801 protein-coding genes, 3 tRNA genes, 4 pseudogenes and 1 riboswitch (2 of these 809 only partly in view) are annotated in these 913,474 nt (G+C 67.2%); of the genes and pseudogenes, 351 read left to right on the forward strand and 457 right to left on the reverse strand.

Annotation, left to right across the window (positions count from 1 at the left end; translation table 11 throughout):
* The 3 genes from AC5LXK_RS25150 to AC5LXK_RS25160 all read right to left on the reverse strand — a co-directional run.
* On the reverse strand, nt 1-1,163 hold the 5' portion of the coding sequence (locus AC5LXK_RS25150; RefSeq protein ID WP_493391395.1) for a glycosyltransferase family 4 protein. The gene continues 10 nt to the left of window position 1, outside the view; the window shows 1,163 of its 1,173 coding nt (coding positions 1-1,163); the start codon lies at nt 1,161-1,163; its stop codon lies beyond the left edge, outside the window.
* Nucleotides 1,164-1,316: 153 nt separating this feature from the next.
* Nucleotides 1,317-2,723, reverse strand: coding sequence for an undecaprenyl-phosphate glucose phosphotransferase (locus AC5LXK_RS25155; RefSeq protein ID WP_493391396.1), 1,407 nt, complete (start codon nt 2,721-2,723; stop codon nt 1,317-1,319).
* 11 nt (nt 2,724-2,734) lie between these two features.
* Nucleotides 2,735-3,517, reverse strand: coding sequence for a Crp/Fnr family transcriptional regulator (locus tag AC5LXK_RS25160; RefSeq protein WP_493391397.1), 783 nt, complete (start codon nt 3,515-3,517; stop codon nt 2,735-2,737).
* Between the two features lie 921 nt (nt 3,518-4,438).
* On the opposite strand from AC5LXK_RS25160, the gene AC5LXK_RS25165 reads away from it, so the two are divergent.
* The 6 genes from AC5LXK_RS25165 to AC5LXK_RS25190 all read left to right on the forward strand — a co-directional run bounded on the left by AC5LXK_RS25165 (nt 4,439) and on the right by AC5LXK_RS25190 (nt 11,352).
* Entirely contained in the window at nt 4,439-5,221 is a 783-nt protein-coding gene (locus tag AC5LXK_RS25165) for a Crp/Fnr family transcriptional regulator (RefSeq protein ID WP_493391398.1), read from the forward strand.
* A 180-nt stretch (nt 5,222-5,401) separates the two neighbouring features.
* Nucleotides 5,402-5,653: an acyl carrier protein gene (locus tag AC5LXK_RS25170; protein WP_060105147.1), complete on the forward strand. Its 252-nt coding sequence runs from the start codon at nt 5,402-5,404 to the stop codon at nt 5,651-5,653.
* Entirely contained in the window at nt 5,650-6,846 is a 1,197-nt protein-coding gene (locus tag AC5LXK_RS25175; protein WP_493391399.1) for an acyl-CoA dehydrogenase family protein, read from the forward strand. Before AC5LXK_RS25170 ends, AC5LXK_RS25175 begins: the two co-directional genes overlap by 4 nt.
* On the forward strand, nt 6,843-7,817 hold the full coding sequence (locus AC5LXK_RS25180) for an amino acid--[acyl-carrier-protein] ligase (RefSeq protein WP_493391400.1): 975 nt from the start codon (nt 6,843-6,845) through the stop codon (nt 7,815-7,817). The genes AC5LXK_RS25175 and AC5LXK_RS25180 overlap by 4 nt, the downstream gene beginning before the upstream one ends.
* Nucleotides 7,814-8,869 carry a DUF1839 family protein gene (locus AC5LXK_RS25185; protein ID WP_493391401.1) on the forward strand — a complete coding sequence of 352 codons (1,056 nt, stop codon included), beginning with the start codon at nt 7,814-7,816 and terminating at the stop codon, nt 8,867-8,869. The genes AC5LXK_RS25180 and AC5LXK_RS25185 overlap by 4 nt, the downstream gene beginning before the upstream one ends.
* Nucleotides 8,870-8,898: 29 nt before the next feature.
* The gene (locus tag AC5LXK_RS25190; protein WP_493394052.1) at nt 8,899-11,352 is read left to right on the forward strand and encodes a glycoside hydrolase family 2 protein; all 2,454 of its coding nucleotides are present in this window, start codon (nt 8,899-8,901) and stop codon (nt 11,350-11,352) included.
* Between the two features lie 44 nt (nt 11,353-11,396).
* Here AC5LXK_RS25190 and AC5LXK_RS25195 read toward each other — a convergent pair whose 3' ends face one another.
* Together AC5LXK_RS25195 and AC5LXK_RS25200 are read right to left on the reverse strand one after the other, a co-directional pair.
* Nucleotides 11,397-12,788 (reverse strand): sigma-54 dependent transcriptional regulator, encoded by a 1,392-nt coding sequence (locus AC5LXK_RS25195; protein WP_493391402.1) that lies wholly within the window; start codon nt 12,786-12,788, stop codon nt 11,397-11,399.
* A 698-nt stretch (nt 12,789-13,486) separates the two neighbouring features.
* Nucleotides 13,487-14,704, reverse strand: a complete 1,218-nt coding sequence (locus AC5LXK_RS25200; protein WP_493391403.1) for a glycosyltransferase family 4 protein — start codon at nt 14,702-14,704, stop codon at nt 13,487-13,489.
* Between the two features lie 213 nt (nt 14,705-14,917).
* Here AC5LXK_RS25200 and AC5LXK_RS25205 point away from each other — a divergent pair, with 213 nt between their 5' ends.
* Nucleotides 14,918-15,580 carry a GNAT family N-acetyltransferase gene (locus tag AC5LXK_RS25205; protein WP_493391404.1) on the forward strand — a complete coding sequence of 221 codons (663 nt, stop codon included), beginning with the start codon at nt 14,918-14,920 and terminating at the stop codon, nt 15,578-15,580.
* On the forward strand, nt 15,577-17,157 hold the full coding sequence (locus AC5LXK_RS25210) for a mannose-1-phosphate guanylyltransferase/mannose-6-phosphate isomerase (RefSeq protein WP_493391405.1): 1,581 nt from the start codon (nt 15,577-15,579) through the stop codon (nt 17,155-17,157). Before AC5LXK_RS25205 ends, AC5LXK_RS25210 begins: the two co-directional genes overlap by 4 nt.
* A 36-nt stretch (nt 17,158-17,193) precedes the next feature.
* On the opposite strand, the gene AC5LXK_RS25215 is transcribed toward AC5LXK_RS25210, so the two are convergent.
* The 4 genes from AC5LXK_RS25215 to AC5LXK_RS25230 all read right to left on the reverse strand — a co-directional run bounded on the left by AC5LXK_RS25215 (nt 17,194) and on the right by AC5LXK_RS25230 (nt 23,700).
* Nucleotides 17,194-18,456 carry a right-handed parallel beta-helix repeat-containing protein gene (locus AC5LXK_RS25215; RefSeq protein ID WP_493391406.1) on the reverse strand — a complete coding sequence of 421 codons (1,263 nt, stop codon included), beginning with the start codon at nt 18,454-18,456 and terminating at the stop codon, nt 17,194-17,196.
* 36 nt (nt 18,457-18,492) lie between these two features.
* Complete coding sequence (locus tag AC5LXK_RS25220) at nt 18,493-19,638, reverse strand: acyltransferase family protein (RefSeq protein WP_493391407.1); 1,146 nt, start codon at nt 19,636-19,638, stop codon at nt 18,493-18,495.
* 219 nt (nt 19,639-19,857) lie between these two features.
* Nucleotides 19,858-21,282, reverse strand: coding sequence for a DUF6418 domain-containing protein (locus AC5LXK_RS25225; RefSeq protein WP_493394053.1), 1,425 nt, complete (start codon nt 21,280-21,282; stop codon nt 19,858-19,860).
* Between the two features lie 102 nt (nt 21,283-21,384).
* Nucleotides 21,385-23,700, reverse strand: coding sequence for a GNVR domain-containing protein (locus AC5LXK_RS25230; protein WP_493391408.1), 2,316 nt, complete (start codon nt 23,698-23,700; stop codon nt 21,385-21,387).
* A gap of 496 nt (nt 23,701-24,196) precedes the next feature.
* On the opposite strand from AC5LXK_RS25230, the gene AC5LXK_RS25235 reads away from it, so the two are divergent.
* Nucleotides 24,197-25,378 carry a polysaccharide biosynthesis/export family protein gene (locus AC5LXK_RS25235; RefSeq protein WP_493391409.1) on the forward strand — a complete coding sequence of 394 codons (1,182 nt, stop codon included), beginning with the start codon at nt 24,197-24,199 and terminating at the stop codon, nt 25,376-25,378.
* A 130-nt stretch (nt 25,379-25,508) separates the two neighbouring features.
* Here the strand turns inward: AC5LXK_RS25235 and AC5LXK_RS25240 are convergent, their stop codons facing one another.
* The 3 genes from AC5LXK_RS25240 to AC5LXK_RS25250 all read right to left on the reverse strand — a co-directional run bounded on the left by AC5LXK_RS25240 (nt 25,509) and on the right by AC5LXK_RS25250 (nt 30,116).
* Entirely contained in the window at nt 25,509-26,762 is a 1,254-nt protein-coding gene (locus AC5LXK_RS25240; RefSeq protein WP_493391410.1) for a flippase, read from the reverse strand.
* Nucleotides 26,763-26,786: 24 nt separating this feature from the next.
* Nucleotides 26,787-27,977 (reverse strand): glycosyltransferase family 4 protein, encoded by a 1,191-nt coding sequence (locus AC5LXK_RS25245; RefSeq protein WP_493394054.1) that lies wholly within the window; start codon nt 27,975-27,977, stop codon nt 26,787-26,789.
* Nucleotides 27,978-28,340: 363 nt separating this feature from the next.
* The gene (locus tag AC5LXK_RS25250; RefSeq protein ID WP_493394055.1) at nt 28,341-30,116 is read right to left on the reverse strand and encodes a serine aminopeptidase domain-containing protein; all 1,776 of its coding nucleotides are present in this window, start codon (nt 30,114-30,116) and stop codon (nt 28,341-28,343) included.
* A gap of 1,164 nt (nt 30,117-31,280) precedes the next feature.
* Between AC5LXK_RS25250 and AC5LXK_RS25255 the strand changes: the two genes are divergently transcribed.
* Both AC5LXK_RS25255 and AC5LXK_RS25260 read left to right on the forward strand, forming a co-directional pair.
* Nucleotides 31,281-31,460 carry a hypothetical protein gene (locus AC5LXK_RS25255; protein WP_493391411.1) on the forward strand — a complete coding sequence of 60 codons (180 nt, stop codon included), beginning with the start codon at nt 31,281-31,283 and terminating at the stop codon, nt 31,458-31,460.
* 451 nt (nt 31,461-31,911) lie between these two features.
* The gene (locus AC5LXK_RS25260; RefSeq protein ID WP_493391412.1) at nt 31,912-34,113 is read left to right on the forward strand and encodes a glycoside hydrolase family 3 C-terminal domain-containing protein; all 2,202 of its coding nucleotides are present in this window, start codon (nt 31,912-31,914) and stop codon (nt 34,111-34,113) included.
* Between the two features lie 78 nt (nt 34,114-34,191).
* On the opposite strand, the gene AC5LXK_RS25265 is transcribed toward AC5LXK_RS25260, so the two are convergent.
* Together AC5LXK_RS25265 and AC5LXK_RS25270 are read right to left on the reverse strand one after the other, a co-directional pair.
* Nucleotides 34,192-34,317, reverse strand: coding sequence for a hypothetical protein (locus AC5LXK_RS25265; protein WP_493391413.1), 126 nt, complete (start codon nt 34,315-34,317; stop codon nt 34,192-34,194).
* Nucleotides 34,314-34,892, reverse strand: a complete 579-nt coding sequence (locus AC5LXK_RS25270) for a DUF4865 family protein (RefSeq protein WP_493391414.1) — start codon at nt 34,890-34,892, stop codon at nt 34,314-34,316. Before AC5LXK_RS25270 ends, AC5LXK_RS25265 begins: the two co-directional genes overlap by 4 nt.
* A gap of 129 nt (nt 34,893-35,021) precedes the next feature.
* Here AC5LXK_RS25270 and AC5LXK_RS25275 point away from each other — a divergent pair, with 129 nt between their 5' ends.
* Both AC5LXK_RS25275 and AC5LXK_RS25280 read left to right on the forward strand, forming a co-directional pair.
* A complete protein-coding gene (locus tag AC5LXK_RS25275) occupies nt 35,022-35,879 on the forward strand; it encodes a LysR family transcriptional regulator (protein WP_493391415.1) in 858 nt (285 codons plus the stop codon).
* A 181-nt stretch (nt 35,880-36,060) separates the two neighbouring features.
* Complete coding sequence (locus tag AC5LXK_RS25280; RefSeq protein WP_493391416.1) at nt 36,061-36,648, forward strand: IMPACT family protein; 588 nt, start codon at nt 36,061-36,063, stop codon at nt 36,646-36,648.
* A gap of 50 nt (nt 36,649-36,698) precedes the next feature.
* On the opposite strand, the gene ppk2 is transcribed toward AC5LXK_RS25280, so the two are convergent.
* From ppk2 to AC5LXK_RS25315, 7 genes are all read right to left on the reverse strand, one after another.
* Nucleotides 36,699-37,649 carry a polyphosphate kinase 2 gene (gene ppk2 / locus AC5LXK_RS25285; RefSeq protein ID WP_493391417.1) on the reverse strand — a complete coding sequence of 317 codons (951 nt, stop codon included), beginning with the start codon at nt 37,647-37,649 and terminating at the stop codon, nt 36,699-36,701.
* An 88-nt stretch (nt 37,650-37,737) separates the two neighbouring features.
* A complete protein-coding gene (locus AC5LXK_RS25290) occupies nt 37,738-39,132 on the reverse strand; it encodes an OmpW/AlkL family protein (protein ID WP_493391418.1) in 1,395 nt (464 codons plus the stop codon).
* A gap of 4 nt (nt 39,133-39,136) precedes the next feature.
* Nucleotides 39,137-40,432 carry an HlyD family secretion protein gene (locus AC5LXK_RS25295; RefSeq protein ID WP_493391419.1) on the reverse strand — a complete coding sequence of 432 codons (1,296 nt, stop codon included), beginning with the start codon at nt 40,430-40,432 and terminating at the stop codon, nt 39,137-39,139.
* A 12-nt stretch (nt 40,433-40,444) separates the two neighbouring features.
* Complete coding sequence (locus AC5LXK_RS25300) at nt 40,445-41,449, reverse strand: lysophospholipid acyltransferase family protein (protein WP_493394056.1); 1,005 nt, start codon at nt 41,447-41,449, stop codon at nt 40,445-40,447.
* Complete coding sequence (locus AC5LXK_RS25305) at nt 41,446-43,566, reverse strand: peptidase domain-containing ABC transporter (RefSeq protein WP_493391420.1); 2,121 nt, start codon at nt 43,564-43,566, stop codon at nt 41,446-41,448. The genes AC5LXK_RS25300 and AC5LXK_RS25305 overlap by 4 nt, the downstream gene beginning before the upstream one ends.
* 144 nt (nt 43,567-43,710) lie before the next feature.
* Complete coding sequence (locus tag AC5LXK_RS25310) at nt 43,711-43,896, reverse strand: hypothetical protein (protein ID WP_021159490.1); 186 nt, start codon at nt 43,894-43,896, stop codon at nt 43,711-43,713.
* A gap of 225 nt (nt 43,897-44,121) precedes the next feature.
* Complete coding sequence (locus AC5LXK_RS25315) at nt 44,122-44,295, reverse strand: hypothetical protein (RefSeq protein WP_006495012.1); 174 nt, start codon at nt 44,293-44,295, stop codon at nt 44,122-44,124.
* A gap of 380 nt (nt 44,296-44,675) precedes the next feature.
* On the opposite strand from AC5LXK_RS25315, the gene AC5LXK_RS25320 reads away from it, so the two are divergent.
* The 7 genes from AC5LXK_RS25320 (at nt 44,676) to AC5LXK_RS25350 (ending at nt 52,251) form a co-directional block, all read left to right on the forward strand.
* The gene (locus tag AC5LXK_RS25320; RefSeq protein WP_493391421.1) at nt 44,676-45,992 is read left to right on the forward strand and encodes a TolC family protein; all 1,317 of its coding nucleotides are present in this window, start codon (nt 44,676-44,678) and stop codon (nt 45,990-45,992) included.
* A gap of 486 nt (nt 45,993-46,478) precedes the next feature.
* Nucleotides 46,479-47,516: an aliphatic amidase gene (locus tag AC5LXK_RS25325; protein WP_322088858.1), complete on the forward strand. Its 1,038-nt coding sequence runs from the start codon at nt 46,479-46,481 to the stop codon at nt 47,514-47,516.
* Nucleotides 47,517-47,584: 68 nt separating this feature from the next.
* A complete protein-coding gene (locus tag AC5LXK_RS25330) occupies nt 47,585-48,067 on the forward strand; it encodes an AmiS/UreI family transporter (RefSeq protein WP_493391422.1) in 483 nt (160 codons plus the stop codon).
* Nucleotides 48,067-48,906, forward strand: coding sequence for a CbbQ/NirQ/NorQ/GpvN family protein (locus AC5LXK_RS25335; protein ID WP_493391423.1), 840 nt, complete (start codon nt 48,067-48,069; stop codon nt 48,904-48,906). The genes AC5LXK_RS25330 and AC5LXK_RS25335 overlap by 1 nt, the downstream gene beginning before the upstream one ends.
* Entirely contained in the window at nt 48,903-50,459 is a 1,557-nt protein-coding gene (locus AC5LXK_RS25340; RefSeq protein WP_493391424.1) for a nitric oxide reductase activation protein, read from the forward strand. Before AC5LXK_RS25335 ends, AC5LXK_RS25340 begins: the two co-directional genes overlap by 4 nt.
* A 31-nt stretch (nt 50,460-50,490) precedes the next feature.
* Complete coding sequence (locus AC5LXK_RS25345; RefSeq protein WP_493391425.1) at nt 50,491-51,633, forward strand: transporter substrate-binding domain-containing protein; 1,143 nt, start codon at nt 50,491-50,493, stop codon at nt 51,631-51,633.
* Between the two features lie 6 nt (nt 51,634-51,639).
* Nucleotides 51,640-52,251 carry an ANTAR domain-containing response regulator gene (locus AC5LXK_RS25350; protein WP_493391426.1) on the forward strand — a complete coding sequence of 204 codons (612 nt, stop codon included), beginning with the start codon at nt 51,640-51,642 and terminating at the stop codon, nt 52,249-52,251.
* A gap of 21 nt (nt 52,252-52,272) precedes the next feature.
* Here AC5LXK_RS25350 and AC5LXK_RS25355 read toward each other — a convergent pair whose 3' ends face one another.
* Complete coding sequence (locus tag AC5LXK_RS25355; protein WP_175842206.1) at nt 52,273-52,722, reverse strand: winged helix-turn-helix transcriptional regulator; 450 nt, start codon at nt 52,720-52,722, stop codon at nt 52,273-52,275.
* Nucleotides 52,723-53,072: 350 nt separating this feature from the next.
* Between AC5LXK_RS25355 and AC5LXK_RS25360 the strand changes: the two genes are divergently transcribed.
* A complete protein-coding gene (locus AC5LXK_RS25360) occupies nt 53,073-53,996 on the forward strand; it encodes an alpha/beta fold hydrolase (RefSeq protein WP_493391427.1) in 924 nt (307 codons plus the stop codon).
* Between the two features lie 85 nt (nt 53,997-54,081).
* On the opposite strand, the gene ggt is transcribed toward AC5LXK_RS25360, so the two are convergent.
* Nucleotides 54,082-55,803, reverse strand: coding sequence for a gamma-glutamyltransferase (gene ggt, locus AC5LXK_RS25365; RefSeq protein WP_493391428.1), 1,722 nt, complete (start codon nt 55,801-55,803; stop codon nt 54,082-54,084).
* A 396-nt stretch (nt 55,804-56,199) separates the two neighbouring features.
* Here ggt and AC5LXK_RS25370 point away from each other — a divergent pair, with 396 nt between their 5' ends.
* From AC5LXK_RS25370 to AC5LXK_RS25380, 3 genes are all read left to right on the forward strand, one after another.
* Nucleotides 56,200-56,724: a metal-dependent hydrolase gene (locus tag AC5LXK_RS25370; protein ID WP_222904586.1), complete on the forward strand. Its 525-nt coding sequence runs from the start codon at nt 56,200-56,202 to the stop codon at nt 56,722-56,724.
* A gap of 201 nt (nt 56,725-56,925) precedes the next feature.
* Nucleotides 56,926-61,380 (forward strand): DEAD/DEAH box helicase, encoded by a 4,455-nt coding sequence (locus tag AC5LXK_RS25375; protein WP_493391429.1) that lies wholly within the window; start codon nt 56,926-56,928, stop codon nt 61,378-61,380.
* Nucleotides 61,381-61,518: 138 nt separating this feature from the next.
* On the forward strand, nt 61,519-62,793 hold the full coding sequence (locus AC5LXK_RS25380; protein WP_493391430.1) for an APC family permease: 1,275 nt from the start codon (nt 61,519-61,521) through the stop codon (nt 62,791-62,793).
* Between the two features lie 93 nt (nt 62,794-62,886).
* Here AC5LXK_RS25380 and AC5LXK_RS25385 read toward each other — a convergent pair whose 3' ends face one another.
* The 4 genes from AC5LXK_RS25385 to AC5LXK_RS25400 all read right to left on the reverse strand — a co-directional run bounded on the left by AC5LXK_RS25385 (nt 62,887) and on the right by AC5LXK_RS25400 (nt 65,534).
* Nucleotides 62,887-63,183 (reverse strand): XRE family transcriptional regulator, encoded by a 297-nt coding sequence (locus AC5LXK_RS25385; RefSeq protein ID WP_131948707.1) that lies wholly within the window; start codon nt 63,181-63,183, stop codon nt 62,887-62,889.
* A gap of 74 nt (nt 63,184-63,257) precedes the next feature.
* The gene (locus tag AC5LXK_RS25390) at nt 63,258-63,617 is read right to left on the reverse strand and encodes a type II toxin-antitoxin system RelE/ParE family toxin (protein WP_493391431.1); all 360 of its coding nucleotides are present in this window, start codon (nt 63,615-63,617) and stop codon (nt 63,258-63,260) included.
* Between the two features lie 115 nt (nt 63,618-63,732).
* Nucleotides 63,733-64,719, reverse strand: coding sequence for a pca operon transcription factor PcaQ (gene pcaQ / locus AC5LXK_RS25395; RefSeq protein ID WP_493391432.1), 987 nt, complete (start codon nt 64,717-64,719; stop codon nt 63,733-63,735).
* 77 nt (nt 64,720-64,796) lie between these two features.
* Nucleotides 64,797-65,534: a helix-turn-helix domain-containing protein gene (locus AC5LXK_RS25400; RefSeq protein WP_493391433.1), complete on the reverse strand. Its 738-nt coding sequence runs from the start codon at nt 65,532-65,534 to the stop codon at nt 64,797-64,799.
* Nucleotides 65,535-65,654: 120 nt separating this feature from the next.
* On the opposite strand from AC5LXK_RS25400, the gene AC5LXK_RS25405 reads away from it, so the two are divergent.
* The 3 genes from AC5LXK_RS25405 to pcaG all read left to right on the forward strand — a co-directional run bounded on the left by AC5LXK_RS25405 (nt 65,655) and on the right by pcaG (nt 67,806).
* On the forward strand, nt 65,655-66,227 hold the full coding sequence (locus AC5LXK_RS25405; protein WP_493391434.1) for a YiiX/YebB-like N1pC/P60 family cysteine hydrolase: 573 nt from the start codon (nt 65,655-65,657) through the stop codon (nt 66,225-66,227).
* 274 nt (nt 66,228-66,501) lie between these two features.
* Nucleotides 66,502-67,209, forward strand: coding sequence for a protocatechuate 3,4-dioxygenase subunit beta (pcaH, locus tag AC5LXK_RS25410; protein ID WP_493391435.1), 708 nt, complete (start codon nt 66,502-66,504; stop codon nt 67,207-67,209).
* 3 nt (nt 67,210-67,212) lie between these two features.
* On the forward strand, nt 67,213-67,806 hold the full coding sequence (pcaG, locus tag AC5LXK_RS25415) for a protocatechuate 3,4-dioxygenase subunit alpha (RefSeq protein WP_493391436.1): 594 nt from the start codon (nt 67,213-67,215) through the stop codon (nt 67,804-67,806).
* Between the two features lie 430 nt (nt 67,807-68,236).
* On the opposite strand, the gene AC5LXK_RS25420 is transcribed toward pcaG, so the two are convergent.
* Nucleotides 68,237-69,016 carry an AraC family transcriptional regulator gene (locus AC5LXK_RS25420; protein ID WP_493391437.1) on the reverse strand — a complete coding sequence of 260 codons (780 nt, stop codon included), beginning with the start codon at nt 69,014-69,016 and terminating at the stop codon, nt 68,237-68,239.
* Nucleotides 69,017-69,158: 142 nt separating this feature from the next.
* On the opposite strand from AC5LXK_RS25420, the gene AC5LXK_RS25425 reads away from it, so the two are divergent.
* The gene (locus AC5LXK_RS25425; protein ID WP_493391438.1) at nt 69,159-69,938 is read left to right on the forward strand and encodes an alpha/beta fold hydrolase; all 780 of its coding nucleotides are present in this window, start codon (nt 69,159-69,161) and stop codon (nt 69,936-69,938) included.
* A gap of 32 nt (nt 69,939-69,970) precedes the next feature.
* Here AC5LXK_RS25425 and AC5LXK_RS25430 read toward each other — a convergent pair.
* The 8 genes and pseudogenes from AC5LXK_RS25430 to AC5LXK_RS25465 form a co-directional block, all read right to left on the reverse strand.
* Nucleotides 69,971-70,798: pseudogene (locus tag AC5LXK_RS25430) on the reverse strand (M55 family metallopeptidase).
* Nucleotides 70,795-71,877, reverse strand: a complete 1,083-nt coding sequence (locus tag AC5LXK_RS25435) for a DmpA family aminopeptidase (protein ID WP_493391439.1) — start codon at nt 71,875-71,877, stop codon at nt 70,795-70,797. Before AC5LXK_RS25435 ends, AC5LXK_RS25430 begins: the two are co-directional and overlap by 4 nt.
* Complete coding sequence (gsiD, locus tag AC5LXK_RS25440) at nt 71,877-72,770, reverse strand: glutathione ABC transporter permease GsiD (RefSeq protein WP_493391440.1); 894 nt, start codon at nt 72,768-72,770, stop codon at nt 71,877-71,879. The genes AC5LXK_RS25435 and gsiD overlap by 1 nt, the downstream gene beginning before the upstream one ends.
* Nucleotides 72,771-72,777: 7 nt before the next feature.
* Nucleotides 72,778-73,698, reverse strand: coding sequence for a glutathione ABC transporter permease GsiC (gene gsiC / locus AC5LXK_RS25445; RefSeq protein WP_493391441.1), 921 nt, complete (start codon nt 73,696-73,698; stop codon nt 72,778-72,780).
* A gap of 67 nt (nt 73,699-73,765) precedes the next feature.
* Nucleotides 73,766-75,328 (reverse strand): glutathione ABC transporter substrate-binding protein GsiB, encoded by a 1,563-nt coding sequence (gene gsiB, locus AC5LXK_RS25450; RefSeq protein WP_493391442.1) that lies wholly within the window; start codon nt 75,326-75,328, stop codon nt 73,766-73,768.
* A 123-nt stretch (nt 75,329-75,451) separates the two neighbouring features.
* Nucleotides 75,452-77,356, reverse strand: coding sequence for a dipeptide ABC transporter ATP-binding protein (locus AC5LXK_RS25455; RefSeq protein ID WP_493391443.1), 1,905 nt, complete (start codon nt 77,354-77,356; stop codon nt 75,452-75,454).
* A gap of 27 nt (nt 77,357-77,383) precedes the next feature.
* Nucleotides 77,384-78,370, reverse strand: coding sequence for an isoaspartyl peptidase/L-asparaginase family protein (locus AC5LXK_RS25460; protein ID WP_493391444.1), 987 nt, complete (start codon nt 78,368-78,370; stop codon nt 77,384-77,386).
* The gene (locus AC5LXK_RS25465; RefSeq protein ID WP_493391445.1) at nt 78,367-79,311 is read right to left on the reverse strand and encodes a MurR/RpiR family transcriptional regulator; all 945 of its coding nucleotides are present in this window, start codon (nt 79,309-79,311) and stop codon (nt 78,367-78,369) included. The genes AC5LXK_RS25460 and AC5LXK_RS25465 overlap by 4 nt, the downstream gene beginning before the upstream one ends.
* Nucleotides 79,312-79,781: 470 nt before the next feature.
* Here AC5LXK_RS25465 and AC5LXK_RS25470 point away from each other — a divergent pair, with 470 nt between their 5' ends.
* From AC5LXK_RS25470 to AC5LXK_RS25490, 5 genes are all read left to right on the forward strand, one after another.
* Nucleotides 79,782-81,053: an MFS transporter gene (locus tag AC5LXK_RS25470; RefSeq protein ID WP_493391446.1), complete on the forward strand. Its 1,272-nt coding sequence runs from the start codon at nt 79,782-79,784 to the stop codon at nt 81,051-81,053.
* 27 nt (nt 81,054-81,080) lie between these two features.
* Nucleotides 81,081-83,501, forward strand: coding sequence for a glycoside hydrolase family 31 protein (locus AC5LXK_RS25475; protein ID WP_493391447.1), 2,421 nt, complete (start codon nt 81,081-81,083; stop codon nt 83,499-83,501).
* Nucleotides 83,502-83,613: 112 nt separating this feature from the next.
* Nucleotides 83,614-84,801: a porin gene (locus tag AC5LXK_RS25480; RefSeq protein WP_493391448.1), complete on the forward strand. Its 1,188-nt coding sequence runs from the start codon at nt 83,614-83,616 to the stop codon at nt 84,799-84,801.
* Nucleotides 84,802-85,110: 309 nt separating this feature from the next.
* On the forward strand, nt 85,111-87,159 hold the full coding sequence (locus AC5LXK_RS25485; RefSeq protein ID WP_493391449.1) for a BCCT family transporter: 2,049 nt from the start codon (nt 85,111-85,113) through the stop codon (nt 87,157-87,159).
* Nucleotides 87,156-87,467, forward strand: coding sequence for a hypothetical protein (locus AC5LXK_RS25490; RefSeq protein WP_493391450.1), 312 nt, complete (start codon nt 87,156-87,158; stop codon nt 87,465-87,467). The genes AC5LXK_RS25485 and AC5LXK_RS25490 overlap by 4 nt, the downstream gene beginning before the upstream one ends.
* A gap of 102 nt (nt 87,468-87,569) precedes the next feature.
* Here AC5LXK_RS25490 and AC5LXK_RS25495 read toward each other — a convergent pair whose 3' ends face one another.
* Nucleotides 87,570-88,418 carry a class I SAM-dependent methyltransferase gene (locus AC5LXK_RS25495; RefSeq protein WP_493391451.1) on the reverse strand — a complete coding sequence of 283 codons (849 nt, stop codon included), beginning with the start codon at nt 88,416-88,418 and terminating at the stop codon, nt 87,570-87,572.
* 160 nt (nt 88,419-88,578) lie between these two features.
* On the opposite strand from AC5LXK_RS25495, the gene AC5LXK_RS25500 reads away from it, so the two are divergent.
* The 3 genes from AC5LXK_RS25500 (at nt 88,579) to AC5LXK_RS25510 (ending at nt 91,806) form a co-directional block, all read left to right on the forward strand.
* Entirely contained in the window at nt 88,579-90,042 is a 1,464-nt protein-coding gene (locus AC5LXK_RS25500; RefSeq protein ID WP_493391452.1) for a metallophosphoesterase family protein, read from the forward strand.
* On the forward strand, nt 90,039-91,433 hold the full coding sequence (locus tag AC5LXK_RS25505; protein ID WP_493391453.1) for a cytochrome-c peroxidase: 1,395 nt from the start codon (nt 90,039-90,041) through the stop codon (nt 91,431-91,433). The genes AC5LXK_RS25500 and AC5LXK_RS25505 overlap by 4 nt, the downstream gene beginning before the upstream one ends.
* Nucleotides 91,434-91,530: 97 nt before the next feature.
* Nucleotides 91,531-91,806 carry a CppA family protein gene (locus tag AC5LXK_RS25510; protein ID WP_493391454.1) on the forward strand — a complete coding sequence of 92 codons (276 nt, stop codon included), beginning with the start codon at nt 91,531-91,533 and terminating at the stop codon, nt 91,804-91,806.
* Nucleotides 91,807-91,887: 81 nt separating this feature from the next.
* Here the strand turns inward: AC5LXK_RS25510 and AC5LXK_RS25515 are convergent, their stop codons facing one another.
* The gene (locus AC5LXK_RS25515) at nt 91,888-93,372 is read right to left on the reverse strand and encodes an aminotransferase-like domain-containing protein (protein ID WP_493391455.1); all 1,485 of its coding nucleotides are present in this window, start codon (nt 93,370-93,372) and stop codon (nt 91,888-91,890) included.
* 212 nt (nt 93,373-93,584) lie between these two features.
* Between AC5LXK_RS25515 and AC5LXK_RS25520 the strand changes: the two genes are divergently transcribed.
* The gene (locus tag AC5LXK_RS25520; protein WP_493391456.1) at nt 93,585-93,935 is read left to right on the forward strand and encodes a hypothetical protein; all 351 of its coding nucleotides are present in this window, start codon (nt 93,585-93,587) and stop codon (nt 93,933-93,935) included.
* Between the two features lie 131 nt (nt 93,936-94,066).
* On the opposite strand, the gene AC5LXK_RS25525 is transcribed toward AC5LXK_RS25520, so the two are convergent.
* From AC5LXK_RS25525 to gtdA, 8 genes are all read right to left on the reverse strand, one after another.
* On the reverse strand, nt 94,067-94,489 hold the full coding sequence (locus AC5LXK_RS25525; RefSeq protein ID WP_493391457.1) for a DUF6691 family protein: 423 nt from the start codon (nt 94,487-94,489) through the stop codon (nt 94,067-94,069).
* Between the two features lies 1 nt (nt 94,490).
* Entirely contained in the window at nt 94,491-94,925 is a 435-nt protein-coding gene (locus AC5LXK_RS25530; protein WP_493391458.1) for a YeeE/YedE family protein, read from the reverse strand.
* Nucleotides 94,915-95,265 (reverse strand): ArsR/SmtB family transcription factor, encoded by a 351-nt coding sequence (locus tag AC5LXK_RS25535; protein WP_493391459.1) that lies wholly within the window; start codon nt 95,263-95,265, stop codon nt 94,915-94,917. The genes AC5LXK_RS25530 and AC5LXK_RS25535 overlap by 11 nt, the downstream gene beginning before the upstream one ends.
* A gap of 100 nt (nt 95,266-95,365) precedes the next feature.
* On the reverse strand, nt 95,366-96,727 hold the full coding sequence (locus tag AC5LXK_RS25540) for an MFS transporter (RefSeq protein WP_493391460.1): 1,362 nt from the start codon (nt 96,725-96,727) through the stop codon (nt 95,366-95,368).
* An 88-nt stretch (nt 96,728-96,815) separates the two neighbouring features.
* Entirely contained in the window at nt 96,816-98,024 is a 1,209-nt protein-coding gene (locus tag AC5LXK_RS25545) for a 3-hydroxybenzoate 6-monooxygenase (RefSeq protein WP_493391461.1), read from the reverse strand.
* Nucleotides 98,025-98,043: 19 nt separating this feature from the next.
* Nucleotides 98,044-98,685, reverse strand: coding sequence for a maleylacetoacetate isomerase (maiA, locus tag AC5LXK_RS25550; protein WP_493391462.1), 642 nt, complete (start codon nt 98,683-98,685; stop codon nt 98,044-98,046).
* 24 nt (nt 98,686-98,709) lie between these two features.
* Nucleotides 98,710-99,408, reverse strand: a complete 699-nt coding sequence (locus tag AC5LXK_RS25555; RefSeq protein ID WP_493391463.1) for a fumarylacetoacetate hydrolase family protein — start codon at nt 99,406-99,408, stop codon at nt 98,710-98,712.
* An 82-nt stretch (nt 99,409-99,490) separates the two neighbouring features.
* A complete protein-coding gene (gtdA, locus tag AC5LXK_RS25560) occupies nt 99,491-100,534 on the reverse strand; it encodes a gentisate 1,2-dioxygenase (RefSeq protein WP_493391464.1) in 1,044 nt (347 codons plus the stop codon).
* 168 nt (nt 100,535-100,702) lie between these two features.
* Between gtdA and AC5LXK_RS25565 the strand changes: the two genes are divergently transcribed.
* Nucleotides 100,703-101,647 (forward strand): LysR substrate-binding domain-containing protein, encoded by a 945-nt coding sequence (locus AC5LXK_RS25565; RefSeq protein WP_493391465.1) that lies wholly within the window; start codon nt 100,703-100,705, stop codon nt 101,645-101,647.
* A 43-nt stretch (nt 101,648-101,690) separates the two neighbouring features.
* Here AC5LXK_RS25565 and AC5LXK_RS25570 read toward each other — a convergent pair whose 3' ends face one another.
* The 4 genes from AC5LXK_RS25570 to AC5LXK_RS25585 are packed head-to-tail and all read right to left on the reverse strand — an operon-like array spanning nt 101,691 to nt 105,242.
* Entirely contained in the window at nt 101,691-102,959 is a 1,269-nt protein-coding gene (locus AC5LXK_RS25570; RefSeq protein ID WP_493391466.1) for an FAD-dependent oxidoreductase, read from the reverse strand.
* Complete coding sequence (locus AC5LXK_RS25575; protein WP_012338331.1) at nt 102,956-103,189, reverse strand: 2Fe-2S iron-sulfur cluster-binding protein; 234 nt, start codon at nt 103,187-103,189, stop codon at nt 102,956-102,958. Before AC5LXK_RS25575 ends, AC5LXK_RS25570 begins: the two co-directional genes overlap by 4 nt.
* Nucleotides 103,186-104,313, reverse strand: a complete 1,128-nt coding sequence (locus AC5LXK_RS25580; RefSeq protein WP_493391467.1) for an NAD(P)/FAD-dependent oxidoreductase — start codon at nt 104,311-104,313, stop codon at nt 103,186-103,188. Before AC5LXK_RS25580 ends, AC5LXK_RS25575 begins: the two co-directional genes overlap by 4 nt.
* Nucleotides 104,310-105,242, reverse strand: coding sequence for a 4-hydroxyproline epimerase (locus AC5LXK_RS25585; RefSeq protein ID WP_493394057.1), 933 nt, complete (start codon nt 105,240-105,242; stop codon nt 104,310-104,312). The genes AC5LXK_RS25580 and AC5LXK_RS25585 overlap by 4 nt, the downstream gene beginning before the upstream one ends.
* Before the next feature lie 251 nt (nt 105,243-105,493).
* On the opposite strand from AC5LXK_RS25585, the gene AC5LXK_RS25590 reads away from it, so the two are divergent.
* The 5 genes from AC5LXK_RS25590 to ilvD all read left to right on the forward strand — a co-directional run bounded on the left by AC5LXK_RS25590 (nt 105,494) and on the right by ilvD (nt 113,077).
* Nucleotides 105,494-106,414 (forward strand): dihydrodipicolinate synthase family protein, encoded by a 921-nt coding sequence (locus AC5LXK_RS25590; RefSeq protein WP_077021013.1) that lies wholly within the window; start codon nt 105,494-105,496, stop codon nt 106,412-106,414.
* A 228-nt stretch (nt 106,415-106,642) separates the two neighbouring features.
* Complete coding sequence (locus AC5LXK_RS25595) at nt 106,643-108,268, forward strand: APC family permease (protein WP_493391468.1); 1,626 nt, start codon at nt 106,643-106,645, stop codon at nt 108,266-108,268.
* 80 nt (nt 108,269-108,348) lie between these two features.
* A complete protein-coding gene (locus AC5LXK_RS25600; protein ID WP_493391469.1) occupies nt 108,349-109,941 on the forward strand; it encodes an aldehyde dehydrogenase (NADP(+)) in 1,593 nt (530 codons plus the stop codon).
* Complete coding sequence (locus tag AC5LXK_RS25605) at nt 109,934-110,956, forward strand: Ldh family oxidoreductase (protein WP_493391470.1); 1,023 nt, start codon at nt 109,934-109,936, stop codon at nt 110,954-110,956. Before AC5LXK_RS25600 ends, AC5LXK_RS25605 begins: the two co-directional genes overlap by 8 nt.
* 261 nt (nt 110,957-111,217) lie before the next feature.
* Complete coding sequence (gene ilvD, locus AC5LXK_RS25610) at nt 111,218-113,077, forward strand: dihydroxy-acid dehydratase (RefSeq protein WP_493391471.1); 1,860 nt, start codon at nt 111,218-111,220, stop codon at nt 113,075-113,077.
* A gap of 125 nt (nt 113,078-113,202) precedes the next feature.
* On the opposite strand, the gene AC5LXK_RS25615 is transcribed toward ilvD, so the two are convergent.
* Complete coding sequence (locus AC5LXK_RS25615) at nt 113,203-113,988, reverse strand: SH3 domain-containing protein (protein WP_493391472.1); 786 nt, start codon at nt 113,986-113,988, stop codon at nt 113,203-113,205.
* A gap of 33 nt (nt 113,989-114,021) precedes the next feature.
* Nucleotides 114,022-114,441 carry a hypothetical protein gene (locus AC5LXK_RS25620; protein ID WP_493391473.1) on the reverse strand — a complete coding sequence of 140 codons (420 nt, stop codon included), beginning with the start codon at nt 114,439-114,441 and terminating at the stop codon, nt 114,022-114,024.
* A gap of 297 nt (nt 114,442-114,738) precedes the next feature.
* On the opposite strand from AC5LXK_RS25620, the gene AC5LXK_RS25625 reads away from it, so the two are divergent.
* On the forward strand, nt 114,739-116,274 hold the full coding sequence (locus tag AC5LXK_RS25625) for a sigma-70 family RNA polymerase sigma factor (RefSeq protein WP_493391474.1): 1,536 nt from the start codon (nt 114,739-114,741) through the stop codon (nt 116,272-116,274).
* Nucleotides 116,275-116,454: 180 nt separating this feature from the next.
* Nucleotides 116,455-117,336 carry a helix-hairpin-helix domain-containing protein gene (locus AC5LXK_RS25630; protein WP_493391475.1) on the forward strand — a complete coding sequence of 294 codons (882 nt, stop codon included), beginning with the start codon at nt 116,455-116,457 and terminating at the stop codon, nt 117,334-117,336.
* A 1-nt stretch (nt 117,337) separates the two neighbouring features.
* Here AC5LXK_RS25630 and AC5LXK_RS25635 read toward each other — a convergent pair whose 3' ends face one another.
* Nucleotides 117,338-118,060, reverse strand: a complete 723-nt coding sequence (locus tag AC5LXK_RS25635) for a hypothetical protein (RefSeq protein ID WP_493391476.1) — start codon at nt 118,058-118,060, stop codon at nt 117,338-117,340.
* A gap of 167 nt (nt 118,061-118,227) precedes the next feature.
* Nucleotides 118,228-118,653, reverse strand: a complete 426-nt coding sequence (locus AC5LXK_RS25640; RefSeq protein ID WP_493391477.1) for a helix-turn-helix domain-containing protein — start codon at nt 118,651-118,653, stop codon at nt 118,228-118,230.
* 140 nt (nt 118,654-118,793) lie between these two features.
* On the opposite strand from AC5LXK_RS25640, the gene AC5LXK_RS25645 reads away from it, so the two are divergent.
* Nucleotides 118,794-119,291 carry a DUF2938 domain-containing protein gene (locus AC5LXK_RS25645; RefSeq protein ID WP_493391478.1) on the forward strand — a complete coding sequence of 166 codons (498 nt, stop codon included), beginning with the start codon at nt 118,794-118,796 and terminating at the stop codon, nt 119,289-119,291.
* Between the two features lie 132 nt (nt 119,292-119,423).
* On the opposite strand, the gene AC5LXK_RS25650 is transcribed toward AC5LXK_RS25645, so the two are convergent.
* Nucleotides 119,424-119,864 (reverse strand): MarR family winged helix-turn-helix transcriptional regulator, encoded by a 441-nt coding sequence (locus AC5LXK_RS25650; RefSeq protein WP_493391479.1) that lies wholly within the window; start codon nt 119,862-119,864, stop codon nt 119,424-119,426.
* 134 nt (nt 119,865-119,998) lie between these two features.
* Between AC5LXK_RS25650 and AC5LXK_RS25655 the strand changes: the two genes are divergently transcribed.
* Nucleotides 119,999-121,528, forward strand: coding sequence for a DHA2 family efflux MFS transporter permease subunit (locus tag AC5LXK_RS25655; protein ID WP_493391480.1), 1,530 nt, complete (start codon nt 119,999-120,001; stop codon nt 121,526-121,528).
* A gap of 42 nt (nt 121,529-121,570) precedes the next feature.
* Here AC5LXK_RS25655 and scpC read toward each other — a convergent pair whose 3' ends face one another.
* Nucleotides 121,571-123,085: a succinyl-CoA:acetate CoA-transferase ScpC gene (gene scpC / locus AC5LXK_RS25660; protein WP_493391481.1), complete on the reverse strand. Its 1,515-nt coding sequence runs from the start codon at nt 123,083-123,085 to the stop codon at nt 121,571-121,573.
* Nucleotides 123,086-123,737: 652 nt separating this feature from the next.
* On the opposite strand from scpC, the gene AC5LXK_RS25665 reads away from it, so the two are divergent.
* From AC5LXK_RS25665 to AC5LXK_RS25710, 10 genes are all read left to right on the forward strand, one after another.
* On the forward strand, nt 123,738-124,418 hold the full coding sequence (locus tag AC5LXK_RS25665) for a CDP-alcohol phosphatidyltransferase family protein (RefSeq protein WP_493391482.1): 681 nt from the start codon (nt 123,738-123,740) through the stop codon (nt 124,416-124,418).
* A complete protein-coding gene (locus AC5LXK_RS25670; RefSeq protein WP_493391483.1) occupies nt 124,415-125,224 on the forward strand; it encodes a HalD/BesD family halogenase in 810 nt (269 codons plus the stop codon). The genes AC5LXK_RS25665 and AC5LXK_RS25670 overlap by 4 nt, the downstream gene beginning before the upstream one ends.
* Nucleotides 125,221-126,222, forward strand: coding sequence for an HpnL family protein (locus AC5LXK_RS25675; protein WP_493391484.1), 1,002 nt, complete (start codon nt 125,221-125,223; stop codon nt 126,220-126,222). Before AC5LXK_RS25670 ends, AC5LXK_RS25675 begins: the two co-directional genes overlap by 4 nt.
* Before the next feature lie 35 nt (nt 126,223-126,257).
* Entirely contained in the window at nt 126,258-127,025 is a 768-nt protein-coding gene (locus tag AC5LXK_RS25680) for a phosphocholine cytidylyltransferase family protein (RefSeq protein ID WP_493391485.1), read from the forward strand.
* On the forward strand, nt 127,022-128,710 hold the full coding sequence (aepX, locus tag AC5LXK_RS25685) for a phosphoenolpyruvate mutase (protein ID WP_493391486.1): 1,689 nt from the start codon (nt 127,022-127,024) through the stop codon (nt 128,708-128,710). Before AC5LXK_RS25680 ends, aepX begins: the two co-directional genes overlap by 4 nt.
* Nucleotides 128,707-129,888: a phosphonopyruvate decarboxylase gene (gene aepY, locus AC5LXK_RS25690; protein ID WP_493391487.1), complete on the forward strand. Its 1,182-nt coding sequence runs from the start codon at nt 128,707-128,709 to the stop codon at nt 129,886-129,888. Before aepX ends, aepY begins: the two co-directional genes overlap by 4 nt.
* Nucleotides 129,888-130,952: a 2-aminoethylphosphonate aminotransferase gene (locus AC5LXK_RS25695; protein ID WP_493391488.1), complete on the forward strand. Its 1,065-nt coding sequence runs from the start codon at nt 129,888-129,890 to the stop codon at nt 130,950-130,952. Before aepY ends, AC5LXK_RS25695 begins: the two co-directional genes overlap by 1 nt.
* Nucleotides 130,953-131,320: 368 nt before the next feature.
* Entirely contained in the window at nt 131,321-132,199 is an 879-nt protein-coding gene (locus AC5LXK_RS25700) for an alpha/beta hydrolase (RefSeq protein ID WP_493391489.1), read from the forward strand.
* 828 nt (nt 132,200-133,027) lie between these two features.
* Nucleotides 133,028-133,438 carry a hypothetical protein gene (locus tag AC5LXK_RS25705; protein WP_493391490.1) on the forward strand — a complete coding sequence of 137 codons (411 nt, stop codon included), beginning with the start codon at nt 133,028-133,030 and terminating at the stop codon, nt 133,436-133,438.
* A gap of 130 nt (nt 133,439-133,568) precedes the next feature.
* The gene (locus AC5LXK_RS25710; RefSeq protein WP_493391491.1) at nt 133,569-134,387 is read left to right on the forward strand and encodes a PA3715 family protein; all 819 of its coding nucleotides are present in this window, start codon (nt 133,569-133,571) and stop codon (nt 134,385-134,387) included.
* 28 nt (nt 134,388-134,415) lie between these two features.
* On the opposite strand, the gene AC5LXK_RS25715 is transcribed toward AC5LXK_RS25710, so the two are convergent.
* Complete coding sequence (locus AC5LXK_RS25715; RefSeq protein ID WP_493391492.1) at nt 134,416-135,576, reverse strand: acyltransferase family protein; 1,161 nt, start codon at nt 135,574-135,576, stop codon at nt 134,416-134,418.
* Between AC5LXK_RS25715 and AC5LXK_RS25720 the strand changes: the two genes are divergently transcribed.
* The gene (locus AC5LXK_RS25720) at nt 135,568-135,711 is read left to right on the forward strand and encodes a hypothetical protein (protein ID WP_493391493.1); all 144 of its coding nucleotides are present in this window, start codon (nt 135,568-135,570) and stop codon (nt 135,709-135,711) included. The genes AC5LXK_RS25715 and AC5LXK_RS25720 overlap by 9 nt on opposite strands.
* Nucleotides 135,712-135,817: 106 nt before the next feature.
* Here the strand turns inward: AC5LXK_RS25720 and AC5LXK_RS25725 are convergent, their stop codons facing one another.
* From AC5LXK_RS25725 to AC5LXK_RS25755, 7 genes are all read right to left on the reverse strand, one after another.
* A complete protein-coding gene (locus AC5LXK_RS25725; protein WP_493391494.1) occupies nt 135,818-136,057 on the reverse strand; it encodes a hypothetical protein in 240 nt (79 codons plus the stop codon).
* Entirely contained in the window at nt 136,054-136,695 is a 642-nt protein-coding gene (locus AC5LXK_RS25730; protein ID WP_493391495.1) for a DUF2589 domain-containing protein, read from the reverse strand. Before AC5LXK_RS25730 ends, AC5LXK_RS25725 begins: the two co-directional genes overlap by 4 nt.
* Before the next feature lie 4 nt (nt 136,696-136,699).
* On the reverse strand, nt 136,700-137,551 hold the full coding sequence (locus tag AC5LXK_RS25735; protein ID WP_493391496.1) for a hypothetical protein: 852 nt from the start codon (nt 137,549-137,551) through the stop codon (nt 136,700-136,702).
* Nucleotides 137,552-137,612: 61 nt separating this feature from the next.
* On the reverse strand, nt 137,613-138,920 hold the full coding sequence (locus AC5LXK_RS25740; RefSeq protein ID WP_493391498.1) for a DUF2589 domain-containing protein: 1,308 nt from the start codon (nt 138,918-138,920) through the stop codon (nt 137,613-137,615).
* Nucleotides 138,921-139,030: 110 nt separating this feature from the next.
* Nucleotides 139,031-139,405, reverse strand: a complete 375-nt coding sequence (locus tag AC5LXK_RS25745) for a hypothetical protein (RefSeq protein ID WP_493391499.1) — start codon at nt 139,403-139,405, stop codon at nt 139,031-139,033.
* Between the two features lie 168 nt (nt 139,406-139,573).
* The gene (locus AC5LXK_RS25750) at nt 139,574-139,729 is read right to left on the reverse strand and encodes a LuxR C-terminal-related transcriptional regulator (RefSeq protein WP_493391500.1); all 156 of its coding nucleotides are present in this window, start codon (nt 139,727-139,729) and stop codon (nt 139,574-139,576) included.
* 7 nt (nt 139,730-139,736) lie between these two features.
* Nucleotides 139,737-139,985, reverse strand: a complete 249-nt coding sequence (locus tag AC5LXK_RS25755; RefSeq protein WP_493391501.1) for a helix-turn-helix domain-containing protein — start codon at nt 139,983-139,985, stop codon at nt 139,737-139,739.
* 289 nt (nt 139,986-140,274) lie between these two features.
* Between AC5LXK_RS25755 and pip the strand changes: the two genes are divergently transcribed.
* Entirely contained in the window at nt 140,275-141,207 is a 933-nt protein-coding gene (gene pip / locus AC5LXK_RS25760; RefSeq protein WP_493391502.1) for a prolyl aminopeptidase, read from the forward strand.
* Between the two features lie 13 nt (nt 141,208-141,220).
* Here pip and AC5LXK_RS25765 read toward each other — a convergent pair whose 3' ends face one another.
* The 8 genes from AC5LXK_RS25765 to AC5LXK_RS25800 form a co-directional block, all read right to left on the reverse strand.
* Nucleotides 141,221-142,123 (reverse strand): hypothetical protein, encoded by a 903-nt coding sequence (locus AC5LXK_RS25765; RefSeq protein ID WP_493391503.1) that lies wholly within the window; start codon nt 142,121-142,123, stop codon nt 141,221-141,223.
* 74 nt (nt 142,124-142,197) lie between these two features.
* On the reverse strand, nt 142,198-142,470 hold the full coding sequence (locus AC5LXK_RS25770; RefSeq protein WP_493391504.1) for a hypothetical protein: 273 nt from the start codon (nt 142,468-142,470) through the stop codon (nt 142,198-142,200).
* Nucleotides 142,471-142,650: 180 nt separating this feature from the next.
* Entirely contained in the window at nt 142,651-143,685 is a 1,035-nt protein-coding gene (locus tag AC5LXK_RS25775) for a transglutaminase family protein (protein ID WP_493391505.1), read from the reverse strand.
* Nucleotides 143,679-146,285: a circularly permuted type 2 ATP-grasp protein gene (locus AC5LXK_RS25780; RefSeq protein ID WP_493394058.1), complete on the reverse strand. Its 2,607-nt coding sequence runs from the start codon at nt 146,283-146,285 to the stop codon at nt 143,679-143,681. The genes AC5LXK_RS25775 and AC5LXK_RS25780 overlap by 7 nt, the downstream gene beginning before the upstream one ends.
* 199 nt (nt 146,286-146,484) lie before the next feature.
* Nucleotides 146,485-149,898 (reverse strand): transglutaminase family protein, encoded by a 3,414-nt coding sequence (locus AC5LXK_RS25785; protein ID WP_493391506.1) that lies wholly within the window; start codon nt 149,896-149,898, stop codon nt 146,485-146,487.
* A 93-nt stretch (nt 149,899-149,991) separates the two neighbouring features.
* On the reverse strand, nt 149,992-150,987 hold the full coding sequence (locus AC5LXK_RS25790) for a transglutaminase family protein (RefSeq protein WP_493391507.1): 996 nt from the start codon (nt 150,985-150,987) through the stop codon (nt 149,992-149,994).
* An 8-nt stretch (nt 150,988-150,995) separates the two neighbouring features.
* Nucleotides 150,996-151,937, reverse strand: a complete 942-nt coding sequence (locus tag AC5LXK_RS25795) for an alpha-E domain-containing protein (RefSeq protein ID WP_493391508.1) — start codon at nt 151,935-151,937, stop codon at nt 150,996-150,998.
* 64 nt (nt 151,938-152,001) lie between these two features.
* Entirely contained in the window at nt 152,002-153,417 is a 1,416-nt protein-coding gene (locus AC5LXK_RS25800) for a circularly permuted type 2 ATP-grasp protein (RefSeq protein ID WP_493391509.1), read from the reverse strand.
* Between the two features lie 578 nt (nt 153,418-153,995).
* Here AC5LXK_RS25800 and AC5LXK_RS25805 point away from each other — a divergent pair.
* From AC5LXK_RS25805 to AC5LXK_RS25855, 11 genes are all read left to right on the forward strand, one after another.
* Nucleotides 153,996-154,991 (forward strand): LysR substrate-binding domain-containing protein, encoded by a 996-nt coding sequence (locus AC5LXK_RS25805; RefSeq protein WP_493391510.1) that lies wholly within the window; start codon nt 153,996-153,998, stop codon nt 154,989-154,991.
* A 647-nt stretch (nt 154,992-155,638) separates the two neighbouring features.
* On the forward strand, nt 155,639-156,049 hold the full coding sequence (locus tag AC5LXK_RS25810) for a hypothetical protein (protein WP_493391511.1): 411 nt from the start codon (nt 155,639-155,641) through the stop codon (nt 156,047-156,049).
* Between the two features lie 64 nt (nt 156,050-156,113).
* Nucleotides 156,114-156,902 (forward strand): hypothetical protein, encoded by a 789-nt coding sequence (locus tag AC5LXK_RS25815; protein WP_493391512.1) that lies wholly within the window; start codon nt 156,114-156,116, stop codon nt 156,900-156,902.
* A gap of 104 nt (nt 156,903-157,006) precedes the next feature.
* Complete coding sequence (gene pgaA / locus AC5LXK_RS25820) at nt 157,007-159,634, forward strand: poly-beta-1,6 N-acetyl-D-glucosamine export porin PgaA (protein ID WP_493391513.1); 2,628 nt, start codon at nt 157,007-157,009, stop codon at nt 159,632-159,634.
* A 15-nt stretch (nt 159,635-159,649) separates the two neighbouring features.
* Nucleotides 159,650-161,743, forward strand: coding sequence for a poly-beta-1,6-N-acetyl-D-glucosamine N-deacetylase PgaB (gene pgaB / locus AC5LXK_RS25825; protein ID WP_493391514.1), 2,094 nt, complete (start codon nt 159,650-159,652; stop codon nt 161,741-161,743).
* A complete protein-coding gene (gene pgaC, locus AC5LXK_RS25830; protein WP_493391515.1) occupies nt 161,740-163,011 on the forward strand; it encodes a poly-beta-1,6-N-acetyl-D-glucosamine synthase in 1,272 nt (423 codons plus the stop codon). The genes pgaB and pgaC overlap by 4 nt, the downstream gene beginning before the upstream one ends.
* Nucleotides 162,989-163,477, forward strand: a complete 489-nt coding sequence (locus AC5LXK_RS25835) for a Biofilm PGA synthesis auxiliary protein PgaD (protein ID WP_493391516.1) — start codon at nt 162,989-162,991, stop codon at nt 163,475-163,477. Before pgaC ends, AC5LXK_RS25835 begins: the two co-directional genes overlap by 23 nt.
* A 118-nt stretch (nt 163,478-163,595) precedes the next feature.
* Nucleotides 163,596-165,419 carry a glutamine--fructose-6-phosphate transaminase (isomerizing) gene (gene glmS, locus AC5LXK_RS25840; protein ID WP_493391517.1) on the forward strand — a complete coding sequence of 608 codons (1,824 nt, stop codon included), beginning with the start codon at nt 163,596-163,598 and terminating at the stop codon, nt 165,417-165,419.
* A gap of 8 nt (nt 165,420-165,427) precedes the next feature.
* Nucleotides 165,428-166,693 (forward strand): hypothetical protein, encoded by a 1,266-nt coding sequence (locus AC5LXK_RS25845; protein ID WP_493394059.1) that lies wholly within the window; start codon nt 165,428-165,430, stop codon nt 166,691-166,693.
* Between the two features lie 171 nt (nt 166,694-166,864).
* Entirely contained in the window at nt 166,865-167,701 is an 837-nt protein-coding gene (locus AC5LXK_RS25850) for a c-type cytochrome (RefSeq protein WP_493391518.1), read from the forward strand.
* A 23-nt stretch (nt 167,702-167,724) separates the two neighbouring features.
* On the forward strand, nt 167,725-168,213 hold the full coding sequence (locus AC5LXK_RS25855; RefSeq protein WP_493391519.1) for a GNAT family N-acetyltransferase: 489 nt from the start codon (nt 167,725-167,727) through the stop codon (nt 168,211-168,213).
* A 62-nt stretch (nt 168,214-168,275) separates the two neighbouring features.
* On the opposite strand, the gene AC5LXK_RS25860 is transcribed toward AC5LXK_RS25855, so the two are convergent.
* From AC5LXK_RS25860 to AC5LXK_RS25870, 3 genes are read right to left on the reverse strand one after another with little or no spacing between them, the layout of a single operon-like run.
* A complete protein-coding gene (locus AC5LXK_RS25860; protein ID WP_493391520.1) occupies nt 168,276-169,526 on the reverse strand; it encodes a Zn-dependent hydrolase in 1,251 nt (416 codons plus the stop codon).
* Nucleotides 169,519-170,043 (reverse strand): L-2-amino-thiazoline-4-carboxylic acid hydrolase, encoded by a 525-nt coding sequence (locus tag AC5LXK_RS25865; RefSeq protein WP_493391521.1) that lies wholly within the window; start codon nt 170,041-170,043, stop codon nt 169,519-169,521. The genes AC5LXK_RS25860 and AC5LXK_RS25865 overlap by 8 nt, the downstream gene beginning before the upstream one ends.
* A 26-nt stretch (nt 170,044-170,069) precedes the next feature.
* Nucleotides 170,070-171,236 (reverse strand): branched-chain amino acid ABC transporter substrate-binding protein, encoded by a 1,167-nt coding sequence (locus AC5LXK_RS25870; protein WP_493391522.1) that lies wholly within the window; start codon nt 171,234-171,236, stop codon nt 170,070-170,072.
* Nucleotides 171,237-171,414: 178 nt separating this feature from the next.
* Here AC5LXK_RS25870 and AC5LXK_RS25875 point away from each other — a divergent pair, with 178 nt between their 5' ends.
* The 5 genes from AC5LXK_RS25875 (at nt 171,415) to ahpF (ending at nt 175,576) form a co-directional block, all read left to right on the forward strand.
* Nucleotides 171,415-172,311: a LysR substrate-binding domain-containing protein gene (locus AC5LXK_RS25875; RefSeq protein ID WP_493391523.1), complete on the forward strand. Its 897-nt coding sequence runs from the start codon at nt 171,415-171,417 to the stop codon at nt 172,309-172,311.
* Between the two features lie 92 nt (nt 172,312-172,403).
* Nucleotides 172,404-172,622 carry a CopG family transcriptional regulator gene (locus AC5LXK_RS25880; RefSeq protein ID WP_493391525.1) on the forward strand — a complete coding sequence of 73 codons (219 nt, stop codon included), beginning with the start codon at nt 172,404-172,406 and terminating at the stop codon, nt 172,620-172,622.
* A complete protein-coding gene (locus AC5LXK_RS25885; protein WP_493391526.1) occupies nt 172,616-172,981 on the forward strand; it encodes a type II toxin-antitoxin system VapC family toxin in 366 nt (121 codons plus the stop codon). The genes AC5LXK_RS25880 and AC5LXK_RS25885 overlap by 7 nt, the downstream gene beginning before the upstream one ends.
* A 315-nt stretch (nt 172,982-173,296) precedes the next feature.
* Nucleotides 173,297-173,860, forward strand: a complete 564-nt coding sequence (gene ahpC / locus AC5LXK_RS25890) for an alkyl hydroperoxide reductase subunit C (protein ID WP_493391527.1) — start codon at nt 173,297-173,299, stop codon at nt 173,858-173,860.
* 117 nt (nt 173,861-173,977) lie between these two features.
* A complete protein-coding gene (gene ahpF, locus AC5LXK_RS25895; protein ID WP_493391528.1) occupies nt 173,978-175,576 on the forward strand; it encodes an alkyl hydroperoxide reductase subunit F in 1,599 nt (532 codons plus the stop codon).
* A 95-nt stretch (nt 175,577-175,671) separates the two neighbouring features.
* Here ahpF and AC5LXK_RS25900 read toward each other — a convergent pair whose 3' ends face one another.
* From AC5LXK_RS25900 to AC5LXK_RS25935, 8 genes are all read right to left on the reverse strand, one after another.
* Nucleotides 175,672-176,418, reverse strand: a complete 747-nt coding sequence (locus AC5LXK_RS25900; protein WP_493391529.1) for an extensin — start codon at nt 176,416-176,418, stop codon at nt 175,672-175,674.
* 162 nt (nt 176,419-176,580) lie between these two features.
* Nucleotides 176,581-177,135 carry a carboxymuconolactone decarboxylase family protein gene (locus AC5LXK_RS25905; protein WP_493391530.1) on the reverse strand — a complete coding sequence of 185 codons (555 nt, stop codon included), beginning with the start codon at nt 177,133-177,135 and terminating at the stop codon, nt 176,581-176,583.
* Between the two features lie 35 nt (nt 177,136-177,170).
* Nucleotides 177,171-178,505: an aspartate aminotransferase family protein gene (locus AC5LXK_RS25910; RefSeq protein ID WP_493391531.1), complete on the reverse strand. Its 1,335-nt coding sequence runs from the start codon at nt 178,503-178,505 to the stop codon at nt 177,171-177,173.
* Nucleotides 178,506-178,520: 15 nt separating this feature from the next.
* The gene (locus AC5LXK_RS25915) at nt 178,521-179,570 is read right to left on the reverse strand and encodes a C45 family autoproteolytic acyltransferase/hydrolase (RefSeq protein ID WP_493391532.1); all 1,050 of its coding nucleotides are present in this window, start codon (nt 179,568-179,570) and stop codon (nt 178,521-178,523) included.
* Nucleotides 179,571-179,590: 20 nt separating this feature from the next.
* Nucleotides 179,591-180,319 carry a glutamine ABC transporter ATP-binding protein GlnQ gene (gene glnQ / locus AC5LXK_RS25920; RefSeq protein WP_493391533.1) on the reverse strand — a complete coding sequence of 243 codons (729 nt, stop codon included), beginning with the start codon at nt 180,317-180,319 and terminating at the stop codon, nt 179,591-179,593.
* Nucleotides 180,316-181,023: a glutamine ABC transporter permease GlnP gene (glnP, locus tag AC5LXK_RS25925; RefSeq protein WP_493391534.1), complete on the reverse strand. Its 708-nt coding sequence runs from the start codon at nt 181,021-181,023 to the stop codon at nt 180,316-180,318. Before glnP ends, glnQ begins: the two co-directional genes overlap by 4 nt.
* A gap of 15 nt (nt 181,024-181,038) precedes the next feature.
* Nucleotides 181,039-181,791, reverse strand: a complete 753-nt coding sequence (gene glnH / locus AC5LXK_RS25930) for a glutamine ABC transporter substrate-binding protein GlnH (RefSeq protein WP_493391535.1) — start codon at nt 181,789-181,791, stop codon at nt 181,039-181,041.
* Nucleotides 181,792-182,271: 480 nt separating this feature from the next.
* Nucleotides 182,272-185,811 (reverse strand): ABC transporter ATP-binding protein/permease, encoded by a 3,540-nt coding sequence (locus AC5LXK_RS25935; RefSeq protein WP_493391536.1) that lies wholly within the window; start codon nt 185,809-185,811, stop codon nt 182,272-182,274.
* A 118-nt stretch (nt 185,812-185,929) separates the two neighbouring features.
* Between AC5LXK_RS25935 and AC5LXK_RS25940 the strand changes: the two genes are divergently transcribed.
* Nucleotides 185,930-186,877 (forward strand): LysR family transcriptional regulator, encoded by a 948-nt coding sequence (locus AC5LXK_RS25940; protein ID WP_493391537.1) that lies wholly within the window; start codon nt 185,930-185,932, stop codon nt 186,875-186,877.
* Nucleotides 186,878-186,928: 51 nt separating this feature from the next.
* Here AC5LXK_RS25940 and AC5LXK_RS25945 read toward each other — a convergent pair whose 3' ends face one another.
* Nucleotides 186,929-187,300 (reverse strand): MAPEG family protein, encoded by a 372-nt coding sequence (locus AC5LXK_RS25945; RefSeq protein ID WP_493391538.1) that lies wholly within the window; start codon nt 187,298-187,300, stop codon nt 186,929-186,931.
* 301 nt (nt 187,301-187,601) lie between these two features.
* Between AC5LXK_RS25945 and alr the strand changes: the two genes are divergently transcribed.
* Nucleotides 187,602-188,723, forward strand: coding sequence for an alanine racemase (gene alr / locus AC5LXK_RS25950; protein ID WP_493391539.1), 1,122 nt, complete (start codon nt 187,602-187,604; stop codon nt 188,721-188,723).
* 167 nt (nt 188,724-188,890) lie between these two features.
* Here alr and AC5LXK_RS25955 read toward each other — a convergent pair whose 3' ends face one another.
* Nucleotides 188,891-189,685, reverse strand: a complete 795-nt coding sequence (locus tag AC5LXK_RS25955) for an enoyl-CoA hydratase (protein WP_493391540.1) — start codon at nt 189,683-189,685, stop codon at nt 188,891-188,893.
* A gap of 117 nt (nt 189,686-189,802) precedes the next feature.
* Entirely contained in the window at nt 189,803-191,224 is a 1,422-nt protein-coding gene (locus tag AC5LXK_RS25960) for an MFS transporter (RefSeq protein ID WP_493391541.1), read from the reverse strand.
* A 133-nt stretch (nt 191,225-191,357) separates the two neighbouring features.
* On the opposite strand from AC5LXK_RS25960, the gene AC5LXK_RS25965 reads away from it, so the two are divergent.
* Nucleotides 191,358-192,239 carry a LysR family transcriptional regulator gene (locus AC5LXK_RS25965; RefSeq protein WP_493394060.1) on the forward strand — a complete coding sequence of 294 codons (882 nt, stop codon included), beginning with the start codon at nt 191,358-191,360 and terminating at the stop codon, nt 192,237-192,239.
* A 12-nt stretch (nt 192,240-192,251) separates the two neighbouring features.
* Here the strand turns inward: AC5LXK_RS25965 and AC5LXK_RS25970 are convergent, their stop codons facing one another.
* From AC5LXK_RS25970 to AC5LXK_RS25980, 3 genes are all read right to left on the reverse strand, one after another.
* Complete coding sequence (locus AC5LXK_RS25970; protein WP_493391542.1) at nt 192,252-192,710, reverse strand: DUF3592 domain-containing protein; 459 nt, start codon at nt 192,708-192,710, stop codon at nt 192,252-192,254.
* 10 nt (nt 192,711-192,720) lie between these two features.
* Nucleotides 192,721-193,305: a hypothetical protein gene (locus AC5LXK_RS25975; protein ID WP_493391543.1), complete on the reverse strand. Its 585-nt coding sequence runs from the start codon at nt 193,303-193,305 to the stop codon at nt 192,721-192,723.
* A 143-nt stretch (nt 193,306-193,448) separates the two neighbouring features.
* The gene (locus AC5LXK_RS25980; RefSeq protein WP_493391544.1) at nt 193,449-194,354 is read right to left on the reverse strand and encodes a LysR family transcriptional regulator; all 906 of its coding nucleotides are present in this window, start codon (nt 194,352-194,354) and stop codon (nt 193,449-193,451) included.
* 90 nt (nt 194,355-194,444) lie between these two features.
* On the opposite strand from AC5LXK_RS25980, the gene AC5LXK_RS25985 reads away from it, so the two are divergent.
* Complete coding sequence (locus AC5LXK_RS25985) at nt 194,445-194,966, forward strand: DMT family transporter (RefSeq protein WP_493391545.1); 522 nt, start codon at nt 194,445-194,447, stop codon at nt 194,964-194,966.
* 41 nt (nt 194,967-195,007) lie between these two features.
* Here AC5LXK_RS25985 and AC5LXK_RS25990 read toward each other — a convergent pair whose 3' ends face one another.
* The 5 genes from AC5LXK_RS25990 to AC5LXK_RS26010 are packed head-to-tail and all read right to left on the reverse strand — an operon-like array spanning nt 195,008 to nt 200,098.
* On the reverse strand, nt 195,008-195,373 hold the full coding sequence (locus tag AC5LXK_RS25990) for a response regulator (RefSeq protein WP_006486240.1): 366 nt from the start codon (nt 195,371-195,373) through the stop codon (nt 195,008-195,010).
* A 29-nt stretch (nt 195,374-195,402) separates the two neighbouring features.
* Nucleotides 195,403-196,362, reverse strand: coding sequence for a chemotaxis protein CheX (locus AC5LXK_RS25995; RefSeq protein WP_493391546.1), 960 nt, complete (start codon nt 196,360-196,362; stop codon nt 195,403-195,405).
* 22 nt (nt 196,363-196,384) lie between these two features.
* A complete protein-coding gene (locus AC5LXK_RS26000) occupies nt 196,385-196,966 on the reverse strand; it encodes a hypothetical protein (RefSeq protein WP_493391547.1) in 582 nt (193 codons plus the stop codon).
* Nucleotides 196,963-197,691: a methyl-accepting chemotaxis protein gene (locus AC5LXK_RS26005; protein WP_493394061.1), complete on the reverse strand. Its 729-nt coding sequence runs from the start codon at nt 197,689-197,691 to the stop codon at nt 196,963-196,965. The genes AC5LXK_RS26000 and AC5LXK_RS26005 overlap by 4 nt, the downstream gene beginning before the upstream one ends.
* Nucleotides 197,692-197,713: 22 nt before the next feature.
* A complete protein-coding gene (locus tag AC5LXK_RS26010) occupies nt 197,714-200,098 on the reverse strand; it encodes an MCP four helix bundle domain-containing protein (protein ID WP_493391548.1) in 2,385 nt (794 codons plus the stop codon).
* A 521-nt stretch (nt 200,099-200,619) separates the two neighbouring features.
* Here AC5LXK_RS26010 and AC5LXK_RS26015 point away from each other — a divergent pair.
* A complete protein-coding gene (locus AC5LXK_RS26015; RefSeq protein WP_493391549.1) occupies nt 200,620-201,303 on the forward strand; it encodes an alpha/beta hydrolase in 684 nt (227 codons plus the stop codon).
* A 52-nt stretch (nt 201,304-201,355) separates the two neighbouring features.
* Here AC5LXK_RS26015 and AC5LXK_RS26020 read toward each other — a convergent pair whose 3' ends face one another.
* Nucleotides 201,356-202,861: an amino acid permease gene (locus AC5LXK_RS26020; RefSeq protein WP_493391550.1), complete on the reverse strand. Its 1,506-nt coding sequence runs from the start codon at nt 202,859-202,861 to the stop codon at nt 201,356-201,358.
* 77 nt (nt 202,862-202,938) lie between these two features.
* Nucleotides 202,939-204,345 carry an aspartate ammonia-lyase gene (locus tag AC5LXK_RS26025; protein WP_493391551.1) on the reverse strand — a complete coding sequence of 469 codons (1,407 nt, stop codon included), beginning with the start codon at nt 204,343-204,345 and terminating at the stop codon, nt 202,939-202,941.
* A 141-nt stretch (nt 204,346-204,486) separates the two neighbouring features.
* Here AC5LXK_RS26025 and AC5LXK_RS26030 point away from each other — a divergent pair, with 141 nt between their 5' ends.
* Entirely contained in the window at nt 204,487-205,461 is a 975-nt protein-coding gene (locus AC5LXK_RS26030; protein ID WP_493391552.1) for a LysR family transcriptional regulator, read from the forward strand.
* A gap of 105 nt (nt 205,462-205,566) precedes the next feature.
* On the opposite strand, the gene AC5LXK_RS26035 is transcribed toward AC5LXK_RS26030, so the two are convergent.
* Nucleotides 205,567-206,631, reverse strand: coding sequence for an asparaginase (locus AC5LXK_RS26035; protein ID WP_493391553.1), 1,065 nt, complete (start codon nt 206,629-206,631; stop codon nt 205,567-205,569).
* A 323-nt stretch (nt 206,632-206,954) separates the two neighbouring features.
* Between AC5LXK_RS26035 and AC5LXK_RS26040 the strand changes: the two genes are divergently transcribed.
* On the forward strand, nt 206,955-209,201 hold the full coding sequence (locus tag AC5LXK_RS26040) for a TonB-dependent receptor (protein ID WP_493391554.1): 2,247 nt from the start codon (nt 206,955-206,957) through the stop codon (nt 209,199-209,201).
* 43 nt (nt 209,202-209,244) lie between these two features.
* Here the strand turns inward: AC5LXK_RS26040 and phnY are convergent, their stop codons facing one another.
* Together phnY and AC5LXK_RS26050 are read right to left on the reverse strand one after the other, a co-directional pair.
* On the reverse strand, nt 209,245-210,699 hold the full coding sequence (gene phnY / locus AC5LXK_RS26045) for a phosphonoacetaldehyde dehydrogenase (protein WP_493391555.1): 1,455 nt from the start codon (nt 210,697-210,699) through the stop codon (nt 209,245-209,247).
* 59 nt (nt 210,700-210,758) lie between these two features.
* A complete protein-coding gene (locus AC5LXK_RS26050) occupies nt 210,759-211,100 on the reverse strand; it encodes a GNAT family N-acetyltransferase (RefSeq protein WP_493391556.1) in 342 nt (113 codons plus the stop codon).
* Nucleotides 211,101-211,366: 266 nt separating this feature from the next.
* Here AC5LXK_RS26050 and pdxR (AC5LXK_RS26055) point away from each other — a divergent pair, with 266 nt between their 5' ends.
* From pdxR (AC5LXK_RS26055) to AC5LXK_RS26080, 6 genes are all read left to right on the forward strand, one after another.
* The gene (pdxR, locus tag AC5LXK_RS26055) at nt 211,367-212,893 is read left to right on the forward strand and encodes a MocR-like pyridoxine biosynthesis transcription factor PdxR (protein WP_493391557.1); all 1,527 of its coding nucleotides are present in this window, start codon (nt 211,367-211,369) and stop codon (nt 212,891-212,893) included.
* Nucleotides 212,894-213,340: 447 nt separating this feature from the next.
* Complete coding sequence (locus AC5LXK_RS26060) at nt 213,341-216,226, forward strand: GH92 family glycosyl hydrolase (RefSeq protein ID WP_493391558.1); 2,886 nt, start codon at nt 213,341-213,343, stop codon at nt 216,224-216,226.
* Between the two features lie 359 nt (nt 216,227-216,585).
* A complete protein-coding gene (locus tag AC5LXK_RS26065; protein ID WP_493391559.1) occupies nt 216,586-216,984 on the forward strand; it encodes a nuclear transport factor 2 family protein in 399 nt (132 codons plus the stop codon).
* 171 nt (nt 216,985-217,155) lie between these two features.
* Nucleotides 217,156-218,973: a sulfoacetaldehyde acetyltransferase gene (gene xsc / locus AC5LXK_RS26070; RefSeq protein ID WP_493391560.1), complete on the forward strand. Its 1,818-nt coding sequence runs from the start codon at nt 217,156-217,158 to the stop codon at nt 218,971-218,973.
* 120 nt (nt 218,974-219,093) lie between these two features.
* On the forward strand, nt 219,094-220,128 hold the full coding sequence (gene pta / locus AC5LXK_RS26075; RefSeq protein ID WP_493391561.1) for a phosphate acetyltransferase: 1,035 nt from the start codon (nt 219,094-219,096) through the stop codon (nt 220,126-220,128).
* Entirely contained in the window at nt 220,125-220,892 is a 768-nt protein-coding gene (locus tag AC5LXK_RS26080; protein WP_493391562.1) for a sulfite exporter TauE/SafE family protein, read from the forward strand. The genes pta and AC5LXK_RS26080 overlap by 4 nt, the downstream gene beginning before the upstream one ends.
* A 13-nt stretch (nt 220,893-220,905) precedes the next feature.
* Here AC5LXK_RS26080 and AC5LXK_RS26085 read toward each other — a convergent pair whose 3' ends face one another.
* The gene (locus AC5LXK_RS26085) at nt 220,906-222,627 is read right to left on the reverse strand and encodes a cobaltochelatase CobT-related protein (protein WP_493391563.1); all 1,722 of its coding nucleotides are present in this window, start codon (nt 222,625-222,627) and stop codon (nt 220,906-220,908) included.
* Nucleotides 222,624-223,613 (reverse strand): AAA family ATPase, encoded by a 990-nt coding sequence (locus tag AC5LXK_RS26090; protein WP_493391564.1) that lies wholly within the window; start codon nt 223,611-223,613, stop codon nt 222,624-222,626. The genes AC5LXK_RS26085 and AC5LXK_RS26090 overlap by 4 nt, the downstream gene beginning before the upstream one ends.
* Nucleotides 223,614-223,797: 184 nt before the next feature.
* On the opposite strand from AC5LXK_RS26090, the gene AC5LXK_RS26095 reads away from it, so the two are divergent.
* Nucleotides 223,798-224,550, forward strand: a complete 753-nt coding sequence (locus AC5LXK_RS26095) for an IclR family transcriptional regulator (RefSeq protein WP_493391565.1) — start codon at nt 223,798-223,800, stop codon at nt 224,548-224,550.
* A gap of 26 nt (nt 224,551-224,576) precedes the next feature.
* Here AC5LXK_RS26095 and AC5LXK_RS26100 read toward each other — a convergent pair whose 3' ends face one another.
* The 7 genes from AC5LXK_RS26100 to AC5LXK_RS26130 all read right to left on the reverse strand — a co-directional run bounded on the left by AC5LXK_RS26100 (nt 224,577) and on the right by AC5LXK_RS26130 (nt 235,952).
* A complete protein-coding gene (locus tag AC5LXK_RS26100) occupies nt 224,577-225,524 on the reverse strand; it encodes a dimethyl sulfoxide reductase anchor subunit family protein (RefSeq protein ID WP_493391566.1) in 948 nt (315 codons plus the stop codon).
* A gap of 37 nt (nt 225,525-225,561) precedes the next feature.
* Entirely contained in the window at nt 225,562-226,308 is a 747-nt protein-coding gene (locus AC5LXK_RS26105) for a 4Fe-4S dicluster domain-containing protein (RefSeq protein ID WP_493391567.1), read from the reverse strand.
* A 16-nt stretch (nt 226,309-226,324) separates the two neighbouring features.
* Nucleotides 226,325-229,261 carry a molybdopterin oxidoreductase family protein gene (locus AC5LXK_RS26110; RefSeq protein WP_493391568.1) on the reverse strand — a complete coding sequence of 979 codons (2,937 nt, stop codon included), beginning with the start codon at nt 229,259-229,261 and terminating at the stop codon, nt 226,325-226,327.
* 224 nt (nt 229,262-229,485) lie between these two features.
* Complete coding sequence (locus tag AC5LXK_RS26115) at nt 229,486-230,907, reverse strand: amino acid permease (protein ID WP_493391569.1); 1,422 nt, start codon at nt 230,905-230,907, stop codon at nt 229,486-229,488.
* A gap of 176 nt (nt 230,908-231,083) precedes the next feature.
* On the reverse strand, nt 231,084-232,499 hold the full coding sequence (locus tag AC5LXK_RS26120) for an NAD(P)/FAD-dependent oxidoreductase (protein WP_493391570.1): 1,416 nt from the start codon (nt 232,497-232,499) through the stop codon (nt 231,084-231,086).
* 373 nt (nt 232,500-232,872) lie between these two features.
* Nucleotides 232,873-234,177: an MFS transporter gene (locus AC5LXK_RS26125; RefSeq protein ID WP_493391571.1), complete on the reverse strand. Its 1,305-nt coding sequence runs from the start codon at nt 234,175-234,177 to the stop codon at nt 232,873-232,875.
* 119 nt (nt 234,178-234,296) lie between these two features.
* Nucleotides 234,297-235,952 carry a GMC family oxidoreductase gene (locus AC5LXK_RS26130; protein ID WP_493391572.1) on the reverse strand — a complete coding sequence of 552 codons (1,656 nt, stop codon included), beginning with the start codon at nt 235,950-235,952 and terminating at the stop codon, nt 234,297-234,299.
* 188 nt (nt 235,953-236,140) lie between these two features.
* Between AC5LXK_RS26130 and AC5LXK_RS26135 the strand changes: the two genes are divergently transcribed.
* The gene (locus AC5LXK_RS26135; RefSeq protein ID WP_493391573.1) at nt 236,141-236,965 is read left to right on the forward strand and encodes an IclR family transcriptional regulator; all 825 of its coding nucleotides are present in this window, start codon (nt 236,141-236,143) and stop codon (nt 236,963-236,965) included.
* A 23-nt stretch (nt 236,966-236,988) separates the two neighbouring features.
* On the opposite strand, the gene AC5LXK_RS26140 is transcribed toward AC5LXK_RS26135, so the two are convergent.
* Both AC5LXK_RS26140 and AC5LXK_RS26145 read right to left on the reverse strand, forming a co-directional pair.
* Nucleotides 236,989-237,312: a hypothetical protein gene (locus AC5LXK_RS26140; protein WP_493391574.1), complete on the reverse strand. Its 324-nt coding sequence runs from the start codon at nt 237,310-237,312 to the stop codon at nt 236,989-236,991.
* Nucleotides 237,313-237,466: 154 nt separating this feature from the next.
* Nucleotides 237,467-238,090 carry an FMN-dependent NADH-azoreductase gene (locus AC5LXK_RS26145; protein ID WP_493391575.1) on the reverse strand — a complete coding sequence of 208 codons (624 nt, stop codon included), beginning with the start codon at nt 238,088-238,090 and terminating at the stop codon, nt 237,467-237,469.
* 94 nt (nt 238,091-238,184) lie between these two features.
* On the opposite strand from AC5LXK_RS26145, the gene AC5LXK_RS26150 reads away from it, so the two are divergent.
* Together AC5LXK_RS26150 and AC5LXK_RS26155 are read left to right on the forward strand one after the other, a co-directional pair.
* Entirely contained in the window at nt 238,185-238,541 is a 357-nt protein-coding gene (locus tag AC5LXK_RS26150) for an ArsR/SmtB family transcription factor (RefSeq protein ID WP_493391576.1), read from the forward strand.
* On the forward strand, nt 238,538-238,996 hold the full coding sequence (locus tag AC5LXK_RS26155; protein WP_493391577.1) for an SRPBCC family protein: 459 nt from the start codon (nt 238,538-238,540) through the stop codon (nt 238,994-238,996). Before AC5LXK_RS26150 ends, AC5LXK_RS26155 begins: the two co-directional genes overlap by 4 nt.
* A gap of 30 nt (nt 238,997-239,026) precedes the next feature.
* Here the strand turns inward: AC5LXK_RS26155 and AC5LXK_RS26160 are convergent, their stop codons facing one another.
* The 3 genes from AC5LXK_RS26160 to AC5LXK_RS26170 are packed head-to-tail and all read right to left on the reverse strand — an operon-like array spanning nt 239,027 to nt 241,698.
* The gene (locus AC5LXK_RS26160) at nt 239,027-240,049 is read right to left on the reverse strand and encodes a DUF2891 domain-containing protein (RefSeq protein WP_493391578.1); all 1,023 of its coding nucleotides are present in this window, start codon (nt 240,047-240,049) and stop codon (nt 239,027-239,029) included.
* Between the two features lie 12 nt (nt 240,050-240,061).
* Nucleotides 240,062-241,012, reverse strand: coding sequence for a DUF979 domain-containing protein (locus AC5LXK_RS26165; protein ID WP_493391579.1), 951 nt, complete (start codon nt 241,010-241,012; stop codon nt 240,062-240,064).
* Entirely contained in the window at nt 241,009-241,698 is a 690-nt protein-coding gene (locus AC5LXK_RS26170; RefSeq protein ID WP_493391580.1) for a DUF969 domain-containing protein, read from the reverse strand. Before AC5LXK_RS26170 ends, AC5LXK_RS26165 begins: the two co-directional genes overlap by 4 nt.
* A 348-nt stretch (nt 241,699-242,046) precedes the next feature.
* On the opposite strand from AC5LXK_RS26170, the gene AC5LXK_RS26175 reads away from it, so the two are divergent.
* A complete protein-coding gene (locus AC5LXK_RS26175) occupies nt 242,047-242,271 on the forward strand; it encodes a hypothetical protein (RefSeq protein ID WP_027782734.1) in 225 nt (74 codons plus the stop codon).
* Between the two features lie 48 nt (nt 242,272-242,319).
* Here AC5LXK_RS26175 and AC5LXK_RS26180 read toward each other — a convergent pair whose 3' ends face one another.
* Nucleotides 242,320-242,748: a hypothetical protein gene (locus tag AC5LXK_RS26180; protein WP_493391581.1), complete on the reverse strand. Its 429-nt coding sequence runs from the start codon at nt 242,746-242,748 to the stop codon at nt 242,320-242,322.
* 338 nt (nt 242,749-243,086) lie between these two features.
* Between AC5LXK_RS26180 and AC5LXK_RS26185 the strand changes: the two genes are divergently transcribed.
* Together AC5LXK_RS26185 and AC5LXK_RS26190 are read left to right on the forward strand one after the other, a co-directional pair.
* A complete protein-coding gene (locus tag AC5LXK_RS26185; RefSeq protein ID WP_493391582.1) occupies nt 243,087-244,091 on the forward strand; it encodes a chemotaxis response regulator protein-glutamate methylesterase in 1,005 nt (334 codons plus the stop codon).
* A 67-nt stretch (nt 244,092-244,158) separates the two neighbouring features.
* Nucleotides 244,159-245,226, forward strand: coding sequence for a diguanylate cyclase domain-containing protein (locus tag AC5LXK_RS26190; protein ID WP_493391583.1), 1,068 nt, complete (start codon nt 244,159-244,161; stop codon nt 245,224-245,226).
* Nucleotides 245,227-245,239: 13 nt separating this feature from the next.
* Here the strand turns inward: AC5LXK_RS26190 and AC5LXK_RS26195 are convergent, their stop codons facing one another.
* Together AC5LXK_RS26195 and AC5LXK_RS26200 are read right to left on the reverse strand one after the other, a co-directional pair.
* The gene (locus AC5LXK_RS26195; RefSeq protein ID WP_493391584.1) at nt 245,240-247,489 is read right to left on the reverse strand and encodes a putative bifunctional diguanylate cyclase/phosphodiesterase; all 2,250 of its coding nucleotides are present in this window, start codon (nt 247,487-247,489) and stop codon (nt 245,240-245,242) included.
* Nucleotides 247,490-247,813: 324 nt separating this feature from the next.
* A complete protein-coding gene (locus AC5LXK_RS26200) occupies nt 247,814-248,830 on the reverse strand; it encodes a LysR substrate-binding domain-containing protein (RefSeq protein WP_493391585.1) in 1,017 nt (338 codons plus the stop codon).
* A 134-nt stretch (nt 248,831-248,964) separates the two neighbouring features.
* On the opposite strand from AC5LXK_RS26200, the gene AC5LXK_RS26205 reads away from it, so the two are divergent.
* Nucleotides 248,965-250,809: a sulfatase family protein gene (locus AC5LXK_RS26205; protein ID WP_493391586.1), complete on the forward strand. Its 1,845-nt coding sequence runs from the start codon at nt 248,965-248,967 to the stop codon at nt 250,807-250,809.
* A gap of 30 nt (nt 250,810-250,839) precedes the next feature.
* Here AC5LXK_RS26205 and AC5LXK_RS26210 read toward each other — a convergent pair whose 3' ends face one another.
* Complete coding sequence (locus AC5LXK_RS26210; protein WP_493391587.1) at nt 250,840-252,207, reverse strand: ComEC/Rec2 family competence protein; 1,368 nt, start codon at nt 252,205-252,207, stop codon at nt 250,840-250,842.
* Between the two features lie 397 nt (nt 252,208-252,604).
* On the opposite strand from AC5LXK_RS26210, the gene AC5LXK_RS26215 reads away from it, so the two are divergent.
* Together AC5LXK_RS26215 and AC5LXK_RS26220 are read left to right on the forward strand one after the other, a co-directional pair.
* Nucleotides 252,605-253,327 carry a haloacid dehalogenase type II gene (locus tag AC5LXK_RS26215; protein ID WP_493391588.1) on the forward strand — a complete coding sequence of 241 codons (723 nt, stop codon included), beginning with the start codon at nt 252,605-252,607 and terminating at the stop codon, nt 253,325-253,327.
* A gap of 85 nt (nt 253,328-253,412) precedes the next feature.
* Nucleotides 253,413-254,327, forward strand: a complete 915-nt coding sequence (locus AC5LXK_RS26220; protein WP_493391589.1) for a hypothetical protein — start codon at nt 253,413-253,415, stop codon at nt 254,325-254,327.
* Here AC5LXK_RS26220 and AC5LXK_RS26225 read toward each other — a convergent pair.
* The 3 genes from AC5LXK_RS26225 to AC5LXK_RS26235 all read right to left on the reverse strand — a co-directional run bounded on the left by AC5LXK_RS26225 (nt 254,324) and on the right by AC5LXK_RS26235 (nt 256,744).
* Complete coding sequence (locus tag AC5LXK_RS26225; protein ID WP_493391590.1) at nt 254,324-254,839, reverse strand: SRPBCC family protein; 516 nt, start codon at nt 254,837-254,839, stop codon at nt 254,324-254,326. The genes AC5LXK_RS26220 and AC5LXK_RS26225 overlap by 4 nt on opposite strands.
* 59 nt (nt 254,840-254,898) lie before the next feature.
* Complete coding sequence (locus tag AC5LXK_RS26230; RefSeq protein ID WP_493391591.1) at nt 254,899-255,690, reverse strand: uracil permease; 792 nt, start codon at nt 255,688-255,690, stop codon at nt 254,899-254,901.
* A 94-nt stretch (nt 255,691-255,784) separates the two neighbouring features.
* Nucleotides 255,785-256,744 carry a LysR family transcriptional regulator gene (locus AC5LXK_RS26235; RefSeq protein ID WP_493391592.1) on the reverse strand — a complete coding sequence of 320 codons (960 nt, stop codon included), beginning with the start codon at nt 256,742-256,744 and terminating at the stop codon, nt 255,785-255,787.
* A 157-nt stretch (nt 256,745-256,901) separates the two neighbouring features.
* Between AC5LXK_RS26235 and AC5LXK_RS26240 the strand changes: the two genes are divergently transcribed.
* From AC5LXK_RS26240 to mmsB, 3 genes are all read left to right on the forward strand, one after another.
* Entirely contained in the window at nt 256,902-258,221 is a 1,320-nt protein-coding gene (locus tag AC5LXK_RS26240; protein ID WP_493391593.1) for an MFS transporter, read from the forward strand.
* 112 nt (nt 258,222-258,333) lie between these two features.
* The gene (locus tag AC5LXK_RS26245; protein ID WP_493391594.1) at nt 258,334-259,860 is read left to right on the forward strand and encodes a CoA-acylating methylmalonate-semialdehyde dehydrogenase; all 1,527 of its coding nucleotides are present in this window, start codon (nt 258,334-258,336) and stop codon (nt 259,858-259,860) included.
* Between the two features lie 64 nt (nt 259,861-259,924).
* A complete protein-coding gene (mmsB, locus tag AC5LXK_RS26250; RefSeq protein WP_493391595.1) occupies nt 259,925-260,815 on the forward strand; it encodes a 3-hydroxyisobutyrate dehydrogenase in 891 nt (296 codons plus the stop codon).
* A gap of 133 nt (nt 260,816-260,948) precedes the next feature.
* On the opposite strand, the gene AC5LXK_RS26255 is transcribed toward mmsB, so the two are convergent.
* From AC5LXK_RS26255 to AC5LXK_RS26270, 4 genes are all read right to left on the reverse strand, one after another.
* On the reverse strand, nt 260,949-261,281 hold the full coding sequence (locus AC5LXK_RS26255) for a hypothetical protein (RefSeq protein WP_493391596.1): 333 nt from the start codon (nt 261,279-261,281) through the stop codon (nt 260,949-260,951).
* A 224-nt stretch (nt 261,282-261,505) separates the two neighbouring features.
* Nucleotides 261,506-263,905: a c-type cytochrome gene (locus AC5LXK_RS26260; protein WP_493391597.1), complete on the reverse strand. Its 2,400-nt coding sequence runs from the start codon at nt 263,903-263,905 to the stop codon at nt 261,506-261,508.
* On the reverse strand, nt 263,895-264,398 hold the full coding sequence (locus AC5LXK_RS26265; RefSeq protein ID WP_493391598.1) for a (2Fe-2S)-binding protein: 504 nt from the start codon (nt 264,396-264,398) through the stop codon (nt 263,895-263,897). The genes AC5LXK_RS26260 and AC5LXK_RS26265 overlap by 11 nt, the downstream gene beginning before the upstream one ends.
* Nucleotides 264,399-264,568: 170 nt before the next feature.
* A complete protein-coding gene (locus tag AC5LXK_RS26270; protein WP_493391599.1) occupies nt 264,569-265,726 on the reverse strand; it encodes an FAD-dependent monooxygenase in 1,158 nt (385 codons plus the stop codon).
* A gap of 298 nt (nt 265,727-266,024) precedes the next feature.
* Here AC5LXK_RS26270 and AC5LXK_RS26275 point away from each other — a divergent pair, with 298 nt between their 5' ends.
* The 5 genes from AC5LXK_RS26275 to AC5LXK_RS26295 all read left to right on the forward strand — a co-directional run bounded on the left by AC5LXK_RS26275 (nt 266,025) and on the right by AC5LXK_RS26295 (nt 271,836).
* Nucleotides 266,025-266,777 carry a maleate cis-trans isomerase family protein gene (locus AC5LXK_RS26275; protein ID WP_006483547.1) on the forward strand — a complete coding sequence of 251 codons (753 nt, stop codon included), beginning with the start codon at nt 266,025-266,027 and terminating at the stop codon, nt 266,775-266,777.
* Between the two features lie 27 nt (nt 266,778-266,804).
* Nucleotides 266,805-267,635: an alpha/beta fold hydrolase gene (locus AC5LXK_RS26280; RefSeq protein WP_493391600.1), complete on the forward strand. Its 831-nt coding sequence runs from the start codon at nt 266,805-266,807 to the stop codon at nt 267,633-267,635.
* A gap of 48 nt (nt 267,636-267,683) precedes the next feature.
* A complete protein-coding gene (locus tag AC5LXK_RS26285) occupies nt 267,684-268,724 on the forward strand; it encodes a 2,5-dihydroxypyridine 5,6-dioxygenase NicX family protein (protein WP_493391601.1) in 1,041 nt (346 codons plus the stop codon).
* An 18-nt stretch (nt 268,725-268,742) separates the two neighbouring features.
* Nucleotides 268,743-269,396 carry an isochorismatase family protein gene (locus tag AC5LXK_RS26290; RefSeq protein WP_493384747.1) on the forward strand — a complete coding sequence of 218 codons (654 nt, stop codon included), beginning with the start codon at nt 268,743-268,745 and terminating at the stop codon, nt 269,394-269,396.
* 154 nt (nt 269,397-269,550) lie between these two features.
* A complete protein-coding gene (locus AC5LXK_RS26295) occupies nt 269,551-271,836 on the forward strand; it encodes a xanthine dehydrogenase family protein molybdopterin-binding subunit (protein ID WP_493391602.1) in 2,286 nt (761 codons plus the stop codon).
* A 24-nt stretch (nt 271,837-271,860) separates the two neighbouring features.
* On the opposite strand, the gene AC5LXK_RS26300 is transcribed toward AC5LXK_RS26295, so the two are convergent.
* The gene (locus AC5LXK_RS26300; RefSeq protein ID WP_493391603.1) at nt 271,861-272,304 is read right to left on the reverse strand and encodes a MarR family winged helix-turn-helix transcriptional regulator; all 444 of its coding nucleotides are present in this window, start codon (nt 272,302-272,304) and stop codon (nt 271,861-271,863) included.
* Between the two features lie 536 nt (nt 272,305-272,840).
* Between AC5LXK_RS26300 and AC5LXK_RS26305 the strand changes: the two genes are divergently transcribed.
* Nucleotides 272,841-274,148 (forward strand): MFS transporter, encoded by a 1,308-nt coding sequence (locus tag AC5LXK_RS26305; RefSeq protein WP_493391604.1) that lies wholly within the window; start codon nt 272,841-272,843, stop codon nt 274,146-274,148.
* A 288-nt stretch (nt 274,149-274,436) separates the two neighbouring features.
* Entirely contained in the window at nt 274,437-275,201 is a 765-nt protein-coding gene (locus AC5LXK_RS26310) for a DUF4397 domain-containing protein (RefSeq protein ID WP_493391605.1), read from the forward strand.
* A 63-nt stretch (nt 275,202-275,264) separates the two neighbouring features.
* On the opposite strand, the gene AC5LXK_RS26315 is transcribed toward AC5LXK_RS26310, so the two are convergent.
* Nucleotides 275,265-275,822: a DUF3005 domain-containing protein gene (locus tag AC5LXK_RS26315; RefSeq protein WP_493391606.1), complete on the reverse strand. Its 558-nt coding sequence runs from the start codon at nt 275,820-275,822 to the stop codon at nt 275,265-275,267.
* Nucleotides 275,823-276,003: 181 nt separating this feature from the next.
* Between AC5LXK_RS26315 and AC5LXK_RS26320 the strand changes: the two genes are divergently transcribed.
* From AC5LXK_RS26320 to AC5LXK_RS26340, 5 genes are all read left to right on the forward strand, one after another.
* Nucleotides 276,004-276,219: a hypothetical protein gene (locus tag AC5LXK_RS26320; RefSeq protein WP_493391607.1), complete on the forward strand. Its 216-nt coding sequence runs from the start codon at nt 276,004-276,006 to the stop codon at nt 276,217-276,219.
* 315 nt (nt 276,220-276,534) lie between these two features.
* On the forward strand, nt 276,535-278,085 hold the full coding sequence (locus AC5LXK_RS26325) for an NCS1 family nucleobase:cation symporter-1 (RefSeq protein ID WP_493391608.1): 1,551 nt from the start codon (nt 276,535-276,537) through the stop codon (nt 278,083-278,085).
* 22 nt (nt 278,086-278,107) lie between these two features.
* Entirely contained in the window at nt 278,108-278,836 is a 729-nt protein-coding gene (locus AC5LXK_RS26330) for an aspartate/glutamate racemase family protein (RefSeq protein ID WP_048025762.1), read from the forward strand.
* Nucleotides 278,837-278,897: 61 nt separating this feature from the next.
* Complete coding sequence (locus tag AC5LXK_RS26335; protein ID WP_493391609.1) at nt 278,898-280,064, forward strand: LysR family transcriptional regulator; 1,167 nt, start codon at nt 278,898-278,900, stop codon at nt 280,062-280,064.
* Between the two features lie 175 nt (nt 280,065-280,239).
* Entirely contained in the window at nt 280,240-280,677 is a 438-nt protein-coding gene (locus AC5LXK_RS26340) for a DUF1090 family protein (protein ID WP_493391610.1), read from the forward strand.
* A gap of 28 nt (nt 280,678-280,705) precedes the next feature.
* Here the strand turns inward: AC5LXK_RS26340 and AC5LXK_RS26345 are convergent, their stop codons facing one another.
* Both AC5LXK_RS26345 and AC5LXK_RS26350 read right to left on the reverse strand, forming a co-directional pair.
* Nucleotides 280,706-281,647, reverse strand: coding sequence for an AEC family transporter (locus AC5LXK_RS26345; protein ID WP_493391611.1), 942 nt, complete (start codon nt 281,645-281,647; stop codon nt 280,706-280,708).
* 87 nt (nt 281,648-281,734) lie between these two features.
* Nucleotides 281,735-283,306: an MFS transporter gene (locus tag AC5LXK_RS26350; RefSeq protein ID WP_493391612.1), complete on the reverse strand. Its 1,572-nt coding sequence runs from the start codon at nt 283,304-283,306 to the stop codon at nt 281,735-281,737.
* 100 nt (nt 283,307-283,406) lie between these two features.
* Here AC5LXK_RS26350 and AC5LXK_RS26355 point away from each other — a divergent pair, with 100 nt between their 5' ends.
* Entirely contained in the window at nt 283,407-284,285 is an 879-nt protein-coding gene (locus tag AC5LXK_RS26355) for a LysR family transcriptional regulator (RefSeq protein WP_493391613.1), read from the forward strand.
* Between the two features lie 121 nt (nt 284,286-284,406).
* Nucleotides 284,407-285,393 (forward strand): ABC transporter substrate-binding protein, encoded by a 987-nt coding sequence (locus tag AC5LXK_RS26360; protein ID WP_493391614.1) that lies wholly within the window; start codon nt 284,407-284,409, stop codon nt 285,391-285,393.
* A gap of 22 nt (nt 285,394-285,415) precedes the next feature.
* On the opposite strand, the gene AC5LXK_RS26365 is transcribed toward AC5LXK_RS26360, so the two are convergent.
* A complete protein-coding gene (locus AC5LXK_RS26365; protein WP_493391615.1) occupies nt 285,416-285,790 on the reverse strand; it encodes a phage protein NinX family protein in 375 nt (124 codons plus the stop codon).
* Nucleotides 285,791-286,097: 307 nt separating this feature from the next.
* On the opposite strand from AC5LXK_RS26365, the gene AC5LXK_RS26370 reads away from it, so the two are divergent.
* The 8 genes from AC5LXK_RS26370 (at nt 286,098) to AC5LXK_RS26405 (ending at nt 294,455) form a co-directional block, all read left to right on the forward strand.
* The gene (locus AC5LXK_RS26370; RefSeq protein WP_493394062.1) at nt 286,098-287,195 is read left to right on the forward strand and encodes a glycosyltransferase family 2 protein; all 1,098 of its coding nucleotides are present in this window, start codon (nt 286,098-286,100) and stop codon (nt 287,193-287,195) included.
* An 8-nt stretch (nt 287,196-287,203) separates the two neighbouring features.
* The gene (locus AC5LXK_RS26375) at nt 287,204-288,457 is read left to right on the forward strand and encodes a glycosyltransferase family 87 protein (RefSeq protein WP_493391616.1); all 1,254 of its coding nucleotides are present in this window, start codon (nt 287,204-287,206) and stop codon (nt 288,455-288,457) included.
* 135 nt (nt 288,458-288,592) lie between these two features.
* Nucleotides 288,593-289,660, forward strand: a complete 1,068-nt coding sequence (locus tag AC5LXK_RS26380) for an ABC transporter substrate-binding protein (RefSeq protein ID WP_493391617.1) — start codon at nt 288,593-288,595, stop codon at nt 289,658-289,660.
* 15 nt (nt 289,661-289,675) lie between these two features.
* Nucleotides 289,676-290,518 (forward strand): ABC transporter permease, encoded by an 843-nt coding sequence (locus AC5LXK_RS26385; RefSeq protein ID WP_493391618.1) that lies wholly within the window; start codon nt 289,676-289,678, stop codon nt 290,516-290,518.
* Between the two features lie 35 nt (nt 290,519-290,553).
* Nucleotides 290,554-291,369, forward strand: a complete 816-nt coding sequence (locus AC5LXK_RS26390; protein WP_493391619.1) for an ABC transporter permease — start codon at nt 290,554-290,556, stop codon at nt 291,367-291,369.
* 40 nt (nt 291,370-291,409) lie between these two features.
* Nucleotides 291,410-292,255 (forward strand): ABC transporter ATP-binding protein, encoded by an 846-nt coding sequence (locus tag AC5LXK_RS26395; protein WP_493391620.1) that lies wholly within the window; start codon nt 291,410-291,412, stop codon nt 292,253-292,255.
* Between the two features lie 148 nt (nt 292,256-292,403).
* Nucleotides 292,404-293,357, forward strand: a complete 954-nt coding sequence (locus AC5LXK_RS26400; RefSeq protein ID WP_493391621.1) for a TauD/TfdA dioxygenase family protein — start codon at nt 292,404-292,406, stop codon at nt 293,355-293,357.
* A gap of 150 nt (nt 293,358-293,507) precedes the next feature.
* Complete coding sequence (locus tag AC5LXK_RS26405) at nt 293,508-294,455, forward strand: TauD/TfdA dioxygenase family protein (RefSeq protein ID WP_493391622.1); 948 nt, start codon at nt 293,508-293,510, stop codon at nt 294,453-294,455.
* A gap of 45 nt (nt 294,456-294,500) precedes the next feature.
* Here the strand turns inward: AC5LXK_RS26405 and AC5LXK_RS26410 are convergent, their stop codons facing one another.
* Nucleotides 294,501-296,162 (reverse strand): ABC transporter substrate-binding protein, encoded by a 1,662-nt coding sequence (locus tag AC5LXK_RS26410; protein WP_493391623.1) that lies wholly within the window; start codon nt 296,160-296,162, stop codon nt 294,501-294,503.
* Nucleotides 296,163-296,460: 298 nt separating this feature from the next.
* Between AC5LXK_RS26410 and AC5LXK_RS26415 the strand changes: the two genes are divergently transcribed.
* Together AC5LXK_RS26415 and AC5LXK_RS26420 are read left to right on the forward strand one after the other, a co-directional pair.
* Nucleotides 296,461-296,868 carry a DUF427 domain-containing protein gene (locus AC5LXK_RS26415; protein WP_493391624.1) on the forward strand — a complete coding sequence of 136 codons (408 nt, stop codon included), beginning with the start codon at nt 296,461-296,463 and terminating at the stop codon, nt 296,866-296,868.
* A 182-nt stretch (nt 296,869-297,050) separates the two neighbouring features.
* Complete coding sequence (locus AC5LXK_RS26420) at nt 297,051-298,043, forward strand: sulfonate ABC transporter substrate-binding protein (protein ID WP_493391625.1); 993 nt, start codon at nt 297,051-297,053, stop codon at nt 298,041-298,043.
* A 4-nt stretch (nt 298,044-298,047) separates the two neighbouring features.
* Here AC5LXK_RS26420 and AC5LXK_RS26425 read toward each other — a convergent pair whose 3' ends face one another.
* Nucleotides 298,048-298,632, reverse strand: coding sequence for a putative glycolipid-binding domain-containing protein (locus AC5LXK_RS26425; RefSeq protein ID WP_493391626.1), 585 nt, complete (start codon nt 298,630-298,632; stop codon nt 298,048-298,050).
* 233 nt (nt 298,633-298,865) lie between these two features.
* On the opposite strand from AC5LXK_RS26425, the gene AC5LXK_RS26430 reads away from it, so the two are divergent.
* Entirely contained in the window at nt 298,866-299,774 is a 909-nt protein-coding gene (locus AC5LXK_RS26430) for a LysR family transcriptional regulator (protein WP_493391627.1), read from the forward strand.
* A 26-nt stretch (nt 299,775-299,800) separates the two neighbouring features.
* Here the strand turns inward: AC5LXK_RS26430 and potE are convergent, their stop codons facing one another.
* The gene (potE, locus tag AC5LXK_RS26435; RefSeq protein ID WP_175841823.1) at nt 299,801-301,186 is read right to left on the reverse strand and encodes a putrescine-ornithine antiporter; all 1,386 of its coding nucleotides are present in this window, start codon (nt 301,184-301,186) and stop codon (nt 299,801-299,803) included.
* Between the two features lie 62 nt (nt 301,187-301,248).
* Entirely contained in the window at nt 301,249-303,549 is a 2,301-nt protein-coding gene (locus AC5LXK_RS26440; RefSeq protein ID WP_493391628.1) for an Orn/Lys/Arg family decarboxylase, read from the reverse strand.
* Between the two features lie 506 nt (nt 303,550-304,055).
* Between AC5LXK_RS26440 and AC5LXK_RS26445 the strand changes: the two genes are divergently transcribed.
* Nucleotides 304,056-306,236 carry an ornithine decarboxylase gene (locus tag AC5LXK_RS26445; protein ID WP_493391629.1) on the forward strand — a complete coding sequence of 727 codons (2,181 nt, stop codon included), beginning with the start codon at nt 304,056-304,058 and terminating at the stop codon, nt 306,234-306,236.
* A gap of 24 nt (nt 306,237-306,260) precedes the next feature.
* Here the strand turns inward: AC5LXK_RS26445 and AC5LXK_RS26450 are convergent, their stop codons facing one another.
* Nucleotides 306,261-307,544, reverse strand: coding sequence for a cation:proton antiporter (locus AC5LXK_RS26450; protein ID WP_493391630.1), 1,284 nt, complete (start codon nt 307,542-307,544; stop codon nt 306,261-306,263).
* A gap of 530 nt (nt 307,545-308,074) precedes the next feature.
* On the opposite strand from AC5LXK_RS26450, the gene AC5LXK_RS26455 reads away from it, so the two are divergent.
* A complete protein-coding gene (locus AC5LXK_RS26455; protein ID WP_493391631.1) occupies nt 308,075-309,238 on the forward strand; it encodes an MFS transporter in 1,164 nt (387 codons plus the stop codon).
* A gap of 36 nt (nt 309,239-309,274) precedes the next feature.
* Here AC5LXK_RS26455 and AC5LXK_RS26460 read toward each other — a convergent pair whose 3' ends face one another.
* From AC5LXK_RS26460 to AC5LXK_RS26495, 8 genes are all read right to left on the reverse strand, one after another.
* A complete protein-coding gene (locus AC5LXK_RS26460; protein ID WP_493391632.1) occupies nt 309,275-310,432 on the reverse strand; it encodes an iron-containing alcohol dehydrogenase in 1,158 nt (385 codons plus the stop codon).
* Nucleotides 310,429-310,764 carry a putative quinol monooxygenase gene (locus AC5LXK_RS26465; protein WP_493384800.1) on the reverse strand — a complete coding sequence of 112 codons (336 nt, stop codon included), beginning with the start codon at nt 310,762-310,764 and terminating at the stop codon, nt 310,429-310,431. The genes AC5LXK_RS26460 and AC5LXK_RS26465 overlap by 4 nt, the downstream gene beginning before the upstream one ends.
* 28 nt (nt 310,765-310,792) lie before the next feature.
* A complete protein-coding gene (locus tag AC5LXK_RS26470; protein ID WP_493391633.1) occupies nt 310,793-311,368 on the reverse strand; it encodes a glycerol-3-phosphate responsive antiterminator in 576 nt (191 codons plus the stop codon).
* Nucleotides 311,369-311,373: 5 nt separating this feature from the next.
* Nucleotides 311,374-312,936: an FAD-binding oxidoreductase gene (locus tag AC5LXK_RS26475; protein ID WP_493391634.1), complete on the reverse strand. Its 1,563-nt coding sequence runs from the start codon at nt 312,934-312,936 to the stop codon at nt 311,374-311,376.
* A complete protein-coding gene (locus tag AC5LXK_RS26480) occupies nt 312,933-314,612 on the reverse strand; it encodes a glycerol-3-phosphate dehydrogenase/oxidase (RefSeq protein ID WP_493391635.1) in 1,680 nt (559 codons plus the stop codon). Before AC5LXK_RS26480 ends, AC5LXK_RS26475 begins: the two co-directional genes overlap by 4 nt.
* A gap of 18 nt (nt 314,613-314,630) precedes the next feature.
* Nucleotides 314,631-316,172, reverse strand: coding sequence for an FGGY family carbohydrate kinase (locus tag AC5LXK_RS26485; protein ID WP_493391636.1), 1,542 nt, complete (start codon nt 316,170-316,172; stop codon nt 314,631-314,633).
* The gene (locus AC5LXK_RS26490) at nt 316,169-317,632 is read right to left on the reverse strand and encodes an MFS transporter (protein ID WP_493391637.1); all 1,464 of its coding nucleotides are present in this window, start codon (nt 317,630-317,632) and stop codon (nt 316,169-316,171) included. The genes AC5LXK_RS26485 and AC5LXK_RS26490 overlap by 4 nt, the downstream gene beginning before the upstream one ends.
* 240 nt (nt 317,633-317,872) lie before the next feature.
* Nucleotides 317,873-318,589: an SDR family oxidoreductase gene (locus tag AC5LXK_RS26495; RefSeq protein ID WP_493391638.1), complete on the reverse strand. Its 717-nt coding sequence runs from the start codon at nt 318,587-318,589 to the stop codon at nt 317,873-317,875.
* A gap of 132 nt (nt 318,590-318,721) precedes the next feature.
* Here AC5LXK_RS26495 and AC5LXK_RS26500 point away from each other — a divergent pair, with 132 nt between their 5' ends.
* Nucleotides 318,722-319,699, forward strand: a complete 978-nt coding sequence (locus AC5LXK_RS26500) for a LysR substrate-binding domain-containing protein (RefSeq protein ID WP_493391639.1) — start codon at nt 318,722-318,724, stop codon at nt 319,697-319,699.
* 12 nt (nt 319,700-319,711) lie between these two features.
* Here AC5LXK_RS26500 and AC5LXK_RS26505 read toward each other — a convergent pair whose 3' ends face one another.
* A complete protein-coding gene (locus AC5LXK_RS26505) occupies nt 319,712-320,449 on the reverse strand; it encodes an SDR family oxidoreductase (protein WP_493391640.1) in 738 nt (245 codons plus the stop codon).
* Between the two features lie 103 nt (nt 320,450-320,552).
* On the opposite strand from AC5LXK_RS26505, the gene AC5LXK_RS26510 reads away from it, so the two are divergent.
* Nucleotides 320,553-321,488, forward strand: a complete 936-nt coding sequence (locus AC5LXK_RS26510; RefSeq protein ID WP_493391641.1) for a LysR family transcriptional regulator — start codon at nt 320,553-320,555, stop codon at nt 321,486-321,488.
* 9 nt (nt 321,489-321,497) lie between these two features.
* Here AC5LXK_RS26510 and AC5LXK_RS26515 read toward each other — a convergent pair whose 3' ends face one another.
* From AC5LXK_RS26515 to AC5LXK_RS26535, 5 genes are all read right to left on the reverse strand, one after another.
* On the reverse strand, nt 321,498-322,352 hold the full coding sequence (locus AC5LXK_RS26515; protein WP_493391642.1) for an ATP-binding cassette domain-containing protein: 855 nt from the start codon (nt 322,350-322,352) through the stop codon (nt 321,498-321,500).
* A complete protein-coding gene (locus AC5LXK_RS26520) occupies nt 322,349-323,980 on the reverse strand; it encodes a cyclic peptide export ABC transporter (RefSeq protein WP_493391643.1) in 1,632 nt (543 codons plus the stop codon). The genes AC5LXK_RS26515 and AC5LXK_RS26520 overlap by 4 nt, the downstream gene beginning before the upstream one ends.
* A 94-nt stretch (nt 323,981-324,074) precedes the next feature.
* Nucleotides 324,075-326,063, reverse strand: coding sequence for a Fe(3+)-hydroxamate ABC transporter permease FhuB (gene fhuB / locus AC5LXK_RS26525; RefSeq protein WP_493391644.1), 1,989 nt, complete (start codon nt 326,061-326,063; stop codon nt 324,075-324,077).
* On the reverse strand, nt 326,060-327,001 hold the full coding sequence (locus tag AC5LXK_RS26530; protein ID WP_493391645.1) for an ABC transporter substrate-binding protein: 942 nt from the start codon (nt 326,999-327,001) through the stop codon (nt 326,060-326,062). Before AC5LXK_RS26530 ends, fhuB begins: the two co-directional genes overlap by 4 nt.
* Nucleotides 327,002-327,006: 5 nt before the next feature.
* Nucleotides 327,007-329,166, reverse strand: a complete 2,160-nt coding sequence (locus AC5LXK_RS26535) for a TonB-dependent siderophore receptor (RefSeq protein ID WP_493391646.1) — start codon at nt 329,164-329,166, stop codon at nt 327,007-327,009.
* Between the two features lie 206 nt (nt 329,167-329,372).
* Between AC5LXK_RS26535 and AC5LXK_RS26540 the strand changes: the two genes are divergently transcribed.
* The 3 genes from AC5LXK_RS26540 (at nt 329,373) to AC5LXK_RS26550 (ending at nt 332,286) form a co-directional block, all read left to right on the forward strand.
* On the forward strand, nt 329,373-330,161 hold the full coding sequence (locus tag AC5LXK_RS26540) for an AraC family transcriptional regulator (RefSeq protein WP_493391647.1): 789 nt from the start codon (nt 329,373-329,375) through the stop codon (nt 330,159-330,161).
* 109 nt (nt 330,162-330,270) lie between these two features.
* On the forward strand, nt 330,271-331,659 hold the full coding sequence (locus AC5LXK_RS26545) for a nucleobase:cation symporter-2 family protein (protein WP_493391648.1): 1,389 nt from the start codon (nt 330,271-330,273) through the stop codon (nt 331,657-331,659).
* Between the two features lie 201 nt (nt 331,660-331,860).
* Complete coding sequence (locus tag AC5LXK_RS26550; RefSeq protein ID WP_493391649.1) at nt 331,861-332,286, forward strand: NUDIX hydrolase; 426 nt, start codon at nt 331,861-331,863, stop codon at nt 332,284-332,286.
* Between the two features lie 75 nt (nt 332,287-332,361).
* Here AC5LXK_RS26550 and AC5LXK_RS26555 read toward each other — a convergent pair whose 3' ends face one another.
* From AC5LXK_RS26555 to fdnG, 8 genes are all read right to left on the reverse strand, one after another.
* A complete protein-coding gene (locus AC5LXK_RS26555; protein WP_493391650.1) occupies nt 332,362-332,574 on the reverse strand; it encodes a hypothetical protein in 213 nt (70 codons plus the stop codon).
* A 204-nt stretch (nt 332,575-332,778) separates the two neighbouring features.
* Nucleotides 332,779-332,874, reverse strand: a tRNA-Sec gene (locus AC5LXK_RS26560).
* A 32-nt stretch (nt 332,875-332,906) separates the two neighbouring features.
* The gene (selB, locus tag AC5LXK_RS26565; protein WP_493391651.1) at nt 332,907-334,832 is read right to left on the reverse strand and encodes a selenocysteine-specific translation elongation factor; all 1,926 of its coding nucleotides are present in this window, start codon (nt 334,830-334,832) and stop codon (nt 332,907-332,909) included.
* Nucleotides 334,829-336,268: an L-seryl-tRNA(Sec) selenium transferase gene (gene selA / locus AC5LXK_RS26570; protein ID WP_493391652.1), complete on the reverse strand. Its 1,440-nt coding sequence runs from the start codon at nt 336,266-336,268 to the stop codon at nt 334,829-334,831. The genes selB and selA overlap by 4 nt, the downstream gene beginning before the upstream one ends.
* 75 nt (nt 336,269-336,343) lie before the next feature.
* A complete protein-coding gene (gene fdhE / locus AC5LXK_RS26575) occupies nt 336,344-337,279 on the reverse strand; it encodes a formate dehydrogenase accessory protein FdhE (protein WP_493391653.1) in 936 nt (311 codons plus the stop codon).
* Between the two features lie 108 nt (nt 337,280-337,387).
* On the reverse strand, nt 337,388-338,014 hold the full coding sequence (locus AC5LXK_RS26580) for a formate dehydrogenase subunit gamma (RefSeq protein WP_011355693.1): 627 nt from the start codon (nt 338,012-338,014) through the stop codon (nt 337,388-337,390).
* Complete coding sequence (gene fdxH / locus AC5LXK_RS26585; RefSeq protein WP_069747795.1) at nt 338,011-338,925, reverse strand: formate dehydrogenase subunit beta; 915 nt, start codon at nt 338,923-338,925, stop codon at nt 338,011-338,013. Before fdxH ends, AC5LXK_RS26580 begins: the two co-directional genes overlap by 4 nt.
* A gap of 10 nt (nt 338,926-338,935) precedes the next feature.
* A complete protein-coding gene (gene fdnG / locus AC5LXK_RS26590) occupies nt 338,936-342,007 on the reverse strand; it encodes a formate dehydrogenase-N subunit alpha (protein WP_493391654.1) in 3,072 nt (1,023 codons plus the stop codon).
* Nucleotides 342,008-342,149: 142 nt separating this feature from the next.
* Between fdnG and AC5LXK_RS26595 the strand changes: the two genes are divergently transcribed.
* From AC5LXK_RS26595 to AC5LXK_RS26605, 3 genes are all read left to right on the forward strand, one after another.
* On the forward strand, nt 342,150-343,079 hold the full coding sequence (locus AC5LXK_RS26595) for a YihY/virulence factor BrkB family protein (protein ID WP_493391655.1): 930 nt from the start codon (nt 342,150-342,152) through the stop codon (nt 343,077-343,079).
* A gap of 420 nt (nt 343,080-343,499) precedes the next feature.
* Nucleotides 343,500-344,657, forward strand: coding sequence for a porin (locus tag AC5LXK_RS26600; RefSeq protein WP_493391656.1), 1,158 nt, complete (start codon nt 343,500-343,502; stop codon nt 344,655-344,657).
* 392 nt (nt 344,658-345,049) lie between these two features.
* Nucleotides 345,050-345,523 carry a VOC family protein gene (locus tag AC5LXK_RS26605; RefSeq protein ID WP_493391657.1) on the forward strand — a complete coding sequence of 158 codons (474 nt, stop codon included), beginning with the start codon at nt 345,050-345,052 and terminating at the stop codon, nt 345,521-345,523.
* 151 nt (nt 345,524-345,674) lie between these two features.
* Here the strand turns inward: AC5LXK_RS26605 and AC5LXK_RS26610 are convergent, their stop codons facing one another.
* Both AC5LXK_RS26610 and AC5LXK_RS26615 read right to left on the reverse strand, forming a co-directional pair.
* Nucleotides 345,675-346,466, reverse strand: coding sequence for an AadA family aminoglycoside 3''-O-nucleotidyltransferase (locus AC5LXK_RS26610; protein ID WP_493391658.1), 792 nt, complete (start codon nt 346,464-346,466; stop codon nt 345,675-345,677).
* 235 nt (nt 346,467-346,701) lie between these two features.
* Nucleotides 346,702-347,151, reverse strand: coding sequence for an HU family DNA-binding protein (locus AC5LXK_RS26615; protein ID WP_493391659.1), 450 nt, complete (start codon nt 347,149-347,151; stop codon nt 346,702-346,704).
* Between the two features lie 257 nt (nt 347,152-347,408).
* Between AC5LXK_RS26615 and AC5LXK_RS26620 the strand changes: the two genes are divergently transcribed.
* Entirely contained in the window at nt 347,409-348,527 is a 1,119-nt protein-coding gene (locus tag AC5LXK_RS26620) for an acyltransferase family protein (protein ID WP_493391660.1), read from the forward strand.
* Nucleotides 348,528-348,886: 359 nt separating this feature from the next.
* Here AC5LXK_RS26620 and galU read toward each other — a convergent pair whose 3' ends face one another.
* A complete protein-coding gene (galU, locus tag AC5LXK_RS26625) occupies nt 348,887-349,774 on the reverse strand; it encodes a UTP--glucose-1-phosphate uridylyltransferase GalU (protein ID WP_493391661.1) in 888 nt (295 codons plus the stop codon).
* 230 nt (nt 349,775-350,004) lie between these two features.
* Nucleotides 350,005-350,148, reverse strand: coding sequence for a hypothetical protein (locus AC5LXK_RS26630; protein ID WP_006479318.1), 144 nt, complete (start codon nt 350,146-350,148; stop codon nt 350,005-350,007).
* Nucleotides 350,149-350,365: 217 nt separating this feature from the next.
* On the opposite strand from AC5LXK_RS26630, the gene AC5LXK_RS26635 reads away from it, so the two are divergent.
* Entirely contained in the window at nt 350,366-351,541 is a 1,176-nt protein-coding gene (locus AC5LXK_RS26635) for an acyltransferase family protein (RefSeq protein WP_493391662.1), read from the forward strand.
* Between the two features lie 310 nt (nt 351,542-351,851).
* Here the strand turns inward: AC5LXK_RS26635 and AC5LXK_RS26640 are convergent, their stop codons facing one another.
* From AC5LXK_RS26640 to AC5LXK_RS26650, 3 genes are read right to left on the reverse strand one after another with little or no spacing between them, the layout of a single operon-like run.
* On the reverse strand, nt 351,852-354,314 hold the full coding sequence (locus tag AC5LXK_RS26640) for a glycosyltransferase family 4 protein (protein ID WP_493391663.1): 2,463 nt from the start codon (nt 354,312-354,314) through the stop codon (nt 351,852-351,854).
* Nucleotides 354,311-355,777, reverse strand: coding sequence for an oligosaccharide flippase family protein (locus AC5LXK_RS26645; protein WP_493391664.1), 1,467 nt, complete (start codon nt 355,775-355,777; stop codon nt 354,311-354,313). The genes AC5LXK_RS26640 and AC5LXK_RS26645 overlap by 4 nt, the downstream gene beginning before the upstream one ends.
* 43 nt (nt 355,778-355,820) lie before the next feature.
* Nucleotides 355,821-358,013 carry an NHL repeat-containing protein gene (locus AC5LXK_RS26650; protein ID WP_493394063.1) on the reverse strand — a complete coding sequence of 731 codons (2,193 nt, stop codon included), beginning with the start codon at nt 358,011-358,013 and terminating at the stop codon, nt 355,821-355,823.
* 467 nt (nt 358,014-358,480) lie between these two features.
* Between AC5LXK_RS26650 and AC5LXK_RS26655 the strand changes: the two genes are divergently transcribed.
* The 3 genes and pseudogenes from AC5LXK_RS26655 to AC5LXK_RS26665 all read left to right on the forward strand — a co-directional run.
* A complete protein-coding gene (locus AC5LXK_RS26655) occupies nt 358,481-359,545 on the forward strand; it encodes an acyltransferase family protein (RefSeq protein ID WP_493391665.1) in 1,065 nt (354 codons plus the stop codon).
* A gap of 36 nt (nt 359,546-359,581) precedes the next feature.
* Nucleotides 359,582-360,628: a GDP-mannose 4,6-dehydratase gene (gene gmd / locus AC5LXK_RS26660; protein WP_493391666.1), complete on the forward strand. Its 1,047-nt coding sequence runs from the start codon at nt 359,582-359,584 to the stop codon at nt 360,626-360,628.
* Nucleotides 360,615-361,571 (forward strand): annotated as a pseudogene (locus tag AC5LXK_RS26665) (NAD-dependent epimerase/dehydratase family protein); the annotation flags it as partial. The gene gmd and the pseudogene AC5LXK_RS26665, both read left to right, overlap by 14 nt.
* Nucleotides 361,572-361,706: 135 nt before the next feature.
* Here AC5LXK_RS26665 and AC5LXK_RS26670 read toward each other — a convergent pair.
* The 13 genes from AC5LXK_RS26670 to AC5LXK_RS26730 all read right to left on the reverse strand — a co-directional run bounded on the left by AC5LXK_RS26670 (nt 361,707) and on the right by AC5LXK_RS26730 (nt 375,828).
* Nucleotides 361,707-362,897 (reverse strand): O-succinylhomoserine sulfhydrylase, encoded by a 1,191-nt coding sequence (locus AC5LXK_RS26670; protein ID WP_493391667.1) that lies wholly within the window; start codon nt 362,895-362,897, stop codon nt 361,707-361,709.
* Between the two features lie 245 nt (nt 362,898-363,142).
* Nucleotides 363,143-364,675, reverse strand: a complete 1,533-nt coding sequence (purF, locus tag AC5LXK_RS26675; protein ID WP_493391668.1) for an amidophosphoribosyltransferase — start codon at nt 364,673-364,675, stop codon at nt 363,143-363,145.
* Nucleotides 364,676-364,726: 51 nt separating this feature from the next.
* Nucleotides 364,727-365,221: a CvpA family protein gene (locus AC5LXK_RS26680; protein WP_027782633.1), complete on the reverse strand. Its 495-nt coding sequence runs from the start codon at nt 365,219-365,221 to the stop codon at nt 364,727-364,729.
* A gap of 6 nt (nt 365,222-365,227) precedes the next feature.
* A complete protein-coding gene (locus tag AC5LXK_RS26685; RefSeq protein ID WP_493391669.1) occupies nt 365,228-366,064 on the reverse strand; it encodes an SPOR domain-containing protein in 837 nt (278 codons plus the stop codon).
* A 29-nt stretch (nt 366,065-366,093) separates the two neighbouring features.
* Nucleotides 366,094-367,404 (reverse strand): bifunctional tetrahydrofolate synthase/dihydrofolate synthase, encoded by a 1,311-nt coding sequence (gene folC, locus AC5LXK_RS26690; RefSeq protein WP_493391670.1) that lies wholly within the window; start codon nt 367,402-367,404, stop codon nt 366,094-366,096.
* 100 nt (nt 367,405-367,504) lie between these two features.
* Nucleotides 367,505-368,377: an acetyl-CoA carboxylase, carboxyltransferase subunit beta gene (accD, locus tag AC5LXK_RS26695; protein WP_493391671.1), complete on the reverse strand. Its 873-nt coding sequence runs from the start codon at nt 368,375-368,377 to the stop codon at nt 367,505-367,507.
* 62 nt (nt 368,378-368,439) lie between these two features.
* Entirely contained in the window at nt 368,440-369,255 is an 816-nt protein-coding gene (gene trpA / locus AC5LXK_RS26700) for a tryptophan synthase subunit alpha (protein WP_493391672.1), read from the reverse strand.
* A 45-nt stretch (nt 369,256-369,300) separates the two neighbouring features.
* Nucleotides 369,301-370,152, reverse strand: a complete 852-nt coding sequence (locus AC5LXK_RS26705; protein ID WP_493391673.1) for a DNA-methyltransferase — start codon at nt 370,150-370,152, stop codon at nt 369,301-369,303.
* Between the two features lie 9 nt (nt 370,153-370,161).
* On the reverse strand, nt 370,162-371,355 hold the full coding sequence (gene trpB, locus AC5LXK_RS26710; RefSeq protein WP_493391674.1) for a tryptophan synthase subunit beta: 1,194 nt from the start codon (nt 371,353-371,355) through the stop codon (nt 370,162-370,164).
* A gap of 55 nt (nt 371,356-371,410) precedes the next feature.
* A complete protein-coding gene (locus tag AC5LXK_RS26715; RefSeq protein ID WP_493394064.1) occupies nt 371,411-372,112 on the reverse strand; it encodes a phosphoribosylanthranilate isomerase in 702 nt (233 codons plus the stop codon).
* The gene (gene truA / locus AC5LXK_RS26720; RefSeq protein WP_493391675.1) at nt 372,109-372,921 is read right to left on the reverse strand and encodes a tRNA pseudouridine(38-40) synthase TruA; all 813 of its coding nucleotides are present in this window, start codon (nt 372,919-372,921) and stop codon (nt 372,109-372,111) included. The genes AC5LXK_RS26715 and truA overlap by 4 nt, the downstream gene beginning before the upstream one ends.
* Complete coding sequence (locus AC5LXK_RS26725) at nt 372,921-375,041, reverse strand: motility hub landmark protein FimV (protein WP_493391676.1); 2,121 nt, start codon at nt 375,039-375,041, stop codon at nt 372,921-372,923. The genes truA and AC5LXK_RS26725 overlap by 1 nt, the downstream gene beginning before the upstream one ends.
* A gap of 589 nt (nt 375,042-375,630) precedes the next feature.
* Entirely contained in the window at nt 375,631-375,828 is a 198-nt protein-coding gene (locus tag AC5LXK_RS26730; protein WP_493391677.1) for a hypothetical protein, read from the reverse strand.
* Between the two features lie 26 nt (nt 375,829-375,854).
* Between AC5LXK_RS26730 and flgE the strand changes: the two genes are divergently transcribed.
* On the forward strand, nt 375,855-377,099 hold the full coding sequence (gene flgE / locus AC5LXK_RS26735; RefSeq protein ID WP_493391678.1) for a flagellar hook protein FlgE: 1,245 nt from the start codon (nt 375,855-375,857) through the stop codon (nt 377,097-377,099).
* A 99-nt stretch (nt 377,100-377,198) separates the two neighbouring features.
* Here flgE and asd read toward each other — a convergent pair whose 3' ends face one another.
* The 8 genes from asd to AC5LXK_RS26775 form a co-directional block, all read right to left on the reverse strand.
* Nucleotides 377,199-378,320, reverse strand: a complete 1,122-nt coding sequence (asd, locus tag AC5LXK_RS26740) for an aspartate-semialdehyde dehydrogenase (protein ID WP_493391679.1) — start codon at nt 378,318-378,320, stop codon at nt 377,199-377,201.
* Between the two features lie 85 nt (nt 378,321-378,405).
* Nucleotides 378,406-378,525 (reverse strand): hypothetical protein, encoded by a 120-nt coding sequence (locus tag AC5LXK_RS26745; RefSeq protein ID WP_006756675.1) that lies wholly within the window; start codon nt 378,523-378,525, stop codon nt 378,406-378,408.
* A 110-nt stretch (nt 378,526-378,635) separates the two neighbouring features.
* Nucleotides 378,636-379,703 carry a 3-isopropylmalate dehydrogenase gene (gene leuB, locus AC5LXK_RS26750; RefSeq protein WP_493391680.1) on the reverse strand — a complete coding sequence of 356 codons (1,068 nt, stop codon included), beginning with the start codon at nt 379,701-379,703 and terminating at the stop codon, nt 378,636-378,638.
* A gap of 79 nt (nt 379,704-379,782) precedes the next feature.
* A complete protein-coding gene (gene leuD, locus AC5LXK_RS26755; protein WP_493391681.1) occupies nt 379,783-380,433 on the reverse strand; it encodes a 3-isopropylmalate dehydratase small subunit in 651 nt (216 codons plus the stop codon).
* Between the two features lie 67 nt (nt 380,434-380,500).
* Nucleotides 380,501-380,647 carry an entericidin A/B family lipoprotein gene (locus tag AC5LXK_RS26760; protein ID WP_124826391.1) on the reverse strand — a complete coding sequence of 49 codons (147 nt, stop codon included), beginning with the start codon at nt 380,645-380,647 and terminating at the stop codon, nt 380,501-380,503.
* A 3-nt stretch (nt 380,648-380,650) separates the two neighbouring features.
* Nucleotides 380,651-382,060, reverse strand: coding sequence for a 3-isopropylmalate dehydratase large subunit (gene leuC / locus AC5LXK_RS26765; protein WP_493391682.1), 1,410 nt, complete (start codon nt 382,058-382,060; stop codon nt 380,651-380,653).
* A gap of 232 nt (nt 382,061-382,292) precedes the next feature.
* Complete coding sequence (locus AC5LXK_RS26770; RefSeq protein WP_493391683.1) at nt 382,293-383,051, reverse strand: Tat pathway signal protein; 759 nt, start codon at nt 383,049-383,051, stop codon at nt 382,293-382,295.
* Between the two features lie 32 nt (nt 383,052-383,083).
* The gene (locus AC5LXK_RS26775; RefSeq protein WP_493391684.1) at nt 383,084-383,905 is read right to left on the reverse strand and encodes a hypothetical protein; all 822 of its coding nucleotides are present in this window, start codon (nt 383,903-383,905) and stop codon (nt 383,084-383,086) included.
* Nucleotides 383,906-384,281: 376 nt separating this feature from the next.
* Here AC5LXK_RS26775 and AC5LXK_RS26780 point away from each other — a divergent pair, with 376 nt between their 5' ends.
* Nucleotides 384,282-384,605: a cupin domain-containing protein gene (locus AC5LXK_RS26780; RefSeq protein WP_493391685.1), complete on the forward strand. Its 324-nt coding sequence runs from the start codon at nt 384,282-384,284 to the stop codon at nt 384,603-384,605.
* A 121-nt stretch (nt 384,606-384,726) separates the two neighbouring features.
* A complete protein-coding gene (locus tag AC5LXK_RS26785; RefSeq protein WP_493391686.1) occupies nt 384,727-385,452 on the forward strand; it encodes a glutathione S-transferase in 726 nt (241 codons plus the stop codon).
* Nucleotides 385,453-385,467: 15 nt separating this feature from the next.
* On the opposite strand, the gene AC5LXK_RS26790 is transcribed toward AC5LXK_RS26785, so the two are convergent.
* Together AC5LXK_RS26790 and AC5LXK_RS26795 are read right to left on the reverse strand one after the other, a co-directional pair.
* Nucleotides 385,468-385,872 (reverse strand): DUF4440 domain-containing protein, encoded by a 405-nt coding sequence (locus AC5LXK_RS26790; RefSeq protein WP_493391687.1) that lies wholly within the window; start codon nt 385,870-385,872, stop codon nt 385,468-385,470.
* 15 nt (nt 385,873-385,887) lie between these two features.
* Nucleotides 385,888-387,273, reverse strand: coding sequence for an MFS transporter (locus AC5LXK_RS26795; RefSeq protein WP_493391688.1), 1,386 nt, complete (start codon nt 387,271-387,273; stop codon nt 385,888-385,890).
* Between the two features lie 194 nt (nt 387,274-387,467).
* On the opposite strand from AC5LXK_RS26795, the gene AC5LXK_RS26800 reads away from it, so the two are divergent.
* On the forward strand, nt 387,468-388,382 hold the full coding sequence (locus AC5LXK_RS26800) for a LysR family transcriptional regulator (protein WP_493391689.1): 915 nt from the start codon (nt 387,468-387,470) through the stop codon (nt 388,380-388,382).
* Nucleotides 388,383-388,466: 84 nt separating this feature from the next.
* Here AC5LXK_RS26800 and AC5LXK_RS26805 read toward each other — a convergent pair whose 3' ends face one another.
* The 5 genes from AC5LXK_RS26805 to AC5LXK_RS26825 form a co-directional block, all read right to left on the reverse strand.
* Nucleotides 388,467-389,999: an amino acid permease gene (locus AC5LXK_RS26805; RefSeq protein WP_493391690.1), complete on the reverse strand. Its 1,533-nt coding sequence runs from the start codon at nt 389,997-389,999 to the stop codon at nt 388,467-388,469.
* A 102-nt stretch (nt 390,000-390,101) separates the two neighbouring features.
* On the reverse strand, nt 390,102-390,566 hold the full coding sequence (locus tag AC5LXK_RS26810; RefSeq protein WP_021158710.1) for an Lrp/AsnC family transcriptional regulator: 465 nt from the start codon (nt 390,564-390,566) through the stop codon (nt 390,102-390,104).
* Between the two features lie 98 nt (nt 390,567-390,664).
* Nucleotides 390,665-391,423: a dimethylarginine dimethylaminohydrolase family protein gene (locus tag AC5LXK_RS26815; protein ID WP_493391691.1), complete on the reverse strand. Its 759-nt coding sequence runs from the start codon at nt 391,421-391,423 to the stop codon at nt 390,665-390,667.
* A 209-nt stretch (nt 391,424-391,632) separates the two neighbouring features.
* Nucleotides 391,633-392,883, reverse strand: coding sequence for a DUF1479 domain-containing protein (locus AC5LXK_RS26820; protein ID WP_493391692.1), 1,251 nt, complete (start codon nt 392,881-392,883; stop codon nt 391,633-391,635).
* Between the two features lie 110 nt (nt 392,884-392,993).
* On the reverse strand, nt 392,994-393,383 hold the full coding sequence (locus AC5LXK_RS26825) for a VOC family protein (RefSeq protein WP_493391693.1): 390 nt from the start codon (nt 393,381-393,383) through the stop codon (nt 392,994-392,996).
* Between the two features lie 71 nt (nt 393,384-393,454).
* On the opposite strand from AC5LXK_RS26825, the gene AC5LXK_RS26830 reads away from it, so the two are divergent.
* Nucleotides 393,455-394,432, forward strand: coding sequence for a helix-turn-helix domain-containing protein (locus AC5LXK_RS26830; RefSeq protein ID WP_493391694.1), 978 nt, complete (start codon nt 393,455-393,457; stop codon nt 394,430-394,432).
* Between the two features lie 90 nt (nt 394,433-394,522).
* Here the strand turns inward: AC5LXK_RS26830 and gltA are convergent, their stop codons facing one another.
* The 7 genes from gltA to AC5LXK_RS26865 all read right to left on the reverse strand — a co-directional run bounded on the left by gltA (nt 394,523) and on the right by AC5LXK_RS26865 (nt 400,439).
* On the reverse strand, nt 394,523-395,824 hold the full coding sequence (gltA, locus tag AC5LXK_RS26835) for a citrate synthase (RefSeq protein WP_493384852.1): 1,302 nt from the start codon (nt 395,822-395,824) through the stop codon (nt 394,523-394,525).
* A gap of 53 nt (nt 395,825-395,877) precedes the next feature.
* Nucleotides 395,878-396,147 (reverse strand): FAD assembly factor SdhE, encoded by a 270-nt coding sequence (locus AC5LXK_RS26840; RefSeq protein WP_039358259.1) that lies wholly within the window; start codon nt 396,145-396,147, stop codon nt 395,878-395,880.
* A 7-nt stretch (nt 396,148-396,154) separates the two neighbouring features.
* Nucleotides 396,155-396,856, reverse strand: a complete 702-nt coding sequence (locus AC5LXK_RS26845; RefSeq protein WP_059237255.1) for a succinate dehydrogenase iron-sulfur subunit — start codon at nt 396,854-396,856, stop codon at nt 396,155-396,157.
* 21 nt (nt 396,857-396,877) lie between these two features.
* The gene (sdhA, locus tag AC5LXK_RS26850) at nt 396,878-398,653 is read right to left on the reverse strand and encodes a succinate dehydrogenase flavoprotein subunit (RefSeq protein ID WP_493391695.1); all 1,776 of its coding nucleotides are present in this window, start codon (nt 398,651-398,653) and stop codon (nt 396,878-396,880) included.
* A 3-nt stretch (nt 398,654-398,656) separates the two neighbouring features.
* Nucleotides 398,657-399,025 (reverse strand): succinate dehydrogenase, hydrophobic membrane anchor protein, encoded by a 369-nt coding sequence (gene sdhD, locus AC5LXK_RS26855; RefSeq protein WP_011355745.1) that lies wholly within the window; start codon nt 399,023-399,025, stop codon nt 398,657-398,659.
* Between the two features lie 4 nt (nt 399,026-399,029).
* A complete protein-coding gene (gene sdhC, locus AC5LXK_RS26860) occupies nt 399,030-399,446 on the reverse strand; it encodes a succinate dehydrogenase, cytochrome b556 subunit (protein ID WP_012493208.1) in 417 nt (138 codons plus the stop codon).
* Nucleotides 399,447-399,614: 168 nt separating this feature from the next.
* A complete protein-coding gene (locus AC5LXK_RS26865) occupies nt 399,615-400,439 on the reverse strand; it encodes a GntR family transcriptional regulator (protein ID WP_493391696.1) in 825 nt (274 codons plus the stop codon).
* A gap of 288 nt (nt 400,440-400,727) precedes the next feature.
* On the opposite strand from AC5LXK_RS26865, the gene AC5LXK_RS26870 reads away from it, so the two are divergent.
* The 5 genes from AC5LXK_RS26870 (at nt 400,728) to acnA (ending at nt 407,897) form a co-directional block, all read left to right on the forward strand.
* Nucleotides 400,728-401,714 carry a malate dehydrogenase gene (locus tag AC5LXK_RS26870; RefSeq protein ID WP_069750242.1) on the forward strand — a complete coding sequence of 329 codons (987 nt, stop codon included), beginning with the start codon at nt 400,728-400,730 and terminating at the stop codon, nt 401,712-401,714.
* Nucleotides 401,715-401,901: 187 nt separating this feature from the next.
* On the forward strand, nt 401,902-402,909 hold the full coding sequence (locus AC5LXK_RS26875) for an HpcH/HpaI aldolase/citrate lyase family protein (protein WP_493394065.1): 1,008 nt from the start codon (nt 401,902-401,904) through the stop codon (nt 402,907-402,909).
* A 228-nt stretch (nt 402,910-403,137) separates the two neighbouring features.
* Nucleotides 403,138-403,653: a hypothetical protein gene (locus tag AC5LXK_RS26880; RefSeq protein WP_493391697.1), complete on the forward strand. Its 516-nt coding sequence runs from the start codon at nt 403,138-403,140 to the stop codon at nt 403,651-403,653.
* A 22-nt stretch (nt 403,654-403,675) separates the two neighbouring features.
* Complete coding sequence (locus AC5LXK_RS26885) at nt 403,676-405,127, forward strand: bifunctional 2-methylcitrate dehydratase/aconitate hydratase (RefSeq protein WP_493391698.1); 1,452 nt, start codon at nt 403,676-403,678, stop codon at nt 405,125-405,127.
* A gap of 52 nt (nt 405,128-405,179) precedes the next feature.
* On the forward strand, nt 405,180-407,897 hold the full coding sequence (gene acnA / locus AC5LXK_RS26890) for an aconitate hydratase AcnA (RefSeq protein ID WP_493391699.1): 2,718 nt from the start codon (nt 405,180-405,182) through the stop codon (nt 407,895-407,897).
* 104 nt (nt 407,898-408,001) lie between these two features.
* On the opposite strand, the gene AC5LXK_RS26895 is transcribed toward acnA, so the two are convergent.
* Genes AC5LXK_RS26895 through AC5LXK_RS26905 form a run of 3 tightly spaced genes read right to left on the reverse strand, consistent with a single transcriptional unit; the run spans nt 408,002 to nt 409,184 of the window.
* Nucleotides 408,002-408,433 (reverse strand): DUF1801 domain-containing protein, encoded by a 432-nt coding sequence (locus tag AC5LXK_RS26895; RefSeq protein WP_493391700.1) that lies wholly within the window; start codon nt 408,431-408,433, stop codon nt 408,002-408,004.
* The gene (locus tag AC5LXK_RS26900; protein WP_493391701.1) at nt 408,430-408,861 is read right to left on the reverse strand and encodes an SRPBCC family protein; all 432 of its coding nucleotides are present in this window, start codon (nt 408,859-408,861) and stop codon (nt 408,430-408,432) included. Before AC5LXK_RS26900 ends, AC5LXK_RS26895 begins: the two co-directional genes overlap by 4 nt.
* Nucleotides 408,861-409,184 (reverse strand): ArsR/SmtB family transcription factor, encoded by a 324-nt coding sequence (locus AC5LXK_RS26905; protein ID WP_034185784.1) that lies wholly within the window; start codon nt 409,182-409,184, stop codon nt 408,861-408,863. Before AC5LXK_RS26905 ends, AC5LXK_RS26900 begins: the two co-directional genes overlap by 1 nt.
* Before the next feature lie 649 nt (nt 409,185-409,833).
* Here AC5LXK_RS26905 and AC5LXK_RS26910 point away from each other — a divergent pair.
* A complete protein-coding gene (locus AC5LXK_RS26910; protein WP_493391702.1) occupies nt 409,834-411,567 on the forward strand; it encodes a S53 family peptidase in 1,734 nt (577 codons plus the stop codon).
* Nucleotides 411,568-411,634: 67 nt separating this feature from the next.
* Here the strand turns inward: AC5LXK_RS26910 and AC5LXK_RS26915 are convergent, their stop codons facing one another.
* From AC5LXK_RS26915 to AC5LXK_RS26935, 5 genes are all read right to left on the reverse strand, one after another.
* Entirely contained in the window at nt 411,635-413,053 is a 1,419-nt protein-coding gene (locus AC5LXK_RS26915; RefSeq protein WP_493391703.1) for an MFS transporter, read from the reverse strand.
* Nucleotides 413,054-413,235: 182 nt separating this feature from the next.
* Nucleotides 413,236-414,072: an ABC transporter permease gene (locus AC5LXK_RS26920; RefSeq protein WP_493391704.1), complete on the reverse strand. Its 837-nt coding sequence runs from the start codon at nt 414,070-414,072 to the stop codon at nt 413,236-413,238.
* 46 nt (nt 414,073-414,118) lie between these two features.
* Complete coding sequence (locus AC5LXK_RS26925) at nt 414,119-415,375, reverse strand: ABC transporter permease (protein WP_493394066.1); 1,257 nt, start codon at nt 415,373-415,375, stop codon at nt 414,119-414,121.
* 111 nt (nt 415,376-415,486) lie between these two features.
* Nucleotides 415,487-416,533: an ABC transporter substrate-binding protein gene (locus AC5LXK_RS26930; RefSeq protein WP_493391705.1), complete on the reverse strand. Its 1,047-nt coding sequence runs from the start codon at nt 416,531-416,533 to the stop codon at nt 415,487-415,489.
* A 77-nt stretch (nt 416,534-416,610) separates the two neighbouring features.
* The gene (locus AC5LXK_RS26935) at nt 416,611-417,708 is read right to left on the reverse strand and encodes an ABC transporter ATP-binding protein (RefSeq protein ID WP_493391706.1); all 1,098 of its coding nucleotides are present in this window, start codon (nt 417,706-417,708) and stop codon (nt 416,611-416,613) included.
* 108 nt (nt 417,709-417,816) lie between these two features.
* On the opposite strand from AC5LXK_RS26935, the gene pdxR (AC5LXK_RS26940) reads away from it, so the two are divergent.
* Nucleotides 417,817-419,340, forward strand: coding sequence for a MocR-like pyridoxine biosynthesis transcription factor PdxR (gene pdxR / locus AC5LXK_RS26940; protein WP_493391707.1), 1,524 nt, complete (start codon nt 417,817-417,819; stop codon nt 419,338-419,340).
* Between the two features lie 27 nt (nt 419,341-419,367).
* Here pdxR (AC5LXK_RS26940) and AC5LXK_RS26945 read toward each other — a convergent pair whose 3' ends face one another.
* The 5 genes from AC5LXK_RS26945 to AC5LXK_RS26965 all read right to left on the reverse strand — a co-directional run bounded on the left by AC5LXK_RS26945 (nt 419,368) and on the right by AC5LXK_RS26965 (nt 425,004).
* The gene (locus AC5LXK_RS26945) at nt 419,368-420,402 is read right to left on the reverse strand and encodes a lipase secretion chaperone (RefSeq protein WP_493391708.1); all 1,035 of its coding nucleotides are present in this window, start codon (nt 420,400-420,402) and stop codon (nt 419,368-419,370) included.
* A 3-nt stretch (nt 420,403-420,405) separates the two neighbouring features.
* Nucleotides 420,406-421,500, reverse strand: a complete 1,095-nt coding sequence (locus AC5LXK_RS26950; RefSeq protein ID WP_493391709.1) for an esterase/lipase family protein — start codon at nt 421,498-421,500, stop codon at nt 420,406-420,408.
* A 228-nt stretch (nt 421,501-421,728) separates the two neighbouring features.
* Nucleotides 421,729-423,861: a TonB-dependent copper receptor gene (locus tag AC5LXK_RS26955; RefSeq protein WP_493391710.1), complete on the reverse strand. Its 2,133-nt coding sequence runs from the start codon at nt 423,859-423,861 to the stop codon at nt 421,729-421,731.
* An 83-nt stretch (nt 423,862-423,944) separates the two neighbouring features.
* Nucleotides 423,945-424,313: a DUF2946 domain-containing protein gene (locus AC5LXK_RS26960; RefSeq protein WP_493391711.1), complete on the reverse strand. Its 369-nt coding sequence runs from the start codon at nt 424,311-424,313 to the stop codon at nt 423,945-423,947.
* Between the two features lie 154 nt (nt 424,314-424,467).
* Nucleotides 424,468-425,004 carry a cytochrome b gene (locus AC5LXK_RS26965; RefSeq protein ID WP_493391712.1) on the reverse strand — a complete coding sequence of 179 codons (537 nt, stop codon included), beginning with the start codon at nt 425,002-425,004 and terminating at the stop codon, nt 424,468-424,470.
* A 228-nt stretch (nt 425,005-425,232) separates the two neighbouring features.
* Between AC5LXK_RS26965 and AC5LXK_RS26970 the strand changes: the two genes are divergently transcribed.
* Nucleotides 425,233-425,874 (forward strand): Pr6Pr family membrane protein, encoded by a 642-nt coding sequence (locus tag AC5LXK_RS26970; protein WP_493391713.1) that lies wholly within the window; start codon nt 425,233-425,235, stop codon nt 425,872-425,874.
* Nucleotides 425,875-425,935: 61 nt separating this feature from the next.
* Here AC5LXK_RS26970 and AC5LXK_RS26975 read toward each other — a convergent pair whose 3' ends face one another.
* The gene (locus AC5LXK_RS26975; RefSeq protein WP_493391714.1) at nt 425,936-426,664 is read right to left on the reverse strand and encodes a peptidoglycan DD-metalloendopeptidase family protein; all 729 of its coding nucleotides are present in this window, start codon (nt 426,662-426,664) and stop codon (nt 425,936-425,938) included.
* Nucleotides 426,665-427,087: 423 nt separating this feature from the next.
* Between AC5LXK_RS26975 and AC5LXK_RS26980 the strand changes: the two genes are divergently transcribed.
* On the forward strand, nt 427,088-427,408 hold the full coding sequence (locus AC5LXK_RS26980; RefSeq protein WP_493391715.1) for a hypothetical protein: 321 nt from the start codon (nt 427,088-427,090) through the stop codon (nt 427,406-427,408).
* A 112-nt stretch (nt 427,409-427,520) separates the two neighbouring features.
* Here AC5LXK_RS26980 and AC5LXK_RS26985 read toward each other — a convergent pair whose 3' ends face one another.
* From AC5LXK_RS26985 to AC5LXK_RS27000, 4 genes are all read right to left on the reverse strand, one after another.
* Nucleotides 427,521-427,865 carry a DUF4148 domain-containing protein gene (locus tag AC5LXK_RS26985; RefSeq protein ID WP_175883489.1) on the reverse strand — a complete coding sequence of 115 codons (345 nt, stop codon included), beginning with the start codon at nt 427,863-427,865 and terminating at the stop codon, nt 427,521-427,523.
* A gap of 200 nt (nt 427,866-428,065) precedes the next feature.
* Complete coding sequence (gnd, locus tag AC5LXK_RS26990) at nt 428,066-429,478, reverse strand: NADP-dependent phosphogluconate dehydrogenase (protein WP_027791098.1); 1,413 nt, start codon at nt 429,476-429,478, stop codon at nt 428,066-428,068.
* Between the two features lie 97 nt (nt 429,479-429,575).
* Nucleotides 429,576-430,217, reverse strand: coding sequence for a DUF938 domain-containing protein (locus AC5LXK_RS26995; RefSeq protein ID WP_493391716.1), 642 nt, complete (start codon nt 430,215-430,217; stop codon nt 429,576-429,578).
* Entirely contained in the window at nt 430,214-431,110 is an 897-nt protein-coding gene (locus AC5LXK_RS27000; protein WP_493391717.1) for an NAD-dependent protein deacetylase, read from the reverse strand. Before AC5LXK_RS27000 ends, AC5LXK_RS26995 begins: the two co-directional genes overlap by 4 nt.
* Nucleotides 431,111-432,150: 1,040 nt before the next feature.
* Between AC5LXK_RS27000 and AC5LXK_RS27005 the strand changes: the two genes are divergently transcribed.
* The 3 genes from AC5LXK_RS27005 (at nt 432,151) to AC5LXK_RS27015 (ending at nt 436,746) form a co-directional block, all read left to right on the forward strand.
* Nucleotides 432,151-432,882 carry a GNAT family N-acetyltransferase gene (locus tag AC5LXK_RS27005; RefSeq protein WP_493391718.1) on the forward strand — a complete coding sequence of 244 codons (732 nt, stop codon included), beginning with the start codon at nt 432,151-432,153 and terminating at the stop codon, nt 432,880-432,882.
* A gap of 106 nt (nt 432,883-432,988) precedes the next feature.
* The gene (locus AC5LXK_RS27010; protein ID WP_493391719.1) at nt 432,989-433,948 is read left to right on the forward strand and encodes an LLM class oxidoreductase; all 960 of its coding nucleotides are present in this window, start codon (nt 432,989-432,991) and stop codon (nt 433,946-433,948) included.
* Nucleotides 433,949-434,283: 335 nt separating this feature from the next.
* Complete coding sequence (locus AC5LXK_RS27015; protein ID WP_493391720.1) at nt 434,284-436,746, forward strand: mechanosensitive ion channel family protein; 2,463 nt, start codon at nt 434,284-434,286, stop codon at nt 436,744-436,746.
* A gap of 27 nt (nt 436,747-436,773) precedes the next feature.
* On the opposite strand, the gene AC5LXK_RS27020 is transcribed toward AC5LXK_RS27015, so the two are convergent.
* Nucleotides 436,774-437,604, reverse strand: a complete 831-nt coding sequence (locus AC5LXK_RS27020) for a CerR family C-terminal domain-containing protein (protein WP_493391721.1) — start codon at nt 437,602-437,604, stop codon at nt 436,774-436,776.
* A gap of 91 nt (nt 437,605-437,695) precedes the next feature.
* Between AC5LXK_RS27020 and AC5LXK_RS27025 the strand changes: the two genes are divergently transcribed.
* The 6 genes from AC5LXK_RS27025 (at nt 437,696) to AC5LXK_RS27050 (ending at nt 444,902) form a co-directional block, all read left to right on the forward strand.
* Nucleotides 437,696-438,820: an HlyD family secretion protein gene (locus AC5LXK_RS27025; protein ID WP_493391722.1), complete on the forward strand. Its 1,125-nt coding sequence runs from the start codon at nt 437,696-437,698 to the stop codon at nt 438,818-438,820.
* On the forward strand, nt 438,813-440,399 hold the full coding sequence (locus AC5LXK_RS27030) for an MDR family MFS transporter (RefSeq protein ID WP_493391723.1): 1,587 nt from the start codon (nt 438,813-438,815) through the stop codon (nt 440,397-440,399). Before AC5LXK_RS27025 ends, AC5LXK_RS27030 begins: the two co-directional genes overlap by 8 nt.
* 13 nt (nt 440,400-440,412) lie before the next feature.
* Nucleotides 440,413-441,900, forward strand: coding sequence for an efflux transporter outer membrane subunit (locus AC5LXK_RS27035; protein WP_493391724.1), 1,488 nt, complete (start codon nt 440,413-440,415; stop codon nt 441,898-441,900).
* Nucleotides 441,901-442,125: 225 nt separating this feature from the next.
* Complete coding sequence (locus tag AC5LXK_RS27040) at nt 442,126-443,661, forward strand: catalase (protein ID WP_493391725.1); 1,536 nt, start codon at nt 442,126-442,128, stop codon at nt 443,659-443,661.
* A gap of 77 nt (nt 443,662-443,738) precedes the next feature.
* Nucleotides 443,739-444,350: an ankyrin repeat domain-containing protein gene (locus AC5LXK_RS27045; RefSeq protein WP_493391726.1), complete on the forward strand. Its 612-nt coding sequence runs from the start codon at nt 443,739-443,741 to the stop codon at nt 444,348-444,350.
* An 81-nt stretch (nt 444,351-444,431) separates the two neighbouring features.
* A complete protein-coding gene (locus tag AC5LXK_RS27050) occupies nt 444,432-444,902 on the forward strand; it encodes a VirK family protein (protein WP_493391727.1) in 471 nt (156 codons plus the stop codon).
* Nucleotides 444,903-445,021: 119 nt separating this feature from the next.
* Here the strand turns inward: AC5LXK_RS27050 and AC5LXK_RS27055 are convergent, their stop codons facing one another.
* On the reverse strand, nt 445,022-445,816 hold the full coding sequence (locus tag AC5LXK_RS27055; RefSeq protein WP_493394067.1) for an APH(3')-II family aminoglycoside O-phosphotransferase: 795 nt from the start codon (nt 445,814-445,816) through the stop codon (nt 445,022-445,024).
* Between the two features lie 236 nt (nt 445,817-446,052).
* On the opposite strand from AC5LXK_RS27055, the gene AC5LXK_RS27060 reads away from it, so the two are divergent.
* The 7 genes from AC5LXK_RS27060 to AC5LXK_RS27090 all read left to right on the forward strand — a co-directional run bounded on the left by AC5LXK_RS27060 (nt 446,053) and on the right by AC5LXK_RS27090 (nt 459,357).
* Nucleotides 446,053-447,213, forward strand: a complete 1,161-nt coding sequence (locus AC5LXK_RS27060; RefSeq protein WP_493391728.1) for an efflux RND transporter periplasmic adaptor subunit — start codon at nt 446,053-446,055, stop codon at nt 447,211-447,213.
* Nucleotides 447,214-447,233: 20 nt separating this feature from the next.
* Nucleotides 447,234-450,377, forward strand: a complete 3,144-nt coding sequence (locus tag AC5LXK_RS27065; protein WP_493391729.1) for a multidrug efflux RND transporter permease subunit — start codon at nt 447,234-447,236, stop codon at nt 450,375-450,377.
* A gap of 4 nt (nt 450,378-450,381) precedes the next feature.
* Nucleotides 450,382-451,812 (forward strand): efflux transporter outer membrane subunit, encoded by a 1,431-nt coding sequence (locus AC5LXK_RS27070; RefSeq protein WP_493391730.1) that lies wholly within the window; start codon nt 450,382-450,384, stop codon nt 451,810-451,812.
* Nucleotides 451,813-451,913: 101 nt separating this feature from the next.
* Complete coding sequence (locus tag AC5LXK_RS27075; RefSeq protein ID WP_493391731.1) at nt 451,914-452,606, forward strand: response regulator; 693 nt, start codon at nt 451,914-451,916, stop codon at nt 452,604-452,606.
* Nucleotides 452,607-454,256: 1,650 nt separating this feature from the next.
* Nucleotides 454,257-456,089, forward strand: a complete 1,833-nt coding sequence (locus tag AC5LXK_RS27080; RefSeq protein ID WP_493391732.1) for a S53 family peptidase — start codon at nt 454,257-454,259, stop codon at nt 456,087-456,089.
* 453 nt (nt 456,090-456,542) lie between these two features.
* The gene (locus tag AC5LXK_RS27085; RefSeq protein ID WP_493391733.1) at nt 456,543-458,237 is read left to right on the forward strand and encodes a DUF3300 domain-containing protein; all 1,695 of its coding nucleotides are present in this window, start codon (nt 456,543-456,545) and stop codon (nt 458,235-458,237) included.
* Nucleotides 458,238-458,400: 163 nt separating this feature from the next.
* A complete protein-coding gene (locus AC5LXK_RS27090) occupies nt 458,401-459,357 on the forward strand; it encodes a DUF1176 domain-containing protein (RefSeq protein WP_493391734.1) in 957 nt (318 codons plus the stop codon).
* A 43-nt stretch (nt 459,358-459,400) separates the two neighbouring features.
* Here AC5LXK_RS27090 and AC5LXK_RS27095 read toward each other — a convergent pair whose 3' ends face one another.
* Nucleotides 459,401-460,057: a pyridoxamine 5'-phosphate oxidase family protein gene (locus AC5LXK_RS27095; protein WP_493391735.1), complete on the reverse strand. Its 657-nt coding sequence runs from the start codon at nt 460,055-460,057 to the stop codon at nt 459,401-459,403.
* A 233-nt stretch (nt 460,058-460,290) separates the two neighbouring features.
* Between AC5LXK_RS27095 and pdxR (AC5LXK_RS27100) the strand changes: the two genes are divergently transcribed.
* Nucleotides 460,291-461,757 (forward strand): MocR-like pyridoxine biosynthesis transcription factor PdxR, encoded by a 1,467-nt coding sequence (gene pdxR / locus AC5LXK_RS27100; protein WP_493391736.1) that lies wholly within the window; start codon nt 460,291-460,293, stop codon nt 461,755-461,757.
* A gap of 7 nt (nt 461,758-461,764) precedes the next feature.
* Here the strand turns inward: pdxR (AC5LXK_RS27100) and AC5LXK_RS27105 are convergent, their stop codons facing one another.
* The 7 genes from AC5LXK_RS27105 to AC5LXK_RS27135 form a co-directional block, all read right to left on the reverse strand.
* Complete coding sequence (locus AC5LXK_RS27105) at nt 461,765-463,315, reverse strand: phospholipase D family protein (protein ID WP_493391737.1); 1,551 nt, start codon at nt 463,313-463,315, stop codon at nt 461,765-461,767.
* Nucleotides 463,316-463,572: 257 nt separating this feature from the next.
* A tRNA-Ile gene (locus tag AC5LXK_RS27110) sits at nt 463,573-463,648 on the reverse strand.
* Nucleotides 463,649-463,777: 129 nt separating this feature from the next.
* Nucleotides 463,778-466,201 carry an RNA polymerase sigma factor RpoD gene (gene rpoD, locus AC5LXK_RS27115; RefSeq protein WP_493391738.1) on the reverse strand — a complete coding sequence of 808 codons (2,424 nt, stop codon included), beginning with the start codon at nt 466,199-466,201 and terminating at the stop codon, nt 463,778-463,780.
* 88 nt (nt 466,202-466,289) lie between these two features.
* Nucleotides 466,290-468,164 carry a DNA primase gene (gene dnaG, locus AC5LXK_RS27120; RefSeq protein WP_493391739.1) on the reverse strand — a complete coding sequence of 625 codons (1,875 nt, stop codon included), beginning with the start codon at nt 468,162-468,164 and terminating at the stop codon, nt 466,290-466,292.
* A 69-nt stretch (nt 468,165-468,233) separates the two neighbouring features.
* Nucleotides 468,234-468,680 (reverse strand): GatB/YqeY domain-containing protein, encoded by a 447-nt coding sequence (locus AC5LXK_RS27125; RefSeq protein ID WP_493391740.1) that lies wholly within the window; start codon nt 468,678-468,680, stop codon nt 468,234-468,236.
* Nucleotides 468,681-468,875: 195 nt separating this feature from the next.
* A complete protein-coding gene (gene rpsU, locus AC5LXK_RS27130; RefSeq protein ID WP_006751743.1) occupies nt 468,876-469,088 on the reverse strand; it encodes a 30S ribosomal protein S21 in 213 nt (70 codons plus the stop codon).
* A 106-nt stretch (nt 469,089-469,194) separates the two neighbouring features.
* Nucleotides 469,195-470,415 carry a BaiN/RdsA family NAD(P)/FAD-dependent oxidoreductase gene (locus AC5LXK_RS27135; RefSeq protein WP_493391741.1) on the reverse strand — a complete coding sequence of 407 codons (1,221 nt, stop codon included), beginning with the start codon at nt 470,413-470,415 and terminating at the stop codon, nt 469,195-469,197.
* A 226-nt stretch (nt 470,416-470,641) separates the two neighbouring features.
* Here AC5LXK_RS27135 and AC5LXK_RS27140 point away from each other — a divergent pair, with 226 nt between their 5' ends.
* The 6 genes from AC5LXK_RS27140 to AC5LXK_RS27165 all read left to right on the forward strand — a co-directional run bounded on the left by AC5LXK_RS27140 (nt 470,642) and on the right by AC5LXK_RS27165 (nt 478,724).
* On the forward strand, nt 470,642-471,793 hold the full coding sequence (locus AC5LXK_RS27140; protein WP_493391742.1) for a tyrosine-type recombinase/integrase: 1,152 nt from the start codon (nt 470,642-470,644) through the stop codon (nt 471,791-471,793).
* A complete protein-coding gene (locus AC5LXK_RS27145) occupies nt 471,793-473,472 on the forward strand; it encodes a site-specific integrase (RefSeq protein ID WP_493391743.1) in 1,680 nt (559 codons plus the stop codon). Before AC5LXK_RS27140 ends, AC5LXK_RS27145 begins: the two co-directional genes overlap by 1 nt.
* A 23-nt stretch (nt 473,473-473,495) precedes the next feature.
* On the forward strand, nt 473,496-475,364 hold the full coding sequence (locus AC5LXK_RS27150; protein ID WP_493391744.1) for a site-specific integrase: 1,869 nt from the start codon (nt 473,496-473,498) through the stop codon (nt 475,362-475,364).
* A complete protein-coding gene (locus AC5LXK_RS27155) occupies nt 475,364-475,792 on the forward strand; it encodes a TetR family transcriptional regulator (protein ID WP_493391745.1) in 429 nt (142 codons plus the stop codon). The genes AC5LXK_RS27150 and AC5LXK_RS27155 overlap by 1 nt, the downstream gene beginning before the upstream one ends.
* Before the next feature lie 524 nt (nt 475,793-476,316).
* Entirely contained in the window at nt 476,317-477,861 is a 1,545-nt protein-coding gene (locus AC5LXK_RS27160; RefSeq protein ID WP_493391746.1) for an AAA family ATPase, read from the forward strand.
* Nucleotides 477,862-477,863: 2 nt separating this feature from the next.
* Complete coding sequence (locus tag AC5LXK_RS27165; protein ID WP_175997991.1) at nt 477,864-478,724, forward strand: HNH endonuclease; 861 nt, start codon at nt 477,864-477,866, stop codon at nt 478,722-478,724.
* Between the two features lie 411 nt (nt 478,725-479,135).
* Here AC5LXK_RS27165 and AC5LXK_RS27170 read toward each other — a convergent pair whose 3' ends face one another.
* The 3 genes from AC5LXK_RS27170 to AC5LXK_RS27180 form a co-directional block, all read right to left on the reverse strand.
* Nucleotides 479,136-479,270, reverse strand: a complete 135-nt coding sequence (locus AC5LXK_RS27170; protein WP_493391747.1) for a hypothetical protein — start codon at nt 479,268-479,270, stop codon at nt 479,136-479,138.
* A gap of 125 nt (nt 479,271-479,395) precedes the next feature.
* Nucleotides 479,396-480,760 (reverse strand): hypothetical protein, encoded by a 1,365-nt coding sequence (locus AC5LXK_RS27175; RefSeq protein WP_493391748.1) that lies wholly within the window; start codon nt 480,758-480,760, stop codon nt 479,396-479,398.
* Nucleotides 480,761-480,762: 2 nt separating this feature from the next.
* Nucleotides 480,763-485,472 carry an AAA domain-containing protein gene (locus AC5LXK_RS27180; protein ID WP_493391749.1) on the reverse strand — a complete coding sequence of 1,570 codons (4,710 nt, stop codon included), beginning with the start codon at nt 485,470-485,472 and terminating at the stop codon, nt 480,763-480,765.
* 718 nt (nt 485,473-486,190) lie between these two features.
* Here AC5LXK_RS27180 and AC5LXK_RS27185 point away from each other — a divergent pair.
* From AC5LXK_RS27185 to AC5LXK_RS27195, 3 genes are all read left to right on the forward strand, one after another.
* Nucleotides 486,191-486,865, forward strand: coding sequence for a hypothetical protein (locus tag AC5LXK_RS27185; RefSeq protein ID WP_493391750.1), 675 nt, complete (start codon nt 486,191-486,193; stop codon nt 486,863-486,865).
* 177 nt (nt 486,866-487,042) lie between these two features.
* Complete coding sequence (locus AC5LXK_RS27190; RefSeq protein ID WP_493391751.1) at nt 487,043-489,154, forward strand: ATP-dependent nuclease; 2,112 nt, start codon at nt 487,043-487,045, stop codon at nt 489,152-489,154.
* On the forward strand, nt 489,151-490,992 hold the full coding sequence (locus tag AC5LXK_RS27195) for a UvrD-helicase domain-containing protein (RefSeq protein ID WP_493391752.1): 1,842 nt from the start codon (nt 489,151-489,153) through the stop codon (nt 490,990-490,992). The genes AC5LXK_RS27190 and AC5LXK_RS27195 overlap by 4 nt, the downstream gene beginning before the upstream one ends.
* Before the next feature lie 84 nt (nt 490,993-491,076).
* Here AC5LXK_RS27195 and AC5LXK_RS27200 read toward each other — a convergent pair whose 3' ends face one another.
* Entirely contained in the window at nt 491,077-491,544 is a 468-nt protein-coding gene (locus AC5LXK_RS27200; RefSeq protein WP_175997984.1) for a transposase, read from the reverse strand.
* Nucleotides 491,545-491,678: 134 nt separating this feature from the next.
* Between AC5LXK_RS27200 and AC5LXK_RS27205 the strand changes: the two genes are divergently transcribed.
* Both AC5LXK_RS27205 and tsaD read left to right on the forward strand, forming a co-directional pair.
* Nucleotides 491,679-491,924: a helix-turn-helix domain-containing protein gene (locus AC5LXK_RS27205; RefSeq protein WP_080294477.1), complete on the forward strand. Its 246-nt coding sequence runs from the start codon at nt 491,679-491,681 to the stop codon at nt 491,922-491,924.
* Nucleotides 491,925-492,326: 402 nt separating this feature from the next.
* Entirely contained in the window at nt 492,327-493,367 is a 1,041-nt protein-coding gene (tsaD, locus tag AC5LXK_RS27210) for a tRNA (adenosine(37)-N6)-threonylcarbamoyltransferase complex transferase subunit TsaD (protein WP_493391753.1), read from the forward strand.
* A gap of 87 nt (nt 493,368-493,454) precedes the next feature.
* Here the strand turns inward: tsaD and folE2 are convergent, their stop codons facing one another.
* From folE2 to AC5LXK_RS27230, 4 genes are all read right to left on the reverse strand, one after another.
* Nucleotides 493,455-494,264, reverse strand: coding sequence for a GTP cyclohydrolase FolE2 (gene folE2, locus AC5LXK_RS27215; protein WP_006486446.1), 810 nt, complete (start codon nt 494,262-494,264; stop codon nt 493,455-493,457).
* A gap of 154 nt (nt 494,265-494,418) precedes the next feature.
* Nucleotides 494,419-496,323 carry a 1-deoxy-D-xylulose-5-phosphate synthase gene (gene dxs, locus AC5LXK_RS27220; RefSeq protein ID WP_493391754.1) on the reverse strand — a complete coding sequence of 635 codons (1,905 nt, stop codon included), beginning with the start codon at nt 496,321-496,323 and terminating at the stop codon, nt 494,419-494,421.
* Between the two features lie 81 nt (nt 496,324-496,404).
* Nucleotides 496,405-497,289 carry a polyprenyl synthetase family protein gene (locus AC5LXK_RS27225; protein WP_493391755.1) on the reverse strand — a complete coding sequence of 295 codons (885 nt, stop codon included), beginning with the start codon at nt 497,287-497,289 and terminating at the stop codon, nt 496,405-496,407.
* Entirely contained in the window at nt 497,286-497,579 is a 294-nt protein-coding gene (locus AC5LXK_RS27230; protein WP_011355806.1) for an exodeoxyribonuclease VII small subunit, read from the reverse strand. The genes AC5LXK_RS27225 and AC5LXK_RS27230 overlap by 4 nt, the downstream gene beginning before the upstream one ends.
* Nucleotides 497,580-497,849: 270 nt before the next feature.
* On the opposite strand from AC5LXK_RS27230, the gene AC5LXK_RS27235 reads away from it, so the two are divergent.
* Complete coding sequence (locus AC5LXK_RS27235; protein WP_493391756.1) at nt 497,850-498,956, forward strand: aromatic ring-hydroxylating oxygenase subunit alpha; 1,107 nt, start codon at nt 497,850-497,852, stop codon at nt 498,954-498,956.
* Nucleotides 498,957-499,073: 117 nt separating this feature from the next.
* Nucleotides 499,074-499,943 carry a sulfurtransferase gene (locus tag AC5LXK_RS27240; protein ID WP_493391757.1) on the forward strand — a complete coding sequence of 290 codons (870 nt, stop codon included), beginning with the start codon at nt 499,074-499,076 and terminating at the stop codon, nt 499,941-499,943.
* A gap of 52 nt (nt 499,944-499,995) precedes the next feature.
* On the opposite strand, the gene AC5LXK_RS27245 is transcribed toward AC5LXK_RS27240, so the two are convergent.
* The 3 genes from AC5LXK_RS27245 to polA all read right to left on the reverse strand — a co-directional run bounded on the left by AC5LXK_RS27245 (nt 499,996) and on the right by polA (nt 505,632).
* A complete protein-coding gene (locus tag AC5LXK_RS27245) occupies nt 499,996-500,871 on the reverse strand; it encodes a dienelactone hydrolase family protein (protein ID WP_493391758.1) in 876 nt (291 codons plus the stop codon).
* 384 nt (nt 500,872-501,255) lie between these two features.
* On the reverse strand, nt 501,256-502,599 hold the full coding sequence (locus AC5LXK_RS27250) for an NAD(P)/FAD-dependent oxidoreductase (RefSeq protein ID WP_493391759.1): 1,344 nt from the start codon (nt 502,597-502,599) through the stop codon (nt 501,256-501,258).
* Between the two features lie 279 nt (nt 502,600-502,878).
* Complete coding sequence (polA, locus tag AC5LXK_RS27255) at nt 502,879-505,632, reverse strand: DNA polymerase I (RefSeq protein WP_493391760.1); 2,754 nt, start codon at nt 505,630-505,632, stop codon at nt 502,879-502,881.
* Nucleotide 505,633: 1 nt separating this feature from the next.
* On the opposite strand from polA, the gene AC5LXK_RS27260 reads away from it, so the two are divergent.
* On the forward strand, nt 505,634-506,392 hold the full coding sequence (locus AC5LXK_RS27260; RefSeq protein ID WP_493391761.1) for an LOG family protein: 759 nt from the start codon (nt 505,634-505,636) through the stop codon (nt 506,390-506,392).
* A gap of 390 nt (nt 506,393-506,782) precedes the next feature.
* Complete coding sequence (locus AC5LXK_RS27265) at nt 506,783-507,061, forward strand: hypothetical protein (protein WP_493391762.1); 279 nt, start codon at nt 506,783-506,785, stop codon at nt 507,059-507,061.
* Between the two features lie 150 nt (nt 507,062-507,211).
* Here AC5LXK_RS27265 and AC5LXK_RS27270 read toward each other — a convergent pair whose 3' ends face one another.
* On the reverse strand, nt 507,212-508,144 hold the full coding sequence (locus AC5LXK_RS27270) for a LysR family transcriptional regulator (protein WP_493391763.1): 933 nt from the start codon (nt 508,142-508,144) through the stop codon (nt 507,212-507,214).
* 41 nt (nt 508,145-508,185) lie between these two features.
* Between AC5LXK_RS27270 and AC5LXK_RS27275 the strand changes: the two genes are divergently transcribed.
* Genes AC5LXK_RS27275 through AC5LXK_RS27285 form a run of 3 tightly spaced genes read left to right on the forward strand, consistent with a single transcriptional unit; the run spans nt 508,186 to nt 510,624 of the window.
* Nucleotides 508,186-508,770 (forward strand): cupin domain-containing protein, encoded by a 585-nt coding sequence (locus AC5LXK_RS27275; protein ID WP_493391764.1) that lies wholly within the window; start codon nt 508,186-508,188, stop codon nt 508,768-508,770.
* Between the two features lie 52 nt (nt 508,771-508,822).
* Nucleotides 508,823-509,626 (forward strand): SDR family NAD(P)-dependent oxidoreductase, encoded by an 804-nt coding sequence (locus AC5LXK_RS27280; protein WP_493391765.1) that lies wholly within the window; start codon nt 508,823-508,825, stop codon nt 509,624-509,626.
* A 26-nt stretch (nt 509,627-509,652) separates the two neighbouring features.
* Nucleotides 509,653-510,624, forward strand: a complete 972-nt coding sequence (locus AC5LXK_RS27285) for an aldo/keto reductase (protein ID WP_493391766.1) — start codon at nt 509,653-509,655, stop codon at nt 510,622-510,624.
* Nucleotides 510,625-510,894: 270 nt separating this feature from the next.
* Here AC5LXK_RS27285 and AC5LXK_RS27290 read toward each other — a convergent pair whose 3' ends face one another.
* The gene (locus tag AC5LXK_RS27290) at nt 510,895-512,421 is read right to left on the reverse strand and encodes an AMP nucleosidase (RefSeq protein ID WP_493391767.1); all 1,527 of its coding nucleotides are present in this window, start codon (nt 512,419-512,421) and stop codon (nt 510,895-510,897) included.
* Between the two features lie 129 nt (nt 512,422-512,550).
* Between AC5LXK_RS27290 and AC5LXK_RS27295 the strand changes: the two genes are divergently transcribed.
* The 5 genes from AC5LXK_RS27295 (at nt 512,551) to AC5LXK_RS27315 (ending at nt 516,061) form a co-directional block, all read left to right on the forward strand.
* On the forward strand, nt 512,551-512,943 hold the full coding sequence (locus AC5LXK_RS27295; RefSeq protein ID WP_493391768.1) for a hypothetical protein: 393 nt from the start codon (nt 512,551-512,553) through the stop codon (nt 512,941-512,943).
* 99 nt (nt 512,944-513,042) lie between these two features.
* The gene (locus AC5LXK_RS27300) at nt 513,043-514,041 is read left to right on the forward strand and encodes a homoserine kinase (RefSeq protein ID WP_493391769.1); all 999 of its coding nucleotides are present in this window, start codon (nt 513,043-513,045) and stop codon (nt 514,039-514,041) included.
* Nucleotides 514,032-514,841: a BPSS1780 family membrane protein gene (locus tag AC5LXK_RS27305; RefSeq protein WP_493391770.1), complete on the forward strand. Its 810-nt coding sequence runs from the start codon at nt 514,032-514,034 to the stop codon at nt 514,839-514,841. The genes AC5LXK_RS27300 and AC5LXK_RS27305 overlap by 10 nt, the downstream gene beginning before the upstream one ends.
* Before the next feature lie 193 nt (nt 514,842-515,034).
* The gene (locus tag AC5LXK_RS27310) at nt 515,035-515,487 is read left to right on the forward strand and encodes a MarR family winged helix-turn-helix transcriptional regulator (protein WP_493391771.1); all 453 of its coding nucleotides are present in this window, start codon (nt 515,035-515,037) and stop codon (nt 515,485-515,487) included.
* A 154-nt stretch (nt 515,488-515,641) separates the two neighbouring features.
* Nucleotides 515,642-516,061 carry an organic hydroperoxide resistance protein gene (locus AC5LXK_RS27315; RefSeq protein ID WP_493391772.1) on the forward strand — a complete coding sequence of 140 codons (420 nt, stop codon included), beginning with the start codon at nt 515,642-515,644 and terminating at the stop codon, nt 516,059-516,061.
* 107 nt (nt 516,062-516,168) lie between these two features.
* On the opposite strand, the gene AC5LXK_RS27320 is transcribed toward AC5LXK_RS27315, so the two are convergent.
* Together AC5LXK_RS27320 and AC5LXK_RS27325 are read right to left on the reverse strand one after the other, a co-directional pair.
* Nucleotides 516,169-516,345: a DUF3563 family protein gene (locus AC5LXK_RS27320; protein WP_493391773.1), complete on the reverse strand. Its 177-nt coding sequence runs from the start codon at nt 516,343-516,345 to the stop codon at nt 516,169-516,171.
* 75 nt (nt 516,346-516,420) lie between these two features.
* Nucleotides 516,421-517,530: an extracellular catalytic domain type 1 short-chain-length polyhydroxyalkanoate depolymerase gene (locus AC5LXK_RS27325; RefSeq protein ID WP_493391774.1), complete on the reverse strand. Its 1,110-nt coding sequence runs from the start codon at nt 517,528-517,530 to the stop codon at nt 516,421-516,423.
* Between the two features lie 259 nt (nt 517,531-517,789).
* Here AC5LXK_RS27325 and AC5LXK_RS27330 point away from each other — a divergent pair, with 259 nt between their 5' ends.
* The 4 genes from AC5LXK_RS27330 (at nt 517,790) to AC5LXK_RS27345 (ending at nt 520,880) form a co-directional block, all read left to right on the forward strand.
* On the forward strand, nt 517,790-518,488 hold the full coding sequence (locus AC5LXK_RS27330) for a phosphatase PAP2 family protein (RefSeq protein ID WP_493391775.1): 699 nt from the start codon (nt 517,790-517,792) through the stop codon (nt 518,486-518,488).
* Nucleotides 518,489-518,625: 137 nt separating this feature from the next.
* Nucleotides 518,626-519,426 carry a molybdate ABC transporter substrate-binding protein gene (gene modA, locus AC5LXK_RS27335; protein ID WP_493391776.1) on the forward strand — a complete coding sequence of 267 codons (801 nt, stop codon included), beginning with the start codon at nt 518,626-518,628 and terminating at the stop codon, nt 519,424-519,426.
* A gap of 10 nt (nt 519,427-519,436) precedes the next feature.
* Entirely contained in the window at nt 519,437-520,114 is a 678-nt protein-coding gene (gene modB, locus AC5LXK_RS27340) for a molybdate ABC transporter permease subunit (RefSeq protein WP_493391777.1), read from the forward strand.
* Nucleotides 520,115-520,178: 64 nt separating this feature from the next.
* Nucleotides 520,179-520,880: a sulfate/molybdate ABC transporter ATP-binding protein gene (locus AC5LXK_RS27345; RefSeq protein ID WP_493391778.1), complete on the forward strand. Its 702-nt coding sequence runs from the start codon at nt 520,179-520,181 to the stop codon at nt 520,878-520,880.
* Between the two features lie 172 nt (nt 520,881-521,052).
* Here the strand turns inward: AC5LXK_RS27345 and AC5LXK_RS27350 are convergent, their stop codons facing one another.
* The 3 genes from AC5LXK_RS27350 to AC5LXK_RS27360 all read right to left on the reverse strand — a co-directional run bounded on the left by AC5LXK_RS27350 (nt 521,053) and on the right by AC5LXK_RS27360 (nt 524,065).
* A complete protein-coding gene (locus AC5LXK_RS27350) occupies nt 521,053-521,889 on the reverse strand; it encodes a TOBE domain-containing protein (RefSeq protein ID WP_493391779.1) in 837 nt (278 codons plus the stop codon).
* A 46-nt stretch (nt 521,890-521,935) separates the two neighbouring features.
* Entirely contained in the window at nt 521,936-523,555 is a 1,620-nt protein-coding gene (locus tag AC5LXK_RS27355) for a CHAD domain-containing protein (protein ID WP_493391780.1), read from the reverse strand.
* 126 nt (nt 523,556-523,681) lie between these two features.
* Complete coding sequence (locus tag AC5LXK_RS27360; protein ID WP_493391781.1) at nt 523,682-524,065, reverse strand: tautomerase family protein; 384 nt, start codon at nt 524,063-524,065, stop codon at nt 523,682-523,684.
* 113 nt (nt 524,066-524,178) lie between these two features.
* On the opposite strand from AC5LXK_RS27360, the gene AC5LXK_RS27365 reads away from it, so the two are divergent.
* From AC5LXK_RS27365 to AC5LXK_RS27385, 5 genes are all read left to right on the forward strand, one after another.
* Entirely contained in the window at nt 524,179-525,036 is an 858-nt protein-coding gene (locus AC5LXK_RS27365; protein ID WP_493391782.1) for a LysR family transcriptional regulator, read from the forward strand.
* Nucleotides 525,037-525,077: 41 nt separating this feature from the next.
* Complete coding sequence (locus AC5LXK_RS27370; RefSeq protein ID WP_493391783.1) at nt 525,078-526,001, forward strand: DMT family transporter; 924 nt, start codon at nt 525,078-525,080, stop codon at nt 525,999-526,001.
* Between the two features lie 67 nt (nt 526,002-526,068).
* Nucleotides 526,069-526,848, forward strand: a complete 780-nt coding sequence (locus tag AC5LXK_RS27375; RefSeq protein WP_493391784.1) for a sensor histidine kinase — start codon at nt 526,069-526,071, stop codon at nt 526,846-526,848.
* 76 nt (nt 526,849-526,924) lie between these two features.
* The gene (locus AC5LXK_RS27380) at nt 526,925-528,268 is read left to right on the forward strand and encodes a hemolysin family protein (protein WP_493391785.1); all 1,344 of its coding nucleotides are present in this window, start codon (nt 526,925-526,927) and stop codon (nt 528,266-528,268) included.
* A 22-nt stretch (nt 528,269-528,290) separates the two neighbouring features.
* Nucleotides 528,291-528,875 carry a thiamine phosphate synthase gene (locus AC5LXK_RS27385; RefSeq protein ID WP_493391786.1) on the forward strand — a complete coding sequence of 195 codons (585 nt, stop codon included), beginning with the start codon at nt 528,291-528,293 and terminating at the stop codon, nt 528,873-528,875.
* Nucleotides 528,876-528,944: 69 nt separating this feature from the next.
* Here the strand turns inward: AC5LXK_RS27385 and AC5LXK_RS27390 are convergent, their stop codons facing one another.
* Nucleotides 528,945-530,597, reverse strand: coding sequence for a DUF3459 domain-containing protein (locus AC5LXK_RS27390; RefSeq protein ID WP_493394068.1), 1,653 nt, complete (start codon nt 530,595-530,597; stop codon nt 528,945-528,947).
* A gap of 308 nt (nt 530,598-530,905) precedes the next feature.
* Here AC5LXK_RS27390 and AC5LXK_RS27395 point away from each other — a divergent pair, with 308 nt between their 5' ends.
* The gene (locus AC5LXK_RS27395; protein WP_493391787.1) at nt 530,906-531,613 is read left to right on the forward strand and encodes a class I SAM-dependent methyltransferase; all 708 of its coding nucleotides are present in this window, start codon (nt 530,906-530,908) and stop codon (nt 531,611-531,613) included.
* A gap of 96 nt (nt 531,614-531,709) precedes the next feature.
* A complete protein-coding gene (locus tag AC5LXK_RS27400) occupies nt 531,710-532,378 on the forward strand; it encodes a glutathione S-transferase (protein WP_493391788.1) in 669 nt (222 codons plus the stop codon).
* A gap of 6 nt (nt 532,379-532,384) precedes the next feature.
* On the opposite strand, the gene AC5LXK_RS27405 is transcribed toward AC5LXK_RS27400, so the two are convergent.
* Nucleotides 532,385-533,038, reverse strand: coding sequence for a DUF1345 domain-containing protein (locus AC5LXK_RS27405; protein WP_493391789.1), 654 nt, complete (start codon nt 533,036-533,038; stop codon nt 532,385-532,387).
* Between the two features lie 138 nt (nt 533,039-533,176).
* Between AC5LXK_RS27405 and AC5LXK_RS27410 the strand changes: the two genes are divergently transcribed.
* Nucleotides 533,177-533,908 (forward strand): metallophosphoesterase, encoded by a 732-nt coding sequence (locus AC5LXK_RS27410; RefSeq protein WP_493391790.1) that lies wholly within the window; start codon nt 533,177-533,179, stop codon nt 533,906-533,908.
* 30 nt (nt 533,909-533,938) lie between these two features.
* Here the strand turns inward: AC5LXK_RS27410 and AC5LXK_RS27415 are convergent, their stop codons facing one another.
* Complete coding sequence (locus tag AC5LXK_RS27415; protein ID WP_493391791.1) at nt 533,939-534,640, reverse strand: RES family NAD+ phosphorylase; 702 nt, start codon at nt 534,638-534,640, stop codon at nt 533,939-533,941.
* The gene (locus AC5LXK_RS27420; protein ID WP_493391792.1) at nt 534,637-535,056 is read right to left on the reverse strand and encodes an MbcA/ParS/Xre antitoxin family protein; all 420 of its coding nucleotides are present in this window, start codon (nt 535,054-535,056) and stop codon (nt 534,637-534,639) included. Before AC5LXK_RS27420 ends, AC5LXK_RS27415 begins: the two co-directional genes overlap by 4 nt.
* 235 nt (nt 535,057-535,291) lie before the next feature.
* On the opposite strand from AC5LXK_RS27420, the gene AC5LXK_RS27425 reads away from it, so the two are divergent.
* Nucleotides 535,292-536,074: an ABC transporter substrate-binding protein gene (locus tag AC5LXK_RS27425; protein WP_493391793.1), complete on the forward strand. Its 783-nt coding sequence runs from the start codon at nt 535,292-535,294 to the stop codon at nt 536,072-536,074.
* Nucleotides 536,075-537,119: 1,045 nt separating this feature from the next.
* On the forward strand, nt 537,120-537,506 hold the full coding sequence (locus AC5LXK_RS27430; RefSeq protein WP_493391794.1) for a GtrA family protein: 387 nt from the start codon (nt 537,120-537,122) through the stop codon (nt 537,504-537,506).
* Nucleotides 537,507-537,517: 11 nt separating this feature from the next.
* Here AC5LXK_RS27430 and AC5LXK_RS27435 read toward each other — a convergent pair whose 3' ends face one another.
* Together AC5LXK_RS27435 and AC5LXK_RS27440 are read right to left on the reverse strand one after the other, a co-directional pair.
* Nucleotides 537,518-538,999 carry a sigma-54 dependent transcriptional regulator gene (locus AC5LXK_RS27435; RefSeq protein ID WP_493394069.1) on the reverse strand — a complete coding sequence of 494 codons (1,482 nt, stop codon included), beginning with the start codon at nt 538,997-538,999 and terminating at the stop codon, nt 537,518-537,520.
* A 453-nt stretch (nt 539,000-539,452) separates the two neighbouring features.
* Nucleotides 539,453-540,370: a metal-dependent hydrolase gene (locus AC5LXK_RS27440; protein ID WP_493391795.1), complete on the reverse strand. Its 918-nt coding sequence runs from the start codon at nt 540,368-540,370 to the stop codon at nt 539,453-539,455.
* A 583-nt stretch (nt 540,371-540,953) separates the two neighbouring features.
* Here AC5LXK_RS27440 and AC5LXK_RS27445 point away from each other — a divergent pair.
* The 3 genes from AC5LXK_RS27445 (at nt 540,954) to AC5LXK_RS27455 (ending at nt 543,657) form a co-directional block, all read left to right on the forward strand.
* Nucleotides 540,954-541,295, forward strand: coding sequence for an FKBP-type peptidyl-prolyl cis-trans isomerase (locus AC5LXK_RS27445; protein WP_034185706.1), 342 nt, complete (start codon nt 540,954-540,956; stop codon nt 541,293-541,295).
* A 25-nt stretch (nt 541,296-541,320) separates the two neighbouring features.
* Nucleotides 541,321-542,094, forward strand: a complete 774-nt coding sequence (locus AC5LXK_RS27450) for a helix-turn-helix transcriptional regulator (protein WP_493391796.1) — start codon at nt 541,321-541,323, stop codon at nt 542,092-542,094.
* A 123-nt stretch (nt 542,095-542,217) separates the two neighbouring features.
* A complete protein-coding gene (locus AC5LXK_RS27455; RefSeq protein WP_493391797.1) occupies nt 542,218-543,657 on the forward strand; it encodes an MFS transporter in 1,440 nt (479 codons plus the stop codon).
* Nucleotides 543,658-543,667: 10 nt separating this feature from the next.
* Here AC5LXK_RS27455 and AC5LXK_RS27460 read toward each other — a convergent pair whose 3' ends face one another.
* Both AC5LXK_RS27460 and AC5LXK_RS27465 read right to left on the reverse strand, forming a co-directional pair.
* Nucleotides 543,668-544,603, reverse strand: a complete 936-nt coding sequence (locus AC5LXK_RS27460; protein WP_493391798.1) for a hypothetical protein — start codon at nt 544,601-544,603, stop codon at nt 543,668-543,670.
* Between the two features lie 68 nt (nt 544,604-544,671).
* Nucleotides 544,672-545,142, reverse strand: coding sequence for a winged helix-turn-helix transcriptional regulator (locus tag AC5LXK_RS27465; protein ID WP_493391799.1), 471 nt, complete (start codon nt 545,140-545,142; stop codon nt 544,672-544,674).
* Nucleotides 545,143-545,295: 153 nt separating this feature from the next.
* Between AC5LXK_RS27465 and AC5LXK_RS27470 the strand changes: the two genes are divergently transcribed.
* A complete protein-coding gene (locus AC5LXK_RS27470) occupies nt 545,296-546,531 on the forward strand; it encodes an MFS transporter (protein ID WP_493391800.1) in 1,236 nt (411 codons plus the stop codon).
* Nucleotides 546,532-546,669: 138 nt separating this feature from the next.
* Here the strand turns inward: AC5LXK_RS27470 and AC5LXK_RS27475 are convergent, their stop codons facing one another.
* The 10 genes from AC5LXK_RS27475 to AC5LXK_RS27520 all read right to left on the reverse strand — a co-directional run bounded on the left by AC5LXK_RS27475 (nt 546,670) and on the right by AC5LXK_RS27520 (nt 559,570).
* Nucleotides 546,670-547,836 (reverse strand): glycosyltransferase family 4 protein, encoded by a 1,167-nt coding sequence (locus AC5LXK_RS27475; protein ID WP_493391801.1) that lies wholly within the window; start codon nt 547,834-547,836, stop codon nt 546,670-546,672.
* Nucleotides 547,836-549,020, reverse strand: a complete 1,185-nt coding sequence (locus AC5LXK_RS27480) for a glycosyltransferase family 4 protein (protein WP_493391802.1) — start codon at nt 549,018-549,020, stop codon at nt 547,836-547,838. Before AC5LXK_RS27480 ends, AC5LXK_RS27475 begins: the two co-directional genes overlap by 1 nt.
* Nucleotides 549,017-550,483: an O-antigen ligase family protein gene (locus AC5LXK_RS27485; RefSeq protein ID WP_493391803.1), complete on the reverse strand. Its 1,467-nt coding sequence runs from the start codon at nt 550,481-550,483 to the stop codon at nt 549,017-549,019. Before AC5LXK_RS27485 ends, AC5LXK_RS27480 begins: the two co-directional genes overlap by 4 nt.
* 10 nt (nt 550,484-550,493) lie before the next feature.
* Nucleotides 550,494-551,630, reverse strand: a complete 1,137-nt coding sequence (locus tag AC5LXK_RS27490; protein WP_493391804.1) for a glycosyltransferase family 4 protein — start codon at nt 551,628-551,630, stop codon at nt 550,494-550,496.
* A gap of 127 nt (nt 551,631-551,757) precedes the next feature.
* Entirely contained in the window at nt 551,758-552,717 is a 960-nt protein-coding gene (locus tag AC5LXK_RS27495; protein ID WP_493391805.1) for a glycosyltransferase family 2 protein, read from the reverse strand.
* Nucleotides 552,718-552,781: 64 nt separating this feature from the next.
* Nucleotides 552,782-555,007: a polysaccharide biosynthesis tyrosine autokinase gene (locus tag AC5LXK_RS27500; protein WP_493391806.1), complete on the reverse strand. Its 2,226-nt coding sequence runs from the start codon at nt 555,005-555,007 to the stop codon at nt 552,782-552,784.
* Nucleotides 555,008-555,057: 50 nt separating this feature from the next.
* Nucleotides 555,058-556,236: a polysaccharide biosynthesis/export family protein gene (locus AC5LXK_RS27505; protein ID WP_493394070.1), complete on the reverse strand. Its 1,179-nt coding sequence runs from the start codon at nt 556,234-556,236 to the stop codon at nt 555,058-555,060.
* Nucleotides 556,230-556,673: a low molecular weight protein-tyrosine-phosphatase gene (locus AC5LXK_RS27510; protein WP_493391807.1), complete on the reverse strand. Its 444-nt coding sequence runs from the start codon at nt 556,671-556,673 to the stop codon at nt 556,230-556,232. The genes AC5LXK_RS27505 and AC5LXK_RS27510 overlap by 7 nt, the downstream gene beginning before the upstream one ends.
* A 30-nt stretch (nt 556,674-556,703) precedes the next feature.
* A complete protein-coding gene (locus AC5LXK_RS27515) occupies nt 556,704-558,116 on the reverse strand; it encodes a UDP-glucose dehydrogenase family protein (protein WP_493391808.1) in 1,413 nt (470 codons plus the stop codon).
* Nucleotides 558,117-558,196: 80 nt separating this feature from the next.
* Nucleotides 558,197-559,570, reverse strand: a complete 1,374-nt coding sequence (locus tag AC5LXK_RS27520; RefSeq protein WP_493391809.1) for an undecaprenyl-phosphate glucose phosphotransferase — start codon at nt 559,568-559,570, stop codon at nt 558,197-558,199.
* Nucleotides 559,571-559,996: 426 nt separating this feature from the next.
* On the opposite strand from AC5LXK_RS27520, the gene AC5LXK_RS27525 reads away from it, so the two are divergent.
* Complete coding sequence (locus AC5LXK_RS27525) at nt 559,997-561,523, forward strand: mannose-1-phosphate guanylyltransferase/mannose-6-phosphate isomerase (protein WP_493394071.1); 1,527 nt, start codon at nt 559,997-559,999, stop codon at nt 561,521-561,523.
* A 123-nt stretch (nt 561,524-561,646) separates the two neighbouring features.
* Here AC5LXK_RS27525 and AC5LXK_RS27530 read toward each other — a convergent pair whose 3' ends face one another.
* From AC5LXK_RS27530 to AC5LXK_RS27565, 8 genes are all read right to left on the reverse strand, one after another.
* Nucleotides 561,647-562,588 carry a DUF6566 family protein gene (locus tag AC5LXK_RS27530; protein WP_493394072.1) on the reverse strand — a complete coding sequence of 314 codons (942 nt, stop codon included), beginning with the start codon at nt 562,586-562,588 and terminating at the stop codon, nt 561,647-561,649.
* A gap of 724 nt (nt 562,589-563,312) precedes the next feature.
* Nucleotides 563,313-563,894 (reverse strand): DUF3501 family protein, encoded by a 582-nt coding sequence (locus tag AC5LXK_RS27535; protein WP_493391810.1) that lies wholly within the window; start codon nt 563,892-563,894, stop codon nt 563,313-563,315.
* A 34-nt stretch (nt 563,895-563,928) separates the two neighbouring features.
* A complete protein-coding gene (locus AC5LXK_RS27540) occupies nt 563,929-565,266 on the reverse strand; it encodes a heterodisulfide reductase-related iron-sulfur binding cluster (RefSeq protein WP_493391811.1) in 1,338 nt (445 codons plus the stop codon).
* Between the two features lie 122 nt (nt 565,267-565,388).
* The gene (locus AC5LXK_RS27545) at nt 565,389-565,811 is read right to left on the reverse strand and encodes a rubrerythrin family protein (RefSeq protein WP_323615587.1); all 423 of its coding nucleotides are present in this window, start codon (nt 565,809-565,811) and stop codon (nt 565,389-565,391) included.
* Between the two features lie 242 nt (nt 565,812-566,053).
* The gene (locus tag AC5LXK_RS27550) at nt 566,054-567,322 is read right to left on the reverse strand and encodes an RNA polymerase sigma factor (protein ID WP_493391812.1); all 1,269 of its coding nucleotides are present in this window, start codon (nt 567,320-567,322) and stop codon (nt 566,054-566,056) included.
* Nucleotides 567,319-567,735: a VOC family protein gene (locus AC5LXK_RS27555; protein ID WP_493391813.1), complete on the reverse strand. Its 417-nt coding sequence runs from the start codon at nt 567,733-567,735 to the stop codon at nt 567,319-567,321. The genes AC5LXK_RS27550 and AC5LXK_RS27555 overlap by 4 nt, the downstream gene beginning before the upstream one ends.
* A 38-nt stretch (nt 567,736-567,773) precedes the next feature.
* A complete protein-coding gene (locus AC5LXK_RS27560) occupies nt 567,774-568,193 on the reverse strand; it encodes a YciI family protein (protein WP_493391814.1) in 420 nt (139 codons plus the stop codon).
* Between the two features lie 125 nt (nt 568,194-568,318).
* Entirely contained in the window at nt 568,319-568,672 is a 354-nt protein-coding gene (locus AC5LXK_RS27565) for a YciI family protein (protein WP_493391815.1), read from the reverse strand.
* 207 nt (nt 568,673-568,879) lie between these two features.
* Here AC5LXK_RS27565 and AC5LXK_RS27570 point away from each other — a divergent pair, with 207 nt between their 5' ends.
* The 4 genes from AC5LXK_RS27570 (at nt 568,880) to AC5LXK_RS27585 (ending at nt 573,325) form a co-directional block, all read left to right on the forward strand.
* Nucleotides 568,880-570,727, forward strand: a complete 1,848-nt coding sequence (locus tag AC5LXK_RS27570) for an ExeM/NucH family extracellular endonuclease (protein WP_493391816.1) — start codon at nt 568,880-568,882, stop codon at nt 570,725-570,727.
* A 285-nt stretch (nt 570,728-571,012) separates the two neighbouring features.
* A complete protein-coding gene (locus AC5LXK_RS27575; protein ID WP_493391817.1) occupies nt 571,013-571,399 on the forward strand; it encodes an ElaB/YgaM/YqjD family protein in 387 nt (128 codons plus the stop codon).
* Nucleotides 571,400-571,451: 52 nt separating this feature from the next.
* Nucleotides 571,452-572,036, forward strand: coding sequence for a BPSL1445 family SYLF domain-containing lipoprotein (locus tag AC5LXK_RS27580; protein ID WP_493391818.1), 585 nt, complete (start codon nt 571,452-571,454; stop codon nt 572,034-572,036).
* 236 nt (nt 572,037-572,272) lie between these two features.
* Nucleotides 572,273-573,325 (forward strand): AI-2E family transporter, encoded by a 1,053-nt coding sequence (locus AC5LXK_RS27585; RefSeq protein WP_493391819.1) that lies wholly within the window; start codon nt 572,273-572,275, stop codon nt 573,323-573,325.
* Nucleotides 573,326-573,391: 66 nt separating this feature from the next.
* Here the strand turns inward: AC5LXK_RS27585 and AC5LXK_RS27590 are convergent, their stop codons facing one another.
* From AC5LXK_RS27590 to AC5LXK_RS27615, 6 genes are all read right to left on the reverse strand, one after another.
* The gene (locus AC5LXK_RS27590) at nt 573,392-573,913 is read right to left on the reverse strand and encodes a thioesterase (RefSeq protein WP_493391820.1); all 522 of its coding nucleotides are present in this window, start codon (nt 573,911-573,913) and stop codon (nt 573,392-573,394) included.
* A 195-nt stretch (nt 573,914-574,108) separates the two neighbouring features.
* Entirely contained in the window at nt 574,109-575,125 is a 1,017-nt protein-coding gene (locus AC5LXK_RS27595; protein ID WP_493391821.1) for an NADP-dependent oxidoreductase, read from the reverse strand.
* A gap of 37 nt (nt 575,126-575,162) precedes the next feature.
* Complete coding sequence (locus tag AC5LXK_RS27600) at nt 575,163-575,951, reverse strand: SDR family oxidoreductase (RefSeq protein WP_493391822.1); 789 nt, start codon at nt 575,949-575,951, stop codon at nt 575,163-575,165.
* A 442-nt stretch (nt 575,952-576,393) separates the two neighbouring features.
* Nucleotides 576,394-576,984, reverse strand: coding sequence for a phosphatase PAP2 family protein (locus AC5LXK_RS27605; RefSeq protein WP_493391823.1), 591 nt, complete (start codon nt 576,982-576,984; stop codon nt 576,394-576,396).
* Between the two features lie 80 nt (nt 576,985-577,064).
* A complete protein-coding gene (locus AC5LXK_RS27610; RefSeq protein WP_493391824.1) occupies nt 577,065-578,381 on the reverse strand; it encodes an Nramp family divalent metal transporter in 1,317 nt (438 codons plus the stop codon).
* Nucleotides 578,330-579,388 (reverse strand): helix-turn-helix domain-containing protein, encoded by a 1,059-nt coding sequence (locus tag AC5LXK_RS27615; protein WP_493391825.1) that lies wholly within the window; start codon nt 579,386-579,388, stop codon nt 578,330-578,332. Before AC5LXK_RS27615 ends, AC5LXK_RS27610 begins: the two co-directional genes overlap by 52 nt.
* A gap of 464 nt (nt 579,389-579,852) precedes the next feature.
* Here AC5LXK_RS27615 and AC5LXK_RS27620 point away from each other — a divergent pair, with 464 nt between their 5' ends.
* Both AC5LXK_RS27620 and AC5LXK_RS27625 read left to right on the forward strand, forming a co-directional pair.
* A complete protein-coding gene (locus AC5LXK_RS27620; RefSeq protein WP_493391826.1) occupies nt 579,853-580,776 on the forward strand; it encodes a LysR family transcriptional regulator in 924 nt (307 codons plus the stop codon).
* Between the two features lie 97 nt (nt 580,777-580,873).
* Entirely contained in the window at nt 580,874-581,275 is a 402-nt protein-coding gene (locus AC5LXK_RS27625) for an OsmC family protein (RefSeq protein ID WP_493391827.1), read from the forward strand.
* A 97-nt stretch (nt 581,276-581,372) separates the two neighbouring features.
* Here AC5LXK_RS27625 and AC5LXK_RS27630 read toward each other — a convergent pair whose 3' ends face one another.
* Entirely contained in the window at nt 581,373-582,254 is an 882-nt protein-coding gene (locus AC5LXK_RS27630) for a Dyp-type peroxidase (RefSeq protein WP_493391828.1), read from the reverse strand.
* Between the two features lie 486 nt (nt 582,255-582,740).
* On the opposite strand from AC5LXK_RS27630, the gene AC5LXK_RS27635 reads away from it, so the two are divergent.
* Nucleotides 582,741-584,603: an ABC transporter ATP-binding protein gene (locus tag AC5LXK_RS27635; protein ID WP_493391829.1), complete on the forward strand. Its 1,863-nt coding sequence runs from the start codon at nt 582,741-582,743 to the stop codon at nt 584,601-584,603.
* A gap of 196 nt (nt 584,604-584,799) precedes the next feature.
* Nucleotides 584,800-585,513 carry a riboflavin synthase subunit alpha gene (locus tag AC5LXK_RS27640; protein ID WP_493394073.1) on the forward strand — a complete coding sequence of 238 codons (714 nt, stop codon included), beginning with the start codon at nt 584,800-584,802 and terminating at the stop codon, nt 585,511-585,513.
* Nucleotides 585,514-585,527: 14 nt separating this feature from the next.
* Here the strand turns inward: AC5LXK_RS27640 and AC5LXK_RS27645 are convergent, their stop codons facing one another.
* From AC5LXK_RS27645 to AC5LXK_RS27700, 12 genes are all read right to left on the reverse strand, one after another.
* Complete coding sequence (locus AC5LXK_RS27645) at nt 585,528-586,106, reverse strand: hypothetical protein (RefSeq protein WP_493391830.1); 579 nt, start codon at nt 586,104-586,106, stop codon at nt 585,528-585,530.
* Nucleotides 586,107-586,188: 82 nt separating this feature from the next.
* Nucleotides 586,189-587,430 carry a voltage-gated chloride channel family protein gene (locus tag AC5LXK_RS27650; protein WP_493391831.1) on the reverse strand — a complete coding sequence of 414 codons (1,242 nt, stop codon included), beginning with the start codon at nt 587,428-587,430 and terminating at the stop codon, nt 586,189-586,191.
* A gap of 79 nt (nt 587,431-587,509) precedes the next feature.
* Nucleotides 587,510-587,615, reverse strand: a riboswitch (Fluoride riboswitch).
* A 79-nt stretch (nt 587,616-587,694) separates the two neighbouring features.
* Nucleotides 587,695-588,714 (reverse strand): chemotaxis response regulator protein-glutamate methylesterase, encoded by a 1,020-nt coding sequence (locus AC5LXK_RS27655; RefSeq protein WP_493391832.1) that lies wholly within the window; start codon nt 588,712-588,714, stop codon nt 587,695-587,697.
* The gene (locus AC5LXK_RS27660) at nt 588,711-591,020 is read right to left on the reverse strand and encodes a hybrid sensor histidine kinase/response regulator (RefSeq protein ID WP_493391833.1); all 2,310 of its coding nucleotides are present in this window, start codon (nt 591,018-591,020) and stop codon (nt 588,711-588,713) included. Before AC5LXK_RS27660 ends, AC5LXK_RS27655 begins: the two co-directional genes overlap by 4 nt.
* Nucleotides 591,017-591,721 carry a chemotaxis protein CheW gene (locus tag AC5LXK_RS27665; protein ID WP_493391834.1) on the reverse strand — a complete coding sequence of 235 codons (705 nt, stop codon included), beginning with the start codon at nt 591,719-591,721 and terminating at the stop codon, nt 591,017-591,019. The genes AC5LXK_RS27660 and AC5LXK_RS27665 overlap by 4 nt, the downstream gene beginning before the upstream one ends.
* 46 nt (nt 591,722-591,767) lie before the next feature.
* Nucleotides 591,768-593,168 (reverse strand): CheR family methyltransferase, encoded by a 1,401-nt coding sequence (locus AC5LXK_RS27670; protein WP_493391835.1) that lies wholly within the window; start codon nt 593,166-593,168, stop codon nt 591,768-591,770.
* Entirely contained in the window at nt 593,165-593,677 is a 513-nt protein-coding gene (locus tag AC5LXK_RS27675) for a chemotaxis protein CheW (RefSeq protein ID WP_493391836.1), read from the reverse strand. The genes AC5LXK_RS27670 and AC5LXK_RS27675 overlap by 4 nt, the downstream gene beginning before the upstream one ends.
* Nucleotides 593,674-595,350, reverse strand: coding sequence for a methyl-accepting chemotaxis protein (locus AC5LXK_RS27680; protein WP_493391837.1), 1,677 nt, complete (start codon nt 595,348-595,350; stop codon nt 593,674-593,676). Before AC5LXK_RS27680 ends, AC5LXK_RS27675 begins: the two co-directional genes overlap by 4 nt.
* A gap of 126 nt (nt 595,351-595,476) precedes the next feature.
* On the reverse strand, nt 595,477-596,610 hold the full coding sequence (locus AC5LXK_RS27685; protein WP_493391838.1) for a hybrid sensor histidine kinase/response regulator: 1,134 nt from the start codon (nt 596,608-596,610) through the stop codon (nt 595,477-595,479).
* 479 nt (nt 596,611-597,089) lie between these two features.
* Entirely contained in the window at nt 597,090-598,673 is a 1,584-nt protein-coding gene (locus AC5LXK_RS27690; protein ID WP_493391839.1) for a Na+/H+ antiporter, read from the reverse strand.
* Between the two features lie 230 nt (nt 598,674-598,903).
* Nucleotides 598,904-600,337: an aldehyde dehydrogenase family protein gene (locus AC5LXK_RS27695; protein WP_493391840.1), complete on the reverse strand. Its 1,434-nt coding sequence runs from the start codon at nt 600,335-600,337 to the stop codon at nt 598,904-598,906.
* A 29-nt stretch (nt 600,338-600,366) separates the two neighbouring features.
* On the reverse strand, nt 600,367-602,007 hold the full coding sequence (locus AC5LXK_RS27700) for an acetolactate synthase large subunit (RefSeq protein WP_493391841.1): 1,641 nt from the start codon (nt 602,005-602,007) through the stop codon (nt 600,367-600,369).
* Nucleotides 602,008-602,411: 404 nt separating this feature from the next.
* On the opposite strand from AC5LXK_RS27700, the gene AC5LXK_RS27705 reads away from it, so the two are divergent.
* Both AC5LXK_RS27705 and AC5LXK_RS27710 read left to right on the forward strand, forming a co-directional pair.
* Entirely contained in the window at nt 602,412-602,729 is a 318-nt protein-coding gene (locus AC5LXK_RS27705; protein WP_493394074.1) for a type II toxin-antitoxin system RelE/ParE family toxin, read from the forward strand.
* A gap of 3 nt (nt 602,730-602,732) precedes the next feature.
* On the forward strand, nt 602,733-603,032 hold the full coding sequence (locus tag AC5LXK_RS27710) for an addiction module antidote protein (RefSeq protein ID WP_493391842.1): 300 nt from the start codon (nt 602,733-602,735) through the stop codon (nt 603,030-603,032).
* 48 nt (nt 603,033-603,080) lie between these two features.
* On the opposite strand, the gene AC5LXK_RS27715 is transcribed toward AC5LXK_RS27710, so the two are convergent.
* The 5 genes from AC5LXK_RS27715 to andAc form a co-directional block, all read right to left on the reverse strand.
* Nucleotides 603,081-604,367: a DUF445 domain-containing protein gene (locus AC5LXK_RS27715; RefSeq protein WP_493391843.1), complete on the reverse strand. Its 1,287-nt coding sequence runs from the start codon at nt 604,365-604,367 to the stop codon at nt 603,081-603,083.
* A gap of 109 nt (nt 604,368-604,476) precedes the next feature.
* Complete coding sequence (gene andAa / locus AC5LXK_RS27720; RefSeq protein ID WP_493391844.1) at nt 604,477-605,697, reverse strand: anthranilate 1,2-dioxygenase system ferredoxin--NAD(+) reductase; 1,221 nt, start codon at nt 605,695-605,697, stop codon at nt 604,477-604,479.
* Complete coding sequence (gene andAb, locus AC5LXK_RS27725; RefSeq protein WP_282511195.1) at nt 605,687-606,013, reverse strand: anthranilate 1,2-dioxygenase ferredoxin subunit AndAb; 327 nt, start codon at nt 606,011-606,013, stop codon at nt 605,687-605,689. Before andAb ends, andAa begins: the two co-directional genes overlap by 11 nt.
* Before the next feature lie 17 nt (nt 606,014-606,030).
* Nucleotides 606,031-606,507, reverse strand: coding sequence for an anthranilate 1,2-dioxygenase small subunit AndAd (andAd, locus tag AC5LXK_RS27730; protein ID WP_175841486.1), 477 nt, complete (start codon nt 606,505-606,507; stop codon nt 606,031-606,033).
* Between the two features lie 14 nt (nt 606,508-606,521).
* Complete coding sequence (andAc, locus tag AC5LXK_RS27735) at nt 606,522-607,793, reverse strand: anthranilate 1,2-dioxygenase large subunit AndAc (RefSeq protein ID WP_493391845.1); 1,272 nt, start codon at nt 607,791-607,793, stop codon at nt 606,522-606,524.
* A 213-nt stretch (nt 607,794-608,006) separates the two neighbouring features.
* Here andAc and andR point away from each other — a divergent pair, with 213 nt between their 5' ends.
* Nucleotides 608,007-608,966, forward strand: a complete 960-nt coding sequence (andR, locus tag AC5LXK_RS27740) for an anthranilate 1,2-dioxygenase regulatory protein AndR (protein ID WP_493391846.1) — start codon at nt 608,007-608,009, stop codon at nt 608,964-608,966.
* Between the two features lie 157 nt (nt 608,967-609,123).
* Here the strand turns inward: andR and AC5LXK_RS27745 are convergent, their stop codons facing one another.
* On the reverse strand, nt 609,124-610,014 hold the full coding sequence (locus tag AC5LXK_RS27745; RefSeq protein ID WP_493391847.1) for a LysR family transcriptional regulator: 891 nt from the start codon (nt 610,012-610,014) through the stop codon (nt 609,124-609,126).
* A gap of 91 nt (nt 610,015-610,105) precedes the next feature.
* Here AC5LXK_RS27745 and AC5LXK_RS27750 point away from each other — a divergent pair, with 91 nt between their 5' ends.
* From AC5LXK_RS27750 to catC, 3 genes are read left to right on the forward strand one after another with little or no spacing between them, the layout of a single operon-like run.
* On the forward strand, nt 610,106-611,239 hold the full coding sequence (locus AC5LXK_RS27750; protein ID WP_493391848.1) for a muconate/chloromuconate family cycloisomerase: 1,134 nt from the start codon (nt 610,106-610,108) through the stop codon (nt 611,237-611,239).
* A gap of 32 nt (nt 611,240-611,271) precedes the next feature.
* Nucleotides 611,272-612,174 (forward strand): catechol 1,2-dioxygenase, encoded by a 903-nt coding sequence (gene catA, locus AC5LXK_RS27755; protein ID WP_493391849.1) that lies wholly within the window; start codon nt 611,272-611,274, stop codon nt 612,172-612,174.
* A 43-nt stretch (nt 612,175-612,217) separates the two neighbouring features.
* Nucleotides 612,218-612,508, forward strand: a complete 291-nt coding sequence (catC, locus tag AC5LXK_RS27760) for a muconolactone Delta-isomerase (RefSeq protein ID WP_493391850.1) — start codon at nt 612,218-612,220, stop codon at nt 612,506-612,508.
* A 145-nt stretch (nt 612,509-612,653) separates the two neighbouring features.
* Here catC and AC5LXK_RS27765 read toward each other — a convergent pair whose 3' ends face one another.
* Nucleotides 612,654-613,433, reverse strand: coding sequence for an NAD(P)H-dependent oxidoreductase (locus AC5LXK_RS27765; protein ID WP_493391851.1), 780 nt, complete (start codon nt 613,431-613,433; stop codon nt 612,654-612,656).
* A gap of 86 nt (nt 613,434-613,519) precedes the next feature.
* Here AC5LXK_RS27765 and AC5LXK_RS27770 point away from each other — a divergent pair, with 86 nt between their 5' ends.
* Complete coding sequence (locus AC5LXK_RS27770) at nt 613,520-614,413, forward strand: LysR family transcriptional regulator (protein WP_493391852.1); 894 nt, start codon at nt 613,520-613,522, stop codon at nt 614,411-614,413.
* Between the two features lie 164 nt (nt 614,414-614,577).
* The gene (locus AC5LXK_RS27775; protein WP_493391853.1) at nt 614,578-614,982 is read left to right on the forward strand and encodes a DUF2471 family protein; all 405 of its coding nucleotides are present in this window, start codon (nt 614,578-614,580) and stop codon (nt 614,980-614,982) included.
* A 201-nt stretch (nt 614,983-615,183) separates the two neighbouring features.
* On the opposite strand, the gene AC5LXK_RS27780 is transcribed toward AC5LXK_RS27775, so the two are convergent.
* Complete coding sequence (locus tag AC5LXK_RS27780) at nt 615,184-617,217, reverse strand: 2,4-dienoyl-CoA reductase FMN-binding domain-containing protein (protein ID WP_493391854.1); 2,034 nt, start codon at nt 617,215-617,217, stop codon at nt 615,184-615,186.
* 75 nt (nt 617,218-617,292) lie between these two features.
* Here AC5LXK_RS27780 and AC5LXK_RS27785 point away from each other — a divergent pair, with 75 nt between their 5' ends.
* From AC5LXK_RS27785 to AC5LXK_RS27795, 3 genes are all read left to right on the forward strand, one after another.
* On the forward strand, nt 617,293-618,378 hold the full coding sequence (locus AC5LXK_RS27785) for an AraC family transcriptional regulator (RefSeq protein ID WP_493391855.1): 1,086 nt from the start codon (nt 617,293-617,295) through the stop codon (nt 618,376-618,378).
* Nucleotides 618,379-618,471: 93 nt separating this feature from the next.
* The gene (locus AC5LXK_RS27790; RefSeq protein ID WP_493391856.1) at nt 618,472-619,017 is read left to right on the forward strand and encodes a hypothetical protein; all 546 of its coding nucleotides are present in this window, start codon (nt 618,472-618,474) and stop codon (nt 619,015-619,017) included.
* Entirely contained in the window at nt 619,014-619,616 is a 603-nt protein-coding gene (locus AC5LXK_RS27795; protein ID WP_493391857.1) for a hypothetical protein, read from the forward strand. Before AC5LXK_RS27790 ends, AC5LXK_RS27795 begins: the two co-directional genes overlap by 4 nt.
* Before the next feature lie 24 nt (nt 619,617-619,640).
* Here AC5LXK_RS27795 and AC5LXK_RS27800 read toward each other — a convergent pair whose 3' ends face one another.
* The 3 genes from AC5LXK_RS27800 to AC5LXK_RS27810 form a co-directional block, all read right to left on the reverse strand.
* Nucleotides 619,641-620,090 (reverse strand): aconitase X swivel domain-containing protein, encoded by a 450-nt coding sequence (locus AC5LXK_RS27800; RefSeq protein WP_493391858.1) that lies wholly within the window; start codon nt 620,088-620,090, stop codon nt 619,641-619,643.
* Nucleotides 620,083-621,330, reverse strand: a complete 1,248-nt coding sequence (locus AC5LXK_RS27805) for an aconitase X (RefSeq protein ID WP_493391859.1) — start codon at nt 621,328-621,330, stop codon at nt 620,083-620,085. The genes AC5LXK_RS27800 and AC5LXK_RS27805 overlap by 8 nt, the downstream gene beginning before the upstream one ends.
* A 174-nt stretch (nt 621,331-621,504) precedes the next feature.
* Nucleotides 621,505-621,933 carry a MarR family winged helix-turn-helix transcriptional regulator gene (locus AC5LXK_RS27810; protein ID WP_493391860.1) on the reverse strand — a complete coding sequence of 143 codons (429 nt, stop codon included), beginning with the start codon at nt 621,931-621,933 and terminating at the stop codon, nt 621,505-621,507.
* Between the two features lie 90 nt (nt 621,934-622,023).
* On the opposite strand from AC5LXK_RS27810, the gene AC5LXK_RS27815 reads away from it, so the two are divergent.
* From AC5LXK_RS27815 to AC5LXK_RS27835, 5 genes are all read left to right on the forward strand, one after another.
* Nucleotides 622,024-622,944, forward strand: a complete 921-nt coding sequence (locus tag AC5LXK_RS27815) for a LysR family transcriptional regulator (RefSeq protein WP_493391861.1) — start codon at nt 622,024-622,026, stop codon at nt 622,942-622,944.
* Nucleotides 622,945-623,065: 121 nt separating this feature from the next.
* The gene (locus AC5LXK_RS27820) at nt 623,066-623,497 is read left to right on the forward strand and encodes a MarR family winged helix-turn-helix transcriptional regulator (RefSeq protein ID WP_493391862.1); all 432 of its coding nucleotides are present in this window, start codon (nt 623,066-623,068) and stop codon (nt 623,495-623,497) included.
* A gap of 64 nt (nt 623,498-623,561) precedes the next feature.
* Complete coding sequence (locus AC5LXK_RS27825) at nt 623,562-624,656, forward strand: HlyD family secretion protein (protein ID WP_493391863.1); 1,095 nt, start codon at nt 623,562-623,564, stop codon at nt 624,654-624,656.
* A gap of 13 nt (nt 624,657-624,669) precedes the next feature.
* Nucleotides 624,670-626,244, forward strand: a complete 1,575-nt coding sequence (locus AC5LXK_RS27830; protein WP_493391864.1) for a DHA2 family efflux MFS transporter permease subunit — start codon at nt 624,670-624,672, stop codon at nt 626,242-626,244.
* Between the two features lie 18 nt (nt 626,245-626,262).
* A complete protein-coding gene (locus tag AC5LXK_RS27835; protein ID WP_493391865.1) occupies nt 626,263-627,699 on the forward strand; it encodes an efflux transporter outer membrane subunit in 1,437 nt (478 codons plus the stop codon).
* Nucleotides 627,700-627,749: 50 nt separating this feature from the next.
* Here the strand turns inward: AC5LXK_RS27835 and AC5LXK_RS27840 are convergent, their stop codons facing one another.
* Entirely contained in the window at nt 627,750-627,911 is a 162-nt protein-coding gene (locus AC5LXK_RS27840; RefSeq protein WP_493391866.1) for a hypothetical protein, read from the reverse strand.
* Between the two features lie 125 nt (nt 627,912-628,036).
* On the opposite strand from AC5LXK_RS27840, the gene AC5LXK_RS27845 reads away from it, so the two are divergent.
* Both AC5LXK_RS27845 and AC5LXK_RS27850 read left to right on the forward strand, forming a co-directional pair.
* Complete coding sequence (locus AC5LXK_RS27845) at nt 628,037-628,468, forward strand: STM2901 family protein (protein WP_493391867.1); 432 nt, start codon at nt 628,037-628,039, stop codon at nt 628,466-628,468.
* A gap of 3 nt (nt 628,469-628,471) precedes the next feature.
* Nucleotides 628,472-628,837: a DUF1493 family protein gene (locus tag AC5LXK_RS27850; RefSeq protein WP_493391868.1), complete on the forward strand. Its 366-nt coding sequence runs from the start codon at nt 628,472-628,474 to the stop codon at nt 628,835-628,837.
* Nucleotides 628,838-629,038: 201 nt separating this feature from the next.
* Here the strand turns inward: AC5LXK_RS27850 and AC5LXK_RS27855 are convergent, their stop codons facing one another.
* Nucleotides 629,039-629,545, reverse strand: a complete 507-nt coding sequence (locus AC5LXK_RS27855; RefSeq protein ID WP_493391869.1) for a hypothetical protein — start codon at nt 629,543-629,545, stop codon at nt 629,039-629,041.
* A 346-nt stretch (nt 629,546-629,891) separates the two neighbouring features.
* On the opposite strand from AC5LXK_RS27855, the gene AC5LXK_RS27860 reads away from it, so the two are divergent.
* Nucleotides 629,892-630,737, forward strand: a complete 846-nt coding sequence (locus AC5LXK_RS27860) for a M24 family metallopeptidase (RefSeq protein WP_493391870.1) — start codon at nt 629,892-629,894, stop codon at nt 630,735-630,737.
* Between the two features lie 28 nt (nt 630,738-630,765).
* Here the strand turns inward: AC5LXK_RS27860 and AC5LXK_RS27865 are convergent, their stop codons facing one another.
* On the reverse strand, nt 630,766-631,659 hold the full coding sequence (locus AC5LXK_RS27865) for a LysR substrate-binding domain-containing protein (RefSeq protein ID WP_493391871.1): 894 nt from the start codon (nt 631,657-631,659) through the stop codon (nt 630,766-630,768).
* On the reverse strand, nt 631,656-631,919 hold the full coding sequence (locus AC5LXK_RS27870) for a hypothetical protein (protein WP_493391872.1): 264 nt from the start codon (nt 631,917-631,919) through the stop codon (nt 631,656-631,658). Before AC5LXK_RS27870 ends, AC5LXK_RS27865 begins: the two co-directional genes overlap by 4 nt.
* Nucleotides 631,920-632,149: 230 nt before the next feature.
* On the opposite strand from AC5LXK_RS27870, the gene AC5LXK_RS27875 reads away from it, so the two are divergent.
* Nucleotides 632,150-632,605 carry a carboxymuconolactone decarboxylase family protein gene (locus AC5LXK_RS27875; RefSeq protein WP_493391873.1) on the forward strand — a complete coding sequence of 152 codons (456 nt, stop codon included), beginning with the start codon at nt 632,150-632,152 and terminating at the stop codon, nt 632,603-632,605.
* Here the strand turns inward: AC5LXK_RS27875 and AC5LXK_RS27880 are convergent.
* The 7 genes from AC5LXK_RS27880 to AC5LXK_RS27910 form a co-directional block, all read right to left on the reverse strand.
* Complete coding sequence (locus tag AC5LXK_RS27880; protein ID WP_493391874.1) at nt 632,556-633,458, reverse strand: LysR family transcriptional regulator; 903 nt, start codon at nt 633,456-633,458, stop codon at nt 632,556-632,558. The two genes, AC5LXK_RS27875 and AC5LXK_RS27880, sit on opposite strands and share 50 nt — an antisense overlap.
* A 205-nt stretch (nt 633,459-633,663) precedes the next feature.
* Nucleotides 633,664-633,891 (reverse strand): hypothetical protein, encoded by a 228-nt coding sequence (locus AC5LXK_RS27885; protein WP_175965813.1) that lies wholly within the window; start codon nt 633,889-633,891, stop codon nt 633,664-633,666.
* A 43-nt stretch (nt 633,892-633,934) separates the two neighbouring features.
* Nucleotides 633,935-634,195 carry a hypothetical protein gene (locus AC5LXK_RS27890; protein ID WP_493391875.1) on the reverse strand — a complete coding sequence of 87 codons (261 nt, stop codon included), beginning with the start codon at nt 634,193-634,195 and terminating at the stop codon, nt 633,935-633,937.
* Nucleotides 634,196-635,059: 864 nt separating this feature from the next.
* Nucleotides 635,060-635,683 (reverse strand): LysE family transporter, encoded by a 624-nt coding sequence (locus AC5LXK_RS27895; RefSeq protein ID WP_174993094.1) that lies wholly within the window; start codon nt 635,681-635,683, stop codon nt 635,060-635,062.
* Between the two features lie 146 nt (nt 635,684-635,829).
* Nucleotides 635,830-636,462 carry a glutathione transferase gene (yfcF, locus tag AC5LXK_RS27900; RefSeq protein ID WP_081051937.1) on the reverse strand — a complete coding sequence of 211 codons (633 nt, stop codon included), beginning with the start codon at nt 636,460-636,462 and terminating at the stop codon, nt 635,830-635,832.
* Nucleotides 636,463-636,605: 143 nt separating this feature from the next.
* The gene (locus AC5LXK_RS27905) at nt 636,606-637,016 is read right to left on the reverse strand and encodes a TIGR02594 family protein (RefSeq protein WP_493394075.1); all 411 of its coding nucleotides are present in this window, start codon (nt 637,014-637,016) and stop codon (nt 636,606-636,608) included.
* A gap of 301 nt (nt 637,017-637,317) precedes the next feature.
* The gene (locus AC5LXK_RS27910) at nt 637,318-637,614 is read right to left on the reverse strand and encodes a hypothetical protein (protein ID WP_493391876.1); all 297 of its coding nucleotides are present in this window, start codon (nt 637,612-637,614) and stop codon (nt 637,318-637,320) included.
* Between the two features lie 702 nt (nt 637,615-638,316).
* On the opposite strand from AC5LXK_RS27910, the gene AC5LXK_RS27915 reads away from it, so the two are divergent.
* Nucleotides 638,317-639,234, forward strand: a complete 918-nt coding sequence (locus AC5LXK_RS27915) for a hypothetical protein (RefSeq protein WP_493391877.1) — start codon at nt 638,317-638,319, stop codon at nt 639,232-639,234.
* Between the two features lie 664 nt (nt 639,235-639,898).
* Here the strand turns inward: AC5LXK_RS27915 and AC5LXK_RS27920 are convergent.
* From AC5LXK_RS27920 to AC5LXK_RS27985, 14 genes and pseudogenes are all read right to left on the reverse strand, one after another.
* Nucleotides 639,899-640,657 carry a hypothetical protein gene (locus tag AC5LXK_RS27920; RefSeq protein ID WP_493391878.1) on the reverse strand — a complete coding sequence of 253 codons (759 nt, stop codon included), beginning with the start codon at nt 640,655-640,657 and terminating at the stop codon, nt 639,899-639,901.
* 174 nt (nt 640,658-640,831) lie between these two features.
* Complete coding sequence (locus AC5LXK_RS27925; protein WP_493391879.1) at nt 640,832-641,620, reverse strand: hypothetical protein; 789 nt, start codon at nt 641,618-641,620, stop codon at nt 640,832-640,834.
* 105 nt (nt 641,621-641,725) lie between these two features.
* The gene (locus AC5LXK_RS27930; RefSeq protein WP_493391880.1) at nt 641,726-643,588 is read right to left on the reverse strand and encodes a methyl-accepting chemotaxis protein; all 1,863 of its coding nucleotides are present in this window, start codon (nt 643,586-643,588) and stop codon (nt 641,726-641,728) included.
* 133 nt (nt 643,589-643,721) lie between these two features.
* Nucleotides 643,722-644,693 (reverse strand): hypothetical protein, encoded by a 972-nt coding sequence (locus tag AC5LXK_RS27935; RefSeq protein ID WP_493391881.1) that lies wholly within the window; start codon nt 644,691-644,693, stop codon nt 643,722-643,724.
* Nucleotides 644,694-644,741: 48 nt separating this feature from the next.
* Complete coding sequence (locus AC5LXK_RS27940; protein ID WP_493391882.1) at nt 644,742-645,410, reverse strand: OmpA/MotB family protein; 669 nt, start codon at nt 645,408-645,410, stop codon at nt 644,742-644,744.
* Nucleotides 645,411-645,467: 57 nt separating this feature from the next.
* On the reverse strand, nt 645,468-646,232 hold the full coding sequence (locus tag AC5LXK_RS27945; RefSeq protein ID WP_493391883.1) for a flagellar motor protein: 765 nt from the start codon (nt 646,230-646,232) through the stop codon (nt 645,468-645,470).
* A 13-nt stretch (nt 646,233-646,245) separates the two neighbouring features.
* Nucleotides 646,246-647,496, reverse strand: a pseudogene (locus AC5LXK_RS27950) (Crp/Fnr family transcriptional regulator).
* A gap of 328 nt (nt 647,497-647,824) precedes the next feature.
* The gene (locus AC5LXK_RS27955) at nt 647,825-648,289 is read right to left on the reverse strand and encodes a DUF3761 domain-containing protein (RefSeq protein ID WP_493391884.1); all 465 of its coding nucleotides are present in this window, start codon (nt 648,287-648,289) and stop codon (nt 647,825-647,827) included.
* A 62-nt stretch (nt 648,290-648,351) separates the two neighbouring features.
* Nucleotides 648,352-648,489, reverse strand: coding sequence for an HHHH-motif protein (locus tag AC5LXK_RS27960; RefSeq protein WP_493391885.1), 138 nt, complete (start codon nt 648,487-648,489; stop codon nt 648,352-648,354).
* Between the two features lie 255 nt (nt 648,490-648,744).
* A complete protein-coding gene (locus AC5LXK_RS27965) occupies nt 648,745-649,740 on the reverse strand; it encodes an ABC transporter permease (protein ID WP_493391886.1) in 996 nt (331 codons plus the stop codon).
* Nucleotide 649,741: 1 nt separating this feature from the next.
* Nucleotides 649,742-650,719, reverse strand: coding sequence for an ABC transporter permease (locus AC5LXK_RS27970; protein ID WP_493391887.1), 978 nt, complete (start codon nt 650,717-650,719; stop codon nt 649,742-649,744).
* A 33-nt stretch (nt 650,720-650,752) separates the two neighbouring features.
* Nucleotides 650,753-652,309, reverse strand: coding sequence for a sugar ABC transporter ATP-binding protein (locus tag AC5LXK_RS27975; protein ID WP_493391888.1), 1,557 nt, complete (start codon nt 652,307-652,309; stop codon nt 650,753-650,755).
* A gap of 50 nt (nt 652,310-652,359) precedes the next feature.
* Entirely contained in the window at nt 652,360-653,388 is a 1,029-nt protein-coding gene (locus AC5LXK_RS27980) for an ABC transporter substrate-binding protein (RefSeq protein WP_493391889.1), read from the reverse strand.
* A 131-nt stretch (nt 653,389-653,519) separates the two neighbouring features.
* Nucleotides 653,520-654,455, reverse strand: a complete 936-nt coding sequence (locus tag AC5LXK_RS27985) for an aldose 1-epimerase (protein WP_493394076.1) — start codon at nt 654,453-654,455, stop codon at nt 653,520-653,522.
* 306 nt (nt 654,456-654,761) lie between these two features.
* On the opposite strand from AC5LXK_RS27985, the gene AC5LXK_RS27990 reads away from it, so the two are divergent.
* A complete protein-coding gene (locus tag AC5LXK_RS27990) occupies nt 654,762-655,802 on the forward strand; it encodes a LacI family DNA-binding transcriptional regulator (RefSeq protein ID WP_493391890.1) in 1,041 nt (346 codons plus the stop codon).
* A gap of 392 nt (nt 655,803-656,194) precedes the next feature.
* The gene (locus AC5LXK_RS27995; protein ID WP_493391891.1) at nt 656,195-658,516 is read left to right on the forward strand and encodes a PA14 domain-containing protein; all 2,322 of its coding nucleotides are present in this window, start codon (nt 656,195-656,197) and stop codon (nt 658,514-658,516) included.
* A 71-nt stretch (nt 658,517-658,587) separates the two neighbouring features.
* Here AC5LXK_RS27995 and AC5LXK_RS28000 read toward each other — a convergent pair whose 3' ends face one another.
* The 9 genes from AC5LXK_RS28000 to kdpA all read right to left on the reverse strand — a co-directional run bounded on the left by AC5LXK_RS28000 (nt 658,588) and on the right by kdpA (nt 669,021).
* Nucleotides 658,588-659,355: an ABC transporter ATP-binding protein gene (locus tag AC5LXK_RS28000; protein ID WP_493391892.1), complete on the reverse strand. Its 768-nt coding sequence runs from the start codon at nt 659,353-659,355 to the stop codon at nt 658,588-658,590.
* 33 nt (nt 659,356-659,388) lie between these two features.
* Nucleotides 659,389-660,102 (reverse strand): ABC transporter permease, encoded by a 714-nt coding sequence (locus tag AC5LXK_RS28005; protein ID WP_493391893.1) that lies wholly within the window; start codon nt 660,100-660,102, stop codon nt 659,389-659,391.
* Nucleotides 660,099-660,788 carry an ABC transporter permease gene (locus tag AC5LXK_RS28010; protein ID WP_493391894.1) on the reverse strand — a complete coding sequence of 230 codons (690 nt, stop codon included), beginning with the start codon at nt 660,786-660,788 and terminating at the stop codon, nt 660,099-660,101. The genes AC5LXK_RS28005 and AC5LXK_RS28010 overlap by 4 nt, the downstream gene beginning before the upstream one ends.
* A 172-nt stretch (nt 660,789-660,960) precedes the next feature.
* Complete coding sequence (locus AC5LXK_RS28015) at nt 660,961-661,734, reverse strand: ABC transporter substrate-binding protein (protein WP_493391895.1); 774 nt, start codon at nt 661,732-661,734, stop codon at nt 660,961-660,963.
* A gap of 281 nt (nt 661,735-662,015) precedes the next feature.
* Entirely contained in the window at nt 662,016-662,738 is a 723-nt protein-coding gene (locus AC5LXK_RS28020) for a response regulator (protein WP_493391896.1), read from the reverse strand.
* A complete protein-coding gene (locus tag AC5LXK_RS28025; RefSeq protein WP_493391897.1) occupies nt 662,735-664,420 on the reverse strand; it encodes a DUF4118 domain-containing protein in 1,686 nt (561 codons plus the stop codon). Before AC5LXK_RS28025 ends, AC5LXK_RS28020 begins: the two co-directional genes overlap by 4 nt.
* An 80-nt stretch (nt 664,421-664,500) precedes the next feature.
* Entirely contained in the window at nt 664,501-666,549 is a 2,049-nt protein-coding gene (gene kdpB, locus AC5LXK_RS28030; protein WP_493394077.1) for a potassium-transporting ATPase subunit KdpB, read from the reverse strand.
* Between the two features lie 56 nt (nt 666,550-666,605).
* Nucleotides 666,606-667,307 (reverse strand): potassium-transporting ATPase subunit KdpC, encoded by a 702-nt coding sequence (kdpC, locus tag AC5LXK_RS28035; protein WP_493391898.1) that lies wholly within the window; start codon nt 667,305-667,307, stop codon nt 666,606-666,608.
* A 10-nt stretch (nt 667,308-667,317) separates the two neighbouring features.
* Complete coding sequence (kdpA, locus tag AC5LXK_RS28040; protein ID WP_493391899.1) at nt 667,318-669,021, reverse strand: potassium-transporting ATPase subunit KdpA; 1,704 nt, start codon at nt 669,019-669,021, stop codon at nt 667,318-667,320.
* On the opposite strand from kdpA, the gene AC5LXK_RS28045 reads away from it, so the two are divergent.
* Nucleotides 669,020-669,190, forward strand: coding sequence for a hypothetical protein (locus AC5LXK_RS28045; RefSeq protein ID WP_493391900.1), 171 nt, complete (start codon nt 669,020-669,022; stop codon nt 669,188-669,190). The genes kdpA and AC5LXK_RS28045 overlap by 2 nt on opposite strands.
* Here the strand turns inward: AC5LXK_RS28045 and kdpF are convergent.
* The gene (kdpF, locus tag AC5LXK_RS28050) at nt 669,160-669,240 is read right to left on the reverse strand and encodes a K(+)-transporting ATPase subunit F (protein WP_063623159.1); all 81 of its coding nucleotides are present in this window, start codon (nt 669,238-669,240) and stop codon (nt 669,160-669,162) included. The two genes, AC5LXK_RS28045 and kdpF, sit on opposite strands and share 31 nt — an antisense overlap.
* A gap of 332 nt (nt 669,241-669,572) precedes the next feature.
* Here kdpF and AC5LXK_RS28055 point away from each other — a divergent pair, with 332 nt between their 5' ends.
* From AC5LXK_RS28055 to hutC, 3 genes are all read left to right on the forward strand, one after another.
* On the forward strand, nt 669,573-669,887 hold the full coding sequence (locus AC5LXK_RS28055; protein ID WP_493391901.1) for a hypothetical protein: 315 nt from the start codon (nt 669,573-669,575) through the stop codon (nt 669,885-669,887).
* Nucleotides 669,888-670,019: 132 nt separating this feature from the next.
* Complete coding sequence (locus AC5LXK_RS28060) at nt 670,020-671,147, forward strand: porin (RefSeq protein ID WP_493391902.1); 1,128 nt, start codon at nt 670,020-670,022, stop codon at nt 671,145-671,147.
* Nucleotides 671,148-671,329: 182 nt separating this feature from the next.
* Nucleotides 671,330-672,025 (forward strand): histidine utilization transcriptional repressor HutC, encoded by a 696-nt coding sequence (gene hutC / locus AC5LXK_RS28065; protein ID WP_309290942.1) that lies wholly within the window; start codon nt 671,330-671,332, stop codon nt 672,023-672,025.
* A 15-nt stretch (nt 672,026-672,040) separates the two neighbouring features.
* Here hutC and AC5LXK_RS28070 read toward each other — a convergent pair whose 3' ends face one another.
* Nucleotides 672,041-673,282, reverse strand: a complete 1,242-nt coding sequence (locus AC5LXK_RS28070; protein WP_493391903.1) for a glycosyltransferase — start codon at nt 673,280-673,282, stop codon at nt 672,041-672,043.
* Nucleotides 673,283-673,377: 95 nt separating this feature from the next.
* Between AC5LXK_RS28070 and AC5LXK_RS28075 the strand changes: the two genes are divergently transcribed.
* A complete protein-coding gene (locus tag AC5LXK_RS28075) occupies nt 673,378-673,998 on the forward strand; it encodes a TetR/AcrR family transcriptional regulator (protein WP_493391904.1) in 621 nt (206 codons plus the stop codon).
* 114 nt (nt 673,999-674,112) lie between these two features.
* Here AC5LXK_RS28075 and AC5LXK_RS28080 read toward each other — a convergent pair whose 3' ends face one another.
* Entirely contained in the window at nt 674,113-674,724 is a 612-nt protein-coding gene (locus AC5LXK_RS28080) for a TetR/AcrR family transcriptional regulator (protein ID WP_493391905.1), read from the reverse strand.
* Nucleotides 674,725-675,112: 388 nt separating this feature from the next.
* Here AC5LXK_RS28080 and AC5LXK_RS28085 point away from each other — a divergent pair, with 388 nt between their 5' ends.
* The 3 genes from AC5LXK_RS28085 to AC5LXK_RS28095 all read left to right on the forward strand — a co-directional run bounded on the left by AC5LXK_RS28085 (nt 675,113) and on the right by AC5LXK_RS28095 (nt 677,933).
* Entirely contained in the window at nt 675,113-675,775 is a 663-nt protein-coding gene (locus tag AC5LXK_RS28085; RefSeq protein WP_493391906.1) for a DUF3313 domain-containing protein, read from the forward strand.
* 118 nt (nt 675,776-675,893) lie between these two features.
* Nucleotides 675,894-677,402 (forward strand): PqiB family protein, encoded by a 1,509-nt coding sequence (locus tag AC5LXK_RS28090; RefSeq protein ID WP_493391907.1) that lies wholly within the window; start codon nt 675,894-675,896, stop codon nt 677,400-677,402.
* Between the two features lie 177 nt (nt 677,403-677,579).
* Nucleotides 677,580-677,933: a hypothetical protein gene (locus AC5LXK_RS28095; protein WP_493391908.1), complete on the forward strand. Its 354-nt coding sequence runs from the start codon at nt 677,580-677,582 to the stop codon at nt 677,931-677,933.
* A gap of 37 nt (nt 677,934-677,970) precedes the next feature.
* Here AC5LXK_RS28095 and AC5LXK_RS28100 read toward each other — a convergent pair whose 3' ends face one another.
* The 5 genes from AC5LXK_RS28100 to AC5LXK_RS28120 all read right to left on the reverse strand — a co-directional run bounded on the left by AC5LXK_RS28100 (nt 677,971) and on the right by AC5LXK_RS28120 (nt 682,674).
* The gene (locus tag AC5LXK_RS28100) at nt 677,971-678,768 is read right to left on the reverse strand and encodes an alpha/beta fold hydrolase (protein WP_493391909.1); all 798 of its coding nucleotides are present in this window, start codon (nt 678,766-678,768) and stop codon (nt 677,971-677,973) included.
* 109 nt (nt 678,769-678,877) lie between these two features.
* Nucleotides 678,878-679,795, reverse strand: coding sequence for a LysR family transcriptional regulator (locus AC5LXK_RS28105; protein WP_493391910.1), 918 nt, complete (start codon nt 679,793-679,795; stop codon nt 678,878-678,880).
* Nucleotides 679,796-679,980: 185 nt separating this feature from the next.
* Nucleotides 679,981-680,226: a DUF3717 domain-containing protein gene (locus tag AC5LXK_RS28110; RefSeq protein WP_493391911.1), complete on the reverse strand. Its 246-nt coding sequence runs from the start codon at nt 680,224-680,226 to the stop codon at nt 679,981-679,983.
* 267 nt (nt 680,227-680,493) lie between these two features.
* Nucleotides 680,494-682,026 (reverse strand): amino acid permease, encoded by a 1,533-nt coding sequence (locus AC5LXK_RS28115; protein WP_493391912.1) that lies wholly within the window; start codon nt 682,024-682,026, stop codon nt 680,494-680,496.
* Between the two features lie 432 nt (nt 682,027-682,458).
* Nucleotides 682,459-682,674, reverse strand: a complete 216-nt coding sequence (locus AC5LXK_RS28120) for a hypothetical protein (protein ID WP_493394100.1) — start codon at nt 682,672-682,674, stop codon at nt 682,459-682,461.
* On the opposite strand from AC5LXK_RS28120, the gene AC5LXK_RS28125 reads away from it, so the two are divergent.
* From AC5LXK_RS28125 to AC5LXK_RS28145, 5 genes are all read left to right on the forward strand, one after another.
* Complete coding sequence (locus tag AC5LXK_RS28125; RefSeq protein WP_493391913.1) at nt 682,613-684,145, forward strand: sensor domain-containing diguanylate cyclase; 1,533 nt, start codon at nt 682,613-682,615, stop codon at nt 684,143-684,145. The two genes, AC5LXK_RS28120 and AC5LXK_RS28125, sit on opposite strands and share 62 nt — an antisense overlap.
* 152 nt (nt 684,146-684,297) lie before the next feature.
* Nucleotides 684,298-685,356, forward strand: a complete 1,059-nt coding sequence (locus AC5LXK_RS28130) for an FUSC family protein (RefSeq protein ID WP_493391914.1) — start codon at nt 684,298-684,300, stop codon at nt 685,354-685,356.
* Nucleotides 685,357-685,685: 329 nt separating this feature from the next.
* Nucleotides 685,686-687,020 (forward strand): argininosuccinate synthase, encoded by a 1,335-nt coding sequence (gene argG / locus AC5LXK_RS28135; RefSeq protein ID WP_493391915.1) that lies wholly within the window; start codon nt 685,686-685,688, stop codon nt 687,018-687,020.
* 210 nt (nt 687,021-687,230) lie between these two features.
* On the forward strand, nt 687,231-687,728 hold the full coding sequence (locus AC5LXK_RS28140; protein WP_493391916.1) for a nucleoside/nucleotide kinase family protein: 498 nt from the start codon (nt 687,231-687,233) through the stop codon (nt 687,726-687,728).
* A gap of 154 nt (nt 687,729-687,882) precedes the next feature.
* Nucleotides 687,883-688,677, forward strand: a complete 795-nt coding sequence (locus AC5LXK_RS28145) for a polysaccharide lyase family 7 protein (protein ID WP_493391917.1) — start codon at nt 687,883-687,885, stop codon at nt 688,675-688,677.
* An 81-nt stretch (nt 688,678-688,758) separates the two neighbouring features.
* On the opposite strand, the gene AC5LXK_RS28150 is transcribed toward AC5LXK_RS28145, so the two are convergent.
* The gene (locus AC5LXK_RS28150) at nt 688,759-690,069 is read right to left on the reverse strand and encodes an MFS transporter (RefSeq protein ID WP_493391918.1); all 1,311 of its coding nucleotides are present in this window, start codon (nt 690,067-690,069) and stop codon (nt 688,759-688,761) included.
* Nucleotides 690,070-690,243: 174 nt separating this feature from the next.
* Nucleotides 690,244-691,326: a tartrate dehydrogenase gene (locus AC5LXK_RS28155; RefSeq protein ID WP_493391919.1), complete on the reverse strand. Its 1,083-nt coding sequence runs from the start codon at nt 691,324-691,326 to the stop codon at nt 690,244-690,246.
* A gap of 108 nt (nt 691,327-691,434) precedes the next feature.
* Here AC5LXK_RS28155 and AC5LXK_RS28160 point away from each other — a divergent pair, with 108 nt between their 5' ends.
* Entirely contained in the window at nt 691,435-692,355 is a 921-nt protein-coding gene (locus tag AC5LXK_RS28160) for a LysR substrate-binding domain-containing protein (RefSeq protein WP_493391920.1), read from the forward strand.
* 27 nt (nt 692,356-692,382) lie between these two features.
* Here the strand turns inward: AC5LXK_RS28160 and AC5LXK_RS28165 are convergent, their stop codons facing one another.
* The 3 genes from AC5LXK_RS28165 to AC5LXK_RS28175 all read right to left on the reverse strand — a co-directional run bounded on the left by AC5LXK_RS28165 (nt 692,383) and on the right by AC5LXK_RS28175 (nt 694,929).
* Nucleotides 692,383-693,480 (reverse strand): LysR family transcriptional regulator, encoded by a 1,098-nt coding sequence (locus AC5LXK_RS28165; protein WP_493391921.1) that lies wholly within the window; start codon nt 693,478-693,480, stop codon nt 692,383-692,385.
* Between the two features lie 103 nt (nt 693,481-693,583).
* Nucleotides 693,584-694,009, reverse strand: coding sequence for an ATP--cob(I)alamin adenosyltransferase (locus AC5LXK_RS28170; protein ID WP_493391922.1), 426 nt, complete (start codon nt 694,007-694,009; stop codon nt 693,584-693,586).
* Nucleotides 694,010-694,128: 119 nt separating this feature from the next.
* Complete coding sequence (locus AC5LXK_RS28175) at nt 694,129-694,929, reverse strand: AraC family ligand binding domain-containing protein (RefSeq protein WP_493391923.1); 801 nt, start codon at nt 694,927-694,929, stop codon at nt 694,129-694,131.
* A gap of 183 nt (nt 694,930-695,112) precedes the next feature.
* Between AC5LXK_RS28175 and AC5LXK_RS28180 the strand changes: the two genes are divergently transcribed.
* From AC5LXK_RS28180 to AC5LXK_RS28190, 3 genes are all read left to right on the forward strand, one after another.
* A complete protein-coding gene (locus AC5LXK_RS28180) occupies nt 695,113-695,739 on the forward strand; it encodes a LysE family translocator (RefSeq protein ID WP_059237464.1) in 627 nt (208 codons plus the stop codon).
* A gap of 78 nt (nt 695,740-695,817) precedes the next feature.
* On the forward strand, nt 695,818-697,233 hold the full coding sequence (locus AC5LXK_RS28185) for a hypothetical protein (RefSeq protein WP_493391924.1): 1,416 nt from the start codon (nt 695,818-695,820) through the stop codon (nt 697,231-697,233).
* Nucleotides 697,234-697,247: 14 nt separating this feature from the next.
* Nucleotides 697,248-697,997 carry a class I SAM-dependent methyltransferase gene (locus AC5LXK_RS28190; RefSeq protein ID WP_493391925.1) on the forward strand — a complete coding sequence of 250 codons (750 nt, stop codon included), beginning with the start codon at nt 697,248-697,250 and terminating at the stop codon, nt 697,995-697,997.
* 20 nt (nt 697,998-698,017) lie between these two features.
* Here AC5LXK_RS28190 and AC5LXK_RS28195 read toward each other — a convergent pair whose 3' ends face one another.
* From AC5LXK_RS28195 to AC5LXK_RS28210, 4 genes are all read right to left on the reverse strand, one after another.
* Nucleotides 698,018-698,707, reverse strand: coding sequence for a DUF2848 domain-containing protein (locus tag AC5LXK_RS28195; RefSeq protein ID WP_493391926.1), 690 nt, complete (start codon nt 698,705-698,707; stop codon nt 698,018-698,020).
* A 72-nt stretch (nt 698,708-698,779) separates the two neighbouring features.
* Nucleotides 698,780-699,166, reverse strand: coding sequence for a hypothetical protein (locus AC5LXK_RS28200; RefSeq protein WP_011356002.1), 387 nt, complete (start codon nt 699,164-699,166; stop codon nt 698,780-698,782).
* 51 nt (nt 699,167-699,217) lie between these two features.
* Nucleotides 699,218-700,696: a 4-hydroxyphenylacetate 3-hydroxylase family protein gene (locus tag AC5LXK_RS28205; RefSeq protein ID WP_493391927.1), complete on the reverse strand. Its 1,479-nt coding sequence runs from the start codon at nt 700,694-700,696 to the stop codon at nt 699,218-699,220.
* A gap of 36 nt (nt 700,697-700,732) precedes the next feature.
* A complete protein-coding gene (locus AC5LXK_RS28210; protein ID WP_493391928.1) occupies nt 700,733-701,275 on the reverse strand; it encodes a flavin reductase family protein in 543 nt (180 codons plus the stop codon).
* Nucleotides 701,276-701,527: 252 nt separating this feature from the next.
* Here AC5LXK_RS28210 and AC5LXK_RS28215 point away from each other — a divergent pair, with 252 nt between their 5' ends.
* Nucleotides 701,528-702,739 (forward strand): IscS subfamily cysteine desulfurase, encoded by a 1,212-nt coding sequence (locus tag AC5LXK_RS28215; RefSeq protein WP_493391929.1) that lies wholly within the window; start codon nt 701,528-701,530, stop codon nt 702,737-702,739.
* Nucleotides 702,740-702,784: 45 nt separating this feature from the next.
* On the opposite strand, the gene AC5LXK_RS28220 is transcribed toward AC5LXK_RS28215, so the two are convergent.
* On the reverse strand, nt 702,785-703,327 hold the full coding sequence (locus tag AC5LXK_RS28220) for a MarR family winged helix-turn-helix transcriptional regulator (RefSeq protein WP_493391930.1): 543 nt from the start codon (nt 703,325-703,327) through the stop codon (nt 702,785-702,787).
* A 129-nt stretch (nt 703,328-703,456) separates the two neighbouring features.
* Here AC5LXK_RS28220 and AC5LXK_RS28225 point away from each other — a divergent pair, with 129 nt between their 5' ends.
* Nucleotides 703,457-704,044 carry a nuclear transport factor 2 family protein gene (locus AC5LXK_RS28225; protein WP_493391931.1) on the forward strand — a complete coding sequence of 196 codons (588 nt, stop codon included), beginning with the start codon at nt 703,457-703,459 and terminating at the stop codon, nt 704,042-704,044.
* A 63-nt stretch (nt 704,045-704,107) separates the two neighbouring features.
* Here AC5LXK_RS28225 and rtcR read toward each other — a convergent pair whose 3' ends face one another.
* The gene (gene rtcR / locus AC5LXK_RS28230) at nt 704,108-705,724 is read right to left on the reverse strand and encodes an RNA repair transcriptional activator RtcR (protein ID WP_493391932.1); all 1,617 of its coding nucleotides are present in this window, start codon (nt 705,722-705,724) and stop codon (nt 704,108-704,110) included.
* Nucleotides 705,725-706,061: 337 nt separating this feature from the next.
* Between rtcR and AC5LXK_RS28235 the strand changes: the two genes are divergently transcribed.
* The 5 genes from AC5LXK_RS28235 (at nt 706,062) to AC5LXK_RS28255 (ending at nt 711,553) form a co-directional block, all read left to right on the forward strand.
* Nucleotides 706,062-706,134 (forward strand) — tRNA-Phe (locus tag AC5LXK_RS28235).
* Nucleotides 706,135-706,391: 257 nt separating this feature from the next.
* A complete protein-coding gene (locus AC5LXK_RS28240; RefSeq protein WP_493391933.1) occupies nt 706,392-707,531 on the forward strand; it encodes a slipin family protein in 1,140 nt (379 codons plus the stop codon).
* 60 nt (nt 707,532-707,591) lie between these two features.
* Nucleotides 707,592-708,815, forward strand: coding sequence for an RtcB family protein (locus tag AC5LXK_RS28245; protein ID WP_493391934.1), 1,224 nt, complete (start codon nt 707,592-707,594; stop codon nt 708,813-708,815).
* A 270-nt stretch (nt 708,816-709,085) separates the two neighbouring features.
* On the forward strand, nt 709,086-710,234 hold the full coding sequence (locus AC5LXK_RS28250) for a DUF1176 domain-containing protein (protein WP_493391935.1): 1,149 nt from the start codon (nt 709,086-709,088) through the stop codon (nt 710,232-710,234).
* Nucleotides 710,235-710,275: 41 nt separating this feature from the next.
* Entirely contained in the window at nt 710,276-711,553 is a 1,278-nt protein-coding gene (locus AC5LXK_RS28255; RefSeq protein ID WP_493391936.1) for an XAC2610-related protein, read from the forward strand.
* 36 nt (nt 711,554-711,589) lie between these two features.
* Here the strand turns inward: AC5LXK_RS28255 and AC5LXK_RS28260 are convergent, their stop codons facing one another.
* Nucleotides 711,590-712,258 (reverse strand): O-methyltransferase, encoded by a 669-nt coding sequence (locus AC5LXK_RS28260; protein WP_493391937.1) that lies wholly within the window; start codon nt 712,256-712,258, stop codon nt 711,590-711,592.
* A 133-nt stretch (nt 712,259-712,391) separates the two neighbouring features.
* Between AC5LXK_RS28260 and AC5LXK_RS28265 the strand changes: the two genes are divergently transcribed.
* Together AC5LXK_RS28265 and AC5LXK_RS28270 are read left to right on the forward strand one after the other, a co-directional pair.
* Nucleotides 712,392-713,687: an O-acetylhomoserine aminocarboxypropyltransferase/cysteine synthase family protein gene (locus tag AC5LXK_RS28265; protein WP_493391938.1), complete on the forward strand. Its 1,296-nt coding sequence runs from the start codon at nt 712,392-712,394 to the stop codon at nt 713,685-713,687.
* Between the two features lie 161 nt (nt 713,688-713,848).
* Nucleotides 713,849-714,574 (forward strand): ZIP family metal transporter, encoded by a 726-nt coding sequence (locus AC5LXK_RS28270; RefSeq protein WP_493391939.1) that lies wholly within the window; start codon nt 713,849-713,851, stop codon nt 714,572-714,574.
* 22 nt (nt 714,575-714,596) lie between these two features.
* Here the strand turns inward: AC5LXK_RS28270 and AC5LXK_RS28275 are convergent, their stop codons facing one another.
* The gene (locus AC5LXK_RS28275) at nt 714,597-715,100 is read right to left on the reverse strand and encodes a hypothetical protein (protein WP_493391940.1); all 504 of its coding nucleotides are present in this window, start codon (nt 715,098-715,100) and stop codon (nt 714,597-714,599) included.
* A 65-nt stretch (nt 715,101-715,165) separates the two neighbouring features.
* A complete protein-coding gene (locus AC5LXK_RS28280) occupies nt 715,166-715,441 on the reverse strand; it encodes a DUF4148 domain-containing protein (RefSeq protein ID WP_493391941.1) in 276 nt (91 codons plus the stop codon).
* Nucleotides 715,442-715,756: 315 nt separating this feature from the next.
* Between AC5LXK_RS28280 and AC5LXK_RS28285 the strand changes: the two genes are divergently transcribed.
* On the forward strand, nt 715,757-716,917 hold the full coding sequence (locus AC5LXK_RS28285) for a porin (RefSeq protein WP_493391942.1): 1,161 nt from the start codon (nt 715,757-715,759) through the stop codon (nt 716,915-716,917).
* 427 nt (nt 716,918-717,344) lie between these two features.
* Nucleotides 717,345-718,103 (forward strand): aminoglycoside phosphotransferase family protein, encoded by a 759-nt coding sequence (locus tag AC5LXK_RS28290; protein WP_493391943.1) that lies wholly within the window; start codon nt 717,345-717,347, stop codon nt 718,101-718,103.
* Between the two features lie 26 nt (nt 718,104-718,129).
* Here AC5LXK_RS28290 and AC5LXK_RS28295 read toward each other — a convergent pair whose 3' ends face one another.
* Nucleotides 718,130-718,525 carry a hypothetical protein gene (locus tag AC5LXK_RS28295; protein ID WP_493391944.1) on the reverse strand — a complete coding sequence of 132 codons (396 nt, stop codon included), beginning with the start codon at nt 718,523-718,525 and terminating at the stop codon, nt 718,130-718,132.
* Between the two features lie 141 nt (nt 718,526-718,666).
* On the opposite strand from AC5LXK_RS28295, the gene AC5LXK_RS28300 reads away from it, so the two are divergent.
* Nucleotides 718,667-718,954, forward strand: coding sequence for a DUF4148 domain-containing protein (locus AC5LXK_RS28300; RefSeq protein ID WP_493391945.1), 288 nt, complete (start codon nt 718,667-718,669; stop codon nt 718,952-718,954).
* A gap of 79 nt (nt 718,955-719,033) precedes the next feature.
* Here the strand turns inward: AC5LXK_RS28300 and AC5LXK_RS28305 are convergent, their stop codons facing one another.
* The 11 genes from AC5LXK_RS28305 to AC5LXK_RS28355 all read right to left on the reverse strand — a co-directional run bounded on the left by AC5LXK_RS28305 (nt 719,034) and on the right by AC5LXK_RS28355 (nt 735,369).
* Complete coding sequence (locus AC5LXK_RS28305; protein WP_493391946.1) at nt 719,034-720,470, reverse strand: heavy metal sensor histidine kinase; 1,437 nt, start codon at nt 720,468-720,470, stop codon at nt 719,034-719,036.
* Nucleotides 720,467-721,150: a heavy metal response regulator transcription factor IrlR gene (gene irlR, locus AC5LXK_RS28310; protein ID WP_006490455.1), complete on the reverse strand. Its 684-nt coding sequence runs from the start codon at nt 721,148-721,150 to the stop codon at nt 720,467-720,469. Before irlR ends, AC5LXK_RS28305 begins: the two co-directional genes overlap by 4 nt.
* Nucleotides 721,150-724,362, reverse strand: coding sequence for an efflux RND transporter permease subunit (locus tag AC5LXK_RS28315; RefSeq protein WP_493391947.1), 3,213 nt, complete (start codon nt 724,360-724,362; stop codon nt 721,150-721,152). Before AC5LXK_RS28315 ends, irlR begins: the two co-directional genes overlap by 1 nt.
* 125 nt (nt 724,363-724,487) lie before the next feature.
* On the reverse strand, nt 724,488-725,957 hold the full coding sequence (locus AC5LXK_RS28320) for an efflux RND transporter periplasmic adaptor subunit (protein WP_493391948.1): 1,470 nt from the start codon (nt 725,955-725,957) through the stop codon (nt 724,488-724,490).
* A gap of 26 nt (nt 725,958-725,983) precedes the next feature.
* On the reverse strand, nt 725,984-727,297 hold the full coding sequence (locus AC5LXK_RS28325) for a TolC family protein (RefSeq protein WP_493391949.1): 1,314 nt from the start codon (nt 727,295-727,297) through the stop codon (nt 725,984-725,986).
* A gap of 243 nt (nt 727,298-727,540) precedes the next feature.
* Nucleotides 727,541-728,731, reverse strand: a complete 1,191-nt coding sequence (locus AC5LXK_RS28330; RefSeq protein WP_493391950.1) for a phosphotransferase enzyme family protein — start codon at nt 728,729-728,731, stop codon at nt 727,541-727,543.
* A 36-nt stretch (nt 728,732-728,767) separates the two neighbouring features.
* A complete protein-coding gene (gene pnuC, locus AC5LXK_RS28335) occupies nt 728,768-729,397 on the reverse strand; it encodes a nicotinamide riboside transporter PnuC (RefSeq protein WP_493391951.1) in 630 nt (209 codons plus the stop codon).
* Between the two features lie 59 nt (nt 729,398-729,456).
* Complete coding sequence (locus tag AC5LXK_RS28340; protein ID WP_493391952.1) at nt 729,457-731,688, reverse strand: TonB-dependent siderophore receptor; 2,232 nt, start codon at nt 731,686-731,688, stop codon at nt 729,457-729,459.
* A gap of 611 nt (nt 731,689-732,299) precedes the next feature.
* On the reverse strand, nt 732,300-732,503 hold the full coding sequence (locus tag AC5LXK_RS28345) for a DUF2970 domain-containing protein (protein ID WP_493391953.1): 204 nt from the start codon (nt 732,501-732,503) through the stop codon (nt 732,300-732,302).
* Nucleotides 732,504-732,625: 122 nt separating this feature from the next.
* Nucleotides 732,626-734,689, reverse strand: coding sequence for a pyridoxamine 5'-phosphate oxidase family protein (locus AC5LXK_RS28350; protein WP_493391954.1), 2,064 nt, complete (start codon nt 734,687-734,689; stop codon nt 732,626-732,628).
* Nucleotides 734,690-734,724: 35 nt separating this feature from the next.
* A complete protein-coding gene (locus tag AC5LXK_RS28355; protein WP_493391955.1) occupies nt 734,725-735,369 on the reverse strand; it encodes a glutathione S-transferase family protein in 645 nt (214 codons plus the stop codon).
* A 127-nt stretch (nt 735,370-735,496) separates the two neighbouring features.
* Here AC5LXK_RS28355 and AC5LXK_RS28360 point away from each other — a divergent pair, with 127 nt between their 5' ends.
* A complete protein-coding gene (locus AC5LXK_RS28360; RefSeq protein ID WP_493391956.1) occupies nt 735,497-736,438 on the forward strand; it encodes a LysR family transcriptional regulator in 942 nt (313 codons plus the stop codon).
* Nucleotides 736,439-736,482: 44 nt separating this feature from the next.
* Here the strand turns inward: AC5LXK_RS28360 and AC5LXK_RS28365 are convergent, their stop codons facing one another.
* From AC5LXK_RS28365 to AC5LXK_RS28375, 3 genes are all read right to left on the reverse strand, one after another.
* Complete coding sequence (locus tag AC5LXK_RS28365; protein ID WP_493391957.1) at nt 736,483-736,812, reverse strand: type II toxin-antitoxin system RelE/ParE family toxin; 330 nt, start codon at nt 736,810-736,812, stop codon at nt 736,483-736,485.
* Complete coding sequence (locus tag AC5LXK_RS28370; RefSeq protein WP_089474297.1) at nt 736,809-737,081, reverse strand: type II toxin-antitoxin system Phd/YefM family antitoxin; 273 nt, start codon at nt 737,079-737,081, stop codon at nt 736,809-736,811. The genes AC5LXK_RS28365 and AC5LXK_RS28370 overlap by 4 nt, the downstream gene beginning before the upstream one ends.
* An 84-nt stretch (nt 737,082-737,165) precedes the next feature.
* Nucleotides 737,166-737,822, reverse strand: coding sequence for a TetR/AcrR family transcriptional regulator (locus AC5LXK_RS28375; protein ID WP_493391958.1), 657 nt, complete (start codon nt 737,820-737,822; stop codon nt 737,166-737,168).
* Nucleotides 737,823-737,910: 88 nt separating this feature from the next.
* Between AC5LXK_RS28375 and AC5LXK_RS28380 the strand changes: the two genes are divergently transcribed.
* The 3 genes from AC5LXK_RS28380 to AC5LXK_RS28390 are packed head-to-tail and all read left to right on the forward strand — an operon-like array spanning nt 737,911 to nt 741,375.
* Entirely contained in the window at nt 737,911-738,813 is a 903-nt protein-coding gene (locus tag AC5LXK_RS28380; RefSeq protein ID WP_493391959.1) for an SDR family NAD(P)-dependent oxidoreductase, read from the forward strand.
* Nucleotides 738,810-740,384: a flavin-containing monooxygenase gene (locus tag AC5LXK_RS28385; protein ID WP_493391960.1), complete on the forward strand. Its 1,575-nt coding sequence runs from the start codon at nt 738,810-738,812 to the stop codon at nt 740,382-740,384. The genes AC5LXK_RS28380 and AC5LXK_RS28385 overlap by 4 nt, the downstream gene beginning before the upstream one ends.
* A gap of 7 nt (nt 740,385-740,391) precedes the next feature.
* Entirely contained in the window at nt 740,392-741,375 is a 984-nt protein-coding gene (locus tag AC5LXK_RS28390; RefSeq protein ID WP_493391961.1) for an alpha/beta fold hydrolase, read from the forward strand.
* A 57-nt stretch (nt 741,376-741,432) separates the two neighbouring features.
* Here the strand turns inward: AC5LXK_RS28390 and AC5LXK_RS28395 are convergent, their stop codons facing one another.
* Nucleotides 741,433-741,831 (reverse strand): carboxymuconolactone decarboxylase family protein, encoded by a 399-nt coding sequence (locus AC5LXK_RS28395; RefSeq protein ID WP_493391962.1) that lies wholly within the window; start codon nt 741,829-741,831, stop codon nt 741,433-741,435.
* A gap of 360 nt (nt 741,832-742,191) precedes the next feature.
* On the opposite strand from AC5LXK_RS28395, the gene AC5LXK_RS28400 reads away from it, so the two are divergent.
* Together AC5LXK_RS28400 and AC5LXK_RS28405 are read left to right on the forward strand one after the other, a co-directional pair.
* Nucleotides 742,192-744,573, forward strand: a complete 2,382-nt coding sequence (locus AC5LXK_RS28400) for a collagen-like triple helix repeat-containing protein (RefSeq protein ID WP_493391963.1) — start codon at nt 742,192-742,194, stop codon at nt 744,571-744,573.
* Nucleotides 744,574-744,700: 127 nt separating this feature from the next.
* Nucleotides 744,701-745,984, forward strand: a complete 1,284-nt coding sequence (locus AC5LXK_RS28405; RefSeq protein WP_493391964.1) for an isoprenylcysteine carboxylmethyltransferase family protein — start codon at nt 744,701-744,703, stop codon at nt 745,982-745,984.
* 332 nt (nt 745,985-746,316) lie between these two features.
* On the opposite strand, the gene AC5LXK_RS28410 is transcribed toward AC5LXK_RS28405, so the two are convergent.
* The gene (locus AC5LXK_RS28410; RefSeq protein WP_493391965.1) at nt 746,317-746,565 is read right to left on the reverse strand and encodes a hypothetical protein; all 249 of its coding nucleotides are present in this window, start codon (nt 746,563-746,565) and stop codon (nt 746,317-746,319) included.
* On the opposite strand from AC5LXK_RS28410, the gene AC5LXK_RS28415 reads away from it, so the two are divergent.
* Nucleotides 746,564-747,232 carry a histone acetyltransferase gene (locus AC5LXK_RS28415; protein ID WP_493391966.1) on the forward strand — a complete coding sequence of 223 codons (669 nt, stop codon included), beginning with the start codon at nt 746,564-746,566 and terminating at the stop codon, nt 747,230-747,232. The two genes, AC5LXK_RS28410 and AC5LXK_RS28415, sit on opposite strands and share 2 nt — an antisense overlap.
* A gap of 56 nt (nt 747,233-747,288) precedes the next feature.
* Nucleotides 747,289-747,861, forward strand: coding sequence for an NADPH-dependent FMN reductase (locus AC5LXK_RS28420; RefSeq protein ID WP_493391967.1), 573 nt, complete (start codon nt 747,289-747,291; stop codon nt 747,859-747,861).
* 37 nt (nt 747,862-747,898) lie between these two features.
* On the opposite strand, the gene AC5LXK_RS28425 is transcribed toward AC5LXK_RS28420, so the two are convergent.
* The 5 genes from AC5LXK_RS28425 to AC5LXK_RS28445 form a co-directional block, all read right to left on the reverse strand.
* The gene (locus AC5LXK_RS28425; protein WP_493391968.1) at nt 747,899-748,525 is read right to left on the reverse strand and encodes a DUF2894 domain-containing protein; all 627 of its coding nucleotides are present in this window, start codon (nt 748,523-748,525) and stop codon (nt 747,899-747,901) included.
* Nucleotides 748,522-749,166: an OmpA family protein gene (locus AC5LXK_RS28430; protein ID WP_493391969.1), complete on the reverse strand. Its 645-nt coding sequence runs from the start codon at nt 749,164-749,166 to the stop codon at nt 748,522-748,524. The genes AC5LXK_RS28425 and AC5LXK_RS28430 overlap by 4 nt, the downstream gene beginning before the upstream one ends.
* A gap of 3 nt (nt 749,167-749,169) precedes the next feature.
* Nucleotides 749,170-752,217 carry a DUF802 domain-containing protein gene (locus tag AC5LXK_RS28435; RefSeq protein ID WP_493391970.1) on the reverse strand — a complete coding sequence of 1,016 codons (3,048 nt, stop codon included), beginning with the start codon at nt 752,215-752,217 and terminating at the stop codon, nt 749,170-749,172.
* Nucleotides 752,218-752,227: 10 nt separating this feature from the next.
* Nucleotides 752,228-753,016: a DUF3348 domain-containing protein gene (locus tag AC5LXK_RS28440; protein WP_493391971.1), complete on the reverse strand. Its 789-nt coding sequence runs from the start codon at nt 753,014-753,016 to the stop codon at nt 752,228-752,230.
* Between the two features lie 301 nt (nt 753,017-753,317).
* Entirely contained in the window at nt 753,318-753,956 is a 639-nt protein-coding gene (locus tag AC5LXK_RS28445; RefSeq protein WP_493391972.1) for a LysE family translocator, read from the reverse strand.
* A 151-nt stretch (nt 753,957-754,107) separates the two neighbouring features.
* Here AC5LXK_RS28445 and AC5LXK_RS28450 point away from each other — a divergent pair, with 151 nt between their 5' ends.
* The 4 genes from AC5LXK_RS28450 (at nt 754,108) to AC5LXK_RS28465 (ending at nt 757,751) form a co-directional block, all read left to right on the forward strand.
* Nucleotides 754,108-754,572: a GNAT family N-acetyltransferase gene (locus tag AC5LXK_RS28450; RefSeq protein WP_493391974.1), complete on the forward strand. Its 465-nt coding sequence runs from the start codon at nt 754,108-754,110 to the stop codon at nt 754,570-754,572.
* A gap of 48 nt (nt 754,573-754,620) precedes the next feature.
* Nucleotides 754,621-755,199, forward strand: a complete 579-nt coding sequence (locus tag AC5LXK_RS28455) for a hypothetical protein (RefSeq protein ID WP_493391975.1) — start codon at nt 754,621-754,623, stop codon at nt 755,197-755,199.
* 187 nt (nt 755,200-755,386) lie between these two features.
* Nucleotides 755,387-756,763 carry an FAD-containing oxidoreductase gene (locus AC5LXK_RS28460; RefSeq protein ID WP_493391976.1) on the forward strand — a complete coding sequence of 459 codons (1,377 nt, stop codon included), beginning with the start codon at nt 755,387-755,389 and terminating at the stop codon, nt 756,761-756,763.
* An 85-nt stretch (nt 756,764-756,848) separates the two neighbouring features.
* Nucleotides 756,849-757,751, forward strand: a complete 903-nt coding sequence (locus AC5LXK_RS28465; protein WP_493391977.1) for a LysR family transcriptional regulator — start codon at nt 756,849-756,851, stop codon at nt 757,749-757,751.
* On the opposite strand, the gene AC5LXK_RS28470 is transcribed toward AC5LXK_RS28465, so the two are convergent.
* The gene (locus tag AC5LXK_RS28470; protein WP_493391978.1) at nt 757,717-760,740 is read right to left on the reverse strand and encodes a non-ribosomal peptide synthetase; all 3,024 of its coding nucleotides are present in this window, start codon (nt 760,738-760,740) and stop codon (nt 757,717-757,719) included. The genes AC5LXK_RS28465 and AC5LXK_RS28470 overlap by 35 nt on opposite strands.
* Before the next feature lie 358 nt (nt 760,741-761,098).
* Here AC5LXK_RS28470 and AC5LXK_RS28475 point away from each other — a divergent pair, with 358 nt between their 5' ends.
* Nucleotides 761,099-762,088 carry a zinc-dependent alcohol dehydrogenase family protein gene (locus AC5LXK_RS28475; protein ID WP_493391979.1) on the forward strand — a complete coding sequence of 330 codons (990 nt, stop codon included), beginning with the start codon at nt 761,099-761,101 and terminating at the stop codon, nt 762,086-762,088.
* A 32-nt stretch (nt 762,089-762,120) separates the two neighbouring features.
* On the opposite strand, the gene AC5LXK_RS28480 is transcribed toward AC5LXK_RS28475, so the two are convergent.
* On the reverse strand, nt 762,121-763,014 hold the full coding sequence (locus AC5LXK_RS28480; protein ID WP_493391980.1) for an SDR family oxidoreductase: 894 nt from the start codon (nt 763,012-763,014) through the stop codon (nt 762,121-762,123).
* A 95-nt stretch (nt 763,015-763,109) separates the two neighbouring features.
* On the opposite strand from AC5LXK_RS28480, the gene AC5LXK_RS28485 reads away from it, so the two are divergent.
* From AC5LXK_RS28485 to AC5LXK_RS28495, 3 genes are all read left to right on the forward strand, one after another.
* Complete coding sequence (locus tag AC5LXK_RS28485) at nt 763,110-763,967, forward strand: helix-turn-helix transcriptional regulator (protein WP_493391981.1); 858 nt, start codon at nt 763,110-763,112, stop codon at nt 763,965-763,967.
* A 181-nt stretch (nt 763,968-764,148) separates the two neighbouring features.
* On the forward strand, nt 764,149-765,378 hold the full coding sequence (locus tag AC5LXK_RS28490) for a cyanate transporter (RefSeq protein ID WP_493391982.1): 1,230 nt from the start codon (nt 764,149-764,151) through the stop codon (nt 765,376-765,378).
* Between the two features lie 141 nt (nt 765,379-765,519).
* Entirely contained in the window at nt 765,520-766,290 is a 771-nt protein-coding gene (locus AC5LXK_RS28495) for an ABC transporter substrate-binding protein (RefSeq protein WP_493391983.1), read from the forward strand.
* A 78-nt stretch (nt 766,291-766,368) separates the two neighbouring features.
* Here the strand turns inward: AC5LXK_RS28495 and AC5LXK_RS28500 are convergent, their stop codons facing one another.
* Nucleotides 766,369-766,752 carry a hypothetical protein gene (locus AC5LXK_RS28500; RefSeq protein WP_493391984.1) on the reverse strand — a complete coding sequence of 128 codons (384 nt, stop codon included), beginning with the start codon at nt 766,750-766,752 and terminating at the stop codon, nt 766,369-766,371.
* Between the two features lie 111 nt (nt 766,753-766,863).
* Nucleotides 766,864-767,757 carry an AraC family transcriptional regulator gene (locus AC5LXK_RS28505; protein WP_493391985.1) on the reverse strand — a complete coding sequence of 298 codons (894 nt, stop codon included), beginning with the start codon at nt 767,755-767,757 and terminating at the stop codon, nt 766,864-766,866.
* 148 nt (nt 767,758-767,905) lie between these two features.
* On the opposite strand from AC5LXK_RS28505, the gene AC5LXK_RS28510 reads away from it, so the two are divergent.
* The 4 genes from AC5LXK_RS28510 (at nt 767,906) to AC5LXK_RS28525 (ending at nt 770,960) form a co-directional block, all read left to right on the forward strand.
* Nucleotides 767,906-768,649: an SDR family oxidoreductase gene (locus AC5LXK_RS28510; RefSeq protein ID WP_493391986.1), complete on the forward strand. Its 744-nt coding sequence runs from the start codon at nt 767,906-767,908 to the stop codon at nt 768,647-768,649.
* Between the two features lie 130 nt (nt 768,650-768,779).
* A complete protein-coding gene (locus AC5LXK_RS28515; protein WP_493391987.1) occupies nt 768,780-769,301 on the forward strand; it encodes a GNAT family N-acetyltransferase in 522 nt (173 codons plus the stop codon).
* A gap of 253 nt (nt 769,302-769,554) precedes the next feature.
* A complete protein-coding gene (locus AC5LXK_RS28520) occupies nt 769,555-769,920 on the forward strand; it encodes a putative quinol monooxygenase (RefSeq protein ID WP_493391988.1) in 366 nt (121 codons plus the stop codon).
* Nucleotides 769,921-770,012: 92 nt separating this feature from the next.
* Nucleotides 770,013-770,960 carry a GlxA family transcriptional regulator gene (locus AC5LXK_RS28525; RefSeq protein ID WP_493391989.1) on the forward strand — a complete coding sequence of 316 codons (948 nt, stop codon included), beginning with the start codon at nt 770,013-770,015 and terminating at the stop codon, nt 770,958-770,960.
* Between the two features lie 100 nt (nt 770,961-771,060).
* On the opposite strand, the gene AC5LXK_RS28530 is transcribed toward AC5LXK_RS28525, so the two are convergent.
* The 3 genes from AC5LXK_RS28530 to AC5LXK_RS28540 all read right to left on the reverse strand — a co-directional run bounded on the left by AC5LXK_RS28530 (nt 771,061) and on the right by AC5LXK_RS28540 (nt 773,421).
* Nucleotides 771,061-771,543 (reverse strand): YybH family protein, encoded by a 483-nt coding sequence (locus AC5LXK_RS28530; RefSeq protein WP_493391990.1) that lies wholly within the window; start codon nt 771,541-771,543, stop codon nt 771,061-771,063.
* 124 nt (nt 771,544-771,667) lie between these two features.
* Complete coding sequence (locus AC5LXK_RS28535; RefSeq protein ID WP_493391991.1) at nt 771,668-772,522, reverse strand: DJ-1/PfpI family protein; 855 nt, start codon at nt 772,520-772,522, stop codon at nt 771,668-771,670.
* A 152-nt stretch (nt 772,523-772,674) separates the two neighbouring features.
* Nucleotides 772,675-773,421, reverse strand: coding sequence for an SDR family oxidoreductase (locus AC5LXK_RS28540; protein WP_493391992.1), 747 nt, complete (start codon nt 773,419-773,421; stop codon nt 772,675-772,677).
* Nucleotides 773,422-773,608: 187 nt separating this feature from the next.
* On the opposite strand from AC5LXK_RS28540, the gene AC5LXK_RS28545 reads away from it, so the two are divergent.
* A complete protein-coding gene (locus tag AC5LXK_RS28545; RefSeq protein WP_493391993.1) occupies nt 773,609-774,751 on the forward strand; it encodes a DUF1176 domain-containing protein in 1,143 nt (380 codons plus the stop codon).
* A 92-nt stretch (nt 774,752-774,843) separates the two neighbouring features.
* On the opposite strand, the gene AC5LXK_RS28550 is transcribed toward AC5LXK_RS28545, so the two are convergent.
* From AC5LXK_RS28550 to AC5LXK_RS28575, 6 genes are all read right to left on the reverse strand, one after another.
* The gene (locus tag AC5LXK_RS28550; protein ID WP_493391994.1) at nt 774,844-775,374 is read right to left on the reverse strand and encodes a GNAT family N-acetyltransferase; all 531 of its coding nucleotides are present in this window, start codon (nt 775,372-775,374) and stop codon (nt 774,844-774,846) included.
* 133 nt (nt 775,375-775,507) lie between these two features.
* Nucleotides 775,508-776,992 (reverse strand): amidohydrolase family protein, encoded by a 1,485-nt coding sequence (locus AC5LXK_RS28555; RefSeq protein WP_493391995.1) that lies wholly within the window; start codon nt 776,990-776,992, stop codon nt 775,508-775,510.
* Nucleotides 776,993-777,094: 102 nt separating this feature from the next.
* On the reverse strand, nt 777,095-778,573 hold the full coding sequence (locus AC5LXK_RS28560; protein WP_493391996.1) for a sodium:solute symporter family protein: 1,479 nt from the start codon (nt 778,571-778,573) through the stop codon (nt 777,095-777,097).
* On the reverse strand, nt 778,570-778,782 hold the full coding sequence (locus tag AC5LXK_RS28565) for a DUF3311 domain-containing protein (protein WP_493391997.1): 213 nt from the start codon (nt 778,780-778,782) through the stop codon (nt 778,570-778,572). Before AC5LXK_RS28565 ends, AC5LXK_RS28560 begins: the two co-directional genes overlap by 4 nt.
* A 39-nt stretch (nt 778,783-778,821) precedes the next feature.
* Nucleotides 778,822-779,946 (reverse strand): porin, encoded by a 1,125-nt coding sequence (locus AC5LXK_RS28570; protein ID WP_493391998.1) that lies wholly within the window; start codon nt 779,944-779,946, stop codon nt 778,822-778,824.
* A 303-nt stretch (nt 779,947-780,249) separates the two neighbouring features.
* On the reverse strand, nt 780,250-781,146 hold the full coding sequence (locus AC5LXK_RS28575) for an IclR family transcriptional regulator (RefSeq protein WP_493391999.1): 897 nt from the start codon (nt 781,144-781,146) through the stop codon (nt 780,250-780,252).
* Nucleotides 781,147-781,440: 294 nt separating this feature from the next.
* Between AC5LXK_RS28575 and AC5LXK_RS28580 the strand changes: the two genes are divergently transcribed.
* From AC5LXK_RS28580 to AC5LXK_RS28610, 7 genes are read left to right on the forward strand one after another with little or no spacing between them, the layout of a single operon-like run.
* Entirely contained in the window at nt 781,441-782,523 is a 1,083-nt protein-coding gene (locus AC5LXK_RS28580) for an ABC transporter ATP-binding protein (protein ID WP_493392000.1), read from the forward strand.
* Entirely contained in the window at nt 782,524-783,489 is a 966-nt protein-coding gene (locus AC5LXK_RS28585) for an ABC transporter permease (protein ID WP_493392001.1), read from the forward strand. It abuts the gene before it with no gap.
* On the forward strand, nt 783,486-784,280 hold the full coding sequence (locus tag AC5LXK_RS28590; RefSeq protein ID WP_493392002.1) for an ABC transporter permease: 795 nt from the start codon (nt 783,486-783,488) through the stop codon (nt 784,278-784,280). Before AC5LXK_RS28585 ends, AC5LXK_RS28590 begins: the two co-directional genes overlap by 4 nt.
* Complete coding sequence (locus AC5LXK_RS28595; RefSeq protein WP_493392003.1) at nt 784,280-784,627, forward strand: (2Fe-2S)-binding protein; 348 nt, start codon at nt 784,280-784,282, stop codon at nt 784,625-784,627. The genes AC5LXK_RS28590 and AC5LXK_RS28595 overlap by 1 nt, the downstream gene beginning before the upstream one ends.
* Nucleotides 784,624-786,057, forward strand: a complete 1,434-nt coding sequence (locus AC5LXK_RS28600) for an FAD/NAD(P)-dependent oxidoreductase (RefSeq protein ID WP_493392004.1) — start codon at nt 784,624-784,626, stop codon at nt 786,055-786,057. The genes AC5LXK_RS28595 and AC5LXK_RS28600 overlap by 4 nt, the downstream gene beginning before the upstream one ends.
* The gene (locus tag AC5LXK_RS28605) at nt 786,050-787,201 is read left to right on the forward strand and encodes an NAD(P)/FAD-dependent oxidoreductase (protein ID WP_493392005.1); all 1,152 of its coding nucleotides are present in this window, start codon (nt 786,050-786,052) and stop codon (nt 787,199-787,201) included. Before AC5LXK_RS28600 ends, AC5LXK_RS28605 begins: the two co-directional genes overlap by 8 nt.
* Entirely contained in the window at nt 787,198-788,244 is a 1,047-nt protein-coding gene (locus tag AC5LXK_RS28610) for an ABC transporter substrate-binding protein (RefSeq protein ID WP_493392006.1), read from the forward strand. Before AC5LXK_RS28605 ends, AC5LXK_RS28610 begins: the two co-directional genes overlap by 4 nt.
* A gap of 21 nt (nt 788,245-788,265) precedes the next feature.
* Here the strand turns inward: AC5LXK_RS28610 and AC5LXK_RS28615 are convergent, their stop codons facing one another.
* From AC5LXK_RS28615 to AC5LXK_RS28645, 7 genes are all read right to left on the reverse strand, one after another.
* A complete protein-coding gene (locus AC5LXK_RS28615) occupies nt 788,266-789,606 on the reverse strand; it encodes a serine hydrolase domain-containing protein (protein ID WP_493392007.1) in 1,341 nt (446 codons plus the stop codon).
* 47 nt (nt 789,607-789,653) lie between these two features.
* Nucleotides 789,654-790,043, reverse strand: a complete 390-nt coding sequence (locus AC5LXK_RS28620; protein WP_493392008.1) for a BON domain-containing protein — start codon at nt 790,041-790,043, stop codon at nt 789,654-789,656.
* Nucleotides 790,044-790,083: 40 nt separating this feature from the next.
* Nucleotides 790,084-791,142, reverse strand: a complete 1,059-nt coding sequence (locus tag AC5LXK_RS28625; protein ID WP_493392009.1) for a porin — start codon at nt 791,140-791,142, stop codon at nt 790,084-790,086.
* Between the two features lie 115 nt (nt 791,143-791,257).
* Complete coding sequence (locus tag AC5LXK_RS28630) at nt 791,258-792,556, reverse strand: MFS transporter (RefSeq protein WP_493392010.1); 1,299 nt, start codon at nt 792,554-792,556, stop codon at nt 791,258-791,260.
* A 44-nt stretch (nt 792,557-792,600) separates the two neighbouring features.
* A complete protein-coding gene (locus AC5LXK_RS28635; protein WP_493392011.1) occupies nt 792,601-793,764 on the reverse strand; it encodes a CaiB/BaiF CoA transferase family protein in 1,164 nt (387 codons plus the stop codon).
* A complete protein-coding gene (locus tag AC5LXK_RS28640) occupies nt 793,761-794,948 on the reverse strand; it encodes an acyl-CoA dehydrogenase family protein (RefSeq protein ID WP_493392012.1) in 1,188 nt (395 codons plus the stop codon). Before AC5LXK_RS28640 ends, AC5LXK_RS28635 begins: the two co-directional genes overlap by 4 nt.
* Before the next feature lie 11 nt (nt 794,949-794,959).
* A complete protein-coding gene (locus AC5LXK_RS28645) occupies nt 794,960-796,513 on the reverse strand; it encodes an AMP-binding protein (RefSeq protein ID WP_493392013.1) in 1,554 nt (517 codons plus the stop codon).
* Between the two features lie 102 nt (nt 796,514-796,615).
* On the opposite strand from AC5LXK_RS28645, the gene AC5LXK_RS28650 reads away from it, so the two are divergent.
* Nucleotides 796,616-797,506: a LysR family transcriptional regulator gene (locus AC5LXK_RS28650; RefSeq protein ID WP_493392014.1), complete on the forward strand. Its 891-nt coding sequence runs from the start codon at nt 796,616-796,618 to the stop codon at nt 797,504-797,506.
* Between the two features lie 135 nt (nt 797,507-797,641).
* A complete protein-coding gene (locus AC5LXK_RS28655) occupies nt 797,642-798,979 on the forward strand; it encodes an MFS transporter (protein ID WP_493392015.1) in 1,338 nt (445 codons plus the stop codon).
* A gap of 11 nt (nt 798,980-798,990) precedes the next feature.
* Here AC5LXK_RS28655 and AC5LXK_RS28660 read toward each other — a convergent pair whose 3' ends face one another.
* A complete protein-coding gene (locus tag AC5LXK_RS28660; RefSeq protein ID WP_493392016.1) occupies nt 798,991-800,001 on the reverse strand; it encodes a 3-hydroxybutyryl-CoA dehydrogenase in 1,011 nt (336 codons plus the stop codon).
* Nucleotides 799,998-801,104: an NAD/NADP octopine/nopaline dehydrogenase family protein gene (locus AC5LXK_RS28665; RefSeq protein ID WP_493392017.1), complete on the reverse strand. Its 1,107-nt coding sequence runs from the start codon at nt 801,102-801,104 to the stop codon at nt 799,998-800,000. The genes AC5LXK_RS28660 and AC5LXK_RS28665 overlap by 4 nt, the downstream gene beginning before the upstream one ends.
* A gap of 149 nt (nt 801,105-801,253) precedes the next feature.
* On the opposite strand from AC5LXK_RS28665, the gene AC5LXK_RS28670 reads away from it, so the two are divergent.
* On the forward strand, nt 801,254-802,228 hold the full coding sequence (locus AC5LXK_RS28670; protein WP_493392018.1) for an AraC family transcriptional regulator: 975 nt from the start codon (nt 801,254-801,256) through the stop codon (nt 802,226-802,228).
* On the forward strand, nt 802,225-803,262 hold the full coding sequence (locus AC5LXK_RS28675; protein WP_493392019.1) for a LysR family transcriptional regulator: 1,038 nt from the start codon (nt 802,225-802,227) through the stop codon (nt 803,260-803,262). The genes AC5LXK_RS28670 and AC5LXK_RS28675 overlap by 4 nt, the downstream gene beginning before the upstream one ends.
* A gap of 38 nt (nt 803,263-803,300) precedes the next feature.
* Here the strand turns inward: AC5LXK_RS28675 and AC5LXK_RS28680 are convergent, their stop codons facing one another.
* Entirely contained in the window at nt 803,301-804,419 is a 1,119-nt protein-coding gene (locus tag AC5LXK_RS28680) for a porin (RefSeq protein ID WP_493392020.1), read from the reverse strand.
* 410 nt (nt 804,420-804,829) lie between these two features.
* On the opposite strand from AC5LXK_RS28680, the gene AC5LXK_RS28685 reads away from it, so the two are divergent.
* Both AC5LXK_RS28685 and AC5LXK_RS28690 read left to right on the forward strand, forming a co-directional pair.
* Nucleotides 804,830-806,227 (forward strand): spinster family MFS transporter, encoded by a 1,398-nt coding sequence (locus AC5LXK_RS28685; RefSeq protein WP_493392021.1) that lies wholly within the window; start codon nt 804,830-804,832, stop codon nt 806,225-806,227.
* Between the two features lie 150 nt (nt 806,228-806,377).
* Nucleotides 806,378-807,364, forward strand: a complete 987-nt coding sequence (locus tag AC5LXK_RS28690; protein ID WP_493392022.1) for a PDR/VanB family oxidoreductase — start codon at nt 806,378-806,380, stop codon at nt 807,362-807,364.
* Nucleotides 807,365-807,389: 25 nt separating this feature from the next.
* On the opposite strand, the gene AC5LXK_RS28695 is transcribed toward AC5LXK_RS28690, so the two are convergent.
* The 6 genes from AC5LXK_RS28695 to AC5LXK_RS28720 all read right to left on the reverse strand — a co-directional run bounded on the left by AC5LXK_RS28695 (nt 807,390) and on the right by AC5LXK_RS28720 (nt 813,237).
* Complete coding sequence (locus tag AC5LXK_RS28695) at nt 807,390-808,310, reverse strand: LysR family transcriptional regulator (RefSeq protein WP_493392023.1); 921 nt, start codon at nt 808,308-808,310, stop codon at nt 807,390-807,392.
* A gap of 88 nt (nt 808,311-808,398) precedes the next feature.
* Nucleotides 808,399-809,319 (reverse strand): LysR family transcriptional regulator, encoded by a 921-nt coding sequence (locus AC5LXK_RS28700; protein WP_493392024.1) that lies wholly within the window; start codon nt 809,317-809,319, stop codon nt 808,399-808,401.
* Between the two features lie 67 nt (nt 809,320-809,386).
* Nucleotides 809,387-810,091: an ethyl tert-butyl ether degradation protein EthD gene (locus tag AC5LXK_RS28705; protein ID WP_493392025.1), complete on the reverse strand. Its 705-nt coding sequence runs from the start codon at nt 810,089-810,091 to the stop codon at nt 809,387-809,389.
* A gap of 3 nt (nt 810,092-810,094) precedes the next feature.
* Nucleotides 810,095-810,622 carry a flavin reductase gene (locus AC5LXK_RS28710; RefSeq protein WP_493392026.1) on the reverse strand — a complete coding sequence of 176 codons (528 nt, stop codon included), beginning with the start codon at nt 810,620-810,622 and terminating at the stop codon, nt 810,095-810,097.
* A 37-nt stretch (nt 810,623-810,659) separates the two neighbouring features.
* Nucleotides 810,660-811,853 carry an acyl-CoA dehydrogenase family protein gene (locus AC5LXK_RS28715; protein WP_493392027.1) on the reverse strand — a complete coding sequence of 398 codons (1,194 nt, stop codon included), beginning with the start codon at nt 811,851-811,853 and terminating at the stop codon, nt 810,660-810,662.
* Nucleotides 811,854-811,902: 49 nt separating this feature from the next.
* Complete coding sequence (locus AC5LXK_RS28720; protein ID WP_493392028.1) at nt 811,903-813,237, reverse strand: MFS transporter; 1,335 nt, start codon at nt 813,235-813,237, stop codon at nt 811,903-811,905.
* Between the two features lie 324 nt (nt 813,238-813,561).
* Here AC5LXK_RS28720 and AC5LXK_RS28725 point away from each other — a divergent pair, with 324 nt between their 5' ends.
* The 3 genes from AC5LXK_RS28725 (at nt 813,562) to AC5LXK_RS28735 (ending at nt 815,797) form a co-directional block, all read left to right on the forward strand.
* Nucleotides 813,562-814,845: an aromatic ring-hydroxylating oxygenase subunit alpha gene (locus AC5LXK_RS28725; protein ID WP_493392029.1), complete on the forward strand. Its 1,284-nt coding sequence runs from the start codon at nt 813,562-813,564 to the stop codon at nt 814,843-814,845.
* Complete coding sequence (locus AC5LXK_RS28730; protein ID WP_493392030.1) at nt 814,845-815,345, forward strand: aromatic-ring-hydroxylating dioxygenase subunit beta; 501 nt, start codon at nt 814,845-814,847, stop codon at nt 815,343-815,345. The genes AC5LXK_RS28725 and AC5LXK_RS28730 overlap by 1 nt, the downstream gene beginning before the upstream one ends.
* A 65-nt stretch (nt 815,346-815,410) precedes the next feature.
* The gene (locus AC5LXK_RS28735; RefSeq protein WP_493392031.1) at nt 815,411-815,797 is read left to right on the forward strand and encodes a tautomerase family protein; all 387 of its coding nucleotides are present in this window, start codon (nt 815,411-815,413) and stop codon (nt 815,795-815,797) included.
* A gap of 44 nt (nt 815,798-815,841) precedes the next feature.
* Here AC5LXK_RS28735 and AC5LXK_RS28740 read toward each other — a convergent pair whose 3' ends face one another.
* Nucleotides 815,842-817,395, reverse strand: coding sequence for a sensor histidine kinase (locus tag AC5LXK_RS28740; RefSeq protein ID WP_493392032.1), 1,554 nt, complete (start codon nt 817,393-817,395; stop codon nt 815,842-815,844).
* A gap of 173 nt (nt 817,396-817,568) precedes the next feature.
* On the opposite strand from AC5LXK_RS28740, the gene AC5LXK_RS28745 reads away from it, so the two are divergent.
* From AC5LXK_RS28745 to AC5LXK_RS28765, 5 genes are all read left to right on the forward strand, one after another.
* On the forward strand, nt 817,569-818,762 hold the full coding sequence (locus tag AC5LXK_RS28745; protein WP_493392033.1) for an acyl-CoA dehydrogenase family protein: 1,194 nt from the start codon (nt 817,569-817,571) through the stop codon (nt 818,760-818,762).
* 100 nt (nt 818,763-818,862) lie between these two features.
* Entirely contained in the window at nt 818,863-819,240 is a 378-nt protein-coding gene (locus AC5LXK_RS28750) for a hypothetical protein (protein ID WP_011356094.1), read from the forward strand.
* An 8-nt stretch (nt 819,241-819,248) separates the two neighbouring features.
* Nucleotides 819,249-819,770, forward strand: a complete 522-nt coding sequence (locus AC5LXK_RS28755; RefSeq protein ID WP_493392034.1) for a nuclear transport factor 2 family protein — start codon at nt 819,249-819,251, stop codon at nt 819,768-819,770.
* 31 nt (nt 819,771-819,801) lie between these two features.
* Nucleotides 819,802-820,926 carry an amidase gene (locus tag AC5LXK_RS28760; RefSeq protein WP_493392035.1) on the forward strand — a complete coding sequence of 375 codons (1,125 nt, stop codon included), beginning with the start codon at nt 819,802-819,804 and terminating at the stop codon, nt 820,924-820,926.
* 59 nt (nt 820,927-820,985) lie between these two features.
* Nucleotides 820,986-821,729, forward strand: coding sequence for an SDR family NAD(P)-dependent oxidoreductase (locus AC5LXK_RS28765; RefSeq protein ID WP_493392036.1), 744 nt, complete (start codon nt 820,986-820,988; stop codon nt 821,727-821,729).
* Between the two features lie 12 nt (nt 821,730-821,741).
* On the opposite strand, the gene AC5LXK_RS28770 is transcribed toward AC5LXK_RS28765, so the two are convergent.
* Complete coding sequence (locus tag AC5LXK_RS28770) at nt 821,742-822,374, reverse strand: response regulator transcription factor (RefSeq protein ID WP_493392037.1); 633 nt, start codon at nt 822,372-822,374, stop codon at nt 821,742-821,744.
* A 352-nt stretch (nt 822,375-822,726) separates the two neighbouring features.
* Here AC5LXK_RS28770 and hpaC point away from each other — a divergent pair, with 352 nt between their 5' ends.
* Nucleotides 822,727-823,272, forward strand: a complete 546-nt coding sequence (gene hpaC, locus AC5LXK_RS28775; RefSeq protein WP_493392038.1) for a 4-hydroxyphenylacetate 3-monooxygenase, reductase component — start codon at nt 822,727-822,729, stop codon at nt 823,270-823,272.
* Nucleotides 823,273-823,283: 11 nt separating this feature from the next.
* Here the strand turns inward: hpaC and AC5LXK_RS28780 are convergent, their stop codons facing one another.
* Nucleotides 823,284-824,534, reverse strand: a complete 1,251-nt coding sequence (locus tag AC5LXK_RS28780) for a YbfB/YjiJ family MFS transporter (protein WP_493392039.1) — start codon at nt 824,532-824,534, stop codon at nt 823,284-823,286.
* A 239-nt stretch (nt 824,535-824,773) separates the two neighbouring features.
* Nucleotides 824,774-825,319 (reverse strand): RBBP9/YdeN family alpha/beta hydrolase, encoded by a 546-nt coding sequence (locus AC5LXK_RS28785; RefSeq protein ID WP_493394078.1) that lies wholly within the window; start codon nt 825,317-825,319, stop codon nt 824,774-824,776.
* Nucleotides 825,320-825,435: 116 nt separating this feature from the next.
* Here AC5LXK_RS28785 and AC5LXK_RS28790 point away from each other — a divergent pair, with 116 nt between their 5' ends.
* The 3 genes from AC5LXK_RS28790 to AC5LXK_RS28800 all read left to right on the forward strand — a co-directional run bounded on the left by AC5LXK_RS28790 (nt 825,436) and on the right by AC5LXK_RS28800 (nt 827,388).
* Entirely contained in the window at nt 825,436-825,891 is a 456-nt protein-coding gene (locus AC5LXK_RS28790) for an Lrp/AsnC family transcriptional regulator (protein ID WP_493392040.1), read from the forward strand.
* A 362-nt stretch (nt 825,892-826,253) separates the two neighbouring features.
* On the forward strand, nt 826,254-826,376 hold the full coding sequence (locus AC5LXK_RS28795) for a hypothetical protein (protein WP_006479692.1): 123 nt from the start codon (nt 826,254-826,256) through the stop codon (nt 826,374-826,376).
* A gap of 58 nt (nt 826,377-826,434) precedes the next feature.
* Nucleotides 826,435-827,388, forward strand: a complete 954-nt coding sequence (locus AC5LXK_RS28800) for a CgnE/CgnB domain-containing protein (RefSeq protein WP_493392041.1) — start codon at nt 826,435-826,437, stop codon at nt 827,386-827,388.
* Nucleotides 827,389-827,404: 16 nt separating this feature from the next.
* On the opposite strand, the gene AC5LXK_RS28805 is transcribed toward AC5LXK_RS28800, so the two are convergent.
* On the reverse strand, nt 827,405-827,914 hold the full coding sequence (locus AC5LXK_RS28805) for a GNAT family N-acetyltransferase (protein ID WP_493392042.1): 510 nt from the start codon (nt 827,912-827,914) through the stop codon (nt 827,405-827,407).
* Between the two features lie 55 nt (nt 827,915-827,969).
* The gene (locus AC5LXK_RS28810; protein WP_493392043.1) at nt 827,970-829,001 is read right to left on the reverse strand and encodes an AraC family transcriptional regulator; all 1,032 of its coding nucleotides are present in this window, start codon (nt 828,999-829,001) and stop codon (nt 827,970-827,972) included.
* A gap of 274 nt (nt 829,002-829,275) precedes the next feature.
* Here AC5LXK_RS28810 and AC5LXK_RS28815 point away from each other — a divergent pair, with 274 nt between their 5' ends.
* The 4 genes from AC5LXK_RS28815 to AC5LXK_RS28830 all read left to right on the forward strand — a co-directional run bounded on the left by AC5LXK_RS28815 (nt 829,276) and on the right by AC5LXK_RS28830 (nt 834,665).
* Nucleotides 829,276-830,991 carry a GMC family oxidoreductase gene (locus AC5LXK_RS28815; RefSeq protein WP_493392044.1) on the forward strand — a complete coding sequence of 572 codons (1,716 nt, stop codon included), beginning with the start codon at nt 829,276-829,278 and terminating at the stop codon, nt 830,989-830,991.
* A complete protein-coding gene (locus AC5LXK_RS28820) occupies nt 830,978-833,437 on the forward strand; it encodes an alpha/beta hydrolase fold domain-containing protein (protein ID WP_493392045.1) in 2,460 nt (819 codons plus the stop codon). The genes AC5LXK_RS28815 and AC5LXK_RS28820 overlap by 14 nt, the downstream gene beginning before the upstream one ends.
* Before the next feature lie 202 nt (nt 833,438-833,639).
* Nucleotides 833,640-834,194: an arsenate reductase/protein-tyrosine-phosphatase family protein gene (locus AC5LXK_RS28825; RefSeq protein ID WP_493392046.1), complete on the forward strand. Its 555-nt coding sequence runs from the start codon at nt 833,640-833,642 to the stop codon at nt 834,192-834,194.
* Between the two features lie 141 nt (nt 834,195-834,335).
* Complete coding sequence (locus AC5LXK_RS28830) at nt 834,336-834,665, forward strand: helix-turn-helix domain-containing transcriptional regulator (protein ID WP_493392047.1); 330 nt, start codon at nt 834,336-834,338, stop codon at nt 834,663-834,665.
* Between the two features lie 24 nt (nt 834,666-834,689).
* On the opposite strand, the gene AC5LXK_RS28835 is transcribed toward AC5LXK_RS28830, so the two are convergent.
* Together AC5LXK_RS28835 and AC5LXK_RS28840 are read right to left on the reverse strand one after the other, a co-directional pair.
* The gene (locus AC5LXK_RS28835; RefSeq protein ID WP_493392048.1) at nt 834,690-836,708 is read right to left on the reverse strand and encodes a VTT domain-containing protein; all 2,019 of its coding nucleotides are present in this window, start codon (nt 836,706-836,708) and stop codon (nt 834,690-834,692) included.
* A 102-nt stretch (nt 836,709-836,810) separates the two neighbouring features.
* Complete coding sequence (locus tag AC5LXK_RS28840) at nt 836,811-837,263, reverse strand: hypothetical protein (RefSeq protein ID WP_493392049.1); 453 nt, start codon at nt 837,261-837,263, stop codon at nt 836,811-836,813.
* Between the two features lie 324 nt (nt 837,264-837,587).
* On the opposite strand from AC5LXK_RS28840, the gene AC5LXK_RS28845 reads away from it, so the two are divergent.
* Both AC5LXK_RS28845 and AC5LXK_RS28850 read left to right on the forward strand, forming a co-directional pair.
* Nucleotides 837,588-838,235 carry a response regulator gene (locus tag AC5LXK_RS28845; RefSeq protein ID WP_493392050.1) on the forward strand — a complete coding sequence of 216 codons (648 nt, stop codon included), beginning with the start codon at nt 837,588-837,590 and terminating at the stop codon, nt 838,233-838,235.
* Nucleotides 838,232-840,025, forward strand: a complete 1,794-nt coding sequence (locus AC5LXK_RS28850; protein ID WP_493392051.1) for a sensor histidine kinase — start codon at nt 838,232-838,234, stop codon at nt 840,023-840,025. Before AC5LXK_RS28845 ends, AC5LXK_RS28850 begins: the two co-directional genes overlap by 4 nt.
* Before the next feature lie 37 nt (nt 840,026-840,062).
* Here the strand turns inward: AC5LXK_RS28850 and AC5LXK_RS28855 are convergent, their stop codons facing one another.
* From AC5LXK_RS28855 to AC5LXK_RS28870, 4 genes are all read right to left on the reverse strand, one after another.
* Entirely contained in the window at nt 840,063-840,362 is a 300-nt protein-coding gene (locus AC5LXK_RS28855; RefSeq protein ID WP_493392052.1) for a type II toxin-antitoxin system RelE/ParE family toxin, read from the reverse strand.
* A complete protein-coding gene (locus AC5LXK_RS28860; RefSeq protein ID WP_493392053.1) occupies nt 840,359-840,634 on the reverse strand; it encodes a YlcI/YnfO family protein in 276 nt (91 codons plus the stop codon). Before AC5LXK_RS28860 ends, AC5LXK_RS28855 begins: the two co-directional genes overlap by 4 nt.
* 110 nt (nt 840,635-840,744) lie before the next feature.
* Complete coding sequence (locus tag AC5LXK_RS28865; protein ID WP_493392054.1) at nt 840,745-842,055, reverse strand: MFS transporter; 1,311 nt, start codon at nt 842,053-842,055, stop codon at nt 840,745-840,747.
* Between the two features lie 118 nt (nt 842,056-842,173).
* Entirely contained in the window at nt 842,174-843,190 is a 1,017-nt protein-coding gene (locus AC5LXK_RS28870; RefSeq protein WP_493392055.1) for an ABC transporter substrate-binding protein, read from the reverse strand.
* Between the two features lie 238 nt (nt 843,191-843,428).
* On the opposite strand from AC5LXK_RS28870, the gene AC5LXK_RS28875 reads away from it, so the two are divergent.
* Complete coding sequence (locus AC5LXK_RS28875) at nt 843,429-844,094, forward strand: response regulator transcription factor (protein WP_493392056.1); 666 nt, start codon at nt 843,429-843,431, stop codon at nt 844,092-844,094.
* Nucleotides 844,081-845,502, forward strand: a complete 1,422-nt coding sequence (locus AC5LXK_RS28880; RefSeq protein ID WP_493392057.1) for a sensor histidine kinase — start codon at nt 844,081-844,083, stop codon at nt 845,500-845,502. The genes AC5LXK_RS28875 and AC5LXK_RS28880 overlap by 14 nt, the downstream gene beginning before the upstream one ends.
* Before the next feature lie 37 nt (nt 845,503-845,539).
* Here the strand turns inward: AC5LXK_RS28880 and AC5LXK_RS28885 are convergent, their stop codons facing one another.
* Together AC5LXK_RS28885 and AC5LXK_RS28890 are read right to left on the reverse strand one after the other, a co-directional pair.
* A complete protein-coding gene (locus AC5LXK_RS28885; RefSeq protein WP_493392058.1) occupies nt 845,540-845,986 on the reverse strand; it encodes a hypothetical protein in 447 nt (148 codons plus the stop codon).
* 86 nt (nt 845,987-846,072) lie between these two features.
* Nucleotides 846,073-846,717, reverse strand: a complete 645-nt coding sequence (locus AC5LXK_RS28890) for a TetR/AcrR family transcriptional regulator (protein WP_493392059.1) — start codon at nt 846,715-846,717, stop codon at nt 846,073-846,075.
* Between the two features lie 67 nt (nt 846,718-846,784).
* On the opposite strand from AC5LXK_RS28890, the gene AC5LXK_RS28895 reads away from it, so the two are divergent.
* The gene (locus AC5LXK_RS28895; RefSeq protein ID WP_493392060.1) at nt 846,785-847,348 is read left to right on the forward strand and encodes a DinB family protein; all 564 of its coding nucleotides are present in this window, start codon (nt 846,785-846,787) and stop codon (nt 847,346-847,348) included.
* Between the two features lie 15 nt (nt 847,349-847,363).
* Here AC5LXK_RS28895 and AC5LXK_RS28900 read toward each other — a convergent pair whose 3' ends face one another.
* From AC5LXK_RS28900 to AC5LXK_RS28920, 5 genes are read right to left on the reverse strand one after another with little or no spacing between them, the layout of a single operon-like run.
* A complete protein-coding gene (locus tag AC5LXK_RS28900; protein ID WP_493392061.1) occupies nt 847,364-848,128 on the reverse strand; it encodes an ABC transporter ATP-binding protein in 765 nt (254 codons plus the stop codon).
* On the reverse strand, nt 848,125-848,982 hold the full coding sequence (locus AC5LXK_RS28905) for an ABC transporter ATP-binding protein (protein ID WP_493392062.1): 858 nt from the start codon (nt 848,980-848,982) through the stop codon (nt 848,125-848,127). The genes AC5LXK_RS28900 and AC5LXK_RS28905 overlap by 4 nt, the downstream gene beginning before the upstream one ends.
* 11 nt (nt 848,983-848,993) lie before the next feature.
* Nucleotides 848,994-850,805 carry an ABC transporter permease gene (locus AC5LXK_RS28910; RefSeq protein ID WP_493392063.1) on the reverse strand — a complete coding sequence of 604 codons (1,812 nt, stop codon included), beginning with the start codon at nt 850,803-850,805 and terminating at the stop codon, nt 848,994-848,996.
* Between the two features lie 39 nt (nt 850,806-850,844).
* The gene (locus AC5LXK_RS28915; RefSeq protein ID WP_493392064.1) at nt 850,845-852,038 is read right to left on the reverse strand and encodes an ABC transporter substrate-binding protein; all 1,194 of its coding nucleotides are present in this window, start codon (nt 852,036-852,038) and stop codon (nt 850,845-850,847) included.
* Nucleotides 852,039-852,051: 13 nt separating this feature from the next.
* Nucleotides 852,052-852,333 (reverse strand): hypothetical protein, encoded by a 282-nt coding sequence (locus AC5LXK_RS28920; RefSeq protein ID WP_493392065.1) that lies wholly within the window; start codon nt 852,331-852,333, stop codon nt 852,052-852,054.
* Nucleotides 852,334-852,393: 60 nt separating this feature from the next.
* On the opposite strand from AC5LXK_RS28920, the gene AC5LXK_RS28925 reads away from it, so the two are divergent.
* From AC5LXK_RS28925 to AC5LXK_RS28940, 4 genes are read left to right on the forward strand one after another with little or no spacing between them, the layout of a single operon-like run.
* The gene (locus tag AC5LXK_RS28925) at nt 852,394-853,407 is read left to right on the forward strand and encodes a LysR family transcriptional regulator (protein WP_493392066.1); all 1,014 of its coding nucleotides are present in this window, start codon (nt 852,394-852,396) and stop codon (nt 853,405-853,407) included.
* A complete protein-coding gene (locus tag AC5LXK_RS28930; protein WP_493392067.1) occupies nt 853,404-854,828 on the forward strand; it encodes an NAD(P)-binding domain-containing protein in 1,425 nt (474 codons plus the stop codon). The genes AC5LXK_RS28925 and AC5LXK_RS28930 overlap by 4 nt, the downstream gene beginning before the upstream one ends.
* A 44-nt stretch (nt 854,829-854,872) precedes the next feature.
* Nucleotides 854,873-855,403 carry a CMD domain-containing protein gene (locus AC5LXK_RS28935; RefSeq protein ID WP_493392068.1) on the forward strand — a complete coding sequence of 177 codons (531 nt, stop codon included), beginning with the start codon at nt 854,873-854,875 and terminating at the stop codon, nt 855,401-855,403.
* Nucleotides 855,400-855,993: a peroxidase-related enzyme gene (locus AC5LXK_RS28940; protein ID WP_493392069.1), complete on the forward strand. Its 594-nt coding sequence runs from the start codon at nt 855,400-855,402 to the stop codon at nt 855,991-855,993. The genes AC5LXK_RS28935 and AC5LXK_RS28940 overlap by 4 nt, the downstream gene beginning before the upstream one ends.
* A 35-nt stretch (nt 855,994-856,028) precedes the next feature.
* On the opposite strand, the gene AC5LXK_RS28945 is transcribed toward AC5LXK_RS28940, so the two are convergent.
* Nucleotides 856,029-856,460 carry an Lrp/AsnC family transcriptional regulator gene (locus AC5LXK_RS28945; RefSeq protein WP_006479718.1) on the reverse strand — a complete coding sequence of 144 codons (432 nt, stop codon included), beginning with the start codon at nt 856,458-856,460 and terminating at the stop codon, nt 856,029-856,031.
* A 295-nt stretch (nt 856,461-856,755) separates the two neighbouring features.
* Here AC5LXK_RS28945 and ocd point away from each other — a divergent pair, with 295 nt between their 5' ends.
* Nucleotides 856,756-857,835, forward strand: a complete 1,080-nt coding sequence (gene ocd, locus AC5LXK_RS28950; protein WP_493392070.1) for an ornithine cyclodeaminase — start codon at nt 856,756-856,758, stop codon at nt 857,833-857,835.
* A gap of 59 nt (nt 857,836-857,894) precedes the next feature.
* The gene (gene ctlX / locus AC5LXK_RS28955; RefSeq protein ID WP_493392071.1) at nt 857,895-858,896 is read left to right on the forward strand and encodes a citrulline utilization hydrolase CtlX; all 1,002 of its coding nucleotides are present in this window, start codon (nt 857,895-857,897) and stop codon (nt 858,894-858,896) included.
* Between the two features lie 85 nt (nt 858,897-858,981).
* On the opposite strand, the gene AC5LXK_RS28960 is transcribed toward ctlX, so the two are convergent.
* From AC5LXK_RS28960 to AC5LXK_RS28975, 4 genes are all read right to left on the reverse strand, one after another.
* The gene (locus tag AC5LXK_RS28960; protein WP_493392072.1) at nt 858,982-861,726 is read right to left on the reverse strand and encodes an Hsp70 family protein; all 2,745 of its coding nucleotides are present in this window, start codon (nt 861,724-861,726) and stop codon (nt 858,982-858,984) included.
* 5 nt (nt 861,727-861,731) lie between these two features.
* The gene (locus AC5LXK_RS28965) at nt 861,732-863,573 is read right to left on the reverse strand and encodes an Hsp70 family protein (RefSeq protein WP_493392073.1); all 1,842 of its coding nucleotides are present in this window, start codon (nt 863,571-863,573) and stop codon (nt 861,732-861,734) included.
* Entirely contained in the window at nt 863,570-864,160 is a 591-nt protein-coding gene (locus tag AC5LXK_RS28970) for a DUF2760 domain-containing protein (protein WP_493392074.1), read from the reverse strand. Before AC5LXK_RS28970 ends, AC5LXK_RS28965 begins: the two co-directional genes overlap by 4 nt.
* A gap of 251 nt (nt 864,161-864,411) precedes the next feature.
* Nucleotides 864,412-864,852: an RrF2 family transcriptional regulator gene (locus tag AC5LXK_RS28975; protein ID WP_493385165.1), complete on the reverse strand. Its 441-nt coding sequence runs from the start codon at nt 864,850-864,852 to the stop codon at nt 864,412-864,414.
* Between the two features lie 140 nt (nt 864,853-864,992).
* Between AC5LXK_RS28975 and AC5LXK_RS28980 the strand changes: the two genes are divergently transcribed.
* A complete protein-coding gene (locus tag AC5LXK_RS28980) occupies nt 864,993-865,907 on the forward strand; it encodes an NAD(P)/FAD-dependent oxidoreductase (RefSeq protein WP_493392075.1) in 915 nt (304 codons plus the stop codon).
* Between the two features lie 19 nt (nt 865,908-865,926).
* On the opposite strand, the gene AC5LXK_RS28985 is transcribed toward AC5LXK_RS28980, so the two are convergent.
* The 3 genes from AC5LXK_RS28985 to AC5LXK_RS28995 form a co-directional block, all read right to left on the reverse strand.
* The gene (locus AC5LXK_RS28985; protein ID WP_493392076.1) at nt 865,927-867,372 is read right to left on the reverse strand and encodes an MFS transporter; all 1,446 of its coding nucleotides are present in this window, start codon (nt 867,370-867,372) and stop codon (nt 865,927-865,929) included.
* A gap of 15 nt (nt 867,373-867,387) precedes the next feature.
* Nucleotides 867,388-868,533 (reverse strand): iron-containing alcohol dehydrogenase PsrA, encoded by a 1,146-nt coding sequence (psrA, locus tag AC5LXK_RS28990; RefSeq protein ID WP_493392077.1) that lies wholly within the window; start codon nt 868,531-868,533, stop codon nt 867,388-867,390.
* A gap of 242 nt (nt 868,534-868,775) precedes the next feature.
* Nucleotides 868,776-869,654, reverse strand: a complete 879-nt coding sequence (locus AC5LXK_RS28995) for a LysR substrate-binding domain-containing protein (protein WP_493392078.1) — start codon at nt 869,652-869,654, stop codon at nt 868,776-868,778.
* 150 nt (nt 869,655-869,804) lie between these two features.
* Here AC5LXK_RS28995 and AC5LXK_RS29000 point away from each other — a divergent pair, with 150 nt between their 5' ends.
* The 4 genes from AC5LXK_RS29000 to AC5LXK_RS29015 all read left to right on the forward strand — a co-directional run bounded on the left by AC5LXK_RS29000 (nt 869,805) and on the right by AC5LXK_RS29015 (nt 873,845).
* Complete coding sequence (locus AC5LXK_RS29000; protein ID WP_493392079.1) at nt 869,805-870,764, forward strand: LysR family transcriptional regulator; 960 nt, start codon at nt 869,805-869,807, stop codon at nt 870,762-870,764.
* 127 nt (nt 870,765-870,891) lie between these two features.
* The gene (locus AC5LXK_RS29005) at nt 870,892-872,022 is read left to right on the forward strand and encodes a DSD1 family PLP-dependent enzyme (RefSeq protein ID WP_493392080.1); all 1,131 of its coding nucleotides are present in this window, start codon (nt 870,892-870,894) and stop codon (nt 872,020-872,022) included.
* 108 nt (nt 872,023-872,130) lie between these two features.
* Nucleotides 872,131-873,102, forward strand: a complete 972-nt coding sequence (locus AC5LXK_RS29010) for an ornithine cyclodeaminase family protein (protein WP_493392081.1) — start codon at nt 872,131-872,133, stop codon at nt 873,100-873,102.
* Nucleotides 873,103-873,125: 23 nt separating this feature from the next.
* Nucleotides 873,126-873,845 (forward strand): HAD family hydrolase, encoded by a 720-nt coding sequence (locus AC5LXK_RS29015; protein WP_493392082.1) that lies wholly within the window; start codon nt 873,126-873,128, stop codon nt 873,843-873,845.
* 36 nt (nt 873,846-873,881) lie between these two features.
* On the opposite strand, the gene AC5LXK_RS29020 is transcribed toward AC5LXK_RS29015, so the two are convergent.
* The gene (locus tag AC5LXK_RS29020; protein WP_493392083.1) at nt 873,882-874,499 is read right to left on the reverse strand and encodes a glutathione S-transferase family protein; all 618 of its coding nucleotides are present in this window, start codon (nt 874,497-874,499) and stop codon (nt 873,882-873,884) included.
* An 88-nt stretch (nt 874,500-874,587) separates the two neighbouring features.
* Nucleotides 874,588-874,956: a hypothetical protein gene (locus tag AC5LXK_RS29025; RefSeq protein WP_493392084.1), complete on the reverse strand. Its 369-nt coding sequence runs from the start codon at nt 874,954-874,956 to the stop codon at nt 874,588-874,590.
* An 81-nt stretch (nt 874,957-875,037) separates the two neighbouring features.
* Here AC5LXK_RS29025 and AC5LXK_RS29030 point away from each other — a divergent pair, with 81 nt between their 5' ends.
* A complete protein-coding gene (locus tag AC5LXK_RS29030) occupies nt 875,038-875,505 on the forward strand; it encodes a MarR family winged helix-turn-helix transcriptional regulator (protein WP_493392085.1) in 468 nt (155 codons plus the stop codon).
* A gap of 30 nt (nt 875,506-875,535) precedes the next feature.
* On the opposite strand, the gene AC5LXK_RS29035 is transcribed toward AC5LXK_RS29030, so the two are convergent.
* Nucleotides 875,536-876,129 (reverse strand): TetR/AcrR family transcriptional regulator, encoded by a 594-nt coding sequence (locus AC5LXK_RS29035; protein ID WP_493392086.1) that lies wholly within the window; start codon nt 876,127-876,129, stop codon nt 875,536-875,538.
* Between the two features lie 118 nt (nt 876,130-876,247).
* Between AC5LXK_RS29035 and AC5LXK_RS29040 the strand changes: the two genes are divergently transcribed.
* The gene (locus AC5LXK_RS29040; protein ID WP_493392087.1) at nt 876,248-877,303 is read left to right on the forward strand and encodes a saccharopine dehydrogenase family protein; all 1,056 of its coding nucleotides are present in this window, start codon (nt 876,248-876,250) and stop codon (nt 877,301-877,303) included.
* Entirely contained in the window at nt 877,290-878,051 is a 762-nt protein-coding gene (locus tag AC5LXK_RS29045) for an isocitrate lyase/PEP mutase family protein (protein ID WP_493392088.1), read from the forward strand. Before AC5LXK_RS29040 ends, AC5LXK_RS29045 begins: the two co-directional genes overlap by 14 nt.
* Before the next feature lie 137 nt (nt 878,052-878,188).
* Here the strand turns inward: AC5LXK_RS29045 and AC5LXK_RS29050 are convergent, their stop codons facing one another.
* Nucleotides 878,189-879,088, reverse strand: coding sequence for a LysR family transcriptional regulator (locus AC5LXK_RS29050; protein ID WP_493392089.1), 900 nt, complete (start codon nt 879,086-879,088; stop codon nt 878,189-878,191).
* A 95-nt stretch (nt 879,089-879,183) separates the two neighbouring features.
* Between AC5LXK_RS29050 and AC5LXK_RS29055 the strand changes: the two genes are divergently transcribed.
* Nucleotides 879,184-880,062: an aldo/keto reductase family oxidoreductase gene (locus AC5LXK_RS29055; protein WP_493392090.1), complete on the forward strand. Its 879-nt coding sequence runs from the start codon at nt 879,184-879,186 to the stop codon at nt 880,060-880,062.
* Nucleotides 880,063-880,104: 42 nt separating this feature from the next.
* Here AC5LXK_RS29055 and AC5LXK_RS29060 read toward each other — a convergent pair whose 3' ends face one another.
* On the reverse strand, nt 880,105-881,307 hold the full coding sequence (locus AC5LXK_RS29060) for an MFS transporter (protein ID WP_493392091.1): 1,203 nt from the start codon (nt 881,305-881,307) through the stop codon (nt 880,105-880,107).
* A gap of 70 nt (nt 881,308-881,377) precedes the next feature.
* On the opposite strand from AC5LXK_RS29060, the gene AC5LXK_RS29065 reads away from it, so the two are divergent.
* Nucleotides 881,378-882,427: an AraC family transcriptional regulator gene (locus AC5LXK_RS29065; protein ID WP_493392092.1), complete on the forward strand. Its 1,050-nt coding sequence runs from the start codon at nt 881,378-881,380 to the stop codon at nt 882,425-882,427.
* 36 nt (nt 882,428-882,463) lie between these two features.
* Here AC5LXK_RS29065 and AC5LXK_RS29070 read toward each other — a convergent pair whose 3' ends face one another.
* Both AC5LXK_RS29070 and AC5LXK_RS29075 read right to left on the reverse strand, forming a co-directional pair.
* Complete coding sequence (locus AC5LXK_RS29070; RefSeq protein WP_493392093.1) at nt 882,464-882,658, reverse strand: hypothetical protein; 195 nt, start codon at nt 882,656-882,658, stop codon at nt 882,464-882,466.
* 54 nt (nt 882,659-882,712) lie between these two features.
* Nucleotides 882,713-884,611 carry a DUF3857 domain-containing transglutaminase family protein gene (locus AC5LXK_RS29075; RefSeq protein ID WP_493394079.1) on the reverse strand — a complete coding sequence of 633 codons (1,899 nt, stop codon included), beginning with the start codon at nt 884,609-884,611 and terminating at the stop codon, nt 882,713-882,715.
* A 356-nt stretch (nt 884,612-884,967) separates the two neighbouring features.
* On the opposite strand from AC5LXK_RS29075, the gene AC5LXK_RS29080 reads away from it, so the two are divergent.
* The 3 genes from AC5LXK_RS29080 (at nt 884,968) to AC5LXK_RS29090 (ending at nt 885,708) form a co-directional block, all read left to right on the forward strand.
* The gene (locus tag AC5LXK_RS29080) at nt 884,968-885,153 is read left to right on the forward strand and encodes a hypothetical protein (protein WP_175845554.1); all 186 of its coding nucleotides are present in this window, start codon (nt 884,968-884,970) and stop codon (nt 885,151-885,153) included.
* A 76-nt stretch (nt 885,154-885,229) separates the two neighbouring features.
* Complete coding sequence (locus AC5LXK_RS29085; protein WP_493392094.1) at nt 885,230-885,505, forward strand: hypothetical protein; 276 nt, start codon at nt 885,230-885,232, stop codon at nt 885,503-885,505.
* 44 nt (nt 885,506-885,549) lie between these two features.
* Entirely contained in the window at nt 885,550-885,708 is a 159-nt protein-coding gene (locus AC5LXK_RS29090) for a hypothetical protein (RefSeq protein ID WP_493392095.1), read from the forward strand.
* A gap of 122 nt (nt 885,709-885,830) precedes the next feature.
* Here the strand turns inward: AC5LXK_RS29090 and AC5LXK_RS29095 are convergent, their stop codons facing one another.
* The 12 genes and pseudogenes from AC5LXK_RS29095 to AC5LXK_RS29150 all read right to left on the reverse strand — a co-directional run bounded on the left by AC5LXK_RS29095 (nt 885,831) and on the right by AC5LXK_RS29150 (nt 901,178).
* Nucleotides 885,831-886,151: a DUF1840 domain-containing protein gene (locus AC5LXK_RS29095; protein ID WP_493392096.1), complete on the reverse strand. Its 321-nt coding sequence runs from the start codon at nt 886,149-886,151 to the stop codon at nt 885,831-885,833.
* 302 nt (nt 886,152-886,453) lie between these two features.
* A complete protein-coding gene (locus AC5LXK_RS29100) occupies nt 886,454-888,397 on the reverse strand; it encodes an APC family permease (RefSeq protein ID WP_493394080.1) in 1,944 nt (647 codons plus the stop codon).
* 228 nt (nt 888,398-888,625) lie between these two features.
* Nucleotides 888,626-889,615: pseudogene (locus AC5LXK_RS29105) on the reverse strand (glucokinase); the annotation flags it as partial.
* A gap of 172 nt (nt 889,616-889,787) precedes the next feature.
* Nucleotides 889,788-891,206, reverse strand: a complete 1,419-nt coding sequence (locus tag AC5LXK_RS29110) for a maltoporin (protein ID WP_493392097.1) — start codon at nt 891,204-891,206, stop codon at nt 889,788-889,790.
* A 135-nt stretch (nt 891,207-891,341) separates the two neighbouring features.
* Entirely contained in the window at nt 891,342-892,496 is a 1,155-nt protein-coding gene (locus AC5LXK_RS29115; RefSeq protein ID WP_493392098.1) for a Gfo/Idh/MocA family protein, read from the reverse strand.
* Nucleotides 892,493-893,302 (reverse strand): ThuA domain-containing protein, encoded by an 810-nt coding sequence (locus tag AC5LXK_RS29120; RefSeq protein WP_493392099.1) that lies wholly within the window; start codon nt 893,300-893,302, stop codon nt 892,493-892,495. Before AC5LXK_RS29120 ends, AC5LXK_RS29115 begins: the two co-directional genes overlap by 4 nt.
* A gap of 88 nt (nt 893,303-893,390) precedes the next feature.
* The gene (locus AC5LXK_RS29125; protein ID WP_493392100.1) at nt 893,391-894,527 is read right to left on the reverse strand and encodes an ABC transporter ATP-binding protein; all 1,137 of its coding nucleotides are present in this window, start codon (nt 894,525-894,527) and stop codon (nt 893,391-893,393) included.
* Nucleotides 894,528-894,566: 39 nt separating this feature from the next.
* Nucleotides 894,567-895,400, reverse strand: a complete 834-nt coding sequence (locus AC5LXK_RS29130; protein WP_493392101.1) for a carbohydrate ABC transporter permease — start codon at nt 895,398-895,400, stop codon at nt 894,567-894,569.
* Between the two features lies 1 nt (nt 895,401).
* On the reverse strand, nt 895,402-896,286 hold the full coding sequence (locus tag AC5LXK_RS29135) for a carbohydrate ABC transporter permease (RefSeq protein ID WP_493392102.1): 885 nt from the start codon (nt 896,284-896,286) through the stop codon (nt 895,402-895,404).
* A 141-nt stretch (nt 896,287-896,427) separates the two neighbouring features.
* Nucleotides 896,428-897,696, reverse strand: a complete 1,269-nt coding sequence (locus AC5LXK_RS29140; protein WP_493392103.1) for an ABC transporter substrate-binding protein — start codon at nt 897,694-897,696, stop codon at nt 896,428-896,430.
* Between the two features lie 151 nt (nt 897,697-897,847).
* Nucleotides 897,848-900,445 (reverse strand): ATP-binding protein, encoded by a 2,598-nt coding sequence (locus AC5LXK_RS29145; protein ID WP_493392104.1) that lies wholly within the window; start codon nt 900,443-900,445, stop codon nt 897,848-897,850.
* 4 nt (nt 900,446-900,449) lie between these two features.
* Nucleotides 900,450-901,178 carry a response regulator gene (locus AC5LXK_RS29150; protein ID WP_493392105.1) on the reverse strand — a complete coding sequence of 243 codons (729 nt, stop codon included), beginning with the start codon at nt 901,176-901,178 and terminating at the stop codon, nt 900,450-900,452.
* A 729-nt stretch (nt 901,179-901,907) separates the two neighbouring features.
* Between AC5LXK_RS29150 and AC5LXK_RS29155 the strand changes: the two genes are divergently transcribed.
* Entirely contained in the window at nt 901,908-902,771 is an 864-nt protein-coding gene (locus AC5LXK_RS29155; protein WP_493392106.1) for a crotonase/enoyl-CoA hydratase family protein, read from the forward strand.
* Nucleotides 902,772-902,820: 49 nt separating this feature from the next.
* Here AC5LXK_RS29155 and pdeR read toward each other — a convergent pair whose 3' ends face one another.
* The 4 genes from pdeR to AC5LXK_RS29175 all read right to left on the reverse strand — a co-directional run bounded on the left by pdeR (nt 902,821) and on the right by AC5LXK_RS29175 (nt 911,307).
* Nucleotides 902,821-904,824, reverse strand: coding sequence for a cyclic di-GMP phosphodiesterase (gene pdeR / locus AC5LXK_RS29160; protein ID WP_493392107.1), 2,004 nt, complete (start codon nt 904,822-904,824; stop codon nt 902,821-902,823).
* Between the two features lie 562 nt (nt 904,825-905,386).
* The gene (locus tag AC5LXK_RS29165) at nt 905,387-909,031 is read right to left on the reverse strand and encodes a hydantoinase B/oxoprolinase family protein (protein WP_493392108.1); all 3,645 of its coding nucleotides are present in this window, start codon (nt 909,029-909,031) and stop codon (nt 905,387-905,389) included.
* Nucleotides 909,032-909,152: 121 nt separating this feature from the next.
* Nucleotides 909,153-910,451 (reverse strand): MFS transporter, encoded by a 1,299-nt coding sequence (locus AC5LXK_RS29170; protein WP_493392109.1) that lies wholly within the window; start codon nt 910,449-910,451, stop codon nt 909,153-909,155.
* 82 nt (nt 910,452-910,533) lie between these two features.
* Nucleotides 910,534-911,307, reverse strand: a complete 774-nt coding sequence (locus tag AC5LXK_RS29175; protein ID WP_262543645.1) for a putative hydro-lyase — start codon at nt 911,305-911,307, stop codon at nt 910,534-910,536.
* A 205-nt stretch (nt 911,308-911,512) separates the two neighbouring features.
* On the opposite strand from AC5LXK_RS29175, the gene AC5LXK_RS29180 reads away from it, so the two are divergent.
* The gene (locus AC5LXK_RS29180) at nt 911,513-912,445 is read left to right on the forward strand and encodes a LysR family transcriptional regulator (protein WP_493392110.1); all 933 of its coding nucleotides are present in this window, start codon (nt 911,513-911,515) and stop codon (nt 912,443-912,445) included.
* Between the two features lie 158 nt (nt 912,446-912,603).
* Nucleotides 912,604-913,474: the 5' portion of a hypothetical protein gene (locus tag AC5LXK_RS29185; RefSeq protein WP_493392111.1), read on the forward strand. It continues 17 nt past the right edge of the window; only the first 871 of its 888 coding nucleotides appear in the window; its start codon is at nt 912,604-912,606; its stop codon lies beyond the right edge, outside the window.

The raw sequence follows: 913,474 nt of genomic DNA on the forward strand, positions 1-913,474 counted from the left end.
GCACGGAGGATGTCGAGCAACACGCGCGCCGAGCGCTGCCAACTGTAATGCCGCGCATGCTCGCGGCCCATCGTGCGCAGTCGCGCACGCAGTTCGGGATCGTCCATCACACGAGCGATTGCGGCGGCAATATCCGGCGGCGAATAGGCGTCGCAGAACAGCGCCGCTCCGCTGCAGACTTCCGGAAGGGAACCTTCGTGCGACACGATGACAGGGCAACCGCACCGCATCGCCTCGAGGGGCGGCAATCCGAATCCTTCGTACAACGATGGAAAAACGAAGCATCCCGCGTGCTCGTACAGCGCTTTCAGTTCGCCGTCGGTCACGTAGCCGGCCCATGTGACGCACGGATCGTCCTCTTTCAGACCGGCCTCCCGTACACCGAATATCTTCGCATTGGCACCGCCCGCAATCACGAAACGCACCTTCGGGTGAGAGGCCCGCATCAATGCAATCGCGGCCAGTGCACGCACGAGATTCTTGCCGGGCGCCAGCGACCCGACGAACAGCACGTAGCCGTCCGTCTCGAGATTCAGGCGCGACAGCACACCGGGATCGGCATCGATCCGGTCGATATGATCCACTGCGCCCGGCACGACGGACAGGCGTGCGGGCGGCACCCCCAGCCGCGCGGCCAGCCGTGCCCGCGAAAAATGCGACACCGTCACGATATGGCGCGCACGCCGCTTCAGGATCGAGAACGCCAAGCGGTACCACAGACGGAACGCGAGCGAATAGCCGGCCGGCAGATCGAAAATCGCCGCATCGTGAATCATCAGCAGCTGATCGCGCTTCGCCAGCGGGCCGATGTTGCACAAGCTCAGCAGGGTTCGGCCGCGCGTCGCACGTGGCAGCGTCCACTGTTCCCACAGCGCGCCGCGCCAGCGCCCGGCGGGCTGCGATCGTGCGCCGGCCGGCATGGCCGCCGGATCGTAATCGGACGGCACGACGAGCGACGGTTCGTCGCCAGCGCTCGCGATGCGTGCGAGTTCGGCGGTCAGTTCGTATGCCGCGCGCTGAACGCCGGTCATGCGCTGTGCCGTGAATTTCCCGTTGATTGCGAGGCTGGGCAACCGCGCGGTGCAAGCGGCCGGGCCGACGCTCCGTTCCGCGCGCGCGTCCTGCAATACCGGTGCGCCTCGCTCCCGAATCGACGTTGACATGATCGTGACTGTTCCGATGGCTGCGGCGCGATGAAGCGCCGCCGGACACCCCGCTGCGCGAAGTGCTGCTGTGCCGTCAGTGTGTCCGTCGCCGTCGATCCGGTCGGTACGTTCGACCGCACAACACACGGCTTTCCGTACGCTTCGTCATCCTCAGAAGGCGTTGCGGCCGAAGAAACCGCGCACGACCGTCAGCAGGATGATCTTCATGTCGAACCAGAAGCTCCAGTTCTGCATGTAGAACAGATCGAACTTCACGCGCGCCTCCATCGCCTCGACCTTGCGCGTCTCGCCGCGATAGCCGTTCACCTGTGCCCATCCGGTGATGCCGGGACGCACGCGGTAGCGGTACATGTAGAAGTCGATCAGTTGCCGATAGAAGTCGTCGTGTTCGATCGCGTGCGGACGCGGGCCGACCACCGACATCTGCCCGAACAGCACGTTGAAGAACTGCGGCAGCTCGTCGAGCGACGTGCGCCGCAGGAATGCGCCGACGCGCGTGATGCGCGAATCGTTGCGCGAGGCCTGCCGCACGATGCCCGGCTGTGCGCGATGCACGCGCATCGTCCTGAACTTGAAGATGTTGAACTCGCGGCCATCGACACCCTTGCGGCGCTGCCTGAACAGCACCGGCCCCGGCGACGACAGCTTGACCGCGATCGCCAGCATCGACAGCAGCGGCAGCAACGGAATCAGCACGCCGAACGCGAACAGCCGGTCGAACGCAAACTTCGCCCATAGCTCCGGCGCGGAGCGCGGCGTGGTCGCGAGATTGATCGCCGGCATGCCGAGCACGTCGGTCGCGGAGCGATCGACGACCGCCATCTGCCGCACGTCGGGCAACAGCCGCAGCTCGACGAACTCGTCGCGCAGCTCGCGCACGATGCGCTGGATCCGCCACTCGTGCGACATCGGCAGCGTGAGCCACACCTCGTCGATCCCGCCGCCGCGAATCAGGTCGCGCAACGCGTCCCAGTCGTCGATCACCGGCACGCCACCGATACCGCCCGCGGCGGCTTGCGCATCGTCGTCGAATACGCAGGCGGCCACGAACGGGCCATTCGGCGCGCGCTGCATCCGCTCGATCGCGACGCGCCCGTACGCCGTTGCACCGACGACGGCAACGCGGCGCTGCCGCATGCGCGGGTCGTCACGCGTCAGCGCGAGCGCCAGCAACGCCGCGCGGCCGAGCAGCAGCGCCGCGTCGCCGGCCAGCACGGTGTGCACGATCCAGCGGGTCGTGACCGTGCCGCCGCGATTCATGATCCACATCGTGCCGGCCACCGTCAGCACGCTCGCGCAAACGACCGCCACCGCCGTCTGCGTCAGCACATGCGCGCCGCCCTGCGCCGCCAAGCCGCCGCGCACAGTGCGCAGGTAGCGCGGCAGCAGCGCCACCGTCAGCACGCACAGCAGCGCGATCGCGCCGCGCTGCGCATCGGACAGTTCGCGCCACGCCAGGCCCGACGCCACCTGCGCGGCGAGCGCCCCGGCCAGCACGAGCACGACGTCGGCCGCTGCGATCGCGGCACGCCGCATCGCATTCGTTCCACCGGACATCGCCTGCATCGTCACGCACCATGTGCCGGGAATCCGCAACGCTCCTCCTGCATGCGCGGGCGCACCGGCGCCAGCCTCGCATTCCCGCGCGTGCCGAGCAACCGGCGATAGTCGGCGCGAATCAGGTCGTAGCATTCGCACGCGTGATGTTCGAGGCCGTCGCGGTCGAGCACCGTGATGCGACCGCGGCGTTGCCGGATCAGCCCGGCTTCCTGCAGGTTCCCGGCCGCCTCCGTCACGCCCTCGCGGCGCACGCCGAGCATGTTCGCGATGGTCTGCTGCGTGACGGCCAGCTCGTCGCCGTCGATGCGGTCGTGCGCGAGCAACAGCCAGCGGCTCAACTGTTCGCTGACCGAGTGGTGCCGGTTGCACAGCGCGCTGCGCGAAATCTGCGCCATCGTTGCCTGGCAGTAGTTGAGCAGCAGCCGATACGTCTGCGGCGACCGTTCGAATTCGGCGCGCATCACGCAACTCGGCACGCGATAGGCCATCCCGCCGATACGCACCTCGACCCGGCTCGACGCGGCGACGCCGCCAACCAGCGTCCCCAGCCCGACGACGCCTTCGCGGCCGACCACCGCCACCTCGACCATCGCGCCGTCCTCCATCAGGTGCTGCACCGACATCATCGCCGTCGTCGGGAAATGCAGATGACGCATCGGTTCGCCGACCCTGTCGAGCATCCCGGCCTTGATCCTGACCAGTTCGAGATGCGGTGCGATGGTGCGGATGCTGTCCTCCGGGAGGGCAGCAAGGATGGCGTTCGCCGAGTAGCTCGAGTGAAGATGAAGCATGTCTGTATCCCTTTTATTGTCCGCGCCGCCTGCAGCTTCATGCGCGGAACTCGTTATCTCGATGCGTGCCCGGACGTTGACAGCGGTTGCGGCCACAACCCTGAATCCGACTGACCATCGGCTAGTCATCGCCGGATCGATTCGACCGTCCCGTTTCGGCACGCCCGCCCGAATAAGCGATTTACGTGCCAATACCCGCCCATCCTTAATATATGAATAACGTTCGATTTAGATCGCCCGAATAACCGGCTTCAAGCCCGAAAAAGCGTCTCATTTCCGGACACTCTTCCATGCAGCGGACACAGCACGCGATTCGACTGACCATTTCCCGTGCATCACGGCGCGACTACCCTCTCGCACCCGCAACGCTTATCGGTCAATTACTTACAGGCGATTTTCAATTGTTTCCGTGATGTATGAAGCGGCATTTCGGAGCACTGCCGCGCTTCACACGCTCGTTTGAAACTGTCTCACGCTTGAATCGACACCCTCATTCCGGGCTCTGTCATCTGCCGCACATATCGCCCACAAGCCCATGATTAGAATAGGAAATATGACGAACCCCATTTATTTGTCAAATAATGTTCAATGTCCACGGACACGTTCTAAGCAAGATGCGCCGCATTGCGCGATTCATTCCCGGTTGACGCCGAATGCCGGGCAGGCGCAACGCTCCATTTCCAGATGATTAATTCCATGGAAAATGAATCATTAAATCCGCATAACGTTTGCGCCCAATCAAAATCGTCAAACTTTGTGAAATGACGTAATGAGCAATTGTTCGAACTCAATTGCGTGCTAGCCTTTTTCCAGTTTCGTCATTCTGTTTTCGATGAACACAAGTCCGCACGATCGTGCGAAATTCCCGGCTCCGGGATATCGCCGCGACGACGCGCGACCGCCACCCTACGAGGATGAGCCGTGACTCAGCAGGCCCCCGACGCCGTCGCTTACACGAGCGGCATGATCGAGCTTTCCCACAGCTTCGAAGCCAACCGGTTTCTCGCGGCCATCGACCGCGACGAGCTCGCCACGATGACGCCCCACCTTCAGCTCGTTCACCTGAAATCGGGGCAAGTGCTCTGCGAACCCGGCGAAATGCTCGCCGCGGTGTACCTGCCCGTCACGACCGCGATTTCGCTGCAGTACGTGTCGTCCGGCGGCATGACGCTGGAAGTCGCGGAGATCGGCAGCGAAAGCGTGGTCTGCGACGACGTGATCGGCGGCAGCGGCCGGATGCCCTGCCGTGCGGTCGCGTGCCGCGACGGCTTCGTCTACCGGCTCGACCGGCGCGTATTCGCGGCCGCGTTCGATGCGTCGCCGGTGATCCGGCATCTCGTGTTCGTCTGCGTGCGGCTGCTGATGGCGCAGGTGTCGCAGATCACGTTCTGCAGCCGCCATCACGTGCTCAAACATCAGTTATGCAGATGGTTCCTGCTCGCGTTCGACCGTACGCGCAGCATCGAGATCCAGGTGACGCACAGCATGCTGGCGCAGATGCTCGGCGTGCGGCGGGAAACGGTGACGGATGCCGCCGGCGAAATCCAGAAGCTCGGCCTGATCCGGCAATACCGGAGCTCGATCGAGCTGGCGGATCTCGACGGCCTCGAAAGGATGTCGTGCGGCTGCCGCGCGATCGTGCGCGACGAGATGAAGCGCATCCTGTCGGCCGATTCGGGCGTGCCGGCCGCGTCGCGCGCCTGACCGGCGTGCCGGAACGGGACGGCGCTTCGGCGCCATTCTCCTTCCGGGTCAGCTGATTGTAGGGTGGCGAACAGAACGCCGTGTCTGCCAATGGTCTACTGATGCCGGACTGCCGGGGGGACGTCAGCGCACATCGCGCGTTTGCCCGAGCGGACGACACCACGCACGCCGGAGCAGCACGTGAAAAACGAAATCAGAACCATCCTGAAGCACGTCGCCCACCTCGAAGCCGCGATCGATTCGATCGGTGACGGGGACGACCTTTACGAAGCGGGCCTCTCCTCGCTCGACACGATCCAGCTGATGCTCGCGATCGAGAAGCAGTTCAACATCGAGATTCCCGACGAGATGCTGAACCGCAACCTGTTCCGCAGCATCGACGCACTCGCGGACACCATCGCCACGCTGCAACGCGCCGAGCATTCCGCATGAGCGCGCTGCTTCCCGAACTCGCGGCCGACAGCGACTCGCATCGGCTCGACGAGGCCGCGCATGCCGTCGCGCAGATCGCCGCCCAGCATGCGGATGCGGTCGATCGCGACGCGCGCTGCCCCGTCGAGGCGATCGAGGCGATGCGCGCACGCCGGCTGCTCGGCGCGATGGTCCCGACCCATCTCGGCGGTGCGGGCGCATCGCTGGAAGACATTGCGTCGGCCTGCTCGATCCTCGGCCAGGCGTGCGCATCGTCGGCGATGGTGTTCGCGATGCACCAGATCCAGGTCGCCTGCATCGTCGATCACGCCGCCGACCAGGGCTGGCACAAGCTGTTCCTGCAGCAGCTCGTGCGCCACCAGTGGCTGCTCGCGTCGGCCACGTCGGAGGACGGCGTCGGCGGCAACCTGCGCGCGAGCCAGTGTGCGCTCGAAATCGACGGCGGCGGGTTCCGGTTGCACAAGTCCGCGCCGACGATCTCGTACGGCGACTACGCGGACGGCATCCTCGCGACCGCGCGACGCGATCCGGACGCCCCGGCTTCCGAGCAGGTACTCGTCACGCTGCTGCGCGACGGCTATACGCTCACGCGCCGCGGCGAATGGGACACGCTCGGGATGCGCGGCACGTGCAGCAACGGCTTCGTGCTCGACGCACAGGGCGCCGCCGTGCAATGCCTGCCGGTACCGTTCGCGAAGATCGCCGAGGAAACGATGGTGCCGGTCTCGCACATCCTGTGGGCCGCAGTCTGGATCGGCGTGGCCGGCGACGCATTCCATCGCGCACACCAGTTCTTCCGCGCGCAGGCGCGCCAGACCGACGGGGCGCCGTCGCCCGCGGCACGGCGCATCTCCGAATCGCTCGCGCTGATGCAGGCGATGCAGGCCCGCGTCGACAACGTGCTGCGCCTCCATGCGAACGCGTCCGCCCGCTCGTGGTCGGCCGGCATGGCCTGGGCCGCCGAGATCAACACGCTGAAGACCTACGTGTCGTCGACCGCGCTGGAAGTCGCGCACCAGGCGATGATGATCTGCGGGATGGCCGGCTACAAGCAAGGCACGCCGTTCAGCATCGGCCGCCACATTCGCGACCTGCACGCGGCGCCGCTGATGATCAGCAACGACCGCATTGCCGCCAACACTGCGAGCCTGCTGCTCGCGCTGCGTCCCGCGACGCTGGAGAAACATACGTGAACGATCGCCTCGCCGTGCCCTCCGCCCCTTCCGTTCCCGCCGACGCACCGCTCGACCGCGCGGGCGTCAACCCGCTGCGCGACGAACTGATCGACGCCGGCCTGCTGATCTCGACCGGCATCCAGGGCCTGTTCGGCCGCAGCGAACGATTCGAGCGCGTCGTCGAGGCGCTCGACGCATTCGTCACGCGCCTCGGCGCCGACCAGCAGGCCGAAGTGCTGCGGTTCCCGCCCGCGATGAGCCGCCCCGAATTCGAGCGCAGCGAATACATGAAGAGCTTCCCGCAGCTCGCGGGCAGCGTGCATGCGTTCTGCGGCGACGAACACCAGCACCAGCGCGTGCTGCAGTGCCTCGATCGCGGCGACGACTGGACGGAAAGCCAGAAACCGACCTACGTCGTGATGACGCCGGCCGCGTGCTACCCCGTCTACCCGGTCGTCGCGCGCGCGGGCGCACTGCCCGCCGACGGCCGGATCGTCGACGTGTTCTCGTACTGCTTCCGTCACGAGCCGTCGCTCGACCCGACCCGCATGCAGCTGTTCCGGATGCGCGAGTACGTGCGGATCGGCACGCCCGAACAGATCGTCGCGTTCCGCGAGACGTGGATCGAACGCGGCACGCGGATGATCGACGCACTGCAACTGCCGAACGCGATCGATCTCGCGAACGATCCGTTCTTCGGCCGCGGCGGCAAGATCGTCGCGAACAGCCAGCGCGAGCAGAACCTGAAGTTCGAACTGCTGATCCCGATCGAGCACGACGGTCGCCAGACCGCGTGCCTGAGCTTCAACTACCACATGGACCATTTCGGGCTGCTGTGGGACATTCGCACCGAAACGGGCGACGTCGCGCACACGGGCTGCGTCGGCTTCGGCCTCGAACGGCTCACGCTCGCGCTGTTCCGTCACCACGGCTTCGATCTCGACGCGTGGCCGCAAGAAGTGCGCGACGTGCTGTGGGGCACGCGATGAGATTCGTTTCCCGCGACGGCGAAGACGCGTCGTTCGACGATGTGCGCCACCGCGCGCGCCACTACCGGCCGCACCCGCTGCATAGCCAGGAGATGGTCTGGAAGCAGACCAACTGCTACGTCGACATGTGGCTCGAGGTGCTCCGGTGGTGGGGCTTCAACCCGTATGCGGCACTGCCGTTTACGATCGCGCTCGACTTCGAGGGCGACCAGTTCACGTTCTTCAAGTTTCCGCACGACGAGCTGGAGCGGCTCTACGGGATCGTCGTGCAGGAACACTCGATCTACGAACCGCTCGACCAGCACATCGAGACGCAGGTCGCGCGCGGTCACCTGATGATCGTCGAGGTGGACGCGTGGTTCCTGCCCGACACGCGCGGCAGCAGCTACCGCACGCAACACACGAAGACGACGATCGGCATCGACGCGATCGATCGTGCGAAGCACCAGATCGGCTATTTCCACAACAGCGGCTATTACGTCGCCGAGGATTTCGACTACAACGGGCTCGTCGGCGGCAGTTCGCCGATGACGTTGCCGCCGTACGTCGAATGCGCGAAGCGGCGCTTTGCACCGCTCGACGAGCGCGCGCTCTGCGAAGCGTCGCTCGCCGCCCTGCAGCGCCATCTGCGGCGCCTGCCCGTCGTCGATCCGATCGCGGCGTTCCGCCGGCAGTTGCAGACCGACGCACGGACCCTCGCCGGCTCGCCGCTCGAGCACTTCCATGCGTACTCGTTCAACTCGGTGCGGCAGCTCGGCGCGAACTTCGAACTGTTCGGCCACTATGCGCGCTGGCTGCAGGCCAGCGGCTGCGTCGGGCCGTTCGCCGAGATCCGCGCCGCGTGCGACCGCATCGCATCCGAGGCAATGGTGCTGGAATTCCGGCTCGCCCGTGCCTGCGCGCGCGGCAAGGAAGAACGCGGCGACTCGACGCTCGAAGCGATCGGGACTGCCTATGTCGACCTCATCGCCTGCGCGCGACAGATCGGCTCGCCGCTGCGGCACGCGACGCCCGTCCATTACGATGCGGCGCCCGTGCCGGCCATGCGGTGACGCACGCGCACACGCTGCCCGCGTGGTCGATGCTGGCGACGGCCGCGGGCGCGGTGCGGGAACCGCACGACCTCCCCACCGACGACGCCGGCTGGATCGCGGCGCCGGTGCCCGGCACGGTCGCACAGGCGCTCGTGCTGGCCGGCCGGCCTGACGAAGCGGCGTCGCTCGACGAACGGGACCACTGGTACCGGATCGAGTTGCGCGGCCACGGGCCGCGCATCCTGCGCTTTCACGGCCTCGCGACACTGACGCAGGCCTGGCTCGACGACACGCCGATCCTGCGCTCGGACAGCATGTTCGTCGCGCACGACGTGCCCGTGATGCTCGACGGCACGCACCGGCTGACCCTCTGTTTCCGCGCGCTCGCCCCCCATCTGCGCGAGACGCGCGCGCCGCGCCGGGCGCGCTGGCGCACGCGGCTCGCCGAGCCGGCCGCGCTGCGCACGGTCCGCACGTCGCTGTTCGGACACATGCCCGGCTGGTTCCCGCCGTATGTGCCGGCCGGCCCGTGGCGCCCCGTCGACGTGCACGATCCGGCCGACGGGCCCATCCTGGCCGATTGCAACCTGCAGGCACGGGTCGAAGGCGACACGGGCTGGCTGGACGCGGAACTGACGTTCGCCGCGCCGCTGCCCGACACGCTCGCGGCGCGACTGTCGTGCGGCGAACATCACGCGACGCTCGAACGTGTCGGCACCGACCGGCTGCGCGCAAGCGTCGCGGTACCCAGCGTGCGTCGCTGGTGGCCCCACACGCACGGCGATCCGGCGCTCTACGAGGTTGCGCTGCATCTCGGCGACACGCGGCGGCCGCTCGGCTCGACGGGTTTCCGGACGATCGAGGTCGATACCGGCGCCGACGGCAAGCGCTTCGGGCTGCGCATCAACGGCGTGCCCGTGTTCGCGCGCGGCGCATGCTGGAGCAGCGCCTCTCCGCTTGCATTGCACGCCGACGACGCGACCTACGGGCGCCTGCTCGGGCTCGCGCGCGACGCCGGCTTCAACATGCTCCGCGTCGGCGGCACGATGACCTATGAAGCCGACGCATTCCACGCGTGGTGCGACCGGCTCGGGCTGCTGGTCTGGCAGGACTTCATGTTCGCGAACTTCGATTACCCGCTCGACGACCCTGCGTTCGCGGACAACGTCGATCGCGAAGCGAGTCAGTTCCTCGCGCGTCATCGCGCGTCGCCGTCGCTTGCGGTGCTGTGCGGCGGCAGCGAGATCGCGCAACAGGCGGCAATGTCGGGGCTTGGCCCGAAGCAGCGCTTCGTCGAACTGACCGCCGACCGGCTGGCCGGCCACGCCGCCGCGTACCGCCCCGATGTCCCGTACGTGCCCGATTCGCCCGACGGCGGCGTGCTGCCGTTCACGCCGCGCGAGCGCGTGTCGCACTACTACGGTGTCGGCGCCTACCTGCGCCCGCTCGACGACGCGCGCCGCGCGGACGTGTGCTTCGCGAGCGAATGCCTCGCATTCGCGAACGTGCCGGGCGATGCGACGCTTGCCGAACTTGGCTGGCCCGGCGTGCACGAGCCGCGCTGGAAGGCAGCCGTGCCGCGCGACCCCGGCACGTCGTGGGATTTCGACGATATCCGCGATCACTATCTGCAGACGCTGTACGAAGTCGTGCCCGACCGGCTGCGACGCGAGGATCCGGCCCGCTACATCGAGCTGTCGCGCGCGGTGATCGCCGACCTGATGCGAGAGACGTTTTCCGAATGGCGACGCGCCGGCTCGCGTTGCGCCGGTGCGCTCGTATGGCAGTTCCTGGACGTGATGTCCGGCGCCGGATGGGGCGTGATCGACGCCGCGCACCGGCCGAAATCGGCGTGGTACGCGCTGCGCCAGGTGTTGCAGCCAATCCAGGTACTGCTCGTCGACGAAGGCCTGAACGGGCTCGACGTGCATGTGGTCAACGAGCGCCCGGCGCCGCTGTCGGCGGCGCTCGAACTGGTCGCGCTGCGCGACGGCCGCACGCCGGTCGCGCGGGCCGGCTGCCCGGTGCGGATCGCCGCGCACGACACGGTACGGCTTGGTTCGGCCGAGTTGCTCGGCCGATTCTTCGACTGGACCTACGCGTACCGTTTCGGGCCCTGCGAACACGATACGGTCGTCGCGACGCTGCGCGCCGACGACGGCACGCTGCTGTCGCAGGCATTCCATTTCCCGTCCCGCACGCATCCGGCCGTGCTGGCACGCCGCGAACCCGGGATCGAGGCGTGCGTGTCGCGCGCCGGCGATACCTGGCACGTCGACATCGACACGCGGCACGTCGCACGTCACGTGCAGATCGACGCACCGGGTTTCATGCCGAGCGACGACTGGTTCCATCTCGCGCCCGGCATCCCGGCGCGTATCGCGCTCATGCCGCTGGAAACCGGCGGGAAGCATCCGGCCGGCGACGGCACCGTGCCGCCCATGGTGGAGATCCGTGCGGTGAACGCCGTGCGTGCGGTGCGCGCCACGCAGGCCGGATGAGGCGGCGCTCGCGGCCTCCGCGAGCGTCATGCTGCCGCCGGAAATCAGTCGGACGAACCCGTACCGCGCGGCCGCTCGATACCGTACGCTTCCATCCAGCGATACAGCGTTGCACGCGACACGCCGAGTTCGCGTGCCGACGCCGCGACGCGGCCACGCGTGCGCAGCAACGCGGTTTCGATCGCCTCCCGCTCGATCGACTTGCGGATGTCGGCCACCGACGGCGACGCCGCGTCGAGACAGTATTCGAGCTCGAGATCCTGCGCGGTGATCAGCCGCCCCTCCGTCATCACGACCGCGCGGCGCACGCGATTGATCAGTTCGCGGACGTTGCCCGGCCAGTCGTGCTTGTAGAGCGCCGTGATCGCATCCGTCGAGAACCCGCGCACGCGATGGCGCGCGTCGCCGCGGAAGCGCTCCAGCATGTGGTGCGCGAGCAGTTCGATGTCCTTGCCGCGCGCGCGCAGCGGCGGCTGGTCGATCCGCATCACGCACAGGCGGTGGAACAGGTCGGCGCGAAAGCGCCCTTCCTCCATCGCATCGCGCAGATCGACGTGCGTCGCCGACACGATCCTGACATCGACCGGCACCGGATCGCTGCCGCCGAGACGATGAATCGCACGTTCCTGCAGAAACCGCAGCAGGCTCGCCTGGCTCTCGTGCGGCAGGTCGCCGATCTCGTCGAGCAGCAGCGTGCCGCCGTTCGCGGCCTCGACATAGCCGATCTTGCGCGCGTTCGCGCCGGTAAACGCGCCGCGCTCATAGCCGAACAGTTCGGATTGAAGCAGATGCGGCGGAATCGCGCCGCAGTTGACCGCCACGAACGGGCCGTTGCGCCGCTCCGAATGACGATGGATCGCGACGGCCGTCAGTTCCTTGCCCGTTCCCGTTTCGCCGAACACGAATACCGGTGCGTCGGTGCGCGCGAAACGCCGCACCGTATCGAACAGCCGCAGCATCGCGCTGCAGGTGCCGACGATGCCTTTCTCCTCCGATTCGAGCTGTTCGCGATCGCGCGCGAACAGGCACTCCATCCCGTACGCATGGCCGACCGTATCGGCGATCCGCTGGTGCGACGCCGGCAGCGTGACGTAGTCGAAGCAGTAGTCGCGCAACAGCGCACGCACGTTCGGCGACGCGGTCTGGCCGACGTCCACGAGCGCGACCCAGACGACGTCGCGCATCGACGCGCAGGTCGACGCGATGCTGCCGATCGCATCGGCATGGCCGCCGCTCAGATCGAGGATGCCGCAGGTAATTTCACCGGACGTGTCGCGCAACTCGCTCGCTTGCGCGACGATCGACACTTTCCAGTCGCGGCGCGACAGTTCCTTTCGCAGCATCACGGACGGCGATTGCGTCCAGTAGATCAGCGGACGCGGCCCGTTACCGCTCCCCGCGCCGGCGCTCTTATCGCGCGTTATTGGCATATTCATAACGAACCATCACTTCTTTCTCCACTCCGCGAACCGTTCGCGTGCGCTGCGGCCGGCGGCGCATGGCCGCCTGTCCGTGCCGCGTTTCCGCAGCCTTGGCGAAGATCGAAACTGCACACGGCGAGAACCCCCGGAGGTCGAGCCGGATGTCATCCGGCCTCGTTGTCATCGAACTCGAACGGAATGCGCGGCTGCGGGAGCTGCGACATTCCGGCTTTGAAACGACCCGCCGTCAGGCGGGGCACGTCGGCAAACGGAAATGCCGTCCGCATGTGCGTCGCGTCGTACACGACAGTCGCGCCCGATGCTGAACCGGATGGCGGCCGGCCCGTTCCCGGATCCGCCGCCGAACTTCATCCATTCGTGAATTTACACTCCGTTTCCGGAAGCCTTGTTACCAAAAGATAATCCTGAATCAACTGGTTACGCCGCCGGGTGCCGGGTGCGACGCGCCTTTGATTACCAAGATTTGATTATCTATGACCATTCGCGTCAATCAGTGGCAAATACTACTTTTCCGCGAAACAGACACCGATGATTGCCCGCGATTCTCACCGAAATTCGTGAAAAAGGCCGGCACCGCACGCCACGTGCCGCATAATCGCTCGCGCCGCCTGCCGGCCGCATCGTCCGGAAACGGCGTATCGCCCGCCCGGCCGTTACACGTCGTAATCAACCAGCGGGGTCGCCGGTCACGTTCACAGCGCCGTCTGGCCATGCCGGGCTTGCCGGTCGCGCATGCCGTCTTCGGCCGAAGCGTCGTCACCCGACGTGAAACCCGCCGAACCGGCTATCTCTTCCCGCAACGCAGCATAGCCATCCATCACGAAGCGCGTGAGCTCGTCCCGAAAGCGCGCCGAGCCGAAGAACTCGGCATTCGCGCGACACGCCTGCGGATCGATCGACCCGCGCGGCAACGCTTCGAAGCGCGCAAGCGCGTCGACCAGCGCGTCGACCGTTTGCGCGCGGTAGAACAGGCCCGTTGCGCCGGTGCCCGGCCACGCGCGCACCGATTCGCGCACGCCGCCCTTCCCGTACGCGATCACGGGCGTACCGCACGCCTGCGCCTCGACCGGCGAAATGCCGAAATCCTCTTCCGCCGCGAACACGAACGCGCGCGCCCGCTGCAGGTGGTCGTGCAGCACGTCGAACGGCTGGTAGCCGAGCAGCGTGACGTTCGGCCCGGCCAGCGCGCGGATCTTCGCCATTTCCGGCCCGTCCCCGATCACGACGAGGCGGCGCTCCGGCGTACGCGAGAACGCGTCGACGATCAGGTCGATCCGCTTGTACGGCACGAGCCGCGACGCAGTCAGGTAGAACCCTTCCTTGTCCGGCCGCATCGACAGGTGGTCGACGTCGACCGGCGGATAGATCACCGTCGCATCGCGCCGGTAGGCCTTGCGGATGCGGCGTGCAATGAAGTTCGAATTCGCGGCCACGCGATCGACGCCGTTCGCCGACCGCGCATCCCAGTTGCGGATGTAATGCAGCAGTGCCCGCGCGATCGCCGATTTCGGCCCGCGCGCGAGCCCGGCCTCGTTCAGGTACTGGTGCTGCAGATCCCACGCATAGCGCACCGGCGAATGCACGTAGCTGGCGTGGAATTGGTCCGGGCCGGTCAGCACGCCCTTTGCGACCGCATACGAGCTCGACAGCACGACGTCGTATTCCGACAGGTCGAACTGTTCGATGGCAAGCGGGAACAACGGCAGGTAGCTGCGGTAGCGCGTGCGCGCGAACGGCAGCTTCTGGATGAAGGACGTGCGCACCGCGCGGCCGCGCAGGCAGTCACGATCCTCGAGAAAATCGACGAGACTGTAGACATCGGCCTGCGGAAAGCAGTCGATCATGTGCGCCAGCACGCGTTCGGCGCCGCCAGGCACGACCAGCCAGTCGTGAACGATCGCAATCTTCAAGTACTGCTCCCGGTTGATCATTGACGTTCGATATGGGCGGCCCGCGCGAAGCGGCCGCCATGACGCGCCAATTATCGGAAAGCACCCGCATGGCCGATGTGTGCTACCGCACATTGTGCTTTCGTCGCACGCCGGAACCGGCATACCGCGCGGGCCGGCAAACCGGAACCTGAGTGCGCTTTCGAACAGACCGGCACGCACGTCATCCGCATCATGATCATCGTCGCACCGCACCGGACGAACGCGTTCGTGCGGTACGGCGTGCTGAAGGCTTCATGCGAGGACCGCATCATGGAATGGCATTGTTGTGAATTCGAACATCTGAGCGCCGTCGATCTCTATGCAATTCTGCGTGCACGCAACACCGTGCTGGTCGTCGAGGATGCGCATACCCATCTCGACATCGACGGCAAGGACGCAGGCGCCATACACGTCTATGCAACCGTGCGCATCGGCGCCGCAGCGGAGGTCGCCGCCTACGCGCGAATCCTGCCGGGCGACGACATCGACCCGGACGTGGTGATCGACAAGGTATTGACGAGCGAAGCGTGCCGCGACGGCGACACGCTCGAACACCTGATCGAACGTGCACTGACGGCCGCGCTCGCCGCGTGGCCGGACGCCGCGCTGCGCATGCACGTCCCCGCGCCGCGCCAGGATTTCTACAAGCGATTCGGATTCCGCAAGGCATACGGACCGTATCTCGAACAGGGCGCGCCGTTCGTCGGCATGATCCGGCCGACCGACCGCGCCGCCGGCGCATTGCGCCAGCTGCTGTCCCGGGCCATCTCGACGGCCCGTCCCCGAAACGAAGACGCGCGCACCGGCGAACGTGTTCACAACCGGCTACCCGCCGATACCGGAGCCAACCGATGACCCGCACCCTACGCCCGGTTCCCGAGCCCGACCTTCCGCGCATTCTGCCGGTGATCCTCGCCGGCGGCTCCGGCACGCGCCTCTGGCCGCTGTCACGCGAACAGTTCCCGAAACAACTGATCGAGCTGACGTCGAACGAGTCGCCGCTGTCCGCGACGGCGCGCCGCCTGAACGGCATCTCGAACGCGGTGCTGGGCGACACGCTGTTGCTGGTGTGCAGCGAACAGCATCGCGTCATGAGCGCCGCGCAAGTCGTCGACCGGGCGGCGCCTGCGCGCATCCTGCTCGAGCCGGCTGCGCGCAACACGGCACCGGCACTCACGCTCGCCGCGCTCGACGCCAGCGTGCTCGAGGATGATCCCGTGCTTGCGGTCATGCCGGCCGATCACGTGATCACGGACGCCGGCGCGTTTCAGGATGCGATTGCACGCGCAGCACGTTACGCGCAGGAAGGCGCGATCGTCACGCTCGGCGTGCTGCCGCGCCGCGCGGAAACGGGCTACGGCTATATCCGGGTCGGCGAGCCGCGGACGAGCCACCACGGCGGACAAGGCGGCTATTCGATCGGGCGCTTCGTCGAAAAACCCGACGCAGCGCTCGCCGAACGCTATCTGCAGTCTGGCGACTACTGGTGGAACAGTGGAATTTTCGTCATGCGCGCATCGGTCTGGCTCAAGGCGATTCAAGCGCTCGCTCCCGAGATCCACACGGCCTGCGAGGCGGCATGGCGGGCAGGCGTCGCCGAGGATCCGTTCTTCCGGATCGACGCGGCGGCCTTCAACGCCTGCCCGTCCGACTCGATCGACTATGCCGTCATGGAACGCCTCGCCGAAAGCAGCGAACTCGGCATCGAAGGGATCGTGGTACCGCTCTCGGCCGGCTGGTCGGACGTCGGCACGTGGGATGCGATCTGGGAAATCATGCCGAAGGACGATCACGGCAACGTCGCGCGCGGCCCGACCGTGTTCGAGGACACGCAGGACAGCCTCGTGCGGTCGGAAGGCCGTCTCGTCGCGTGCATCGGGATGAAGGATGTCGTCGTGATCGAAACGCCCGACGCGGTGCTCGTCGCGAACAAGCACGACGTGCAGCGCGTGAAGAACATCGTCGCGCGCCTGAAGAGCGACCGGCGGCCACAGGCGAGCGAGCACCGCAAGGTGCAGCGTCCGTGGGGGCATTACGATTCGATCGATCTCGGCGAACGGTTCCAGGTGAAACGGATCGTCGTCGAACCCGGCAAGCGGCTGTCGCTGCAGATGCACTATCACCGCGCCGAGCACTGGATCGTCGTCTGCGGTACCGCGAAGGTGACACGCGGCAACGAAACATTCCTGCTCAGCGAGAACGAGTCGACGTATATCGCCGTCGGTGAAGTCCATCGCCTCGAGAATCCCGGCCGGATTCCGCTCGAGATCATCGAGGTGCAATCGGGCAACTACCTCGGCGAAGACGATATCGTGCGCTTCGACGACCAGTACGGACGTCCCGTCGTCGACACGCTGCCGGAACATCGCGCAATACCGCTCGCGACTCAGGAACCGCACGTACCGGCCGTGGAAGGAAGCATCGTGCGGTAAGCCCGGGCCGCGCACGCCGGCGCGCGCATCGTGTCGTCAATCGATGCCGCGCCCCGGCGAGCGGGCCCGCCTGAGCATTTCGCGCACGGGCGGCAACGCCGAGGTGTCCGCCCCGACCGCTTCGATCGACGCAGGCTGAACAACCGGCGTCCTGCACTGCACGGCCTTCGCGCCACCCGACGCACACCCTCCTGCTCCGCCTACCTGTACCGGCATCCCGCCGATCGCGGACAACCGGTTGTTCTCGATCCGGTACTGCGACACGTTTCCCCACACGCGAATGCCGTCGAACCGCGCACGCGAAACACGATTACCGATGACGGCCACACGCGCCACCGAGCCGGACCAGGTACTGACGTCGATAGCGGCCTGCTGCGTCAGCGGGCGTGGGTCGGTGCGTCCGGCCGCGGTCTGGATGTCGGAAATCTCGTTGTTCTCGACCAGCACGCCGGACGCGCCGTAGGTTCGCCAGCTGTCCTCCTGCGCCACGAGGATGCCCGCACTCACCTGCACGTTTCGCACCACGTTGTTCGCGATCGTCACGTCGGCGCCGCCGACGACGGTGATGCCCCGCCCCCACGCGTTGCCTTCGAGCGAGTTGTCGGCGATCAGCACGTTGCGACTGAGCACGCCGTCGCGCTGATAGCTCACCACGGCGATCATGTCGTCGCCGGTACCGCGCACGACGTTGCCCCGCACGAGCACGTTGCGCGCGCCGTGCGTGATATGGATGCCGTCCGCCAGCGTCGCCAGCACCTCGTTGCCGACGATCACGACATCCGTCCCGCCGAACACGAATATGCCCGCGCTGGCGCCGCCGTCGATGACGTTGTCGAGCACCTGCACGTCGTGCCCCGTCACCTCGACCTTGGTCGATTCCGGCGAATCGAGGCGCGTCGCGCCGGTTCCCGAGAGATGAAACCCGGTGAGCGTCGACCCGTCGCCCCGCATCTCGATCGTCTGATTCCCCGGAGCGGTCGCCGCCAGCGTCGCGCCGAAACCCGCCAGCACGACATGCCGCTGCCGCACGACCAGCGAACGGCCGACAACATACCGTCCGGGCTTGAACACCAGTCGCTGGCCAGGCTGCAGCACGTCCAGCGCGCGTTGCAGCTCATCAGCCTGATCGGCCGAGTCCGCGGCCGGATGCACATACGCGTCGGGCATGCCCGCATGAATCGCACCGGATGCGGGTGCTCCGGATACAGCCGCGGCGAACCCCGGCCACGCGAGCCCGCCGGCCATCATCATGCCGGCGATACCGGCGCATACACGAGACAGGGGTGGCGATCTGCGCATATCGAATCATTTCCGTGGAACAACCTGGCGCAAGAATCAACCGGTCGCATCGCCGGGCGCCAACACACGACTTCCCCGACGCGACGTGAGCGTATGCGCAAGCTTCACGAACGGCGCCTCACACAGTCGGTAGCCTGCCCACGCCAATGGAATCAGGGGCACGAGCGGTACGATCATGTAAAGGCCGAGCGGCCATCCAACGAAGTGGAAACGCTGACACAGCCAGTACGCCGCAAACAGCGGAAGACTGTGCAGCAAGTAGACCGAGTAACTGATCTTGCCGATCCATGAAAGCAGACGGATGCGAAGCTTCAGCAAGGTTGCGAGTATCGCGAATGTCGCGATACCGATCATGTACGCGAGCGAAATCGGAAGGTGGAACGCGTTGTGATGTCGCCAGTCGTTGATGGCCCCCACCAGCGCGATGCCGACGACCGGTATCGTCGCAAAGACGACCGCCGACCGGTAAGTCAGGGATAGCCGAGACAGCGCACCGCTTCTGGTCAGTCTGATCTGCAGCAGCTGCGAAGGGTTGTCATACGCCTGGCGAAAGCAGGCGCCCCAGAACATGATGCCGAGATGGTACGGCATGGTCTTGTACTGACTGAGAAGATCGGCCGGGAAGACATGCAATTCGAGCGTCAACACGAACAGTCCGCATAGCCCGACAGAGACAAGACACAGATGCAGCATCCGGTGCAGCGCCCCGCACCAGAACAAAATCAGGCATACCCCGTAGAAATACAACTCCGTTTCCAGCGTCCAGCCATGCGGCAGGATCAGGCTTTCCCCGAATGCAGCCGGAATCATGGTCACATTGGCCAGGATGCCGCGCAGGTCCATTGTTTTATCGAACAAATACCAATGAACGAAATACCCGGCGGGCAGCGCCAGCCAATAGGCAGGATACAGTCGAAGGAATCGCCGAACGAGGAACCGCTTCGTGCCCTCGCCCGTCTCGCCGTGCAGACTGGTTGGAATCAGCATGCCGCTGATCGCGAAGAAGATGACCACACCGATTCTTCCGAAATTCACGGAGCGTTGCAGGGTGTCGAGCACAACCTGTGAGCCGGCAAGGGGGACGAACCGTTCGGCATAGTGCGTCCAGATGACAAGTATCACCGCAACGGCACGCATCGCGTCGATATGGTGAAACCGCTCCGAATTCTTCGCTTTTGACATGACGGGAATAGTGAAGACTCAAGGCACAAGGCAGCTCGTATCCAAGACCGGAAACGCCGCTTCCGGAATCGACGAAGCAGACGGGGACGCCCTGCACATGTTCACAAACAAGCGAATGCCCGCGACGGCCGAGCGCGCGTCGACTACCTTGACGCGGCGCGCACCGCTGAACGGCGAAAACACCAGCTTGACGAAAACCTCAGGTGAGCCGGGCCTGGTTCACCTGAGGTCTGAATTCCTTGCATCGACCCAATACCACCAGGCGAGTGCGAGAACCGCATAAAAGACCGTGCGCGAGCCGAACATCATCCAGTATTCACCTTGCTGAACGGCAAAAGTGGCATACGAAAAGACCTTCGCCATCAGCCACAGCATCACGACCCCGCCGCGCATCGCGACCAGAATCTGCAGCGCACCGAGCGCGCCGTACACCAAGCCGGTCATCGCGACAAAAAGCGCGCCCCCGGCGTAGCCGAACCAATACACGGGCACGGCCATGTTCCCCATCGTGAAGGTCACGTCGTCGAACATGTAGGCCCTGAGCACGCTCGGCTCCGTGTACGACATCATCAGGTCACGCAAGCCGCTCGGTTCGGAATCGTCGAAAAAGGTCGGCATGGTCCAGGAACCCAGAGAGTTCACGAATCGCCAGAATGCGTCCGTGCCGCCGAGCCTCGGTGCCGCAAACATATGTGCGTCGTTGTCGACCACGTACCACGGCTGCCCCTGCAGCAGAAAGCGCGAAGAGAGCATATCGGTGACTTCGAGCCCCTGCCCCCTGTAGGAATAGACGATGGAAACGGCGCCGAGCAACAACGCCAATCCCGCACCGATGCCCAGATAGCGAACGACCGGCTTGCCGTTCATCGCATGAATCGAAATGAACGGAGCTAGCGAGCACAGCCCGATGTGCAGCACGGCCATGAATTGTTCGCCATGCATCACGTTGAGCGCCAGGTCGACGGCCATCGTCAGGATCGCCGCCACCCTGATGCGCTTGTCTGGGCTGGTGGCGATCGTGCCCAGCAGAAAGCCCATGAAGGACTGGTTGTTCAGGAACAGGTTGAACATCATCCCGTTCGATGAATCATTCCGCAGTGCATACCGATTGATGCCGGAAAACAGCGAGAACCCTGACGTGAGACCCGCGATCACACCGATCGCAATGATCGTGGCCGCGAGCCCGAAACCGATCGCGATGCTGATCGGTTGCAACGTGATCCGCGCCTTGATCGCTTCACGCTTCGGGCGTTCGTCCAGGAATCGATCGAACGCGACGAGCGCGCAGACGACAAAAATCAGATAGAACGACAGAAGCCGGCTGAAGGCCCCGGTCGCGTCGCCGATGACGTCGGTTTCCGTCAGATAGCCGCCGTCCTCCAGACCCACGCCCGCAAGGAATGCGGTCATTGCGATCGCCAGCACGTAAAGCATCGACACGGCAAACACCGGACGCGACCTGACCAGCCCGACGAGCCCCAGTGTTGCCAGCAGCAACGTGCACAGGGCGCTCAGTTCCTTCATTCCGAGCGCCGGCATCACTGCGTTGAACAGCAAGGCAAGCGTGAACAGCGTCAATACCACCACGCCGGTTGCGGATACGAACCCGCCGTTGCCGCCCAATGCTCCCGTCGTCTTCTTCATCGTGCCGCAACCCGAAATCCGTTCCATCCTTCACCATCGACTGGACGTCTTCTTCCCGCCTCGGTCCGATGAATCATTTGCCACGCTCCGCGTCGCTCGATATCAAGCAACGTTTCTGAGCAGTTCCTTTCTGACGCGCGCCCATGCCCTGAACAAAAACGTATCGGACGCGACGTGGCGAGGATCGGCCTGCGTCCGGGTTTCCTTCGCAGGTCGACGCACGTTCGCGTACTGACCGAAGTGAAACGGTGGAGGCTCGAAGCCGTTGAACACCAGCCCGTCCACATCCGCTCCGACCTTGTTCAGATTCTCGATCGCGTCCGCCACGCCGGCGTAGCTGGCCGAACCTTGCCGTGCCGCCATCAACGTGATGTCGGCGAACCTCGACAACATGGCAACATTTACGGCCGGACGGGCCAAGGGTGCGTCCACGACGATCATGTCGTATTCGCCTCGCAGCGAGGCGAGCAGCGCCTCCAGCTTCTCGGTGCCGTACAGGTTCCGCACCGGCTTGACCTCTTGTCCGGCAGGCAGCACGTCAAGATTTTCGTGAACGCGAGCGATCGCCTTCCTGAGATCGAGCGAGCCTTTCAGCACATCCGACCAACCCTTCCCGCTTTTGACCGGCAGGCATCGCTCACTGCTCGCGTGGCCAGCATCGGCCCGGACAAGCAAGGTCTTGTAGCCGCTTTCCGAGAACAGACAGGCGAGATTGGCGGAGATCATCGACCTGCCCTGCCCCGGCTCGGAAGACGTAATCAGAACGGCCTTTGCATTGCCTCGCTCCGCGGTCATCTTGTAACGCAACAGCAAGGCCAGATTGGCCATCGCTTCGGCAAACGGCGTATCCGGGTGCTCTCTCACGGCCATGAAAGCCGACCTGCCGTTCAGGTCGGCCGCGATCTGCTGCGGCGATGACGGGAGAACGCCAAGCATCGGAACGCCGACCATCGATTCCAGATGCTTCGGATCGCGAGCGCGCCGGAAAAACAATGCACAGCCTTGTGCCACGGCAACGCCCAGTATCAGCCCGACCGCCGCACCCAGCACGATCACGAGCATGCGCTTCGGCCGAATCGGCTTGTCGCTCACATCGGCCTTGTCGATGATGGACGCATTGCCGACCGTGCCGGCTTTGGCGATCTGCAACTGCTGCGTGTTGTTCAGCAAACCGACATAGAGCTGGTTATTGACTTCGACGTCTCGCGACAACCGCAAATAGGTCTGCTGCTGCGACGGCAAGTGCGCCACTTTGCTTTTCAGTTCGGCCGACTGCTGATCAAGCGTCTTCAGCTTGTTGACGACGGCCGCAAGCTGGGGCTGTCCGGCAACATACTTGGCCGACAAGTCCTGATACTCGAGCTTGGCTTCGAGCCGCGACTTGTCTACCAGCGCCAATTGGTCGATGAGCAGCCTGACATCGCCCTGCGAATCGATCGAGCCTTGCGCGTTGCGAAACGTGTTCAGTGCCTGCTCCGCCTGCTCCAGACGCGCCTTCACGGCCGGCAGTTGCGCTTCAAGGAACGCCATGCTGCGCTCGGCATCCTCCGAACGCCGTTTCGCGTTGACATCCAGATAGGCCGCGGCAATGGCATTGAGCAGTCGCGCGGCAAACACGGGATCGGGATCCTCGAGGCTGAGCTGCATGATGCCCGACTGGCGTTTCGTTTCCGCCCCGGCCAGCTTGGTCAGGACAGCGTCGAGTCGCACGGGCGTGGCCACCCGCTTTACACGAAACTCCGTACCGGCACGGGCCACGATCCGCGACACATCCACGCGATAACCGTTACCTTCGCTCGGCTGGCCGATTACGCCCTGCAACACCTCTTGCCCATCGCTGTCCTTCAACCGGAAGCGGTTGCCTTCGAGATAATCGAACTCCAGCTTTTTGCCAAGCTGTGCATCCGGGACATCGAATTTGCTGAATTCGACTCGTTCGCCGCCCCACGCCCAGAACGGGGTATTGAACAACGGCTTGACGAGACCATTCGCATCTTTCGACAGGATCGAACCGAGAAAACCACCCACGAGCGGAATCCGGTTACTGACCGAAACTTCCGCCTGCGCGACGGTTGCATCGATTGCCTGGGTGACGACCGTGCGCGAGCGGGCGATATCGATCTCTCCGATTACGGCCGAGTTCTGAATATCCAGCGCATTCGAAATCTCGGAAAGCGAACCCAGCGCACTGTGCTTGTTTTCCTGGACTTGTATCAGCGTATCGACAGAATAAATCGGCGTCGCCGAAATGGCATACACGAATGCCAACAGCAGGCACCCCAGAAAAACAGAAATAAATGCATTTCGATAATAAAATACATTTTCCAGCAATTCGGTCAGCGTAAAGCGAGACGCGTCGCGGGAAACATTTCCCGCTCCGTCCCGGTACTCATTAGACGCAGGCCTATCCAGTGTCATGCATAAACTCCCAAATTACCGCCTTGCCAGGCTTCACGTGGCGGCGCGCGCGCTTGGTCGCGCATGCCGCGCGACGCGTACCAGGCCGCGCCATCCCGGGCGCCTGTCCTGCCTCCGACCGTGGGTCGGTAAAAAGTGCGCCACTGAACCCGTGCCCCAGGAACACCAATGATTCTGTTTGTCCGAGCCACTATGCGATAAATGCCCGGCGCGCTAAGTGCGATGGCTTACATTAATAGCCACTGATGGTGCCGATCACTGGGTTGCCAACCTGTCTCGTGCTATGTTAAGTGCCCGTCGCTTCCCCTTCCGGCAACCCGTGACAATACTGTGGCCCGATCATGCAGTCACACACACGACCGTCCATATCAGGGTGTCGGGATGAGAAACACCGGAAATCGGAAGGCACGAAAAGTATTAAATTAATTCAGATTTTTTATAAATACGGGTCATACCCGGCCAGCAGATCGGCCGGTTTACTATGCTGAATGACGACATGAACAACCACCAGCTATTCGATACGCTCGCGCTGAAAAAGAACGACCATGCAGTGCGTCGAATGCGCGCCGCGCTCTCCGTGGCGATTGCCACCCTGCTTTCCGCGTGTGCGTTTGTGCCCGGCCAGCACATGGCGGATCAGGCTGCGTTGCCGGTCACGACCGCCGACAATGGCGACGTGACCAGCGACATGAAGGTCCCGGTCAAGCAGATCGACCTGACGCTGATCGACCAGATTCGCACGGAGCAGAAACACCGCACCGCGTTGCCGATCCCGGGCAATCTGCTTGGCAAGCCGAGTGGCTACAAGGTCGGCCCGGGTGACGTGTTGCAAATCACGGTGTGGGATCACCCCGAATTCGCTGCCGCTGTCGGCCAGCCCACGCAGAATACGAAGCCCTCCGACGCAGCGCCCGGTTTCGTGGTCGATAGCGACGGTAACGTGCAGTTCCCCTACGTGACGCGACCGATCCGCGCCGCCGGAAAGACCGCCGCGCAGATCCAGCGGGAGCTCGATGCCGAACTCAGGAAGGTGTTTGTCAAACCGCAGGTGACCGTTCGCGTGGCATCGTTCCGTGCCGAGCAAGTGTATGTAGACGGCGAAGTGCGCGCGCCCGGTTCGCAGACGATCAACGACATTCCGATGACCCTGGTCGAAGCGGTCAATCGCGCGGGCGGCTTTGCGCCGACCGCGGACCAGAGTCGCGTGACGGTCACTCGCAACGGTACGATCTATCCGGTGAATGTCGCGCAACTGATGAAGACGGGCAAGAGTCCCGCCACGATCATGCTGCAGCCCGGCGACCTGTTGCATGTGGGTGCTCGCGACGACAATCCCGTCTACGTCATGGGCGAAGTGAACAAGCCGACAGCCGTGCCGCCCGAACGCGACGGCTCGCTCACATTGAGTGCGGCGCTTTCGGAGGCCGGCCAGCTCAACCAGCAGACGTCGAATGCCCAGCAGGTTTTCGTGCTGCGCAAGGCCGCCGACAGCGAGCCGGTCATCTATCACCTCGACATGAAGTCGCCCGTCTCGATGCTGCTCGCGAATCAGTTCCCGCTCGCGTCGAAGGATATCGTGTATGTCGACAACAGCGGGCTGGTCCGCGCGAGCCGCGTGCTGAACCTGCTGCTGCCGGCGATCAGCGCGGGGCTGACCGGAGCGCTCGTCACCAAGTAATCGGCCTGCCGGAAAAACAACAAAGGCGCCGCCGGTCGACTCGCATCGCACAACGGCAGCGGCGTGGCAGGATCGCGAATCCGACGCATCACGCTGCTGCCGCCGCCGAACCGACGGCGCGCGAATCGCCTCACCCCGAACGCGCCGACAGATTGATCAGGCCGACCCGTTCACGACAGAGCACGTACGCGAGCGCGACCGCGACGGCCGTTTCGGCGATCAACACCGCGATGGCCGCCCCGCGCTCCGCGAACAGCATGGCCAGCGGCGGCAGCAGCGTCACGTTCAACACACCGGACGAGATCAGGATGATGCTGAACACGCGCTTCATGCCCATCGGCAACATGGTTTGAACCCCGAACAGGTCGGTCATGCACGCCATGAACGGCACCAGCGCCAGGCAACGCAGCACGCCGACCGTCGGCGCAAACGAGCTGCCGTACAGGATCCGGACGATGAGCGGCGCACACGCGTAGATCGTCGCCGACATGGCCAGCACCAGCGCGCCCTGCAGCACGATCAGCTTTCGCAAGAATGCAAACGCGTCGTCACGCGCGTGATGCATCAGATACGTGACGTGCGGATAGGTTGCCGCTCTCAGCGGTTGCAGCAGACCGACCGCGGCCCGGATCAACTTGTCGCCGGCGGAAAAATAGCCGGCCGCGACACTACCCGAGACGATACTGAGCAGGATGGTATTGGTCGACGCGTAGAACGAGATCGACGTCGATGCCAGAAATACCTGCGAGCCGCCTTTGACGGCGGCGGCGATGTCGGCGAACCGCACGCGGACAGTTTCGATCTCGCGACGGAAGACCAGGTACGCAAGCAACGTCACCCCGCAAAGCAACGGCACCGCCGCGTTGATGGCAACCGCGTGCAGGAGATCGTCCGGCGTGCGCACCCACACGAAGAAGGCCACGACACTGCATGCACGGTACACGACCACCGTGACACTGTAGACGCTCAACTTCTGGATGCCCTGAAAGTACCAGCCCGGCGTCAGCGCGGCACCGACCGCCATGCCGAACCCGATCAGCAGGGCCGTGCGTTCCGCCGCGAAATGCGGGATGAGCAGGGTCAGCACGACGAGTACGGCGAAGCCGGCAACCGTGATCGCCCATTGGGCGCAAACCGTTGCCCAGAAAATCCGGGATCGTTCCGCCCTGCCGTCCGCCAGCGCGACACGCGGCGTTGCGGTCAGGTCGAAGCTGTAATTGGCGAGATTGATGAAATACGTCGTCACCGCCAGCACGAACGACAGCCGTCCGTATTGCAGGGGGCCGAGCACGCGCGTCAGCAGAGGCAACGTGACGAGCGGCACGACATACGTCGAGACTTGCAATGCGAACAACAACGCGAAATTTTTTCGGACAGCGGTCATCGTGCTTTCTGGGCTGAGAGTAAGTCAATGTGCCCACGTTCGCGGTACATCCGCGCCGATGCCGAGTACGGCACACAGCGACGACGCGTAGCGTTCGAGCGAGTAACGCGACCAGTCGTAGTGACGATTTTCGCTATCGAGGTGCGTGCGCAGTTCGGCGAGCGCGCGTGCGAAGCCTTCGGATGTGCTCCGGTAGAGAATCTTGTTGCCGATCTCGTCACCAAAGGTCGACAGGCTTCCGATGTCGTGCACGAGCGCCGGCAGGCCGAGCATTGCAGCCTCGACGATCACGAGAGGGGCGTTCTCCACCCAGATCGACGGCAACACGAGGGCATCGTGCGTCGGGAGCGCGGCGAACAACGTGGCGTGATCTACGCGCCCGGCAAAACGCAGCCGCCCCGACTCGACGAGTGTCGCGTGAAGTTTCTCCAGGTCGCCCCGCTCCGATCCATCGCCGTAGACAGTCAGCGACGCAATCGCATCGCCGGCCGATTCGCTCATGAGCGCGAGAAACCGACCGAGGCCCTTGTCCGCGTCCACGCGACCGACGAACGCCAGGTCGAGGCGATCGCCCCGGACGGGTTTGGGCGGACGGGGAACCAGCGTCGAGTCGACCGGATTCGGTACCAGTGTGGCGCGCGTTCGACCAGACTGCGCCACGAGGTCGTGCATGAACGGACTCGGACAGAGAATCTCGTCAAACAGGCCGAGCGGATCGAAAAGCGTATTGACCGCATGCCAGTGCAGCTTCTTCGCGACGTCGTGAAGCAAGCCGCGCGGGCTCGCCTTAAGTGCGATGCGCCGGCCTCGATGCAGCTGGTCGATCGGCAACGGTTGCGCGTGTCCGCGGGAATAGACAAGCAGGCTCGGGTTGTAGAACAGCAGATGATAATCGTGCGCAGTCATGAACAGACCACATCCCGAGTGCCGCTTGTAGCGGGCGAGTACGGGCAGGATCGCGCTCGACAGCAGGTTGTGATAGTTGTGTACGAGGATGCGTTGCGGGCGGAATCGATCGAGCTGCGTGCCGAGCGCACGCGCGGCAGCAGGCGACCATGCACGTGCGCGTCCGCCGCCTTCGACATCGGTCAGCGCATGCTCGTCGAAGGTTTCGACCGTCACGCCGTCGCGGGCACGAAGCACGTCGACGGACACCCGGTACACTTCCTCGGCACCACCCTTGCGAACGAAGTCGTTGATCACCAGCACGCGCATCACGGTCGGCCCCGGTGGACGCCATGTCGCGAGCCGGCGTCATCCGGTGTCGCATGCGCAACATCGTGCGTTGCCCGCTGGCGGTGACGCCTGTTCCACTTTCGATGTTCCCGGCACGCTTGCTTCATTGTCATTCCTGGACGGAGTCGCCATGGCGCTTGCAAACACGCAACCCCATGAATATTCGACACTGTCAGGATAAGGTGACAGAAGCGGCGGATCTGTTCGTCCGGTTACGTTGGCGGGAGACACTGGCAAAACCACCGTCGCAGGCTCTCCTGTGCGGCGGTCCCGAGGCACCCGCCCGGGAGAGACGCCGCGATCGCCGCCCGGATGGGCCGGCGTGCGACGTCCGCACGAACGTCATGAATGCGCGTGCTCCGGTTGCGCAGGGGCCGCGAATTCGGCTGGTGTGTACCAGCCGGCAAGCATCTCGACGCAACGGGTGACGACGTACTGCGCAGCGGCATTCCCGTGCAGCGAATGGTCGAGCGTGTCCTGCATGTCGACGGATACGTTCGGCCAACGCGCAAACGCACGGGATGCGGGGCCGAAATGCCGGACGAGCGCGTCGACGCCCGCATCGAATGTGCCGTAGACGAGATGGGTCCGGATGCCGCGAACCGACATGTCTCGCAGCAATCCTCGGGGTGTCTCGTTACCCGGACGCCAGCCGAAATATTCGCCGACACGCTTGACGGGCACGGTCATGACGCCCGCGACGAAACGGAACAGCGCACGCAGGACCGGCCGCAGGTCGCGCCCTTCGAGCATCAGCCGGCGCAGCTTGTGGCGGCTGCGCAGCGACGCCCAATAGCCGCGCATCGAATTTGTCTGGTTACTGATGGCATTCGCGAGCGTTTCTCCGCGCGGCCAGATGAAAACCGGAAGATTGACCGCGATCACGCCGGCGAAATGCTCGCGCGCGGCGGCATGCAGCGACGCGTACGCGCCAGAGCAAATCCCGAATGCAACGATCTCGCGATGCCCCTGTTCCTTCAGCCAGTCGGCTGCGGATGCGATATCGACAATCACCTGGTCCGAATACGGAATGTCCGACTGATCGTCTCTCGCACGAGGGCCGCTGTCGCCGATGCCGCTCGAATCGATGCGCAGGCTGCTGATACCCGATGCCGCGAGCGACCGGGCAAGTCGAACCGCAAACCGACCGTCGGCGACATGCGGATTGGCCGCCGTATTGGTAATCAACAAGGTCGGCGCGGCAGCGCGTCTGGTGCTGCCTGCCGGTTCGCACAGCACGCCGACCAATTGCCCTGCCCCCACGGAGATCATCCGTTCGATACAGCCCTCCCCGGCCAGGGTCATGGCCGACTCGGAATCCCGCATGGAAACGCGCACGCCCGCATCGGCACCGTCGTCGATCCAGTTCGCGATCGTGTCGAGCAATCCGACGGGCAACCGCGACCAGACAGGCTCCCGCAGGATCCCCCCCCAGTCGGGGCAGCTCCGCAGATCGACCGACACACCGCGTGCCTGGAGCGCGTCCGACAGCGCAGGACCGTCGCCGTACGGTGCATCGACGAGCAACGCGCGCGCCGGCAACGCCTGGAGTTGCCCCGCGGACTCGCACAGGTTGATGCCCCGGAGTGCCGCGACGAGATCGTCGGGATACGCGTGTCCGAGCACATGGAGAGGCCGTTCCTCCCGAACCGCATCCCGCACGGCCGGCGGCACGTTGTCGAGCCAGCGTTGCGCGACGAGAGAAAGCTCGCGCAGGTAGCCGCGGCCACGCACCACGGGCGCCAGCGCGACGAAGCGCGTGACGCCGGGGATGCCGTCCGCGGCGAGCAGCGCCAATGCGGCACCGGCGCGCACGCCGACGAGCGTCAGCGTGTCCGATGCGACACGTTCGCGCAACGCATCCACGGCATGCCGGACGCTCGCGAGCATGCGGTCGAAGCGGCCGGCATCGTGTTCGTCGCCCAGCGAGTCGCCGCTCGCCGGATAGTGGAATCGCAGCACAGGAAAACCGCGATCGGCGAGATGCTCGGCGAGCGATCGCACGAGCTTGTGAAGCCAGAGCGCCTCGTGACCCAGCGGCTCGCAAATCACGATGCCATGCGGGCGATGGCCCGCGTGAAACCAGCCGACACATCCGTTGAACTGAATGGGCGTCATGATCCGGTCCTTGCGCTGTATACATGGCGGCCCGACGCTCCGCCGGATACCTGCCGCATGCCGCGAAGCAGGCATCCGGGTACTGAAAATGACGGCGCGTGCGTCCGGGTGAACTTCGACTCGCGGCCGAAACGAGGCTGCATGCACGCTCGGCCGAACAAGGCAAATCGGGAACGACTGATGTTGCGACGATGCGAGCCGGCTCCCCGTAACCGGCTCCGTCCTTGCGTATCGATTTGGGTTCCCACGAAAACGCCTGTATGTGAAAACACCCGCATGCCCGACCGGGCCCGGCGAGTGCCTGTCGAGGACCGCCTGACCTGCAAGCGCCTCTGAATTGAGATTGGTCTTGGTAATTTTTTAGTTCGGATGACGTTACATTTCCGTTCCTTACCCCCGGATCAGCTTGACAGGCCGGACTCGACAACCTGCCCGAACATTGGCGATTAGGCCATCCAATCCCGACGCCTTCCGTACGTCACATTACATTTTCACAACACACCCTTTCGGACCCTCGGCGCACGTCCACGCAAGGTTCACGAGCGATCCGACGGACCGCTCGGCCCGCGTAAACCGCTGCTGACGTTCGTCCGTCGACGTGCAGACGTGCGCCCGGCTGCCGGGCGCCCGGCGCACCGCACCGATCCGCGGCATGTCCAACCCAGCCTGTTTGCCCAAGCCTTTGACCAGGATTCATCGCCCGTCGGTCAAGGCAGGCGTCTCCGGACGGGGCACGCCGCCGGGCACGAATACCTTCGTCTCGCGTGCCGCACGTACACGCACGAGCAACCCGATCGCGAGCCTGCGCTGTCGATTGCCTCTGGTTGCATCGTCGGCACACGATCGCCGGTGCGCCACCGAACCGGTCGTACTCCGGTGAGACAATGCGTGCGTCAATGCACGATTGAACACCGTCCGGCACGATACGTATGTGAGCAACCCCACTCAACTCCTCACACGAATACGGGCTTGCCGCTTCAGATTCCGCACAATCGCTATTGCCCCAGTCGCGGAATCATCATGACCGTAGGGGCGGCGCCATAGGTGAGCGTCATTGCATCACCAGGCTTCAGATCGATGAGTCCGTTCGTCAAGCCGGCGGCCTAGGCCGCCTGCCCGTTTCGCGACACGGCGATCGACGATACGGCACCGCCGGTAACGGACATGCTGACACCGCTGAGGTTGCGGTTCGTGAATGTCCATGGCGAAGGACCGACCGCCTGCGCGACCGGATTAAGCTGCCCCCCCAAGACCGACGAATCCGTTCTGAGCGATGGGCCGGCGACATTCGCGCAAGAGCCATCCACCTATATCCCGTCCTTCGATATGTCGAACAGCGCGTGAATCGACCGAAGCCAGGTTCGATGTGCACGCAACGAACCTGGCTTCCCGCACCGCCGCAATTCCGCGCGGAGACGCATGCAACAGGCACTTCTTACCCTGCTGCACGACAGCAATCGGGAACGTTGACCGTCTTTCGACCCCGCCGCGCGACCGCAACGAATAAAGATCGTACGTATCGGTAGAAACACCGATGCTGTAGTCAAACTACATTCATACCATTAGTCGCTGCAGAGAATCGCTACATCCGATTCGGCAGCGCCGGGCGGCCTGCGCGTCGCCGCCCGCGTTGACCGGTCGAGCCCAACCGGCCGTAACGATTCCCCGCCTGGCCTGGCATGCCGACGCGCAACCACCCTGCATCGCCAGCCGAATGCGTCCGGTGCGAATCCACCGGACGAACGCAGCTCCAGACATCATCCGAACAACCGGCAATACGATCATGGAGAGCAACATGCGGGACAAACTCTGGCCGGCCGTCGTGCTGGCAGCGACCCTCTGCACCACCGCCTACGCGGGCGATGCCGATTTCAATTCGCAGGGCGACGCGACCGATGCGTTCGCATCGGCCGCCGCGCAACGGCGCGCCGACCTGCTCGTGCGCAAGATGACGCTCGACGAGAAACTCCAGTTCATTCATTCGCAATACGAAATGTCAAAGGTGCCGGGCGGCGGCGCCGGCTACATCCAGGGCGTGCCGCGGCTCGGCATTCCGGATCTCAACATGGCCGACTCGTCGACCGGCTCCGGCAGCACGTCGCAGGCCAGCACCACGTTCCCGGCCACGATCGCCGTCGCCGCCAGCTGGGATCGCCGGCTGTCGTACGACTACGGCAAGCAGGTCGCGATCCAGTTGCGCGCGCAAGGATTCGGCATGGGCCTCGGCGGCGGCACCAATCTCGCGCGCGAACCGCGCGGCGGCCGCCTGTTCGAGTATCTCGGCGAGGATCCGCTGCTCGCCGGCGACCTGCTCGCCGAGCGTACGCTCGCCACGCAGCGGCAGAAAGTCATCGCGACGATCAAGCACTACGCCGGCAACGAGCAGGAGCACGGCCGGATGGGCGGCAACACGCAGATCGACGAGCGCACGCTGCGCGAGCTCTACCTGCTTCCGTTCGAGATCGCCGCGAAGCGCGGACGCCCCGGCAGCGTGATGTGCAGCTACAACCGCCTGAACGGCGCGTATGCGTGCGAAAACAGTCACCTGCTGAACGACGTGCTGAAGAACGAATGGGGCTTCCAGGGCCAGGTGCAGTCCGATTGGGGCGCCACGCACAGCACCGCTGCCGCGATCAACGCCGGGCTCGACGAGGAAGAAGACGTCGGGACGACCGTGTACCTGACGCCGGCGGCCGTCAAGCAGGCGATCGCCAACGGCTCGGTGTCGACCGCACGACTCGACGACATGGTGCGCCGCAAGCTCGCCGTGATGATCCGCGTCGGCGTGATGGACGATCCGGCCAAGGGCGGCGGCACGATCGATTTCGCGGCCGCGAACCGCTTCGCGCAAGCAGCCTCCGAACAGTCGATCGTGCTGCTGAAGAACGACGGCAACCAGTTGCCGCTGGCCGCGTCGGCGCTGTCGCGCATCGCGGTGATCGGCGGCCATGCGGATGCGGCCGTGCTGTCCGGCGGCGGCTCGGGCAACACACGCGACCCGGTATCGGGCTCGTTTGCCGGCTGCGGCGGGCTGACGTTCGGGTCGTCGACCGGGTGCAGCTGGTGGCGCAATCCGTGGCTCAAGGTCGACGTGCCGATCGTCGCGGCGATCCGCGCGCTTGCGCCGGCCGCGCAGGTCACTTACGCGGGCAACAGCGACCAGCAGTCGCCGTTCCGTGCGTACACGCAGCAGGAGATCGACCAGGCCGCGGCGCTCGCGGGCCGCTCGGATGTCGCGATCGTCGTGGTCGCACAGCCGGCCGGCGAGGATTTCGGTGATCTGCAGAGCCTGAGCCTCGCGAACCCGTCGAACCAGGACGCACTCGTCGAAGCGGTCGCGCACGCGAATTCGCATACGATCGTCGTCGTCCAGAGCGGCAATCCGGTGCTGATGCCGTGGAAGGACAACGTGTCGGCCATCGTCGAGGCGTGGTATCCGGGCGAAGCCGGCGGCAAGGCGATCGCGAACGTGCTGTTCGGTGCGGTCAATCCGTCCGGCAAGCTGCCCGTGACCTTCCCCGCGCGCGATCAGGATTCGCCGACCTGGGGGCAAAACGGCACGTTCGACAACGACCCCGTCTACGCGGAAAAGCTGGACATGGGCTATCGCTGGTACGACGCGCGCAACATCAAGCCGATGTTCGAGTTCGGCTATGGCCTGTCGTACACGCACTTCGCGTATTCGGGGCTGTCGGTGTCGAAGCAATGGGACGGTTCGCTGAGCGTCGCGTTTACCGTGCGCAACGACGGGCGCGTCTCCGGCGCGGAAATTCCGCAGGTCTATCTCGGCGTGCCGTACAAGGACGAGCCGCCGAAGCGGCTGGTCGGCTGGGAGAAGATCCGGCTGAATGCGGGCGAGGCGCGGCGGGTACGCGTGACCGTGTCGCCGCGGATGCAGAGCGTATGGGATACGTCGCGTAACGGCTGGCGAGTCGTGCCGGGCGGGACCGTGTATGTCGGCGCCTCGTCGCGCGATATCCGGTTGCAGGGCCACTGACCGGCAGCGCTGAAACGACCGGGGGCGCCGCGCGTCGCATCTGCCGCGCCCCCGCGCTGGCCAATCTGCCGGCTCACCTTACCTGATCAACAGCGCCAGCATCGTCGCGAGCGCCGCGATCGCGGCGATGCCTGCCGCTACACCTGCCAGATGCGCAGCAACCACCAAGCCGGCCGGCAATCGCGACGCTGCGCCGGCCTTCACGCGCCGCCCGCTTCCAGCGTATCGAGCATCGGCCTCGCCAGATGCAGCACCTGGTACACCGTGCCCGCGCCGCCGTCGTCCGGCTCGTGTTCCGTGACGAGCGCCCGCGTCAGCCGCCAGCGTAGCGGGTCGAGACTGACGGCCGCCACAACCACGCCCTGCCGCGCCGCCACTTCGCGATTGCGCGCGACCTCCCGGGCGAGCGTCGCGTCGAGGTCGGCATCCGCCGGAATCTCGATGGTTTCCAGGCGCGCGAAGCGTCCCGTCGCCGCACGGCCCTTGCGTGCATCGAGCGCGACCTGGGTGTCGATCGGCGCGCGGCCGAAGCTGTCCGTCACGACCCGATAGCGGCCGTCCGTCACGAACCCCGTGAACGCCTGCTCGTTGCGCCACAGGTAGAACGACGCGTAGCCGTTCTCCGTCGCGCCGTAGCGGCCGGCTTCGCGCAGCAGGAATCCCTTGAACAGCAGGTCCGGCGTGTCGTCCCAGAGCCGGCCGCGCTCGCGCACGCGATTGCGGATGATGTCGAGGTCGTAGTCCGCCGGCAGGCGGTGCACATAGTACGCGGTCAGCATGATCGACTCCTGGAGAAGAAAACGCGGGAATACTGGATGGCCTGAAGACAGCGTAGAAGACCTTGAATCATTTGAAAAGTCGGTGGCAGAATATTTCAATGATTCGATTTTCAAATGAATGAGGGTGCGATGAAAACGCTCGACATCGAGGCCGTGCAGGCGTTCGTGCTGACCGCCGACCTCAAGAGCTTCACGCGGGCTGCGGAAGCGATGGACACGACGCAGTCCGCGGTGAGCCTGAAGATCAAGCGGCTGGAAGACGGGCTCGGCCGCCGCCTGCTGGAACGCACGCCGCGGCAGGTCCGGCTGTCGGCCGACGGCACCGCGTTCCTCGAACCGGCCCGTGAACTGGTCGCCGCGCATCACGGCGCGATCGGCGCGTTCGGCACCGGCCAGCGGCGGCTGGTGATCGGCGTCAGCCACCATGTCGTCGGCGCCGATCTGCCGATGCTGCTGCGGCGCATGAGCGAAGCGGAACCGACGCTCGTGCTGGAGATCCGCGTCGCCGCGTCGCGTGACGTGCTCGATGCGTTCGATCGCGGCCAGCTCGATGCCGCCGTCGCGCTGCAGCACGACAGCCGGCGGCTCGACGGCGAAACCATCCTGTCGGAGTCGTTCGGCTGGATGGCCGCGAGCGATTTCGAGTACCATCCGCCGCAGCCGCTGCGGCTGGCCACGCAGGCCGAGCCGTGCAGCGTGCGCCGCATGGCGATCGGCGCGCTCGACGAAGCCGGTGTCGCGTGGACGGAAGTGTTCGTCGGCGGCGGTGTCGCGACGATCGGCGCGGCAGTGTCCGCCGGGCTGGCCGTCGCGGCGCTCGGGCATCGCGTGGCGCCTGTCGGCACCGTCGACGTCGGTGCGCGATACGGGCTGCCGCCATTGCCGACGCGCGACGTGGTGCTCCATTCAAGCCTGACCGATGCGCGCGCCCGGCAGGCACTGCGCACGTTGGGCGCGGCGCTCAGGTCGTCGGTCGGCGCACGGTAAGCACGGATCGGTGCCGGCGTCGGATGCCGGACGCCCCCCGCTCACCAGGCGTTTCGCCGCCCGCCCGTCCCGCACGCGGTATGCTTCGACACGCGCCGCGCGTCTACCGCGGCCGATACAAGGACAACATCCGGAATACGGGCACGCGATTGCATCGATCGCGTGCCCCCTGACGATCAACGTGACTTACACCCTATCCGCTCCCCGTACGACCGAACTCGAGATCCGCAAGAGCCGCTTCATCGCGTATGCGCTTCCCGTCGACGACCGCGACGCCGCCATGCAGGTGCTGCAGCGCCTGCGTGACGAGCATCCGGCGGCCACCCATGTGTGCTGGGCGCTGCTGGCGGGCGGCCAGTCGGGCATGTCGGACGACGGCGAGCCGTCGGGCACCGCGGGCCGGCCGATTCTTGAAGTACTGCGCCACCACGATCTCGACGGCGTGCTCGGCGCGGTCGTGCGTTACTACGGCGGCGTGAAGCTCGGTGCGGGCGGGCTGGTACGTGCGTACACCGATGCGATCGCATCGGCGCTGCTCGATGCCGAGCGCGTCGAGCGCATCCGCTACACGCGGCTCGCAATCGAGATCGGCTACCCCGAAGAGGCGCGCGTGCGCCGCTGGATCGAGCAGGCCGGTTATGAACTGGCGGACAGCGCGTATGGAATGACGGTGAAGCTCGTGATCAAGCTGCCGGAAACCGCCGAGGCCGATGCGCGAACCGAACTGTTCGATCTGACGCAGGGGCGCTCGGGGTTTCCGGCGTTGTAACGCGCGGGCAACGCGCCCGCCTTCACCGTTTTGCCTGACGAATGCCGGCGTCAGTAAGTATCCGGCACGATCATGTTGTCCGGCACCGGGCGGCGGATGTAGTCCTCGTGATGCTCGCGCGGCGGCAGATCGATCGACGGATGCGGCACTTCGTGATACGGCACCTGGCCCAGCAGGTGGTGGATGCAGTTCAGCCGCGCGCGCTTCTTGTCGACGGCCTGCACGACCCACCACGGTGCCTCGGGAATATGCGTGCGCTGCAGCATCTCTTCCTTCGCGGCCGTATAGGCCTCCCAGCGGCGGCGGCTTTCGAGATCCATCGGGCTCAGCTTCCACTGCTTCAGCGGATCCTCGATCCGGCTCTGGAAGCGCGTCTCCTGCTCATGATCGGTGATCGAGAACCAGTACTTGACGATCTGGATCCCGCTGCGCACGAGCATCTTCTCGAACTCGGGCACCGACCGGAAGAACTCCTCGTACTCGTCGTCGGTACAGAAATTCATCACGCGCTCGACACCCGCGCGGTTGTACCAGCTGCGGTCGAACAGCACGATTTCGCCGCCGGCCGGCAGATGGGCGACATAGCGCTGGAAATACCACTGCGTGCGCTCGCGGTTGCTCGGCGCCGGCAGCGCGGCGACACGACACACGCGCGGGTTCAGCCGTTGCGTAATCCGCTTGATCGCGCCGCCCTTGCCTGCCGCGTCGCGCCCTTCGAAAATGACGACGAGCCGGTGCCCGGTGTTCACGACCCAGTCCTGCAGTTTCACGAGCTCGCCCTGCAGACGGAACAGCTCGCGGAAATATTCCTTGCGCGCCTCGCGACGCTCTAGCGAAAACAGCAGCTCGTCGCTGTCGTCGAAGCGGCGATCGTCGAGCTCCATCTCGAGCTCTTCGTCATATGCATCGACGAGATCCTCCTCGAAACGGCGCTGGCGTGCTTCCATCGACGCCATATCGGCGGCGTTGTCGATCTCGGTGCGGGTATCGTTGTCGCCCATGGGGCCTCCTTCCATCATTGACGCAGCCAAACTCCGCCATTATCCCAGTGTCGCGCGTCAAATTCATGAAAATGGGCGGCCGCGCCCGTCAGAAGCGGAAGTTCAGCAGCACGCTGGCCAGCACCGGATTCGCGGAAATGTCAAACGTGTTCGACGCGAGCGTCCGGTTCGGCTGGCTGATATCGAGCGTGATCTTCGTGCGCAGCGGGATGTAGGTGACCATCCCGGTGATCCAGAACCGGCGCGTGATCTGGTAGCTGGCACCGACGGTGAATACCGGCTCCCACACGCTCTTCACCTTCGCCGATACGTTGGTCCGCCCCGACAGCAGCAGGTCACCGCCGGCATCCCAGATCCGCTGGAACAACGCCGGGTCGAGCAGCAGCGACTGCAGGCTGCCGATATCCCCGCCCGCCGCGAGCAGCCCGCCGAGCGACGCAAGCTTGCGCTGGAATACCGGGTTCAGGTTCGTGTTCGTGAAGCGCGTATAGCTGACGCCGATGCCCGCAAACGGGCGGAAGCGATCGTCGCGCTCGCCGAGGTAGTACTTGAACACGACCGACCCGAGCCACGCGCGCGTGGTCGCGAGCGGGTTGCTTTGCGTGTTCGCGAGGTCGATCAGCGGAAAGCGCCCCTGGACGCCCGAAAAAATACGGTCCAGCGGCAGCGCGATGCTGCCGTGCCCGCGCAGCGTCAGCACCGGCGGAATGCCGCCGCCGACTTCGGTCGCCCAGTTCTCCGAGAAAAAGTGGGTGAACGTGAATGCGAGCGTGTTCGTATTGCTGAGCGACAGGCTCGAACCCGCGTTCTGGAAGCTGTTCAGCCCGAGCGCGTCCGTGCGTGTCGTCACGGGCGACGACCGGCCGGTCGTCGCGATGAAGTGCCAGCCAAGGCCGATCATGTTGCGGTCGTCGCCCATCAGCTGCTCGAGCAACGGCGGCGCCTGGGCGGCCGGCAGATCGGGCAGCCGCGACGGATCGACCGGATGCAGCTCGTACGGCATCCGGTCGGCATGGACGACGCCGCGCGCGGCGGCGTCGTCCGCCGACGCGTCGCGCGCAGCGGCCGGATCGCAGCCGCCGCCGGCACTGCCATCGTCGAAGCCGATGCCGTCCGTGCCATCGTCGCGCGCTGCGGCGCAAGCGCGCCCCGCTCCGCCGGTTCGCTGCCCGAGCGTGATCTTGCGTGCGGTCAACGGAACGACGTCGGGCTGCGGCACGTCGCCGGAAGCACCATCGCGCCGGCCCTGTGCCGGCCCGGCATCGGTCGCCCACGCGCTCGCATCGAAGCCGTCCGCATCGCCGCCCGGCCAGAAGCCGATCCCGTCGGCGCCGGCCTGCCAATGCGGGTCCGCGTCGCCGTCGGGCTGCGGCGCCCCGTGTGCGGCGGCCGCGCACGCGAACAGCGTCGCACCGAGCCAGCGCGACAGCGGACGCAAGGCACCCGGCCGCCGGCGGCGGCGGCACGTATCGCGATTCGCCATCGGCTCAGGCCGGCACGCCGAACAGGCGCTGGCGGATCCGGTACAGCGGCTCGAACAGCCATTCGAGCAGGCTGCGCCGCTCGAGGACGATGTCGGCCTTCAGCATCATCCCGGCCCGCAGCGACAGCGGCCGCCCCTCGAACGCCGGCGTGCGGTCGGCCAGTTCCACCCAGGTCTTGAAGTACGTCTGCGGCACGGCCGCATCGCCCGGCAGATTCAGTTCCTTCGCCGAGAACGCCACCGGTGAAATCGACAGCACCCTGCCGCGATACGTGCCGAACTTCTCGACCGGGTAGCTTGCGTACGCGACCTTCACCTCCTGCCCCTTCTTCACGAAGCCGGCCTTCGACGACGGAATGTAAACCTCGGCGATCAGCCCGTCGGCCTTCGCGGGCAGGATCTCGACGACACGCGTGCCGGGCGGGTCGATCACGCCGCCCTGCACGACGTCGAGGCGCACGATCTGCCCGTCGGCCGGCGCATACAGCACCTGGTTCACGTTCTCGTCGATGTTGTATTCCTTCGCGTTCAGCTCCTCCTGCTTGATCTTCAGCTCCGCGTTCGCGCCGTCGTACTTGCTCTGCATCGTGTCGAGGTCGCCGCGCAGCTTCATCGCGTTCTTCGCGAGTTCGGCGCGGCGCAGCAGCAGGTCCTGGTACGCCTGTCCGGCCTGCAGGTACTGCGTGTTGACCTGGTTGTACTGTTCGAGCGTCACGACCTGTTCGTCGAGCAGTTGCTTCACGCGCGCACGCCGCTCGCCGTACTCGTCGACGATGCGCTTCTGGTCCTGGATCTGCCGGTCGATCAGCCCGCGGCTCTCGCCCTGCGCGGCGATCTGCTGATTGATCTGCTGCACCGTCGACCGGTATTCGAGCTGCGCCGCGTCGATCTGCTGCTTCACCTCGACGCGCTGCCGGTCGAGCGCCATGCGCATCCCCTGCACGTTGTTCGCCTGGCTGACGAAGCTCGTGTCGCGCGTCACCGCCAGCAGCCGCTGGCCGGCCTTCACGTGCTGGTCCTTGCCGACGTAGATGTCGCGTACGGCCCAGCCCGGCGGCGCACTGACGCCGATCAGCCCCGAGCGCGGCGTCAGCATCCCCGACACGCTCTCGGTATTCGCATAGCTCAGCTTGACGAGCGCGGTCACGAACATCGCGAACATCGCCAGCGACAGGTAGCAGAAGAACCGCATCGACACCGGCACGTCGACGACGCCGTGGATCACGGTGCCGAAGGTCGTGCCGCGCGCGAGCTTGCGCGACGGCTTCTGTTCTCGGAGGGCGGAGTTCCAGGTCGGCATGGGGCAGGCTCGTCAGGAGCGACGCCGCGCGGCCGCATCGAGCAGCGGCGTCGGCATCAGGTAAGGCGTGAAGTGTTCCCAGAAATGCCATTGCTCGGGCTGGCGCACGAGCGCCTGCTCGAGGCGGTCGACGATGCGCTGGTGCGTCTCGCCCACGGGCGACGCATCGTCGTCCGTGCCGAGCATCGGCGCGAGCGGGCTGGCCGCCAGCTCGGTGAAATGCACCGCGCAGCGATCGCGGAACGGCACGCCCGTCGCATAGGCGACGAGCAGCGGAATCCCCTGCTCGACCGCGAGCTTCACGCCGCCGCCGGCCATCCGTACCCAGCGCCCGCCGAGCCGGCAGCGGTTGGTCTTGCCGAACTTGCCATGCAGGTCGGAAAACAGCAGGAACACCGGCGACTCGCGCCGCAGGCTCGTGATCAGCCGCCGCAGGTGCACGCGCTCCTCGATGTCGATGAAATCGACTTCGCCTGCGCCGTATTCGTCAACGAGCCGCAGCGCATCGTCGAAGAACGCACCGGGCGCATCGCGGTGCAGGATCACCATCAGCTTGCGGTCGTCCGGAATCATGAAGCGCAGCTTCGTGACGAACAGCATCAGGTTGCCGAAATGCAGCCCCGCGAGCATCAGCGGGCCGCCTCGTGCGAGTGCCGTGCGCAGTTGCTCGTCGCCTTCGCACGCCATTCCGTCGATCATCGACTTCATCGATTCGAGGCTGTGCGTGCGCAGCTTGAGCCCCGCGAATTCGGCCTCGAACAGCTCGCGCACGATCGCGGCCGACACCTCCCGCACGCGTCGCGGATCGTCGTTCAGGTGCGCGCTCAGCATGTACGCGACCGCACGTTCGATCGACTCGCGAATGCACGGAAAACAGCGCAGGCACGCGCCCGAACACCAGCGCATCAGCCGCAGCCCGCGTGCGGGCGACGTGCGCAGCGCGACGGCACGCACTGCCCGGCGCACCAGGAACGCGTACGAGAACGGATTGAGCAGGAAGAGTCGCCCGAGCATCACCGCATCTCCTCGTTTGCGCGCCATGCGTCGGTCACATCGGCCAGGACGCCCTCGTGCATCTGGTAGATGCGGTCGACCATCGACAGGATCGACGCGTCGTGCGTGACGAGCACGATCGTGCACGGCAGCGTCAGCACGTTGCGGCAGATCTCGTGCGTCGTCGCCTGGTCGAGGTTCGACGAAAACTCGTCGAGGATCAGCAGGCGCGGTTCGCAATACAGCGCCCGCGCAATCAGCAGCCGCTGCATCTGGCCGGCCGACAGGAATTTCTGCGTATCGCCGAGCGGCGTGTCGTAGCGATGGTCGAGCCGCTCGATCTCGTCGTGGATGCACGCGAGCTTCGCCGCGTCGAACATCGCGCCGATCCGCGGCGCGGGCGCGAAGTTCGTGATGTTGTCGCGAATCGTCCCGCGAAACAGCTGGTCGGATTGCGTGACGGCCGCGAGATGCTTGCGGTACTGCCGCAGGTTCACTTCGGCGAGATCGACGCCGCCGACGAACAGCGTGCCGGGGTCCGGCCGCACGAGCCCGCAGATCAGGTTCAGCAGCGTCGTCTTGCCGCTGCCGGTGCGGCCGACGATCGCGATCTTGCTGCCGGCCGGCACGTCGAGCGCGACGTCGCGCAGGATCGGCCGGTTGCCGCCCTTCGGCGTGTACGACAGCGCACGGATCGCCAGCGTGCCGTCGAATCCGTCGACCGGCCGCACGACCGCGTCCGGCGCGGGCTCCTCGGTCTCGGTCTGCAGCACGTCCGCCACGCGGTCCATGTGGACCTGCAGCACCTTGCGGCGCACGTAGAGCTGGATCGAATCGATGAACTTGTCCGCGAACAGGTTCTTGTACTGGATGAACGCGTAGATCACGCCGATCGTGCTCTGCCCGTGCATCACGAGCCACGCGCCATACGTGACGATCACGAGCTGCTCGACGTGCACGATCCCCTTCGAAATCGCATCGAACAGCAGTTGCAGCCGCTCCTGCTGGCGCATCGCCTGCAGCTTCTGCGTGAACGCGTTGACCCACAGGCTGCTGCGCGCGGTCTCGGCCGACAGCAACTTGATCGAGTGCGCGGAACGGATGTTCTCGATCAGCAGCGCATCGGCCTCGGCGCCGCGCGTGAGGATCTGCGACATCGCGTCCTGCAGCTGCGGCTGGATCGCGAGCCGGCTCAGCGCGAACAGCACCATTCCGGCGAGACTGATGCCGGCCAGCACGGGGCTGTAGTACAGCATCAGCACGAGCGTCAGCGTGCAGGTGACGATATTCAGCAGCCCGCCGACCAGCCCGTCGACGAGAAAACGCCCGACCTCCGACACCGACGACACGCGCGAGATCGAATCGCCGGTGTTGTGGAACAGGAAATAGCCGATCGGCAGCCGCGCGAGATGGCCGACCATGTTCGCCGACAGCTGCTGCGACACGATGTTGCGCAGGTAACTCTTGATGTTGCCGACGAGGTTCGCGTACAGCGTGTCGAACAGGAACACGATCGCGAACAGGATCGTCAGCAGGTACAGGATGTCGACGTCGGTCTTCTTCAGCGCCTCGTCGATCGTCAGCTGCACGTACGACGGGCCGAGCAGCAGCAGGAGCTGCGCGGCAACGCCGCCGGCAATGCCGATCGCGAGGCTCTTGCGGATGCCCGTCAATCCTTCGAGGTAGTCGCGCAGCCGGATCCGGTCGGCCTGCCCCGCCCGCGTGAAGCCGATGTCCGGATTCAGTTCGAGCGCGTAGCCGGTGATGTGCGTGAGCGCCTGCGCGAGCGGCAGCTTCGTTTCGCCGAGCGCGGGATCCACGATGTGCACGCTGCCGTAGCCGACCTTCGTCAGCACGACATAGTGGTTCATCCCCCAGTGCAGGATGCACGGCGTCTTGAGCGCGTCGAGTTCGCCCGCGTCGAACTGCAGCCCGCGGGCGCGCAGGCCGAGATCGTTCGAGATCTCCATCAGGTCGAAGAACGACAGCCCGGAATCGATCCGGACCGGGTAGCGGTTGCGCAGCGTGCGCAACGTCGTTTCGCGCCCGTGCCACGACGCGATCATCGCGAGGCAGGCCAGGCCGCACTCCGTCACCTCGTCCTGCAGGACCGGACGGACTTTACGCGTATTGAAGAGCATGGTCGGGCACCCGGGGCGCGACAACGCGCCGCCCGGGCCTGCCGATGCGGGCCCGTGGCGGGTCGTGCGCGATACGCATGGGCGTAGCCGGCGCGCTGCCGGCTACGAAGAAAGATCGGTGTTGCCGGTTGCCCGGCGGGCCGCTCAGCGCGACGAGCCGAGCGACATCCGGAACTGTTCGACGGCGCGGGCCTGGTACTGGGTCATCAGGCCCTGCAGCGTGGTCCCGATCGACTGGTTCACGAGATCGACCGTATAGGCGGCCGAATTGGAGTAAAGCGACGCGCCGCCGCGAATCTGGCGGGCCTGTTCTTCCGTGATGTCTCGCATTTTTCGTGGCCTTTATATTTTCGGAATGCCTTCAGCCGTCAGCCAATTGCAAACCCAATGGCCGTTTGCTTTATTACGGGGATAATCCGGCACTCCTGCCTCCTGATAATCGCCCGATTCCGAAACAATGCATTTCGGAGTCGCTTTATTTCCACTGCGGCGATCGATTCTTTTCCTTCTGTTTCGCAGCATTTCACGCGGGGGGCGCCTCCCCGCGCACGGCGGTTACTTGCCGGTGTTATTGAACGTCTTCGGGTTCTGCAGGTAATTGCCGAGGCTCGGCAGGAACTGGCCGAGCGCGGTCACCACCGGCGCGGCGTCAACGGCGAGACTGCCCAGCGAGCTGATCGCACCGCCGCCATGCACATTCCTGACCTGTTCCGTCGTCATGACCTTCATCATTCTCTCCTCGTAAAAAATAAAGATGATGCAAAGAACCTTCATTGAAAGACAAACGGCTTTTAATCCCTAGCGACTTGTTAATCTAATAATCACTGCGATTACGAGCCGAAATCAGGCTATCATGCGGTCGCATCGGAATTCAATGGAGGACACACTCTTACAGGTGCGTTTTCCGGTGTGTGACGGGTAGCAGACATTCATGCTGTTTGAATTTCAATTTCAAAACGTTTAAATCCCGCCGCAATGCATTGCGGCACGGGCAGGAGACGGAGACGGCCATGTTTGAAACGAGGCGTGCGAATCGCGGATCGGCGGCAGCGGATACGGGTATTTCCCTATCAAGATTTTCGACTAGGTGGAATCCCGGACTTGCAACCATGACATTATTCGCTGTAACGATGGCCTGCACGTCGGTAAACGCCCGTGCGTTCTGCCTTGACACCGCGTACCAGTATGCGTCCGTGCACGATCCGCGCTACCTGCAGGCACGCAGCGAATACGATGCGGCCCGCCAGAAATTTCCCGAGGCGCGCGCGCAGATGCTGCCGCAGGCCACCGCGCAACTCGAATGGGGGCGCTACGGCACGCACGCGAACCTGTTCGGTATCGACGTCAGCGGGTCGAACAATGCCGCGTACGGTGCCGCGCAGGTCACGCAGGCGCTGTTCAACGTGCCCTACCTGTACGACATGCGGCGTGCGACCGAGTACGAGGAATCGGCAAGGCAGAAGCTCGAGGTCGCGAAGCAGGACCTGATCCTGCGTGTCGCGAACGCGTGCTTCGACCTGCTGAGCGCGCGCGAGAAACTGCAGTCGGCCGACGACGAAGTCAGCGCGCTCACGCGGCTCGAAAGCGATACGCGGCGCATGGCGCAGCTCGGAATGAAGACGATCGGCGACACGGCCGAGATCGAGGCGCGCCGCAGTCTCGCGCAATCGGACGAGGCGCTCGCGCAGACCGACGTCGACGCGCGCCGCGCACGCTACGAGACGTTGCTCGGTTCGACGATCGATTTCTCGCGCTGGCCGCGGCTTGCAATGCGCGGCTCGTCGCCGCGCATTCCGTCCGGCGAGTACGCGCCGCAGGACAACCCCGCGTACCGGCAGGCGTATCGCGACGTCCAGGTCGCGCGGCTCGCGGCGAAACGCGTCAGCGCCGAGCATCTGCCGACCGTCGACCTGTTCGCGTCGTATTCGCGCGGGCTCAATCCGAACCTGCGCGGGCTCACCGATCGCTCGGATTTTCATCAAAGCGCGTTCGGCGTGCAGGTGACGATCCCGATCTTCTCCGGCGGCAGCGTGTACTACCGGCAGGTGGAAGCCGAGCACGTGACCGAGCAATACCGCAACCGGCTGCGCGAGGTCGAGGAGCAGCTGGGCACCGATCACCGCGAGGCGCTGTCCGCGCTCGAATCGGTCGGCAAGCGCATCCGCGCGCTGCAGCAGTCGCTGCAGGCCGCGCGACTCGCCTATGATTCCTCGATGAAGGCGCACCAGGTCGGCTACAGCACGACGTACGAAACGCTGAACCTGCGGCGCGACATCTCCGGTATCCGGCAGAAACTGTTCGACAGCTATCTCGATGCCTTGAAGCTGCAGCTGAAGCTGAAAAGCGTGCTCGGTACGCTCGACGAACAGTCGCTGATCGCGGTGGACAGCTTCCTCGAAAGCAACGCGGCGAACGACCGGAGTTGAGTGCAATTCAACATGTGCCGGCGCCTCAAAAAAAGTTGCGTCCGCAACTTTAAAGGGATGCCGATGCGTCGACCGGCCATGACTTCGTCGCCGATGCATCGCGTGCTCCTGCTCATCGATTCCCGATAACTTGCGTCCGACCCTGCGTGATCGCACCGCGCAATGCGCGGTCCCGGTCGCATGCAGCGCTTGGCGCGACGCCCTCGCGACGTGCAGGGGTATACGCGATGTTGCGTCCCAAAAAAACTTTGCATAGAGTGCTTCCCATCGATCCGGTGGACAAAGACGTCCCACGATCGTGCGCAGCGCGAGCCCGATAGCCCGCGCTTCGCCGGCCGCGCATCCGGCCACTTATCCGCATTCCCGTTATCCGACAGCGTTGTCGGATGAACGGACCGGCAAAGAAGCCCTTGCCTCGCTCGTCGAGACAAGGGCTTTTTTTTGTCTTTCGAAAACGCACGTCCTCACCTGAACCAGGAGCACACCATGCGTCATGGCGATATTTCCAGCAGCAACGACGCCGTCGGCGTCGCCGTCGTCCAGTACAAGATGCCGCGCCTGCACACCCGCGCCGACGTGATCGCGAACGCCCGCGAAATCGCGGAGCGCGTGGTCGGCATCAAGCGCGGCCTGCCCGGCATGGACCTCATCGTGTTTCCCGAGTATTCGACGCACGGGATCATGTACGACGCGAAGGAGATGTACGACACGGCATCGACGATCCCCGGCGAGGAAACCGACATCTTCGCGGCCGCGTGCCGCAAGGCCAACGTGTGGGGCGTGTTCTCGCTGACCGGCGAGCGCCACGAGGAACACCCCAACAAGGCGCCGTACAACACGCTCGTGCTGATCAACAACCAGGGCGAGATCGTGCAGAAGTACCGCAAGATCATGCCGTGGGTGCCCGTCGAAGGCTGGTATCCGGGCGATTGCACGTACGTCGCCGACGGGCCGAAGGGGCTCAAGATCAGCCTGATCATCTGCGACGACGGCAACTACCCGGAGATCTGGCGCGACTGCGTGATGCGCGGCGCCGAGCTCGTCGTGCGCTGCCAGGGCTACATGTACCCGGCGAAGGACCAGCAGGTGCTCGTGTCGAAGGCGATGGCGTTCATGAACAACTGCTACGTCGCGGTCGCGAATGCAGCCGGGTTCGACGGCGTGTATTCGTATTTCGGCCACTCGGCGATCGTCGGCTTCGACGGCCGCACGCTCGGTGAATGCGGCGAGGAAGAAAACGGCGTGCAGTATGCGGAGCTGTCGGTCAGCCTGATCCGCGACGCGCGCCGCAACATGCAGTCGCAGAACCACCTGTACAAGCTGCTGCACCGCGGCTACACGGGCAAGATCGGCTCCGGCGAATCGCCGAACGGCGTCGCGCAGTGCCCGTTCGAGTTCTACGCGAACTGGGTGAACGATCCGGACGGCACGCGCCAGGCCGTCGAACGCCTGACACGCGCGACACCCGGCACGCCGGAATGTCCGATCGAAGGCATTCCGTCCGAAGCGCCCGCGCACCGCTGAGCCCGCGCCCTGCCCGGCCGTTCGCGCCGCGTGCGCGAACGGCTCCGCCCCACTCTGGAGCCCTCATCATGCTCGGTGTCGCTCTTTTCTTCATCGGCGCGGTGCTGGTCGTCAACGGCGTCGCGCTCACCGGCCGCATCGAACCGCGCGACGCGGCCGGCCTGAACCTGCTCGTCGGGCTGCTCGCGCTGCTGATCAACCTTGCCGGCCTCGTCCAGGCGTCCGCGCCGCCGCAGTATTTCTCGAGCGCGGGCGGGCTGCTGTTCGCGTTCACGTACCTGTATCTCGCGGCCGTCCAGTGGCGCGGGCTGCAAGGCGCGGGCCTCGGCTGGTACTGCCTGTTCGTCGCGATCAGCGCGCTCGTCTACGCGGGCACGTCGCACGACGTGCGCTTCGGCGTGATGTGGCTGCTGTGGTCGAGCCTGTGGTTCCTGTTCTTCGTCGCGCTCGGGCTGAAGCGTTCCGTGCGCTTCCTGCCTGGCTACACGATCGCGATCGGCATAGGCACCTGCTGGCTGCCCGGCATGCTGATGATGACGGGGAGGTGGTAATGAGCGCACGCGATACGCCGCTTGCCACCGATCCGCTCGCCGGACACCGCATCGCCGACGCGCCGTTCTACCAGGCGGCCGGCGCCGAAGCCGACTGGTTCGAGACGGCCTGCCGCCATCACCTGCCGGTCCTGCTGAAAGGCCCGACCGGCTGCGGCAAGACGCGTTTCGTCGAATACATGGCGTGGCGCATGGGCCTGCCGCTGATCCAGGTCGCGTGCAACGACGATACCTCGGCGGCCGACCTGACGGGCCGCCACCTGCTCGACGCCGACGGCACCTACTGGGCCGACGGGCCGCTCACGCTCGCGGCGCGCCATGGCGCGATCTGCTATCTCGACGAGATCGTCGAGGCACGCCCCGACGCGACGGTCGTGATCCACCCGCTGACCGACTCGCGGCGCGTGCTGCCGCTCGACCGGCTCGGCGAAGTCGTGCACGCGCATCCGGATTTCCATCTGGTGATTTCGTACAACCCCGGCTATCACGGCGAACACCGGCGCTTGAAGCCGTCGACGCGGCAGCGCTTCGTCGCGATCGACTTCGGCTATCCGGATGCCGCGCATGAAGCCGATGTCGTCGTGCGCGAAAGCGGCGCCGACCGCGACACCGCGCGCCGGCTCGTCGATCTCGCGCAGCGCACGCGTGCGCTGGCGCAGGCCGGCAACGGGCTCGACGAAGGCGCATCGACGCGCCTGCTCGTGCACGCGGCCCGTCTGATCGTCGCGGGGCTCGCACCGCTCGACGCGTGCCGGATCGCGATCAGCGACGCGGCCAGCGACGACGCCGACACGCGCGCCGCGTTGCAGACGATGGCTGCCGCGTACTTCGCGACATGAGTGCGCTGCACCTCGCCCGCTTCCTGCACGGGATGACCGCCCGGGAAACCGACGTGCGGCTCGACGATGCGGCCGTGCGCACGACGCTCGGCCACGCTGCATTGCGCGTGCCGGGTACGTTGCCGCCCGCCGCGCGCATCGCGGCGGCCGCGCACGCGCTCGCGCACTGGCGGCATTCGCCGTCGGGCGAACCGGCCGACAAACTGACGCCGATCGGCCTCGCGGTTGCCGGCCTGATCGAGGATGCGCGGGTCGAAACGCTGCTCGCCCGCACATGGCCGGGGCTCGCGACGTTCTGGGCACCGGCGTTCGCGCCGATCGACCGCGAAGGGCTCACGTTCGGCTGCCTGTGCGCACGGCTCGCGAAAGCGCTGTTCGATCCGACATATCGCGACGGCAATCCGTGGGTCGACAAGGGCGTGCAACTGTTCGCCGAACTGCGCGACCGGCTCGACGACTATCGTGCGTTCCGCACGATCGCTTCGCGGCTCGCGAACGATCTCGGCCAGATGCGCGTGCGCTTCGAGCCGGATGACGGCGCATGGCTGCCCTATCGCGACGACAACGCGTGGCTGTGGGCGCAACCGGCCGCCGCATCGGAACAGGCCGGCAACGAAGGCATCGAGACGTCGGCCGCAACCGGCGGCCACGGCGACGAACCCGACGACGAGCCGCAATTGCCGCCCGATGCGCGTCGGTATCCCGAGTGGAATTGCCACACGCAACGTGAACGCCGCGACTGGACGACGATCGTCGAACGCGCGCCCGTCACGTCGGCGCCACCGCGCTCGCTGGCCGCGCTGATCGAAGCCGACCGGCGCGCGGCGAAACGGATGCCGTCCCCGCGCGCGGCGGAGCCGATGCGGCGCGTCGGCCGCCAGCTCGACGGCGATGCGCTCGATGTCGATGCGGCGATTGCCGCCCGCATCGCGCGCCGCGCCGGGCAGGTGCCCGATCCGCGCGTGTTCCGCCGCCGCGTGCCGCACGATGCGCATGGGCCCGTGCTGATCCTGCTCGACCTGTCGGCATCGACGGCCGCGCACGTTGCCGCGCTCGAAAAACGCGCCGCCTTCGTGCTCGGCGACCTGTTCGACCGGCAGCGTCGCCGCTGGGCCGTGCACGGCTACACGTCGGATGGCCGCCATCGCGTGTACTACGCGCACTTCAAGGATTTCGGCGACGCGTTCGACGCCGGCCGTCGCGCGGCGCTGCTCGCGGCCGACGCGGGGATGAGCACGCGCACCGGCGCGGCCCTGCGTCATGCGCTGGCGCTGCTGCGCCGCGAAGCGGCATGCGCGCGCGCCGCCGTGCTGATGATCGGCGACGGCGAAGCCGCCGACATCGACGTGTTCGACCCGCGCTATCTCGTCGAGGATGCGCGCCATGCGGCGCGCCAGGGCCGGCAGCGCGGCGTCGCGGTCGCGGGTTTGTCGTTCGGCGCGCCGCCCGGGTTGTCTACAATACTTGGCATCGGCCCGAGCTGCCTGCACGCGGCGAACGGCGACGCCCTGCCCGCCGTCGTCGCGCACGCGGCCGGGCGGTTGACCGCGTGACGGCCCTACCCGCAAGCATCAGGATGGACGAATGAACAGTGTGAAGGTTGGCGTATTGTTCTCGCAGAGCGGATGCACGTCGCACCTCGGCCAGAGCCAGTTGCGCGGCACGCTGCAGGCGATCGCCGAGATCAACGAAACGGGCGGCGCGAACGGCTGCGAGATCGTGCCCGTCGTGCGCGACGCATGCTCGGATCCGGCCGTCTACGCGCGGCTCGCCGAGGAGCTGATCGCCACCGAACGCGTAAACGTGCTGTTCGGCGCGTACATGTCGAGCAGCCGCAAGGCGCTGATTCCGATCGTCGAGAAGTGGGACAAGCTGCTGTTCTACCCGACCCTCTACGAAGGCTTCGAGTTCTCGCCGAACGTGATCTACACGGGGGCCGCGCCGAACCAGAACAGCGTTCAGCTCGCCGCGTTCATGACCGCGCAGTTCGGCGCACGCGTGTACCTGGTCGGGTCCGACTACATCTACCCGTACGAGTCGAACCGCATCATGATCGACCTCGTCACGCAACACCCGGAAGGCCAGATCCTCGGCGAGGTGTACATGCCGCTCGTCGCGTCCGAACAGGATTTCGCGGCGGTCGTCGAGGACATCCGCGCGAAGGCGCCGGACTTCGTGTTCAGCACGCTCGTCGGCGACAGCACGGCCGCGTTCTACCGTGCGTATGCGCAGGCCGGCCTCGATGCGCGCAAGATGCCGATCGCGAGCCTGACGACGTCCGAGATCGAGCTCGGCCAGATGGGCGCCGCGGCGGCCGGCCACTATACGTCGTCGCCCTATTTCCAGACCATCGATTCCGACGTGAACCGCCGCTGCATCGCGCAACTCAAGGCGCGCTTCGGCGACGACGCGAGCGCGTCCGCGCCGTGGGAAGCCGCCTATTTCCAGGTCCACCTGTTCGCCAATGCGCTCGCCCGCGCCGGCACCGACCAGCGCGACCGGCTGGTCGAGCATCTCGCGGAGGCGGAATTCGACGCGCCGCAGGGGCGCGTGAAGATCGACCGGCTCACGCAGCACACGTGCCTGTACCCGCGCATCGGCTGCGCGACGGCCGACGGCAATTTCACGATCGTGCGCGAAGCGACGCGCCGCGTGCATCCCGATCCGTACCTCGTCACGCACTCGCTCGGCGACCGCGTGCACACGCCCGACGAACTGAAGGCGTAACCGACGATGCGCGCCCGCACCCCGATCCGCTCGACGCCGCGCCTGCTCGCCGAATTGCGTTCGCTCCGCGTGATGGTGTACTACCCGGACGACGACAACGGCCTGCTGCTCGTCGAGCAGCTGTTGCGCATCGGCTGCCCGACCGAGCAGCGCTGGCCGCCGCCCGCGACGCTGCCGGAGAGCGTCGACCTCGTGATTCTCGCGGTTCGGCCCGACCTGCTGCACCTGTCGATCCCGTGGCTCGAGGACGACGCGCGGCCGCCGCTCATCGCCGTCACGACCTACGAAAGCCCGACGATCCTCGAACTGATGCTGCGCATCGATGCGCAGAGCGCGGTCACGACGCCCGTACGCTCGTTCGGCCTGTTGAGCGCGATGGCGCTCGCGTGCCACCAGAGCCGCCGGCACGACGAATACCGGCGCCGTATCGCGCAGCTCGAACAGCGCGCGATGTCCGCGCGCACGCTGCAGGAGGCGAAGACGCTGCTGATGCAGCACAACGCGATCAGCGAGGAAGAGGCGTATCAGCAGATCCGCTCGCAGGCGATGGAGCGGCGCATCTCGATCAACCAGCTCGCCGAGCAGATCGTGCAGGCGCATGCGCTGTTGAAGCGCTGATGCCGGTCCGCTCTCCGCCCGTCAGTCGGGCGGCGGCAGCACCACCGTGTCTTCCGGCCCGAGCACGCGCCCGTCCTGCGCGCGCAGCTCCAGCTTCCTGACCGGCAGCCCGCTTTTCCGGTCGACGAGCAGCACGTGCGCCTCGTCCGGTTCGAAGAAGAAATCCTCGCCCCACTGCCGCAGCGCGACCAGCAGCGGAAACAGCCCGCGCCCCTTCTCGGTCAGCACGTATTCGTGATGCGCGCCGCCGTCCGCGGCCGGCACGATGTCCATGATCCCGTGTGCGACCAGGTTGCGCAGACGCGCGGCCAGGATGTTCTTCGCGAGGCCGAGGTTCTTCTGGAATTCGCCAAAACGGCGCAGCCCGTCGAATGCGTCGCGGACGATCAGCAGCGACCACCAGTCGCCGATCGCATCCAGCGGGCGGGCAACGCCGCAAAGGGAGTCTTCATGCGTGGTTCTTCGGTTCATCGATGCGTGGGCGATGCCGTTCCTGACGTACGAGCTGAACGGCGGTCGGTTCCGGTGAAATAAATGGTTTCAATATAAAACCCAACCAGCAAAAGATCAATTCCACGAGCCCGACTGTTCATGATCGGTGAACGGCGCGGGGGATTCGGCCCGGATTGGTATGCGAGTCGCACTGCTTGAGCGGTACATCACACCACCTTCCCTTTCCGCGGCTTTACCGCGCATCGACGATGCCGCCAGCCGGCAATCGATCTGTCCTTTCTTGTGGTTGCAACTTGAAACCGCATGATCTACGCTTTCACTTGGTTTCAACTTGAAACCAAACTATCCGACTACCGAAGGAGCGTTCGATGATCCGGTCCGATGCCACGTTCGACGGCACCTTTCCTTTCGCCCCGCATTTCGACGACGCATCCGGCTTCCGGATGCACTACGTGGACGAAGGCCCGCGCGACGGTGAAACCGTCCTGTGCCTGCATGGCGAACCCACGTGGGGTTACCTGTTCCGTCATCTGGTGACGGCGTTGAGTCCCGACTACCGCGTCGTCGTGCCCGATCACATGGGATTCGGCAAAAGTGCGACGCCGCAGGACCGCAGCTACTGGCTGCAGGATCACATCGACAACCTCGAGCGCTTCGTGCTCGCCCGTGGCCTCGATCGCATCACCCTTGTGATGCACGACTTCGGCGGCCCGGTCGGCATGGGGCTCGCCGCACGGCATCCGGACCGGATTCGCCGGATCGTATCGGCGAACGGGCCAACGCCGTTCGGCCAACCCGACCTGGTCGAACGGCTGACGGCGAACGGCCGCGATGCGCCGTGGTTCCAGTGGATCATGCGCGCAGCGGCCGACGACACGCTGGAAACCGTGCTCGGGCAGCTCGGCTTCAACATCCTGAGCACGCTGAAGCTGAACGGGTTCGAGAACCACGCGGCCATCACCGACACGTGGATCGCCGCGTACGGTGCGCCGTTCGCGCAACCGGCCGACTGTCTCGGCGCGATCGGATGGGCACGGGGGTTTGCAGCCGGCGCGCACCGGTTCGAGGAACCCGATGCCGCGGCGCTGCGCGCGATACGCGACACACCCGCGCTCGCGATCTGGGGAGACGCCGACCGAACGCTCGGCGCCGAACACTTCCTGCCGCTCTTCACCGCGCTGTTTCCGTCCGCGCCCGTCGAGCGGCTGGCGGGTGTCGGGCACTACTGCTTCGAGGATGCGCCCGACGTCATCGCGGCGCGGATCGCCGGCTTCATCCGGACGACCGGCTGAAAAAAAATCCGGCAGCCGGATCGAAACCCCCGGCTGCCGAACGACGTGCGCGCCGCTGTCGCGAACGCGCACGCATCGCTTAACGTCAGTGAATGATCCGCGTCACGCCACGCCCGCGCGGATCGGCCATCGCTTCCGGCGTCTTGCCGTCGATCTTGATGACCTGGATGTCGCCGCTGAAATCCTGCCCCTTCAGCGTATAGCCGCGCGCCTCGATCTGCTTCGCGAGTTCGCCTTCGATCGGGTGGTACGGCTCCCAGAAGATCGTGTTCGGCGGCAGCAGCTGGTGATGGAAGCGCATCGCGCCGACGGCCTCCTTCAACGGCATCTTGAAGTCGTAGATGTTGTTGATCACCTGGAAGATCGACGTGAAGATGCGCGAGCCGCCCGGCGTGCCGATCACGAGCGACACCTTGCCGTCCTTCGTCATGATCGTCGGCGACATCGACGACAGCGGGCGCTTCTTCGGTTCGATCGCGTTCGCGTCGCTGCCGACCACGCCGAACATGTTCGCGACGCCCGGCTTCGCGGAGAAGTCGTCCATCTCGTCGTTCAGCACGATGCCGGTGCCGTCGGCGATCACGCCTGAGCCGAAGTAGCCGTTGATCGTGTACGTGTTCGACACCGCGTTGCCCCACTTGTCGACGACCGAGAAGTGCGTCGTTTCCGCCTTCTCCGGCATCGTCGTGCCGAGGCCCGGCTGCACGCTCTTCGTGTCCGACGGCTCCTTCGGGTTGACTTCGGCCGCACGCTTCGCGATGTACGCGTCGTTGGTCAGCTGCGCGATCGGCACCTTGTAGAAGTCGGGATCGCCGAGATACTGCGCACGATCGGCGAATACGCGCTTTTCGATTTCCGCGACGAGGTGGATGTACTGCGGCGAGTTGAGCTTCACGCCCTCGAAGTCCTGCTTCAGGTCGGCCTTCATCTTCAGCAATTGCACGAGGCCGATGCCGCCCGAGCTCGGAGGCGGCGCGGTGATCACGTCATAGCCGTTCCACTTCGCCTGCACCGGCTCGCGCCACACCGCGCGGTACTGCGCGAGATCCTCGGTGGTGATCAGCCCGTTGCCGTCGCCGGTCTTCATCGACGCCGCGATCAGCTCGGCCGTCTTGCCCTTGTAGAACCCTTCCGCGCCATCGTTCGAGATGCGCGTCAGCACGTCGGCGAGATCGGGCTGCTTGAAGTTCACGCCGGCCTTCAGCCCGGAGAAATACTTGTCGAAGTTGGTCTTGCCGCCGAATTCCTTCGATGCATCGACGCCGCGTTGCGCCAGCTGTTCGTCGACGACGAAGCCGTCGCGCGCATAGTGGATCGCCGGCGCGAGCACCTGCTTCCACTTCAGCTTGCCGAAGCGCTTCTGCGCTTCCCACATGCCGGCCACCGTGCCCGGCACGCCGACCGCGCGCGGGCCGTACAGGCTCATGCCCTTGATGACGTTGCCGTCCTTGTCGAGGTACATGTCCTTCGTCGCGGCGAGCGGCGCGCGCTCGCGGTAGTCGACGAAGTACGGCTTGCCGTCCTTGTAGATCGTCATGAAGCCGCCGCCGCCGATGTTGCCGGCTTCCGGATACGTGACGGCGAGCGTGAATGCGATCGCGACGGCCGCATCGATCGCGTTGCCGCCTTCCTTGAAGATCCGCTCCGCGGCATCCGCGCTGTACTTGTCGGCCACCGCCACTGCCGAGCTCGTCAGGACCGCCGGCTGCGGCCCTTTCGCATACGCGGGCGCGTTCGGCAGGAACCCGATGCCGGCCACCGTCGCAAGCACGGCAGCGGATGATTTGAAGCGATTCAGCGTAGTCATTGCATGTCCCCCATGTGGATCTCCTTCAGGCACGAAAAGCACCTGATCCGCGGATGGCCGCCGGCGCGCCAACGGCCATATGCCGGTTTCGTAGTATAGGGGGACAAAAAGGGTCGAACACGCGACATGCAACGAAAGCATGCCGATCGGGTGCGCCGGGTCACGTTGCAGCGCCGCGACGGGCAAACGCATCGGTCGAAACGGCATGCGATGCACGTCATCACGCAACGCACAAAACCGAAAGTTGCGAACCTCGCGACACGCCGCGCGGCACGCACAAAAAAATCTGCGAATGCCTCTCCCGCAGCGCGAGTCGATCTGAGAAGATAGCGCCCCTTTCGCACGGCATCACCGTTTCGTTCACGTGCCGCTTCACGCTTCTTCGTCTCGCTCCCTATGGCATCACACAATGCGCATCATGCGTCCGGCATCGCGGCCGGCGTCGCCGCCGCCGTCCTCGTCGCACAAACCGGCGCAACCGGCCCCTGGCACATCGGCATGCTCGCCGCGTTCGCGGCGGGCGTCGCAGGCGGCACCGCGCCCGACTGGCTCGAAGTCGCCTGGTGGAGCCGCAAGCGCCGCCTGTGGATCACGCATCGCACCATCACGCACTGGGGCATCGGCTGGATCGCGCTGCTTGCGCTCGGGTGGCACGGGCTCATTCATCATCCACATCCGCTGTGGGCCGCCCCGCTGTTCGGCTTCGCATGCGGCGGCTTGATGCACCTGCTCGCCGACTGGCCGAACCCGCTCGGCGTGCCGTGGATCTGGCGGCGTCACTCGCTCAATCTGTGGAACAGCGGGAATTGCGACCTGATCGTCGTGGCCGCCGCATGGGGCGGCACTCTGTGGCTCGCGCAGTCGCTGTGTTCGCGCGCGCCGCTGCTCGAACACTGGCTCGGCTGGTTGAATCGCGTTTAGTTGCGTTTGCTTGCAATTCGGCGCGGTGTCGGCAAGCCGAATTGCACGCAACTTTCCGTCCGTTGAAAGTACGCTGCATGCCCCCATCTCGACCTGAATCGTCGACACGCATGCGCGGCACGCACGCGCGACGTCTGGCACACTGACGATTCGATTCATGCGCGGTTCGCCCGCGCACTCGCACCCCATTTCAACGCTCCGATGGACGTCACCGCCACCCGCCCTGCCACCCGTGCGCTCGACGTGTTCCACCCGGCCGTCGCCGCGTGGTTCCAGCGCACGTTCGCCGCGCCGACCGGCGCGCAGGCGCTCGCGTGGCCGCACATCAAGGCCGGCCGCTCGACGCTCGTCGCCGCGCCGACCGGCTCCGGCAAGACGCTCACCGCTTTCCTGTGCGCGCTCGACGAGCTGGTGCGCGATGCGCTGGCGCATGACGGCACGCTGCCCGATGCGACGCTGGTCGTCTACGTGTCGCCGCTGAAGGCATTGTCGAACGACATCCACGTGAACCTCGACGCGCCGCTCGCCGGCATCGCCGAATCGCTCGCGCAACTCGGCCTGCCGGTGCCGGCGATCCGCACCGCGGTACGCACCGGCGACACGACGCAGGCGGAGCGCGCCGCGCTGCGCAAGCGCGCGCCGCACATCCTCGTCACGACACCCGAATCGCTGTACGTGCTGTTGTCGTCCACATCGGGGCGCCAGATGCTGTCGAACGTGCGCTCGGTCATCGTCGACGAGATTCATGCGCTGGCGTCGTCCAAGCGCGGCAGCCACCTCGCGCTGTCGCTCGAACGGCTCGACGCGCTGGCCGGCCGCGCGCTGCCGCGCATCGGGCTGTCGGCCACGCAAAAGCCGATCGACGCGGTCGCGCGCTTCCTGGTCGGCGGGCCGGCCGACGCGCCGCGCAACTGCACGATCGTCGACACCGGCCACACGCGCGAGCGTGACCTCGCGCTCGAACTGCCGAACGTGCCGCTCGGGCCCGTGATGGCAACCGACGTGTGGGAACAGGTGTACGACCGCATCGCCGGGCTCGCGGCCGCGCATCGCACGACGCTCGTGTTCGTCAACACGCGGCGCACCGCCGAGCGCATGGCGCGCCATCTCGCCGACCGGCTCGGCAAGGACGCGATCGCCGCGCATCACGGCAGCCTCGCCAAGGAACACCGTTTCGATGCCGAGCAGCGCCTGAAACGCGGCGAGCTGAAGTTGCTCGTCGCCACGGCCTCGCTCGAACTCGGCATCGACATCGGCGACGTCGATCTCGTCTGCCAGGTCGGTTCGCCGCGCGGCATCGCCCCGTTCCTGCAACGTGTCGGCCGCTCGGGGCACCATGTCGGCGGCGTGCCGAAGGGCCGGCTGTTCCCGCTGTCGCGCGACGAGCTCGTCGAGTGCGCGGCGCTGCTCGATTGCGTGCAACGCGGCGAGCTCGATGCGTTACGGATTCCCGAAGCGCCGCTCGACGTGCTCGCGCAGCAGATCGTCGCCGAAGTCGCATGCACGGAGTGGCAGGAAGATGCGCTGTATGCAAGCTTCACGCGCGCCGCGCCGTACGCCCGGTTGACGCGCGAGCGCTTCGACGAAGTGATGAAGATGCTCGCCGAAGGCTTCACGAGCCGCCGCGGCGTGCGCGGCGCGTACCTGCATCGCGACGTGGTCGGCGGCACCGTGCGCGGGCGCCGCAACGCGATGATGACCGCGACCACGTCCGGCGGCACGATTCCCGACATGGCCGACTACGCGGTGCTGCTCGAACCGCAGGGCATCCAGGTCGGCACCGTCAACGAGGATTTCGCGATCGAGAGCATGGCCGGCGACGTGTTCCAGCTCGGCAACCAGTCGTACCGGATCATTCGCGTGGAAACGGGCCGCGTGCGCGTCGAGGATGCGCAGGGCCAGTCGCCAAGCATTCCGTTCTGGCTCGGCGAAGCGCCGGGGCGCAGCGACGAACTGTCGACGGCGGTCGGCCGGTTGCGCGCACGGCTCGACGGGCTGTTCGCCGACGGCGACCGGCAGGCCGACGAAGGCGGACGCAAGCGCGCGGGCGGTCAGGCTGCGGGCAACGCGGAAGGCAACGCGAAGATCAAAGCCGGTACCGCGCCCCCACACACCGACAGTCGCCTCGCGCCCGCATTGCGCTGGCTCGTCGACGCGCTCCACCTGTCGCCGGACGCCGCGCGCCAGATCGTCGACTACCTCGCCCGCACGCGCGCCGCACTCGGCACGCTGCCGACGCAGGACACGCTCGTGATGGAGCGCTTCTTCGACGAATCGGGCGGCACGCAACTCGTGATCCATTCGCCGTTCGGCAGCCGCATCAATCGCGCCTGGGGGCTCGCGCTGCGCAAGCGCTTCTGCCGCAGCTTCAACTTCGAGCTGCAAGCGGCCGCGACCGACGACGCGATCATCCTGTCGCTGTCGCTCGCGCACAGCTTCGCGCTCGACGAAGTGTGGCGCTACCTGCGTTCGGCCAGCGCCGAGCACGTGCTGGTCCAGGCGCTGCTCGACGCACCGATGTTCGGCGTGCGCTGGCGCTGGAACGCGACGACCGCGCTCGCGCTGCCGCGCTTCACCGGCGGCCGGCGTACCGCACCGCAACTGCAGCGGATGAAGAGCGAGGATCTGCTCGCGACCGTGTTCCCCGATCAGGTCGCCTGCCTCGAGAACATCGTCGGCGAACGCGAGATTCCGCATCACCCGCTCGTCGACCAGACGCTCGACGACTGCCTGCACGACGCGATGGACACCGACGGCTGGCTCGCGTTGCTGCTCCGGATCGAAAGCGGCGCAATCGAACTCGTCGCGCGCGACCTGCCCTCGCCGTCACCGCTCGCGGCCGAGATCCTGAATGCGAAGCCCTATGCATTCCTTGACGATGCGCCGCTCGAGGAGCGCCGCACGCAGGCCGTGCAATCGCGCCGCTGGAGCGATCCCGAATCGGCCGACGATCTCGGCGCACTCGACGTCGACGCGATCGACGCGGTACGCGACGAAGCATGGCCGCTCGTGCGCGATGCCGACGAAATGCACGACGCGCTGCTCACGCTCGCGTGCATCGCCGACAGCGAAGCACAGGCACACGCAGGCTGGCCCGACCGGCTCGCGGAACTCGCGGAACGCCGCCGCGCGACGAAACTGGTCGCGCCGGGCGGGATTGCGCTGTGGCTGCCGGTCGAACGGCTGGTGTGCATGCGCGCGCTGCATCCCGACGCACGCGTGTCACCGGCGCTCAAGGTGCCGGCCGCGTGCGCGCAGCCGTGGGAAGCCGACGCGGCGCTCGTCGACGTGATCCGCGCGCGCCTCACCGGCTTCGGCCCGCTCACGCTCGACGCGATCGCGACACCACTCGGCCTGCCGCCCGCGTCGATTGCAACGGCGCTCGCGGCGCTGGAGCGCGAAGGCTACGTGATGCGCGGCCGCTTCACGCCGGGCGCGACGACGGACGAATGGTGCGAGCGCCACCTGCTTGCGCGCATTCATCGCTACACGGTGAAGCGGCTACGCCGCGAGATCGAACCGGTCGAGCGCGCCGATTTCATGCGCTTCCTGCTCCACTGGCAACACCTGACACCCGACACGCGCGGTACGGGCCGCGATGCACTCGCGGCCGTGGTCGAACAGCTCGAAGGCTACGAAGCCGCCGCGAGCGCCTGGGAAGACGCGCTGCTGCCCGCGCGGCTCACCGACTACACGGCGGGCGGCCTCGACGAGCTGTGCCGTTCGGGCAAACTCGTCTGGACCCGCATCGGCGCGCCAGCGCGCGCGGCCGGCACGCCCGTGAAGACGACGCCGATCGTGCTGCTGCCGCGCCGCCATCTCTCCGCCTGGCAGGCGCTGCGCGATCCCGATGCGCAACCGGCGCTGTCCGCGCGCGCCACGCAGGTACGCGACGCGCTCGTCGCGCACGGCGCGATGTTCTTCGATGCGCTGCTCGACGACCTGCACATGCTGCCCGTCGAACTCGAACAGGCGCTCGGCGAACTCGTGTCGGCCGGCCTCGTGAATGCGGACAGCTACGCGGGGCTGCGCGCGCTGCTGAAACCGGCCGTCAAGCGCAGTGCGACCTATGCGCCGCGCACGCGACGCGGCGGCGCACTGATCGGCGGAATGGACGACGCGGGCCGCTGGGCGCTCGTGCAACGTCAGGCGCCGCAGGACGATACGCCGGCGCCGAAACGCGGCCCGGCAACGACCGACCCCGACGCGCTCGAACACATCGTGTGGACGCTGCTGCGCCGCTACGGCGTCGTGTTCTGGCGGCTGCTCGAACGCGAAGCCGACTGGCTGCCGAGCTGGCGCGAACTCGTGCGTGTGCTGCAGCGCCTCGAAGCACGCGGCGAGATTCGCGGCGGACGCTTCGTCGCCGGGCTCGCGGGCGAGCAGTTCGCGCTACCCGAGGCCATCCCGATCCTGCGCGAGTTGCGCCGGCAACCGGGCGACGGACAGTACGCATGCGTGACGGGCGCCGACCCGCTGAACCTCGCCGGCACGCTGCTGCCCGGCGACAAGGTGCCGGCACTGGCCGGCAATCGCGTGCTGTTCCGCGACGGCGTGCCCGTCGCGTCGCTGGTATCGGGCGCGTTCCATTACGCCCCCGAACTATCCCCTGCCGCGCGTGAAGATGCGCGCCTGCGGCTCGCGCGCCACTGCTGACATCGGCTGACACGCGCATCGCCCAGACTACTGATCGCCGGGCCGCGCGGCCGCGATCGTTCGGGTAGCATCGGACGATTGACCGCGCGGGCTTGCGCGCCGCGCCCAGACAAAACCAGATTTCCGGAGACTGCGCCCATGCCTTCGCATGCCGATTCGCCCGCCGCTCATCACGCGGGTTCGCTGACCATTTTCCAGGGCGCTGCGCTCTATATCGGCGCGGTGCTCGGCACCGGCGTGATCGCGTTGCCCGCGCTCGCCGCCGAAGTCGCGGGGCCGGCCTCGCTGCTCGCGTGGGCCGCGCTCGTCGTGCTGTCCGGGCCGCTCGCGGCCACCTTCGCCGCACTCGGCGCACGCTATCCCGACGCAGGCGGCGTCTCGACCTACGCCCGGCGCGCATTCGGCCCGAAGGCTGCGGCCATCGTCGGCTGGTGCTTCTATTTCGCGGTGCCGGCCGGCGCGCCGGCCGCCGCGATGTTCGGCGGCGCCTACGTCGCGGCCGTCACGGGCGGCGGGCACACGACGATCATCGTCACGGCCGCCGCGCTGATCGCGACCGTGTCGGCCGCGAACGCATTCGGCGTCACCGTGTCGGGCCGCATGCAACTCGTGCTGTCGGCGCTGCTCGTCACGCTGCTGCTCGCCGCGGTGCTCGCGTCCGCGCCGCATGCGCGCACCACGAACCTGCATCCGTTCGCGCCGCACGGCTGGCTCGCGGTCGGCCAGGCCGCCGCACTGCTCGTGTGGAGCTTCGCCGGCTGGGAAGCGATCACGCATCTCGCGGCCGAATTCCGCCGGCCCGCGCACGACATGCCGCGCTCGGCCGGCATCGCGGTCGTGGTCGTCGGGTTCCTGTACCTGTCGGTCGCCGCCGCGAGCGTGATGGTGCTCGGGCCGTCGGCCGGCGCATCGGGTGCGCCGCTCGCCGAACTGATCGCGGGCGGCATCGGCGGCCATGCGCAAGTGCTGGCGGCTGCCGCCGCATTGCTGCTCACGCTCGGCACGATGAACGCGTATTTCGCGGGTGCGGCGAAGCTCGGCGCGGCGCTCGGTCGCGACGGCGCGTTGCCGGCATGGCTCGCGCAGGGCAGCCAGGTCGGCGGCGTGCCGCGCCGCAGCCTCGGCGTGATCGCCGCGCTTGCAGCAGTCGCGCTGGCGGCCACCACGCTCTCGGACGTCGGACCGAAGCCGCTCGTGCTCGTCACGTCCGGATGTTTCGTGATGGTGTACGGGCTTGGTGCGGCCGCCGCGCTGAAGTTGCTGCCGCGCGGCGGCATCGCTTACCGCTGCGCATGGGTTTCGCTGGTTGCGGTCGCCGGGCTGTTCCTGACGACCGGATGGTATTTGCTGTGCCCGCTGCTGCTCGCGGGCGGTGCACTGCTTTATCTGCAGATGACCGGCTCACGCCAATGACCTGGCGCGCACGCAGCCACCCGCTGCCCGCTCGCCGCACCCATCGCCTGCAAGATCAGGAAGATCCGGCCGGATGCCGTTGCTTCACGCCGGTCAGGCCGGCACCAGTTCGAAGCTGAGGCGTTTGCCGAGCGCCGCGGCCGCGCTCGCGAGCGTCGCCAGCGTGAGGCTCGTGTCGGTTTCGTCGAGCAGGCGGTTGAGTGCGGCGCGGCTGGTTTTCATCCGTGCCGCCATCGCGGTTTTCGTGATGTGCTGCGCCTTCATTTCCTGCCCGATCTGCCACGCGATCACGCGCTTGATCGCGGTGGCGGTGGCCGCTTCGAGATTGCCCTCTTCTTCGAGGAAGGTATCGAAATCGCTGCCGATATGCGGGTTGTTCGTGGTCGTCATGTCGTACTCCAGGTGCATGGCGTTGCCGGCAGCCCGACCGTCGAAGACGGTGCGTTCCGGCACAACCGGGAAATTCAGATGGCGTGCGTCAGCGCTTTCAGGCGCGCGACGGTAACATCGAGTTCGTTCGACGGCGTGGCCCTCGACTGCTTGAAGAAGCCGTGCAGCAGGACCATCGTGTCGCCGACGACCGTGAACAGCACGCGGGCGCTCCGCCCCGGCAGCATCACGCGGATCTCCCACAGATCCTTCGCCATCTTCCGGACCAGCGGCATGCCGAGCGGCCAGCCGAGTTGAACGGTCTTGATCTCTTCGCCGATCGCCGTTCGCTCCGCCTGCCCGAGCGACTTGAGCCATTCGCGCACCGGCTCGTTGCCACGGGCCGTCCGGAAAAGCCGCACGCCGAGCGTGACCTGAATGTGCTGTCTCGCCATCGTCTTGTCTTCCATCGTACCAAAAACGGTACGATATGCCAAGCACCCCGGAGACGGCTACTGACCGGATAGCCAGTTCTACAGCAAGGAAAGGGATCGTGCGGCGCCTGATGGGTCAATGGTTGCCGCGGGCCGGCTTGCGCGCCGCGCGGGGCGTCCGGTGCGGGCGCGCGTCGCCGAATCGCGACCGCGCGATGTCGCGCACCGCGTCGATCAGCGTTCGCGCGACCGGCGACGGCTGCGCATCGGTACGCAGTACCAGCCCGACCGGCTCGTCGGTGCCCGCAGACGGCAGCGGCAGGCGCGCCAGCGCACCGGCCGACAGATCGTATTCGGCCGCATAGAGCGGCACGAACCAGACCGCGTCGTTCTCGAGCGCGAGCGCGCGCGCGACCGATACAGACAGCACCTCGATGAACGAATCCAGCGGCGGCGCGCCGCATGCGCCGAGCAGTTGCTCGGCCGACTGGCGGATCAGCGTGCCGAACGGCGGCAGCACGACCGGATAGCGCGCCAGCTCGGCAGCCGGCGCCGCGCTCGCGAGCAGCGGATGTCCGGCTCGCACGACCGCGACGAGCGGTTCGTTGTACAACTGCTCGAACGCGAGCCCGATCATCCGCTCGGGCTCCGACAGTCGCCCGATCGCGCATTCGATCGCACCGGACTTCAGGCGCTCGAGCAGCTCGGCATTCGCGGCCGTCGAGATCCGCACGACGATGCGCGGCCAGCGTTCGGCCAGCGCCTTCATCACCGCCGGTGCGAGCGAGGCCGCGACGGTCGGCAGCATGCCGACTTCGAGCGTCGCGGCAGCGGCCCCGCCCTCGCGCGCGAGCAGCCCGACACCCTGCCGCAGCGCCAGCACGCATGCATTCGCGTGCGGCAAGAACAGTTGCGCTTCGCGGGTCGGCTGCGCCCCCTGCCGGCCGCGTTCGAACAGCTTCACGCCGAGGATCGCCTCCAGCTCGGCGATCGTCTTCGACACGGCCGGCTGCGTGATCGACAGGCTTTCGGCCGCCTTCTGCACGCCGCCCAGTTGCGCGACCGCGAGAAAGCACTGCAGGTGCCGGAACTTGACGCGGCCGTCGGCGATACGATTATTCATAACGAGTGGTTATGCAGATGACGATGAAATGCCATTTTGCATAACTTTCCGGATAGCCCCAAGCACTCGGTGCGATGTCACGCCTCACGCCGCAGCGCATGGAAGCCGGTCGGCTCCCAGATCCGCTTCGCGATCAGCAAACCGGTCCCGTGCTTTTGCCCGAGCGGCGCGGACGACGATTCCGCATGCAGCGCCGCGGCCTTGCTGCGCAGCCGGCGCAGCTCCAGTTCGAGTTCGGCCGCAGCGGCTTCGGTCAGCATCCCCTGCGAGAACGTCATCGTCTCGCCCGCCCCGTCGAAACGGCTGTCGAGGAAATCGCCGAGCGCATGCGTATGGAAGTAACGGCGGATCGGCCCGCCCGGCAACCAGTCGAAGTCGCGCGCGACGCGCACGCGAATCCGGTCGCCCGGAAGCAGGGCGACGACGTTCATCCTGTCGAGCATCAGCAGGTATTTCACGCACTCGGCCTTCGACACCTGATAAGCCGACACGATGTCCTGCACGGTCCAGTAGTTGATCGCGCAGACGGCGACGAGCAGCAGTTTCTCGTCCGACACGAGCAGCGCCTCCTGCTGTTCGGTCAGCACGTGCAGCCTCGGCGCCGATGCCGACGCCTCCTGCATGAGCTCGGCCAGCGTATAGCCGAGCAACTGCGCGATCTCCGCGACCCGCTCGAGCGTGAAGCGGCCGCTGGCGAACAGCCGCTTCACGCTCGTCTCGGAAACGTCGAGCGCGCGCGCGACATCGCGGTAAGTCATGCCCTGCGCCTTCAACTGGCGCTTCAGCGTGTCGATGAGTTGGGCGGTTTCAGTCATATTAGTATCGAAAAATGATGCTCACGGTCAGATATTAGGCCACCTGCGTACGAACACGAACACTTTTGGTTACTTGTCTGCATAATTCGCTCCGTCCTGTCACTCAACGACGGAGCCGAAATGGCCACCCGAACCGAAACCGCCGCCTGCCAACCGCACCACACCGCACCGCGCGATGCGCGCGACACCGATCGCGCGATGCCGCTCGCGACCGTCCGCACGCTGGCCGCCGGCGCGCGCGTAGGCGATCTCGTGTTCATCCGCGTACCGAGCGTGCCACGCAACGCGGCGGGCACGGCAGCCCAGGCCGGTACGTGGGCCAACCGCTTCGGCATCGTCGTCGATACGTCGGGCGACGAACCGGTGATCGCCGAGTCTGCGGCGTTCGCGTGGACGAAGCTCACGCCGCTGTCGCGCTTCGTCGGCCGGACCGAAGGCGGACGCATCGCACTGGCCCGTCGTGTCGCGGCAGCATCGGCCCATGCGCAGCGCGATGCACATGCGAGGGCCGAACAGCGCATCGATGCGCTGCTCGCCAGCCGCTTCAACCTGCAGGCGCGGCGCGGGTTCTGTGCGCAGTACGTGACCGATGTACTCGGTGCCGACGTGGCGGCGACGCCGTCGGCCCTGCTGCGCAGCGGCGCGCTGTCGCTCGAATTCGACGGGATCGTGTTCGATCCCGCCCAACCCTGACAACGGGCAGCTCGGGGGACCACATAACAACAAGAACGAAAGACAAAAAATAGCGACGGGCTGGCTGGAGGGCCGTGCACTGGGTCGTCACCGACGACGCGAAGCCCGATCGCTTTTTCCGCCGGACAGGCATCCTGTCCGGCGGAATTTTCATTGGCGTCGAAAACATAACGAACGGTTATGCGATTCGCGAAAAAAGGTCATTTTGCATAACTTTCCGGATTGGCTAAAGTCGTGCCATCCACTTCGCGAAATACCTATCAGGAGACGCCCGATGGATTCCCCCACGATCCTCACGCCGCGCGACTGGCCGTCGCATCCGGCCTATGTCCACCCCGAGTACCGTTCGTCCGTGAAACGCGGCCCGACCCGCCCGCTGATCCCGCTCAAAGAGAAGCTTCGCGACCAGTACGCGCCCGTCTACGGCGCGGAAGATCTCGGCGCGCTCGACCACGACCTGACGAAAAATGCCGTGAAGAACGGCGAGCCGCTCGGCGAGCGCATGGTCGTCACCGGCCGCGTGCTCGACGAAGGCGGCAAGCCCGTGCGCAACACGCTCGTCGAGGTGTGGCAGGCGAACGCGGCCGGCCGCTACGTGCACAAGATCGACCAGCACGACGCGCCGCTCGACCCGAACTTCCTCGGCGCAGGCCGCTGCCTGACCGACGACGAAGGCCGCTACCGCTTCCTGACGATCAAGCCCGGCGCGTATCCGTGGGGCAACCATCCGAACGCGTGGCGCCCGAATCACATCCACTTCTCGCTGTTCGGCGATTACTTCGGCTCGCGTCTCGTCACGCAGATGTACTTCCCCGGCGATCCGCTGCTCGCGTACGACCCGATCTTCCAGGGCACCCCGGAGGCTGCACGCGATCGCCTGGTCTCGCGCTTCTCGATGGACATCACCGAAGAAGGCTATGCGCTCGGCTACGAATTCGACATCGTGCTGCGCGGCCGCGACGCCACCCCGACGGAGCGCTGAACCATGACGACGCTGAAGCAAACCCCTTCGCAAACGGTCGGCCCGTACTTCGCGTACGGCCTGTGCCCGCAGCAATACGACTACGACCTGAAGAGCCTGTTCACGCCGACGATTGCCGCGGCGCACGCCGAAGGCGAGCACGTGCTGCTGGTCGGGCAGGTGTTCGACGGCGACGACAACGTCGTCGGCGACGCGGTGCTCGAATTCACGCAGGTCGACGGCGCGGGCCGCTACCCCGCGTCGCGCGACGACATCGCGAAATCCGGCTTCACGGGCTTCGCGCGAGTCGGTACGGGCACCGACCCGCAGCAGCGCTTCGTCGTCGAGACGGTGAAACCGGGCCGCCTCGCCGCCGACGAGGCACCACACATCAACGTGACCGTGATGATGCGCGGGATCCTCACCCATGCGTTCACCCGCGTGTACTTCGACGACGAAGCCGCCGCGAACGCGGCCGACCCCGTGCTGAACGCCGTGCCGGCCGAACGCCGCGCGACGCTCGTCGCGAAACGCGACGCGCAGCCGGGCCGTCCCGTCGTCTACCGCTTCGACATCCGCATGCAGGGGCCGGACGAAACCGTGTTCTTCGACGTTTGACGCATGCGCCGGCACCCGCCGGTTCCGGCCGCATCCGTACGCCGTGTGGCGCGATACCGACAGGCATCGCGCCACACGGCGTTTTTCATGCGCCGCCGCCATCATTCGATGATGCGTCGCATCGTGGCGAGCGGCGGCGGCCGATGGCTGTTGCCCGCGGCTTCCCGCCCCGATATCGAACGCGCGATTGAAACGGATGCTGCGACTGCACATGAATCGTTCGGGCAACAGGATATCGTTTGCGCGTTATGCGGCGTATCCTTCGTTATCCGCAACGGGCCGACAGGATTGAATCGGACGAGGCAATAATTGCACGAGTAATGCGCGACGCTGCCCGGCAGGCCGTTCGCGCATTTTTTCTGACCGGGTGCCTTTAAACGCGTCTGACCGAATTTGGCGGACGCGTATTTTTTTGCGCTGGCCGGCCCGGTTAGCGGCGAATCTCCAGGTACCGGCTCGGCGTATCGCCCAGAATGCGGCGAAACGCCGACGTGAACGCGCTTGCGCTCGCATACCCGAGATCGAGCGCGACACGCGTCACCGGCTGCCCGTCGGTCAGGCGGGCGATCGCCGCGAGCATGCACACCTGCTGGCGCCATGCGGCAAAACTCACGCCCGTCTGCGCACGGAACTGCCGCGTGAACGTGCGCCGGCTCACGCCCGCGTCGGCTGCGACCTGGTCGAGATCGGCGGCGATCGACGGCGACGCGAACAGGTGTCGGCATATCTTCGCCAGCCGTGCATCGGCCGGCAGCGGCGCGTGCAGCGACAGCCGCGGCATCGTCGCGATTTCCGCAACCAGCAGATCCATCAACTTGCCCGCGCGCCCGTCGACGTCGTACATCGCCGGCAGGTCGATCGCATCGTCGATCAGTTGCCGCAGCAGCGGCGACACCCCATGCACGCCGCACTGCGCGGGCAGGCCGGCCGCCTGGGCGGCGTCGGCGGACACGAATGTGTTGAGCATCGTGACCGGCCCGGTCATCGTCATTTCGTGCCGCACGCCGGCCGGCACCCAGCACGCGCGCTGCGGCGGCACCAGCCAGCGCCCGTGCGGCGTCGACACGCTGATCGTGCCGCGCGACGCAAACGCGAATTGCCCGCGCCCGTGCGCGTGCTCCGGAAACGTCGTGCCCGCCGCATAGTCGTTGGCGGTCACGACCACGTTCCGGGGAATGTGTTCGTAGGGATCTAGCAGCGTATTTCTCACGGCCCGAATTCCATCATCAATGACCCGATATCGAAGGCGGGTCGCCTTCGATCGATCTACGATCCACTCCACCGTTGCGCGACCTCTCGGTCGCAAGACCCGACGGCCTGATCGGCCGGATTGCAACTTCATCGGAGCGGAGATGCCGAATACGTTTCATCGCGTGGGGGACGGCCCCCACCCTGTTCTCGTGCTGCACGGCTGGTTCGGCGACGCCCGCGCGTTCGAACCCGTCGAAGCGTGGCTGTCACGCGAACATTTCAGCTATGTCTTCATGGACTACCGGGGTTACGGCCGCATGCGCAACGCACGCGGCGACTACACGATCGACGAGATCGCCGCCGACACGCTCGCGCTCGCCGACGCGCTCGGGTTCCCGACCTTCAGCCTCGTCGGCCATTCGATGGGCGGCATGGCGATCGAGAAGGTCGCCGCCGTCGCACCCGGCCGCGTGCGCGCGCTGGTGCCGATCGCGCCCGTGCCGTGCGGCGGCCTGCCGTTCGACGCGGCGCGACGCGCGCTATTCGAGCGTGCCGCCAACCACCTCGCCGATCGCCGGACCATCATCGACCGCAGCACCGGCAACCGGCTGCCGGCCGCCTGGGTCGAGTGGAAAGCCGCGTATTCGGCCGCCTGTTCGTCGCCGCAGGCATTCGGCGCGTACTTCCGTGCGTGGGCCGATACCGATTTCGGCGAAGCGATCGCGGGCACGCATCCGGTGAAGGTGCTGATCGGCGAACACGATCCGGCTTTCGACCTCGCGCTGATGGCGCGCACCTACCTGCAGCGCTATCCGCTCGCCACCGTCGACGTGCTGCGCAATGCGGGCCACTACCCGATGAACGAGACGCCGCTCGCGCTGGTTGCGGCAATCGAAGCGTTCCTGCTCACCGCGACGTCCGGCCCGGCCGCCGTCGGTTGACCGGCCGCGCGCCGGCATCGTGGCGGCACGCATCACCGCAGCATGAACGACATCGCCGACAGGCTGTTCAGCGTGCGCACCACGTGCTCGACCGACGGTCCGTCGAAACGCAGCGTCACCGCATCGACACGCTCGAGCGACGGCAGCACGCAGAACAGGTCGGCCTGCGCGGCCGTCTGTACGCGCAGCGTGCAAGCGGCCGGTTCCGGCCGATGCGCGCCCGCATGCACGCCGGCCGACAGCGCCTGCGCGACCGTTTCGCGCGCCGCGGTCGCGATCCGCGCACACGATGCGGCGGGCGTCAGCGTATCGCCGCTCGATGCGCCGCCGGCCGTCTTGACCGTCTCGAAACGCGCGTCGGGAAACTGCGGCCGCGTTTCTTCCGCGAACACGTCGTCGCCTGTCGCGAACGCGACGTGCGCGCCATATTCGCGCGCCAGCGCGCCGTACAGCCCGGCTTAGCCGAGTTCGACGCCGTTCAGCCACACCTGCGTGAACGCAAAGCTGTTGATCGTGTGCGCGAGCACGCCGCGCGTCTGCGATTTCGCGTGATAACCGATCATGAACACGAGGTCGGGCTGCTGTTCGAGGCCCGTCATCATCCCGAGCGTGCGCGGCTTGCCGAGCACGACGCGCGCACGCGCATCGAGCCCGTCCGGCAGCAGGTTGCGAAAGCCCCCATGCGAATCGTTGACCCAGACGGTCTGCGCCCCGCCCGCGAACGCGCCTTCGATCGCCGCGTTCGCCTCGGCGGTCATCCAGCGGCGCGCCCGTTCGTACTCCGGATTGCCGGCGCGCGTCTGTTCGGTGGCGAATACGCCGGCGACACCCTCGATGTCGGTCGAGATCAGGATCTTCATGACTGGGTCACATGCCCTTCGCTGTTTTCGTTGAACAACCGGTCGAGATCCGGCACCGCGTCGCGCAACGATTGCCGCACGTGGCCGTCACGCCCGGCGACCGTCACGGCCTGCAGCAACGCGTCGGCAATCGCGTGCTCGACGCTTTCGGCCGCGGCCATGAACAGCGGATCGAGCGCTGCGTCGGCCACGAGGGCCGGCAGCGCGATCGTCGATGCATCGTGCGCGATCGTGTACGCGGTCGAGAAAGCGAGCGCGATGTCGCCGCTGCCGTGCCCGTAGACGGAACCCGTGCGGGCCAGCCCCGCGCCCGCGCGACGCGCGAGCCGCGACAGTTGCCGCGCGTCGAGTGGTGCATCGGTGGCGAGCAACAGGATGATCGAGCCCTGCTCGGGCGGCGCCGCCTGCGCGGCTTCGGCCGCATGCCGTTGCGCGAGGATGCGCCCGAGCGGCACGCCGCCGAGCGTCAGCATCGGCAGCCTGCCGAAATTCGCGAGCACGAGCGCGCCGACCGTATAGGGCCGGCCGGCCGCGACGGCGACGCGCGACGCGGAGCCGATCCCGCCTTTCAGGTCGAAGCACGACATCCCGCGCCCCGCGCCCACCGCACCGCGTGCGACATCGCGCGACGCCGTGCGGCACGCATCGTCGTAATGCGCGGCGGTGACCGCGAACGCCTGGATATCGTTCAGGTGACCGTCGTTGCACTCGAACACGAGCGGATTGACGGTCGACCAGTCGCGGCCGACCTGCGGATTCGCGGCGATCGCCGCGCGAATCTGCGCCTGCGCGACCGCGCCGACACCGAACGTATTGGTCAGCGCGATCGGCGTATCGAGCGTGCCGAGCTCGCCGACCTGCACGAGCCCGACACTCTTGCCGAAACCGTTGATCACGGCGGCCCCTGCCGGCACCTTGCTGCGGTACACATCGCCCGGGTGCGGCTTCACGACGGTCACGCCGGTCTGGACGTTGCCGGCATCGAGCGTGACATGGCCGACCGTCACGCCCGGCACGTCGGCGATCGTGCCGCGCGGGCCGGCCGGCAGCGTCGCACTCCACATTGGAGCAGCACGCATCAGTGGCGCTCCAGTTTCGGATCGAGCGCGTCGCGCAGCCCGTCGCCGAGCAGGTTGAACGCGAGCACGGTCAGGAAGATCGCGAGGCTCGGGAAAATGGCGATGTGCGGCGCCGTCACCATGTCCGCGCGCGCCTCGTTGAGCATCGCGCCCCACTCCGGCGTCGGCGGCTGTGCGCCGAGCCCGAGGAACGACAGGCTCGCGGCCGTGATGATCGACGTGCCGATGCGCATCGTGAAATAGACGACGACCGACGACACGGTGCCCGGCAGGATGTGCCGCATGATGATCGTCCAGTCCGACGCGCCGATGCTGCGCGCGGCCTCGACATAGGTCATGTGCTTGAGCATCAGCGTGTTGCCGCGCACGAGCCGCGCGAACGCCGGGATGCTGAAGATCGCGACCGCGCAGATCACGTTGATCATCCCGTTGCCGAGGATCGCGACCACGCCGATCGCGAGCAGGATGCCCGGGAACGCGAACAGCACGTCGGCCACCCGCATCGTGATGCGGTCCCACCAGCCTTCGTAGTAGCCGGCGAGCAACCCGAAGAACGTGCCGATCACCGCGCCGAGCGCGACCGAGAAGAAGCCGGCCGCGAGCGAGATGCGCGTGCCCGCGATGATCCGGCTGAAGATGTCGCGGCCGAGCGAATCGACGCCGAACCAGTGCAGGGCCGACGGCCCCGCGTTCAGCGCGTCGTAGTCGAAATAGTTCTCCGGATCGAACGGCACGATGTGCGGGCCGACGAACGCCAGCACGACGAGCGCGAGCACGAAGCCGCCCGCGACGAGCGCCACGGTCTGCTTGCGGAACTTGCGCCAGAATTCGCGCCACGGCGTGCGGATCGCGGTGGGTGCGGCCGGCGCCGCGGTCTGGACAGTCGCGTTCATGCGCGCCTCACTTGAACCGGATGGTCGGGTTGATGACCGCGTACAACACGTCGACGGTCAGGTTGATCAGGATGAACTCGAGCGAGAACAGCAGCACGATCGCCTGGATCACGGGGTAGTCGCGCATCGTCACTGCATCGACGAGCAGGCGGCCGAGCCCCGGCCAGTTGAACACGACCTCGACGACGATCGAGCCGCCGAGCAGGAAGCCGAACTGCAGCCCCATCATCGTGACGACCGGGATCATCGCGTTGCGCAGGCAATGCTTGAGCACGACCATCGGCTCGTGCACGCCCTTCGCCCGCGCGGTGCGCACGAAATCCTCGTTCAGCACCTCGACGAACGACGCACGCGTGAAACGCGCCATTACGGCCGCGACCGCCGCGCCGAGCGTGAGCGACGGCAGCACGTAGCTCTTCCACGTGCCGTCCGGCACGACCGGCAGCCAGCCGAGCTTCACCGAGAAGATTTCCATCAGCAGCATGCCGAGCGCGAAGGCGGGAAACGAGATGCCCGACACCGCGATCGTCATGCCGACCCGGTCGGGCCAGCGATTGCGCCATACCGCCGACGCAATCCCGATCGCCATGCCGAACAGCGTCGACCACACCATGCTGACGAGCGTCAGCATCAGCGTCGGCATGAAGCGCTCGCCGATCTCGGTCGAGACCGGCCGCTTGCTGCGCGTCGACATGCCGAAATCGCCGTGCGCGATCTTCGTGAAGAAGTTCACGAACTGCGCGGGCAGCGGCCGGTCGAGCCCGAGATCGGCACGCACGAGCGCGATGGTTGCGTCGTCGGCTTCCGGGCCGGCCGCGAGCCGCGCGGGGTCGCCCGGCAGCAGGTGCACGAACAGGAACACCAGCACCGCGACGATCGCGAGCGTGGGCAGCAGGCCGAACAGGCGTTTGACGAGAAAATTCAGCATGGGGCACCGATCGAATCAGCGTACCGGCGGCTTGCGCCGCCGGCACTGCGTGGCGGGCAAACCGCCGTCATTTCAGCGAGATCTCGTCGAAGTTGAACGAGCCGTCCGGCATCACGTACGCGCCCTGCAGCCGCTTGCTGCGCGCATACACGATCTTTTCCTGCACGAGGAAGATCCAAGGCGCATCGGCCCAGATCTGCTTCTGCGCATCGGCGTAGAGCTCGGTCTTCTTCGCGCGGTCGACCGTCTCGAGCGCCTTCGCCAGATCGCCGTCAACCGCGTCGTTCTTGTAGTACGCGGTGTTGACGAGCTTCGGCGGCGCCGACGCACCGGCGAGCAGCGGCGTGATCGCCCAGTTCGCTTCGCCCGTCGACGACGACCAGCCGATGTAGTACATCCGCACCGGCGCCTTCGCCGGATCCGGCGCGCTCTCGACCTTCGCGACGCGCTCGCCGGCTTCCAGCGCCTGCACCTGCACCTTCACGCCGACCTGCGCGAGCTGCTGCTGCACGAACTGGATCGCCTTCTGCGACGTCGAGTTGTTATACGCGGACCACAGCGTCGTCTCGAAGCCGTTCGGGTAGCCGGCTTCCTTCAGCAGCGCACGCGCCTTCGCCGGGTCGTACGGCCAGGGGCCCAGCTTCGTCGCGTAGTCGACGCCCTGCGGCACCACGCCGGTCGACGGCGTCGCATAGCCGGAGAACGCGACCTTCGCGAGCGCGTCCTTGTTCACCGCGTAGTTCAGCGCCTGGCGCACCTTCGGGTTGTCGAACGGCTTCTGCAGCGTGTTCAGCGATACGTAGCGCTGCACGATCGACGGCCGCTCGACGACGTCGACCTTCGGATTGCCCTTCAGGTCGGCGGCCTGCTCGAACGGGATGCGGAACGCGAAATCGGCTTCGCCCGTCTTCATCAGCGCCGCGCGCGTGTTGTTGTCGACCACCGGCTTCCAGTCGATCGCGTCGATCTTCGGATAGCCCTTCTTCCAGTAGCCGGCGAACTTCTTCACCTTCAGGTCGTCGGTCTGCTTCCATTCGACGAACTCGAACGGCCCGGTGCCGACCGGATGCAGCGCGATGTCGCGGCCCCACTTCTTCAGCGCGGCCGGCGAGATCATCACGGCCGACGGGTGTGCGAGCGTGTTGATGAACGCCGAGAACGGCTCGCGCAGCGTAACCTTCACCGTGTACGGATCGACGACTTCGGTCTTCTCGATCACGCGGAACATGTTGTAGCGCTTCAGGTGGTTCGCGGGATCGGTCACGCGGTCGAAGTTCGCCTTCACGGCCGCCGCGTTGAAATCGGTGCCGTCGTGGAACTTCACGCCCTGGCGCAGCTTGATCGTGTAGGTCTTCGCGTCCGGGCTCGCGTCGTAGCTCGTCGCGAGCACGTTGACGAGCTTCATGTCCTTGTCGAAGCCGAACAGCCCCTGGTAGAACGACTTGACGACGGCCTGCGACACCGTGTCGTTCGCGTCGTACGGGTCCATCGTCGTGAAGGTCGAATCCACCGCCATCACCGCGGTCTGCTGCGCGTACGCGGGCAGCGCGGCCGACAGCGCGAACGCGCCGGCGAGCGCGACGAAGCATGCGCGCGGACGAAACATCGGGAACGGATGCTGCTTGGTCATTTTGCTGGGCTCCTATCGGTGATTCGGTGACGCCTCACGGGCGTTTCGGTTTCGACTGCCTGCTGGTTCGCGCGCCGTCATCGCGGCGCGCGTATTCGATAAAGCGATGGGTCCGGGCGCCCCTCAATACGCGCCGCCGACGCGGTGCGTCGCGACGAAGTGATCGGGGCCGACCGCGACGAGCGGCGCGACGACCGGCTCGTCGCCGAGCGCGCGGATCGGGCTCGGAATCTCGTCCGCCGCGAGCTGGCGCGGCGCATGCCGGCGTGCGGGGTCGGCCACCGGCACCGCGCTCATCAGCTTCTTCGTGTACGGGTGCTGCGGCGCCTCGAACACGGCGCGGCGCGGGCCGATCTCGACGATCTGGCCGAGATACATCACCGCGACGCGATGACTGATGCGCTCGACCACCGCCATGTCGTGCGAGATGAACAGGTACGCGACGCCGAGCTCGCGCTGCAGGTCGAGCATCAGGTTGACGATCTGCGCCTGCACCGACACGTCGAGCGCCGACACCGATTCGTCGGCGATCACGACCTTCGGGTTCAATGCGAGCGCGCGCGCGATCGCGATCCGCTGGCGCTGGCCGCCCGAGAATTCGTGCGGATAGCGGCGCGCGGCCTCCGGCGGCAGGCCGACCTTGTCGAGCAGCCAGTCGACGCGCGCCTGCGCCTCGCGGCCGCTCGCGACGCCGTGCACGAGCAGCGGCTCCATGATCGAGAAGCCGACGGTCAGGCGCGGGTTCAGCGACGCGAACGGATCCTGGAAGATGAACTGGATGTTCCGGCGCAGCGCCTGCAGGTCCGGGCCCTTCATCGCACTGATGTCGCGGCCGTCGAATTCGATCGAGCCGCTCTGCGATTCGACGAGGCGCAACAGCGAACGGCCGGTGGTCGACTTGCCGCAGCCCGATTCGCCGACGAGCGCGAGCGTCTCGCCCGCGCGCAGCTCGAAGCTCACGCGCTCGACCGCATGCACGTATTGCGACACGCGGCCGAACACGCCGCTCTTCACCGGAAAACGCGTGACGAGATCGCTCACGCGCAGGATCGGCGGCGCGGCGCGATCGACGGGCGGCTGCGCATCGTCGTTCGCGGCAGACGCGGTAACCGGCGTCGTGGCCGTCGCGTTCGCGTCCACTTTCAGCAGCGGGAATTTCTCGGGTGCGTCGGTGCCCTGCATCGAGCCGAGCCGCGGCACCGCCGCGAGCAGCGCCCGCGTGTAGCGATGCGCGGGGGCCGCGAACAGGCTGTCCGACTCGCCCTCCTCGACCTTCTCGCCGCGGTACATCACGAGCACGCGGTCGGCCACTTCGGCCACCACGCCCATGTCGTGCGTGATGAAGATCACGCCCATGTTCATTTCGTCCTGCAGCCCGCGCACCAGTTGCAGGATCTGCGCCTGGATCGTCACGTCGAGCGCGGTCGTCGGCTCGTCGGCGATCAGCAGCGCGGGCCGGCACGACAGCGCCATCGCGATCATCACGCGCTGCCGCATCCCGCCCGACAGCTGGTGCGGATAGCGCGCGAACACGCGGCGCGCTTCCGGGATGCGCACGAGATCGAGCAGCCTCAGCGCTTCCGCGCGGGCCTCGGTCGCACCCTTCGACTGGTGCAGCGCGATCGCCTCGCTGATCTGGTCGCCGACCGTGAACACCGGGTTCAGCGACGTCATCGGCTCCTGGAAGATCATCGCGATGTCGGCGCCGCGGATGCCGCGCATCGTCGCGGCACTGGCCTGCGCCAGATCGACGAGCGCGCCGCCACGGCGCCGGAACGCGATCCGGCCGCCCGTGATCGCGCCGCCGCCGTGCTCGACGAGCCGCATCAGCGCGAGCGACGTGACCGACTTGCCCGAGCCCGATTCACCGACGATCGCGAGCGTCTCGCCGCGATCGACGTGAAACGACACGTTGCGTACCGCGTCGAACGTCGCGCCTTCGCGACGGAACGTGACCGACAGGTCGTCGACGGCCACCACGCGCTGCTCGGGCAGCACGAGGCCGGACGGGATTCGGCTCGAAGTCATGGGTGGTTCTCCTCGTGCGATCCGGAATCAGGCCGCATCGTCGCGATAAATGCCGACGACCGGCGCTTCACCGACGCGCGCGTAGCCGCGATACATCCCTTCGGTGTTGAAGGGCATCGAGACGTTGCCCTGTGCGTCGACCGCGATGATCCCGCCGCGGCCTGCCAGGCGCGGCAGCTTGTTCATCACGACGTCGTGCGCGGCATCGGCGAGCGACGCGCCGCGATACGCCATTTGCGCGGCGACGTCATGCGCGGTCGCGAGCCGGATAAACATCTCGCCCGTGCCCGTCGACGACACCGCGCAGGTTGCGTCGTCCGCATAGCAGCCCGCGCCGATGACCGGCGAATCGCCGACGCGCCCCGGCTGCTTGTTCGTGATGCCGCCCGTCGACGTCGCCGCCGCGATGTGGCCGTTCAGGTCGCAGGCGACCGCGCCGACCGTGCCGTGCTTGCGGTCCGGGTCGAGCGGCTCGGCCGGCTGCGACTGGCCGAACGTGAACGTCGCCGCATCGTGGTCGAGCATCACGCCGGCCGCCGCGCGCGCCTTGACCCACTGCGCGCGCCGCGATTCCGTGTCGAAGTAGCCGGGTTCCGCGAGTTCGAGCCCCTGTGCGGCCGCGAACGCATCGGCGCCCGCTCCGGCGAACAGCACGTGCTCGCTCGCCTCCATCACGCGCCGCGCGGCCAGCACCGGGTTGCGCACGCGCGTCGCGCAGCAGATCGCGCCGGCGCCGAGCGTAGCGCCGTCCATGACCGCCGCGTCGAGTTCGTGCTTGCCTTCGGCCGTATAGACGGCGCCGCGTCCGGCGTTGAACAGCGGACAGTCCTCGAGCATCCGCACCGCGACGGTGACGGCGTCGAGCGCGCTGCCGCCATCGGCCAGTACCTGCTGCGCAGCCTGCAGGATCGCGGTCAGTTCGGCACGGTACCGGTGTTCGGTGTCGGTATCCATCGCTTCGCGCAGGATCGTGCCTGCGCCGCCGTGAATCGCGACGATCGCGGGTGAAGTCATGATTTTTTCGGACGTGGGGAAGAAGGGTTGGTCGCCGGCAACGCCGCTTGCGGATGCATGAGCCACGGCAGCAGGAATTCGGTCATTTCGGCAGCGGATTTCGCGGACCGGTGCGTACGCAGCGCGACCGCGTCGATCAGCGCCTCGATCATCGTGAGCACGGCGGCTTCCGAGGTCGCCGCGAAACGCCGCTCGGCCTTGACATACAGGTTCAGCGAAGCGATCGGCGCCAGCGGTGATTGCGGGCCGTCGGAGATGCCGAGCACGCGCGCGCCGCGCGCCGCCGCACGACGGGCCAGCTCGATCGTATCTTTCACGTAGCGAGGAAACGCGAGCGCGATCACGAGATCGCGCGAGTCGGCCGTATACAGGCGCCGCGCCGTATGCGACGGGCCGCCGAACAGCGCGAGCGACTGCACGTTGTCGTGACACACGGACAGCCCGTGCTCCATCAACCCGGCGAGGAAGGCACTCGACCCCGCGCCGAGGATCAGCACGCGCCGCGCGCCGACAATCGCCTCGACCGCGGCCTCCACATCCGCCGCGTCCAGTTGCGCGCGCGTGCTCTCGATGTTCGCGGCCGCCTGGTCGAAGACCGCGTCGATCCATGCGGCGCCGCGTACGCCAGGCTCCTGCTCCTGCGCCGAGCGCAGCCGCTCGACCGGCCCGAGCGTCGCCTCGAAACCGCGCACGAGCGCCGCGCGCATCGCCGGATAGCCGTCGAAACCGAGCGCCTTCGCGAAGCGGTTCGCGGTCGCGATCGACGCATTCACGGCCTGCGCGAGTTCGTCGATCCGCATCGTCGCCGCGCGAAACGGATTCGCGAGTACGAACTCGCCCATGCGCCGGTGAATCGGCGTCATCAATGGCATCGCCGACGCGATCCGCTCGGCGATCGCGGGTTCGTCGTGACTGGCGTCGTGCGGAACGAGAGGCGTCATGCGAAGGGTCATTGCAAGGTTAATGAAAATGAATTTACACAACATCCGCCTCGGAAAGAAATAAATTTTCATCAGGGTTGTCACTGTCTCTGCTGCGTCCGGCAACCGCCGGGAAGTCGCTCAGCCCCGCCGCTCGGGCCTTCGCCGCCCGAGCGCCATGTGCCGCCTTGCCCCCCGCACTCACCCGGCCATCGGGAAAACCCCGATCACGTTCGTTCGAATGCAGATTCACGTTGACCGTATTCGAATTCGAACATAGGATGTTCGAAAATGATCAGTCGTCAGATAACATTGCGATTCAATGACGGCGAAATGTTCGCTCGAACACCGTAATTTCGATATAAACCGGGAAAACCGGCGCATATCAAGATCGGACATCGTACGAATAAAACGAAACAAGTTATCCGGACGGATAACCCTCATGGATCGGGCAGGCGTCGCGCGCCTGCCCTGCCTGACAGGAGACAGCAGTGAAGACAGTCAAGGCGTTGCGCTGGTGGATCATCGTGCTCGTGTGTCTCGGCACGATCCTCAACTACCTCGCACGGAATTCCCTCGCGGTGCTCGCGCCCGAGCTCAAGCAGGTGTTCGCGATCTCGACGCAGCAGTATTCGTACATCGTCGGCGCGTTCCAGATCGGCTACACGATCATGCAGCCGGTGTGCGGGTTCATCGTCGACCTGATCGGGCTGCGGCTCGGGTTCGCGCTGTTCGCGATGCTGTGGTCGGTCGTCGGCGTCGCACACGGCTTCGCGTCGGGCTGGCTGTCGCTCGGTATCCTGCGCGGCTTTCTGGGCCTGTTCGAGGCCGCCGCGATTCCGTCGGGGATGAAGGCCGTCGCCGAATGGTTTCCCGATCGCGAGAAATCCGTCGCGGTCGGCTACTTCAATGCGGGCACGTCGCTCGGCGCCGCGATCGCGCCGCCGCTCGTCGTGTTCCTGTCGATGCGGTTCGGCTGGCAGGCCGCGTTCATGGCCACCGGCGCGCTCGGATTCGTGTGGGCCGCGCTCTGGTACACGCAATACCGGTCGCCCGCCGACCACCCGCGCATCACGCCGCAGGAGCGGGCGCTGATCCGCGGCGGCCAGGCCACGATGCCGCACGCATCGAAGCGCCGGATCCGCGACGTCGTCACCGCGCGGCGCTTCTGGGCCATCGCGCTGCCGCGCTTCTTCGCGGAACCCGCGTGGCAGACCTTCAGCTTCTGGATTCCGCTGTATCTCGCGACCGAGCGCCACATGGCGCTCGCGCAGATCGCCGTCTTCGCGTGGATGCCGTTTCTCGCGGCCGACCTCGGCGGCATCGCGGGCGGCTACCTGTCGCCGTATCTCGTGAAGCGGTTCAAGCTGCCTCTCGTGTGGTCGCGCGTCGCCGGCGTCGCGCTCGGTGCGGTACTGATGCTCGGTCCCGCGATGATCGGCCTCGTATCGTCGCCGTACACGGCCATCGCGCTGTTCTGCGTCGGCGGCTTCGCGCACCAGATGATCTCAGCGCTCGTCAACACGCTGTCGGCCGACGTGTTCGATCCCGAGGAAGTCGGCACCGCGAGCGGCTTCGCCGGGATGGCCGCGTGGATCGGCGGCCTCGGCTTCTCGCTGCTGGTCGGCGCGCTCGCCGACAAGATCGGCTATGCGCCTCTGTTCGCGTGCCTCGGCCTGTTCGACATCATCGGCGTCACGCTGCTCGCGGTACTGATCCGCGGCCAGTCGAAGCAGGAACGCCTGCTCGCCCGTCACGCCTGACATTCGCCCTCTCCAGGAATCGCATTCATGACTTCGCTCCTTCATCCGCCCGTGTTCCGCGTCGCCGGCAAGCATGCGAACCGCGTGCTGCTCGCATCCGATACGGGCGCCACCCTCGAGATCTTCGTACTCGAGGACGACATCGTGCGCGTGCGCGTGCTGCCCGACGCGACCGCGCGCAACCCGCGGACGTGGACGATCGCACCGGGCCTCGACGACGTGCCGCTCGACGGGCGCGACCGCCTCGACCTGGGCGACTTCACGCTGCCTGCGTACGATCTCGTCGAAGAAGACGACGGCCTGCGCATCGAAACCGCGCAGATCCGCGTCGCGGTGCGCTGGCAAGGCGGCCATTGCACGTGGTCGATGCGCGGCGCGGACGGCACGTGGCGCGTCGCGCTCGCCGACCGCGCGACGCAGGCGTACAACTTCGGCTGGTGGGACGATCGCGCGTATCACTACGTCGCCCGCGAACGCGGCGACAAGGTGTTCGGCCTCGGCGAACGCGCGGGCGAACTCGACCGCACGGGCGCGCGCTTCGAGATGCGCAACATCGACGCGATGGGCTACAGCGCGAAGCACACCGACCCGCTGTACAAGCACATCCCGTTCTACATCACGTGGTCGCCCGATGCGCGCCAGGGGTTCGGGCTGTTCTACGACACGCTGTCGGACTGCTCGTTCGACATGGGCCGCGAGCTCGACAACTATCACGGCCCGTACCGCTATTTCGTCGCCGAGCATGGCGACCTCGACTACTACTTCATCGCGTCGCCCGACACCCCGCTCGCGGCCGCGCGCCGCTTCACGTGGCTCACCGGGCGCCCCGCGCGCACGCCGAAATGGGGGCTCGGCTATTCGGGCTCGACGATGAGCTATACCGATGCGCCGGACGCGCAGCAGCAGATGAACCGGTTCGTCGAGCAGTGCGACGCGCACGACATCCTGTGCGATTCGTTCCACCTGTCGTCGGGCTATACGTCGATCGGCGCGAAGCGCTACGTGTTCAACTGGAACCGCGACAAGTTTCCCGATGCGAAGGGCTTCGCGAAGCACTACCGCGACCACGGCATCCGCTTGTGCGCGAACATCAAGCCGTGCCTGCTGCGCGACCATCCCGCCTTCGAGGATGCCGCGCAGCGCGGCCTGCTGATTCGCTCGGCCTCCGGCGAGCCCGCATGGGTGCAGTTCTGGGACGAGGTCGGCGCATACCTCGACTTCACGCAGCCGGATGCGTACCGGTGGTGGCGCGAGCAGGTCACGTCGGCACTGCTCGAGTACGGGATCGAATCGACCTGGAACGACAACAACGAATACGAGATCTGGTCGCCGGACGCTATCGCGCACGGCTTCGGCCATCCGTTCCCGGCCCGCGAGGCGAAGGTGCTGCAGACGATGCTGATGATGCGCGCGTCGCGCGAAGCGCAGCGCGAGCATGCGCCGGCGCAGCGGCCGTTCCTCGTGTCGCGCTCCGGCGGCGCGGGCATGCAGCGCTACGTGCAGACCTGGTCCGGCGACAACTACACGTCGTGGGAAACGCTGCGCTACAACCTGAAGATGGGCCTCGGGCTCGCGCTGTCGGGCGTATCGAACATCGGCCACGACATCGGCGGCTTCTCCGGCCCCGCGCCGTCGCCCGAGCTGCTGTTGCGCTGGGTGCAGTTCGGCATCTTCATGCCGCGCTTCAGCATCCATTCGTGGAACGACGACGGCACCGTCAACGAGCCGTGGATGTACCCCGAAATCACCGCGCAGATCGCGTCGCTGATCAAGCAGCGCTACCGGCTGCTGCCCTACCTGTATCACCTGCTGTGGCTGTCGACGACGCGCTACGAGCCCGTGCTGCGGCCGACCTTCGCCGACTTCCCCGGCGATGTGCGCTGCTACGACGCGTGCGACGACATGATGCTCGGCGACGCGCTGCTCGTCGCGCCGGTCGTCGATCCCGGCCAGACGGAACGCACGGTGTACCTGCCGTCGGGTGCGCGCTGGACGTGCTGCACGAACGCGCAATCGTTCGACGGCGGCGCGAGCGTGACGCTGCCCGCACCGCTCGATACGCCGGTAATGCTGCTGCGCGAAGGTCGCGTACTGCCGCTGAACGTCGCGGAACAGCATTTCGGCGCACGCGCCGACACGCGCGGCTTCCTCATCGCGCCGCGCATCGAGGACGGCGTCGCGTACGGCGAATGCGTCGAGGACGACGGCGAGACGGAAGCCTGGCGCGACGGCGAATACGGACTGTGGCGCATCGAGACCGGCCGCGAGGCATCGGGCGTGCTCGGTGTGTCGGTCCGCTGGGACGGCCGCCCGGCTCGCCCGGCCGACCGCGTCGAGATCCGGCTGCCCGCGTCGCTGCAGGGCCCGGTCGCCGTCCGCGGTGCGCGCGTCGAGCAGGACGCGCAGGACGGCGCTTGGCGCCGCCTCGTCGTGACGTTCGACCACTGAAGCCGAAGCAAACCTGATCAGGCGGGGCGTTCGCGCGGCCCGCTGCTCGCCACAGAGGAGGCACCCCAGCCTCCCGCCCCCTTGAAAAAATGAAGAGACCCGGAGATCGACCATGAAAGCACCCGTCAACCGCTATGCAATCCTGATTTTATCGGCCGCTTCGCTCGGCACGACCGCCGCTCACGCGCAGAGCAGCGTGACGCTGTACGGCGTCGTCGACGATTCGCTCGCGTACGTGAACAACCAGCAGGGCCACTCGAACATCTACATGCGCGACGGCAACTTGTATGCGTCGAAATTCGGGCTGCGCGGCGACGAGGATCTCGGCGGCGGCACGCACGCGATCTTCGACCTGCAGTCCGGCTTCAACCTGAACACGGGCGCACAGTCCGCCGCCGGCACGATCTTCAACCGCGAGGCGTTCGTCGGCCTGCGCAACGACCACTACGGCACGCTGACCGCCGGCCGCCAGTACACGCCCTACTTCCTGCTCGTCGGCCCGTACGCGTCGAGCAGCTGGCTGACCGGCGCGACGGGCGCGCATCCGGGCGACATCGACGGCCTCGACACGACGACCCGCGTGAACAACTCGGTCACCTATACGTCGCCGACCTTCGCCGGGCTGACCGGAAGCGCGATGTACGCATTCGGCGGCATTGCCGGCGCGACCGGCAAGGGCAATACGTTCAGCGCCGCACTGCGCTATGCAAACGGGCCGATCGGGATCGCGGCCGGCTACCTGCGGATCAACAGCTCGGGCTCGTCCGCGGGTTTCCTGAACCCGGCGACCGCATCTTCCGGCAGCTTCGCGGTGTCCGTGCTGAACCAGGGCTACCTGACCGCGAAGGCGGTCGAGCAGGTCGCGGCAGCCGGCAACTACACGCTCGGCGACCTGACGATGGGTCTCAACTATTCGAACGTGAAGTACCTGCCCGGCAACGGCTCCGCGTTCACCGACACGGCCGTGTTCAACACCTACGGCGCGCTTGCCGCGTACCGCTTCACGCCGGCGTTCTCGGTGGCCGGCGCATTCGCGTACACGCTCGCGTCGAAGGCGAACGGCGTCGCGAACGCGGCCCGCTACCAGCAGTATTCGCTGAAGGAGTCGTACAGCCTGTCGAAGCGGACGACGCTCTACGCGCTGCAGGCGTACACGCATTCGAGCGGCCAGACGCTCGGCGCACAAGGTGCAGGCAACATCGTCGACGCGGCGCCGATCGTCGGCGATTCGCAGCAGCTCACGCCGTCGACGACGCACGGCCAGTTCGTCGGCATGGCCGGCATCGCCGTCACGTTCTGAACCCGCCTCGCAGCGCCTTCAGCGCGCTGCCTGTGCCCCGGACGATGCGCATTCGGCATGCGCCGTCCGGGCGCCCGATGGACATTCGCCACGACGTTGTCCACGCCCCGTCAGCCCGCCCCGGCGAACCGCCCGGGTTTTCCCGATCGTCCCGATACCTTACAATTCGTCAGGTTCATCCTTGCTGCATGCCCCTTCTTGCAGTCCTGACACCGCGGTACACTCGACGCACGCCGTATCAGGGTCCGACGCGCGACCTGCGCGCCGGGCGGCGTCGCGCCTCGTTGCGCCCACAACTGGATGCCCGCCATGCCAGATTCCCGCCCCTCGCCCCGCACGACATTCAAGCCGCAGGTCGTGCTGCCCGCGCTCGCGGTCATCGGCGCACTGCTCGTCGTGTGCGCGCTGCGCCCGAGCGAAGCCGGCGCGCTCTTCTCCGCCGGCCAGCAATGGGTCATCGCACGGTTCGACTGGTTCTACGTGCTCGCCGTCACCGGCTTCCTCGTGTTTCTGGTGCTGATCGCCGCGAGCGGCTTCGGCAACATCCGGCTCGGCCCCGACGATGCCGAACCCGAATTCAGCTTCGTGTCGTGGACGGCCATGCTGTTCGCGGCCGGCATGGGCATCGGCCTCATGTACTTCGGCGTCGGCGAGCCGATGCAGCATTTCCTGAAGCCGCCGACCGTCGATCCCGGCACGCCCGCCGCCGCACGCGAGGCGATGCTGATGACCTTCTTCCACTGGGGCTTCCATGCGTGGGCGATCTACGGGCTGATGGGGCTCGTGCTCGCGTATTTCGGCTTTCGCTACAACCTGCCGCTGACGCTGCGCTCGGGGCTGTATCCGGTGCTGCGCGAGCGCATCAACGGCTGGATCGGCCACACGGTCGACGCGTTCGCGCTGGTCGGCACGGTCGCCGGCATCGCGACGACGCTCGGCTACGGCGTGATGCAGCTGAGCGCCGGCCTGCATACGGTCGGCGGCTGGGACACCGGCAGCAACCTGTTCCGCATCGGGCTCGTCGCGATCGTCGTGATCCTCGCGGGCGTGTCGGCCGCAACCGGCCTCGACAAGGGCGTGCGCCGGCTGTCCGAGCTGAACCTGCTGCTCGCGTTCCTGCTGCTCGCATTCGTGGTCGTCGCCGGCCCGACGGCGTTCCTGCTGCGCGCGCTCGGCGACAACATCGGCCAGTACCTGTCGAGCCTCGTCGACCTGTCGTTCCGTACGTACGCGTACGCGCCGCCGCGCGAGGAAGGCTGGTTCGGCGGCTGGACGATCCTCTACTGGGCGTGGTGGATCTCGTGGTCGCCGTTCGTCGGCATGTTCATTGCGCGCATTTCGCGCGGCCGCACGATCCGCCAGTTCGTGATCGGCGTGCTGCTCGTGCCGACCGCGTTCAACCTCGTGTGGATGACCGTGTTCGGCAACAGCGCGATCTGGCTCGATACGCACGGCGCGGCCGGCGCGCTCGCACAGACCGCCACCAACGTCGACGCGCTGCTGTTCCGCTTCTTCGATTTCCTGCCGTTCCCGCAATTGCTGTCGATCGCCGCAATCGTGCTGATCGCGGTGTTCTTCGTCACGTCCGCCGATTCGGGTGCGTTCGTGATCGACCAGATCGCGACGCGCGGCAGCGCGCATTCGCCCGTCTGGCAGCGGCTGTTCTGGGCGGCGCTGCTCGGCGTGACGGCCGCGGTGCTGCTCGTCGCCGGCGGGCTCGGCGCACTGCAGGCGATGACGCTGATCGCCGCGCTGCCGGTCGCGATCATCATGATCGCGCTCTGCTACGGGTTATGGCGCGGGCTCGCGGCCGACCGCGCGCATTATTCGCAGGACGTCGCGCCGGCAACGAGCTTCTGGACCGGCCAGCACTGGCGCCATCGCCTCACGCACATCCTGCGGCAGACGACCGAGACCGAAGCGCGCCAGTTCGTCGCGGAAACGGTCGAGCCTGCGCTGCACAAGGTCGCCGACGAACTGCGCGCGAGCGGCGTCGATGCACACGTGCAGCGCGACGGCGACGATGCACACGTGCAGCGCGACGGCGACGATGCGGTAAGGCTCACCGTGCCGACCGCCGAGCACCGCGATTTCGTGTACGGCGTGCGCGTGACGGTGAAGTCCGCGGCCGCGTTCCTGGTGCGCGAGGCGGCCGAGCCGGACGCCGAGCGTGCGCACGTGTACGGCATCGTCACGTTCTTCGAGGACGGCCGGCTCGGCTACGACGTCGAATACCTGCGCGGTGACGAGGTGATCGCCGACGTGCTGCGCCAGTACGAACGCTACGTGTCGCTCGCGGCGGACAAGCGCACGCACCTGCTGAGCCGCGCGCCGGGACACGCGACGGAGGCCGAATGAGCGGACTCCTGCAAAGCCGTGCATCCGACGTCATCGCGCTCGGCACGCTCGCCGTGCTCTACCTCGGCGGTGCCGGCCTCGCGCTGTGGCGGATCCGGGCCGCGGCGCCGCGCGGCAAGATCTACTGGATCGCCTGCGCGACGCTGCTGGCCGGCGGTGCCGTCGTGATGGGCGGCAACCTGTCGCCGGTGCCGAACAGCGGCGAAATGCCGCCCGGTTTCGCGCTCGGCGCCGAGGCCGTCCTGCTCGGTCTCGCGCTGGTCGCCGGCGGTTGCGCGGCGCTGATGCTGCGTGCGCGGAAACGCTGACGCACACGCGTCGCATGGCCCGGCTTCGTCGCGCGCGAACGGCAACGCGCGCGACGCCCCGTTAGCCGCCCCTTGCCTGATCCGCTTCTCTACCGCGATGCGTCACGCGGAAGGCACGCGCGCCGTCACGAGCCAGCACGCCGCGTCGAAGCGCACCTCGGCACCGTGCACGTATTGCGCGAACGCCGCGCGCATCGCGTCGACCACGCGCCGCCGCGTCGCTTCGTCCGTCTTCAGCAGCGCGAGGCCGACCGGGCCCAGCCGCGCAATGTAGTCATCCAGCGCGGCCTCCGGCAGCACGCACGCCCGGTCAACCGGCTCGATCTCGACGTCGGCCCAGCCGCTGCCCGACAGCACCGACGCGATCCGCTGCCGGTCGCCGAACGCGAACTGCCCCGGCGCACCGGGTTGCCGCGCCGGCAGGTTCGGCAGCAACGGCGCGGCCACCCGCTCGGCCGTCGTCATGAACGGGTTGTCGGCCGCACTGCGCCACGCAACGAAGCGCATCCGCGCATCTGGCCGTGCTGCGTGACGCAGGTTCGCGAACGCGCGAACCGGATCGTCGAAGAACATCACGCCGAGGCGCGACACGATCAGGTCGACGCTCGCGGGCTCGAACGCATGCGTCTGCACATCCGCGCACACGAAACGGGCGTGAACGCCGCTGCGTTCGGCGCGGGCCTGCGCGGCATCGATCATCCGCGCCGAGATGTCGATCCCCGTGCAGTGCGCGTCCGCGCCGAGCCGCCGCGCGATCGCGAGCGTGACGGCGCCCGTGCCGCAGCCGACGTCGAGCACGCTGCTTGCGGACGACGCGGCCGCGACATCCGCAAGCAGGGTTTCGAACGGCTCGAACATCCGGTCCATCGGCGCCTGCGCATCGACCCATGCACGCCCCGACGGCCCGTTCCACAGCGCGGATTGCGCTTCGTTGGCCCGGTTGGTTTCCATCGTCGATCCCCTTCTGGTTCATTGATGATGAACCGCACTGTGCTGCTTCAAGCCGGCTTGAGGTCAAGGCCGGCCAGGTTGCGCACGCCGCCGCGCCCCGTTTTTCATATTTCTTACATTCGCGTTGCGTATCGTTGACGACTTTCCTACGGTGCCTCCCATGCGACGATTCCTCACGCGCGCGCTGCTCGTGCGCTGCGCTCCCCTTGCTGCCCTCGCCGCGCTGTCCGCGTGCTCGAATCACATCGATACGCCGGACGATCCGGCCAGCGCATCGGTCAACGTCCAGGCCGCATGGGTCGAGATCGGCGACGCGAACCAGGCGATCGCGCGTGTCATCACCAACTACGCGCCCGCGTCGGCCAGCGATCCGCTGTGCCCGCAGCTGACCGTCGACGGCAAGCAGTCGCGCATGACGCTGCGCGCGGGCGCCGCGACCATCGCCCAGCGGCCGACCGCCAGCGATCCGGCCGATTCGAAACCGTCGAGCTTTCCGGTTTCAGTCTGCGAAGCGACGCTGCCGGCCGGTGCGCAGGCGGCGAACGTCGCGGGCCGTACGCTGCCGCTGCCGAAAGCGCAGCCGCAGCGCATCGCGATCATCGCCGACACCGGCTGCCGGATGAAGAAGGCCGACAACGCCTGGCAGGCGTGCAACGATGCGTCGGTCTGGCCGCTCGGCACGATCGCCGCCAGCGTCGCGAAGCTGTCGCCCGATCTCGTGCTGCACATCGGCGACTACCACTACCGCGAGAACGCATGCCCGCCGGATATCGCCGGCTGCAAGGACAGCCCGTGGGGCTATGGCTGGGATACGTGGCAGGCCGACCTGTTCCGCCCGGCCGCGCCGCTGCTCGCAAAGGCGCCGTGGGTCGTCGTGCGCGGCAACCACGAGGAATGCGCGCGTGCGGGCCAGGGCTGGTTCCGCTTCCTCGATCCGCGCCCGTATTCGGCGGCCCGCTCGTGCGACGATCCGGCCAACGACAACAACGCAAACTATTCGGAACCCTATGCGGTGTCGCTCGGCGGCGGCTCGCAGGTGATCGTGTTCGACACCGCGAAGGTCGGCCGCACGCCGCTCAAGACGACCGACGCGCAATTCGGCATCTACCAGAAGCAGTTCCAGACGGTTGCGTCGCTCGCGTCGAAGGCCGGCATGACGACGACGATCTTCACGAACCATCACCCGATCCTCGCGTTCGCACCGATCGCCGGCAGCACGCCCGCGCCGGGCAACCTCGCGCTGCAATCGGTGATGTCGAGCCTCAACGCGCAGGCGTACTACCCGCCGGGCGTGCACGTCGCGCTGCACGGCCACGTGCACGATTTCCAGGCGATCAACTTCTCGTCCGGGCACCCGGCGACGATCGTGTCCGGCAACGGCGGCGACAACCTCGACGTCGCGCTGCCCGACCCGTTTCCGGCCGGCCTCACACCCGCGCCGGGCGCCGTGATCGATCGGCTGTCGCACAACAACAGCTTCGGCTTCCTGATCATGGAGCGCAGCGCGGCGCCGGCAACGGGCTGGGTGTTCCGTGCGTATTCGGCGGCCGGCAAGCTGCTCGCGTCGTGCAACCAGTCGGGCACGACGCTCGCCTGCGACAAGACGGGGTTCATCGCGCCGTGAGTGAAGAAGTCCGATGTGACGGCCGCGTGATGCGCGGCCGGCAAATGCTGTACACGCTTGCCGCAACCGTGTTTGCCGGCCTGACGCTCGCGGCCCACGCCGCACCGGCGGAGACGGTGCTGCTCCCCGGCGCACCGCCGTCGCGCGTCGTCGACACGATCGGCAACGGCACACCGCAGGTGACGGGCAAGATCGACGCGGCCACCGCGCGCTTCGCACCCGACCCGACGCTCGTCGCGCTCGGCCGCCGGATCTTCTTCGACCCGCGGCTGTCCGAGCCGCGCGGCATGTCGTGCGCGGGCTGCCACGATCCCGGCCGCGCGTTCGCGCCGACGCTGTCGGCAGCGTCGCTCGCGGGGCCCGGCGTGCCGGAAGGCAGCCGGCCCGGGCACTTCAGCCGGCGCAATGCGCCGTCGCTGCTCTACGTGCGCTACGTGCCGCGCCGCCACTTCTACCAGGACGACGATGCCCCCGCGCCGTCGCCGTTCGGCGGCCTGTTCGTCGACGGCCGCGCGGACACGCTCGCCGAGCAGATCCGCGGGCCGCTGTTCGACCCGAACGAGATGAACAACCGGTCGCCGGCCGCGCTGCTGCGCAAGGTCGATGCGACCGAACTCGCGCCCGATCTCGCCGCGCGCTTCGGCGCACAGGTGCGGCGCGATCCCGAGCAACTGGTGCGCGCGCTGGGTTCGGCCGTCGAGGCCTATCTGCAAAGCGACGAGATGGCGCCGTTCACGTCGCGCTTCGACGCGTTCCTGCGTACGCGCAAGCCGCTCGCGCCGGCCGAGATGCGCGGCCTCGCGCTGTTCCGGAATCCGGACAAGGGCAATTGCATGACCTGCCATACGCTGTCGGACACGTCGAGCCGCCCGGAGCGCTCGCTGTTCACCGATTTCGGCTACGACGCGATCGCGGTGCCGCGCAACCGTGCGCTGCCGGCGAACCGCGATCCGCGCCATTTCGACAACGGGCTGTGCGACACCGCACGGCGGCTGCGCTGGCCGGAACCGACGCAATGGTGCGGGTACCTCCGCACACCGGGGCTGCGCAACGTCGCGGTCAGGCAGACGTTCATGCACAACGGCGTGTTCACGACGCTGCGCGACGCGGTCGCGTTCTACAACACGCGCTCGACTGATCCCGGCTTCTGGTATCACGGCGCCAGGACGTTCGACGACGTGCCGGCCACCTATCGCGTCAACATCAACGTCAACTCGACGCCGATGAACCGGCGGCCCGGCACGCCGCCCGCACTGACCGACGCGGAAATCGACGACATCGTCGCATTCCTCGGCACGCTGACCGACGCGCGCTATACGGGGGTCGCCACCCCCACGACGCCTGTTGCCCCTGCGGCCCGCGTCACCCGGACTGCCCCGCCGGCACGTTGAACCTGGCCGAACGGCCAGCCGCATGCGTACCCGCTTGCAGTCGCCGCAAACACTGGTTATATTTACAGTACTGTATTTATGAACAGTGAGGGTCGCGATGGAACATCTGGTCCGTATCGTCAACGACACCGATCGCCAAGTGCTGGCGTGGCTTCGTGCGCAGGTCGGCGACACCCGCGTCGAGTACGCGGCACGCCAGCTCGGGCATACACGCAAGCCCTTTCCGTCCGCCGTCTGCCGGTATCTGGGCATGAGCGCGCCGGCTACGTTGCGTCCGGCCACCCGGCCGCGCGCCGCACGCGATTTCTCGGTCGGCGATCGTTACCTGTCGCTGATCCGCCAGCACCTCGCCACACACTCGGCCAGCCGATGAAATGGCGGCGGCTTGCCGCATCGGTGCCCTGGCAAGACGGGGCGCTCGCGTATTCGCAAGCCCGGCCGGTCGCCGTCGCGCTCACGCAGCCGCCGCGGCTTCCCGTACGAGGCGGCCGAGCGTTTCGAATGCCGCTTCGTGCACCGCATCGAACACGCGTGTGCAAGCGAGCCGGATATAGCCGTCGAAGCGGTCGGAGTTCGAGAAGATCGAACCGGGCGCGATCCTGATCCCGTGCGCCAGTGCGGCGTCGAACAGTGCATCGGAGCGCACGCCGTCCGGCAATGCGATCCACAGCAGCATCCCGCCCGGCGGCCGGTTCATCCGCGTGCCAGCCGGGAAATGCCGCGCAATTGCGTCGATCGTCACGTCGCGCTGCACGCGCAATTGCTCGCGGAACCGGTGCAGGTGGCGGTCGAACGCGCCCGAGCCGACGAATTCGGCCGCAACGGCCTGCAGCAATGCGGCGTTGTGCCGGCTATGCGCGAACTTCAGCATCTTCACACGCGCATGCCAGCGGCCCGCACTCATCCAGCCAAGCCGCATCCCCGGGGCCAGCACCTTGTTGAACGACGGGCAGTAGATCACCGTCCCGTCACGGTCCCATGCCTTGACCGGCTTGACCGCCTGCGGTGCCTCGACGAGCTCGCGATAGGGCTCGTCTTCGATCACGGCCACGCCGTGCCGCGAACACAGCGCGACGAGCGCGGCCTTGCGCTCATCGGGCATCACGCAGCCGAGCGGGTTCTGCAGGTTCGGCACGACCACCACCGCCCGAATGTCCGGATACGCGGTAAGTGCCACTTCGAGCGCCTCGATCGACAGGCCGGCGGTCGGGCTCGCCGGGATTTCGAGGGCGCGCAGGCCAAGGCTTTCGAGCAACTGGATCAGGCCGAAGAAGGCCGGAGATTCGATCGCGATCGTGTCGCCGGGGCGCGCCACCGCGCGCAGCGCGAGATTCACCGCATCGACGCCACCGCTCGTCGACATCACGTCGTCCGGGCCCAGCGTCACGCCGTACGACAGCGCGCGCCTGGCCATCGTCTGCCGGAATTCGGGCGAACCGCCGACGGGCCCTGCATCGGTCAGCAATGTGGGCTTGCGCCGCAGCAGCCGGATCGCCAGCGCCTGCAGGCGCTCGGCCGGATACAGCGTGGCGAGCGCGGACGCGCCGCCGAGATTCAACGCATCGGGTACCGCATTCGCGCGGTCGATCACGCGCGACACACGTTCGTGCAGCCCCGCGAACGGCGGCTCGATGCTCAGCGGCGGCCCGTTGCTTTCCGGCAGCGTTTCGAGCGCGGCTGCCGCGCGGCGGCGCACGAAGTAACCGGAACGAGGCTTCGCCTCGCACCAGCCCGTATCCTCGAGCCGGCGAAACGCCTGAATCGCGGTCGACAGGCTCACGCCGTGCTGTGCCATGAGCGCGCGGACCGACGGCATCCGGTCGCCGGGCGACAACGTGCCGGCCGCGATGATGCGGCGGTAATGTTCGGCGAGTCGTTCGTAAAGCGGTTCGCCGTCCATCGGCAAAGGCGTGCGGGATGCGTCGGCGAAAGGCGTCATGCGGACGATCGTGCCCGCGCGCCTAACGCCCCGCCAGATACAGATTCGGGGAAAACCCACCGATACAGCGATCAGAAATCGTCGCCTGCACCGCAACAGATTCCCGTCCCCTGAATCTGTCGTGCCCGAGCCCGTTTCCCTAACCTGATTGCACGCCATTGCCCCGCCGTCGCGAGGCTGCGCAACCCGTGCAACCGGGAAAAGGAATCGCCATGCGGACGCAACACATCCGGCTCGACGCCGGGCAAAGCCACTTTGCGTGGTTCGACAAGGGCAGCCAGGTGATCGTGCTGGACGGCGCGCTCGCGGTCACGCTGCGTCACGGCGGGCTCGACTGGTTGCCCGAAGCGCCGCAGTACATTCGTCGCGAACTCGACGAAGGCGAATGCCTGACATTCGAGACGGCCGGTCACGCGGCGTTGTCGGCCGGCGCCGCCGGCGCGGTCAGTACGGCGATCGTCGAGCCTGCGGGCCGGCAACGCATGCTCGCGGCATGGCGCGGCATCCTGCGCCGGCTGTCCGGGCGACTGCGTGGAGTCCACCATGTGCGCGAGCATTCCTGACCGCGCGACCCGCCGCCCCGCGCAGTCACGTCATGCACACAGCGCCCGGCGAATGCACGGCGAACACCACCGTCGTCCAGCGCGTCCGCATCGCCCGCAGCCTGCCGGGCGTTGCGGCGGCAGCCACCGCCTCACCGCGCATTCCGCCGTCGCTCGATCCACTCGAATACCGTCATCCCGGCCAGCATCGCAACGACGAACCCGATTCCCTTGATCGAACCGAAGCCGATCGACACGATCGCGGGCCCCGGGCAGAACCCGGCCATCCCCCAGCCGATGCCAAACACCGCACTGCCGGCAACCAGGCGCACGGTAATCGCCCGCAACGCCGGCAACCGGATCGGCAGGCCAAGCCACGACCGTGTCCGGCGCTTCGCCCAAGCGAACGCGAGCGCGGCCACGCCTGTCGCTCCGGCCATCACGAACGCGAGCGACGGATCCCAGCGGCCGGCCAGGTCGAGAAAACCGAGCACCTTCTGCGGATTGGCCATGCCCGACACGATGAGGCCGACGCCGAACAGCAGCCCCGCCAGAAACGCGAATCCAGCCTGCATGTCAGCCTCCCGACACGTGCAGCCGCACGAAGACGGTCACGAAACCCGCGACCATGAAGGTTGCCGTCGCGACCACCGACCGCAACGCACCGCGCGACATCCCGCATACGCCGTGACCGCTCGTGCAGCCGCCCGCGTACCGCGTGCCGATCCCGACCAGCAGCCCGGCCGCCAGCAGTTCAAGCCAGCTTGCGTCGACCTGCGGCATCAGGCTGGTCCCGGCGACACGCATCGCCAGCGGCGCGGCGATCATCCCGGCGATGAATGCCGCGCGCCAGCCACGCTCTCCGCCCCCCGCCGTCAGCAGGCCACCGACGATGCCGCTGATGCCGGCAATCCGGCCGTTGAACGCGACGAGCCATGCCGCCGCGAGCCCGATCAGCACGCCGCCGGCCAGCGACAGCCACGGCGTGAAATGAAGCGCATCAACCTGCATTGCGCACCTCCCTCTCGGCCGCGCCGCAGAACTGTTCGTACAGCACGCCCATCACCGCGATCACGGCCGGACTGTCGAGTGAATAGTGGATGGCCTTGCCTTCGCGGCGCGTACGGACCAGCGCGTTGTCCCGCAACACGCCGAGCTGTTGCGACAGCGTGGGCTGGCGAATGTCCAGCCGCGTTTCGAGATCGCTGACGCAACGCTCGCCCTGCGACAGTTCGCACAGCAGCAGCAGCCGGTCAGGATTCGACAGCACCTTGAGGAGCGCGCACGCCGATTCGGCGGCAGCGCGCATCTGATCGGGCCTGGGCAGCCCGGCTGGAAGAGCGTCGTTCATCGGGGCAGAACATCAATTAAAGATTTTATATTATATCAATTTATATAATATAGCATCCTGCCGCTGATTCTCCGGCAACCCGGCCCTGCCCCCTCTTCGCTCAGGCCTGCTCGCCCGCGATCGCGTCGACGCCCGATGCCCGTGCCGCATCGGCGCGCACCATGCCGAGCGCCAGCACGGCGATCGAGGCGATCACGCACGGCGCTGCGACGACGGCAAACGCGGTCGTCAGCGGCACGCCCATCGCCAGCATCGCCCCGCCCGCCATCGATCCGACGACCGATCCGCCGCGGCCGATGCCGTTCGCCCAGCTCACACCGGTCGTCCGGCACTCGGTCGGATAGAACGCCGCCGACAGTGCGTTCGCGCCGACCTGCGAACCCGACACGCAGAAACCGGCCGCGAACACCGCGAGCGCGGCTCCCCAGGGCGTCGCGGCAAACACGCCGATCGCCGCGACGAATACGCCGGCCGCCGCATAGCTGCAGGCCAGCACGCGATGCGGATCGAAGCGGTCCATCAGCCAGCCGAGCACGATCGCGCCGAGCGTGCCGCCGACCTGGAACATCGCGGTCACGCGCGCGGCCGTCTGCAGCGTCGCACCGGTCGTGCGCAGCAGCGTCGGCAGCCAGCTCGACAGCAGATAGATGACGAGCAGGCTCATGAAGAACGTGAGCCACAGCAGCAGCGTGCCGCGCAGCAGATCGGTGCGAAACAGTCGGCCGAGCGGCGACCCGGCCGGCTTGCCGCCCGACGCAACGAACGATGCGTGCGCGAGGTGCGGATCCGGCGCGATGCGGCCGAGCATCGCCGCGATCCGCGCGGAAGGCGCGCTCTGGTTGACGAGGTAGCGCACCGATTCCGGCAGCCGCCATGCGAGCACCGGCAGGAGCAGCAACGGCGCGGCGCCGCCGACGACGAGCACCGCGCGCCAGCCGTGGTGTTCGATCAGCGACGCGGCCGCGAGCCCGCCGAGCGCGGACCCGATCGTGAAACCGCAGAACATCGTCGTCACGAGCAGCGAGCGGCGGCGCGCCGGACAATATTCGGATGTCAGCGTGATCGCATTCGGCATCGCGCCGCCGAGACCGAGCCCGGTCACGAAGCGCCACACGATCAGCTCGGTCAGGCCGCCCGCGCTCGCCGAAGCCGCACTCGCGATGCCGAAGCACGCGACGCACGCGAGCAGCAGCCGCTTGCGGCCGAACCGGTCGCCGAACGGCCCGAACACGAGCGCGCCGGCCATCAGTCCCGCGAGCCCGGCGCCGAACACCGGCGCGAGTTGCGCGGGCGACAGGCCCCATTCCGCGCGGATGACGGGGGCGATGAAACCGATCGATGCGGTATCGAATCCGTCGATCGCCACGATCAGAAAGCACAGAACGACGATCGCGGCCTGAAACGGCGCTACGCGATGCCGGTCGATCCATTCGCTGACGTCGATGGACAGCGTATCGGCCATGATGGTGTCTCCTCCAGGGAAGGCGCCGCGCGTCGTATGTCGTGTGTCGTTGGCATGCGCGGCGCCGGAATCGGGCTGAGCGTGTGCGCTATGCACCCGTCTTCAGGCAATCTTCCGCGCGCCAGCCGTGCAGCCAGTCGAGCGCGTCGTAGAACTGCGCTTGCGTGCGGCCGACCCAGAGCCCGTTGCGCACCTGCCGCTCGACGCCTTTCGCGTGATAGATCCGCCCCATTTCGCGCGCCGAATACAGCACACGTGCAGTCCGCGGAATCCGTACGCGTTCGTACAGCGCAAACGCAGCCTCGAAATCGCCGTCGGTCCGTGCAACGGCCGCACCGAGCGTCACCGCGTCCTCGAGCGCCTGGCATGCACCCTGCGCGATATATTGCGTCATCGGATGCGCGGCATCGCCGAGCACCGTCGCGCGGCCCACGCTCCAGCGTTCGACCGGATCGCGGTCGGCGGTCGCCCAGCGCTTCCACGACGTCGGCCGGTCGAGCATCTGCTTCGGCAGCGGATGAATGCCGTCGAAGTACGACAGCACTTCCGCCTTGCTGCCCTCGCGCACGCCCCAGGTCTCCTGCTCGCGGCTGTGGAACGTGACAACGAGGTTGTACTGCTGCCCGCCGCGCAGCGGATAGTGAACGAGATGGCAATGCGGGCCGGCCCACACCACCGGCGCATTGATCTGCAGATCCTTCGGCATGTCGTCGACGTCGACCACCGCGCGATACACGACGTGGCCCGTCACGCGATGCGCATCGCCGATCAGCGCCTGGCGAATCGCGGATTTCACGCCGTCGCAGCCGATCACAGCGTCGGCGCGATAGCGTTCGCCGTGCTGGTCGATCACGGTCACGCCGTTGCCGTCCTGCTCGAAGCCGCACACCTGCGTGCTCGTCCGGAATTCGATCAACGGGTGATCCTTGACCGCCTCGTAGATCGACAGGTGAATGTCCGCGCGATGGATCACCGCGTACGGGTTGCCGAAGCGCTCCCGATACGCGGCGCCCGTATCGATGCGCGCGACCTCGCGTGCATCGATCGCATCCATCAGTTGCAGCCAGTCGGTGAACACCGCGCGGCCGCGCGCCGCCTCGCCGACACCCAGCGCGTCGAGCGCGTTGAACGCATTCGCCGCGAGCTGGATCCCCGCGCCGATCTCGCCGATCTGCTCGGCCTGTTCGAGCAGCTTCACGCGGATGCCCTGACGCGCGAGCGCCAGCGCCGCCGCCAGCCCGCCTATGCCGCCGCCGATCACGAGTACGCGCCGGCCGTTGTTGTGTGTCTCGCCCATGTCTGTCTCCTGCTTCGTGTTATGCGACGTAGTCCGGTTGCCGCTGCGGTTGCGCGGCCTCGAAAGCCGGCTCGCGCCGCGCGTGCTCGACCACCGCGAGGCTGCGCGGATACGCGCTCAGGTCGCAATCCATCCGCAATGCGTTCACGACCTGCGGCACGAGACACACGTCGGCGAGCGTCGGCGTATCGCCGAAGCACCACGGGCCCTCGTCCGCGCGGGCGAGCAGCCGCTCGACGCCGGCCATCCCTTCCGCGATCCAGTGCCGGTACCACGCGGTCTTCTGCTGCGGCGTGACCTTCAGCTCGCTGTCGAGATAGCGCAGCACGCGCAGGTTGTTGACCGGATGGATGTCGCACGCGATCAATGTGGCCAGTTCCAGCACGCGCGCCCGGCGGCGCGGCTCGAGCGGAATCAGCCGAGGCTCGGGCTGGATCTGGTCGAGGTAGTCGAGGATCGCGAGCGACTGGCCGAGACGGAAATCGCCGTCGACCAGCGCCGGCACCGCGGCCGACGGGTTCACCTGCGCGACGTAAGCGGCGTCGCGATGCTCTCCGGTGCGGATATTCACGGGCAGCGTGTCGTACGGCAGCCCTTTCAGCGCGAGCGCAATGCGCACCCGGTAGGACGTCGAACTGTTGAAGAAGCTATGCAGTTGCACGATGTGACCTTTCGGGGAGATGCGTCAGACCACGCGTACGGCCAGTTCGCCGAGACGCTCGACGCCCACCTTCATCACGTCGCCCGCGACCACCGCGCCGACCCCTTCGGGCGTGCCCGTGAAGATCACGTCGCCCGGTTCGAGGCGGAAGAACTTCGACAGGTCGGCCACCGTCTCCGCAACCGACCAGATCAGGTGCGACACGTCGCTCTTCTGCTTCGTCGTGTCGTTGACGGTCAGCCACAGGCCGCCCTGCTCGAAATGACCGACGTCGCTCGCCGGGTGCACGGGGCCGACGGGCGCCGAACGGTCGAACGCCTTGCCGATTTCCCACGGCCGGCCCATCTCGCGCATCTTCATCTGCAGGTCGCGGCGCGTCATGTCGAGACCGACCGCATAGCCCCACACGTGTTCGAGCGCACGCTCGAGCGGGATGTCCGAGCCGCCCTTGCCGATCACCGCGACGAGTTCGGCTTCGTAGTGGTAGTTCTGCGTCTGCGACGGGTACGCGAGGTCGAGCGTTTCGCCGTACGCGACCGGCACGATCGAATCGGCCGGCTTGCAGAAGAAGAACGGCGGCTCGCGCTCGGGATCGAAGCCCATTTCGCGCGCATGGGCCGCGTAGTTGCGGCCGACGCAATAGACGCGGCGTACCGCAAATCGGGCGTCGCTGCCGGCGACGGGCAGCGCCACGGGCGCTTCGGGCGGGAATACGAAAGTCATGAACGGCTCCAGCGTAGGCATGAATGAAAGGGGCGCGCCGCGACCGCGGCGCACGGAAAACGGATAGTGGAAAGCGCCGGCGTCAGTCGCGCGCTTCGCGCAGCAGGTTCAGCGCGGACAGCACGGGCCGGTCGGAATAGCTGAACAGCACGCTGTCGGACGATGCCGACAGCCGCACCGGCGCCCACGACGGCGCGACGAAGATGTCGTGCGGCTCGAACGCGAACGCGTTGTCGCCGATATGAGCGGTACCGCTGCCTTCGACGACGCAATAGATCGTCGCGTCGGTGCTGCGGTACGTGCGGCCGTCGAACCCGGCGGGCAGGAACTGCATGAAGGTCGCGATGGTCGGCATCGGCCAGCCGCCTGTCGCGGGGTTCACGTAGCGCAACTTCACGCCGTCCCATGCGTCGAGCTCGCCGTTCCGGTACAGCGCATCCAGCGCGTCGCGGGTACGCGCATACGGGTAGCTGAACACCGGCGACGTCGGGTCGCTCACGCGGTGCCGCACCGGCACCATGTTGTGCCCGAAGCGCGCGAGGCTGTCGCCTTCCGGGCGACTCACGGGCTGCACGGCTTCCGGGTAGTTCTCCGCGAAACCGGCGTCGAGGCTCGCGACGAGCGGAATGTCGAGCCCGTCGAGCCACACGACCGGCTCGCCGCCCTCCTCAACCGACGGGTTGCCGTGGTCGTGCCACGCCCACGACGGCGTGATGATGAAGTCGCCCGGATGCATCGTCGTGCGCTCGCCGTTCACAGCCGTCCACGCGCCGCGCCCTTCGACGATGAAGCGCAGCGCCGACTGCGTATGACGGTGGCTCGGTGCGATCTCGCCCGGCAGGATCAGCTGCAGCCCCGCGTACAGGCTCGGCGTCATGCTCGACTTGCCGGGCAGCCCCGGGTTCTCCAGCACCAGCACGCGGCGCACGGCCTCTTCCGCACTGATCACGCGGCCGGCCTGCATCACGAGGTCGCGCACCTGCGCATACTTCCAGATCGCGGCCTGCGCGGCCGGCTGCGGCGATTTCGGCACGAGGTTGTGCAGCGATTCCCACAGCGGCGCGAGGCGCTGCTCGGCGATCCGTGCGTAGTAGGCGGCGCGCGTCGCGTCCGGATGAGTCGTCATGTCGTCTCCTTCGAGGCGGCCGATCGGTGTCGGTGCCGTGTCTGTCGGGTCGGGGACCGTGCTGCAGTCCGTCAGCTGATTTATATTCGACCCAGGCATACCCGGTAAAATGATCAAATCATCTGATCCATATATTTCTGGATATACCTTCACGCGACGAGGCATGCGATGGACTGGACCCACCGGCTGCGGCTGCGGCATCTGCAGGTACTGTTGAGCCTTGCCGGCACCGGCAACCTGAGCCAGTCGGCGGTGGCGCTCGCGACCACGCAGCCGGCGCTGTCGAAATGGCTGAAGGAACTGGAAGAGGATGTCGGGTTGCCGTTGTTCGAGCGGCACGCGCGCGGCCTGCGGCCGACGTCCTACGGCGAAGCGCTGATCGAGCACGCGCGCCGCGTGGAGGCGCAGCTCGACATCGCGCGCGACGACATGGCCGCGTTGCGCGAAGGCGGCAGCGGCCTCGTGACGATCGGCACGTCGGGCGTCGCGGCGGCCGACACGGTGCCGTTCGCGGTGTCGCAGTTGCTGAAACGGATGCCGCGCGCGCAGGTGCGGCTGACCGAAAGCACGATGAACCAGTTGATGCCGCAGCTCGCGCGCAGCGAACTGGATATCGTCGTGGGCCGCTCGGGATCGACGTCCGTCGATCCGTTGCTGCATGCCGAAGCGCTGTATGTCGATCCGGTCGTGTTCGTGGCGCGGCCCGACCACGCACTCGCCGCCGCGACGTCGGTCGGCTGGGACGACGTGCTCGCCTACCCGTGGATCGTGTGGCCGGCGGGCACGCCCGTGCACAACGCGCTGGAGGCCGCGCTGACGGCCGCCGGCCGCGTACAGCCGCCGCACTGCGTCGAATCGAATTCGTCGATCCTCAACCTCACGCTGCTGAACAACACCGACCTGCTCGGCGTTGCGTCACATCGTGCCGCGCGGCGCTTCGCGCAACTGAACGCGATCCGCATCCTGCCGATGGAACTCGAGGGCCAGGGCGCGGTGTCGATGTACTGGCACCCCGACGGCGCGAACCGCGCGGCCGTGGCCGCGACGATCGAGTGCCTGCGCGCCTGTGCGGCGCCGCAAGCCGGCGGCTGGGAGAAAGTGAAGGTGGAATGAATGGCGCGGCCCGGTGCAAACCGGGCCGCTTTGCACCGACGCGTCACGCGCCGTCGCAGGATGCCGTGCCGTCGAGCATCAGCGTGCCGACCCGCGCCGGCACGAGCGGCGTGCGCGGCACGGGCGGCGTCCAGCCGAACAGCGCCTGCGCGGCCGCACCGCATACGCGGCCCTGGCACGCCCCCATCCCGCAGCGCGACTGCAGCTTCGCAGCCGTCCAGCCGGGCTCTTGTACGACCGCATCGACACGCACGTCCTCGCAACGGCACAGCAGCGTATCGGGCCGCGCGAGCCGGCGGATCGGCTCCCGGATCGCGAAGCGCTCGCGTACGGCATCCGCGAAGGCCTGCCAGTGCGCGCGTCGCGCAATGAGCGCCGCCAGTTGTGCCGTCTGCCCGGTCGCGGCATAGCCGGCGATTTCGCCTTCGACCATCGCCAGTTCGCTGCCGCCGACACCCGTGCACTCGCCCGCCGCGAAATACCCGTCGCGGCTCGTACGCTGGTGCACATCGACCGCCACCGCGCCGTTCTCGATCCGGCAGCCGAGATGGCTCGGCAGCACCGTGTTCGGCACGAGGCCGAAGCCGCATGCGAGCCGGTCGCAGTCGACGTCGAACTCGCGATCGCCCTGGCGGATCCGCACGCGTTCGAGCCGCGTGTCGCCGAATGCCTCGACGACGTGCGCATCGGGCCGGTAAGCGGCCGTAACGAGCTTCGCGGCCTGCGCGAGCTTCGACGGCCAGCGCCACAGCCCGGCACCGAAGCTGGCCACGTCGCCCCACGTGGCCTGTTCGAGCACGTGCGACACGCGCGCGCCGGACTGCCTGGCCGTCGCCGCGCTTGCCAGCAGCAGCGGCCCGCTGCCTGCAATCACCGTGCGCTGCCCGCGCACGTCGAGGCCGTACTTGATCAGCGCCTGCAAGCCGCCCGCCCCGGTGACGCCGGGCAGCGTCCAGCCCGGAAACGGCAGCAGCAACTCGCGTGCGCCGCAGCAGAGAATCAGCGTCCGGAAATCGAGCAGCAGCCCGCGCTCGTCGTCTTCGAGCAGCAGCGTGCCCGGCTGCGTTTCGGCGACGATGCGCGTCGCCGCAAGATGCGTGACGTTCGGCTGCCGCAGCACGGCGAGGCGTTCGGCAGCGGCCGGTACCGGCGTGGCCGCTGCGGATTGCCGCCAGATCTGGCCGCCCGCACGCGGGTTGTCGTCGACGATCGCCACCGTCGCTCCGCCTTGTGCGGCGGCCCGTGCGGCCGACAGCCCGGCCGGCCCTGCGCCGACGATCGCGACGTCGACACTCAGTCGTTCCTGTTTCATCGCGTCCGCTCCACCTGCATCCCGTCGCGGCACAGCGTCTGGCAAGCCAGCCGGCGCCGGCCGTCGATCGTCATCCGGCATTCCTGGCAGATACCCATTCCGCAAAACGGCGCGCGCGCCGCGCCCGTACACGACACGCGTGTCGTGTCGTCGCCGCTCGCCGCGACGGCGGCCGCGACGGTCGCGCCGTCGGCCACCGTCAGCGCGCGGCCGTCCAGATGAATGATCATGTCAGCACTCCGGCGACGGGGGACGCGGTCAGGAAGCGTCCCGGCAAATACGGTTCGATATCGATCGGCGGCCGCTCGCCGGCCATCAGCGCGGCGACGAGCCGCGCGCTGCCCGGCGCGGTCGTCACGCCGAGCCCTTCGTGCCCGACCGCAAGCCACACGCCCGGCCGCGCCGGGTGCTCGCCGAGCAGCGGCAGGCCATCGGGGCTCGCGGAGCGGAATCCGGTCCATGCGCGGATGCCGTTCAGGTCGGCCAGCTCCGGCAGGTAGCCGACCGCGCGGCGCAGCATGCGCGCGAGCACGGGCGGCTCGACGCACGCATCTTCGGTGTCGAACTGGCGCGACGAGCCGATCAGCAACTGGCCGGTCGGCCGCGGCTGCACGTTGAACGCAACCGACGTGCCGTCGCTCGCATGCGCACTCGCCGCATAGCCAAGCTCGACGAGCTGGTGCGACACGTGGCCCGGATAGCGGTCGGTAATCAGTAGATGGCCCTTTTTCGGGCGCAGCGGCAGTTCGGGCAGCAGCGTGCGGGCCGCCACGCCATTCGCGACGACCACGCGCTCGGCGCGCAGCGTGTCGCCGCTCGCGAGCGTCACGCTCGGGCCATCGACTGCGACTGCACGGTCGCGGCGCAACGTGATGCGCTGGGACCGCGTTAACAGCCAGTTCGCGGTGACGGGCGCGTAAAGAATCGCGTCGCCCGGAATCTTCAGTGCGCCGCCGAGCCCCGTGCGCAGCATCGGCTCCAGTTGCGCGAGCGCCGCCGCGTCGATCAGCTCGCCGGTCACGCCGTGCGCGGCGAGCGCAGCCTGCTTCGCGCGTGCCAGATCCATTTCGTGCGCATCGGCCGCGAGCCACAGCGTGCCGCAGTTGCGGTACGCGCAGCCTTCCGGCATCTCGCGACTCAACGCGCGCCACAGTTCGATCGAATAATGGCTCAGTGCAAGCTCGGCCGCGTTGTCGTCCATCGCGACGAGGTGCCCCATCCCCGCGCCGGTCGCGCCGCCGCTCGCGTCGTCGACGACGAGCACGCGCAACCCGCGCTGCGCGAGTTCGTGCGCGCACGCCGCGCCGACGATGCCGGCGCCGATCACGACGACGTCGGTCTTCGTGTCGCTCACGACCCGATGCCCCAGCCGAACGGATCGTCTTCCTCGATCAGCAGCGTCGCTTCCGCGCTCAGGTGTGCGCTGCCGCGAATCGTCGGCACGATGCCGCCGTCGGCCGCTTCGTAGTGCGCATGGAACACGCTGCCGATCACGCTTGCCTGCCGCCACACGGCGCCCGGTGCGAGCTTGCCGTCGGCCGCGAGACACGCGAGCTTCGCGCTCGTGCCGGTGCCGCACGGCGAACGGTCGTAGGCGAGGCCCGGGCACAGCACGAAGCTGCGGCTGTCGTGCCCGGGATCGTCGGCGAACAGCTCGATGTGGTCGATCTCGCCGCCGTTCGCGCCGGTGATGCCCGCGCGTTCGAGCCCTTCGCGCACGGCCGACGCATACGCGGTCAGCGCCGCGACGTTGTCGCCTGCAACCCGCTGCCCGTGGTCGCTGATCAGGAAGAACCAGTTGCCGCCCCACGCGATATCGCCCTTCACGGGGCCGTATCCCGGCACGTCGAGCGCGACGCCCTTCGCGTGGCGATACGCGGGCACGTTGCGCACGCTGACCGACAGGTCGTCGTGCAGCGTGGCCTCGACGGTGCCGACCGGCGTTTCGATCCGGTGCACGCCGGGCGCGATGCGCCCCATGTGATGCAGCGTGCGCACGACGCCGATCGTGCCGTGCCCGCACATTCCGAGATAGCCGCTATTGTTGAAGAAGATCACGCCGGCCGCCGCATCGGGCGACACGGGTTCGCACAGCAGCGCGCCGACCAGCACGTCGCTGCCGCGCGGCTCGAGGATGCATGCGGTGCGGTAACGGTCGTGCTCGCGCGCGAGCACGTCGCGGCGCTCGGCCATCGTGCCGCTGCCGAGCGACGGAAAGCCGGACACGACGAGCCGAGTGGGTTCGCCGCCCGTGTGCGAATCGATGATCTGGATGCGCTTCATCATGAGCCGTCCGAAGTGGGGAAAGGAGCATAGCTTCCTCCGTCGCGCGTCCGTCCGCTTGTGGCTTTTCGATGAGGACGACGACGAAATCGGCATAGTGCGACGCGCCCTTCGCGCCCCTGCCGGCCGCTGTGCCGATTTCGTCATTTTGCTCCGCGATACGACTCAAGCGTGATGGGCATTTGCGCGGCGATACTGGTTGCCACACCGACACACCTGTCGGCCGACCGATACAAACGTAGGAGATTTCAGTGAGCCGAAACGCCATTCAGTGGACCGGGGTTTTCCCGGCCGTCAGCACCCAGTTCAAGCCGGACTTTTCCCTCGACATCGACGCCACGCACCGCGTGGTCAAGAACCTGGTGAACGACGGCGTGTCGGGCCTCGTGGTTTGCGGCACGGTCGGCGAAAACACGTCGCTGTCGACGAGCGAGAAGCTCCAGGTGATCGAGGCCGCACGCGACGCAGCCGCCGGCAAGATTCCGGTGATCGCCGGCATCGCCGAATTCACGACCGAATTCGCGCGCAACACCGTGCGTGAAGCGCAGCGCGTCGGCGTCGACGGCGTGATGGTGATGCCCGCGCTGGTCTACTCGGCGAAGCCGCACGAAACCGCCGCGCACTTCCGCGCGGTCGCGACGAGCACCGACCTGCCCGTGATGGTCTACAACAACCCGCCGATCTACAAGAACGACGTGACGCCCGACGTGCTGATCGCGCTGCAGGATTGCGAGAACATCGTCTGCTTCAAGGATTCGTCGGGCGATACGCGCCGCTTCATCGACCTGCGCAACGCGGTCGGCGATCGCTTCGTGCTGTTCGCGGGCCTCGACGACGTCGTGGTCGAGAGCATCGCCGTCGGCGCCGAAGGCTGGGTGTCGGGCATGTCGAACGCGTTCCCGAAGGAAGGCGAGACGCTGTTCCGCCTCGCGAAGCAGAAGCGTTTCGACGAAGCGCTCGCGCTGTACCGCTGGTTCATGCCGCTGCTTCACCTCGATGCGCGCCCCGACCTCGTGCAGTGCATCAAGCTGTGCGAAGAGCTGGTCGGCCGCGGCAGCGCGATCACGCGCCCGCCGCGCCTCGCGCTGCAGGGCGACACGCTCGCGGAAGTGAAGGCGATCGTCGCGAAGGCGCTCGAAACGCGCCCGGCACTGCCCGACGTCGGTCTCTGACCGACTCCCCTGCGGCGGCGTGCGGCTTTCCCCCTGCACGCCGCCGCCTCCGGTCCGGCATGGCCTGCGGGCCCGTTCGCCCCGGCGCCAGCCCGCGCCGAGCGTGAACGGCCCGCGGCCCGCCCCGGTCGTTCGAACCGGGCGACGCCGGCCGGCAGGCATGCGCGCTGCTCCGTGCGAGCGCGCGCAGCTCGCGCCTGCACCGACCATCCCCCAGGAGACAAGCCCATGCCAGGCCAAGGCAATGCTCACCCGTCTGTCCCGCTTTCCCGTTCCGCGCACCCCGGCGCGGGTCACGGCAAGTTCAAGAAACAGCTGTCGCTGACCGATCTCACGTTCATCGGTCTCGGCGCGATTTTCGGTTCGGGGTGGCTGTTCGCCGCGAGTCACGTATCGACGATCGCGGGCCCGGCCGGCATCTTCTCGTGGCTGCTCGGCGGCTTCGCGGTGCTGCTGCTCGGCATCGTCTACTGCGAACTCGGCGCCGCGCTGCCGCGCGCCGGCGGCGTCGTGCGCTATCCGGTGTTCTCGCACGGCCCGCTGCTCGGCTACCTGATGGGCTTCATCACGCTGATCGCCTTTTCGAGCCTGATCGCGATCGAAGTCGTCGCCGCGCGCCAGTATGCGGCCGCGTGGTTTCCGGGCCTGACGGTCGAAGGATCGAGCAACCCGACGACGCTCGGCTGGCTCGTGCAGGCCGCGCTGCTCTGCTTCTTCTTTTACCTGAACTATTCGAGCGTGAAGACGTTCGCGAAGGCGAACAACATCATCAGCATCTTCAAGTTCATCGTGCCGCTGTCGGTGATCGCGGTGCTGTTCACGTTCTTCAAGCCCGCCAACCTCACGGTGCACGGCTTCGCGCCGTTCGGCACGCCGGGCATCGAGATGGCCGTGTCCGCCGGCGGCATCATCTTCGCGTATCTCGGGCTCACGCCGATCGTGTCGGTCGCGAGCGAAGTGCGCAACCCGCAGCGCACGATCCCGATCGCGCTGATCCTGTCGATCCTGCTGTCCACGCTGATCTACGTGTTGCTGCAGCTCGCGTTCATCGGCAGCATCCCGACGGCGATGCTCGCCGGCGGCTGGCACGACGTGAGCAAGGCGTTCTCGCTGCCGTACCGCGACATCGCGCTCGCACTCGGCGTCGGCTGGCTTGCGGTGATGGTCGTCGCCGACGCGATGATCTCGCCGAGCGGCTGCGGCAACATCTACATGAACGCGACGCCGCGCGTCGTCTACGGCTGGGCGAAGACGGGCACGTTCTTCAAGGTGTTCACGCGCGTCGACGAATCATCGGGCATTCCGCGCGCGGGCCTGTGGCTCACGTTCGGCCTCGCGATTTTCTGGACGCTGCCGTTCCCGTCGTGGGAAGCGCTGATCAACATCGTGTCGGCCGCGCTGGTGCTGAGCTATGCGGTCGCGCCGGTGTCGGTCGCCGCGCTGCGCCGCACCGCGCCCGACCTGCCGCGGCCGTTCCGCGCGAGCGCGTTCGGCATCACCGGGCCCGCATCGTTCGTGATCGCCGCGCTGATCGTCTACTGGTCGGGCTGGAGCACGGTGTCCTGGCTGCTCGGCCTGCAGATCGTGATGTTCGTGATCTATCTCGCGTGCCGCCGCTGGGTGCCGACCGCGCACCTGAGCCTCGCCGAACAGGTGCGCTCGTCCGCGTGGCTGATCGCGTTCTATGCCGCGATGATCGTGCTGTCGTATTTCGGCGGCTTCGGCGGCACCGGCCGGCTCGCGCATCCGTACGACACGGTGGTCGTCGCGGCCGTCGCGCTCGTCATCTACTACTGGGGCGCCAATACCGGCGTGCGCGCCGACAAGCTGCAGCTCGACGACGACGAGGACTGACGCGCCCGCGCCCTTTTTCCTTTCCCCCTTTCCATCGGCCGGGCGCACCACGCCCGGCCCCTGTTTTTCCGAGGAAAACCATGCAACTCACAGGTCAGCTCCTGATCGGCCAGTCGGCTGTCGCCGGACAGAACGGCACCCTCCATGCGATCGCCGCCGCAACCGGCGAACCGCTCGAACCCGCATTCGGCGGCGCAAGCCTGCACGATCTCGAGACGGCCTGCGCGCTCGCCGACGACGCGTTCGACACCTATCGCGAAACGTCGCCCGACGCCCGCGCCGCGTTTCTCGACGCGATCGGCCGGCACATCATGGCGCTCGGCGACGACCTGATCGAGCGCTGCGTGATCGAAACCGGCCTGCCGCGTGCCCGCGTCGAAGGCGAGCGCGGCCGCACGGTCGGCCAGCTTGCGCTGTTCGCGTCGCTGGTGCGCGACGGCGGCTTTCTCGACGCGCGCATCGATCCGGCGCGCCCCGAGCGCAAACCGCTGCCGCGCGTCGACCTGCGGCTGCGCAACGTCGCGGTCGGGCCCGTCGCCGTGTTCGGTGCGTCGAACTTCCCGCTCGCGTTCTCGGTCGCCGGCGGCGATACGGCATCGGCGCTCGCAGCCGGCTGCCCGGTAATCGTCAAGGCGCATTCCGCGCATCCCGGCACGTCGGAACTCGTCGGCCGCGCGATCCAGCAGGCCGCCCGCGAATGCGGGATGCCGGCCGGCGTGTTCTCGCTGCTGTTCGACGCATCGCGCGAGATCGGCCAGGCGCTCGTCGCCGATCCGCGCATCAAGGCCGTCGGCTTCACCGGCTCGCGCCGCGGCGGTGTCGCGCTGATGCATATCGCAGCCGCGCGGGCCGAGCCGATTTCCGTCTATGCGGAAATGAGCTCGATCAATCCCGTGCTGCTGTGTCCCGCCGCGCTCGATGCACGCCATGACGCGATCGCACCGCAGTTCGTCGCGTCGCTCACGCTCGGCGCCGGCCAGTTCTGCACGAACCCCGGCCTCGTGCTCGCCGTCGACGGCCCCGCGCTGCGCGCGTTCGAGGCTGCCGCAGCCGATGCCGTGCGCGCGGCGGCCGCGCAGACGATGCTGACGCCGCCCATCCACGCGAGCTATGCGCAAGGCGTCGCGGCACTGCGCGGTCACGATGCGGTCGAGCTGCTGGCGGAAGGTGCCGAAGGCGGCCGCCTTCAGGCCCGCGCAGCGCTGTTCGCAACGTCCGCCGATGCGTTCATCGCGCGCCCCGAACTGCGTGACGAAGTGTTCGGCCCCGCTTCGCTGATCGTCCGCTGCCCGGACGCCGACACGCTGCATCGCGTGCTGAAGTCGCTCGAAGGCCAGCTGACGATCGCCGCGCATCTCGCCGACGGCGATGCGGCGCTGTTCGCCGCGCTGCGCCCGACGCTCGAACGCAAGGCCGGCCGCATTCTCGTCAACGGCTTCGGCACGGGTGTCGAGGTCGGCCATGCGATGGTGCACGGCGGCCCGTTCCCCGCGACGTCCGACACGCGCACGACGTCCGTCGGCGCGCGCGCGATCGAGCGCTTCCTGCGGCCCGTGTCGTACCAGGATCTTCCTGACGCCCTGCTGCCGGACGCGATCCGCAGCGGCAATCCGCTGAACGTGCCGCAACGCATCGACGGCGTGCCCGCGCCGCGCGAGGTGAAGCATGTCTGAGCAAACCGCCGAAATCGTCCTGTCGCTCGATGAAGTCCACGCGCTCGCGTTGCGTGTGCTGACGCACAACGGGATGTCCGACGCGCATGCGCGGGCCATCGCCAACGTGATCACGCAGGGCCAGCGCGACGAATGCCATTCGCACGGCGTGTACCGGCTGCTCGTCTGCGTGCGGTCCCTGAAGAAAGGCAAGGTCGATCCGCAAGCCGTGCCGACGCTGCGCCGCCTGTCGTCGTCGATCGTCGCGGTCGACGCGCATCGCGGCTTCTCGCTGCTGAGCTTCGAAACGGGGTTGCCCGTACTCGTCGAGATGGCGAAGCAGCACGGCATTGCCGCGATGACGATCAACCACTGCTACCACTTCTCCGCGCTGTGGCCCGAGGTCGAGACGATCGCGGCCGAAGGGCTGGTCGGCCTCGCGATGAATCCGAGCCATAGCTGGGTCGCGCCGGAAGGCGGCCGCGAACCGGTGTTCGGCACGAACCCGATCGCATTCGCGTGGCCGCGCCCGGGCGGTGAACCGTTCGTATTCGATTTCGCGACGAGCGCGATCGCGCGCGGCGACATCGAGCTGCACGCGAAGCAAGGCAAGCCGATTCCGTCGCACTGGGCGATCGACGCCGACGGCCAGCCGACCACCGACCCGAAGGCCGCGCTGCAGGGCGCGATGCGCACGTTCGGCGGCCACAAGGGCTCGGCGCTCGCGGCGATGGTCGAACTGCTCGGCGGCGCGCTGATCGGCGACATGACGAGCCGGGAATCGATGGACTTCGACGACGGGGTCGGCGCGACGCCGTGCCACGGCGAGCTCGTGATCGCGTTCGACCCGAAGGTGTTCCTCGGCGACGATCTCGACGCGGGGCTCGCGCGCGGCGAACGGATGTTCGAATCGATCGTCGCGCAGGGCGCGCGGTTGCCGTCCCGGCGGCGCTTCGACGCCCGCGCGCGCAGCGTCGCGCACGGCGTGCGGATTCCGAAAGTCCTGTACGACGAGATCCTGACGCTGCTCGACTGACACCCGGGCGAGGCGGCGGCGCGGCATGCGGCATCGACGAACAGGCGATCCGGCCGCCTCCCGCACTGGCCGGGCGGGTACCCGCCGCCGCCCCGCCCGCGCCCGTCGCGGGCGCCATGGGCGCCACGCCCGCGGCGGCTGTGGGATAATCGCCAGGTTTGCCCAGGGCGCAGCTCAAGAGGTTGTTCGCACGGGCGCGAGAGAGGCCTTTATTCCCCGTGCCTCCACCCCTTTTCCCGCGATATTTCTTCAGCAATCACCATGCCCACTTACCGTTCCAAAACCTCCACCGCCGGCCGCAACATGGCAGGTGCGCGCTCGCTGTGGCGCGCCACCGGCATGAAAGACGACGATTTCTCGAAGCCGATCATCGCGGTCGTCAACTCGTTCACGCAGTTCGTGCCCGGGCACGTGCACCTGAAGGATCTCGGCCAGCTGGTCGCGCGCGAGATCGAAGCCGCCGGCGGCGTCGCGAAGGAATTCAACACGATCGCGGTCGACGACGGCATCGCGATGGGCCACGACGGCATGCTGTACTCGCTGCCGAGCCGCGACATCATCGCCGATTCGGTCGAATACATGGTGAACGCGCACTGCGCGGACGCGATGGTGTGCATCTCGAACTGCGACAAGATCACGCCGGGGATGCTGATGGCCGCGATGCGCCTCAACATTCCGGTGATCTTCGTGTCCGGCGGCCCGATGGAAGCCGGCAAGACGCGCCTCGCGAACCCGGTCACCAAGGCCATCGAGGTGAAAAAGCTCGACCTCGTCGACGCGATGGTGATCGCGGTCGACCCGTCGTATTCGGACGCCGAAGTCGCCGAAGTCGAGCGCTCGGCCTGCCCGACCTGCGGTTCGTGCTCGGGCATGTTCACCGCGAACTCGATGAACTGCCTGACCGAAGCGCTCGGCCTGTCGCTGCCCGGCAACGGCACGGTGGTCGCGACGCACGCCGATCGCGAACAGCTGTTCAAGCGCGCCGGCCGCCGCATCGTCGAACTGACGCGCCAGCACTACGAACAGGACGACGAACGCGTGCTGCCGCGCTCGGTCGGCTTCGCCGCGTTCGAGAACGCGATGACGCTCGACATCGCGATGGGCGGCTCGACCAACACGATCCTGCACCTGCTCGCGATCGCGCAGGAAGCCGGCATCGACTTCACGATGAAGGACATCGACCGCCTGTCGCGCACCGTGCCGCAGCTGTGCAAGGTCGCGCCGAACACGAACAAGTACCACATCGAGGACGTGCACCGCGCAGGCGGCATCATGGCGATCCTCGGCGAGCTCGAGCGCGCCGGCAAGCTGCACACCGACGTGCCGACCGTGCACACGCCGACGCTGAAGGACGCCCTCGACCAGTGGGACATCGTCCGTACCCAGGACGAAGCGGTCCGCACGTTCTACATGGCCGGCCCCGCCGGCATCCCGACGCAGGTCGCGTTCAGCCAGAACACCCGCTGGCCGAGCCTCGACCTCGACCGCGCCGAAGGCTGCATCCGCTCGTACGAGCATGCGTTCTCGAAGGAAGGCGGCCTCGCGGTGCTGACGGGCAACATCGCGCTCGACGGCTGCGTGGTGAAGACGGCCGGCGTCGACGAAAGCATCCTCGTGTTCGAAGGCTCGGCTCACGTGACCGAATCGCAGGACGAAGCGGTCGAGAACATCCTGAACGACAAGGTCAAGGCCGGCGACGTGGTGATCGTGCGCTACGAAGGCCCGAAGGGTGGCCCGGGCATGCAGGAAATGCTCTACCCGACCAGCTACATCAAGTCGAAGGGGCTCGGCAAGGCCTGCGCGCTGCTGACGGACGGCCGCTTCTCGGGCGGCACGTCGGGCCTGTCGATCGGCCACTGTTCGCCGGAAGCAGCGGCGGGCGGCGCAATCGGCCTCGTGCGCGACGGCGACAAGATCCGCATCGACATCCCGAACCGCACGATCGACGTGCTGGTGTCGGACGAGGAACTGGCGCGCCGCCGCGAAGAGCAGAACGCAAAGGGCTGGAAGCCGGCGCAACCGCGTCCGCGCAAGGTGTCTGCCGCGCTGAAGGCATACGCGAAGCTGGTCATGTCGGCCGACAAGGGCGCCGTTCGCGACCTGTCGCTGCTCGACGACTGACGAGACTGCGGCCGGCGACGGCCGCACCGCGGGCGACGCCACTGCGCACGCGCCCGATCGGGAAGCCGCTCTCCGGAGCGGCTTTTTTTCGTCCGGTGCCGGGAGAAACCGCGGCACCGGCGCCGTCAGTGACGAAGTTCGTCGGGGCCGCCACCGCTCCCGCCGCCGCTGCCGTGGCTACCGCCACCGTTTCCGCCCCCTTGCGGCCGCGTATAACCGCCACCCCCGCCCTGGCGCGCCGCCGGCGGCATCGTACGGACCTCGCCGCCCGGCGCGGGCGGCGGACGCAACACGGCAGGCGGCGGCCCGGCCGGACGCGCACCGCCCGGCATCGGCGCAGGTGCCGGCGGCGGCGTGCGGATCGCGCCGTTCCAGCCCCCGCGTGCAGCCGACGGCCGCGTGTCATGCACGGGCGGCGGGCCGCCCGGTGCAACCTGCATCGGCCCGCCCGGTTGCGGCCGGCCCTGCCCCGGCGGCCGGCCTCCGGGGCCGAGTCGAGGCTCTGGGCGATGCGCCCAGCGATCGCGGTCGTGATACCACGGCCGGTTGCGGTAATAGCGATCCCAGTACGCAGCGATCGCGAACCCCGTCACCGGCACGCCGATGATCGCGCCGTATTCGAGCAACGGCACGTAGCTGCCCTGGTACGGGTACTCGAGCAATTGCGCATCGATCCAGCCGCGCACGCCCGGCAGCGCGACGTCGCACCAAGAGTAGTCGCTCAGGCAGCCGAATACGTCCAGCGCGGTGTCGGGCGGGATCTGCGCGACCACCGGATAATCGGGCGCCGGCCCCGCATAGAGCTCGGCCGGCGAATTGGTGTAAGCGCTGCTCTGCGCATCGGCAATACCCGGCGCGGCTGCGAGGCCGGCCAGGACGATGCACAGGCTTCGGACGATCGTGTTCCTCATGATGCTCTCCCGCGCGGTGCCGCCGCGCGCCGGTCAGTGCCGATGGCCGCCACCCCAGTGGCCGCCACCCCAATGCCCGCCGCCCCACGGACGACGCCAGTACCCGCCGCGGCCGCGCCAGTATCCGCCGCCCCAGCCGCCCCAGAAACCGATCGAGACGGGCGGCCCGTACCAGCCCGGGTAATACGCCGGGTAGTACGGATACGGCGGCGGCACATAGGCCGGAGCGACATACACCGGCGCCGGCGTACCGACGGCGGCCTGTGCATCGGGCGCAGGTGAAGGGGCCGGACCGGGTGCAACGGGTGCGGTCGGGATGTCGCGCTGCGTCATCGTGGCGGGCACCGGCGCGTAATAAGGCGCATAGCCGTACGGGCTCGTGTAGTAGCAGCCACCGAGCGTCAGGGCGACCAGCGCAATGACGGCAGGCCTCGCGGCGGGAATCGGGTTCATCTCGTGCTCCGGCAGAATCCGCGCGTCGCCGCCGGACGCGCGCCTGACTCTAGCTTACGTCCCCTGCAGATTTCCGCGCGTATGATCGGTTACTTTTTGTTTCCTGCGCCGGACGGCCGCGCGGGCACGCCGCGTGCTGGCTCGTCTGCGGCGCCTGCGTTGAAGTTGGCGCAAATGCCCTCAACTTGAACGATGTCAGGCTGACCGGCGCGGACGGGCGTTCGCGAACTACCGGCTGCCGGAAACCGGCGAGCTTCGGCCCGCCCCGACAGGAACGCGGCTCGCGCCGCCATCGACATGACTACGCCACGCCCCACTCCCCGGGCGGACACACCGCTCGATCCGATCATCCAGTTGCTGGCGCTCGCCGGCGAGCAGGGTTATCTGACGCACGCCGACCTCGTCGACGCGCTGCCGCCCGATAGCGACAGCCCCGACGCGCTCGACGTCGTGCGCGCCGCGCTTGCCGACATCGGCATCGCCGTGCTCGACGAGCCTGCCGTGCCCGCGCCGTTCGCCGGCGCGGCGCCTGTCGACGTCGATCGCGACGCGCTCGACGAAGGCCGCGCAATGCTCGGCGACCTGGCACGCGGCACGAGCGCGTCGACCGATCCGCTCGCGCTCTACATGCGGCGCATGCAGGCCGTGCCGCTGCTCACGCGCGAAGGCGAAATCGTGCTCGCCCGCGAGATCGAGACGGGCCGCCACCAGGTGCTGCACGCGATTGCAGGCTATCCGGCCGCGGTCGACGCGCTGCTCGAACGTCATCGCGTAACCGGGGCGACCGGCGCAACCGGATCGTCCGATGACGACGACACAGGTACGCCCGCCCCCGCCGGTTACGACGCGCTGCAGGCCGCCGTGTCGACGCTGCGCGGCACGTTGCATGCGCATGGCGTCCGTTCGGACGAATACCGCGCCGCACGCAACCATATGACCGCGCTGCTCGGTTCGCTCGCGTGGGTCGCGCCGGCCGTCGACGATGCGAGCGGTATCGTGCGTACGCTCGCAGCGGCGCCGCGCGGCACGGCATTGGACGAAGCCGCGTGCTTCGACGCAGTCGCACGGCGGGCCCTCGCAGCGGCGCTGAACGACGGGCAGCAGAAAGTGCGCGACGCGACGCGCGCGATGCTCGAAGCGAACCTGCGGCTCGTGCTGTCGATCGCGCGCAAGTACATGAACCGCGGGGTCGACCTGCCCGATCTCGTGCAGGACGGCAGCCTCGGCCTGATGCGCGCGATCGAGAAGTTCGAATACCGGCGCGGGTTCAAGTTCTCGACCTATGCGACCTGGTGGATCCGGCAGGCGATCACGCGGGCGGTTGCGGACCGCTCACGCACGATCCGCGTGCCCGTGCACGTCGGCGACCAGTACCAGCGCGTGCAACGGCATGCGCTGCGCTTTCGCCAGCGCACGGGCCGACGGGCGACGCCGGCCGAACTCGCGGCCGAAACCGACCTCGACGAGGACAAGCTGCGCGCGGTGCTCGCGCTGCCCGCCGAGCCGGTTTCGCTCGACACGCCGCTGCCCGACGCGGATACCGGCCTCGTGGATCTGATCGAGGATCAGGCGTCGGCCAGCCCGTTCGAGCAACTGGCCGACACGCGCATGCGCGAGTGCGTCCGGTCGCTGCTCCGCTCGGTCACGCCGGCCGAAGCCGACGTGTTGCGCCGGCGGTTCGGCCTCGGCGGCGCCGAGCCCGACACCTACGACGCGATCGCGCAGGATGCGGGGATGTCGCGGGAGCGCGTGCGGCAGATCGAGAAACGGGCGCTCGCCGCGCTGCGCACGACCGCCGAGGCCGAGAACGCGCAGTCGTTCCTCGACGCGTAACCGCATCACGCGCCGCACGGTCGTGCCACTTCCGGCACGACCGTGCGCTTCGCGCCTGTGCTACGTTTGCCATTGACGTGCATCAAATTTTCTTCATCGCGCGTCGCGACAATGGTTGAAAGCCGACCGGCGCATCGCTCGCCGCGTCCATTCCGTTTGTGCTTCCCCGGGTCCCTCGCCATGCAGTCGACCGTCAGCCAAACGCACGAGGAAAACCGGCCTATCGCGGCCTGCCTGCGCGAGGCCGCGCAGTGGCTCGTCGACCAGGGCGCGAACCCGTACCGGGTCGCCGTGTACCGTGCGGCGGCCGATACGGTCGACACGCTCGACCGCGACATCCGCACCGTGTTCGAAACCGGCGGCGTCGATGCGCTCGGCGCGCTGCCCGACGTCGGCGCGGGCGTCGCGCAGGCGATCGCCGAGCTGCTGGTGACGGGACGCTGGCGCCAGCTCGACCGCCTGCGCGGCGATGCCGAACGCGTGTCCGCATTCGAGGCGGTACCGGGCATCGGCCACGCGCTCGCGCTGCGCATCCATGACGCGCTGCACATCGACACGCTCGAAGAGCTCGAACGCGCGGCCCGCAACGGCCAGCTCGAAACGATCGCGGGCGTCGGCCCGCGGCGTGCGGTCGGCATTCTCGCCGCGCTCGCCGACGTGTTGAGCCGCCGCCGGCGCTGGCAGGGTCACATGCAAAACGCCGGCCCCGGCACGGAGCCGCCCGTCGAACTGCTGCTGTACATCGATCGCCAGTACCGCAACAAGGCCGCCGCCGGCGTGCTGCCGACGCTCGCGCACCGGCGCCTGAACGCGGACGGCTACGTCCCGCCACCCGTGATGCACATGACCAAGGGCGGCTGGCATTTCACGGTGTTGAGCCAGCATGCCGCCATGCGCACGCCGGAAGCCGGCCGCCCGACGGACTGGGTGTCGCTCTATTTCTACGACGCCGCGCAATGCGAACACCAGCGCACCGTCTTCACCGAAACGTACGGCTCGCTCGTCGGCAAGCGCATCGTGCGCGGGCGCGAGATGGAATGCCGCGTGTATTACGCGGGATGAGTCAGTCGTCGCCGGTCTCGTCGATGTCGAACGCGACGTCGAGCATCGACGCGATCTCGCGACATGCATGGGTGAGTGTGCGTGTGCGGCGGCCGGAATAGTCCGCCGCGAGATAGAACCAGGTCGAAAACGACCCGTAATCGCCTTTGCTGTCCCGGTTCGGTACGTCGAACCAGAACGTCACCATGTAGCCGCCCTTCCAGCGAACCGGAATCACCTGCGTGAGCCGCACTCTCGTGATGGCACCCCGGCGGAACCGGAAGCTGTCGTCACCGACGCGGAACCCCGACCACGCGCCGTCGTTCGACACGAACACGGTCAACGCATCGTCCGGCAGGGCGACGGACAAGACCCCTTCGGGGGCCAGGTCGGCCGCCGATACCATCGCCGCCCCCGAACCGTCACGCCCCGTCTCGACATCCACGTACGCTTCGATCGTCCGCTTCGCCTTGTCGTAGAAACTGCGCGTGACGTCGGACCTCACGGCGTCGGCAATCAGCACCAGTTGCTTGAATCGTGCACGCTCGCCATATCGAAGCGGCACGTCAGGTGCGTCGTCGGGCTCGTCAGCCGGTTTGTCCTCCAGACTATCGGCCTGTACAGGCGGTGCGGTCATGACAGGCGGAACGCCCCCGCGCCGCCGATTCACCCAGGCCATTGCCCACGCCAGCAGCACGGGCGGCGTCACCATCGCGACGGCCGCCGTCGCGAGCCCGGCGAGCACCCCGTAATGCGGCGCGACCCTCGATGCCGCATACGCGGCAGGAAACACCAGCAAAATCCACACGCTGCAACCCCGTTGTTCCTGTTTGCGATGTCCGGCACCGCGTGACTCGACGCACCACCCTGCCATCGAGCCGCCACGCCAACCCGCCGATGGCCGCTCGTCGACTACGCGCCTTCCGCCTTCGTGCGGCGCGCCGGGTGACGATGCGCGGCAATCCGCAGCAGCTTCTGGAACGACGGGCATTCGAGATGATTCGCCGCCGGGCACACGGCCGCATGCCGCAGCGCATCGCGCACGGCGCCGAGCCGGCGGATCGTGCGATCGAGTTCATCGGCCTTGCCGTCGAGCTTCGCGCGATCGATCGCAGGCCGGCCGTCCGCGCCAACCATCGCGAGGATGTCGTCGAGCGAGAAACCGGCCTCGCGGCCGAGCGCGATCAACGCCAGCCGCTCCAGCACCGACTCGTCGTATTGCCGCCGCAGCCCGTGTCGGCCGTTCGGGACGATCAGCCCTTTTTCCTCGTAGTAACGCAGCGTCGACGCGGGCAACCCCGAGCGCCGCGCCACGTCCGCAATGTCGAGTCGGCTCATGCTTGACCTCAAGTGAACTTGAAGTTGCAAGATAGTCGCTCGACTCCATAAAGACAAGCCCGGACCGCCATGAAACCGTTGAAACCGCCTCGTATTCCGCTGCGCCGCGCAGCCGTCGCCGCCGGCTCCGGAGGGTCGCGATGAGCCCGCCCGACGTCCTGCTCAACCTGTTGCCGATCGGCGTGGGCGCAACGCTCGTGCTGGATCTGTGGACGCTGTTCCGGCGGCGTGCCTTCGGCATTCCGTCGCTCGACTACGCGCTCGTCGGCCGCTGGATCGGGCACATGATGCATGGCCGGTTCCGGCATGTCTCGATCGTCGCCGCGTCGCCCGTGCCGGGCGAGCGTGCGCTCGGCTGGATCGCGCATTACACGATCGGCATCGCGTTCGCGGCGCTGCCCGTCGCGATCGCAGGCACCGAATGGATCAGCACGCCGACGCCGCTCCCCGCGCTCGTCGCCGGCCTCGCCAGCGTGGTCGCACCGTTCTTCGTGATGCAGCCGGCGTTCGGTTTCGGCATCGCGGCGTCACGCACGCCGCATCCGGGCGTCGCGCGCCGGCGCAGCCTCGTCACGCATCTGTCGTACGGCGTGGGACTCTATCTCGCGGCATTCACGCTGGCGGCGCTGGCCCGTTGAATACCCGGCTTCACATGAGCCGCGCCGGGTAGCGCTCCTCCGGCCGGAAGCCGCCGGCCGCACATCGGTGCGCCATCCGTCGGCGCCATCCGCCCTTCCCATCCATCCGGTGCGCCCGGCCGGGCGCCCGCGTCACTCGCCGCCGCAGTCGATCAGGTTGTGGCGCACGCGCCCGAGCAGCCGCACCAGCGTATCGCGCTCGTCGGGCGTGAAGCCGCGCAGCCCGTCGTCGGCGACGGTGTCGCCCACTTCCAGCATCTGCGGAAAGATCTCGCGCGCCTTGTCGGTCAGCCGGATCACGAACGCGCGACGGTCGTCGTCGTTCGAGATGCGTTCGATCCAGCCATAGCTTTCCATCCGGTCGAGCAGCCGCGTGAGCGAGATCGGCGTGATCTCGAGCCATTCGGCCAGCCGCGCCTGGTTCATCTCGCCCTTCCACGTCAGGTATGCGAGCACCCGGCTTTGCGCCCGCGTCAGCCCGATGCGCTTCGCGCGCCGGTCGAACAGGCGCCCGTTCAGGCGGGCCACGTCGGCGATCAGGTAACCGATCCGGTTCTCGTAGGTCTTGTCCATTCGCCGATTATAGGGTCAAGCCGGAAACGGCCTGCGGCTCGCGGCGTGGCGATAAGCGGATATATAATAAGCGTGCTTATAATTTGCGCCATACCGGATTGCCGACCACGGCGACCGCCCACGGAGACACCCGCTTGAACCCCGCCGCCGACGCCCCCGCCTCGCCCGCCCTGAACCGGCCGATGCTGACCCTGTCGATCATGCTCGCCACGCTGATCCAGACCCTCGACAGCACGATCGCGAACGTCGCGCTGCCGCACATGCAGGGCACGCTGTCCGCGTCGCAGGACGAAATCACGTGGGTGCTGACCTCCTATATCGTCGCCGCGGCGATCGCGACGCCGCTCACCGGCTGGCTGTCCGACCGGCTCAGCGTCAAGCGGCTGCTGATCGTGTCGATCGCGGGCTTCACGGTGGCGTCGGCGCTGTGCGGGCTGTCGGAGACGCTCGTGCAGATCGTCGGTGCGCGGTTGCTGCAGGGCGTGTTCGGCGCCGCGCTGGTGCCGCTGTCGCAGTCGATCCTGCTCGACATCAACCCGCGCGAGAAGCAAGGCCAGGCGATGGCGATCTGGGGCATGGGCGTGATGGTCGGCCCGATCCTCGGCCCGACGCTCGGCGGCTGGCTCACCGACAGCTACAACTGGCGCTGGGTGTTCTTCATCAACGTGCCGATCGGCGCATTCGCACTCGCCGGCGTGATGACCTTCCTGCCCGCGCGTGCCCCGCGCCCGCACGTGAAATTCGACGCGTTCGGCTTCGCGACGCTGGCGCTCGCGATCGGTGCGTTCCAGGCGATGCTCGATCGCGGCGAACAGCTCGACTGGTTCGGTTCGTACGAGATCCGTATCGAGGCGCTCGTCGCAGCGCTCAGCTTCGCGTTCTTCCTCGCGCATACGGCGACCGTCGGCAAGGCGTCATTCTTCAAGTCGGAGCTGCTGCGCGACCCGAACTTCGCGACGGGCACGCTGTTCATCTTCGTGGTCGGTGCGGTGCTGTACGCGACGCGCGCGCTGCTGCCGCCGATGCTGCAGAACCTGATGGGCTACCCGGTCGCGACGACGGGGCTCGTCACCGCGCCGAGCGGCGCCGGCACGATGATCGCGATGCTGTTCGTCGGAAGGCTGCTGAAATACGTGGATGCGCGAATGCTGCTGCTCGCGGGGCTGGCGATTTCCGCGCTCGCGCTATGGCAGATGATGCAGTACACGATCGTGCTGTCCGAAGCGGACATCGTGTGGCCGGGCGTGATCCAGGGCTTCGGGCTGGGGCTCGTGTTCGTGCCGCTGAGCGCGCTGTCGTTCTCGACGCTGCCGCCCGACCTGCGCGCGGACGGCACGGCCACCTACAGCCTGATGCGCAACATCGGCAGCAGTATCGGCATTTCGATCGTGCAGACGCTGATGACGCGCAACACGCAGGTCGCGCACGCCGACCTCGCGACCCACATCACGCCGTTCAACCCGGCCGTACAGGCGATGACCGGCAACAGCCTCGACATCGCGCTGCTCGATCGCACGATCAACCAGCAGGCGACGATGATCGCGTACCTGAACGACTTCAAGCTGATGTTCGTCGCGACGCTGCTGATGATCCCGCTGTTGCTGCTGATCCGCCCGCCGCAGAAAACGGCGAGCGTCGACGTCGCGCACGCGGCGATGGACTGACGGGCGCACGCGCGGCGCGCACCCGATCCGCATCGCGACGCGTCAGGCCCTCATCGTGCCGGTCCGCACGTAGCGCTCGTGCCACGACAGCGCCTCGGCGAGCAGGTGCGGCGTGTGCTTGCCGAAGCTTTCGCGCGACGCACGCTCGAAGTAATCCTCGAGCATCGGCCGGTAGTCGGGATGCGCGCAGGTCGCGATGACCTTGCGCGCGCGCTGCTTCGGCGACAGGCCGCGCAGGTCGGCCAGGCCCTGCTCGGTGACGACCACCGCGACGTCGTGCTCGGTATGGTCGACGTGGCTCGCCATCGGCACGATCCGCGAGATCGCCCCGCCCTTCGCGGTACTCGCCGACATGAAGCACGACAGGTAGCCGTTGCGCGCGAAGTCGCCCGAGCCGCCGATGCCGTTCTGGATCTTCGTGCCCATCACGTGCGTCGAGTTCACGTTGCCGTAGATGTCGGCCTCGATCATCCCGTTCATCGCGATGCAGCCGAGGCGGCGCACGAGTTCCGGATGGTTGCTGATCTCCTGCGGGCGCAGCACGATCTTCTCGCGGAACGTCGCGATTTCGTCGGCGAAACGCTGCACGGCGGCCGGGCTCAGCGACAGCGCGGTGGCCGACGCGAAGCTCAGCGTGCCGTCGTCGAGCAGGTCGAGCATGCCGTCCTGGATCACCTCGGTGTAGGCGGTCAGGTTCGAGAAGCCGGCCGAGCTGAGTTCCGCGAGCACCGCGTTCGTGATGTTGCCGACGCCCGACTGCAGCGGCAGCAGGTTGTCCGGCAGGCGGCCGCGCTTCACTTCGTGACGCAGGAAGTCGATCAGCTGCAGCGCGATCTGCTTCGACGTCGCATCCGGCGCGGAGAACGCATTGCTGCGATCGGGCGCATCGGTTTCGACGATCGCGACGATCTTGTCGGCCGGGCAGCGCAGGTACGGCTCGCCGATCCGGTCGTCGCTCTTCGTCAGCGGAATCGGCTTGCGATGCGGCGGCAGCGCAGTGCCGTAATAGATGTCGTGCATCCCGTCGAGGCCGAGCGGCTGGCGCGAATTCACTTCGAGGATCACGTGCTTCGCGCGTTCGAGCCAGGTCTTGTTGTTGCCGATCGACGCGGACGGGATCAGCAGCCCGTCCTCGCGGATGCCCGCGACTTCGACGATCGCGACGTCGAGATCGCCGTACAGCCCGAACCACGCATATTGCGCGACGTGGCTCAGGTGGACGTCCTGGTAATCGACTTCGCCGCCGTTGATCTTGTCGCGCAGCGTCGGGTCGGACTGGTACGGCAACCGCATCGAGATGCCGTTGGTGCGGGCGAGCGCGCCGTCGAGTTCCGGTGCGGTCGATGCGCCCGTCAGCACGTTGATCCGGAAGTCCTCGCCGCGCGCGTGCGCCGCATCGATGTGGGTGGCAAGCGCGGCCGGCACGGCCTTCGGATAGCCCGAACCGGTGAAGCCGCTCATGGCGACGGTCATGCCGGGGCGGATCAGCGCGGCGGCTTCGTCGGCGGTACGGACGAGCGAACGCAGGGCGGGAGCGTGGATGCGTGATGAAGACATGGCTGGTTTCTGACGCTTTGATCGGTCGTTGACGTCGCGGGGGGTGTCTCCTGAGCGACATGAAGCCCTTGGGGCCGCGCGGGGCGGCCGGCACCACAGGCACGGTCGGAGTATCGCAGAGGCCATCGCCGCGAAATGTCCGTCGGATGCAAAAGATCCTTACCGAATATGCCGGGTATCGAACGACCGTTCTGTGACAGGCGATCCGCACGCGCGGATGCACGCGAAAGGTGCGCGAAAGCATCGAGTCGGATGACCGGCCGGCAATCGCCAACCGCCACGCATCAATCGATGTGTTTTCTCCGGTATTGATTACCCGTCATCCGGCAATGGACGATACCCGTCCGGCGCGGCCGATTGTCGCCCGATGCGGCTTTGCCGGACCTGACGTACATCAAGGTCGCATGCGCTGCGCGTCACCGGCCGGCCGACGCGAAAAACGGCGGCGCGCCAGGCTGCGAGGCCCGTGAGCCCTTGACACACGCGTGACGCGAACCACACTGGAAGACAGGCCCGGCCGCCCGGTTTGCCCGCCCGTTAGCAAGTGCGGTTCTGGAGCGGCGGATGCCTACAAGACGCCGTAACACTCCCGTATGTCAGGACATTGATCGAATAAAAAGCACCAAATTACAATTCCGTATATATTTCGCCGATGGACCAAAGAAAAACCGCCGCACGTTCCGAACCGCCCCTGCCACGCACCTGGGATGCGCGGCTCGCGCGCTCGCTTGTCCGACCGCTCGTCGATACCCCCGTCACCCCGAATCACCTCACTACCGTTCGTCTGCTGATCGGCCTCGCCGGCGCCTGGTGCCTTGCGCACGGCGGCTTCGGCTGGAGCAACGCAGGCGCGTTCCTGATCGTGTTGTCGAACTTCGTCGATCACACCGATGGCGAACTCGCGCGCATCAGCGGCAAATCCAGCAAGATCGGCCATTTTTATGACCTCGCGGCCGATGCGCTCGTCACGATCGCGTTGTTCGTCAGCATGGGCCTCGGCATCGTCGCCGAGGGCGGCCAGATGGCCGCATCGCCGGTGCTGCTCGGCGCGGTGGCCGGCGCGGCCGTCGCGCTGATCTTCTTCCTGCGCATGCGGATCGAATCGATCGCCGGCAAGGCCGGCACCAAGCAGGCATTCGCGGGCGGCTTCGAGACGGAAGACGTGCTGTACCTGCTGCCGATCGTGACGCTCGTCGACGGCGTCGAGCCGTTCCTGCTCGCAGCCTCGATCGGCGCCCCGCTGTTCGCCGCATGGGTCGTATTCGACTGGTGGCGCATCGTTCGTCGCGGCAACGCCCCGCAGAATTCAACCGAAATCCAGGCTTCCAAATGACTCCTAGCACGCGCGACGACTCCGTGCTGAGCCCGGCACGCCCCGCGCCCGTGCGCGCGGCCGCGGCCGACCCCGATCGCACCGTGGCCGACCGCGTCGGCCACCTCGACCTCGACGGCCTGCGCGGCGACTACACGCGCCAGGGCTCGTTCCTGTATCTCGACGCCTTCCTGCCGGCCGACGCGCACGCGAAGCTGGCGGACGCCGCCCGCGCGATGCAGGCCGGCCTGAACCGCAATTACCTGCCCGGCCACAAGCAGGGCGGCAGCGTGAGCCGCCATACGATCGACGAGCAGGCGCCGTACATCGCCGAACTGTATCGCTCGAAGGCACTCATCTCCTTCCTCGAGAAGGTCACGGGCGACAAGCTGATGCTGTCGCCGGACGACGATCCGCACGCCTACGCGCTGTATTACTACACGAAGCCCGGCGACCACATCGGCTGGCATTACGACACGTCGTACTACGACGGCCGCCGCTACACGCTGCTGATCGGCGTGATCGACGAATCGTCGTGCCGGCTCGACTACGAGCTGCACACGCGCAATCCCGACGTGGCCGACGAACCGGGCTCGGTGCAGATCGCCGACGGCGGCATCGTGCTGTTCGACGGCGACAAGCTGCGCCACCGCATCACGCCGCTCGGCCAGAACGAAATGCGCGTGTCGCTCACGTTCGAATACGTGACGAACCCCGGCATGCGGCCGTGGAAGCGCTTCATCTCGAACATGAAGGACGCGATCGCGTATTTCGGTTTCCGCCAGGTGTTCAAGCAACTGGTCACGCGACGCACGACCGGGTCATGACACGCGCCGGCCTCATCCTGCTGTCCCTCGGGACCGCACTCTTCATCGCACTCCTCGCCTGGCAAGGCGTCGGCGCGGTCGCGTCCACGTTCCTCGCAGCCGGCTGGGGGCTTGCGCTCGTCGCCGCGTTCCACGTCGTGCCGCTCGTGATCGACGCGGTGGCGATCTCCGTGATGTTCCGCCGCGGGCAACCGGGCGCCGAACTCGGCAACGCGCTGCGCGCGCGCTGGGTCGGCGAATCGGTGAACAGCCTGCTGCCCGCCGGCCAGATCGGCGGCCCCGTGCTGATGGTGCGCCACCTCGCGCAGCGCGGCACGCGGATGGCCGACGCGGCCGCCGCCGTGACCGTCAGCACGACGATGCAGGCGCTCTCGCAGATGGCGTTCGCGCTGATCGGCATCGCGGCGTTCAGCCTGTATGCGACGCACGAATCGGTCGCGCACCTGCGCACGCCCGCGCTGATCGCCACCGGCGTGCTCGGTGCGCTTGCCGTGCTGTTCTATCTGGCGCAGCGGCGCGGGCTGTTCGGCCGCGGCCTGCGCCTCGCGTCGAAGCTGCTCGGCCCGCGCGACTGGTCGTCGCTGGCCACGCGCGCCGATGCGATCGACGACGCGGTCGGTGCGCTGTACCGCGATCGAGCGAAGGTCGCGAAGACGTTCGCGCTGAGCCTCGTCGGCTGGATCGTAGGCACCGCGGAAGTGTGGCTCGCGCTGCACTTCCTCGGGCACCCGGTGAGCTGGCTCGACGCGCTGCTGCTCGAAAGCGTCGGCCAGGCGATCCGCGGCGCGGCCTTCGCGATCCCGGGCTCGCTCGGTGCGCAGGAAGGCGGCTACCTGCTGCTCGCCCCGCTGGTCGGACTGCCGCCCGACGCGGCGCTCGCGCTGTCGCTCGCGAAGCGCGCGCGCGAGCTCGCGCTCGGCCTGCCCGGCCTGCTCTATCTGCATTTCAGTGAAAGAAACTGGCAGCGGCGCCGTGCGCCGCAGCCGCTCGCCGACTGATCGTTCAGATCGCCGGCTTTTTGGTTGGAGAACCCATGCGAGCCATCATTCTTGCGGCAGGCCTCGGCTTGCGCCTGCAACAACCGCCCGAAGCGCAGTTCCCGAAGTGCCTGCTGCGCTTCGACGACGTATCGCTGCTCGAGCGCCATCTGCGCGTACTCGATGCCGCGGGCGTCGACGAGATCGTGCTCGGGCTCGGCTTCCAGCACGAGAAGGTCGAGCAGGAAATGAAGCGCCTCGGCCGCCAGGCCGAGATCATGATCAACGACCGCTACGACCTCGGCAGCGTGCTGACCGTGCATACCGTCGCCGATGCGATGACGCGCGGCGGCGACGTACTGCTGATGGACGCCGATGTGCTGTACGACGAGAACATCCTGCACGCGCTGGTGGCCGATGCCGACAAGACGGTGGACCGCCTGCTGATCGACCGCGACTTCGAGGCCGGCGACGAACCCGTCAAGCTGTGCCTGAAGAGCGGCGTGCCGGTCGAGCTGCGCAAGCAGCTCGCGGTCGACCTCGAATACGACACGATCGGCGAATCGGTCGGCTTCTTCCGCTTCACCGAAGGCACTGCGCGCCGCCTCGCGACGATCGTCGCGGGTTACGTCGACAGCGGCCGCGCGAACATGCCGCATGAGGAAGCCGTGCGCGACCTGCTGCTCGAAGGCGGTCATTCGTTCGACGTCGCCGACGTCACCGGTTCGCCGTGGATCGAGATCGACTTCCCGAACGACGTCGCACGCGCCACGCAAGAAATCCTTCCCCTGATTCAACGCACCACCGCAGGAGCCGCACGATGAACGCACGCGAACCCAACTTCACCGAATCGCGCAGCGCACGCCTGCGCCGCATGCTCGTCAGCAGCGATCTCGAATTCCTGATGGAAGCGCACAACGGCCTGTCCGCGCGGATCGTCCGCGAAGCCGGCTTCAAGGGGATCTGGGCATCGGGCCTCGCGATCTCCGCGCAGTTCGGCGTGCGCGACAACAACGAAGCGAGCTGGACGCAGGTCGTCGACGTGCTCGAATTCATGGCCGACGCGAGCGACCTGCCGATCCTGCTCGACGGCGACACCGGCTACGGCAACTTCAACAACGTGCGCCGCCTCGTGAAGAAGCTCGAACAGCGCGGCATCGCGGGCGTCTGCATCGAGGACAAGCAGTTTCCGAAGACGAACAGCTTCATCGGCGGCGAGCGCCAGCCGCTCGCGGAAATCGACGAGTTCTGCGGCAAGATCAAGGCCGGCAAGGATTCGCAGACCGACCCCGACTTCTCGATCGTCGCGCGCGTGGAAGCGCTGATCGCCGGCTGGGGGATGGACGAGGCCCTGCGCCGCGCGAATGCGTACGCGGAAGCCGGCGCCGACGCGATCCTGATCCACAGCAAGCTGTCGCGCCCGGACGAGATCCTGCAGTTCGCGCGTGAATGGAGCGGCAAGGCGCCGCTCGTGATCGTGCCGACCAAGTACTACAGCACGCCGACCGACGTGTTCCGCCAGGCCGGCATCAGCACCGTGATCTGGGCAAACCACCTGATCCGCGCGTCGGCATCCGCGATGCAGGCGACCGCGCGCGAGATTCACGAGAGCGAAACGCTGATCAACGTCGAGGACCGCGTTGCATCGGTCAACGAGATCTTCCGCCTGCAGGACGCCGACGAGTACTCGGCGGCCGAGCGCATCTACCTGTCGTCGTCGTCGCGCGCGTCGAACGCGGCGATCGTGCTCGCCGCGAGCCGCGGCAAGGGCCTCGAAGCCGTGACCGAAGACAAGCCGAAGGTCATGCTGCCGGTCGCCGGCAAGCCGCTGCTGCGCTGGCTCGTCGACGGCTTCAAGACGCATGGCGTGAACGACATCACCGTGGTCGGCGGCTATCGCGCCGACGCGATCGACACGTCGGGCATCAAGCTCGTCGTCAACGAGCGCCATGCGCAGACGGGCGAACTCGCGTCGCTCGCGTGCGCGGCCGAACGCCTGACGGGCGACACCGTGATCTCGTACGGCGACCTGCTGTTCCGCAGCTACATCGTGCGCGACCTCGCGGAAAGCGAAGCCGAATTCAGCGTGGTGGTCGATTCGTCGCTCACGGAGCCGACCAACCAGAGCGTGCGCGATTTCGCACTCTGCTCGGCGGCCGACGATCGCGGCCTGTTCGGCCAGAAGACGTATCTGCAGCGCGTATCGAGTGACGTCGCCGCAGGCACGCCGCACGGCCGCTGGATCGGCCTGCTGAACGTGCGCGGCGCCGGTGTCGATCGCCTGAAGGCGATGCTCGCGACGCTGCAGGCACGCCCCGATTTCGACACGCTCGACATCCCGTCGCTGCTCAACGAACTGATCGCCGCCGGCGAGAAGATCGAGGTGCAGTACGTGCACGGCCACTGGCGCGGCGTCAACGATCTCGACGACTTCCGCCGCGCGGGCGACTTCGCGCACGGCCAGACGCCGCTGTCCGAACCGGGCGCCGGCAACGGGGGCGCGCAATGATCGAAGCGGCCCAGTTCGTCGAGGCCGCGCGCGAACGCGGCTTCGACTGGTACGCGGGCGTGCCCTGCTCGTACCTGACGCCGTTCATCAATTACGTGTTGCAGGACCCGACGCTGAACTACGTGTCGGCCGCGAACGAAGGCGACGCGGTCGCGCTGATCGCGGGCGCGACGCTCGGCGGCAAGCGCGGGATCGCGATGATGCAGAACTCGGGGCTCGGCAACGCGGTGAGCCCGCTCACGTCGCTGACCTGGACGTTCCGCCTGCCGCAGCTGCTGATCGTCACGTGGCGCGGCCAGCCGGGTGTTTCCGACGAGCCGCAGCATGCGCTGATGGGCCCGATCACGCCCGCGATGCTCGACACGATGGAGATCCCGTGGGAGACGTTCCCGACCGACCCCGAACAGGTCGGCCCGGCACTCGACCGCGCGGTCGCGCACATGGACGCGACGGGCCGCCCGTACGCGCTCGTGATGCAGAAAGGCAGCGTCGCGCCGTATGAACTGAAGGCGAACCCGGCCGCGAAGCCGCGTGCGCATGTGGTCGCGCAATCGTCGTCGCGCGCCGCGTCGGCCGATGCATGGCCGACCCGCCACGACGCGCTGCAGCGCGTGATCGCGCACACGCCGGTCGATTCGACCGTCGTGCTCGCGTCGACCGGTTTCTGCGGCCGCGAGCTCTACGCGATCGACGATCGCGCGAACCAGCTGTACATGGTCGGCTCGATGGGTTGCGTGACGCCGCTCGCGCTCGGCCTTGCACTTGCACGACCCGACCTGCGCGTGGTGGCCGTCGACGGCGACGGCGCCGCGCTGATGCGGATGGGCGTGTTCGCGACGCTCGGCACCTACGGCCCGGCCAATCTCACGCACGTGCTGCTGGACAACGGCGCGCACGAATCGACGGGCGGCCAGGCGACGGTGTCGCAGCATGTGTCGTTCGCGGGTGTCGCTGCCGCGTGCGGCTATGCGTCGGCGGTCGAAGGCGATACGCTCGACGTGCTCGATGCGACGCTGGCTGCGCCTGGCGATGGCGTGCAATTCGTGCGCGTTGCGATCCGCACGGGCGTGCCCGACGGCCTGCCCCGCCCGACCGTCACGCCGGTCGAGGTCAAGACCCGTCTGATGCGGCACATCGGCGCCGCGCAGACCGAAGCCCACGTTGAAGGAGCCCATTGATGCTGCTGCTGAACCCCGGCCCGGTCACGCTCACCGAACGCGTGCGCCGCAGCCTGCTGCAACCCGATCTGTGCCATCGCGAAAGCGAATTCTTCGATCTGCAGGATGAGGCGCGTGCGCGCCTCGTCGCCGCGTACGAACTCGATCCGGCCGAATGGACGGCCGTGCTGATGACGGGCTCGGGCACGGCCGCCGTCGAGAGCATGATTGCGGCGCTCGTGCCGCAGGACGGCAAGCTGCTCGTGATCGAGAACGGCGTGTACGGCGAGCGGATCACGCAGATCGCGACGCAGTACGGCATCGCGCACGACGTGCTGAAGCATGAGTGGATGCAGGCGCCCGATCTCGCGCAGATCGCTGCGCGGCTCGATGCGGGCGGTCATACGCATGTCGCGGTGATTCATCATGAAACGACAACCGGCCGGCTGAACGATCTCGGCGCGATTGCGGAAGTCTGCCGTGCGCGTGGCGTGAAGATGCTCGTCGACGGCGTCAGCAGTTTCGGTGCGGAAGCGATCGATTTCGCGGGTGGCGACATCGACGCGGTTGCCGCGACTGCGAACAAGTGCCTGCACGGCGTGCCGGGCGCGGCGTTCGTGATCGTGCGCCGCAGCGCGCTCGTGAAGGCCGCGAGCCGTACGTATTACCTCGATCTTGGGCGTCTCGCAAAGCTGCAGGATCAGCGGAATACGCCGTTCACGCCGTCCGTGCATGCGTATTACGCGCTCGTCGAGGCGCTGCGCGAGTTTGACGAGGCTGGCGGCTGGCGTGCGCGGCATGCGCACTACAAGGCGCTCGCCGATCAGGCGCAGGCCGGGCTGGCTGCGCGCGGAATGCCGCTGGTGCTGCCGGAAGGTGCTTCGTCGGTTGTGCTGCGCGCGTACCGGCTGCCGCAAGGCGTCACGTACGAGACGCTGCACGACGGGCTGAAGGCGCGCGGCTTCGTGATCTATGCGGGGCAAGGCGGGCTGTCGAAGGAACTGTTCCGGATTTCGACGATGGGCGCGATTCAGGCGGCTGATGTCGAGCGGCTGCTGGAAGGATTTACGGCGTTGACGCGGTAAGCGCTACCGACCCTTCGTCTACGAAAGGCCCGCAAGGGCCTTTTTTCTTGTTCTTCGCAAATTTCGGGTGACATGGGACACACTGTCGGCATTCGGCCGGTTTGAGACCTTGGATAGCTCCGTCTGGATCGCCAACAAGCGGTGGGCAAGCGAGGCGCCGGCTTCACGGCACAAATTGACTGTCGCCATTCCGGTCCGGGAGTAGGATTTGAATCGCGAGAACAGCCGCCGCGCATTTGTAACGCTCATCTGCGGATGGAATGGGGAACGCAGCCTTCGCCAGTTCGTTGACCATTCGGCGCGGCCGATCGACAGTACCCGTCGTGTGGGTCCGATAACGCCAGATTCGACATCATTCGAGCAACCCGATGCCACATGACAAGTCTCATGAACTGCATACGTACTCTCGGCTGTCCGCCAATCGCACCGAGCGTTTGCACGGTTCCATCAAAGCGTCGATCTGGAGCCGACTGATGCTTGCGGCGGTTTTCACGCTCGGCAGTCACGCAGCATGTGCGGGCGAGCTGGTTGCCGTGAAGAGCCGCAATGTCACTCAGAACGTCTACATCAATGCCACATCGACTTCACCCGCATGGATTGTCGTACTCTTCGCGGGTAGCGATGGTGTCGTTGCGCTTTCGGCCGACGGACCGACCCGCGAGCAGGGAAATTTCCTGGTGCGGACGGCATCGTACTGGACAAACGCAGGCGACGCCGCGGTCGTCTTCGACGCACCATCAGACCAGGCGAACGGTATGGATGACGAGTTCCGGTTAAGCGGGGCGGCCAGCCAGGATGTTGCCGCCGTCGTGGCGGAACTGAAAAAACGTTACCCCTCTTCCAAAGTTGCGCTTGTCGGTACCAGCCGTGGAACGATTACGGTGGGCAACGTGCTGTTACGGAATCCTGAACTTGCAGATGCTTTCGTGCTCACTTCGCCGATTTCGATCGCAGTTCGCGGCAAGCCGGGATTGTCAGGTGTCGCCTGGCCTCAAAACAAGGCACGCGTACTGGTGCTGTCGAATGAACACGACGTTTGCGTTGCGTCGCCGTTTTGGGCAGCGAAGCGCATGGCCACCGACAATCACTTCGATTTCGTCGAGGTATCAAGCACTGCGGGTGGAGGCGACAGGCATGCCGAATGTGGTGCGCAGGCTCCGCATGGGTACCTGGGAATCGAATCGAAAGTACTCGCCGCGATCAACGAATGGCTTAACGGGCACGAAACTGCGTCTCGGCCAGAGTGACGGCCGGTCCGGATCGTGTATTCGCGATGGGTCATCGTTTGGTAACGGTGGGGGAAACTACTGGTGGTCAATCGACTTCTACCGGCCAGGAGCAGCCATTCGACACGTCGGCTTGCATCGTCGACAATCCTGAGCATCGCCCCCACCCAATTGCCATCTAAAAATCTATCGCTCCATGCACGTCACGTACAACATATTCCTTGCGGTAGCAGTTTTATTTGTTGCAGTGCTTCGAGCGATTCGCTGGCGAAGTGCAAAGGCGCGGGGTTTGAGCCCAGCTCAATTCGCGCTGGAGAACGGTGGTTCAGCACAGAAACTTCGAGCAACAGGTAACCAGCTGCGGTGGCTTGCCAGGATCTTGTTCATTTTCCCATTCGTGCTGGGAGTCGGATTCGTAATCCACCCCAAATCCCCGGGTAGTCTACTTGCAGCAGAATTCACGGCCTTCGTGATCATCTTTGGGATTCTTGGGCTTCTTTTCCTGTGGGTCGCAAGAAAAAATGAGGCGCTAGCGCGTGAGATAGAGAGGCTTCCCTGAACATTGGTGGCGGACGTGCGCCGGTGCGGCACGAGCACCGACTACCTTTGAACGTCCGTAGTAGAACGCACTCTTCGTCCGCTACGGGTCGAGTTCTGCCGGACGCGGACCGATCAAGGGCGGCCTACTCCGCAAGGTTGACGTCGGACCGGGATCGGCCACAGACGGACGTTCGACGTGTGAGGCGGGATTGCTGACAATTCGGCCAGCCCGAGGGAGAATCGACGGCCTTGTGCGTAAGTGCCGGTCGGCGCGTTGCACCGTTCTTCCTTCCACGGTGGGGATCAAGAGTGTCTTTGCATAACCTTGCGTCGCTTCCCTTCACGCTACTGAATCGCGGTCAACTTGGCGGCGCAGGAGTGCTTTTCTTCTTCTACGCGGTCATCATTGGCTGCATCGCCAAAACATTGTTCGAGATTGCCAATTTTGCTGGAGTGAAAGCACAGACTGGAAGCGCAACGGTCATAGCTAAGCGAACTGTGCCGGCGCATTGGGAGTGGCAATCTCGTGGAAGATTTTTAACGCGTGCCTATGTGGAGGAATACCAGGTCCTGGATTTAATTATCAATGGTCGGACAGTGAAGTATCGGCCGATTCCGTGGATTATGGAGCGCACCACGATAAACTCGACGGAGCCAGTTCAGTTCAAAGTTGCCCGATTAAATAACAAATTGCAGATCATAAAATTCAAGTACCTTTAGCGCTCTGCGGACCGCTGGCCGGCCGGATCAACCGTCTTCGAACGGCTGCTCTTGAGAGATCCGAAAGTCCGCTTCGGGTCGGCAAGCGACACCTGCGAACATCCATGAAGCAACAATTCCAATCGCGACAATGAAAATCCTTCGCTTCGCCCCGCTGCTGGCGCTCTTCACCGCCCCCGTCGTTCACGCCGCCGACAACCAGCCTTGCGGCGACGATACCGTCACGGCCGTCGCCCGCTGGGCCGGCATCGCCAGCGCCCGCATTGCCGCGCGCGACACAAACCGGCTCGTCGTCGCATCGGCATGCAAGGTCATGCCGAACGCGCCGGAAACGACGATCGCGGCCGTCGCGTTCGATTCGTTGCCGAAGAGCAAGAACCCGGACGAGAGCAACAAGTTGCAGGTCGTCGCGCTCGTCGAAGGCGGCCAGGTTGTGGCAGCCGAGCGGTCGGTGATTCAGGAGGATGCGGCGACCGAAGTCGGCGAAAACAGTTATCGCGTCGATACCGCACCGTACCGGCTGTCGCCCGACGTGCGTGCGTTCGGTGTCGTGTTCACGAGCAGCGCACGCGGGCCGAGTTGCCCCGATGCCGACGCCAGCGAAGAACTGACGCTGTGGGTGTGCGAAGGCAACCGCATTCGCCCCGTGTTCGGCACCAATCTCTACGGCTGGGTCAGCGTCCAGGGTGAGGCGTGCGGCGCCAGTTTGGGTGACGCGGTCAGCGAAGACGCCCGCATGACGATCGCCGTCGAAAAGACCTCGAGCCACGGCTTCGCAGACCTGTCGATCACTGCGCACATCACGAAGAATCAACGCAAGAACAACGAATACTCGGATACGGGCAAGCGGACCGCACGCACGATTGTCCACTACGACGGCAAGACGTACGGCATCGATATGTTCCGGAACTTCTGGTACTCGCCCGCCGCAATGAAGCGCTTCAAGTAAGGTCGGGGCGAAGCACCGCCCCACCCGCCTACTCCATCACCTTCGGCCCGATCGCATCGCCCGACGCCGGCATCCGCATCGCGTCATCCCGCACATGCCGCATATGCCGCGCCTCGCGCGCCGAATAACGATCCTTCAGCCGCAGGAACGGTTTCTCGACGAGGAAGTAACTGGCGGTCGCGGCAATCAGCGCCCACACGATGCCGAGCGGAAACGCGTGCGGAACCGCCAGATCCGGATTCGCAAACGGCTGCTGCCACAGATAGAGGCTGAACGAGATCGTGCCGACGAACACGACCGGCCGCACACGCAGCCAGCGCGCGCACCAGAATTCGTGACGGAAATTCAGCACGACGATCACGATCGCGATCAGCGCGGCTTCGAGCGTCACGCCGTACGTCGCATTCCAGAAGCCGCCGAGCCGGTGTTCGGCGAGCGGCATCCCGAGCAGCACGATGAAGACGAGCGCCGTCACGATGCGCGCTTCCCCGCGCCACGAGTCGATCCACGCTTCGAGCCGTTCGCGGTTGAGCGACGCATAGCAGCCGATCAGGATCGGATCGACGCCCGTGTGAAGCATCATCCCGAGTTGCCCGCGCAGCGCCGGCGCAACGAAGTACGTGACGGCGCGCACCAGCGGCACGATCAGGATCAGCGCGGCCAGCCAGCGCGTGCCTGCGCGGCGCATGCCGAACACGAACAGCAGCGGCCAGAACCAGTAGAACTGCTCCTCGAGCGCGAGCGACCAGAAATGGCCGAGGTACCACGCGCCGTCCGGATGCAGCGCGTTGTCGCCGGTCAGCCCGAACCACGCCGAGTAATTCCACAGGTGCAGCGCGGCATAGAGCCACTGCCGGCGGTCCACGTCGAACCAGCCGGCGAACGCCACGATCGCGACGGCCGCGAGATAGACATAGCAGGCCGGCCAGATCCGCAACGCGCGGCGCACGTAGAACGACGTCAGCGCGATGCCGCCGGTGCGCGCGAACTCGACGCGCAGCACGTTGGTGATCAGGAAGCCGCTCAGGACGAAGAAGATCAGCACGCCGAGCCGGCCGTCGGCGATCAGTCGCAGCGGCGCGTACCAGCCCGTGTAGCCGCCCGGCAGCACATGCTCGGCGTGTCCGATCACCACCATCGCCACCGCGACGGCGCGCAACCCGGTCAACTGCGTGACGCGATGGTTCATCGGCTGGTTCCCGTTGGCACGGTCAAGAAGCAGGAAATGGCCGGCGCCCGATCGGTACGCCGACATGCCGCCGGGATTTTGTATGAAAAATATCGGAATGAAATTGCTTCAAAAATCCCGGAAGCCATTGCGTGACCTGTTCCGGCTGGGCCGGCCGCCGGTGCGAACGGTGTCCTGCGGATAGCCGTCCGCATGCCGCAACGCAACAACCGGCCGGCCCCGCGTCATCGCAACGCCGCCCTCACCGGCCGCCGTTCTTCTCCAGCAGCCGGACATTCTGCTGCGCGACCTGGAGATCCTGCAGCCGGTCCACCAGCTCCGCGCAACCTGTCTTGTCCATCTGGAACGACGTGCTGCAGATCGGGCAGCGGACCTCGCTGCTACCGAGAAAATCCGTCAGCGACAGCTTCACGCGCCCGCGACTGCAGACCGGGCAAGTGAAACCCGGGGCCTCGTTCAGCATCTTCTCGCTCGTCTTCATGATTCCCTCCGGGAGTAATCGCCACCGTCGCCGGTGGCCGAGGTGTCGGCGCCGCTGACCTGGGTATTCATGCCCAGCAGCGCCAGCAGGTTGCCAATGCCGGCCGGGATGCCGGCCTGCCCGACCTCGACTTTCGCGCCGATGTTGGCCTCGAGGAAAGGCGATACGTCCTCGCGCGCCTGGCTGCCGGCCTCGGGCCGACCCCGCGCCAGCATTGCGCTCCAGCGGTACCGGCGCGGTTCGTCATCGTCCGCGTCGCCGGGCAGCAACGGGATCGCGCACGGCGCCTTCACACGCTCGGCAAGCAACAGGCGTACGCCGAAATCGAAAGTCGCCGTCTTCACCTCGAGCAGCGGCAGCGGGATCAGCGACAGCACCGGTACCTGCACGCGACGCCATTCGGTCTTGTCCTTGCCGATCACTTGCTCGTAGAAAAACGTGATCATCCGCAATTCGCCGAAGTCGTCATCGTCCGGCTTGCCCGGCTCGCAGTCGGCGGACGACTTCCGCACGAAGCCGAACTCCTGGACGTACCGGACAAACTGGCGCGCCGCCATGAAGTCGGCCTCGATCACCGCTTCGATCGGCGCCGCGAACAGGTACTGCAGATCGACGACGGGGCTGATGGAATCGGTCATGGCATCACTCCGTGACAACCAGTTCGTCGCGCTCGCGACCACCTTCACCGACGAGCACCCACTTGTAATTGCGCAACCTTGCGCGCAGTGTCAGCGTCTGCACGAATTCGGCTGGAATGCCCTGCAATGCGGCCGTGTCCAGCGTCACCGCCAGCGACGGCACACGTGCTGTCTCTCCCTGGATCCCGCGCTGCCGCTCGGCCGCCACGGCGATCAGGTCGAGCAGCGCGGCCCCGCTCGCATTGACTGCCGCCTCGAACGACACACGCTCCGCGTTCGGGGAAGCGTCCATGTCGAACACGGCCGCGAGGCTGTCACCGAGCGACGCATCCAGTACGTCGAGCAAGCCGGCGCGCAGGGTGTCAAGCGACGGCGTCGTGCCGCGCAGCGCCTGCGTCAGCGCGTCGCCGAGCAGCGCGTGGAGGTTGCCGCCCAGCTCGCGCGCGACACGGGGCGAATGCAATGCGTCGATCCGTTCGCGCGCCGGATCGGCCCCCGTACCGGCTGCCCCACTCTCCCCGTGCACTCGGCCGAGCACGCCGGCGAGATCGTGCAGCAGCAGCGCACCGGCGTCCGTCGCCAGGTCGGCGACGGCAACCTGCGACGGCAGTACATCCGCCGGCAGCGCGCCCGCTTCGAGCCGCGACGCAGATTCATCGTCGTCGGCGCCCGACGTCACCGCGAAGCGCAGCGTCACGTCCGCTTCGTCGAGCAGGCCGTTCGGCACCGGAAAATACTTGAGCAGCGGATCCTCGCGATACTTCACCGCGAGGCGCTTCGAATACAGGTTCGCCTCGTGCTGCGCGCCCGCAAGGCTGTCGAGGAACGCGGCGGCGATATCCCGCAGATTGGTCATCGGTGTTCTCCTCTACCCCGCGCCGGCAGGCCGGCGCGGGCGGGTTGTCGCATCGGCGGGATCAGGGCTTGGCCTGGAGCGTGATGCTCGTGGACACGCTGGTGCCGTCGATCGTCGCGGTGACGGTCACGACCGACTTGCTGCTGTCGTCGAGCGCCTTGCAATCGATCACGACCTTGCCGGCGGTATCCGTCTTCGGCGGGTCGGTCTTCACGCTCTTGCCGTTTGCTTCGACGTCGAACGCTGCACCGCTGCCATCGAACGCGAACGTCAGCTCGACGTTCGCGGCCGGCGTGCCGTCCGGCTTGAGCGCGGTCAGTTCGTCCTGGCCGGACGCCCCCTTGGCGATCGAGAGCGTCGCCTGCGCGCTCTTGAGTGACGGCGTCGTCGGCTGCGGCAACCGGTGCAGCACGCGCACCGGCACGACGATCGTCTTCGCGTCGGCCTTGCCGCCGTCCGGCGCGGGGATCGACGCGGACACCGTCAGGTCGGTCGCCTGTGCGGCGACGTCGCCTTCGGCCCAGAACAAGACGGACAGCGACCCGTCGTTGCCGGTCTTGAATGCCGCGATCTTGCCGGCGGTATCGAACGTGACGACCTTGCCGAACGGTGCACGGCTCATCCGGAACTTGTCCGCCAGCGCGGGTTCGATCTGGAACACGACTTCCGTATTCGCGACGAACAGCCCGCTCGAGTTCTGCAGATGCACCTGCAGCATCTGCTGCTGCGACGGGTCACCGGACATCACGGTCGACAACGCAGGGCTGACCTGCATGTCGCCGTCGCGGCTCGCGCCGGTCGCGGCACTCGACAGGATGTTGAGCACCGTCGCGAGCCCGGCCGGCACGCCGGCCTGCGACGCATGCACGAACACGTCCTGCGTGTACTCGACCGAATAGCGCGAGTCCTGCGTCGCTTTCGAATCCTTCTTGCTCGAGTAGCTGGCCTTCATCTGCGCCGACAGGCTGAACGGCCCCCAGCCGATCTTGCCCTGCGCCGACAGCTCGCCCGCAATCGCTTCGGACTTCGATTCTTCCGACGTCGACGACGCGGCGGCGTTGATGTTCGCCTTGAACTGGATCGTCACTTCGTCGACCAGGATCAGCGGAACCGGCACGATCGTCAGCAGCGGCACGATCAGCTTCACCATCTGACCGTCCTTCTGGTACAGGAAGGTGACGTTGACGGCCTGCTTCACGCCGTCCTTGTCGGTCGTGAGGCCGACCTTGTCGATGAACTCGTAGGTGGATTTCGCGGCCATCGCCTGTGCGGTGATCGCGGCCTGCAACGGGCCGCCGATCAGGGCGCTGTAGTCGATGCCGTTCAAGAGGCTCCGGGCGGACTCGGCCGCCGAATTGTCAACTGGCATGATTGATCTCCTGTGATTTCGATCGGGCACGCGCCGCCGGGCAACGGGGCTGGCGCGTGCGGTACGTCACGCGTCGGCCGTTCCCGAATGGGTGACGGCCGGAATGCGGCTTACGCGTGCGGCGGCGGGGGCGGCGGCGGACGCAGGCGGAAACGCATCCGGTCCGGGGTCAGTTCCGCGCTCACGGTGTAGTTGCGCCAGATGGCAAAGCCGGTCAGCAGCGCGAACGTGCTGACCGTCGCGACCACCACGCCGCCGTAGATTGCGGGCCTCGACACGGGGCGGGGCGGCCATGTGAGTTGCGCCGGATCCACTTCGCCGAGATCTTCGGCAGGCGACGATTCGAGCAACCTTTTCCACTCCTGGACTTCCTGCGGCTTGGTGACGTCGACCACGAACTCCACAGGGGATCGATTGATGAGTATCGCCACTTCGACCTGCGTGGCGCGATCGTCCTTCCAGACAATCGGATCTTGACCTTCCATTTTCCACTCCTATTCATCGTGAAAACCGGGTGAATTCGCCCTCGGAAAATCGCGTATTCGCCCACCGTCGGGCGAATGCAATGCGGCATTCGCCCGGCATTCAAATTGCGCCGAATACGAATGCCGCTCAATACCTCCGATTGCGTAGCGAAAATCCGGATCGCCGAATCACAATTCGCGGCCGATTTTCACCAGGCGGGCTAGGTCGTGAATGGACAGTTTGTGCATGATGTTTTCACGATGCTTGCTGATCGTGCGCGGACTGATCTCGAGCAACCTTGCGATTTCCTTGCTCGCGAAACCGGCGCCGATCAGGCGCAGCACATCCCGCTCACGCGGCCCGAGCGCGGCGATCTTCGCAAGGAGAGAGGTCGTCGGCCAGCGGCGGCGCGTGCTCGACCGCATACGCGACCAGTTGTGCTGTGCCCGTCAACCCGAGCTTTCGCACGATGTTCGCGCGATGCTTGCGCACCGTCATCGGCGCGGCCCCGAGTGCCGCGGCAATCTCCGTACAGCGCATCCCCCGCGCGATCAATGACACGATCTCGCGCTCCTTCCTCGTAAGAGAATCGCTATTCATTCACAATCCCCGGAATTATTTTGATTTTTCAATTGCTCGCGACGCCTGGCTTGCGTCATGAATGCATTTCATGCGTGTCACGCACTTGAAACGCGAAGCCATATTGAATCGAAAAACGTGAATGATGCGATGCGGTTTTTTACGGATTTTTTCAGTCGCGAATGACGCGCGCAGCGTTCGTCGGGCTGGCCCCGGTCAGCCGCCGCCATTTGGGCGAGTTGGGCATAATGGCGTGTCGCTTTCGGCACCGATTACCCGGCGCCCGCCGACCTTTCAATCAGGAAACGTCATGTACCCACCGATCGAACCCTACGCCCACGGCCACCTCGACACCGGCGATGGCCACCGCATCTACTGGGAGCGCTGCGGCAATCCGGCCGGCAAGCCCGCCGTGTTCCTGCACGGCGGCCCCGGCGCCGGCTGCAGCCCCGACCATCGGCGCCTGTTCGATCCCGCGCGCTACGACATCCTGCTGTTCGACCAGCGCGGCTGCGGGCGCTCGACGCCGAATGCAAGCCTCGAGAACAACACGACATGGGATCTGGTCGCCGATATCGAACGCCTGCGCGAGATGGTCGGCGCCGAGCAATGGCTCGTGTTCGGCGGTTCATGGGGCAGCGCGCTGTCGATCGCGTACGCGGAAACGCACCCCGAACGCGTGAGCGCGCTGATCGTGCGCGGCATCTTCACGATGCGCCGCGCGGAACTGCTGTGGTACTACCAGGAAGGCGCGTCGTGGCTGTTCCCCGACCTGTGGGAAGACTTCGTTGCGCCGATTCCGGAAGCCGAGCGCGGCGACCTGATGGCCGCCTACCATCGCCGGCTGACCGGCAACGACGAAGCCGCGAAGCTCGAAGCCGCGCGCGCATGGAGCATCTGGGAAGGACGCACGATCACGCTGCTGCCCGATCCCGCGCTCGCCGCGCACTTCGCGGACGGCCACTACGCGCTCGCGTTCGCGCGGATCGAAAACCACTACTTCGTGAACAAGGGGTTCGTCGAGGAAGGCCAGTTGCTGCGCGACGCGCATCGGCTCGCCGGCATTCCGGGCGTGATCGTGCAGGGCCGCTACGACATCGCGACACCCGCGCGCACGGCGTGGGAGCTGTCGAAAGCGTGGCCGGATGCGACGTTCGAAATCGTGCCGGGTGCCGGACACGCGTACAACGAACCGGGGATTCTGGAAGCGCTGGTCGCGGCGACGGACCGGTTCGCGAACTAACCGCGCAGCAAAATCACGAAGTCGTTTCCCGGCGCGCCGCCCCCGCATCGGCGGACGCGTCGGGAATCGCCCCCTGCTCCCATGCGCCGGGCTTCGGCGGCTTCGTCACGCGAATCAGCACGAGCGCAACGCAAAACGTCAGGACCGCGTACCGCGTGATCGAACTCCACGGAATCGTCACGCGCGGATATTCGTGCGGCATGTAGCGAACCAGCGACGTCGTGATCGGCACGTAGTTCAACAGCATGAACAGCATCGCAACGGCGGAGATCATCAACGACACGCCGGCGTACCATGCGCGCTTTCCGCGCGGCGCAACGGCGGTGCCGAGAAGCAGCGTTGCCGCGGCCACGATCAGCAGATCCATCGGGCGCGTGTTCGGTATCAGATAGCCGAACGTGCCGGTGCGCAACGTCGCGTATGCAATCGCCCAGTAATGCAGCGTGGACGACACGACCAGCAGGCCGACGGACGCAACGCGCCGAACCGTCGGCGTCATCGTGACGTGCGGCCGGCTCAGAAAATCATTGCTCGACCGGTTGTACATCAACGCGAACATGACAATCCCCGGCGGCAGCGCGATGACCACCATGATCCACGACGACAGCATCAGCATCGCGACACTCAACGCCACCCAGACCGCCACATTCAGCGTTCGCCCCCAGCGGTGGCGCAATGCCAGTGCGACGTGACCGACGAGGCCTGCAAGCATCGCCGCGAACGACACGCCCTGCAGCGTCCAAAGCTGCCATGACCATGACGAGAGCGCGGCCAGCGACCGGTCGTGCAGGACCACCCGGGCGAACGGGACGAAGGCCAGCAAGGCCGTGAAGTTTTGCAGGATGCCGTGATACGCGATCACGCGGATCGTCGTATAGCGGCGGGAATCGGGAATGGCTGCGCCAGTCGTGGGCATCGGGCGGGCGTGAATGAACCGGTCGGACCCGCAGCATACTCCCTGATCCGGCCCCTCGCGTCGCGCCTATCGCGTCACAACGCGGTTTCGACGATCGCCCTCCCGGTGATCGCCCGCTCGACGAGCTGCTCGTCGCCGACTTTGCGGATCGCGTCGTCGAGCAGCCCTTCCGGTTCTTCCGTCGCCACCTTCAGCAAGCCCGACAACCCGCGCGCGTCGAGCACCACCAGCGTCTCCATCGAATCGGCGCGGCTCACCAGCACGCGCCGAAACGCAGGCCCCGCGCCGAAGCTCGCGCAAAGCGCAATCGTCTCGCTGCCGAGCGTGTAGTCGAAATGCTTGATCATGGTCCGCCGCCGTTGCGTGGGAATGGCGATGCGCGACGGCGCGGCGCCGTGACGTCGACGCACCCGCGCATGCCGCCGGCTCGGCGGACCGGGGTCCGAACCGTTCGCCGGCACCACCATGCTAGGCGTGCAGTATTAACGAAGACTTAAACGGGAAACCGCCCGGGCGGGCGGCATGCGTTACGGCGCGTCGAGCGGTTCGACCGTCACCCCGACCTTCAGCTCCTGATCCGCGCCGCCGCCGCGGATCACGCCGCGCAACGGCGTCACGTCGGCATAGTCGCGGCCGATCGACAGCATCACGTAGTCGTCGCCCGGTGCGCGATCGTTGGTCGGGTCGAGTTGCAGCCAGCCATCGTCCTCGGGCCACGCCGGGTCGTACACGTCGACCCACGCATGCGACGCATCGGCGCCGATCAGCCGCGGCTGCCCGGGCGGCGGCTGCGTGAGCAGGTAGCCGCTCACGTAGCGCGCGGCCAGCCCGAGCGAGCGCAACGCGCCGATCATCACATGCGCGAAATCCTGGCAGACGCCCTTGCGCAACCGCAGCGCGTCGAGGGCCGACGTCGTGATGTCGGTGCTGTTCGGCGTGTACGCAAAATCGGCATGCACGCGCCGCATCAGGTCCCATGCGGCCTGCACGAGCGGCCGTTGCGGCGTGAAGCTCGCCGCCGCATATGCGGCGAGTTCGGGATCGCACGCAACGTGCGGCGACGCGAACACGAATTCGCTCGCCGCGTCGTACGGCTGCCCCGCGCGGAACCGCAAGCGGTCGCGCACGGCTTCCCACGCGGTGGCATGCGCGGCGTCAGGGTTCGCGATCGCTGGCGGCGGCTCGCCGCGCGCACCGCGCGACCACACGGGGGGCGTCACGCGCACCGTGCTGCGGCTGCGCACCAGCAACGCGTCGTGCGGCTGGTTCAGCGCGAACGATGCGCGTGCATTGCCGAACGCGTCGACCTCCGTGCCGACCGATTCCGGTACGGGATCGATGTCGAGCGCGAACGACAGCACCTGCTGGCGCGGCGTCACGAGCGGTTGCAGGCGTGCCTGGTGCTGCGCGGATTCGACGCGCGCCGCGTAACGGTATTCGGTGTCGTGCGTAACGCGCAGCAACCGGCCGGGCGCAGCCGCGTCCGGCGCCTCCGGGGCCGCTGCCGGCCGGGTGCCGCCGGAACCGGGCGGTACTTTCACCGCGCTTTTCGTCTTCACCATAGCGTCCTGCCCGCCTCGCGCACGTGGCTGAAATAGCGCTCGCCGATCCGGTTCGACAGTTCCCAGACCGCCTTCACGGTCGTGTCGAGCGCGTCGAGCAGCTTGTCGTGCCGGCCGCCTTCGGCGGTCTCGCACAGCTCGTGCAGCGACCACGCGGGTACGTCCGGAACCGTCTCGGCCAGCTCGGACAGCGCATAGCCTTCGCTGCGCTCGACTTTGGTCAGCCGGCCGCGCAGCGCCTGCACGACCCAGCCGAGCGAACGCGGATTGTCGGTATCGAGCACGACGAGCGACAGCAGCGGCGCGACGTCGAAGCCGCGCTGGAACCGCGAGCGGAACGTGATCGTGCTGTCGAACAGCTCCAGCACGAGCTCGAAGCCGTCCTGCCGGTGCACGGCGCCGTCGTCGAACGCGCCCTTCAGCACGCTGCACAGGAAATCCAGCCGGTCGATCTGCCGGCCGATCGACAGCAGCCGCCAGCCATCGTCGCGCGTCATGTTGTCGGTCTGCGCGCCGGTGATCGCGCCGAGCAGCAGGCCCACGCGTTCCAGCAGCTGCAGCGCCTCGTTGCCGATCTGCTCCTCCGCTTCCGGCTGGGCCGCGCTGTCGGCGAACAGTTGCGTCGCGTCGTCGATCAGCCGCCACTGGTCGCTCGACAGCCGTTCGCGGATCGCGGCCGCCGCGCCGCGCATCCCGAACAGGCATGGCGCAATACCCGACGTGCGATCCGCGCCGCGCGTCAGCGACGTCGCAAGCGCGTGCTGGAATGCGCGCGGCGCATCGACCGCGTTCGGCACGTCGGCCGCGATCAGCCCCGTCTCGCGGCACAGCGTGTCGATCAGTTCCAGGTGCGCGGGACTGTCGACGTCGTCTTCGCCGCGCAGCCGTTCGAGCGCGGCACGGGCCAGCCGCATCAGGTTGGTTGCCCGCTCGGTGTAGCGGCCGAGCCAGAACAGGTTCTCGGCCGCGCGACTCGCGATCGCGCGCGGCCGCTCGACGAGATCGTCGGGGCCGAGGTGCGACTGCAGCAGCGTCGTCGAATCGACGATGCCTTCGGTCATCACCCAGGTATCGACGGTGCTGCCGCCGCGCGGCATCGGCGCGTTGAACAGCGTGTCGCGCGTGCCGACCCGCGACAGCCCGCCCGGCAGGAGCCGCCAGCGCTGCGCGCCGTCGGCGAGCGCGAAGACGCGCATCAGCAGCGGTTTCGGCACGATGCGCGCACTACCGTTGCCGTCGGGTGCGTCGTGCCGCGGCCAGGTCGGCGCCTGCGACAGCGGCAGGTCGGCCTGCACCGTGTAGTGTTCGGGCCGCGCGAGAATCCGCGCGCGCCATTCGGCCAGTTGCGCCTGCGTGAGCCGCGCGCCGATCACGGGTTCGAACGTGCCGCCGGCCTGCACCTCGGGCGGATAGGATGGCTTGACGATGCTGCGCGCGAGCCGCGGCAGCGCGTCGTCGCACGCGGCCGCTTCGCCGCACCACCACGAATGCACGGCCGGCAGCGTCAGCGTTTCGCCGAGCAGCCCTTCCGCGAGGCGCGGCATGAAGCCGAGCATCGCTGGCGATTCGAGGAAGCCCGAGCCCGGTGCGTTCGCGAGCAGCACGTTGCCCGCGCGCACGGCCTGCAGCAGGCCCGGCACGCCGAGCATCGAATCGGGGCGCAGTTCGAGCGGATCGAGCCACGCGTCGTCGACGCGCCGCAGGATGCCGTGCACCGGTTCGAGCCCGCGCAACGTCTTCAGGAATACGCGGTTGTCGCGCGCGGTCAGGTCGCCGCCTTCGACGAGCGTGAGGCCGAGGTAGCGCGCGAGATACGCATGCTCGAAATAAGTCGCGCTATGCGTACCCGGTGTCAGCAGCACGATCCGCGAATTCTTGCGGGCGGGACTGAGCGACTGCATGCTCTGCAGCAGCGCGCGATACGCGGACGCGAGCCGCTGCACGCGCAGCCCGCGGAACCCGCGCGGAAAGAGCCGCGACACGATCAGCCGGTTTTCGAGCAGGTAGCCGAGACCGGCCGCGCCCTGCGTGTGCTGCGCGACGATCCGCCACTGCCCGTCCGGGCCGCGCGCGAGATCGAATGCGACGACGTGCAGCCACGTGTCGCCCGGCACGCGCGCACCGCGCATCGCGCGCAGGTAGCCGGGATGGCCGGTGACGAGGGCCGGCGGCAGCAGCCCGCGCTGCAGGATCGTCTGCGGCCCGTACAGGTCGGCCAGCGTCGCGTTGAGCAGCCGCACGCGCTGCAGCACGCCGCGCTCGATCGCCACCCAGTCCTCGGGTGTGACGATCATCGGCAGCAGGTCGAGCGACCACGGGCCGGCCGCGCCGTCGCCGGCGCGCTGCTCGTGCAACTGGTAGAACAGGCCGTTCTCGCGCATGCGCCGGTGCAGCGCGTCGGCGCGGCGATCGAGGTCGGCCACGCCGTCGCTGCCGATCGACGTGAAGAAGTTGCGCCAAGCGGGCGCCAGCGCAGGCGCGTTCAGGCCGGCCGCACTGCCGCGCAGCTCGTCGTAACGGCCGGCGGCCGCCGGCGCCGCGAGCGCGGCGGCCAGTTCGGCGGCGTCCGGCTGCGCGCCGGTATCGAAAAGCGTGGGCATCGCGTCGGGGGCGGCGAGATGATCGGTGTCAATGGGCGGCACGATGTCGTTCCGTCGTCAGGATGCGGCCGCGCACGCGTGCCGCCATACGGGCGGCATGCCGCGGCGCGCGGCCGCAATCTGCCCACATCCTAGCACTCCGGCGCGGCCGCCGGGGGGTCGCGAACCGCGCGTCGTCGTCTGCCCCGTCATCGATGAATCAGGGCCGCCGCAGGTCGAGCGTGAACGGGAATTCGCGGCTCGGCGCGGCAGCCGCGACATCCATCCGCCCCGGCGTATGCCCCATCTCGACGAAGCGCGCGAGCCGGCGGCTCTCGGCTTCATACGCATTGACGGGGAAGGTCGCGTAGTTGCGGCCGCCCGGATGCGCGACGTGATAGCGGCAGCCGCCCAGCGAACGCTGCAGCCACGTATCGACGATGTCGAACGTGAGCGGCGCGCGCACGCCGATGGTCGGATGCAGCGCGGATGGCGGCGACCACGCCTTGTAGCGTACGCCCGCGACGTATTCGCCGACGGTGCCGGTCGGCTGCAGCGGCAGCGCGCGGCCGTTGACGGTCACGACGTACCGGTTGTCGTTCAGCCCCGTCACGCGTACTTCGAGCCGTTCGACCGACGAATCGACGTAGCGCACCGTACCGCCGGGCGCCCCCTCCTCGCCCATCACGTGCCACGCTTCCAGTGCGCCGCGCAGCGACAGCTGCATGCCGTTCACCGCGATCTGGCCGAACAGCGGGAAACGGAATTCGAAGTGCGGCGCGAACCACGCAGGATCGAACGCAAAACCGGCATCGCGCAGTTCGGCCAGCACGTCGTCGAAATCCATCTGAAGAAACGCGGGCAGCATGAAACGGTCGTGCAGCGCGGTGCCCCAGCGCGTGAGCGGCGTCGTATAAGGCGCGGCCCAGAAGCGGGCGACCAGCGCACGCAGCAGCAGTTGCTGCACGATGCTCATCCGTGCATGCGGCGGCATCTCGAACGCGCGCAGTTCGAGCAGGCCGAGGCGGCCGGTCGACGAATCGGGCGAATACAGCTTGTCGATGCAGAACTCGCTGCGGTGCGTGTTGCCCGTCACGTCGATCAGCAGGTTGCGCAGCACACGGTCGACGAGCCACGGCGGCATGTCCTGCCCGAACAGCAGCTTGTTGCGCTGGATCTCCGCGAACGCGATGTCGAGTTCGTAGAGCTGATCGTTGCGCGCCTCGTCGACACGCGGCGCCTGGCTCGTCGGCCCGATGAAGAGCCCGGAGAACAGGTAGGACAGCGACGGATGGTTGTGCCAGTACGCGATCAGGCTCGCGAGCAGGTCCGGGCGGCGCAGGAACGGGCTGTCGGCCGGCGTCGCGCCGCCGAGCACGAAGTGGTTGCCGCCGCCCGTGCCGACGTGGCGGCCGTCGACCATGAATTTCTCGCTGCACAGCCGCGACTGCCACGCGGCGTCGTACAGGAATTCGGTGCGATCGACGAGTTCGTCGAAGCTTGCGGCCGGATGGATGTTGACCTCGATCACGCCGGGATCGGGCGTCACCTGCAGCAGCTTCAGCCGTGCGTCGCGCGGCGGTGGATAGCCTTCGAGCACGAGCGTCACGCCGAGCGCGTGCGCGGTCAGCTCGATCGCGCCGAGCAGGTCGAGGTAATCCTCGAGCGCGGCGAGCGGCGGCATGAACAGGTACAGGATGCCGTTGCGCACTTCGACGCACAGCGCGGTGCGCGTGATCCAGGCGGCCGACTCGAAGCGCTCGGGCCGGCGCTGCGGATCGTGTGCCGCGGCTTGCCCGGCCGCAGCCGTGCCGTCGTTGCGCCACTGCATCACGGTCTGTGCGGACGCTTCGCGATGCACGCCCGCCAGGTAGCGCGGCGCGTCGGCCGGCCCCGCGTAGCGCGCGCGGATCGCAGCGGCGTCCGGCAGCGCGGTGCGCGGCGCGAACGGATCGCGTTCGACCAGGTACGGATGGTCGACGCTCGCGGCCCACGGCAGCGAATCGAGCGGCAGCCGATAGCCCATCGGCGAATCGCCCGGCACGAGGTACATCCGCTCGTCGCGGAAGAACCACGGGCCCGTCTTCCAGCGCGGCCCGTCGAGGCCCGGCACGTCGTCCACGCGCTTGACCGGCAGCACGTAGCCGACCACGCTGTCGAGCTGCTGATCGAACACCTTGCGCAGCCGCGCGCGTTCGAGCTCGTCGTCGAGACGCGAATCGAACGGGTCGACGTTGACGGGCAGCCGGCGCTCGCGCCACAGGTAGTACCAGACGTCCTCGTAGCCGGGCCGGATGAATTCGTCGGTCAGGTTCAACCGCGCGGCGAGTGCATCGATGAAGCGCTTCGCGTCGTCGGTCGTATATGCGGACGGCTCGCGCTCGTCGGCGAACAGCGACGGATCGTGCCACACGGGCTGGCCGTCCGCGCGCCAGAAGATCGACAGCGCCCAGCGCGGCAGTTGCTCGCCCGGGTACCACTTGCCCTGCCCGAAATGCAGGAAGCCGCCCTCGCCGTATTCGGCGCGCAGCCGCTGCACGAGTTCGGTCGCGTAGCCGCGCTTGGTCGGGCCGAGCGCATCGGTGTTCCACTCGGCGCCGTCGCGATCGGCGATCGACACGAAGGTCGGCTCGCCGCCCTGTGTGAGCCGCACGTCGCCGGCCGCCAGCGCGCCGTCGACCTGCGTGCCGAGCGCCAGCACGTCGTCCCACTGCGATTCCGTATACGGCTTCGTCACGCGTGGCGATTCGTACACGCGCGTCACGCGCATCTCGTGCTCGAACGACACCTCGCATTCGTCGATCAGCCCTTCGACCGGCGCGGCGCTCGTCGGCTGCGGCGTGCAGGCGAGCGGGATATGCCCTTCTCCGGCCAGCAGGCCTGACGTCGGGTCGAAGCCGATCCAGCCGGCACCCGGCAGGTAGACCTCGCACCATGCGTGCAGATCGGTGAAATCGACCGACGTGCCGCTCGGGCCGTCGAGCGACTTCACGTCGGGCGTGAGCTGGATCAGGTAGCCCGACACGAAACGCGCGGCGATGCCGAGATGGCGGCACAGCTGCACGAGCAGCCACGCGCTGTCACGGCACGAACCGGACGCGAGTTCGAGCGTCTGCTCGGGCGTCTGCACGCCGGGCTCCATCCGCACGAGATAGCCGATGTCGCGCTGAAGCTGCTGGTTCAGCGCGACGAGGAAGTTCATCGTGCCGGCCGGCGTGCGGTCGACATCGTCGAGATACGCGCGGAACAGCGGCGATGCGCCCGTCTGCGGATCGCATGCGAGATACGGCGCAAGCTCGGTCTTCAGCGCGTCGTCATAGCTGAACGGGTATTGCTCCGCGCTTGCTTCGAGGAAGAAGTCGAACGGGTTGTACACCGACATCTCGGCGACCAGATCGATCGTGATCTCGAAGTGTTCGGTCCGCTCCGGAAACACGAGCCGCGCGAGGTAGTTCGAAAACGGGTCCTGCTGCCAGTTGACGAAGTGCTCCGCGGGTTCGACCGTCATCGAGTACGCGAGGATCGGCGTCCGGCAGTGCGGCGCAGGCCGCAGCCGCACGACCTGCGGGCCGAGGTTGACGAGCTGGTCGTAGCGATAGCGGGTGGTGTGATGCAGCGCGACGTGGATGGACATGGAAGCTCGGATCGGGTTGGGCCGGCCGTGCGCGCCGCGTCGCGCTCGACGCGGCGGCCCGGCATGGCGGATTCGGCGAAAGCGTGCGCCGGGTCAGACGAGCTCGGGCGTCTGCACGACGCTGATCTCGACGCCGACGGCCGTGGCGCCGAGCCCCGTCACCGGCTGCGCGTCGCGATGATCGAGGCCGACCGCGATGCGCACGTAGCGCTCGTCCGGGCAGCGGTTCATGAACGGATCGAACCCGACCCAGCCGAGCCCTTCGACATACGCCTCGGCCCACGCATGGCCGGCCGGCTGCTGCATCAGCGAGGCGGCTTGCGGCTGTGCGCCGGACGACGCCTGCGACTGCCCCTGCGATTGCGATTGCGATTGCGACTGCGCGGCATGCGACGCGCCGAGCACCTGCTGCATGCCATCGCCGCTCTGCAGCGCGAGCGCTTCCTCCTCCTCGACGTCACCCGTGTTCTGCTTCGCGTCGGCAATACGCTGCATCGCGCTGTCGGCAAGCACGTAGCCCGAAATGTAGCGCGCGGGGATCTTCAGCACGCGCGCGGCCGCGATGAACGCATGCGCATGGTCGCGGCTCGTGCCCTCGCCGCTCAGCAGCGCGGTTTCCGCATCGACGGGGGCGTCGGCGGCCAGGTTCGGCGCATACGCGATGCGGCCGTGCACTTCCGTCATCAGCCAGTGCAGTGCGTCGAGACCGTGCGGATCGATCGGCAGCGCTTCCGTGAGCGCACGCACGGTGTCGCCCGCCTTCGTGAGCGCGGTCTCGCGCTCGAAGATCCACGGCGGCGCATAACCCTCGGGATTCCCGAGAATGCCCGCACGGTCCTGCGTCTCGACGACGCCGGCCGCGACGACGACGATTTCGGCCTTCGTGCCGCGATCGTGACGGATCAGGTCGATCCGGTTGCCGAACCCGTCGGCGTACGACAGCGTCGGTTCGACGCCGTCGATCGTGACCTGCCACGCGCGCACCGTCTGCCCGGGGCCCGACTGCGGGCGCAGCCGCAGCCGTTGCAGCGCATGGGTGGCTTGATCGTCGAACTGATAACGCGAGATGTGTCGGATGGCGAGTCGCATGGCAAGTCTCAGTCGAAGTTGTAAGCCTGGGCGATTTCGAGCCCGAGGCTGTTGTTGCGGCCGATGAAGTCGGTCAGGAACTCGTGCAGGCCGCTCTTGAAGATGCGTTCGACCGAGGTATCGGACAGCATTTGCAGGATCTTCGTGGCCGTGTCGTGACACGGGTGTGTCACGCCGTAATCCTTCGCGAGCAGGTTCAGGCTCGATACGACGCGCCCGTAGCAATAGCGCAGCGAACGCGGCATGCGGCCGTTCAGGATCAGGTAGTCGGCGATGTTCAGCGGCTTGTACTGCACGTCGTACACCCAGCGATACGAACGGTGCGCGGCGACGCAGCGCAGGATCGTCTCCCACTGGTAGTTGTCGAGGATCGTGCCGACGTGCGACACCGACGGCAGCAGCAGGTGGTACTTCACGTCGATGATCCGCGCGGTGTTGTCCGCGCGCTCGACGAATGCGCCGATCTGCGCGAAATCGAAGATCTCGTTGCGCAGCATCGTGCTGTAGAAGCTGCCGAGGATCAGCGCGGTTTCGCGCTTCACTTCGTCGAGCACCGCCGGCAGCACGCTCTCCGGCACCGGCTGCGCGAGCGCGCGGCGCAGCGCGAGCCACGCGCCGTTCACGCTTTCCCACGCCTCGCGCGTGAGCGCCGTGCGCACCATCCGCGCGTTCGAGCGCGCGGCCTCGATGCACGACAGCACGCTCGACGGGTTGTCGCGGTCGCGCAGCAGGTAGTCGGTCACGGTATCGGCCGCATACGCGTCGTATTTCTGCCGGTAGCCGTCGTCCGTGCCCGAGCTGACCAGCACCGACGACCATTCGGCCGGCGCGTCGGACGTGCGCGTCAGCGCCATCCGCAACCCGGCGTCGATGATGCGCGCGATATTCTCCGCGCGCTCGATATAGCGGTACATCCAGTAGAGACCGCTTGCAGTGCGTCCCAGAAGCATCTCGTGTCCACTCCGTCTTCGTTCGGTTGGCGCGCCGGCTCCGGCGCGCGCGGTCGCGTCCGGCTCAGTCGGCCAGCACCCAGGTATCCTTGGTGCCGCCGCCCTGGCTCGAGTTGACGACGAGCGATCCCTCCTTCAGCGCGACGCGCGTGAGCCCGCCCGGCGTGATGCGGATCCGGTCCGACACCAGCACGAACGGCCGCAGGTCGACGTGGCGCGGCGCGAGGCCGGCATCGGTCAGGATCGGTGTCGTGGACAGCGCGAGCGTCGGTTGCGCGATGTAGTTCGTGGGACGCGCGCGCAGCTTCGCGGAAAACGCCTCGAGTTCGGCCTTCGACGCACACGGCCCGACCAGCATCCCGTAGCCGCCCGAGCCGTGCACTTCCTTCACGACCAGTTCGTCGAGATGCTCGAGCACGTACTTCAGGCTGTCGGCCTCGCCGCAGCGCCAGGTCGGCACGTTCTCCAGCAGCGCCTTGCGGCCCGTGTAGAACTCGACGATCTCCGGCATGTACGAGTAGATCGCCTTGTCGTCGGCGATGCCGGTGCCGGGGGCGTTCGCGATCGTGATGTTGCCCGCGCGGTACACGTCCATGATCCCCGCGACGCCGAGCACCGAATCGGGGCGAAACGTCAGCGGATCGAGGAACGCGTCGTCGACGCGGCGATACAGCACGTCGATCGGGCGGAAGCCTTCGGTCGTGCGCATCGCGACGCGGCCGTCGATCACCTGCAGGTCGCTGCCCTCGACGAGGTGCACGCCCATCTGGTCGGCGAGGAACGAATGTTCGTAGTACGCGGAATTGTGGATGCCGGGCGTGAGCACGGCGATGGTCGGGTTGTCGGCGTTGCCGCCCGGCGGGCACACGGCCGCGAGCGACTGGCGCAGCATCTGCGGATAGGTTTCGACCGGGCGCACCTTCACCTGCTGGAACAGCTCGGGAAAGAGCTGCATCATCGTCTCGCGGTTTTCCAACATGTACGACACGCCGGACGGCGTGCGCGCGTTGTCTTCCAGCACGTAGAACTCGTTCTCGCCGGTGCGCACGATGTCGACGCCGATGATGTGCGTGTAAACGTTTCCGGGCGGCCGGAAGTCGATCATCTCCGGAATGAACGCTTCGTTGTGCGCGATCAGGTGCTTCGGCACGATGCCCGCGCGGACGATTTCCTGGCGGTGGTAGATGTCGTCGAGGAATGCGTTGAGCGCCATCACGCGCTGCTCGATGCCGAGCGACAGCCGGCTCCATTCGGCACCCGAGATGATGCGCGGGACGATGTCGAACGGAATCAGCCGCTCGGCGGCCTCCGCGTCGCCGTAAACGGCGAACGTGATGCCCGTCTTGCGGAACACGCCTTCCGCGTCGTAGGCCTTCTGGGCGAGGCTCGCGGGATTCTGCGTGTCGAGCCATTGCTTCAGGCGCGCGTAAGGCGCCCTAACCATGTCGCCGGATTGCAGCATTTCATCGAATGGCTTCATCGATCTTTTCTCCATCGATCGTTTCCCCGGCATTGCGCATGCCGGACCGGCGTAACCACTGCTTTGCAAGGAACGTGCCTTGCTCGATCCCCTCGATATTCCCCCGTTTCAGCCCCGCGCCAGGCACGCCCGCGCGGCATTGCGCACCACAACGGTGCGACGCCCGACGCGACGTGCGTTCGCGGTGCGCCGCGAGCGCGCACGGCCGATGCTGCGCCGCGTCTTTCGAACATAGTTCCCCCTCGTGTCACGAATGTGCAATCTGCACTGCACAAAAAAGCGGCGCGGCGGGCGCCGGAACGAAGGCGGGCCGGCACGCACACGGCGCAGCCGGCCCTGGGGGAAGTACCATCGACGACCGCGGACGGCCCGACGCGGTGAACTGTCCGGTTAGTCGTGTCCGGCCCCTCAACGCTATGCAGCCGTAATCCCGCCGGCAACGCCCATGCATATTTCGACTGACACCCATCGAAAAAAAACATCGGGCCGACCGGCGCGAGGCGCGGTACGCTAGAAAGTTGGTTCAGCGAAGCGGCGCCGCGCCTTCAAGCGCCCGACTATAAAAAGCGACGATCGAAATGGAAGCAAAGTGGCTGGAAGATTTCCTGAGCCTTGCGGATACCAAGAGTTTTTCCCGGGCCGCGCGTAACCGGCACCTGACGCAGTCGGCATTCAGCAGACGAATCGCCGCGCTCGAAACGTGGATGGACGCGAAGCTGGTCGACCGGAGCATCAACCCGATCACGCTGACGCCGGCCGGCCAGATGTTCCGCGGGCTCGCCGCGGACATCCTCCGCAGCATGTATGCGGCGCGTAATCTCGTGAACGGCTATGACCAGTTCGCGGCCAGCGACCAGGTCGTGCGGTTCGCCGTCGCGCACACGCTCGTGTTCACGCTGTTTCCCGAATGGCTCAAGCAGCTCAACGTCGAGGTCGGCCATGTGACCGCGCGCGTGAACGCGGTGAACGTGCCGGAGGGCGTACAGCAACTCGTCGAAGGCGAATGCGACATGCTGCTCGGCTATCACCATCCGCAGTTGCCGATCGTGCTCGATCCGAACCATTTCCCGTTCGTCAGCCTCGGCGTCGAGCGGATCCTGCCCGTGTCGACACCCGACGCGCACGGCAAGCCCGTGTTCCAGTTGCCCGGCACCCCCGATGCCCCGCTGCCGCTGCTCGCGTATTCGTCGGGCGCGTTTCTCGGCAACATCGTCGAGATGCTGCTGCTGAACGCGACCGAGCCGTATGTGCTGCACCGCTGCTTCGAGACGCACATGTCGGAAGCACTGAAAGGCATGGTCGTGGCCGGACACGGTATCGGCTGGCTGCCGGAAAGCTGCGTTGCGAAGGAGCTCGCGGACGGCACGCTCGTCCGCGCGGGCTCGGGAGACTGGATCACCGAACTAGAAATCCGCCTGTATCGCTCGGCGCGCAAGCGCGGGCTCGCGGCCGAACAGTTGTGGACCTACATCATGAACCGGCCGCGCGCGGCCGTCGAAGATGCGACCGCGACCGAGCAGGCAACCGCGCCTGCGATGCGCATCGCACGGCGCAGCGCAACCGGCAACCGCTGACCGTTGCGTTCGCGCCGTGCACATCCATGGCGCGAATGCGACTTCCATTCGACAGCAATCGACAGTCCCGCGCCGGTCCGTGACATCCCGGCATCGGCTTGAATCGACATCGGAGAAAACGCAAACGTTTGCATTCCGATATCGTATTTTTTACTGCCGACCCATTACGTCCGAATATTCAGCCTGATTTTCCGGACAGAAATACCTTGTTACAGAACAAATTAAAAGTTTCGATTTACCTGTAACAGCAGGAATTATCAAAAACGTCGCACCCTCATTTCATGATGTGCGACCTGTATCCGGACCTTCATCGAATCGTCTCGAACACAGACGAAAAAATTCCTTTTATCAGTCGTTATTTTTCGGCACGAACGTCGATACGTCCGATGTGATTGTTCGCGCGCTCGATCATCGCTACCGACGAGCAATTTCCGTGTTCGGCAATATCGACTTTCTTCAGCATTAAGCGAATCGCACGATTCCATCGTTATCCTATTTAAATAGGATCATTCATCCACGTCCCATTCCGGCCACACGCGGTTGTTGGTTCAAAACCCATCGTGTATCAATAGCGTGTCGCAAAAAGAACGTTGGCAAATCTGACTCGGAATAAATGCACCGCCATTGATTCCGGACGGGAGGTTGCAATGTCTTCCTCGTTTCGACAGCATGCTCGCCCTTTCCTGAGCGTCTTCGTCTCCGCACTCTGCATGAATGCCATGGCCCAGACTCCCGCGTCCGGCCCGGGCGCCGGCCGCTACGTGATTTCGTATGTCTGCGGCGACGCGCGAATCGACGGGACCGCACCGCTTCCCCCCGACGGCCGTCCGTACAACCTGGGCGTGTCGTTTGCTTCGGCCCGGACGGGGCAGCCGCTTTCCAGCGTTCAGGTTCGCCTGCGACGACACGGCCGCGTGCTCGTCGAGTTCAACGCATCGGGATCGCGCTGCCTGTTCAGCGCGCCGGATGCGAGCTATCGGGTCGAAGGGACCTATCAGGGCGCCACGCAGTTCGCGATCGTCGAAACGGGCGCGCTCACCACGCAGTTGCGCTGGTGAACGCCGCCTGACCCCGCCCCCGATCGCCTCATTCAACGCAGCGTATCGAATCGAGGAGCTTTGAATGACTCGTGCAGAACGACCGGACGGCTCGCCCGCCCGTCAGCCGAAACCCTCCTGGGGCCCCGGGAAGAACGCCGCGCTCAGCTTCGTCGCGTTCGCCGCGATCTTCGGCCTCTTCGCGTATGCCGAGCGGGACACGACCACCAGCCATGCGAGCGTGACGCACGACATCTCCGGCGTGATCGGCACCGCGGTCGGCAAGTACCGCAAGGCCATCGTGGCCGCGACCGCCCGCGCGACCGGTGCATCCGGACCATCGGAGCTCACCGCACCGACCTCGACGCTCGCGCAAACTGCGCCGCCGCCCCCTGAAACGGTCCCGTCGACGGCGCCCTCGGTGTCGAGCATGCCGCCCGTCAGGCTCGCAGTCGAACCGGACGCGGCATCGCGAGCCCGGCCCCGCGCCGCGACGAAATACCGGCAGTCGTCGCATGCGCCGCCGGTGGCACTGGCAGCCAATTCGCATGCCGCGCCGGCCCACGGCCGCACCACCGTACGGCCGGGCGCCGCGCATCGCGCGGCGCGAACCGAAACGCTGGCGGGAACGAAGAAGCGCATGGATTTCGCACCGAAGCCGCCGCCGTACGGCGACGACACCGTGCACATGCAGACGGCAAGCGTCACGCACGCGGAACTGGAAGGTGCGCGTGCACTGGCAAAGGCGCGCTCGTGCGCGCAGATCGACGAATGGAGCTGCGTGGAGCAAAACGCGAGCCGGGCGCTCGCGATCGACCCGAAGAACAGCGAATCGCGCGCGTTGCTTGGGCAAGCGATCCGCAATCGCCTGTGAACCGGTCGGATGCCGCCGGGCCTCGCCGCCCGGCGGCGCGGCGGCCGGCGACGTATGTCGTCGGGCGTGCAACCGACGTGATCGTTTCAGAGTGAGGACACACCGTGGCCATCAATCGCAAACAACCATGCACCACCGTCGCTCCGCCGAACCGGCGGATCCTCCTGCATGCGCCACTGCTGGTCCTGCTTGTCGCGTCCGGCCCCTGCTTCGCCGCCGAAGGCGACGCCGAGCCGGGCGGCGCCAGGGAAATCGCCGGGTCCGCGCCGGATGCGCTGCCGCCCGACATGCAACCGGCCGCGACGTCGGCTCATGACGCCCAGGGCTCGGTCACGCTGCCACCTCATGCGCCGACGCCGATCGCGCAGGCATCGGATGCGTCGCTGCAGATCGCGCAGGCACCGAACCCGGCGATGCCGACCACGGTCGTGGTGGACCCGGACGCACCGCAGGCGGGCGATCCGGTACCGAACGCGGCATCGCCGAATACACCAGCCCCGGTCGCGCACACGTCGAACGCACCGATGCAGCTTGCCCAGGCATCCGACACCGCGCCGCCGGATACGTCGGCACCCCGCGCGCAGACCTCGAACGCCCCGTCGCTGCTCGCACAGGCGCCGCCCCCCGCACCACCGACCACGCCGGCGCTCACGGCGCAAGCCTCCGGCACCCCGATGCCGAACTCGCCCGCGCCCGTTCCCCAGGCGCCCGGCTCGCAACCGCCGTCGTCCCGGACGCCGAACTCCCAGACGCCCGGGGCCCAGCTACCCGGCGAACCGATCCAGCGATCGCAGGGGCCCGACGTCGAAACGCCGAATGCGCAGGCCCCGAATCTCCGTACCGCCGATGTCGCGACGGTGCGCAACGACGTGTTCGGCCTCGCGGCGAGCGGCGGCGCGGTCAAGGCGCTCGACGAAGCGAAGGCCCGGCCCGATGCATTCTCCGCGGTCGACATCGCACAACTGGAAGAACTGTCGATTCGCCAGCAAGTGCGCGGCGGACGCGACAAGTCGCGTTCGATGACGAGTTCGGATCGCTTCGACGGGCTCGACAGCGCGCTGCGCACGGCCGACGACCTCGACAAGCGCATGCCGGCCACGCCGGAGTACACGCCGGTCAGGACCGCGCTCGCGGGCGACCGCACGGTCGCCTATGCGGCACGTGGCGACATGAAGACGGCCGTCGCGACGTTCGAGACGATTCCCTCCAATGCGGAAATCTCGATCGATGCGCTGGCGGCCATCGGCGACGCGTACCTGTACCTGAGCGAACCGGCCAAGGCGAACGCCGTGTACCTGCGCGCGCTGAAGCAGGCCACCGCATCGTCGACCGACCGCGCGACGCGCGGCTTCCAGTACGGCGCACGCACGCGTCCGATCGAACTGCGGGAAGGGCTGTTCTGGTCGTACGTCGACCAGGGGCGCGCGGCGGAGGCGAAGCAGGTGCTCGACGAGATGGGCAAGTCGCTGCCGCCGGCCAAGCAGGTGGTCAACTACGGCCCGGGAGAAAGCGACTACCTGCGCTACTACCGGCTGCGCGCGCAATACCTGATCTTCACGGGTCACGTCGACGAAGGGATCACCGCGCTCGAACAGCTCGAGAAACAGGTGCCGTTCAACGCGGAGATCCGCGCCGCGCACGCCGACGCGGTGTCGGGCCAGTCGCACCCGCGCCAGGCGATCGCGATGTATCGCGCATCGCTGACCGATCACCCGGACAGCGTCGAGATGCTGGCGGGCCTCGGCCGCGCGTCGCTCACGGCAGACGACTACGCAACCGCGAAGAGCGTCGACCAGACACTCGACAACACGTTCCCGGACAGCGGCGCCGTGCGTAGTTTCAAGCGCGACTACGATGCGTACCGCAGCCCCGTGTTCACGACCGACCTGAGCTACGAGCACGGCAACAGCGCACTGGCCGACAACAGCTTCACGTCGGACAGCTATGTGTATTCGCAACCGTTCGGCGACAACTGGCGCGTCTTCTCGCACACGTTCTTCGGCTATGCGCAAACCGACAGCGGCAACGTCAGCCGCACGCGCACGGGCATCGGCGGCGACTACCGGCACGGGCCGCTCACCGTGGAGGGCGAAGTCACGCGCTCGCTGGGCACCGACGGCCGAACCGGCGGCCGCGGGTCGGTCGCGTATGCACTGAACGACTACTGGACGGTCACCGGCACGCTCGACACCAACGACAACTCGCTGCCGTGGAAGGCCTATGCCGCCCACGTCTGGGGACGGTCCGCGAACGTCGAGGTCGTGTATCGCCAGAACGACCGTCGCGAAGTCAAGCTGAGCTACGGCGTGAGCCGCTACAGCGATACGAACCTGCACCAGGAGATCGCGGCGACCGCCACGCAGCGCGTGTACACGTCCGCCAACCAGCTCGTCAACGTATCGCTGGATCTCGGCACCGACAGCAACACGCGCCAGGATGCGCCCTACTTCAACCCGGGGCGCGACTATGCGGCCGCGGCGACGGTCATGCACCAGCTGACGCTATGGAAGAAGGGCGACATGGGGCTGCAGCAACGCGTGTCGGTGTCGGGCGGCGTGTACAACGAGCGCGGCTTCGGCACCAGCCCGCTGTGGACCGCGCGCCTCGAGCACGCGTGGACGTTCAAGCATGACATCACGCTGACCTATGGCGTCGAAATCAGCAGCCACGCATACGACGGCGAGCGCGAGCGCTCCGAAACCGGCTTCATGTCGGTCAACCTGCCGTTCTAGCAAGGAGATCGCGCAATGCAATCCAGACGGACCTTCATGTGCGGATGCCTCGGCACGTTTGCCGCCTGTTCGCTGTTCCCGGGCGTGACCAACGCCCGGATGATCGACCTGCTGCCGCCGTCCGATCCGGCCGACGGCAAGACGTTTCGCGTGATCTGCATGCACGACGTGCGCGACAACCTGATGGCGTCGTTTTCGGCACCGACGGCGCTGATCGATCCGTTCGCGGTCGACACCGGTACGCTGACCGCGATCTTCTCGTGGCTGCAGACCAACAACTACCACACCATCACGGTCAAGCAGATCGAGGAGTCGCGGCACGGCGGCAAGCCGCTGCCGCCGCGCGCGGTGCTGCTCACGTTCGACGACGGCTTTCGCAGCCACTACACGAAGGTGCTGCCGCTGCTCGAGCGCTTCAAGTATCCGGCCGTGATGGGCATCGTCACCACGTGGATCGATACGCCGCCGGATACGCCGATCCGCCTCAGCGACAAGGTCCAGGTACCGCGCGATTACTTCATGTCGTGGGACGAGGTGAAGCAGCTCGGCCAGTCGGACTTCGTCGAGCTCGGCTGCCATACCCACAACCTCCATCACGGCGCGATCGCGAATCCGCAAGGCAACGAGCTGCCGGCGACCACGTCGCACCTCTACCTGCAAGACCAGAAGCGCTATGAAACCGATGCCGAATTCCAGACGCGCGTGCACGACGACCTGCAGACGTGCGTGCGGCAGATCCACGAACACACCGGCATCGTCGCCCGCTCGATGGTGTGGCCGTACGGCGCGGAAAACCAGCCCGTGCGCCAGATCTCGACCTCGCTCGGCATGGATATCCAGTTCAGCCTCGACGCCGGTCCGAATACGCCGGACGTGCCGCTGGACCGGCTGAGACGGATCCTGATGATGTACGACGTCGACATCGGCGGATTCGAGCGCTCGATGCGCGAGCCGGCGTCCAACCGCGGCGACGTCGACGTGCCCGAGCGCACCGTGCAGGTCGATCTCGACCAGGTCTACGATCCCGATCCGGCACGGCAGGAAGCGAATCTCGGCAAGCTGATCGAGCGCATCTACCGGATGCAGCCCAAATCGGTGTACCTGCAGGCGTATGCGGACCCGAAGGGCACGGGCGTGGCCGAATCGGTGTATTTCCCGAACCGGCACCTGCCGATGCGCGCCGACCTGTTCTCGCGCGCCGCGTGGCAGCTCAATACGCGCTCCAACGTGCAGGTGTACGCATGGATGCCGGTGCTCGCATTCCGGCCGCCGGCCGACAAGCAGCGCGGGCTCGAGGCCGTCAGCGCATACGGCGGCGCGCCGGCCCGCGAAAACGGCACGCGCGTGTTCCGGCTGAGCCCGTTCGATCCGGATGCGCGGCTGATGATCGAGCAGATCTACGAGGATCTCAGCAAGCACGCGTCGTTCAGCGGCATCCTGTTCAGCGACGACGCCGTGCTCGACGACTACGAGGACGCGGGCCGGCATGCGCTGCGCACCTACGCGCAATGGGGGCTGCCGGCCGACGTCGGCAAGATCCGCGAGAACCCCGACCTGATGAAGCGCTGGACGCACCAGAAGTCGCGCTACCTGATCGACCTGACCCGCCAGCTCGAACAGGTCGTGCTGGCCCATCAGAACGTGGGCGACGTGCTGACCGCGCGCAACATCTTCGCGATGCCGGTGCTCAAGCCTGAGTCGGAAGCGTGGTATGCGCAGAACTACGACGATTTCCTCGCCACCTACGACTACGTCGCGTTGATGGCGATGCCGTTCATGGAACAGGCGAAGGACCCGAATGACTGGCTGGACCAGCTCGTGCGGGCCGTGCGGGCAAAGCAGCGCGGGCTGCAGCGCACCGTGTTCGAACTGCAGTCGTACGACTGGCACGGGCACCAGGACGTGCCGGCCGGCACGCTGCTCGCGCAGATGCGGCGGCTGCGCAGCGAGGGCGCCGTGAATTTCGGCTACTACCCCGACAACTTCCTGAACGACCGGCCGGATCTCGACACGATGCGCGACGTGATGTCGCTGAAGTCGCGCCTCGACCCGACGTCGATCAACGCGCTGATGCAGATGCAGCATACCCAGGGGACGAAGACGCCATGACCACCCACAGCATCATCCAGCGCCTGCAGGATTTCGTCTTCTACTACCCGTTCTTCATGTCGTATCTGTGGATGATCGGCGGCGTCGTGCACTACTTCCTGCTCGAGGAAGGCCGCGAGCTGTCGACCCGGACGATCGCGTCGAGCGGCATTCCGAAGATCTCGATCGTCGTGCCCTGCTTCAACGAAGCCGCGAACGCACGCAGCGTGATCGGCCACCTGAACGCGATGCAGTATCCGAACTACGACATCATCGCGGTCAACGACGGCAGCCGGGATCGCACCGGCGAGATCCTCAACGAGCTGGCCGTCGAGATCCCGCGGCTGCTCGTGATCCATCACGCGCGCAACGAAGGCAAGGCGGTCGGGCTCACCACCGCGGCCGCGGTGTCCAACGCGGAGTACCTGCTGTGCATCGACGGCGACGCGCTGCTCGCGCACGATGCGATCGGCTGGATGCTCGAGCACTTCCTGACCGATCCGGGCGTCGGCGCGGTGACCGGCAACCCGCGCATCCGCACGCGCACGTCGCTGCTCGGACGCATGCAGGTCGGCGAATTCTCGTCGATCGTCGGGCTGATCAAGCGCACGCAACAGGTGTACGGCCGCATCTTCACGGTGTCGGGCGTGATCACGATGTTCCGCAAGACCGCGCTCGCCGACGTCGGCTACTGGAGCTCGGACATGCTGACCGAGGACATCGACATCAGCTGGAAGCTGCAGTGCCGCGACTGGCGCGTCGTGTACGAACCGCATGCGCTGAGCTGGATCCTGATGCCCGAAACGCTGAAGGGACTCTACCGGCAGCGGCTGCGCTGGTCGAAAGGCGGGATCCAGGTGCTGATGAAATACGCGGGCACGCTCGCTCGGCCGACGCAGATGATGATGTGGCCGCTGTTCGCCGAATACCTGATCGGCATCGCGTGGGCGTACTCGATGTCGTTCATCCTGCTGCTCGCGCTGGTCGACGTCTTCTACCCGTTGCCGCCGAACTGGCACGTATCGGTCGTGCCGCACTGGCACGGCATGCTGCTGGTCGCCACCTGCATCCTGCAACTGATCATCGGCAGCATGATCGATCGTCGTTACGACGAAAAACTCCTGATGTATTTCCTGGACACCGTCTGGTATCCCGTCGCCTTCTGGCTGATCAGCATGATCACCACCGTCGTCGCCCTGCCCGCCATCGTGCTGCGGGGCCGCGGCAAGCGGGCCGTATGGGTCAGCCCCGACCGAGGCATTCAACATGAAAAACGCGCCGATTATTGACCTTTCCCTGCGCGCACCGCGCGACATGATCGCCGAACGCGGCCGCATCGTCGGGCTCGTGCTGGTCGTCTGGTTCCGGCTCCTGCGGCCGGCGCTGGTCGGCGCCGTGTGGGCGTCGATCTGCATCTACACGTACCGCTACCTGCTGCCGTTCAACCAGGCCGAGATACCGATCGAGCAGATGGTGTTCTACGCGACCGCCATCGCGACCATCGCGGGCACGATCGTCACGTGGCTGATCGCCGGGCGTGTCGTGCATCCGCTGGCGTACCGGCTGCGCGTATCGAAGATGCTGCGCCGCTCGGCCAGCGCGAAGGTGCGTTCGGTACCCGCGACCGTGCTGGCCGGCGCCCGCCGGCGCGGTGCGCGGCGCACGACCCGCATTCTGGTCGCGTCGCACGATGCGAACGGCTCGATTTCCGGCATCGAATGGGTAGCCCACGCGGGGTCGCAGCCCCGCGAGTAGGTCAGCGGAGACGCGCCGCCGCGCACGGGACGCGATCCGTGCGGCGCGGCGCCGCTCCTGATGCCGTGCTGCCGCACATTGCCGGCAAGCCGGCAACTTCTTGTGGACGAGGTGAATCATGTGCGGAATCGTCGGAGCAAGCGGCCTGAACAATCAGGTGCCGCAACTGGTCAATGCGCTGAGCCGGCTCGAATATCGCGGCTACGATTCGTGCGGCATCGCCGTGCAGGACGAAGGCCGCCTGCGCAGCGAACGCACGCTCCGGCGCGTGACGGACCTGCAGGCGCGCGTACTGACGCTCGGCCTCGAAGCGCAAACCTGCATCGCGCATACGCGCTGGGCGACGCACGGCGCGCCGTCGGAAATGAACGCGCACCCGATCATGTCGGGCGACACGATCGCGGTCGTGCACAACGGAATCATCGAGAATCACGATACGCTGCGCGTGGAGCTGCGGGAGCGCGGCTATACGTTTCGCGGACAGACCGATACCGAAGTGATCGCGCACCTGATCCACAGCCTCTATCGCGACGACCTGTTCGACGCGGTCGTGCGCGCCGTGAAGCGGCTGCACGGTGCGTATGCCATCGCAGTCCTCAGCGCCCGCGAGCCGCAACGCCTCGTCGCCGCGCGCGCCGGCTCGCCGCTCGTGATCGGCATCGGCGCCGAGCAGAACTATCTCGCGTCGGACTGTGCGGCGCTCGGCGACCTGACCGACCGCTTCGTCTACCTGGAAGACGGCGACGTCGTGCTGATCACGCCGGAGCGCATCGCCGTGGTCGACTCGGCCGGGCACGACGCGAAGCGCCCGCTGTGCGAAGTGAAGGCGCGCGAAGGCGACGCCGCGCTCGGCCCGTACCAGCACTTCATGCAGAAGGAAATCTTCGAGCAGCCGAAGGCGATCGACAGCACGCTCGACGGTATCGACACGATCTCTCCGGCGCTGTTCGACGCGACCGAGGGTTCGCGTGCACTGCTGTCGAGAGTCAGGAGCGTGCTGCTGCTCGGCTGCGGCACCAGCTACTACGCGGGCCTGACCGCGAAGTACTGGCTGGAGAGCATCGCGGGCATCCCCGCGCAGGTCGAGATCGCCAGCGAATTCCGCTACCGCGACACGGTGGCCGATCCGCGCACGCTCGTCGTCGGCATCTCGCAATCGGGCGAAACGGCCGACACGATCGGTGCGATCGAGCAGGCGCGCGCGATGGGCCAGGAACTGTCGATGGCGATCTGCAACGTCGCCACCAGCACGATCGCGCGCAACGCACCGCTGCGGTTCCTGACGCGCGCGGGCATCGAGCTCGGCGTCGCGTCGACCAAGGCGTTCACGACGCAGCTCGTCGCGCTGTTCGTGCTCACGCTGACGCTCGCGCAACTGCGCGGCCGGCTCGACGCCGCGCACGTCGCGATGCACCTGAAGCAGCTGCGCGCGTTGTCCGCGCGCATCAGCCACGCGCTCGCGCTGGAAACGCAGATCATGGGCTGGGCCGCGAAATTCGCTCGGACCGAGAACGCGCTGTTCCTCGGGCGCGGCATCCATTTCTCGATCGCGCTGGAGGGGGCGCTGAAGCTCAAGGAGGTGTCGTACATCCATGCGGAAGGCTATGCGGCCGGCGAGCTGAAGCACGGGCCGCTCGCGCTCGTCACGAGCGCGATGCCGGTCGTCACGATCGCGCCGGACGACCGCCTGTTCCAGAAGCTGAAGTCCAACATGGCCGAGGTGCGCGCGCGCGGCGGGCGGCTTTACGTGCTGGCCGGCAGCCAGCTCGAAATCGACGCCGACCGCGACACGCACCTGATCCGCGTGCGCGAATCGGGCGACCTGCTGTCGCCGATCGTCAACGTGATCCCGCTGCAGCTGCTCGCGTATCACGTCGGCTGCGCGCGCGGCGCGGACGTCGACAAGCCGCGCAACCTCGCCAAATCGGTGACCGTCGAATGAAGGCGCACATGCGCCCGGTGCGGGCGGCCGCGCGGTTCGCGGCGGCCACGGCGGCCGTCTGCGGCGCATGCGGCCTCGTCGCCTCGGCCCCGACATCGGCCCTCGCCGCCGGGCCGGCCGTGCATACGGTCACCGTACAGGCCGCGCCCCCGCCGCAGGAGACCGGCGACCCGCGGCGCTTCATGCACGGCATCGGCGTGGCCGACGCCGGCGACGGCCGGCGCTGGGTGTTCTTCAGCAGCTCGGGCATCGTGCCGCGCGGCGCGCTGCGCAACGGCAACTGGCCGCACGACGTGTACGTCGGCGAATGGCTGCCCGGCCAGCCGCATCTGCTGCACGTTCACACGTTCATCAGCCGCCCCGAGGCGCAGGAACCCGTATCGATCGCGCAAAACGCGCGCGGCGACATCTTCGTCACGTTCGAGGACGGCTGGAACGCACCGCAGGAAGTCAGCCAGCGCTATGGCGTCTACCGCCGCGACCTGAAACCGGTGAAGCCCTACCCGAACGACGTCGAGTCGGGCGGCCACTCGGGGCATGTCGCGACGGTCGGCGAACGCTTCGTCGTGTTCTATTCCGCCGACTGGGTCGACGGCGGCGGCGTCGACAACCTCGGCACCGGCAACGGCGTCTACCTGAAAACCTATGACGCGGCCGGGCGCGTGCTGAACCACGTCGCGGTCGCGCCGCACCGCCGCGAGTGGTGGCCCGTGATCGCGGGCTCGCCGCACACCGCGCTGCTCGTGTGGCAGAAATACATCGAAGGCAGCACGGACGCGACGCTCGAATATGCGATGTTCGATCCGGTCACCGAGAAGCTGGAAAAACGCGGATCGCTGAACGATGCGATCCAGTACTACGTGTACTCGTCGGCCTACGTGCCGGAGATCGACCGCTTCATCGTCGTCACGACGACGGCGGACGGTCGCGGCGTCGCGATGCTGATCGCGCCGGACGGCCGCCGCACGGCGACGCTCGATTGCCTGCCCGCATCGGTGCGCGAATCGGGCATCGGGGTCTCGGGCACGCATGCGTACGTACCGACCCGCGACGGGCGGCTGCTGACGCTCGCGCTCGGGGCCTCGGACATGTCGGTGAGCGGCGTGCAGCGTTCGCCGATTCCGTGGGGCTCGACCGGCATCGCCGGGTTTCCGGCGCGCAGCGGAGCGATGCACTTCGTGTCGCTGACGCCCTACGGGACGCGGGAAGGCGATTTCGAAGCGGGACAGGAAACGCCGCTGCCGACGAACGAAGCAGGTTGTTCGAGCCACTGACGACGGCCCGGCCAGCGGTCGTCCCGTCGACACGGCCCGGCCTCGTACTCTCCCGTTCTTCCGCCGGATTAGCCAGCGCCGCGCGTACCGGATAGACTGTCGCCCGATTCCTTCCATCGGCCGCGGCGTCCCGCCTCCTGTCGCCGCCGGAACGCCCTTCCCGGAGAACGAATGCTGAAGCGCCAGTGGTTTTCGCTCGTGCTGCTGATGGCCTGCCTGATCGGACAACGCGCGTCGGCCCAGTCCACGCTCGAACTCGAGACCGACGGCACGGCCCGCACCCTCACCCGGCAGACGCTGCTTGCACGCCCCGATGCGACGGACATCCACGTGCCGCGCGACATCGCGTATGGCCGGCCGATGACGTTCCGCGCCGTGCCGTTCGCCGCGCTGCTCGGCGACACGCCGCTGCCGGCCGACGGCGTGCTCGAAACGCGCGCGGCCGACGGTTTCGCCGCGCAACTGCCGCTGGATCTCGTGCGCCGCCGTGCGCCGGCCAGCGCCATCCCGTGGCTCGCGATCGAGGATCCGGCGCATCCGTGGCCGAAGCTGCCCGGCAAGCAGGTCAGCGCGGGGCCGTTCTATCTCGTGTGGCTCGGGCCGGACGCGTCGTCGGTGCGCGGCGAACAGTGGCCGTACCAGATCGTGCGCATCACGATCGAATCGTCGCCGCTCGCGCGCTGGCCGTCGCTCGCCGTCGATGCCGCGTTGCCCGCGAACGATCCGGCCCGCACGGGCCAGCACCTGTTCGTCACGCAATGCCTCGCGTGCCACCGGCTCGACGGCGCGGGCAGCAGCCACGCCGGCCCCGACCTGAATACGCCGATGAACCCGGTCGACTACTTCAAGCCGGCCGCGCTGCGCCGCTACATCCGCAACCCGGCGTCGGTACGCGACTGGCCGGGTCGCAGCATGCCGGCATTTCCGCCCGATCAGCTGAGCGACCGGGAACTCGACCAGATCGTCGCGTATCTCGCCTATATGGCAAAGCGCAAGGCCGGCAAGTAACGCGCCGCCGAAGATTCCAGGGAATGTCGATGACACCGGACGACACGCTGTTCACCATCGCAACGATCGACGCCGTTCAGACGCATCCGCTCAGGGCGACGATCCTGCTGAACGGCGATCTGAATGCGTGCGAACTGGCGGGAGACCATGCGCCGACGACGCTGCATGTCGGCGTGCTCGACAACGGGTCGAACATCGTGGCGGTCGCCTCGCTCTGCGAGGAGCCGCGCGACGACGATCCGGCTCGGCCGGCGTGGCGGCTGCGCGGGATGGCCGTCCACCCTGCCGTGCGCGGCATGGGCTTCGGGCGTGTGCTGGTGCAGGTCTGCGCGCGGCATGCGGAAGCGCGCGGGGCCGCGCTCGTGTGGTGTACGGCACGCGAGGCGGCGTACCGGTTCTACGAAAAACTCGGATTTGCCGCCGACGGTGCGCCGATGACGATGCCGGGGCGCACCGATACGGCGTTCTACGTGATGCGACGGTATATCGACCGGCGTCAGCCGGCCGCCTGACGCCGACCGGGCGCCGGCTTCTTCAGGAGAAGATCGGCGCGGCCCGGCCGCAGGCATCACGCTCAGGCTTCCTGCGCGCTCTGCAGCACCGCGCGCAACAGCACGTCGGCCCCCGCCGACGCCCATTCCGGCGTAATTGCTTCGGCTTCGTTGTGGCTCAGCCCGTCAACGCACGGCACGAAGATCATCCCCGTCGGCGCAACACGCGCGACATAGCACGCGTCATGACCCGCGCCGGACACGATATCCATGTGCGGCAACCCGAGCGACCTGGCCGCGTCACGCACCGTGTCGATGCAGCGCGGCGCGAACGGAATCGGCGCATACGTGAAGATCTGCTCGATCTGCGCGCCGAGGCCGGCTTCGTCAGCCACGCGCGCAAGCTCCGCGCGCAGCGCCGCATCCAGTTCGTCGAGCACCGCATCGTCGGGATGACGGAATTCGACCGTGAAGAAACAGGCGCCCGGCACCGTGTTGCGCGAATTCGGCCGCGCGTCGATCATCCCGACCGTTGCGCGCGCATCCGGTGCGTAACGGCGGCCGAGGACATCAACGAACGAGATCATCCGCGCGGCGCCGACCAGCGCATCGCGACGAACCTCCATCGGCGTCGTGCCGGCGTGCGCGTCGACGCCGGTCAGCGTCACTTCGTACCAGCGCTGCCCCTGCCCGCCCGTCACGACGCCGATCGTCCTGCCGGCCCGTTCGAGAATCGGGCCCTGCTCGATATGCAGTTCGTACGCCGCGTGCACCGGATAGCCGCCGACCGGCTCCGCGCCCGCGTAGCCGATCCGCTCGAGTTCCTCGCCGATCGTCCTGCCCGTGCCGTCGGTGCGCGACAGCCCGTATTCGAGCGTATAGACGCCCGAGAACACGCCGGCCGACACCATCGCCGGCGCGAAGCGCGAGCCTTCCTCGTTGGTCCAGATCACGACGTCGACCGGACGCTCCGTCTCGATGCCCGCGTCGTTCAGCGCGCGCACGACTTCCAGCCCGCCGAGCACGCCGTAGATGCCGTCGTAACGGCCACCGGTCGGCTGCGAATCCGCATGCGAGCCCGTCATCACGGGTGCGGCATCGGGATTTCGGCCCGCGCGGCGCGCGAACACGTTGCCCATCCGGTCGACGCGTACCGTGCAGCCGGCATCGCGCGCCCACTGCACGAACAGGTCGCGTGACTCGCGGTCGAGATCGGTCAGCGCAAGGCGGCAGACGCCGCCCTTCGGCGTCGCGCCGATTTGCGCCATCCGCTCGAGCGACGCCCACAGGCGGGCGCCGTCGACGCGCGGCGCGCTCGCGATGTCGTCACGCATCGCCGTTCTCCGGCGCGGATTGCAGCGCGTAGCGGAAATCGCAGCGCTTGCCGCCCTGCATGATCGTGCTCGTACGCGTGAGCGCGATGTCCGGCGCATAGCCCTGGATGAAATAGCTGTCGCGCGCGCAGCTCAGCAGATGCCCGATCTCGCCGAGCCCCATTGCGTGATACATCTCCGCGTAGCTGCAGCGATGCACGTCGTAGTCGTAGTGCGCGTCGTCCGCGCGCCGCACCTCGACGTCGAGCGCATCGTCCTTCTCCCACAGCACCTGCAGCGCGATGAACGACTGCACGCTCGCGCCGTCCGGTTCCTGCGCGGCGAACGTGCGGCCGGCGTCGACGGCCGCGCCGCGCACGGCTTCCGCGATCACGGCCTGCGCGCGCTCGGTACCGAACTCGCGCTTCATGATCTCGTAGATCGGCTTGATGATTTCCGCTTCGATGCGGCGCCGTGCGAGGATCCCGAGGCGCGTGTCCTCGGGTGCGGCGGCGGATGTCTGGTTCGCTTCGGTCATGGAGATCGTCTTTGTTGTCGGATCGTTTACTTGGCTGCGGTGCGCGAACCGCCGAGCACGTCGACGACGGTCCATTTGCCGCCGCGCACCTGGTAGATCGTGAAGGCCGGATCCTTCAGGTTGCCTTCCGCATCGAACGCGATGCGCCCCGTCACGCCGGGCCGGTCGATCGCGCGCACCGCCGCGACCAGCTTTGCCGGCTGCGTCGTGCCGGCCTTCTGCGCGGCCGCGATCAGCGTGGCGGCCGCGTCGTACGCGAACGGCGCATGCAGTTCGATCGGCGCATGGAAGCGGGCGCGGTATTGCGTGTCGAATGCGTTGCCGCCCGGCATCCGGTCGAGCGGCAGGCCCGGTTCGAGCGCCGTCACGCCTTCGCCGTCCTTGCCCGCGAGCGACAGGAAGGTCTGACTCACGAAGCCGCCCGCGCCGAGCAGCGGCGCATTCACGCCGAGCTGGCGCATCCGGCGCGAAATCGGCGCGGCCTGCGCATCGAGGCCGCCGAAGAACACGAGATCCGCGCGCTTGCCCTTGATCGCGGTCAGCACGCCGCTGAAGTCGGTCGTCTTGTCGTTCACGTACTGGCGATCGACGATCGCGCCGCCGTTCGCCTGCACGCCCTTGATGAACTGCTCGGCCAGCCCCGCGCCGAACGACGTGCGATCGTCGATCACCGCGATGCGCTTCGCCTTCAGCGTCTTCACCGCATACGCGCCCGTGAAATTGCCGCCCGCATCGTCGTGCCCCATGATCCGGAACGCCGTCGTGTAGCCCTGCTGCGTGTATTGATGGCCGGTGGACGCCGGCGCGATCTGCGGGATGCCCGCATCGCGGTACACGCGCGACGCCGGTACGCTGCAGCCCGTATTCCAGTGACCGACGACGCCGATCACGTGCCGGTCGACGAGTTGCTGCGCGACCGCGACGGACGTGCGCGGATCCGACTGGTCGTCGGCCGCGACGAGCTTGTAGACGACCGGCTTGCCGCCGATGGTCGGATGCTTCGCGTTCGCGTCGTCGATCGCGAGTTGCGCGCCGTTCTGCAGATCCTTGCCGATCCGCGCGGACGGCCCGGTGAGCGGCGCGGCGAGACCGATCAGGATCGTCTGCGGCGCGGACTGCGCGAACGCGGGAACGGAGGCGACCAGGGCGGCCGCCGAGCATGCGAGGCTGGCGTGGAGAAAAGCGATTTTCATGTGCGAGGGATCGGTGAATCGAATCAAAACATGAAAAATATTAAATATTCAGCACGCAAACCCCAAATACCCAATTGTTGGATGCTTATGCCGTTCTCGACACATTAACGTACATCCATGTAAATACTGGATATTTTAATGTTGTCGCTTTCCCTGACTTTTCTATAAAATTCGACACATGAAAAATATCGAACAATTGCCGCACGATCCACCGCTGCGCGCGGTGCGTGCGTTCGAAGCGTTTGCGCGTCTCGGGTCGGTCACCGCGGCGGCCGGCGAACTCGACATCACGCCGTCGGCGGTCAGCCATCAGCTGCAACTGCTCGACGCGTTCATCCAGACGCCGCTGACGGTCCGCGAGGGCCGGCTGCTCGCGCTCACCGATGAAGGGCGCGACTACTACCGGTCGATCAGCGCCGCGTTCTCGGTGCTGCGCAGCGCGACGCGCTTCGTGCGCGACCGTTCGTCGCTGCGCCAGATCACCGTCAGCCTGATTCCGCTGCTCGGTATCGGCTGGTTCATCCCGCGGCTGCACGCGTTCCTGGCCGACAACACGGACGTCGACGTGACGGTGCTGTACGCGCATCACCGCAACTACCGAAGCGATGCGTCGGACCTGTCGATCCGTTTCGGCACCGGCGACTGGCCCGGCTACCGCTGCGAGCGGCTGCTGCCGGGCGCGATGGTGCCGATGTGCAGCCCGTCGTTCCTGAAGCGCCACGGGCCGTTTCGTACGCCGGCCGAACTCGCCCGTGCGCCGCTCGTGCACGACGAGGATCGCAGCACGTGGGTCAACTGGCTGCAGGGCGCCGGCGTGCGGCACGTGTCGCACGCGGTGGGGCCGATGTTCGAGGATGGCCAGCTCACGCTGAGCGCCGCGCGCGCGGATCTCGGCGCGGCGCTGCTGCGCGCGCCGCTGGTCGAGCGCGAGCTGGCGAACGGCGAGCTCGTGAAGCTGTTCGATCACGCACTCGACGACGGGCGCGATTACTACCTGTGCACGCGCGAGGACGCCGACATGCCGGACGGGGCACGGCGGCTGGCGGCGTGGTTGAGGAAGATGGCGGGGATTTGAGGGGGGGAGGCATCCCGCCGACTCCCTAGCTACCGCCTTGCGGATAGGCGGCCTAGTATATATGATATACATATCATATATCGGAGGCTGTCATGGGCCGAATTCTGGTCGATCTGCCGGACGGCCAACTCGACGAGTTGGCCGTCATCGTCGAGACTCAACACCGTCCCCGCGCCGCCATCATCCGCGACGCGATCGATGCCTACATTACCCTGCACAAGCACCGGCTCGCCGACGATGTCTTCGGTCTCTGGAAAGATCGCAAGGTCGACGGGCTCGCCTACCAGGAAGAACTGCGCTCGGAATGGTAAAAGCTCTCTTCGACACCAACATCCTGATCGACTATCTGGGCGGCGTGGAATCCGCTCGCGTGGAGCTGGGCCGCTACGACTATCGAGCGATCAGCACGATCTCGTGGATGGAGCTCCTGGTCGGCACGTCCGCACAGGACGAGGCCCCCATCCGCGCATGGCTCTCGTCGTTCGATGTCATCGCACTCGACAGCTCGGTTGCGAATCGTGCCGTAACAATCCGCCAGGAACGGCGCATACGCCTGCCCGACGCAATCGTCTGGGCATCGGCACAAGTGAACGGGCTGCTGCTCGTGTCGCGCAACACGAAGGATTTTCCTGCCACCGAACCCGGCGTTCGCGTGCCCTACCAGCTCTGAGTATGAGCGGTTGCATGCGGCGAAGCTGACCCTCCCGCCACACCCGACATGAACGCGCAAGACGACCATCCTGCGCCCTAGATATGCCAGCCATGCGCGCCGGCACATCGCGCCAAACGGCCCCACTCTCACCCGCATTCATCGGCTACCCACCCAACACTTCGCAAGCCCCTCTCGCCAGCCCCACCCAATCAAGGGCCGGAAGCAGATAGAAAATCCCGATGCCCCGGATTGAAACAAGCAATTTCCCAAACTCAGGGTGAACCCGGATACTGGCAACACTCCACTCACCACTGACGAAAAGGAATTCTCCAGATGCCGATCATCAACACCCAAGTCAAGCCGTTCAAGGCAACCGCATACCACAACGGCGATTTCGTGCCCGTCTCGGAAGAGAGCTTCAAGGGCAAGTGGTCCGTCGTCGTGTTCTACCCGGCCGACTTCACGTTCGTCTGCCCGACCGAGCTGGGCGACCTCGCCGACCGTTACGCGGAATTCCAGAAGCTGGGTGTCGAAATCTACGGCGTGTCGACCGATACGCACTTCACGCACAAGGCATGGCACGACACGTCGGACACGATCGGCAAGATCAAGTACCCGATGATCGGCGACCCGACGCTCACGCTGTCGCGCAACTTCGACGTGCTGATCGAAGAAGAAGGGATGGCCCTGCGCGGCACGTTCGTGATCAACCCGGAAGGCGAGATCAAGCTGTGCGAAATCCACGACAACGGCATCGGCCGCGACGCAGGCGAGCTGCTGCGCAAGGTCCAGGCAGCGCAATACATCGCGGCGCACCCGGGTGAAGTGTGCCCGGCCAAGTGGACGCCGGGTGCGGAAACGCTGACCCCGTCGCTCGACCTGATCGGCAAGATCTGACGATCGCTGCACGCGCCTCGCACGAGGTGCGTGACGGCGGGCCGCCGCAGCGCGGCCCGCCCCCTCCTCCGGCACGACGTGCCCGACCAGCATAATCAATACGGAATCCGAAACGCCATGCTCGACGCCAATCTCAAGAATCAACTCAAAGCGTACCTCGAAAAAATCACGCGCCCGATCGAACTCGTCGCCTCGCTCGACGACGGCGCGAAATCGCAGGAACTGCTGGCGCTGCTGAACGAGATTGCATCGCTGACGGATCGCGTGACCGTAACCGAACGCCGCGACGACGCCGAGCGCAAGCCGTCGTTCTCGATCGGCGAGCCCGGCAAGCCGGCCGGCATCCGCTTCGCCGGCATTCCGATGGGCCATGAATTCACGTCGCTCGTGCTTGCACTGCTGCAGACGGGCGGCCACCCGATCAAGCTCGACGACGAAGTCATCGAGCAGATCCGCGCGCTCGACGGCGACTATGCATTCGAAACGTTTTTCTCGCTGTCGTGCCAGAACTGCCCGGAAGTCGTGCAGGCGCTGAACGTGATGTCGCTGATCAACCCGCGCATCCGCCACGTCGCGATCGACGGCGCGCTGTTCCAGGATGAAGTCGAGTCGCGCCAGATCATGGCCGTGCCGACGATGTTCCTGAACGGCGCCTCGTTCGGTCAGGGCCGCAGCAGCGTCAAGGAAATCCTCGCGAAGCTCGATACGGGCGCCGGCGAACGCGCCGCGAAGTCGCTCGAAAACAAGCCGGTGTTCGACACGCTGATCGTCGGCGGCGGCCCGGCGGGCGCAGCCGCGGCGATCTACTCGGCACGCAAGGGCATTGCGACGGGCGTCGTCGCCGAGCGTTTCGGCGGCCAGGTGCTCGACACGATGGCGATCGAAAACTTCGTGTCGGTGCAGGAAACCGAAGGGCCGAAGTTTGCAACCGCGCTCGAGCAGCACGTGAAGCAATACGACGTCGACATCATGGACGTGCAGCGCGCCGACGCGCTGATTCCGGGCGCCGTGCACCAGATCCGCCTGGCGAACGGCGCGGTGCTGAAGGCGAAGACGATCATCCTCGCGACCGGCGCACGCTGGCGCGAAATCAACGTGCCGGGCGAGCGCGAATACCGCAACCGCGGTGTCGCGTACTGCCCGCACTGCGACGGCCCGCTGTTCAAGGGCAAGCGCGTCGCGGTGGTCGGCGGCGGCAACTCGGGCGTCGAGGCCGCGATCGACCTCGCCGGCATCGTGAAGGCCGTCACGCTGATCGAATACGGCGCGCAACTGCGTGCGGACGAAGTGCTGCAGCGCAAGCTGCGCAGCCTGCCGAACGTGACGATCGTCACGCAGGCGCAAACGACCGAACTGACCGGCGACGGCAGCAAGCTGAACGGGCTCGTCTACAAGGATCTGCGCTCGGGCGACACGCAGCGCATCGATCTCGAAGGCGTGTTCGTGCAGATCGGCCTCGTGCCGAACACCGAATGGCTGAAAGGCACGGTCGAACTGTCGAAGCACGGCGAGATCGTCGTCGATGCGCGCGGTGCGACGTCGGTGCCGGGCGTGTTCGCGGCCGGCGACGTGACGACGGTGCCGTTCAAGCAGATCGTGATCGCAGTGGGTGAAGGCGCGAAGGCATCGCTCGGCGCGTTCGACCACCTGATCCGGCAGGACGTGGCGCCGGTGGCCGTTGCGCAGCCGCAAGCCGAGGAAGCAGTCGCCGCCTGACGCACGTCAGACGCCCGCACAACAAGTTCGTCTCTCTTGGCCCCGCATGCTTTGGTCGGCGTGCGGGGTCCTTTTTATTCCGAAGGCGATCGCGACTACTTGGTCGCGGTCGGGCCGCCGTTGGCCGACGCAGGCGTCGTCGACCTGAAATTGCTCGACTCCCGAACGAGTTGCTCGGTCATCGCGGCCGCCACCGGATTCGCACCGGACGACGAACTCCCCGGCCGGTACGAACCGGCGCTTGCCGACATCGACGACATCGGCGGCGGCGGCAACGACGGGTCGAGCTTCGCCGATTGCCTGACGAGCGCGGCCGTCTCCGGCGTTTCGGATCTCGTCGCGGCCGGCGCTGCGGCCGCGTGGCGTTCGAGGCCGTCGCGCTTGCGCGGTGCACGTTGCGTGACCTGCGCGGGCGCGGCCGGCTGAGCATTCTGGGCGACAGGCGCCGGGGCCGGCGGGGTCGAATCCTGCGCATCGACCGTCACGACATTCACCTTCGGTGGCGGCGCACTCGGCTTCGTCACCGGTTGTGCTTTGTCACTGACCACCGGTACAGCCGGGGCAGAAGGCGGCGCGGCGCTGACGCGCGCCGGTGCGGGTGGAGGGGGCGGAACAGCGGCCTGTTGCTGTGGCGCCGCGGCGGCGGGTGCCGGCGGCGCAATGGTGCCCTGCACTGCGTGATCGTTGCTCACGGGCGCCACGGCAACCGGCGCGGCCGAATCGCCGATGCCGGCGTCTTCGATCGCACGGTGGTCCGCGCGCAGGAGCATCACGTAGCCAGTGCCGGCTGCGGCTACCAGGAGCCCACCGGCGATCATCAAGGTCTTGCGGGTACTCGTCATGCTTGCTCACCAGTCATGTCGACGTGAACAAGCCATCATACGCGGCCGTCTGCCATTGATCCCGCATGAATACATTTGGTTGCATTGATGCCGGCGGCACGTCGGCGGCCCGTTCGTCAGACGGTTTGCCGGCCCTGCTCCGGCACGATCAACGCACGGCCATCACTCCGGAAACGGCAATTCGGTTTGGCCGTCCGCGCGCATGCCGAACGTGTTAAGCGTCATTGCAACAAGCGCGTAATAGCCGAGCAATGCAACGAGGTTCACGACGGTTTCGTGGCCGAAGCGCGCCTGCGCTCGTGAGAACGTCGCATCGCTGACGCGCCGCGTATCGTACAGCTCGCTCGCGAACGCATGGATCAGCGCATCGTCGTCCGATTCGAATACGGGCGCGACACCAAGCCGGATCGCGTCGGCCGTCGCGGCCGGCACGCCCGCGTCGAGTGCAATCGGATGATGGATGTGCCACTCGGCCTGCGAGCGCCAGCGCGCGGCCGTCACGAGAATCGCGAGCTCCGACAGCCGCAGCGGCAGGCCCGTGCGATAGCGGCAGAACGCGCCGAGCTTCTGCGCGTGCTGGGCGAGCTCGGGGCTCGCGATCCAGCCGAGAAACGGCCCGTTCAGGTTGCCGCGCGGGCCGCTGAGAATGTCGGCCAGCACGGCTTTCTGTTCATCGGTGGCCGATGCGGGATCGAACGGAGGCAATCTGTTTGTCATGGCGATGTCCGGACAAGGTTTCGACGAATGGAGCGTCACGCGCCGGCCGACGCGAGCGCCGCGCCGATTGCACCCGACAGCCGCTCGACGATCGTCTCGATCTGTTGCGCGGTACTGATGAACGGCGGCGCAACCAGGATGTGATCGCCGTGAATGCCGTCGATCGTCCCGCCCATCGGATACACCATCAGCCCGCGCTGCATCGCCTCGCGCTTGACCGCGGCATGCAGCTTCAGCGCGGGATCGAAGGTCGCCTTGGTGTCGCGGTCGCGCACGAGCTCGACGCCGACGAACAGCCCGCGGCCACGCACGTCGCCGACGTGAGGATGTGCGCCGAGTTGCTCGCGCAACGACGCGCGCAACTGCTCGCCGCGTGCCTTCACGTTGTCGAGCAGCTTCTCTTCGGCGATCACGCGCTGCACTTCGAGTGCAGCCGCACATGCGGTCGCGTGTCCGAGGTACGTGTGGCCGTGCTGGAAGAAGCCCGAGCCGTCGACGATCGTCCGGTAGATGCGATCGCTGACGAGCGTCGCGCCGATCGGCTGGTAGCCCGCGCCGAGCCCTTTCGCGATCGTCAACAGGTCGGGCGCAATGCCGTCTTCGTCGCATGCGTACAGATAGCCCGTGCGCCCCATGCCCGACATGATCTCGTCGAGGATCAGCAGCACGCCGTACTTGTCGCACACCGCGCGAATCTTCTTCAGGTACGTGCGCACCGGCGGCACCGCGCCGGCCGTTGCGCCCACGACCGTCTCCGCGACGAACGCCGCGACGTTTTCCGCGCCGAGCTCGACGATCTTCTGCTCGAGCTCGTCCGCCAGACGCTGCGCATACGCTTCGTCGGTTTCGCCCGCCCGCTGGTCGCGGTACGCGTAGCACGGGCTCACGTGGTGCGCTTCGATCAGCAGCGGCAGGAACGGCTCGCGCCGCCATGCGTTGCCGCCGATCGCGAGCGCGCCGAGCGTGTTGCCGTGATAGCTCTGGCGCCGCGCGATGAAATGCCGGCGCTGCGGCTCGCCCTTCTCGACGAAATACTGGCGCGCGAGCTTCAGTGCAGCCTCGACCGCTTCGGAGCCGCCTGACACGAAATACACGTGGTCGAGGCCGGCAGGTGCGCCATCGACGAGCCGGTCGGCCAGTTCCTCGGCCACGGCGGTCGTGAAGAACGACGTATGCGCATAGGCCAGCTGCTGCGCCTGCCGCTTGATCGCGTCGATCACGCGCTGGTTGCTGTGGCCGAGACACGACACGGCCGCGCCGCCGCAGGCGTCGATATAGCGTTTGCCGGTCGAGTCGATGATCTCGATGCCGTCGCCTGCGACGGCAACGGGCAAGGTGGCGCGCGGGGCGCGATGGAAAACGGTCGTCATGCGTTGCCTCATGGATCAGGATGCGCGGAGCGCGCGTCCGGACGGCACGATGCGCGTCGCGAAACGCTGCGTGCCGTGTTGGTGAACGGTGAAATCGATCGATGCCGCGCCGATCGCGAACACGGCGGTTGCCAGCGTGTTCTCGTCGTCGGGGTCGGCCGGATCGTCGCGGTAGATCGGCAGCCCTTCCGGCGCGCGATCGCCGAGCACGCGCAGCAGCGCGGCTTCGTCGATCGTGTCGATGCCGGGTGTCAGCGCGTCGACGCGGCGCTGGCGGTCGGCCGACGATTGCGTGACGATCTGCGCTTGCGCATCGCAACCGGGATGCACGAGATGGTTCGCATGGCCCGAAAGCCGCGCGACATCGATGACCGAACAGCGCGCGACGCTCGCTTCGATGCTCAGCAAGCGTGCATCGCCGGTCGCGCCAAGCGTGTGATGAAACCCGCTCGCGCGCGCATACCCGCGCAGCACGTCGGCCGCTGCGTCGAGCGACGTCGCATCGAGCACGGCGCGCGCGAGGATCATGCGCGGCACGCCCGGCGCCGGCGTGCGGATCCGCAGGTTGTTGATCGCCTGCGCGATGCCCGCGCGGTTCGCGGCAAACGTATGGCCCGGCAGCGAGCCGGGGTAATAGAAACTGATGAAGCCCGGCTTGCCCGCCGGCTGCACGTCGACGAGCAGGCAGCGCTCGCGCAGGTACGGATCGCCGTCCTCGTTGTGCGCGATCCAGCGTGTGCCGCCGGCGTCGCGCGCGGCCAGCGTCGTGCAGCCGTCCGGCGCGTTGTGGATCAGCTCGCCGCGGCAGTTCCACAGGAAGATGTCCTCGGCCGGCCAGCCGATGCCCGCCGCGATCCCGTCCAGTTCCGCGACGAGCTCGGGGTACGCGGCCAGCGCGGCCTGCCGCAACGCATCGACGAACGGATGGCCGCGCCAGCGGCGGACGGCCTGCCACGCGCTGCTCTGCTGCATGTACGCGTCGAACACGGGGCGGGCAAGCTCGCCGAGGCGCACGCCGATGTCGAACGGCGCGCCGGCGATGACGGGGGAAAGGGAAAGCGGCATGTCGGCGATTTCGGTTTCGTTCAGGACACGTGTTTCAGGAATTCCTTCAGGCGCGGTGTCGGCGGCCGGTCGATCAGGTCGACCGGATGGCCGTCCTCTGCAATGCCGCCCTGATCCATGAACAGCAACCGCGTGCCGACCCGCTTCGCGAAGCCGATCTCGTGCGTGACGACGATCATCGTCATCCCCTCGGTCGCGAGATCCTGCATCACTTTCAGCACTTCGTGGCGCAATTCCGGATCGAGCGCCGACGTCGGCTCGTCGAACAGCATCAGCCGCGGCTTGATCGCGAGCGCACGTGCGATCGCGACGCGCTGCTGCTGGCCGCCCGACAGCTCCGACGGGTAATGATTCGCGCGCGATTCGAGGCCGACCTTGTCGAGCAGCGCCATCGCCTGGTCGCGCGCGTCGGCGCGCGATGCGCCACGCACCTGGATCGGCCCGAACATCACGTTCTCGAGCGCGGTCATTTGCGGAAACAGGTTGAACTGCTGGAACACCATCCCTGCTTCGAGCCGGATGTTGCGGATCGTCGTCGCGTTGCCGCGCACGCTCTGGCCGTCGACGAGCAACTCGCCGCCGGTGATTTTCTCGAGCGCGTTGATACAGCGCAGCATCGTCGACTTGCCCGACCCGGACGGGCCGATCACGACGACCACCTCGCCCGCGTCGATCTTCAGGTCGATGTGCTTCAGCACCGGTACGTGGCCGAAGCTCTTCGACACGTTCTGGAATTCGATCATGCTCATAAAATCCGCATCCTCTTCTCGACGAGCCGCAGCGTCAACGTCATGGCGCCGGTCAGCAACAGATAGATGACCGCCACCGCCGTCCAGATCTCGACCGCCTGGAAATTGCCCGCGATGATTTCCTGCCCCTTGCGCGTCAGCTCGCCGACGCCGATCACGATGAACAGCGACGTGTCCTTGAGGCTCACGATGCACTGGTTGCCGAGCGGCGGAATCAACCGCCGGAACGCGAGCGGCCCGACCACCTTGAGCAGCACGCGCGGCATCGACAAGCCCATTGCGAGCCCCGCTTCCGTCAGCCCCTTCGGGATCGACAGCAGCGCGCCGCGCACCACTTCCGCGAGATACGCGCCGGAATTCACCGTGATCGCGATGATCGCGGCCGTCAGGCCGTCGATGCGGATATGGGCGAGCAGCGGCAACGCAAAGTACAGGAACATCACCTGCACGACGATCGGCGTGCCGCGGATCAGTTCAATATAGACCTGTGCGAGCACGTTCATCGCCTTCGGTCCGTATGCGCGGAACATCCCCGCGACCATCCCGACGATGAAGCCGCCCACCAGCCCGAAAAATGCGATGAACACCGTCAACCGGACCCCGTCCATCAGGTCCGGCAACGCCGCCCAGATCGCCGACCAATCGAAATTCACTTGTCGCTCCCCGTTCGAATCAAGACCGGCGCGACCGCCCGGCCGCGCCATGGTGCACCGTCGCGCTTACATCTTCGGCGGCTCGGCGCCGAACCACTTCCTGTAGATCTGCGCGTAGCGGCCGTCTGCCTTGATCTTCACGAGCGACGCGTTGACCTTCGGCACGAGCGGGCTGCCCTTCGGGAAGCCGATCCCGTACTTGTCGCCACTGACCGGCTGGCCCGCGACCTTCACCTTGCCCTTGCCTTCGTTGTTCACGAAGAACAGCACGTTCGGCGTGTCGTGCATCGCCGCGTCGACACGGCCGGCTTCGAGCGCGAGGTAGGCCTGGTCGATGTTCGGGAACTGGCGGATCTCCTTCGGCTTCAGGTGCGCCTTGATCCAGTCGATCGTCGCCGTGCCCGTCTTCGCGGCGATCACCTTGCCGTTCAGGTCGTCGATCGACTTGATCGACGTGTTGCCGGTCTGCACCATCGCCGCAAGGCCGCTGTCGTAATACGGCGCGGAGAAGTCGATCGCCTTCTTGCGCTCCTCCCTGATCGTCATCCCCGACAGCGCGACGTCGATGTTCTGCGTCTGCAGCGCCGGGATCAGGCCCGCGAAATCCATCGGCTGGATCGTGTATTTCCAGCCCTGGTCCTTCGCGATCTCGGCCCACAGGTCGAGATCGAAGCCGACGTACTTGTCGCCCTGCTTGAACTCGAACGGCATGAACGACGTGTCGGTCCCGACGACGAGCGTCGTGGTATCCGCGTGCGCGATGCCGGCACCGAGCGCGGCGGCAACCGCGACGGCTTTCAGGAAGGAACGGCGACTCATGGTTTCTCTCCGCATGATTGAGCGATGTGACCGGCCAGCCGGCCGGCGGTAACGACGACATCAAGCCGCACCGCAACATGCGATGTCGAATTAGACCTTAGTGCAACAAGTGTTGTCAATGGCGATACTACGACAACAAAAAAGTCCGCAACGGGTAAATGCATCGAGACAAACCCGGGCCGTGTGGGGCGGATTGATCGGAGGAAAGGGGAAGACGGGAGAATGGTCCGCCAAGGTATGCAGACCGGCGCACGACTCGCGGGTACGCGAAAGGCGGGAGCGTGCGGAAAGGATCGTGGCGGCTGGCGGCATGCCCCAGCTGCAAAAGGAAGGCGACGCGCCATGCGCCGCCCGCTCGTTCGTTCGCGCGGACGGCCAGCGGTTCAACAACGCGCGTCCTGTCAACCGTCGGCGCGATTCAGCGAAGGTTGCGGAATGCGTTCGCCAGCGTCGCCCGGCGACGCGCCGGTGCGGCGTCGATCACGCCGCCACCCCGCTCGCCTGATGCGACACGAGTCGCGCATACGCGCCCTGCCGCGCCATCAGGTCCGCATGGCTGCCCGCTTCGATCACGCCGCCCTGCTCGATCACGAGGATCAGGTCGGCGTTGCGCACGGTCGACAGCCGGTGCGCGATGATGATCGACGTGCGTTGCGTCATCAGGTCCTCCAGCGCCGCGCGGATCTGCTGCTCGCTGATCGTGTCCAGATGCGACGTCGCCTCGTCGAGGATCAGCACCGGCGCATCCTTCAGGAACGCACGCGCGATGGCCACGCGCTGGCGCTGGCCGCCCGACAACTGCACGCCGCGCTCGCCGACGCGCGTCGCGAGCCCGTCCGGCAGCCGCGCGACAAAATCGCCGAGCGCCGCATGGTCGATCGCGCGCCGCACGTCCGCGTCGGACGCATCGTTCGCCGCGAGCCGGATGTTCGCTTCGAGCGTGTCGTTGAACAGGTAGGTATCCTGCGCAACGAGCGCGATGTGCTGCCGCAGATCGTCGAGCCGCAGGTCGCGCAGGTCGACGCCGCCGAGCGTCACGCGGCCCTGTTGCGGATCCCAGAAGCGCAGCAGCAGGCTCGCGACCGTCGACTTGCCGGCGCCCGATGCGCCCACCAGCGCGACCGTGCTGCCGGGTGGCACCTCGAAACTCACGCGGTCGATCGCGGGCACGCTGCGGCCCGGATACGTGAACGACGCCGCCTCGAAACGCACGGCCGGATTGCCGGGCATCGGCTGCGCGCCATCCGTCACCGGCACCGGCTCCTTCTCCAGCGCGCGCAGGCGGCGGGTCGACGCGATCGTGTCGGCGAGCTGGCGCGCGACCTGGCCGATTTCGGCGACCGGCATGAATGCGGCCACCGCTACCAGCACCAGCAGCGGCAACGACTCGCGCGGGAACCAGCCGTGGGCGCACAGCAGCGCGCCGAGCGCCGCGACGGCCAACCCGCCGAGCCCGCTTGCGACTTCCAGTGCGGCGCTTTGCGCCGACAGGTCGTCGAGCAGCTTCGCGCGCTGCTTGCGGTACGCATCGACCTCGGCCACGAACGCTTCCCGCCGGCGCACGATCGCCTGGAACGCGGTCAGCTCCGCGAGCCCCTGGATCGTCTCGGTCAGGTGCGCGCCGAGCTGGCCGAGCGCTTCGCGCGCGCCGGTGCCGAGCCGGTCGACGTCGCGCCGCGCGAGCACCGGCGCAAGCCCCGCCCACATCAGGAACGGCAGCAGCACGAGCGCGAGCGGCCATGCGATCGACGCCAGCAACACCAGCACGCCAGCCGGCACGAGCACCGCGACGAACGCCGGCGCCAGCGTGTGCGCGTAGAAATATTCGACGGTCTCGACGTCCTGCGTCGCGAGCGACACGAGATCGCCGGAACGGCGGCGCAGCAGCCCGGCCGGCGCGAGGCGTTCGAGCGTCGCGAACAGCGCGATGCGCATTTCCGCGAGCAGCCGGTACGCCATGTCGTGCGCGAGCCACGATTCGAGCCAGTGCAGCACGGCCGCCACCGGCGCGATCACGAGCAACGCGACGACGAGCGCGGGGCTCACGCGGCCAGACGACACCGCGCCGACCACCAGCGCGCCGATCACGCCGACGCCGATGAACGCGAGCACGCGGCCGATCCCGAACAGCACGGTCAGCGCGACCTTGCCCTTCCACGGCTGCACGAAGCGCAGCAGCGTCTGCAACGTTTCCGGCCAGCCGATCGTCGCCGCATCGTCGTTCAGCGGCCGCACCTGCGGGCCTGACGACGCGCGCGCGGTTACGCCGGCCGTCGCCGCCGTGCCGACGGTTTCGGCGACTGCTTCCAGTTGCGGCCCCATCAGCCGGCGATACGGGCCGTCGCGCGCGATCAGCGCCGCGTGCGTGCCTTCGTCGACGACCTGCCCCTGGTCGAGCACCAGGATGCGGTCGGCGCCGATCACGCTGGACAGCCGGTGCGCGAGCACGAGCGTCGTCCGCCCGCGCGTGAGCCGGTCGAGCGCCTGCTGGATCAGCGCTTCGTTTTCCGCATCGACCGACGACAGCGCCTCGTCGAGCAGCAGGATCGGCGCATCGCGCAGCAGCGCGCGGGCAATCGCGATGCGCTGGCGCTGGCCGCCCGACAGCATGAGCCCGCGTTCGCCGATGCGCGTCGCATAGCCTTCGGGCAGCGCCGAGATGAAATCGTGCGCGTTGGCGGCGCGCGCGGCCGCGATCATGTCCGCGTCGCTCGCATCGGGGCGGCCAAGCCGCAGGTTGTCGGCGACGCTGCCGTCGAACAGCGTCGCATCCTGCGCGACGACCGCGATCATTTCGCGCACCTGGTCGGCATCGAGCGCGCGCACGTCGTGGCCGCCGATGCGCACCGCACCGCCCTGCGCATCGTGCTGGCGCAGCAACAGCCGCACGATCGTGGATTTGCCTGCGCCGCTCGGCCCGACGATCGCGACCGTTTCACCTTCGCGAACCGTGAAGCTCAACGCCGCATGTGCATCCGCACGACGCCCCGGATACGCGAAGCTGACGCCGTCGAACGCGATCTCCGGGCGCAGGCCCGTCACGCGCGGCACTTCGATGGAAGGTGCATGGCTGCCCGCGTCGAGCAACGCATGGATCGCGGTCGCCGCCGACTGGCCGATCATCCCCTGGTGCAGCACCGCGCGCAGGTCGCGCAGCGGCCGGAAGATTTCGCTGCCGGCCATCAGCACGATCAGCAGCGCTTCAAGACTCATGTCGCCATGCCGGACCCGCCACGCGCCCACCGCGATCGCCGCGGCCGCGCCGAGGCCGGTGCCGAGATCCGTGAAGAGGCGCGTCAGCAGGCCGAGCGCGAGCACCCAGAACGTGCTGTCGGACAGCGCGCGCGCCTTCGCGGCCAGCTTCGCGCCGAACGCGGTGCTCTGCCCGAACGCCTTCAGCGTCGGCAGGCCCTGCACCGCGTCGAGAAACTCCTCGCCGAACGCCTTGAAGGCCTTCGAGCGGGCGAGCGCCGCGCGCTTGTCGGCACGATGCACGAGTTGCGGCAGCGCAAGCGTGACGAGCGCGGCGACCAGCAGGACCGCGGCTGTCGGCACGTCCCACCATGCGAGCACCGCGAAGATCATCACCGGCGCGCACGCGGCGATCACGAGCTGCGGCAGGTAGGTGCCGAAGAAGGTCTGCAGCTGCTCGACGCCGTCGACGACGGCCAGCATCACGCCGCCCGTGCGTTCGCCGCTGAACCATGCGGGGCCGAGCGCCGCGATCCGGTCGAACAGCCGCGCGCGCAGCGTGGCCTGCACCCGCCCGGCCGTGTGTTGCGCGAGCAGCGTGCGGCGATGGTCGAGCCATGCGCGCAGCAGCACGCAGGCCGCCGTGGCGGCGACGGCTTCGCCGATGCCGCGTACCGGCGCGCCGGAAAAAACCAGCGCCAGCACGCGCCCGAGAAAGACGAAGCGGAGGATGCCGACACCCATCGCGAGGAGCCCGAGCGCGACGGCCGCCGCCACCCGCCAGCGCAGTCCCGTCATCATTGCCCATAGTCGCCGGTCGAAATACATGCAGCCTCCAGTCGGTGTTTCGTTGCGTTTTTCTTGACCGGATCGAGGCTACCCGCGCCGCTTGCGCGCGGCAAAAGATGATTTTTCAACGGGTGTTGAGTCAACTACAATACCCGGCATGTCGCACCTTCCTCCCCTCAGCGCGCTGCGTGCTTTCGAGGCGGCCGTCCGCCTCGGCGGGTTCGCGCGCGCGGCGCTCGAGCTGAACGTGTCGACCAGCGCGGTCAGCCACCAGATCCGCTCGCTCGAGGAATCGCTGGGTGCGCGGCTGCTCGAACGCAGCACGGGGCTCGGCGGCATCAGCCTCACGCCTGCCGGGGCACGCCTGCTGCCGGCCGTCAGCGATGCGCTGTCGCGCCTCACCGACGCCTGCGCCGAAATTCGCGGCACCGCGCAACGGCTCACCGTGTCCGCCAACGCGCCGTTTTCGTCGATGTGGCTCGCACGCCGTCTGGCGGAATTCTCGTCGCTCCATCCCGACACGCCGCTGCATGCCGTCGTGCTCGACGAAGCGCCGGATTTCGCGCGCAGCGGCGTCGATCTGGCGATCGTGCACGTGCCGGCGCACCGGCTGCGGGCCGACGACGACGTGCTGCTGCGGGAAACCGTGTTTCCGGTCTGCAGCCCCGAACTGTTTCCGTACGCGTCGGGGCATGTGTGCCGCTCGCGGCTGCTGCAGGAGATGCACGAGGACAGCCCCGAGATCGACTGGCGCAACTGGGCATCGGAATTCGGCCTGCCGGGCGACTTCGAGACGAAGATCGTCCGTTACAGCAGTTTCAGCCAGGTGATCGGCGCGGCGGTCGGCGGCGCGGGCATTGCGCTCGGCCGCGTACCGCTGATCGAGCCCGAACTGCGCAGCGGGCGTCTGGTGCCGCTGGTGCCGGGGCTTGCACGCGATGCGTCGTGGTGCTTCGTGCTGCGCCGCCATCCGTCGACGCGGCACCGGCTGCTCGACCCGCTGGTCGCATTCCTGCGCAGCGAAGCGGAGGCGCCGCCGTTCGTCGCGAAGATGGTTGCGCCCGCATCCAACGACAGTCACGCGCGGGGCGCGGGCGGCGCCTGACGGGCGAGCGGCCCGCGCGGGAAGCCGGTCTCGCCTGCCCCGACCCACCGCTTACGGCGTGGCGAAGAACAGCGCGACGACGCACGCCATCCCGCCAAACCACACGAGCGAACGCAGCGACGCCCAGTTCAGCAGGTACATCAGCGCATAGACGATGCGGATCGCGACGAACGCCATCGCGAGCTGGTCGACGCGATGAACGTTCGCGCCGTTGTGCCACGCCACCACCAGCGCAGCCGTGAACAGCGCAAGCGCTTCCCACGAATTCTGATGCGCGGCCTGCGCGCGGGCGCGCCAGCCGTCGAGCTTCGCCAGGTAATCGCGCGGCGCACTGTTGTCGTAACCCTTGCGGGCCTTGGCAAGAAACGTCATCGGGAACGGCAACAGCGCCACGATGAACAGGCACAGCTGGGATGTCGTCATCAAAGTCTCCTCCGTTATGATTACATTGATCAATGACAAGATCGCCGAGAGCTTAGCATTGCGCCACGCGGTTCGCGCACCGGTTTTCTAGACGGGAGACTCGGCCGCACGGGCCCCGGGTGATCGTGATCGACTCACGTCATCACCCAAATTTCGACCAAATCGCCTACAAATACGTTAATTAAAACTGGTCGAACACCAATAAGATAGCGTTCAACACTGGCTTGGCGCACTATCGCGCCAGGCCGCCGTTTCAATCCGCGCGGCCGCGCACCGAACGACATCCGACCCGAGCCATCCCATGCCCCGTCCCATCGTCGCCCATATCCGCCCCGACGCCATCCGTCACAACCTCGATTTCATCCGCCGCACCGTCGCGCCATCGCGCGTCTGGGCCGTGATCAAGGCCAACGCGTACGGCCATGGCATCGATCGGATCTACCCGGGCCTCGCGGCCGCCGACGGCATCGGGCTGCTCGATCTCGACGAAGCCGTGCGCGTGCGCGAACTCGGCTGGGACAAGCCCGTGCTGCTGCTCGAAGGGATTTTCGAGCCGGCCGACGTCGAACTGGCCGATCGCTACCGGCTGACAGTCAGCGTGCACTGCGACGAGCAGCTCGACCTGCTGATCGCCGCGAAGCCGCAACAGCCGATCGACATCCAGCTCAAGATGAACTCCGGGATGAACCGGCTCGGCTATCGGCCCGACGTTTTCCGTGCTGCGTGGGAGCGTGCGGCGAGCGCCCCGTCGATCGGCAAGATCACGCTGATGATGCATTTCGCGAACGCCGACGAAGGCGAAGTCGACTGGCAGCTCGACCAGTTCGACGCGACCACGGCCGGGATTCCGGGCGAGCGCTCGGTGTCGAATTCCGCAGCCGTGCTGTGGCACCCGCGCGCGCACCGCGACTGGGTGCGGCCCGGCACGATCCTGTACGGTGCGTCGCCGACGGGTGCGTCGCGCCATATCGCCGACACGCCGCTGATGGCCGCGATGACGCTGACGAGCAAGCTCATCGGCGTGCAGACGCTGTCGCCGGCAGAAACCGTCGGCTACGGCCGCCGCTTCACGGCCGACCAGCCGATGCGGATCGGCGTCGTCGCGTGCGGCTACGCGGACGGCTATCCGCGCCACGCGCCGACCGGCACGCCGATCGTGGTGGACGGCGTGATGACGCGCGTCGTCGGCCGCGTGTCGATGGACATGCTGACCGTCGACCTGACGCCGTGCCCGAACGCGGGCATCGGATCGAGCGTCGAGCTGTGGGGCGACCAGGTGAAGGTGGACGACGTCGCGGAAGCGAGCGGCACGATCGGCTACGAGCTGATGTGCGCCCTCGCGCCCCGCGTGCCGGTCGTGATCGTGCCGCCCGGTGCGTCGACCGTGCAGCCGGCGTTGCGGACCGGAAGCTACGGCCGCTGATCGGCGGTCGATGAGGCGGCGCGCCGTCGCGTCGCCGCACCTGCCGCGCTATTTGCTTGCGGGCCGCCTCGGGTGGCCCGTTTGCTTTCCGGCGAACCGGAATCGCGAGCCGGCGAAACTGCGTGACGCGACTGACGAAGCCCGCGCTGCCCGCGTGCGTCGACGCATCACGAACGCCACGTCGGCTTCCGCTTGTCGAGGAACGCGTCGATCCCCTCGCCCGCATCCTCTTCCATCATGTTGCGCGCCATCACGTCGCCTGCATACGCATACGCATCGTCGAGCGGCAACTCGCGCTGACGATAGAACATCTGCTTGCCGACCCGCACCGCGGCCGGGCTCTTCGCGACGATCTCCGCGACCTTGCGCGCGACGGCCGCATCGAGCGCGTCCTCGGGCACGGCCTCGTTGACGAGCCCCCATGCGGCGGCCGTCGCCGCATCGACGAAGCGCCCGGTCACGAGCATGTCGAACGCACGCTTCGCCGCGACGTTGCGGCTCAACGCAACGGCCGGCGTCGAGCAGAACAGCCCGACGTTGATGCCCGACACCGCGAAGCGCGCGGTATCGGCCGCGATCGCGAGATCGCACGCGGCGACGAGCTGGCAGCCGGCCGCCGTCGCGATGCCGTGCACGCGCGCGATCACCGGCACCGGCAACGCGCGCATCGCGAGCATCACGCGGCTGCACTGCGCAAACAACGTGCGGTAGTAGTCGAGTTCGGGCTTGCTGCGCATCTGCCGCAGGTCGTGGCCCGCGCAGAACGCCTTGCCCTCGGCGGCCAGCACGACGCAGCGCACGTGCGGATCGGCCGCCAGCGTATCGAACGCATCGTGCAGGCTCGCCAGCATCGCCTCGGACAATGCATTGAACTGCTGCGGGCGATTCAGCCGCAGCGTGACGACGCCGTCGCGCGCGTCGCGCAGCAGGATCGGCTCGGCAGTCTCTTGATCGGGTTCCATGATGTTTCGCTCGACGGAGTGCGGCAGGATTCGTTTCAGCACAAACGTGCGGCCAGCGCATGCGCGCTTCCGCGACTGGTCGGTGAAATGGTCCTCCACATTCCGTGTCGCGTCCAGTCACGCGCCTTTCGCCATGCCGGCCGTCCGTGCGGCCAGGGCAGCCGTCGCATAGGCGATGCATCCGACCGCCGCGACCGCCCACAGCGCGTCGCTCAGGTCCGGCAACAGGATCGTCGCCGCGCCGGCGATGGCCACGCCGAACAGGCTGCCGGCCTGCCTCGCCGCATTGAGGAACCCGGATGCGACGCCCGCCGCCTCCGCGGGCACCTGTTCGAGCACGGTTGCGATCATCGGCGCCACCGACAACGCGGTCCCGGTGCCGAAGGCGATCATGGCCGCCCACACCACCGGCCACGGCGCACGCAGCGTGAGCGCGACGGCGATCGCCGGAATGGCCAGCGCCGCCATCCCGAGGCCGCTTGCCATCAGCCCGACCGGGCGAACGCGGCCATGCAGCTTGCCCGACAACAGGTTGCCGAGCGACAGGCTCAGTGCAAACGGCAACAGCGTCATCCCCGTCTGTCGCGCACTCATGCCGAAGCGCCCGTGCAGGTACAGGCTCAGCACGAACAGCAGCCCGAAGTACCCGACGTAGACGAGGCTGCCCATCAGGTTCATCGCGACGAAGACACGATTGCGAAACCATGCGAGCGGCACCATCGGATGGTGCGTACGCCGTTCGACCACGACCAGCACGGCTGCCGCGAACGCGGCGACCAGCAGCGCGCACCAGACTTCCGCGGCGCGCGGGCCGCGCGTCGGCAATTCGATCACCGCAAAACACAGCGCGCCGAGTGCCGCCGCACCGATACCCTGGCCGGCCCAGTCGAACGGGTGCGCATGCCGCACGGTCGACGCGCGGACGAGCATCGCTGCGCCGGCGAAGGCGACCGCGCCGGTCGGCACGTTGATCAGGAACGCGCTGCGCCAGCCGAAATCGTCCACCAGGATGCCGCCCAGCACCGGCCCCACGGCGACGGCGACCGACGCGATGCCGGCCCAGACCGCAATCGCCCGCGCCCGCTCGGCCGGCACGTCGAAGGTACTGCGCACGACCGCGAGCGACGCGGGCAGGAAGAGCGCGGCGCCGATGCCCTGCACGAAGCGCGCGGCCACGAGGATCGCCACGGACGACGCGACGCCGCACGCCGCCGATGCGCCGACGAACAGCGCCAGCCCCGCCAGGTACACGTGCTTCGCGCCGAACCGGTCGGACAGCGCGCCGCCCGCGAGGATCAGCGCGGCGAAGCTGAGCGTATATCCGTCGACGATCCACGCGAGTTCGGCGACCGTCGCACCGAGACTCGCGCGCATCGCGGGCAGCGCCACGTTGACGATCGTCGAATCGAGGACCGCCATGAACATGCCGATCGCGACGAGCGCCAGCGTGAAACGCTGCTCGCGCGCCGTCGGGCGGCTCGCGGCCGCCATCGGAACGGGAACGGCGACGGAGACAGAAACAGGATTGCAATCGGACATGACACCTCCAGGCAGATCCCGGGAGTCTAGGAACGGCGCACGATGCAGAAAAGTGATAATTTCGCATTTGCCTGATGCAAATCTGCATCACCCCTTCCGGATGCCGCCCTGCCCGATGACACAGTCGACCCGCATGAACTGGGACAACACCCGCTTCTTCCTCGCACTGGCGCGTACCGGCACGCTTCGCGGCGCCGCGGCGCAACTGAATGTCGATCAGGCGACGGTGGGACGCCGAATCGCCGCGCTGGAGGACGAACTGTTGGCCCGCCTGTTTCTCCGCACGCCGTCCCTCTATGTGCTGACGACCGCCGGCGAAGCGCTGCTCGAACCGGCCGAAACGATGGAGCGGGCGTCGCTCACGATCGAACGCCGCGTGATGGGGCTCGACGAGCAACTGGCCGGATCCGTGCGTATCGCGACGACCGACTCGCTCGGCAAGCGTTTCGTGGTGCCCGCCATCGCCCGCCTGCGGCGCAAGCATGCCGGCATCGACGTCGTGTGCGTGACGTCGGCCGAAATCGCGAACCTCACGCGCCGCGAAGCGGACCTCGCGATCCGCACATTGCGGCCCGAATCGCCGGACCTGATCGTGAGGCGGCTCGGGCATCTCGAAACGGGCATCTATGCATCGCGCCGCTATCTCGCGGAGCGTGGCGAGCCGGTCGCCGGCAGCGCGTTCGACGGGCACGACCTGGTGATGTACCAGCAGCCGGTGGTGCCGACGATGTGGGACGCGCTGTGCGGCGAACCGACTTCGCGCGGCCGCGTGATGTTCCAGACATCGTCGACGATGATGCTGGTGGAAGCCGCGCTGGCGGGGCTCGGCGTGGCGGAGCTGCCGTGCTTCCGCGCCGATGCCGAGCCGGAACTGGTGCGCCTGATGGCGCGGCGATGCAATCATTTCGACGTGTGGCTCGTCGCCCACGCCGATCTCTACAAGACCGCTCGCGTGCAGGCGGTGATCGAAGCCGTCGTCGACGAATTTGCGACCGCCGGGCCTTCCGCCCGGTAGCGGGCGCGCACGTCAGCGCGCGATCGGCTGACGCCCGCTGCGCCACATGCGCACACCCGTCCACAGATGCCCGACGCCCGCGCCGAAAAAAACGGTGCCCATCACGCCGAAGATCAACACATCGCCCCAGATCGCGCCGAACGTATTCAACCGCGCGGTCATCGCGGGCGCGTCCGGCGCATAGCGGACCTCGACCGTCGCGCCGTCCTGCTCGCTGACTTCGCCGCCCTGCGGGTACTCGATATGCTCGCCCGCGAGTGTCGTGAACGCGATCTCCGGATGATGCGGGCCGGCGTTCAGCTTGATGACGCGGCCCGGCACGACGACCGACGTTCGCAGGAATTCGCGCGTCGACTGCGCGTACAGCGCGATGCCGGTCAGCAGGCCCGCGCCGACCAGGGTGAAAACGATGCCTTTCGCGAACAGCATCTCCATGCGCTGCGCAGCCGTGCGGCCGGATCCGGACACCATCTCGCTCACCTCAGGGACGCGACTGATAGAACGACACGTCGATCTTCGACGGTGTCTTGCAGCGGTACATCACGCCACGCCCCGTTTCGTCGGTCATGCCTTCGTACGGGCCGTTGCAGCCCGTGACCTTGTACTGCGCGAACGGAATGCGCTTGCCGTCCGTCGGCCGGACCAGCACCGGGATGCGCCCGGTCGGGCCGTCGCCGATCATGCGCACGATCACCATGCGCGCCGCATCGATCGGCGCGGCGGAACGCATGTAGACCGTGCGCCCCTGCGCGTCGGTCGCGCCTTCGACTTCGAGTTCCCGGTTGTCCTGGGCCGCGCTCGTGTAAAGCGCGAACGCATAGCGCGTGTTCGGCAGCGCCTGTTTCGTCGCGGGATCGTGCAGCACGAAATAGCACCCGTAGACGCCCCTGCCGGCCGCCGCCTGCCCGTCGACCTGCATGGCGTTGCACGTGTAAGACGAACCATCGCCGACGTCAGCCTGCCGTGCATTCTGCTGCCCGGTGCCTGCGCATCCGCCGGCGAGCGCAGCCAGCAGCGGCACGCATGCGCCGCGCACGAGCGCTGCCCGGTCGATCCTGATTTTCACTGGAGGGTGCCCCGTTCCTGATTGTTGTGGATGCCGCGCGTGCTGCGCATGACATGCAGGCACGCCGCCCTCGGCATCCGGCAGGATACGGACATCGCGGCACGCTGTAAATTGGCGCGCCCGCCCCCGGTCAAGCCGTACCGCTACCCGCCGCTCGCGACGCGCGCGATCGTCTGCCGCAGCCAGATGTGCGCGGCATCGCCGTGCCGGCGTTCATGCCAGTGCTGCGCAAACTCGAACGAATCGATCGGGAACGGCGGCTCGAACACGCGCAGGCGCGCGTCGTCGCGCACGCGCTCGAGGTTGCGGCGGGCGACGGTCAGCACGAGATCGGTGCCGGCAATCAGGTCGTTCGCGACGCCCCAGAACGGCAGGATCACCGCGATGTGCCGCTCGCGCCGCAGCCGTGCGAGCGCGCGATCGACCTCGTTGTCCATCCCGTCGCGCATCGCGACGAGTGCATGCGGCCGCGCAAGCCACGCGTCGAGCGCGAGGTTGCCACGGCGCGGCAGCCGGCTCGCGTCGGCCACGCACGCGAACGATTCGACGAACAGCGGCTGGGCATGCAGATCGCGTTGCAACGCGGGCAGCACGCCCAGCGCAAGATCGACCTCGCCGTCCATCAGCTGCATGCGCATCGCCTCGCGCGTGGCCTGCGACACGATCAGTTCGATGCCCGGTGCATCGGCACGCAGCGTCTTCACGAGTGCGGGCAGCACGATCCGCGCGCCGTAGTCGGACATCGCGATCCGGAACACGCGCGTGGCCGCGGACGGATCGAACGCCGGCGGCTCGATCAGCGCACCGAGCCGGCCGAGGACGTCGTTCAGCGGCTCGACCAGTTCGTTCGCCCGTGCGGTCAGCTCGAGCCGGCCCGCGCGCCGCACGAGCAGCGGATCGCCGAAGATCTCGCGCAGCCGCGCGAGCGCATGGCTCACGGCCGGCTGGCTCTTGTGCAGCCGGGTCGCCGCGCGCGAGATGTGGCGTTCGCCCAGCAGCGCGTGCAGCGTGACGAGCAGGTTCAGGTCGATACGGGCGAGATTATTCATGGCACGAATATGAAGCATCCGAAAGACGAATTTCCATTCGCTATCTTAATGGATGACAATCTTTTCGACACCCTTTCAAGACCGACCAAGATGACGACTTCGCTTTCCCTCGCCACCCTTCCGCTCGCCGTCGCGGCTTTCGTCGCCGGCGCGCTCGTGCCGCTGCAGGGCGGCAGCAATGCCGCGCTCGGGCGCGCGCTCGGCCACCCGCTGTGGGCGAGCGTCGCGTCGCTGACGGTCAGCCTGCTCGTGGTATTGCCGGTGCTGCTGGCGACGCGTGCGAACGCACCGCTCGTCGGCGACGCGCTGCAGCGCCCGCTGTGGATGTGGCTCGGCGGGCTCGCGGGCGTGATCTACATCACGCTCGCGCTGATCCTGACGCCGCGGCTCGGCGCGACGACCTTCATCGTCTGCGTCGTCGCCGGGCAGATGCTCGCGTCGCTGCTGATCGACCACTACGGGCTGATGGGCCTCGCGCAACGGCTCGCGACGCCCGGCCGCATCGCGGGCGTCGCACTGATCTTCGCGGGCATGATCGTCGTGCAATGGCAGACGCCCGCGCCGCTCCAGGCGGGCAGCGCGGCCGCCGCGCACCCAGAACCGCAGCATTGACGGCGAAGGTCGCAAGCCGGCCCGCGATCGCCCGCTGCGCGTCAGCCTGCGAGCTTCTTCAGCGCGTCGAGCACCGCGTCGCCCTTGAACGGCTTCACGATCCAGCCCTTCACGCCGGCGGCCTTGCCGCGCTCCTTCATCGCCGGGCTGCTCTCGGTCGTCAGCATCACGACGTTGACCGCCGTGTTCGCCAGTTCGCCGCGGATCTTCTCGACCATCGTCAGGCCGTCCATGTTCGGCATGTTCACGTCGCTGATCACGAGGCGCACGCCGGGCGTCGCCTTGAGCTTCGCGAGCCCGTCCTTGCCGTCGACGGCCGTCGCGACGTCGAGCCCGTGATTGCGCAGGAAGCCCGCGACCTCGTCGCGCACCGTGCCCGAATCGTCGACCACCAGAATCTTTGCCATGTCGTATTCCCCTTTCGTTGTTGCTGACTTCAAAACAGTTCGAGTTCGCCCGATTCGACCATCGGCCCCACGTCCTGCACCGATTCGCGGAAATCCTCCGGCGACCAGCTCAGGCTGAACACGAAACGCTGGTCGATACAGACGGAGCGCCCCGATGCCGGATCGGTCATCCGGTACTTGAAACAGAGCTGCGGACAGTCGCCGCCGAACGAAATGAACTTCTGCTTGTGATTGACGACGAGCGGCACCTGTACCGGATGGCGCGCCAGTGCCTCGGCATCGCCGAGATAGCGGTTCTTGAACGCGCCCCACACGAGGTTGGTGAGTTCGCCGAGCACGCTGTTCACGTCGCGGAAATCCGGTGCGCGGCCGTCGTCGCGCGTGCCGCCGATCATGTCGAGCAGCGGCTGCTCGCTCGTCTGCAACAGCATGTAGCCGCGGCACCATGCGCTTTCGAGCGCGATCAGGCTGAACACTTCGCCGAAGATGATTTGGTCGCGGACGATGCACGGCGTGTCATGCTCGATCGACATCCCCGGGAACAGGCTGTCGATGCGCGCCTCGGTGATCTCCGAGATGCCGCGCACGAGCGCATTCGGGTAGTCGCGGCCGAACAGGTATTCGTCGATCGCGCGCCTGAGCGGCGTCATGTCGTCCGCGACGTACGCCGCGCATGCCACGCGCGCGAGCGCATCGGGCAACCCGTCGCGCGACGCAAGCGACTCGCGGCGCAGGATGATCGGCAGTTCGGGCCGCAGCGCATCGATCTGCGTCGCGATGATCGCGCTCTCGGCCGGCGAGCCGCCGTAATCCTCGGCCAGCAGGATCGCGCCGAGATCGATGTTCGAGCGCAGCACCTTCAGCAGCCGGCTGCGCCGCACGGTCAGGCCGACCAGGTTGTGCTCGTCGCAGAAGCGCTTGATCGCATCGGCGTGCACGCGGCTGTCGTCGAGCACGAGTACCTTGCTGACGGGTTGGTCTTCGGTCATCTCGCGGATTCCTAATGGTCGGTCAGAACAGTTCGAGCTCGCCGCCGGTATCGACCGCGGCAGTTTCCGGCACATGGAAATCGACCGGCGCGTTCGCGCACACGCACAGCGTCGCGCCGACCCGCACGTCGTCGCCGAGCGTCAGGTCGTAGGCAGCCACGTAATCGGGGTCGAGCGCGGGCATGTAGTCGATGCTCGCGCCGCTCAGCAGGTACGGCGTCGACATCCCGAGATCGGGGAACGGCGCGATCAGCGCCTGGTTGATCGCGCCGCAGCACAGGTTCGCGACTTCCATGAACGCTTCGGGCAGCGGCCGCTGGCCGCTGCTGCCCGCCGTCGCACCGGCGAAATGGCGGCGCGTCGCGTCGTCGTCGCTGAAGCGCAGCGCGAGCAACAGGCGAAAATGCAGCGCGGAGATCGTCAGCACCGTCACGTGCTCGGACACCTTCGGCTTCGTCCGCGACCGTGCCGGCAAGCGATCGGGCCCGTCAGGTTCGTGGCCGGCGGACGGCCGGATGTCACACGCGCCGCCGGATGCGAGCCGCGTGCGCGCCGCATCGAAAAAGATCCGCTCGAAACCGGCCCTCGCCTGCGCGCTGATCACGCCGCTTCTCCTTCGATGCGCGCGTGCAGCTGCCCGGCCAGCGTCTCGACGGTCGCGAGCGCGGCCGTGATCATCTTGCCGCCGGCCTGGATATCCTGGAACGTCGCGGCCGTCACGAGATCGTTGCGGTTCAGGCTGTCGCGATAGCTGTTCGACAGTTGCTGCGAGCGCGCGGCCAGCCCGCGCACCTCGCTCGCGACGATCGAGAAGCCGCGCCCGGCCGTGCCCGCGCGGGCGGCCTCGATCGACGCGTTCAGCGACACGATCGATACGTGCGCGACGATCGCCGACAACTCCTGGTTCTTCGCGCGCATGTCGTGATTCTGCGTGGTCAGCGAGATCATCTGCTCGTGCCAGCGCTCGAACGTGCCGGCGAGCCCGCGCAGCCGCGCGGCTTCGTCGGCGATCTTCATCGCATGCTGCGCGAGGACGGCGCGGTCGGCCGACAGCGCCTGCAGCGCATCGCGCTGCGTACCGGTCGCGGAAGCCTCGCTCGCCAGCGCGTCCTGGAGCTGCGCCTCACGGTGCGCCCAGGCGTCGGCCGCCTCCGCATGCGCCGACACCGCCTCTTCCGCACGTGCGCCGGCTGCATCGAGAGCGCCGCGCAGCGTGTCCGCCTCACGCGCCATCGCCGCGACGAGCCGTGTGCGCGTCACACGGAACACGACGGCCGCCACCACCGCGACCATTACGCCGCCTGCGAGTGCGGCGGCCACCTGAATCATCCAAGCCTGCACGATCACTTCGTCACTCCGCTGCGCCGATATCCGCGATGCGTGCGCGCTGCTCGTGCGCGGCGCCGTGGACGGCACCGTCCGCCGCGAAGCGCGCCGGCAGCGACACGATAGTCTCGAACGCGCGATACGGCGCGCCGACGCGATCGTCGGTGAAGCGCAGCGCGATATCGCCGCCGTCGCGCTTCAGGAAGTTGCGCACCGCATCCATCCCGACACCGCGGCCCGACACTTCGGTCACCGCCTGCGCGGTCGAGAAGCCCGGCCGGAAGATCAGCTCGGCGACCGCTTCGTCGGACAGTGCCGCTTCGTTGCCGACATCGATCCAGCCGCGCTCGCGGGCAATGCCGCGAATCCGGTCGAGCGCGAGGCCGCGGCCGTCGTCGCCGAGCACGAACCACAGCTCGTCGCTGCCCACGCCGACCGCGATGTCGATCGTGCCGGACGCCGCCTTGCCGGCCGCGCGCCGTTCTTCGGACGATTCGATGCCATGGTCGATCGCGTTGCGCAGCAGGTGCATGAACACGTTCTTCAGCGTCGCGGCAATCTCGCTGCGCACGCGATGGCCGTGGCTGTCGATATGCACGACGGGGGCCGGCTTGCCGAGTTCGGCCGCGAGCGACGGCAGCGATTCGATCACGCCGCCGAGCGCGTCGCCGATACCCTGCGTGCCGAGCTGGCTCAGCATGCGGCGCACGGCGTCGCGTGCCGCGTGCCAGTCGTGCGCGTTCGCGGGATCCGCGCCGTCGAGCACGCGCAGGCTCTCGCTGATGTGCGCGCGTTCGACCATCAGGAAATCGGCGCCCTGCGCCGGCTCGCCGCTGCGGCCGAGCGTGACCGCGTTGATCGTCGCGTAGTGTTCGACCGCATCGCGCACGCGCGCCAGGTCGTCCATCAGCGCGTCGCGGTTCCACTCGGGGCCGCCGTCCGCGCGGCGCAGCGATTCGTACGCCTGCTCCGCTTCGTGGACGATGTTCGTCAGGTGCTGGAGGCTGTACGTGCGTGCATTGCCCTTGATCGTGTGCATGTTGCGGAACAGCGCCGCGACGATCGAGTGATCGGCGCGCTCGTGCTGGCGGATCATCCGCTCGTTCTCGCTGAGGAAACCCTTCGCGCTGTGCACGAAGTCGTGGAACTTGTCCTGGCTGATCGACAAAATCTCGCCGATCATCTCGAGGCGGCGCTGCTGCTCGCCGGCCTGCGCGGTCAGCTCGCGGATCTCGGTCACGTCGCGCACGCACAGCATCAGGCGCACGACCGTGTCGGTCTCGTCGGTGATCGCCGACCAGCTCAGGTCGAGCCACTTCTCGCGACCATCCGGCATCCGCTTCGCGACTTCGTTGACGAGCAGGTGCTCGTTGAATTCGAAATTCATGCTGTCTTCGCCGAGACACGCATGCACGGCCGCATCGACCTGCGAGCGTGCGTCGGCGCCGATCGCCGAATCGTCGAACACGAGCGCCATCAGGTCGCGGCCGGCGATGTCGGTCGTCTCGAAGATGGTTTCGAGGTACGCCGAATATTCGCCATGCACGACGCCGCCTTCGACGACGGTCAGGATCCCCTGCTGCATGTTCTGCAGCATCGCCTGGATGTCGGCCGTCTTCTGCTTCAGTTGCGCGGCGTTCTCCTGGATCTTCTCGATCATCCCGTTGAACGCGACGATCGAATGGCCGATTTCGTCCATCCGGCCCACCGGCACGCGGCGCGTGAAATCCTGGCTCGTCGCGATCTCGCTCATCGCCGTCTGCATCCCGATCAGCGGGCGCGTGATCTGGCGATACAGCACGAAGCCGAGCGCGGTCAGCAGCACGATCACCGCGCCGGCCACCCCCGCGATCGCGGTTGCCGTCGTCGCGAGCATCCCGTTCAGCGCGCTGATCGCTTCGTCCTTCTGGCGGTTCTTCTCCACGCGCAGCGTGTCGACGATGCTTTCGAGTTCGTCGCGATACTGCGCGACGTTCGCGAACAGATAGGCCTGCGCCATCTCGGCCTTGCCGTCCGTCTTCATCTTCACGGTGTCGTCGATCGCCGCGAAATAGTTCGCGGCGCTGTCCTTCGCCTGCGTGACGAGGCCTTCCTGCGCGCGGCCCACCGCCGATTTCGCCTGCACGTCGAGCGCGGCGCGCAGCGCGGCCTGCTTCGCCTTCAGCTCGTCACGCGCCTGCGCGGCGGTGTTCGCGTCGGGCGCGTAGACGAGCGTCATCGTCGCGATCTGGATGTTCTTCACCTCGGCGACGAGATCCGCAGACGCGAGCGCACTCGGCACGATTCCCTGGGTGACCTGGCGTACCTCGGACGCGCTCTTGCGTGTCTGGTACACGGCATAGATGCCGATCGCGGACAGCGCGAAGAACGTCAGGACGACTAGCAGCGTAATGCGATGACGGATGGTCATGAGTACAGCTCCCCGCAGCGATCCGGCTTCGATCGCCCTTTGGTCTATTGAAAGAATGTGAGCGCCGAATTATCAGGGATGGTGTATGACTGTCCGATGACCGTTAATCAATCGATCATTGAGAAAATCGGAATGAATAATTTCGGCAAGAAAACCCTAAAGTTTTTCCCGGATTCGCCGTTAACTTCAGGCCTTCAATGCCGGTACGGGCGCGGTGTTTGCAGGATCGACGGAGCAGCGGATATTCATTGTTTTATTCATGCTCCGCAAAATCAATTTTATTGAATGCCGGTAAAACGTTTGCGCATTATCGGCGAGCCGGTTTGTTTTGGCATATTTTTATGCGTGATGCGATGCGCGTGCAAAAGATCCGGAAAATACATCGCCCGTGCGAGCGTTCCGGCCCCGAGGCACGCATCCGGATTCGTTCCCGTCAGGAAACAATCAATCGCATCCCGGCGATTCACCTCCCCGTCCGCACGCTCTAGACTGTCGCATCGCTCCCCTTCCGGACCCAAGCAATGACCGATGCCCTGCCGCTGACCACCGATCCCGATTCGGGCCTCCAGTACCGGTTGCGCCCGGCCACCGGCCGTGCCGCCGCCCGCCTGTTGCTGCTGCACGGCGTCGGCGGCAACGAAACCAACCTGCTGAGCGTGGCCGACGTGATCGATCCGCGCATCGAAATCGCGTTCGTGCGCGGGCCGCTCACGTTCGGGCCCGGTCAGCATGCGTGGTTTCCGGTGCGTTTCGGCCCGAACGGCCCCGAAATCGATGCGGCTCGTGCGGATGCGAGCCGCGTGCAGCTGATCGCGCTGCTGCGCGCATTCCGTACGCGGGACGGCGCGGCACCTGCCGTGCCGACCGTGATCGCCGGCTTCAGCCAGGGCGGCATCATGAGTGCTGGCGTCGGCCTCACGTCGCCGGCCGACGTGACTGCATTCGCCGTGCTGTGCGGGCGCATCCTGCCGGAAATCGATCCGCTGATCGCGCCGCCCGATGCGCTTCGCCCGCTCCACGCGCTGATCGTGCACGGCCGCTTCGACGACAAGCTGCCCGTCGCGTGGGCCGACACCGCCGATGCGAAACTCACGGCGCTCGGCGTCGCGCACGACACGCGGCTGTATGCGGCCGGGCACGAACTGACCGCGGAGATGGCCGGCGATTTCGGCCGATGGGTGGGCGAACGCGCCGGATTGATCTGACCGCACCGGCGAAGCCGGCCCGCGAACGGACCGGCGCCACCGGCACATGCCGTCACACGTTCCGCGCAGGATCGGCGACGGCACGCGCGGGTGCGGGCATCGCAGCCGCCCGCTCGCGCACGGCGCCGCGCTTCGCGAGCTTCCAGCCGACCACCAGCGCAAGCACCACCACCGGAATCGTCGCGACCGTCCATGTACCGCCCGGATAGTCGAACGCCATCAGCACCAGCACGCCGACGAGGAACGCGAGCGTGAGCCACGACGTGAACGGCGCGCCGGGCATCCGGAACGACACGGCCTTCAGCTCGCCGCGATCGACCGCGCGGCGGAACAGGATCTGGCACATCACGATGAAACCCCATGTCGTGATGATCCCGAGCGACGCCATGTTCAGCACGATCTCGAACGCCTGCGCCGGCACGATGTAGTTCAGCGGCACGCCGATCGCGTTGATCGCGACCGTGATCAGGATCCCGCCGTAAGGCACGCCGCGCGCATTCATCCGCGACACGAAGCGCGGCGCCGACCCGCCCATCGCGAGCGAGCGCAGCACGCGCCCGGTCGAATAGAGGCCGGAATTCAGGCTCGACAGCGCGGCCGTGAGCACCACGACGTTCATCACGGTGCCGACGTACGGCACGCCGAGCTTGCTGAAGAACGTCACGAACGGGCTTTCGTGTGCGCTGTAGGCGGTCCACGGCAACAGCATCGTCAGCAGGACGACCGAGCCGACGTAAAACAGCGCAATGCGCCACATCACGCTGTTGATGGCCTTCGGCAGCACCTTGCGCGCGTCGGCGGTCTCGCCGGCCGCCACGCCGACGAGCTCGATGCTCGCATACGCGAACACGACCCCCTGCACGATCAGCACGGCCGGCAGGATGCCGTGCGGAAAGATTCCGCCGTGATCCGCGACGAGATGAAGCCCCGGCATCTGCCCCGCAACCGGATGGCCGCTCGCGAGAAACACGGCGCCGACCGCGAGGAACACCGCGAGCGTGCCGACCTTGACGAGCGAGAACCAGAACTCCATCTCGCCGAACACCTTCACGCCGATCATGTTCATCACCGACACGATCCCGAGCGCGCCGAGTGCGAACACCCATTGCGGCACGTCGGTGAACACGGCCCAGTACTTCATGTAGATCGCGACCGCGGTGATGTCGACGATGCCGGTCGTCGCCCAGTTCAGGTAATACATCCAGCCCGCGACGAACGATGCGCGCTCGCCCATGAACTCCCGGGCGTACGAGACGAAGCTGCCGCTGGTCGGCCGGTGCATCACCAGCTCGCCGAGCGCGCGCATGATCAGGAACGCGAACACGCCGCACACGAGATACACGAGCGCGAGCGCCGGCCCCGCGCTTTGCAGGCGGCCGCCCGCGCCGAGAAAGAGCCCGGTGCCGATCGCCCCGCCCATCGCGATCATCTGCACGTGCCGCGGCTTCAACTGCTTCGCGTAGCCGGCCTCGTGCGACGCGAACATCGCATCGGGGTCGGCATGAACGGCATCCGCGCCGCCGGCCGGATCGGCCGGGCGCTCGCTGGTGTGTTTCATCGTCTGTCTCCGTTGTTTCTTTGATGTGTCGCGCCCCGCTCCGGGGCGCTGTCGGTATGGCCGCGAACGGGCCGGTGTCAGAGCGCGCGCGGCCGGATCAGCGCCTCGGGCTGCAGCGCTTCGTCGAGTTGTGCGCCGGTCATCCACTCGCGCTCGAGCACGATCTCGCGGATCGATTTGCCGGTCGCATGCGCTTCGGCGGCGACGGCGGTCGCACGCTTGTAGCCGATATACGGGTTCAGCGCGGTCGCGAGCGCCACCGAGCGCTCCATCGTTTCGCGCAGCCGCTCGGGATTCGCCGTGATGCCGCTCACGCACCGATGCGCGAGCGTCGTGCACGCGGCCGTCAGATGGCTGAAGCTGCGGAACAGCGCGCTGGCGATCACCGGCTCGAACGCATTGAGCTGAAGCTGCCCGGCCTCGGCCGCGAAGGTCACGGTCAGGTCATTGCCGAACACCTCGAACGCCACCTGGTTGACGACTTCCGGAATCACCGGATTCACCTTGCCGGGCATGATCGACGAGCCGGCCTGCACCGGCGGCAGGTTGATCTCGCCGAAGCCCGCACGCGGGCCGCTCGACAGCAGCCGCAGGTCGTTGCAGATCTTCGACAGCTTGACCGCGATCCGCTTGAGCACGCCCGACACCTGCACGAACGCGCCGCAATCCTGCGTCGCCTCGATCAGGTTCGGCGCGGTGCTCAGGTCGAGCCCGGTGATGCGCCGCAGCGCGGCCAGCGCCTTCTCCGCGTATTCCGGATGCGCGGTGATTCCCGTGCCGATCGCGGTCGCGCCGAGATTGATCTCGCGAATCAGCCAGCCGGCTTCCTGCAGCCGCGCGATGTCCTCCGTCAGCATCACCGCATAGGTCGAGAACTCCTGGCCGAGCGTCATCGGCACCGCGTCCTGCAATTGCGTGCGGCCGAGCTTCAGCAGGCCGGCGAACGCGTCGGCGCGCTCGGCGAACGCATCGCGCAGGCGCGCCATCGCTTCGAGCAGGTGCTCGACCGCGAAGCACGTCGCGATCCGGATCGCGGTCGGATAGACGTCGTTGGTACTCTGCGCGAGGTTGACGTGCTCGTTCGGGTGCAGGTATTCGTACTGCCCGCGCGCATGCCCCATGATTTCGAGCGCGCGGTTGCAGATCACCTCGTTCGCGTTCATGTTGGTCGACGTGCCGGCGCCGCCCTGGATGATGTCGACGACGAACTGGTCGTGCAGGCGCCCTTCGCGGATCTCGACGCACGCGGCGGCGATCGCATCGCGGGACGGCTGCGGCAACAGCCCGAGCTCGCAATTGGCATCGGCCGCCGCTTCCTTCACGGCCGCGAGCGCCATCACGAAGTACGGCAGCGACGCAATGGTGCGGCCCGAAATGTCGAAATTCTCTTTCGCGCGCTGCGTATGGACGCCGTAATAGGCTTCGTCCGGAATACTTCGTTTACCTAAAAGATCCGCTTCGACGCGGAAGCCGTTTGCTGTCATCGTGTGCTCCTGAATGTCTCGTGCCGCTCGTCTTGCGCCGCTTCCCGACGCGACGGGTTCGCATTCTATGCCTTTGCAAAAACAAGCTCGACTCTGTATTATCGAAAGCGGTTTTGCGTAGGATGCAACAGCGAGAATCACATGAAAAAAGGCGCGAGAGACACCGGCATCGATCACCTCGGCGCAATGCGCGCGTTCGTGAAAGTGGTCGAAACGGGAAGCTTTTCGGCGGTCGCGAAGGAGATGCACGTGTCGACGTCGACCGTCGCACGCAAGGTCACGGCGATCGAGGAGGCGCTCGGCGTCGCGCTGCTGCACCGCTCGACCCACAGCGTGACGCTCACCGAAGCCGGCCATATCTATCTGGAGCGCGCGGTCACGCTGATCGCCGATCTCGACGACACGCTGCGCGTCGTCGCCGAGCTGAATGCGCGGCCGAGCGGCCCGCTGAAGCTCACTGCACCGGTCGCGTTCGGCCGCCGCCATCTCGCACCGCTGGTCGCGCCGTTTCTCGCACGCTATCCGACGATCCAGCTCGACGTGCGGCTCACCGACAATCACAACGACCTCGTGGCCGGCGGCTTCGACCTCGACATTCACGAAGGCGAGAACTACCTGGACAACCTGGTCGTCCACCGGCTGTCGCGCAACGACAGCATCCTGTGCGCGACGCCCGGCTATCTCGATCGCTGCGGCCGCCCGGCGACGCCGGACGACCTGAAGCACCACAACTGCCTGCGCTACGCACATCCGGAAGGCGACCCGCGCTGGGATCTCGTGAACGGCGACGCGCAGCACAGCGTGCTGCCGGCCGGCAATCTCGTCACCGATCATTCGGAGCTGCTGCTCGAAGCGACTTGCGCGGGGCTCGGCATCGCGGAGTTCGAGATCTGGCTGGTGCGCGACCTGCTCGCGAGCGGCCGGCTCGAAGCCGTGCTGCCGCGCTACCGGCTGCAGAACCGGCTGACGGGCGAATACATCTACATCGCGTACCTGGCGAACCGGCGCAGCTCGGCGAAGCTGCGCGTGCTGAAGGATTTTCTCGCGGAACACCTCGCGCAGATCGGCGAGCTGTCGGCGCTGGAACTCGCGAAAATTCGCGGCGAGCGCGCGTAACCCGCGCGTCCGGATTCGCGTTTCCGTCGATCGGCGAGCGGACGGGTGTCGATGCGCGCCGCCCGGATCACGAGCGCGCAGCCCGTAACGGCGCGATGACGACGTTCAGGCTGCCTGCAATTCGAACGGGAACGTCGCGTGCCCGGTTTCGACGCCCTGCGTGTTGAGCATCCGCGGCCGGTGGAAGCCGGCTAGTTGCGCGCGCTGCGCGGCGGTGCCGATCTGCAGCCGCTCGAGGATTTCGCTGACGACCATGTAGAGCACGTCGACATTGCCGTCCTCGATCTTTACCGAGATGCCGAGTGCACCTTCCGCGCCAAGCTGCCGCGTGCGCTCCGATGCACGCACGCCGATCCCGTAGCACGCATCGGCGCCGAGCTTGCCGACCACCTGCCCGTCGAACGCGTTCATCAAGACCGTGCAATAACGCCCGTCGCCCGCGACCAGCTCCGGATGGGCCGTCATCGCGCGATGAATGCGCGCCAGCGCACGGACACGCTCGGTGAGCGCATCGCCGCCCGCGTCCACCGCGTCCGCACCGTCGGCCAGCGACGCATAAAGGCGCGCCAGGCGATCCAGCGGGAACGCCGGCGTCGGCAGGTTGCAGCCGTCGATCGCCCAGTCGACCTCGTCGTCGCGCAACCCGCATGCGTCGGCGACGACATGCTTCACGCGTACCTGCAGCGGGTGGTCGGGCAGATGGTAGCCGGCCATGGCCGCGCCGATCGCCTGCGCGCCGGCCAGCATCCCGACATGCTTGCCCGAACAGTTGCTGCACACGCCGGTCGGCGTGTAGTCGCGCTTGATCCACGAGCGGTACACCGCGTCGGACAACGGCGGATGGCCGCCGCACCGCAGGTCCGATTCGTGCGCGGCGACCTTCGCGAGCATCGTCCGCGTGCGTTCGATGTGGCGGTCCTCGCTGCTGTGTGACGCGCACATCAGTGCGATGTCCGCGTCGTCGAAACCGAAACGCTCCGGCGCGCCTGTTTCGATCACCGACAGCGCCTGCGCCGGCTTGGCCGCGGACCGTGCGAGCGTCATCCGGAACGGATCGCCGAACCGGGCCAGCAACCTGCCGCGTGCGTCCACCACCGCCACATGGGCGACGTGCGTGTTCTCGATCGCATTGCCGCGGTACGTGACGACCGCTGTGTGTGGAGTGTCCATCGTGTCTTGTCTCCTTGCTCGGGCCTGACTGCCGGGGCCCGTCCAACCGGTACCGCAGTGTAGCGAGTCGGCGCCGCCGCGCGCCGGGCGTGCAATGGAAAGCGGTGTTGCACGTGGCGCAAAGGCAATCGCGCCCCCACGAATGCCTGACCGTATTCGTACAAAAACCATTCAATTGTTTACATATTTGACATCAATTCGTACAATTGCGATCGCAAACGCGAATCATACGCATTTACATTGACGTCTTCCGATGCTCCGCCGGTGCCCGGCCCGCCTCGCGAAAACGCACCCGATCATCGAACCTTCCGCTGCTTTCCGATATGCCTGCCCAGTTCAAGACGAGGCCTCGCGCCCTCGTGTCGGCGCTGACCTGCTCCGTTTTCCTGACGCCGCTGCTCGCCTCCGCCGAAACCGCTCCCGCCGCCCGCCCTGCCCCTGCCGCCGACCAGCCCGCGCCCTCCGCCGACGCGCCGGCGACGCTGCCGACGATCGCGGTCCAGTCGTCCGCGTTGTCGGACATGCAGGTGAAGCGCTCGCCGTCGTACAAGTTCACCGCGCCGCTGCTCGATACGCCGCGCTCGGTCACGGTGATCCCCGAGCAACTGATCAAGGAAAAGAACGTCACGTCGTTCGCGGACGCGTTGCGCTCGGTGCCGGGCATCACGTTCCTCGGCGGCGATGCGGCGGCCAACCCGTCGGCCGATCGTCCGGTGATCCGCGGCTTCGAATCGCGCAACTCGATCTTCGTCGACGGGATGCGCGACTCCGGGCTGCAGAACCGCGAGACGTTCGCGGTCGAGCAGATCAGCGTGATCAAGGGCCCCGATTCGGTCTACGCGGGCCGCGGCTCGGTGGGCGGCAGCATCGACATCGTCACGAAGACGCCGAAGAACGACAACTTCATCAACAGCAGCATCGGCTTCGGCACCGACGGCTACAAGCGCGCGACCGTCGACGCGAACCGCAAGATCAACGACACGACGGCCGTGCGCCTGAACGTGATGGGCCACGACGCGAACCAGGCCGGCCGCAACGACGTGTACAACAAGCGCTGGGGCGTCGCGCCGTCGATCGTGTTCGGGCTGAATACGCCGACCACCGTCACGGTCAGCTACTACCACATGAACTCGTACGACATGCCGGACTTCAGCGTGCCGTTCCGCGCATCGGGCGGCACGCCGGTGCCGACCGATCGCGGGCAGTTCTTCGGCCTGAATACGCGCGACTACCGCTACGGGCAGACCGACACCGGCGAAGTGCGCGTCGAGCACAAGCTCGACGACGACTGGAAACTGAAGAACACGACGATGTTCGGGCGCTCGACGCTCGATTACGTGGCGACGAATCCGCAGATCCTCGCGTCGAACCCGAACATGCTGGGCCTGCAGGCGAAGAGCGGCAAGTACGCGACGAACGGCATCTCGAACCAGACGGAGGTGACCGGCCGCACGAACCTGTTCGGCATGCAGCACACGTTGACGGCCGGTGTCGAATTCAGTCTCGAACAGAATCGCTACGAGGGGTACCTCGTCACCGACGCCATGGGCAACAACATCCGTTCGGGCGGCCCGTGCACGGTGCCGGGCAACTGCACGCCGCTCGCGGGCGGCTGGAACCCGAACATGCCGTGGACCGGCAACATCGTGCTGAACGGCGACAAGGGCTTCCCCGGCGCGACGACGAATACGCGTACGACCACCGCGTCGGCGTACGTCTTCGACACGGTCAAGCTGACCGAACAATGGCTGTTCAACGCGGGGCTGCGCTTCGACCGCTACGACCTCACCGCCAGGCAGGCCGGCGTGGCCGATCTGTCGAATACGTCGAACCTGTTCAGCTACCAGTTCGGCCTCGTATACAAACCCGTGCGAACGGTGAGCCTGTACGCGTCATACGGTACCTCGTCGAACCCGCCGGGCTCGAACGGCGGCCTCGGCGGCGGCACCGACCAGATCACGACGAACAACCAGAACCTGACGCCCGAGCGCACGCGCAATATCGAGGTCGGTGCGAAGTGGGACGTGATCGACCAGCAGCTTTCGCTGACGTCCGCGCTGTTCGATACCGAGAAGACCAATGCGCAGGTCAGCGACGGGCTCGGTCATACGGTCAACGCCGGCAAGCAGCGCGTGCGCGGCGCCGAACTCGGCTTCGCGGGCAACCTGACCGACAAGTGGCACGTATTCGGCGGCTACACGTACCTGAACGCGGTCACGGTCGATGCAGGCCCCGGCAATCCGGGCGGCTCGGGCCTGCCGATGGTGATGGTGCCGAAGCACAGCTTCACGCTGTGGACGAGCTACGACGTGATGCCGAAGCTCACGCTCGGCGCGGGCGCGACGGTGATGAGCCAGACCTATGCGTCGGTGTCGGCGACGACGAAGAAGTGGACGCCCGGCTACGCCCGTTTCGACGCGGCCGCGACGTGGCGCGTGAACAAGACGATGGACGTTCAGCTGAACGTGCAGAACCTGTTCGACAAGAAGTATTACTCGAGCGCGTATCCGATCTACGCAACGTGGGCGCCGGGCCGTTCGGCGATGGTCACGCTCAGCTTCTATCAGTAACGCCCAAGGCAGCGGGAGGGCGATGCGCCCTTCCCTGCCTCGCTCACCATGGCAGCGAATACGTCTTCACGTTCGTGAAGCTCTTCATCGCTTCCTGCACGCCTTCCTTGTATCCCAGCCCCGAATCCTTCACGCCGCCGAACGGCGTCACTTCGAGCCGGTAGCCCGGCACTTCGCGCACGTTCACGCTGCCGACTTCCAGCTCGGTGATGAAACGCGTGATGTTGTCGAAGCGGTTCGTGCACACCGACGACGACAGCGCGTAGTCGGTGCTGTTCGACATCCGGATCGCTTCGTCGATGTCGCTGAAGCGCATGATCGGCGACACCGGGCCGAACGTCTCGTATTTCACGAGCGGCATGTCGGGCGTTACACGGTCGATCACCGTCGGCGAGTACAGCGCGCCGTTGCGCACGTTGCCGACCAGCAGTCGCGCCCCGCGCGAAATCGCGTCGTTCACCTGCTGCTCGCAGAACTTCGCGGCCGCTTCGTCGATCACGGTGCCCATGTCGACCGACGGATCGGACGGGTTACCGTACGACCACGCGCGCGTTTTTTCGACGACCAGCTCGGTGAAGCGATCGGCCACCGACTCGTGCACGAGCATCCGCTTGATCGCCGTGCAACGCTGCCCCGAGTTCTTGTACGAACCCGACACCGCAAGCGTGCTCGCTTCGTCGAGATCGGCGTCTTCCATCACGATGATCGGATCGTTGCCGCCGAGTTCGAGCACCGCGCGCCGGTAGCCCATCCGCGACGCGATCGACTTGCCGATCGACACGCCGCCCGTGAACGTGATCAGGTCGATCGCCGGGTTCGTGATCAGTTCGTCGGCAATCTCCCTCGGGTCGCCGGTGATCACCTGCAGCATCTGCGGCGGCAAGCCGGCTTCATACAGGATGTCCGCGAACAGGTAGCACGACAGCGGCACCTTCTCCGACGGCTTCACGACGATCCGGTTGTTGGTCGCGACCGACGGCACGATCTTGTGCGCGACCTGGTTCATCGGGTGGTTGAACGGCGTGATCGCCGAAATCACGCCGAGCAGCGGATCGCGCTGCGTGTACACGCGGCGCTTCTTGCCGTGCGGCGTCAGGTCGCACGAGAAGATCTGCCCGTCGTCCTTCAGCACTTCGCCGGCGCCGAACGTCAGCACGTCGGCCACGCGGCCCGCTTCGTACGTCGAATCCTTGATGCACAACCCGGCTTCGGCCGTGATCAGCGCCGCGATCTCGGCCGTGCGCGAGCGCACGATGTCGGCCGCGCGGCGCAGGATCGCCGCGCGATCGTGGCGCGTGAGCGTCGGCCGGTACGCACGCGCGACCGCAAACGCGCGGCGCACGTCGTCCAGCGTCGCCTTCGGCACGGTGCCGACCAGCGTGCCGTCGTACGGGTTGCGCACGTCGATGATCGCGTCGCGCCACACGCGCTGCCCGTCGATGCGCAACGCTTCGTGCCGCACATCGGATGCGGGAATCGGCTTCAGGACCGTGCTCATGTCGTCTCCGTTGTCGTGATGCGTGGTCGTGGCCACGCTATCGGGTGCCGCGGCGCGCGCTAGCGAACCACGACCAGCCCTTCGTATTCGAGGCATCGGCACAGCGTCGCCCAGGCCGGCGAATCCGGCCATTCGCGCGCACCGGTGTCGATGCGGATCGGCCGCCCGAACTCGCGCGACACACACGCCAGCAGCGTGTGCGCGATGCCGCTGCGCCGGTAGGCGGGTTCGACGTACAGCCGGGCGAGCGACGGCGATCGCACGGCACCGCCGTCATCGGCGTCGATACCCAGCTCGCCGATCGCCTCGTCGTCGCGATAGGCAACCGCGGTCGCACGCGCATCGTCGAACACGATGCGGATCACGCGCTCGCAGCGATCCCTGAACACGACGACGTGCATGGCGGCCTCCGGATGACGACAGGGGTGAACGCAACGCGCGCACGCCTCCCTGCGCCCACGTACCGGGGAGTTATCCGGATCGTCCGGGCGCGACGAGTTGAGTATCGTCTTGCCACGTCGGCACGCAGTAGTGCCAGACGACACATTTCATTGAGTCCACATCCGCGGCGCGGCGCGCGTATTCTCGCGACACCGCGCCCCTCGCGGGCCTGCGCCGCCATCGCGCGCACCGCCTCGCGTTCCCCGTACCGATCACAGGAGGAAGCATGCCGAGTCGTACCCCGACCGCCTTATGGGCCCAGCAGTTCCGGCGGTCGTCGGCGTCGAGCCTGCAGGACCAGATCCGGCGCATGCTGGTGGCCGCGATCCTCGACGGCCAGCTCGCGCCCGATGCCGCGCTGCCGTCGAGCCGCGAGCTTGCCGACCAGCTCGGCGTCGCGCGCAACACCGTCGTGCTCGCGTACCAGATGCTCGTCGAAGAGGGCTACCTGATCTCGCGCGAGCGCAGCGGGCACTTCGTGAACCCGAAGATGCTCGAAGGCGTGCCGGGCTTCGCGGCCGCCAAACCGGATGCGAAGCCCGGCGACGAAGGCAACGCGCCGGGTCGCCCCGCGTGGGAGCAACGCATCGCGCATCCGCCGTCGAGGCAGCGCAACATCGTGAAGCCCGCGAACTGGCAGCACTACGAATTCCCGTTCATCTACGGGCAGTTCGACCAGTCGCTGTTCCCGACCAACGACTGGCGCGAATGCTGCCTGAAGGCGCTGTCGGTGATGGAGATCCGCAACTGGGCGCCCGACCTGATCGAGCGCGACGACGAATCGCTGATCCAGCAGATCCGCACGCGCGTGCTGCCGCGGCGCGGCGTGTTCGCGATGCCCGACGAGATCGTCGTCACGAACGGCTGCCAGCAGGCGCTGTACCTGATCGCGGATCTGCTGTGCGGCAAGCACACGACGGTCGGCTTCGAGAATCCCGGCTATCCGGACGCGCGCAACATCTTCGAAAACCGCAACGCGCGGCTGCTGCCGCTGCCCGTCGATGGCCACGGGATCGCACCCGATGCGCTCGGCGACACGCTGTCGCGCTGCGACTACGTGTACGTGACGCCGAGCCACCAGTGCCCCACGACCGCGACGATGCCGGTCGAGCGCCGCCGCGCGCTGCTCGATTGCGCGCAACAGCACGACTTCGTGATCATCGAGGACGACTACGAGAGCGAGAACACGTTCTCCGGCACGCCGCATCCGGCGCTGAAGAGCCTCGACACGGCCGACCGCGTGATCTACGTCGGCAGCCTGTCGAAGACGTTCGCGCCGGGCCTGCGGCTCGGCTATGTGGTCGGGCCGCGCGAGCTGATCCGCGAGCTGCGCGCGTTGCGGCGGCTGATGGTGCGCCACCCGGTCGCGTACATCCAGCGCGCGTTCGCGACCTTCCTCGCGCTCGGCCATCACGACGCGCTGCTGCGCCGGCTCGCGCATGCGTACAGCGAACGCTCGCAGGCGCTGATGGCCGCGCTCGACACGCATCTGCCGGAAGCGCGGCACGTCCGCGTGACGGGCGGCGCATCGTGCTGGGTCGAAGGGCCGCCGTGGCTCGACGCGGCGCGGCTTGTGGCGGATGCGCAGGAAGCCGGGATCCTGATCGAGCCCGGGGGCGTGTTCTTCATGAACGACGACAGCGATGCGCGCCGCTGCTTCCGGATGGGTTTCTCCGCGATTCCGCTCGACCGGATCGAACCGGGCGTACGGGCACTTGCGCAGTGTGTGCGGGCCCAACGGCCGGACGCCTGAGCGGAGGCGAAAAGGCGTCGTGCGCCGGCGCCGCGCAGGTCGTAAAGCCCGTTTCGACGATCGGCCGGAATCCCCCTGCGGGGTAACGCACGGCCGCACGCTTGCGGACTGCCTCTCGGGCATCGATGCATGACAGGCACGAACGCAGGATGCGTCGATTCGACCGCCGAGCCGTTCTCCGTTGCTTCACCGAGCACGACGTGCATCGCTCGCGCCCGCCTGCCGCTGCAGCGAAACTTCAACACGACATCGCCGGGATTCGTCCCGTTTCGATTCGTTTAGTAAAACCAATAAAAACATTACAACCCTTCCATTCCCGTTGACAACGGATTCATCCAAATCCTAGTGTTACGACGCTGAAAGACGGCAACGAGCCACGACGAACCGATGGTTCGATCGGCTGGATTGCCAAAGAAAAAAGTGCGTGGACAACCGGAGGGGGCGATCATGATTCGATTCACGACGCTCGCGGCAATCGTGGCCGCGACGTGCGCGTTGAGCGGGTGCGGAGGCGGCGACGGCAGCGACGGGGCCGCGGCGTCGGTACTGGCCGCACGTCCGTCGGACACCGCGGCCGATACGACCCGGCTCGACGACAACCGCAGCCTGTCGTTGACGCAGTATGTCGATCCGCTGATCGGCACGCTCGCGAGCAATTCGCCGAACCCGGTACCGGCCGGACAGGCCGGCAGCGTCGAACCGGCCGCCGGCCTGCCGTCGGGCATGGTGCAGTGGGCGCCCGACACCAACACCACGCCGGCGCCGAACAGCAGCCAGGAACCGAACTCGCCCGCCGGCTACTACTACGACATCCACTCGATCCAGGGTTTCAGCCTGACGCACATGCCGGGTGCCGGTTGCAGCGGCAACAACGGCGAATTCCCGGTCATGCCGACCACCGACCCGGCGCAGCTCACTCCGACCTTCAGTCATGCGAACGAAACGGCGAAACCGGGCTACTATTCCGTGCTGCTCGACTCGCAGATCAAGGTCGAGCTGACCGCCACCCTGCGCACCGGCTTCGGCCAGTTCGCGTACCCGGCCGGCAAACCCGCGCTGCTGGTGCTCGACGCGACCCGCACCAACACCAAGACGTCGACCACCGGCGCCATTACGCAGGATTCCGACAGCACCATCTCGGGCAGCACGATCGGCGGCGGCTTCTGCGGCAACTCGGTGCCGGTCCCCGTCTACTTCTACGCCGCCTTCGACCACGCCTTCACGTCGGCCTCGATTTCGCACGGCGTGGCCCAGCTCGGCTTCCGCTCCGGCCAGACGGTCAGGATGAAGATCGGCCTCTCCTACGTCAGCGTCGCCAACGCGAAAGCCAACCTCGACGCGGAAAATCGCGGCTGGGACTTCGCGGGCGTACGCACGCAGGCCGACCGCATCTGGAACGACCGCCTCAACAGCATCCGCGTGGCGGGCGGCACGCTCGACGCGAAGAAGAAATTCTATACGGCGCTCTATCACGCGCTGTGGGCACCCAGCACCTTCAGCGACGTGAACGGCCAGTACATCGGCTTCGACAATACCGTGCATCAGGTCGCCAAAGGCCAGCACGCGCAGTATTCGTCGTTCTCGGGCTGGGACATCTACCGCTCGCTGATCCAGCTGAAAGCGATCCTCAACCCGTCCGAAACCAGCGACATGATCCAGTCGCTGATCAACGACGCGGATCAATGCGGCGCGATTCCGCACTGGGTCAACGACAACGTCGAGGACGGCGTGATGCCCGGCGACGCCGGTTCGCTGATCGTCTCCAATGCCTATGCGTTCGGCGCGCGGCGCTTCGATACGCGGTCCGCCCTGCAGCACATGGTGAAGATGGCGAACCTCCCCGGCACGGCCTGCAACAACGTGACCACCAACGGCGGCCGCGCGAGCTACCTGCAGACCGGCTACATCACCGGCGGCGAGTGGGGACAGGCATCGTCCACGCTCGAATACACGGGCAGCGATTTCGCGATCTCGCGCTTCGCCGGGGCACTCGGCGATACCGCCACGCAGCGCATGCTGCTGAGCCGCTCCGCCTACTGGCAGAACCTGCTCAACACCGCGCTGACGCCGCCGCTGATCGCGGCGCGCCAGTCGAACGGCGCATGGATTCCCGAGACGCCCAGCAGCGGCGACAACTATGTGGAAGGCAATGCCGAGCAGTACACGTGGATGGTGCCGTACGACGGCGCCGGCCTGTTCGCGCAGCTCGGCGGCAACGCGGCGGTCACGTCGCGGCTCGACCAGTTCTTCACGGTGCTCAATGCGGGCATGAGCCTGCCCAACTTCTACATGGGCAACGAGCCGACTTTCGAGGTGCCCTGGTTCTACAACTGGGCCGCGCAGCCGTCGGGCACGCAGCGCGTGGTGCAGCAGATCCTCGGCAGCGCGTTCGGCACCGGCCCCGACGGCCTGCCGGGCAACGACGACCTCGGCGCCGTGTCGGGCTGGTATGTCTGGGGCGCGCTGGGCCTGTATCCGCAGATTCCCGGCGTGGCGGGCCTCGCGATCGGCAGCCCGCAGTTCCCGCAGATCGACGTACGGCTCGGCAACGGCCGCACCTGGCGGATTCGCGCCGAGGGAGCGCCCGCGTCCAATTATGTGCAGTCGCTGTCGATCAACGGCCGCGCCCATGACGTGCCGTGGGTCGCCTACGACGACATCGCCAACGGCGCGACGCTGCGCTTCGCGATGGGCAGCGCGCCGTCGCAGTGGGGCAGCCGGAAGCAGCCGCCGTCGTTCGGCGTGCCGGTCGCGCTCAATGCGGCCGACAGCTACAACAATCGCGGCTTCAGCGCGGACGGCGCGACCAATACCGACGGCCAGGGCGCGGATTTCGACGGCAGCCTGTTCAGCTACTCGCTGAATGCGCTGGCGGCAGCGGGCGTGCAGCCCGGCAAACCGTTCGCAGTGGCCGGCGCCAGCGTCGCGGTGGCGGGCGGGCCGCTGTCGCTCGACAACACCGTGACCGTCGGCCAGACCGTGATGCTGCCGCCGGGATCGGCCGGCACGGGCGTGGTGGTGCTCGGCTCGGCCAACAATGGCCCGAGCAGCGGCACCGCGCAGCTGAATTTCGCGGACGGCTCGAGCCAGGCCGTCACACTGGCGTTCGACGACTGGACCCTGAACGGCGGCAGCGCACACCCCGGCGCGGCGGTCGCCGTCACGATGGCTTACCGCAACACCGGCAGCGGCCAGCAGGACAACGTCAAGACCTACATCTTCGCGCAGAAGATTCCCGTGCCGCCCGGCAAGGTGGTGACGAGCATCGTGCTGCCGCGCCAGGTGAGCGCCGGCAAGATGCACGTGTTCGGCATCGGCATGACGGCGTCCTGACGCACGCATGACCGAGGGGGCATCGTGCGTTCCGATGCCCCCTCGCCGGCCGTCACCGCTGCCGCGCGATCCCCGGCCGCGATGACGTCATCGCCCAACTGCAACGGTTTGGCGATACGCACCTGCGTGCCGATCTTGCTGCCCGTCGCTCCGCGTCGACAACTGTCATCGATGCGCGTCAACGCACCCCACGGTGCACCGGCAAGCCGGCCCATCGGTCCGGCTTCCGCCGCTGGCCCAACCGAATCCCCCGAACTGGCGCTACCGTCAAAAACGAGCGCTCACTAACGTGTCGATACCGCGTACCGCATGCGCGCCAGCGTCTTGCGCACCGACTACCACTCGACAGGAGACACGTTATGTCCGACACGCTCACCGCCCCCGTCACGGCCGCCACGCTCGCGGCATTTTCCGACGCCTTCAACCGGCATGACGCCAACGCCCTGATGGGCTTCATGACCGAGGACTGCGTGTTCGACGCGGCCGGCGGCCCCGATATCCACGGCACCCGCTTCGTCGGTCGCGACGCGGTGCGCGCCGCGTTCGAAGCCGTGTTCAAGACCTTCCCCGATGCGCACTGGGGTCACGGCCGCCACACCGTCGCCGGCGAGTGCGGCGTATCCGAATGGGTGTTCACCGGCACGCACGCCGAAGGCTGGCGCATCGAGGCCGAAGGCTGCGACCTGTTCGAATTCCGCGACGGGCTGATCGCCGTCAAGCGCGCGTTCCGCAAGGAGCGGCCGAAACAGCCGGCCTGAGCGCGTGCCCCGCGCGCCGGCTTGGCCATCCTGTCCGGCACGTATTTTGAAACGAATCATTTCATTTCATTCCACATTCCCCGGCAGCGGGCGGAATGACTTGACCGGTTTTTCCCGGCAAATAGCATCTGGAACAAGACGTTCCGTTAATTGAACAATCGGAGACAACCCATGAGCGAACAATCCACTTCCCTGCGTGCATCGACCAGCGGCCCGCAGGACATGACGCCGTCCGAAGCCTTCGTCGAGACCCTCGCGGCCAACGGCGTGACCGACATGTTCGGCATCATGGGCTCCGCGTTCATGGATGCGATGGATATCTTCGCGCCGGCCGGCATCCGGCTGATCCCGGTCGTGCACGAACAGGGCGCGGGCCACATGGCGGACGGCTATGCACGCGTGTCGGGCCGCCACGGCGTCGTGATCGGCCAGAACGGCCCCGGCATCAGCAATTGCGTGACCGCGATCGCCGCCGCGTACTGGGCGCACAGCCCGGTCGTGATCGTCACGCCGGAAGCCGGCACGATGGGCATCGGCCTCGGCGGCTTCCAGGAAGCGAACCAGCTGCCGATGTTCCAGGAATTCACGAAATACCAGGGCCACGTCACGCACCCGGCGCGGATGGCCGAATTCACCGCGCGCTGCTTCGACCGCGCGCAGGCCGAGATGGGCCCGACGCAACTGAACATTCCGCGCGACTACTTCTACGGCAAGGTCAAGGTCGAGATCCCGCAACCGCGCCGGCTCGATCGCGGCGCAGGCGGCGAACAGAGCCTCGACGACGCGGTCGAGCTGATCGCGCAGGCGAAATTCCCGGTGATCATCTCGGGCGGCGGTGTCGTGATGGCCGACGCGATCGAGGAATGCAAGGCGCTCGCCGAACGCCTCGGCGCGCCGGTCGTCAACAGCTACCTGCACAACGACTCGTTCCCGGCGAACCATCCGCTGTGGTGCGGCCCGCTCGGCTACCAGGGCTCGAAGGCCGCGATGAAGCTGCTGTCGCGCGCGGACGTCGTGATCGCGCTCGGCTCGCGCCTCGGGCCGTTCGGCACGCTGCCGCAGCACGGGATGGACTACTGGCCGAAGGACGCGAAGATCATCCAGATCGATGCCGATCACAAGATGCTGGGCCTCGTGAAGAAGATCTCGGTCGGCATCTGCGGCGACGCGAAGGCAGCCGCCGTCGCGCTCGCGCAGCGCCTCGAAGGCCGCACGCTCGCGAGCGACGGCTCGCGCGGCGACCGCGCCGACCAGATCGCGACCGAGAAGGCCGCGTGGGAAAAGGAACTCGACGACTGGACGCACGAGCGCGACGCATACAGCCTCGACATGATCGACGAGCAGAAGCACGAGAAGACCTTCACCGGCGGCCGCTACCTGCATCCGCGCCAGGTGCTGCGCGAGCTGGAAAAAGCGATGCCGGAGGACGTGATGGTGTCGACCGACATCGGCAACATCAACTCGGTCGCGAACAGCTACCTGCGCTTCAACAAGCCGCGCAGCTTCTTCGCGGCGATGAGCTGGGGCAACTGCGGCTATGCGTTCCCGACGATCATCGGCGCGAAGGTCGCCGCGCCGCACCGCCCGGCCGTGTCGTATGCGGGCGACGGCGCGTGGGGCATGAGCCTGATGGAAACGATGACCTGCGTGCGTCACAACATTCCAGTGACGGCCGTCGTGTTCCACAACCGTCAATGGGGCGCGGAGAAGAAGAACCAGGTCGACTTCTACAACCGCCGCTTCGTCGCCGGCGAACTCGACAACCAGAGCTTCGCGGAGATTGCGCGGGCGATGGGCGCCGAAGGGATCACGGTCGACCGCCTCGAGGACGTAGGCCCGGCGCTCAAGCGCGCGATCGACATGCAGATGAACGAAGGCAAGACGACGATCATCGAGATCATGTGCACGCGTGAACTCGGCGATCCGTTCCGTCGCGATGCGCTGTCGAAGCCGGTGCGCATGCTCGACAAGTACAAGGACTACGTGTGATGCCGCGTCGCTGACGCACTCCGCTGCCGGCCGCGCGCCCCTCTCGCGCGGCCGGCCCTCCGGCCGGACGCCGTGCCCCGTGCGGGCCGCCGCATCCGGCCTTTTTACTTCGAACTCCCGATGAAAGCCCTCGACCGCATTCTCGAATCCGCGCGCCGCCAGCCGATGCGCATCGCGCTGTGCGAAGCCGACGATCCGCGCGTGCTGCAGGCCGCCGCGCGCGCGACGCGCGACGGCATCGCCCGCATCGTGCTCGTCGGCGACCGCGCAGCCATCCATGCGGCGGCCGCGCGCGACGCGATCGACGTCGACGGCATGACGCTCGTCGATCCGGCCACCGCGCCGCAACGCGACACGTATGCCGACACGCTGCATGCGCTGCGCAAGAGCAAGGGCATGACGGTCGACGCCGCGCGCGACGCGGTGCTCGACCCGCTCTGCCACGCGAACCTGATGGTGCGGCTCGGCGACGCGGACGGCTCGGTCGCCGGTGCCGTGCATGCCACGGCCGACGTCGTGCGCGCGGCGATCCAGCTGATCGGTGTCGATCCGGCCTTCCGGATCGTGTCGAGCTTCTTCCTGATGATGCTGTGCGAGCCGTTCCACACGATCAAGGGCGGGCTGATCTTCTCCGATTGCGCGCTGGTCGTCGATCCGGATGCCGGCCAGCTCGCCGAGATCGCGATGGCCGCCGCCGACAGCGCGCACGCGCTGCTCGGCGAGGCGCCGCGCGTCGCGATGCTGTCGTTCTCGACGAGCGGCAGCGCGCATCACGCGGCGGTCGACAAGGTGACGGCCGCGACCGAGCGCGTCCGCGCGTTGCGCCCCGCGCTCGCGATCGACGGCGACGTGCAGCTCGATGCGGCGATCGTCGCGGAAATCGCCGAACGCAAGATCGTGCATTCGCAGGTGGGCGGCCACGCGAACGTGCTCGTGTTCCCGAGCCTGGAGGCCGGCAACATCGGCTACAAGCTCGCCGAGCGGATCGGCCGCGCGAAGGCCGTCGGCCCGCTGCTGCAGGGGCTGCGACGGCCCGCGAACGACCTGTCGCGTGGCTGCAGCGCCGACGACGTGTATCACGTGATCGCGGCGACTACCGTACAGGCGCAGGCGGCCGCGCAGCGCGCCGCGACCGGCGAGGCCGCGCACGCATGACGGCCGACAAACTGGCGATCCTGATCGCGGTGATCGGCGCCGGCAGCTATTTCCAGACCGTCACGGGCTTCGGGCTCGGGATGATCGTGATGGGCGCGACGAGCGGGTTCGGGCTTGCACCGCTCGCCACCGTCGCCACGCTGATGAGCGTCGTATCGCTCGCGAACGGCGCGACCGCGCTGCCGGGCCGGCTGCACCACATCGACTGGCGCGCGGTCGGCGCGGCGACGCTCGGCATCCTGCCGTCGGTCGTCGCCGGCGTGCTGCTGCTCGAATGCCTGAGCCGCTCGGCGGCCGACCTGCTGCAGCTGATCCTCGGCGTGGTCGTGCTGTACGGCGGCCTGAGCGCGGCGCTACGCCCGGCACCGCTGACGGAACGCTCGGACAACCGCAGCTTCTTCGTCAGCGGCCTGTTCGGCGGGCTGCTGAGCGGGATGTTCGGCGTGTCGGGCCCGCCGCTGATCTTCCAGTTCTACCGGCAGCCGCTGACGCTCGTGCAGATCCGCTGCGCGCTGATCGTGCTGTTCACGACGACCTCCGCCACGCGCGTGCTGTACAGCGCATGCGAAGGCCAGCTCGATCGCGACATCTGGCTGCTGGCCGCGCTCGCGATGCCGGTCGTGATGCTGACGACGGTCGCCGGCCGGCATTACCCTCCGCCGCTGTCGCCGGTCGCGCTGCGCCGGATCGCGTTCGGCGTGCTGATGGCGATCGGCGCCGGGCTGATCGCGACGTCGCTGCCGCCGCTGCTGCATCGCGCCTGACGTCCGTCGGGCTTCACCGCCGCGCGCCGATCCAGCCCGCGATTTCGACGAGACGTTTCATGTCCGGTGCCGACGCAAGATCGATCGCGAGCCGGTGCCGGTAATACGGGCCGAGATCGAGCCCGACACCGAGCCCGAGCACCTCGACCTGTCCCGCCGCTTCCTGGCGCGCGACGACCTGCTTCAGGTGATTGTCGAGATAGAACGGATCGTTCGCGAGCGCCGTCGCGCCGTCCATCGGGCTGCCGTCCGAGATCACGACGAGGATCTTCCTCGCCTCCGGCCGCGCCGCGAGCCGCCCACATGCCCACTCGACCGCTTCTCCGTCGATGCCTTCACGGAACAGGTCGGCCTTGAACAGCGCGGCAATGCCGGTGCGCGTATGCCGCCAGCGCGTGTCGGCGTCCTTGAACACCAGGTGCCCGATTTCATTGAGCCGCCCCGGATGGCGCGGCTTGCCGCGCGCGAGCCAGTCTTGCCGCGCACGGCCGCCGTTCCACGCGAGCGTCGTGAACCCGAGCACTTCGGTCGCGAGCCCCGCGGCATCGCCCGCGCGGGCCAGCGTGTCGACCATCAGCGCGACGCCGTCGATCCATGCCTTCATCGATCCCGAGCAGTCGATCAGGAACGCGAGCGTGCAATCGGGTTGCGGCCGCACGCGTTCGAGCCGGAACAGCCGCCGCTCGGCCGGCGAGCTGACGAGCTGCGCGAGCCGGCGGCCGTCGAGGCGGCCATGCTCCTCGCCGAACGACCAGCCGTCGGCCTGCGGCACGACGAGCGCCGAGCGCAGTACGCGCGCGAGCCGCGTGACGTTGATCCGCCGAGCGGCGACCTGTGCGTCGAGCCGGTCGCGGTATTCGCGCAGCAACGCCGTGCGAATTTGCTCGGCCGGCCGCCATTCGCGGTCGTAATGCGTCGTGTACGCGCGATAGACGGCATCGCCGCCGTGCAATACGACACTGTCGCCCGTTTCCACGAGCGCCGGCAGGTCGATGCCCGTGTCGTCGAAATCGACCCACAGCGAGAAATTCGTCAGTGCGTCGTCCTGCTCGCGCGCATCCTCGGCCTCCGTGTCGACGACGGCTGCGCGCGCGTCGCGGATCATCGACGCAATGTGCCGCGCAAGCGCCAGCGCATGGTCGGCGAATGCGCGCTGATCGTGCCGGCACCGGCGCAGCCCCGCGAGTTGCACGCCGATCTCCGGCACGATTGCCGCGCGCGACGCTTCGATCAGGTCTTCCGTTTCTTCCAGCACCGGCCAGCCCGTCAGCCGCGACCACGCGATCTGCGCGACCGTATAGACCAGAATCCCGACGTGCGTCTCTGCCTGCCCCGACCGGTGAAACGCGCGCGACCAGGTTTCGAAACGATGACGCAGGTTCTGTACGACACCGCGCATCGCGGGCGGCGCCAGCGATTCGCAGCGCAGTTGCTCGAGCATCTCGAACAGCACGCGTTCGACCGGATCGTCGCCGGACAACGCGCGATGCAAATCGTCATCCGAATGCAGGATCCGCAACGCGGCGCAATCGGCCGCGCCGCGCCACGACGCAAGATCGTCGGCGGCGGCTTGCGCGCGCACGTGCGGCGCATGGATCGGCAGCGGCCGCAGGTCGCGGCACACACGGCCTGCACGGTAATGCAGCGCCGCGTCACGCGTCAGCGCGCGCACGGTCGATGCGCCGAGCGCTTCGCGCGCGGAAGCGCGGCGGGCCGCGTCGCGGTCGGCACTCACCGCCCTGCTCCCGGTTCGCCGCCGCCGGCGCGCGACGCCACCGCCAGCTCCTCGCCGAAGCAGCGCTGGTAATACTCGGCGACGACCGGCCGCTCGGCGTCGTCGCACTTGTTCAGGAACGTGAGCCGGAACGCGAGCGCCGGATCGCGGAAAATCTGGCAGTTCTCGGCCCAGTTGATCACCGTGCGCGGCGACATCAGCGTCGACAGGTCGCCGGTCGCGAAACCGTTGCGCGTCAGCTCCGCGAGGCTCACCATCGATTCGAGCAGCGGGCGGCCGGCTTCGTCGGCCAGTTCCGGCACGCGGGCACGCACGATGCCGATCTCCTCGTCGCGCGGCAGGTAGTCGAGCGTCGCGACCACGTTCCAGCGGTCCATCTGCGCATGGTTGAGCATCTGCGTGCCGTGGTAGAGCCCGTTCAGGTTGCCGAGCCCGACCGTGTTCGCGGTCGCGAACAGCCGGAACGACGGATGCGGATGGATCACGCGGTTCTGGTCGAGCAGCGTGAACTTGCCGTCACGCTCCAGGATCCGCTGGATCACGAACATCACGTCGGGCCGCCCCGCGTCGTATTCGTCGAAGATCAGCGCGACCGGACGCTGCAACGCCCACGGCACGATCCCTTCCTGGAATTCGGTCACCTGCACGTCGTCGCGCACGACGATCGCATCCTTGCCGACGAGGTCGAGCCGGCTGATGTGGCCGTCGAGATTCACGCGCACGCACGGCCAGTTCAGCCGCGCCGCGACCTGCTCGATATGCGTGGATTTGCCCGTACCGTGCATCCCCTGCACGAGCACGCGGCGGTTGCGCGCAAAGCCCGCGAGGATCGCGAGCGTGACGTCCGGGTTGAAGCGGTACGCATCGTCGATATCGGGCACGTGATCGTCGCGCGCGCTGAACGCGGGCACCATCAGGTCCGATTCGAACCCGAACCGTTCGCGGACCGACACCATGCAGTCCGGCTTGTTCGTCACCGCATCCATTGCGTTGCGCTCCTGTCGTTGCGTATTGCGCAGGCGTCGGTCGCGCCTGCGTCGATCATGTTGACGGAACGATTCGTTCCGCTGCCGAAAATGCGTGCCGGTTTGCCGCGCCTACCGCCCCGTGAGGCCGGCCTGCCGGGCCGTTCGGTACAATGGCCGCAGTCCAGTTTCCGGAACGCCCGACATGCTGCCCGCGGATACGCCCACCCTGCGCGCCTTCGCGCTGCTCGAACATCTCGTCCAGGCCGGCGACGCCGTGTCGCTCGCCGATCTCGCGCGTGAAGTCGATATCCCGAAGGCATCGCTGCACCGGATGCTCGCGTCGCTCGAAGCCGGCGGCCTCGTGATTCGCGAGCCCGGCCGCAAGAACGCGTACGCGGTCGGCCCGCGCCTTGCGCGGCTCGGCACCGGGGTGATGCTGCATGCGGGCGCGCGCCGGCTGCGTCATGCGATCCTCGAACGGCTCGTCGCCGATCTCGGCGAGACCTGCAACCTGACCGCGCTGCACGATACGGAAGTCGTCTATCTCGACCGCGTCGAGGCCGACTGGCCGCTGCGGCTCGACCTGAAACCGGGCTCCCGCGTGCCCGCCTACTGCAGCGCCAGCGGCAAGCTGCTGCTCGCGCTGCTGCCGCGTGTCGAACGCGCGGCGCTGGTGCATGCGATGGCGCTCCCTCGCCATACGCCGAACACGATCGCCGACCCCGAGCTGCTCGAAGCCGAGCTCGACCGCACCGCGCACAAGGGCATCGCGATCGACAACGAGGAATTCGTCGCAGGCATCGTGTGCATCGCGGCGCCGATTCTCGGCGACGACGGCGCATGCATTGCGGCGGTCGCCGTCCATGCGCCCGTGTCGCGTGCGCCGCTGTCGCGGCTGCTCGATCACGTGCCGCGCCTGCAGGAAGCGGCCCGCGCGCTCGCGGATACCTTCTAGTCCGGCGTGGCGACGCGCCCGCGCCGTCATGACGCGCGCTGGTAGTAGAGGTTCTGCGGATGCCGCGCATCCGCGAAGAAGAACCAGCGTTCCGCGACCAGCCCCGCATACTGGATCACGAACGCCGCGCCGAGCGCGACGGCCGCCGCAACCGACGTCGGCGCGAGCGCGCCGGCGCCGGTCAGCACGAACGGCACCGCGAATGCGCCGATCAGGAAACCGGCCTTCACCGCGCGCAGCGTGCCGTTGCCCTGCCCGTGAAAGAACTCCTTCGTGTTGAACGCGCTGGCCGTGAAGCCGCGCGACTTCTGCTCGACCTTCGCGTTGCGGATCCCCGTCGCGCTCTGCACGGTCGACTTCGGCCGCAGCCGTGCATTGCGTGCGAGCGACGCGAGCCGCGCCACCCCGCCCGCGAGCGTCAGCACGCAGGCGGCTACCGCGAGCCGGCCGACCAGCGCCGGCGCGAGCCACGCGGCGCAGGCCGTCGCGAGCGTGCAGCCCGATGCGCAGCCGAGCAGCACGAAGTTCACCAGCGTCAGCGGGCTCGCCCATTCCTGCAGGAAGCGCAGGCACGCGTAGATCATCGCGGTGCACACGAACAGCGCGACGCTCGCGAGCGCGCCCGCCGCGCCGATCAACAGCGTGCCGGGCCAGCCGAACAGGTGCGCCGCGCCATACGCGAACGCACACGCGAGAAACACCGGCAGCGCGATGCATTCGCGCGACAGCCACGACGTGCGCCACATCGCGATCGCGCGCCATGCACGTTCGGGGTGGCCGAGATGGAAGAACGACGCGAACAGGCCGAGCACGCCGAGCACGACCGACAGCGCGGCGCCGGTCACGTAGAACGCGGCCGCCACGTCGAGGCCGGCCAGCCGCGCCAGCGCCTCGACGATCACGAGCGTCAGCAGCAGGCCCTGTGCGGCACCACACAGCGTGGTGAGGAAAACGACCGAAAAGGCTGGGCGCATGGAAACTCCGAGTGGTTCTGAATGAAATGCGCGGCGCTCAGCGCGGCGTCGCCAGCGAAACGAGATCGATGTCGCCGCGCGCCGCGCGTGCCTCGAACGATTCGTCTTCATCTCGCCCGTTCGATGCGCTGCCGCATCCGCCGCTGCTGCCGCAACCGCACGACGCCTCGGTCTTCACGCGCGGCAGGTAGTGGTTCGACGGCCGCGTGTCCCATTCGGGCATCAGCGTATAGCCGCCGCGTTCGCTGATCGCGCGCGACACGTCCGATTCGGGATCGTGCACATCGCCGAACAGCCGCGCCGACGTCGGGCACGCGAGCACGCAGGCCGGCTTGCGGTCACGCTCGGGCAGCGCTTCGTTGTCGATGCGGTCTGCGCACAGCGTGCACTTCGTCATCTCCTTGCGGCCTTCGTCGAGCTCGCGTGCGCCGTACGGGCACGCCCATGCGCAGTACTTGCAGCCGATGCACTTGTCGTAGTCGACCAGCACGATCCCGTCCGACTTGCGCTTGTAGCTCGCGCCGGTCGGACAGACGGGCACGCACGGCGGATCCTCGCAGTGCAGGCACGACTTCGGAAAATGGATCGTGTCGGTCATCGGGAACACGCCGGCTTCGTATGTCTGCACGCGGTTGAAGAACGTGCCGGACGGATCGTCGTCGTACGGGCGCAGGTCGGCGAGGCTGCCGGCTTCGCCCGACGTGTTCCATTCCTTGCAGCTCGTCACGCAGGCATGGCAGCCGACGCACACGTTCAGGTCGATGACGAGGGCCATCTGGGTCATGGTTCTGCTCCTTCGTTCAACGATCGTCGGAATTCGGGCCGGCCGACGCCGCGCGCCGCAGCCGCGCGGCGAATGCGCCGGTTCCCGCGAAATACGCCTGCACGCGCTGCAGCACGCGCGGCGTGCCGGGCAGCGCCGGCATCGGCGCGAACTGCGGCAGCGTCGTCGCCGCATCGGCTTCGGCCGGATAGATCCGCACCTGCACGTCGTACCAGCCGGCCTGCCCCGTCACCGGATCGGAGTTCGACAGGCGCGCCCCGCCGCGTGCCGCATCCGGCAACTCGTCGGTGATCACGTGGTTGAGCAGGAAGCCGCGCTGCGATTCGCCCGCGTCGGGCCCGAGGTTCCATGCGCCGGACGCCTTGCCGATCGCATTCCACGTCCATACGGTGCCGGGCTCCACGGCCTCGCTGTAGCGCGCGCGGCACCGCACCTTGCCCCACGGCGATTCGACGTAGATCCACGCGCCGTCGTCGATCTGCTGCGCGGCGGCCGTCACCGGGTTCACGAACAGGTGGTTTTCTCCGTGGATCTGCCGCAGCCACGCGTTCTGCGAATCCCACGAGTGGTACATCGCCATCGGCCGCTGCGTGATCGCCGCGAGCGGATAGCGGTTCGCATCGGTCAGCCCGCTCTCGAGCGACCGGTGCCAGAACGGCAGCGGATCGAAATAGCGCGCGATGCGCTCGCGCAGATGGTCGGGCGGCTGGCGGCCCGACGTGCGGCCCTGCGCGGCGAGCCGGAACTTCTGCATCACGTCCGAGTACAGCTGGATCACGATCGGCACGCCGAACTTGCGCATCCCGTTGTCGACCGCCCACTGCATGTACGGGCCGTTGCAGTTGCGCATGTACTGCAGCGGCTCCGGCAGCCGGTGGTGGTACACGCAGTTGTTCTCCGCGTAACGCTTCCACTGGTCGGGGTTCGGCTCGCCGACGACGGCCTTGTCGCCGTCCTTGCCGCGCCAGCCGATCAGGAAGCCGGTGCCCGAATTCGGCGCGGTCTGGAAGTTGATGACGAAATCCGGATAGTCGCGATACTTGCGCTGCCCGTCCGCCGTCGTGAAGGCCGGAAACTTCAGCCGGCTCGCGAGCTCGATCAGCACTTCCTGGAACGGCTTGCATTCGCCGGTCGGCGGCACGACCGGCACGCGCACCGAGTCGACCGGCCCGTCGAATTCGGAGATCGGCCGGTCGAGCACCGACATCACGTCGTGCCGTTCGAGGTAGGTCGTGTCGGGCAGGATCAGGTCGGCGAACGCCGTCATCTCCGACGCGAACGCATCGCACACGACCAGGAACGGAATGCGGTACTCGCCGTCGTCGCGCTTGTCGACCAGCATCTTGCGCACTTCCGTCGTGTTCATCGACGAATTCCACGCCATGTTGGCCATGAAGATCAGCAGCGTGTCGATCGGATAGGGATCGCCGCGCCACGCATTGGTGATCACCGAATGCATGAGCCCGTGCACCGCGAGCGGGTATTCCCACGAAAACGCCTTGTCGAGCCGCGCGGGCGTGCCGTCCGGATGGATGAACAGATCCTCGGGGCCGGCCGGCCAGCCGAGCGGGCCGGTCGCGAGCGGCGTGTTCGGCTTGACCTGGCCGGGATCGTTCGGCGGTTTCGCCGAAGGCGGCACCGCACGCGGATACGGCGCCTTGTGGCGGAAGCCGCCCGGCCGGTCGATCGTGCCGAGCAGCGACATCAGCACGGCCAGCCCGCGGATCGTCTGGAACCCGTTCGAGTGGGCGGCCAGCCCGCGCATCGCGTGGAACGCGATCGGCACGCCCTTCACCGTCGCATGTTCCTTGCCCCACGAATCGGTCCAGCGCACCGGCAGCTCGATCGCCTGCTCGCGCGCGACCGTCTCCATCTCGCGGGCGAGACGGCGGATCGTGTCGGCCGCGATGCCGGTGATGTCGGCCGCCCATTCCGGCGTGCAATCGGCCACCTGCTCACGCAGCAGCGTGAACGACGGCGCGACCGGCGTACCGTCGTCGAGCGTATAGCGGCCGTCGAGCGCCGGCTCGGCGCCCTCGGTGTGGTGCAGCACCGCGCGGTTCGTCTTCGTATCCCACCACATCCGGTTCTGCGGATACAGCGCGTTGACCTCCGGCGCATCGGCGTCGCGCACGAACAGTCCCGACGTATCGGCATCGGCGCGCAGGTCGATCAGTTCGCCCGCATTCGTGAAGCGCGACACGAACTCATGATCGAACGCATCGCGCGCGATCAGCTCGTGCATCAGCGCCATGAACAGCGCGCCGTCGGTGCCGGGGCGGATTGGAATCCATTCGTCGGCGATCGCCGCATAACCGGTGCGCACCGGATTGATCGCGATGAAGCGGCCGCCCGCGCGCTTGAACTTGCCGAGCGCGATCTTCAGCGGATTCGAATGATGGTCCTCCGCGGTGCCGATCATGAAGAACAGCTTCGCGTTGTCGAGATCGGGGCCGCCGAACTCCCAGAACGAGCCGCCGATCGTGTAGATCATCCCGGCCGCCATGTTCGCCGAACAGAAACCGCCGTGCGCCGCATAGTTCGGCGTGCCGAACTGTTTCGCGAACAGCCCCGTGAGCGCCTGCATCTGGTCGCGGCCCGTGAACAGCGCGAAGCGCTTCGGATCGGTCGCGCGCAGGTGCGACAGGCGCTTTTCGAGCACGTCGAACGCGACCTCCCACGACACGGGCTCGAACTGCGCTTCGCCGCGCTCGGCGCCCGGCTTGCGCATCAGCGGCTGCGTGAGCCGCGCGGGCGAATACTGCTTCATGATTCCCGACGAACCTTTCGCGCAGATAACGCCCTGGTTCAGCGGATGCTGCGGATTGCCGTCGATATAGCGCACTTCGCCGTCGCGCAGGTGTACGCGGATGCCGCAGCGGCATGCGCACATGTAGCACGTCGTCGTCTTGATCTCGGCCTGCTCGTCGCGCTCGCGTGCCCGATGTTCCATCGTCTGTCCTCGTTCGCGGATGACGGCGCACCCCGCCGGAGCGCGCCCGTGAATCGGTTCATCCATGCTATGCCGGCGGGCAGCCGACATAAAGTCGCATCCTCCGATCGGTCCTATCGGTCGGCCTGATAGTTGGCCGGGCCATCCATCGGATCGCCGCCCGGATGGCATGCGCGAAGGCCCGGCGCGCGCACCGGGCCTTCGGCGTCATGCATTACCGCCCGTTACCGCGGCGGAAACGCGAGCAGTTCGCTGTCGTCGAGATGCTCGCGGCGGCTGCGGCGCGTCAACCCGTATGCGACGACCAGCACGCCGAGGCTCGCGACGCCGAGCCACAACGGCTTGCGCTGGTCGGGAATGAACGCCATCGCGACGAGGATGCCGATCATCCCGACGATCGCGACCCAGGTGAGGTACGGGTACGCCCACATCTTGACGCGCAGCTTGCTCGCGGCCACCGGGTCGAGACGCTTGCGCAGGCGCAGTTGCGAGAACGCGATCAGCACGTACACGAACAGCGCGACGGTGCCGTACGAATTGACGAGGAACGCGAACACGGTCTCGGGCGACACGTACGACATCACGACCGATGCGTAGCCGAACACCGTGCCGAGCAGGATCGCGCGCACCGGCACGCCGCGCTTGTTGACCTTCGCGAGCGCGGCCGGCGCGTCGCCGTGGCGGGTCAGCGCGAACAGCATCCGCGAGGCCGCATAGAGGCCCGAGTTGAGCGCGGACAGCACGGCGGTCAGCACGATCGCATTCATCACGTTGGCCGCGGCCGGCAGGCCCATCACTTCCAGCGCACTCACGTACGGCGTGGCCATCTGCGCGGAATTCCACGGCACCAGCGCGACGACGAGCGCGACCGAGCCCACGTAGAACACCAGCACACGCGTGATCACCGAGTTGGTGGCCTTGGCCACCGCCTTGGCCGGCTCCTTCGCTTCGGCCGCCGCGATCGTGACGATCTCCGCGCCGAAGTAGAACCCGGTAGCCGCAACCGCCCCGCTCATCACCGGCCCGATGCCGAGCGGCATGAAGCCGCCGTGGCCGAGCAGCGTCGGCAGCACGGCCGTCGTGTGCATCGACGACGGCCACAGGCCGAGCACGTAGAGGCCGCCGAGGAACAGGAACACGATGATCGCGCCGACCTTGATCGACGAGAACCAGAATTCGAACTCGCCGTAGCTGCCGACCGAGATCAGGTTCGTGAGCGTCAGCACGACCAGCAGCGCGAGGCTGATGATCCAGGCCGGCGTGTCGGGCAGCCAGAACTGGATCAGCTTCGCGCCGGCGACCGCTTCCAGCGCGACGACGATCACCCAGAAATACCAGTACATCCAGCCGGTGAGGAAGCCCGCCATCTTGCCAGGCCCGCGCCAGTTGCCGAACGCGAGCCGTGCGTATTCGTAGAACGAACCGACGGCCGGCATCGCGCACGCCATCTCGCCGAGCATCCGCATCACGAGCACGACCAGCCCGCCCGTGATCAGGAACGACAGGATCGCGGCCGGCCCGGTCTGCTGAATCACCACGCCGCTGCCGACGAACAGCCCGGCACCGATCACGCCGCCAAGCGCGATCATCGTCATGTGGCGCTGCTTGAGCCCACATTTCAGGTCACTCTGGTTCGAGGGTTGCATGTCTTCTCCATATCCAGTTGTCCGGCGCCGCCCGCGTCACCGTCGGGTGAACGCGTGCGCCGCCGGCGACGGCGCGTACAGGGGCGCCTGCAGCCCCGGCCGCACGGATTTCCGTTGCTTTTCTTGTATGGGATGCCCCGGCGCGAGCGCGCTGCGCCGGGCGGTGCATGCCGCGTTCAGGGCTTCTCGTCGTTCCTGAAGTACGACACGTAGAGCATTCGCTGCCCGAGACGCCGGAACGGCGCGAACGGGTGGCCGGGCAGCGGTGAAGTGAAGATCGGCAGCGTCTGGCGTGCGCCTTTCCCCGCGATCTGCTCGGCAAGGCGCCGGCCGGCCTGCTGCGAGTACGACACGCCGTTGCCGCCGTAGCCGAGCGCGTAGTACACCGACTGCCGCGGATCGGGCTGGCACACGCGCGGCATCATGTCGTGGCTCACGTCCACCCAGCCCCACCACGAATAATCGATCTGTACGTCGCGCAGCGCGGGAAACTTGCGCGCCATCCCTTCCTTCAGCAATTCGAAGTGACGCGGGTTCGGCGCGTCGTCGCCGGTGATCGCGCTGCGGCTGCCGATCTGCAGGCGGCGATCGGGCAGGAAGCGGTAGTAGAAGCGCAGCGTGCGCGTATCGGTCAGCACCTGGGTCGTGCGGAAGTTGCACGCGTCGATCTCGGCGTCGGTGAGCGGCCGCGTGACCATCGAGTTCGACAGGATCGGCATCACCTTGCTGCGCAGCGACGGATGCAGCGTCTGCGCGGTGTACGCGCCGGTCGCGATGCCGACCGCGCGGGCACGCACGACGCCGCCCGGCGTGCGCAGGTGGTGCACGCCGTCGATCGTCTCGAAGCCGAGCACGGGGCTGCTCGTATGCACCTTCGCGCCGGCTTCGCGCGCGAGGCGCAGGTAGCCGAACGCGAGCTTCAGCGCATGGATGCCGATGCCTTCCGGCTCGTGCAGCGCGCCGGCCGCCTCGTGGTCGTTGATGAATTCGCGGCGGAACGTCTCCGCGCTCAGCAGTTCGGACGGATAGCCGAACACGTCCTTCCAGACCTTCGCCTCGGCCGCGAGCTTCGCCATGATGCGCGGGCGGTGCGCGATCAGGAAATGGCCGCCCGGCTGCGGATCGCAGTCGATTTCCGACACGAGCGACTTGAAATGCTCGAAGCCCTCGAGGATCTCGTCGTGCATCTTCAGCGCGACGTCCTTGCCCCAGCGCTCGATCCACTGCGAGCGCGACAGCCGGCCCGACGCGTTCTGCCCCTGGCCACCGTTGCGGCTGCTGCAGCCCCAGCTGGTGCGGTTGGCCTCGAGCACGACGGCCTTGATGCCGTGGTCCCGCGCGAGGCACAGTGCGGTCGCGAGGCCCGTGTAGCCGGCACCGATGATCGCGACGTCGACATCGAGGTCGCGCGTGACGGGGCCGTCGTCGGGCGGCGGGGTGCCGGCCGTCGCGACCCAGTAGGTCGGCGCGTACTGCCTGCCGCATCCGGGGCCCGGCGACACGAGCGGATCGTAGGTCGGGTCGTAGCGCGTATCGTTCGGCCGGCCCTGGGCAAAGCCGCTCGCGCTGCGTTCGATGGAGCTGGTCGACATGATCAGCCCTCCGACACGGGCGTGCCTGCTGCGCCGCAACGGGCGCACGAGGCGTTTCGACTGACTGATGCGGGGCGCGCGCTCGCCGCGCGGGCGGATGCTGCCGACTGCCTGTGGGTCATGCCTGTCTCCTGATCGTGCTCTTCGGGTCGATCGTGTGCAGATGCTTCAATGCGGCGATCTGTCGAGGCAAGTGTAGGCAGGCCGATTTTTCGCAGGTAGGTCCAGTGGACCGGATTCGCTTGGACCAGCGCGCGGGCCGGCGCGCGGCGGGCCGACACGGGGCGCGGGCAGCGGGCGAATGCGCGAATGCGGGACCACCGGCGACCGGCACGCCGATACGGCCCCGCCCACCGCCCAGCCGGGCGCAACGTCACATCGCGCGAACCGCGACGCCGGCCATTGCGCCGCGTTTCTCGATCGCCCGCGCGGACACGATCGACAGGAGTGCAGACAACATCACGTAAACCCCGACGAGCCACGGCGCACCGCCGTTCACGCGCAGCAGCGCGGTCGCGACGATCGGCGTGAGGCCGCTCGCGAAGATGCCCGACACCTGGTAGACGAACGAAATGCCGGTGTAACGCACGTTCGCGTCGAACAGCTCCGCGAACAGCGCGGCCTCCGGCCCGTACGCCATCGCGTAGAAGATCCCGAACGGGATCACCAGCGCGAGCCACACGGCGAGCAGGTTCGTCGACTGCGTCTGCAGCAGCCAGAACGCGGGCAGCACCGACAGCCCGCACAGCGTCGCGCCCCACCGGTACACGCGCGCCCGGCCGAGCCGGTCCGACAGGCCGCCGAACACGGGGATGAACACGCACATCACGACGGCCGCGCTCATCACGCCGAGCAGCGCGTCGCCGCGCGAGATCGACAGGTTGCGCGTCATGTAGCCGATCGAGAACACCGCGAACACGTTGAAGAACACGCCGTCGATATAGCGCGCGCCCATCCCGAGCAGAATCGCCTGACGATAGTTGGCGAGCAGCTCGACGACCGGCAGCTTCGTGTCGCGCCGCTGGCGCTTGAGCGCGACGAATTCGGGCGTATCGGCCACCCGCGTGCGGATGTAGAAGCCGATCGCGACGAGCAGCAGCGACGCCGCGAACGCCACGCGCCAGCCCCATGCGAGGAACGCGGCGTCCGGCAGCACGCGCGACAGCAGCGCGACGACGCCGGCCGCGAGGCACAGACCGATCGCGAGGCCGATCTGCGGCAGGCTCGCGTACAGCCCGCGCCGGTGCGGCGGCGCGTATTCGTACGCCATCAGCACCGCGCCACCCCACTCGCCGCCGAGGCCGATGCCCTGCAGCACGCGCAGCGTCAGCAGCAGCACCGGCGCCCACATGCCGATCTGCGCATAGGTCGGCAGGAACGCGACGCCGGCCGTCGACACGCCCATGATCAGCATCGTCAGGATCAGCGCGGACTTGCGCCCGACGCGATCGCCGAGATGGCCGAACAGCAGGCCGCCGAGCGGCCGCGTGACGAAGCCGACCGCGAACGTCGCATACGCGAGCATCGTCGACACGAACGCATCGTCGACCGGAAAGTACTGCTTGTCGAACACGATGCCGGCCACCACGCCGTACAGGAAAAAGTCGTACCACTCGACGGTCGCGCCGATCACGCTGGCGGCGGCCACGCGTCGGACGACCCGGGAATCGATTGCCATGCGAGCTTCTCCAGGTAAGGATGCGCCGCAACCTGCCCCGGCGCCGTGCCGGCGGGGGCATCGATGAGCGCGCGGCGGCCGTCCGGGCGCAGGAGCACGGGCCGCGCGGGCGCCCTGTCCTACGCGACTGCCTCGGCGGCCGGCGCGACGCTGCGGCCGCGATCGGCCTCGCGCGCGTCCTCGAGAATCATGTCGGACGCCTTCTCGGCGACCATCACGATCGGTACGTTGGTATTGCCCGATACGAGTGTCGGCATGATCGAGCAGTCGACCACCCGCAGCCCGCGCGTGCCGTACACGCGCAGCCGCTCGTCGACGACCGCGAGCGGATCGCCCGCGACACCCATTTTCGCTGTGCCGGACGGATGGAAGATCGTCTGGCCGTATTCGCGGCAAAACTCGAGCAGTTCGTCGTCCGTCCGCGCATCCGCGCCGGGCCGCACTTCGCGCTTCATCAGCGGCGCCATCGGTTCGGCGGCCGCGACGCGACGCGCGAAGCGCACGCCGGCCACCGTCGTGCGGCGGTCACGCTCGGTGTCGAGATAGTTCGGCTGGATCGACGGCGCGTCGCGCGCATCGTCGGTGCGAATCCGCACGGTGCCACGCGATTCGGGCCGCAACTGGCAGATCGAATACGTGCAGCCGGGAAACGGATGCACGCTGCCGCCCGCCGAATCGGCCGACAGCGTCGAGAAATGGAACTGGATGTCGGGCGTCGCCGATTCGTCCGGCAACACGCGGCAGAACATCCCGCCCTGGTTGATGCCGATCGCGAGCGGGCCGTCGCGGAACAGCGCCCATTGCAGCCCCATCTTCGCGCGGCCGACCCACGAATGCAGTTCGTCGTTGGTCGTGATCGGCTTCGTCACCTCGTAGATCAGCCGCACCTGCAGATGGTCCTGCAGGTTCTCGCCGACGCCCTTGCGGTCGGCCACGACCGGAATCCCGTGCCGGTCCAGCAGCGCGGCCGGCCCGACGCCCGACACCTGCAGCAGTTGCGGCGACTGCAGCGCGCCGGCCGCGAGGATCACCTCGCGCAACGCGCGCACGTCGTGCACCTTGCCGTGCTGCACGTAGCGTACGCCGGACGCCTGCGCGCCGTCGAACAGCACCTTCAGCGCCTGCGCGTCGGTTTCGATGTGCAGGTTCGGCCGTCCGCGCGCGGGCTTCAGGTACGCGACGGCCGTCGAGCAGCGCAGCCCGTTGCGCGTCGTGAGCTGATAGTAGCCGACGCCCTCCTGGTCGCCCGTGTTGAAATCGTCGACCGTGCGCACGCCGAGCCGGTTCGACGCGGCGACGAACGCATCGACGAGCTCATGGCGCTGCCGGATCGCCGACGCCCACAGCGGGCCGCCGGTGCCGCGCGTCGGCCCGTCACCGAGCGTGTTGTGTTCGAGCCGCCGGAAATACGGCAGGCACTCGCGCCAGCTCCAGCCGCGGTTGCCGAGCGCGGCCCAGTGATCGTAGTCCTGCTGCTGCCCGCGCACGTAGATCAGCCCGTTGATCGAGCTGCAGCCGCCGAGCGTGCGGCCGCGCGGCCAGTACAGGCGGCGGTTGTGCATGTTCGGGTCGGGATCGGTGTGGAAGCCCCAGTTGTACACCGGGTGGAACATCGTCTTGCCATAGCCGATCGGCACGTGGATCCACATGTACTTGTCGGCGGGGCCGGCTTCCAGCAGGCACACCGTATGGCGGCCGCCGTCGGACAGCCGGTTGGCGAGGACGCAACCGGCCGATCCCGCGCCGACCACGACATAGTCGAAGCTGCGTGTCATTCCGTGTCTCCGTTCCGGGGTATGAGAAAAATCCGGTATGTTTTGTCCAAATTTATGGAGCACACGAAACACGTACAAGCCGATTTATTGTCCACGCCGCGAATGTGGTACAAAAACCGTTCAATTCGTTTCATTTTTGCCTGATACGACCATCCCGGGACGCACGCCGATCCCGACGGAGGAGACACATGCGCGACACCGCCCCCGCGCCGCCCGACGGCGCGCCCGCCGACGACGCACGCGTGCTGCGCGCGCTCGCCGTGCTCGAAGCGCTCGCGTCGGCCGGACAGCCGTACACGCTGTCGCAGCTCGCCGCCCGGCTGCACATCCCGAAGGCGACGCTGCTGCGGCTGATCGAATCGCTCGAGACGCGCGGCTACGTGATCCACATGCCCGACTCGCGCGGCCACGACCGCGGCATCGCGCTCGGCCCGCGCGCCGCGCAGTTCGCGCTCGCGACGCTGTCGAACAACACGTTCACGCGCGGCTGCCGGTCGGTGCTGCGCGCGCTCGTCGACGTGCTCGGCGAGACCTGCAACCTCACCGCGCTCGACGGCGACACCGTGCTGTACGTCGAGCGCGTCGAGACGACCGAGCCGCTGCGGCTCGAGATGCGGCCCGGCATGCGCGTGCCGCTGCATTGCACGGCGAGCGGCAAGCTGTTCCTGTCGCAGATGAATGCGCTGGAGCGCAACGCGATGCTCGCGCGGCTCACGCTGAAGAAGATGACCTACCGGACGCTGACCGACGCGCAGTTGCTCGCGGCCGAGCTTGACCGGCTTGCCGCGCGCGGCGTCGGGATCGACAACGAGGAATTCGTCCGAGGGATGGTGGCCGTGGCGGTGCCGGTGAAGGATGCCGCGAGCGGCCGCGTGCTCGCGGCGCTCGCCGTGCATGCGCCGACCGCGCGCGCGACGCTCAACGACCTGCTCGAGAACGTGCCGAAGATGCGCGATGCGGCCACGCGGCTCGCGCCGCTGCTGCACGGGGCCGACGAAACGCCGCCCTGTTGATGCTGCCGCGCGCGCTCAGAGCTTCACGCGAGGTGGTAGCGCAGCCAGAAGGTTTCGCGGCACGCGTTGTCGAACGTCAACCGCGACGGGCTGATCGGCTGCGCATCGGGATGATGGAGCACGTCGTAATCGATCCAGCATTCGGCGCACAGCAGGTCGGACGGTGCGCGATCCTGCTCGACCGAGCGGCGCACGATCGCGCCGTTGTCGAAACGGTATTCGGTTTCGTCGCGCGTGACCTCGACATCGTCGTCGGTCCAGCGGTCGTGCGACGTCGCGTGCGACACGATCCGCACCGGGCCGGCGAGCCCGTGGATCGCGGCAACGTAGGAAATCAGCTTGTCCATGGCGAGGCGGTGAACTGGCGGATGGCCGCTTCGCACAACGCATGCTGCGCGAAACGGCCCGAGCGGCGAGTATAGCCGTGCGCCGAAGACCTTGCCGCCGGCGGGGTTTCGCGCGCTACGCCTCCAGCGCGAGCACCGCGAGATACCGATCCGACTAGGCGAACAACGCTTGCACCGCGCCAAGATGCGGCGAGAGAAACGCCGCGCGATCGGTCTTGCCGGTGAACACGTCCACTGCCCCGTCCGCCATCAGGAAACGCATGTCCTCTACGCCCAGATAACCGAACAGCGTTCGCAGCCACGGTTCGAGGAAATTGCGCTGCGCCCGTTCCGCGTCCGGCCCGTAGAGCCCTCCTGCCGCGATCACGAAGGTCGCACGCCGCCCCCCGAGCAACCCGCGCGGCCCGGACGGCGTCGTCTCGATGGTCTCCCCTTGCCTGACGATGTGATCGAGCCAGAGCTTGAGGTGCGCGGACGGCCCCCAGTTGTGCATCGGCACGCCGATCACGTATTCGTCGGCATCGCGCAACTCGGTCGTGAACGCGGTCGACAATGCCAGCATCGCGTTCTGCTGTTCGGTCCGTACATCCGGCGGCGTGAAGTTCGCCGCGATCCACGCCGCGTCGATCGGCGGCATCGCCATGCGACACAGATCACGTTCCACGACCCGCCCGCCGGGATGCGCGTGCAGCCAGTTACGCGCATACTCCTGCGTCAGTCGACGCGAAATGGACGCATTGCCCATTGGGCTCGAATCGATTTGCAATAACGTGAACATCGGATCCCTCCGGTTGAAGTCGGTCCGATGTTATTCAACCCAAAGGTTGATTGTCAACCTTTGGGTTGAATATAATTCCGCCATGAGTCCCTCCATGAATCCACACGATCGTTCGCCCGACCGGCTGGACGCCATCTTCAGCGCGCTTGCCGATCCGACCCGCCGGTCGATACTTGGACGGCTGCGCGACGGCAGCCTGACCGTCGGCGAGCTGGCGGCGCCGTACGACGTGAGCCTCAATGCGATCTCCAAGCACGTCAAGACGCTCGAGAAGGCAGGGCTGATCCGCCGCGAAATCCGGGGGCGCGAACACGCGTGCCGGCTCGATGCGGCGAATCTCGAGGAAGTACAGCACTGGCTCGACCATTACGCCGAGTTCTGGGGCGAACGGCTCGATGCGCTCGATCGGCACCTCGCCGCCAGGCGAAAGCTGAAGCCGTCCCAGTCATGAGCAGTCCCGCGATCACGGTCCGCAAGCTGCTCCATGCGTCGCGCGACGAGGTATTCGACGCATGGCTCGACGCGGACGGCCTGTGTGCGTGGATGCTGCCCGGCACGATGAAGCATTGCGACGCGATGCTGGAGCCGCGCGTCGGCGGACGCTTTCACATCCTCATGCGCTCGTCGCGCATCGAGTACACGCACACCGGTGAATACCGGGTGCTGGACCGCCCGTCGAAGCTGGTATTCACGTGGCAGTCCTCGTACATGAGCCAGCAGGAAACGCTCGTCACGATCGATCTGTTCGACCGCGACGGCCTGTGCGAACTCGTGCTGACGCATGAGCACGTACCGCTCGAGATGGCGCCGAAGGGCGTCGCGACCGGCTGGCGGCAGATGCTGGACAAGCTGGACGTGTCGCTGCAATCGCAGGGCGACGGCATGATTGTTCGGCCGCGGACCTGACCCACCGGACCGCGCCCCTTCCCGCTCGCGCTACGCCTCCAGCGCGAGCACCGCGAACGTCGCGAGCCAGTGCTCGCCCATGTAGTCGCCGGCCACGTGCGCGAGCGCGCTCGCGAGATGCCGGTCGGCCGCATCGAGCAGCTTCGCACGCCGCGCATCGCCGTCCGGCAGCGCACCGGCCAGCGCGCGCTGGCACCATGCACGGCTCAGGTTCAACCCGTCGAGGTGTGCGATCTTGCCGTCGCTGCGGTCGCTGACCGTCGCCGGCTCGAACAGCGTCGCCGGCTCGCCGCGCGCGAGGTCGGGCAGGAAGCGTGCGAACCAGCCGTCGAATTCGGCCGCCGGCAGCACGCGCCGCATCAGCTCGGCTTCCATCAGCGCGGGCGACAGGAATTCGTCGCCCGACGGCTCCCACGCCTGGCATGCGACGTCGTTCAGGTGCCAGCGCTTCGCGGTATCGACGATCAGCGCCGCGAGCCCGTCGCGCTGGGTGTCGCGTGCGAAGTCGAGCGTGAGCGCCAGCGCGAACGCGGTGTTGAAGTGCGTGCCGACGCGCAGCGGATAGGTCGCTTTCGGCAGGAAGGTTTCGAAGCGCGACACGAACAGGTCGGTGAGCGGCGCGATCGTTTTCGCCCAGCGCGCGGCCTGCGGCAGCACGCCCTTCAGCGCGAGCCGCTCGAGCTGCGCGGCGAGCGCGAGCAGCCACGCCCAGCCGTATGGCCGCTCGAAGCCGCTGTTGTGCGGCAGTGCGAGATACGCGCGCTCGCCGGCGACGTTCGCGTCGGTGAAGTGCGCGTCGACGATCGCGACGATGCGTTCGGCCTCCGGCAATGCCGGGTAGCGTTCGAGCACGCGCAGCACGAGCCAGTAGCCATGCACGCACGAATGCCAGTCGTAGCTGCCGTAGAAGATCGGGTGCAGCGCGCGCGGCCCCTGCACGTCGTGCGGCCCTTCGAGCGAATGCGTGAGCTTGTTCGGATATTCGCGGGTCAGGTGCGCAAGCGCGAGCGACGCGAATTTCGAGGCGAGTTCGGGAGTAAGTCGGTCGGTCATGTGGGCATCTCGTCAGAAACGGAATACGAACGCATACATCAGCAGCGTGTTCACCGCGAGCAGCAGCACGGCTGTCGGCCACTGCGCCTTGATCACGCCGTTCTTGTCCTTCAGTTCGAGCAGCGCCGCCGGCACGATGTTGAAGTTCGCGGCCATCGGCGTCATCAGCGTACCGCAGAAGCCGCTCAGCATCCCGATCGCGCCGACGATCGCCGGGTTGCCGTGGAACTGGTGAACGATCAGCGGCAGCCCGATGCCGGCCGTCATCACGGGGAACGCGGCAAAGCCGTTGCCCATGATCATCGTGAACAGCGCCATGCCGACCGTGTACGCCGCGACCACCGCAAACGGCGAATCTATCGGCACCCAGTCCTTCACGAGCCCCGATACCACGCCGCCGACGCCCGCGACCGCAAACAACGCGCCGAGCGCTGCGAGCATCTGCGGCAGGATCGCAGCCCAGCCGACCGCGTCCATCGTATGGCGCGCCTCCTTCAGCGCATGCACGGGCGAGTCGCGCAGCATCGCGATCGCGACGACGAACGCGACGATCGTGCCGAGCACGAGCGAGATCAGCGTCACGCTCTTCGGGTCGATGAACGGCACGAGCTTGAGCGTGAACGTGCCGATCAGCGTGACGACCGGGATCAGCAGCGCGGGCAGGAACAGCCGGTTGCCGAAGCGCTGCGCGAGCGTCTCGCGCCGCGCGGCCGCCGCTTCGCCGGTTTCGTCGGATTTGCCGCGCCCGAGCTTGCCGGAGCCTGCGATCAGCGCGAGCGCGATCGCGAGGCAGCCCGTCACGAAATGCGGCAGCAGCGCGCCGAACAGGAACGTGACCGCGTAAATGGCCCAGAACGCGAAATTGACGACCCGGCGCGGGTTCGTGCGGTCCGTCAGGTTGAAAAACGCGAACGCGGCGAACATCAGCCCCGCGAGCGTGTACAGCGATTCGAGGCCGATCATCGCGTGCCCTCCTGCCCGACCAGGCCGAAACCGCGCGTCAACCGGCGGTCGAGCAGCGCGAGCCGCGTGCAGTGGATCAGCAGCGCGGCGATCGCGGTCGGGATCGCCCATACCGACAGATGCAGCGGCTCGATCGAAATTCCGTTCTGTTCGAGGAAGCCCTTGATCAGCAGGATCGACTGGATCGCGATGAAGATGTCCTCGCCGAAGAACACGGCGACGTTGTCGACACCCGACGCATGCGCGCGGATCTGCTGGCGGACCGACTCGGGCAACTCGCCATGCCGGCTGACGGCGGCGGCCTCGGCCATCGGCGCGATCAGCGGCCGCACCATCTGCGCATGGCCGCCGAGCGACGTGAGGCCGAGCGCGGCCGTCGCCTGGCGCAGCACGAAGTACAGCATCAACACCCGGCCCGTGGTCGCCGCGTGCACGCGCGAGATCATCCGCTTCGCCTGCTCCTTGAGCCCGTTGCGCTCGAGCAGCGCGATCACCGGCAGCGTGAGCCAGATCAGCCCCATGTAGCGGTTTTCGGTGAACGCCTTGCCGAACGCGCTGACGATGTCGACGAGATTCAGCCCGCCCGCGAGCCCCGTTGCAAGCCCCGCGATCGTGACCACCAGCAGCGCATTGAAGCGCAGCGCGAAACCGATCACGACGATCGGCACCCCAATCAGCACCAGCATTTTCCCCTCCTTGTGTCGGATGCGCGGCACATCGGCAACGCGCTGCCGGCCCGGTTTCGACCGGGCTCGGACGGCGAAATCTAACACGAGACTTTATCGATAAAAAGTCGACGATTTACTGCTTCGGGTAAACGTTGAAGCGGGCAAGCACCGTGCCCGGGCCCTGTATCGACGGTGTTTCATCGGACGAATCGGTGGCCGGCGAGCCCGTCTTGCGCGCGTCGGTCGCCGCACGCGACGGCGCGTGACGGCGCGCGACGGGGCGGTGTGCAACGGGCCGTCGCGCGTGGCGGAGCCCTGGTGCGGCGACTACACTGGAAAGCATCGGCAACGGACGGGAGAGCCGCCATGATTGACGTATTCCAGACCATCGGCAGCCGCGCGTTCTCCGCTCATCTGGCGAAGGACGGGATGGTGACGCTGATGGAGCAACGCCATGAGGTCGACCGCGTGACGCTCGCGACCGCCTATGCCGCGCTCGTCGAGGAGGCCGAGCAGGAAGGCGACCTGCGCGACGCGACGGTCGAAGGGATGATGCGCGCGCTGATCCAGGGGTATGCGCGCAGCCATTGAGCGCCCTGCCGCGCACCGGCTGCGCGGCAGGCGGCCCGGTGCGCCGCGCTATGCGGCCGGCGTGCCTGCGCCCATGCCGAACCACCGGCCCTCGCGCAGTTGCCGGTAGTCGGCCTGCGTGAAGATCCTCAGCAGGTTCGCGACGGCGCCGTTGCTGGCGCGGTCGCGCTCCGTCATGAAGGCTTCGACTTCGTCGCGGCCGGCAAACAGGATCGTGCTGAAGTACCGTTCGCGCTCCGCGTCGGACAGGTTCGTCGCGCGCAGCTGGTACGGATGGTGAAGCGCCGCGAACAGGAAGTAGTAGCGCTCGGCGTCGTCGCGCAGCACGCGCACCGCGTCCGGGTCGACCGGAAAATCGCGGTCGAACGATGCATGTCCGCTCTCGATGGGGATCCTGTACAGCAATTGCCCGTCGCGCTCGATGACGATCGGTGCGTACGGATCGCGGCTGACGAGTATGGTATCCGGCACGGCCATCCGGTTTTCCCCCTTTCTTTTTTGTCGAAGCCGGCACGGTAACATGCCTGCTTCGGCGGCCTGCCGTAGCGGAATCCGGCATGCACGCGTGCGCGGGCCGGGTTCTCGCCGCCGCCGGAAATGTCGCGTCGTCATAGAGGAAACGCACTGAAACGGCACAATGCGAGAATTTTTCGATTGCCGCCGCCCGCGCCGCATGACAGCATTCGGGGCGTCGCCAACCGAAAAGAATGCCGTGCCGTCCGGCCGCCGATGCCGCCCGGCAGCGCCCGACAGGCTACGCCTTCCATGAACCCGGCCCACCTCCAACATTACGAACCGACCGGAGAATTCCGCTTGTGAACATCGGCATCGTCAACGACCTCCCGCTTGCCGTCGAGGCGATGCGCCGCGCGATCGCGCGACGGCCCGAGCACCGCGTGCTGTGGGTCGCGACCGACGGCGCGCAGGCCGTCGAACTGTGTGCCGCGCAGCCGCCCGACATCGTGCTGATGGACCTGATCATGCCGAAATTCGACGGGATCGAAGCGACGCGGCGGATCATGCGTTCCGAACGACCGTGCGCGATCCTGATCGTGACGAGCTGCATCGGCGCGAACGCGTGGCGCGTATTCGAGGCGATGGGCGCCGGCGCGCTCGACGCGGTCGACACGCCGCGGCTCGGCGACGGCGCCGCCGGCGACACGACGAAACTCCTGCTCGCGAAGATCGACCAGATCGGCCGGCTGCTCGACGCGCCGGGCGGCACACGCGCGGCCGGTACGGCCGTCCGCGCCGGCGGCGGCCCGCTGATCGCGATCGGTGCCTCGGCCGGCGGCCCCGGCGCGCTCGCGTCGGTCCTCGGCGGCCTGCCGGCCGATTTCAATGCGCCGATCGTGATCGTGCAGCACGTCGATCGCGCCTTCGCCGAAGGCATGGCGCAGTGGCTCGATGGTCAGACCCGGCTCGCCGTGCGCGTCGCACGCGAAGGCGACCGCCCGCAGCCGGGCGTCGCGCTGCTCGCCGCGACCGACGATCACCTGCGCATCACGCGCGCCGGCACGCTCGAATACACGCGCGAGCCGGCCGCCACGCCGTATCGCCCGTCGGTCGACGTGTTCTTCAACAGCCTGACCGAGCACTGGCCTGGCCGCGTGATCGGCGTGCTGCTTACCGGGATGGGGCGCGACGGCGCAATCGGCCTGAAGGCGCTGCGGATGAAGGGCTACCATACGATCGCGCAGGACGAGGCGACGAGCGCCGTGTACGGGATGCCGAAGGCCGCCGCGACGCTCGGCGCGGCGCGCGCGATCCTGCCGCTCGGGCGCATCGCGGGCGAGCTGGCGGCACTCGCGCGGATCTGAACCCGACGATGAACACCCGCAATACCCATGCCGGCCCCTGTCACGACCGTAACGACCCGCATCGACCATGACCATTGACCTGACTCGCCCGCCGGGCGGCCCGACCGCGCCGTGCGCCGACGTGCCGGCGATGGTGCTGCTGGTCGACGATCAGACGATCGTCGCGGAAGCCGTGCGGCGCGCGCTCGTCGACGAGGAAGGCATCGACTTCCACTACTGCCCGCGCTCGGACGACGCGATGGCCACCGCGATCGAGACGCGGCCGACCGTGATCCTGCAGGATCTCGTGATGCCCGGCACCGACGGGCTGAGCCTCGTGAAGGCGTACCGCGCGAATCCGGCCACGCGCGACGTGCCGATCATCGTGCTGTCGACGCAGGAAGAACCGGTGATCAAGAGCGCCGCATTCGCGTGCGGCGCGAACGACTATCTCGTGAAGCTGCCCGACCGCATCGAGCTCGTCGCGCGCATCCGCTATCACTCGCGCTCGTACATGAACCTGCTGCAGCGCGACGAAGCCTATCGCGCGTTGCGGCAGTCGCAGCAGCAACTGCTCGAGGCCAATCTCGAACTGCGGCGCCTCACGCACTCGGACGGCCTGACCGGGCTGTCGAACCGGCGCTATCTCGACGAATACCTGGCCGCCGAATGGCGGCGCGGCACGCGCGAGCGCAGCGAGCTGTCGCTGCTGATGATCGACGTCGACAACTTCAAGCTGTACAACGACACGTACGGGCACGTATCGGGCGACAGCGTGCTCAAGCAGATCGCGTCGACGATCGAGCGCTGCCTCGGGCAGTCGGGCGATCTCGCCGCACGCTTCGGCGGCGAGGAGTTCGCGGTCGTGATGCCGGCCACGTCGCCCGGCGCCGCGCGGCTGCTCGGCGAGAAGATCCGGCTCGCGGTCGAGGCGCTGCGGCTGCGTCATGCGCATTCGTCGACCGGCGACACGGTGACGATCAGCATCGGCGGTGCGACCGTCGTGCCCGCGCCCGGCCTGCCGACGACCCTGCTGATCGAGGCGGCCGACCGCGCACTCTATCGCGCAAAGCACGAAGGCAAGAACCGCGTCGAGATCGATGCGACGCCAACGACGCCGGGCGCCGGCGGGTTCGGCGCACCGCGCGACGAATAATCGCGCAGTTTATTCACGCGGCGCCGAGCCGGCGCGCGTAGTCCTTCGGGTCCAGCGGACGGCTGAACAGGTAGCCCTGCTGCATGTCGCAGCCGATCTGCTGCAGGAACCACGACTGCGCCTGCGTCTCGACGCCCTCTGCCGTGACCTTCATCCCGAGCGAATGCGCCATCGCGACGACCGCCTGCGTGATCGCGACCGAATCGTGATGATCGGGCACGCCCGACACGAACGAGCGGTCGACTTTCAGGTTGTGCAAGGGAAAGCGCTTCAGGTAAGCGAGCGACGAATAGCCGGTGCCGAAATCGTCGACCGAGATCCGCACGTTCATGTCCGTGAGCGCCTCGAGCATCGGCAGCACGGTGTCCGTGTCGTTCATCAGCAGTCCTTCCGTGATCTCGAGTTCGAGCGCGGACGGATCGAGCCGCGTCTGCGCGAGACAGCGGTCGACCGATTCGACGAGCCCCTCATGAAACTGCCGCGGCGACAGGTTGACGGCCAGCATCAGGTCCGGCGCGATCGTGCGGCGCCATTCGGCCGCCTGCCGGCACGCGGTTTCGAGCACCCACTGGCCGATCGCGACGATCAGCCCCGTGTCTTCCGCGACCGGAATGAATTCCGCCGGCGACATCGGCCCGAGCTCGGGGCTCGTCCAGCGCAGCAGCGCTTCGGCGCCGACCGTGCGGCCGCTGCGCGCATCGACGACGGGCTGGTACGCGAGCCGCAGCATGTTCGACGCAAGCGCGCGCCGCAACGACTGCTCGATCGCGAAGCGGCGCTGCAGCCGCAGGTTGAGCTGCGCGGTGAAGAACGTGAAGTGGTTGCGGCCGCGCTGCTTCGCGTCGTACATCGCCGAATCGGCGTTGCGCATCAGCGTGACGGCATCGTCGCCGTCGCGCGGCGCGACGCTGATCCCGATCGATACGCCGAGCCAGTACTCGTTGTTCGCGATCGCGAACGGCTTCGCGATCGCGTCGATCACTTCGCGTGCAAGCACCGTGAGACGATCGGGATCGTCGCAGTCGTCGACGAGGATCACGAACTCGTCGCCGCCGACGCGCGTGAGCGCATACCGGCCGCCCGCGCACGCCGCGAGCCGCGCCGCGACGCTGCGCAGCAGCGCATCGCCCGCGTCGTGACCGGCCGTGTCGTTGACCTTCTTGAAGCCGACGAGATCGATGAACAGGATCGCGACGTGCGCGGGCCCCGCCGCCGCATCGTGCCCGCCGAACAGCTCGCGCATGCGGTCGGCGAGCCAGCGGCGGTTGTAGAGGCCCGTGAGCGCATCGCGCGTCGCCAGATATCGCAACTGCTGCTGCGCTTCGCGCACGGGGCCGATGTCGTTGAACGACACGAGCACCGAGTCGGCCTGCGTCTCGCCCGGTTTGACGATCGGCACCGCGTTGCCGCGCACCCAGATGACGTCGCCGTCCGCGAGGCCGAACCCGACCGTGTAGCCGAGCATCGACTCGCCCGTTTCGAGCGCGCGCCGGCTCGGCCACGCGTCGGGCGCAATCGGTGTGCCGTCCTCGTACAGCTTGCGCAGGATCACCGTCGACAGCCGGCGGCCGACGAGGTCGCCCTTCATGCGCATCATCCGGCTCGCGCTCGGATTGCTCGCAACCACGACGCCGTCGCGCGATACGACGAGAATCCCCTCGTTGAGGCTGTTGACGACGAGCCGGTGATGTTCCTCGCTGCGCGCGAGCTGCCGCGCGATCCGGTCCTGGTGCACCGCGAGGCCGACGCTGTTGCCGATGTCGCGCAACAGTTCCGTTTCCTCGTCGCTTGGCCGGCGCGGCCGGCGGTGATAGACGGCGAACGCGCCGAGCACGGCGCCCGCCTCGTCGAGAAACGGCACCGACCAGCATGCGCGCAGGCCGAGCGGCAATGCGACGGCACGGTAGTCGGCCCACAGCGGATCGGTTTCGATATCCTCGACGGCGACCATCCGGCGCTCGTACATCGCGGTGCCGCACGAGCCTGCCGCGGGCCCGATCGACGCCCCGTCGATCGCGGCGCTGTACTGCGCGGGCAACGACGGCGCCGCGCCGACGCGCACGTGCACGCCGTCCGTATCGAGCAGCAGGATCGTGCAGGATGCGCCGTCGCCGAGCAACGCCTCGGCGCGCCGGCAGACTTCGATCAACAGTTCCGGCAGCGGAGTGTTGCGCGTGATCAGCCTCAGCACGCTTTGTTCGGACGCGAGCACTTCCGCCGCGAGCCCGAGGCTGTAACGAGAACTTTGCGGTTCGGTATTCAAGATGAATCCTGCCGTCTGTCCGACCGGGTCTGATGCGCCCGGTTCGTTATCGATCCTTCGTGCCCTGTTTCGCCCCGGGCTTACGCCGATGCCCGGTGCGCCCCGTTTGCGCACCGAGCCAGGGTGCGCCGAAATATATTTAACACCAATCCGTGGCAACCGGCGTGTCCGCGTGCATCAGGGGTTACGCTCGGTTTGCGCGCGCGTCGCCGGCGGCGGTCAGCTTGCCGAAAGGCTTGCGCACCGTACGACGGTCTCGGGCATACCCGCGCACCTACCGCGAAACCGGATCGTCAGATTGTGACCGCGCGCAGCCCCTCGCGGTCAATCGTCCGCGCCGGGATGGATGCGCGTCACGGCCTTCAGCGCATCGATCGCGGCGGCGACCGACCCGCTCGCGGGAGCGGCATACAGCGCGCCGACCGTATCGGGCATCGTCGACAGTTTGAGCGGCAGCCGGCCGACGCGCTCGTTAGCCCGTGCAGCCAGGTCGAACGCACGGGCCGACTGCACGAACAGGCACGGCGACTGTTCGGCCACCGCGCGGTTGGTCTGCCATGACACCGATTCCATCAGCACGGACGGCGGCGCAAGGCCCGCCTTCGCGAACTCGGCGTCGAGCGCCGTGCGCGCGGGCGACCCGAGCGGCGGCGCGATCCACGGAAACGCGGCCGCATCGCGCCAGCCGATCCGCGCGCGCCTGAGCAGCGGATGGCGCGGGCCGCAGACGACGATCATGTCGTCGCGGTACAGCGGCGCAACGTCGAGCCCCGCACTCAGCGCCGACGCGTCGAGCCGGCACACGAGCAGGTCGAGCTCGCGGCGCTGCGCCTGCGCGAGCATCCGGTCGAGCGTGTCTTCCCGCACGTTGAGCTGCACGGGGCGGCCGGCTTCCTGCAACCACGCGAGCGCACCGGGAATCAGCTGCGGCGCCATGTTCGGCAGCAGGCCGATCGATACCGGGCGGCCCGCGCCCGTGCGCAACGCGTCGAACGCCGGCGCGACGCCGCGCATGTCGGTCAGCACGCGGCCGATGCATTCGAGCAGCGCATCGCCGTACGCGGTCGGCGCGACACGCCGCGACGTGCGCTCGAACAGCGGCAGGCCGAGCGATTCCTCGAGCTCGCGCAGCCATTTCGACAGCGCCGGCTGCGTGATCGACGCGGCCTCGGCCGTGCGCGCGAAACTGCGCGTCCGGCCGAGCGTGTCGAGCGTTTCCATGTCGCGCACGCGCAACCGGCGCAGCGCCTGCGCGACGCGCTGCTCGTGGGCCGGCGCGCCGGGCGGCGCAAGCGGTTCCGGTCGCGTACGGCCGGTCGGGCTGCGGGGGTCGAGGGTCACGGGCGTCTCCGTCATTCATGTTTTGCAGGTTATCGATCGATCCCGATCTTTCATCGATCGATACGTGATCCTGCCGCATAGTCGTCGGCATGAAAACCCCCGGCACGAGCCGGCATGACCAGGAGACCGCCGACGTGAAAGACGATCAGGACACCCCCGCCCCCGAGCCCACCGCGCGACGCCAGTTCCTCAAGCTGGCCGGTGCGGCGGTCGCGTCGGCCGGTTTCGGCGCCGATGCGCTCGCCGCGAACGTGCCGCCCGCCGCCGCGGATATCGCCGGCGTCGATCCGGCGCCCGCGTTTCACGGCGCCGCAACCGCGCCTGCCGCTCCGCCCGCCGGCTACAACATCCTGTTCATCCTGACCGACCAGGAACGCCACTTCGACCGCTGGCCGTTTCCGGTGCCCGGCCGCGAGGCGCTGCGCCGCGACGGCATCACGTTCATGCATCACCAGATCGCCGCATGCGTGTGCTCGCCGTCGCGCTCGACGGTCTATACCGGGCAGCACATCCAGCACACCGGCGTGCTCGACAACGCGGGCGTGCCCTGGCAGAAGGACATGTCGCCGGACGTGCGCACCGTCGGCCACATGCTGCGCGATGCCGGCTACTACGCAGCGTATCTCGGCAAATGGCACCTGAGCGCGTCGATGCACGAAACCGCAAGCCCGTACACGGCGCCGGTGGCCGACTACAACCGTACGATCCGCGCGTACGGCTTCGACGACTATTTCGGCGTGGGCGACCTGATCGGCATGGTGCGCGGCGGCTACCAGTACGACGGGATCACGGCCGAGGCCGCGGTGAGCTGGATGCGCAACCATGCGCCGCGCCTCGCGAAGGAAGGCAAGCCGTGGTTTCTCGCGGTGAATCTCGTGAACCCGCACGACGCGATGTTCGTGAACACCGACACGAACGGCTCGACGGTGCAGGATGCGAACCATCCGATGCTCGGCAACGCGCCGCCGCCAAACGATGCGCTGTACCGCACGTCATGGCGCGACGAGCCGCTCGCCGCGTCGCGGCGGCAACCGTACGACGAGCCCGGGCGGCCGCCCGCGCACGGGATGTTCAACGCCGCGCACGCGAACCTCGTCGGGCGCTACCCGTTCACCGACGAACGCCTGCGCATCTATCAGGACAACTACTTCAACTGCGTCCGCGATTGCGACACGCATGTCGTGCGCCTGCTGCAGTCGCTGCAGTCGCTCGGCCTCGACGAACGGACGATCGTCGTGATGACGGCCGACCACGGCGATCACATCGGCGCGCACCAGCTCGTCGGCAAGGGCGCGACCGCGTACCAGCCGCAGAACCACGTGCCGCTCGTGATCCGTCATCCCGCGTATCCGGGCGGCATGCAGTGCGACGCGCTGACGTCGCACATCGACATCGCGCCGACGCTGCTCGGCCTGACCGGCCTCGACGACGCCCGCCTCGCGACGATCCGCGGCAGCGCGCTGAAGGGGCACGACCTCACGCGCTGGCTCGCGAAGCCGGCCGACGCGAAATGGCATGCGGCGCGCGACGCGACGCTGTTCAACTACGCGATGCTGCTGTACTACGACAGCGAATGGATGCTGAAGGAGCTGGGCACGCTGCGGCAGAAAGGCGTGCCCGAGGACGAGTTGTTGCGCCGCGCGCTCGCGCAGCAGCCGGATTTCCGGTTGCGCGGCACGATCCGCAGCGTGTTCGACGGCCGCTACCGGTTCACGCGCTATTTCTCGCCGCTCGAGTTCAACCGGCCGACGACGCTCGAGGCGCTGTTCGCGCGCAACGACGTCGAGCTGTTCGATCTCGCGAGCGATCCGGGCGAAATGCGCAATCTCGCGACCGACCGCGCGAAGCACGGCGATCTGCTGCTCGCGATGAACGGCCGCCTGAACGCCCTGATCGAGCGTGAAGTCGGCGACGACAGCCCCGACGTGATGCCGATCCGCGACGGCAAGGTGCAGGTTCAGGTCAGGAAGTGGCACTGACGGCGCGGAGAGCGGCTTGAGGCAGCTAAGTCATTCCAGAAACACGATGTCAGGGTATCCAGCTCGAACGGTCTCTTGAAATATTGTCGCGCGCTTGTTGTCGACGATATGTGCGAATCCAAGCTTTCGACACTGTTCCATGACCGAATCATCTGGATGCCTGTATCTCCCGGTCGGCAGCGCCGGAGCGAGAAAAAGAGGCTGGTCATCGATACATTTGGTCAACGTGACCAGTCTCTCGAGATTTCCGCCGTAGCTGTGCTCCGATCCGTGGTGCGGCAACACCAGTATCGAAGCCATTCGCAACTCGGCATCATAATGCTGCAGAAATTTCGCCAACTTCGTATCGTCATCCAGATTCAGATCCCCGGTATGAATCCAACCGACATTCCGGATGTTTCGAGTTTCTTTGCTGCGCGCCCACGCAGCACCGTCCTCGGTCGTCAGGACACATCGTTGAAACCAAGTCACGGGATGGTTCGTACCACGTTGTACTGGACCGGAGTACACGCACATCGACGCGTCGTTGTAGTTCGTCAATCCAGGCGTGCGTTGATACACTTCGCCAAGAAGACGTTTGACACTGATCGCACGCTCGAAGTGCGTCTCTTTGCCAGTCAACGTGAAAATTGCACCGTTTGCATGTTCCGGAGGGATTATCTCCCCGAGTCTGTCGATAATGCATTGCGCCACACCCGGACGTTCCGGGTTGACCACAAGATCGTCGATCGCATCCCTCAGGTTATCGAAAAATGGATGCATCCAGATTTTCCCGAACTCGACCGGCGGCTGGGTCCACTCGTACGAATAGAAGCGAAACTCCCAGTCGATATACTCGAGGCCGATTGAAGTCGTCGATGGCCAACCCGTTCCTGCACCATTCAACAAATTGCGAAGATCGTCGGACAGCAGCGGGTTGTCGGCGCCGGGCTCGGGGAGCGGCAAGTCTTCCCGGTCCCACCTGGGCTCAATGGGATCCGGGCCGCGCACGATAACCGGCTGGCCATATCGCCCTCCATATAACCCGACGGTGACAGCGATTGCTCGAGCGATCGAACCGGCTTCAGTCTCCTCTACCCCGAACGCGAGTCGAGTTGTCATCCAGCGTGCGTATTCCCTCTCGTCAACGTGAGGGAGAAATACATATCTGAATTGCGCCATTCTCGTGAGTTCCGGCACACCGTCGATATGATCCAAGTCCAGATGACTGATTGCCAGGATGTCATGGTGCGTAGGGACGCCACCGGTGAATGTTTCGATGAGCGGTTGCCTGGTTTCCTTGCTGCCGCCGCCACAGTCGACGACGACACTGAAACGCTCGCGGCAACAATGAACGACAGTCGAATGGAATCCACCCTGACCGATAGAGAATTGAATGCGATCGACTGAATAGTGCAAAACCTGCCCCCGTAGTAAGTTAATGGTGCATACACTGATTTTTCACACCTCTTCACCGCTGCACCCCGCTCGGCTTTGGCTGCACTTTATACCCCGCGACGGAAATTCTGTCCCGGGATGAGATAAATGCGGCATTCGACAGTGCATGGCGTCGAGAACCACCTGCAATATGGCACTTCAACGGGAATCCGCATCGAAATCTTCCAGTAAACCGTGCCCCAGCCATCTGCTTGCGCTTACGGTCGTGTAACTCATCTCACTACGCCAATCGCACGGACACGCCGGGATATGGGTCGTTCGCATACGTGATCTAATGTCGACTGAAGGCCCTCCCTGCCCTTGTCGGCCTCACCTCGATTGCAGCCTGTTCCGATCACCCGCCCCCGCAAAGGACCGCATGACGAACCCTGCCGAAATCAAGGCGCTCGTTTTCGATGTCTTCGGAACGATCGTCGACTGGAGAAGCGGTGTCGCACGCGGCACCGCCGCGTTCCTGGACCGCCACGCGCCGGCGCTCGACCCTTACGCGTTCGCCGACGCGTGGCGCGCCGAATATTCACCGTCGATGGAAGAAATCCGCAGCGGCCGCCGCCGCTACGTGCGGCTCGACGTGCTGCATCGCGAGAACCTCGTACGCACGCTCGACCGCTACGGGATCGAGGATGTCCCCGACGCCGAGATCGATGCACTCACGCTCGCATGGCACCGGCTCGACCCGTGGCCCGACTCCGTCGCCGGGCTGCACCGGCTGAAGCGGCGCTACATCATCGCGCCGCTGTCGAACGGCAATATCCGGCTGATGGTCGACGTCGCGAAACACGGCGGGCTGCCGTGGGACGCGATTCTCGGCGCCGAGGTCGCCCACGCCTACAAGCCGTCGCCGAAGGTCTATACCGAAGCGGTCGAGATTCTCGGTATCGCGCCGGCCGAGCTGTGCCTCGTCGCCGCGCACAACGGCGACCTCGCCGCCGCGCGGCAGCTCGGGCTGTCGACCGCGTTCGTGCTGCGGCCGACCGAGCACGGGCCCGCCCAGACGACCGACCTGAAAGCCGACGCCGCGTGGGATTTCGACGTCGGGAACCTGAACGAACTCGCGGACCGGCTCGGCTGCCCGGATTAATCGCCCGGCCCGCCGGGCGATGGTACGGCGGAGCCGGCGACTGCTAGACTCCGCCATCACGGCCCTTTCCGATTCGCCCATCCCCATGTCATCTCCACTGCATCTGGTAGAAGGCAAGCTGACCGCGCTGCGCTTTCTCGAACGCCCGGATCAGGACAGTTCCGACAGCCATCGCGTCCCGCCGGTCGACCCGCAGGCCCGCAAGCAGTCACTCGGCTACTGGTTCACGCACACCGCGGTGCCGATCATGGCCGCGCTGACCGGCAACGGCGCCGCGGCCAATGCGCTGGTGTTTCAGCAAGCCGACGAGGACCGCATCCTCGCGAAACTCGATGCCGAGGCCGACAAGATCGCGCACCCCGCAACGTGGTCGTATGCAAATATCCGCGACAGCCAGACCTACGTGTCGGAAAACGCATCGGTGACCGTCGGCAAGAACGGCAGGATCGTCGCGGCCAGGCTGCCGGTGGAAATCGAAATCGGCGGCGGCACGTATCGCGGCTTCCTCGGCGGGCAATGCTTCGAAGCCGGCGACGAGGTCGCGGCCGTCGTCAATCGGCAAGGCCGCCTGTTCGCGCTGTCGTCGCCCGACCGGCGCTTCATGGCGATGGATTCCGCGTGCGGCGATACGGGGCTGGCCGGCCTGACGCACACGCTGTGGCTCGCGTGGAAATGGATGTTCATCGGCGTGAACTGCCTGCTGATCCCGATGATGATCGTGGTGCTCTGGACCGGGGACGGCGGGTTCTCGAATCTCCGGGTCGACCTGTTCATGCTGCTGGGCGGCCCGCTGGCGATGGGCGTCCTGCTGGCGCTGATCCTCGGCGTGCGGCTGTCGTGGTCCGACTGGCTGCCGGCGTGGCGTACGTCGGGCATCCTGAAGGCGCTGGGGCGCCCCGACCTGGGTACGCGCGATTTCGCGGAAGCGCGCATCGCGGCCGAACGCAACGGCCAGGCGCGCGACACGGATATCGGGCAGATCTACTACACGCAGGCCTAGGCGTCGCCCCGGACACCGGACACCCGCGTGGCGGCGGCGGAACGCCCCTTCGCCGCGCTCGCGAGGCGCCGCCAGTTGCGCGCCGCATACCGGTGAGCCTGCAGCAGCGCGATCCACAAGCCGATCTGCCGCACCGGCTTGAAGAAGCCGCGCGCATGGAACACGGTGCGCCGCTCGACGCGTGTCCGGCCATCCCCGACGGGCGTCAGCGTGAATTCGTCCTCGAGCAGCCCGACCCAGCCGCGACACCAGACCGTCGACGCAATCATCCGGTAACGCAGCCGGCGCTGCTCGTCGAGCACGAGAATCCGCTGGTCGATCGTGCCGCGATCGGTCGTGCACTGCCGCGTGTTGCCGACGGCCGGCGTGCCTTCGAGCACGCGGCAGCTGACCGGCTTCGGCACGCCGAGGCGGAACAGCAGCGGCCGCGTGTCGTCCATCCGCGCATGCAGGAAGTGCGGCCACACGTGCTCGGGCCGGCAATCGAACGTCCATTGCGAATGAATTTCCACGATACGCTCCTCGCGGCTGGCGGTACGCCCATGATGGCACAACCGTTCCGGCCCCTCCGTTACTTCACGATCGCCCGCCATGCGGTGCGCGCATAGACGAGCAGCAACGGCAGCAGCGCCAGCGCGAACAGCGTGCACAGCGCGAGCACCCACACCGGCCAGTCCTCGGGATTCCCTCGCACCCAGTAGCGGTAAGGCACGCTCAGGAGCCCGATTTCCATCAGCAGCGCACCGAGCGGCACGAGCCCGTTCATCACCGCCGCCACGCCGAAGCGCGCCGCACCGTCGATATTCTTCCCGGCTCCGTAAGCCGCGATCAGGTAAACGAAATAACCGAGCATCGCGACCATCACCCCGCCGCCGACCAGCAGGCCGACACTGCGCAGGCTGCGCTCATGCAGTTGATGCGATCCCGGTGGCAGTACGACATCGACCTTCTCGCCGATTTCCGGCACACCGCCCGAGCGAATGTTGCCCGGCAGCACGATGTGCCTGCCATCCGGCATCACGGTTTCCAGGATCGACGTGTACTTGATGCACGGGTATCGCTCGGTTCGTCCGCTGCTGTCGCTCCGCTCGCAGGTGTCCCACTCGGACTGGTAGGAAACGACGGTCGCCTCGTATTTCGGCGACACCGCCAACGTGTAGAGCTCGCCGCCGATCCAGTACGCGAACGGGAAGAACAGCGACACCAGGCAAAAACACACGAGCCACCAGAACGCAACCGCGCCGCCGGACCCGCGCTTGCCGCCGGTCTGCCGCCGCACCATGCGCGACGCGAGCCAGTACGCAGCCACGCCGAACACAGCCACACAGACCACGAACACCTTCCCCTCATGCGTCAACGCCATCTGTCTTTCCCCCGATGGCCGGTCGAATCACCGCCGGCCGTTTTCTCATACGAGATGGAGCATGCCGTCGCCGTCGCGACGTGCACGCCGCCTGCTATTCCGGCTCGCCGACGAACTTCAGTGCCCCCGATTCCCCCGACAGCAACGCGCGGTTCGCGTCCGCCGCCGCGCGCAGGTAATCCCACAGCGCGGTCACACGCCGCAGCTTGCGCAGATCCTCGCGGCACGTCAGCCAGAAACACCGCGTGACGACCACGTCGTTCGGCAGCACCGGCACCAGCGCCGGCTGCGTGGCCGCCATGAAACACGGCAGGATCGCGAGCCCGCCGCCCTGCAGCGCCGCGAAATACTGCGCGATCACGCTCGTCGTGCGCAGCCCGGCCGTCGCGCCCGGCACCGCGCGATCCAGGTACAGCAGTTCGTTGCTGAACGCGAGATCGTCGACGTAGCTGATGAACGTGTGCTGCGCGAGATCGTCCGTGCAGGTGATCGGCGCGTGGCGCGCGAGATAGTCGCGCGTCGCGTAGAGCCGCAACTGGTAGTCGCACAGCTTCGTGACCACGTAGGGCCCGCGTTCGGGCCGCTCCAGCGTGATCGCGAGGTCGGCCTCGCGCTTCGGCAGGTTGACGAAATGCGGCACCGGCAGCAGGTCGACCGTCACGTGCGGATGCTCGGCGCGAAACTGCGCGAGCTGCGGCGCGAGGAAAAAGCAGCCGAACCCTTCGGTCGACCCGATCCGCACGTGGCCGGACAGCGCCTCGCCCGTGTTCGCGACCTGGTCGCACGCCGACTGCACGGTCGTCTCCATCGCGTCCGCATAGGCGACGAGCCGCTGCCCTTCGGCCGTCAGCGTGAAGCCGCCGGAGCGCGACTTGTCGAACAGCAGCGTGCCCATCGCGGCCTCGAGCGCGCGGATGCGCCGCGCGACGGTCGTGTAGTCGACGCCGAGCCGCTTCGCGGCGCCACTCGCGCGCTGCGTGCGCGCGACTTCGAGGAAGAAACGCAGGTCGTCCCAGTTCAGGTTGCCGGAAACCGGCTCGGTGGCATGTCGCATCGGCGAGGAAAAAAGGGCGGGTGTCCCCGGGCCGGTCGTCGATATGCATAAATGCACATCCAACCGGTTTCTTTATCGGTACATGATGAATCTGCGCATAACTATACTCGACCGTGACCTGCGGACCACGAGCCGCGGCACCCACCACGGAGACACCATGCAGACGCGATCCACCCTCGATGAGCATGCGACAGCCGCGACGCCGGCCCCCGCCCGCACCGCGAAGCACTACCTGCTGGCCGGCTGGGCCAGCATGGCCGGCACGACGATCGAGTGGTACGACTTCTTCCTCTACGGCACGGCCGCCGCGCTCGTGTTCAACCGCATCTTCTTCCCGTCGCTCGACCCCGTGGTCGGCACGCTCGCCGCGTTCGGCACGTTCGCGGTCGGCTTCATCGGGCGGCCGATGGGCGGCATCGTGTTCGGCCACTTCGGCGACCGGATCGGCCGCAAGTCGATGCTGATGATCACGCTGCTGCTGATGGGTGTGCCGAGCATGATCATCGGGCTGATCCCGTCGTACGACAGCATCGGCTACTGGGCCGCCGCGCTGCTGATCGCGATGCGCTTCCTGCAGGGGATGGCCGTCGGCGGCGAATGGGGCGGCGCGGTGCTGATGGCCGTCGAGCATGCGCCGAAGGGCCGCAAGGGGCTGTTCGGCAGCCTGCCGCAGACGGGCGTCGGGCTCGGCCTGATCCTGTCGTCGGTGGCGATGGCCGCGGTGGCCGCACTGCCGGACGCCGACATGCTGTCGTGGGGCTGGCGCGTGCCGTTCCTCGCGAGCATCGCGCTCGTCGGCCTCGGCTGGTTCATCCGCGCGAAGGTGCCCGAATCGCCCGACTTCGAGAAGATGCAGCGCCAGGGCAAGGCCGAGAAGTCGCCGGTAACGGCCGCGCTGCGCCGCCATCCGCGCGAAGTGCTGACGATCGTCGGCGCGCGCGCCGCCGAGAACACCTGGTTCTACATGGTCGTCACGTTCGCGCTCGCTTACGCGACGCAGCAGCTGCACCTGCCGAAGGCCGAGATGCTGCACGCGATCACGGCCGGCGCCGCGCTGTCGCTCGTCACGATGCCGCTTTGCGGCCACCTGAGCGACCGCATCGGCCAGCGCCGGATGTTCGCGATCGGCCTCGTGCTGATGTGCGCGTTCGCCGCACCGTTCTTCATGATGCTCGGCACGCAGCAGACGTCGTACGCATGGTGGGCGATCGTGCTCGGCCTCGGCGTCGTGTTCCCGATTCTCTATGCGCCGGAATCGCTGCTGTTCGCGCAGCAGTTCCCGGCGGAAATCCGCTACAGCGGCATCTCGCTGTCGGTGCAGCTGGCCGGCGTGATCGGCGGCGGCTTCGCGCCGATGATCGCGACGTCGCTGCTCAAGGCCGGCGGCGGCCAGCCGCACTACGTGATCGCGTACCTCGTCGGTTTCGGCGTGTTCGCGCTCGTGTGTACCGCCCTGATGCGTCCTCCGCGCGCGTGAGTTCGCCGGCCGCATCCGATCGATTTCAGTTCAGCCTGCCGCTCGCCGTGCGTGAATGCGCGGCGCAAGCAGACGCCCTTTTTCATCGCCACACCGTTTTCCGGAGAATTCCATGAACGCCGCAGTTCCCCAGACCACCCTCGCCGTGCCCACCGCCAAGCTGCTGATCGACGGCGCATTCGTCGACTCGCGAAGCGCCGAATGGGGCGACATCGTCAACCCCGCGACGCAGGAGGTGATCGGTCGCGTGCCATACGCGACGCTCGACGAGGTCGATGCCGCGATCGCCTCCGCGCAGCGCGCGTTCCAGACGTGGAAGACCACGCCGATCGGCGCGCGGCTGCGCATCATGCTGAAGTTCCAGGATCTCGTGCGCCGCAATCTCGAACGGATCGCGCACACGCTGACGGCCGAACAGGGCAAGACGCTGCCCGATGCGCAGGGCGACATCTTCCGCGGCCTCGAAGTGGTCGAGCACGCGTGCTCGATCGGCACGCTGCAGCAAGGCGAATTCGCGGAAAACGTCGCGGGCGGCGTCGATACCTACACGCTGCGCCAGCCGATCGGCGTGTGCGCGGGGATCACGCCGTTCAACTTCCCGGGGATGATTCCGCTGTGGATGTTCCCGATGGCGATCGTGTGCGGCAACACGTTCGTGCTGAAGCCGTCGGAGCAGGACCCGCTGTCGACGATGCAGCTGGTCGAGCTCGCGATCGAGGCCGGCGTGCCGCAAGGCGTGCTGAATGTCGTGCACGGCGGCAAGACGGTGGTCGACCGCCTGTGCACGCACCCGGACATCAAGGCGATCTCGTTCGTCGGCTCGACGCGCGTCGGCACGCACGTGTACAACCTCGGCAGCCAGCACGGCAAGCGCGTGCAGTCGATGATGGGCGCGAAGAACCACGCGGTCGTGCTGCCCGATGCGCACCGCGAGCAGTCGATCAATGCGCTCGTCGGCGCGGGCTTCGGCGCGGCCGGCCAGCGCTGCATGGCGACGTCGGTCGTCGTGCTCGTGGGCAAGGCGCGCGACTGGCTGCCCGAGCTGGTCGAAAAGGCGAAGGCGCTGAAGATCAACGCGGGCCACGAGCCGGGCACCGATGTCGGTCCGGTCGTATCGAAGGCCGCGCATGCGCGCATCACCGCGCTGATCGACGAAGGCGTGAAGGCCGGCGCGAAACTCGAACTCGACGGCCGCGACGTGAAGGTGCCCGGCTACGAGCAGGGCAACTTCGTCGGCCCGACGATCTTCTCGGGCGTGACGACCGACATGTCGATCTACACGGAAGAAATCTTCGGGCCGGTGGTGGTGGTGCTCGAAGCCGACACGCTCGACGAAGCGATCGCGCTCGTCAACCGCAACCCGATGGGCAACGGCGTCGGCCTGTTCACGCAGAGCGGCGCGGCCGCGCGCAAGTTCCAGAGCGAGATCGACATCGGCCAGGTCGGCATCAACATCCCGATTCCGGTGCCGGTGCCCTACTTCAGCTTCACGGGCTCGCGCGGCTCGAAGCTCGGCGATCTCGGCCCGTACGGCAAGCAGGTCGTGCAGTTCTACACGCAGACGAAGACGGTCACCGCACGCTGGTTCGACGACGACGCGACGGCCGGCGGCGTGAACACGACGATCGCGCTGCGCTGATTGCGTTGCATGGAACCGGACTAAGCGCTAAAGCGTCAAGTCCGGTCGACACGGAGACCCACACATGGAAATTGCATTCATCGGACTCGGCAACATGGGCGGCCCGATGGCCGCCAACCTGCTCAAGGCCGGCCACGCGCTGACGGTGTTCGATCTCGACGCGCACGCGGTCGACGTCGCGGTGCGCGCGGGCGCGACGGCGGCCGGCTCGCCGCGCGAAGCAGCTGCACGCGGCGCAGTCGTGATCACGATGCTGCCGGCCGCGCAGCACGTCCGCGCGGTCTACCTCGGCGACGACGGCGTGCTGGCCGGCGCACGCGCCGGCGCGACGCTGATCGACTGCAGCACGATCGATCCCGGCACCGTGCGCGCGGTGGCCGAAGCCGCCGCGCAACGCGACTTCCCGCTCGCCGACGCACCCGTGTCGGGCGGCACGGGCGGCGCGCAGGCCGGCACGCTGACCTTCATGGTCGGTGCGGACGGCACGCTGTTCGAGCGCATCCGCCCCGTGCTGCTCGACATGGGCAGGAACGTCGTGCATTGCGGCGGCACGGGCACCGGGCAGATCGCGAAGATCTGCAACAACCTGCTGCTCGGGATCTCGATGATGGGCGTATCGGAAGCGATGGCGCTCGGCGCCTCGCTCGGGATCGAGCCGGCCGTGCTGGCCGGCATCATCAACACGTCGACCGGACGCTGCTGGAGCTCGGACACGTACAACCCGTATCCGGGCGTGAGCGACACGGCGCCGGCCGCACGCGGCTATGCGGGCGGCTTCGCGGCGAACCTGATGCTGAAGGATCTCGGGCTCGCGACCGAAGCCGCACGAAGCGCGCATCAGCCGGTGTGGATGGGCGCGCTCGCGCAACAGCTCTATCAGTCGATGAGCCAGCAGGGGCTCGGCACGCTCGACTTCTCCGCGTGCGTGAAGCTGTACGAGGCGCAGCCGGCCTGACCTGGGCGGCCGATGCCGCGGACGTGCACCGACCCGCGATGTGCCGGTACGGCATCGCGGGTCGATTTGCATGCGGGGAAAGAAAACGCGGGGCCGTATCAGGCATGGGCGGCGCAGCCACGCCGTCGGTCGTTCAACCGCGCGGGTTCGATGCCGTCTCGAAGGTCGGATGGCACTCGAACGCGAGTTCGGAGCGTGCGTCGACGCGGCGGCCCGTGCTCAGCGATTCCGTCTTCATGCTCGCGCGCATCCCGCGCTGCGTGCAGTAGTTGGTGGCTTCGTTGACGGCCTTCTCGTGGGCATCGGCCCACGTCGTAGACACGCCGACCGTGCGCGTCGTCACGGTGTACACGTTCGGGTTCGACGTCGCGGTCACGTCGGAAGCGGTCGAACACGCGGCGAGCAAGCATGCAGCAGCCGCGACGGTCAACCATCGCAGGGATCGAAAAGAAACTGGAATGGACATGGGGGGCAAGCGCACGCCGTTCGGCGTGTATTGAGCAACATAGGCCACAGTATGCCTGCTCGATCGCCGCAGATCATGCCCCTTTCGGTGAACACATTGTTTCCAATGGTTAAACGATGGCCGGCGCAAGCAAGATTTACAGCCATCGCCGGCGGCTGTTCTCGTCCGGCAGGTCATTCCGCCCGGCCCGCCCGCCATTCCGGGCGCTCACGCCGGCCCGGCGCTCAGTGCGCGCCCGCCCGCCGGATCTTCGCCGACGCTTCCGCGAGGTTCCGCCACGCCGGCTGCCCCGGCGCGTAGCGCGCGCGGATGTACGCGGCAAGCTCGGCCATCTGGCGATCGTCGAACGCATCGCCGAAGCCCGGCATGTAGCCGAGCCCGTCGGTGGCCGGCTGGTCGATCCCGTGGTGCAGCACGCGCAACAGGTTGTCCGGCGTCGCCTGGCTGACGCTCGTGTTGAGCCCCATCAGCGGACGCACGCCGAAATGGCCGACCCCGCCCGATTCCGCATGGCAGACCGCGCACGCCGCGTCGAACGCGCGGCGGCCGTTCTCGAGGCCGAGCGTCGCGACGGCTTCCGCGCCGCGCGCCTGGCGGGCCGCCGCGTCCGCGGCCACCGTGGCATCGACGGGCGGCGACAGCGACGCCAGATAGTGCGCGATCGCCCGGACGTCGGCCTCGGGCAGCGCCGCGAGCCCCGTGACGACGGGCGCCATCGGCCCGGCCGCGACGCCGTGCTGCGCCGAGAACCCCGTACGCAGATAGTCGAACAGCGCACCTTCCGTCCACGGCACGGGCGAAGCCGGCGACGCGACGAGCGGCGGCGCGACCCATCCTTCCGCTTCGCCGCCCGACAGGTAGGCCAGGCCGCCCTTCTCCGCGCCCAGCGCGTTGCGCGGCGTGTGGCATGCACCGCAGTGCCCGGCGCCGTCGACCAGGTACTTGCCGCGATTCCACACCGCGGAGCGCGCCGGGTCCGGCGCGAACGGCCGCGTGTCGTGATACAGCCAGTTCCAGCCGGCAACGAGACGCCGCTGGTCGAGCGGGAACGGCAGTTTCGTCTTCGGCGGCACGTGTTTCACCGGCGGCTGCGACATCAGGTACGCGTAGAGCGCGAGCAGGTCGGGCTCGCTCAGCTTCGCGAATGCCGTGTACGGAAACGCCGGGTACAAGTGCGTGCCGTCGCGCGAGATGCCTTCGCGCATCGCGCGTGCGAACGCCGGATACGACCAGGTGCCGATCCCGGTTTCCGGATCGGGCGTGAGGTTCGTCGTATAAATCGTGCCGAACGGCGTGTCGAGCGCGAGCCCGCCCGCGTTGGTCATGCCGCCGGGCGCCGTGTGGCACACCGCGCAATCGCCGGCGAGGGCGACCTGGCGGCCGCGTTCGAGTGTCGCCGCGCTCCACATCGCGCCGTCCGCGCCGCCGGGTGCCACGGGGGCGATCGGCGCGGGGCCCGGCAGGATCGCGCACGCCAGGCCGATCAGCCCGCCGACCACGCCGCCCGCGCCACCGCCGGCCAGCCAGCGGCGCCAGCGCGATGCGCGGCGCGGGGCCGCATGCAGCCCGTCGCCGGCATCGACCGGCCGAGGTTGCGCGAGCGCCGCGCGAATATGGGCGGCATCGAACGGCGGTGCGCGAAAACGCACGCCCGTCGCGTCGTACAGCGCGTTGGCGATCGCCGCCGCGGCCGGCGCCGCCGCCTGTTCGACGCGGCGCGCATCGTGCACGGACAGTTCGCCGTGCGCGCGGTGTGCCGCTGCGTCGAACGCAACCAGTTCGTGTGCGATCGCGTCCGGCCGCGCACCGGCCCCGGTTTCGTCGTGCGCGGGCCGCGCGGACAACCGGGCGCCCATCACGCGCGAGATCGCCGCCTCGATCTGCCACGCGGGCAAACCGGCCATCGACGGGTCGCCCGGCTCGCCGGCGCCTTGTCCGGCCACGACGCGCCGCACCGCGACGTCGCCCGTCGCGCGATCGACCTCGAGATCGACGACCCACGCGGACCAGTGCGGGTCGCCGTCGTGATCGGCGTCGCCGGTTGCGGGTGCGCTGGCGCGCTCGCCATCGAATGCGAAGCCGCGGCCGCTGACCCGCGAAGCCGCGTCCGAACGGGCCGCAACCGGTGTGCCCCAGGCCGCGCGTTCGCTGACCAGCCGGATCGTCTCGCGCGGCCCTGCATCCCGCGCGGCATCGAGATGCTGCAGCCGCAACGCGACCGGGTCGCGCCGCAACGCACCCGCGAGTTCGTCGACAAAGGATTCGCGGGCAAACACGTGCGCGTAACCGGGAATTGCACCGTCGGCATCGGCCAGCTCGACCGAGGTCTGCGCGTGACGGTAGACGAACGGCGACGCGCCGCCGCCATCCGCTTGCTCCGCCGTCGCCCTACGCGATTCGTCCGTGTCCGCCCCGGCCGCCTGCGCGCGATAGCGCCAGGTCGTCATCCGCCCGTCAGGCGCGGTCCGCGTTTCGATCTCGAACGACGCGTGCGTGTGTGCGTCGCCGATCGGCCATGCATAGCGCGCACGGTGCGCACGCGACGCGTCGGCGCACGCATCGTCTTGCGGCGCGCGTTCCGTCGCACGCGCCGGCTCCACGGGCACGCCGGCGTCATGCTTCATCGCCGTCTCGCAGATAGCGTGCGGCGCGATGCACCGCGCGGATGATCTCCAGATGCGTGCCGCAGCGACACAGGTTGAAGCGCAACGCATCGCGGATCGCCGCATCGTCCGGCGCGCGGTTGCGGTCGAGCAGCGCCTTCGTGCTCATGATCATCCCGTTCAGGCAGTACCCGCATTGCGCGGCCTGCTCGTCGATGAACGCGCGCTGGATCGGGTGCGGTGCGTCGCGCGCCCCGAGCCCTTCGAGCGTCGTGACGTCGCGCCCGTTCGCGGCGGCGGCGGGCACGACGCACGAACGCGTGGCCTGCCCGTCCACGAGCACCGTGCATGCACCGCACTGCCCGAGCCCGCAGCCGTATTTCGGGCCGTTGAGCGCGCAGTCGTTGCGCAGGACCAGCAGCAGCGGCGCGTCGGGTGCGGCCTCGTCGAAGGTGCGCGGCGTGCCGTTCACGCGAAACGCCAGCGGCCGCGACGGAGAAGCGGGATGGGACATGAATGGATCCGGAATGCGGAGTACGGGCCAGGAGGCGGCCGGCGGCGGGCACTGCCGCCGGCTGGCACCTGCCGGCGAGCGCCTGACATATAACACGCCGAAATGCGCGCGTAGCGGCGCATCGATCCCGCGACGGCGAAGCGCCGGCCAGCGCGGGCACCGCGGGCGCGTCAGGCCGCTGCCGCCACGTTGCTGCGCGACGGCGCCACGAGCGGCACGTCGAACACGTCGTAACCGAACACCCACGACGGATCTTCGTTCGTGCGCAGCCACGTGTTGTTGTGCGACACGAGCTGCACCTTCGACGCGCGTGCCGCCCGGTTCGCCTCGTACAGCGCGAATGCGCCCGCGTGATCGCCGATGCCGACTTCGTCGAGGCAGCGCGCGAGCATCGCGGCATCCTCGATCGCCATCGCCGCGCCCTGCGCCATGTGCGGCTTCATCGGATGACATGCGTCGCCGAGCAGCACGAGCCGGCCGCGGCTCCACAACGGCAGCGGGTCGCGCTCGAGCAGCGGCCACTTGGTGATCGACGGCGATACGTCGATCAGGTGCTGGATGTCGGCATGGAAACCGGCGAACGCCTCGCGCATCTCGTCGCGGCTGCTGTCGACCATCGACACGCCCTCGGGCCATTCGGCCTGCGGCACACCGGTCACGTAGTAGTACTCGTCGCGCTTCTCGGTCACGTAGTAGACCATCATGTGGCGATCCTCCGACCACCACTTCACGCACATGTCGTACGGCTTGTTGCCGAGCAGCGACGCCGGGAACACCGCGCGGTGCGCGACATAACCGGTGTAGCGCGGCGGCTCCGCGCCGAGCAGGTGCTCGCGGATCCGTGAGTTCACGCCATCCGCGCCGATCACGATGTCGGCCGTCTCGACGCTGCCGTCGGCAAACGTCAGGCGCACCGCGTCGCCGGTGTCCTCCACTGCCGCGAGCCGCTTGCCGAAGCGGATCGTGCCGGGCGTGACCGCCTGCGTCATCAACGCATGGAAATCGCCGCGATGCACGGTCAGGTAGCTCGCGCCGTAGGTCTTGCGCGCGTAATCGCCGAGCGGAATCTGCGACAGCACGTCGGCCGTCTGCCAGTCGCGGCTGTACCAGAAATCCGGATGCGAACCCATCGTCTCCAGCGCGTCCTCGCAACCGATGCGCCGCATGATCTTCATCACGTTCGGGCCGAGATGGATCCCCGCGCCGAGGCGCGAAAACGCGGGCGCCTGCTCGTACAGCGCGACGTCGTAACCGCCGCGCTGCAGCAGCGCTGCCGCGGCCGTGCCGCCGAGACCGGCGCCGATGATTGCGATACGGGGTTTGCTCATGCGGATCTCCTGATCGTGGGCCCGTTGCCTGATGCGGCACGGAGACGGGCTGATTGAATGGCGTTTATATAGCGTACACACTCAATTTATTCAGGACAAGCGGATTATCGAGCGTCATCACTGCATTCGGGAAAACACCGATAAATCCTCCAAAACGCACGCATACAAACAACCTACCTGAATTGAACGTCATTTTGACCCATTGTCATTTTCAAATGTACACACTAGACTTTGCTCGACATACGGCGATCCCGCACCCGCGTGCCGCCCCACCCTTACCGACACGGAGCCTCCCGTCATGAGCAAGACCTACCGCATCGGCCAGATCGTGCCGAGTTCCAACACGACGATGGAAACCGAGATTCCCGCGATGCTGCGGTTGCGCGAAGCGATTCGCCCCGAACGCTTCACGTACCACTCGAGCCGGATGCGGATGAAGAAGGTCGTCAAGGAAGAACTCGCGGCGATGGACGCCGAATCCGACCGCTGTGCGGTGGAACTGAGCGATGCGCGCGTCGACGTGCTCGGCTACGCGTGCCTCGTCGCGATCATGGCGATGGGCCACGGCTACCACCGCGTGTCGCAGGCGCGCCTCACGAAGCACACGGCCGACAACGGCGCGCAGGCGCCCGTGCTGACGAGCGCCGGCGCGCTCGTCGACGCGCTGAAGGTGATCGGCGCGAAGCGCATCGTCGTCGTCGCGCCGTACATGCTGCCGCTCACCGAGCTCGTGGTCGACTACATCCGCAACGAAGGCTTCGACGTGCTCGCCTACCGCGCACTGGAGATTCCCGACAACCTCGACGTCGGCCGCCACGATCCGGCGCGCCTGCCCGACATCGTGAAGACGCTGCCGTACCAGGATGCCGATGCGATCGTGCTGTCCGCGTGCGTGCAGATGCCGTCGCTGCCGGCCGTCGCGAAGGTCGAGGCGATGACGGGCAAGCCCGTGATCACGGCCGCGATCGCGACCACCTACGCGATGCTGCGCGAGCTCGACCTCGAGCCCGTCGTGCCCGGTGCGGGCGCGCTGCTGTCCGGCGCGTACTGAGCGCGGCCCTTCCAACGGAGTTCATTCATGCCCTCGACTTTCCTGTATGGCGCGAACGTCCGCGCGAACGGCATCCGCCAGCACTACCTGCGCTACGGCGGCGCGACGGGCGAGCGCGCGCAGCGCCCGGCGATCGTGCTGATTCCCGGCATCACGAGCCCCGCGATCACGTGGGGCTTCGTCGGCGAAACATTCGGCGCGGCGTTCGATACCTACGTGCTCGACGTGCGCGGCCGCGGGCTGTCCGACGCATCGCCGGCGCTCGACTACGGCCTCGACGCACAGGCGGACGACATCGCGGCGCTCGTCGCGGCGCTCGGCCTGCCGCGCACGAGCCTCGTCGGCCACTCGATGGGCGCGCGGATCGCCGCGCGCGCGGCGCGGCGCGGCATTCGCGGGCTCGAATCCGTCGTGCTCGTCGATCCGCCCGTCTCGGGCCCGAACCGCCGCGACTATCCGGGCAAGCTGCCCTGGTACATCGACTCGATGGCGCTCGCACGCGCCGGCACCGATGCGGAAGGTATGCGCGCGTTCTGCCCGACCTGGACCGATGCCGAACTGCAGTTGCGCGCCGAATGGCTGCACACGTGCGACGAGCGCGCGGTGCGCGCGACCTACGAAGGGTTTCATACCGACGATTTCCACGCGGACGCCGCGCGACTGGCCGTGCCGTCGCTGCTGATCACGGCCGAACGCGGCGACGTGGTGCGCGACGACGACGTCGCCGAACTCCAGCGCGCAACGCCGTCGATGCGGCACGTGCGCGTGCCCGATGCCGGCCACATGATTCCGTGGGACAACGCAGCCGGGTTCTACGCGGCGTTCGGCGACTTCCTCGGCGCGCCGCTCGCGGCCTGATCGCGCGGCGCCCGCCCCTTTTCCCTCACGCCTTTACCGGAGCCGACGATGCCAGTCAGCGATACCCAACTGATCGACGCGTGGAAGCAGGTCCTCACGCTGTCGCGCCTCGAACCGGGCCAGACCGTCACGATCCTGACGAGCGCGGCCACCCATCCGCAGACGCTGTCGTGTGCGCTGATCGCGACGCAGTCGATGGGCGCGATCGTCAACCGGCTCGACCTGCCGCCGGTCAACGGCGACAAGGCGTTCAGCCGCGATCCGCTCGCGTATCTCGGCACGACGCCGCTGACCGGCAACAAGGCCGCGATCGCCGCGCTGCGCGAGAGCGACCTCGTGCTCGACCTGATGACGCTGCTGTTCTCGCCCGAACAGCACGACATCCTGAAATCGGGCACGAAGATCCTGCTCGCGGTCGAGCCGCCCGAAGTGCTGGTGCGGATGGTGCCGACGCCGGCCGATCGCACGCGCGTGCTCGCCGCGTCGAAGAAGCTCGCCGCCGCCCGCGAGATGCGCGTGAGCTCCGCGGCCGGTACCGCGCTCGTCTGCCCGCTCGGCGATTTCCCGCCGACGGCCGAATACGGTTTCGTCGACGCGCCGGGCCGCTGGGATCACTGGCCGAGCGGATTCGCGCTGACCTACCCGAACGACCGCACCGCGCGCGGCACGATCGTGATCGATCGCGGCGACATCCTGCTGCCGCAGAAGCACTACGTGAGCGAGCCGATCGCGCTGACCGTCGAGGGTGGTTATGCGACGCGCATCGAAGGCGGCGTCGACGCCGATCTGCTGCGCGACTACATGGAAACGTTCGCCGACCCGGAAGGCTATGCGATCTCGCATATCGGCTGGGGGCTGCAGCCGCGCGCGCGCTGGTCGACGCTCGGGCTGTACGACCGCGAGGCGACGATCGGGATGGATGCACGCGCATTCGAGGGCAACTTCCTGTTCTCGCTCGGCCCGAACAACGAAGGCGGCGGCAACCGTACGACCACCTGCCACATCGACATCCCGTTGCGCCGCTGCACCGTCGAACTCGACGGCGAAACCGTCGTGCGCGACGGCCGCGTGACCGACCAACCCGCCTGACCGACAAACACCAACACCATGAACGATCTTTCCCGTCACGCCGAAGCGAACGTATATCGTCAGCAGGGTTTCGGCACGCCGCTGCCGCCGCACGGCAACATCGGCCTGCTGATCGTCGATTTCGTGGTCGGCTTCGCCGATCCCGCGACGTTCGGCGGCGGCAACATCGCACCGGCGATCGCGCGCACGACGCGTGCGCTCGCGCTGGCCCGCGAACGCGGCTGGCCGGTCGCGCACAGCCGCATCGTGTATGCGGACGACGGCAGCGACGACAACGTGTTCTCGCTGAAGGTGCCCGGCATGGCGACGCTGACCGAGCACCATCCGAACAGCGCGATCGTGCCCGAGCTCACGCCCGCGCAAGGCGAACTCGTCGTGCGCAAGACCGTGCCGTCGGCGTTCTTCGGCACGCAGCTGGCGCCGTGGCTCGCGCAGCGCGCGGTGCAGACGCTGCTCGTCGCGGGCGCCGTGACGAGCGGCTGCGTACGCGCAAGCGTCGTCGACGCGATGTCGCACGGGTTCCGTCCGCTCGTGCTCGCCGATTGCGTCGGCGATCGTGCGATCGCGCCGCACGACGCAAACCTGTTCGACATGCAGCAGAAGTATGCGGCCGTGATGCCGCTCGACGACGCGATCGCGGCAATCGATGCCGTACAGGCCCGTGCGCGCTGAGTCGCCGCGGATCGCGGGCTGCGCATGTGCCGAGCCGCCCGCGATTGACGCTGCACTTTTGGCGGCCTAGATTGGCTTCACGCGCGCCGCTGCCCGAACGCTCCCCGACGCCACCGCCCGCCGGCCGCGCCGCTCCCGACAGGATCTCTCCCCCGTGAACCGTTCCGAACTGCTCGCGCGCAACGGCTGCCTGACCGTGATCCGGCCGCCCGCGCCGCCCGTCAAGCCGGCCCCCGGCCAGCCGGGCAGCCTGTCGTCCTACGTACCGGCGCTGCCGGAAGTCTTCGTCGCGATCCTCGACGACGGCCGCATCCTCGCGTTCAACGGACACGTCGATCTCGGCACCGGCATCCGCACGTCGCTCGCGCAGATCGTCGCCGAGGAGCTCGACGTGCCGGCCGCGCGCGTGACGATGGTGCTCGGCGACACGGCCGCGACACCGAACCAGGGCCCGACCATCGCGAGCGCGACGATCCAGATTTCCGCGACGCCGCTGCGCTGCGCGGCCGCGCAGGCGCGTCATGCACTGCTGGCGCTCGCCGCCGAGCGGTTCGGTGTCGATGCGGCACGGCTGACCCTCGACGACGGAACGATTTCGGCCGATGGACAGACGATCACGTTCGCGGCGCTGGTCGCCGCGCATCGCCTCACGCTGACGCTCGACCTGAACGCCCGCACGAAGGATCCCGCGCACTACCGGATCGTGGGCAAGTCGTCGCCGCGTGTCGACCTGCCCGCGAAGGCAACCGGCCAGCTCACGTTCGTGCACGACATGCGCGTGCCCGGCATGCTGCACGGCCGCGTCGTGCGGCCGCCGTATGCGGGCCACGACAGCGGCCCGTTCGTCGGCACGTCGCTCGTGGGCATCGATCGCGCGTCGGTGGCCGACGTGCCGGGGCTCGTGGCCGTCGTCGCGCTCGGCGATTTCGTCGGCGTCGTGGCCGAACGCGAGGAACACGCGATCCGCGCGGCGCGCCAGTTGCGCGTGACGTGGCGCCCGCTTCCCGCGCTGCCCCCGCTCGACGAGCCGGCCGCCGCGATCGCCGCGGCGCCGGCCAGACGCCGCGTGCTGCTCGACGAAGGCGACGTCGACGCCGCGCGAACGCAACCGGACACGATCACGTTGTCGCGCACCTACACATGGCCGTTCCAGATGCACGGCTCGATCGGCCCGTCCTGCGCGCTCGCCGACTATCGCGAGCCGGGCGACGGCCGGATCACCGTGTGGTCCGGCACGCAGAACCCCGTATCGCTGCGCTGCGACCTCGCGACGCTCGTCGCGCGCGACGAGGCCGACGTCGATGTCGTCCGGATGGAAGCAGCCGGCTGCTACGGCCGCAACGGCGCCGACGACGTGTGCGGCGACGCGCTGCTGCTGTCACGCGCGGTCGGCCGCCCGGTACGGGTGCAGTTGTCGCGTGCGGACGAACATCTGTGGGAACCGAAAGGCGCGGGCCAGTCGATGCAGGTAACGGGCACCGTCACGCGCGACGGCCGCCTGCTGGGTTACGACTTCACGACGCGCTACCCGTCGAACGATGCACCGCTGCTCGCGGCGCTGCTGACCGGCGCGATCGCGCCCGAGCCCCGAGTGTTCGAGATGGGCGACCGCACGGCCGTATCGCCGTACGCGAGCCCGCATCGCCGCTTCGTCTGCGAAGATCTCGCGCCGCTCGTGCGTGCGTCGTGGCTGCGCGGCGTGTCGGCGCTGCCGAACTCGTTCGCGCACGATGCCTTCGCCGACGAATGCGCGGCGCTGGCCGGTGTCGATCCGCTCGCGTTCCGGCTGCGTCACCTGCAGGACACGCGCGCGACCGAGCTGCTGCAGGCCGTGGCCGACCGCGCGGGCTGGACGCCGCGCATGCAGCGCCCGCCTCGCGAACGCGACGGGCCGCGGCTCGCGCGCGGCCGCGGGATCGCCTATGCGCGCTACGTGCACAGCCGCTTCCCCGGATTCGGCGCCGCGTGGGCGGCATGGATCGTCGACCTGAGCGTCGACCGCGTGTCCGGCGAAATGCGCATCGAACGTGTCACGGTCGGCCAGGACACGGGCACGATGATCAACCCGGACGGCGTGCGCCACCAGATCCACGGCAACGTGATCCAGGTATTGAGCCGCACGCTGAAGGAGCGCGTGCGGTTCGCGGACGGCAAGGTCGCGTCGCGCGAGTGGGCGAGCTACCCGATCCTGACGTTCGCGGAAGTACCGGACGTCGATGTCGTATTGATGCCGAGGCAAGGCGAGCCGCCGCTCGGCGCGGGCGAATCGGCATCGGTGCCGGGCCCGGCTGCGGTCGCGAACGCGCTGTTCGATGCAACCGGCGTGCGGTTCTACGCACCGCCCTTTACGCCCGAGGCGGTGCGCGCCGCCCTGCGCGAGGCCGGCCGGCTGATGCACGCCGGCGAGGCCGGCTCAGCCGTCACGGCGGGCTCGCCATAGGCGGGGGCCCGTGCCGCGGGCACGTCACGCGTCGTCGTCTTCCATCATCTTGCGCAGCAGGAACTGCAGCGCGACCCGTTCGCCCGGATTGAGCGCGCCGTACGTGCGCTCCGTCACCTGTCGCGCGAACGGCACCGTGCGGTCGATCAGCGCGAGGCCGGCCGCGGTCGCGCGCACGATCAGCTTGCGGCCGTCGTTCGGGTCGGGCAGCACCTCGATCAGCGCCCGCGCCTTCAGGCGCTCGACGACGCCGCGTATCGTCGCCTGGTCGATCGCGGTGGCCTTGACGATGTCGTTCAGCGAGCACGCCTGCCGCTCCTTGACCGCGCACAGCGTCACGAACTGCGCGGCCGTGAGGTCCGAATCGGGAATCGCCTCCTGGAAGATCGACACGTGCCGCTGATACGCGCGGCGCAGCAGGTGCCCGACCTGGTCGTGAAAGTCGTAGGAATCCTTGGAAGACGCCATGAAAGTGCAGGCCCGCGCCGCATGTAAGTGAAAGACAAGCAGTGTACACCCTCAAATCGGCGTGACCGGCGGCCGGACGGGCACGTCATTGCGGTGCATCAGGATTCCCGTCGCCGGGTGCGCAGCGTGGCAGACAATCGCCCGACCGTAGCGGATCACCAGACCGCCGCGCCGGTGCAACGCAGCCGCCGCGCACATTCGCGGCCGTTGCCGAACGCGCTTTCACGCGTCGCGTCAGGCTTTCGCGCACACACTTCATTTTTGAGCGCATACGCACGAATTTTGTGCACGCCACGGTGTGCGGCACGAACTTTTCAGCACGTGCTCCACACTCTGAAAAACCCCTTTTACATCGCGGATTTCCATACGAAATCGCGTGCCGGCACGCGGCCGGATTCATGCCTGTGCGATTCGGTATTTTCTAGTGTGTACGCTACTTAATTGCCATGATATACAGACTCCAGTGCGCAGCGGACCCTCCGCTCGCGTCGATCGAGCCACCCATTCATCCGTCACACTCGAACAGGGGCAGTCCCATGTCTACCGCACACCCGAGCGCCGCCGTTTCCCCCGACGACGCGCTGCACGGCAATCTCTATCGCAAGGTCACGCTGCGCCTCATCACCCTCTTCTGCCTGTGCTACTTCGCGGCCTATCTCGACCGCATCAACATCGGCCTCGCGAAGCTCCAGATGCTCGACGCACTGAAGTTCAGCGATACCGTGTACGGCCTCGGCGCCGGCCTGTTCTTCGCCGGCTACATCCTGTTCGAAGTCCCGAGCAATCTGGTCCTGCAACGCGTCGGCGCGAAGCTGTGGATCGCGCGGATCATGATCACGTGGGGCCTGCTGTCGGGTGCGACGATGTTCGTGCACACGTCGACGCAGTTCTACATCGTGCGCTTCCTGCTCGGCGCCGCCGAGGCCGGTTTCCTGCCGGGCGTGCTGCTGTACCTGACGCAGTGGTATCCCGATGCGCGTCGCGCGCGGATCGTCGCGCTGTTCATGGTCGGCCTGCCGCTGTCGAGCATGATCGGCAGCCCGATCTCCGGCTGGATCATGCGTGCGTTCGACGGCGCGCACGGGCTCGGCGGCTGGCAGTGGCTGTTCCTGCTCGAAGCGCTGCCGTCGGTGCTGCTCGGTTTCGCGGTGCTGCGCTGGCTGCCCAACAGCATCGAGTCGGCGCAATGGCTGAGCGCCGACGAGAAGCGCGTGCTGCGCGCGAATCTCGACGCCGATCCGGCCGGCAACAAGAGCCACGCGCTCGCCAGGGCGTTCTCCGATCCGAAGGTATGGGCGCTCGGCCTGATCGACCTGTGCGTGCTGCTCGGCCTGTATGCGGTGAGTTTCTGGCTGCCGACGATCCTGCGCGACACCGGTGTGAAGGACGCGTATCACATCGGCTGGCTGATGGTGATCCCGAATGCCGCCGCCGTGCTCGCCACGCTGTACTGCGGCGCAAGCTCCGATCGCGCGCGCGAACGCCGCTGGCACATCGTCGTGCCGTTCATGGTGTCGGCCGTCGCGCTGGCAGTCGCCGCTTCGGGGTCGCACGGCACGCTCGGGACGGTGCTGCTGTTTTCGCTGATCAACGCAGGCGCGGCTGCCGCGATGCCGGTCGTCTGGGCGCTGCCCTCGACGTTCCTGAAGGGTTCGGCTGCCGCCGGCGGGATCGCGTTCGCGTGCTCGATCGCGAACCTCGGCGGATTCGGCAGCACCTACTTCATCGGCTGGCTGCGCGATACGTTCCATTCGCAAAGCGCGGGACTGTACGGGTTCGCCGCCTGCATGCTGGTCGGCTGCGCGCTCGCGCTCGCGTATCCGGCCAGGCTCGTGAACCGCTGACGCGACGCGGTCGTTTTTACAACCGCGCCGCTCACGCGGCACGTTCGCCCCCGCGTCATCCCGCGCGCGCCGCCGCACCGGCGCGTGCGCACGCCTCCCGCCGTCACCCTGCCGTCACTCCGTCGTCGCCGCCCGCCATCGTTTGCCGTCCAGGCACATCGCTTGCGTCATCCCCGCGCCCGCCATCCCGGCGGACAGCAATCTTCCTTCCAACCGGCGCTGCGCACCGCGCGATCCTTCGCGCGGCGGTCCCGCATCGCAAGCAGGTTCCCTGAACGAGAGGACGACATGAAATCAATACGAACGATAGTGGCCTTGTGCTCGGTCATTTCCGTGCTCACGGCGTGCGGCGGCGACGGCAACGACGTCGGTACCGAACTCGGCATCTCGAAGCCGCAGGCGCGCTTCATCAACGCGGTGCCGGCCGGCCCGAACCTCGACTACTACCTGAATGCGAAGGTCGACCAGTCGGGCGTCGCCTACAAGGGCGTGACGCGCTATCACGACATCGATTCGGGCACGCAGACCGCGAGCTACGACGTCTCGGGCACGACCACGACCATTGCGTCCCAGTCGTTCAGCGCCGCGAACGGCCATCACTACACGACGATCGCACTGCCGAGCACGACGTCGCTGATCTCCGTCGTCGACGATCCGTACGATAAGGGCCTGCTGTCGGACAAGGCGCGCGTGCGCAGCTTCAACGCGTCGCCGAATGCACAGAACGTCGACGTGTACGTCGTCCCGCCGGGCACCGACATCACGACGCAAAGCCCGACGATGGCGGGTGCGGCCTACCAGAACGCCGTGCCGGCCACGACGCAGGATTCGATCTACCTGAGCGGCGGCAGCTACCAGGTGATCGTCACGACGGCCGGCAGCAAATCGCCGATCCTCAAGACCGCGCCGGTCACCATCAACAACAACGCCGACTGGCTGCTCCTGACGATTCCGTCGGGCGGGGTCGGCGACGTGACGCCGAACGACATTCACGTGCTCGTGGCCCAGGGCAACGATGCCGATTCGGCCGCGCAGGAACTGGGTCCTCAGTAAGGACTACAAATGGTCGCGGCTGCTGGCGTGGTTGCGCCGGCAGCCGGACCTCGCACACCGGCATCAGTCGACCCGCTCGAGGCAGATCACGTGCTCGGCGCGCGTGCCGTCGCCGTGCTCGATGTCGACATCGCCGACATGGCGCACGCGCCAGCCGGGCCGTGTCGCGATCTGCGGCAGATTGCCGGATACGCGGCTCTCGATGCCGCCGAGCCCTTCGTCCGGCGTATCGACCGCCTCGTCGAGCGACGCGTTCGAGTAAATCACGTTGTCGTGCCACTTCGACGCGCCCGCAGCTGCTTCCATGCCCTTGCCGTCGACGTCGACGGTGCTGTCGGTCATCGCCATGTTCGCATTGTCGAGCGTCGGAATCCGGGCCGCCGCACGCCGCACCGGGTCGCCGCTGTCGACCGCGTGCGTGCCGCGCTCGATCGGCGGCAGGCCGGTCGGCATTTTCCCGGCGATCGCCTCCGGCGTCATCGGACGCCCCGCCACCGGCGCCGCCTGGGTCGCCCGGGTCGCGGCACCCGGCATGTCGCCGGCCGCCGGCGTCTTCACCGGGCGCTTCTCGATCTGTTCCCGCTGCTGTTCCGGGGTCGGGTTCGATTTCGCGTTCTGCATCGCACCTCCTTGCCCGGCCGGCGTACGCCGGCATCCCGCCGTCGGCGCCGGTCCGGAAATCGCTACAACCGTCCTTGCAAATCCTTCATCCGCACGGCCGCGCGCACGCGCACCACCCGGCGCACGTGCCGGGCCGGCACGGCACGCGAAAAGGCGGACGACACACCCGCACGCGGCCGGCGTGCCGCCCGTCTTGCCTGCCGCGCGTCAGCCGCCGCTCGCGCCGCCCGGCGCGGAGGCCGCGCCCGGCATGCTCGCGCCGCTGTCGCCGCTGCTGCCGGCCGCTCCGCTGCTCGGCGTGCTCGACGGCGCAGTGGACGGCGCAGCCGACATGCCGCCCGTCGCGCTCGAATCGGAACTCGCCCCGCCACCGGTGTCGCTGTCGCTTTTCTTCTGACAGCCCGCACCTGCCGCCAACCCTGCAATCAGGATGCCGGCGAAGACGGCTCGCGATACTTGACGAAAGGAATATCGCTGCATGGCACCTCCGCTGATGTCGATGTGGATGGAGCCCCGTTACGAGCAAATCGCGTGCCGCACCCGGCCGCTGCCGGCGTGCGCACTCCATTCATTTTTCAAATGGCACCCAGCCGAATATTTAATTTCCCATCACCGGGACCGCCGCCCATACTCGCGAACAAATCCGAGACATAACGTCCACGGCGGCCAGGCCGGTGCTGCGTACCCACGCTGCCGGTTTCGCGCCCCGCACATGGAAGGAGACAACGGCGTGCAACTGGAAGCCACCCACCGCCCGGGCATCGTGCTCGGCGCGGACGACGCATCGTATCGAACCGATTCGGCCACGCGCGACCCTGCGCTGAGCCCGCGGCTGCACAATCCCGACCTCGCGCCGACCAAGACCGAGGGCCGGACCTGGGGCCGCTACAGCATCTTTGCGCTGTGGACCAACGACGTGCACAACATCGCGAACTACTCGTTCGCGATCGGGCTGTTCGCGCTCGGCCTGTCGGGCTGGCAAATGCTCGCGTCGCTCGCGATCGGCGCGGTGCTCGTGTACTGCTTCATGAACCTCACCGGCTACATGGGCCAGAAGACCGGCGTGCCGTTCCCGGTGATCAGCCGGATGAGCTTCGGCATCTACGGCGCGCTGCTGCCCGCGATGATCCGCGCGGTGATCGCGATCGCGTGGTTCGGTATCCAGACCTATCTCGCGTCCGTCGTGCTGCGCGTGCTGCTCACGGCGATCTGGCCGGGCCTCGCCGCGTTCGACCAGAATGCGATCTTCGGGCTGTCGACGCTCGGCTGGATCACGTTCGTCGCGATCTGGCTCGTGCAGATCGGCATCCTCACGTACGGGATGGAAATGGTCCGCAAGTACGAGGGGCTCGCCGGCCCGGTGATCCTCGTCACGACGCTGTCGCTCGCCGCATGGATGTACAGCCGCACGGGCGGCCATCTCGCGATGTCGATCGGCAAGCCGATGACCGGCTTCAAGATGTGGACGGAAATCTTCGCGGGCGGCTCGCTGTGGCTCGCGATCTACGGCACGCTGGTGCTCAACTTCTGCGATTTCGCGCGTTCGTCGCCGAGCGCGAAGACCGTGCGCGTCGGCAACTTCTGGGGCCTGCCGGTCAACATCCTCGTGTTCGCGACGATCAGCTTCGTGCTCGCGGGCGCGCAGTTCAAGCTGAACGGCCACATCATCCACAGCCCGACGGAAATCATCGCGACAGTGCCGAACAAGCTGTTCCTCGTGCTCGGCTGCCTCGCGTTCCTGATCGTGACGGTCGCCGTGAACATCATGGCGAACTTCGTCGCGCCGGCCTTCGTGCTGACGAGCCTCGCGCCGCACCGCCTGTCGTTCCGCCGCGCGGGCCTGATCAGCGCGACGATCGCCGTGCTGATCCTGCCGTGGAACCTGTACAACAGCCCGATCGTGATCGTCTACTTCCTGTCCGGCCTCGGTGCGCTGCTCGGCCCGCTGTACGGGATCATCACGGTCGACTACTGGCTCGTGCGCAAGCAGCGCGTGAACGTGCCCGACCTCTATACCGAAGCGCCGACCGGCGCGTACTTCTACACGCGCGGCGTGAACCGCAAGGCGCTCGCGGCACTCGTGCCGTCCGCGCTGATCTCGATCACCCTCGCCGTCGTACCGGCCTTCAGCGCGATGACGCCGTTCTCCTGGCTGCTCGGCGCGGCCATCGCGGGCAGCGTGTACTGGCTGACGGCCGATCGCACACGGCACTACGAAGAGCGCTCGGGCGAACACATCGCGGTCGCCTGCGCGCAACACTGACACACACGCATACGGAGTCACGATGAGGATCCTGGTAGTCAACGTCAACACGACCGAGTCGATCACCGACGCGATCGCCGCGCAGGCGCAGGCCGCCGCGTCGCCCGGCACGGAGATCGTCGGGCTGACGCCGCGCTTCGGCGCGGAGTCGGTCGAAGGCAACTTCGAGAGCTATCTCGCGGCGATCGCCGTGATGGATCGCGTGCTGAGCTACGACGAACCGTACGACGCGGTGATCCAGGCCGGCTACGGCGAACACGGCCGCGAAGGGCTGCAGGAACTGCTGACGGTGCCCGTCGTCGACATCACCGAAGCGGCCGCGAGTGTCGCGATGCTGCTCGGCCATCGCTACTCGGTCGTCACGACGCTCGACCGCACGGTGCCGCTGATCGAGGATCGCCTGAAGCTCGCCGGTCTCGATGCGCGCTGCGCGTCGGTGCGCGCAAGCGGCCTCGCGGTGCTCGAACTCGAAGAGAATCCGGCCCGCGCGATCGAGTCGATCGTCGGCCAGGCGCAGCGCGCGGTGAAGGACGATCACGCGGAAGTGATCTGCCTCGGCTGCGGCGGGATGGCCGGCCTCGACCGGCAGATCGAGGAATGCACGGGCGTGCCGGTCGTCGACGGTGTATCGGCCGCCGTCGCGCTCGCCGAATCGCTGGTGCGCCTGAAACTGAAGACGTCGAAGGTCCGCACGTACGCGCCGCCGCGCCCGAAGCGGATCGTCGGCTGGCCGGGAACCTTCGCAAAATGACGGGCCGCCGGCCGGCTGCGGCATCGCGCACGCACCCTGTCTCGCCGGGAGGCGTATCGGCATGCGGGACCCGCTAGACCCGGCCGCGCTGCCCCGCCCCGCGGCCGACGCCGCGGGCGCGCTCGACGTGCTCGACGCACGACTGATGCGCATCCTGCTCGTGCTGCTGACCGAGCGTACCGTGTCGCGCGCGGCCGTACGCCTGAACATGTCGCAACCGGCGACGAGCGCCGCACTCAAGCGGCTGCGCACGCTACTCGGCGATCCGCTGCTGGTGCGCAGCCGCTACGGGATGGTGCCGACCGAGTTCGGTTCGCGGCTGATCGAGCCGCTGCGCAACGCGCTGCGCGTGATCGACTTCATCCGCATCCAGCAGCCGACGTTCGACGCGCGCACGTCGGTGCGTACCTACCGGATCGGCTGCCCCGACTACCTGAACGTGCTGTTCGTGCCGAAGCTCGTCGCGCTGTTCCGCGAACGCGCGCCGAGCGCGCAGCTCGTGTTCCATCCGCTCGGCGACGGCTTCGACGACGAGCGTGCGCTGGCCGACGGCGAGCTCGACGTCGTGATCGACAACCGTCCCGCACGCCAGTCGCGATTCCGGCGGGACGACCTGTTCGACGACCGCGTCGTGTGCCTGATGCGCGCGACGCATCCGCTCGCGCGGCGCGGCGCAATGACGGCCGCCGAGTTCGCGGCCGTGCCGCAGCTGTGCCCGACGCCGTCATGGCTCGAAGCGTCCGGCGCGATCGACCGGCAGCTCGAACGTGTGGACCTGCAGCGGCGCATCGTCGTCACGCTGCCGCACTTCGAACTGGCCGCGCACGCGCTGGTGCGCACCGACATGATCCTCACCACCACGTACCGGCTCGCGCGGCACTACGCGAAGCTGCTGCCGCTCGCCGCGGTCGCACTGCCGGCCGAACCGCCGGACATCGTGTACCGGATGACGTGGAACGAATCGGGTTCGTGCGCCGATGGCGTGCGCTGGCTGCGCGGGCTGATCGCGGAAGCGACGCGCAGCTGGCTCGACGCCGAAGCCGCGCAACCCGCCGTTGCCGCGGTAGCCGCCAATGCCGATGCGCGAACGACGGTGCCGGCCGCGAACGATCCGCCGGAACCCACGCGGCGCACACGCCGCCGCCAGCCGACCCATTGCCGCGCATCGCAGCGCCCGCGTGTCGCGCGCGCTGCGCGCATCCACCGGATCGCGACGAAATCGCATTAAGTCGCATCGCGCGGCGCATGACGCATCTCAAGGATTTGCACGGATACGCGCGACGCCGGCGCGTCAGAATGGTGCGATCGTCAACCCCAGGTAAGACTGCTCTTACTTACCGACCCTGCGCCGGTTCGTCAGAATGTCGCCTTGAATCATCGGCTCTTGAAGAGAGGAATACCGAATGCCCATGAAAAAGGCGCTGATCGCCATTACCCTCCCCGCGTTGCTGCTCGCCGGCACACCCGCCTTCGCCGACACGCAGGACTGCGCAACGCGCATCCACGCGCTGCAAACGCAGATCGACAACGCGAAGCGGTTCGGCAACACGCAGCAGGCAATGCATCAGCAGGCCGCGCTCGAACAGATCCGCGCGCATTGCACGGATGCCGGCCAGCGCGCACGCGCCGACCGCAAGATCGCAGACGCGCAGCGCGATCTGCACAACACGCAGGACGACGTGCATGATGCACAGGCGCGCGTCGACGAAGCAGTCACGCGCGGCGACGCAAAGAAACTGAACAAGGCCCGGCACAAGCTCGCCGACAAGCAGGCGAAGCTGCGCAAGGCCGAACACGACCTGCGCGACGCGCAGGCCGATCGCACCGCGCTGGGCCACTGAAGCCGGTTGCGTCCGTCCGGGCGCCGCGTCACACGTGTCGCGCAAGCATGAGCAGTACCGACAGCGACACGATCGACCCGAGCGTCGACAGCAGGATCGTGCGTGACGTCACATGTGCTTCGCGTCCGTAGAATTCGGCGAGCATGTACGGCCCGGTGCCGGTCGGCAACGCGGCGAGCACGACGGCGATCTGCGCGAGCACGGGCGGCATCGCGAACACGCGCACGCCGAGCCACCACGCGAGCGCCGGTTGCACGAACAGCTTCACCGCCGTCAGCGCGACGCTGCCGCGCGGCGCCGTCCCGGCACCCTCGCGCTTCTCCGCGAGAAACAGCCCGAGGCTCACGAGCGCGCACGGGCTCGCGGCCGCACCGAGCAGCTTCAGGAACGTCTCGACGGGTGCGCCGAGCGTCACCTGCGCAGCCGACACGCACACGCCGGCCAGCGGCGCGACGATCAGCGGGTTGCGCAACAGTGCGCCGACCACCTTCCACATCAGCTTCAGCGGCGCGCGGTCGCGCTGCAGCCCGATCTCGATCAGCACGATCGCGCCGGCGAACAGCACGCACGCTACGAGAATGGTCGCGATCGTGGTTGGCGTGAGGCTATCGGTGCCGAACGCGAGCAGGCACAGCGGAAAGCCGAGATAGCCGGTATTCGGATACGACGCGGCGATCGCGTCGATACTCGCATCGGCGAGCCCGCGCCCTGCGAACAGGCGCCAGGCAAGCACGCCGGCGAACACGAGCGCGCAGGTCAGCGAGAACGTCGCCACGAAGGCCGGCTGGTACAGCTGGTGCCACGATGCGTGCGCCATGATCTGGAACAGCAGCGCGGGCAGCGCGAGCCACACGACGAACCGGTTGAGCTCCGACGCTGCCGCCGGCCCGAGTACGCCGCGCCGGCGGCACAGGAACCCTGCCGCGATCAGCCCGAACACGGGCAACAGAATCTCGATCGTCGATGACATCTTGAATACGCTGCGTGAAACCGGAACGCGCAAGCTTAATGGTTCCGAGAAAGCGCGTCCAATGCGCCGCGCGTGCGCCGCTATCCGTCACGCACCATCGCGCACCGGTTGCGTAAGCAACTTGTATGCAACGACGGCCGCGCCGAGCGCCAGCACGCCGCTCACCGTCAGTGCGTCGGCGAACCCGCTCGCGAATGCAACGGGCGCCGCGTGTGCGAGTACGCCGGCGGCCGATGGCGGCACGCGGCCGAGCGCCTGCGCCAGATCGCCGGCGAGCAGGCTCGACATGAACGGCGCATCGGCAAACGCACGCAGGCCGGGTGTGGCCGACAGCAGGCCGTCGAGCCGCGTGTGCGTACTCGCGGCCAGCACCGCGCCGAGCACGCCGACGGCCGTCACGATCGCCGAGAAGCGCGTCGTCGTGCTGATGCCCGACGCCATGCCCGTGCGGTCAGGCGGCACGCACGCCATGATCGCCTTCTGCGTGTCGCCGTTCATGATGCCGGCGCCGCACCCCGTCACGAACATGCCGATCGCGACGAGCCGGTAGTCGCCGCTCGCCGTCAGCGCGGCCGTGACCAGGTTGCCTGCGCCGATCAGCGCGAGCCCGCCCGCCAGCACGCCGCCCTGCGACACGCGTGCGGCCAGCGTCGCGCCGAGCGACGGGCCGGCGATCATCGCGAACGCGAACGGCAACATCCCGAGCCCCGCGTCGATCGCCGACATCCCGAATGCGTTCTGCAGATACAGCGGCAGGAACGTCATCATCACCTGCGCACACGCGGCATAGCCGAACATCGCGAGCACCGCGCCGACGAAGCGCGGCTGGCGGAACAGCGCGAGATCGATCATCGGCCGCGCCTGCCAGCGCTCGGCGCCGATGAACGCCGCCAGCAGCGCGGCGGCGAGCGCGAGCCGGCCGAGCGTCGCTGCCGACAGCCAGCCGTGCACCGGCGCGCCGATCAGCGCCGCGATCGCACAGGCGAGCGCCGCACCGAACAGCAGGCTGCCGGCAGCGTCCACGCGTTTCGCATGCGGATCGCTCGATTCGTCGATCGCGGCACGCGCGCCGGCCGCCAGCAGCAGGCAAACCGGCAGGTTCAGCAGGAACACCCAGCGCCACCCGATCCATTGCGTGATCGCACCGCCGACGAGCGGCGCGATCGCCGTCGCGATTCCCATGCACATGCCCCAGATCGCCCATGCGCGCGCCCGTTCGCGCCCGTCCGGAAAACGGTTCGCGATCACCGCGAGCGCAGCCGTCAGCAGCAGCGCGGCGCCACCGCCCTTCACGGCGCGCGCGGCGATCAGCCAGCCGGCCGACGGCGCGACGCCGCAGCCGAGCGACGCGAGAAAGAACAGCGCGAGCCCCGTGAAAAGCATTCGCTTGCGCCCGAAGCGGTCGGCCAGCCCGCCGGCCGGCAGCAGGCACGCGGCAAATGCGGTCATGTATGCGCTCACGACCCACTCGATGTCGGCGAAGCTCGCATGAAAGCTGCGCGCGATGCTCGGCAGCGAAACGGCCACCACGTTCGTGTCGAGCACGATCAGCGAACAGGTCGCGGACGCGACGGCGAGCGTCGCGGCGGCAGGCAGGCGGGCGCCCGCGCGCGGGGCGGCAGCCGCGCCCGTACGCGACGCCGGTGAAGACTGGGACATCGGCCACTCCGGAACAGGATCAAGGAGCCGTATGCTAGGCTTGCCCGGTATTGCCTGTCATTGACATCCCGATGCTGTTTTATTGACAAAAATTGCAATCATGGACCGGCTCGAATTCCGTCACGTCCGCGCGTTCCTGAGTGTCGCGCAACACCTGCATTTCGCGCGCGCCGCCGAAGCGCTCGACATGGCGCCGCCCGCGCTCACGCGGCAGATCCAGGAAGCCGAACGCGTGCTCGGCGTGCGGCTTTTTCACCGGTCGCGCCGCGCGGTCACGCTGAGCGCGGCCGGCGAGGCCTATCTCGCCGAAGCGAGCGCCGCATTCGAGCACCTGCAGCGCGGCCGCGAACTCGCCGCACTGGCCGAACGCGGCGAGCTCGGCCGGATCGAGATCGGCTACGTGTCGTCCGCCGTCTATTCGGGCACGCTGCAGCGCACGGTCGGCGCGTTCCGCGCCGCGCACCCGCGCATCGAGCTGAACCTGCGCGAGGTCCCGATGGACGATGTCGCGAACCAGCTCGACGCGGGCCGGCTCGATCTCGCGTACGTGCGCCCGCCACTGCCGCTGCCCGGCGGCCTGCGGATCGTCACGCTGCAGCGCGACGTGTTCGTCGCGGCCGTACCGGCCGATTCGCGCTATGCGGCGATGACGGCCGTGCGCGCGGCCGATCTCGCCGACGCGCGTTTCGCGGTGCCCGAACAGGAGCGGGGCACGCTCGAAGTCGCGCGCCGCGGCCGCTTCGCACCGGTCGTCGCCGCGCGGCCGGGCGGCCTGCTCGCGGTGCTCGCGTGCGTGTCGGTGAACGGCTGGGTCGCGGTGATTCCCGATGCGCTCGCCGGTTGCGTGTCGCTGCCGGGTGTCGTGTACCGGCCGATCGCCGGCAAGCCGATCACGTCGGAACTCGCGCTTGCGCACCGGCGGTTCGAAAAGGCGCCGGCGGTGCGGGCGTTCCTGCGCACGGTTCCGCCGGCTGCGTAAGGCATCCGCGAAAGCGGCCGGGCGCCGGATCGCCCCCGGCCGCGCGAGCGGTCGCCTCGCGAATATGCATTTCACGATTCGATGTTTGTCGGCCGGAAACCGATTCCGGAACCTGCCGTCGATGAATCGCTTTTCCGTCGTAGCGCGCCGTCGCGCGCTCCAGCGTCTTGCCGCCCTTGCCGCCGCACCGCTCGCCGCCGGCATCCCCCTGCCCGCTCGCGCGGCCGGGGCCGACCTGTCGGGTGTCACGCTCGTGCTCGGCGACCAGGCCGGCGGCCTGCGCGCGCTGGCCGAAGCCGCGCGCGTGCTGGACGACACGCCGTACCGGTTCCGCTGGGCCAATTTCCAGGGCGCCGCGCCGCTGTTCGAAGCCCAGCGCGCGGGCGCGATCGATCTGGCACCGGCCGGCGACCTGCCCGTGCTGACGGCCGCGCTCGGCGATCCGTCGTTGCGGATCGTCGCGACACGTGTCGGCTCGCCGGCGTCGCTCGGCATCGTCGTGCAGCCCGACTCGCCGGTTCGCGCGGTGGCCGACCTGAAAGGGCAAACCGTCGTCGTATCGTCGGCGCGCGGCAGCATCTCGCAATACCAGTTGTACGGCGCGCTGCGCGAACACGGCCTCGCCCCGCGCGACGTCGACGTGCGCTTCGTGCTGCCCGTCGACGCATTCGCCGCGTTCGAGGCGAAACGGATCGGCATCTGGGCGACGTTCGACCCGTACTACGGGCACGCGGTGCGGCGCGGCGCGCGCATCGTCCGCGACGGCAGCGGCATCAATTCGGGGCTCGCGTTCCTCACGTCGCCGGTCGACACGCTCGACGATCGCGGCAAGCGCGCGGCGCTCGCGGACGTGCTCGCCCGGCTTGCCCGCGCCGGCCAATGGGCGCTCGCGCACCCGGCCGACTATGCGAACGTCTATGCGTCGCTCACGCGCCTGCCGCCCGACGCGGCCACCGACATCGCCCGCCGGGCCGCGCTCGCGCAACGCAGCGTCAGCGGCGCCGACATCGACGTGCTGCAACGCGTCGCCGATCGCGCGGCGGCGGACGCGATCCTGCCGCGGCGCGTCGACGTCGCGTCGATCGCGATCCGGAGCGTGCCTGCCTGAGCGATGCCGCGCGTGGCGGCGCTCAGCGCGGCCGCGCCATGTCGAGGTCCGGCACGTCGTCGCCGAACGTCGATGCCACCAGCGTGCGCATCGCGGCAATCAGCAGCGTCGGCCCCGACTGGTTGAACGTGCAGCGCTCGCCCGCGGCCGGCACGGCCCGGTGCAGCACGGCACGCCATGCCCCCCGCCCGCCGTCGCGCTCGAGAGCGGCGAACGGCAGCCGCTCGACGATCGGGCCGCCGTCCGCCCAGGACGACGATGGCGAAAACGGCACCGGCACGCCATCCGGTGCGCGGATCGCCATGCATCCCGATGCGTCGACGCGCGGCGCGCCGAGGTCTTCCGCCATGGCCACCCAGTAGTCGAGTGATGCGCCTGTCAGATCCTGGACTTGCATGACCGTCTCCGTATGACCGTCCTCATGAGCGACATCCTAGCGGGTGCACGCGCCGTCGCGCCAGATCGCCCGCCGGCCTGAGCCCCGGCAAACGCCATTCCCGGGTGCCCGTGCCCCCGAACAAACCCGCGCCCGCCGCCATCTTGGCGTCATTCGTGCGTACAATGATCTGACGGCTCGCCGCCAGGCCTGCGGCGGGCAACTCGGGCCACCAGAAACAGAAATTTTGCCGAACCGGACCCATTTTCGGACATCGGCGGCACAGGATCAGACCATGCGGCGCAGACCGGATCTTTCGGGGGGACGTATGTCCACGCACGCCAGAAAACCGCTGGTATCGCTCGTCGTGCCCTTTCATGACGAGGCGGCTGCCATCGAGGCCTTCTTCGCGACCACCCTTCCCATCCTCGAATCGATCGATTCCGTGCGCTTCGAGATCGTCTGTGTGAACGACGGCAGCCGCGACGGTACGCTGGACAAGCTGATTGCAATCGGCGCCGACGACTCGCGCGTGCGCATCATCGATCTGACGCGACGCTTCGGCAAGGAGGCCGCATTGACGGCCGGCATCGACGACGCCGCGGGAGCGGCCGTCATCCTGATCGACGCCGACCTGCAGGACCCTCCTGCACTGATCCCCGCCATGATCGAGCGCTGGCTCGCAGGCGCAGAGGTCGTCGCCGCGAAGCGTACCGACCGCATGTGCGATCCCATGATGCAGCGCGTGGCCGCCGCGCTCTACTATCGCGTGCACAACCAGCTGTCCGAAGTCGAGATGCCGGAGAACGTCGGCGATTTCCGCCTGATGGACCGCCAGGTGATCGACGCACTGTGCGCGCTGCCCGAGCGGCGGCGCTTCATGAAAGGCCTGTTCGCGTGGGTCGGCTTTCATGTCGAGATCATCGAGTACACTCGCGCACCGCGCAGCGGCGGCCACTCGAAGTTCTCCGGATGGCGGCGCTGGAATTTCGCGCTCGAAGGGATCACGAGCTTCAGCACCGTTCCGCTGCGCGTATGGACCTATATCGGCCTTGCATTCGCGCTGCTCTCGCTCATCTACGCCGCATTCATCGTCACGCGCACGTTGCTGTACGGCAATCCCGTGCACGGATACGCGTCGCTGATTTCCGTCGTGCTGTTCATCGGCGGCATCCAGCTGATCGGGATCGGAGTGATCGGCGAATACCTCGGCCGCGTCTATCACGAAGCGAAACAGCGCCCGGTCTACCTCGTCAGGCGACGCTATCGCGCCGAAGCACATGTGGCGCAGCAACCTGCACGTCAAGGCACATCCCAGGCCGGCTCGAAGCTGCTGCAGTTTCCGGCCCGGCGCATCGTCACGATCCGGCGCCGGCAATCAGGCGCCGTCGGTGCCCAGTCGCCGCGCAAACTGTCGGTCAAGTAACGCGACGCATGGATATTCCCCGCCTGTCGACGCGCCCCGGCGAACGCCACGTGCATGTCTGGCTGACGCCAGTCCGCATCGTGCTCTACAGCGCATTGGCGCTGACCGCTTACTGCGTCTTCGTATCGTTGTGGTCATGGGTCAGTCATCGCTCGCCGGGCCCCGGCTCCATTCGGCCCGGCGCCGACTACGTGGTGTTCTGGACCGCATCCTGGCTCGTGCGGCACGGTGCGATGCTGCAGGCCTACGACGTGCCCGCATTTACGCGGCTGCTCTCCGAATTCTTTCCGTCGACGCCGCGCAACGCCCTCCTTCCATGGCTGTATCCGCCGACCTATCTGCTGATGGTGGCGCCGCTCTCGCTGATCCCGCTCGCATTCAGCTACCCGGCTTTCATCGCAACCGGCATCGCGGCACTTGGATTCGCGTCGTGGCGCGTCTCACGGCTCGCGGCTACTCCGGGAGCGAAACGCTTCGCATGGATTGCGCTGCTCGGCTGCCCCGGTGTCTTCGTGACGACGATGTACGGACAGAACGCAATGCTCACGGCCTCATGTGCCGCGCTGGCCGTGTATTGGGCCGACCGGCGACCGGCGTGGTCCGGCTTCTGCATCGGCCTGATGGTCGTCAAGCCGCAACTGGCCATGCTGTTCCCGTTCGTGCTGATCGCCACCCGGGCATGGCGCACGTTCGCATGGGCCGCGCTGTTCGCGAGCGCATTTGCCGCACTCGGCGTGCTGGTCGCGGGCATCGGGTCGCTACGCCTCTTTGTCGAGAACGCAGCACTTGCGCGGTCGATCGTCCTCGAGCACAGCGTCGCATTCTGGCTCACGTCGCCGACGCCGTTCGCGGCACTGCGCCTCTCGGAAGTCTCGCTGGCGGCCGCCTATGTCGCGCAGGCCGGCATCGCCATCGTCGCTATCGCGTCGGCCTGCATTCTCTGGGCGCGCAGCCGCGATACGCGCCTGCGTGGCGCCGTGTTCGTCATCGCAACGCTCGCCGCGAATCCGTATGTGTGGCACTACGAACTCTCGTGGCTATGCATCCCGCTCGCATGCCTGGTTGCGCTCGGCACCCAGGACGGCTGGTTGCGCGGCGAACAGACCGTCGTCGCGCTCGTGTGGGCGCTGCCGCTCTACGAATACGTGAATCCGGTATTCGAGCTGCCGCAGATCGGATCGATCGTGATGCTCGGCACGCTGCTCACGCTGCTTCGCCGCGCGCGACTGACCGGCGGACACTTGCTCAGCACCGTCCGCTAACCCCGCCCCACCATCCCCCCGAGCGGCGATAAGCATAGTTCAAATCGTTTCTTGTCCGGCCCCGGGACGTCATCGAGAATGACCCGACGGGCTGCGGCCCAGCCTCGTTCCCCAACGTCCCGGAACCATCGATTCATGCTTCCACTGCGCCTGCTGCGATCGCTGCTGATCGCGTCCCTCATTGTGTTGCCGGCAGCCGCCGCGCATGCCGAAAAACCCGCCACCATCCGCATCGGCGTCGCCCAGCAAGGCGCCGGCGATCCGCCGACCTTCGGCGGCTCGAGCGCCGCCACCGTGCAGTTGCAGCAGCGGGTCGAACAGGAATTCGCCGCCGACGGCATCAAGGTACAGTGGCTGTTCTTCAAGGGCGCGGGGCCGGCCGTCAACGAGGCGATCGCCAACAAGGCGCTCGACTTCGCGTACCAGGGCGACCTGCCGTCGGTGCTCGCGCGCTCGAACGGCATCAGGACACGCCTGCTGCTCGCGGCGAGCGTGCGCTCGGGCATCAAGATCGCGGTGCCGCCCGACTCCGCGATCCGTTCGATCAAGGACCTGAAAGACCGCCGCGTGTCGATCTTCCGCGGCACCAACCTGCAGCTCGTCGCCGACAACGCACTCGCGAAGAACGGCCTCGGCGAACGCGACCTGCGCGTGATCAACCTCGATTCCGCCAGTTCGCTCGCCGCGCTCGCGTCGAAAGGCATCGACGCGTCGGTGGGCGATTACCAGCTGTACAAGCTGCGCGACGCAGGGCTCGCGAAAATCATCTACGAATCGCAGAACGATGGCCCGCAGTTGACGCGCCAGACCCACCTGCTCGTGCTCGACGACTTCGAACGCGCCCACCCGGACATCGTGCAGCGCGTCGTCACCGCGTTCGTGAAGGGTGCGCAATGGTCGTCCGACGAGGCGAACCGCGACGCGCTGTTCAAGCTGTGGGCAAAGAGCGGCGTGCCGTATGCGTCGTGGCAGGCCGACTATGCGAACCAACGCCTGAAGGACCGCCTGTCCCCGCTGATCGACCCGTTCCTCGTCGCGCGCTACAAGGCCGTCGCACAGGATGCGCTGAACCTGAAGCTGATCCGTCAGCCGGTCGACGTCGACGGCTGGTTCGAGCCGAAGTATCTCGACCATGCGCTGCACACGCTGAAGCTCGAAAACTACTGGCAACGTTACGACGCGGCCGGCAAACCCCTCTCCTGACCCGGAGCCGCGCCGATGAGCGATACCGCGATCCCGATTCCGTCTTCCGCGCCTCAGGCGCTCACTGCGCAGCCGCGTCGCGCGGCAGTCGTGAAGCGGCTCGCGTGGCAGCTCGCGCCGTGGGTGCTGCCCGCGCTGCTGTTCGCGCTGTGGACGGTGGGCAGTGCGCGCGGCTGGATCGCACCGCAGATCCTGCCACCGCCCGAACGCGTGTTCGAGTCGCTCACCGAACTCGCGACGAGCGGCGATCTCGCCCGCCACACGCTGATCAGCCTGCAGCGTGTGCTGGTCGGCTTCGCGGCCGGCACGCTGCTCGGCTTTTCGATCGGCATCGCACTCGGCCTGTCGCGCACGCTCGAGGCCTACGTGCTGCCGAGCTTCAACGCGCTCGTGCAGATCCCGGTGCTCGGCTGGCTGCCGTTCCTGCTGCTGCTCGTCGGCGTCGGCGAACCGCTCAAATACCTGCTGATCGCGCATGCGGCGCTCGTCCCCGTCACGCTCGGCACGTTGCAGGGGTTTCGCCAGACGCCGCCCGCCCTCGACGAAGCCGCGCGCGTGTTCGGCTATACGCGCCGGCAGCGCATCGTCCACGTCGTGCTGCCGGCCGCGATCCCCACGCTCGCGACCAGCGTGCGGCTCGCGTTCACGAAGTCGTGGCTCGCACTGGTCGTGGTCGAGCTCGTCGCCTCGTCCGAAGGGCTCGGCTACCTGATCGTGTACGGGCGGCAACTGTTCCAGCTCGATCTCGTGATGGCGGCCGTGGTCGTCGTCGGCGCAGTCGGCCTGCTGATCAACCGCGCGCTCGACGCGCTCGAAGCGCGCCTGCGCCGCGGCGTGCCCTCTGCGTTTCGCGGCTGAACCGGCCCGCCGGCCCGATCGAAGGAGAAGCATCCATGGCGCATTCCGCCCAGCAGGACGAAACACCGCCCGTCACGGCCGCCCGCCGCCTGCATGCGCCCGACTGGCGCGGCTTCGTGCTGCCGCTCGTCGCGTTTGCCTGCTGGTGGGTCGTCGCTTCCGCACACCTCGTGAAAAGCGGGCTGCTCGTCGGCCCCGCCGACGTGCTGCACACCGCGTGGACGCAGGCCACGAGCGGCGCGCTGGGCCGTGCGCTGTCGGCATCGCTCGCACGCGAAGCGTGCGGCTTTGCGATCGGCGCGACAGGCGGCCTGCTGCTCGGCACCGCGCTGGGGCTGTCGCGCGTCGCCGCACGGATGGTGGGCCCGAGCTTCGACACGTTCAAGCAGATCTCGCTGTTCGCGTGGATCCCGCTGATTTCCGTGTGGTTCGGCCTCGGCGACGTCGCCAAGGTCGTGTTCCTGTCGCTCGCCGCGCTGCTGCCCGTCGCCGCGCACACGTGCGACGGCATTCACGCGGTGCCGCGCGCGTATGTCGACGTCGCCCGCGCACTACGCTACTCGCGGCTCCAGCGCGGCCGCCACGTGATCCTGCCGGCCGCGCTGCCGTCGATCTTCACCGGGTTGTATCTCGGCCTGATCTATTCGTGGCTCGCGACGCTCGGCGCCGAATACCTGCTCGTCGCCGGCAGCGGAATCGGCAACACGCTGATCGACGGCAGCGAGCAGTTCCGGATGGATCTCGTGCTGTTCGGAATCATCGTCGTCGGCGTGACCGGCTGGGCCCTGAATGCGATCGCGCGTGCGATCGAGCGCAAGGTGCTGGCCCGACGCGGCGACCTCACACACTGATCGTCCCTCCCTTTCCTGCCGCAACCTTCATCGGGCCGCCATGACGACTCTCGCCTCCGATTCGCTCGACATCCTCCATGTCAGCAAGCACTACGCCCAACGCGGCACGACGCTCGCCGTACTCGACGACGTGTCGCTGCACGTACGCGCCGGCGAGTTCGTCACGATCGTCGGCGCCAGCGGCTGCGGGAAATCGACGCTGCTGCGGCTGGTCGCCGGGCTCGACACCGACTATGCAGGCGAAATCCGCGCCGGCGACGAACGCGTGCGCGACACGTCGCTGCAGCGCGGCATCGTGTTCCAGGATCACCGGCTGTTTCCGTGGCTGACCGTCGAACAGAACATCGGCGCCGCGCTGCGCAACGCACCGCTCGACGCCGCCGAAAAGCGGCGCGCGGTCGCGGATCACGTCGCGCTCGTCGGCCTGAACGGGTTCGAACACGCATTTCCGAACCAGTTGTCGGGCGGGATGGCGCAGCGCGTGGCGATCGCGCGCGGCCTCGTGAACCGCCCGCGCGTGCTGCTGCTCGACGAGCCGTTCGGCGCACTCGACGCGCAGACACGCGCGCGGATGCAGAACGAACTGCTGCGCATCTGGGAACAGGAGCGCATCACGATGATGCTCGTCACGCACGATGTCGACGAAGCCGTCTATCTCGGTGACCGCGTCGTCACGATGGCGCCGCGCCCGGGTCGCATCGAGCGCATCGTCGATGTCACGCTGCCACGGCCGCGCCGGCGCGATTCGCCGGAATTCGCGCAATTGCGCGCGACCGTGCTCGCGGATTTCGATGACAGCGAACCACCCGGAGGCAACGGTACGGGCGGCAAGCGCATCGCCCCGCCGCACCCGCACCGGATCGGCGAATGGCGGCTCGCCTGGTAGCCGCGTGACGCGGCCGGATTGTTCTGCATGACGACACATATCGATCATCACAGCATGCACGCTAAGGTTGTGACGATTCATCGGTTCCGGTTCCGCGCGGTCCCTGCTTGAATGGAGACTCGACCGACCCGACTCCAGGAGACTCCCGATGTCCGAAGTCCAGCACGCCGCTCACCCGTCCTCGCATGCTTCGCACGCCGCGCCGCGCACGGCCGCCGCCCCCCTTCAGCTTCGCCAGGTCGCCGGCCGGATCGGCGCCGAGATCGCCGGCGTGCGTCTGTCGGCCACGCTCGACGACGCGACATTCGACGCGATCCAGGCCGCGCTGCTGCGCCACAAGGTGCTGTTCTTCCGAGGCCAGCATCATCTCGACGATACCGCGCAGGAAGCCTTCGCCGGCCGCTTCGGCGAGACGGTCGCACACCCGACCGTGCCGTCCGTCGACGGCAGCGCGCACTTGCTCGAACTCGATTCCGCGCACGGCGCACGCGCCAATTCATGGCACACCGACGTGACCTTCGTCGACGCGTACCCGAAGATCTCGATCCTGCGTGCGCTCGTGATTCCGCCGTTCGGCGGCGATACCGTGTGGGCCAATACGGCTGCCGCGTACACGCACCTGCCCGATCCGCTGCGTGCGCTCGCCGACACGCTGTGGGCGCTGCACACGAACGCCTACGACTACGCGTCGACGCACGTGCATGCGGACGACACGCAACTGAAGCGATATCGCGAAGTGTTCACGTCGACCGTCTACGAAACCGAGCACCCGGTCGTGCGCGTCCATCCGGAAACCGGCGAGCGCACGCTCGTGCTCGGGCACTTCGTGCAGCGGCTCAAGGGGCTGTCGGCGCAGGATTCCGCGCACCTGCTGCAGGTCTTCCACGAGCATGTGACGCGCCTCGAGAACACCGTGCGCTGGAACTGGCAGGAAGGCGACGTCGCGATCTGGGACAACCGCGCGACGCAGCATTACGCGATCAACGACTACGGCGATGCGCGCCGCGTCGTGCGCCGCGCGACCGTGCACGGCGATGTGCCGGTCGGCATCGACGGCCGCCAGAGCGTCGTGCTGAAAGGCCCGGGCGCGACGCTGCAATAACACCCGCGTCTCGCGGCGGCGCCCGTTGCCGCACGCCGCCGCGCGATTCCCCGCGGGACACCCGACCATGAGCCTTCCACCCCCGGCCAGACGCTTGCACGCGCAACGATGTCGACCGTCCATCCCGCCCACTTCCGCCAGGAGCGTCTCATGAGCGCCCTACCCGAACCCGCCGCCCATCCGGTCGACGTGATCCCGCTGTCCGCCCATATCGGCGCGGAAATCCGCGGCGTCGACCTCACGCAACCCCTGACCACGCCGCAGATCGCGGCAATCCGCGCCGCGCTGCTGACATGGCGCGTCATCTTCTTCCGCGAACAGTTCCTCACGCACGAGCAGCACGTCGCGTTCTCCGCGCAGTTCGGCGAGCCGACGGTCGGCCACCCGGTGTTCGGGCACGTCGACGGCCACCCTGCCGTCTATTCGATTGCAAAACATCGCAAGGCGACGCGCTTCGAAGGCGAACCGGTGCGCCGGCCATGGACTGGCTGGCACACCGACGTGACGGCCGCCGTGAATCCGCCGTGGGCGTCGATCCTGCGCGGCGTGACGATCCCGCCATACGGCGGCGACACGCACTGGACGAACCTCGTGCGTGCGTACGAAACGCTGTCCGCGCCGCTGCGCGGCTTCATCGACGGCTTGCGCGGCATTCACCGCTTCACGCCGCCGGCCGGTGCCCGCGCCACCGGCGCGTTCGACGAAGCCGTCGAGCGCCGCCCGCTCGTGACCGAACATCCGCTCGTGCGCGTGCATCCCGAAACCGGCGAACGCGCGCTGTACGTGAGCCCGAGCTTCCTGAAATCGATCGTCGGGCTGACACCGCGCGAAAGCCAGGCGTTGCTCGAACTGCTGTGGGAGCACGCGACGCGGCCGGAATTCACGATCCGCTTCAAGTGGGAGCCGCGCAGCATCGCGTTCTGGGACAACCGGGCGACCGCCCATCTCGCGCCCGTCGACATCTTCGATCTCGACTTCGACCGCCAACTCTATCGCACGACGCTCACCGGCGACGTCCCGGTCGGCCCCGACGGCCGGCCGTCGGTCGCGCTCGAAGGCTCGCCGGTGGAAGCCGCTGCCGCCGTCGCGCTCGACTGATCGCCATCGGCACCGGCGCGCCCGCGCGCGCCGGCCCCTTCCCCGTCAATCGAGCCAAACGCCGTCGAACCGGTGCCCGCCGAGCGGCGAGAATGTCAGCCCGTGGACACGCTTCGACACCGGCAGCGACACGATCGACGTCGCGATTGGCGTGAACGGCACCTGATCCTTGAATACGACCTGCGCCTGCTCGTACAGTGACGTGCGTTTCGCGACATCCGCGTTCGAACGCGCCGCGCTGACGAGTCGTTCGAAATCCTGATTGCACCACTTCGCGAGGTTGCTGCCGTGCACCGCATCGCAGCCGAGCAGCGTGCCGAGCCAGTTGTCGGGGTCGCCGTTGTCGCCCGACCAGCCGTACAGGATCGCATCGTGCTGGCCGTCGTGCTTCGCGCGGCGGTTGTATTCGCCCCATTCGTAGCTGACGATCTTCGCGCGCACGCCGATCTTCGCCCAGTCCTGCTGGATCAGTTGCGCCATCAGCTGCGCATTCGGGTTGTACGGACGCTGCACGGGCATCGCCCACAGCGTCAGGTCGAAACCGTTCGGGAAACCGGCCTGCGCGAGCAGCGCCTTCGCAGCGGCCGGATCGCGCGGCGCATCCTTCAGGCGCGGGTTGTACGACCATTGCGCGGGTGGCATCGGGTTCGTCGCGATCTTCGCGTCGCCGTTGAAGACGGTCTTCACGATCGCCGTCTTGTCGATCGCGATGTCGAGCGCGCGCCGCACGTCGACGCGATCGAGCGGCGCATGCTGCGTGTTGTACGCGACGAAGCCGACGTTGAAGCCCATCCCCGAGAACAACGTCAGCTTCGGGTCGCGCCGCACCGTCTCGAGGTCGGCCGGCCGCGGGAACACCGACACCTGGCACTCGCCGGCCACGAGCTTCTGCAGCCGCGCGGCCGGATCCGGCGTGATCGCGAATACGAGGCGCGCGAGCTTCACGTCGTCCGGCTTCCAGTAGTCGGGGTTCGCGTCGTAGCGGATCAGCGCATCCTTCTGGTACGTGCGCAGCATGAACGGCCCCGTGCCGACCGGGAACTGGTTGATGTCGGACTCGCGATGGCGCGCGGCAAGCTGCGACGCATATTCGGCCGACAGCACCGACGCGAATGCCATCGCGAGATTGCGCACGAACACGACATCGGGGGTCTTCAGCACGAAGCGCACCGTGTAGTCGTCGACTTTCTCGATGCGCTCGACGTTGCGGTCGAAGCCGAGATCGCTGAAGTACGGAAAGCTGACCGGGTAGGCCTTGCGGAACGGATCGTCCGGATCGAGCATGCGGCGGAACGTAAACACGACGTCGTCGGCCTGGAATGGCCGCGTCGGCTTGAACCAGGCGGTCGTCTGGAATTTCACGCCGCGCCGCAGGTGGAACGTGATCGTGCGCTGATCGGGCGACACGTCCCAGCTCGTCGCGAGCGACGGTTCGAGATCGAGCGTGCCGCGCTTGAACTGCACGAGCCCGTTGTAGATCGTGTACGTGCTCGCATCGAAATCGGTGCTCGTCGTGTGCTGGCCGGGATCGAAGCCGGCCGGGCTGCCTTCGGTGCAGTACACGAGCGTCTTGCCCGCGGGTGCGGCGAGTGCGTATGTCGCCGCGCCCGCGAGCAGCAGCGACGCGGCGATGCAGCGGAGTGCGGCAACGGTTTGCGGTGCGCCGCGCACACGACGCGCGGCGGACGAAACGAAAGGATTCTTCATGATGGCGGAGGGAAGAAAGGGCTGTCATGCACATGACGACGGCCGATCTTCGCGCGCATCGCGCCGATCGCTTACCAATTAATTCGGCGTTGCTTATCGTCGCGGCTGCATCCCGCTGCCCGTGCGCGGGAACGTCCATGCAAGCGCCGGGCGACGCGCCGGCTGCCTGTCGCGCGACGGCCTTCCGGCCCCCTGCAGACTTTCCGGAATGGGCGCATCGTATCGGCTGGCAAACGTCGGCACCGGCGCGCCGGGATCCGCCCGGCGCCGCGCGCCGCCACGTCCTGGAGGACCCACGATGTCGAACAGCCCCGATACGCCCTCTCGCCCCGTGAAATCGCCGGGCCCCGATCACCCGATCACGGTCGAGCCGCATCCGCGCCGTGTCGTGGTCAAGGTAGCCGGCAAGGTCGTCGTCGATACCCACCGCGCACTGGCGCTGCGCGAGGCCAGCTATCCGGCCGTGCTCTACCTGCCGCGCGAAGACGCCGACATGTCGCTGCTGCAACGCACGGACCACGCGACCCACTGCCCGTACAAGGGCGACTGCGCGTACTACTCGATTCCGGCCGGCGGCGAACGTGCGATCAACGCGGTATGGACCTACGAGCATCCGTATCCGGCCGTCGACGCGATTCGCGGGCACCTCGCGTTTTATCCCGATCGCGTCGACTCGATCGAGGAAAGCGCCGCCGGCACCGATTGAGCACCGCTGCGCCGCTGATTTGCATATCAGCATTCGTTGGTTGGCCGCCGGCCGGCGCGGCCGTATCGTCCTGAATCCGGCGCGGGCCGGCCCGTTGCGTGCATCGCCCGCATCCGGCCCTGCCTTGCGCCCGCCGCGCCGCCTTCGCGCGCGGCCCGTGAACCCGCACGCAGGACGCCCCGATGAACGACATACCGCACGCAGACCTTGAAACGAACCCGGCGAACCCGCGCCGCCGCCAGTGGCTACACGGCGCGGCCGCCGGGCTGGCCGGGCTCGCGCTCGGGCCGCTCGCGGCGCTGCCCGCGCGGGCCGACACCGGTGGCACGCGGCTGCGCATCGGCTTCCAGAAATACGGCAACTTCGTCGTGCTCAAGGCGCGCGGCACGCTCGAGAAGCGTCTCGCGAGCCAGGGCGTCACGGTGCAATGGCTCGAATTTCCGGCCGGGCCGCAACTGCTCGAAGGGCTGAACGCGGGCGCGATCGACGTCGGCACGGTCGGCGAAACGCCGCCGATCTTCGCGCAGGCGGCCGGCGTCGATTTCGTCTACATCGGCAACGAACCGCCGGCGCCGCAAGGCGAGGCAATCGTCGTGCTGCCCGATTCGCCGATCCGCAACGTCGCGCAACTGCGCGGCAAGAAGGTCGCATTCAACAAGGGCTCGAACGTCCACTACCTGCTGGTGAAAGCGCTCGAGCATGCGGGCCTCACGTATGCCGACATCCAGCCGATCTACCTGACGCCGGCCGACGCGCGCGCCGCGTTCGTGCAGCGCAGCGTCGATGCGTGGGTGATCTGGGATCCGTATCTGGCCGCCGCCGAACGGCAGCTCGGCGCGCGGGTGGTCGCGAACGGCGACGGGCTCGTGCGCAACACGCAGTACTACCTCGCCGCGCGCAAGTATGCGGCCGCGCATCCCCAGGTGTTGCGCGCACTGCTCGACGAAGTCGACGCGGTCGATCGCTGGGCACGCGATCACGTTCCCGAGGTCGCCGCGCAACTGTCGCCGCTCGTCGGACTCGACGCGCCGACGCTCGAAGTCGCGCTCAAGCGCGCCGGCTACGGCGTGCAGCCCGTCACCGATGCGACGGTCGCGTATCAGCAGAACATCGCCGACGCGTTCAGTACGCTGAAGCTGATTCCCGGCAAGCTGTCGGTCGCCAGCGCGCGCTGAGGCGTCACGACGCAGGCGTCGCGCCGATGCGTCGCCATTCGTCGTAGTCGGTAACGAGGCCCGCGTCGTCGATCCCGATGTCGGCCGCATACGTGCCGCTCTCGTAGCGATACACGCATGGCGTCGTGTGCGTATAGCGCTGCTCGCCGCGCACGATGTCGAAATCCGGGAAGCGCAGCCACGCGGTGCGAATCACGGCCGACTCGCCGACGGCGAGCGCCAGCCGGCGGATCGGCAGCGTGTTGGTCGACGGACTGAAACCGAGATCGATGTCGGTCGCGCCCGCCAGCGCCGGCGCGTCGACACCGTCGATCGTCCAGCGCCCCGCCTCGCAGGTTATGTGCAGTTGCTGCGCCGCCGCCGCGCCGATCCACCGTGTCACGCGCGCCGAGCGCGTGAGCCAGTCGATGCCGCACGCGATCGCGTAGTCGATGCGAAACGGCGTGCCGTCGATTGCACCGGACACCGAGCCCGACAGGTCGATGCCCGCCGGCGATTCGACGAGCCTGCACCATTCGGCGGCCTGCCACGTCTGCACGACCTGCCATGCGACGCCGTGCGACCGTGTGGCCTCGTTGCGTTGCGCCATGTCGTGGTCTCCAGTCGGTCGCGCGGAAGGAAGCCGATTTTCGCTCACGATGCCGACGAACGCACGCGGCTTCGGCAGCCCGATCCGTTGCGCGGCAGCCGGCGTGCGCGACGGCATCCGTCACCTGCGCGCCGATGGTCAGTATCGGCCCGACACACACCGCCAAGCCGGCGCCGCTTTGGTACCATCCGACGATCGGCAAAAATCGAACCGGAAGAAAAAGGCGCGACTTCATGGATTTGTTGGCGACGATGCGTATCTACGTCAGGGTCGTGGAGCGCGGAACGATGTCCGGCGCAGCGCGGGATCTCGACATGGGTCAACCGGCCGTCAGCGAGCGCATCGAGAAACTGGAAAAACATCTCGGCACGCGGCTGCTGATGCGCAGTGCGCGCACCCTCGCCTGCACGGAGGAAGGCCGCCTCTTCTACGAGCGCAGCAAGGCGCTGCTCGAGGCGGCCGAACTGGCCGTCGCGGCGGTATCGAAGACGGAAAACGCGCTCGACGGCACGATCCGGCTCGCGGCGCCGCAATGCGTCGGCGAGGTCGTGATGCCGGGCGTGCTGATGCAGATCCGCACCGCGTATCCGAACCTGCACATCGACCTGGTACTGAACGACGATATCGTCGATCCGGTTACCGAGGGCGTCGACATTTCGATCCGGGTCGGCCAGCTCGGCGACGGCGGGTTCGTCGCGTACGCGCTCGGCGCGGTCGGCCGTGTACTCGTCGCCGCGCCGTCGTATCTCGACCGGCACGGCCCGATCGAAACGAAGGCCGACCTCGCGAGCCATCCGTTCATCCGCGTGAAAGGCGTATTCGCCAACGAACAGGTGCCGCTGCAGCGTGGCGGCGACGCGGTCGAGTACGCACGGATCCGGACGGTCATGACCACGAGCCACTGGCGCCCGATGTTCGACACGATCGCGGCGGGCGGCGGCATCGGCGTGGTCCAGCAACCGGCTTGCGCCGACGCGCTCGCGCGCGGCCAACTGGCCCGGATCCTGCCGCAATACGATGTCCCCGACTTCGCGCTGCATGTGCTGGTGCACGCGCAGCGGCCGCTGCCGCCGCGCGTGAGGACCGTCGTCGACCTGCTGAAGAAGACGCTCCCGCCGCTGCTGACGCAGCACCGCCGGTAGCCGTCAACGGCCACCGGCGGCCGCGGTCATGCCTGCAGCGACTTCCCCGGCTCCTTCACGTGCGCGTCGACTTCCATCTGGTAGAAGCGTGCGCTGACGAAACCGAACAGCGTCCAGCCCAGGAACACGCACAGGCCGCCGAGCATCAGCGCCTGCTCGCCCGAGCTGAACAGCGCATAGAAGCTGTACGCGGTGGCGGCCATCGCGATCACGTTCGTCACCAGCGCCTTGCCGGGCGGCACCTTCGCGACCTTCTGGATCGTGATCAGCGCGGCCATCGACATCACGTAAGGCACGAGGTTCGTGACGACCGCGAGATCGACGATCTTCTGGAACTGGCTGCTCAGTTCCGGGCTGATCGTCATCAGCGCCAGCGCGACCTGTGCAACGAGCAGGATCACCATGCCGACGATCGGCGTGCCCGTGCGCGTTGCGCGAGCGAACACCGGCAGGAAGTAGCCGACGTCCGCCGAACTCTTGAACACCTGCGCGACCGTGAATTGCCAGCCGAGCAGCGAGCCGATGCACGCGATCACCATCAGCGCGGTGACGATCGTGCCGACGGTCGGCGTGAACATCGTCGCGAATGCGATACCGAACGGCGCGTTCGACGCCGCGAGAATCGCGTTGGGCACGATCCCCGCGATCACGTTGGTCGACACGATGTAGAAGATCGCCGACGCAATCGTGCCGCCCAGCACGGCGATCGGCACGTTGCGCTCCGGATTCTCCACTGCGTCCGAGTTCGCGCAGGCCGATTCGAGCCCGAGAAACGCCCACAGCGTCACCGCGATCGAGCTGCCGACGGCCGGCCCGAACGGCAGGTTGTGCGGATTCCACGCGGCGCCCCAGGTCGCGCCACTGAACCAGAACCAGCCGATCAGCGACACGATGACGACCGGGATGATCACGCCCCACACCGTCACCGCGCCGATCCGGCCGGTGATGCGCGAGCCGCCGAAGTTCGCGACCGTCGTCAGCACGAGCAGGAAGATCGTCCACAGGCCCGTCTGCAGCGGCGACAGCGTCGCGTCGAACAGCACGGTGCCGTAGCCGACCGCCGTCACGCCGATCGCGACGTTGGCGATCACGAGCGACAGCCCGTACGTGTAGTTCGCCATGTAGTTGCCGGCCTTGCCGAACGCGTATTCCGCGTAGCCGCCCATCCCGCCCGGCTTGCGGCTCAACATCCCGCAGCGCGCGAACGCATAGGCCAGCGCGAGCGAGCCGCCGGCCGTGACGATCCACGACAGCAGCGAGATCGTGCCGACCTGCGCGAGCTTCGACGGCAACAGGATGATGCCGGAGCCCATCATGTTGACCGCCGTGAGGATGGTGAGCTGCCAGACGTTCATCCGGTTCTTCGGCGCGGCCGCCGGGGCCGCGTCGGTCATGCGCGCTGCGTTTTCCATGATGTCGATCCTTCGATGTGGGGCCGCCGCGCGGCCGGTCGCTCGTTCGTCCGCTCGCGCGCTCAGGCCGTCAGGCAGTACACGCGGTACGTACCGTCCTCGACTTCCACGCCGTGCGTATCGTGCGCGAAGCCCGGGAAACGCCGGTCGTACGCTTCGAGCGCCTTCAGGTAGCCGAGCACCGGGCCGCCGGCCGGCCCCGCGTTCTCGCCCGGCATCAGGAGCGGAATGCCCGGCGGATACGGCACGACGCCAGTGGCCACCGTGCGCCCGGCCAGTTCTTCGAGCGTGACCTGCTCGACGCGGCCCTGTACGAGATGCTCGTACGCGCGCACCGGGCTCATCTCCGGCTTCGGCAGGAGCGAGAACGCCTCCGACATCAGCCGCGTGGTGCCGAGCTGCTCCATCGCCGCGAACATCGTGTCGGCGAGATCCTTCAGCCCCATGCCCGCATAGCGCGAGCCATGCTCCTTCGCGAGCGCCGGAATCGCCATGTCGAGCGGCAGGTTCGCGTCGTAGTCGCGCTTGAAGTCGCACAGCGCGCTGACGAGCGAGCCCCACTTGCCCTTCGTGATGCCGATCGAGAACAGGAACAGGATCGTGAAATCGGTCGTCTTCTCGACGACGATCCCGCGTGCATCGAGATACGCGGTGACGACGCTCGCCGGGATGCCGACCGGCATCAGGCCGCCGGCCGGCGCGACGCCCGGCGTGACGATCGACACCTTGATCGGATCGAGCATGCAGTAGCCGTCCTCGATATTGCCGAAGCCGTGCCATTGCGCGCCGGGGCGCAGCACCCAGCATGCCGGGTCGCTTGCGAGCAGTTCGGGCGGCGCATCGTGGAACGGCAGCGTGCGGCCCGTACGCGCTTCGAGCACGGTTTCAGGCTGCCAGCATTCGAAGAACCAGTCACCCTTCGCGCCGAATTCGCCGTTCATCCGCGCGATCATCTGCCGGAACGCGACGGCTTCCTCGATCGACTCGTGCGTCAGCGCGGCGCCGCCGGGGCCGTCCATCATCGCGGCCGCGACGTCGTTCGACGCGATGATCGCGTAGTTCGGCGACGTCGACGCGTGCATCATGAACGTTTCGTTAAACTGACCATGCGGAATCGGGCTGCGGCCGTCGCGCACGTGGATGTACGACGCCTGCGACAGCGCGGTCAGCAGCTTGTGCGTCGACTGCGTCGCGAATACCGTGGGGCGATCCCCATGATGGTCGCGCGGGTCGCCGTGCATCGCATGGCGGTCGCGGTAGATCGGGTTGAAACGCGCGTAGCCGTACCACGCCTCGTCGAAGTGCAGGCGGTCGACGCTCGCGCCGAGCAGCTCTTCCACGCGCGTCACGTTGTAGCAGAGGCCGTCGTACGTCGAGTTCGTGATGATCGCGTGCTTCGGCTGGCGATCGGCCAGCCCGGCCGCGAGCGGGTTCGACGAGATCGCTTCGCGGATCGCCGTCTGCGTGAGGCGCTCGGATGCGATCGGCCCGATGATCCCGTAGCGGTTGCGCGTCGGCACGAGGTAGGTCGGGATCGCGCCCGACATCGTCATCGCGTGCTCGGCCGACTTGTGGCAGTTGCGGTCGCACAGCGCGATCTGGTCGCGGCTCACGCTCGCCATCAGGATAATGCGGTTCGACGTCGACGAGCCGTTCGTCACGTGATACGTGCGATGCGCGCCGAACACGCGTGCCGCGTAGCGCTCGCTTTCGCCGATCGGGCCCGAGTGATCGAGCAGCGAGCCGAGCTCGCCCACCGAGATCGACAGGTCCGAGCGGAACAGCGATTCGCCGAAGTATTCGAAGAAGGCGCGCCCGACCGGCGATTTCAGGAAGCCGGTGCCACCCGTGTGGCCGGGCGTATGCCACGAGTATTCGTAGACGCGGGAGAATTTCGCGAGCGCGCCGAACATCGGCGGCAGGACGGTCGAGCGGTAGCGTTCGATCGCCGCGTGGATGCGCCCGCCGATGAAGTCGGCGGTATCTTCGAGCAGCCACACGAAATCGTCGACCTTGCCCATCACCGCCGACGGCACCGACGACGCGACGCTGCGGTCGGCCAGCAGGAAGATCGGCACGTTGGCGTTGCGATGGCGAATCGCATCGACCACGGCCTCGGACGGCCCGTGGCCGTCCACGCCGAGATCCCAGTCGAGCAGCACGCACTGGATCGACGGATCGGACCGGACCAGGACGATCGCATCGTCGGCGGAGGTCGCCGTGAGCACGTCGATACCGCGTTCCATGAGTTCCGCGCTCAGCGTGCGGACCGCGCGCCCGGTCGCGGTTTCCTGCGTGATTTCGTCGTCGACCAGCAGTGCGCGCATGCCCAGGCGACGAATGCCACCGGCAGAAGTATTCATGTTGTTGCCCTCGCTGTTGCGTTGCTTCGATTGGTATTGTTCGTCTCACGAGCACGCGGACAGCAGGTCACGGGCAGCGGCATGAGACGCTCGCAATTCCGGCTTGATTCGCCATCCAATTCGGAGCCGACTATGCCATAGATGCCTTTCGATGAAAAGCTGGCGATTCGTTGAAACCATCGGCGCCTTTCAAATCGGATTTCATGATTGGATCATTTTCATGTGCACCGCAGCATGTCAATTCCCGATTATTTGATCATTCTCATCCTGCAATGACATTGTCGATTCCGGTCGATTGAATTTGCCTCCTTTTGTTGCTACGATCGGCTGCGCCGGGCACTGTCCGATCGCGGCTGTGCCGCGCCGCGCAAGGCTTTCTCGTGCAACGCGCATTCGGCACCCGGCATTCGCGGGAGCGTTTCAACCGGCTACGGCGCATGTCGAATCAGAACGATGCGCCGGCGCGAATAGCGCTCCTGCTTCCGCACCTTTACCGGAGAGTTCGCGTGAGCCTGTTGAAAATCGCAGTCGAGCCGGCGCTGATCGGCGCCTTCCTCACCACGCACGAACAGGTCGATGTATTTCAGACCGACTTCACGAATATCGCGGCAATCGTCGTCGGCATCGATTCGGCGCAACAAGTCCTGAAAGCCGTCGAAAAAACCGGCTTCGCGATTCCGTTCTTCGTCGCGGTCGAGCCCAGCCAGGAAGTGCCGCCGTCGATCCTGCCGAGCGCGAGCGGCGTGATCCAGCTCCGGCACGGCGGCCGCCACTACTACGGCCGGCAGATTTCCGCCGCCGCCGACATCTACAGCGAAAACCTGCTGCCGCCGTTCTTCAAGGTCATGCGCGAATACGTGCAGCGCGGCTACGTCGAGTTCGACTGCCCGGGCCATCAGGGGGGCCAGTTCTTCTCGAATCACCCGCTCGGCCGGATGTTCTTCGACTTCTTCGGCGAAACGATCTTTCGCGCCGACCTCTGCAACGCGGACGTCCGGCTCGGCGACCTGCTGATCCACGAAGGGCCCGCGCTGGAAGCGCAGCGCAACGCCGCGCGCATCTACAACGCGGACAAGACCTACTTCGTGCTGAACGGCACGTCGACGTCGAACAAGGTCGTCACGAGCGCGCTGCTCGCACCGGACGATCTCGTCCTGTTCGACCGCAACAACCACAAGTCGGTGCACCTCGGCGCGCTCGTGCTGTCCGGCGCGCGGCCGGTCTACCTCGAAACCGCGCGCAACGCGTGGGGGCTCATCGGCGGCGTCGACAGCGCGGCGCTCGGCGAAGCGCGCATTCGCGACGCGATCCGCGAGGTCGCCCCCGAGCGCGCCGATCTGCCCCGCCCGTTCCGGCTCGCGGTGATCCAGCTCGGCACCTACGACGGCACCATCTACAACGCGCGCGAAATCGTCGACCGCATCGGGCATCTGTGCGACTACATCCTGTTCGATTCGGCGTGGGTCGGCTACGAGCAGTTCATCCCGATGATGCAGGACTGCTCGCCGCTGATGCTGACGCTCGGCCCCGACGATCCCGGCATCTTCGTCACGCAGTCGGTGCACAAGCAGCAGGCCGGCTTCTCGCAGACGTCGCAGATCCACAAGAAGGACAGCCACATCGAAGGCCAGAAGCGCTTCTGCGATCACCGCCGCTTCAACAATGCGTACATGATCCACGCGTCGACGAGCCCGTTCTACCCGATGTTCGCGGCGCTCGACGTCAACGCGCAGATGCACGCGGGCCCGGCCGGCAAGCGCCTGTGGCGCGACTGCGTCGCGCACGGCGTCGACGCGCGCAAGCTGCTGCTGAAGACCTGCCGCCAGATCCGCCCGTTCGTTCCGCAGCAGATCGACGGCCGCCCGTGGGCCGACTACCCGACCGAGCAGATCGTCGACGACCTGCGCTTCTTCCGCTTCCACCCGGCCGACTCGTGGCACGGCTTCGAGGGCTATGCGGACAACCAGTACTTCGTCGATCCGTGCAAGCTGCTGCTGACGACACCCGGCATCGATCCCGACACGCACGAGTACGCATCGTTCGGCGCACCGGCGCCGATCCTGGCACGCTACCTGCGCGAGCACGGCGTCGTGCCCGAGAAGGCCGACCTGTACACGATCCTGTTCCTGCTCACGCCGTCGGAGAGCTTCGGCAAGCTGCAGCACCTCGTCGCGCACCTCGCGCAGTTCGAACGCCATCTCGACCAGGACACGCCGCTGCGCGAAGCGATTCCGTCGCTGTGCGAAGCGTATCCGGAGCTGTACGGCAACATGCGGCTGCGGCAGCTGTGCCAGCGCATGCACGACTTCTACCGCAGCCACGACATGAAACACCTGCAGAAGCAGATGTTCCGGCGCGCGCAGCTCCCGAAGCAGGCGATGCAGCCGCAGGCCGCGAATGCCGAGCTGATCCGCAACAACGTCGAGCTCGTCACGCTCGACCGCATCGCAGGACGGATCGCGACCGAAGGCGCGCTGCCCTATCCGCCCGGCATCTTCTGCGTGGTGCCCGGCGAAGCCTGGGGCGGCCCCGCGCTCGACTACTTCCGCGCGCTGGAAGCCGGGATCAACGCGCTGCCGGGCTTCGAGCCGGAAATCCAGGGCGTGTACCTGCAGACGAAGCCGGACGGCACGAAGCAGGCATCGGCCTACGTGGTCACGGCCGGCGCCGACGCGTCGCACCGGTAAGCACGGCGGGCGGCCTCGCGCCGCTCACTGCCCCTCTTCGAGACCACCGCCCATCGCGGGAGCAGGCGCGGGAACCGGCGCCGGATCCGGTTCCCGCCTCGGCGCCGCGCCGCGCACGCGCCGCCCGTAGCGCTGGGTCAGCAGCGGCCCCGCCACCGACGTCAGCACCACCAGCACGAGCACCGCGTTCAGCACCGATTCGTCGATCAGGCGCACGCCGGCATGATTCATCGTCCGGTACGCGACCGTCGTCGCCGCGAGCGTGGCCGCGACCTGCGGCAGCGACAGGCTCCAGACCATGTTCGTCTCGTCGCGCGAATAGCGGAACGTGAGCCCGACGGCGCCCGCCGCCAGCCACTTGCCGGCCAGCAGCGCGATCAGCAGGCCGAGCGGCAGCAGCGGCTGCGTGAACAGCGTCTTCAAGACCGCGAGCGGCTGGAACAGCATGCCGGTCGCCATGAAGAACGCCGGAATCAGGAAGGTCTGGCTCAGCACCTTCAGCACGTCGGCCGATTCCTCGGTGACCACCGCGCGCCGTACCGCGATCCCGGCCAGGAACGCACCGACGATCCCGTCGAGCCCGAACAGCGCCGCGCATTCGGTCGAGATCGCAAGAAACAGGAAAAACACCACGAGGCGCGGCTCGTTGCGGTTCCGGAAGCGGCCGAGCAGCCATTTCACGATCCAGCTGCCACCGAACACGATGATCGGCACGAACACCGCGATCTGCACGAATTGCAGGATCAGCGCGCGATCGGAGAAGTTGCCCGACTGATGCGTGAGCAGGCAGATCGCGAGCACGACCATCGACGCGATGTCGGTGAAGATCGTCGCGCCCGCCGTCGCGACGATGCTGACGCGGTCGGTCAGCCCGAGCCGCGTGACGACCGGATACGCGAGCAGCGTGTGCGACGCGATCAGCGAGCCGATCAGCAGTGCCGGGTTCGGTGCAAAACCGAGCAGATGGGCAACGCCGTAGCCGAATCCGAACGGCAGCAGGAAGGTCAGGAGGCCGAACATCGCGACCTGCGCCTTCGCACGCCGCAGCAACGCGAAGTCGATGTCGAAGCCGACGAAGAACAGCAGCAGCGACACGCCGAGTTCCGACAGCAACCGGCTCGTCGCGTCATCGGGGTCGAGCAGGTGAACGCCCTGCGGCCCGAGCAGGAAGCCGACCAGGATGAAGCCGAGCACCGACGGCAGCTTCAGGCGCTCGCTGAGGTTCGGCAGCATCAGGAACAGCAGCATCCACAGCGAGAACTGCCCGAGCAGGGACAGGTGCGGCAGATGGGCAAGCAACGCGGTCATGTCGGTTCCCCGTCGAAAAGGAGCGGCGCGCACCGCCGCCGTCGATCGCCGCACGCCGGGCCCGGCACGGGCTGCGCTGCGGCAACGCCACGCACTGCGACGACGCGGCGTCAGGCGCACGGCGCGCGAACGTGCCGTGCCCGAAGCGCGCTGCCGGTGCGCCTGAAGCCGATGTTCTGTTGCGGAATGCGGTTGCGGAAAGCGGGCCGCCCGGGCCGATGCGCGACGCTTCGTGCTGATCGTTCTGTCGCGTCGCATGCCCTTGCGTTGCGATCCGGCCCGGGAACCGGGGCCGGATGCGCGGCTCATTATGCGCGTGGCCGCAGGCGGTGTAAATCGCGCCGGCGCGGCCGCGATTGCGCCGCGACAACGGACACGAGAACGACACTTGCCTGCGCCTCCGGCGTGCGGTACCGTCCATCTTTCCGGGATAACCGAAGCCTCGCCTCGAAACCCATCCGTCGATTCGATCCGATGCGGCCCCGCCCCTGCCCGGCGCTGTCGCGTCGACCGTACAGGAGGGGTTTGCGATGGACGTTCGCGTGTACCTGCTGGCCGCCGCCGTGTTCCTGGCCGGCGTCGCCGAAAACATCTGCGTCGGCATCCTGCCGGCGATCTCGGCCGGCCTTCATGTGTCGATCGCCGCGGCCGGCCAGCTCACCACGATTTTCTCCGCCGTATTCGCCCTCGCCGCGCTCGTGGCGGCCGCGTGCGTCGCGCGCGTCGAACGGCGCACCGCGCTGCTCGCGGCGCTCGGCGCATTCGCGGCCGCGAACCTGTTGGCCGCCGCGAGCCCCGGCTATGCGAGCCTGTTCGCCGCGCGCGTGCTGATGGCCGCGAGCTGCGCGACGCTGATCCTCGTCGCGACGCGGTTCGCGGCCGAACTCGCGCCGGCGTCGCAACGCGGCCGCGCGATCGGCATCGTCTTCATGGGGATCAGCGCGTCGCTCGTGCTCGGCGTGCCGATCGGGATGCGCATTGCGGAATGGGCCGGCTGGCGCGCGGTGTTCGTGTCGATCGCCGTGCCCGCGCTGCCGCTCGGGATCTGGCTCGCCCGCCGGCTGCCGCGCCTGGCGCCTGCCGCGGCCGGCACGCCCGGCGTACCGTCCTATCGCGCGGTGCTGTCGCGGCCGCGGCTGCTGGCCGCGCAACTCGTCTCGATCGCGATGATCGGCGGGCACTTCACGTTGTTCGCGTATCTCACGCCGTATCTGCAGGCCGTGCTGTCGCCCGGCGCGGTCGCGCTCGAAGGGCTGTACGTCGCGTTCGGGATTGCCGGCGTGACGGGCGCATGGCTCGGCGGACTCTTCTCGGACCGGCTCGGCGCATCGCGCGCGCTGTGCGCATGCCCCGCCGTGTTTCTCGTCGCGATGGCCGTGCTGCCGGCGGCCGGCGCCTCGCCGCTCGCGTTCGTGCCCGCGATGATGCTGTGGGGCGGCATCAGCTGGTCGATCTCGCCAATCGTGCAGAACTACCTGATCCACACCGCGCCGTCGCTCGCCGATGCGAGCGTCGGCATCAACGTGTCGGCCATGCATGCGGGCGTCGCGCTCGGGTCGGCGTTCGGCGGCGTGCTCGTCGGGCGCGATGCGCTGCTCGTCACGCCGTGGGCCGGATGCGCGCTCGTGGCCGTCGCACTCGCATGCGCGTGCGTCGCGGCACGGCCCGTGCGTCGGCCCGTACGCGCATCGTGAGCCGTAACGGGCGACGCCGTACGCTCGCCCGCTGCCTTACCAAGCCTGCCGGTATATCTCCAGCGCGTCGGCCTCCGTCACCTCGCGCGGATTGTTCACGAGCAGACGCGTCTGCAGCATCGCGTCCGATGCCATCCGCGGCAGGTCGCCTTCGCCGATGCCGACTTCGCGCAGCGTGCGCGGAATGCCCGTCGCGACGATCAGCCGGTCGATCTCGGCGACCAGCGCGTGCGTGCGCGCTTCGTCGCTGCCCGTCGCCGACGGTGCGACGATCGCCGCGAGTTCCGCATACAGCGGCGCGGCGGCCGGCGCATTGAAGCGCAGCACGTGCGGCAGCACGAGCGCATTCGACAGCCCGTGCGGCACGTGGAAGATCCCGCCGACCGGATAGGCCAGCGCATGCACGGCCGCGACCGGCGCATTCGCGAACGCCTGCCCCGCGAACATCGCGCCGACCAGCATCGCTTCGCGCGCGTGCCGGTTCCCGCCGTCGTCGCACGCGGCAAGCAGGTTGCGCGACAGCAGCATCAGCGCGTGCGTCGCCAGCATGTCGGACACCGGATTCTTCAGCCGCGCGGACGTATAAGCTTCGATCGCATGCACCATCGCGTCGATGCCGGTCGCCGCCGTCGCCGCGCGCGGCAGGCCGAGCGTCAGCTCCGCATCGAGAATCGCGACGTCCGCGAACAGGTGCGGCGACACGACGCCCATCTTGCGCGCCTCACCGACCGTGACGATCGACACGGCCGTGACCTCGGAGCCCGTGCCGGCCGTCGTCGGCATCTGCACGAGCGGCAGCCGCGCGCTCGCGACCTTGTCGACGCCGTACATGTCGGCCAGCGCCTGCTGCCCCGGCGCGAGCACCGCGATCAGCTTCGCGACGTCCATCGACGAGCCGCCGCCCAGGCCCAGCACGATCTCGGCATCGGCCGCGATGGCCCGCTCCGTCGCTTCGAGCACCACGTGCTCGGGCGGGTCGGCGATCACGTCGTCGATCACGGTCACCTGCCAGCCGTGCGCGGCGAGGCTCTCCAGCGCGGGCGCGAGCACGCCGCTGCGATGCAGGAACGCATCGGTGACGACGCACAGCCGCGCGAGCGCCGGAAAGCGTTCGCGCAACAGCGCGCCGAGCCGGCGCGCGGCGCCGAATTCGACGATCTGCGTCGGAACGGTACGGAATTGAAACGGGTTCATCGGGTGCCTCCCGGTGGCGTCGCCGTGCCGGTGTCCGGCTGCACCATGTAGCGCGACACGTCGCGGCGATCGAGCAACGGAATGATGGCCCCGATTCCGATGCGCTGGAAATGCGGCGTTTCCCGATGCGCGTCGAGGCCGTCCGCATCGCGGTAGCGCTCGAGGATCACGATGTGGTCGGGATCCTCCGGCGAGCGGAAATACGCGTAGTCGAGATTCTTCGGCTCGGCGCGCGTGGCCGGCGCGAGTTCCGCAAGCAGTTCGACCACGCGGTCGCCGTTGCCCGGCTTCGCGAAGTAATGCGCGATCACCTGCAGGTAAGGTTCGTTCATGCTGCGCTCCCTGTTCGACGCAAGCCCGTCACGACGACGGGTCGAAATTCCACCACGCACTGTCGCTCGTCGACACCGCGACCGCCCCGTGCCGCATCGCGCTGCGCACGTCGTCCGCGTTGCCGACGAAGCCCGACGCGACGATCGGCGGCAGCGCCTGCCGGTCGGCTTCGCTCAGGTGCGCGAGCATCGGCGCCGGCATAAGCTGCACGAGGTTCGGATCGCTCTGCTCGATCGCCTTCATGCTGCGCGGCCACGTCGAACGGTCGGTCACGAACACCTTCTGCATCGTGATCAGCCCCGCGCGGTTCGCCCGCTGGATCGTCGCGACGCGCGTCGACACGACGCTCGCGACGCCGATATCGGCCAGATATTCGACGCCGCCCTTGTCCTGCGACAGTCCATCGCAACTGTCGATGTTGACGATCACGAACTTGCCGGCCCGGGCGAGCGCCGCGACCACCGCCTGCAGCCGGCGCAGGTCGACGTTCGCGACGATGCCGACCTCGGCCTCGCTGTCGATGAAGCTGTCGGCCTGCTCGACGCCGTACAGCGTGGCGATGACGGGATGACGGGCGAGACGCGCGCCCAGCGACTTGTCCATGGCGTTTACCGGTCGACGTGCGGGCCCGTCTCGTCGCCGAGACCGAGCTTGCCGGGGTTGAGGATGTGCTTCGGATCGAGCGCGCGCTTCACCGTCTGCAGCACCGGGAACGCGGTGCCCAGCGAATCGCGCATGTACGGCGAACGCAGCAGCCCGACGCCGTGGTGATGACTCAATGCGGCATTGTATTGGATCAGCACCGCGTTCGCCGCGTCCCATGCGGCGCGATACCACGCGGCCCGCTCGGCCACCGCGACGTCGCCGCGCAGCGAGAAATACAGGCACGCGCCGTCCGCGTACGCATGCGACTGGTGCGCGGATCCGGCCAGCGTGCCCGGCACCGCCTGCAGCGCGGCCACCACGTCGCGATAGATCGCCGCGAGATCGCGCCAGCGGCCGCACATCTCCAGCGTGTCGGCGACGAAGCCCGGGCTGCGCTTGAAGCCTTCCGCACTCTTGCCGGTCAGGTAGCGCGTATCGAGCCATTTCTCGAAGATCGCGTCGCCGTCGAGCTTGCGCCCGCTTTCCTCGCCGACACGCGTGCCGATCGCCATCACCGCGTCGACCATCTCGCGCGCGCCTTCGTCGGCGATCAGCAGCACGTTCGTGTCGGGCAGGCCGAACTGCACGCCGCTTTCGAGTTGATCGTAGAGCCGCAGTGCCGCAGGATTCGCGCCGCGCTGCAGGATCTCGCGGCACGCGTCGAGGCCGGCCGCGAACGTGTCGAAGCCGTACGCGATCGCGCGGCCGTAGTCGGGCAGCCGATGCAGCTTCAGGCGTGCACGCACGATGATGCCGAGCGTCCCTTCGCTGCCGATGAACAGTTGCTGCAGATCGGGGCCGACCGCCGCGCGCGAATAGCCGCCGAGCGTGACGAGGCTGCCGTCCGCGAGCACCACGTCCATCCCGAACACCATGTCCTCGATCTTGCCGTAGCGCGTCGACAGTTGCCCCGCGCCGCGGCACGCGATCCAGCCGCCTACCGTGCTGATCCCGAACGACGACGGCCAGTGCCCCATCGTCAACCCGTGTTCGCGCTGCAGCGTGTCCTCGAACACGTCGCCGAACATCCCGGCTTCGACGTCGACGATCTGGCTCTCGGTGTCGACGCCGACCAGCCGGTTCAGCCCGCATACGTCGAGCACGATGCCGCCGCGCACCGGCAGCGCCGCGCCCGTCACGTTGCTGCGGCCGGCCGATGCCGTCACCGGAATCGTCGCCGCGTGCGCGATGCGCATCACGGCCTGCACCTGCTCGACCGTCGACACGCGCACGACGACCGCATACGGCGTCGCCGGTCGGCCACCCGTTTCCGCGACCATCGACGCGGCCCACCAGTCGCGGGTCCATGCGACGACGTCGGCCGGCTGCACGAGCACCTCGTCGGCCACCGCGCGCAGCGCATCGACCTGCTGCGGCGAGACCGCGACCGGCGCGCGCTGCATGCCGGCCTCGAGCGGCGCACCGCCCGTCGCTGCCAGGTTCAGCGAATATGGCGGCGGCGTATGCGCGCCGACGACGTAGTTGCCGCGGTTGTAGCCGCGCTTGATGGCTTCCTTGCTGATCATCCGTTTTCTCCCATGAGGATGGCTTTTTCGAGTGCCACGGCGGCGACGTAGTCGCGCACCTGGCTGGCGACGGCCGCGTCGGACAAGCCGAGCTCCGCCTGAAGGATCGCGCCGACGCGCGGTGCCGCCCGCGCCGACGCATCGCGCGCCATCAGCCGCGCGCGGGTGCGACGCGACAGCACGTCGTCGACGCTGCGTGCGAATTCGTGACGCACCGCATAGAGCACTTCCGCTTCGCTGTACGGCAGCCCTTCCACGATCGGCGCGAGCAGCGACGGCGTCGCATCGGCGAGGTCGCCGACAAAGCGCGCCTCGGTGCCGTAGCGTTCGCCGAGATGCGCGGCGAGCCCGCCCGATGCGACGATCGCCTGCGGGTCATAGCCGGCCGCGCCGAGCAGGTATGCCGATTTCGTACGGCAGCGCGCGCGGCGGCCGAGCAGCTTGCCGACCGTATCGATGGTCTGCTCGGCCATGTGTCGCGACGTGGTCAGCTTGCCGCCGACGATCGTCACGAGCCCGTCGGGGGCGACGTGAATCTCGTGATTGCGCTTCATCTCGATCGTCTTGCCGCCGGGCGGCCCGACGAGCGGCCGGCATCCGGCGATGCTGCCGACCACGTCGTCCGCGCTCAGGTCGGCCTTCAGCGCGGAACGTGCGCCCTCCAGCAGGAAATCGAGCTCCTGCCGCGTGCAGTGCACGTCGTCGAGATCGCCGTCGTAGTCCTCGTCGGTCGTGCCGAGATACGACACGTTGCCCCAGCGCGTGATCGTCGCGCGGCGGTTGCGGCCCGGCACGGGGATCGTCACCGTGCAGTCGTTGCGGATCTTCAGCCACGGGATCGCCACATGCACGCCCTTCGCGGGCCGTACCTGCAGCGCGGGCGTGTCGCCCTTGCGCGCGCCGGTCCAGTCGCGCAGCCATACCCCCGTCGCCATCACGACCACGCGCGCCCGCACGCGCCGCTCGCGGCCGTCGGCATGCACGATCGCGCCGTCGACCTTGCCGTGGCCGTCGCGCGTCAGCTCGACCACCTGCGCATGGTTCGCGACCGCCGCGCCATGAAACGCGGCCGTGCGCACGAGGTTCAGCGTCAGGCGCGCATCGTCGACGCGCGCGTCGAAATACAGGAAGCCACCCGTCAGGTAGGTTTCGTTGAAGGTCGGGCAATGCGACAGCACCTCGGCCTTGGTCAGCTTCTGGTGCAGGATGCCCTCGCGCCAGCCGCCGGCGATGTCGTAGGTCCACAGCAGGCTTTCGAAAGCCTTGGCCAGACGCCGGTCGAACACGCCCTCGCGCTCCATCACCGGGAACAGGAACGGCAGCCGCTGCACGAGATGGCGCGCGTTGCGCCGCAGCCGCTGCCGCTCGAGCAGCGAATGGCGCACCAGCCCGAGATTGCCCTGCTCGATGTAGCGCAGCCCGCCGTGCACCATCTTCGACGACTTCGACGACGTGCCCGACGCGAAGTCGCTTTTCTCGACGAGCGCGACGCGCAGCCCGCGCAGGCTCGCGTCGAACGCCGCGTATGCGCCCGTCACGCCGCCGCCGACGATCAGCACGTCGAAGGTATCCGCTTCGAGTCGTGCCAGATGCTCGTCGCGGTTCACGCGCAGCGGCTCCGTGCCGGTCATGCCGGCGCGGTCCGTCAGCGGTTTTCTGGATGGCAAAAACATCATGCTGGTCGTTCTCCGTGCTTACGCATGTGCAAAATCGGCCGCGTGCGCGAGCTCGGACGCGATCCGCGCATGCCAGGCCGCGCGCCGGCGCTGCCGGCTGTCCGCATCGATCGAGGGTTCGAAAACGGCGTCGGTGACGAGCGTCGCGCGGGCTTCGTCGAGCGAATCCCACAACAGCCCCGACGCGCCCGCGAGAAACGCCGCGCCGCGCAGGCTCGCGCGATCGCCTTCGCGCATCCGGCGCACGGGCATGCCGCTCACGTCGGCCTGGATCTGCAGCAGCGTGTCGCTGCCCGCGAGGCCGCCGCCGACGATCAGCTCGGACACGTCGGCCCCCGCCACCGCCTGGTTGGCTTCCATGCACGACGCGACCGAATGCGCGATGCCTTCGAGCACGGCATGCGCGACTTCCGCCTGCGTCGTCGCGATCGAGATGCCCGACAGCAGCGCACGCGCGTTCGGCTCCATCCGCGGCACGCGCAGGCCCGTGAGCGCCGGCACGAACGTCACGCCGCGCGACGACTGCACGGTGCCCGCCAGCGCGCTGATCTGCGCGGGATCGTCGAACCAGCGCAGTTTTTCGCAGACCCAGCGCAACGCCGAACCCGTCGTCGCGACGAAGGTTTCGAGCGAGTAATGCGACACGCCGCCGTGCCGTCGCGCGGTCATCGCGAGCGTGCCGTCGTGCGCGTGACCGGGTTGCGCATGCGATCCGGCGTCCGGGCGCGCCGTCCCCGTCAGCAGGTCGACGAAGCTGCCGGTGCCGTGCACGCACATCGCCTGCCCGCGCTCGACGCAGCCGAGGCCGACCGCCCCCGCGAACTGGTCGCCCGCACACGCGAGGATCGGCACGTCGATGCCGAGCACATCGCGGCGCGTGCGGCCGAACGTGTCGGCATCCTCGCGCAACGCGGGCAACAGTTCGTGCGGAAACCCGAGCGCATCGAGCCACGAATCGAAGTAGCGGTGTTCGCCGAGCAGGTACGCACTCGCGGAAGTCGCGTTGGTCGGTGTCGTCACGCACGTGCGCGCATCGGACAGATGCCACAGCAGCCACGTATCGATCGTGCCGAACGCGAGACAGCCGGCGCGCCGTGCGTCGGCCACCGCCTGCGACGTGCGCAGCTGGTGCACGGCCCACAGATACGGCGAGCGCACGCCCGCCGGCCGCCCGACCTGCGGCACCAGCACGCGATCCCAGTCGGCCGCGAGGCGGTTGAGTTCGACGGCATGGCGCGTGTCCTGCCAGACCATCGCGGGCACGAGCGCGCGCCCGGTCCGCGTGTCCCACAGCACGGCGGTCGCACGCTGCGTCGCAAGCGCCAGCGCGACGATGCGCACCCCCTGTTCATGTGCGCGGGCGAGCGTCGCGCGGCAGACTGCGAGCGTCTTGTCGAGGATCGCGTTCGCGTCCTGTTCGACGACGCCGGGCTGCGGGCTCTCGACCGACAGCGGCAGGTATTCCAGGCACGACACGTGTCCGCTCGCATCGACGAGTGCGGCACGCGTGCCGGACGTGCCTTCGTCGATCGCGAGAATGGCGTTGCGGGATTCGGTCATCGCTGCGTTTTCTCGATGGCGGGTTCAAGGAAGGTCGACGTGGCGCGCGCGTCGTCGCCGAAGTGCGGCGCGTCGGGTTCGTTGTCGGGGTTGATCGTCGTGCGGGTCGGATCCCAGCGGATCGCGAAGCAGATCGCGCTTGCGACGCACGGCACGATCGCGAGGATCAGGAACGTGTGTTCGAGGCCGTAGCGCGCACGGAACAGCGGAAAGACCAGCAGGCCGAGCGCCGCGCCGATCGAGCCGAGCGCCCCGACGATGCCGTTCGCGCCCGCGCGCAGCTCGCCGCGAAACGACAGCGACGACAGGCTCTTGCCGTTCGCGCCGGGGCCGGCCGAGTGGAACAGGATGAACAGCGACGGCACGACGACCGACAGCCACAGCGGCATGTGCGCGTGAAACAGCCCGAGCGCGACCAGCATCGCGCACACCGCCGCGAACCCGAACGCCGACGCACGACGCAGGCCGACACGGCGGCCGACCGCCGACGACGAGAAGCCGCCGACGATCCCGAACAGGTTGAACACGAGCGCGCCGAGCGTCGCGTAGACGAAATCCTTGCCGAACAGCGCGGCGCTGATCAGCGGCAGGTACCAGCCAATCGCGAAGTATTCGATCGACTGGCCGATCTGCACGGTCGCGGCGAGGATCGTGCGCGGCAGGTAGACGCCGCGGAAGATCAGCAGCACGTTCGCGAGGCCGCGCGTGGCCGGATTGACGACAGGCGTACGCTCATGCGCAGGCGCGGCGGCGAATGCCTGCCCGTAGATGCGCGTCATCGCGCGCGCCGCATCGTCGAGCCGCTCCTTGCGCGCGAGCCAGATCGGGCTTTCGACGAGAAATGCGCATTGCAGCGCGAGGATCGCGACGCCGAATATCGCAGTGGCCGCCACCGAGTAGCGCCAGATCGAATCGCCGACCTGCCACGCATGGAACAGCAGCGCGAGCAGCAGGTTCAGGCAGACGGCCGTGTACCACATGCCCTGCCAGGTATTGAGCCGGCTCTTCAGGCGGCCCGGCGTGAACTCCGCGAGCATCGCCATCGCGATCGCGAAGTCGATGCCGTACGCCATGCCGACGAAAAAGCGGCCCGCGAGAATCGCGTTGAAATCCGGCGCGAACACCACCAGCAGCGCGCCGATCACCGACAGCAGCTTTGCGGCGATCAGCGGCCGCACACGGCCCCACCGGTCGGCCATCCAGCCGCCGATCGGGTTGAACGCGATCGCGACCCACGATGCGAACGACGTCATCCACGCGACCTGCGCGGCCGACAGATGCAGTTCGTGCGTCATCGGCCCGAGGCCGGCGCTCAATGCCGAATTGGAAAATGCGTCGAGAAACAGCCCGCCGAGCGACAACCACCAGACGAGCCCCGCCCTGCCCGCGATACCGGGGCGTGAGTCGAGAAAGGAGATGACGTCTTCAATGCCATGAAGCTTGACCGCGATCGTTCGCACAATCGGCCTCCGTATATTTGTTCTGTAAGAGGCTCGACATTGCAGATGCGATCGACGCATGGAGAGACCATCTTACAGATAGTCTCTTATCTAGATCTGCCAGCGCAATTTACGGCGGGCAGCGCGCCTGTGTCAAGCGCGGTCGGTTGTGCGTTGCAGCGAGAGGTGCATCAGCGCACCGCGAAATCGTTGCGGACGCAACGTCGTTCTCAAGCGGGTACGGTGCTGCGATCCACGCGTTTACCACGGTACCGTCCGCCCCAGGTAGTCGAGGTATTCGAGCCCGGGCCGCGCCCGCTTCGCCAGCAGCACGTCGACGAGGCTCGGCACGCTCTCATCGATGGTCAGGCGCGCATCGGGGCCGCCGAGTTCGGTACGAACCCAGCCGGGCGCCATCAGCGCCATCGCGCGACGCGTATCGGCCTGACGCGCCGCGAAGCTGCGCATGAACTGGTTCAGCGCGGCCTTGCTGCCGCGATACACCTCGCGCATCCCGCTGACGTTGTTCGCGACGCTGCCCTGCCCCGACGACATCGCGCCGATCAGGCCGTCCGCGGTCACGAGATCCTGCAGCGTCTCGATCACGCGCATCGGCGCCAGCGCATTCGTGATCATCACGCGCACGAATTCGTCGGTCGTCACTTCGCCGATCGTTTCATTCGGATCGTTGGTCGTCCCGGCATTCACGAACAGCATGTCGAAGCGCCTGCCCGACAGGCGTTCGCGCAATGCGGCCAGTTGCGCGGAATCGCAGATATCGAGCGTCGCGATATCGAGCCGGCCGTCGAACCGGTCGGCCAGGTCGTGCAGCTTCGTGCGCCCCGATCCTTCGCGCACGGTACCCGTCACGTTCCAGCCCTTGTTCAGGAATGCCTCCGCCATCGCGAGCCCGAGGCCGCGCGAGGCCGCGACGAGCAGGAGTGTGGGAGCGTTTCGATTCGATTCAGTCGATTGCATGGTTTCCGCCTTTGCCGTGTTTCGTCATGCACCCACTATAGGCGCGCACCACGACAGGTGCCAGACGCATGGAATGCAATCCATAGTTGCACTCAACGCCCTGCCAACCCAACAAAAGCGTATCCTGTCCGCATGGAAGACATCGACCTGAATCTCGTTACCGCGCTCGACGCGCTGCTGTCGGAAAGCAGCGTGACCGGCGCCGCGCGCCGGCTGGGCCTGAGCACGTCCGCGATGAGCCGCACGCTCACGCGGCTGCGGATCTCCACCGGCGATCAGCTGCTCGTGCGCGCCGGGCGCAAGCTCGTGCCGACACCGCACGCGGCCGCGTTGCGCGACCGCGTGCATGCGATCGCGCTCGACGCACGCACCGTGCTCCGGCCGGCGGCGACCGACGTCGACATGACGACGCTCGCCGCCACTTTCACGATCCGGGCCGCCGCGTCATTCATGGAAATGCTGTCGGGCCCGGTGGTCGCCGCGCTTGGCGAAGTCGCGCCGCACGTGCGCATCCGCTTCGTCCCGAAGCTCGACCGCGATCCGCAGGCGCTGCGCGACGGCGCGGTCGACCTGGAAATCGGCAAGCGCGGCGACGATGCGCCCGAACTGCACACGCGCATGCTGTTTCACGACTGGCACGTCGCGGTGGCGCGCGCCGGACACCCGCTGTTCGCTTCGGCCAGGATCACGCCCGCACGCTATGCGGCCTGCCGTCACGTGATCGCATCGCAGCTCGGCGATTTCGGCGGGCCGGCCGACGACCCGGCCGACGGCGGCGGCCCCGGCCACACCGTGCACGTCGTGGTGCCGGGCTACCCGGATGCGATGCGCGTCGCCGCCAGCACCGACCTGATCGCGCTGGTGCCGCGCTCGAGCCTCGGCAACGCGTTCTCGCCGGGGCTCACGGAAGCGCTCGGGCTGCGCGGCTTCGACGTTCCGGTCCGCCTGCCGGCGATCCTCGTTTCCGCGCTCTGGCATCCGCGCATGCACGGCGATCCCGTGCATCGCCGGCTGCGCGATGCGGTCATTGCGGTCTGCCAGCGCGCGTATCCCGACTCCCGCCCGCCACGCGCAACGGCGCGCGGCACCGGAACACGCACCGCCGGCTGACGTCGCCCCGGCTCAGACCAGCCGGCCGCCGCCGTCGATGTGCAGGATTTCGCCGTTCATGAAGCCGTTGCCCAGCAGGAAGGCGATCGCCTCCCCGACTTCGTCGGCGCGGCCGACACGGCCACCGGGCAGCGCCGAAGCCGCGCCCGCGAGGATCGCGTCGCGCGCTTCCGGGCCGAACGCGTCGTAAAGCGGCGTCTCGACGAAACCCGGCGCGACGACATTGACGCGGATCGGCTTCAGTTCCAGCGCGAGCGACTGCGCCAGCGCCTCGACGCCGCGCACGGCGGCAGCGATAACGGACGTGCCTTGCGCGCCGGGCCGATCCGACAATTGCCCGCCGGTCAGCACGATCGAGCCGGTCGCGGGCATCAGCGGCAACGCGGCCCGGATCGCGTACACGGGCCCGGCGATCCGCTCGTGCAGCGCGGCGAGCAGGTGGTCCGGATCGGTCTCGTTCAGCTTCCCGGCAATGAATTGACCGGCCGTGACGACCAGGTGATCCACGCGCGTCAGCGTGTCGAATACGGCCTGCACGGCGTGCCGGTCCGCGATGTCGGCCACCGCGATGCCCGCACCGCCGATCGCCTTTGCGGCGGATTCGAGCTTCGCGCGGGTCCGGCCGACCAGCGTGACGCTGGCGCCTCCGGCCTTCGCAGCGGCCGCAGCCGCGAGACCGATTCCGGAACTCGCACCCAAAACCACGACGTGCGCGCCGTCCAGCGCCGAAGATTGCGTTGCCTCGTTCATGTCGATTCCTCATCAGGGGGTGAAGGTTCACGAACGTTAGGTCATTCTCCATTTAGCAGGAACGTGCGAGACTTGCATAAGGTTCATGCCATAAAGGAATGAGATGGATTCACTGCGCGCCATGCGCGTGTTCGTCCGCGCGATCGAGCTGGGCAATTTCTCGGCGGTCGCACGCGAGGAAGGCACCGGCCAGCCGACGATCAGCAAGATCGTCGCCGCGTTCGAACGGCAACTGGGTGTCCGCCTGCTCGAACGCTCGACGACGAGCCTCGCGCCGACCGACGAAGGCCGGCGGTTCTACGACCGCTGCAAGCGTGTGCTCGACGAATACGAAAACGCGGTGGCCGACGTGCGCGGGCAAACGCTGCGACCGGTCGGCAAGCTGGTCGTCAACGCGCCGCTGGGGCTCGGTGAACTGAGGCTGAATACGCTCGTACTGGAATTCCTCGCCGCGTGGCCGGAGATCGACGTCGAACTGCACCTGACCGATCGCGTGATCGATCTGGTCGAGGAAGGCGTCGATGTCGCGATTCGCCTCGGCCACGTGCTGCCGCCCGATGTCGTCGCGCGCCACATCGCGTCGTCGCCACGCCTGCTGGTCGCCACGCCCGGGTACGTGGCGCAGGCACCGAAGCTGCGCCGGCCCAACGACCTGGCGAAGCACGAATATGTCGGCTACGCACGCACGGACATCATCGGCAGCGAACTGGAATTCGCGCGCGGCGACGAACGGGTCGCCGTTCCGGTGCGCGGCCGATACCGCGTGAACAGCTCGATCGCGCTGCGGGAGTGCTTTCTTGCCGGGCACGCGGTCGGCAGTGCGCCGGCCTGGCTCGTGCAGGACCTGATCGACGCCGGGCGGCTCGTCCGGCTGCTGCCGAAATGGGATATGCCGCCGCCGCACGCACTCCATCTCGTCTATGCGTCGCGCCGGTATCTGCCGCTCAGGACCCGCACGTTCCTGCAGTTCATGGAACGGCGGATTCCCGCGCTGCCCGGCTTCCGCGCGACGCCGGCACCGTCGCAGCGGACGCGCTGACGGCCGCCGCTAGTACGCGAAGCCGATGCGCCCCTGCCCGACCGGATGCGCGACCGTCCCCATCCGGATGTCGTAGACACCGGTCAGCACGTCGTCGCGCATGAACGCGTCCGGCGTGCCCTCGACCACGATCCGCCCCTGCCGCAGCGCGACGAGCCGGTCGCAATAGCGCGCGGCGAGATTCACGTCGTGCAGCACGACGACCACGCACAGCCCGCGTTCGAGCGCCAGCGCACGCACGAGCGCGAGCACCTCGATCTGGTGCCGCACGTCGAGCGCGGAAATCGGTTCGTCGAGCAGCAGGCACTCGCTGCGCTGCGCGACGAGCATCGCGAGCCACGCGCGCTGCCGCTCGCCGCCCGACAAACTATCGGCCGCCCGATCGGCAAATGCCGCGACATCGGTTGCCCGCAACGCATCGTCGACCATCGCACGATCCTCGTCGCCGAACCGGCCCAGCGCACCGTGCCACGGATAGCGGCCCAGCGCGACCAGCTCGCGCACGGTCAGGCCGTCGGTCGCGGGCAGGTGCTGCGGCAGATAGGCGATGGCGCGCGCGAGCGCCCGGTTCGCCCAGGTGTCGAGCGGGCGCGCCTGGAGCAGGATCGTGCCGCCCGACGGCCGCTGCTGTCGCGCCAGCAGTTTCACCAGCGTCGACTTGCCCGAGCCGTTGTGGCCGAGCAGGCCGACCACGCTGCCGCGCGCGAACGCGAGATCGACCGGATGCAGCAGCGTGCGCCCGGCCGCTTCGAACGACACGCGCTCGAGCGCGAAGAACGGGGCGTGCGACACGGCTGTCCGCGTGGCCGCCGCAGCGGTGTCCGGCGCGCGTGACTGCGCCGGGATGGAAGCAATCGGATTCATGTCGGAGATACCGTCGAATGCGGCGCCACGGTGCCGGACTGCGCGACGATCTGCCCGTAGTCGAGCTTCACGCTGCGATCCGCCAGCGCGAAATAGCGGTCGTCGTGCGAAATCACCAGCACCGTCTTGCCGCGCGCCTTGAGTTCCGGCAGCAGCTGCCGGTAGAACACGTCCTTGAACAGCGGATCCTGGTCGGCCGCCCATTCGTCGAACACGTAGAACGGCCGGTCTTCCAGGTACGCGACCAGCAGCGCGAGGCGCTTGCGCTGCCCCTGCGACAGGTCGAGCGTCGAAAATGCGCCGCCGTCGACCGCCACCTTGTGCGACAGCTGCAGCGCGTCGAGCAGCGTGCGTGCGCGCTGGCGCGACGCCGCATCGATCCCGAACAGCCGCTCGAACAGGAAGAAATCGCTGAATACGGCCGAGAACAGGTGCCGGTAACGCGTGCGCGACGCCGCGTCGACCGGCTCGCCGTCGAGCAGGATCCGGCCGCCCTCGGGGGCGTAAAGCCCCGTGATCAGCTTCGCGAGCGTCGTCTTGCCGCTGCCGTTGCCGCCGATCAGGAACACCGTTTCGCCCGGCACGAACGACAGGTCGATCGGCCCGAGCGTGAATGCTTCGCCGTCGCGCACATAGCGATGCGTGACGCCGTCGAGCGCGATCCGCCCGAACCCGTGCACGGGCCGCTCGCTGCTCACCGGCTCGCGCGGCAATTCGGCATCGAGCTGCTCGATGCGTTCGAACGCGACGCGCGCGATGCTGACCGACGGAATCGCCGCCAGCAGCCCTTCGATCGGCATGATCATGTACAGGAACACCATCGCGTAGCCCGACGCGACGTGCGCATCGATCTCGAGCCAGCGTGCGAGCACGAACAGCGTGAGGCCGATGAACGCGAACAGCACCAGGTTGCCCCAGCTCGCCGCCGCCGCGTACAGCATGTAGCCGCGCGTACGTTGCACGCGCACGGCCTCGACGCCCGGTTCGAGCATCTCGCCGACGAACGCATCGCGGCGCGCGCGATGCAGCTTCAGTTCCTTCGCGCCGTCGAACAGCGCGCGGAAGTGGCGGACGAGATCATCTTCGCGCCGGCGCGAATCGCGCAGGTCGGCCAGCGCACGCCCCTGGACCACGCGAAAGCCGAGCATCGCGACCCCGATCGTGACGGCCGCGAACAGCAGGATCTGCCACGACAGATAGCCGAGGTAGGCGAGACAGCCGGCGATGACCGCACCCTGCATCGCGATCGTCGGCAGGTTGACGAAAAACACGACGATCGTGTCGAGATCCTGCGTGAGCACCGACAGCGACTTCGCGCTGCCGAGCCGTTCGAGATCGGGATACGCGGCGTCGCCGATGCGGCGGATCGTCCGCATGCGCAGCATCGCCTTCGCGCGCTGCCCGAGCGACATGAACAGCATCTGCGACACGGCGCGCGCGGCGAGCACCGCGGCAACCACGGCCGCGAAGCGCCAGCCGAGCGCCGCGAGGCGTTCGGGCGGCGCGCCGAGCGCCTGGTTGATCAATGCAATCAGCATCGCATTGCCGATCCCGCTCGCGAGGCTCGTCAGCAACGCAAGCGGCAGGGTCCAGCGAAAACTGCCGGTCAGAAAACGGAACAGCGACATGGGGTGTCCTTCGGCGTGCGACACCGCCCCGCCGCGCGCGCGACGGGCGGCGGGCCGCCATCAATGAGTGTGGGGGTGCGGCCTGCGATCGGCGTCATCGTCGCAACAGCCAGAGCAGATACGGTCCGCCGACCAGCGTCGCGAGAATGCCGGCCGGCAACTGCTGCGGAAACAGCAGGTTGCGGCCGAGCCAGTCGGCGGCCACCATCAGCAGCCCGCCGATGAGCGCCGCGATCAGCAGTTGCGCACGCGCACGCGTGAAACCGAGCAGTCGTGCGAAGTGCGGCGCCATCAGCCCGACGAACGACATCGGCCCGATCACGATCGTCGCGCCGGCCGTCAGGATCGCGGCCACCGCGAACAGCGCCGCGCGCGCATGGCTCGCGCGCACGCCGAGCGCGTTCGCGACGTCGGCGCCGAGCGGCAGGATGTCGAGCCAGCGCAGCGCGAGCCACGCGAGTACGCCGGCCGCGACGGTGCAGATCCAGACCGCGATCGCCGTCTGCGGCAGCACCACGTAGGTCGAGCCGTACAGCAGCGCGCGCAGCAGTTCGGCCTGCAGGCCGCCACGCGCGGTTGCCAGCACGATCACGGCCTGCGAGAACGCGCTGATCGCCATGCCGACGAGCAGCATCCGGTCCGGCGCGAAACCGCCGCGACGGCCGAACGCGACAATCGCCACCAGGCACGCGAGCGCGCCGGCCGATGCGCCGCCGAGCAGCGCGGGGGCCGACGGCACGCCCGCGCCGAGTGCGACGACCAGCAGGCCGAGCATCGCGCCGCCGCTCACGCCGAGCAGGTCGGGGCTCGCCATCGGATTGCCGGTCAGGCGCTGCAGCACGGTGCCGGCCAGCGCGACCATCACGCCCGCGCCGAGCGAGGCGGCCACGCGCGGCACGCGCCAGAACGCGACGGCCGGCCAGTGCGCGGCAGGCGTCCATTGCCAGCCGTCCACCGTCACCGCGAAGTGCAGCGATACCCATACGGCCAGCACAAGCGCCACGCCGCCCGGCAGCACGAACCGCATGACGGAACGGCGCCGCACGTCGTGCGTGTCCATCGCCGGGCGCACGCCGCCCGTACGCACACGCCGCAGCATGACAAGCAGCAGCGGGCCGCCGAGCAGCGCCAGCGCCGCGCCGGTCGGCAGCCGTTCGCCGAGCACGCCGGGCAGGCATTGCACGACCTGGTCCGCCAGCGTCAGCAGCAGCGCGCCGATGCACGGCGCCCATGCGAGCTGGTCGCGCAGCCGGCGCGCACCCGCGAGCCGCGCCAGCGCGGGGCCGCCGAGCCCGATGAAGCCGATCACGCCGACCGCGCTCGTCGCCAGCGCACTCAGGCTTACCGCGATCGCGAGCGCGACGAGCCGCACGGCCGTGACCGACAGCCCGAGCTGGCGCGCCCCGCGATCGTCGAGCGCGAACAGCGCGAGCGGCCGCGCGAGCAGCCATGCGGCGACCATGCAGCCGGCCACGCGCGGCACGAGCCAGGTCGCGACATCCCAGCCGTTCTGCACGAGCGAACCCGCGCCCCAGATGAACACCGCCACCAGCGAGCGCTCGTTCACGATCGCCAGCAGCACCGCGAGCGCGCCGCCGTACAGGCTCACGACCATGCCGGCGAGCGTCACCGATACCGGCGCGAAGCCCTTGCGCCACGTCAGCGCAAGCGTCGCCGCGATCGCCAGCGCCGCGCCGCCGAGCGCCACCGCGAACCGTTCGCCCGCCACCAGCGCCGGCGCCATGATCGACGCGGCCGACAACGCGAGCGACGCCCCCGACGACACGCCGAGCGTCAGCGGCTCCGCGAGCGGATTGCGCAGCACCTGCTGGAACACGACGCCCGCGAGCGCGAGCGCGGCGCCCGTCGTCAGCGACACGACGACGCGCGGCAGCCACGCATAGCGCACGACGAGCTGCGCCAGCGACACGTCCGCGCCGCCCGTCAGCACGCCGGCCCACTGCGCGACGGGAAGCTGCGCGGACAGCGTGTGAACGACGGCCCATATCGTCGCCGCCGCGAGCAGCGCCGGCAGCGCCCATGCGCGCGAACCGGCATCGGCCGCCATCGTGTGCGCCTTCATGACGGCACCCCCTGCAATGCGCCCGCCAGACCGTGCGCGAAACGCATCGATGCAACGACGCCGCCGAGCGACGGCAGCGCACCGAGCGTCTGCACGCGGCGCGCCTTCACGAACGGCAGCGCATTCCACAGCGGGCCACGCGCCAGTTGGGCGCCGACGCCGGCCGGCATGTCGAGCACCAGCGCCTGCGCGTCGGGCTGCCGTGCGAGCGCCGCGAGATCGGTTTGCGTCGCGCCCTGCGGATCGGCGTCGCCGCGCCACGCGTTCGCAATCCCGACGCGCGACAGTACGCCGCCATACAGGCTGTTCTCGGCGAGTACCGACATGTGCCGGTCGTCGATCGGATACAGCAGGTAGACCGGCCGCGCCGTCGCACGAAAACCCGCCAGCCGCCGCGTCACGTCGCCGAGCTGCGCATCGGCCCGCGCCAGCAGCGCATCGGCCGCCGCCGGGCGCTCGAACCGCTTCGCGAGTTGCACGGTTGCGTCGCGAACGGCCGAATAAGTATCGATGCCGCGCCCGAACAGCCCGACGGTCAGGGTCGGCGCAATCCGTTCGAGCATCGGGCGCAACGGCGCATGCAGCGGCGTGATCACGACGAGATCCGGCTTCAGCGCGTCGAGCACCTCGAAGTTCGGCTGGAACAACAGCCCCGTATCCGCCACGCCGGGCGGCAACGGCGGATCGCCGTCGACGCGCATGTACCACGGCGGGCGCGCAATGCCGACCGGCACGACACCCAGCGACAGCACGATTTCGGTGAGCGGCCAGTCGAGCACGACGATTCTCGGCACCCCCTGCCCGGTAGCCGCCGCTGCCGCAACGGCTGCACGCGCCACGCCGCCCGCACCGCCGAGCGCGGCCGCCGTACACCACGCGAGCGCGCGGCGGCGCATGGCACTGGCCGGCTCCGCCGCGCGACCCTCATTCAGCGGCACCGGGTTCACCATTGATAGCGCGCCGTGCCGAGCACCGTCCGCGTCGCGCCCCAGTAGCACAGCGACGCCGACGAGCAGTACGAGACGTATTCGCGGTTGAACAGGTTGTTCACGTTCAGCGCGAGCCGCCAGTTCTTCAGGTCGTAGTGCACGCCCAGATCGACCAGCACGCGCGCCGGCACGTCGAACGTGTTCCCGTTGTCGCCCGCCGAACTGCTCGTGTACCGCACGCCGGAGCCGATGCCGAAGTGGCGCAGCGGCCCGGCCAGGAACGTATAGTCGGCCCATGCCGCCGCCGTGTGGCGCGGCGCGATCGTCGGCCGCTTGCCGAGGTTCGCCATCGTGCTTTCGGTCACCGACTGGTTCAGGTACGAGTACGACACGATCAGCTTCAGGTTCGGCGTGACGTTCGCGTGCGCCTCGGCCTCGATGCCGCGCGAGCGGACCTGCCCCGTCTGGATCGCGAACTGCGGATGGACGGGATCGGTCACCTGCACGTTGTCCTGCGTGAGCGTGAACGCCGCGACCGAGAAGAACCCGTCGAACCCCTTCGGCTGGTAGCGCACACCGGCTTCGAGCTGCTTCCCCTTCGTCGGCGAGAACGGCACGCCGCCGAAGGCCGCGCCGAGCAGCGGCTGGAACGAGCGGGCGTAGCTGACGTACGGGGCGATCCCGTTGTCGAAGCGGTACGCGAGCCCCGCACGCCATGTGAACGCGTGATCGTTCGAGTGATAGAGCGTGCCGGCCCCGGTCGCGATCGACGTCGTCTGCTGGTTGCCGCCGGCCCAGTCCTGGCGCACGCCGAGCGTGAGCACCCAGTTCCGGTAGCGCGCTTCGTCCTGCGCATAAATCCCGAACGTGCTGAGCGCATAGTCGAGCCGCGTGTTGACCGGCTGGGTCGCCAGCGCCGCATAGTTCGGCTGGAACAGGTTGACCGTGCCGACCACCGCGTTGCCCTCGTTGTCGCCGAGCATCGAGCGCTGGTAGTCGACGCCGAACAGCGCCGTGTGCTCGACCGGGCCCGTCGAGAAGCGCGCCTGCGCATGCGTGTCGACCTCGAACTGCGTGTAGTGCTCGTTGTCGACGTTGCCCCACATCGCGACCGTCTTGCCGTCGGCGGCGAACGGGCTCGTCACCGACGTCTGGTAATAGTGCTGGTCGATATGCAGATAGCGCAGCGTCTGCGACACGCTGAAGCGATCGTTGAATGCGTGGTCGAACTGGTAGCCGAACCAGTATTGCGTGCGATGCATGCCGTCCCGGTCGGGATCGCCGAAGTAACGGTCGGGGCCGAGCCGCCCGTTCGGGTTAGCGAACAGCGTGCCGCTCGCGGGCACCGGGTTGAACAGGCCGCCGTTCGGGTCGCGCTGGTAACCGCCCTGCAGCGTGAAGGTCGTGTCGCGGTCCGGACGCAGCGTGACCGACGGCGCGATCGCGATCCGCTGGTCCTTGATCTGGCTGACCTGCGTGTCGGCCGTGCGCCCGAGGCCGACCACGCGATACGACACCGTGCCCGCCTTGTCGACCGGGCCGCTGAAATCGAAGCCGAGCTGGTAGTTGTCGTGATTGCCGGCCTGCAGCATCACCTCGTGATACGGCTCGGCAGTCGGCAACTTGCTCACGTAATTGACGAGGCCGCCCGGGCTGCCCTGCCCGTACAGCACCGAGGCAGGCCCGTGCAGCACTTCCATCCGCTCGAGGAAATACGGATCGATGCGCGGCGTCGCGAAGCGCGGCGACTGGTACAGATGCAGGCCGTCGAGATACGAATCGAGCGAGAAGCCGCGCCCCGACAACTGGTCGAAGCGGATGTCCGTGCCGTCCTGGGAATAGACGCCGGGCGTATAGCGCAACGCCTGGTCGACGGTCTGCACGCCGAGATCGTCCATCTGGCCGCGCGTCACGACCGACACGCTCTGCGGCTGCGTGAGCCGGTCCGAGTCCGTCTTCGTCCCCGTCGTCGAGCGGGTCGCGACGTATCCGACACCCGGCCCCGCCGGGTCCTGCATCGACGGCGCCCGCACCTCCACGGCCGGCAGCGTGCCGCCCTGCGCCGATACCGGCGGCGCCCCGTCATCCGCCGCGCTCGCCCGCAACACCGTCCCGCCGAGCAGCGTCGCCGCGATGCCCAGCTTCACCGGCCTCCCCATTTCCCCGAACCTCATCCCAGTCGCCCTTGCGTATGGCTGTCGCCGATTCACGTAAAATTTAATGCGACTCATTACTATTTGTAGTCGCATTATCGTTTTCATTCAATTGACACCCGGCAAGCATAGCGGCTACCTTATTTCGCAGGTAGACAACAAATGTTCAGTTTCGGCCAAATTCTGTCCGGTGCTGAACAGCCTGCACCCACCGACCCAGATCCCGGATGAAGGAATTCCTGCTCAACCGCTATCCGCATGAACGGCGGCGCCTGCCGCGCCCCGTGATCGTGCGCGCCATCGCGTACGAGAACGGCCAGCACGAGCCCTGGCACCAGCACGAATTCGGCCACGTGATCCTTGCGCTGAAGGGCGTCGTGCGCGTGCTGACGCCAAACCGCACGTGGACGCTGCCGCCGTCGCGCGGCGTGTGGCTGCCGCCGAACATCGACCACGAGCTGCATGCGGTGGGACGCCTCACGCTGTGCACGGTCAGCGTCGAGCCGGACGTCACGCCGTGGCGCTGGCCGACCGGCCGCGTGATCGCGATCGACTCGCTGATCCGCGAGCTCGTCACGAACATGCTGCGCGACGGCTACGACTACCCGCCCGACGGCAGCACCGCGCTGTCGGTGCCGCTGCTGCTCAAACTGCTGGAAGAAGCGCCGCCGCTCGGCGAAGGCGGGTTGCCGCTGCCGCGCGATCCGCGCCTGCTCGCGATCTGCGAGCACATGATGACGGACCCGGCGAACGACTACACGCTCGATCGCTGGGCCGACGAGATCGGCACGAGCAGCCGCACGCTCGCGCGGCATTTCCGCGACGAGACGGGCATGAGCTTCGGCCACTGGCGGCAGCACATGCGCGCGGCCGAGGCGATGACGCGGCTCGCGCACGGCGCGAGCGTCGCGGCCGTCGCGCTCGATCTCGGCTACAGCACGCCGAGCGCGTTTACCGTGATGTTCCGGCGTCTGTTCGGCCAGGCTCCGCAGCAATATCTGTCTTCCGGGAACTGAGCACGCGGCGTCGGCGCAGCGAATCCCCGTTATTGCAGCGCGTGCCGGCGGCGCCGGCGGGCCCTTCGGCTAAAATGCCGCACTTTCCACCTTGTCCGGCCCGCTCGCCATGCAACCCGCCTCCTCCGCCCAACCCGCCTCCCCCGGCGCCGATGCCGCCGAATCGGCCCGCGACCTCGTCTACGGCCCGAACGACCGGCCGGCGCCGATGGTCGCCTTCGTCGCCGCGCTCCAGCACCTGCTGGCGATCATCGTGCCGATCGTCACGCCCGGCCTGCTGATCTGCCAGGCGCTGGGCGTGTCCAGCCGCGATACGACCCTGATCGTGTCGATGTCGCTGGTGATTTCCGGCATCGCCACTTTCGTCCAGTGCAAGCGCTTCGGCCCGCTCGGCGCCGGCCTGCTGATCGTCCAGGGCACCAGCTTCAACTTCGTCGGCCCGCTGATCGCCGGCGGCAGCCTGATGGTCAAGCAAGGCACGCCGGTCGAGACCGTGATGGCCGCGATCTTCGGCGTCGTGATCGCAGGGTCGTTCGTCGAGATGGCCGTGTCGCGCATCCTGCCGTTCGTGAAGCGCCTGATCACGCCGCTCGTCACCGGCATCGTCGTGCTGCTGATCGGCCTCACGCTGATCAAGGTCGGCCTGATCAGCATGGGCGGCGGCTATGGTGCGATGGCCAAGGGCACGTTCGCGAGCGCGGAGAACCTCACGCTGTCGGGGCTCGTGCTCGGCACGATCATCCTGCTGAACCGCGTGCCCGTCGTCTGGGTGCGCAGCACTGCGCTCGTCATCGCGCTCGTGATCGGCTACCTCGCGGCCGCGTTCCTCGGCCGCCTCGACTTCACGGGCATGCACCAGGCCGCGCTGTTCCAGGTGCCGACGCCGCTGCACTTCGGTATCGGCTTCTCGTGGTCGCTGTTCGTGCCGATGCTGATCATCTACCTCGTCACGTCGCTCGAGGCGATCGGCGACGTCACGGCCACCAGCAAGATCTCGAACGAGCCGGTCGAAGGGCCGGTGTGGATGCAACGGATCAAGGGCGGCGTGCTCGTCAACGGCGCGAACTCGCTGCTGGCCGGCGTGTTCAACACGTTCCCGAGCTCGGTGTTCGCGCAGAACAACGGCGTGATCCAGATCACCGGTGTCGCGAGCCGCTACGTCGGCATCTGGATCGCGGGGATGCTGGTGGTGCTCGGCCTGTTCCCGGTCGTCGCCGGCGTGCTGCAGGCCGTGCCGGAACCCGTGCTCGGCGGGGCGGCGATGGTGATGTTCGGCGCGGTGGCCGCCTCGGGCATCAACATCCTCGCGGGCGTCCAGCTCGACCGTCGCGCGCTGCTGATCATCGCTGTGTCGCTGGCGCTCGGCCTCGGCGTGTCGCAGGTGCCGGACATCCTCAACAGCCTCCCGCACGCGCTGAAGAACGTGCTCGAGTCGGGCGTGGCAACGGGCGGCATCTGCGCGCTCGTGATGAACTGGTTCCTGCCGGAAAAGAAGTAAAGGAAAACGCGGGTTGCACCGCATGACGACGCGGCTGCGTCGTTCGTCATGCGAAGCCACATCGGGCGTTCGCGCGGACAACACGATCGACGCCCGGTCTCACGCCCGCCCTGGAAAGGTCGACCTCACGCCGGCGCGATCGATCGTCAAATCGGGTCATGCCGTCTTGGCCGATCGATGCGCGCTGGTTAGAATGCCTTCATGTCCCAGGCACCCGCGTCCAACCATTCCCCCGAAACGATCGTCGCCCCCGTCAAGGAGCGCGCGACCGTCGTCTGCTACCGCGACGGGCAAGTGTTGCTCGTTGCGCGCGCAGCGTCGCGCTGGGCCCTTCCCGGCGGCACGATCAAGCGCGGGGAAGCACCGCTCGAAGCCGCGCATCGCGAGTTGTGCGAAGAAACCGGCATGACCGGCCAGAATCTCGTGTACTCGATGCAGTTCACCGGGCTCGCAAAGATCCATCACGTGTTCTTCGCGGAAGTTGGCCTGGACCAGACGCCGCAAGCGGACAACGAGATCGAGAAATGCAAGTGGTTTCCGGTCGACAGCGTCGACGAATTGCGCGCCAGCATTCCGACGAAACGCATCGTCGAACTCGTCTACAACCACGAGATCCGCAAGGCGTGACGCATCGACGGCGAGCACACGCCTGAGCCGTCGGCCGGCCCGGGTCGAGTTCCTGGATCGGTAGCGCGCGAACGCTCAGTGCATGCGCTTTCTGCGCAACTCGTGCGTGGAGTAGACGACGAGGAAGATGCCCAGCATCGCCACGCCGGACGCCATGAAGTCGTTTGCGCTTCCCGAGCTGTGCAGGGACTTCGGGAAGAGGCCGAGACTCAATCCTGCGACAGCGAGAAGCAATCCTGCTGCCACGCCCCAGATCGGTCCGGCGGTCTTTTCGATTTTATTTTTCATACAGCACCCGTCTACGGTCATTACCTGAACGGTATCGGCACCATGCGCCGCATCTACCTTCAGTGATTCCACTATAGCCGGGAAATAATTCGGAAACTTTCAGTACTTTTCCCCATCAAGTTTGCCTGGTCGCGACCGTTGCGCAGCACCGGCCTTCGACGCAAGCGCGCGGGTCAAAGCAGGTCGAACCGCGAGAAAACGGGATGGCGGAAGGCAGCCGGAGTCGAACCGACCCGGGAGTGTCTGACACCCCCAACCGGATTTGAAGTCCGGCCGTACCACCGGATACGAATGCCTTCCGTGGAGAAAAGAACCCAAAGAACAACGAGCGCCTACGCCTGAATACCCACCCAACCGCTGTCAGGCCGCAGGTAGTGAAGATCGCGGTGGAAGCGAGTATACCCAACCCGGTCGAAGAACTCGAGAATCTGGATCGCACGCTTGCGGCCGAGCCCCGTTGCATCGCGGAACGTCGCGGCGTCGAGCCCGCCGCCGCGCGACGGCGCGAGATGCGCGACCAGTTCCGCGAGTTCGCGTGCAACGTCCGCGTGATAGAACAGGTCGCGCACGACCTGGTGCACGTCACCGCGCCGCGCAAGCTTGCGCAACAGCGTGCGCACCGCGTCCTCTGCCGCCCCCGTGTCGCGGGCCAGGTCGCGCACCCACGGCGGATCGAAACGCCCGGCGTGGATCAGCGGCAGCAGTTGCTGCGCCAGCGCTTCCTCGCGCGGCTCGAGGCTCACCGAATGCGACGGCAGATGCAGCCACGGCCCGCTGCGTGCCACTTCGCCGCCCGTCACCAGCGCATCGACGAGCGCACGCCACAGCGCATCGCCCGCGAGCGGCGCAGCCATACGCCGCAGGCGTGCGGCATCGAGCCCCTGCTCGTCCGGCATGCGTTCGTGGTACACCCGCAGCGTATCGATCGCCCGCGTCTGCAGCGCGCGCCAGTGCGCATGCGAAATCACCGCGCCGTCGTTCGACGCGGCATCGCGTTGCCCGATCGCCAGCGCGTCGTCCGGCAACGCCAGCGCATCCGGCGCGAAACCCGTCAGATGCGTGAGCGTCGCACGAGGAAGGCCGAGCGGCGCCTGTGCGAGCAGCGCATCGAGACGCCCTTCGTCGAGCCACGCGGCCAGTGCATCGAGCCACGCGCGGCGCGCGGGCGTGCGGCGCTTGCGTGCCGGCCCGAACGGATCGAGCACGCGGCCGCCGCCGACGGTACGCGTCGCCTGCGGATTGCGGACGATGAACCGGTCGCCCGGCAGCGCGAACACCGGCTCGTCGAACACCAGTTGCACGCGCATCCGCTGGCCCGCCGCGAGCGTGTCGCCGTCGAGCAGCGCCACGTGTGCGACGCGATGCAGCGTGCCGAGATGCACATGCAGCGGCGCCCAGTGCGTCAGCGTCAGCCCCGCGTCCGCAAGCAGCGTCAGCTCGACGTCAAGCCGCGGCGACGCCGCGACGAGCCGCGCGTCGGCAACCGTGTCGCCGCGCTCGATATCGGCCTTGTCGACGCCGGCGAGATTCAGCGCGCAGCGCTCGCCCGCGCGGCCGGCCTCGACCGGCCGGTTCTGCGCATGGATGCTGCGCACGCGCGCCGTATCGCCCGTGCGGACGATCGCCAGCGTGCCGCCCGTCGCGACGCGGCCCGCGAACGCGGTGCCCGTGACGACCGTACCCTGCCCGGCAAGCGTAAATACGCGATCGACCGCGAGCCGGAACAATCCGTCGTCGCGGCGCGCACGCCACGCGATCGCCGCGTCGGCCAGGTGGCGCTTCAACGCCGCGACGCCCGGATCGTCCGCGGCCGTCGCACGCGTTTCGAAGAGCGGCACGCCGGCCAGCGTCGAGTCGTGCAGCCACGCGGCGATCTCGTCGCGCACCTCGGCGACGCGCGCGGCGTCGACGCGATCGCATTTCGTCAGCGCGACGGCGCCATGCGTGACGCCAAGCAGTTGCAGGATCGCGAGATGCTCGCGCGTCTGCGGCATCACGCCGTCGTCGGCCGCAATCACGAGCAGCGCGAAGTCGATCCCGCACGCGCCGGCCGCCATCGTATGAATCAGCTTCTCGTGGCCCGGCACGTCGATCAGGCCGAGCACGTCGCCGTTGTCGAGCGGCGTATACGCGTAACCGAGTTCGATCGAGATGCCGCGCGCCTTCTCCTCCTTCAGACGATCGGTATCGACGCCCGTCAGCGCGCGCGCAAGCGTCGTCTTGCCATGGTCGATATGTCCTGCGGTGCCGACGATCATGCAGCAGGCCCTGCCGGCGGCACGCACTGCGCGACGAACGCCGCTTCGTCGGCCGCCTCGAGGCAGCGCAGGTCGAGCCGCAGCGCATTGTCGGCCACGCGGCCGATTACCGGCCGCGGCCATTCGCGCAGCCGTTTCTCGAGCTGCGCGAGCGCGCGGCCACTGCGCTTGCCGTCCACCGTGCGCACGACGAGCCCGGCGCTCGGCAGCTGGTCGACCGGCAGCGCACCGCTGCCGATCTGGCTGAACATCGGCTCGACCGTCACGTCGAAACCGCTGCCGAGCGCGGCCTGCAACGCCGGCCGCATGCGGTCGGCCGCTTCGGCGATCTCGCGCTGCGGGCGCGTCAGCAGGCGCAGCGTCGTGAGCCGGTCGCGCAGGAATTCCGGCGACTGGTACAGGCGCAGCACGGGCTCGAGCGCCGCCAGCGTCAGCTTGCCGACGCGCAGCGCGCGCTTGAGCGGATGTTTCTTGATCTTCGCGACCAGCGCGCGATCGCCGACGATCAGGCCGGCCTGCGGCCCGCCGAGCAGCTTGTCGCCGCTGAACGTGACAACGTTTGCGCCGGCGGCAACGGTTTCCTGCACGGTCGTCTCGTGCGGCAGCCCCCATTGCGTCAGGTCGGCGAGCGTGCCGCTGCCGAGATCGACGGCGACCGGCAACCCGTGCTCGCGCGCGAGCGGCGCGAGTTCGGCAAGCGTCACCTCCTTCGTGAAGCCGCTGATCGCGTAGTTGCTGCAGTGCACCTTCATCAGCAGCGCCGTGCGCGGGCCGATCGCGTCCGCATAGTCGTGCAGATGGGTGCGGTTGGTCGTGCCGATCTCGCGCAGCTTCGCACCGGCGCGGCTCATGATGTCGGGAATGCGGAACGCGCCGCCGATCTCGACCAGTTCGCCGCGCGACACGACGACTTCCCGCTTCGTCGCGAGCGCCGACAGCGTCAGCAGCACGGCCGCCGCGTTGTTGTTGACGACGGTCGCGGCTTCCGCGCCCGTCAGTTCGCACAGCAGATCGTCGATCAGGTCGTCGCGGTCGCCGCGGCGGCCCGTCGCGAGATCGAATTCGAGGTTGACGGGCTGCGTGAGCGCATCGACCACCGCGCGCACCGCTTCGTCGGGCAGCAGCGCGCGCCCGAGGTTCGTGTGCAGCACGGTGCCGGTCAGGTTGAACACGGCGCGCACGGCGCCCGTGCTCTGCGCGGCCAGCGTGCGCGAGACGGCTGCGGCGATGCGCGGCTCGTCGAGCGGTTCGGCCGCTGCCGGATCGTGCTGCGCGGCGGCACGCCAGCGTTCCAGCTCGGCACGCACGGCATTCAGCACGCGCGTGCGGCCATAGTCCGCGATCAGCGGTTGCAGCGGCGCCGACGACAGCACGCGCTCGACGGAGGGCACGCGCGCCAACACCGCATTCAATTCATTCACACCCGGTTCGGTCACGTGGTGGTGGCTCCAGTCTCATGCTTCGCAGTCGGCCGGCGCCGGCGCTCGCGCGCCGCCCCCGGCCTCGTGCCGTCAGTCCGCTTCCCGCGAGACGTCCGGCCACAGCAGCGGATTCGGCGAACTGCGCTGGTAGCCGGCCTCGTTCATCAACAGGTCGAGCGTGAGACTCGCGAGATCGTCCGCCAGCGGCTCGAACTCGTAGTCCTTGTCCTGATAGCCGATCTTGCGATAGGTCTTGCACTCGTCGCACGATTCGGCCTTGATGGCCTCGCTGCCGCCCTCGATCCCGTGATACGCGATGCCCTTCGTCGAATCGCAGTGCGAGCACTTCGTACGCACCATGTGCCACTCGGTCGTGCACAGCCCGCACTGCAGGAAACGGTAGCCCTGGTACTGGCCGCCGACCCGCACGACGCTCGCGACCGGATGCGTGCCGCATACGGGGCACAGCCCCGGCTGGTCGAGATACGGGACATCGGCCGGCGTCACGCGGCTCGCGAGGTCCGTCCAGACCACCTGCAGCGCCGCCATCAGGAACGGCGCGGTGGCCGGGTCGACCTCGGCGAAGCGCAGCGCGAGGATCGCGTCGGCCTGCGCGTCGAGTTCGGCCGGTGCCATCAGGCGCAGCCGGTCGAGCAGTTTCGCGAGCTGCGGGTTGACGAGCCCCGCGCCGTCGACACGGTCGAGCAGTTCGTACAGCACGGCGCGCCAGCGCGCATCGCGCTCGCCGTCGAGCGCCGGTACGAGCGGCATCGAATGCTGCTGCGCACGCGCGATCGCTTCCTTCGACGGCAGCGGCAGGTCCAGCGTCTGCAGCGTCGCGTGCTGCGCGTCGGCGACGGTGGCCATCAGCCGCAGGTAGCCGCTGATCGGGTTCAGGTCGGCCAGCTTGCGCAGCCGCGCGGCGCGCGCCGCGAACGCGGTCGTGCGCTCCGGCAGGCGAAAGCGCGGAATGGCCGAATGATCGAGTGCCGAGATCTCGGTCGGTTCGAGAATGCGTTGTGTCACAAATATGTCTTCCAAAAAAACAAGCGCCGACAGGTCGGCGCTTTCAGTCGGTTCCGACGGCTGACGGGGCGGCCCGCCGCAAACGGCGAGCCGCCCCGCTCCGGTGCGTTATTTCACGCTTTCACGGAACCACTTCGGGTGATGCTTGCGGGCCCAGCCCAGCGTGACGGTGCCACGCACCATCGCGCCGATCGAGCCCTTCACCCACAACGCCGCGTAAATGTGCACGATGATGCTCGCGATCAGCACGAAGGCCGCCACGGCATGCACGACAGCGGCCGCGCGGATCACCCCGATCGGGAAGTAGAACGAGAAGTAGCGCCGCCAGATCACGACTCCCGACAACAGGAGCAGCAGCAGGCACGCCACCAACGTAAAGAATAGCAGCTTCTGCCCGGCGTTATAGCGCCCGACGGGCGGCAGCTTGTCTTCCTGGTTGGTCAGCACGTCGCCGATCTGCTTCAGCCACTGGCGATCGTCCGCGTCGAGCGCGTTGTGGTGCCAGAAGCGCACGACCAGGATCGCGAACGACACGAACATCACGAGGCCGACGAACGGATGCAGGATCCGCGTCCACTGGCCGCCGCCGAACAGCGCGGTCAGCCAGAACATCGACGGATGGAACAGCGCGAGCCCGGACAGCGCGAGCAGCACGAACGTGATCGCGGTGATCCAGTGGTTCGTGCGCTCGTTCGCCGAGTAGCGGACGATCAGGTTGGGGTCGTCGTGGTTCATTTCGCGTCCTCCTTGATGCGTCGCGCCTCGTCGCGCGCGGCCGATTCCTCTTCTTCGCTCACCTCGTTCGGGCCGACGCGGACGTAGTGGAAGAACCCGGCAAGCGCGGTCAGCGCGATGCCGGCAACCGCGAGCGGTTTCGCGATGCCCTTCCACAGCTTCACCATCGGGCTGATCGACGGGTTGTCGGGCAGCCCGTGGTACAGCGACGGTTTGTCCGCGTGGTGCAGCACGTACATCACGTGCGTGCCGCCGACGCCCTGCGGGTCGTACAGCCCCGCGTGCTCGAAGCCGCGCTCCTTCAGGTCCTCGATCCGCTCGGCCGCGTGCTGCTTCATGTCCTCCTTGGTGCCGAACACGATCGCGCCCGTCGGGCAGGTCTTCACGCAGGCCGGTTCCTGCCCGACCGCGACGCGGTCGGAACAGAGCGTGCACTTGTACGCGCGATGATCCTTCTTCGAGATCCGCGGAACGTTGAACGGGCAACCGGTCACGCAGTAGCCGCAACCGATGCAGTTCTCCTCGTGGAAGTCGACGATCCCGTTGTTGTACTGCACGATCGCGCCCGGCGACGGACACGCCTTCAGGCAGCCCGGATCCTCGCAATGCATGCAGCCGTCCTTGCGGATCAGCCACTCGAGGTCGCCCGCCGGGTTCTCGTATTCGGAGAACCGCATGACCGTCCACGAATGTTCGGTCAGGTCGGCCGGGTTGTCGTACACGCCGACGTTGGTGCCGACCTCGTCACGCAGGTCGTTCCACTCCATGCATGCCGTCTGGCATGCCTTGCAGCCGATGCACTTCGATACGTCGATCAGCTTCGCGACACTCCCGGTCACCGGTTCGCGCACCGTGGGCGGTGGCGTCGTGGTGGCCGAGACGCGCTTGATATCCAGCGATTGCAATGCCATCTCGTTCCCCTTACGCCTTTTCGACCTTCACCAGGAACGACTTGAATTCCGGTGTATAGGAGTTGCCGTCACCCACGGACGGAGTCAGGGTATTGGCGAGATAGCCGGGCTTCGTCAGCCCCTTGAAGCCCCAGTGCAACGGGACGCCGACCGTCTGGACCTTCTTGCCGTCGACCGTCAGCGGCTTGATCCGCTTCGTGACGAGGGCGACCGCGATGATGTAGCCGCGCTTGGACGACACCTTCACACGTTCGCCATGCGCAACGCCGACTTCCTTCGCGAGGTCTTCGCCGATCTCGACGAATTGCTCGGGCTGGATGATCGAATTCAGCCGCGCATGCTTGGTCCAGTAGTGGAAGTGCTCGGTCAGCCGGTACGTGGTTGCCACGTGCGGGAAATCCGCCACCTTGCCGAACGACGCACGGTCGTCCGGGAACACGCGGGCGGCCGGGTTGTTCAGCGCCTGCGGGTTGTTCGGGTGCAGCGGGTTCGCGTCGAGCGGCGTCTCGAACGGCTCGTAGTGCTCGGGGAACGGGCCTTCGTTCAGCCCCGCGCGGGCGAAGAAGCGCGCGACGCCTTCCGGGTTCATGATGAACGGCCCCATCCCGTTTTCGGGCGGTTCGTCCACCTTGAAATCCGGCACGTCGACGCCCTTCCACGCGCTGCCGTTCCAGCCGACCAGCTTGCGGGTCGGGTCGAACGGCTTGCCGGCGACGTCGCACGACGCGCGGTTGTACAGGATCCGCCGGTTCGCCGGCCACGCCCACGCCCAGTTCAGCGTCTGGCCGATGCCGGTCGGGTCGGAATTGTCGCGCCGCCCCATCTGGTTGCCGGCCTGCGTCCACGCGCCGCAGAAGATCCAGCAGCCGCTCGCGGTCGTGCCGTCGTCCTTCAGCTGCGCGAACGCGGCGAGCTGCTCGCCCTTCTTCACGAGCGTTTTGGCCGGATCCTTCGGGTCGGGCAGATCGGCGAGCGCACGGCCGTTGAACTCCATCGCAAGCTCTTCGGGCGTCGGGCTTTCCGGGTTCGCATACGGCCACGTGAGGTTCACGATCGGGTCCGGATACTTGCCGCCGTCCGTCTGGTACATCTTGCGCATGCGCAGGAACAGGCCCGACATGATCTCGAGGTCGCTCTTCGCCTCTCCCGGCGGCTCCGCGCCCTTCCAGTGCCACTGCAGCACGCGGCTCGAACTCACGAGCGAGCCGTTTTCCTCCGCGAAGCAGGTGGTCGGCAGGCGGAACACCTCGGTCTGGATCTTCGACGCATCGACGTCGTTGTAGTCGCCGTGATGCTTCCAGAACTCGGACGTCTCGGTCGCGAGCGGATCCATGATCACGAGCCACTTCAGCTTCGCGAGGCCGGCCGCCGTCTTCACCTTCGACGGCGCCGCCGCGAGCGGGTTGAAGCCCTGGCAGATGTAGCCGTTCATCTTGCCGGCATTCATCAGCTCGATCACCTGCAGCAGGTCGTACTGCTTGTCCAGCTTCGGCAGGTAGTCGTAGCCCCAGTTGTTCTCGGCGGTCGCCGCATCGCCCCACCAGGACTTCATGAAGCTGACGTGGAAGGCCTTGTAGTTCTTCCAGTAGCTCAACTGGTTCGGCCGCAGCGGCAGCTGCACGCGCTTCTTGATGTAGCCGTCGAAATCCTGCTCGGACTGCATCGGCAGCGTCATGTAGCCCGGCAGCAGGTTCGACATCAGCCCGAGGTCGGTCAGCCCCTGGATGTTCGAGTGGCCGCGCAGCGCGTTCATCCCGCCGCCGGCGATGCCGATGTTGCCGAGCAGCAACTGCACCATCGCGCCGGTGCGGATGATCTGCGCGCCGATCGAGTGGTGGGTCCAGCCGAGCGCGTACAGCACGGTGCCGGCGCGGCCGGGAACGGCCGTCGTCGCGAGCATCTCGCACACCTTCAGGAATTTCTCCTTCGGCGTGCCGCAGACCTGCTGGACCATGTCCTGCGTATAGCGCGCGTAATGCTGCTTGAGCAGGTTGTACACGCAACGCGGATGCTGCAGCGTCGGGTCGACCTTCACGAAGCCGTCGTCGCCGCGCTCGTAGTCCCAGCTCGATTTGTCCGGATACGCGTGTTTCTCCGCGTCATAGCCGGAATAGATGCCGTCGTTGAACGCGAAATCCTCGCGCACGATGAACGAGAAGTCCGTGTAGTTCTTCACGTACTCGTGCTGGATCTTGTCGTTCGTCAGCAGATAGTTGATGACGCCGCCCAGGAAGACGATGTCGGTGCCGGTGCGGATCGGCGCGTAGTAATCGGCCACCGAGGCCGTACGCGTGAAGCGCGGGTCGACGACGATCAGCCGCGCCTTGCGGTGCGCCTTCGCCTCCGTTACCCACTTGAAACCGCACGGATGGGCCTCGGCTGCATTGCCGCCCATCACGAGAATCACGTCCGCGTTCTTGATGTCGACCCAATGGTTCGTCATCGCTCCACGGCCAAACGTCGGGGCAAGACCTGCCACCGTCGGGCCATGTCAGACACGCGCCTGATTGTCGAATGCGAGCATTCCGAGGCTGCGGACAGCCTTGTGCGTCAGGTAGCCGACCTCGTTGCTGCCCGCCGATGCGGCCAGCATGCCGGTCGTGAGCCAGCGGTTGACCTTCGAGCCGTCGTCGGCCGTCTCGACGAAGTTCGCGTCGCGGTCGGCCTTCATCAGCTTCGCGATGCGGTCGAGCGCGTCATTCCACGAGATCGGTTCCCACTTGTCCGAGCCGGGCGCGCGATACTCGGGGTGCGTCAGGCGGTTCGGGCTGTGGATGAAGTCGATCAGGCTCGCGCCCTTCGGGCACAGCGTGCCGCGATTGACGGGATGGTCGGGATCGCCTTCGATGTGGATGATGCTCGGCTGCGCATTTTTCGCGCCGTCTCCGAGGCTGTACATCAGGATGCCGCAACCCACTGAACAGTAAGGACAGGTGTTGCGCGTTTCGACTGTGCGCGCCAGCTTGTACTGTCGGACTGCGGCAAGCGCTTCGGACGGAGAAAAGCCCATCAGGGCAAGACTCGATCCGGCAAGCGACGTGGCCGTCACCTTCAGGAACTGGCGCCGGGACATTTGTAGCATGGCGGTCTCGGCGTTATTGTGGGGTGGGGTGAAACTGAAAGGAATTATAGACAGTTCACGCAACTCTGATCGATTCCTCGGATCAATACTGAATTGTCTGATTACCAACGATGATCCGCGTTCCGCGCGCAACCGAACCGTCATGAAACGACAGATCACTTCCGAAGCAACCCGGCTTGCCCAGCGACAGGCCAACTGGGCCCTCACCGCGTTCAAACGCTTCTCGTCCGACCGCTGCTCCGCGATGGCCGCGGGCATCGCGTTTTTCTCCGCGTTCTCGCTCGCGCCGATGCTCGTGATGGTGATCGCGGTGGCCGGCTGGTTCTACGGCGACGATGCCGCGCGCGGCCAGGTATTCGAGCAGGCGCACCAGCTGATCGGCGACGATGCGGCGGCCAGCATCCAGACGATCGTGCAGAACGCGCATCGCGCGGGTGAACGCGGCGGGCTTGCCACGCTGATCTCGTTCGCCGCGCTCGCGGTCGGCGCGTCGGCCACGTTCGCGTCGCTCAGCGCCGCGCTCAGCGTGATCTGGCCGGCCACCGAGAACCGCTGGTCGAGCATGCTCGGGCTCGTGCGCGTGCGGCTGATCTCGTTCGGGCTCGTGCTCGGCGTCGCGTTCCTGCTGATCGTGTCGCTCGTGCTCGACACCGCGATCACGTTCGTCGGCACCTGGCTGCTCGGCAATTCGCCGTACGTGATCGTCACGAACCTCGTGCAGTTCTTCGTCGGCGTCGCGGTGCTCGCGGCCGCGTTCGCGTCGCTGATGAAGTTCCTGCCCGACGCGCGCGTCGCGTGGCGCGACGCCGCGGTCGGCGGCGTCGTGTCCGCGATCCTGTTCTCCGGCGGCAAGAAGCTGTTCGCGCTGTACCTCGCGCACGCAGGCACCGCGAGCGCGTTCGGCGCGGCCGGATCGTTCGCGGTCCTGCTGATGTGGCTGTACTTCTCCGCGATCGTGCTGCTGCTCGGCGCGGAATTCGCGGCGGCTCGCGGCAACGCGCACCAGCCTGCCGGCATCGTCCCGGCTGCATCCGTTCAAACCGGTCGCACCGACGACCGTACGCACGACTGAGTCGCGCGCCCGCAGCAAAACGGCTGCGCATCGCGCTTGCGCATGCCCGGCACACCTGCCCGCTCCTCGGCAACCCCGCCGTCCGCCGCGCATTCGCGCGGCGTTGACGCGCTCTTTACACGCCGGCGCGCTCGCATCTGCAACAGCAAACGTTTGCATGCCCTCGTTTCCCTGCTGCAACGGGCCGAAACAGGGGGAATGTCTCGACGCGAACCACCCACCGAAACAATCGCGCCGCAACAATTGTCAACTGTTTCATAAATGGAAATAGTTGCTGATGTGCTTGATATATATAGGATTTTTAACGCTGTTACCTTTTCGAGACACTTTATTTTTTAAGCTTTCTTGCGTGTATGGCACTGAGCTATTCTCCAATCCGCAACAAATAACGATGAATCACTTGCGTGGAGAAACTCAACGATGAAGAAATATGCTCTCTCGGCCCTCTCGCTCGCCCTGCTGGGCGCCGCCGGCGCCGCTCAGGCTCAATCGAGCGTGACGCTGTACGGCGTGATCGACACGTCGATCACCTATGTTCACGGTAACGCCGGTCAAGCCAACAATTCGTGGTCGATGGGTAGCGGCAACCTGCAAGGCAGCCGCTTCGGCCTGAAGGGTGCAGAAGACCTCGGTGGCGGCCTGAAGGCAATCTTCCAGTTGGAAAACGGCTTCAACTCGGGTACGGGCTCGCTGGGCCAAGGTGGCCGCATGTTCGGCCGCCAGGCATTCGTCGGCCTGCAAAGCAACCAGTACGGTACGCTGACGCTGGGTCGCCAGTACGACCCGCTCGTCGACCTGGTCCAGGCAGTCACGGCAGACAACTATTTCGGCAGCGTGTTCGCCACGCCGGGTGACGTCGACAACAACGACAACAGCCTGCGCGTCAGCAACGCGATCAAGTACACGTCGCCGGTCTGGGCAGGCTTCCAGGTCGAAGGCATGTACGCCCTGGGCGGCGTTGCAGGCAAGACGGGCGCAGGCCAGACCTGGTCGGTCGCAGCGGCCTACAACAACGGCCCGATCGGCATCGCCGGCGGGTATTTCTACGCGAACAACCCGACGCCGGCTGCCGGCGTGCGCAACAACTGGACGTCGACGACGTCCGACAACATCGTCGACGGCCCGATCAACGCGGGTTACGTGTCGGCGAAGTCGATCGGCATCGCGCAAGTCGCCGGCCAGTACGCATTCGGCCCGGTGACGTTCGGCCTCGGCTACAGCAACTCGCAGTACAAGCCGGACGCATCGTCGGGCTTCGGCTCGACCGAGAAGTACAACACGGGCCGCGCGTTCGTGACGTACCAGGCCACGCCGCCGCTGCTGCTGGGCCTCGGCTACTCGTACACGAAGGCTAGCGGCAACACGACCGCCAAGTACCATCAGGTTTCGCTGGGCGGCGACTACTCGCTGTCGAAGCGCACGGACGTGTACCTGGTCGGCGCTTACCAGCACGCAAGCGGCACGCAGCTCAACGCGGACGGCACGACGTCGGCAGCGCAAGCATCGATCGGCTCGTACGGCATCGCCGGCACGAAGTCGCAAGAGCTCGTCGCACTCGGCCTGCGCCACAAGTTCTAAGAAGTACGTTTCCGGCGTGCATGGCGTCTCCGACGCCTTGCCGCCGACCTGGAAAGCCAGCCCCGGTTTCGGCCGCGGCTGGCTTTTTTTCGTCCGTCTCCCGCAGACAGGCCGGCATTCGCTGCACGGGCCGCCGCGCACAATCCGGTCCCGACGTACGTCGGCCAGCCGGCAGCGGCACCTGACGGCTGCAACGCGCCGGAGAAGCCGTTTCCGGATCGCCGGGCAGCTCGCCATTTCCCGTCGCGATGACTACCATCCGCACTGTCAGCGCCACCCGCGCGCCCGGCGCGACGATTGTTTGCGCCACGTGTCGATTTCGGCGGGTGTCGTCCGTCGTATCGATGGCGGCACATGGTTTGCCCCAAACCCGTAGAGACAGGAGATTCGCCATGACGATTCAGAAGATCACGCCTTTTCTCTGGTACGCGGCGGAAGCCGAAGAAGCAGCGGCCTTCTATGCCCGCATCTTTCCCGATTCGCGCATCGTGCGCGTCACGGCGGTGCCCGGTACCGACGGCACGCGGATGGTCGAGTTCGAGCTGTTCGGACAGCCGTTCTTCGCGATGAGCCACCCGCGCACGGACACGTTCAATCACGCGATCTCGCTGCTGGTCAGCTGCGCCGACCAGGCGGAACTCGACCGCTACTGGAACGCGCTGCTCGACAACGGCGGCACGGCCGACGCCTGCGGCTGGCTGAGAGACCGCTACGGCGTGTCGTGGCAGATCGTTCCGGAAGCGCTCATTCCGATGATGACCGACCATGACGCGGTGAAGGCGACGCGCGTGGCCGCGGCGATGATGCAGATGATCAAGCTCGACGACGCCGCGCTGAAAGCGGCCTTTGCAGGCACGGCAGGCTGACGAAATGCGTCGGGCTGCGCGTGCGTGACGCCGCGCCGGGTCGCCGGCACGGGCCCGGATCGACGGTTTGCGCATGCCTTCGCATCGCAGGCGTTCACGACCCGCGGCAGGTCGGCCCGCAAACCGCTGGCGCGCCTCGCGACGCCAGCTGCTACGCCGACAGCATCGACTCGACGACCCGCCGCGCGTAGCCGATGAACGCGGCAAGCGGTTCGCCCGACAGGATCGCCGCGCCCGCTTCGCCGCCGAGATAGGCAGCGCGTGCAGCCGCCACGACCGGCCGGTGTTCGTCCGGCAGGCGCTCCAGCACCCATGCCGCGGCGACGTCCTTGGGCGCGATCCTGCCGGTCGCCGCGCTGTACCAGATGCGTGCGAGCGCGAGCACCACGTTGCACTCGTCGCCGCGCCAGTTCGGCTCGGCATCCCACTGCGCGACGGTCGCGAGCAGCGCGACGACGAAATCGCGTACGGGCACCGGATCGAACAACGACGCAGCGTGCGGCCCGACCAGCACAACACTGTGCTGCCGCACCTTCGTCAGCAGGATGGCCAGATCGTGATCGACGAGCGGCGGTTCGACGATGCCGGCTTCGAGATCGCGGCGCAGCCATTCGCCGAATTGCAGCTCGCGTCGCGCCGGATATCGCCACGGCACCACGTCATCGTGCGCGACGACGGTGACCTCCAGCGCACGCACGCCATCGGCACACCCGGGCGGCGCCGATGCGGCGAGCAGATCGTCCATCAGCGCACGCCGCACCGTTTCGGCAGGCCGTGCCGTCACCGTCACCAGCAAGTCGATGTCGCTGCGCGGCTTCAATCCGCCGTCGAGCGCCGATCCGAACAGGTGGATCGCTTGCAGCGTCGCGCCGAGATGCCGTTCGATCGCGGCGCGTGCGGCGGCGACCTGTGCGGCGATGGCGTCCGGGATGAATTCAGTCACGCCGGCGTGCGTTGCGATGCGCACGCAACGGGTGGCCGCGAAACAACGCCCCCGCGCATGCGATTTTCAGTTTGCCGTTCGGCATCGCGCGGCATGCGATGCATCGCGCATCGTGCCGCACATCGCTGTCGCGCAATTTGCGCAGCGCAATAAAAATCCCCGGACGCTTTCGCGTACGGGGATCGCAGGACACCGCAACGGCTGCCGACATGTATTCGGCAGTCGTTGCGCGGCATTACGCTGCCGCGTCCTTCAGCTTCTTCAGCGCACGTGCCTTCACGCGCACGCTGGCCGGCTTCGCCGGGAACCAGCGCTCTGCGCCCGTGAACGGATCCTTGCCGAAGCGCTTCTTCTTCGCCGGCACGACTTGTGCCGTGATCTTCAGCAGGCCCGGCAGCGTGAACTCGCCTGCGCCCTTCTTGTGAACCGAGCCCAGCACGACGTTCTCGAGTGCGGCGAGCACTGCCTTGACCGCCTTCACTTCGACAGCTGCGCGCTCAGCGATGTGCGTTGCGAGCGATGCCTTCGTGAACTTGTCCTTCAGCGGCGTCGGAGCAGCCGGTGCTGCCTTCGCGACAGCCTTCTTGGCTACTACTTTCTTCGCGGGCGCAGCCTTTTTTGCAGCCACTTTCTTGGTGGCCGGTGCGGCAGCCTTCTTGGCCACCTTTTTTGCGGAAGTCGCCATGTTTCTCCTACCAGGTGTGGTCGTTGGATACACGAAGCGTGCAACGCGCGCGCTTCAACGCCGGATTCTACAAGCGCCTTGACGCTTCGTGCAGTACTTTTATGCGTTTTCGCGGGGTTTCCCGCAGGTTTTGTTGCGCGCGACCGACTTCATCGACGCTCGAGCGTCAAAAAACGCCTTCACGTATACGCCGGAACGCGAATTACGTTCGATATTTGCGCACCTATACTGGCCTCGCTCAATGCCCGGATGCCTCCATGCGCGAAGCCCGATACGTCAAAGGACTCGACGGCCTGCGAGCCCTCGCCGTCATCCTCGTTTTCCTGTCCCACAAGGGCCACGTCCTTGCCGTCGACGTCGGCAAGCTTGGTGTGTGGACGTTTTTCCTCATCAGCGGATTCCTGATCGTCGGCGAGCTGCATCGCAACCGCCAGGCGGTCGAGTGCGGCACCATGACGCGCCGCCACGCGCTCGCGCTGTTCCTCGCGAAACGCGCGCTGCGGATCTTTCCCGTGTACTACCTGCTGCTCGCCGCGCTCGCGATCGCGCACGCGCTGTTCTACCAGCGCGGCGTCAACCTCGGGCTCGCGTGGCACGCGGTGTTCCTGTCGAATTACTGGATCGGCGTCGTCAAGGACGGCTGGCCGGGCTCCACGTCGCACTTCTGGAGCCTCGCCGTTGAACAGCAGTTCTATCTGATTGCACCGCTCGCGCTGCTCGCGGTACCCGCCGCGCGACACGTCGCGCTCGGCATCGCGGCCGTCGCGCTGTGCGCGGTCGCGCATCTCGCGCTCTACCTGTCGGACGCGTCGCCGGTCCTGATCTACGCGTTTTCCCCGTGGAATTTCGCATTGATCGCACTTGGCGGCGTCGGCGCGATGGCGCTCGCCGATCGCGGCGCGACCGCCGTCCGCCGCGTTCCGCCCGGCTGGCTCGGCGCGGCCGGCGTCGTGTTCTTCCTCGTGCTGCCGGCATGCACGGCGCTGCCCGACGCGGTCGCGGGGCTCGCGGATCTCGGCCTGTCCGCATCGCTCGGCGCGCTGATGCTGTGGATCGTCAGCGAACCCGAGCATCCCGTCGTTGCGCTGCTCAGCTGGAGCCCGCTCGTCTACCTCGGCACGATCAGCTACGGCTTCTACCTGTTTCACAACCTGATTCCGACGCGCTTCGGCGTGCTCCCCGCTTACTTCGCGCACGTGCCGATGCCGGAAATCGTCCGCGACGCGCTGCCGGAGATGCTGCAGTTCGCGCTCGCCGTGCTGCTCGCGCACCTGTCCTGGCGCTATCTCGAAAAGAAGCTGCTCGACTTCAAGAAGCCGGTCGCCGCGATGCTGGCCCGGCACTTCGCTGCGCAGCCGAGCGCGTCGGCGCGCTGAGCGTCACGCACGCGCGACGGCAACCGGACCGCAACATCGCCGCACCGGTCACACCCGGCAGGCCGACGCATCGCAATCGGCGCTGCGTCATCGAGCGGCGTCCACGCGAACGTCGATGCATCTCGCGCAACAAACCCGCCGATCCGGTCACCCGGTGAATGCTTCGGCACCGGTTTCATGCGCAACGCCCCTACTTCACCGGCACACGTCGCACGGCGTTGCTCCCCCCACCTTCCCGACACGACGGACAGGCGTCACGCACCACGATCGCGCACCCGCAAAAGCAAAAAAGCCCCGGCGCGTGAGCGGCCGGGGCCAACGGAACAACCACCACCTGAAACAACGGAGCGCGCGGCTGCTTATGCGACGGCAGCCAGCGCGGGCAAACAGGTACGCAGGTACGCCTCGAATTCGCGGCTCACTTCCGGATGCTGGAGCGCGAGCTCGACGGTCGCCTTGAGATAGCCGATCTTGCTGCCGCAGTCGAAACGCGTGCCGTAGTAGCGATACGCGAGCACCTGCTCGTTCGCGAGCAGCGACTGGACCGCGTCGGTGAGCTGCAGTTCGCCGCCCGCGCCCGGCTTGAGCTTGCGCAGGTGATCGAAGATCGTCGGCATGAACACATAGCGGCCGACCACGCCGAGATTCGACGGCGCATCCTCGGGCGCCGGCTTCTCGATGATGCCCGACAGCTTGATGATGTCCTCCTCCCATTCGCGGCCTTCGACGACGCCGTACGAGCGGCTGTCCTCGCGCGGGATCGTCTCGACCCCGATCACCGAGCTGTGATAGTGGTCGAACACGTCGACGAGCTGCTTGAGCACCGGCTGTTCGCCGTGCAGCAGGTCGTCGGCGAGGATCACCGCGAACGGCTCGCCGTGCACGAGCTTCTCCGCGCACAGCACCGCGTGACCGAGACCGAGCGCTTCCGGCTGGCGCACGTAGAAGCAGTTGACATTGCTCGGCTTGATGCCGCGCACGAGTTCGAGCAGCTTTTCCTTGCCGCGCGCCTCGAGTTCGGCCTCGATCTCGTACGACTTGTCGAAATGATCCTCGATCGCGCGCTTGCTGCGCCCGGTGACGAAGATCATCTCGGTGATGCCGGCGTTGATCGCTTCCTCGACCGCGTACTGAATCAGCGGCTTGTCGACGACGGGCAACATTTCCTTCGGGCTCGCCTTCGTTGCCGGGAGGAACCGCGTGCCGAGACCGGCAACGGGGAACACGGCCTTGGTGACTTTCAACATGTTCGCGTCCTGATAGCGTTGACTGCACCGCGTCGCCCAGCGACCCGGCGCGATTGTGTTCCGAACGGCATATCGAGAATCGACGGTACGGCCAATTCCACTCCGCTCATTTTCGATATGGACTGAATGCCCAATGACTCCGAAAAAAACATAATCCTGTAAATCCGGTCGATATTGCCGGGACGATTACCGGATCATAAACAAATTACCGATTTTCCGGATACAAATTCTTACGATTCGAATTCCTCGATATAGGGCACGCCGCCCCGCTCGAGGCCCGGGCGAATCGGTTCGTTCTTCAGCGCCTCGCGGTACGCCGACAGCACGGCCATGACCAGCAGTACTGCAGCGCTCGCGATCCAATGCATGTCCATCTTGCCGCTCCTTGCATCAATCAACTGGAGCTTCAAATTATCAGAAAAAAATCGGCAAATAATTGACGCGCCTTGTGGAACCGCTTTCGGATCGCGATAAAACCATGATGTGGAATACCGATATTTCCCGGCGAGATTTTTTTATTCATTGATCGAATTCTTGCGCATTACGATTGAATGAAACTCCCCGTCAATCCGTCGCAAGGAATCGAATCGCATGCAAGCTTTCAGCGGATCGTCTCTGACCGCGCCGCCCGTCGCCGATCACAAGGAACACGTGATCGACGCGATGCGCGGCTTCGCGGCGCTGCTCGTCGCCTATTTCCACTGCCGCCAGGTCGTCTGGGTCGGCATGCAGAGCTTCCATCACGCTTACGGTCATGCCCTGAGCCCGGGCGTGATCGCCGGCTACCTGACCTTCCCGTTCGCGTGGGGCTCGGCCGGCGTGCCGATCTTCTTCGTGATCAGCGGCTACTGCATCCACCGCAACGCGGCGCTCAAGCTCGCGGCCAACCCCGCGTACCGGCTCGACGCACCGAACTTCTGGGTGCGCCGGTTCGCGCGCATCTACCCGGTGCTGCTCGCCGCGCTGCTGTTCACGCTCGCGCTCGACTCGGTCAGCCTCCAGATCGAGCCGGTCAGCCACAAGATCCGCGACGTCGGCCTCGTCGCCTTTCTCGTGAACCTGTTCTCGCTGCAGGGCGTCGCCGGTTACACGTACGGATCGAACGGCGCGCTGTGGACGCTGTCGCTCGAAGTGCAGTTCTACGCGATCTACCCGCTGCTGTTCGCGCTCCGCCGGCGCATCGGCATGCCGGCCGTGGTGGCGGCGGTCGCGGTCGTCAACGTCGCGTCGGCGTGGCTGCTCGAACGGCACGACCTGCAGTTCTTCACGTCGTACTGGCTGTCCTGGACGATCGGCGCATGGATCGCCGACGTGCGCGCGCAACAGTCGCGCGGTGCGGCCACCGTGCCGTCGCGCGCGTGGTACGGCGCGGCCGCGGTGCTGCTGGCCGCCGGTTGCGGCGCGTTCCATTTCGGCCAGTACGGCGCGTTCCAGCTGTGGTCGGCCGGCTTCGCGTGCTGCCTGTACCGCGCGCTCGCCCGCCCGCCGCGCCCGACGCCGCCGCTGCGGGTGCTGAGCTGGTTCGGCGATTTCAGCTACTCGCTGTACCTGGTCCACCTGCCGCTGTTCGTCTGCCTCGGCTCGGTGCTGTTCCATTCCGGGCTGCAACTGTCGATCTGGCCGTCGCTCGCATTCATGGCCGCCGCGATCCCGGTCGCGTACCTGTTCTACCGGATGTTCGAGCGGCCGGCGATGATGTGGTCGGCCAGCTTCAAGCCGGCACGCCCTGCCCGCGTGGTCACGCCGGCGCCCGAACAGCCCGCCTGACGCATCCGGAACGGTTCCGGAGCCCCCGTGCGGCATCTCGCTGCGCGGGGGCTTTTTCGTGGCCGCAGCGCGGCTGCACGCCGGCGAGGACGAAACATGCAGCGCACGGCTGACCGGCCGCGCGACGGCCCGCGTGAGCCGTCTTCGGCGGGCTCCGTGATGCCGCTTCCGCCAGTCCGGCCGGGTGCATCCGATCGACACGACGATCGCCCGAGGTCGCGCCCCGCCGGGCGTGCGCCGAAAAGCAAAGCCCCCACGCGGCGCAACACCGCATGAGGGCTCGTTTCCCGCCGGCACGCGCCGGCTGCGGCTATGACTTCTTCGCCTTCGCGGCCTTCGCCGTATCCGCGAGGATCTTCTCGACCCGCTCCACGTAGGTTTCGGTTCCGAACCGGCGCACCGCGGTCGCGCGCCCGCTCGCGACCAGCCGCTCGCGCAGCGCGCCGTCCCGCTTCAGCGCATCCAGCGCATCGGCCAGCGCGGTTGCGTTGCCCGGCTCGCAGAGCAGCCCGTTGCCGCCGTCCTCGATGATCTCGACGACGCCGCCCGCCCGGGCCGCGACGACCGGCCGGCGCGCGAGCATCCCTTCGACGATCACGCGCCCGAACGGCTCGGGCGTGATCGACGTGTGCGCGACGACGTCGACCGCCGTCATGCACGCGGCCACGTCGCGCTGGAACCCGAGGAAATGCACGCGCTTGTCCATCCCGTGCCGTGCGACGGTTTCGTGCAGCTGCGCCGCATAGTCGTCCTCGCCGAACAGCGGCGCGCCGACCAGCACCACGTGCATGTCCGGATGCCGCGCGGCCGCCTCCAGCAGCACGTGCTGCCCTTTCCAGCGCGCGAGACGGCTGAACGAGCCGACGAGCCACGCATCCGCGGGCAACCCGAAGCGCGCGCGCAGCGCGGCCTGGCTCACGCCTTCCAGCGCGTCGAACGGTTCGGCCGAAATGCCGTTGAACACGACGTCGACGTGCTGCGGCGTGAAGCCCGTCAGCGCACGGAACGCCTGCGCGGACGCGTCGGAGTTCGCGATCACGCGCGTGACGCCGAGCCGCGCGCAATACTTGATCGCCAACAGCTGCTTGCTGCCGAAATGATCGGTGCTGACGATGTCGCGCAGGTGCCAGACCACCGGCTTGCGCGCGAGCCGCCCGGCGAGCGCGGCGACCACCATCGCGCGCTGCGTGTTCGCGTAGATCACCTCGGCGCGGCGCGCGCGCCGCGCGACGTCGCGTACCAGCCGCACGAGCTGCTTCACCGCGCCGAACGACACGCCGCCCTGCTTGCGCACGCCCGCGAGCGCGCCCTGGTCGACCACATCGACGCGCGCGCCGATCTCGTCGAGCGCCGCGCGGAACGGGCCGTCGTCGAACAGCAGCACATCGGCGTTCGCGCGCATGTGCTTCATGATTTCGAGCAACGACAGCTCGGCGCCGCCGAGCACGCCGCTCTGGTCGAGCACGAGCGTGGCCGGGCCGCGCGGGACCGGCATCGGTGCGGCCGTGCCGCGCTGCGCGGTCGAGCCGGGCAGCGCTTCCTCCACGTAGTCGAGAAAGCGCCGCCGGAACGTATCGGCGGAAAACCGCTCCGCGTTCGCCCGGCAGGCGTCCGGCGTGAAACGCTGCGGCGCCCGCTCGAAATCGTCGACGGCCGCGACGACCGCGTGCGGCGTCTGCTCGTCGAAGAACAGCCCGGTCGGGTTCAGGTTCGATTGCGGATCGAGCACGGTCTCGAGCGCGCCGCCCTTGCCGTACGCGATGACCGGCGTGCCGCACGCCTGCGCCTCGACGACCGAGATCCCGAAATCCTCCTCGGCCGCGAACACGAACGCCTTCGCGCGCCGCATCCGGTCGTGCAGCACCGCAAACGGCTGGTAGCCCATGATCTCGACGTTCGGGCCGGCCTTCGCACGGATCTTCTGCATCTCGGGGCCGTCGCCGATCACGACGAGCTTGCGCTCGGGCGTGCGCGAGAAGGCTTCGACGATCAGGTCGATCTTCTTGTACGGCACCATCCGCGACGCGGTCAGGTAGAAATCCTCCTTCTCCGCGTTCAGCGAAAACGCGTCGACGTCGACCGGCGGGAAGATCACCGCCGCGTCGCGGTGGTAGACCTTCCTGATGCGCCGCGCGATGAACGCCGAGTTCGCGACGAAGCCGTCCACCGCATTCGCGGTGCGCGTGTCCCAGTTGCGGATGTAATGCAGGATCATCCGCGCGAGCAGCGATTTCGGCCCGTGCGTGAGGTTCGACTGTTCCAGATACTGGTGCTGCAGGTCCCACGCATAGCGGATCGGCGAATGCACGTAGCTGATGTGCACCTGGTCCGGCCCCGTCAGCACGCCCTTCGCGACCGCGTGGCTGCTCGAGATCACGAGGTCGTACTCCGACACGTCGAGCTGCTCGATCGCGAGCGGCATCAGCGGCAGGTAGCTGCGGTACTTGGTACGCGCGAACGGCAGTTTCTGGATGAACGACGTCGTCACCCGCTTGCCGCGCACGAACGCGCGATCGTCGAGGAAATCGACGAGGCTGAACAGGTCCGCGTCGGGAAAGCACGCGACGATCTGTTCGAGCACGCGCTCGGCGCCGGCATAGGTCACGAGCCAGTCGTGGACGATTGCGACGCGCAGCGCGCGCGCCGGCTGGCGCGCACGGGCCCGCCCGGCCGGCACGGGCCGGTGCAGTGCGGCGACATCGCCCGCTTCGGCCACGGCGGCATCGGCCGTGGCGAGATTCAATACGGCGTGTTCCGCCAGATCGCGATTCATGCAGTTTTCCTCGCATTGAGACGGACAAACAGGTCACGCACGAGTGCGCGCAACCCCGGCGTCATCGTGAGCGACCACGCGACGTTCAGCACCAGCACGACCGCGCACAGCCCGACCGACTCGACCAGCCCCGGCCACGCCTGCGCGAGAAACAGGCTCGCGAGCAGGAAGGCGAGGTGCGCGAGCATGTCGAGCACGATCGCGCGCATCCGGATCGCCGACAGGTACAGCAGCACGCCGTAGTCGACGAGCGCGCGCGCCGCGACGACCACCGCCGCGCCGATCAGCCCGAAGTGATGAATGCCGAACCACAGGCCGCCGACGAAGAACGGCATCTCGACGAGCCCGGCGAATGCCGCGCGGGCCGGGTTGACCTGCGACTGGATCAGGATCCGCGTGACGCTCGCCTGGCCGACGAGCCACACGCTGATCACCAGCACGCGGCCGACCGGCGCAGAATGCGCGGCAAGATCGGCGCCGACCCACAGCGTGAGGAACGGCGCGAGCGCGAAGATCGCGACGATGCCGACCGGCGTGAACACGCCGTTCAGGAATTCGAGCGACTGGCGCGCGAGCGTATCGGCGTGATCGCGGCCGACCGCCGACAGGCGCGGGAACAGCGTGCGCACGAGCGCGTTCGGCAGCATGTTCAGCCGCGTGACGAGGTTCTGCGGCACCGTGTAGTAGGTGACGAACTTCGCGCCCATGCCGGCGCCGAGCAGCACGCGGTCGAGCGTGTCGGCGATCATGCTCGTCGTGCTCGCGATCAGCATCCAGCCGCCGAAGTTGAACAGCCCTTTCGCGGTGCCCCACTGCGGCGGATCGATGCGCCGGATCCCCAGCACCTTGATGCTCGCGTGGCCGAGCATCACCGCGGCGACCAGGCGCGCGACGACAGCCGCGGCGAGCACCGTCTGCAGGTTCGGCGCGATCCACCACGCAGCGCCGAGCGGCAGCAGCTGGAACAGGAACGTGCCGATCGTCTGGTTCGTGTTGAACACGCCGAACCGTTCGGCGCCGTTGATCGCGCCGGCGAACACCCACGACACGTTCGCGAGCGGAATCGCGAGCGCGAGCCACGGCAGCGCGAGATACACCTCGTGCTGCATCGCGGCCGATACCTTCGTGAAATACGCGGTGTAGATGAACGCGCCGAAATAGATCAGCAGGCCGCCCGCGATGCCGGTGCCGAGATTCAGCCAGAACGCGCTCCAGAACACGCGCGCGCTTTCTTCGGCGTTGCCGCTCGCGAGCGCCTTCGAGATGTGGTTCTGCGCAGCCATGCTCATCCCGAGATCGAGAACCCCGAAATAGCCGATCAGCGTCCACACGAGGCTCACGACGCCGTAGCGCTCGACGCCGAGCGCGTGGATATACGCGGGCACCGTCACCAGCGACACGAAGGTCGGCAGGATCAGCCCGACGAAGTTGATCGAAACGTTCTTGAGTATGCCTTTATCCATGCTTCTGCCTTGTGTGACGTTGACGTCGACGAAGCGCCGCCCGTCACGGTTTCCAGCGATACATCAGCACCTTGCCGCGTGCGTCTTCCTCGACGAACACGAGGTATTCGCCGTTCTCGCGCCGGAACGCGCTGATGCCGAACGGCACGTCGACCCAGCCGGATGCGTTGCCGACCTCGGCGCCCGGGCTCATCACGCCCACTTCCTTGCCTGTGTCCTTGTCGTACACGTGGATCTTGCCGACCGGCTCCACGGTGAAGATGTAGCGGCCCTCGACCGTGATCCCGATCAGGTCGAAGATCGGCTTCGCGTCGAGCTTCCACGGCAGCGCCACCTGGTAGCGCACCACCGGCGAGCCCGTCGACCACTTGTCGAAGCGGATCAGCACGCGCCCCACTTCCTTGTTGATGCCCGGCTGCGGCGGCGCGTCGGCCGTGTAACCGGTCACGTACAGCGTGTCCGTCTGCGGCTCGTAGATCGCGCGGCGCAGTTGCGTGAACGGCTGCGGCATCGGATAGGTCGTGACCTTGTCGTACGAGTAGATCGGGTTGCCGGCCTTGTCGACGCCGCCGTACTGGAAGCGGTGGATGCCGCGCACGTCGCTCGTGCGCCAGATGTCGCCCTTCGTGTCGACCCACCAGCCCCAGCCGCCCGCCTTTGCCTTGCCGGTCGTGTTGATCTCGAACTCGTCGGCATCGAGCCGGCCGTTGCCGTTCGCGTCGCGCCACAGCCAGTCGCCGCCCGGCGGCTTGTTCGGCACCTTGTCGACCGGCCGCGCGCGGCCCGCGATCAACCCCGACGGAATCGCGACTTCGCCGTCGCGCTTCGCATCGAAGCGATAGATCTTCAGGTGATCCGCGTACATGTCGGTCAGGTACAGGAACGTGCGGCCGTCGAGGCGACGCGCGATCGGCATCCCCGGCCACTGGTCGGTATGGAAGACGGGATCGTCCGGATACTTGAAGCGGTTCGACAGGAAGCCGACGTATTTCCAGTCCTGGCCCGGCGGCTTCGACAGGTCGAGCTCGAAGCGCTTGTTGCCCGTGTACACGCTGTTCGGCCGCGCGGGGTCGAGCCACGCGCCGTCGACGAACAGCAGCCCCTGCACCTGCCAGCGCGGCTTGCCGTCCGGCGTATAGCTTTCGAGCACCGCGCCGAGCCCGGCGCCGATCGTGTCGTGGCGCGGCCCGATGCCGTTCATCGACACATAGATGTTGCCCGCGCGGTCGACGCCGACGCCCGTCAGCCCGTTGAAGCGCTGCGGCCCCGGCCGCCCCGGCACAGGGCCCGCGAAGATGCCGCCGCGCGCGCCGAACGTGCCCGACTGCGCATAGCCCTTGCCGCCTTTCGAGAAGATCAGGATCTGCTGGCGCGGCCCGTTGTCCGCGACGAGCACGCGCCCTTTCGGGTCGACCGCCACGTCCACCGCATCGGTGCCTTCCGGCAGCGCGGGCGCGTCGTCGAGCTTGCGGCCGTCGGCTCGCACGTGCACGAGATGCGCAGGCCCGTTCAGCGTATCGGTCAGCAGCCACAGCGTGCCGTCACCGGCGAGCGCGATGCGGCCCGGCTCGTGCGCGCTCCACGTACCCTTCTGCTGCATCGTCTCGGCGTCGTAGACATCGACGACGTCGCGCGACGGATTCGTCGCGAACAGCGTCTTGTCGTCGGCCGCGAGGCCGCCCACTTCCGCCTTCGCCTCGCCCACGTCCGAGCGCGCGGGCGCCGGCACCTCGTTCATCATCATGAAGCTCGCGGCCATCCGCGCGCGGCCGGCGTCGGCGCGCCCGCCCGGCGCGACCTGCGGCGACGCGCGAAACGGCGCCGGCTGCTTCATGTCGCCGATCGTGCGCCGCGAAATGCCGAACCACTGCTTGCCCTTGTCCGGCCAGATGCCGGGCGACTGCAGGTGACCACGCTCGTTGCCGACGCCGATCGCGACATACGCGTACTTGCTGTTCACGGCGATCGCGTTGCCGCCGAGGTTGCCCCAGCCGTGCGTGCCGCCCGCGAAGCCGAGCATCTTTCCGTCCTGGTAGACGCTCGCCTCCGCCCCGCTCTCGTCCCACGGCGCATTCGTATACACCTTGCCTTCAGGCGTCACCGCGATCGCGCGGATGTCGATCTGCGTCCAGCTGCCGTCGCCATAGCCGAACGTGTTGCCGATCCACGACGTCGTCGCGGGCAACACCGTTTCGGCCGATGCAGCGCTCGTCAGCAGCGCCGCGCATACCGTCATGCCAACCAGAATCAGACGTCGCAATGCGCTTCTCCAGACTTGATGCAACAGCGACCGGCACCGCCGCGAACTGCCGCCGGCGCACCCTGTCGCTAAATAGGTTTCAAACGTCGCGATGCAGGTTACAAGCAAAAATAATCACAAGAAATTTGGAAATATTTGAGGATGTTTCTGCCTGAAATATTGAACCGGAACAGGCAATAAATGACCTTCCGAAACGGCAATAACGACCGCCTTTCACGCGCCGCCGCGTAGAAAATTCCGCTCCGCACCGCCTGCAGCCCCGTCCGGGCGCGAACCTTTCATCCCGTGACCGTAATAATCGGCATTTGAATGTTTGTCGTCAGATAAATGACGCGCGTTTTTTTACCGATTTCTTTTCCCTAGAATCGATTTCGATTCGATATTCCATTTAAAGGCATGCAATACGTACACGCATTGGATACAGGTCGTGAAGGAGCCGCGCGATGACGGCCCTTTCGCGCCCCGCCGACCTCGCCCCGCCGCAACACGGCCGCATCGTGCAGCTCGACGGGCTGCGCGCGATCGCGGTGGGCGCCGTGTTCCTCCAGCACGCGCTGAAAGCGCCGCTATGGATGGGCGTCGACCTGTTCTTCGTGCTGAGCGGCCTGCTGATCACCGGCATCCTGCTCGACCGCAAGGCGCGCGGGCAGTCGTACTTCAGCCACTTCTACGCGCGCCGCGTGCGCCGCATCCTGCCGCCGTACGTGCTGCTGCTGGCCGTGTCGACGATCCTGTTCGGTGCGAGCTGGCTGCCGCACTGGCCGTGGTTCGCGTTTTTCTCGACCAACATCGGACTGTCGCTGGGCAGCATCGGCCACGACAGCCTGAACGTGCTGTGGTCGCTCGCGGTCGAGGAGCAGTTCTACATCTTCTGGCCGTTCGTCGTGCTGTGGTGCTCGGAGCGCGCGCTGCTGTGGGTCGCCGCCGCGCTGATCGTCGCGGCGCCGGTGCTGCGCGCGATCGCGACGCCGTGGTTCGACTCGTTCTGGCCGATCTACTACCTGACGCCGTTCCGGATGGACCTGCTCGCGGCCGGCGCGCTGCTCGCGATCGTGCTGCGCCGCGACCGGCGCGCGCTGGAGCCGTTCTATCCGCTCGCGATCGTCGGCGCGCTCGTGTCGCTCGCGATCCTCGGCTGGCTGCACCTGTCGTTCCCGCGCTTTCGCGCCGCGAACACGCCGCTGTCGAACGCGGCGCTCTACAGCATCTCGCTGCTGCTGTGCACGTCGATCGTCGTGATCGCGCTGCGCGGCCGCGGCATCGTGCAGCGCGTCCTGACGAACCCGATGCTCGTCTACGTCGGCACCGTCAGCTACACCGTCTACCTGATCCACCTGAGCGTGCTGTATGCGCTCTGGCCGCTGCACCTGAACCGCTTCGTCACGGCCGCGCTCGCGCTTGCGATCACGCTCGCGTACGCGACCCTGAGCTGGTACGGCTTCGAACGGCGGCTGACGCGCGGCCCCGCCCGCCGCGCGCTGCCGGCTGCCGCCAGCACGACGGCCTGATTTTCTCCATCCAACGATTTCGACAAGGACACCGCCATGAGCCAAACTCGCAAGAAGGCCATCATCACGGGCATCACGGGGCAGGACGGCGCCTACCTGACCAAGCTGCTGCTCGACAAGGGCTACGAGGTCACGGGGACTTACCGCCGCACCAGCTCGGTCAACCTGTGGCGCATCGCCGAGCTCGGCGTCAACACGCACCCGAACCTGACGCTCGTCGAACATGACCTGACGGATGCCGGATCGAGCATGCGACTGCTGGAACGCACGCAGCCCGACGAGCTGTACAACCTGGCCGCGCAAAGCTTCGTGGGCGTGTCGTTCGACCAGCCGTCGACGACCGCCGAGGTGACCGGCATCGGCCCTCTGAACCTGCTCGAGGCGATCCGCGTCGTGAGCCCGAAGACGCGCTTCTACCAGGCATCGACGTCCGAGATGTTCGGCAAAGTGCAGGCAATTCCGCAAATCGAAACGACGGCGTTCTATCCGCGCAGCCCGTACGGCGTCGCGAAGCTGTACGCGCACTGGATGACCGTGAACTATCGCGAGTCGTACGGCCTGTTCGGCAGCAGCGGGATCCTGTTCAACCACGAATCGCCGCTGCGCGGCCGCGAATTCGTCACCCGCAAGATCACGGACACGGTCGCGAAGATCAAGCTCGGCAAGGCGACGCGCATCGAGCTCGGCAATCTCGACGCGAAACGCGACTGGGGTTTTGCACTCGAGTACGTCGAAGGAATGTGGCGGATGCTGCAGGCCGACGAACCCGACACTTACGTGCTGGCAACCAACCGGACCGAGACCGTGCGCGACTTCGTGCGGATGGCGTTCGCGGCGGCCGGCTATCAGATCGAGTGGGCCGGCAAGGGTGAGCAGGAGCGCGGCCTCGATGTGGCGACGGGCAACGTGCTCGTCGAAGTGAATCCCAGGTTCTACCGCCCCGCGGAAGTCGATCTGCTGATCGGTTGCGCGGACAAGGCCAGAAGCAAGCTCGGCTGGGCGCCGAAAACGACGCTCGAACAGCTTTGCCAGATGATGGTCGAGGCGGATCTGACGCGGAACCAACACCATGACACGTTCTGACATCGAACACGCACCGCGCCGTGCATTCGTCACGGGCCTGACGGGTTTCACCGGCCGCTACATGGTGCAACACCTCAGAGAGGCTGGCTACGAAGTCTGGGGCACCGTCGCGCCCGGGTCGCCGCCAACCGACGATCCGGCGTTCGCGAACTGTACGCTGCTGCCCGTCGACCTGCTCGATGCGGATGCGGTACGCGCCGCTGCGGCCGACGCACGTCCCGACGCAGTCGTGCATCTCGCCGCGCGCGCACATGTCGCGCAAGACGACCCGTCGCAAACCTATGCGGTCAACGTCGTCGGCACGCGCAACCTGCTGGCCGCCCTCGCGGGTCTCGACCGCCGCCCGTCGGCCGTGCTGCTCGCGAGCAGCGCGAACATCTACGGCAATTCGACGGCCGGCGTACTCGACGAAAACGTCCCGCCCGCTCCCGCGAACGACTACGCGATCAGCAAGCTCGCGATGGAATATGCGGCGAAGCTGTGGGCCGACCGGCTGCCGATCGTGATCGCGCGGCCGTTCAACTACACGGGCGTCGGCCAGAGCGACACGTATCTGCTGCCGAAGCTCGTCGCGCACTACGCGCGCAACGAACCACGGATCTCGCTCGGCAATCTCGACGTGCGCCGCGATTTCTCCGACGTGCGCGACGTGACGGCGGCATACCTGAAGCTGATCGAAACCGCGCCTGCCGGCGAGATACTCAATGTCTGTTCGGAACGCGCCTATTCGCTGAAGGAGGTGCTGGCGATACTGTCGCGCATCGCCGGCTACGTGATCGACGTGACGATCGATCCGCGCTTCGTGCGGCACAACGAGGTGAAGACCCTGAGCGGGTCGCGCGACAAACTGCGGCGCGCGGTAGGCGAACTGCCCGTCACGCCGCTCGACGAAACGCTGCGATGGATGGTGAGCGCGGTGCGCGACGACCTGCCGGCGGATGCGCCGGCCGCGTCTGCACGCCCGCTGAACGCTTCGCGCGCGCGTGAAAGCGTGCGCCGCGACTACGTCGCCGATGGCGACAGGACGTCCGCGCAGGCGCGCCCCGTCGCCTCGCTGTGAGGAGGCCTGCCGCCTCGCTCAGCCGTCGAGACCGCGCGCGAGATCGGCGCGAACATCGCCGGCATGCTCGAGGCCGACCGCCAGGCGGATCAGCCCTTCGGTGATCCCGGCCGCCGCGCGCGCTTCCGGCGTGATGCGGCCGTGCGTCGTGGTGGCCGGATGCGTGATCGTCGTGCGCGTATCGCCGAGGTTGCCGGTGATCGACACCAGCTTCGTGCCGTCGATCACGCGCCATGCGTTCGCGCGCTGCTGTTCGGGCGTGTCGCCCTTCAGCTCGAACGACACGATCGCGCCGCCCGCCTTCTGCTGGCGCTTCGCGAGTTCATGCTGCGGATGCGATTCGAGGCCCGGATAGAACACGCGCGCGACGGCCGGATGCGAATCGAGCCAGCGCGCGATTTCCAGCGCATTCGCCGATTGCTTCTCGACGCGCAGCGACAAAGTCTCCATCCCCTTCAGCAGCACCCACGCGTTGAAGGCCGACAGCGTCGGGCCGGCGCTGCGCACGAACGGGAACACCTTGCCCATGATGAATTCCTTCGAGCCGACCAGCGCGCCGCCGAGCACGCGCCCCTGCCCGTCGAGGAATTTCGTCGCCGAGTGCATCACGACGTCCGCGCCGAGCTTCAGCGGCTGCTGCAGCACCGGGCTGCAGAAACAGTTGTCGACGACGAACAGCGCGTTCGCGGCCTTCGCGATCTTGCCGATCGCCTCGATGTCGGCGAGTTCGGTCAACGGGTTCGACGGCGTTTCAAGGAAGAACATCTTCGTTTCCGGCCGGATGGCTTCCTGCCATGCGTTCAGGTCGGTGGGGTCGACGAAGGTCGTCGTGATCCCGAACTTGCTGAAGATCTGCGAGAACATCCCGAGCGTCGAGCCGAACAGGCTGCGCGAACTGACGAGGTGGTCGCCTGCCTGCAGCGCGGCCATCACGACCGACATGATCGCGGCCATCCCCGACGCCGTCGCGATGCACGCCTCGCCACCCTCGAGCGCCGCGAGACGCTCCTGGAACATGGTGACGGTCGGGTTCGTGAAGCGCGAATAGGTGAAATAGTCTTCCGAATTCGCGAAGCGCTCGGCCGCGTCGGCCGCGCTCGAGAAGCAGAAGCTCGACGTGAGGAACAGCGCTTCCGAGTGTTCGTTGAAGTCGCTGCGCAGCGTGCCCGCGCGCACGGCAAGCGTGTCGAAGTTGAGGGAGTCGTCCATGTTCCGTTTTCCGTATCCGATGGCCGCGCGTCGCGCAGGCCAGATCAAAACCAGGCCCAAAAACAAAAAGCCCGCTATGCGTCGGCATCAGCGGGCTTCGGTGCGGTACGACAGCGATCGACTCGGGCCGGCTGCCGCCGGCCTTCGCTTTAGCTGTTTTGGGAAGTCGCCCCGCGTCCGCAAGCTGATATCAAATCGACGCAAGACCACATCCTATCACGCCTCGACAAAAGCGTGCGCCGGTGTCACTCGACCGACAATTGCAGGTTCATCTGCGAACGCTCGGTGTCGCCGGCCGTATCGCGATCGGCCTGCGACGCCGGCGCGAGACGCGCACGCTCGATCGCATCGAGATACTCGGGCGTCACGTCGCCGGTGATGTAGTTGCCGTCGAAGCACGATGCCTCGAAGCGCTCGAGCTTCGGGTTGATGTCACGCACCGCGCGGCGCAGATCGTCGACGTCCTGGTAGATCAGATGGTCGGCGCCGATCATCTTCGCGACTTCTTCGTCGGTGCGGCCGTGCGCGACGAGCTCGCCGCGCGTCGGCATGTCGATGCCGTACACGTTCGGGAACTTCACGGGCGGCGCGGCCGACGCGAAGATCACCGATTTCGCGCCCGCATCGCGCGCCATCTGCACGATTTCATGCGAGGTCGTGCCGCGCACGATCGAATCGTCGACGATCAGCACGTTCTTGTCCTTGAACTCGATGCTCATCGCGTTGAGCTTCTGGCGCACCGACTTCTTGCGCACGGCCTGCCCCGGCATGATGAACGTACGGCCGACGTAGCGGTTCTTGAAGAAGCCTTCGCGATACTCGACGCCGAGCTTCGCGGCGACCTGCATCGCAGCCGGGCGCGACGAATCGGGAATCGGCATCACGACGTCGATCGGCACGTTCGGCAGTTCGCGCTTGATCTTCTCGGCGAGATAGTCGCCCATGCGCAGGCGCACGTTGTAGACGGGCACGCCGTCGAGGCACGAATCCGGACGCGCGAGATACACGTATTCGAACATACACGGATTCAGCGTCGGCGTCTCCGCGCACTGCTGGCTGTGGAAGTTGCCGGCCGGATCGATGAAGATCGCTTCACCCGGCTGCACGTCGCGCACGAATTCGAAACCGATGCCTTCGACCGCCACCGACTCCGACGCAACCATCCACTCGGTGCCGTGTTCCGTTTCGAGCTTGCCGAGGCAGAGCGGGCGGATGCCGAACGGGTCGCGGAACGCGAGCAGGCCGTAGCCGGCGATCAGCGACACGATCGCATACGAACCCTGCAGGCGACGATGCACGCCCGAGACCGCCTTGAACACCGACGCCGGATCGAGCTCGAGGCCCGTCGTCGACAGTTGCAGCTCGTGCGCGAACACGTTGAGCAGCACTTCGCTGTCGGAATTGGTGTTGATGTGCCGGCGGTCGATCCGGAACATCTCGTCCTTCAGTTGCTGCCAGTTCGTCAGGTTGCCGTTGTGCGCGAGGATGATCCCGAACGGCGCATTCACGTAGAACGGCTGCGCCTCGGCTTCGCTCGACGCCGAACCGGCCGTCGGGTAGCGCACCTGGCCGATGCCGTAGGTGCCGGGCAGGCTGCGCATGTTGCGCGTGCGGAACACGTCGCGCACCATGCCGTTCGCCTTGTACATGTGGAAATTGCTGCCGTCCACCGTCGCGATGCCCGCCGCGTCCTGACCGCGATGCTGCAGCAGCAGCAAGCTGTCATAGATCAGCTGGTTGACCGGGGATTGGGAGATAACACCTACGATGCCGCACATGGCATGTCCTTCAAGATGACAAAATCGGTTCCGTCCTGCCCGGCCGCGTCGTCACACGCGTACGTACTGGGCCATGCCGTCGGGCAGGAGCTGCTTCAGCTCGTGCACGCCCTGTTCGGCGAAAGGACGCAATAGCGCATTGCGCCAGAAATCCTGTTTGGGCAGTTCGGTCAACCCGGCCGCCGCGACCAGCAGCACTACCAGCACGCAGCCGCGGACGAGCCCGAACATCATGCCCAGCGAGCGGTCGACGCCGCCCAGGCCACTCGCCTGCGCGATCCGCGACAGCAGCGCGTTTGCCACGCCGGCGACCAGCACCACGCCGATCACGAGCAGCGCGAAGGCGATCACCCACTGCGTCAGCGCACCACCCGGCCAGTTCGCCGGAATATACGGCACGACCAGCCCGACGTAGCGGCCTGCGATCACGATCGCCGCGATCCAGCCGATCAGCCCGAAAATCTCCGACACGAAGCCGCGCCACGCACCGCGCAGCGCCGACAACACGATCACCGCCAATACAGCGTAGTCGAAAGCCGTCAGCATCGTGCGTTACTGTGTCAAACCGGCTTCGCGCACCTTCGCGATCGCGGCGGAGGCCGCCGAGCGATCCGCGAACGGGCCCGCACGCAACAGTGTAGCCGTGCTGCCATCCGCCTGCTTGCGATGCTCGACATATGCGGGCACGCCCGCCGATTTCAATTTGGTCGCCCACGAACGGGCCGTCGCGTCATCCTTGAACGAGCCGAGCTGCACCGCGAAGCGCGCACCGGCCGGCGACGCCGGCGACGATGCGTCGCCGCTGTCCGGGCTCGCGGCGTCGGTATTCGCGACGGTCGCGGGCTTCGGTGCAGCAGGCTTCGCCGCAGCCGGTTTCGCCGCGGGGGCGGCCGGCTTCGGCGGTGTCACGCTCGCCGTGGTGGTCGTGTCGGGTTTGGCGGCCGGCTTGGCTGCGGGGGCCGGCACCGGCGCCGGTGCGGCCGCAACGGCCGTGTCGGATGCCGGCGGCTCGTCATGCGCGACGCCTGCCTGCACGTCGGACGCATCGTCGTCGCGCGACGCGACCGCCTGGTGCGCGGGCCGGTTCGGGATGTCGATCGCGATGTCGTCCGTGACCGGCTTCGGGTGCGAATCGAGCACCATCGGCAGCACGATCACGGCCGCCACGACGAGCGCGATCGCGCCGACGAGGCGACGGCGCGCGCGTTGCTTTTCTGGAAGGGTCGGATCGAGGAGCAGTGCGTCCGATTCCGGACGCTCGGTGCGGCGCGAGCGGCGCTCGACGCGTTCAGTGGTGCGCTCCGTGCGCACGTTCCGGGAGGCCCCGGTGCGACCGCCGCGCCGCTGGGGCGCGTCGTCGTCTTTTTTGCCGAACGAGAAAATTCCCATGAATGGCTGAATCCGAAACTGCCCGTCAGTCAGTGTTGCTGCGATTTACGGTAGGCCAGCACGCCGGCAACCGTATGGAAACTGCCGAAAACCACGATTCTATCATTCTCGGATGCTCTTTTTAGTGCATCGCGAAACGCTTCTGCAGGCGACGCGTAACGCGTCACGCTCGAATCGGACCCCTCTTCCACACCGGCCTTGCGCAGCGCGGCTTCGAGCTGCTCCGCGGAAGCCGCGCGCGGCAGCGGCAGGTCGGTCACGCACCAGTGGTCGATCTCGCCCTTCAGGTGCTGCAGCACGCCGTCGATGTCCTTGTCGTGCATCGCGCCGAACACCGCATACGTGTACGGGAAGAAACCCATGTTGCCGAGATTCTGCTCGAGCACCGCCGACGCATGCGGGTTGTGCGCGACGTCGAGCACGATCGCCGGCTTGCCGGGCAGCACCTGGAAGCGCCCCGGCAACTCGACGTTCGCGAGCCCGAGCCGGATGTCCTGCGCGGACACCGGCAGCACCGGGCGCAGCGCTTCGAGCGCAGCGAGCGCGGCCGACGCATTGATCAGCTGATTCGCACCGCGCAGCGCCGGATACGCGAGCGCCGGATAGCGCTTCTCGCGGCCGAGGTAGCTCCATTGCTGGCGCTCCGTGCCCGCCTGCGCCTCGTAGCGGAAATCGCGGCCGACGAGCCACAGGTCGGCGCCGATTGCTTCGGCGTGGTCGATCAGCGTCTGCGGCGCGGCCGGATCGCCACAGATCGCGGGCTTGCCCGCGCGGAAGATCCCGGCCTTCTCGAACGCGATCTTCTCGCGCGTGTCGCCCAGGTATTCGGTGTGGTCGATGTCGATGCTCGTGACGATCGCGCAATCCGTGTCGATGATGTTGACCGCGTCGAGCCGGCCGCCGAGGCCGACTTCGAGGATCACCGCGTCAAGCCCGCGCGACGCGAACAGATGCATGATCGCGAGCGTCGTGAATTCGAAATACGTGAGCGACACGGGTTCCGGCAGCGACGTGCGCGCGGCTTCGACGGCCTCGAAGTGCGGCAGCAGTTCGTCGTCGGTGACGTTCTGCCCGTTCACGCGCGCGCGCTCGTTGAATTCGAGCAGGTGCGGCGACGTGTGGCAACCGACCTTGTAGCCCGCGCGCACGAGGATCGCCTCGAGGAATGCGCAGGTCGAGCCCTTGCCGTTCGTCCCGCCGACCGTGATGACGGGGCACGCGAATTCGAGCTGCAGCGCCGCCTTGACCTGCCCGATGCGGGTCAGGCCCATGTCGATGCCGACCGGGTGCGCGCGTTCGAGATGCGAAAGCCACGCGTCGAGAGTGGGAAAAGTGCTCATCGGATCAAATCTGGATCGGTACCGCCACTACGCCAAAAAACGAAGCGCGCCGCCTGGCGCTGAAGCCGGGCGACGCGCAGAGTTCACAACCTTGCGCCGGTCAAGCCAGCGCGTCGGCCGGCTGTCGCTGCAGCAGCGCGAGCAACTGCGCGATCTCGTCGCGCATCCGGCGACGGTCGACGATCATGTCGATCGCGCCCGTCTTCAGCAGGAATTCGGCGCGCTGGAAGCCTTCCGGCAGCTTCTCGCGGACCGTCTGCTCGATCACGCGCGGGCCGGCGAAGCCGATCAGCGCCTTCGGCTCGGCGATCACGACGTCGCCGAGGAACGCGAAGCTCGCCGACACGCCACCCATCGTCGGGTCGGTCAGCACCGAGATGAACGGCAGCTTCGCCTCGGCCAGCTTGGTCAGCATCGCGGTGGTCTTGGCCATCTGCATCAGCGACAGCAGGCTTTCCTGCATCCGTGCGCCGCCCGATGCGGTGACACAGATGAACGGCACGTGCTGTTCCAGCGCGTTCTGCGCGCCGCGCGCGAAGCGCTCGCCGACGACCGAGCCCATCGAGCCGCCCATGAACGAGAACTCGAAGCAGGCCGCGACGACGGGCAGCGTGTGGATCGCCCCGCCCATCACGACCATCGCGTCGGTCTCGCCCGTCTCGTCCATCGCTTCCTTCAGACGATCGGGATACTTGCGGCTGTCCTTGAACTTCAGCGTGTCGACCGGCACGATTTCCTGGCCGATTTCATAGCGGCCTTCCGGATCGAGCAGCCCGTCGAGGCGTTCACGCGCGCCGATGCGCATGTGGTGATCGCACTTCGGGCATACGTGCAGGTTCGCGTCCACGTCGTTGCGGTACAGCACGGCCTCGCAGGACGGGCACTTGACCCACAGGCCTTCCGGAATGCCCTTGCGGCTTTTCGGATCGGTCTGCTTGATCTTCGGCGGCAACAGTTTGTCGAGCCAGCTCATCGTATGGTTTCCTGTTCCGTGGCGGGTCGGGCCGTTCGGCCCGCCCGCTTCCTGTGTTGTGTTTATCGCGCCGTCTTGCCCGCGCCGTCCAGGGCGGCACGCAGCTCGGCGATGAAAGTCTTCAGCGCGGCGGCAGCAGCGTCCGGCGCAGCGCTCTCGAGCAACTGCACGAGGCGGCTGCCGATCACGACGGCGTCCGACACTTCGGCCACCGCGCGCGCCGTTTCGGCGTCGCGGATACCGAAGCCGACGCCCACCGGAACCGGCACGCGCGACTTGATGGCCGGGATTTTACCCGCAATGCTCGAAACATCCAGATTTCCCGCGCCGGTCACACCCTTGAGCGACACGTAATACACGTAGCCGCTCGCGATCTTGCCGACGTCGGCGATGCGTTCGTCGGTCGACGTGGGCGCGAGCAGGAAGATCGGATCGATCTGCGCGGCACGCATCTTTTCGGCGAATACGCCCGCCTCTTCCGGCGGATAGTCGACGACCAGCACGCCGTCGACGCCGGCCGCGTGCGCGTCGGCCGCGAACGCGTCGACGCCCATCCGTTCGATCGGGTTCGCATAGCCCATCAGCACGACGGGGGTTTTGGGGTCAGTCTCGCGAAAACGCTTCACGTCGGCGAGCACGCTCTTCAACGTGACGCCGCGCGCGAGCGCGCGCTCCGACGAGCGCTGGATCACGGGGCCGTCGGCCATCGGGTCCGAGAACGGCACGCCGAGCTCGATCACGTCCGCGCCGCCGGCGGCGAGCGCGTGCATGAATTCGACGGTTTTCGCGGGATCGGGGTCGCCGGCCGTGATGAACGGGATCAGGCCCTTACGGCCTTGTTCGGCGAGCGCGGCGAAGGTCTGCTGAATACGGGACATGGCAATTTTCCTAATGCGTTGCATTCGGCGATGCGGCGGCGCGATTCACGCGCACGCCGGCGCAGCGAGCGCGTTCACGCGCTCGTGCGCGATCGCACAATAGCTTTCGTTGATCTCGTAGCCGACGAAGTCTCGCCCCTGCCGTGCGCAGGCCACCGCGGTCGTGCCGCTGCCCATGAACGGATCGAGCACGCGGCCGCCCGGCGGGCAGCTTGCGAGCACCATCCGCTCGATGATTTCCAGCGGCTTCTGGGTCGGATGATCGACGCGCTCCGCGTGCTGCCGGTGCAGGCGCGAGACCGACCAGACGTCCTTCGGGTTGTAGCCCATCTCCAGCCACTTGCTGCCTTCGAACAGCTTGCGCGAGCGGGCCTTCTTCGTATCGGCGTCGTACGGGATGCGAACCGGATCGAGATCGAAGTAATACGCTTTGGAAACCGCGAAAAAGCCGATGTTGTCGTGCACCGACGTGAAACGGCGCGTCGTGCCGCCCATGCTCGGCACGCGCCGGTCCCAGATGATCTCGTTGACCATCGTGAGCTTCGTCTTCAGGAAGCTGAAGATTTCCGGCGCGTACTGCCACGTGCAGAAGATGTACATCGACCCGCTCGGCTTCAGCTTCGGAATCGCGAGCTCGAGCCACTCGCGCGTCCACGCGAGGAAGTCGTCGCCCGAACGCTTGTCCGAGTCGTTGCCGTAGTCCTTGCCGAGCCCGTACGGCGGATCGGCGACGATCAGGTCGATCGACGCGTCCGGCAGGTGCACGGAATCGGTCAGGAAATCGCGGTTGTGCAATTCGATACCGGCCGGCAGCGCGCGCGGCACCGCGGCGGCGGGCTGAACCGCCTCCGCCTCGCTCGCGGCACCGCCGCCCGGCTCTTCGATCAGGTCACGCATCGGTCGGGGTCAGAGGTCGATGCCCGATCGCTCGGCGACCGTGTGCATGTCCTTGTCGCCGCGGCCCGACAGGTTGACGAGCAGGATCTTGTCCTTCGGCAACGTCGGCGCGAGCTTCACGCCATACGCGATCGCGTGGCTCGACTCGAGCGCGGGAATGATGCCCTCGATCCGGCAGCAGTCGTGGAACGCCTTCAGCGCTTCGTCGTCGGTGATCGGCACGTACTGCGCGCGGCCGCTGTCCTTCAGCCACGCGTGTTCGGGGCCGACGCCCGGGTAGTCGAGGCCCGCCGACACCGAATGCGTCTCGATGATCTGGCCGTCGTCGTCCTGCAGCAGGTACGTACGGTTGCCATGCAGCACGCCCGGGCTGCCGGCGATCAGCGATGCCGCGTGATGGCCCGTGTCGAGGCCGTCGCCGGCCGCTTCGACGCCGATCAGCTGCACCGACTTGTCGTCGATGTACGGATAGAAGATGCCCATCGCGTTCGAACCGCCGCCGACGCAGGCGATCACCGCGTCGGGCTGCCGGCCCGCGAGTTCGGGCATCTGCACCTTGCACTCGTCGCCGATCACGCGCTGGAAGTCGCGCACCATCATCGGGTACGGGTGCGGGCCCGCGACCGTGCCGATGATGTAGAAAGTGTTCTCGATGTTCGTGACCCAGTCGCGCATCGCTTCGTTCAGCGCGTCCTTCAGCGTGCGCGAACCCGATTCCACCGGTACGACCGTCGCGCCGAGCAGCTTCATCCGGTACACGTTCGCGGCCTGCCGGCGCACGTCCTCGGCACCCATGTAGACGATGCATTCCATCCCGAAGCGCGCGCAGATCGTCGCGGTCGCGACGCCGTGCTGGCCGGCGCCCGTTTCCGCGATCACGCGCTTCTTGCCCATGCGCTTCGCGAGCAGCGCCTGGCCGATCACGTTGTTGATCTTGTGCGCACCGGTGTGGTTCAGGTCTTCGCGCTTCAGGTAGATCTGCGCGCCGCCGAGCATCTCGCTCCAGCGCTGCGCGTGGTAGATCGGCGACGGACGGCCGACGAAATACTTCAGCTCGCGCTCGTATTCCGCGACGAAATCGGGATCGTTCTGGAATTTTTCATACGCCGCGCGCAGTTCGTCCAGCGCGTGAATCAGCGTCTCGGCGACGAACACGCCGCCATACGGGCCGAAATGGCCGCGATCATCAGGAAGGTTGTACATGGTGTCTCTCTCGATCGGTCGGCGCGCCCCGCTTGTCAGGCCGCACCGGCTTGCATCACCCGGCGTCCGCTTCGCGCACCGCGCGTACGAACGCCGCCATCCGGGCGTGATCCTTCACGCCCTTCGCGCCCTCCACTTCGATGCCACTCGAGACATCGACAGCAAACGGACGCAGCTGGCGGATCGCATCACCGACGTTTTGCGCGTTCAAGCCACCACTCAAAACGGCCCGACGCGCGAGCTCTGCGGGAATAAGAGACCAATCGAAGACCTTGCCGCTACCACCGTAATCCGGCACCAGGGTGTCGAACAGGAGGCCGCGCGCTTTCGAATAATGAAGTGCCGATTCTACCAAATCGGACGGCTGCGTCGAGGGGCCGACGCGCACGGCGCGCAGCCACGGCAGCCGTGCCGCGCGGCCGAGCGCGTCGCACTGCGCGGGCGTCTCGTCCCCATGGAACTGCAGCACCGTGAGCGGCACGTCGCGCACGACGGCCTCGATCTCGGCTTCGGTCGCGTTCACGAACAGCCCGACCACCGACACGAACGGCGGCGCGAGGCTGGCCAGCTCGGCCGCCTGCGCGATCGTCACCGCGCGCGGGCTCTTCGGGTAGAACACGAGGCCGATCGCATCGGCGCCGAGCGCCGCCGCGTGCAGCACGTCCTCGGGACGCGACAGCCCGCACAGCTTGATGCGCGTACGCGGCGCCAGGCCGGTCGCGGCGGAATTCGAAGGGGTCACAGCGTGCTCCGTCATGATTGAGGGTCCAGATCGGCCCAGACGCTGCTCCACGGCACGCTGCCGAGCTGCGCGGCCGGAACGGCGAATTCCGCCGGGTAGCCGACGCGGGCGAGGTACAGCCCGTCGGCCATGAACGTGGGCGCCGCAAGGTTGCGGTCGCGCCCGGCCAGCACGTCGGCGAGCCAGTCGGCCGGATAGCGGCCGCGCCCGACCGCGACGAGGCAGCCCATCAGGTTGCGCACCATGTGATGCAGGAACGCGTTCGCGCGAAAGCGGAAATGGACGAAATTCCCCGCGCGACGCACATCGATCCGATACAGGTGTTTGACCGGCGTCTTCGACTGGCATTCCGACGACCGGAACGACGAGAAGTCGTGCTCGCCGATCAGGTGCGCGGCGGCGGCGCGCATCGCGTCGTCGTCGAGCGGCGTGTGGATCCAGCCCGCGCGCCCGGCCAGCATCGGCGAACGCACGGGATGCACGTACAGCGCGTAGTAATAGGTGCGCTCGAACGCCGAGAACCGCGCATGGAACGTATCCGGCATCGGTTTCGCCCACTGCACCGACACGGTCTGCGGCAAGAATGCGTTGGTGCCGCGCACCCACGAGAACACCTCGCGCTCGAGATCGGTATCGAAATGCACGACCTGCCCGAGTCCGTGCACGCCGGTGTCGGTCCGCCCGGCCACCGTCGTGTGCAACGGCACGCGCGCGAACTCGGCCAGCGCGTGTTCGAGCCGGTCCTGGACGGTCTTGCCGTGCGGCTGCGCCTGCCAGCCGCAGAACGCCGCACCGTCGTACTGGATCCCCAGCGCGATCCGCATCACGCCTCGTCCGCCAGCTTCGCGAGCAGCGCGCGCGCATCGTCGCGCGTCGCGGCGTCGTTCGCGTCGACGACTTCCTGCAGCAGCGTCCGCGCACCCGACAGGTCGCCCAGCTCGACGTACTCGGCCGCGAGATCGAGCTTGTTGCGCGCGATGCGCACGAGCTCTTCAGGCGTGAGCGCAGGCAGCGCGGCGCCCGGCGCGGACGGCAGGTCGAGATCGAAATCGAGCTTCAGCGCGCCGAACTGCGCGCCGCCGAGCGGCGGCAGCGATGACGTCGCGAACGGGCTGCCCGAGTGGCCGGCAGGTGTTGCCGCGTCCGGATCCCAATCGAACTCGTCGTCCTGGTCGGCCGGGTGTTCAGGGGCCGGTTCACTCGCGCCAATCGCCGGATGCTGCGCGACTTGACCGTTAGTTGCGATTTTTTCGGCATCGAACTGCCCTGCCTGCGCGGACAGCTCGTCCGGCGTCAACGACGGTTCGTCCGACGTGCGCGGCGGCAGCGGCATGTCGAGGCTGCCGAGCGCGCTGATCGCGTTCTGCATCAGGGCGGCGTGCTGCGCTTCGGCCGCCGCAGGCGCGACGGGTGCATCGACCTGCCCTGCCTGCTCGGCCGGCTGAGCCGGCTGGTCGTCAACTGCTGCTTTTTCTGCCGGCTCCGCGTCATGCCGCGCCGGCGCCGCAACCGGCACCGCATCGCTCACGGGCGACACCTCGGCATGCGCAGGTGGCCATTCGTGCGGCTCGTCGCGTGTCGCCTCTTCAGGCGCAGGCGATAGCTCTGCCGCAGGCGGCTCGATCGTCTCTGCCGCTGCGGCAGTCGCCGCGGCGAGGTTCATGTCGGAGGCCGCGTCGCGCGCAACTGGCATTTCCGGCTGGATCGGCAGTTCGCGTTCGACGGACGGTCCAGCTTGCGCTTCCGCAACCGCCGCGCCACCCGTTGCTGCGGCACCGGCCGCCGCCGTACCGGCATCGTCCGATTGCCGGCCTTTCCGGCGCTTGCGCCACGCAAAACCGGCCGCGAGGACGATCACGGCAGCACCGGCCACGGCGGCCGGGCGCCAGTCCATCTGCTCGGTACGGCGTACCGGCGTCGCAACAGGTGCGACAGGTGCGACCGGTTGCGCAGAAGCCGACGCCGGCTGCGGCGCACTGGCGGCCACATCCGATGCGGCTTCGCCCGCCGTCGACGCAGCGGCCGACGCACCAGCGTCATTCGCGGCCGGACGCGGCGCGGCGGGCGCAGGCGCCACGCCGGTCGTCGCCGGCTTGCCGATGCCGTGCTTCTGCAACTCCATCAGCACACGATTCTTCAGCGCCAGCAATTGCTGCAAGCTCGACGGGCGCGGTTGCGACGCACCCGTGGCCGGCGCCGCGCCGGCCGGTTCGCGGGCATCCGAAACCGGGCTGCCCGGCATCGGCTGAACCGCGGCTTCGCTCGTGGACGACGGTGCCGACTGGATCGCCCCGCTCCACACATGCGGCCCGCTTGCACCTGCGGCGGGCGCCGCCGGCGTACTCTCGACAGGCGACGACGCACCATGTGCGGCCGAAGCGCCGCCCGAAGCCGACGCCCCCGCAACCAGCGCGGCACTCGCGCCGCTCACCGGCACCGCATGCACGGCCGGCGCCACCGGCGCGGATTGCACGGCCGAAACGGGATGCGGCGCGGACGCGCCATGCTGCACGCCGGCCGCCCCGCCCGAAGCGGCGGCGGGCGCAGAAGCGGCCGCCGTACCGGAGGCGGCGGATGCACCGGCCGGCACGAGGGCCGCGCCGGTGGCGTCGAGTGCGGGCACGGTCAGCGTCGCACCGACTTTCAGGCGGCTCGCGTCGTGCTTCATGAACGCCTGCGGATTGGCATCGAACAGCGCGCGACCGGCGCGCGCGAGCACGCCGGGATCGTGCGACTGCGTCGCCGCTTTCGCGATGTCGTTCAGCGACTGGCCGGGCTGGACCGTCACGGTAAGCGGCGCGGCGCCGCCGGCAGCGGACACCGGCAGTTCGCCGGTGCCGGCCGCCCAGGCCGATGCGGCTGTGCCGAGCGCCAGGATCGCCAGCGCGCCACGCACGGCACGCGACAGACGGGACTGACGCGGAAACAAGGAAATTCGGGACATCGTTGGCTCTATCGCCGCGCGCGGGCGCGGCTCGGATTCGCGGTTGAAAGCGTCAATAAAGTTGCCGCAGAAATGCAAAAGCGTCGCGCGGAACGCGACGCTTTCGGCGGGTCTGTGCGTCGTAACCGCGTAGTTTACTTCACGCGATCGGGTTCGGGCCGAATTCATCGCCGACAGGTGCAACCAGGCGCGATCTGGCATCCGTGCCGTTCGGTCCGCCCGCCGCAACCAGCGCTCCGGATCGATCGACACGAGCCCGCGCAGGTGCGCCGAAAGCGGGCGCGGCCGCATCGCTCCGCGCCAGCCGCATGACGCGGTTTTCCGCGCCCGCCAGGCGTCGGCTGCAGGATCATGGCGACGGGATCGGGCGAGTTCGCTCAACAATTCGCATCCCCTGCCGTTAATGGATTAACAGCCGGAAATCAAAAAACTCCCAACCGGCAGCCAATCCCATTCCAATAAATTTCAATTCCACGATAAGAAGGCAATTCCCCTCTCTTATCGGAGAAATGAAGATTTCCCCCGCCAAACCCCCGCCCCATAAGGCTTTCATAGCCTACAACCCGATCCATTGCTCATACAAAAGCAGTCATTTCTTCATCAATTCAATTACATTACACAAAATTACACAGATCAAATAATTGCCGTCGCTAGGATCGTCTTCAGACAGGAATCGGCACATTTCGACCTTCGTGCCTGCACATGCCGGAAAGGCTGGAGCGCGATCGGCCGGGTTGATGCCGTGAAGTGCCAGAGGGTCATCGCGCAGTCGCACGACTGCATTCACTCACCAGCTCGTTACGGGGATCGAACATGGGCTATCAGCAGGGTTTGAGCGGGTTGGCCGGCGCGTCGAGCAATCTCGACGTGATCGGCAACAACATCGCGAATGCAAACACGGTTGGCTTCAAGCAGGGGCGCGCGAACTTCGCCGACATGTACGCGAATTCGGTCGCGACATCGGTCAACACGCAGATCGGCATCGGCACGCAGCTCGCATCGGTGGAGCAGAATTTCAGCCAGGGGACGATCAATACGACGAAGTCGTCGCTCGACGTCGCCATCAACGGCAACGGCTTCTTCCAGATGTCGAACAACGGCGTGACCACGTACTCGCGCGACGGCACGTTCCACCGCGACAAGAACGGCGCCATCGTCGACGCGCAAGGCCGCAACCTGATGGGCTATACAGCCGGCGCGGGCGGCGTGATCAACACCGCGCAGACCGTACCGCTGCAGGCGCCGACCAACAACATCGCGCCGCGGGCAACGAGCAAGATCACCGGCCAGTTCAACCTGAACTCGCAGGACAAGGTGCCGACCAAGACGCCGTTCAACGCGAGCGACAACACGACATACAACTACAACTCGTCGATCCAGGTCTACGACACGCTCGGCGGCTCGCAGCAGGTGACGATGTACTTCGCGAAGAGTGCAGCCGGCACGTGGCAGGCCTACGCGGGCGTGCAGGGCCAGACGCCGACGAACCTCGGCACCGTCACGTTCGACACATCGGGCCGGATCAGCTCGACGACGTCGGCCGCGACCGGCCAGCCGACGCCGAGCCTCGGCCAGTTCGCGTTCTCGATCCCGAACACGACGGGCGGCGCCAACCCGCAGAACCTGACGCTCGACCTGGGCGGCACGACGCAGTTCGGCGGCAAGGACGGTGTGACCAATCTCGCGCAGGACGGCTTCGCGAGCGGCACGCTGACGACGTTCTCGATCGGCACCGACGGCAAGCTGACCGGCAACTACTCGAATGGCCAGAGCGCGGTGCTCGGCCTGATCGCGCTCGCGAACTTTAACAATCCGAACGGGCTCGTGAACATCGGCGGCAACCAGTATGCGGAAACCTCCGCGTCGGGCGTACCGCAGATCTCCGCGCCGGGCAGCACGAACCACGGCACGCTGCAGGGCAACGCGCAGGAAAACTCGAACGTCAACCTGACGACCGAGCTCGTGAACCTGATCACCGCGCAGCGCAATTACCAGGCCAACGCGCAGACGATCAAGACCCAGCAGGCGGTCGACCAGACGCTGCTGAACCTGCGCTGATCCGCGCATGAAAAACGCGCCGCGCCAGCCTCGAATCTCGAGGCCGACGCGGCGCGTTGTCATGCACCGCCCGGCCCGCAGGCCGGACAGGCAGCGTACTTACTTGTCGAGCAGGATGCGCAGCATGCGGCGCAGCGGCTCGGCCGCGCCCCACAGCAGCTGATCGCCGACCGTGAACGCCGACAGGTATTCGCCGCCCATCGCGAGCTTGCGCAGGCGGCCGACCGGCACCGTCAGCGAGCCCGTGATCTTCGCCGGCGACAGGTCGCGCATCGACGCTTCACGCTCGTTCGGCACGACCTTCACCCAGTCGTTCGCCGACGCGAGGATGCCGTTGATCTCGTCGAGCGGCACATCCTTCTTCAGCTTGATCGTCAGCGCCTGCGAGTGGCAGCGCATTGCGCCGATTCGCACGCACAGGCCGTCGACCGGGATCGAGCCCGGCTCGCCCATCGCCGGCTTGCCGAGGATCTTGTTGGTTTCCGCGCCGCCCTTCCACTCTTCCTTCGACATCCCGTTGCCGAGATCCTTGTCGATCCACGGGATCAGCGAGCCGGCCAGCGGCACGCCGAAGTGGCTCGTCGGCATCGCATCGCTGTTCATCGCGGCCAGCACGCGGCGGTCGATGTCGAGGATCGCGGAAGCCGGATCGGCGAGCTGTTCCTGAACCGCGCCGTTCAGCGTGCCCATCTGCGACAGCAGCTCGCGCATGTTCTGCGCGCCCGCGCCCGATGCGGCCTGGTAGGTCATCGCCGTCATCCAGTCGACGAGGTTCTCGCGGAACAGGCCGCCGAGCGCCATCAGCATCAGGCTGACCGTGCAGTTGCCGCCGACGAAATTCTTCGTGCCCTTGACGAGAGCGTCCTTGATCACGTCGAGGTTGACCGGATCGAGGATGATGACTGCGTCGTCCTTCATCCGCAGCGACGATGCCGCGTCGATCCAGTAGCCGTTCCAGCCGGCCGCGCGCAGCTTCGGGAACACGTCGTTCGTGTAGTCGCCGCCCTGGCACGTGATGATCACGTCGCACTTCTTCAGCTCGTCGACGTTGGTCGCGTCCTTGAGCGTAGTCTCGTTTTTCGCGAACGACGGCGCTTTGCCGCCCGTGTTGCTGGTGCTGAAAAACACCGGTTCGATCAGGTCGAAATCACCTTCTTCCTGCATGCGCTGCATCAGGACGCTGCCGACCATGCCGCGCCAACCTACGAGACCTACGTTCATGACTAACCCTTTGCTTTGAATGGAGCTTCCCCGCCATTTCCGTCCCCGCGTGACCGCGCGGGGAAACAGGCGGGCACGACGGCGATCAGCGTTTAATGATCGTTTTCGTGGTAATGGTTTTCGTGATGACGATGGCGCGCGCACCCGCACGGGCAGTGTTGCCGTGGAGTTTCAGGACCGGGGAGATCAGGGAAATCAGCGCCATCGTTCGAGTCTACACAAAGCCGGTGGCCCGCACAACGGCCAACCGTGGGCGAACCGGCCGAATTTCGCGGCCCGTTCGCGCCCTTTCTACATTATGCGTGCCGCATCGCGTTACAGCGCCGCGAGCACGGCGTCGCCCATCGCGGTCGTACCGACCTGCTTGCAGCCCGGCGTCGCGATGTCGCCCGTGCGGTAACCCTGTTCGAGCACCGTTTTCACCGCGCGCTCGATGCGATCGGCCTGCTCCGCGCGATTCAGCGAATAGCGCAGCATCATCGCGGCCGACAGGATCGTCGCGAGCGGGTTCGCGATGCCCTTGCCCGCGATGTCCGGCGCCGAACCGTGCGACGGCTCGTACAGGCCCTTGTTGTTCTTGTCGAGCGACGCCGACGGCAGCATGCCGATCGAACCCGTCAGCATCGACGCCTCGTCCGACAGGATGTCGCCGAACATGTTGCCCGTGACGATCACGTCGAACTGCTTCGGCGCCTTCGCGAGCTGCATCGCCGCGTTGTCGACGTACATGTGCGACAGCTCGACGTCCGCGTATTCCTTCGACACGTCGATCATGACGTCGCGCCAGAACTGCGACGTCTCGAGCACGTTCGCCTTGTCGACCGACAGCAGCTTCTTCGCACGCTTGCGCGCCGCCTGGAACGCGACGTGCGCGATGCGGCGCACTTCCGGCTCCGAATAGCGCATCGTGTCGAAGCCTTCGCGTTCGCCGGCGAACGGGCCGTCCGGTGCCGCGCGCACGCCGCGCGGCTGGCCGAAGTAGATGTCGCCGTTCAGTTCGCGCACGATCAGGATGTCGAGGCCCGCGACGAGCTCGGCCTTGAGCGGCGACGCATCGACGAGCTGCGGATAGCAGATCGCCGGACGGAAGTTCGCGAACAGCTCGAGGTGCTTGCGCAGCCCGAGGATCGCCTGCTCGGGGCGCAGCGCGCGCTCGAGCGAGTCGTACTTCCAGTCGCCGACCGCACCGAACAGGATCGCATCGGCTTCCTTCGCGAGCGCCAGCGTCGCGTCGGGCAGCGGATGACCGCTCGCCGCGTAGCCGGCGCCGCCGACCGGCGCCTGTTCGAGTTCGAACTTCTCGTCGAGTGCGTTCAGCACCTTCACGGCTTCATTGACGATTTCCGGACCGATGCCGTCGCCGGGCAGCACTGCAATCTTCATGCGAAATTCCTGACTGGGTAGGGTGTTATGGAGGCAGGCCGGCGAACGCGCCGCCGGCGCGCCCGCCCGAAAGGCACGATCAGCCGATCAGCTTGGTGTTGAGCCACGGCTGCTTCACGAGCCGCTCGGCTTCGAACTGGCGGATCTTGTCGGCATGGCGCAGCGTGAGGCCGATGTCGTCGAAGCCGTTCAGCAGGCAGTACTTGCGGAACGCGGTGATCTCGAACGGATACTCGCGGCCGTCGCCCGCGCGCACGACCTGCGCGTCGAGATCGACCGTCAGCTGGTAGCCGTTGAACGCGACCGTCTCGTTGAACAGGTGATCGACCTGCTGCTCGGTCAGCACGATCGGCAGCAGACCGTTCTTGTAGCAGTTGTTGAAGAAGATGTCCGCGAAGCTCGGCGCGATGATCGCGCGGAAGCCGTACTGCTGCAGCGCCCACGGCGCATGCTCGCGCGAGCTGCCGCAGCCGAAGTTCTTGCGTGCGATCAGCACCGATGCGCCCTGGTAGCGCGGCTGGTTCAGCACGAAGTCCGGGTTCAGCGGACGCTTCGAGTTGTCCTGGCCCGGCTCGCCGTGATCGAGATAGCGCCATTCGTCGAATGCGTTCGGACCGAAGCCCGTGCGCTTGATCGATTTCAGGAACTGCTTCGGGATGATCGCGTCGGTGTCGACGTTCTCGCGATCGAGCGGCGCCACGACGCCGGTATGTACAGTGAATTTTTCCATGATCCGTCTATCCGGTTGAAGGGCCGGCACGCGGCCGGCACACATCGACAAATTCTCGGTGGCGGTGTCAGTCCGCCGCGCGCTGAAGCGCGTTGCCGGCGGCGTTGACGTCCTCGCCGAAGCCTCGGACGGTATTGCAGCCCGCGAGGCCGAAGCCCAGCCCCGCCAGGGCCAGCGCGGCGACCAGCCGCGCAATGACCTTCGATGCCGTCACGCGTTACCCCAGCTTGCGAATGTCGACGAAGTGACCTTCGATCGCTGCTGCCGCCGCCATCGCGGGGCTCACGAGGTGCGTGCGGCCACCCGCGCCCTGCCGGCCTTCGAAATTGCGGTTCGACGTCGATGCGCAGCGCTCGCCCGGATCGAGCCGGTCGGCGTTCATCGCGAGGCACATCGAGCAGCCCGGCTCGCGCCATTCGAAGCCGGCGTCCGTGAACACCTTGTCGAGCCCTTCTCGCTCGGCCTGCGCCTTCACGAGGCCCGAGCCCGGCACGACCATCGCGAGCCGCACGTTCGATGCGACGCGACGGTTCAGCTTCTTCACGACGTACGCGGCCGCGCGGATATCCTCGATCCGTGCGTTCGTGCACGAGCCGATGAAGATCTTGTCGATCTTGATCGATTCGATCGGCGTGTTCGGCTCGAGCGCCATGTAGGCCAGCGCACGCTCCATCGCGTCGCGCTTGACCGGATCCTTCTCGCGCTCGGGGTCGGGTACGCGACCGTCGATCGACGTGACCATTTCCGGCGACGTGCCCCACGTGACCTGCGGGACGATCTCGGCGGCGTTCAGCTCGACCACGCGATCGAACTGCGCGCCGTCGTCGGACTTGAACTGGCGCCAGTATTCGACGGCCTGGTTCCATTCCGCGCCGGTCGGCACGAACGGACGGCCCAACAGGTAATCGATCGTCGTGTCGTCCACCGCGACCATGCCCGCGCGCGCGCCGGCTTCGATCGCCATGTTGCAGACGGTCATGCGGCCTTCCATCGTCAGTGCGCGAATGGTCGAGCCGCCGAACTCGATCGCATAGCCCGTGCCGCCGGCCGTACCGATCTTGCCGATGATCGCGAGCACGATGTCCTTCGCGGTACAGCCGCGCGGCAGTGCGCCCTCGACCTTCACGAGCATGTTCTTGCTCTTCTTCTGCAGCAGGGTCTGCGTCGCGAGCACGTGCTCGACTTCCGACGTGCCGATGCCGTGCGCGAGCGCGCCGAATGCACCGTGCGTCGACGTGTGCGAATCGCCGCACACGATCGTCATGCCCGGCAGCGTCGCGCCCTGCTCCGGCCCGATGATGTGGACGATGCCCTGGCGCACGTCGTTCATCTTGAACTGCGTGATGCCGAACGCGTCGCAGTTCGAATCGAGCGTGTCGACCTGCAGCTTCGAGACGGGATCGGCGATGCCGTGGCTGCGGTCCGTCGTCGGCACGTTGTGGTCCGACACGGCCAGGTTCGCGCTGATGCGCCACACCGGACGCTGTGCAATCTTCAGCCCTTCGAATGCCTGCGGGCTCGTGACTTCATGCAGCAGCTGACGGTCGATGTAGAGCAGGGTCGTGCCGTCTTCCTCGGTGTGGACCACGTGGGTGTTCCACAGTTTGTCGTAGAGAGTCTGTGCCATGGGTATGCGGGGTCGTTGTGACTACAAGCCTTTCGGATGCAATCGATTATGCCACGCAGAACGCGCCACGGCGCAGGCCAGACGCGAAAAAACCCATTAAAAACAGTGGTTTGGCTGGTAGTGCCAATACCTGTATCGGCATTACCCGGCAAAACGGGGCACGCACGATCCGGTGGGCGGCGATCGCGCGGATGCATCGCCCGGAGCGCGCTTCGTGCATGCGCCCACGGGCCTAGCCGTTCGGATATTCGCGATTGATCAGGTCGAGCCGCAGCATCGCGAGCTGCATGCCGGCGTTGCTCATCAGGTAGAGATCGCGCCGCCGCATCGCCGGCTGCTGCGCCGATGCGTCGTAGGCGCCCGGCAGCGACAGCCCTGCCGGCACCGCAGCCTGCATCCCCGCCGCATTCGACACGCGCACGGCGATCGATGCCTGATCCCGGTGCGTGACTACACCGACCTTGCCGAGCGCGGCGGCCGAGCCGGCCTTCCCTACGATCGCGGCGGCCACCCCGTCGGGCGTCGGAATCGGGCTGCCGGCCACCGCGGCCGGCGTCGCGATCGATGTCACGCCAGCCGTCAGTCCGTATTTCGACGCGAGCACGCTCGCGACTTCCTGCTGCGCGAAGACCGGCACCGCGGCCTTCTGTCGAAGCTGGTACACGGCGTCGGCGATCGCCTCGTTCACGGGGCCCGGCACCGGCGCGGTGGCCGATGCGCCGGCGCGACTACCGAAGCTGAACGCGGCAATCGTGTTGATGGCTGCCGCGTCGACGATCGGCGGTGTCCACGAGAAAAACGTGTCGAGCAGGTAGCCGGTCTCGTCGGCGGCGGCCGCGCGGTCGTTGAGTTCGTTCGTCAGTTTGCCGAGCATCTGGCGCTGCAGTTCGGCATCGGAAGCGGGTGCGTCGCTCGCGAAAACGGGCGCAGCGGCGGCGCACGAGGCGGCGAGCAATGATGTGGAAGCCAGGAAATGGCGGCGGTTCGTCATGGTCACGGAATTCGAATGGGAAACGGAAGGCATCAGCCCTTCGGGAACGCCTGCATCGTCGCGGTCATCGCGCGCGTCAGCATCTGCGCATACATGTCGTGCACGAGATAGAGGCTGCGGTTGCGCGTCCACGGCTGGCCCGACTGCGGGTCGTACGTCGTCGGCAGCGACACCTCGGCGACGGCAGCCGCCTTCATGCCCGCCTGCTGCGAGGTCTGGATGCAGCGCTTCGCATGATCGCGATGGCCGACCACCGCGACGGTGCCCATCGCTGCCGCGCCGCCCGCGCGCGACACGGCCACGGCCGCGACGCCCGCGGTACTCAGGTACACGATCGAACCGTCGTTCGCGATCACCGGCTCGACCGACGACAGCGCGTCGGCGCCCATCCCGTATTTCGACACGAGAAAGCGCGCGATTTCCCACTGCGCGTAGACCTTGACGGGCTTCAGCTGACGAATGCGGTACACGGCATCCGCGAGCGCCTCGTTGACGGGCCCCGGATCGGGCAGCGCGGACTGGTTGCCGCCCGTGCTCGACGTGTTGCCGCTCGCCGCGTTCGGACGATTGCCGAAGCTGTATGCAACGATCGCGCCGACCTGCGCGGCCGGCACCGTCGGCAGGTCCCACGTGAAGCCGACATCGGTCATCGCCGGCACGATCGCATCGACCGTCGCCGCATCGCCGAGCTGGGCGTTCAGCTTCGCGGACATCTGCGCGGCGAGCGCGGCGTCGCTGATCGGCGCCGACGTGACATCGTCGCCGCCGCACGCGCTCAGCAGTGAAGACGCTGCGACGGCCGGCGCAGCGGCAAGGAAAGTTCTTCGGGACGAAGCCGGGGAATGCTGACTCATGGGCACGCTACGCAATGATGCGAATGACGACCGTGCCCGATATCGGGCACGGTCAACGGAATTCGCGGGGTCAAGGGGAAAGACGATCGGGTCGCGGCGCGCGAACCGGATTCGCGGCGCATCACCGATGGGCGAAGCGCGATCGTAGGCGGCGTTGGTTAAATTGCGGTGAAAGCACCGGTCGAATCCGTGCGGCCGCCGCCCGATTCCGCCATTGTTTCGCCAATGGACGAACCCGTTTCACATGTGGCGAGCGAATCGCCTCCCTGTTCCGCCGGTGGCAAAATCGCGGCAAGCACGAAGTGTCGACGACCCGACGCTCGCGCGACGACGACGCAACGCACATTCCCACGATCCGGACCTGGAGCCCGCCACGATGAAGCTCGGCCTGAAAGAATCGCTCGCCCGCCTCGACGACGAAGGCACGCTGTTCACGACGCTGTTTCGCCACGGTACGCTCGACATCGAGCTGTACCGGCCGCGCATCGAGGACCGGCAGAAGCCGCACGCGCGCGACGAGGTCTACGTGGTCACCACCGGTACGTCGCGCTTCATCGTCGACGGGCGCGAATTCGACGTCGCAGCCGGCGACGCGCTGTTCGTCCCCGCATACGCCGAACATCGCTTCACCGGCTTCTCCGACGATTTTTCGACATGGGTGTTCTTCTACGGCCCCGACGGCGGCGAACGCGGCGCGTGACACGTGACGCACGCGGCACGTTTCCTGCGATCTCCTAGACTGTCTATTCGCAGCGGGCGCCGCATGGTCGCCCCGCCGTCACGCAGCCGGCAGCGTCCGGTTCAACGAACAGGAGCACAGCATGCGATATGAACTCTATTACTGGCCCGAGATCCAGGGCCGCGGCGAATACGTGCGGCTCGCGCTGGAGGCCGCCGGAGCCGACTATGTCGACGTCGCGCGCGAATCCGGGCGCGGCATGGGCGTCTCGGCCATGATGCGCATGATGGACAGCACGAAGGCCGAATGCGTGCCGTTCGCACCGCCGTTCCTGAAGGCGGGCGACGTGGTCGTCGGGCAGACCGCGAACATCCTGCTGTTTCTCGGTGCGCGGCTCGGGCTCGCGCCCGAGGACGAAGCCGGCCGGCTGTGGGTGCACCAGATCCAGCTGACCCTCGCCGATTTCGTCACCGAGATCCACGACACGCATCATCCGATCGGCAGCGGCCTGTACTACGAGGACCAGAAGGCGGAAGCGGCCGAGCGCGCGGCCGATTTCCTCGAGAACCGGCTGCCGAAATTCCTCGGCTATTTCGATCGCCTGCTCGAACAGAATCCGCACCGGAGCGGCTATCTCGCAGGCAGAGCGCTGACCTATGCAGACCTGTCGATGTTCCAGATCGTCGAAGGCCTGCGCTATGCGTTCCCGAAAGCGATGAAACGCGCGGAGCGGAAAGTCGCGGCGCTCGTCGCGCTGCACGATCGCGTCGCGCAACATCCGCCCATCGCGCGCTATCTCGAGTCGGAACGCCGGATCCCGTTCAACGACATGGGGATCTTCCGGCACTATCCGGAGCTGGACGCATAGCGGCGCGGCGCTCGCTCACGCTTGTGCCGCGACCGGCGTTTCGTGCAGATGACGCCACACGATCAAGCCATCGGCCTCGCGCCGGAACATGGCCGTCGAGCGCCGCACCGTGCACCGCCCTTCTCCGTCGGTTTGCGTCTCGCGATAGCCGATCGCCGCGCCGTCGGACCACACGGCAAGCGCGCGCAGTTCGTCGATGCCGATCACCAGCCCGGGACGCGCGCCGTGCCCATCTGAAAACAGCGCATCGACGCCTGCGTAATCGAGCACCGTGCCCGACATCGTGATCATCGAAAATCCCGGTGAAAAACGCGCCATCAGCGTCGCGAGCCGCTCGCGGCCCGCGCGGCCGGACAGCCAGCATTCGATGTCGGCGACGGTATCGACGACTTCCTTGAAAAACGGATTCGGCAGATTCATACGGCTCTCAGGTTCTCAAAAGTGGGATGAAACGGGTTGCGCGACCGGCGCGTGGTGCCCGGGCAGTCGCGCGATCAGGCCGAGCGGCAGCAACGTCAGCAGCACCGCCAGCCCGAAACACCAGCGGTACGGCGCCAGCGACGAATGGCCCGCATCGAACGCGAGCAATGCATTGAGCGCGCTGCCGAGCACCGCGACGCCGATGCAGAAGCTCAGTTGCCGGTTGATGTTCCACAGCGCGCTCGCGTCGCCCATCCGGTCGGACGGCACTTCGGTGAAGGCCGCGCTTTGCGACGTGCTCGTGCACAGGCTCGCGCCGAACCCCATCGCGACGAACGCCGCGATGCGCACGGCTTCGGTGCTCGCCCACGGTGTCGCGAGCAGCGCGATGCCGACGCAATCGATCGCGATTCCGCCCGCGAACAGCGGCTTCGCGCCGTAGCGCGGAAAACAGCGGCGCGTCGTCGCGATCGCGAAGAACGCCGCGATCGCCCACGGCAGCATCAGCGCGCCGGCATGCGCGGCGCTCAACCCGAGCGCGTTCTGCAGATAGAGCGACGCGACGAGATTGACGCCGGTGAAGATGCCCGGCACGCACAGATAGACCACGACGCCGGTGCGCAGCAACGGCTGCGCGAGCAGGCTCAGGTCGAGCACCGGTGACGCGGCACGACGCGCATGCCGCACGTAACCGGTGGCGGCGGCAACCGCGATCGCCAGCGTCGCGAGCGGGAATACCGCACTGCCGGGCTGCCCCGCCGCGGTCAGCCCGAGCAGCAACGCGACGAGCGCCGCGGCGCTCAGGCCGAGCCCCGGCCAGTCGAGCCGCGGCGGCCGTTCGCGCGCAGCGTCGCGCGGCAACCACGCACATGCGAGCAGGCAGGCCGCTGCCGCAATCGGCACCATCGCGAAGAAAATCGCGCGCCACGACCCGCGATCGACGATCGCACCGCCGATCGCGGGCGACAACGCGGGCACGAGCAGCGCGACCATCATCACGATCGACGTGAGCCGCGCGTGGGCCTGCGGCGGATACGCACGATAGGCCATCGTCTGTCCGACCGGAATCAGCAACCCGCCGCCGAGCCCCTGGACCAGCCGCCACGCGAGCAGCGCTTCGATCGACGACGACGCGCCAATGGCAGCGCTGCCGAGCGCGAACAGCAGCAACGATGCCGCGAACACGCGGCGCTCGCCGCAGCGGCGCGCCAGCCACGTGCCGAACGGGATCACGACGGTCAGGCCCAGCACGTACATGTTGCCGACCCACGCCAGCTGCGCGACCGACGCGTGCAATTCGCGCTGCAGCGCCGGATAGGCGGCGTTCAGCATGAACATGTTCGCGAGGTCGATCGCGAATCCGAGCAGGTAGACGACGGCGATTCTGGAACGGACTGGCATGGCGCGGCCGGGACATCAGGAAACGCCGCAGTGTAGAGGCCGGCAGCCGGGCCGGTAAGCAGCCGGATTCGACCAGTCCGGTCGAAAAATTTTGACAATCGGCGCAGGCACGGCCGCGCCGCGTGTCACACGCGGCCGCACATTCGGGTACCCTTCGGGCGATCCAGTGCACTGACAGGACCCGCAACCCGACCATGGTGAGCCTCGATCGTTTCGTCGTATTCCGTGCCGTGGTCGAGGCCGGCTCGTTCACGGCCGCCGCGACCGCGCTGAACCAGGCACGCGCGGCCGTCAGCTTCAACATCAAGCAGCTCGAAGCGGAGCTCGGCGTCACGCTGCTCACGCGGACGACCCGGCGCGTCGAGCTGACCGATGCCGGCGAGCGCTTCTACCGGCGCTGCCTGCGCGTGCTCGACGAAGCCGAAGGCGCGATCGACGAGGTGCGCGGCGAACACGGCGGGATGGCCGGCGTCCTGCGCGTAACGTCGACGGTCGAGTATGCGGCGCGCATCCTCGCACCGGCGCTGCATGCGTTCACCGCACTGCATCCCGCGCTGCGCGTGCGGCTCGACACGCATACGTCGCAGGCCGATCTCGTGCGCGACCGCTTCGACGTCGCGATCCGGCTCGGCCGCCACGAGCACTTTCGCGACCTGCCGTATCGCGGCGTCTGCCTCGGCACGTACGACGTGCTGCCCGTGATGGCGCCCGGCCTGCCTGCGCAGGCCGGCGTCCCGCAACCGGCGTCGCCCGACGACCTGGCGCGCCTGCCGCAGCTCGGCCACAGCCGGCTCGAGCGAATCGCGGAATGGACGCTCACCGATCGCGCGGGCAACGAACACGCGTTCCGGCCGCATGCGAAACCGCGCATCGTCGTCGACAACGCGTCGGTGCTGTGCGAACTGGCACGCCAGGGCAGCGGCGTCGCGCTGCTGCCCGAATGGCTCGTGCACGACGATCTCGAAAGCGGCGCGCTGGTCGATGCGCTGCCTGCGTACCGGTTTCCGCAACAGAACGTCTATGCACTGTACGTCGCGACGCGACACGTACCGCAAAAAGTACGCGCGTGGGTGGATTTCATGAAGGCGCAGCTGAAGCAGGCGCGCTGACCGCGCATTGCGGCGTGGCCCGTTTCGACGGGGCCGGCCGCGCGACGCAGCCGGCTCCCGTTGCCGCGCTACCCCCGCGTGCGATCAGTGCGGCTGCCCGTGCTGCGTGGCCGCCGCGTCGACGGCCTCGACCGAGCGCGTCAGCCACGGCCCGATATCCATCTCCTCGTAGCGCACGAGCCGGCTCTTGCGCGCACGGCGATACGCCCACCAGATCGCGACGAACAGCGGAATCCACACGTAGATCGACAGCACTTCCATCCAGTCGATGCGCGCCGCGAAGAATGCCTGGTAATCCTGCCCGAGCGAAATCACGATGCAGATCGCGATCGCGAACAGCGGCCCGAACGGAAACCATTTCGCGCGATACGGCAGTTGGTCGAGCCGGTAGCCCTGCTTCAGGAACCCCTTGCGGAACCGGTAATGGCACACCGCGATGCCGAGCCACGCGATAAAGCCGGTGATGCCGACCGTATTGAGCAGCCACAGATAGATGCTCTGGTTGTTGGTGAGCGACGTGAGGAAGCACAGCCCGCCGACCGCCATCGTCGCGTACAGCGCGTTGCGCGGCACGCCGCCCGGCGACAGCGTCGCGAACATCGCCGGCGCGCGCCCTTCCGATGCGAGGTTGTACAGCATTCGTGTCGCCGCGTAGGTGCCGGAGTTGCCGGCCGACAGCACGGCCGTCAGGATCACCAGATTCATCGCGCCGGCGGCCAGCGGGAAACCCGCGTGGCTGAACACCAGCGTGAACGGGCTCACGCCGATGTCGGTCACGTCGCTCTTCAGCAGGTTCGGGTCGGTGTACGGCACGAGCAGGCCGATCACGAAGATCGCGAGCACGTAGAACAGCATGATCCGCCAGAAGATCTGCTTCACCGCGCGCGGAATCGTCTTGCGCGGATTTTCCGATTCGCCGGCCGTGATCCCCACCAGCTCGGTGCCGAGGAACGAGAAGCCCGCGATCAGCGCGACGCTCATCATCGCGTGCACGCCGCCGACGAACGGCGCGTCGCCCGTCGTGAAATTGCGCCAGCCGACCGGATGCCCGGTGCCGAGCACGCCGGCCGCGATCAACAGCCCGGCCGCGATGAACGCGATCACGGTGACGACCTTGATCAGCGAGAACCAGTATTCCGATTCGCCGAAGCCGCGCACCGACAGCGTGTTGAGCAGGAAGATCAGCACGAGGAAGCCTGCGCCCCACCACACGCCCGGCACCGACGGGAACCAGTAGCGCATCACGATCTGTGCGGCGACCAGCTCGATCGCGATCGTCACGGCCCAGCTGTACCAGTAGGTCCAGCCGAGCGCGACGCCGAAGCCTTCGTCGACATACTTCTCGCCATAGATCGCGAACGAACCCGACACCGGCATCAGTGCGGCCATCTCGCCGAGCCCGGTGACGACGAAGTAGACCATGATCCCGATCGCGAGATACGCGGCGATCGCGCCGCCCGGCCCCGCCTGCGCGACCGACGCGCCCGACGCGACGAACAGCCCCGTGCCAATCGAACCGCCGATCGCGATCATCGCGATGTGGCGGCCCTGCAGACGGCGCTTCAACGCCGTCCCGGACGGTGCGGCCGTCTCCGCTGCCGCTTGCATAGCATCCATAGTGTTCACCCTGATTGTGATCCGGCCAGCCGATTTGATTCGGAATGCAAATCGATTGCCCTGGTCATTCGCCTCGAAACCGGCCCTGCCCGGCCGGTCGCCTCACACGACGCTGCGCTTGATCGCCTGCAGTTCGGCCGTCGTCACGATCTTCTCGATCCGGAACCGCGGGCTTTCCAGCCACACGTTCGCGATCCGCCGGTACTCGTCGAGATCCTCGCACGCGAGCCGCACGAGAAAATCGAACGTGCCGCTGACGAGCCAGCAATCGAGCACGGCCGGATTCGCGCGCATTTCGTCCTCGAACGGCGCCTGCGAACGCCCGTGGTCGGCCAGCACGATCTGCGCGATCACGACGATCGGCTTGGTCGCGCGCGGCGCCTTGATCACCGCGCGGTACCCTTCGATCACGCCGAGCGCCTCGAGCCGCTCCACACGCGCCTGGCAGGGCCGCGGCGTGAGGTTCACGAGCTCCGACAGCTTCCGGTAGGAAATCCGTCCGTCGGTACGCAGGATGTCGAGGATCCGGAGATCGATCTTGTCGAGCTGCATCTTCTTGTCGGTCATCCGCGTTCGCTCCGGTCGGATCGTGGCTGGTACGCGGAACGCCTGCCGTTCCGCGCGGGGGCCACATTATCCGGCCGAAGCGGCCGCGCGCCAATCGGCTAGAACCGCAACGACAGGCAGGTCAGGCCGCCGTCCATCTTGCGGAACTCGCTCGTGTCGATCACGTGCAGCGGCATGCCGAGCGACGCGATCGCGTCATGGACGCGCGGATAGCCGGCCGGCGTGATCAGCGTGCCGTTCACGCGCAGCGTGTTGCCCGCGTATTCGTCGGCGGCCGACACCGCGATCCGGCGATAGTCGGCAAACGCCGGATGGGCGGTCAGCGCTTCGGTCACGAGCAGCGTGTCGTCGCCGAGCGCGTTGACGACCGATTTCAGGTGCAGGCCGGCGCCGACCGGCACCGCGACGACCGCGTAGCCGTAGCGCGACACCAGCGATTCGAATTCGGCGATGCCTTCCGCGTCGGTGCGGCCCGTCAGACCGATGAAGAAACGCTTGCCGACCAGCATCACGTCGCCGCCGTCGAGACGGCCGGCCTGCATCGGCAGCAGGTCGCGATGCGCGGCAAGCGCCGCTTCGATATGCTCCGTCTCGCCGCGCCGGGCCGGCGCGCCGGGGCGCGTGATCACCGCAAATTCCGGCGTCACGACGGCGACGTCCTCGACGAAGTGCGAATCGGGGAACCCGTCCAGCGGCGGCAGCTCGGTCAGTTCGACGCCAAGCGTGCGCAACGCGTCGCAATACGCATGGAACTGCGTGAGCGTCTTGTCGTAGTCGGGCGCGCCGAGTTCGGCGGTGGTCAGGCCCGCGCCACAGGACGGCGCGGGACGGCGAACGATCGCTTGCGTGAATTGCATCGACTCCTCCATGATCTGCGCCGCACCCGTGCGGCGCACGGGCCGGCGGCGTTGTGTCCGGACCATTATCGGAAGCCAAATTGCGCAATTCGTGTCGATTTCGGCTGCGCCGACAGCCGATTGCGTCGAATTGCGCGCGGCACGCAGCCGATTCGGCAGATGGCCGTTCCCCGCCGTGCGAACGGCGGCTTTCGCACTCGGGGCGGCCGTTACGCGCCCTGCCCGAACCCCATCTGCGCGCGGCCCAGCGCCGTCAGGTCGCCGGCCTCGCCGCGCCCGTCGAAGTCGACCTCGAAATGGTCGGCCGGGAAATCGGGCGGGCTGTCGCCGCGCAGGAACGCGTGCCGCTGGCGCTGCAGGTACGCGTCGTTCTTCGCGCGGCCCGGCGCGGCCGCGATGTACATCACGTTGCTGTCGCCGCTGCCGCGATGCGCGTCCTCGACCGCATGCACGACGTCGCCGTGCCAGAACACCGCGTCGCCCGGCTCCATGTGCGGGATCGGCACCAGCGCGTCGAGCAGCAGCGCGTGCCATTCGGGCCGGATCGACAGCGCGCGGCCGGGACGCGCGCCGCACAGGTCGTCGTCGGCGACATCGTCCTGCAGCGCGCGCAGCACGACGTAGGCCATCGCGTTCGCAACCGGGATCAGCTGCAGCGTGCCGTCGCCCGGCCCCTGCGGCGTCAGCGCGGTCCAGCCCTGGAACGTGCGGAACATCGAACACACGGCCGGCGACGGAATCTCCTCGACGTCGGGACGGAACGCCGCGTCGAACGGGTCGTAGTCGCGCCAGTGGCCGGCCAGCACGTGGCGATAGACCTGCCGGAAGTTCGGGCCGAGCCAGCGTTCGACGGAACCGCCGTCGACATGCGGCGACAGCCCGAGCGACGTCGAACCGGGCGGCCGCCGGCGAATCCGGTCCGCATACACGGGCACCTGGCCGGGATCGAAATGTGTGCGCGCTTCGTCCGCGTGCTGCCACAGACGGTTCAGGAACACCCGTGCCTGCGTGAGTGCCGGCGACTGGCGCGCGGCCACCTGCGGCTTCGACCAGTAGACGCCGTAGATCTGCGGCTTGCCCGATGCGAGATTGCCGAAATAACGGTCTTCCGCACGCGCATTCAACCGGTCGGCGAAGCGGTTCGCGTCCAGATACGCGCCGATCTCGTCGTTCCAGTCGCGTGCCTGCCGCGCATCGAACACGCCGCGGATCACGACCGCGCCATGCGTACGGATCGCGGCAATCGCGTGCGGATCGACAGTCCCGCCCGCGATTGCCGCAAACGGCACGACCGGAATCACGTCCTGGCCATGCGCCTGCGCGCGGCGGATCGCATCGACCTGCCGCGCGATGTCGCCCTCCAGTTCGCGGAACGTGGCCGCATAACCGGGCAGGTCGGCACGCAGCCCCCGTTTCGCCGCCCGGATCGCAGCAGGCAGATCGTCAATCGTCAGTTGCATCGTGGTCTCCTCGCTGAAGCCTGTCGTGATGTGCTGTCAGCGTAAGGCCGGCAGATGGCCGCGATCACTTCTATCCGGCCAACTATCGATACAATCGTGACAACCCTGCGTCACTCGGGACGATGGCAGACCACGCAGAGCTTGTTGCCGTCCGGGTCGCGGAAATAGGCGCCGTAGTAGTGGCGGTGATAGTCGGGCCTCAAGCCGGGCGGCCCTTCGCAGGTGCCGCCATGCCGCAGCGCGAGCGCGTGGCAGCGATCGACGTGCGCGCGAGTCGGCGCAGCGAACGCAATCGTGTGGCCATTGCCCGGATCCGGCGCGCGGCCGTCGAGCGGTTTGCCGAAGAAGAACAGCGGCCGATCGACGTCGGCCGGCATCCAGCCGGACCAGCCGTCCGGCTCGCGGAATTTCAGGCGCAGCCCGAGTTCCGCGAACAGCGGCGCGTAGAAATCGTAGGCGCGTGTCGTATCGCCAACGCCTACGCAAACATGTGAAAACATGGCATCGCTCCGTGGTCACGATCGCGTTCACGATCATGCCACGACACGCTGCCGCCCCTCCGGAGCCCGCGATGAAACCGCACTACGAGCATGTGACGTTCGCGCCCGGCTGTTCGATCCGCGTCTACCACCGCCAGCTCGCGCGCATCCCGTTCGAATGGCACCGCCATCCCGAGCACGAACTGACGCTGACGCTCAACAGCCGCGGCCAGCGTTTCATCGGCGATCACGTCGCGCGCTACGCGGACGACGATCTCGTACTCGTGCCGCCCAACGTGCCTCATACGTGGTCGTCGAACGCGCGCATCGATCGCGACGCGCCCGAAGTCGCGCTCGTCGTCTGGTTCGACGGCGACTGGGTGCGGCGGCTGGCCGACTGCTGTCCCGAATACGCGCCGCTGCGCTCGCTGCTGCGACGCGCGGCGCCGGGCCTGCACTTCGGCGTGGAGACGGCCCGCGCGATGCGCGCACGGCTGCCGCAATTGCTCGATCCTTCGCCGCGCGTGCGGCTCGCGGCCACGCTCGATACGCTTGCCGATCTCGCGGAAGCCGGTGGCGAACCGCTCGCCACCGCGCATGCATACGACAGGCCCGACGGCTCGGCCTCGCCGGCCGACACGGCCGTGCCCGACACCGAACGCCTCGACCGCGTGCTCGACGCGATCGACCTGCATTTCCACGAACCGCTGCGCATCGACGCCCTCGCGGCTGCCGCGCACATGTCCGAACGTACGCTGCAACGCCTGTTCGTCCGGCATCTCGGCGAAAGCGTCGGCCGCTACGTGCAGCGGCTGCGGCTCGCGCACGCGTGCCGCCATCTGGTCGGCACCGACTGGCCGATCGCGACGGTGGCCGCACGCTGCGGCATTCCGAATGCCGCGAACTTCAACCGCCAGTTCCTCGCCGCGCGCGGCACGACGCCGGGCGCGTACCGGCAGTTCTTCAAGCAGCACGGCCACGCGCCCGACGACGAAGCGCCCGCGCTCGATACGCGGCCGCCGTCGCTGGAACGCCGCGCCGGATCGGGCAAACCCCGGGCGCACAAATGAAAACACCCCGACGGGCGGACCCGTCGGGGTGTCATGGCGCGGCGATTGCCCGACGCGAGCGGCCTGCCGGCCGTTCGCGCCACACACGGCTTAACGTGCGCTGATCGGCTTCGCTTCGCGCGGCGTATCGCCGATGAACAGCTGACGCGGACGGCCGATCTTCTGTTCCGGATCGGCAATCATTTCGTTCCACTGTGCGATCCAGCCGACCGTACGTGCCATCGCGAAGATACACGTGAACATCGACGTCGGGATGCCCAGCGCGCGCTGGACGATGCCCGAGTAGAAGTCGACGTTCGGGTACAGCTTGCGCGACACGAAGTATTCGTCTTCCAGCGCGATCTTCTCGAGCTGCATCGCGAGCTTGAACAGCGGGTCGTCGTGCAGGCCCAGTTCGTTCAGCACTTCGTAGCACGTTTCGCGCATCAACTTCGCACGCGGATCGTAGTTCTTGTACACGCGGTGACCGAAGCCCATCAGCTTCACGCCCGAATTCTTGTCCTTCACCTGCTTGATGAATTCGGGGATGTTGTCCGGCGAACCGATCTGCTCGAGCATGTTCAGCGCGGCTTCGTTCGCACCACCGTGCGCCGGGCCCCACAGACATGCGATACCGGCTGCGATACAGGCGAACGGGTTCGCACCCGACGAACCCGCGAGGCGGACCGTCGACGTCGAAGCGTTCTGCTCGTGGTCAGCGTGCAGGATCAGGATACGGTCGAGCGCGCGGACGAGCACGTCGTTGACCTTGTACTCTTCGCACGGGTTCGAGAACATCATGTGCATGAAGTTCGCGCTGTACGACAGTTCGTTCTTCGGATAGACGAACGGCTGGCCGATGCTGAACTTGTACGCCATCGCGACGAGCGTCGGCAGCTTCGCGATCATGCGGATCGCCGACACTTCGCGGTGACGCGGGTCGTTGATGTCGAGCGAGTCGTGATAGAACGCGGACAGCGCGCCGACTGCGGCGACCAGCACCGCCATCGGGTGCGCGTCGCGGCGGAAGCCACGGAAGAAGAAGTGCATCTGCTCGTGCACCATCGTGTGCTTCGTGACGGTGTCGACGAATTCCTTCTTCTGCGCGGCGTTCGGCAGCTCGCCCTTCAGCAGCAGGTAGCAGCTTTCGAGGAAGTCCGCGTTTTGCGCGAGGTTGTCGATCGGGTAGCCGCGGTACAGCAGCTCGCCCTTGTCGCCGTCGATGTACGTGATCGCCGAATTACAAGCTGCCGTCGACATGAAGCCCGGGTCGTACGTGAACTTGCCGGTCTGGCCGTACAGCTTGCGGATGTCGATTACGTCCGGGCCCAACGTGCCCTTGTAGATCGGCAGTTCGACGCTAGGCGAATTGTCGCTGAACGATAGCGTGGCTTTAACATCAGACGGAGTCATGGCACATCCTCAATCGAAATAAAGAAACGGGATTCGATAACGGGCGTAACGCGTTACACGTTGCGCAGCATCTCCAACAGCCGGTGAATGTCCGGGCTGTCTAGGTCGCCTTCTGGTTCCTTGCGCGCGAGGAGCAAGTCCATCAGGTCGTTGTCGCTCAGATCGAGCAGGCGCGACAACGCGCCTACGTCTGCATCGGTGAGGTCATGCTCGTATCTGCTGAAGAAACGCTCGAAGATGATGTCGTTTTCCAGCAGACCCCGCCGCGCGCGCCAGCGGAGGCGCGCGCGACGGTGCGGGTCGGATTGATGCGAATCGCTCATCTCGACCTTAAACAGCGCGGCGGACCATCAGTTCCTTGATCTTGCCGATCGCCTTCGTCGGGTTCAGGCCCTTCGGGCAGACGTCGACGCAGTTCATGATCGTGTGGCAACGGAACAGACGGTACGGGTCTTCCAGGTTGTCGAGACGCTCGCCGGTGGCCGTGTCGCGGCTGTCCGCGATGAAGCGGTAAGCCTGCAGCAGGCCGGCCGGGCCGACGAACTTGTCCGGGTTCCACCAGAAGCTCGGGCACGACGTCGAGCAGCTCGCGCACAGAATGCACTCGTACACGCCGTCGAGCTCGTCGCGTTCTTCCGGCGACTGGAGGCGTTCCTTCTCCGGCGGCGGCGCGTCGTTGATCAGGTACGGCTTGATCGAGTGGTACTGGTTGAAGAAGTGCGTCATGTCGACGATCAGGTCGCGCACGACGGGCAGGCCCGGCAGCGGACGCAGCACGATCTTCTGCGGCAGGTCGTTCAGGTTCGTCAGGCACGCGAGACCGTTCTTGCCGTTGATGTTCATCGCGTCCGAACCGCACACGCCTTCGCGGCACGAACGGCGGAACGACAGCGTCTCGTCCAGTGCCTTCAGCTTCACCAGTGCGTCGAGCAGCATGCGCTCATGCTGGATGTCGAGCTCGTACGTCTGCATGCGCGGCGCTGCGTCCTTGTCCGGATCGTAGCGGTAGACTTCAAAAATGCGTTTTGCCATTTCGGATTCCTTTGACTCGGCTTAGAACGTGCGCGGCTTCGGCGGCACGGATTCGACCGTCAGCGGCTTCATTTGAACCGGCTTGTAGTCGAGGCGATCGCCTTCGCTGTACCACAGCGTGTGGCGCAGCCAGTTCTCGTCGTCGCGATGTTCGTAGTCGCTGTGTGCGTGCGCGCCACGGCTTTCCTTGCGCGCTTCCGCCGACACCATCGTGGCGCGGGCCACTTCGATCAGGTTCTCCAGCTCGAGCGCTTCGACGCGCGCGGTGTTGAACACTTTCGACTTGTCCTTCAGGTGGATGTTTTCCACACGCGCTGCCAGGCCGGCCATCTGGTCGACGCCTTCCTTCAGCAGTTCCGACGTGCGGAACACGCCTGCGTGCTTCTGCATCGTCGCGCGGATGTCGTTCGCGACGTCCTGCGTGTACTCGCCCGACGTCGACTTCTCGAGCTTCGCCAGGCGCGCCAGCGAGAACTCGCCTGCGTCGGCCGGCAGCGGCTTGTGGTCGCGCTGGTTCTTCACGTGCTCGACGATGTGGTTGCCGGCCGCACGGCCGAACACCACGAGGTCCAGCAGCGAGTTCGTGCCGAGGCGGTTCGCGCCGTGCACGGACACGCACGAGCATTCGCCCACTGCGTAGAAACCGTTGACCGGTTCCTTGTGATCGCGCGACGTGCCGACGACCTGACCGTGGATGTTGGTCGGGATGCCGCCCATCTGGTAGTGGATCGTCGGGACGACCGGGATCGGTTCCTTGATCGCGTCGACGTTCGCGAACTTCAGCGCGATTTCGCGGATCGACGGCAGACGCTTCATGATCGTCTCGGCGCCGATGTGCGACAGGTCGAGCAGCACGTGATCCTTGTTCGGACCGACGCCGCGACCTTCCTTGATTTCCTGGTCCATCGAACGCGACACGAAGTCACGCGGTGCCAGATCCTTCAGCGTCGGCGCGTAGCGCTCCATGAAACGCTCGCCGTTCGCGTTGCGCAGGATACCGCCTTCGCCGCGCACGCCTTCGGTGATCAGCACGCCCGCGCCGGCCACGCCGGTCGGGTGGAACTGCCAGAACTCCATGTCCTGCAGCGCGATGCCCGAGCGGGCAGCCATGCCGAGGCCGTCGCCGGTGTTGATGAACGCGTTGGTCGATGCCGCGAAGATCCGGCCTGCGCCGCCCGTCGCGAACAGCGTCGTCTTGCCTTCCATGATGTAGACGTCGCCCGTCTCCATCTCGAGGGCCGTCACGCCGAGCACGTCGCCGTCCGCGTCTCGGATCAGGTCGAGCGCCATCCATTCGACGAAGAACTGCGTCTTCGCTTCGACGTTCTGCTGGTACAGCGTGTGCAGCAGCGCGTGACCGGTACGGTCGGCGGCCGCGCAAGCGCGCTGGACCGGCTTCTCGCCGTAGTTCGCGGTGTGGCCGCCGAACGGGCGCTGGTAGATCGTGCCGTCGGCATTACGGTCGAACGGCATGCCGAAGTGCTCGAGCTCGTACACGACGTTCGGCGCTTCACGGCACATGAATTCGATCGCGTCCTGGTCGCCGAGCCAGTCGGAGCCCTTGATCGTGTCGTAGAAGTGGAAGTGCCAGTTGTCTTCGCTCATGTTGCCGAGCGACGCACCGATACCGCCCTGCGCGGCCACCGTGTGCGAACGGGTCGGGAACACCTTCGACAGCACGCCGACCGACAGGCCCGCGCGCGACAGTTGCAGCGCTGCGCGCAAGCCGGAGCCGCCCGCGCCGACGATCACCACGTCGAACTTGCGGCGCGGGAGGTTAGTTTTGATTGCAGCCATTCTTTACACTCTCCAGAGAATCTGCGCGGCGTAGCCCGCACATGCGAGCAGCCAGACGATGGTCAGCGATTGCAGCAGCAGGCGCACACCGACGGGCTTCACGTAGTCCATCCAGATGTCGCGCACGCCGACCCATGCGTGGTAGAAGAGGGAAAGCAGCATCACGAAGGTCGCGAGCTTCATCCATTGTGCGGCGAAGATCGAAGCCCAGCCTTCGTACGAAAAATCGTGCGCGCCGAAGAACAGGACGAGCAGAATGACCGTGTAGACCGCCATGATCGTGGCGGTGATGCGCTGCGCAAGCCAGTCGCGCAGGCCGTAGTGTGCGCCGACGACGAGGCGCTTCGAGCCGATTCGGTTGTTGGCTGCCATTTTCTTAGAATGCTCCGAACAGTTTGAGTGCCATGGCGATCGTCAGTGCGATCGAGACGACAAAGACGACGACTGCCGTCCGCTTGCCGCCTTCCTTCGTGACGGCGTCGTGGTTGACGTCCATCAGCAGGTGGCGAATGCCGGCGCAGAAATGGTGGAAGAAAGCCCAGGACAACGCGAGGACGATCAGCTTGACGACGATGTTGGAGAGGAAAGCCTTGAAGACTTCGAAGCTGAGCTCAGACGTGAGGCTCTGGTCGAAGAGGAACAGCAGGAACGGCAGGAACAGGAACAGCAGCGCGCCGCTGACTCGATGGAGAATCGACAATATCGCCGCCAGCGGCATGCGATATTTCATCGTGATATCGCCGAATCCGATGTTCCGGTATTCCGGCCTCGGCTTTCTTACTGCGTCAGTCATGCTAGACCCCTACTATGTTGTCACACTAATCCGCGATTTTAGCGCCTTTTTATATCGCGCTGCAGCGAAAGTCTGCTCTGGATAGTTGCGCGAACAAGAACAAAGGCGGCCCGAAACGTGCTTCGCGAGCGTGGGAATCGCGAAACACTCGGCCTGAGCCGAACCTCGTCAGCTCAAGTCATTCTGATAGTAGTACCCGGTTGTGACATACCAGCCGCGACGCACTTCCACCGGCCGGTCCCCGTATGTATAGGACACGCGCTCGACCGACAGCAAAGGGAAACCCGCCGGCACGTGCAGCAGGTCGGCCACCGCCGGATCTGCCGCGACCGCGCGGATCTTTTCCGTCGCGCGGATCATCCGCGTGCCGAACTCCGTCTCGAACATCGCGTAGAGCGGCCCCTTGTAGTCGCTCAGCCGCTCGAAGGTGAGCCCGCGGAACATCGCGCCCGGCAGCCAGATCTCGTCCAGCACCGTCACTTCGTTCTCGAATTCCAGCAGCCGGCGCACCTGCACGACCGGATCGGCCGGTTTCAGGTCGAGCTGCCGCGCGATCTCGGCCGGCGCGCGCAGGCGCCGGCATTCGAGCAGCCGGCTCACGTGCGGGTGTTCGGCCCCGTCGTCGGCCAGCAGGCGCAGAAAGCGGAATTGCGCGCGATCTTCATTGTGCGTTGCAACAAAAGTGCCCTTGCCCTGCCGCCGGACCACGAGGTTTTCGGCGGCCAGCTCGTCGATCGCCTTGCGAACGGTGCCCTGGCTGACCTTGTAGCGGGCCGCGAGCTCCACTTCGCTCGGAATGATCTCGCCCGGCTTCCATTCACCGGTTTCGAGACTTTGCGTGATCAATGACTTAATCTGCTGGTATAACGGGCTGAACGTCGGCGACGGAGAGGCCGCAGGCGAAGCTGCGGGATCACCCGCGCCCGGCTGCCCTGGGCCGCCTGCGCCGGTCTGATTCGCGGTATTCGCCTGGTTCGATGTCATGGCGCGCATTTCATCACAATCCGCACTTTTTCGTCCACTCAATTTCCGCAAAACATCTGTCTTATATAAGACATATGATACCGTTTGACTTTGCGCGTGACGGCTCCTACACTCCCGGTCGAGCAAGGGTTCGCGGGTGCAACAGCGCGTCCCCGGCTACGTGCCACGGCCGTCTCCAGGTTCACCGCGTCTGCCATCGCGAGTCCTCCGCCCTGCTTCAATGCAACGCTACGCACAACGCGCATAGAATGGCGTTTTCGCTAGCGTCCAACGCTTCACCCGTCCTGGAGATTTTCAATGGCTAAGCCCGCAAAGCGCGTTGCCGTCACCGGCGCCGCAGGTCAAATCGCTTACTCCCTGCTGTTCCGCATCGCGAACGGCGACCTGCTCGGCAAGGATCAGCCGGTCATCCTGCAACTGCTCGACCTCCCGCAAGCCCAAGCCGCCGTCAAAGGCGTCGTGATGGAACTCGACGATTGCGCGTTCCCGCTGCTCGCGGGCGTCGTGATCACCGACGATCCGAAGGTTGCATTCAAGGATGCAGACGTCGCGCTGCTGGTCGGTGCACGTCCGCGCTCGAAGGGCATGGAGCGCAAGGACCTGCTGTCGGCAAACGCGGAAATCTTCACGGTTCAGGGCGCTGCGCTGAACGAAGTCGCCAGCCGCGACGTGAAGGTGCTGGTCGTCGGCAACCCGGCGAACACGAACGCGTACATCGCGATGAAGTCGGCGCCGGATCTGCCGAAGAAGAACTTCACGGCCATGCTGCGCCTCGACCACAACCGCGCGCTGTCGCAACTCGCCGCCAAGTCGGGCAAGCCGGTCGCGTCGATCGAGAAGCTCGCCGTGTGGGGCAACCACTCGCCGACGATGTACCCGGACTTCCGCTTCGCGACCGCCGAAGGCGAATCGCTGCTGAAGCTGATCAACGACGACGTGTGGAACCGCGACACGTTCATCCCGACCGTCGGCAAGCGCGGCGCGGCGATCATCGAAGCGCGCGGCCTGTCGTCGGCAGCGTCGGCAGCCAACGCGGCAATCGACCACGTCCGTGACTGGGTGCTCGGCACGAACGGCAAGTGGGTCACGATGGGCATCCCGTCGGACGGCTCGTACGGCATCCCCGAAGACATCATCTACGGCGTGCCGGTCGTGTGCGAAAACGGCGAGTACAAGCGCATCGAAGGCCTGGAAATCGACGCGTTCTCGCGCGAGAAGATGGACGGCACGCTCAACGAGCTGCTCGAAGAGCGCGACGGCGTCGCTCACCTGCTGAAGAACTAAGCATCACGCGCGTTTGCCGGGCCGCCCTCGGGCAGCCCGGTTTCGGCCCGGGCCGGCGCATGCCGCCGGCCCTGCCGACCGATCCGATCCGCGCACGTTTTGCCGCCCCGCGCCCGCCGCGCACCGGCCCAGAACCTGCCCGAATCCGATTTTCTCCACGTTGACCCGCTTCCCTGACGTAGAAGAGATGGCCGCGCTCACTCCTGCACAAGTGCTGTACGACGGGGCGTCCCCGCCCGCGATCCTGCCCTGCTGCGATCACTACGCGGGCAGCGAAAAGCTGATGCGCAAGTCGCTCGCGCTGCAGGCCGAACTGGGCCCCGTATTCGATCTCACGCTCGACTGCGAGGACGGCGCGGCCGTCGGCCAGGAAGCCGCGCACGCGGCGCTCGTCGCCGATCTGCTCGGCAGCGCCGAGAACCGCTTCGGCCGCGTCGGCGTACGCATCCACGACTTTTCCCATCCGCACTGGCGCGACGACGTACGCATCGTGCTGCGCGCCGCGCGCGTGCCCGCCTACATCACGCTCCCGAAGATCGCGAGCGCCGCCGACGCGGCCGAAATGACCGCGTTCATCGAAGGCACGCGCCGCGAGCTCGGCATCGCGCAACCGATTCCCGTCGACGTGCTGGTCGAGACGCACGGCGCGCTCGCGCAGGCGGCCGCCCTCGCCGCGCTGCCGACGGTCGGCACGCTGAGCTTCGGGCTGATGGATTTCGTCTCCGCGCACCATGGCGCGATCCCCGATTCCGCGATGCGCTCGCCCGGCCAGTTCGACCACCCGCTCGTGCGCCGCGCGAAGCTGGAAATCGCTGCGGCCTGCCACGCGCACGGCAAGACGCCGTCGCACAACGTGACCACCGAAGTGCGCGACATGAGCGTCGTCGCCGGCGATGCACGGCGCGCGCGCGACGAATTCGCGTTCACGCGGATGTGGAGCATCCATCCCGCGCAGATCCGCCCGATCGTCGACGCCTTCGCGCCGCGCACCGACGAAGTCGCGCTGGCCGCCGAGATCCTGCTGGCCGCGCAGGCCGCCGACTGGGGCCCGACACGCCACGGTGATACGCTGCACGATCGCGCCAGTTATCGTTATTACTGGTCGGTGCTGCGCCGCGCGCGCGCCACCGGCCAGCCCGTACCGGCCGAGGCCGCGCCGCTGTTCGGCCCGGCCGCCGCGGGCGACGCGCGTTGAGCGCGCCGCCGGCCGATACACGAGTTTCATGCATTCGCCGATACGCAAACCGGACAGAGGTTTGCGAAACGACAAAAAACGTAACGGAGCCCGAAAACCTGATGTATGCGCGGCCAAATAGGTGAAAATAGCGGCCGCTGCGCGCTTTCGGGGCGCGTGCAGTTTCAAACCGGTCGGCGGTTTCGATTGCCGGCCCTTGTCAACTGATTATCGAAAGGTTCTGACTCCATGAAGAAACTCCTGATCGCTACCGCCATCGGCGCCTTGTCCGCCACGATGCTGGTGTCGGCTCCGAGCGCGTTTGCCCAGGGTACGACCACGACGACCGCGAAGAAGGCAACGGCCAAGCGCCCGGCGCCGGCCAAGCGCATCATCCCGCGCAGCAAGAAGGCACAGGCCCGTGCCGCTGCCAAGGTCGATCCGGTACCGGACGGCGCGGTCAAGTGGGCGTGCAAGGACGGTCTGTCGTTCGACCTCGCCGGCGACATGAAGCGCGACCAGGTCGTCACGGTTCACTGGGCGAAGAAGAACTACAAGCTCCCGCGTCAGGCCACGACGACGGGCGCCGACACGTTCTACGATCCGGCAGCAGGCTTCAAGCTGATCGTGATCCCGACCAAGGCGATGCTGTTCACCGACGCAAACGGCGGCGAGCGTCTCGCGGACGAATGCGTGACGCCGGAAATGGCGCAAGGCGCCGCAGCGCCGACGCAGTCGAACGAGCTGAAGCCGGCAACGAACTAAGCGCGTTCCCCCCGGCCCCTCGATGTCCGCCCCGGTCTCCAACGTCCGCCCTGCCCCGGATACGGTACTCGTCGATATCGTCGACTACGTGCTGAACACCGGGATCGACAGCGCGCTCGCGCTGGAGACGGCGCGTCATTGCCTGATCGACACGCTCGGATGCGGACTCGAGGCGCTGTCCTACCCTGCCTGCACCAAGCTGCTCGGCCCCGTCGTGCCCGGCACGATCGTGCCGAACGGCGCGAAGGTGCCGGGCACGTCCTTCCAGCTCGATCCCGTCCAGGCCGCGTTCGGCATCGGCACGATGATCCGCTGGCTGGACTTCAACGACACCTGGCTCGCCGCCGAATGGGGCCATCCGTCCGACAATCTCGGCGGAATCCTGGCGACGGCCGACTGGCTCTCCCGCACGGCCGTCGCGGCCGGCCGGAAGCCGCTCCCGATGCGCGACGTGCTGGTCGCGATGATCCAGGCCCACGAAATCCAGGGCTGCCTCGCACTCGAGAATTCGTTCAACGCGGTCGGGCTCGACCACGTACTGCTCGTGAAGGTCGCGTCGACCGCCGTCGTCGGCCGGCTGCTCGGGCTTACGCGCGACGAGCTGATCAACGCGGTGTCCAACGCGTTCGTCGACGGCCAGGCGCTGCGCACCTACCGCCACGCGCCTAACACCGGTTCGCGCAAGTCGTGGGCGGCCGGCGACGCCACCTCCCGCGCGGTGCGCCTCGCGCTGATCGCGAAAACGGGTGAAATGGGCTACCCGTCGGCGCTCACCGCAAAGACCTGGGGCTTCTACGACGTGCTGTTCGGCGGCAGGCCGTTCCGCTTCCAGCGCCCGTACGGCACGTACGTGATGGAAAACGTGCTGTTCAAGATCGCGTTCCCCGCCGAATTCCATGCGCAGACGGCCGCCGAGGCCGCGCTGCAGCTGCACGCGCAACTCGCCGCGGCGGGCCGCACGACCGACGACATCAGCAAGATCACGATCCGCACGCACGCGGCCGCGATCCGCATCATCGACAAGCAGGGCCCGCTCGCCAATCCGGCCGACCGCGACCACTGCATCCAGTACATGGTCGCCGTGCCGCTGCTGTTCGGCCGGCTGACCGCGGCCGACTACGAGGATTCGGCCGCAGCGGACCCGCGCATCGACGCGCTGCGCGCGAAGACCGTCTGCGTCGAGGATCCGCAGTTCACGAAGGATTATCACGATCCGGACAAGCGATCGATCGCGAATGCGCTGACGATCGAGTTCGCCGACGGATCGACGCTTGCCGAAGTGGCGGTCGAATACCCGCTCGGCCATCGGCGGCGCCGCACGGACGGCATCCCGCTGCTGGTCGAGAAGTTCAGGACCAACCTCGCCCGCCGCTTCCCGGCAAAGCAGCAACAAGCGATTCTCGACGTGTCGCTGGACCAGGTAAAGCTCGAAGCGATGCCGGTCGATGAGTACGTCGATCTGTATGTGATATAGCCGTCATCTACAGGACACGTTGTTTCCTAGCCTTAAACCCAGGAAAATCACCATGGCCCACAATCTCCACAAGACCCTCAAGGAATTCGACAGCGGTTCCGGCAAAGGCAAGTTCTACTCGCTGCCGCAACTCGGCAAGGAGCTGAAGACGAAGATCGAACGCCTGCCGGTGTCGATCCGTATCGTGCTCGAGGCCGTGCTGCGTAACTACGACGGCAAGAAGATCACCGAAGAGCACATCGAGCAGCTCGCGAACTGGAAGCCGACCGCGAAGCGCGTCGACGAGATTCCGTTCGTGGTGTCGCGCGTCGTGCTGCAGGATTTCACGGGCGTGCCGCTGCTCGCCGACATCGCGGCCATGCGCGGCGTCGCCGAGCGCACGGGCAAGAACCCGAAGAAGATCGAGCCGCTGGTCCCGGTCGATCTCGTCGTCGATCACTCGGTGCAGATCGACTACTTCCGCCAGAAGGATGCGCTCGACCTGAACATGAAGCTGGAATTCCAGCGCAACAACGAGCGCTACCAGTTCATGAAGTGGGGCATGCAGGCCTTCGATACGTTCAAGGTCGTGCCGCCGGGCGTCGGCATCGTCCACCAGGTGAACCTCGAATACCTCGCGCGCGGCGTCCACAAGAAAGCGGACGGCGGCGACACCGTGTACTACCCGGACACCCTCGTCGGCACGGACAGCCACACGACGATGATCAACGGCATCGGCGTGGTCGGCTGGGGCGTGGGCGGCATCGAGGCGGAAGCCGGCATGCTCGGCCAGCCGGTGTACTTCCTGACGCCGGACGTCGTCGGCGTCGAGCTGAAGGGCAAGCTGCGCGAAGGCGTGACGGCCACCGACCTGGTGCTGACGATCACCGAAATGCTGCGCAAGGAGAAGGTCGTCGGCAAGTTCGTCGAGTTCTTCGGCGAAGGCACGAAGTCGCTGTCGCTGCCGGACCGCGCGACGATCGGCAACATGGCGCCGGAATACGGCGCGACGATGGGCTTCTTCCCGGTCGACGAAAAGACGATCGACTACTTCGAAGGCACGGGCCGCACGAAGGCCGAGATCGCCGCGTTCGAAAACTACTTCAAGGCGCAGAAGCTGTTCGGCATCCCGAAGGCCGGCGACATCGACTACACGAAGACTGTGACGCTCGACCTCGCAACGGTCGCGCCGTCGCTGGCCGGCCCGAAGCGCCCGCAGGACCGTATCGAGATCGGCCACGTCAAGTCGACGTTCACCGACCTGTTCTCGAAGCCGGTCGCGGAAAACGGCTTCGCGAAGAAGGCGGACGACCTGGGCACGCAATACACGACGAGCAACGGCGTCGACGTGAAGAACGGCGACGTGCTGATCGCCGCGATCACGTCGTGCACGAACACGTCGAACCCGAGCGTGCTGCTCGCTGCCGGCCTGCTCGCGAAGAAGGCGGTCGAGGCCGGCCTCACGGTCGACGCGAAGATCAAGACCTCGCTCGCGCCGGGATCACGCATCGTCACCGAGTACCTGACGAAGACGGGCCTGCTGCCCTACCTGTCGAAGCTCGGCTTCGAACTCGCGGCGTACGGCTGCACGACCTGTATCGGCAACGCGGGCGACCTGACGCCGGAACTGAACGAAGCGATCACGAAGAACGACATCGTCGCGGCAGCCGTGCTGTCCGGCAACCGCAACTTCGAAGCGCGCATCCACCCGAACATCCGCGCGAACTTCCTCGCGTCGCCGCCGCTCGTCGTCGCGTACGCGATCGCCGGCAACATCACGCGCGACCTGATGACCGAGCCGGTCGGCAAGGGCAAGGGCGGCCGCGACATCTACCTCGGCGACATCTGGCCGACGAGCGAAGAAATCCACGCGCTGCTCAAGTTCGCGCTCGATCCCAAGAAGTTCGAGGACAACTACTCGAAGCTGACCAAGAAGGGCGACCTCTGGAGCAAGATCGAGGGTGAATCGGGCCAGGTCTACGACTGGCCGAAGTCGACGTACATCGCCGAGCCGCCGTTCTTCGGCAACGACTTCTCGATGGAGCCGGCTGCGTCGATCCCGACGGTCAAGGGCGCGCGCGCACTGGGCATCTTCGGCGACTCGGTCACGACCGACCACATCAGCCCGGCAGGCTCGATCAAGGAAGATTCGCCGGCAGGCAAGTGGCTGAAGGAAAACGGCGTGCAGAAGGCCGATTTCAACAGCTACGGCTCGCGTCGCGGCAACCACGACGTGATGATGCGCGGCACGTTCGCGAACGTCCGGATCAAGAACCTGATGATCCCGGCGAAGGCCGACGGCACGCGCGTCGAAGGCGGCCTGACGATCCACCAGCCGAGCGGCGAACAGCAGTCGATCTACGACGCGGCGATGCAGTACGTGTCGGCCGACACGCCGACCGTCGTGTTCGCGGGCGAAGAGTACGGCACGGGCTCGTCGCGCGACTGGGCCGCCAAGGGCACGCAACTGCTCGGCGTGAAGGCCGTGATCGCACGCAGCTTCGAGCGGATCCACCGCTCGAACCTCGTCGGCATGGGCGTGCTGCCGCTGCAGTTCAAGGGCTCGGACAGCATCCAGTCGCTCGGCATCACCGGCGAAGAGACGTACGACATCGAAGGCCTCGGTGACGACTTCAAGCCGCAGCAGGACGTCACGCTGGTGATCAACCGCAAGAACGGCGACACGCAGCGCGTGCCGGTGCTGCTGCGCATCGATACGCCGATCGAAGTCGACTACTACAAGCACGGCGGTATCCTGCCGTTCGTGCTGCGCTCGCTGCTCGCAGCGTAAGCGCACCTGCTTTTGCAGGTGCCGCAGCCGCCTCGCGGCGGTTGCGGCCGATTTGGATGCCCGACCTCGTGTCGGGCTTTTTTTTGCCTGCGCGCTGCGCCGCCCTACGCCGCCTTGTCGCCGCGCGCCTTCGCCGCCGCGCCCCGCGCGTTCTTCTTCAGATGCGTGCGGTTGTATTCGATCGCCGCGCGCACGAGGTTCTTCAGCGCACGCTTGTCGATCCGGTCGCCTTCGAACAGATCGATCGCGCGCCGCGCATTGCCGTCGAGGCCATCGTTGAACAGCTTGTCGGGATCGGGGAGCTGCGCGCCGTGCATGAAGGTCACTTTCACCTTGCCCTTGTGCGCGTTCGCGACCGCGATCATCCCGTCGCACGACCAGACGGGACTGCCCATCCATTTCCATTCCTCGACGATGCCCGCTTGCGCGGCGAGGATCGTCTGGCGCAGGTCGGCGAATGTCTTGCCGCGCCAGTCGGCGATGCCTGCAATCAGCGCATCGATGCGCGCCGACGGTGTGAGGTCCGTTGCACTCATGCGCGGGCCTCCGTGCCTTCATCCGGGCGCGCGAGCACCTGTTCGAGCGACTCGAGGAACCGCACCCAGCCGTGCTGCGCGCCGCGGTACGCCTGCTCCTGATCCGCGCGGAAACCGACCTGCTCCATGCGCAGGTGCGTGCCCGCCGGCGTCGGCACGAGCGTCCACGTGACGACGCTTTCGAGACCGTACGCGGCCCATGTATAGGACAGCGTGTGCGGCGGCTCGATCGTCAGCACCGTGCAGTCGACCGAGCCCCAGTCCGCGCGGAAGCTGAATGCACGGCCCGCGACCGGTTCGAAGTCGCTCTTCATCAGCCACGCCTCGATCAGGTGCGGTTGCGTGAGCGCGCGCCAGATCTTCTCCGGCGGATGGGGCAGCTCCCGGTCGACGACGACGGAGCGTGTTTCGGTAGTGGCTTGGTTCATTACTGATCCATCCTTTTGAGCAGATCTTCGAGGGCATCGAACCGGCTCTGCCAGAAGCCTGCCATCTGGCTCGTCCAGTCGATCAGCGGGGCCAGCGCCTGCGGCTGTGCGCTGTAGTGCGTCTGCCGGCCTTCGTGACGGTCATTCACGAGTCCGGCCTGTTTCAGTACGCCAAGGTGCTTCGACACGGCCGGCTGCGAGACGCCCGCATGGGCCGTCAGCGCGGCGACCGTCAGCTCGCCCTCCTCGCACAACCGCTCGAAAAGCGCGCGGCGCGTCGGATCGGCAAGCGTCCTGAAAAGCATGTCGTGAGCGTTCTGCATGTCGTTCAAAATCCATAACTCGATGGTTATGGATTGAAGGATATCCGCTCGTCGGCACGCGTCAAGGCGGAATTTCACGGACGGCGCCGTTCGATCCCGAACGGCCGGCGGGTACGTCGCGCCGGCTCGCGTCCGTCGCCGGATTCGAGTGTTTCCTCTAATTCGCATTTGCGGCACGCGATCCGAAAGGCACCTGCAAGACTGCCCGTCACGCTGTTCCACAGTTCGGGAAACGTATGCGTGTAGCCGGCCCCGTTTTTGTGCATGCGCGAATCCGTTCCTGACGGGGTGCTTTCGCTTGACCACATAGTGCGACTCGGCGAGTGGCAATGGACACGCAAACGTCATGCATTTACGCGCCTGTCCGCTCCGTGATCGCGCACGTTCCGATGCCGTGACGAATGACTCGTGCGTGCAAACGTCGAGCCGCGTCATGCCCCCGTGCCGCGAACCGGTTCCGTTCGCCGGGCCGGCCGTCGCGTGCACACACGACGCGACGGGCGCGTGCATGCGCGCCGTTGTTAGAACTACCAGCTATGGAAAATGGCAGCTACCCGAACGGCACCGACGCCCTACGCTCGTCACCGCTCGCGGCCCCACAAGGGCCGGGGGTTCCAGTAACGTCGCCTCTCCTAAAAAAGGACTCCCGATGAAAAGGAACGCCTGGTTTGCCCTTCCCCTTCCGTCGCCCCGCCGCCTCGCGTGCGTGGCGCCGCTCGTGTTCGCCGCTGTCGCGGCGCATGCGGCGACGGATTGGGTCGATACTCATACGAAGGCCTTTCTGACCGGCCCGCAGTTGATGGCGCGCAGCGCGGCGCCGTCGCTCGAACTGGCAGCCGGTGAAACGACCAACGTCGTCGTCAGCCTGAACCTGCGCAACGCCGCGCAGCTCAAGCAACTGGCGCGCGACGTGAACCGGCCCGGCAGCGCGCATTACCGCAAGTACCTGACGCACGCGCAGTTCCTCGCCAACTACGCACCGACCGAAGCGCAGGTGAAGTCGGTCGTCGACTATCTGCACAAGAGCGGTTTCACGAACGTCGAGGTCGCGCCGAACCGGCTGCTGGTATCTGCCAGCGGCACGGCCGGCACGGTGAAGGCGGCCTTCAACACGTCGCTCGTGCACTTCCAGTACGCGGGCCGCTCGGGCTTTGCCAACACGTCGACCGCGCAGGTGCCGCGCGCCCTCGGCGACGTCGTCGGCTCGGTGCTCGGGCTGCAGAGCGTCGCGCATGCGCGGCCGATGCTGCGCATCGGCAACGTGGCCAAGCCGCAGGCGCTCGCGGCAGGCACGGCGACGGGCCACTATCCGAAGGAATTCCCGGGCCTCTACAACGCGACCGGCGTGCCGACCGCGGCCGGCGTGACCGTCGGCATCATCACGATCGGCGGCGTGTCGCAGACGCTGCAGGACCTGAAGCAGTTCACGTCGAGCAACGGCTACGGCACGGTCTCGACGCAAACGATCCAGACCAACGGCTCGGGCGGCAGCTACACCGACGACCAGGACGGCCAGGGTGAATGGGATCTCGACAGCCAGTCGATCGTCGGCTCGGCCGGCGGCCAGGTCGGCAAGCTCGTGTTCTACATGGCGGATCTCAACGCCGCCGGCAACACGGGTCTCACGCAGGCGTTCAACCGCGCGGTGTCGGACAACACCGCGAAGGTGATCAACGTGTCGCTCGGCTGGTGCGAAACCGACGCGAACGCGGACGGTACGATCAACGCCGAGGAACAGATCTTCACGACGGCCGCCGCCCAGGGCCAGACGTTCTCGGTGTCGTCGGGCGACGAAGGCGTGTACGAGTGCAACAACCGCGGCTATCCGGACGGCGCGAACTACACGGTGTCGTGGCCGGCCTCGTCGCCGCACGTGCTCGCGATCGGCGGCACGACGCTCTACACGACGTCGGCGGGCGCGTTCTCGAACGAGACGGTGTGGAACGAAGGGCTCGATTCCAACGGCAAGCTGTGGTCAACGGGCGGCGGCGTCAGCACGATCCTGCCCGCACCGTCGTGGCAGTCGGGCAGCAATCGCCAGTTGCCGGACGTCGCGTTCGACGCCGCGCAAAGCACGGGCGCGTACATCTACAACTACGGCCAGTTGCAGCAGATCGGCGGCACGAGTCTCGCCGCACCGATCTTCACGGGCTTCTGGGCGCGTCTGCTCGCGGCGAACGGCACGGGCCTCGGTTTCCCGGCCGGCAACTTCTATGCGGACATTCCGTCGAACCCGTCGCTCGTGCGTTATGACGTCGTATCGGGGAACAACGGCTATCAGGGGTATGGCTATACCGCGGGCACCGGCTGGGATTACACGACCGGCTTCGGCAGCCTCAACATCTCGAACCTCAACCAGCTGATCAAGTCGGGCGGGTTCTGAGCGAAGCGTGAAGGCCGGCGTGCGGCGGAGTGTGCCGCGCGCCGGTTCGCAACAACCGTCCCGTGCGCTACTCCGTCGCCCGCTCCTTCACGCGCTGGGACGCGGCCGGCACGCCGTTCCGATGCGACGGCGCAAAGAGCCGCAGCCCGCTCGCGACGCTCGCCGCCCCGGCGAACCCCGCACCGAGCATCAACGCGAGCGTCGGCCCGTGACGCCCCGCGATCCCGAACGACAACGCGACGAGCGCCGCTCCCGTCGCCTGCCCGATCAACCGCGCGGTCGCGATGATCCCGCTCGCGCCGCCGCTGCGCTCGGGCGGCGCACTCGACATCAGCGCCTTCAGGTTCGGCGACTGGAAGAAGCCGAAGCCCGCGCCGCACAACATCATCCGCCAGCCGATGTCGACGACACCCGGCGACACCGGCAGCGCGGCAAGCGACACCATGCCCGCGCTCAGCAACGCGAGCCCGATTGCACCGAGCAGGCCCGGCGGGTAACGATCCGACAGCCGTCCCGCGATCGGCGCGGCGAACGCGACGATCGCCGACCACGGCGTCATCAGGAACCCCGTCTCGACCGCGCTGCGATGCAGGACGGTTTCGAAATAGAACGGCAGCGACACGAACGCGAGCCCTTGCGCGGCGAACGCGCACACGGCGGTCAGCGCGGACAGCGTGAACACGGGCCGGCGAAACAGGTCGACCGGCAGCATCGGCGCCGGGTGCCCGGCCTGGCGGCGGATCAACAGCCAGCCGAACGCGAATGCCACCGCGGCCGCCGCGAACACGACGGCAAGCGGCCCGCGCTGCGCGAATTCGCCGAGTGCGAAGATCAGCGACGCGAACGTGATCACGTTGAACAGCGCGGCAACCGGATCGAACGCATGCTTGCCGCGCGCCGTCTGCGGCAGCGACGGAATCGCCACGGCAAGCGCGAACACGCCGAGCGGCACGTTCACCGCGAACAGCCACGGCCACGCGGCAACCGACAGGATCAGCGACGCGATCGTCGGCCCGACCGCGAACGACACACCGACGACGAGCGCGTTGAAGCCGACGCCGCGCCCGAGCCGGTGCGCGGGAAACAGGCCGCGGATCAGCGCGACGTTGACGCTCATGATCGCGCTCGCCCCGAAGCCCTGCACGATCCGCGCGGCCGTCAGCATCGGCAGCGTCGACGCGAGCGAACAGCCGAGCGACGCCAGCGTGAACACCGCGAGCCCGGCGATATACACGCGCTTGTGGCCGACGATGTCGCCGAGCGATGCGAACGGCAGCAGCGTCGCCACCATCGCGAGCTGGTACGCGTTGATGATCCACACGGACGCGGCCGGCGACGCATGCAGGTCGGCGGCGATCGCGGGCAGCGCGGTATTCGCGATCGCGGTGTCGAGCGTCGCGAGCGCGACGGCCAGCAGCACGGCGGACATCGCGCGCCAGTTCACGGCCGGCTCGTGCGCGCCGGCGGGGGAAGCGAATTCGGACAAGATGAGGCTCGGCTGACGAGCGACGCGTTGCACTGCGTCGCGAATTGGACTCGCGGCGGCGTTCCGGCCGGACCGCCCGGAACGCGCGCCGCCGCGCCCCGTATTGTTGCAGAGCCGCATCGAACCTGCAGGCAACTGCCTCGCCAGTCAGCGAAATGAAAGAAACCGCGGTGCGCGGTGTGTCAGCTCACCGCGCGCCGCGCATTGCGCCCGCGCAGCCATTCGAGCGCCAGCAGCAGGCTCGTCGAGAAGATGATCAGGATCGTGGCGAGCGCAGCGATCGTCGGGCTGATGTTTTCGCGAATGCCCGTGAACATCTGGCGCGGCAACGTGGTCTGGTCCGCACCCGCGAGGAACAACGTGACGACCACTTCGTCGAACGACGTCGCGAACGCGAACAGCGCGCCCGACATCACGCCCGGCGCGATCACCGGCAGCGTCACGCGAAAAAACGTCGACACGGGGTTCGCGCCGAGCGACAGGCTCGCGCGCACGAGGTTCTGGTTGAAGCCCTGCAGCGTCGCGGCAACCGTCGTCACGACGAACGGCACGCCGAGCGCCGCGTGCGCGGCGATCAGCCCCGTATAGGTATTCGCGAGCCCGAGCGGCGCGAAGAACAGGTACATGCCGACGCCGACCACGACGACGGGCACGATCATCGGCGACAGCAGCACGGCCATCAACAGCCCCTTGCCGCGGAAGTCGGCCTTCGTGAGGCCGATGGCCGCGAGCGTGCCGAGCACGGTCGCGACGATGGTCGCCGACGGCGCGACGATGAAGCTGTTCTTCGCGGCCATCCGCCACTCGTCCGATGCGATCAGGTTCTCGTACCAGCGTGTCGAGAAACCGGGGATCGGATAGACGAGGAACGTGCTCGACGAGAACGACAGCGGCACGATCGCGAGCACCGGCAGGATCAGGTACAGCAGCGTCAGCACGACGAGCACGCGCAGCGCGACGTACCACGCGCGCTCGACGAACGACATGTGCGGCGCGAACAGCGGCCTGGCGAGTTTCATGATCGGAATCCCCTTCCCGTTTCGTTGCGTGTGTCTGTCCGGGCGCTCAGCCGAGGCTCACGTTCGTGCGCGTGAAGCGCCCGTACACCGCGTACAGCACGAGCGTCGCCGCGAGCAGCAGCCCGCCGAGCGCACACGCCATGCCCCAGTTGATCGTCACGTTCGTGAAGTACGCGACGTAGTAGCTGACCATCTGGTCGTCCGGTCCGCCGAGCAGCGCGGGCGTGATGTAGTAGCCGATCGCGAGGATGAACACGAGCAACGCGCCCGCGCCGACGCCCGGATAGGTCTGCGGCACGTACACGCGCCAGAACGCGGCGAACGGATGACTGCCGAGCGACACGGCCGCGCGCTGGTAGGTCGGCGGGATCGACTTCATCACGCTGTAGAGCGGCAGGATCATGAACGGCAGCAGGATGTGCGTCATCGAGATGTACACGCCGACCCGGTTGAACAGCAGCGCCAGCGGATGCGAAATCAGCCCGCTGCCGATCAGCGCCTTGTTGATGAGCCCTTCGTTCTGCAGCAGCACGATCCAAGCGGCGACGCGCACGAGCACCGACGTCCAGAACGGAATCAGCACGAGGATCATCACGAGGTTCGCGCGCCGCTCCGACAGCGTCGAGATCCAGTACGCGAGCGGATAGCCGAGCAGCAGCGCAAAGAGCGTGACGGCGATGCCGATGACGAACGTGCGCCCGAAGATCGCGAGGTAGATCGACTGGTCGGGATCGGCCTGCACGATCTGGCCGAAGCCGTCCTGCCGGTGGTCGAGCGCGGCGAGCAGGTAGAACGGCGACACCTGGCTCGCGTTCTTCGCGATCGACTGCCAGTACGCGACATCGCCCCAGCGCGCGTCGAGGTCGACGAATTTCGCACGCGTCTGCGCGGGTGTCAGCGCCACGTCGTTGTCGCCCTTCAGCGGCATCGCACGCGCCGTCTTCGCGACGAGCGAGCGATAGCCGGGAATCTCGGTGTTCAGCCGCCGCGCGAGCGCGCCCATCGCCTCGCTGTCGGCCACCTTCGTCATGTCGGCCGCGAGCGCGACGTACGCAGCGTCGGCCGGCGGCGCCTTGCGGTCCCAGCCCGACAGCGCGGCGATCGTGTTCGGCAACGCGGTCGCGATCTCCGGGTTCTGCACCGCACGCGTGAGCAGCGTGCCGATCGGCACGACGAAGATCAGCAGCAGGAAAATCGCGAGCGGTGCGACCAGCAGCAGCGCCGTCGTGCGCTTGCGGGCTTCGGCGGCCTTCAGCTCGCGCTTGAGCGCGGCGGTCGACTGCGAGGGAGGCGCGATCGTCATCGTTTCCAACGGTTCTCTCCGGCCGGGCACGTTCCGGCGGCATGCCGCGCGACGCGATCGACGCGCCGCGCGGCCGGTTGCATCAGGGCACCCATCAGGACGCCTGACCGGTTACTTCGTTGCCCACGCGGTGAAGCGCTGCTCGAGCTCGTCGCTGTGATCGGTCCAGAAACCGATGTCCTCCAGCACCGCGTTCTTGCCGTTGGCCGGCGAGTTCGGCAGGTTCGCGAGCGTCTTCGCATCGAGCGACTTGATCGCGGCGATGTTCGACGGGCCGTACGCGATGTGCTGCGCATACGCCTGCTGCGGCTTCGGCGTCAGCGAGTACGCGATGTACTGCTCGGCCAGCGCCTTGTTCGGCGAGCCCTTCGGAATCGCCCAGTAGTCGAGGTCATAGATGCTGCCGTTCCACACGACCTTCAGGTTCTTGCCTTCCTTCTGCGCGGCATCGATGCGGCCGTTGTACGCGGTCGACATCACGACGTCGCCCGCGACCAGGAACTGCGGCGGCTGCGCACCCGCTTCCCACCACTGGATGTTCGGCTTCAGTTCGTCGAGCTTCTTGAATGCGCGATCCTGGCCGGCCTTCGTGCCGAGCACCTTGTAGACGTCCTTCGGCGCGACGCCGTCGGCCATCAGCGCGAACTCGAGGTTGTAGCGCGCGCCCTTGCGCATCCCGCGCTTGCCGGGAAATTTCTTCACGTTCCAGAAATCGGCCCAGCCGGTCGGCGCCGACTTCAGCTTGTCCGCGTTGTACGACAGCGCGGTCGACCACACGAAGAAGCCCACGCCGCACACCTGCGGCGATTCCGGAATCAGGTCGGACTTCTTCGCGATCTTCGACCAGTCGAGCTTCTCGTACAGCCCTTCGTCGCAGCCGCGGTTCAGGTCGCCCGATTCGACTTCGACCACGTCCCAGTTGACGTGCTTCGCCTCGACCATCGCCTTCACCTTCGCCTGCTCGCCGTTGTACTCGACGGCGGTGACCTTGTTGCCGGTCGCCTTCTCGAACGGCTGGTTGAACGCGACCTTCTGCGCGTCGCCGTTCGCGCCGCCGAAGTTGACGACCGTGAGTTCGGCAGCCGATGCCGATGCGCCGACGACGGCGAGCGCCAGGGCCAGCGCGGTGCGACGCGCGGTAAAGCTTGCTCGGTTCATGGTGGTTCCTCTCCTCTCGTGGTGGAAGTGGGCAGTTGTTGTTGACGACGTGCTGCGGAATAGCGGGGAAACCGGGGTCACGCGAACACGCGCAGGTGGTCGGGCGAAAACGCGAGCGAGACCGCTGCGCCGGGCGAGAACGCGTCGAGCGCGCCGGTGCCGAGCGGCACCTTCACGAAGCATTCGTCCTGGCCGGGCAGCGCGCAGCGCATGCGTACGTGATCGCCGAAATAGATGAGGCTGCGCGCTTCGCCGCTCAGGCGGTTCGCGGCCGCGCCGTTCGCGTGGCCGCCGGCGGCGAGGCTCATGCGCTCGGGGCGGATGCACCCAACCGCCGACGCGCCCTCGGCGGCTTCGCCGATATGGCGGCCGACGAGTTTCGTGCCGTCGTCGAGGCGAAACTCGCAGAACTCGCCGTCGACGCGCGCAATGGTGCCGCGCAGCCGGTTGCTGTCGCCGATGAAGTTCGCGACGAATTCGTTGCACGGCGATTCGTACAGGCGGTCGACGGTGTCGAGCTGCTGCACGATGCCCTTGTCGAACACGGCGACGCGATCGGACATCGTCAGCGCCTCGCCCTGGTCGTGCGTCACGTACACGAAGGTCACGCCGAGCTTTTCGTGCAACGCCTTCAGTTCGTACTGCATGTGTTCGCGCAACTGCTTGTCGAGTGCGCCGAGCGGTTCGTCCATCAGCACGAGCTTCGGCTCGAACACGAGCGCGCGCGCCAGCGCGATGCGCTGCTGCTGGCCACCCGACAGCTGCGCCGGATAGCGTTTCGCGAAGCGCTCCATCTGCACCATCTTCAGCGCGTGCGCGACGCGTTCCGCGCGCTCGGCGGCCGGCAGCTTGCGTACGGTCAGCGGATACGCGACGTTCTGCTCGACCGTCAGGTGCGGGAACAGCGCGTAGTTCTGGAACACCATGCCGATGTTGCGCTTGTGCGGCGGCACGTGGTTCAGCAGCTCGCCGTCGAGGCGGATCTCGCCGCCGGTCGGGAATTCGAAGCCGGCGAGCATCATCAGGCAGGTGGTCTTGCCCGAGCCGGATGGCCCGAGCAGCGTCAGGAATTCCCCCCGGTGGATGTCGAGGTCGAGCGATTTGACGACGAGCGTTTCGCCATCGTAGGTCTTCCGCACGCCGCGAAAGCTGACGATCACATCATCGGACTTCATCGTGGCTGTCCCCCTGCTTCGCGGCAATTGATTTTGAGATGCGAGCCACTATACGGCGCACACGGTTCTACAATAGGGAACCATTTCAATATTCCGCATGGGACCACTTTGGACACCGTGATCGTCGCCGACTGGCTCTCCGCCCGCCTCGACCGCAGCTCGCCCGAGCCGATGTACCGGCAGCTGCTGCAGCTGATGCAGCAGGCCATCCTGACCGGAGAATTGGGGCCAGGAACCAAGCTGCCGAGTTCCCGCACGCTGGCGGGCGACCTGTCGATCGCGCGCAATACCGTGCTGCACGTGTACGACCAGTTGACGGCCGAGGGCTACGTGCTGACGACGACCGGCAGCGGCACCTACGTGGCCGACACGCGGCCGGACACCGCCGCGATCCACGTGCCGGGTGCCGCGTCGTCGCCGTCAGCCGCCGACGACCTGCCGCTGCCCGACGCGCAAGGCAGCCTGTCGACGCGCGGCCGTCAACTGATCGAGCATGCGGGTGTATCGCGGCGCCAGTGGGGCGCGTTCATGCCGGGCGTGCCGGACGTGTCGGAATTCCCGAGCCGCACGTGGAGCCGCCTGCAGGCGCGCTTGTGGAAGGAAGCGAATCCCGAACTGCTGACCTATGCGCCCGGTGGCGGCTACCGGCCATTGCGGCGTGCGCTCGCCGATTACCTGCGCGTCGCGCGTTCGGTCAAGTGCTCGCCGGACCAGGTGATCATCACGACGGGCATTCACCAGTCGATCGACCTGGCAGTGCGGCTGCTGTCCGACATCGGCGATCGCGCGTGGGTCGAAGAGCCGTGCTACTGGGGCGTGCGCAGCGTCCTGCAGGCGGCCGGCCTCACGCTCGCGCCGGTACCGGTCGATCAGGAAGGGCTCGACCCGCGCGCGAGCGACATGCAGCATCCACCGCGGCTCGTGCTCGTCACGCCGTCGCATCAGTACCCGCTCGGGATGGTGATGAGCCTCGCGCGACGCCGCATGCTGCTCGAATATGCGCGCCAGCACCGCTGCTGGATCATCGAGGACGACTACGACAGCGAGTTCCGCTACGGCAGCCGCCCGCTCGCGTCGCTGCAGGGGCTCGACGACGGCGGCCGCGTGATCTACGTCGGCAGCCTCGGCAAGATGCTGTTCCCGGGGCTGCGGATGGGCTACATGGTCGTGCCCGAGCATCTGGTCGACACGTTCCGCACCGGGTTGTCGGAACTGTACCGCGAAGGTCAGCTGATGCAGCAGGCCGTGCTCGCCGAATTCATCATGGACGGCCACCTGACTTCGCACGTCCGGCGGATGCGCACGCTGTACGGCGAGCGCCGGCAACTGATGATCGACGCGATCCGCGCACGCTTCGGCGATGCGCTGCCCGTGATGGGCGACGAGGCCGGCCTGCATCTCGTGCTCGGCCTGCCCGATGCCTGCGACGATCGCGCGGTCACGCAGAGCGCATTCGATGCCGGCGTGATCGTCCGCCCGCTCACCAGCTACTACAACAACCTCGCCACCGCGCGGCAGGGCCTGCTGCTCGGCTATGCGTGCGTCGCGCACGAAGGCATCGGCCCCGCGTTCGACACGCTCGCCGACACCATCGAGCAACATTTGCCGCGGGACGTCGTGCGCGTCGCATGAGGCCGGCCACGCGCGGCAACGCCCGCGTCATTGCGCGCCGCCCGCCCCGCGATCGAGCGATGCCGCGCGCACGGCTTCGCCCGGCTTCGTGAACACACGCTGCCGCAGCGCGCCGATCTGCGCGTCGCGATCCTGCGGCGACAGGCCAGCCGATTCGATCTGCGCACGCTGCGCCGAATAATCGGCGTAGCGGCTCTGCCACGACGCATCGTCCTGCTGCATCTGCGCGACGCGTGCGGCGGCGTCCGGGCCGAGCGTCTGCGTCAGTTGTGCGCGCATCGCATCGGGTGTCGCACCGCTCTTCTGCAATTGCGCGATCTGGTCGATCGCGGCGCGCTGCTGGTCGATCCGCTGCTGCGCGGCGCGTTCGTCGGCCGGCATCTGCTGTTCGAGCGCCGCGAGCCGTTCGGCCTTCTGCGCATCGGTCAGTGAGCGATCCTGCGTAATCTTCAACCGCGCGAGGTCATAGCGCTGCCGCCACTGCTCCGCACCGAAGAACGGCTGGCTCCAGTCACCGAGCGTGCGGTACGCGATCGACGCGCGCTGATCGAGCGCGAGCTGCAACGCGCCCAGGTCGGACTTGTCGACCGCGCCGGCATCGCGCAATTTCGCGAGCGCGTCGAGATACGCGCGATACCGGTGCCATACGTCGAGCGCCTCGGCCTGCGCGACCGTGCCGTCGAGCTGCGCGGCGATCTCCCGCACGACGAATGCATCGAGCGCGGCCGCGCTCAGGTCGCTCTGCGCGGTCAGGCAGTAGTCGAAGAAATCGCGCACCGCGCGCGACTTCGCGAGATGGCCGCCGGCATCGAGCGGCAGCCGCGGTGCGCTGGAGCCGGCCAGCGACGGCGGCAGGCCGGCACTCGACGGCACGGCGGCCGGCAGCGGTGGCGCCGCCACGCCGCCCACCGCCGCCGCATCCGGCGAATCGCCCGCCGCACCCGAGCCGCGATGCCATCCCGCACTGCTCCACATCGCGACGCCGGCAACCGCCGCCAGCCCCACGACCCCATAGATCGCAGCGCGCCGCGCCAGCGGCGCGCGCCCTTCACGTGCCGTCATCGATCACACGCCCGCGAGCTTCAACCGGTTCGCATGCGTGCGGATCACCGCGACCGGATCTTCCGCATACGCCCCGCGCACGCCGAGCAGCTGGTTGATCTCGTCGAGATGGTTCCACTTGTAGCTCGTGCTCAGCACCTTGCCGTACAGCGCACTGCACCTCGACACGACCCCGTCGTTCTGGCCCGAACCGCGGTTGATCATCACCGTGCCCGTGCCGAACAGCGCGAGCGTCGACGGGTCAAGCGCGTTTGCCGGATCAACGAGCGGAATCGTGCTCGTATCCGTCGCGCCCGTCACGCCGAACAGCGAAAGTGTCGGCTGGATCGCCGTGCCGGCCCACGAATACAGCAGATGCGTGTTGCCGCCGACCGTTTCCGTCGGTGCGCCGGTCTGGCAACTGCCCGGTGCGCCAAGGCCCGCGCTCGGATAGTTCTGGTTGTACGTGGCAGCCTGCGCGGTCGTCAGCGTCTGCAGCGCGGCCAGCGCATCCTGGTTCGTGTTGTGGCTGCTGCTCGTCAGGATGCCGAACACATTGACGAACGCGGCAATGACCGTCGAAGACAACCCGGTCGGATCGTAAGCGAGCACGCCCTGCACGAAGTCGGCGAACTCGGAGCCGCGATGCGGCGTGCCGATCGTCGTCACCGACGCGACGAGATCCGGCGCAACGGCCGCGACATAACGCGACGTCAGCCCGCCCTGGCTGTGGCCGACGAGATTGACCTTGGTCGCGCCGGTCGCGGCGAGCACCGTCTTCACGTAAGCGAGCAGCTGTTCGCCGCGCCCGTTCGGGCCGTCGTCGCTCTGGAAGCCCGACAGGTTCGCAACGTAGACGGTCGCGCCATGCTGCTGCAGGTCCTCCTGGATTCCGTACCAGTACTCGAGCACGCCCGCGTACTTGTCGGTGCCCGTGAGTCCGTGCACGAGAATGATCGGGTAGCGCGTCGTCGCATAGTTGTCGACGGGCGCGGTTGCCGCCATCGCCGCCTGCGTCGTCGCGAGGGTCATCAACGCCGTCGTCCCCGCGAACGGCGCAACACTCATCGCGCATGCCACTGCCCCTGCCACCACCCTGGAACGCATCGATCTGGCCATGCATGTTCTCCTGATTATTGTGCTGCCGGTGAGAATGAAACCGGATCGACGCGCACAATGCATCGCAATCGTTGCAAGCACCGTGTGCGTCGAATGCGGGAGTGAAGCACGAGTCGCGAACGTTTGCGCCCTGACTAGATACGGTTCTCTAATCGGTTGACGCGACCCGCCCGTTCGGGCGGGGCCGCGTTCATGCGCACGCATGCTGCAACGCACACGCACCGCACGCTACATCTTCGCGCTTACGCGCACCCAGGCAGTCCGGCCCGGCTCCATCACCGGCGCGTTCGCCGGATAGCCGAAACCCGCGTTGCCGGCGAGGTTCAGATGCTCGGTGTAGGCCTTGTTCAGCACGTTGTCGACGCCGATCGAGATCTGCACGGTCTTGCTGACGTTGTACTGCGTATGCAGCGACAGCACGCCGAATCCGGCGCTTGGGCCGAAGTCCTTGCCGACCACGTTGCCCTCATTCAGTGCATAGCGATGCTGCGGCGCAACGATTCGCCACAGGCCGCCGGCCGACCATGCGCCGCGCGTGTATTCGAGCCCGATGCGCGCCTCGAGCGGCGGCATCTGCGGCAGCGGATCGCCGCTCGCCACGTTGCGCCCCCACGCGTATGCGAGCGACGTCTCGATGCGCAGCGGCGCAACCGGCCGCCACGACACGCCGACTTCGCCGCCCATGATCTGCGCATTGACGTTGGTCGCCTGCGTGGTCGGGCCCATCATGCCGGCCGCGTAGTTGAACAGGATGAAGTCCTGAACATAGCCCGCGTACGCCGATACCCACGCATCGAACCGGTCGCTCCTGTATTGCGCGCCGATGTCGAGCTGCGTGGTCTTCTCCGGCTGCACCGCCGAAAACGCGTTGACCGAACCGGCCGGCCCGCGCGTCGCGGAGAACAGCTCCCAGTAGTCGGGATAACGCTCCGCATGGCCGATCCCCGCGTACCACGTGACGGGCAGCGACGCGAGATCGCGCTCGTAGCGCACGAAGCCGCTCGGCAGCACGCGCGCGCGATCGTCGTCGAAAGTCGGGTTAGGCATGCTCATCATCATGCCGCTCGTCATCGCGCGCTTGTCGCGTGCGCTCGCATAGTCGACGCGCGCGCCGCCGATCACGCGCGACACTTCGCTCGCATACCACGTCAGCTCGCCGAATACGCCCGCGTTCCACATCGTCGCCTGGGCATCCCACGGCTGGTCGCGGTAGTTCTGCTGCCCCATCGACGAGCGCGAGTCGAGCCGGTTCGATTGCGCGTCGACACCCGTCACGAGCTTGAAGTCGTCGCCGAAGCGGAAGGTCGCGGCCGCACGCGCGCCGACCGTGCGGCGACGCACGTCGGCTGCCATCCGCATCGGCATGCTGCTGGTCGGGTCGGGCTGCCGCAACGTGTAGTTGTCCATCACGTGATCGGCTTCGTTGTAGTACACGCGCGCCTCGATCCGGTCGAGCACGTCGCCGAGATGCTGCTTGTCGAACGACAGGCCGAACGTCTCGCGACGGAAATGCGCGCCGTCCATCCCGCGCCCCGCGTAGCGCGCATAGCCGTCGCCGGTGCCGGCCGTCAGCTCGACGCGCGTGTGGTCGTCGGGCGTCCAGCCGAGCGCCGCATCGGCGTTCCACTTGTCCCACTGCGACGGCACCGTGTTGCCGTTGCCGTCCTTGTAGTCCTGCGAATGCGCATGGTTTGCGGTCACGCGGCCGTAGACGTCGGGCGTGCCGGCCGTCAGGTCGATGTTCTGGTCGTTGCGGCCGAACGACCCGCCGACCAGGCTGCCGTCGAAACGCATGCCGGGGCGCTCGAAACGCGGCGTCACGCGCTCGAACATCACGGTGCCGGCCGATGCGCCGGGACCGTACAGCACGGTCTGCGGCCCCTTCACGACGGTGACCTTGTCATAGCTTTCCGGCGCGATGTACGACGTCGGCGCATCCATCCGGTTCGGACAGGCGCCAAGCGTCGGCATCCCGTTCGCCAGGATGTTCAGCCGCGAGCCGAACATCCCGCGCAGCACGGGGTCGCCGTTGGTGCCGCCGCTGCGGATCGACGTGAAGCCGGGGATCGTCTTCAGGTAATCCGCGCCGTCGCTGGCAGGCAGCGGCTGGCGCGGCGCCTTTGGATTCGTGATGACGACCAGCGGCGTCGACAGCGGCGACGCGACAACCTCGACGGGCGGCAGCGGCGCGGCCACCTCGTTCACGGGCACGTCGGCCGCACGTGCCGTTTCGGCCGCCGCGGCACTCGCGGCCAGCGCGCCGGCGGCCAGCGCAGGCACGGTAAGTTTCAACATTCGCGGCACGCGCCGCGTACAGGCATTGCGTGACGCCCGCGGCGCACGCAACTGGAAATTGGTCATGATCGAAAGCCCGAGTGACGCCCTCCACGCGGCCGCGACGGGCCGCACGGATATCGGCGGTGGTAAGAACGGATAACAGCGCGTCAGGCGCGCTCGGGCGGTGCGCGCGGATAGGCGCGCGGATAGCGGTCGGCACGCGCCGCGAAGGCAGGCGGCGCGGCGGTGGAAACGGAAACGGCGGGAATGGAACCGAACGACGCGGCGGCAGGTGCGCCGATCGCGGGGCTATGGGCGAAGAAGCCGCAGTAGCCGCATGCATCGAGATGCAGCGCATGGTCGTGCATGCTGCCCGCATCGGCCGACCGATGCGCACCATGCTCGGCACTGCAGACGATTGCGTCGGGCGTGGCCGCCTGCACGATGCGCCACTGCGACACCAGCGGCGCCGCGATCGCGATCCAGATCGCGAGCACGCCAAGCCAGGCGGTCAGGTGACGATATCGGTGCAGCATGCTCGGCGACGAGTAAGCGGAATGTAAAAACAGCCGAGATGTTACAGAATGTTCAACGTAATGACCAGCGCGGAAGCACGTAAACGAACCGGGGGCGCATGGTTGTCAACACAACCATGCATCCCCGCCTGCTGCGTTTTTCCGAACGTCGCGATCAGGGCGCCATGCGTCGCAGCACGTCGTCGCGCCGGATGAAATGATGATAGAGCGCAGCCAGCGCATGCAGGCCGATCACGAAGTAGAACGCGTTGCCGATCAGCTCGTGCGCCTCCTTGATCGTCGGCCGCAGCGCCTTGTCCGGGCCGAACAGCGTGAACGACACGCCGAGCCAGTCGAGCGACACCGGCTTGCCGCCCATGTTGACCATCATGATGCCGAGCAGCGGCTGCGCGATGATGAACGCATAGAGCGCGAAATGCGCGAGCTTCGAGAGCCAGCGCAGCAGCGCCGCCTGCGGAATGGCCTCCGGCACCCGGCTGACGACCCGCCACAACACGCGCAGCACCGACAGCACGAGCACGAACGTACCCGCGAGGAGGTGCACGTTCATCCAGAACACGCGGCTGTCGCTGCCCTTCGGTCCGCGAATCTCGATGGCCAGGTAGGCCAGCGCCACCAGCAGGAAGATGGCCCAGTGGAAGAAGATCGCGGGCGAGCTGTAGCGCGTCTGTTTCGCGAGGATGTTTCTCATGCTGTGTCTCGTGTTGTATGCGGGGAGGGTCGCAGGCCGCAACCGGCCGGCAGCCCGGCAGAGCTGTGTCGATTGTAGCCGCACGGGCGTCCGGATTCGCGCGGCGCGGTCAAATATCCGACGAATCGTCAACGCGCGCCGCACGGCGCCCGCCTATGGAAAGTCCGCATCGCGCGCCGCACCGGCTGTGGGCACGATGAAGCTTTGGTGCGACGGCTCGCGGGCATCATGAGCAAAGCGTTCTTCGTTGCGGCCTACCGGCTGACCGCCGCGCTGCTCGCGGTGTCCACCACGCTGCACAGCGTCGCCAGCTACTGGCATCTGCCGGACTTTCGTCTCGGCAACTACCTCAGCTACTTTACGCAACTGAGCAGCCTTTACGCGGCCGCGATGCTGGCCGCCGGGCTCTGGCGCATCGCGCGCCCCGGCGGCTCGGCCCGCTACGAATCGATGCGCGGCGCCGCCGTGCTGTACGTGCTGATCACCGCGATCGTCTACGAAATCCTGCTCGCGCGACTCGATGCGCTGCACCACATCACACCGGCCTTCAACAACTGGGCCCTGCACCGGATCGTGCCGTTCGTGATGCTGTGCGACTGGCTGTATGTCGAACCGCGCTCGCCGATCCCGCGACGCAGCGCGTTCGCGTGGCTCGGTTTTCCGCTCGTCTATCTCGGCTATACGCTCGTGCGCGGCGCGCTGGAGAACTGGTACCCCTACCCGTTCGTGGATCCGCGGCCGCACGGCTACCTGCCGGTCGCGATCCAGTGCTCGCTGATCGCGCTCGGCGCGGCGGCGCTCGCACTGGGCATACGCTGGCTCGGCAATCACGTGAGACGGCCCGGCACTGCGACACTCAGGGAAGGATGAAGGGGGAAGAGGAAGTCGGGAACGTGTGCGCCGCCCGGCGCACACGTGGCAAGGCGGCGGGTCAGCCGCCGTTGCGCGGCAGGAAGTTCATCGGATCGACGACCTTGCCGTTCTGGCGGACTTCGAACTCGAACGTCGATCGACCGCTCGCGTCCGTACCCATTTCGGCGACCGGCTGGCCTTGACGCACCGCGTCGCCCTCGTTGACGAGCAGCTTGCCGTTGTGCCCGTAGGCCGTGATGAGCCCGTTGTCGTGCTTCAGGATCACGAGCGGGCCGTAAGCCTTCACGCCGGACCCGGCATAGACCACGCGCCCGTTTGCCGCGGCCCGCACCGAATGGTCGGGCCCGGAAGCGGCGATCACGACGCCGCGCGTCTTGCCTGCCGTGAACGGCGTCGCGACGACGCCGGTGGCCGGCCACGCGAGCGAGCCCGGCTGGGCGCCCGCTGCGGACGGCTGCGAGGTCGCAGCCTGCGGCGGCGCGACGCGCAGCACCTGGCCGGGCGACACGGCGTCGGTAGGCGCCATATGGTTCCAGCTGGCCACGTCCTGCACGCGCTGCCCGTACGCGCTCGCGATGCTCGCCAGCGTATCGCCCGGGTTCACGCGGTAATAACCGGCAATCACGCCCGGCGTCGCAGCCGACATCGGCGTCGACTGGCGTGCCGGCTGCCAGTTGTCGGTCCACGGCGTCATCGTGCAGCCCGTCAGCGCGATGGCCGCGGCAACGAGCGCCGCCTGCGGCAACCAGCGCGTCAGCGCATCGTGGATGGGAATAGTTTCTCTCAAGGGTCCTCCCGGATTTGCGTCGTTGCGCCGCCCACCGCCCCCCGGCGCGCGACGCACGATGTCCGGCCGAACGGCCGGATCAACCAGTATCCGACCGCTCTCGCGGCCGTCAGTTTCCACAACGGAACGTTGGTGCGAACGGGCTCATCGGCCCCTTTTTCGCGTCGTCCGATCGGCAAAGATACCATTTGTCGCGGTCAAGGCCGCGACAGTTGCCCGATCCGGCAACAATCTTGCGGTGCCGCACCGCGGCACCGGCGGCCTGCAACCCTTGCCGAGCGGGCCGTCCGGCGGGTTTCTCCCGGGTTTTCGCCTGTCTGGCCGCCGTCGCTCGGCGTATCGGCCCCGTCATATTCTCCACCCGGATCGCCACCTATACTCGGTGATGCAGCGGACAAGCCAACGACAACGAGGAGCATGACAATGAATAATGCGACGTTTCTCTCCGTGCAGCTCGACGCCGACGATTTCGCCGGCTCCAGCAGTCTGGTCGACTTGCTCAACCGGCACCTGCTGTTCGCGACCGACGTCGCCGAAGCCGCGGACGCGCTCGTCCAGCTGGCAAGCGTCACGCACCTGACCGGCGCCACGCGCCACAGCGTCGAGCTGCCGGTCCTCGCGATCGAACGGCTGCGCGACGCACTCGACACGCTGAGCGGCTACGACGAAACGTGGCTGCAGGTACTGGAACCGGCCGAAGCGCTGTTCCGCGATATCGGGCGAGGCAGGCACTCGCTGCACTGAGCGCCGGCGCATTTCGTGCCACCAATGAAAACAGCCCGCCGTTCCGCTATGCGGAACGACGGGCTGTTTGTACTACTGGGGGTCGGATCCAGCCGTCGAAGCGGCCGCACCATTAACGACCCTTGTAGACCGGCGCGCCGTCAGCGATGCGCTTGACTTGCCAGCCGGTCTTGGCAGCAGCCGGGGCACCCGATTCCTGGCCAGCGGCCGGTTGCGCGCCGTAGCCGGTCGTGTCGGCGGCGGCAACGTTTTGTTGCGGGTTCACGCGGGCTTCAGCAGCCTGGATGCCTTCCGGGTAGTTCGTCCGGTCGCTGCCCAGCTTGTAGCCGGCCTGTTGCAGCTGGGCCAGTTCGGCCTTCACCTGGGCACGGGTGACGGGCGCGTTCTGTTGGGCGAACGAGACGGCGGGGACGGCGAGGACAGCAGCTGCAGCGAACGTTGCGATCAGCGATTTCATGATTACCTCCGGGATTTTTTTGCTCCGCCGCACACACCATGTCTGCAGCGATGGAACAGAGTTTAGTCCCGGCAGCACCTAGGGAAAACCATGAAAGAACGAAAACACTGTTTCCCCGGAGCCAACAATGTCGGCATCCGGGATAGAAAAACCCTATTCATAGAATAGATTTTCGCAACAATGCTGTCCCCACGAGCCGGTTACGACCAGTTCGCGTGGAAGCTGCCCGGCTTGTCGGTGCGCTCGAACGTGTGCGCGCCGAAGAAGTCGCGCTGCGCCTGCACCAGGTTCGCCGGCAGCCGTTCGGAACGGTAGCTGTCGAAATACGCGACCGCCGACGCGAACGCCGGCACCGGCACGCCGGCCTTCACCGCGGCGACCACGACGTCGCGCAGCGCCGTCTGGTAGTTCGCGGCGATGTCCTTGAAATACGGGTCGAGCAGCAGGTTTGCGAGCGCCGGATCCTTCGCATAGGCGTCCGTGATCTTCTGCAGGAAGCGCGCGCGGATGATGCAGCCCGCACGGAAGATCTTCGCGATCGTCCCGAGATCGAGGTTCCAGCCGTACTCTTCCGACGCCGTGCGCAACTGGGCGAAGCCCTGTGCGTATGAGATCACCTTGCTCAGGTACAGCGCGCGACGCACCGCTTCGACGAACGCGGCGCGATCGCCGTCGAACGGCGCGGCGGCCGGGCCCGACAGGATCTTGCTGGCCGCGACGCGCTCGGTCTTCAGCGACGACAGCACACGCGCGAACACCGACTCGGTGATGAGCGGCAGCGGCACGCCGAGATCCAGCGCGTTCTGGCTCGTCCACTTGCCGGTGCCCTTCTGCGCGGCGCGATCGAGGATCACGTCGACGAGATGCTTGCCGGTCTCTTCGTCCTTCTTGCCGAAGATCTTCGACGTGATCTCGATCAGGTAGCTGTCGAGCTCGCCCTGGTTCCATTCGGTGTACACCGCGCCGAGTTCGTCGTTGGTCAGGCCCGCGACGTCCTTCAGCACCGAGTAGCTTTCGGCGATCAGCTGCATGTCGCCGTATTCGATGCCGTTGTGGACCATCTTCACGTAGTGGCCCGCACCGTCCGGGCCCATGTACGCGACGCACGGCTCACCGTCCGACGGCGCCTTCGCGGCGATCTGCTTGAGGATCGGCTCGACGAGGTCGTACGCGTCGCGCTGGCCGCCGGGCATGATCGACGGGCCGCGCAGCGCGCCCTCTTCGCCGCCCGACACGCCGGTGCCGATGAAATGCAGGCCCGATTGCGCGAGTTCCTGGTTGCGGCGGATCGTGTCGGTGAAGTGCGTGTTGCCGCCGTCGATCAGCACGTCGCCCTTCTCGAGCAGCGGCTTGAGCGATGCGATCGTCGCATCGGTCGCCTCGCCGGCCTTCACCATCATCAGGATCCGGCGCGGTGTCTCGAGCGATGCGACGAATTCTTCGAGCGTATAGGTCGGTACCAGGTTGCGGCCGGGGAATTCGGCGATCAGTTCGTCGGTTTTCTCGCGGCTGCGGTTGTACACCGACACCGCGTAACCGCGGCTCTCGATATTGAGTGCGAGATTGCGGCCCATCACCGCGAGCCCGATCACACCGATTGCTTGTTTGCCCATTAGTCAATTCTCCGGAAAAAACGGGGCGCGACCCGAGCCGGGCCACGCGCACAGGCGAAAGGATAGTGGAAACCCGGCGGCGATGCGCGCTTGCCTGTCATTGCTCCGCGTGCGGCAGGCGCCGGAACACGACGCTCAGGTTGTTCGCCGGCATCTCGACGACCTCGATGCAGTCGAGCCCGCGATCGAGGCCGAGCGCGACGACGGTCTCGAGATCGCGCACGCCCCACGACGGATCGCGGCCGCGCAACTGCAGGTCGAAGGCTTCGTTCGACGGCGCCGTGTGCCGGCCTTCGCGGCGGTACGGGCCGTACAGGAACAGCACGCCGCCCGGCCGCAGCACGCGCGACGCGCCGGCAAACAGCGCATCGGTGCAGGCCCACGGCGAGATATGAATCATGTTGATGCAGACGATCGCGTCGAGCACCGCGACCGGCCACGATGCGTCGCGCACGTCGAACGCCAACGGACCTGCAACGTTCGCGAGGCCCGCATGCGCGATCCACGCGGCGATCGAGTGCCGCGCCTGTTCGTCGGGGTCGCTCGCCTGCCAGCGCAAACCCGGCAATGCCCGGGCGAAATGGACGACATGCTGGCCGGTGCCGCTCGCGATTTCGAGCACGCTGCCGCTCGCCGGCAGCACGCGGCGCAACACGTCGAGGATCGGCTCGCGGTTGCGTTCGGCCGCGGGCGCCAGCAGCCGCGCGGATGGATCGGGCGAGGTTTTGGCGTCAGTCAAGATGCATGCTCCATTGTGTTGCCGCGCAGACCGAGCCGTGCCGTGAGCGCGTCGAGCGCGGGTGCGCACGGCGCCTCGACCTTCAGCGTCAGCATCGGATCGGCGCGCGTATGGCCGAGATTGAGCGCCGCGACCGGCTTGTGCTGGGCCTGCGCCCACACGCAGAAACGGTAGCCGGAATACACCATCAGCGACGAGCCCACGACGAGCAGCGCGTCGGCGGCCTCGAGCGCCTCCGATGCCAGCGCCACGCGCTCGCGCGGCACGTTCTCGCCGAAGAACACGACCGCCGGCTTCAGCAGGCCGCCGCACGCGGGACACGCCGGGATGCGGAACGTGTCGAGCCCGGCCCATTCGAGGTGCGCGTCGCCATCCGCGGCCGGCTCGGCCTGCGCGCCCAGCAGCTCGGGATTGTCGGCTTCGAGCACGGTCTGGATCGTCGAGCGCGCATGATGTGCGCCGCATCCAAGGCACGTCACGCCGTTGATCCCGCCGTGCAGTTCGATCACGTCATCGCTGCCCGCGCGCTGATGCAGGCCGTCGACGTTCTGCGTGACGAGGCGCTCGATCCGGCCGGCGCCGCCGAGCCGCGCCAGCGCAACGTGCGACCCGTTCGGCCGGGCACGGCCGACGACGGGCCAGCCGATCATGCTGCGCGCCCAATAGCGTCGCCGCGCGGCATCGGAGCCGAGGAATTCGTGGAGCTGGATCGGCGGCGAGCGCATCCATTGGCCGTTGCGGTCGCGATAGCCGGGAATGCCGGAATCGGTGCTGATGCCCGCGCCGGTCAGGACGAGCAGGCGCGGATGACGTTCGACGAACGTGTGCAGCGCATCGAGCGCGGCCGGATCGACGCCGGCGGTTGAGGAGTCGTGCAGGACTTTATCGTTCATGTTGGCAACGCGTGGTCGTGCGCGCCGGCAGGCCGTGCGCCCGCACGGGCGGCCAGGCACGCCAGCACATGATACAGAACGCAGCGCGATCGGGCGGGCGGCGCCGCGCCGGATCGCGGTACAAAAAAAGACGCCCGTCACCACTCGGCGACGGGCGCTTCAACAATTGATCCATCGGGGTAGTGGATCAACTGACAGCACAAAATTTGCGGCGTCCGCCCTGCTGCGAATGAAGGACGCTTCCCCCAGGACTACGCGTATTCAGCCATGCCGTGCGCGTCGTTGCCTCACCGGCTTGCCGGTCCGGCCCGGTGCTTCGGGCCCGTCATGCCGATGCGATGCACGACGCACAAACGCATCCGCCGCGCGACGACTTGCGTGGCGTCATGACATGACGATCCGGGATCCAGGCCGGGGCCATCCGCCTGCGTTCGCGGCTCGTCCCCGACGGCCGACCGGCACCGGTCGGCCTCGTGCGTCACGCGTGCACGTCGTCGTTCAGAACGAACCCGATTGCTCGGATGGAACGGAAAGCCGCCCGCTCACGTCGCCGCAATCAACGGCGAAGCGAATACCCTGGCAGGTCGGCGATTCATGTTTGCAACACGACACGTTGCGTTTCGGTCTTTTTTCATTCTCTTGTCCCCGTCTTCGATACGTCCGACCCACTGAAGCGATTGCCGGGCCGACTGCGCCCGCGATCGCGCTCACGGCCCATACAGCTATGCAAGGAGCGCACCATGCTTCGTGCAGCAAGGCCGCGCGAGGGGATATCGGGCCGGCGGCGCGAATCGCGCACCAGCAGAAAGCGCGAACGTTTCGAAACTGAAACGCGCGCGGCAGGCGCCCGGCGGGAAACGGCCGGCCGTGCCTGCCGGCGCGGCGCTCGCGTACGACCCGGGCGTGTACCGCGGCGTTGCATCCGCGCGCCATCGTCGATCGGCTTACAATCGCCCCACTGTGGCCGCACGCACGTGAACGGACGGGCACGCCCGACTTCGCATGCTTCGCGCGGCACCCCGCCGCCTGGCCGGAGACGCATGACCGACGCAAAAGACTGGCTGGATATCGACTTCCGGACACTGTTCCGGCTGCACCCGGATCGCCGTATCGAACGCGAGAACGATCCCGACTGCTCGCCGGGGCCGCGCTTCTGGCTGGGCCGATGCGCAAACGGCACCCTGTCGGGCGTGCGCGCCGACGTATCTGCCGAGCTTGCGGGCGAACTGGCGCGAACGGCCGACAGCGAGCCGCCACCGGCGGACGGGATGCAGCCCGCGCATCTCGAACGCTATCTCGCGCTGCTCGCGCCCGTTTCGCACTGGAATATCGGCCTCGTGTACGCGCTGCCGAACGCGCTTGAATCCGACACCGACGCGCGCGTCACGCTGGTCGACAGCGACAGCGACACGGGCCGGCAATTGCTGCAATCGCTGTCCGTGCACGGGATGCCGGACGGCCTGCTCTCGATGGGCTTTCGCAGCGTCGCCGATCTGTGGGCGCCGTGGCGTGCGGCCGCCGTCGACGGCGAAGTCGTGTCGATCGCGTTTGCCGCGCGCCTGTCCGACGCCGGCGCCGAACTCGGTGTCGCGACGGCCCCGGCATTCCGCGGGCGCGGCCTCGCGGCCGCCGTCACCGCCGCATGGTCGCGATTGCCGTCGCTTCGCACGCGCACGCTGTTCTACAGCACCGATCGCGACAACCGCGCATCGCAACGCGTGGCGTCACGCCTTGGGCTCGTGTTGCGCGGGACGACGCTGCGGGTCACGTAGCCTCGCGGGCGGCACGGGCCGCCCCGCTCGCGCACGGCGCAAACACGCTAGCATTCCGACACGGAACATCGTGCGTTCGCCCAGCCTCGCCCCCCAAGGATCCGACATGACCACACCCGCTCCCGCCCGCCCCGACGTCGCACACCGCGTCTTTTCGGCCGGGCGGCTGTCGATCGGCCTCACGCTTCCGCTGCTGCGCAGCGGCCACATCGTCGCCGACTTCAACGAACAGATCGAACTCGCCGCGCTGGCCGATACGCTCGGCTTTCGCGCGCTGTGGATTCGCGATGTGCCGCTGAACAGCGCCGACTATCCCGACCCGGTCGGCCACCTCGACCCGTGGGTGCTGCTCGGCGCACTGGCGTCGCGCACACGCCGGATTGCGCTCGCGAGCGGCGCGATCGTGCTGCCGCTGCGTCATCCGCTGCATATCGCGAAAGGCGCGCTGTCGGTCGCGACGCTGTCGGACGGACGCTTCATCCTCGGGCTCGGCTCCGGCGACCGGCCGCCCGAATACGCGGCCTTCGGCGTCGACGCGGAAACGCGGCGCGACCGCTATCGCGCACACTGGGACGTCGTCGCGGCCGCGCTCGGCGTGCCGTCGCGCGTGCTGCCCGACGAAGCGCCGCCCGATGCGCCCGAATTCACGCTGCTGCCGCGCGGCGAAGACGCGGTGCCGATGCTTGCGGTCGGCTCGGGCGGACAAAGCGTCGACTGGATCGCACGGCATTCGATCGGCTGGATGACGTATCACCGCGATCCGGATACACAGCGCGCACGCTATTCGATGTGGCGCGCAGCAGTCGACCGGCTTGCAGCGCCGGCCTTTCGTGCATTCGGCGTATCGATGCGGCTCGACCTCGCCGCCGATCCCGATGCGCCGGCCACCGCGCTGCCGCTCGGTTATGCCACCGGTCGCCGCGCATTGGTCGACGTCCTGCAGGACATGCGCGCGGCCGGGACACATCACGTCACGCTGAACCCGGGATCGGACCGGCCCGTGCGCGAAGTCATCGAGGAAATCGCCGAACACGTGCTGCCGGTTTTTCACGACGATCAGGCGTAATTCATAAGGAATCCAAATCCATTTGATGCGATGCGCATGCCGACCGTGACCAGACGCGCGCTCATGGTGCAACGCATCGCCCACCGGCGCCGGCAAGCACGCGTGACAGGCGCCTTGCGAGCAGGCACGCGGAATGCTCTCCACGCAGGACCGTGCCTCGTCTACATCCGGCACCTGCCTGTGCATAGGCACCGCAAACGCTCGCGCCGCCTCGTGCATGCCCGATTCGAATAGTTGTCGACGGAACTATTCGGTCCCGATCGCGATCATGTTAACTTCCGTCCATCGTTCAGCCTGGCGGGTCGCGTGACGATGCGCGCCCGCATGCCCACTCCATGCGCCCTTTCCTTCTCGGCTGGCTGCTTGCCGCCGTCATCTCGGCCGCCCACGCGGCCGCTCCCGCACCGGCCGCCGCGTCGGCCGCCTCCGGCACCGCGCCCGCGCTGACGCCGCAACAGGCCCAGCAGGCGCTCAATGTGCTCGAAAATCCGCGCGATCGCGCACAGGTCGAAACGACGCTGCGCGCGATCGCGGCCGTCGGCGCGTTGAGCGCGCCCGCGGTCGCGGCAAGCGAAGCGGCGGCGGCCAGTGGTGCATCGGCCGCCGCCGCCCCGACCGCGCTCACGTCGAACGGGCTCGCATCGCTGCTCGTCCGCCAAGGGTCGCGCTGGACCACCGAAATCGGCGGCGCGCTGAAGGAATCGCTGCGCTCGCTGCTCGATATCGGTTCGGTGGGAAGCTGGTGGCATGACAGGCTCGTCCGTGCCGACGAACGTGCGGATCTCACGCACGCGATCTGGATCATGCTCGCCGTGCTCGTGCCCGCGCTCTTCGTCGAATGGCTCGCGAAGCGGCTGCTGCGACGCGCGCTGGCTGCGGTGGCCGCGCGTCGCGCCGATACGTCGTCGCGACGCGCGGAGCCCGATTCTGACGCATCCGGCGAGGACGAAGCGGCGCCGGCAGACCCGCCCGCCCCAGCCGACGCCGGCACGTCGGATGCCGCCCCCTCGTCATCGCAGGGCCGAGGCCATGCGCGGCGACACACCACACTGCTGCACCGGATGCCGCGCGCACTCGTCAGCCTCGCGCTGCGTGCGGTGCCGCTGCTGGTGTTCGTCGGCGTCGCGAGCCTGACGATGTCGCTGATCGACAACGCAGGCACGCCGATCGAATCCGCGCTCGAAGCATTGATCGACATCTACGTGATCTGCCGGCTCGTCACGATCGTCAGCCGGCTGTTCTTTCAGCCCGATGCGCGGCAGTTGCGGCTGCTGCACATCAGCGACGCCTGGGCCGATTTCGCGCAGCGCTCGATCGCGCGGATCGTGATCGTGGTCGGCGCGTGCACGGCCGCCGTCGAGATCGCCGCGAACTTCGGCCTCAGCGACGCCGGCCACGTCGCGCTGCTGAAGGCCGTCGCGCTGATCGGCCACGTGATGATCTCGGTGCTGATCCTCCAGTGCCGGCGGCCGGTCGCCGCCCGGATCCGGGCCGCCGGCGCGGATCGCCCGACCTTCACGGTCGTCGGCAACGCGCTCGCGGACGCGTGGGCGCCCGTCACGGTCTTCATCGTGATGGCGCTGTGGTTCGTGTGGGCGCTCGACGTTCACAACGGCTACCGCGTGCTGATCACCCTCGGCGGCCGCTCGATTGCCGTGATGATCGCGATGCGGATGGTGTCGATCGTCGTGTTCGGCGCGCTCGCGCGGCTGTTCCAGGGCCGCGACGAAGACCGCACGCTCGTCCATCTGCACGCGTACCGCTATTACCCGCTGCTGCGCCAGATCCTGTCGGGAGCGATCGGCATCGTGACCGTCGTGCTGCTGTTGCAGATCTGGGGCGTACCGATCTTCCACGCGTTCGAGACGGGCACGATCGGCCACCGGCTCGCGTCCGCGCTGGTGACCATCGCGATCGCGGCGATCGTCGCGCTCGTCGTGTGGGAATCGGCCAACATCGCGATCGAGCGCCGCCTGCAGGGCTGGACGCGCGAAGGCAACCTGGTCCGCGCGGCGCGGCTGCGCACGCTGCTGCCGATGCTGCGCTCGCTGCTGTTCGTGATGATCGCGCTCGTCGTCGTGCTGACAGGCCTCAGCGAACTCGGCGTGAACGTCGGCCCGCTGCTGGCCGGCGCCAGCATCTTCGGCGTCGCCCTCGGTTTCGGCTCGCAAAAACTCGTGCAGGATTTCATCACCGGGATCTTCCTGCTGATGGAAAACGCGATGCAGGTCGGCGACTGGGTCACGCTCGCCGGCGTGTCGGGCACGGTCGAATACCTGTCGATCCGGACCGTGCGGCTGCGCGCGGGCGACGGATCGCTGTACACGATCCCGTTCAGCTCGGTGACGACCGTCAACAACACGAATCGCGGGCTCGGCAACGCGGCCGTCAAGGTCAGCATCGCATACGGCGAGGACATCGATCGCGCGATTGCGACTTTGAAGGAAATCGGCGCCGCGTTGCGCGAGGATCCGAAGTACCACGACGGGATCCTGTCGGACTTCAGCTACTGGGGCATCGACCAGGTCGACGGCGCGGCGCTCGCGCTGTCGGGACAGATGCAGTGCACGGACTCGACGCGCTGGGGCGTGCAGCGCGAGTTCAACCGGCGGATCGCGGAGACGTTCCGCGAACGCGGGATCCGGATCGCCAATCCGCAGCGCAGCCTCGTCGCCTATGCGGACGGACCGCGGCCTGTCGTCAACGGTGACGCGGACGCCAGCCCCGACACCCGGAATGCCGCCGAAACGGCGCCCCCGCCGCCGTCGCCCGGCACAGCCGAGCGCAAGCCGGGCTGACCGTCCGGGGCGGGAGGTGCGCCACGCTCAGCGCGCGGCGGGCTTCTTCGCGCGCCCCGCGCCATTCGCCACGGGCGTTGCCCCCGGCTTCGTCGTGCGTTTCACCGCGGCGCCCTGCCCGCGCTTCGCCGTGGTGTCCGGACCGGCGGCCAGCGCATCGCGCTGCGCGTGCCATTGTTCCAGCAGCACGCGCGTCTGGTCGGCAATCGTCTCGATCAGCAACGCCGAGCGCTCGCCCTCGAAGGCCTCCCATTCGAGCAACTGCAGCGCCGAACGCTGCGCGATGTGGAACACCGTGAGCTGCCCGAACAGGCTCAGCGCGCGCAACCGCGTGACGGGATCGCCGGCCGGCCGCCCCGAGATGCGGCCGATCAGTTCGGCGCTCACGTCGTTCAGCGGCTTGCGCATGCGCGTCATCAGGATTTCGCTCGCGCTGGCCGGTTCCTGCCCGCCCTGCTCGCGCGCGAAGAACATTCGCTGGTTCATCGTCTTCGGCGCAGTGAACATCCGGTCCGACAGCGCGCGCAGCAGGCCGATGAACGCGTCGATCAGCACGTCGACGTCCGCGTCCGCATCGAGCATCGCCCACGCATGGCCGACCGCCGGCGCGAACACCTCCCAGCCGTGCTCGGCGATCGTCTCGACGCACGCGCGGTACACGCCTTCCTTGTTCTCGAAGTAGTACTGGAGCGCCGGCGCGTTCACCCCCGCCATCGCGGCGATCTCGCGCGTCGACGCGCCTGCGAACCCGCGTTCGCCGAACAGTTCGATTGCCGCCTCGATGATCCGCTGGCGCGTTTCGTCGCCGCGCGCGTAGCCGCCCGCCGACGTGCGGCGCAGCTTCTTCGCTTCGTTCATGCCTTCCTCGTCATTCGATCGATCGACATTCTACTTGACACAATTTTATCAACTGGAATAATTCTTCCAATTGGAATAAATTGGATCCAGCATGTCGACGCCGCAAGACTCGCCACAGAAAGCAGATCGTCAGGAAAACGGAGCAACGCCGCGCAACGGAAACGGCGGATCGAAGCGACGCATCCTGCTCGTCGCCGTCGTGCTCGCGGCCATCGGCGGCGCCGTCTGGCTCGGCCGCTGGTGGACGGTCGGCCGCTTCATCGAAAGCACCAACGATGCATACCTGCAGGCGGACAGCATGACCGCCGCGCCGAAAGTCGCCGGCTACGTGACCGATGTCTACGTGCGCGACAACCAGGCCGTGAAGGCCGGCGATCCGCTCGTGCGGCTCGACGTGCGCCAGTACCAGGTCGCGCTCGCGCAATCGCTCGCGACTGTCGACGCCCGCCGCGCGGACATCGCGCGCGCCGAAGCCGACATCAGCCAGCAGCAGGCGAATCTCGAACAGGCCGACGCGCAGGCGAAGGTGTCGCGGATCAACGCGCAGCACGCGAGCGACGAATACACGCGCTACGCGCCGCTCGCCGCGACCGGCGCCGAAACGCACGAACGCGTGGCCGACCTGAAGAGCACGCGCGACCAGGCCGCCGCGACGCTCGCCGCGAACAACGCGTCGATTGCCGCCGCCCGCACGCAGATCGCGTCGTTCACCGCGCAGCGCCAGCAGGCGCGCGCGCAGCTCGAAGCCGCGCAGGCCAGCGCCGCGCAGGCGCAGCTCGACCTCGACAACACGATCGTGCGCAGCACGCTCGCCGGCCGCGTCGGCGATCGCACGGTGCGCGTCGGCCAGTACGTGCAGCCCGGCACGCGCCTGCTGACCGTCGTGCCGGTCGACTCGATCTATATCGTCGCGAACTTCAAGGAAACGCAGATCGGCAACATGCGCATCGGCCAGCCGGTCGAACTGCATGTCGACGCGCTGCCGGACGGCGCGCTGTCCGGCGTCGTCGACAGTTTCGCGCCCGGCACCGGCGCCCAGTTCGCGCTGCTGCCGCCGGAGAACGCGACCGGCAACTTCACGAAGATCGTCCAGCGCGTGCCCGTGCGCATCCGCCTCGACGCGAACGCCCGCGCACAGCGCATGCTGTTGCCGGGGCTGTCGGTGACGGTCGACGTCGATACGCGCTCGGCTCGCGACGAGACGCATCATGGCTGATACGCCCGCCACGATGCCCGCGCCGCCGCACGAGGGCCGCGCGAGCGTGACCGACTGGATCGCGGTCGCGGCCGGCGCGCTCGGCGCGCTGATGGCGACACTCGACATCTCGATCACGAACTCCGCGCTGCCGCAGATCCAGGGCGAAATCGGCGCGACGGGCACCGAGGGCACGTGGATCTCGACCGGCTACCTGATGTCGGAGATCGTGATGATCCCGCTCGCCGCGTGGCTCACGCGCGTGTTCGGGCTGCGCAATTTCCTGCTGACGAACTCGGCGCTGTTCATCGCGTTCTCGATGATGTGCGGCTGGTCGCATTCCCTGCCGATGATGATCGCCGGCCGGATCGGCCAGGGCTTCACGGGCGGTGCACTGATCCCGACCGCGCAAACGATCATCCGCACGCGGCTGCCGCTGTCGCAGCTGCCGGTCGGGATGACGCTGTTCGGCCTGATCGTGCTGCTCGGGCCGCTGTTCGGCCCCGTGCTCGGCGGCTGGCTCGCGGAAAACGTGAACTGGAGCTGGTGCTTCTTCCTGAACCTGCCCGTGTGCCTGCTGCTGATGGCGCTGCTGGTGTTCGGGCTGCCGTCGGACCGCCCGCAATGGCACTCGTTTCTCAACGCGGACTGGCTCGGCATCTTCGGCCTCACGATCGGCCTGAGCTCGCTGACCGTCGTGCTTGAGGAAGGCCAGCGCGAACGCTGGTTCGAATCGCAGATGATCGTCACGCTGAGCATCGTGTCGCTTGCCGGAATGATCCTGATCGCGCTGTCGCAACGCTTCGCGAAACGGCCCATCATGCGGCTGTCGCTGATGCGCAACCCGCGCTATGCGAGCGTGATCGTGATCGTGTCCGCGGTCGGCGCCGGGCTGTACGGCGTGTCGTACCTGCTGCCGCAGTTCCTCGCGATCGTCGCCGGCTACAACGCGGAACAGGCCGGCGCGATCATGCTGCTGTCGGGGCTGCCGGCCTTCCTCGTGATGCCGATCCTGCCCCGCCTGCTCGGCAAGGTCGATTTCCGCATCCTCGTGATCTCGGGGCTGCTGCTGTTCTGCCTGAGCTGCATGCTCGACATCAGCCTGACCGCGCAGAGCGTCGGTCACGATTTCGTGTGGTCGCAACTGATTCGCGGCGTCGCGCAGATGCTCGCGATGATGCCGCTCAACCAGGCATCGATGGCAGCCGTCGCGCGCGAAGACTCCGGCGACGCGGCCGGGCTCTACAACATGGCGCGCAATCTCGGCGGCTCGGTCGGGCTCGCGATCATCGGCACCGTGATCGACCGGCGCACGACCTTCCACGCGGCCGCGATCCGCGAATCGGTGACCGCGAACTCGCTGATCGGCCAGGATCGATTGTCGGCCTACGCGGCCAACTGGTTCGCGCACACCGGCGATCTCGCGTATTCGAACATGCGCGCGCTCGGACAACTGGCGCAGCAGATCCAGATCCAGGCCGTCGTGATGACCTACTCCGAAACCTTCTACCTGCTGGGCCTCGCGCTGCTCGCCTGCGTGCCGCTCGCGCTGCTGCTGAGAACGCCGCGCGGGCCGCAACCGGCGTCGTCCGGCCATTGAACCGTCTTACGCGATGAAACCCTTCTCCCTGCCCCGCCGCCCTGCGCTCACGCTGTGCGCGGCCGCGTGCCTGCTTGCCGGCTGCACGGTCGGCCCCGACTATCACGGCGCGCCCGCCGCACCGGATGCGCCGACCTTCGTGCGCGCACCGGCCTCCGGCGTCGACACCGCCGCGCCCGCGCCGAGCGCGTGGTGGCACGCGCTGAACGATCGCCAGCTCGACGACCTGATCACCGCCGCGCTCGTGTACAACCCCGATCTGCACGCAGCGCAGGCCCGCCTGCGCGCAGCACGCGCGCAACTCTCGCAACAGCGCGCCGCGCAGTTGCCGAAATCGTCGGCCACCGTCGCGGCCATCCGCATGCGCGAACCGGACGTCAGCGCGCTCGGCTCGCTGCTGCCGTCGAACGGTGCGAACCAGTCGGGTGGCACATCGCCGTCGCTCGGTGGCGCGGGACCGCTGCAACTCTATTCGGCGGGCTTCGATGCAACCTGGGAGATCGACCTGTTCGGCGGTACGCGGCGCGCGGTCGAAGCGGCGTCCGCGCAAGCCGAAGCGGTCGATGCCGATCTCTCCGATACGCAAGTGTCGATCGCAGCCGAAGTCGCGAATGCGTATGTCGACCTGCGTGATCAGCAGCAACGACTTGCGTTGTCGCGGCGCACGGCCGAATTGCAGCAGAAGATGCTCGAACTCACGCAGCAGCGCCGCGCGCGCGGTGTCGCAGCCGATGCGGACATCGAACGCCTGACGACGCAGGTCGAGAACACGCGTGCATCGCTGATCCCGCTCGATGCGCAGGTGACGGAATCGCTCGACCGGCTCGCGATCCTGACGGGCCGCGCGCCGGGTGCGCTCGACGCCGCGCTGTCGACCCCGGATGCCCCGCTGCCGACGCTGCCCGGCACCGTCGCGATCGGCGATCCGGCCACGCTGCTGAAGCAGCGTCCCGACATTCGCGCGGCCGAACGCCGGCTCGCGTCGAGCAATGCGCAGATCGGCGAGCACATCGCCGACTATTTCCCGAAGGTGACGCTGCTCGGCGATCTCGGCTTCAGTGCGACGGACCCCGGCCACCTGTTCCGCAAGCAGAATTTCACATGGGTCGGTGCGCCGTACCTGCAATGGAACATTCTCGACTTCGGACGCACGCGCGGTGCGGTACGTGCGGCCGAAGCGTCGCGCGACGAAGCGGAAGCGAACTATCAGAAGGCCGTGCTCGGCGCATTGCAGGATGCCAACACCGCATTGCAGCGCTATGGGCACCAGCGCGAACACGTCGTCGCCTTGACGAAGGTGCAGACGTCGGCCGTGCATTCCCGCTCGCTGATGGACGAGCGCTATCGTGCGGGTGTCGCGTCGATGATCGACCTGCTCGATACGCAACGCGAGGCGCTGTCCGCGCAACAGAACGTGATTGCCGGGCAAGCCGAGCTGATCAAGGACTACGTGTCGCTGCAGAAAAGTCTCGGCCTCGGTTGGCAGACGAACGCCGGTTGACGATGTTGCCGCAATTCATGCACGACCGATGCATCATGCGCGCTGCAACCACTCATTGCGCACGCAACAATACCGGTTCGTTTCGTCCGCAACGAACGGGTTTGCGCCGCGTCGATTTCGCAGCTATCGAACACATATCGAATATCAATTAGCCAATCATCTGACGATCTCTTCTAATTCAGTCGGCTTCCCCACCACCGATCGGATTCAAGGAGTTCCATCGTCATGTCCCCATCCTCCCATCGCGTGCTGCGGCACGCAGTCGCCGCGATCTGCGTAGCGCTCTCCGCTTCTCCGTACGCCGCCGAACTCACGCGCGACACCGGCGCACCCATCGGCGACAACCAGAATTCACAGACGGCCGGCCCTGCGGGCCCCGTGCTCCTGCAGGACTCCGCGCTCATCGAGAAACTGCAGCGCTTCGATCGCGAGCGCATTCCGGAGCGCGTCGTGCATGCACGCGGCACCGGCGCATTCGGCGAGTTCGTACCGAGCGCCGACATCTCCGACCTGACGAAAGCGAAGGTCTTCACGCCGGGCACCCGCACGCCGGTGTTCGTGCGCTTCTCCACCGTGATGGGCTATCGCGGTTCGCCCGAACAGGCACGCGATCCGCGCGGCTTCGCGGTGAAGTTCTATACGCAGCAGGGCAACTGGGACATGGTCGGCATCAACCTGCCCGTGTTCTTCATTCGAGACGGCATCAAGTTCCCCGACTTCGTTCACGCGAACAAGCCGAGCGCCGTGACTGGCGTGCAGGATCCGAACCTCGCGTTCGACTTCTTCGCGCACACGCCCGAAGCGACCCACATGCTGACGATGCTGTACACGACCGCGGGCATGCCCGATTCGTATCGGCACATGGACGGCTTCGCGGTGCATGCGTTCAAGTTCGTCAATGCGCAAGGCGACGTGCACTACGTGAAGTTCCACTGGAAGAGCCGGCAAGGCGTGCAAGGCCTGCGCCCGCAGGACATCGCCGCGTCGATCGGGCGCGACTGGAACATGATGACGAACGACCTGTACGGCACGCTGAAACAAGGCGATTTCCCGAAATGGGATCTGTACGTGCAGGTGCTCGCGCCGAAGGACCTGAACCGCTTCGACTTCGATGCACTGGACGACACGAAGATCTGGGCCGGCGTACCTGAACGCAAGATCGGCACCATGACGCTCGATCGCGTGCCCGACAACTACTTCCAGTCGACCGAGGAATCGGCGTTCGCGCCGTCGCGGCTCGTGCCGGGCATCGAGCCGTCCGAAGACCGGATGCTGCAGGATCGCCTGTTCGCGTACGCGGACACGCAGATGTACCGGCTCGGCGCGAACTTCATGGACCTGCCGATCAACCGCCCTGTCGTACCGGTGGTCAACAACAACCAGGACGGCAGGATGAATGCGGGCGACCGCAAGGGCGAAGTGAACTACGAACCGTCGACGCTGAACGAACACGCGCCGGACCCGCAGTACAAGTCCGTGCGCATGACGCTCAGCGGGACGACCCAGCAGGAAGCGATCCGCAAGAAGCTGCCGTTCCGTCAGGCGGGCGAGTACTACCGCAGCCTGTCGCAGCAGGACAAGGACGATCTCGTCACTGCACTGTCCGGCGATCTCGGCCAGGTGAAGAACGCGCACAACCAGTACGCGATGCTGTCGTACTTCTACAAGGCCGACGCCGACTACGGCACGCGTCTCGCGCAGGCCGTTCACGCCGACGTTCAGCAAGTGCAATCGCTTGCAGCGAAGCTGAGCGACAACTGATCCCGTGACTCCGGTCACGGCCGACGTGCGCGGTGATGCCGCGCACGTCGGCCCGACTTCTTCATCAGGACATTCCCATGCGATCAGAACGCTTCACACGTGCGATCCGCGCGGGCGCCACGGCGCTGGCGCTGGCCGCGATCGCCGGCTGCGCGCACCTGCCCGACCAGCCGGCCTACGCCAAGGCCGATCCCGCCGCGCTGCGCCGCTACGACGGCGACTGGTTCGACGCCGCGCGCGTCGGCCGCGTCGACATCCTGCGCGCGCTGCACGACGCCGGCTATCCCGTCGACGCGACCGACAGCCACGGCTACACGGCCGTGATACTCGCGTCCTACGACGGCCAGCCTGCCGCGCTCGACTACCTGCTGTCGGCCGGCGCCGATGCGTGCGCCGGCGACCGCCACGGCAACACGGCGCTAATGGGCGCCCTCTTCCGGAACGACCCCGGCATCGCGCGGCGGCTGATCGCTACGCGCTGCCCGATCGACCAGACCAATGGCGCCGGCGAAACCGCGCTGGGTTTCGCGACGCTGTTCAATCGTTTCGAGCTGATTCCGCTGCTCGTCGCGCACGGCGCGAACCCGAACCATGTCGACCGGCGCGGCCAGTCGTTGCTGCAGATCGCGCTCACACACGACAATACGGATGCCGTAGACGCCCTGCGACGCGCCGGAGCAAAACCGTAACGCGACTACGCGTCAACCGTCTGAACAATGCGAATGCCCCGTGCTATCGTGCCGTTGGTTTCATCGCACGGAGACAGGAAAATGCTGAATCGCTTCGCCATTGTTCTTGTTGCCGCCGGCGCGGCAACCAGTCTCGCGGCCACCGCCGCGAGCTCCCAACCGGACAGCGCCAATTCGTATCGCCAGTTGCGCACGCGGCTCTTTGCGGGCGTAGCCGTCACCGCGATCTTTTCGCCGAACCAGTGCCAGAACGCCCAGCCGGCAGCCGCCAAGGCACCGGTGCCCACCGTGTCGGGCGGCTTCGCGATACGCGACTTCATGGAAGTCGGCGGCAATACGCTCGCGTTCGCCAACCAGCACCTCACCGTCCAGCCGAGCGGTGCGACGGTGCTCGAGCTGATCCAGTACCGCGTGATGCAGGATGAAAGCGCGACGGTAACGGTGCGCTCGCTTTCACCCGTCACCTACCAGCCCGTCGCGCCCGCCATGGTGTTCCAGTGCACGCTCGGCGACGGCCTCCGTTTCAGTGACGCATGGAGAAATCGCGACTGACGCAGGGAATGCGTAGCGAACACTGAAATCCGCACCAAAACAGCAGGAGTACTACGAAATTCAGACAGTGCATGAAACGGGAAAATCGTCTCGTGCACTGTCCGCGATTCCGTCCGGATTCAGAAAAATTCGTCGAGCAGCCGATAGAATGCGATCCGCTCCGGATCGGGATGCCCGATCCCGTAGCGTGCGAAGAAAGGCGCGACCCACTCGCTGCCCAGGTCCGCTTCGATATCGCGAGCCGCCAGCGCCAGATCCTGGTGACGATCGGCGACACCGAGGCGCCCGCAATCGATGAAGCCGGAAAAGATGCCTTCATCGACCATGATGTTGGGCAGGCACGCATCGCCGTGCGTGACGACCCGGTCCTCGATCGCCGGCTGTTGCACCACCAGCCTCGCATACATCGCGTCGAGCGGGACACCCGTATTCGCATCGTCGAGGTTGTCCTCGTCGACGAGCCCCGCGTCGATCCGCGCACGGGCGCGCGCGATCCGCAGCGCGGCGCCGTGATCGAACGGGCACGTGGCCGGATCGAGCCGATGCAGCGCACGCAGCGCATCGGCGAGGATCGTTACTTTCTCCGCCGGCGCGAGTTGCGTCATTTCGAGGTTGTCGCCGCGCACCGCGCTCAGCAGCATCCACTCGCGCCCCGCCGTCGACGCCACCTCCAGCACCTGCGCGCCCGGCAGGCCGGTCGTCGCCAGCCAGCGCAGCCGCGCCGCCTCGTCGTGCAGTTCGCCCAGGGGCCCCGCGGGCGCGGTCTTCACGAACCGGCGCGAACCGTCGCGCGCATCGAGCCGGAACACGGCGGCGTCCGACTGACCGTCCGTCTGTCGCGTCCATCGGCAGCCGGCCAGCGTGGCCTTCCACGCCGCGGGCACGTCGTTGCCGAGCGGGTCGTTGTCGATCATGTCGGGCGTGCTCCTCGTTGACCGGGCTGCCGGCGGAATCCCGGCAACACCGCACGCATGATACAGCGCCGCACATATTTGTCTGACCCTGCTCGCGGCCGCCAGCCCCCTCTTTTCGGCTCCTTTCGCCGGCTCCATCGAATCTCCATCTTTCCGCATAAAAGACACCAACTAATCCAAGCAAACTCCGCCCCGTCAAAGCAGGCAGTGGGCTGCCTGCGTTTCCTGGAGTCGCTATGAAGAATCAGAAACGATGCTGCTACGGCGCGGTCTGCGCGCTGGTCGCGGCAATGCTGGCGGGTTGCGGGCCCTCCGAACAGCAGGCCGCCGCACCGGCCACGCCGGTTGCCGCGATGATCGTCGCAGCCACGCGCCTCGACGTGACCGAAGACCTGCCGGGCCGCGTCGCGGCCGTGCGGGTGGCCGAGATCCGGCCGCAGGTGAGCGGCATCGTGCAACGCCGGCTGTTCGAACAAGGCACCGAAGTGCGCCTTGGCCAGCCGCTGTTCCAGATCAATCCGGCGCCGTTCAAGGCCGAAATGGACACGGCTGCGGCATCGCTGCAGCGTGCGCAGGCCGCGCTCGAACGCGCGAAGGTGCAGACGGCGCGCTTCAAGCCGCTCGTCGAAGCCGACGCGATCAGCCGCCAGGTGTACGACGACGCCGTATCGCAACGCGACCAGGCCGCGGCCGACGTCGCACAGGCCCGCGCGACGCTCGCGCGCCGCCAGCTCGACCTGAAGTTCGCGACCGTGGAAGCGCCGATCGCCGGCCGCATCGACCAGGCGCTCGTGACCGAAGGCGCGCTGGTGTCGAGCAGCGACAGCCAGCCGATGGCGCGCATCCAGCAGATCGACCAGGTCTACGTCGATGTGCGCCAGCCGGCCGCATCGCTCGAGTCGCTGCGCGGCGCCCTCGCGGCGCAGACACCGGCGTCCAACAGCAACGGCCTGCCGATCGACGTGCTGCGCGACGACGACACGCACTACGACGTGAAGGGCCGCATGTTGTTCTCGGGCGTCAACGTCGATCCGGGCACCGGCGATGTGCTGCTGCGCGTGCTGGTCGACAACCCGAAGCGCCAGTTGCTTCCGGGCATGTACGTGCGCGCCCGCATTCCGCGCGCGCACTACGCGAACGCGGTGATGGTGCCGCAACAGGCGGTCGTACGCGCCGGCGGCAAGCCGCAGGTGTGGGTACTCGACGCGAAGGGCACCGCGCACCTGAAGGCCGTCGAAGTCGGCGAACTGACGAACCGCAGCTATCGCATCAAGTCGGGCCTGCAGGCCGGCCAGAAGGTCGTCGTCGAAGGCATGGAACGCCTGATCGACGGCGCGCCGGCTGCCGCGACCGACTGGAAGTCGCCTGACGCGGCCACCACCCCGTCCGCGCACTGAGTCACGAGGAGCCTCCAGTCATGGCTGAATTCTTTATCCGACGCCCGGTGTTTGCATGGGTGATCGCGCTCTTCATCATCCTCGCGGGGCTGATCGCGATCCCGCAACTGCCGGTCGCGCGCTACCCGTCGGTCGCGCCGCCGTCCGTCACGATCACCGCGAGCTACCCGGGCGCCACGCCGCAGACGATGAACGACGGCGTGCTGAGCCTCATCGAGCGCGAACTGTCCGGCGTCAAGAACCTGCTGTACTTCGAATCGTCGGCCGATACGTCCGGCTCCGCGGAAATCACCGTGACGTTCAAGCCGGGCACCAATCCGGAGATGGCGCAGGTCGACGTGCAGAACAAGATCAAGTCGGTCGAGCCGCGCCTGCCCGCGGCCGTGCGCCAGAACGGGCTGATCGTCCAGTCCGCGTCGTCCGGCTTTCTGATGATCGTCGGCCTGCGCTCCGACAACGGCCGCTTCGACGAAGGCGCCCTCGCCGACTACATGGCGCGCAGCGTGTCCGAGGAGTTGCGGCGAGTCGACGGCGTCGGGCGTGTGCTGCAGTTCGGCTCCGAACGCGCGATGCGTATCTGGGTCGATCCGCAGAAGCTGATCAATTTCGGCCTGTCGATGAGCGACCTGACGACCGCGATCGGCCAGCAGAACGTGCAGATCGCGCCGGGCAGCCTCGGTGCGCTGCCCGCGCTGGCGGGCCAGCGCGTGACCGTGCCGCTCACCGCGCAGGGCCAGCTCACGACGCCTGAAGAGTTCGCGAAGGTCGTGCTGCGCGCGAACGCGGACGGCTCGAAGGTCGTGCTCGGCGACGTCGCGCGCGTCGAACTCGGCTCGCAGAACTACACGTTCGTGAGCCGCGAGAACAACAAGCCGGCCACCCTCGCCGGCGTGCAGCTCGCACCGGGCGCCAACGCGGTGAAGACCGCGGAGGCGATCCGTGCGCGCATGGCCGAACTGAGCAAGTCGATGCCGTCGGGCATGACCTACTCGATTCCGCTCGACACGTCGCCGTTCGTGAAGATCTCGATCGAGAAAGTGCTGCACACGCTGCTCGAAGCGATGGTGCTCGTGTTCCTCGTGATGTACCTGTTCCTGCAGAACGTGCGCTATACGCTGATCCCGGCCATCGTTGCGCCGGTCGCGATGCTCGGCACGTTCACGGTGATGCTGCTGACCGGTTTCTCGATCAACGTGCTGACGATGTTCGGCATGGTGCTCGCGATCGGCATCATCGTCGACGATGCGATCGTCGTCGTCGAGAACGTCGAACGCCTGATGGCCGAGGAAGGACTGTCGCCGAAGGATGCGACGTCGAAGGCGATGAAGGAAATCACCGGCGCGATCATCGGCGTCACGCTGGTGCTGACCGCGGTGTTCCTGCCGATGGCGATGGCAAGCGGCTCGGTCGGCGTGATCTACAAGCAGTTCACGATGTCGATGGCCGTGTCGATCCTGTTCTCGGCGCTGCTGGCGCTGACGCTCACGCCGGCCCTGTGCGCGACGATGCTCAAGCCGCTCGAACCGGGCCACCACGAGAAGCGCGGCTTCTTCGGCTGGTTCAACCGACGCTTCGACCGCCTGACGAAATGGTACGAGACGCGTGTCGGCCGCCTGGTCGGCCGCACGGGCCGCGTGATGCTGGTGTTCGTCGCGATTTCGGGCGCGCTGGTGTTCGGCTTCCGCAGCCTGCCGTCGTCGTTCCTGCCGGACGAGGACCAGGGCTACTTCATCACCAGCTTTCTGCTGCCCGCAGACGCTACCGCCGAGCGTACGCATGACGTGGTCAAGACGCTGGAGAAGCATCTTGCTTCGCGTCCGGCGATCCAGTCGAGCATTTCCGTGATCGGCTACGGCTTCTCGGGCCAGGGCCCGAACGCGGCCATCAACTGGTCCGTGATGAAGGACTGGAAGAACCGCGGCGGCTCGTCGACGATCGAGGAAGGCATGCTCGCGCAGCAGGCGATGGCCGGCGTGACCGAAGGCACGGTGATGAGCCTGCTGCCGCCGGCGATCGACGAACTCGGCAACAGCTCGGGCTTCTCGATGCGCCTGGAAGACCGCGCCAACCAGGGGAATGCCGCGCTCAAGGCGGCCGAAGCGAAGCTGCTCGAACTCGCCGCGCAAAGCAAGGTCGTGACCGGCGTGTATCCGGACAGCCTGCCTGCCGGCACGAGCATCCGCCTCGAGATCGACCGCGCGAAAGCGGAGGCGCTCGGCGTGTCGTTCACGACGCTCAGCGACACGCTGTCGACCGCAATGGGTTCGACCTACGTGAACGACTTCCCGAACGCGGGCCGCATGCAGCAGGTGATCATCCAGGCCGATGCGCCGGCGCGCATGCAGATCGACAACGTGATGAAGCTGTACGTGCGCAACGCGGCCGGCGGCATGGTGCCGCTGTCCGAAGTGGTACGCCCGGTATGGGCCGAAACCCCGCTGCAGATGGTGCGCTTCAAGGGTTACCCGTCCGCGCGGATCTCGGGCACCGCCGCCCCGGGCCAGTCGAGCGGCGCGGCGATGGCCGAGATGGAACGGCTTGCCGCGCAACTGCCGCCGGGCTTCGCGGTCGAGTGGACCGGTCAGTCGCTGCAGGAACGTCAGTCGGCGTCGCAGGCACCGATGCTGATGGTGCTGTCGATGATCGTCGTGTTCCTGGTGCTCGCGGCGCTGTACGAAAGCTGGTCGATCCCGCTGTCGGTGATGCTCGTGGTGCCGCTCGGCCTGATCGGCGCGATCGGTGCGGTGATGTTGCGCGGGATGCCGAACGACGTGTTCTTCAAGGTCGGGATGATCACCGTGATCGGCTTGTCCGCGAAGAACGCGATCCTGATCGTCGAGTTCGCGAAGCAGCTGCGCGAAGACGGCAAGGGATTGATCGAAGCGGCCGTGCAGGCGTCGAAGCTGCGCCTGCGCCCGATCCTGATGACCTCGCTCGCGTTCGGTCTCGGTGTCGTGCCGCTGATGATCGCGACCGGCGCCAGCGCCGAAACGCAGCACGCGATCGGTACCGGCGTGTTCGGCGGCATGGTGACCGCCACGGTACTGGCCATTTTCTTCGTCCCTGTTTTCTTTGTGTTCGTGATGAGCATCCAGGAGCGCATCGGCGCATGGCGGGCCTCCCGCAAGCAGCCGGCCGCCCCGACTCACGGACAGGAAGGTTGATGCCATGCGATTGCTCATTCTCCCCCTCGTCCTCGCCCTGTCGGCCTGCTCCCTGGCGCCGACGCTCGTCAAGCCCGAGGCGCCGGTGCCGACGGCCTACACGGCCGCCGCTGCCGCCGACCTCAAGGCCAACGCCGCCGATCTCGGCTGGCGCACGATGTTCGGCGATCGCCGCCTGCAGCGCCTGATCGAGCTTGCGCTCGAGCACAACCGCGACCTGCGCCTGGCGGCGCTGAACGTCCAGGCCGCCGAAGCGCAGTACGGCATCCAGCGCGCCGCGCGCCTGCCGTCGGTCGGCGCCGGCGCGAACCTCACGCGCCAGCGCACGGCGGACGACACGCAGTCGAATCCGCCGCTGTTCGGCACGACGCAGAACCAGTACGGCGTGAACCTCGGCATCAGCGCGTTCGAGATCGACCTGTTCGGCCGCGTGAAATCGCTGTCGGATGCGGCCTTCGCACGCTACCTCGCCACCGATCACGGCCGCCGCGCGGTGCAGATCTCGCTGGTCGGCGGCGTCGCGGACGCGTACTTCGCGGAACGACTCGCGCAGGAGCAACGCCAGCTGTCCGAGCGCACGCTCGGCGACTGGCAACAATCACTCGATCTCGCACGCCGTCTGAAGGAAGCACATCAGGCGAGCGGCGTGGACATCGCGCAGGCCGAAGGCCAGGTCGCGAGCGCCACGGCCGATCTCGAGGCGCGCACACGCGCCGTCGAGCAGGCACGCAACGCCCTGCGCCTGCTGGTCGGCACCGAGCTGCCGAAGGATCTGCCCGATCCCGTGCCGCTTCAGCAGCAGCCGGTGATGACGCAACTGCCTGCCGGCCTGCCGTCCGAGCTGCTGTTCCGCCGGCCGGATATCCAGCAGGCCGAACAGAATCTCGTCGCCGCGAATGCCGATATCGGCGCCGCGCGCGCCGCGTTCTTCCCGCGCCTGTCGCTGACGTCGTCGATCGGCTTCCTCAGCCCGGCGATGGGCAGCCTGTTCGACGGCGGCCAACGCGTGTGGAGCTTCGCGCCGCAGGTCACGGTGCCAATCTTCCAGGGTGGCCAGCTGCGCTCCGAGCTGCGTCTCGCGGAAGTGCGCAAATCCAGCGCGGTTGTCGAATACGAGCGCTCGATCCAGACCGCGTTCCGCGAAGTGGCCGACGGTCTCGCCGGACGCGAAACCTTCGGACGCCAGATCGAAGCGCAGACGCGCGTGGTCCGCTCGGCCGAACGCCGCACCGACCTGTCGAACCTGCGCTATCGCGCGGGCGTCGAGGGACGGCTGGAACTGCTCGATTCGCAGCGGCAGCTCTATTCGGCACGGCAGGCGCTGCTCGACCTGCGCCGCAGCGAGCTCGGCAACGCCGTTGCGCTGTACAAGGCACTCGGCGGCGGCCTGACGGACAAGGACGTCGCGGCGTCGAAGAGCGTGGTGCAGGACTGAACGAACGGCACCGTTCCGCCCGGCACGACAGCGGGACGGAACGGTGCAACCCGGCCCGGCAACGGGCTGCCCCGATTGTTCGACATCGCACGGCAAACTCCATGACGAATTCCCTGATACTGATTGCAGAAGACGAGCCCGACATTTCGGACATCCTCGATGCCTACCTGAAGCACGACGGCTTTCGCACCTACCGCGTCGCCGACGGTCAGGCGGTGCTCGACGTGCAACCGCACCTGAAGCCCGACCTGATCCTGCTCGACGTGAAGATGCCGCAGATGAACGGCTGGGACGTGCTCACCAGGCTTCGACAGCGTGGCAATACGCCCGTCGTCGTCCTCACCGCGTTCGACCGCGACCTCGACCGGCTGCAGGCACTGCACGCGGGCGCCGACGACTACATCGTCAAGCCGTTCAACCCGGCCGAAGTCGTCGCGCGGCTGCGTGCGATCCTGCGCCGGTCGGCCGCGCCGCCGTCCACCCGCATGCTGCGCGTCGGCGACCTGGAGATCGACACCGACAGCTATCTTGCCCGCGTGCGGACGGATTCCGTCGAGGTGCCGATCACGCTGACGCTGACGGAGTTCCGGCTGCTCGCGCACATGGCGCGATCGCCGAGCCGCGTGTTCACGCGCGGCGAACTGCTCGATGCGTGCATGGCCGACGTGAGTGCGCTGGAACGCACGGTCGACAGCCACATCTGCAGGCTGCGCAAGAAGCTCGAACAGGCCGGTGCACCGGGCATGCCCGAAGTGATGCGCGGCGTCGGCTACCGGCTGCGGGGCTTGCAGTGACGCCGCCGGCACGACCCGGCCGGCATATCGGGCAGACGATCGGCACGGGCGCGCTCGTCGTCGTGCTGATCGCCTGCACCGTTGCCTTCTTCATCTACGCGCTGCATGAGCCGGCCGCGCCGCCGCACGACGCAACAGCCGACGCGATGATCCACAGCGCGTCCACTTACCTCGTGATCGCGACGGCGCTGCTCGCCTGCCTGCTGACGGCTGCGTTCGATCTCGTCAAACTGATGCGTCGCACGCTCCGCTCGCTCGACGCGGTTGCGGAAACCGCCGGTCGCATCGTCACTGGCGATCCGTCGGTACGCGCAGTTTCCCGCGACGACTGCCCGGCCGACATGTCGCGCTTCATCGAGCACTTCAATGCGATGACTCATCGACTGAAACACCCCGCTTCATCCAGTGCGACCGCGACCGCCACCGGCCCCGCCCGTCACGACATGCGCACGCCGCTCGCGGAACTCGAAACCCGCCTCGACGCCATCAAGGCGCTCGCCATCGATGCCGATGCGCCGTCGCGCGACGCGCTGCTTCACCATGTCGACGGGCTATTCCGGCTCGTCGACGATCTTCAGGTTGCCGAACGACCCGGTGCGCTGAGACTCGATCTGCAACCGGCGGCACTCGACCGCGAGATCGAACGTGCTGTCGATTCCGCACGCGACGCGTTTCGCGAAGCGGGGTTCATCGTCGACCTGGAGGCCGACACGATCGTCCTGGCCTGCGACGGCGCGCGCATCCGGCAGGCCGTGCTCGCGTTGTTCGACGACTTACGGCGACGCTCCACCCCCGGCAGACTGAAACTCTCCGTCAAAAAGCGGCCCGCGGGCGCGGTCGTCCGGATCGAGGACGAAGGCGCGCGCCGATTCGACGAAACCGGCCTCGGCATGGCCGTCGTTCGCACGGTCGTCCACGCGCACGGCGGACAGGTCCGCCATCTCGCGTCGCTTTGCGGCGATGCCGTCCTCGAATTCGACATCCCGCGACAGGCCCCGGCCATTCGAGCCTTTCCTCGATAGCGATTGCCCGTTTCAAAACGCATCGGAAATGATTGGCGAGCCGTACTCGCCATTACCTGCCTTGGCGGTTTCGAACATTACAAAACGCCGCCAATCTTTTCAAAAACATTGCGCTTTATTCGATTTAATTTTGTTTCATATAATCAAAAAAAGTTTGACACCCAGCTTTCGCTCTTGATACCGTTCGATGCAAGCAATCTGACGAATTGCCCACTACGCAATCGATTCCGCTCCACGTTTTTTCGCTTCCGCTGCACCGCAGTGCTCGCCGCCGGATGATTCGTTCTCGCGCCGGCGCGTGCAACATCCCGATGCATATCACTGGACGGCTGCCATCCGGCAGCGGGCCGAAGGATCGAATCAAATGAGCAGGACTACGAAGTTGTTGCTCTAGCAACCCCGCCCGCGCCATACCCCGGCGCGGCTGCCCCGCCACGCGGCGCAGCCTTCCCGCTACCGAATTTTCCGTATTTCGCCCCCGGAGCAAAACCGCTGTCCGGATCGGGCGAAAGGCCCTGTCGCATCCGTGCCATCCGCACGCATGCGGCAGAAAGCGGCGATGCGACCCGCACCGTCGTCGACCGTTGTTGTTCGTGCAGTTCGATGTTCAACCGGAGGGGTAATTAAAATGAATCAGGTTGCAAACAAGAAACAAAAGCACATTCGCGTCATCAAGCTCGCATTCGCCGCCGCGGCAGCCGCATCGTTCGGCATGGCGACCGTCCATGCCGCACCTGCGGCCGGCTGGACGGAAACGCGTACCAAGGGATTCCTGCCGCTCGTTCAGCAAAGCGAAGCCGGTACCGCCGGCGCGCCCGCTGCGAGTACGGCCGCGGCCGCCGCCGCGGCGATCGAGATGGCGCCCGGCGAATCGGTGGACATCGTGCTCGGGCTGAACCTGCGCAACGAAGCACAACTCGACCAGTACCTGCGCGACCTGCATACGCCCGGCTCGCCGCACTACCGGCAGTTCCTCACGCCTTCGCAGTTCGCCGCGCAATATGCGCCGACCGACCAGCAGGTCGCGTCCGTCGTCGCCCACCTGCGCAAGGCAGGCTTCGTGAACATCGTGGTCGCGCCGAACCGGCTGCTGGTGTCGGCATCCGGCACCGCGGCGACCATCAAGTCCGCGTTCCGCACGACCCTCAAGCGCTTCACGCGCAACGGCCGCAGCGTCTATGCGAATACCGACGCCGCACAGGTGCCGAACGCGATCGGCGGCATCGTCGGCGCGGTGCTGGGCCTGCAGAACGTCGAGCTGATGCATACCGGCGCGGGCAGCAAGCCGCAAGGCAACACCAGCAACCTGACGATCCCGGCCGGCGCGTCGGCGGTGCCGCACAACCCGACCGAGTTCTCGTCGCTCTACGGCGGCGACGGCACGCCGACGGCCTCGCAGACCACGGTCGGCATCATCTCCGAAGGCGACCTGTCGCAGACGGTGAGCGACCTGAACACGTTCGCCGCGAACAACGGCCTCGGCTCGATCAGCAGCAGCATCGTGAAGACGGGCCCGTCCGGCAGCTCGTACACCGACACCGACGGCACCGTCGAATGGAACCTCGACAGCCAGTCGATCGTCGGCGCGGCCGGCGGCAGCGTGAAGCAGGTCCTGTTCTACGTCGCGCCGTCGATGTCGCTCACCGCGATCACCGCCGCGTACAACAAGGCCGTGACCGACAACGTCGCGAAGGTGATCAACGTGTCGCTCGGCGTGTGCGAATCGTCCGCGAACAGTACCGGCTCGCAGGCAACCGACGACACCATCTTCAAGCAGGCGGTCGCGCAGGGGCAAACCTTCTCCGTTTCCGCCGGTGACCACGGCGCGTACGAATGCGCGGGCGGCACGCCGTCGCGCTCGACCTACACGGTCAGCGAACCGGCAACGTCGCCGTACGTGATCGCGGTGGGCGGCACGACGCTGTTCACCAATACGTCGACCAATGCGTACAACAGCGAGATCGTCTGGAACGATCCGAGCTGGCAGCCGGGCACCGTGTGGTCGACGGGCGGCGGGTACAGCAAGTACGAGGCCGCGCCGACGTGGCAGTCGTCGAGCCTCACCGGGTCGACCAAGCGCGCACTGCCCGACGTCGGCTTCGACGCCGACCTGCGCACCGGCGCGATTCTCGTCGTGAACGGCCAGACGTCCGACACGCTGTGGGGTTCGGGCTACCTGAACAACGAAGGCGGCACGAGCCTCGCCGCGCCGATCTTCACCGGCATCTGGGCGCGGCTGCAGTCGGCCAACAACAACACCCTCGGGTTCCCCGCGTCGAGCATCTACAAGTACTTCCCGTCCAACGCGACGCTGGTGCACGACGTCACGTCCGGCAACAACGGCAGCGGCACCTACGGCTACAAGGCGAAGGCCGGCTGGGACGCGACGACGGGCTTCGGCAGCGTGAACATCTCGAAACTGAACGCGTTCATCCAGAGCACGTCGGATTTCGCCCGCTGATGGACCGCTGACCGGCCCGGTTCCGGGGCTCACCGTTTCGCACGCCCCGGAACCGTACGCAACCCTGTCGAAAACCCGCGAAGGCTGCAAAGCCGTCGCGGGTTTTCTGCATTCAGCGCCCACTCGTTTCGCGCGGCGAGCATCGCGCGTGACGCTCCTTCCAACCTTGCAATCGTTGCGAAATCAACTTTCACGCACATTACCGAACATCCTCCGGCGTGCTTACGAACCGCAAGGTACACACTGTTACATAACATCCAGACAACTTCCGCGCGTGTCGTGCGTTTAACTGAATGTATCGATTCGTCGCGGGACAACCACCATGCGAACACGATCCTGCTGCCCGCTCCGGCCGATGCCGCCGGAGCATGCGCGGAGGGTCGCGGCACAGTGTTCAAGCCGATCGCGCGGCCCGCGTGCCTGCCAACGCTGCCACAACACCGAACGAACAACATGAACCACACACGTGCCCACCGCCCCGTCAGAACGCTGATCGCGTCGTCCCTCATCGTGTCGCTGCTCGGCCTGTCGGCCTGCAACAAGAACAGCGACAGCACCGCCGCCGCCCCGGCCAGCGATGCGAGCGCCGCGTCGGCGGCGCAGCCCGCGTCGACGCCCGTCGCGTACACCCCGCCGAGCGCCGACCAGCTCTACCAGATGGTCGCGCCGATCGCGCTGTTCCCCGACAAGCTTGTCGCGCTGGTGCTTGCGGGCGCGACGTATCCTGACCAGATAACGGCCGCCAATACCTGGGTGGCGCAGAATCCGTCGTTGAAAGGCCAGGCGCTCGCGACTGCCGCCGATGGGCAGCCGTGGGACCCGTCCGTCAAGGCGCTGACCGCGTTCCCCGCGGTGCTGTCGCAAATGGCGTCGAACCCGGCCTGGACCACGTCGCTCGGGCAGGCGTACTACAACGATCCGACCGACGTGATGAATGCGATCCAGGTGATGCGTCAGCGCGCGCAGAAGTCCGGTCATCTTCGCTCCGGCGGCCAGATGCGCGTCACGCAGGTCGAACAGGCTGCGCCGGCCGGCTACACGGCGGCCACCGATGCACCGGTGGTCTACAGCGGCCCGGCGATCGTGCCGCCGCCCGCACAGGCGATCGAGATCGAATCCGCACAGCCCGACGTCGTCTACGTGCCGTCATACAACCCGACCGTCGTCTACGGCGAGCCGGTTTCGTACTATCCCGGCTACGTGTACCGGCCGCCCGTCTACAGCACCGGCGAAGTGGTCGCGGCCGGCGTGATCACGTTCGGCGTCGGCATCGCCGTCGGCGCCGCGATCTTCGGGCACCACGACTGGGGCTGGCATGCATGGGGCATGAACTGGGGCGCGCCGCGTCCGGAAGGCCCGGGGTGGAACGGCGGCTGGCAGCGTCCGGCCGTGGTGTACAACCACACCACGTACGTGACGAAGTCGACCACCGTGATCAACAACATCACGAACATCCGCAACACGCGCATCACGAACAACTACGGCGGCAACGTCACCAATAACAACACGACGATCGAGCGCAACGCGATGCAGCCGGGTGCCGGGCAGATGCGCGAGCAAGCGATGCAGCAACGCCCCGGCGCCGCACCGATGACGATGCCGCACTTCGGCGCGAACGATGCGCGCCCCGGTGCGCGACCGGCGCCCGACGCATTCGCGCAGAACCACGCGAATGCGCCGCATGCCGAGGCACCGGCACAGCATCCGCCCGGCGCGATGCGCGACGAGCGCCAGCAGGCGATGCAGCAGGAACGTGCCGCGCAGGAAAATCGTGCGGCCGCGCAGCAACAACAGCAACAGCAACAACGCGAGGAAGTGCAGCAACACAACGCGGCTCAGCAACGCGAAGAGATGCAGCAACGCAACGCCGCACAACAGCAGGAACGCGCTCAGGCCCAACAACGCGACGAAGCGCAGCAGCAGCAACGCGTGGAAGCACAACAACGTAGCGAGGCCGAGCAGCAACAAGCGCGCGAAGCGGCGCAACAGCAACAACGCAAGGAGATGCAGCCGCGCCCCGAAGCGCCGCCGCAGGAACATGCGACACCGCAGCCTCGGCAACCGGCGCCCGAGCACGCGGCTGCACCTCGTCCGCACCCTGCCGAGTCGCAACCGCCGCACGAGTCGCGTGAACATCACCCGGAGTAAAGCGGCCGGCAGCCCGCTCCGGCGCCTTCTGATCGGCCTCGCATCGGGCGCCTGCGCACTGTCGGCGGTACCGGCAGGCGCAGCCCCGTCGACAGCGCATGCCGCGTCACCCCTTCGCGATTTCAATGGCTGGGAAGTCGTTTGCGACAACGTCAGGCGATGCGTGGCCGAAGGCGCCGACAACGACAACCCCGGCCTCGTTGTCTGGCTGTGGCGCGACGCCGGCGCGAACGGCGCGGTGAAGCTGCAGATCGCGGCGGACAAGCCGCTGCACGCCGACCAGATGCGTATCGACGACCATCCGTTTCGCCTCGATCCTGCCACCTCCACCACGTGGCAGGACAAGGCCGCCCAGACCTACCCGCACCGGATCGCGACAACAGACGCCACCGCCGTATCGACGTGGATCACGGCTGCCCGCGACGCGCACGAGATGGCGATCGGCGACCAGCGCGTCTCGCTGGCGGGTTTGAGTGCGGCGCTGCTGGCTATCGACGATGCCCAGGGACGAGTCGGCACGGTCACCGCATGGCGTCGCACGGGCCCCGCGCCGGCTTCGTCGGTTCCGGCGCCTCAACCGCTCCCGGTCGTGACCGCAGCCAGGCCCGGCCCCGCGCTTTCCCCCGCAGAACAACGCCGGTTGATCGACTCGACCTTCGCGCGTGTTCACGCAGCCGTCGCACGCTGCGATGCGGACAGCGGCGCGCCCGATGGCGGAAAGGGGCCGCACGACGGCAGCGCCGCATTCGCGCTTTCGGCCGGCGAAGCGCTGGTCTCGCTCACGTGCGGCGACAGCGCGGCGTACAACGCATCGAGCCTCTGGTATCGCGTAACGCGCACGACACCGTTTTCGGCGAAGCCGCTCGTCCTGCCGGTCGATACCCGTGCGGCAGGCGATGACGCGCCGCCGCCGAACCAGCTGACCGGCGCGAGCTACGATCCGGGGAAGGCCACGCTCGCCAGTTTCGATCGCGCACGCGGGATCGGCGATTGCGGCGACGCGATGAAATGGGTATTCGACGGCACGCATTTCGTTCTGGCGGAAGATCGCGTCCAGGGCGCCTGCGTCGGACTCTTCATGGACGACTGGCCCTGGCTGCATCGCACGCTCGCGCGATGAACCGGCATCGACCGCGGCGTCGGCCGGTGATGCACCGCGCCGCTCAACCGGCCCAGTTCCGGACATAGTCCGGCACCGGCACGTCAGCGCTTTCGTCGGCACGGACCGGCGCGCCGCGCGTCGTCTTCAGCGGCAATATCCCCGCCCAGACAGCGAGCCCGAGATCCTCTTCCTTGTCGGACGGCAGCGAATCGCTCACTTTCACGGCCGCTTCCGCCATGGAAATCCGCAGCACGCTGGTCGCATTGATTTCCTTCGAATTGCCCGGTCGCGCTTCATGCCTGCGGCCCGGCGCGATCTTGTCCATCAGCGCATCCAGCGCGGCGAGCTTGTCCGCACTGCCCTCCACCACGTCGAACTGCCCGTAGATCACCGCGGATCGATAATTCATCGAATGGCTGAACGCCGACCTGGCGAGTACGAGGCCGTCCAGCAACGTGATCGCGACGGAAACCTGCGCGCCCGCGGACAGCGCCTTGATCATCCGGCTGCCGTTGGATCCGTGGATATGGAGATCATCGCCGCTTCTCCAGTGCGCGGTCGGGATGCAGTGCATGTCCTGTCCGTCGCCGAATGCGATGTGGCAGACGTAGGCCTCGTCCACGATGCGGTGGAGCATCGTGCGATCGTGACTCGCCAGCTCGGGCAGACGACGAATGGTGGTACGTGAGGTGGGAGAGATGATGGCCTGGTCTTTCATATATTCGCACTACGAAATTGATTGAATCGGTATCGGATCGTACCGATGCCCGGGTGACCGGCCTCCTGCCCGTCGACAGTCGCTCGCCGAATCGAGCACAATACGCGCGTGCGGCAGCCGGCAACGATCACCGGACATGCCGTGCACCGGCCTGCCCCGCGAGAACGTGAACGATACGATGCGCGTGACGTCTTCGAAAGAACCAGCACAAGGAAAATTTCTGGAACCAGCCTATGGATCTCGCGCTGCTCATCTCGTCGCTTTCCAGACAGGACGGCACGGCAAGGCATAGCCAGCAGGAAGCCCTCTACCGGAGCCTGCGCAACATGCTGCTGGATGGACACCTGCCGCGCGGCACCCGGCTCGTATCGACGCGCGTGCTCGCGGCCGAGCTGGGCATCGCACGCAATTCCGCGGTCTATGCGTACGAGCGTCTTGCCGAGGAAGGTTTCGTGGCGGCCACCCGCAACGGCACGATCACGCTCTGGGACGAATGCGGTCGCCCGAGCGCCGGGAACGACGACGGCCTCGCCACGGTTCGCCTGTCGGAGCGCGTGCACGGGCTGGAGAATGCCGATCCCGAGCCTGAACGCATGCTGCCGTTCGTTCCCGGCCTCCCTTCCCTCGACGAATTCCCCGTCGCCCAGTGGCGCCGCTGCATCGAGCACGCGTGGAAGACCATCACGCCCGCCCGGCTCGCGTACGGTCCGGCCGAAGGGCTGCCGGAACTGCGGCGCGCGGTGGCCGCCTACATCCGCGTCTCGCGCGGCGTGCGCTGCGAAACGGATCAGGTGTTCATCACCGACGGCACGCAAGGCAGCCTCGAACTGTGCGCGCGCATGCTGGCGAATCCGGGCGAAAACGGCTGGCTCGAGAACCCTTGCTACAACGGCGCAAGCACCGCATTCCGGTCGACCGGCCTGACGCCCGTGCCGATCGAGGTCGATCGCGAAGGCATGGCGCCGACCGACGAACAGTGGCGCACCTGCCCGCCCCGGCTGATCTATACGACACCGTCACACCAGTACCCGCTCGGCGCGCTGATGAGCCCCCTGCGACGAGCGGCGCTCGTCGAGCGCGCACGTGCCTGCGGCGCGTGGATCATCGAGGACGACTACGACAGCGAGTTCCGTCACGGCGGCCAGCCGCTGCCCGCGATCCAGGGCCTGCACGCCGATGCGCCGGTCTGCTATCTGGGCACGTTCAGCAAGACGATGTTCCCCGCCCTTCGGCTCGGCTTCATGGTGGTGCCGACGGTGCTCGTCGACCGCTTCACCAGAACGCTGCGGGAGCTCGTCCATCGCGGTCATTCGGCCGACCAGCTGGCGATGGCCGAATTCATCGACACGGGCCTCTTTGCGCGGCATCTGCGCAGGATGAGGGCGCTCTACGCCGACCGGCGCAGCAGCCTGGAGGCCGCACTCGCCCGCCACCTCGGCACGTCGCTGAGCGTGCGCGAAAGCCCCGGCGGCATGCATCTGTCCGCGGATCTCGCGATGCCGTTGCACGACACCGACATCGCCCGCGCCGCATCCGCGCACGGCCTGCTGCTTCAGCCGCTGAGCAGCTACCGCATCGGCGCAGGCCGCCGCTACAACGGCTTCGTGCTCGGCTATTCGGGGCTGAACGATGCGACGATCGAGACAGCGACGCGGCAGTTCGCGGACATCATCGACCAACACCGCCGCGCGCTGAGCTGAACGTCGCTCAGAGTTGCGATTCGATCGGAAACAGCCCGAGAAACCACACTTCCATTCGCCGCGCGGCTGACACCTCCGGCTCGTGATCGATCTCGGTGACCTTTCCGTCCGCATCGGTCTGAATCCACTTGAGCCGCCCCTTTCCGACCGGATCGGTTCTCGGCTCGACCCGCCACGCGATCCGGTCGAGCCGCGCCTCCAGATCGTCGGCGACCTGGGACGCGATCGCCGGGCTTTCGCAATACACGCCGATCTCGGTGTTGAGGTTCAGCGAGCGCGGGTCGAGGTTCATCGACCCGATGAAGATGCTCTTGTGATCGAACACGTAGGTCTTCGCATGCAGCGACGCACGCGACGAGCCGATGATGACCTGCTTCGAAATGCTCTTGTCGCCCGACGGGCGGCGCTCGTAGAGCCGCACGCCCGCGTTCACCAGATCGCCGCGATAACGCCGGTAGCCGGCATGCACGGCCGCCACGTCGGTCGAGGCAAGCGAATTGGTCAGCACCGTCACGCGCACGCCGCGTGCCGTGAGCGCGCGCAGCCGCTCGACGACGTCCTTGCCCGGCACGAAATACGGCGACACGATCAGCAGGTCGTGTTGCGGCTGCAACGCGAGCGCGCGCAGCTGCGGCATCAGGTGCCCGTCGGCGTCTTTCGGTGCGTGCGCGATCTTCGACGGATCGTCGTACAGCACCGTCGCGTGCCCCCACGACAATTCGGTGCCCTGGCCATGCACGATCCGGTCGAGTCGCTGTTGCGCCTCGAGCACGTACGGATTGTCTTCCATGGCGCGCAGGTAGTCGCGCAGCCGTTCGCGCTCGCGATCGAGCCCGTCCGGTGCCGCCTCGTGCCCGACGAGCGTATCGATCGGATACGCATACGGCGAATTCCAGAACGTATCGAATTCCGTCGAGATGTCCTTCACGGCCGGACCATGGACGACGACGTCGAGATCGCCGAACTCCAGCATCGACGATGCGCCGAAGTATTCGTCGCCGATATTGCGGCCGCCGACGATCGCCACCTGGTTGTCCGCGATCATCGCCTTGTTGTGCATGCGCCGGTTGACGCGCGAGAACTCGAACACCGTACCGAGCTTCTTGAAGCGGCGCGCGGCCACCGGATTGAACAGCCGGATCTCGATGTTCGGATGCGAGCTGATCTCGAGCAGCTTGCGGTCGTCCGCATTCGTGCCGAGATCGTCGAGCAGCGCGCGCACGCGCACGCCGCGATCGGCCGCGCGAATCACCGCATCGGCCAGCTCGTGCCCGGTCAGGTCGTCGTGCCAGATGTAGTACTGAAGATCCAGCGAGCGGTCGGCGCGATCGGCAAGCAGCACCCGCGCATCCAGTGCGTCGACCGGGTCGGTCAGCAAGTGGAACGCGTCCTGCCCCGGATGGGTGCCGGCCTGCTGCTGGAACGCTGCGCCCAGCCGCGTGTGTTCCGTATCGGTGAACGCGTGCGTCGGCGTGCGATCGGCCTGCGGCGGCAGGCTCGCGCACGCAGCGAGCACCAGCAACGAGAGAATCGCACCCCACGTACGCAGCATGGTCATGATGGCCGCCCCTGCTCCCGGCGAAATCTGATTGTTCTGGTCGCCGGATGGAGCGCGGCGCTGGTCGGCGATCCGGGCGGGCGCAGGGTTCGCGCACCGGCCGGTCGCGCCACAGCATACTTCGATTGCGATCGGCACGGCAGCCTCTCCGTGTTTCCCCGATCCGGCCGATCGTCCGCGCAAAGAAAAACCCGCGACGCATGAAGCCATCGCGGGTTTTCGGCATGCCGCGACACGGTGTGACGCGGCATGAAATCTGGTGGGCCCGGCGGGGTTCGAACCCGCGACCAATCGATTATGAGTCGACTGCTCTAACCGCTGAGCTACAAGCCCTGATGTGAGACGAAGCGTGCTACACGCCGCTCCGGCGAAGAAGCCGGGCCGGCATTGTAACAACAAAGGGGACAAACGCCACCGGCATCACGCGGATGCCGGTGGCGTTCGCAGCAGAGACGCTGGAAATCAGTTCCCTTCGAGGAACGACTTCAGCTTGTCGGAACGGCTCGGGTGACGCAGCTTGCGCAGCGCCTTGGCCTCGATCTGACGGATCCGCTCACGCGTGACGTCGAACTGCTTGCCGACTTCCTCGAGCGTGTGGTCGGTGCTCATCTCGATACCGAAACGCATCCGCAGCACCTTCGCCTCGCGCGGCGTCAGCGAATCGAGCACGTCCTTCACGACGTCGCGCATGCTGGCATGCAGTGCGGCATCCGCCGGCGCGACCGTGTTGTTGTCCTCGATGAAGTCGCCCAGATGGGAATCGTCGTCGTCACCGATCGGCGTTTCCATCGAGATCGGCTCCTTCGCGATCTTCATGATCTTGCGGATCTTGTCTTCCGGCATTTCCATCTTCTCGGCGAGCGTTGCCGGATCCGGCTCGAGACCGGTTTCCTGCAGGATCTGCCGCGAGATGCGGTTCATCTTGTTGATCGTCTCGATCATGTGAACCGGAATACGGATCGTGCGCGCCTGGTCAGCGATCGAGCGCGTGATGGCCTGACGGATCCACCACGTCGCATAGGTCGAGAACTTGTAGCCGCGACGGTATTCGAACTTGTCCACCGCCTTCATCAGGCCGATGTTGCCTTCCTGGATCAGGTCGAGGAACTGCAGGCCGCGGTTCGTGTACTTCTTCGCGATCGAGATCACGAGACGCAGGTTCGCCTCGGTCATTTCGCGCTTCGCCTGGCGGGCCTTCAGTTCGCCGGCCGCCATCTGGCGGTTGGTTTCCTTCAGATCCTTCAGCGGCAGCACGACGCGCGCCTGCAGGTCGAGCAGGCGCTGCTGCTGTTCGCGAATCGCCGGAACGTTACGCGACAGCACCGCGCTGTACGAATGGCCTTCGTTGGTGACCTTGTCGGACCAGTCGAGATCCGTCTCGCTGCCCGGGAAGCGCGAGATGAATTCCGAGCGCGGCATGCCGCACTTGTCGACGACGATGTGCAGGATCTGGCGCTCGACCTGACGCACTTCGTCCACCTGCGCACGCAGCGTGTCGCACAGGCGCTCGACGGTACGCGCGGTGAAGCGGATCGTCATCAGTTCGGTCTGGATCGTTTCCTGCGCCTTCAGGTAGGCCTTCGACTTGTAGCCTTCCTTCTCGAACGCGCGGCGCATCTTGTCGAACCACTCGCTGATCTGCGAGAACTTGTCGAGCGAGGCACGCTTGAGGGCTTCGAGCTGGGCGGCGTTGGCCGATGCCTGCGCGGCACCGTCGTCTTCCTCCTCTTCCTCTTCTTCCTCTTCCTCTTCGGCTTCCTCGTTCTCGTTCTCGATGGCTTCCGCTTCCTTCGCTGAGAAGCCGTCGGTATCGGCGGAGTCCGAAGCATTCGGATCGAGCAGGCCGTCGACGAGCTCGTCGACGCGGATCTCTTCGTTCGCGACGCGTTCGGCCATCGCGAGGATATCGGCGATCGTCGTCGGGCACGCGGAGATGGCCATCACCATGTGGCGCAGGCCGTCCTCGATCCGCTTCGCGATCTCGATTTCGCCTTCGCGCGTGAGCAGCTCGACCGTGCCCATCTCGCGCATGTACATCCGGACCGGATCGGTCGTGCGGCCGAATTCCGAATCGACGGTGGACAGCGCAACTTCCGCTTCCTCTTCGACTTCATCGTCCGACGACGCGGCGGGCGCGTTGTCGTTCAGGAGCAGCGTTTCCGCGTCCGGAGCCTGCTCGTAAACCGCCACGCCCATGTCGTTGAACGTGCCGATGATGCCTTCGAGGGCTTCGGTCTCGGTGAAGTTGTCCGGCAGGTGGTCGTTGATTTCGGCATACGTCAGGAAGCCGCGCTCCTTGCCGAGCTTGATCAGCGCGCGCAATTTCACACGGCGCTCTTCGAGCTCCTCGGCCGTACCCGGCGTGCTCGTCGCGAACGCTTCCTTCAGCAGCGCCTTTTCCTTGGCGCGACGATCGCGCACCTTGGATTTGCCCGGTGCAGCCGTGGCTGCGGCCGCGGGCTGCTCGTCGCTCTGATTTGCGTCGTCTTCGACGGATACTTCGTTCAGCTTTTTGGTCATGGAGTTCGCCGTACCGGCTATATCGACTCGCGGCTGCTGGACGACAGCCGGTTGAACCGTAGGTGCATGAGTAGTACGTACTGCCGTTTCGTCCGCATCGGCAGTCGTGTCCCTTGCGCTTTTCGCACTTGCCCGCTTCGCCGCCGGCTTGGCCGGCCCGGAGTCGGGTCTGGCGGCAGCCCGTGTTCTGGCTGCCGGCGCCGGCGCAGCCTGAGCAGTGCCGGCCGCGGTTTTCTTTCCTGCAGGGGCTGACGTGGCTGAAGACGTTGTCCTGGTGGAAGAAGCAGACTTGGCCGCTGTGACCTTCGTGGTCGGCTCCGTCGAGCCCTTGCCTGCTGCTTTCTTTCCGCCTGTCGTCTTTGCCATCGCGATTCTCGCCTCTGCTTAGAAAACAAACCGCTGGAAACCTTATATTATAGCACGCTGGTGCGCCCTCTCTAAGCGCCCCGGCCGCCTACAGCCCGAGCCGACGCTTCATGTCGGTTCGCTGCTGGTTCAATTCCGTCAATTCAGCCAATTCCTCGGGGGTGAAGGTGGATTGCCGCGCCAGCCGGTCAAGCCGGTCGCAGCAGGCGTCATAGCGCATCTTGAGCACCGCTGCCTGCAGTTCCTCCCCCGCGATCCGTTCCTGTTCACGCTGCCGCTCGGGCACCGTCTCGTCTTCCGGATTCTGTAACAGCAAGTCGCGGACGTTTTCATCATAGTCCAGAATTTCGCGGAAGATTTCCTCGTAAGTCGCCCCGTTCGAGGACGCCCGCAGGACATCCGACAGCAGCCGAAACTCCGCGCCGTCGCCCAGCGCACGCGCATGATCGACGACTTCCGCGAACAGTTCGCCGATGCGCGGCAGCGCACGCAGGGTCGCAAGCTGTTCGTCGTCGAGCAGCAACGCGATGCGCGGATGCATCACCAGCGTGCGCAACGCACGCTTTTCGCTGTCCGTCACACGCCGCCGCTCGCTGCGCGCAGGCGCCTGGCGCGGCGGCGCCGCGATCCGCGTATCGACTTCGGACAGCCCCGCGACCTCTTCGAACGGGATATCGAGACGGTCCGCGAACATGTGCATGATCTGCGCGCGCAACGCATTCGCGGGCAGCGCCTGCAACAGCGGCTTCGCATCGAACAACGCCTTCGCGCGGCCTTCCGGCTGATCGAGCGCCTTCCCGGCAATTGCTTCGTTCAACAGAAATTGTGACAACGGCATCGCACGCTCGACCTGCTCGGAGAACGCTTCGGCGCCGAACTCGCGCACATAGCTGTCCGGATCGTGCTCGGCCGGCAGAAAAAGGAACCGGATCGTGCGGTTGTCGCCCGCATGCGGCAGGCAAGCCTCGAGCGCACGCCGCGCCGCGCGCCGGCCGGCCGAATCGCCGTCGAAACTGAACACGACCATGTCGGTCTGGCGCAACAGCTTCTGCACGTGAATCGGCGTACACGCGGTGCCGAGCGTCGCGACCGCGTTCGGGAACCCGAGCTGCGCGAGCGCGACGACGTCCATGTAGCCTTCGACGACCAGCACGTACTTGCGCTCGCGAATCGCGAGCCGCGCCTCGAACAACCCGTACAGTTCGCTGCCCTTGTTGAACAGCGGCGTTTCGGGCGAGTTCAGGTACTTCGGCTCGCCGCTGCCGAGTACGCGGCCGCCGAACCCGATCACCTGCCCCTTCACGTTGCGGATCGGGAACATGATCCGCTCGCGGAACCGGTCGTAGCGGCGCGCGACGCCCTGCGCGTCGGTTTTCTCGCTGACGATCACGAGCCCCGACTCGACCAATGACTCGTTGCGATAGTCAGGGAACGCGGCTTCGAGGTTCTGCCAGCCGTCGGGCGCATAGCCGAGACCGAAGCGCGCGGCGATCTCGCCGGTCAGGCCCCGGTTCTTCAGGTACTGGATCGCGACGGTCGCGCCGCGCAACTGCTTGCGGTAATAGTCGCACGCAGCCGTCATCGCGTCGGACAGCGCGGTCGACACCGATTTCGACACGGGCGCCGGATAGTCGCCGCCACCACCACCGCCCCCACCGCCGCGCATCGACGGCTCGTGCGGCACGGTCAGCCCGACCGATTGCGCGAGCTCCTGCACGGCTTCCGGGAACGTGAGCCCCGCGTGCTCCATCAGGAAACCGATCGCCGTGCCATGCGCGCCGCAGCCGAAGCAGTGATAGAACTGCTTGGTCGGGCTGACGGTAAACGACGGGCTCTTCTCGTTGTGGAACGGGCACAAGCCCATGAAGTTGGCGCCGCCCTTCTTGAGCTGCACGTACCGGCCCACCACGTCGACGATATCGACGCGGTTCAGCAAATCCTGCAGGAAGGAAGGCGGAATCACCGTGGAATCTAGCGAAAAAGACAATACGATGCCCGGCGCACGCATCGCCGGGCGCACCGGGAACGGGCTTTACTTCGTGAGTGCGGCCTTGACCTGCGCCGAAACGGCCGTCATGTCGGCACGGCCGGCAAGCTTGCCCTTCAGCACACCCATCACCTTGCCCATGTCCTGCGGGCCCGCCGCGCCGGTTTGCGTGACGGCCGCCTGGATTTCGGCCGCGACTTCGGCGTCCGACAGTTGCGCGGGCATGTAACCGCCCAGCACGACCAGTTCGGCCTGCTCCTTCGCGACGAGATCGTCGCGACCGGCGGCCTGGAACTGGCTGATCGAATCCTTGCGCTGCTTGATCATCTTGTCGATCACGGCCGTGATGCCCGCGTCGTCGAGCATGACCCGGTCATCGACTTCGCGTTGCTTGATCGCGGCCATCAGCAGGCGAATCGTTGCCAGGCGCTCGCTTTCCTTCGCGCGCATCGCTGCCTTCATGTCTTCGCTGATCTGCTCTTTCAAACTCATCTTTCACCCGGGATGGAAACGTGAATCCGACGCCCGCGAACGGGCGTCAACACAAAAACCCGCTTGGGACAATGTCTCAAGCGGGTTGCTCGAATCCGGCATCGGCGACTCGCCGCCTGATCGGCTGTGCGACCTCATCCGGTGGCACGGAGCCGCCGGTGCGCCGCTCACCGAACCGCGCGGCGCCCAATCCATTCAGTACAGCTTCTTCGGCAGCGTCTGGCTGCGAATACGCTTGTAGTGACGCTTCACCGCAGCAGCCTTCTTGCGCTTGCGTTCTGCGGTTGGCTTCTCGAAAAACTCGCGCGCGCGAAGCTCGGTCAGCAGACCATTCTTCTCGATCGTGCGCTTGAAGCGACGCATTGCAACTTCGAACGGCTCGTTCTCTTTAACGCGAATGATCGTCATGATCCGACACGAATAAAGGATTGCAAGGAAAGACTACCGAGTATAGCAGAGCGATTGCCTAAAGGCACGGGGGCCTGGTCCCGCTAAAACGGGCCCTGCCGGCCCGTCAGGCGCCGCGCGAATACTCCGCCGCCGCCTGCCCGGCCGCCGTGCCGGACGCCCACGCCCACTGGAAGTTGTAGCCGCCGAGCCAGCCCGTCACGTCCACCGCCTCGCCGATGAAGAACAGCCCCGGCACGCGCGTGCTCATCATCGTCGCCGACGACAGCTCCCGCGTATCGACCCCGCCCTTCGTCACTTCGGCCTTCTTGTAGCCCTCGGTGCCGTTCGGCGTCAGCGTCCAGCCGGACAACGCCTCGCCGATCTGGCGCAGCGTCTTGTCGGGCAGGTCCGCGAGCCGCGCGTCGGCCGCGACGCGGTGCGTATCGAGCCACGCATGCGCGAGACGCGACGGCACCCAGTCCGCGAGCAGCGAGCCGACCTGGCGCTTCGACGTGCGCTTCGCATCCAGCAGGTCGGCCACCGTGTCGCGCTGCGGCAGCAGGTCGACGCGGATCGGGTCGCCGGGCTGCCAGTAGCTCGAGATCTGCAGGATGCCGGGCCCGGACAGCCCGCGATGGGTCAGCAGCAGATCCTCGACGAATTCGCCGCCACGCTTCTTGTCACCGGTCGACACGCGCACTTCGAGCGACACGCCCGACAGCGCCGCGAACGGCTCCCAGTCCTGCGGCGCGAACGTCAGCGGCACGAGCGCGGGCCGCGTATCGACGAGCTTGTGGCCGAACTGCTTCGCGAGCCGGTAGCCGAAGTCGGTCGCGCCGATCTTCGGGATCGACAGGCCACCCGTCGCGATGATCAGTGCGCGCGCACCGATCGTCCCGGCCTGCTGCGTATCGAGCATGAAGCCGTCGGCCGATTCATGGCGCACCGTGTCGACGACGACCGGCCGGCGCCACGCGATGCCGCCCGCGTCGCACTCGTGCTTCAGCACGTCGATGATCGCGTCGCTGCCGTGGTCGCAAAACAGCTGGCCCTTGTGCTTTTCGTGCCAGGTCACATGATGGCGCTTGAGCAGCCCGAGGAAGTCGCGCGGCGTATAGCGCGCCAGCGCCGAGCGCGCGAAATGCGGATTCGACGACAGGTAGTTGTCGGGGCCCGCATACAGGTTCGTGAAGTTGCAGCGGCCGCCGCCCGAGATGCGGATTTTCTCGGCCAGCCGCGGCGCGTGATCGATCAGCACGACGCGGCGGCCGAGCTGCCCGGCGACCGCGGCGCTCATCATCCCGGCGGCGCCCGCGCCGATCACGGCGATGTCATAAGTTTCCATGGCGCGGATTGTTCAGGAACTTTGCATAGGTTAGGAAAATTATGTAGATTTATCAGCCACTTAGAGGTAGGCGACCGATGACTATCTTAAGGAAGGGCGAATGATACATGCGACGACGGAGAACGCAACGCTTCGATGGTGGTGCAGCCTCGATTCGCAGATGGGGCCGCCGCACACAACCGCCAATCGACAGTCTTCATCCTTGCTGTTCGGCAGGAGAACCTGAATGCGGCTGATCTCTTCCACCTGCGACCTCCTCATCAGCGGCCGGCCCTATCCCGGTTTTCCGATCCTGCTTTGGGACAGCATGGATGGATGCCGCCCGGCCAACGAATTTTTCCGGTTCTATCTCTTGCGCGGCGCCATCGGCTCAAAAAAGTCATGGATCAACACTGCACGAGCGCTCTACGACTATTTCAGCTTTCTCCAAACGCATGATCTCCGCTGGGACGATGTCAGCCGTGGGGAACAAAAAACACTTGTTGCTGCTTATCGTGACTATTGCCTCGAGGAGTACGGCCTGGCCCGCACGACGGTGCGCAATCGTCTCGTCTACATCTGCAAGTTTTATGAGTTTGCGATGCACCAGCAATGGATTCCGACACTACCGTTCTCGTACGACATTCGTCGAATGAGCGTCGGTGGGCGATTTCTTGCACACGTAAACGCCTCTGGCGGCGTTGTGACCACGCCCGACGTAATGCCGCGAACCCACAAAGAGCTGCCAAAATTTCTTTCGTCGGCACAGGTAAAACAACTTCTGCATTCGGCTGAGAATCCGCATCATCGGATGATCATTCGCCTCGCTTTGGGAACCGGTCTTCGCAAAGAGGAACTTGCAACGTTCCCACTGGCATATGTCTTCGATCCAGACCGCCCCTACCGTCACGAGCGCAATGTCCGAGTAAGTCTTGATCCTCGCGATGGTCACGGCATGAGGACCAAAGGTAGCAAAGCCCGCGACATATATGTCAGCCGGCAACTGATGCAAGACCTCCATCACTATGCAGTCCATCAACGAGGTCTTCGCTCCGCGCTGAGCTCGCATGAACGCTCGCCGCTTTTCCTGAATCAGTCTGGCGAACCATACAGCTCAGACGGTAAGAGTCTCGACCGGATCGTACGTCTGATCGGACAGAGGATCGGACTCCACGTGTGGACCCATATGCTGCGACACACGTACGCAACTCACACCCTTGTAGCGCTTCAGCGTGAACGCAACCGAAACCGGATCGAGCCGGTGGTGTTCCTTCAGCGTCAACTCGGACATGCATCGATACAAACAACTATGGTGTATCTGCATCTGATCAACGAACTGGCCGACGACGCTGTACTGGCTTACGACGACGAACTGAATAACCTCACGGTGGAGAAGTGATGGGACAGCGCAAAGTCTTTGTGAGGACCGATCTGACCACGATAGAGGTCGAACGTACGGCTAGCGATGCCGGGGGCATCGGCATCCCACCCGACGTGATACCTCCTGCCAGCACTGTAATCCACTTCGAAAGAAGCGCATCAAAGTGTCGTCGGTTTGATTTTGGCCCATGGTACACCGTAGGTATTGATCAGATTACGTACGCCTGCCAGCGACAGATTGAACGTTTTCTCGACAAACAGGACCTCGACGTCGAGGTCTCAACTATCGCAAGCTACTGTACCTCTGGGCTGAAGCACCTCCTTACCTACCTGGCCATACACGCAACGGCAATGAGCCGCGCTCTCGAACTGCGCGATATCAATCGCGACATGATCGACAGCTACCTCGCTTATTTGCGAGACCGAGGTGTTTCAACACTGTCTCAGCGTACCTGCTACGCCTACACGAAATCGGTCTTAGTTACCCTTGGACGACGTGGCCTATTCGAGCTCGTGACCAGCGGTGACAACGTCACCTTCCCCAACAACCCGTTTCCTGGAAGCCATCGGCACGACAGAGGCGAGAGCCCTCTCACGCGAGCTGAACGCAAGGCATTTACCGCAGCAGTGAAAACCGCCGTGATGCCCATTCTGACAAGCAACAAAGCGCCAACGAGCACCTTGCTCGCGTATGCGCTTCTGGTCGTCGCACTCCATACTGGTAGAAACACGACGGCACTGATGGAAATGCCCATCGACTGCTTGAAGCCTCACCCGAAAGACGACCTCGAGTTCTTGGTGCTATACAAGCGCCGTGGACATACGACAACAAAGGTCGTGGTCCGCTCCGAGACAACGGCAGAGCGAACTGTGGAATCGACTCCTACATTGCGGCCGGGAGTCAGTCGACTGATTCGGCGGGTCATTGAACTCACTGATCAAGCTCGGATGGACGCGCCTCCAGATATTCACACTCGCGTCTGGTTGTACTCGAAGCGGCAGACAGACGGACAGCGCCGGACCGTAAATTTGAAGATTGGAACGTTGGACGAAGCGATCAAGAAACTCGTGCACGACTACAATCTTGTAGACAACGACGGCAAGCCGATGCGTATCAATATCAGCCGCCTCCGCAAGACGTTCACCAATCGCGTCAACGAAATCCTAGAAGGCGACGTTGTCACCACAGCCATCGCCGCGGGAAATACCCCACCAGTGACATCTCGTCACTACCTGCGTCCAGGGGAAGACTCAAAGCAGGACTGGCGATTCATGGGGATATGTCTTGTCAGCGAGTTGCTCTCAGGGACACTTGGGGCGACCGAACGCACACCACTCGGCAGGTGCTCCGACATCAAGATGGGGGAATACGCACCCAGACGCGCGGATGCTCCCTGCGAGAGCTTTCTGAACTGTTTGCGCTGCAGAAACTATGTTGTGACCGGCGATGATCTCTGGAGACTCTACTCCTTCTATTGGCGCGTGCTTAGAGAACGATCACGCATGGACCGAAAGCGCTGGAATCAGCAGTTCAAACACATCCCCCGTCTAATCGAACGCGACGTCATCGCGACAGGCATTGCACGGAGGGCATTCAGGGAAGTCGAGGTAACAGCAGCTCGAGAGCGGGCTCGACATGACCCGCACCCGTTCTGGGCAAGCCAGACAATCCTCGACGATCTAGATTCTCTGCAATGAACCACTCTCCAGCGAGCACCTCAATGGAACACATCCACCAGCATCAACCGCTGACAGTTCAAGGTGTGCCCAAGCAAGAGCGCGATGCGCTGATTATTTCAACGCAAGAGGTTTCCGGCTACTGGATTGTTCTCTCTCACTACGGCGACGATCGGTGGCAATTCGCTGGTCAGCCAACGAACAAAATGCCGTCCCAGAAGGTGATCGATTTCGGGGGAATACCGGAGTCTTATCGGGAAACAATGAAGGCCGTTCTCTATCGCTACATGCGCCGGGGCCGCCCAGGGCAGAAGCGCCCGTCTGCTCGCAGCATAGTGAAGCTAGCCGGCGACGCACGTCCTTTCCTAAAACATCTGGAACGCCGCGGTATTGCAAGGCTGGCTGACGTTACGCCGATAGTTTGTTCAGAATACGTAGATACATGCAGACAGCATCGAACAAGCCAGCATAGCCAACCTCTAAAAGCTTCAACGTTAAGGCACCGCTTCGACGTGGTCGAGGCCATATACGAACTCAGCCAATACACCACCGATCAAATGCGCAGCCATCCGTGGCCAGGCACCTCGTCCACGCACCTCGCGGGACTTACCGGCGCAGGGACCGGCCGCCGCGAAGATAAAACACCACTAATCCCCGATGACGTATTCACCGTGCTCTTCCAGAGAGCTTGGTCAATAGTCGAGAAAGGTAATGCACTGCTCGATCTCCGCGATAAAATGGGCTCGGCCGGAGCACTGAGAGCTGATGATGCGACTCCGTCGGATTTCGTGGTTGACAATCGCCTCAAACGCAACGGCTGGTCAACTGGCGTAGGCAGTTTCAGAAAATCACTGCGCGAACTTCGCACTGCTGCTTACATCGTAGTCTCCGCAGTCTCAGGCTGTCGCAATCACGAGCTCGCCTTCATCCAGTCGGGAGCCTGCTATAGCACGCTAGAATCACCAAAAAGTGCGAGCGAGGATGATAGCGAGACTACTTACTGGTGGATGCGTTCTCGGTCAACAAAGACAGATGCGGGTCGTACCGAATGGATGGTTCCTGAGGCTGCGGTCATTGCCCTTCGAATCATGGAGCGCTGGGCTCAGCCATATCAGAACATGATCACAGCAGAAATCTCGGCGCGCCGTGCAATCAATCCTTTCGATCCCGAGATTATTGAGGCCAAGCGACACGAAAATGCAATTTTCTTAGCCATCTCGCCACGCAAGCAGAATCAGGTTCGCACCATGTCAGGAGACGCGTGTGGTATCGCACTGAAGAGCTTCGCGCTGGAGTGCGGTCTGACCTGGGATCTGACAACTCATCAGTTTCGACGTAAGTTCGCGAACTACGCAGCTCGCAGCCAGTTCGGAGATCTACTCTACCTGCGGGAGCACTTCAAGCACTGGTCGCTGGATATGACACTTGGCTATGCACTCAACGAGTCACAAGAGTTGGCACTTTACGTCGATATCCAAGATGAACTTGATGATATTAAAGCTGGCGTAGTTGATACTTGGTTACAACCCGGGGAACCGCTTGCTGGTGGCTATGGAAAAAACCTCGTAGCGTGGCGAGGGAACGAAGCCGTGACCATCTTCAAGAATCACAAACAGATGGTCCGATCACTTGCGAGTAGCACATCTATTCGGAGTAACGGACACGCATGGTGTACAGCCGATGATGATCGCTGCGTCGGAAACGACATGGAGCGTACTCGTTGCGGCAATTGCAATCATTCGGTGATCGGCCGCCGACACAAAAAGCTCTACCAAGGTCTTCACGATCATCTTAAGGAAGTCCTGAGCTGTAACGATATCGGCGAAGCAGGTTTGAACATAGTTCGCCGAGATATGGAACGCTGCCGTGACGTGTTGTCGTCGCTGGGCCACGAAATTCAGAAGGTAACGTAATGGCCGAAACCCGCAAGAGCGGTGAGGCACGCGAAAAGGAATTACGCCTCGCGATCCATCGCATCCAGAGGGGCCGCGCACATACGAAAGTGACAAAGCTGAGTATCGCGGCTGTTGCCCGAGAAGCGGGCGTCAGCCCGGCTCTCATCCACAATCATTATCCAGGCATCGCAGAGACCATCCGGAATGCTCAAGGTCGCGACAGCCGTGCTCAACGCGATGAAAAGCATCAGGAACTTATCGATGAGCGGAACAATCTCGCTTTGCTGCGCAAAGAGATTGCCGCCCTTCGATTCGATATCGCACGCCTTTCATCTATCAATGAAGTGTTGACGTTCGAAAATGCAATACTGAAGTCAAAGCTTGACAACTCCAACGTCATCGAACTTCCGCGAACTCCGACGGATAGGAAGCGCAACGATGCGTAGACCTGGTAGGTCTAGACCTGATCTCTCAATCAGCATCAGATCCGGTCTAAGATTGCTTCGACGTCGGCTCGTCAAGGACCGTGATCGACCCACAACCGCCTTTCGGGCCAGTGCTGGGACTATGGCCGGTAGAAAGCTGGAACGGGCCTTCACTCGGTTTCCACACTGGCAAGTTGCGGCGGTTGCCGACGTTCGTTCACCGCCGCTGGCATCCCGGCTCGCCGTCGCAAACCGGTCGTTCGGCGTGGGCGTTGTTGAGCGGCCGCTACTCGGTTTAACAAGGAGCCGCTTCCTACACGGAGCAGAGTTCCCCGTTTAGCAACCGTGTCTTTCGAGAGTCAACAGCAGCAGTCAGGTGGCAACGACAATTGCAAAGCTGAGAAGATCGACATGCTGCGGTCGCGGCCAACGCGGCGCGCGCTACCGCTCCAGGCCAATTGATGCGGCCACGCCAGCTCGTAATGCGCCGCGCATACCTTGCATCACTGCAGATAGTACAATTCCGAATCTTGTAGGAGACTTGCATGTCGCTGCTTTTCGTTTTGAAAACGCCGCCGCCCGGTACGCAATTCGATAATCTTGTTGTCCTTACTCTTGACAACTGGGACGATTACTCGTTTAAAACGTCCTTCTCTGCCAGGATCTATGATGAAGCCGGAGTCACGCACGACCTTGGTAGCCTGAAAATTGCATTTTTTGGACAGCAGCCCAGTCGCACCTCCGACAGCCTTCGACCTTCGTTTCCAGAACTCCCAGATCAATATTTTTCGCTCGGCCAGGATCCGGAATATTACGAACGCCTGATGAAACTGCCAACGAAGCTTCGAGAGGACTACCTTGGCGCTATTCGAGACGTCGTTTTTGATTCTAAGCGATTTGCAAGGGCTGAACAGGAACCAGTTTTCTCGACGTCCTTGCTTCGGGGCGTTAGTCGTTCTGCTATCGAAGGACAGTTCCGACGGATACTGGCCGGCGGGGCCATGCTTACGGAGTACAGATTCTTCTACACAGCGCCGTTCGGAGACAGCATCGGGCCGATGCAACTCGACTTTGAGGTCGTGCCCAACTCGCTACCCCCGACGAACATTCACATTCTGATCGGTCGCAATGGCGTCGGTAAAACGACGCTGCTCAACTTCATCACCGCTTCGATCGTCGAACGGGGAGCGCATCAGGAAGTCGGTAGCTTTGAAATTTTGGAGCACGAATATCAAGCCCGCGCTGCGATGCCGGAAAACTACTTCAGCAGTGTAACCTCCGTTGCCTTCAGTGCATTTGATTCGTTCCCACCGCCCCCGGACCGTACTGACAGATCGAAAGGAGTCGGCTACTTCTACATCGGTCTAAAGAAGAGGATTAATTCGGCAAATCCGAACGAATTTTCGCTTAAGGCTCCCTCTGAACTTTCGGGAGACTTTGTTGCTAGTCTTCACGCATGTTTTAGTACGGAAACCAAAAGACAGCATTGGCGCAATGCAATTAGCGCCCTTGAGTTCGATGAAAATTTTGCTGAGATGAATCTTTCCCATCTCGCAGAAAGTACTTTGACCAAGGATGAAGTGTCCGATCAAGCGCATAAAACTTTCATTCTCATGAGTTCTGGTCACAAGATTGTGCTTTTGACCATCACAAAGCTGGTTGAAACAGTTGAGGAAAAAAGCCTGATACTACTGGACGAGCCTGAGAGTCATCTGCACCCCCCTCTTTTATCCGCGTTCACCAGAGCACTATCGGAATTACTAATTGCGCGTAACGCAGTGGCACTCGTTGCGACCCACTCCCCGGTTGTTGTACAGGAGGTTCCGAAATCGTGCGTATGGAAGATCAGGCGGTACAGGAATGCAAGTCGCGCAGAGCGCGCTGAGACAGAGACCTTCGGAGAAAATGTTGGCGCGCTGACTCGAGAGATATTTGGTCTTGAAGTCAGCAAATCGGGCTTTCACGACATGCTGGCCAAGGCAGTCGACCGTGGTCAAACATTTGATCAGGTTCTGCTCAGTTATGGGGAGCAAATCGGACTGGAGGGGCAGTCCATCCTGCGGGCCCTGTCCGCGTCGAGGAAAGGCTGAACATGCACGCAATAGCCAAGCCGTTATACGAACCAAACTATGCGTTCAACGCATGTGTTAACGACACCGCTAACGCGGATCTTCAACTAAGGCTGCGTGCGATCGCGCCGGACATGATCGAAGCAGGGCAATACTACGACCGACTGGCGACCGAGGGACGATTGCACCAGATGGCACGTGCCGATCAACCTGATGCTGACCTAGCGTTGGGACTTGTAACCAAGGGCGAACTGCGAAATCTGTATGAGGCACAGATGATCCCGCGTCACAAGACCGCTCGCGAAATCTATGACAACATTCGAGCAGCGGCGCCAGATGGTAAATGTCCGACCTGTGGTTTTGGCCATGTCCACACGGTCGATCATTTTCTTCCCAAATCTGCATTCCCCTGGTTTTCGGTCCTTCCCGAAAATTTGGTGCCCGCTTGCCGTGATTGCAACACGGGCAAGATGGCAGCCGCCGCGAACGACGCACAGAGTTTTCATCCGTACTACGACAGTGTAACTTTGATGCAAGATGAATGGATTGTTGCAGAGGTCGTACGTACGAAGCCCATTCGGGCCGATTATTTTGTCCGCGTGCCTCCGCACTGGAATGAACTGCAGGCTCTTCGAGCCGCCACCCATTTTCGCGACTACAAAATTGGTCAGCGATTTGCCGTAGAGGCGGGTAGCGAACTGAGTTCACTCGTGCATTATTTTTCTAATCCACCGATGACGCCTAACGAAATTAAGGACGTACTAAGTCGGAAACTTCGAGCTGAACGTCAACGTCGTTGTAACTCTTGGAAAATAGCGCTTTTCCAGGCGCTCCACGACTGCGAATGGTTCTGCGCACTCGATTTTGAGGGCTTGAACGCGTGATGTGCGTTGGCGCGCTTCTAGACCGCAGAGGTCTGTTTTCCGCGGCACACCTACGTCCTGCGTTTCGCACTCGGCAACCCCGCCTGGAGAGCCCGCGTGGAAGCGAGCCCATGTGACCAGCTCGCCAGCGTTGTCACTCACGATCCTCGAGCTCATCGCGAACGTGCCCCAGCGGCGACGTCATCGACGCGCGTGATCAGCCGCTCGTCGGGATCGAAGACAAGCTGGAGGCTGTGGGCGTCACATCACGCTCGATGCGGTCCCAACCAGCGCGCGCTGGGTTGTGCGGAACAAACCCGGCCAACGGTCCATTCCACCAAGACCGCGGCAAGCAGGCTGTCAGGTTTGCCGACTGCGCCGGAAGGCTCGCCTTGCTTTTGAGCGCGCAGGCGCAGTCGATCCACAGGGTTATCACGGTTGCTTTACGGCCTGCTCCACCTTGGTCAGCGCAACCTGCGCATTGATATTGGTCGCCTTCGCATTCACGAGAGTCGTGTTTGCATTGAGCGCATCGACGGCGGGGGCGATCGCCGCATTAGCTTTCACGCTTGCCAGCGCGGCCTGCTGTTGCTGGAGCGCGAGTTGCTGCTGGGCCAGCGCCGTTTGTGCGGCTAGACGTGTCGCTTCGAATTGGGCTGCACACGTAGCCGAAAATCAGAATGGCTGGCAGTCTAGCGACTCGGCTGTGGCCATAAGCGGGTCCCCTCGCGAACCAGCTCACCAATGCCGCTCAGCTCTGCAATACGTCGAACCCGAGCTTCGTCGTTGGTTGCATAGCCCATTGGCACACACACCGATTCGCTCAGGGCAACCATCACTGAGACAACAGCAACTCGCTCAGCGATGAGGAGCACCTCAAGCGCTGTTGGCACCTTCTTTGTTGGTGCGCGGACACCCATGTCGAAGACCCGCGTGAACGTCTTTGACAAAGCGTCGGCCACTGAGGCCGGCGAAATCACTACAGACGAGAGCATCCCTCCTTTGGCCCGCGCTCTGATGACTCCCCGCAGTGCTTCGAGGGTCGCCGGCACATCCTCCGTTGCCCCCCACAGCGAGCCACCGGGTCTGAGCCACCAAGTCTGCCAACGATGGTCGCCGCTGAAGTCCAGCGGCGCATCCTCGAGCAGCGAGGTAATGGCTCGTCGGTTGCGTTCGACGTACGGGTAGCCCACCAGCGGAACCGTACCGGCAGGACTGCTGTTCATCTCCAGCTGGAACCAGCTGGCTAAATCGAAGTGCCCCTCGGGCCGGAACCACTGCGACCAGTCTCGGTGGTTGAACATGCGAGCGAACTCGCTGAAGGAAATTTGGCTTGGGCTGACATGATCCAGCTTGCGTAGCTCGACGGACATTGCCTCTGTCAACTGCTTTCCTCGCCCCCTCGAGTCGGTCTCACTCAGATTTAAGTGTGACTCGAGCCTGGGCGCACCCTGCAAAGTCAGCCGTTCGCTACCGCCAATCTGAACAAAGCTGTAGCGGCCAGCGTGCACGTCAAGAATAGAATAAAGGCTCCACTGGTCCGCCTTCTGATCGTTGCGCGCGATGCGCAAGTAGTCCCGGAAGTTGTCGTGGAACGCCGCGCGGGCCTCGGCCTCGTCTATCTGCTGACGCAGCGGAATCGGAATGAGATGCGGGATGTTGCGTAATCCACGGCCGCTCACCATGTTCTTGGTCACCAGATCAAACCAGACGTCAGCGTTCAATGGTTCTGCCACCGTGATGGTCGGTACGTCTTCGGTAGATGTTCGAAACATTTCCGCCGCCGACGGATGCAAGCTGAGGTTGTCGCCATCCACCGTGACCAAGCTACGCGCCTGGAGGTCAGAGACAGCGATGCCCAGATCCCGACCTTCAAAGCCGAAGAAGCGCGCCAATCTGTCCGCGGAGATGGACTTCACCACGAGAAGGGTTCTCAGGATGAACTCATCCACCATTGGCAGCCGTCGCTCCTTCGTCCTCTCGGCTGCGATTACGAACTGACGGCAAGGAAGGTTGAACCCGAACGTGTTCGTTTCGAAAGTGTTGTTCTCATTCATGTTTACGCAACCTCCGATGCCTTGAGGAACGTGGCATGGTCAGGGTTGCTCTTCATGTGCTCAAAGACCCTGCGCATGGGTGACTTCGGATCAACCCTACGCTCCCACATTTCCGCATCTCCAACAACAATGAGTCGTTCTTGGGCACGCGAAACAGCCACGTTGCAGCGGTTTGAAATTCCCACGTGTCCCGGTGACCCTTTCGGATTGCTGCGCACCAGGGAGAGGATGACGATGGCGTTCTCCTTACCCTGATAGGAGTCGACCGTGTCGATACGCACCAGGCGCTTGAACTTCGGATCGAACGGACGGCGCGACCACGCCAGCTCAATCTGACGTTTCTGCCCCGCATACATACAGATGACACCGATTGGCGTCTCATCATCAACCTTCGCTAGCGCCGTGACCAAGGCACTGTCCGCCGCCAGCGTCTCCAACACCGCGATGATTGCGTCGACTTCGCTGCGGTTGTGGATGGTGGTCTCACCCTCCGGGCGATATTCTGAGTTCATATGTTCGTTACTGGCATCGATCCAGACGAGCGGCTTAGACAACCAGGGCACTCCAAAATCGGTCGGCTGCAGCGCCGACTTTCGCGCCGCGGAGGTCACCAGCCGAATACCGCTCTCCTCGTAGAAGCATTCCGAAACCAGATCGCAGATGGCGCTGTCCATCCGGTACTGCTCCGTCAACCGCACGCCGACGGACTGGCCATAGGTCGACGTAAAGGCACGCTCGAAGTCGCTGCGCGCGAGCTCCTCGACCGAGACGTCTGGCTCAACCTCCCTAAGGTCGCTCAGCATTTGTTCGTCCATCATCGGTAGCAGCTGCAGGTGATCACCCACCAGCAGGACGCGCTTGGCCATCTGGATGGGCACCGCTAACTCCCCAGGCGTGCACCGGGCAGCTTCGTCAACGATGACCCAGTCGAACACTTGCGTCTCGATCTTGATACGCGTCTGCCCAACGCCAACGCAAGTCGCCGATACAACGCTGCGCGTTTTGGCCAAGAACTCTTCGAAGTTTCGTCCAGGCGACCCCAGCGAAGCCAGCCAGTCATTGGTGAGCTTCAGCGCACGCTGAGCCGCGCTGGCATCTGCCGGAGAGACGTTTGGATGCTTCAGGTGTAACGCGTTGACCAGGTGGTCGTATGCCTGAAGTGGCGACACGCCGTCCGTTTCTTGCCCTGCCACGGCCTTGAACGCGGCCGTGAAAGCATCCTGGACCCTTGCTCGTTGCACGCGGTTGCGCTCACGATCAACGGCCAACTGCCCTTCGTCGTCATCCAGGGCCTCCTGTACCGTGCTTAAGCGCCGCGCGAGGGTTCCGATTTGCTTGTCCAGGTCAAACAGCTCAGATGCGAACGTTCGGTCCACACCCAGCGCCTTGGTAAGCTGGCCAAACCGGTTCTTGGCGGCGGCATCGAACTTGACCCGGTAGCGTTCTCGCAACTCGGACGTGTGGAAGGGGCGAATGCGGTCGGTGATGCCCTTGGAGCCAATTCGCAGGAGGCTCGGCCGTGTCTCACCACGTCCCTTGTGAAGGCGCAGCAACGACTCGATCGCATTGTTGACAGCCTCATGTGACTGGCTGGCAATAAGGACGCGCTGGCCGCCTCCCTTGGAGATGAGCCAGTGCACGAAGGATGCGATGAACCTCGTCTTGCCGGTGCCAGGCGGGCCCTGAAGCAGGCCAACCGGTCCGGAAGAAAGCAGATGCCGGAACGCGTGCTGCTGCCCAGCATTGAGCCCATAGGCAGCAAGCTGCGCGTCGTCGATACAAAGGTCGAAAGACTTCGGTGGGACGCTCTTGTGCGGATCGAAGTACTCCACCAGGTCGCCGATAACCGAACGGCCGTCCAGGATGCGACGGACAGCCCGCGAGCGCCGTTCCATCGAGGTCTGCTCTCGGCGCTCCGCCAGACGAAGATGATCTCCGTTCGAAATGTTCCCGCGCTCGCACACGATCCCAATGGCACTCGGGAACGAACTCGCAGATAGGTCGACGTACCCAATTTTGCGGTTGCCGACGAAGACGTCGATAGAGTCGTCCTCATCGAAATCGAAATCCCTCCCCAGGTTTTCGTAGGCCAGCACAAGCGCCTGGCCCTTTTGAGCCAGGATCTCGGTAACAGCGATCTCGACGCGAGATTCCTCTTCGATTTCGAGCAGCTTCGTCCAGTGCCAAGTCACCTCGAACTGCGTAGGAGGCGCTGACCGATCCTCCTCGGCAGGAAGGACGGTGAATCGTTCGTGGCTGCATAGGTAGGCGTAGAGCTCATCAAAGCCACCGATATCGCCCTCTTGAACCGCCACCCTAATGGGGAGATCGCTATGTGCCGAGCGGGATTCGCGCTCAAGAGTCGCGAAGAAGGTCTGCCTGAAATAGTACTGTTGCAGCTCGATCCCAGTGCCCTTCAAGACCAACTGAGCCTTTTCGGTCGTGAGGTCGAAGGCCACCGCACCAGACTGCTCAATGCGTCGCCGCACATACAGCTTGTCCGTTTGAGAAAATCCATGCGTTGGGCCCTCAGTCTTTAGGTGGAACTCGATCACTTCGGCCGCAGTCAGCGCCTCCACCGCTTGAGACACCTTGGCCAGCGCATACTGAAGCGATTCGATAACCGGTTTCTTCAGCTCGGCGTCAAGTTCGGACTGAAGTGCCCCGGCGGCACTGCTCGGATCCAGCACCAGCAGCATCTGGACCGCCTTTAAAGCGGCAAAGCGATCGATTGCTGCCTGCGGCAAGAGCTCCCAGTTGTCAGGCAGCATCGACGGCGTTCTTGACGCCCCGTCGCCAACCTGCGAGATATCAAACGGGTCAATCAGGCAGATGGTTCGATCATCGACGTTCACCAGCACATTGGAAGGCGAGATGTCTCCATGTTCGCAACTGCGTTCGTGTAGCGAGGTGACCGTACGCAGAAGATCGGCAGCAAGTTCCAACCCCGTGTTCTCAGGGAGAGACTTGAGCTCCGCCAAAGGCGTTCCCTCGCTTCGTTCATACACCACGAAGGCGCCCAGCGGAGAAAGACCTCTTGCGAGAAATCGTGGGAGTCCCTTGAGCGGGGCGTCGATCAGCTGATCAACGCTCAACAGCAGCTTCAGCAGCGCGCAATCGCTCTGCGTCGAACGGCCGCGCAGCCACGACATCCAGACCTTGACCATAACGGTCGCGGCTCCGTTGATGTGCTCGTAAACCTGCTTCTGGCTCGATGACGAAACGACTGCCGAAAGCGGCCAGCGCACGTACGGGACGTCAATGGTCTCAAACCGGTCCAACAAGCTTTGGTCGAATCCATCAGCTGGCCCAGCCTCGACAACGACCGCAAACGCATCCGTGAGCTCTGCCGCGCTCGCGTATCGCGATAATGGATCGGCTGAGAGTCCTCTTCGCACCCAGTCACCGAGGTTCTTAAGCTCCGGCGGTAGTGCCGCAACGGTTGCCTCGATATCCGAGGTCTTTGGAACCTCGCCGATGAGCACTTGGGTGGCCAGGTAAGCGCAACTGTAGACGTCCCTCTGCCGACCGGTGCTGGGGCAGCCACTGACGTCTTCTGGCAGGAACCCTGCGTAACCCCGCAGGTCTTTCAACCAGTCCATCACCGTTGTCTTGTCTGGCAACTGACAAGACATAAAACCAGTCAGGGCGAGATCGCTGTGCCCGCCCACCCAAATCGCCCGAGGACCGAGGTCCCGATGGGTCACGTTGACCCGGTGAAGCTCAGCGACGATGCCGAGCAAGCTCATGACGATGGTGATGCGATCCAAAACACTCAGTGCATCCGTGTTGCGCACAATGTATTGGTCAAGCGGATACCAGCCTGGCGCAATCTGGCGAACTTCGAAGTGTTCGGTCGACACCTCCTCGTCCGGGGTGGCGACCTCTCGAAGCACGCGCTGACGACTGATAAGTTCACTGCCGACGTCCTGAAGGTAGGCGAACGCATTGGTCTCGCGCATCGCCACGAGCTTGCGCATCTCCGAGCTATTGAGGCCAACCGGCAGATTGTTAAACGACCATGTTCGCACCATTGCCTTCAAGCGCTTCTCTTCACTTCGCTCGGCCAAGTGGTCGCGCCAGACTTGCTTCGGGTGCACGAAAATGTCCTTCTCCGTGACCGTGTAGCCTGCCCAATCCGCCTCAAGCCGTTGGAAGAGTTGTGTGTTGTTGAAGACCCTGTCGAACTCCGCCTCGAGACTACATGCTTTGGTGAGTGACACCTTGCCGCGCTTTACATATAAATGGCGCTTGGTGGGATCCCCGATGGCCATCGCCTCCACGAGCGTCAGGCATCGCACCTGCTCTTGCGGTTGAAGGTTCGCCGCATTGGCAGTGCCCGTGAAGACAACGCGCGAGTCCACATAGAATGCACCGGCTAGCGAACTCTGACCTTGAATAACGGACTTGAGCTTCTTAGCCTTCTCATCGACAAGAACAACAGCAGATCGCTTGCGCGGCGCCCCATTGACGAACCAGCGGTCACCTTTGTAGGTCAGCTTGCCGTTCCAGTCCTTGATCTCAAGAAGGAGGATAAGGTCGTCCATGACCACAACTGCATCAATCTCCATTGGAGATTGATTGCGCGGGAAGCAATTAAGGGAGACGTAAAGCAGCCAGTTTGGCGGAAATGCCTTAGATAATGCATCAATACCCTTGATCTCGCGAGGCATGATGCCAGCGCTATTCAGATATCTGACCTTGCAGGCCATTGCTGTTCCCCGAATTAATGTTCGCTCGATCGACGAACTATTCATAATGTTTATACACGCTGCTCATGGTGAGCGAGGGTTCTCCTCTAAGAAGAGGCGCCAGCATGCCACTAACTCTCGTCAATGGTTTCCAACGTCAGCAAAGCACTCACCAACGCATGACCGCACGTAGCATGCAGCCATTTTGCCTTACAGAAAGGCTGAAGCGGATCAAGCACCAGCACTCGGGAAACACCAAAATTGCCCAAACGCGAGCGACCGAAGAGCAAGGTGCCCCGGCCACACAACCGAACAGCTTGCCAGCGGCCTCTTCCGGAGGGTGACATCCCCTCCACCATTGAAACCTGACCGGCCGTAAGCAGCACCGGTAGCGATCGCTCACCATCTCCGACAACTGATTGGATGGCAAACTTCGAGCAGTCCCACTTAGGCCACTGGTAACCTCGGGCTACTTTTCCCGGCCACATTAGCACACTCCGCCGCCCCACCTGCAACTGCGATCCTAATGATGCAGCAGCCACTTCATTTCGCTATCAAGACTTCAGCCATATACTACGCCTTCGTTTCGGAGCCGAGTATCACGATTTCGATTTTCTGGCAGTGCGACTCTACCGCGATCACCACATCGCGAGTTCACTCGTGGTGAGTTGCGGCTGGAGCGTCACTTATATAAGTCTCAAAGAATTTTTTGACTCATCTCAACCCCTGGAGCATTGTAGTGGCGACACTAGCTGAACTTGCCAGCAAGTTCGATCTGAGTAGTCTTTCAGCCGACTGGATGGAGACATCCATGTGGGGATGCATAAAGACACGCACGGAGCCCGTCTCCGCTCGTCAGTATCTGAGATTTGCCGAACATGACATTGAGGAGGGCGACACCCCACGGCATCTTGTAAATGCGCTCACCAACGCGAAACGGGCGCTACATCTCCGCATGGAGGACACTTGCAATGGTTTCGGTTTCGAGAAGCTTGGCGGCTCACGAAGTTTTCCCAGCATGGTCAACTTCATTTCATCGCTTGGCATTACCGCTCCACGCTTGCTCGTTCGACTCAACAAGCTGAGGAATGAAGTCGAGCATGACTATGTATTACCTAGCCGCCAGGATGTCGAGACATTTCTCGACGTGGCGAGTCTGTTTGTCGCCGCCACCGACAGGTGGGTAGATAGGCAACCGTGCGAGGCCGGGAGTTATGGGGATACGGGATCAGTCGTCGGAGGCATTGAGTTGACGACGATGAGTTTTGACTGGGGGCTCGGAACTGTAAAGCTGGACTTCAGGGAGGTCGGCTCAGGACGGATGGGCCCATATGTGACCACAGAGTTTCATATTCCATCCGATGAATTCTTTGTCTGCGCCAGATTCGCCATTGAATTGGACAGTGTGCGTTGACTGCCAGTAAAGACGTGAGAAAATCGGTACCGGCATTTTGAACAGTGGGTACGCACCGGTCGCTGGCAAAAGACCAGCACTTAGAAATCACTCCAGCAGACCGGATGCAGAGATCGGCAAGTACACCGCACTCAAGGCACCCGAAAAATCACACGAGAAATTACTTGAGAGAGCACCATGAAACTTCAGAAAGTTGTGATCCGCAATTTTCGGCGCCTCGAGAATGTGATGATCGACGTCGAAGAAAAGGAGACGCTGTTCGTAGGCCCCAATAACAGCGGCAAGACTTCCGCCACCGCTATCTTCCGTGCCTTTCTCGGTGGACGTGAGTTCAAGATCCATGACTTCTCGGTCTCGCGCGTTGCAGATTTCGACCGCTTTGCCGAAACAGGCGACGTTGATAACCTCCCCGAGATCGGCCTCGATCTCTGGTTCGAGATCGATCCCAACACCGTCGCTTTCGGCCGCGTCTTCACCCTGCTTCCGAAACTGTCGGATTTCACACAAGTTGGCTTTCGCCTGCAGTTCGGCATCGACGATGCCAAGAAACTGCGTGAAGAGTATTTCGTGGCGTATCCTGCCGGCGATGACGGTCGGCGCGCTCGCGGCCTTTTTCAGTACCTCGCCACTGACACAAACCTCCACCGCCATGCTACAACGCGCTATGCCTCGCTTGAGGCGGTGGCGGGAGATGGCGGCGAAACTGCTATCGTCGCGACCCCGCTGGAACCAGATGAGGGGAAACGGCTCGTGCGCCAACTGGTGCGCGTCGAGTTTGTCGATGCCCAGCGCAACATCAACGATGATGACAATAGTCGCAGTAACCGTCTCTCTGCCGCCTTCGCTTCCTTCTACCGCAAGAATCTCGACCAAGCTGAATATGCCGCTGAAGCGCACCGGGTTATCGACCAGAATAACGCGGACCTGACTCGGCATTATGAGAAGCAATTCGCCCCGCTGATGGACCTCATCAGGGGGCTTGGCGTGCCATCGGTCAACGACCGTGAACTGAAGATCATATCCTCGCTCAGCCCGGAAAGCGCTCTGCGCGGCAACACCGAACTCCTCTATGTCGATCCTGGGCGACAACATGAGTTGCCCGAGCTTTATAACGGCCTTGGTTTCAAGAACTTGATCTATATGGCGATCCAGGCCCGGCACTTCCATTCACAGTGGCTCGCCACGGCGGACAGCCGACCGCTCTGCCTGTTGATTTTCATAGAGGAGCCGGAAGTCCATCTCCACGCTCAAGTCCAACAAAGTTTCATCACCAATATCTGGAGCGTGATCGAGGCCTCCGCCAAAACCGCCGGTCAGCCAACGCTCATGCCGCAACTCGTCGTCACCACCCATTCCTCTCATATCCTCGATGCGGTGGATTTCGAGAAGGTGCGCTACTTTCAGCGCTGCCATCTTGGTGGAGAAGCGGCACAGGACGGCATCCGTAACGCGTCCGATGTTCGCAGTCTGCGCGCATTCCAGCCTGAGGCCGATGTCGTCGACGGTGTGGCGATCACGCCTGAGAATACGCTATCGTTCCTGAAGCGCTATCTGCGGCTCACACACTGTGATTTGTTCTTTGCTGACGCGGCAATCCTGGTGGAAGGCGCCGCCGAAAAGCTGCTGCTGCCTTCGATGATTGAAATTTCGGCGGTACGCCTGCGCACTTGCTACCTAACCATCCTCGAAGTGGGAGGGGCCTATGCGCACCGCTTTGAAGGGCTGCTCGAATTTTTGCGTATCCCGTATCTCGTCGTGACAGACCTTGATTCCGTTGAACCAACGGGCTACCCAACCACGTGCCGCGCCGACGTCGCGGGTGCACGAACCTCGAATGCTTCGCTAAAAAAGCTCTGTGGGAAGAGCACAGTGGCCGAGCTAATTGCAATGTCACCCGCCGACAAGATCCACACCTCCAAGGATCGCTGCATCGCCTTCGAGGTTGGTGTGCAAGTTAGCGAAGGCGGTGCTCAACTCGAGATGATTCCGCGTACGCTCGAAGAAGCAATCGCATATGAGAATTTTGTGTTGCTTCGCACTGAGGCTCTGTCTATCGGCAAAGATATCCCGTCAAACCTTTCCGAGGCCTACACGGTTATCTACGAGCGCATCAGCTCTAAGGAATTCAAGAAGACGGAGTTCGCGATGGACCTGCTCGCGACCAAATCGCGTTGGACGGTGCCCACCTATATTGCCGAGGGTCTGCGCTGGCTCGAGCTCCGACTGCGCGGTGGGCAGGCACCCCAGCACCCACAAGAGGCTACGCCAGAGGCAGGAGTAACCGTATGAGCAGCAAGGTAGAAACGCAGGCCGACGTCGACGTGCGCGCCTGTATCGACGGACATCATAGCTTCGCGCTAGTCGCAGGCGCCGGATCAGGCAAAACGACGTCGCTCATCGACGCTCTAGCGCGAGTACGGGAGCGCGAGGGCCGGCAGCTGCGACAAAATGGTCAACACGTTGCCTGCATTACCTTCACCAAGCGTGCGGTCGAAGTAATTAAGGCCCGCCTGGGATTTGACGAGCTTTATCTGGTCTCGACGCTGCACAGCTTTCTATGGGGCCAAATCGGCCGTTTCAACGACGATATTCGCGCAGCGCTGCGCGAGGCGCGGATCCCGACACTAATTCAAAAGGAGCGTGACAAGGACAATGGTGGCAATAGTCGCGCAGCGACTGATGCACGCGCAAAGGTACTTCGGTACGAGCAGGATTTAACCGAGCTCAATTCGGTCCGGACCTTTGTCTATGACGACGCCCAATGGGGTGACTATTCGGCAGGCCGGCTCGGGCATGACGACATCATCGAAATCGCCGCCCATCTTTTCGAACACAATGCGACGTTTCGGCGGATCATCGGTCTTCGATTCCCCTATATCTTCGTCGACGAAGCGCAAGATACCTCCCCGGGCATCGTCACAGGCCTCAATATGGCTTGCAGTGGCGATGGACTCCCAATCGTCGGTTATTTTGGTGACCCTTGGCAGCAAATCTATGACGGCAGCGCTGGGGAATTCGCGCCTCCCCTTGGTGGCAAACCGATCACTAAGACTGAGAACTTTCGCTGCTCCAAGAGTGTCATCCGCCTCCTCAATGCCTTCCGATCCGACGTCGAACAGTATCCCGCGGGCGAAAATAAGAATCGTGAGGGCAGCGTTCTTTTCCGGTTAGTCCAAGCGGAAAAACCAGAACTGCCACGCAACCGCTACTCCGAGGACCAGATCACCCGCGCGTTAGCCCGAATGGACGCCGCGATAGCGGACTGGGGCTGGGTAGAGCGTGACGATGTGATCAAACTGTTTCTGGCTAACCAGATGATCGCGCGCCGAATGGGCTTCGCCGAACTCAATCGCCTGTTCAACGGTCCCTATGCGTCTACTCGCGCAGAAGAGGCATTCGAGGCGGGCGAGCATTTTTTGATTCGGCCGCTCACCGATATCGTCTATCCGCTCGTTGCCGCTCGTGCCGTCAATGACAACCGCGCCATCGTCGATATTCTTCGCCGCAACAGCCCTGCCTTCGCTGCCGACGGGATCAATGCAGAGAATACGCTCAAGGCGATGATCGAGACATCTCTAAGCCTAGTTGAGCAGCTCGAAGTGCTTTGGGCATCGGCGTCAATCGGCGAGATTTTGCGGTTCTGTGCTGCGAAGCAGATCATCCCAGTTTCGAACAATCTAAGCGAGCAGCTTGATCGTGCTCCACACAATGAGGATTATGTCGAAGAATTGCATGTCCTCGATAAGGGCGAATGGCTCGCCGATGCATTGTTCGCGATGAAGCCAAATGAGATTGCCGCTTATGCTTCCTTTATTGCCAAAAATTCAGCCTACAGCACCCAGCACGGCGTTAAGGGAGAAGAATACGCCAAGGTGCTGATCGTGTATGACGATGTCGAAGCCGCTTGGAATCTCTACAATTTTGGCAAGACGCTGACGCCCGTAACGGCCGGCGAACCCACAGATGGGCAGCGAAACAGAGGGCAGCGGCTTGCTTATGTGTCTTTCTCGCGGGCGCTTGAAGACTTACGGGTGCTGTTCTTCACCTGCAACCCGGACGCGGCACGGCAGGAATTGATCGACCGAAAGCTGGTGACCGCAGAACAAATCGAGATTGTGCCCACTTAAGTGTGACCACGTATCAGCGGATGAATACCCTCGGGCCTCCCTCAAATGAAGGCCCTTGCGAGTCTGTCACACGAGCAATTGAAGTTAGCCCGCCTGTTTTGCAAAGTATGCCGCAGCTTTTTCTAACATATCCCTCTCTTCAGTTACCCGTATCAACTCAGCTCTGAGCCATTGAATTTCCGACGAACTCTCGAGACCAACGGCTGCCTCAGATTGCTGCACATGTCGCTCCCGGATCCAACGATGCAGACTCCAAGCCGACACACCTAACCTTGCAGCAACCTGCTTTACGGAAGCACCAAGCTCCACAACTTGCCGCACTGCCTCTGCCCTGAACTCTTGCGTATAGCGCTTTCCGTTTGGAAGTTTTCTGCGCGTCTCCTCACGAGCTCGCGGTACGTGCACCACGCTAAAAAGATCCAGATTGTGCGCTCCTTGGTGCTGGGAGAGCACTCGCTCAATCGCTATCAACACTTTTGAGGATTCCGAGGCACGATCATGTCGATTCGGAGATGACGCGCTACCGCGCACCGGACGTGCGGTGTCTTTCATAAAACAAAACGAGATAGGGAAGCGGGCCTAGTCGGAGCAGCAGCAAGTTCTGAACTGCCTCCCGATCGAAGCCATGCGAGGAATGGGTCGTAAATGCCGTGGCCAACATGGGATGATAACCGGACGATACCCGGATGGAAAGGGTATCTGGACGAAACGACGCGGAAGCACGCCTCAAAGCGTTGGGACGCTCTATTCGAGCTCGTCGGGAAATCCTTGAGATCTCACAAGAGTCACTCGCACACCTCGCGCAAATCGACCGAAGTCACATGGGGAAGATCGAACGAGGCGAGCGAAACGTAACGCTCCTAAATCTCGTCAAGATCGCCGGAGCACTCGCGTGCAAGCCGTCTGAGCTACTTCAATCTGCGGGGCTTTAGGCCACCGCGTCGCCATGTCTGCGCCACCAGTCACTCTTGGCTAGTCCAGCCAAACACAGCACAGCCACACTCACCCACATTTCCGCCTCGTGCTCCATCAACACTTCATCGGCGTGACATTTTGAGCGAGGATGAACGATGCCCGCCTAGTCCCTCCGGTAAAGGAACGTACACGCTGATGCACGAGCGTACGACCGGCGCGCGCCGTTGAGCGACACGGCCGGTCGCCGCTATAATGCATAAGACCCTACCTAACGAGTTAGGAAGGTTCCAGAAGCGTTATACCTGCCCGGCATCGGGCCCGGGCCGCCGCCAGCGACGGCCGGCCCTCGCCTGCTATACTTTACGGTTACGTTGACCTTCCTGCGGCGCGTCCGACCCGGCGCGCCCTGCCCGTTACCCATGCTCGTTCTCGGCATCGAAAGCTCCTGCGACGAAACCGGCCTTGCGCTCTATGACACGCAGCGCGGCCTGCTCGCGCACGCGCTCCATTCGCAGATCGCGATGCACCGCGACTACGGCGGCGTCGTGCCCGAACTCGCGTCGCGCGACCACATCCGCCGCGCGCTGCCGCTGCTCGAGGAAGTAATGGCGCAAAGCGGCACGCGTCGCGACGACATCGATGCGATCGCGTTCACGCAGGGCCCCGGCCTCGCCGGCGCGCTGCTCGTCGGCGCGAGCATCGCGAATGCGCTCGCGCTCGCGTGGAACAAGCCGACCGTCGGCATCCATCACCTCGAAGGCCATCTGCTGTCGCCGCTGCTCGTCGACGAGCCGCCGCCGTTCCCGTTCGTCGCACTGCTGGTATCCGGCGGCCATACGCAACTGATGCGCGTGACGGACGTCGGCGTGTACGAGACGCTCGGCGAAACGCTCGATGACGCGGCCGGCGAAGCGTTCGACAAGACGGCAAAGCTGATCGGCCTCGGCTACCCGGGCGGCCCGGAAGTGTCGAAGCTCGCCGAAACGGGCACGCCGGGCGTCGTCGTGCTGCCGCGCCCGATGCTGCATTCGGGCGATCTCGACTTCAGCTTCAGCGGCCTGAAGACGGCCGTGCTCACGCAGATGAAGAAGTTCGAAGCGGCGAAGCTGGAAGGCGAAGCGCTCGAACGCGCAAAGGCCGACCTGGCGCGCGGCTTCGTCGATGCGGCCGTCGACGTGCTCGTCGCGAAGTCGCTCGCCGCACTGAAGAAGACGAAGCTCAAGCGCCTCGTGGTCGCGGGCGGCGTCGGCGCGAACCGCCAGTTGCGCGCGGCGCTGTCTGCTGCCGCGGCCAAGCGCGGCTTCGACGTGCACTACCCCGATCTCGCGCTCTGCACCGACAACGGCGCGATGATCGCGCTCGCGGGCGCGCTGCGGCTCGGCCGCTGGCCCGAGCAGGCGAATGCCGACTACGCGTTCACGGTGAAACCGCGCTGGGATCTCGCGTCGCTCGCACGCTGATTTCCCGATACATCGCCGCCCGCAGGGCAACAAAAAGGCCGCTCGTTCGAGCGGCCTTTTTCATTGGCGCGGCAAATCGCCGCGGCGTTATGCAGCCTGGCGCTTGTCGCGCTCGATCAGTGCATACGCGCTGTGATTGTGGATCGACTCGAAGTTCTCGGCTTCGAGCACGTAGGCGACCACACGCTCGTCGGCGTCGAGACGCTGCGCGACGTCGCGCACGAGATCCTCGACGAACTTCGGGTTCTCGTACGCACGCTCGGTGACGAACTTCTCGTCCGGACGCTTCAGCAAACCCCACAGTTCGCACGATGCCTCTTCTTCCGCGATGCGGATCAGCGCCTCGACCGGCAGGTCCGCCGCGAGCTCGGCATCGATCGTCACATGCGAACGCTGGTTGTGCGCGCCGTACTGCGAGATCTTCTTCGAGCACGGGCACAGGCTCGTCACCGGCACGAGCACCTTCAGGAACAGGCGCGTGTCGCCGTTGCGGCTTTCGCCCGCGAGCGTCACTTCATAGTCGAGCAGGCTCTGCACGCCGGACACCGGCGCCGTCTTGTTCACGAAGTACGGGAACGTGACCTCGATGCGGCCGGCCTCGGCTTCCAGCTTCTCGAGCATCGACGCGAGCATCGCGCGGAAGCGCTCGACCGTCAGCGGTGCACGGTTCTCTTCGAGCAGCGCGACGAAGCGCGACATGTGCGTGCCTTTCTGGTCCGCAGGCAGGCGGACGTCGAGGTTCCAGACGCCGACGGTCGGTTGCACGTCACCGCTTTCGGTACACACCGTCAGCGGATGCCGGACCGCCTTCACGCCCACGCGCTGAATCGGAATCTGACGGGTATCCACCGTGCTCTGCACGTCGGGCATCACGAAGGCGGGATTCATCTGGTTCATCTTGTTCAATCCTTGTAAGCCGCGCGTTCGACGACGCGCACGCCGCATCACGCGGCAGCCGGAAAAGCAACATGGGCCCGCAGGCCCATGTTTTCCGCATCAATGAAGACCGGTTGCGCCAGTCGCACCGGCACCGCCCGCAGGCGGCGCCAGCTTATGCGACTCGCTTTGCCTGACCGGCGACATCGGCCGCCGGATTCAGAAAGCGTTCGCGAATCGATTTCGCGATGCCCGCGCCGTCGAGGCCGCATTGCGACAGCAGCTTCGCGGGGTCGCCGTGATCGATGAACAGGTCAGGGAGGCCCAATTGTAGTACGGGTCGGATAACCCCACTCTCCATCAGGGCTTCCACGCAGGCCGAGCCCGCGCCACCCATCACGCAGCCTTCCTCGACCGTCACGAGGTAGTCGTGCGTTTCGGCGAGCTCGCGCACGAGTGCCGCATCGACCGGCTTCACGAAGCGCATGTTCGCGACCGTGGCGTCGAGCTCCTCGCCTGCGACCAGCGACGGTGCGACCATCGTGCCGAACGCGAGGATCGCGACGCGCTTGCCTTCCGGCTGCGACGTCTGGCGACGCACTTCACCCTTGCCGACCGGGATCTCGGTGAATTCCTTCACCGTCGCCACGCCCGTGCCCGCGCCGCGCGGATAACGCACCGCGGTCGGGTTCGGCTGCTGCAGCGCCGTGTGCAGCATCTGGCGGCATTCGTTCTCGTCGGATGCGGCCATGATCGTCATGTTCGGGATGCAGCGCATGAACGCGAGATCGTACGCGCCCGCATGCGTCGCGCCGTCCGCGCCGACGAGGCCCGCGCGGTCGATCGCGAACACGACCGGCAGGTTCTGCAGCGCGACGTCGTGGATCAGCTGATCGTAACCACGCTGCAGGAACGTCGAGTAGATCGCGACGACGGGCTTCAGCCCTTCGGTCGCGAGGCCGCCCGCGAACGTCACCGCGTGCTGCTCGGCGATGCCGACGTCGTAGTAGCGATCCTTGAAACGCTTCTCGAACTCGACCATGCCCGAGCCTTCGCGCATCGCGGGCGTGATGCCGACGACGCGCGTGTCGCGCTCGGCTTCATCGCACAGCCACTCGCCGAACACCTGCGTATACGTCTTCTTCGCGGGCGTGGTCGACGGCTTGATGCCTTCGGCCGGGTTGAACTTGCCGGGGCCGTGATAGAGCACCGGATCGGCTTCGGCGAGCTTGTAGCCCTGGCCTTTCTTCGTCACCACGTGCAGGAACTGCGGACCGCGCAGTTCACGGATGTTCTGCAGCGTCGGGATCAGCGAATCGAGATCGTGACCGTCGATCGGGCCGATGTAGTTGAAGCCGAACTCTTCGAACAGCGTGGCCGGCACGACCATGCCCTTCGCGTGCTCCTCGAGCTTGCGCGCGAGTTCGAGCACCGGCGGCGCAACACTCAGCACGCGCTCGACGCCTGCACGCGCAGCCGCGTAGAAGCGGCCCGACATCAGGCGGGCGAGATGGCGATTCAGCGCGCCGACCGGCGGCGAAATCGACATGTCGTTGTCGTTCAGGATCACGAGCACCTTCGCATCTTCCGACACGCCCGCGTTGTTCATCGCCTCGAACGCCATGCCGGCGGTCATCGCGCCGTCGCCGATCACGGCGATCGAGAAGCGGTCGTCGCCGTTCAGCTGGCTGCCGATCGCCATGCCGAGCGCGGCCGAGATCGACGTGCTCGAGTGCGCGGTGCCGAACGTGTCGTATTCGGATTCGCTACGACGCGGGAAGCCCGAGATACCGTCGTACTGGCGCAGCGAATGCATCTGGTCGCGGCGGCCCGTCAGGATCTTGTGCGGGTAGGTCTGGTGACCCACGTCCCAGACGATGCGATCGTTCGGCGTGTTGAACACGTAGTGCAACGCGATCGTCAGCTCGACCGTCCCGAGGTTGGACGACAAGTGGCCGCCCGTCTTCGACACGCTGTCGAGCACGAACGCGCGCAGTTCATCCGCGAGCGGTTGGAGTTGGCGACGATCGAGGCGGCGCAAATCCGCCGGGTCGTCGATGGTTTTCAGCAAGTCGTACATCGTCGTTCCATTGTAGGAAATCAAACGCGCCCGCATTCTGTTGCACGCACCGTAGCGTGTGCGCGGCGGCGGGCTTTCGCGTCAGCTGACCCGGTTCACTACCAGGTCGGCAAGTTCGGCGAGACGCTGTGCGCGTGCGCCGAACGGTTTCAGCGCGTCGTGCGCTTCGGCGCGCAGTTGCGCTGCCAGCTCGCGCGACGCCTCGAGGCCGAGGATCGATACATAGGTCGGCTTGTCGTTCGCCGCATCCTTGCCGGCCGTCTTGCCGAGCGTCGCCGAATCGGTCGTGACGTCGAGAATGTCGTCGACGACCTGGAAGGCCAGACCCACGGCTCCCGCGTATACATCGAGCGCGGCCATCGCTTCCGCCGAAGGCGTCTCGCCGGCCAGTGCGCCCATCCGCACGGTCGCGCGCAGCAATGCGCCCGTCTTCATCCGGTGCATCGTCTCGAGCTGTTCGCGCGTCAGCTTCAGGCCGACGCTCGCCAGGTCGATCGCCTGCCCGCCGGCCATGCCGAGCGAGCCGCTCGCGAGCGCCAGCTCGCGCACGAGCGCCGCCTGCTGCACCGGCGACAGCGCATCGGCGTCGGTCAGCGCCACGAACGCCTGCGACTGCAGCGCGTCACCGACCAGCAGCGCCGTCGGCTCGTCGTACTGCACGTGCACGGTCGGCTTGCCGCGACGCAGCGCGTCGTCGTCCATGCACGGCATGTCGTCGTGCACGAGCGAGTAGACGTGGATCATCTCCAGCGCCGCCGCTGCCGCGTTGCGCGCCGCTTCCGTCGCGCCGGTCAGTTCGCCTGCCGCATGGCACAGCAGCGGGCGAACGCGTTTGCCGCCGCCGAGGACCGCGTAGCGCATCGCCTCGTGCAGTTTCTCGGGCATCGCGGTTTCCGCGGGCAGATAGTGGCCGAGTGCGTCTTCGACACGGTCAAGCACGGACCGCATCCATTGTTCGAATGTCATAGATCGTCGTCTTCGCCGTCCGTGGCGGCCGTTCCGGACGAAAGCGGCTTCAGCGTCGCGCCGTCGAGCACGCGAACCTGCTGCTCCACTTTCTCGAGCTGCTGTTGGCAAAACGCAACGAGGGTCGCACCGCGGCGATACGCCGTCAGTGAATCCTCGAGGCTCAACGCGCCGCCTTCCATCCGGGCAACCAGCGTCTCGAGTTCCGCGAGCGCCATCTCGTAATTGTCCGGCAACGGTTCGGTGCCATTGCCGGGCGGCGTGGCGCCTGGGGATGCGGTTTTCGCCATGGACGAGGGTGTCAAATTTCAAAACAAGTCGGACATTCTACGGCAAAAGAGAATTTTCCGACCTGCCGTCTTGGACACCCTCCCTCAATTCCGGCCCCATCTCCCACGCACAGTGTGCGCCTTCCCATTGGCGCCCGACAAAAAATTGACACAAATCAGGCACTTAATCCTAGCCTTGCGAGGCGAACCGGGTATAATTCCCCGTTTCCCTAAATCGATTTTTCGATGGTTGGGTTGTTCACTGCTTTCACGCTAACACCGGGAGTGGGAATGTCCAATCTGAGCGACGCGCTTCAGTTGAAGTCGGCTCACAGCCAGCTTCCAGTCACTGCATATTTCGATGAGGCGCTACTCGAGCGCGAGATCGAAACCCTCTTCAAGAAAGGACCTCGTTACGTCGGGCACGAGTTGATGGTGCCCGAGGCGGGGGATTATTTTGCGCTGCCGTCCGAGAAGGAAGGCCGCGTGCTGGTCCGCAACCCGACGAACCAGATCGAACTGCTGTCGAACGTCTGCCGGCACCGGCAGGCGATCATGCTCAACGGGCGCGGCCACACGCAGAACATCGTGTGCCCGCTGCACCGCTGGACGTACGACCTGGAAGGCGAGCTGCTCGGCGCACCGCATTTCCCCGACAAGCCGTGCCTGAACCTCGGCAAGAGCCCGCTGCAGAACTGGCAGGGGCTGCTGTTCGAGGCCGAAGGCCGGCATGTCGCGCGCGACCTCGCCAACCTCGGCACGAAGCATCATTTCGACTTTTCGGAGTACCACTTCGATCACGTCGAAGTGCACGAGTGCGATTACAACTGGAAGACGTTCATCGAGGTCTACCTCGAGGATTACCACGTCGTCCCGTTCCATCCGGGCCTCGGCAGCTTCGTGTCGTGCGACGATCTCAAGTGGGAATTCGGCGACTGGTACAGCGTGCAGACGGTCGGCGTGCACAACGCCCTCGCGAAGCCGGGCAGCGCGACTTACCAGAAATGGCACGAGCAGGTGCTGAAGTTTCGCAACGGCGTGCCGCCGGAGTTCGGCGCGATCTGGATGGTCTACTACCCGGGCCTGATGATCGAGTGGTATCCGCACGTGCTCGTCGTGTCGTGGCTGATCCCGCGCGGGCCGCAGAAGACGACCAACATCGTCGAGTTCTATTACCCCGAGGAAATCGCACTGTTCGAACGCGAATTCGTCGAGGCGGAGCGTGCCGCCTATATGGAAACGGCCGTCGAGGACGACGAGATCGCGATGCGGATGGACGCCGGCCGCCGTGCGCTGATGGCACGCGGCGAGTCGCAGGTCGGTCCGTATCAGAGCCCGATGGAAGACGGCATGCAGCACTTCCACGAGTTCCTGCGCCGCCAACTCGGCGATATCTGACAGCCGGTGCGGCGCTTTGACGCCGCACCGCATCCGGCAGACGAAAAGACGGGCTTCGGCCCGTCTTTTTTTGTTTAGACTTGGAGTGTCAGGCCATTTGCACTCCAGGGAGTCGTCATGCCACACACTCATTACACCACGCTCATCTCCGCCGCCAATCTCGCCGAGCGCCTGGCCGCGGCACCCGGCAGCGTCGCGCTGTTCGACTGCCGCTTCGATCTCGTCGATCCCGCCGCGGGCGAAGCGGCCTATGCGGCCGGCCACCTCCCCGGCGCGCACTACCTTCATCTCGACCGCGATCTGTCAGGCCGCAAGACGGGCACCAACGGCCGCCACCCGCTGCCGACCCGCGACGCGCTCGCGACATTGCTCGCCAGCCGCGGCCTCAAGCAGGGCCAACAGGTCGTTGCATACGACGCACAAGGCGGCGCCTATGCGGCTCGACTGTGGTGGCTGCTGCGCTGGCTCGGCCACGACTCGATCGCTGTGCTCGACGGCGGCCTGCAGGCCTGGGAAGCAGCCGGCGAACCGCTGACGACCGACGTGCCGCAACCGGCCGCCGGCGACTTCCGCGCAGCAACGCCGCTCGAATCGACGGTAGACGCGGCAGCCGTGCTCGCCAACGTGTCGTCGCCCACGCGCATCGTGATCGATGCACGCGCACCGGACCGCTATCGCGGCGAAAACGAAACGATCGATCGTGTGGGCGGCCACATCCCCGGCGCACGCAACCGCTTCTTCAAGGACAACCTGAGCGCCGACGGACGCTTCAAGACCGGCCACGAATTGCGCGAGGCGTTCTCCACCGTGCTGGCAGGCACCGAGCCGAATCGCGTGATCCTGCAATGCGGCTCCGGCGTCACCGCGTGTCACAACGCGCTGGCACTGGAAGTGGCAGGCCTGCACGGCGCATCGCTGTACCCGGGTTCATGGAGCGAATGGAGCGCCGACCCGTCGCGACCGATCGCAACCGGCCCGACGCCGTAAGCGGCCCCGACACAGCAGTGACGAAGCGGCGGCATGGGCCGCCGCTGGTCGTTTACATCACGCCGAACTTGTGGAACCACTCGATCGCGCGTTTCCAGCCGTCCTCGGCATCGGCCTTCACGTAGCTCGGCCGGTAGTCGGCGAAGAATGCGTGACCGGCATCCGGATAGACGACGATCTCCGATTCGCGCGCGAGCTTCGAATCGCTCGCCTGGATCGCCTTGCGCATGTCCGCGAGCGATGCTTGCGTGATGTTCTGATCCTTCTCGCCGTACAGGCCGAGCACGGGCACCTTCAGCAACGACGCATGATCGACCGGATTGAACGGCGTCATCTCGTCGGTCTTGCCCTCGACGAACCCGTACCACGCCACCGCCGCACGCACGTGCGGATTGTGCTCGGCATACAGCCACGCCTGGCGGCCGCCCCAGCAGAATCCCGTCACGCCGAGGCGCGTGAGATCGCCGCCGTTCTTGCCGGCCCAGGCGACGGTCGCGTCGAGATCCTCCGTGACCTGCCGGTCCGGCACCTTGCTGACGATGTTCTCGACGAGCGCCTGGATCGTCGGATACTTGGCCGCATTGCCCTGCCGTGCGAACAGGTCGGGCGCGATCGCGAGGTAGCCGAGCTTCGCGAAGCGGCGGCACACGTCGGCGATATGCGCATGCACCCCGAAGATCTCGTGGATCACGATGATGACCGGCAGGTTCGTCTTGTCGACCGGTTGTGCGCGATAAGCCGGCACGCTCGAATCGCCCGAGCGGATCTCGATGGTGTCGACGTCCAGCCCCGCGCTGTCGGTCGTGACCGTCTGCGCGGACACGGGCAGCACGGCCGCCGCGAAGGTGCCGCCCAGCGCGGCCTGCATGAACTTGCGGCGCGAGAACGGAACGTGGGGGACCAGGCTGTCGACTTCGGGTTTCAACATGAATGCACTCCTCGATTGGGTGCCGCCGCCATGATTCTGGATGCGGATGACGGGGCATCGCGCCGGCGCACGGCGCGGATGTCGCGGCGGTTGGCACCCCGCCGCAAACGGAAACCCGGACAAGATGCCCAATAATCCGTTGTCGCGTCAACTGTCAGATGTGTAAGACTCGATTACGGCGCGTTGCTCCGGTCGCTTCGAGCCCGGCGCAAACGCCCGCTGGCGGCCCGACGAATCAAGGTACAACGGCACGTGTCGATCGCCGTTTCGCGACCGGATGCCGGCGAACTCGAAAGCAAAACGCGGGGCCACCCGCAAAAATCAACGGGCGGGGGACACGCACAATGTACCCACGCCCCGCCCGCTCCACGTACAGACGCGCAGTCAGTGCAGCTTGACGCGCGGCAGCGTCGTGCGCCGCAGCCAGTGCGCGACCGTATCGAGCATCATGCGCGGATAGCCGTGCAGCGCGGCGATGTGCATGCGGTACAGCGACATGTACATGAAGCGTGCGAACAGCCCCTCGATCAGCATGTTGCCGCCGATCAGCCCGCCCATCAGGTTGCCGACCGCGCTGAAATGGCCGAGCGACACGAGCGAGCCCAGGTCGCGATACGTGAATTCGGGCAGCGGACGCCCTTCGAGCCGGCAGCCGATCGCCTTCAGCAGGAAGTTCGCCTGCTGGTGCGCCGCCTGCGCACGCGGCGGCACGTTGCGCTCGTTGCCGGGCCACGCGCAGGCCGCGCAATCGCCGAGCGCGAATATGTTGTCGTCGGTGAAGGTCTGCAGCGTGCGGCGCACGTCGAGCTGGCCAAGCTTGTTGACCTGGAGCCCATCGAGATTCGCGAGCACGGACGGCGCCTTGATGCCGGCGGCCCAGACCGTCAGGTCGGCACGCACCGTCTTGCCGCTCGCCGTGTGGATGGCCCCGGGCGCCACCTCCGTCACGCGCTCGGCGAGCATCAGCCGCACGCCGATCTTTTCGAGCAGTTCGGCCGTTGCCGACGACACGCGCTCCGGCAGCGCCGGGAGGATCCGCGGCCCCGATTCGATCAGCACGATACCGACGTCGTGTCGCGGATCGAGCTTGTGCAGCCCGTAGGCCGACAACACCTGCGCGGTGTTGCGCAGCTCGGCGGACAGCTCGACGCCGGTGGCGCCGCCGCCGACGATCGCAACCTGGATGCGCGGCTCCGCCGCTTCACCCGGTGCGCCCGATGCAGCCGGCGCCGGGCTCTGGTGCTCGGCGCGCATGCACGCAGCAATCAACCGCTTGCGGAAGCGCTCGGCCTCGCCCACCGTATCGAGTGCGATCGCGTTTTCCGCCGCGCCCTGCACGCCGAAGAAGTGGGTCGTGCTGCCGATCGCGATCACGAGCGTGTCGTATTCCAGCTCGCGCGCCGGCAGCAGCTCCTCGCCGTCGCTGTCGTTGACCGGCGCGAGCGTGATGCGTTTCGCGGCGCGGTCGAGCCCGGTCAGCCCGCCCTGCTGGAATTCGAAGCCGTGCCAGCGCGCCTGCGCCGCGTATTCGAGCTCCTGCGTGAACGGGTCCATGCTGCCGGCAGCGACTTCGTGCAGCAGCGGTTTCCAGATGTGGGTCGGATTGCGGTCGACGAGCGTGACGAGCGCACGCGCGGAACGATTGCCGCGCGCGCCGTAACGGTCGCCGAGCCGCGTCGCCAGTTCCAGGCCGCCCGCGCCTCCGCCTATGATGATGATCCGATGCATCTGATTCCCCCTTTGCGATTCGAAACTGCTGCCGCCGGACGAAGCAAACGCGATGCCTTCGCGCCGCCCGGTGGATTAACCGGTTCGGACATCATCGATGTGCAGTTCGAAACACTTCGATGCGCCCGGCCCCGGAACGCGGGGCGCGCCGCCCCGCGTCAATGACATGACTGACATGCATTGTCCCGGAGCTTGCGCGTTGACGACAAGCAAACCATCTCGATATTCAGCATCCCTGCAACAATATGCCGCGGGAAACGGGGGCCGCGCGGGGGTGCGTCAGTGTGCCTCTTCCCAGTTCGCACCGGCGCCCACTTCAGCGACCAGCGGCACCTTCAGCTTCGCGACGCCGCACATCATTTCCGGCAGTTTCTCGCGCATGAGCGACAGTTCTTCGTCGGGCACCTCGAGCACCAGTTCATCGTGCACCTGCATGATCATCCGCGACGCGAGCTTGTCGCGCGTGAGCCAGTCGTCCACCGCGATCATCGACAGCTTGATCAGGTCGGCTGCCGTGCCCTGCATCGGCGCATTGATGGCCGCGCGCTCGGCTGCCTGGCGGCGCGGACCGTTGCCGCCGTTGATCTCCGGCAGCCACAGGCGGCGGCCGAAAACGGTTTCGACGTAGCCCTTCTCCTTCGCGATCGAGCGCGTGTCTTCCATGTACTGCGCAACGCCCGGATAGCGGGCGAAATAACGGTCGATATAGAGCTTCGCCGCGTCGCGCGTGATGCCGAGGTTCGACGCGAGCCCGAACGCGCTCATCCCGTAGATGAGCCCGAAGTTGATCACCTTCGCGATCCGGCGCTGGTCGGAATTGACCTCCAGCGGCGTCACGCCGAACACCTCGGCAGCCGTCGCGCGGTGAATGTCCTCGCCCTGCGAAAACGCGCGCAGCAGCGACGCGTCACCCGAGATGTGCGCCATGATCCGCAGTTCGATCTGCGAATAGTCGGCCGACACGATCCGGTGGCCCGGCGACGCGATGAACGCCTCGCGGATGCGCCGGCCTTCGGCCGTGCGCACCGGAATGTTCTGAAGATTCGGGTCGTTCGAGGCAAGACGGCCGGTGACAGCCACAGCCTGCGCGTAGTTCGTGTGCACGCGGCCGGTGGCCGGGTTCACCATGCGCGGCAGCTTGTCGGTATAGGTCGACTTCAGCTTCGACAGCCCGCGATGTTCGAGCAGCAGCTTCGGCAGCGGATAATCCTCGGCCAGCTTCTGCAGCACCTCTTCGTCGGTCGACGGCGCACCGCTCGGCGTCTTCTTCACGACCGGCAGTTGCAGCTTCTCGAAGAAGATCTGCCCGATCTGCTTCGGCGAACCGAGATTGAACTCGCCGCCCGCCAGTTCGTATGCCTGCGCTTCGAGCTCGATCAGGCGCGTCGCGATTTCGGTGCTCTGCGCCTGCAGGCGCACATCGTCGATCAGCACGCCGGTGCGCTCCATCTTGCGCAGCACGAGCGACACCGGCATCTCGATCTCGCGGTACACGCGCTCGAGGCCGGGCTCGCGCGCGACCTGCGGATACAACGCGTGATGGAGCTGCAGCGTGACGTCGGCATCTTCGGCCGCGTATTCGGCAGCCTGCGTGAGCGCCACTTCGTCGAAACCGATCTGCTTCGCGCCCTTGCCGGCGACGTCTTCATACTTGATCGTCTTGACGCCCAGATGACGCAGCGCGAGGCTGTCCATGTCGTGCGTGCGGTGCGATTCGACCACGTACGATTCGAGCAGCGTGTCGTGCTCGATGCCGTTCAGCGCGATGTCGTAGTTCGCCAGCACCTGCGCGTCGTATTTCAGGTGCTGGCCGACCTTCTTGCGATCGGCCGCCTCGAGCCACGGCTTCAGGCGCGCGAGCACCTCGTCGATCGGAAGCTGCTCGGGCATGTCGGGGCCGCGATGCGCGACCGGCAGGTAGGCTGCCTTGCCCGGCTCGACCGAGAACGACAGACCGACGAGCCGCGCGAGCATCGGATCGAGCGCGGTGGTTTCGGTGTCGAACGCGGTCAGTGCGGCCGCATCGATCTTCGCGAACCACGCGTCGAACTGCTCCCAGGTCTGGATCGTGTCGTATTCGCGGACGATGTCCGCCGCGACCACCGGTGCCGGCTCGCCTTCCGGCGCATCGGCGCCGCCGCCTTCCGCGGGTGCGCTGTCGACTTCACGCAGCCAGGTCTTGAAGCCGTAGCGCGCGAAGATGTCGCGCATCAGGTCGCGCGCTTCGCCGTCGCTCTTCAGCGACGCTTCGATCGATTCGAGATGCGGCGCGAGATCGCAGGCCGTCTCGACCGTCACAAGCGTGCGGCCGAGCGGCAGGAAGTCGAGCGCACGGCGCAGGTTGTCGCCGACCACGCCCTTGATCTCGCCCGCATGCGCCATGACACCGTCGAGGCTGTCGTATTGCGCGAGCCATTTCACGGCCGTCTTCGGCCCGCACTTCTCGACGCCCGGCACGTTGTCGACGGTGTCGCCGATCAGCGCGAGATAGTCGATGATGCGCTCGGGCGGCACGCCGAACTTCGCGATCACGCCGTCGCGATCGAGCGTCTCGTTGGTCATCGTGTTGACGAGCGTGACGTGGTCGGTCACGAGCTGCGCGAGATCCTTGTCGCCGGTCGACACGATCACGTTCATCCCGTGCCGTTCGGCTTCGCGCGCGAGCGTGCCGATCACGTCGTCGGCCTCGACGCCTTCGACCATCAGCAGCGGCCAGCCGAGCGCGCGCACGGCGCCGTGGATCGGTTCGACCTGCAATGCGAGGTCAGGCGGCATCGACGGACGGTTTGCCTTATAGTCGGCATAAAGGTCGTCACGGAACGTCTTGCCCTTTGCATCGAACACGCAAGCGCTATACTCTGCACTGACTTCCTTGCGCATACGGCGCAGCATGTTGATGATTCCGTAGAGCGCTCCGGTCGGCTCCCCGCCAGGGCCACGCAAATCAGGCATCGCATGGTAAGCCCGATAGAGATAGCTCGAACCATCAACCAATAGCAGGGTCTTACCTTCCAGATTTCGTTCTTCAGGCATTATGAACAAGAGAAAAGTGATTCCGAGTCTGCGTTCGCTCGCAGATCAAGAACGCGCGACGGCCAAGAAGGCGCGCGCATCGTGGCAGATGTTCACGATTATGGCAGAGTTTATCGAGGCGACCGAGTACCTGTCGGAGATCCGCCCGGCTGTCAGCATCTACGGCTCTGCCCGCCTCAAACCCGACACGCCGCACTACAAGCTCGCCGCGCAGATCGCGCGCAAGCTGTCCGACGCCGGCTTCGCCGTGATCTCCGGCGGCGGCCCCGGCATCATGGAAGCTGCGAACAAGGGTGCGCACGCCGGCAAGGCGCCGTCGGTCGGCCTGAACATCGAGCTGCCGCACGAGCAGGCCGGCAACCACTACCAGGACATCTCGCTGCGCTTCCGCCACTTTTTCACGCGCAAGGTCACGTTCGTGAAGAACTCGGATGCGGTGATCGTGATGCCGGGCGGTTTCGGCACGCTCGACGAGCTGTCCGAAGTGCTCACGCTGATCCAGACGAAAAAATCGCGCCTCGTGCCGATCATCCTCGTCGGTAGCGAGTTCTGGCAGGGGCTGCTGCAATGGTTCCGCGACCAGCTGATTCCGATGGGCCTGATCAATCCGGAAGACATGGACCTGATGCAGGTGATCGACGATCCCGACCAGGTGCTCGACGCGGTGCTCGCGTTCTACGAGGACAGCGGCGAGGAAGAAGGCTCGGAGGAAGAGGATCACCCGCCGCGGCCCGATGAAGACCGGATGTTCTATCTGTAATTCCTTCGTGGCGAGCGCCGGCCCGACGGCCGGCGCACCGCTCATCGCGCGGCAGGCATGGCTTCGGCCGCCTGCCGCGCGTCACTTTGTAACGCACCGTTAATCCCGCTTCGCGGCCGCGTGCCGTCGAATGTCAAATTCGCTTCGCGAGCGCTGTGCGATGCCGCGTGACGCTCCGTGTCCGCGGTTCGTCATTGTCAAATGGTGCAGCCCCCTGCCCTCGACCGGCCTCTGCCGGCCGGCAACCCGCCGTAATAAACCCGCCTCGCCTTTTCCGTCGTGCCCCAGCACACTGCATTGGGTCGGTGCGGCGTTTCCCCCGGTGGAACGGTCCCCCTCGCTTCCATCGCGTCGCGCCGGCCTCTTCACAACGACATCACGGAAAAGAACATGCAACGCTCGCTGATCGCCCTCGCCTTCGCCGGCCTCGGCCTTTCGCTGTCCGGCCTCGCCCATGCCGTCAACGTCGACGTCAACATCGGCACACCCGCGCCAGTCGTCGTCGCACCTGCGCCCGTCGTGGTCGTCGGCTGGCATGGCGACCGCTACTGGGACGGCCATCGCTACTGGGAACGCCGCGAGTGGGAAGACCACCAGCGGCATCATGGTCACGACGATCATGGCGGCTATCACTGCCCGCCGGGACACATGAAGAAGGGTGAGTGCTGAACGGCACCGCGTATTCACCCGCGATGCAAGGCCGTCCGCGCGCTTCGGCACCGGGCGGCCTTGCTGCTTTTGGCGTCTCTTCAGGCCTGCCCCGACCCGGCAGGTCTGAAGAGACGCCAACCATCGCCATCACCCTCGACAGCTACCGTGTCAGCCACGTGATTCCGCAAACGAGAGCGGCTCCAGATCCGGATGCGCGCCGAGCCGTGCAACGAGGAAATCCATCAGCAATCGGTTCCTGCGCGGCAGATGCTCACGCTGCGGCATGCACAGGTAGAGGCCATACCGGCAGGTGACGTGCCGGGTCAGCAGCGGCACGAGCCGTCCTTGACGTACATGCTCGTGGACCGAATAGCCGAAGAACTGGCCGATCGCGGCACCGCTCAGCACCGTGTCGAGTTCCGCGTCGATGTCGTTGGTCGCGATGAACGGGACGATCTGCCGCGAGTCGACTCGCCCGTCGACGAGGAATTCCCACGGAAACGGCTTGCCCGTGCGAGGGTACAGGAACGTGGTGCAACGATGATCGCTCAGTGCGTCGATCGTCTGCGGTTCGCCATGCCGGCGCAAATACGCGGGCGCCGCGCAGACAATCAGTTGCAGCTCGGCAATACGCCGTGCGATCAGCCCGCTGTCGGGCAGATCCCCGGTTCGAACCGCAATATCGATCCGCTGCTCGACGATATCGGCCATGTCGTCGCTGACGATCAGCTCGGCGGTCATGCCCGGATGCTGGTCGCAGAACTCGCCGAGCAACGGTGCGAGAAAACGCCGCGCCAACGAGTAAGGCGCCGCAACGCGTAGCGTGCCGACCGCGTGCTCGCGAGCGTCGTCGAGCATGCGCAGTGCGGTCTCCAATTCCCCGACGGCGCCACGGCACTGCGCGAGGAGGCGCTCGCCTTCGGCCGTCAGCGCGATCCGGTGTGTCGAACGCTGGAACAACCGGATATTCAGCAACGCCTCCAGTGCTGCCACCTGCTTGCTGGCCGCCTGTGGCGTCATGCCGAGCTCGCGGGCACCTGCGCTGATGCCGCCCGCGACCGCGACGCGGACGAACACCGTCAGCGCCTTCAAACGATCCATTCGATGCTCCCGTCGAGCCGGGCACGCCCGGGCATTCATCAATGGCGTCGCGACACCGCTCCGTCAAGTTGAATCGGTTTCAACCGGACCGGCGCTATGCGCGTGTCGTTCCGCTTCGCACAATGGCGCCGTCTTCAACGATCCGCCCCAACGGGCCGTTCACCATGAAATCGCGCGCATTTTTCACCGCTTTCCGCGCCGCCGCCGTGGCCGCGCCGATCATCGCCGGGATGTCATCGCCCGCGCTCGCGCAGGAAACCGACGCGCCTGCCCGTACCGTCGAAACGGTACTGCTGCGAACCACGCACGCGTGGGACGGCTCGCCCTACCGCGCCTATCCGGCGGCTCAACCGGAGATGACGGTCGTACGCTACCGCATCCCGCCGCACGCCGTACTGCCGTGGCATACGCATCCGTCGATCAACATCGGCTACGTCCTGTCGGGCCATCTGACTGCCGTGCGCCGCAGCGACGGCAAGCGGCTGGCGCTCGGCCCCGGCGACGTGGTGCCGGAGATGGTCGACGGCGCCCATCGCGGCGAGACCGGCAGCGAAACCGCCGAGCTGATCGTGTTCTACGCAGGCACGCCCGGCACACCGTTGACGGTTCCTGACGGCGAAGACTGAGCGCCGGCCCATCGGGCGGCTGATTTCACCCTGGTACGGAGCCCTGCACATCATGTCCGATTCACGCATCTTATCAACCCGTTCCACCGCGGCGCAGCACCGGCTCGGCGGGCGCGTCGCACTCGTCACCGGCGGCGGCACCGGTATCGGCCGGGCGGCCGCGCTCGCGTTCGCGCGAGAAGGCGCTCGCGTCGTCGTCGCCGGACGGCGCGCGGCGCCGCTCGACGACACCGTCCGGGCAATTACCAAGCGCGGCGGCGAAGCCTTCGCAGTAGCCGTCGACGTCGCCTCCGCCGATGGCGTGCGCAAGCTCGTCGACGCGACCATCGACCACTACGGCGCATTGCACGCAGCCTTCAACAATGCCGGGACGGAGGGTACGTTCGCACCGATCGTGGAACAGTCCGAGGCCGACTTCGACGACGTGATGGCCACCAATCTCAAGGGTACGTGGCTGTCGATCAAATACGAGATGGAAGCGATGCTCGCGCACGGCGGCGGTGCGATCGTCAACACGTCGTCGTGGCTCGCGAAAGGGGCACTTGCCGGCTCGTCGATCTACTCGGCGAGCAAGGGTGCACTCGATGCACTGGTGCGCGCGGTCGCGCTCGAAGGCGGCCCCCACGGAATCCGGATCAACAACGTGAACCCGGGCATCATCGACACGCCGATGGCACGCCGCTTCGGCGACGACGAGATGTTCCGGCCGTTTGCCGCGTTCACGCCTGCACGGCGGATCGGCACCCCCGAAGACGTGGCCGACGCAGCCGTCTGGCTCTGCAGCGACGAAGCACGCTTCGTGACCGGCGAGTCGATCCTCGTCGACGGCGGCTACACGATCGGCGGCATGCGCTGACCGGCGCCGCGACGGAGGTCGAACCGATGGAATACACGAGACTGGGAACGTCCGGGCTGAAAGTGTCGAAGCTGTGCCTGGGCTGCATGACCTACGGCCATCCGTCGTGGCGGCCGTGGGTGGTGACCGAGGACATGGCGCGCCCGTTCATCCGCGCAGCGCTCGACGCAGGTGTAACGTTTTTCGATACGGCCGATATCTACTCGGGCGGCGAGAGCGAGCGCATTCTCGGACGCGCACTGCGCGACTTCGCGACGCGCGATGACGTGGTAATCGCAACCAAGGCGTTCTTTCCGACCGGTGACGGGCCGAATGCGCGCGGGCTGTCACGCAAGCATCTGCTCGCGAGCATCGACGCGTCGCTGCAGCGCCTTGGCACGGACTACGTCGATCTCTACGTCATCCACCGGTTCGATCCGGATACGCCGATCGAAGAAACGCTCGACGCACTCGATACCCTCGTGAGGAGCGGCAAGGTCCGCTATCTGGGCGCATCGTCGATGCACGCGTGGCAATTCATGAAGATGCTCGCCTTCCAGCGACATCACGGCCTCGCGCCGTTCGTATCGATGCAGAGCCAGTACAGCCTGATCTGCCGGGAAGACGAGCGCGACATGCTGCCGCTGTGCGTCGACGAAGGCATCGCGTACACGCCATGGTCTCCGCTCGGCCGCGGGCTGTTGGCCGGCTCGCGCAGCGCGGAGACGACGCGCGCCGCGACCGACCAGCAGATGGTGTCCTGGTACGACGGCCGCGACGCGGTCGCCGCAACCGTCGAAGCGGTCGGGCAGGTGGCACTGGCGCGCGGCCTGCCCCCCGCGCGGATCGCCCTCGCATGGGCGTTGCGGCAACCCGGCGTGACGGCGCCGATCGTCGGGTTGTCGAAGCCGTATCACGTGATCGACGCGCTCGCGGCACTCGATCTGGCGCTCGACGAGCGCGAAACCGCGTTGCTCGAGGCAGCCTTCGACAGGACGATCGAGCCGGTGCAGTGGTGAACGCGTTGCCTGCGCCGGATCGGTCCAAGGTATCGGTGCCGCATGGACCACTGCCGGCGCGCGGACGCGATCCGGGCCGTCGATGCGGGCGCGAGTCGATGCGGGGAACGGAGCGGAACGGGTCGAGAAAATCAGCCGCCGGGGTTGTGCGCTGACGCCGGTTCGTAAGAGGATGGCGGCCGGCCGCGGGTGACCGGAAAAAGGCAGGCGTGCCCCGGTTGGCGACACATCGCACATCGCGATGCGCCCCGCAACCGAGGCGTGTTCACATCACTGGAACGCCACTTCCGCAAAACTCCGCAGCTTCCGGCTATGCAGCTTGTCGAGCCCGTTGGTACGCAGGATCTCCATCGCCTTCACGCCGATCTGCAGATGCTGGTCGACCTGCCCGCGATAGAACGTATCGGCCATGCCGGGCAGCTTCAGCTCGCCGTGCAGCGGCTTGTCCGATACGCACAGCAGCGTGCCGTACGGCACGCGGAAGCGGAAGCCGTTCGCGGCGATCGTCGCGCTTTCCATGTCGAGCGCGACCGCGCGGCTCTGCGACAGCCGCTGCACCGGCTCGCGATGGTCGCGCAGCTCCCAGTTGCGGTTGTCGACGCTCGCGACCGTACCCGTGCGCATCACGCGCTTCAGTTCGGCGCCCTCCAGCCGCGTGACGTCGGCCACCCCGCGCTCGAGTGCAAGCTGCACTTCAGCCAGCGCCGGAATCGGCACCCACAGCGGCAGGTCGGCGTCGAGCACGTGATCCTCGCGCACGTAACCGTGCGCCAGCACGTAATCGCCCAGACGCTGCGTGTTGCGCAGCCCCGCGCAGTGACCGAGCATCACCCACGCGTGCGGACGCAGCACCGCGATGTGATCGGTGATCGTCTTCGCGTTCGACGGGCCGACGCCGATGTTGACCATCGTGATCCCGCTGCCGTCCGCGCGCTTCAGGTGATACGCGGGCATCTGCGGCAGGCGCGGCGGCGCGGCGCCCTCGGCCGGCTCGCTACCGAGGTTCGCGTTGTACGTGACGACGTCGCCCGGCTCGACGAACGAGCTGTACTGGCTGCGGTACGCGCGCACTTCCGGATCGTCGCTCTCCGTCATCACCGTGCGGCCGAGCTTCACGAACTCGTCGATGTAGAACTGGTAGTTCGTGTAGAGCACGTAGTTCTGGAAATGCGTGGGCGACGTTGCCGTGTAGTGGCGCAGCCGGTGCAGCGAGAAGTCGACGCGCGCGGCCGTGAACAGCGCGAGCGGATGCGGCTCGCCCGGCGCCGGCTCGAATGTGCCGTTGACGATGCGGTCGTCGAGATACGACAGGTCGGGCGTATCGAAGATGTCGCGCATCGCGAGCAGACGCTCGCGATCGAGTTCGCCCTCGAGATGGATACCTTCCGGAAACGCGAAATGGATCGGAATCGGCTGCGACGACACGCCGATCTCGATCTTCACATGGTGGTTCTTCGACAGCAGGCGCAACTGCTCGCGGTAGTAGTTCGCGAAGAGATCGGGGCGCGTGACCGTCGTCTCGAATACGCCGGGGCCCGCGACGAAACCGTACGAGCGGCGCGAATCGACGTGCGTGTTGACGTCGGTGCGGATCCGCACGAACGGATAGCAGGCGCGCACGTGCTCGGTAATCGGCTCATGGCGGCGATAGCGTGCGAACGCGTCGCGCAGGAAGCCCGTATTCGTGTCGTAAATGGCGGACAGCCGCGCAACGGCGGCGATCGGATCGTCGAAAGCCTCGACGGACGGGCTTTCGGGCGACAGCACACGGTGCCGGCGGCTCAAATCGTTCTTCATTTTCATCACCTCGTCTGATCGAACGACATTACCACGGAACCCGGCCACGCTTATGGCCGCCCCTGCGCACGCAAGGGCCGGATGGTGCGCAGTATTTGCTAAAATCGGTAAGTTCACTGGAGACTCATCATGAAGCCGCTCATTCTCGTCGCCGCTGCCGCCGTGTTTGCCGCCGCCAGCGCCGCCGCTTACGCCGCCGGCGGCACGCCTGACGCCGACGCGCAGGCCAAGGCCAACGAAGCCGCCGGCCTGCCCGATCTCCGCCAGATCAACCGGCCGGGCGCCGAAGTCACGTCGAAAGTCGACTTCGCGGACATCCGCCGCACACCGAGCTTCCACGAAAAGAGCAAGAACGGCACCGAAATCACCGAGTACCGCGACCGCGGCAAACCGGTCGAGATCGACGTGAAGTCGAACTTCGGCACGCGCTACCAGATGAGCTCGACGCCCGACACGTCGCCGAAGCCGCACGACGCGGGCATCCCGATCACGCGCCTGCCGTCGCTGAACCTGCGCTACTGATTCCGTGGCGTGGCGCGTCGATCGCGCCGCGCCGCCCCTTTACCTGCTGTCGCGATGCACGCCGCCCGCGTGCCGACACCCTGACCTGACGCATCCCGCATGGCCGTTTTCACCGCTGTTTCCGACTCCGATCTCGCGCAATGGATGCGCCACTACGAACTGGGCGACGTGCTTGCGTTCCGCGGCATTCCGTCCGGTATCGAAAACAGCAATTTCTTCCTGACGACGACGCGCGGCGAATACGTCCTCACGATCTTCGAAAAGCTGTCGGCGCAGCAATTGCCGTTCTACCTCGACCTGATGCGCCATCTGGCCGGCCACGGCGTGCCGGTGCCGGATCCGGTTCCGCGCGACGACGGCGCGCTGTTCGGCGAATTGCACGGCAAACCGGCCGCGATCGTCACGAAGCTCGACGGCGCGGCGGAACTCGCGCCGGGGGTCGAACACTGCATCGAGGTCGGGCAGATGCTCGCGCGCCTGCATCTCGCGGGGCGCGACTATCCGCGCAACCAGCCGAACCTGCGCAGCCTGCCGTGGTGGCAGGAAAACGTGCCGGCGATCGTGCCGTTCATCTCGGACGCGCAACGCGCGCTGCTCGAGGGCGAGCTCGCACACCAGGCCAGCTTCTTCGCGTCGGACGACTACGCGGCGCTGCCGGCCGGTCCGTGCCATTGCGACCTGTTCCGCGACAACGTGCTGTTCGCGCACGCGGCGCCCGGCACCGGCCACGCGGTACGGCTCGGCGGCTTCTTCGACTTCTATTTCGCGGGCTGCGACAAGTGGCTGTTCGACGTCGCCGTGACCGTCAACGACTGGTGCGTCGACCTCGCGACCGGCGTGCTCGACGTCGCCCGCGCCGACGCGCTGCTGCGCGCGTACCAGACGGTCCGGCCGTTCACGGCCGAGGAGCGCCGCCACTGGAGCGACATGCTGCGCGCGGGCGCGTACCGCTTCTGGGTGTCGCGCCTGTACGACTTCTACCTGCCGCGCGCGGCCGAGATGCTCAAGCCGCACGACCCCGGCCATTTCGAACGCATCCTGCGTGAGCGTATCGCGCATACGCCCGCGCTTCCCGAGATCCAAACCGCATGCAACTGATCGAAGTGCCCGCTAAAACGGGCTATGTCTGGTTCCGTCAAGGCATCTGGCTGTTCCGCCGGAATCCGCTGGCGTTCATCACGCTGTTCTTCACGTACCTGCTCGCCATTACGCTGGTGTCGATGGTGCCCGTGATCGGCTCGGCGCTGCCGCTGGTGTTCATTCCCGGCATCGCGGTCGGCTTCATGGCCGCGTGCCGCGACACGGTGGCCGGCAAGACCGTGATGCCGACGATCCTCGTCGACGGCTTCCGCTCGTACGGCACCGTCGCAACCCAGCGGCTGCTCGTGCTCGGCGTGATCTACGTCGCGGCGATGGTGCTGGTGTTCGCCGCCTCGTCGTTCGTCGACGGCGGCGCGCTGTTCCACGTGATGATGGGCGCGGCCGACGAAGCGAGCACGACACCGGAAGCGCTCGCCGCGCAAGGCACGCTCGGCGCGCTGTTCTTCGCGACGCTGCTCTACCTGCCGGTCGCGATGCTGTTCTGGTTCGCGCCGGTGCTGGTCGCGTGGCACGACGTCCCGCCCGCGAAGGCGCTGTTCTTCAGCGTCGTCAGCTGCTGGCGCAACCGCGGTGCGTTCTTCGTGTACGGCGTGCTGTGGTTCGGCGTCGCGCTCGGCACGTCGCTCGCGCTGTCGCTGCTGCTGCAGGCGCTCGGCGCCGGCGCGTATGCGCTGACGATCATGATGCCGGTGACGATCATCATCGTCACGATGCTGTACTGCTCGTTCTACGCGACCTATCGCGGCTGCTTCGGCGTGCAGGAACCCGGCGCAACGACGACCCTGTCGGGCCGCTGATCGTCCCCGCCGGCGCGCGCCGCCGGCCATCAAGCCGTTCCCCGCGCCGGGTTGCCGCCCGGTGCGCTTTCGCCCCCCTTTCCCGCCTCAGCCGTCGGCAGCCCCTCGCCGAGCGCCCCTGTTCAACCCGGTCTTTTGCGCGCAAAATAATTTGTGTACAAATTGTTCGCGCGTTCATCGCGCCCTCCGGATCATGGACCGCCCACCCGCACTGCCCCAGACGCTCGACGAGCAACTGTGCTTCGCGCTCTACTCGACTTCGCACGCGATGACGAAGGCGTACAAGCCGCTGCTCGACAAGCTGTCGCTGACCTATCCCCAATATCTCGCGATGCTCGTGCTGTGGGAACGCGACGACATCGCGGTGAAGGACATCGCCGCGCGGCTCGACCTCGACCCGGCCACGGTCACACCGCTGCTCAAGCGGCTGGAAGCGCTCGGCTACGTCGAGCGCGTGCGCAGCGAGACCGACGAACGCGTCGTGAATGTCCGCGTGACGCCGGAAGGCCGTGCACTGAAGGATCGCGCGCGCTCGGTGCCCGCCGATCTCTTTTGCGCGATGCAGCAAACGCCCGAGTTCCTGGTCAGGTTGCGCGCCGATCTCCAGCAACTGCGCGACGCGCTGTCGGCCGCCAACGAACGCTGACGCGCGAGCGCCGATCGACCGGCCCGGTACTGCCGGGCCTTTTCTTCAAAATTTCATTTGCACACTAATGATTTGTGTTCTATATTTTATTCGTGGCCGGCGACATCCCGTTTGACCGGACCGCTTTTCCCCTTTTCCCGACAGGAGCTGCACGATGAACATTCTGTACAAGACCAGCGCCACGAGCACGGGCGGCCGCGACGGCCGCGCGGTATCCGCCGACAACAAGCTGGACGTGAAGCTGGCCGCGCCGCGCGAACTCGGCGGCACGGGCGCGGAAGGCACGAATCCGGAGCAACTGTTTGCGGCAGGTTACTCGGCCTGCTTCCTGAGCGCGATGAAATTCGTCGCCGGCCAGAACAAGCAGGCGCTGCCGGCGGATACGCAGGTCACGGCGGAAGTGGGCATCGGCCCGAACGACGCAGGCGGCTTCGGGCTCGACGTCGAACTGCGTGTCTCGCTGCCGGGGCTCGACAAGGCCGATGCACAGGCGCTGGTCGAAAAGGCCCACCACGTGTGCCCGTATTCGAACGCCACGCGCAACAACGTGCCGGTGCGCCTGACGGTCGTCTGACCCGACGCCGGGCCGCGAATGCAAAAAGGGCGCGTGCGGCTACATGCCGCACGCGCCCTTTTGCGCGATTCGACGAAACCGCGGGCCCACAGGCCCGCGTGCGCTGCTTAGCGCGCGCCGATCGAGTACGGGCGGTTCATCGCCGCTTCGCGATCGATCTTGCGCATGCGGAATTCGAGATCATAGATATCGGTGGCGTCGGCCAGGTACGCCTCGGCGCGCTCTTTCGAGGCCTTTTCAGCGTTCTTGGTCAGCATCAGGAAGAGGTGGCTCAGCAGGTACATGTTCGATCTCGCAAAGGTCTTTGACTAGGGTTTCCACTTATTATAGGGAAAACCCTAGATCTTGGCCAGCATCGATCAAACCGTGCGTCGTTCGGCCGCCACAGTGCGACGATTGGTTTCGAAAAAAGCCCAGATCATCGCACTCGCATCGGGGCCGACCGCCGCATGAAACGGTACGGCTTCGTCGCCGCCGGCCCACGAGTGATCGAGCCCTTTCACGTGACAAAGCCGGACGACCGGCTCGCCGTCGCGGCAGACATCGGTGATCTGCGCCCCCGCTTCGCGCGTCTCGACGCGCTCGCCGCCGCGCAGCGCGCCGCGGGCGTCGGCCAGCCCGTTCAGGCGCATGAACTGTACGGTCAGCTGGTCGGCATTCTTCGGCGCGACGACGTGGTCGCCGTCGCCCTGGACGATCAGCGCGGGCATGCCCGGATACGCTGCGGCATCGACCAGTGCATCGACCGCTGCGGCCGGGTTCTGTCGCAGGCCGCGCCGCATCACGTCCATCGCGGCGATGCCGGAATTCGCCTCGCCGAACGCGGGGCCGGAGTGCAGCGCGACGGCTGCGAAGCGGTCCGGATGGTGCAGTGCAAGAAGCGACGCGAGACCCGCGCCGGCCGACAGCCCCGCAACGTAGACGCGCGATGCGTCGAAGCCGTATTCGTCGACGAGTGCATCGACCAGCGACGCCACCGCGTTCGCCTCGCCGCGGCCCGCACGGTCGGTATCGTCATACCAGTGCCAGCAGCCGTGTGCGTGTGCGCGCAGCGACTGTTCCGGATACAGCACCGCGAAACCGTGCTTGTCTGCCAGCAGGTTCATCCGCGTGCCCTGCACGAATTCGTCGACGGACTGCTGACAGCCGTGCAGCATCACGACGAGCGGCATCGCGCCGCGCCGGCGGCCGGGCGGCACGTACAGGCCGTACGCGAGATTCTGGACGAGGCGCCCGAGCGCGGGCGCCATCGGATGTTCGCCGCGCGTCCACTCGCCCGCCGCCCACGCGGCGGCACGGGGGCGCACACGCGATTCGCGCGGCGGGGACAGATCGGATACGGCGGGAGAGGCCGCAGCCTCGAGTGCGTCGCGCGTGATGCGCTGCGCATCGCGCGTCGCGCGCTTGGCGGCCGGAGACAGCATGCGTTTCATGCCGCCCAGCCACACCTTGGTCAGACTTTTGGTCATCGATCGGGCTCGCAGTCAGGAAAAATAGGGGCGCCATGAAGGCGCCACAACGGATGCATCGTTCGACTTTGTGCAATGCACCATAACATTGTTTCTGGGATTTTTCCTGCACGCCGATAGTTCCCGGCGGCGCAAAAAGCGGGCCTCATGCATACGCGGCGCTATACTGGGGTTTCGCCGCTTGTATCCGTTGTAGTCGTTCTTTCCGGCTCGCGCGTTGATTTAAGCATTCCCCCCGCCTTCGTTCGCCCCCTTCCCGATGTTCGACCTGTCGTCTCACCTGTGGATCATGATCACCGCGTTCGGCGGCGCCGGCCTGACCCTGCCGCTCGCGATCACGATTGCCATCTGGCTCGCGCTCGGTTACTCGTGGCAGCGTGCGGCCGCGTGGCTCGGCGTGCTCGCCGCCGCGATCGGCGTGGTCGCGCTCACGAAGATCGCATTCCTCGGCTGGGGCATCGGCATCCGCGCGTGGGATTTCACCGGGTTCAGCGGCCATGCGATGCTGTCGACGTCGGTGTATCCGGTCGCGATCTTCCTCGCGCTGATCCGCACGCGCGCGCCGGTGCGGATCGCCGGCATCGCGCTCGGGCTCGCGGCCGGCATCGCGGTGGGCGTGTCGCGCGTCGCGCTCGACGCGCATTCGCCGTCCGAATCGATCACCGGCTGCATCGTCGGCGCGATCGCTGCGCTCGCGTTCATCGCCGGCTCGTGGCGCGCGGTGCCGCACCGCTGGTCGGTGCCGGCGGTCGTCGCGAGCCTCGCGCTCGTTACCGTCGCGCTGCACGGCATCACGGTGCCGTCGCATCGCTGGGTCACCAAGGTCGCGCTGCAACTGTCGGGGCACGAGCGCCCGTTCGTCCGTGCACGCTGGAAGGCCAACCCGAACTACCATCCCGCGTCGCAACCGTCGTCGCTGCAGCGCACCGAATCGTCGACGCACACGCTCCGCACGTGACGGGCCGCCCGGCCGTCACCCTCGCACCCTTTCAGGTCTGACCATTTCATGCGCACCGCCGCATGAGCGGTATGTCGAGCGTTATAACCCGCCCTATATTACGATTACGGTTTCCACCCAACCAAAACGAATCCACCATGCGCTCAACCGTCCGTCCGCTTCGCCGCACCCTGCTCCGCCTGCTGCCGATCGCCACGCTTGCCGCGGCCGGTATCGCGTTCAGCGCGCCCGCTTCCGCCGCCGACGAACTGGTCGTGTCGGCCGCCGCCAGCCTGACGAATGCGTTCAAGGCCGTCGGCGACGCGTACGAGAAGCAGCACCCGGACACCAAGGTGCTGTTCAACTTCGGCGCGTCGGACGTGCTGATGCAGCAGATCGCGAAGGGTGCGCCGGCCGACGTGTTCGCATCGGCCGACCAGAAGGCGATGGATCGCGCGGTTGACGAAAAGGTGATCGTGCCCGGCACGCGCCGCGATTTCGCGGCGAACTCGCTCGTGCTGATCGTGCCGGCGGACAGCCATACGGCCGCACCGACGTCGCTGAACGACCTGACGGCGCCCGGCGTGAAGCGCATTGCGTACGGCGACCCGGCTTCGGTGCCGGTCGGCCGCTACACCGAAGGCGCGCTGCGCGCGGCCGGCGTGTGGGATGCGGTCAGCGCGAAAGGCGTGCTGGCCGCCAACGTACGCCAGAGCCTCGACTACGTCGCGCGCGGCGAAGTCGACGCGGGCTTCGTGTTCGGCACCGATGCCGCGATCATGCCGGGCCGCGTGAAGATCGCGCTGACGGTGCCGACCAAGACGACCATCACCTACCCGATCGCCGTGGTCAAGGACAGCCGCCACGCCGCGCAGGCGCAGTCGTTCATCGACTTCGTCGCGTCGCCGCAGGGCCAGGCCGTGCTGTCGACGTTCGGCTTCAAGCCCGCGGGCAAGTGAGCGTCACGCGATGCAAGACGCCTGGGTACCGCTGCTGTTGTCGCTGAAGGTCGCCGGCTGGGCGACCGCGCTCGACATCGTGCTCGGCGTCGCGGCCGCGTTCATGCTCGCGCGCTGGCGCTCGCCGCTGCGCGATCTCGTCGATTCCATCCTGACGCTGCCGCTCGTGCTGCCGCCGACGGTGCTCGGCTATTACCTGCTCGTGCTGCTCGGCCGGCGTGGCGTGTTCGGCGCGTGGCTCGACAAGCTCGGCATCGAGCTCGTGTTCACGTGGCAGGGCGCGGTGATCGCGTCGATGGTCGTCGCGTTTCCGTTGATTCTGAAATCGGCGCGGGCAGCGTTCGAAGGCGTCGATCCGCATCTCGAGCGCGCGGCGCGCACGCTCGGGCTCGGTGAAGTTGCGGTGTTCTTCCGCGTGACGCTGCCGCTCGCCACGCGCGGGATCCTCGCGGGCGCGCTGCTCGCCTTTGCACGCGCGCTCGGCGAGTTCGGCGCGACGCTGATGATCGCCGGCAATCTGCCCGGCCGCACGCAGACGCTGTCGGTCGCGATCTACGCGGCCGTGCAGGCCGGCGACGACAACACCGCCAACTTCCTCGTGCTGGTGACGTCGATCACCTGCGTGCTCGTGCTGCTCGCGACCGGCTGGCTCGTGCCGTCGCGTGCCCGGCGGAGCCAGCTGACATGAAGCGCCCGACTTGTCCGTATCGTGCCGCCCGTGCGGCAGCCTGGTTGCCGCGACGGAGGCCCGCATGAGCCTCGTCGTCGACATCCGCAAGACCTACGCAAACGCCGAGCGCCACTTCACGCTCGACATGTCGTTCGCGGCGACGACGCAGCGCGTCGTGCTGTTCGGGCCGTCCGGCGCGGGCAAGAGCATGACGCTGCAGGCGATTGCCGGCCTGATGTCGCCCGACGAAGGCTCGATCACGCTGAACGGCGAAACGCTGTTCGACGCCGCGCGCCGCATCGACGTACCGACCCGCGAACGCCGTGTCGCCTACCTGTTCCAGGACTACGCGCTGTTTCCGCATCTGAACGTGCGCCAGAACATCGCGTTCGGGCTCACGCCGGGGCTGCGCAACCCGCGCGCGAAGACGGTCCCGCCCGAAGTCGCGTACTGGCTGCGCGCATTCGACCTCGAAGCGCTCGCCGGGCAGTATCCGTCGCAACTGTCCGGCGGGCAGAAGCAGCGCGTCGCACTCGCACGTGCGCTGGTCGCGCAACCGCGGATCCTGCTGCTGGACGAACCGTTCGCGGCGCTCGACGGCGCGATGCGCCAGCGCATGCGTCATGAACTCGCCGAGTTGCAGGCGCGGCTCGACATCCCGATGGTGCTGATCTCGCACGATCCCGACGACGTCGCCGCATTCGGCGACCAGGTCGTGCAGTTGAGCGAAGGACGCGTGCAGGCGACCCCGCCGCACGCCGAGTGGCCGACGCGCGTCGCATGAGCGCGCGAGGCCGTGGTCGTGGCAGTCCCGTGGACGCCTGAGAGAAGCCGCTTGTCGCGGCATACGCTGAAAACGGAAACGAAGCCGGTGCCGCGCAGAGCCCGTGCGATACCGGCTTCGCTCCGTCCCCCCACGCTCGCGGAAACGCATCCGCGCCGCCCGGCCGGCTTCGTCAGCCCGTCACCGCCAGAATCACGCTCGACGCCTTGAACAGCGCGGTCGCCCGCCGGCCGGCGTCGAGTTGCAGCGCATCGACGCTTTCGTTGGTCACGACGGCCGTCAGCGTCCCGCCGCCATCCAGCGCCAGCGTCACCTCGCTGTTCACCGCGCCCGCCGTCACGGCGTCCACGCTGCCGCGCAGCCGGTTACGCGCGGATACCTTCAGGTCGGCACCGTCATCGCCGACCGCAAGCACGACCCACGACGCCTTCACCAGCGCACAGGCGTCCGCCCCTTCCCGCAGGCCGAGCGCATCGGCGCTTTCGTGCGTGAGCACCGCGACGACCGCTTGCCCGCCCGGCAGCGCGAGCGTCACCTCGTCGTTGACGGTACCGCGCACGATCGACGCGACCTTGCCGAACAACTGGTTGCGCGCGCTGGTCTTCATCCCGATCCGGCCGATCAGCGCCCAGTCGACGTCGAAGCCGGCAACGGCCGCGCTCGCGGCCTCGATGAAGCGGCGATGCTCGCGCTCGATCGTGCGGAATGCGGCAATCAGCGACGTCGCGCGCGGCGTCAGCGTCGTGCCGCCGCCGCCCTTGCCGCCCGTCGAACGCGCGACGAGCGGTTCGCCGGCGAGGTTGTTCATCGTGTCGACGGCGTCCCATGCGGCCTTGTAGCTGAGGCCGACGGCCTTCGCCGCACGCGTGATCGAGCCGGTGTCGCCGATCGCCGCGAGCAGCGCGATGCGCATCGCGCCGCCGAGTGTCCGCTCGCCGGCGCGCAACCACAGCTCGCCGCCCAGTTCGAGCGGTTCGGAGGACGAAGAAGAATGCGGTGTGTCGGTCATCGGCATGCGTGCGGGAAACGGGCGGCCATTATAGTCAGCGCGCCGGTCAGCCCGGCTTGCCGTCGAGCTTCGGCGGGCGCAGGCTGGCCAGCAGCGTCTCGGCGTCGCGTGCCGCGCGCTGTTCGAGCGCGGCGCCGTAACCGCGTACGAAACCGAGCTGGTACGGCGGGGCCGCCAGTTGCTCGAGATGTTGCAGCGCGACCATCGTGTCGTTCGCTTCACCGAGCACGCCCTGCACGCGCGTGAGCGTCTTGACCGTCTCGTTGCGCGTGCGGCGCGACGCCAGCGACGCGAAGAATTCGAGTGCGTAACGCAGCCGCTTCGCGTCGATACGCACCTGATGGCGCGCGGCCGTATCGAGCGACGTGAGCGACGGCGATGCGTAGAGATCGCCGAACAGCCTTCGCACGCGCTTGGTTGCGTGACGCCGCAGCGACGGCGCGTCGTCGCCTTCGGCCGCCGGCAGCGCGAGCGTGCCCAGCCATTCGAGCCAGCCGAGCGTCAGCCGCGCATAGCGTGCCGAATGCAGTGCCTGCCGCAGCTCGACGCGCGCGGCCATCGACTGCGCGCGGGCAGCGTCGAGCGTGCCGTCCCAGTCGCCGTCACCGCCGTCGGCCGCGATCAGCGCGGGCAGGCTCTCGGTCGAGAACACGTCCCAGTCGCGCACCGTGCCGAGCAGCGCGGCGAGCCAGCGCAGGTCGACGCCGAGCGTGTCCTGCCATGCGCGGTCGGTGAAGAGCGGGAAGAAGCGCATCAGCGTGCGCAGGCGGCGCAGCGCGACGCGCATCTGGTGCACGAATTCGGGATCGTCGCGATCGAGTACGCCGCCCTCGTTGCCGAGCCATTGCGCGGTGATGTCGCCGGACAGCGCGAACAGCGCGGCGCGCTGCGTGCGGATACCGGTCAGGTCGACGAGCTGCGCCTTCACCAGCCCGGCGGCCAGCGGCCCGCCCGCACAGACGCGATCGATCACGCTCGTCAGTTGCACGAAGGCGGGCCACGCGCCGCTCAGTTCGCGCGCCGAGGCGAACAGCGCATGCAGCGCCGCCGTGCGTGCGGGAACGGTTTCCCAGTCGGGTGCGGCAAGACGCAGCTCGACGAAGCGGCGCGGCGGCTCGCCGCCGCCGTGCACCGTGATGTCGTCGAGCGTCATTTCGACCACGACGCCGCTGTCGTCGGCCCATCGCCCGCGCCGCCGTTCGCTGACGACGCGCGATGCCGACACGTCGGGCGGCGCATCGGCGGTGTCGGGTGCGAAGCCGTCGACTTCGGCAGTCGGCGCACCGGCATCGGTCGCGGCCCCCGCTACAGGTAGCGGCAGCGGCATCGCGACGACGATGCCCGCATGCTCCGCATCGAACAGCTCGCGCTCCGTCACACCGGGCGCGAATGCCTTCGTACGCGACGCGACGACCCGCCTGCCATGCGCATTCGATTCGACCCAGGTCCACCAGCTTGCGCCGGGGCTCGGCTCGGCTTCCTCGATCTGGCACGGCTCGATCGTCACGCGCTCATGGCCGCGCCGCATCCGCACCTGCGGGCAGATCCGCCACGCGCGCACGAGTTCGGCGCCGAAATCGCGCTGCGCGCCGCGAGCGCGACTTGCAGCCTTGACCGGCCACCCTTCCAGCGACAGCGACAACACGATTTCCAGCACACGCGACATGGAAGCTCCTGCACATGAAGGATCGCCGGCGCATCGACCGCGCCGGCGTCGCCCGTGAAGCAGCTTCCATAGTACACGTCGCAAAAACGCGTCGGCGACGATCCGGCCCCGTCGCCCTGTCGCAGGTCAAACGGCGTATTGCGCGAGGCCGTTGCCGAACGACCAGTCCTCCTTCAGCACCTCGACGAGACTGATGAATACGTCCTGCTGCCGCACACCCGGCTGCTGCTCGAGGTTCTCGGCGATCGCCCGGTACAGCGCCCGCTTCTGCTCGAGCGTCCGCGTGTTGTTCGCGGTGATCTGGATCATCACGAGATCGTCGCTGCGTTCGATATCGAGGTAATGGCGGCCGTACACGAAGTTTTCGGCCGCATGCTCGGTGACGACCATGAAGATGTCGTCCTCGGGCACGTTGAACGTGTGCATCAGCGCGCGGTGCACACCGTCGACGAGGGCCGCGCGGTAGGCGGCCGGTTTGCCTTCTCGCACTGCGATACGGGTGAATGGCATGGTCCTGCTCCTGTCGGTGGGTAACGTGGAAGAACGGAAACGCAGCGTCAGGTTAGGCCCGCCGATCTATAATGAACAGTCATTGATTAATATTTCATTCATTTTCATTTGAAATGAAAGTACTCGATCTCGATGCCGTTCGCGCGTTCGTGCTGGTCGCCGATCTCGCCAGCTTCACGCGCGCCGCCGACGCGCTCGGCACCACGCAATCGGCCGTCAGCCTGAAGCTGAAGCGGCTGGAGGCCCATCTCGGCAAGCCGCTGCTTGCGCGTACGCCGCGCGTCGTCAAGCTGGCCGCCGACGGCGAGAATTTCCTGCCGGCCGCCCGCGCGCTGCTCGATGCGCACGAGCACGCGCTCGGGGCGATCTCGGCCGGCACGGTCCGCCTGTCGCTCGGCGTCAGCGAGCACGTGGCGGTGCCCGACCTGCCGGCCGTGCTGACGAGCCTGCACCGGCAGGATCCCGGGCTGTCGCTGGAAATGCATCTCGGGACGTCGACGAACCTGCTCGCGCAATACGACGAGCGCCGGCTCGACGCCGTGATCGTGCGGCACGAGCCGGGCGAGGATCCGCCACGCGACGACGCCACGCTGCTGTTCACCGAGCCGCTGGCGTGGCTCGCCGCACCCGACTGGGCACCGCGCGCGGGCGAGCCGCTGCCGCTCGCGGTACTGGCCGGCCCGTGCGGCGTACGGGCCGCCGCACTGCGCGCACTCGACCGCGCAGCGCAGCCGTGGCGCGAGCGCTTCATCGGCGGCGGGGTCGCGGCGGTCACGGCCGCCGCCGCCGCGGGGCTCGCGGTCTGCCCGCTCGCGCGGCGCGTCGCACCGCGCACCCTGGTCGACGTCGGCGCGAAATTCGGGCTGCCGCCGCTGCCGCAATCGCAGGTCGTGCTGTATTCGCGCGTACGCGACGCCCGGGCCGCCGCCGCGCTGCGCAGGTTTGCCGACAGCCTTGCAATCTCGGCGTAAACTAACGGGTTTCGCCGCCAGCAATCTCCAGAAGAATTCCGATGAAACCCGAAGCCCGCCAGCACCTCCGCGCCAACCTGCTGATGCTCGCCGCCGCCGCGATCTGGGGCTCGGCTTTCGTCGCGCAACGCCTGAGCCTCGACGTGATCGGGCCGTTCCTGTTCACCGGGCTGCGCTTCCTGCTCGGCGCGCTCGTGCTGGTGCCGCTGCTGAGCTTCAACACCGCGTCGCGCGCGCAGCTCGCGGCGATCCGCCGCGAACCGGCGCTGCTGCTGCCGGGCCTCGCGCTCGGCGGGCTGCTCGCGGTGTCGATCTCGCTGCAGCAGTTCGGCCTGCAGTTCACGCGGGTCGCAAACGCCGGCTTCATCAGCTCGCTGTACGTCGTGATCGTGCCGCTGATGGGCGTGTTCGCCCGCCACCGGATCGGCGCGGGCACGTGGTTCGGCGCATTGCTGGCCGCGATCGGCCTGTATTTCCTCAGCATCGACGAGCACTTCTCGGTGCTCTACGGCGACTGGTTCCAGCTCGCGGGCGCCGTCATCATCGCCGCGCACGTGATGGCCGTCGGCCATCTCGCGAAGCGCCACGATCCGCTCGTGCTCGCGTTCCTGCAGTTCCTCGTGTGCGGCGTGGCGTGTCTCGCGGTCGGCCTCGCCGTCGAACCGGTCAGCGTCGCGATGCTGCGCGGCGCGCTGCCGACGCTGCTGTACGGCGGACTGCTGTCGGTCGGCGTCGGCTATACGCTGCAGGTCGTCGCGCAACGCGACGCAGCGCCCGCGCACGCGGCCGTGATCTTCAGCATGGAAGGCGTGTTCGCGGCGATCGCCGGCTGGGCCGCGCTCGGCGAAACGCTGACGCTGCGCGCGCTCGTCGGCTGCGCGCTGATGCTCGCCGGCCTGCTCGCCTGCCAGCTGCTGCCGAACGGCGACGCACGGAAAAAGGACGAGGACGCGCTGCCGGCGTGACACGCACCGTCCCTATAATGGCGGTTCGCGTGACTTCCACGCCCACCGCTTCCGACAGGCCAGCTCCGTGACGTCCACTTCCGTCGATCCCGCCGCCGACCTGCTGCGCGAACGCGCAGCGCACTACGCTGCCCAGGCGGCACTGTTCCTGCGCGACCAGGCACTTTCCACCGCATCGCACGACTTGCGCAGCCCGCTGAACGCGATGCACAGCTGGGCGTACGTGCTCGAGCGCCAGCTCGCCAACGCCGACCCCAACCTGCAGCGCGCGCTCGCGGGCATCCGTACCGGGATCGACCAGCAGGTCGCGCTGATCGACGACGCGCTCGACGCGCCGCGCGCGGAAACGCGCACGCTCGCCCTCAAGCCGCAGCCGTTCGCACTGCGCGCGCTGCTCGACGACACGATCGCGCTCGTGCGCGTGACGCTCGCCGACGCACGGCAGGTCGTGCTCGACGCGACGCTGCCGGACGGCGAGCCGTCGTTGACCGTCGACCGCGAACGCGTCGCGCAGGCGCTGTGGACGATGCTGACGACGGCCGTCGAAGCCAGCGCTGCCGGTAGCCGCGTCACGTTCGCGTGCGCACGCGACGGCGCGCAGCTTACCGCGCGCGCCACCTGCACCGTGAACGCCGACGCGCTCGCCGATCCCGCACAGCCGCACGCATTCGAATCGTTCGCCCGGCGCGAGATGTTGCGCGAGCGCGACGCAAAGCGTACCGCGTGGGCGCTCGCGCTGTGTCAGCGCGTCGCACTCGCACACGGCGGCACGTTCGCGCACGACGCGTTCAGCGACGGTGCGGCCGCCACCATCACGTTCGCCATTCCCTGCGAGGCGCCGGTGTAAGCAATCGGCCGCCCGATACATTACAAAATCCTTTCTGGCTCTATACTGATGGGCCTGTCATAACCGGAGTGTTTCTTTGTTACAGATCTTCGCGCTCATCGGCGCGTTGTTCCTGGTGGCCCTCAACGGGTTCTTCGTTGCAGCCGAATTCGGCCTCGTCAAGCTGCGCGCGACGCGCGTCAAGACCCTTGCCCGCAAGCACGGCCTGCGCGGGCGCATCCTCGGCGTCGTGCACGGCCGGCTCGACGCGTATCTATCCGCGTGCCAGCTCGGCATCACGCTCGCGTCGCTCGGCCTCGGCTGGGTCGGCGAACCGGCGTTCGCGCAGCTGATCGGCCCGCTGCTCGACCTGATCGGCGTACAGTCCGAACGCGTCGTGCACCTGATCTCGCTCGTGTTCGCGTTCTCGCTGATCTCGTTCCTGCACATCGTGGTCGGCGAACTGGCACCGAAATCGATGGCGATCCGCCAGTCGGAGAAGGTCGGCCTGTGGGTCGCGCTGCCGCTGTATGCGTTCTACTGGGCGATGTATCCGGCGATCTGGGTGCTCAACAACAGCGCCAACGCGGTGCTGCGGCTCGCGGGGCTGTCGGCCGACCACGGCGGCGATGCGCACTACTCGACCGACGAACTGAAGCTGATCCTGCGCAGCCGCCGCAGCACGGCCGGCAATGCGGCACAGCCGGCGCGCGGCACGTACAGCAACGACGAGTGGAACACGCTCGCGCACTCGCTCGATTTCTCGTCGATGACCGTGTCGGACCTGATGCGGCCGGCCCATGAAATGATCGGCCTGCGGCGCGACCTGCCGCTGCCCGACAACATGGAGATCGTCGCGCGCCACCGTTTCAGCCGCTATCCGCTGTTCGAGGATGCGTCGCGCGAACAGGTGAGCGGGCTGATCCACCTGAAGGACCTGCTGCTTGCGCGTCATGCGGGCGCGGCGCTCGAGGACCTGTCCGACTACGTCCGTCCGGTGCAGTACGTGAAGCCCGACACGCCCGCGCTCGACCTGTTCCGCCGCTTCCGCAAGGGTGCGCCGCACTTCGCGCTGGTCGGCAACAAGGGCGAGAAGCCGATCGGCTTCCTGACGCTCGACAACCTGCTCGGCGCGCTGGTCGGCCAGATCCACGACGAGTTCCGCCAGGGCGATGCCGACTGGAGCCGCCTCGACGACGGCACGCTGATGGGCAAGGGCAGCCTGCCCGTCGTGTCGCTCGAGCAGGCGCTCGGCATCGACATCGACGAAGGCCGCGCGGAATCGGTCGGCGGCCTCGTGATCCAGGCACTCAGCGACCTGCCGACCGAAGGCCAGCGCGTGTCGTTCGACCGCTTCGACGTCGTCGTGAAGAAGATGAACGGGCCGCGCATCGTGCTCGTGCGCGTGTATCCGAAGACCGCGAAAGAGGCCGACGAATGACGGCCGCCCGCTACCGCGCGCGATGAACGCGACGCTGCCGCGCTGCTGCGTGATCACGCCGGAACCGGCATCCGCGTCGGCAGCCGATTGCGCGGCATTCCTCGACCGGCTGTCGGCCGTGCTCGCGCGCGGCGAGACGCTCGTGCAACTGCGCGTGAAATCGCTCGACGCAGCCGCGTTCGCGTCGCTCGCCGCCGCGGCGCTCGCGCGCTGCGACGCGGCCGGCGCACACCTGATGCTGAACGGCCCGATCGATACAGCCGGCGTGATGCGGCTCGACGGTGCCGGCTGGCATCTCGACGGCACCGCGTTGCGCGCCGCCGCGCAGCGGCCGCTGCCGGCCGGCCGATGGGTATCCGCCGCGTGTCATGCACCTGACGACCTGCTGCTGGCCGCACGCGCCGGCGTGGATTTCGTCACGCTGTCGCCCGTCCTGCCGACGCTCAGCCACCCCGGTGCGCCGACGCTCGGCTGGACGCAATTCGACGCGCTGGCCGCGCAGGCCACGATGCCCGTGTTCGCGCTCGGCGGCATGACGCGCGCGCACCTCGACGATGCGCGCCGCCATGGCGCGCACGGCATCGCGGGCATCCGCGGGTTCTGGTAATCCGGGGCACGCCGGCAACGCAGCCGGGCGCGCCGCGCCCGGCCTTCCGGCCGTCACACTTTCATCCGCTCACGCGTTCAGGTTCGGACGCATCCCGCGCCACGAGCCGTCGTCGATGCGACGCGCGTCGTGCGTCAGCGCATAGCGGTTGACGTCGCCCGTCAGCCACGCGACGAGCGAATACGGCGGCAATTCCCTTTCATCGACCCGGTCGCGTGCGCGTGCCGGCGTCTCGAACACGACCCGCCCTCTCGGCGCATCGAACGGCACCGCATCGGGCGACAGGTTCAGCGCGATCGTCAGCGTTTCGTCGTCGGCGAGCCGCCAGGACGCGAACAGCGCGTCGGCATCGCCGTCGCCGTCCGCCTTCAGCGCGCGGGCCTCCTGCGGCCGGCAATCGGACAGCCGCGGCGCGATCAGCTTCGCGCGCACCGCCAGCGCGGACTGCACGAAATGCGCACGATCGGCGTCGCGCGCGGTTTCGTCGAAGATCAGCGGGATCTGCGGCGTGAGCAGCGACAACGCCAGCGCGGCCAGGCCAGCCGCCTGCCCGTGTTCGCCCTGGCCGCTGTCGCGCCAGGCACCGTCGGACAGCACGAGCGACGTCAGCGACAACCCGCTGTCGGCAGCCATGCCGTCCCCGGACGCCGCCGGCTGGAACGCCGCGCCGGCCGCGGTCAGCGCGCGGGCGAGCGTGTGGATCGACTGGTGCGTGGAAATGCCTTCATGAGCCGACGTGTCACGCCCCGTGAGCCGGTGCAGCGCGCGTTCGCCGCACCCGTTCCACTGCGCGTCGAAATGGGTATCGGCGAGATGCACCGGATGCCGCTCGCTGCCGAGCACGAGGTGAATCAGCCGGTCGGCCGGCACGGCCGCGCGCACGCGATCCGCGATCTCGCGCAGCCACGACACGCCGATCCGGTCGGCTTCGCGCAGGCGCAGCCCGTCGCACCGGTATTCGTCGATCCAGTACAGCGCGTTGTCGCAGAAGAAATCGCAGACCTCCGGATGATCGAGCGCCAGCGGCGCGGCCTGCAGCGGGTCGTCACGCGTATGGAAGAACGGCGCCGCGTAGTGACGCAGCGCATCGGTGCCGCTGCCGAAGCGCGCGTAGTCGAGCTCCAGCAATACCGCGAGACCATGGCCGTGCGCGTCGTCGATCAGCGCCTTCAGCGCGTCGGGGCCGCCTTCGGCCGCCAGCGGCGCGAACGGCAGGCTGTCGTGCGGCGACGCGAGCAGTTCCAGCGCGGTCACGCCGAGGCGCGCGAGCTGCGGCAGGCGGCGGCGTACGCCGTCGAAACCGCCCACCGCGTGCGGGCGAATCGCGTAGAGCGCGATGTCTTCCCACGCGCGCCCGTGCCAGAACGTATTGCGCCATTTGAACGCACGTGGATCGACGACCTCGCTCGGGCCGTTGAGCCCTTCGGGTTGCGAGCGCGACGCGGGATCGGGAATCGACACGGCATCGTCGAGGCGATAGCGGTAACGCGTCCCCGCGCCGCAGTCGGCGAACACTTCGAACCAGTGCGGGCCGGCAGCCGCCATCGGGACGAGCGTCGGATCGGAACCGGAATCGAGTTCGAGTTGAACCTGTGTACTGCCCGGCGCCCACACGCGGAAATGCGTGCGCGGTGTCGTGCAGAGCGCGCCACAGGGCTGCGCGCCAAACGGCAAACAATGAATGTAGTGCTGCGCGTACGGATCGTGCGGACAATCGGACATCATGCGCTCCTCGTGCGTACCGAGCGGCATGGCCGCACCCGTGGCGCGGCGCATCGGGGCCCGGCATGCGACGGCCAGGCGGGGGGAGAGAAACGAGTATGCGCCGGATTCGCCATCGCGATACATCCTGATACGGCATTTTTAAATGCGAACCGACCCCTGGAAAACGGGCACGCCGGCAGGGTCGCCCGAGTCGGGTAGTCGGCATACCGGAATGACTGCACGCCTTGTTGCGCGGGCCGTGCGCCCCTACGCTCTGCGTGATGCTCGCGGACGCGTCGTCCGCCCTCCGATCCAAGGAAACTGCCATGTCGCTTCCCGCCAGCGCCGCGAAATTCGATCCGTCACGCGCACGCGAATACGCCGAGCAATCGCGCATCGCGCTCGCCGGCTACGATGCGTGCCACGAACTCACCGCGTGCATGCTCGCGTCGGCGATCGGCGCTGCCGATGCCCGGATCCTCGTCGCGGGCGCAGGCGGCACGGGACAGGAAATCTGCGTCGCGGCCGCGCTCGAACCAGGCTGGCAGTTCACGGCCGTCGACCCGTCCGCGCCGATGCTCGCGCTCGCGCGATCGAACGTCGAAGCCGCCGGCTTCGGCGCGCGGACGGCGTTCGTCGAGAACGGCGTCGATGCGTTGCCCGATGCACCCGCGTTCGACGGCGCGACGCTGATCGGCGTGCTGCATCACGTACCGGGCGACGCGGCAAAGGCCGCGCTGCTGCACGCGATCGCGCGGCGCCTGAAGCCCGGCGCGCCGCTCGTGCTCGCCGGCAACCATCGCCGCTACGCGGACCACCCTCGCCTGCTCGACGCGTGGCAGCAACGCTGGCGCATGAAGGGCGCCACGCCCGACGCCGTGCGCGCGCAACTCGCGAAGATCCTGCAGGGCGCCGATCCGCCCGCGTCCGAGGAAGCCGTGTTCGCGCTGCTGCGCGACGCGGGCTTCGACGCGCCTCTGCGCTTTTTCGCGAGCCTGTTCTGGGGCGCGTGGATCGCGGTACGACGGGCGTAACGGTTCGAAGCGGCCCGGAACGGCGCGCGACGCGATTCGCGTACGCGCCACATGCGCTGGGTATGATGTCGCTTCCGCCCTCTTTCCGGCCTCGACATGCTCACCGTCCATCACCTGAACAACTCGCGCTCGCAGCGCGTGCTCTGGCTGCTCGAAGAACTGGATGTGCCGTACGAGATCGTGCGCTACGAACGCGATCCGAAAACGATGCTCGCACCGCCCGAATTGCGTGCGATCCATCCGCTCGGCAAGTCGCCCGTCGTTACCGACGACGGCCACACGTTCGCCGAGTCGGGCGCGATCATCGAATACCTGGTCGAACGCTACGGCAACGGGCGCCTCGCGCCGCCTCCCGGCACGCCCGAGCGGCACGACTACACGTACTGGCTTCACTATGCGGAAGGGTCGGCGATGCCGCCGCTGCTGCTCAAGCTCGTCGCGCTGCGGATCGCGCACGCGCCGATGCCGTTCTTCGCGCGGCCGATCGCGCGCAAGATCGCGGACACGCTGCAGTCGGGTTTCGTCGATCCGCAGATCGCGCTGCATCTCGGCCATGTCGACGGTGCGCTGGCACGCACCGGCTGGTTCGTCGGCGACAGTTTCAGCGCGGCCGACATCCAGATGAGCTTTCCGCTCGAAGCCGCGACCGCGCGCGGCGGCGGCAGCCGCTATCCCGCGATCGCGCGCTTCCTCGACACGATCCACGCGCGGCCCGCATACCGGCGGGCGCTGGAACGCGGCGGCCCGTACGACCTGCTCAAGTAACCGGCGTCAGCTCAGCAGCCCCGCCGCGACGTTGATCGACAGCCCGAGCACGGCCATGTTGAAGTAGAACGACAGGATCGACTGCGCGAGCACCGAGCGCCGCGCGGAGCGGCTGGTCAGCGACACGTCGGCCGTCTGCGACGCGACCGCGAGCGTGAACGAGAAATACAGGAAATCCCAGTAATCGGGCTCGGGGTTCCGGTCCGGGAAACGAAGCGCACGGTCGCTGCTCGGCGAGCCGTAGTAGAGCCGCGCATAGTGCAGCGTGAAGATCGTCGGGATCAGGAACCACGCGCCGAACAGCGTCGCGCCCGTGATCGCGTAGTGGCTGAGCCCCGCGCTGAAGCCCACGCTCTTGGCGGTCGCGAGTTCGATCGCGATCGCCGCCACGCTCGCGACGGTCGCGAAACACACGACGGTCAGCACGGTCGTCGCGTTTTCGTCCTCGCGGATCGCGACTTCACGCACCTTGTGATGATGCGCGGTGACCATGCGCACCCACATCAGCACCAGATACAGCCAGATCGCGCAATCCCAGCCGATCAGCGCCCGGACGGCCGGACGCAGCGGAAACGGCAGCAACACCGCGCACAGCACGCCGGCGACGAACGCCGCGACCATGCGCGGCCGGTTGCGTAATACCTGCGGATAAAACGTCATCGTGTGATTCCGAAAGCGGACGGAAAGGGTTCGGCCGGCACGCGGAACGGTCCGCAGCGCCGCCCGACGGGTAACGTGCCCCGATTATCGCCATTCCATCGTGACGTGGCGATGGGCACGAGCGCCTAAGATAGGGGGATGACTGCCACCGCCCCCCTCTGCCACCACCCGGCGAACACGGCCGGCCGCGACTTCGTCGTCGGCGACCTGCACGGCTGCGTGGACGTGCTGCGCGCGCTGCTGCGCGACATCCGCTTCGATCCGGCCCGCGACCGGCTGTTCTCGGTCGGCGATCTCGTCGATCGCGGCCCGGCCTCCGAAACCACGCTCGACCTGCTCGATCGCCCGTGGTGCCACGTCGTACGCGGCAACCACGAGGAAGTGCTGAGCCTCGTCGCGCGCGGCAAGCTGTCGCCCGACGCCTGGCGCGGGATCGGCGGCGACTGGGGCGCCGACCTGCCGCCGGAACGGCTGCACGCCCATGCGGTGCGCGTCGACGCGCTGCCGCTCGTGCGCGTGATCGGCGACGGACCGGCGCGCTTCAACGTGCTGCACGCGGAATTCTTCGGCTCGGACGCCGACCTCGACACCGGCAACTATCCGCACGACGTGCGCGAGCGGCTGATCTGGGGCCGCGATCTCGTCCAGGGGCTCGCCGACCCGGCGCGGCAGGCCGGGCTGTCGCTGACCTGCACCGGGCACACGCCGGTGCGTGCGCCGCAGCGGATCGGCGCGCAATGGTTCATCGATACGGGGGCGTTCGCGCCGTCCGGGCGGCTCACGCTCGCCGAGCCGCGCACCGGCAGCACGTGGTCGATGACGCAGGCCGAAGCGCGCGAACGCCACGCGGGCGACTGGCCGCTGCCCTGATGCACCGATGCACCGACGAGCGCGTGGACGCTAACCGACCTGGTTCAGTTCGAACACCGCATCGATGCCCGTACCGTTCCAGTTGTATTCCAGATAGGCCGCGTGCTGGCAGTCGCGCAGCAGCGTCGTGCGGAACGCGGCGAGACATTCGCCGCGTGGGTCGCGCACCGACGGATAGGCGATTCCCGCACCGCCCGCGTTGCGCACCGCCCGGCCGAGTGCCTGGCCCGCGCTGTAGTCGAGCGGATGCAGCAGAGCGGGATCGCGCTGCGGCCACGTACGCACGTCGGCCACGTCGCCCTGCGCGAACACGGTGTAGAGCCGCATCTGCTGGCGCATCGGCGGCTCGTTCGTCGCAGCCAGGAACAGCCCGCTGTGATAGCGCGTTTCGGCGATCGCCGTGTCGCGCGAGCGCGCGCAATAGAACACCCCGTAGCTGCCGTCGGAAAAGCGGCTGCCCAGCGGATTCAGGTGCGTGAACGCGGCCATGATCGGCCCCCAGCCCTGCCCGTAGCGACGCTCGGCGGGCGGCACGAGATCGAGCGTGCCGACTTCGTTGCGGATGCGGTCGTTGGTCAGCGATTCGAGCGCGTACAGCGCATCAAAATCGTCCGCCGACGCGACGCGGTCGAACAGGTTGATCGCTGGAAAACGGGTGGGGATCACGCGGTAGGCCGGAGCCCAGTCGACGGAGGTCGTGGGCCATTGTTGTGTCTCGATCGATGTCGTCACGCCCAGCCACCCCGCATCGCGTCGAGATATTGCCGGACGGCGACCAGATCGCCGACGTTGCCGGCGAGCATCCGGTCGAGTGCACGCCGGCCGCCGAACGGCGCCGCGTCGTTGGGCCGCTTGACCCATGCGTCGGCCGCGGCCGGCTGCGGCAGCAGGATCTGCAGCGCCTTGTAGATGCCGAGCAGCAGCGATAGCCGCTCGAGCGTATCGCGCGGCAGGCGCGCCGATTCCGGCACGGCCTTCCACTTGAAGAACGTCGAACGGCCGGGCGACCCGAGCAGCACGATCTGCTCGTCGATCGTCAGCGCCCAGTCGCGCGCGATGTTGAAAAACGCACGCAGGCCGGCCGCCGACATCTGCGCGACCGAAGCCTGCGGCGAGGCGGAATGCGATTCGTAGGCAGGGTATGACATGACGGTTAGTCTCGAAACGAATTTACTAACAAGATTAGTCCATTTCGGTATTTTTGCAAGGGTCGCCCCCCCGTTGAGCGGCCTACGTGCCCGGCGAAACGATATTTTTTGTCCATTCTGGACTCTGATTTTATTTTCTGCGTTAATGGCCGTGCGGACACCGCGTCGGGACGCGGCGCGGGTCCGTGGAACCGTGTCGCGCAGAAACCGGATGCCCCACGCCAAGGAACGCACCATGAAGAGACTGATTGCCGCTGTTTCGATCGCCCTGCTCGCGGTATCCGCAGGCCCAGCCGTCGCGAAGGACTGGACCACGCTTCGCTTCGGCACCGATGCCAGCTACGCGCCGTTCGAATCGAAGGCGCCCGACGGCAAGCTCGTCGGTTTCGACATCGACCTCGGCAACGAGATCTGCGCGCGCCTGAAGGCGAAGTGCGTGTGGCTCGAGAACGATTTCGACGGGATGATCCCGGCGCTGAAGGCGAAGAAGTTCGACGCAGTGCTGTCGTCGATGTCGATCACGCCGCAGCGTGCGCAGCAGATCGGCTTCACGACGAAGATCTACAACCAGCCGACGCGGCTCGTCGTGAAGAAGGGTTCGCCGCTGCTGCCGACGGCCGAATCGCTGAAGGGCAAATCGATCGGCGTCGAGCAGGGCACGACGCAGGAAACGTATGCGAAGGCGTACTGGGGCAAGCAAGGCGCGAACGTCGTGTCGTACCAGAACCAGGACGGCGTGTATGCGGACCTGACGTCGGGCCGCCTCGACGCAGCGCTGCAGGATGAAGTGCAGGCCGCGATCGGCTTCCTGAAATCACCGCGCGGCGCGAACTACACGTTCGTCGGGCCCGAGCTCGTCGACGAGAAGGTGCTCGGCATCGGCGCCGGCATCGGGCTGCGCAAGGAGGACACCGACCTGAAGGCGAAGATCGATCGCGCGATCGTCGACATGGTCAAGGACGGCACCTACAAGCGGCTCGCGTCGAAGTACTTCGACTTCGACATCTACGGCAGCTGAAAAACGGCGTCGCGCGCGTACGGGCACTGCTCCCGTCGCGCGCGTCCGACCGCCCCTCCCCTTCAACCGGATGGCAACGGCATCGCGCGGTTCGCCGTCGCCTCGAATGCTTGCCTGCTTGCCTCTTGCGTCGCACGCAGCGCGACATGTCGATCATCGTTCGGATTGCATATCAATCGTTCAACGGAACGACGGACGACGCGAACGGATGTCGTGCTGCTCGAGTCAATAGGCGAAGATCGGGCGTCGCGGTACCGGCGCCCGTGTGCACATGCCCATGCGGATCGGGTTGGCGTGCAGGAAAGTGCCGACCCGGCGCGGATGACCGGCAACCAGCCGGATCCGCCTCGCACCGGGCGCGGAGAGATGGCCTGTCGAGGCATGGCGGCCGGCTGCCAGTGTGACGCTCGACCGGCGATGTCCCGAATCACTGCGATCGCGGCCTGCCTGCCGCGGCGTGTGGCGATCGATCATTTTTCTACCCCGTAGTCAGTCTGATGCTTGTTCCGGCAACCGGACGACACCGGTGCCCCGACGATCAGGCGACGACGTTCCGTGCTCGCCGTCACGCGGCCGCTGCGCCGCGCTCCGCCGCCGCATCCCCGCGGACTGCGTCCTGACCGGACCTGGCTGCATTCGCTGCCGGACCGGAGCCGGACCTCGCGTCGTCGACTCTCGCATGCCACTCTTCGCAAGGAGCGGGCCAGCTTCGTGCGAGCCCGTCCCGACAAGGGGTTGACCGGGCCTGCTGTCGCGCAAAACGGGGGTGGAATGCCGGAAGTTGCGAAACTGAAACATGCGGCGCGCGATACGCGCCGGCCGCGTGACGGCAGCGCCTTGCGGGATAAGGCTGAACAATGGAGCACGGCATTTTTACCGACGGGATGCTGGCCGGTTGACCCGGTTCATCGCGGAAATTCGGCCGGTTGCCGATGCGAAATGTTTCATGCGCTTTACATGCCGGCCTGCACGGGGCCGGCCGCTTGCGCGGCTATACTGCGACACCGCTGCACGCGCCGCCACCCCGCCCGAACGACCGCCCACGATGATCCGCACCCTCTATGCCGCCGAGCGCGCCAGGCTGATCCGCTTCGGCGTGTCGGGTCTCGGCTCGACCGTGCTGCATGCGCTGATCGCCGCCGCGATGTTCGCACTGTTCGACGCGACACCCGTGGTCGCGAATGCAACCGCGTTCGTCTGCTCGACCGCGTTCTCGTATCTCGCCAACACACTGTGGAGTTTTTCGTCGCCGGTGACGTGGGGCAACTTCGTGCGCTTTCTCTCGGTCGCGGCGGCCGGCCTCGTCGCGACGATGCTGCTTGCGCACGGCACCGAGGCGCTCGGGCTCGCACGCGCGTGGAGCATCGTCGCGGTCGTGCTGTGCGTGCCGCCCGTCACGTTCGTGCTGCACCGGCTCTGGACCTATCGCTGAGCCGGTTCCGCTCAGCCGACCCGCTGATGCCCCGCGTCGCCGGACGGCGCACCGTCGTGCCCGCCGCTGTCCCCGTTGCCGCCGTTGTTGTCGTGATCGTTCAGCCCGTGCTCGATCATCATCCGGTAGAGCGTCACGCGCGAAATGCCGAGCTCGGCGGCGGCCTTGTTGATCCGGTGATCGTTGCGCAGCAGCGCGTTCTCGATCGCGGTGCGTTCGGCCAGCGCCCTCGCCTGTTCGAGCGTCACGGGTTCGGTTTCACCGGGCGTGTCGAGCCCGAGATCGTGCGGCGTCAGCAGCCGGCTCTCCGCCATCACGATTGCACGCCGCACGCGGTTGATCAGCTCGCGCACGTTGCCGGGCCACTCGTAGCGCCGCATCGCGTCGAGCGCGGCCGACGTGAAGCCGCTGATCTTGCGGCCGCTGTCGGCCTTGAATTTCTGCAGCACATAGTGCGCAAGGATGTCGATGTCCTTGCCGCGCGCGCGCAGCGGCGGCTCGTGGATGCGCAGCACGCACAGGCGGTGATAGAGGTCGGCGCGGAAGCGCGCGGCCTCGACCGCGCCGTCGAGATCGACGTGCGTGGCCGAGATGATCCGAACGTCGACCGCGATCGACTCCTGGCCGCCGAGCCGCTCGATCTTCCCTTCCTGCAGGAAGCGCAGCAGGCTCGCCTGGCTTTCGACCGGCATGTCGCCGATTTCGTCGAGAAACAGCGTGCCGCCGTTCGCCGATTCGATCCGGCCCGCGCGCCGCTGGTTCGCGCCGGTGAACGCGCCGCGCTCATAACCGAACAGTTCCGACTGCAGCAGGTGATGCGGAATCGCGCCGCAATTGATCGCGACGAACGGCCCCTTGCCACGGCCGGAGCGCTCGTGAATCGCGAGCGCGGTCAGTTCCTTGCCGGTGCCCGACTCGCCCGAGATGAACACGCTCGCGTCCGTCTTCGCGACCTTGCGGATCGTGCTGAACAGCTGCTGCATCGCCTCGCAGTTGCCGATCATCCCGTGTTCGCCGATCGACGCCGCATAGGCGGCGCCGTCGACGCGATCGAGCGCGGCCATCCCGCGCGCATGGCCGAGCACGTGCGAAATCCATTCGTACGGCAGCGGCAGCGTCACGTAATCGAAACAATAGCTGCGGATCAGTTCACGCACGGCGGGACCGATCGTGATGCCGGCCTGCGCGATGGAAATCCAGCCGATCGCCGGCTGGCTCAGGCACGCCTTCAGCGCGGGATAATCGCGCGACGTGAACCCGGTGAAGTCGACCAGCCCGGCGGCAACGTTCACGCCGGAGGTCATGTTCTGCGCGGCGCCGGCCGTCTTCGCGACCGCGATCTCCCAGCCGAGCCCGCGCAGTTGCGCCAGCAACGGCTCGTCGGGCGTGCGCATGATCACGAACAGCTTGCGTCCGGCTTCGGGCGCGGTGACGGAGACATCCGTCAACTCGGGCGCTGCCTGCCCGTTTGCGTCGGGTGACCTTGCAACCATCGTTGTTCCCCGCTTGGCGTTGGTATCGTGCGCCGGCTCGCCGCCGCGTACGACGGACCACGATCGAACCGACATATTGGCCGTATTTCCGTCCGAATAAAATCCCCCTGCGCATGAATCGCGCGTGAGGTGGACGTTGTCATCAACGGTATAGCGATGGGTGAGGCCGGCGGCTAGATGGGTGTTATCCGGGTGGCGGGGGCAACGCGACGCCGGAACGGGCCGGCGCCCGCCGCGCACAGCCGCGCCGGTGCTGGCGCGCGGCGTTTGCGTGCGATGCGGGACACGCGGGATCGGCTTGCCGGGGCGCATGCGTCCAGCCGTCCGGCCAGGCAGGCGAGCGCCCGCTTGACCGCTTCCGGTTGACCTCGGTCAATCGTCAGAAGAAGACGGCTGATGCGGGAACGCAACAGGCGCCGCCCGACGCCGCGCATGACAGCGCGGCGCGGCGTATCAGCGGCCCGATGCGAGCGGCGCCGGGGCGCTCGCGCGGCCGCGCCCGGCCGGCGTGCCGCCGTGCTCGCCGTACGTGGCGGCCAGCGCATCGACCCGCGCGAGATGATGGTGATTGTCGTGATCCCACGGGTGGAAGCCCGGCCGGAAAAAGCTCAGCCATTCGCCGGCGATGCGCGGGAACAGCCCGCGGCGCGGCCCGTACAGGAACGCGATCATCCGCAGCATGCCGCGCACGTGATGGCCGGCGCCGCGATCGCGCCACAGCAGCGTCGCGTGCATCAGGAACACGGTCGGCCAGAACGTCAGCGTCGTCAGCAGATACACGCCGATGCGGATCAGGTAGCGGCGCAGCCCCGGCTTCATCGCGGCATTCCACACGTCGAACGACACGGCCTTGTGCTCGGTTTCCTCGAGTGCGTGCCAGATCCACATCTGCCGGTAGCCTTCGACCGAACCGTCGAGGCGCGTCGGGTCGCGCAGCAGCCAGTCGGCGAGCATCGCCGTGTAGTGCTCCGCTGCAACCGTATGCGCGAGCTGCACCGATTGCGGCAGCTTGCGCTTCATGAAGCCGAGCACCGCCCACACGCGCCGGTCGAGCTTGCGCGCGGGCAGGCGGTTCGCCTGCATCAGCTCGTTGTATTCGATGTGCTCGCGCGTATGCATCGCCTCCTGGCCGATGAAGCCGAGCACCTGCTGCTTCAGCACGGCATCGTCGATCCGGTCGCGGTAGTTGCGCACCGAATCCATGAAGAATCGCTCGCCGGCCGGAAACAGCAGCGACAGCGCGTTGAAGAAATGGGTCACGTGCGACCCGAGGCCATGCCAGTCCTTCGCGCGTTCGACCGGCAGGTCAAAGCGCAGGTCGCGGCGCACCGGCATGATCCCGGCTGCGGTAGCGAAAGCGGCTGACTTCATGTTCATGGTTCTCCTGGTTCCGGAGCGGCCCGGCGCATCGTTCGACGCAGCCGGCGCAGGCCCGGGCGGCACATCGCGCACCGCCAAAATCTTGACATCGACAGATGTAAAGATAGGCCGACCGCGCCGGCGCGCGCAAGCCGCGCGGTAGATGCGCGCTTCCAAACAGGGCACGGTCGAAACGGCAGAAAAAGCGGCGTTCGAACGACGCCTGGACGCGACCCGATTCGAACGCACGGGCTCACCGAAAGCGGTTTCGAGACGCCCGGCGCCGCGCGCCGCTGCCGGCCGGAAAACCCCGTGCGGCGGGCGTCTCGCGGCATCCGGCGCTGACCGCCCGACAGCCGGCGGATCGCATCGGCAGCACCGATTCATACGCATGGCGCACCGGAACGGTGCAACCTCGATCGCGCGGCCCGCGAAAAATTCAAACGCGCGTTCCAATTGCGTTTCGGGCGATCGCGGGCACGGCGGCCTGCCGCGCGCGCCGCCCCCCGTTCGACGATGCGCAGGCCACCTGCGACGACCCGATGCCCGCTCGCCTACAATAGCGGTTTTACGCAACCCTCTTTCAGGAGAAGTCATGTCTGTCATCACGACCGAATCGGGCCTCAAATACGAAGACCTGACCGAAGGCACCGGCACGGAAGCGCAAGCCGGCAAGACCGTCAGCGTCCACTACACGGGCTGGCTGACCGACGGTCAGAAATTCGATTCGAGCAAGGACCGCAACGACCCGTTCGCGTTCGTGCTCGGCGGCGGCATGGTCATCAAGGGCTGGGACGAAGGCGTCCAGGGCATGAAGGTCGGCGGCGTGCGTCGCCTGACGATTCCGCCGCAACTCGGCTACGGCCCGCGCGGCGCAGGCGGCGTGATTCCGCCGAACGCGACGCTCGTGTTCGAAGTCGAACTGCTCGACGTCTGACGACACACCCGGCCGTTTCCGTCCGATGGAACGCCTCGCCTCCCCCGCCATCGCGCTGCGCCGCTACGACACGAGCGAAGCGTCGGACGTGCACGACTTCCACCAGGTCGTGCTCGGCGTCGATGGCGCGATGGTGATGGCGGTGGACGGGATCGGCCAGCGCATCGACCGGCACGCGGCCTGGCTGATTCCGGCCGGCGCGCGCCACGACTACGCGGGCCTCGGCGACAATCGCCAGCTCGTGATCGACCTGCCCGCCGCGTCGCTCGCGGTGCCGCAGCGGCTGTTCGACCGCGCGCGCGCCGTGTCGATCGACCCGGCGCTCACGTCGCTCGTCGCGCAGGTCGCGGCGGCCGCCGCGCAGCACGATGCGCCGGCCGGCGACGCCCGGCAGGCTGCCGCGCACCGTTTCCAGTGGCAAGCCGCCGCGCGGCTGTGCGACGCACTGCTCGACGACGCCGGCATCGCAGCCCCCGCGTCGGGCCTCGATTTCACGCGCATCGACCGCTGGCTGCGCGCGCGGCTCGCGGAGCCGCTTCGCATCGCCGATCTGGCCGCGCACTGCGGCTACGGCATGCGCCGGTTTCATCAACTGTTCGTCGACGCATTCGGCGAAACTCCACATCGCTACCTGCAGCGGCTGCGGCTCGACGCAGCGGTCGTGCTGCTCGCCGACGGCCGGCATCCGCTCGTCGACGTCGCAGGCATGGTCGGCTTCGCGGACCAGAGCACGTTCACGCATGCATTCACGAAGCGCTTCGGCGTGGCGCCCGGACGCTGGCGCGGCGAACGCCATTGAACACACCCGGCGCGCCGGGCACGCACCGGCGCACATAGCGGATCCGCATCCGCGCCGGCATGCGTATCGACGCTTCACGTCGCGCTGAAACATCGCCTGCCCGTCGCGTCCTACGATGGGTGCATGGATACGACAACCCCCACCCCCGCCCTCCCGTCCTCGCTCGCACGCGTCGTCGCAACCGTCAGCATCGGTTTCGTCGTCACGCAGCTCGACGTGACGATCGTCAACATCGCGCTCGCGCATCTCGCCGCCGACCTGCATCTGCCGGTCGCCGGCCTGCAGTGGGTCGTCGATGCCTACACGCTCGCGTTCGCGGTGCTGATGCTGTCGGGCGGCGCGCTCGGCGACCGCTTCGGCGCGCGCCGCCTGTACATCGCGGGCCTCGTGCTGTTCGCGCTCGCGTCGCTGGCGTGCGGCGCGGCCGTCTCGCCCGCGATGCTGATCGCGGCCCGCGCGCTGCAAGGCGTCGGCGCCGCGGCCATGCTGCCCAATTCGCTCGCGCTGCTCAACGAAGCGTGCCGGCACGACCCGCGCCTGCGCGCCCGCGCGGTCGGCTGGTGGACGGCCGCCGGATCGATTTCGATCGCGGCCGGCCCGGTCGTCGGCGGCCTGCTGATCGCCGCGTGGGGCTGGCGCGGCATTTTCCTCGTCAACCTGCCGCTGTGTGCAGCGGGGCTCGCGGCCGCGTTTGCATGGGTGCCTGCGCGCCGCGAAGAAGCGGCGCCCGCCCGTTCGATCCGCGCGCTCGACCTGCGCGGCCAGTTCATCGCGATTGCGATGCTGACTGCACTGACGGGCGCAGTGATCGAATGGCAACCGCTCGGCTTCGCGCATCCGGTCGTGGCCGGTGGCTTCGCGTTCGCGGCCCTGGCCGCACTCGCGTTCATCGCGGTCGAATCGCGTACGGCCACGCCGATGCTGCCGCTGTCGCTGTTCCGCCATCGCACGTTCAGTGCAGCCGTGCTGTTCGGCATCTGCGTGAACCTCACGTACTACGGCACCGTGTTCGTGCTCGCGCTCTACCTGCAGCGCGCACGCGGCGAATCGGCATTGCAGGCGGGCCTTGCGTTCCTGCCGCTCACGGGCGGCTTCCTGCTGGCGAATCTCGCGAGCGGCCGCGTCGTCGCGCGACACGGCTCGCGCGTGCCGATGCTGGCAGGCGCGCTCGTCGCCGCGCTCGGCTACGGGTCGCTGCATTTCGTCGACGCATCGACGCCGCTCGTCATGCTGCTCGTGCCGTTCCTGCTGATTCCGACGGGCATGGGATTCGCGGTGCCGGCGATGACGACGGCCATCCTCGCTTCGGTCGCGCCCGAACGGGCCGGCATCGCGTCGGCCGTGCTGAATACCGCCCGGCAGGCCGGCGGCGCGATGGGTGTCGCGGCATTCGGCGCACTCGCCGGCGGCGGCGGCGCGTGGCAGGTCGTCAACGGGCTACGGATCGAGACGGCCGTGTCGGTCGCGCTGCTGGTCGCGGCCGCGCTGCTCGCGACACGCGTGCGGCCCGATGCGCATCGCGGCGCGGCGAGCGCGCATCAGGCGATGCCGGCGGCCGATTGAGCGCATGCGGTCACGCGTCGCCGGGGTCGGGCTGGATCAGGTGACGCCACGGAAAAACGTTGCGCTTGAAGTGGCTCACGTACCCGCCGCTGCTGGCCTGGATCACCATGAACTGCAGCCGCGGATGCAGCGCCTGCAGCGCGTCGAGCGCATCGAGATCGAGACAGGTGTTTCGCAGCGACAGCGTATGAAGCCGCTGGCCGGCCGGGCTCTTCAGCAAGCGCGCGTACGCGTCGAACGACGTCACGCTGCCGGCACCGCGCTCGTGCTTCCACGCCAAATGCAATTCCGTCGATTCGGAGAAATCGAGGCCGCCGAGGGACGGCAGGTTGTCGCTGCCGGCAAGACGATCGATGAACTGCTGGGTATCGCTGCCGCCACCGATGCGCAGCTGGTTCAGGTGCGGTAACGGCACGTCGAAGAAGCGGGCATCGGGCGCATTCGGCACCGTCAGCTCGGCGAGGAACGGTGCCTTCGCGACGAAGCGCGCAATCTCGCCGCCCTCCTGCATGATCAGGTCGCGGCGCACGATCATCGACATGTTGTGATCGGCCGGCTCGGTGGGCCGCACATACAGCGAACGCAGCATCGGGAAGTACGCATCCGAATCGAGCAGCGGCCCGAAATCCCATTCGCGCGTGCCGTTCGCGCCCTCGTCGGGGCCGCTGAATGCGAGATCGGTCACGACGCTCGCCACTTCCCGCTCCGCCAGGCATGCCAGCGTCCAGTCGAGCGGCTCGCCCCACGCTTCGCCGAAGTACCGGACATGCAGCCCGGCACGCATCGGCGCGACGTCGACATGGTTGAAATCGGTCAGCCACAGCGGCTCCGCCGGATCCGAATGGTCGCGCCCGTCCTCGGCGCCTTCACTTTCGCAATGATCGTGGATACGACGCTGCAGGTCGAGCAGCCGCCGATAACCGGCGGAATCCAGCGGGTGGGTCATGGCGAGGCGGCTCCGTTTAAAAACGATCGCGACAGTCTATCGGACGGTCCGGCCATTGCGCGTGCCACTCACCGTCGCGTCACGCCCGCATCGTCGCCGATCTTCCTCACGATCGTCTCGACCGCCTTCAAAGGCCGGCCATCGTCGTGACGCAGCGCGAGCTTGCGGACCGCACGCCCGGTGCTCCGGTCGACCAGCACCGAATGCGGCTCGCCGCGCGCGAACAGGTTCGCCTCGCCCCACTGTCGCAGCATCACGATGACCGGAAACAGCCCTTCGCCCTTCCGGGTCAGCACGTATTCCTGATACGCGGTGCCGTCGGATGCCGGCACGACGTCGAACACGCCGGCGTCCACCAGCATCTTCAGCCGGTCGGACAGGATGTTGCTCGCCGCGCCGAGGCTCGCGCGGAAATCGCCGAAGCGGCGCACGCCGTCGAACGCATCGCGCACGATCAGCAACGCCCAGCGATCGCCGACGATATCGGTCGCCCGCGCCACCGGGCACGGCGAATCCGCAAGACTTTTCTGCCTGGCCATGTTCCTCTCCGCAATCTTGACGGCCGCCTTCGCGGTTGCGCCGGCCATCCGTGCGCCGGCTATCTCCCGTCGCACAACAGGTTGCATTTTAAAACTACTTTTCCTACACTCCATACAAGTTTTAATTTGCAACTACTTTGCACGAGGAAACCCATGGAGTCGTCCTGTCATTCCGGCGCTGTTGCATCGAACGTGCCGCCCCCTGCAACGCATCCGGCCGACGGCGACCGCCTGTCCTCGGCGCGCGTCGCGCTGCTGGCGGTCTGCTGCGCGGCGAGCGTCGCCAACGTGTACTACGCGCAGCCGCTGCTCGATTCGATCGCGCGGGATTTCGGCGTGTCGCTGGCGGCCGTCGGCGGCGTCATCACCGCGACGCAGCTCGGCTGTGCGATCGCGCTGCTGTTCGTCGTGCCGCTCGGCGACCTGCTGAACCGCAAGCGCCTGATCGCCGTGCAGCTTCTGCTGCTGACGGCGGCCTGCATCGGCGTGGCCGCATCGTCGACACGCATCGCGCTGCTGGCGGGGATGGTCGCGGTCGGCCTGCTCGGCACCGCGATGACGCAAGGGCTGATCGCGTGCTCGGCGGCCCTCGCGGGCGCAGGCGAACGCGGGCGCGTGGTGGGGGCCGCACAGGGCGGTGTCGTGGTCGGGTTGCTGGCCGCTCGTTCGCTCGCGGGCGTCGTCACCGACCTCGCGGGCTGGCGTGCGGTCTATCTCGTGTCGGGGGCGCTCGCGATCGCGATGCTCGTCGTGTTGTCGCGGCTGTTGCCGGACACGCACGCGCCGCGCGAACGCATGGGTTACGCGGCGCTGCTGCGTTCGATGGTGTCATTGCTGCGGAATGAACGCGTGCTGCGCGTGCGCGGCGCGATCGCATCGCTGATGTTCGCGGCATTCAGCATCTTCTGGAGCGCGCTCGTGCTGCCGCTGAGCGCGCCGCCGCACGCGATGTCGCATACGCAGATCGGTGCATTCGGCCTCGTCGGCGCACTGGGGGCAGCGGCGGCGGCCCGCGCGGGCCGGCTCGCGGATCGCGGGCGCGGCGAAGCGACGACCGGCGCCGCACTCGCGCTGCTCGCGTGCTCGTGGCTGCCGCTCGCGTTCGGCAATACGTCGATTGCGCTGCTGATCGTCGGCATCGTGCTGCTCGACGTCGGCGGGCAAGCCGTTCACGTTGTCAACCAGAGCATGATTCTCGGTGCGCGGCCCGACGCCCATGCGCGCCTCGTCGGCTGCTACATGCTGTTCTACTCGGCCGGCAGCGGGCTCGGCGCGATTGCATCGACGATGATGTATGCGCGCGCCGGATGGACGGGCGTCTGCGTGCTTGGCGCGCTCGTGAGCGTGGCCGCGCTCGGCACATGGGCCGCAACGCTCAGGCGTGCGTGATGCGCGCCGGCCATGCGGACCGAATGATCGAACGGGAAGACCGGCCCGCCCTCGTCGGGCGGCCGGCATGCGAACCGGCCGCGAACATGCACCGGGCCGGCTTTCGGGTGCGGCGCGCAGGGAACGCGCCGCGGTCGCTCAGCCTGCCGCCTGGATCGCCTCTTCGTACACGCCGGCGACACGTCGCGCGATCACCGCATTGTCGAAATGATCGCGCGCATAACGCTTGCACGCGACCTCGTCGGGCAGCGTGATCGCCCCCGACAGCGCGGCGCCGAGCCCTTCGGCAATCGCATCCGCGCCCGTCGACGGCAGCACGAGATCGTCGGACAGCCCCGCAACCGCCTCCGGCAGCCCGCCGACCGGCGTAACCAGCACGGGCGTGCCGGACGCGAGCGATTCGACGGTGATCAGCCCGAAGCCTTCGAGCGCGACCGTCGGCACGACGCTGACCGTCGCCGCGCGGTACAGCGTCGCGAGATGGTTGTCGGGCACGAAGCCGAGCAGCTTCACGTTGTCCTGCAGCCCTGCCGCGTCGATGCGCTGCTGCAGCTCCTCGCCGATCTTGCCCTTGCCGGCGATCAGCAGCAGCACGTCCGGGTGCCGATGCTTGACGAGACCGATCGCGTCGATCAGGTCCTCCAGCCCCATGCGCCGCACGAGCCGGCGCACGGCCAGCACGATCGGCCGGTCCTGCGGCAGTTGCAGCTTGTGCCGCGCCTCGACGGGCGTGAGCGGCGTATCGAACTGCGCGGTATCGACACAGCCGGGAATCACGCGCACGCGCGACGGATCGATCCCGTAGCGGTTCGTCAGGATCTGGCCGAATGCCTGCGACAGCACGATCAGCCGCGACGAGCGCGTATAGACAGCCTGTTCGAGGTAGCGCTTCGCGCGCTGCCCGAGCGATGCGGCGCCCTCGACCTGGCTTTCGTCGGCCCACGGCCCCTGGAAATGCGAGACCTGCGGAATCCCGCGCGTCACGTCGAGCCCGGGGAACGTGTACAGCGCGAAGTGCGACGAAATCACGTCCGGCCGCTCGGCGCGGATCTCTTCGCGCAACGCGCGCCGCGCGGCGAGCATCCGGCGCGCGAGCGGCTCCGATGCGGGACCGAAGCCCTGGATCGCACCGCCGGTGTCATCGGCGACCTTCGGCGAGCCCGCCACGAGCCCGCGCACCTCGACGCCCGCGCCCGGCAACGCGCCGACAAGCGAGTAGTACATCCGGTCGAGGCCGCCCGCGCGTTCGGGGAACCAGTGCATGCCGATTTGCAACGATTTGATCGGCCGGGAAGATTGGGACATCACGGTGACTCCTGCGTGATTGCATGCTCGACCCGCTCGAAGGCGGACGGCTGCGTGGGTTGGCCGATGCGCCGGTAGAGCGCAACATACTGGGCGCCCATGTGCGCCCAGCCGAAACGGGTCATCAGTTCGCGGGCCGCGTCGCCCATCGCGCGGCAGGTGTCGCGCGAAGCCGCGAGCGAGCCGATCGCCTGCGCGAGCGCGGCCGGATCGTCCGGATCCTCCAGCACGATCCCGCATTCGCGCGTGATGATCTCCGCACCACCCGCCGTGCGCGCGGTGACGACCGGCAGCCCGGCCGCCATCGCCTCCAGCAGCGACAGGCTCATCGCTTCGTAGCGCGACGGGAAGACATACGCGTCGACCGAGCGCATCAGCGTCGGCATGTTCTTCACGAGACCGAGGAAATGCACGCGCGAATCGATGCCGAGCGCACGCGCCTCTTCCGGATACGGGCTGCCGGGCAGATAGCCGGCCACCGCCAGATGCACGTTGGCCGGCAGCTTCGTCAGCGCCTGCAGCACGGTGCCGAGGTTCTTGCGCGGCGTGCGCAGGTCGCCAACGAACAGCAGCAGGAACGCGTCGTCCGGCAGCTTGAACGCCGCACGATCGGCCTGCGCGCCCGCGAACGCGCTGCCGTCGACGCCGTTGTAGATCACGCTGATCTTGCGGCTGTCGATGCCGAGCCCGGCGATCTCGTCGGCCACCTTCTGCGACACGGCCGTGATCGCACGCGAACGCCTGTACGCCCAGCGCTCGAGCACGGTATTCACGCGCGTATAGACGTACTGGTACGCCGACCACATGCCCTTCGTGGGCCCGAACGGATAGTACGGACTCTTGAACCAGCCGCCGTGCACGAAGTGCGCGGTATTCACGTCGGCCTTGATCCAGGAAATGAAGCCGTTCACGTGCAGCACGTCGTACTCGCTGCGGTGTGCGCGCAGCCACGCCGCGCTCTTCAACGCGAACACCTGCTGCTTGACGAGATTCGACGGCCAGAAGCCGCCAACCTTCACCGGCACCCAGCGCACGCGCGGGTCGGCCAGCAGCTCGGGCGCGACGTGCGACGCGACCAGCGTGACCTCGTAGTTCTCGGCCAGCGCCGCGCGCGCGATTTCGTAATTGACGCGGCCCTGCCCGTCGTTATGTCGCACGACGTGCGTGACGATCGCGATTCTCAATGGTCGCCTCCCCGTGAACGCGCGGCGGCCAGCAGGCGTTGCGCCTTCTGCCAGTGCGCCGCGGCAAGTATCGAAAAAATGGCTGTGAACATCAGCAGGCCGCCCGTGCCGATCAGCGAGTTCGTGAACACGAGCATCGCGAGGGTCGACAGGCACAGGCTCAGGCACGCGGCGACGAACTTGTCCTTGCGCAGCCTGAACGCCGCGCGCAGCGTGCGGCCGAACAACATCACGACGCCCGCGAGATACAGCAGCGTGCCGGGCCAGCCGAGCACGAACGGCACGTTCATCACGCCGCTGTCGAAGCTGCCGTACTTGCCGAGCTCGCCGCTGTCGCTCGACAGCTTCGTCGACGCGCCCGTCGCGCCCATCCCTTCTCCGGCGACGTCGGTGAACGCGGTCTGCGCGAAGGTCGCGTAGAACTTGTTGCGGTCGTCGTAGCTACGGTCGTCCTTCAGGTTCGTGATCGACTGCAGACGCTGGCCTAGACGATCGGCCACCGGCCCGACGGTCAGCAGCGGCACGCAGAGCCCGACCAGCACGACGCCGCTGATGAGGATCCGCATCCGCACGCGGTTGTTCGACTGTGCGAGCTGGATCGCGAGCGCGATCACCCAGCCGCCCCACGTCGAGCGCACGAGACAGAGCGCGAACGACACGAAGCCGGCCGCCCCCGCGAACCAGCGGATCTTCTGCGGCGCCGCGAACACGAACACCAGCGCGCCCATGATCGCGAACGCGAACGGCCCCGACGAATTCATCGTGCTGAACACCCGCACGCCGTACGGCACCGGCTCGCCCTGCGAACCCATGTCCGAGCCGATCATCCACAGCACGTCCCACTGCGGCATCACGAAGTACTGCACGACGCCGTACACGCCCATCACGAGCGCGCCCCACATGAACGTGGACAGCAGCACGTCGCGGTACTCGGGATAGTCGCGCGAGTTGACCATGATGTGAAAGCCGATCAGCACCGGATATACCCAGTTCGCGAGGTCATAGGTCGCGGCCATCACGCCGCTCGACACGATCCCGACGAGGTACGCGTACGTCAGCCCGAACAGCATCAGCAGCACGGGTATCCCGCGCCGCTGCGCGAGCACGCGGTAATGCCTGAGCAGCCCCAGGCCGGCGATCATCGTGACCGCGAGCGGCGCGACCTGGATCAGGCTCGTCGGCGTGAATGCACCCTTCGACCAGTCGGCGAGACGCCGCACTTCCGGGCTCAGGAACCACACCCACCACATGAAGCCGACATAGCGCGCCGGGCTCTTGAAATACAGCCAGAGGCCGACCGCGATGGCCAGCACCGGGAACGCAAGCGTCAGCACCTTGCCCTGGTGGATCGCGATCAGCGCGGCGGTGAACGTCCACAGTCCGGCCTGCCCGGCCCAGTGCTTCGGCTCGGCGAACCAGCTGCGGGTGCGCGACGGGGCGCGTTCGGCGGTAATCGTACTCATCGATCCGCTCTCACCGCGACGAAGGACGCGAATCCGCGAGCGGCATCGCCACGCCCGCCGCCGCCGGCGTGCGACGCCGGCGCAGCATGTCGCGCGTGATCCGCACGTGCTGCTCCGCGAACGCCTGCGTGGTCAGGTCGCGCTCGCGCAGGCACGCGGCCGCCGCCCGCGCGCAATCGAGCGCCGCGACCGGGTCGGCCACGAAGCGGTCGGCGGCCTGGCGCATCGCCTGCGCATCGAACGCCGGCACATAGGCGGCCGTATCGTGCGGGAAATAGTCGCTGAGGCCGCCCACGTCGGACACGATCATCGGCTTGCCGACGGCTGCCGCCTCGAGCATCACGGTGACGCCCGACGCATGGAAATTCGGCCGTAGCGGCACGACGATCACGTCGGCCCACGCGTACAGTTCGTGCTGCTTCGCGAGCCCCGACGCCGAGCCGATCTTCACGTTCGGCGCATGCCATTCGCGCGGCACGCGGCGGCGCGTCGCAAGCCGCACGTCGTAGCGCTCGTCGCCGCCGAACGCGGCGAGAAACGTGCGCCAGTCGCGGTCGCGGTCGTTGCCGATCGCCGCGATTCGCAGCGGCCGGTTCGGCTGCCATTGCTGCGGCTCGGTCAGCGGGAAATCCTGCGTGTTCAGCCCGTAGTAGACGAACTCGGCTTCGCGCCCGAGATAGCGGCGGCACAGATCGGCGTTGTCGCGCGCGAGCGTCGTCAGCGCGTCGGCGCGCTTGAGCAGCTTGCGGTACAGCCAGCGACGCGGGGCGCCGAAGCTGCCCCACTTGTCGAACAGCCACACGCTCTGCGCGAGCAGCAGCGGGCGCTTGCCCTGCGCACCAGCGAGCTTCAGGATCAGCGACGCAGCGAGGTGCTCCTGTTCCGTGTGCGTCCAGATCACGTCGGTATTGAGCAGTTCGGCGCGGTTGCGCCATGCATGCACGACGTCGAAGCCGAGCGCCGCCTTCAGCGCGCGGCGCGCAATGCCCGAGATGCGGTTCTCGCCGCCATCCTGCGAATAGGTCAGCCGGAATTCGTCGGATTCGGCATGGTGATAGCCGTACAGGCAGCCGATGTTCTCGCCTTTCCGGTAGGTCCGCGGATCGGCGCCGTAAAACAGGTGGACGTGGACTTTCGTTGCAGTCATGTCAGCCTCCGCCGGGCCGCCCCATGGAGGCTGACCGCCCCCTCGGGGGTCAGCGAGCAACATGAGCGTGGGGGTTGTTTCATTTCGAGCCCTCCGGGGGGAGCCGCGCGCGTTACGCGCCGGCCGTTCAAGACGTCACCGGCGGCATCGCCGCACGGTGGGGGGCCAGATTCGTGCGGCGCGCATCGCGCGCGCCGCGGCGCACGGCGCGCCAGTGCGCAAGCACGCGAGCCCGCCGCGCGGTATGCAGCGACAGCAGCACGTGCGCGAAGCCCGGGTAGACGCGCGTGCCGACCAGCGCCCACCACCACCACGCGATCTCGCGTCGCACCGGCGGCAGATGCTCGCGCAGCGTCAGTTGCAGGTTGTACGCGCCGTTGCTGATCGCGTTCAGCGAAGCCGCATCGCGCCGGTCGTCGTCGAAGCGCTCGGCCGGGAAATGATCGACGGCGATCGCCGGGTCGTACAGCAACGTCCAGCCCGCGCGCTGCACCTCCATGCTGAACGCGGTGTCGTTGTGCGCCTGCGCGCCCGCGCCGCGCAGCCGCGTATCGAAGCGCAGCCCGGCGATCGCCGTGCGCCGGTAGCTCATGTTCGCGCCCTTCAGCGTGTCGACTGCACGCGCGCCGCCGACACCGAGGTGATGATTGCCGATGATCTTGCCCGACAGCGTGAGCTGGCCGACCAGATCGCGCGACTCGTCGAGCACGCGGCCCTTCTCGTGCACCCAGTCGCGGCCGCCGACCGCGCCTACGCGCGGGTCGGACTCGAACGCGGCTTCGATGCGCGCAAGCCAGTCGGGATGCGGCGCCGCATCGTCGTCGGTGATGGCCACGATGTCGCCGTTCGCGGCGTCGAGCCCCTTGTTCAGTGCGGCGACCTGCCCCGACACGTCGACCGGCACGACGTGCAGCGGCAATGCGCCGCCGATCGCCGGATCGGCGAGCCGTTCGTGCGTGGCATCGTCCTCCGGGCGCGCGACGACGATCACCTCGTCGGGCAGCCGCTGCTGGCGCTGCAGCGCCAGCAGGCAGCGCGCGAGGTCGGCAGGACGCCGGTAGGTCGGAACGAGCACGGAAATTTTCATCGATGGTTCTCCAGTCGGCCGGGCCGGCGGCGCACGCGGCCCGCCCGGTTACGCGCGTTGCGGATCAGGCGCTCAGGTATTCGTGCACGGCCGCATAGCCGCGACCGTAGCCGCGCGCCTTCGGCGGCACGCCGTTGAAGATGCCGCCTTCCAGATCGACACCCGCGGTGCGCAGGCGCTTGATTGCATCGGCGATCTCGCCCTCGGTATGCATGCCCGAGCGCAGCACGAGGAACGTCGAGCCGGCCATGCGGCCGATGATGGTCGCGTCGGTCACCGCGAGCACCGGCGGCGAATCGATCAGCACGACGTCGTAGCGCTTGCCGAGCCCTTCGAGGTACTGCGGCAGCCGCGTCGACATCAGCAGTTCCGACGGGTTCGGCGGGCGCGTGCCGGCCGCGATGAACGACAGGCCCTGCACCGGCGTCTCGCGCACGGCGTCCTCGATCGCCGACTGGTCGCTCAGCAGCTCGGACAGGCCCGGCTGCGCGGTCAGGCCGAAATAGCGGTCGAGCAGGCCGCGACGCATGTCGGCGTCGATCAGCAGCACGCGCTTGCCCGAATGGGCGAGCAGCACCGCGAGGTTGACCGTCAGGAAGCTCTTGCCGATGCCCGGCGTCGGGCCCGTCAGCACGATCACGCGATTCTTCGCATCCATCATCGCGAACTGCATCGCGGTGCGCAGGCTGCGCATGCTTTCGACGCTGAGATCCTTCGGGCGCAGGCTCGCGAGGATCGGCCGCGCGCGACCGCCGCCCTTCTCGGCCGCCGCGTCGAGCTTCACCTGCTCGGCGCTTTGCGGCACCAGCCCGTACAGCGGCAGGTTGAACGCGCGCTCGACGCGGTCGGGATCCTCGATGCCCTGGAACAGGTTGCGGCGCAGGAACACGACGCCCGTGCCGAGGATCAGCCCGAGGAACACGGCGGCCGACAGGATCAGCACCTTCTTCGGCTTGACCGGATCGCCCGGACGCAGCGCCGAATCCACGAGGTGGATGTTGCCGCCCGTGCCGGCCTTCTGCACCGACAGCTCCTGCACGCGGTTCAGCAGCAGCACGTAGATGTCCTCGGCCACCTTCGCGTCACGCTGGAGCTGGACCGCCTTCACCTCGGTCGCCGGCAGGCTGCGGAAGCGGTTGCTGAACTTGTCCTTCTCGCCCTGCAGTTCCGCGAGCTGCTGCTTCGCGGCGATCACCATCGGGTGCGAATCGGTGAAGCGCTGCGCGAGCGACGCGAGCTGCAGGCGCTGCGCGGCGATCTGCTGCTCGTACTGCACGCTGCCCTCGAGATAGACCTTCGCCTCATCGCTCGCATTGATCGAACCCGACGTGCGCTGATACTGCGTGAGCGCAGCTTCCGCACGCTCGAGGTCGGTCTTCAGGCGCGGCTCCTCGCTCTTCAGGAAGTCGAGCATCTTGGTCGCTTCGGCCTGCTTCGCGACCACGTGCTGGTTCAGGTACGACTGCGCGAGCGCGTTCGCGATCGCCGCGGTCTGGTCCGGGTCCTTGCCTTCGAGCGAGATCTGCACGACGCCCGTCTGCTTGCCCTGCTCGGTCACCTGGATGCCGGCCTGGAAACCGGTGATCGCGTCGAGATCGTTGTAGCGCACCACCGTGAACTGCGTGCCGGGGCGCGCGACGAGCTTCTGCACGAGCAGCGTCACGCCGCCGCCCTGCGCCGATTCGCCGACGCGACCTGCCAGCAGCCGCGTGCCGTTCTCGTCGACCAGCGAATAGGTACCGTCCGGGCCGGCCGTCAGCGTCAGCTTCTTGCCTTCCAGCGCGGGCACGACGTTGATCGAGTCGATGTTGGCAACTTCGCCGCCCCACGCATACGATTTCAGGCCGAGCCACGGCCGCGACGGCTCGCCGGGCGCCGCGAGGCGCGCGGCGAGGCTGCCGATCACCGGCAGCGTCTTCGGCGCGACCGAGAAGTTCAGCTTGAACTGCTCGACGACCGGCCCGACGACGCCGCGGCTCTTGATGATTTCGATTTCCGCATCGGTCGGCGCCTGCTGCGGACCGCTGTTGATCATCGCGCCCGTCTGCGTCTGCGTGAGCGCCTGCGACGTGTTGTCGTTGCCCTCGACCCGCACGTGCACGTCAGCCTGGTAAACCGGCTTCGCGATGAAGCAGTAGAGGCCCGCGAGTGCGATGACGGTCACCGCGATGCCGAGCAGCAGCCAGATGTCGTCCATGATCACCTGGAGCAACTGGCCGAGGACGACGTCCTCTTCCTCGGTTTTCGCGGTCAGATCCGCGTAGGAGTGTTTCGCTTGCGTGTTCACCATTCGTTCCCGCTTGAGTGGTGCCGGGGCGGAGGCGCCGCCCCGGCGGGCTATCAGCGCGTGATTTGCCGCATGTAGAAGATCGTCTGGATCGTCGGCAGCACCTGCTGCAGCACACGGTTGAACTGCACCGAGCTGGCCGTGCTGACGTAGACGACGTCGAGCGGTTGAAGCGGGAAGCGGCTCGACAGCATCAGCGCATCGGGCTGCGTCATGTCGAGACGGAACACTTCAGGCTTCGTCGGGTTGTCCCGCATCCCGCGCATCACGTAGATCTTGCGCGGGTTCGCGTCGGTGTCGAGGATGCCGCCGCCCGCGGTCAGCGCGTCGGCAATGGTCAGCCTGCCCTTGAGCATCGGCACCGTGACCGGCGTCTTGACCTCGCCCATGATGAACACGCGGCTGTCGCTGCGGTCCGGCACGTTGACGATGTCGCCCGACTGCAGCATCACGTTCTGCTTCACTTCGCCGCGATCGAGCACGCCGTTCGCGTCGAGCGTGTAGAGCTTGCCGTCGCGCGTCAGGCGCACGCGCTGCAGGTCGGCATCGCTGGTCGAGCCGCCCGAGCGCGAGATCGCGTCGACGAGGGTCAGCGGCACGTCGCTCATCGCGAGCGGGCCCGGCTGCTTCACCTCGCCCGTCACCTGCACCTTCTGGCTGCGGAACGACAGCACGCGCACGTCGAGCTGCGGATTCTTCACGTAGCGCGACAGGCTGGACGCCATCTCGTCGCGAATCTGCGCGACCGTCTTGCCTGCCACGCGCACGCGGCCGACGAACGGGAAGAAGATCGTGCCGTCGGCGCCGACCGTCTGGCCGTACGGATCGGCCTGGCCCGGCAGCGCGGTCGTGTACGGCTGCTGCAGCGCGCCCGCGACCGACTGCGTCGTGTTGCCGCCGCTCGAGAACGACTGGCCCTGCGGCGTCGTGAGCTCGGGGTGATCCCACACCGTGACGCCGAGGATGTCCTGCGGACCGACGCGGTACGTGTACTGCGACGGATCGGTATAGCGGCCAGGCGGCAGCGGGTGGTCGACCTGTGCCTTCTGCAGCTGGTCCATCACCACTTTGGCGTCGATGTAATGAACCGGATAGGTTTCGGCGGCTTCCTGCCGGCCTTCGTCCTTCAGGTTCGACGAGTCGAGGTAGTTGCCAGGCGCGGTTGCACAGGCTGACAGGAAAGTCGTCAGCGCGACGGCAAGCGCCATCGGGCGCATCGGGCGTTTCAGCATAGTTTCTGTAGCCATCCTTGAACCAGGCGTTCGATCAGTGAGTAGCTCTCGCGGTAATCGGCCTCACGGCCGCCGTGCGGATCGGCAATCTCGGCCCCTTCCCACTTGCCGAGCAGGTGGACCTTGCCGCGCGCGAACGGATCGACCGATTCGACGGCCGCAATCTGTCCGCGCTCGCTGACGAGAATCAGGTCGGCGTCGCGCACGATCCGGCGCGACAGCCGCCGCGAGCGGTGGGTCGTCGCATCGACGCCCCGCTCGGCGAGCAGTTGCCGCATCACCGGATCGATGCCGTCGCCGTCGTTCGCATGCACGCCGGCCGAATGGAACGTCGGACGCAGGCCGCCGCGCGACGCGACGTGCGACTTGAACAGCATTTCCGCTGCCGGGCTGCGGCAGACGTTCGCGTGGCAGACGATCAGGATGTTCCGGAACATGGCGTCTCGTAACGAGTGACGGGAAACGGGTTACGCGCTCGCGCGCGCAGTGCCCGGCACACGGGCGGCAACAGCCTGGCGCGAGCCCGGGCGGCCGATCGGGTGATATTCGATGCCTTGCTCGCTCATCGTCTCCGGCTCGTACAGGTTGCGGCCGTCGAAGATCACCGGCGCTTTCCACAGGCGGCCGAGCGCGACGAAGTCGGGGCTCTTGAAGATCTTCCATTCGGTGACGATCACGAGCGCGTCGGCATCGCGCGCGGCCTGCGCCTCGTCATCGACGAAGCTCAGGCGCTCGAGCCAGCTCGGGTGATCGGCGAGATCGAGGGCGATCACGCGGCGCGCCTCCTGCTGCGCGACCGGGTCGTACGCCGCGACGCGTGCACCGCGCGACAGCAGCTCGGCGATCAGCTCGCGGCTCGGCGCTTCGCGCATGTCGTCGGTGTTCGGCTTGAATGCGAGGCCCCAGAGCGCGAACGTGCGGCCCGAGAGATCCTCGCCGAAGCGCGCGACGATCTTGTCGGCGAGTACGCGCTTTTGCGTTGCGTTGACCGACGACACGGCCTTCAGGATCTGCAGCGACTGGCCGTGCTCGTCGGCCGTGCGGATCAGCGCCTCGACGTCCTTCGGGAAGCACGAGCCGCCGTAGCCGCAGCCGGCGTACAGGAAGTGGTAGCCGATGCGCGGATCGGAGCCGATCCCGCGGCGCACGGCCTCGATGTCCGCGCCGAAGCGGTCGGCGAGGTTCGCCAGCTCGTTCATGAACGAGATGCGCGTCGCGAGCATCGCGTTCGCCGCGTATTTCGTGAACTCGGCCGAACGCACGTCCATGTACAGCGTGCGTTCGTGGTTGCGGTTGAACGGTGCGTAGAGCTTCTTCATCAGCTCGCGGGCACGCTCGCCCGGCACGTCGTCGTCGCAGCCGATCACGATGCGGTCCGGCCGCGTGAAATCGTCGACCGCCGCGCCTTCCTTCAGGAATTCCGGATTCGACACGACCGAGAACATCTGGTCGCCGCCGCGCTTCGCGAGCTCTTCGGCCACCGCCGCGCGCACGCGCTCGGCCGTGCCGACCGGCACCGTCGACTTGTCGACGATCACCTTGAAGCCCGTCATGTAGCGGCCGATGTTGCGGGCCGCCGCGAGCACGTACTGCAGGTCGGCCGAGCCGTCCTCGTCGGGCGGCGTGCCGACCGCGATGAACTGCACGTCGCCGTGCGCGACCGCGGCCTCGACGTCGGTCGAGAAGCGCAGGCGGCCGGCCGAGCGGTTGCGCGCGATGACTTCCTTGAGGCCCGGCTCGTGGATCGGCACGCCGCCGTTGTTCAGGACGTCGATCTTTGCCTGGTCGACGTCGAGACAGAACACGTCGTGCCCGATGTCGGCGAGACAGGCGCCGGTGACAAGACCTACGTAACCGCTGCCGATGATAGTCAGATTCATGATGTGTCGGACCTCGTGACCAATGATTCGAAATTCGTGAAACCGGAATGCCGGCGCGACGCGGCAGGTTCCGGTCAAACCTAATAGGCATTGCTGCCGGTGAAGCCTTTCCAGAGCGTCAGCGCGACGATCTTGATGTCGAGCCAGAACGACCAGTTCTGCATGTAGTACAGATCGAGCTTCACGCGCCCCATCATCTTCTCGATCTGGTCGGTCTCGCCGCGAAAGCCGTTGATCTGCGCCCACCCGGTGATGCCCGGCTTGATCCGGTAGCGAAACATGTAGCCCTTGACCAGATCCTTGTAGATGTCGTCGTGCGCGAGCGCATGCGGGCGCGGGCCGACCACCGACATCTCGCCCCTCAGCACGTTGATGAACTGCGGCAGCTCATCGAGGCTCGTGCGGCGCAGGAACCGGCCGACCGGCGTCACGCGCATGTCGTTCTTCGTCGCCTGCGTGACCTGCCCGGCCACTTCCTGGTGCACCTTCATCGAGCGGAACTTGTAGATCTCGAACTCGTGCCCGTCGATGCCCTTGCGCTTCTGGCGAAAGAACACCGGCCCGCGCGACGTCAGCTTGATCAGGCCCGCGATCAGCACCATCACCGGTGCAAGCGCCGCAAGCGCCGCCATCGCGAACAGCCGGTCGAACACGAACTTCGGCAGGATCCGCACGTCGGTGATCGGCGACGCCGCGAGATTGATCGCCGGCACGCCGAGCACCTCGACCACTTCCTGGTTGAAGAACGACAGCGTGCGCACGTCCGGAATGAAGCGGATGTTCACGAAGTCGTGGCGGAACACCGTCACGATCTGGTGAATCCGGCGCTCTTCCGTGATCGGCAGCGTGAGCCACAGCTCGCTGATCGCGCGGCTGCGCACCAGCCACACCAGCGATTCGAACTGTCGCTCGATGCGCACGTCGTCGAGCGCCACTTCGCCCGGCGCCTCGCTTTCGTCGTACACGCACACCGGGTTGAAGCCCGCTTCGGGCCGCGCCCGCATCTGCGCGATCAGCCGCCGCGCCGCCGGCGTGCCGCCGACGATCGCGACCGCCTTCAGGTTGTAGCCGCCGCGGCGCAGTTGCCGCAGCACGACGTGCACGCAGGCCTTCGAGCCCGCGAGCAGCGTCATCGTCACGAGCGCCCAGTAACCGAGCCACAGCCGCGACAGGTCGCCCGACTGGTGGAAGCTGAAGCTCATCAGGATGCCCGCGAGCTCGACCGCGAGCCACGCGAACGCAACCCGCCCGATCAGCCCGACGAGACGCTTGCCGCGCCACGACTGGTAAATGCCGATCGCCGGAAAGAACACGACGACGAGCAGACAGTCGAACAACACCGTCGTGCGCTGCAGGTCGTTGAGCCAGATGCCGCCGCCGTGCAGCGCGGCGGCGATCAGTGCCCCCACCACGACCATCGCGATATCGATGACTCTCGCCAGCACGCTCAACATGTCTGCTTCCTCTCTGAACAGGCGTTTGCCGAACAGCTCCTTGTGCGACCCGTGCCGCACATTCGATTCAAACGTTGCATGACGCTATTGAACCGGCAAGAAAATCGCCCCTCAAGCGCACAAGTATTTCGAAAAATAATCGGAAATTCTTGCTGCGATCTTTTTGAATTAAATCGGCAGGTTTTCCCGAATCGATCGGGAATATGGGAATTTTCGGAATCTTTACGTTCCCGGCGAACCCTTGTCGGAAGGCATTGAGCACCAATGACCGGAATTATTTTTTATTTTTTTATTTGCATCCGACCTATCGCGGAAAATTTTTCCAGATGCATGCATGATGAATATCAAGCAATGGATCCGGTTTTATTGTCGATTTACTTCATGCTACAACGGCAGGCACTGACTTCAACCGTGGAGAGTGTCATCATGAATGCTCCGGCAGTGGCCGCCGAAACGCGCCATTCTTCTTCCGCCGCACCCGCCGCCGGCACGCGCCTCGCCGTGCAGCCCGTGATTCTTGCCGGCGGTTCCGGCACCCGCCTGTGGCCGATGTCGCGCGAACGTTTTCCGAAACAGCTGATCGGCCTGCTCGGCGATCATTCGCTGCTGCAGTCGACCGCGTTGCGCCTGGACGGCCTCGCGGCCGCTCACCCGCTGAACGACGACGTGCTGATCGTGTGCGGCGAGGATCACCGCTTCACGACCGCCGAACAGCTGCGCCTGACGGCCAAGAACGCGACGATCATGCTCGAGCCGCTGGGCCGCGACACCGCGCCCGCGCTGACGCTCGCCGCGCTGCGGCTCGTCGCCGGCGGCAGCGACGCGGTAATGACCGTGATGCCGGCCGACCATGCGGTCGCCGACCTGCCGCGCTTCCATGCGGCCGTCGCGGCCGGCGTGCACTGCGCGGCGCAAGGCAAGATCGCGACGATGGGCATCGTGCCCAGGCACGCGGAAACCGGTTACGGCTACATCCGCGTCGGCGCACCGCTCGGCGATGCCGCAACGGGCAGCCTCGACGTCCGCCGCCTTGACCGTTTCGTCGAAAAGCCGCATCTCGAACTCGCTCAGCAGTACGTCGCATCCGGCGAATACTGGTGGAACAGCGGGATCTTCATCGTTCGCGCCTCGGTGTGGCTGAAGGCGATCCGGCATCTCCAACCCGCGATCCATGCGGCCTGCGAACAGGCCGTCGCACTGGGCAAGTCGGACGGCGATTTCTTCCGCGTCGACCGCGAAGCGTTCGCCGCGTCGCCGTCGAACTCGATCGACTACGCGGTGATGGAGCCGCTCGCGAACCTGCCGCAAGTGTGCGAAAGCGTCGTCGTGCCGCTCGACGCGGGCTGGTCGGACGTCGGCTCGTGGGACGCGATCTGGCAGATTTCGCCGAAGGACGACGCCGAAAACGTCGGCCGCGGCCACGTGCTGTTCGAAGGCGCCGAATCGACGTTCGCGCATTCTGAAAGCCGGCTCGTCGCGTGCGTCGGCACGCAGAACCTGGTCGTCGTCGAAACGCCCGACGCCGTGCTCGTCGCCGACAAGTCGCGCGTGCAGGACGTGAAGAAAATCGTCGGGCGCATCAAGGCGCAACGCGGCGCGGAAGCGACCGATCACCGCAAGGTACATCGCCCGTGGGGCCATTACGACTCCGTCGACACGGGCGAGCGCTTCCAGGTGAAACGCATCGTCGTGAAACCGGGCGCGCAACTGTCGCTGCAGATGCACCACCACCGCGCCGAACACTGGATCGTCGTGCGCGGCACCGCACGCATCACGCGCGGCGACGAAACGTTCCTGCTGTCCGAAAACGAATCGACGTACATTCCGCTCGGCGTGTCGCACCGCCTGGAGAACCCGGGCAAGATGCCGCTCGAACTGATCGAAGTGCAGTCGGGTGCGTATCTCGGCGAGGACGACATCGTCCGTTTCGACGATACCTACGGCCGGCAGTGACGCATCAAACGCCGGGGGCGCTGCTTCGACGGCAGCGCCCCCGGTCAGGCAGGCATGGAGAGACGGCGCTTCCGCGCGGGTGTCGTGGCACACGACGGCCCGCGCGTTGCATTGGAACGGCGATCAGCCGACGCGGTATGCGTACTCGCGGCGTTCCGACTGCATCGGGTCGTTGCGGCTTTCGGACAACGCGCCCGCGCGACGTTCGGCGATGAAGCGCTTGATGTCCGATTCCGCGCGAGCCAGCGCGGACAAACCGGCCAGCACCTCGCCTTGCGGCACGCGCGCCGGCTCGTCGCTCGCACCGTGGCGATCGATCCACTGGCGCGCCCAGTCGAGCGCGTAATGTTCGGCTTCCTCGGCATCGGTGAAGCGCGGACCGATCAGGCCCGAGCGTTCGACGCGCCGGTCGTCCTGCGAGATTTCGGCCCACGCGCGATACATCAGGTTCTGCACGGGCTGCGCAATGCCGCTGATCGTATAGCCGCGATACTCGTCGGTCTGCGGTTCGGCCGCGGCGAAGCTCGCCGACGACGCATGCGCATGGCGCAGTTCCGTGGCCGGTGCACCGGGCACCGCGAACGACGCGTCGGACGAATCGAGCACGCAGTCGTCCGGCATCGCGCTCAGCGACGCGCCCTCGCCCTCCCACGCATTCGCCTGCGCGACTGGCAATTGCCACGACTCGGGGTTCTGCCAGAACACGCCGCGCAGCCGGTCGTTGTCGGGCACCGGTTCCGCGCGGTGCGCAGCAACGATCGGCACCGGCGGCGGCGGAATATACGCGAACGTGCGCCCGCTGAACTGGGTCAGCACGTCGATCATCTGCAGCAGCGTGCCGCTCGCGAGCCACTCTTCGTAGCGGCGACGGCACGTCGGCCCGGACGGATAGCGGCCGGGCAGCTTGGACCAGGCTTCCCCGGTCGTCAGGATCCAGAGCACCGCGTTGGCAACAACGCGCGGTTCGGCTCGTGGACGCCCACGACGGTTCAGCCGGATGGGTTCATCGGCGATCAGCGTTGAAAGACGAAACCACTCTTCATCGTTAAGCTCATCGAAGAACATAGTAGATCTCTCCACGCAGCCAGGCCGGGGCTGCGATTGGCGGCGCCGTCGCGACACGTTGGGTCGCGGGGCGGCCAGGTTGCACGTTATGGTTGTCCGGTGTTGTGCATGCCGGGCAACACCGCACTTTCACGGTGCCGCAATTCACGGCAATGGCGCACAAATCACGGTCTCACTCCAATGTGGGAATTTTTGTGCACGAAGCATACCATCCTCAGGGTTTATCTCAATATGACAATGACTTAATGTTACGCACTGAAACAACCTGCCATGGATAGGCAATCTATTTACGCATGAATTTTTTTGCGAGATCTTTATGCCCGCTGCTGCAAAGGCCCGCCTGGCGGGGCTCCGCAGCGTCTGAAGAATGCCGTGAAATAAGCTGTTACAGCCTGATCCGGCCCCTGCCGGCAACAATCTCCGGAATTGCTTCCTGAAATCGGTAATTCATGGGAAAAATCGTAACAGGATATTCACGAATCGGTAAATCATTCGAATTCGATTCAATCGAATTATCTCCGTGCACAATCTTTTTATTGTTTCTCGGCGGGTGGTGAAAACACGGTGACGCGCGATGCACAGTGTGCCCCGCATGCAAACTCGTCACGCCTGTTACATCTCCGCGGCGACTCGCGGGCGGCAGGGCCGCGCCGCACGCGGAAATCGCGCTTCGGGTCGGAACGGAAAAACCGAAACCGCGCGTGCGGAACGCGCGGCGGCCGGGTCAGCGCAGATCGCCGGCCAGCGACGCGGCCACATCCGCATCGACACGCTGCGGCGGCATCACGTAGGCCGGGTGATCGCAGCCGATCGACAGCGGCGCGCCGCCCTTGAGCGCCTCGCGCATCGGCGCGCCGAGTTCAAAGCGCACGAAATGCACGGCCGACGTCTTCTCGGCGGTGTCGCGCTCGAGATCCTCGTCGGCGATCGCGTAGACGCTCGCATGCCCGTCGACCTGCAGGTACACGCGATCCTCGACACCGATCAGCCGCGCGAGCGCCGCGCGCCGTTCGATCTCGTGTTCGTACTCGATCTGCATCGTCGCCTTCAGGTTGGTGCCGTCGGGCACCAGCGGCAGATACGCGTCGAGTTCCCCTTCGATGCCGGCCTCGTCGAAAATTTTCTCGATGTGCAGCATCTCCTGGATCTGATAGCGGATCGTCGTCTCGTCCTCGAACAGGAAGCGCAGGTGATTGCCGAGCGCCACCGCGCGGCGGCGCTTGTACGCGACCAGCCGCGCGTGTTCGGTCTTGCGGATCTTCGCGTACGCTTCGAGCGTCAGCAGGGAGTCGCGGGTCAGCGTCATGGGTCGTCCTCGTGGATGGCGGGCCGGCAACGGCTCAGATGCCGTACGCGCGGCGCAGCAGCGTAAGCGGATGCGCGAGCGGCGCCGGCGGTAGCCCCTTTTCGTCGATGCCCTGCACGATGTGATGGCCGGCCAGCGCGCAATCGGACGACACGAAATCCGGCTGCGGCTCGGCCATCGCCTTGAACACGGGTGCACCGATGCGCATCGCATCCGCATGAAACTCCTTCTTCACGCCGAACGTGCCCGCATGGCCCGAGCAACGCTCGACGACGTTCACGCGCGTATCGGGCACGAGCGACAGCGCATCGGCCGTCTTGCGGCCGATGTTCTGTACGCGCGCATGGCACGGCACGTGATACGACACCGTGCCGAGGCCGGTCTTGAAATCGGTCTTCAGCAGCCCGTCGCGATGCCGCGCAATCACGTATTCGAACGGATCCCAGAACGCGTCGGCCACCGCGCGCACCGCTTCGTCGCCGGGAAACATCAGCGGCAGCTCGCTCTTGTACATCAGCACGCAGCTCGGGATCGCGCCGATCAGCGCATACCCTTCGCGCGCATAGCGTTCGAGCACGGGCATGTTCACGGCCTTCTTCGCGGCGACGCCGGCGAGGTTGCCCTGCTCGAGCAACGGCATCCCGCAGCACGCTTCGCGCGTGACGAGTTCGTAAGGAATGTCGTTGTGCGCCAGGATCGCGAGCAGGTCATGACCGATGCCGGGCTCGTTGAAGTTCACGTAGCACGTCGCGTAGATCGCGACCTTGCCGGGCGTGCGTTCGCCGTCGCGCACGGGCGGGTTGTCCGAGCGCTGCGCGGTGCGGCGGAACTTGCGCGGCGCGAATTCGGGCAGCCACGCGTTGCGATCGACGCCGAGCGCCGCTTCGAGTGCGTGGCGCGCGGGCGGCGTACGGTTCACCGCGTTGACCGCCTGCGTGACGACCGGAATGCCCGCGAAATGGCCGAGCGCATCGGTATTCGACAGCACCTTGTCGCGCAGCGCCACTTCGCCGCGCTTGTAGCGCGCGGCCTTGCCGCGCAGCATCAGGTGCGGGAAGTCGACGTTCCACGCGTGCGGCGGCACGTACGGGCATTTCGTCATGTAGCAGAGGTCGCACAGGTAGCACTGGTCGACAACCTTGCCGAACGCTTCCTTCGGCACCTCTTCGATGTCACCCATCGGCGTGTCGTCGACCAGGTCGAACAGCGCCGGAAACGCGCCGCACAGCGACACGCAGCGCCGGCAGCCGGCGCAGATGTCGAATACGCGCGTCATTTCCGCATCGATCGCGGCCTGGTCGTAGAACGCCTCCGACTGCCAGTCGAGCGGATGCCGGGTCGGGGCTTCGAGACTGCCTTCCTTGTGGGGCATGGGGCGCTCCAGCGTGGCGCGCATGTGCGCAGGCACGCCGCCCGCGCGAGGCGGGCAGTGATGAACGAGCAGCCGGCCGCATGCCGGTCGCACGGCCCTGCCGTGCGGCCTGCGGCGGCCCGTCAGTCGACGAGACTGTCCAGCGCCTTCGTGTAGCGGTTCGCGTGGCTGCGTTCGGCCTTCGCAAGCGTCTCGAACCAGTTCGCGATTTCGTCGAAGCCTTCGTCGCGTGCGGCCTTCGCCATGCCCGGATACATGTCGGTATATTCGTGCGTTTCGCCGGCGATCGCCGATTCGAGATTCAGCCGCGACGAACCGAACGGCAGGCCCGTGGCCGGATCGCCGACGGCCTCCAGATATTCGAGATGGCCGTGCGCATGGCCGGTTTCGCCTTCGGCGGTCGAACGGAACAGCGCGGCGACGTCGTTCTGCCCTTCGACGTCAGCCTTCGAAGCGAAATACAGATAGCGCCGATTCGCCTGCGATTCACCCGCGAATGCGGCCTTCAGGTTCTCTTCGGTTTTGCTGCCCTTGAGTTGAGCCATTTGCGCCTCCGTTCGAGTCGGCGCGGCCGCGTGCGAAGCCGGGCCGATGAGATATGTGGGGAACGATGCGTGCACCGGGGCGCGCGCATCGTGCTCTCCAATCTAGGCGCTCGCGTTCGCATCCCCCAATAGGCTTTTTCAATGCGCGCGATAGTGTCCGGTGCGGGCGGCGGAAACGGGCATGAAAGCGGGCTCGGCATGCCGTGCCGCGCCGCGCGCTTGCGCGCGTCATCCGCCGGGTGTCATGCGCCCGTTGCGCGCCCGAGCAGCAACTCGCGCTCGCGCTCGTTGCGCGTCAGTTCGGCCGCGCGGCGGAACTCCAGCCGGGCCTCGTCGGTGCGGCCAAGCTTCGCCAGCAGGTCGCCGCGCACGCTCGGCAGCCAGTGATAGCGCGCGAGCGCGGGATCGTCGCGCAGCACATCGACGAGTTCGAGCGCCGCGGCCGGACCGAACGCCATCCCCACCGCCACCGCGCGATTCAGCTCGACAACGGGCGACGGCGCGACTTCGGCGAGCGCGTCATACAACGCGACGATCTGCGCCCAGTCGGTATCCGAGGCCTGCCGCGCACGCGCATGGCAGGCCGCCAGTGCGGCCTGCAGCGCATACGGGCCGCGCACGCCGCCGAGCTTCGTCGCCCGCTCCAGCGCCGCGAGGCCGCGCCGGATCAGCAGCGGATCCCAACGGCTGCGATCCTGGTCGAGCAGCAGCACCGGCCGGCCCTGCGCATCGGTGCGCGCATGCATGCGCGACGCCTGCAGTTCCATCAACGCGACGAGCCCGAGCACTTCACTTTCGTCCGGCGCGAGCCCGGCCAGCACGCGGCCGAGCCGCAACGCCTCGTCGCACAGCGCCGGGCGCGTCCAGTCGTCGCCGGCGGTCGCCGCATGGCCTTCGTTGAATACCAGGTAGATCACTTCGAGCACCGACGCGAGCCGGGCCGGCCGCGCATCGGCGGCCGGCACCTCGAACGGCACGTGCGCCGCGGCGAGCGTGCGCTTCGCGCGCACGATCCGCTGCGCGATCGTCGGCTCCGGCGTCAGGAACGCGCGCGCGATCTCGCCCGTCGTCAGGCCGCCGAGCAGCCGCAGCGTCAGCGCGACGCGCGCATCGGTCGACAGCACCGGGTGGCACGACGTGAAGATCAGCCGCAGCAGATCGTCGCCGATGTCGTCGTCGCTCGCATCGGCGAGCGCATCCGCGATGTCGGGGACGACATGCGCTTCCAGCGCGTCCATCTCGTGGCCGAGCTGGTCGCGCTTCGCTGCATGGAGCGACTCCTGCCGCACCCGGTCGAGCGCCCGACGCTTCACGGCCGTCATCAGCCAGGCGGCCGGATTGTCTGGCACGCCTTCGGCGGGCCAGTGCTCGAGCGCCGCGACGAGCGTGTCCTGCGCCAGCTCCTCGGCCACGCCGACGTCGCGCACCACCCGCGCGGCGCGCGCGATGATCTTCGGCGCCTCGATCCGCCAGACCGCTTCGATCGCACGGTGGGTCGCCTCATGCGTCACGACGCCTGCCCCTGGGCGGACGCATCCAGCGGCATGGCCATCAGCTCCCATGCGTGGCCGTCCGGATCGTCGAACCCGTGGCCGTACATGTTCGGGTACTCGCGCGGCGCTTGCGGCGCGGAGCCGCCGGCCGCCAGCGCTTTCGCGACGATCGTGTCGACTTCGGCGCGGCTGTCGCACGACAGGCACGACAGCGCCTGCACGTGGGTCGCCGGATCGACGATGGTCTTGCCGGTGAAGTTCTGGAAAAACGGCCGCACGAGCAGCATCGCGAAAATCGTGTCGCCGATCTTGATGCAGGCGGCCTGGTCGTTGGTGTACTCCGGCACGACCTCAAAGCCGAGTGCCTGGTAGAACGCCTTCGAGCGCGGCAGATCGGCCACGGGCAGGTTGATGAAAACCATCTTGTGCATGACGGGTGCTCCCGGTGAGATTGGATTCAGGTGGACATTCAGTTGCTGGTACGGCCGACGTGGAGATCGCGGAACCGCTCGACCGCGTCGCTCGGCGTCAGATCGTCGAGCTCGAACAGCGGCCGCACCTCGATCTCGCAATCCATCTCGGCGCCGAACGGCGCGGGAAACCGGCGCGTCCATTCGAGCGCCTCGTCGCGCGACCGCACCTGGATCAGCGTATAGCCGGCGATCAGCTCCTTCGTTTCGGCGAACGGGCCGTCGACCACCGTGCCCTTGCCGCCCGTGTAGCGCACCCGCCAGCCTTGCGCGCTGGAGCGCAGCCCGTTCGCGTCGAGCAGCACGCCGGCTTTGGCCAGTTCCTCGTGATAGACGGTCATGGCTTCGACCAGCCGGTTGTCCGGCAACGCATCGGATTCGCTGACGGCGTTGGACCGGATCATGATCATGAATCGCATCGTTCACTCCTTGTCGTCGATGGAAAGCGGCGCCCGTTCATCGGGGCCTTATCCGGACGACGGACGGACGGCGGCCGATTCGACACGCGCCACGACAGATCAGGGTAAATACCGAGTCGCGACGCTCACAGGAAGCACGGGCCGACCGCGCGCACCTCGACCGTGCACCATTGCGCGGCCGGGCACTGGCGCGCGATCTCGATCGCCTCTTCGCGCGTGTCGACGTCGACGAGGAAGAAGCCGCCGACCATCTCCTTCGCCTCCGCGAACGGGCCGTCGAGCAGGCGTGTCTCGCCGTCGCGCACCTGCACGCGCGTGCCGCGCTCGGCGCGCTCCAGCGATTCGACACCGCGCAGCACGCCGCGCGCCTTCAGCGTCTCGGCGAAATCGACCATCCGCGCATAGAGCGCCTGACCTTCGGCGAGCGTGCGCTCGGCGCGCTGTTCGGTCGGTTCGACAATCAACAGCATGTAAGACATGGATTTCTCCTGTGGGAACGGGGTGCGGCGGCGCCCGCCGGACGAGCTGCGCGCGACACCCGATGCGAAAGCGTAACAGCCGCGCTGCGGCTTGCCGGCATGGTTGGCCGAACGGCAATGGCCGGACGGCCAATTCGCCCGCAGCCTGACATTTTGCCTTCAGGATGCAGGCCCGAACCGTCGAATTTTCCGCCTGTGGACCGCCCCATGTCACGCCTGCTTCCGCTGCCTGCCGTTGTGTCGTCGCTTGCCCTCCTTGCCTGGCCGGCGGCGGCCGCACTGCCGGTCGGCACGGGCTGCGGCGGCGCGGCCACCGCGATTGCCGAGATCCGCCGCGCGGGCGGCCCGTCGCCGCTGGCCGGGCAAACGACCTCGATCGAGGCGGTCGTCACCGCGGCGTTCGACGGCCCCGGCGGCCTGGGCGGCTTCTTCGTCCAGCAGGCCGATGCGCAACGGCAGCGCAGGCCGGGCGTCCCGGAAGGCCTGTTCGTCTACGCGCCGAACGCGCATGCGAAAGCGGGCGATCTCGTGCATCTGACCGGCACGGTCGACGAGAAATACGGCCGGACGCAGTTCACGCTGTCGGGCGGCATGGCCATCTGCGCACGCGGGCAGACGGTCACCCCGGCCACGCTCATGCTGCCGGTCGCCTCGCCGGCCGTTCTGGCCGCGCACGAAAGCATGCGGGTTCGCCTGCCGCAAACGCTGACGGTCAGCGATACCTATACACTCGGCCGCTACGGCAGCGTCGTCCTCAGCAACGGCCGGCTGCGCATGCCGACCCACGTCGCACCGCCGGCCGAAGCCGCCGCGCATGCCGCGGCCAACGCGCTCAACCGCATCGTGCTCGACGACGGTTCGAGCCGCCCGCACCCCGCGACCGTCCGCTATCCGCCGCCTGCGCTGAGCGCCGCCAATACGCTGCGCGCGGGCTATACGGTGCGCGGCGTCGAAGGCGTGCTCGAGCTGCGCCATGGCGCATGGCGGCTGCAACCCGTTGCCGGCGCGGTACCCGTGTTCGATGCGGCCACGAACCCGCGTACCGCGGCACCGGCCCGGCACCCTGCTGCCGATGTGCGCATCGTGTCGTTCAACGTGTTCAACTATTTCAACGGCGACGGCCAGGGCGGCGGATTCGACGCGCCGGCCAGTCGCGGTGCGCGCACACCGGCCGCATTCGCGCGACAGGATGCGAAGATCGTCGCGGCCCTGCGTGCGCTGCGCGCCGACGTGATCGGGCTGATGGAAATCGCGAACAACGGCTACGACGACGCGAGCGCGATACAGCGTCTCGCCGCGCAACTCGGTAACCGCTGGCGTGTGGTCGCCCCCGGTACCGCGCGGCTCGGCCGCGACGCGATCGCGGTCGCGCTGCTGTACGACAGCCATACGATCGAACCGGTCGGGCGCGCCGCCATCGTCGCACTCGGCGGCCGGCATCGCCCGCCGCTCGCGCAGACGTTCCGGCGCACAGGCGGCACGCGCGCGTTCACGGTCGCGGTCAATCACCTGAAGTCGAAGAATTGCCCTCGCGCGAGCGGCGCCGATCTCGACCAGGCCGACGGCCAGGGCTGCTGGAATGCGGCGCGCACGCGCGCCGCCGCGCGGGTCGCCGACTGGCTCGCCGCATCGCCGACCGGCGCGATGGCCGGCGGCGTGCTGCTGATCGGCGATCTGAACAGTTATGCGAAGGAAGATCCGATCCGCACGCTCGAAGCGCGCGGCTACGAGAACCTGGTGGCCCGCTTCGCCGGCGATGCTGCGTACAGCTACGTATTTCGCGGCGAAGCCGGCAATCTCGACCATGCACTTGCCACGCCACCGCTCGCCGCACGCGTGAAGGCCGTGCATATCTGGCATATCAATGCCGATGAACCGGTCGCGCTGCAACCGGTGCCCGATTACAAAACGGCCGCGCACCGGGCGTCTTATTACGCACCCGACGCGTATCGCTCGTCGGACCACGATCCCGTCGTCATCGACATCGCACTGGACGACAGCGGCCCGGTGCCAGCAGCGGGCACGAACCCTGCTCGCAGACACACCGTGGATTAGTGCATTTGCATCAGCTCATCGCCTGCAACGGCACTATTTACCTGACACCCCTCGCGCCGCCATATTTACCGGACATTCACGCAGTACCCCGGTTCGCTGCACGCGTTTCGTCAGATTGAGAAATTTTTTCAACCGCCGCACGGCCCCGCATGACGGGGCTTTGCGGCGATCCTGCCGACGAATTGAAAATTTTTCTCGAAACTCAATCGGGTCAAGTGAATCACATTGGTTGCTGGGATTCGTCTTATCTTCAAACTTGCCTTGAATCGAAGGAGGATAAACACCATGGCGCTTACCGACACGATCGAACACAAGCTGGACCGCGGCCTGTCCGACATCCGTCGCACCGGCCGGCGCGTGGGGCGCACGACGCGCTCGGCCGCCCGCGACCTGCATGCCGACGTGACCGACGATCTGCGCGGGCTGGTCGACGAACTGGAAGACCTGCTGAAAAACGATGGCGATGGCGATGTCGCCGCCCTGCGCAAGCGCGTGCAATCGCGGCTGGACGAAGCGCGCAGCGCGCTCGACTATGCGTCGGGCAGCGCGGCCGCCCGGCTGCGCGATTCGGCCGAGCGCGTATCGCAGGCCGTGCACGACAACCCCTGGCAGACCGCCGGCGTCGTCGCGGGCCTCGCGTTCGTTGCGGGCCTGCTCCTTTCCCGCCGTTGAACGGGGCCGCCGCCCCGTCCGTCATCCCATCAGACAACGAAGGAGAATCGCCATGCAGAAGTCCCTCGCCATGAAGGCCGCCGCTGCCGTGATGCTCGGCAGTCTCGCACTCGCCGGCTGCACGACCACCCCCGACAAACCGGAAGGCGCCGCGGCCAGCGCGTCGAAGCGCGAGTCGATCGACGCCAGCGTGAACGCAACGCTGTCGCGCCTCTATTCGACGGTGCCGGGTTCGCGTGAGCTCGTCTCGAAATCGCGCGGCGTGCTCGTGTTCCCGAACGTGCTGCAGGCCGGCTTCATCGTCGGCGGCCAGTCCGGCAACGGCGCATTGCGCGTCGGCGGCAGCACCGTCGGCTACTACAACACGTCGTCGCTGTCGGTCGGCCTGCAGGCCGGCGCGCAATCGAAGGCGATCGTGTTCCTGTTCATGACGCAGGATGCGCTCGACTCGTTCCGCAGGTCCGAAGGCTGGGCCGCCGGCGCCGACGCATCGGTCGCGGTCGTGAAGGTCGGCGCGAACGGTGCGGTCGACACCACCACGGCCACCGCACCGGTCGAAGTGCTGGTCCTGACCAACGCGGGCCTGATGGGCGACCTGTCGGTGAACGGCACCAAGGTCACGAAGCTCAATATCTGACGATGCGACGCGCGGCCCTGCGCCGCGTCCGCTTCCCGGCAGCGCCGCGGCCCCGGCCGCGGCGTTTTCGCATGTGTCTTGCGCAGCGGCTATGATGGCGGCACCTTTGCGGGCATACTCCCGTTCGGGCCGCTCCACGCCGCGTTCCGCCGCGAACCCGTGACATTCGCGAGCCGATCGCGCCCCGGGCAACGCCATTCAATCAAACGAAGCAACAATCTGCGCGAACGCCATCCATGGAAAGCGGACACGATCACCAAAAATTCTTCTATTTCCTGCTGGCCGCGGTCACCGTCGGACTCTGCTGGATCCTCGCGCCGTTCTCCGGCGCCGTGTTCTGGGGCACCATTCTCGCGATCCTGTTCCAACCCGTGCAGCGCTGGCTCGCCGCACGCTTCGGCAAGCGGCGCAACCTGGCCGCGCTCGTGACGATGTCGCTGATCATCCTGATCGTGATCCTGCCGCTCGTGTTCGTCGCAGCGACGCTCGTGCAGGAAATCGCGTACGTGTACCAGGAAATCAAGACCGCGCAGCCGAACTATTCGCAGTACTTCCAGGACATCATTCACGCGCTGCCGACGTCGATCCAGCACCTGCTGCAGAAATACGGGCTGACCAACATCCCCGGCATCCAGAAGAAGCTGACCGACGGCGCCGCACAGATCAGCCAGTTCGCGGCCACCCAGGCGCTCAGCATCGGCCAGAACACGTTCCAGTTCGTCGTGAGCTTCGGCGTGATGCTGTACATGGTGTTCTTCCTGCTGCGCGACGGCGGCGAGATCGGCCGCCGCGTGCGCCGCGCGCTGCCGCTCGACGAAGAGCACAAGAACCTGCTGCTCGCGAAATTCACGACGGTCGTGCGCGCGACCGTGAAAGGCAACATCGCGGTCGCGCTCGTGCAGGGTGCGCTCGGCGCGCTGATCTTCTGGATCCTCGGGATCGAGGGCGTCGTGCTGTGGGGCGCGCTGATGGCGTTCCTGTCGCTGCTGCCGGCGATCGGCGCGAGCCTCGTGTGGGTGCCGGCCGCGCTCTACTTCCTCGCGATCGGCGCGATCTGGAAATGCGTGATCCTCGTCGCGTTCTGCGTCGGCGTGATCGGCCTCGTCGACAACCTGCTGCGCCCGATCCTCGTCGGCAAGGACACGAAGATGCCCGACTGGGTCGTGCTGATCTCGACGCTCGGCGGGATGGCGCTGTTCGGCATCAACGGCTTCGTGATCGGGCCGCTCGTCGCCGCGCTCTTCATGGCGAGCTGGGACATCTACGCACGCTCCGAACAGGGCGAATGACGCCTCGCGCGGCCGTGTGCCGCGCCCCCGGCCGACGGCGATCCGCACCTCTGCGGAATGCGTCGGTCACGGATGACGAATGTTGATCAGCACGGGCGCCACGGCGCCCGTTGCTTCGTCCGCCGCAATCGTCATCACGCCGCCATACGGGCCCACGCGATGGACACGGCCCGACGCCAGCGGCACGCTGCGCCCGTCGCGCGCATCGCGCCATGTTGCACGCATGCCCGCAGCGGCATCCGGCGCGAACGGCTCGCCATCGGCCCCGACCAGCATCACCTGCGCGCCCGGCAAGCGCCGTCCATGCGCATCGAACCGGAGCGTGGCCGTCGCCCCGCCGCCGGCCGCCTCACGCACGTCGACGCGTGTAACCGACGGCGCATCGAGCGTCACGTCGTAGAGCGCGACGAGCGCGCCCGCAAAGTGCACGACGCCGTCCGACCTGGCCTGCCCGGCCGCCATCGCATTCGACATCGCCAGCACGACACCGAGACAGCACGCCATCCTCAGCACGGCACCGGCGCCTCGCGTCGCCCGATTGCGCACGACTGCCGTGACCGAGACCGCCCGCTTCGCGTTGTTTCGCATGCTCTCTCCTCTGCTGCGTCACCAGAAAAACAGGCGGCGTGACACGTCGGTCACGCCGCCTGTTTGCTGGCATTCACTTTAGGGAGAGCGGCCCGGACAATATATGGGACAAGTCCTAAACTGCGGCCCGATTGATCGAACTCACGGCCATCGACACGGCCTCGCGGCACGGTGCGACCGGCATCGCACGGCCCCTTACGCGTCCGGATCGACGCGCAGCACGAGCTTGCCGCGATGGTCGCCGTCGAACAGCCGATTCAGCACGTCGGGTGCGTTTTCGAGGCCGTCGGCCACGGTTTCCTCGGCCTTCAGCCGGCCGTCGCGCAGCCAGCCGGAAAGCGTCTGCACGGCTTCGCGGCTCTTGCGGTAATCGAGGATCAGGAAGCCGCGCATCGTCAGCCGCTTCGAGATCAGCACGCCCACGTCGTCGGCCGCGCGCCCGCTGTTGTAGTTCGCGATCACGCCGCACAGCGCGACGCGCCCGCCGATCACCATCCGCGACAGCACCGCGCGCATCACCTCGCCGCCGACGTTCTCGAAGTTCACGTGTACGCCGTCGGGCGTGGCCGCCTTCAGCTGCTGTCGGAAATCGTCGGCCTTGTAGTCGACGGCCGCGTCGAAGCCGAGCGTCTCGGTCAGGTAGCGGCACTTGTCCGCGCCGCCCGCGATACCAACCACGCGCGCGCCATGGATCTTGCCGATCTGCCCGGCGATCGAGCCGACCGATCCGGCCGCCGCCGACACGACGAGCGTTTCGCCCGGCTGCACCGGCGCGATGTCGGTCAGCCCGTAGTACGCGGTCAGCCCGCTCATCCCGCACGCGCCGAGCAGCGTCGGCAGCGACAGGCCCGACTGCGCGGGCAGCTTCACGAGCTGCGCGGCCTGCTCGGCCGGCACGGCCGCGTAGTCCTGCCAGCCGACGAGCCCCTGCACGAGGTCGCCTTCCGCGAAACCCGGATGGCGCGATGCGACCACGCGCCCGATGCCGAGCGCGCGCATCACCTCGCCGATCGCGACGGGCGGCAGGTACTGCGGCACGTCGCTCATCCACACGCGGTTGGTCGGGTCCATCGACAGATACAGCACGCGCACGAGCACCTCGCCGTCCGCGAGCGCCGGCACCGGCGTCTCGACGAGCGAAAAGTGTTCGCGGCCGACCCGGCCTTCGGGGCGCGTCTTCAGCAGCAGCTGGCGGTTCACGGGTGTGGACATGATGTTCTCCTCCGGTCGTTGTTGTTCGGGATGCGCGTCAGACCGCGCACATGCCGCCGTCGATCACGAGTTCGGCGGCCGTCACGAAGCGGCTCTCGTCGGACGCGAGATAGACGGCCGCATGCGCGACGTCGTCCGGCTCGCCGAGCCGGCGCAGCGGAATGCCGCGCGCGAGCTTGCGCGTCGCGTCGCGTTCGCCGAGCGACTGGAACAGCGGCTCGACGATCCCCGTGCGAATGAACGCCGGGTGAATCGAGTTGCAGCGCACGTCGATCTCCCGGCGCGCGCAGTCGATCGCGACCGACTTCGTCAGCGACGCAACCGCCGCCTTCGACGCGTTGTACGCGGTGAAATCCGGCTCGACCTTGAACGCGGCGACCGACGAGATGTTGATGATCGACGCGGGATGGCTCTCGGCAAGATACGACAGCGCATGCTTGCAGCCGAGCACGATGCTCTCGACGTTGATCGCCATCACGCGCCGCCATTCGTCCAGCTCGATCTGCGCGGGCGAGCCGATCGAGCCGACGCCCGCATTGTTGACGAGCACCGACAGCCCGCCCATCGCGTCGACCGCCTGTGCGAGCAGCGCCTGCCAGCGCGCTTCGTCACGCACGTCCTGCGTCGCGGCGAACGCCACCGGCGTCGCGTGGCCCGCGTTGAGTTCCTGCGCGAACGCGTCGAGCACCGCCGCTTCGGCGATGTCGGTCACGAACACGCGCGCGCCCTGCTCGACCATCCGGCGCGCGATCGCGCGGCCGAGGCCGCCTGCGGCGCCCGTGATGTATGCGCACTTGCCTGCGAGGCGCGGGGAAACGGCTGTCATGTGACTTGCTCCTGTCGTGAATCGTCGTCGCGCACCGCGGCAGCGACGGGGGTTCCGTACGTATCGCGGTCAACGCAGGCAGGTTGCCGGCGCATCGGCGCCGGGATGCACGCTACGGTTTCCGCGAGTATATCGAGATGAATGCGACACGCGCCGGACAGGCCGGACAGCCGGCCCCGGTCGAACGACAGCCAGCGTACGCGATTGATGCCAATCGATGAAATGAATATTCGTTATGCCCGGTCATAACCATCTTTCATGGCTTGAGCCGGCGCGGGCGATCGGACGAGCCGGCCGGCCCGTCGACTCAGGGTGACGACGGGGATTGCCGACCGCGCAGGCGCGGAAGCGATCGGGAAGATGAACGGGAGGGAATCGTGCAACCGCCGGCAGAATGCCGGCGGCAAGAAGGCGGCGTCGAGGCCGCCGCCGTCGGCAACCGTCAGAATCCGTCGCCCGACGGCGCACGCACGAACGCGCAGAACTGCGGCGAATGCGTGTCGATCATCTGCTGGAACGGCGCACGGTGCCCGTACGCGATGCCCGACACGAGCAGCAGGCAGACTGCCGCCACACGCGGCGAGAACGCACGCTGCCGCGCGCCGTCGTAGCCGCGCAGGAACATCAGTGCGACCAGCGCGCCGAGCATCCAGCCGACGACGACTTCCGGCACGGTATGCGAGTGATCGAACACGCGCGCGACGGCCGTGATCGCGCCGACCGCCAGCCCGGCCGCGATGCCGGGCGCCTTGCCCGGCCGGAACGCCTGCCACAGCATCGACAGCGCAACGGTCCACACCGACGTCGACAGCATCGTATGGCCGCTGATCACGCGGAAATCGAATTGCGGAAGCTCGATGCCGCACCCGGCATAGAGAATCTTCGTGGCGCCGACGAGGCCCATGCCGGCGGCGAGCAGCACGCCCCAGCGGGCGGCGAGACGCCAGTCGGTCAGCGCCAGCCAGGCCGCGCACGTCAGCGCGATCGGCAAGGTCAGCGCGGCATCGCCGATGTTGCTGATTTCACCCCACATAACGGACTTCGAAGACGATGGAAAGGCCGCAGTTTACCGTATGCGCGCACGGCATCTGTGTCAGCCTGTGACAGGCTGTATCAGCCCGCGACACCGGTAATCAACAGCAGGTTGGTGCCGGTAATGACGACGAACAGCGCCCACGCGGCAACCCGCATCCCGCGCCCGATCGCATGCTCGCCCATCGTGTTGCGATCGCTGACCGAGCGGATCAGCGGCCACATCGCGAACGGCAGCTGCAGGCTCAGCAGCACCTGGCTCCATACGAGCAGTTGCCCGACCGAGCCGTCGCCGAGCCACAGCACGCCGATCAGCGCCGGCACGAGCGCGAGCCCGCGCGTGATCAACCGGCGCTGGTAGCACGGGATCTTCGTATGCAGGAAGCCGTCCATGATCACCTGGCCGGCGATCGTGCCGGTCAGCGTCGAGCTCTGCCCCGACGCGAGCAGCGCGATGCCGAACAGCAGCGCGGCCGCCCCGCCCGCGATCGGCGTAATCAGCTTGTAGGCCTGCTCGATGTCGGTCACGTTGTGCTGGCCGGTCGCATGAAACGCCGCGCCCGCCACGATCAGGATGGCGGCGTTGACGAGCATCGCGACGAACAGCGACACGAAGGTATCGATGCGCACCAGCGCGAGCGTATCGCGGATCATGCCGCGCGCACCGCCGACGACACGCCGCGTCTGCACGACCGACGAATGCAGGTACAGGTTGTGCGGCATGATCGTCGCGCCGACGATGCCGAGCGCGAGCACGATCGCGTCCTTGCGGTCGTGGCCGGGGTCGCCCGGCACGAGGCCGCCGACCACCGCATGCCAGTCGGGCGGCGTGATCGCCACCTGCGCGACGAAGCAGAACGCCATCGTCGCGATCAGCCCGAGCACGATCGCCTCGATCTGCCGGAAGCCCTTGCCCTGCAGGCCGAGCACGATCACGGTGTCGAGCGCGGTCAGCACGATCCCCCACGCGAGCGGCACGCCGAGCAGCAGCTTGAACGCGAGCGCGCAGCCGAGGACTTCCGCGATGTCGCACGCGATGATCGACACTTCGGCGGTCACCCACTGCACGATGCGGCCGAACCGGCCGTAGCGATCGTAGCTGGCCTGCGCGAGATCCTTGCCCGCGACGAGGCCGAGCCGCGCGGCGAGCATCTGCAGGAAGATCGCCGCGAGGCTCGAGAACGCGACGACCCACAGCAGCGAATAGCCGAACTGCGAACCGGCCTGGATGTCGGTCGCCCAGTTGCCGGGATCCATGTAGCCGATCGCGACCAGCAGGCCGGGGCCGAAGAAGCGCTTGAGCTTCTGCCAGCGCGGTGCGCCGGCATCGATCGTGATGCTGCCCTTTACTTCCGACGGGCAGAAAGGGGCGGTGGCGGTAGTGGGGAGGAAGGGCATGAAAACCGGGAATCGAGATCGCGACAGGACGATTCTACGGGTATCCGTCCCGTTTTTCCGCGCTCGGCCACGCAGGCGTCGCAACCTGCCCCGTCGCCGTCGCAACATGCGGCGGCGCGCCCCGCGTCCGTATCGGCCGATACCGTGCCGTGCGAGAAGATCTTTTCCCGCTCGGACACGCGAAATTCGGTCGGCGATATCAGAAGGCGCTGGCGAAACAGCTTCGCGAGCCGCTCGCCGCTGCCGAACCCGGTGCGCCGCGCGACCTTGTCGGCCGGCAGCGTCGTATGGATCAGCATGTGGCACGCGCGCTCGAGCCGCACGTGCTGGACGAACTCGGTCGGCGTCACGCCGATTTCCTTCTTGAAGCGGCGCAGGAAATTGCGCTCGCTCATCGCGGCCGCCTGCGCGGCATTCGCGATCGAGATGCGGTTCACGCTCTGCGCACGCAGCCGCTGCGCGGACATCCTGATCGACGGGCTCGCGCTCAGTTCGCGAAACGCCCACATCGACTGTGCATAGCGCTGTTCGACCGGCCGCATCATGTTGCAGGCGATCTCCTGCGCGGCACTGTCGCCCAGGTCGGCGCGGAACATGTCAAGCGCGGCGGCGAACACGTCGGTCTCGCCGGCCTGCAGCTCGACCGCCGCGGCGGCACGACGCCGGCCGGGCCGCACGTCGAGTGCCGTCGACGGCCGCTGCGTGGCCGCGAGTGCGGGCAGGTCCATCGCGTCGACGATCCACCGCGCATGATGCCGAATGTCGGTCAGGCGACGCTGCAACGCGTCGTCCCAGTTGACGGCCGCGCGATCACCATGAAGATGAAAGAACGCGAGCGCGCGCCGGCCGTGCTCGTCGCCGAGCGGATCCGCTGCGATCCTCACGCCGGACGACGACTGCAACAGTCCTCCGCTTTCGGATACGTACTTCAGCTGGTAATCCGCACTGTACGCATGCAGGCGATTCGCCAGGTTGAAGGCCTCGCCAAGACGCGCGGCCTGTGCCAACGAAAACCCCGTACTCAAATAGATAACGACCCACCTCTGATCTGCTGCATTCACTGGCCAAGCCCCCGACTTGTTCGACTTCTTCTAATACCGTCGAACTGTCAGGCTTATATTTGGTTTGAATGCGTGCGACAGGACGGCTATCCCGAAATATGAAGCGACGGCATCTTAGCCGAACGGGTCGCGCCTTTGGCGTGAAATGGCCGACGTGGACAGCATGATGGCGGATTACTACAGGCTGTCGGCGGCCACCGGCAGGCCAGCACAGAATCGCATGCGTGATGCAGCCGATTGTTGCAGCCGTCTTGCGTCACGACGTGCCCGATCGATTGCGTTTCGCCTATCGGTTCGATCGATCCCGATGCGCATCGACCGCACACGATTGCGGCGCGCGACCACCGGCGCATCCGTTGCCTGCGCATCCTTTAGAATCGAGCCGTCCCTTACCTCGCCCTCCGCGCTCCGTGCCCGCCGATCATCGTCTCGACCTGAACCTGTTTCGCGTGCTCGACGCCATCTACGTGCATGGCGGCATCGGCGCGGCCGCGCGCGCACTGCATCTCACGCAGCCGGCCGTCACGCATGCGCTCAACCGGCTGCGCGCGCATTTCGAGGATCCGCTGTTCGTGCGGCAAGGCAATCGTGTCGTGCCGACCGAACGCACGCGTTCGATCATCGCCGACGTGCAGGTGCACCTGAAGGGGCTGCAAGGCACCGTGCGCGATCCGTCGGCATTCGATCCCGCGACGCTCGACCTGAGCATCGCGGTGGGTATTCGCGACGTGCTCGAATCGATTGCCTTGCCGCGGATCGTCGCCGCGTTCGCCGACGAAGCGCCGGGCCTGCGACTCGTGAGCCGCCGCGTCGCGGTACCGGACCTCGAGCGCGAACTCGCGTCGGGCAACATCGATCTCGTCGTCGACCGTCGCGTGCAGACGGGCCCGCGCATCGCCACCGAACACCTGCTCGACGATTCGCTCGTCGTCGCACTGCGCCGCGATCATCCGCTCGCACGCGACCCGCTGCGGCGCGGCGACTATTTCGCGGCGCAGCATATCGCGGTGTCGTCGCTCGGCGAGCCGCAATCGCTCGACGTGCTGCTCGGCAACGACGGCCGCTTCCGCGACATCCGGCTCACCTGCCAGCACTATTTCGCCGCGTGCCAGATCGCCGCGACCGGCGACCTGCTGGTCACGCTGCCGCAGACCTATGCGGTGCGGATGGCCGCGCTGCTGCCGATCGTCGTGCTGCCGCTGCCGTTGCGGCTCAAGCCGTTCCCGCTGCTCGCGTACTGGCACGAATCGCGCGACACCGATCGCGCGCACCAGTGGGTACGCGAACGCATCGCCGCACTCGTGCGCAGCAGCGCCGGCATCGCCGACGCGTAGCGTCACGGCGCGCGCCGTCGCAACCGGGACGGTATGCTGACGGCTGCACGCCGCCGCGCGGCGCCCGCTTTCTTTTTCTTCTCACCGGAGACTTGCCATGTCGCTCATCCATGCCGCAGCCGTCCTCGATGCCGACGCGCCCGATTACGTCGTCCAGCTGCAGGCCGGCACGCACGCGCTGACCGGCGACGAAGCGCCGCGCGAAGGCGGCCAGGATCGCGGGCCGGCCCCGTACGAATTCGTGCTGGCCGGGCTCGCGCAATGCACGGCCGCGACGCTGCGCATGGTCATGCAGCGCAAGACGTGGCCGGCCACGCGCATCGCCGTGCGCACCGAGCTGCATGCGGATCACGAAGGCGTGCAATACGTGCGCCGGGTCGTGACGCTCGACGGCCCGCTCGACGACGCGCAACGCCAGCGTCTCGCGGAAATCTGCGAGAAGACGCCGGTGACGCAGTTCATCAAGCGCGGCACGCGGATCGAAACGACGTTGAACTGATATGGACGGCAAGCGGCACGCGATCGTCGCCTGCAATGCAGAACGGGCGGGCCGCGCACGATGCGCGACCCGCCCGTTCATCGATTCCGCGTGGCGCTTACAGTCCGAGCGCGGACAGATCCAGCTTGCCGCCCTTCATCGGCGGGCACCAGAAATACGCGCCCCCCAGCGGCCGCGTGAAGCGGAACAGGCCGTCGACGATCCCGTCTTCCGCACCGCTCATCCGGCGCATCTGCACGTCGAATGCGCGGAACGAGCAGCCGAACGCGACGAAGTAAAGGCCCGCACGGCGCGCATCCGACCACGGCGACGAACGGCGCAGCATGAACGCCTCGGGTTCGAAGCTTTCCTGCGCGGTGCGCTTCACGTGCGCAAACTCGGGCGCGTCGTCGAGCTCCTCGTTGTCCGAGCGGCGGCGCCCGATGATGTTGTCCATGTCGCCCGACGGAATGCGCTCCATCTGGTCGAAGTCGTGCAGCCATTGCTGCACCGCGACGAAGCTCGCACCATCGAGCCCCGCGCCCTGCCCCGTCACGATCGCCGCGGCCACCGCGTCGTCGCCCTCCGGGTTCTCGGTGCCGTCCTCGTAGCCGGACAGGTCGCGATCGTTCGAATAGCGGAAACCGTCGACGGCATCCTGCAGCACGAACGCCGGCGCGAGCGCCCGTTCGATCGCCCGCGCACGCAGCACGATCTCGCCGCGGTCGTCGGCGCGCAGCCAGATCCACACGTCGGCCGGCGTCGCCGGCAGCGTGCGGTCCTTCACCGCGAATGCCGGGTACTCGGTCAGGCCCGGAACCGGGCGCCCGAGGTGTGCCGCCAGCGCCTGTCCGAAACCGACGACCGTGTCGCGCCCGTCGACGATCTCGCGCAGCGCGGCCAGCGCCGCTGCCGCATTGCCGTCATTCGACATCGTGAAAGTGAGGTATCGGGCCGCCGTGTCGATCGGAGCCAGGATGCCTTGCTGAACGTCGCTCATCGTTTCCTCAGGAATGGTTCGGGGTGAATCTGTACGGGCCGCTTCGGCGCGCACCGCGGACGCCGCAGTGTAATCGATGCGCGCGCCGGCCCGGGCCCGCCAGCGCGCCACGCTCGCGAAAAGGGGCCAAAGCCCTGAATACTAACCGTATCGACGCCGCAACGTCGCATTCGTCAGACGTTGCAGCGCGCGCGGCACTACTGATAGAATCTTTACACGTCTTTTCGGCGTCTTTTCAACCGCTTACACACTTCAGGGAGGTGCAGATGTTCCGAATGCCAGCAACCTTCCCGAACGTGGTCCCACGGCGCAGCTGATCCAGCCCGCCGTCCGCGCAGGCTCCCGAGTTTTCCGCTGACCCGTCAGCCGCGCTTTTCCCGACAGCCCGTTTCGTTCCGCCCGCGTTTTTCGCGCGGCCCGGCTGTTGCGTTTTCGACGTTCTCCGAACCGGAAAGTCCCGTCGCGCGATGCGCCGGGCAACGATACATGACCAGAAAAACCACCCATCTGGGCGGCCACGCATTCCAGGCCGTCTTCGGCTTCACCATCCGTTACTGGCGCAAGCAGCCGGCGCGTACCGCCACGGTCGCGGGCTTCGCGCTGCTCGCCGCGCTCGCCGACGTCCTCACGCCGCTGTTCGCCGGCCGCCTGATCGACGCGCTGTCGACCGGCCTCACCGACCGCGCCGCCGGCTGGCATGCGGCCCTCGTCGCGTTCGGCACGCTTGCCGCGCTCGGCATCGGCGCGACCGTGCTGCGGCAAGGCGTCTACCTGAACATCATCACGCTCACGCTGAAGATGATGAGCGAGATCGCCGCCGCGTCGTTCCACCGCGTGCAGCGTTTCTCGACCGACTGGCACGCGAACAGCTTCGCGGGTTCGACCGTACGCAAGATCACGCGCGGGATCTGGGCGCTCGACCTGCTCAACGACACCGTGCTGATCGCGCTGCTGCCGTCGGTCACGATGCTGGTCGGCGCCACCGCGCTGCTCGGCTCGCACTGGCCCGTGATGGGGCTCGTCGTCGGCGCGGGTTCGCTGCTGTACATCTCGGTGACGGTCGCGGTATCGCTCGGCATCGTCGCGCCGGCCGCGCGGCTCGGCAACCTGTGGGATACGCGCATGGGCGGCGCGCTCGCCGACGCCGTGAGCTGCAACGCGGTCGTCAAGGCGTTCGGCGCGGAAACGCGCGAGGAAACTCGGCTTGCGCGCGTGATCGCCAAGTGGCGGCAGCGCACGCGCCGCACGTGGGTGCGCGGCACGTTCAACGGCGGGTTGCAGGGCGCGATGCTCGTCGCGATGCAGGCCGCGATGATCGGCGTTGCGCTGCGGCTGTGGGCGAACGACGAGGCGAGCGTGGGCGACATCGCGTTCGCGCTGACGATGTTCTTCATGCTGCAGGGTTACCTGCGCGACGTCGGCATGCACATCCGCAACCTGCAGCGCTCGGTGAACGACATGGAAGAGCTCGTCGCGCTCGAGCGCCAGCCGCTCGGCATCGACGATCGTCCCGGCGCACCGGCGATCCGGATCGGACAAGGCGAGATCCGCTTCGAGCACGTGACGTTCCGCTACGGCAACCATCCGGTGCCGTTGTACGACGATTTCTCGATGCGGATCGCCCCCGGCGAGCGCGTGGGCCTCGTCGGCCACTCCGGGTCGGGCAAGACGACGTTCATCAAGCTGATCCAGCGCCTGTACGACGTGTCGGGCGGCCGCATCACGATCGACGGCCAGGACATCGCGCGCGTCCAGCAGGATTCGCTGCGCGGCCAGATCGCGATCGTCCAGCAGGAGCCCGTGCTGTTCCACCGCACGCTCGCGGAGAACATCGCGTATGCACGCCCCGACGCGAGCCGCGCCGACATCGAGCGCGCCGCGCGACTGGCCAGCGCGCACGACTTCATCGTCGCGCTGCCGGACGGCTATGACACGCTCGTCGGCGAACGCGGGATCAAGCTGTCGGGCGGCGAGCGCCAGCGCGTCGCGATCGCGCGGGCGTTCCTCGCCGATGCGCCGATCCTGATCCTCGACGAAGCGACGTCGAGCCTCGACAGCGAAAGCGAGCTGCTGATCCAGCAGGCGATGGAGCGGCTGATGGTCGGCCGCACGACGCTCGTGGTCGCGCACCGGCTGTCGACCGTGCGCGCGCTCGACCGGCTGCTCGTGCTCGATCGCGGCAAGGTGATCGAGGAAGGCAACCACGACGCGCTGATCCGCATCGACGGCGGCATCTACCGCCGCCTGTTCGAGCGGCAGGCGCTGGAGCTCGCGAAGGGGCTCGCCGATTCGCCGCGGCGCATGGCGGATGACGAAGCCGGGCCGCTGGGGGAGCCGGCGGAAGCCTGATGTACGCGCCCGGTGGCGGGGTCAGCGCCGCCGGGCCGTGCCGACAACCGGATCCGGACCGAGGCCGTGCCGCGTGCACGGCCTTTTTTTCGTCCGCGCGACACGTTCGCCGCCCGCCCCTTGCGCGCGCCGCGGCGCCTCCGCTTCCGGGATCACTTATCATGTCGGTCAGGAAATTTGCGACAAGGGATCGATCATGTTTACAGGCATTGTTCAGGGTGTTGGCGTCATCAAGGCCATCGCGGATCACGGGGAACTGAGAACGTTCAGCATCGAATTCCCGGAGCGGTTCACCGACGAGATCGAGATCGGCGCCAGCGTGTCCGTCGACGGCGTCTGCCTGACCGTGACGACCATCCATTCGCCCGAGCTGATCGACTTCGACGTGATGCTGCAGAGCCTGCGGATCACCACGCTGGCCGACCTCGAAGCGGGCGCCCGCATCAACGTGGAGCGGGCCGCGAAGGACGGTGCGGAGATCGGCGGGCATCCGCTGTCCGGCCATGTCGACTTCACGGGGACGATCCGCCACATCGCGGAATCCGAACACAACCGGATGGTGCGCATCGGCGTGCCGGACGACTTCAAACGGTACGTGTTCGCAAAGGGCTATATCGCGATCAACGGCTGCAGCCTGACGGTGTCCGACATCAATCGCGACGAAGGCTGGTTCGATATCTGGCTGATTCCCGAAACCCGGCGCGCGACGACCTTCGAAGCGAAAGGCGTCAACGACAAGGTCAACATCGAGATCGAGCGCAGCACCCAGGTGGTCGTGGATACGATCCGGGAATCGGTCAAGGAAACGCTCGGCGAACTGACCGGCGTCGTCACCGCGCTGCTGGCGGAAAAGGGCATCGACATCGAGGAACTGCTGGCGCGCAACGTCGCTCGCCTGCCGAAAAAGTAACGGATGCCGGCGGGCTAGGTGATCCTCTGGATCACCGCGTACCGGCTCCCGTCGGAAAACACCTCGACCCACGGCTCCGATTCCTCGAACGTCCACAGGACAAGCTCGCGATCGTCCGGTTCGTCGTCGTCGGGCCAGGCCATGTTCCACCCGCCCGCGACGGCCACCACGCCACCCGTGTAGAGCGGGCATTGCGTCATCCATTCACGCGCGTAGTCGTGCGCGGCGACGCCCTTGAAGTTGCCGTTGAATCCCCAGTCGCGCTGCCAGCCGTGGGCATCGAGGTAGGCGTCGAGCGCGGCGGAGCCGAAGCGGAACACCGCGTCGACCGGCGGGAGCGACGTGGCGTCGGACCGGCACAGCGGATGATCGGAGCGGACGGGTTGCGTGGCCGTCTCCACGCGGCCCGACGTGCCGCTGTCATCGAGATACACGTTCAGCCATGCGCCGTCGCGCTCGACGGAAATGCATAACGCGTCGGCATCGACGCCGTGCCAGTAGCCGGTGACGGGCTCTCCATCGTCCGCGAAGCGATACGCATGGCACGGCCTGGCAAGGCGCTTCGCTTCGATCAGGAAGTCGTCCAGCGTCATCGAATTTCTCCCCTGTTGGAACGCCCCGGGTATCGCAGGACACCACCGCGATCGAACGACATCCATCGCGGCCCCCTCCCCCTCATTCCGCCTCGGCCTGCGTCCCCTTCCCCACCGCCACGCGCTGCGCGCGATAAATCCCCGCGTGCCCCGAAAACAGGTACGCGACGACACACGCGACGATCGCATACACGCCGATATCCGCGCCGAACAGCTCGATCGCCATGATCGTCGATGCGATCGGCGTGTTCGCCGCACCGGCGAACACCGCGACGAAGCCGAGCCCCGCGAGCACGGGCACCGGCAGCGCCAGCACCTGGCCGAGCGCATTGCCGAGCGTCGCGCCGATGTAGAACAGCGGCGTCACTTCGCCGCCCTTGAATCCCGACGCGAGCGTGACGACGGTAAACGCGAACTTGCCCGCGAAATCGTAAAGCGGCAGCGGCCCGTGAAACGCGGCTTCGATCGTCGGAATGCCGAGGCCGAGATACTGCGGCACGTTCAGCACGGTAGCCGCCACCGCGACCAGCAGGCCGCCGACCACCGGCTGCAGCGGCGCATAGCGGATCGCGCGGCGAAACCACGCGGTCAGCGCATGCGTCGCGAACGCGAACAGCCGCCCGACCACGCCGAACGCGATGCCCGCGACGACCGTCACGGCCAGCCCCGTCGCCGACACGGCCGGAACGAACGGAATCGCATAGACCGTGTGATGCACGCCCCACGCGCGGCACACGACGTCCGCGACGATCGCCGACGCCACGCAAGTCAGCAGCGCGTCGTACCGCACGCGCCCGATCGCGAGCACCTCGAGCCCGAACACGGCGCCCGCGAGCGGCGTGCCGAACACCGACGCGAAGCCCGCCGCGATGCCGCCCATCAGCAGCACGCGCCGATGCTCGCGATCGAGGCGGAACACGTGCGTGACGCGATCGGCGAGCGCGCCGCCCATCTGCACGGCCGTGCCTTCGCGCCCGGCCGAACCGCCGAACAGGTGCGTGACGACGGTCGCGACGAGCACGAGCGGCGCCATGCGCTTCGGCACGAGCGCCTTCGGGTCGTGAATCTCGTCGATCAGCAGGTTGTTGCCGCGCGCAACCGACTGGCCGAAGCGATGGTAGATCCAGCCGGTGGCGAAACCGGCGGCCGGCAGCCCCCACAGCAGCCACGGATGCGCGACGCGCGTGCCGGTCGCCCAGTCGAGCGCCATCAGGAACAGCGCGGAAGCCGTGCCGGCCAGCGCGCCGAGCAAGGCTGAAAGCGCGAGCCAGCGGCACACATAACGCACGGTCGCGAGAAGATCGGCAGAAGTCGTGAAAAACATGATTTCCAGATTCGACAGAACATCAAAACCTGGGCGGCAGAATACCGCATGGACGGCCTGCGACCTCCTGACGACCCAGGAACACGCAGGCATCATCAGCCGGGCAAACCGGCGGTTGAGGGCCGCCCCGCGCACGCAACGCGCCGGGAACGACCGCAGGGAGGCATGCCATCTCCGCAGGCCGCAATTGTACGCGACGCCGCGCAGCACGCGCAATGCGCGCGCCGGGGCGCCGCGACAGGCCGGCGCCCGCCCGGTGCGCCGTCAGTCGCGCGACGCGAGCGCGATCCGCGAAATCAGTTGGGGCGCGATCCGCTCGAGCGGCAGGATCGCCGACGCCGCACCGATCGCCGCGGCCGCCTTCGGCATCCCGTAGACGGCGCTGGTCGCCTCGTCCTGCGCGATCGTGTAGCAGCCCTTCGCACGCATCGCCTTCAGGCCGAGCGCACCGTCGCGCCCCATGCCCGTCAGCAGCACGCCGAGCGCATCGCCCTGCCAGCCGTCCGCGACGCTGTTGAAGAACACGTCGATCGACGGTCGGTACGGCGTTTCGGCCGGATGCCGCGTATAGCCGAGCACGCCGCGCGGCGACAGGGTCAGGTGGTCGTTGGTCGCCGCGAGCAGCACCTCGCCCGCCTGCGGCACGCTGCCCTGCCGCGCGACGCGCACCGGCAGCCGCGTATAGCCGTCGAGCCATTCGGCCATGCCGTACGCGAACGCCTGGTCGACGTGCTGGACGATCACGATCGCGGCCGGGAAATCCTCAGGCAGCGCACGCAGCAGCGCGGTGAGCGCGGTCGGCCCGCCCGCGGACGCGCCGATCGCGACGAGCGTCGGCTGGCCGCGCGCGGGCGTCGGCCCCGGCGGCACCAGTGCCGCGGTGCGGCTCTCGAGCAGCCGGCCGATCTGGTCGATCTTGGCGAGCAGCGCCTGCGGCGACGCGTCGGTCGACAGCCCGAGCGCGAGCGTCGGCGTATCGACCGCATCGAGCGCACCGGCGCCCATCGCCTCGTAGACCGACGACGTGTTGGCGCTAACGCTCGCCGTCACGACCAGGATCGCGCACGGCGCCCGCGCCATGATCCGGCGCGTCGCGGCGACGCCGTCGACCTTCGGCATCACGAGATCCATCAGCACGACGTCGGGGGGATGCGCGACGCAGAAATCCACCGCTTCGTCGCCATCGGTCGCGACCCACAGCACGCGGTGGTCGGCACGCAGCGCGATCACGCGGCGCAGCGCCTCCACGGCCAGCGGCAGGTCGTTGACAATGCCGATGTTCATCCGCGTGCGTCCCCGATCAGGTCGTGCACCGCATCGAGCAGCGCCTCGTCGTGGAAGCTGCTCTTCGCGAGATAGTAGTCGGCGCCGGCATCGAGCCCGCGGCGGCGATCCTCGTCGCGATCCTTGTACGACACGATCATCACCGGCACGCGCTTGAGCATCGGGTCGCCCTTGATCAGCGTGACGAGTTCGATCCCGTCCATGCGCGGCATGTCGACGTCGGTCACGACCAGGTCGAACGCATCGCTGCGCACCGCGTTCCAGCCTTCCATCCCGTCGACCGCAACCGTCACGTCATAGCCGCGCTTTTCCAGCAGCTTGCGTTCGAGCTCACGCACCGTCAGCGAATCGTCGACGACGAGCACGCGGCGGCGCCGGTCGGCGAGCGCGAGCTGCGGATCGCGCGTGAGCCGCGCGAGCTGCCCGCCGCGCACGAGCTTGTCCACCGAGCGGATCAGGTCCTCGACGTCGACGATCAGCACGGGGTCGCCGTTCTCGAGCAGCGCACCGGCCGCGATGTTCTGGATCTTGTTCAGACGGCTGTCGAGCGGCTGCACGACGAGCATCCGCTCGCCGAGGAAGCGGTCGACCGCGACGCCGTACAGCTCGGGCTCACCGCCGACGACCACGACCGCCGTGCTGGTGCGCGCGACGTCGGGCTCGCCCGCGTCGAGCAGCTGGTGCGCGGCGACGAGGCCCGCGCGCCGGCCGTCGAACGGAAAATGCGGCTGCCCTTCGAGCACGTCGATGTCGTCGTGCGCGAGTTCGAGCGTGCGGCGCACGTGCGCCAGCGGAAACGCGTACGGCTCGCCGCCGACTTCGACGAGCAGGCTGCGGATCACCGACAGCGTGAGCGGCAACTGCAGCACGAAACGCATGCCCGCCCCCGGCTCGTTGAAGATCCGCACCGCGCCGCGCACGCCGCGCACCATCTCCTGCACCGCATCGAGGCCGACGCCGCGCCCCGACACGTCGGTCACCGCGTCGCGCATCGAAAAGCCCGGCAGCAGCAGGAATTCGAGCAGTTCGGGATCGGACAGGCGCGCGGCCGTCTCGTCGTCGGTCAGGCGCTGGCGCACGACGGCCGCTCGCAGCGCGTCCATGTCGACGCCGGGCCCGTCGTCGATCACGCTGACGAGCAGCGAGCCGGCGCTGTGGCGCGCTTCGAGTGTGACGCTCGCCTCGGCCGGCTTGCCGCGCGCGTGTCGCGCGTCGGGCGAATCGACGCCGTGGTCGATCGCGTTGCGCAGCAGGTGGCCGAGCGGCGCGTCGAGCAGGTCGAGGATGTCGCGATCGACCTGCGTGCCTTCGCCGACGATCGAGAAACGCACCTGCTTGCCGAGCGAGCGCGCGAGATCGCGGACGATGCGCGGATACGCGCGCGTCGCATCGCCGAACGGCCGCATCCGGCATTGCAGCGCCTCGTCGTACAGCTGCTCGGCGATATGCGTGCTGCGCCGCTCGAAACGGTCGAACTCCTCCATGCGCTCGGCAAGCGAACGCTGCAGGTCGTTGAGCATGTGCCGCACTTCGTTCATCGATGCGAGCATGCCCGCATCGAGATCGTCGGCGAACTGTTCGTACATCAGGTCGAGCGAACGCGCCGCGTCGCGCTGCGCCCGCTTCACGCGCAGCATCGATTCGGCGAACGGCTTGAGCCAGCGCGATTCGACCAGCGATTCGCCGGACAGGCTCAGCAGCCGGTTCAGCGTATCGGCACGCACGCGGCGCATCGCGCCGGCCCCCGCCACGCGGCCGGCCTGGGCCGAATCGGGCACCGCGCTCGACACGGCGAGCGGCGGCACGGTGGCGCCGGCCCCGACAGGCTCGTTCGCGGCGCCGTCGTGGTCGCGATACGACATGACGGCCGGCGGCACCGGCGGCGGAGCCGCGGACGATGCCTGCATCGTCTGTGCGCCGTCGGCGCCCGTCAGCGCGGCGGCAAACACGTCGATCTCGGTCGGCGTGACGGGCTGCGCCTGCGGATCGCCGACGCGCACCAGCAAGTCGACGCCCGCCAGCAGCACGTCGACGTGCGTGGCCGTCAGCGCGATCGTGCCGGCCTGCGCCGCGACGAAGCACTCCTCCATCCGCCCCGCGATGTCGACGCCGAGCGGCACGCCCACGATGCGCGCGGCGCCCTTCAGCGAATGCGCGGCGCGCATGCACGCTTCGAGCGCGACGGAATCGGGCTCGCCCGATTCGAGCGCGAGCAGCCGCTCGGACAGCGCCTGGGTCTGCGTGCGGGTCTCCTCCCGATACAGCTCGAGCAGCGACAGGTGGCTCAGGTCGTCATCGCCGCTCATCGCATGCTCCGTGTGACGGCATCGAACAACCGATCGTCGTCGAGCAGGCCCACCGACTTGCCGCGCCACGACAGCACACCGCGCGACAGGCCGGCGCTCGCGCGCCCGACCGTCGCCGGCACGGGCACCCAGTCGGATGCACCGAAGCGCAGCACGCCCTCGACTTCGTCGACCGGAAACACGACCGGTTCGCCCTGGTGTGCAGCCACCAGCAGCCGCGTGAAACGGCCGTCGTCGCTGCCGCTGCCGCGCTTGCCGGCCTCGAGGCCGAGCAGCGCGCCGATCGAGATCGCGATGCGCAGCGTGCCGCGAATGTTGACCACCCCGCGCACGGCGGAATTGCGGCGATGCGGCAACGAATGGATCGGGCGCGTGCCGGCGATCTCGCGCAGCACGCCGATCGGCAGCGCGAGCCATTCGTCGGCCACGCGAAACGCGAGCGCCGCGTGGCGCGTATCGCCGTCGTCGCCCTCATGCGTCGTGTCGAGCGCGCTCATCCTGCGCGTGGCGTCGGCCATCTCGGCGGCGTCGATCGGACGCTCGAGCAACTTGGCCGCGTGATACGCGTAGACCGAACAGTTCAGGCAGCGCAGGCAGTCGTTCAACCGCTCGCACGAGCGATCGCCGCGCGTGCCGATCCGGTTCCAGCAATCGTCGACATCGATCGTCGTGTCGTCAGTGGCAGCGGCGTCGCGGTTCATCAATTCCTCTGGTCATCGCGGTGTCGGTCCCTATCCCGTCGTCGTGTCAGCCGGCCGAACGCCGTGCGCGCTCGAGCAGCCATTGCGCACCCGCGCGATCGCCGCCGACATCGAGCAGCGTCGCAAGATGCGTCAGCGCCTCGTGGTGCGTGGGTCGCAGGTACAGCGCCTTCCGGTAGAAGTCGCCCGCTTCCGCGGCACGCCCGCGCGCATCCGCGATCAGCCCGTTCAGGTAGAACGCGTCGGCATGCGGCCCGACGCGCGCCGAGAATTGCGCGAGCACGCGCTCGGCCTCGTCGAACGCGCCCGCATTGGCGAGCGTTTGCGCCTCTTCCAGCGTCGGCGTGACGCCTTCGGCAGCCGGTGCGGCCGGTTCGGCCGTCACCACCGACAGGGCGGCCCGTGCGTCGAATGCGGTCGTGCGCACGGCCGGCGCCACCGCCGCGAACGACTGACCCACATCGCCGAGCCAGGCCGGCGGCGTGACGGCCAGCACCGGGCGCGTCGCCGCGAGCGGCGCGACCGTGAAGCGCTCCGCGCGACGGTACGACGCGGCCGCGGACAGCGATGCGACCGGCCGGATCGCGCACGGATCGGCCGCCGCGCCGGCCGGCTCGCGCTGAAACGCGAACGCCAGCGGCACGCGTGCCGAGCGCATCCCGTGCCGCATCGCGACACCCGTTTCGGCCGGCCCGACGAACAGCGTGCCGTCGTCGGCGAGACGCTCGTCGAGCGAGCGGATCACGCGATCCTGCGCGTCGCGGTCGAAGTAGATCAGCACGTTGCGGCAGAACACGAAATCGTAGCGAATGCCCGTATCCGCGATCGGTTCGACGAGGTTCTCGTGACGGAACTGCACGCATGCGCGCACGCGCTCGTCCAGCAGCCAGCCGTCGCCGGTCGGCGTGAAGTACCGTGCGCGAAACTCCGTCGCGGTGCCGCGAAACGCATTGCGCCCGTAACAGCCGAGCCGCGCCTGGTCGATCGCGCGCGCGCTGAGGTCGATCGCGTCGATCGCAAAGCTGGCCGGCTCGAGCCCGGCATCCAGCAACGCCATCGCCGCCGAATACGGCTCTTCGCCCGTCGAGCACGGCGCGCTCAGCACGCGGATCACGCGGCCGGGCATCGCGGCCAGCCGTTCGGCGGCCAGCCGCGCGAGCGTCGCGAAGGCTTCGCGGTCGCGGAAGAACCACGTCTCCGGGACGACGAACAGCTCGATCAGCGCGCGCCGTTCATCGGCCGATGCGTTGAGCTGCTGCCAGTAGGCGTCGAGCGCTTCCGGCGTCACGGGCGGCCGCGCCGCCGACGGCAGGCGCTCGCCGTCCGCCTGCAGCACGTGCACACGCTCCGTCAGCGCCCGCGTCAGAAAATCGTTGCCGAGCGAATCGGGGTCAATGCCGGTCTCGCGCAGCAGCCAGCCGCGAAATCGCGCTTCGGACTCTTTCATGCGGACTCCTCCCCGTGGCCCGGCAGGCCATCGAACAGATACAGGCGCGCAACGTCGTCGATCAGGTCGGATACCGACACCTGCTGCACGACGCCGTCGGGCGTGTTCGCGACGAGCCCGAGCCAGCGCGTGCGCGCGGTCGAGATGCCGCTTGCGCGGAACGCCGCGCGGTCGATCCGCATCGTCTGCGTCGCGCGCTCGACGATCAGGCCGATCGTGCGCTCGCCGTCGGCGTCGCCCGCGCGATAGCGGACCATCACAAGCCGCGTCGAGCGCAGCGCATGCGCGCGCCGGCCGAGCGCCAGCATCGGCACGTCGATCACCGGCACCGGCTGGCCGCCGCGCATCAGCAACCCGGCGATCCAGTCGGGGGCGCCGGGCACGGCTTTCGTGACGGCGAGCGGCAGCACCTCCTCGATGCCGGCCGCGTCGAGCGCATAGCGCTCGCCGTCGAGCTCGAACATCAGGAACAGCGCGTGAGCGCCGTTCTGCGGATCGGCGCGCGTCACGCGTCGACCTTGAAGCGCGATACGCTGGTACGCAACTGGTTCGCCACCAGCGTCAGGTCGTCGATCGCCTGCGACGACTGGCGCAGCGATTCGGCCGTCTGCTGCGCGGCCTCCGACAGTTGCGACAGCGCCTGCGTGATCTGCTCGGCGCCGTTCGCCTGCGTCTGCATCCCTTCGTTGACCATCTGGAAGCGCGGCGCGAGCGTCTGCACCTCGGCGATGATCTGCGACAGCTGCCCGCCGACCTGCTGCACGTCGAGCATCCCGCGACGCACTTCCTCGGAGAACTTGTCCATCCCCATCACGCCCGCCGACACGGCCGACTGGATTTCCTTCACCGTCTGCTCGATGTCGTAGGTCGCCACGGCCGTCTGGTCGGCCAGGCGGCGGATCTCGGTCGCGACGACCGCGAAGCCGCGGCCGTACTCGCCGGCCTTCTCGGCCTCGATCGCCGCGTTCAGCGACAGCAGGTTGGTCTGGTCGGCCACCTTGGTGATCGTCGCGACCACCTGGTTGATATTCAGCGCCTTCTCGTTGAGGATCGCGAGCTTCGCGTTCACCGAGCCGGCCGCGTCCATCACGCTGCGCATCGTCTCGCCCATCCGCGTGAGCCCGCTCTGGCTCACGCCCGCGAGCGTCGCCGACTGCTCGGCCACGCCGGCCACCTCGTTCATCGTGCGCAGCAGGTCGCGCGACGTCGCGAAGATCTCGCGCGAGGTCGCGCCGATTTCGGTCGTCGTCGCCGCGGTTTCGTTCGCGGTGGCCTGCTGCTCGCGCGAGGTCGCCGCGATCTCGGCGACCGACGTCGTCACCTGCAGCGACGACTGCTGCGCGCGCGACACGAGTTCGGTCAGTTCGTCGGCCATCCGGTTGAAGCCGGTCTCGAGCGTGCCGAATTCGTCGCGGCGGCGCAGGTCGAGGCGGCGCGTCAGGTTGCCGGTGCGCATCACGTCGTGCACCTCGACGAGCCGCGCCATCGGTACGGTGACCGAACGGTACAGCACGTAGCCGAGCCCGAGCGCGGACAGCAGCACGAACGCGAGCGCGGTCGCGAGCACGACCTCGGTGTCCTGCACGGATTCACGGATCAGCTTTGCCGACTGTTCGGCGAACTTGCGGTTTTCCTGCACCAGCACGTTCGCGTTGCGTACGACCTCGGTCCACACGGGCAGCGCCTTCGCGTATGCGGCGACGGCCTCCTCGCGCGATACGCGGCTCTTCTGCACGGCTTCGTTCAGCAGCGGCACGTAGCGATCGTAGGCGCCGCGGAACGCCGCGAAGCGCTGCCGGTCGTCGTCGCGGAACGTCGTGCTCTGGTAGTCGACCGACAGCGATTCGATGTCCTTCAGCGAATCGGAGATCTTCGCGAGATCGCGCTGTACGGTTTCGGACTCGGTGTCGACGAAGGTCGCCTGCTGCAGCAGCGTGAACGATTCGTTGACCGAACCGCGCAGCGACGACGCGAGGTAGACGCCGGGCAGCGAGTCGCGCTCGATGCTGACTGCTTCGCTATTGATCGCACGCAGTCGCTCGTACGACACGCCGGCTGTCACCAGCATCAGCACGAACAGCACGCCGAAACTGAGCAGGATGCGATTGCCGAGCGTCAGCCGGCCAGCGCCGATCGTCGGATGCAGGCTTTCATTGGTCGCGCGGGGCGTCACGGTGGCCATGTTCGTTATGGGCTTTCTAAAATCAGCGTTGAAAAAATCCGCGCCCGCCTGCGCACCGAAAGGTACGCCACGAGCGCATCGGGGTCGGATGCGGAAGACGCGGCGCCGGCAGGCCGCGCCGCTAAATCACCGCTCCGCTTGCGCCGGCAGCCGAAGCGCGACCATGAAGCCGCGCGCCGTATTGCGCATCAGGATCTGGCCGCGATGCCGCGCCGCCGTCGCGCGGACGAACGCGAGCCCGAGGCCGAAGCCGCCGCGCGCCGCGCCATGCGCGGATTCGAGCTGCACGAACGACTCGGTCGCGGCCGTGCGCTGCTCCGGAGCGATGCCGGCGCCGGTATCCTCGACGCCGATCAGCCACGCGCCGTCCTCGCCGCTCAGCGTGCAGTACACGTCCGTGCCGGACGGGCCGTACTTCAGCCCGTTGTCGATCAGGTTCGCGACCGCGCGCGTCAGCATCATGCGGTCGCCCATCGTCACGCACTCGGTGTCGGGCACTTGCGCGACGACCCGGCAGCCGAGCCCGGCAGCCTTCTCCCACAGCTGGTCAACGGCATCGAGCACGATTTCATTAAGGCTGACGACCTCGTGTGCGCGGCGCTCGGACTGCGCGCGGGTCAGGTGGATGAAGCCGTCGGCAAGCGCGAGCGCGCGCCGCGCGTGGCCGGCAATGCGCTCCATGATCGCCGGCATGTCGCCGTATTCGGTGCGGTAGACGTCGAGCAGCGCAAGGATCGACGTCTGCGGGGAACGCATGTCGTGCGACAGGAAATCGAGCGCCTCGTCGCGCTGCCGGGACATCAGGTACGAATTCGAGTGATAGCGGATGCGCGCGGTCAGCTCCATCGCGTCGGGGAGCTTCACCAGATAGTCGTTCGCGCCGGCGATGAACGCCTCGCGCTTGACGATCGGCTCCTCCTTCGCGGACAGCACGATGATCGGCACCCGTGCGGTGCCGGCGTCCGCGCGCCATGCGCGCACGAGATCGAGGCCGTCGATCTCCGGCATCACGAGATCCTGCAGGATGACCGTCGGCTTCACGTCACGCGCGACCGCCATCGCCCGGTGGGCGTCGGTACACACGTGCAGGTCGATGTCGTGCTCGCTGCGCAACGCGCGGCGAATCACCTCGCCGACGAACGGTTGATCGTCGACAAGGAGGACCGATAACCCCGATTCAAGACAATCCGAGGCATTATCACTGCTCGATTCTTTCATAAATACAGTTTCAAACGCCGAATCTCCAATCGATTCTTTCATAGGAGTTGTTTATCCGACTTGGACGCCATCTTATTTTGGCGGTTGTTAAACCTGTCTGATTCCGCCGATTAGGCCTGTCGGCACTGCCTTGCAGGGCTTCGGACGCCGCTTCTTTCCCCGTTGGCGACCGCATTACCTCCGCATTCTTTCTCTCAATAAAGATAACCGGCTGATTCTAAATGAAATTAGAACACAGCATCTATCTCCTTCCGGTTTAGTTTTGCCAAATATGCAGAAAGAGACGCAATCAGATAAATCAGATCATTTCCGGATTCGAAACACGATAACGTTTGCGAGACCGGCACCATAAGGTTTGCATGCGCTGCAAGGCTGGCTACCGGTCGTATTCGGGGCCGGATTCAAAAAAGCCGAATCGGCAGGCGGGAGGAAGAAAAAAATCGCGCGACGGGCGAGGATCGCTCCGTGCGCGTGGCGGCGCCGGCAGGACGCCGGCCCGTGAAATCGCGAGTCGCGCCCGCTTACCCGCGTGCGTGCTGCGCGGACACTTCCTGCAGATCGAGGTCGCGCTCGAGTGCGTGCAGCATTTCGTCGTGAATGCGCCCCGAACGGTGCAGGCGCAACAGTTCGACGCGCCCGGCCCGGATCGCGGCCAGCACCACGTCGTAGTGCGCGATGCGCACTTCCGCCGGGTACTCGGGTTCGTTTTTCGCGCGTTCGGTCAGTTCCGCGCGATACGTGTATTGCTCGAGCAGGCGCGGGTGGATCACGACGCCGTTCTCGTCGCGCACGAGCGGCTGGATCGCCGCGAGCTGCGCGGCCTCGACGTGTGCCCACGTCTGCGGCTCGGTCAGGTGGTGCGCGGCGCGCTCTTCGCGCTGCGGCAGGCGCAGCAGCCGGATCAGCGGCCCGATCGTCGTGCCCTGCAGCAGCACTGTGACGAGGATCACCGCGAACGACGCGACCAGGATCACGTCGCGGCCGGGCAGCGCATCGGGCAGCGACAGCGCGATCGCGAGCGTCACCACACCGCGCATCCCGGCCCAGCTCATGATCGTCGCCGCCTTCCAGTCGGGCGCTTCGCCGCGCCGTGCGATCCCGCGCACCGGCCACTTCAAGGCCTCGACCGCGTAGATCCACACGAAGCGCGACACGATCACCGCCGCCAGCACCGCGAGCACCGGCGGCACCATCGTGGCGAGCACCTGCTCGAAACCGCCGAGCCGGTGGATCGCGCCGCGCAGCGACAGCCCGATCAGCACGAACACCATCGCTTCGAGCAGGAACACGATCACCTGCCAGAACGCGGTGCCGCGCGTACGCACGGCCGCGGAGAACACCTCGTGCTGATGCCAGCCGACGATCATGCCGGCCGTGACCGTCGCGATCACGCCCGACACCTCGACCATTTCGCCCGCGATGTAGGCGATCCAGCCGGCGATCACCGCAACGGTGATCACGAGATAGTCGTCGTCGAGCAGCTTGAGGAACCACACGACGAGCTTGCCGACCACGAAGCCGATCACCACCCCGCCGAGCCCGAGCTCCGCGAAGCGCACGACCGCATGCTCGAGGCTGAACGCGCCGGTGAGCGCGGCCGCGACCGCGAAGCGGAACAGCACGAGGCCGGCCGCGTCGTTCAGCAGGCTCTCGCCTTCGAGCAGCACCATCAGCCGGCGCGGCAGCGCGACACGTTCCAGCACGGCCTTCGCGGCGACCGCGTCGGGCGGCGACACGATCGCGCCGAGCGCGAAGCACGCGGCCCACGGCAGCGCGGGCACCACCCAGTGCACGGCGAAGCCGACCGCGAACGTCGTGAACGCGACCGCGCCGATCGCGAGCAGCAGGATCCCGCCGACGTTGCGCTTGAACTCTTCCCACACGGAGAAGTACGCACCATCCATCAGCAACGGCGGCAGGAACACCAGCAGCACCAGCTCGGGATCGAGGTTGATCGGCGGCAGGCCGGGAATGAACGCGATGCCGATGCCGCCGATCAGCAGCGCGGCCGCGGGCGGCAGCCGCAGCCGCTTGGCGATGTATTCGAGCGCGACGATCGCGAGGAATGACAACAAAACCAGCTTGAATGCCGAGACGGGGGACATGAATCGACCTCGTGAAGAATGAATTCGCGCTTTCCGGCGTCGTACCCCGGTCCGCAGTTTCGCGCGATTACATCACGAGGCGAGGCCCGCAGTCGAGCGTGTTCCGGGCGGCCCGCCAGGTGACGCGCGCTGCACCGGCCCGATTCGCACGCCGCCATGAAAAACGGCACGCAGGCCGGACCGATCGCCCGCCTGCGTGCCGTCGCGGTGCTGCGCCGCGCGCCTGCGCGTTAGCGGCGCCGCACGACCATCAGGCGCAGCTCGGTCATGTCCTCGATCGCGTAACGGATCCCTTCGCGGCCGAGGCCCGAATCCTTCACGCCGCCGTACGGCATGTTGTCGACGCGGAACGACGGCACGTCGTTGATCACGACGCCGCCGACCTCCAGCTCGTCCCACGCGCGCTGCGCATGCGTGAGCGAATCGGTAAACACGCCGGCCTGCAGCCCGAAGTCGCTGTCGTTCACGCGCGCGAGCGCGTCGTCGAAGCGGTCGAACTTCTCGAGGATCGCGACGGGGCCGAACGCCTCCTTCCGGTACAGGTCCTGCTCATGCCCGACGTTCTCCAGCAGCGTCGCCTCGAACAACGCGCCGTCGACCTTGCCGCCCGCAACGATCTTCGCGCCCGCCGCGACGGCCGCGTCCATCCAGCCCGACAGCCGGCGCGATTCGGATTCGGAGATCATCGGGCCGACGAACGTGGACGGATCCTTCGGATCGCCCATCTTCAGCGAACGCGTCTTCGCGATCAGCTTCTCGCGCAGCGCATCGTAAAGATCGGCATGCACGAAGATCCGCTGCACGCCGATGCAGCTCTGGCCCGACTGGTAGTACGCGCCGAACGCGAGACGCTCGACCACGTAGTCGAGCCGGTCGCGCTGGTCCGCATCGACGATCGCGGCCGCGTTGCCGCCGAGCTCCAGCACGACTTTCTTCTTGCCGGCCTTCTCCTTCAGCGCCCAGCCGACCGCCGGCGAACCGGTGAACGACAGCAGCTTGAAGCGCTCGTCGGTCGTGAACAGGTCGGCGCCGTCGCGATGCGCGGGCAGCACCGAGAACGCGCCCTTCGGCAGGTCAGTTTCCGCGAGCACCTCGCCGATGATCAGCGCACCGATCGGCGTGCGGCTCGCAGGCTTCAGCACGAACGGGCAGCCGGCCGCGAGCGCCGGCGCGACCTTGTGCGCGGCGAGGTTCAGCGGGAAGTTGAACGGCGAGATGAACGAGCACGGGCCGACCGGCACGCGCTTCGTGTAGCCCGTATAGCCCTGCGCCCGCGCGGAAATCTCGAGGTTGATGATCTCGCCGTCGATGCGCACCGACTCCTCGGACGCAACGCGGAACGTGTCGATCAGCCGCGTGACTTCGCCCTTCGAATCGTTGATCGGCTTGCCGGCCTCGATGCACAGCGCCTCGGCCAGCTCGTCGAAGCGCTCGCGAAAACGTGCGACACAATGGTCGAGCACGGCCTGCCGCTTGTAGGCGGGCATCTCGCGCATCGGCTTCGCGGCGTCGACCGCCGCGGCGATCGCCGCATCGATCGCCTTCGCATCGGCCAGCGCGACGCGCGTCGCGACCTTGCCGCTGAACTTGTCCGTCACGTCCAGATCGGTGTTCGCGTAGACGGCTTCGTTGGCGAGGTAGTACGGATAGGTTTCCTTCAACATGGAACGACTCCTTCCTGTGAACGGGGAATTCAGAGTTGCGCCGACAGGCGCTTGATTTCGCGGTTCAGCACGCGCTCGTTGTCCGAGTAATCGATCGGCACGTCGATCACGTGCACGCCCGGCGACGAGAAGCACTCGCGCAGCAGCGGCTCGAGATCGTCGGCCGACTCGACGCGGTGCCCGTGCGCGCCGTAGCTTTGCGCATACGCGACGAAATCGGGGTTCTGCAGCGTCATCGCATAATCGGGGAAGTTCATGTTCTCCTGCTTCCAGCGGATCATCCCGAACGCATCGTCGCGCAGGATCATCACGACGATGTCGAGCTTCAGCCGCACGGCCGTTTCGAGCTCCTGCGAATTCATCATGAAGCCGCCGTCGCCGCACACCGCGATCACCTTGCGCTGCGGATGCACGATCTTGGTCGCGATCGCCGACGGCAGGCCCGCGCCCATCGACGCGAGCGCGTTGTCGAGCAGCAGCGAGTTCGGCTCGTGCGCACGCCAGTAGCGCGCGAACCAGATCTTGTACATCCCGTTGTCGAGACAGACGATGCCGTCGACCGGCATGGCGTTGTACAGGTCGTTGACGATCCGCACCGGGTACATCGGGAAGCGCGGATCGTGCTGGCCCTTCTCCAGGTGCGCGTCGAAGTGCTCCTTGATCATCGCGAAGCGCGCGAAATCCCAGTGCGGCTGCGCCGACACGGCCTCCTTCATCTGCCACACCGCGTTCGCGATGTCGCCCACCACTTCGATCTGCGGGAAATAGACGGGGTCGACCTGCGCGCCGAGGAAGTTCACGTGGATCACCGTCTTGTCGTCGGTGCGCATGAAGAACGGCGGCTTCTCGATCACGTCGTGGCCGACGTTGATGATGCAGTCCGCATGCTCGATCGCACGATGCACGAAATCGCCATCGGACAGCGTCGCGTTGCCGAGCCACAGCGGGTGCGTCTCGTCGATCACGCCCTTGCCCATCTGTGTCGTGAAGAACGGGATGCCCGTCTTGTCGACGAATTCGAGCAGCATCTTGCAGGTGGTCTTGCGGTTGCCGCCCGCGCCGATCATCAAGAGCGGATGGCGCGCGGCCTGGATCGCGTCGATCGCATGCGCGACCGCCTTCTCCTCGGCCACCGGCCGCCGGCTGTAGCTGCGCGGGATCGGCTTGCCGTCGCCCTCCTCGTGCGCGATGTCTTCCGGCAGTTCGAGGTGCGTGGCGCCCGGGCGCTCTTCCTCCGCGCGGCGAAACGCCTCGCGCACCGCCGACGGGATGTTGCCGATCGACACGATCTGCCGCGTGAGCTTCGTGAGCGGCTGCATCATGTCGACCACGTCGACGATCTGGAAGTGGCCCTGCTTGCTGGACTTGATCGGCTTCTGCCCGGTGATCATCAGCATCGGCATCCCGCCGAGCTGCGCATACGCGGCGGCCGTGACGAAGTTCGTCGCGCCGGGACCGAGCGTCGCGAGACACACGCCGGTGCGGCCCGTCAGGCGGCCGTAGGTGGCGGCCATGAACCCGGCCGCCTGCTCGTGCCGGGTCAGCACGAGCTTGATCTTCGATCGCCGCAGCGATTCGAGCAGATCGAGGTTTTCTTCGCCGGGAATACCGAACACGTACTCGACGCCTTCGGCTTCCAGCGCCTTCACGAACAGATCCGATGCTTTCATGGGGACTCTCGGTTATGCCGCCTGCCCGGCCTACGGACACGCGGCGTTCATAACGCGCGCCGGCCTACGGCACGCGGACGCTGACCTACTGGACACAAACCACGGCACTTCCCGCCGCACGATACGCCATGGCGATGCGCGGCGACGCCTCCGGCAATACCGGAGAACGAACGGATCCGCCCGCGCGCGGCAAACGGCAAACGGCAAACGCGCACGGGCGGCAAAGACGTTTTTGATTGTAGACGGATTCGCGGAATTCCGGCTTCGACCGGATGGCCGACCCTGCATCCGCAAAAGATCGGCCTGACGGCCGGGAAACGTCACAAGACGCGCCCGGCCCGCGTGTCATGGCAGCCGTGTTCCATTCAACTTGCCTGTGAACCATGGTTTACATGCTGCGATTCATGCCCTACAGTTCCCCTGCATACAGCATCCGGACCACCGACGTCTTCGACGCCTGGTTTGCCGGCCTGCCCGGTCGCATCGCCAGGCGCCGCATCCAGGCGCGCATCGACCGCCTCTCGACGGGCAATCCGGGCGACTGGAAATCCGCCGGCTCGCCCGTCGTCGAAATGCGCATCGATCACGGGTCCGGCTATCGCGTCTACTACACCCGCCGCGGAACGCTCTGGGTGATCCTGCTCTGCGGCGGCGATAAATCGACGCAACAGGCCGACATACGCGCCGCGCACGCGATGCTCGCGCACCTCGACATGGAGTGATCGATGGACAAGATCAAGACCCGGCCGTGGGATTCGGGCGAACACCTGAAAACCGAAGACGACATGGCCGACTACTTCGACGCGTGCCTGCAGGAAGCCGGCGACGATCCGGCCTTCATCGCGCACGCGCTCGGCGTGATCGCCCGCGCACGCGGCATGTCGCAGGTCGCGCGCGATGCGGGCCTGTCGCGCGAAGGGCTGTACAAGGCGCTGTCGCACGACGGCAACCCGAGCTTCGGCACGATCCTGAAAGTCATCAAGGCGCTCGGCCTGCAACTGCACGGCGCCAGGGCGCCCTCGTGAGCGCGCGGCGCACGGCATCGCGCCGCCGGCGCACGGCCCGCAGCCGCATCAATGCAGCCATCCGGCCGCCCAGCGCGGCACCAGCGACACCAGATACAGCCCCAGTCCGATCAGGCCGCCGACCAGCGTGCCGTTGATGCGGATGTACTGCAGGTCCTTGCCGATGTTCAGCTCGATCTGCCGCGACATCTCGCGCGCATCCCAGTTGCGCACCGTGTCGCGGATATGGCGCATCAGGAAATCGGCAAAATCCGGCGCCATCTCGTGCACGGCCCGCTCGACATGCTCGTTCAGCGACGCGCGCAGCGCCGGGCTTTCGGCCAGCCGCGCACCGAGCCAGCCGCCGAGCGTCGCGGCCTGCCGGTGCAGCGCCGAATCGGGGCGCGCGAGATCGGCCTTCAGCCACGCGCGCAACTGGTCCCACAAGTCGCGCACGTATTCGTTGAACGCATCGCCGTCGCGGATATAGCGCTTGATCTCCTCGCCCTTCGCGATGAACGCGGGATCGTGCTTCAGCCGCTCCGTCAGCCCCACGACCGTCCGGTCGAAGCGTTGCCGCAGTTCGTGCTCGGGGTCGGCCGCCACGCCTTCGAGCACGCGGCTCACCGCGCTCGCGAGCATCCGCGCGCCGTTCTCGCCGAACCATTGCGTCGGCATGATCTTCTCGACCTTCGGGTACTGCGTCTTCAGCCATTCGACGATGAAACCCGCGATCACTTCGCGGTTCTCCTCGTTGTCGAGCACGTCGACCACCTGTTCGATCGCATCGTCGAGCAGCGCCTGGTGACGGCCGTCCTTCGTCAGCGTGTCGAGGATCGCGCCGGCCGACTGCGACAGGTCGACCCGGTCGATCACCGCACGAAACGCGTCGTGGACGAACGACTGGATCCGCGCATCGTCGGTCATGTCGAGTGCGAAGCTCATCAGCTTCGTCACGTAGCCGCCGAGCGCATCGGTGTTCGCCGGCTCGCCGAGCCATGCGCCGAGTTTCTGCGCGGGATCGTGCTGGCGGATCTGCGCGGCGAGCGCGTCGGGGCCGAGGAACTTCTCGCGCACGAACACCGCGAGGTTGTCGGCGATCTTGTCCTTGTTCTTCGGGATGATCTCGGTATGGCGCGACACGAACGGGATCGGCACGCGGCGGAACAACGCGACGACCGCGAACCAGTCGGCGAGCGCGCCGACCATCGCGGCCTCGGCCACGGCCTTGACGCCGTCGACCCACGGGCCGCGCGGCATCAGGATGGTCGTGACGAACACCGCGACGGCGGCCAGCAGCAGCCACAAGGCGCGGCGCTTGCTGCGTTTCAGTTCGAGGGCTTTGTCTGGCGTCATGGAGGACCGGCGGATCGGCGATGCCGCTAATATCCCCGATTTCGCCGCAGCCGACAAACGCGCAGCCGGACCGGGCAGGCACGGCGCCTGCGCGCCGCGCATTCCGTTTCTACATGAACGTCTTCAGGTTCACCGCCGGATCGGCCAGCTTCACCGGATCGGGCACCGCCCCTGCCGCGATCAGCCGGCGCGACGCGCCGATGTCGCGCCCGAGGTTCGCCGCGGCCACCGCGACGATCCTGCCGTCGTCGCCGAGCCCGAACACCGTGAACGGCCCGCTCGCCGGATCGCCGCGCACGACGATGGTGCGCTCGCTGCCGAACAGCCCGAGCATCTGCAGGTTGCAGTCGTACTGATCGGACCACAGCCACGGCAGCTCGGCGTAGGCCTCGTCACCGCCGAGCAGGTTCGCGGCCGCGACGGCCGGCTGGTTTTCGGCCACCTGCCACGATTCGACCCGCACGTGACGCGCAAGCAGCGGATTGAAATGCATCGTTACCTCGCCCGCCGCGAAGATCGCCGGATCGGCCGTGCGGCAGCCCGCATCGACGCGAATCCCGTTGTCGACGTCGAGCCCGGCCGCCTGCGCCAGCTCGACATTGGGCACCACGCCGATGCCGACCACGACGATGTCGGCCGGCACGTCACCGCAATCGGTCTCGACGATCGCGCCGCCATCCGATGCGCGACGGATCGCGCGCGGCAGCGTCGCCATCCGGAACATCACACCACGCGCGTCGTGCAGCTGGCGCGCATACGTGCCGACCACTTCCGGCAACGCGCGCTGCAACAAGCGCGGCGCCGGATCGATCACCGTCACGTCGCAGCCGAGCTGACGTGCCGCCGCCGCGACTTCCAGCCCGATGAAACCGCCGCCGAGCACCGCCACGCGGCGACCCGGAGCAAGTCGTGCACGCAATGCACGCGCATCGTCCACCGTGCGGACGTAGTGCGCCACGACGCCTTCGTCGATCGCCCCGCCGAACGTGCGCACGCGCGAACCCGTCGCGAGCACGAGCCGCGCGTAGGGCAACGTCGCGCCGTCGTCGAGCCGCACGCGCCGCGCATCGCGCTCGATCGCATCGACGCGCGTGCCGAGCCGCAGCTCGATGCGCTGCGCGTCGTACCACGCCGCATCGCGCACGAACGCGCGCTGCTCGCCGCCATCCGTCAGCAGCGCATCCTTCGACAGCGCGGGCCGGTCGTACGGCAGCTCGCGCTCGGCGCCGATCATCACGATGCGTGCCGCCGCGTCGCGCTCGCGCAGTGCTTCGGCCGTGCGCCGCGCCGCGTGGCCGGCGCCGACGATCACGAACGGATCAGTCGACATTGACTTCCACCTGCCCGTCGACGATCCGGATCGGATAGGTGCGCACCGGCTCCGTGATCGGCGCGCATTTCGGCGCGCCGGTGCGGATGTCGATCAGACCCTGGTGCAGCGGGCATTCGACGCAGCCGTCTTCCACGTAGCCTTCGGACAGCCGCGCATGGCCGTGCGTGCAGAGGTCGTGCATCGCGAACAGTTCGTCGCCGATCCGGAACACCGCGATCGGCTTCTGGCCGGCGACGCGCGCCGCCGGTTCGTCCTCGGAGAATTCGTCGAAAGCGCCGAGCGGATGCCACTCGGCCAGCGTTGCTTCGGTCATGTCTGTTCCTTGCTTCGTCAGATCGGCGTCGCGAGCAGCGTCTGCACGCGCGACGTGTCGTAGATCACCCGCTTGGTCTTGTAGCGCAGCCCGTCGGGCGTGCGCACGACCGTGTCGTAGTACTTGCCGGCCTGGTACACGTTCGATTCGCCGTTGCTGCGCGTCTGCACGACGACGTAGTTGCTCTCGGTGTCGATCTCGCCGTCGCGTTCGGCGACGATCGTCAGGCCCGACGTCATGTGCCGGTACGTGTGTTCCTCGAAGATGTTCGCGTGCCGCAGCGACACCACGCGGTCGCGCAGCATCCGCTGGTTCGTGCAGTGGACGATCCCGACCGGCAGCCCGAGATCGGCGTTTTCCTTCGGCACGATCTCGTACAGGCAGTCCTCGGTGAACATCTCCGGCCAGTGTTCGAGCCGATCGTTGTCGAGGTGCCCGATGTAGCGGTTCTGGAGCATGTAAATCTCGAACCACGTCTTCATGTCTTCCGTCATTTTTCGCTCCCGCCTCAATAGCCCATCAGCTTCTGGTAACCGACCCAGAACTTGCGGATCAGGCTTTCGGTGATCACCGTGTCCTGCTGGTCCGGATTGCCGCGCGACATCTCGATCACCGACGTCGCGTCGGCATCGCGCACGGTGCCGCGCTGCACGAGCTCGGTCGCTTCCGTGTCTTCCATCGAGATGTAGCCGGCCGGCCCGACGAGGTTCGCCTGCTTGATGCGCAGCGCGCGCAGCTCGGGCGTGTCGTCCGCGTAGCCGAAGAAGTGGAAGATCAGCTCGAAGTTGTCGGGGCCCTTCGGCAGGATCTGCCGCGCGACCAGCGTGTTGTGGATCTGCTGGATCACGAGCTGCGGGAAGATCGGCTGGATATGGTTCGTGCAGTCCTCGTCGTATTCCGACACGAGATCGAGGATCGATTCGTCCTCGAGGTGGAAGCCCTCGTCGAACGACCGGATGTTCTGCTGCTTGTACGCGGCCGACGTGTCGTCGTTCGTCTTCGTCACCGTGATGATGCTGTGCAGCCCGTGGTTCGCATCCGGAATCGAGCGCGCCTTCATCCCGACGCGGAAGATGTTGAAGGTCGTATGGAACAGGTGCAGCATGCTCGCGTGATACGGGTCCTTCACGTTCTCCATGTACAGCTTCCAGTTCGACTTCGAATACTGGCGCGTGCAGCCGAGATACTCGATCGGCTTGTGGAAGATCCGGTCGATCCACGGGCGCATCTGCTCGCCGAGATACTCGGGCAGCGGCGCGACCTCGTCGCTGAAGCTCGCGAACACGAGCCCGCGATAGCTGTCGACGCGCAGCTTGCGCAGCCCGTGCTGCTTCGGGTCGAAGTCGGCCGGCATCCCGGTCATCCCCTTCTGGCCGCGCCGGAACGGCACGCCGAGCAGGTTGCCCTGGTTGTCGAAGCTCCACTGGTGATAGACGCACGTGTGCGAGCTCGCGTTGCCGCGCGACTTGCGGCACACCTGCGCGCCGCGATGCGCGCAGCGGTTCACCCACGCCGAGAGCGTGCCGTCCTCGGTGCGCGTGACGACCACCGGCGTGTCGCCGACGAACGTGCTCTTGAAGTCGCCGGCCTTCGGGATTTCCGCTTCGAGCGCGACGAAGTTCCACGTCGGCCCGCGGAAGATGCGTTCCTGCTCACGATCGTAGACCGCGCGCGAGCTGAACACCTTGTACGGCACGCGCGAGCCGTCGTCGTGCGGAAAGGTCACGTCGGATGCGTCGCCGCGCTCGGCGAAAACGACGGGCGATTCTGTCTGCTCCATGTCGGACTCCTGGTCGATCCGTTTCGTTGAATGCGTGGAGTCGATTTTTGAAAAGCTAATATTCGCCGTCTATCCGGAAAGTGCGATTGCGGCGGTGCAATATCCACTTTCGGCGGATTTCTGCGCTAGCATGGCGGCACACGCGACCCGGCGCGCGATCGCGACCCATTCGTCGGATCGAAACGCGCATCGCCCATACCAAGGCTGAGGCCCATGTCCCCAACGTCGTTCGAGCCGCTCGCGCTGCGCGCGCACCGGCTGTTCGAATCCCGCGATCTCGACGAGACGCGCGAGCGGATCTCGCGCGTGATGCAGCCGCATGCGCTGCTGCCGAGCGGCCGCGTGCAGGGGGCGTCGCACATGGATTTCGTCAAGCTGGGCGGGCTCGGGATCGGCACGATCGCATTCGGCGACGCGATGCGCGTGCAGGTCGACGCGGTCGACGGCTATTACCTGCTGATGTTCTGCCTGTCCGGCCAGGCCGAGGTGCGCGCGATGGGGCGGCAGCTCGGCGTCGACGGCCAGACCGGCGTGCTGTGCGCGCCCGGCGAGCGCTTCGACGCGGTGCTGTCGGCCGACTGCGAGCAGTTCGTGCTGCGCATCGACGCGGCGACCGTCGGCTCGCTGACCGGCGACCCGCGCGCGACGCTCGACCCCGTGCTGCACGTCAGCGACGCCGCGCTTGCCGCGTGGCGCCAGCAGCTGATGCTCGTCGCGCGGTCGCCCGAACTGCTCGAACGTGCGAACGCGAACCCGCGCGTCGCATCCCAGCTCGAACACCTGCTGATCGACCTGCTGATCGAAGGCCATCCGCCGTCCGTGCTGCGCGCGGCGCACCGCGATCCGGCACCGGGCTTCGTGCGGCGCGCGCAGGAGTTCGTCAACGCGCAGTACGCGCAACCGCTGCAACTCGCCGATATCGTGCAGGCCGCCAACGTGCCGGAACGGACGCTGCGCGACGCGTTCCTGCAGTTCCGCGGAATGAGCCCGATGCAGTACCTGCGCGCGACTCGGCTCGACCATGCGCGGGAGTTGCTGCGCGGTGCGGCATCCGCTCGGCGGATCGCCGATATCGCGCTCGACTGCGGATTCACGCACCTCGGACGGTTCGCGATCGCGTATCGGGAAAAATTCGGCGAATCGCCGTCCGAAACGCTCGACGGCCAGCGGTAGCCGCCGTCAGGCTGGCAGGCCGGACGCCCCGCGCGACGATTTGCCGGCCGTCGGTGGCCGGGACAAACACGACATCCGCTCGCACTACCCTCTCCGAATTCGGCGGTGTCCGCGGAAACAGACCGTTAGTTGCAATTCGTGACGCCAATGGCGGTCATTACGCCGTCGGCACGATCATTTCCCGCGCTATCGCGCAGAACGCGGCCGTCACCGCACTTTCGCCATGCAGCCGGCGGCTCATGATGATCGGCGACGTCGCGGCCGGCTCCGGCAGCCGCCGGTAGACCACCCCCTTCACGCGCACGCCTTCCACACTTTCCGGCACCAGCGACACGCCGACCTGCGCGGCAACGAGCCCGAGCGCCGTCTGCAGCTCGCGCACCTCGTGGACGGCCGCCGGCACGACCGCGCCGTCGCGCAGCGCGGACAGCTGCTGGTCGGCGAAGCTCGGCCGCGGCGTGCTCGGGTAGACGATCATCGTCTCGTTCGCGAGATCCGCGAGCGTCAGCGGCCGGTCCGGATCGGCGAGCGGATGCCCGACCGGCAGCACCGCGATCAGCTTTTCCTCGATCAGCGCCTCGCGCACCAGCTGATCGTCGTCGAAGCGCAGGCGACCGAACCCGACGTCGATCCGCCCGCCCTTCAACGCCCCGAGCTGTTCGAGCGTGAACATTTCGATCAGCGACAGCTCGACGTCCGGCTGCGCCTCGCGAAACGCGCGGATCACGTCCGGCAGCGCGCCGTACAGCGTCGACGGCACGAAGCCGATCACGATCCGCTCCGACAGCTGCGCGAGCCGCCGCGTCAGCGGGCCGAGCTCGTCGGCCTGGTCGACGAGGCGCTTCGCCTGCGCATAGAACACGCGGCCGGCATCGGTCAGCTTCAGCGGCCGCGCGCCGCGCTCGAACAGCGGCAAGCCGATCTCGTCCTCGATCGCCTGGAGCTGGCGGCTCAGCGGCGGCTGCGTCATGTGCAGGCGCTCCGCCGCCCGCGTGATGTTCATTTCCTCGGCGACGGCGATGAAGTAGCGGAGCTGACGCAATTCCATTTCATGCCTCAAAGGTATGGAAGTAGTCGGAAAGAGTGTTGGACGACGCGGGGCGGGAATTCCTACCATGTGCACCAACAGGAGGAATCGCATGATAGCAACTGCCGCCACCATCGAACGCATCGAGACGCTGCTGGTCGACGTGCCGACGATCCGGCCCCACAAACTGTCGGTCGCCACGATGAATTGCCAGACCCTCGTGCTGGTCCGTGTTCGATGCACGGACGGTATCGAGGGCGTCGGCGAGGCGACGACCATCGGCGGTCTCGCGTATGGCGAGGAAAGCCCCGAAAGCATCAAGGTCAACATCGACACGTACTTCGCGCCGCTGCTGCAAGGCATGGACGCGACGCGTCCGGGCGCCGCGCTGGCGCGGGCGCGCAAGCTGTTCCAGGGCAACCGTTTCGCGAAGTGCGCGATCGAGACGGCACTGTTCGATGCGCAGGCGCAGCGTCTGGGCGTGCCGCTGTCGGAACTGTTCGGCGGCCGCCGCACCGATGCGGTCGATGTCGCATGGACGCTCGCGAGCGGCGATACGCAGCGCGACATCGCGGAAGCCGAAGCGATGCTCGAAGCCCGCCGCCATCGCGCGTTCAAGCTGAAGATCGGTTCGAACGCGGTTGCCGACGACGTCGCACACGTGGTCGCGATCAAGCGCGCGCTCGGCGAACGCGGCGACGTGCGTGTCGACGTGAACCAGGCATGGAGCGAAACCGATGCGATCTGGGCCGGCGCGCGGCTGGCCGACGCCGGCGTGAGCCTTGTCGAGCAGCCGATCGCCGCGACCAACCGCGCGGGGCTGAAGCGCCTCACGCAGCTCGCGCAGGTGCCGATCATGGCCGACGAGGCGCTGCACGGCCCCGTCGATGCGTTCGCGCTCGCGCAGGATCGCGCGGCCGACGTGTTCGCGGTGAAGATCGCGCAATCGGGCGGCCTGCAGGGCGCGGCGAGCGTCGCGTCGATCGCGGCGGCGGCCGGCATCGAGCTGTACGGCGGCACGATGCTCGAAGGCGCGGCCGGCACGATGGCGTCCGCGCAACTGTTCAGCACGTTCGACTCGCTGAAATGGGGCACCGAACTGTTCGGCCCGCTGCTGCTTACCGAGGAAATCCTCGTCGAGCCGCTGCGTTACGAAGATTTCAAGCTGCATCTGCCGGCGACGCCCGGCCTCGGCATCACCTTCGACTGGGCCCGCATCGAACGGATGCGACGCGACGCCCGCTGATCCCCACACGACAACCGAAACCGGAGACACAGATGAACAAGCAAGCCATCGACGCACTGCTGAAGACCTTCGACGACGCCGCAGAGAAACCCGGCAACCCGCGCGTGCGCGCGATCGTCAACCGGATCGTGAAGGACATCTGCTACACGATCGAGGACTTCGACGTGCAGCCGAGCGAATTCTGGACGGCGCTGAACTACCTGAACGAAGCCGGCCGTGAATTCGGGCTGATCGCCGCGGGCCTCGGCCTCGAGCGCTTCCTCGACGTGCGGATGGACGAAGCCGAGGAAAAGGCCGGCGTCCAGGGCGGCACGCCGCGCACGATCGAAGGGCCGCTGTATGTCGCCGGCGCACCGGAATCGGTCGGCCATGCTCGCCTCGACGACGGCACCGATCCGGGCCAGACGCTGATCATGCGCGGCCAGGTGCTCGGCCAGGACGGCGCACCGCTCGCGAATGCGCTGGTCGAGGTATGGCACGCGAACCATCTGGGCAACTACTCGTATTTCGACCAGTCGCAGCCGGCATTCAACCTGCGCCGCTCGATCCGCACCGATGCCGACGGCCGCTACAGCTTCCGCAGCGTGCTGCCGGTGGGCTACAGCGTGCCGCCGGGCAGCAAGACCGAGCAGCTGCTCGACCAGCTCGGCCGCCACGGCCATCGTCCGGCGCACATTCACTTCTTCGTTTCGGCGGACGGTTATCGTAAGCTGACGACGCAGATCAACATCGACGGCGATCCGCACCTGTGGGACGACTTCGCGTTCGCGACGCGCGACGGGCTGATCCCGCCGGTCAAGCAGGCGGAAGGCGCGGAAGGCAAGCCGTACGGCGTCGACGGGCAGTTCGCGCTGATCGACTTCGACTTCGCGCTGCTCAAGGAAAAGCAGGACGTACCGGCGAGCGAAGTCGACCGGGCGCGCGCGCAGGCCTGAGCGCCCTTCCCGTTCGACGAATCGACCATTCAAGGAGTGCAGGATGCTGTTTCATGTGGAAATGACCGTTCGCCTGCCGGCGGACATGGATCCGGTCAAGGCGGCCACGCTGAAGGCGGAAGAAAAGGCGATGTGCCAGCGGCTGATGAACGAAGGCATCTGGCGTCATCTGTGGCGGATCGCCGGGCAGTATGCGAACGTCAGCATCTTCGACGTCGACAGCGTGCAGCAACTGCATGACCTGCTGAGCCAGCTGCCGCTGTTTCCGTACATGGAGATGGAAGTGCGGGCGCTGTGCCGGCACCCGTCGTCGATTCGCGAAGACGACCGGTAAGCCACGCCGAATCGCGGCCGTGACCGACGGCCGCGAGATGCACGACCCGGCGGCCCGCGATGTCTCGCAGGCCGCGCGGGTCGTTTTGCGTTTGGCGTTGACGACGATGCCCCGTGTCGTCGTGCATCAGCGTGCGCACTAGCCGTCACGCGGTCAGATGCGCGGCAAACCCCACCTTCCCCGGCGCGATCCCGTCCTTCAGCGTCAGCGCCGGAATCTCGTACTCGCCCGTGTTCTGCCGCCGGAACGGAATCGGCTGCGTGGTCCACAGATCGTCGAGCCGCCGGCCGAGCGCCGCGCGCGTTTCGGCAAAGCGCGCTTCGTCCATCTTGCCCGTCCGGTAGATCACGAACGGCGGCAGCACGTCGAACCCCGGGTAATACAGCACGCCGTGCTGGATCGGGAACAGCACGTCGTCGATCGGCCCGTTGATGCCGCGCGGGCTGTAGTGCGACTCCCACCCGCCCGTCGTGACGACCACCATCGCCCGCTTGCCGGCAAACATGCCTTCGCCGTAGCGATCGCCCCAATGCGTATCGGAATGCTCGCCGACGCCGTAGGCAAAGCCGTACGCATACACGCGCTCGATCCAGCCCTTCATGATCGCCGGCATCGAGAACCACCACAGCGGGAATTGCAGGATCACCGCATCGGCCCACTTCAGCTTCTCCTGCTCGCGTGCGATGTCCGCGCTTTGCGTCCCCGCCGCGAAAGCGCGCTTCGAGTCGAGCGACGGATCGAACCGCGCGTCGGGCGCGCGATCGGTCACGTCGTTCGCGTCGAACGACGCTTTCCAGTTCATCGCATACAGGTCGGTCACCTGCACCGCGTGGCCGGCCGCCTCCAGATGCGCGACCGCGAAGTCGCGCAGCGCACCGTTCAGCGAACGCGGTTCGGGATGGGCATACACGATCAGCACGTTCATGTTCGTCACTCCGTTGATTGAATGACTGCAGGATGCCGCCGCCGAAGGTATATTTGAAATGAATTCCTGATATTCCAGGTATAGCCATGACTAATCTCAGACGACTCGATCTGAACCTGCTCGTCACGCTGGACGTGCTGCTTGCCGAGCACAACGTCACGCGTGCGGCCGAGAAGCTGAACATGTCGCAGCCATCGGTCAGCGTGCAGTTGCAGAAACTGCGCGACGTGTTCGGCGATCCACTGCTGCTGCCCGGGCCACGCGGGATGCGGCCGACCGCACGCGCGGAAGCGCTGCGCGAGCCGTTGCGCGAGGCGCTCGAAGCGGTCGAGCGGGCGGTGGTTCCGGCCACGCCGTTCGATCCCGCGACCGCGACGAACACGTGGCGCGTGGCCGCGACCGACTACGGCGAATCGACGATCGTGCTGCCCGCGCTGCACACGCTGCGTTCGGCCGCGCCCGGTACGCGGCTCGCCGTCGTCGAGCTCGTGCCGCCGCGCATCGAGCAGGATGCCGAACGAAACGGGATCGACCTCGCGTTCCATACGACCGAGGGCTCGCCGCCCGGCATGCGGCGCCTGCCGCTGTTCGCCGAGCGCTACGTGCTGATCGGCCGCGCCGGGCATCCGAAGCTGAAGCGGCGCCCGACGCTCGCGCAGTTCGGCACGCTCGAACATGTGATCGTGTCGCCCGACGGCGGCGGCTTCTTCGGCGTGACGGACGAAGCGCTCGCGAAGGCCGGCGCCGCGCGGCGCGTCGTGCTGTCGGTACCGCATTTCCTGTTCGTGCTGTCGGCCGTCGCGAGCACCGATCTCGTCGCGATGCTGCCCGAGCGGCTGGTGCGCGACGTGCCCGCGCTGCGCGTGGTGGAAGCGCCGGTCGAGGTGCCCGGCTATGAAATGTCGATGCTGTGGCACGAGCGCGTGCATCGCGATCCGGCGCATCGGTGGCTGCGGGAGACGATCTCGGCAGCGGTGTGAATCGTTCGCGTGACCGGTGCGGCCGCCCGCTTCGATCGCCACCACACGAAATCCTTCATTCGGGGCTTGAAACCGCGCCAAACACTGTATATATTTACAGTGCTTTTGCACCATTTGACCCGAATTCCGTCATCCACAGACGAACGGACTTTTGTGAGGCGACCATGTTCCAGGCATCCGCATTCGATCCCGAGCAACCCGGCTTCAATCCCGTCCACTTCGAGCGCGCCGCGCAGCGGGCCGTCGTCGATCTGCAGCGCGTCGCGGGCGGTCCCGCGCAGCGGGCGCTCGGCCTGCGGCGCCGCACCCATCCCGCGGCCGTCCGCACGATGAGCTGGCAGGCGCTGCTGAACGTCGAAGAGCTGGCATTCTCGAATGCCGGCTTCCTGAACCGCAACGATCCGACCGTCATCGACGCGTTCATCCGGCTGCGCGACAGCCGGCTGGTCGCCGCGGACGTCGAGGAGCCGGTCGACTGGCGCCGCGACGACGACGACCTGCCGGCCATCTACCTGATCGTCAAGGCGATGCTCGACGCGGAAGAGGAAGAGCGGGCCGAAGCGGCCTGAGCCTAGATGGCCGTGTGCGCTCACGGCCTGCCGGGTGCGCGTCGCCACGTTGCGCGGTGACGCGGTCGGCGCTGCCGTTCATGGCGGTTCTGCGTCAGTGAATCCGCGTATCGGTCAGCAGGCCCGGAACGTAGACGTCGCGCAAGCGAAGCATCGCCGCGCGACATCTACGTTCGGGTGACCGTCGCAGCAGCCCCGCCCTTACAGTCGAGCCGCCAGCCGTGAGCCCTGATCGATCGCGCGCTTCGCATCGAGTTCGGCCGCGAGTTCCGCGCCGCCGATCAGGTGCACCGAGCGCCCGGCCGCCTGCAGCGGCGCGAGCAACGCTCGCTGCGGCTCCTGCCCCGTGCAGAGCACGATCGTGTCGGCTTCGATCAGTTCGTGATCGGTGCGCTGCTCGCCATACGACACGTGCAGCCCGCGCGCGTCGATCCGCTCGTAGTTCACGCCGCCGACCATCTTCACCTGCTTCATCTTCAGCGTCGCGCGGTGAATCCAGCCGGTCGTCTTGCCGAGCCCCTTGCCGAGCGGCGCGGACTTGCGCTGAAGCAGCGTCACCTCACGCGCGGGCGCCGTGACCTGTGCACGCGTCACGCCACCGCGCGTCGCGGCCGGGTCGGTCACGCCCCACTCGGCCTTCCATTCGTCCAGATCGAGCGCCGGCGATTCGCCGTCCTGCACCAGGTATTCGGCGACGTCGAAACCGATCCCGCCCGCGCCGACCACCGCGACCCGCCGGCCGACCGGCTGCTTGCCCGCGAGCACGTCGATGTAGCTGAGCACGTTCGGCCCGTCCTGCCCCGGAATCTTCGGATCGCGCGGCGCGACGCCCGTTGCGAGCACGATCTCGTCGTAGCCGCCCGCGATCAGGTCGCTCGCGTCCACGCGGCGGTTCAGGTGCAGGTTCACGCCGGTCAATTCGACCTGGCGGCCGAAGTAGTTCAGCGCTTCGTGAAACTCTTCCTTGCCCGGCACCTGCTTCGCCATGTTGAACTGGCCGCCGATCTCCGACGCACCGTCGAACAGGTCGACGTGATGGCCGCGCTGCGCGAGCACGGTCGAGCACGCGAGCCCGGCCGGCCCCGCGCCGACCACCGCGATGCGCTTCGGTTGCGGCGCGGGCGTGTATTTCAGCTCCGTCTCGTGGCACGCGCGCGGATTCAGCAGGCACGACGCGATTCGGTTCTTGAACGCGTGATCGAGACACGCCTGGTTGCAGCCGATGCAGGTGTTGATCTCGTCGGCGCGGCCCTGCGCGGCCTTGACGACGAACTCGGCATCCGCGAGCAGCGGGCGCGCCATCGACACCATGTCCGCGCAGCCGTCCGCGAGAATCTGCTCGGCCACTTCGGGCCGGTTGATCCGGTTGGTCGTCACGAGCGGAATGCCGACCTCGCCCTTCATCTTCTTCGTCACCCACGCGAACGCGCCGCGCGGCACCGACGTCGCGATCGTCGGCACGCGCGCCTCGTGCCAGCCGATCCCCGTGTTGATGATCGTCGCGCCCGCACGCTCGACCGCCTTCGCGAGCTGGACGGTTTCGCTCCAGTCGCTGCCGTCCGGAATCAGGTCGAGCATCGACAACCGGTAGATCAGGATGAAATCGCGGCCGACCGCTTCGCGCGTGCGCTCGATGATCTCGATCGGCAAGCGGATGCGGTTCTCGTACGACCCGCCCCATTGATCGGCGCGCTTGTTCGTATGCATCGAGATGAACTGGTTGATCAGGTAGCCCTCGGAGCCCATGATCTCGACGCCGTCGTAGCCGGCTTCACGCGCGAGCTTCGCGCAGCGCACGAACGCGCGGATCTGCCGCTCGACGCCGCGCGCGCTCAGTTCGTGCGGCGCGAACGGCGAGATCGGCGACTTGATCTTCGACGGTGCGACCGCAAACGGGTGATAGCCGTAGCGGCCCGTATGCAGGATCTGCAGCGCGATCTTGCCGTCCTCCGCGTGAACGGCCTCCGTGATCTCGCGGTGCCGGCGCGCGGCGGCCGACGTCATCAGCGTGCCGCCGAACGGCTTGGTCCAGCCGGCCACGTTCGGCGCAAAGCCGCCCGTCACGATCAGGCCGACACCGCCGCGCGCGCGTTCGGCGAAATATTCGGCGAGGCGCGGCAGCGTCTTGCGGCTGTCCTCGAGGCCCGTGTGCATCGAGCCCATCAACACGCGATTCTTCAGCGTCGTGAAGCCGAGATCGAGCGGCGCGAGCAGGTGGGGAAAGGATGTCGTCATGATGATTCTGCCAATAGTCGATGCCTGCCATCGTAGGCGCGCGCCACCTTGAGCGTGAGGGGGCAAACAGCCATAATGCTTGTCATTTCCGGCCAAAAATACATGACCTCCCCTTCCGCCAAAGACCGCCTCGGGCTGCGCCGGCCGACGATTCCGGTTGCCTACACGCGCCTGCTGCTGCAGGCGCTGGCCGCGCGCGGCGTCGACCTGGCCGCCGTGCGCGCCGGCACGGGCCTGCGCGACGCTGTGCTGGCCGAACCGGACGCCCGCGTCGCGCCGTCGCAATGGGGGCGGCTCGTGCTCAACGCGATCGAGATCGGCGGCGATCCGGGCATCGGCCTCGCGTTCGGGCTGCTGCTGAAGCCGACCGTACACGGCTTTCTCGGCTATGCGACGCTGACCGCGCGGGACATCCGCGAAGCGCTGTCCGTCACGCAGCGCTACTTCCGGATGCGCAACCGCCAGTACCGGCTGACCTATGCGGAAGACGCACGCGGCGCGACGCTCGAACTGCATGGCGTGCAGGCGAGCCCCGTGCTGCAGCATCACGTGATGTTCGAATTCGTGCTGACGGGGCTCGCGCAGAACATCTCGCAATGGGCCGGGCGCGCGTCGCCGTCGATCAGGCTGCAATTCGCGTGGCCGGAGCCGGCGTATTTCGCGCGCTATCGCGATACGTTGCCGCCCGTCGAATTCGGCTGCGCGGCCAACGCCTTGTGGATCGCACACGACGTGCTCGACTGGCCGTTGCCGCTCGCCGACGAAGCCGCGCACCGGCAGGCGCTCGTGCAGGTCGAGCGCGAGTATGCGCAGGTGCGCCAGGAGGAAGGCGATCTGGTCGAGCGGGTACGCGCGGAACTGGCGCGCGCCACCGGCGACTACCCGGGGCCGGAAATGCTCGCCGACGCATTGCTCGTATCGACGCGCACATTGCGGCGCCGGCTCGAGGAGGCCGGATCGAGCTATCGACAGTTGCTTGACGAAGCGCGGTTTCGCGACGCGAAGCAGTTGCTCACCGCATCGGATCTCGACCTGAAGACGATCGCCGAGCGACTGCAATTCACCGACCCCGCGAACTTCACGCGTGCGTTCCGGCGCTGGGCCGGACAGACGCCGAGCGCATACCGGGCAGCGGCTGCGGGTACGGCGCACGGCGGATAAGCAGCAGTAGCCGGCACGAGGTGCCGCCTCGCGATTTCATCGGTATGATCAATCCCACGCCAAAGCGGCACCAACCCGCGCACTCTCCCGCCCATGCCCAATCGCACCACGCTGATCGAATCGACGATCGACCGCTTCGATACGAACCTCGTCCGGATCGGGGCCGACATCAAGAAGGTGCCGCTTTATCGCCTGACGATGCAGGACACCTGCTATTTCATCGCGGCCGGTGATATCGATGCGGAAGCATTCAAGGAAATCGATCTATTACAGCCCGGGATGGCGGTACGCGCGTGTGTATTCGACGATCGAGGCCGCCGTCGGATCGCGTGGATCAGGAGCTACGACTTGGCGATCGCACCTTACGATGCGCTCCGACAAAGGGAAAGTAACCTGTCGCTGCTCACGTGGGCGTCGTGCATCTTCATACTCAGCCTGCTGATCGGTGCCGCCACCTTCAAGTCGGGCTGGGCATTCGTCGGTGCGATGACCTTGTTCGTGAGCATCATCAGCCTGCTCGGCACCCTGCTCGCGATCGCCGGCCTGTCCGAACTGGTCTTCCGGCCGCAGCGGCGCGAAGCCCAGGAAAAGTGGCAGTGCGAACCCGCCAGTTTCACGGTGGAACGGAGCAACGCATGACAGATCGTGCGATGCAGATCGCGTCCGGTTGCGTGACGTCGGTGAGCCAGAAGACGATCAGTACGAAGGTCTGGAGCAACAACCTCGGCTCGACCACGCAAACCATCGAGGAGATCGCGCTGCAGCTCGACACGTTCGACGCGCCGCTCACGCTCAGGACAAGCGGCACGCGGGACCTGTTCATCGTCACGGGCGACCGGCTGGAGGTCGCCTATGCCGAGGGCAAGGATCGCCTCGACATCTACGGCATCCGCAATGCAACCGATCGCTCGGTATACCTCGTTCGCACTGCAAAAGTCGCCGGCGCCCGCGCCGATGTGATCGTGACGATCGGCGTGCTGGTCGCCGCGACCTTCGTCTTCGGCATCATGTCCGCGGTGACACGCAGCACGGCCGGGATGCTCGACGTGTTCGTATGGTTCGGCGCAGCCGCGCTCGGCCTCTTCATGCTGAGCACGATCCTGCGTACCGTGTTCGGCGTGGTCATGTGGCCCGAGATCCAGCGGCTCAAACAGCCCGGCGGCAAACGCGAAATGAATGCCGCGAAGCGCGCACTGTCGCTCGCACCGGAAGAGACACCGCACATCCGCTTCATCTGACTGGCGCAACACGCGCGCGACGCGTCAGCCGCCAACGGTAATCCGCGCGCCGCCGTCCCCGTCGCCCGCCTCGATCCGCACGTCGCCCGTCGCGGCGACGATCGCGTCGTACACGTCATCGGCCACGCACACCACCGGCACCGCGATCGCATACAGCTCGGCGGCCACGATCGCGCCGATCGAGATGATCAGGTCGCGCTCCTTCAGCACGATCCCGACCGGCCCCGTGCCGTTGCGCACGGCTTCCGCCAGCACGCTGCTGCTCGAACTCGAGCCCTTCGCATGCGGCATCACCATCACCTTGCCGGCGAGGCTCGCACCGGCCTGCGGATGGCCGCGATCGACGATCCTGCCCGCGCCCGAGTCGTAGCCGCCCCAGAAGCTGAGCGGCTTGCCGAGCACGAAGGGCCGCGCGCATGCGCTGCCCGGCACGAGCGTGTCGCCCGTCAGTATCTTGCCCGTCGCTTCATTCATCGAATCGCACCTTTCCTTCATACGCGGACCGCACGCATTCGCGCATGCTGCCGTACGCGACCGTCACGCCGATGTTCGCGGGCGCATACGACGCCCACTTCCCCGAGTTGGTCATCACCAGCCCCGACAGCTGCTTCATCACCGGCGTGATGTACGTGCAGGTATCGACGACGATCTGGATGCCACGCGCGGCGAACTTGTCAGCAAGCCCGGCTTCTTCCATTTCCCACAGGATGAAGCGGCTCGTGTTCACGTAGAAATCGCAGGCCGGCTTGCCGTCGAATGCGTCGAGCAACGTGTCGAGCGTGCGGAATTCGGCGAGCGAGAAATGCGGCGTGCCGAGCGCCACCGCGACGAGTGCGTCGCCGGCCGCGCCGTGGTTCAGCGTGCGGCGAATCTCGTCGAGATCGGCCATCGCGACGTCGACCGTGCGTTGCGCCGCTTGCCCGTGCAACGCGGCGTCGAGCGTCGGCGCCTCGGGCGTCACGCCCACTGCATGAAACAACGCGACAGCCCCGCTCGATGCGGCGGCTGCGCCGAGCGCCTTGAGTTCGTCTTCGGTGGTATCCGCCGGCAGCCCGACGATCGCCGGGACGACCGCGCCCGCGATTTTGCCGATCAGCAGTCCGAGCGCCGCGAAGTAGATATCGCGCGACGGCAGGCAGGTGAAATCCGGCGCGTTGAACACGATCCGCGCTGCGCGGTTCGCTTCAACATGCAGCCCTGCATACGGCGCGCGCCCGGTGATCGCGGCAGCCAGGTCGAGAAAATCGCCGTACCGGCTAGTGCGCGCGCCGAGCACCGAATTCGCGAACACGATCGCATTCGATTCGGCCCACGCGATCTGCTCGCCCTTCGCGGGGCGCTTCTTCAACTGATACGGCGCGCACGTGAAGCTCGATTCGCAGCCGAGCTGCAGATGCGCGTCCATCAGGCGCTGCGCATCGCGCTGGATCGTTCGGTCGCCGTGGTACAGCTCGGGGTGGATCAGGTCGAGCGACCCGACGTTCAGGGTGGTCGGCACCGCGACCTTCGCGCCGGTGTCGACGAAATACTCGACGAAATCGAGGCTCGTCTGGCCGTGATACAGACAGCCGTCGATATGTGCGGACGAAATGTCGATCAGGTGCGGCGCGGACATCACTTGCGCCGTACGCGCGACGATCCGCATCGCGCGCGCGACGCCGTCGCCGAAATCCCCGCGCAACATCGCGTCGTCGCGGTCACTCAACTGCAGCATCGGTTGCTCCTCGTGACTCGTACCGGCGGCGCCGGCCCGTGAAATCCGTCAGAGGACTCTACAACTGGAAATAAAAACTGTCCAGATTGGCATCGATCCGGACAGCTTTAAAACCAATTCCCGCCACAAAAAGCTACCACGGCAGCCAATGGCTCGAATTCCGCTCCAGTTCGCCTAGCGCTCCGCCGTCACGCTGAACAACTCGTCGCGCAACGCCTTCGCGCGTTCGCGGCCGAACTGCGTCTCGAATTCGTCCTGCGCGGCCTGCCACGCGACTTTCGCCTGCACGAACGTGCGCTCGCCGAGCTTCGTGAGATGCAGCGCATGCGCGCGCGCATCGTGCTCGGACGCGGCCGTCGCGACGAAGCCGTCGCGCTGCAGCGGCTTCAGCGCGCGCAGCAGCGTCGTGCGGTCCATCACGAGCTTCTCGGCGAGTTCGCTCATCAGCAGGCCGGGCCGGTACGTGAGGTTCGCCATGATCGAGAACTGTGCCGGCGTGACGCCGACCGGGGCCAGATGGCGTTCGTACAGCTGCGTGACGAAACGCGCCGCCTGTCGCAGCGCGAGGCAGTTGCACGCCTGGGCAATCGAGGTGTCGTTCATGCTTCGCAATTTATATGTGCATATGCATAAAGTCAATGTACACTCCGCCGTAACCAGGCCGGGGCCGGCCCTCGCGTCAAGGAGACGGACATGGACTACATCGACAAGCTGCGGATTTTCCGGTCGGTGGTGGAGATGCGCAGCTTCACGCGCGCCGCCGACATGCACGGCCTCGCGCGGCCCGTCGTGTCGCGCGCGGTCGCCGATCTGGAAGCGCGCTTCGGCAGCCGCCTGCTGCACCGGACCACGCGCCAGGTGTCGCTGACCGAAACGGCCGAGCGCATCTACGAACGCTGTGCGGCCGTGCTCGACGAACTCGACGCGCTCGAAGTCGAAGCGCAGACGCAGACCCGCGAACCCGAAGGCCTGCTGCGCCTCGTCGCGCACACGACGGCCGCGCTGAACCGGCTCGTGCCGCTGATCGCCGGCTTCAAGCGCGCCCATCCGAAGGTGCGCCTCGACGTCACGCTGACCGAGCGCCCGGTCGATCTCGTCGGCGAAGGCTACGACATCGGCATCGTCGTGCCGTACATGCTGACGAGCGAATCGACCGTCGTGCGGCTGGTCGAGCGCATTCCGGTCGTGATCGTCGCGACGCCCGCGTATCTGCACGCGCATGCGCGCCCCGAGACGCCGGCCGACCTCGCCGGCCATCCGTTCGTCCCGATCTCGCCGTCGCTGCGCCGCCCTGCACTGTCGTTCCGCGTCGACGGCGACACGCTCACCGTGCCGTTCCGTTTCGACATCTCGTCGAACAGCCCCGTCTTCAATCGCGAAATGGTGATGCACGACTTCGGCATCGGCGTCGTCCCGAAAACGCTCGTCCAGGCCGAACTCGCATCGGGCGCGCTCGTGCAGTTGCTGGAAGACGCCGATCTCGTCGACAAGTTCGTCGAGATCAAGCTCGCTTACGCGAACCGCGCGCTGCTGCCGGCGAAGGTGAAGGCGTTCATCGACTACACGGCCGCGTATTGCGACCGCGAAGGCTGGATCGTTCCGGCGGCGGCCTGAGCGACCGGGCACCCGACGGCGCCGGGACGCGCCGCCTCGATGCCGATTGATACAGCCACGACACCAGTCTGATCCCGCCCCGGCCATCGCTTCGCGCGGAACCTCGCCCTAACATGTGCACATGCACAAGACTACGCTCACCGATGACGATTGCTTCGCGGTCCGGCAAGCCGCCCGGCGGATCTCGCAGTTCTACGAGCGTTACCTGTCGCGGGCGGGTGTCACGCCGTCGCAGTACAGCATTCTCGCGCTGCTGCGCGACCGGCCGGGCCTGACGATGGCGACGCTGTCGAACGTGCTGGTGATCGAACGGACCGCGCTGCTGCGGGCGCTCAAGCCGCTCGTCGGCGCGGCGCTGGTGACGGGCCGGATCGAGCCGCCGTACCGCCGCCAGACCTTCGCGCTGACCGCGCACGGCGAAACGAAAATCGCCGACGCGCACGTGCACTGGCTTGCCGCGCAGGAAGCATTCGAACGGCGCTTCGGGCCGACACAGGCGGCCCGCCTGAGAGACGAACTGTTCCGGATCACGCACAACCTGCCGGAACGCTAGCCCCTTCCCCGATCGACGCAATGCCGTCGATCGTTTTGATAAGTGCATATACATAGGTGAATCGATGGAAACGACCCAAGCCGCTGCCGTATCACGCGAAGCAGCCACAACCGAGCGGCCCGCGAAGCAGCAACGCCGCGTGCCGTGGATGCGCATCGCGGTAGGCGTCACCGTCGTCGTCGTGGCCGCGGCCGTGCTCGACTGGCTGTTCGTGCTGCGCTTCCAGGAGAGCACCGACGATGCGTATGTCGGCGGCGACGTGACCGTGCTCGCACCGAAGGTCAGCGGCTTCGTCGACAGGATCCTCGTGACCGACAACCAGTGCGTGAAGGCCGGCGACGTGCTCGTGCAGCTCGATGCGCGCGACTACGACGCGAAGCTTGCGCAGGCCGGCGCCGAAGTCGACAGCGCACGCTCCGCCGTGACCGAGCTCGAAGCGAAGCAGCAGCTGCAGTTCGCGGTGATCGGCCAGCACGCGGCCGACAGGAACGCGTCGTCGGCAGAACTGACCCGCGCCGCGTCGGACCGCGTGCGCTACCGCGAACTCGTGAAATCCGACGCCGTGTCGAACCAGATCGTCGAGCGCGCGGACGCCGATTACTCGAAAGCCGGCGCGGCCGTCGAACGCAGCGACGCCGCGCTGCTCGCGTCGAAGCGGCAGCTCGACGTGCTCGGCGCGCAGCTCGCCGATGCACGCGCCCGCGTGAACACCGCGCTTGCCGCGCAGCGCGTCGCGGCGCTGAACGTCGAATACACGACGATCCGCTCGCCGGTCGACGGCTACGTCGGCAACCGCACGGGCCGGGTCGGCATGCTCGCGAACGTCGGCGTGCCGCTGCTGACGGTCGTGCCGGCTTCCGGGCTGTGGATCGACGCGAACTTCAAGGAAGACCAGCTGCGCAAGATGCGCGCGGGCGATCGCGTGGACGTGTCGCTCGATGCGTCGAGCACGCGGCTGCACGGCCGCGTCGACAGCGTCGCGCCCGCGACCGGCGCAACCTTCAGCGTACTGCCGCCCGAGAACGCGACCGGCAACTTCACGAAGATCGTCCAGCGCGTGCCGGTGCGCGTGCATCTCGATCCGCAGCCCGGCATCGACCACGTGCTGCGCCCCGGCCTGTCCGCGGTCGTGACCGTGCATACCGACCACGCGAACTGAGCGGGAGACGACGATGACCACCGCGTTTTCCGGCGACCCGGCGTCGCAACCGACGAAGCAGCGGGTGTTCGCATTCGCGCTGATGTGCGTCGGCTTCTTCATGGCGACGCTCGACATCCAGATCGTCGCATCGTCGCTGCGCGACATCGGCGGCGGGCTTTCGGCGAGCCAGGACGAATTGTCGTGGGTGCAGACGGCCTACCTGATCGCCGAGATCATCGTGATCCCGATGTCGGGCTGGCTGTCGAAGGTGATGTCGACGCGCTGGCTGTTCGTCGCATCGGCCGTCGGCTTCACGATCACCAGCATGCTGTGCGGGCTCGCGTGGGACATCAACTCGATGATCCTGTTTCGCGGGCTGCAGGGCGCGCTCGGCGCCGCGATGATCCCGACCGTGTTCACCACCGCGTTCGTGCTGTTCCCAGGCAAGCAGCGGCTGATCGCGTCGACGACCATCGGCGCGCTCGCATCGCTCGCGCCGGCGATCGGCCCCGTGATCGGCGGCTGGATCACCGATCAATGGTCGTGGCACTGGCTGTTCTACCTGAACCTCGTGCCGGGCATCGCGGTGGCTGCGCTCGTGCCGCGTTACGTGCATATCGACGAGCCCGATTTCAGCCTGATCAAGCGCGGCGACTATCCCGGCATCGTACTGATGTCGGGCTTCCTCGGCTGCCTCGAATACGTGCTCGAAGAAGGCCCGCGCAAGAACTGGTTCGGCGACAATGCGATCGTCATCTGCGCGTGGATCTCCGGCATCTGCGGCTTCCTGTTCATCGTGCATGCCCTGACCGCGAAAGATCCGATCGTCGACTTGCGCGCGCTCGCCGTGCGCAACTTCGGGATCGGCAGCCTGCTGTCGTTCGTGACCGGCATCGGGATCTTCGTGACCGTGTTCCTCACGCCGTTGTTCCTCGCGCAGGTGCGGGTATTCAGCTCGCTGCAGATCGGCATGGCGCTGCTGTCGGTCGGGGCTTTCCAGTTGCTCGCGCTGGGTGCGTATGTGATCGCCGCGCGCTACTTCAGCATGCGGGCGCTGCTCGTGTTCGGGCTGATCTGCTTCGGCCTCGGCTGCTACCTGTACACGCCGATCACGCACGACTGGGGCTGGCGGGAACTGCTGCTGCCGCAGGCGCTGCGCGGCATCGGCCAGCAGTTCAGCGTGCCGCCGATCGTGACGATGGCGCTCGGCTCGCTGCCGCAGTCGCGGCTGAAATCGGCGAGCGGGTTGTTCAACCTGATGCGCAATCTCGGCGGAGCGATCGGCATCGCGGTGAGCGCGACGATGCTCAACGACCGGCTGAATTTTCACTACCTGCGATTGAACGAGCACGTGAGCGCCGGTGAACCGCAGGTCGCATCGCTGCTCGACCAGCAGGCTGCGTACTGGGGCTCGGTGGCCGGCAATACGCTGAATACCGCGCAAGCCGGGCTCGCGAACCTGCATCGGCTGATCTATCGCGAAGCGCTGACGCTTACCTATGCGGATGCGTATTACGCGCTGTCGCTGTGCTTCGTCGTCGCGCTGCTGGCCGTCGTGTTTTCCAAACCCATTACGTTGAACGCGCCGCCGCCGGACGCGCACTGAGGCCCACGGATCATCATCATGAAAAAGCTACTTCTCGCGCTGACTGTCAGCGCATTCGCCGCTGGATGTGCAGTGCAGCCCGCGCAGCATCCGGCGCTGAACGACTCCGTTCAGACGCTCGCGCCCACTGCATGGGATGCCGACGTGCCACGCACGGACATCGACGCCGCCGCATGGTGGGCGCAATTCCACGATCCCGTACTCGACAGGCTGATCGCGACCGTGCTCGACGACAACCTCGATCTGCAAGCCGCCGCCGAACGCGTGAAGCAGGCGCAGGCGCTGACCGTGCAAAAGCGTGCGGTGCTGCTGCCCGAACTCGACGCAACCGCGCACGCGGCCGACGCACGGCAGAACACGCCGCCGCCGCTCGGGTATGTGCGGCAGGCCGGTGCGGGGCTCGCGCTGAGCTGGTCGCCCGATGTGTTCGGCGGCGAACGGCTCGATTTGCTCGCGGCTCAAGCGGCGCTCGTCGGGCAGAAGCATGCGGAAGATGCGATGCGGCTCGCGCTGGCGGCCGATGCGGCATCCGCGTATGTCGATCTGCGCTGGGCGCAGCAGGAACTGAAGATCCTGCAGGACAACGAGAAGATCCGGCAGCATGCGCTCGAACTCACGCGCAAACGGCAAGCGTTCGGGCTGTCGACGGAACTCGACGTGACCCGCGCGCAGAACCAGCTCGATGCACTCGAAGCACGGATTCCGCCGACGCAGGCGCAGATCTCGCATCAGTTGAATCTGATTGCGGTGTATTCGGGGCGGACGCCGGAATCGGTCGATCGGCTCTTGCTGGCGCAGGCCGGGGACATTCCGGCGCCGCCGGTTGGTGCGCCCGGGACATTGCCTTCTCAGGCGTTGTTGCGGCGGCCCGATGTGCTGACGGCTTATGCGCAGGTCGAGCGGCGTGCGGCGCAAGTCGGTGTGGCGAAGGCCGAGCGGTATCCGAAGTTTTCGTTGAACCTGACGGACGGGATTCTGGCCGCTTCTTATCTCGGGTTGCCGACGCTGACCGATAACCTGTTCAGCGCGGCGTTGAGTGCGACGAGTCCGATTTTCAATGCGGGGCGGATTACCGCCGATATCTCGCAGAGCGAAAGCCGGATGCGCGAATCGGAACTCGGGTTACGGCAGACGATGCTGCAAGCGCTGCGCGAGGTCGAGGACTCGCGTGCGAATCTCGTCAGTTCCGATGAGGCTGCTCGGCGGCTTGGGAGTGCGCTTGCTGCGTCGGACAAGGCGCTCGGGTTGGCGAATCAGCTCTACAAGGGCGGTGCGACGGATTTTCTGGATGTGCTGTCGGCGCAGGAGGTGTATCTGCGGGATTCGGATTCGCTCAATCAGGTCAAGCGGGAGCATGCGCTGGCGGCGGTAGCGTTGTATCGGTCGCTTGGGGGTGGGTGGAGCCGGAATGATGCGACGGGTGGGTCGGAGGTGGAGGCAGTGGCGAAGAACTAGGCGCGACCACGATACGGCGCCGGCTTCAAAACTTGCCGGCACCCCGCTCTTCAGCCGCACGATCCCGGACATTGGACTGACGACAACACGATACCCAGCCCCTCGATCACGGTGACGATACGCGTCGTGATGAACGTATGCCAGAACCGGATCGCGGCGAACACACTCGCCACCGGCAGGAGCACGATGCGGATCGTGCCGAGCGCACTCATCGCGAATCGGCTGGGACCGGGCAGCGGTACCGGCCGGGCTGTTCCAGGCGATGCGGTAAAGTATCGCCTTCGCGAGGGGCACACGCTGAGAGAGCAGCGCCCTTGCCGGATCAGGAGAAAAATGAATGAGTGAAAACCGGTACACCTACGGTACTTGGCAGAATCTACGACCCGTCGATGTCTTTGCGCTGGTGGCATTCGACGAGACGCGCAAGCAGCTGGGCCTGGACGATCTGGCAGCCGCGTCGGCAATGCTGCTCGGTCAGGCTGACGTCCCTGTTGCCGGCAAGTTCGCAGGGGCGACACCGGGCACCTCCGTCGCCTCGCTTGCTGCCCGCAAGCTGTTCCCGCAGACGCTGCCGTTTCGCCTGCCGATGATCATGGGCGTTGGGTTGTCCGGTATTCGGATCTCCTTCACCCACCGCCTCGGCGCATGGGTCGGCCGGACGATTCCCGTCGTAGGCGAGGTGTTCCTGGCTCGCGATGCCTTCCTGATCATGCGCAACACCGTGACGACCTACAACCGGATCGTGAAGCCCGAAGATCAAGTGCTCTGAGCCATGAAAGACGATACCTGGGAACGTTTCGAAGCCTTCACCCGCAAGGAGCTTGGCCGACCGTTGTTCGGCGGCAAGCTGAACCTTCAGCCGCAATCACGACTTGAGGAAGATCTCGGCGTCACTGGCCTCGACGGGGTCGAGTTTATCGACAAGTGGGCCGAGACATTCAACGTCGACGCCGAAGGGTTTCCGTACCGGCGCTACTTTGGCCCGGAAGGTCAGGAACTGCTGTCGTCACTCATTGGGTTGTTCGTGAAGCGGCTCAGACCGCAAAAGCGCCACCCGCTGACGCTGGGTATGCTGGCCGAGGCAACGCGACGCGGGAAGTGGGACACGGACGCGATCGAGGCGGCTGTAGGGAAGTGATCGTAATTGGCAGTGCCGATCGGCTGACCTGGCGATGCAACCATCGTGGTGCTGGATGCGGTCGATACGAGCCTGTGGGCACGAAATACCCTCGATTGCCGCGCTCTGGCGCCGGGCCTGAGATCAGGTGATTCCGTGTTGTATCTTCGCGCCTGACATCGCTCCCCCTGCACGATGCGTTCATCGTGGAGAAAGGATGATTCACTTCCTGACGTCACGGACAGCAAAGTACAAGTCCTTGGTTTCCGCGTTCATGAGGTACCCGCCGTGAACATTCTCAAACGACCCGCTTCGCCCCAACCCGTCGAAATTGAAGCTCACGCATAGATAGCGCTGACGGCCTTCTGTTGCGATGCTCCACTCCGCGAGCGACGGATTGAATCCGTCCGGCTTGATTCCGCCGTTATTGCCAACGGGCCTGGCCGCAGACAAGCGATAGAGTTTTCCCGCGTAAATCAACGCCTGTGTCGACTTCCGTTCCGCGTAGCCGACGTCGGCTCCGTCGTGTTTGACGAGATAGCTTGCATTGAAGCCGTCCGCGTAGTCGTCCTCCTGCAGCACCTCATGCGTGTTGATGCCTTGGATCGCGACGGTTGGCGTGACGGACTGCGCAAGAAGGCAGCTTTTAATCAAATCTTCGCCCGGCTGAGCGGCCCATCCTTGACAGGCAATCACCATGGCCAGTGCGGCGAAACCGCCTTTTTTCATCGACCTTCCCTCCTGAGGGTTGCTTCCCGCGCCCATCGGGCGATGTCGTCTCGTGGGCTCGTCGTGCAGACCAGACGACCGATCGGCCATTTCCGTTTTGACGAGCGATGCACCGGAACGCAAATCAAATTCCGTTCACATCTGTCTTGAATATTCGTCGTTGGACGCATCGTACCGCCCGAAACATACTCGGTTCGACAGTGCAATCGGTACTGCATTGACACAAAGCTGCGGCACGAGAAGCCATTGCATCCGTTATGGATGTATCGGTCAAATACCGACCACCGGGATTGGGTTCTCCAGTATCGCGGCATGTTTTCAACCTCAAAATACTCGGTGAAACATGATGCAAAACGTCGACTACAACAAGATTTCCATCAAGACGCCCGAAGAGATCGCGATGCTGCGAGTGGCTGGGCGCATCGCCGCACAGGTTCTGCAGGATCTCACCCCGCACATTCAGCCCGGTGTGACTTCGCGTCAGATCAACGACATTGCCTACGACCTGATCGTCAACAAGTATCACGCGGAAATCGACCGGGAAGATCTCTCCGGATACGATTCGAGCCAGTACGCCTGTATTTCGATCGCTCATAACGAAAACGCCTTCAGCGGCGAGCCCAACGACCTGCCCTTGAAGAAAGGGGATTTATTCGGCGTTGACGTCAGCATCAAGAAGCAGGGATGGTGCGGCGATACGCAACGGATGTGGATCGTCGGCGAGGAGACCAGCTCCGAGGCGCGCCTGCTGATGTCCGTCGGGTATCAGGCCATGTGTCTTGGCATCAGCCTGGTTCGCCCTGGCGCCAAGCTCCAGGACATCGCACGGCGCGTGCAGGCCTATGTCGAATCCTTCGGCTTCTCCATGCTGCGCGTGCCCAGCGGGACGGGCCATTCGACCGGACAAGTCCATGCGGACGGCTGGCTGATCCCCTACTACGAATCGTCCGTCAACGAAGGCAGGGTGCTCGAGAAGGGCATGGTCATCACGGTCGAACCGTTCATCTGTGCCGGATCGGGGGAAGGCATCCGTTTGAACAACGTGACGCGGTCCGCCCAAACCGCCGACAAGTCGCTGGCCGTCTATTGGGAGCATGTGGTGGCGGTCACCGATATCGGCTGCGAGGTGCTCGACCTGCGCGAAGGTGAAGATATCCGGTTCTACGACGCGAACGCACGCGCCCACAGCTGACGACGTGCTTGCGCATGGCCCTCGTGATTCAGCCCATGCGCGCCACCCTCCCCTCCAGCCACGCCGCGAACTGGAGGATGGCCGCCTGTTTGGGGTTGTCCTCACGCCAGCAGAAATAGTAGGCGAGGTTGGAGGGGATTCGGGTACTGCCAACCTGCACCAGTTTTCCATCGCGCAAATAGGCGCTGATCAACCGCTCCCTCAGCATCGCAATGCCTTGTCCGGCGAGCGCGGCATGGAGCAACGATGCCGCATCGTCGAACATGGGGCCGTACTTCGGGTTTGCGTCGGCGATACCTGCCGCATGAAAAAACTCCTGCCACGATCGGCCGGAAAATCGCAGCAGCGGCCCTTGGTCGAGATCCCGGCCTTTCAAGGCGATCTGCCTGTCGCGAAATTCCGGCGTGCATACGGCGATCACGGAATCGTCGAGCAGCTTGCGCGACTGGAAGCCGTTTCGCTCGATGCTCTTGTGCCAGATGCCGACATCCGACTCGTGACCGTCCGGCACTTCCAGCGTGTGACGGACGGCAATCGACAAATCGAGATTCGGATGTTCGTCGTAAAACAAGTCGAGTGCGGGAATCAGCCAGACGGTCGCGAAATCCGCCATCACGCTCAGCTTGAGCACCAGTCGCTGCTGCTGCTCCGCGTGCGTGGCCTCCAGCAACGCGAACTCGATATCGGCCAACCCCTTGCGCACCCGCTCTGCGAGACGCGTGCAGGTCGGCGTTGGAATCATCTGCGCCTGCTTGCGCGTGAACAGCGACAAATTGAGCAAGGTCTCGACCTGCCGGATCTGGTGGCTGACGGCGCTATGCGTCAGGCTCAGTTCGTTCGCGGCCAAAGTGAAACTCCGGCATCGTTCGGCCGTCTCGAGCGCCCGCAGCGCGGACAGATTGAGGCGAAGTCGTTCATTCATGGGAAAACGATCCGGTTCGTTCGTGCTGCCTGAAACTCACGCCCGACTTCGGCATGGATGAACGTGCGCGCGCAGGCCCACAGCAGGGAGATCGCCAGCGCCAGGTGCGCCGCGAGTTGAGTGAACGGGACGCCCACGATGTCGCGCGCACGCAGCCCGGGACGTGCCGCTTCATGCCGGCTGACGGATTCGGCAAGCCTGGCAGCGTCGACCTTGAATTCGTCGATGCATTGCCGTGTCGGCACTGACTTTCCTGACATCCCGCCTCCGGACACATGGGAAATTAACAGCCTCCTCGGGAGCATCATATCCGTTGAACACGAACCGCCTGGCAGGCCCCGACCACCGCCCCAACTCGACACCAAACGGACGGCCGATTCCCCACTCCCGGTGGGAAATGTTCCAACCAGACAGGCGTTTTTCAACGCGCCGCCTCCCCTCACACTGCGTCTGTCCGCCGACATTTCGGCGCTTCCCGACGAGGTCAATGATGACGCAGCCCCTTCTTCCCCGAGACGAAACCTATGCACGCGGCCTTGCATTGTTCGAGCGCCTGCACGGCGCGCATAGCGGCAAGGATCTCGCCGAGTCACGCGAAACGCTCTGCCCGGATTTCCTGACGATGACGATGCAATGGGCATTCGCCGGCGTGCTGGACCGGCCCGGGCTCGACCTCGCGACGCGCGAGCTGGTCGTGATCGCCAGTTGCGTGACGCTCGGCTACGCGCTGCCGCAGTTGCGCGCGCACGTCGAAGCTGCACTGGTCGCCGGCGCGACGCGCGAGCAGATCATCGAGACGATCCTGCAGACGATGTTCTATGCGGGGGGTGCCGCCGTGAACAACGCGCTGGGCGTCGTGGCCGACGTGTTCGCTGCCGCCCCGGACGCAGACGGACTCAAGGCTCCGACTCCGGAACCCCAAAATGATCGAGCGCGAACGCAATGAACGCGCGCAGTTTGGCGGGTGCGCCGGTATCGCGTGCGTAGAGCAGGTAGAAATCGCGGCCGCGCGATTCGTATTCGGCGAGCAGCAAGCGCAGCCGGCCGGCGTCGAGATCGTCCTTGACCAGCCCGAACGGCTGCAGGATCACGCCGCCGCCGGCCAGCGCGGCCTCGCGTAGCGCCGGGCCGCTGTCCACGCGCAGCCGGTACGTGACCGGCACTTCGATCGGCCCGTCGGGCCCGTTGAATCGCCAGCGATAACGCGGCCCCCATCGCGAATGGCCGAGGCAATCGTGATTCAGCAGATCCTGCGGCGTGGCAGGCGTGCCGTGGCGGGACAGGTACGCCGGCGACGCGCAGACGACCATCCGGTAGTACGACGGCAACGACCGCGCGACGAGCGACGAATCGGCCAGCGGCCCGATGCGAAACGCGAGATCGATGCCGTCGCCCACCGGATCGACTGCCGCATCGGTCAGCACAAGCTCGATATCGACACGCGGATACTGCGCGAGAAAGATGGCGACGGCCGGTGCGAGCTGTGTCACCCCGAACGAGATCGGTGCAGCGATGCGCAGATGGCCGGCCGGATCGCCTCCGAGGGCCGACGCGGCATCGTCTGCCGTCTCGACCCGGTCGAGGATGTCGCGACAACGCTCCAGGTAAAGCGCGCCGGCCTCGGTCAGATGGTGGCGCCGCGTCGTGCGGTGCAGCAACTTCACGCCGAGACGCGCTTCGAGCGCGTTCAGGTGCTTGCCGACCATGCTCGGCGACAGGCCGAGCCGCTCGGCCGCGGTGGTCAGGCTGCCGGTGCCGACGATCTCGACGAACACCGACATGCTTTCGATGCGGTCCATGTTGGTTTGATGGCGCGAAGAGGAATGGGGCCGGCGAGCGCCATCGCGCTCGCACCGCGCCAATCTTCGCACGAATGTGCCCGCCACTGCCCCATCGCGGAAACGCGCCATCGGGTGTGCCGGGCAGCAGGACAAAGGGACCTTTCCCGTGCCCTGCTCTTGCATCCGGGATCGATGCGCGGGACTTCCCGCGCATCGTCACACATCAACGCCAGCCGCGATGCCAGCCGTAGTGCGGATGCCACCATCCCCACCCATAGTGCGGGTGATAGCGCCACGAATAACCGGGAGCCGGCATCACGCCGACCGGCGCAACGTAGACGACGCCGGCGGGGGCGACAGCCGGCGGTTCAGCCGGGGCCACCACGCAGCCGGACAGCGATGCGCCCAACAGCAGCGACGCGACCAGGGTGTAGCAGGATTTTGTTTTCATCATTGATCATCCAAACGTCGTTGCCACGTTTCGTGGACAGGCGTTACTGCCAGCCCGGGTGCCGTGCGCGGTAGTAGTCGAGCGCCGCGGCACGCTCCTGCTCGGCTTGCCGGGCCAGTTGCTCCGCACGCGCCATGTGGCCGCCAAACTCGCCGCCGTGTTCCTGCTGGATGACGTGCATTTCCTCGATGGACCGCTGAAGATCGTGCGTGGCGGCCATCGCCTTGTTGTGAAGCTCGTCGGCAAATGCGACATTCGCCATCAAAGCGGCGCACAGAATCACGGGGATGGATTTGAGTTTCATGAGTGCAGTTCTCCGTCTTGTTGTGAAAAGGATTGTTGCTGCAGTAGTGAACGTCCCGTCCCGATCCACTGTTGACGCCGCATCGCCCGGACTTTGTAAATCTGTATTACGCACGCGTGAGCGGGCTTTTATCCCTGCGAGCGGCTTGTGGTTTCCTTTCGATTCGCACTCGCGATGTCGCCCGCGATACGACCTGCGCCGCCTGTTCGACGAGGAGGTTTTGACCATCTGGGCATCGGGCTATCTCGCACGAATTGGCTCGATCGCAGATTCAATCTGGACGTCAGCTGTTCGCGTATCGACTGCGTTGCCCGGGCCGGGCTGGACGGCTTTGGGTACATGGCCGTGTTAATAGAAACAAAGCCGGGATGGGAGTTATTGGGGAGCGCGGGCCGCTTGTTCAGCGAAGCGCTGTACAGAGACCAGAGAACGCACGTGCCGTACCTCTTCGTGCAAAACCGGAATCGGTATCTGATGTGCGCATGCTATCCGGCGGCATCGAGGGGGTATGCAGGCATCCCGACTCTTCACATCCGAACACCCGGATACTCAGGGAGTGAAATCGAGGACATTCCTCAATCATTCCCGATTCCGCATACCGACTCGCAGCAGTTTCGTTTTATTTCGGGAGCTGGTGGTCGACATGCGTAGACGCCGGACGTATGCTCGCCGTTTTGAATCTCTGACAACAAACGGGCTGCCGGCTTCATCTCGACTATCGAAGCCTGCGATACAGCGCCAGCCACGACGACACCCACGATGCGTTTGCGACGGCGTGCCCGAACGGGATCGCAGCGATCAGGCTGGTAGCTGGCGCGGGCCGAATGACGATTGGACCGATAGCACTACCGATCGCTGCCTTGCTTACCGATCCAGCGCCAGCTTCGCGCCGAGCCCCAGCAGGATCGTCCCCATCACCGCGTCGATCGGCTTGCGCAGTTTTGCGTAGCCCGTCTGCACGCGGTTCGTCGAGAACAGCACGGCAACCGTGCAGAACCACGTCAGCGAGACGGCGACGACCACAGCCAGCGTCGCGCCATGCACCCACGCCGGTGCGTGCGCAGGCAACAGCGTGACGAACAGACTGCCGAAGAACGCGGCGGCTTTCGGATTGGTCAACCCGACCAGCAGCCCTTTCCGATACGCGTGCACGCCGCCGCGCACAACCGGCTGGCTCGCGGATTCAGCCTGTTGCGCCGACTGACGCAGGCCCGACAGCGTCTTGATGCCGAGGTAAATCAGGTACGCGGCACCGGCAATGCGAATCGCCTCATACAGCCACGCGAGCTTCGCGACGATCAGCCCGAGCCCGAAAATCGCCATCGCCGCCCAGACCGCATGCGATGACGCAATGCCCAACGCGGCCAGCAGGCCCGCACGGCGATTGCCGAGCGCATGGGACGAAACGGCGATCAGGTCGGGGCCGGGGCTGACGCACGCCAGCAACATCACGCCGCCGACTGCGGCGAGTTGGGGAAGATAGCTCATGGCAGTTCGTGTGAATTCGACGTGAAGGAAGAAAACCGACCCAATCCAGCATGCCGATTTTCGGTGCGTATCGGGCTGCGGATAGCACGACGTGCCGGCGCGCTACGCACTCCTGCGCGCCGCCGACACGCCGCTGCTTCCGCGAATTACAGCGGCGGACGCTTCAGCTTCACCCAGCGCTGCACCGACGCCCGCTCCCACTGCGCACGCGCATAGTCGGCGAGGCGCTGCGGCACCGGATCGTCATTCAGCACCAGACGGTTCAGCATCACCGCCAGATCGACATCGGCAATGCTCCACTCGCCGAACAGGTGCGCCGCACCCGGCGCGAGCAGCTTGTCGGCAGCCGCGAACAGCTTCTGCGCGGCGGCTTGCGCGAGACTCGACAGCGGCTCGCTCGACGGGCCGTAGAACAGCACTTCGGTCGACCGTTCCGAGCGGATCGGCATCAGGTCGCTGCGCAGCCACGCCTGCACCTGACGCGCCCGCGCACGCTGGCGCGGCTCGGCCGGATAGATTCGTGTGCCCGGAAATGTCTCGTCGAGATACTCGGTAATCGCCGACGATTCCGACAGCGCGAAATCGTCGTGCACGAGCGTCGGCACGCGTTGCGTCAGCGACGTCGCCGCATAGTCCGGCGCGAAATGCGCGCGGTTGCCGAGATCGACGGTCACCAGTTCGTACGGCAGCGATTTTTCCTCGAGCGCGACGAAGACCGACATCGCGTAAGGGCTCGTGTATTGCGCATCCGCGTAGAGGCGGAGATTACCGGTTTGCACTGCAGGCTCCTTGTGGGTGCGGAGATCGGCGACACGGGTTCGCGCGCCGACGGACTCCGGGTGGGTCAATGCGGTGTGTCCGACAGATTAGCAGCGGCGGGAAAGGCGTTGTTTGGTGTTTTGTGTGCGCTGCTGCTGCGGGGTCATGCGGTGGCGGGCCAGCGGTAGCCGATCACTTCGTTCAACGGGTACGCAAGTTCGCGGACTTCTTCCAGCTGGTTGCCGCCGAAGAGGTACACGTGTTCGGTGTCGTGGCGCAGGTAGAAACCGACGTGCCCTTTCCAGCTCGCCGGGTCGTCGCGCGTCAGGATCGCGATGCAGCCGTAAATCGGGCGCTCCAGCGGGCGGCCCCATTCGAGCCATGAGCGTGCGAGCGCGGAGCCGGTGCCGCGGAACCCGGCGTGCGTCATGCACCAGTTCACGAAGGAAGAGCACCAGGAAATTTTGTCGTCGTAACCGACCAGGTTCGTCTGGTTGTTGTATTCGACGATGCGCGGGTTGATGCTGCCCGGCGGGTGGCGACGGATGCCGAGTTCGGCCAGCGCGACGGGCATCCAGGGTGAGTGGGCGGTCGTTTCCGGGCTGCCCTCGGGGGTCGAACGGGTCACGGCGGTCTCGGATTTTCGGGATGTGGGTAATCTTCGCATGAATGCGGAAAGCGGGCGGCGAGATTTCGGCGGGCGTGTTTGGGCCTCACGAGCCTTGTTGCGGTCGTGACAGTTGTTGAAGGTGGATGTGGGGGTGAGTCGCGGCGTTCGCGGCAATGGCCGGGGCGGATTCGCCCCGGCAGTCTGTCGCATTCAGGTAACGCCTGCACTCCACTCGCTAGAGCCGCATCAAGCGGCCTCGCGGGTGCTATAGCGGCGACGGTCCCCGATCAGGATCGTGGTACGGCTGCTCTCGCAGCGCCAACTGGCCGTAGTCCGGCGTGATCGTGATCTTTCGGGTGACTTCGTTCACGTCGAGGTACACGCGGTCGCCCGGCTTGAATCCGAAGAGCTTGAAATTGATATCGATCGCCTTCATCCAGGGCAGGTACGGCCAGCCACGCTTGGGGAGATCCGGGTAGTTGCGAAGGACAAGCTCAAACGTCTTTTGCTCGTCGACGTGTTTGTTCTTCCTGCGACGTGGCTTAGTATTGGCGTCAGCCATTTTCAACTCCTTAAGTGAGTTGGTGGTGGTCAGCGGGTCGTATGGGTTGCCGCCCATGCGGCCCGCGCTTCTTTGATGCCTTGGGTTTCCCCTTTTTTCTCCCCTTCCGCTGTGTCTTGTTGGGCAAGACGACTTTCTTTCGACCATCGGTGCGGAGGGGACTGCGTTCAAACTTCCGATGGCGAGAAGCAAGGCTTCACGACCAGTGTAGCCGGGCTGGCATCTCAGAAATGGGGATTTGGGGGGGACTGGCCGTTAGGCATAGGGGGCGCGCAACACGAGACGGATGCGGAGAACACGGCCAAGGCAGGCTCTGTCAACGGCTACCTTAGGATTTGCTGAATGGCGGCTCAGGGTCGTTCACGGCCCTTGATGAAGTGACGGCGAAGCAATCTCAGACCTGATCTCACGCTGACTGAGAGATCAGGTCTTGGCTTACGCAAATCAATCGATACGGATACGGTTGACCGTTACCGCCCCGAAGCGGACTATCGACATACCGGAACATCGACCGGTTGAATCCGCAACAGGAAGCGGACGTTCGTCGGACGGTGTCCTTAAAGGGCTGATCCACGAATCGGATCGCGGGCCGATTCTTCGTTTCTCCGGCACCGCCTGCTATATGCGGTCCGATTTGACAGCGACGTGATGGCGGGCCGCTTTGCATTGCGCGCCTTCTAGAACTTCATGGAGTGGCCCGGTATGCGGTTTCTGTTAGCGATGGATTTGGTTGCTGACGCCGACTCGATAGCAGTTCAGCTTCTATCTAACCTTGGCTATAAGCCGAAGCCGCGCGATACGGCCTTCGACCGGTTCGCCATCCTGTTCACGCGTGCCGAGCGTACGATTCCGCCCGTGCCTTACGAGGTGCGTCTTTCGGACGATATTCGACAGAATCCGAAGTACAGGGCGCACAGAAAGGCTTTTGACGAGATAGTGTCGCGATTGCGTAAGGGCGAAAGCGTTCACCCGTATCTTTCAACGCGGGCGGTTCGCGCCGCGTATCAGGATACGCTTCTCCTCACTTGGGGCATTCATCACTTGCACCTGAACAGTATCAACACGGTTGACAAGCGGGGGTTCGTCGCACGTAAGCATGGGGAATCCGAGCTATTGCTACTGCGCATCAAGGACGATACGGCTTACCTGATAGACATCGTTTCCCACGGCGAGCCAGACCTTTTTGACAATCCGCGATTGCTCGAAGTCGTGGACCGAAACTGGCCCGAACTGCACTTTGCTCCCAAAGCGATAACGGCCGAAGCATTTAGCCCAGACCAGGTCAAAGCGTTACGCTCAAATCACGCGAATTTTTCCATACACGTGAACGGGCGCGCGATCCTGCCCAAGGCGGGAGTTACGGCAACAGGGGTGCCCATTGAGGTCTATGGGTGGTATAGGGCGCTTCACGCTGAACTGCGCAACGTCGAAGCGGACGTTCGCCGCCGGTTCTACGAATTTTTCCCACATAGCACCTCGCCGCTGTTGTACCTGCCCGCCGTGCAGAACGTGCGGCTAATCGCGATCGAACCGGAGCTCTTTGTTCTGCAACATCACGAAACGCAGCGGGTCTGCCATGCTCGCCGCGTCGTTGGACAAAAGCAGCAGGTTCCCGCCTAAGTACGCGCTCTGGCGCGCGCTCGTCAGCGTCTTCGTCATGCCCCGTATGTGCTGATGAACGTGCTGTACAGGCGATAGATATCGGTTGCGATTGCACGCCCCGTGCTGTTTCGAATTCGTGACATCGTGTGAGTCACAGCGTCCCGAAACACTTCTCCATCATGCAACACTTCTGGGCCGTACCGGGTCAGGCGGTGCATGATGCTTTGCCAGCTATCGCGAAGTTCAGGCGGCAATTCCTCAGTGGAGAGCTGCCTTAAAACCCAATGCGCGCCGCGAAGTCGGTCCCTAACGTCGCCTTCCCACGTGGCGAGTCGATAAAGAGAGTTTGTCAGCTTTTCACGAACCCGCGAATAGCGTCGCATGTTTTCGCCTTCCTGTAAGTTTTGGGCCTGCGCTCACTTCGCCGCACAGACGCGCGTGCTCTCCGCTCAGGGTGCGCGCATCAAGCTGTTCACACCACGCCAATGCACGAGCATTCAGGGCTTCCTCATCTTCGCCCGTCGCTTTACTATGGCTATGCCAATGACACTTATGCAATCGAGGTCGGGCAAAGAATCTAGTTTGAGATCGTCGTTGAATGTGTTCATGGCGTACCCGATTTGTGACCAGTAGCGTCCTCACCCTGTGTCGGTTTAATTGACACACGCGTCAGCGTGACCGACTAAGGCTCACTGGGCTCAGGTTTCGGCCAGGCTGCTTCGTTGACGACGAAGGCACTTCGCATGGTTATATGTGGATGAAAAGCTGTACGCTGGTTATAAATGACGATCTCGATTCCCTGGACAGGTTCCGACTCAAGGTGCTGATCTATCTGCGCGTAGTAGTCGGCTTTGTATTGGCCGAGGAAGTCATCGAAGTCGATAATGATAAACGCGATGCAAGCAGCACCGTTGTCATAGGCAAGCATTTGACTTTTGGCCTTACACAGCGTGCTCGTCAACTTCTTGAGAAACTTCCCGTCAAGCGAAGCAGTTATCGATCCTACTGCCCGCGTATTCCGACGCTCCGCCTCTTCCGCTGAGATATTTATCGACTTCACCTCGCACAGCACTTTCCGATCGTTGAGGGTACCTTCGAGGTCTGGCGTCGGATTCTTACCTCGCGGGACGAAAGCGACCCCGGAGCAACCCCGGGCAGCCAAATGATTGTGGGCTCGAGCCTGATTTAGAATGTTGATTAACTGCGACCACCCGCGCCCGCGGGGATCGTGCCGCGTCAGGTAAGGCCGGGCTTCCTCCTTCAGGGCCTCCCACGACGCCGCGTCAAGCAGCTGGAACTCCCGCTCGCGGGCAAGCCATATCTCTCTCGCGAGTCCGTCACAAAGCGTGAGTTCAAAGTCTTGAAAGTAAGCCTCCGGGGCCTGTGGCTCCTCTATCAGATCGCGCAGTTCGAACACCCGCGGCATATCTGCTCGAAACATGGTCGGGGATCGGGAAGGCGTCGGCAATAGTCGCAGTCTAGGCGAATTTGACTTGAACGACCGGTTTTATGGTGGAAGTGACGTACGAACGGCCACGCGACAGCGCTGCCCAAGGGCCGCTCCTGGCCGAGACCAGACGGACGGTCGACAAAACTGAACCGAATCGGTTGCTTTTTATTGAACAACGTCATCCAGCATTACTTGCGCCTCAGACACAAGCTGCGAATATCGCCTCTGCACGGGCAAACGCTTCGCAAAACACTCCTGCCGCTTCTCCTCAACCACCCGCCCCGCCCCACAAGCCGCAATCCCCGGCACCGTCACCTCCCGCCAGAGGACATAAACCCTCTCCCCCTGCTTGACCGAGACAGCCAACGTATTCGGCCCCTCCGGCACCCCATCCTGGCTTTCCCCGAGCAGCAGTGCCTTCACCACCGCATCAGCAGGCTTCCGCTTCACCGGCAGCTCGGCAAACCGATACGCCGCCGCATCATCAGCGAACACATCCGTGTAAAAAGTCTCGTTATCGAAGATAACGGCAACATCGTCCGTAGACTTGATCCCCGCATCGGCCCTCTTCGCCCAAGCCTTCAAAAGCGGAACCGTCGTAACGAGCAGATTGACCTTCCCGTCATCCGACTTCAGGAACAGCCCATCCGGCCCGGGCGTCATCCCGTCATCGGGAACAACGCTTTGCACGTTACTCCCTGCCTGCGCAGAAAACCCTTTCACCTTCACCGGCCCGACAAGCTTAACCAGCCGTGCATTCACCTCGGCCGCATATTTCTTGTCCAGATCCGCCTGATCTTCCATCTTCGCCGCGCTAACCTCCGCCGCAGCCTTCTCCCGATAAGCGAGATAGGAATCCGTCGGCGACCCGACAACCTTCGCCCCCACCGCAGCAATGACGGCGAGCAGCACCACCGCCCCCACCCCAACCTTCAATCTGGAAATGCGTTTCATTTTCACAAACGTCACCGAATCCCGCGCCGACATGCAAAAACGGCTGCCGTGAACCCACGGCAGCCGTCCCTCAGAAACGCTTCATTCTAAATCGCAAATCAGACTTTACTCATCCACCTTGAAAGCCGACACCAGCTTGGTCAATTCCGCCGCCTGCTGCTTCAAACTCGCCGCCGCTGCCGCGCTTTCCTCGACCAACGCCGCATTCTGCTGCGTCATCTGATCGAGCGACTGCACCGCATCGCCAATCTGGTCGATCCCGGCACTCTGCTCCAGGCTCGCCTCGGCGATCTCGCTCATCATCGCGCTCACACCCTGAACCTGCGAGACAACGTCGCTCATCACCTTCCCGGCCTCACTCACCAGCCGCGACCCGGTATTCACCGTCCCCGCGCTGTGTTCGATCAGCGCCTTGATCTCCTTCGCGGCCTGCGCGCTGCGCTGCGCCAGATTCCGCACTTCCGAAGCGACAACAGCAAACCCGCGCCCCTGCTCCCCGGCCCGCGCCGCTTCCACCGCCGCATTCAACGCCAGAATGTTCGTCTGGAACGAGATGCTGTCGATCATCACGATGATCTCGGAGATTCGCTGCGACGCGTCGCTGATCTGCTCCATCGTCGTCACGACCTCGCCCACCACCTGCCCGCCGCGCGCCGCCGTATCCGACGCGCCGTTGATCATCTTCGCGGCCGTCGTCGCCGTCTCGGTGTTGTTGCGCACCACGGCCGTGATCTCTTCCATCGACGAAGCCGTCCGCTCCAGGTTGCTCGACTGCCCTTCGGTCCGTTCGCTCAGATCCGCATTCCCCGAAGCAATCTGCGCCGACCCGGTCGCAATCGAAGCCGACGCCGCGCGAATCCGGTGAACCAGCGTCGACAGCGACGACACGAACCGGTTGAACGCATCCGACAGTTGCCCGATCTCGTCCTCGCTCTCGACCGTCATGCGGCGCGTCAGGTCGCCCTGGCCGCTGGCGATCTCCGACAGCAGCGTCGCCGCGCGGCGGATCGGCGCGGCAATCGCGCGGCCCACCAGCCAGATCACGAGCAGCGCAACCCCGAGGCCCACCACCGCCGCAACCAGCGCCGCGCTGCGGATCGCGCGCGTCACCGGCCCGAGCAGTTCAGCCTGCGGCACCTCGACGACGACATACGCATTCAGCTCCGGAATGAACGACGTCGCGATGAAGCGCGCGCCGCCGTCGCCCTCGTAGCTGAGGTACGCATACGGCTTGCCGGCGAGCAGCGTCGACGACGCGTCGCCCGGCAGGCCCTGTTCATCCTTCAGGAAATGCTTGCCGTCGATCAGCGACGTATCGCGATGCATCATGATCGCGCCGTCGGGACGCACGAGATACGCGTAGCCGGTCTCGCCGATCCGGTAGGCCGAGATGCCCTTCGCGAGCGCATCGACGGACAGGCTCATGCACGCCGCGCCGATCGGCACGCCGTCGATCTCCACACGGCTGTTGATGAACATCATGTAGCCGCCGACGGTCACCTCACGATCCATGTTCACGTCGTACGCCTTGCCCGACGACAGGAAATTGGTCAGCCACTGATCCTTGTCGGTCACCTTCCGCTGCAGGCCGGCTTCGGTGTAGTAGTTGCCGCTCTTCACCGACACCCACTGCACGGACGCAGCCTTCTGCTCGTCCTTCACGTTCTTCGCCAGCTGGATCCAGTTGCGCGTGCCGGCATCGGGTTCGCCGTCGGCCTCCCATTGCAGCACGAACGCATCGCGCGCGAGAATGCGCGACGCGGCGATCGGGCCGGCCATCTGGCGCTGCACGTCGGCGCGGATGCCATTCACGGCGGTCGGCAGCTCTTCGCGGACGACGCGATCGCGCACCGCGTTGCCGATCAGACGGACGCTGAGCCCGCTCGAAATCGCGACGAACACGAGCAGGCAACTCGTCATGCTGAGAATCAGCTTGTTCTGAATGGAAAGCTTGCGCCAGAAATGCATGGGGAACCCTCGATAACCGCTCGGTCTGAGCCAGTTTGAGTTATCGGCATGCACGCGCAGAACCGCATCGCTGATTTCAGATGCCCATCATATGAAAATCGATATATTCCCGCGCTATCGGGATTTGCGTTGTTTATATTGATGATTCCCGTGATTCGGCAGCGCAGGGCATCTTCGTGCACCGATCGGCATCGAGCTTGGCGGCTGTCTTGCTCCCGCTGTCGGTAGGCAAGAACGTGATCCGGTATTCATACGCGGCAACGGCAAGCTTGAATCCAACTGCGACGGTAACCGTCAAAACCAGAAACGACGCAATAGCCATCTGCAGCAATGAGAACTGCGCTTCGTCCGGGATTGCAGCATCGACCTCATCGAGCGGCCGGGCGAACTCGACATACGCGTTGACGTCAATCTTCGCCAACAATGGACGCACACGCCCCAGCATCTCCTTTACCGCAGCGCGCCGCGCGATCGGATCGGTTTCCTTCTCGATGTTTTCGATCATCTGACTCACGGTTGGCGGGGTCACGCAGATGTCCGCCGTCACACCCATGCTGCATGTCCGCTCAGTCAACACACGGATCCGTGTCAGATCCGCAGCAATCGCATCGTGGCTGGGTCGCAGGAATCTCGCGTCAAACGACGTATAGGAACCCACCAGCGAAAATACGGCGCCGAGCACCGACATCGCTGCGAACACTTCGCCGATCATCTTGTACCGACTGCGCTTTCTGTCGACCTGATTCTTGAGCTGACTTTTCTTTTCGTCTCGGGTGCCCTTCGGCAACGCTCGGACTGCCGCATCCGCCGCCATCAGCGACCGATGCCGCATGGATCCGATCAACGCCACATATCCCAGTGCCAGTGGCAACGGTACCCAGCGCCACTGGCTCAACCATGAGTAATCGCTATGCGTCGCCATCCACGGCCCCAGCCAGTAATAGCAGGCCAATGCAATTGCCAAGGCAAGCACGACCGTCTGGATGATCAGGTTCTTCAGCGACAAATCGGCTGTCGACAAACGCATCAACAGCCGGAAAACACCGCGAGCGCTGCGCTCGCTTTTGCCATCCGCAACGGCCTCGACATTATTCTCGGTCGACATCTACACAATCCCTCAGGTTCTATTCTTGGACGAACGCAAACAATCCAGTCAGTATGCAACGAAGATCGTGACGCGCCGGTTTCGGGCCCTTGACGCAGCATCGTCGCCCGCGACGAGCGGCTGCGTATCGGCCCGGCCGATCGCCGCCAGCCTATGCGGCGCAACCCCGCGCTCGGTCAGGTAGCGCACCACACTCCCCGCGCGCGCCGACGACAGCTCCCAGTTCGATTCGTATTTCGCGTTCGAGATCGGCACGCTGTCCGTGTGGCCTTCGACGAGGATATCGCCGGTCGCGTGCTCGCTCAGCGCCTGCGCAATCTGGTTCAGCACGGGTGACGAATCGGGCAGCAAGTGCGCATCGCCGACGTTGAACAGGATCTTCGCGTCGATGCCGATCTCGACACCGTGCGGTGCCTTCACCAGCGAAATACGCCCGTTCGACTTCAACGAATCGAGCAACGCGAGCCACGGCGGCGCATGGTCGGGCGTCACCGTATCGGCAGCACTCGCAGCACCACCAGCCTGCCGCGCAAGCGTCTGGTACCGCGCATCGAGTGCGTTGTATTTCGCGAGCTGCAGCACATACAGCGCGAGAAACAGCACCATCAGCGTCGTGATGAGATCCGCGTACGAAATCAGCCAGCGCCCGGACTGCGCGCCTTCAAGTTCGTCATCGTCGCGATCGGCAGCGGATGCGCCGTCAGTTCGAGCAGTCATGCGGTCGAGCATCCCGGTTCGTCATACGGCGCTGGCACCTGAACAGGCACACGCGCGTCAAGCCAGCGATTCCGCCGCACGCCCGCGCACATCGCCGGTCAATCGCGTCTCGATCGTATGCGGCGACTCCTTGCGCGAAATCGCGAGCAGCCCATCGAGATACAGCTTGCGGAATCGCATCTCGCTATCGATCTGCGCGCGCAGCTTGCCGTACAGCGGCAGGAACACGAGGTTCGCAAACGCGAGCCCGTACAGCGTCGAGACGAACGCCACCGCGATGCCCGGCCCGAGCTGCGCCGGTTCGAGAATATGGCTCGTCACCTGCACGAGCCCGAGCACCGAGCCGAGAATGCCGAACGTCGGCGCATAGCCGCCGGCCTGCTGCCACACGCGCACGGCGGCCAGGCGGCTGCGCTCGTACGCATCAAGCTCCCGCTGCAACGCATCCTCGAGCACGGCAGTCGACACGCCATTCGCCAGCAGTTCGAGCCCGCGGCGCGCGAACGGATGAATGCCGCTCACGTCCATCGATTCGAACGCGAGCAACCCGTCGACTTTCGCGCGGTCGCCCCATTCGAGCAGGTCGGACAGGTTCTGGCGATCGACCTCGCGCGCCCGCACGAACGCGAGCCGCAGCTGCTTCACCGCGTCGAAGAAGCGTGCCCACGTGTTCTGGATCATCACCGCGCCGAGCGTGCCGCCGAGCACGATCACAAGCGCCTCGAACTGGAACAGCATCGGAAAATGCCCGCCTTCCAGCGCGAACCCGAACACGATCGCCGCGCCGCCGAGCACCACACCGGCCAGGGTCAACAGATCCATACGCCTCTCCGTCTCACGCATCCGACGATGACGTCGACGCGACGGACATCGCACCCGCCGCCGGCGCCTTCGCCGCGCGCACCGCATCCAGCACGCGCTGCTCGATCTCCTCGACTTCAACCGGATCAAGCTTCAGTTCGCGGCGCATCACCCACGACACTTCGTTGCGACGCGCCTCGGTCATCACGGAAAACAGCTTGTCGGCCACCGCGCGATCGTCGAGGTTCGCAATCAGCTTCGCGAGATCGTACGTATCGAACGTGCTGATCACGTCGAACAGCGTGCGCTGGTCGACCCACACGAGATCTTCGAGCGCGCGCACATCGCCGCTGCGGCGCCCGTTGCGCCGCGAGAAGTACGCGACGCCCTTCTGCTCGACGTAGCTGAGCACCTTCGACTTGCGGAACGCGAACACTTCGTCGGCGATCTCGCCGTTCGACAGCTTGTTGAGCAACAGCGTCTTCTAGACACCGATCAGCGATTCGAGATCGGCCAGTTCGATGAGCTCGAGTTCGCTGTTGATCGACAGGTCGAGATCGTGATCGGCAACCTGCTGCGCGCGGTCGATCACGCGCGCGGCGTCGAACGTGACGACCTGGCGCGCATCCGACGAAGCCGCGTAGTCGGCTGCGCCGCCGGCAAGATCGCCCTGCGCGGCTTCGATCGTGACGAGATTGAGCTTCTCCATGCGTCGCAGCATCGCGAGCACATGCGGCCGCGAATGGCCGGCAATCGCGCGGCACTTGCGGATCACTTCCGCAAGCGGCACCGACGTCTCGGCCGCATGCGCCTGCATCGGCCGGCGCGCCCATGCGTCGCCGGATTCGCGCCCGTCGGCATTCGCCATCAGTGCCAGCACATGCGCGTACGACAGCACGCCCGGCATGAAGTCGGCATGCGTATAGGTGGCGAGCTGGTCGTCCTTGCGCTTCACGCGACGAATCATCGTTCGCACGATATGGCGCAGCAGCGCGGACACGCGCTCGATTTCCTCGTCGAGCATCCCGGCCGGCACGACCGTGAGCTGACAGAAGGAAAGCGCCTTCGCGGTATGTGCACGCGGTTCGGCGGCAAGCAGCGCCGATTCGCCGAAGAACTCGCCGCGGCCGAGCGTCGCGACGATCACGCGCTTGTCGTCGCAGCGCGTCGACAGTTCGACCTTGCCGTCGGTAATCAAAAAGATGACGGGCTCGCCCGCAAAACCCTCGGAGTAAATGATTTCCCCGGGCGCCGCCGTACGCGTCCACGATTGCTGACGATTCAAGTCGATTCCCCTGCTGCGCTGAATATTGCGGACTGCGCGTCGCACGTCGAAAGCATGCGATCGCGAGTCATCCCCGTGACCCGTTTACGTCATCGGCCTCAACATCCTTTAGGGCATTCGTCCTCGTTTCGAACCGAAATCAAGGTAAAACGTTTGCGGCTTGCGCGGCTGCATCGGAATGTTCATTTCGATGCGCACGGGTGTAGTGCAATTGAAAGCGCGGCGCACTGGCCAGCCGGCTGCACAAACAAAAACGCCCCGCCGAATTGGCGGGGCGTGAATCCCGATCGTTCCCGGGCAGCGCGCGAAAAAATCGCGCGCGGGCCGCTTACGAGCAGGCCTTGCCGTGCGACGCGTGGTAACCCTTCGCCTTCGCGTCGGCTTCCGACATGTAGCTGCCGTGCTTCGTCTTGCCGTAGTACTTGTCGGTCGAGCAGTGATAGACCTTCGTCGTGTCGTTGACCCACACCTTGCCCGGGCCGCCGCCCGGCGCTGCGGCCGCGGTCGTCGCTGCGCCTTTCGCGGGTGCGGTGCCCGATGCCGGCGCGGCGGAAGCCGCCATGGCCGGTGCCGCGGCCGGTGCGCTCGCGCCGGCTGCCGCCGATGCGCCGTACCACGTCTTCACGCCCTTGTGACCGGCGCACGCGCCCTTCTTCGATGCGCCCGAGTAGAACGAGCCGTCCTTGCACAGGCCGGTCGTGCCGGCTGGCGCGCTGGCCGGAACCTGCGCGAATGCACCGATCGACAGTCCCATGCCGGCAGCCAGCGCGGCGATCAACATCATTTTTTTCATAGTCCTCTCCTGATTTGCCTGAATGATGAAAGCGCCCCGGTCATCGCCGGGGAAAGCCACCGTTAACGCACCCAGCGACAGACGCGATGGTGGTGATGATCGAAATGGCACTCGCGGTGCGAATGCGCTTCGGCCAGTGCCGGAACGAGAACGGCGCAAGCCAGTGCGGTAGCCGTCAGGATTTTCGCGATGCGGTTCATGGTGCAACTCTCCCGGGTAGGTCAGCCGGTGATCCAGCTGGTACCTCCTTAACGCCGGGCGTCGACAAGCCGTGCACCGCATTCATGCGCAATTGACGATCTTTGACATCGAACCGGTGCCAGCGGAAACAAACTGACAATCGCACGTCATTCAGCTTTCCGATTTATTACGTGCGACGCGATTCGGAATTCAAAAGAACCGGGAAATGAAAGAGTGTGAGATGGGGTTGCGGGTGAGCGCGCCGAAACGCCCGCTCACCGCTTGCGCCGCTTGCCCGTCAGCAGCGTCTGCGCGATCACCGCGAGCAGCAGGAACGCGCCGCTCGCAAGGTTCTGGTAGTACGGGCTCAGCGTGCCGACCTGGTTGATCACGTTCTCGATCACGCCGAGCAGCAGCACGCCCGCAAGCGGGCCGAACAACGTGCCGACGCCGCCCGTCAGCAACACGCCGCCGATCACCGCCGCCGCGATCGACTGCAGCTCGTAGCTGTTGCCCGCGCCCGGCAACCCCGAATCGAGGTGCGACGCGAGCAGCGCACCGGCGAGCCCGGCCAGCGCCCCGCTCAATCCGTACGTGACGATCTTGAGCCCTTCGACGTTCACGCCGAGCATGCGCGCCGCTTCCTCGTTGCCGCCGATCGCGAACACGCCCGCGCCGTAGCGCGTGTGATTCAGCACGAACGCGGCGACGAGATACGCGACGAGCACGATCCACACGAGATTGCCGATCCCGAACAGCGAGCCGTTCGCGATCGTCGCGAAGAACCCGGGGTTCGCGATCAGCATGTCCTGGCTCGCGAGCACGAGCGACAGCCCTTTCAACCCGAGCAGCGCGGCGAGCGTGACGATGAACGGCGCCATCCGCGCCCGCGCGATCAGCCAGCCGTTCATCAGCCCGATGATCAGCCCGACGCACACGGGTGCGGCCAGCGCGGCGCCCCATCCATACGGCGCGGCATACGCGGCAATCACGGTGCCCAGCCCGACGAGCGAGCCGACCGACAGGTCGAACCCGCCGAGGATGATCACGAAGCTCTGCCCGATCGTGATCAGCGCGACGAACGCGGCGGCCGCGACGATGTCGAGCAGGTTCGGCGCGCTCAGGAAATGCGGGAACACACGGCCGGCGATCAGGCACACGAGCACGAGGATCGCGATCGCCCCGCGCGCCTGCACGAGGCGAACGAGCTGCGCGCGTCGTGCGCGGCTGGCGTCCTGCGCGGTGTGTGCGGAAATCGGCGCGGTCGACATGTCAGGCTCCCGAGCGTTGCAGGTACAGCGCGCCGAGGATGAACGCGGCCTTCAGGATCTGCGCATACGTATAGCTGATGTTGTTCATGATGAAGCTGGCGTCGAGCAGTTGCAGCAGCAGCACGCCGAACACGGTGCCGACGATCGATACGCGCCCGCCGGACAGCGGCGTGCCGCCGATCACCGACGCGGCGATCGCATCGAGTTCGAAGTTCACGCCCACGTAGTTCGGATCGCCCGCGCCGAGCCGCGCGGTGGCGAACAGGCCGGCGAGCCCGGCCAGCGCACCGCTCGCCGCATACACCGCGAGCAGCGTGCGCCGCACCGGCACGCCGGCGAGATGCGCGGCATCGCGGCTCGCGCCGACGAGGATCGTATAGCGGCCGAACGTCGTGTTGCGCACGACGAAGAACACGATGGCCGCGCACGCCACCGCGATCAGCATCACGACCGGCAGCCCGACGAACGTACCGATACCGATGAAATCGAACGCATCGGAAGGCGGCAGACTCACGCGCGAACCGCCGAGCAAGGCCTGGGCCAGCCCGCGCGCGGCAACCAGCAACGCAAGGCCGGAAATCAGCGGATCGATGCCGAGCCGCGCGACGAGCCCGCCGTTGAACAGGCCGACCGCGAGCCCGATCACGATGGCCGCCGCGAACGCCGCGCCCGTTCCGTACGGCAAGCACACGGCAATGATCGCGCTCGACAGCGCCATCACCGAGCCGACCGACAGGTCGATCCCGCGCGTCGCGATCGCAAGGTTCTGCCCGAGCGCGATCAACACGATCGGCGCGGCCTGGAACAGCAGGCTGCGTGCGGCGAGCGGATTCGAGAAACCAGGCGTGACGATCAGGTTGAAGACCGCAAGCGCGACGAACGCGAGATACACGCTGTGGTCGCGCGCCTGCGCGAACAGCGAGCGGCGCGACGTGCGGCGTGTTTCGTCCGGTTCGCTCATCAGGTTGGCAAGATTCACGCTTTCCTCAATCTCAGGTCGATGTCCGGTGCGTCACGCTTGATTCGCGAGCAGCGCGGTCACGTCGTCGGGGCTCGCGCCGCGCGTCGGCATCTCGCCGCTCGTCGCGCCTTCGTGCAGGATCACGAGCCGGTCGGCCAGCTCGAGCAGTTCTTCCATCTCGGATGACGTCGCGACCACCGCGAGCCCTTCGTCGGCAAGCCGTTTGACGAGATCGTGCACTTCCGCCTTCGCGCCGACGTCGATGCCGCGCGTCGGATCGTCGAGCAGCAGCACCGACGGCTCGGTCGACAGGCAGCGCGCGATCAGCGCCTTCTGCTGGTTGCCGCCGGACAGCGTCGAGATCGGCGCGCCCGCATGCGACGTCTTGATGCCCAGCTCGCGGATGTAGCGCTCGACGAGCGCCTCCTGCTTGCGCACGGAAATGAACCCGAAGCGCGCGATGCGCGGCAACACGCATACGACGATGTTCTCGCGCACCGACAGCTTCGAGAAAATGCCTTCGGAGCGGCGATCCTCGGACAGGAACGCGAGCCCTGCGCGAATCGCGCGCGCCGGGTCCGCTCCGTCGAGCGCCTGGCCGCCGACACGCACCGCGCCGCCATCCGGCTGCTGCGCGCCGAACACGGCCTTGAACGTCTCGGTGCGGCCCGCGCCGAGCAAACCCGCGAGCCCGACGATTTCCTTCGGCGCGACGCGGAACGATACGTCGCGCAAGCGCGTGCCCCAGCGCAATTTGTCGACGGCGAGCGCCGGTTCCTGCGTCGAATCCGCAGCGGCCGCTTCCGCCTGCTCGCGCGGGCCGTGCGCACCAACCTCGCGGCCGAGCATCGCCGAAATCAGCGCCATGCGCGGCAGGTGATCCGGCGTATCGCTGCGCACCACCGCGCCGTCGCGCAGCACGGTGAGCCGGTCGCACATTCGATAGCACTCCGACAGACGATGGCTGACCAGCACGATCGCAATGCCCGTCGCACGCAACTGGTCGACGACGCCGAACAGCACTTCCACTTCCGCCGCGCTCAGCGCCGAGGTCGGCTCGTCGAGAATCAGCACGCGCGCACCGAGCGACACGCCGCGCGCGATCGACACCATCTGCTGCTGGCCGAGCCCGAGCGAGCCGACCTTGTCGGCCGGATCGACGTCGAGCCCGTAGCGCTCGACGATCTCTCGCGTCCGCGCCAGCATTTCGCGGCGATCGATCCACGGGCCGAAACGGCGCGGCTCGTGACCGAGGAAGATGTTCTCGGCCACGCTGCGTTCGGGGATCAGGTTGATTTCCTGGTAGACCGCGCAGATGCCCGCGCGCTGCGCGGCACGCGGGCTGTCGAACGACACGGGTACGCCGTCCACGCGGATCTCGCCGGCATCCGGCTGATGAAAACCGGTGAGGATCTTGATCAGCGTCGACTTGCCGGCGCCGTTCTCGCCCATCAGCCCGTGCACCTCGCCCGCACGCAGCGACAGCGATACGCCGCCGAGCGCGCGCACGACGCCGAACGTCTTGCCGACGCCGTGCGTCTCGAGCACGACGGGTTTGCCGCCGGCGCCGTCGTCAGCGTCGGGTCCGGCGGGAAGCGGTGCGTCCATCGCGCGCCTCGCGTTCGAGTGTGAGCGGATGCCGAACGGTTGCCGGCCGGTCAGTAGACGAGGTTCGCTTCGAGCGAATGCTTCGCGTTCGCCTTGTCGTACAGCGCATCGTCCATGATCTGCTTCTGCGCGACCGGCTTGCCGGCGAACCACGCTTCGAGCGACTTGAACGCGAGCGGGCCGAAGCGCGGATTCGTCTCGACGCTCGCCGCGGCCGAACCGTTCGCGATCGCAGTGACGAAATCCTTCGTGCCGTCGATCGACACGACCGTCACGCCGCGCTGCTTGCCAGCCTGCCGCAACGCGGTCATCGCGCCGAGCGCCATCGTGTCGGCCTGCGCGTAGACGGCGGTCACGTCCGGATGCGCGAGCAACACCTGCTCCATCACCTTCTGCGCTTCGGTGGCCGACCAGTTGGCGGTCTGCGACGCGACGATCTTCATGTTCGGGAATTTCTTCAGGCCGTCGGCGAAGCCGTCGGTACGCTGGCTCTCGACGGTATTGCCATAGCCGCCCTGGATCTCGGCGATCGTGGCCTTGCCGCCCGTCGCATCGGCAAGCGCCTGCGCGGCGCGCTGACCTTGCCGGAAGAAGTCGGAACCGAGGAACGTGATGAAATCCTGGCACGGCGTGCCGGCCGTCTGCCGGTCAATCGTCACGACCGGGATGCCCTTCGCGCGGGCCTGCGCAAGCGCGGGCTGCAGGCCGGTCGAATCGTTCGGCGCGACGATCAGCGCCTGCGCGCCCTGGTTGATCATGCTCTCGATATCGGCGACCTGCTTCGCCTGGTTCGCGTTCGCATTCGTATACAGCAGCCGCTTGACGCCGGCCGCCTTCGCCGCGGCGCGCACCGACGCGGTTTCGGTTGCGCGGAACGGATTCTGTTCGTTCTCCGACTGCGAGAAGCCGACCACGAGATCGGTCAGCTTCACGTTGCCCGGCTTCGGGTTCGTGCAGGTCTGCGCGGAGCTGGACCCGACCTTCTGCGCATTGTCCTGCGCATGCGCGATCGCGACGCATCCGAGCGTCACACCCATCGTCACCACGATACGTTGCAGCTTTGCACGGCTCGGCATCATCGTCTCCAAGTGTTGTGATCGGCCCGCCCGTCGTGTCACACACGGCCAGCTTCGGCGTCACGAATTAATATTATTACTCGATAATATCGCCTACCCGACTCGGGATAATCCCGTACCGTCGGAACCCTCGCTCAGATCGGCCCGGGCGTCCAGCGCAGCGTCGCTTCCAGCGACTCGCCGGGCGCCAGCACGCAGCCGCCGACGGGCGCGGCGCGGTCGCGCGCGCCCACGTTGAAACAGTCCGTCGTGTTCGTCACGGGCTCGACGCACAGCGCATCGCCGCCGGCGGGGGCGAACACGACGAGCTGGTCGAACGGCCGCTGCGCCGACAACACGACCTGGCAGCCGCGCTCCGGCCAGATCACCGCGGCCTCGCGCGCCCAGCCCACGAAATTGTTGTCGAGATCGAACGCCTCGACCCGCAGCCCGTCGCGCAGTGCATCGACAGCCGGATGCGCGCCGACGCGGGTCGGCAGCACGTCGTCGTCGATGTGCCACATCGCGTCCACCTGCGCCCTGACGAGCGTGCGCGACGTCCTGACGTAATACGGATGATGGCCCATGCCGAACGGCATCGGCAGTGCGTCGAGATTGCGCGCGAACAGCGTGATCGACAGGCTGCCGCCCTCCAGCCGGATCGTCTGGCGCGCCTCGTAGCGGAACGGCCAGTCGCCCTGCCGGCCGGGATCGGGGCGGTGCTCGAAGTGCAGTTCGACCGAGGTGTCGTCCTGTCGCCCGACCTGCCATGGCCGGCTCCAGCCGTGGCCGTGCAGCGCATGCCGGAATGCATCGTGCGGGCCGGACAGGTCGATCGTGCGGCCGTCGAATTCGAACTTCGCGTCGCGGATGCGATTGCAGTAGGGGAACAGCGGGAAACTCGCCATGCCGAGCGGGTCGCCGCTCGCAAGCGCCTCGCTGGTGGCGGGCCGGAACCAGTGCCGCTGGCGGTCGCGCTCGAACTCGTAGTAGGCGGCGATCGAGCCGCCGACCTGCGGCGCGACGCACACGCGGGCCGTGGCGCTGGTCAATGCGATCAGGTTGGCGCTGCGCGGTATTTCCATCGGCATCATCGATCATCCCCGGGCGAGAGACTGACGACCCTGCAGGCCGGCATACGGCGCCGGCCGCGGGCATGTGCGCCAAAGGATGGCACGGCGCGGCACGCGTGGTCAATAATATTTGTTGATATTATTATCCAGACATCGACGTATCCGGCACAGCACGCGTAAAGCTTGATTGCCGGCCCGGATGGCCGATGTTACCGTCGGGTCAGATTGATCCGACCCGCTGTTCATGACTGATTTTATTTGCCCATCCTGCCGAGGCCGGACCGCGCTCCTACCGTGAAACGCTCTACTCAACGTCGCCCCACGATGACCGACATCGCCAAGCTTGCCGGCGTGTCGCAATCCACCGTCTCCCTCGTGCTGAACAACGCGGCGGGCACCAAATTCTCGGACGCCACGCGCGAGAAGGTGCTGAAGATCGCGCAGGAGCTCGGCTACCGTTTCCTGTCGCGCGAAGTGGCGATGACGCACGACGGCGAGCGCGACCTGATCGTCTATCTCGCCGACGAAATCTCGACGAGCCCGCATCCGGTCGTCAACGTCGACGGCGCGCGCGACGCGGCCTATGCGAACGGCAAGCTGCTCGCCGTGTATTCGACGCACGGCAACGTCGACATCGAACGCCAGGTGCTCGACTCGGTGCTCGCGATGCCGAACCTGCTCGGCGTCGTCTATGCGACCGTCTATACGCGCAAGGTCACGCTGCCGTCCGAGCTGCTGCGCGTGCCGGCCGTGCTGCTCAACTGCTACACGACCGACAGCGGGCTGTCGTCGATCGTGCCGGCCGAAGTCGCGGGCGGCCATGCGGCCACCGAATACCTGCTGCGCGCGGGCCACCGGCGCATCGGCTACATCAACGGCGAACCGTGGCAGGACGCCGCGAAGGACCGCCTGAAGGGCTATCGCACCGCGCTCGCGACGGCCGACATCCCGTTCGCGCCGGAACTCGTGCGCGACGGCGACTGGGGCTCCGATACGGGCTTCGAGCAGACGCTGTCGCTGCTGCGCGAGCCGCATCCGCCCACCGCGATCTTCTGCGCGAACGACCTGATGGCGATCGGCGCGATCGAGGCCGTCAAGCATCTCGGGATGCGCGTGCCCGACGACATCTCGGTGCTCGGCTACGACGACCAGGAAATCGCACGGCATACGCACCCGCCGCTGTCGACGATCGTGCTGCCGAACTACGAGCTCGGCCGCTGGGCCGTCGAGATCCTGCTGCAGGAAGAGCAGAACCGGGCAGTCGGGATGCCCGTGCGCCGCCGTGCGATCAAGCTCGACGGGCCGCTGGTCGAGCGCGGGTCGGTACGCACCGTCGAGACGGCCGCGCAATCGGCCAGCGCGTAGCCCACACTCCAACGCCTTCCTGAACACGATGCGGTGCGGCGGCCTCGCCGCCCGCTCTCGCTGCTGCGCGCGCGTCGCGCCGCCCTTCCTCCGTCCCAGACCGTTTGCCCTTGCCACCCGATACTTCAGGGTAAACACCATCACTAAATTATTAGTAATAATTTCAAAGCATTTCTATACTTGCGTCGACATCGGGCAGAACCCCGATCCACGACACAGCAACGCGACGAGACGGTAACCGGAAGCGAATGCGCGCCAACCCGCCGCGCTGCCCGCTCCGGCCCGTCCGCACCTCACACGCCTACCGTCCCGCGACGCTTCCTGTCCGGACACCGCTTCATCCGCATCGAGTCACCAGTCGTCCGCTTCTCCTCATTCATCCGGAGTCCAGAATGACTATCACGTCTCGTCTCAAGCCTGCCGCCCTGGCCGTCGTCGTCCTGCTCGCGTCGTGCGGCGGCGATGATTCGTCCGCCCCCTCCGCATCGGCACTCACCGCGCGTGCGTCCGTCGATGCCGCATCGAGCGACGGCGCCGCTGCCGCCAACGCCGCCGCGTCCAGCGATTTCATGAACACGGGATACGGCGGCCCGTCGCATTTCCCGAACCAGCTCGTCACGCTCGGCCTGCCGGGGCCGACGCCTGCGCTACGCGTGTCATCGCGCGGTGTGCCGCCCTACGCCACGCCCGCGCCGCCCGTCGCGACCGACACGCAAACGCTGACGCTCGCCGATTTCGATACGTACGGCCCGGCCTGGACCGGCAGCGGTGCGAACACGATCCAGATCGACGGCACGAGCACGGACGGCGCGAAGCTCGTCACGAACGCGCAGCATCCGGCGTACGGGCATGCTTCGTACGAAGCGGACGTCACGATCGGCGCACCGGCACCGGGCGCGAATACCGCGAACGCAGGCTTCATCGTGCACGTGACGAACCCGACGGTCGGCACCGACGCGCTGACGGGCTACTACATCGGGCTCGATGCGGTGCGCCACGTGGTGCAGGTCGGCCGCGAGCAGAACAACTGGACCGATTTCATCGACTACCCGGCGCCTGCGATCGTGCCGGGCAGCACGCATCACCTGAAGGTCGTCACGCGCAACAACGCGATCGACGTGTACGTCGACGGCACGCAGGTGATCAGCATCAACGACGCGACGAGCGGCCTGACGACCGCACTGCGCGCGGGTGCGTTCGGGCTGCGCCGCTTCGGCGCGAGCGTCGCGTTCAGCAACGTGACCGTGAGCCGCTATCCGGACGTCACGCCGAAATCCTACGATTTCTCGCGCGTGGTCGGCGCCGTGTACAACCCGTGGAATGCCGTCAACGCGATCGATTTCTGGGAGAACTACGATCCGGCGACCGTCGACCGCGAGCTCGACTACGCGCAGACGTACGGGATGAACACGATCACCGTGTACCTGCACTACCTGAACTGGGTCAACGACCGCGACGCGTTCCTCGCGAAGTTCGACAGCCTGCTCGGGATCGCCGCGCGCCACGGCCTCAAGGTCGCGCCGATCTTCTACGACGATTGCTGGCACGTCGATCCCGCGTACGGCCCGCAGCCTGCGCCGATCTTCGGCGTGCACAACAGCCGCTGGGTGCAGTCGCCCGGGCAATCGGTCGAGCAGCAGTACCTGCAGCCGATCGCGGCCGGCGCGTCGACCACCTACAAGCAGGACCTGCAGCACTACATCGCCGATTTCGTGTCCGCGCACCGCAACGACCCGCGCATCCTGTACTGGGAACCGATGAACGAGCCCGGCTGCAGCGGCAACGGCGCATTGCAGCCGACGCGCGCGCTGATGATGAACGACGCCCGCATCGCGATCCTGAATGCGGGCGCGACACAGCCGATCAATTCGCCGAACGTGCAGGAGCCGGAAGGCGACTACTTCTCCGACTTCCATGCGTTCCACCCGTACGCGATCAACGCGACGACGCCTGACTACTCGCTGCCGCCGAGCCTGCTCGACAGCCTGAATTCGGAAACGCTGCAGCGCGGCTGGCCGGGCGGCCAGGCCGGCCAGACGATGGCCGGCATCGCGTCCACCTACGGCGGCAAGACGGGCTTCCTCGTGTGGGAACTGATGATCGGCCGCACGAATACGCGCTTCCACTGGGGGCAGACGGCCTCCGCACCGGCGACCGTCGAGCCGGCGACGCCGTTCCAGGGCACGCTCTACCCCGACGGCCACCCGTGGAGCACGGCCGAGGTGCAGGCGCTCGCCAGCGCGTTCAGCTCGCGGCTGCGCGTGCTCAATGCGACGTACTACAACGACACGACGTTCACGACGCCGGTATTCTCGTCGATCACGCCGCTGGTCGATTTCGACCTGAACACCGAGCGCGGCACCGATTCGCCGGATGCGTCCAAGGGGATGAATGCGACGAACTATGCGATCCGCTGGACCGGCGCGCTCGACATTCCGAGGGCCGACAACTACACGTTCAGCGTGACGAGCGACAACGTCGCGCGCGTGTGGATCGATGGCCGCAAGGTGATCGACAAGGAACAGCCGGGGCTCGCGACCGCGAAGGGCCGCATCCACCTGTCGCAGAAGCGGAACGTGCCGATCCGCGTCGAGTACGTGCATGCGAGCGGGCCGGCCAGCATGCATCTGCAATGGGCAAGCCCGAGCGCGGGCCGCGACAATCTGGTGCGCGTCGCGCAGCGGCCTTTGACGGAGGCGCTCGCGCAACAGTAAGCGTTGTACGCCTCAGCGCCCGTGAAACCGCAACGGCATCACGGGCGTGGAGGCAAAAACCGCCCGCTGATTTACTTCAACCGCCCCGACAGGAACTGCCCGAGCCGCTCGCTCTTCGGATTCACGAGAATCTCCTGCGGATCGCCTTCTTCCTCGATCTTCCCCTGATGCAGGAAGATCACGTGATTCGACACGTTGCGCGCGAAGCCCATCTCGTGCGTGACGACGACCATCGTGCGGCCTTCCTCGGCGAGCTTCTGCATCACCTTCAGCACTTCGCCCACCAGCTCCGGATCGAGCGCCGACGTCGGCTCGTCGAACAGCATCACCTCCGGTTCCATCGCGAGTGCGCGGGCAATCGCGACACGCTGCTGCTGGCCGCCCGACAGGTGTGCCGGATACATGCCCTCGACGCGCGACGCGAGGCCGACCTTCTCCAGGTACTTGCGGGCCCGCGCGATCGCTTCGTCCTTGCCGATCCCGAGTACGGCCATCGGCGCCTCGATCACGTTCTCGAGCACCGTCATGTGCGCCCACAGGTTGAAGTGCTGGAACACCATCGACAGCTTCGTGCGCATCCGCTGCAACTGCTTCTGGTCGGCCACGCGCAGCGAGCCGTTGCGGTCGCGCGTGGTCTGGATCGGCTCGCTGCCGATCGTGATCTGCCCCGAGCACGGCTGCTCGAGGAAGTTGATGCAGCGCAGGAACGTGCTCTTGCCGGAGCCGCTCGAGCCGATGATGCTGATCACGTCGCCGGCCTTCGCCTTCATCGACACGCCCTTCAACACCTCGTTGTCGCCGAACTTCTTGTGCAGGTTGTCAACGGTAAGCTTGTACATGCTGGGTCCTTCCTTGCGAATCTTGCGGATGCGTTAATGGCTGCGCGGCGAGAGGTACGCGAGCCAGCGCGTCTCGAGCTTGCGGAACGCCCAGATGAGCGTGAACACGACGACGGCGTACAGCATGGCGGCAATGCCGTAGGCCTGGAACGACATGTACGTTGCCGAATTGACGTCGCGCGTGACCTTCAGGATGTCGGGCACGGTCGCCGTGAACGCGAGCGTCGTTGCGTGCAGCATCAGGATCACTTCGTTGCTGTAGCTCGGCAGCGAGCGGCGCAGCGCGGACGGCAGGATGATGCGCGTATAGAGCTTGAAGCGCGACATCCCGTAGGCCATCCCGGCCTCGATCTCGCCGGCCGCCGTCGACTTGATCGCGCCCGCGAAGATCTCCGTCGCATACGCGCATTCGTTCAGCACGAACGCGAGCAGCGTGCAGTTCATCGCGTTGCGGAAGAACGTGTCGAGCAGCACGTGGTTGTGCACGACCTGCAGGCTGTAGATGCCCGTGTAGCACATCAGCAGCTGCACGTAGAGCGGCGTACCGCGGAACACGTACGTATAGAGCCAGACGGGGCCGGAGACCCAGCGGTTCGACGACGCGCGCGCGATTGCGAGCGGCACGGCGAGCGCGAAACCGAGCGCGATCGACACGACCAGCAGCCACAGCGTGATCGCGAGGCCGCTGAAGCGGTAGCCGTCGGTATAGAGATAGCTTTGCCAGTACTGGCTGACGATTTCGATCACAGTGCGAGCCTCCGGACACCGACGGAATAACGCTTCTCGAGGTGATGCAGCACGAGGTTGGACACCGTCGTGATCGCGAGGTAGATCGCGCCCGCAGCCAGCGTGAAGAAGAAGAAATCGAGCGTGCTCTTGCCCGCGTCCTGCGACGCTTTCACGACATCGGCCAGGCCGATGATCGACACCAGCGCGGTGGCCTTCACGAGCACCTGCCAGTTGTTGCCGATGCCCGGCAGCGCGAAGCGCATCATCTGCGGGAACAGGATGCGGCGGAACACGCGCCAGCCGCTCATCCCGTACGCGAAGCCCGCTTCGAGCTGGCCGCGCGGCACCGCGAGGAACGCGCCGCGGAACGTCTCGGTGAAGTACGCGCCGTAGATGAAGCCGAGCGTGATGACGCCGGCCACGAACGGATCGATGTCGATCTGGTCCCAGCCGAGCATGTCGGTGAAGTTGTTCAGCAGGATCTGGATCCCGTAGAACAGCAGCAGCATCAGCACGAGGTCCGGCACCGCTCGGATCAGCGTCGTGTAGAAGGTGCCGACCGACTTGAGCACGCGATTCGTCGACAGTTTCGCGCTCGCGCCGACGAGGCCCAGTACGAGCGACGCGGCAAGGGACAGCACCGCGAGCTTCACGGTTTCCACCGTGCCGGCCCACAGCAGCGGGCCAAATCCTTGGAAGATCATAGGGGGATCCAGAGCGATGTGGCTGGAGTGTCAATAGCCAATAACCGCGCATCAAACGATATCTGCGCACTACCTGATGCACCCTGCTCATCAAGTCGGGCGCATCTCGCGACACGGGTTGCACCCGGCAACAAACGCGGCGCGCCACAGCCGGTGCGCGCCGCATGGAGGGTCAGCCGCCGTAGACGTCGAACGCGAAGTACTTCTTCTCGATCTTCTTGTACGTGCCGTCCTTGATGATGTCGGCGATCGCATGGTCGAGCTTCGCCTTCAGGTCGGCGTCGTCCTTGCGCAGGCCGATGCCCGCGCCGTTGCCGAGCGTCTTCGGATCGTCGATGTCCTTGCCGGCGAATTCGAAGTTCGCGCCGCGCGGCGTCTTCAGGAAGCCGATGTCGGCCTGCACCGCGTCCTGCAGCGCCGCGTCGAGGCGGCCCGACATCAGGTCCTGATACACGCCGTCCTGGTTCTGGTAAGGCACGACCTGCACGCCCTTCGGCGCCCAGTACGTCTTCGCATAGGTTTCCTGGATGGTGCCCTGCTCGACGCCGACCGACTTGCCCTTCAGCGATTCGGCCGTCGGCAGCAGGTTCGCGCCCTTCTTCGTAACGAGGCGCGTGGGCGTGTTGAACAGCTTGTCGGAGAACGCGATCTGCTCGGCGCGCGCCGGCGTCATCGACATCGACGACAGCACGCCGTCGAACTTCTTCGCCTTCAGCGCCGGAATCATCCCGTCGAAGTCGTTCTCGATCCACACGCATTTCGCCTTCAGGCGGGCGCAGATCTCGTTGCCGAGATCGACGTCGAAGCCGACGACCTTGCCGCTTGCGTCCTTCGATTCGAACGGCGGGTAGCTGGCGTCGACGCCGAACCGGATCGTCGACCAATCCTTGGCGTGGGCACCGACCGCGATGCAGGCAAGGGCAATACTGAGCGCGAGTTTCTTCATGGCGTTCCTGTCAGAGGCGAACTGGGCCGGGTTCCGGTCGGACAGCCCGCCGTGAACCCTTCCAACCCGGAAATCGCCCCTTTCGGCGACGCTCCAAGTTGTACATACAACTTTGCCTTTTCAGGAACATCGCCAGCAATCCGTGTTTATCTCTAATTGTCGGCGGAATAGGGGCGCAAACCGCGATTTTCCTTATATTTCAATTAATTATCGATTACACGACGCTGAATTTTGGCTTTCTCGTCACGTATGGAAGCAGCCGGGCGACGCACGCAGCCTGTCTATACCTCACGCGCGGCACCGACCGTTTCCAGACCGACCAGCCGGTAGCCGAACTGCAACTCCGTCAGCAGGTGCCGCGGCCGTGCGGGCACCGGTTCGAGCTTCTGCCGCAGGTTTGTCATGTACACGCGCACGTAGTGCGCGCGATCCGCGTCGTGAATGCCCCAGACTTCGGCCAGCAGCTGCCGCGCCGCGACCACGCCGCCGCGCGCGCGGATCAGCGCGGAGAGCAGCCGGAATTCGAGACGCGTCAGATGGACCGGCTCGCCGCCACGCGCGACTTCATGCCGGCCGAGATCGACGGTCACGTCGCCGAACCGCACGACCGACGACGATTGCCCGTCGGCCGACACGAACGCCGCGCGCCGCAACTGCGCCCGCGCCCGCGCAAGCAGCTCGGGCACGCCGAACGGCTTCGGCAGATAATCGTCGGCGCCCGCGTCGAGCGCCGCGACCTTCTCCACCTCCTGCTGCCGCGCGGACAGCACGATCACGGGCACCGTCGACCATTCGCGCAATTCGCGGATGAAGGTCTTGCCGTCGTCGTCCGGCAGCCCGAGATCGACGATCACGAGATCGGGCTTGCTGCTCGACGCATACATCCGCGCCTCGCGGGCCGTCGACGCCTCGCAGGTGTCGAGCCCCTCCTGTTCCAGCGCCATCCGCACGAAGCGGCGAATGTCCGCTTCGTCCTCGACGATAAGTACGCGCGATCTGATCATGTCCGGCTCTCGTGTTCGATGTCGGGCGGCGCGCCCAGCGGAAGGCGAATCTCGAACCGCGCGCCGTGCGGATCGAGCGGCACCGCGCGGATCGAGCCGCCGTGCGCGTTGACGATGCTGCGACACAGCGCGAGCCCGAGCCCCACGCCGCTGATCGACGATTCCTTGCGTTCGCGCTCGAACGGCTCGAACAGCGGCTCGGTGTTGCGCGCGATGAAACCGGGCCCGTCATCCTCGACGAACACGTACAGCGTCTCGCCGAACACACGTGCGCGTATCGCGACGGCGGCCTCCGCGCCCGCGTATTTGGACGCGTTGTCGAGCAGGTTCATCAGCACGCGCTCGATCAGCAACGCATCGACATCGATCAGCGGCAGGTCGGCCGGCAAATCGGCGCTCACGTCGCGGCCGGCCAGCACGCCGGCCGAATGCGCGAGCGCGCTGCCGACGATCTCGTCGAGCATGTGCCACTCGCGATTGAGCCGCACGCCTTCGCTCTGCATCCGCGCAAGGTCGAGCAGGTTCACGACGAGCCCGTGCAGCGCCTCGGCCTGGTTGCGAATGCCGTGCGCAAGCGCGGCCGGCTGCCCTTGCGCGAGACGCTCGGGCCGCTCCAGCGTCTCGGCAAGCCCGCGGATCGCGGTGAGCGGCGTCTTCAGGTCGTGCGACACGGCGGCGAGCAGCGCGTTGCGCAAGCGCTCGCCCTCGATCCGGACCAGCGTGTGCTGCGCGACGCCGACGTAGTGCACGCGTTCGAGCGCCATCGCGATCGACGAGCACAGCGCGTCGATCAGCCGGCGATCGTCGGGATCGGTCGGCACCGGCTGCGCATCGCCGAACAGCACGAGCACGCCGCGCACGCGCATCGGCGCCTTCAGCGGCAGGTATTGCGCGGCCGCACGCTCGAACGGCGGCATCCCGCATCCGGCCCAGCGCGCATTCTCGTAGACCCAGCGCGCAATCGGCGCTTCGACGAACCGCGGGTGCCGCGCCGGCATCAGATGGTCATCCGCATCGGGCAGCACGAGCGCGACGCGCACGCCGAGCAGCGGCGCGATCGTGCCGGTGCAGATCGACGCGATCTGCTCGGTCTCGATCGCGGCAGACAGGTCGTGCGCGACGCGCGCGAGCGCGGCCGAGCGCTTCTCGTTCGCCCGTGCGGCGCGGGCCTCCGCGCGCAGCCGCGCCGCGAGCTGGCCGATCGCGAGCGCGACGGCAAGCATCAACGCGAACGTGAACACGTACTGCGTATCGGACACCGCGAACGACAGCCTCGGCTCGACGAAGAAGAAGTCGAAGCAGCCGACGCAGACGAACGCGGCCCACGCGCCGGCGAGCCGGCCGAGCCGCAGCGCGATCAGCACGACGGTCATCAGGAACAGCATCACGACGTTCGACAGGTCGAACACGCGCAACAGCGCGCTCGCCGCGAGCGTCGCCAGCGCGCAGACGAGCGTGGCCAGCAGCAGCGGCACCGCGTACCGCGACACCCACACGTGCGTGCGCGGATGCGCTTCGCGCACGGCCAGCGCGGGCTGCGTGTCGGGCCCGGCGCCCGCGATGCGGTCGGCCATCGCCGCGCACGCGCGCAGCACGCGGCGCCAGCGGTCGTGGCCCGCACGCGGTTCCAGCGGCGCCCTCGCCCGTCGATTCGCTTCGTTCACGTCCACATTCACATCCATGATCGCTTCCGGCAATTGAAACGCCGAACGGCCCCGCGCACGCCGGGAAGGCGTGAGCGGGGCCGCGACGGCGCGTTCGGTCAGATAAACGGCGTCAACAGCATGTCGATCAGCTTGATGCCGATGAACGGTGCGATGATCCCGCCCACGCCGTAAATCAGCAAGTTGCGGCTCAGCAGCTTCTCGGCCGGCTCCGCGCGATACTTCACGCCTTTCAGCGCCAGCGGAATCAGCGCGACGATGATCAGCGCGTTGAAGATCACCGCCGACAGGATCGCCGACGTCGGGCTGTGCAGCCCCATCACGTTCAGCGCGCCGAGCGCCGGATACGTCGCGACAAACGCGGCCGGGATGATCGCGAAATACTTCGCGAGATCGTTCGCGACGCTGAACGTCGTCAGCGCGCCGCGCGTCATGATCATCTGCTTGCCGACCTCAACCACTTGCATCAGCTTCGTCGGGTTGCTGTCGAGGTCGACCATGTTGGCCGCCTCCTTCGCCGCCTGCGTGCCGCTGTGCATCGCGACGGCCACGTCGGCCTGCGCCAGCGCCGGCGCATCGTTGGTGCCGTCGCCCGTCATCGCGACGAGATGGCCCTTCGCCTGGTGCTCGCGGATCAGCCGCAGCTTGTCTTCGGGCGTCGCTTCGGCGAGGTAGTCGTCGACGCCGGCTTCCGCCGCGATCGCGGCCGCGGTGAGCCGGTTGTCGCCGGTGATCATCACCGTCTTCACGCCGACCTTGCGCAGCTCGGCGAAGCGCGCGCCGATCCCGTGCTTGACGATGTCCTTCAGCTCGATCGAGCCGAGCACCGTGGAGCCGTCGGCAACGACGAGCGGCGTGCCGCCGCGCCGCGCGATGTCGTTGACGGCCGTCTCGACCGCCTGCGGAAACACGCCGCCGAGCGCATCGACGTGTGCGCGGATCGCCGACGCCGCGCCCTTGCGCACCTGGCGTTCGCCGATATCGAGGCCGCTCATCCGCGTGCGTGCGCTGAACGGCACCGTGATGCTGCCGTCGGCCGCCGCCACGTGCAGCGAGAAGCGCTGCTTCGCGAGCGCGACGATCGAGCGCCCCTCGGGCGTTTCGTCGGCGAGCGACGACAGTTGCGCGGCCTCGGCCAGCGCGCGCTCGTCCACGCCGGGCGCCGGACGGAACTGCACGGCCTCGCGGTTGCCGAGCGTGATCGTGCCGGTCTTGTCGAGCAGCAGCACGTCGACGTCGCCGGCCGCCTCGATCGCACGGCCCGACGTCGCAAGCACGTTCGCGCGCATCATGCGGCTCATCCCCGCGATGCCGATCGCCGACAGCAGCGCGCCGATCGTCGTGGGGATCAGGCACACGAGCAGCGCGATCAGCACGGTCAGGCTCGCGGCCGAGCCCGACGCGTTCAACAGCACGCTGAACTGCGAGAACGGCAGCAGCGTCACGCACACGAGCAGGAAGATGAGCGTCAGCGCGACGAGCAGGATCGTCAGCGCGATCTCGTTCGGCGTCTTGCCGCGCTTCGCGCCTTCGACCATCGCGATCATCCGGTCGAGGAACGCTTCGCCCGGTTGCGCGGTGATCTTCACGATGATCCAGTCGGACAGCACGCGCGTGCCGCCCGTCACCGACGAGAAATCGCCGCCCGACTCGCGGATCACCGGCGCGGATTCGCCGGTGATCGCCGACTCGTCGACCGACGCGACGCCGTCGATCACTTCGCCGTCGGCCGGAATCGTGTCGCCGGCCTCGACGAGCACGATGCTGCCGGCCGCGAGCTCGTCGCTCGGCACGCGATGGCTCGTGCTGTCGTATCGCTTCGGTTCGTCGAGCACCTTCGCGTACACGCGCTTGCGCGCCGCGCGCAACGCATCGGCCTGCGCCTTGCCGCGCCCTTCGGCGAGCGCTTCGGCTGCGTTCGCGAACAGCACGGTGAACCACAGCCAGCACGCGACCGCGAAGATGAAGCCGGCCGGCGCGTCGGCGGTGCCCGTGAGCGCCTGCAGCCACAGGAGGGTCGTGACGATGCTGCCGAGATAGACGACGAACATCACCGGGTTCTTCAACTGCACCTGCGGCGCGAGCTTGCGGAACGCCTCGCGCAGCACGGCCGTCCAGCGCATCGGCGGCACCGCGCCGACCGGCATGGCCGCAGGGTTGATCGGGGTTTCGATATGGGACATGAGTGACTCCGTGATTCCTGCTATTGCTTCGCGCCGGCCGCCTGGCCGAACGCGCGGTCGAGCGCGAGGTTCAGGTCGAGCACGCGCACGCGCGGTTCTCCGAGCACGCCGAGCTGGCGCGGCAATGCGATGCGCTCGACCAGCCCCGTGACCTGCGCGGCATCGACGCCGCGCGCACGGGCGACCCGCGCCGCCTGCAGCCGTGCGTTCGCGACCGAGATCTCGGGATCGAGCCCCGACGCGGACGCGGTGACCGCGTCCGCCGGCACCGGCGTGCCGTCGGCGAGTGCGTTCTCCTGCCGGTACGCCCGTACGCGCTGCGTGATGTCGGTGAGCAGCTTCTTGCTGGTCGCGCCCTGGTTGCTGGCGCCGCTGCCGGCCGCGTTGTACGGCTGGTCGACCGTCTTCGACGGATCGGCCGGATCGGTGCCGGTCGTCGCGCTCGGCCGCCCATGGAAGTAGCCGGCGCGCGTGAAGTTCTGCCCGATCACCGCCGAGCCGATCGTCGTGCCGTTGCGCTGCACGAGGCTGCCGCGCGCCTGCGCCGGAAACAGCACGTTCGCGACGCCGGTGGTGAGCAGCGGATACGCGAGCCCCGTGACGAGCATGAACAGTACCGACGATGCGATCACGGGCCGGACGAGGCCGCGCGTCGCCGCGCCGAACGAAGAACCGGGTGCCGGTGCGGCGGCGGCCGCTGCCTGGCGATTGCCTTGAATCATGATGTTTCCCTCAGAACAGTTGGCCGCCCGACATCAGCAGGTGCTCGACGACCGGGCCGAGCGCGAGCGCAGGCAGGAACGTGAGACCGCCGACCACCAGGATCACGAAGACCAGCAGGCCGGCGAACAGGCCCGTCGACGTCGACAGCGTGCCCGCGCTTTCCGGCACGCCCTTCTTCGCGGCGAGGCTGCCCGCGACCGCCAGCATCGGCAGCAGTGTCAGGTAACGGCCGATCAGCATCGCGAAGCCGATCGTCGTGTTGAAGAACGGTGTGTTCGCGTTCAGCCCCGCGAACGCGGACCCGTTGTTGGCCGTGCCCGACGTGTATGCGTACAGCACCTCGCTGAAGCCGTGCGGGCCGAGGTTCGCGAGGCTGTCCATCGTCGAGTGCAGCATCGCGGCCAGCGCGGTGAAGCCGAGGATGCTGAACGGATGCGCGAGCACCGCGAGCATCACGAACTTCATCTCGCGCGCCTCGATCTTCTTGCCGAGGAACTCCGGCGTGCGGCCGATCATCATCCCGACGAGGAACACCGTGAGGATCGCGAACGTGAACAGGTTGATCAGCCCGACGCCGTCGCCGCCGAACACGTTGTTCAGCATCATCTGCGCGATCGGCACGAGTCCGCCGAGCGGCGTCAGCGAGTCGTGCATCGCATCGACCGAGCCGGTGGTCGCCGCCGTCGTGACGGTCGCGAACAGGCTCGTCTGCGCGATGCCGAAGCGCATTTCCTTGCCCTCCATGTTGCCGCCGGGCTGCGTGGCGCTCATCTGCTGGTCGACGCCGATTCCGGTCAGGAGCGGGTTGCCGTGCTGCTCGGCCGAATAGATCACCGCGAGGAAGCCGATGAACATCACGACGAACGCGCCGAGGAGCACCCAGCCCTGGCGGCGCCGGCTGATCATCGTGCCGAGCGCATAGGTCAGCGCGGACGGGATCAGCAGCATCGACAGCATGTGCAGCGTGTTGGTGAGCGGCGTCGGGTTCTCGAACGGATGCGCGGCGTTCATGCTGAAGAAGCCGCCGCCGTTCGTGCCGATGTGCTTGATCGATTCGAGGCTCGCGACGGGCCCCATCACGATCTGCTGGCGCGCGCCTTCGAGCGTGGTCGCCCATGCGTCGGCGGCGAGCGTCTGCGGCATGCCCTGCCACACGTACACGAGCGCCATCACGAAGCTGAGCGGCAGCAGCACACGATAGGTCACGCGCGTGAAGTCGACCCAGTAGTTGCCGATGTCGGCCGCGCTCTTGCGGCTCAGCCCGCGGATGAAGCCGCCCGCGGCCGCGACGCCGGTCGCCGCGCTGACCACCATCAGGAACGTGATGACGGCCATCTGCGAGAAGTTCGACAGGCTGCTTTCGCCCGCATACGCCTGCCAGTTCGTGTTCGTGATGAACGACGCGGCCGTGTTGAACGCGAGGTCCGGGCTTTGCGACGCGCGCTGCAGCGCATCGAACGGCAGCACGTCCTGGATGCGCAGCAGCAGGTAGCCGAGCAGCATCATCCCGGCGTTGCTGAGCAGCAGCACCATCCCGTAGCGCTGCCACGACATCGCTTCGTCGGGATTGACGCCGAGCAGCGCATAGGTCCGGCGTTCGACCCACGCGTGGCGCGGGCTCGTGAAGGCGTGCGCGAGCCATTTCCCGACGACGGGCACCAGCGCCAGCATGATCGCGAGAACGATCGCGAATTGAATGAGATTGTTGAACATGTCGACGCTCGCTCAGATCCGGTCAAGGCCGGTGATGAAACCCGCCGTCAATACAAAGAACGCGAGCGTGAACAGAATGAAAAGCAGATCGCTCATGACATCCACCGATAGTTTCGAATTCCTGTTGAATCGCGCCGATCAATACCGCTCGGGCTTGATCAATGCATGAAACAGATAGATAAAGAGCGCGAGCGACAGCGCGCCGGTGATCCACAACATGGCTTTCCCCTTTTTCGTATGCGCGGCAATGCCGCGCGATCGTCGGCGCAGCGGGCCTGCCGTGTCGGCACGGCCCGGATGACGCCCCCATGCTCATCTGGCGAATGGGATGCGACAGTGTAGAAATCCACGTATCAAAGCGGTGTTCAATTTCTTTACAGGGAATAAAAAAGCTGTAAAGACGACGGGCATCCGGCAGGCGTTTTTATGCGTTCTTTTCAGGGCCAGTGCGAGTCTATACACCGTATCGCCGCCGCGATTCTTAAAATGGGCGCCATGTCCAAGACGCAATCTCCGCGGTGCGGAGTGCGATGCGACCCGGGGATGAAAGCATGAAACCGACCAGAACCGAATCCACTGCTTCATACGATCTGCCGCCCGTTCGCGTGCGGCGCCGGCTCCCCGCGGACGAACTCGTGCTGCTGTCGATCCGCGTCGAATCGGACAACCTCGCGGCCGTGCGCCGCAGGCTGCATCAGGCCGTCGGCGCCGCGCTCAATTTCTATACGGCCGCGATCGACAACCGCACCGGGCGCGCGTGCATCGAGCTGGAAGTCGCCCGGTCGCAGGCGTCGCCCGCGATCCTGTCGATCCTCCGCCTGCTGCCGGCCGCCGAATTCGGCACGATCCGCCTGCTGCAGCACTAGCCGGCGTCCGCCACCGCGCGTGACGCACGTCACGCGCTCCCCCTTTCATCGATTCGAACGCGCGTGTCCGCACGGACACGTGCGGCGAATCGTCGTTCCCGTCGCAACGGGCCTTTCCAGGAAACACATGCAATGAAAAAAGCAGTCGTCGGTACCCTCTCCCTCGCATTCTTCGGCGCCGCCGCGCATGCGCAAAGCAGCGTCACGCTCTACGGGATGCTGGATGCCGGTATCGCCTATACCAACAACCAGTCGGGCAAAAGCGCATGGCAGCAAGGCAGCGGCCTGCTGTCGAATACGGTCTTCGGCCTGAGCGGCAACGAGGATCTCGGCGGCGGCCTGCATGCGCTGTTCCGCCTCGAAAACGGCTTCAACCTGAACAACGGCACGCAGTCCTACCGGAACACGATGTTCGGCCGCCGCGCATACGTCGGCCTGCAGAGCGACCGGTACGGCGCACTGACGCTCGGCCGCCAGTACGACGCCGTGGTCGACTATCTCGGCCCGCTCGCGATGGCGAACAACGGCGACGGCAACAACCTCGCGGCGCATCCGTTCGACAACGACAACATCGACGATTCGTTCTACATCGACAACGCGGTGAAATACACGAGCCCGACGCTCGCCGGCTGGCAGTTCGGCGGCCTCTACGGGTTCAGCAACGCGGCCGGCGGCTTCGCGAACAACCGCGCGTACAGCGCAGGCGTGTCGTATGCGAACGGGCCCGTCAGCCTCGGCGCCGCGTACCTGCAACTCAACCGCGGCGGGCTGACGGCCGGCGGGGCGCTGTCGACCAACGACGGGCCGAACTTCCCGGCCGTGCGCCAGCGCGTGATGGGCGCCGGCGGCAGCTATGCGTTCGACCGGCTGACGGTCGGCGCGCTGTGGACGCATTCGATGTTCGACGAAACCGCCGCCTCGTCGCTGCCGGGCACGCTGAATGCGCTGCGCTTCGACAACTTCGAGGTCAACGCGCGCTATGCGCTGACGCCGGCGGTCTCGTTCGCGGGCGCCTATACGTTCACCGACGGCCGCTACGACGACGCAGCCGGCAGCCACCGGCCGAAATGGCATCAGGTAACGCTGATGGCCGACTACGCGCTGAGCAAGCGCACCGACGTGTATGCGGAAACCGTGTACCAGCACCAGTTCGGCGTGCCGGCGGGCGCGACGCTCGGGTTCGCGAACGTCACGGGGCTCGCGGCTTCGTCGAACAACACGCAAGTGGTCGGGACGGTCGGCATCCGGCATCGGTTCTGACCGCGCGCCGGCCGTCGCAGGCCGGCCGCTCTGTGCAATCCCGCATGGACGCGCGCCGGCCGAACAGGGATCATTCGGGGAATCCGGGCCTGCGCGCCCGCGAAACCGGTACACTCGGCGCCGGGCGCGCACCGGATCGGCATTCGGCGGCGGGCCGCTGCCGACTCTGGAATCGTGATCCCATGACCACACCGATCTATCAGGAAATCAAGGACTTCATCCTCGCGCGCATTCATGCCGGCGAATGGGCGGAAGGCGACCAGGTGCCGTCGGAGAACGAGCTGGCACGCGAATTCAACGTTGCGCGAATGACCGTCAACCGCGCGCTGCGCGAGCTGACGGCCGAACAGGTGCTCACGCGCACGCGCGGCTCGGGCACGTACGTCGCGTCGCCGAAGTACGAATCGACGCTCGTCGCGATCCGCAGCATCTCGGACGAAGTCGCCGCGCGCGGGCACGGCTATCGTGCGCAGGTGCTGCAGGTCGGCGCGGCCGTCGCCGACACGAAGCTCGCCGACGAGCTGCAGCTCGACACCGGCAGCCCGATCTTCCATTCGCGCGTGCTGCATTTCGAGAACGACACGCCCGTGCAACTCGAGGAACGCTGGGTCAATCCGGCCTGTGCGCCCGAATACGCGCTGCAGGACTTCACGACGACGACGCCGAACCAGTACCTGACGCGCGTCGCGCCGCTCCAGCGCGTCGAATACCGGATCGAGGCCGCGATGCCCGACGCCGAAACGCGCCGCCACCTGACGATGGACGACCGCGAACCGTGCCTGCTGCTGCATCGGCGCACGTGGTCACAGGGGATGGTCGCATCGGTCGCCAATCTGTGGCACCCGGGCAGCCGTTACCGGTTCACCGGGCATTTCTGATGTCGGTGCGCGGGCTTACCGCGCGCCCGGCTGCCCCCACCGCTCGATCGCATTGACGGCCAGCTTCAACCCTTCCTCTTGCGCGATGCGCGCGCCGAGTTCCGCCGCGCGCGCCGTCGTCTCGCTCCGTTCCGCAAACGCGATGGCCCGCGCCAGCGCGGCCGCCTCCACGCGCCGCCCCGCCACCGGCGCATCGGCAACGCCGCGCCGCTGCAGCCGGTTCGCCCAGAAGAACTGATCGCCCGCAAACGGCACGACGACCGACGCAATGCCGGCCCGTGCGGCCGAATGCGTCGTGCCCGACCCGCCGTGATGGATCGCCATCGACACGCGCGGGAACAGCCAGTCGTGCGGCGTGTCGTCGATCACGCGGACGTGTGCCGGCAACATCGACGCATCGATGCCGCTCCAGCCCGGATAGAACAGCGCGCGCCGGCCGGCGAGCGCATGGGTCAGCGCGTCGGCCATCGCCGCACGGTCGAAACCGGCCATGCTGCCGAAGCCGATGTACACGGGCGGATCGCCCGCGTCGAGAAACGCCGACAGTTCGGGCGGCGGCGCCCATGCGTGCGCATCGATCCGCCACTGGCCGCATGCGCGCACATTCGACGGCCAGTCGGGCGGCCCGGAGAGCAGCGCCGGCGACACGCCATAGAGCATCGGATGATCGGTCCACACGTGCTTGCGCGGCGGCAACCCGCATACGCTGGCGCGCGCCGCATTCGTCGACGTCCTGAACGCCCGCCACAGCAGCGCATTCACGAACCGGTGGCTCGCGCGGTTCAGCCAGCGCGGCAGCTTTCCGGGCGGCAGGAACGGCGACGCGAATCCGGCGGTCGGCGTGATCGGGATCATGCCGGTGCCGATCGCCGGCACACGGCGATACTCGGCGACCGACAGCCCGACGAACGACGCGAGCCCCGACACGAGGATCGCGTCGCAACCGGCCGACGCGTCGGCGATTTCGCGCATCCATGCGGCGGTATTCGCATTCGCGATCGCCGCGAGCGCCTTCGATGTGTCGTTGAAGCCGCCGCGCCCGCGCACCGCATCGGCCAACACGCCTTCGGGCGCGATCGCGCGGCGGATATCGCCGGACAGCGGCGCCGACGGCACGCCAAGCGCGGCGGTCGAGCCGAGCGTCGCGGCGTCGGCAAGCAACCGGACATCGTGGCCGGCATCCATCAGCGCGCGGCCGAGCGCCGCGAGCGGGCGCGTGTCGCCTTCGGTGCCGTAGGTGGCAATGACGAGCTTCATGCAAGACTCCTCGTGCACGGCGGAAACGGGTGGAATCATAAAAGTGCACGTCGTATACTAATGCAATTCGTACACTTTCATGCACTCCGCCTGTCATGCCGATTTCTGCCGACGATCCGGGCCGCCGCGCGCGCAAGCGCATCCAGATGCTCGCGCATCTCTCCACCACCGGCGCGCGCCTGTTCGATGCGCACGGCTACGAAGCCGTCACGATGGAGCAGATCGCCGCCGAGGCCGACGTCGCGAAGCGGACGCTGTACAACCATTTCCCGACGAAGGAAGCCGTGCTCGCGCACTGGCTCGAAGGCGAGCTCGCGCGCGATCTCGCGCATCTGCAGCAGGACGTTGCGCGACGCAAGACCTTCGCGTCGCGCATCGGCTGCGTGCTCGACGCATCGGCCGCGTGGTGCGAGCAGCATCCCGCGTACCTGCTCGCGTATCTGCGGCATCGCTTCATGAGCATCGGTGCGGTCGAACCGGAAAGCGGGAGGGAGAACGGCAGCGATATCGCGCCGGTGTGGCAGCAGTTGATTGCCGTCGCGCAGCAGGCCGGCGAACTGAACGGCACGCTGCGAGCCGATCAGCTCGCGACCTGGTTCCACCACCTGTATCTCGCGGCGATGCTGCGCTGGCTGACCGTGCCGGGGCTGTCGCTGAAACGGGAGTTTCAGTCGGTCGCGAAACTCTTTATCGAAGGTGCGGAAGCGAAGGGCTGACGCGCACATACGGTCGCGTCATGCGCTGACAAACTCACAAGCGCCCGAGCAGGACCGCGAGCAGCGAGCGCCCGAAACGGGCGACCGCCGCACCGCATGCGACGAACGCGCGTTTCATTTTTTCCGTGCCGCTTGCGCGGCCGGCGCACCGCGTTGCGCGGCATCGCCGCCCGACGGCCATTGCGTCTCGTCGAGCAGCCGGTCGAACAGCCTGGCGCGCTCGTCGGCCGACAGCGGGCACAGCCCGAACATCGCCGATAGCGCGAGGCCCCACGCCGCCTTCCATCGCAACAGCGCGAGATCCGGATCGCCGGATTCGGCCGTGATGCGCTTCACGTTCTCGGCATCGGTCTCCCGCACCCGTTGCAGCGGCGCGGGATCGTCGACCAGCGCCGCCATGATCGCCAGCGCCGCCGACGGCTGCTGGTCGATCACTTCGCGCATCGTCGCGATCTGCGCGGACAGCGTCGGCTGTGTTTCGCCCGGATCGCGCACGGCCAGATAGTCGCGCTGGAAGCGTTGGTAGGTGTCCTGCTGATGTTCCATCAGCGCGTTCAGCACGTCGCCCTTCGTGCGGAACTGATGCATCAGCCCGCCCTTGCTGATCCCGCTTTCGCGCGAAATCGCATCGAACGTGAGCTTGCCCGGGCCGTCGCGCTCGAGGATCGCGAGCGCCGCCTGGATCGCGGCAGTGCGCGTTCGCTCGGAACGCGTCGGGTTGTCCATGAACTGTCCCCGGTATGGAGTGACGCCATGCGGCCGCGCCGCCCGGCGCGATCGTATGAAGGAAGTGCGCGGAGTCTATCACAAACAAACCGCCTGGTCGGTTTACATCCGAAAACGGCGGTGCTACGATCGGCTCCCGCATCGGCCTTGGCCGGATGACGGGCTCGCGCCGCGCACCGCATGACACGGCGCGAGCGCCGCCCGTGGCGCGGCGGTCCGGCCGGCAGCCGTTGCCGGAAGGCTTGCGCCGCCGTTTTCCATGCGCGCATTGCACCCTATAAACAAACCGTCTGGTTGGTTTTTTTCATAACCCCGAGCGGCGCCGCCGCCCTGTTGCACGACCCTTCGCACCGGCTCCACCGGCGCGAACCACGACCCGGAGAGTCAGATGAACCGATCGATCAAGCCCCGCCACCTGCTCAACGCCGCACTTTGCGTCGCGCTCGCCGGATGCGCCGGCGTGCAGCCCGCCCGCTACAGCGGCATCGAATCGTCGCCGTACCTGCGCAGCGATCCGCAGGACACGTCCGGCCGCGTGCCCTACCGCTACGCACTGCCGGCGGACTGGCACACGTACCGGAAGCTGATCCTCGATCCGGTAGCCGTCTATCGCGGCGCAGATCATCAGTTCGGCAACCTGACCGACCAGGACAAGTCGACGCTCGCCGCCTACATGGGCGACACCTTTGCGAAAAAGCTCGGCAAGCGCTTCGAACTGACGAGCACGCCGGGCCCCGGCACGCTGCGCGTGAAGCTGACGCTGACAGGCGCCGTGACGACGACGACGTTTGCCGGCGCCTTCGCGCATTTCGATCTCGCGGGCAACGTGTACAACGGCGTGCAGGCGATCCGCGGCCGCGAAGGCGCGTTCACGGGCTCGGTCATCTACGCGGTGGAGATCCGCGATGCATCGACGAACCGGCTGATCAACGCCTACGTGACGAAGCAGTATCCGAATGCGATGAACATCGGCGCGAGTTTCGGCGCGCTCGGCGCAGCCAAGACCGGCATCGACAAGGGTGCCGATGCGCTCGTCGCGCAATTCGACTGAGCGCCGTCGGCACGCGCTGGCGCGGCTCGCGCATTGGCGTGCCCGCTGGCCGCGCGCGGCGGTCCTCTGGATCGTTCCGCTCGCGGCCGCGGCGCTCTGTCTTGCATGTGGTGCCCCGTTGCGCGGCAGCCGCGGGACGACGCTCACCATCGCATTCGCGACCGCCGACGGACTGGAAGCCGGCCGGTCGACACTGCGGCTGCGCAACGTCGGAGTCGGCCGCGTCACGCGCATTCGCGCAACGCGCGGACAACCGGACGTGATGGTCGACGTGCAGCTGGACACCGACGCACACGCATTGGCCGTGGCCGACACGCGCTTCTGGATCGTGAGGCCGCGCATCGGGCCTGGCGGCCTCTCCGGTCTCGATTCGGTATTGTCGGGCGCCTATGTCGCCGCCGCCCTTGGCCGTTCGCGCGAACCATGCGCGACGTTCACCGGGCTCGATTCCCCTCCCGTTACCGACGACGGCGGCCGTCACTACACGCTGCGCGCGACGTCGCTCAGCTCGGTCGCGATCGGCTCGCCGGTCTATCACCGGCGCGCACGCGTCGGCCAGGTCACCGGATATGCGCTCGATGCGGACGGGCACGGCGTGTCGATCGACGTGTTCGTCGCCGCGCCGTTCGATCGATACGTCGACGTCGACGCGCGCTGGTGGCAGGCCGGCGGCCTCGGCCTGCAGCTCGACGCGGGCGGCATGAAGCTCGGCACGCCGTCGATCGCCGCGCTGCTCGCCGGCGCGCTCGCGTTCGCATCGCCACCCGGGCACACGGCGATCGCCGCAGCGCCGGACGGCGCGCATTTTCGCGTGGCCGACGACGAAATCGACGCGATGCGCACGCCGAACGCACCGGCCGCCCCCGTGGTGATGCGGTTCGACCGCTCGCTGCGTGGTCTCGAGGTCGGCGCACCGGTGGATTTTCGCGGAATCGAACTCGGCAACGTGACGGCCGTCGGCACCGAATACGACGCCGCACGCGGCGACGTCACGATGCGCGTGACGATGGCGCTCTACCCCGATCGCCTCGGGCAGCGCTATCGCGACGTACTCGGCAACGGCGACACCGCCGCCGGCAAGGCACTGTTGCACACGCTCGTCGCACGCGGGTTGCGCGGCCAGTTGCGCATCGGCAATCCCGTCGCGAACCGGTCGTACGTCGCGCTCGACATGTTTCCGCACGCGCCGCCCGCGTCGGTCGACACCAATCGCGAGCCGATTGCGCTACCGACCGTGCCCGGCACGCTCGACGTGCTGCGCGACCAGATTGCCGACATCGTCGGTACGCTTTCCCGATTGCCACTCGACCGGATGGGCACACACCTGAACGCCGCACTCGCGAACACCGATGCGCTGTTCGCGCGACTCGATACCGAGCTCGCGCCGCAAACGCGCGATGCGCTGGGCGCCGCACGCCAGGCCTTCGCGACCGCGCAGGCCATGCTTCGGCAAGAGGGTGCGAACGCATCGAACCTCCGCCGCACACTGACGCAATTCGCGCGCACGTCGAGCGCGTTGCGCGCGCTGGCCGACGATCTGGAACAACATCCGGAATGGTTGCTGCCGGCCGTATCGGGCGTCACGCAGCCCGATGGCGCCCCGCATCCGGCCAGTGCGGCGCAATGAGCGCGTCGCGCGGCGTACACACATTTTTACGACGAACGCACGCACCGCATGCCAAATTTCCCGCGCAGCAGTATGCTGATGACGTACGGCTGCGCACTGTGCCTCGGGCCATCCCGTCGTTTGCACGTGATCGCGCCGCCGTCGCGACCGCAATCATGCGTTGCAAGGAGGGTTGTGATGGCTACCACGCATCAGCACTTCCACCTCGAACTACGGCACGCCACCGCGCCGACCTACTTCATCAGCTACCTGTTTCCTGCCTTGCTGTTCGTTTACGAACTGCTGCGCGTCGGCCAGTGGATCCGCGATCACGGGATGCAATTCGCCGCGTTCAAGCAGATGGGCTACGAGTATCTGCTGATGCTGCTGTTTGTCGGGCTGCAGATCGTCATCGAGGCGATCTTCCTGCTCGGCGCCGCGATGCGCAAGGATCATCGCGATTTCGAGCACCGGCTGCCGAACGTCATTCTCGGTATCGGCTGCTCGATCGCGCTGCTTGCGGTCGATCTCGCGATCCAGCTCGCGTTCTGACGGCCGGCGGGCAAGTGCCCGCCGGTTGCCGGGGCGCTCAGGCGCCCGCGTCGCGCAGCAACGTCGCGATCGCGGCCAGCACGTCGTCCGTCCGCTCGCGATGCGGCGTGTGCCCGCATCGGGCGAGCAACAGGAACGACGACGGCCCCGCGACGCGCGCGGCGATCCGCTTCGGATGCGCGTCGGATCCGTATTCGTCGTCTTCGCCGTGAATCGCGAGCGTCGTGCATTGCACGCGCGGCAGTTCGTTGTCGAGATTCCAGTCGCGAAACGCCGGCGACAGCCACGTGTCGACCCACGCGCGCAGCACCCATTCGGCCTTGTCGCCGTGATAGCGCGCGAGCCGGTCGAGTTGCCCCGGTTCGTCGAACTGCTGCCCCGCGTCGCGGATGCCGGCGAGCGTGCGATCTTCGACGAACGCCTGCGCGGCGACCGTCACGAGCGCGCGGCAACGATCCGGATGCGCGGCTGCGCAGCCCACCGCCATCCCGCCGCCGACGCTGTGCCCGAACGCGACGAACGCATCGACACCACACTGTTCGAGCACGGCCGCGAACGCATGATCGGCCTCGTCGCGCACGAACGTCGTGCCGAGCTGCCCCGGATGACGATCGGAGCGGCCGAAGCCGAGACGATCGTAGGCGATCACGTCGCGTTGCGCGGCACGGGCGAGTTGCGCGGGGAAATCGCGCCACAGGTCGACGCAGCCGAGCGAATCGTGCAGCAGCACGATGGGCGCGGCCGCATCGTGCGCCGGTTGCGCACGCCAGCGTTTCGCAAAGAGACGCCCTTGCGGCGTCTCGACGGTTGTCTCCTCGGTCACGATATCGGTCATGTGTCGGTCGTCTGCATGAAAGCGGCCGCACGTCGGCGGCCGCATTGAATCCGGGCATGGTGGCCCGCCGGCGCGCGCAGCGTCAAGCAAGCCCCTACCGCCCGCGCGTTCATTCGGGCTGCGGCGGCAGGTACTCCATCTGCGATTCGTCGTACAGCCGGTAGATCAGCGCCTGCATCGCGCGGATGTCCTCCGATTCGTCGAGCATCCGCATGCTCATGATGATCGGCGACACGAGATTCGGATCGTCGAGCGGCTTGTAGCTGATGTCGTCGCGCTTCAGCCCGTACACGCTGTGCGGCACGACCGACACGCCCTCGCCCATCGCGACGAGGCCGAGCGCGATCTGCAGCTCGCGCGTCTCGTAGATCCTGCGCGGCTGCAGCGCGCGATCGTGGAACGCGGCGAGCACCTGGTCCGCATAGCTCGGGCGCGGCGCCTTCGGAAAGATGATCAGCGTGTCGTTCACGAGATCGTGCAGCGACAGCACCGGCTTCGCGCTGTCGAGCACATGGCCGACCGGCAGCGCGACGATCATCCGCTCCTCGCGCAGCACGACGCGCCGCACGCTCGGATCCTCGTGACGGATGCGCCCGAACCCGACGTCGATGCGCCCTTCCTTCAGCGCCTTGATCTGGTCCATCGTCGACATCTCGTGCAGGCTCAGCTCGACGGCCGGATATTCGCTGCGAAAGCGCCGGATGATCTTCGGCAGCATCCCGTACAGCGTCGAGCCGACGAAACCGACCGACATGCTGCGCTCGATCTTGCCGACCCGCTTCGTCATCGATTCGAGCTCGGTCGTCTGCGCGAGCAGCTGCACCGCGTGCGAATAAAAGAAACGCCCCGCATCGGTCAGCTTCAGCGGCCGCGCATTGCGCTCGAACAGCGGCACGCCGAGCGCCTCCTCGAGCTGCTGGATCTGCCGGCTCAGCGGCGGCTGCGCGATGTGCAGCCGTTCCGCCGCCCGCGTGAAATTCCGCTCTTCGGCCACTGCGACGAAGTAGCGGAGGTGTCTCAACTCCATGTTCGATGCCTCCCGGACAGCGATCCGGCGCGCAACCCCGGCCGGACGATGTCGTCACGATACCGCAGGCGGCGCCAACCGCCACGCGTCACCCGTCCGCTGCGTGCCCCCAAAGCAAAACGGGAAGCCCGCGAGCTTCCCGTCGTTTCATCGCCGCCCTACCGCAGCGGCGTCGCGGCCGCGCATCACACCTCGGTCGCGTACAGCGCGTCGCGCTGCTCGTTGCTCAGCGAATCGAGCGGCACGTCCGGCAACTGGTAGCAGATCATCGTGCCGTACAGTTCGGCGAGGCAGTTGCTGCCGGCGTCGAGCGCGTAGCCGTCCTCGCCGTCCGGCGCCGGCGGGTACACTTCGCGCCACGCATTGATCGCGGCTTCGAGTCGCACGATGGAAACGGGTCCGGCCTTCCGCTCGGCGGGTGATGCGCTCATGGATTCCTCTGGGTTGCGCGCTCCGCGGGCCGTGCCGGCCCGGATGGAACGATGAAAACGCCGGGCCTTGTGCCGGCCGCCGCGCGTCGCGTGCGCCGGATGCCGATCCGCGCCGCGCCTGTCGCGCCGGCCGGGCCGTGGCCCGGTAGGGTCGGGCAATATAACCGGCTTTGACCCCGCGCAGGCAAAAGCCGGGCAAAAAAAACGGGAAGCGCAAGGCTTCCCGTCGTTTCGCCGACTGTCGCGCGGCCGCTTGCCGCGCGTGGGTCAGCCCGCGGTTTCGCGGTTCTCCACCGGCTGCCGCGCGTTGCGGCTCGCGGCGATCCACGGCGCGATTTCCATGTCTTCGTAGCGCACGAAGTGGCTCTTCTTCAGGAACCGGAAGCTGAGCCACACGACGAGGAACAGCGGAATGCCGACATAGGTCGCGGCCACGCCGGCCCAGTCGATCCGGTTCGCGAGGAACGCCTGGTAATCCTGGCCGAGCGCGATCACGAGACACAGCACGAACGCGAACAGCGGGCCGAACGGGAACCACTTCGACTGGTACGGCAACTGGTCGAGCGAATAACCCTGCTTCACGTAGCCCTTGCGGAACCGGTAGTGGCTGACCGCGATGCCGAGCCATGCGATGAAGCCCGTCATCCCCGACGTGTTCAGCAGCCACAGGTACACGGTCTTGTCGCCGTACAGCGACGTGAAGAAGCACAGCGCGCCGACAGCGGTGGTCGCGTACAGCGCGTTGCGCGGCACGCCGCCGGGCGACAGCTTCGCGAACAGCTTCGGCGCCCGGCCTTCGGTCGCGAGCGTGTAGAGCATCCGCGTCGACGCGTACATGCCCGAGTTGCCGGCCGACAGCACGGCCGTCAGGATCACCGCGTTCATCACGCCGGCCGCAAAGGCCAGGCCCGCGTGGCGGAACACGAGCGTGAACGGGCTCACGCCGATGTCGGTCACGTCCGTCTTCAGCAGGTTCGGGTCGGTATAGGGAATCAGCACGCCGATCACGAAGATCGCGAACACGTAGAACAGCAGAATGCGCCAGAACACCTGGCGCACCGCGCGCGGAATCGTCGTGCGCGGGTTCTCCGATTCGCCGGCCGCGACGCCGATCAGCTCGGTGCCCTGGAACGAGAAGCCCGCGATCATCGCGACGCCCATCAGCGCCGGCAGGCCACCCGCGAACGGCGCATCGCCGATCGTCAGGTTGCCCCAGCCATTGCTCGGCGCGCCCTTCAGAATGCCGAAGATCATCAGCAGGCCGACGCCGATGAACGCGACCACGGTGACGACCTTGATCAGCGCGAACCAGTATTCGGCTTCGCCGAAGCCGCGCACGGTGAGCGCGTTGAGCAGGAACATCACGCCGAGGAAGGCCGCGCTCCACCACACGCCCGGCACGTCCGGAAACCAGTAGTGCATCACGAGCTGCGCGGCGACGAGTTCCACCGCGATCGTCACGGCCCAGTTGTACCAGTAGTTCCAGCCGAGCGCGAAGCCGAAGCCTTCGTCCACGTATTTCGCGCCGTACGTCGCGAACGAGCCCGACACCGGCATGAACGCGGCCATTTCGCCGAGGCTCGTCATCAGGAAGTAGACCATCAGGCCGATCAGCATGTACGCGACCATCGCGCCGCCGGGGCCGGCCTGCGAGATCGACGCGCCGGACGCGACGAACAGGCCCGTGCCGATCGAGCCGCCGATGGCGATCATCGTCAGGTGGCGCGCCTTCAGCGCGCGATGAAGCTTGGGTGGGTTCGCGGACGAACCGGGTGGGTCGGAATTCGGAATGGCGGACATAAACGAGACGAACGTTGAGCGGGCCGGCATCCGTTGCCGGCGCATGCGGGATCGGAGCGCGGTGGGCGTCCTGCGATGCATTCGATGCGGCCCCGATACGCGTTGCGCGGCGGGCGCCTGCGGCGAAGCGCGGATTCTACCTGATTCGCCATGGGGGCAGTTCAGGTCGGCACGCCCGTCGGCGCCCGGGAGATTTCGGAGAATCAACGGGTTGGCCGCATCGGCCCGGCCGCCGCCGTCTGCTGCTGCAAAAACCATGATTAATACGGGGTTATTCGCCTTTCATTGCAGCCGGGCAACACGCAATCCTGTCCCGATCCGCCAATTACCGCTTCAATACGAAAAATCGACCGAACCACACACCATTAATCAGACAAAAAGACCGACACTGGTAATTGATTCAAATCAAATCACCCGCGCGCATTGCGGTAATCATGCGTAACCGTTTCGAATCGCCGGATCCGCATGCATGTTTTGCATGCGCACGCGAAATTCAGGAATTCGCGAGATAATGCGGTTTAATTCGAAATAATCAGCGCGCGGAACCGCCAACGACGCGACTATCCGCCGCCCGCCGCCCCCGAGGATGAAGTCATTCCCGCTGCCCGCCACGCTGCGTCGCCATACCGCGTCGATCGTGGCACGCATTCTGTCGCCCCGCGGCGTACTCGTTGCGGGCATCGTCCTGCTGATGTTCAGTTGGGGACTTTCCACGTCGCTATTAATCGAAGCGCGACGCGACGCGTATGACCATGCGGTCGAAAATGCGCGCAACCTGATGCTGCTGATCGAACGCGATATCGCGCGCAATATCGAACTCTACGATTTGTCGCTGCAAAACGTCGTCGACGGCGTCGCCGATCCGGAACTGATGGCATTGCCGCCGCGCCAGCGCCACCGCCTGCTGTTCGACCGCGCGGCGACCGGCGAGTATCTCGGCTCGATTTTCGTGATGGATCCGCACGGCAATATCCTGATCGATTCGAGCGCATCGCCCCCGCGGCAGGGCAATTTCGCCGACCGCGACTATTTCGCCGTGCACCGCGACCGGCTCGTGCAGGGCCTCTACATCAGCCGGCCCTACGCATCCCGGCTGCGCGGCGGCGCACTGACGATCGCGCTGAGCCGCCGGATCAACCGGCCCGACGGCACCTTCGGCGGCATCGTCGTCGGTACGCTCAGCGTCGACTACTTCCGCGCGCTGCTCGACGGCCTCGCCGTCGGCCGGCACGGCAGCGCGGCGATCATCGAGGACAGCGGCCCCCTGGTGTCGCGCCTGCCGTACGACACGCACGTGGTCGGCCTCGACCTGCACGATTCGCCGCTGTTCATCGAGTCGCTGCGCAGCAGCAACGGCGAGCTGACCGGCGTCGGCGCCATCGACGGCGTCCGGCGCATCTATGTCTACAAGCATCTCGCCGGCCTGCCGCTGATCGTCGACGTCGCGCCCGCGGAGATCGACATCTACGCGTCGTGGCACCACCGCGCGGTCTGGACCGTCGTGCTGATGGGCCTGTTCACCGGATTCATCGCGTGGGGCTCGCTGGCGCTGTCGCGCGAGCTGAAGCGCCGGCAGATCGCCGAATCGAAGCTGTACCGGCTCGCGCATACCGATTCGCTGACGGGCCTCGACAACCGCGGCACGTTCGACACGGTGCTCGCGAAGGAGACGCAGCGCGCAGCGCGCAGCGGCCGCCCGCTGTCCGTGCTGTTCGTCGACGTCGATCACTTCAAGGCATTCAACGACTACTACGGCCACCCGGCCGGCGACGACGTGCTGCGCCGGGTCGCGCAATCCGCGTCGCGCTGCCTGCGACGCAACAGCGATCACGTCGCGCGCTACGGCGGCGAGGAATTCGTCGTCACGCTGCCCGACACCGACGCCCAAGGCGCGTTCACCGTCGCCGAAGGCATCCGGCGCGCGATCGCGGGGCTCGGCATCGAACACGTGAAGAGCCCGTACGGGCGCGTCACGGCCAGCATCGGCACGGCCACCGCCGCCGACGGCCGGGTGAACGCGGCGACGCTGCTGCGGCGCGCCGACGAAGCGCTGTACCGCGCGAAGTCCGCCGGCCGCAACCGCGTGCTGGACGCGCAGCCGAGCACGGCCGACGCGTGACGTGACGCCGTGATGCGTCGCGACCGGACGCGACGGCCTGCCGCGCCGTGGACAGCCCGCGCGCGTTCGGCTAGCGTTACGTCTGCTGCGCATGCGGCGCGGCGCCGGCCCGCGCGGGCCGCCGTGCGCGTTCCGGCCACTCCCGCTCCGCCATGACCGCCCCGCTCCCTACCCTGCTGCGCAACGCGCTGCGCCCGCTGCTCGACCCGTACCGCCGCTACCGGCACGCGAAGCTGATCCATGCGGCACGCGTCGCGCTCGCGATTCTCGTGTCGATCGCGCTGTCCACCGGCCTGCGCGTGCCGCACGGCGAGTGGTCGACGATCACCGTGCTGATCGTCGTCGGCGGGCTGCAACACCACGGCAACATCCGCAAGAAGGCGGCCGAGCGCGCGCTCGGCACGTCGATCGGCGCGCTCGCGGGGCTCGGGCTGATCCTGCTGTATTCCGTCGTGCACGCGCCCGTCGCGATCTACCTGCTGATGGCCGTCGCGTGCGGCTTCTGCGCGTATCACGCAATCGGCAAGGCCGGCTACATCGCGCTGCTGTCGGCGATCACGATGGTGATCGTCGCCGGGCACGGCGACAACGAGATCGTCGACGGCCTGTGGCGCGCGGTGAACGTGCTGACCGGCATCGCGATCGCGCTGGCGTTCTCGTTCGCACTGCCGCTCTACGCGACCTACTCGTGGCGCTACAAGCTCGCCGACGCGCTGCGCGCGTGCGCGGCCGTGCATGCGCGGCTCGCGGGCGACCGCCGGATCAGCGACGACGCGCACCTGAAGGAGATGGCCGCGCTGAGCACGCTGCTCGTGCAGCTGCGCTCGCTGATGCCGTCGGTGTCGAAGGAATGCGAGACGTCGATGACGCAGCTCGAGGCGATCCAGCGCAGCCTGCGCCTGTGCATCGGCTATCTCGAGATCCTGTCGAGCGCGGTGCCGGCCCGCGACGACGTGGCGGCCCGCGAATACATGCGCGTCGAGATGAAGACGTTGAACCGGCGGATCCGCGACACGCTGGTCGGCGCGAGCCGCGCGCTCAAGTTCGGCACGCCGAGCCGGCTCGCCGCGCGACGCCGGCCGGTCGACCCGCTGCACGACACGCCGCCGCCGCAGTTGTCCGGCTACGTGTCGATCACGGCCAAGCTGGCCGGCGAAGTCGATCAGTTGCGCGAGAAGCTGCTCGACACCGCGCAGTCGTGGAATATCTGAGGTTCGCGGGATGCCAGGCTTCACGCGCCATGCTTTCGTTTTCCTTTCGTCGCAACGACCCTGCATCCCGCTGGCAGCAGCCGGGCGCACCGGCCGATCCGGCCCTGTATCCCGGCCCGCGATCGTGTCGGTCCCGCCCTGATCCGGCCGTGATTCCGCGCCGTTTCGTGCGGCGTTCTCCACCTGGCTCACCGCCCGTCAGGCCCGCCGCGACAGGCCCGACGACGGTTTCGCACGAAAATCAGCCCTTGCCCCAACTTCCCGGACAGCCGATACTCGCATATTCCGCGAAATACGATCCCACCGGCTTCAAATCCACGGTAATTCCTATGAGCACGATTCTCGAAAGCCTCCCGACCGGCCAGAAGGTCGGTATCGCCTTCTCCGGCGGCCTGGACACCAGCGCCGCGCTGCACTGGATGAAACTGAAGGGCGCCGTCCCGTACACATACACGGCGAACCTCGGCCAGCCCGACGAAGACGATTACGACGCGATCCCGAAACGCGCGATCGAATACGGCGCAGCCGGCGCCCGCCTGATCGACTGCCGCGCGCAGCTCGTCGCCGAAGGCATCGCAGCGCTGCAAAGCGGCGCGTTCCACATCACGACGGCCGGCGTCACGTACTTCAACACGACGCCGATCGGCCGCGCCGTGACGGGCACGATGCTCGTCGCCGCGATGAAGGAAGACGGCGTCAACATCTGGGGCGACGGCAGCACGTACAAGGGCAACGACATCGAGCGCTTCTACCGCTACGGCCTGCTCGTGAACCCGGATCTGAAGATCTACAAGCCGTGGCTCGACCAGACGTTCATCGACGAGCTCGGCGGCCGTGCCGAAATGTCCGAATTCATGAACCAGGCCGGCTTCGCGTACAAGATGTCGGCCGAGAAGGCCTATTCGACCGATTCGAACCTGCTCGGCGCGACGCACGAAGCGAAGGATCTGGAAAGCCTCGAAAGCGGCATCAAGATCGTGAACCCGATCATGGGCGTCGCGTTCTGGCGCGACGACGTGAAGATCGCCGCCGAAGAAGTGACGGTGCGCTTCGAAGCCGGCCAGCCGGTCGCGCTGAACGGCATCGAGTTCGCCGACCCGGTCGAGCTGCTGCTGGAAGCGAACCGCATCGGCGGCCGCCACGGCCTCGGCATGAGCGACCAGATCGAGAACCGCATCATCGAGGCGAAGAGCCGCGGCATCTACGAAGCCCCGGGCCTCGCGCTGCTGTACATCGCATACGAGCGTCTCGTCACCGGCATCCACAACGAAGACACGATCGAGCAATACCGCGAGAACGGCCGCCGCCTCGGCCGCCTGCTGTACCAGGGCCGCTGGTTCGACCCGCAGGCGATCATGCTGCGCGAGACGGCACAACGCTGGGTCGCACGCGCGATCACCGGCGAAGTGAAGATCGAACTGCGCCGCGGCAACGACTACTCGATCCTGAGCACGAAGTCGCCGAACCTCACGTACCAGCCGGAACGCCTGTCGATGGAGAAGGTGGCGTCGACGTTCTCGCCGCGCGACCGGATCGGCCAGTTGACGATGCGCAACCTCGACATCACCGATACGCGCGACAAGCTGCGCGTGTACTCGCAAGTCGGGCTGCTGACGCCGGGTGAAACGTCGGCGCTGCCGCAGATCAAGGGCGACGACAAGTAAGTCGTTTCGCTCGACGCCGTGCCGCATCGCTGCATGCGGCACGGTCGGGCAGGTTGCGTGTGTCATGCCTCTTCATGCACTCAGCCTGCCGCTCCTCCCCCTCTCCCGCTTTCCCCCTCCGCAAACGCATCACACCGTGACGCGCCAACGGCACTGCACCGCCGCGCCAGTCGTGGCAAGCTGCGAGTCGTTCGATTGCTTCGTTGACTCATGACCACCCTGACCGTCATCCACCTGAACGGCCCGATCAACAGCGGCAAGACGACGATCGGCCTCGCGCTCGCACGCGCACTGCCCGATGCGCGCTTCATCGACGGCGACGATCACGATGCGCCTGAAGATGCGCCGTTCGACGTGCAGTGGGCGATCGCGCTCGAGCGCCTCGTCACGCAAATCGCCGATGCGCGCGAGCGTCATCTGGTCATCGCCTATCCGATCGGCGAAGCGGAATTCGAACGGCTGCGCGCCGCGTGCGCGGCGCGTGATGCGCGGCTGTTCGTCGTCACGCTCGCGCCGCCCGAAGCGATCGCAGCGTCGAATCGCGGCTCGCGTGCGCTGACCGACTGGGAGCGCAACCGGATCGCCGAGATGTATCGCGAAGGCTATGCGTCGCGACCGTTCAGCCAGATGGTGCTGGATACGTCCGGTGCGACGCCCGATGCATGTGCGGCGCGGATCGTGCAGAAGCTCGCGGCGACGGCGGCGTAGCGCCTGCACCTGCACCGGCATCCGCGCACGCACGTCGGCGCCAATCGGCGAGTTGCGCTCGCTGCATGCCGGCATCACACGGCACAATCAACCCAGGAAGGAAAACGTTATCCACGACGTGGCGCCCCGCCACGGACCATCAGAGAGAGACACCATGAAGAACAGGATCATCCCGTGCGTCGTCGCCGTTCTGTCCGTTGCATTCCTGTCCGCCTGCGGCGGTGACGACCCGGCCAGCCCGGCCGCCGCTGCACTTCAACAGGCCACCGCGATGGCGCTCAGCCCGTCGAACCCGCCCGGGTCGAACTTCAACCTCGCGCCGTTCACGCTGCAGTTGCCGACCGGCTCGTCCGGCAAGGTCGACACGGTGAGCGGCTCGTCGCTCGCGGGCGGCTACGTGAACCCGACGTATTTCTACACGGACGGCAGCGACGGCTCGATGGTGATGATGGACCCGACGCAAGGCTGGACGACGTCGGGCTCGCTGCATCCTCGCACGGAGCTGCGCGAGAACGCGATCTGGCCGACCTCCGGCACCAACCGGCTGAATGCGACGGTGGCCGTCACGCAGGTACCCGATCACACGACGATCGGCCAGATCTTCCAGGGCACCGGCCCGAGCAAGCCGCTGTGCGAACTGCAATTCACGTCCGGCGGCGTCGTGCAGCTGCTGCTCGAAAGCACCAACCAGGGCGGCAAGTCGACGACCACGCCGATCACGACGGTCGGTGTCGGCAAGAAGTTCAGCTACGCGATGAGCCTGAGCGGTACGACGATCACCGTCACCGCGAACGGCACGACCAAGACCTTCACGATGGATTCGAGCTTCGACGGCGAGAGCTTCTACTTCAAGGCGGGCGACTACGACCAGACGGCCGTGTCCGGCACGCCGCTGACGACGCCCGGCACTGTCGTGAAGTTCTACGCGCTGACGCTCACGCACAGCTGAAGTTGATCGCACGTCGCGACGCATGAAGCCGGGCGGGCGCGTAACGCGTATCCGCCCGGCTTGTTCGCACACATCCCGCGCTTACGAGTGATGCCGCACGCCCGGCACGACCGCTTCCCTCGCACTCTTGCGACTCAGCATCAGCGTGACGATTGCCGACACCGCGAGCGTGCCGGCCACCACGTAGAGCCCCGCCGCGTACCCGCCCGTCACATGCTTCAGCCAGCCGATCGCGAACGGCCCGACGAACCCGCCGAGATTGCCGATCGAGTTGATCATCGCGATCCCCGCCGCCGCGCCGGCGCCGGACAGGAACGCGCTCGGCATCGCCCACAACGGCGCCTTCGCGGCGCTGATCCCGATGTTGACGACCACCAGCGCGAGCACGGTCAGCAACGCGGTACTCGCCTGCCCCGCGAACACGAAGCCGATGCACGCGAGCACGCATGGAATCACGACGTGCCACGTGCGCTCGCCGGTGCGATCCGAATGCCGCGCCCACACGATCATCGCAACCACCGCGGCGATGCTCGGGATGCCGGTCAGCAAGCCGGTCTGCAGCGCGGTGAAGCCGAACTGCCTGACCATCAGCGGCGCCCACAGTCCGAGCGTATAGAGCCCCGCCGACGTGCCGAAATAGATCAGCGCGAGCGCCAGGACACGCGGATCGCGCAGCGCCTGCCACGCGCCGGCCGTGTGCCCCGCATGCGTGTGACGCGCGTCGGCTTCCGTTTTCAGCTTCGCGATCAGCCAGTCGCGCTCGTCGGCCCGCAGCCACGCGGCCTTCGACGGCGAATCGGTCAGGCACTTCAGCACGACGAAACCGAGCACGACCGCCGGCAGCGCTTCGACGACGTACAGCATCTGCCAGTCGGCGAGCCCGAACATCGGCGGCATCTGCATGATCGCGCCCGACAGCGGCGAGCCGATCGCAGTCGAGATCGGCGCGGCCGCCATGAACCACGCGGCGGCGACCGCCCGCTGCTTCGCGGGGAACCACAGGCTCAGGTACAGGATGATGCCGGGGAAGAATCCGGCTTCGGCCATGCCGAGCAGGAAGCGCAGCACGTAGAAGCTCGTCGGCCCGGCCGCGAACGCGGAGACGGCCGACACGATCCCCCACGTGATCATCACGCGTGCGATCCAGATGCGCGCGCCGACACGGTGGAGGATCAGGTTGGACGGCACTTCGAACAGGAAGTAGCCGATGAAGAACAGGCCGCCGCCGAACCCGAACGCGGTCGGCGACAGGCCGATCGCCTTGTTCATCGTCATCGCGGCGAAGCCGACATTGACGCGATCGAGAAAGCTGACGAAGTAAAGCAGCATCACGAACGGAATGATGCGCCACATCAGTTTCCGCGCGACGCGGGTTTCCAGATCCGCTTGCATGTGTCTCCTCCTTCGAGGTCGAGCCGTGCTCTGTCTGTGAATGCTCGCCGGCGCCACGATGAAGCAGGCGGCCGGCGCCCGGCTCGCGTCGGATGCGCGAGTCTCGGGCAGGAAAGTCCGGGGCGATGAACCGGCCGTGCGCCGCTTGACGCTTGCGCGCCGCCCGCCGGGTCGTCAGGCCGCGACCGCCGCGTGCGCGACGCGCTCGCAAACAGCCGCCGTCACCTGCGCGGTCGTCGCGCTGCCGCCGAGGTCACGCGTATGCAGCGACGGGTCGGCCGTCACGGCCTCGATCGCCTGCATCACGCGCGCGGCCGCACCCGTCTCGCCGAGATGCTCGAGCAGCATCACGACCGACCAGAACGTGCCGACCGGATTCGCGAGCCCCTTGCCCATGATGTCGAATGCGGAACCGTGGATCGGTTCGAACATCGACGGATAGCGGCGCTCGGGATCGATGTTGCCGGTCGGCGCGATGCCGAGGCTGCCGGCGAGTGCGGCGGCGAGATCGCTGAGGATGTCCGCGTGCAGGTTGGTCGCGACGATCGTGTCGAGCGAAGCCGGCCGGTTGACCATGCGCGCGGTCGCCGCGTCGACGAGCTCCTTGTCCCACGTGACGTCGGGGAATTCCTGCGCAATCTGCTTCGCGATCTCGTCCCACATCACCATCGCGTGCCGCTGCGCATTGCTCTTCGTGATCACGGTCAGCAGCTTGCGCGGCCGCGACTGCGCGAGCCGGAACGCGAAACGCATGATGCGTTCGACGCCGGCGCGCGTGAGGATCGACACGTCGGTCGCGGCCTCGATCGGATGGCCCTGGTGCACGCGGCCGCCGACGCCCGCATATTCGCCTTCGGAGTTCTCGCGGACGATCACCCAGTTCAGGTCGTCCGGCCCGCAGCGCTTCAGCGGCGCGTCGATGCCCGGCAGGATGCGCGTCGGGCGCACGTTCGCGTACTGGTCGAAGCCCTGGCAGATCTTCAGGCGCAGCCCCCACAGCGTCACGTGGTCAGGCACGTCCGGATCGCCCGCCGAGCCGAACAGGATCGCGTCCTTGCCACGCAGCGCGTCGAGGCCGTCGGCCGGCATCATCGCGCCGTGCTGGCGGTAGTAGTCGGCGCCCCAGTCGAAATCCTCGAACTCGAAGGCAAAACGGTCGCTGCCGCGAGCCAGCGCTTCCAGCACCTGCTTGCCGGCCGGCACCACTTCCTTGCCGATGCCGTCGCCGGGAATCGTTGCGATACGGTAGGTCTTCATGCGGAGATCCTCGATTGATCGTGAGCGTGAACGCACTTTACCGAACCAGCAATGTAGAAACCGGGGCTATACTCAAAGCATCTTTAACTTAAATTCACGAATCCCGTCATGGCGGATACCGTCCAGCCGGCCGATCTCGGCTTCTTCTCGACGCTGGCCGCGTCGGGCAGCCTGAGCGCGGCCGCGCGCGAACTCGGGCTGACCGCGGCGGCCGTCAGCAAGCGGCTCACGCAGATGGAGCGGCGCGCGGGCGTGACGCTCGTCAACCGCACGACGCGGCGGATGATGCTGACGCCTGAAGGCGACGTGTATCTCGACTACGCGCGCCGGATCCTCGACCAGATGGACGAACTCGGCGAGCTGCTCGGCAGCGCGAAGCAGCGCCCGAAAGGGCTGCTGCGCGTGAATGCGACGCTCGGATTCGGGCGCAGCCACGTCGGCCCCGCGATCTCGCGTTTCGTCGCGCGCTATCCGGAGGTGACGGTGCAGCTGCAGCTGTCGGTGATGCCGCCGCCGCTCACCGACGACGCGTTCGACGTGTGCATCCGCTTCGGCGAGCCGCCCGACACGCGCGTCGTCGCGCGGCGGCTCGCGCCGAACCGGCGGCTGCTGTGCGCAACGCCCGCGTATCTCGCGCGGCACGGCACACCCGGCACGCCGCACGACCTGACGCGGCACAACTGCATCGGCATCCGGCAAGGCGACGAGGGGTATGGAATCTGGCGCCTGACGAGCGGGCGCGGCGCGGCACGCCACACGGAAGCCGTTCGGATCAACGGCAACCTGACGACGAACGACGGCGAGATCGCGGTGAAGTGGGCGCTCGACGGGCACGGCATCCTGATGCGTGCGGAATGGGATCTGCGCGACTACCTCGCGGATGGCCGCCTGGTCGTCGTGTTGCCCGATCATGAAACGCCGAGCGCCGATATCTACGCGGTATATGCGCAGCGTCACCAGATGTCCACGCGGATTCGCGCGTTCGTCGATTTTCTGGCGGAAGAACTGGGGCGCCTGAAAGGCGCGTAACGCGGTGGCGGCCACGCCGCCGGTCATTCAGCTCACCGCGGCCAGCGCGACGTGTTCGAGATCGACCGGCGCAGGGGTCACACGCGCGCTGCCGGCAACGGACTCGTGCCGCCCATCGCGTCGCTCGACCACCCGGCCGCCCGCGTCCTCCCGCTCACGCGTCACACCGGCTTGCAACGCCGGCCGCCACCCGACCGCCCCCGCCGCCACCAACCCTTCCCGCTCGTGCACGGCCTGCACGAAACGCTCGGCGATCCAGTCGACGAACGCCCGCACGCCGGGCGACACGTGCGGGCGCTTCACATAGACGGCCGACACGGCGACTGCATCGGGTTGCCAGCGCGGCAGCACTTCCCGCAGCCGCCCGGCCTCGATCAGCGGCTGCGCGGCGACGCGCGTCGGCTGGATCAGCCCGAGGCCGTGCAGCCCGCACGCAAGATACGCCTGCTCGTCGTCCACGCTGACGATGCCGTCGAGCCGTACCTTGCGCACCGCGTCGTCCACCACGAATTCGAGCTCGGCCGAACGCTGCCCGGAAACGGACGCGCCGATTACCGCGCGATGGGCGGCCAGATCGTCGAGCGTGCGCGGCACCCCGACGCGATCGAGATACGCGGGGCTCGCGCAGGTCACGCGCTCGAACGAGCCGAGCCGGCGCGCGACGAGCGACGAATCGGGCAACGCCCCGAGCCGGATGCTGCAGTCGATCGCATCGCCGATGCGATCGCCCGCTCGCACCGCCACGCCCAGCATCAGCTCGAGATCGGGATGCCGTGCGTGGAATTCGCCGAGCGCCGGCAGCACGATCGCGCCCGCCACCGACGCCGGCAGCTCGACGCGCAGCGGCCCGCTCGGATGCAGCGCGGCGCCGCGGATGCTGGCTTCGAGCTCGTCGACGTCCGCCGTGATGCTCACGCAGCGCCGGTAATACGCATCCCCTTCGGGCGTCGCCCGCAGCGCGCGCGTCGTGCGCACCAGCAGCGGCATGCCGAGCGCCGATTCGAGTTCCTGCACGGTCCGCGTCGCGGTGGCGCGCGAAATGCCGAGCGCCTGCGCCGCGCGCGTAAAGCTGTTCATTTCGACGATGCGCGTGAAGATGCGCATCGCGCGGATCGGATTGTCCACCGGACACCCCTGCATGGTTGCGACATGCCGCGGTGCGCGCATTCGCGCACCGTGCCTGCGTGTCGATGTCGACGAAGGCCGCGCGGTCGGCGCGGCCGCCGGTTCAGGCGTTCGCCGCCGCGACGCTGCGCGCGGGTTCGGCGAGCAGCCGTTGCGCGAGCGCCAGCGCGTCGTCTCGGCTCACCGCCGCCTTCAGCGGATAACCCCAGACCTTCTCGAACGCGCCCGAAAATGCGTTGAGCGCCACGCGCCGCGCCGCATCGGGCTCGATCGCGATCATCGCGGGGATCCATTCGCGCGACTGCGCGCGGTTGGCCTTGCTCCACTTCGCGAGCTGCTTGCGCATCTCGTGATCGTGATCGTGGCCGGCGCGATCGTCGCCCGACGGCGCATCGTCGGTCAGAAGAACGAAGCGTTCGCGACGCGCCAGCAACGCGTCGAGTTCGGCAAGCAGGAGGGCGGGATCGGTATCGGTCGAGCCGCTGTAACGCAGCCAGACGAACGGGAACTCGGTCGTGATGATTTGCATGTTGGCCTCCAGATGAGAACGATTCTCATTTTATGGATCGAGACCCGATGCGTCATTTCTCGTCCCGGCCAACCACTTTCTCAATCCGGCCAATCGTGCGCGGGCGCGCGGCCGGCCGTTCAGCGTCGCCGGTCGCTCAGGAATTGCGTCGGCGGCTTGCCGGTCGCCTTGCGGAACATCGTCACGAAGCTGCTCGCGCTCTCGTAGCCGAGGTCGATCGCGATCTGGTGCACGCGGCGGCCGGTCGTCAGCATCCGCAGCGACAGCGCGACGTGCAGCCGCCGGCGCCAGTCGCCGAGGCTCATCCCGAGTTCCTTCGTCGCGAGCCGCGTAAGGCTGCGCTCGCTGATGCCCGCGCGCCGCGCGAGTTCGGGCAGCGACGACTTGTCGGCCGGATCGTCGAGCAGATGATCGATCAGCTTGCGCAGCCGGCGGTCGGCCGGCATCGGCAGGTACAGATCCTCGACCGGCGCCGCGACGAGCTCGTCGAGCAGCGTCGCCACCAGCCGCCCTTGCGGCCCGTTGACGTCGTACAGGTTCGGGAAGCTCGCCGCCTTCAACAGCAGTTCGCGCAGCAGCGGCGACATGGCCAGCGTGCAGCAGCGCCCGGGCAGGTCGAGCGCCGCATCGGGTTCGACCAGCACCGCGTAGAAAGTCGCGCCGGCCGAGCCGCGCGCCGCATGCGGGACATCGCCCGGAATCCAGACCGTGCATTGCGGCGGCGCGCTCCATACGCCGCCGTCGATCTCGCAATAGATGACACCGCTGAGCGTGTAGAGCAGCTGCGCCTGGCGATGGCTGTGCCGCTCCAGCCGCCATTCGGGCTCGACGACCGAGCCGCCGAACACGACGAGCGGACGCGGCACGTGATAGACGTCGGCGTCCGCGGCCGGATCGGTGATCGGTGGAAGCTCGCGCATGGAAGGTCAGGCAGTGGAAGAGACAGGACGCCGTGCCCGCGCGCCCTTTCGTGCTTATACCAGAAAGGCGCCGGCACGGCCTGACGGTTCAAGGAGCGGTTCGAGGGCCGCGTCAGCGGCCGCGCGCCGAACCGAATACAATGCCCCGATCCCCCGCCGCTGCGCCAACCTGCCGGAGCCGCCATGTTCGACCTGACCACGCTGACCACCTTCACGGCCGTCGTTCTGGGCCTGTTCCTGATCCCCGGCCCCGCCGTGCTGCTCGTGCTGAGCCGCACCGTGCAGGGCGGGCGCAAGACCGGCATCCTGACCGGCCTCGGCGTCGCGAGCGGCGACTTCGTGCATACGCTGTTCGCGGCCGTCGGGCTGTCCGCGCTGCTGATGACGTCGGCGCTCGCGTTCAACGTCGTGAAGCTGGTCGGCGCCGCGTACCTGATCTATCTCGGCGTGCGCGCGCTGCTGGAGAAGGCTTCCGATCCGTCGCTGCCGCAAGTGTCGCCCGTCACGCCGCTCAAGGCGTACTTGCAGGCCATTCCCGCCGAAGTGCTGAATCCGAAGACCGCGCTGTTCTTCCTCGCGTTCATGCCGCAGTTCGTGCATCCGGAGCGCGGCTCGACGTTCGTGCAGTTCGCGGTGCTCGGGCTGATCTTCGTCGTGCTCAGCTCGCTCTACACGACGCTGATCGCGTGCTCGATCCGCCCGCTCGGCCGCATCGTGAAGCGGCTCACGTGGCTCACCCGCTGGCAGGGCAAGATCATCGGCTCGATCTTCATCGCGCTCGGGCTGCGCGTGGCGGTGCAGCAGCGCTAGGCCCGGCGGCGGTCCTCGCGAGCGCCGGCAGACCGGACAACAACAACACGACGACAACCGGCAACCCCGATCGGATACATGGCCGCCCCCCTTCGCACCCCGCGCAAGCGCGCGCTCCGGCGCACCGCCTGGATGCTCGCGATCGTCGCGGCGTTCGTGCTGGCCGCCGGCTGGCTGCTGACGCCACGCGACCCGAAGCCGCGCGACGTCCTGGCGCCGCCCGGCACGTCGCACGTGACGATCGCACTCAGCGATCTCTACATGCCGTTCCTCACGCCGGAAGAAAACGCCGACCTGCGCAACCGGCTGCCCGACAGCGTGGAGATCGTCGCGCGCTACACGCGCACGACCACCTCGTACAGCCTGCTGTCGTGCAGTTCGGGCCTCGGCTGCATCCCCGATCCGCAGTGGGTGCAGCACGTCGACGAAGCGATGCGCCACATCCCCGCCCACGTGACCCCGCGCGGCAGCCCCGACACGCGACGCACGATCAGCTTCGACCTGCCGCACCGGCTCGACGGCGGCTATTCGATCGCGTCGTTCCTGATGTCGCTGTCGCCGGATGCGCTGACACGCCAGCCGGGCTACCACGCGCTGCTCGCGCGCGCCCGCCAGCCCGACACCGGGCTGCCGACCGGCGGCGAGCCGAACCTCGAATACGCGGTGTATTTCGAGGATCACGATGTCGCCCGCGACCCGCGCGACGTGCAGGACTGCCTGCAGACGGTCATGCCGTCCGGCGTGCCCGACGTCGGCATCCCGATCGTCGTCACGCTGACGACCGGCTCGCCGCGCGTGTCGCTGATCGGCAGCGCACGCTGCCCGCTGTCGGACGCCGCGGCCAACGCCCTTCGCGGGGTCGACGTGACACCCGGCATCAGCACGCCTGCCGCGCCGGGCCGGCTGCCGCCCGGCCGGATCGCCGCCGCGCAGGTCGGGCTCGACCTCGACCATCAGGACGGCGCCACGCTGCTGTCGGGGCCCGTCGTCCCGACGCCCGCGATGACACGCTGGTACCAGCGCAACGACGAAGGCCCCGATGCGTACCTGATCGAATTCGGCCCGTACCGGCAGCTCGAGATCCGCATGCGCTTCGACAATGCCCATCCGGTCAGGGGCACCCTGCCGATCCGCACCGAGCGATGGACGTTCTTCGACGATGCGCTCGTCGGCTACACGGCCGACATCGACTACTTCCTGGAGACGCAGAAAGGCCTGGTCGACTTCAATACGCACTGGGACCGGTACTTCCGCGACGGCAAGACCGTGTTCACGCAAACGACGACGCGGCCGTGCGACGACGCCGCGTTCTGCGGCAACGACGTGGCCGGCAATCCGGACGCGCAGGCCGCGAGCACCGACGTGCGGGCGGCCGGGCGCGATGCGCTCGCCGAGATCAGGGGCTGGATGGCCATGCCCTACGACGCGCTGCAGGCCGAAGCGCGTTCGTACCTGCGGTTCCGGTCGGCACTGAAGCCCGTCGGCAAACGCTGACGCGCCGCCCGCCCATGCCCGCCGACACCGACTGCCTCTATACCGATTCGCGCCTCGTCGCGATCTATGACCTGTTCAACGCGGGCGATCAGGATTTCGCGTTCTATGCGGCCATGATCGGCGTCGCGCCACAACGCATTCTCGATCTCGGCTGCGGCACCGGCACGTTCGCGCGCCGGCTCGCGGCAGCCGGGCATGACGTCGTCGCGATCGATCCCGCACCGGCGATGATCGATTACGCACGACGCCAGCCGGGCGCCGACACCGTCCGCTGGCTCGCATGCGCGCTCGATGGCCTGCCGCCCGGCGCACCGTTCGATGCGGTCGTGATGACCGGGCACGCGTTCCAGTGCCTGCTGACCGATGACGAAATCGACGCGACGCTGCGCGGCGTGCGGCGCGTGCTCGCCGACGGCGGCCGCTTCCTGTTCGACACCCGCAACCCGCGCACCGAGCCCTGGCGGGCATGGACGCCTGAGCATTCCGCACGCTACGTCGAATCGCGCGAGCTCGGCGGCGTCGAGCTCCATCACGCGGTGCGTGAAGTCGACGACGCGGTCGTGACGTTCGACACGCACTACCGCTTCCGCCGCGACGGCACGGTGCTGACGAACACGAGCCGGCTGCGCTTCATCGCCCATCCCGAATTGCAGGCGCGCGTGACGGCCGCCGGATTCGCGTCGGCCGACTGGTATGGCGACTGGCAGCGCGCACCGTTCGACGCGGCGGCCAGCGCGGAGATCATCGCGATCTGCCGCGCCTGAGTGCGTACGCGTCGACGGCGTCAGCCCGCGACGGGCAGCGTGTCCACCGCATACGCATGCCGGATCGTGCGGCCCAGCACCGGATCTTCCAGCTCGACCTCGAACCGCTCGGCCGGCCGGATGCCGCCGATCGCGGCCAGCGTGCCGCACAGCATCGCGGTACCGTCCTCGAAGCGGCCATCGTGACGTGCGAACTGCGCGAGCAGATCGTCCGGTGCGCGCATCGCGGTCACCTTGCCTTCCTGATACAGCACGCGTTCGCCGTCGATCGTCGCATACGCGCGCAGCATGAGCTGATCCCAGTGGCCGGCCACGTCGTCGAACTTCCACAGCGTGTTCGCGCACGGCTTCCCGCACATCTGCTTCGACACGGTGATCCCGTACGTCTCGACCTCGCGGTCGGTGTGGTCGGATGCGATCCCGACGAAGGTCTCGCCGCCGTCGCGCACCAGCACGAATTCCGCTTCGCCGCTGCTCTGCCCGCCCGATACCTGGATCGCGGGCGACGGATCGAGGCGGTCGGCCGCGACACGGTAGAACACCGGTGTCGCCGCCGGGCGCTTCACGCCGAGTGCTTCCAGCTCGCGGATGTGCTTCTCCATGGCGACCGTGTCGCGGCCGGTCCAGCCCGCGATCACGAGCGTGTCGATCGCGATCGCGCGCTCGGTGCGGCCGTCGCGACCGTCGATCGCGAACGTGATGGTTTTCATCGAATGCTCCTCGTCGCGGGCCGCGCACGCACGATGCGCCGCCGCCCGCCGTCTGTCGTTGATCGGTCGCGCTTACGCCGGGTCGTAGTAGTGGATCTCGAGCAGCACGCAGCCGCCGTTCGACTTGAACGGGCCGTGCCACGCGCCGGGCGGACGCACCGCGTACGTGTAGCCCTTGAACGGCGTGCCGCCGTTGCCGTGCTCGTCGTTGCCGACAGTGAGGTCGCCTTCGACGAGAAACACCTCTTCCCAGTAGTCGTGCACGAACGGCTTCTTCGTATGCAGCCCCGCCGGCAGGCGCAGCAGGCGCGTGCGGCTGCCGCGCTTGCGCTCGGTGTCGAGCGCACCGGACAGGATCAGCTCCTGTGCGCCGGACGCCGGGTCATAGCCCTCCGGCAGCCGCCAGTCGCGCTGCATGTCCAGCGTGTGGAATTCGTCGTGAAGCTTGTTGATGGCCATCTTGTCTCTCCTGAATACGATAGCGGGTGAAGTAGGTGCAGGTGCGGTACGTCACGCGGCGCGCGGCGTCGACAGTTCCTGGCTCAGCGAATAGCTGCCGAGCATCGAATCGACCAGATGCGACGCGCGCTGCCAGTCGTACGTGCGGTACGCATGGCCCTTCGTGACGAACGATGCGCCGGCGTAGAACAGTTCGTACTGGTTGTGGCGCGATGCGAATTCGGAGCCGACCGCGTCCCACGCGAGCTTGAAGAACTTCACGCGATCCTCGGACGAGCACACCGGCGACTTCTGCGTCTTCTCGATGATGCGCAGCAGGTCGGGGTTCTCGAAGTCGCGCACGCTGGACGGCAGCATGATCATTCCGCCACCGGCGAGCTCGCGCAGCGTGTTGAGCACTTTCGAATAGAGCTGCTGCGTGACGACCTGCGAGCCGTACAGCATGTTGCGGTCGGGCACGTAGAAGCCGTTGACGACGGTGCCCTTCGCTTCCATCCCGTAGACCCACGCCTCGACCATCGATGCTTCGGCCGCGAGCTGGCCCAGCGTCTCGCGTACCTGCGGGAACGCGTTCGTGCCGTTGACCTCGGAGATCTTCAGGCCGAGCCCGACGAGGAAGCGCAGCTTCGTCATCAGGCGTACCTGGCATTGATAGTTCTGATACACGTGGGCCGGCGTCGCATGGAACTGCTTCGCGCACATCGCGGTGTTGCCGGCGACGAAGATCCGCTCCCACGGCACCTTCACGTCGTCGAAGTACAGCACCGCGTCGTTCTCGTCGAAGCGGCTCGACAGCGGGTTGTCGAACACCGACGTCGCGTTTTCCTCGTACGACTTGCGCGACATGATCTTCATGCCCTTCGCGTTCATCGGCACCGCGAACGACAGCGCGTACATCTCGTCGCCTTCGCGCAACGGCTGGATGCAGCTGCAGAACACCTCGTTCGCCATGATCCCGCTCGTCGCGAGCATCTTCGCGCCGCGTACCGTGATGCCCTCGGCATCCTGATCGACGATGCCGACCGCGAGGTACTTGTCCTCCTGCTCGTGCGCGGCCTTCGACTGGTTCGCCTGCGGATTCACGATCACGTAGGTCAGGAACAGGTCGTTGTCGCGTGCATACCGGTAGTAATCCCGCAGCGCACCCGCACGCGCCGGGTCGTACTGCTCGAACACGTCGGCGCCCATGACCATGCCCGCCAGGCACGATGCGACGTGGTCGGGCGAGCGGCCCATGAAGCCGTAATGCAGCTCCGACCACGCCTCCAGCGCGGCACGGCGCTCGACGAGCTCGTCATAGGACGTCGGCAGCTGCCAGATCCGGCTGACGCGATTGCCCGTATCGGGTGATGCGAACGTCATCTTCTCGACGTTTTCGTCCCGCGCCTGGTAGTCGTACAGGCTCGCGTAGCTGCGGATCGAATTGCGGAATGCCGCATGCGCGGTCACGTCGCCGACCGGCTGGCCGTTCAGGTAGACCTGCCGTCCGTCGCGCAGCGACGCAATGTGCTGAGTCCCGTTCTTGATCATGGTGTGCTCCTGGGTGGAATGAAACGTGGGTTGCGTTCACGCGGACGGCGCATGCGCATCGAGCGCACGGTAACGGCCGCCGAAGAAGATCAGCGGGCGCCCTTCCGAGCGCGCGCGGTGCCGCGTCACGCGGCCGACGAAGATCACGTGGTCGCCGCCGTCGTACTGCGCATACGGTTCGCATTCGAACGTCGCGAGCGCGTCGGGCAGCAGCACCGCACCGTCGTCTTCCGCGTCGGTGCGCCAGCCCCACTTGTCGCCGTTCGCTTTCGCGAAGCAGTTCGACAGGTGCTGCTGCGTCTCGTCGAGCACGTTGACCGCGTAGCCGTCCGCGCCGGCCAGGTCGCCGAGGCTCAGGCTGCGGCGATCGACCGAGAACAGGATCAGCGGCGGATCCAGCGACACCGAATTGAACGACGCGACCGTGATGCCGATCGGCATCCCCTCCTTGCGCGGTGCGGTAATCACCGCGACGCCCGTCGCGAACATCGACAGCGCGGTGCGAAAGCGCCGTTGCTCGTCGGCACCCGCGTCGGCGCCGGCATGGTTTTCGCTCATCTCGTCCTCCTTGAGTTGCATCGCGGATTCCGCCACGGAATCCGTCTCAACAAAGCACCGTAATTTAGCTTTATTATTTAGCTTTTATTAAATGTAAACACAAAGGCGGCTTCAAGCTGTCGTAAACCCTGATCTTGAAAGCTTTGTTTAAAAGACAACCCTACTGGCGGGATGGATGTTGCGTGACGCCCGTGAATGTCCACGTACACTGCGGCAACCGTATCCCCCGGCTTTCGCGACCCGCGAGAGACGCCGTTTTCCGGAGTCCTTTCGATGCAATCCCGTCCGATCTACATGGACTACAGCGCGACGACGCCCGTCGATCCGCGCGTGGTCGACAAAATGGTGCCGTTCCTCCACGAGCAGTTCGGCAACCCGGCTTCGCGCAGCCACAGTTACGGCTGGGAGGCCGAGCAGGCCGTCGAGGAAGCGCGTGCGCACGTCGCCGCGCTGCTCGGCGCAGACCCGCGTGAAATCGTGTGGACATCAGGTGCAACCGAGGGCAACAACCTCGCGATCAAGGGCGCCGCGCACTTCTACCAGGGCAAGGGCAAACACCTCGTCACGGTGAAGACCGAGCACAAGGCCGTGCTCGATACGTGCCGCGAACTCGAACGCCAGGGCTTCGACGTCACGTACCTCGATGTGCGGGAAGACGGCCTGCTCGACCTCGACGCGCTGCAGCAGGCGCTGCGCGCCGACACGATCCTGGTGTCGGTGATGCTCGCGAACAACGAAACGGGCGTGATCCAGCCGGTGGCCGACATCGGCGCGCTGTGCCGCGCGCGCGGCATCGTGTTCCACTGCGACGCCGTGCAGGCGGCCGGCAAGATTCCGGTGGACGTGAATGCGCTGAACGTCGATCTGCTGACGGTGACCGCGCACAAGGTGTACGGCCCGAAGGGGATCGGCGCGCTGTACGTACGCCGCAAGCCGCGCGTGCGCATCGAAGCGCAGATGCACGGCGGCGGCCACGAGCGCGGCATGCGTTCCGGCACGCTGCCGACGCACCAGATCGTCGGCATGGGCGAAGCGTTTCGGCTGGCGAAGGAAGAGATGGGAGAAGAAAGCCGCCGCGTCGGTGCATTGCGCGACCGGCTGCTGGCCGGACTGTCGACGCTCGACGAGGTTTACGTGAACGGCGATCTGGCACACCGGATTCCGCACAACCTGAACGTCAGCTTCAACTTCGTCGAAGGCGAGTCGCTGATCATGGGCATCAAGGGCGTCGCGGTATCGTCAGGCTCCGCGTGCACGTCGGCATCGCTGGAGCCGTCGTACGTGCTGCGCGCGCTCGGCCGCAGCGACGAACTCGCGCACAGCTCGATCCGCTTCACGCTCGGCCGTTTCACGACCGAAGCCGAAGTGGACAGCGTGATCGCGCAAGTGCGCGACACGGTCGGCAAGCTGCGCGCGCTGAGCCCGCTGTGGGACATGCATCTGGAAGGGGTCGATCTCGATACGATCGAGTGGGCCGCGCACTGAGCGAGCGTGCGCCGACGCATCGCGCCGGCCTGCGGCCGGCGTGCGTCAGCCTTTTTCCTGGCGCGCGATCAGGTGCGCGAGATCGAGCGTCGCCCGGTCGCCGTTGGTGACGAGGCGGTCGATCACCGAGCAGAGTGCCTTGAATTCGGTTTTCGTCACGCCTTCGAACAGCACGTTGTTGATGCGCTGCTGCGTGTCGATGAGCGTCTTCAGCAGCTTCGAACCGGCCGGCGTGACCGTGAGCCGCATCTTGCGCTTGTCGTCGGGGTCCGAACGCTTGTCGATCAGGCCGAGCTTCTTCAGCTTGCCGGTCTCGATCGTGACGAACGCGCCGCTCAGGTGCAGGTGATCGGCGAGGCGGTTGACGGTAACGCTGTCGTCGTGCGACAGATGCGCGACCGACACAAGCAGTGAATACTGGATGCCGGTGAGGCCCATCAGCGAGCCGAAACCGTCGCGCACCGACAGCAGGCGCGCCGCGAACGGCAGCAGCCCGTTGATCAGGTGACGGAATTCCGTGTCCGTGCCGTCGATCAGGCAGGCCGGGTTGGTAATGGTCAGAACGGACTCCTCTTGCTGCTTGGCCATGACGTCGACGCTCCGTGCGGTCATGCGAATTTAGCTTTGAAACGAAATTATACGGCAAAGGCACATGCGCCCCCGGCCAGGTCCGGCGGCCTGCATGCGGCCCGATTTCCCGATACAGGAGACGCGATCATGCCCTTCCCGCTTCATCCCGCGACGATTCGCGCACTGCTCGAATGCTATCTGCGCGCGAAGGACCTGAACCATCCGCCGCTGATCGCCGAGTGCTTCGCGGACGATGCCGAGCTGAGCTTTTCGCTCGCGAGCGACGATATCGATTTTCCGTCGCGCGTGACGGGCGCAGCGGCCATTGCGCACACGCTGGTCGAGGCATTCGGCGAGCGGTTCGAGCAGTGCCGGACTTATTACGTCTGCACGGAACCGGACGTCGACGCGCACGGCGTCAGCAGGATGCCGTGGCTCGTCGTGATGCGGCAGAAGGACAGCGGCGCGCTGCGGATCGGGCATGGCACGTACCGCTGGCAGTTCGCGGGCGATGATGCAGATGACGTCGCACGGGTGACCGCGCTGCACATCCATATCGCCCGGATGGATACGGTCGACGATCCGCAGTCGTTGAAGCTCGACGTGCTGCATGCTGCGTTCGGGTATCCGTGGCTGCCGGCGCATGCGTTCGCGCGCGGGCTGGCGGAGGTCGCTGCGGCAAACCCGGATTGGGAATGGCTGGCGCCGTTTCACGAGGCGGCAGCGGCGGCTTGACCGATCGCGGATGCCGCATGCCAGACGACCCGGCGCCGCGCTGCATCCGCGTCGCCGTGCGCATCACGCCCTGTCGAGCACCTGCCGCACCGTCTCCCAATCCAGCCCGAACCGCGCAAGATACTTGCGCAACCGGTCCGCATCGTTCGGCTGTTTCTTGTTCTGCCGCGACACCGCGAACAGCGTGCGCCCGGCTTCCGACAGGCTCGCCGACCCGCGGCAAACGTCGAGTACGCGTTCGAGCTGCGCACGGTCGAACAGGTCGAGTTCCGCCGCACGCGCACCGAATACCGCATCGACGCACGTATCCGATACCCCCGCATCGCCCGGCAACGACCACGTGCGCGTCAGCCGCTCCACTTCCTGCTCGGCGAGTGCCTCGGTGATCCGCCCCGCATCGGCCAGCGTCGCCATCCGCGTGACCGAGGCCGACAGCTCCCGGAAGTTGCCGGCCCACGCCGCGCGCGGTGACGCGGCAAACGCCAGATAGCGCCGCTTCGCTTCCACGTTGAATCGCACCTGTTCGCCCTGCTCGCGGCCGAAACGGTCCAGCTCGAATTCGAGGTTCGGTTCGATGTCCTCACGGCGCTCGGCCAACCCGGGCAATTCGTAGGTCCAGAGATTGATCCGTGCGTAGAGGTCCTCACGGAACGTGCCGGCCGCCACCATCTGCCGCAGGTCGCGGTGCGTGCCCGCGATCAGCTCGAAGTCGCTGGTCGCCTCGACGTCCGCGCCGACCGGCAGGAAGCGCTTCTCCTCGATCGCCTTCAGCAGCATCGCCTGCTCGTCGAGCCCCAGTTCGCCGATCTCGTCGAGAAACAGCAGCCCGCCGTCCGCCGCGCGCAACAGCCCGGCCCGTGCGGACTGCGCGCCCGTGAACGCGCCCTTCACGTGACCGAACAGCGTCGACATCGCCGCGTCGCCGCGCAGCGTCGCGCAGTTGATCTCGATGAACGGCCCCGCGAGCCGGTGGCGGCCGCGCTTCAGTTCGTACACGCGTTTCGCGAGGAACGACTTGCCGGCCCCCGTCGGCCCGACCAGCAGCATCGGCGCGCGCGAACGCACGGCCACGCGTTCCAGCTGCTCGATCAGTGCATTGAAGCGCGCGTTGCGCGTCGCGATGCCGGCCTTCAGGAACGACACCGTTTCGTCGCGCTCCCGCGTGAAACGCTGCGCGATCCGGTTGTAGCGCGACAGGTCGAGATCGATCACCGATATCGTGCCCGGCCCGCTCGGCCCTTCGTCGGTCCGCTGCGGCGGCCCCGTCTGCACGAGGCGTGCAGGCAGGTAGCGCGCCTCCGCCAGCAGGAACCAGCAGATCTGCGCGACGTGCGTGCCGGGCGTGATGTGGATCAGGTAGTCCTCGTGGTCGAGGTCGAACGGATACGCGCGTGCGTAGTCGTGCAGCGTCGCGTAGACCTCCTCGAAATCCCACGGATCGTGGATCGTGACCGGCGTGAGCCGCACGTCGGTATGCGGCGACAGTTGCGCGAGATCGTCCCGCACGTGATTGGCGAGACGCAGGTATTCCTGCGGATACAGCAGTTCGAGCCGGTCGATCTTCAGGTCGGGCTGCTCGCAGAGCGATATCGTCGGCCGCCACTTCGGGTAGCGACGCGCGGTGCGATCGCCCTGGTCGAGCACGATGCCGAGAAAACCGATGGCGACAGTCTTTCGCATGTTTATCTCATGGGATAAGAAGCGATCCTATTGTATCCAGTTTTCCTGACAGCGCCACGCGAAACGCATCGACACCCAAAGACGATAAAAACAAATTTTCCTTTATTTTCAATGCGTTGAAAAATTATTAGAGCACCGACCCACCCACTGGCACGCTCCTCGCTAAATAGAAAGCGCCGGATGTCCCGCTGGCCCACGAGCCAGGGTTCACAAAGCCCTGCTGGTGCGCCGCCGCCGAACCTCGTTCGTTGCGGCAGCGCATGCCGCCATGGACAGATGAAGGCAAAGGGGCGCGCGCCAGGATGCCTCGTCCGGGTTCGAATCCCGGAGCGCCCATTGTTCGGAAGCTCAGTCAGGTGGAGCAGCCGGCGAAAGCCGGCCAGTGGCGGGTTCGAATCCCGCTCGAACACTGTCTGTAAGGACAGTCTCGTAACGAAAGCAATACCCGCCGGTGCGGGCCGACAGGCCCGCCGCGCGTCGGACCGCTCACGGTTCCGCGCGATCGGCCGGGCGGCCGCACGGCCGGCGCGAATGCGCACGACGACGCGATGCAGGATGCATCGCCGTGTGCTGCAGCGCCGGCCAGCGCGCCGCCCGCCCGATTGCGTCGCACCGCGATCCGCACGATGCGTGTCACCCGGCGGCCATTGAAGAAAAGGACAACAATATGTGGAAGCGACATGTAGTGAAAAAAAACGAACGCGCGCTGCTGATGAGAGAAGGCGATTTCGTGAAGGTGCTGGAACCGGGCGTGTTCAAGGCCTTCGATCCGTTCAAGCGCCTGTCGGTGCAGGCCGCGCGTCTCGACGCGCCGCTCGCCGACACGGCACTGGCCGACTACCTGCGTCACGACGCGCGGGACGTGCTCGAGCAGCACTTCGTCGCGATGGATCTGGCCGACGACGAAGCCGGCCTGCGCTATGAAGACGACGTGCTCGTCGAGATCCTGGCGCCGGGCACGCGCCGGCTGTACTGGCGCGGCCTGACCGTGCATCGCCTCGAACGCGTCGACCTCGCGCAGGACAGCACGCTGCCGGCCGCGCTCGTGAAACGCATCGCACAGCCGGCGCTGCGTGCGCGCGGCGTGGCGGGCCTGACGGGCGTGCTGCTGGCGCAGGTGCCGGCGTACCACGTCGGCGTGCTGAAGATCGACGGCAAGATCGAGCGGTTGCTGGACGCGGGTACGTCGGCGTTCTGGCGCTTCAACCGCGACGTCACGGTCGAACTCGTCGACCTGCGCCTGCAGGCGATCGAAGTCGGCGGCCAGGAAATCCTGACGCGCGACAAGGTCGCGCTGCGGCTGAACCTGGCGGCGACGTGGTGCTATGCGGACGTGCTGCATGCGTTCGGCCAGTTGCAGAAGCCGGTCGAGCACCTGTATCGCGAGCTGCAGTTCGCGCTGCGTTCGGCGGTCGGCACGCGCTCGCTCGACGAACTGCTGGAGGACAAGCAGTCGATCGACGAGGTCGTGATCGCACAGGTGCGTGACCGCCTCGGCGATTCGGGTGTGGACGTGCGCAGCGTCGGCGTGAAGGATATCGTGCTGCCGGGCGACATGAAGACGATCCTCGCGCAGGTGGTCGAGGCGGAGAAATCCGCGCAGGCGAACGTGATTCGCCGCCGCGAGGAAACGGCGGCCACGCGGTCGCTGCTGAACACCGCGAAGGTGATGGAAGAAAACCCGACCGCGCTGCGGCTCAAGGAGCTGGAAACGCTCGAGCGCGTCGCGGAACGGATCGACCGCATCTCGGTGTTCGGCGGTCTCGACCAGGTGCTGAACGGACTCGTCAGCATCAAGGGCACGTAATGCAGGACGCGGCGCGGCACACGTGTGCCGCGCCGGACAATGAAATGAATGGTGAAGCAAATGAGTGACATGGGTTATCAGGTGATGGAACTGGCGAACGGCAAGCCGGTGAAGATGTGGACGCAAGGCGTTGCCGTCGAGGACGAAGCACGCACGCAACTGCGCAACACCGCGCAGATGCCGTTCATCTTCAGCCACGTCGCGGTGATGCCGGACGTCCACCTCGGCAAGGGCTCGACGATCGGCAGCGTGATCCCGACGAAGGGCGCGATCATCCCGGCCGCGGTCGGCGTCGACATCGGCTGCGGGATGATGGCCGCGCGCACGACACTGACGGCGTCCGACCTGCCGGATTCGCTCGCGGGTCTGCGCAGCGCGATCGAACGCGCGGTGCCGCACGGCCGCGCGCCGGGCCGCCGCGATCCGGGCGCGTGGGGCGACCGCACGCCGGCCGCCGTGACCGAATCGTGGAAGTCGCTGCAGCCGGGCTTCCAGCGGATCGTCGACAAGTATCCGAAGCTGGAAAAGACGAACCACTACGCGCATCTCGGCACGCTCGGCACCGGCAACCACTTCATCGAAGTGTGCGTCGACGAGGCGGACCACGTGTGGTTCATGCTGCACAGCGGCTCGCGCGGCGTCGGCAATGCGATCGGCAGCCTGTTCATCGAACTCGCGCAAGCCGACATGCGTCAGCACATCGCGAACCTGCCGGACCGCAACCTCGCGTATTTCACCGAAGGCAGCCGGCACTTCGACGATTACGTCGAGGCGGTCGGCTGGGCGCAGGACTACGCGCGCCGCAACCGGCAGGCGATGATGGGCGCGGTGATCGGCGCGGCGCGCGGCGTGATCGCGAAGCCGTTCGCGGTCGACGAACACGCGGTGAACTGCCACCACAACTACGTGCAGCGCGAACGCCACTTCGGCGAAGACGTGCTGGTGACGCGCAAGGGTGCGGTGTCCGCGCAGAAGGGGCAACTCGGGATCATTCCGGGCTCGATGGGCGCGAAGAGCTTCATCGTGCGCGGGCTCGGCAATCCGGAAAGCTTCTGCTCGTGCAGCCACGGCGCGGGCCGGACGATGAGCCGCACCGAAGCGAAGCGCCGCTTCACGGCCGACGACCAGGTGAAGGCCACGCAGGGTGTCGAATGCCGGAAGGACGCGGGTGTCGTCGACGAAATCCCGATGGCCTACAAGGACATCGACGCGGTGATGGCGGCCCAGCGCAGCCTCGTCGAAGTGGTGCATACGCTGCGTCAGGTCGTGTGCGTGAAGGGATAGCGCGGCACGACGCAATCGACGGTCGATGAAACGCAAACGGCGCGATACCCGCAGGCATCGCGCCGTTTGTCTTTCTGCATCGACATCTGTCTCCGCGCGCCCGGCAACCCACGTGCCCGCACGCTACGGATCGCCACATCCGGCGCGTCCCGTTGCAGCGCGTATACTGGATGCCGTTCGCGCCACTGCACTCGACCTGCACCGCTAGCTGACGATGCGCTTGCAGTCCGGCATCTTCCGCCCGCCTTTTCCCAGTCGATACGAACCGTCATGTCGCACCGTTTCTCGCTTGCCCTCGCTGCCCTCCTCGCCGCTTCCCCGATCGTCACGCAGGCTCGCCCCCTTGCGCGGCCGCCGGTCGAGCGCGACTTCAAGAGCTGGTCGGTCGTCTGCGACAACGGCAACCGCTGTATCGCGGAAAGCCACGCCGACGACATCGACGATGCACGCACCAGCGTCATCCTGCGCGTGACGCGCGATGCAGGCCCCGACGTGCAACCGTCGCTCGACCTCTACGCGTCGGCGCCGCTGGACTTGCGCGCGGCACGCGTCGACGACCAGCCGTTCGATGCGGCCCCGACCCAGTGGCACGCGTTCGGCGACAAGGCCGACGACGAAGCGCACCCGTTCCGGATCCGGACGAACGATCCGGCAACGGTAGCCGCGTGGCTCGCCGCGGTGCGCAACGCGCAACTGCTGAGCTTCGGCGATCCGGCTTCGACCCAAACCGCCCGCACGCCGTTGTCGGGGCTAAGCGCCGCGCTGCTGCTGATCGACGACACGCAGGGCCGCGTCGGCACCGTCACGGCGCTGCTGCGCCCCGGCACGAAGCCTGCGGCGTCGGTGCCGGCCGCACCCGCATTGCCGCCCGCCGTCACGCCGGCGCCACCGCCCGCCGCAAACCTGTCGGCCGACGAACAGCGTCCGCTCGTCGACGCGGTACTCGCGAAATTCGGTGCCGACGTGAAGCAATGCGCAGCCGACGTCGAAGACGAAATGTCGGCGAGCGATCGCCGGAAGGCGTCGACGGCCGTCGCGATCTCGGCCGACGAGGCGCTCGTCGCGATCCCGTGCCAGACCAGCAGCATGTATAACCACACCGACCTGTGGTATCGCGTACGCCGCACGGCACCGTATGCGCCGACGGCGATGAACTTCGGGGAGAACGCGAACGCGGGCCTCGATTCGGCGTCGTTCGCAAACGAGCTGACCGAGGCCGGCTACGATCCCGCGAGCGCGATGCTGTCGAGCAAGGTGCGGTTGCGCAGCGCCGGCGATTGCGGCTCGACCGCGTCGTGGATCTTCGACGGCCGGCGCTTCGTGCTCGACGACATCGCGACGCACGGCACCTGCAACGGCCTGTTCCAGGATCAATGGCCGCGCCTGTATCGCCGGGCCGACGCGACCGGAAGCCACTGACACGCACCGCGTTCAACCCTCACCACCCGAAGGGCCGACCGATGAATGTCCCTTTCATCGCCGCATCGCGGCGCGCACGCGGCTGGCGTTACGCGCTTTCGTTCGCACTGGTTGCCGTCACCGCATTCGCGTCGCTGCCGGCGCGCGCCGCGGCAAGCACCGACGATTCGGTCGAAATCCCGTTCTGGTCGCGCGACTGGGCCGGCACGATCGGTAGCCGCCATGTCGAAGTGTCGCTGTCGCGCGTCGCCGATGCGATATCCGGCTGGTACTGCTATGCGCCGTGCGCATCCGACAAGCGCTATCGGCTGGCGCTGAAAGGATCGCTCGACCCGCACGGCACGACGCTGTCGGAACGCGACAGCGGCGCGAAGACGAATGCCGATCGCGTGACGGGCACCTGGCGCGTCGCGTCGTTCGACGATGCGGTAAGCGGCACGTGGACCGCGCCGGACGGCAAGCGCACGCTGCCTGTCTCGCTCGCGCCGAAACGCGACGGCAGGCCGTTCCCTTACGACATCCGCCTCGTCGCGGACAAGCTGCCGAACGACGGCGGTTCATGCAACGACGTGCCGCACGTGAGCGCGATCCGCCTGTACGACCACGGCCGCCTCGTGCAGACGTTGCAGACCGATTCGCAGGGTACCTGCAACCTGTTTACGCCCGAGTTCGCCGACGTGAACTTCGACGGCTGGCCCGACCTGATGCTTGCGCAGTCGATGGGAGCCGGCCCGGACATCCCGTACCAGACGTGGATCTTCAACCCGAAGACGCGGCGTTTCGTCGATGCGCCGCAGGGGCTGCAGGACATCACGTCGCCGGATTTCGATCCCGTGCACCGGATCATCTGGACGAGCTGGCGCGCGAGCTGCTGCGAGCACGGCGTGACGACCTACCGCTGGCAGGGCAACGACGTGAAGCAGATCGACACCGCCAGCAGCTACCTGCTGCCCGTGCTCGACGGGAACACGCGCCGCTATTGCTACGTCGTGCCCGGCTACGGCGACGGCTATATCGAATTCCCGGAACGCATCGAGCAGACCGATACCGGGCTGCGCTCGACGCTGGGCGCACCGAAGGACTGCGAGGTGGACGACTCGCCGTCGTCGCGCATGTACATCGACATCTGGAAACCGGGTGCGCCGGGCAGCGCACCGACGCTCGTGCGCACCGAAAAGGTCGTGTGGAAACGGACGTCGACCCGCGCCGGCATGAAGTTCTGCCCCGATGTACCGTTCTACGACAACGGCCGCATCCGCCGCATCCTGCTGCGCGACGATCCCGACCAGTGCAGCGACACGAATCCCGACAAGAACTAGCGTGCGGCACGCCCGCATGGGCGTACCGCCATCGCGTCACGCGCCGACGATCGAGATCGAGAACCCGTCCCAGCCCTTCTGCCCGACCGTCTGCACGGCCGTCGTCGTGAGCGCCGGCTCGGCCACGAGGCGCGCGAACCCGTCGCGCACGCCGACCACGTCGGGCTCGATATTGTCCGGATCGGCCACGCGTCCGCCCCGCACGACGTTGTCGACGACGATCACCGTGCCGGGCCGGGACAGCTTCAGCGCCGCGTCCAGATAGACCGCGTTGTTGTTCTTGTCCGCATCGATGAAGATGAAATCGAACGGCGCCTCGCCGGCGTCGACGAGCCGCGCGAGGCTGTCCTTCGCGCTGCCGACCACCACCGACACGGCCTCCGCGAACCCGGCGCGCGCGATGTTCTGCGTCGCGACCTTCGCATGGTCCGGGTTCAGCTCGAGCGTCACCAGCGAACCGCCGGGCGGCAACGCGCGCGCGAGCCAGATCGTGCTGTAACCGCCGAGCGTGCCGACTTCGAGAATCCGCCGCGCGCCGCGGATCGTCGCGAGCAGCTGCAGCAGCTTGCCCTGGTTCGGCGCGACGTTGATCGCCGGCAGCCCGGCCGCGTCGCTCGCCGCCAGCGCGGCGTCGAGTGCGTCGTCGGACGGCACGAGCGTCGCGGAGAAATACGCATCCACCTGGTTCCACTGATCCTGATCCATCGTGCACCTTTCGTCTGCGAAAAAAGGCATTCTAAGCGCGGCGCCCCCATAAGCAACAAACCATTCGTTCTAAGGGCAGTAGCGCACGTGCTCCTATAATCGGTCGACCATCACAACAACAGACGGAGCACCCATGACCGATCAGGCCCATTCGAACTGGCGTCTCGAAACCATCGCCGTGCACGGCGGTTATCGTCCCGACCCGACCACGCGCGCGGTCGCCGTCCCGATCTACCAGACCGTTGCGTACGCATTCGACGACACGCAGCACGGCGCCGACCTGTTCGACCTGAAGGTCCAGGGCAACATCTACACGCGGATCATGAACCCGACGACGGACGTGCTCGAGCAGCGGATCGCCGCGCTCGAAGGCGGCATCGGCGCGCTCGCGCTCGCATCGGGGCAATCGGCCGTCACGTACGCGATCCAGACGATCGCCGAAGCCGGCGACAACATCGTGTCCGCCAGCTCGCTGTACGGCGGCACCTACAACCTGTTCGCGCACACGCTGCCGCAATACGGGATCACCACGCGCTTCGCCGATCCGCGCGACCCCGCATCGTTCGAGCCGCTGATCGATGCGCGCACGAAGGCGATCTTCGCGGAGTCGGTCGGCAACCCGCTCGGCAACGTCACCGACATCGCCGCACTCGCGGCAGTCGCCCATCGCCACGGGATCCCGCTGATCGTCGACAACACGGTGCCGTCGCCGTATCTGCTGCGACCGTTCGAGCATGGCGCGGACATCGTCGTGCACTCGCTGACGAAATATCTCGGCGGCCACGGCACGAGCCTCGGCGGCGCGATCGTCGATTCGGGCAAGTTCCCGTGGGCCGAGCATGCGGACCGCTTCAAGCGGCTGAACGAGCCGGATGTCAGCTATCACGGCGTCGTCTATACGGAAGCATTCGGGCCGGCCGCGTATATCGGCCGCGCGCGCGTGGTGCCGCTGCGCAACATGGGCGCGGCGATCTCGCCGTTCAACGCCTTCCAGATCCTGCAGGGCATCGAGACGCTGGCGCTGCGGGTCGAGCGGATCAGCGACAACGCGCTGAAGATCGCGCAGCATCTCGCGCGCCACGAGCACGTCGAATGGGTGAACTATGCGGGCCTGCCCGATCACCCCGACCATCCGCTCGTCGCACGCTACCTGTCGGGCCGCGCGCCGGGCATCCTGACGTTCGGCGTGAAGGGCGGCCGCGACGGCGGCGCGAAGTTCCAGGATGCGCTGAAGCTGTTCACGCGGCTCGTCAACATCGGCGATACGAAGTCGCTCGCGACCCATCCGGCATCGACGACGCACCGTCAGCTGTCGCCGGCCGAGCTGGTCAAGGCCGGCGTGAAGGAAGAAACGGTGCGGCTGTCGATCGGCATCGAGCATATCGACGACCTGCTCGCCGATCTCGACCAGGCGCTCGCGCAGCTTTGACCGGAACGGGCATGCCGGCTTGCCGGTGCGCCCGCACCTGACACCTTGACCTTGAAGCGGCTTCAGGGTGTTCAATCCCCGGTTGATGCCGGCGCCACGTCCGGCGTGTACGATCGTGCAACGCAGCCTGCGCTGCGGCACGCCAACCGCCGAGAGGGCCCATGACACCGACCGCGAAGCTTGCGCTGCTCACCTTACCGCCCCTACTGGCGGCCTGTCTCGGCGCCCTCGCGGCCGCCTGGCGCGCGCCCGGCCCGAAAACGTCGAGCGTGATCCAGCATTTCACCGGCGGCATCGTGTTCGCGGCCGCCGCGCTCGAACTGCTGCCGCAGGACCGCGCGCATGCGCTGTTTCCGGTCGTCGTCGGTTTCGTGCTGGGGATTGCGCTGATGCTCGCGATCCGCGCGCTGTCGGGCGCGATCGAGACGCGCTACGAGGAATCGCGCCTGCCCGTGAGCCTGATCATCGTCACCGCGATCGATCTCGTCGTCGACGGCCTGGTGCTCGGCATCGCATTTTCCGCGAGCGACGAAAGCGGCATCATCCTGACCGTCGCGCTGACGCTCGAGGTGCTGTTCCTTGCGCTGTCGGTCAGCGCGGCGCTTGCCGCCGCCGGCATCGGCCGCACGCTATCGATCGTCGTGCCGGTCGGGCTTGCCGCGCTGCTGAGCATCGCGGCCGTCGCCGGCAACGCAGCGTTCGCCGGGCTGCCGACGAACATCTACGCGGCGCTGCTGGGGCTCGGCACCGTCGCGCTGCTGTACCTCGTGACCGAGGAACTGCTGGTCGAAGCGCACGAAGTGCCCGAAACGCCGTTCGCCACGGCGTCGTTCTTCATCGGCTTCATCGTGTTCTTCCTGATCGAAGGATCGGTGAAGGCCGGATAGACGGTGCGCAACGGCGCGCCGGCTACCAGGTCGTCGCGCCCGCCGGGTACGTGTCGACGATACGCGTGCCGTTCACCGGCGTGACACCCTCGTTGCGCAACGCGGCCCACAGGTCGATCGCATGCTCGCGCGACTTGCGGCTGCCGTCGTCGGTCAGCACGTTCAGCGCGATGACTTCGTCACGCGTCGTCAATTGCAGCTGTTCCTTGAGCTTGCGCGACTGATGCGACGCAGTGCGGACGTCGCCGAGCACGATCCGTTGCTCCGCCATCGGCAGCCCGCTTCCTGCATCGGCCGGTACGAACGTCAGCCGGCCGTTGTCGACTTCGCACTGCCCGCGCGTAAACGTCGCACTCCACTCGCCTGCCGGCACGGCCGCGAATTCGCAGCGCATCCGTTCGTTCGCACGCTGGCCGACGTCGTGAGCCGATGCGTGCGACAACGCACGCTCCGGCCAGCCGGCCGCCATCGCGGCCGTCGACATCAGGCATGCCGCAAGCACGATTCCTTTCGCGATAGTCCGCATGACGCTCTCCTCTGCATGAATGAATCCGGCGGCAGGCTTCAACCCGGCCGGCCGTGAATGAACGATCAAAGCACCGCGAAGCGGTTGTCGTGCGCATCGACCATCGGCAGCTTCTCGCCACGATGAACGGTCGAGCGATGAATCTCCTGATTGCGCGCGACGGCGGCCGGGCTCGCCGGGTAGTCGTGATTCGGGCTCGGGATCACGCCGTCGTGGCGCGCGCGCATCAGTTCCTGCCTCACCTCCTGACGACTCTTCGGCTGCGCGGACACGGCCTGCGAGAACGCTGCGATCGACAGTGCGGCAACGGCGACGGCGATCATCGGGCGCGGAATGTTCATGTTGTTTGCTCCTTGCTGGAAAGGCGTGACAGGAGCCTTCACTTTGATCCGGCGGCGGTGCGGATTCGTGATCCCCGCATGACGCTTTCGTCACCGTGCCGGCATCTCCCGCATCGCGGCGCGAACGGAATGCATCGCATGTTTCGGCGTGCATGACACCTCGATGACATTTTTCTCATTTGTCCCTCACCTCCACGATTCGAACGCTTTCCAGAATCGCCAGCGCAATCGCGATATTTCGCACCCGCCGGCACACCGCGCGGCGCGGAATCGACCGATGCACGAAACGATCATCTTGAACTTCAGGGGCACACCATGAAAACTCCAGTTCGGCTCGCCATGATGTCGGGGGCGCTGCTCGCGACCACCCATGCGGCTCACGCGACGGAAGTCACGCTCTACGGCCTGTTCGACACGTCGCTCACGTATGTGTGGAACGCGAACGCGGACGGCAGGAATCTCGTCGGGCTCGGCAACGGCAACCTGCTCGGCAACCGCTTCGGCGTGAAAGGCGCGGAAGATCTGGGCGGCGGGCTGAAAGCGGTCTTCACGCTGGAAAACGGCTTCAATCCGAACACCGGCGCGCTCGGGCAAGGCAACCGGATGTTCGGCCGGCAGGCGTTCGTCGGGCTCGAAAGCGCGCGCTGGGGCACGCTGACGCTCGGCCGCCAGTACGACGCGCTCGCGGACGTCGCATGGCCCGTAACCGGCGACTTCTATTTCGGCAGCGTGTACGCGACACCCGGCGACGTCGACAACTACGACACGTCGTCGCGTACCGACAACGCGGTGAAGTACACGTCGCCGGTGATCAGCGGATTCCAGTTCGTCGGCATGTATGCGCTCGGCGGCGTGGCCGGCAAGAGCGGCGCCGGACAAACCTGGTCGGCCGGCCTTTCATACAGCAACGGCCCGGTCGACGTCGCGGGCGGCTACTACTACGCGGCCAACCGCTCATCGCTCGCCAACGGCATCCGGACCGGCTGGAACGGCACCTCCGACGGCACGTTCGACGGGTCGCTGGTCAACGGCGGCTACATCTCGGCGAAATCGATCGGCATCGCACGCGGTGCGCTGCGCTACAACTTCGCGCCGTTCGCGGTCGGCGTCGACTACAGCAATTCGCTGTACAAGGCCGATGCGATGTCGGCATTTCGCAGTACGCAGAAGTACGACACCGTACGCGGGTTCTTCAACTACCAGGCAACGACCAGCCTGCTCGTCGGCGTCGGCTACAGCTACACACGCGCCCGCGGCGATACCAGTGCGACCTACCATCAGGTGTCCGCCGGCGCCGACTACGTGCTGTCGAAGCGCACCGACCTCTATGCGGTCGGGGCATGGCAGCGCGCAAACGGGGAACAGCGCACGCTCGACGGCGGCACGCAAACGGCGCAGGCGTCGATCGGTTCGTACGGTTATGGCGGCACGCGCACGCAGGGCATCGTCAATCTCGGGTTGCGCCACCGTTTCTGAGCGCGGCGGCCAGCCATGCGCGCTGCGTGACGAAAATTTCATCTCCCGATCAGGTTCACGATGCGTCGCGTCGTTACGATCGGAACGGTAACGGGCCACGCCCGTTCCCACCCACGCAGCGGGTCGATGCCGTACGGCACGATCACGCGTTAGGCCCGGGCTCGTCGAGTGCCGGGCCGTTTTTTTTGCGAGTCTGCGCCCGGATTGTCCGCCAACGAAACGGCATGGGCCGGCGACGCTATCCTGTGACATTGCCGTTCATCCTCAGCCGGCCATGCCAGACGCTCAGCACGCCCTCTCCCTCCCGATCGACGCCGACCTCGTTCGACGCCTCGTGGCACAGCAGTTTCCACAGTGGCGCCACCTGGACGTCATGCCCGTTCTGCCAGGCGGATGGGACAACCGGACATTCCGGCTCGGCGACAGCATGCTGGTGAGGCTCCCGAGTGCCCCCGCCTATGTCGACCAGGTCGAGAAGGAGCAACGCTGGCTGCCGATGCTGGCCGCGCACCTGTCGCTGCCGATCCCGGCCCCGGTTGCAAAAGGCGCGCCCACCGATTCCTATCCGTGGCCGTGGTCGGTCTATGGCTGGCTGGACGGCGAACCTGCCTGCGACGAACTGATCGACGACAAGCCGGCATTCGCGCGCGCAGTGGCCGGCTTTCTGGCCGAACTGCACCGGATCGATACGTCGGACGGCCCGCCGCCGGGCCCGCACAACTTCTTCCGGGGCGGCCCGCTATCGCACTACGATGGAGAAACACGCTCGGCGCTTGAAGCCCTGTCAGGCTGCATCGATACCGATCGCGCGCGTGCCGTGTGGGAAGTCGCGGTGAATACCGTCTGGAACGCGCCGCCCGTCTGGGTTCATGGCGACGTCGCAACCGGCAACCTGCTGGTGAAGGACGGCACACTGCACGCGGTCATCGATTTCGGCTGCACGGCGGCGGGCGACCCGGCCTGCGATCTCGCGATCAACTGGACACTATTCGACGATGCCAGCCGCCGCGCCTTTCGCGCGGCACTTTCCGTCGATGCCGGTACCTGGGCGCGCGGACGCGGCTGGGCGCTGTGGAAAGCGCTCATCACGCTCGCGCAACTTGACGAAAGCGTGCGCACAAGCGATCCGTCGACGCGCACGATCCGGCACCTGCTGGACGATCATCGTCGGGAACACGGACACTGAAGACCGACAGGCCGCCCGAGACGCAATCAAGGTGTGTTGATGCGTTGCGGGAACAGGCACGGATGCGTTTTCACATACAGGTTCGGATTGCCGCAGCGATGCCCGGCGTAATCGATCTGCTCGCCGGGCATGAGGTCGGCCGGCACCGGTTTGCGCGCCGCGGCGGGCGCGGACGCAGGGGTGCCGGAACGTGTCGATGCGCAGCCCGCGAACAACGGGACGATCAGGACTGCGATCAAGGCTAAACGGATGGCGGGACGATCCACTTTTCGGTCCGGAATGAAAGTCTGAATGGAGCCGCCCGCTTTCCAGGCTGCTGTCGCGAGCGGCGCGCATGCCGTCGGCCCGGTCGGCCAACGGCAGACTTCATGTTCCGCTTCGCGCTCATTGCGCCCATGACGCGAACATGACGGTTGCGTCATGTCGGTCGCGTCCGAACCGCGCGCTACCGGCTTGCGCAATCTGACGCATTTTTCATCTCGCGATCACGATCGCGCACGGCTGCTTTCGCATACTGGGTCCATGGTTCGCCACCCGGCGGCCCAGATCCTGGAGAGCACACGATGAAAACCACCAAACTCGCAGCACTGTTCGTCACCGCCACGCTGTCGCTCGGCATGGCCACCCAGGCCGCATTCGCGGAAACGCAAACGCAGGGCAAGACCCGCACGCAGGTCGTCAACGAACTGAAGCAGGCGCAGCACGACGGTGTCGTGCCGACGAGCAAGACGCAATACCCGCCGACCGGCGAGATCGTTGCGCGCAACAAGGAGCTTCACGGGATTTCGGTGCATGGCGGCGAGAAGAAGCCGCAAACCGACAACCACGACAACCTGACCGCGCGGCAATGATGCCCGGCCACACGATCGCGGGCAGCGCACCGCGCGTGGCCGGTTCGAGGCAAACGCGCGGGCGTCACCGCCCGCGCTGTCAGGTGCTGATGGCGGCCGGCCGGCTCGGCTCGGCCGGCCGTCGCGGAAAGCGCAGCCAGAACGTCGTGCGGCGGCCGGGGTCGCTGTCGACGCCGCATTCGCCGCCGTGATTGTCCATGATCGACCGGACGATCGCGAGGCCGAGCCCCGTGCCCGACGCCGAATTGTGCCGCGACGGATCGACGCGATAGAAGCGCTCGAAAATCCGCCCGACATGCTCCGCGGCAATGCCGGGCCCCGTATCCGAGACGGCGATCGTCGTCGCGCCGCCCTGCTCGACGCAATCGATCGTCACGACGCTGCCGCGCGGCGCATAGGTCAGCGCATTGGACAGCAGGTTGCTCAGCGCGCGCTGGTACAGCGTGAGATCCGCATCGACCCACGCATGGCCGTCCACCCTCACCGTCACGCCCTCGTCTTCCGCCAGCGGCTCGTAGTAGCCGGCGACCCGCTCCGCCTCCTCCGCCGCATTCAGGCGCCGTACGCTGATTGACGTGCCGGCCTGTTCCGAACGCGCGAGAAACAGCATGTCCTCGATCATCCGCGACAGCCGCTGGTACTCGTCGATGCTCGACTCGATCACGTTCCGGTAGTCGTCCGCGCTGCGCGGCTGCGACAGCACGACCTGCGCGGCCGCCTGCAGGTTCGTGAGCGGCGTGCGCATGTCGTGCGCGAGATTCGACGAGAACTGGCTCAATCGCGTGAACGATTCGTTCAGCCGCGCGAGCATCCCGTTGAACGCATGCTCCAGCTCCTTCAGCTCGCCCGACGTATCGAGCTCCGGCAGCGGATGCGCGAGCCGGCTCGTCGACATCTGCTCGGCCCGCGCCGCGAAGCGCCGCAGCGGGCTCAGCCCGAGCAGCGCGATGCCGTATGCGATCGCGGCCGCGAGCACCACGCCGAACACCTCGATCACGACGATCGTATAAGCATGCGTGCGCAGCAGCAGCACGTCGGCGCTGCGGTCGTATTGCACCGCGACGCGCACCACGGGCGCACTCGCGCCCTTGCCCGCACCGGCCAGCGGTACGTTCGCCACCAGATACTGATGCCGCGCGCCGGGCGGCGCCACGCCGACGGGCACGCGGCCCGCATCCAGCGACATCAGCGGCGCATAGAGGCGGAAACCCGGCGTGCCGACGAGGCGCTTGCCCGTCGCATCGAAGATCGCGAGATCCATGTTCGGATGGCCATGCAGCTGGTCGATCCAGATGTCGGTATTGCGTGCGACGTCGGTCGTCGTGCGCGCTTCGGCCAGGTGCGCGCCCAGTGCGGCGGAAATCCCGGCCATCTGCTCGGCGGCCGTCGTTTCGACACGGTTGCTCAGCGCCTCGTACAGCGCGACACCGCTCGACGCGAGGATCACCGACGTCGACAGGATGATCAGCGCGGTCAGGCGTCCGCGCAGCGTGCGCGGCAGCAGGCGCGCGATCATGCGGCCGCGCCGCCGCGCGCTTCGAGCACGTAGCCCATGCCGCGCACCGTGTGGATCAGCTTCGGTTCGTATGCATCGTCGATCTTCGAGCGCAGCCGGCGGATCGCCGAATCGACGACGTTCGTGTCGCTGTTGAAGTTCATGTCCCATACCTGCGACGCGATCGTCGCGCGCGGCAGGATCTCGCCTTCGCGGCGCATCAGCAGCCACAACAGCGCGAACTCCTTCGCGGTCAGCAGGATCGTGTCGCCCTGCCGCGTGGCCTTGCGGCGCGTCAGGTCGAGTTCGAGGTCGGCCACGCGCAGCGTGTTCGAATCGCGCGGCTGGCCGCGCCGAAGGATCGACTTGATGCGCGCGGTCAGCTCGACGAAATCGAACGGCTTCGCGAGATAGTCGTCGGCGCCGAGTTCGAGCCCCTTCACGCGATCGCCGACGTCGTCGCGCGCGGTGAGGAACAGCACGGGCGTCGACTTGCTGCGCCGCAGGTTCTGCAGCAGCGTCCAGCCGTCCTGTCCGGGCAGCATCACGTCGAGTACGAGCAGGTCGTACTCCTCGGTCTCGGCCTGGTGCTGGCCCGTGATGCCGTCCTCGACCCAGTCGACGACATAGCCGGCCTCGGTCAGGCCCTTGCGCAGGTACGCGCCCGTCTTCGGTTCATCTTCGACAATCAGAATTCGCATTACGCATTACCCTTGAAGAAACCCAGCCGGCGCAGCACGCCCGCACCGAAGCCGCCGCGGAACGCCGCGCGCCACGACACCGCATGGCTGACGCGGTACAGCACCGGCAGCACCAGCAGCGTCAGCGCCGTGGACGACAGGATACCGCCGATCACGACCGTCGCCAGCGGACGCTGCACCTCGGCGCCGGTGCCGGTCGCGAACGCCATCGGCAGGAAGCCGAGCGACGCGACCAGCGCGGTCATCAGCACGGGCCGCAGCCGCGTGAGCGCGCCGTCGTGCACGGCGGCGTCGAGCGGCACCCCTTCGTCGCGCAGGTTGCGGATGAACGAGATCATCACGAGACCGTTGAGCACGGCCACGCCCGACAGCGCGATGAAGCCGACCGCCGCCGTGATCGACAGCGGAATCCCCCGCAGCCACAGCGACACGACGCCGCCGCTCAGCGCGAACGGAATGCCGGTGAACACGAGCAGCCCGTCCTTTACGTTGTTGAACATCACGAACAGCAGCACGAACACCATGAACAGCGCGAGCGGCACGACGAGCTTCAGGCGCTCGCTCGCGCTTTGCAGCTGTTCGAACTGGCCGCCCCACGATACCCAGTAGCCGGTCGGCACGCGCACGTCCTGCTGCAGCTGCTCGCGCGCGTCGGCGACGAACGACCCGACGTCGCGGCCGCGCACGTTCGCGCTGACGACCACGCGCCGCTTGCCGTCCTCGCGGCTGATCTGGTTCGGGCCCGGCGCGACGTCGATCGTCGCGAGTTCGGCCAGCGGCACGTACGGCGCCGCCGCGAGCGGCGCGCTGGCGCCCGCCGCCGGCGCGGGCAGCGCGATCGGCAGCCGCTTGATCGCCTCGATGTCGGAGCGCAGCTCGTCGGGCAACCGCACGACGATGTCGAAGCGGCGGTCGCCCTGGAACAGCGTGCCGGCCTTCTGCCCGCCGACGGCCGCGGCCACCGAATCCTGCAGGTCGGCGACGCTCACGCCGTAGCGCGCGAGCTTGTCGCGATCGAGGTTGACGGTCAGCACGGGGAGGCCCGTGGTCTGCTCGACCTTCACTTCCGATGCACCCGGCACCTTCTGCAGCGCGGCCGCGATCTGCTCGCCGGTCTGGTTCAGCACGGCCATGTCGTCGCCGAAGATCTTGACGGCAACGTCGCTGCGCACGCCCGAAATCAGCTCGTTGAAGCGCAGCTGGATCGGCTGCGAGAACTCGTACGCGTTACCCGGCAGCTCGGCGAGCGCCTCCTCGATCTCGCGCACGAGCTGATCGCGCGGCTTCTTCGGGTCGGGCCATTGATCGGCCGGCTTCAGCATGATGTAGCCGTCCGACAGGTTCGGCGGCATCGGGTCGGCCGCGATCTCGGCCGTGCCGGTGCGCGCGAACACGCGCTCGATCTCGGGGAAGCGCGCCTTCAGCGTCTTCTCGATCGACTTCTGCATCTCGACCGACTGCGACAGGCTCGTGCCGGGAATCCGCAGCGCTGAGACGGCCAGATCGCCTTCGTTGAGGCTCGGGATGAACTCGCTGCCGAGCCGTGTCGCGAGCCCGAGCGTGACCAGCACGATCGCGCCCGCGCCGATCATCACGCGCGCCGGGCGCGTCATGAACGCGGCGAGCACCGGTTCGTACGCGCGCCGCGCCCAGCCCATCAAGCGGTTCTCCTTCTCCTCGACACGCTCGCCGATGAACAGGGCCACTGCCGCCGGAATGAACGTGACGGTCAGCACCATCGCGGCCGCGAGCGCCATCACGACGGTAATCGCCATCGGATGGAACATCTTGCCTTCGACACCGGTCAGCGCGAAGATCGGCAAGTACACGACCATGATGATCAGTTGCCCGAAGATCAGCGCGCGGCGCGCCTCCTGCGATGCGCCGAACACTTCCGCGAACCGCTCGTCGCGCGTGAGCGGCCGTCCGGCCGCCGCCTGCGCATGCGCGAGCCGCCTCACGCAGTTCTCGACGATCACCACCGCGCCGTCGACGATGATCCCGAAGTCGAGCGCGCCCAGGCTCATCAGGTTCGCGCTCACCTTCGCGTTGACCATGCCGGTGAAGGTCATCAGCATCGACAGCGGGATCACCAGCGCGGTGATCAGCGCCGCACGGATGTTGCCGAGGAACAGGAACAGCACGGCGATCACGAGGATCGCGCCTTCGAGCAAGTTCTTCTTCACCGTCGCGACGGCCTTCTCGACGAGCACCGTGCGGTCGTACACCGGAATCGCCTTCACGCCGGCCGGCAGCGTGCGATTCACGTCCTCCATCTTCGCGGCGACGGCCTTCGACACCGTCCGGCTGTTCTCGCCCATCAGCATGAACACCGTGCCGAGCACGACCTCCTCGCCGTTCGACGTCGCGGCGCCCGTGCGCAGCTCGCGGCCGATGTCGACCACGCCGACGTCCTTCATCCGCACCGGCACGCCGCCGACGTTGGTCAGCACGATGTTCGCGATATCGTCGACGGTGCGCGCCTGGCCCGGCACGCGCACGAGATACTGCTCGCCGCGCTTTTCGATGTAGCCGGCGCCGACGTTGTCGTTGTTGCGTTCCAGCGCGCGCACGACGTCGGCGAGCGTCAGCCCGTACGACATCAGCTTCGCCGGATTCGGCGCGACGCGGTATTCCTTCACATAGCCGCCGATCGAGTTGACCTCTGTCACGCCGCGCACGTTGCGCAGCTGCGGCCGGACGACCCAGTCCTGCAGCTCGCGCAGGTCGGCCGCCGTATAGCGCGTGCCGTCGGGCTTGCGTGCGCCGGCGTCGGCCTCGACGGTCCACAGGTAGATCTCGCCGAGGCCCGTCGACGTCGGCCCCATCGCGGGTGCGATACCGGCCGGCAGCTTGTCCTTCGCTTCCTGGATGCGTTCGTTGACGAGCTGCCGCGCGAAGTAGATGTCGGTGCCGTCCTTGAAGATCACGGTGACCTGCGACAGCCCGTAGCGCGAGATCGAGCGCGTCTGCTCGAGGCCGGGCAGCCCGGCCATCACGGTCTCGACCGGATAGGTGATGCGCTGCTCGGCCTCGAGCGGCGAATAGCCGGGCGCGGACGTGTTGATCTGGACCTGCACGTTCGTGATATCGGGCACCGCGTCGATCGGCAGCTTCTGGTAGCTGAACACACCCACCGCGGCCACGGCCGCGATCGCCAGCATCACGAGCCAGCGGTGCGCAATCGCAAAGCGGATCAGGCGCTCAAACATGTCGGGATTCCTTGAAACGGGGAACGGTCGCCCGCACCGGACGGGCCGCCCGGCCCGTCACACGGCGAGCCGGAAAGCGGGCCGCATAGCGGGCCGCGAGCCGGGCCACGGCACATACGTAACGCTCATTCATGTTCCGCGCTCCCCTTGCCGAGCTCGGCCTTCAGCACGAAGCTGTTCGACGCCGCGTATTCCTGGCCCGGCTTGAGCCCCTTCAGCACTTCGGTCGCACGCTCGTCGCGCCGCCCGGTTTCGACGGCCTGCGCGACAAAACCCTTCGCCGAGCGCACGAACACCGACGGTGCGCCATCGACGTCCTGCAGTGCGTCGCTCGCGACCGCGAGCGGCACGCCCTGCTTGCCCGCGTCGACCGATACGTTCACGAACATCCCCGGGCGCCACACGCCGTCCGGGTTAGGCAGCACGACGCGCGCCGGCGCGGTGCGCGTCTGCTCGCCGAGCAGCGAGCCGACGTACGCGATCGGGCCGCTCGATCGCGACTCGAACGCGGTCGCGCTGACGGTCGCGTCGCGGCCGACGCGCACGTCGTTCAACCGCTGCGCGGGTACGGCCATCTCGGCCCAGACGGTCGACAGGTCGGAAATCACGAACATGCTCGCGTCGGCGGCGATCGCCTCGCCGGGCGTCGCATGCTTCTCGACGATCGTGCCCGCGAACGGCGCGCGCAGCTCGTAGCGATTCAGCGCGCCCGCACCGACCGGCGCATTCAGCGCGGCGAGCTTTTGTCGCGCGTTCTGCACGGCGATCTCGGCCTCGCGCAATTGCACCTGCGCCTGCTGGTAGTCCTGCTCGGCCGAGATGCGCTCCTTCCACAGCGTGCGTTCGCGCTCGTAGGTCGCACGCGCGCCGGCCAGCCGGCGCTCGGCGGTCAGCAGCTCGCTGCGGCGGTCGGCCAGGTCGGTGCTCGCGATCACGGCGAGAACCTGCCCCTTCGCGATGTTCTGCCCGAGCGACACCGACACCTGTTCGACGATGCCGGCCACGCGCGGTACCACGTGCGCGGTGCGGTCCTCGTTGAACTTGATCTCGCCGGGAAGCTGGAACGGCGTCGCGATCTGTGCGGGGCCGGCCTTCGCGAGCGCGATCTTCGACGTCGCCAGCTGGGCGTCGGTCAGCGCGATCGCGCCGTCGGCGCGTGCGAACGGGAACGACGCGGCATCGTTGCCGGCCTTCACGTCGATCGTCGCATCGAATACATGCGGCTTCGCGATCGACTGCGCGGACACGAACTTCTGGCCGGCCGCATCGAATCGCAGGGGTTCGTGCGTGCGGTCATAGCGCACCAGCGTGCCGGATACGGTCACGCCCTTGTCGACCGGTTTGCCGTCGACGAACGGATAGACAACGAGGCGCGCGTCGCCGGGCTTTTCCGTCATCACGACCTCGACGGACAGCTTGCCGCGTTTCAGCACGACACCGCCGCGCGCGCCGGCCCCCTCGGCCGCCTGCGCGGCTTCCGCACCCGCCGGCGCCGACGTGCCGCTCCCGCCCCGCGTGACGGCGAGCGCGCCGATCACGATCCCTGCGCCGCCGAGCACGGCCGCCGCAATAACGAAGATTCTGCTGCGTGACATGATGATCCTTCAGGTAAGAGGGGCGCTTATTGCGCGACGGCCGCGAGCGGCGTGCCGACGAGCCGGCCGATGTCGGCGCGGGCCGCGTGCGCGCCGGCGAGCGCGCGCACGTATTGCGACTGCCCCTGGAACAGCGTGCGCTGCGCGTCGAGTACGTCGAGGAAGCTGAACTTCCCGAGTTCGTAGCCGCGCGACATCGCGTCGAGCGCGAGGCGCGCGGCCGGCAGGATGTCGGACTTCAGCCGCTGCGCTTCCTGTTCGGCGGCTTCGAAATTCGCATAGGCCTGCGTGAGCTCCAGCCGCAGGCGCGTGCGTTCGCGATCGAGATCGGCGTTCGCGCGCTCGGCCTTGTGCGTCGCCTCGAGCAGCGCGCCCTTGTTCGTGTTGAACAGCGGAATCGGGATCGACACACCGACCACGGCCTGGTTGTCGGGCACGCCGCCCGTGGTCACGCGCTTCACGCCCGCGCTGACCGTCACGTCCGGAATGCGCCGCGCACGTTCGAGCGACACGGCCGCATTCGAGCGCAGCATCTCGGCGCGCGCGACCCGTGCCAGCGGCGAATCGTCGAGCTGCGCGGTCAGCGCGGACAGCGGCTCGACCGGCGGCACGGCTTCCAGGTCGCCCAGCACCGCGACCCGGTCGTTGCGCGCTTCGCCCATCACCGCGTTCAGCTTCTCGCGCGCAACCTCGACACGACCGCGCGCGGTCACGACTTCGATCTGCACGCCGGCCGCCGCCACCTGCGCCTTGGTCGCCTCGACCGGCGACACCTTGCCGGCCTGCGCGCGGCGCCCCGCAAGATCCGCGGAGCGCGCGGCGATCGCGGCCGATTCCTCGGTGACCTGAAGCTGGCGCTGCGCGGCGAGCAGCCCGTAGAACGCGGCGATCACGTCGGCGCGCACGACGGCGCCCTGCTCGTCGAGCGACGCGCTGGCCGACTCGCGGCCGTACGACGCGACATCGAGCCGCGCGCGGCGCTTGCCGCCCAGTTCGATGGTCTGGTTGATCAGCGCGGTCGACGTGCGTTCGGCGCGGCTGAAGCCTTCCTGCAGGAACGACACTTCGGGATTGGGACGTGCACCGGCCTGCATCAGCGCACCGGCCGATGCATCGACGTCCGCGCGCGCGCCGCGCAGCGCCGGATTGTTCCGGGCCGCGACAGCGAGCGCGTCGGGAAGCGTCAACGATGCGGAAGGCAGTGCGTCGGATGGCGGTGTGCCGGTCGGTGCGGCAGGGCCCGCGGCAACCGGAGTCGGCCCCGGCGACAGCGACGGCTGCGCATGAGCCGTCGCGGCCATCGCGAAGGCGACGGCCACGGCGAGAGAGAGCTTGAGCATGTTCGGTTCTGCGGTAACGGTTTGCGACCGATGCTACGGTCGGGCCGCAGTGCGAACATGAGGCGAAGATGATATTTCCGTCATGTTGGGCGCAGCCGCACGCAGACGCGCGATGCCCCGCCGGGACGGCGTCCCGTTCTGACGATCAGGTGGATTCGGTGAGCATGCGGCGCGATGGCCGCACGGAAAATCGCAGTGCTTCGGGGAGTCGGCACGCGTGCGCGGCGCATCCCCGTCCGCGGATCAGGCGGTTCCCTGCTTCGCGCGCCTGCGCTGCACGAGCCAGTCGAGCAGTTGCCGCCCGTCGCGTTCGCCGAACCAGCGCGCGTGTCCGATCAGGTAGCCGTCGTACGCGATGTCGACGATCGCCGGTGCGTCGATGATGCAGCCGAAATACGCGACTTCCGACAGCGCGAACTCCGTATGCACGATCGGCAGCAGCGCGACCAGCGCCGCATAGGCGTCGTCGCTCAGCGGTTCGAGCGATTCGTAGCCGTCGAGCAGCGCGTCGATCTGTTCGTATTCGATACGCCGCGCGTCGGCCGGCGCCATCCAGTCGACCGTATTGCGCTCGATCGCGAGCGCGAGGTCCATCACCGCGCAGGTGCGGTCCGACAAGCCAAAATCGAGCACGGTCCGCACCTGCGCGCCGGGCCCCGAATCGGTCCACAGCAGGTTCGACGCATGCCAGTCTCCATGGGTCCACAGCGGCGTCAACGCGGGCAGCAACGGCACGAGGCGCGCGTGATACGGGCCGATCGCATCGGCCACGTCGCCGCGCCAGTCGCGCGAGCCGAGCGCACACACGAGCAGCGGCTGCGCATAGACCCAGCGTTCGAGCGCGCCCGCCAGATCGGTGGACGACAGCACACGAAAACTCGACAGCAGCGTGCGCACGGGCCGCGCGGGCGCGTCGTAGCCGGCCGACGCGCGATGCAGTCCGGCCAGCGCGCGGCCGGCCGCGTACGCGTGCGACGCATGCGTGAACGGCTGCCACGACATCACGCCGCGATACGGGTCGACGCCGGGCGCGAGCACATGCACTTCGTACGTCCACTCGCCGGACGCAAACGCGGTCGCGCCGTCGCGATCGGCCAGCACGTCCACCACGGGGATGCCGCGATCGCGCAGGTGTGCGATGAAGCGATGCTCTTCCTCGAGCCCCGCGACATCGCGCAGGCTCGCGTGATGACGCTTGACGAACAGCCCGCGCCCGTCAGCCATCCGCACGAGCGCGGCCGCCGCGAACTGCCGCGGGCTGTGCCACGTGAGCCGCACCGGCTCGCCCGCGCCGTCGATCCGCGCGAGCACCGCCGCCACCTCGTCGTGCGTCATCAGCGGCCAGTCGCGTTCGGCCTGCTCGCCGTCGACGCCGAATTGCGGCGGCGCGACGTCACGCGACAGGGGGCCGTCCGGCTCGAGTGGGAATGACATGAACGACGTTGCTCCGTAGTTGAATCCGTGCGTGAATCAGCGCGCGCCGCCCGGCGCGAGCGTGCCGCCGGCCGCCGCGCGCAACGCGGCAGCCGTGCGGCTCCAGTCGCGCCAGCCGACGACGGCCAGCCCGATGAACAGCGCATAGAGTCCGGCCGTCAGATACAGTTCCTTGAACACGAACATCCCGACGTAGACGACGTTCACGACGATCCACAGCCCCCACGACGCGATGTAGCGCCGCGCGGTCCAGTATTGCGCGACGAGGCTGAACGCAGTCAGCGACGCATCGACGAACGGCAGCGCCGCATCGGTCCAGCGCGCCATCATGCCGCCGAGCAGCGCGCTGCCGACGACGGCCGCGACCAGGTCGGGCAGCATCTGCCGCGGCCGCACGCCGGTGACGGGCGCGACGTCGCCGGCCGGCACTGCGCCGCCGTCGGCCTCGCTCGCACGCTGTGCGAGCCAGCGCTGCCAGCCGTACACCTGCAGCACCGCGAACGCACCCTGCAGCAGCATGTCCGAGTACAGCTTCGCATCGAAGAAGATCCAGCCGTACAGCGCGACCGACGCGAGCCCGACCGGCCAGCACAGCATGCGCCGCTTCGCGGTCAGCCAGATCGCGAGCGCGCTGACGATCACGCCAGCGATTTCGAGTGGGGACATCGTCTGTGCTCTCCTGGTTAGCTGCCGGGGCCGCGCGTCACGCGGCCGGTTCCGGACGGTCAGAAATCATAAGTCAACGACACGCGCGCGGTGCGCGGCGCCCCCGGGAACAGGTACGCATCGCCCTGCTGCTCGCCGGCGTCACGCCAGTAGAACTTGTTGAACAGGTTGTCGACCGACACGCGCAGCACCGTGCGATGCCCGCCGATCTTCGTCGTGTAGCGCGCGCCGAGATTGAACGCGAACCACGACGGCACGCGCGCGGTGCCTTCCTCGTTCGCGTTGCGCGCCGCACTGTACTCGACGCCGCCGAGCACGTTCAGGCCCGCGACGCCCGGCACCGCGTAGTCCGCATACAACGTTGCGCGCAGCGCGGGCACGTTGATGGTCTGATGCCCTTCGTAGGCCGGCGACCCCGAATCGACCGCGCGGGCGCGAATCGCCGCGACGCTGGCCGTCAGCCCCAGCCGCTCGGTCACCCGCCCGGCCGCGCCGAGCTCGATCCCCTGGTTGCGCTGCGTGCCGCGCTGCACGAACGTGTAGGACGTGCCCGATGCGTCCGGGTCGGCGAACTGGAACGGCTTGCTGATCGAGAACACGGCGGCCGTGAGGCTCAGCCGGTCGAGCCAGTCGTATTTCGCGCCGACCTCGATCTGGTGCGATTCGACGGGCGGCAGGAACGCGTACGCGTTGGTCGCGCGCACGGGCGCCTGGTCGCCGAGCGACAGCGCCTTGCTGTACGACGCGTACAGCGACAGCACGTTCACCGGTTTGTAGACGAGCGCGACCTGCGGCAGGAATACCGAGCGGTCGGTACGCGTCGCGTCGCCGTCGAGGCTGCTCCAGCTGCGCTGGCGCAGCAGCACTTCCTTGCCGCCCGCGAGCACCTGCCAGTGCTCGCCGATGCTGATGCGGTCGAGCCCGAACACGCCGTACTGCCACGCGTCGAGGCGCGGATACGACGGCCCCGGCGAATTCGGCGACGGCGAGAAGGTCACGTCCGGCCCGTAGACGTTCTCGCTGCCCACGTAGTCGTACACGGCGTCGGCCATGTGCACGACGCGGCGCTGCACGCTCACGCCGAGCGTCAGCTCGTGCCGCAGCGGCCCGGTCGCGAACTTGCCGGTCGTGACCGCACGCAGGTCGTCGTTGCGCCGGTATTCGCCGGGGCTGCGGAAGTCGTACACGTCGTAGTCGCCGTTCGCGCCGAAGAAGAACGGCGACGTCGCGCCGGCCGCGCAGCTCGCCGCGTACGAGCAACCGTATGCGAACGCGCTGTTGTCGTCGATCATCGTGCGGCTGCGGCCGGCGGCGATGAAGGCCTTCCAGTCGTCGTTGAACTGGTAGTCGAAGCGCGCGTTCAGGTTCAGCGCGTCGGTCGTCACCGGTTTCGCCCACGGCTGCGTGCCGAGCGCCTTCGACGTGGTGTTGACCGACGGCACGACGGTGCCGCCGAGCAACTGGTAGCCGGGCGCCGAACGCTGGATCCACTGCTGGAATTCGGCGTTGAGCTGCAGGCTCGCGCGCGGGCTGATGTCCCAGTCGGCGGCGATCGAACCGAACGTGCGCCGTCCGTTCGTGCCGTCGATATACGAGTGCATGTTCTCCTTCGCGGCATTGATCCGGAAGCCGAACTGGTTGTCGGGGCCGAAGCGGCGACCGAGATCGACGGACGCCGACGTCGAGCCGCGGCTGTCGACGCCGGTCGTCACGCTCGCGACGTTCGCGGAGCGCTTCGTCACGAAGTTGATCACGCCGCCCGGTGCGACGACGCCGCTGTCGATGCCCGCGAGCCCCTTGAGGATCTCGACGCGCTCCTTGTTCTCGAGCGGCACGTTCTGCTCGCCGGACACCGTCAGCCCGTCGATCCGGATCGCGCTCGCGAGATCGACCGGAAAGCCGCGAATCGCGAAGCCTTCGAAATAGCCGACCGGCGCATAGTCGTTGACGACCGACGCGTCGTTGCGCACGACGTCGCTCAGCCGCTTCGCCTGCTGGTCGTCGATCACGGCGCGCGTGATGACGTTCACCGACGCCGGCGTGTCACGCAGCGGCGCGTCGTCGAGCCCCGCGACCGATGCGTTGCGCGCACGCAGCGTGCTGCCGCGTTCGCCGTTCACCGTGATCGCGGGCAGCGTCGTCGTGCCGGCCGCGTCGGCGTCCGGTGCGGGCGTGTCGCCCGGTGCCGCGGCGGCCTGCGCCGCGAAAAGCGTGATGCCGAGGCCGACTCCGAGCCCCACCTTCGTGCGCCGCCGCCGTGCGGGCGCCGCTGTTGTTCTATTCGCCGTCATTGTTCTGGATGGAAAACTCGCCACTCGACCCTGTCGAAACTCGTTACGAAGCTGCGAAGCGTGTGCCCGCGAACGCATCCGCGCCCGCCTCCGGACGCGTGCGTCGACACGATATTCATCAGACGAACCGGACGATGCGGCGCGCAAGCGGGCCGCTCGGTCGGGAAAACGCAGGATGGGACATCGGATTCGGATGACGCACCGGGAACCGACGCGGCCGCCGACGAGTTCGTCGGGGGTCTGTCGGGCTGCCGGCGGCATCGCGCGGTCTTGTCATGCGGGGGACGCTTCGAACGCCCCGGTGCGGGCGGCGGGCACTGCGCCGGCCGTTCTCGTCGGAACGGCGGCCTGCCCGTCGCGCGCGACATCGCGGCGTGACGCGCATTTTACCCCGGGCGGGGCCGATGCCCTTGGAAACGGGCGGAACGGGTGGAGCGGGTGGAGATGAGGCCAGGAACGGGGAAAGGCGGTTCGGGTCGCGCGACAACGACGGCGAGGTCATCGCGCGCCCCGTCATGCGCCGCAACGCGGCGGATCGGCGCGAACCCGTGCCGGTCAGACGGCAAGCACCGCGAGCGGCAGCGAGCAGCCGCCCGCGGTTCCCGGGGCGCTCAGAACCCCTGCATCGTCACGGTCGGATCGACGACCAGATGCACGACGCCGTAGATCACCGCACCGACCAGCAGCGCAAGCAGGATCGCCACGAACGGCAGCAGCGTGAAGTTGGTGTTCGCAAGATCGGTCGCATGCGCCTTGCTGTTGCGCACGCCGAAGAAACTCCACAGGACCAGGCGGACCATGCCGAGCAGTTTCATGATGGGCTCCTTTCATCGAATCGGTTGACGCTATCGTCGATCCGACCGGCATTCGAAAAAAGAAGCAGTTGCGCGTGCTTTTCGCGCAGCAGGCCGTCTGCGGCGGCATGTCGCAGGCGCCGTCAGCGGTCGAGCACGAGCGGCTCCGCGGCCCCTTTCGCGGGCCGCGCGACGCACAGCAGCGCGCAGCCGGGTTCGACCGGCGCATCGGGCGTTTGCTCGTAATCGACCGAACCGGACAGCACGCGCGTCGCACACGTGCCGCACGAACCGGAGCGGCACTCGGACGGCACCGCCACGCGCTGCCCTTCCGCGAATTCGAGCAGCGTGCCGTCGGCGGGCGTCCACGCAGCTTCGCGCGCCGTGCGCCGGAACACGACCGGCACGCTCGCCGCGGCCGACGCACGGGTCGTCGTGCGCGCGACGCTCGATGGCCCGAACGCTTCGAAACGGATGCGTTCGTCCGGCACGTTCAGCGCGCGCAGCCCGTCGTACAGGTCGCGCATGAACGCCGCCGGGCCGCACAGATAGAAGTCGTAGTCGTCGAACGACAGGATCCGCTTCAGTTGCGCGATGTCGATGCGGCCGGCCCGTGCTGCGGCGCGTTCGTCAGGATGACTGTCGAACCAGTGGAGCGACAGGCGTGGATCGGCGGCCGCGATGCGCGCCAGTTGCGCCGCAAACGGCCGGTCGGCCGCTTCACGCGCGCCGTGCACCAGCACGACCCGGCGCGACGGCGTGTCGTCGGCCAGTGCACGGTGCAGCATCGCGACCATCGGCGTGATGCCGATGCCGGCCGACACGAGCACGGCCGGGCGCGTGCTCGCGAGATCGAACGTGAAACGGCCGCGCGGCATCTGCGCATCGAGCGTCATGCCGGCTTGCGCGTGATCGTGCAACCACACCGATACACGCCCTTCGCGCTTCACCGTGATCCGGTAATGCGCGCCGCCCGGCGCGTCGGACAGCGTGTAGCTGCGAATCGACGGCGCATCGCTGCCAGGCAACGCGATGCGCAGCGTCAAATGCTGCCCGGCTTCATAGGCGGGCAACGCACCGCCGTCCGCCGCTTCGAAATGGAACGAGCGGATCGCGCGCGCTTCGTCGACGATCTTCGCGATGCGCAACGGCCGCCATGCGGGTGCCGATGAGGGTACCGATGCAGGTGCGGCTGCCGACGGTGCCGCTACGGCCTCCGCCGCGCGCCCCGACGCCGCTGCCGTCGCCGCGAATTGCGGCGCACCCTCGACCGCCGACCACCGGAACGGCAGCACCGCACGCACGCGCCGCACTTCCCGCACATGAAATCGCACGACACGTTGCGCACCGTCGAACGACGCGACGAGCGGCCCGTCCCAGACGATCTCTGCGCGCGCGGCGACATACAGCAGGTCGCCGCTGTCGAAATCGACGAACAGCAGCCCGGCGCGCGGATCGTGCTGCAGGTTGCCGAGCGTGTTGAAAAAGCGGTTGCCGCTGAAATCGGGCGTCGTCAGCGTGCGTGCGTCGTCGACGCGCACGAAACCCGGCATCCCGCCGCGATGCGACACGTCCGCACCGCGCGCCGCGCCCGCATCCGCCGACGTGTTCGCGCTCGCGACGAAGAACGTATCGGCCTGCGCGAGCAGCGCACGATCCGCGTCGCTCAACGCGTGCGATACGTCGGGGCCGGCCGATTCATCGACGTCCCGCTCGACGAACGTCGGCTTGCGGCCCTGGATGTACTTCGCGCAGTTGCCGAAGCTCTGCTCGACCGCGATCGTCAGCGCATCGCCGTCGATCGCGCGCACGACGCCGTTCACGCGATTGCGCCGCCGCGTATCGAACTCGATGCCGAGCCCGCCGAGCGCCGCGCCCGGCTGCCACGCGCCGGCCAGCGGATCGCCCGGCAGCTGGCGCGCCGCGATGCGCAGCGTGCGCGCATCCGGCGACGTGACGAAGCCCGGCGACCCGGCGCGCAACGTCGCCCACGGCTGCCCGTGCGCATCGACGCCGCCGAGCACGAAGAACGGCAGTTGCGCAAAGAACGTCCGGTGCTGGTCCGGCATGAAGCGCCGGATCCCGCGCCGGCCGGCCGCGCTCGCGGCACCGGTCACCCCTGCGCGCTGCTGCACGGCGAGTTCGCCCGCATGAAACGGCGCGGTGTCGAGTTCCCAGCCCGGTACGACGGCGGTCGGCGCGTTCATCGCGTTCTCCCTGAACAGGCGCGGTTGCGAGGGCGTTATGCGGCGAGCAGGCCCGCGCGCGTCGTCGGCATGGCGACGAAGCCCGGCAGCGCCTCGACGCGGGCCAGCCACGCACGGACGTGCGGATACGGTTCGAGCGACACGCCGCCTTCCGGTGCGTGCGCGATGTACGTGTACGCGGCAATGTCCGCGATCGTCGGCTGCGCGCCGGCCGCGAACGGCTTGCCGGCCAGTTCGCGATCGATCACGTCGAGCACCTTCGCGGCCGTGCGCTTGGCCGCCTCCGGGTCGAGCGGTGCGCCGAACACGGTCACGAGCCGCGCGGCCGCCGGGCCCGACGCGATCGGGCCGGCCGCGTACGACAGCCAGCGCTGCACGACCGCGGCGCCGACCGGATCGTCGGGCAGCCAGTGCGCATCGCCGTAGCGCTTCGCGAGATAGACGAGGATCGCGTTCGAATCGGCGATCACGGTACCGCCATCGTCGATCACCGGCACCTGCCCGAGCGGATTGAGCGCGAGGAACGCCGGCTCGCGCTGCGCGCCGGCCGCGAGATCGACGTCGATGGTCCTGGACGGCAGGCCGAGCAGCGACAGGAACAACCGGACACGGTGCGCGTGCCCCGAGAGCAGGAACGAATAGACGCGGATCGGCGAAGCGGGCTTGCTGGCGGCAGACATGGAAAACACTCCGGAATCTTGCGCCGCCGGGAGTCGGCGACGAACGGCTCCAGCGTAGCGCTCGCCGTTCATCGCCAGAAGACGGATAATCGAGGAAACATTATCCTCTTTGACAGGACAATCGACGATGGCCGACCTGCGCGACGTGAACCTGAACCGGCTGGCGATCTTCGTTGCCGTAGTCGATGCCGGCTCGCTGACGGCGGCGGCCGAGCGGCTCGGCCTCGCGAAGACGGTCGTCAGCACGCACATGCAGCGCCTCGAATCCGAGGTCGGCGCGAACCTGCTGGTGCGCACGACGCGGCGGCTGAGCGTGACCGATGCGGGACGCGTGTTCTACGACGCGTGCCGCGACATCGTGCGCGCGACCGAAACCGCGCTCGACGCGGTGTCGTCCGACGCCGGCCCGCTGCGCGGCACGCTGCGTGTGAGCGTGCCGATCGACTACGGCGCGCTGGTCGTCGCGCCGGCTGTCGTCGCGTTGCGCGACCGGCATCCGGCGCTCGACGTCGAACTCGTCGCGAACGACCGCGTCGTCGATCTCGTCGCGGACAACCTCGACGTCGCGATCCGCATCGGCCGCCTCGCCGATTCGAACTATCGCGCGGTACAGCTCGGTACGTACGAGAAATGGCTGGTCGCGAGCCCCGCGTTCGTCGCGCGCTACGGGCTGCCGCGCGACCCGGATGCGCTCGCCGCGCTGCCGTTCGTGATGCTGTCGACGCTGCCGCGCCCGCATACGCTCGAGCTCGGCAACGTAGACGGCGGCCATGCGGCGGTGCGCTGCGTCGCGCCGGTCGTGTCGAATACCGCGACCGCGTGCCGCGCGATCGTGCTCGCGGGCGGCGGCTTCGGGCTGCTGACGGATTTTTCGACCGCGGACGACGTCGCGACTGGCCGCCTCGTGCGGCTGCTGCCGGGGTGGCGCACGGCGCCCGCCGGGATCCACGCGGTGTATCCGTCGACGCGGCTGCCTTCGCCGAAGGTGCGGGCGTTCATCGAGGCGATGAAGGGGCGGATCGGGGAGACGCCGGCGACGCCGATGACAAAACACTCACGCCCGAGGTAACGAAAAACAGCATCGCAAAAGCGAAACAGCGTGGCAATCCGCGTTCAATGCGCGATCGTGAGTCGCCTCATGAGCAACGATTTCAGATCCCTGCGCGTATCGCAAACGGCGTATATGTGGATCGTGTCGCCGCGCACGTCATAAATGACGCGGTTCATTCCGGCAACGACTTCGCGATACTGACCGAGGTTAATATTTGCCAGTTCATCGGGAATTCTGCCCTGACTCGGAAAAGCACGGATCGATGCAATGGCGTCCTTGATCTGGCGATAGCTGGCTCGCCAGTTTTCCGAACCGAAATTCGACACGACATAACGCTTCAACCGCTTCAGATCGTCTTCCGCCGAACGAAGAACGACAACCCGTAACGTCATTGATCGTCGTCCTTGTCGAGGTCGGCAAAGACATCCTCGACGGGGCGAAAGTGACCCTGCTCGATTTCGCGGTTGCCCAACGCAAGCAGCCGGAGAAGCGCAAGCGTCTCTTCATGCTCTTCATACGACTTGACATCCATGACAACGAGCTTCGCCTCGCCATTCTGAGTAATCAGCATCGGTTCGCGACTCTCCGAGATGTCCTTGACGATCTCGGCCGCGTGGCTCTTCAGATAGCTGATCGGCTTGACCTGAGTAGAGAATTTCATGGAGCGCCCCCTTCGCCAAACCACAATGAGACTGATTATAGTCCGAATTTAGTCTCATTCGAAGCCAAGACGCACGGTCGCTCCCTACCCTGCCGCCTGCAACGTCCCCAGCAACACCCGCCGGCAACTCGCGATCATCAGCGCCTCCGGATCGCGATAGTCGGTGAGCAGCCATGCGGCGCCGACGTTCGTCATCGCGCCGACGAGCGCGAGCCCGACCAGCCGCTGCTCGATGCGCTCCGCGGGCGTCGCGGCTTCGTGCGGCGCACCGATCGCCATGATCAGCTTGCCGAAGTCGATCAGCATGCGCTGGTACGTCATGTCGGTATCCGCGCTGACGCCCATCACCTCGAGCAGCAGCACGCGCGCCGCGCACGGATCGCGCAGGAACGCGAAGAACGCGGCGAGCCCCACGTCGACGCTCTCGCGCAGATCGCCGCCGCGCTCGGCCACCGCCCGCGCGACCGCCTCATGCAGTTGCTGCGCGTGATGCAGGTAGGTGCAGCGCAGCAGATCCTCGGTGCTGTCGAACGCCGCATAGAAATAGCGATCGTTCAGCTTCGCTTCCTGGCAGATCGACCGCACGGTCGCCTTGCGGAACCCGACCGTGCCGAACACGCGCGTCGCCGCGCGGATCAACGCGTCGCGCCGCTCGGCGGCCCGTACCTCGGGCGCCACGCCGCCATACGACCGGCCCCTTTTTTCCGTTTCGAGTGCTTTCTCCATTCCGCTATTTGACATCAGGACACCCGAAAACTAAAGTGGTGACAAGCAACACCACAATAGACGCGCCGCCGGTGCAGCGCAAGCGGAACAGGAGGGACGACGGATGAAGGGGTTTTCCGGCAAGGTCGCCGCGATCACGGGCGCCGGTTCGGGCATGGGCCGCAGCCTCGCGGTCGAGCTCGCGCGGCGCGGCTGCGAGGTCGCGCTCGCGGATGTCAGCGAAGCCGGGCTCGCCGGCACGGCGGCCGCCTGCGCGCAGCACGGCGTGCGCGTGAGCACACGGCGGCTCGACGTCGCCGACCGCGATGCGGTGTTCGCTTGGGCCGATTTCGTCCGCGCCGAGCATGGCAAGGTCAACCTGGTCTTCAACAATGCGGGCGTGTCGCTGGCCGCCAGCGCCGAAACCGCGCGCCTCGCCGATCTCGAATGGATCGTCGGCATCAACTTCTGGGGCGTCGTGCACGGCACGCAGGCGTTCCTGCCGCACCTGCGTGCGTCGGGCGACGGTCATGTCGTCAACACGTCGAGCCTGTTCGGCCTCGTCGCGATGCCGACGCAAAGCGCGTACAACGCGACCAAGTTCGCGGTGCGCGGCTTCACCGAGGCGCTGCGGATGGAACTCGAACTCGACGGCGCGCCGGTGAGCGCGACCTGCGTGCATCCGGGCGGCGTCGCGACGAACATCGTCGACGCGGGCCGCGTCGATACCAGCATCCATGCACTGACGGGCCAGGACGAAGCGACCCATCGCCGCCAGGCGAACCGCCTGATCAACGCCACGACGGCCGCCGCCGCCGCGCGGCAGATCCTCGCCGGCGTCGAGCGCAATGCGCGCCGCGTGCTCGTCGGCGCCGACGCGCGCCGGCTCGACCGGATCGCGCGCCTGCTCGGCGCCGGTTACCAGTGGCTGATGCTGCGCCACGTGCGCCGCGCCCGCGCCCGCAACCTCGAACGCGCGCACGCTCCGGCCGCGCTCCCGACCACGCCGACCAAGGATCCCGCATGACCTCGACGACGACCGATCGGCGCGATGCGCCGCCCGCCCCCGGCGCCCGCAGCAACGGCAACGACCTCGACGTGCTGATCGTCGGCGCCGGCCTGTCCGGCATCGGCGCCGCCTATCACCTGAAGCAGCGCTGCCCGCATGCGAGCGTGGCGATCGTCGAAGCGCGCGACGCGAGCGGCGGCACCTGGGACCTGTTCCGCTATCCGGGCGTCCGTTCGGATTCCGACATGTTCACGCTCGGCTACAGCTTCCGCCCGTGGCACAGCGACAAGGCGATCTCCGACGGCCAGACGATCCTCGACTACATCCGCGACACCGCACGCACCTACGGCATCGACAAGACGATCCGCTACGGCCAGAAGGTCGTCGCGGCGGACTGGGATTCGAACCGCGCGCGCTGGACGGTACGCATCGAGCGCACGCAGGACGGCACGACCGACTCGCTCGTCTACACCTGCCGCTTCCTGTTCATGTGCAGCGGCTACTACGACTACGATGGCGGCTACCTGCCCGACTGGGCGGGCATGGACACGTTCGAAGGCAAGCTCGTGCATCCGCAGCACTGGCCGAAGGACCTGTCGTACGCGAACCGGCGCGTCGTCGTGATCGGCAGCGGCGCGACGGCCGTCACGCTCGTGCCGTCGATGGCGGCCGATGCGCAGCACGTGACGATGCTGCAGCGCTCGCCGACCTACATCGTGTCGCTGCCCGCGCGCGACAAGATCGCGAACGCGCTGCGCCGCGTGCTGCCGTCGCGGCTCGCGCACCGGATCGTGCGCGTGAAGAACGTGCTGCTGACGATCTACCTGTACAACGTGTCGCGCCGCAAGCCCGACCAGACGAAGAAGTTCATCATCCGCGCGGCCAGCAAGCAGCTCGGCCCCGACTTCGACGTCGCGAAGCACCTGACGCCGCGCTACATGCCGTGGGACCAGCGCGTATGCCTCGTGCCGAACGGCGACCTGTTCAAGTCGATCCGTGCGGGCCGCGCGTCGATCGTCACCGACGAGATCGAACGCTTCACGCCGACCGGCCTCAAGCTGAAGAGCGGCCAGCAGCTCGACGCGGACGTGATCGTCACCGCGACCGGGCTGAAGGTGAAGATGCTCGGCGGCGCGCGCGTCACGGTCGACGGCCGCGTGGTCGACCTGCCGGAAACCGTGTCGTACAAGGGCATGATGTACAGCGACGTGCCGAACCTCGCGTCATCGTTCGGCTACACGAATGCATCGTGGACGCTGAAGGCCGAGCTGATCGCGCGCTACGTCTGCCGGCTGCTCAACCACATGCGTGCGAACGACTACGACACGTGCGTGCCGCGGCTCGGCGCCGGCGATCTCGGCGACGTGCCGGCCGTCAACCTGAGCTCGGGCTACATCCAGCGCGCGGCCGGCATCCTGCCGAAGCAGGGGCACCACAAGCCATGGAAATTCCACCAGAACTACGTGCGCGATCTGGCCTCGCTGAAATTCAGCGCGCTCGCCGATTCGGCGATGCATTTCGAACGCCGCGCGAAAACCGGGCCGGCCGCCACGGCGCCGGTTGCCGAACCTGTTCTCGAAACCCGCTGAGGTCGACATGACAACTACGCTCCACCTGATCCAGAACGTGCTGCTCGCCGTCGTCGCGGTGCTCGTCGCGCTCGCACTGTTTTCCGGGTACGTGGCCCGCCGCGTGACGCGCGCGTTTCCGCCCGAAGGCCGCTTCGTCGACATCGGCGGCGACCGCATCCACTACGTCGAATACGGCAGCGGCCCGCCGATCGTGTTCGTCCACGGGCTCGCGGGGCAACTGCGCAACTTCGCGTACCTGCCGCTCGCCCGGCTCGCGCAGCAGCACCGCGTGATCATCATCGACCGCCCGGGCGCCGGCCGCTCGCTGCGCGGCGCAGGCTCGCAGGCAAACGTCTACGCGCAGGCCCGCACGGTCGCCGCGTTCATCGACGCGCTGCGGCTCGACAAGCCCGTGCTGGTCGGCCATTCGCTCGGCGGCGCGATCGCGCTCGCGGTCGGGCTCAACCACACGGACCGCGTAAGCCGGCTCGCGCTGATCGCGCCGCTGTCGCATCAGCAACCCGAACCGCCCGAGCCCTTCAAGCCGCTGATGCTGCCGTCGCCGCTCGTGCGCCGCTTCGTGTCGTGGACTTTCGCGATTCCGCTGACGATCCTGACCGGGCGCAAGGCCGTACGCCAGGTGTTCGCGCCGGAAGACGTGCCGCGCGACTTCCCGGTCAAGGGCGGCGGCCTGCTCGGGATGCGCCCGCACGTGTTCTATGCAACCGCGACGGACCTGCTGTCGGCGCCCGTCGACCTGCCCGCGATGGAGCGCCGCTATGCGGATCTCGCACTGCCGGTCGACGTGCTGTACGGCCGCGCCGACCCGATCCTGAACTGGCGCGAGCATGGCGAAGCGCTCGCGCAGAAGTCGGCGCGCGTGCGGCTGAAAGTGGTCGAGGGCGGGCACATGCTGCCGGTCACGATTCCCGATGCGACGGCCGACTGGCTGCTCGAAGTCGCGGCCGCGCCGGCCGAGGTAGCCGCGCCGACGGCACGCATCGCGTAAGCCGCAACAGCGAAACCGGGCCTGATTCCGTGCCGTGCCGCCGGCACCGCGGCGGAATCAGGCTTCGTCGTCGGGTACCGACAGCCCGAGATCCGATATCACCTCGCGCGCGCTGCGGAATGCCTCGACGGCGGCCGGGGCCCCCGCGTACAGCGCGCTGTGCAGCAAGACCTCGCGGATTTCGACGAGGCTCGCGCCGTTGTTGAGCGCGCCGCGAATGTGCCCCTTCAGCTCCGAGCTGCGACCGAGCGCCGCCAGCATCGCGCACGTGCACAGGCTGCGCGTCTTCAGGTCGATCCCGCCCCGTTGCCACGTGCTGCCCCATGCATGTTCGTTCAGCCAGTTCTGCAACGGTCGCGAAAATCCGTCGAGATCGCGCATCGCGCGCTCGACGAACGCCTCGCCCATCACGTCGATCCGCCGCGCCTTGCCGTACTCCCTGTCCTGTTCGCTCATGTCGGTGTCCTGGTTGGTGTCGTGGCCGCTTCGGCGCCGCCGGCGGCCGGGGGATGTCGCGCCATGTTCACGGGGCCGGCGCGTTTCGTCAAAGATGCGGCTCTCGGTTGGCCGCCGCTCGCCTCACGCGATGTCAAACGCTACGTAACATCCGGCCGCGCGTTACGGCGGCTTACGGGAACATCGCGACGGCCGCGCCGTCGCACCGTACGTGCCCGTCGCGTGAAACCGTTGTTACTCCGTTTAAATCGCGCCGATATTCCCGATTCCTGCAACAAATCACGACACCGTTTCGGGAAACCTGCCGTGGCGCGGAATTTGCAGAGAAGGTCTGGACACACTTCCAATGTCGAGGCCAACATGCACAATCTCTTCAAGAAGACGACGGTAACGATGGCCGTCTCGTCACTGCTCGCACTGTACGGCTGCGGCTCGGTCGATGGACCGACGACCCCACCGACGATCAAGCCGAGCACGTCCGGGACAGGCGGCAGTTCGGGGACTTCCGGAACGTCGGGCGGCGGGACGTCGGGGACGTCGGGTGGCGGTAGTTCGGGTACGTCGGGCACTTCCGGCACGTCGGGTACTTCCGGTACCTCGGGTACTTCCGGTACCTCGGGTACTTCCGGTACGTCGGGCACCTCCGGTACGTCGGGCACCTCCGGTACGTCGGGCACCTCCGGTACGTCGGGTACTTCCGGTACGTCGGGCACCTCCGGTACCTCGGGTACTTCAGGTACGTCGGGCACCTCCGGTACGTCGGGTACTTCCGGCACGTCGGGTACTTCCGGCACGTCGGGCACCTCCGGTACGTCGGGTACTTCAGGTACGTCGGGCACTTCAGGTACGTCGGGCACTTCCGGTACGTCGGGCACTTCCGGTACGTCGGGCACTTCCGGTACGTCGGGCACTTCCGGTACGTCGGGTACTTCCGGCACGTCCGGCACCTCGGGCACTTCCGGTACGTCTGGCACTTCCGGCACGTCGGGTACTTCCGGCACGTCGGGCACTTCCGGCACGTCGGGTACTTCCGGTACCTCGGGCACTTCCGGTACCTCGGGTACTTCCGGTACCTCGGGTACTTCCGGTACCTCGGGTACTTCCGGTACGTCCGGCACCTCCGGCACCTCGGGCACCTCCGGTACGTCGGGCACTTCCGGTACCTCGGGTACTTCCGGTACGTCCGGCACCTCCGGCACCTCGGGCACCTCCGGTACGTCGGGCACTTCCGGTACCTCGGGTACTTCCGGTACCTCGGGTACTTCCGGCACCTCGGGTACTTCCGGCACCTCCGGCACCTCCGGCACGTCGGGCACTTCCGGCACCTCGGGCACGTCGGGCACGTCGGGCACTTCCGGCACCTCGGGCACGTCCGGCACGTCCGGCACCTCGGGCACCGGCGTCACCCCGCTCGGCAATGTCCTCCAGAAATCCGGAAACCTCGTGACGGCAGTCGGCACGACGGTCGCGAACGGTGGCTCACAGATCGGCGGCGTGCAGATCCCCGGCACGAACCCGACGACGGCAACGAGCATCGGCAACGCAGTCACGAGCCTCGGTAACGGCGTGCAGTCGCTCGGCAACGGCGTCGCGGCCGGCCTCGGCTCGATCGGCGTGTCGGCGAACCCGCTCGGGCCGACGCTGACGTCGACCACCGGCCTGCTGACCGGCGCCGGCGGCGCGGTCAACAACCTCGGCAACGCGGTGAAGAGCCTCGGCTCGGGCCCGCTGTCGCCGCTGTCCCCGGTCACGACGCTCGTCGGCGATCTGGTCAACACCGTCGGCGGCGCCGTCAACTCGACGGCGTCGGGCCTCAACACGGCACTGAACAGCTCGCCGGTCCAGCAGCTCGAGACGCAGGTAGGCAAGGTGATCAATCCGATCACGAACACGCTGACCGGCGGAGTCACGACGCCCGGCGCCACGCAGACACTCGGCAGCGTGACGCTGCTCGGCACGCCGCTCAACGGCCTGCTCAGCGCGCTCGGCAATGGCCTCGCGCTCGCCGGCACGAAGGTCGGCGGCGCCACCGACAACCCGCTCGGCGCGGGCCTCGGCGGTGTGGTGGCACAACTCGGCAACACGGTGACGTCGACCGGCGGCCTCGTCCACGACAACAATGCGGGCAGCTCCAGCAGCGGCACGGGCGGCAGCAACCCGCTCGCCCCGATCACGGGCCTGCTCGGCACGCTGACGGGCGGGCTCGGCGGCGGCAGCTCGAGCGGTTCGGGCGGCACCAGCGGCACGAGCGGCGGCCCGCTCGGCCCCGTCACCGGCCTGCTCGGCTCGCTGACGGGTGCGCTCGGCGGTATCGGTTCGAGCGGCACGGGCGGGACGAGCGGTACCGGCGGCACCAGCGGCACCGGTGGCGCGGGTATCGGCGGCCTGCTGTCGCCGGTCACCAACCTCGTCAACTCGCTGACGCCGCTCGGTGCCAGCCTCACCGGCACCGTCACGACGCCGGGCGGCAACGTGACCGGCACGCTCGGCGGCCTGCTGACGAGCGGCCCGGTCGGCTCGCTCACGGGCGCGCTGACGACGCCGGCCGGCTCGGCCGGCGCCGCCGGCACGGTCAGCCCCGGCGCCGCAACCGGCACGGTGACGACACCGTCCGGCAGCGGCACCGTGGCCGCCGGCCTGACCGGCAGTTCGAACGGTGGCGCCGCGGGCGGTGCCGGCAACCTGCTGTCGCCGGTGACCAACCTGCTCGGCGGTCTGCTGGGCGGCGGCACCAAGAAGTAAGCCTTAACGCATCACGTATCAGAACGACAGGCCAATGGCCGGGCGCGCATCCATACCAAGCCCGGCCGACGGCCGGCGTCACCCGCCAAGCGAGGACGCCGGCCCTCATCCCTACGAGGATCCGATCATGAATTCCACGCTCGACGGCATCGTCGCTGCCCAGGACCGCCCACCCCGTTCCGCCACGCCCTTCCGCGCCGGCCTGCTCGGCATCACGGCCGGACTCTTCGCGCTGTGGATCACGCGCGACCATCCGACGCTCGACGCGGCCACGCGCGCAGTCATCGCCAGCCTCGCGATCATCGGCACGATCGCGCTGCACGAAATCTTCATCTCGCGCGTCTACCTGCGCCCGAGCGCGGGGCTGTCGCGGCAAGCCGTCCGGCCGCTGGCCATCGCGCGCGTCGCGACGCGGCTGGGTGCGCTGACGTCCGTCTACGCGGGCATCGGCGTCATCTACTGGCTGCTGCCCGAATATCACGGCGCGTTCTACCTGCCGTTCTGGTCGCTGCTGCGCTCGCTCGCACCGTACGTGATCGTCGCCGCGCCGTTCTACTTCGCGTGGATGGACCGTCACCAGCGCGAGACCGACGACGCATACCTGCTGTGGGGCCGCTTCCTGTTCCGCCGCGAGCAGCCCGCGAGCTGGAAGCCGGTGCGCGAGATGCTGGCCGGCTGGGGCGTGAAGGCGTTCTTCCTGCCGCTGATGACTGTCTACCTGTCGAAGGACGCCGATCACCTGAGCGCGTCGCTCGCGAACGCGATGCACGCGCCGATGACGATCGCGGCCTTCGTGTTCATGTACGACCTGTCGTTCACGATGGACCTGATGTTCGGCACCGTCGGCTATCTGTGCACGTTCCGCATCCTCGACAGCCACGTGCGCACCGTCGAGCCGACGACGCTCGGCTGGGTGGCCGCGCTGATCTGCTACCAGCCGTTCTGGTCGCTGATCTCGAACAACTACATCCGCTACGAAGGCTCGATATTCTGGGACAACTGGCTGCTGTCGGCGCCGACGCTGCGCGTGATCTGGGGCGCGGTGATCATCCTGCTGCTGCTGACCTACGCGCTGTGCACGATCTCGTTCGGGCTGCGGTTCTCGAACCTGACCAATCGCGGGATCATCACGTCGGGTCCGTACCGCTTCACGAAGCATCCGGCGTACATCACGAAGAACCTGTCGTACTGGATGGTGTCGGTGCCGTTCGTCGAGCCGCTCGGCTGGCAGATCGGGCTCATGCACTGCGCCGGGCTCGTCGCGGTCAACCTGATCTACTACACGCGTGCGAAGACGGAAGAACGCCACCTGATGCGCGATCCCGACTATCGCGCCTATGCCGAATGGGTCGCGCAGCACGGGCTGTTCGCGCGGATCCGGCAAGCGTTCGGGGGGCGGCAGGCTGCGTGACGTCTCCGGCTGCGACCGGTACCGGGGCAGCGGTGCACGCCGCTCCGGTCGTCGCACGGGTAGCGACCTCGCGCTGACGACGAACGCGCCACGCCCACCTTCCACCGCCTGACGGCTTGTGTTTGCCCGCATCGCCGAACACATCGACGCACGGCCCCTTGCGGCCAATTGTCGCGAAACACCGCGATTCCCCGCTTTTCGTCGCTTTTCTCCGCCTGTCTGATTGCCGCCCCCCGGCACCTCGCGTATGGTGCTGGCCGTCCGCGCACGATCCGTCGCGTTGACACCCGACCGTCGTCCCGCACGACGGCCGTGCGGGCCGTGCCCGCCGCTCACCGTCTCCGCGATGCCGCCCGCCGGCGCCGCGCATTCATGAGGAAAGAGGCGTGATCCACAAAGTCCTGATCCTGTTCGCTCTCTGCATCGCGGGCCTCGCCGCGATCGCCGCCGGTTTCCAGCACATCCCCAGCTGATTCGCGGCCCCGGCTCGCTTCGCCGAGCCCGGGGGCCGCACCCATTCCTGTTCCCTTTTTGCGATGAACCTCTTTCTCGAACCGCCCGGGACGGGCGACCTTTGCCATGCGTATCGACGTACAGCATTCCCAGCACGACATCGACGACGAACTCGACACACTTTATAAGCGCCTCCACCAGCCGGGCCATCGCCTGCACGGCCTGCCTGCCGTCGCGCTCGGCGGCTCGGGCCTGATCGTCCGCCATCGCGAAGCGGACGGCGAATATTTCCTGTACGTCGAGGATCCGGCCGCGCGCCAGCTCGCCGGCTACACGGTGTTCAACCGCCTGCCCGAAATCCCGCGCCGCGCCGACCGCTACCTGCGCGCCCCGCATACGCGGCTGCGCGGCTCCGCGCAACGCAAGGGCCTCGCGACGACGCTGTACCGCTGGGGGCTCGACGCGGGGCTCTGCCTGATCAGCGGCGCGCGCCAGTCGGTCGGCGCCGCGCAGCTGTGGACGGCGCTCGCGCAGGATTACCGGCACGGCTTCGTCGATGTCGAAGGCCGCGCGCTGCGCTATCTCGGCGAGACCGTCGCCGACGACGTGCACGGTGCGCTGCATACGCGGCGGCTATTGCTCGGCCATGGATGGACGATGGCGGAATTCGCGCGGGCGGCCGGGATGAGCGCCGTGGAATCGGCTCGATGCGATTCCACGGCGATGTTCGACGCGTTCCACCCGGTCGCAAGCGTCAGCTACGCACGCTACGCCGTCCCGACGCCGATGCGATAATCCGTCCGGACCGCGCGACGCGGCTGCGCTCCGCGCGCCAACCGAAACGCCCTTCGATGACCACCGATCCCCGAACCGACGTCGAGCGCCGCATCGACATCGTCGCGCTGTGCGGCAGCCTCCGCGCGCAGTCGTACAACGCCGCGCTGCTCGACGCAGCCGCACTCGTTGCCCCGCGCGGCATGCATATCGTGCGCTTCGATCGTCTCGGCGAATTCCCGCTGTTCAATCCCGATGCCGAATACCCGTCGCCGGCGCCGGTGCAAGACCTGATCGAGCGCCTGAACGCGGCCGACGGCATGCTGATCGCCAGCCCGGAATACGCGCACGGCGTAACGGGCGTCATGAAGAACGCGCTGGACTGGGTCGTGGGATGCGAAGCGGTCGTGTACAAACCGGTCGCCGTGCTGAATGCGTCGCCGCGCGCAACGCATGCGGACGCGGCTCTGCGGGAAACGCTGTCGGTGATGTCGGCGCACATCGTCGAGCCCGCGTCGATCGCGCTGCCGATCCTCGGGAGCCAGCTCGACGCGGCGGGCATCGCCGCGCATCCGTCGTTCGCGGCGGCACTCGCCGACGCGTTGCACGCACTGCGCGCGGCGATCGACGACACGGCACCACGCCGGTAGACGACCGGCCCGCCTGATGAACGCGCGCGGTGCAGCGTTATCGCGCCTTGGCGCGCGTCACCTTCTTCGCCGGCCTGGTCGCCTTCGCGCGCGGCGCTTCCTTCTCGGGCTGCGCGCCGCCGCCTGCCAGATCCTCGAGCCACGCGAGCGCATCGACGTACGACAGGAACTGCTGCAGGTATTCCGGCGACAGTTCGCGCATCGTCGCGAGCGACCGGTGCACGAGGCTGTTCGAGTTGAGTGGCCCTGCATTGCGCGGCACCTGGTCGAACGACTGACGGTATTGCTGTTCCGTGCGGACTTTCGACCACATCGTGCGGAAGTAGTCGACCAGCTCGGGATCGAGCCCGCGCCGGTCGGCCTGCGCATCACGAGCCAGCCGTTCGACGAGCGCCGCGAGCGCGCCGCGTGCGGGCGCACCGGTCGCGGTTTCCGCCGTCGCGCGCGAGGTGCCGGCTTCGTCGGCCCGTGCAACGATCTCCGCAAAACCTTCGATCAGCGTCGCCAGCCGCGCGTCGAGCAATGCGCGTGCGCCGCCATCGAGCCCGGCTGCGCGCCGCTCAAGCGCGTCGATCCGGTGAAAGCGCACGGGGTCGAGCCGGTCGGCACCCCGCTCGCGCCATGCGTCGAGCGTCGCGCGCACGTGCGTCGCGTCGCCCGTCACTTCGCCTGCCCTCCGTTCGATGCCGACTTGCGCGGCACCGGCGCGATCTCCACGCGGCGGTTCTTCGCGCGGCCTTCATCGTCCGCATTTGAGCTGACCGGCTGTTCGGAGCCGAACGCGGCCGCGAACACCGACGACGCCCGCACGCCGGCATCGATCAGTGCACGCGTGACCGTCAGCGCGCGCTTGGCCGAAAGTTCCCAGTTGTCCGCGAACTGGCGGTTGCCGGCATGCACCTGCTGGTCGTCCGCGAAGCCGCTGATCATCAGGATCTCGTCGCGCGTCTTCAGGTACGTGGCCAGCGGGACGGCCAGTGTCTTCAGCAGGTCGCGGCCCGCCGGCTGCAACTGGTCGGAGTTCAATGCGAACAGCACGTTGCCGCTGATGCCGATGCGGCCGTTCACGAGCGTCACGCGGCCGGCCGCGAGCGGGCCAGCGAGCGCCTGTTCGAGCGACTTGCGCTGCTGCGCTTCGAGCTGCCGCGCACGCACGGCTTCCTCGAGCTTCGACGTGAGCTGAAGCTGCATGCCGATCACGCCGACGAGAATCAGCACGAACGCGCCGAGCAGCACCGACATCAGGTCGGCGAACGCAGGCCATACCGGCGCCGATTGCGCGCCGCCGTCGATTTCGTCGTGCATGCGTTACGCTCCGACGGGCGCGCGCCGGCCGGCGAGCTGCTGCATGTCTTCGACGATCTGCTTCTGCGACATCACGCTCAGGTCGATCACCTCGCGCGCCTGTGCGACGTAGTACTCGAGCTGCTCGTCGCTGCGCGCGAGCGATTTCTCGAGCGCGGCCTCGATGCGCTGCAGATGGGTCAGCAGCTTGTCGTTCGATTCGCCGAACACCTGCACGGCCATCCCGAATGCATCGCCGAGGCTCGCCACTTCGACGGCGCCGGCCGTGACCTGCGCGGCCACCGAGTCGAGCTTGCGCGTTTCGGCATCGACGGTGTCGTTGAAGCGCGCGCCGACGCGGTCGAGCAGGTCGGCCGACGTGCTGACGAGCGCGTCGATCGCGGTACGCTGTTCGGTCGACGCGTGGTTGACCGCGCCGAGCAGCGTTTCGAGCGTCGCGAGCAGGCGGCTGCGCTCCTCGAGCGTCGCGGTGTCGCGCACCATGCTGTCGGACAGGCGCTGGCGCAGCTCGGCGACGACGTCGGCCGCGGCCTTCGGCGCTTCCGACGCGGCCTGCACGAGGCGCGCGATCTCGTTGATCGTATCGCTCGCGTGCACCTGCGCCTGCGCGGTGATGTCGTTCGCGGTGCGGGTCAGCGTGTCGCAGATGTCCTGCTGGCGCGTCGCGGCCTGCGCACTCGTCTGCGCCCATTCGTCGCGCAGTGCGGCCGCCATCGCGGCGAGCGAATCGTTCCATGCGGACAGGCGGGCTTCGTCGCGTACGGCCAGTTGCGATTGCAGGCCGGCGTGCGAATCGCGGATCGTTGTCAGCAGGTCGTTCGAACGTTGTTCGAACGTCGACGCCTGGGCGGCGAGGTCGCGCGTCGTTTGCGCGAGTGCGTCGCAGATGTCCTGCTGGCGGCCGGCGCTGTGCACGCCTGCGCGCTGCCATTCGTCGCCGAGTTTCGTCGCCATCGCGGCCAGCGAATCGTTCCAGGCCGACAAACGTTCTTCGTCGCGCGCCGCGAGCTGCGATTGCAGGCCCGTGTGCGAATCGCGAATCGTCGACAGCAAATCGTTCGAGCGTTGTTCGAACGTCGACGCCTGCGTGCTCAGATCGCGCGTCGTTTGCGCGAGTGCGTCGCAAATGTCCTGCTGACGGCCGGCGCTGTGCACACCCGCGCGCTGCCATTCGTCGCCGAGCTTCGTCGCCATCGTGGCCAGCGAATCGTTCCAGGCCGACAAACGTTCTTCGTCGCGCGCCGCGAGCTGCGATTGCAGGCCCGTGTGCGAATCGCGAATCGTCGACAGCAAATCGTTCGAGCGTTGTTCGAACGTCGAGGCCTGCGCGGTGAGGTCTCGCGTCGTTTGCGCGAGTGCGTCGCAAATGTCCTGCTGACGGCCGGCGCTGTGTACACCCGCGCGCTGCCATTCGTCGCCGAGCTTCGTCGCCATCGTGGCCAGCGAATCGTTCCATGCCGACAAACGTTCTTCGTCGCGAGCGGCGAGCTGCGATTGCAGGCCCGTGTGCGAATCGCGAATCGTCGACAGCAGATCGCTCGAACGTTGTTCGAACGTCGACGCCTGCGCGGTGAGGTCGCGCGTCGTCTGGGCGAGTGCATCGCAGATCTCCTGCTGACGGCCTGCACTATGCACGCCCGCGCGCTGCCATTCGTCGCCGAGCTTCGTGGCCATCGCGGTCAGCGAATCGTTCCATGCCGACAGGCGTGCCTCGTCGCGCGCGGCCAGTTCGGTCTGCAGCCCGGCGTGCGATTCGCGCATCGCGGCGAGCGTCGCGCCCGAATGGCGTTCGAACGTCGCGGCGGCTTCGCCGAGCGCACGCGCGTGCTGGCCGGCCAGCGTCTCGCCGACCTGCTCCTGGCGCGCCAGCGCATCGCGCCACGCGTCCGACAGGCGGCCTTCGGTCGATTCGAGGCGCGTCGCGACGCCCTCGAGCAAATCCGTCGAACGCTGCGCAAAGGTATCGGTGAACTGGCCGAGCGTCGTCCGCAACTGCTGCGCGACGGCGTCGCCCGCCTGACGTTGCTCGTCGATCGCGCGGTTCCAGGTGGCCGTCACGTTGCCGGTGGATTTTTCGAAGCCGTCCGTCAGCCCGTCGAGCTGGCGCTGCACGGCGCCCGTCACGGTGTCGCGCAGCGCAGCCATTTCCTGCGCGAGCCCCGTCATCGTCGCGGCAACGACCGGCTGCAGCGCGGCACCGGCCACGCGTGCGCTTTCGGCCGCGCTTTCCTTCAGCGCGTCGCCGACGTTCGACGCGAGGCCTGCGTACGCGCGCTCGGTCCGGTCGAAAAACGCCTGCTGGCTTTCGAGCTGACGGTCGTGCAGCGCGACGCTACGCGCTTCGAGCGTCGTCATCATCGTCTGCAGCCGGTCGACCAGCGCCGGCATCACGTCGGCCTGGCGCTGCAGCAGCCGGAACGATTCGTCGCGCTGGTGCGCGGACGAATGCACGCGCAGCGTCGTCGCGATCTTCGCGTCGAGCAATTGGGCCGCGTCGATGCGCTCGCGGCGCACCAGCGCGGACAGCAACCCGAGCATCGCGGACGTCGCGACACCGGCGATCGACGTGCCGAACGCGAACCCGAGGCCCTTCACCGGCGCGATCAGCGACGCGCGGATCGCGTCGAGATCGGTCGCGCTTTCGAGCGCGGCGCCCGTGCCCTTCAGCGTCACGACCATCCCGAGCAGCGTGCCGAGCATGCCGAGCAGCACCAGCAGGCCGACGAGGTAAGGCGTGAGCGCCGGGCCGGGCAGCGCGACGCGCGCGCCTTCGACCCGCGCACGCACGGCGCCGCGCAGGCCCGGGTGCAGCGTGTCGAGCCACGTGTCGAGCTTCGCGGGCGGCTCGGCCAGGCCGGCGACCGCGCGCGACAGCGTGGCGGTCGCCTGGCGGTAGCGCAGCAGCTCCCATGCGCCGGCGACGTAGCACGCGCCGATCAGCAGCGTGACGGCGGACGCCAGCGGGTTCGACGCGGCATAGCCGACACCGATCCAGCCCACTGCGAGCAGACCGGCGACGAAGACAACGAGATCAAGGCGAATTCTGGACATAGCGTGTTGATTAGCAGGTGCGAAGGGCTGCGAGCAGCCCGTCTACCGTTTGAAACCGGACTTCGAGTTCGGCAAGCAGGATGCTTTGCATCTCGTCGCGAAACGTATCGAGCCATGCGCCGGGCACGATTGCCGCGACGGACGTGGTGTCGGGCAGCGCGCCATCGCCAGCCGGATCGGCCGGGTCGGCGGCGTCGGCGGCGGCTGCCGCAGCGGATTCTGCGTCGGCCAGCGCCTGCCGCTCCGCGTCGCGCAGCCGGCCGAAACGCGTGCCGAGCAGCGCGGGCACGGCCGACAGCAGGCTGCGCTCGCGCGCGCCGAGCACGCGCTCCATGATCGTGTCGAGCGTCGCGAGCCGCGCCATCCCGGACGAGCGCGCGGCGAGCGCGACCCGCAGGCGGCCGCGCAACTGGCCGATCGCCGTTTCCATGTCCTGCTGCAGCGTCAGATAACGCTGGCGGAAATCCGCGAAATCGGCCGTGTCGGCCGCCGGCGGCGGCAGGTCGCCCGGCCGGCGCCGCGTACGCGGCCGGTTGGTCGCCGTGATCGCCTGCGCGAGGTCGTGACGCACGCGCGCGCAGTCGCGTTCCCCGTCATAGCCGCGCACGCCGGCCGCGACGCCCGGCGGGCTCGCATTCAGCGCGGACGACAGCGTGATCGCGTCGGTCCAGCCGAGCCACTGGCTCAGCCGGTCGGACAACGTCTGCCGGGATTCCGCGACATCGGCGTCGGCCAGGCGCGCGAGCAGCCGGACGAGCGTCGGGCCGGTCAGCGCCGGGCGCGGAGGTGCTTGCACCATGCTGCAAACCGTCAAAAAAGGCAGCAGTTTACACGTCGTCGGGAGGTCGACCGCCAGAATCGGGGAAGCGGCGCCGTCCGGCACGCCGTGCGACACGCGCGAACGCCCGCCGCGCAAGGCTCGGCGGGCGGTGGCGGGTCGTCCGGAACGGGGGGCGGCGGCTCGGCGAGCGGCCGAGTGATGAGGGAGCAACGCGTTTTCGGAGCCGCGGGGCGCGTTCGCGCCGCGGTCGGGGCGGCCTGCAGGCGGCTGGCCGAAGGCTGGCCGGCCGCCGTGCAATGCCCGGTCGGAAAGGCAGCGGTCAGATCCCCACTTTCGGCGCGTTCAGGATCAGCCGCAACCCGAGCAGCGTGATCGCGCCGGCCGCGATGCGGTCGACCCACTTCTTCGCGCGCAGGTAGAGCTCGCGCGGCCGGCGCGTCGAGAAGCACAGCGCGACGAGCGTGTACCAGCCGAATTCGACGGTGAACACGAGCGGCGGCAGCACGAGGTAGCACCACAGCGGCGGATGCTGCGGGAGCAGCGCCGCGAAAATGCTGCCGTACCAGATCGCCGTCTTCGGGTTGCTGAGCTGGGTCGTGAGGCCGGTCAGGAACGACTTGCGCGCACTGCCGCCGGCCATTGCCTGCGGATCGTCCATCGCGATCGGCCGGTCGGCGCCGCGCCAGATCTTCGACGCCATGTAGATCAGGTACGCGCCACCCGCGACCTTGAGGCCCACATACAGCCACTCGACCGCCTGCAGCAGCGTATAGAGCCCGGCCAGCGCGACGCCGCCGAACACGATGCCGCCGATGCCCATGCCGAGCGCCGTGGCGAGCCCGTCGCGGCGCGACAGCCCGATCGAATTGCGGGCAACCAGCACGAAGCTCGGGCCCGGAATCATCGCGCCGAGAAACAGCGCAGCCAGGATGGCGAGTACGGCAGCCGATGCAGTCATCGAAGTCTCCTTGTCGAGCGACGCCGGTTCGCACGCGCCTGCGTGTCGTTTCCGACGGTCGAGCCGCTGATTCTGGCACGCTTCGCGCATGACCGAAAGCGGCCGTACGCTGCTATGCTGGCCCTCTTTTCCGACTTCCAGCCCCGCCGCCATGATCGAGATCCGCGTTGCCCGCTATCCCGACGACGCCGCCGCCGTCGAAGCGATCTTCCGCGAGTACATCGCGAGCCCGACCGTCAGTCTCGCATTCCAGGACTACGAGCCCGAAATTGCCGCGCTGCCCGGCAAATACGCGGCGCCGCGCGGGCTGCTGCTGCTCGCGTGGCACGGCGAGCGCGCGGTCGGCTGTGCGGCATTTCGCGAAATCGACGCCGCGACCTGCGAGATGAAGCGCGTGTACGTGCGGCCCGAGGCGCGCAGGCTCAACGTCGGCCGCCAGCTCGTCGAACGGCTGCTGCACGACGCGAAGGCGGCCGGCTACGCGCGCATGTGCCTCGACGTACTGCCCGAATTCGTCGCCGCCAGGCACCTGTATACGTCGCTCGGCTTCGCACCCGCGCCGCCCGTCGCATTCAACCCGGTGCCGGGCACCGAGTTTCTCGGGCGCGATCTGTAACCCCGCGCGGCCAATCTCCCTTTTCTCCTTTCGACCGGACCTCCCGCCATGCGCGTTCTCCGCCTCGCTACCCTGCTGCTCCCGTTGCTCGCCGCGCTACCTGCGGCCGCCCGCGCCGCCGACCTGCCGAAGTCGATCGCCGCGCAACTGCCGCCCGGCTACCAGCCGCTGATCGCCCAGGCCGGGCCGGATCTCGACAACGGGCGGCACAGCTTCCTCGTCGTCGTGCATCGTGCGGTCGATACGCGCGAACAGCCGTCGCCGCGCCCGCTGCTGATCTACGAGGAACAGGCCGACCACACGTACCGGCTCGCCGCGCGCAACGACCAGGTCGTGCTGCGCGCGAACGACGGCGGCCAGTGCGATCCGTTCGATCCCGACGATGCCGCCGACAACGGCTTTTCGGTGAAGGGGCGCTATTTCACCGTGCAGAACTTCGTCGCATGCGGGCAGCACTGGACCGACTACATCACGTTCCGCTACGACCCGCGCACGCACGGCTGGCTGTTCTCGAGCCAGATCGTCACCGAATCGTTCCCGATCGACGACAAGCCCGACCATGTCACCGTCACGCGCGCCGACGCGCACCGGCCGGTGTCGTTCGCGCAGTGGAAACGCAAGGACTAGGCGCTGCGCGCGGCACGCGCCGACGCCGGCGGCGATGCCGTTCTTCAATGCGGCGGCGCATCGCCCGCCACTCGCGGCACCCGGCCAACAGGTCTACCATAGGCGCTCGTCGCCTCCCGGCGACCGCCGGCACGGCGCGAGGCTTGCGCGTGCCCCTTTCCTCGCTGTACCCGCACAGGAGGACGTCATGACGCAACACTTCGACGCGATCGTCATCGGCACGGGCCAGGCCGGGCCGCCGCTCGCCGCGCGGCTCGCCGGCGCCGGCATGAAAGTCGCGATCGTCGAGCGCGGCCGCTTCGGCGGCACCTGCGTGAACACCGGCTGCATCCCGACCAAGACGCTGATCGCAAGCGCCTACGCCGCGCAGCTCGCACGGCGTGCAGGCGAATACGGCGTGTCGGTCGGCCCCGTCATCGTCGACATGAAAGCCGTGAAGGCGCGCAAGGACCAGATTTCCGGCCGCTCGAACCACGGCGTCGAGCAATGGGTGCGCGGCCTCGCGAACACCACGGTGTTTCAGGGCCACGCCCGATTCGAGCGCGCCGACGCGGTGCGCGTGGGCGAGGCACTGCTCGAAGCCGAACGCATCTTCGTCAACGTCGGCGGCCGCGCACAGGTACCCGCGATGCCGGGCCTCGACTCGGTGCCGTACCTGACCAACTCGACGATGATGGACGTCGACTTCCTGCCCGAACATCTCGTGATCGTCGGCGGCAGCTATGTCGGGCTCGAATTCGGCCAGATGTACCGCCGCTTCGGCTCGAAGGTCACGATCATCGAGAAGGGATCGCGCCTGATCCGCCGCGAGGACGAAGACGTATCGCAAACCGTGCGCGAGATTCTCGAAAACGAAGGAATCGACGTGCAGCTCGACGCGAACTGCCTGAGCGCGCGGCGCGACGGCGACGGCGTCGTGGTCGGCCTCGACTGCACGGGCGGCGGCCGCGAGGTCGCGGGCTCGCACCTGCTGCTCGCGGTCGGGCGCGTGCCGAACACCGACGATCTCGGGCTCGACCGTGCGGGCGTCGCGACCGACGCGCGCGGCTACATCACCGTCGACGAGCAGCTGCGCACGAACGTGCCCGGCATCTGGGCGCTCGGCGACTGCAACGGGCGCGGCGCGTTCACGCACACCGCATACAACGACTACGAAATCGTCGCGGCGAACCTGCTCGACGACGATCCGCGCAAGGTGTCCGACCGCATCACGGCCTACGCGATGTACATCGATCCGCCGCTCGGCCGCATCGGCATGACGCTCGCCGAAGCGAAGCAGACGGGCCGCCGGCTGCTGGTCGGCACGCGCCCGATGACGCGTGTCGGGCGGGCGGTCGAGAAAGGCGAAAGCCAGGGCTTCATGAAGGTGATCGTCGATGCGGACAGCCACGCGATCCTCGGCGCGTCGATCCTCGGCGTGACCGGCGACGAAGTCGTGCACGGCATGCTCGACGTGATGGCGGCCGGCGCGCCGTACACGACGATCAGCCGCGCGATGCACATCCACCCGACCGTGTCGGAGCTCGTGCCGACCCTGCTGCAGGACCTGCATCCGGTCGAATGACGCGCGGCGGGCGGCCGCGCAGTGTCGTCGCCGGTGATCGAACGGTGTGCGAAGATGGCCGCTCGCCACGATACCCGGGAACGCCATGGACCGCCTGCAAGCGATGCAGATCTACGTACAGATCGTCGAACGCGGCAACTTCACGCAAGCCGCCGACGCGCTGCAGCTGCATCGGCCGGCCGTCACGAAAGCCGTGCAGCAGCTCGAACAGGAGCTCGGCGTACGGCTGCTGAACCGCAGCACGCGGCGCGTGAGCGTGACGGCCGAAGGCGAGGCGTTCCATGCGCGCTGCGTGCAACTGCTCGGCAGCATTGACGATGCATTCGCGTCGTTCCCCAAACAGCGCGCGGTGCCGAAAGGCCGGCTGCGGATCGACATCGCGCTCGCACTGGCGAAGACGGTCGTGATTCCGGCGCTGCCCGACTTCCAGCAGCGCTATCCGCAGATCGAGCTCGTGCTCGGCGCGAGCGACCAGCCGGCCGACCTGATCGGCGAAGGCATCGACTGCGTCGTGCGGGTCGGCACGCTGAGGGATTCGAGCATGGTCGCGCGCACGGTCGGCGCGGTGCCGATGGTCACCTGCGCATCGCCCGCCTACATTTCCCGCCACGGCTTGCCGCGCACGCTCGACGATCTTCGCAAGCATCGCGCGGTCAACTTCTTCACCGGCAGCAATCGCCGCGTGCTCGAATGGACGTTTCGCCGGCATGGCGAAACCGTCGCGGTGAAGCTGGCGAACAGCCTGCTCACGGACAACTCGGAAGCGCTGCTGTCGTGCGGGCTCGCGGGCCTCGGGATCGTGCATGCATTGCGGCCCGCGCTGCAGCCGAGCATCGACGCGGGCCTGCTGATCGAACTGCTGCCCGGCGTGCCGGCCGTCCCGAAGCCGGTGTCGGTGCTGTACCCGAACCGCGCACACCTGTCCGACAAGGTGCGCGCGTTCATCGACTGGCTCACCGAGCTGTTCGCCCGGCGTTATCCGGCGTAGGCGCAATGCGGTAACCGATCGACCGCTCCATGTACCGCGCCAGTTGCTCGCGGGAAAACGCCGGCTGCTCGATGCCGCTGCCTTCGAGAAATTCGGTCACGTTGCGGCAGTCCCACACGTAATTGTTCTGATACAGCTCGACCGTGCTCATGCCGTCGCGAATGTTGTCGTCGAACAGGCTCAGCAGCGGATAGAGCGGCGCATCGACATCCGCCTTCCATGCATCGAGCCATTCTCGATACGGCACGACCCTGAAGCGCAGGCCGAAGTACCGTTCGAGCCTCGAGAAGAATTCCGTCAGCGTCATGTCCGCTTCGGGTGCGTTGATCAGGTTGAACTTCCGCCCCAGCGCCGCCGGATTGCGCGAAATCCGCGCGATCGCTTTCGTCATGTAGTCCACGCTCGTCAGCCCTTCGCGCAGGTCGTGCAGGTCGGGCACGCTGCCGAGCGCGATGCACGTCTTCACCAGCCGCCCCCACCATTGATAGTCCGCGCTCACGCCGGTCTCGCCGTGAAACGTCGCGTAGCCGAGCCGGAAGGTCGTCAGCGGCAGGCCGCGCTGCGCGGCCCGGTCGGCCATTTTCTCCATCACCCATTTGCTGCGCGTATAGCCGATGTCCTCGAGCACCGCCGGCAGGTTCTGATCGATGTCGTCCGCTTCGGTCATCCGCGTCTTGCCGGTGAAGCGATGCCCCCAGCTGTACACCGAGATCGTCGACAGCAGGATCAGCGCCTTGGTTCGCCTGCACCCGGCAAAGGCGAGGATCCGGGTCAGGCCGTCCACGTTGATCTTCTTCATGTACGAATACGGCTGGATGAAATTGACCGCGCTGGCGGAGTGGTAAACGATGTCGATCTCGTCGGCCAGCGCGATGTAGTCACGCTCGCTCATGCCGAAACGCACCTGCGTGAGATCGCCTGCCCACACGCGGATGCGCGATCGCGCGTCCGGCCCGACGCTCACGTCGTACGCGCGCAGTTTCGCGTCGATCCGCGCCCGCCCCGCCGCCGCGTCCGCCGCGCGCACCAGGCAATGCACCACCGCCGACGTCGTCGCAAGCAGTTCGGCCAGCAAGTGGACCCCGACGAAACCCGTCGCGCCCGTCAGCAGAATCGTGCGCGGACATGCGAGCAGCGCATCGTCGAAGGCACCGCTGAAATCCGCGTCGTCCGGCACGCGGATATCGTTCTCCAGCGCATACACCGGCTCGCGCTCGATCGCGAGCGCGGCCGTGGCGACGCGCCGCTCGATCTCGCCGGCGAGCGCCTCCACCGACGGGTGCTCGTAGACGTCCCGGATCAGCATCTTCGTGCCCGCCGCATTCGACAGCGCACGCGCGAGCTTCGCGGTCAGCAGCGAATTTCCGCCGATGTCGAAGAAGCTGTCGGTCTTTCGAAAGGACGCGTGACCGATCAGCGCGACGAATGCGTCCGACACGGCCCCTTCAACGGCCGTGTACGGTTCCCGCTCCGTCCGGCTGCGCCGTTCGTCCCGATAACGGCGTTCGAGCGCGGCCCGGTCGGTTTTGCCGTTCACCGTCACCGGCATGTCGTCCAGCAGCACATGGCCGGCGGGCCACATGTAATCGGGCAGGGTTTGCCGGACGCTCGCCTTGAGCGCATCGACGACCCGCGCGGCCGGCATCGCGGGATCGCGCGGCACGACGAACGCGACCAGTTCCATTCCGGCTCCGGCCGCGCCGGGTAATGCCAGCACCACGACCTTGCGCACCTCGCCGGACCCGGCGAGCGCGGTGTGAATTTCGCCCAGCTCGACCCGATTGCCCCGAATCTTGACCTGATCGTCCAGACGCCCGAGGAACTGGATCGAGCCGTCGTCCAGCCAGCGGCCGAGATCGCCCGTGCGATAGATGATCCGGTCCGGCTGCCGCGGGTGCGGACGGAATTTCTCGCGGGTCAGCGCCGGGTTGCCCAGGTAGCCGCGTGCCAGCCCCGGCCCGCCGATGCAGATCTCGCCGACGTCGCTTCCCGCCACCGCTTCCCGTGCATCGTTCAGGATCAGGATCTCCGTATCGGCGACGGGCCGCCCGATCGACGCCGGACGGCCGAGCATCGCATCCGGCACGACCTGATACGTCGCGAAGATCGTCGCTTCGGTCGGCCCGTAGTAGTCGACCACCGTGTAGCCGATCCTGCCGGTATCGATCGGGCCGAGCTTCTCGCCGGCCGTGAACAGGTACTTCAACGTCAGGTCCGCAGGCTGGCCGACACCGACCACGTCGGCCACCATCACGGTGGGCACGTACGCATGCGTGATCCGGTGACGGGTGAAAAAACCGACGAGCGCGTCGGCGTCGACACGCGTTTCGTCGTCCGGCAGAAACAGTGTCCCGCCCGCGGAGAGCGTCGACCAGATTTCCCACTGCGATACGTCGAAGCCGAGGCCGGCCATCAGCGTCGTGCGGCTGTCGTTGTCCATCGAAAAACGTTCGTTATGCCAATCGACAAGTGCCGATACCGCGACGTGTTCGACGATCACGCCTTTCGGTGCACCGGTGGAACCGGACGTGAAGATCACGTAGATCGCTTCATCCTGCGCATGGGGACGTTGCGCCGCATGCGTGCGGTCCCGATGCGGTCGCTGCGCGGACAGGTCCGCCACGCGCTCGAACGGCGTCGCCGCATCGCGCGTCGCGGCGCTGGCCGTCAGCACCAGCGCGGCATTGCATTGCTGCAGGATCGTGTGCTTGCGGGCATCCGGATAGCGCTCGTCGATCGGCACGTACGTCGCGCGTGCCTTCAGGATGCCGAGAAGGCCGACGATGAACTCCGCGTTCCGCTCAGCCTCGATCGGCACGAGGCTGCCGCTTCCGATTCCCCGCGCCTGCAATGCCGCGGCCACCATGTCGCTCCGACAGTCCAGCTCCCGGTAACTCAGTCTTGAATGGTCGGAAACCACGGCCGGCGCATCCCCGTCACGCGCCGCCTGCTTCCGGAATTTATCGAGCACGTTCGATTGAGTCGTCATCGTTTTTATTCCTCATATCGACAGCAGCAGATCTCAATATAGAGTCGCACGCACAAAAGGCAATTCACTGGTGAATGCCGCGACTGCAACGTCGCCGGGCACGATCCGTGTCGTCGTTACGTGCATCGAAATGATGGCGGACTTTGATGCGATTCATGCGCCACATCGACGACGTACCGCGTGTCGCGGCGCCGGTCCCCAGACCAGCGTAGTGCATCGAACATCGACAGACCCTCGCGCCTGTCCGCACTATTGTTATTCGTCAAATAACAATCAATGATCCGGCCGCGCGTTTATCCGGCGCAGGCACCCGCCTACGATGCTGCTCATCGACACCCGCTCACCAAAGGAGCCCTCCATGACCCGCATCGTTCGTTTCCACCGCATCGGCGGCCCCGAAGTCCTGCAGATCGACACCGTCGACGTGCCCGCGCCGGGCCCTGACGAGATCCAGCTACGCGTGAAGGCGATCGGCCTCAATCGCGCGGAAGTGATGTTCCGCAGCGGCGAATACACGTTCATGCCGCGCTTTCCGGCATCGCTCGGCTACGAGGCGTCGGGCGTGGTCGCGGCGGTCGGCCGCAACGTGACGGCCTTCGCCGAAGGCGACGCGGTGAGCGTCGTGCCGGCGTTCTCGTTTGCCGACTACGGGATGTACGGCGAGGTGGTCAACGTGCCCGCGCACGCCGTGGTCAGGCATCCGGACGGCCTGTCGTTCGAGGAAGCGGCCGCGACGTGGATGATGTTCGTCACGGCCTACGGCGCGCTGATCGAACTCGGTGGACTGAAGCGCGGCGACGCGGTGCTGATCGGCGCCGCATCGAGCAGCGTCGGGCAGGCGGCGATCCAGGTCGCGAACCACATCGGCGCGGTGCCGATCGCACTGACGCGCGGCGAATCGAAGCGCCAGGCACTGCTCGATGCGGGCGCCAAGCACGTGATCGCCGGCAGCCCGGCCGATCTGCCGCAGCAGGTGGCGGAGATCACCGGCGGCATCGGCGCACGCATCGTGTTCGATCCGGTCGGCGGCCCCGATGCGACGAACCTGCTGCGCGCACTGGCCATCAACGGCACGTTCTTCCAGTACGGCGCGCTCGATACGCGCGACATTCCTGTGCCGGTGATGGACCTGCTCGCGCGGCACCTGACGCTGCGCGGCTACGAGCTGTTCGAGATCACCGGCGACGCGCAACGGCTCGAGCGCGCGAAGCGCTTCATCGTCGACGGGCTCGCAGCCGGCACGCTCAAGCCGCGGATCGACCGCACGTTCGCGTTCGACGACATCGCCGATGCGCACCGCTACATGGAAGCCGGCGCGCAGGTCGGCAAGATCGTCGTCACGGTCTGAGCCGGGCGCGGCGGGCGCTGCCCGCCGCCCGCTCAGTTTTCGAAGTAGCGCGGCCGGTCGATGTCGGCCAGCAGCCGCGGCTGCGTCGGCGCCCAGTCGAGCAATGCGCGCGTGCGCTCGCTGGTTGCCGGCGCATCCATCCCGGCAAACATCGCGAACCAGCCGAAGTGCTCGCCGGCCTCCGCCGGCGACTTCGCGACGACCGGCACGTTCAGCCGCCGGCCGATCACGTCCGCGATCTCGCGGAACGCCACGCCGGTATCGTCGACCGCGTGATAGCGCGCGCCGGCCGCGCCGCGTTCGATCGCGAGCCGGTACACGCGCGCCGCGTCGAGCCGGTGCACGGCCGGCCAGCGATTGTCGCCGTCGCCGATGAACGCCGACACGCCCTTCTCCCTCGCGAATGCAATCAGACGCGGCACGAAGCCGTGATCGCCGTCGCCGTGCACGGACGGCGGCAGGCGTACGACCGACGCATGCACGCCGCGCGCTTCCAGCGCGACCGCGGTCGCTTCGGACGCACGCGGATAAGTCGCCGACACCGGCACGTGCGGATCGGCCTCCGTCGCCGCGCGGCCGGGCGCAACGAGCGCAAGCCCCGACGTGACGACGAGCGGCCGCGCCGAGCCGGCGAGCACCCCGCCGATCGTCTCGATCGCGCGGCGGTCGAGTTCGCAGTTCTGCGCGAAGCGCGAGAAGTCGTGATTGAATCCCGTATGGATCACCGCATCGGCGGCTTCGGCGCCGCGGGTCAGGCTGTCGAGATCCTCCAGCGACCCGCGATGGACATCGGCGCCTGCAGCGGCCACCGACGCGGCGGCCGCATCGGAACGTGCCAGCCCGAGCACCGAGTGGCCGGCGGCAACGAGTTCGGCGACGACGGCCGAGCCGACGAATCCCGACGCTCCCGTAACAAAGACACGCATGTTCAGCACCTCCGGATGGAATGGAGGCTTACTATCTGCCAAGGGCCGCGCACGGTGAAGTCGTGACGGTTTACCGGTAAACGAACTAACAGGATATGGCTGACGCCCCTGACAACCTGCTCGGCGCGTACCTGCGGGACCGCCGCGAAAAACTCGACCCGGCCGCACTCGGGCTGCCGGCCACGCGCCGCCGCACGCCGGGCCTGCGGCGCGAGGAAGTCGCGCAGCGCGCGCACGTGAGCGCCGCGTGGTACACGTGGCTCGAACAGGGGCGCGGCGGCGCACCGTCGGCCGACGTGCTCGACCGGCTCGCGCGCGCGCTGATGCTGAACGAGGCCGAACGCGAGCATCTGTTCCTGATCGGCGTCGGCCACCCGCCCGAGGTGCACTATCACGCGCCGGCGAGCGTGACGCCGCGCCTGCAGCATGTGCTCGACTCGCTCGATGCGAGCCCCGCGATCGTGCGCTCGGCGACGTGGGACGTCGTCGCGTGGAACGACGCGGCGGCCGCGACGCTGACCGACTATGCGACGCTGCCGCCGGCCGCGCGCAACATCCTGCGGCTGATCTTCGTCGACCCGGGCGTACGCTACGCGCAGCCGAACTGGGAGCGTGTCGCGCGGTTCGCGGTCGGTGCGTTTCGCGCGGATGTTGCACGCATCGGCGCGACGCAGGCCGTGCAGGCGTTCGTCGACGAGATGCGCGCGACGAGCGCCGAATTCGACGCGATGTGGCGCGACCACGATATCCATTCGCATGACGAAAGTACGAAGGAGATCCGCCATCCGCAGGCCGGCCGGATCGCGCTCGACTATTCGGCGTTCTCGGTCACCGGCCGCCCGGACCTGAGCCTCGTGATCTTCACGCCGGCGACGCCGGCCGACCGCGCGCGCATCCGGGCGCTCGTCGAGGCGCGCGAACAGGCCGGCGCGCTGGCCTCGCCGGCTGCATGACCGCACACGGCGGGCGGAGCTGCCCCGGCGCACCGCCTCCATCCGTCCCCTTCGGCCGCCTTCGTCCCATCGCAATCCGCACTGATTCCCAGTCGAATATTTAATTTTCTCCTGGCGTAGCGCGCGCTTACCCTTTCGGCATCGCATCACAGGGCCACCGGCCCCTCCCTGGAGCATCCCGATGACCGACCCCGGCACCGCGCCAGCCGCCTCCCGCCCGCACGCGGCTTCCGTGTCCCATGGCGCGCTCGCGCTGCTGGTGCTGGCCGGCCTCAACCTGCGCCCGTTCCTGACCGCGTTCGGCCCCGTGCTCGACGTCGTGCGCGCCGACACCGGTCTCGGCTTTCGCGCGGCCGCATTGCTGACCACGCTGCCGTTCGTGCTGATGGGGGTCGTCGCCGGGGTCGGCGTCGGGCTCGCGCGGCGCTTCGGCGAGCAGCGCGCGCTGACCGCCGCGCTTGCGCTGATCGCGGCCGGCTGCGCGGCACGCCTGTGGACGCACGACAGCGCGGGACTGATCGCGACCGCGATCGCCGCCGGCGCGGGCGTCGCGGTGGTCCAGGCGCTCGTGCCGGGCCTCGCGAAACGCTGGTTCGTCGACCGGCTGCCGCTTGCGATGGGCCTCTATTCGGCGGCGCTCGTCGGCGGCGGCGCATTCGGCGCGGTCGCGAGCCCGTGGCTCGCCACGCACGGCGGCTGGCATCTCGCGCTCGCCGTGTGGGCCGTACCCGCGCTCGTCACGCTCGCCCTGTGGCGCGCGAAAGCGCCGCGCGACACCGTGCATGCGACGGCCATGTCGACGCCGATCACCGCGTTCGTCCGCATTCCGCGTGCGTGGCAGCTCGCGCTGTTCTTCGGCCTCAGCAACAGCGGCTATGCGAGCCTCGTCGCGTGGCTGCCGGCGTTCTACCGCAGCGTCGGCATGAGCCCGCAGGCGAGCGGCAACCTGCTCGCGTGGATGGCGCTGTTCCAGGCAACCGGCGCGCTCACGATGCCGATGCTCGCGAAACGTTCGCCCGACCGCCGCACCGTGCTGTGGCTCACGCTGGCGCTGCAGGCGGCCGGCTTCATCGGCTTCGCGACGCTGCCCGCGCTCGCGCCGTGGCTGTGGGTCGCGAGCGTCGGCCTCGGGCTCGGCGGCTTCTTCTCGATGTGCCTGATCGTCACGCTCGACCACCTGCCCGATGCGCGGCTGGCCGGCGCGCTGGCCGCGTTCGTACAGGGCATCGGCTTCCTGACCGTCGCCGCGAGCCCCTGGCTGATCGGCTGGCTGCGCGACGCGGGCGGCGGCTTCGCGATCGCGTGGTGGATGCATCTCGCCGTGATCGCATCGATGGCCGCGCTGAACGCGGCGTTCTCGCCTGCCAGCTACCGGCACAGCATGGCGCGCATCACCGGCACCGCCCGGTAAAGCCCCCTTCGAATCGGGGCGGCCGCCGGCCTGTGACGGCGACCGCCCCGCCGCCCGCGCATGGCCGGGCGCAGGCCGTCACGCCCAACGGCCGCATCCCCGCTTCACCACAAACAACATCAACCGGTAATGGAGACAATCATGAAAAAGCTCGTTCTGGCCGTCGCGCTCGCGCTGACGGCGGGCGCCGCCACCGCGAAGGATCCGGCGGTGCTGCGTCTCGGCGTCGATCCCAGCTACGCGCCGTTCGAATCGCTCGCGCCCGACGGCAAGCTCGTCGGCTTCGACATCGATCTCGGCAATGCGATCTGCGAACGGATGAAGGTGCGCTGCGTGTGGGTCGAGAACGCGTTCGACGGGATGATTCCGGCGCTGAAGGCGCGCAAGTTCGACGGCGTGCTGTCGTCGATGAGCGTGACCGAGAAGCGGCTCGCGCAGATCGCGTTCACCGACAAGATCAACAACGTGCCGCCACGCCTCGTCGCGCGACGCGGGTCGAACCTGCAGCCGACCGCCGAGTCGCTGCAGGGCAAGAGCGTCGGCGTCGAACAGGGGACGACGCAGGAAACCTATGCGCGCGCCTATTGGGAACCGAAGGGCGTGATCGTCCGCACGTACCAGACGCAGGATCTCGTGTACCAGGATTTGCTGTCGGGCCGGCTCGACGCGTCGTTGCAATCGTCGGTGCAGGCCGATCTCGGTTTCCTGAAAACCGCGAAGGGTGCGAACTTCGCGTTCGCGGGGCCGGCGCTGCATGATCCCAAGACACTCGGTGTGGGCTCGGCGATCGGCATGCGCAAGGACGACGACGCGCTGCGCACGCAGATCAACCAGGCGCTTGCGAGCCTGATTCAGGACGGGACGTATCAGCGGATCGCGAAGAAGTACTTCTCGTTCGATATCTACAACTGACGGACGCGGGCGCAGGACGCAAAAAGGCGTCGCGCATTCCTGCGCGACGCCCTTTCTTCGTGTACGGAAACCGGCCGACTAGGCCGCGCGTTGCAGCAAGTCCGTTGCGAAAGACCTCGCATGCGCGACCGCCTCCTGCGCATCGCCGAACACGCCGAGCTGATCCCAGTGCTCTTCGGCCGCGTACGTTCCCTTCACGGCGAGTGCCCGCTGAACGCTCAGCTGTGCCGCGTATCGGCCGTCGTCCAGTGGCCGGGCCGTCGCGACGACCTTGTGCGGCGGGCTGGCCCGTTCCGGCTGAAGCAGCTCGACCGCTCCGCCTGCGATGCCGATATTCATCAGCTCGTTCCTGGCCTTGCAGTCCGGGCAGTGAAAGCACCACCCCGCATCGTCCTGGTGGGGCTTGACCTGCCCCCGAGCCAGCACGGCACGACATTCAACGTTTTCGCAGATGAACGGCATCGCAGCGTCTCCGAAGTTGTTTGACGGAAATCCTAGCATGTCCGCCGACGGTCAACCATCGGCATCGGCATGATTGCGGCATCGGCGCCCCGGATCGTCACGGCAGCCGGGTCAGGCCAGCGCCGACGCCTTGCGCTTTGCCGCGTCGCGCTTGGGCGGCGTGCTGAACAGGCGCCCATACTCCCTGCTGAACTGGGACGGGCTTTCGTAGCCGACACGAAACCCCGCTTCCGCCGCACCCAGCCCTTCCGTCAGCATCAGGCGGCGCGCCTCCTGCAAGCGGATCTGCGCGCGAAACCGCAGCGGACTCATGTGCGTGGCGGCCTTGAACTGCGCGTGGAAGGTCGACACGCTCATGTCCGCCAGCGCGGCCAGTTCGTCGATCGCGAATTCTTCGGTGAAATGGCGGCGAATGAACGCGATCGCCTTCTGGATCCGGCTGATACGGCCGGTCTGATAGGCAATCTGGCGCAACATGTCGGCGTGCGGCCCGCGCAACAGGCGATAGAGAATCTCGCGCTCGATCAGCGGCGCGAGCGCGGGCACGTCGTCGGGCGAGTCGAGCAGCTGCAGCAGCCGCGCGGCCGCGTCGATCAGGTGCGGCGTCGCGGCCTCTACCGCGATCGCCGGCGCATCGCGCTCCGCGCGTCGGTCGGGCTTCGTCGAATCGTGCATGAGCATGTCGGCGAGCGCCGGGCGGTTCAGCGGCAATCGCACGCTGAGATACGGCTTGTCCGCGCTGGCCTCGAGCACTGCACCGATGACCGGCAAGTCCAGGCCGACGATCAGGTAGTTCGACGGATCGTATTGATACTCGCGCCCGCCGACCACCGCGCGCTTGCGCCCTTGCGCGACGATGCAGCAGGAAGGCTCGTAGAGCGTGTGCACGGGCTCCGTCGCGGCCGACGAGCGCAGCAGGCCCAGCCCGGCAATCGCCGTCTCGACGGCGCCGTCGCCAGGCGCATGGCGCGCGATCAGCGCCGCGAGATCATCGATTTTCTCCATGGCCCGAGTGTCGCATGCCCGATTGTCCGCCGGATCGTGCCCCATGAACTTTCGGAGAATCGTGCAAGAAATGCGGACTCGCGGGATAACGGCCGCGCCGGCTTCCGCGCGATGCTGTCGGTTCTTCACCCTGAACCGAGGAACGGAAATGACGAGTCACAACATCGAACAAAAAGTGGTCCTGATCACGGGCGCGAGCAGCGGGATCGGCGAAGCGACCGCCCGCTATCTGGGCGAGCGCGGTGCGCGTCTGATGCTCGGCGCGCGCCGCACCGAACGTCTCGCGGCCCTGGCCGGCGACATTCGCGCCCAGGGCGGCACCGCGGCGTGGCGCCCGCTCGACGTGACGCGCCGCGACGACAACGTCGCGTTCGTCGAAGCCGCGCTCGCCGAATACGGGCGGATCGACGTCATCGTCAACAATGCGGGCGTCATGCCGCTCTCGCCGATGGCGTCGCTGAAAGTGGACGAGTGGGATCGTATGGTCGACGTCAACATCAAGGGCGTGCTGTACGGCGTCGCGGCCGTGCTGCCGGTGATGAATCGCCAGGGCTTCGGCCAGATCGTCAACGTGTCGTCGATCGGCGGATTGCGGGTGTCGCCGACGGCCGCCGTCTATTGCGCCACGAAGTATGCGGTGCGCGCGATCTCCGACGGCTTGCGGCAGGAGAACGACACGCTGCGCGTCACGAGCATTTGTCCGGGTGTCGTCACGTCCGAGCTGGCCGATACGATCACGGACCCGGCCGCCGCCGAATTGATGGCGAAGTACCGCAGCATTGCGCTCGAGCCGGACGCGATCGCGGCGGCGATTGCGTATGCGATCGCGCAGCCCGCCGATGTCGACGTGAACGAGATCGTCGTGCGTCCGACGGCGACGATCGGCGGCTGACGGGCGGCGGCGCGGCGGCGGGCCGTCGCGGCGATCGCTGCGACGACGCGCGCGGCGATCGACCGCGCGCGCCGGCCTGAAGCCACCCGCGATAAACTGTCTGCCTGACCACCAAAACGAGACCCCTGCGATGTTGATCCGCGTTGCGACACTGGCCGATGCCGTCCCGCTTGCCGAACTGAAGCGCGACACGTTTCGCGAAACCTTTCTGCAGGACGGCTTCGACATCAACTACCCGCCGGACGATCTTGCCGCATACGAAGCCCGGGCCTATTCGGTTGCCGCGATCACCGGCCAGCTCGACGACCCGCAGTGCCGCACGTGGGTCGCCGAAGGCGACGACGGCGCGCTGGTCGGCTACGCGCACGCCGGGCCGTGCAAGCTCCCGCACCCGGAAGTCGCCGACGATTCCGGCGAGATACATCAGATCTACCTGCGACGCGGCACGCAGGGAACCGGCGCCGGACGCGCGTTGTTCGACGCCGCGCTGGACTATCTCGCCGACGAACGCCCCGGCCCGGTATGGCTGGGCGTGTGGTCCGGCAACGCGAAGGCCATCGCGTTCTACGAGAAGGCCGGTTTCAGGCAGGTCGGCACGTACGATTTCAAGGTCGGTGAATCGACCGACCTTGAATACATCTACCGTCGCTAGTTTCACGGCCAGGGGAATCCGGTTCAATTGACGCGTCCCCGTCGATCACGGTATCTTGAACCCATGCAGCTCGATCCGATTTTCCTCGCAACCGTCATTACAACGACAACCATCGGCACCGGTGGGTCGTCGGGAACGCGCGCGCGGTAGTCTTCGCAGTTGCATGTCACCAGAGCCCCGCCGGCAAGCGACGGGGCTCTTTGCGTTTACGGCTCTCCGCTTCTTGTCGGCATCACATTAGCCAGGAGTCGCCATGAACGAAGTCGATCGTCAAAACCGGAACAACGGAAACGAGGTGCTGCTCATCATCTCGATCCAGACCATGCCCGGAAAGCGTCACGAACAGATTGCCGCGTATGAACACCTGGCGCCCGTCGTGCGGGCCGAGCACGGGTGTCTCCAATACGATCTTCATCCCGTCGTCGACGATGAAAACAGGTTCGTGCTGATCGAGCGCTGGGCCTCGGCCGACGCGCTGGCCGCTCACGACGTGACGCCCCACATGATCGCCAACGATGCACGAAGCCCGGCGTTCAGGGCTGCGCCCGCGACGGTCCTGCGGCTGGCGCCGGACAGCGTCGTGCCCGGTCGGCCGCACGGGCAATCGACGGAGACGTAAAGGACCTATTTCCCTCGTTTCAGGCCGAATGACACTATTTGAGGGTTCCCGGTAAAATACGCCTTCCTGAGTTTTTCGGTATCTGCCCTGTCATGCATCGAATCGGATTCTTCGTTTGCCGCGGCTACGATGCGCTTGACCTTGGCGGGCCGCTGTCGGCCTTCAATCAGGTAGCCACGGCTGCCGGCCATACGCCCTATGACCTCCATGTCATCTCGCAATCCGGCGGCCCGATTGCCGGCAATACGGGCCTGTCGATCGAGACGAAGCCGATCGGCAGGCGCACGTTCGACACCGTCGTTTTCGTGGGCGGTGACATCGATCCGATGCAGACACCGGACAACGTCGCCGCCGCCAGAAAACTGGCCGCCAGGGCCTCGCGGGTCGCCAGCGTGTGTACGGGCGCGTTCCTGCTTGCGGAAACCGGCGCGCTGGACGGCTTGAGGGCCGCGACGCACTGGCGATACGCTGCGCTGATGCAGTCGCGCTTCCCCCGCATCAAAGTCGACGGCGACAGTATCTACGTCGTGGATGGCCGTGTCTGGACGTCGGCGGGCATCGCGTCCGGAATCGACCTGGCGCTCGGCATCATCGAAAAAGACCTGAGCGCGGAGATTGCGCGCGCGGTCTCCAGGTTGCTGGTCGTTCCGTATCGTCGACCGGGCGGACAGTCGCAATTCTCCGCGATGTCGCAGATGGAACCGGAATCGGACCGGATCCGCATCGCGCTGAATTTCGCGAGGGAACATCTGGCGGAAGCATTGCCCGTCGAACGGCTCGCGGATGCCGCGAGTCTGAGCGTGCGGCAGTTCGGGCGCGCGTTTCGCCGGGAAACCGGTGAAACGCCGGCCAGGGCAGTCGAGCGCTTGCGCGTCGAAGCCGCGCGGCTGCGCCTGCAGGGGGGGAGCGAGCCGATCGAACAGATTGCGCTGGCGGTGGGATTCACCGATCCGGAACGGATGCGGCGGGCCTTCATCAAGCTGCACGGGCACCCGCCGCAAGCGATTCGACGCGAGAGCCGATCGGGCGCAGCGCGCTGATCAGGTCTGCCGATCAACGCGCGGCGCGGTCACCGCCCCGCTAACGGGCCATGGGTGCGTGGGTACGCGACGCGCCATCGCGCCGGATACTGCCGGATACTCACTGGCCGTCAGGCTTGACGGCAGGGTAGGCATTCCACATGTCGCGATGCAGCTTCCAGGCGCCGCCCTGCTTCAGGAAGACGAGAATCTGCTTGGCGCGGATCTTGAGCTTCCCGTCGTGGTCGCGCACCTCCGCATCCGACACTTCCGTCACGGCCCGATCGTTACCGTAAAACTCGTAGTTGCTGAACGAGACAGTCCCGGGCTTCGATCCTGCATACCCGCTCGAGAAGTAGTCGACGATCGCGCGGCGCCCCGTGACCTTGTCGCCTCCCGGCGGCAGGAGTGCGCCGTCGTCGGTATAGAGGCGACCGATCGCCTCGTAGTCTCCCCGCGAGAATGCATCGGCCCATCGCGCGTTTTCGGCCTTGATGGCCGCTTCGGGAAGGCGTTGCGAACCACCGGCGACAGCCGGCGCCGTGAAGGCGAAAAAGGACACGCAGGCTGCGAGCGCGGCAGTACAAAGACGGATCTGTTGCATCGAATGATTTCCGGTTGTGGCGTGAATTGAAGCGGGTGCCCGAACGGGCAGGCGGCGCAGGCAGCGTCGCCTGCGGCCTTCGGCGAGGCCGGCGGATGGCCTCGCCCACATGGGTGGCATGCGTTCAGCGAACGCCGGGGATGCGTGCGAGCCCCCTGGACGCACCGGGCAGTTTCTTGTCGACCATCGCGACGACTTCCGGCCGTGCGTCCCTCGGATGACCGGAATGGAACGGCGGAGCGGGATCGTATTCGATCACGAGCTGCGTGAACTCGGCAGCCTGTCGACCACGCAGCTTCTCCGCCACGCGAAGGGCGAAGTCGATGCCCGCCGTCACGCCGCCACCGCTCATGAAGCGGCCGTTGTCGTCCTCGACGAAGCGATCGGGAACGGGAATGGCGCCGTATTCGGACAGCTTGTTGACGAAGGCCCAATGACAGGCGCTGCGCTTGCCATCGAGCACGCCGGTTGCGGCAAGCACGAGCGACCCGTTGCACACCGACGTCACGTGCTTGGCGCTTTGCGCCAGGCGCCGGATCTGCGCCTGATACGCCGGTTGCATCGGCACGCTCAGGTCGGACCCGCCGGGAACGAGAATCAGGTCCGTCCTGTCGATATCGGCCAGCCGTTCGGTATTGCCGTACACGACGCCGAATTCGAGCGTCACGTTACCGCCGTTGAGGCTCGCGTAACGAACGTGCGTATTCGGCAGCCGGTGGAAAATCTCGCTGGGGCCGGCGAAGTCGAGCAGCGTCCCCCCGTCGTAATTGACGATCAGGATATTGAGGGGGTCGTTCGGGGCAAGCAGGCCGTCGCTGCCTGCCTGCGCGAGCGCGGGCGTGGCGTGCCCGAGCAACGCGCCGCCGCCCAGGACGGCGCCGAGCGTGGCGACGCCGCCAAGCTTGAGCATATCGCGGCGCGAACGGCCTGTCCGCGTGAGTGGCGTTGTGGACGCGTGGTTATCGCTACTGTCGGTCAAGATCATTTCTCCTTGCACTTCGGCCCCCTCGGTGAGCGCAACCGGGCCGGGCCGGATTGAACAACCGCCACGACGCAACGCGTGGCGGACGTGGGATCGGGATGTGGAGGAGCCGCGATACGTGTCGGGCTCCGGATGCGTGAACCGCGGGCTCAGAGCTGCGACGCGCCGCCATCGACGACCAGTTCGGTGCCGACGACGTAGGCGGATTCGTCGCTGGCGAGGTAGAGCGCCGCGTACGCGATGTCCTCGGCCTTGCCCAGGCGGCCGACCGGAATCGCTTCGGCGAACGCGGCCTTGCGGTCGCGGACCCATTCGTCGGGCATGCCCCACCGGGAGAGCAGCGGGGTGTCGATCGCGCCGGGCGCGATCGCGTTGAAGCGGATTTTCCGGTCGAGAAACTCGTAGGACCAGCTGCGGGCCAGCGATCGCACGGCGGCCTTCGCGGCCGCCGTCAACGAGATGCCGTGCTTGCCGGTCTGCGCGACGAACGAGGTATTGAGGATGACGGACGAACCCTCCCGCAAGGCCGGCAGCACCGCCTGAAGCGTGAACACCACGCCCTTGACGTTGATGTCCATGATCTCGCCATAGAGGGCGTCGTCGATGTCGTTGGCGGCGGACGGGAACGCCCAGCCGGCGTTGGCGAACACGATGTCCAGACCGCCGAACCGCTCCTTGACCTCGGCGGCAATCGCCCGCATGTCGTCGAGCGAACGGACGTCGCCCTTGAGCACGACCGCATGCTCGCCAAGCTCGGCCTTCACCCGCTCGAACACGGCATCGTCGCGGCCGGTCACCGCTACCCGTGCGCCTTCTGCGATGAACAGCTTCGCCGTTGCAAGACCGATGCCGCTGGTTCCACCCGTGATCAACGCTGATTTGTTCCTGAGCCTCATCTTCGGTTCCTTTTCATGTCGTGATTGATCAGGCCGAAGGTTCGAAGCGCCATCGCGTTCGTGTGCTTTCCCCGGCTTGATCTTCGACTGAAGTATGGAACGTGACGCAGATGGCTCAAAGGTCGTATAACCCTCGAAAAACGCCAATCCGGTTCGAACGGGTGCAGCGTCGCGCCGGTGTACTTTCATGCCCGGTACGCCACTTGCGTTACGATGTACTTCACCCGCCACCCCGCAGCCGGACATGAGCACTCGTTCCATCAAGGCAGGCGCCGTATTCACGGCCCTTTTCGCGATCGCGGCCGCCCCGCTCGTCGCCAGCGCCGCGCCGACTCAGGACGCCGACGCGCCGAGCTACAACACCTACAAGTCATGGCTGGTCGCCTGCGACAACGGCCTGACCTGCGAGGCGAAGGGGTTCGCGAGCGGCGGCGAAACCGGCGCGGACTTGCGCTTCATTCGTGCGGCCGGGCCGAACGGCTCGCTCGAAGCACGGCTGAGCGTCGTCACCGATACCCGTCGCGATCTCGATGACTTGCGTATCGATGGCGCACCGCTGCGGCTGGACGATTCGGCGTGGCGCGTGAACGTCGATCACACCAACAACGTCGCAACCTTGTCGACCACGCGGCCGGCCGCCGTGGCCGCATTCGTCTCCCGGCTTCGCAACGGCACGAAGCTCGAGGTCGGCCAGGATGCAAGCACGTATGTACCGCTCGACGGCATGGTCGCCGCCCTCTTGCGCATCGATGAGCGGCAGGGGCGCATCGGCGGCGCGACCGCCTTGATCCGCAAAGGCCCTGCCCCCGCGTCGCAGGTCACGCCCGCCCCTTCGCTGCCGGTCGTCCCGGCACGGAAGATCGCTGCGCAGTTGTCCGATCAGGAAGAAAAGAGCCTGATCGCGCGCACGAAACGTATCCGGGACGCGAGCAGCTGCGAGGACAATGCGTCGAAGTATCTCGAAGAAGCCGCGTATGCACTCGACGCACAGAAAGCGCTGGTCTTTCTTCCGTGCATTCAGGGTGCCTACCAGGGATCGTCCGACGTGTTCATCACGCCACGCACGGGTGGCGGAGCACCGGAGCCCGTCAAGCTGACGGATTCCGACGGGGGTGTTTCAGACACCTCGCTGTTCGAACCGAACTTCGATCCTGCTACCGGCACCCTGTCGACTTTCGGCAAAGGGCGCGGGATGACCGATTGCGGTTTTCGGACCGAATGGATCTGGGATGGCCACGCATTTCAGATGTCGTCCGCGGTACGACAGGAGACATGCGGCGGTGTCGAACCCGGCGACTGGCCCACGCTCTACCGGTCGCGCAGGACGTAACGCAAGCGGTAACGCAGCCATCGTCCACGATGACGGGCTCTGGCATGCGATCGGCCACCTGCAACGTCGCGTACCCCCGCTGGCGGCACGCGTCAGCCGATGAGGCTCGTCAGATCGTCCCACGCATACACGAGATTGTGCGATCGCCACACCGGCCCGGGATCGACATACTCGCCGACCTGCCGCCCGTTCAGCGCCTCATAGAAAGCGATCGCGGGCGCGTTTTCCCTGACGACGCTCAACGCGGCGCCTTGATACGGCACGCTTCTCAAATGAATCGCGAGCCGTGACAGCAGCAGGCGGCCTATGCCGCGACGCTTGAAATCGGGATCGACGTACAGCGACCTGATCTCGCCGCGACCGCCGTATGCCGGTTTCGACGATCCGCCCGCGGCCCCCATCCCGACCATCCTGCCCGCCGTCTCCGCCACGAGCACGACCAGGCTGCCGTCATGCGCGGACAGCTTGTCCGTCCACATTTTGCTGCGGTATGACGCGTCGAGCGTGGCATACGCGTGCGGCGGCGCGATGTCCCGATAGGTATGCCGCCACGACTTGACGTGAAATTCGGCGATCGCCGGTACATCGTCGAGATGCGCCGGTCGAATGGAGATTCCGGTCATCGGCATGCCCCCGTTCAGCGCCGCCCCGAATGGGCCGGCAGACCGGGAAATTGTCGATGATCCGGGCGGCGTTGTCGAACGGGCGGCCCGGCATGACCTGCACGCCGCCGCACGACAACGCCCGCGCGATCGCTCAGTAGTGGCTGCGCCCCCACAGCGTCTTCGGCTCGTCGAGCAGGTGACGCAGGCCGCTGCGTTCCATCGTCGTTTCCGCCACTTCCATCACGCGCTCGAGAATCGCGTTCTCGTCGACCGACAACACCTTCCGGTCCTCCATCAGCACCCTGCCGCCGACCATCGTCATGCATACGTCCGCGGCATTCGCGAAACACGTCACGCGATACACGGGCATGTTCATCGGCATCATGTGCGGCCGGAACAGGTCGACGAGGATGATGTCCGCGAGCTTGCCGGTTTCGAGCGAACCGACTTCGTGCTCGACCGACAGCGCCTTCGCCGCGTCGATCGTCACCATCTCCAGCACCTTGCCGTGCGGCAGCACGTCCGGGTCGCGGAAATGCCGGCGGTGATAGTGCATGCACTGCCACATGTGGCGGAACATGTCGTAGCCGCGATCGGGCGCCGCGCCGTCCGACGCGATCGCCACCGTCACGCCTGCATCGATCAGCTCGGGCACCGGGCAGCGCCCGATGATCGACATGATCGCGCTCGGATTGTGGATGATCGCCGTGCCCGTCTCGACGCACGCCGCGATGTCGTCGTCGGTCAGGTCGATGCTGTGCGACATGAACGACGTCGGCCCGAGCAGCCCGAGCTCGCGATGCGCAAATGCGAGCGTGCCCGCGCGATGGCCGTCCTGCGTGAACGTCAGCCCGCGCCCGCGCGCCAGCGCACCGTAGCGCGCGGCCTGGTCGCGGAAGTCGCGCTCGTACTGCGCGAGTTCCGGGTCGTACTCGGGGCCGTACACGGGCAACGTCAACGCGATCCTGACCCGGCCGTCGGCATCGCCGTGGCATTCGTCGACGATGCGTTCGCACACGTCGTACATCGTGTCGAAATCGATGTCGCGCGTGTCGCTGCCGTCCGGCGTGTGGCGCGTGTACGCACGCGGCGCGGGCGGACGCGACGGGCCGACCGCGACGATCGAGCGCGTGCCGGTGCGCACGACCGCGTCGCAATGGCGGCGCGCATAGACCGGATCGTCGACGCGCATGATCGAATTGCCGCCGCCGAGCAGCGACACGCCGGTCGTCACGCCGGCCTTCAGCCGTTCGAGCGCGGCGAGATGCGATTCGGTTTCCCAGAACGCTTCGTCCGACGCGCGCGTGTAGATGGTTTCGGCCGCGGCCGACCACGCATCGCCGTCCGCGCCGCCGATCGTGCGCAGCATCGCATGGCCCGCATGCGCATGCGCATCGATCAGGCCCGGCAGCACGGCCTTGCGGCGTGCGTCGATCGTACGTGCGGCGCGATAACGCGCCTGCAGCGCGTCGGTGCGGCCGACGGCGACGATGCGATCGCCATCCACGGCGACCGCGCCGTTCTCGATCACGCGCCGCTGCGGGTCCATCGTGATCACGCAGCCGTTCACGATCAGCGTATCGATCGCTACGCGCTTCTCGTCGCGTGTGTCTTCGCGTTTGTCCTCGGTAGTCATGACGGGTAGTCCTGTTGTCGTTCGATTGATCGGGGCGCCGTCAAACGGCAACGCCGCCGGGCAACTGCCCGACGGCCCGGCCGCAACACGGCGCAGCCACTGTCACGCGGAGCCGACCGGCGCCGCGACACGGGCCTTCAGCTTGCGCTGCACCGCGCTGATCGCGATGAACACCACCGCGTTCACCGCGAGCGCGACGAGCCCGGGGTTGATCGACGTGAACGTGCTCGATGCGCCGGGGAACAGCCCCGCGAGCGTCACGCCATAGTAGTTCGTCATCGCGATCACGATCGCGCCGGCGACGATGCCCGCGAACGCGCCTTCACGCGTGCCGAACGGTCGCTTCAGGAAGCTCGACGCGAGCATCGGCACGAGCTGCGTGAGCAGGCTCGACGAGAAGATCGCGAGCGTGACGAAGGTCGCCCCGCCGCGCAGCACGAAGTAGACGACCACCAGCGTGAAGATCGGCAGCGCGATCCGCGCGACGCGCGTCACCTCGCGGTCGGTCGCGTTCGGTGCGAAGCCTTCGCGGTAGATGTTGCGCGCGATCGTCGTCGACGCGTTCAGCATGATCAGCGAGCCCGGCACCAGCGCGGTCAGCAGGCCCGTGCCGCCGACGATGCCGACGAACCACGCGGGGAACGTCTGCTTCACGAGGCGCAGCAGCGCAAGGTCGGTCTGCGCACCTTCGAGCCCGTGCACGGTCATCACGGCCGCGAAGCCGACCAGGAACAGGAATGCGATCAGCACCTGGTACAGCGGCATCAGGATCACGTTGCGACGCAGCGCGCGTTCGTCCTTCGCGACGTAGATCGCGGTGAAGCCGTGCGGATACAGGTAGTAGCCGAGCGACGTGAGCAGGATCGTCGAGTTGTACCAGCTCAGGTTGAAACCGTGCTCGGGCATGCGCAGCAGCTCGGGATGCGCGGCGTCGATCTTCGCGAACATCTCGCCGAGGCCGCCGTAGTAATGCATCGGCAGGTACAGGCCGAGGAAGATCGCGATCGCGAGGATCAGCACGTCCTTGAAGATCGCGATGCTCGCCGAGCCGTGGATGCCCGACACGACCATGTACACGGCCATCAGCGTCGCGGCGATCCAGATCGCGGCCGCTTGCGGAATCAGCCCGTACGACATCTCCGACACGATCACGCCGAGCCCGCGCAGCTGGATCATCAGCAGCGACACCATCGCGAACACCGCGACGATCGACACCAGCACGCCGATCGCGCGGCTGTCGTACTTCGACGCGAAGTAATCGGCGAACGACACGAGCCCGCGCTCCTTCGCGTAGCGCCAGACCGCCGGCAGCATCCAGTAGCCGATCACGAACGCAAGGCAGCCGTACGACAGGATGTAGAACGCCGGCACGCCCTTGCTGTAGGTCCAGCCGCTCGCGCCGAGGAACGAGAACGTCGAGAACGCCTCGCCGGCCATCAGCAGGAATGTGAGCAGCGAGCCGAAACCGCGCCCGCCGACCGCCCACTGTTCGAGCGTGAGCTTGCGGCCGCGGCGCGCCATCACGCCGATCGCCAGCGCGAACACGGCGAACGCCGCGATGATGATGATCGAAACGTTCATCGCGCGTCTCCCGTGCGGCCGTCGCGGTCCGCGGCGCGCTCGTCGAGATGGAACAGGATCGCGAGGATCACGGCGGTCGCCGCCATCCAGATCAGGTTCCAGACGAGCAGGAACGGCAGCCCGAACAGCAGCGGACGTGCCTCGGCGAGCGAGCCGCCTGCATACATCCCGACGAACGGCAGCGCCGCCAGCAACAGTTTGAGTTTCATGTGTGTCTCCTCCGGAAGACGCGCGAACGCGTCAGGACATCAGAACTTCGTGCGGATACCGGCCACCACCGCCACCTGCGACGTCGTGGACGACGGGCTGTCGGCGCCCTCGATCCACGCGCTGCCCACCGACGACGACGCCTTCTGGTAGAAGCCGTTCACGTACACGTCGGTGCGCTTGGACAGCAGGTACTGCACGCCGGCCGACACCTGCTGATAGTGGCCGCTGTCGCCGCCGCGGGCGACCTTCGTATAGGTGTAGCCGCCCGCGGCCATCAGCGCGGGCGTGATCATGTAGCGCAGGCTGCCTTCGTAGTTGTTGAAGCGCAGCGCGCCGCCCGTCGCCTGCCCGAAATTCGAGCCCGTATACAGCAGGCCGAGCGTCGCCGCCCCGATCGCGTAGCTGCCGCCCGCGCCCCAGATATCCTGGCGCACCGCGCTCGACAGGCCGGCGCCGAACACCGATGCCGACGCGGGGAAGTAGTTGTCGGACGCGACGGCGCCCGTCGCGCTGCTCGCCGGGTGATTCATGCGTGCATACGCGGCGCCCGCGTTGAGCGGCCCGTTCACGTACGTGACGCCGGCGCTCCAGGTGTTGTCGTTCGAGAAACCGGTCGAGTTCGAGAACCCGACCATCACGTTCGCCTGCAGCCCTGCGATCGTCGGCGAGATGTACTTGACCGCGTTGTTGGTGCGGAACGTGTTGTTGATGTCGTCGTTGTCGAACGGGTGCGTCGAGTACTGCGCGAGGAAGCTGCTCATCTGCAGCGAGCCGAGGATGTCCTGCGTCGAGTTGTACTGGCGGCCGAGCGTCACCGCGCCCCAGTTCGCGCCGCTCAGGCCGACCCATGCGGACCGGCCGAACATCCGGCCGCCCTGCCCGAGCGCGCCGTTCGCGACGTTGAAGCCGTTTTCAAGCTTGAAGTTCGCCTTCAGGCCGCCACCGAGATCCTCGGAACCGATCAAGCCCCAGCGCGGGCCCGACTCGTTGCCGCCCGTGAACTGCCACAGCGAATGGCCCTTTGCGTTGTTCGTGTAGGTCACGCCCGCATCGACAATCCCGTACAGCGTCACCGTCGACTGCGCGTGCACGGCGCCGGCGAACAGCATTGCGATCGCGGCGCCCGTTGCGGCGCCCGTCTTCCCACCCTTCATTCGCACCATCTCCATCATCTCCTCTCCAAACCTGCTCATCGATGTTGTGTTTTATTGATCCCGTCCATACGCGCCGTTCGGCTTGTCTAGACAGTGGCTGGATGGTATCCAGCCGCAACCGCATCAAGAAATGAAATGTTCAACTGGGCAGCAGTTGAAAATCGAATGGGAGGCGATGAAGGGGGAAATGCGCGGGGTCACGCGACCCCGCAAGAGAAACGAAAGCGCGCAGGCCGGTTTGGCGCGGTGCGTTTTGATCGGACGTGAATGGCTTGCGTAAGCAAGCTGACGATACGGCGACGCGCGACGCGGCTATGCGGTTTTCCCTGATAGCCCGTGCATCGGCCGCCGCAACGCGGCATCGAACGGATTGGTACGCGGCCCGATCGCGTCGGCCTGGCGCCGCAACAGTTCGACGACCATCGGCATCCGGTCGTCGCCGAGGCGCGACGCGAGCGTGCCGACGCTCAATGCGCCCACCGGATAACCGGTGCGATCGAGGATCGGCACCGCGACACCGGCCATCCCGTCGAGCACGCCGCTGTTGCGGCCCGCGTAGCCGAGCTGCCGCACGCGTTCGATCTCGGTGCGCAGGTACACCTCGTCGAGCACGCCGTAGCCGCGAATGCGCGGCACGTTGAAGCGGATCACTTCCTCGCGTTCGGCTTCGGGCAGGAACGCGAGGATCGCGAGGCTGCCCTGCCCGACGCCGAGCGCGATACGCCCGCCGATGTCGCCGGTAAACGAACGGATCGGGAACGGCCCTTCGCACAGGTCGAGACACACGGCGTCGAAGCCGCTCTTCACCAGCAGGAAGATGGTCTCGCCGAGGCTCGCGCACAGTCTCAGCAGCGCGGGACGGCACAGCGTACGCATGCTGCTCGGGTTGCCGGCCTGCGCGGCGAGCGCGAAGAAGTCGACGCTCAGCCGGTACAGCTTGGACTGTTCGTCCTGTTCGACCATCCCTTCGGCGATCAGCGATTGCAGGATCCGGTGCGCGGTGCCCTGCGTGAGACCGACGGCCTTTGCGAGATGCGTGACGCGCACGCCGTCCTGCTGCATGCCGGCCAGCGCGCGCAGGATCGCGAACGCGCGCTGCAGCATGCCGGCGCCCGGTGCGCCGGCCGCATCGGCCGGGCCGGCGGCGTCCTCGCCGGGACGCGGCGCGTGTGCGTCCGGCGATGTTCCGGTCGAACGGGGTTCCTGCATGTCGACTCTCCTCGTCGATTTCACTGAACGGAATACGATAGCCGCCATTGTCGTCCGGCCGAAATTTCCCTGGCATCCGGGTGTGCACGGGATTGACGTGCGCATTTCGCGACCGGATCGCCCTTCACTCACCGGAACGATTCGCACACGATTCTTCCATCTGTTCCGTTCATCGGAATTTTTTCAAAATTCCTCCCGTTGAGCAGAATTCGAAATTGACGCTCCGAAATATGGCTGGCTAGAGTCCGCGTCATCGGTGCACCGGCCATGCGGTGTGCGAACCCGGAGCTTCCCATGTCGTTTCTCACGCTTACGGATCTGACGAAAACCTTCGGCGAACTCACCGCCGTCGCCGACGTCAACCTGTCGGTCGAACAAGGCGAATTCGTGTCGCTGCTCGGGCCGTCCGGCTGCGGCAAGACCACCACGCTGCAGATGATCGCCGGCTTCGTCGACGTCACGCGCGGCCGCATCGCGCTCGACGGGCAGGACATCACGCACCTGAAGCCGAACCGCCGCGGGCTCGGCATCGTGTTCCAGAGCTATGCGCTGTTTCCGCACATGAGCGTCGCCGAGAACGTCGGCTTCGGCCTCGACATGCGCGGCGTCGACAAGGCCGAGCGTGCCGAGCGCATCCGCGCGGCACTCGCGCTCGTGCGTCTCGATGCGCTTGCGCACCGCTTCCCGCGCGAGCTGTCGGGCGGCCAGCGGCAGCGTGTCGCGATCGCGCGCGCGGTCGTGATCGAGCCGCCGGTGCTGCTGCTCGACGAGCCGATGTCGAACCTCGACGCGAAGCTGCGCGAGGACATGCAGTTCGAGCTGCGCGCGATCCAGCGCAAGATCGGCACGACGACGATCATGGTCACGCACGATCAGTCGGAAGCGCTGTCGATCAGCGACCGCGTGGTCGTGATGGAAGCCGGTCGCATCACGCAGACCGATACGCCGTACCGCGCATACGAACGCCCGGAAAACCGCTTCGTGTCGCAGTTCATCGGCAAGGCGAACCTGCTGCCCGGCACGATCGTCGCGCACGACGGCGACGCGATCCACATCGATCTCGGACACGACCTCGCCGAGACCGGGCGCACCGCATTCCTGCCGCCGCGCGAGCGCGACGTGCGCGTCGGCGATGCGGTGTCGGTCTGCATCCGTCCGGAAAAGTTGCGGCTGTGCGCGCCCGATGCGGGCCGCTTCGCCGCAACCGTCACGAGCCGCTTCTTCCTCGGCAGCCAGTGGCTGTACCGCGTCGACAGCGCACTCGGCGAAGTGCTGGTGTGCTGCCAGAACGAAGGGGCGGAGCCGCTCGCCGAAGGGGCGCCGGTCGGTATCGACTGGCACAGCGACGCGGTGCGCGTGATGCGTCGGGAGGCCTGAATGGGACAGCCTGCCCGCCCGCTCCCGACCGACGGCACGCCGGCCGCGGTGTCCGCCGGTGCCGTGCCGGCACGTGGCGCCGCCGCGCACGCGATGCGCGCGACGTGGCGCGCCCATGCGCCGCTGTGGCTGATGTGCGCGCCGGCGTTCGCGCTGTTCGCCGCACTCGTGCTCGTGCCGCTCGCGATGACGTTCATGCTCACGTTCTACCGCTTCGACCCGGCCACCGGCCCGATCGCCGCGTTCCAGTTCGGCAACTATGCGGAAGTGCTCGGCTCGTCGTACTTCCATACGATCTTCGCGCGCACGTTCGGCATCGCCGCGCTGACGACCGCGATATGCGTCGCGATCGGCACGCCGGAAGCCTACGTGCTGTCGAAAATGCGCGACCCGTGGCGCTCGCTGTTCCTGCTCGCGATCCTCGCGCCGCTGCTGGTATCGGTCGTCGTGCGCGCGTTCGGCTGGAGCATGCTGCTGAACACGAGCGGGCTCGTGAACCAGGCGCTCGGGCTCGTCGGCCTCGGGCCGTACAAGCTCGAATACACGACCTTCGCGATCGTGATCGCGCTGGTGCACGTAATGCTGCCGTTCATGGTGATTCCCGTCTGGACCGCGCTGCAGCGGCTCGATCCGCAGACCGAGCATGCGGCGCTGTCGCTCGGCGCGTCGCCGTTCACGACGCTGCGTCGCATCGTGCTGCCGCAGCTGATGCCGGGCGTGCTGTCGGGCAGCCTGATGGTGTTCGGGTTGTCGGCGAGCGCGTTCGCGATTCCCGGCCTGCTCGGCGGACGCCGGCTGAAAGTCGCGGCCACGGCCGTCTACGACGAATTCCTCGGCTCGCTGAACTGGCCGCTCGGCGCGACGATCGCGGTGCTGCTGCTGGTCGCTAACCTCGTCGTGATGCTCACCTACTACCGCGTGCTCGAACGCCGCTACGCACGCAGCCTCGGAGGCGTATCGCGATGAGAAAGAACGGCCCCTTCGCCCTCGCGTTCCACACGCTCGTGATCCTGTTCGTGCTCGCGCCGCTCGTGATCGTCGTGCTCGTCGCGTTCACGCCCGACGAAACGCTGACGCTGCCGACCCACGGGCTGTCGCTGCGCTGGTTCCGTGCGATCCTCGACTATCCCGACTTCGTCACCGCGTTCTTCAACAGCGTGAAGCTCGCAATCGCGTCGGCGACCCTGTCGCTCGCGATCGCGCTGCCGGCGGGCCTCGCCATCGGCCGCACCGCGTTTCCCGGCCGCGCGTTCCTGAACGGGCTGCTGCTGTCGCCGCTCGTGATTCCCGGCCTCGTGCTCGGTATCGCGCTGCTGCGCTTCTTCGCGCTGATCGGCGCGACCGGCTCGTTCGCCTGGCTCGTGCTCGCGCACATGATCGTCATCACGCCGTTCGTGATGCGGCTCGTGCTCGCGTCCGTCGCGGGCCTCGACCGCAGCATCGAGCAGGCCGCATGCTCGCTCGGCGCGGACCCGTGGACGACCTTCCGCCGCATCACGCTGCCGATGATCGTGCCCGGCATCACGGGCGGCTGGCTGCTCGCGTTCATCAACAGCTTCGACGAACTGACGATGTCGATCTTCGTCACGTCGCCTCAGACGGTCACGCTGCCCGTGCGCATGTACATGTACGCGACCGAATCGATCGACCCGATGATGGCGTCGGTGTCGGCGCTCGTCATCTTCATCACGGCCGGCGCGATGCTGCTGCTCGATCGCGTGTACGGCCTGAACCGCATCCTGATCGGCCAACACTGATGACGACTTCCGTTTCCCGTTCCACCGACATCGCGGACGACAACGCGCAGTTCGTGCGCGTCGCCGAACGCGAGCGCGCCGCCGTCGCGTTCACGCTCGACGGCCGCCCCGCGCAGGCGCTCGCCGGCGACACCGTGCTCACTGCGATCCTCGTCGCGCAGCGCTGCGTGCGCATCAGCGAATTCAGCGGCCAGCCGCGCGCGGGCTTCTGCCTGATCGGCGCATGCCAGGACTGCTGGGTACGTACCGAAGCCGGCGCACGCGTGCGCGCGTGCTCGACGCCGATCGCCGCAGGCATGCGGATTGTCACGGCCGCGCAGCCGGCCGCAACCGGAGACGCATCATGAGCGGCGCACCGCAACCGGTGATCGTCGGCGCAGGGCCGGCCGGTGTGCGCGCGGCCGAAGCGCTGGTCGACGCGGGGCTGCGCCCCGTCGTGATCGACGAGAACGCACGCTGGGGCGGACAGATCTACCGGCAACCGCCGGACGACGGCGCGTTCGTGCGCAGCAAGCGCACGCTGTACGGTTTCGAGGCGGCGAAGGCCGATGCCGTACACCGGACGATGGCGGCGCTGCTGCCGCGCGTCGACTACCGGCCGAACACGCTCGCGTGGGCATGCGGTGCGGGCCGCGTCGATACGCTGCAGGACGGCCGCGAAGTGACGGTGCCGTACTCGCACCTGATCATCGCAAGCGGCGCGACCGACCGCATGCTGCCCGTGCCGGGCTGGACGCTCGCGGGCGTCTATACGCTCGGCGGCGCGCAGGTCGCGCTGAAGGCACAGGGCTGCGCCATCGGCCGGCGCGTCGTGTTCGCCGGCACGGGCCCGCTGCTTTACCTCGTCGCTTACCAGTACGCAAAGGCCGGTGCGCAGGTCGCGGCCGTGCTCGACACGAGCCCGCTGCGCCGCCAGGCCGCTGCCGCGCCCGCGCTGCTGCGCGTGCCGTCGACCTTTGCGAAAGGACTCTATTACGTCGGCTGGCTGCGCGCCCATGGCGTGGCGATCGAAACGGGCGTCACGCTCGAGCGCGTGCTCGGCGACCGGCACGTGACGGGGATCGCATGGCGCGCCGCCGGTGACGGCGCACAGCCGCGCCTGCTCGACTGCGATGCGCTCGGCCTCGGCTTCGGCCTGCGCGCCGAAACGCAGCTCGCCGATCTCGCCGGCTGCCGGTTCGGATTCGATCCGCTCCATCACGCGTGGCTGCCCGAACGCGACACCGCCGGCCGCACGTCGGTGCGAGGCCTTTACGTCGCCGGCGACGGCGCAGGCATCGCGGGCGCCGACGCGGCCGAAGCATCGGGCCGGCGGGCGGCGCTCGCGCTGCTCGACGATGCCGGCATCGCGTCGCCCGCGCCATCCGGAAAACCCGAGGCGGCGACGCTCGAACGCATGCTCACGCGCGTCGGCATATTCCGCGCGGGCCTCGAAGCCGCGTTCGCGCCGCCGGTCGAGCAGGCCGCACGCTGCCCCGACGACACGATCGTGTGCCGCTGCGAGGAAATCGATGCGGGCACGCTGCGCCGCTGCATCCGCGGCGGCGCAGCGACCGAGCTGAACCGGCTGAAGGCATTGACGCGCGTCGGGATGGGCCGCTGCCAGGGCCGCATGTGCGGCGACGCGGCCGCGCTCGTGCTGGCCGCCGAAACCGGCCGCCCGCTCGCCGACGTCGGCCGGTTGCGGGCGCAACCGCCGGTGAAGCCGTTTCCGATCTCGGCCGCGCTCACGGGCGACGATGTCGCGGCGATTCCGGACGAGGCGCGCGATGAGTGAGATCCGGCATTACGACGTCGCGATCGTCGGCGGCGGCCTCGTCGGCGCGTCGGCGGCACTCGCGCTGGCGCGGCGCGGGCTGCGCACCGGGCTGTTCGAGCGGCGCGACTGCGGTGCGCAGGCGAGCGGCGTGAACTACGGCGGCGTGCGCTGCCAGGGCCGGCCCGCCGAGCAACTGCCGCTCGCGCTGCGTGCGCGGCGCATCTGGGACCGCCTCCCCGAACTGATCGGCATCGACGGCGAATTCGTCGTGTCGGGACACTTGCGGCTCGCACGCAGCGACGCCGATCTCGCTGCGCTCGACGCATACGCCGCGCTCGCCGGCGAACACGGCTTGCCGCTGCAGGTGATGCGCGGCGCGGCATTCCGCCGCCGCTACCCGTGGCTCGGCCGCGCGGCGCTCGGCGGCTCGCTGTGCGAGACCGACGGCCACGCCAACCCGCGCCTCGTATCGCCCGCGTTCGCGCGCGCGGCCCGCGCGGCAGGCGCGGACGTGTTCGAGCACACGCCAGTCGACGACGTGCGCCACGACGGCATGCGCTTTCACTTTCAGGCAGGCGGCCACGCGTACACCGCGACGTGGCTGATCAACTCGGCCGGCGCGTGGGCGAACATGATCGCCGAGCGCTTCGGCGAAGCCGTGCCGATGGAACCGATCTATCCGAACATGTGGGTGACCGAGCCGTTGCCGCCGTTCATCGCGCACAACCTCGGCGTGTACGGCGGCGGCGTGTATGCACGACAGGTCGCGCGCGGCAACTGCGTGATCGGCGGCGGGCGCGGCCATGGCGACGGCGAATTCGGCCGACCGTCGGTCGATACGACGCGCGCGGTGATGCGCGACGCGTGCGCGCTGCTGCCCGCGCTGCGCGATGCGCTGCTGATCCGCACGTGGAGCGGCGTCGAAGGCTGCACGCCCGACCACAACCCGATCATCGGCGCGAGCCGCACGACGCCGCGCCTGCTGCATGCGTTCGGCTTTTCGGGCGGCGGCTTCCTGCTCGCGCCGGGTGTCGGCGACGTGCTCGCCGATCTCGTCACGACCGGCGAAACCGCCACGCCACTCGATGCATTCTCGATCGGCCGCTTCTTCCGGGAAGCCGCGCCGACCGCCCCTTTCCGTCAAGAGGAGACCCACAAATGAAACTGCTCGGAACGATCGCGGCGGCCGCCGCCCTCTGCATCGCAGGCGCCGGCGCGCCCGCGTTCGCGCAAACGAAGACGATCTACGTCGGCATGAACGGCGGCCCGATGGAGAAGGCCTATACGAGCCAGGTGCTGCCCGATTTCGAGAAAGCCAACAACGTGAAGGTGGTCGTCGTGCCCGGCACGTCGTCGGACGTGCTCGCGAAGCTGCTCGCGAACCGCAACAAGCCGCAGATCCACGTCGCGTTCCTCGACGACGGCGTGATGGCGCGCGCGGTCAGCCTCGGCGTGTGCCAGAAGCTCGACGATTCGCCGGTACTGAAGGAGCTGTACCCGTTCGCGCGGATGAAGGACGACATCGGCGCAGGCGTGCAGCTCGGGATGACCGGCATCGCGTACAACAAGAAGCTGTTCGCCGAGAAAGGCTGGGCGCCGCCGACGTCGTGGATGGATTTCGCCGATCCGAAATACAAGGGCAAGGTCGTGTTCCAGTCGGCGTCGAGCAGCACGTTCGGGCTGCACGGCTTCCTCGCGATCAACCGGCTGCTCGGCGGCAACGAGCAGAACGTCGAGCCCGGCTTCAGCAAGTGGGCAAGCACGGTCGGGCCGAACGTCGTCGAGTACATCCCGAACTCGGCGAAGATCTCCGAGATGGTGCAGACCGGCGAGGCCGCCCTGTTCCCGCTCACGCCGACCGGCGTCGGCGACCTGCAGGACAAGGGCATTCCCGTCGCGTACGCGAACCCGAAGGAAGGCCCGGTACTGCTGCTCGTCGACCTGTGCGTGGTCGCGAACAATCCCGATCCGCAGCTCGCGCAGAAGCTCGCGCAGTTCCTGCTGTCCGCGCCCGCGCAGACGAAGGCGGCCGAGGCCGGCAAGCAGATTCCGACCAACCGCGTCGCGAAAATGCCCGCGGCGATGCAGCAGAGCCTCGGCAACATCGACGATCTCGTGCGCAAGGTGACGGTCGTCGACTGGACCGCGATCAACGCGCGCCGCGCGCAGTGGGATACGCGCTGGAACCGGCAAATCGAGCGTTGATCCCGCGCGGGCGCGGTTGCGTCAGCGCAGCTTCTGCGCCACCGCGCGCGCGACCGCGCTCAACGCGTCGCCGCGTTCGAGCGCCGCGCGCGGCCGCGTCGCTTCGCCCTGCGCATCGAGCGCACGGGGTGCGAAATCCGGCGACGACGAGAACTTGACGATCGTCAGCGCGGCCTTCGGGTCGACCAGGATCGACTGGCCGAACCGCCCCGCCGCCGCGAACGAGCCGTCGCCGTCGTTCACCTGATACCAGTAGTCGCGATACGCGTAGCCGTCCTTGCCGGGGATCACGTTGCCCTTCGCGAACAGCGCGGCGTTGTGCGCGGGCTGCAACGCCGCGCGAATCGTCGCGGCCGGCAGCGTGCCGCGCGCGCCGCCGAGCCCGGTACGCACGCGTTCCGCGAAACGCGCGGCATCGCGCAGCGTCGTGTACAGCCCGCCGCTGGCCATCGCCATCGCATTGCGGTCCACCGCGACGTACGCATCGTCTTCCGCGAAATCGCGCCACAGCCACCGTTCGACCAGCGCGCTCCACGACTGCCCGGTCGCACGCTGCATCGCCCATGCGACGGCTTCGGGCGAACCGTTCTGGTAGAACCATGCGCTGCCGGGCGCCACGTCCGGCACGCGCCGCACGGTCAGCAGGAAATCGGCGATGCTGGCCGGCGCGCCTTCGCGGCGCGGCACCAGCCCGACCGCGCCGAACAGGCCGAGATCGGGCGGGATGCCCGGCGTATAGGCAGTCGGCACTTCCATGTCGAGGTTCTGCTGCAGCGTCGCACTGCCGAACGGCGTGTCGGCCAGCTCCGCCACCGTGCGCGACAGCGGCGCGCCCGCATCGAGCACGCCGGATTCGATCATCTGCGCGGCCAGCAGCCCCGTCACCGATTTCGTCATCGACGCCCATGCGTGCGGCTGGCCGGGACCGAAGCCGTCGAAGTAACGCTCGTAGACGATCCGGCCGCGCTGCAGCACGATGAACCCGTCGGTATGGGTCGCGCGCAGGTACGCGTCGAGCGTCAGCGTCTCGCCGCCGATCGTCACCGGCAGCGCATCGAGACCGGGTGCCGACCGCTCGGGGAGCGGCATCGGCGCAGCCGCGTGCCGGATGCCGGCCGTCGGCGCGAGCAGCCGCGTGTTGCGCAATGCCCAGCGCAGGCTGGCCGGCGTGAACGCGTTTTGCTGGTTGACGATCTGGTCGGCCGGCGGCGGGAAGCCCTGCATCGTGCCTGCCGGCGTCGCGCTGTCGGCAGTGGCGGCTGGTGCGGCGGTCGCGGCGAGCGCGAGCCCGCCGGCCAGCATGAAGGTGCCGAAGGCCCGGCGGCTGCGTCGGGTCGCTGTATTGCGTCGATGAATTCGCATCGAGTCGTGCCTCGTAGTGGAAAAAGATCGCGCGATGCGCGCGGAAATTACGGCTGCTGGCCGTCGATACGCAACAGGTTCGACACCGAGGTCACGCCGTCGACACCCCGCGCGACCGTCGCAGCGAGACTCACCTGGGTCGTATCGGTGACCGAGCCGGCCAGCGTCACGTTGCCGTCGCGTACGCGCACGAGGATGCGCGTCACGTTCAGGTTTTTCGTGCGGGCCAGCGCCGTACTGACGCGACGCTTCAGCTTGCGATCGGCCGCCTTGCGCGGCGGCGTCGACAGGCCGGCCGATGCCGGCGCCGGCTCCTGCACGACCTGAGCCGCCGACGACGAAACAGCCGCGCTCGCGGCATCGGGTTGCGCCTGCGCGGCAAGGCTCCAGCACGCTGCCGTCAGCAGCGCGGCGACCAGTCGGAATGAAGTACGCATGATCGGATCACGCTCCTTGAAAGTCATGGACAAGAACACTTCAGAACTGCGTCATCAGGCCGATCGTCACGCCCGTCGTCGCGCTCGCGCCGCGCCGCAGGTTCAGCGCCGCGATCGTCGTCGGGTCGCGCATGTACGCGCCGGTCATCCCGTTGCGATCGACTTCGACATACAGCTCGGTGCGCTTCGACAGGAAGTACTCGGCAATCGCATAGGTCGTCAGCTTGTGGCCGTCCGCGCCCGCCACGTTGCCAAGATTGCGCGCACGGTCGTAGAACGCGGCCGCGCTCAGCTGCACCGACGGCAGCGGCTGCACGACGACGCCGAACGACGGGATATCGTCGCGCCGCGACGGCGCACCGGCCTTGTTCGCGCTCACGTTCAGCGACGCATAGCTCAGGTAGAAACGTGCCCTGCCGAGCTGCAGCGTGCCGCCCGCCTGGATCGTCTGCGCCGACTGCGAGCCGTCCGGGCTGTACGTCTTCGCGTACGACACGCCGCCCATCAGGTCCGAAAACGTGTACATCGCGGCCGTCGAATAGCTGGTACCCGCATGCGCGCTGCCCGCGACGCCGCCGGGCGAATAGCTTGCACCGAAGCGCAGGCCGCCGACCTGTCCGAGATACTTGACCATGTTGTTGAAACGAGAATCGAGCGTGAAGAAGTTGCCGTCGAACAGCACGCCCGGTTCGACCGCAAGCGACTGCCCGCGCCCGCCCAGCGGATCGAGCGCGATGCCGAGATCCTCCGCGGCGTTGAACTGGCGGCCGAGCGTCACGCGGCCGAAATCGCCGGTGAGGCCGACGTACGCGGCCTGCGAGAACAGCGTGCCGGACGTCTTCAACGCACCGGTGCCGCTGTTGAATGCGCCGTCGAGCACGAACAGCGCCTTCAGCCCGTTGCCGAGATCCTCCCGGCCGCGAATGCCGAACTCGTTGCCCGCGATGATGTTGTTGTTGAAGCCGACCTGGCTGCCCCCTTGCAGCCCGTTGACCCAACGCACGCCGCCGCCGATCCGGCCGAACAGCGTCACGCTCGACTGCGCATGCGCGCTCCCGCACAGCGCGCCAACCAGCGCCGCCGCGATCATTTTCTTCATGTGTCTCCTCCTGCCGCGTCGTCGCGCGGCGTTTCGTGGTGCTGCCTGCCGTCGAAAGGCGCGCTGCCCGGCTGGCGGGCCGCACGCCGAAAGCGGTGTGACGCGGTGCGCGGCGCTAGCGGCCGCACGCGCCGACCGGCGGTGCGGCGTGCTCCGCATCGCCGGCGAGGCGTCGCAGCGAGCGCTGCGGATCGAGGCACCATGCGCCGAGCACGCCGCACGCGATCAGCACGACGCCGCACACGATGCTTGCCTGCTCGAAACCGTGCGCGACCGACGCGCCGGCCCCCTCGATCAGCATCCCGGTGATGACCGGCGCCCCGAGGCCCGCGAGCGACGCGAAGCCGTTGCTGAGTGCGAGCACGCCGCCGCGCTGCGCGTCCGGCGTCACTTCGGCGAGCATCGCGGGGCCGATCGAATACATCGTCAGCGTCAGCCCGCTGCCGAGCGTCAGCAGCACGAGCTTCGCCGCGCGCGGGATCTCCGGCACCGGCAGCAGCGCCAGCATCGCGCCGGCGACGGCCAGCGTGACCGCGATGAACGTGCCGCGCCCGTGCCGCGACGGCATCCCGCGTGCGAGCAGGGCTTGCGACAGCCATGCGAGAGCGAGGCTGAGCGGCGACGTGACCGCGACGAACAGCGCGAACATCCGGCCGGCCTCGTGCGGCCCGAAGCCGAGCCCGAGCTGCAGGTAGGTCGGCATCCACGTGAGCGTCATCGCGAGGATCCAGTTCGCCGCGAAATGGCCGAGGAAGTTGCCGAGCACCGTGCGGTCGGTCAGCAGCCGCCCGTACGGCACGCGCTCGCCGCCGGCCGTGCGCGGCGCCCGCGACAGCGTCCCCTCTTCGCCCACCACCGCCCACGCGATGCACCACACCACCCCTAGCAGCGCGAGCGCCGCGAAGTTGGCGCGCCAGCCCCAGTGGGTCGTGATGACCGGAATCGAAAGCCCCGCGATCAGCAGGCCGAGCGCGCTGCCCTGGTGCAGCAGCGCGACGGGAAGGTTGCGCCGCGTATCGGGAAACCACTTGTAGATCGCATGCGTCGCGACCGGCGACGCGGGCCCTTCACCGATGCCGAGCAGCACGCGGCACGCGATGACGACCCAGATCGAACTCGCGGCGAGCATCGGCAGCTGCAGCAGCGCCCACGCGGCCGCCATCGCGAACAGCAGCCATTTCGCGGGCCAGCGGTTCGCGGCAATGCCGCCGGCGACCGCCGCCACCGCGAACAGCCAGTTGAGGCTGCCGCCGATCACGCCGAACTGCGTCGGGCTCAGATGCAGGTCGCGCATCATCGGCACCGACACGAGGCCGAGCACGACCTTGTCGAGAAAATTCACCAGCATCATCAGCGCGAGCATCGTCGCGATGGACCACGCCCGTCCGGGGCGGTACTGCGCACCATTCGTCATGGCTGTCTCCTGTTTCGTTATCGTCGGCGGCCGCGTGCGTCGCGCTATCCGCCGCCGTGCTCGCCGGGCGCCGGCACGCGGTCGTCGCCGTCCGGCAAGCCGAGCGAGAATTTCACCGGGAAGCGCACCGCGAGCGTGTGGTCTGCCGCCACCTCGCGCGCGACGCCGCGTGCCCGCACGTGCGGATCGTCGAACACCTCGCCCGCCACCGGCACACGCGACACGGGCAGCCCGAGCGCGCCGAGCACGCGCATCCAGTCGTCCAGCGTGCGGGTCGCGAACGTCGCGCGCAGCAACGCGCCGAGTTCATGGCGATGCGCCTGCCGGCCCGCGCGCTGCACATAGCGCGGATCGCGCAGCGCCGGATACGCGTCGCCGAGCGCATCGGCGAACGCGGCCCAGAACTTGTCCTCGAACGTCGCGAGCACGATGTGCCGCCCGTCGGCCGTCTCGAACAGGTCGTTGTCGGGCATCACCCAGCGCGCGGTGTCCGGCGTATCGCGGCCGGTGCGCAGCGCCCATGCGGCCGGTGCGGTCCACGCGAACATCGCGTCGTGGATCGACACGTCGAGATGCTGGCCGACCCCGTTCGCGCGGGCGCTCATCACGGCGACTGCGAGCGCGAGCGCCGCATGCAGCGCGGCCGCATGGTCGGCGAGCCGCACGCGCGGCCGTGCAACGGTGTCATGCAGTTGCGCGGGCACCGACCAGTAGCCGGCATCGGCAAGAAAATTCAGGTCGTGGCCGGGGCGGTTCGCATACGGGCCGTCCTGCCCGTAGCCGGTGATCGAGCACAGCACGACGCGCGGGTTCGCGCGTGCCAGCGCCGCGTAGTCGAGCCCGAGCCGCGCCATCACGCCGGGCCGGTTGCCTTCGACCACCGCGTCGGCATCGCGCACGAGATCGAGAAAGCGCGCGCGGCCGTCGGGCGTCTTCAGGTCGAGCACGATCGAGCGCTTGCCGCGGTTGAACTGCGCGAACGTGTCGGCGCCGAACTGCCGCAACGTGTCGCCGCCCGGCGGCTCGACCTTGATCACGTCGGCACCGAGCTGGCGCAGCAGCGCGCACGCGTGCGGCCCCGGCAGCAACTGCCCGGCATCGATGATCCGCACGCCGCGCAGGCACGACCAGGCGGGCGCGTGGTCGTCACCGGCCGGCCATGCATCGTGCAGGTCGCGTGCGCCTTCCATGTCGTCGCGTGCCGTCATGCTTCGCGCCCCGCGCCGGCCGGCTCGAGAATCGCCTTCGCGATCGCGTTGCGCTGGATCTCGCTCGTGCCGGTCAGGATCCGGAACATCCGCAGCTTGCGGAACGTCTGCTCGACCGGGTGGCCGCGCGTCACGCCGACGTTGCCGTGGATCTGCACGGCTTTGTCCGCGACTTCGAAGCAGCGCTCCGACACGTACAGCTTGCATGCCGACGCCGTCATCCGCAGGTCCGCGCCCGCGTCGGCCAGCGCGGCCGTGTGCGCGATCATGCTTTCGCACGCCCACAGCGCGGCGGCCATGTCGGCGAGCATGTGCTGGATCGCCTGGAAGCGCGCGATCGGCCCGCCGAACTGCCGGCGCGTGCGCGCATGGTCGAGCGACGCGCGGTACGCGGACATCGCGAGGCCGAGCATCGTCGGGCAATGCAGCAGCCGGTTCACGTTGATGCGCGACATGCCGAGCCGGAAGCCGTTGCCGACGCCGCCGAACACGTTCTCGCGCGGCACGCGCACGTCGACGAAGCGGATGTCCGCGTCGATGTGCTGGCCCGACATCGGCACGTACTCGTGCTCGACGCTCACGCCCGGCAGGTCGAGATCGACGAGCACGGCCGTGATCTGTGGCGGCGTCGCGGTTGCATCGGTCACGCACATCACGATCGCGAAATCGGCGAACGGCGCACCGCTGATGTAGTGCTTCGTGCCGTTGATGACGAGCGAATCGCCGTCCTCGACCGCCGTCGTGCGGATGCTCATCGCGTCCGAGCCCGAATGCGGTTCGGTCAGCGCGAAGCACGTCGACTTCTCGCCGCGCATCACCGGCCTGAAATAGCGTTCGAGTTGCGCGGGGGTCGCGTACTTCAGCATGTTGCCGATGCGAGGCGGCCCGCCGAGCTCGCCCAGCACATGCGGGGCGAGCGCCGCGCCGGATGCGGCCAGGTCGGCCTTCAGCGCGCACACCTCGGCGATCGACAGCCCCTGGCCGCCGATCTCGACGGGCAGGCTCGCGGTGTAGAAGCCGAGCGCGGCCGAACGCTGCCAGACGCGGCGCAGCACGTCGCGCGGCCACACGCCTTCCGAGTCGAGCCGCAGCTCGCGCTCGATCGGGCGCAGTTCGTCGTCGACGAAGCGCAGCACGGCCGCGCGCAGCGCGACGAATTCGGGGCGTTGCAGATGATCGAACATGGCGTGCTCCTTCAGTTGACGCGGCGCGTGACACCGCGCCAGTACGGCTCGCGCACGAGCTTGCGGGCGATCTTGCCGCTCGCGTTCTTCGGCAGTTCCGCGACGAAATCGATGGAGCGCGGCGCCTTGTAGTCGGCGAGCTGCGCGCGGCAGTGCGTGACGAGATCGCCCGCTTCGGCGCTGCGGCCGGAACGCAGCACGACGACGGCCTTCACGGCCTCGCCCCACTTGTCGTCGGGCACGCCGACGACGCACGCTTCGAGCACGTCTTCATGCCGGTACAGCGCGGATTCGACTTCGGTCGGATACACGTTGAAGCCACCCGAAATGATCATGTCGTGCTTGCGGTCGACCAGGTAGATGAAGCCGTCGCGGTCGGTACGCGCGAGATCGCCCGTATGCAGCCAGCCGTCGACCAGCACCTCGCGCGTCAGCTCCGGCGCGTTCCAGTAACCGTGGAACACGTCCGCGCCGCGAATCACGATCTCGCCGATCGCATCGCCTTCGACTTCGCGCCCGTCGGCATCGACCACGCGCACCTCGGTCTCGCCGAGCGGCCGGCCGCACGACGCGAGCCGGTCGCGGTCGTGCAGCAGCGCATGCGCGTGATCGGCGATCCCCAGCCGCGTGACGCCCGACGTCGATTCGCTCGCGCCGTAACCCTGCGACAGCACGGGGCCGATGCGCGCCCAGGCCTCCTCGATGCGCGCCGGCGCCATCGGCGCCGCGCCGTAGCCGAGCACCTTCAGGCTGCGCAGGTCGGCCTGCGCGAGCGCGGGGTCGTTCAGCAGCATGTTGACCATCGCCGGCACCATGAACGTGTGCGTGATGCGCTGGCGCGCGACTTCGGCGAGGAAATGCGCGGGCTCGAACGCGTCGAACAGCACGAGCGTCGCGCCGCAGAACAGGTACGGCTGCATCAGCATCCCCGACGCGTGCGTGATCGGCCCGATCAGCGCGAGCCGGTCGCCCGGCTGCGCGGGGCGGTCCATCCCGAGCACGATCTTGCGCAGCGATGCGAGGCGGTTGCCGTAGCTCTGCATCGCGGCCTTGATGCGCCCGGTCGAGCCGGACGAAAAATGCAGCACCGCGAGGTCGTCGGCCGCCGGCGTGTAGTCGGGCGGCGTGTCGCCGCCCTTCGCGAGCAGCGCTTCGTAGTCGAGATAGCCGGCGACCGCGCCGTCGAGCGACACGAACCGCTCGATCGACCCGAAGCCCGGCGAATCGGGCGTGTAGCCCGTATAGCCGCACCCGCCGATGAACGCGACGGGCGTGCAGTTGCCGATCACGTCGGCGGCCTCGGCCGCGGTGAAGCGCGGGTTCAGCGCAGCCTTCACGAGGCCGGCCTTGTACAGCGCGCACTCGATCTCGACGAGCTCGATGCAGTTGCGCGACTGAACGGCGATGCGGTCGCCGCGCGCGAAGCCGAGGCCGCGCAGCGCGTTCGCGAGCCGTGTCGAACGCTCGTCGAGCTGGCGGTACGTGACCGCGCGGTCGCGGTGGATCACGGCGGGCTGGCTGCCCCAGTAGCGGGCCGCGCGCCGCAGGAAATAGGCGAAGCTCAAAACGATTCTCCTGGTCGAACAGTGCCGCCAGTCTGTAAGATGCCAAGGCATCACCACAATGCATCACCGGCTATAAAGTCATAACCAACAGGAATCCCCAGGATGGACACGCGCGATCTGGAGTACCTGCTGGCCGTGGAACGGCACGGCAGCATCGGCAAGGCGGCCGAGGCGCTGGGGCTGTCGCAGCCCGCGCTGACCAAGGCCGTGCAGCGGCTGGAGGCGCAGGTCGGCGTGACGCTGTTCGAGCGCACCGCGAACGGGATGACGGCGACGCCCGCCGGTGCGCGCTTCGTCGCCCGCGCACAGCGGATCGCGCTCGAATTCGACGATGCGATGCAGGAGATGCGCGCGATCCGAGGCGGCGAACAGGGCATCGTGCGGATCGGCTATTCGCCGACCGTGCCCAACGCGTTCGTGCTCGGCGCGTGCCGGCAATTGATCCGCGAACGGCCGGCCGCCCGGCTGCGGCTGCGCTGCCGGCTCGCGCGCGAGCTGCTCGACCTGCTCGCGGCGGGCGAGCTCGACCTGGTGGTCGCGCCCGAGCCGCAGCAGCCGGACCCGGCGCTCGACACCATCGCACTGTTCGACGACCGCCTGACGGTGCTCGCCGACACGGCCCACCCGCTGCAGCGCAAACGCGCGCTCACGCTCGCGGATCTCGCCGACCAGGAATGGCTGCTGCCGGAAACGACGATCCCGGTGCGGCACCGGATCGACGACGCGTTCCTCGCCCGCGGGCTGCCGGCGCCGCGCCTGCGCGTCGAGACCGATTTCGGCAACACGTCGCTGCTGCAGTTGCTGCGCGGCACGTCGCTGCTGTGCGTCGGCGGCGCCGACGCGCTCGACCAGGTGACCGGGCTGCGTGCGCTCGACCTGAAAGCCGGCGAACTCGAACTGGACCGCCGCATCGGCGCGATGCACCGTGCGGGCGCGTACGTGCCGCCGCTCGCGCAGCGGATGATCGCGCTGCTGCAGGCCGGCGCGGCGTAGCGCGCCGACCATCATTTGCGGGAGTGATGACACTCCCCTTTTTCTGCGGATTTGACCGGGGCCGGCGGGGCCGACAACACTAGCCCGCAGTGCCGCACAGACGGCACGCGCCTGCCTCCCCCTTCAGAGTCCGCCATGTACCCGACCGACACCGTGCAATCCCCGAGCGCCGCCCGGCCGCTCGCCGACCGGCAACTGCGCCGGATCGTCATCGCCTCCGTCGCCGGCAACGCGATGGAGTGGTACGACTTCTTCGTGTACGGCACGGCCGCGGCGCTCGTGTTCGGCCACGTGTTCTTCCCGCCCGGCGCGTCGCCGCTCGCCGGCAGCCTTGCCGCGTTCGCGGCGTTCGCGCTCGGCTTCGTCGCGCGGCCGCTCGGCGGGATCGTGTTCGGCCACGTCGGCGACCGCTACGGGCGCAAGGCGTCGCTCGTGTGGACGCTGTTGATCATGGGCGTATCGACCTTCGCGATCGGCCTGCTGCCGACCTATGCGCAGGTCGGGCTGTGGGCACCGGCGGCGCTCGTCGCGCTGCGTCTGCTGCAGGGCATCGCGTCCGGCGGCGAATGGGGCGGCGGCGTGCTGATGATCAGCGAGAACGCACCGCCCGCGCAGCGCGGCTATTACGCCGCGTGGAGCCAGCTCGGCGTGGGCGGCGGCTTCGTGCTGTCGTCGGCCGCATTTCTCGCCGCGCAGGCGCTGCCGGACGACATGTTCCGCACATGGGGCTGGCGGCTGCCGTTCCTCGCGAGCATCGCCATCTTCGCGATCGGCATCTATATCCGCCGCCATCTGCCGGAAAGCCGCGACTTCGAACAGGCCGGCAAGCGCGGCGCGCACACGCATCTGCCGATCGTCGAATGCATCCGCCGTCATCCGAAGGAAATCCTGCTCGCGATGGGGCTGCGCGTGGCCGAGAACGGCGGCGCGTACATCTTCCTCGCGTTCTCGCTCGTCTACGGCAAGTACGTCGGCATCCCGAACAGCGTGATGCTGACCGGCGTGATGATCGCGATGATCGTCGAGATGGGCGCGATGCTCGCATGGGGCCGGCTATCCGACCGGATCGGCCGCAAGCCCGTGTACCTGATCGGTGCGCTGAGCCTCGTCGCGTGCGCATTCCCGTTCTTCTGGCTGCTCGATACGCGCGTGACGCCGCTCGTGTGGCTCGCGCTGACGATCGGCACGGCCGTGAGCCACGGCGCGATGATCGGCACGCTGCCCGCGCTCGTCGGCGAGCTGTTCAGCACCGAGGTGCGCTACTCGGGCGTCGCGCTCGGGCATGAAGTCGCGTCGATCTTCGCGGGCGGGATGTCGCCGCTGATCGCGACCGCGTTGCTCGCGCGCTATCACGCGTCGTGGCCCGTGTCGCTGTTCCTCGTCGCGCTCGGCCTCGTGACCGTCGCGACGCTGTGCGCGATGCGCGAGACGCGCACCCCGCATGCCGACGGTTCGCACGGCGATACGGCATGACCGCGCGACGGTCAGCGCCCGGCGTCACGCCGCGCGCTGTCGAATGCCGGCGCGAGCCCGAGGTGGTCGAGCAGCCGCGCAAATTCGCCGAGCCGCTGCCGCATGTATGCGGGCACGTCGACCGCCGCATAGTCGTGGAAGCCGGCGCCCGTACGCACGCCGTCGCGGCCGGCTTCCATGTTGCGCACGACGCTCTCGGCCGGTGCGAAGCGCGGGCCGATCTCGCCGGCCAGGTATTTCGACGCGTAGTACAGGATGTCGCAGCCGCCCCAGTCGATGAATTCGAGCAGCCCGAGCACCGCGAAACGCGGGCCGAAGCCGGTGCGGATCGCCGTGTCGATGTCCTCGGCGCTGGCCACGCCCTCCTCGACCATCCGCGCGGCTTCGTTCATCGCGAGCGCCTGGATGCGCGGCACGATATAGCCGGGCGCCGGCCCGCAGATCACCGGCTTCTTGCCGACGCGTTCGAGCAACGCGGCGAGCATGTCGACGACGGATTGAGCCGTCGCATCGCTGCGGCTGATCTCGACGAGCGGCATCAACAGCGCAGGGTTCAACCAGTGCGCGTTCAGCATCCGCGCCGGGTGCGCGACATGGCGCTGCAGCTCGGTGACGACGAAGGTCGAGGTGGTCGACGCAATCGTGGCGTCCGCATCGACGTGTTCGCCGAGCCAGCGCAGCGCGTCGGCCTTCGCGTCGAGCACTTCGGGCAAAGCTTCGAACACGATATCGGCGTGGCGCACCGCGTCCGCCGCGTCGTCACGCGCAACGAGCGCAATGCGCGCAACGACGGCGTCGGCCTGCGCGGCATCGAGGCGGCCGAGCGCGACCTGCACGTGCAGCGGCCGTGCGATCTCGTCGCGTGTCCGCGCGTCGAAGGCCTGCCAACCCGCCGCATCGCGCGGTTTAAAGTCGACCAGCGTCACGTCGAGGCCCGCGAACGCGAACACGAGCGCGATCCCCTGCCCCATGCGTCCCGCGCCGAGCACGTGCACGCGCGTCACATCGGCGGCCGCCTTCATGCTGCATGCCCCGCGTCGAGCAGCGCGCGCATCGCGTCTTTCGACAGCGCGGCGAGCCCGAGCCGCTCGAGCGTGCGCCCTTCCGCATACAGGTCGCGCACCGCGACCGCGCTCGCGATGCTCAGCAGCCCCTGCGCGACGGGCGTCGGCACCCCGACCCAGCGCCCGCACGACACGATGAACGACAGCCCGAGCCGGGTGTCCTCGAGCATGTAGCGATGCGTACGCAGATCGATCTTCTCGCGCCAGTCGCCGCTATCGGTCAGCTTGCCGTGCGCGCCGCGCCCGTACATCCATTCGTCGCCTTCGGTCGCGTAGTGATCGGCGAGCGGGAAATGCGGCGCCCGGTACCCGAGCGCTTCGCGCACCGCGATGCGTTCGGCGTCGAGCGCGTTCGTCACGCGGCGGATCGACGGCTGCGTGCCTTCGTTGTGGATGTCCCATGCCTCGAAGTGTTCGAGCGGCCCGGCGTTCATCAGGATCAGCGGCGGATGGATCACGGGCCCCGCGTTCATCAGCGCGCCGGACAACGCATCCTCGACCGGCTCGACCGACGGGTAGCCCGCACGCAGCACATCGAACGCCCAGCCGGCCGCATTCGCCGGGAACACGCCGGTCGGCAACCGCGTCGCGTACGCGCTGATCACGACGTCGTTGTCGCCATGCTTGCGCACGAGGTACGGCAGCGTGCCCGTTTCGGCGAACGCGACGCGCGAACGGTTGCCGGCGTCGGCGGCCGCCCGGGCGAACACGAAGCTGCCGAACGTGCCGGGCGGCAGGAAGACGACCTGGCCGTCTTCGAGCAGCGGCGCGACCTGCGCGGCGAGCGCGTCGTGCGACGTGGACGGCAGCGGCACCACGACGAGTTGCGCGCCGCGCAGCGCGGCCGCGAGATCGTCGGTCAGGCGGATCGCGCCCGACGCATCGCCAAGCGGCACCGTCCGCTTGCCGCGATAGTCGGTCACGTTCAACCCGCCCAGCTCGCGCAACCGCGCGTGCGGCTCGCGATCGCGCCGCCACCACGTCACGTCGTGGCCCTTCTCGAGCAGGTCGATCGCCGCCGCATGGCAGCCGTGGCCGCCGCCCAGAACACATGCCTTCATCGTCTTCTCCCGGTCATTGAGTGTTTCCGAGACTACGCGGCCGCCTCCGCCGCGTCGCTTCAAAACGCGCAACGACACGCCCGTTCGCGCAACGCAATCGCGGCGACGCGCATCCCGCCGCGCCTCCGCATTCGCCACGAGGTCTATGAATGGACATCGCCCTTTCCCGCCATGCGCCGAACCGGCTCGGCACGCTGCAGGCGCCCGACGAAGTCGAACGCGCGGTCGCGCACCGGCTCGGGCCGCACCGGATGGCCGCGTACGGCCGCGCCCCGTTTCATGCGGAGCTGTATGAAGTGCCGCTGCATCACGGCGCGCTGCTCGAACTCTGCTACGGCCGTGAAACGCGGATCGATTTCGGCGACGATGCCGATCACTTCCTGTTCCGGCTGACGCTCGCGGGTACGTGCGAGCTGCAGGCCGGCCGCGTCGTCGCGCGGGCCGGCCCCGGCGCGCTGACCGTGTCGTCGCCCGCGCTCGCGAGCCGCCTGCGCGCGAGCCCCGATTGCCGCAATCTCGTGCTGCGGCTCGAACGCGGCGCGCTCGAACGCAAGCTGCAGGACATGCTGCGGGCAACGCTCACGCGGCCGCTGCAGTTCGACCTCGCGGCCGGCGGCGCCAGTGCAGGCGCCGCGCTCGTGCTGCCGACCTTCGAATACCTGTGCCGGCTCGGCGCGCAGCCAGGTATCGGTACGGCATCGCCGGTGTTCGGCGCCGACCTCACCGCGTGGCTGATGTCGCTGCTGCTCACGCATCTGCCGCACTCGTACAGCGACGCGCTTGCGCGCGGCACGCCACCGTTGCCGGCGCACGTACGCCGCGCATGCGACCACGTCGACGCGCACCTCGGCGAGCCGCTCGCGCTGGCCGCGCTGGCAGCCGTCGCGGGGGTCGCGCCACGTACGCTGCAGCACGCGTTCCGCGCGTTCCTGCAGACCACGCCGGCCGCGTACGTACGCGAGCGCCGGCTCGCCGCCGTGCACGCGGCGCTGCAACGCGACGACGCGCGCAGCGTGACCGACGTGCTGATCGCGCACGGCATCCATGGTTTCGGCCATTTCGCGAAGGCGTATGCGCGGCGTTACGGCCACGCGCCTTCCGTCACCGCGAGGCAGACCCGATGACGCACTCCGTTCCCGGCCGCCCGGCCGCCCCGGCCCGCCCCGAACCTTCCACGCACGATGCCGACTCGCCCGACGGCCTGCGCGTGCAGGATCTCGATCTCAACCTGTTGAAGACGTTTCGCGCGGTCTACGAGGAGCGGCACGTCGGCCGCGCGGCGCTGCGGCTCGGCGTCACGCAGCCGTCCGTCAGCTATGCGCTCGGCCGGCTGCGGCTGATGTTCCGCGATGCGCTGTTCGTGCGCACGGGCACCGGCGTCGAGCCGACCCCGCGTGCGCAACGGCTCGCGATCTCGGTGGACAAGGCGCTCGCGATCCTGCAGGACGTGCTCGACGAAGGGTCGCGCTTCACGCCCGACAGCACGCAGCGCGTATTCCGCCTGCACATGAGCGATTTCGCGGCGAGCGCATTCCTGCCGACGCTGCTCGCCGCGTTCGACCGGCGCGCGCCGGGCGCGGTGATCGAGACGCTGCACGTCGACGAATGCCAGCTCAACGTCGCACTCGAATCCGGGCGCATCGATTTCGCGCTCGGGCATTTCGCCGATGCGTCGAGCCACTTCCAGCGTACCGCGCTGCTGCACGAGCGCTGCGTGTTGCTGATGCCGCGCCGCACCGCGCAGCGCGTCGGGTTGCCCGACGGCTTCGTGCTTGACGGTGCGGCGCCCGACACGCTGCGCTTCGTCGCGGTCACGTCGCATCCGCAGTCGATGCAGTTGCTTGAACGGCACGAGCTGATGCCGCGCGTGCGCGCGGCGCTGCCCGATTTCATGGTGGTGCCGGCGCTGCTCCAGGACGGCGATTACGCGCTGATCCTGCCGGAGACGATCGCGATCACGTTCGCCGCGCGGCAGCCGTGCGTGCTGTACGAGATCGCGGATGCCGGCGAATGGGCCGTCAACGCGTACTGGCACCGGCGTTTCGATGCGGACCCCGGCCATCGCTGGCTGCGCGCGCTGCTGCTCGAACTGTTCAATATCGGCGAGCAGGCGCCGTTCGACGCATGGCTCGCGCCGCAGCCGCCCGCCTGCGCGTAGCGGCGCAAGCGGACGCGGACGCGAGCCCGCCGAAGCGGTCAGAACGACGTGAGAATGCCCGCGACGAGCGAACTGGCGGTCGCGCCCGGATTCGCGACCGCGACGCCGCCGCCCGCCGCGCCGTTGACGACGAAGCGCGCATGCGCGCCGTTGCGCACCATCGCGGCGCCCGTGTACAGCACCGTGCGCTTCGACAGCGGATAGTCGAGGCGGATGCCGTACGAATCGGCATTGCCGTCGCTGTCCGCGACCTTCCGGTAATGCCCGACGCTCAGCAACAGCGATGCGCGCCCGATCGGCACCGTCGCGCTGAGTTCCATGATGTCGCTGTGCGGGTACGCGCTCTGGCTGTCGATCGCGGTCGCGACGTCGGGACCGCCGCGATGGCGCATGTACAGTGCGGCCACCTTCACGACGTTGAAGTCGTACGAGATCGCGCCGACCGTGTAGTTGCCGTTCGCGGCCGGGCTGGTATCGCCGAGCGCGGACGCAGCCACCGGGCTGAACTTCTGCTGCATGTAGTCGACGTCGACCGACAACCCGCCGTGCACGTAGTTCACGCCCGCGCCATACGTGTCGCCGAGCGTCGCCGGCTGCCCGGCCGCGCCGTTGGTGCCGCGTGCCGCCATCGCGCGCAGCATGAAGCCCGCGTAGCGCGGCGACGTGTAGCGCATCGAGTTGCGCACGCGCAGGAACGCGGGCCCGACGAAGTTGTTGGTCGCGTTGCCCCAGGCGAGCCCCGCGCCGAGGCCGGGCAGGCTGTACGTGACGAGCGTCGTATGCACGATCGTGTAGAGCTCGCCGAACTGCACGCCGCCGAACGGCCCCGTAAGGCCGACCCACGCTTCGCGGCCGAACAGCGCGCTGCTGTTCGACAGCGCGCCGCTGCCCGCGTTGAAGCCGTCCTCGAGCTTGAAGATCGTCGCGTAGCCGCCGCCGAGATCCTCGACGCCCTTCAGCCCCCACTGCGACGCCCACAGGTTGCCGCTGCCCATGCGCACCACGTGGTTCGGCCCGGCGTTCGCGTATTCGATCGCGGTGTCGATACGGCCGTAGAGCGTCACGCTCGATTGCGCGGAGGCGGGCAGCGCCGCGCATGCAAGGAGCGCGGCAAGCGGTACGGCAAGCCGGTCGGCCCGCCCGTTCGGTTGGTTCATGTTCGTCGTCCCGTAGAAGTGCCGGCGCCGGTCGGCCTCGCGCCGTGTGGTGTGAAGCGCGTTCGCCGCAACGGGCCAACGCAGCCGATAAAAAACGGGCCGAGTCTAGGAACGACAATTTCGGACGTCGACGCAATGCGCTCTATAACGCTTATAGATGCGCCGCATGAGGCACGCGCGCCCCGCTGCACGCGCGCTGCGCGGCGGCGCGCGCGCACGGCCTCGGTGTTTTCTTTATCCGGGTCGGTAAATGTCCGTGTGGCGCCGCTGTCACTCCGGCTATGGCGGCCGAATTTGGCCGACTACGCTGCGTCTCCGATCGTGTCACCCGCACGCTTTCGCGCCGCGACGGCGCCCGGCCCGCCGGGCCGATGCCGCGCGCTTCCACCGCCCGCTCCTGGAGAATCCGCATGTCCGCATCCACGGCCCGCGCTGCCGACGGCAAGCGCTACACGTACGAATGGTATGTCGTCGTCATCTGCATGCTCGCGTACGTCTTTTCGTTCGTCGACCGCCAGGTCCTCGTGCTGATGATCGAGCCGATCAAGCGCGACCTGCACCTGTCCGACACGCAGTTCAGCCTGCTGAACGGCTTCGCGTTCTCGCTGTTCTACGCGGTGATGGGGCTGCCCGTCGCGTATCTCGCCGACCGCTACGCCCGCCCGCGCATCATCTCGATCGGCATCGCGCTGTGGAGCGTCGCGACGGCCGCGTGCGGGCTCAGCCAGCATTTCGTGCAGATGTTCATCGCGCGGATGGGGGTGGGTGTCGGCGAGGCCGCGCTGTCGCCCGGCGCGTATTCGATGCTCGCCGACTACTTCCCGAAGGAGAAGCTCGGGCGCGCGATTGCCGTGTATTCGCTCGGCTCGTTCATCGGCGGCGGCGTCGCGTTCCTGATCGGCGGCTACGTGATCGCGCTGCTCAAGCATGCGAGCGCGTTCACGCTGCCGGTCGTCGGGCAGGTGCACGCGTGGCAGGTCACGTTCCTGATCGTCGGGCTGCCGGGGATCCTCGTCGCGCTGCTGTTCGCCGCGACGGTGCGCGACCCGCAGCGCAAGGGGCTCGCGCAGGATCGCTCGGGCGCCGTGCGGCGCGTATCGATGCGCGATTCGCTGCGCTTCGTCGGCACGCATCGCTCGACCTTCTCGTGCCACTACCTCGGCTTCTCGTTCTACGCGATGACGCTGTACTGCCTGCTGAGCTGGACGCCCGCGTTCTATATCCGCCGCTTCGGGATGACGGCCGTCGAAGCCGGCTACACGCTCGGCATCGTATTGCTGGTCGCGAACACGGCCGGCGTATTCTGCGGCGGTTGGCTCAACGACTGGCTGCTGCGGCGCGGCCGCGCCGATGCGCCGATGCGCGCCGGCGCGATCGGCGCCGCGTGCATGGTGATTCCCGCGACGCTGTTCACGCAGCTCGACAGCCTGCCGGCGTCGCTCGCGACGCTGGTCGTCGCGATGTTCTTCGCGTCGTTCCCGATGCCGACGTCGACCGCCGCGATGCAGACGCTCGCGCCGAACCAGATGCGCGCGCAGATCTCCGCGCTGTTCCTGCTCGTATCGAACCTGATCGCACTCGGGATCGGCACGACCGTCGTCGCGCTGTTCACCGATCGCGTGTTCGGCGCACCGGCCGCGGTCGGCCATTCGATGTCGATCGTCAACGTCGCGGCGGCCACGCTCGCCGCGCTGCTGCTCGCCGCCGGCTGCCGGCACTATCGCCGCAGCCTCGATCGCGAACGCGGTCACGCATCGCCAGCGGCACCGCTGGCGGGCGATGCGCGCGACGCGATCGCCGCACGCTGAGCACGGCCTGTCGCCGGACCATCATCCATCCCACTGATTAAGGCATCGCTTTTTAATCGATTTGATTTATGTGATGCCCATCCCTATTCTCGGTTGCATGACGGCGCGGTGTCTGCCGCGCCGCTTTCCTTCTACCCCACGGAATTTCCCATGCAAGCGAACCGCCACCAGGTCCGGATCGACGCGCTGATCGACGCGGCGCAGGACATCCGCTGTTTCCGGGTTTCGCGCGTCGACGGCCAGCCGTTCGATGCGTACGAGCCGGGCGCGCATATCGACGTCACCGCGCCGTCCGGCATCACGCGGCAATACTCGCTGTGCGGCAACCCCGGCGAGCGCGGCAGCTACCTGTTCGCGGTGAAGAAGGAAGCGCAGTCGCGCGGCGGCTCGCGTTCACTGCACGACGATGTGGCGGTCGGCGCCGAGCTGTCGATCGGCACGCCGCGCAACCTGTTTCGTCTGACGGATGACGCGAGCGAGCACGTGCTGATCGCGGCCGGCATCGGCATCACGCCGCTGCTGTCGATGGCGTATGCGCTGCACAAGCGCGGCGCGCGCTATCAACTGCACTACTTCGCACGCAGCCGCGAGCACGCGGCGTTCGTCGACGAACTGTCGGCCGAGCCGTTCGCGTCGCACGTGACGTTCCACTACGGTATCGAGCCCGACGGGCTCGCGGTCGAACTGGGCCGCTGCGTCGAATCGATCGATGCGCACGCGCATGTCTATACGTGCGGCCCGGGGCCGTTCATGGATGCGGTCGTCGCAGCGGCGGCAACGCGCGTGCCCGACGATTCGATCCATCTCGAACGGTTTGCTGCGGAACCCGTCGCCACCGATGCAAAGGCCGAAGCCGGCACCGGTGCGGCCGACGGCTTCGAGGTCCGGCTGCAGCGCAGCGGGCAATCGGTGCGCGTGACGCCCGACACGTCGATCGTCGACGCGCTCGCGCGCATCGGCATCGAAGTCGATACGTCGTGCGGCGAAGGGGTGTGCGGCACCTGCATGGTGCCCGTCATCGACGGCGAGCCCGATCATCGCGACCATTGCCTCAGCAAGGCCGAACGCGCGAGCAATACGGTGATCTGCTGCTGCGTGTCGCGGGCGCGCTCGGCGGTGCTGGTGCTCGATCTCTGACGCATCCGGCACGCGCCGGCCGCCGTCACGCGTCGTCGAAACGCTCGACGATCTCGGCGAGCAGCGCACGCATCCACGCGTTGCCCTCGTCCTCGTGGAAGTGCTCGTGCCAGTGCATCGTCACCGGTGCGGGCGGCAGCGTGACAGGCAGGTCGTAGAGACGGAACGCGTTGTCGCGGTTCAGGATCTGCGCGAGCCGCTTCGGCAGCGTCGCATAGAGATCGGTGACCGACAGCACGCTCGGCAGCGCGACGAAGTGCGGCACTTCGAGCGCGATGTTGCGGCCCACGCCCTGTGCGCGCAACGCATCGTCGAGCGCGTGATGGCTGTGCTCGACCGATTTCACGTTGACGTGCGCGGCGCGCACGAACTGCTCGAGACTCAGCGCGGCGCCGGTCGGCAGCCCGCGCCGCCGGCCCGTCATGCACACGTAGGTTTCCTCGAACAGCACCTGGTGGCGCGTGCGCGGCATCAGCTCCGGCAGGTTGCCGATCGCGAAATCCAGCCGGCTCGCGCGCAGCGCTTCCTCGATCTCCTCCACCGGCAGCGGCTGCACGCTCAGCGTCACGCGCGGCGCACGCTCGCGCAGCGCCTGGCAGATCGCCGGCAGGTACGCCATCTCGCCCGCATCCGACAGCGACACCCGGAACGTGCGCGTGCTCGTGGCCGGATCGAAGCGCTCGGCGTAGCGCAGCGCCACACGCACCATGTCGAGCGCCTTGCCGACGATGCCCGCAAGCTCGAGCGCGACCGGCGTCGGCTGCATGCCCGCGCGCGTGCGCACGAACAGCGGATCGTCGAACAGCGTGCGCAGCCGGCCGAGCGAATAGCTGACGGCCGGCTGCGACAGCGCGAGCCGTTCGCCGGCCTTCGTCAGGCTGCGTTCCTCGACGATCGCCTGGAATACGCGCAACAGGTTCAGATCGAGATGATCGACCGACGTCATGACCGCCTCCACTATTCGTCCAATTGATGCGTGAACGCATTCTAAATCAGTGCAGCGGATTATTACGCGGGTACGTGCGAAATCGCCGTCAGGCTTCCGGCCGATGGAACATCTCGTGGATCACGCCGCGCAGCCACGTGATGCCCGGGTCCGCCGCGAACTGCACGTGCGTGTGCATCTGGATCTCGATCGGCGGCAGCACGAACGGCAGCGGAAAGATCCGGAACGCGCGGCCGCGATTGAAACGCTCGGCCACGCTGCGCGGGAAGAGGATCGCGAGGTCGGTGTGCTGCACGATCTCCGGCGCGACGATGAAATGCGGCAGCCGCAACACGACGGTGCGCTCGACGTGCAGTTCGTCGAGCCACTTCTCGACCATCCGGTGGCCGGTCGCATTGCTGCTCGCGTAGATGTAGCGCAGCGCGGCCAGGTCTTCCTGCGTCGGCGCACGCTTGCGCAGCGGATGGCCCGCCCGCACCATGCAGACGTGCTCGTCCGAGAACAGCGTCTCGCTCACGCAGCCGGGGCCCGGATCGGGCACGTAGCCGAGCGCGAGATCGATCTCGCCGCTGCGCATCGCGGCGCCGACCGCGTCGACCGCCGCGCTCGCGATGTCGACGCGAACGCCCGGCGCGGTTTCCGCGAGCTTCGCCAGCAACGGCGGCAGGAAATAGAACTCCGACATGTCGGACATCGACAGGCGGAACGTGCGGCTGGCGGTGGCCGGATCGAAATGCGCGACCTGCTGCACGGCAAGGTCGATGATCCCGAATGCGCGCGTCAGCGGGCCGTGCAGCTGGCGCGCCGCGTCGGTCGGCGCCATGCCGGCGGGCGTGCGCACGAACAGCGGATCGTCGAAGAGATTGCGCAGGCGCCGCAGCGCGTGACTGACGGCCGGCTGCGTGAGCCCGAGACGCTCGCCGGCCGCGGTCAGGCTGCGCAGTTCCGAAATCGCGAGAAACACCCGCAACAGGTTGAGGTCGGTGACGACCGGATGGGATTTGGTCATGGCGCTCGCACGTCGCGGCGGGGGCGCGTCGACACGGCCGGCAAGCGGTCGCGCGACGCGGCGCAGACTACTCGGCCGATGTTATCTCAAAACTTTCGCTGGCCATCGGGAAATGCGGCGTCGCGCCCGAAAACGGCGGCAGCGCGTCGAAATCCCTGCGCATCAGCAGGCGAACCGGCGACGCCAGCGCGTGCGCGAGTGCATCGGCATCGTCGAACACGACCTTGTTGCGCTGCATCGCATCCGCGCGCAGCGCTGGTAGCGCACTCCGGTAATCGACGCGCGTATAGATCTCGATCGCGCGGATGCCCGGCAATTGCGCCATCAGCGGCGGATGACGATCGAGGTAATGCGACAGCCACGCGTTCGGATCCTCGGCCTCGCCTTCGTAGCTGACGAGGTAGGTGCAGCTTTGCGTGGCCGCGCCCGGGCCGGCCAGCGGAATCCTGCGCACGGCCATCGCCTGCTGCGCGATGCGTCGCCCCGCCGCCTGCCATCGCCTCACGCAGGCGCAGGCGGCGCCCGTCGGCGCGAGCATCGCCTCGAGCGTGCCGAGATCGGCGAAATAAGCTTGCAGCACGCATGCGGGCGATGGCGGGCGCGCCACGGGATCGGCACGGTCGGCGGCCAGCGCGACGGGGCGATGCACGGCCAGCCGCTTCAACCCGGGCGTCGCGCGCAGTGCCGCCACCGCATCGTCGACGCCGGGCAGCGGGCCGTCGGCACCGGCATCGTCGTGGCGATCGACCATCAGGAACAGGCAGACCTCCATCCGTCACCCCGCCTGCACGGCCAGCGGATGCGCGAGCCGGTGGAACGCGCGGCCGAAGTAGATCAGCCCGTCGGCGGCCGCATGCAGCGCGATGTGATCGACCTCGACGAACATCACCGAATGCGAGCCGACCGACTTGCTGTCGATGATCCGCCCTTCGAGGCTGACGTTCGCGTCGGCCAGCACCGGCACGCCGGTTTTCCCGTCCCGCCAGCGCGTGTCGTCGAAGCGCGCGTCGCCCGGCGCCGGCGTCATGCCGGCGAACGTCCTCGCGACTTCCTGGCACGCGGACGGCAGCAGGTTGATCGCGACGCGCCCGTTGCCGCGCATGATGTCGTGCGCGCGGCTGCCGCGGTTGATGCACACCAGCATCGTCGGCGGCGTGTCGGTCACCGAACAGACCGCGCTCGCGGTAATGCCCCAGCGGCCGTGTTCGCCGTCGGTGGTGATGACGTTGACGCCGGCCGGCAGGCGCGACATCGCCTCGCGGAAATCCTGGCGGACGTCGTGGTGGATCGTTGCATCGTTCATCTCGTTCTCCTGCTGCGAAGAGTCGGCATGGCGCCGATCACGGGTACGGCGTGACGGGGGCGATGCCGGCGAACACGGCGCCGGAGCCGTCGTAGGTCGCCTCGCCGAGAAACGCGTGCTGCGTGACCACGATCGAATCGCGCACCAGCTGCTGGAGCCGGTTCTCGCGATAGATCGCGGCCGTGCCGGCAAGCTGGTATGCCTGCATCACGACCTTCGCGCACACCTGCGCGGCATGCGTCGCGCTCAGGCGCAGCAGGTTCGCCTGCTGCGGCGACACCGGCCGGCCGGCGGCCAGCGAGGCCCATGCGGCTTCCGCCGTCTCGTAGAAAAACGCCCGCGCGCTGCGCCAGTCGGCCTCGGCCTTCGCGAGCCCTTCGCGGTAGTACGGACGATCGGCGAGGCGCGGCGCGCCGGTGGTCGTCTTCGTCGCGCCCGACATCGCGGTGAGCAGGTCCAGCGCGGCCCGCGCGATGCCGACGTTCACGGCCGCATGCACCTGCGCCTGGTACGCAACCGCCGGATAGCGGTACAGCGGCTCGTCGACGAGCGGCTCGCCGCCGCGCACGAACGTCCACGCTTCGTCGACGAACCGGTCGTCCAGCGCGAGATCGTGACTGCCGGTGCCCTGCATGCCGACCACGCGCCAGTTCTCGACGATCTCGACGTCCCCGGCGCGAAACACGGCCGTGAACGGCTTGCCCGGCGCGCCGCCGTCGGCGGGCGCACCGCCGATGCCGACGCCGATCCAGTCCGCGCCCTTGCAGCCGCTCGCGAAGCGCCAGCGGCCCGTCACGCAGTAGCCGCCCGGCACGCGCCGCGCCGGCTGCAGCGGGTAGAGCCCGCCCGCGAACACCTGGTCGGGGCCGTCCGCATAGATCGTGCGCTGCGTGTCGAGCGGCAGCGCGGCGAGATAGGTATTGGCCGAACCGAACGCCGCGACCCACGCGGCCGACCCGTCGGCGATCGCGATCCGTTCGAGCATCGCGAGGAACACGTGCGGCGGCAGCGCATCGCCGCCGAAGCACGCCGGCGTGCCGGCGCGGAAGATGCCCGCGCGCTTCATCATCGCGATCACGTCGCGCGGCACGTGCGACAAACGGTCGAATTCGTCGCGCCGGCGTTCGACTTCGGCGATCACCGCGTCGAGGGACAACGGCGACCGGTCGGCCGGTTGCGGCGGCACGGGCGCGTCGGGCGCAACGGCACGGATGGCGGAATGGGCTTGCATGGTGAGGTCCTGAAAGGGCGAAGGGTCTGAAGCAAAGACGGTGCGATGGTCAGCGTGATCGGGCCGCATCGCGCGCCGCCTTCGGATGGGTTTCCGGCGCGACGCAGGTCGCGACGATCGTGATCGCGCCGAGGATCACGAGATAGATGACGATCGGCGTCGCGCTGCGGTAGTGCGCCAGCAGCGCGGTCGCGATCACCGGCGACAGCCCGCCGCCGAGCACCGACGCGATCTCGCGGCCGATGCCGAGCCCCGAGAACCGCAGGTGCACCGGCAGCAGCTCGCTGATGAACGCCGGCTGCGCGCCTTCGAGGATGCCGATCGCGACGCTGTTGGCCAGGATCAGCGCGACGATCACGTACGAGAAGCGGCCCGACTGCAGCAGCGTGAAATACGGATACGCGATCAGCACGACAGCGACGGCACCGAGCAGGTAGACGGGCTTGCGGCCGACCCGGTCGGTCAGGCGCCCCGCGAGCAGCGTCACCGGAATCATCAGCAGCATCGAGATCACGAGCCCGCTCAGCAGCCACGACGCGTCGAGGCCGATGAACCTGCCGTATGCGAGCGAGAACGCGAAGAACAGGTACGACACCGCGCCTTCGCCGAAGCGCAGCCCGAACACGGTCAGCACTTCGCGCGGGCATTCGCGCAGCACGTCGACGAGCGGCGACGCGCTGGCCTTCTGCGTCGAGCGCGCTTCGGCAAATTCCGCGCTTTCGCCGATCGAGCGGCGCATCCACAGGCCGAACCCGACCAGCACGATGCTCGCCAGGAACGGGATGCGCCAGCCCCAGCGCTCGATGTCGGCCGTCGGCAACTGCTGCACGAGCAGGAACGCGGCCGTCGACAGCACGAAGCCGAACGCCGCGCCGCACGGGCTCCACGCGGCGAGCGCGCCGCGCCGGTCGGCCGGCGCGTTCTCGTGGATCAGCAGGATGCTGCCGCTCCACTCGCCGCCAGCGGCAAGCCCCTGCAACACGCGCAGCAGGACGAGCGCGACCGGCGCGGCGACGCCGATCTCGCGATAGGTCGGCAACAGCCCCATCCCGACCGTCGCCGCGCCCATCGTCAACATCGTCAGCATCATCACGGTCTTGCGCCCGTAGCGATCGCCGATGTGCCCGCACAGCAGCCCGCCGATCGGGCGCGCGATGAAGCCGACCGTGAAGCCGCCGAACGCCGCGATCGTGCCGGTCAGCGGATCGCTGCCGACCGGAAAGAACAGCTTGCCGAACAGCAACGCGGCGGCCGTCCCGTACAGGAAGAAGTCGTACCATTCGAGTGCCTGCCCGAGCACGGCGGTCGTGACCGCGCGTCGGACCGAACTCGTGCTGCGGGAAACGGGCAACGAAACCGCTGACAGGGGCGCTGGTGAGTTCATGGGAGTCGGAAATAAGTTCAGTTGTCCTGCCTGTTAGGCATCGGGCGGCAGGCTCGCGATCGAATCTTTTCACTGCGTCCGAACCACGATAAGAGCGCAGCCCGATGCGGTCAAATTCCCGCCAAAAATGGCGCCCATGAATCGCATGCATGGACGCGCCATGCCGCGAATCGCCCGTCTAATTATCCATCCGGCTTATTTGATTGCCTTTTTTAGATCAATTTGACGGATGGAAACGCGACGGCGAAACTGGTCCCGCTATCCCTGCGAGGTCCGCCCGACCGGGCCTTGCACTTTCTCGCGACTCTTTCCCCCACGACGACGATGAGCGACATTTCCTACCAGACGATCGACACCAGTGCGCTGCACGGTCTCGCACAGCCCGACCGCATCGCGCCCGCGATGTATCACGATCCCGCGCTGTTCGAAGCCGAGCTCGACCGCATCTTCTACCGCACCTGGATCTGGGTCGCGCACGAGAGCGAGCTGCCGAACCCCGGCGACTTCATCACGACGACGATCGGCCGCCAGCCGGTGATCGTCGTGCGCGACAAGACCGGCGAGATCAACGTGCTGCAGAACCGCTGCCGCCATCGCGGCGCGACCGTGTGCGAATCGCACAAGGGCAACGCGAAGGGCTTCACGTGCCCGTATCACAGCTGGTCGTACGCGCTCGACGGCACGCTGCGCGCGCTGCCGTACGGCGACGGCTACGAAGGCGTGTGCGAGAAAGGCGACCTGCCGCTCGTGAAGCTGCGCGTCGGCGTGTACCAGGGGCTGATCTTCGCGAGCTTCAACGACGACATCGAACCGCTCGAGGATTTCCTCGGCGGCGCGAAGCCGTGGATCGACCTGTTCATGAAACAGGGCGCCGGCTACCCGATCAAGGCGAACGGCGAACACAAGTTCAAGTTCAAGGGCAACTGGAAGATCCAGCTCGAGAACACCACCGACCTCTACCACTTCCCGGTCGTGCACAAGTCGTGGATGAAGTCGATCGACGACGAGACGGCCGCCGCGATCACGAGCTTCATGACGAGCGAGGACGCGTTCTGCCGCGGCCTCGGCAATGGCCACAGCCTCGCGGTGCTGATGCCCGAGCTGATCGACCTCGACGAAGACGACGGCGCACCGCTGCCCGAGCGCTTCGCGCCGCTCGCGGCGAAGCTCGCCGAGCGCCATGCGCCGGAAGAAGTGCGCCGCATCGTGCGCTCGCTGATGGGCGTCGGCTTCAACCTGAACCTGTTCCCGAACCTCGCGCTGTCGATGGCGTTCTTCCGCGTGCTGCGGCCGATCGCCGCGAACGAAACCGAGATCCGCCACGTCGCGCTCGCGATGGACGGCGGCCCCGACGAAGCGAACCGCGAGCGGCTGCGCATCCACGAGCACTTCCAGGGCCCGTTCGGCTTCGGCAGCCCCGACGACGCGGAAGCATGGGAGCGCGTGCAGCGCGGCGCGCATGCGGGCCCCGACGTGCCGATCCTCGTGAATCGCGGGCTGAACCGCGAGACGACCGCCGCGAACGGCGAAAAGACCGCGCATGCGACCGACGAGACCGGCATGCGCGAGGCCTACCAGCAATGGCGCAAGATGATGGAGCAACAGTAATGGACGACCGCAACGCCCTCTTTTCCGAGCAGACCTTCGCCCGCGCGGTCGAATTCGTGTGGCGCGAAGCCGAGATGCTCGACCGCCGCGACTACCGCGCGTGGCTCGACCTGTGGGATCCGGCCGGCCACTACGTGGTGCCGATCGATCCCGACACGACCGATTTCGCGGCGACGCTGAACTACGTGTTCGACGACCAGGACATGCGCGAGAAGCGCGTGCAGCGGATGGTGTCCGGCTACTCGGCATCGGCGACCGACGCGGCGCGCACGGTGCGCACCGTCTCGCGCTTCACGCTGGAAAGCGGCAGCGCCGACACCGTCGAGCTGAAATCGGCGCAGGTCGTCGTCGCGTACAAGCGCGGCGTCGCGACGCTGTTCGCGGCCGACGTCACGCACAAGCTGCACGTCGACGCCGAAGGCGAGATGCGGATCGCCGGGAAGGTCGTGCGCCTGATCGATTCGACCGAAGCGCTCAGCGCGATCGGCTTCCTGCTGTAAGCCGGGGCCGGTTCGCCGATGCAAACGCAAAGGTGAGCCGGCAACCTTCACCTTTCCGGACCACCATGCCCACACTCGAAGTTTTCCTGCCGGCCGGCCATGACGACGCCCGCAAGGCCGAACTGATCGCCCGGCTGACCGGTGCGACCGTCGACGCGATCGGCGCACCGGTCGAATCCGTGCGCGTGCTGCTCACCGAACTGCCGGCGACGCATATCGGCCTCGGCGGCCGCAGCGCGGCGGACGGCGCGCCGCCGTCGCTGCCGGTGATCGTCGCGATCCTGATCGCCGGGCGCACCGACGCGCAGAAACGCGCGCTGATCGCCGCGCTGTCCGACGCGGGTGCGAACGTGCTCGACGCGCCGCTGCAGGCCACGCGCGTGATCATCAAGGACATTCCGAACACCGACTTCGGCATCGGCGGCCAGACCGCGCGGGCGCTGGGGCGCTGATCGTGCGCCGCGCGTCGCTGCCCGGCCGTGACACGACGCAGCGGCTACGCGTGCGCGCCGGCGAGCGGCAACGTCACGCGGCAGTCGAGCCCGCCGCCGTCGGCCGGGCTCGCCGCGATCCGCCCACCGTGGCGCGTGACGATGCTCTTGCACAGCGACAACCCGATTCCGTTGCCGCCGGCCTTCGACGACGAGAAGCCGTCGAACAGCCGGTCGTGCGCGTCGTCTGCAATACCCGGACCGTTGTCGATCGCACGCAGCTCGGCATGGCCGGCGAGGTTGGCCGTACCGAGCGTCAGCGTGCGCGGCAGGCGCTCGCAGCTGGCGAACGCCTCGATCGCATTGAACGCGAGATTCAGGATCACCTGCCCGATCAGCACGCGTTCGCAGCGGATCGGCAACGGTGTGTCGGCCTGCACGATCGTGACCGTCACGCCGGCTTCCTTCGCGCGCAGCTCGATGAAGTACGCGACATCGGAAAGGATGTCGCGCAGGTCGGCCATCGCGACGACCGGCTCGCGCTTCACGATGAATTCGCGCACGCTCTTGATGATCAGCGCCGCATGCTCGGCCTGCCGGTCGGCGCTGCGCAGCCCCCAGATCGCGTCGTCGACGGCGCCGTTGCCGTTCAGCCGCCGCACCGCGCCTTCGATGAAATTGCGCACGGCCGCGAGCGGCTGGCTCAGCTCGTGCGCGATCACGCTCGCCATCTCGCCCATCGCGTTGTAGCGCCCCGCGTATTCGAGCATCCGCGCCTCCGCACGCCGCGCGTCCTCGATCGCGACCTCGTCGCTCACGTCGCGAAACTGCACGAGCAGCCCGTCGAGATCGCCTTCGATCTCGACCTGCCGGCACAGGATCCGCAGCCAGCAGGGCGAGCCGTCGCGCCGCACGATCCGGTAGCGCTGCGGCGCGGACGGGTACGCCGACGGCGCGTCGCGCAACTGCGCGACGAGGCGGTCGCGATCGACCTCGGAGCAGTAGTCCAGCACCTCGCCGAGCGCCTCGTCGGGCGCGAGCCCGAGCACGCGGCGGCCGGATTCGCTGATGAACTGCACGCCGCCATGCGGCGTCACGACCGCGATGCCTTCGTCGAGATCCTGCATGAATTCGCGCAGCCGCGCCTCGTAGCGGCGCAGTTGCTGGCGGACCGCCTCTTCCGCGCTGATGTCGCGGAACTGCACCATCACGACGTCGCGCCCGCGCAGCGGCACGTAGGTCGCGGTGGCCTCGGACAGCATGTCGACGCCCGTGCGCGACCGATAGCACCATTCGTACACCTGCGGCCCGTCGACGAGCGCGCGATCCCATGCGCTTACCGCAATCTCGCGCCGGTACTTCGGCTCGGGCCGCGTCATGTCCGGCGCCTTCAGCGGCAGCAGCTCCTCGACGGAAAAGCCGAGCGCGATGCACGCGGCGCGATTCGCCCACACGATCGCCCTGGTATGCGCATCGTGCAGCAGCACGCAGGTCGTCAGCGCGTCGAGCAGCCGGTGGAAATCGTCTTCGTCGGGGAAACTCATGATCGGATTCGGATGAAGGCGCGCGGCATCGCGCGGCCGGAAACCCAACATAGCACCGGCGCGCGCCGATCGCATCTGAAGATTTCTTTAGGCCGGCACGGAACGTCACCAGTCGCGCGGCCCAACGCACCAATTGCTGCGTGTTTTCGGCGTTTCTAGACTGGTTGCATCGTCGTGCTGCTCATCCGAAACCCGACAAGCACGCATGCCGCCCCGCATTCGAACCCTTATCCGCCCAGGAGACAACCATGCCGCAAGCCGCCCTCGCCATCGAACCCGCGCCGACCTCTCCGCCCGTGGCAGGCGCCGCGGCCGCGCCGTTGTCGCCGCTCGACGCGGTGATCGAAACCGTCGCCGCGCGCCGCGAGGAATTCGACCGCCTGTCGCACGTGCCGCGCGACGTGATCGCGCTGTTCAAGCAGGCCGGCATCTATCGCGCGGGCACGCCGCGCCGCTTCGGCGGCGATGCGCTCGCGCCGACCGCGTTCCTCGACATGATCGAACGGATTGCAACGGCCGACGGCTCGGCGGCATGGGTCGCGAGCTTCGGCTCCGCGAACGTCTATCTCGCCGCGCTGCCGCTCGAGACCCAGGCCGAGCTGTACGCGAGCGGCCCCGACCAGGTGTTCGCGGGCGGCCTGTTCCCGGTGCAGCCGGCGCAGGCCGCGCCGGGCGGCTGGCGCGTGAACGGCACGTGGAAATTCGCGAGCGGCTGCAAGGGTGCCGACTGGCTCGGCGTCGGCATCGCCGTGCCGGGCACGCAGGACGCCGCGCCGAACAAGCCGCGCACGGCCGTGTTCCGCGCAGCCGACGTCGAGATCGTCGAGAACTGGAGCGTGGTCGGCATGCAGGGCACCGGCAGCCACGACCTGCGCGTGAACGACCGCTTCGTGCCCGAAGCCTGGACCTTCGTGCGCGGCGGCGAACCGACCGTCGACGAGCCGCTGTACCGCTACCCGACCGTTGCGTATGCCGCGCAGGTGCTGGCCGTCGTCAACCTCGGCCTCGCGCGCGCCGCGCTCGATGTCGTGAACCGGATGTCCGGCGGCCGACAGACGACGACCGGCGCGCCGCGTCTCGCCGATCGCGCGTACTACCGCATCGAGCTCGCGAAAGCGGAGGCACAACTGCGCTCGGCACGCGCGTTCTTCTACGACGCAACCGACACCGTGTGGCAATCGATCCTCGCGGGCAACCCGGTGACGCCCGACCAGGTCAGCCTGCTGCGGCTCGCGGCCACGCAGATCGCCCGCGAAGGCGCAAGCGTCGTCGAACGCGCGTACCGCCTCGGCGGCACGGCGGCGATCTATCGCACGCATCCGCTGCAGCGGCTGCTGCGCGACGCGATGGTCGTCACGCAGCACGCGTTTCTCGGCGAAGGCAACTTCGACGGCGCCGGCGCGGTGTTCACCGGCGTCACGCCGTTTCCCGGCTATCTGTAACCTGCGTCGACCGACGTTTTTTTAACGCGCACGAGACTGAAGCCGAAGCGCCGTCGCCGGCCGGCTCATGCGCCCCACCGATTCCTCTGGAGAACCCGATATGTCCGATTCGAATCCGCTGCCGCTGCGCGTCCTGTTCTGCTGCGGCGTGTCGCAGAACTTCTTCGACCTGCCGCGCGAGAAGATCGGCGAGGTGTGGCAGGCGTACGGCGCGATGCTCGCGGCCGTCGAAGCGATGCCCGGCGTGCGCGTGCTCGGCGTGATGGACGACGACCGCCTCGTGGTCGGCCAGGCCGACGGCGCGCCGTGGACGTTCTACATCATGGCCGACGTCGCCGATTTCGACACGACGGTCGCCGTGTGCAACCTGTACCGCACGACGCCCGTCGGCGAATACAACCTGTGGCGCTACGGCAAGATCGAGGCACGCGTCGGCCGCGCGCTGACCGTGCCGCCGGCCGCGAAGCCCGCGGCGTGAGGCGCGCGATGACCGACCTGTCACCCGCTTCGATCGACGCGCTCGCGCAACGCGTGGCGGCACTCGACGCCGAGCGCGCGGTGCGCACGACGATCACGCGCTACATGGCGCTGTGCGACGTGCCCGAGGACGCGGGCGACGGTCCGTCGCTCGCCGAACTGTTCACCGCCGACGCCGTGTGGGAAGGCATCGGCCCGCAGTACGCGCAAAAGTTCGGCCGCCTCGAAGGCACGGCTGCGATCGTCGCGATGCTGGGCCGCTACCTGCCGCCCGATCCGCACTTCTCGGCGAACCTGCACTTCCTGACGTCGGAATCGATCGAGATCGGCGCCGGCCACGCGGGCGCGCGCGGCCGCTGGATCATGCTGCAGGCGTCGCGCTATGCAGACGGCTCGGCCGAGCTGATCGCCGCGCGGCTGACCATCGATTTCGCGCCGGCCGCCAGCGGCTCCGCGTGGCTGATCCGCCATTTCCGCACCGAGCGCGTGCTCGACGGCCCGTGGCCGCTCGCCGCCGCGCCACGGTCCTGATGCTTCCTTCTGCTTTCGCACGATACCGACCATGACAGGCTTCATCGACACCTTCACGCTCGGCGGCCCCGGCCCCACGATCGCGATCAAGGACACGATCGACATCGCGGGCCATCCGACCCGCGCCGCAAGCCGCGCGCTCGCCGATGCGCCGCCGGCCGCACAACACGCCGATGTGGTCCGCCTGTTGCTCGACGCCGGCTGGCAGATCGCCGGCAAGGCGAACATGCATGAACTCGCGTTCGGCATGACGGGCATCAACGACTACACGGGCACGCCCGTCAACCCGCAAGATGCGACGCGCATCCCGGGCGGCTCGTCGAGCGGCTCCGCGTCGCTCGTCGGGCTCGGCACCGTCGATGCGGCGCTCGGCACCGATACCGGCGGCTCGATTCGCGGGCCGGCCGCATGCTGCGGCGTGGCCGGGCTGAAGCCGACGTTCGGCCGCGTGTCGCGGCGCGGCGTCGCGCCCGCCGACACGACGCTCGATTGCGTCGGGCCGTTCGCACGCGACATCCGCACGCTCGTCGCGGTGATGGCCGCGATCGCGCCGGGCTTCGATCGTGCGCGGGCGACGGCCTCGGTGGCAGGCTGCACGATTGCGCAAATCGCCGTCGAAGCCGATCCTGCGATCGCCGCCGCACTCGACGCGGCCGTCCGCGCGTCGGGCCTGCGGTCGCACCAGGTCGTGCTCGACGACATGCCGGCCTCGTTTGCGGCCGGACTTACCGTCATCAATGCGGAAACGTCGCGTGCGTTCGGCCATCTGGTCGACACCGGCCAGCTCGGCGCCGATCTCGATGCGCGACTGCGCACGGCCGCGATGACGACACCGGCCGCACGCGCGGAAGCCGAAGCCGTGCGCGCACGCTTCACCGCGCAGGTCGACGCCGCACTCGACCACGCGGACGTGCTGGTGCTGCCGACGCTGCCCGCGCTGCCGATCACGCTGCAGCAGGCGCGCGACGGCGTATCGGTCATTGCGATGTCGTCGCTGATCCGGCCGTTCAACCTGAGCGGCCATCCGGCGCTCAGCCTGCCGCTGCCGCTCTCCGGTTCGCCGCTGAAGGCCGGCCTGCAGATCGTCGGGCGCAAGGGCGCGGACGAGCAGGTTTGCGCGATCGCCGCGCACTTCGAAGCGGCACTCGCCGCATGAATCACGATGCGGGCGCGGCCTCCACCGGCGTGCGCCCGCGAACCAGGGAACTACGCACCATGTCAGATCGAGTCGTCCTCGTCACCGGCGCCGCGCGCGGGCTCGGCGCCGTCATCGCCGAACGCTTCCATGCAGCCGGCTACCGCGTCGCACTGGCCGATATCGCGGCCGATGCGATTCATGCGCATGCACGCGAACTCGACCCGAGCGGCGAACGCGCGATCGCGCTGCCGCTCGACGTCACGTCGAAACGCGATTTCGAAGCCGCGCGCGATGCGCTCGTCGCACGCTGGGGCGCGATCGACGTGCTCGTCAACAACGCGGGCGCATCGAAGGTCGTGCCGGCGATGGAGATCACGGCCGAGCAGTTCGACCAGGTGATCGACGTGAACCTGCGCAGCGTGCTGTTCGGCTGCCAGGTGTTCGGCCAGTACTTCGCGCAGCGCGGCGCGGGCCGCATCGTCAACATCGCGTCGCTCGCCGGGCAGAACGGCGGCTCGGCCACGGGCGCGCACTACGCGGCCGCGAAAGGCGGCACGCTGACGCTGACCAAGGTGTTCGCACGCGACCTCGCCGCGCAGGGTGTGACCGTCAACGCGATCTCGCCGGGCCCGCTCGACCTGCCGATCGTGTACGAAAGCGTCGCGCCGGAAAAACTGCGTCAGGTGCTGGCGAGCCTGCCGGGCGGCAAGCTCGGGTCGGCCGGCTTCGTCGCGGATGCCGCCGTGCTGCTCGCGTCGGGCGACGCGCATTTTGCGAACGGTGCGTGCTGGGACATCAACGGCGGGCTGTACATGCGCTGAACGCGCCGGCCCCTATCGCGACGACTCCCCGTCGTCGCCCCACACGACCATCACGTCGCGCACGAGCGCGGCGATCGACGTCGCGCCGAGCTTCTCCTTGATGCTCGCACGATGCACGTCGACGGTCTTCACGCTGATCGACAGGTCCGACGCGATCTGCTTGCTGCCCTTGCCGCCCACGACGCCGCGCAGCACTTCCTTTTCGCGCGCGGTCAGCGCATCGAGCCGCTGGCGCAGCTCGCGGTGGCGCTGGCTCACCGCATGCCGCTGCTGCGCGAGCCGCAGCGCACGCTGCACCCGTTCGAGCATCTGCTGCGAGTTGTACGGCTTCTCGACGAAATCGATCGCGCCGTTCTGCAGCGCGCGCACCGACATCGGAATATCGCCGTGCCCGCTGACGAAGATCACCGGCAGCGTCGCGCCGCGCGCATTCAGTTCGGCCTGTACGTCGAAGCCGCTTTTCTCGGGCATCCGCACGTCGAGCACGAGGCAGGCGGGCAGGTTCACGTCGAAGCGTGCGAGAAAGTCGGCGGCGTTCGCGAATCCTTCGGACGCGATGCCGACCGATTCGAGCAACCACGCGAGCGACGTCCGCATGCCGCTGTCGTCGTCGACGATGTATACGATCGGTGCGGGTGACGTCATCGCGGGTGTCTCGCTGAATATCGGTATGGGTATCGCACGCGCTGCGCGAGGGGCCGGTTGCCGGCGTGTCGCGCGCGTCGTTCGCTGGGGTGTGCGGCACATCATAACGAGCCGAAAACCCGCTGAAAACCCCTTCACGGGCTGCATGAATGCACAATCGCGGTTTTTTTTGCACGACGCGGCGCGCATCTAGGTAGAACCTTTAGACGCGTTGGCGGGAACGCCATCTCCATCGTCAATCGTGCGAATGGTCGGCCGCATTTTCGCGACGTACGCTTGGGTCATCGTCGGCGATCCGGCGCTGCACCGGCAGCGCGGCACGTTCGCCGCTTTCGTCCAACCAGGAGCGCCCATGTCTTCCACGACCGATATCCAGCGACCGGCGCGCGTCGAACCGACCGATGCGCAGAAGGCCTTCCGCCAGGCGATGGCCCACCTCGGCGCGGCCGTCAACGTGATCACCACCGCCGGGCCGCACGGCCGCTGCGGGATCACCGCGAGCGCCGTGTGTTCCGTCACCGACACGCCGCCTACGCTGCTCGTCTGCATGAACCGGTCGAGCGCGATGCACGCGACCTTCGAGCGCAACCGCCATGTCTGCATCAACGTGCTGCCGGCCGAGCACGAACAGCTCGCGCGGCATTTCGCGGGGCTCACCGACCTGCCGATGGAGCGGCGCTTCGACCTGCCCGTGTGGGATCAGGGCGAAGAGGACGTGCCGGTGCTGCGCGACGCGCTCGCGAGCCTGCAGGGCACGATCGCCGAGATGAAGGAAGTCGGCTCGCATTCGGTGATGTTCATCGAGGCGACGTCGATCCGCGTGCGCGACGACGGCGACAGCCTCATCTATTTCAGCCGCGCGTTTCATCGCGTGTCGCGCACCGCGTGCGTGCGGTGACGTCCGCGTGACTACGCGGGCGTCCGCAGCGCACGCTGCCCGGCCGCGAGCGCGGCACCCGCGAACAGCGTCAACGCCGAGTACACGAGCCCGCGCGCGAGCCCCGCGCTGTCCGACACCCAGCCGATCGCGACCGGCCCGGCGATCTGGCCGAATGCGAAGACCGTCGTGAACGCGCTGATCCCCTTCGCCCAGCCGTCGGGCGGCAGGTTGTGCCGCACGAAGGCCGTCGTCGCTGCGACCGCCGACAGGAACGTCGCGCCGAACAGCACGCCCGATGCGAACGCGACGGCCGGATGCACGAACATCGCGGGCATCAGCGTCGCGACGCCGAGCAGCGCATTGAGCACCGCAAGCGCCTGGCCGCCGCGCATCCGGTCGAGCAGCCCCGACCACAGCCGCGCCGACACGACGGTCGCGACGCCCAGCATCACGTAGAACGCCGACACCACCGTGCCGCTCATGCCCGCACCGCGCAGCAGCGCGACGATGAACGTCATGTAGCCGATATAGCCGACGCCGAACAGGCCGTAGCCGGCCAGTGCGAGCGAGAAGCGTGCGGGGCTCGCGGTCGCGGCCGATGCCGCGCCGTCGCGCGGCCCGGCCGGCGCCGCATGCACACGCTCGATGCGGTTTGCGGCCGACACGGCCACCGCCGCAAACAGCGCGCACGCAGCCGCGAGTGCGAACCACGCCGGCTGCCAGCCGTGGATACCATGCGTGAGCGTGACGGGCACGAGCAGCGACGACGCGACGATGCCCCATCCCGTGCCGCCGTAATAGAGGCCGAGCAGCAGCCCCGCATCGCGCGGCGACGCGGAGGCGAGCCGCGCGGCCAGCACGCCGCCGCTGATGAAGATCAGCGCGCTGCCGACACCCGTTGCGAGCCGCTGCACGAGCAGCATGTGCATGCCGGACGTGAGCCCGCATGCGGCCATCAGCACCGCGGTCAGTACGCAACCGGCCGCCAGCAGCGGCCCCGCGCGCCAGCGCCGCGACAGCAACGGAAACGCAAGCGCGCCGATCAGGTAGCCGGCGGCGTTCGCCGTGTTCAGCGCGCCGGCCTGCGCGAATGTCCAGCCGAGATCGGCCTTCATCGGCGGCAGCAGCAGGGCATACGAAAAGCGCGCGAGGCCGAGCGCGATAGCGCTGCCGAGCGACAGGCAGATCGCGAGCCGCCATGCGGCCATGCGGCCGGGATCGGTTGCGCCGGCGCCCGGCTGCGAAGGGCCGGCACGCTCCGGTTGCGGCGCTGCGCGCATCGCGGTGTCTCCATCGTGGTTCGAATCCGGTACGGGCCTCAGGCCCGCAACGACGACGCGGCGTGGCGTGGCATGGCCGATACGGAATCGGTGTGGTGGTGGCGGGCGTCGATCCCGATTGCCGGAACCGGTGCGCCGATCGGCCCATGATACTTGAGCGGCCTCACGCCCGGCGGGCGCCGGCCGCCGGGACACCATGCGGCGCCCGAAGGCCGGAGACCGCGGATGCGGGACAGGCGCTACGCGCCCAGTCCGGCGGAAAAGGCGGTGAAAAGCGCCCGCCCCTCGCTCCACTGCGCCAACCCCGAAGCCGCGTTCAAATGGCCGCGTGCGCCGAGCGCCAACGGCTTCGCGCCGCGCGCCGCCGCCCATGCGATCGCTCGCCCCGACGGATCATACGGATCGTCCGAACTCGCGATCGCCACCACCGGCCGGCCGCCGAAATCCCCGGCGGGCACGCCTGCGAACGCCTGTGCCTCGACCGGAAAACACGGCCCCTGCGGATCGGGCACCGCCACGAGAAACGCGCCGTGCACCGGGCGCGTTGCAGCCGCGCGCCAATGCGCGAACAACAAACACCCGAGGGAATGACACACCACGATCGGCGGCGCCCCGGCCGCCGCGACGGCCGCATCGAGCGCCCCGATCCAGTCCGTCACGTCGGGCGTGTCCCACGAGGCCGGCGCAATGCGCGTGGCGTGCGGCAACGCCGCTTCCCAGTGGGTCTGCCAGTGATCCGCGCCCGAGTTGCCGATCCCCGGCACGATGACGATGCTTCGATCCATTCCCGCCTCCATGAACATGACGGCCCCAGTCTGACCGGCCAGGCTTCCACACGGAATGGCAAGTCATCGGATATTGAGACAGAATTCCGATGAATTAACGGAACAGGAATACCGAGATGCCCGACGGAGAACTGGATCGCCTGGATATTTCGATCATCGAAGCGTTGCAGGAGAATGCGCGCACGCCGCTGTCCGAAGTCGGCCGGCGCATCGGGCTGTCACAGCCGGCAACGTCGGAGCGCGTCAAGCGCCTGGAGGAGCGCGGCATCATCGCCGGCTACACCGCGCGGATCGATCCGGCCGCGCTCGGGTTGGGGATGATGGCCATCATCCGGCTGCGCACGACGCACGAACACATCAAGCCCGCGTTGAGTGCGTTCGCCGAGATGCCGCACGTCATCGAGATTCACCGGATGACCGGCGAGGATTGCTTCTTGCTGAAGGTGCTCGTGCCGACGCCCGGCCAGCTCGAAACCATCATCGACGCGATTGCCCGCTTCGGCGCGGTCACGACTTCACTCGTACTCCGGTCCGAACCGGTCAAGCCGCTCGGCAAGGCCCTGTTGGGCTGAAGCCGGCAACGGCCCCGCGACGCATGCATCGCCCGTGATCGACAAATATTGAAACGATCGACGCAATTGGATTCATGATTTAAAAATCGCGTTAATCAGCCAATCGGCCGGGTCACCGATATTCGATAAAAAATCCATGTCACGTGCAATCCGTTTTATTCGCATACGTCGCGCGATGTGCGGAAAATTCCGCATGTTTAGCACGCTTCGGCTAAAAACCTTGCAATGCATTGCATTCGTAAATTCGTCAGATTAATATCGACGCCACTTGTCCGGTATTCACAAAATGTCGAACAAGGAACGGCAATATTCATGCCGCGCTTTCATGTTGAATCACTCATGTTCATCACAGGAGAATTGACATGCAGGAAACCCAGCAAATCGAATTGCTTGACTGGATGCAGGAAGACACGCACCCCGAGGCCGTCGACATGATGGTCGAGGACGCCGTGGTGCCGTTCGGCACCGCGCTCTGGCCGGTCTGAGCGGGCCAACCGTTCTCGCGGAAGGGCCACGGCCCTTCCGCCGCTTCCGGAGATACGCATGCTGAACCTGCACCGCGCGCTCGGCTTCCACCCCGCGCTGCGCGACAAGCTGGCACGCGGCGAATCGGGAAAACTGCTGGTCGGCCATGACACCCGCAACCGCGACATCGCGTTGCGCGCGTTTTCCGCCCTGCCCGAATCGCTCGACGCCACGACCCTCTGCCTCGAAAGCACCTCGCCCGCCGATATCGCCGCCGCACTCAACGAAGCCGACCTGTTCGTGCTGCTGTACGACTCGTCGTGCCTGCCGACCCCGTCGCCGAGCGGCCCGCCGTTCCTCGCCGCGATCCGCCCCGCGATCGTCGAGCACTGGGGCAAGTCGGTACTGTTCAAGGATTACGGCCCGCATCTCGACGAGGCATTCGCCGAATCGCTCGACGACATCGCCGCACGCAACGGCCGGCTGATCGACGCGGCCGCACGCGCGTCGCAGATCCGCTTCATCGACGAAGCCGGCAACACGCTCACGGGCTCGCTCGCGCCGAACCAGAAATGGACGAGCGTGGATGGAATGGGCAACCTCGACGTCGTGCCCGGCGAGATCGCAACCCACGTGACCGACCTCAACGGCTCGGTCGTGTTCAGCGGCACGTTTCTCGGCACCGTGCCGTTCGCGATCAAGTACAAGGTGGCCGAGCGGCTCGCGACGCTGCACGTCGAAAACAGCACGATCGTCGATTTCGACACCGACGATGCCGGCTTCCGGCGCGATTTCACGACCTATCTCGACCGGCACGCGAATCACCGGCGGATCGAGGAGTTCGGCATCGGCACGAACCTCGGCATCCGCGGGCTGTACGGCCGCAACGCGGGATTCGAGGAACGCCATCCGGGCCTGCACCTCGGGCTCGGCGGCGGTGAAAACGGCAGCCACCACCTCGACCTGATCTTCGCGCGCGGCACGCTCGCGCTCGACGAGCGGATCGTGTTCGACGGCGCATTCGCCGTCTGACGGAGCGGCTGCGGGCTCAGGCTTCGGCGGCAGGCGTGTCGCCGAGCCACTTGAACATCACGAGGCAATCGACGAAGCCGAGCCGCGCATGACGGTATGCGCGCGGCAGCCGGCCGACGATCTCGAATCCCAGCTTCTGCCACAGCGCCACCGCAACCTCGTTCGTCGCGACCACCGAGTTGAACTGCATCGCGAGGAAGCCGCGCTCGCGCGCGACCTGCTGCGAGTGTTCGCACATCAAGCGCGCGACGCCGCGCCCGCGCGCGGCCTCGCTCACCATGTAGCCGCAGTTGCTCACGTGATTGCAGGGCCCCGCCCCGTTCGCCTTCAGGTAGTACGAGCCGAGCACGACGCCGTCCTCTTCGGCGACCCACGTGCAAAGCGGCGCGTCGAGCCACAGCGCGCGCGCCGCTTCCTGCGTCGGTTCGGCATCGAATGCATAGGTTTCCTGAGCAGCGACGATGGCGCGGTAGGTCGGCCAGAAATGCGGGAAATCGTCGTCGGTCATCGGGCGAATCGTGATCATGCGGGCTCTCTCGTGAGGGTGATGTCGACAGGCAGGCGATCGATCGTACCGCGATTCATCTCCGGTCGCCTGCTCGCAGCGCCGCGCTGCGATACGCGCCCGGCGGCACGCCGTACCAGCGCTTGAACGCCTGCGAAAAACTCGACAGGTCGCTGAAGCCGAGCCGCTCGGCCACTTCCGCGAGCGACAGGCGCGCATCGCCGAGCAGCGTCTCGGCCATCGCGCCGCGCGCCTGCGCGAGCAGCGCACGAAACGTCGTGCCCTCCTCCTGCAGCCGGCGCTTGAGCGTGCGCGGGCTCGTGTTCATCAGCCGCGCCATGTCCTCGAGCGAGAACGGCGCGGTGCCCGGCGTCGAGCCCAGGTACTGGCGCACCATCTCCGACGTGCCCACGCGTGCGCGCCGCGCTTCGACGAGTTGCCCGCACATCTGTTCGCACATCGACACCGTCAGCGGATTCGCGTGCGGCAGCGGCCGGTCGAGAAACGCGCGGTCGAACGCGAGGCTGTTCGCGCGCGCCGAGAACGCGGGCTCGATGCCGGCGATGCGCGGCGCGGCGAGCGACGGCGAACGCGCGGCCTGCAGCGTGAAGCGCGACAACGTGAAATCGCCGCTCGCGATTTCCTGCAGCAGCACGGCCGCCGCCGTCATGTCGCGCTCGACGAGGAACCGGCTCAGGTCGCCGTCGAGTTCCGGTGCGCCGAAGTTGAGCACACCGGTGCCGGACGCCTCGCGGTACGTGATGACGGTGTACGCATAGGTGAGCGGCAGGAAGCGCATCGCCAGCGCGAGCGCATCGCGCCCGGTCGCGCTCGCGATCAGCCCGTAACCCCATACCCCGTAAGCGGAGAAGTGATAGCGCAGGCCGACCTCGAAGCCGAGGCCCTGTGCACGGCCGAGTGCGCGCAGCAGGTTGCCGGTCAGCCGCAATTCCTGCGCGGCCGTCACCTCGACTTTCGGATCGTCGAGCTGCGCATCCGCGAGCCCCGTGCCGGCCAGCAGCGCCCGGTGCGGCACGCCGCGTTCATCGCCGAAATCGACCAGCAGCCGGGCGCTGGCCGGACTCCGGGTGAAATCCCAGAAGCTCATGCGGAGAAACCCTCGAAGCGCCAATTTGGCCCAAATACTAAAACAATTGTCCCCAAGCAGCATTGGTGTTTTCCCATGCGGCCCGCACCATCGGCGTCATCCAGTCGTCGCCCGAACGACCCCATCGCCCCCAAGGAGGAGACACCATGCGACCGCGTCGACCGACCGATCCCGCCGCCTGCATCACCCGTATCGCCCGCCCGCGCGCCGCCCGTGCCCACATGCCGGCACCCATCGCCTGATCCATCGACTATCGAACCGAGGAGACGATTCCATGAGCAAGACTTTCGACTACATCGTCGTTGGCGGCGGATCGGGCGGCTGCGTCGTCGCGGGGCGGCTGACCGAGGACCCGGCCGTGACCGTGTGCGTGCTCGAGGCCGGCGGCCGCGGCGACGGCGCGATCGTCAACGTGCCGGCCGGCGCGGTCGCGATGATGCCGACCCGCCTGAACAACTGGGCGTTCGACACGGTGCCGCAACCGGGGCTCGGCGGGCGCATCGGCTACCAGCCGCGCGGCAGGATGCTCGGCGGTTCGTCGGCGATCAACGCGATGGTCTACATCCGCGGCCATCGCGTCGACTACGACGGCTGGGCCGCGCTCGGCAACGAAGGCTGGGCGTACGACGACGTGCTGCCGTACTTCCGCCTGAGCGAGCACAACGAGCGCTTCGACGATGCGTGGCACGGCCGCGACGGCCCGCTGTGGGTCAGCGACCTGCGCACCGGCAACCCGTTTCATGCGCGCTACCTGGAGGCCGCGCAACAGGCCGGCCTGCCGCTCACCGACGATTTCAACGGTGCGCAGCAGGAAGGCATCGGGATCTACCAGGTCACGCAGAAGCACGGCGAACGGTGGAGCGCGGCGCGCGCGTACCTGCTGCCGCACGTCGGCCGCCGCGACAACCTGACGGTCGAGACGCACGCGCAGGTGCTGCGCATCCTGTTCGACGGCACGCGCGCGACCGGCGTCGAGGTGCGGCAGCACGGCGAAGTCCGCACGCTGCGCGCGCGGCGCGAAGTCGTGCTCGCGGCCGGCGCGCTGCAGACGCCGCAGTTGCTGATGCTGTCGGGCGTCGGCCCGGGCCGCGCACTCCAGCAGCTCGGCATCGCGGTGCAGGCCGACCTGCCCGGCGTCGGCCGCAACCTGCAGGATCATCCGGATTTCATCTTCGGCTATCGCACGCGCAGCGTCGACACGATGGGTGTGTCCGCACGCGGCGGCCTGCGGATGCTGCGCGAGTTCGTGCGCTTTCGCCGCGAACGGCGCGGGATGCTGACGTCGAATTTCGCGGAAGGCGGCGGCTTCCTGAAAACGCGCGCCGATCTCGACGCACCGGACATCCAGCTGCATTTCGTCGTCGCGCTCGTCGACGACCATGCGCGCAAGCTGCATGCGGGCCACGGGCTGTCGTGCCACGTGTGTCTGCTGCGGCCGCGCAGCCGCGGCTCGGTCACGCTGAACAGCGCCGATCCGCTCGCGGCGCCGCGCATCGATCCTGCGTTCTTCGACGATCCGCGCGACGTCGACGACATGGTCGCCGGCTTTCGCATCACCCGCCGGCTGATGGACGCGCCGGCACTCGCCGGCTGGATCACGCGCGACCTGTTCACCGCGAACGTGACGACCGACGACGAGATCCGCGACGTGCTGCGGCGGCGCACCGACACCGTGTATCACCCGGTCGGCACCTGCCGGATGGGCCACGATGCGCTCGCCGTCGTCGATCCGCAATTGCGCGTGCACGGCCTGCAGGGGCTGCGCATCGTCGATGCGTCGGTGATGCCGACGCTGATCGGCGGCAACACCAACGCGCCGACGATCATGATCGCCGAAAAAGCCGTCGACCTGATGCGCGGCACGAGCCGCGTGCCGGTTCGGTCGCATGAAGAAGCCGTCGCGGCATCGACGGATCGCGATGCCGATACGCTGACGTATGCCACGCACGATGCCGCCCAGCCCGAGGAAACCCGCCATGCCGTCGCCTGATCCTTCCCGTTCCGCCGGATCTGCCGAATCCGCCGCGCCGCTTGCCGCGATCATCATCGGCGCCGGCTTTGCCGGCATCGGCATGGCGATCGCGCTGCAACGCGCGGGCATTCACGATTTCGTGATCGTCGAACGCTCGCACGACGTCGGCGGCGTGTGGCGCGACAACCGCTATCCGGGCGCCGCGTGCGACGTGCCTTCGCACCTGTACTCGTTCTCGTTCGAGCCCAATCCGGCCTGGTCCCGCGTGTTCGCGCCGCAGCCGGAAATCCATGCGTACCTGCAGCATTGCGCACGCAAGTACGGCCTCGCGCGCCATCTGCGCTTCGGCGCCGACGTCGCCCACGCGCGCTACGACGAAGCCCGTGCGCTGTGGCACGTCACGCTCGGCGACGGCACGACGCTGAGCGCCGCGCTGCTCGTCAGCGGCACCGGCCAGCTGAGCCGGCCGGCGATGCCCGACCTGCCCGGCATCGACACGTTTCGCGGCCGCGCATTCCACTCCGCGCACTGGGATCACGACTATGCGCTGGCCGGCAAGCGAGTGGCCGTGGTCGGCACGGGGGCATCGGCGATCCAGTTCGTCCCGGCGATCGCGGGCAGCGTGCAGCACCTGACCGTATTCCAGCGCTCGCCGGCCTACGTGATGCCGCGTCCCGACCGCGCGTATCGCCCGTGGGAGCAGGCGCTGTTTCGCCGGCTGCCGGCGGCGATGAAGCTGTACCGTGCGTCGATCTACCTGCGCTACGAAGCGCGCGCGATCGCGTTCACGCGCCTGCACGGGTTGATGGACGCTGCAGTCGGCCGCCCGTTCCGCAAGCTGCTCGCGCGCGATGTGCCGGACGCGGCGCTCCGCGCACGGCTCACGCCGGATTATCCGATCGGCTGCAAGCGCATCCTGCTGTCGAGCGACTATCTCGCCGCGATGAGCCGCGACAACGTCGAACTCGTCACGCAGCCGATCCGGCGCGTGACCGCGAACGGGATCGAGACGGCCGACGGCGTGCACCATCCCGTCGACGCGATCGTCTACGGCACCGGCTTCGCGGCCACCGAGTTCCTGTCGCCGATGCGCATCACGGGCCGCGACGGGCTCGACCTGAACGAAGCATGGCGACGCGGCGCGCAGGCGTATCTCGGGCTCACGGTGCCGGGCTTTCCGAATTTCTTCATGCTGTACGGCCCGAACACCAATCTCGGCCACAACTCGATCGTCTACATGCTCGAAAGCCAGATCGCGCACGTGATGCGCTGCGTGCGGGCGATGCGGCACGACGGCGCGCACGCGCTCGACGTCGACGCCCGCCGCTACCGGCGCTACAACGTGCACGTGCAGCAGCGGCTCGAAGGTTCGGTGTGGAGCAGCTGCAAGAGCTGGTACGTCGATGCGTCCGGGCACAACAGCACGAACTGGCCGGGCTTCACGCTGACCTACCGGTGGATCACGCGCTTCACCGGCCTGTCCGCGTACCGGTTCACGCGCCCGCTGCCCGAATCGGCCGCACCGGCACCCGGGACGGTGATCGCGCCGCCGGCCGGCGCGCTGGAATCGCTCGCGGCGGCGTCGCTGCGCGGCTTCCAGCGGGTCGCGTTCCGGCCGCTGATCGGGCCGCCGTTCGGCGCGCGTCTGCAGCGCGGCGTCGTCGCGCTGCTGTCACCGCTGATGCCCGGTGCGGGCGGCACGCTGCGCTACCGCACGTCCGCGCAGCGCGTGCCGGTCGAAGTCGTTGCGCCGAAGCGCGGCGATACGGGCGGTGCGATCCTCTATCTGCACGGCGGCGCATTCTGTCTCGGCGGCCCGCATACGCATCGCGGCGTGACGACGCGGCTCGCGAACGATGCCGGCCTGCCGGTGTGGGTGCCCGACTACCGGCTCGCGCCCGAGCACCCGAGCCCGGCCGCGCTCGACGATGCGCTGGCCGTGTACGACGCGATGCGCGCGCAGGGGTACGCGCCGCACCGGATCGTGATCGCCGGCGATTCGGCCGGCGGTGCGCTGGCCCTCGCGGTCGCGATCGCGCTGCGCGAGCGCGGCGATCCGGCTGCCGCCGCGCTGCTGCTGATCTCGCCCGTGACCGATCCGGCGCTCGGCGGCACGACGCTGGCCTCGCGCCGCCACGACGATCCGATGATCCGGCGCGGCTGGCTCGAGCAGGGGCTGCGCTGGTATCACGGCGCCGGCTCGGCCGCCGCACGCGGCCCGCTCGACACCGATCTGCACGGCCTGCCGCCGATGCTGATCCAGGCCGGCGACCAGGAAGTGCTGTTGTCCGACGCGCAGCGCCTCGCGGATCATGCGCATGCGTGCGGCGTGCCGTGCCGGCTGGAGATTCATGCGGCGCGCTGGCACGTGTTTCACCTGCAGGCGTTTTACCTGCGCTCGGCGCGCGATGCGTTGCGCACGCTCGCGGGGTTTGCATCGCAACGCGTCGCCGCGACGTCGTGACAGCGCGACGATGAAGCGGTGACGCCCGGCGATTGGCGATCGGCGATCGGCGCAGCCCGGTCGCCGGGCCCGCTTGCAGCGAAGCGACACCCTCTTGCAAAAACCGGCCGGTTATTTTTTTCCGTCACGCGCGGCCGTCATGATCTCCGCAAGCCCCGGCGCGCCGCCGGGGCGACAACCACCCCACTCTGGCGGACACATCATGAAAAGAAGGCACACCCTCAACGCGCTTGCGCTGCTCTGCTGCGTCGGTATCCAGTGCGCGACGCCGGCGTTTGCCGACGAACCGAAAAAGCTCGCGTTCGTCGACACGGGCAACACCGGGCGCAGCGTGATGGCCGAAGCGATCGCCGGCCAGTTGATCGCGCAGCGCCATGCGCATATCGCGGTGATCTCGCGCGCCGTCGACGAAGATCCGTACGACGAAAAGCCGGAAGAGAACGGCGTGATCCTGATGAAGCGGCGCGGCATCGACACGTCAGCACACCGCTCGGTCCAGTTGAACGCGAACGACGTCAAGCATTCCGACGTGATCCTGACGATGACCGACAAGCACAAGGAGAAGGTGCTCGCGCTCTATCCGTCGGCTGCCGGCAAGGTGTTCACGCTCGCCGAGTATGCGTCCGGGAAGCACCTCGACGTACCCGACGCGTGGGGCAAGCCGATCGACTTCTACGAATCGGTGACCGCGCAGCTCGACACGTACATTCCGGCCGCGCTCGACAAGGTCGCGACGATCGCGCCGGCGAAGCAGTAACTCAGGGAACCTGTCGGCCGATACCATCCACGACGCGCCGGCAGGTTTGCGTTACCCGGACGTTCCCCTCGCCCCGGATCACTCATCGTCAACTGTAGCTTATAAGCTACAGTTGAGGCCGAACTGGAAACGGAGGCAAACATGAACACGCTCAAAGGCGCGGTATCGCACCACGACGCGGAAGTCGCCGAACTCGGCGCCGATCGCGAACTCGCGGTCGCGTATCTGCGCGTCGCGATGGAATCGCTCGACGATCCCGACAATCGCGCGGCCGGCCTGCTCGCGCTGCGTACGGTCGCGGAAGCCTACGGCGGGCTCGGCGCGGTCGCGGCCGAAGCCGGCATCAGCCGCGAATCGCTGTATCGCACGCTGTCCCCGAACGGCAACCCGACACTCAAAACCCTGCTCGCGGTACTCAAGACCGTCGGCCTGCGCCTGTCCGTCGTCCCCGCGCAGCCCACGCACGCATGATCGTCGCGCGGCCCGCCTGCGCGCTCACGGCCTGACCATCCACACGAGCAGCATCTCGGCCGGCACGGCTGTCATCCCCGCCGGCGGATGCTCGATCGTCGGCTCGACCGCCAGCACCTGCGCGATCGTGGCCGCATCGTCGATCGTCGTCGTGCGCACGATCGTCATCAGCCGCGCCGGCCGGCGCAGCGTCTCGCGATACAGCGCGCCGTACCACAGCGGCCGCATGCCGAGCGCGTCCTGCAGCACGTACGGATAACGCCATAGCCGCAGCACGAAGCGGCTTTCCGGATGAGCCGCATCGACGCGGACGAACACGCGTCGCGTGCTTTCGCCGTGCGTGTAGCGCGGCAGCACGGGCAGCGTGTCGGCCGGCGCCTGCGGCAACAGCCAGCGCAGCGCGGTGGCCGGCGACCACGGTGTCGCGCGCTGCCAGCCGGCCTGCGCGAGATGGCGGTCGAGCGTATCCGACGTCGCGCTCCATTGCAGCGGCAGATACTCCTCGCGGTCGCCGCCGATCTCGGTGCGTCGCGTCGGTACGCGCTGCCATCCGCCGCGCAGCCACTGGTCAACGGTCATCGCGACCACGTCGCCGACGTGCGGGCGCGACGCGCGATCGAGCTGCCATTGCACGGGCACCGTCCATACGCCGGCCGTCGCGAGCACGACGAGCACCGCGACGAGCGCGCCTCTCGGCTGCACATGTTCGCGCACGCGCCAGTACGCATAGGCGCCGGCGAGCAATGCGAACCAGGCGAGCCCGAGGCTCCATCCGCCCAGCAGGCCCGACAGCCAGGTATCGCCGACGTACAGCCGCGCAAAGCCACCAAGCACGATCCACAGCACGACCGCCGTCACGACCGGAATGCGCCACAGCGCAGGCCGGTCGCGCGTGAGCACCCAGCCGAGGCCGCTGCTCGCAAGAATCGCGAACGCGGCGTCGGCATCGGGCAGCGGCACGTGCAGCGCGCCGGGCGGCAGGCTCGCCGGCGTCGCGCCGGGCACGCCCGCGCCGAGCGCCGGCACCAGCACGACGGCAACACCGAGCGTCGCGAGCCACCACGTGGCCGTCAGCCAGCAGCGATGAATCATCAGCCAGACCAGAAACGCGGCCGCGACGATCAACCCGGTATCGTGCCCGTGCAGCACGGCAAGCGCACTCATCACGGCATCGACGGGCGGCGTGCGCAGGTTCTGCAGGAACGCATACAGCGCGATGTCCGCGTGCATCAGCGGATCGTTCGCGACGACATCCTGCACGATGCCCGCGAACAGCCACACGCAGCCGATGAACAGCAGCGCGAGCACGGGCACCGCGCCCGGCAGGCCGCGCAGGGTTGCGATCGTGCCGTGCAGCCGCGCGCCGAAGCGCGGCCAGCGGCGCGCGCACCGGTGCACGACTTCGGCGAGCGCGCGGCGCAGCAGCGGCCAGCCGCGCCGCAGCGCGATGCGCACGCCGATCCAGACGAGCGCGACCAGCGCGGCGACGACCAGGAGGATCACGGCGACCCGCACGCTGATCGCCGCGGCCAGTGCGGCCGACGCGCCGAACAGGATGCCCGGCGCGACGTGTACCGGCGCCCACACGAGCGCCGACACGACGTTGACCGGATAGAACGTCCGGCGCGGCAGCGTCGCGCAGCCGACGACGACCGGCACCACGGCACGCACCGGCGCGAGAAAGCGTGCGAACACGATGCTCTTCATGCCGTGACGCAGCACGAACTCCTCGCCGCGTGCATAGGCAGCCGCGTAGCCGAAGCGCGCCCATGCGTTGCGGATCACGCCGCGATAGCGCCGCCCCAGCTCGTAGCTGATCCCGTCGCCGATCACCGCGCCGACGGCCGCGACGCCGATCGTCGTCCATCCGTCGAGCGCGCCCGCGCCGATCAACGCACCGGCCGCGAACATCACGGCGCCGGCCGGCACGACCGTGCCGATCAGCGCGATCGCCTCGGCGCAGGCGGTCACGAACACGATCGTCAGCACGAGCAGCGGATGCGCGCCGATCGCGCCGATCCACGCGTGGATCGTGTCGCTCATCGTGTGCTCCACGACGAAACGGCCCGGCAGGCGAACACCGGGGCGGCGCTGGCGGGGGGAACGTTCATGGCGAGGTGCGCGCGGCGGCGCCGGCGTGAGCGGTCAATCGAATTCGTGCTGCCGCGCGTCGGCCTCGAGCGGCGCGTCGTGGTAGCCGACCGTCGCGATCTCCTGCAGATAGCGCGCGAGAAACGCACCGATCGAGCCGGCGGCCTCGAATTGATGCACGTGACGGAATTCATGGGTCAGCAGGCGGCGCGTGTCCTGCCCGCGCAGCACGTACACCGCATGGCCGAGCGTGAGCCCGATCGTCCCCGGCGACAGCAGGCCCGTGTCGCGGGCGATCGCGGCAAGCGTCGGCGTCTCGGGGAACGGCATGCGGTCGACGATCACGACACGGATCCCCTCCGGCCGGGCCACGCCCACCGTACGCGCGTCGTCGGCCTGCGCCGGCGTCAGCGGCGTGCCCTGCGCGATCCCGCGCGCCGCCTCCGCTTCGGCCCACGCGACGGCGGCGGGCAATGCGGACGGCAGGATATCGGCAAGGTCGATCATCGCGGGGCTCCTCGGCGGGTGCAGTGGCATCGGGCACCAGTTTAGTCCCGAATCGGGACGGTTCGCGGAGCGGTTCCCGTCGCGCCGTGCCGGCCCGCCCCTGGCGTGGCCGTCACCCGGGAATACCCTGATCGACGCATGCTCCACATCGTATTTTTCCGGCGGATTATTTCGTTTCAGTACACATTCCGCACCCAGCTATCTCGAAAATTTCCCGGATGAGTACCGTTTTCGGGTTCGGCGGAATATATTGATCAGAAGAACGGCCGCGGCAACAACCGGACAAGCAGTTCGCGGCGTCATCCCGAAGAGGATCGCTAGAAGATGATCAGGGTAATTCTGGCTGACGATCACGCAGTCATGCGGGACGGACTGCGTTACATCCTGGAAATGGCCGGCGGTTTCGAGATCGTCGGCGAAGCGAGCGACGGCTCGGCCACGCTCGCGCTGGCCGAACACGCCGCCGCCGACGTGTTGCTGCTCGACCTGTCGATGCCCGCGCCGACCGGCATCGAGCTGATCCGTCTGGTCAAGTGCCACGCGCCGTCGCTGCGCACGCTCGTGCTCACGATGCACGCCGAGGCGCAGTACGCGGCGCGCGCCTTCAAGGCCGGTGCCACCGGGTACCTGACGAAGGACAGCGCGACCGCCGAACTCGTCGAGGCCGTCGGCAAGGTGGCGGCGGGCGGCGTGTACGTGAGCCCGTCCGCGGCCGAGAGCCTCGCGCGCACGCTGCGCACGCCGGCCCGGACCCTGCCGCACGAACGGCTGTCCACGCGCGAGCTCGACGTGATGCGCCGCATCGTCGCGGGCCGGACCGTCACGCAGATCGCAGCCGAGCTCGCGCTGAGCGCGAAGACGGTCAGCACGTACAAGACACGGATCCTCGAGAAGATGGAATTGCCGCACGAAGCCGCACTGGTCCGCTACGCGGTGCGCCACGACCTCGACCCTGGCGCCGACGACGCATGACGGCCGCCTTCCGCTTCCCGCCCGCGCCGCCGGACGACGACGATCCGGACACGTCGCGCCTGTTCATGTCGTCGCTGCCGCCGGGCCGCCGCGAGCGGCGGCTCGCGCTCGCGACCGTGCTCGTGTCGGCCGTGATCTTCGCCGCGCTCGCGCCGTTCGCGGGCATGTCGCTTGCCCCGGGCTGGGCATTCATTCCCGTGTACCAGTCGGCGATCGTCGTCAACGACATGGTGACGGCCGGCCTGCTGCTCGGCCAGTACGCGATCCTGCGCGAGAAGCCGCTGCTCGTGCTGGCGGGCGGCTACCTGTTCACGGGCTTCATGGCCGGCACGCACATGCTGACCTTCCCCGGGCTGTTCGCGCCGACCGGCCTGCTCGGCGCCGGCGAACAGACCACCGCGTGGCTGTACCTGTTCTGGCATGGCGGCTTTCCGCTGTCGGTCGCCGCGTACGCGCTGCTGCGCGCGGCGTCGCGGGCGCGCCCGATCCCGACCCCGCAGCGCCGGGCAGCGATTCCGGTGGTGCTCTGCATCGCGGCGGCGGCCGCTGCGACGGTCGCGCTCGCGCTGCTCGCGACCGCCGGCCACAACCTGCTGCCGCGCATCATGAACGGCAACCGGATGGCCGCGACGATGACGAACGCGATCACGGTCGTCTGGGGGCTGAACCTGGTCGCGCTGATGCTGATGTGGCGGCAGCGTCGGCGCCATTCCGTGCTCGACCTGTGGGTGATGACGGTGCTCGTCGCGTGGCTGTTCGACATCGCGCTGTCGTCGATGCTGAATCACGGGCGCTTCGATCTCGGTTTCTATGCCGGGCGCGCGTACGGTCTCGTCGCGTCGGGCGTCGTGCTGTTCGCGATGCTGTTCGAGAACGGCCGGCTGCATGCGCAGACGGTGCGCGCGCTGGCCGGCGCGCGCTACCAGCACCTGCTCGTCGTGCAGAAGAGCGCGCAGCTGAACGATGCGAACGAACGGCTCGAACAGCGCGTCGCCGCGCGCACCGCGCAGCTGAGCGCGTCGAACCGCGACCTGCGGCGCGAAGTCGAGGAGCGCGTGCGCGCGGAGCGGGCGCTGCAGGCGTCGCGCGAGGAGCTGCGCGAGATCGCCGCGATCAGCGCCAGCGCGCGCGAAGCCGAGCAGCGCCGCATCGCGCGCGAGCTGCACGACGAACTCGCACAAACGCTCGCGACGCTGAAGAACGATCTCGAATGGCTGATCGACCGCGTGCCGCAGGACGATGCGCTGCTGGCGCGCAAGATCGCGGCCATGCATACGCTGGCGCGCGGCGCGGTGGCCGCGACGCGCCGCATCGCGTCGGACCTGCGCCCGCTGATGCTCGACGATCTCGGCTTCGCCGCGGCGATGCAATGGCTCGTGGAGGATTTCCGGCACCGTCACGGGATCGCGTGTTCGCTGCACGTCGAGCCGCCCGAGCTGCAGCTCGACGAGCCGTATGCGACGGCCGTGTTCCGCATCGCGCAGGAAGCGCTGGCCAACGTCGCACGGCACGCGGCCGCGTCGCATGCGAGCGTCGAGCTGCTGCACGGCGGCGACGAGATCGCGCTGACGATCCGCGACGACGGCGCGGGATTCGATCCTGCCGTGCCGCGCAAGTCGGGTTCGTTCGGGCTGGTGGGATTGCGCGAGCGTGCGTACCTGGTCGGCGGCACGCTGCGGATCGCGACGACGCTCGGCGAAGGCACGACGGTCGAGGTCGAGATTCCGCTGTCGCATGCGCCCGTCGCGGTCGCGCATGGGGGAGACGGGGTGTCGCGGCTCGATCGCTAATCAACGCGGCAATGCCGGCTGCCGCGGCGATCATGCATCAGTGATAGTCATCTTCCCGCTGATGTCGCACCGCAAGAATCGTGACTTGCTCGGCCGCTTCAATCTCGAACAGCAGGACATAACCCGACGTGCCGAAAGAAACGATCAACTCACGCAAGAACGGATTTCCATCGTCGATCTTGCGGCATGTGAACGGAAACATGCGCAGCATGGCGACCCCTTGTTCGGTCGCTTCTGCGGCCCGCGCCGCCGCATCCACATCACGTTCGAGCAGGTATCGATACATCCGCACCAGGTCTTCACGCGCCGCACGCGTATATCGGACCCGATAGATCAATCGGCCGCCCTCGCCGCACGCGCAACCTTCAACATACCCTCGAGTTCGGCCTGCACGTCGGCGGCATCGACGTATTCACCGGTCCGACGCGCCTCGTCACGCGATGCGAGGCCACGAGCTACAAACTCGCGCTGCAGGCGGCGGCGCGCAATACCATCGCGCAGCGCCGACTCCATGAACGCTGACAACGTCTCGTTCTCCTCGAGGACCGACTCCGCCGCCTCCCGCAATTGCGGATCGACACGCAGCGCCGGCATGGTTGCGGTTTTCATCGCACTCTCCATGTATTACATATGTAATGCATGGTAGCACACCCGCCTTTTCGAGGGCCGTCGGCCATTCGGCCTAACCCGCGTATCCCGGACCGCCATCCCGCACGCCGTCACGCCCGCGCCGCCACCATCCCCCGCTCCGAGCGCGTCCACGCGACCAGCGCGCCGATCCCGAGCAGCGCGAGACACACGATCGGCACGATCATCGGCCCGAACGCGGTGCCCGTCACCTTGCCCGCGAACGGCATCAGGTTCTGGCTGAAGAAGCCGCCGAGGTTGCCGATCGAGTTGATCGCCGCGACGCTGGCTGCCGCCCGCGCGCCGGTGAAGTAACGCGGCGGCATCGACCAGAAGCACGGATACAGCAGCGGGATGCACGCACCGCCGAGCACGAGCGCGACGAAGCGCAGCGGCGTCGACGGCAGCACGAGGCTCAGCAGGAAGCCGAGCGCGCCGAGCGCCGCGACGATCGCGATCGTGCGCAGGATGCTCTTCGCGCGGCGCAGCTTCGACGGCAGCCACAGCAGCAGCAGCACCGCGAGCGCCCACGGCAGCATGCTCAGCAGGCCGTTCGTGCTGCTCGACACGCCGAACGATTTCACGATCGTCGGCAGCCAGTACGTGACGCCGTACAGCGACGTCGACATCAGCATGTAGGTGCCCGCGAACAGCATCACGCGCGGATCGAGCAGCGCCTTCCACGGCTGGCCGTGCTCGGCCTGCGCCGGCTTCTCGCGCTCCAGCGCCGCGGCGACGATCTGCTTTTCGCGCTCGTCGAGGAACGGCGCTTCGCGGAACGACGCAGGCAGCACGCGGAACACCACGATCGCGACGATCACGGCCGGAATGCCCGTCGCCACGAACACCCACTGCCAGCCCGCGAGGCCCCACACGCCGTTCAGGCTCAGCAGCACGCCGCCGACCAGCGAGCCGAGCATGTTCGCGAGCGCGCTGCCCAGCGTGAAGATGCCGAGCACCTTCGCGCGGTAGCTCTGCGGAAACCACAGCGTCAGGTAGTAGATCACGCCCGGATAGAAGCCCGCCTCGGCGATGCCGAGCAGGAAGCGCAGCGAACAGAACGCGGGCATCGACGTCGTGAAGCCCATCAGCACCGTGATGAGCCCCCACGTCAGCATGATCCGCGCGAGCCACACGCGGGCGCCGTAACGATGCAGCGCGAGCGTGCTCGGCACCTCGAACAGCAGGTAGCCGATGAAGAACAGCGACGACGCGAGCCCGAACGCGGCTTCCGTCATCCCGAGGCTGTGCACCATCTGCAGCTTCGCGAAGCCGACGTTCTGCCGGTCGATGAACGCGATCAGGAACATCACGACGAGGATGGGCAACAGGCGCCGCGCCATCTTCGACATGATGCGCTGTTCTTCGGCGGACGCGGGGTCCAGGGTGTCGGTAGCGTTCACTTCAGGCTCCTTGCGTGAATCGGTTGCATATCGGTTGCGTATCGGTTGAATCGGCGCCGCGCGATGAACGCGCCGGCGCCCGGTGTTTCGATGAATGGAATCCGGTGGCCGGCGTCGCTCAGCCCGACCGGTAGGCGTCGAGCATCGGCGCGAACATCTCGTGCCACGCGCGCGGCTTCGCCTTGATCGTGCCGGCCAGGTACAGGAATTCGACGTAGTCCATCAACTGGTTCGGCAGCACCGAGAAGCGCGTGTCGGGCGCGGCGAGCATCTGCATCACGTCGTCGTGCGACACGCCGACGCCCGACGACGCCGCATACAGCGCAGCCGCCGCACGCGGGTCCTGCGCGATCAGGCGGTTCGCTTCGTCGAGCGCGCCGAGAAACGCGACGGCCAGCGCGGGCTCCGTATCGACGAGCCGCTTCGGTGCGAACACGACGTCGAGCGTCAGCGGGCCGAGCACGTCGACCGAGCTGACCACGCGGTGAATGCCCGGCTGCCGCAACTCGAGCGTCGAGAACGGCGGCGACGTGAAGTGCGCGGTGACGCCGTTCTCGCGGCGGATCAGCGCCTGCATCGCCTGCGGATGCGGCAGGTTCACGGTGATCGAATCGAGCTGCGCGAAATGCTTCGGGCCGAGCTGCCGGCTCGCCACCATCTGCAGCACCACCGCCGACAGCGACGTGCGGATGCCCGGCACCGCGATCCGGTCGGACGGCATGAAGTCGCGCAGCGTCACGAGGCCCGGGCGGTTCGCGTTCAGCGACAGCGACGTGGTCGACAGCCCGCTGATGCCGATCACCTCGACGTTCGGAATGCCGCGCGCCCGCGCCCACAGCTCGATGAAACCCGGCGCGCCGGCGCCCGCGAAATCGAGCGTGCCGGCCATCATCGCGTCGTTGACGGAATTGCCGCCGTCGAGCAGCACCCAGTCGACCGCGACGTCGCGCACGCCGTGGCGTGCCGCGTGCCGCTCGAACAGCCGCTGCTTCTCCATCACGAGCAGCGGCAGGTACAGCACGCCGTAACCCTTGGAAATCCGCACCGTGCGCGGCTTCGCACGCACGAGCGCCGGCGCGGCGAGCACGCCGAGCCCGGCGGCGATCAACGCGCGGCGGCGGGCCGACGTCGTCATGCGTGCGCCGCCGTGCGACGGACGGCAAGCGGCCACGCGCAGATCCGCGCCGTACCGCGCCGCGCGTTCGTCGCACCCGTGACATGCTGCATGTTGCCGTCTCCTTGAGTATTTCTGGTATTAATGCCGTCCTTGCATGCTGCTTCCGGCTCGACACAGGTTATCGACCGAGTCTGAGAAAATGCTGACATCCCGGCCTCGGGAAAACCCCTAATCCACCTACCTGCAGAACGGCACCATGCGCATTCTCGTCGTGGAGGACGATGCCGAAATCGGCGCGGCGATCCGCAGCCGCCTGGCGCGGCTCGGCCACGCGGTCGATCTCGAAACCGACGGCGCGACCGCGAACGGGCTGCTGCGCGTCGAACGCTTCGACCTCGTCGTGCTCGATGCGAACCTGCCCGGCATGGACGGCTTCACGGTGCTGCGCCACCTGCGCGCCTCGGGCAGCACGACGCCCGTGCTGCTCGTCACCGCGCGCTCGGCGATCGACGATCGCGTGAGCGGACTCGGCCTCGGCGCCGACGACTATCTCGTCAAACCGTTCGACTACCGCGAACTCGACGCGCGCGTGCAGGCGCTCCTGCGCCGCAACAGCGGCCACGCGAACGACGTGCTGACGCTCGGCGGCCTCGTGATCGACCGCAGCAGCCGCCTCGCGGAACTCGACGGCCAGCCGCTGTCGCTGTCGCGCCAGGAGTTCGCGCTGCTCGAAATCCTCGCGAGCCGCCCGCAGCGCATCTTCTCGAAGGAAGAACTGCTGAACCAACTGTTCAGCTTCGGCAACGAGCCGACCGCGAACGCGGTCGAGCAATACGTGACGCGCGTGCGCAGGAAGCTGCAGGGCAGCTCGGTCGAGATCCGCACCGCGCGCGGGATGGGGTATCAGATTGCCGCGCATTGACTGGTTCCCGAAGACGCTGTTCGGGCGCACGCTGCTGTTCATCGCGCTCGTCGTCGCGACCGGCGCGTTCGCGCTCGCGGCGATCGCGCGCTACTACGCGGGCGTCGCGGCCGAACGCGCGTACGACCAGCTGCTGGCGGGCGCATCGATCCAGGTCGCCGAGAACCTGTACGTGCAGGGCGGCGTGCTCGCGCTGAATCCGCCGGTGGCCGCGCTGTCGACGCTGTCGCGCTACGACCTCGTCTACTACAAGGTCGTCGATTCGCGCGGCGTGGTCGTGGCCGGCTACAACGATCTCGCGAGCCCCGCGACGCTCGCCGCCGCGAAACAGGGCCCCGCGTTCGCGAACGCCGTCTACCAGGGACACCGCATCCGCACCGCGACCATCGCGCGCTACATGCCCGAGGAAAGCACGCCGGGCTGGGCGCTCGTGACGGTCGCGCAAACCACCCACGCACGCCAGCAGCTCGCGAACGACATGAGCATCAAGGTGTGGACGCTGATCCTGCTGATGAGCGTGCTCGCGATCGGCGCGAGCGGCCTCGCGATCCGGCGCGGCCTGCGGCCGCTCGCGCAGATCGGCACGATCATCGCGGCCCGCGACCCGGCCGACCTGCGTCCGGTGGCCGTCGACACGCCGAGCGAGATCGACGCGATCATCGGGTCGATCAACGGGCTGATGCACCGTCTTGCCGAGCGGATCAATGCGATGCAGCGCTTCATCGCCGACGCCGCGCACCAGATGCGCACGCCGCTCGCGCGGCTCGACGCGCAGATCGAGCTGCTCGACGGCGAATCCGATCCCGCGCGCCACGCAGCGCGGCTCGATGCGTTGCGCGCGACCTGCTCGGACGTCGGCCGGCTCACCGGCCAGCTGCTCAATCACGCGATGGTGATTCACCGCACCGAGGCCGTGCCGCTGCAGCCCGTCGAACTCGTCGCGCTCGCGAAGGACGTGCTCGGCCGCACGATTCCGCTCGCCGGCGAGCGCGACGTCGCCGTTGCATTCGCGAGCGATGCACCGCTCGCGTGGATCGACGGCGATGCGATCAGCCTGCAGGAAGCGCTGTCGAACGTGCTGCACAACGCGCTGCTGCACGGTCATGCGGACGACATCGTCGTGTCGGTCGCAACCGTGGGCAACGCCGACGGCGCCGTGACGCTGACCGTGACCGACAACGGCCGCGGAATACCGCGCGCGCACTGGGAGGCGGCGCTGCAACCGTTCGTGCGGATCGCGCCGGACGGCAGCGAGCGGCGCACGGGGTCGGGCCTCGGGCTCGCGATCGTGCAGGAAGTGATGAAGGCGCACGGCGGGCGCGTGGGCTTCGCGTTTCCCGATGCGGGCGGGTTCGCGGTGGTGCTGACGTTTCCGCGCGCGGCGGGGAGCGACGCGGAAAAGGCATGAGCGGGCGAATCGGTGCCTCGCCGCGCGCGGCGGCCCCTCAATCGTCGTGGTCGTCGTCGAACCGGTTGCGCTCCGCGTGCCGCGCCACCAGCCGGTCCAGTTCGTCGTACTGGCGATCGCAGAACAGCCGGCACAACGTATCGACGTCCGCGCGCGGGTCGACATCGATCGTGTCGACATGCTGCTCCAGCTTGCCCTTCCCTATCCCGAACAACCCCTTCTTCATCCGCATGGACACCGCATTCAGCTGGAAACCGTCCGAATGCGCGTCGCTCAATGCCGTCACCCACAGCTCGCGCTGATCGTCGGCATGCTGCAGCACGAGCGCCGGAAACGGACCGTCCTGCGTCTCGTTCCATTCGACGTGCTGGGCCGCCCAGGGGAACGCATCGAAGGCATGAACGAACGACGCGTAGTCGGTCGCCCCTTGCTGATCGAGCTGATTGAAATCGTAGCCGACTTTCTGGATGGAGTAGGTCAACATGGCGCGGCAGCCCCCGTGGCGTTCGAGATCAGGAGACCGTCAATCTACCCTGAATTTCGGTGTCCATGACGATTTTTCGGCACAGCTCAGGAACGCGCATTCGCTGTCGCGGCGCCAGGATCCTCGACGTAACTGCGCGCGAACCTGACGATCTCCCGCTTCAGTTTCGGGTCCGTCAGCAGCCCGCTCCGGGCCGCGTTGTGTATAACGCCTTCGAGCGCGGACGACAGCACCCGCGCGGTCAACGTATCGGCCCTGACCGGCGTACGGCCGCGACAGGCGGCCACGATCAGCGCATACCGGCGCAAATATTCCTTCTGGAACGTGTCATACGCGTCCTTCGCCCCGCCCGGATCGGGAAGATCGAGCAGCGCGTGGTGCAATGCCGGGTAATCGCGGTGCGCGGCGATCAGGTCGCCGATCAGGCCTTCGAGCCGACGCCCGGCGCTCGCCCGACGGTCATGCGCGCGCTGCAGCACGGCGAGCACGTCGTCGAAATGGCGGCGCCGGATCGCATCGACCAGCGCAAGCTTGTTCGGGAAATACTGATACACGGAGCCGATGCTCACGCCGGCGACCTGCGCGACCTCGTTGGTCGTGAATCCCGCCCACCCGTACCGGTCCAGAACGCGAGCCCCGGCCGTCACGATCACGTCCACCGTCGCACGCGAACGGGCCTGGCGCGGGGCTTTCCGCATCGCGGCAGCCGCATCGGAAACGCGAGTGGACATGCGGACCCCGACTGAAAATAATGGTGGCGAAGCTCACATATTAGGTGAAACCGACAAGGAAACGACCATGAGCGCGAACGCACTCCTGTCCCGCATGCTGCGCTACCAGGCATGGGCCCATGACGAAATGCTGGCGGCCGTGTCTCAGCTCGACGCGGTGCAGCAAGCGGAAACGCGCCATCTCGCGCTGCGGCTGATGAATCACTGCCTCGTCGTGAACCGGATTTTTGCCGCGCACCTGAGCGGCGAGCGTCACGGGTTCGCGTCCGACAACACGCCTGACACACCGGAACCCGCTGCGTTGCGCGCGGCATTCGCCACGCTCGATCGCTGGTACCTCGACTATGTCGAGACGGCCACGCCCGACCTGCTGTCCGAGTCGATTCCATTCGCGTTCACCGATGGCGACAACGGATACATGACGCGCGAAGAGATGCTGACCCATGTCGTCACGCACGGCGGCTATCATCGCGGCGAAGTCGGCAGGCTGATGATCCAGGCGGCCGCACGCTCGGCGCAGGATATCCGGCTCCCTTGGGACACCTACGCGGTTCACCTGCACCGGACCGAGCCCGAACGCAGGCTTCAACGCAAGACCGGCGAAGCGAACCCGGCGAATGCCGGCGGATGAAGGACGCCGCGCGCGTTACGCCGCCACCGCCTCCCCGCCCAGATACGCGTCGCGCACGCGCTCGTCGTCGAGCAGCACCTTCGCGGGCCCTTCGAGCACGACGCGCCCCGTCTGCAGCACGTACCCGTAGTGCGCGATCTCCAGCGCGAGGCTCGCGTTCTGCTCGACCATGAATACCGTCACACCCTGCCGGTTGATCGCATCGATCAGTTCGAGCACCTTGTCGACGTAGAGCGGCGACAGCCCCATCGTCGGCTCGTCCATGCAGATCAGCTTCGGCCGTGCCATCAGGGCACGCGCCATCGCGAGCATCTGCTGCTCGCCACCCGACAGCGTGCCCGCGCGCTGCGTCAATCGCTCGCGTACCCGCGGAAACAGGTCGAGCACACGTTCGTAGTCCTCCGCCACGGCCGCGCGATCGCCGCGCGTGTAAGCGCCCATCAGCAGGTTCTCGCGCACGCTCATGTCGCCGAACAGCCGCCGCGCCTCGGGCACGGCCGCGATCCCGCGCCGCACGCGCTGCGGGGTCGCGAGCGCCGTCACGTCGTCGCCGTCGAACCGCACGACGCCGCGCTTCGGCCGCACCAGCCCGAGGATCAGCTTCATCGTCGTCGACTTGCCGCTCGCGTTGCCGCCGAGCAGGCTGACGATCTGCCCGCGGCCGACTTCGAAGTTCACGTCGAAATGCACCTGCACGGGCCCGTAGTACGTGTCGAGGTGTTCGAGTTTCAGCAGCGCGTCGGTCATCGTTGTATCGGATCCGGAAGAAAGCAGGGTCATGCTGCCGCCTGCGCAGCACGATCGGCCGGTGCGCCGCCCGCATGGCGGCGGCCGAGATAGGCTTCGATCACGCGGGGGTCGTGCCGCACGTCGCGCGGCCCGCCTTCGGCGATCTTCACGCCGTTGTCGAGCACCATCACGCGGTCGGACACGCGCATCACGAGTTCGAGCTTGTGCTCGATCAGCAGGATCGTCAGGCCGCGCGCCTTCAGCGACTGGATCAGTTGCAGCATCTCGGCCGTCTCGGTCTCGTTCATCCCGGCCGTCGGTTCGTCGAGCAGCAGCAGGCGCGGATGCAGCGCAAGCGCACGGCCGATCTCCACGCGCCGCCGGTTCGCATACGACAGGCTGTGCGCCGGATGATCGATGCGCGGCGTGAGCCGCTCGCCGAACCCGGCGACGATCGCCCGCGCCTCTTCGCGCAACGCGGCCTCCTCGCGCCGCACCGAAGCGGGCCGCACGAGCGCGCGCAGCACTTCGGCCGCGGCACCCAGCGCCGGCCAGCCGGGCCGCGCCGCCCGCAGCCGCGCATGCGCGCCGATCAGCACGTTGTCGAGCACGCTCAGGTTGCCGAACACGCGGCCGTGCTGGAACGTGCGCGCGATACCGAGCGCCGCGAGCCGTTCGGGCGCCGTGCCCGTGATGTCGCGACCGTCGAACGTCACACGCCCGGCATCGGGCCGGTCCGCGCCCGCGATCAGGTTGAACAGCGTCGACTTGCCCGCGCCGTTCGGCCCGATCACGCTCAGCAGCTCGCCGTCGGCCAGTGTCAGGCTTGCGCCGTCGAGCGCGGTCACGCCGTCGAAGCGGCGCGTCAGGCCCTGCACGTCGAGCAAGGGTCGAGTGGTCGTCATCGCATGCCTCCTCACACCGTGCCGAGCAGGCCCTGCGGCCGGAACCGCACGAGCAACAGCAACACGAGGCCGTAGATCAGCATCCGGTAGTCGGCCGCCCAGCGGAACAGCTCCGGCAGACCGATCAGCGCGATCGCACCCGCGATGCCGCCGAGCACGTTGCCGAGGCCGCCGAGGATCACCATCGTCAGCGCGAGGATCGATACCTGCGAGTCGAAGGTCTGGTGATTGATGTAGCTGTACAGGTGCGCGGCAATGCCGCCGCTCACGCCGGCCGCGACGCCGCCGACCGCGAACGCGATCGCCTTGTAGCGGTTCGGCGCGATGCCGTGCGCACGCGCGGCGACGTCGTCCTCGCGCACCGCGCGCAGGGTCCGGCCCAGATGCGAGCGCAGCAGCCGCACCTGCAGGAGCGCGAATACGACGAGCACCGCGAACGTGAACCAGTACGCGGCACGCGCGGTCATCGCCCACGGCAGCGGCGCGATGCCGGCGATGCCGAGCGGGCCGCGCGTCAGGCCGTCCCAGTTCAGGATCACGAGGCTCACCACTTCGCCGATGCCGAGCGTCGCGATCGATACGTAGTGCCCGCGCAGCCGGAACGCCGGATAGACGAGCAGCGTGCCGAGCACGGCCGTGATGACGCCCGCGCAGGGAATCGTCACGGCCGGCGACCAGCCGAGATCCGACGACAGCAGCGCCGACGCATACGCGCCGATCACGAGCAGCGCCGCATGGCCGAGCGAGATCTGCCCGACCGTGCCCGCGACGAGCGTGAGGCTCAGCGCGAGCAGCCCGTACAGCCATGCATTGGTCAGCGTCTGCAGCACGTATGGCGACGCGCCGAGCCACGGCAGCACGGCCGCTGCCGCGACCAGCGCGACGAGCACCGGGCGCGGCACGCGCACGGCCTTCGCGGCCGCGAGGAAGGTGCCCGTCATCGGCTCGGGCGGCAGCGCGCGGTTCGCGCTGAACAGGCCGTTCGGCCGCCACACGAGGAACACGATCAGCAGCCCGAACGCGAACAGGTCGCGATAGCTCGTGCCGAACAGCGCGACGCCGTAGCTTTCGACGAGACCGAGCAGCAGGCTGCCGGCGATCGCACCCGGCACGTTGCCGAGCCCGCCGATCAGCAGCGCGACGACGCCCTTCAGCGTCGCCTGGAAACCCATCGCCGGATCGATGCTGTTGTAGTACATGCCGACCAGCAACCCGCTCACCCCGCCGAGCGCGCACGCGATCGCGAACACGGTCTGGTTCACGCGATCGACGTCGACGCCCATCTGCAGCGCCGCGTCGCGGTCCTGCGCGGTCGCGCGCACGGCCCAGCCGAGCCGCGTGAAGCGCAGGAAGCCATACAGCAGCGCGGCGGCCGCGATGCCGATGCCCGCGATCAGCAGGTCGAGCGAGCCGAGCGTCGCGCCGGCGATCCGCACGTGCCAGTCGGGCAGCGGCGTCGGCACCGCGCGCGGATCCGCGCCGAACGCGAGCTGCGCGAGCTGGTCGAGGATGAAGCTGATGCCGATCGTCGCGAGCAGCGGCGCGATGCGCGCCGCGTGGCGCAGCGGTCGCAGCCCGATCCGCTCGATCGCGACGCCGAGCGCGCCGCAGCCGACGACGACCGCCGCCAGCGCGACCGGCAGCGGCAGCCCGAAGCGCGTCAGGCACAGCCAGCCGATGAATGCGCCGACCATGTAGACCGAGCCGTGCGCGAAGTTGATCAGGTGCGACACGCCGAAGATCAGCGCGAGCCCGACCGCGAGCAGCGCGTAGATGTTGCCGACGATGAGGCCGTTGAGCGTGTAGTCGAGCCAGGAAGCCATCACGATGCGTCTGTCACTTGCATGCGGTTCATGTCGGGTTCAGCGTGCGGCGAGCTGCGGCTTCGCGCCATCCCACAGCGCCCACTGCCCCTGCTTCACGACCAGGTACACGGTGCGTGCGCCGGCGACCCGGCGCGTCTGCGGATCGAAGCGCACCTTGCCGAAGATCACGCTCGGCACGTCGCTGACCTTCGCGAAGCCGTCGTGCGCGGCCTGGCGCGTCGTACCGTAGCGGCGCAGCACCTCGGCCGACAGGATCAGTGCGTCGTAGGCACGCGCGACGAACGAATCGGGATCGGCGTGGAATTTCGCGCGATAGCGCTGCACGAATGCCTGCACCTCGGGGCGCGGTTCGGCCGGGAAGAAGTTCGATTCCGTATAGACGCCTTCGACCGCCGTGCCGCCCAGTTCAAGAAACTTCGGCGAATACACGGAGCCGACCGCCGCGATCGGCAGCGTGACGCCGGACGTGCGGGCCTGCCGCACGATCTGCGCGCCGTCCGCGTAGTACGAGATCAGCACGATCGAATCGGGCTTCGACGCGCCGATCCGCACGAGCGTCGAGCGGAAATCCTTCTCCGCCGGCTGGTAGCCTTCGGCCGCGACGACCTGCGCGCCAAGCCCGGCCACCGCCTTCGCGAAGATGTCCTTGCTGGTGCGGCCCCAGTCGGTGTTCAGGTACAGCACCGCGATCCGCTTGAAGCCGAGTTCCTTCACCGCGTAGCGTGCAAGCAGCGGTTGCTCCTCGGCCTGGCTCAGCGCGGTGCTCCACAAGTAATCGCCGCCCTTCGTGAAATCCGGATGCGAGTTCGTGAAGCCGAACTGCACGAGTTGCCCGCGCTGGTAGATCGGCGACGCGGCCATCGACGTGGCGCTCGAGAAATCGCCAAGCTCGATCGCGATGCGCGGATCGGCGACGAACTTCTGCGCGATCGCGACTGCCTGGCGCGGGTCGCTGCGGCTGTCCTGGAAGTCGATCGCGAGCGGCCGGCCGTGGATGCCGCCGCTGCCGTTGATCTCGTCGAGCGCGAGATCGAAGCCGCGCTTCCACTGCTCGCCGTATTGCGCGTCCTGGCCCGTGAGCGGCCCGCTCACGCCGACCACCACCGGCTCGCCCGACACGCCGGCCGCGAGCGCACCGCCCGCCGACAATCCCCATGCGGCCGCGAGCGCCGCCACCGTGCCCAGCACGCGCCGCCATGCGCCGCGTCCGTCGTTCCCCGAAACGTTCATGCGTCCCCCAGCTTCAATCAGTCGAAAAGAGTGAGGGCATGTAACCATCCGGTTCAGGGCGATCCAACGAAGTTTTGCGCATATCGATATCGCCTGCGGCGCGAAGCGGATCACGTCTGCGAACGGTCATCCGCGCGTCCTGCATCGCGCGATGCACCGACATGCGTCGCAGCGCGTTGATTCGATTGGCGTTTCCTTGACGACATCGCGCGCAGTCGATGCGCATGCGGATGCAACCGGCCGCCGCGGCGATCGCCCCCTTCGCAGTTCCGGCGCTGTCGATAGCAAAAATCATTATATGAATCACGCATGCTCGAACTCCTACAATGCGCAAATCGCATCATCGGAACGCGTCATGGAGTTGCACCAACTCGAAGCTTTTTCCGCGGTCATGTCGGCCGGCAGCGTGACCGGCGCGGGCGAACTGCTCGGCCGCTCGCAACCGGCCGTCACGCGACAGATCCAGGAACTCGAAGCCGATCTCGGCTACGCGCTGTTCGACCGGCACGGCCCGCGCGTCACGCCGACGCGGCGCGCGTTCCTGCTCTATGAGGAAGTCGAACGCTCGCTGGTCGGCCTGCGCGCGATCGAGGCGCGGGCACGCGCGCTCGGCGACGAAACGGCCGAACCGGTACGCATCGCGGCGACGCCGTCGCTCGCGGCCACGCTCGTGCCGGCCGCGCTCGCCGCGCTGCCCGACGACGCCCACGCACCGCACTATCAGTTGCGCAGCGAATCGGCCGAGCATGTCGTGCACGAGGTGCTGGCCGGCACGGCCGACGTCGGCGTCGTCACGCTGCCGATGGCGCATGCCGGGCTCGACGTGCACTGGATCGCGCAGACACCGTGCGTCGCCGTGCTGCCCGCCGGCGATCCGCTCGCGGCGAAGCCGCGCATCGCGCTGCGCGATCTCGCGCGCCGCCGCATCGTGACGGTCGCGAACCGGCACCGGCTGCGCCAGCGGATCGATGCGGCATTCGCCGCCGCACGCGTCGAGGCGCGCGTGTTCATCGAAACCAATGCGTCGCTGAATGCGGTGATGGCCGCGCGGGCGGGCATCGGGATCGGCATCGTCGATCCGGCCACGGGTGTCGCGCTGCCGGTGGACGGCGTCGTCGCGCGCCCGCTCGACGTCGACATCCCGTTCGCGTTCGGCATCGCGACGCCGGCCGGCAAGCCGCGCACGGCGGCCGTCGATGCGCTGCTCGACGCGTTGCACCGCACGACGCGCACGCTGCTCGACGACGTGACTTTTCACGACGCCGCCGCGCACGACGCACTGCTGCGCGGCGACCGGCTGCGCAGCGAGCGGGCGCCGCGCCCGCCTCGCACGACACGTACGCGGCGCACGCGCCCGGAGGCCGCATGACGACAGCGCTCGACGCACTTGAAGCACGGCTCGCGCAGGACCTGCGCTGGCTCGACCTGCCCGCGCCGTCGTGGGTGCCGCCACGTGAAGTGGACGGCGTACGCGTGCTCGACGTCGCGATCGTCGGCGGCGGCATGGCGGGGCTCGCGGCATCCGCCGAACTGCGGCTGCTCGGCATCGACAACCAGTGCGTGATCGACCGCGCGCCGGCCGGCTACGAAGGCCCGTGGATCACGTTCGCGCGGATGGAAACACTGCGCTCGCCGAAGCAGCTCGCGGGCCCCGCGCTCGGCCTGCCCGCGCTCACGTTTCGTGCGTGGTTCGAAGCGCAATATGGCCGCGATGCGTGGGATGCGCTCTACAAGATTCCACGCACGCAATGGATGGACTACCTGCGCTGGTATCGGCGCGCGCTCGACCTGCAGGTGCGCAACGATACGACGCTCGTTGCGCTGCGCCCGCGCGACGACGGCCTGCTCGCACTCGACGTGCGCGGCAACGGCGAAGCGCAGACGCTGCTCGCGCGGCACGTCGTGCTCGCGACCGGCCGCGACGGGCTCGGCGGCCCGTACGTGCCGCCCGTCGCGCACCGTATACCGCGCACGCGCTGCGCGCATTCGTCCGAGCCGATCGATTTCGCGGCGCTCGCGGGCAAGCGCGTCGGCGTGGTCGGCGCGGGCGCGTCGGCGTTCGACAACGCGGGCACCGCGCTCGAAGCGGGCGCCGCGCGCGTCGACCTGTTCTTCCGCCGCGCGGACATTCCGCGCATCAACAAGCTGACCGGCATCGGCAGCCCGGGGCTCGTGCACGGCTATGCCGATCTCGACGACGCGACGAAGTGGCGCTTCATGCACTACGCGCTGGCGTCGCAAACGCCGCCGCCGCGCGACAGCGTGCTGCGCGTGTCGCGCCACGCACATGCGCATTTTCATGCGGGCAGCCCGATCGAGGCGCTTGCCGATCACGCAGAAGGCCTCGACGTGACGACCCCGCGCAGGCGCTGCACGGTCGACTTCCTGATCTTCGCGACGGGCTTTCATTCGGACTGGACGACCCGCGACGAATTCGCGTCGTTCGGCGCGCACGTGCGGCGCTGGAAGGATCGCTATCGACCGGACCCGGCGCTGTGGCTCGACGAACTCGCCGAGTCGCCCGATCTCGGCCCCGCGTTCGCGTTCCAGGAGCGCGAGCGCGGCGCATGCCCGGCCGTCACGCGCATCCATTGCTTCAACCATGCGGCGAGCCTGAGCCACGGCAAGCTGTCCGGCGACATCCCTGCGATCAGCGCCGGTGCGAAGCGGCTGGCGCGCGGCATCGCGAGCCGGCTGTTCGACGCCGATCGCGACCGCCACTACGACGCGCTCGTCGCGTATGCGAATGCCGAGCTGCAAGGCGACGAATGGCGCGACGCCGATGCATGAGCACGCGCCATCGATCACATTGACGACGAAGGGAAACCGAAACGATGACTGATTCCATCACGCCGGCCGCCGCGCCGGACACGATCGACGCGGTGGCCGGCCTGCGCGACGGCGATGCCGTCGCCGCGCTGCGCCGCGCACGCGAGAAGGTGCGGCTGCATACGCAGCTCGGCGAAGCCGCGCTGTTCGACCCCGCGTTGCCGGATCTTTCGCTGATCGAGCGGCTGCACGCGGCACGGTATGTCGCGCGAAAGTCGAACGCGCACGCGCTGGCCGACACCTATCGCGCCCGCCTGCTCGATGCCGGCGGCACGGCCGGCGACATCGAACAGGCTGATGCCGACGCGTTCGATGCGTTGCCTCGACGCCTTGGCGCGCTGCTCGCGCACGCAAGGCGCATGACGCTTGCTCCCGTCGACGCACGCGCATCCGATCTCGACGCGCTGAAGTCGGCCGGCCTCACGACACCCGCGATCGTCGCGCTGTCGCAGCTCGTCGCGTTCGTCGCGTATCAGTTGCGCGTCGCGATTGCCGCGCGGGCCATTCAGGCGCGTGCCGACAAGGAGGCTGCATGACGACGCCCCCTCACGGCTTCACGTCCGATACGCTCGGCTGGCGCGCGTGGCTCGACACGGTCTCGCTCGATGCCGCGACGGCCGATCAGCTTGCGGTGCTCGAAGCAAGCCACCCGCAAGCGAAGACGTCCGATTACTACCTGCTGCTCGTGCATCTGCCCGACATCCTGCGGCAGCGCTCGGGCGTGTTCAACGCGATCATGTACGGTCCCGGCGGGCTGTCGCGCGCGGAACGCGAACTGGCCAGCACGGCCGTGTCGCGCGTGAACGGCTGCGTCTATTGCGCGTCGGTGCATGCGCAGCGCTTCGCGCAGCTCGCGAAGCGCACCGATACGATCGAGCAGGTATTCGACGATCCGGCGACGGCCGGCACGACGGCGCGCGAACGGGCGATCGTCCGCTATGCGATTGCCCTGACCGAACGGCCGGACTCGGTCGACGCGGACGCCATCGCCGCGCTCGAAGCCGAAGGGCTGACGCATGAAGACATTCTCGACCTGTCGCACGCGGTCGCGATCTTCGCGTGGGCGAACCGGTTGATGCTGACGCTGGGCGAACCGGTGTTTCCGGCGCCGGCGGCCGGCACCTGACCGCACGGACAGGCGTGATGCGGGCCCTGCCCGCGTTACGCCTTGTGCGTCGACAGCAGGATGCTCGTCTCGGTATTCGCGATCCCGTCGATCAGCCGGATCGCGCCGAGCACGCGATCGAAGTGCTCGAGCGAATCGGCATGGAGTTCGGCGACGAGATCCCAGCGCCCGTTCGTACTGTGGATCGACGCGACGTTCGGATGCCCGCGCAGCACCTTCACCACCTCCGCCCCGCGATTGCCCTGCACCGCGATCGACATCAGCGCGCGGATCCGGTGCCGTTCGGCCGCCGGCTTGAGCCGCACCGTATAGCCGACGATCACGCCGTTTTTCTCCAGCCGCGTCAGCCGGTTCTGCACGGTCGCGCGCGCGACGCGCAGTTCCTTCGCCAGCGCGACGACGGGCAGTCGCGCGTTGTCGCGCAGCAGCGCGATGAGCTGACGGTCGACGTCGTCGAGCGTGATCATGAACGGGCTTCCTGTTGAGCGTGAGCCGGCCGCCAGCGTGCCGGAGGCTGCGCAATCCGGCCAGTGAAAACCGGACAAACTGCCGGAATGGGCTGGCAATTTGCCAAGTCTATCGATAAATCTGCCACTTTTGCCGTCTTTTTGTTGGCTCGACTCACGGAAATAATGACTCCATCGACCGGCCGAACACGCCGCGCCGCGGCTTTTTCAGGAAGCCCGGACGCGCGCCGAAGCCCCGCCCGGTCGACCAGAACGCCAGGACACCCGTACCGGCACTGAAAATGGAGACAGACCGATGACCCGCTTCCTCGACGTTCCCGCCACCGCCCGCCTGATCGCCAAAACCGGCGTGACGACGTTCCTGCGCGAACTCGTCGACACGCTGCGCGCCGATTACCTGCACTGGGCCGATTTCGACAAGTCGCCGCGCGTCGCGTGCCACTCGCGCGACGGCGTGATCGAGCTGATGCCCGTCGCGAACGCGTCGCTGTTCGCGTTCAAGTACGTGAACGGCCACCCCGTCAACGCGGCGCGCGGCATGCACACGGTGATGGCGTTCGGCGCGCTCGCCGAAGTCGATACCGGCTACCCGCTGCTGCTCGCCGAACTCACGCTCACCACCGCACTGCGCACGGCCGCCACGTCGGTGCTCGCCGCGCAGCTGCTCGCACGCCCCGATTCGCGCACGATGGCGCTGATCGGCAACGGCGCGCAGAGCGAATTCCAGGCGATCGCGTTCCACACGCTGCTCGGCATCGACGAAATCCGCGTGTTCGACGTCGATCCGCTCGCGACCGACAAGCTCGTGCGGAACCTCGCCGCGTATCCGGATCTGCGCGTCGTGCGCGCCGCGTCGACCGCCGACGCCGTGCGCGGCGCCGACATCGTGACGACCGTCACCGCCGACAAGGCCTATGCGACGATCGTCACGGCCGACATGATCGAGCCCGGCATGCACCTGAACGCCGTCGGCGGCGATTGCCCCGGCAAGACCGAACTCGAAGCGGGCGTGCTGCACGCAGGCCGCGTGTTCGTCGAATTCGAGCCGCAGTCGCGCATCGAAGGCGAGATCCAGCAGATGCCGGCCGACTTCCCCGTCACCGAGCTGTGGCGCGTGCTGCAGCGCGAAACGACCGGCCGCGAACGCGCGGACGAAGTCACGGTGTTCGATTCGGTCGGCTTCGCGCTCGAGGATTACTCGGCGCTGCGTTACCTGTACGCACTCGCGCAGCAGCACAACGCGGGCGTCGAGATCGCGCTGATTCCGCCGGCCGTCGATCCGAAGAACCTGTTCGCGCTGATCGACGACCCGGCCGCGATCGCGCAGGGTCACGCGGCGTTCGTGACCGAAGCCGTCGCCGCGTTCGCGCGCTGACCGTCATCCGCGGGCGGCCCGCACGCCGCCCGTTTTCCTGCCCTTCGCTCCTGCCTTTCATGAACCTCGTATCGATCCAGGCGCCGGCCGCCGTCGTGATGATCCGGCCGCACCGCTTCCTGCCGAACCCGCAGACCGCGGCCGACAACGCCTTCCAGCGCACGGCCGGCAGCGGTGCGGCCGACACGCCGTCGGTATCGGCCGCCGCGCGCGACGAAGTCACGGCCGCCGCGCAGACGCTCGCCGACGCGGGCGTGCGCGTGCACGTGTTCGACGATCACGGCGAGCGCGACACGCCCGACTCCGTGTTCCCGAACAACTGGTTCTCGACGCATCCGGGCGGCCATGTCGCGCTGTTTCCGATGTGCAGCGCGAACCGTCGCCGCGAGCGGCGCGCGGACGTGATCGAGATGCTGAAGGCCGAGTATCGCGTGCAGGACGTGATCGACTACTCGGGGCTCGAATACGACGACGTGTTCCTCGAAGGCACCGGCGCGATGGTGCTCGACCACGTCGCGCGGATCGCGTACACCGCGCGTTCGCGCCGCGCCGATCCGGTCGCGCTCGAACGCTTCTGCACGAACTTCAATTTCGAGCCGATCTGCTTCGATACGGCCGATGCGAACGGGCGGCCGATCTATCACACGAACGTGATGATGAGCGTCGCGACCGAGTTCGCGATGGTCGGCCTCGACCTGATCGCCGACCGCCGGCGTCGCGGCGAAATCGCGCAACGCCTGACCGAAACGGGGCGCGCGGTGATCGCGCTCGATCAGTCGCAGATCGAGAATTTCGCGGGGAATACGCTGGAATTGTCGGGGAAGGATGGCCGCGTGCTCGCGTTGTCGCGGCGTGCGTTCGACTGCCTCACGCCTGACCAGCGCACGGTGATCGAACGCTCCGCGCGGCTGCTGCCGCTCGACGTGCCGACGATCGAGCTGGCCGGCGGGTCGGTGCGCTGCATGCTCGCGGGGATTCATCTCGCGCGGCGTCATGCCACGCACGATGCATCGGAAATCGAATCGGCGGAACGGCAGCGCGAAACGGCATCGCACGCCTGAAGGGAACGCGCATCGGCGTCACGTAACAGCCGATGCAACCGGATGCTTCGACCTGCGAACGAGGCCAAAGCATCCTGCACGCCGTTCACCCGGCCAGCAGCTTCAACCCGACCGGTAGCGTCTCGCCAAACACGCGCACCGTATCGGCTTCGTCGAACGCGATTGCTTCACGCACCATGTCGATCCAGGCCGACGAGGCATTCGCGGCCGACAGGCGCTTGATGACTGCCTCGCGCATATCGTCGGGCAAATCGCGTGAGCGGTCGCCCGTCATCCGCGCAATCTGCGCCGCCGCGAACGCGGCCGGCTCGACCTGCTTCCAGTCGAGCGCGAACAGCGCTTCGAGCCAGCCTTCGGCAGCTTCCGCCGGCACGACACTGTGCGCGCTGCCATAGAACGGCCGGCGCGCACCGATACGCCCGAGCGCCCACGCACACAATGCGCGTTCGGCCGGCTTCTGCAGTTGCACGATCAGGCGCTCGGCCAGTTCGACCTTGCGCTCGACGGGCAACCGTTCGAGTGACGCCGACAGCCGCGTCATGTCGGCCGGCCCGACCTTGACCGGGTCGAACGGCAGCTTGCGACGCTTGTCGTCGGACGGTTCGAGGAACGCGATCGCGTCGCGCACCTGCGTCTGCGCATCGTCGTCGAGGCCGCCGGCCACGCGCCGCCACAGCGTCCACCACTCCGACCACACCTGCCCGTCGGTCACGTACTGAATTCCGTCGTCGAACAGCGGCCACAGCTGCTCGATGCGCCACGCGTCGAGCGGATGGCCGAAGCCCGGACGCAGGCAGTAACCGGCGAGGTTCAGCCACGCACGTTCGTGATCGGCCGAACGACGGCGACGGCGGCCGCGCGCGAGCAACGCATCGAACAGTTCGCGCGCGAGCGCGACGTCCCACTCCTCGCGCGCACCGAGCACGTGTTCGAGCTGCGCGCGCAACCGGCGCGTGTCCTTCGGCGTCACGTCCGCGGCCTTGCTGCCGAACGAGCGCTCGATCAGTTCGATCGCCTGATCGAGCCGCGGATGCCGTGCAGAAGAAGCATCGTCGCCGTCGACAGGCGCATCGCCGCGCAACTGGAATTCGAGCCGCCAGCGGCGTGCCGCGTCGTCGGTCGCGATGCAGTGCATTTCGAGCGTGCCGACCTCGGTCAGCGACGCGGTGAGTTTCACCGGCGTTTCGCGTGCATCGCTGCCCGCCTTCGCATCGACGACCGTCGCGATCGGCGGCAGCCGCACGAAATCGCCGCCGTCGAGATCGACGAGATCACCGGGTTGATACTTCGTCTCGGCCACCGTCGACACGAGGTGGAAACGCACCGGCTGCCCGAGCTGCAACGCGAACGTGCGATCGTCGAGCCGGATCTCGCGGCCCTCTTCCGCGCCGCGCGGCAGCAGGCAGACGCCGCGCGCGGCCGAATCGGCCGCACCGTCGTCGAGCACGAGGAAATAGCTGCGCGCGGAGCCGCCGCCGATACGCGGCGCATGCCCCGCACGTGCAAGCCCGTACGCGACCGCGCCGCGTGCGACGGCCACGTCCGGATGCGCGTTGTGCAGCACGTCGAGCGGCGCGCCGCGCCACGCGCCGAGCGTCTGCGCGAGACGGCCGGCGAGCGCACCCGCGCGGAACACGCCGCCGTTGAGCAGCAGCGTGTCGGGCAGCGGGCCTTCCGCATGACGATTCAGGAACGCGGCGACGTGGCGCGTGACGGCCGCATCGCTCGCATACGGCAGGCCGAATTCGACGATCGCCGCGCGCGCACGGCGCGGCAGTTCGCCGGCGTCGACCTGCGGAAAGAAACCGTCGACGACGATCTGTTCGACTTCCTGCCGCGTCAGCTCGGCCGAGCGCGCACCGCCAACGAGCTTGCTGCCCGCGCCGAGCAGCGTGACGGCGACGGATGCCGGCGCATCGTCGCCGAGCAGCCGCTCCTTCGCCGCACGGCAGCGCTCGACTAGCTGCGACAGGCTCGCGGCCGACAGCCGCGTGCCAGGCTCGGTCAGCCGCGTCTCGACCAGGCGCGCGAGCGCGAGATCCATGTTGTCGCCGCCGAGCATCAGGTGATTGCCGACGCCGACGCGCGTAAAGGTCGGCTCGCCGTCATCGCCCGGCGCGACATCGACGAGCGTGAGGTCGGTCGTGCCGCCGCCGACGTCGCAGATCAGCACGCGCCGCGCGGCGGCAAACGTGTCGCGCAGCGTGTCGCGCTGGCCGTACAGCCAGTCGTAGAACGCGGCCTGCGGCTCCTCCAGCAGCCGCAGCGCGGGCAGCTTCGCGCGCCGCGCCGCTTCGACCGTCAAGGCGCGCGCGCCGTCGTCGAACGACGCCGGCACCGTCAGGATCACGTCCTGCTTCGCGAGCGGCGCATCGGGAAAGTGTGCGTCCCACGCGTCGCGCACGTGCGCGAGATAGCTGGCGCTCGCGTCGACCGGCGACACCTTGTCGACACCGTCGGCCGCGCCCCACGGCAGGATCGCCGCGAGCCGGTCGACCGCCGCGTGCGACAGCCAGCTCTTCGCGCTCGACACGAGCCGGCCCGGCACCTGCGCGCCGAGCGTGCGCGCATAGCGGCCGATCACGGCCGGCGGCGCACCGGCGGCGTTCGCTTTCGCATGGGCTGCCCACGGCAGCCGCAACGCGTCCGGCGGCAGTTCGCCGGCCGCCGGGTGATAGCGCACCGACGGCAGCAGCGGCTGCGCGGCCGCCGCGCCGGGGCCGACCAGCTGCTCGACGTCGAACACGCGGATCGCGTCGGAACCGGCCTCGACGTACGCGACGACCGTATTGCTCGTGCCGAGGTCGATGCCGACCGTATAACGCTTCATCGCGCTCAGGCGGCGCCGCGCACGTCGAACTCGACCTTCCAGCACTCGTTCGTGCCGCTCGGGATCGCCTCGAGTTCGAGCGTGCCGGCTTCGGTCACGCGCGCATGCAGCTTCACCGGCACGACTTCGCCGACGGTGCGGCCTTCGGCGGGCAGCGTCGCCTGGATTTCTTCCAGCTCCTGCAGCTCTTCCGGCGACCAGTAGTCGAGCAGCGTGCCGACCTGGTCCTGGCGGCGCACCGACGAACCGAAGAAGCGGAACTGCACCGGTTCGCCGACGACGAGGCCGAACTCCTGCGGCGGCAGCGCCGCGTCCGAACCCTCTTCCATCCCGAACGGCGCGACGCACAGCGCCTGCACCGGCGGTTCGAGCCCCGGCACCGCGGGCATCGCCGATTCGATCGCGACGTAGTACGCACGCGCCGTGCCGCCGCGAATACGCACGCCACGGCCGCGCTTCACGTAGCCGTAGTACGCCGCGCCGCGCGCGACCGCGAGATCGAGATCCGCGCCTTCGAGCAGGCGGGCGGGCGGCGCGCCTTCGGCGGCCAGCCAGCTGTTGAGCGTATCGAGCACGCGCTGCGTGAGCAGCGTCGACTTGAACACGCCGCCGTTGAACAGCACCGCGGTCGGATGCAGGAACGTCGCGCCCTGCGGCAGCGTGCGCTGCACGCCTTCGAGCGAATCGAGCGCCGCGACCTGGCGGCCGAGGAACGCCGCGAGATGGCGCGTGATGCCCGCGTCCTGCGCATACGGCAGGCCAAGCTGCGTCAGGCCGACCCGCGCGCGGCTCACCGGGCGCGCGGCCGCTTCGACTTGCGGGAAGAAACCTTCGAGGATCGTCTGCGTGAGTTCGGCGCGCGTGAGTTCCGTGCGGATCGAGCCGCCGATCAGCTTCGAGCCGCGGCTCGGCACGACGAGCGGCACCGCGTCGGCCGTCGGGTCGGACAGCAGCGTTTCCTTCGCAGCACGGCACGCGTACGTCAGCGCGCGCAGCTGCCACGGATCGGCCTGCGTGCCCTGCTGCGCGAGCTTGCGTGCGACCACGTGCGCAAGCGCGAGATCCATGTTGTCGCCGCCGAGCAGGATGTGCTCGCCGACCGCCACGCGATGCAGTTCGAGATTGCCCTCACGCTCGACCACCGCGATCAGCGACAGGTCGGTCGTGCCGCCGCCGACGTCGACGCACAGGATCAGGTCGCCGACCTGCACCTGCTTGCGCCAGCCGCCCTGGCTCTTCTGGATCCAGCTGTACAGCGCGGCCTGCGGCTCCTCGAGCAGCGTCATCCGCGAATAGCCGGCGGCGCGGGCCGCCTCGGCCGTCAGCTCGCGCGCGGCCGGGTCGAACGACGCGGGGATCGTGACCGTCACGTCCTGGTCGGCGAACGGCGCGTCGGGATGCGCGTGGTCCCACGCTTCGCGCAGGTGGGTCAGGTAGCGGATCGAGCTTTCCAGCGGCGACACGCGCGACACTTCCGGCGGCGCATCGCTCGGCAGGATCGCCGCGCGGCGATCGACGCCCGGGTGGCACAGCCAGCTCTTCGCGCTCGACACGAGGCGGATCGGCGTGCCGGCGCCGCGCGTGCGCGCCATCTCGCCGACCGCGAAGGCGCGCGACGCCGTCCACGGCAGCGTCAAGTCGCCCTGCGTCAGTTCGCTTTCATGCGGCAGGTAGAGGAACGACGGCAGCAGGTCGCGCGATTCCAGCGCGCCGGGTGCGGTCAACTGCGCGATCGGCAGCACCTGCTGCGTGATCTTTTCGCCGTCGCTCGCGGCGCTGTCGACATACGACAGCGCGCAGTGGGTCGTCCCGAGGTCGATACCGATCGAATAGCGCGGATCGCTCACAGTTCCACCTCCGCCGGTGCGACTACCGAGGCGTCGTGGCTGCCCGTCAGCTTCGGCAGGCGCACGTCGGCCACGCGCCAGCCGCGATGGCTGACCGTGCCCGTGAACGGCGCGGAGCCGACCACGTTGCCGGTCACGCGCACGGCCGTCGCGTCGAAGCCGGCCGGCAGCGTCACGCGGCTGCCTTCGGCTTCGTCGCGCACCGGCACGATCGTGAAGTGTTCGCGCAGCGCGGCGCGGCAGCCGTCGTGCACGAGGCGTGCGGCGGCGCCGATGTCGGCGTCACCGTAGCCGGCGATGTCTTCCTCGACGAAATCGATGAAGCGCGCATCGCGCTGCAGCAGGCCGAGCAATTGCAGCGCGGCTTGCGGGCTCGCTTCGCGCAGTTCGGGCGCCGGCGCTTTCACGGGCGCGGGTGCCGGCGCGACGGGCGCGGCAGCCGGGGCCGGGGTCGGCGCGACCGGTGCCGGGGCGCCGTCGCGCACGCGCAGCACGCCGGCCGCGAACTCGCGGTTGCCGAGCACGGAGAAGAACGTGCCGACGGCCAGCGACAGCCGGCCGAAGAAGGACAGGTTGGATTCGGGCATGGGGTCTGGACTCCTGTGGGCTCGCGACACGGCGAGCGTTTCTTGCCTGGGCGCCCGGCGGCGGCGTGCGGCATGCGCACGGGCGCCGCCCGGCGCGTGATTCGGTCGCGCCCTCGCGGGTGCGGAAAACCCGTATTTTGCCCTGTGGCGGGCAAACCGGGCGGAAGTTGGGGGACAGAACATCGCGACGCGGCGGTTTCGGCCGCGCCGGATCGCGTGCCGGGCGCGATCGACTGCGATGCTGCGCTGCGTCAGCGCGGCTTGCGCAGCCGGGCCGCCTTCGCCTCGAAATCGCGCGACAGCATGCCGAGCGTGACTTCGCCGAAGCGTGCCAGCAGCGATGCTTCGGCATCCTTCAGCGTCGCCGACAGGTGCGCGTTGACGGCCTGTTCGACCAGGCATTCGGGCTCGTCCTCGGGCACCAGGTCGGAGAACAGCGGCGGCTCGCCCACCGCGCGATAGACGTCGAGCAGCGTGATGTCGTCGAGCGCGACGCTCAACGCCCAGCCGCCGCCGTGCCCCTTCTCCGACTGCACGTAGCCGCAATCGCGCAAACCGCCGAGCAGGCGCCGCACGACGACCGGGTTCGTGCACAGCATCGTCGCGATCGTCTCGGACGTCAGCGGGCCGTCGGCCTGGTCCATGTGGATCAGCGCATGCAGCATGCGCGACAAACGACTGTCGGTTCTCACCAGCGGGACTCCCCTCTCTCGAAACTTCTGAAGTTGCATGAATGATACCATCGCCCTATCATGTAACTTCTCGTGTTTCATGAGTTGGCCGCCAGCGGAGCACGTGTGTCATTCACGCAGGTTCAGACAGGAGTTGATGGATGGATACCCACCATGAAGTGATCGTGATCGGCGGCAGCTTTGCGGGGCTGTCGGCCGCGATGCAGCTCGCGCGGGCGCGCCGCCGCGTGCTCGTGATCGACGCCGGCCGGCCGCGCAACCGCTTTGCCGAACACGCGCACGGTTTCTTCGGCCAGGACGGCAAGCCGCCCGCGCAGATCGTCGCGGAGGCGACCGCGCAGCTCGCCGCGTACCCGACCGTGCAGCGAATCGACGGCGAAGCGCGCGCGGCCGAGCGCGACGCGGACGGCCGCTTTCACGTGACGCTGGCCGACGGCAGCCGTGCCAGCGCCGACCGGCTGATTCTCGCGACCGGCATCCGCGACGCGCTGCCCGCGCTGCCGGGGCTCGCCGAACGCTGGGGCGTCAGCGTGCTGCATTGTCCGTACTGCCACGGATACGAAGTGAGCGGCAAGCGGCTCGGCGTGCTCGCCACGCATCCGCTGTCGGTCCACCAGGCGATCCTGATTCCGGACTGGGGCCCGACGACGTGGTTCACGCAGGGGGTGGTCGAAGCGAACGAGGAAGAAGCCGCGCTGCTCGCCGCGCGCGGTGTGCGCATCGAGCGCTCGCCGGTCGTCGGGATCCTCGGCGATGCGCCGCGTATCGACGCGCTGCGGCTCGCCGACGGGCAGGTCGTGCCGGTCGATGCGCTGTTCATCGGCGCGCGCACCGAGATGGCGAGCGATCTCGCGCAGCAGCTCGGCTGCGCGTTCGACGAAGGGCCGCTCGGCACCGCGATTCGCGTCGATACGTGGAAGCAGACGAGCATCGCCGGCGTGTATGCGGCCGGCGATGCGTCGAGCCTGATGACCAACGCGACGTTCGCGTCGGCTTCGGGCGTGGCGGCCGGCGTGGGCGCCCACCGGTCGCTGATCTTCGGGCTGCACGCGTAGGCGGGCGTGCGGCCGGACGTCACGCCGTGCGCGGCGCGGCGTCCACCGCCGGCTGCAGGCCGGCTTCCGTGCTGCACTCCTCCAGCGAAATCCGCCGCGTCTCGCGCCCGTTGAGCCACCACAGGCCCGCCGCGAGCGGCCCCGGCAGCGCGAGCACCAGCAGCACGACCAGCGCGGCCGACGGCGAGCCGGACATCGCATAGACGTTCGTCAGCATCAGCGGCGCGATCACCGCGCCGAGCCGGCCGATCGCGACCGACACGCCGAGCCCGGTCGCGCGAATCCGCGTCGGCAGGATCTCGGACGACACGACGTAGCCCGAGATGTACGCCCACGTGACACCGAACTGGATCAGGCAGTAGCCGAGCACCATGCCGGGCAGTGCGTGCATCGCGTAGATGAACACGATCGCCGCGACGGTGAACGTGTAGCTCGCGAACAGCGACGCGCGCCGCCCCCACGCCTCGACGAGCAGCGCCGCGACGATGCCGCCCGCGAGCGCCGCCGCGTTGCCGATCATGTAGTAGATCGGCATGTCGGTCGACTGCACCTTCATGTACGGCAGGATCACGAGCGCCATCAGCGACAGCACGCCGTACACGACGGCCGCCTGCGAGAAGTTCAGCGCACCGGCCAGCGCGCAGCGCGCGCGGTACGCGCCGAACAGCTCGCCGACGTTGCGCCAGAACGCGGGCGCCTGGTGTGCGAAACGGGTCGGCGCGTAACGCTTCGCGAGCTGCGTGCGATCGCCCTGCGCACGCGGATCGCGCGCCGCGCTCGCGACGACCTGCTCGACGATCGCTTCGGCTTCCGCCACGCGCCCCTGCTGGATCAGCCAGCGCGGCGACTCCGGAATCACGCGGCGGATCCAGAAGAACACCAGCGCCATCGTCGTGCCGAGGCCGAAGCCCACGCGCCACGCCCACTCGGCCGGCAACTGGTTCAGCACGAGATACGACACCGCCGCCGACAGCAGCGCGCCGACCGGAAAGCCCGACAGGATCAGCGCATCGGTGCGGCCGCGATGGCGCTTCGGGATGAATTCGCCCATCGTCGCGGTCACCGCCGAGTATTCGCCGCCGACGGCCAGCGCCGTCATCGCGCGGAAGAACAGGAACGACTCGTAGTTCCACGACAGTACGGTCGCGACGCTGAAGAACGCGTACCAGAGCAGCGTCGCGAGGAACAGGCGCTTGCGGCCGTAGCGGTCGGCGAGGTAGCCGAACGCGATCGCGCCGACCAGCATCCCGAACACCCAGATGCTGACCGCGAGCGAGCCCTGCGCGGCATTCAGGTGCCAGTGCGACTTGAGCACGCCGAACACGCTGCCGATGATGTTGGTTTCGAACGAATCGAGCGCCCAGCCGACGCCGAGCGCGACCAGCATCAGTGTGTGGAAGCGTGTCCACGGCAGGTTGTCGAGACGCGTGAGTGCGTCCGTTTCGATCGGGTGAGACGGTTTCATGATGGAGGCTCCTCGTCAGTGAAGCGCCCGCTCGGGCTGCTCCGGGCTGAAGTCGAAATGCGGAAAGCGCGCGCGCGTGCCGATGAAGTTGCGACCGCGTGCGCCGTCGAATGCGTGGTCCACGATCCGCGCCCATTCGTGCGCGTCGATCCCGTACGCGGCCGGGTGGTGCGCGACGCCGAGCGCATCGAGCAGCGCGACGAGCTGCGCGGGGGCGGATGCCGTCTCGCCGAAGATCTCGCGCAGCGCGGCGTCGCACGCGGCGTCGACGCCGAGCGCCGCCTGCATCACGGCCGGCAGGCAGAACGAGCAGGCGATGCCGTGCGCGACGCCGCGCGTCAGCGTGATCGCGTAGGAAATGTTGTGCGCGAGCGCGGTGTGCGTATTCGAGAACGCGAGCCCCGCGCGCAGCGCGCCGAGCGCCATGTCGCTGCGCGCGTCGAGATCGTCGGGATGCGCGTTCACGCGCGCGAGGCCGCGCATCAGTTCGCGCGCCGCCTGCACCGCGAGGCCACGCGTGACGGGGTTCGCATGGATGTTCCAGATGCTCTCGAGCGCGTGCGACAGCGCGTCGAGGCCGCTCGCGAGCGTCGGCTGCATCGGCAGGCCGACCATCAGGCGCGGATCGACGATCACCGTTTCCGGATAGAGATCGGGCCGCGACAGCGACAGCTTGCGCGCGTTGTGCGGATCCCAGACGGTCGCCCAGTGCGTCACTTCGCTGCCGGTGCCGGCCGTGGTCGGGATCGCGACGATCGGCAGCGCGGGCCGCGCGGCGGCGTCATCGCCCGCGGCGCCGGCGTCACCGTAAAGGATGCGCAGCACGCGGTCGAAGTCGCCGTGTTCGGCGGCCAGCACTTTCGCCGAATCGATCACCGAGCCGCCGCCGAGCGCGATCAGCACGTCGGGCTTGCACGGCAATGCAGCGAGTTGATCGCACGCCCGCCGCAGCATCGGCACCGACGGGTTCGCCTCGACGCAGTCGATCCGCGTGAGCGCCGGCCCGAGCTGCGCTTCGACGCGGTCGGCGATCTGCGCGAACACGGCGTCGGGATACGTGACGATCGCGTAGCTACGGCCGGCGAGCGCGTCGTTCAGGTCGGCCAGCGCGTCGACGCCGAAGCGGATCCGGACGGGATTGTGGAAACGCCAGTCGCTCATGCCGCCGCTCCCGCGCGACACGGCGTGCGATGCGCTTGCACGGCCAGATAATGTGCATGACGAATCAAATGGAAAGGCCAGTCTGCAGCGGAATTCATGCTCGCACCTGAATGGAATGGGATTGAGCAGCAGGTTAGGCATCCGCGATGACGCGCTCATGATCGAAAATCCCGGTCATCGGCTATGGATCGACCGAATTTTTCGATGGATCGCAGTGGGGCCGACGCCCGACAACGCCGCCGTCACGCATCGAGCGGCCGGCACCGCGCGACCGCGTCGAAGAACGACGCGACCAGCCGGCTGTCGCGCCGCTCGCTCAGGCAGCACACGTGGATATGGGTTTCGACCGGGTCGCCGTCGATACGCAACGGCCGCAGCCGCTCGTCGGGTACGTATTCGGCCTTCGACACGGTGCCGACGCCGAGCCCGCGTGCGACGGCCTCGCGCAGCGCCTCGCGGCTGCCGATGTCCATCGCGATGCGCGGCGTCAGGCCGGCCGCCTCCATCGCGTCCTCGAGCGCGCGGCGCGTCGTCGAGCCCGGTTCGCGCATCAGCAGCGGTTCGCCGGCCAGTTCCTGCAGCGTGATCGCGTCGCGTTTCGCGAACGGATGCGTCGCGCGCACGAACGCAATCACCGGAAAGCTCGCATAGCGCTGCGTGAAATAGCGTGCGTCCTCGACGAATGCGCGGGCCACCACGCCGACATCGCACACGTACTGGTCGAGATCGCGCAGCACGGTTTCCGAATTGCCGAGCGCGACCGACAGGTGCATGTGCGGATGAATCGCGTGATACGCCTCGATCATCTCCGTCACGTGAAACGGGCCGACCGCGCCGATCTTCAGCGAGCCGCGCTGCAATGCGCCGCTGTCGCGCAGCAGCGCGGCCGCGTCGCTTTCGTCGCTGCAGATGCGGCGCGCGATCGGCAGGAATTCGAGGCCGACCGCCGACAGCTCGACGCGACGGCCGCGCCGGTGGAACAGCTCGACGCCGTGTTCGTGTTCGAGGGTCTGGATCTGCGACGTGATCGTCGTCTGGCTGGTGGACAGCGCACGCGCGGCCGCCGTGAAGCCGCCGTGCTGGACGACGGCGATGAAGCTGCGAAGCTGGGTGAGGGTCATGACGGGCTGGCGGTCGATCGATCGGGAAATTCGTGCCGAATGCCGGATGGCATCGGGAAATTCAATGTATCGATCGAATGTGACAAGCGCGTTCCGGCGCGCCCGCGCCGACCCTCGTACCCATGGATTCGGCGCGTGATGTGCGGTTTAATGCCTGACACCATTTGCATTAAGAGGCATGAAATGCTCGACCTCGACGACCTGCGGCTCGTTCGCGCGATCGGCACGTCGCGCTCGCTCGCTTCCGCCGCGCGCCTGCTCGATCTCACGCCGCCCGCCGTCACGATCCGCCTGCAGCGCATGGAAGCGCGCCTGAACGCGCGGCTCGCCGTGCGGCAGCCGAAAGGGATTGCGCTGACCGACGAGGGACAGCGGCTGTACCAGGAAGCCGTCGGCATTCTCGAGCGCGTGGAGGCGCTGCCCGTCAGCATCGCGGGCGACCACGGCGACGTGCAGGGCACGCTGCGTGTCGTCGCCCCGCTCGGCTTCGGCCGCCAGTACGTCGCGCGGATCGTGCGCGACGTGCAGCGCGCCCACCCGAAGCTCGAAATCTCGCTGCACCTGTCGGAGAGCCCGTTGACCAGCGCGGCCGGAGCCGACGTGGTCGTTCACGTCGGCAGCCTCAAGTCGTCTTCGTGGATCGGCTATCCGCTCGCGCCCAACGAACGCTTCCTGTGCGCGAGCCCCGCGTACGCGCGGCGCATCAAGGACCTGAATCATCCGTCCGACCTCGCGCGATACGACTGCCTGTGCCTGCGCGAGAACGACGAGGACATCCCGCGCTGGCGCTTCTCGCCCGGCAGCGACGTCAAGGGCGAGTCGCAACGGTCCACCGTCATTCGCGTGTCGGGCGCGCTGTCGTCGAACGACGGCACCGTCATCACCGAATGGGCGCTGGCCGGGCTCGGGATCGTCGAGCGCTCGGAGTGGGACGTCGCGCCGCTGCTTGCGAGCGGCAAGCTCGTCCGGTTGCTGCCCGGCTGGCACCTGCCGCCCGCGCCGGTGACGGCGCTGCTGCCGTCGCGCACCGGCCGCTCCGCGCGGCAGCGGGTCTTTCTCGACGCCGCGCGGCGGTTTCTCGATCCGCCGCCGTGGCGTACCCAGGCATGAGCCGCGCGGCAGCCGGGCGATTCAGCAGATTAAATCGTGCTTAATGGCAGATTAGCGTTGCGTTAAACACGGTGCGCGCCATTCGTCCTACAGTGTCCGCCTCGGCAACCTCGCCATCGAGCACATCGTGGACCTTCAAACCCTCAACACCCCGGCCGCATTGATCGACGTCGGCCGCATGCATCGCAACATCGCACGCATGCAGGCCCGCCTGGACGCGCTCGGCGTCCGCTTCCGACCGCACGTCAAGACCACCAAGTGCCGGCACGTCGTCGACGTGCAGATCGCGGCGGGCGCGCAAGGGATCACGGTCTCGACGCTCAAGGAAGCCGGGCAGTTCTTCGCCGGCGGCATTCGCGACATCGTCTACGCGGTCGGCATGGTGCCGGCCAAACTCGGCCAGGCGCTCGCGCTGCGCCGGCAGGGCTGCGACCTGAAGATCGTCGCCGACAGCCTGCAGGCCGCACACGCGATCGCCGCATTCGGGCACGAGCACGGCGAACGCTTCGACGTGTGGATCGAGGTCGACGTCGACGGCCACCGCTCGGGCATCCCGTCCGAGGCCGGCCTGCTGATCGACGTCGGCCGCGCGCTGGTCGACGGCGGGATGGTGCTCGGCGGCGTGCTGGCCCACGCGGGTTCCAGCTACGAATACGACACGCACAACGCGCTGATCGCGATCGCCGAACAGGAGCGCAGCCGCACCGTGCGGGCTGCCGAGCGCCTGCGGGCCGCCGGGCTGCGCTGCCCGGTCGTGAGTATCGGGTCGACCCCCACCGCGCTGGCGGCGGAACGGCTCGACGGCGTGACCGAGGTACGCGCCGGCGTGTACGCGATGTTCGACCTCATGATGCACAACATCGGCGTGTGCGGACTGTCCGACATTGCGTTGTCGGTGCTGACCACCGTGATCGGCCATCAGGAAGAAAAAGGCTGGGCGATCGTCGATGCGGGCTGGATGGCGATGAGCCGCGACCGCGGCACGCAGCGCCAGGCGCACGATTTCGGCTACGGGCAGGTCTGCACCGAAGCCGGCGACGTGCTCGGCGACTACGTGATGAGCGCCGCCAACCAGGAGCACGGGATCGTGTCGCACACGGGCTCGCCCGACACGGGCATCGCGCAGCGGTTTCCGATCGGCACGCGGCTGCGCATCCTGCCGAATCATGCGTGCGCGACCGGCGCGCAACACCCCGAATACCAGGCCATCGACGCGGAAGGCACCGTACACGCGTGGCCGCGCTTCTACGGGTGGTGAACGTAACCCGGTGTCAATGCCGCGCCACCGCGCATTGACTATTTATCCAAATCTGGACAAAATTTAAACAACTTCGATTCGTCTCGCGCCGCCAAGGCGCTCCCGACCATGCCGACAGACGCCCGACTCCTGCTCCTCGACCGCGATGCCATCGCGCCCGCCCTTCAAGCCGGGCAGGTGATGGCGGCGGTCCGCGAAGCGTTCGTGCTGCACAGTCAACGGGCCGGACGCGTGTTCCCGGTGGTGCGCGAAAAGCTGCACACCGGCGGCGTGTTCGGCATCAAGTCGGGCGACGTCGCCAGCCAGGATCTGCTCGGCTTCAAGGCGGCCGGGTTCTGGCCCGGCAACCGGCGCGTCGGCGGCGAGCCGCATCAGGCCACCGTCGCGCTGTTCGATCCGGCAACGGGCCGCCCGCTGTGCATCATGGACGGCAACGCGATCACCACCGCGCGAACCGGCGCGGCAGGCGGCCTCGGGCTGCAACAGCTCGCCCGGCCCGACAGCACGCGGATCTGCGTGTTCGGCACGGGCGTGCAGGCGCGCGTCCAGCTCGACTACGCGCTGAGCCTGCTGTCGCAGCGGTGCACGGTGCAGTACGTGAACGTCAGCGGCGAGCCGGACCCCGCGTTCGAATCGGCCTTCGTCGATCGATGCACGATCGGCGTGGCGCGCGACCGGAACGACGCGGTGGCCGGCAGCGACGTGGTGATCACGGCAACGCCCGGCGGCGGTGCGTTGTTCGACGCCGATGCCGTGCAACCGGGCACCCATCTGACCTGCGTGGGCGCCGATACCGCCGGCAAGCGCGAGCTGCCGGCCGGCGTGCTGGAACGTGCGCGCATTTTCGTGGACGATCACGACCAGGCGCGCAGCATCGGCGAGTGCCAGTGGGCGCCGGATTTGCCGCGCACGGAAATCGGCGACATCCTCGCCGGTACGGTGCCGGTCGGCCGCGCCGCGCACGAGATCACCGTGTTCGACATGACCGGGCTCGCGCTTCAGGACCTGACGGTCGCGCGCTTCCTGTATCGTCATGCCCTCGACCACGGCACCGGCACCTCCGTTCCGTGGCCCTGGTAAACGACTTCCCGCTTTCAACCGCCATGCGTCTCGCCAAAGTATCCGCCCTCTCGTTCGACCTCGACGACACCCTGTGGCCGTTCGGGCCATCCGTCGTGCGGGCCGAGGCGATGCTTCGCGCATGGCTGGTCGAACATGCGCCCAATACCGCGAGCGTGCTGCCTACGCCGCAGGCACTGGGCGAACTGCGTGAGGAATACGAACGGTTGCAGCCGGACCTCGCCGGCGATTTTCGCGCAATGAGAATCGGATCGATCCGGCTCGCGCTGGAGCGCGCGAACGAAGATGTCGCGCTGACCGATCGGGCATACGACGTCTTCTATGCGGCGCGGAACCGCGTCGAATTCTACGAAGATGCATTGCCGGCGCTGGCGTGGCTGAGCGCCCGCTTTCCGCTGATCGCGGTCACCAACGGCAACGCGGATCTCCGGCTCACCGGCGGCGGCGAATTCTTCCGCACGACGCTCAGCGCGCGGGCATTCGGCTTCGCGAAGCCGGAACCCGAGATCTTCCATGCGGCGGCGGACGCACTCGGCGTGCGTCCGGCCGAATTGCTGCACGTCGGCGACGACTTCCACCTCGACATCGTCGGCGCACTGAATGCGGGGCTTCAGGCCGCGTGGGTCGTTCGCGACCCTCGGCCGGAAGAAGCACACGCCCCGCATGCCGCAACGCCGCACCTCACGCTGCGCGACCTGTCGATGCTGTGTCGCGCACTCGGCGGCCCCGACGACGTGTCGTGACCGCAGCCGGGCGCGGCGCATGCGTTCATCGCGCCGTCACGCCGCCTTGCGTGCGTCCGCGATCCGCTGCGGCGCCTTCGGCCGCGCATACAGCCGCTCGAGATACGCACGCAGGTGCTGGAACGGTTCGATCAGGTGACATTCGCTTGCCCAGTCGATCAGGTAGACCGTCACGCAATCGGCCACCGTCAGCGCGTCGCCGACGATGAATTCGCGCCCTTCGAGATGCTTGTCGAGAATCGCGGCCATCGTCGCGAAATCCTCGCGCGCCAGCTCGATATCGGCCGGCGAACGCTTCTCCGGCGGATAGATGAACGAGTGCCGCGTGATCCGCCACAGCGGCTGCTCCAGCTCCGTCACCGCGAACATGACCCACCGGTAGGCCTCCGCACGCAGCGCCGGATCGGCGGGCAGCAACCCTTTTTCCGGGTACTTGTCCGCGAGATACAGCACGATGGCGGCCGACTCGGGAATCACGAGGTCGCCGTCCACCAGCACGGGCACCTTGCCCGCCGGGTTGAGGCGCAGGAACTCGGGCCGCCGGTGCTCGCCCTCGAGCAGGTTGACCGACACGAATTCGAAATCCGCATCCAGTTCCTTCAGCCCCCACAGCGCGCGTTGCGAACGCGTGCCGGCAAATCCGTAAAGCTTCATCGCCAGTCTCCATCCAGAATGTCGGGAAAAAATCCGCGGCGGGCCACGGCGCATCGGTGCGACGCGCGGTGCCCGCGTCATGCATCGCTCACGCGCCGGGAATCGCCAGCACCGGCATCACGTCGACCGACACGCCCGGGAACAGCGTGAAATGCGGATGGCCTTCGAACAGCGCGGCCGCTGCATCGTGGGACGCCGCGCGCACGACGGTAAAGCCGCTCAGTGCATTGGTCGTGTCCTGGATGCCGCCTGCATCAATGGTCTTGGTCTTGCCGAGCGGCCCGCCCATCTCGACGATCGCGTCGCGATGGCGGTCGACCCACGCATGCCAGGCGGCAATGCCGTCCCGCTCGCGCGTGCGCCGCTCTTCCTCCGGAAGCGCCAGCCACGCCTTCATGGCCGGGCTGTCCTTGCTCCCGAGAAATACGGCGAGATACAACTGCTGTTGCGCACTCATGCCTTCTCCTCCGATGACGGGCGCGGCGGGCTGCCGCGCCTCGACCTTGACAAGATAGGTTGATATCAACACAATTGCAACATGGCACGAAAAGAAAAGCTTCCTTTCGAAACGACGCTAATGGTGCGCGATTGCTGCCTGTGCCTGCACATGCAGCGCGCGGCGCGCAATCTTGCGCGCATCTTCGACGATGTGCTGCGCCCGCTGGATCTCACCAACGGCCAGTTTTCGCTGCTGATGTCGTTGAACCGGCCGCACCCGGCCCCGATGAAATCGGTCGCGTCGCTGCTCGCGATGGACCGCACCACGCTCACCGCCGCGCTCAAGCCGCTCGAGCGGCGCGGCCTCGTCACGATCATCCAGGACCCGGACGACCGGCGCAGCCGCCTGCTCGAACTGACGCCGGCCGGCCACGACCTGCTGGCCGACGCGTTCCCGCTGTGGCAGCAGGCGCATGCGGAAATCGAACAGCCTTTCGCGCCGGGAGAAGTCGATCAGTTGCGCGGCCAGTTGCGCGCGCTGTCGGTCGATCCGGGGGCGCGGGACTGAACCGGCACGCGGCACGCCGCCGCGTGGCGCTTACTTCCGGCCCTTCTTCGGCAACAGCAGTTGCGCGAATTCCTGCAGGAAGCGCACGGGCCCGTACGCGTGCAGCGCCTGCCCGCTGCTCAGCGCGCCGTCGACGACGGTCGCGAGCCGCAGCGCGAAGGTTTCCGGTTCGTCGATCCGCAGCGCGCCCGCCAGTTCCGTCAGCCGGCGCCGCAGTTCCCGCTTGTGCGCGACGGCGACCTTGCGGGCCGGATGGTTGTCGTCCGAGTACTCGGCGGCGATGTTGATCTGCGGGCAACCGCGATAGCCGGGCCGCGCGACGCGCTCGCCGAGCCATTGCAGCTGCGCATCCAGCTCCTCGCGCGGCTCGCGCCGGTATTGCGCGGCCACCGCATCCCAATGCGCCCAGAAATCGGCGTCCTCGCGCAGCAGGAACGCCTCGATCAGGTCGTCCTTCGTTGCGAAGTGACGATAGAGGCTCGTCTTCGCGACCCCCGCCTGCGCGACGATCAGGTCCACGCCGACCGCGCGCGTGCCTTCCCGGTAGAACAGTTCGCTGGCCGTCTGCAGAATGCGCTCGCGCGTATCGGGCGCGCTCCCGTGTGTTTCCGTTCCTTTTTTCATTCCAACCCGGCCGTACTGGCCGCCCTTCCCGCCACAGTGGTTACGATCATAGCATTGCATGCTTGACGACGCTACAGGTCTGTACTATAAAACAGACCGTTCTGTAGCGGAGTTGATCATGGAAGATCGGATGACGGTTGCAGTCTATGGCGCCACGGGTCACACCGGGCGATTTGTCCTCGCGGAGCTGGCCCGGCGCGGCCTCCATGCGATCCGCATCGGCCGCGATGCCGCCCGGCTCGCGGACAGCGGCGGCGACGCGACCGCCGCGCGGGTCGCCGCGGTCGACGATCCGGCCGCGCTCGATGCCGCGCTGCGCGGTGCGCACGCGGTGATCAACTGCGCGGGCCCCTACCTCGATACCGCGCTGCCGCTGGCCGAAGCGGCGCTGCGGGCCGGCATCCCTTATCTCGACCTCACGGCCGAGCAGCCGTCGGTGCTGGCGCTGGCCGAACAGCTCGATGCCCGTGCACGCGCGGCGGGCGTGGCCATCGTGCCCGCCGCGGCGTTCTACGGCGGCCTGGCCGACCTGCTCGTCACAGCCGTCGTCGACCGGGACCGGCCGATCGACCGCGTCGACATCGCGACCGGCCTCGACAGCTGGCATCCGACGCGCGGCACGCGCGTGACGGGCGAACGCAATCATGCGGTGCGGCTCGTGCAGAAGGACGGCAAGCCGACGCCGGTGCCGTCGACCGCACGCGAACGCACCTGGCCGTTCCCGCAGCCGATCGGCAGCGCCGACGTGACGCTGCTGCCGTTTTCCGAAGTGATGACGCTGTCGCGTCATCTGCGCATCGATACGATCGACTCGTGGCTCGCGACGCTCGCGCTGCGCGACGTGCGCGATGCCGCCACGCCGCCGCCCGCGCCGACCGACGCGCTGGGCCGCTCGGCGCAGCAGTTCGCGATGGACGCGATCGTCGTGCAGGACGGCACGACGCATCGTGCGACGGCGTCGGGGCGCGACATCTATGCGGTGAGCGCACCGATCATCGTGGAAGCCGCCGTGCGCCTGATGACCGGCGATACGCTAGTGCCGGGCGGCGTACGCAGCCTCGGCGAATTGTTCGACGCGCGCGATTTCCTCGCGGCGCTCGATTCGGTGGCAGTATCGTTCGGCACGACAACCGACCCGGTTTTCACAAGGAGGAGTGAGCATGAGCAGCAATGAGAAAGGCGCGTATTTCCGGTCGCTTCACCGCGCGGGCCAGCCGCTGGCGCTGTTCAACGTGTGGGATGCCGGCAGTGCGCGCACGGTCGCCGACGCGGGCGCCGTCGCACTGGCGACCGGCAGCTGGTCGGTCGCGGTGGCCAACGGTTTCGTCGACGGCGAGCAGATGCCGCGCGCGCTGATGATGGAGGTGCTCGAGCGGATCACGCGCGCGACGGACCTGCCCGTCACCGTCGATCTCGAAAGCGGATACGGCGAGCGGCCGGAAGAGGTCGGCGACACGATCACGCTGAGCATCCAGGCCGGCGCGATCGGCTGCAACCTCGAGGACAGCTTTCCGGCAACGGGCGAACTGCGCGACGTCGACGCCGCGGCGGCCCGGATCGCCGCGGCACGGCAGGCGGCCGATCGCGCGGGCGCCGACTACTTCATCAACGCGCGCACCGACGTGTTCTTCAAGGCAGCCGCCGATACGCACGACGAACGATTGCTCGACGCGACGCTGGCGCGCGCCCGCGCGTATGCGGCAGCCGGTGCCGACGGCCTGTTCGTGCCGGGCCTCCGCTCGCCGGCGCTCATTCGCGCGCTGACGGCCGCGTCGCCGCTGCCCGTGAACGTGATGCGCGTATCGGAAACGCCGACGCTGGCGGAATTCGCGGAATACGGCGTGGCGCGCATCAGCCACGGGCCCTATCCGTACCTGCAGGCGATGAAGACGCTGGCTTCGATGGTCAAGCAAGGCGGCTAGCCGGCTCACGGGACGGCGAACGACGCGTGCAGCGCGAATCGGTCGGCCGCGCGACCGACGCACGCCACCGGCAGTTGCTCGACGCGCACGCGCCGGCGCGCTGAGCGGCGGGCCCGCGCATCGCCCGCCCGCCACGTTCAGGATGCCTTGATGAAATCGACGAACGCGCGCAGGGCCGGCGGCACGAGGCGGTGCCCCGGATAATAGAGAAACGGGCCTGAAAACGGCCGCCACCACGGCTCGAGCACGCGTTCGAGCGCGCCGCTCTCCAGATGCGGGCGCAGCCAGTCTTCGAAGAGATACACGATGCCCGTGCCGTCGATCGCCGCCTCGACCAGCAGGTCCACCGCGCCGCCGATCTGCACCAGCAGCGGCCCGGCGGCCGGCTCAATCCGCACGACCTCGCCGTCGCGCTCGTATTCCCATGGCGGCATCGCCCCGCTCGCGAAGCGCCCGCGCAGGCAACGATGGCCGAGCAGGTCGCGCGGATGCCGCGGCCGGCCATGACGGTCGAGATAGCCGGGGGCCGCCGCGGTCGCGAACCGCTGGATGCGCGGACCGATCGGCACCGCGATCATGTCCTGCTCGAGCCGATCGTCGTAGCGGATACCCGCGTCGCATCCGGCCGCCAGCATGTCGACGAAATTTTCGTCGGCAATCACTTCCAGCCGGATTTCCGGGTACGCATCGAGAAAGCGCGGCACGATCGCGGGCAGCACGAGCCGCGACGCGCTGAGCGGCACGTTGAGCTTCAGCGTGCCCGCCGGCCGGCCCCGGAATTCGTCGATGCCGTCGAGCGCCGCCGCCACTTCGGTCAACGCGGGCCCGAGACGCGCGAGCAGGCGCTCGCCGGCTTCGGTCGGCACGACGCTGCGCGTCGTGCGGTGCAACAGCCGGACCGCGAGCCGCGCCTCCAGCCGGCGCACGGCCTCGCTCAGCCCCGACGCACTGAGGCCCGTCACACGGGCGGCGTCACGGAACCCGCCGGCGCGCGCCACGGCCATGAACGCATTCAGATCACCCAGATCGACTTGCATTGTTCGCCTTTTCGTACAACCCGTGCGGATTATGACGACTTATCGCGCAGGCGGCCACGGCCTATGCTCGGCACATTCATCACAGGAGCACAGTCATGTCCGACATCCGCCACACCTCCGCCTTCCGGCTCGGCGATCGCAACGTCAAACGAATCGGCTACGGCGCGATGCAGCTCGCGGGGCCCCGCGTGTTCGGGCCGCCGAAGGACCGCGACGCGGCCTTGAACGTCTTGCGCGAAGCCGTCGCGTCCGGCGTCGACCATATCGACACCAGCGACTTCTACGGCCCGCACGTCACCAACCGGTTGATCCGCGAGGCGCTGCATCCGTATCGCGACGATCTCGTGATCGTCACGAAGATCGGCGCGCGTCGCGATGACGACGCATCGTGGCTGCCCGCGTTCGCGCCCGACGAACTCGAACGGGCCGTGCACGACAACCTGCGCCACCTCGGGCTCGATGTGCTCGACGTCGTCAACCTGCGCATCATGTTCGACACGCACGGGCCGGCCGAAGGGTCGATCGAGGCGCCGCTGGCCGCGCTCGCCGAACTGCAGCGGCGCGGGCTCGTGCGCCACATCGGCCTGAGCAACGTCACGCCCGCGCAGGTCGCGCAAGGCCGGCGGATCTGCGACATCGTCTGCGTGCAGAACCACTACAACATCGCGCATCGCGGCGACGATGCGCTGATCGACGCGCTGGCCCGCGACGGCATCGCATACGTGCCGTACTTTCCGCTCGGCGGTTTCTCGCCGCTGCAGTCGTCGACGCTGTCCGGCGTGGCAGCACGCGTCGGCGCGACACCGATGCAGGTCGCGCTGGCATGGCTGCTGCACCGCGCGCCGAATCTGCTGCTGATTCCGGGCACGTCGTCGGTCGCGCATCTGCGCGAGAATCTCGCGGCGGCCGACCTCGACCTGCCGGAAGACGCACGCGAGGAACTCGACCGTATCGCGCACGCGCACGCCGCCTGACGGACGGCCGTGCAGGCCCGCGCGATGCGGGCCTCCGGCCGGTTACGACATCGCCACGCCGACCCGCTTCGGCACGCCCGTCACGATCGTCGCGACCGCCACGGCCAGCACGACGGCCGCCGCGACGAACACGCCGGCCGCGCCGTTCGCGTCGAACACGACGCCGCCGGCCGCAGCCCCCGTCGCGATCGCGAGCTGGATCGCCGCGACGATCAGCCCGCCCGCGCTCTCGGCCTCGTCGGGCACGGTGCGCGTGACCCACGTCGACCAGGCAACCGGCACGCCGCCGAACGCCATCCCCCACAACGCGACGAGCACCGCGTCGATCATCGGCGCGCGGCCGAGCGCGACGAGCGCGACACCGAGCACGACCATCAATGCAGGCATGCCGATCAGCATCGGCCGCAGCCGGTGTTCGAGCACACGGCCCGCGAGCGACGTGCCGACGAAGTTCGCGATGCCGTAGCCGAGCAGGATCGCCGACAGCCCGTTCACGCCGACGCCCGCGACCTGTTCGAGGAACGGCCGCAGATACGTGAAGAACGCGAAATGCCCGGTGAACACGAGGATCGTCGCGAACATCCCGAGGCCGACGGTCGGCCGGCGCAGCACGTCGACCAGCGTACGCAGCCGCGTCGTGCCGCTCGGCGGCATCGACGGCAGCGTGAGCACCTGCGACACGAACGCGATGGCGCCGAGCACGGCCGCGATCAGGAACACGTTGCGCCAGCCGATCAGGTGGCCGAAGTAGCTGCCCATCGGCGCGGACGCGATCGTCGCGACCGCCACGCCGCTGAAGATGATCGACAGCGCGCGCGGCACCATCGCCGTCGGCACGAGCCGCATCGCGGTGGCCGTCGCCATCGTCCAGAAGCCGCCGAGCGCGATGCCGAGCACCACGCGGCCGACCAGCAGCATCGCCAGGTTCGGCGCGAACGCAACCGCCAGGTTCGATGCGACGAGCAGCACCGAGAACACGAGCAGCACGCGCCGCCGGTCGATCGTGCGCGTCAGCGCCGAGATCAGCAGGCTCGTGACGAGCGCAACCGTCGCGGTGGCCGTGACGGCCTGCCCGGCCACGCCTTCGGTCACGCCGAGGCTGTCGGCCATCGGCGTCAGCAGGCTCGCCGGCAGGAATTCGGCCGTGACGAGCCCGAACACGCCGAGCGTCATCGCGAATACCGCGCCCCAGGCCGGTTCGCGGGGGGCCGCCGTCGAGGCGGCCGAGGAGATTCCGGGATTCATGCGTGGTTCCGTGTCGGTAAGGGAAAGTACTGATGAGGGCGTATCGTAAGGAACCACGTCAGGACGGTCTATGACATACAATCCGTTCTTGTTGATCGAACGTCCGTATCTCGCCATGACCGAGCCTCTTCTGCCCCCGATTCCCGACGTGCACGACCTCGTCAGCGAGCTGCTGCTGGGGATGCGCCTGAGCGGCGTCCAGTACCGCCGCATCCAGGTTGCACGGCCGTTCGGGCTGAATTTCGGCCATGTGACGGGCCGCGCGCAGTTCCATTTCGTCGTGCGCGGGCCCGTGCTGCTGCGCGATGCATCGGGCGACACGATGCGGCTCGAGGCCGGCGACGCGATCCTGCTGCCGCACGGCGGCATGCACGCGCTGGTGTCCGATCCGGATGCGCCGTGCCGCGAGCTCAACGGCTTCGAGGTCGCGAAGATCTGCGACACGGTGGCGTCGGTAGCGTCGGCCGGCGTATCGCCGGCCACCTGTGCGACGACGGAACCCGGTGCCGGCGATGCGCTGATCTTCAGCGCGTGCATGGAGCTCGATCTCGGCGGCATGCAGCCGCTCGTCGGCACGATGCCCGAGTTCATGCACGTCGGCACGCTGCTCGCGCGCTACCCGGAAATCCGCCCGATGCTCGACGCGATGGAGCGCGAAGCGTGCACGGCGCGCGCGGGCTTCGCGGGCATCCTCGCGCGGCTCGCGGACGTGGTCGCGGCGTTCATCGTGCGCGGCTGGGTCGAGTGCGGATGCGGCGACGCGACGGGCTGGGTGCAGGCGCTGCGCGAGCCGAAGCTCGGCCGCGCGATCGTCGCGCTGCATCGCGACCCGGGCCGCAACTGGAGCGTCGCGGAACTCGCGACCGAAGCGGGCGTGTCGCGCTCCGTGTTCGCCGAGCGTTTTCTCGCGGCGACCGGGATGACGCCCGTGCGCTACCTGACCGAGCTGCGGATGCGGCTCGCCGCGCAGTGGATCACCCGCGACGGCGAGTCGATCGAAGCCGTCGCGTACCGGCTCGGCTACGGTTCGCTGGCCGCGTTCAGCCGCGCGTTCAAGCGCGTGGTCGGCAAGCCGCCGGGCGCGGTGCGCGCGGACGGCGAGGTGCGCGTCGAAGCGTAACGCGTGACATGTGGCGCCGGCCGCGGACGCCCGGCGTCACTTCCGCACTCGGCCGCTGCGTGCTTCGAACGTGTCGACCCATGCGGTCGCACACTGCACCGCAAGCGCCGCGCACTGTTGCACGTTCACCGTCGCAGCGGTGGCCACCGCGCCCTGCACGCTCCGGCCCGGCCATTCCTTCGAGCGCCCGGCGATCTCGTCATCCCGCTCCGCCGTGACGCCCTCGTGCATGTCGGCCGGTTCCGGCCATTCGCCCGCGCGGGGCGAACATCGCGCCCGCGCCGCTCAACGCGGCTTCGCCCGCACGACGATCTGCGCCTGCGTGTCGCGCTCGATGCGTTCGAGCGACGCACGCAGCGCGGTGAACTCGTCCGGCGTGCACACCTGACGGCCGAAATCCGCCTTCATCCGCCGCGTGACCTGCACGACGCGCGCGGCCGCATCGAACACGTAATGCGACGTGAAATCGACGAAGCGGTCGTGCACGGTCGCATCGGCCGGCAGGTCGGTTACAACGACGTCCGCCGGCAGCGCGATCTGGCCGGTCTCGTCGAACGTGCCGCCGAGGCAGCCCCACGGCTGCGTGCGCACGGGTTCGGCCAGCCAGCTCTCGACCTGCGTCGCGATGCCGCCCGTGAGGCTCGACAGCGCGGGCAACGCGGTCGTGCCGTCGGGCCACACGAAGTGATCGAGCGTGCCGGTGAGCGTCACGTCGAACGGCCCGTCGGTCACGCGCCGGTCGCTGGTCGACAGTTGCGCGCGGCCGCGCAGCCCGCTTTGCCGCAGGCGTTCGGTCGCGAGTTGCCCGATGCGGTCGTGCGGCGCGCGGCGAAACAGGTTGCGTTCGAGTTCGGCCGTCCAGCCCTGGTCCTCGACGTACGCCTGCAACCGCGCGGCGCCGGGCTGCGACGCATCGATCGAGATCCGCGCGATGCGGCCGCGCGGCTGCGTGGCCGGCGTGCGCGACAGCACGCCCGTATCGACCAGCAGCGCGGGGCGATCCATCACGATCGGCGGCAGGTAGCCGAACGCGATGCCGGCCGTCGTCGTGTCCGCGTAGAGCCCGAGATCGGGCAGCCACGTGATCGCGTGATTGATCGCGCCGCCGCCGTAACCGGGCACCGACGGCAGCGTGTACACGGAACCCAGATTGATCAGCACCGGTTCGCTGCGGATGCCGACCGCCGCGAGCAATGCGCCGAACAGCGCGACATGGTCCTTGCAGTCGCCGTAGCGGTTGCGCAGGATGTCCGTCACGCGATGCGGCGCGGCGGCCGTTTCGCCGAGAAACAATCCGACGTAGCGGATGTTCGCCTGCACCCAGTCGTACAGGACGCGCGCCTTGTCGCGCGGATCGGCGGCATCCGCCGCAAGCGCGCGCGCCAGCTGCACGACGGCCGGATCGCTCACGGTCGGGTCGACGGCCGCGTTGCGGTAGCGCGCGGCGAACGCCGCATAGTCGGGCAGCGTCGACACGACGAGCCGGTCGCCGTAGGTCGGGTAGCCCACCGCGCCGCTCTCGATGCGGTCGTACGGGCCGTGCCGATAGTCGAATTCGTAGCGCGTGCGGCCGTTCGCCGTGACGGGCGGCAGCGCGACGTAGCCGCGCGCGTCCGCGTACAGCGGCATGTCGGCCGGCACGTCGAAGATCAGCCGCTGGCTGTCGACGGGCTCGCGCGACGGCTCGACGTAGTAGCCGAAGTAGCCGCGGTTGACGGGCTTCGTGCGCGTCTTGCGGAACGCGACGCGCGTGCTCGACCCGGCTTCGACGCCGGGGAACACGACGGTGCGCAACAACCCGTCCTGGAACGTCGGCGCGCCGGCCGAGCGCGGTTCCTGCACGTCGCGGATGCCGTCCGCGCCGACCGGATGCGCGACGCCGTCGCGATCGATCGTCTCGGCCGCGAGCAGCTCGACCTTCTCGAGATTCTTGTCGAACCACACGTAGCGCTGCGCGATCGCATCGATGCCGTTCGCGTCGTTCGCGCGCAGCGTCGAATCGTCGTGCTCGTCGAGCGAGCCGTCGTGCTGGATCACGAATTCATGGACGTCGCTGACGAGCGTGACGGGCGCTTGGTCGCCCGGGTCGGGTGAGTTGCGCGTATCGGCCATAGCGGTGCCCGCGCCGAGCACAACCGCGCATGCGACCAGGCAACCGGTCCATCGGGAAGGAAAACGCACCACGTCGAGACTCTCCGCGCGTTCGTTACCAGGCGTCGGGAACATGCGCCGCTGCGGCAGGCCGTACCCGCATGACGCGCGCATGACAGGCCACCCGCCGCGCGGCCATCGTGCGACCCAGTGTGGGTGACGTGCCGGCGAGCGTCAAGCCGCGCGGCCGAAGCCCTGGGCGCGCCAACGCAAAGGTCGCGAGCGCCGCCACGCCGGCCTGTCGCCAGGACGCAACCCGGGCGGGACAGGATCGATTTTTATATCACGTTGTGATATATAATTCAGTCAGGACCATCCGTGCATGCAACCTCGGTGGCACGCGCAAAGCGCCGCCCGATGCGACACACGGAGATGGCAAGGGAGACATCATGCTGATCAACAACGATTTCGAAATCGGCTACCTCGTGATCGCGTTCGCACTGCTGGGCGTGATCCTGTTCGGCGCGCTGCTGACGGCGCTGCATCTCGAACGGTGGCATCCGAAACTCGTCGGCGCCGCACTCGGCGCGCTGCTCGGCATCGCGCTGATCGAAGCGATGCCGTTGCTCACGTGAACACGCCCCGGCGCCCGTTCGTCCGGCCACCCGCCACGCGGGGCCGGAACGGCCGGCGTGCAGCGTGGAGACCGTGATGACGTCGCCGCTCTGCCTGACCTATCGCCAGTGCGCGATCCGCGCGGTCGCGCTCGTCGATCCGGTGGCCGGCGAAGGGCTCGAGCTCGGCGCGCTGTACCAGCCGCTCGCCGTCGTGTACTGGCGCGATGCGTGCGGCTGCCACGAAACGCACCTGCTCGACCCGAAGCACCACGTCTTCCGCAACGACTCGGACGCGCTCCGGATCTCGATCGCGCTGGCCAAGCGCTTCATCGACGCGCAACTCGCCGGCGCCGCGATGCCAGCCGGCTGACGGCGGCAACGCATCCCCCGCCCCCCATCCTGCCCGGAGGCAACATGGAAAACGGTATCGTCCAGACCCTCGTGTTGCTCGCGGTCCTCGTGTTCGCGGTGCTGTTCTTCGCGACCCAGCGCGGCCGCGACCGCACGCGAGACCGGCTGCTGCACCGGTCCGCACGGCGCTCGTCGCGCTCGCATACCCATCATCATCCGTAATCGCGCCGGCGATCCCGCCGCACAAAAAAATCGGCCGACGGCACGCGCGTCATGCGACACACGAAGCCGTCGGCCTTTCAGCGGAGGTCCGGTTCCGCGGGCGACCGGCGCGCGATGCGCGCCTATACGCCCCACATCACGTGCCGGCCCTGTTCACGGGCTGCACGCATCATGTCCAGCAGCGGCCACGCGCGCTGCGCGAGCCCGCCCGCATACGGCGACGCATCGTCGTGCAGCGAGAGCGTCGAATGCTCGTGCGCACGCTCCCGCGCCGCATCGTCCCTGATGGCCTGTTCGAGTCGCGCGATTGCATCCGGCAACGCGTCGGTGGAAATCACGCCACGTACGTCGAGCCTCTTGCCGACCAGCCCGAGCAGGTACTGCGCCAGATCGCGCAACATGACGATATCGGGTGCGGCGGAGGACCGAAACGTGATCAGCATCGTCACTTCTCCTTGTCGTCGCCGCGAATCCGTACGGCGCATCGCGCCGCCGGTCGCGGCGAGGCCTGTCGGCCATCCTGCTGCGCGTGAGCGCCGCCCCGTTCTTCTGAACCGGACGTTCGCCCGGCACGATGCGCGCGTCGCGCGGCCGGGTTCGTTTGCGGCGTAGAGGCCGGATGGCACGAAGGCCTGCCTTTATTTTATATCACAATGTGATGTATTCAAGCGTACGGACCCTGAATGACCGCAATCATGCGGCGAATGCGTGATCCGGCCCGGCAGGCGTCCCGCGATGCGCGCCGCTACCCGACGTTCATCGGTAGCAGCACCATCTGCTTGCCCTCGACGTGCAGGCGTGCCTGCAATTCGACCGGCGTCTGGTTGTGCAGCCACGCGGTCAGGAAATTCACGCGCCGGAAGATCAGCTTGCTCGCGAAGCACACGGCGTTCGGATAATCGTCGAGCGTCGACGACGCGAGGTTCATGAATTCGACGACGGGGTTCGTGCCGAACGCGATCCGGTAGTCGGCCGCGATGCCGTTGCGGCGGCAGTGCGCGACATAGTAGTCGAGCGATTCGGTGATCGCGTGGCGCAGCCGTTCGAGATGCTCATGCCCGTCGTACGCCTTCGCATCGACCTCGCCGACCGCGAGGAAGATCACGTTGCGGAAGTGCCCGGGGAACAGCCGGTTGACCCACAGCAGCGCGTGCATGCTCGCGCCGCGATGCTTGCCGACCAGCAGCACGGCCGTCGGTTGCGACGGATCGGGCTTGCCCGGCGCGGCGGCCTCGTCGACTTCGGGGGGCTTGCCGGAGAACAGCGCATCTTCCTTCGCGAGCTGCGTGCGCGTCTCCGCGTAGTGGCGGTTGATCATGAAGCACAGCGCGATCACCGCGCTCGTCACGAGCACCGTGAGCCAGCCGCCCGCCGTGAACTTCTCGATCAGCGTGATCACGAGCACGGTGGCCGTCACGCTCAGCCCGAGCGCCGACAGGAAGAAGTGCTTGAACCAGCCGCGCTCGCTGCGATGGCGCCACCAGTACGTGCACAGCCCGAGCAGCGACATGCTGAACGTGAGGAATACGTTGATGCTGTACAGCACGACGAGCACGTCGACGTTGCCGTGCGTCCACAGGAGGATCAGCAGGCTCGACAGGCCGACGACGATGATGCCGTTCTGCCGCACGAGGCGCGTCGACAGGTCGCGGAAATGGCGCGGCACCCACGAATCCGACGCCATGTTCGACAGCACGGCCGGGCCGTCGAGGAAGCCCGTCTGCGCGCCGACCAGCAGCAGCCCGGCCTCGAACGCGAGCACGGCCGCGAGCAATGCATGACGCGCGAACGCCGAGCCGAGCCCGAGATGGTCGATCACGCTGCCGAACACGACCGCGTTGAGCGTCTGGCCTTCGATGGGCCGCGCATGCCACAGCATGTACAGCAGGATGATGCCGCCGGCCGTGAACGCGAGCGATGTCGACATGTACCACATCGTCACCTTGCCGTTCGGCACGCGCGGATCGGCGAGCATGTTCACGTTGTTCGACACCGCCTCGAGGCCCGTATAGGTGCCGCCGCCGAGCGAGAACGCACGCATCAGCAACGCGAGCAGCACGAACAGGCCGAGCGACTGCGACATGCCGTGCGCCTCGTGCACGGCGTCGGGCACGACCATCGCGAGGTTGCTGCCGTGCACGGCCACGCCGTACACGATCAGCCCGAAGTGCAGGATCACGAAGCCGATGAAGATCGGCAGCAGCACCATGATCGATTCGCGCATCCCGCGGAAGTTGAGCCCCGTCATCATCAGGATCAGCACGATTTCGGTCGTGAGCTTGAACGCCTGCGCACTGACCGGCAGCAGGCTGAAGAACGCGTCGACACCGCTCGCGAGCGACGTCGCGACGGTCAGCACGTAATCGACCAGCAGCGCCGCGCCCGACACGAGCCCCGGCTTCGACCCGAGCAGCGACGTCGCGACGCGGTAGCCGCCGCCGCCCGTCGGGAACAGTTCGATCACCTGGTTGTAGCCAAGCGCGATGACGAACACGGTGGCGGCCGTCGCGAGCGCCAGGAACAGCGCCAGCGCATGGTGCTGGCCGAGCGCGAGAAACGCCTCTTCCGGGCCGTAGCACGACGACGACAGCCCGTCGGCGCCGAGCCCGACCCAGGCCAGCAACGGCGTGACGGCGATCGCATGCCGCGTGCGCGGATCGAGCGGGTCCAGCGGCTTCCCGACCAGCATCTGCCAGATCTTCTGGGTTGTCGTCACGACGCCTCCTGCTCGCGATATGCCGGGGATTCCTCATCAACAATAAATGAGTCGCATATCAACTTCCAGTCGGCATATTCCATAGGCAGATGCCGAATTCGAAGGATTTTCTTTCAAAGTACCGACACGGCGCCGACTGAAACATGACACCGCCGCACGCCTGCGCCGTGCCGTTCCGCGGCCCCGTCAGCCGGCCTCGCCGAGCGCCCGCGCCAGCAGCCGCGATACGCCGGCGAACGCCGGATACGGCGCGGTGATCACGAACGTCGGAATGCGGGCGAGATAACCGGCAAAACGGCCTTTCGCCTCGAAGCGCGCGCGAAACGGCGACGCGTCGAAGCGCGGGCCGAGTCGCGGCACCACGCCGCCGCCGATGTGGATGCCGCCGGTCGCGCCGAGCGTCAGCGCCAGGTTCCCCGCGAACGTACCGAGCATCGCGCAGAAGCAGTCGACGGTCGCGCCGCAATTGGCGTCGCCCGCGAGCGCGCGCTCGATGATGGCGGCCGGGTCGGCCTCGACGGCCGGGCGGCCGTCGCGCGCGGCCAGCGCCGCATGAATCACCGCGATGCCGGGCCCTGCCGCGAGCCGCTCGAACGACACGTGCGGCCAGCGCGTGCGGGCATAGGCCAGCACGTCGTCCTCGCGCGCGTCCGCCGGCGCGAACGACGCGTGCCCGCCTTCGCCGGACAGCGGCACCCACCCGTCGCCCGCGCGCACGAGCGCCGACACGCCGAGCCCCGTACCGGCGCCGAGCACGCCGATCATGCCGCCCGCCTGCGCGCAGCCGCCTCCGACCTGACGCCGTTGCCCGGCCGGCAGGTACGGCACCGCCATCGCCAGCGCCGTGAAGTCGTTGACCACGTGCAGCGTGTCGAACCCCAGCGCGCGGCGCGTCGCATCGATCGAGAAACGCCAGTCGAGGTTGGTCATGCGGACCCTGTCGCCGTCCACCGGGTTGGCGATCGCGATCGCCGCATGGCGTACTTGAGCGGCGCCCGTGTCGCGCAAGTACGCCCGTACCGCGTCGGCGACGCCGGCATGGTCGCCGCACCGGTACACGCGCACGCAGTCGATCTCCCCGCGCGCGGTCTCCAGCGCGAAGCGCGCATGCGTACCGCCGATATCCGCCAGCAGGCGCGGCGCGACCACCGCCGACACACCGGGCCCGACGTCGATGACCGGATCGCTCATCGCGCCCCCCGTGCAGCTTCGGCCCGTGGCACCTGCCCGTCGCGACACGGGCGCGCCACCGGCCGCGCGAAGCGTCGCGAGCCGGCGACGCACCGCGGCCCGAACGGGGTTCCCGACGGCGCGGGCGCAGCGCCTCCCTTCTGCATCGTCATCGGCTGCTCCTTCATGTCGGCTACCACCACCATTCGACTTGCGCGCCGACCGTCGAGCCCGAGCGCGACGTCCCGAAAATGCCCGTCGTCGACAGCGGATCGCCGGGCGCCGCCGCATCCTGCGCGGCCTGGTTCCAGCGCGCGTACGTATAGAACACGCGGAACTCCGGCCGCGACCAGAACGAGCGGTCCATCGCGAGCGTCAGCGCCACGCTCGCCTTCAGCAGCGTGCGCGTCGGCCCGCCGGACGGCGTCACGCGATCGTGCCCGAGGTCGCCCTGCAGCTTGACGTGCTGCGTGAACGCGTACACCGGCCGCACGCCCATCGACACCCAGGTCTGCGATCCGCCCGACGGCGCGATGTCGCGCTCGTAGATGCCGACGACCTGCCCGCTGAAGTTCTGTGTGGCCTGCCAGTCGAACGCGTCGAGCACGCGAAAGCTCTTGTAGCGATTGTCGTTGGTCAGTGTCCCCGTGTAGCTCAGGCCGGTGCCGGGACCGACGCCGTACTGGAACGCCAGCTTGTTCTTGCCGCCGAGCAGGTTGGTCTGCACGTGCTGGACCGTGAACGACCATCCGCTGTGCGCGTCCTGCAGGACGCCGCTCGCGTTCAGCACCGGCGCACGGGCGGGAATGTACGACAGCCCGAACTGCAGTTCGCCGCCCGGGTTCGGATGCACGCCCGACAGTTGCAGGTCGTGGCGCGTCGCGTAGTTGGGCTGGTCGATGTAGTCCTCGCGAAACAGCGCGTAGCTGAGCTTCAGGCCGCCGCCGATCGGCACGTTCTCGATGCCGGCGCCCAGCCCGCTCGGGTTCCAGTAATAGAAATCGTTGATGTGGACGTCGTTGCGCCGGTAGTAGATGCGCCCGAACCAGATGCGTGTGCCGTCGAGCCCCGGAATGTCGGTGAGCTGCACGTACGACTGCGGCAGGCGGATCCGGCCGTGGTCGCCGTTGAAGGTCGGCGTGCGATCGAGATCGTTCACGAGGCTCGCCATGCCCACCGCGGAAAGCTGCATGCCGTTCGAGAACTTGTAGAGCGTCTGGTCGATCTCCAGTTCGCTGTAGACCTGGCATTCGTTGCCGAGCCGGTACTTGCTCGGCGCGCCCGGCAGCTGGAAGCAAGCCTGCGAATGGCCGTCGCTCGTCCCGACGCCGGCCCGCATGTAGCCGTGGAACTGCGTCCACGGCGTCAGCTGATTCCATGCCGACGACGGCGTCGGCGTGACCACGTTGGCCGGACTGGTATCGGCCGGCACGACGCCGGTCGACTGCGCCAGTGCGCCCGGACCACCGTCGGCGGCCACCGTCTCGACCGGGTCCGGCGCCGCGTGCAGCGCCATCGATGCGGCGGCCAGCGAGCAGGCGGCGGCGAGCCGCGCGAGTCGGAAAGGCGTGCGCGCGCGATTGCGCGCCGCGCGGCTTGCTTCGTCGATCATGAACGTGTCTCCAAACGTTGAATGCGCGCCGCGTACGATGCGCGGCGTCGTCGAATCGGGTACTGCTATGCCAGGTCGTCCGCTACGACGGCGGCAGGCCGGTGCGGCAGACGCGCCGCGCCGGCCTGCCGCCCGTCAGCCGGCGACGTCGAGATCGAGGTCGAGCACCGGCGGTGCGCTTACGCTCGACGGGCCCGGTGCATGGATGCGAATCGGCTCGCCCGCCGCCGCGCTCGCATAGATCGCGTCGAGAATCTCCATCACGATCAGCCCCTCCTCGCCCGGCGCCGGATGCGGCACGTCGCACAGAATCGCCTCGGCGTAGTCGTACATCGCCGAATGCGCGCCGTCGGCCGGCGGGTTGAGGCGCATGTCGAACTGCGCGCCGTGCTGCTCGACGAAGATGTGCGCGTCGAACGTGTAGCCTTCGTTCAGGTTCTTCTGCAGCAGCCCGGCGCGGGTGCCGAGCAGGCGGGTCTCCATCAGCTCCGCCTCCTGGATGTTGGTGGCCCACGACGCCTCGAGCGCGAGCGTCGCGCCGTTGTCGAAACGGATCATCGCGGCCGCGAGATCCTCGACGTCGTAGGTCTTGCCCGCGCGCGCCGCGAGCGTGCGTGCGATCGGGTCGTACGCGCTGCCCATCACCCATACAGGTTTCGGATAACCCATCAGCCACAGCGCGAGATCGAGTCGATGCACGCCGAGATCGATGAGCGGGCCGCCCCCTGCCAGCGCTTTCGTGCCGAACCAGCCGCCGAAGCCCGGGATCCCGCGCCTGCGATGCCACACCGTGCGACCGAAGTAGAAATCCCCGAACACGCCGCCATCGACCTGCGCCTTCAACGCACGCGACTGCGCACTGAAGCGGTACGAAAAATTGATCATCAGCCGCTTGCCGGCGCGCTGCGCGGCAATCAGCATCTCGCGGCCCTCGTCCGCGTTCATCGCCATCGGTTTCTCGCACAGCACGTGGCAACCGGCATCGAACGCCGCGAGCGTCAGTTCGCGATGGAACTTGTTCGGCGTGCAGACGCTGACGACATCGAGCCGCTCGGCCGCGAACATCGCGTCCGCCGATGCGTAGCGCGCGTCGATCCCGAACGCGTCGCCGACCTTCGCGAGACGCTTCGCGTCCGGATCCGCGATCGCGACCACGTCGACGTCCGGGTGCTCGCGCCAACCCTCGATATGCTTGCGGCCGATGCCGAGCCCGATCACGCCGACGCGCAGGCGTCGGCCGCGTGCCACCGCCGCGGCTTCCGGCAGCTCGACCTTGTAGTCGTCGTTCATGCGAGATCTCCCGCGACCTGCTGGATGCCGACGTGCGCGAACTGCCCGCTCTTCTCGCTGAGCGTCTCGAGCGGCGGCGACATCGGGCACCGGTCCGCGAGATTCACGCGCGGCGCGGCCCACTGCACCGCGTTCGCGATCACGCGTTGCACGTTGCGGTCGTGATAGGTCGGATAGGCTTCATGCCCCGGACGGAAGTAGAAGATCCGGCCGTGGCCGCGCTCCCAGCAGCAGCCCGAACGGAACACCTCGCCGCCCTCGAACCACGAGATGAACACCGTCGCGTCGGGCTGGGGGATGTCGAAGCGTTCGCCGTACATCTCCTCATGCTGCAGCTCGAAATACTCGCCGAGCCCGGCCGCGATCGGGTGCGACGGCTCGACCACCCACAGGCGCTCCTTCTCGGCCGCCTCGCGCCACTTCAGCGAACAGTTCGTGCCGAGCAGGCGGCGGAAGATCTTCGAAAAATGCCCCGAATGCAGCACGATCAGGCCCATCCCCTCGAGCACGCGGCGCTGCACGCGCTCGACGACCTCGTCCGACACCTTCGCGTGCGCCTTGTGCCCCCACCAGATCAGCACGTCGCACGCGGCGAGGCGCGCTTCGTCGAGCCCGTGCTCCGGCTGATCGAGCGTCGCGACGCCGATCTCGAGCGGCAACGCGCCGTGGCCGAGCGCCGGCGTTTCCGCGAGCGCATTGGCGATCACCTGGTGCAGGCCGTCCGGATAAATCGCGCGCACGCCGGCGTTTTCGCGTTCGTGCTCGAATTCGTTCCAGACGATCACCGATATTTTATTGTTTAGCATGACTATCCTGTTTAGATAAGTGGGCGCCGATTCGACAGCGGCCGCGCGCCATGGCCGCCTGAAGATGTCGGACGGTCGTGCGCCGTGCTCAGGCCGTCGCGCGCGCCGCGGCGGCGGCGTCGCTCGGCATGCGCGCGGCCGCGCGGCCGTCCGGGTGAAACAGATGCAGTGCACCGGCCGGCAGGTCGACGCGGATGCGTTCGCCGATCCGTGCGCCGGCGGCGTCGGTCTTCGCGACGATCGGCTGCGACGCGAGCGGCGTGTCGACGTAGAGATAGGTGTGTTCGCCCATCTGTTCGACGTGCGCGACTTCGCCCGTCAGGTCGCCGGTGCCGACCCTCACGTGCTCGGGGCGAATGCCCAGCGTCACGTCGCCGCCGCGCTCGAGGCCGTCGCCGGACACGCCCGACACGAGCGCGTGGCCGCGGGCCAGCGCCCGCACCTCGTGGGCACCGGCCGACGCGACCGTCGCCGGCACGAAGTTCATCGCCGGCGAGCCGATGAAGCCGGCGACGAACTGGCTCGCCGGCCGGTGATACAGATCGAGCGGCGTGCCGATCTGCGCGATGCTCGCGACACCGGCGCGCCCTTCGAGCGGGCGCAGCAGCACGATCTTGTCCGCGAGCGTCATCGCCTCGACCTGGTCGTGCGTCACGTAGATCATGCTGGTGCTGTCGAGGCTGCGGTGAAGCTTCGCGATCTCGACGCGCGTCTTCACGCGCAGCGCGGCATCGAGGTTCGACAGCGGCTCGTCGAACAGGAAGACCTTCGGCTTGCGGACGATCGCGCGGCCGATCGCGACGCGCTGCCGCTGGCCGCCGGACAGCGCGCCGGGCTTGCGTTCGAGCAGCTCGCCGAGGCGCAGCGATTCGGACGCGAGCCGCACGCGGCGGTCGACCTCGTCCTTCGGCAGCCCCAGGTGGCGCAGGCCGAACGCCATGTTTTCGTAGACCGACATGTGCGGATACAGCGCGTAGCTCTGGAACACCATCGCGATGTCCCGGCGCGCGGGCGCCAGCGCGTTGACGCAGTGCCCGTCGATCCACACGTCGCCGTCGCTCTGCTCGTCGAGGCCCGCGATGATCCGCAGCAACGTCGACTTGCCGCAGCCGGACGGCCCGATGAACACGCAGAACTCGCCGGGTTCGACCGTGAGGTTCACGTCGTGAAGGATCGGCGTTGCGCCGAACTGCTTGTGAAGACCGCTCAACTTGATCTGGCTCATGCTTTCGTTCCTGTTTGACGACGACGGGGGCGAGCCCGCTCAACCCTTGACCGCGCCGGCCGTGAGCCCGGACACGATATGACGCTGGCACAGCATCACCAGCAGCACGAGCGGCACCGTGACGATCACCGACGCGGCCATGATGGTTCCCCACGGAAGCTCGAAGCTGCTCGCGCCGGAGATCATCGTGATCGCGACCGGCACCGTTCGCTCCTCCGACGAAATCGTGAAGGTCAGCGCGAACAGGAACTCGTTCCATGCGGACACGAATGCGAGCAGCGACGTCGCGGCAAGCGCGGGCCGCAGCAGCGGCAGGAAGATCCGGAAGATCAGCGTGAACACGCCGACGCCGTCCACCCGCGCCGCGTCCTCCAGCTCGCTCGGCAGTTCGCGCATGAACGTGACGAGGATCCAGATCGTGAACGGCAGCGTGAAGATCAGGTCCGACAGCACGAGCGCGCCGAGGTTGTCGTACAGGCCGAGTGCGCGGATCAGCTCGAACAGGCCCGACAGGATCGCGACCTGCGGAAACATCGACACGCCGAGGATGCACATCATCAGCACGCCGCGCCCGCGAAACGACACGCGACCGAGCGCATACGCGGCCAGTACCGACACCGCGAGCGACAGCGCCACCGCGCCGCCGGCGACCAATGCCGAATTCAGCAGGTACGCGCCGAACGGCTGGTCGCGGAACAACTGCCGGTAGTTGTCGAACGACGGGCTCGCCGGGAACAGCGACGTATCGAACAGCGCGTCGCCATGCTTGACCGACGTGCCGATCATGTAGACGAGCGGGAACAGCGCGACCACCAGCACGAATGCCGACAACACGCCGTAAGCCGCCGTCTCGAGCGGATGCTTCCTCATCATCTCAGGCCTCCTGGATGCGGCGACGGCTGACGGCCATGTAGCCGACGGTGAACAGCACGATCGTCATGAACAGCAGCATCGCCGACGCCGACCCGAAACCCACCTGCTGGAAGTCGATCAGTTGCTCGCGCACGTACACCGACATGCTCTTCGTGACGCGGCTGTTCGACGTCATCACGTAGATCAGGTCGAACACGCGCAGCGCGTCGAGCGAACGGAAGATCATCGCGACCAGCACGCCGGGCAGGATCAGCGGCAGCGTCACCGACCGGAACACGCGCCAGCGCGGCACGCCGTCGACACGCGCGGCCTCGTAGCAGTCGCGCGGCACGGTCTGCAGCGCGGCGAGCATCAGCAGCGCCATGAACGGCGTGGTCTTCCAGATGTCGACGAACACGATGGTCGGAAACACGAGGTGCGCGTCGGCGGTGAACGCGAGCGGCTCGTGAATCGCGCCGATCGCCATCAGCATCGCGTTGACGATCCCGAACTGGTCGTTGAGCATCCAGCTCCAGATCTTCGCGGACACGACGGTCGGGATCGCCCACGGCACCAGCACGGCCGCACGCAGCAGCGTCCGCAGCCGCGACGGCACGTCGAGCAGCAGCGCCACGCCGAGCCCCGCAACCGTCTCGAGCAGCACCGACACGACCGCGAACAGCACCGTGTTGCCGACCGCTTGCCACCACGCCGGATCGCGCAGGACGCCGGCCACGCCGAGATAGTTGTCGAGACCGACGAACCGGCGCTGCGTCAGGTCGGACAATTGCGCATCGGTCAGGCTGAACCATGCGGTGCGCAGCAGCGGCCAGCCGGCGATCGCCGCCAGCATCAGCATCGCCGGCGCGACCAGCCACCACGCCTGGCGTCGGCGCGCGGCCGCCAACCCGGTTCCCGTGCGTGCCGGTTGCGATTTTAATGAAGCAGTCCTATCTATACGGATGCTTGCGGTTCTCATGCGAAGTCTCCCGTCAGGGCCGGCGCCATCGGGCGGCCGGCCTGCTCGATCAGTCGTGACGCGCTGCGCTCAGCGCCAGTTTCCGCCCGGCGCGAGCCGGTTGAGCGACGCGGCGAGCGCGGCAAGCGCCCCCTTCGCGGTGTCGCTGCCGGCGAGCACGTCGTGCGCGGCGTTCCAGAACTGGTTGCTGACCTGGTTGTACTTCGCGCCGGTGATCGTCGACGGCCGGGCGACCGCGCTGTTGAAGGTCTGCAGCAGGTCGGCCATGAACGGGTTGGCCTGCAGGACGTCCTTGTCGTGGTAGAGCGCCGGCATCGTCGGGTTGAACGACGCCTGCACCGCGCGCATCTTCTGCACTTCCGCGCTCGACAGGTACATCACGAGATCGGCGGCGAGCTTCGGGTTCGGCGAGTAGCGCGACACCGCGAGCTGCCAGCCGCCGAGCGCGGCGGCCTGACGGCCGTCGGCACCGCCCTTCGGCAGCGGCGCGATCCCGACCTTGCCCTTCATCGGGCTGCCGGCGCGGTTCGCGATCGCCCAGGCGTACGGCCAGTTCCGCATGAACACGGCATTGCCCGCCTGGAACACGCCGCGCGACTCTTCCTCGCCGTAGTTCAGCACCGCCTTCGGACTGATCGTGCCGACCCATTTCGCGGCCTGGTCGAGCGCCCTGGCGGCGCCCGGGTTGTCGATCGTCACGCGCCCCTTGTCGTCGATCACCGTGCCGCCGTTGTGGCTGGCGACCCATTCGAGCGCATCGCACGTGAGCCCTTCGTAGGCACGCCCCTGCCACACGTAGCCCCACACCTTCTCGTTGCCGGCCGCGCGTTCGCTCGCCTGGATCCGGCGCGCGGTCGCATCGAGTTCGTCCCACGTCGCGGGCACCTTCGCCCGGTACTTGTCGAGCAGGTCCTTGCGGTAGTACAGCAGGCCCGTGTCGATGAACCACGGCATCGCGACCAGCTTGCCGTTCACCGTGTCGTTCGCGACCATGCTCGGGAACGACTGGCTTTCCTGGCCCTTGCTGTACGGCTTCAGGTCGACCAGGTGGTTCGCGAGGATGCCCGGCCAGACCGTGTCGATCTGCATCACGTCGATCTTGTCGGATCCGCTGCCGAGGAGCTGCTGGTACAGCGCGAGCGTCTCGCTCGAGTTGTTCGGCATGCTGATGAACTCGACTTCGTTGCCGGTCTTCTCGGCCCAGCGCTTCGCCGAGACCTGGCAGATGTCCTGGTCGACGCCCGCCGCGCCGCACGCGATCCTCAGCGTCGCCGCGCCGGCCGTGCCAGCCGCCGTCGCAAGCGCCATCGTCAGCAAGAGGGACTTGATCTTCGTCATAGGGTGTCTCCGTCCGGTTTTGTTCGATTCGTGCGCCGCGACGTCGCTACTGCGTCGCCGGTGCCGTATCGCTATGAAACACCCGTCCCGTTAATCGAACATTTCGGAAACACGTATCGCCATTAACAATCGAAACAATTGGAGTCGGGCGTCAGCCCAGCAGCGCGGCGAGCGCCGCCAGGTCGAACGGCTTCTGCACGAACGGCAGGTCCGCCCGCCAGTCGGGATGGGTCTGATGAATCTCGGGCGGCAGGCCCGAGGCCAGCGCCACCCGTTGCGCCGGCCAGCGCCCGGCGAGCCGCGCCGCAAGGGCGATGCCGCTGCCGCCCGCGCCGAGCGAGATGTCCGACAGCACCAGGTCGACCGGGCCGTGCCGGGCCAGCCAGCGCAACGCGGCGTCGCCGTCGGGCACCGCATCGGCCCGCGCGCCGAGCGCCGCGAACTGGCTGACCGCCGTGTCGCGCACCTCGGCGTCGTCGTCAACCACCAGCACGCGCGCACCCGGGCGCACCGCCGCAGGCAGGTCGCGCACGGCAGCCGGCCGGCCGGCCGGCGCCGCGCAGGCCGGCAGCCGAAGCTCGACGCGCGTGCCGCGGCCGACCTCGCTGTGAATCCGCAGATCGCCGCCGCTTTGCCGCACGAACCCGTACACGCTGCTGAGCCCGAGCCCGCTGCCCTCGCCGGCCGCCTTCGTCGTGAAGAACGGTTCGATCACCTTGTCGAGCAGCACGGGCGCGATGCCGCAGCCGGTATCCGTCACGCTCAGCACGATCGTCGACGGGCCGTCCGACGCATCCGGCGCCGGCTCGCGCCGTGCGGACAGCGTGAGCGTTCCGCCTTCCGGCATCGCGGCCGCGCTGTTGAGCGCCAGGTTCAGCACCGCATTCTCGAGCTGACCGCGGTCGACGTTCACCCACATCGTGTCGCCGGCCGGCTCGAGCACGACGGACACGCGCTGCCCGGCCGAATATTCGACGAGGTCGAGCATTTCCGCGAGCATCGCGCGCACCGACACGCGCTCGGCCTGCAACGGCTGGCGTCGCGCGAACGCGAGCAGCCGCCGCGTGAGGCGCGACGCGCGTTCGGCCGCGCGGCTTGCACGCTCGGCCATCGTCCGCGCGTCGTGCTGCCCGTCGAGCCGCGGCAGCAGCAGTTCGAGGTTGCCGAGAATCGCGACGAGAAAATTGTTGAAATCGTGCGCGACGCCGCCCGTCAACTGGCCGAGCACGTCCATCTTCTGCGCCTGGCGCAGTTCGGCCTCGACCGCGCGGCGGCTCGTCAGGTCGCGGCAGACCGACACCCATCCGCCGTCCGGCAACGGCTGGCAGTGAAATTCGAGCGTGCGCCGGTCACTCAGGTGCAGTTCGGCGGACGCGGCCACGCGCACGCCGTCGGACGTGCGCGTCGCGGTCTCGGCCGATACCTGGTGCCAGCGGGCGGGCCGCGCCAGCGCGTCGCGCAATGCAACGAGCGGCAGGCCTGCCCGCAGCGCGGTCGCGTCGATGCCGAGCAGCTTCGCGAACGTCGGATTCCACGCGACCAGCCCGCCCTGCATGTCATGCACGGACACGCCGTCGTTCATCGAATTGAGTACGGACTCCTGCAGACGGCGCTGGGCTTCGAGCCCCTGGGTCAGCTGTTCCTTCTCGATCAGGTTGGTGCGGAACACCTCGAACGCGCGCGCCAGCTCGCCGATTTCGTCGGGCCGGTGCATCGACGGCATCCGGTCGGACGTGATCCCCTTCGCGAGGCGCGCCATCACGCGCGTCATCGCCTGCAGCTTGTGCAGGATGCGGCTGGCGTACGCCACGCCGAGCAACGCCACCGCGACACCTGCAACAGCCAGCAGCAGCAGGCCCGACTGGCTCGACGTCGCGACCTTGCGCACCTTGTCGCTGCGCTCGCTCGCGATCTGGCGCAAGCGCTCGACGTAGCGTGCGGACTTGCCGCTGAGGTGATCGGCGTGACCGCGCAACAGCGTGACGAGATAGCCGGTCTGCGTCTCGCTCGACAGGAATTCGCGGCGCACCGCGAACACGTTGCGCGCGCTGCCGTCGAGCTGCTGCAACGCGTCGGCGAGCGCCGGCTGGCTGCGATCCTCGCCGCGCGCACGCACACGCAGCCACAGCGCCTCGTTGTCGCTCTCCGCGCTGCCGAGCTCCGCCGCGTTCGCCGCCTGCAACGCACCGGCCGTGCGCGCCCAGATCTCCAGCAACGTCGGTGCAGCCCGGGCAACCAGCCCTTTCTGCCGTGCAATGCGATCGCCGATGGCGTCGGTCGCCGTGCGCAGGTCGCTCAGTTCCGCCTTGAGCTGCCGCTGCCGGCCCGACACGATCAGCAGCCGCGCGAGATCCTGGTCGATCGCGTCCAGATCGTCGATCACCGCGAGCCGGCCGCCCGCCTTGTCGGCCGTTCCGGTCGGCTTGCCGAAGCCCGGCGACAGGCGCCGGATATCGCCGAGCAGGCCGCGCAGCAGCTCGGTATCGCTGTGCAGCAGGTCCGGCGAATCGGTCAGCATCATGCTCGGCGCAACCGCCGCGAGTTGGGCGACCTTGTCGGACAGCTCGAGCGCGCGGGCGATCTCCGGCACGACGTTCGCCTCGTATTCGTCGAGCGCGTTCTGGTTCGCGCGCATGCCGAGCACGCCGACCACCACGACCGCGAGCGTGATGCCGAACAACAGCAGGAACGTCGCGATCAGCTTGGCCCGCACGCTCCACGGCGGCAACAGGGTCAGGGGTGCACGCATCGCATCACACGCGCACGACCGGCACCGAGAACACGTATCCGGCGCCGCGTTGCGTGCGGATATAGGTCGGGTGCTCGGGGTTCGGTTCGATCTTGCGGCGCAGGCGCAGGATCAGCACGTCGATCGTGCGATCGTAGACGTCGATGTCGATGCCGAAGCCGCGCGTGCGCTCCAGCAGCTGCTCGCGGGACCAGACGCGCGACGGCTGCTGGACCATCGCCGCCAGCAGTTCGAACTCGCCCTGCGTCAGCGCGCACGGATTGCCGCCGTGCGTCAGCGTGCGCGCGGCGAAGTCGAGCGTCCAGCCGTCGAAGCAGAAGCGCGGGCCGCCGCCGTTCGGTGCGGGGCGCGGCATCGACAGCTCGGTCGTGCGCCGCAGCTGCGCGCGCACGCGCGCGATCAACTCGCGCCCGGACACCGGCTTCGTGATGAAATCGTCCGCGGCGGTCTCGAGGCCGAGCACGCGGTCCGTCTCGTCGCCGAGCCCGCTGATCATGATGATCGACACGTCGGACCGGCGGCGCAGCTCGCGCGCCACCGCCAGGCCGTCCTCGCCGCGCAGCTTCAGGTCGAGAATGACGAGCGCGTGCGGCGCGGCCGCCAGTTGCTGCTGCATCCGCGCGGCGCTGTCGGCCGTCGACACGTCGAACCCGGCCTCTTCCAGCACGCCTCTCAGCCAGGCGCGCACTTCCGGATCGTCGTCCAGCACCAGGACTCGATGTTTTTCTGACATGCGTGTTCTCCTCCATGCCGGCCGCGCTCGGAACGCGCGGCCGTGCCGGATGCGAATGGTGGCCGAAGCCGACCGACTCTGGCAAGTTCCGTCGGACGCGTGCCGGAAGGGAGAACTGCGTGCCTGCGCGCGGAACGCGGCGCGCACAAATGAACGGGCGCGCGATTCTAGCGCCGAAAAAACGTCACCGGACACCCGCCGGTACCGGTGAATACCCTGCACCGGCGGACGGTCGCGACACCGTCGTCGCATTGCCAATTCCCGGTTACGACTCCCGGCACCGGATCCGGCATTACCGTGCCGTTCGCAGGTTCGGCGTCCTGCGCATGGCCGGCACGCCGTCGATACCCGCGGTACGCCGCCCTGCCGGCGCGGCCGGTTTCGGCACGACGAACCCGCATGACACTGCAGTGCCGCCGGCCGGCATCCGCCCCGCCGACGCGCACGCCCCTCCTCACGCCGGCGCCATCCGCGCCGCTATATCGACGCATCCGCCGCGCCGGCTTCCTGCATGGTTCTGCCCGCACCCGGGCGTTCGATTGCGCCTCGTCGACGATTCCCGCGCCCGACGCGCGCCCACGCGGCTTTCAGGTGGGCCATTCCACACATGCGCCATTTGTGCGCGCGCAACAATGGCGATGCCTCGCGCCCGGCGCCCGGCGGGCCCCCGATTCCCGCATGGCGCCTCGCGCGGCGGTCTTCAAAAACCACATCTCACGAGGACATACCATGCAACTCCAATCCCATCCGGCGTGCCGCCCGTTTTACGAAGCCGGCGAACTCTCGCAACTGACCGCCTTTTATGAGGAAGGCCGTAATGTCATGTGGATGATGCTGCGATCGGAGCCGCGGCCGTGCTTCAACCAACAACTCGTCACCGACATCATCCATCTCGCGCGCGTCGCACGCGACTCGGGCCTCAGGTTCGACTTCTGGGTGACGGGCTCGCTCGTCCCCGAGCTGTTCAACGTCGGCGGCGACCTGAGCTTCTTCGTCGACGCGATCCGCAGCGGCCGGCGCGACCAGTTGATGGCCTACGCGCGTTCGTGCATCGACGGCGTGTACGAGATCTACACGGGCTTCGGCACCGGTGCGATCTCGATCGCGATGGTCGAGGGCAGCGCGCTGGGCGGCGGCTTCGAGGCTGCGCTCGCGCATCACTACGTGCTCGCACAGAAAGGCGTGAAGCTCGGGTTTCCCGAGATCGCGTTCAACCTGTTCCCGGGCATGGGCGGCTATTCGCTGGTCTCGCGCAAGGCGAACCGCGGCGTCGCGGAATCGCTGATCGCGACCGGCGAAGCGCATGCGTCCGAATGGTACGAAGACTGCGGGCTGATCGACCAGACGTTCGATGCCGGCGATGCGTATCTCGCGACGCGTACCTTCATCGACGTGACGAAGCCGAAGCTGAACGGCGTACGTGCGATGCTGCGCGCCCGCGAGCGCGTGTTCCAGCTGTCGCGCTCGGAGCTGATGGACATCACGGAAGCGTGGGTGCATGCGGCGTTCACGATCGAGCCGAAGGATCTCGCGTACATGGAACGCCTGGTGATGCTGCAGAACCGGCGCGTGTCGAAGCTGCGCACGGTGTAACGGAACAGGCGCCGCCGCGTGCCGGCGGCGCCCGGGCAACGCACGAGGCTCAGGCGATCAGCCTGAGCTTCCTCGTCTCCGCGAGCCACGCCTCGAATGCCTGCGCCGGCATCGGCCGCGCGTAGTAGTAGCCCTGCGCGTGATCGACGTCGAGCTGCTTGAGGAAATCGGCTTCCGCGGGCGTTTCGACGCCTTCGGCGACCACCGCGAAATTCAGCGCCTTCGCGAGCGACACGACCGAGCGCACGAGCGCCTGCGAGCGCGGGTTGCGGTCGATGCCCGTGATGAAGGTGCGATCGAGCTTGATCGCATCGAGCGGCAGGCGCGACAGCTGCGACAGCGACGAATAGCCGGTGCCGAAATCGTCGAGATGGATCTCCGCGCCGAGCTGGCGGAACTGCCGCATCAGCCCGATGCCCGCATCCTCGTCTTCGATGAAGCAGCTCTCGGTCAGCTCGATGTCGAGCAGGCCCGGCTTGAGCCCCGCACCGTCGAGAATCGACGCGAACTGGTGCACGATGTTCATGTCCTGCAGCTGCCGCGCGGATACGTTCACCGCGATCCGGATGCCGAGCCCCTTCGCCTTCCACGCAGCAGCCTGCGCGGCCGCGGTGCGCATCACCCAGCGTCCGAGCGGTGCGATCAGCCCCGACTCCTCCGCGAAACGGATGAACTCGATCGGCGCGACGAGCCCGCGATCGGGCGACTGCCAGCGGATCAGCGCCTCGACGCCGTGCACGTCGCCCGTCGCGATGTCGACGACCGGCTGGTAGTGCAGCACGAATTGCTCTTCCTCGAGCGCCTTGCGCAGGTTCGTGTCGAGCCACATGTACTTCGCGACCTTCTGGTTCATCTCGAGCGAGAACACGCGGTACGTGTGCTTGCCCTCTTCCTTCGCGACGTACATCGCGGTGTCCGCGCTGCGGATCAGCGTCTCGAGCGAATCGCCGTGCTGCGGATGCATCGCGATGCCGATCGAGCAGCTCGTGTAGACCTCCATCAGCCCGAGATGGATCGGCGTGCGCAGCCGTTCGAGAATGATCTGCGCGGTCGCTTCGAGCAGCGGCCGCGTGCCGTGCTCGAACAGCACGAGGAATTCGTCGCCGCCGAGCCGCGCGAGCGTCGCGCCGGACGGCAGGCAGCCGCTGATGATCGCCGACACGTCCTGCAGCAGGCGATCGCCGGTGATGTGCCCGTAGTGATCGTTGACGCGCTTGAAGTTGTCGAGGTCGAGGAACAGGATGCCGACCTGGCCGCGCGTCTCGGCGCGCTCCGCGTCGATCGCCGCGCGGATGCGCTCGCTGATCGCATGGCGGTTCGGCAGCCCGGTCAGCACGTCGGTGTTCGCGAGTTCGGTGAGGCGCTGCTGCGCGTTGCGCTCCTCGGTGATGTCGATGCCCGAGCAGATCAGGAACTGCTCGTCGATGCCGCTGCCGCTCTGCACGAACTTGTTGCGGAACTGGAACAGGCGCGGCCCGTTGACCGTGTTGATGTAGCGCTCGACCGCGTACGACTGGTTGCTCGCGAAAAAGCCGGTGATGTTGCTGCGCGACTGCGCGCCCTGCTCGGGGCTCATGAACAGCTCGAACGCGCTGCGGCCGATCACGTCGACCTCGCGCTTGCCCGTCACTTCCTCGCACAGGCGGTTGAAGCGCTGCACCATCCCGTTGCGGTCGAGGATCACGACGAGCGAATTCACTTCGGACACGACCTGCTCGGCGAATGCGAGCCCGTGCGACAGGTCGTCGGCGACGGATACGGTATCGGAATAGGCGGAGGCCGTGCCGGCCCAGTCGGTCGTGTTGACCTTCCGGCCGACGAGATGGAGGCTGACCGAATTGCCGAACAGCGCGATGTCGAGCACGAGGTGCGACGTGACGCCCGTCAACGCACGGATGCGTGCGGCCTGCTCGACCGTCAGCGCCACGGCGACGTTGGTCAGGCCGCGGACGGCCGCCAGCTCGAGCGCATTGCTGTCGCTGCCGAGGCGCCAGCAGGGGCTGCGCGTACCGACATGCGCTTCGAGCACCGCGCTATCGTTTTCGTCGTCCATGAACACGCCCCGATCCAGAAAAAACGCACAGTGTAGACGGAGGCGAGTTGGCCGACCGCCTTCCCGGGCCGCGCAGTGCGCGTTCCCGGCAGGTCAGCCGTAATTGCCGTGACAACGGCCCTCGTCCCGTACTTGTTTCCAACTAATGCGACCCGGCGTTCGCGCGTGATGCGCGCAGGTTCTGCCTAACGAATGATGAGAGCCATCTTATCAAATGACGATGAGGATTGGCACTCACATTTAGAGCAGAGTGTCAAGGAATCGGGACTCGATTGGCAAGCCGGATTTTTCATGATTGGCGACTTGCGAAAGACGGGTTGCGGCGGGGCGGGACCCAGCGGGCGGAATCGGCTGAGTGCCTTTCCAGGCGGGCGTTTGTGGTCTGTTACGGCATTCCGCGACGCGTCGGGGAATGCCCGGCGGCGTCAGGGTCGGATCGCTTTCCGGCGATCCGACTTTGGGTCATTTTTGATTCCGTTTGTGCGTGAATGCGTTGTTTTATTCCACAGTCGGCTGCAATGTTTTCCGTGCCCCGGCGCGGATGTCCGCGCCGGGGCACGGCTCAGCCTGCCGCGCCGTATCCGCCGCCGCCCGGCGTTTCGACGACGAACACGTCACCCGGCGCCATCTGCGCGCGGGCGATGTGGTCGAGCGCCTCGACCGTGCCGTCCACCCGCTCGATCGTGTTGCGGCCGAGCGCGCCCGCTTCGCCGCCCGCCGCGCCGAACGGCGCGTGGATCCGGTTGTTCGACAGGATCGACGCGGTCATCGGCGCGAGGAAGCGGATCCGCCGCACCGCGCCGTCGCCACCGCGCCAGCGCCCGCCGCCGCCCGAGCCGGCGCGGATCCGGTGCGAATCGAGCCGCACCGGGTAGCGCCATTCGAGCACCTCCGGATCGGTGAGCCGCGAGTTCGTCATGTGCGTCTGCACCGCGCCCACGCCCGCAAAGCCGTCACCCGCGCCGCTGCCGCCCGCGATCGTCTCGTAGTACTGGTATTGATCGTTGCCGAACGTGAAGTTGTTCATCGTTCCCTGGCTCGACGCAACGCAGCCGAGCGCGCCGTACAGCGCATTGGTGATCGCCGACGACGTCTCGACGTTGCCCGACACGACGGCCGCCGGATATTCGGGGTTCAGCATCGAGCGGGCCGGCACGATCACCGTCAGCGGCTTCAGGCAGCCGGCGTTCAGCGGGATGTCGTCGCCCACCAGCGTGCGGAACACGTACAGCACGGCGGCCATGCACACGGCCTTCGGCGCGTTGAAGTTGTTGTCGAGCTGCGCGGACGTGCCGGTGAAATCGATTTCGGCACGCCGCGCCGCGCGGTCGACGCGGATCGCGACGCGAATCTCCGCGCCGTTGTCGAGCGGGTAGCGATACGCGCCGTCCTGCAGTGCGCCGATCACGCGCCGCACGGCTTCCTCCGCGTTGTCCTGCACGTGCCCCATGAACGCGAGCACGACGTCGCGGCCGAACTGCGCGACCATCCGGCGCAGCTCGTCGACACCCTTCTGGTTCGCGGCGACCTGCGCGCGCAGGTCGGCCATGTTCTGCTCGACGTTGCGCGCCGGGTAGCGGCCCGACGCGAGCAGCGCGCGCGTGTCGGCATCGCGCAGCACGCCGGCCGACACGAGCTGCCAGTTGTCGATCAGCACGCCCTCCTCGTCGATATGCGTCGAATCGGGCGGCATCGAGCCCGGCGTCGTCCCGCCGATGTCCGCGTGGTGGCCGCGCGAGCCGACGTAGAACAGCGGCGCGTCCGAGCCGTCCGCGAACACCGGCGTGATGACCGTCACGTCCGGCAGGTGCGTGCCGCCGTGATACGGGTCGTTCAGCATGAACACGTCGCCGTCGCGCATCCGGCCGCGGTTGCACTCGATCACCGTGCGGATGCTCTCGCCCATCGAGCCGAGGTGCACGGGCATGTGCGGCGCGTTCGCGATCAGGTTGCCTTCGCCGTCGAAGATCGCACACGAGAAGTCGAGCCGCTCCTTGATGTTCACCGAGTACGCGGTGTTCTGCAGCCGCAGCCCCATCTGCTCGGCGATCGACATGAACAGGTTGTTGAAGATCTCGAGCCGCACCGGGTCGGCATCGGTGCCGAGCGAGCGGCGCGTCGGCAGCGGCGTCGTGCGCGTCAGCACGAGGTTGCCCTGCGTGGTCATCTCCGCGCGCCAGCCGGGCTCGACGACGGTCGTGCCGTTCTTCTCCGCGACGATCGCCGGGCCGTCGATCGCATCGCCGGCGAGCAGCGTGTCGCGCACGTAGAGCGCCGCGTCGTGCCACTGGCCGCCGGAATAGAAGCGCACCGCGGAATCGGCGCGCGGCGCGACGGCGTCGCCTGCGCCGCGCGGCGCGAGCGGCGCGATGTCGACCGGCGCGTCGGAGCGGCCGATCGCCTCGACCGACGCAAGCTCGGCGACGAGCGGCGTGCCGGGCATCAGGAACGCGTAGCGCTGCCGGTACGCGGCCTCGAACGCCTGCTGCATCGCGTCGACGCTGCCGGCCGCCACATCGAGCGCCGAATCGGTGCCCTGGTAGCGCAGGTGCACGCGCCGCTCGGTCGCGATCCGCTCCGGCGGCACGCCCTGTTCGAGCAGCGCGCCGACCGCCTCGTCGGCCAGCCGGTCGAGCGCCGCGTTCAGCGCCGGCAGCGACGCATCGGACAGCACGGCCTCGACCGCGCGCTCGCGCATCGCGGTCTGGTCGGCGAGGCCCATCCCGTACGCGGACAGCACGCCCGCGAGCGGATGCGCGAACACCTGCGTCATCCCGAGCGCATCGGCCACGCCGCACGCGTGCTGGCCGCCCGCGCCGCCGAACGTCGTCAGTACGTAGCGCGACACGTCGTGGCCGCGCTGCACGGAGATCTTCTTGATCGCGTTCGCCATGCTGCCGATCGCGATCTCCAGGAAGCCTTCGGCCAGCGCCTCGGGCGTCTCGCGCCGCCCCGTCGCCGCATGGATCTCGTCGGCGAGCGCCGCGAACTTCGCGACCACGCCGTCGCGGTCGAGCGGTTCGTCCGCATGCGGGCCGAACACGCGCGGAAAATGATCGGGCTGGATCTTGCCGAGCATCACGTTGCAGTCGGTCACCGTCAGCGGGCCGCCGCGCCGGTACGCGGCCGGCCCCGGGTTCGCGCCGGCCGATTCGGGCCCGACGCGCAGCCGCGCGCCGTCGAAGCCGAGCACCGAGCCGCCGCCGGCCGCGACCGTGTGGATGCTCATCATCGGCGCGCGCATCCGCACGCCGGCCACCTGCGTCTCGAACTCGCGCTCGAATTCGCCGTTGTAGTGCGACACGTCGGTCGACGTGCCGCCCATGTCGAAGCCGATCACCTGGCCGAAGCCGGCCGCGCGCGCGGCCCGCACCATCCCGACGATGCCGCCCGCCGGCCCCGACAGGATCGCGTCCTTGCCCTGGAACGCATCGGCGCGCGTCAGGCCGCCGCTGCTCTGCATGAACTGCAGGTTCACGCCCGGCATCTCGTGCGCGACCTGCTCGACATAGCGGCGCAGGATCGGCGACAGGTACGCGTCGACCACCGTCGTATCGCCGCGCGACACCATCTTCATCAGCGGCGACACCTCGTGCGACACCGATACCTGCGTGAAGCCGATGCGGCGCGCGAGTTCCGCCAGCGCGCGTTCGTGCGCGGTATAGCGATAGCCGTGGATCAGCACGATCGCGAGCGCACGCACGCCGCTGTCAAACACGCGGCGCAGCGACGCTTCGGCGCCCTGAACGTCGAGCGGCACGACCACATCGCCGTGCGCGCCGACGCGCTCGTCGATCTCGACGACGGTTTCGTACAGCGCATCGGGCAGCACGATGTCGAGATCGAACAGGCGCGGCCGGTTCTGGTACGCGATGCGCAGCACGTCGCGAAAGCCGCGCGTCGTCGCGAGCGCGGTGCGTTCGCCCTTGCGCTCGAGCAGTGCGTTGGTCGCGACCGTCGTGCCCATCTTCACCATGTCGACGTGCGCGGGCGTGATCGGCTCGCCTGCCGCGAGGCCGAGCAGGTGGCGAATGCCGGCCACGGCCGCGTCGCGGTATTGCTCGGGGTTCTCCGACAGCAGCTTGTGCGTGACGAGCGTGCCGTCGGGCCGGCGCGCGACGATGTCGGTGAACGTGCCGCCGCGGTCGATCCAGAATTGCCAGCGCGCAGCGTCGGAGGGAACGGGGGAAAGGTGTCGGTCAGTCATGATGTCGGGTCGATGCGTCGTTGAATCGAGGGACGAACGCCGCCGCACGGCGCGCGTCGCGCGCCGTGTCACGGTGTCGATGAACAGGGGAAGGAAAACGAAGGGCCGGCCGCCCGGCCGCTTACGCGGCGTCGAGCTCGCGGCCGCGGGTCTCGGGCAGCGTCAGCGCGGCGACGATCACCACGCCGTAGGCGGCGACCGCGAAGATGCCGATGCTCATGCCGAGCCCGTACTGCTTCGACAGCGCGCCGATCAGGAACGGGAACAGCGCACCGATCGCGCGGCCCACGTTGTAGCAGAAGCCCTGGCCGGAGCCGCGCACGCGGGTCGGGAACAGCTCGGTGAGGAACGCGCCCATCCCCGAGAAGATGCCCGATGCGAAGAAGCCGAGCGGGAAGCCGAGCCACAGCATCGACGCGTTGGTCAGGTTCAGCGACGTGTACGCGAACGCGATCACCATCGAGCCGACCGCGAACAGGATGAAGTTCGGCTTGCGGCCGAGCCGGTCGGTCAGGTACGCGCTCGTCAGGTAGCCGACCCACGAACCGAAGATGATCATCGCGAGATAGCCGCCGGTGCCCATCACGGTCAGGTGCCGCTCGGTCTTCAGGAAGGTCGGCAGCCACGTGGTGATCGCGTAGTAGCCGCCCTGCGCGCCCGTCGTCAGCAGCGCCGCGCGCAGCGTCGTCGTGATCAGCTTCGGCGCGAAGATCTCGGTCATGCGCGGCGCGTCGGCCACTTTCGCCTGCGCGGCCTTCTCTTTCTCGTAGACATCCGGCTCCTTCACGTAGCGACGGATCACGACGACCAGCAGCGCCGGTGCAAGCCCGACGAGGAACAGCCCGCGCCACGCCTGCTCGGCCGGCAGCACCGAGAACAGCAGCGCATACAGCAGCGCGCACAGCCCCCAGCCGATCGCCCAGCCCGACTGCACGAGGCCGACCGCCTTGCCGCGGTCGCGCGCGCGGATCACTTCGCCGATCAGCACCGCGCCGGCCGTCCATTCGCCGCCGAAGCCGAAGCCCATCAGCGCGCGCGCCGCGACCAGCTGGTGGTAGTTCTGCGCGAGCCCGCACAGCGCGGTGAACACCGCGAACCACAGCACCGTGAGCTGCAGCGTGCGCACGCGGCCGATCCGGTCGGACAGGATGCCGGCGATCCAGCCGCCGAGCGCCGACGCGAGCAGCGTGATCGTGCCGATGAAGCCGGCGTCGGCGAGCGAGATGCCCCAGGTCGCGACGAGCGTCGGGATCACGAACGACAGCATCTGCGTGTCCATCCCGTCGAGCATGTAGCCGACCTTGCAGCTCCAGAACGCGCGGCGCTCGCGCGGCTGCGCGTCCGCGTACCACGAGAACAGGCCGTTGCGCTCGGGGCTCGCGGGCTCCGCGGCGGGGGCCGCGAGGGTCTTGCTTTCCATGGTGGTGCTCCTGTCGTTATGCGCCGCCGAATGGCGATCGTGCGTGCGGTGAATCGTGCGAGGCCGTTGGCCGGCCCGGAACTCAGAATACGGCCAGCGATGCGTTCGTGATGTCGGTCATCAGCATGTGGCCGGGCGTATGCGCGATCGCGATCGGCAGCTTCGCGTCCATCAGCGCGGTTTGCGGGGTCACGCCGCATGCCCAGAACACCGGCAGCTCGCCGTCGCGGATCGTCACGGCATCGCCGAATTCGGGTGCGTTCAGATCCGCGATACCGAGTTCCTGCGGGTGGCCGATATGGATCGGCGCACCGTGCACGCCCGGGAACCGGCTCGTGATCTGCACCGCGCGGATCGCGTCGGCGCCGCGCATCGGCCGCATCGACACGACCAGCTGGCCGCCGAAGATCCCCGCGCGGCGGTTCGGGATCGACGTGCGGTACATCGGCACGTTGCGCCCCTCCTCGACGTGGCGCAGGCCGATCCCTTCACGGGCGAGCATGTCCTCGAACGAGAACGAGCAGCCGATCGCGAACACGACGAAGTCGTCGCGCCACAGCGCTTCCAGCGACTCGACGCGCTCGGTCAGCCGGCCGTCGCGGTACACGTTGTAGCTCGGCACGTCGGTGCGGATGTCAAGGTCCTCGCCGAGCGCGTCGATCCGGAACGCGCCCGGTTCGCCGACGCCCAGCAACGGGCATGCCTTCGGGTTCGCCTGGCAGAAGCGCAGGAAATCGTGCGCATACGCGTCGGGCAGGATCGCGAGGTTCGCTTGCGCAAACGGGCCGCAATGGCCGGCGGTCGGGCCGCGGAATGCGCCGTGGCGCACGGACTGGCGGAATTCGGAAGGCGTCATGAGGTTCGGTCGCAGGTCGGGGTGGCGTCGGGACGACGGCGGTATGTCATCGGATACGGCGAAGAATAGAAAAGAAAAAATTTTGTCGCCAACGAGTTTTTTTGCGACTCTTGTATAGAATTTCTTAACGGATCTCCGGGTTTTCCCCGGTCCCGTTCACTTTTCCTCACCGGCAAGCTGCGCATCGACCCTTCGCCCGACCGCCATGAACACGCGTTTTCTCGAAACTTTCGTCACGCTCGCGAAGCTGCGCAACTTCCGCACGACGGCAGCCGCGCTGCATGCGACGCCGGCCGCGATCTCGCAGCGCCTGAAAGCACTCGAGGACGAACTGCAGACGATACTCGTCGATCGCGACAGCCGCGAATTCCGGCTCACGCCGAACGGCGAATACCTGCTCGGCTATGCGAAGGCCGTGGTCGAGGCCACGCAGGAACTGCAGGCCGCCGCGTCCGGCGAAAGCGCGCTGCGCGGCAAGCTGCGGCTCGGCGTGATCGAGACCGTCGTGCACAGCTGGCTCCCGCACTACATGCGGCGGCTGGCGGCCGACTATCCGCAGCTGGAAATCGACCTGACCGTCGACGTGAGCGTCGTGCTGCAGCGCCGGCTGATGGCCGGCGAACTCGACCTGATCATCCGCGTGGAAGGCAGCGACGAGGCGTCGGTGGTGTGCGACGCGCTCGCGAACTACCCGGTGCGCTGGATCGCGCGCACGGGGCTGCTGCCGAACACGCGCACGGGCCTCGCGCGGCAGGTGCTGCGCCAGCCGATCCTCACCTACGGACGCGGCACCGCCCCCCATCGCGCGCTGGAAGACATCGTCCGCACGCTCGCGCACGCCCATGGCGTGCCGCTGTCGGATACGCGCATCACCGGCTCGCCGTCGATCTCGGTGATCGTCCAGCTGGTGCGCGACGGCTTCGGCGTCGCCGCGATTCCGGTGCTGTTCGTCGACGCGCTGATCGAGAGCGGCGAAGTCGTCGAGCTGCCGCTGCAGCCGTCGCCGCCGTCGATCGTCGTGTCGATGTCGCGGCGCGCGGATGCGCCCAGGTTCGTGCACGGCGCGTCGATCGCCGCGCGGGCCGCCTGTCACGAGTATTGCGAGAAGAGCAAGCGGTTGCTGGTCGAGGCGCTTTGACCTTGAAGCGCCGGATGACGCGTTCGACATCGCCGCGCGAATCGCCCACAATCGCGTGCGGCGCGTCGATACACTGAACTGGCGTCGCGCATCGTGAATGACGGCACGGCCGTCCGGCGTTCACCGCTCCGCATGATCCTGCACGACAAGAAGGCAACATGCCGATACGCTCCGCTTCTCCCCGCCTGAACCTCGCGCGTGTCGTGATCGTCGCGCTGTATGTCGCATCGCTGCTGCTGCCCGTCGCGGCCGAACCGCCGAATGCGGCCGGCGCGGTGAGCTGGTGGCGCGGGTACACGGTGCTGGCGCTCGGCCCGCTCGCGATCCTCGACCTGCAGTTCGCGTGGCTCGGCAACCCGCTGCTCGTCGCCGCGCTGATCAAACCGAACCGCATCGTGTCCGCGCTGCTCGCCGTGGCCGTGGCCTTTGCGATCGGGTGGCACACGATACCGACCGACGCGAACTACGAAACGATCAGCACGTTCGGCGCCGGGTACTACCTGTGGATCGCGGCGACGATCGCCGCCGCCGCGTTGCCGTGGATCGACGGGCGCGGGTGGAAAGCCGGCGCGGTGCCGGGTGGTGCCGTCGATGCTATTGATGCCATTGATGCGGCCGTCCCGACCGACCTGAACACCCCTGCTCAACCGGGCGTCGCACCGCCATCGGCCCGGCCGCCCGCCCGTTCGAGCGGCTGGCGCGTGACCGCGACCGACACACGCATCGAGTCGACCGACCAGACCGGGACGACGCGCGGCATCGCGCTGACCGACCTCGGTGCGATCCTGATCGAAACCAACGACCAGGGGCCCTTCGTGTCCGACATCTGGTGGCTTCTGTTCGATGCGGACAAGCAGCTCGCGTGCGGATTCCCGCAGGATGCAGAAGGCGCAAAGGCAGCCGTCGACCGGCTGCTCGACCTGCCCGGCATCGATCACCGCAAGGTCATCGATGCGCAGACGTCGATCCAGAATGCGGCGTTCCCGATCTGGGAGCGCGCGGTGCAGGCGACGCCGAACGGCGACGAAA

Source organism: Burkholderia pulmonis, assembly GCF_984667975.1.

Bases quoted from the DNA above. Each gene is read 5' to 3' on its own strand.
- AC5LXK_RS25155 (WP_493391396.1), bottom strand. From the start codon at position 2,723: ATGTCCGGTGGAACGAATGCGATGCGGCGTGCCGCGATCGCAGCGGCC.
- AC5LXK_RS25160 (WP_493391397.1), bottom strand. From the start codon at position 3,517: ATGCTTCATCTTCACTCGAGCTACTCGGCGAACGCCATCCTTGCTGCC.
- AC5LXK_RS25175 (WP_493391399.1), top strand. From the start codon at position 5,650: ATGAGCGCGCTGCTTCCCGAACTCGCGGCCGACAGCGACTCGCATCGG.
- AC5LXK_RS25185 (WP_493391401.1), top strand. From the start codon at position 7,814: ATGAGATTCGTTTCCCGCGACGGCGAAGACGCGTCGTTCGACGATGTG.
- AC5LXK_RS25190 (WP_493394052.1), top strand. From the start codon at position 8,899: ATGCTGGCGACGGCCGCGGGCGCGGTGCGGGAACCGCACGACCTCCCC.
- AC5LXK_RS25195 (WP_493391402.1), bottom strand. From the start codon at position 12,788: ATGAATATGCCAATAACGCGCGATAAGAGCGCCGGCGCGGGGAGCGGT.
- AC5LXK_RS25205 (WP_493391404.1), top strand. From the start codon at position 14,918: ATGATCATCGTCGCACCGCACCGGACGAACGCGTTCGTGCGGTACGGC.
- AC5LXK_RS25210 (WP_493391405.1), top strand. From the start codon at position 15,577: ATGACCCGCACCCTACGCCCGGTTCCCGAGCCCGACCTTCCGCGCATT.
- AC5LXK_RS25215 (WP_493391406.1), bottom strand. From the start codon at position 18,456: ATGCGCAGATCGCCACCCCTGTCTCGTGTATGCGCCGGTATCGCCGGC.
- AC5LXK_RS25220 (WP_493391407.1), bottom strand. From the start codon at position 19,638: ATGTCAAAAGCGAAGAATTCGGAGCGGTTTCACCATATCGACGCGATG.
- AC5LXK_RS25225 (WP_493394053.1), bottom strand. From the start codon at position 21,282: ATGAAGAAGACGACGGGAGCATTGGGCGGCAACGGCGGGTTCGTATCC.
- AC5LXK_RS25230 (WP_493391408.1), bottom strand. From the start codon at position 23,700: ATGACACTGGATAGGCCTGCGTCTAATGAGTACCGGGACGGAGCGGGA.
- AC5LXK_RS25235 (WP_493391409.1), top strand. From the start codon at position 24,197: ATGAACAACCACCAGCTATTCGATACGCTCGCGCTGAAAAAGAACGAC.
- AC5LXK_RS25240 (WP_493391410.1), bottom strand. From the start codon at position 26,762: ATGACCGCTGTCCGAAAAAATTTCGCGTTGTTGTTCGCATTGCAAGTC.
- AC5LXK_RS25245 (WP_493394054.1), bottom strand. From the start codon at position 27,977: ATGCGCGTGCTGGTGATCAACGACTTCGTTCGCAAGGGTGGTGCCGAG.
- AC5LXK_RS25250 (WP_493394055.1), bottom strand. From the start codon at position 30,116: ATGACGCCCATTCAGTTCAACGGATGTGTCGGCTGGTTTCACGCGGGC.
- AC5LXK_RS25255 (WP_493391411.1), top strand. From the start codon at position 31,281: ATGCTGACACCGCTGAGGTTGCGGTTCGTGAATGTCCATGGCGAAGGA.
- AC5LXK_RS25260 (WP_493391412.1), top strand. From the start codon at position 31,912: ATGCGGGACAAACTCTGGCCGGCCGTCGTGCTGGCAGCGACCCTCTGC.
- AC5LXK_RS25270 (WP_493391414.1), bottom strand. From the start codon at position 34,892: ATGCTGACCGCGTACTATGTGCACCGCCTGCCGGCGGACTACGACCTC.
- AC5LXK_RS25275 (WP_493391415.1), top strand. From the start codon at position 35,022: ATGAAAACGCTCGACATCGAGGCCGTGCAGGCGTTCGTGCTGACCGCC.
- ppk2 (WP_493391417.1), bottom strand. From the start codon at position 37,649: ATGGGCGACAACGATACCCGCACCGAGATCGACAACGCCGCCGATATG.
- AC5LXK_RS25290 (WP_493391418.1), bottom strand. From the start codon at position 39,132: ATGGCGAATCGCGATACGTGCCGCCGCCGCCGGCGGCCGGGTGCCTTG.
- AC5LXK_RS25295 (WP_493391419.1), bottom strand. From the start codon at position 40,432: ATGCCGACCTGGAACTCCGCCCTCCGAGAACAGAAGCCGTCGCGCAAG.
- AC5LXK_RS25305 (WP_493391420.1), bottom strand. From the start codon at position 43,566: ATGCTCTTCAATACGCGTAAAGTCCGTCCGGTCCTGCAGGACGAGGTG.
- AC5LXK_RS25310 (WP_021159490.1), bottom strand. From the start codon at position 43,896: ATGCGAGACATCACGGAAGAACAGGCCCGCCAGATTCGCGGCGGCGCG.
- AC5LXK_RS25315 (WP_006495012.1), bottom strand. From the start codon at position 44,295: ATGAAGGTCATGACGACGGAACAGGTCAGGAATGTGCATGGCGGCGGT.
- AC5LXK_RS25320 (WP_493391421.1), top strand. From the start codon at position 44,676: ATGACATTATTCGCTGTAACGATGGCCTGCACGTCGGTAAACGCCCGT.
- AC5LXK_RS25325 (WP_322088858.1), top strand. From the start codon at position 46,479: ATGCGTCATGGCGATATTTCCAGCAGCAACGACGCCGTCGGCGTCGCC.
- AC5LXK_RS25330 (WP_493391422.1), top strand. From the start codon at position 47,585: ATGCTCGGTGTCGCTCTTTTCTTCATCGGCGCGGTGCTGGTCGTCAAC.
- AC5LXK_RS25335 (WP_493391423.1), top strand. From the start codon at position 48,067: ATGAGCGCACGCGATACGCCGCTTGCCACCGATCCGCTCGCCGGACAC.
- AC5LXK_RS25340 (WP_493391424.1), top strand. From the start codon at position 48,903: ATGAGTGCGCTGCACCTCGCCCGCTTCCTGCACGGGATGACCGCCCGG.
- AC5LXK_RS25345 (WP_493391425.1), top strand. From the start codon at position 50,491: ATGAACAGTGTGAAGGTTGGCGTATTGTTCTCGCAGAGCGGATGCACG.
- AC5LXK_RS25350 (WP_493391426.1), top strand. From the start codon at position 51,640: ATGCGCGCCCGCACCCCGATCCGCTCGACGCCGCGCCTGCTCGCCGAA.
- AC5LXK_RS25355 (WP_175842206.1), bottom strand. From the start codon at position 52,722: ATGAACCGAAGAACCACGCATGAAGACTCCCTTTGCGGCGTTGCCCGC.
- AC5LXK_RS25360 (WP_493391427.1), top strand. From the start codon at position 53,073: ATGATCCGGTCCGATGCCACGTTCGACGGCACCTTTCCTTTCGCCCCG.
- ggt (WP_493391428.1), bottom strand. From the start codon at position 55,803: ATGACTACGCTGAATCGCTTCAAATCATCCGCTGCCGTGCTTGCGACG.
- AC5LXK_RS25370 (WP_222904586.1), top strand. From the start codon at position 56,200: ATGGCATCACACAATGCGCATCATGCGTCCGGCATCGCGGCCGGCGTC.
- AC5LXK_RS25375 (WP_493391429.1), top strand. From the start codon at position 56,926: ATGGACGTCACCGCCACCCGCCCTGCCACCCGTGCGCTCGACGTGTTC.
- AC5LXK_RS25380 (WP_493391430.1), top strand. From the start codon at position 61,519: ATGCCTTCGCATGCCGATTCGCCCGCCGCTCATCACGCGGGTTCGCTG.
- AC5LXK_RS25385 (WP_131948707.1), bottom strand. From the start codon at position 63,183: ATGACGACCACGAACAACCCGCATATCGGCAGCGATTTCGATACCTTC.
- AC5LXK_RS25390 (WP_493391431.1), bottom strand. From the start codon at position 63,617: ATGGCGAGACAGCACATTCAGGTCACGCTCGGCGTGCGGCTTTTCCGG.
- pcaQ (WP_493391432.1), bottom strand. From the start codon at position 64,719: ATGAATAATCGTATCGCCGACGGCCGCGTCAAGTTCCGGCACCTGCAG.
- AC5LXK_RS25400 (WP_493391433.1), bottom strand. From the start codon at position 65,534: ATGACTGAAACCGCCCAACTCATCGACACGCTGAAGCGCCAGTTGAAG.
- AC5LXK_RS25405 (WP_493391434.1), top strand. From the start codon at position 65,655: ATGGCCACCCGAACCGAAACCGCCGCCTGCCAACCGCACCACACCGCA.
- pcaH (WP_493391435.1), top strand. From the start codon at position 66,502: ATGGATTCCCCCACGATCCTCACGCCGCGCGACTGGCCGTCGCATCCG.
- pcaG (WP_493391436.1), top strand. From the start codon at position 67,213: ATGACGACGCTGAAGCAAACCCCTTCGCAAACGGTCGGCCCGTACTTC.
- AC5LXK_RS25425 (WP_493391438.1), top strand. From the start codon at position 69,159: ATGCCGAATACGTTTCATCGCGTGGGGGACGGCCCCCACCCTGTTCTC.
- AC5LXK_RS25435 (WP_493391439.1), bottom strand. From the start codon at position 71,877: ATGCGTGCTGCTCCAATGTGGAGTGCGACGCTGCCGGCCGGCCCGCGC.
- gsiD (WP_493391440.1), bottom strand. From the start codon at position 72,770: ATGAACGCGACTGTCCAGACCGCGGCGCCGGCCGCACCCACCGCGATC.
- gsiC (WP_493391441.1), bottom strand. From the start codon at position 73,698: ATGCTGAATTTTCTCGTCAAACGCCTGTTCGGCCTGCTGCCCACGCTC.
- gsiB (WP_493391442.1), bottom strand. From the start codon at position 75,328: ATGACCAAGCAGCATCCGTTCCCGATGTTTCGTCCGCGCGCATGCTTC.
- AC5LXK_RS25455 (WP_493391443.1), bottom strand. From the start codon at position 77,356: ATGACTTCGAGCCGAATCCCGTCCGGCCTCGTGCTGCCCGAGCAGCGC.
- AC5LXK_RS25460 (WP_493391444.1), bottom strand. From the start codon at position 78,370: ATGACTTCACCCGCGATCGTCGCGATTCACGGCGGCGCAGGCACGATC.
- AC5LXK_RS25465 (WP_493391445.1), bottom strand. From the start codon at position 79,311: ATGACGCCTCTCGTTCCGCACGACGCCAGTCACGACGAACCCGCGATC.
- AC5LXK_RS25475 (WP_493391447.1), top strand. From the start codon at position 81,081: ATGACTTCGCTCCTTCATCCGCCCGTGTTCCGCGTCGCCGGCAAGCAT.
- AC5LXK_RS25480 (WP_493391448.1), top strand. From the start codon at position 83,614: ATGAAAGCACCCGTCAACCGCTATGCAATCCTGATTTTATCGGCCGCT.
- AC5LXK_RS25485 (WP_493391449.1), top strand. From the start codon at position 85,111: ATGCCAGATTCCCGCCCCTCGCCCCGCACGACATTCAAGCCGCAGGTC.
- AC5LXK_RS25490 (WP_493391450.1), top strand. From the start codon at position 87,156: ATGAGCGGACTCCTGCAAAGCCGTGCATCCGACGTCATCGCGCTCGGC.
- AC5LXK_RS25495 (WP_493391451.1), bottom strand. From the start codon at position 88,418: ATGGAAACCAACCGGGCCAACGAAGCGCAATCCGCGCTGTGGAACGGG.
- AC5LXK_RS25500 (WP_493391452.1), top strand. From the start codon at position 88,579: ATGCGACGATTCCTCACGCGCGCGCTGCTCGTGCGCTGCGCTCCCCTT.
- AC5LXK_RS25510 (WP_493391454.1), top strand. From the start codon at position 91,531: ATGGAACATCTGGTCCGTATCGTCAACGACACCGATCGCCAAGTGCTG.
- AC5LXK_RS25515 (WP_493391455.1), bottom strand. From the start codon at position 93,372: ATGACGCCTTTCGCCGACGCATCCCGCACGCCTTTGCCGATGGACGGC.
- AC5LXK_RS25520 (WP_493391456.1), top strand. From the start codon at position 93,585: ATGCGGACGCAACACATCCGGCTCGACGCCGGGCAAAGCCACTTTGCG.
- AC5LXK_RS25525 (WP_493391457.1), bottom strand. From the start codon at position 94,489: ATGCAGGCTGGATTCGCGTTTCTGGCGGGGCTGCTGTTCGGCGTCGGC.
- AC5LXK_RS25530 (WP_493391458.1), bottom strand. From the start codon at position 94,925: ATGCAGGTTGATGCGCTTCATTTCACGCCGTGGCTGTCGCTGGCCGGC.
- AC5LXK_RS25535 (WP_493391459.1), bottom strand. From the start codon at position 95,265: ATGAACGACGCTCTTCCAGCCGGGCTGCCCAGGCCCGATCAGATGCGC.
- AC5LXK_RS25540 (WP_493391460.1), bottom strand. From the start codon at position 96,727: ATGGCCGATACGCTGTCCATCGACGTCAGCGAATGGATCGACCGGCAT.
- AC5LXK_RS25545 (WP_493391461.1), bottom strand. From the start codon at position 98,024: ATGGGCGAGACACACAACAACGGCCGGCGCGTACTCGTGATCGGCGGC.
- AC5LXK_RS25555 (WP_493391463.1), bottom strand. From the start codon at position 99,408: ATGACTTTCGTATTCCCGCCCGAAGCGCCCGTGGCGCTGCCCGTCGCC.
- gtdA (WP_493391464.1), bottom strand. From the start codon at position 100,534: ATGACGACTCATCCGGACGCGACGCGCGCCGCCTACTACGCACGGATC.
- AC5LXK_RS25565 (WP_493391465.1), top strand. From the start codon at position 100,703: ATGGACTGGACCCACCGGCTGCGGCTGCGGCATCTGCAGGTACTGTTG.
- AC5LXK_RS25570 (WP_493391466.1), bottom strand. From the start codon at position 102,959: ATGAAACAGGAACGACTGAGTGTCGACGTCGCGATCGTCGGCGCAGGG.
- AC5LXK_RS25575 (WP_012338331.1), bottom strand. From the start codon at position 103,189: ATGATCATTCATCTGGACGGCCGCGCGCTGACGGTGGCCGACGGCGCG.
- AC5LXK_RS25585 (WP_493394057.1), bottom strand. From the start codon at position 105,242: ATGAAGCGCATCCAGATCATCGATTCGCACACGGGCGGCGAACCCACT.
- AC5LXK_RS25595 (WP_493391468.1), top strand. From the start codon at position 106,643: ATGCCAGGCCAAGGCAATGCTCACCCGTCTGTCCCGCTTTCCCGTTCC.
- AC5LXK_RS25600 (WP_493391469.1), top strand. From the start codon at position 108,349: ATGCAACTCACAGGTCAGCTCCTGATCGGCCAGTCGGCTGTCGCCGGA.
- AC5LXK_RS25605 (WP_493391470.1), top strand. From the start codon at position 109,934: ATGTCTGAGCAAACCGCCGAAATCGTCCTGTCGCTCGATGAAGTCCAC.
- ilvD (WP_493391471.1), top strand. From the start codon at position 111,218: ATGCCCACTTACCGTTCCAAAACCTCCACCGCCGGCCGCAACATGGCA.
- AC5LXK_RS25615 (WP_493391472.1), bottom strand. From the start codon at position 113,988: ATGAGGAACACGATCGTCCGAAGCCTGTGCATCGTCCTGGCCGGCCTC.
- AC5LXK_RS25620 (WP_493391473.1), bottom strand. From the start codon at position 114,441: ATGAACCCGATTCCCGCCGCGAGGCCTGCCGTCATTGCGCTGGTCGCC.
- AC5LXK_RS25625 (WP_493391474.1), top strand. From the start codon at position 114,739: ATGACTACGCCACGCCCCACTCCCCGGGCGGACACACCGCTCGATCCG.
- AC5LXK_RS25630 (WP_493391475.1), top strand. From the start codon at position 116,455: ATGCAGTCGACCGTCAGCCAAACGCACGAGGAAAACCGGCCTATCGCG.
- AC5LXK_RS25640 (WP_493391477.1), bottom strand. From the start codon at position 118,653: ATGAGCCGACTCGACATTGCGGACGTGGCGCGGCGCTCGGGGTTGCCC.
- AC5LXK_RS25645 (WP_493391478.1), top strand. From the start codon at position 118,794: ATGAGCCCGCCCGACGTCCTGCTCAACCTGTTGCCGATCGGCGTGGGC.
- AC5LXK_RS25650 (WP_493391479.1), bottom strand. From the start codon at position 119,864: ATGGACAAGACCTACGAGAACCGGATCGGTTACCTGATCGCCGACGTG.
- scpC (WP_493391481.1), bottom strand. From the start codon at position 123,085: ATGTCTTCATCACGCATCCACGCTCCCGCCCTGCGTTCGCTCGTCCGT.
- AC5LXK_RS25665 (WP_493391482.1), top strand. From the start codon at position 123,738: ATGGACCAAAGAAAAACCGCCGCACGTTCCGAACCGCCCCTGCCACGC.
- AC5LXK_RS25670 (WP_493391483.1), top strand. From the start codon at position 124,415: ATGACTCCTAGCACGCGCGACGACTCCGTGCTGAGCCCGGCACGCCCC.
- AC5LXK_RS25675 (WP_493391484.1), top strand. From the start codon at position 125,221: ATGACACGCGCCGGCCTCATCCTGCTGTCCCTCGGGACCGCACTCTTC.
- AC5LXK_RS25680 (WP_493391485.1), top strand. From the start codon at position 126,258: ATGCGAGCCATCATTCTTGCGGCAGGCCTCGGCTTGCGCCTGCAACAA.
- aepX (WP_493391486.1), top strand. From the start codon at position 127,022: ATGAACGCACGCGAACCCAACTTCACCGAATCGCGCAGCGCACGCCTG.
- aepY (WP_493391487.1), top strand. From the start codon at position 128,707: ATGATCGAAGCGGCCCAGTTCGTCGAGGCCGCGCGCGAACGCGGCTTC.
- AC5LXK_RS25695 (WP_493391488.1), top strand. From the start codon at position 129,888: ATGCTGCTGCTGAACCCCGGCCCGGTCACGCTCACCGAACGCGTGCGC.
- AC5LXK_RS25700 (WP_493391489.1), top strand. From the start codon at position 131,321: ATGCCACATGACAAGTCTCATGAACTGCATACGTACTCTCGGCTGTCC.
- AC5LXK_RS25710 (WP_493391491.1), top strand. From the start codon at position 133,569: ATGAAAATCCTTCGCTTCGCCCCGCTGCTGGCGCTCTTCACCGCCCCC.
- AC5LXK_RS25720 (WP_493391493.1), top strand. From the start codon at position 135,568: ATGGTTCATCGGCTGGTTCCCGTTGGCACGGTCAAGAAGCAGGAAATG.
- AC5LXK_RS25715 (WP_493391492.1), bottom strand. From the start codon at position 135,576: ATGAACCATCGCGTCACGCAGTTGACCGGGTTGCGCGCCGTCGCGGTG.
- AC5LXK_RS25725 (WP_493391494.1), bottom strand. From the start codon at position 136,057: ATGAAGACGAGCGAGAAGATGCTGAACGAGGCCCCGGGTTTCACTTGC.
- AC5LXK_RS25730 (WP_493391495.1), bottom strand. From the start codon at position 136,695: ATGACCGATTCCATCAGCCCCGTCGTCGATCTGCAGTACCTGTTCGCG.
- AC5LXK_RS25735 (WP_493391496.1), bottom strand. From the start codon at position 137,551: ATGACCAATCTGCGGGATATCGCCGCCGCGTTCCTCGACAGCCTTGCG.
- AC5LXK_RS25740 (WP_493391498.1), bottom strand. From the start codon at position 138,920: ATGCCAGTTGACAATTCGGCGGCCGAGTCCGCCCGGAGCCTCTTGAAC.
- AC5LXK_RS25745 (WP_493391499.1), bottom strand. From the start codon at position 139,405: ATGGAAGGTCAAGATCCGATTGTCTGGAAGGACGATCGCGCCACGCAG.
- AC5LXK_RS25755 (WP_493391501.1), bottom strand. From the start codon at position 139,985: ATGAATAGCGATTCTCTTACGAGGAAGGAGCGCGAGATCGTGTCATTG.
- pip (WP_493391502.1), top strand. From the start codon at position 140,275: ATGTACCCACCGATCGAACCCTACGCCCACGGCCACCTCGACACCGGC.
- AC5LXK_RS25765 (WP_493391503.1), bottom strand. From the start codon at position 142,123: ATGCCCACGACTGGCGCAGCCATTCCCGATTCCCGCCGCTATACGACG.
- AC5LXK_RS25770 (WP_493391504.1), bottom strand. From the start codon at position 142,470: ATGATCAAGCATTTCGACTACACGCTCGGCAGCGAGACGATTGCGCTT.
- AC5LXK_RS25775 (WP_493391505.1), bottom strand. From the start codon at position 143,685: ATGGTGAAGACGAAAAGCGCGGTGAAAGTACCGCCCGGTTCCGGCGGC.
- AC5LXK_RS25780 (WP_493394058.1), bottom strand. From the start codon at position 146,285: ATGCCCACGCTTTTCGATACCGGCGCGCAGCCGGACGCCGCCGAACTG.
- AC5LXK_RS25785 (WP_493391506.1), bottom strand. From the start codon at position 149,898: ATGTCCATCCACGTCGCGCTGCATCACACCACCCGCTATCGCTACGAC.
- AC5LXK_RS25790 (WP_493391507.1), bottom strand. From the start codon at position 150,987: ATGCGACTCGCCATCCGACACATCTCGCGTTATCAGTTCGACGATCAA.
- AC5LXK_RS25795 (WP_493391508.1), bottom strand. From the start codon at position 151,937: ATGCTTCTGGGACGCACTGCAAGCGGTCTCTACTGGATGTACCGCTAT.
- AC5LXK_RS25800 (WP_493391509.1), bottom strand. From the start codon at position 153,417: ATGAAGCCATTCGATGAAATGCTGCAATCCGGCGACATGGTTAGGGCG.
- AC5LXK_RS25805 (WP_493391510.1), top strand. From the start codon at position 153,996: ATGGAAGCAAAGTGGCTGGAAGATTTCCTGAGCCTTGCGGATACCAAG.
- AC5LXK_RS25810 (WP_493391511.1), top strand. From the start codon at position 155,639: ATGTCTTCCTCGTTTCGACAGCATGCTCGCCCTTTCCTGAGCGTCTTC.
- AC5LXK_RS25815 (WP_493391512.1), top strand. From the start codon at position 156,114: ATGACTCGTGCAGAACGACCGGACGGCTCGCCCGCCCGTCAGCCGAAA.
- pgaB (WP_493391514.1), top strand. From the start codon at position 159,650: ATGCAATCCAGACGGACCTTCATGTGCGGATGCCTCGGCACGTTTGCC.
- pgaC (WP_493391515.1), top strand. From the start codon at position 161,740: ATGACCACCCACAGCATCATCCAGCGCCTGCAGGATTTCGTCTTCTAC.
- AC5LXK_RS25835 (WP_493391516.1), top strand. From the start codon at position 162,989: ATGAAAAACGCGCCGATTATTGACCTTTCCCTGCGCGCACCGCGCGAC.
- glmS (WP_493391517.1), top strand. From the start codon at position 163,596: ATGTGCGGAATCGTCGGAGCAAGCGGCCTGAACAATCAGGTGCCGCAA.
- AC5LXK_RS25845 (WP_493394059.1), top strand. From the start codon at position 165,428: ATGCGCCCGGTGCGGGCGGCCGCGCGGTTCGCGGCGGCCACGGCGGCC.
- AC5LXK_RS25850 (WP_493391518.1), top strand. From the start codon at position 166,865: ATGCTGAAGCGCCAGTGGTTTTCGCTCGTGCTGCTGATGGCCTGCCTG.
- AC5LXK_RS25855 (WP_493391519.1), top strand. From the start codon at position 167,725: ATGTCGATGACACCGGACGACACGCTGTTCACCATCGCAACGATCGAC.
- AC5LXK_RS25860 (WP_493391520.1), bottom strand. From the start codon at position 169,526: ATGCGTGACGACATCGCGAGCGCGCCGCGCGTCGACGGCGCCCGCCTG.
- AC5LXK_RS25865 (WP_493391521.1), bottom strand. From the start codon at position 170,043: ATGACCGAAGCGAACCAGACATCCGCCGCCGCACCCGAGGACACGCGC.
- AC5LXK_RS25870 (WP_493391522.1), bottom strand. From the start codon at position 171,236: ATGAAAATCGCTTTTCTCCACGCCAGCCTCGCATGCTCGGCGGCCGCC.
- AC5LXK_RS25875 (WP_493391523.1), top strand. From the start codon at position 171,415: ATGAAAAATATCGAACAATTGCCGCACGATCCACCGCTGCGCGCGGTG.
- AC5LXK_RS25880 (WP_493391525.1), top strand. From the start codon at position 172,404: ATGGGCCGAATTCTGGTCGATCTGCCGGACGGCCAACTCGACGAGTTG.
- AC5LXK_RS25885 (WP_493391526.1), top strand. From the start codon at position 172,616: ATGGTAAAAGCTCTCTTCGACACCAACATCCTGATCGACTATCTGGGC.
- ahpC (WP_493391527.1), top strand. From the start codon at position 173,297: ATGCCGATCATCAACACCCAAGTCAAGCCGTTCAAGGCAACCGCATAC.
- ahpF (WP_493391528.1), top strand. From the start codon at position 173,978: ATGCTCGACGCCAATCTCAAGAATCAACTCAAAGCGTACCTCGAAAAA.
- AC5LXK_RS25900 (WP_493391529.1), bottom strand. From the start codon at position 176,418: ATGACGAGTACCCGCAAGACCTTGATGATCGCCGGTGGGCTCCTGGTA.
- AC5LXK_RS25905 (WP_493391530.1), bottom strand. From the start codon at position 177,135: ATGACAAACAGATTGCCTCCGTTCGATCCCGCATCGGCCACCGATGAA.
- AC5LXK_RS25910 (WP_493391531.1), bottom strand. From the start codon at position 178,505: ATGACGACCGTTTTCCATCGCGCCCCGCGCGCCACCTTGCCCGTTGCC.
- AC5LXK_RS25915 (WP_493391532.1), bottom strand. From the start codon at position 179,570: ATGCCGCTTTCCCTTTCCCCCGTCATCGCCGGCGCGCCGTTCGACATC.
- glnQ (WP_493391533.1), bottom strand. From the start codon at position 180,319: ATGAGCATGATCGAATTCCAGAACGTGTCGAAGAGCTTCGGCCACGTA.
- glnP (WP_493391534.1), bottom strand. From the start codon at position 181,023: ATGGCGCGGCCGGGCGGTCGCGCCGGTCTTGATTCGAACGGGGAGCGA.
- glnH (WP_493391535.1), bottom strand. From the start codon at position 181,791: ATGAGTCGCCGTTCCTTCCTGAAAGCCGTCGCGGTTGCCGCCGCGCTC.
- AC5LXK_RS25935 (WP_493391536.1), bottom strand. From the start codon at position 185,811: ATGTATTTCGACCGGCGACTATGGGCAATGATGACGGGACTGCGCTGG.
- AC5LXK_RS25940 (WP_493391537.1), top strand. From the start codon at position 185,930: ATGTCGCACCTTCCTCCCCTCAGCGCGCTGCGTGCTTTCGAGGCGGCC.
- AC5LXK_RS25945 (WP_493391538.1), bottom strand. From the start codon at position 187,300: ATGACGACATCCCAGCTGTGCCTGTTCATCGTGGCGCTGTTGCCGTTC.
- alr (WP_493391539.1), top strand. From the start codon at position 187,602: ATGCCCCGTCCCATCGTCGCCCATATCCGCCCCGACGCCATCCGTCAC.
- AC5LXK_RS25955 (WP_493391540.1), bottom strand. From the start codon at position 189,685: ATGGAACCCGATCAAGAGACTGCCGAGCCGATCCTGCTGCGCGACGCG.
- AC5LXK_RS25960 (WP_493391541.1), bottom strand. From the start codon at position 191,224: ATGTCCGATTGCAATCCTGTTTCTGTCTCCGTCGCCGTTCCCGTTCCG.
- AC5LXK_RS25965 (WP_493394060.1), top strand. From the start codon at position 191,358: ATGAACTGGGACAACACCCGCTTCTTCCTCGCACTGGCGCGTACCGGC.
- AC5LXK_RS25970 (WP_493391542.1), bottom strand. From the start codon at position 192,710: ATGGTGTCCGGATCCGGCCGCACGGCTGCGCAGCGCATGGAGATGCTG.
- AC5LXK_RS25980 (WP_493391544.1), bottom strand. From the start codon at position 194,354: ATGAATAATCTCGCCCGTATCGACCTGAACCTGCTCGTCACGCTGCAC.
- AC5LXK_RS25985 (WP_493391545.1), top strand. From the start codon at position 194,445: ATGACGACTTCGCTTTCCCTCGCCACCCTTCCGCTCGCCGTCGCGGCT.
- AC5LXK_RS25990 (WP_006486240.1), bottom strand. From the start codon at position 195,373: ATGGCAAAGATTCTGGTGGTCGACGATTCGGGCACGGTGCGCGACGAG.
- AC5LXK_RS25995 (WP_493391546.1), bottom strand. From the start codon at position 196,362: ATGACCGAAGACCAACCCGTCAGCAAGGTACTCGTGCTCGACGACAGC.
- AC5LXK_RS26005 (WP_493394061.1), bottom strand. From the start codon at position 197,691: ATGATTCAGGTGGCCGCCGCACTCGCAGGCGGCGTAATGGTCGCGGTG.
- AC5LXK_RS26010 (WP_493391548.1), bottom strand. From the start codon at position 200,098: ATGACCATCCGTCATCGCATTACGCTGCTAGTCGTCCTGACGTTCTTC.
- AC5LXK_RS26015 (WP_493391549.1), top strand. From the start codon at position 200,620: ATGACCGATGCCCTGCCGCTGACCACCGATCCCGATTCGGGCCTCCAG.
- AC5LXK_RS26020 (WP_493391550.1), bottom strand. From the start codon at position 202,861: ATGAAACACACCAGCGAGCGCCCGGCCGATCCGGCCGGCGGCGCGGAT.
- AC5LXK_RS26025 (WP_493391551.1), bottom strand. From the start codon at position 204,345: ATGACAGCAAACGGCTTCCGCGTCGAAGCGGATCTTTTAGGTAAACGA.
- AC5LXK_RS26030 (WP_493391552.1), top strand. From the start codon at position 204,487: ATGAAAAAAGGCGCGAGAGACACCGGCATCGATCACCTCGGCGCAATG.
- AC5LXK_RS26035 (WP_493391553.1), bottom strand. From the start codon at position 206,631: ATGGACACTCCACACACAGCGGTCGTCACGTACCGCGGCAATGCGATC.
- AC5LXK_RS26040 (WP_493391554.1), top strand. From the start codon at position 206,955: ATGCCTGCCCAGTTCAAGACGAGGCCTCGCGCCCTCGTGTCGGCGCTG.
- phnY (WP_493391555.1), bottom strand. From the start codon at position 210,699: ATGAGCACGGTCCTGAAGCCGATTCCCGCATCCGATGTGCGGCACGAA.
- AC5LXK_RS26050 (WP_493391556.1), bottom strand. From the start codon at position 211,100: ATGCACGTCGTCGTGTTCAGGGATCGCTGCGAGCGCGTGATCCGCATC.
- pdxR (WP_493391557.1), top strand. From the start codon at position 211,367: ATGCCGAGTCGTACCCCGACCGCCTTATGGGCCCAGCAGTTCCGGCGG.
- AC5LXK_RS26060 (WP_493391558.1), top strand. From the start codon at position 213,341: ATGATTCGATTCACGACGCTCGCGGCAATCGTGGCCGCGACGTGCGCG.
- AC5LXK_RS26065 (WP_493391559.1), top strand. From the start codon at position 216,586: ATGTCCGACACGCTCACCGCCCCCGTCACGGCCGCCACGCTCGCGGCA.
- xsc (WP_493391560.1), top strand. From the start codon at position 217,156: ATGAGCGAACAATCCACTTCCCTGCGTGCATCGACCAGCGGCCCGCAG.
- pta (WP_493391561.1), top strand. From the start codon at position 219,094: ATGAAAGCCCTCGACCGCATTCTCGAATCCGCGCGCCGCCAGCCGATG.
- AC5LXK_RS26080 (WP_493391562.1), top strand. From the start codon at position 220,125: ATGACGGCCGACAAACTGGCGATCCTGATCGCGGTGATCGGCGCCGGC.
- AC5LXK_RS26090 (WP_493391564.1), bottom strand. From the start codon at position 223,613: ATGGATGCGGTGACGAACAAGCCGGACTGCATGGTGTCGGTCCGCGAA.
- AC5LXK_RS26095 (WP_493391565.1), top strand. From the start codon at position 223,798: ATGCTGCCCGCGGATACGCCCACCCTGCGCGCCTTCGCGCTGCTCGAA.
- AC5LXK_RS26100 (WP_493391566.1), bottom strand. From the start codon at position 225,524: ATGCGCCCAGCCTTTTCGGTCGTTTTCCTCACCACGCTGTGTGGTGCC.
- AC5LXK_RS26105 (WP_493391567.1), bottom strand. From the start codon at position 226,308: ATGACCCAGATGGCCCTCGTCATCGACCTGAACGTGTGCGTCGGCTGC.
- AC5LXK_RS26110 (WP_493391568.1), bottom strand. From the start codon at position 229,261: ATGGAACATCGGGCACGCGAGCGCGACGAGCAGGCCGAGATCAAGACG.
- AC5LXK_RS26115 (WP_493391569.1), bottom strand. From the start codon at position 230,907: ATGCAACCCTCGAACCAGAGTGACCTGAAATGTGGGCTCAAGCAGCGC.
- AC5LXK_RS26120 (WP_493391570.1), bottom strand. From the start codon at position 232,499: ATGTCGACCAGCTCCATCGAACGCAGCGCGAGCGGCTTTGCCCAGGGC.
- AC5LXK_RS26125 (WP_493391571.1), bottom strand. From the start codon at position 234,177: ATGGCAATCGATTCCCGGGTCGTCCGACGCGTGGCCGCCGCCAGCGTG.
- AC5LXK_RS26130 (WP_493391572.1), bottom strand. From the start codon at position 235,952: ATGACACGCAGCTTCGACTATGTCGTGGTCGGCGCGGGATCGGCCGGT.
- AC5LXK_RS26135 (WP_493391573.1), top strand. From the start codon at position 236,141: ATGCGCGACACCGCCCCCGCGCCGCCCGACGGCGCGCCCGCCGACGAC.
- AC5LXK_RS26140 (WP_493391574.1), bottom strand. From the start codon at position 237,312: ATGGACAAGCTGATTTCCTACGTTGCCGCGATCCACGGGCTCGCCGGC.
- AC5LXK_RS26145 (WP_493391575.1), bottom strand. From the start codon at position 238,090: ATGTTCACGTTATTGCAAATCGATTCGAGCCCAATGGGCAATGCGTCC.
- AC5LXK_RS26150 (WP_493391576.1), top strand. From the start codon at position 238,185: ATGAATCCACACGATCGTTCGCCCGACCGGCTGGACGCCATCTTCAGC.
- AC5LXK_RS26155 (WP_493391577.1), top strand. From the start codon at position 238,538: ATGAGCAGTCCCGCGATCACGGTCCGCAAGCTGCTCCATGCGTCGCGC.
- AC5LXK_RS26160 (WP_493391578.1), bottom strand. From the start codon at position 240,049: ATGACCGACCGACTTACTCCCGAACTCGCCTCGAAATTCGCGTCGCTC.
- AC5LXK_RS26165 (WP_493391579.1), bottom strand. From the start codon at position 241,012: ATGATCGGCCTCGAATCGCTGTACACGCTCGCGGGGCTGATGTTCGCC.
- AC5LXK_RS26170 (WP_493391580.1), bottom strand. From the start codon at position 241,698: ATGCTGGTGCTGATTGGGGTGCCGATCGTCGTGATCGGTTTCGCGCTG.
- AC5LXK_RS26175 (WP_027782734.1), top strand. From the start codon at position 242,047: ATGATTGACGTATTCCAGACCATCGGCAGCCGCGCGTTCTCCGCTCAT.
- AC5LXK_RS26180 (WP_493391581.1), bottom strand. From the start codon at position 242,748: ATGGCCGTGCCGGATACCATACTCGTCAGCCGCGATCCGTACGCACCG.
- AC5LXK_RS26190 (WP_493391583.1), top strand. From the start codon at position 244,159: ATGACCATTGACCTGACTCGCCCGCCGGGCGGCCCGACCGCGCCGTGC.
- AC5LXK_RS26215 (WP_493391588.1), top strand. From the start codon at position 252,605: ATGACGAACCCTGCCGAAATCAAGGCGCTCGTTTTCGATGTCTTCGGA.
- AC5LXK_RS26220 (WP_493391589.1), top strand. From the start codon at position 253,413: ATGTCATCTCCACTGCATCTGGTAGAAGGCAAGCTGACCGCGCTGCGC.
- AC5LXK_RS26230 (WP_493391591.1), bottom strand. From the start codon at position 255,690: ATGGCGTTGACGCATGAGGGGAAGGTGTTCGTGGTCTGTGTGGCTGTG.
- AC5LXK_RS26235 (WP_493391592.1), bottom strand. From the start codon at position 256,744: ATGCGACATGCCACCGAGCCGGTTTCCGGCAACCTGAACTGGGACGAC.
- AC5LXK_RS26240 (WP_493391593.1), top strand. From the start codon at position 256,902: ATGCAGACGCGATCCACCCTCGATGAGCATGCGACAGCCGCGACGCCG.
- AC5LXK_RS26245 (WP_493391594.1), top strand. From the start codon at position 258,334: ATGAACGCCGCAGTTCCCCAGACCACCCTCGCCGTGCCCACCGCCAAG.
- mmsB (WP_493391595.1), top strand. From the start codon at position 259,925: ATGGAAATTGCATTCATCGGACTCGGCAACATGGGCGGCCCGATGGCC.
- AC5LXK_RS26255 (WP_493391596.1), bottom strand. From the start codon at position 261,281: ATGTCCATTCCAGTTTCTTTTCGATCCCTGCGATGGTTGACCGTCGCG.
- AC5LXK_RS26260 (WP_493391597.1), bottom strand. From the start codon at position 263,905: ATGAAGCATGACGCCGGCGTGCCCGTGGAGCCGGCGCGTGCGACGGAA.
- AC5LXK_RS26265 (WP_493391598.1), bottom strand. From the start codon at position 264,398: ATGTCCCATCCCGCTTCTCCGTCGCGGCCGCTGGCGTTTCGCGTGAAC.
- AC5LXK_RS26270 (WP_493391599.1), bottom strand. From the start codon at position 265,726: ATGAGCAAACCCCGTATCGCAATCATCGGCGCCGGTCTCGGCGGCACG.
- AC5LXK_RS26275 (WP_006483547.1), top strand. From the start codon at position 266,025: ATGAGCAAGACCTACCGCATCGGCCAGATCGTGCCGAGTTCCAACACG.
- AC5LXK_RS26280 (WP_493391600.1), top strand. From the start codon at position 266,805: ATGCCCTCGACTTTCCTGTATGGCGCGAACGTCCGCGCGAACGGCATC.
- AC5LXK_RS26285 (WP_493391601.1), top strand. From the start codon at position 267,684: ATGCCAGTCAGCGATACCCAACTGATCGACGCGTGGAAGCAGGTCCTC.
- AC5LXK_RS26290 (WP_493384747.1), top strand. From the start codon at position 268,743: ATGAACGATCTTTCCCGTCACGCCGAAGCGAACGTATATCGTCAGCAG.
- AC5LXK_RS26300 (WP_493391603.1), bottom strand. From the start codon at position 272,304: ATGGCGTCTTCCAAGGATTCCTACGACTTTCACGACCAGGTCGGGCAC.
- AC5LXK_RS26305 (WP_493391604.1), top strand. From the start codon at position 272,841: ATGTCTACCGCACACCCGAGCGCCGCCGTTTCCCCCGACGACGCGCTG.
- AC5LXK_RS26310 (WP_493391605.1), top strand. From the start codon at position 274,437: ATGAAATCAATACGAACGATAGTGGCCTTGTGCTCGGTCATTTCCGTG.
- AC5LXK_RS26315 (WP_493391606.1), bottom strand. From the start codon at position 275,822: ATGCAGAACGCGAAATCGAACCCGACCCCGGAACAGCAGCGGGAACAG.
- AC5LXK_RS26325 (WP_493391608.1), top strand. From the start codon at position 276,535: ATGGAAGGAGACAACGGCGTGCAACTGGAAGCCACCCACCGCCCGGGC.
- AC5LXK_RS26330 (WP_048025762.1), top strand. From the start codon at position 278,108: ATGAGGATCCTGGTAGTCAACGTCAACACGACCGAGTCGATCACCGAC.
- AC5LXK_RS26335 (WP_493391609.1), top strand. From the start codon at position 278,898: ATGCGGGACCCGCTAGACCCGGCCGCGCTGCCCCGCCCCGCGGCCGAC.
- AC5LXK_RS26340 (WP_493391610.1), top strand. From the start codon at position 280,240: ATGCCCATGAAAAAGGCGCTGATCGCCATTACCCTCCCCGCGTTGCTG.
- AC5LXK_RS26345 (WP_493391611.1), bottom strand. From the start codon at position 281,647: ATGTCATCGACGATCGAGATTCTGTTGCCCGTGTTCGGGCTGATCGCG.
- AC5LXK_RS26350 (WP_493391612.1), bottom strand. From the start codon at position 283,306: ATGTCCCAGTCTTCACCGGCGTCGCGTACGGGCGCGGCTGCCGCCCCG.
- AC5LXK_RS26355 (WP_493391613.1), top strand. From the start codon at position 283,407: ATGGACCGGCTCGAATTCCGTCACGTCCGCGCGTTCCTGAGTGTCGCG.
- AC5LXK_RS26360 (WP_493391614.1), top strand. From the start codon at position 284,407: ATGAATCGCTTTTCCGTCGTAGCGCGCCGTCGCGCGCTCCAGCGTCTT.
- AC5LXK_RS26365 (WP_493391615.1), bottom strand. From the start codon at position 285,790: ATGCAAGTCCAGGATCTGACAGGCGCATCACTCGACTACTGGGTGGCC.
- AC5LXK_RS26370 (WP_493394062.1), top strand. From the start codon at position 286,098: ATGTCCACGCACGCCAGAAAACCGCTGGTATCGCTCGTCGTGCCCTTT.
- AC5LXK_RS26375 (WP_493391616.1), top strand. From the start codon at position 287,204: ATGGATATTCCCCGCCTGTCGACGCGCCCCGGCGAACGCCACGTGCAT.
- AC5LXK_RS26380 (WP_493391617.1), top strand. From the start codon at position 288,593: ATGCTTCCACTGCGCCTGCTGCGATCGCTGCTGATCGCGTCCCTCATT.
- AC5LXK_RS26385 (WP_493391618.1), top strand. From the start codon at position 289,676: ATGAGCGATACCGCGATCCCGATTCCGTCTTCCGCGCCTCAGGCGCTC.
- AC5LXK_RS26390 (WP_493391619.1), top strand. From the start codon at position 290,554: ATGGCGCATTCCGCCCAGCAGGACGAAACACCGCCCGTCACGGCCGCC.
- AC5LXK_RS26395 (WP_493391620.1), top strand. From the start codon at position 291,410: ATGACGACTCTCGCCTCCGATTCGCTCGACATCCTCCATGTCAGCAAG.
- AC5LXK_RS26400 (WP_493391621.1), top strand. From the start codon at position 292,404: ATGTCCGAAGTCCAGCACGCCGCTCACCCGTCCTCGCATGCTTCGCAC.
- AC5LXK_RS26405 (WP_493391622.1), top strand. From the start codon at position 293,508: ATGAGCGCCCTACCCGAACCCGCCGCCCATCCGGTCGACGTGATCCCG.
- AC5LXK_RS26410 (WP_493391623.1), bottom strand. From the start codon at position 296,162: ATGAAGAATCCTTTCGTTTCGTCCGCCGCGCGTCGTGTGCGCGGCGCA.
- AC5LXK_RS26415 (WP_493391624.1), top strand. From the start codon at position 296,461: ATGTCGAACAGCCCCGATACGCCCTCTCGCCCCGTGAAATCGCCGGGC.
- AC5LXK_RS26420 (WP_493391625.1), top strand. From the start codon at position 297,051: ATGAACGACATACCGCACGCAGACCTTGAAACGAACCCGGCGAACCCG.
- AC5LXK_RS26425 (WP_493391626.1), bottom strand. From the start codon at position 298,632: ATGGCGCAACGCAACGAGGCCACACGGTCGCACGGCGTCGCATGGCAG.
- AC5LXK_RS26430 (WP_493391627.1), top strand. From the start codon at position 298,866: ATGGATTTGTTGGCGACGATGCGTATCTACGTCAGGGTCGTGGAGCGC.
- potE (WP_175841823.1), bottom strand. From the start codon at position 301,186: ATGGAAAACGCAGCGCGCATGACCGACGCGGCCCCGGCGGCCGCGCCG.
- AC5LXK_RS26440 (WP_493391628.1), bottom strand. From the start codon at position 303,549: ATGAATACTTCTGCCGGTGGCATTCGTCGCCTGGGCATGCGCGCACTG.
- AC5LXK_RS26450 (WP_493391630.1), bottom strand. From the start codon at position 307,544: ATGACCGCGTTGCTTGCCCATCTGCCGCACCTGTCCCTGCTCGGGCAG.
- AC5LXK_RS26455 (WP_493391631.1), top strand. From the start codon at position 308,075: ATGGACGTTCGCGTGTACCTGCTGGCCGCCGCCGTGTTCCTGGCCGGC.
- AC5LXK_RS26460 (WP_493391632.1), bottom strand. From the start codon at position 310,432: ATGAACCCGTTTCAATTCCGTACCGTTCCGACGCAGATCGTCGAATTC.
- AC5LXK_RS26465 (WP_493384800.1), bottom strand. From the start codon at position 310,764: ATGAACGAACCTTACCTGCAGGTGATCGCGCATTACTTCGCGAAGCCG.
- AC5LXK_RS26470 (WP_493391633.1), bottom strand. From the start codon at position 311,368: ATGGACAAGTCGCTGGGCGCGCGTCTCGCCCGTCATCCCGTCATCGCC.
- AC5LXK_RS26475 (WP_493391634.1), bottom strand. From the start codon at position 312,936: ATGATCAGCAAGGAAGCCATCAAGCGCGGCTACAACCGCGGCAACTAC.
- AC5LXK_RS26480 (WP_493391635.1), bottom strand. From the start codon at position 314,612: ATGATGTTTTTGCCATCCAGAAAACCGCTGACGGACCGCGCCGGCATG.
- AC5LXK_RS26485 (WP_493391636.1), bottom strand. From the start codon at position 316,172: ATGACCGAATCCCGCAACGCCATTCTCGCGATCGACGAAGGCACGTCC.
- AC5LXK_RS26495 (WP_493391638.1), bottom strand. From the start codon at position 318,589: ATGCAATCGACTGAATCGAATCGAAACGCTCCCACACTCCTGCTCGTC.
- AC5LXK_RS26500 (WP_493391639.1), top strand. From the start codon at position 318,722: ATGGAAGACATCGACCTGAATCTCGTTACCGCGCTCGACGCGCTGCTG.
- AC5LXK_RS26505 (WP_493391640.1), bottom strand. From the start codon at position 320,449: ATGAACGAGGCAACGCAATCTTCGGCGCTGGACGGCGCGCACGTCGTG.
- AC5LXK_RS26510 (WP_493391641.1), top strand. From the start codon at position 320,553: ATGGATTCACTGCGCGCCATGCGCGTGTTCGTCCGCGCGATCGAGCTG.
- AC5LXK_RS26515 (WP_493391642.1), bottom strand. From the start codon at position 322,352: ATGAATCCGATTGCTTCCATCCCGGCGCAGTCACGCGCGCCGGACACC.
- AC5LXK_RS26520 (WP_493391643.1), bottom strand. From the start codon at position 323,980: ATGTCGCTGTTCCGTTTTCTGACCGGCAGTTTTCGCTGGACCCTGCCG.
- fhuB (WP_493391644.1), bottom strand. From the start codon at position 326,063: ATGAAGGCGCACACGATGGCGGCCGATGCCGGTTCGCGCGCATGGGCG.
- AC5LXK_RS26535 (WP_493391646.1), bottom strand. From the start codon at position 329,166: ATGAGGTTCGGGGAAATGGGGAGGCCGGTGAAGCTGGGCATCGCGGCG.
- AC5LXK_RS26540 (WP_493391647.1), top strand. From the start codon at position 329,373: ATGAAGGAATTCCTGCTCAACCGCTATCCGCATGAACGGCGGCGCCTG.
- AC5LXK_RS26545 (WP_493391648.1), top strand. From the start codon at position 330,271: ATGCAACCCGCCTCCTCCGCCCAACCCGCCTCCCCCGGCGCCGATGCC.
- AC5LXK_RS26550 (WP_493391649.1), top strand. From the start codon at position 331,861: ATGTCCCAGGCACCCGCGTCCAACCATTCCCCCGAAACGATCGTCGCC.
- AC5LXK_RS26555 (WP_493391650.1), bottom strand. From the start codon at position 332,574: ATGAAAAATAAAATCGAAAAGACCGCCGGACCGATCTGGGGCGTGGCA.
- selB (WP_493391651.1), bottom strand. From the start codon at position 334,832: ATGATCGTCGGCACCGCAGGACATATCGACCATGGCAAGACGACGCTT.
- AC5LXK_RS26580 (WP_011355693.1), bottom strand. From the start codon at position 338,014: ATGAACCACGACGACCCCAACCTGATCGTCCGCTACTCGGCGAACGAG.
- fdxH (WP_069747795.1), bottom strand. From the start codon at position 338,925: ATGGCATTGCAATCGCTGGATATCAAGCGCGTCTCGGCCACCACGACG.
- AC5LXK_RS26595 (WP_493391655.1), top strand. From the start codon at position 342,150: ATGAAACGACAGATCACTTCCGAAGCAACCCGGCTTGCCCAGCGACAG.
- AC5LXK_RS26600 (WP_493391656.1), top strand. From the start codon at position 343,500: ATGAAGAAATATGCTCTCTCGGCCCTCTCGCTCGCCCTGCTGGGCGCC.
- AC5LXK_RS26605 (WP_493391657.1), top strand. From the start codon at position 345,050: ATGACGATTCAGAAGATCACGCCTTTTCTCTGGTACGCGGCGGAAGCC.
- AC5LXK_RS26615 (WP_493391659.1), bottom strand. From the start codon at position 347,151: ATGGCGACTTCCGCAAAAAAGGTGGCCAAGAAGGCTGCCGCACCGGCC.
- AC5LXK_RS26620 (WP_493391660.1), top strand. From the start codon at position 347,409: ATGCGCGAAGCCCGATACGTCAAAGGACTCGACGGCCTGCGAGCCCTC.
- galU (WP_493391661.1), bottom strand. From the start codon at position 349,774: ATGTTGAAAGTCACCAAGGCCGTGTTCCCCGTTGCCGGTCTCGGCACG.
- AC5LXK_RS26630 (WP_006479318.1), bottom strand. From the start codon at position 350,148: ATGGACATGCATTGGATCGCGAGCGCTGCAGTACTGCTGGTCATGGCC.
- AC5LXK_RS26635 (WP_493391662.1), top strand. From the start codon at position 350,366: ATGCAAGCTTTCAGCGGATCGTCTCTGACCGCGCCGCCCGTCGCCGAT.
- AC5LXK_RS26640 (WP_493391663.1), bottom strand. From the start codon at position 354,314: ATGAATCGCGATCTGGCGGAACACGCCGTATTGAATCTCGCCACGGCC.
- AC5LXK_RS26645 (WP_493391664.1), bottom strand. From the start codon at position 355,777: ATGGATAAAGGCATACTCAAGAACGTTTCGATCAACTTCGTCGGGCTG.
- AC5LXK_RS26650 (WP_493394063.1), bottom strand. From the start codon at position 358,013: ATGACGGTATGCGCGGCGCTGCTGACGAGCGCTGCATCGGCCGAAACG.
- AC5LXK_RS26655 (WP_493391665.1), top strand. From the start codon at position 358,481: ATGACGGCCCTTTCGCGCCCCGCCGACCTCGCCCCGCCGCAACACGGC.
- gmd (WP_493391666.1), top strand. From the start codon at position 359,582: ATGAGCCAAACTCGCAAGAAGGCCATCATCACGGGCATCACGGGGCAG.
- AC5LXK_RS26670 (WP_493391667.1), bottom strand. From the start codon at position 362,897: ATGGACGACTCCCTCAACTTCGACACGCTTGCCGTGCGCGCGGGCACG.
- purF (WP_493391668.1), bottom strand. From the start codon at position 364,675: ATGTGCGGCATCGTAGGTGTTATCTCCCAATCCCCGGTCAACCAGCTG.
- AC5LXK_RS26680 (WP_027782633.1), bottom strand. From the start codon at position 365,221: ATGCTGACGGCTTTCGACTACGCTGTATTGGCGGTGATCGTGTTGTCG.
- AC5LXK_RS26685 (WP_493391669.1), bottom strand. From the start codon at position 366,064: ATGGGAATTTTCTCGTTCGGCAAAAAAGACGACGACGCGCCCCAGCGG.
- folC (WP_493391670.1), bottom strand. From the start codon at position 367,404: ATGAGCACTTTTCCCACTCTCGACGCGTGGCTTTCGCATCTCGAACGC.
- accD (WP_493391671.1), bottom strand. From the start codon at position 368,377: ATGAGCTGGCTCGACAAACTGTTGCCGCCGAAGATCAAGCAGACCGAT.
- trpA (WP_493391672.1), bottom strand. From the start codon at position 369,255: ATGTCCCGTATTCAGCAGACCTTCGCCGCGCTCGCCGAACAAGGCCGT.
- AC5LXK_RS26705 (WP_493391673.1), bottom strand. From the start codon at position 370,152: ATGCGTGACCTGATCGAAGAGCCGGGCGGCGGTGCCGCGAGCGAGGCG.
- trpB (WP_493391674.1), bottom strand. From the start codon at position 371,355: ATGTACAACCTTCCTGATGATCGCGGCCATTTCGGCCCGTATGGCGGC.
- AC5LXK_RS26715 (WP_493394064.1), bottom strand. From the start codon at position 372,112: ATGACGGAGCACGCTGTGACCCCTTCGAATTCCGCCGCGACCGGCCTG.
- truA (WP_493391675.1), bottom strand. From the start codon at position 372,921: ATGCGGATCGCGCTGGGGATCCAGTACGACGGTGCGGCGTTCTGCGGC.
- AC5LXK_RS26725 (WP_493391676.1), bottom strand. From the start codon at position 375,041: ATGTCCCGAATTTCCTTGTTTCCGCGTCAGTCCCGTCTGTCGCGTGCC.
- flgE (WP_493391678.1), top strand. From the start codon at position 375,855: ATGGGCTATCAGCAGGGTTTGAGCGGGTTGGCCGGCGCGTCGAGCAAT.
- asd (WP_493391679.1), bottom strand. From the start codon at position 378,320: ATGAACGTAGGTCTCGTAGGTTGGCGCGGCATGGTCGGCAGCGTCCTG.
- AC5LXK_RS26745 (WP_006756675.1), bottom strand. From the start codon at position 378,525: ATGGCGCTGATTTCCCTGATCTCCCCGGTCCTGAAACTCCACGGCAAC.
- leuB (WP_493391680.1), bottom strand. From the start codon at position 379,703: ATGAAGATTGCAGTGCTGCCCGGCGACGGCATCGGTCCGGAAATCGTC.
- leuD (WP_493391681.1), bottom strand. From the start codon at position 380,433: ATGGAAAAATTCACTGTACATACCGGCGTCGTGGCGCCGCTCGATCGC.
- leuC (WP_493391682.1), bottom strand. From the start codon at position 382,060: ATGGCACAGACTCTCTACGACAAACTGTGGAACACCCACGTGGTCCAC.
- AC5LXK_RS26770 (WP_493391683.1), bottom strand. From the start codon at position 383,051: ATGACGAACCGCCGCCATTTCCTGGCTTCCACATCATTGCTCGCCGCC.
- AC5LXK_RS26775 (WP_493391684.1), bottom strand. From the start codon at position 383,905: ATGAGTCAGCATTCCCCGGCTTCGTCCCGAAGAACTTTCCTTGCCGCT.
- AC5LXK_RS26780 (WP_493391685.1), top strand. From the start codon at position 384,282: ATGAAGCTCGGCCTGAAAGAATCGCTCGCCCGCCTCGACGACGAAGGC.
- AC5LXK_RS26785 (WP_493391686.1), top strand. From the start codon at position 384,727: ATGCGATATGAACTCTATTACTGGCCCGAGATCCAGGGCCGCGGCGAA.
- AC5LXK_RS26790 (WP_493391687.1), bottom strand. From the start codon at position 385,872: ATGAATCTGCCGAATCCGTTTTTCAAGGAAGTCGTCGATACCGTCGCC.
- AC5LXK_RS26795 (WP_493391688.1), bottom strand. From the start codon at position 387,273: ATGCCAGTCCGTTCCAGAATCGCCGTCGTCTACCTGCTCGGATTCGCG.
- AC5LXK_RS26800 (WP_493391689.1), top strand. From the start codon at position 387,468: ATGGTGAGCCTCGATCGTTTCGTCGTATTCCGTGCCGTGGTCGAGGCC.
- AC5LXK_RS26805 (WP_493391690.1), bottom strand. From the start codon at position 389,999: ATGGATGCTATGCAAGCGGCAGCGGAGACGGCCGCACCGTCCGGGACG.
- AC5LXK_RS26810 (WP_021158710.1), bottom strand. From the start codon at position 390,566: ATGACCGACAAGAAGATGCAGCTCGACAAGATCGATCTCCGGATCCTC.
- AC5LXK_RS26815 (WP_493391691.1), bottom strand. From the start codon at position 391,423: ATGCAATTCACGCAAGCGATCGTTCGCCGTCCCGCGCCGTCCTGTGGC.
- AC5LXK_RS26820 (WP_493391692.1), bottom strand. From the start codon at position 392,883: ATGCAACTGACGATTGACGATCTGCCTGCTGCGATCCGGGCGGCGAAA.
- AC5LXK_RS26825 (WP_493391693.1), bottom strand. From the start codon at position 393,383: ATGTTTTCACATGTTTGCGTAGGCGTTGGCGATACGACACGCGCCTAC.
- AC5LXK_RS26830 (WP_493391694.1), top strand. From the start codon at position 393,455: ATGAAACCGCACTACGAGCATGTGACGTTCGCGCCCGGCTGTTCGATC.
- gltA (WP_493384852.1), bottom strand. From the start codon at position 395,824: ATGACTCCGTCTGATGTTAAAGCCACGCTATCGTTCAGCGACAATTCG.
- AC5LXK_RS26840 (WP_039358259.1), bottom strand. From the start codon at position 396,147: ATGAGCGATTCGCATCAATCCGACCCGCACCGTCGCGCGCGCCTCCGC.
- AC5LXK_RS26845 (WP_059237255.1), bottom strand. From the start codon at position 396,856: ATGGCAAAACGCATTTTTGAAGTCTACCGCTACGATCCGGACAAGGAC.
- sdhA (WP_493391695.1), bottom strand. From the start codon at position 398,653: ATGGCTGCAATCAAAACTAACCTCCCGCGCCGCAAGTTCGACGTGGTG.
- sdhD (WP_011355745.1), bottom strand. From the start codon at position 399,025: ATGGCAGCCAACAACCGAATCGGCTCGAAGCGCCTCGTCGTCGGCGCA.
- sdhC (WP_012493208.1), bottom strand. From the start codon at position 399,446: ATGACTGACGCAGTAAGAAAGCCGAGGCCGGAATACCGGAACATCGGA.
- AC5LXK_RS26865 (WP_493391696.1), bottom strand. From the start codon at position 400,439: ATGCGCGCCATGACATCGAACCAGGCGAATACCGCGAATCAGACCGGC.
- AC5LXK_RS26870 (WP_069750242.1), top strand. From the start codon at position 400,728: ATGGCTAAGCCCGCAAAGCGCGTTGCCGTCACCGGCGCCGCAGGTCAA.
- AC5LXK_RS26875 (WP_493394065.1), top strand. From the start codon at position 401,902: ATGGCCGCGCTCACTCCTGCACAAGTGCTGTACGACGGGGCGTCCCCG.
- AC5LXK_RS26880 (WP_493391697.1), top strand. From the start codon at position 403,138: ATGAAGAAACTCCTGATCGCTACCGCCATCGGCGCCTTGTCCGCCACG.
- AC5LXK_RS26885 (WP_493391698.1), top strand. From the start codon at position 403,676: ATGTCCGCCCCGGTCTCCAACGTCCGCCCTGCCCCGGATACGGTACTC.
- acnA (WP_493391699.1), top strand. From the start codon at position 405,180: ATGGCCCACAATCTCCACAAGACCCTCAAGGAATTCGACAGCGGTTCC.
- AC5LXK_RS26895 (WP_493391700.1), bottom strand. From the start codon at position 408,433: ATGAGTGCAACGGACCTCACACCGTCGGCGCGCATCGATGCGCTGATT.
- AC5LXK_RS26900 (WP_493391701.1), bottom strand. From the start codon at position 408,861: ATGAACCAAGCCACTACCGAAACACGCTCCGTCGTCGTCGACCGGGAG.
- AC5LXK_RS26905 (WP_034185784.1), bottom strand. From the start codon at position 409,184: ATGCAGAACGCTCACGACATGCTTTTCAGGACGCTTGCCGATCCGACG.
- AC5LXK_RS26910 (WP_493391702.1), top strand. From the start codon at position 409,834: ATGAAAAGGAACGCCTGGTTTGCCCTTCCCCTTCCGTCGCCCCGCCGC.
- AC5LXK_RS26920 (WP_493391704.1), bottom strand. From the start codon at position 414,072: ATGAAACTCGCCAGGCCGCTGTTCGCGCCGCACATGTCGTTCGTCGAG.
- AC5LXK_RS26925 (WP_493394066.1), bottom strand. From the start codon at position 415,375: ATGACGATCGCGCCTCCCTCGCAGTCGACCGCCGCGCTCAAGCGCGAG.
- AC5LXK_RS26930 (WP_493391705.1), bottom strand. From the start codon at position 416,533: ATGAACCGAGCAAGCTTTACCGCGCGTCGCACCGCGCTGGCCCTGGCG.
- AC5LXK_RS26935 (WP_493391706.1), bottom strand. From the start codon at position 417,708: ATGAAGTCCGATGATGTGATCGTCAGCTTTCGCGGCGTGCGGAAGACC.
- AC5LXK_RS26945 (WP_493391708.1), bottom strand. From the start codon at position 420,402: ATGACGGCACGTGAAGGGCGCGCGCCGCTGGCGCGGCGCGCTGCGATC.
- AC5LXK_RS26950 (WP_493391709.1), bottom strand. From the start codon at position 421,500: ATGGCCAGATCGATGCGTTCCAGGGTGGTGGCAGGGGCAGTGGCATGC.
- AC5LXK_RS26955 (WP_493391710.1), bottom strand. From the start codon at position 423,861: ATGACCAATTTCCAGTTGCGTGCGCCGCGGGCGTCACGCAATGCCTGT.
- AC5LXK_RS26960 (WP_493391711.1), bottom strand. From the start codon at position 424,313: ATGCTGCACCGATATCGTCACCTGACCGCCTGGCTTGGCGTGCTCGCG.
- AC5LXK_RS26965 (WP_493391712.1), bottom strand. From the start codon at position 425,004: ATGAGAAACATCCTCGCGAAACAGACGCGCTACAGCTCGCCCGCGATC.
- AC5LXK_RS26970 (WP_493391713.1), top strand. From the start codon at position 425,233: ATGAGCAAAGCGTTCTTCGTTGCGGCCTACCGGCTGACCGCCGCGCTG.
- AC5LXK_RS26980 (WP_493391715.1), top strand. From the start codon at position 427,088: ATGAATAATGCGACGTTTCTCTCCGTGCAGCTCGACGCCGACGATTTC.
- AC5LXK_RS26985 (WP_175883489.1), bottom strand. From the start codon at position 427,865: ATGAAATCGCTGATCGCAACGTTCGCTGCAGCTGCTGTCCTCGCCGTC.
- gnd (WP_027791098.1), bottom strand. From the start codon at position 429,478: ATGGGCAAACAAGCAATCGGTGTGATCGGGCTCGCGGTGATGGGCCGC.
- AC5LXK_RS27000 (WP_493391717.1), bottom strand. From the start codon at position 431,110: ATGAACGATAAAGTCCTGCACGACTCCTCAACCGCCGGCGTCGATCCG.
- AC5LXK_RS27005 (WP_493391718.1), top strand. From the start codon at position 432,151: ATGACCGACGCAAAAGACTGGCTGGATATCGACTTCCGGACACTGTTC.
- AC5LXK_RS27010 (WP_493391719.1), top strand. From the start codon at position 432,989: ATGACCACACCCGCTCCCGCCCGCCCCGACGTCGCACACCGCGTCTTT.
- AC5LXK_RS27015 (WP_493391720.1), top strand. From the start codon at position 434,284: ATGCGCCCTTTCCTTCTCGGCTGGCTGCTTGCCGCCGTCATCTCGGCC.
- AC5LXK_RS27020 (WP_493391721.1), bottom strand. From the start codon at position 437,604: ATGAACGAAGCGAAGAAGCTGCGCCGCACGTCGGCGGGCGGCTACGCG.
- AC5LXK_RS27025 (WP_493391722.1), top strand. From the start codon at position 437,696: ATGTCGACGCCGCAAGACTCGCCACAGAAAGCAGATCGTCAGGAAAAC.
- AC5LXK_RS27030 (WP_493391723.1), top strand. From the start codon at position 438,813: ATGGCTGATACGCCCGCCACGATGCCCGCGCCGCCGCACGAGGGCCGC.
- AC5LXK_RS27035 (WP_493391724.1), top strand. From the start codon at position 440,413: ATGAAACCCTTCTCCCTGCCCCGCCGCCCTGCGCTCACGCTGTGCGCG.
- AC5LXK_RS27040 (WP_493391725.1), top strand. From the start codon at position 442,126: ATGTCCCCATCCTCCCATCGCGTGCTGCGGCACGCAGTCGCCGCGATC.
- AC5LXK_RS27045 (WP_493391726.1), top strand. From the start codon at position 443,739: ATGCGATCAGAACGCTTCACACGTGCGATCCGCGCGGGCGCCACGGCG.
- AC5LXK_RS27050 (WP_493391727.1), top strand. From the start codon at position 444,432: ATGCTGAATCGCTTCGCCATTGTTCTTGTTGCCGCCGGCGCGGCAACC.
- AC5LXK_RS27055 (WP_493394067.1), bottom strand. From the start codon at position 445,816: ATGATCGACAACGACCCGCTCGGCAACGACGTGCCCGCGGCGTGGAAG.
- AC5LXK_RS27060 (WP_493391728.1), top strand. From the start codon at position 446,053: ATGAAGAATCAGAAACGATGCTGCTACGGCGCGGTCTGCGCGCTGGTC.
- AC5LXK_RS27065 (WP_493391729.1), top strand. From the start codon at position 447,234: ATGGCTGAATTCTTTATCCGACGCCCGGTGTTTGCATGGGTGATCGCG.
- AC5LXK_RS27070 (WP_493391730.1), top strand. From the start codon at position 450,382: ATGCGATTGCTCATTCTCCCCCTCGTCCTCGCCCTGTCGGCCTGCTCC.
- AC5LXK_RS27075 (WP_493391731.1), top strand. From the start codon at position 451,914: ATGACGAATTCCCTGATACTGATTGCAGAAGACGAGCCCGACATTTCG.
- AC5LXK_RS27080 (WP_493391732.1), top strand. From the start codon at position 454,257: ATGAATCAGGTTGCAAACAAGAAACAAAAGCACATTCGCGTCATCAAG.
- AC5LXK_RS27085 (WP_493391733.1), top strand. From the start codon at position 456,543: ATGAACCACACACGTGCCCACCGCCCCGTCAGAACGCTGATCGCGTCG.
- AC5LXK_RS27095 (WP_493391735.1), bottom strand. From the start codon at position 460,057: ATGAAAGACCAGGCCATCATCTCTCCCACCTCACGTACCACCATTCGT.
- pdxR (WP_493391736.1), top strand. From the start codon at position 460,291: ATGGATCTCGCGCTGCTCATCTCGTCGCTTTCCAGACAGGACGGCACG.
- AC5LXK_RS27105 (WP_493391737.1), bottom strand. From the start codon at position 463,315: ATGACCATGCTGCGTACGTGGGGTGCGATTCTCTCGTTGCTGGTGCTC.
- rpoD (WP_493391738.1), bottom strand. From the start codon at position 466,201: ATGGCAAAGACGACAGGCGGAAAGAAAGCAGCAGGCAAGGGCTCGACG.
- AC5LXK_RS27125 (WP_493391740.1), bottom strand. From the start codon at position 468,680: ATGAGTTTGAAAGAGCAGATCAGCGAAGACATGAAGGCAGCGATGCGC.
- rpsU (WP_006751743.1), bottom strand. From the start codon at position 469,088: ATGACGATCATTCGCGTTAAAGAGAACGAGCCGTTCGAAGTTGCAATG.
- AC5LXK_RS27135 (WP_493391741.1), bottom strand. From the start codon at position 470,415: ATGGAAACTTATGACATCGCCGTGATCGGCGCGGGCGCCGCCGGGATG.
- AC5LXK_RS27140 (WP_493391742.1), top strand. From the start codon at position 470,642: ATGCGGCTGATCTCTTCCACCTGCGACCTCCTCATCAGCGGCCGGCCC.
- AC5LXK_RS27145 (WP_493391743.1), top strand. From the start codon at position 471,793: ATGGGACAGCGCAAAGTCTTTGTGAGGACCGATCTGACCACGATAGAG.
- AC5LXK_RS27150 (WP_493391744.1), top strand. From the start codon at position 473,496: ATGGAACACATCCACCAGCATCAACCGCTGACAGTTCAAGGTGTGCCC.
- AC5LXK_RS27155 (WP_493391745.1), top strand. From the start codon at position 475,364: ATGGCCGAAACCCGCAAGAGCGGTGAGGCACGCGAAAAGGAATTACGC.
- AC5LXK_RS27160 (WP_493391746.1), top strand. From the start codon at position 476,317: ATGTCGCTGCTTTTCGTTTTGAAAACGCCGCCGCCCGGTACGCAATTC.
- AC5LXK_RS27165 (WP_175997991.1), top strand. From the start codon at position 477,864: ATGCACGCAATAGCCAAGCCGTTATACGAACCAAACTATGCGTTCAAC.
- AC5LXK_RS27175 (WP_493391748.1), bottom strand. From the start codon at position 480,760: ATGAATGAGAACAACACTTTCGAAACGAACACGTTCGGGTTCAACCTT.
- AC5LXK_RS27180 (WP_493391749.1), bottom strand. From the start codon at position 485,472: ATGGCCTGCAAGGTCAGATATCTGAATAGCGCTGGCATCATGCCTCGC.
- AC5LXK_RS27190 (WP_493391751.1), top strand. From the start codon at position 487,043: ATGAAACTTCAGAAAGTTGTGATCCGCAATTTTCGGCGCCTCGAGAAT.
- AC5LXK_RS27195 (WP_493391752.1), top strand. From the start codon at position 489,151: ATGAGCAGCAAGGTAGAAACGCAGGCCGACGTCGACGTGCGCGCCTGT.
- AC5LXK_RS27200 (WP_175997984.1), bottom strand. From the start codon at position 491,544: ATGAAAGACACCGCACGTCCGGTGCGCGGTAGCGCGTCATCTCCGAAT.
- AC5LXK_RS27205 (WP_080294477.1), top strand. From the start codon at position 491,679: ATGGAAAGGGTATCTGGACGAAACGACGCGGAAGCACGCCTCAAAGCG.
- tsaD (WP_493391753.1), top strand. From the start codon at position 492,327: ATGCTCGTTCTCGGCATCGAAAGCTCCTGCGACGAAACCGGCCTTGCG.
- folE2 (WP_006486446.1), bottom strand. From the start codon at position 494,264: ATGAACCAGATGAATCCCGCCTTCGTGATGCCCGACGTGCAGAGCACG.
- dxs (WP_493391754.1), bottom strand. From the start codon at position 496,323: ATGTACGACTTGCTGAAAACCATCGACGACCCGGCGGATTTGCGCCGC.
- AC5LXK_RS27225 (WP_493391755.1), bottom strand. From the start codon at position 497,289: ATGACATTCGAACAATGGATGCGGTCCGTGCTTGACCGTGTCGAAGAC.
- AC5LXK_RS27230 (WP_011355806.1), bottom strand. From the start codon at position 497,579: ATGGCGAAAACCGCATCCCCAGGCGCCACGCCGCCCGGCAATGGCACC.
- AC5LXK_RS27235 (WP_493391756.1), top strand. From the start codon at position 497,850: ATGTCCAATCTGAGCGACGCGCTTCAGTTGAAGTCGGCTCACAGCCAG.
- AC5LXK_RS27240 (WP_493391757.1), top strand. From the start codon at position 499,074: ATGCCACACACTCATTACACCACGCTCATCTCCGCCGCCAATCTCGCC.
- AC5LXK_RS27245 (WP_493391758.1), bottom strand. From the start codon at position 500,871: ATGTTGAAACCCGAAGTCGACAGCCTGGTCCCCCACGTTCCGTTCTCG.
- AC5LXK_RS27250 (WP_493391759.1), bottom strand. From the start codon at position 502,599: ATGCATCGGATCATCATCATAGGCGGAGGCGCGGGCGGCCTGGAACTG.
- polA (WP_493391760.1), bottom strand. From the start codon at position 505,632: ATGCCTGAAGAACGAAATCTGGAAGGTAAGACCCTGCTATTGGTTGAT.
- AC5LXK_RS27260 (WP_493391761.1), top strand. From the start codon at position 505,634: ATGAACAAGAGAAAAGTGATTCCGAGTCTGCGTTCGCTCGCAGATCAA.
- AC5LXK_RS27265 (WP_493391762.1), top strand. From the start codon at position 506,783: ATGCAACGCTCGCTGATCGCCCTCGCCTTCGCCGGCCTCGGCCTTTCG.
- AC5LXK_RS27270 (WP_493391763.1), bottom strand. From the start codon at position 508,144: ATGGATCGTTTGAAGGCGCTGACGGTGTTCGTCCGCGTCGCGGTCGCG.
- AC5LXK_RS27275 (WP_493391764.1), top strand. From the start codon at position 508,186: ATGGCGTCGCGACACCGCTCCGTCAAGTTGAATCGGTTTCAACCGGAC.
- AC5LXK_RS27280 (WP_493391765.1), top strand. From the start codon at position 508,823: ATGTCCGATTCACGCATCTTATCAACCCGTTCCACCGCGGCGCAGCAC.
- AC5LXK_RS27285 (WP_493391766.1), top strand. From the start codon at position 509,653: ATGGAATACACGAGACTGGGAACGTCCGGGCTGAAAGTGTCGAAGCTG.
- AC5LXK_RS27290 (WP_493391767.1), bottom strand. From the start codon at position 512,421: ATGAAGAACGATTTGAGCCGCCGGCACCGTGTGCTGTCGCCCGAAAGC.
- AC5LXK_RS27295 (WP_493391768.1), top strand. From the start codon at position 512,551: ATGAAGCCGCTCATTCTCGTCGCCGCTGCCGCCGTGTTTGCCGCCGCC.
- AC5LXK_RS27300 (WP_493391769.1), top strand. From the start codon at position 513,043: ATGGCCGTTTTCACCGCTGTTTCCGACTCCGATCTCGCGCAATGGATG.
- AC5LXK_RS27305 (WP_493391770.1), top strand. From the start codon at position 514,032: ATGCAACTGATCGAAGTGCCCGCTAAAACGGGCTATGTCTGGTTCCGT.
- AC5LXK_RS27310 (WP_493391771.1), top strand. From the start codon at position 515,035: ATGGACCGCCCACCCGCACTGCCCCAGACGCTCGACGAGCAACTGTGC.
- AC5LXK_RS27315 (WP_493391772.1), top strand. From the start codon at position 515,642: ATGAACATTCTGTACAAGACCAGCGCCACGAGCACGGGCGGCCGCGAC.
- AC5LXK_RS27320 (WP_493391773.1), bottom strand. From the start codon at position 516,345: ATGTACCTGCTGAGCCACCTCTTCCTGATGCTGACCAAGAACGCTGAA.
- AC5LXK_RS27325 (WP_493391774.1), bottom strand. From the start codon at position 517,530: ATGACCAAAAGTCTGACCAAGGTGTGGCTGGGCGGCATGAAACGCATG.
- AC5LXK_RS27330 (WP_493391775.1), top strand. From the start codon at position 517,790: ATGTTCGACCTGTCGTCTCACCTGTGGATCATGATCACCGCGTTCGGC.
- modA (WP_493391776.1), top strand. From the start codon at position 518,626: ATGCGCTCAACCGTCCGTCCGCTTCGCCGCACCCTGCTCCGCCTGCTG.
- modB (WP_493391777.1), top strand. From the start codon at position 519,437: ATGCAAGACGCCTGGGTACCGCTGCTGTTGTCGCTGAAGGTCGCCGGC.
- AC5LXK_RS27345 (WP_493391778.1), top strand. From the start codon at position 520,179: ATGAGCCTCGTCGTCGACATCCGCAAGACCTACGCAAACGCCGAGCGC.
- AC5LXK_RS27350 (WP_493391779.1), bottom strand. From the start codon at position 521,889: ATGACCGACACACCGCATTCTTCTTCGTCCTCCGAACCGCTCGAACTG.
- AC5LXK_RS27355 (WP_493391780.1), bottom strand. From the start codon at position 523,555: ATGTCGCGTGTGCTGGAAATCGTGTTGTCGCTGTCGCTGGAAGGGTGG.
- AC5LXK_RS27360 (WP_493391781.1), bottom strand. From the start codon at position 524,065: ATGCCATTCACCCGTATCGCAGTGCGAGAAGGCAAACCGGCCGCCTAC.
- AC5LXK_RS27365 (WP_493391782.1), top strand. From the start codon at position 524,179: ATGAAAGTACTCGATCTCGATGCCGTTCGCGCGTTCGTGCTGGTCGCC.
- AC5LXK_RS27370 (WP_493391783.1), top strand. From the start codon at position 525,078: ATGAAACCCGAAGCCCGCCAGCACCTCCGCGCCAACCTGCTGATGCTC.
- AC5LXK_RS27385 (WP_493391786.1), top strand. From the start codon at position 528,291: ATGAACGCGACGCTGCCGCGCTGCTGCGTGATCACGCCGGAACCGGCA.
- AC5LXK_RS27390 (WP_493394068.1), bottom strand. From the start codon at position 530,597: ATGTCCGATTGTCCGCACGATCCGTACGCGCAGCACTACATTCATTGT.
- AC5LXK_RS27395 (WP_493391787.1), top strand. From the start codon at position 530,906: ATGTCGCTTCCCGCCAGCGCCGCGAAATTCGATCCGTCACGCGCACGC.
- AC5LXK_RS27400 (WP_493391788.1), top strand. From the start codon at position 531,710: ATGCTCACCGTCCATCACCTGAACAACTCGCGCTCGCAGCGCGTGCTC.
- AC5LXK_RS27405 (WP_493391789.1), bottom strand. From the start codon at position 533,038: ATGACGTTTTATCCGCAGGTATTACGCAACCGGCCGCGCATGGTCGCG.
- AC5LXK_RS27410 (WP_493391790.1), top strand. From the start codon at position 533,177: ATGACTGCCACCGCCCCCCTCTGCCACCACCCGGCGAACACGGCCGGC.
- AC5LXK_RS27420 (WP_493391792.1), bottom strand. From the start codon at position 535,056: ATGTCATACCCTGCCTACGAATCGCATTCCGCCTCGCCGCAGGCTTCG.
- AC5LXK_RS27425 (WP_493391793.1), top strand. From the start codon at position 535,292: ATGAAGAGACTGATTGCCGCTGTTTCGATCGCCCTGCTCGCGGTATCC.
- AC5LXK_RS27430 (WP_493391794.1), top strand. From the start codon at position 537,120: ATGATCCGCACCCTCTATGCCGCCGAGCGCGCCAGGCTGATCCGCTTC.
- AC5LXK_RS27435 (WP_493394069.1), bottom strand. From the start codon at position 538,999: ATGGTTGCAAGGTCACCCGACGCAAACGGGCAGGCAGCGCCCGAGTTG.
- AC5LXK_RS27440 (WP_493391795.1), bottom strand. From the start codon at position 540,370: ATGAAGTCAGCCGCTTTCGCTACCGCAGCCGGGATCATGCCGGTGCGC.
- AC5LXK_RS27445 (WP_034185706.1), top strand. From the start codon at position 540,954: ATGTCTGTCATCACGACCGAATCGGGCCTCAAATACGAAGACCTGACC.
- AC5LXK_RS27450 (WP_493391796.1), top strand. From the start codon at position 541,321: ATGGAACGCCTCGCCTCCCCCGCCATCGCGCTGCGCCGCTACGACACG.
- AC5LXK_RS27455 (WP_493391797.1), top strand. From the start codon at position 542,218: ATGGATACGACAACCCCCACCCCCGCCCTCCCGTCCTCGCTCGCACGC.
- AC5LXK_RS27460 (WP_493391798.1), bottom strand. From the start codon at position 544,603: ATGACCCACCCGCTGGATTCCGCCGGTTATCGGCGGCTGCTCGACCTG.
- AC5LXK_RS27465 (WP_493391799.1), bottom strand. From the start codon at position 545,142: ATGGCCAGGCAGAAAAGTCTTGCGGATTCGCCGTGCCCGGTGGCGCGG.
- AC5LXK_RS27470 (WP_493391800.1), top strand. From the start codon at position 545,296: ATGGAGTCGTCCTGTCATTCCGGCGCTGTTGCATCGAACGTGCCGCCC.
- AC5LXK_RS27475 (WP_493391801.1), bottom strand. From the start codon at position 547,836: ATGTCCCAATCTTCCCGGCCGATCAAATCGTTGCAAATCGGCATGCAC.
- AC5LXK_RS27485 (WP_493391803.1), bottom strand. From the start codon at position 550,483: ATGAGTACGATTACCGCCGAACGCGCCCCGTCGCGCACCCGCAGCTGG.
- AC5LXK_RS27490 (WP_493391804.1), bottom strand. From the start codon at position 551,630: ATGACTGCAACGAAAGTCCACGTCCACCTGTTTTACGGCGCCGATCCG.
- AC5LXK_RS27495 (WP_493391805.1), bottom strand. From the start codon at position 552,717: ATGAAAATTTCCGTGCTCGTTCCGACCTACCGGCGTCCTGCCGACCTC.
- AC5LXK_RS27500 (WP_493391806.1), bottom strand. From the start codon at position 555,007: ATGGTGAACACGCAAGCGAAACACTCCTACGCGGATCTGACCGCGAAA.
- AC5LXK_RS27505 (WP_493394070.1), bottom strand. From the start codon at position 556,236: ATGCTGAAACGCCCGATGCGCCCGATGGCGCTTGCCGTCGCGCTGACG.
- AC5LXK_RS27510 (WP_493391807.1), bottom strand. From the start codon at position 556,673: ATGTTCCGGAACATCCTGATCGTCTGCCACGCGAACGTCTGCCGCAGC.
- AC5LXK_RS27515 (WP_493391808.1), bottom strand. From the start codon at position 558,116: ATGAATCTGACTATCATCGGCAGCGGTTACGTAGGTCTTGTCACCGGC.
- AC5LXK_RS27520 (WP_493391809.1), bottom strand. From the start codon at position 559,570: ATGTTGAGCGTGCTGGCGAGAGTCATCGATATCGCGATGGTCGTGGTG.
- AC5LXK_RS27525 (WP_493394071.1), top strand. From the start codon at position 559,997: ATGAATGCTCCGGCAGTGGCCGCCGAAACGCGCCATTCTTCTTCCGCC.
- AC5LXK_RS27530 (WP_493394072.1), bottom strand. From the start codon at position 562,588: ATGTTCTTCGATGAGCTTAACGATGAAGAGTGGTTTCGTCTTTCAACG.
- AC5LXK_RS27535 (WP_493391810.1), bottom strand. From the start codon at position 563,894: ATGACGCTGACCCGCGACTCCCTGCTGACGCTCGAAGCGTACGCGAAG.
- AC5LXK_RS27540 (WP_493391811.1), bottom strand. From the start codon at position 565,266: ATGCCCCACAAGGAAGGCAGTCTCGAAGCCCCGACCCGGCATCCGCTC.
- AC5LXK_RS27545 (WP_323615587.1), bottom strand. From the start codon at position 565,811: ATGGCTCAACTCAAGGGCAGCAAAACCGAAGAGAACCTGAAGGCCGCA.
- AC5LXK_RS27555 (WP_493391813.1), bottom strand. From the start codon at position 567,735: ATGCACAAGATGGTTTTCATCAACCTGCCCGTGGCCGATCTGCCGCGC.
- AC5LXK_RS27560 (WP_493391814.1), bottom strand. From the start codon at position 568,193: ATGCGATTCATGATCATGATCCGGTCCAACGCCGTCAGCGAATCCGAT.
- AC5LXK_RS27565 (WP_493391815.1), bottom strand. From the start codon at position 568,672: ATGTCTTACATGCTGTTGATTGTCGAACCGACCGAACAGCGCGCCGAG.
- AC5LXK_RS27570 (WP_493391816.1), top strand. From the start codon at position 568,880: ATGTCACGCCTGCTTCCGCTGCCTGCCGTTGTGTCGTCGCTTGCCCTC.
- AC5LXK_RS27575 (WP_493391817.1), top strand. From the start codon at position 571,013: ATGGCGCTTACCGACACGATCGAACACAAGCTGGACCGCGGCCTGTCC.
- AC5LXK_RS27580 (WP_493391818.1), top strand. From the start codon at position 571,452: ATGCAGAAGTCCCTCGCCATGAAGGCCGCCGCTGCCGTGATGCTCGGC.
- AC5LXK_RS27585 (WP_493391819.1), top strand. From the start codon at position 572,273: ATGGAAAGCGGACACGATCACCAAAAATTCTTCTATTTCCTGCTGGCC.
- AC5LXK_RS27590 (WP_493391820.1), bottom strand. From the start codon at position 573,913: ATGCGAAACAACGCGAAGCGGGCGGTCTCGGTCACGGCAGTCGTGCGC.
- AC5LXK_RS27595 (WP_493391821.1), bottom strand. From the start codon at position 575,125: ATGTCCACACCCGTGAACCGCCAGCTGCTGCTGAAGACGCGCCCCGAA.
- AC5LXK_RS27600 (WP_493391822.1), bottom strand. From the start codon at position 575,951: ATGACAGCCGTTTCCCCGCGCCTCGCAGGCAAGTGCGCATACATCACG.
- AC5LXK_RS27605 (WP_493391823.1), bottom strand. From the start codon at position 576,984: ATGTGGGGTGAAATCAGCAACATCGGCGATGCCGCGCTGACCTTGCCG.
- AC5LXK_RS27610 (WP_493391824.1), bottom strand. From the start codon at position 578,381: ATGCCCTTCCTCCCCACTACCGCCACCGCCCCTTTCTGCCCGTCGGAA.
- AC5LXK_RS27625 (WP_493391827.1), top strand. From the start codon at position 580,874: ATGTCGCTCATCCATGCCGCAGCCGTCCTCGATGCCGACGCGCCCGAT.
- AC5LXK_RS27630 (WP_493391828.1), bottom strand. From the start codon at position 582,254: ATGAGCGACGTTCAGCAAGGCATCCTGGCTCCGATCGACACGGCGGCC.
- AC5LXK_RS27635 (WP_493391829.1), top strand. From the start codon at position 582,741: ATGACCAGAAAAACCACCCATCTGGGCGGCCACGCATTCCAGGCCGTC.
- AC5LXK_RS27640 (WP_493394073.1), top strand. From the start codon at position 584,800: ATGTTTACAGGCATTGTTCAGGGTGTTGGCGTCATCAAGGCCATCGCG.
- AC5LXK_RS27645 (WP_493391830.1), bottom strand. From the start codon at position 586,106: ATGACGCTGGACGACTTCCTGATCGAAGCGAAGCGCCTTGCCAGGCCG.
- AC5LXK_RS27650 (WP_493391831.1), bottom strand. From the start codon at position 587,430: ATGTTTTTCACGACTTCTGCCGATCTTCTCGCGACCGTGCGTTATGTG.
- AC5LXK_RS27655 (WP_493391832.1), bottom strand. From the start codon at position 588,714: ATGAACATCGGCATTGTCAACGACCTGCCGCTGGCCGTGGAGGCGCTG.
- AC5LXK_RS27660 (WP_493391833.1), bottom strand. From the start codon at position 591,020: ATGAGCGGCGATGACGACCTGAGCCACCTGTCGCTGCTCGAGCTGTAT.
- AC5LXK_RS27665 (WP_493391834.1), bottom strand. From the start codon at position 591,721: ATGAACCGCGACGCCGCTGCCACTGACGACACGACGATCGATGTCGAC.
- AC5LXK_RS27670 (WP_493391835.1), bottom strand. From the start codon at position 593,168: ATGAAAGAGTCCGAAGCGCGATTTCGCGGCTGGCTGCTGCGCGAGACC.
- AC5LXK_RS27680 (WP_493391837.1), bottom strand. From the start codon at position 595,350: ATGGCCACCGTGACGCCCCGCGCGACCAATGAAAGCCTGCATCCGACG.
- AC5LXK_RS27685 (WP_493391838.1), bottom strand. From the start codon at position 596,610: ATGAAAGAATCGATTGGAGATTCGGCGTTTGAAACTGTATTTATGAAA.
- AC5LXK_RS27690 (WP_493391839.1), bottom strand. From the start codon at position 598,673: ATGTCCCCCGTCTCGGCATTCAAGCTGGTTTTGTTGTCATTCCTCGCG.
- AC5LXK_RS27695 (WP_493391840.1), bottom strand. From the start codon at position 600,337: ATGTTGAAGGAAACCTATCCGTACTACCTCGCCAACGAAGCCGTCTAC.
- AC5LXK_RS27700 (WP_493391841.1), bottom strand. From the start codon at position 602,007: ATGAAAGCATCGGATCTGTTCGTGAAGGCGCTGGAAGCCGAAGGCGTC.
- AC5LXK_RS27705 (WP_493394074.1), top strand. From the start codon at position 602,412: ATGCCCTACAGTTCCCCTGCATACAGCATCCGGACCACCGACGTCTTC.
- AC5LXK_RS27710 (WP_493391842.1), top strand. From the start codon at position 602,733: ATGGACAAGATCAAGACCCGGCCGTGGGATTCGGGCGAACACCTGAAA.
- AC5LXK_RS27715 (WP_493391843.1), bottom strand. From the start codon at position 604,367: ATGACGCCAGACAAAGCCCTCGAACTGAAACGCAGCAAGCGCCGCGCC.
- andAa (WP_493391844.1), bottom strand. From the start codon at position 605,697: ATGTCGACTGATCCGTTCGTGATCGTCGGCGCCGGCCACGCGGCGCGG.
- andAb (WP_282511195.1), bottom strand. From the start codon at position 606,013: ATGACCGAAGCAACGCTGGCCGAGTGGCATCCGCTCGGCGCTTTCGAC.
- andAd (WP_175841486.1), bottom strand. From the start codon at position 606,507: ATGACGGAAGACATGAAGACGTGGTTCGAGATTTACATGCTCCAGAAC.
- andAc (WP_493391845.1), bottom strand. From the start codon at position 607,793: ATGGAGCAGACAGAATCGCCCGTCGTTTTCGCCGAGCGCGGCGACGCA.
- andR (WP_493391846.1), top strand. From the start codon at position 608,007: ATGTCCCCAACGTCGTTCGAGCCGCTCGCGCTGCGCGCGCACCGGCTG.
- AC5LXK_RS27745 (WP_493391847.1), bottom strand. From the start codon at position 610,014: ATGGAATTGCGTCAGCTCCGCTACTTCATCGCCGTCGCCGAGGAAATG.
- AC5LXK_RS27750 (WP_493391848.1), top strand. From the start codon at position 610,106: ATGATAGCAACTGCCGCCACCATCGAACGCATCGAGACGCTGCTGGTC.
- catA (WP_493391849.1), top strand. From the start codon at position 611,272: ATGAACAAGCAAGCCATCGACGCACTGCTGAAGACCTTCGACGACGCC.
- catC (WP_493391850.1), top strand. From the start codon at position 612,218: ATGCTGTTTCATGTGGAAATGACCGTTCGCCTGCCGGCGGACATGGAT.
- AC5LXK_RS27765 (WP_493391851.1), bottom strand. From the start codon at position 613,433: ATGAACGTGCTGATCGTGTATGCCCATCCCGAACCGCGTTCGCTGAAC.
- AC5LXK_RS27770 (WP_493391852.1), top strand. From the start codon at position 613,520: ATGACTAATCTCAGACGACTCGATCTGAACCTGCTCGTCACGCTGGAC.
- AC5LXK_RS27775 (WP_493391853.1), top strand. From the start codon at position 614,578: ATGTTCCAGGCATCCGCATTCGATCCCGAGCAACCCGGCTTCAATCCC.
- AC5LXK_RS27780 (WP_493391854.1), bottom strand. From the start codon at position 617,217: ATGACGACATCCTTTCCCCACCTGCTCGCGCCGCTCGATCTCGGCTTC.
- AC5LXK_RS27785 (WP_493391855.1), top strand. From the start codon at position 617,293: ATGCTTGTCATTTCCGGCCAAAAATACATGACCTCCCCTTCCGCCAAA.
- AC5LXK_RS27790 (WP_493391856.1), top strand. From the start codon at position 618,472: ATGCCCAATCGCACCACGCTGATCGAATCGACGATCGACCGCTTCGAT.
- AC5LXK_RS27795 (WP_493391857.1), top strand. From the start codon at position 619,014: ATGACAGATCGTGCGATGCAGATCGCGTCCGGTTGCGTGACGTCGGTG.
- AC5LXK_RS27800 (WP_493391858.1), bottom strand. From the start codon at position 620,090: ATGAATGAAGCGACGGGCAAGATACTGACGGGCGACACGCTCGTGCCG.
- AC5LXK_RS27805 (WP_493391859.1), bottom strand. From the start codon at position 621,330: ATGCTGCAGTTGAGTGACCGCGACGACGCGATGTTGCGCGGGGATTTC.
- AC5LXK_RS27810 (WP_493391860.1), bottom strand. From the start codon at position 621,933: ATGAACGACACCTCGATTGCCCAGGCGTGCAACTGCCTCGCGCTGCGA.
- AC5LXK_RS27815 (WP_493391861.1), top strand. From the start codon at position 622,024: ATGGACTACATCGACAAGCTGCGGATTTTCCGGTCGGTGGTGGAGATG.
- AC5LXK_RS27820 (WP_493391862.1), top strand. From the start codon at position 623,066: ATGCACAAGACTACGCTCACCGATGACGATTGCTTCGCGGTCCGGCAA.
- AC5LXK_RS27825 (WP_493391863.1), top strand. From the start codon at position 623,562: ATGGAAACGACCCAAGCCGCTGCCGTATCACGCGAAGCAGCCACAACC.
- AC5LXK_RS27830 (WP_493391864.1), top strand. From the start codon at position 624,670: ATGACCACCGCGTTTTCCGGCGACCCGGCGTCGCAACCGACGAAGCAG.
- AC5LXK_RS27835 (WP_493391865.1), top strand. From the start codon at position 626,263: ATGAAAAAGCTACTTCTCGCGCTGACTGTCAGCGCATTCGCCGCTGGA.
- AC5LXK_RS27840 (WP_493391866.1), bottom strand. From the start codon at position 627,911: ATGAGTGCGCTCGGCACGATCCGCATCGTGCTCCTGCCGGTGGCGAGT.
- AC5LXK_RS27845 (WP_493391867.1), top strand. From the start codon at position 628,037: ATGAGTGAAAACCGGTACACCTACGGTACTTGGCAGAATCTACGACCC.
- AC5LXK_RS27850 (WP_493391868.1), top strand. From the start codon at position 628,472: ATGAAAGACGATACCTGGGAACGTTTCGAAGCCTTCACCCGCAAGGAG.
- AC5LXK_RS27855 (WP_493391869.1), bottom strand. From the start codon at position 629,545: ATGAAAAAAGGCGGTTTCGCCGCACTGGCCATGGTGATTGCCTGTCAA.
- AC5LXK_RS27860 (WP_493391870.1), top strand. From the start codon at position 629,892: ATGCAAAACGTCGACTACAACAAGATTTCCATCAAGACGCCCGAAGAG.
- AC5LXK_RS27865 (WP_493391871.1), bottom strand. From the start codon at position 631,659: ATGAATGAACGACTTCGCCTCAATCTGTCCGCGCTGCGGGCGCTCGAG.
- AC5LXK_RS27870 (WP_493391872.1), bottom strand. From the start codon at position 631,919: ATGTCAGGAAAGTCAGTGCCGACACGGCAATGCATCGACGAATTCAAG.
- AC5LXK_RS27875 (WP_493391873.1), top strand. From the start codon at position 632,150: ATGACGCAGCCCCTTCTTCCCCGAGACGAAACCTATGCACGCGGCCTT.
- AC5LXK_RS27880 (WP_493391874.1), bottom strand. From the start codon at position 633,458: ATGGACCGCATCGAAAGCATGTCGGTGTTCGTCGAGATCGTCGGCACC.
- AC5LXK_RS27885 (WP_175965813.1), bottom strand. From the start codon at position 633,891: ATGAAAACAAAATCCTGCTACACCCTGGTCGCGTCGCTGCTGTTGGGC.
- AC5LXK_RS27890 (WP_493391875.1), bottom strand. From the start codon at position 634,195: ATGAAACTCAAATCCATCCCCGTGATTCTGTGCGCCGCTTTGATGGCG.
- AC5LXK_RS27895 (WP_174993094.1), bottom strand. From the start codon at position 635,683: ATGAGCTATCTTCCCCAACTCGCCGCAGTCGGCGGCGTGATGTTGCTG.
- AC5LXK_RS27905 (WP_493394075.1), bottom strand. From the start codon at position 637,016: ATGCCCGTCGCGCTGGCCGAACTCGGCATCCGTCGCCACCCGCCGGGC.
- AC5LXK_RS27910 (WP_493391876.1), bottom strand. From the start codon at position 637,614: ATGGCTGACGCCAATACTAAGCCACGTCGCAGGAAGAACAAACACGTC.
- AC5LXK_RS27915 (WP_493391877.1), top strand. From the start codon at position 638,317: ATGCGGTTTCTGTTAGCGATGGATTTGGTTGCTGACGCCGACTCGATA.
- AC5LXK_RS27920 (WP_493391878.1), bottom strand. From the start codon at position 640,657: ATGTTTCGAGCAGATATGCCGCGGGTGTTCGAACTGCGCGATCTGATA.
- AC5LXK_RS27925 (WP_493391879.1), bottom strand. From the start codon at position 641,620: ATGAAACGCATTTCCAGATTGAAGGTTGGGGTGGGGGCGGTGGTGCTG.
- AC5LXK_RS27930 (WP_493391880.1), bottom strand. From the start codon at position 643,588: ATGCATTTCTGGCGCAAGCTTTCCATTCAGAACAAGCTGATTCTCAGC.
- AC5LXK_RS27935 (WP_493391881.1), bottom strand. From the start codon at position 644,693: ATGTCGACCGAGAATAATGTCGAGGCCGTTGCGGATGGCAAAAGCGAG.
- AC5LXK_RS27940 (WP_493391882.1), bottom strand. From the start codon at position 645,410: ATGACTGCTCGAACTGACGGCGCATCCGCTGCCGATCGCGACGATGAC.
- AC5LXK_RS27945 (WP_493391883.1), bottom strand. From the start codon at position 646,232: ATGGATCTGTTGACCCTGGCCGGTGTGGTGCTCGGCGGCGCGGCGATC.
- AC5LXK_RS27955 (WP_493391884.1), bottom strand. From the start codon at position 648,289: ATGAAAAAAATGATGTTGATCGCCGCGCTGGCTGCCGGCATGGGACTG.
- AC5LXK_RS27960 (WP_493391885.1), bottom strand. From the start codon at position 648,489: ATGAACCGCATCGCGAAAATCCTGACGGCTACCGCACTGGCTTGCGCC.
- AC5LXK_RS27965 (WP_493391886.1), bottom strand. From the start codon at position 649,740: ATGTCGACCGCGCCGATTTCCGCACACACCGCGCAGGACGCCAGCCGC.
- AC5LXK_RS27975 (WP_493391888.1), bottom strand. From the start codon at position 652,309: ATGGACGCACCGCTTCCCGCCGGACCCGACGCTGACGACGGCGCCGGC.
- AC5LXK_RS27980 (WP_493391889.1), bottom strand. From the start codon at position 653,388: ATGATGCCGAGCCGTGCAAAGCTGCAACGTATCGTGGTGACGATGGGT.
- AC5LXK_RS27985 (WP_493394076.1), bottom strand. From the start codon at position 654,455: ATGCCGATGGAAATACCGCGCAGCGCCAACCTGATCGCATTGACCAGC.
- AC5LXK_RS27990 (WP_493391890.1), top strand. From the start codon at position 654,762: ATGACCGACATCGCCAAGCTTGCCGGCGTGTCGCAATCCACCGTCTCC.
- AC5LXK_RS27995 (WP_493391891.1), top strand. From the start codon at position 656,195: ATGACTATCACGTCTCGTCTCAAGCCTGCCGCCCTGGCCGTCGTCGTC.
- AC5LXK_RS28000 (WP_493391892.1), bottom strand. From the start codon at position 659,355: ATGTACAAGCTTACCGTTGACAACCTGCACAAGAAGTTCGGCGACAAC.
- AC5LXK_RS28010 (WP_493391894.1), bottom strand. From the start codon at position 660,788: ATGATCTTCCAAGGATTTGGCCCGCTGCTGTGGGCCGGCACGGTGGAA.
- AC5LXK_RS28015 (WP_493391895.1), bottom strand. From the start codon at position 661,734: ATGAAGAAACTCGCGCTCAGTATTGCCCTTGCCTGCATCGCGGTCGGT.
- AC5LXK_RS28020 (WP_493391896.1), bottom strand. From the start codon at position 662,738: ATGATCAGATCGCGCGTACTTATCGTCGAGGACGAAGCGGACATTCGC.
- AC5LXK_RS28025 (WP_493391897.1), bottom strand. From the start codon at position 664,420: ATGGATGTGAATGTGGACGTGAACGAAGCGAATCGACGGGCGAGGGCG.
- kdpB (WP_493394077.1), bottom strand. From the start codon at position 666,549: ATGCCGGTCGGCGCGGTGCCGCCGATGCGCTGGACGGCCGTGCTGCGC.
- kdpC (WP_493391898.1), bottom strand. From the start codon at position 667,307: ATGATTCAAGGCAATCGCCAGGCAGCGGCCGCCGCCGCACCGGCACCC.
- AC5LXK_RS28045 (WP_493391900.1), top strand. From the start codon at position 669,020: ATGTCGACGCTCGCTCAGATCCGGTCAAGGCCGGTGATGAAACCCGCC.
- kdpA (WP_493391899.1), bottom strand. From the start codon at position 669,021: ATGTTCAACAATCTCATTCAATTCGCGATCGTTCTCGCGATCATGCTG.
- kdpF (WP_063623159.1), bottom strand. From the start codon at position 669,240: ATGTTGTGGATCACCGGCGCGCTGTCGCTCGCGCTCTTTATCTATCTG.
- AC5LXK_RS28055 (WP_493391901.1), top strand. From the start codon at position 669,573: ATGAAACCGACCAGAACCGAATCCACTGCTTCATACGATCTGCCGCCC.
- AC5LXK_RS28060 (WP_493391902.1), top strand. From the start codon at position 670,020: ATGAAAAAAGCAGTCGTCGGTACCCTCTCCCTCGCATTCTTCGGCGCC.
- hutC (WP_309290942.1), top strand. From the start codon at position 671,330: ATGACCACACCGATCTATCAGGAAATCAAGGACTTCATCCTCGCGCGC.
- AC5LXK_RS28070 (WP_493391903.1), bottom strand. From the start codon at position 673,282: ATGAAGCTCGTCATTGCCACCTACGGCACCGAAGGCGACACGCGCCCG.
- AC5LXK_RS28075 (WP_493391904.1), top strand. From the start codon at position 673,378: ATGCCGATTTCTGCCGACGATCCGGGCCGCCGCGCGCGCAAGCGCATC.
- AC5LXK_RS28080 (WP_493391905.1), bottom strand. From the start codon at position 674,724: ATGGACAACCCGACGCGTTCCGAGCGAACGCGCACTGCCGCGATCCAG.
- AC5LXK_RS28085 (WP_493391906.1), top strand. From the start codon at position 675,113: ATGAACCGATCGATCAAGCCCCGCCACCTGCTCAACGCCGCACTTTGC.
- AC5LXK_RS28095 (WP_493391908.1), top strand. From the start codon at position 677,580: ATGGCTACCACGCATCAGCACTTCCACCTCGAACTACGGCACGCCACC.
- AC5LXK_RS28100 (WP_493391909.1), bottom strand. From the start codon at position 678,768: ATGACCGATATCGTGACCGAGGAGACAACCGTCGAGACGCCGCAAGGG.
- AC5LXK_RS28105 (WP_493391910.1), bottom strand. From the start codon at position 679,795: ATGGAGTTGAGACACCTCCGCTACTTCGTCGCAGTGGCCGAAGAGCGG.
- AC5LXK_RS28110 (WP_493391911.1), bottom strand. From the start codon at position 680,226: ATGAGCGCATCACCCGCCGAGCGGAAGGCCGGACCCGTTTCCATCGTG.
- AC5LXK_RS28115 (WP_493391912.1), bottom strand. From the start codon at position 682,026: ATGTCCGCCATTCCGAATTCCGACCCACCCGGTTCGTCCGCGAACCCA.
- AC5LXK_RS28125 (WP_493391913.1), top strand. From the start codon at position 682,613: ATGAAGTCATTCCCGCTGCCCGCCACGCTGCGTCGCCATACCGCGTCG.
- AC5LXK_RS28120 (WP_493394100.1), bottom strand. From the start codon at position 682,674: ATGCGTGCCACGATCGACGCGGTATGGCGACGCAGCGTGGCGGGCAGC.
- AC5LXK_RS28130 (WP_493391914.1), top strand. From the start codon at position 684,298: ATGACCGCCCCGCTCCCTACCCTGCTGCGCAACGCGCTGCGCCCGCTG.
- argG (WP_493391915.1), top strand. From the start codon at position 685,686: ATGAGCACGATTCTCGAAAGCCTCCCGACCGGCCAGAAGGTCGGTATC.
- AC5LXK_RS28140 (WP_493391916.1), top strand. From the start codon at position 687,231: ATGACCACCCTGACCGTCATCCACCTGAACGGCCCGATCAACAGCGGC.
- AC5LXK_RS28145 (WP_493391917.1), top strand. From the start codon at position 687,883: ATGAAGAACAGGATCATCCCGTGCGTCGTCGCCGTTCTGTCCGTTGCA.
- AC5LXK_RS28150 (WP_493391918.1), bottom strand. From the start codon at position 690,069: ATGCAAGCGGATCTGGAAACCCGCGTCGCGCGGAAACTGATGTGGCGC.
- AC5LXK_RS28155 (WP_493391919.1), bottom strand. From the start codon at position 691,326: ATGAAGACCTACCGTATCGCAACGATTCCCGGCGACGGCATCGGCAAG.
- AC5LXK_RS28160 (WP_493391920.1), top strand. From the start codon at position 691,435: ATGGCGGATACCGTCCAGCCGGCCGATCTCGGCTTCTTCTCGACGCTG.
- AC5LXK_RS28170 (WP_493391922.1), bottom strand. From the start codon at position 694,009: ATGCAAATCATCACGACCGAGTTCCCGTTCGTCTGGCTGCGTTACAGC.
- AC5LXK_RS28175 (WP_493391923.1), bottom strand. From the start codon at position 694,929: ATGCGCGAGCTTCCACCGATCACCGATCCGGCCGCGGACGCCGACGTC.
- AC5LXK_RS28180 (WP_059237464.1), top strand. From the start codon at position 695,113: ATGTTCGACCTGACCACGCTGACCACCTTCACGGCCGTCGTTCTGGGC.
- AC5LXK_RS28185 (WP_493391924.1), top strand. From the start codon at position 695,818: ATGGCCGCCCCCCTTCGCACCCCGCGCAAGCGCGCGCTCCGGCGCACC.
- AC5LXK_RS28190 (WP_493391925.1), top strand. From the start codon at position 697,248: ATGCCCGCCGACACCGACTGCCTCTATACCGATTCGCGCCTCGTCGCG.
- AC5LXK_RS28195 (WP_493391926.1), bottom strand. From the start codon at position 698,707: ATGAAAACCATCACGTTCGCGATCGACGGTCGCGACGGCCGCACCGAG.
- AC5LXK_RS28200 (WP_011356002.1), bottom strand. From the start codon at position 699,166: ATGGCCATCAACAAGCTTCACGACGAATTCCACACGCTGGACATGCAG.
- AC5LXK_RS28205 (WP_493391927.1), bottom strand. From the start codon at position 700,696: ATGATCAAGAACGGGACTCAGCACATTGCGTCGCTGCGCGACGGACGG.
- AC5LXK_RS28210 (WP_493391928.1), bottom strand. From the start codon at position 701,275: ATGCAACTCAAGGAGGACGAGATGAGCGAAAACCATGCCGGCGCCGAC.
- AC5LXK_RS28215 (WP_493391929.1), top strand. From the start codon at position 701,528: ATGCAATCCCGTCCGATCTACATGGACTACAGCGCGACGACGCCCGTC.
- AC5LXK_RS28220 (WP_493391930.1), bottom strand. From the start codon at position 703,327: ATGGCCAAGCAGCAAGAGGAGTCCGTTCTGACCATTACCAACCCGGCC.
- AC5LXK_RS28225 (WP_493391931.1), top strand. From the start codon at position 703,457: ATGCCCTTCCCGCTTCATCCCGCGACGATTCGCGCACTGCTCGAATGC.
- rtcR (WP_493391932.1), bottom strand. From the start codon at position 705,724: ATGCGAAAGACTGTCGCCATCGGTTTTCTCGGCATCGTGCTCGACCAG.
- AC5LXK_RS28240 (WP_493391933.1), top strand. From the start codon at position 706,392: ATGTGGAAGCGACATGTAGTGAAAAAAAACGAACGCGCGCTGCTGATG.
- AC5LXK_RS28245 (WP_493391934.1), top strand. From the start codon at position 707,592: ATGAGTGACATGGGTTATCAGGTGATGGAACTGGCGAACGGCAAGCCG.
- AC5LXK_RS28250 (WP_493391935.1), top strand. From the start codon at position 709,086: ATGTCGCACCGTTTCTCGCTTGCCCTCGCTGCCCTCCTCGCCGCTTCC.
- AC5LXK_RS28255 (WP_493391936.1), top strand. From the start codon at position 710,276: ATGAATGTCCCTTTCATCGCCGCATCGCGGCGCGCACGCGGCTGGCGT.
- AC5LXK_RS28260 (WP_493391937.1), bottom strand. From the start codon at position 712,258: ATGGATCAGGATCAGTGGAACCAGGTGGATGCGTATTTCTCCGCGACG.
- AC5LXK_RS28265 (WP_493391938.1), top strand. From the start codon at position 712,392: ATGACCGATCAGGCCCATTCGAACTGGCGTCTCGAAACCATCGCCGTG.
- AC5LXK_RS28270 (WP_493391939.1), top strand. From the start codon at position 713,849: ATGACACCGACCGCGAAGCTTGCGCTGCTCACCTTACCGCCCCTACTG.
- AC5LXK_RS28275 (WP_493391940.1), bottom strand. From the start codon at position 715,100: ATGCGGACTATCGCGAAAGGAATCGTGCTTGCGGCATGCCTGATGTCG.
- AC5LXK_RS28280 (WP_493391941.1), bottom strand. From the start codon at position 715,441: ATGAACATTCCGCGCCCGATGATCGCCGTCGCCGTTGCCGCACTGTCG.
- AC5LXK_RS28285 (WP_493391942.1), top strand. From the start codon at position 715,757: ATGAAAACTCCAGTTCGGCTCGCCATGATGTCGGGGGCGCTGCTCGCG.
- AC5LXK_RS28290 (WP_493391943.1), top strand. From the start codon at position 717,345: ATGCTGGTGAGGCTCCCGAGTGCCCCCGCCTATGTCGACCAGGTCGAG.
- AC5LXK_RS28295 (WP_493391944.1), bottom strand. From the start codon at position 718,525: ATGACGCAACCGTCATGTTCGCGTCATGGGCGCAATGAGCGCGAAGCG.
- AC5LXK_RS28300 (WP_493391945.1), top strand. From the start codon at position 718,667: ATGAAAACCACCAAACTCGCAGCACTGTTCGTCACCGCCACGCTGTCG.
- AC5LXK_RS28305 (WP_493391946.1), bottom strand. From the start codon at position 720,470: ATGATCGCGCGCCTGCTGCCGCGCACGCTGCGCGGACGCCTGACCGCG.
- irlR (WP_006490455.1), bottom strand. From the start codon at position 721,150: ATGCGAATTCTGATTGTCGAAGATGAACCGAAGACGGGCGCGTACCTG.
- AC5LXK_RS28315 (WP_493391947.1), bottom strand. From the start codon at position 724,362: ATGTTTGAGCGCCTGATCCGCTTTGCGATTGCGCACCGCTGGCTCGTG.
- AC5LXK_RS28320 (WP_493391948.1), bottom strand. From the start codon at position 725,957: ATGTCACGCAGCAGAATCTTCGTTATTGCGGCGGCCGTGCTCGGCGGC.
- AC5LXK_RS28325 (WP_493391949.1), bottom strand. From the start codon at position 727,297: ATGCTCAAGCTCTCTCTCGCCGTGGCCGTCGCCTTCGCGATGGCCGCG.
- AC5LXK_RS28330 (WP_493391950.1), bottom strand. From the start codon at position 728,731: ATGTCATTCCCACTCGAGCCGGACGGCCCCCTGTCGCGTGACGTCGCG.
- pnuC (WP_493391951.1), bottom strand. From the start codon at position 729,397: ATGTCCCCACTCGAAATCGCTGGCGTGATCGTCAGCGCGCTCGCGATC.
- AC5LXK_RS28340 (WP_493391952.1), bottom strand. From the start codon at position 731,688: ATGACGGCGAATAGAACAACAGCGGCGCCCGCACGGCGGCGGCGCACG.
- AC5LXK_RS28345 (WP_493391953.1), bottom strand. From the start codon at position 732,503: ATGAAACTGCTCGGCATGGTCCGCCTGGTCCTGTGGAGTTTCTTCGGC.
- AC5LXK_RS28350 (WP_493391954.1), bottom strand. From the start codon at position 734,689: ATGAACGCGCCGACCGCCGTCGTACCGGGCTGGGAACTCGACACCGCG.
- AC5LXK_RS28355 (WP_493391955.1), bottom strand. From the start codon at position 735,369: ATGTCTGCCGCCAGCAAGCCCGCTTCGCCGATCCGCGTCTATTCGTTC.
- AC5LXK_RS28360 (WP_493391956.1), top strand. From the start codon at position 735,497: ATGGCCGACCTGCGCGACGTGAACCTGAACCGGCTGGCGATCTTCGTT.
- AC5LXK_RS28365 (WP_493391957.1), bottom strand. From the start codon at position 736,812: ATGACGTTACGGGTTGTCGTTCTTCGTTCGGCGGAAGACGATCTGAAG.
- AC5LXK_RS28370 (WP_089474297.1), bottom strand. From the start codon at position 737,081: ATGAAATTCTCTACTCAGGTCAAGCCGATCAGCTATCTGAAGAGCCAC.
- AC5LXK_RS28375 (WP_493391958.1), bottom strand. From the start codon at position 737,822: ATGTCAAATAGCGGAATGGAGAAAGCACTCGAAACGGAAAAAAGGGGC.
- AC5LXK_RS28380 (WP_493391959.1), top strand. From the start codon at position 737,911: ATGAAGGGGTTTTCCGGCAAGGTCGCCGCGATCACGGGCGCCGGTTCG.
- AC5LXK_RS28385 (WP_493391960.1), top strand. From the start codon at position 738,810: ATGACCTCGACGACGACCGATCGGCGCGATGCGCCGCCCGCCCCCGGC.
- AC5LXK_RS28390 (WP_493391961.1), top strand. From the start codon at position 740,392: ATGACAACTACGCTCCACCTGATCCAGAACGTGCTGCTCGCCGTCGTC.
- AC5LXK_RS28395 (WP_493391962.1), bottom strand. From the start codon at position 741,831: ATGAGCGAACAGGACAGGGAGTACGGCAAGGCGCGGCGGATCGACGTG.
- AC5LXK_RS28400 (WP_493391963.1), top strand. From the start codon at position 742,192: ATGCACAATCTCTTCAAGAAGACGACGGTAACGATGGCCGTCTCGTCA.
- AC5LXK_RS28405 (WP_493391964.1), top strand. From the start codon at position 744,701: ATGAATTCCACGCTCGACGGCATCGTCGCTGCCCAGGACCGCCCACCC.
- AC5LXK_RS28415 (WP_493391966.1), top strand. From the start codon at position 746,564: ATGCGTATCGACGTACAGCATTCCCAGCACGACATCGACGACGAACTC.
- AC5LXK_RS28410 (WP_493391965.1), bottom strand. From the start codon at position 746,565: ATGGCAAAGGTCGCCCGTCCCGGGCGGTTCGAGAAAGAGGTTCATCGC.
- AC5LXK_RS28420 (WP_493391967.1), top strand. From the start codon at position 747,289: ATGACCACCGATCCCCGAACCGACGTCGAGCGCCGCATCGACATCGTC.
- AC5LXK_RS28430 (WP_493391969.1), bottom strand. From the start codon at position 749,166: ATGCACGACGAAATCGACGGCGGCGCGCAATCGGCGCCGGTATGGCCT.
- AC5LXK_RS28435 (WP_493391970.1), bottom strand. From the start codon at position 752,217: ATGTCCAGAATTCGCCTTGATCTCGTTGTCTTCGTCGCCGGTCTGCTC.
- AC5LXK_RS28440 (WP_493391971.1), bottom strand. From the start codon at position 753,016: ATGGTGCAAGCACCTCCGCGCCCGGCGCTGACCGGCCCGACGCTCGTC.
- AC5LXK_RS28445 (WP_493391972.1), bottom strand. From the start codon at position 753,956: ATGACTGCATCGGCTGCCGTACTCGCCATCCTGGCTGCGCTGTTTCTC.
- AC5LXK_RS28450 (WP_493391974.1), top strand. From the start codon at position 754,108: ATGATCGAGATCCGCGTTGCCCGCTATCCCGACGACGCCGCCGCCGTC.
- AC5LXK_RS28455 (WP_493391975.1), top strand. From the start codon at position 754,621: ATGCGCGTTCTCCGCCTCGCTACCCTGCTGCTCCCGTTGCTCGCCGCG.
- AC5LXK_RS28460 (WP_493391976.1), top strand. From the start codon at position 755,387: ATGACGCAACACTTCGACGCGATCGTCATCGGCACGGGCCAGGCCGGG.
- AC5LXK_RS28465 (WP_493391977.1), top strand. From the start codon at position 756,849: ATGGACCGCCTGCAAGCGATGCAGATCTACGTACAGATCGTCGAACGC.
- AC5LXK_RS28470 (WP_493391978.1), bottom strand. From the start codon at position 760,740: ATGACGACTCAATCGAACGTGCTCGATAAATTCCGGAAGCAGGCGGCG.
- AC5LXK_RS28475 (WP_493391979.1), top strand. From the start codon at position 761,099: ATGACCCGCATCGTTCGTTTCCACCGCATCGGCGGCCCCGAAGTCCTG.
- AC5LXK_RS28480 (WP_493391980.1), bottom strand. From the start codon at position 763,014: ATGCGTGTCTTTGTTACGGGAGCGTCGGGATTCGTCGGCTCGGCCGTC.
- AC5LXK_RS28485 (WP_493391981.1), top strand. From the start codon at position 763,110: ATGGCTGACGCCCCTGACAACCTGCTCGGCGCGTACCTGCGGGACCGC.
- AC5LXK_RS28490 (WP_493391982.1), top strand. From the start codon at position 764,149: ATGACCGACCCCGGCACCGCGCCAGCCGCCTCCCGCCCGCACGCGGCT.
- AC5LXK_RS28495 (WP_493391983.1), top strand. From the start codon at position 765,520: ATGAAAAAGCTCGTTCTGGCCGTCGCGCTCGCGCTGACGGCGGGCGCC.
- AC5LXK_RS28500 (WP_493391984.1), bottom strand. From the start codon at position 766,752: ATGCCGTTCATCTGCGAAAACGTTGAATGTCGTGCCGTGCTGGCTCGG.
- AC5LXK_RS28505 (WP_493391985.1), bottom strand. From the start codon at position 767,757: ATGGAGAAAATCGATGATCTCGCGGCGCTGATCGCGCGCCATGCGCCT.
- AC5LXK_RS28510 (WP_493391986.1), top strand. From the start codon at position 767,906: ATGACGAGTCACAACATCGAACAAAAAGTGGTCCTGATCACGGGCGCG.
- AC5LXK_RS28515 (WP_493391987.1), top strand. From the start codon at position 768,780: ATGTTGATCCGCGTTGCGACACTGGCCGATGCCGTCCCGCTTGCCGAA.
- AC5LXK_RS28520 (WP_493391988.1), top strand. From the start codon at position 769,555: ATGAACGAAGTCGATCGTCAAAACCGGAACAACGGAAACGAGGTGCTG.
- AC5LXK_RS28525 (WP_493391989.1), top strand. From the start codon at position 770,013: ATGCATCGAATCGGATTCTTCGTTTGCCGCGGCTACGATGCGCTTGAC.
- AC5LXK_RS28530 (WP_493391990.1), bottom strand. From the start codon at position 771,543: ATGCAACAGATCCGTCTTTGTACTGCCGCGCTCGCAGCCTGCGTGTCC.
- AC5LXK_RS28540 (WP_493391992.1), bottom strand. From the start codon at position 773,421: ATGAGGCTCAGGAACAAATCAGCGTTGATCACGGGTGGAACCAGCGGC.
- AC5LXK_RS28545 (WP_493391993.1), top strand. From the start codon at position 773,609: ATGCCCGGTACGCCACTTGCGTTACGATGTACTTCACCCGCCACCCCG.
- AC5LXK_RS28550 (WP_493391994.1), bottom strand. From the start codon at position 775,374: ATGACCGGAATCTCCATTCGACCGGCGCATCTCGACGATGTACCGGCG.
- AC5LXK_RS28555 (WP_493391995.1), bottom strand. From the start codon at position 776,992: ATGACTACCGAGGACAAACGCGAAGACACACGCGACGAGAAGCGCGTA.
- AC5LXK_RS28560 (WP_493391996.1), bottom strand. From the start codon at position 778,573: ATGAACGTTTCGATCATCATCATCGCGGCGTTCGCCGTGTTCGCGCTG.
- AC5LXK_RS28565 (WP_493391997.1), bottom strand. From the start codon at position 778,782: ATGAAACTCAAACTGTTGCTGGCGGCGCTGCCGTTCGTCGGGATGTAT.
- AC5LXK_RS28570 (WP_493391998.1), bottom strand. From the start codon at position 779,946: ATGGTGCGAATGAAGGGTGGGAAGACGGGCGCCGCAACGGGCGCCGCG.
- AC5LXK_RS28575 (WP_493391999.1), bottom strand. From the start codon at position 781,146: ATGCAGGAACCCCGTTCGACCGGAACATCGCCGGACGCACACGCGCCG.
- AC5LXK_RS28580 (WP_493392000.1), top strand. From the start codon at position 781,441: ATGTCGTTTCTCACGCTTACGGATCTGACGAAAACCTTCGGCGAACTC.
- AC5LXK_RS28585 (WP_493392001.1), top strand. From the start codon at position 782,524: ATGGGACAGCCTGCCCGCCCGCTCCCGACCGACGGCACGCCGGCCGCG.
- AC5LXK_RS28590 (WP_493392002.1), top strand. From the start codon at position 783,486: ATGAGAAAGAACGGCCCCTTCGCCCTCGCGTTCCACACGCTCGTGATC.
- AC5LXK_RS28595 (WP_493392003.1), top strand. From the start codon at position 784,280: ATGACGACTTCCGTTTCCCGTTCCACCGACATCGCGGACGACAACGCG.
- AC5LXK_RS28600 (WP_493392004.1), top strand. From the start codon at position 784,624: ATGAGCGGCGCACCGCAACCGGTGATCGTCGGCGCAGGGCCGGCCGGT.
- AC5LXK_RS28605 (WP_493392005.1), top strand. From the start codon at position 786,050: ATGAGTGAGATCCGGCATTACGACGTCGCGATCGTCGGCGGCGGCCTC.
- AC5LXK_RS28610 (WP_493392006.1), top strand. From the start codon at position 787,198: ATGAAACTGCTCGGAACGATCGCGGCGGCCGCCGCCCTCTGCATCGCA.
- AC5LXK_RS28615 (WP_493392007.1), bottom strand. From the start codon at position 789,606: ATGCGAATTCATCGACGCAATACAGCGACCCGACGCAGCCGCCGGGCC.
- AC5LXK_RS28620 (WP_493392008.1), bottom strand. From the start codon at position 790,043: ATGCGTACTTCATTCCGACTGGTCGCCGCGCTGCTGACGGCAGCGTGC.
- AC5LXK_RS28625 (WP_493392009.1), bottom strand. From the start codon at position 791,142: ATGAAGAAAATGATCGCGGCGGCGCTGGTTGGCGCGCTGTGCGGGAGC.
- AC5LXK_RS28630 (WP_493392010.1), bottom strand. From the start codon at position 792,556: ATGACGAATGGTGCGCAGTACCGCCCCGGACGGGCGTGGTCCATCGCG.
- AC5LXK_RS28635 (WP_493392011.1), bottom strand. From the start codon at position 793,764: ATGACGGCACGCGACGACATGGAAGGCGCACGCGACCTGCACGATGCA.
- AC5LXK_RS28640 (WP_493392012.1), bottom strand. From the start codon at position 794,948: ATGTTCGATCATCTGCAACGCCCCGAATTCGTCGCGCTGCGCGCGGCC.
- AC5LXK_RS28650 (WP_493392014.1), top strand. From the start codon at position 796,616: ATGGACACGCGCGATCTGGAGTACCTGCTGGCCGTGGAACGGCACGGC.
- AC5LXK_RS28655 (WP_493392015.1), top strand. From the start codon at position 797,642: ATGTACCCGACCGACACCGTGCAATCCCCGAGCGCCGCCCGGCCGCTC.
- AC5LXK_RS28660 (WP_493392016.1), bottom strand. From the start codon at position 800,001: ATGAAGGCGGCCGCCGATGTGACGCGCGTGCACGTGCTCGGCGCGGGA.
- AC5LXK_RS28665 (WP_493392017.1), bottom strand. From the start codon at position 801,104: ATGAAGGCATGTGTTCTGGGCGGCGGCCACGGCTGCCATGCGGCGGCG.
- AC5LXK_RS28670 (WP_493392018.1), top strand. From the start codon at position 801,254: ATGGACATCGCCCTTTCCCGCCATGCGCCGAACCGGCTCGGCACGCTG.
- AC5LXK_RS28675 (WP_493392019.1), top strand. From the start codon at position 802,225: ATGACGCACTCCGTTCCCGGCCGCCCGGCCGCCCCGGCCCGCCCCGAA.
- AC5LXK_RS28680 (WP_493392020.1), bottom strand. From the start codon at position 804,419: ATGAACCAACCGAACGGGCGGGCCGACCGGCTTGCCGTACCGCTTGCC.
- AC5LXK_RS28685 (WP_493392021.1), top strand. From the start codon at position 804,830: ATGTCCGCATCCACGGCCCGCGCTGCCGACGGCAAGCGCTACACGTAC.
- AC5LXK_RS28690 (WP_493392022.1), top strand. From the start codon at position 806,378: ATGCAAGCGAACCGCCACCAGGTCCGGATCGACGCGCTGATCGACGCG.
- AC5LXK_RS28695 (WP_493392023.1), bottom strand. From the start codon at position 808,310: ATGACGTCGGTCGATCATCTCGATCTGAACCTGTTGCGCGTATTCCAG.
- AC5LXK_RS28700 (WP_493392024.1), bottom strand. From the start codon at position 809,319: ATGACCAAATCCCATCCGGTCGTCACCGACCTCAACCTGTTGCGGGTG.
- AC5LXK_RS28705 (WP_493392025.1), bottom strand. From the start codon at position 810,091: ATGGAGGTCTGCCTGTTCCTGATGGTCGATCGCCACGACGATGCCGGT.
- AC5LXK_RS28710 (WP_493392026.1), bottom strand. From the start codon at position 810,622: ATGAACGATGCAACGATCCACCACGACGTCCGCCAGGATTTCCGCGAG.
- AC5LXK_RS28715 (WP_493392027.1), bottom strand. From the start codon at position 811,853: ATGCAAGCCCATTCCGCCATCCGTGCCGTTGCGCCCGACGCGCCCGTG.
- AC5LXK_RS28720 (WP_493392028.1), bottom strand. From the start codon at position 813,237: ATGAACTCACCAGCGCCCCTGTCAGCGGTTTCGTTGCCCGTTTCCCGC.
- AC5LXK_RS28725 (WP_493392029.1), top strand. From the start codon at position 813,562: ATGAGCGACATTTCCTACCAGACGATCGACACCAGTGCGCTGCACGGT.
- AC5LXK_RS28730 (WP_493392030.1), top strand. From the start codon at position 814,845: ATGGACGACCGCAACGCCCTCTTTTCCGAGCAGACCTTCGCCCGCGCG.
- AC5LXK_RS28735 (WP_493392031.1), top strand. From the start codon at position 815,411: ATGCCCACACTCGAAGTTTTCCTGCCGGCCGGCCATGACGACGCCCGC.
- AC5LXK_RS28740 (WP_493392032.1), bottom strand. From the start codon at position 817,395: ATGCGATCGGCGCGCGCCGGTGCTATGTTGGGTTTCCGGCCGCGCGAT.
- AC5LXK_RS28745 (WP_493392033.1), top strand. From the start codon at position 817,569: ATGCCGCAAGCCGCCCTCGCCATCGAACCCGCGCCGACCTCTCCGCCC.
- AC5LXK_RS28750 (WP_011356094.1), top strand. From the start codon at position 818,863: ATGTCCGATTCGAATCCGCTGCCGCTGCGCGTCCTGTTCTGCTGCGGC.
- AC5LXK_RS28755 (WP_493392034.1), top strand. From the start codon at position 819,249: ATGACCGACCTGTCACCCGCTTCGATCGACGCGCTCGCGCAACGCGTG.
- AC5LXK_RS28760 (WP_493392035.1), top strand. From the start codon at position 819,802: ATGACAGGCTTCATCGACACCTTCACGCTCGGCGGCCCCGGCCCCACG.
- AC5LXK_RS28765 (WP_493392036.1), top strand. From the start codon at position 820,986: ATGTCAGATCGAGTCGTCCTCGTCACCGGCGCCGCGCGCGGGCTCGGC.
- AC5LXK_RS28770 (WP_493392037.1), bottom strand. From the start codon at position 822,374: ATGACGTCACCCGCACCGATCGTATACATCGTCGACGACGACAGCGGC.
- hpaC (WP_493392038.1), top strand. From the start codon at position 822,727: ATGTCTTCCACGACCGATATCCAGCGACCGGCGCGCGTCGAACCGACC.
- AC5LXK_RS28780 (WP_493392039.1), bottom strand. From the start codon at position 824,534: ATGCGCGCAGCGCCGCAACCGGAGCGTGCCGGCCCTTCGCAGCCGGGC.
- AC5LXK_RS28785 (WP_493394078.1), bottom strand. From the start codon at position 825,319: ATGGATCGAAGCATCGTCATCGTGCCGGGGATCGGCAACTCGGGCGCG.
- AC5LXK_RS28790 (WP_493392040.1), top strand. From the start codon at position 825,436: ATGCCCGACGGAGAACTGGATCGCCTGGATATTTCGATCATCGAAGCG.
- AC5LXK_RS28795 (WP_006479692.1), top strand. From the start codon at position 826,254: ATGCAGGAAACCCAGCAAATCGAATTGCTTGACTGGATGCAGGAAGAC.
- AC5LXK_RS28800 (WP_493392041.1), top strand. From the start codon at position 826,435: ATGCTGAACCTGCACCGCGCGCTCGGCTTCCACCCCGCGCTGCGCGAC.
- AC5LXK_RS28805 (WP_493392042.1), bottom strand. From the start codon at position 827,914: ATGATCACGATTCGCCCGATGACCGACGACGATTTCCCGCATTTCTGG.
- AC5LXK_RS28810 (WP_493392043.1), bottom strand. From the start codon at position 829,001: ATGAGCTTCTGGGATTTCACCCGGAGTCCGGCCAGCGCCCGGCTGCTG.
- AC5LXK_RS28815 (WP_493392044.1), top strand. From the start codon at position 829,276: ATGAGCAAGACTTTCGACTACATCGTCGTTGGCGGCGGATCGGGCGGC.
- AC5LXK_RS28820 (WP_493392045.1), top strand. From the start codon at position 830,978: ATGCCGTCGCCTGATCCTTCCCGTTCCGCCGGATCTGCCGAATCCGCC.
- AC5LXK_RS28825 (WP_493392046.1), top strand. From the start codon at position 833,640: ATGAAAAGAAGGCACACCCTCAACGCGCTTGCGCTGCTCTGCTGCGTC.
- AC5LXK_RS28830 (WP_493392047.1), top strand. From the start codon at position 834,336: ATGAACACGCTCAAAGGCGCGGTATCGCACCACGACGCGGAAGTCGCC.
- AC5LXK_RS28835 (WP_493392048.1), bottom strand. From the start codon at position 836,708: ATGAGCGACACGATCCACGCGTGGATCGGCGCGATCGGCGCGCATCCG.
- AC5LXK_RS28840 (WP_493392049.1), bottom strand. From the start codon at position 837,263: ATGATCGACCTTGCCGATATCCTGCCGTCCGCATTGCCCGCCGCCGTC.
- AC5LXK_RS28845 (WP_493392050.1), top strand. From the start codon at position 837,588: ATGATCAGGGTAATTCTGGCTGACGATCACGCAGTCATGCGGGACGGA.
- AC5LXK_RS28850 (WP_493392051.1), top strand. From the start codon at position 838,232: ATGACGGCCGCCTTCCGCTTCCCGCCCGCGCCGCCGGACGACGACGAT.
- AC5LXK_RS28860 (WP_493392053.1), bottom strand. From the start codon at position 840,634: ATGAAAACCGCAACCATGCCGGCGCTGCGTGTCGATCCGCAATTGCGG.
- AC5LXK_RS28870 (WP_493392055.1), bottom strand. From the start codon at position 843,190: ATGACGACGTCGGCCCGCCGCCGCGCGTTGATCGCCGCCGGGCTCGGC.
- AC5LXK_RS28875 (WP_493392056.1), top strand. From the start codon at position 843,429: ATGCGCATTCTCGTCGTGGAGGACGATGCCGAAATCGGCGCGGCGATC.
- AC5LXK_RS28885 (WP_493392058.1), bottom strand. From the start codon at position 845,986: ATGTTGACCTACTCCATCCAGAAAGTCGGCTACGATTTCAATCAGCTC.
- AC5LXK_RS28890 (WP_493392059.1), bottom strand. From the start codon at position 846,717: ATGTCCACTCGCGTTTCCGATGCGGCTGCCGCGATGCGGAAAGCCCCG.
- AC5LXK_RS28895 (WP_493392060.1), top strand. From the start codon at position 846,785: ATGAGCGCGAACGCACTCCTGTCCCGCATGCTGCGCTACCAGGCATGG.
- AC5LXK_RS28900 (WP_493392061.1), bottom strand. From the start codon at position 848,128: ATGACCCTGCTTTCTTCCGGATCCGATACAACGATGACCGACGCGCTG.
- AC5LXK_RS28905 (WP_493392062.1), bottom strand. From the start codon at position 848,982: ATGACGACCACTCGACCCTTGCTCGACGTGCAGGGCCTGACGCGCCGC.
- AC5LXK_RS28910 (WP_493392063.1), bottom strand. From the start codon at position 850,805: ATGGCTTCCTGGCTCGACTACACGCTCAACGGCCTCATCGTCGGCAAC.
- AC5LXK_RS28915 (WP_493392064.1), bottom strand. From the start codon at position 852,038: ATGAACGTTTCGGGGAACGACGGACGCGGCGCATGGCGGCGCGTGCTG.
- AC5LXK_RS28920 (WP_493392065.1), bottom strand. From the start codon at position 852,333: ATGATTTTTGCTATCGACAGCGCCGGAACTGCGAAGGGGGCGATCGCC.
- AC5LXK_RS28925 (WP_493392066.1), top strand. From the start codon at position 852,394: ATGGAGTTGCACCAACTCGAAGCTTTTTCCGCGGTCATGTCGGCCGGC.
- AC5LXK_RS28930 (WP_493392067.1), top strand. From the start codon at position 853,404: ATGACGACAGCGCTCGACGCACTTGAAGCACGGCTCGCGCAGGACCTG.
- AC5LXK_RS28935 (WP_493392068.1), top strand. From the start codon at position 854,873: ATGACTGATTCCATCACGCCGGCCGCCGCGCCGGACACGATCGACGCG.
- AC5LXK_RS28940 (WP_493392069.1), top strand. From the start codon at position 855,400: ATGACGACGCCCCCTCACGGCTTCACGTCCGATACGCTCGGCTGGCGC.
- AC5LXK_RS28945 (WP_006479718.1), bottom strand. From the start codon at position 856,460: ATGATCACGCTCGACGACGTCGACCGTCAGCTCATCGCGCTGCTGCGC.
- ocd (WP_493392070.1), top strand. From the start codon at position 856,756: ATGACCCGCTTCCTCGACGTTCCCGCCACCGCCCGCCTGATCGCCAAA.
- ctlX (WP_493392071.1), top strand. From the start codon at position 857,895: ATGAACCTCGTATCGATCCAGGCGCCGGCCGCCGTCGTGATGATCCGG.
- AC5LXK_RS28960 (WP_493392072.1), bottom strand. From the start codon at position 861,726: ATGAAGCGTTATACGGTCGGCATCGACCTCGGCACGAGCAATACGGTC.
- AC5LXK_RS28970 (WP_493392074.1), bottom strand. From the start codon at position 864,160: ATGCCCGAATCCAACCTGTCCTTCTTCGGCCGGCTGTCGCTGGCCGTC.
- AC5LXK_RS28980 (WP_493392075.1), top strand. From the start codon at position 864,993: ATGGATACCCACCATGAAGTGATCGTGATCGGCGGCAGCTTTGCGGGG.
- AC5LXK_RS28985 (WP_493392076.1), bottom strand. From the start codon at position 867,372: ATGAAACCGTCTCACCCGATCGAAACGGACGCACTCACGCGTCTCGAC.
- psrA (WP_493392077.1), bottom strand. From the start codon at position 868,533: ATGAGCGACTGGCGTTTCCACAATCCCGTCCGGATCCGCTTCGGCGTC.
- AC5LXK_RS28995 (WP_493392078.1), bottom strand. From the start codon at position 869,654: ATGACCCTCACCCAGCTTCGCAGCTTCATCGCCGTCGTCCAGCACGGC.
- AC5LXK_RS29000 (WP_493392079.1), top strand. From the start codon at position 869,805: ATGCCTGACACCATTTGCATTAAGAGGCATGAAATGCTCGACCTCGAC.
- AC5LXK_RS29010 (WP_493392081.1), top strand. From the start codon at position 872,131: ATGCCGACAGACGCCCGACTCCTGCTCCTCGACCGCGATGCCATCGCG.
- AC5LXK_RS29015 (WP_493392082.1), top strand. From the start codon at position 873,126: ATGCGTCTCGCCAAAGTATCCGCCCTCTCGTTCGACCTCGACGACACC.
- AC5LXK_RS29020 (WP_493392083.1), bottom strand. From the start codon at position 874,499: ATGAAGCTTTACGGATTTGCCGGCACGCGTTCGCAACGCGCGCTGTGG.
- AC5LXK_RS29025 (WP_493392084.1), bottom strand. From the start codon at position 874,956: ATGAGTGCGCAACAGCAGTTGTATCTCGCCGTATTTCTCGGGAGCAAG.
- AC5LXK_RS29030 (WP_493392085.1), top strand. From the start codon at position 875,038: ATGGCACGAAAAGAAAAGCTTCCTTTCGAAACGACGCTAATGGTGCGC.
- AC5LXK_RS29035 (WP_493392086.1), bottom strand. From the start codon at position 876,129: ATGAAAAAAGGAACGGAAACACACGGGAGCGCGCCCGATACGCGCGAG.
- AC5LXK_RS29040 (WP_493392087.1), top strand. From the start codon at position 876,248: ATGGAAGATCGGATGACGGTTGCAGTCTATGGCGCCACGGGTCACACC.
- AC5LXK_RS29045 (WP_493392088.1), top strand. From the start codon at position 877,290: ATGAGCAGCAATGAGAAAGGCGCGTATTTCCGGTCGCTTCACCGCGCG.
- AC5LXK_RS29050 (WP_493392089.1), bottom strand. From the start codon at position 879,088: ATGCAAGTCGATCTGGGTGATCTGAATGCGTTCATGGCCGTGGCGCGC.
- AC5LXK_RS29055 (WP_493392090.1), top strand. From the start codon at position 879,184: ATGTCCGACATCCGCCACACCTCCGCCTTCCGGCTCGGCGATCGCAAC.
- AC5LXK_RS29060 (WP_493392091.1), bottom strand. From the start codon at position 881,307: ATGAATCCCGGAATCTCCTCGGCCGCCTCGACGGCGGCCCCCCGCGAA.
- AC5LXK_RS29065 (WP_493392092.1), top strand. From the start codon at position 881,378: ATGACATACAATCCGTTCTTGTTGATCGAACGTCCGTATCTCGCCATG.
- AC5LXK_RS29070 (WP_493392093.1), bottom strand. From the start codon at position 882,658: ATGCACGAGGGCGTCACGGCGGAGCGGGATGACGAGATCGCCGGGCGC.
- AC5LXK_RS29080 (WP_175845554.1), top strand. From the start codon at position 884,968: ATGCTGATCAACAACGATTTCGAAATCGGCTACCTCGTGATCGCGTTC.
- AC5LXK_RS29085 (WP_493392094.1), top strand. From the start codon at position 885,230: ATGACGTCGCCGCTCTGCCTGACCTATCGCCAGTGCGCGATCCGCGCG.
- AC5LXK_RS29090 (WP_493392095.1), top strand. From the start codon at position 885,550: ATGGAAAACGGTATCGTCCAGACCCTCGTGTTGCTCGCGGTCCTCGTG.
- AC5LXK_RS29095 (WP_493392096.1), bottom strand. From the start codon at position 886,151: ATGCTGATCACGTTTCGGTCCTCCGCCGCACCCGATATCGTCATGTTG.
- AC5LXK_RS29100 (WP_493394080.1), bottom strand. From the start codon at position 888,397: ATGCTGGTCGGGAAGCCGCTGGACCCGCTCGATCCGCGCACGCGGCAT.
- AC5LXK_RS29110 (WP_493392097.1), bottom strand. From the start codon at position 891,206: ATGATCGACGAAGCAAGCCGCGCGGCGCGCAATCGCGCGCGCACGCCT.
- AC5LXK_RS29115 (WP_493392098.1), bottom strand. From the start codon at position 892,496: ATGAACGACGACTACAAGGTCGAGCTGCCGGAAGCCGCGGCGGTGGCA.
- AC5LXK_RS29120 (WP_493392099.1), bottom strand. From the start codon at position 893,302: ATGCTAAACAATAAAATATCGGTGATCGTCTGGAACGAATTCGAGCAC.
- AC5LXK_RS29125 (WP_493392100.1), bottom strand. From the start codon at position 894,527: ATGAGCCAGATCAAGTTGAGCGGTCTTCACAAGCAGTTCGGCGCAACG.
- AC5LXK_RS29130 (WP_493392101.1), bottom strand. From the start codon at position 895,400: ATGATGAGGAAGCATCCGCTCGAGACGGCGGCTTACGGCGTGTTGTCG.
- AC5LXK_RS29140 (WP_493392103.1), bottom strand. From the start codon at position 897,696: ATGACGAAGATCAAGTCCCTCTTGCTGACGATGGCGCTTGCGACGGCG.
- AC5LXK_RS29145 (WP_493392104.1), bottom strand. From the start codon at position 900,445: ATGCGTGCACCCCTGACCCTGTTGCCGCCGTGGAGCGTGCGGGCCAAG.
- AC5LXK_RS29150 (WP_493392105.1), bottom strand. From the start codon at position 901,178: ATGTCAGAAAAACATCGAGTCCTGGTGCTGGACGACGATCCGGAAGTG.
- AC5LXK_RS29155 (WP_493392106.1), top strand. From the start codon at position 901,908: ATGCAACTCCAATCCCATCCGGCGTGCCGCCCGTTTTACGAAGCCGGC.
- pdeR (WP_493392107.1), bottom strand. From the start codon at position 904,824: ATGGACGACGAAAACGATAGCGCGGTGCTCGAAGCGCATGTCGGTACG.
- AC5LXK_RS29165 (WP_493392108.1), bottom strand. From the start codon at position 909,031: ATGACTGACCGACACCTTTCCCCCGTTCCCTCCGACGCTGCGCGCTGG.
- AC5LXK_RS29170 (WP_493392109.1), bottom strand. From the start codon at position 910,451: ATGGAAAGCAAGACCCTCGCGGCCCCCGCCGCGGAGCCCGCGAGCCCC.
- AC5LXK_RS29175 (WP_262543645.1), bottom strand. From the start codon at position 911,307: ATGACGCCTTCCGAATTCCGCCAGTCCGTGCGCCACGGCGCATTCCGC.
- AC5LXK_RS29180 (WP_493392110.1), top strand. From the start codon at position 911,513: ATGAACACGCGTTTTCTCGAAACTTTCGTCACGCTCGCGAAGCTGCGC.